The 811,731-nt window shown below is 68.8% G+C and carries 784 protein-coding genes, 5 tRNA genes, 3 rRNA genes and 1 pseudogene (1 of these 793 cut by a window edge); 443 read left to right on the forward strand and 350 right to left on the reverse strand.

Annotated elements, in window-relative coordinates:
- From BJ963_RS15065 to BJ963_RS15075, 3 genes are all read left to right on the forward strand, one after another.
- Positions 1-772 carry the 3' portion of an MFS transporter gene (locus BJ963_RS15065; protein WP_179457381.1) on the forward strand. It extends 434 nt beyond the left edge of the window, so 772 of the gene's 1,206 nt are visible here — the last part of the coding sequence; its start codon lies off the left edge, out of view; it ends in the stop codon at positions 770-772.
- A 48-nt stretch (positions 773-820) separates the two neighbouring features.
- Positions 821-1,756 (forward strand): hypothetical protein, encoded by a 936-nt coding sequence (locus tag BJ963_RS15070; protein ID WP_179457382.1) that lies wholly within the window; start codon positions 821-823, stop codon positions 1,754-1,756.
- A 90-nt stretch (positions 1,757-1,846) separates the two neighbouring features.
- The gene (locus BJ963_RS15075) at positions 1,847-3,301 is read left to right on the forward strand and encodes a chaplin family protein (RefSeq protein WP_246298073.1); all 1,455 of its coding nucleotides are present in this window, start codon (positions 1,847-1,849) and stop codon (positions 3,299-3,301) included.
- A 111-nt stretch (positions 3,302-3,412) separates the two neighbouring features.
- On the opposite strand, the gene BJ963_RS15080 is transcribed toward BJ963_RS15075, so the two are convergent.
- The 10 genes from BJ963_RS15080 to BJ963_RS15125 all read right to left on the reverse strand — a co-directional run bounded on the left by BJ963_RS15080 (position 3,413) and on the right by BJ963_RS15125 (position 12,167).
- Positions 3,413-3,697 (reverse strand): ParB family protein, encoded by a 285-nt coding sequence (locus BJ963_RS15080; RefSeq protein WP_089915798.1) that lies wholly within the window; start codon positions 3,695-3,697, stop codon positions 3,413-3,415.
- Positions 3,698-3,834: 137 nt separating this feature from the next.
- Positions 3,835-4,875, reverse strand: coding sequence for an NAD(P)/FAD-dependent oxidoreductase (locus BJ963_RS15085; protein ID WP_089915796.1), 1,041 nt, complete (start codon positions 4,873-4,875; stop codon positions 3,835-3,837).
- Positions 4,872-5,399 (reverse strand): isoprenylcysteine carboxyl methyltransferase family protein, encoded by a 528-nt coding sequence (locus BJ963_RS15090; RefSeq protein ID WP_089915793.1) that lies wholly within the window; start codon positions 5,397-5,399, stop codon positions 4,872-4,874. Before BJ963_RS15090 ends, BJ963_RS15085 begins: the two co-directional genes overlap by 4 nt.
- Entirely contained in the window at positions 5,396-6,586 is a 1,191-nt protein-coding gene (locus tag BJ963_RS15095; RefSeq protein WP_179457383.1) for a type III polyketide synthase, read from the reverse strand. Before BJ963_RS15095 ends, BJ963_RS15090 begins: the two co-directional genes overlap by 4 nt.
- Positions 6,587-6,685: 99 nt before the next feature.
- Positions 6,686-7,858: a mannitol-1-phosphate 5-dehydrogenase gene (locus BJ963_RS15100; RefSeq protein ID WP_179457384.1), complete on the reverse strand. Its 1,173-nt coding sequence runs from the start codon at positions 7,856-7,858 to the stop codon at positions 6,686-6,688.
- Positions 7,855-8,292 carry a PTS mannitol transporter subunit IIA gene (locus BJ963_RS15105; RefSeq protein WP_089915784.1) on the reverse strand — a complete coding sequence of 146 codons (438 nt, stop codon included), beginning with the start codon at positions 8,290-8,292 and terminating at the stop codon, positions 7,855-7,857. The genes BJ963_RS15100 and BJ963_RS15105 overlap by 4 nt, the downstream gene beginning before the upstream one ends.
- The gene (locus BJ963_RS15110; protein ID WP_089915780.1) at positions 8,289-9,806 is read right to left on the reverse strand and encodes a PTS mannitol transporter subunit IIBC; all 1,518 of its coding nucleotides are present in this window, start codon (positions 9,804-9,806) and stop codon (positions 8,289-8,291) included. Before BJ963_RS15110 ends, BJ963_RS15105 begins: the two co-directional genes overlap by 4 nt.
- A complete protein-coding gene (ptsP, locus tag BJ963_RS15115; protein WP_179457385.1) occupies positions 9,803-11,512 on the reverse strand; it encodes a phosphoenolpyruvate--protein phosphotransferase in 1,710 nt (569 codons plus the stop codon). The genes BJ963_RS15110 and ptsP overlap by 4 nt, the downstream gene beginning before the upstream one ends.
- Before the next feature lie 16 nt (positions 11,513-11,528).
- Positions 11,529-11,795 carry an HPr family phosphocarrier protein gene (locus BJ963_RS15120; protein ID WP_089915774.1) on the reverse strand — a complete coding sequence of 89 codons (267 nt, stop codon included), beginning with the start codon at positions 11,793-11,795 and terminating at the stop codon, positions 11,529-11,531.
- Between the two features lie 63 nt (positions 11,796-11,858).
- Complete coding sequence (locus BJ963_RS15125; protein ID WP_179457386.1) at positions 11,859-12,167, reverse strand: PTS sugar transporter subunit IIB; 309 nt, start codon at positions 12,165-12,167, stop codon at positions 11,859-11,861.
- Positions 12,168-12,366: 199 nt separating this feature from the next.
- Here BJ963_RS15125 and BJ963_RS15130 point away from each other — a divergent pair, with 199 nt between their 5' ends.
- Positions 12,367-14,271 carry a PRD domain-containing protein gene (locus BJ963_RS15130; protein ID WP_179457387.1) on the forward strand — a complete coding sequence of 635 codons (1,905 nt, stop codon included), beginning with the start codon at positions 12,367-12,369 and terminating at the stop codon, positions 14,269-14,271.
- A gap of 127 nt (positions 14,272-14,398) precedes the next feature.
- On the opposite strand, the gene BJ963_RS15135 is transcribed toward BJ963_RS15130, so the two are convergent.
- The 4 genes from BJ963_RS15135 to nucS all read right to left on the reverse strand — a co-directional run bounded on the left by BJ963_RS15135 (position 14,399) and on the right by nucS (position 16,778).
- Positions 14,399-14,839 carry a hypothetical protein gene (locus tag BJ963_RS15135; RefSeq protein ID WP_179457388.1) on the reverse strand — a complete coding sequence of 147 codons (441 nt, stop codon included), beginning with the start codon at positions 14,837-14,839 and terminating at the stop codon, positions 14,399-14,401.
- Between the two features lie 103 nt (positions 14,840-14,942).
- Positions 14,943-15,620, reverse strand: coding sequence for an HAD hydrolase-like protein (locus BJ963_RS15140; RefSeq protein WP_089915765.1), 678 nt, complete (start codon positions 15,618-15,620; stop codon positions 14,943-14,945).
- Between the two features lie 37 nt (positions 15,621-15,657).
- The gene (locus tag BJ963_RS15145) at positions 15,658-16,083 is read right to left on the reverse strand and encodes an SseB family protein (protein WP_179457389.1); all 426 of its coding nucleotides are present in this window, start codon (positions 16,081-16,083) and stop codon (positions 15,658-15,660) included.
- Positions 16,083-16,778, reverse strand: coding sequence for an endonuclease NucS (nucS, locus tag BJ963_RS15150; RefSeq protein WP_179457390.1), 696 nt, complete (start codon positions 16,776-16,778; stop codon positions 16,083-16,085). Before nucS ends, BJ963_RS15145 begins: the two co-directional genes overlap by 1 nt.
- A gap of 45 nt (positions 16,779-16,823) precedes the next feature.
- On the opposite strand from nucS, the gene BJ963_RS15155 reads away from it, so the two are divergent.
- Positions 16,824-17,870 carry a lactonase family protein gene (locus BJ963_RS15155; protein ID WP_179457391.1) on the forward strand — a complete coding sequence of 349 codons (1,047 nt, stop codon included), beginning with the start codon at positions 16,824-16,826 and terminating at the stop codon, positions 17,868-17,870.
- 139 nt (positions 17,871-18,009) lie between these two features.
- Here BJ963_RS15155 and BJ963_RS15160 read toward each other — a convergent pair whose 3' ends face one another.
- Positions 18,010-19,272, reverse strand: coding sequence for an MFS transporter (locus BJ963_RS15160; RefSeq protein WP_179457392.1), 1,263 nt, complete (start codon positions 19,270-19,272; stop codon positions 18,010-18,012).
- 69 nt (positions 19,273-19,341) lie between these two features.
- Between BJ963_RS15160 and BJ963_RS15165 the strand changes: the two genes are divergently transcribed.
- Both BJ963_RS15165 and BJ963_RS15170 read left to right on the forward strand, forming a co-directional pair.
- Positions 19,342-20,433 (forward strand): substrate-binding domain-containing protein, encoded by a 1,092-nt coding sequence (locus BJ963_RS15165; RefSeq protein WP_179457393.1) that lies wholly within the window; start codon positions 19,342-19,344, stop codon positions 20,431-20,433.
- Between the two features lie 4 nt (positions 20,434-20,437).
- Positions 20,438-21,646, forward strand: a complete 1,209-nt coding sequence (locus BJ963_RS15170; RefSeq protein ID WP_179457394.1) for an amidohydrolase — start codon at positions 20,438-20,440, stop codon at positions 21,644-21,646.
- Positions 21,647-21,755: 109 nt separating this feature from the next.
- On the opposite strand, the gene BJ963_RS15175 is transcribed toward BJ963_RS15170, so the two are convergent.
- Positions 21,756-23,096: an MATE family efflux transporter gene (locus BJ963_RS15175; protein WP_179457395.1), complete on the reverse strand. Its 1,341-nt coding sequence runs from the start codon at positions 23,094-23,096 to the stop codon at positions 21,756-21,758.
- 69 nt (positions 23,097-23,165) lie between these two features.
- On the opposite strand from BJ963_RS15175, the gene BJ963_RS15180 reads away from it, so the two are divergent.
- From BJ963_RS15180 to BJ963_RS15200, 5 genes are all read left to right on the forward strand, one after another.
- Positions 23,166-23,789, forward strand: coding sequence for a hypothetical protein (locus tag BJ963_RS15180; protein WP_179457396.1), 624 nt, complete (start codon positions 23,166-23,168; stop codon positions 23,787-23,789).
- Positions 23,790-23,893: 104 nt separating this feature from the next.
- A complete protein-coding gene (locus BJ963_RS15185; RefSeq protein WP_179457397.1) occupies positions 23,894-24,814 on the forward strand; it encodes a hypothetical protein in 921 nt (306 codons plus the stop codon).
- A 55-nt stretch (positions 24,815-24,869) separates the two neighbouring features.
- Positions 24,870-25,805, forward strand: coding sequence for an ABC transporter ATP-binding protein (locus tag BJ963_RS15190; protein ID WP_179457398.1), 936 nt, complete (start codon positions 24,870-24,872; stop codon positions 25,803-25,805).
- Positions 25,802-27,496: an ABC transporter permease gene (locus BJ963_RS15195; RefSeq protein ID WP_179457399.1), complete on the forward strand. Its 1,695-nt coding sequence runs from the start codon at positions 25,802-25,804 to the stop codon at positions 27,494-27,496. Before BJ963_RS15190 ends, BJ963_RS15195 begins: the two co-directional genes overlap by 4 nt.
- 14 nt (positions 27,497-27,510) lie before the next feature.
- Positions 27,511-27,984, forward strand: a complete 474-nt coding sequence (locus BJ963_RS15200) for a GbsR/MarR family transcriptional regulator (protein WP_089915729.1) — start codon at positions 27,511-27,513, stop codon at positions 27,982-27,984.
- A 22-nt stretch (positions 27,985-28,006) separates the two neighbouring features.
- On the opposite strand, the gene BJ963_RS15205 is transcribed toward BJ963_RS15200, so the two are convergent.
- The 3 genes from BJ963_RS15205 to BJ963_RS15215 form a co-directional block, all read right to left on the reverse strand.
- Entirely contained in the window at positions 28,007-28,915 is a 909-nt protein-coding gene (locus BJ963_RS15205) for a serine hydrolase (RefSeq protein ID WP_089915727.1), read from the reverse strand.
- A 158-nt stretch (positions 28,916-29,073) separates the two neighbouring features.
- Complete coding sequence (locus tag BJ963_RS15210) at positions 29,074-31,050, reverse strand: M13 family metallopeptidase (protein WP_179457400.1); 1,977 nt, start codon at positions 31,048-31,050, stop codon at positions 29,074-29,076.
- Between the two features lie 16 nt (positions 31,051-31,066).
- Positions 31,067-31,468 (reverse strand): hypothetical protein, encoded by a 402-nt coding sequence (locus BJ963_RS15215; protein WP_179457401.1) that lies wholly within the window; start codon positions 31,466-31,468, stop codon positions 31,067-31,069.
- A gap of 121 nt (positions 31,469-31,589) precedes the next feature.
- On the opposite strand from BJ963_RS15215, the gene BJ963_RS15220 reads away from it, so the two are divergent.
- On the forward strand, positions 31,590-32,639 hold the full coding sequence (locus BJ963_RS15220) for a PrsW family glutamic-type intramembrane protease (RefSeq protein WP_343037297.1): 1,050 nt from the start codon (positions 31,590-31,592) through the stop codon (positions 32,637-32,639).
- A 122-nt stretch (positions 32,640-32,761) separates the two neighbouring features.
- The gene (locus BJ963_RS15225) at positions 32,762-33,469 is read left to right on the forward strand and encodes a DUF7402 domain-containing protein (protein ID WP_179457402.1); all 708 of its coding nucleotides are present in this window, start codon (positions 32,762-32,764) and stop codon (positions 33,467-33,469) included.
- Positions 33,470-33,546: 77 nt separating this feature from the next.
- Here BJ963_RS15225 and BJ963_RS15230 read toward each other — a convergent pair whose 3' ends face one another.
- From BJ963_RS15230 to BJ963_RS15245, 4 genes are all read right to left on the reverse strand, one after another.
- Positions 33,547-36,111, reverse strand: coding sequence for a bifunctional lysylphosphatidylglycerol flippase/synthetase MprF (locus BJ963_RS15230; RefSeq protein WP_179457403.1), 2,565 nt, complete (start codon positions 36,109-36,111; stop codon positions 33,547-33,549).
- Positions 36,112-36,175: 64 nt separating this feature from the next.
- A complete protein-coding gene (locus BJ963_RS15235; protein ID WP_089915712.1) occupies positions 36,176-37,564 on the reverse strand; it encodes a glycine--tRNA ligase in 1,389 nt (462 codons plus the stop codon).
- Between the two features lie 62 nt (positions 37,565-37,626).
- Positions 37,627-38,253, reverse strand: a complete 627-nt coding sequence (locus BJ963_RS15240; protein WP_179457404.1) for a GNAT family N-acetyltransferase — start codon at positions 38,251-38,253, stop codon at positions 37,627-37,629.
- 38 nt (positions 38,254-38,291) lie between these two features.
- On the reverse strand, positions 38,292-39,602 hold the full coding sequence (locus BJ963_RS15245; protein ID WP_179457405.1) for a glutamyl-tRNA reductase: 1,311 nt from the start codon (positions 39,600-39,602) through the stop codon (positions 38,292-38,294).
- A gap of 98 nt (positions 39,603-39,700) precedes the next feature.
- Here BJ963_RS15245 and hemE point away from each other — a divergent pair, with 98 nt between their 5' ends.
- From hemE to hemL, 11 genes are all read left to right on the forward strand, one after another.
- The gene (gene hemE / locus BJ963_RS15250; RefSeq protein WP_179457406.1) at positions 39,701-40,852 is read left to right on the forward strand and encodes a uroporphyrinogen decarboxylase; all 1,152 of its coding nucleotides are present in this window, start codon (positions 39,701-39,703) and stop codon (positions 40,850-40,852) included.
- Positions 40,837-42,519, forward strand: coding sequence for a protoporphyrinogen/coproporphyrinogen oxidase (locus BJ963_RS15255; protein WP_425484724.1), 1,683 nt, complete (start codon positions 40,837-40,839; stop codon positions 42,517-42,519). The genes hemE and BJ963_RS15255 overlap by 16 nt, the downstream gene beginning before the upstream one ends.
- A gap of 8 nt (positions 42,520-42,527) precedes the next feature.
- Complete coding sequence (locus tag BJ963_RS15260; RefSeq protein ID WP_089915700.1) at positions 42,528-42,848, forward strand: hypothetical protein; 321 nt, start codon at positions 42,528-42,530, stop codon at positions 42,846-42,848.
- 37 nt (positions 42,849-42,885) lie between these two features.
- A complete protein-coding gene (locus tag BJ963_RS15265) occupies positions 42,886-43,371 on the forward strand; it encodes a phage holin family protein (protein ID WP_179457407.1) in 486 nt (161 codons plus the stop codon).
- Positions 43,361-43,576 (forward strand): DUF3618 domain-containing protein, encoded by a 216-nt coding sequence (locus BJ963_RS15270; protein ID WP_179457408.1) that lies wholly within the window; start codon positions 43,361-43,363, stop codon positions 43,574-43,576. The genes BJ963_RS15265 and BJ963_RS15270 overlap by 11 nt, the downstream gene beginning before the upstream one ends.
- A 49-nt stretch (positions 43,577-43,625) precedes the next feature.
- Entirely contained in the window at positions 43,626-44,357 is a 732-nt protein-coding gene (hemQ, locus tag BJ963_RS15275) for a hydrogen peroxide-dependent heme synthase (protein WP_179457409.1), read from the forward strand.
- Positions 44,354-45,535, forward strand: coding sequence for a ferrochelatase (locus tag BJ963_RS15280; RefSeq protein WP_179457410.1), 1,182 nt, complete (start codon positions 44,354-44,356; stop codon positions 45,533-45,535). The genes hemQ and BJ963_RS15280 overlap by 4 nt, the downstream gene beginning before the upstream one ends.
- Positions 45,532-46,533: a hydroxymethylbilane synthase gene (hemC, locus tag BJ963_RS15285; RefSeq protein WP_179457411.1), complete on the forward strand. Its 1,002-nt coding sequence runs from the start codon at positions 45,532-45,534 to the stop codon at positions 46,531-46,533. The genes BJ963_RS15280 and hemC overlap by 4 nt, the downstream gene beginning before the upstream one ends.
- Entirely contained in the window at positions 46,530-47,330 is an 801-nt protein-coding gene (locus BJ963_RS15290; RefSeq protein WP_179457412.1) for a uroporphyrinogen-III synthase, read from the forward strand. Before hemC ends, BJ963_RS15290 begins: the two co-directional genes overlap by 4 nt.
- Before the next feature lie 98 nt (positions 47,331-47,428).
- Positions 47,429-48,355 (forward strand): porphobilinogen synthase, encoded by a 927-nt coding sequence (hemB, locus tag BJ963_RS15295; protein ID WP_246298347.1) that lies wholly within the window; start codon positions 47,429-47,431, stop codon positions 48,353-48,355.
- A complete protein-coding gene (gene hemL / locus BJ963_RS15300) occupies positions 48,343-49,659 on the forward strand; it encodes a glutamate-1-semialdehyde 2,1-aminomutase (protein WP_179457413.1) in 1,317 nt (438 codons plus the stop codon). The genes hemB and hemL overlap by 13 nt, the downstream gene beginning before the upstream one ends.
- Positions 49,660-49,737: 78 nt before the next feature.
- Here the strand turns inward: hemL and BJ963_RS15305 are convergent, their stop codons facing one another.
- From BJ963_RS15305 to BJ963_RS15325, 5 genes are all read right to left on the reverse strand, one after another.
- Entirely contained in the window at positions 49,738-49,974 is a 237-nt protein-coding gene (locus BJ963_RS15305) for a hypothetical protein (RefSeq protein WP_089915679.1), read from the reverse strand.
- A 44-nt stretch (positions 49,975-50,018) separates the two neighbouring features.
- Positions 50,019-51,272: a sugar ABC transporter permease gene (locus tag BJ963_RS15310; protein ID WP_089915676.1), complete on the reverse strand. Its 1,254-nt coding sequence runs from the start codon at positions 51,270-51,272 to the stop codon at positions 50,019-50,021.
- Positions 51,269-52,099, reverse strand: a complete 831-nt coding sequence (locus BJ963_RS15315) for an ATP-binding cassette domain-containing protein (protein ID WP_089917068.1) — start codon at positions 52,097-52,099, stop codon at positions 51,269-51,271. Before BJ963_RS15315 ends, BJ963_RS15310 begins: the two co-directional genes overlap by 4 nt.
- A gap of 130 nt (positions 52,100-52,229) precedes the next feature.
- Positions 52,230-53,348, reverse strand: a complete 1,119-nt coding sequence (locus BJ963_RS15320) for an ABC transporter substrate-binding protein (RefSeq protein ID WP_179457414.1) — start codon at positions 53,346-53,348, stop codon at positions 52,230-52,232.
- A gap of 138 nt (positions 53,349-53,486) precedes the next feature.
- Positions 53,487-54,668, reverse strand: coding sequence for an ROK family transcriptional regulator (locus tag BJ963_RS15325; RefSeq protein ID WP_089915670.1), 1,182 nt, complete (start codon positions 54,666-54,668; stop codon positions 53,487-53,489).
- A 107-nt stretch (positions 54,669-54,775) separates the two neighbouring features.
- Here BJ963_RS15325 and BJ963_RS15330 point away from each other — a divergent pair, with 107 nt between their 5' ends.
- Positions 54,776-55,159: a hypothetical protein gene (locus BJ963_RS15330; RefSeq protein WP_089915667.1), complete on the forward strand. Its 384-nt coding sequence runs from the start codon at positions 54,776-54,778 to the stop codon at positions 55,157-55,159.
- A 3-nt stretch (positions 55,160-55,162) separates the two neighbouring features.
- On the opposite strand, the gene BJ963_RS15335 is transcribed toward BJ963_RS15330, so the two are convergent.
- Positions 55,163-55,552 (reverse strand): DUF1304 domain-containing protein, encoded by a 390-nt coding sequence (locus BJ963_RS15335; protein ID WP_089915664.1) that lies wholly within the window; start codon positions 55,550-55,552, stop codon positions 55,163-55,165.
- A 23-nt stretch (positions 55,553-55,575) separates the two neighbouring features.
- Between BJ963_RS15335 and BJ963_RS15340 the strand changes: the two genes are divergently transcribed.
- A complete protein-coding gene (locus tag BJ963_RS15340; RefSeq protein WP_179457415.1) occupies positions 55,576-56,820 on the forward strand; it encodes an FAD-dependent oxidoreductase in 1,245 nt (414 codons plus the stop codon).
- Positions 56,821-56,823: 3 nt separating this feature from the next.
- Here BJ963_RS15340 and BJ963_RS15345 read toward each other — a convergent pair whose 3' ends face one another.
- The 3 genes from BJ963_RS15345 to BJ963_RS15355 form a co-directional block, all read right to left on the reverse strand.
- The gene (locus tag BJ963_RS15345) at positions 56,824-57,222 is read right to left on the reverse strand and encodes a DUF1304 domain-containing protein (RefSeq protein ID WP_179457416.1); all 399 of its coding nucleotides are present in this window, start codon (positions 57,220-57,222) and stop codon (positions 56,824-56,826) included.
- Positions 57,223-57,364: 142 nt separating this feature from the next.
- The gene (locus BJ963_RS15350; RefSeq protein WP_179457417.1) at positions 57,365-58,387 is read right to left on the reverse strand and encodes an MDR family oxidoreductase; all 1,023 of its coding nucleotides are present in this window, start codon (positions 58,385-58,387) and stop codon (positions 57,365-57,367) included.
- Between the two features lie 43 nt (positions 58,388-58,430).
- Positions 58,431-59,207, reverse strand: a complete 777-nt coding sequence (locus tag BJ963_RS15355) for an isocitrate lyase/PEP mutase family protein (protein ID WP_179457418.1) — start codon at positions 59,205-59,207, stop codon at positions 58,431-58,433.
- 45 nt (positions 59,208-59,252) lie between these two features.
- Between BJ963_RS15355 and BJ963_RS15360 the strand changes: the two genes are divergently transcribed.
- Positions 59,253-60,701 carry an LssY C-terminal domain-containing protein gene (locus BJ963_RS15360; protein WP_179457419.1) on the forward strand — a complete coding sequence of 483 codons (1,449 nt, stop codon included), beginning with the start codon at positions 59,253-59,255 and terminating at the stop codon, positions 60,699-60,701.
- Here the strand turns inward: BJ963_RS15360 and BJ963_RS15365 are convergent.
- Complete coding sequence (locus tag BJ963_RS15365; RefSeq protein WP_246298076.1) at positions 60,694-62,280, reverse strand: Na+/H+ antiporter; 1,587 nt, start codon at positions 62,278-62,280, stop codon at positions 60,694-60,696. The two genes, BJ963_RS15360 and BJ963_RS15365, sit on opposite strands and share 8 nt — an antisense overlap.
- Positions 62,281-62,382: 102 nt before the next feature.
- The gene (gene trhO / locus BJ963_RS15370) at positions 62,383-63,270 is read right to left on the reverse strand and encodes an oxygen-dependent tRNA uridine(34) hydroxylase TrhO (protein WP_179457421.1); all 888 of its coding nucleotides are present in this window, start codon (positions 63,268-63,270) and stop codon (positions 62,383-62,385) included.
- A gap of 153 nt (positions 63,271-63,423) precedes the next feature.
- Here trhO and BJ963_RS15375 point away from each other — a divergent pair, with 153 nt between their 5' ends.
- Complete coding sequence (locus BJ963_RS15375; RefSeq protein ID WP_218857660.1) at positions 63,424-64,200, forward strand: polyprenol monophosphomannose synthase; 777 nt, start codon at positions 63,424-63,426, stop codon at positions 64,198-64,200.
- A 9-nt stretch (positions 64,201-64,209) separates the two neighbouring features.
- Positions 64,210-64,740: a YbhB/YbcL family Raf kinase inhibitor-like protein gene (locus tag BJ963_RS15380; protein ID WP_179457423.1), complete on the forward strand. Its 531-nt coding sequence runs from the start codon at positions 64,210-64,212 to the stop codon at positions 64,738-64,740.
- 52 nt (positions 64,741-64,792) lie between these two features.
- Here BJ963_RS15380 and BJ963_RS15385 read toward each other — a convergent pair whose 3' ends face one another.
- Entirely contained in the window at positions 64,793-65,431 is a 639-nt protein-coding gene (locus BJ963_RS15385; protein WP_089915633.1) for a LysE family translocator, read from the reverse strand.
- Positions 65,432-65,462: 31 nt separating this feature from the next.
- On the opposite strand from BJ963_RS15385, the gene BJ963_RS15390 reads away from it, so the two are divergent.
- From BJ963_RS15390 to BJ963_RS15400, 3 genes are read left to right on the forward strand one after another with little or no spacing between them, the layout of a single operon-like run.
- On the forward strand, positions 65,463-67,034 hold the full coding sequence (locus BJ963_RS15390) for an MmgE/PrpD family protein (protein WP_179457424.1): 1,572 nt from the start codon (positions 65,463-65,465) through the stop codon (positions 67,032-67,034).
- Positions 67,035-67,934: a methylisocitrate lyase gene (gene prpB, locus BJ963_RS15395; RefSeq protein ID WP_089915627.1), complete on the forward strand. Its 900-nt coding sequence runs from the start codon at positions 67,035-67,037 to the stop codon at positions 67,932-67,934.
- A 57-nt stretch (positions 67,935-67,991) separates the two neighbouring features.
- On the forward strand, positions 67,992-69,119 hold the full coding sequence (locus BJ963_RS15400; protein WP_179457425.1) for a bifunctional 2-methylcitrate synthase/citrate synthase: 1,128 nt from the start codon (positions 67,992-67,994) through the stop codon (positions 69,117-69,119).
- Between the two features lie 92 nt (positions 69,120-69,211).
- On the opposite strand, the gene BJ963_RS15405 is transcribed toward BJ963_RS15400, so the two are convergent.
- The gene (locus tag BJ963_RS15405) at positions 69,212-70,396 is read right to left on the reverse strand and encodes an acetyl-CoA C-acetyltransferase (RefSeq protein WP_179457426.1); all 1,185 of its coding nucleotides are present in this window, start codon (positions 70,394-70,396) and stop codon (positions 69,212-69,214) included.
- Between the two features lie 73 nt (positions 70,397-70,469).
- On the opposite strand from BJ963_RS15405, the gene aspS reads away from it, so the two are divergent.
- The gene (gene aspS / locus BJ963_RS15410) at positions 70,470-71,798 is read left to right on the forward strand and encodes an aspartate--tRNA(Asn) ligase (RefSeq protein WP_343037298.1); all 1,329 of its coding nucleotides are present in this window, start codon (positions 70,470-70,472) and stop codon (positions 71,796-71,798) included.
- Here the strand turns inward: aspS and BJ963_RS15415 are convergent.
- On the reverse strand, positions 71,728-72,489 hold the full coding sequence (locus BJ963_RS15415; protein ID WP_089915616.1) for a JAB domain-containing protein: 762 nt from the start codon (positions 72,487-72,489) through the stop codon (positions 71,728-71,730). The two genes, aspS and BJ963_RS15415, sit on opposite strands and share 71 nt — an antisense overlap.
- Positions 72,490-72,641: 152 nt before the next feature.
- On the opposite strand from BJ963_RS15415, the gene BJ963_RS15420 reads away from it, so the two are divergent.
- From BJ963_RS15420 to BJ963_RS15465, 10 genes are all read left to right on the forward strand, one after another.
- Positions 72,642-73,343: a histidine phosphatase family protein gene (locus BJ963_RS15420; protein ID WP_179457427.1), complete on the forward strand. Its 702-nt coding sequence runs from the start codon at positions 72,642-72,644 to the stop codon at positions 73,341-73,343.
- Complete coding sequence (locus BJ963_RS15425; protein ID WP_179457428.1) at positions 73,340-73,957, forward strand: redoxin family protein; 618 nt, start codon at positions 73,340-73,342, stop codon at positions 73,955-73,957. The genes BJ963_RS15420 and BJ963_RS15425 overlap by 4 nt, the downstream gene beginning before the upstream one ends.
- A 1-nt stretch (position 73,958) precedes the next feature.
- Entirely contained in the window at positions 73,959-74,699 is a 741-nt protein-coding gene (locus tag BJ963_RS15430) for a cytochrome c biogenesis CcdA family protein (RefSeq protein ID WP_020076057.1), read from the forward strand.
- Positions 74,683-76,311 (forward strand): cytochrome c biogenesis protein ResB, encoded by a 1,629-nt coding sequence (resB, locus tag BJ963_RS15435; RefSeq protein ID WP_089915607.1) that lies wholly within the window; start codon positions 74,683-74,685, stop codon positions 76,309-76,311. Before BJ963_RS15430 ends, resB begins: the two co-directional genes overlap by 17 nt.
- A gap of 9 nt (positions 76,312-76,320) precedes the next feature.
- A complete protein-coding gene (ccsB, locus tag BJ963_RS15440; protein ID WP_179457429.1) occupies positions 76,321-77,388 on the forward strand; it encodes a c-type cytochrome biogenesis protein CcsB in 1,068 nt (355 codons plus the stop codon).
- A gap of 698 nt (positions 77,389-78,086) precedes the next feature.
- A 16S ribosomal RNA gene (locus BJ963_RS15445) occupies positions 78,087-79,610 on the forward strand.
- A 413-nt stretch (positions 79,611-80,023) separates the two neighbouring features.
- Positions 80,024-83,137, forward strand: a 23S ribosomal RNA gene (locus tag BJ963_RS15450).
- 133 nt (positions 83,138-83,270) lie between these two features.
- Positions 83,271-83,387, forward strand: a 5S ribosomal RNA gene (gene rrf, locus BJ963_RS15455).
- Together the 16S, 23S and 5S rRNA genes form the textbook arrangement of a ribosomal RNA operon.
- Positions 83,388-84,738: 1,351 nt before the next feature.
- Positions 84,739-85,497 (forward strand): hypothetical protein, encoded by a 759-nt coding sequence (locus BJ963_RS19270; RefSeq protein WP_246298077.1) that lies wholly within the window; start codon positions 84,739-84,741, stop codon positions 85,495-85,497.
- Positions 85,472-86,491 (forward strand): HAD-IIA family hydrolase, encoded by a 1,020-nt coding sequence (locus BJ963_RS15465; RefSeq protein WP_179457431.1) that lies wholly within the window; start codon positions 85,472-85,474, stop codon positions 86,489-86,491. Before BJ963_RS19270 ends, BJ963_RS15465 begins: the two co-directional genes overlap by 26 nt.
- Positions 86,492-86,498: 7 nt before the next feature.
- On the opposite strand, the gene BJ963_RS15470 is transcribed toward BJ963_RS15465, so the two are convergent.
- Positions 86,499-87,491 carry an o-succinylbenzoate synthase gene (locus BJ963_RS15470; RefSeq protein WP_179457432.1) on the reverse strand — a complete coding sequence of 331 codons (993 nt, stop codon included), beginning with the start codon at positions 87,489-87,491 and terminating at the stop codon, positions 86,499-86,501.
- A gap of 56 nt (positions 87,492-87,547) precedes the next feature.
- Here BJ963_RS15470 and BJ963_RS15475 point away from each other — a divergent pair, with 56 nt between their 5' ends.
- Genes BJ963_RS15475 through BJ963_RS15485 form a run of 3 tightly spaced genes read left to right on the forward strand, consistent with a single transcriptional unit; the run spans position 87,548 to position 90,648 of the window.
- A complete protein-coding gene (locus BJ963_RS15475) occupies positions 87,548-88,459 on the forward strand; it encodes a 1,4-dihydroxy-2-naphthoyl-CoA synthase (RefSeq protein ID WP_179457433.1) in 912 nt (303 codons plus the stop codon).
- A gap of 9 nt (positions 88,460-88,468) precedes the next feature.
- Positions 88,469-89,638: an AMP-binding protein gene (locus BJ963_RS15480; RefSeq protein WP_179457434.1), complete on the forward strand. Its 1,170-nt coding sequence runs from the start codon at positions 88,469-88,471 to the stop codon at positions 89,636-89,638.
- A gap of 26 nt (positions 89,639-89,664) precedes the next feature.
- Positions 89,665-90,648 carry a 1,4-dihydroxy-2-naphthoate polyprenyltransferase gene (locus BJ963_RS15485; RefSeq protein ID WP_179457435.1) on the forward strand — a complete coding sequence of 328 codons (984 nt, stop codon included), beginning with the start codon at positions 89,665-89,667 and terminating at the stop codon, positions 90,646-90,648.
- A 10-nt stretch (positions 90,649-90,658) separates the two neighbouring features.
- Here the strand turns inward: BJ963_RS15485 and BJ963_RS15490 are convergent, their stop codons facing one another.
- Positions 90,659-91,057, reverse strand: a complete 399-nt coding sequence (locus BJ963_RS15490) for a DUF4229 domain-containing protein (RefSeq protein WP_343037299.1) — start codon at positions 91,055-91,057, stop codon at positions 90,659-90,661.
- Positions 91,058-91,099: 42 nt separating this feature from the next.
- On the opposite strand from BJ963_RS15490, the gene BJ963_RS15495 reads away from it, so the two are divergent.
- From BJ963_RS15495 to BJ963_RS15510, 4 genes are all read left to right on the forward strand, one after another.
- Positions 91,100-91,459, forward strand: a complete 360-nt coding sequence (locus BJ963_RS15495; RefSeq protein ID WP_089915584.1) for a PLD nuclease N-terminal domain-containing protein — start codon at positions 91,100-91,102, stop codon at positions 91,457-91,459.
- Positions 91,452-93,254 carry a 2-succinyl-5-enolpyruvyl-6-hydroxy-3-cyclohexene-1-carboxylic-acid synthase gene (gene menD / locus BJ963_RS15500; protein WP_179457436.1) on the forward strand — a complete coding sequence of 601 codons (1,803 nt, stop codon included), beginning with the start codon at positions 91,452-91,454 and terminating at the stop codon, positions 93,252-93,254. Before BJ963_RS15495 ends, menD begins: the two co-directional genes overlap by 8 nt.
- A gap of 48 nt (positions 93,255-93,302) precedes the next feature.
- Positions 93,303-93,632, forward strand: a complete 330-nt coding sequence (locus BJ963_RS15505) for a nuclear transport factor 2 family protein (RefSeq protein ID WP_179457437.1) — start codon at positions 93,303-93,305, stop codon at positions 93,630-93,632.
- 107 nt (positions 93,633-93,739) lie between these two features.
- A complete protein-coding gene (locus BJ963_RS15510; RefSeq protein ID WP_089915576.1) occupies positions 93,740-94,300 on the forward strand; it encodes an acyl-CoA thioesterase in 561 nt (186 codons plus the stop codon).
- Positions 94,301-94,306: 6 nt separating this feature from the next.
- Here the strand turns inward: BJ963_RS15510 and BJ963_RS15515 are convergent, their stop codons facing one another.
- The gene (locus tag BJ963_RS15515; protein WP_179457438.1) at positions 94,307-95,677 is read right to left on the reverse strand and encodes an FAD-binding oxidoreductase; all 1,371 of its coding nucleotides are present in this window, start codon (positions 95,675-95,677) and stop codon (positions 94,307-94,309) included.
- A gap of 86 nt (positions 95,678-95,763) precedes the next feature.
- On the opposite strand from BJ963_RS15515, the gene BJ963_RS15520 reads away from it, so the two are divergent.
- Positions 95,764-96,750 carry a DNA-3-methyladenine glycosylase family protein gene (locus BJ963_RS15520; RefSeq protein ID WP_179457439.1) on the forward strand — a complete coding sequence of 329 codons (987 nt, stop codon included), beginning with the start codon at positions 95,764-95,766 and terminating at the stop codon, positions 96,748-96,750.
- A 30-nt stretch (positions 96,751-96,780) separates the two neighbouring features.
- Here the strand turns inward: BJ963_RS15520 and BJ963_RS15525 are convergent, their stop codons facing one another.
- Positions 96,781-97,332 (reverse strand): SRPBCC domain-containing protein, encoded by a 552-nt coding sequence (locus tag BJ963_RS15525; RefSeq protein WP_179457440.1) that lies wholly within the window; start codon positions 97,330-97,332, stop codon positions 96,781-96,783.
- Between the two features lie 85 nt (positions 97,333-97,417).
- On the reverse strand, positions 97,418-99,007 hold the full coding sequence (locus BJ963_RS15530) for a phytoene desaturase family protein (protein WP_179457441.1): 1,590 nt from the start codon (positions 99,005-99,007) through the stop codon (positions 97,418-97,420).
- Positions 99,008-99,101: 94 nt separating this feature from the next.
- On the opposite strand from BJ963_RS15530, the gene BJ963_RS15535 reads away from it, so the two are divergent.
- On the forward strand, positions 99,102-102,794 hold the full coding sequence (locus BJ963_RS15535) for a proline dehydrogenase family protein (protein ID WP_179457442.1): 3,693 nt from the start codon (positions 99,102-99,104) through the stop codon (positions 102,792-102,794).
- Between the two features lie 80 nt (positions 102,795-102,874).
- Positions 102,875-103,708, forward strand: coding sequence for an aldo/keto reductase (locus tag BJ963_RS15540; protein ID WP_179457443.1), 834 nt, complete (start codon positions 102,875-102,877; stop codon positions 103,706-103,708).
- Between the two features lie 3 nt (positions 103,709-103,711).
- Here BJ963_RS15540 and BJ963_RS15545 read toward each other — a convergent pair whose 3' ends face one another.
- The 4 genes from BJ963_RS15545 to BJ963_RS15560 all read right to left on the reverse strand — a co-directional run bounded on the left by BJ963_RS15545 (position 103,712) and on the right by BJ963_RS15560 (position 106,881).
- The gene (locus BJ963_RS15545) at positions 103,712-105,136 is read right to left on the reverse strand and encodes an ATP-binding protein (RefSeq protein ID WP_179457444.1); all 1,425 of its coding nucleotides are present in this window, start codon (positions 105,134-105,136) and stop codon (positions 103,712-103,714) included.
- The gene (locus BJ963_RS15550) at positions 105,133-105,879 is read right to left on the reverse strand and encodes a response regulator transcription factor (RefSeq protein ID WP_089915555.1); all 747 of its coding nucleotides are present in this window, start codon (positions 105,877-105,879) and stop codon (positions 105,133-105,135) included. The genes BJ963_RS15545 and BJ963_RS15550 overlap by 4 nt, the downstream gene beginning before the upstream one ends.
- Positions 105,880-105,967: 88 nt before the next feature.
- On the reverse strand, positions 105,968-106,393 hold the full coding sequence (locus BJ963_RS15555) for an SRPBCC family protein (protein WP_179457445.1): 426 nt from the start codon (positions 106,391-106,393) through the stop codon (positions 105,968-105,970).
- A 50-nt stretch (positions 106,394-106,443) separates the two neighbouring features.
- The gene (locus tag BJ963_RS15560) at positions 106,444-106,881 is read right to left on the reverse strand and encodes an Lrp/AsnC family transcriptional regulator (protein ID WP_089915549.1); all 438 of its coding nucleotides are present in this window, start codon (positions 106,879-106,881) and stop codon (positions 106,444-106,446) included.
- A 139-nt stretch (positions 106,882-107,020) separates the two neighbouring features.
- Between BJ963_RS15560 and BJ963_RS15565 the strand changes: the two genes are divergently transcribed.
- The 5 genes from BJ963_RS15565 to BJ963_RS15585 all read left to right on the forward strand — a co-directional run bounded on the left by BJ963_RS15565 (position 107,021) and on the right by BJ963_RS15585 (position 111,390).
- Positions 107,021-108,502: a peptide MFS transporter gene (locus BJ963_RS15565; RefSeq protein ID WP_179457446.1), complete on the forward strand. Its 1,482-nt coding sequence runs from the start codon at positions 107,021-107,023 to the stop codon at positions 108,500-108,502.
- Between the two features lie 44 nt (positions 108,503-108,546).
- Positions 108,547-109,206 carry an MOSC domain-containing protein gene (locus BJ963_RS15570; protein ID WP_089915544.1) on the forward strand — a complete coding sequence of 220 codons (660 nt, stop codon included), beginning with the start codon at positions 108,547-108,549 and terminating at the stop codon, positions 109,204-109,206.
- 46 nt (positions 109,207-109,252) lie between these two features.
- Positions 109,253-109,711, forward strand: a complete 459-nt coding sequence (locus tag BJ963_RS15575; protein ID WP_179457447.1) for a VOC family protein — start codon at positions 109,253-109,255, stop codon at positions 109,709-109,711.
- 13 nt (positions 109,712-109,724) lie between these two features.
- Positions 109,725-110,435, forward strand: a complete 711-nt coding sequence (locus tag BJ963_RS15580) for a winged helix-turn-helix transcriptional regulator (protein ID WP_179457448.1) — start codon at positions 109,725-109,727, stop codon at positions 110,433-110,435.
- 61 nt (positions 110,436-110,496) lie between these two features.
- Positions 110,497-111,390 carry a LysR family transcriptional regulator gene (locus BJ963_RS15585; RefSeq protein WP_179457449.1) on the forward strand — a complete coding sequence of 298 codons (894 nt, stop codon included), beginning with the start codon at positions 110,497-110,499 and terminating at the stop codon, positions 111,388-111,390.
- A 66-nt stretch (positions 111,391-111,456) separates the two neighbouring features.
- Here the strand turns inward: BJ963_RS15585 and BJ963_RS15590 are convergent, their stop codons facing one another.
- From BJ963_RS15590 to BJ963_RS15620, 7 genes are all read right to left on the reverse strand, one after another.
- Positions 111,457-112,320: an aldo/keto reductase gene (locus BJ963_RS15590; RefSeq protein ID WP_179457450.1), complete on the reverse strand. Its 864-nt coding sequence runs from the start codon at positions 112,318-112,320 to the stop codon at positions 111,457-111,459.
- A gap of 31 nt (positions 112,321-112,351) precedes the next feature.
- Entirely contained in the window at positions 112,352-113,323 is a 972-nt protein-coding gene (locus tag BJ963_RS15595) for an aldo/keto reductase (RefSeq protein WP_179457451.1), read from the reverse strand.
- Between the two features lie 91 nt (positions 113,324-113,414).
- Complete coding sequence (locus BJ963_RS15600; protein WP_179457452.1) at positions 113,415-113,672, reverse strand: glutaredoxin family protein; 258 nt, start codon at positions 113,670-113,672, stop codon at positions 113,415-113,417.
- 9 nt (positions 113,673-113,681) lie between these two features.
- Positions 113,682-114,374 carry a nucleoside/nucleotide kinase family protein gene (locus BJ963_RS15605; protein WP_179457453.1) on the reverse strand — a complete coding sequence of 231 codons (693 nt, stop codon included), beginning with the start codon at positions 114,372-114,374 and terminating at the stop codon, positions 113,682-113,684.
- Positions 114,375-114,384: 10 nt separating this feature from the next.
- A complete protein-coding gene (gene pip / locus BJ963_RS15610; RefSeq protein WP_246298078.1) occupies positions 114,385-115,329 on the reverse strand; it encodes a prolyl aminopeptidase in 945 nt (314 codons plus the stop codon).
- A gap of 22 nt (positions 115,330-115,351) precedes the next feature.
- Positions 115,352-116,650, reverse strand: a complete 1,299-nt coding sequence (locus BJ963_RS15615; RefSeq protein WP_218857669.1) for an MFS transporter — start codon at positions 116,648-116,650, stop codon at positions 115,352-115,354.
- Positions 116,651-116,655: 5 nt separating this feature from the next.
- The gene (locus tag BJ963_RS15620; RefSeq protein ID WP_343037300.1) at positions 116,656-117,075 is read right to left on the reverse strand and encodes a MarR family winged helix-turn-helix transcriptional regulator; all 420 of its coding nucleotides are present in this window, start codon (positions 117,073-117,075) and stop codon (positions 116,656-116,658) included.
- An 84-nt stretch (positions 117,076-117,159) separates the two neighbouring features.
- Between BJ963_RS15620 and BJ963_RS15625 the strand changes: the two genes are divergently transcribed.
- The 4 genes from BJ963_RS15625 (at position 117,160) to BJ963_RS15640 (ending at position 119,933) form a co-directional block, all read left to right on the forward strand.
- The gene (locus BJ963_RS15625; RefSeq protein ID WP_179457457.1) at positions 117,160-118,035 is read left to right on the forward strand and encodes an alpha/beta fold hydrolase; all 876 of its coding nucleotides are present in this window, start codon (positions 117,160-117,162) and stop codon (positions 118,033-118,035) included.
- Positions 118,036-118,183: 148 nt separating this feature from the next.
- Entirely contained in the window at positions 118,184-118,411 is a 228-nt protein-coding gene (locus BJ963_RS15630; RefSeq protein WP_179457458.1) for a hypothetical protein, read from the forward strand.
- Between the two features lie 41 nt (positions 118,412-118,452).
- The gene (lplAB, locus tag BJ963_RS15635) at positions 118,453-119,502 is read left to right on the forward strand and encodes a lipoate-protein ligase LplAB (RefSeq protein ID WP_089915510.1); all 1,050 of its coding nucleotides are present in this window, start codon (positions 118,453-118,455) and stop codon (positions 119,500-119,502) included.
- A gap of 59 nt (positions 119,503-119,561) precedes the next feature.
- A complete protein-coding gene (locus BJ963_RS15640; protein ID WP_179457459.1) occupies positions 119,562-119,933 on the forward strand; it encodes a hypothetical protein in 372 nt (123 codons plus the stop codon).
- Here the strand turns inward: BJ963_RS15640 and BJ963_RS15645 are convergent.
- Positions 119,893-120,177: a GNAT family N-acetyltransferase gene (locus tag BJ963_RS15645; RefSeq protein WP_179457460.1), complete on the reverse strand. Its 285-nt coding sequence runs from the start codon at positions 120,175-120,177 to the stop codon at positions 119,893-119,895. The genes BJ963_RS15640 and BJ963_RS15645 overlap by 41 nt on opposite strands.
- Positions 120,178-120,317: 140 nt before the next feature.
- On the opposite strand from BJ963_RS15645, the gene BJ963_RS15650 reads away from it, so the two are divergent.
- Positions 120,318-120,881 carry an RNA polymerase sigma factor gene (locus BJ963_RS15650; protein ID WP_179457461.1) on the forward strand — a complete coding sequence of 188 codons (564 nt, stop codon included), beginning with the start codon at positions 120,318-120,320 and terminating at the stop codon, positions 120,879-120,881.
- A 61-nt stretch (positions 120,882-120,942) separates the two neighbouring features.
- On the opposite strand, the gene BJ963_RS15655 is transcribed toward BJ963_RS15650, so the two are convergent.
- From BJ963_RS15655 to BJ963_RS15670, 4 genes are all read right to left on the reverse strand, one after another.
- A complete protein-coding gene (locus BJ963_RS15655) occupies positions 120,943-123,222 on the reverse strand; it encodes an ATP-binding protein (protein WP_179457462.1) in 2,280 nt (759 codons plus the stop codon).
- 123 nt (positions 123,223-123,345) lie between these two features.
- Positions 123,346-123,570: a hypothetical protein gene (locus BJ963_RS15660; protein ID WP_089917051.1), complete on the reverse strand. Its 225-nt coding sequence runs from the start codon at positions 123,568-123,570 to the stop codon at positions 123,346-123,348.
- A gap of 102 nt (positions 123,571-123,672) precedes the next feature.
- A complete protein-coding gene (locus tag BJ963_RS15665) occupies positions 123,673-123,855 on the reverse strand; it encodes a hypothetical protein (RefSeq protein ID WP_179457463.1) in 183 nt (60 codons plus the stop codon).
- Between the two features lie 84 nt (positions 123,856-123,939).
- Complete coding sequence (locus BJ963_RS15670) at positions 123,940-124,185, reverse strand: hypothetical protein (protein WP_089915496.1); 246 nt, start codon at positions 124,183-124,185, stop codon at positions 123,940-123,942.
- Between the two features lie 113 nt (positions 124,186-124,298).
- Between BJ963_RS15670 and BJ963_RS15675 the strand changes: the two genes are divergently transcribed.
- Positions 124,299-125,417, forward strand: coding sequence for a S1C family serine protease (locus BJ963_RS15675; RefSeq protein WP_179457464.1), 1,119 nt, complete (start codon positions 124,299-124,301; stop codon positions 125,415-125,417).
- A gap of 4 nt (positions 125,418-125,421) precedes the next feature.
- Here BJ963_RS15675 and BJ963_RS15680 read toward each other — a convergent pair whose 3' ends face one another.
- The 4 genes from BJ963_RS15680 to BJ963_RS15695 all read right to left on the reverse strand — a co-directional run bounded on the left by BJ963_RS15680 (position 125,422) and on the right by BJ963_RS15695 (position 129,345).
- Complete coding sequence (locus tag BJ963_RS15680; RefSeq protein WP_089915490.1) at positions 125,422-125,694, reverse strand: hypothetical protein; 273 nt, start codon at positions 125,692-125,694, stop codon at positions 125,422-125,424.
- A gap of 185 nt (positions 125,695-125,879) precedes the next feature.
- Positions 125,880-127,766 (reverse strand): sigma-70 family RNA polymerase sigma factor, encoded by a 1,887-nt coding sequence (locus BJ963_RS15685; RefSeq protein ID WP_179457465.1) that lies wholly within the window; start codon positions 127,764-127,766, stop codon positions 125,880-125,882.
- 193 nt (positions 127,767-127,959) lie between these two features.
- Positions 127,960-128,625: a phosphatase PAP2 family protein gene (locus BJ963_RS15690; protein WP_179457466.1), complete on the reverse strand. Its 666-nt coding sequence runs from the start codon at positions 128,623-128,625 to the stop codon at positions 127,960-127,962.
- A 66-nt stretch (positions 128,626-128,691) separates the two neighbouring features.
- Positions 128,692-129,345 carry a TetR/AcrR family transcriptional regulator gene (locus tag BJ963_RS15695; RefSeq protein WP_179457467.1) on the reverse strand — a complete coding sequence of 218 codons (654 nt, stop codon included), beginning with the start codon at positions 129,343-129,345 and terminating at the stop codon, positions 128,692-128,694.
- A gap of 135 nt (positions 129,346-129,480) precedes the next feature.
- Here BJ963_RS15695 and BJ963_RS15700 point away from each other — a divergent pair, with 135 nt between their 5' ends.
- The 3 genes from BJ963_RS15700 to BJ963_RS15710 are packed head-to-tail and all read left to right on the forward strand — an operon-like array spanning position 129,481 to position 132,501.
- Complete coding sequence (locus BJ963_RS15700; RefSeq protein ID WP_179458174.1) at positions 129,481-131,172, forward strand: MDR family MFS transporter; 1,692 nt, start codon at positions 129,481-129,483, stop codon at positions 131,170-131,172.
- A gap of 8 nt (positions 131,173-131,180) precedes the next feature.
- The gene (locus BJ963_RS15705) at positions 131,181-131,675 is read left to right on the forward strand and encodes a MarR family winged helix-turn-helix transcriptional regulator (protein ID WP_246298079.1); all 495 of its coding nucleotides are present in this window, start codon (positions 131,181-131,183) and stop codon (positions 131,673-131,675) included.
- 49 nt (positions 131,676-131,724) lie between these two features.
- Complete coding sequence (locus BJ963_RS15710; protein WP_246298080.1) at positions 131,725-132,501, forward strand: hypothetical protein; 777 nt, start codon at positions 131,725-131,727, stop codon at positions 132,499-132,501.
- A 70-nt stretch (positions 132,502-132,571) separates the two neighbouring features.
- Here BJ963_RS15710 and BJ963_RS15715 read toward each other — a convergent pair whose 3' ends face one another.
- Positions 132,572-133,582 (reverse strand): PHP domain-containing protein, encoded by a 1,011-nt coding sequence (locus tag BJ963_RS15715; RefSeq protein ID WP_179457469.1) that lies wholly within the window; start codon positions 133,580-133,582, stop codon positions 132,572-132,574.
- Between the two features lie 85 nt (positions 133,583-133,667).
- Positions 133,668-134,009 carry a hypothetical protein gene (locus BJ963_RS15720; RefSeq protein ID WP_179457470.1) on the reverse strand — a complete coding sequence of 114 codons (342 nt, stop codon included), beginning with the start codon at positions 134,007-134,009 and terminating at the stop codon, positions 133,668-133,670.
- Between the two features lie 201 nt (positions 134,010-134,210).
- Between BJ963_RS15720 and BJ963_RS15725 the strand changes: the two genes are divergently transcribed.
- From BJ963_RS15725 to acs, 7 genes are all read left to right on the forward strand, one after another.
- The gene (locus BJ963_RS15725; protein WP_179457471.1) at positions 134,211-134,585 is read left to right on the forward strand and encodes a hypothetical protein; all 375 of its coding nucleotides are present in this window, start codon (positions 134,211-134,213) and stop codon (positions 134,583-134,585) included.
- 82 nt (positions 134,586-134,667) lie between these two features.
- Positions 134,668-135,690, forward strand: a complete 1,023-nt coding sequence (locus tag BJ963_RS15730) for a peptidoglycan-binding protein (protein WP_179457472.1) — start codon at positions 134,668-134,670, stop codon at positions 135,688-135,690.
- Positions 135,691-135,692: 2 nt separating this feature from the next.
- A complete protein-coding gene (locus tag BJ963_RS15735) occupies positions 135,693-136,313 on the forward strand; it encodes an ATP-binding cassette domain-containing protein (RefSeq protein WP_179457473.1) in 621 nt (206 codons plus the stop codon).
- 94 nt (positions 136,314-136,407) lie between these two features.
- Entirely contained in the window at positions 136,408-137,325 is a 918-nt protein-coding gene (locus BJ963_RS15740; RefSeq protein ID WP_179457474.1) for a hypothetical protein, read from the forward strand.
- A gap of 32 nt (positions 137,326-137,357) precedes the next feature.
- A complete protein-coding gene (locus BJ963_RS15745) occupies positions 137,358-137,927 on the forward strand; it encodes a dihydrofolate reductase family protein (protein ID WP_089915471.1) in 570 nt (189 codons plus the stop codon).
- 35 nt (positions 137,928-137,962) lie between these two features.
- Positions 137,963-140,305 (forward strand): ATP-binding cassette domain-containing protein, encoded by a 2,343-nt coding sequence (locus tag BJ963_RS15750; protein WP_179457475.1) that lies wholly within the window; start codon positions 137,963-137,965, stop codon positions 140,303-140,305.
- A gap of 139 nt (positions 140,306-140,444) precedes the next feature.
- Positions 140,445-142,424 (forward strand): acetate--CoA ligase, encoded by a 1,980-nt coding sequence (acs, locus tag BJ963_RS15755; RefSeq protein WP_179457476.1) that lies wholly within the window; start codon positions 140,445-140,447, stop codon positions 142,422-142,424.
- 117 nt (positions 142,425-142,541) lie between these two features.
- Here the strand turns inward: acs and BJ963_RS15760 are convergent, their stop codons facing one another.
- The 6 genes from BJ963_RS15760 to treY all read right to left on the reverse strand — a co-directional run bounded on the left by BJ963_RS15760 (position 142,542) and on the right by treY (position 150,193).
- Positions 142,542-143,399, reverse strand: a complete 858-nt coding sequence (locus BJ963_RS15760; RefSeq protein WP_179457477.1) for a serine/threonine-protein kinase — start codon at positions 143,397-143,399, stop codon at positions 142,542-142,544.
- The gene (glgX, locus tag BJ963_RS15765) at positions 143,399-145,435 is read right to left on the reverse strand and encodes a glycogen debranching protein GlgX (RefSeq protein WP_179457478.1); all 2,037 of its coding nucleotides are present in this window, start codon (positions 145,433-145,435) and stop codon (positions 143,399-143,401) included. Before glgX ends, BJ963_RS15760 begins: the two co-directional genes overlap by 1 nt.
- A 163-nt stretch (positions 145,436-145,598) precedes the next feature.
- Positions 145,599-145,967: a type II toxin-antitoxin system death-on-curing family toxin gene (locus BJ963_RS15770; protein WP_179457479.1), complete on the reverse strand. Its 369-nt coding sequence runs from the start codon at positions 145,965-145,967 to the stop codon at positions 145,599-145,601.
- On the reverse strand, positions 145,964-146,167 hold the full coding sequence (locus BJ963_RS15775) for a hypothetical protein (protein WP_089915453.1): 204 nt from the start codon (positions 146,165-146,167) through the stop codon (positions 145,964-145,966). The genes BJ963_RS15770 and BJ963_RS15775 overlap by 4 nt, the downstream gene beginning before the upstream one ends.
- Before the next feature lie 46 nt (positions 146,168-146,213).
- Positions 146,214-147,914, reverse strand: coding sequence for a malto-oligosyltrehalose trehalohydrolase (gene treZ, locus BJ963_RS15780; RefSeq protein WP_179457480.1), 1,701 nt, complete (start codon positions 147,912-147,914; stop codon positions 146,214-146,216).
- Positions 147,915-147,928: 14 nt separating this feature from the next.
- Positions 147,929-150,193: a malto-oligosyltrehalose synthase gene (gene treY, locus BJ963_RS15785; protein WP_179457481.1), complete on the reverse strand. Its 2,265-nt coding sequence runs from the start codon at positions 150,191-150,193 to the stop codon at positions 147,929-147,931.
- Positions 150,194-150,329: 136 nt separating this feature from the next.
- On the opposite strand from treY, the gene BJ963_RS15790 reads away from it, so the two are divergent.
- The 5 genes from BJ963_RS15790 to BJ963_RS15810 all read left to right on the forward strand — a co-directional run bounded on the left by BJ963_RS15790 (position 150,330) and on the right by BJ963_RS15810 (position 152,440).
- Positions 150,330-150,638, forward strand: coding sequence for a DUF7882 family protein (locus BJ963_RS15790; RefSeq protein WP_343037331.1), 309 nt, complete (start codon positions 150,330-150,332; stop codon positions 150,636-150,638).
- Positions 150,639-150,673: 35 nt separating this feature from the next.
- On the forward strand, positions 150,674-151,228 hold the full coding sequence (locus BJ963_RS15795; protein WP_179457482.1) for a MarR family winged helix-turn-helix transcriptional regulator: 555 nt from the start codon (positions 150,674-150,676) through the stop codon (positions 151,226-151,228).
- Positions 151,229-151,339: 111 nt separating this feature from the next.
- The gene (locus tag BJ963_RS15800; RefSeq protein ID WP_246298081.1) at positions 151,340-151,738 is read left to right on the forward strand and encodes a MarR family winged helix-turn-helix transcriptional regulator; all 399 of its coding nucleotides are present in this window, start codon (positions 151,340-151,342) and stop codon (positions 151,736-151,738) included.
- A 90-nt stretch (positions 151,739-151,828) separates the two neighbouring features.
- A complete protein-coding gene (locus BJ963_RS15805) occupies positions 151,829-152,002 on the forward strand; it encodes a CsbD family protein (protein ID WP_018189266.1) in 174 nt (57 codons plus the stop codon).
- Between the two features lie 120 nt (positions 152,003-152,122).
- Positions 152,123-152,440 carry a hypothetical protein gene (locus BJ963_RS15810; protein ID WP_179457483.1) on the forward strand — a complete coding sequence of 106 codons (318 nt, stop codon included), beginning with the start codon at positions 152,123-152,125 and terminating at the stop codon, positions 152,438-152,440.
- On the opposite strand, the gene BJ963_RS15815 is transcribed toward BJ963_RS15810, so the two are convergent.
- Entirely contained in the window at positions 152,413-153,363 is a 951-nt protein-coding gene (locus BJ963_RS15815; RefSeq protein ID WP_089915433.1) for a helix-turn-helix domain-containing protein, read from the reverse strand. The two genes, BJ963_RS15810 and BJ963_RS15815, sit on opposite strands and share 28 nt — an antisense overlap.
- Positions 153,364-153,448: 85 nt before the next feature.
- Between BJ963_RS15815 and BJ963_RS15820 the strand changes: the two genes are divergently transcribed.
- Genes BJ963_RS15820 through BJ963_RS15830 form a run of 3 tightly spaced genes read left to right on the forward strand, consistent with a single transcriptional unit; the run spans position 153,449 to position 155,276 of the window.
- Positions 153,449-153,664 (forward strand): hypothetical protein, encoded by a 216-nt coding sequence (locus BJ963_RS15820; protein WP_246298082.1) that lies wholly within the window; start codon positions 153,449-153,451, stop codon positions 153,662-153,664.
- Between the two features lie 56 nt (positions 153,665-153,720).
- On the forward strand, positions 153,721-154,350 hold the full coding sequence (locus BJ963_RS15825; protein WP_343037302.1) for an HAD-IA family hydrolase: 630 nt from the start codon (positions 153,721-153,723) through the stop codon (positions 154,348-154,350).
- Between the two features lie 47 nt (positions 154,351-154,397).
- Positions 154,398-155,276: an alpha/beta fold hydrolase gene (locus BJ963_RS15830; RefSeq protein WP_089915427.1), complete on the forward strand. Its 879-nt coding sequence runs from the start codon at positions 154,398-154,400 to the stop codon at positions 155,274-155,276.
- On the opposite strand, the gene BJ963_RS15835 is transcribed toward BJ963_RS15830, so the two are convergent.
- Both BJ963_RS15835 and BJ963_RS15840 read right to left on the reverse strand, forming a co-directional pair.
- Positions 155,273-155,719, reverse strand: a complete 447-nt coding sequence (locus BJ963_RS15835) for a hypothetical protein (RefSeq protein WP_179457484.1) — start codon at positions 155,717-155,719, stop codon at positions 155,273-155,275. The two genes, BJ963_RS15830 and BJ963_RS15835, sit on opposite strands and share 4 nt — an antisense overlap.
- Positions 155,716-156,741: a glycoside hydrolase family 6 protein gene (locus BJ963_RS15840; protein ID WP_179457485.1), complete on the reverse strand. Its 1,026-nt coding sequence runs from the start codon at positions 156,739-156,741 to the stop codon at positions 155,716-155,718. The genes BJ963_RS15835 and BJ963_RS15840 overlap by 4 nt, the downstream gene beginning before the upstream one ends.
- Before the next feature lie 225 nt (positions 156,742-156,966).
- Here BJ963_RS15840 and BJ963_RS15845 point away from each other — a divergent pair, with 225 nt between their 5' ends.
- Positions 156,967-157,440: a hypothetical protein gene (locus BJ963_RS15845; RefSeq protein WP_179457486.1), complete on the forward strand. Its 474-nt coding sequence runs from the start codon at positions 156,967-156,969 to the stop codon at positions 157,438-157,440.
- Positions 157,441-157,462: 22 nt separating this feature from the next.
- Here the strand turns inward: BJ963_RS15845 and BJ963_RS15850 are convergent, their stop codons facing one another.
- Positions 157,463-158,023, reverse strand: a complete 561-nt coding sequence (locus tag BJ963_RS15850; protein WP_089915417.1) for an ATP-dependent Clp protease proteolytic subunit — start codon at positions 158,021-158,023, stop codon at positions 157,463-157,465.
- A gap of 108 nt (positions 158,024-158,131) precedes the next feature.
- Here BJ963_RS15850 and BJ963_RS15855 point away from each other — a divergent pair, with 108 nt between their 5' ends.
- Positions 158,132-159,325, forward strand: coding sequence for an alpha/beta fold hydrolase (locus BJ963_RS15855; protein ID WP_343037303.1), 1,194 nt, complete (start codon positions 158,132-158,134; stop codon positions 159,323-159,325).
- Between the two features lie 56 nt (positions 159,326-159,381).
- A complete protein-coding gene (locus BJ963_RS15860; protein ID WP_172824360.1) occupies positions 159,382-160,059 on the forward strand; it encodes an IclR family transcriptional regulator in 678 nt (225 codons plus the stop codon).
- A gap of 83 nt (positions 160,060-160,142) precedes the next feature.
- Here BJ963_RS15860 and BJ963_RS15865 read toward each other — a convergent pair whose 3' ends face one another.
- Positions 160,143-162,035 carry an FAD-dependent monooxygenase gene (locus BJ963_RS15865; RefSeq protein WP_179457488.1) on the reverse strand — a complete coding sequence of 631 codons (1,893 nt, stop codon included), beginning with the start codon at positions 162,033-162,035 and terminating at the stop codon, positions 160,143-160,145.
- A gap of 149 nt (positions 162,036-162,184) precedes the next feature.
- On the opposite strand from BJ963_RS15865, the gene BJ963_RS15870 reads away from it, so the two are divergent.
- Together BJ963_RS15870 and BJ963_RS15875 are read left to right on the forward strand one after the other, a co-directional pair.
- Positions 162,185-163,531, forward strand: coding sequence for an O-acetylhomoserine aminocarboxypropyltransferase/cysteine synthase family protein (locus BJ963_RS15870; protein WP_179457489.1), 1,347 nt, complete (start codon positions 162,185-162,187; stop codon positions 163,529-163,531).
- A 7-nt stretch (positions 163,532-163,538) separates the two neighbouring features.
- Entirely contained in the window at positions 163,539-164,858 is a 1,320-nt protein-coding gene (locus BJ963_RS15875; protein ID WP_089915407.1) for an NtaA/DmoA family FMN-dependent monooxygenase, read from the forward strand.
- A gap of 9 nt (positions 164,859-164,867) precedes the next feature.
- On the opposite strand, the gene BJ963_RS15880 is transcribed toward BJ963_RS15875, so the two are convergent.
- On the reverse strand, positions 164,868-165,422 hold the full coding sequence (locus BJ963_RS15880; RefSeq protein ID WP_179457490.1) for a CGNR zinc finger domain-containing protein: 555 nt from the start codon (positions 165,420-165,422) through the stop codon (positions 164,868-164,870).
- Positions 165,423-165,492: 70 nt separating this feature from the next.
- Here BJ963_RS15880 and BJ963_RS15885 point away from each other — a divergent pair, with 70 nt between their 5' ends.
- The 3 genes from BJ963_RS15885 to BJ963_RS15895 all read left to right on the forward strand — a co-directional run bounded on the left by BJ963_RS15885 (position 165,493) and on the right by BJ963_RS15895 (position 167,394).
- Positions 165,493-166,467 carry a DMT family transporter gene (locus BJ963_RS15885; RefSeq protein WP_179457491.1) on the forward strand — a complete coding sequence of 325 codons (975 nt, stop codon included), beginning with the start codon at positions 165,493-165,495 and terminating at the stop codon, positions 166,465-166,467.
- Positions 166,468-166,552: 85 nt separating this feature from the next.
- Positions 166,553-166,828, forward strand: a complete 276-nt coding sequence (locus BJ963_RS15890; protein ID WP_179457492.1) for a hypothetical protein — start codon at positions 166,553-166,555, stop codon at positions 166,826-166,828.
- A 35-nt stretch (positions 166,829-166,863) separates the two neighbouring features.
- Positions 166,864-167,394, forward strand: coding sequence for a hypothetical protein (locus tag BJ963_RS15895; protein ID WP_179457493.1), 531 nt, complete (start codon positions 166,864-166,866; stop codon positions 167,392-167,394).
- Positions 167,395-167,409: 15 nt separating this feature from the next.
- On the opposite strand, the gene BJ963_RS15900 is transcribed toward BJ963_RS15895, so the two are convergent.
- A complete protein-coding gene (locus BJ963_RS15900; RefSeq protein ID WP_179457494.1) occupies positions 167,410-167,607 on the reverse strand; it encodes a hypothetical protein in 198 nt (65 codons plus the stop codon).
- A 129-nt stretch (positions 167,608-167,736) separates the two neighbouring features.
- On the opposite strand from BJ963_RS15900, the gene BJ963_RS15905 reads away from it, so the two are divergent.
- Positions 167,737-168,003, forward strand: coding sequence for a DUF3072 domain-containing protein (locus tag BJ963_RS15905; protein ID WP_179457495.1), 267 nt, complete (start codon positions 167,737-167,739; stop codon positions 168,001-168,003).
- Between the two features lie 32 nt (positions 168,004-168,035).
- Here BJ963_RS15905 and BJ963_RS15910 read toward each other — a convergent pair whose 3' ends face one another.
- Positions 168,036-169,421 carry a GH1 family beta-glucosidase gene (locus BJ963_RS15910; RefSeq protein ID WP_179457496.1) on the reverse strand — a complete coding sequence of 462 codons (1,386 nt, stop codon included), beginning with the start codon at positions 169,419-169,421 and terminating at the stop codon, positions 168,036-168,038.
- Between the two features lie 218 nt (positions 169,422-169,639).
- On the opposite strand from BJ963_RS15910, the gene BJ963_RS15915 reads away from it, so the two are divergent.
- Complete coding sequence (locus tag BJ963_RS15915; protein WP_179457497.1) at positions 169,640-170,377, forward strand: glucose 1-dehydrogenase; 738 nt, start codon at positions 169,640-169,642, stop codon at positions 170,375-170,377.
- Between the two features lie 44 nt (positions 170,378-170,421).
- Entirely contained in the window at positions 170,422-171,054 is a 633-nt protein-coding gene (locus BJ963_RS15920; RefSeq protein WP_179457498.1) for a LysE family translocator, read from the forward strand.
- Positions 171,055-171,070: 16 nt separating this feature from the next.
- On the opposite strand, the gene BJ963_RS15925 is transcribed toward BJ963_RS15920, so the two are convergent.
- On the reverse strand, positions 171,071-171,646 hold the full coding sequence (locus BJ963_RS15925; RefSeq protein WP_179457499.1) for a GNAT family N-acetyltransferase: 576 nt from the start codon (positions 171,644-171,646) through the stop codon (positions 171,071-171,073).
- 114 nt (positions 171,647-171,760) lie between these two features.
- On the opposite strand from BJ963_RS15925, the gene BJ963_RS15930 reads away from it, so the two are divergent.
- Both BJ963_RS15930 and BJ963_RS15935 read left to right on the forward strand, forming a co-directional pair.
- Entirely contained in the window at positions 171,761-172,390 is a 630-nt protein-coding gene (locus tag BJ963_RS15930; protein WP_218857102.1) for a putative glycolipid-binding domain-containing protein, read from the forward strand.
- Between the two features lie 82 nt (positions 172,391-172,472).
- Positions 172,473-173,237 carry a COG4705 family protein gene (locus BJ963_RS15935; RefSeq protein ID WP_179457500.1) on the forward strand — a complete coding sequence of 255 codons (765 nt, stop codon included), beginning with the start codon at positions 172,473-172,475 and terminating at the stop codon, positions 173,235-173,237.
- Here BJ963_RS15935 and BJ963_RS15940 read toward each other — a convergent pair.
- On the reverse strand, positions 173,193-173,780 hold the full coding sequence (locus BJ963_RS15940) for a TetR/AcrR family transcriptional regulator (RefSeq protein ID WP_179457501.1): 588 nt from the start codon (positions 173,778-173,780) through the stop codon (positions 173,193-173,195). The two genes, BJ963_RS15935 and BJ963_RS15940, sit on opposite strands and share 45 nt — an antisense overlap.
- A 109-nt stretch (positions 173,781-173,889) precedes the next feature.
- On the opposite strand from BJ963_RS15940, the gene BJ963_RS15945 reads away from it, so the two are divergent.
- A complete protein-coding gene (locus BJ963_RS15945; RefSeq protein ID WP_179457502.1) occupies positions 173,890-174,654 on the forward strand; it encodes an SDR family NAD(P)-dependent oxidoreductase in 765 nt (254 codons plus the stop codon).
- Between the two features lie 16 nt (positions 174,655-174,670).
- On the opposite strand, the gene BJ963_RS15950 is transcribed toward BJ963_RS15945, so the two are convergent.
- The 4 genes from BJ963_RS15950 to BJ963_RS15965 form a co-directional block, all read right to left on the reverse strand.
- A complete protein-coding gene (locus tag BJ963_RS15950; protein ID WP_179457503.1) occupies positions 174,671-176,437 on the reverse strand; it encodes a glycoside hydrolase family 35 protein in 1,767 nt (588 codons plus the stop codon).
- Between the two features lie 67 nt (positions 176,438-176,504).
- Entirely contained in the window at positions 176,505-177,851 is a 1,347-nt protein-coding gene (locus BJ963_RS15955; protein WP_179457504.1) for an ABC transporter substrate-binding protein, read from the reverse strand.
- Between the two features lie 58 nt (positions 177,852-177,909).
- Positions 177,910-178,845 carry a carbohydrate ABC transporter permease gene (locus tag BJ963_RS15960; protein ID WP_179457505.1) on the reverse strand — a complete coding sequence of 312 codons (936 nt, stop codon included), beginning with the start codon at positions 178,843-178,845 and terminating at the stop codon, positions 177,910-177,912.
- Positions 178,845-179,768, reverse strand: a complete 924-nt coding sequence (locus BJ963_RS15965; protein WP_179457506.1) for a carbohydrate ABC transporter permease — start codon at positions 179,766-179,768, stop codon at positions 178,845-178,847. The genes BJ963_RS15960 and BJ963_RS15965 overlap by 1 nt, the downstream gene beginning before the upstream one ends.
- 117 nt (positions 179,769-179,885) lie before the next feature.
- Here BJ963_RS15965 and BJ963_RS15970 point away from each other — a divergent pair, with 117 nt between their 5' ends.
- Positions 179,886-180,959, forward strand: coding sequence for a LacI family DNA-binding transcriptional regulator (locus BJ963_RS15970; protein ID WP_179457507.1), 1,074 nt, complete (start codon positions 179,886-179,888; stop codon positions 180,957-180,959).
- On the opposite strand, the gene BJ963_RS15975 is transcribed toward BJ963_RS15970, so the two are convergent.
- Both BJ963_RS15975 and BJ963_RS15980 read right to left on the reverse strand, forming a co-directional pair.
- The gene (locus BJ963_RS15975; protein ID WP_172824236.1) at positions 180,956-181,093 is read right to left on the reverse strand and encodes a hypothetical protein; all 138 of its coding nucleotides are present in this window, start codon (positions 181,091-181,093) and stop codon (positions 180,956-180,958) included. The two genes, BJ963_RS15970 and BJ963_RS15975, sit on opposite strands and share 4 nt — an antisense overlap.
- Before the next feature lie 64 nt (positions 181,094-181,157).
- On the reverse strand, positions 181,158-182,246 hold the full coding sequence (locus BJ963_RS15980) for a hypothetical protein (protein ID WP_179457508.1): 1,089 nt from the start codon (positions 182,244-182,246) through the stop codon (positions 181,158-181,160).
- Between the two features lie 357 nt (positions 182,247-182,603).
- Between BJ963_RS15980 and BJ963_RS15985 the strand changes: the two are divergent.
- A pseudogene (locus tag BJ963_RS15985) lies at positions 182,604-183,793 on the forward strand (IS481 family transposase).
- Positions 183,794-183,835: 42 nt separating this feature from the next.
- On the opposite strand, the gene BJ963_RS15990 reads toward BJ963_RS15985, so the two are convergent.
- The 3 genes from BJ963_RS15990 to BJ963_RS16000 form a co-directional block, all read right to left on the reverse strand.
- Positions 183,836-183,908: transfer RNA gene (locus BJ963_RS15990), tRNA-Arg, on the reverse strand.
- Positions 183,909-183,936: 28 nt separating this feature from the next.
- Positions 183,937-184,323 (reverse strand): MmcQ/YjbR family DNA-binding protein, encoded by a 387-nt coding sequence (locus BJ963_RS15995; protein ID WP_179458180.1) that lies wholly within the window; start codon positions 184,321-184,323, stop codon positions 183,937-183,939.
- 16 nt (positions 184,324-184,339) lie between these two features.
- On the reverse strand, positions 184,340-185,119 hold the full coding sequence (locus BJ963_RS16000) for a dienelactone hydrolase family protein (RefSeq protein ID WP_179457509.1): 780 nt from the start codon (positions 185,117-185,119) through the stop codon (positions 184,340-184,342).
- A 170-nt stretch (positions 185,120-185,289) separates the two neighbouring features.
- Here BJ963_RS16000 and BJ963_RS16005 point away from each other — a divergent pair, with 170 nt between their 5' ends.
- Positions 185,290-185,583 carry a GNAT family N-acetyltransferase gene (locus tag BJ963_RS16005; RefSeq protein WP_179457510.1) on the forward strand — a complete coding sequence of 98 codons (294 nt, stop codon included), beginning with the start codon at positions 185,290-185,292 and terminating at the stop codon, positions 185,581-185,583.
- Positions 185,584-185,635: 52 nt separating this feature from the next.
- Positions 185,636-186,592, forward strand: coding sequence for a quinone oxidoreductase family protein (locus tag BJ963_RS16010; protein ID WP_343037304.1), 957 nt, complete (start codon positions 185,636-185,638; stop codon positions 186,590-186,592).
- 6 nt (positions 186,593-186,598) lie between these two features.
- Here the strand turns inward: BJ963_RS16010 and BJ963_RS16015 are convergent, their stop codons facing one another.
- Both BJ963_RS16015 and BJ963_RS16020 read right to left on the reverse strand, forming a co-directional pair.
- Positions 186,599-186,964 carry a hypothetical protein gene (locus BJ963_RS16015; protein WP_089915329.1) on the reverse strand — a complete coding sequence of 122 codons (366 nt, stop codon included), beginning with the start codon at positions 186,962-186,964 and terminating at the stop codon, positions 186,599-186,601.
- 62 nt (positions 186,965-187,026) lie between these two features.
- A complete protein-coding gene (locus tag BJ963_RS16020; RefSeq protein ID WP_089915326.1) occupies positions 187,027-187,251 on the reverse strand; it encodes a hypothetical protein in 225 nt (74 codons plus the stop codon).
- A gap of 160 nt (positions 187,252-187,411) precedes the next feature.
- Here BJ963_RS16020 and BJ963_RS16025 point away from each other — a divergent pair, with 160 nt between their 5' ends.
- From BJ963_RS16025 to BJ963_RS16095, 15 genes are all read left to right on the forward strand, one after another.
- A complete protein-coding gene (locus tag BJ963_RS16025; protein ID WP_179457511.1) occupies positions 187,412-188,422 on the forward strand; it encodes an SDR family NAD(P)-dependent oxidoreductase in 1,011 nt (336 codons plus the stop codon).
- A gap of 49 nt (positions 188,423-188,471) precedes the next feature.
- Positions 188,472-190,103 (forward strand): RecQ family ATP-dependent DNA helicase, encoded by a 1,632-nt coding sequence (locus BJ963_RS16030; RefSeq protein WP_179457512.1) that lies wholly within the window; start codon positions 188,472-188,474, stop codon positions 190,101-190,103.
- A 100-nt stretch (positions 190,104-190,203) separates the two neighbouring features.
- Positions 190,204-190,830, forward strand: coding sequence for a hypothetical protein (locus BJ963_RS19275; protein ID WP_246298083.1), 627 nt, complete (start codon positions 190,204-190,206; stop codon positions 190,828-190,830).
- 86 nt (positions 190,831-190,916) lie between these two features.
- A complete protein-coding gene (locus BJ963_RS16040) occupies positions 190,917-197,033 on the forward strand; it encodes an RHS repeat-associated core domain-containing protein (RefSeq protein WP_343037305.1) in 6,117 nt (2,038 codons plus the stop codon).
- Positions 197,034-197,177: 144 nt separating this feature from the next.
- On the forward strand, positions 197,178-197,396 hold the full coding sequence (locus tag BJ963_RS16045) for a hypothetical protein (RefSeq protein ID WP_179457513.1): 219 nt from the start codon (positions 197,178-197,180) through the stop codon (positions 197,394-197,396).
- Positions 197,397-197,428: 32 nt separating this feature from the next.
- Positions 197,429-197,914 carry a hypothetical protein gene (locus BJ963_RS16050; RefSeq protein ID WP_179457514.1) on the forward strand — a complete coding sequence of 162 codons (486 nt, stop codon included), beginning with the start codon at positions 197,429-197,431 and terminating at the stop codon, positions 197,912-197,914.
- Positions 197,915-198,139: 225 nt separating this feature from the next.
- Positions 198,140-198,592 carry a hypothetical protein gene (locus tag BJ963_RS16055; RefSeq protein ID WP_179457515.1) on the forward strand — a complete coding sequence of 151 codons (453 nt, stop codon included), beginning with the start codon at positions 198,140-198,142 and terminating at the stop codon, positions 198,590-198,592.
- Positions 198,576-199,211: a hypothetical protein gene (locus BJ963_RS16060; RefSeq protein WP_179457516.1), complete on the forward strand. Its 636-nt coding sequence runs from the start codon at positions 198,576-198,578 to the stop codon at positions 199,209-199,211. Before BJ963_RS16055 ends, BJ963_RS16060 begins: the two co-directional genes overlap by 17 nt.
- Before the next feature lie 354 nt (positions 199,212-199,565).
- Positions 199,566-199,919: a hypothetical protein gene (locus BJ963_RS16065; protein ID WP_179457517.1), complete on the forward strand. Its 354-nt coding sequence runs from the start codon at positions 199,566-199,568 to the stop codon at positions 199,917-199,919.
- Between the two features lie 430 nt (positions 199,920-200,349).
- Entirely contained in the window at positions 200,350-200,586 is a 237-nt protein-coding gene (locus tag BJ963_RS16070) for a TM2 domain-containing protein (protein ID WP_179457518.1), read from the forward strand.
- Positions 200,587-201,004: 418 nt separating this feature from the next.
- The gene (locus BJ963_RS16075) at positions 201,005-201,250 is read left to right on the forward strand and encodes a hypothetical protein (protein ID WP_179457519.1); all 246 of its coding nucleotides are present in this window, start codon (positions 201,005-201,007) and stop codon (positions 201,248-201,250) included.
- Between the two features lie 1,291 nt (positions 201,251-202,541).
- Complete coding sequence (locus BJ963_RS16080; protein WP_179457520.1) at positions 202,542-203,099, forward strand: dihydrofolate reductase family protein; 558 nt, start codon at positions 202,542-202,544, stop codon at positions 203,097-203,099.
- A gap of 144 nt (positions 203,100-203,243) precedes the next feature.
- Complete coding sequence (locus tag BJ963_RS16085; RefSeq protein WP_179457521.1) at positions 203,244-204,977, forward strand: ABC transporter transmembrane domain-containing protein; 1,734 nt, start codon at positions 203,244-203,246, stop codon at positions 204,975-204,977.
- Between the two features lies 1 nt (position 204,978).
- Complete coding sequence (locus BJ963_RS16090; protein ID WP_281363856.1) at positions 204,979-207,060, forward strand: ABC transporter ATP-binding protein; 2,082 nt, start codon at positions 204,979-204,981, stop codon at positions 207,058-207,060.
- 218 nt (positions 207,061-207,278) lie between these two features.
- Positions 207,279-207,680, forward strand: a complete 402-nt coding sequence (locus tag BJ963_RS16095) for a hypothetical protein (protein WP_179457522.1) — start codon at positions 207,279-207,281, stop codon at positions 207,678-207,680.
- 85 nt (positions 207,681-207,765) lie between these two features.
- Here the strand turns inward: BJ963_RS16095 and BJ963_RS16100 are convergent, their stop codons facing one another.
- Positions 207,766-208,047 (reverse strand): Fe-S cluster assembly protein HesB, encoded by a 282-nt coding sequence (locus tag BJ963_RS16100; protein ID WP_089915309.1) that lies wholly within the window; start codon positions 208,045-208,047, stop codon positions 207,766-207,768.
- A 104-nt stretch (positions 208,048-208,151) separates the two neighbouring features.
- Entirely contained in the window at positions 208,152-208,694 is a 543-nt protein-coding gene (locus tag BJ963_RS16105) for a type 1 glutamine amidotransferase domain-containing protein (protein ID WP_089915305.1), read from the reverse strand.
- A 58-nt stretch (positions 208,695-208,752) separates the two neighbouring features.
- Here BJ963_RS16105 and BJ963_RS16110 point away from each other — a divergent pair, with 58 nt between their 5' ends.
- Positions 208,753-209,577, forward strand: a complete 825-nt coding sequence (locus BJ963_RS16110; RefSeq protein ID WP_089915302.1) for an aldo/keto reductase — start codon at positions 208,753-208,755, stop codon at positions 209,575-209,577.
- 39 nt (positions 209,578-209,616) lie between these two features.
- Here the strand turns inward: BJ963_RS16110 and BJ963_RS16115 are convergent, their stop codons facing one another.
- The 12 genes from BJ963_RS16115 to BJ963_RS16170 form a co-directional block, all read right to left on the reverse strand.
- Positions 209,617-210,237: a GyrI-like domain-containing protein gene (locus tag BJ963_RS16115; RefSeq protein WP_179457523.1), complete on the reverse strand. Its 621-nt coding sequence runs from the start codon at positions 210,235-210,237 to the stop codon at positions 209,617-209,619.
- A gap of 19 nt (positions 210,238-210,256) precedes the next feature.
- Positions 210,257-212,395: a S9 family peptidase gene (locus tag BJ963_RS16120; RefSeq protein ID WP_179457524.1), complete on the reverse strand. Its 2,139-nt coding sequence runs from the start codon at positions 212,393-212,395 to the stop codon at positions 210,257-210,259.
- Positions 212,396-212,445: 50 nt separating this feature from the next.
- Entirely contained in the window at positions 212,446-213,423 is a 978-nt protein-coding gene (locus BJ963_RS16125) for a zinc-binding dehydrogenase (protein ID WP_179458184.1), read from the reverse strand.
- A gap of 18 nt (positions 213,424-213,441) precedes the next feature.
- Positions 213,442-213,864, reverse strand: coding sequence for an organic hydroperoxide resistance protein (locus BJ963_RS16130; RefSeq protein WP_089915291.1), 423 nt, complete (start codon positions 213,862-213,864; stop codon positions 213,442-213,444).
- Positions 213,864-214,337, reverse strand: coding sequence for a MarR family winged helix-turn-helix transcriptional regulator (locus BJ963_RS16135; protein WP_246298085.1), 474 nt, complete (start codon positions 214,335-214,337; stop codon positions 213,864-213,866). The genes BJ963_RS16130 and BJ963_RS16135 overlap by 1 nt, the downstream gene beginning before the upstream one ends.
- A 106-nt stretch (positions 214,338-214,443) precedes the next feature.
- Positions 214,444-215,349, reverse strand: coding sequence for an ROK family protein (locus tag BJ963_RS16140; protein ID WP_179457525.1), 906 nt, complete (start codon positions 215,347-215,349; stop codon positions 214,444-214,446).
- A complete protein-coding gene (locus tag BJ963_RS16145) occupies positions 215,346-216,101 on the reverse strand; it encodes a copper homeostasis protein CutC (RefSeq protein ID WP_179457526.1) in 756 nt (251 codons plus the stop codon). The genes BJ963_RS16140 and BJ963_RS16145 overlap by 4 nt, the downstream gene beginning before the upstream one ends.
- Complete coding sequence (locus BJ963_RS16150; RefSeq protein WP_179457527.1) at positions 216,098-217,108, reverse strand: asparaginase; 1,011 nt, start codon at positions 217,106-217,108, stop codon at positions 216,098-216,100. The genes BJ963_RS16145 and BJ963_RS16150 overlap by 4 nt, the downstream gene beginning before the upstream one ends.
- Positions 217,101-218,054, reverse strand: a complete 954-nt coding sequence (locus BJ963_RS16155; protein ID WP_179457528.1) for an amino acid ABC transporter permease — start codon at positions 218,052-218,054, stop codon at positions 217,101-217,103. Before BJ963_RS16155 ends, BJ963_RS16150 begins: the two co-directional genes overlap by 8 nt.
- Positions 218,051-218,695, reverse strand: a complete 645-nt coding sequence (locus BJ963_RS16160; RefSeq protein ID WP_089915274.1) for an amino acid ABC transporter permease — start codon at positions 218,693-218,695, stop codon at positions 218,051-218,053. The genes BJ963_RS16155 and BJ963_RS16160 overlap by 4 nt, the downstream gene beginning before the upstream one ends.
- A 97-nt stretch (positions 218,696-218,792) precedes the next feature.
- A complete protein-coding gene (locus BJ963_RS16165; RefSeq protein ID WP_089915271.1) occupies positions 218,793-219,731 on the reverse strand; it encodes a glutamate ABC transporter substrate-binding protein in 939 nt (312 codons plus the stop codon).
- 73 nt (positions 219,732-219,804) lie between these two features.
- Positions 219,805-220,557 (reverse strand): amino acid ABC transporter ATP-binding protein, encoded by a 753-nt coding sequence (locus BJ963_RS16170; RefSeq protein WP_089915267.1) that lies wholly within the window; start codon positions 220,555-220,557, stop codon positions 219,805-219,807.
- A gap of 165 nt (positions 220,558-220,722) precedes the next feature.
- On the opposite strand from BJ963_RS16170, the gene BJ963_RS16175 reads away from it, so the two are divergent.
- From BJ963_RS16175 to BJ963_RS16190, 4 genes are read left to right on the forward strand one after another with little or no spacing between them, the layout of a single operon-like run.
- Positions 220,723-221,910 (forward strand): ROK family transcriptional regulator, encoded by a 1,188-nt coding sequence (locus tag BJ963_RS16175; protein ID WP_179457529.1) that lies wholly within the window; start codon positions 220,723-220,725, stop codon positions 221,908-221,910.
- Positions 221,907-222,815 carry a Gfo/Idh/MocA family protein gene (locus BJ963_RS16180; protein WP_179457530.1) on the forward strand — a complete coding sequence of 303 codons (909 nt, stop codon included), beginning with the start codon at positions 221,907-221,909 and terminating at the stop codon, positions 222,813-222,815. The genes BJ963_RS16175 and BJ963_RS16180 overlap by 4 nt, the downstream gene beginning before the upstream one ends.
- 9 nt (positions 222,816-222,824) lie before the next feature.
- Positions 222,825-224,549, forward strand: coding sequence for an alpha,alpha-phosphotrehalase (locus tag BJ963_RS16185; RefSeq protein WP_179457531.1), 1,725 nt, complete (start codon positions 222,825-222,827; stop codon positions 224,547-224,549).
- Positions 224,550-224,596: 47 nt separating this feature from the next.
- Positions 224,597-225,067 carry an SRPBCC family protein gene (locus BJ963_RS16190; protein ID WP_246298086.1) on the forward strand — a complete coding sequence of 157 codons (471 nt, stop codon included), beginning with the start codon at positions 224,597-224,599 and terminating at the stop codon, positions 225,065-225,067.
- Between the two features lie 22 nt (positions 225,068-225,089).
- On the opposite strand, the gene BJ963_RS16195 is transcribed toward BJ963_RS16190, so the two are convergent.
- From BJ963_RS16195 to BJ963_RS16210, 4 genes are all read right to left on the reverse strand, one after another.
- Positions 225,090-225,674, reverse strand: coding sequence for a TetR/AcrR family transcriptional regulator (locus BJ963_RS16195; protein WP_179457532.1), 585 nt, complete (start codon positions 225,672-225,674; stop codon positions 225,090-225,092).
- Between the two features lie 99 nt (positions 225,675-225,773).
- A complete protein-coding gene (locus tag BJ963_RS16200) occupies positions 225,774-228,062 on the reverse strand; it encodes a transglycosylase domain-containing protein (protein ID WP_179457533.1) in 2,289 nt (762 codons plus the stop codon).
- A 130-nt stretch (positions 228,063-228,192) separates the two neighbouring features.
- Positions 228,193-228,660, reverse strand: a complete 468-nt coding sequence (locus BJ963_RS16205; RefSeq protein WP_179457534.1) for a MarR family winged helix-turn-helix transcriptional regulator — start codon at positions 228,658-228,660, stop codon at positions 228,193-228,195.
- Positions 228,661-229,076: 416 nt separating this feature from the next.
- On the reverse strand, positions 229,077-229,436 hold the full coding sequence (locus tag BJ963_RS16210; RefSeq protein WP_343037306.1) for a winged helix-turn-helix transcriptional regulator: 360 nt from the start codon (positions 229,434-229,436) through the stop codon (positions 229,077-229,079).
- A gap of 83 nt (positions 229,437-229,519) precedes the next feature.
- On the opposite strand from BJ963_RS16210, the gene BJ963_RS16215 reads away from it, so the two are divergent.
- On the forward strand, positions 229,520-230,770 hold the full coding sequence (locus tag BJ963_RS16215; protein ID WP_179457535.1) for an MFS transporter: 1,251 nt from the start codon (positions 229,520-229,522) through the stop codon (positions 230,768-230,770).
- 30 nt (positions 230,771-230,800) lie between these two features.
- On the opposite strand, the gene BJ963_RS16220 is transcribed toward BJ963_RS16215, so the two are convergent.
- Entirely contained in the window at positions 230,801-232,030 is a 1,230-nt protein-coding gene (locus BJ963_RS16220; RefSeq protein WP_179457536.1) for a beta-ketoacyl-[acyl-carrier-protein] synthase family protein, read from the reverse strand.
- A 138-nt stretch (positions 232,031-232,168) separates the two neighbouring features.
- Between BJ963_RS16220 and BJ963_RS16225 the strand changes: the two genes are divergently transcribed.
- A complete protein-coding gene (locus tag BJ963_RS16225) occupies positions 232,169-232,753 on the forward strand; it encodes a TetR/AcrR family transcriptional regulator C-terminal domain-containing protein (RefSeq protein ID WP_425484731.1) in 585 nt (194 codons plus the stop codon).
- A gap of 34 nt (positions 232,754-232,787) precedes the next feature.
- Here the strand turns inward: BJ963_RS16225 and soxR are convergent, their stop codons facing one another.
- Positions 232,788-233,264 (reverse strand): redox-sensitive transcriptional activator SoxR, encoded by a 477-nt coding sequence (gene soxR / locus BJ963_RS16230; RefSeq protein WP_179457538.1) that lies wholly within the window; start codon positions 233,262-233,264, stop codon positions 232,788-232,790.
- A gap of 23 nt (positions 233,265-233,287) precedes the next feature.
- Here soxR and BJ963_RS16235 point away from each other — a divergent pair, with 23 nt between their 5' ends.
- Positions 233,288-234,676 (forward strand): MFS transporter, encoded by a 1,389-nt coding sequence (locus tag BJ963_RS16235; protein ID WP_179457539.1) that lies wholly within the window; start codon positions 233,288-233,290, stop codon positions 234,674-234,676.
- Positions 234,677-234,959: 283 nt separating this feature from the next.
- On the forward strand, positions 234,960-235,607 hold the full coding sequence (locus BJ963_RS16240; protein WP_179457540.1) for a hypothetical protein: 648 nt from the start codon (positions 234,960-234,962) through the stop codon (positions 235,605-235,607).
- Between the two features lie 56 nt (positions 235,608-235,663).
- Here BJ963_RS16240 and BJ963_RS16245 read toward each other — a convergent pair whose 3' ends face one another.
- Positions 235,664-237,214 (reverse strand): helix-turn-helix transcriptional regulator, encoded by a 1,551-nt coding sequence (locus BJ963_RS16245; RefSeq protein ID WP_179457541.1) that lies wholly within the window; start codon positions 237,212-237,214, stop codon positions 235,664-235,666.
- A gap of 662 nt (positions 237,215-237,876) precedes the next feature.
- Here BJ963_RS16245 and BJ963_RS16250 point away from each other — a divergent pair.
- Together BJ963_RS16250 and BJ963_RS16255 are read left to right on the forward strand one after the other, a co-directional pair.
- Positions 237,877-243,711, forward strand: coding sequence for a DUF7927 domain-containing protein (locus BJ963_RS16250; protein ID WP_179457542.1), 5,835 nt, complete (start codon positions 237,877-237,879; stop codon positions 243,709-243,711).
- Between the two features lie 91 nt (positions 243,712-243,802).
- Positions 243,803-244,441 (forward strand): DUF11 domain-containing protein, encoded by a 639-nt coding sequence (locus tag BJ963_RS16255; protein WP_179457543.1) that lies wholly within the window; start codon positions 243,803-243,805, stop codon positions 244,439-244,441.
- An 848-nt stretch (positions 244,442-245,289) separates the two neighbouring features.
- On the opposite strand, the gene BJ963_RS16260 is transcribed toward BJ963_RS16255, so the two are convergent.
- Entirely contained in the window at positions 245,290-245,532 is a 243-nt protein-coding gene (locus tag BJ963_RS16260) for a hypothetical protein (RefSeq protein ID WP_179457544.1), read from the reverse strand.
- A gap of 226 nt (positions 245,533-245,758) precedes the next feature.
- On the opposite strand from BJ963_RS16260, the gene BJ963_RS16265 reads away from it, so the two are divergent.
- The 10 genes from BJ963_RS16265 to BJ963_RS16310 all read left to right on the forward strand — a co-directional run bounded on the left by BJ963_RS16265 (position 245,759) and on the right by BJ963_RS16310 (position 255,144).
- Positions 245,759-246,184: a hypothetical protein gene (locus tag BJ963_RS16265; RefSeq protein ID WP_179457545.1), complete on the forward strand. Its 426-nt coding sequence runs from the start codon at positions 245,759-245,761 to the stop codon at positions 246,182-246,184.
- 157 nt (positions 246,185-246,341) lie between these two features.
- The gene (locus tag BJ963_RS16270) at positions 246,342-247,172 is read left to right on the forward strand and encodes an ABC transporter ATP-binding protein (protein WP_089915224.1); all 831 of its coding nucleotides are present in this window, start codon (positions 246,342-246,344) and stop codon (positions 247,170-247,172) included.
- Positions 247,173-247,182: 10 nt separating this feature from the next.
- Complete coding sequence (locus BJ963_RS16275) at positions 247,183-248,043, forward strand: ABC transporter permease (protein ID WP_179457546.1); 861 nt, start codon at positions 247,183-247,185, stop codon at positions 248,041-248,043.
- A 110-nt stretch (positions 248,044-248,153) separates the two neighbouring features.
- On the forward strand, positions 248,154-249,266 hold the full coding sequence (locus BJ963_RS16280) for an ABC transporter substrate-binding protein (protein WP_179457547.1): 1,113 nt from the start codon (positions 248,154-248,156) through the stop codon (positions 249,264-249,266).
- Positions 249,267-249,297: 31 nt separating this feature from the next.
- On the forward strand, positions 249,298-250,362 hold the full coding sequence (locus tag BJ963_RS16285; RefSeq protein ID WP_179457548.1) for an LLM class flavin-dependent oxidoreductase: 1,065 nt from the start codon (positions 249,298-249,300) through the stop codon (positions 250,360-250,362).
- Positions 250,359-251,018, forward strand: a complete 660-nt coding sequence (locus BJ963_RS16290; RefSeq protein WP_179457549.1) for an isochorismatase family protein — start codon at positions 250,359-250,361, stop codon at positions 251,016-251,018. Before BJ963_RS16285 ends, BJ963_RS16290 begins: the two co-directional genes overlap by 4 nt.
- 5 nt (positions 251,019-251,023) lie before the next feature.
- Positions 251,024-252,349, forward strand: a complete 1,326-nt coding sequence (locus tag BJ963_RS16295; RefSeq protein ID WP_218857683.1) for an NtaA/DmoA family FMN-dependent monooxygenase — start codon at positions 251,024-251,026, stop codon at positions 252,347-252,349.
- Positions 252,350-252,362: 13 nt separating this feature from the next.
- Positions 252,363-254,132 carry an MFS transporter gene (locus BJ963_RS16300; protein ID WP_179457551.1) on the forward strand — a complete coding sequence of 590 codons (1,770 nt, stop codon included), beginning with the start codon at positions 252,363-252,365 and terminating at the stop codon, positions 254,130-254,132.
- On the forward strand, positions 254,132-254,635 hold the full coding sequence (locus BJ963_RS16305; RefSeq protein ID WP_179458188.1) for an NADPH-dependent FMN reductase: 504 nt from the start codon (positions 254,132-254,134) through the stop codon (positions 254,633-254,635). Before BJ963_RS16300 ends, BJ963_RS16305 begins: the two co-directional genes overlap by 1 nt.
- On the forward strand, positions 254,632-255,144 hold the full coding sequence (locus BJ963_RS16310; protein ID WP_246298088.1) for a flavin reductase family protein: 513 nt from the start codon (positions 254,632-254,634) through the stop codon (positions 255,142-255,144). Before BJ963_RS16305 ends, BJ963_RS16310 begins: the two co-directional genes overlap by 4 nt.
- Positions 255,145-255,162: 18 nt before the next feature.
- Here BJ963_RS16310 and BJ963_RS16315 read toward each other — a convergent pair whose 3' ends face one another.
- The gene (locus BJ963_RS16315) at positions 255,163-255,606 is read right to left on the reverse strand and encodes a hypothetical protein (protein ID WP_179457552.1); all 444 of its coding nucleotides are present in this window, start codon (positions 255,604-255,606) and stop codon (positions 255,163-255,165) included.
- 74 nt (positions 255,607-255,680) lie between these two features.
- On the opposite strand from BJ963_RS16315, the gene BJ963_RS16320 reads away from it, so the two are divergent.
- Positions 255,681-255,845 (forward strand): hypothetical protein, encoded by a 165-nt coding sequence (locus BJ963_RS16320; protein WP_179457553.1) that lies wholly within the window; start codon positions 255,681-255,683, stop codon positions 255,843-255,845.
- 83 nt (positions 255,846-255,928) lie between these two features.
- Here the strand turns inward: BJ963_RS16320 and BJ963_RS16325 are convergent, their stop codons facing one another.
- Positions 255,929-256,252, reverse strand: coding sequence for a DUF7882 family protein (locus BJ963_RS16325; protein WP_179457554.1), 324 nt, complete (start codon positions 256,250-256,252; stop codon positions 255,929-255,931).
- Between the two features lie 159 nt (positions 256,253-256,411).
- Here BJ963_RS16325 and BJ963_RS16330 point away from each other — a divergent pair, with 159 nt between their 5' ends.
- The 3 genes from BJ963_RS16330 (at position 256,412) to BJ963_RS16340 (ending at position 259,075) form a co-directional block, all read left to right on the forward strand.
- Positions 256,412-257,086: a PadR family transcriptional regulator gene (locus BJ963_RS16330; RefSeq protein WP_179457555.1), complete on the forward strand. Its 675-nt coding sequence runs from the start codon at positions 256,412-256,414 to the stop codon at positions 257,084-257,086.
- Between the two features lie 154 nt (positions 257,087-257,240).
- On the forward strand, positions 257,241-258,254 hold the full coding sequence (locus BJ963_RS16335) for an ABC transporter ATP-binding protein (RefSeq protein ID WP_179457556.1): 1,014 nt from the start codon (positions 257,241-257,243) through the stop codon (positions 258,252-258,254).
- The gene (locus tag BJ963_RS16340) at positions 258,251-259,075 is read left to right on the forward strand and encodes an ABC transporter permease (protein WP_179457557.1); all 825 of its coding nucleotides are present in this window, start codon (positions 258,251-258,253) and stop codon (positions 259,073-259,075) included. The genes BJ963_RS16335 and BJ963_RS16340 overlap by 4 nt, the downstream gene beginning before the upstream one ends.
- Before the next feature lie 98 nt (positions 259,076-259,173).
- Here BJ963_RS16340 and BJ963_RS16345 read toward each other — a convergent pair whose 3' ends face one another.
- Together BJ963_RS16345 and upp are read right to left on the reverse strand one after the other, a co-directional pair.
- Complete coding sequence (locus BJ963_RS16345) at positions 259,174-259,926, reverse strand: winged helix-turn-helix domain-containing protein (protein ID WP_089915187.1); 753 nt, start codon at positions 259,924-259,926, stop codon at positions 259,174-259,176.
- Positions 259,927-260,307: 381 nt separating this feature from the next.
- Entirely contained in the window at positions 260,308-260,940 is a 633-nt protein-coding gene (upp, locus tag BJ963_RS16350) for a uracil phosphoribosyltransferase (protein WP_089915184.1), read from the reverse strand.
- A 43-nt stretch (positions 260,941-260,983) separates the two neighbouring features.
- Between upp and tadA the strand changes: the two genes are divergently transcribed.
- Positions 260,984-261,451 (forward strand): tRNA adenosine(34) deaminase TadA, encoded by a 468-nt coding sequence (gene tadA, locus BJ963_RS16355; RefSeq protein ID WP_179457558.1) that lies wholly within the window; start codon positions 260,984-260,986, stop codon positions 261,449-261,451.
- Between the two features lie 4 nt (positions 261,452-261,455).
- Here tadA and BJ963_RS16360 read toward each other — a convergent pair whose 3' ends face one another.
- On the reverse strand, positions 261,456-262,157 hold the full coding sequence (locus BJ963_RS16360; RefSeq protein WP_179457559.1) for a glutamine amidotransferase: 702 nt from the start codon (positions 262,155-262,157) through the stop codon (positions 261,456-261,458).
- Positions 262,154-263,116, reverse strand: coding sequence for a cation diffusion facilitator family transporter (locus BJ963_RS16365; RefSeq protein WP_089915176.1), 963 nt, complete (start codon positions 263,114-263,116; stop codon positions 262,154-262,156). Before BJ963_RS16365 ends, BJ963_RS16360 begins: the two co-directional genes overlap by 4 nt.
- A 24-nt stretch (positions 263,117-263,140) precedes the next feature.
- On the opposite strand from BJ963_RS16365, the gene proC reads away from it, so the two are divergent.
- Positions 263,141-263,986, forward strand: a complete 846-nt coding sequence (proC, locus tag BJ963_RS16370) for a pyrroline-5-carboxylate reductase (protein WP_179457560.1) — start codon at positions 263,141-263,143, stop codon at positions 263,984-263,986.
- An 87-nt stretch (positions 263,987-264,073) separates the two neighbouring features.
- On the opposite strand, the gene BJ963_RS16375 is transcribed toward proC, so the two are convergent.
- The 3 genes from BJ963_RS16375 to BJ963_RS16385 all read right to left on the reverse strand — a co-directional run bounded on the left by BJ963_RS16375 (position 264,074) and on the right by BJ963_RS16385 (position 267,213).
- Positions 264,074-264,961: a hypothetical protein gene (locus BJ963_RS16375; RefSeq protein ID WP_246298089.1), complete on the reverse strand. Its 888-nt coding sequence runs from the start codon at positions 264,959-264,961 to the stop codon at positions 264,074-264,076.
- A gap of 148 nt (positions 264,962-265,109) precedes the next feature.
- Complete coding sequence (locus BJ963_RS16380; protein WP_089915172.1) at positions 265,110-265,781, reverse strand: potassium channel family protein; 672 nt, start codon at positions 265,779-265,781, stop codon at positions 265,110-265,112.
- Positions 265,774-267,213: a TrkH family potassium uptake protein gene (locus tag BJ963_RS16385; protein ID WP_179457561.1), complete on the reverse strand. Its 1,440-nt coding sequence runs from the start codon at positions 267,211-267,213 to the stop codon at positions 265,774-265,776. Before BJ963_RS16385 ends, BJ963_RS16380 begins: the two co-directional genes overlap by 8 nt.
- An 81-nt stretch (positions 267,214-267,294) precedes the next feature.
- Between BJ963_RS16385 and BJ963_RS16390 the strand changes: the two genes are divergently transcribed.
- The 5 genes from BJ963_RS16390 to BJ963_RS16410 all read left to right on the forward strand — a co-directional run bounded on the left by BJ963_RS16390 (position 267,295) and on the right by BJ963_RS16410 (position 268,773).
- Entirely contained in the window at positions 267,295-267,720 is a 426-nt protein-coding gene (locus BJ963_RS16390) for an ArsR/SmtB family transcription factor (RefSeq protein WP_179457562.1), read from the forward strand.
- Positions 267,721-267,761: 41 nt separating this feature from the next.
- Complete coding sequence (locus tag BJ963_RS16395) at positions 267,762-267,974, forward strand: helix-turn-helix domain-containing protein (RefSeq protein WP_020075898.1); 213 nt, start codon at positions 267,762-267,764, stop codon at positions 267,972-267,974.
- Between the two features lie 70 nt (positions 267,975-268,044).
- Positions 268,045-268,143: a 30S ribosomal protein bS22 gene (locus tag BJ963_RS16400; protein ID WP_003792170.1), complete on the forward strand. Its 99-nt coding sequence runs from the start codon at positions 268,045-268,047 to the stop codon at positions 268,141-268,143.
- A 70-nt stretch (positions 268,144-268,213) separates the two neighbouring features.
- Positions 268,214-268,477: a glutaredoxin family protein gene (locus tag BJ963_RS16405; protein WP_179457563.1), complete on the forward strand. Its 264-nt coding sequence runs from the start codon at positions 268,214-268,216 to the stop codon at positions 268,475-268,477.
- Positions 268,474-268,773 (forward strand): Dabb family protein, encoded by a 300-nt coding sequence (locus BJ963_RS16410; RefSeq protein ID WP_179457564.1) that lies wholly within the window; start codon positions 268,474-268,476, stop codon positions 268,771-268,773. The genes BJ963_RS16405 and BJ963_RS16410 overlap by 4 nt, the downstream gene beginning before the upstream one ends.
- Before the next feature lie 57 nt (positions 268,774-268,830).
- Here the strand turns inward: BJ963_RS16410 and BJ963_RS16415 are convergent, their stop codons facing one another.
- Complete coding sequence (locus tag BJ963_RS16415; protein WP_179457565.1) at positions 268,831-269,532, reverse strand: GntR family transcriptional regulator; 702 nt, start codon at positions 269,530-269,532, stop codon at positions 268,831-268,833.
- Positions 269,532-270,200, reverse strand: coding sequence for a GntR family transcriptional regulator (locus BJ963_RS16420; RefSeq protein WP_179457566.1), 669 nt, complete (start codon positions 270,198-270,200; stop codon positions 269,532-269,534). The genes BJ963_RS16415 and BJ963_RS16420 overlap by 1 nt, the downstream gene beginning before the upstream one ends.
- 192 nt (positions 270,201-270,392) lie before the next feature.
- Between BJ963_RS16420 and BJ963_RS16425 the strand changes: the two genes are divergently transcribed.
- Positions 270,393-271,613 (forward strand): isochorismate synthase, encoded by a 1,221-nt coding sequence (locus tag BJ963_RS16425; RefSeq protein ID WP_179458191.1) that lies wholly within the window; start codon positions 270,393-270,395, stop codon positions 271,611-271,613.
- Positions 271,614-271,652: 39 nt separating this feature from the next.
- Here BJ963_RS16425 and BJ963_RS16430 read toward each other — a convergent pair whose 3' ends face one another.
- Positions 271,653-272,507, reverse strand: coding sequence for a PPK2 family polyphosphate kinase (locus BJ963_RS16430; protein ID WP_179457567.1), 855 nt, complete (start codon positions 272,505-272,507; stop codon positions 271,653-271,655).
- Between the two features lie 135 nt (positions 272,508-272,642).
- On the opposite strand from BJ963_RS16430, the gene BJ963_RS16435 reads away from it, so the two are divergent.
- The 5 genes from BJ963_RS16435 to BJ963_RS16455 all read left to right on the forward strand — a co-directional run bounded on the left by BJ963_RS16435 (position 272,643) and on the right by BJ963_RS16455 (position 277,823).
- Positions 272,643-273,029, forward strand: coding sequence for a hypothetical protein (locus tag BJ963_RS16435; protein WP_089915146.1), 387 nt, complete (start codon positions 272,643-272,645; stop codon positions 273,027-273,029).
- Between the two features lie 101 nt (positions 273,030-273,130).
- The gene (gene ubiE / locus BJ963_RS16440; RefSeq protein ID WP_179457568.1) at positions 273,131-274,288 is read left to right on the forward strand and encodes a bifunctional demethylmenaquinone methyltransferase/2-methoxy-6-polyprenyl-1,4-benzoquinol methylase UbiE; all 1,158 of its coding nucleotides are present in this window, start codon (positions 273,131-273,133) and stop codon (positions 274,286-274,288) included.
- A 20-nt stretch (positions 274,289-274,308) separates the two neighbouring features.
- The gene (locus BJ963_RS16445) at positions 274,309-275,364 is read left to right on the forward strand and encodes a polyprenyl synthetase family protein (protein ID WP_089915143.1); all 1,056 of its coding nucleotides are present in this window, start codon (positions 274,309-274,311) and stop codon (positions 275,362-275,364) included.
- A 30-nt stretch (positions 275,365-275,394) separates the two neighbouring features.
- Positions 275,395-276,792 carry an FAD-dependent oxidoreductase gene (locus BJ963_RS16450; protein WP_179457569.1) on the forward strand — a complete coding sequence of 466 codons (1,398 nt, stop codon included), beginning with the start codon at positions 275,395-275,397 and terminating at the stop codon, positions 276,790-276,792.
- Between the two features lie 14 nt (positions 276,793-276,806).
- Positions 276,807-277,823 carry an alpha/beta hydrolase gene (locus BJ963_RS16455; protein ID WP_179457570.1) on the forward strand — a complete coding sequence of 339 codons (1,017 nt, stop codon included), beginning with the start codon at positions 276,807-276,809 and terminating at the stop codon, positions 277,821-277,823.
- On the opposite strand, the gene BJ963_RS16460 is transcribed toward BJ963_RS16455, so the two are convergent.
- Positions 277,810-278,298, reverse strand: a complete 489-nt coding sequence (locus BJ963_RS16460; protein ID WP_089915134.1) for a YajQ family cyclic di-GMP-binding protein — start codon at positions 278,296-278,298, stop codon at positions 277,810-277,812. The genes BJ963_RS16455 and BJ963_RS16460 overlap by 14 nt on opposite strands.
- Positions 278,299-278,439: 141 nt before the next feature.
- Here BJ963_RS16460 and BJ963_RS16465 point away from each other — a divergent pair, with 141 nt between their 5' ends.
- The gene (locus tag BJ963_RS16465; protein ID WP_089915130.1) at positions 278,440-279,087 is read left to right on the forward strand and encodes a biliverdin-producing heme oxygenase; all 648 of its coding nucleotides are present in this window, start codon (positions 278,440-278,442) and stop codon (positions 279,085-279,087) included.
- 69 nt (positions 279,088-279,156) lie between these two features.
- On the opposite strand, the gene BJ963_RS16470 is transcribed toward BJ963_RS16465, so the two are convergent.
- Together BJ963_RS16470 and BJ963_RS16475 are read right to left on the reverse strand one after the other, a co-directional pair.
- A complete protein-coding gene (locus tag BJ963_RS16470; protein WP_172824152.1) occupies positions 279,157-279,300 on the reverse strand; it encodes a hypothetical protein in 144 nt (47 codons plus the stop codon).
- An 89-nt stretch (positions 279,301-279,389) separates the two neighbouring features.
- Complete coding sequence (locus BJ963_RS16475) at positions 279,390-279,869, reverse strand: nucleoside deaminase (RefSeq protein ID WP_179457571.1); 480 nt, start codon at positions 279,867-279,869, stop codon at positions 279,390-279,392.
- Between the two features lie 124 nt (positions 279,870-279,993).
- On the opposite strand from BJ963_RS16475, the gene BJ963_RS16480 reads away from it, so the two are divergent.
- From BJ963_RS16480 to BJ963_RS16490, 3 genes are all read left to right on the forward strand, one after another.
- Positions 279,994-280,344, forward strand: coding sequence for a helix-turn-helix domain-containing protein (locus BJ963_RS16480; protein WP_179457572.1), 351 nt, complete (start codon positions 279,994-279,996; stop codon positions 280,342-280,344).
- A 110-nt stretch (positions 280,345-280,454) separates the two neighbouring features.
- Positions 280,455-280,539: transfer RNA gene (locus BJ963_RS16485), tRNA-Tyr, on the forward strand.
- A gap of 179 nt (positions 280,540-280,718) precedes the next feature.
- Positions 280,719-281,531 (forward strand): inositol monophosphatase family protein, encoded by an 813-nt coding sequence (locus tag BJ963_RS16490; protein WP_179457573.1) that lies wholly within the window; start codon positions 280,719-280,721, stop codon positions 281,529-281,531.
- A gap of 40 nt (positions 281,532-281,571) precedes the next feature.
- Here BJ963_RS16490 and BJ963_RS16495 read toward each other — a convergent pair whose 3' ends face one another.
- The 3 genes from BJ963_RS16495 to BJ963_RS16505 form a co-directional block, all read right to left on the reverse strand.
- Entirely contained in the window at positions 281,572-283,320 is a 1,749-nt protein-coding gene (locus BJ963_RS16495) for a glycoside hydrolase family 13 protein (protein WP_089915118.1), read from the reverse strand.
- Between the two features lie 25 nt (positions 283,321-283,345).
- Positions 283,346-284,374: a LacI family DNA-binding transcriptional regulator gene (locus BJ963_RS16500; RefSeq protein WP_179457574.1), complete on the reverse strand. Its 1,029-nt coding sequence runs from the start codon at positions 284,372-284,374 to the stop codon at positions 283,346-283,348.
- A gap of 120 nt (positions 284,375-284,494) precedes the next feature.
- Entirely contained in the window at positions 284,495-285,352 is an 858-nt protein-coding gene (locus BJ963_RS16505; protein WP_179457575.1) for a pentapeptide repeat-containing protein, read from the reverse strand.
- Between the two features lie 109 nt (positions 285,353-285,461).
- Between BJ963_RS16505 and BJ963_RS16510 the strand changes: the two genes are divergently transcribed.
- From BJ963_RS16510 to BJ963_RS16525, 4 genes are all read left to right on the forward strand, one after another.
- Entirely contained in the window at positions 285,462-286,418 is a 957-nt protein-coding gene (locus tag BJ963_RS16510; RefSeq protein ID WP_179457576.1) for an aldo/keto reductase, read from the forward strand.
- Positions 286,419-286,534: 116 nt separating this feature from the next.
- A tRNA-Thr gene (locus tag BJ963_RS16515) sits at positions 286,535-286,606 on the forward strand.
- A gap of 45 nt (positions 286,607-286,651) precedes the next feature.
- Positions 286,652-286,725: transfer RNA gene (locus tag BJ963_RS16520), tRNA-Met, on the forward strand.
- A 173-nt stretch (positions 286,726-286,898) separates the two neighbouring features.
- The gene (locus BJ963_RS16525) at positions 286,899-288,152 is read left to right on the forward strand and encodes an FAD-binding protein (RefSeq protein WP_343037307.1); all 1,254 of its coding nucleotides are present in this window, start codon (positions 286,899-286,901) and stop codon (positions 288,150-288,152) included.
- Positions 288,153-288,209: 57 nt separating this feature from the next.
- On the opposite strand, the gene BJ963_RS16530 is transcribed toward BJ963_RS16525, so the two are convergent.
- The 5 genes from BJ963_RS16530 to BJ963_RS16550 all read right to left on the reverse strand — a co-directional run bounded on the left by BJ963_RS16530 (position 288,210) and on the right by BJ963_RS16550 (position 292,865).
- The gene (locus BJ963_RS16530; protein ID WP_179457578.1) at positions 288,210-289,208 is read right to left on the reverse strand and encodes a substrate-binding domain-containing protein; all 999 of its coding nucleotides are present in this window, start codon (positions 289,206-289,208) and stop codon (positions 288,210-288,212) included.
- 128 nt (positions 289,209-289,336) lie between these two features.
- Entirely contained in the window at positions 289,337-290,317 is a 981-nt protein-coding gene (locus BJ963_RS16535) for an NAD-dependent epimerase/dehydratase family protein (RefSeq protein ID WP_179457579.1), read from the reverse strand.
- Positions 290,318-290,365: 48 nt separating this feature from the next.
- Entirely contained in the window at positions 290,366-291,103 is a 738-nt protein-coding gene (locus tag BJ963_RS16540) for an SDR family NAD(P)-dependent oxidoreductase (RefSeq protein WP_179457580.1), read from the reverse strand.
- Positions 291,104-291,144: 41 nt separating this feature from the next.
- The gene (locus BJ963_RS16545) at positions 291,145-291,867 is read right to left on the reverse strand and encodes an SDR family oxidoreductase (RefSeq protein ID WP_179457581.1); all 723 of its coding nucleotides are present in this window, start codon (positions 291,865-291,867) and stop codon (positions 291,145-291,147) included.
- Positions 291,864-292,865 carry a LacI family DNA-binding transcriptional regulator gene (locus BJ963_RS16550; protein WP_343037308.1) on the reverse strand — a complete coding sequence of 334 codons (1,002 nt, stop codon included), beginning with the start codon at positions 292,863-292,865 and terminating at the stop codon, positions 291,864-291,866. The genes BJ963_RS16545 and BJ963_RS16550 overlap by 4 nt, the downstream gene beginning before the upstream one ends.
- A gap of 125 nt (positions 292,866-292,990) precedes the next feature.
- On the opposite strand from BJ963_RS16550, the gene BJ963_RS16555 reads away from it, so the two are divergent.
- The 11 genes from BJ963_RS16555 to BJ963_RS16605 all read left to right on the forward strand — a co-directional run bounded on the left by BJ963_RS16555 (position 292,991) and on the right by BJ963_RS16605 (position 307,409).
- Positions 292,991-293,824 carry a sugar phosphate isomerase/epimerase family protein gene (locus tag BJ963_RS16555; protein ID WP_179457583.1) on the forward strand — a complete coding sequence of 278 codons (834 nt, stop codon included), beginning with the start codon at positions 292,991-292,993 and terminating at the stop codon, positions 293,822-293,824.
- Positions 293,821-294,810: a Gfo/Idh/MocA family protein gene (locus tag BJ963_RS16560; RefSeq protein ID WP_179457584.1), complete on the forward strand. Its 990-nt coding sequence runs from the start codon at positions 293,821-293,823 to the stop codon at positions 294,808-294,810. The genes BJ963_RS16555 and BJ963_RS16560 overlap by 4 nt, the downstream gene beginning before the upstream one ends.
- Positions 294,811-294,900: 90 nt before the next feature.
- Positions 294,901-296,172, forward strand: a complete 1,272-nt coding sequence (locus BJ963_RS16565) for an ABC transporter substrate-binding protein (RefSeq protein WP_179457585.1) — start codon at positions 294,901-294,903, stop codon at positions 296,170-296,172.
- Positions 296,169-297,128, forward strand: coding sequence for a carbohydrate ABC transporter permease (locus BJ963_RS16570; RefSeq protein ID WP_179457586.1), 960 nt, complete (start codon positions 296,169-296,171; stop codon positions 297,126-297,128). Before BJ963_RS16565 ends, BJ963_RS16570 begins: the two co-directional genes overlap by 4 nt.
- Positions 297,121-297,990, forward strand: coding sequence for a carbohydrate ABC transporter permease (locus tag BJ963_RS16575; protein WP_179457587.1), 870 nt, complete (start codon positions 297,121-297,123; stop codon positions 297,988-297,990). Before BJ963_RS16570 ends, BJ963_RS16575 begins: the two co-directional genes overlap by 8 nt.
- Before the next feature lie 20 nt (positions 297,991-298,010).
- Positions 298,011-299,561 carry an alpha-L-fucosidase gene (locus BJ963_RS16580; RefSeq protein WP_179457588.1) on the forward strand — a complete coding sequence of 517 codons (1,551 nt, stop codon included), beginning with the start codon at positions 298,011-298,013 and terminating at the stop codon, positions 299,559-299,561.
- Between the two features lie 73 nt (positions 299,562-299,634).
- Entirely contained in the window at positions 299,635-300,693 is a 1,059-nt protein-coding gene (locus tag BJ963_RS16585) for an aldo/keto reductase (RefSeq protein ID WP_179457589.1), read from the forward strand.
- Complete coding sequence (locus BJ963_RS16590; RefSeq protein WP_179457590.1) at positions 300,690-301,103, forward strand: RbsD/FucU domain-containing protein; 414 nt, start codon at positions 300,690-300,692, stop codon at positions 301,101-301,103. The genes BJ963_RS16585 and BJ963_RS16590 overlap by 4 nt, the downstream gene beginning before the upstream one ends.
- 32 nt (positions 301,104-301,135) lie before the next feature.
- Positions 301,136-304,396, forward strand: coding sequence for a glycoside hydrolase family 2 TIM barrel-domain containing protein (locus BJ963_RS16595; protein WP_179457591.1), 3,261 nt, complete (start codon positions 301,136-301,138; stop codon positions 304,394-304,396).
- Positions 304,397-304,446: 50 nt separating this feature from the next.
- On the forward strand, positions 304,447-306,087 hold the full coding sequence (locus BJ963_RS16600; RefSeq protein WP_179457592.1) for a GH39 family glycosyl hydrolase: 1,641 nt from the start codon (positions 304,447-304,449) through the stop codon (positions 306,085-306,087).
- 26 nt (positions 306,088-306,113) lie between these two features.
- Positions 306,114-307,409, forward strand: coding sequence for an L-fuconate dehydratase (locus BJ963_RS16605; protein WP_179458192.1), 1,296 nt, complete (start codon positions 306,114-306,116; stop codon positions 307,407-307,409).
- A 106-nt stretch (positions 307,410-307,515) separates the two neighbouring features.
- Here BJ963_RS16605 and BJ963_RS16610 read toward each other — a convergent pair whose 3' ends face one another.
- Entirely contained in the window at positions 307,516-308,307 is a 792-nt protein-coding gene (locus tag BJ963_RS16610) for an alpha/beta fold hydrolase (RefSeq protein ID WP_218857106.1), read from the reverse strand.
- A gap of 100 nt (positions 308,308-308,407) precedes the next feature.
- Here BJ963_RS16610 and BJ963_RS16615 point away from each other — a divergent pair, with 100 nt between their 5' ends.
- The gene (locus BJ963_RS16615) at positions 308,408-309,259 is read left to right on the forward strand and encodes a helix-turn-helix domain-containing protein (RefSeq protein ID WP_218857107.1); all 852 of its coding nucleotides are present in this window, start codon (positions 308,408-308,410) and stop codon (positions 309,257-309,259) included.
- Positions 309,260-309,281: 22 nt separating this feature from the next.
- On the opposite strand, the gene BJ963_RS16620 is transcribed toward BJ963_RS16615, so the two are convergent.
- The 3 genes from BJ963_RS16620 to BJ963_RS16630 all read right to left on the reverse strand — a co-directional run bounded on the left by BJ963_RS16620 (position 309,282) and on the right by BJ963_RS16630 (position 312,045).
- Positions 309,282-310,136, reverse strand: a complete 855-nt coding sequence (locus BJ963_RS16620; RefSeq protein WP_179457595.1) for a protein kinase domain-containing protein — start codon at positions 310,134-310,136, stop codon at positions 309,282-309,284.
- A 437-nt stretch (positions 310,137-310,573) separates the two neighbouring features.
- Positions 310,574-311,296 carry a DUF2071 domain-containing protein gene (locus BJ963_RS16625; RefSeq protein WP_179457596.1) on the reverse strand — a complete coding sequence of 241 codons (723 nt, stop codon included), beginning with the start codon at positions 311,294-311,296 and terminating at the stop codon, positions 310,574-310,576.
- A 200-nt stretch (positions 311,297-311,496) separates the two neighbouring features.
- Positions 311,497-312,045 carry a TetR/AcrR family transcriptional regulator gene (locus tag BJ963_RS16630; RefSeq protein WP_179457597.1) on the reverse strand — a complete coding sequence of 183 codons (549 nt, stop codon included), beginning with the start codon at positions 312,043-312,045 and terminating at the stop codon, positions 311,497-311,499.
- Positions 312,046-312,158: 113 nt separating this feature from the next.
- Between BJ963_RS16630 and BJ963_RS16635 the strand changes: the two genes are divergently transcribed.
- Both BJ963_RS16635 and BJ963_RS16640 read left to right on the forward strand, forming a co-directional pair.
- Entirely contained in the window at positions 312,159-312,929 is a 771-nt protein-coding gene (locus BJ963_RS16635; protein ID WP_179457598.1) for an SDR family NAD(P)-dependent oxidoreductase, read from the forward strand.
- 68 nt (positions 312,930-312,997) lie between these two features.
- Positions 312,998-313,849 carry a phosphotransferase gene (locus tag BJ963_RS16640; RefSeq protein ID WP_179457599.1) on the forward strand — a complete coding sequence of 284 codons (852 nt, stop codon included), beginning with the start codon at positions 312,998-313,000 and terminating at the stop codon, positions 313,847-313,849.
- A 95-nt stretch (positions 313,850-313,944) separates the two neighbouring features.
- Here the strand turns inward: BJ963_RS16640 and BJ963_RS16645 are convergent, their stop codons facing one another.
- Genes BJ963_RS16645 through BJ963_RS16655 form a run of 3 tightly spaced genes read right to left on the reverse strand, consistent with a single transcriptional unit; the run spans position 313,945 to position 315,613 of the window.
- Positions 313,945-314,544 (reverse strand): ribonuclease FAU-1 family protein, encoded by a 600-nt coding sequence (locus tag BJ963_RS16645; RefSeq protein WP_179457600.1) that lies wholly within the window; start codon positions 314,542-314,544, stop codon positions 313,945-313,947.
- A 50-nt stretch (positions 314,545-314,594) separates the two neighbouring features.
- Positions 314,595-315,116, reverse strand: a complete 522-nt coding sequence (locus tag BJ963_RS16650; RefSeq protein ID WP_179457601.1) for an NUDIX domain-containing protein — start codon at positions 315,114-315,116, stop codon at positions 314,595-314,597.
- A 56-nt stretch (positions 315,117-315,172) separates the two neighbouring features.
- Entirely contained in the window at positions 315,173-315,613 is a 441-nt protein-coding gene (locus BJ963_RS16655) for an NUDIX domain-containing protein (RefSeq protein ID WP_179457602.1), read from the reverse strand.
- Between the two features lie 104 nt (positions 315,614-315,717).
- On the opposite strand from BJ963_RS16655, the gene BJ963_RS16660 reads away from it, so the two are divergent.
- Positions 315,718-316,182: an NUDIX domain-containing protein gene (locus tag BJ963_RS16660; RefSeq protein WP_218857108.1), complete on the forward strand. Its 465-nt coding sequence runs from the start codon at positions 315,718-315,720 to the stop codon at positions 316,180-316,182.
- Positions 316,183-316,738: 556 nt separating this feature from the next.
- Here BJ963_RS16660 and BJ963_RS16665 read toward each other — a convergent pair.
- Positions 316,739-317,332, reverse strand: coding sequence for a YdcF family protein (locus tag BJ963_RS16665; RefSeq protein ID WP_179457603.1), 594 nt, complete (start codon positions 317,330-317,332; stop codon positions 316,739-316,741).
- Positions 317,333-317,489: 157 nt separating this feature from the next.
- Between BJ963_RS16665 and BJ963_RS16670 the strand changes: the two genes are divergently transcribed.
- From BJ963_RS16670 to BJ963_RS16690, 5 genes are all read left to right on the forward strand, one after another.
- Positions 317,490-318,074 carry a 2'-5' RNA ligase family protein gene (locus BJ963_RS16670; RefSeq protein ID WP_179457604.1) on the forward strand — a complete coding sequence of 195 codons (585 nt, stop codon included), beginning with the start codon at positions 317,490-317,492 and terminating at the stop codon, positions 318,072-318,074.
- A gap of 608 nt (positions 318,075-318,682) precedes the next feature.
- Entirely contained in the window at positions 318,683-319,402 is a 720-nt protein-coding gene (locus tag BJ963_RS16675; RefSeq protein WP_179457605.1) for a tyrosine-protein phosphatase, read from the forward strand.
- Between the two features lie 131 nt (positions 319,403-319,533).
- Positions 319,534-320,775, forward strand: coding sequence for an MFS transporter (locus BJ963_RS16680; RefSeq protein ID WP_179457606.1), 1,242 nt, complete (start codon positions 319,534-319,536; stop codon positions 320,773-320,775).
- A 69-nt stretch (positions 320,776-320,844) separates the two neighbouring features.
- Entirely contained in the window at positions 320,845-321,663 is an 819-nt protein-coding gene (locus BJ963_RS16685) for a class I SAM-dependent methyltransferase (protein WP_179457607.1), read from the forward strand.
- Positions 321,664-322,106: 443 nt separating this feature from the next.
- Positions 322,107-322,361: a CPCC family cysteine-rich protein gene (locus BJ963_RS16690; protein WP_179457608.1), complete on the forward strand. Its 255-nt coding sequence runs from the start codon at positions 322,107-322,109 to the stop codon at positions 322,359-322,361.
- 48 nt (positions 322,362-322,409) lie between these two features.
- On the opposite strand, the gene BJ963_RS16695 is transcribed toward BJ963_RS16690, so the two are convergent.
- Positions 322,410-322,778, reverse strand: coding sequence for a hypothetical protein (locus BJ963_RS16695; RefSeq protein WP_218857110.1), 369 nt, complete (start codon positions 322,776-322,778; stop codon positions 322,410-322,412).
- Positions 322,779-322,963: 185 nt separating this feature from the next.
- Here BJ963_RS16695 and BJ963_RS16700 point away from each other — a divergent pair, with 185 nt between their 5' ends.
- Together BJ963_RS16700 and BJ963_RS16705 are read left to right on the forward strand one after the other, a co-directional pair.
- A complete protein-coding gene (locus BJ963_RS16700) occupies positions 322,964-323,497 on the forward strand; it encodes a hypothetical protein (protein ID WP_179457609.1) in 534 nt (177 codons plus the stop codon).
- A 1,508-nt stretch (positions 323,498-325,005) separates the two neighbouring features.
- Positions 325,006-325,302: a hypothetical protein gene (locus BJ963_RS16705; RefSeq protein ID WP_179457610.1), complete on the forward strand. Its 297-nt coding sequence runs from the start codon at positions 325,006-325,008 to the stop codon at positions 325,300-325,302.
- 71 nt (positions 325,303-325,373) lie between these two features.
- On the opposite strand, the gene BJ963_RS16710 is transcribed toward BJ963_RS16705, so the two are convergent.
- Positions 325,374-325,643: a hypothetical protein gene (locus tag BJ963_RS16710; protein ID WP_179457611.1), complete on the reverse strand. Its 270-nt coding sequence runs from the start codon at positions 325,641-325,643 to the stop codon at positions 325,374-325,376.
- Between the two features lie 147 nt (positions 325,644-325,790).
- Between BJ963_RS16710 and BJ963_RS16715 the strand changes: the two genes are divergently transcribed.
- From BJ963_RS16715 to BJ963_RS16750, 8 genes are read left to right on the forward strand one after another with little or no spacing between them, the layout of a single operon-like run.
- A complete protein-coding gene (locus BJ963_RS16715; RefSeq protein ID WP_343037309.1) occupies positions 325,791-326,732 on the forward strand; it encodes an ABC transporter permease in 942 nt (313 codons plus the stop codon).
- Positions 326,732-327,568 (forward strand): ABC transporter permease, encoded by an 837-nt coding sequence (locus BJ963_RS16720; RefSeq protein ID WP_179457612.1) that lies wholly within the window; start codon positions 326,732-326,734, stop codon positions 327,566-327,568. The genes BJ963_RS16715 and BJ963_RS16720 overlap by 1 nt, the downstream gene beginning before the upstream one ends.
- 35 nt (positions 327,569-327,603) lie before the next feature.
- Complete coding sequence (locus BJ963_RS16725) at positions 327,604-328,671, forward strand: ABC transporter substrate-binding protein (RefSeq protein ID WP_089914541.1); 1,068 nt, start codon at positions 327,604-327,606, stop codon at positions 328,669-328,671.
- Positions 328,672-328,704: 33 nt separating this feature from the next.
- Positions 328,705-329,841 (forward strand): ABC transporter ATP-binding protein, encoded by a 1,137-nt coding sequence (locus BJ963_RS16730; RefSeq protein ID WP_179457613.1) that lies wholly within the window; start codon positions 328,705-328,707, stop codon positions 329,839-329,841.
- A 32-nt stretch (positions 329,842-329,873) separates the two neighbouring features.
- Entirely contained in the window at positions 329,874-330,668 is a 795-nt protein-coding gene (locus tag BJ963_RS16735) for a carbon-nitrogen hydrolase family protein (RefSeq protein ID WP_089914535.1), read from the forward strand.
- Positions 330,669-330,712: 44 nt separating this feature from the next.
- On the forward strand, positions 330,713-331,381 hold the full coding sequence (locus tag BJ963_RS16740) for an RraA family protein (protein WP_179457614.1): 669 nt from the start codon (positions 330,713-330,715) through the stop codon (positions 331,379-331,381).
- 34 nt (positions 331,382-331,415) lie between these two features.
- The gene (locus BJ963_RS16745) at positions 331,416-332,147 is read left to right on the forward strand and encodes a 3-keto-5-aminohexanoate cleavage protein (protein ID WP_179457615.1); all 732 of its coding nucleotides are present in this window, start codon (positions 331,416-331,418) and stop codon (positions 332,145-332,147) included.
- 46 nt (positions 332,148-332,193) lie between these two features.
- Positions 332,194-332,673, forward strand: a complete 480-nt coding sequence (locus BJ963_RS16750) for an Lrp/AsnC family transcriptional regulator (RefSeq protein ID WP_179457616.1) — start codon at positions 332,194-332,196, stop codon at positions 332,671-332,673.
- Here BJ963_RS16750 and BJ963_RS16755 read toward each other — a convergent pair.
- Positions 332,655-333,173, reverse strand: coding sequence for an Lrp/AsnC family transcriptional regulator (locus BJ963_RS16755; protein ID WP_179457617.1), 519 nt, complete (start codon positions 333,171-333,173; stop codon positions 332,655-332,657). The two genes, BJ963_RS16750 and BJ963_RS16755, sit on opposite strands and share 19 nt — an antisense overlap.
- A 79-nt stretch (positions 333,174-333,252) precedes the next feature.
- Here BJ963_RS16755 and BJ963_RS16760 point away from each other — a divergent pair, with 79 nt between their 5' ends.
- Positions 333,253-333,840, forward strand: a complete 588-nt coding sequence (locus tag BJ963_RS16760) for an NAD(P)H-dependent oxidoreductase (protein ID WP_179457618.1) — start codon at positions 333,253-333,255, stop codon at positions 333,838-333,840.
- Between the two features lie 24 nt (positions 333,841-333,864).
- Here the strand turns inward: BJ963_RS16760 and BJ963_RS16765 are convergent, their stop codons facing one another.
- The gene (locus BJ963_RS16765) at positions 333,865-334,701 is read right to left on the reverse strand and encodes an SDR family oxidoreductase (protein ID WP_179457619.1); all 837 of its coding nucleotides are present in this window, start codon (positions 334,699-334,701) and stop codon (positions 333,865-333,867) included.
- Between the two features lie 85 nt (positions 334,702-334,786).
- On the opposite strand from BJ963_RS16765, the gene BJ963_RS16770 reads away from it, so the two are divergent.
- Positions 334,787-335,473: a TetR/AcrR family transcriptional regulator gene (locus BJ963_RS16770; RefSeq protein ID WP_179457620.1), complete on the forward strand. Its 687-nt coding sequence runs from the start codon at positions 334,787-334,789 to the stop codon at positions 335,471-335,473.
- Between the two features lie 3 nt (positions 335,474-335,476).
- Here BJ963_RS16770 and BJ963_RS16775 read toward each other — a convergent pair whose 3' ends face one another.
- A complete protein-coding gene (locus tag BJ963_RS16775; RefSeq protein ID WP_179457621.1) occupies positions 335,477-336,388 on the reverse strand; it encodes an oxidoreductase in 912 nt (303 codons plus the stop codon).
- A 46-nt stretch (positions 336,389-336,434) separates the two neighbouring features.
- Positions 336,435-337,592 carry an epoxide hydrolase family protein gene (locus tag BJ963_RS16780; RefSeq protein ID WP_179457622.1) on the reverse strand — a complete coding sequence of 386 codons (1,158 nt, stop codon included), beginning with the start codon at positions 337,590-337,592 and terminating at the stop codon, positions 336,435-336,437.
- 127 nt (positions 337,593-337,719) lie between these two features.
- On the opposite strand from BJ963_RS16780, the gene BJ963_RS16785 reads away from it, so the two are divergent.
- On the forward strand, positions 337,720-338,277 hold the full coding sequence (locus BJ963_RS16785) for a TetR/AcrR family transcriptional regulator C-terminal ligand-binding domain-containing protein (protein WP_179457623.1): 558 nt from the start codon (positions 337,720-337,722) through the stop codon (positions 338,275-338,277).
- Between the two features lie 58 nt (positions 338,278-338,335).
- Here BJ963_RS16785 and BJ963_RS16790 read toward each other — a convergent pair whose 3' ends face one another.
- From BJ963_RS16790 to BJ963_RS16835, 10 genes are all read right to left on the reverse strand, one after another.
- Positions 338,336-339,541 carry a glycine C-acetyltransferase gene (locus BJ963_RS16790; protein WP_343037310.1) on the reverse strand — a complete coding sequence of 402 codons (1,206 nt, stop codon included), beginning with the start codon at positions 339,539-339,541 and terminating at the stop codon, positions 338,336-338,338.
- A complete protein-coding gene (gene tdh / locus BJ963_RS16795; protein WP_179457624.1) occupies positions 339,538-340,584 on the reverse strand; it encodes an L-threonine 3-dehydrogenase in 1,047 nt (348 codons plus the stop codon). Before tdh ends, BJ963_RS16790 begins: the two co-directional genes overlap by 4 nt.
- Positions 340,581-341,642 (reverse strand): Gfo/Idh/MocA family protein, encoded by a 1,062-nt coding sequence (locus BJ963_RS16800; protein WP_179457625.1) that lies wholly within the window; start codon positions 341,640-341,642, stop codon positions 340,581-340,583. Before BJ963_RS16800 ends, tdh begins: the two co-directional genes overlap by 4 nt.
- Positions 341,639-342,679, reverse strand: coding sequence for a Gfo/Idh/MocA family protein (locus BJ963_RS16805; RefSeq protein WP_179457626.1), 1,041 nt, complete (start codon positions 342,677-342,679; stop codon positions 341,639-341,641). The genes BJ963_RS16800 and BJ963_RS16805 overlap by 4 nt, the downstream gene beginning before the upstream one ends.
- A 23-nt stretch (positions 342,680-342,702) precedes the next feature.
- On the reverse strand, positions 342,703-343,596 hold the full coding sequence (locus tag BJ963_RS16810) for a carbohydrate ABC transporter permease (RefSeq protein ID WP_179457627.1): 894 nt from the start codon (positions 343,594-343,596) through the stop codon (positions 342,703-342,705).
- The gene (locus BJ963_RS16815) at positions 343,586-344,551 is read right to left on the reverse strand and encodes a carbohydrate ABC transporter permease (RefSeq protein WP_179457628.1); all 966 of its coding nucleotides are present in this window, start codon (positions 344,549-344,551) and stop codon (positions 343,586-343,588) included. The genes BJ963_RS16810 and BJ963_RS16815 overlap by 11 nt, the downstream gene beginning before the upstream one ends.
- Positions 344,552-344,564: 13 nt before the next feature.
- On the reverse strand, positions 344,565-345,863 hold the full coding sequence (locus tag BJ963_RS16820) for an ABC transporter substrate-binding protein (RefSeq protein ID WP_179457629.1): 1,299 nt from the start codon (positions 345,861-345,863) through the stop codon (positions 344,565-344,567).
- A 46-nt stretch (positions 345,864-345,909) separates the two neighbouring features.
- Positions 345,910-347,085 (reverse strand): Gfo/Idh/MocA family oxidoreductase, encoded by a 1,176-nt coding sequence (locus BJ963_RS16825; RefSeq protein WP_179457630.1) that lies wholly within the window; start codon positions 347,083-347,085, stop codon positions 345,910-345,912.
- Positions 347,082-348,239: an ROK family transcriptional regulator gene (locus tag BJ963_RS16830; RefSeq protein WP_179457631.1), complete on the reverse strand. Its 1,158-nt coding sequence runs from the start codon at positions 348,237-348,239 to the stop codon at positions 347,082-347,084. The genes BJ963_RS16825 and BJ963_RS16830 overlap by 4 nt, the downstream gene beginning before the upstream one ends.
- A gap of 131 nt (positions 348,240-348,370) precedes the next feature.
- On the reverse strand, positions 348,371-348,838 hold the full coding sequence (locus BJ963_RS16835; RefSeq protein ID WP_179457632.1) for an anthrone oxygenase family protein: 468 nt from the start codon (positions 348,836-348,838) through the stop codon (positions 348,371-348,373).
- A gap of 54 nt (positions 348,839-348,892) precedes the next feature.
- On the opposite strand from BJ963_RS16835, the gene BJ963_RS16840 reads away from it, so the two are divergent.
- Positions 348,893-349,519, forward strand: coding sequence for a TetR/AcrR family transcriptional regulator (locus tag BJ963_RS16840; RefSeq protein ID WP_179457633.1), 627 nt, complete (start codon positions 348,893-348,895; stop codon positions 349,517-349,519).
- A 55-nt stretch (positions 349,520-349,574) separates the two neighbouring features.
- Here BJ963_RS16840 and BJ963_RS16845 read toward each other — a convergent pair whose 3' ends face one another.
- Together BJ963_RS16845 and BJ963_RS16850 are read right to left on the reverse strand one after the other, a co-directional pair.
- The gene (locus BJ963_RS16845; protein WP_343037311.1) at positions 349,575-349,844 is read right to left on the reverse strand and encodes a metal-sensitive transcriptional regulator; all 270 of its coding nucleotides are present in this window, start codon (positions 349,842-349,844) and stop codon (positions 349,575-349,577) included.
- A gap of 71 nt (positions 349,845-349,915) precedes the next feature.
- Positions 349,916-350,098, reverse strand: coding sequence for a hypothetical protein (locus BJ963_RS16850; protein WP_179457635.1), 183 nt, complete (start codon positions 350,096-350,098; stop codon positions 349,916-349,918).
- Between the two features lie 107 nt (positions 350,099-350,205).
- Between BJ963_RS16850 and BJ963_RS16855 the strand changes: the two genes are divergently transcribed.
- Entirely contained in the window at positions 350,206-351,879 is a 1,674-nt protein-coding gene (locus BJ963_RS16855; protein WP_179457636.1) for an FAD-dependent oxidoreductase, read from the forward strand.
- Between the two features lie 41 nt (positions 351,880-351,920).
- On the opposite strand, the gene BJ963_RS16860 is transcribed toward BJ963_RS16855, so the two are convergent.
- Entirely contained in the window at positions 351,921-353,036 is a 1,116-nt protein-coding gene (locus BJ963_RS16860; protein ID WP_179457637.1) for a histidine kinase, read from the reverse strand.
- Entirely contained in the window at positions 353,033-353,695 is a 663-nt protein-coding gene (locus tag BJ963_RS16865) for a response regulator (protein ID WP_179457638.1), read from the reverse strand. Before BJ963_RS16865 ends, BJ963_RS16860 begins: the two co-directional genes overlap by 4 nt.
- 166 nt (positions 353,696-353,861) lie before the next feature.
- On the opposite strand from BJ963_RS16865, the gene BJ963_RS16870 reads away from it, so the two are divergent.
- The 3 genes from BJ963_RS16870 (at position 353,862) to BJ963_RS16880 (ending at position 356,696) form a co-directional block, all read left to right on the forward strand.
- On the forward strand, positions 353,862-355,838 hold the full coding sequence (locus BJ963_RS16870; protein ID WP_246298090.1) for a bifunctional lysylphosphatidylglycerol flippase/synthetase MprF: 1,977 nt from the start codon (positions 353,862-353,864) through the stop codon (positions 355,836-355,838).
- Between the two features lie 269 nt (positions 355,839-356,107).
- The gene (locus BJ963_RS16875; RefSeq protein WP_179457640.1) at positions 356,108-356,410 is read left to right on the forward strand and encodes a hypothetical protein; all 303 of its coding nucleotides are present in this window, start codon (positions 356,108-356,110) and stop codon (positions 356,408-356,410) included.
- A gap of 109 nt (positions 356,411-356,519) precedes the next feature.
- The gene (locus tag BJ963_RS16880) at positions 356,520-356,696 is read left to right on the forward strand and encodes a MerR family transcriptional regulator (RefSeq protein WP_179457641.1); all 177 of its coding nucleotides are present in this window, start codon (positions 356,520-356,522) and stop codon (positions 356,694-356,696) included.
- 135 nt (positions 356,697-356,831) lie between these two features.
- Here BJ963_RS16880 and BJ963_RS16885 read toward each other — a convergent pair whose 3' ends face one another.
- The 6 genes from BJ963_RS16885 to BJ963_RS16910 form a co-directional block, all read right to left on the reverse strand.
- Positions 356,832-359,753 carry a carbohydrate-binding protein gene (locus BJ963_RS16885; protein ID WP_179457642.1) on the reverse strand — a complete coding sequence of 974 codons (2,922 nt, stop codon included), beginning with the start codon at positions 359,751-359,753 and terminating at the stop codon, positions 356,832-356,834.
- 156 nt (positions 359,754-359,909) lie between these two features.
- Positions 359,910-361,808: a beta-galactosidase gene (locus BJ963_RS16890; protein ID WP_179457643.1), complete on the reverse strand. Its 1,899-nt coding sequence runs from the start codon at positions 361,806-361,808 to the stop codon at positions 359,910-359,912.
- Positions 361,805-362,698, reverse strand: coding sequence for a carbohydrate ABC transporter permease (locus BJ963_RS16895; RefSeq protein ID WP_089914447.1), 894 nt, complete (start codon positions 362,696-362,698; stop codon positions 361,805-361,807). Before BJ963_RS16895 ends, BJ963_RS16890 begins: the two co-directional genes overlap by 4 nt.
- Positions 362,695-363,627 (reverse strand): ABC transporter permease subunit, encoded by a 933-nt coding sequence (locus BJ963_RS16900; RefSeq protein ID WP_179457644.1) that lies wholly within the window; start codon positions 363,625-363,627, stop codon positions 362,695-362,697. The genes BJ963_RS16895 and BJ963_RS16900 overlap by 4 nt, the downstream gene beginning before the upstream one ends.
- The gene (locus BJ963_RS16905) at positions 363,624-364,856 is read right to left on the reverse strand and encodes an ABC transporter substrate-binding protein (RefSeq protein WP_179457645.1); all 1,233 of its coding nucleotides are present in this window, start codon (positions 364,854-364,856) and stop codon (positions 363,624-363,626) included. Before BJ963_RS16905 ends, BJ963_RS16900 begins: the two co-directional genes overlap by 4 nt.
- A 46-nt stretch (positions 364,857-364,902) precedes the next feature.
- Positions 364,903-367,395, reverse strand: coding sequence for a beta-glucosidase (locus BJ963_RS16910; RefSeq protein ID WP_246298092.1), 2,493 nt, complete (start codon positions 367,393-367,395; stop codon positions 364,903-364,905).
- Between the two features lie 176 nt (positions 367,396-367,571).
- On the opposite strand from BJ963_RS16910, the gene BJ963_RS16915 reads away from it, so the two are divergent.
- From BJ963_RS16915 to BJ963_RS16955, 9 genes are all read left to right on the forward strand, one after another.
- Complete coding sequence (locus BJ963_RS16915; protein ID WP_089914435.1) at positions 367,572-368,210, forward strand: TetR/AcrR family transcriptional regulator; 639 nt, start codon at positions 367,572-367,574, stop codon at positions 368,208-368,210.
- 106 nt (positions 368,211-368,316) lie between these two features.
- Entirely contained in the window at positions 368,317-369,342 is a 1,026-nt protein-coding gene (locus BJ963_RS16920) for a substrate-binding domain-containing protein (RefSeq protein WP_179457646.1), read from the forward strand.
- 160 nt (positions 369,343-369,502) lie between these two features.
- Positions 369,503-370,831, forward strand: coding sequence for an ABC transporter substrate-binding protein (locus BJ963_RS16925; protein ID WP_179457647.1), 1,329 nt, complete (start codon positions 369,503-369,505; stop codon positions 370,829-370,831).
- Between the two features lie 57 nt (positions 370,832-370,888).
- Positions 370,889-371,800, forward strand: coding sequence for a carbohydrate ABC transporter permease (locus BJ963_RS16930; RefSeq protein WP_089914426.1), 912 nt, complete (start codon positions 370,889-370,891; stop codon positions 371,798-371,800).
- A complete protein-coding gene (locus BJ963_RS16935) occupies positions 371,797-372,693 on the forward strand; it encodes an ABC transporter permease subunit (protein ID WP_179457648.1) in 897 nt (298 codons plus the stop codon). Before BJ963_RS16930 ends, BJ963_RS16935 begins: the two co-directional genes overlap by 4 nt.
- A 38-nt stretch (positions 372,694-372,731) precedes the next feature.
- Positions 372,732-373,826 carry a glycoside hydrolase family 130 protein gene (locus tag BJ963_RS16940; RefSeq protein WP_179457649.1) on the forward strand — a complete coding sequence of 365 codons (1,095 nt, stop codon included), beginning with the start codon at positions 372,732-372,734 and terminating at the stop codon, positions 373,824-373,826.
- A gap of 103 nt (positions 373,827-373,929) precedes the next feature.
- Positions 373,930-378,444, forward strand: coding sequence for a polysaccharide lyase family 8 super-sandwich domain-containing protein (locus tag BJ963_RS16945; protein WP_343037312.1), 4,515 nt, complete (start codon positions 373,930-373,932; stop codon positions 378,442-378,444).
- A gap of 17 nt (positions 378,445-378,461) precedes the next feature.
- On the forward strand, positions 378,462-379,514 hold the full coding sequence (locus BJ963_RS19575; protein WP_179457651.1) for a substrate-binding domain-containing protein: 1,053 nt from the start codon (positions 378,462-378,464) through the stop codon (positions 379,512-379,514).
- Positions 379,514-380,257: an HAD-IIB family hydrolase gene (locus tag BJ963_RS16955; RefSeq protein ID WP_179457652.1), complete on the forward strand. Its 744-nt coding sequence runs from the start codon at positions 379,514-379,516 to the stop codon at positions 380,255-380,257. The genes BJ963_RS19575 and BJ963_RS16955 overlap by 1 nt, the downstream gene beginning before the upstream one ends.
- 922 nt (positions 380,258-381,179) lie before the next feature.
- Here BJ963_RS16955 and BJ963_RS16960 read toward each other — a convergent pair.
- Entirely contained in the window at positions 381,180-382,346 is a 1,167-nt protein-coding gene (locus tag BJ963_RS16960; protein ID WP_179457653.1) for a hypothetical protein, read from the reverse strand.
- Positions 382,347-383,129: 783 nt separating this feature from the next.
- Here BJ963_RS16960 and BJ963_RS19615 point away from each other — a divergent pair.
- Together BJ963_RS19615 and BJ963_RS16970 are read left to right on the forward strand one after the other, a co-directional pair.
- The gene (locus tag BJ963_RS19615) at positions 383,130-383,441 is read left to right on the forward strand and encodes a transposase (protein WP_179457654.1); all 312 of its coding nucleotides are present in this window, start codon (positions 383,130-383,132) and stop codon (positions 383,439-383,441) included.
- A 185-nt stretch (positions 383,442-383,626) separates the two neighbouring features.
- A complete protein-coding gene (locus BJ963_RS16970) occupies positions 383,627-384,058 on the forward strand; it encodes a VOC family protein (RefSeq protein ID WP_089914401.1) in 432 nt (143 codons plus the stop codon).
- 103 nt (positions 384,059-384,161) lie between these two features.
- Here the strand turns inward: BJ963_RS16970 and BJ963_RS16975 are convergent, their stop codons facing one another.
- From BJ963_RS16975 to BJ963_RS16985, 3 genes are all read right to left on the reverse strand, one after another.
- Positions 384,162-384,557, reverse strand: coding sequence for a RidA family protein (locus tag BJ963_RS16975; protein ID WP_179457655.1), 396 nt, complete (start codon positions 384,555-384,557; stop codon positions 384,162-384,164).
- Between the two features lie 93 nt (positions 384,558-384,650).
- Complete coding sequence (locus BJ963_RS16980) at positions 384,651-386,540, reverse strand: amidase family protein (protein WP_246298093.1); 1,890 nt, start codon at positions 386,538-386,540, stop codon at positions 384,651-384,653.
- Complete coding sequence (locus BJ963_RS16985) at positions 386,537-387,259, reverse strand: cohesin domain-containing protein (protein ID WP_179457656.1); 723 nt, start codon at positions 387,257-387,259, stop codon at positions 386,537-386,539. The genes BJ963_RS16980 and BJ963_RS16985 overlap by 4 nt, the downstream gene beginning before the upstream one ends.
- Before the next feature lie 622 nt (positions 387,260-387,881).
- Between BJ963_RS16985 and secA2 the strand changes: the two genes are divergently transcribed.
- Positions 387,882-390,047, forward strand: coding sequence for an accessory Sec system translocase SecA2 (gene secA2 / locus BJ963_RS16990; protein ID WP_343037313.1), 2,166 nt, complete (start codon positions 387,882-387,884; stop codon positions 390,045-390,047).
- 48 nt (positions 390,048-390,095) lie between these two features.
- On the opposite strand, the gene BJ963_RS19040 is transcribed toward secA2, so the two are convergent.
- The 4 genes from BJ963_RS19040 to BJ963_RS17010 form a co-directional block, all read right to left on the reverse strand.
- On the reverse strand, positions 390,096-390,527 hold the full coding sequence (locus tag BJ963_RS19040) for a hypothetical protein (RefSeq protein ID WP_218857113.1): 432 nt from the start codon (positions 390,525-390,527) through the stop codon (positions 390,096-390,098).
- 59 nt (positions 390,528-390,586) lie between these two features.
- Positions 390,587-391,000, reverse strand: coding sequence for an ASCH domain-containing protein (locus tag BJ963_RS17000; RefSeq protein ID WP_179457657.1), 414 nt, complete (start codon positions 390,998-391,000; stop codon positions 390,587-390,589).
- A 239-nt stretch (positions 391,001-391,239) separates the two neighbouring features.
- The gene (locus BJ963_RS17005) at positions 391,240-391,773 is read right to left on the reverse strand and encodes a luciferase domain-containing protein (protein ID WP_179457658.1); all 534 of its coding nucleotides are present in this window, start codon (positions 391,771-391,773) and stop codon (positions 391,240-391,242) included.
- A gap of 96 nt (positions 391,774-391,869) precedes the next feature.
- Positions 391,870-392,391, reverse strand: a complete 522-nt coding sequence (locus BJ963_RS17010) for a hypothetical protein (RefSeq protein WP_179457659.1) — start codon at positions 392,389-392,391, stop codon at positions 391,870-391,872.
- A gap of 239 nt (positions 392,392-392,630) precedes the next feature.
- Here BJ963_RS17010 and BJ963_RS17015 point away from each other — a divergent pair, with 239 nt between their 5' ends.
- From BJ963_RS17015 to BJ963_RS17025, 3 genes are all read left to right on the forward strand, one after another.
- Positions 392,631-393,326 carry a hypothetical protein gene (locus BJ963_RS17015; RefSeq protein WP_179457660.1) on the forward strand — a complete coding sequence of 232 codons (696 nt, stop codon included), beginning with the start codon at positions 392,631-392,633 and terminating at the stop codon, positions 393,324-393,326.
- A 682-nt stretch (positions 393,327-394,008) separates the two neighbouring features.
- Positions 394,009-394,398: a hypothetical protein gene (locus BJ963_RS17020; RefSeq protein WP_179457661.1), complete on the forward strand. Its 390-nt coding sequence runs from the start codon at positions 394,009-394,011 to the stop codon at positions 394,396-394,398.
- Complete coding sequence (locus BJ963_RS17025; RefSeq protein WP_179457662.1) at positions 394,385-394,600, forward strand: hypothetical protein; 216 nt, start codon at positions 394,385-394,387, stop codon at positions 394,598-394,600. Before BJ963_RS17020 ends, BJ963_RS17025 begins: the two co-directional genes overlap by 14 nt.
- 492 nt (positions 394,601-395,092) lie before the next feature.
- Here BJ963_RS17025 and BJ963_RS17030 read toward each other — a convergent pair whose 3' ends face one another.
- A complete protein-coding gene (locus tag BJ963_RS17030; protein ID WP_179457663.1) occupies positions 395,093-402,202 on the reverse strand; it encodes a DUF7507 domain-containing protein in 7,110 nt (2,369 codons plus the stop codon).
- 168 nt (positions 402,203-402,370) lie between these two features.
- Here BJ963_RS17030 and BJ963_RS17035 point away from each other — a divergent pair, with 168 nt between their 5' ends.
- Both BJ963_RS17035 and BJ963_RS17040 read left to right on the forward strand, forming a co-directional pair.
- On the forward strand, positions 402,371-402,877 hold the full coding sequence (locus tag BJ963_RS17035; protein WP_179457664.1) for a DUF6153 family protein: 507 nt from the start codon (positions 402,371-402,373) through the stop codon (positions 402,875-402,877).
- The gene (locus tag BJ963_RS17040; RefSeq protein WP_343037314.1) at positions 402,878-403,564 is read left to right on the forward strand and encodes a DUF305 domain-containing protein; all 687 of its coding nucleotides are present in this window, start codon (positions 402,878-402,880) and stop codon (positions 403,562-403,564) included.
- Between the two features lie 197 nt (positions 403,565-403,761).
- Here BJ963_RS17040 and BJ963_RS17045 read toward each other — a convergent pair whose 3' ends face one another.
- The 6 genes from BJ963_RS17045 to BJ963_RS17070 form a co-directional block, all read right to left on the reverse strand.
- On the reverse strand, positions 403,762-404,280 hold the full coding sequence (locus BJ963_RS17045; RefSeq protein WP_179457665.1) for a P-loop NTPase family protein: 519 nt from the start codon (positions 404,278-404,280) through the stop codon (positions 403,762-403,764).
- A gap of 73 nt (positions 404,281-404,353) precedes the next feature.
- On the reverse strand, positions 404,354-406,468 hold the full coding sequence (locus tag BJ963_RS17050) for an RICIN domain-containing protein (protein ID WP_246298094.1): 2,115 nt from the start codon (positions 406,466-406,468) through the stop codon (positions 404,354-404,356).
- Between the two features lie 123 nt (positions 406,469-406,591).
- The gene (locus tag BJ963_RS17055; protein WP_179457666.1) at positions 406,592-407,851 is read right to left on the reverse strand and encodes a family 1 glycosylhydrolase; all 1,260 of its coding nucleotides are present in this window, start codon (positions 407,849-407,851) and stop codon (positions 406,592-406,594) included.
- On the reverse strand, positions 407,848-408,732 hold the full coding sequence (locus BJ963_RS17060) for a carbohydrate ABC transporter permease (RefSeq protein WP_179457667.1): 885 nt from the start codon (positions 408,730-408,732) through the stop codon (positions 407,848-407,850). Before BJ963_RS17060 ends, BJ963_RS17055 begins: the two co-directional genes overlap by 4 nt.
- A complete protein-coding gene (locus BJ963_RS17065; protein ID WP_246298095.1) occupies positions 408,729-409,679 on the reverse strand; it encodes a carbohydrate ABC transporter permease in 951 nt (316 codons plus the stop codon). Before BJ963_RS17065 ends, BJ963_RS17060 begins: the two co-directional genes overlap by 4 nt.
- 54 nt (positions 409,680-409,733) lie before the next feature.
- Positions 409,734-410,993 carry an ABC transporter substrate-binding protein gene (locus tag BJ963_RS17070; RefSeq protein WP_179457668.1) on the reverse strand — a complete coding sequence of 420 codons (1,260 nt, stop codon included), beginning with the start codon at positions 410,991-410,993 and terminating at the stop codon, positions 409,734-409,736.
- 250 nt (positions 410,994-411,243) lie between these two features.
- Here BJ963_RS17070 and BJ963_RS17075 point away from each other — a divergent pair, with 250 nt between their 5' ends.
- A complete protein-coding gene (locus tag BJ963_RS17075) occupies positions 411,244-412,458 on the forward strand; it encodes an ice-binding family protein (protein ID WP_179457669.1) in 1,215 nt (404 codons plus the stop codon).
- An 18-nt stretch (positions 412,459-412,476) separates the two neighbouring features.
- Here BJ963_RS17075 and BJ963_RS17080 read toward each other — a convergent pair whose 3' ends face one another.
- The 5 genes from BJ963_RS17080 to BJ963_RS17100 all read right to left on the reverse strand — a co-directional run bounded on the left by BJ963_RS17080 (position 412,477) and on the right by BJ963_RS17100 (position 415,220).
- Positions 412,477-412,941: an SRPBCC domain-containing protein gene (locus BJ963_RS17080; protein ID WP_089914363.1), complete on the reverse strand. Its 465-nt coding sequence runs from the start codon at positions 412,939-412,941 to the stop codon at positions 412,477-412,479.
- An 8-nt stretch (positions 412,942-412,949) separates the two neighbouring features.
- Positions 412,950-413,594 carry a dihydrofolate reductase family protein gene (locus BJ963_RS17085; RefSeq protein ID WP_179457670.1) on the reverse strand — a complete coding sequence of 215 codons (645 nt, stop codon included), beginning with the start codon at positions 413,592-413,594 and terminating at the stop codon, positions 412,950-412,952.
- A 1-nt stretch (position 413,595) separates the two neighbouring features.
- The gene (locus BJ963_RS17090; RefSeq protein WP_179457671.1) at positions 413,596-413,946 is read right to left on the reverse strand and encodes a metalloregulator ArsR/SmtB family transcription factor; all 351 of its coding nucleotides are present in this window, start codon (positions 413,944-413,946) and stop codon (positions 413,596-413,598) included.
- Between the two features lie 44 nt (positions 413,947-413,990).
- Positions 413,991-414,737, reverse strand: coding sequence for a hypothetical protein (locus tag BJ963_RS17095; RefSeq protein ID WP_179457672.1), 747 nt, complete (start codon positions 414,735-414,737; stop codon positions 413,991-413,993).
- A gap of 186 nt (positions 414,738-414,923) precedes the next feature.
- Positions 414,924-415,220 carry a DUF2277 domain-containing protein gene (locus BJ963_RS17100; protein WP_089914354.1) on the reverse strand — a complete coding sequence of 99 codons (297 nt, stop codon included), beginning with the start codon at positions 415,218-415,220 and terminating at the stop codon, positions 414,924-414,926.
- A 120-nt stretch (positions 415,221-415,340) separates the two neighbouring features.
- Between BJ963_RS17100 and BJ963_RS17105 the strand changes: the two genes are divergently transcribed.
- Positions 415,341-416,129, forward strand: coding sequence for a thioesterase family protein (locus tag BJ963_RS17105; RefSeq protein ID WP_179457673.1), 789 nt, complete (start codon positions 415,341-415,343; stop codon positions 416,127-416,129).
- A gap of 7 nt (positions 416,130-416,136) precedes the next feature.
- Here the strand turns inward: BJ963_RS17105 and BJ963_RS17110 are convergent, their stop codons facing one another.
- The 3 genes from BJ963_RS17110 to BJ963_RS17120 are packed head-to-tail and all read right to left on the reverse strand — an operon-like array spanning position 416,137 to position 418,334.
- Positions 416,137-416,541 carry a RidA family protein gene (locus BJ963_RS17110; protein WP_179457674.1) on the reverse strand — a complete coding sequence of 135 codons (405 nt, stop codon included), beginning with the start codon at positions 416,539-416,541 and terminating at the stop codon, positions 416,137-416,139.
- 33 nt (positions 416,542-416,574) lie between these two features.
- The gene (locus BJ963_RS17115) at positions 416,575-417,321 is read right to left on the reverse strand and encodes an IclR family transcriptional regulator (protein ID WP_343037315.1); all 747 of its coding nucleotides are present in this window, start codon (positions 417,319-417,321) and stop codon (positions 416,575-416,577) included.
- Positions 417,318-418,334, reverse strand: coding sequence for a sugar kinase (locus tag BJ963_RS17120; protein WP_179457675.1), 1,017 nt, complete (start codon positions 418,332-418,334; stop codon positions 417,318-417,320). The genes BJ963_RS17115 and BJ963_RS17120 overlap by 4 nt, the downstream gene beginning before the upstream one ends.
- Positions 418,335-418,429: 95 nt before the next feature.
- On the opposite strand from BJ963_RS17120, the gene BJ963_RS17125 reads away from it, so the two are divergent.
- From BJ963_RS17125 to BJ963_RS17150, 6 genes are all read left to right on the forward strand, one after another.
- Positions 418,430-419,680 (forward strand): type III PLP-dependent enzyme domain-containing protein, encoded by a 1,251-nt coding sequence (locus tag BJ963_RS17125; protein WP_179457676.1) that lies wholly within the window; start codon positions 418,430-418,432, stop codon positions 419,678-419,680.
- Between the two features lie 8 nt (positions 419,681-419,688).
- Positions 419,689-420,312 (forward strand): bifunctional 4-hydroxy-2-oxoglutarate aldolase/2-dehydro-3-deoxy-phosphogluconate aldolase, encoded by a 624-nt coding sequence (locus BJ963_RS17130; protein WP_089914335.1) that lies wholly within the window; start codon positions 419,689-419,691, stop codon positions 420,310-420,312.
- Entirely contained in the window at positions 420,309-421,910 is a 1,602-nt protein-coding gene (locus BJ963_RS17135; RefSeq protein WP_179457677.1) for an N-acyl-D-amino-acid deacylase family protein, read from the forward strand. Before BJ963_RS17130 ends, BJ963_RS17135 begins: the two co-directional genes overlap by 4 nt.
- 89 nt (positions 421,911-421,999) lie before the next feature.
- Entirely contained in the window at positions 422,000-422,512 is a 513-nt protein-coding gene (locus BJ963_RS17140; protein WP_089914328.1) for a hypothetical protein, read from the forward strand.
- Positions 422,513-422,612: 100 nt separating this feature from the next.
- On the forward strand, positions 422,613-423,308 hold the full coding sequence (locus tag BJ963_RS17145) for a helix-turn-helix transcriptional regulator (protein WP_179457678.1): 696 nt from the start codon (positions 422,613-422,615) through the stop codon (positions 423,306-423,308).
- 136 nt (positions 423,309-423,444) lie between these two features.
- Positions 423,445-423,822, forward strand: a complete 378-nt coding sequence (locus BJ963_RS17150; protein ID WP_089914322.1) for a VOC family protein — start codon at positions 423,445-423,447, stop codon at positions 423,820-423,822.
- A 25-nt stretch (positions 423,823-423,847) separates the two neighbouring features.
- Here BJ963_RS17150 and BJ963_RS17155 read toward each other — a convergent pair whose 3' ends face one another.
- The 4 genes from BJ963_RS17155 to BJ963_RS17170 form a co-directional block, all read right to left on the reverse strand.
- Positions 423,848-424,777 carry an NADP-dependent oxidoreductase gene (locus BJ963_RS17155; RefSeq protein WP_179457679.1) on the reverse strand — a complete coding sequence of 310 codons (930 nt, stop codon included), beginning with the start codon at positions 424,775-424,777 and terminating at the stop codon, positions 423,848-423,850.
- A 74-nt stretch (positions 424,778-424,851) separates the two neighbouring features.
- Positions 424,852-425,427 (reverse strand): TetR/AcrR family transcriptional regulator, encoded by a 576-nt coding sequence (locus BJ963_RS17160; protein ID WP_179457680.1) that lies wholly within the window; start codon positions 425,425-425,427, stop codon positions 424,852-424,854.
- 92 nt (positions 425,428-425,519) lie between these two features.
- Positions 425,520-427,670: a phosphocholine-specific phospholipase C gene (locus BJ963_RS17165; protein ID WP_179457681.1), complete on the reverse strand. Its 2,151-nt coding sequence runs from the start codon at positions 427,668-427,670 to the stop codon at positions 425,520-425,522.
- Complete coding sequence (locus tag BJ963_RS17170; protein WP_179457682.1) at positions 427,667-430,150, reverse strand: hypothetical protein; 2,484 nt, start codon at positions 430,148-430,150, stop codon at positions 427,667-427,669. Before BJ963_RS17170 ends, BJ963_RS17165 begins: the two co-directional genes overlap by 4 nt.
- Before the next feature lie 238 nt (positions 430,151-430,388).
- Between BJ963_RS17170 and BJ963_RS17175 the strand changes: the two genes are divergently transcribed.
- The 17 genes from BJ963_RS17175 to BJ963_RS17260 all read left to right on the forward strand — a co-directional run bounded on the left by BJ963_RS17175 (position 430,389) and on the right by BJ963_RS17260 (position 445,706).
- Positions 430,389-431,180 carry a GntR family transcriptional regulator gene (locus BJ963_RS17175; protein WP_246298096.1) on the forward strand — a complete coding sequence of 264 codons (792 nt, stop codon included), beginning with the start codon at positions 430,389-430,391 and terminating at the stop codon, positions 431,178-431,180.
- Positions 431,181-431,359: 179 nt separating this feature from the next.
- Positions 431,360-432,103 (forward strand): alpha/beta hydrolase, encoded by a 744-nt coding sequence (locus BJ963_RS17180; protein ID WP_179457683.1) that lies wholly within the window; start codon positions 431,360-431,362, stop codon positions 432,101-432,103.
- Positions 432,104-432,210: 107 nt separating this feature from the next.
- On the forward strand, positions 432,211-432,651 hold the full coding sequence (locus tag BJ963_RS17185; RefSeq protein WP_179457684.1) for an MSMEG_6728 family protein: 441 nt from the start codon (positions 432,211-432,213) through the stop codon (positions 432,649-432,651).
- A 4-nt stretch (positions 432,652-432,655) separates the two neighbouring features.
- On the forward strand, positions 432,656-432,883 hold the full coding sequence (locus tag BJ963_RS17190; protein WP_089914299.1) for a hypothetical protein: 228 nt from the start codon (positions 432,656-432,658) through the stop codon (positions 432,881-432,883).
- Positions 432,884-432,981: 98 nt separating this feature from the next.
- Positions 432,982-433,998, forward strand: a complete 1,017-nt coding sequence (locus BJ963_RS17195; RefSeq protein WP_179457685.1) for a LacI family DNA-binding transcriptional regulator — start codon at positions 432,982-432,984, stop codon at positions 433,996-433,998.
- 284 nt (positions 433,999-434,282) lie between these two features.
- Positions 434,283-435,290 carry a LacI family DNA-binding transcriptional regulator gene (locus tag BJ963_RS17200; protein ID WP_179457686.1) on the forward strand — a complete coding sequence of 336 codons (1,008 nt, stop codon included), beginning with the start codon at positions 434,283-434,285 and terminating at the stop codon, positions 435,288-435,290.
- Between the two features lie 70 nt (positions 435,291-435,360).
- On the forward strand, positions 435,361-436,611 hold the full coding sequence (locus BJ963_RS17205) for an extracellular solute-binding protein (protein WP_179457687.1): 1,251 nt from the start codon (positions 435,361-435,363) through the stop codon (positions 436,609-436,611).
- Between the two features lie 37 nt (positions 436,612-436,648).
- Positions 436,649-437,620 carry a carbohydrate ABC transporter permease gene (locus BJ963_RS17210; RefSeq protein WP_179457688.1) on the forward strand — a complete coding sequence of 324 codons (972 nt, stop codon included), beginning with the start codon at positions 436,649-436,651 and terminating at the stop codon, positions 437,618-437,620.
- A complete protein-coding gene (locus BJ963_RS17215) occupies positions 437,617-438,435 on the forward strand; it encodes a carbohydrate ABC transporter permease (protein WP_089914286.1) in 819 nt (272 codons plus the stop codon). Before BJ963_RS17210 ends, BJ963_RS17215 begins: the two co-directional genes overlap by 4 nt.
- Positions 438,436-438,437: 2 nt before the next feature.
- Positions 438,438-440,153, forward strand: coding sequence for an MGH1-like glycoside hydrolase domain-containing protein (locus BJ963_RS17220; protein ID WP_179457689.1), 1,716 nt, complete (start codon positions 438,438-438,440; stop codon positions 440,151-440,153).
- Positions 440,150-442,081: a glycoside hydrolase family 127 protein gene (locus BJ963_RS17225; protein WP_179457690.1), complete on the forward strand. Its 1,932-nt coding sequence runs from the start codon at positions 440,150-440,152 to the stop codon at positions 442,079-442,081. Before BJ963_RS17220 ends, BJ963_RS17225 begins: the two co-directional genes overlap by 4 nt.
- 197 nt (positions 442,082-442,278) lie before the next feature.
- Positions 442,279-442,803 (forward strand): beta-class carbonic anhydrase, encoded by a 525-nt coding sequence (locus tag BJ963_RS17230; RefSeq protein ID WP_179457691.1) that lies wholly within the window; start codon positions 442,279-442,281, stop codon positions 442,801-442,803.
- A gap of 8 nt (positions 442,804-442,811) precedes the next feature.
- A complete protein-coding gene (locus BJ963_RS17235; protein WP_179457692.1) occupies positions 442,812-443,741 on the forward strand; it encodes an alpha/beta hydrolase fold domain-containing protein in 930 nt (309 codons plus the stop codon).
- 284 nt (positions 443,742-444,025) lie between these two features.
- Positions 444,026-444,760, forward strand: a complete 735-nt coding sequence (locus BJ963_RS17245) for a DUF4397 domain-containing protein (protein WP_179457693.1) — start codon at positions 444,026-444,028, stop codon at positions 444,758-444,760.
- 16 nt (positions 444,761-444,776) lie between these two features.
- Complete coding sequence (locus BJ963_RS17250; protein WP_179457694.1) at positions 444,777-445,190, forward strand: hypothetical protein; 414 nt, start codon at positions 444,777-444,779, stop codon at positions 445,188-445,190.
- Positions 445,191-445,198: 8 nt separating this feature from the next.
- A complete protein-coding gene (locus tag BJ963_RS17255; protein ID WP_179457695.1) occupies positions 445,199-445,387 on the forward strand; it encodes a hypothetical protein in 189 nt (62 codons plus the stop codon).
- Positions 445,388-445,445: 58 nt separating this feature from the next.
- Positions 445,446-445,706 (forward strand): hypothetical protein, encoded by a 261-nt coding sequence (locus BJ963_RS17260; protein WP_246298097.1) that lies wholly within the window; start codon positions 445,446-445,448, stop codon positions 445,704-445,706.
- Positions 445,707-445,746: 40 nt separating this feature from the next.
- On the opposite strand, the gene BJ963_RS17265 is transcribed toward BJ963_RS17260, so the two are convergent.
- From BJ963_RS17265 to BJ963_RS17285, 5 genes are all read right to left on the reverse strand, one after another.
- Positions 445,747-446,175: a class F sortase gene (locus BJ963_RS17265; RefSeq protein ID WP_179457696.1), complete on the reverse strand. Its 429-nt coding sequence runs from the start codon at positions 446,173-446,175 to the stop codon at positions 445,747-445,749.
- Between the two features lie 233 nt (positions 446,176-446,408).
- Complete coding sequence (locus BJ963_RS17270; protein ID WP_218857116.1) at positions 446,409-447,263, reverse strand: DUF4397 domain-containing protein; 855 nt, start codon at positions 447,261-447,263, stop codon at positions 446,409-446,411.
- Between the two features lie 124 nt (positions 447,264-447,387).
- Positions 447,388-448,161, reverse strand: a complete 774-nt coding sequence (locus BJ963_RS17275; protein WP_179457697.1) for an anti-sigma factor — start codon at positions 448,159-448,161, stop codon at positions 447,388-447,390.
- Positions 448,151-448,693: a sigma-70 family RNA polymerase sigma factor gene (locus tag BJ963_RS17280; protein WP_179457698.1), complete on the reverse strand. Its 543-nt coding sequence runs from the start codon at positions 448,691-448,693 to the stop codon at positions 448,151-448,153. Before BJ963_RS17280 ends, BJ963_RS17275 begins: the two co-directional genes overlap by 11 nt.
- Before the next feature lie 63 nt (positions 448,694-448,756).
- On the reverse strand, positions 448,757-449,023 hold the full coding sequence (locus BJ963_RS17285) for a DUF1049 domain-containing protein (RefSeq protein ID WP_179457699.1): 267 nt from the start codon (positions 449,021-449,023) through the stop codon (positions 448,757-448,759).
- A gap of 57 nt (positions 449,024-449,080) precedes the next feature.
- Between BJ963_RS17285 and BJ963_RS17290 the strand changes: the two genes are divergently transcribed.
- Entirely contained in the window at positions 449,081-449,863 is a 783-nt protein-coding gene (locus tag BJ963_RS17290) for a phosphotransferase (RefSeq protein ID WP_179457700.1), read from the forward strand.
- Here the strand turns inward: BJ963_RS17290 and BJ963_RS17295 are convergent.
- Complete coding sequence (locus BJ963_RS17295; protein WP_179457701.1) at positions 449,860-450,711, reverse strand: helix-turn-helix transcriptional regulator; 852 nt, start codon at positions 450,709-450,711, stop codon at positions 449,860-449,862. The genes BJ963_RS17290 and BJ963_RS17295 overlap by 4 nt on opposite strands.
- Before the next feature lie 102 nt (positions 450,712-450,813).
- On the opposite strand from BJ963_RS17295, the gene BJ963_RS17300 reads away from it, so the two are divergent.
- The 8 genes from BJ963_RS17300 to BJ963_RS17335 all read left to right on the forward strand — a co-directional run bounded on the left by BJ963_RS17300 (position 450,814) and on the right by BJ963_RS17335 (position 461,304).
- Positions 450,814-451,497 (forward strand): SDR family NAD(P)-dependent oxidoreductase, encoded by a 684-nt coding sequence (locus BJ963_RS17300; RefSeq protein WP_179457702.1) that lies wholly within the window; start codon positions 450,814-450,816, stop codon positions 451,495-451,497.
- A 41-nt stretch (positions 451,498-451,538) separates the two neighbouring features.
- Entirely contained in the window at positions 451,539-452,537 is a 999-nt protein-coding gene (locus BJ963_RS17305; protein WP_179457703.1) for a LacI family DNA-binding transcriptional regulator, read from the forward strand.
- 131 nt (positions 452,538-452,668) lie between these two features.
- Positions 452,669-454,771 carry a beta-galactosidase gene (locus BJ963_RS17310; protein WP_179457704.1) on the forward strand — a complete coding sequence of 701 codons (2,103 nt, stop codon included), beginning with the start codon at positions 452,669-452,671 and terminating at the stop codon, positions 454,769-454,771.
- Positions 454,772-454,799: 28 nt separating this feature from the next.
- Entirely contained in the window at positions 454,800-456,158 is a 1,359-nt protein-coding gene (locus tag BJ963_RS17315) for an ABC transporter substrate-binding protein (RefSeq protein WP_218857117.1), read from the forward strand.
- 70 nt (positions 456,159-456,228) lie between these two features.
- Entirely contained in the window at positions 456,229-457,182 is a 954-nt protein-coding gene (locus tag BJ963_RS17320; protein ID WP_089914253.1) for a carbohydrate ABC transporter permease, read from the forward strand.
- Complete coding sequence (locus BJ963_RS17325; protein WP_089914250.1) at positions 457,175-458,113, forward strand: carbohydrate ABC transporter permease; 939 nt, start codon at positions 457,175-457,177, stop codon at positions 458,111-458,113. The genes BJ963_RS17320 and BJ963_RS17325 overlap by 8 nt, the downstream gene beginning before the upstream one ends.
- Positions 458,110-460,107, forward strand: coding sequence for a beta-galactosidase (locus tag BJ963_RS17330; protein WP_179457705.1), 1,998 nt, complete (start codon positions 458,110-458,112; stop codon positions 460,105-460,107). Before BJ963_RS17325 ends, BJ963_RS17330 begins: the two co-directional genes overlap by 4 nt.
- Before the next feature lie 84 nt (positions 460,108-460,191).
- The gene (locus BJ963_RS17335) at positions 460,192-461,304 is read left to right on the forward strand and encodes a LacI family DNA-binding transcriptional regulator (RefSeq protein WP_246298098.1); all 1,113 of its coding nucleotides are present in this window, start codon (positions 460,192-460,194) and stop codon (positions 461,302-461,304) included.
- A 12-nt stretch (positions 461,305-461,316) separates the two neighbouring features.
- Here BJ963_RS17335 and BJ963_RS17340 read toward each other — a convergent pair whose 3' ends face one another.
- Complete coding sequence (locus BJ963_RS17340; RefSeq protein WP_179457706.1) at positions 461,317-462,303, reverse strand: aldo/keto reductase; 987 nt, start codon at positions 462,301-462,303, stop codon at positions 461,317-461,319.
- A gap of 57 nt (positions 462,304-462,360) precedes the next feature.
- Positions 462,361-463,341 carry an amidohydrolase family protein gene (locus BJ963_RS17345; RefSeq protein WP_179457707.1) on the reverse strand — a complete coding sequence of 327 codons (981 nt, stop codon included), beginning with the start codon at positions 463,339-463,341 and terminating at the stop codon, positions 462,361-462,363.
- Between the two features lie 86 nt (positions 463,342-463,427).
- Here BJ963_RS17345 and BJ963_RS17350 point away from each other — a divergent pair, with 86 nt between their 5' ends.
- Entirely contained in the window at positions 463,428-463,964 is a 537-nt protein-coding gene (locus BJ963_RS17350; protein WP_179457708.1) for a TetR/AcrR family transcriptional regulator, read from the forward strand.
- 29 nt (positions 463,965-463,993) lie between these two features.
- Here BJ963_RS17350 and BJ963_RS17355 read toward each other — a convergent pair whose 3' ends face one another.
- On the reverse strand, positions 463,994-464,464 hold the full coding sequence (locus BJ963_RS17355; protein WP_179457709.1) for a MarR family transcriptional regulator: 471 nt from the start codon (positions 464,462-464,464) through the stop codon (positions 463,994-463,996).
- 60 nt (positions 464,465-464,524) lie between these two features.
- Between BJ963_RS17355 and BJ963_RS17360 the strand changes: the two genes are divergently transcribed.
- Positions 464,525-465,436 (forward strand): alpha/beta hydrolase, encoded by a 912-nt coding sequence (locus BJ963_RS17360; RefSeq protein WP_179457710.1) that lies wholly within the window; start codon positions 464,525-464,527, stop codon positions 465,434-465,436.
- A gap of 12 nt (positions 465,437-465,448) precedes the next feature.
- Here BJ963_RS17360 and BJ963_RS17365 read toward each other — a convergent pair whose 3' ends face one another.
- Positions 465,449-465,844, reverse strand: a complete 396-nt coding sequence (locus BJ963_RS17365; RefSeq protein WP_179457711.1) for a winged helix-turn-helix transcriptional regulator — start codon at positions 465,842-465,844, stop codon at positions 465,449-465,451.
- Between the two features lie 95 nt (positions 465,845-465,939).
- Between BJ963_RS17365 and BJ963_RS17370 the strand changes: the two genes are divergently transcribed.
- A complete protein-coding gene (locus BJ963_RS17370) occupies positions 465,940-466,809 on the forward strand; it encodes an SDR family oxidoreductase (RefSeq protein ID WP_179457712.1) in 870 nt (289 codons plus the stop codon).
- Between the two features lie 235 nt (positions 466,810-467,044).
- Complete coding sequence (locus BJ963_RS17375) at positions 467,045-467,281, forward strand: hypothetical protein (RefSeq protein ID WP_179457713.1); 237 nt, start codon at positions 467,045-467,047, stop codon at positions 467,279-467,281.
- 18 nt (positions 467,282-467,299) lie between these two features.
- On the opposite strand, the gene BJ963_RS17380 is transcribed toward BJ963_RS17375, so the two are convergent.
- Both BJ963_RS17380 and BJ963_RS17385 read right to left on the reverse strand, forming a co-directional pair.
- Entirely contained in the window at positions 467,300-469,246 is a 1,947-nt protein-coding gene (locus tag BJ963_RS17380; protein ID WP_179457714.1) for a KUP/HAK/KT family potassium transporter, read from the reverse strand.
- A 25-nt stretch (positions 469,247-469,271) separates the two neighbouring features.
- Positions 469,272-470,306, reverse strand: a complete 1,035-nt coding sequence (locus BJ963_RS17385) for a LacI family DNA-binding transcriptional regulator (protein WP_179457715.1) — start codon at positions 470,304-470,306, stop codon at positions 469,272-469,274.
- A 310-nt stretch (positions 470,307-470,616) separates the two neighbouring features.
- Here BJ963_RS17385 and chvE point away from each other — a divergent pair, with 310 nt between their 5' ends.
- The 4 genes from chvE to BJ963_RS17405 all read left to right on the forward strand — a co-directional run bounded on the left by chvE (position 470,617) and on the right by BJ963_RS17405 (position 475,526).
- The gene (gene chvE / locus BJ963_RS17390; protein ID WP_089914215.1) at positions 470,617-471,738 is read left to right on the forward strand and encodes a multiple monosaccharide ABC transporter substrate-binding protein; all 1,122 of its coding nucleotides are present in this window, start codon (positions 470,617-470,619) and stop codon (positions 471,736-471,738) included.
- Between the two features lie 74 nt (positions 471,739-471,812).
- Positions 471,813-473,357 carry a multiple monosaccharide ABC transporter ATP-binding protein gene (gene mmsA, locus BJ963_RS17395; RefSeq protein WP_089914213.1) on the forward strand — a complete coding sequence of 515 codons (1,545 nt, stop codon included), beginning with the start codon at positions 471,813-471,815 and terminating at the stop codon, positions 473,355-473,357.
- A complete protein-coding gene (gene mmsB, locus BJ963_RS17400; protein ID WP_089914211.1) occupies positions 473,354-474,529 on the forward strand; it encodes a multiple monosaccharide ABC transporter permease in 1,176 nt (391 codons plus the stop codon). Before mmsA ends, mmsB begins: the two co-directional genes overlap by 4 nt.
- A gap of 223 nt (positions 474,530-474,752) precedes the next feature.
- Positions 474,753-475,526 (forward strand): isocitrate lyase/PEP mutase family protein, encoded by a 774-nt coding sequence (locus BJ963_RS17405; protein ID WP_179457716.1) that lies wholly within the window; start codon positions 474,753-474,755, stop codon positions 475,524-475,526.
- A gap of 201 nt (positions 475,527-475,727) precedes the next feature.
- On the opposite strand, the gene BJ963_RS17410 is transcribed toward BJ963_RS17405, so the two are convergent.
- Both BJ963_RS17410 and BJ963_RS17415 read right to left on the reverse strand, forming a co-directional pair.
- On the reverse strand, positions 475,728-476,651 hold the full coding sequence (locus BJ963_RS17410; protein WP_179457717.1) for an aldose 1-epimerase family protein: 924 nt from the start codon (positions 476,649-476,651) through the stop codon (positions 475,728-475,730).
- Positions 476,652-476,767: 116 nt separating this feature from the next.
- Positions 476,768-478,219 (reverse strand): PucR family transcriptional regulator, encoded by a 1,452-nt coding sequence (locus BJ963_RS17415; RefSeq protein ID WP_179457718.1) that lies wholly within the window; start codon positions 478,217-478,219, stop codon positions 476,768-476,770.
- A 91-nt stretch (positions 478,220-478,310) separates the two neighbouring features.
- Between BJ963_RS17415 and gabT the strand changes: the two genes are divergently transcribed.
- The gene (gene gabT, locus BJ963_RS17420; protein WP_179457719.1) at positions 478,311-479,672 is read left to right on the forward strand and encodes a 4-aminobutyrate--2-oxoglutarate transaminase; all 1,362 of its coding nucleotides are present in this window, start codon (positions 478,311-478,313) and stop codon (positions 479,670-479,672) included.
- A complete protein-coding gene (locus BJ963_RS17425) occupies positions 479,669-481,153 on the forward strand; it encodes an NAD-dependent succinate-semialdehyde dehydrogenase (RefSeq protein ID WP_179457720.1) in 1,485 nt (494 codons plus the stop codon). Before gabT ends, BJ963_RS17425 begins: the two co-directional genes overlap by 4 nt.
- A gap of 27 nt (positions 481,154-481,180) precedes the next feature.
- Here BJ963_RS17425 and BJ963_RS17430 read toward each other — a convergent pair whose 3' ends face one another.
- Positions 481,181-481,405 (reverse strand): three-helix bundle dimerization domain-containing protein, encoded by a 225-nt coding sequence (locus BJ963_RS17430; protein WP_089914198.1) that lies wholly within the window; start codon positions 481,403-481,405, stop codon positions 481,181-481,183.
- Positions 481,406-481,463: 58 nt separating this feature from the next.
- Here BJ963_RS17430 and BJ963_RS17435 point away from each other — a divergent pair, with 58 nt between their 5' ends.
- Entirely contained in the window at positions 481,464-482,156 is a 693-nt protein-coding gene (locus BJ963_RS17435; RefSeq protein ID WP_179457721.1) for a PhzF family phenazine biosynthesis protein, read from the forward strand.
- Between the two features lie 95 nt (positions 482,157-482,251).
- Here the strand turns inward: BJ963_RS17435 and BJ963_RS17440 are convergent, their stop codons facing one another.
- From BJ963_RS17440 to BJ963_RS17460, 5 genes are all read right to left on the reverse strand, one after another.
- A complete protein-coding gene (locus BJ963_RS17440) occupies positions 482,252-483,745 on the reverse strand; it encodes a catalase (RefSeq protein WP_179457722.1) in 1,494 nt (497 codons plus the stop codon).
- Between the two features lie 40 nt (positions 483,746-483,785).
- A complete protein-coding gene (locus tag BJ963_RS17445; protein WP_179457723.1) occupies positions 483,786-484,226 on the reverse strand; it encodes a Fur family transcriptional regulator in 441 nt (146 codons plus the stop codon).
- Between the two features lie 30 nt (positions 484,227-484,256).
- Positions 484,257-484,451, reverse strand: coding sequence for a hypothetical protein (locus tag BJ963_RS17450; protein WP_089914186.1), 195 nt, complete (start codon positions 484,449-484,451; stop codon positions 484,257-484,259).
- Positions 484,452-484,563: 112 nt separating this feature from the next.
- Positions 484,564-486,291: a cation:proton antiporter gene (locus tag BJ963_RS17455; protein ID WP_179457724.1), complete on the reverse strand. Its 1,728-nt coding sequence runs from the start codon at positions 486,289-486,291 to the stop codon at positions 484,564-484,566.
- Positions 486,292-486,346: 55 nt separating this feature from the next.
- Complete coding sequence (locus BJ963_RS17460; protein WP_089914180.1) at positions 486,347-486,913, reverse strand: TetR/AcrR family transcriptional regulator; 567 nt, start codon at positions 486,911-486,913, stop codon at positions 486,347-486,349.
- Between the two features lie 164 nt (positions 486,914-487,077).
- Here BJ963_RS17460 and BJ963_RS17465 point away from each other — a divergent pair, with 164 nt between their 5' ends.
- On the forward strand, positions 487,078-488,658 hold the full coding sequence (locus BJ963_RS17465; protein WP_179457725.1) for an MFS transporter: 1,581 nt from the start codon (positions 487,078-487,080) through the stop codon (positions 488,656-488,658).
- A 159-nt stretch (positions 488,659-488,817) separates the two neighbouring features.
- Here BJ963_RS17465 and BJ963_RS17470 read toward each other — a convergent pair whose 3' ends face one another.
- On the reverse strand, positions 488,818-489,366 hold the full coding sequence (locus BJ963_RS17470) for a GIY-YIG nuclease family protein (protein WP_179457726.1): 549 nt from the start codon (positions 489,364-489,366) through the stop codon (positions 488,818-488,820).
- Positions 489,367-489,470: 104 nt separating this feature from the next.
- On the reverse strand, positions 489,471-490,172 hold the full coding sequence (locus tag BJ963_RS17475) for a YoaK family protein (protein WP_179457727.1): 702 nt from the start codon (positions 490,170-490,172) through the stop codon (positions 489,471-489,473).
- A 170-nt stretch (positions 490,173-490,342) separates the two neighbouring features.
- On the opposite strand from BJ963_RS17475, the gene BJ963_RS17480 reads away from it, so the two are divergent.
- From BJ963_RS17480 to BJ963_RS17500, 5 genes are all read left to right on the forward strand, one after another.
- Positions 490,343-491,380 (forward strand): LacI family DNA-binding transcriptional regulator, encoded by a 1,038-nt coding sequence (locus BJ963_RS17480; RefSeq protein ID WP_089914160.1) that lies wholly within the window; start codon positions 490,343-490,345, stop codon positions 491,378-491,380.
- A gap of 145 nt (positions 491,381-491,525) precedes the next feature.
- The gene (locus tag BJ963_RS17485) at positions 491,526-492,860 is read left to right on the forward strand and encodes an ABC transporter substrate-binding protein (protein WP_179457728.1); all 1,335 of its coding nucleotides are present in this window, start codon (positions 491,526-491,528) and stop codon (positions 492,858-492,860) included.
- Positions 492,861-493,007: 147 nt separating this feature from the next.
- Positions 493,008-493,865: a carbohydrate ABC transporter permease gene (locus tag BJ963_RS17490; RefSeq protein WP_179458206.1), complete on the forward strand. Its 858-nt coding sequence runs from the start codon at positions 493,008-493,010 to the stop codon at positions 493,863-493,865.
- A complete protein-coding gene (locus BJ963_RS17495; RefSeq protein WP_179457729.1) occupies positions 493,862-494,773 on the forward strand; it encodes a carbohydrate ABC transporter permease in 912 nt (303 codons plus the stop codon). The genes BJ963_RS17490 and BJ963_RS17495 overlap by 4 nt, the downstream gene beginning before the upstream one ends.
- 39 nt (positions 494,774-494,812) lie before the next feature.
- Complete coding sequence (locus BJ963_RS17500; protein WP_179457730.1) at positions 494,813-495,910, forward strand: DUF2961 domain-containing protein; 1,098 nt, start codon at positions 494,813-494,815, stop codon at positions 495,908-495,910.
- A gap of 78 nt (positions 495,911-495,988) precedes the next feature.
- Here the strand turns inward: BJ963_RS17500 and BJ963_RS17505 are convergent, their stop codons facing one another.
- Entirely contained in the window at positions 495,989-497,011 is a 1,023-nt protein-coding gene (locus BJ963_RS17505; RefSeq protein ID WP_089914148.1) for a LacI family DNA-binding transcriptional regulator, read from the reverse strand.
- A gap of 157 nt (positions 497,012-497,168) precedes the next feature.
- Here BJ963_RS17505 and BJ963_RS17510 point away from each other — a divergent pair, with 157 nt between their 5' ends.
- The 5 genes from BJ963_RS17510 to BJ963_RS17530 are packed head-to-tail and all read left to right on the forward strand — an operon-like array spanning position 497,169 to position 502,496.
- Positions 497,169-498,521, forward strand: coding sequence for an ABC transporter substrate-binding protein (locus BJ963_RS17510; protein ID WP_218857118.1), 1,353 nt, complete (start codon positions 497,169-497,171; stop codon positions 498,519-498,521).
- 2 nt (positions 498,522-498,523) lie between these two features.
- Positions 498,524-499,525 carry a carbohydrate ABC transporter permease gene (locus BJ963_RS17515; RefSeq protein ID WP_246298100.1) on the forward strand — a complete coding sequence of 334 codons (1,002 nt, stop codon included), beginning with the start codon at positions 498,524-498,526 and terminating at the stop codon, positions 499,523-499,525.
- Positions 499,522-500,346, forward strand: coding sequence for a carbohydrate ABC transporter permease (locus BJ963_RS17520; protein ID WP_089914142.1), 825 nt, complete (start codon positions 499,522-499,524; stop codon positions 500,344-500,346). The genes BJ963_RS17515 and BJ963_RS17520 overlap by 4 nt, the downstream gene beginning before the upstream one ends.
- A gap of 3 nt (positions 500,347-500,349) precedes the next feature.
- Positions 500,350-501,342 (forward strand): glycoside hydrolase family 68 protein, encoded by a 993-nt coding sequence (locus BJ963_RS17525; RefSeq protein WP_179457731.1) that lies wholly within the window; start codon positions 500,350-500,352, stop codon positions 501,340-501,342.
- A complete protein-coding gene (locus BJ963_RS17530) occupies positions 501,339-502,496 on the forward strand; it encodes a serine hydrolase domain-containing protein (RefSeq protein ID WP_179457732.1) in 1,158 nt (385 codons plus the stop codon). Before BJ963_RS17525 ends, BJ963_RS17530 begins: the two co-directional genes overlap by 4 nt.
- 96 nt (positions 502,497-502,592) lie before the next feature.
- Here BJ963_RS17530 and BJ963_RS17535 read toward each other — a convergent pair whose 3' ends face one another.
- The 8 genes from BJ963_RS17535 to BJ963_RS17570 all read right to left on the reverse strand — a co-directional run bounded on the left by BJ963_RS17535 (position 502,593) and on the right by BJ963_RS17570 (position 511,587).
- Positions 502,593-503,888 (reverse strand): enolase C-terminal domain-like protein, encoded by a 1,296-nt coding sequence (locus BJ963_RS17535; protein WP_179457733.1) that lies wholly within the window; start codon positions 503,886-503,888, stop codon positions 502,593-502,595.
- Positions 503,889-504,031: 143 nt separating this feature from the next.
- Positions 504,032-504,739 (reverse strand): GntR family transcriptional regulator, encoded by a 708-nt coding sequence (locus tag BJ963_RS17540; RefSeq protein ID WP_089914128.1) that lies wholly within the window; start codon positions 504,737-504,739, stop codon positions 504,032-504,034.
- Positions 504,740-504,794: 55 nt separating this feature from the next.
- Positions 504,795-505,772, reverse strand: a complete 978-nt coding sequence (locus BJ963_RS17545) for an aldo/keto reductase (RefSeq protein ID WP_179457734.1) — start codon at positions 505,770-505,772, stop codon at positions 504,795-504,797.
- Complete coding sequence (locus tag BJ963_RS17550) at positions 505,772-506,896, reverse strand: mandelate racemase/muconate lactonizing enzyme family protein (RefSeq protein WP_179457735.1); 1,125 nt, start codon at positions 506,894-506,896, stop codon at positions 505,772-505,774. Before BJ963_RS17550 ends, BJ963_RS17545 begins: the two co-directional genes overlap by 1 nt.
- Positions 506,897-506,928: 32 nt before the next feature.
- The gene (locus BJ963_RS17555) at positions 506,929-507,798 is read right to left on the reverse strand and encodes a carbohydrate ABC transporter permease (RefSeq protein ID WP_089914119.1); all 870 of its coding nucleotides are present in this window, start codon (positions 507,796-507,798) and stop codon (positions 506,929-506,931) included.
- The gene (locus tag BJ963_RS17560; protein WP_179457736.1) at positions 507,788-508,774 is read right to left on the reverse strand and encodes a carbohydrate ABC transporter permease; all 987 of its coding nucleotides are present in this window, start codon (positions 508,772-508,774) and stop codon (positions 507,788-507,790) included. The genes BJ963_RS17555 and BJ963_RS17560 overlap by 11 nt, the downstream gene beginning before the upstream one ends.
- A gap of 3 nt (positions 508,775-508,777) precedes the next feature.
- Positions 508,778-510,025, reverse strand: a complete 1,248-nt coding sequence (locus BJ963_RS17565; protein ID WP_343037316.1) for an ABC transporter substrate-binding protein — start codon at positions 510,023-510,025, stop codon at positions 508,778-508,780.
- Between the two features lie 197 nt (positions 510,026-510,222).
- Positions 510,223-511,587 carry an alpha-L-fucosidase gene (locus tag BJ963_RS17570; protein WP_179457738.1) on the reverse strand — a complete coding sequence of 455 codons (1,365 nt, stop codon included), beginning with the start codon at positions 511,585-511,587 and terminating at the stop codon, positions 510,223-510,225.
- 131 nt (positions 511,588-511,718) lie between these two features.
- On the opposite strand from BJ963_RS17570, the gene BJ963_RS17575 reads away from it, so the two are divergent.
- Entirely contained in the window at positions 511,719-513,077 is a 1,359-nt protein-coding gene (locus tag BJ963_RS17575) for an alpha-L-fucosidase (protein ID WP_218857708.1), read from the forward strand.
- 3 nt (positions 513,078-513,080) lie between these two features.
- Complete coding sequence (locus BJ963_RS17580) at positions 513,081-513,914, forward strand: amidohydrolase family protein (protein ID WP_179457740.1); 834 nt, start codon at positions 513,081-513,083, stop codon at positions 513,912-513,914.
- A gap of 214 nt (positions 513,915-514,128) precedes the next feature.
- Here BJ963_RS17580 and BJ963_RS17585 read toward each other — a convergent pair whose 3' ends face one another.
- The 3 genes from BJ963_RS17585 to BJ963_RS17595 are packed head-to-tail and all read right to left on the reverse strand — an operon-like array spanning position 514,129 to position 517,038.
- Positions 514,129-515,397 (reverse strand): alpha-hydroxy acid oxidase, encoded by a 1,269-nt coding sequence (locus tag BJ963_RS17585; RefSeq protein ID WP_179457741.1) that lies wholly within the window; start codon positions 515,395-515,397, stop codon positions 514,129-514,131.
- Positions 515,398-515,401: 4 nt separating this feature from the next.
- Positions 515,402-516,148, reverse strand: a complete 747-nt coding sequence (locus BJ963_RS17590) for an SDR family NAD(P)-dependent oxidoreductase (protein WP_089914090.1) — start codon at positions 516,146-516,148, stop codon at positions 515,402-515,404.
- Positions 516,149-516,186: 38 nt separating this feature from the next.
- Positions 516,187-517,038, reverse strand: a complete 852-nt coding sequence (locus tag BJ963_RS17595) for a fumarylacetoacetate hydrolase family protein (RefSeq protein ID WP_179457742.1) — start codon at positions 517,036-517,038, stop codon at positions 516,187-516,189.
- An 86-nt stretch (positions 517,039-517,124) separates the two neighbouring features.
- On the opposite strand from BJ963_RS17595, the gene BJ963_RS17600 reads away from it, so the two are divergent.
- Positions 517,125-517,457, forward strand: coding sequence for an L-rhamnose mutarotase (locus tag BJ963_RS17600; RefSeq protein WP_179457743.1), 333 nt, complete (start codon positions 517,125-517,127; stop codon positions 517,455-517,457).
- Between the two features lie 40 nt (positions 517,458-517,497).
- Here BJ963_RS17600 and BJ963_RS17605 read toward each other — a convergent pair whose 3' ends face one another.
- From BJ963_RS17605 to BJ963_RS17615, 3 genes are all read right to left on the reverse strand, one after another.
- The gene (locus BJ963_RS17605; protein WP_179457744.1) at positions 517,498-518,421 is read right to left on the reverse strand and encodes an acetylxylan esterase; all 924 of its coding nucleotides are present in this window, start codon (positions 518,419-518,421) and stop codon (positions 517,498-517,500) included.
- A 56-nt stretch (positions 518,422-518,477) separates the two neighbouring features.
- Positions 518,478-521,072: a X2-like carbohydrate binding domain-containing protein gene (locus tag BJ963_RS17610; RefSeq protein WP_179457745.1), complete on the reverse strand. Its 2,595-nt coding sequence runs from the start codon at positions 521,070-521,072 to the stop codon at positions 518,478-518,480.
- Positions 521,073-521,166: 94 nt separating this feature from the next.
- On the reverse strand, positions 521,167-523,365 hold the full coding sequence (locus BJ963_RS17615) for an alpha-galactosidase (RefSeq protein ID WP_179457746.1): 2,199 nt from the start codon (positions 523,363-523,365) through the stop codon (positions 521,167-521,169).
- A gap of 87 nt (positions 523,366-523,452) precedes the next feature.
- Between BJ963_RS17615 and BJ963_RS17620 the strand changes: the two genes are divergently transcribed.
- Together BJ963_RS17620 and BJ963_RS17625 are read left to right on the forward strand one after the other, a co-directional pair.
- A complete protein-coding gene (locus tag BJ963_RS17620) occupies positions 523,453-525,861 on the forward strand; it encodes a glycosyl hydrolase family 95 catalytic domain-containing protein (RefSeq protein WP_179457747.1) in 2,409 nt (802 codons plus the stop codon).
- A 27-nt stretch (positions 525,862-525,888) separates the two neighbouring features.
- Positions 525,889-527,055 carry an ROK family protein gene (locus tag BJ963_RS17625; protein WP_179457748.1) on the forward strand — a complete coding sequence of 389 codons (1,167 nt, stop codon included), beginning with the start codon at positions 525,889-525,891 and terminating at the stop codon, positions 527,053-527,055.
- Between the two features lie 6 nt (positions 527,056-527,061).
- On the opposite strand, the gene BJ963_RS17630 is transcribed toward BJ963_RS17625, so the two are convergent.
- Positions 527,062-528,252: an ROK family protein gene (locus BJ963_RS17630; protein ID WP_246298101.1), complete on the reverse strand. Its 1,191-nt coding sequence runs from the start codon at positions 528,250-528,252 to the stop codon at positions 527,062-527,064.
- Positions 528,253-528,511: 259 nt separating this feature from the next.
- Between BJ963_RS17630 and BJ963_RS17635 the strand changes: the two genes are divergently transcribed.
- From BJ963_RS17635 to BJ963_RS17645, 3 genes are all read left to right on the forward strand, one after another.
- On the forward strand, positions 528,512-529,516 hold the full coding sequence (locus BJ963_RS17635) for an ABC transporter permease (protein WP_246298102.1): 1,005 nt from the start codon (positions 528,512-528,514) through the stop codon (positions 529,514-529,516).
- Positions 529,510-530,463, forward strand: a complete 954-nt coding sequence (locus tag BJ963_RS17640; protein ID WP_089914066.1) for a carbohydrate ABC transporter permease — start codon at positions 529,510-529,512, stop codon at positions 530,461-530,463. Before BJ963_RS17635 ends, BJ963_RS17640 begins: the two co-directional genes overlap by 7 nt.
- Positions 530,464-530,539: 76 nt before the next feature.
- On the forward strand, positions 530,540-532,222 hold the full coding sequence (locus BJ963_RS17645) for a type 2 periplasmic-binding domain-containing protein (protein ID WP_089914064.1): 1,683 nt from the start codon (positions 530,540-530,542) through the stop codon (positions 532,220-532,222).
- Positions 532,223-532,273: 51 nt separating this feature from the next.
- Here the strand turns inward: BJ963_RS17645 and BJ963_RS17650 are convergent, their stop codons facing one another.
- Positions 532,274-533,155 (reverse strand): SDR family NAD(P)-dependent oxidoreductase, encoded by an 882-nt coding sequence (locus tag BJ963_RS17650; protein WP_179457750.1) that lies wholly within the window; start codon positions 533,153-533,155, stop codon positions 532,274-532,276.
- Between the two features lie 28 nt (positions 533,156-533,183).
- Here BJ963_RS17650 and BJ963_RS17655 point away from each other — a divergent pair, with 28 nt between their 5' ends.
- Genes BJ963_RS17655 through BJ963_RS17665 form a run of 3 tightly spaced genes read left to right on the forward strand, consistent with a single transcriptional unit; the run spans position 533,184 to position 534,901 of the window.
- On the forward strand, positions 533,184-533,669 hold the full coding sequence (locus BJ963_RS17655; RefSeq protein ID WP_179457751.1) for a MarR family winged helix-turn-helix transcriptional regulator: 486 nt from the start codon (positions 533,184-533,186) through the stop codon (positions 533,667-533,669).
- A 43-nt stretch (positions 533,670-533,712) separates the two neighbouring features.
- Positions 533,713-534,540 (forward strand): helix-turn-helix domain-containing protein, encoded by an 828-nt coding sequence (locus tag BJ963_RS17660; RefSeq protein ID WP_089916926.1) that lies wholly within the window; start codon positions 533,713-533,715, stop codon positions 534,538-534,540.
- Between the two features lie 46 nt (positions 534,541-534,586).
- Positions 534,587-534,901, forward strand: a complete 315-nt coding sequence (locus BJ963_RS17665) for a hypothetical protein (protein ID WP_179457752.1) — start codon at positions 534,587-534,589, stop codon at positions 534,899-534,901.
- On the opposite strand, the gene BJ963_RS17670 is transcribed toward BJ963_RS17665, so the two are convergent.
- The 3 genes from BJ963_RS17670 to BJ963_RS17680 form a co-directional block, all read right to left on the reverse strand.
- Positions 534,891-536,099: an MFS transporter gene (locus BJ963_RS17670; RefSeq protein ID WP_179457753.1), complete on the reverse strand. Its 1,209-nt coding sequence runs from the start codon at positions 536,097-536,099 to the stop codon at positions 534,891-534,893. The two genes, BJ963_RS17665 and BJ963_RS17670, sit on opposite strands and share 11 nt — an antisense overlap.
- A gap of 126 nt (positions 536,100-536,225) precedes the next feature.
- Positions 536,226-536,918, reverse strand: a complete 693-nt coding sequence (locus tag BJ963_RS17675) for an ABC transporter ATP-binding protein (RefSeq protein ID WP_179457754.1) — start codon at positions 536,916-536,918, stop codon at positions 536,226-536,228.
- On the reverse strand, positions 536,915-537,982 hold the full coding sequence (locus BJ963_RS17680) for an FtsX-like permease family protein (RefSeq protein ID WP_179457755.1): 1,068 nt from the start codon (positions 537,980-537,982) through the stop codon (positions 536,915-536,917). Before BJ963_RS17680 ends, BJ963_RS17675 begins: the two co-directional genes overlap by 4 nt.
- A gap of 167 nt (positions 537,983-538,149) precedes the next feature.
- Between BJ963_RS17680 and BJ963_RS17685 the strand changes: the two genes are divergently transcribed.
- Both BJ963_RS17685 and BJ963_RS17690 read left to right on the forward strand, forming a co-directional pair.
- The gene (locus BJ963_RS17685; protein ID WP_179457756.1) at positions 538,150-539,337 is read left to right on the forward strand and encodes a sensor histidine kinase; all 1,188 of its coding nucleotides are present in this window, start codon (positions 538,150-538,152) and stop codon (positions 539,335-539,337) included.
- Positions 539,334-539,960 (forward strand): response regulator, encoded by a 627-nt coding sequence (locus BJ963_RS17690; protein WP_179457757.1) that lies wholly within the window; start codon positions 539,334-539,336, stop codon positions 539,958-539,960. Before BJ963_RS17685 ends, BJ963_RS17690 begins: the two co-directional genes overlap by 4 nt.
- A 30-nt stretch (positions 539,961-539,990) precedes the next feature.
- On the opposite strand, the gene BJ963_RS17695 is transcribed toward BJ963_RS17690, so the two are convergent.
- Positions 539,991-540,587 carry a dihydrofolate reductase family protein gene (locus BJ963_RS17695; RefSeq protein ID WP_179457758.1) on the reverse strand — a complete coding sequence of 199 codons (597 nt, stop codon included), beginning with the start codon at positions 540,585-540,587 and terminating at the stop codon, positions 539,991-539,993.
- Positions 540,588-540,762: 175 nt separating this feature from the next.
- Positions 540,763-542,511, reverse strand: a complete 1,749-nt coding sequence (locus tag BJ963_RS17700) for an APC family permease (protein ID WP_179457759.1) — start codon at positions 542,509-542,511, stop codon at positions 540,763-540,765.
- Positions 542,512-542,601: 90 nt separating this feature from the next.
- Between BJ963_RS17700 and BJ963_RS17705 the strand changes: the two genes are divergently transcribed.
- The 8 genes from BJ963_RS17705 to BJ963_RS17740 all read left to right on the forward strand — a co-directional run bounded on the left by BJ963_RS17705 (position 542,602) and on the right by BJ963_RS17740 (position 551,650).
- Entirely contained in the window at positions 542,602-543,999 is a 1,398-nt protein-coding gene (locus BJ963_RS17705; protein ID WP_343037332.1) for a flavin monoamine oxidase family protein, read from the forward strand.
- 216 nt (positions 544,000-544,215) lie between these two features.
- On the forward strand, positions 544,216-545,493 hold the full coding sequence (locus BJ963_RS17710) for an ABC transporter substrate-binding protein (RefSeq protein ID WP_179457761.1): 1,278 nt from the start codon (positions 544,216-544,218) through the stop codon (positions 545,491-545,493).
- Between the two features lie 59 nt (positions 545,494-545,552).
- Complete coding sequence (locus BJ963_RS17715; RefSeq protein ID WP_179457762.1) at positions 545,553-546,446, forward strand: carbohydrate ABC transporter permease; 894 nt, start codon at positions 545,553-545,555, stop codon at positions 546,444-546,446.
- Positions 546,443-547,282: a carbohydrate ABC transporter permease gene (locus BJ963_RS17720; protein ID WP_179457763.1), complete on the forward strand. Its 840-nt coding sequence runs from the start codon at positions 546,443-546,445 to the stop codon at positions 547,280-547,282. Before BJ963_RS17715 ends, BJ963_RS17720 begins: the two co-directional genes overlap by 4 nt.
- Before the next feature lie 71 nt (positions 547,283-547,353).
- Positions 547,354-548,394, forward strand: a complete 1,041-nt coding sequence (locus BJ963_RS17725; RefSeq protein WP_089914033.1) for a LacI family DNA-binding transcriptional regulator — start codon at positions 547,354-547,356, stop codon at positions 548,392-548,394.
- Between the two features lie 15 nt (positions 548,395-548,409).
- Positions 548,410-549,390 carry a glycoside hydrolase family protein gene (locus BJ963_RS17730; RefSeq protein WP_179457764.1) on the forward strand — a complete coding sequence of 327 codons (981 nt, stop codon included), beginning with the start codon at positions 548,410-548,412 and terminating at the stop codon, positions 549,388-549,390.
- Complete coding sequence (locus BJ963_RS17735) at positions 549,387-550,325, forward strand: PfkB family carbohydrate kinase (RefSeq protein ID WP_179457765.1); 939 nt, start codon at positions 549,387-549,389, stop codon at positions 550,323-550,325. Before BJ963_RS17730 ends, BJ963_RS17735 begins: the two co-directional genes overlap by 4 nt.
- The gene (locus tag BJ963_RS17740; RefSeq protein ID WP_179457766.1) at positions 550,322-551,650 is read left to right on the forward strand and encodes a right-handed parallel beta-helix repeat-containing protein; all 1,329 of its coding nucleotides are present in this window, start codon (positions 550,322-550,324) and stop codon (positions 551,648-551,650) included. Before BJ963_RS17735 ends, BJ963_RS17740 begins: the two co-directional genes overlap by 4 nt.
- A 609-nt stretch (positions 551,651-552,259) precedes the next feature.
- Here BJ963_RS17740 and BJ963_RS19045 read toward each other — a convergent pair.
- Genes BJ963_RS19045 through BJ963_RS17755 form a run of 4 tightly spaced genes read right to left on the reverse strand, consistent with a single transcriptional unit; the run spans position 552,260 to position 555,179 of the window.
- The gene (locus BJ963_RS19045; protein ID WP_343037333.1) at positions 552,260-553,156 is read right to left on the reverse strand and encodes an ABC-three component system protein; all 897 of its coding nucleotides are present in this window, start codon (positions 553,154-553,156) and stop codon (positions 552,260-552,262) included.
- A 3-nt stretch (positions 553,157-553,159) separates the two neighbouring features.
- Positions 553,160-553,999, reverse strand: a complete 840-nt coding sequence (locus BJ963_RS19050) for a hypothetical protein (RefSeq protein ID WP_218857121.1) — start codon at positions 553,997-553,999, stop codon at positions 553,160-553,162.
- Positions 553,999-554,247 carry an ABC-three component system middle component 6 gene (locus BJ963_RS17750; protein ID WP_179457767.1) on the reverse strand — a complete coding sequence of 83 codons (249 nt, stop codon included), beginning with the start codon at positions 554,245-554,247 and terminating at the stop codon, positions 553,999-554,001. Before BJ963_RS17750 ends, BJ963_RS19050 begins: the two co-directional genes overlap by 1 nt.
- The gene (locus tag BJ963_RS17755; protein WP_179457768.1) at positions 554,244-555,179 is read right to left on the reverse strand and encodes an ABC-three component system protein; all 936 of its coding nucleotides are present in this window, start codon (positions 555,177-555,179) and stop codon (positions 554,244-554,246) included. The genes BJ963_RS17750 and BJ963_RS17755 overlap by 4 nt, the downstream gene beginning before the upstream one ends.
- Positions 555,180-555,677: 498 nt before the next feature.
- Between BJ963_RS17755 and BJ963_RS17760 the strand changes: the two genes are divergently transcribed.
- The 3 genes from BJ963_RS17760 (at position 555,678) to BJ963_RS17770 (ending at position 557,191) form a co-directional block, all read left to right on the forward strand.
- The gene (locus BJ963_RS17760; RefSeq protein WP_179457769.1) at positions 555,678-556,082 is read left to right on the forward strand and encodes a hypothetical protein; all 405 of its coding nucleotides are present in this window, start codon (positions 555,678-555,680) and stop codon (positions 556,080-556,082) included.
- Positions 556,083-556,233: 151 nt separating this feature from the next.
- Positions 556,234-556,626: a RidA family protein gene (locus BJ963_RS17765; RefSeq protein WP_179457770.1), complete on the forward strand. Its 393-nt coding sequence runs from the start codon at positions 556,234-556,236 to the stop codon at positions 556,624-556,626.
- 142 nt (positions 556,627-556,768) lie between these two features.
- The gene (locus BJ963_RS17770) at positions 556,769-557,191 is read left to right on the forward strand and encodes a hypothetical protein (protein ID WP_179457771.1); all 423 of its coding nucleotides are present in this window, start codon (positions 556,769-556,771) and stop codon (positions 557,189-557,191) included.
- Positions 557,192-557,591: 400 nt separating this feature from the next.
- Here BJ963_RS17770 and BJ963_RS17775 read toward each other — a convergent pair whose 3' ends face one another.
- The 8 genes from BJ963_RS17775 to BJ963_RS17810 all read right to left on the reverse strand — a co-directional run bounded on the left by BJ963_RS17775 (position 557,592) and on the right by BJ963_RS17810 (position 568,142).
- Positions 557,592-558,176: an SDR family oxidoreductase gene (locus tag BJ963_RS17775; RefSeq protein ID WP_179457772.1), complete on the reverse strand. Its 585-nt coding sequence runs from the start codon at positions 558,174-558,176 to the stop codon at positions 557,592-557,594.
- An 84-nt stretch (positions 558,177-558,260) separates the two neighbouring features.
- Entirely contained in the window at positions 558,261-559,730 is a 1,470-nt protein-coding gene (locus BJ963_RS17780; RefSeq protein WP_179457773.1) for a GntT/GntP/DsdX family permease, read from the reverse strand.
- Between the two features lie 3 nt (positions 559,731-559,733).
- Positions 559,734-560,294 (reverse strand): gluconokinase, encoded by a 561-nt coding sequence (locus BJ963_RS17785; protein WP_343037334.1) that lies wholly within the window; start codon positions 560,292-560,294, stop codon positions 559,734-559,736.
- Between the two features lie 296 nt (positions 560,295-560,590).
- A complete protein-coding gene (locus BJ963_RS17790) occupies positions 560,591-561,679 on the reverse strand; it encodes a hypothetical protein (RefSeq protein ID WP_179457775.1) in 1,089 nt (362 codons plus the stop codon).
- A 680-nt stretch (positions 561,680-562,359) separates the two neighbouring features.
- Positions 562,360-564,327: a zinc-ribbon domain-containing protein gene (locus tag BJ963_RS17795; RefSeq protein WP_179457776.1), complete on the reverse strand. Its 1,968-nt coding sequence runs from the start codon at positions 564,325-564,327 to the stop codon at positions 562,360-562,362.
- Positions 564,317-565,360: a TniB family NTP-binding protein gene (locus BJ963_RS17800; RefSeq protein WP_179457777.1), complete on the reverse strand. Its 1,044-nt coding sequence runs from the start codon at positions 565,358-565,360 to the stop codon at positions 564,317-564,319. The genes BJ963_RS17795 and BJ963_RS17800 overlap by 11 nt, the downstream gene beginning before the upstream one ends.
- A complete protein-coding gene (locus BJ963_RS17805; RefSeq protein ID WP_179457778.1) occupies positions 565,357-567,384 on the reverse strand; it encodes a Mu transposase C-terminal domain-containing protein in 2,028 nt (675 codons plus the stop codon). The genes BJ963_RS17800 and BJ963_RS17805 overlap by 4 nt, the downstream gene beginning before the upstream one ends.
- Positions 567,384-568,142, reverse strand: coding sequence for a TnsA-like heteromeric transposase endonuclease subunit (locus BJ963_RS17810; RefSeq protein ID WP_179457779.1), 759 nt, complete (start codon positions 568,140-568,142; stop codon positions 567,384-567,386). The genes BJ963_RS17805 and BJ963_RS17810 overlap by 1 nt, the downstream gene beginning before the upstream one ends.
- A gap of 819 nt (positions 568,143-568,961) precedes the next feature.
- Here BJ963_RS17810 and BJ963_RS17815 point away from each other — a divergent pair.
- The 3 genes from BJ963_RS17815 to BJ963_RS17825 all read left to right on the forward strand — a co-directional run bounded on the left by BJ963_RS17815 (position 568,962) and on the right by BJ963_RS17825 (position 570,901).
- Positions 568,962-569,540, forward strand: a complete 579-nt coding sequence (locus tag BJ963_RS17815; RefSeq protein WP_179457780.1) for an MmpS family transport accessory protein — start codon at positions 568,962-568,964, stop codon at positions 569,538-569,540.
- A 63-nt stretch (positions 569,541-569,603) separates the two neighbouring features.
- On the forward strand, positions 569,604-570,353 hold the full coding sequence (locus BJ963_RS17820; protein WP_179457781.1) for an Rv1352/Rv1906c domain-containing protein: 750 nt from the start codon (positions 569,604-569,606) through the stop codon (positions 570,351-570,353).
- Entirely contained in the window at positions 570,353-570,901 is a 549-nt protein-coding gene (locus tag BJ963_RS17825; protein WP_218857122.1) for a hypothetical protein, read from the forward strand. Before BJ963_RS17820 ends, BJ963_RS17825 begins: the two co-directional genes overlap by 1 nt.
- A 246-nt stretch (positions 570,902-571,147) precedes the next feature.
- Here BJ963_RS17825 and BJ963_RS17830 read toward each other — a convergent pair whose 3' ends face one another.
- Positions 571,148-571,447, reverse strand: a complete 300-nt coding sequence (locus tag BJ963_RS17830) for a hypothetical protein (protein ID WP_179457783.1) — start codon at positions 571,445-571,447, stop codon at positions 571,148-571,150.
- A 123-nt stretch (positions 571,448-571,570) separates the two neighbouring features.
- Positions 571,571-572,233 (reverse strand): TetR/AcrR family transcriptional regulator, encoded by a 663-nt coding sequence (locus BJ963_RS17835; RefSeq protein ID WP_179457784.1) that lies wholly within the window; start codon positions 572,231-572,233, stop codon positions 571,571-571,573.
- A 104-nt stretch (positions 572,234-572,337) separates the two neighbouring features.
- Between BJ963_RS17835 and BJ963_RS17840 the strand changes: the two genes are divergently transcribed.
- The 5 genes from BJ963_RS17840 to BJ963_RS17860 all read left to right on the forward strand — a co-directional run bounded on the left by BJ963_RS17840 (position 572,338) and on the right by BJ963_RS17860 (position 575,786).
- Entirely contained in the window at positions 572,338-572,880 is a 543-nt protein-coding gene (locus BJ963_RS17840; RefSeq protein ID WP_179457785.1) for a carboxymuconolactone decarboxylase family protein, read from the forward strand.
- A 1-nt stretch (position 572,881) separates the two neighbouring features.
- Positions 572,882-573,706: an isocitrate lyase/phosphoenolpyruvate mutase family protein gene (locus BJ963_RS17845; protein WP_179457786.1), complete on the forward strand. Its 825-nt coding sequence runs from the start codon at positions 572,882-572,884 to the stop codon at positions 573,704-573,706.
- A gap of 59 nt (positions 573,707-573,765) precedes the next feature.
- The gene (locus BJ963_RS17850; RefSeq protein ID WP_179457787.1) at positions 573,766-574,413 is read left to right on the forward strand and encodes a nitroreductase family protein; all 648 of its coding nucleotides are present in this window, start codon (positions 573,766-573,768) and stop codon (positions 574,411-574,413) included.
- A 72-nt stretch (positions 574,414-574,485) separates the two neighbouring features.
- The gene (locus tag BJ963_RS17855; protein WP_343037317.1) at positions 574,486-574,851 is read left to right on the forward strand and encodes an MmcQ/YjbR family DNA-binding protein; all 366 of its coding nucleotides are present in this window, start codon (positions 574,486-574,488) and stop codon (positions 574,849-574,851) included.
- 269 nt (positions 574,852-575,120) lie between these two features.
- Positions 575,121-575,786, forward strand: coding sequence for a GTP cyclohydrolase II (locus BJ963_RS17860; protein WP_179457788.1), 666 nt, complete (start codon positions 575,121-575,123; stop codon positions 575,784-575,786).
- A 515-nt stretch (positions 575,787-576,301) separates the two neighbouring features.
- On the opposite strand, the gene BJ963_RS17865 is transcribed toward BJ963_RS17860, so the two are convergent.
- Positions 576,302-576,946: a sigma-70 family RNA polymerase sigma factor gene (locus BJ963_RS17865; RefSeq protein WP_179458209.1), complete on the reverse strand. Its 645-nt coding sequence runs from the start codon at positions 576,944-576,946 to the stop codon at positions 576,302-576,304.
- A gap of 398 nt (positions 576,947-577,344) precedes the next feature.
- Here BJ963_RS17865 and moaA point away from each other — a divergent pair, with 398 nt between their 5' ends.
- The gene (gene moaA / locus BJ963_RS17870) at positions 577,345-578,376 is read left to right on the forward strand and encodes a GTP 3',8-cyclase MoaA (protein WP_179457789.1); all 1,032 of its coding nucleotides are present in this window, start codon (positions 577,345-577,347) and stop codon (positions 578,374-578,376) included.
- Complete coding sequence (locus BJ963_RS17875; protein ID WP_179457790.1) at positions 578,369-578,614, forward strand: MoaD/ThiS family protein; 246 nt, start codon at positions 578,369-578,371, stop codon at positions 578,612-578,614. Before moaA ends, BJ963_RS17875 begins: the two co-directional genes overlap by 8 nt.
- A 395-nt stretch (positions 578,615-579,009) precedes the next feature.
- On the opposite strand, the gene BJ963_RS17880 is transcribed toward BJ963_RS17875, so the two are convergent.
- Positions 579,010-579,423 carry a molybdenum cofactor biosynthesis protein MoaE gene (locus BJ963_RS17880; protein WP_179457791.1) on the reverse strand — a complete coding sequence of 138 codons (414 nt, stop codon included), beginning with the start codon at positions 579,421-579,423 and terminating at the stop codon, positions 579,010-579,012.
- Between the two features lie 270 nt (positions 579,424-579,693).
- The gene (locus tag BJ963_RS17885) at positions 579,694-580,140 is read right to left on the reverse strand and encodes a DUF5709 domain-containing protein (RefSeq protein ID WP_179457792.1); all 447 of its coding nucleotides are present in this window, start codon (positions 580,138-580,140) and stop codon (positions 579,694-579,696) included.
- A 370-nt stretch (positions 580,141-580,510) separates the two neighbouring features.
- Here BJ963_RS17885 and BJ963_RS17890 point away from each other — a divergent pair, with 370 nt between their 5' ends.
- The 3 genes from BJ963_RS17890 to BJ963_RS17900 are packed head-to-tail and all read left to right on the forward strand — an operon-like array spanning position 580,511 to position 583,399.
- The gene (locus tag BJ963_RS17890; protein WP_179457793.1) at positions 580,511-581,161 is read left to right on the forward strand and encodes an RNA polymerase sigma factor; all 651 of its coding nucleotides are present in this window, start codon (positions 580,511-580,513) and stop codon (positions 581,159-581,161) included.
- Entirely contained in the window at positions 581,158-581,409 is a 252-nt protein-coding gene (locus BJ963_RS17895; protein ID WP_179457794.1) for a hypothetical protein, read from the forward strand. The genes BJ963_RS17890 and BJ963_RS17895 overlap by 4 nt, the downstream gene beginning before the upstream one ends.
- 58 nt (positions 581,410-581,467) lie before the next feature.
- On the forward strand, positions 581,468-583,399 hold the full coding sequence (locus BJ963_RS17900) for an SIR2 family protein (RefSeq protein ID WP_179457795.1): 1,932 nt from the start codon (positions 581,468-581,470) through the stop codon (positions 583,397-583,399).
- A gap of 310 nt (positions 583,400-583,709) precedes the next feature.
- Here BJ963_RS17900 and BJ963_RS17905 read toward each other — a convergent pair whose 3' ends face one another.
- The 3 genes from BJ963_RS17905 to BJ963_RS17915 all read right to left on the reverse strand — a co-directional run bounded on the left by BJ963_RS17905 (position 583,710) and on the right by BJ963_RS17915 (position 585,023).
- On the reverse strand, positions 583,710-583,931 hold the full coding sequence (locus tag BJ963_RS17905; protein WP_179457796.1) for a hypothetical protein: 222 nt from the start codon (positions 583,929-583,931) through the stop codon (positions 583,710-583,712).
- A 65-nt stretch (positions 583,932-583,996) separates the two neighbouring features.
- Entirely contained in the window at positions 583,997-584,476 is a 480-nt protein-coding gene (locus BJ963_RS17910) for a Dps family protein (protein ID WP_179457797.1), read from the reverse strand.
- Positions 584,477-584,714: 238 nt separating this feature from the next.
- Complete coding sequence (locus tag BJ963_RS17915; RefSeq protein WP_179457798.1) at positions 584,715-585,023, reverse strand: hypothetical protein; 309 nt, start codon at positions 585,021-585,023, stop codon at positions 584,715-584,717.
- A 234-nt stretch (positions 585,024-585,257) separates the two neighbouring features.
- On the opposite strand from BJ963_RS17915, the gene BJ963_RS17920 reads away from it, so the two are divergent.
- The 3 genes from BJ963_RS17920 (at position 585,258) to BJ963_RS17930 (ending at position 588,910) form a co-directional block, all read left to right on the forward strand.
- Complete coding sequence (locus tag BJ963_RS17920; RefSeq protein WP_179457799.1) at positions 585,258-585,878, forward strand: RNA polymerase sigma factor; 621 nt, start codon at positions 585,258-585,260, stop codon at positions 585,876-585,878.
- 436 nt (positions 585,879-586,314) lie between these two features.
- Positions 586,315-587,127 (forward strand): SDR family oxidoreductase, encoded by an 813-nt coding sequence (locus tag BJ963_RS17925; protein WP_246298103.1) that lies wholly within the window; start codon positions 586,315-586,317, stop codon positions 587,125-587,127.
- A 109-nt stretch (positions 587,128-587,236) separates the two neighbouring features.
- Positions 587,237-588,910, forward strand: a complete 1,674-nt coding sequence (locus tag BJ963_RS17930; protein ID WP_246298104.1) for a RecQ family ATP-dependent DNA helicase — start codon at positions 587,237-587,239, stop codon at positions 588,908-588,910.
- 188 nt (positions 588,911-589,098) lie between these two features.
- Here BJ963_RS17930 and BJ963_RS17935 read toward each other — a convergent pair whose 3' ends face one another.
- From BJ963_RS17935 to BJ963_RS17955, 5 genes are all read right to left on the reverse strand, one after another.
- Positions 589,099-589,551 (reverse strand): hypothetical protein, encoded by a 453-nt coding sequence (locus tag BJ963_RS17935; protein ID WP_179457800.1) that lies wholly within the window; start codon positions 589,549-589,551, stop codon positions 589,099-589,101.
- Positions 589,552-591,155: 1,604 nt separating this feature from the next.
- The gene (locus BJ963_RS17940) at positions 591,156-591,584 is read right to left on the reverse strand and encodes a tetratricopeptide repeat protein (RefSeq protein WP_179457801.1); all 429 of its coding nucleotides are present in this window, start codon (positions 591,582-591,584) and stop codon (positions 591,156-591,158) included.
- A 181-nt stretch (positions 591,585-591,765) separates the two neighbouring features.
- Positions 591,766-591,942, reverse strand: coding sequence for a hypothetical protein (locus BJ963_RS17945; protein ID WP_179457802.1), 177 nt, complete (start codon positions 591,940-591,942; stop codon positions 591,766-591,768).
- A 14-nt stretch (positions 591,943-591,956) separates the two neighbouring features.
- A complete protein-coding gene (locus tag BJ963_RS17950) occupies positions 591,957-592,136 on the reverse strand; it encodes a hypothetical protein (protein ID WP_179457803.1) in 180 nt (59 codons plus the stop codon).
- 527 nt (positions 592,137-592,663) lie between these two features.
- Positions 592,664-593,392: a hypothetical protein gene (locus BJ963_RS17955; RefSeq protein WP_179457804.1), complete on the reverse strand. Its 729-nt coding sequence runs from the start codon at positions 593,390-593,392 to the stop codon at positions 592,664-592,666.
- A 161-nt stretch (positions 593,393-593,553) separates the two neighbouring features.
- Between BJ963_RS17955 and BJ963_RS17960 the strand changes: the two genes are divergently transcribed.
- From BJ963_RS17960 to BJ963_RS17970, 3 genes are read left to right on the forward strand one after another with little or no spacing between them, the layout of a single operon-like run.
- On the forward strand, positions 593,554-594,303 hold the full coding sequence (locus BJ963_RS17960; protein WP_179457805.1) for a DUF2510 domain-containing protein: 750 nt from the start codon (positions 593,554-593,556) through the stop codon (positions 594,301-594,303).
- A gap of 29 nt (positions 594,304-594,332) precedes the next feature.
- A complete protein-coding gene (locus BJ963_RS17965; RefSeq protein ID WP_179457806.1) occupies positions 594,333-595,076 on the forward strand; it encodes a CFI-box-CTERM domain-containing protein in 744 nt (247 codons plus the stop codon).
- A gap of 27 nt (positions 595,077-595,103) precedes the next feature.
- The gene (locus BJ963_RS17970) at positions 595,104-595,640 is read left to right on the forward strand and encodes a hypothetical protein (protein ID WP_179457807.1); all 537 of its coding nucleotides are present in this window, start codon (positions 595,104-595,106) and stop codon (positions 595,638-595,640) included.
- Positions 595,641-596,027: 387 nt separating this feature from the next.
- Here BJ963_RS17970 and BJ963_RS17975 read toward each other — a convergent pair whose 3' ends face one another.
- The 3 genes from BJ963_RS17975 to BJ963_RS17985 form a co-directional block, all read right to left on the reverse strand.
- Positions 596,028-596,261, reverse strand: coding sequence for a hypothetical protein (locus tag BJ963_RS17975; RefSeq protein WP_179457808.1), 234 nt, complete (start codon positions 596,259-596,261; stop codon positions 596,028-596,030).
- 768 nt (positions 596,262-597,029) lie between these two features.
- Positions 597,030-597,608 carry a hypothetical protein gene (locus tag BJ963_RS17980; RefSeq protein WP_179457809.1) on the reverse strand — a complete coding sequence of 193 codons (579 nt, stop codon included), beginning with the start codon at positions 597,606-597,608 and terminating at the stop codon, positions 597,030-597,032.
- An 84-nt stretch (positions 597,609-597,692) separates the two neighbouring features.
- Positions 597,693-598,250, reverse strand: coding sequence for a DUF4352 domain-containing protein (locus tag BJ963_RS17985; protein ID WP_179457810.1), 558 nt, complete (start codon positions 598,248-598,250; stop codon positions 597,693-597,695).
- A gap of 255 nt (positions 598,251-598,505) precedes the next feature.
- Here BJ963_RS17985 and BJ963_RS17990 point away from each other — a divergent pair, with 255 nt between their 5' ends.
- Positions 598,506-599,693, forward strand: coding sequence for a sensor histidine kinase (locus tag BJ963_RS17990; RefSeq protein WP_179457811.1), 1,188 nt, complete (start codon positions 598,506-598,508; stop codon positions 599,691-599,693).
- A gap of 39 nt (positions 599,694-599,732) precedes the next feature.
- A complete protein-coding gene (locus BJ963_RS17995) occupies positions 599,733-600,389 on the forward strand; it encodes a response regulator (RefSeq protein WP_179457812.1) in 657 nt (218 codons plus the stop codon).
- Positions 600,390-600,404: 15 nt separating this feature from the next.
- Here the strand turns inward: BJ963_RS17995 and BJ963_RS18000 are convergent, their stop codons facing one another.
- Together BJ963_RS18000 and BJ963_RS18005 are read right to left on the reverse strand one after the other, a co-directional pair.
- On the reverse strand, positions 600,405-601,487 hold the full coding sequence (locus BJ963_RS18000; protein WP_179457813.1) for a hypothetical protein: 1,083 nt from the start codon (positions 601,485-601,487) through the stop codon (positions 600,405-600,407).
- Positions 601,488-601,859: 372 nt separating this feature from the next.
- Positions 601,860-602,693, reverse strand: coding sequence for an SDR family NAD(P)-dependent oxidoreductase (locus tag BJ963_RS18005; protein ID WP_218857124.1), 834 nt, complete (start codon positions 602,691-602,693; stop codon positions 601,860-601,862).
- A gap of 276 nt (positions 602,694-602,969) precedes the next feature.
- On the opposite strand from BJ963_RS18005, the gene BJ963_RS18010 reads away from it, so the two are divergent.
- The 3 genes from BJ963_RS18010 to BJ963_RS18020 are packed head-to-tail and all read left to right on the forward strand — an operon-like array spanning position 602,970 to position 604,988.
- Positions 602,970-603,401 carry a DM13 domain-containing protein gene (locus BJ963_RS18010; RefSeq protein ID WP_179457814.1) on the forward strand — a complete coding sequence of 144 codons (432 nt, stop codon included), beginning with the start codon at positions 602,970-602,972 and terminating at the stop codon, positions 603,399-603,401.
- Entirely contained in the window at positions 603,398-603,898 is a 501-nt protein-coding gene (locus BJ963_RS18015; RefSeq protein ID WP_179457815.1) for a DoxX family membrane protein, read from the forward strand. Before BJ963_RS18010 ends, BJ963_RS18015 begins: the two co-directional genes overlap by 4 nt.
- A 22-nt stretch (positions 603,899-603,920) precedes the next feature.
- Positions 603,921-604,988, forward strand: coding sequence for a sodium:calcium antiporter (locus BJ963_RS18020; protein WP_179457816.1), 1,068 nt, complete (start codon positions 603,921-603,923; stop codon positions 604,986-604,988).
- Positions 604,989-605,274: 286 nt separating this feature from the next.
- On the opposite strand, the gene BJ963_RS18025 is transcribed toward BJ963_RS18020, so the two are convergent.
- Complete coding sequence (locus BJ963_RS18025; protein ID WP_179457817.1) at positions 605,275-605,904, reverse strand: TetR/AcrR family transcriptional regulator; 630 nt, start codon at positions 605,902-605,904, stop codon at positions 605,275-605,277.
- 84 nt (positions 605,905-605,988) lie between these two features.
- On the opposite strand from BJ963_RS18025, the gene BJ963_RS18030 reads away from it, so the two are divergent.
- Positions 605,989-606,738 (forward strand): SDR family NAD(P)-dependent oxidoreductase, encoded by a 750-nt coding sequence (locus BJ963_RS18030; protein WP_179457818.1) that lies wholly within the window; start codon positions 605,989-605,991, stop codon positions 606,736-606,738.
- A gap of 374 nt (positions 606,739-607,112) precedes the next feature.
- Here BJ963_RS18030 and BJ963_RS18035 read toward each other — a convergent pair whose 3' ends face one another.
- From BJ963_RS18035 to msrB (BJ963_RS18060), 7 genes are all read right to left on the reverse strand, one after another.
- Positions 607,113-607,349, reverse strand: coding sequence for a hypothetical protein (locus tag BJ963_RS18035; RefSeq protein ID WP_179457819.1), 237 nt, complete (start codon positions 607,347-607,349; stop codon positions 607,113-607,115).
- Positions 607,350-607,438: 89 nt separating this feature from the next.
- Positions 607,439-608,041, reverse strand: coding sequence for a hypothetical protein (locus BJ963_RS18040; protein ID WP_179457820.1), 603 nt, complete (start codon positions 608,039-608,041; stop codon positions 607,439-607,441).
- A 16-nt stretch (positions 608,042-608,057) separates the two neighbouring features.
- Positions 608,058-608,612 (reverse strand): hypothetical protein, encoded by a 555-nt coding sequence (locus BJ963_RS18045; RefSeq protein ID WP_179457821.1) that lies wholly within the window; start codon positions 608,610-608,612, stop codon positions 608,058-608,060.
- 225 nt (positions 608,613-608,837) lie between these two features.
- The gene (locus tag BJ963_RS18050) at positions 608,838-609,167 is read right to left on the reverse strand and encodes a hypothetical protein (RefSeq protein ID WP_179457822.1); all 330 of its coding nucleotides are present in this window, start codon (positions 609,165-609,167) and stop codon (positions 608,838-608,840) included.
- Positions 609,164-609,448: a hypothetical protein gene (locus BJ963_RS18055; protein WP_179457823.1), complete on the reverse strand. Its 285-nt coding sequence runs from the start codon at positions 609,446-609,448 to the stop codon at positions 609,164-609,166. Before BJ963_RS18055 ends, BJ963_RS18050 begins: the two co-directional genes overlap by 4 nt.
- A 1,105-nt stretch (positions 609,449-610,553) precedes the next feature.
- Entirely contained in the window at positions 610,554-610,967 is a 414-nt protein-coding gene (locus BJ963_RS19630; RefSeq protein WP_484497031.1) for a four-helix bundle copper-binding protein, read from the reverse strand.
- Positions 610,968-610,971: 4 nt separating this feature from the next.
- Positions 610,972-611,502 carry a peptide-methionine (R)-S-oxide reductase MsrB gene (gene msrB, locus BJ963_RS18060; protein ID WP_179457824.1) on the reverse strand — a complete coding sequence of 177 codons (531 nt, stop codon included), beginning with the start codon at positions 611,500-611,502 and terminating at the stop codon, positions 610,972-610,974.
- A 180-nt stretch (positions 611,503-611,682) separates the two neighbouring features.
- Between msrB (BJ963_RS18060) and BJ963_RS18065 the strand changes: the two genes are divergently transcribed.
- Positions 611,683-612,585: a protein phosphatase 2C domain-containing protein gene (locus tag BJ963_RS18065; protein ID WP_179457825.1), complete on the forward strand. Its 903-nt coding sequence runs from the start codon at positions 611,683-611,685 to the stop codon at positions 612,583-612,585.
- Between the two features lie 89 nt (positions 612,586-612,674).
- Here the strand turns inward: BJ963_RS18065 and leuS are convergent, their stop codons facing one another.
- Entirely contained in the window at positions 612,675-615,203 is a 2,529-nt protein-coding gene (leuS, locus tag BJ963_RS18070; RefSeq protein ID WP_179457826.1) for a leucine--tRNA ligase, read from the reverse strand.
- A gap of 289 nt (positions 615,204-615,492) precedes the next feature.
- On the opposite strand from leuS, the gene BJ963_RS19475 reads away from it, so the two are divergent.
- Positions 615,493-615,627, forward strand: a complete 135-nt coding sequence (locus BJ963_RS19475; protein ID WP_281363861.1) for a helix-turn-helix domain-containing protein — start codon at positions 615,493-615,495, stop codon at positions 615,625-615,627.
- A 173-nt stretch (positions 615,628-615,800) separates the two neighbouring features.
- On the opposite strand, the gene BJ963_RS18075 is transcribed toward BJ963_RS19475, so the two are convergent.
- The 3 genes from BJ963_RS18075 to BJ963_RS18085 all read right to left on the reverse strand — a co-directional run bounded on the left by BJ963_RS18075 (position 615,801) and on the right by BJ963_RS18085 (position 617,430).
- Positions 615,801-616,454: a sigma-70 family RNA polymerase sigma factor gene (locus tag BJ963_RS18075; protein WP_179457827.1), complete on the reverse strand. Its 654-nt coding sequence runs from the start codon at positions 616,452-616,454 to the stop codon at positions 615,801-615,803.
- A gap of 105 nt (positions 616,455-616,559) precedes the next feature.
- Positions 616,560-616,889: a hypothetical protein gene (locus BJ963_RS18080; protein WP_179457828.1), complete on the reverse strand. Its 330-nt coding sequence runs from the start codon at positions 616,887-616,889 to the stop codon at positions 616,560-616,562.
- 178 nt (positions 616,890-617,067) lie between these two features.
- Complete coding sequence (locus tag BJ963_RS18085) at positions 617,068-617,430, reverse strand: hypothetical protein (protein ID WP_218857125.1); 363 nt, start codon at positions 617,428-617,430, stop codon at positions 617,068-617,070.
- A 345-nt stretch (positions 617,431-617,775) separates the two neighbouring features.
- Between BJ963_RS18085 and BJ963_RS18090 the strand changes: the two genes are divergently transcribed.
- Both BJ963_RS18090 and BJ963_RS18095 read left to right on the forward strand, forming a co-directional pair.
- Entirely contained in the window at positions 617,776-618,132 is a 357-nt protein-coding gene (locus BJ963_RS18090) for a GNAT family N-acetyltransferase (protein WP_179457830.1), read from the forward strand.
- Positions 618,129-618,611, forward strand: a complete 483-nt coding sequence (locus tag BJ963_RS18095) for a GNAT family N-acetyltransferase (RefSeq protein WP_179457831.1) — start codon at positions 618,129-618,131, stop codon at positions 618,609-618,611. The genes BJ963_RS18090 and BJ963_RS18095 overlap by 4 nt, the downstream gene beginning before the upstream one ends.
- A gap of 41 nt (positions 618,612-618,652) precedes the next feature.
- Here the strand turns inward: BJ963_RS18095 and BJ963_RS18100 are convergent, their stop codons facing one another.
- Both BJ963_RS18100 and BJ963_RS18105 read right to left on the reverse strand, forming a co-directional pair.
- Positions 618,653-620,545 carry a Na+/H+ antiporter NhaA gene (locus tag BJ963_RS18100; protein ID WP_179457832.1) on the reverse strand — a complete coding sequence of 631 codons (1,893 nt, stop codon included), beginning with the start codon at positions 620,543-620,545 and terminating at the stop codon, positions 618,653-618,655.
- Positions 620,546-620,637: 92 nt separating this feature from the next.
- Entirely contained in the window at positions 620,638-621,255 is a 618-nt protein-coding gene (locus tag BJ963_RS18105; protein WP_179457833.1) for a TetR family transcriptional regulator C-terminal domain-containing protein, read from the reverse strand.
- Between BJ963_RS18105 and BJ963_RS18110 the strand changes: the two genes are divergently transcribed.
- The 11 genes from BJ963_RS18110 (at position 621,163) to BJ963_RS18160 (ending at position 630,879) form a co-directional block, all read left to right on the forward strand.
- Entirely contained in the window at positions 621,163-622,125 is a 963-nt protein-coding gene (locus BJ963_RS18110) for an SDR family NAD(P)-dependent oxidoreductase (protein WP_246298106.1), read from the forward strand. The two genes, BJ963_RS18105 and BJ963_RS18110, sit on opposite strands and share 93 nt — an antisense overlap.
- Positions 622,122-623,789 carry an aa3-type cytochrome oxidase subunit I gene (ctaD, locus tag BJ963_RS18115; RefSeq protein ID WP_179457835.1) on the forward strand — a complete coding sequence of 556 codons (1,668 nt, stop codon included), beginning with the start codon at positions 622,122-622,124 and terminating at the stop codon, positions 623,787-623,789. Before BJ963_RS18110 ends, ctaD (BJ963_RS18115) begins: the two co-directional genes overlap by 4 nt.
- 190 nt (positions 623,790-623,979) lie before the next feature.
- Positions 623,980-624,885: a ferritin-like domain-containing protein gene (locus tag BJ963_RS18120; RefSeq protein ID WP_179457836.1), complete on the forward strand. Its 906-nt coding sequence runs from the start codon at positions 623,980-623,982 to the stop codon at positions 624,883-624,885.
- A gap of 2 nt (positions 624,886-624,887) precedes the next feature.
- Complete coding sequence (gene msrB, locus BJ963_RS18125; RefSeq protein ID WP_179457837.1) at positions 624,888-625,811, forward strand: peptide-methionine (R)-S-oxide reductase MsrB; 924 nt, start codon at positions 624,888-624,890, stop codon at positions 625,809-625,811.
- On the forward strand, positions 625,808-626,317 hold the full coding sequence (gene msrA, locus BJ963_RS18130) for a peptide-methionine (S)-S-oxide reductase MsrA (protein ID WP_179457838.1): 510 nt from the start codon (positions 625,808-625,810) through the stop codon (positions 626,315-626,317). The genes msrB (BJ963_RS18125) and msrA overlap by 4 nt, the downstream gene beginning before the upstream one ends.
- A gap of 31 nt (positions 626,318-626,348) precedes the next feature.
- The gene (locus BJ963_RS18135) at positions 626,349-626,942 is read left to right on the forward strand and encodes a molybdopterin-dependent oxidoreductase (RefSeq protein ID WP_179457839.1); all 594 of its coding nucleotides are present in this window, start codon (positions 626,349-626,351) and stop codon (positions 626,940-626,942) included.
- Entirely contained in the window at positions 626,939-627,661 is a 723-nt protein-coding gene (locus tag BJ963_RS18140; RefSeq protein ID WP_179457840.1) for an FAD-binding oxidoreductase, read from the forward strand. Before BJ963_RS18135 ends, BJ963_RS18140 begins: the two co-directional genes overlap by 4 nt.
- Positions 627,658-627,918, forward strand: a complete 261-nt coding sequence (locus BJ963_RS18145; protein WP_179457841.1) for a DUF6510 family protein — start codon at positions 627,658-627,660, stop codon at positions 627,916-627,918. The genes BJ963_RS18140 and BJ963_RS18145 overlap by 4 nt, the downstream gene beginning before the upstream one ends.
- A gap of 61 nt (positions 627,919-627,979) precedes the next feature.
- Positions 627,980-629,875, forward strand: a complete 1,896-nt coding sequence (locus BJ963_RS18150) for a transketolase (protein ID WP_179457842.1) — start codon at positions 627,980-627,982, stop codon at positions 629,873-629,875.
- An 87-nt stretch (positions 629,876-629,962) separates the two neighbouring features.
- Entirely contained in the window at positions 629,963-630,322 is a 360-nt protein-coding gene (locus BJ963_RS18155; protein WP_179457843.1) for a hypothetical protein, read from the forward strand.
- 62 nt (positions 630,323-630,384) lie between these two features.
- Positions 630,385-630,879 (forward strand): carboxymuconolactone decarboxylase family protein, encoded by a 495-nt coding sequence (locus BJ963_RS18160; RefSeq protein ID WP_179457844.1) that lies wholly within the window; start codon positions 630,385-630,387, stop codon positions 630,877-630,879.
- A gap of 17 nt (positions 630,880-630,896) precedes the next feature.
- Here BJ963_RS18160 and BJ963_RS18165 read toward each other — a convergent pair whose 3' ends face one another.
- From BJ963_RS18165 to BJ963_RS18180, 4 genes are all read right to left on the reverse strand, one after another.
- Positions 630,897-631,181, reverse strand: coding sequence for a hypothetical protein (locus tag BJ963_RS18165; protein ID WP_179457845.1), 285 nt, complete (start codon positions 631,179-631,181; stop codon positions 630,897-630,899).
- A 194-nt stretch (positions 631,182-631,375) separates the two neighbouring features.
- Positions 631,376-631,969: a uracil-DNA glycosylase family protein gene (locus BJ963_RS18170; RefSeq protein ID WP_179457846.1), complete on the reverse strand. Its 594-nt coding sequence runs from the start codon at positions 631,967-631,969 to the stop codon at positions 631,376-631,378.
- Positions 631,966-632,418 (reverse strand): GNAT family N-acetyltransferase, encoded by a 453-nt coding sequence (locus tag BJ963_RS18175; protein WP_179457847.1) that lies wholly within the window; start codon positions 632,416-632,418, stop codon positions 631,966-631,968. Before BJ963_RS18175 ends, BJ963_RS18170 begins: the two co-directional genes overlap by 4 nt.
- 178 nt (positions 632,419-632,596) lie before the next feature.
- Positions 632,597-633,214 carry an RNA polymerase sigma factor gene (locus BJ963_RS18180; protein WP_179457848.1) on the reverse strand — a complete coding sequence of 206 codons (618 nt, stop codon included), beginning with the start codon at positions 633,212-633,214 and terminating at the stop codon, positions 632,597-632,599.
- 616 nt (positions 633,215-633,830) lie between these two features.
- Between BJ963_RS18180 and BJ963_RS18185 the strand changes: the two genes are divergently transcribed.
- Positions 633,831-634,418, forward strand: a complete 588-nt coding sequence (locus tag BJ963_RS18185) for a TetR/AcrR family transcriptional regulator (RefSeq protein WP_343037319.1) — start codon at positions 633,831-633,833, stop codon at positions 634,416-634,418.
- Positions 634,419-634,447: 29 nt separating this feature from the next.
- Here BJ963_RS18185 and trxA read toward each other — a convergent pair whose 3' ends face one another.
- The 3 genes from trxA to BJ963_RS19620 all read right to left on the reverse strand — a co-directional run bounded on the left by trxA (position 634,448) and on the right by BJ963_RS19620 (position 636,057).
- Complete coding sequence (gene trxA, locus BJ963_RS18190) at positions 634,448-634,831, reverse strand: thioredoxin (protein WP_179457849.1); 384 nt, start codon at positions 634,829-634,831, stop codon at positions 634,448-634,450.
- A 455-nt stretch (positions 634,832-635,286) separates the two neighbouring features.
- The gene (locus BJ963_RS18195; protein WP_179457850.1) at positions 635,287-635,724 is read right to left on the reverse strand and encodes a hypothetical protein; all 438 of its coding nucleotides are present in this window, start codon (positions 635,722-635,724) and stop codon (positions 635,287-635,289) included.
- Positions 635,725-635,766: 42 nt separating this feature from the next.
- The gene (locus BJ963_RS19620) at positions 635,767-636,057 is read right to left on the reverse strand and encodes an N-acetyltransferase (RefSeq protein WP_425484725.1); all 291 of its coding nucleotides are present in this window, start codon (positions 636,055-636,057) and stop codon (positions 635,767-635,769) included.
- Positions 636,058-636,174: 117 nt separating this feature from the next.
- Between BJ963_RS19620 and BJ963_RS18200 the strand changes: the two genes are divergently transcribed.
- Together BJ963_RS18200 and BJ963_RS18205 are read left to right on the forward strand one after the other, a co-directional pair.
- Positions 636,175-636,684: a hypothetical protein gene (locus tag BJ963_RS18200; RefSeq protein WP_179457851.1), complete on the forward strand. Its 510-nt coding sequence runs from the start codon at positions 636,175-636,177 to the stop codon at positions 636,682-636,684.
- Positions 636,685-637,675: 991 nt separating this feature from the next.
- Complete coding sequence (locus BJ963_RS18205) at positions 637,676-638,902, forward strand: MFS transporter (protein WP_179458214.1); 1,227 nt, start codon at positions 637,676-637,678, stop codon at positions 638,900-638,902.
- A 652-nt stretch (positions 638,903-639,554) separates the two neighbouring features.
- Here the strand turns inward: BJ963_RS18205 and BJ963_RS18210 are convergent.
- From BJ963_RS18210 to tal, 5 genes are all read right to left on the reverse strand, one after another.
- The gene (locus BJ963_RS18210; RefSeq protein WP_179457852.1) at positions 639,555-640,211 is read right to left on the reverse strand and encodes a GntR family transcriptional regulator; all 657 of its coding nucleotides are present in this window, start codon (positions 640,209-640,211) and stop codon (positions 639,555-639,557) included.
- Between the two features lie 718 nt (positions 640,212-640,929).
- Positions 640,930-642,657: an aa3-type cytochrome oxidase subunit I gene (gene ctaD / locus BJ963_RS18215; protein WP_179457853.1), complete on the reverse strand. Its 1,728-nt coding sequence runs from the start codon at positions 642,655-642,657 to the stop codon at positions 640,930-640,932.
- A 69-nt stretch (positions 642,658-642,726) separates the two neighbouring features.
- Entirely contained in the window at positions 642,727-643,638 is a 912-nt protein-coding gene (locus BJ963_RS18220; RefSeq protein ID WP_179457854.1) for a ferritin-like domain-containing protein, read from the reverse strand.
- 290 nt (positions 643,639-643,928) lie between these two features.
- Complete coding sequence (trxB, locus tag BJ963_RS18225; protein WP_179457855.1) at positions 643,929-644,849, reverse strand: thioredoxin-disulfide reductase; 921 nt, start codon at positions 644,847-644,849, stop codon at positions 643,929-643,931.
- Between the two features lie 69 nt (positions 644,850-644,918).
- The gene (gene tal / locus BJ963_RS18230) at positions 644,919-646,076 is read right to left on the reverse strand and encodes a transaldolase (RefSeq protein WP_179457856.1); all 1,158 of its coding nucleotides are present in this window, start codon (positions 646,074-646,076) and stop codon (positions 644,919-644,921) included.
- A 365-nt stretch (positions 646,077-646,441) separates the two neighbouring features.
- On the opposite strand from tal, the gene BJ963_RS18235 reads away from it, so the two are divergent.
- The 3 genes from BJ963_RS18235 to BJ963_RS18245 all read left to right on the forward strand — a co-directional run bounded on the left by BJ963_RS18235 (position 646,442) and on the right by BJ963_RS18245 (position 648,326).
- Positions 646,442-646,825, forward strand: a complete 384-nt coding sequence (locus tag BJ963_RS18235) for a hypothetical protein (RefSeq protein WP_179457857.1) — start codon at positions 646,442-646,444, stop codon at positions 646,823-646,825.
- Positions 646,822-647,739: an NADP-dependent oxidoreductase gene (locus tag BJ963_RS18240; protein ID WP_179457858.1), complete on the forward strand. Its 918-nt coding sequence runs from the start codon at positions 646,822-646,824 to the stop codon at positions 647,737-647,739. The genes BJ963_RS18235 and BJ963_RS18240 overlap by 4 nt, the downstream gene beginning before the upstream one ends.
- 107 nt (positions 647,740-647,846) lie before the next feature.
- Positions 647,847-648,326 (forward strand): hypothetical protein, encoded by a 480-nt coding sequence (locus tag BJ963_RS18245; protein ID WP_179457859.1) that lies wholly within the window; start codon positions 647,847-647,849, stop codon positions 648,324-648,326.
- A gap of 96 nt (positions 648,327-648,422) precedes the next feature.
- Here BJ963_RS18245 and BJ963_RS18250 read toward each other — a convergent pair whose 3' ends face one another.
- On the reverse strand, positions 648,423-649,808 hold the full coding sequence (locus tag BJ963_RS18250; protein WP_179457860.1) for a dihydrolipoyl dehydrogenase family protein: 1,386 nt from the start codon (positions 649,806-649,808) through the stop codon (positions 648,423-648,425).
- 73 nt (positions 649,809-649,881) lie between these two features.
- Here BJ963_RS18250 and BJ963_RS18255 point away from each other — a divergent pair, with 73 nt between their 5' ends.
- On the forward strand, positions 649,882-650,847 hold the full coding sequence (locus BJ963_RS18255) for an AraC family transcriptional regulator (protein ID WP_179457861.1): 966 nt from the start codon (positions 649,882-649,884) through the stop codon (positions 650,845-650,847).
- A 396-nt stretch (positions 650,848-651,243) separates the two neighbouring features.
- Complete coding sequence (locus BJ963_RS18260) at positions 651,244-652,179, forward strand: NADP-dependent oxidoreductase (RefSeq protein ID WP_179457862.1); 936 nt, start codon at positions 651,244-651,246, stop codon at positions 652,177-652,179.
- A 1,040-nt stretch (positions 652,180-653,219) separates the two neighbouring features.
- On the opposite strand, the gene BJ963_RS18265 is transcribed toward BJ963_RS18260, so the two are convergent.
- Positions 653,220-654,128 (reverse strand): AvrD family protein, encoded by a 909-nt coding sequence (locus BJ963_RS18265; RefSeq protein WP_179457863.1) that lies wholly within the window; start codon positions 654,126-654,128, stop codon positions 653,220-653,222.
- A 78-nt stretch (positions 654,129-654,206) separates the two neighbouring features.
- On the opposite strand from BJ963_RS18265, the gene BJ963_RS18270 reads away from it, so the two are divergent.
- The 5 genes from BJ963_RS18270 (at position 654,207) to BJ963_RS18290 (ending at position 657,670) form a co-directional block, all read left to right on the forward strand.
- On the forward strand, positions 654,207-654,806 hold the full coding sequence (locus BJ963_RS18270) for a TetR/AcrR family transcriptional regulator (protein ID WP_179457864.1): 600 nt from the start codon (positions 654,207-654,209) through the stop codon (positions 654,804-654,806).
- A 159-nt stretch (positions 654,807-654,965) separates the two neighbouring features.
- On the forward strand, positions 654,966-655,463 hold the full coding sequence (locus tag BJ963_RS18275; RefSeq protein WP_179457865.1) for a hypothetical protein: 498 nt from the start codon (positions 654,966-654,968) through the stop codon (positions 655,461-655,463).
- A gap of 91 nt (positions 655,464-655,554) precedes the next feature.
- The gene (locus BJ963_RS18280) at positions 655,555-656,451 is read left to right on the forward strand and encodes a Kiwa anti-phage protein KwaB-like domain-containing protein (RefSeq protein WP_179457866.1); all 897 of its coding nucleotides are present in this window, start codon (positions 655,555-655,557) and stop codon (positions 656,449-656,451) included.
- A 191-nt stretch (positions 656,452-656,642) separates the two neighbouring features.
- Positions 656,643-657,014, forward strand: a complete 372-nt coding sequence (locus tag BJ963_RS18285) for a PH domain-containing protein (RefSeq protein ID WP_179458215.1) — start codon at positions 656,643-656,645, stop codon at positions 657,012-657,014.
- Positions 657,015-657,016: 2 nt separating this feature from the next.
- Positions 657,017-657,670 (forward strand): hypothetical protein, encoded by a 654-nt coding sequence (locus BJ963_RS18290; RefSeq protein WP_179457867.1) that lies wholly within the window; start codon positions 657,017-657,019, stop codon positions 657,668-657,670.
- 31 nt (positions 657,671-657,701) lie between these two features.
- Here the strand turns inward: BJ963_RS18290 and BJ963_RS18295 are convergent, their stop codons facing one another.
- Together BJ963_RS18295 and BJ963_RS18300 are read right to left on the reverse strand one after the other, a co-directional pair.
- Complete coding sequence (locus BJ963_RS18295) at positions 657,702-657,974, reverse strand: hypothetical protein (RefSeq protein ID WP_179457868.1); 273 nt, start codon at positions 657,972-657,974, stop codon at positions 657,702-657,704.
- Between the two features lie 255 nt (positions 657,975-658,229).
- Complete coding sequence (locus tag BJ963_RS18300) at positions 658,230-659,213, reverse strand: hypothetical protein (protein WP_179457869.1); 984 nt, start codon at positions 659,211-659,213, stop codon at positions 658,230-658,232.
- Between the two features lie 1,055 nt (positions 659,214-660,268).
- On the opposite strand from BJ963_RS18300, the gene BJ963_RS18305 reads away from it, so the two are divergent.
- From BJ963_RS18305 to BJ963_RS18320, 4 genes are all read left to right on the forward strand, one after another.
- Positions 660,269-660,715 (forward strand): FAS1-like dehydratase domain-containing protein, encoded by a 447-nt coding sequence (locus BJ963_RS18305; protein WP_179457870.1) that lies wholly within the window; start codon positions 660,269-660,271, stop codon positions 660,713-660,715.
- On the forward strand, positions 660,715-661,140 hold the full coding sequence (locus BJ963_RS18310; RefSeq protein WP_089914019.1) for a MaoC family dehydratase: 426 nt from the start codon (positions 660,715-660,717) through the stop codon (positions 661,138-661,140). Before BJ963_RS18305 ends, BJ963_RS18310 begins: the two co-directional genes overlap by 1 nt.
- A complete protein-coding gene (locus tag BJ963_RS18315; RefSeq protein WP_179457871.1) occupies positions 661,137-662,276 on the forward strand; it encodes a UDP-N-acetylmuramate dehydrogenase in 1,140 nt (379 codons plus the stop codon). The genes BJ963_RS18310 and BJ963_RS18315 overlap by 4 nt, the downstream gene beginning before the upstream one ends.
- Positions 662,277-662,398: 122 nt before the next feature.
- On the forward strand, positions 662,399-663,220 hold the full coding sequence (locus tag BJ963_RS18320; protein ID WP_179457872.1) for a hypothetical protein: 822 nt from the start codon (positions 662,399-662,401) through the stop codon (positions 663,218-663,220).
- 85 nt (positions 663,221-663,305) lie between these two features.
- Here BJ963_RS18320 and BJ963_RS18325 read toward each other — a convergent pair whose 3' ends face one another.
- The 3 genes from BJ963_RS18325 to BJ963_RS18335 all read right to left on the reverse strand — a co-directional run bounded on the left by BJ963_RS18325 (position 663,306) and on the right by BJ963_RS18335 (position 667,184).
- The gene (locus BJ963_RS18325; protein ID WP_179457873.1) at positions 663,306-665,396 is read right to left on the reverse strand and encodes a RecQ family ATP-dependent DNA helicase; all 2,091 of its coding nucleotides are present in this window, start codon (positions 665,394-665,396) and stop codon (positions 663,306-663,308) included.
- Between the two features lie 92 nt (positions 665,397-665,488).
- On the reverse strand, positions 665,489-665,887 hold the full coding sequence (locus BJ963_RS18330; protein ID WP_179457874.1) for a hypothetical protein: 399 nt from the start codon (positions 665,885-665,887) through the stop codon (positions 665,489-665,491).
- Positions 665,888-665,924: 37 nt separating this feature from the next.
- A complete protein-coding gene (locus tag BJ963_RS18335) occupies positions 665,925-667,184 on the reverse strand; it encodes a PspC domain-containing protein (protein ID WP_179457875.1) in 1,260 nt (419 codons plus the stop codon).
- A gap of 116 nt (positions 667,185-667,300) precedes the next feature.
- Between BJ963_RS18335 and BJ963_RS18340 the strand changes: the two genes are divergently transcribed.
- The 11 genes from BJ963_RS18340 (at position 667,301) to BJ963_RS18390 (ending at position 676,765) form a co-directional block, all read left to right on the forward strand.
- Positions 667,301-668,509 (forward strand): ATP-binding protein, encoded by a 1,209-nt coding sequence (locus BJ963_RS18340; RefSeq protein ID WP_179457876.1) that lies wholly within the window; start codon positions 667,301-667,303, stop codon positions 668,507-668,509.
- Complete coding sequence (locus BJ963_RS18345; protein ID WP_179457877.1) at positions 668,506-669,180, forward strand: LuxR C-terminal-related transcriptional regulator; 675 nt, start codon at positions 668,506-668,508, stop codon at positions 669,178-669,180. The genes BJ963_RS18340 and BJ963_RS18345 overlap by 4 nt, the downstream gene beginning before the upstream one ends.
- A gap of 200 nt (positions 669,181-669,380) precedes the next feature.
- Positions 669,381-669,453 (forward strand) — tRNA-Trp (locus BJ963_RS18350).
- Positions 669,454-669,495: 42 nt separating this feature from the next.
- The gene (secE, locus tag BJ963_RS18355; protein WP_018189749.1) at positions 669,496-669,768 is read left to right on the forward strand and encodes a preprotein translocase subunit SecE; all 273 of its coding nucleotides are present in this window, start codon (positions 669,496-669,498) and stop codon (positions 669,766-669,768) included.
- A gap of 53 nt (positions 669,769-669,821) precedes the next feature.
- Positions 669,822-670,745 (forward strand): transcription termination/antitermination protein NusG, encoded by a 924-nt coding sequence (nusG, locus tag BJ963_RS18360; RefSeq protein WP_089913994.1) that lies wholly within the window; start codon positions 669,822-669,824, stop codon positions 670,743-670,745.
- A 119-nt stretch (positions 670,746-670,864) separates the two neighbouring features.
- The gene (rplK, locus tag BJ963_RS18365; protein ID WP_018189751.1) at positions 670,865-671,296 is read left to right on the forward strand and encodes a 50S ribosomal protein L11; all 432 of its coding nucleotides are present in this window, start codon (positions 670,865-670,867) and stop codon (positions 671,294-671,296) included.
- A gap of 72 nt (positions 671,297-671,368) precedes the next feature.
- Positions 671,369-672,058: a 50S ribosomal protein L1 gene (gene rplA, locus BJ963_RS18370; protein WP_018189752.1), complete on the forward strand. Its 690-nt coding sequence runs from the start codon at positions 671,369-671,371 to the stop codon at positions 672,056-672,058.
- Positions 672,059-672,202: 144 nt separating this feature from the next.
- On the forward strand, positions 672,203-673,183 hold the full coding sequence (locus BJ963_RS18375; RefSeq protein ID WP_179457878.1) for a type IV toxin-antitoxin system AbiEi family antitoxin: 981 nt from the start codon (positions 672,203-672,205) through the stop codon (positions 673,181-673,183).
- Positions 673,164-673,994 (forward strand): hypothetical protein, encoded by an 831-nt coding sequence (locus tag BJ963_RS18380; protein WP_179457879.1) that lies wholly within the window; start codon positions 673,164-673,166, stop codon positions 673,992-673,994. The genes BJ963_RS18375 and BJ963_RS18380 overlap by 20 nt, the downstream gene beginning before the upstream one ends.
- Positions 673,995-674,137: 143 nt before the next feature.
- The gene (locus BJ963_RS18385) at positions 674,138-676,132 is read left to right on the forward strand and encodes a S53 family peptidase (protein WP_231946863.1); all 1,995 of its coding nucleotides are present in this window, start codon (positions 674,138-674,140) and stop codon (positions 676,130-676,132) included.
- 96 nt (positions 676,133-676,228) lie between these two features.
- Positions 676,229-676,765 (forward strand): GNAT family N-acetyltransferase, encoded by a 537-nt coding sequence (locus tag BJ963_RS18390; protein WP_179457880.1) that lies wholly within the window; start codon positions 676,229-676,231, stop codon positions 676,763-676,765.
- Between the two features lie 16 nt (positions 676,766-676,781).
- Here the strand turns inward: BJ963_RS18390 and BJ963_RS18395 are convergent, their stop codons facing one another.
- Positions 676,782-677,750 (reverse strand): NADP-dependent oxidoreductase, encoded by a 969-nt coding sequence (locus BJ963_RS18395; protein ID WP_179457881.1) that lies wholly within the window; start codon positions 677,748-677,750, stop codon positions 676,782-676,784.
- Positions 677,751-677,971: 221 nt separating this feature from the next.
- Between BJ963_RS18395 and BJ963_RS18400 the strand changes: the two genes are divergently transcribed.
- Positions 677,972-678,739: a DUF998 domain-containing protein gene (locus BJ963_RS18400; RefSeq protein WP_179457882.1), complete on the forward strand. Its 768-nt coding sequence runs from the start codon at positions 677,972-677,974 to the stop codon at positions 678,737-678,739.
- Here the strand turns inward: BJ963_RS18400 and BJ963_RS18405 are convergent.
- The 5 genes from BJ963_RS18405 to BJ963_RS18425 all read right to left on the reverse strand — a co-directional run bounded on the left by BJ963_RS18405 (position 678,622) and on the right by BJ963_RS18425 (position 683,670).
- Positions 678,622-679,452, reverse strand: coding sequence for a YqaJ viral recombinase family protein (locus BJ963_RS18405; protein WP_179457883.1), 831 nt, complete (start codon positions 679,450-679,452; stop codon positions 678,622-678,624). The genes BJ963_RS18400 and BJ963_RS18405 overlap by 118 nt on opposite strands.
- On the reverse strand, positions 679,449-680,492 hold the full coding sequence (locus tag BJ963_RS18410) for a Gfo/Idh/MocA family protein (protein WP_179457884.1): 1,044 nt from the start codon (positions 680,490-680,492) through the stop codon (positions 679,449-679,451). The genes BJ963_RS18405 and BJ963_RS18410 overlap by 4 nt, the downstream gene beginning before the upstream one ends.
- 40 nt (positions 680,493-680,532) lie before the next feature.
- Positions 680,533-681,267: a ThuA domain-containing protein gene (locus BJ963_RS18415; RefSeq protein WP_179457885.1), complete on the reverse strand. Its 735-nt coding sequence runs from the start codon at positions 681,265-681,267 to the stop codon at positions 680,533-680,535.
- Entirely contained in the window at positions 681,264-682,412 is a 1,149-nt protein-coding gene (locus tag BJ963_RS18420) for a Gfo/Idh/MocA family protein (RefSeq protein WP_089913976.1), read from the reverse strand. The genes BJ963_RS18415 and BJ963_RS18420 overlap by 4 nt, the downstream gene beginning before the upstream one ends.
- Before the next feature lie 67 nt (positions 682,413-682,479).
- The gene (locus BJ963_RS18425; RefSeq protein WP_179457886.1) at positions 682,480-683,670 is read right to left on the reverse strand and encodes an ROK family transcriptional regulator; all 1,191 of its coding nucleotides are present in this window, start codon (positions 683,668-683,670) and stop codon (positions 682,480-682,482) included.
- Positions 683,671-683,838: 168 nt separating this feature from the next.
- Between BJ963_RS18425 and BJ963_RS18430 the strand changes: the two genes are divergently transcribed.
- Genes BJ963_RS18430 through BJ963_RS18445 form a run of 4 tightly spaced genes read left to right on the forward strand, consistent with a single transcriptional unit; the run spans position 683,839 to position 687,886 of the window.
- Positions 683,839-684,561, forward strand: coding sequence for a sugar phosphate isomerase/epimerase family protein (locus BJ963_RS18430; RefSeq protein WP_343037335.1), 723 nt, complete (start codon positions 683,839-683,841; stop codon positions 684,559-684,561).
- A complete protein-coding gene (locus tag BJ963_RS18435) occupies positions 684,558-685,655 on the forward strand; it encodes a Gfo/Idh/MocA family protein (RefSeq protein ID WP_089913966.1) in 1,098 nt (365 codons plus the stop codon). Before BJ963_RS18430 ends, BJ963_RS18435 begins: the two co-directional genes overlap by 4 nt.
- Before the next feature lie 13 nt (positions 685,656-685,668).
- Complete coding sequence (locus BJ963_RS18440) at positions 685,669-686,838, forward strand: Gfo/Idh/MocA family protein (RefSeq protein WP_179457888.1); 1,170 nt, start codon at positions 685,669-685,671, stop codon at positions 686,836-686,838.
- Entirely contained in the window at positions 686,831-687,886 is a 1,056-nt protein-coding gene (locus BJ963_RS18445; RefSeq protein ID WP_179457889.1) for a sugar phosphate isomerase/epimerase family protein, read from the forward strand. Before BJ963_RS18440 ends, BJ963_RS18445 begins: the two co-directional genes overlap by 8 nt.
- Positions 687,887-687,895: 9 nt before the next feature.
- Here the strand turns inward: BJ963_RS18445 and BJ963_RS18450 are convergent, their stop codons facing one another.
- Positions 687,896-688,834, reverse strand: a complete 939-nt coding sequence (locus BJ963_RS18450) for a quinone oxidoreductase family protein (RefSeq protein WP_246298107.1) — start codon at positions 688,832-688,834, stop codon at positions 687,896-687,898.
- Between the two features lie 66 nt (positions 688,835-688,900).
- On the opposite strand from BJ963_RS18450, the gene BJ963_RS18455 reads away from it, so the two are divergent.
- Positions 688,901-689,335: a MarR family winged helix-turn-helix transcriptional regulator gene (locus BJ963_RS18455; RefSeq protein WP_179457890.1), complete on the forward strand. Its 435-nt coding sequence runs from the start codon at positions 688,901-688,903 to the stop codon at positions 689,333-689,335.
- A 54-nt stretch (positions 689,336-689,389) separates the two neighbouring features.
- Here the strand turns inward: BJ963_RS18455 and BJ963_RS18460 are convergent, their stop codons facing one another.
- Positions 689,390-689,845 (reverse strand): VOC family protein, encoded by a 456-nt coding sequence (locus BJ963_RS18460; protein ID WP_179457891.1) that lies wholly within the window; start codon positions 689,843-689,845, stop codon positions 689,390-689,392.
- A gap of 99 nt (positions 689,846-689,944) precedes the next feature.
- On the opposite strand from BJ963_RS18460, the gene BJ963_RS18465 reads away from it, so the two are divergent.
- The 3 genes from BJ963_RS18465 (at position 689,945) to BJ963_RS18475 (ending at position 695,319) form a co-directional block, all read left to right on the forward strand.
- Positions 689,945-690,904 (forward strand): helix-turn-helix transcriptional regulator, encoded by a 960-nt coding sequence (locus BJ963_RS18465; RefSeq protein WP_179457892.1) that lies wholly within the window; start codon positions 689,945-689,947, stop codon positions 690,902-690,904.
- A 47-nt stretch (positions 690,905-690,951) separates the two neighbouring features.
- Positions 690,952-692,199 (forward strand): ROK family protein, encoded by a 1,248-nt coding sequence (locus tag BJ963_RS18470; protein ID WP_179457893.1) that lies wholly within the window; start codon positions 690,952-690,954, stop codon positions 692,197-692,199.
- 120 nt (positions 692,200-692,319) lie between these two features.
- Positions 692,320-695,319 carry a glycoside hydrolase family 38 N-terminal domain-containing protein gene (locus BJ963_RS18475; protein ID WP_179457894.1) on the forward strand — a complete coding sequence of 1,000 codons (3,000 nt, stop codon included), beginning with the start codon at positions 692,320-692,322 and terminating at the stop codon, positions 695,317-695,319.
- An 18-nt stretch (positions 695,320-695,337) separates the two neighbouring features.
- On the opposite strand, the gene BJ963_RS18480 is transcribed toward BJ963_RS18475, so the two are convergent.
- The 4 genes from BJ963_RS18480 to BJ963_RS18495 form a co-directional block, all read right to left on the reverse strand.
- On the reverse strand, positions 695,338-695,964 hold the full coding sequence (locus tag BJ963_RS18480; protein WP_179457895.1) for a DedA family protein: 627 nt from the start codon (positions 695,962-695,964) through the stop codon (positions 695,338-695,340).
- Positions 695,965-696,217: 253 nt separating this feature from the next.
- Positions 696,218-696,826, reverse strand: coding sequence for a response regulator (locus BJ963_RS18485; protein WP_179457896.1), 609 nt, complete (start codon positions 696,824-696,826; stop codon positions 696,218-696,220).
- Complete coding sequence (locus tag BJ963_RS18490) at positions 696,823-697,851, reverse strand: sensor histidine kinase (protein WP_343037320.1); 1,029 nt, start codon at positions 697,849-697,851, stop codon at positions 696,823-696,825. Before BJ963_RS18490 ends, BJ963_RS18485 begins: the two co-directional genes overlap by 4 nt.
- Positions 697,852-697,862: 11 nt before the next feature.
- Positions 697,863-698,759, reverse strand: coding sequence for a UbiA family prenyltransferase (locus BJ963_RS18495; RefSeq protein WP_179457898.1), 897 nt, complete (start codon positions 698,757-698,759; stop codon positions 697,863-697,865).
- A 116-nt stretch (positions 698,760-698,875) separates the two neighbouring features.
- Here BJ963_RS18495 and BJ963_RS18500 point away from each other — a divergent pair, with 116 nt between their 5' ends.
- The 3 genes from BJ963_RS18500 to BJ963_RS18510 all read left to right on the forward strand — a co-directional run bounded on the left by BJ963_RS18500 (position 698,876) and on the right by BJ963_RS18510 (position 701,151).
- Positions 698,876-699,472, forward strand: coding sequence for a pentapeptide repeat-containing protein (locus BJ963_RS18500; protein WP_179457899.1), 597 nt, complete (start codon positions 698,876-698,878; stop codon positions 699,470-699,472).
- A 52-nt stretch (positions 699,473-699,524) separates the two neighbouring features.
- Positions 699,525-700,187, forward strand: a complete 663-nt coding sequence (locus BJ963_RS18505) for a TetR/AcrR family transcriptional regulator C-terminal ligand-binding domain-containing protein (RefSeq protein WP_179457900.1) — start codon at positions 699,525-699,527, stop codon at positions 700,185-700,187.
- A 79-nt stretch (positions 700,188-700,266) separates the two neighbouring features.
- Positions 700,267-701,151, forward strand: a complete 885-nt coding sequence (locus BJ963_RS18510) for an alpha/beta fold hydrolase (RefSeq protein WP_179457901.1) — start codon at positions 700,267-700,269, stop codon at positions 701,149-701,151.
- Positions 701,152-701,157: 6 nt separating this feature from the next.
- On the opposite strand, the gene BJ963_RS18515 is transcribed toward BJ963_RS18510, so the two are convergent.
- Together BJ963_RS18515 and BJ963_RS18520 are read right to left on the reverse strand one after the other, a co-directional pair.
- Positions 701,158-701,829, reverse strand: coding sequence for an ABC transporter ATP-binding protein (locus BJ963_RS18515; RefSeq protein ID WP_089913921.1), 672 nt, complete (start codon positions 701,827-701,829; stop codon positions 701,158-701,160).
- Positions 701,830-701,856: 27 nt separating this feature from the next.
- Positions 701,857-703,392, reverse strand: a complete 1,536-nt coding sequence (locus BJ963_RS18520; RefSeq protein WP_089913918.1) for an ABC transporter permease — start codon at positions 703,390-703,392, stop codon at positions 701,857-701,859.
- 172 nt (positions 703,393-703,564) lie between these two features.
- Between BJ963_RS18520 and BJ963_RS18525 the strand changes: the two genes are divergently transcribed.
- The 9 genes from BJ963_RS18525 to BJ963_RS18565 all read left to right on the forward strand — a co-directional run bounded on the left by BJ963_RS18525 (position 703,565) and on the right by BJ963_RS18565 (position 712,247).
- Positions 703,565-704,782: an NAD(P)/FAD-dependent oxidoreductase gene (locus tag BJ963_RS18525; RefSeq protein ID WP_179457902.1), complete on the forward strand. Its 1,218-nt coding sequence runs from the start codon at positions 703,565-703,567 to the stop codon at positions 704,780-704,782.
- Positions 704,779-705,675 (forward strand): RNA polymerase sigma-70 factor, encoded by an 897-nt coding sequence (locus BJ963_RS18530; RefSeq protein ID WP_179457903.1) that lies wholly within the window; start codon positions 704,779-704,781, stop codon positions 705,673-705,675. Before BJ963_RS18525 ends, BJ963_RS18530 begins: the two co-directional genes overlap by 4 nt.
- Positions 705,676-705,783: 108 nt before the next feature.
- Positions 705,784-706,539 carry a response regulator transcription factor gene (locus BJ963_RS18535; protein ID WP_231947185.1) on the forward strand — a complete coding sequence of 252 codons (756 nt, stop codon included), beginning with the start codon at positions 705,784-705,786 and terminating at the stop codon, positions 706,537-706,539.
- Positions 706,536-708,104 (forward strand): sensor histidine kinase, encoded by a 1,569-nt coding sequence (locus BJ963_RS18540; protein ID WP_179457904.1) that lies wholly within the window; start codon positions 706,536-706,538, stop codon positions 708,102-708,104. The genes BJ963_RS18535 and BJ963_RS18540 overlap by 4 nt, the downstream gene beginning before the upstream one ends.
- Before the next feature lie 259 nt (positions 708,105-708,363).
- On the forward strand, positions 708,364-708,879 hold the full coding sequence (gene rplJ, locus BJ963_RS18545) for a 50S ribosomal protein L10 (protein ID WP_089913898.1): 516 nt from the start codon (positions 708,364-708,366) through the stop codon (positions 708,877-708,879).
- A 53-nt stretch (positions 708,880-708,932) separates the two neighbouring features.
- Positions 708,933-709,322, forward strand: a complete 390-nt coding sequence (gene rplL / locus BJ963_RS18550) for a 50S ribosomal protein L7/L12 (RefSeq protein ID WP_089913895.1) — start codon at positions 708,933-708,935, stop codon at positions 709,320-709,322.
- A gap of 457 nt (positions 709,323-709,779) precedes the next feature.
- Complete coding sequence (locus BJ963_RS18555; protein ID WP_179457905.1) at positions 709,780-710,430, forward strand: methyltransferase domain-containing protein; 651 nt, start codon at positions 709,780-709,782, stop codon at positions 710,428-710,430.
- Positions 710,431-710,462: 32 nt separating this feature from the next.
- Positions 710,463-710,927 carry a MarR family winged helix-turn-helix transcriptional regulator gene (locus BJ963_RS18560; protein ID WP_089916917.1) on the forward strand — a complete coding sequence of 155 codons (465 nt, stop codon included), beginning with the start codon at positions 710,463-710,465 and terminating at the stop codon, positions 710,925-710,927.
- 81 nt (positions 710,928-711,008) lie between these two features.
- Complete coding sequence (locus BJ963_RS18565) at positions 711,009-712,247, forward strand: MFS transporter (protein WP_179457906.1); 1,239 nt, start codon at positions 711,009-711,011, stop codon at positions 712,245-712,247.
- 194 nt (positions 712,248-712,441) lie between these two features.
- On the opposite strand, the gene BJ963_RS18570 is transcribed toward BJ963_RS18565, so the two are convergent.
- From BJ963_RS18570 to BJ963_RS18590, 5 genes are all read right to left on the reverse strand, one after another.
- Positions 712,442-713,449, reverse strand: coding sequence for a LacI family DNA-binding transcriptional regulator (locus BJ963_RS18570; RefSeq protein WP_089913885.1), 1,008 nt, complete (start codon positions 713,447-713,449; stop codon positions 712,442-712,444).
- 13 nt (positions 713,450-713,462) lie between these two features.
- Positions 713,463-713,702, reverse strand: coding sequence for a hypothetical protein (locus tag BJ963_RS18575; protein WP_179457907.1), 240 nt, complete (start codon positions 713,700-713,702; stop codon positions 713,463-713,465).
- Positions 713,703-713,706: 4 nt separating this feature from the next.
- A complete protein-coding gene (locus BJ963_RS18580; RefSeq protein ID WP_089913879.1) occupies positions 713,707-714,621 on the reverse strand; it encodes a carbohydrate ABC transporter permease in 915 nt (304 codons plus the stop codon).
- Complete coding sequence (locus BJ963_RS18585) at positions 714,618-715,661, reverse strand: carbohydrate ABC transporter permease (RefSeq protein ID WP_179457908.1); 1,044 nt, start codon at positions 715,659-715,661, stop codon at positions 714,618-714,620. Before BJ963_RS18585 ends, BJ963_RS18580 begins: the two co-directional genes overlap by 4 nt.
- Before the next feature lie 83 nt (positions 715,662-715,744).
- The gene (locus BJ963_RS18590) at positions 715,745-717,028 is read right to left on the reverse strand and encodes an ABC transporter substrate-binding protein (protein ID WP_179457909.1); all 1,284 of its coding nucleotides are present in this window, start codon (positions 717,026-717,028) and stop codon (positions 715,745-715,747) included.
- Between the two features lie 154 nt (positions 717,029-717,182).
- On the opposite strand from BJ963_RS18590, the gene BJ963_RS18595 reads away from it, so the two are divergent.
- From BJ963_RS18595 to BJ963_RS18605, 3 genes are all read left to right on the forward strand, one after another.
- Positions 717,183-719,069 (forward strand): ABC transporter ATP-binding protein, encoded by a 1,887-nt coding sequence (locus BJ963_RS18595; RefSeq protein ID WP_246298108.1) that lies wholly within the window; start codon positions 717,183-717,185, stop codon positions 719,067-719,069.
- A gap of 32 nt (positions 719,070-719,101) precedes the next feature.
- Positions 719,102-719,452, forward strand: coding sequence for a nuclear transport factor 2 family protein (locus tag BJ963_RS18600; RefSeq protein WP_089913870.1), 351 nt, complete (start codon positions 719,102-719,104; stop codon positions 719,450-719,452).
- 140 nt (positions 719,453-719,592) lie between these two features.
- Entirely contained in the window at positions 719,593-720,837 is a 1,245-nt protein-coding gene (locus tag BJ963_RS18605; RefSeq protein WP_179457910.1) for an Nramp family divalent metal transporter, read from the forward strand.
- A 10-nt stretch (positions 720,838-720,847) separates the two neighbouring features.
- Here the strand turns inward: BJ963_RS18605 and BJ963_RS18610 are convergent, their stop codons facing one another.
- Entirely contained in the window at positions 720,848-721,519 is a 672-nt protein-coding gene (locus tag BJ963_RS18610; protein WP_179457911.1) for a metal-dependent transcriptional regulator, read from the reverse strand.
- A 64-nt stretch (positions 721,520-721,583) separates the two neighbouring features.
- On the opposite strand from BJ963_RS18610, the gene BJ963_RS18615 reads away from it, so the two are divergent.
- The 3 genes from BJ963_RS18615 (at position 721,584) to BJ963_RS18625 (ending at position 724,649) form a co-directional block, all read left to right on the forward strand.
- Positions 721,584-722,948, forward strand: a complete 1,365-nt coding sequence (locus BJ963_RS18615) for a cystathionine beta-synthase (RefSeq protein ID WP_179457912.1) — start codon at positions 721,584-721,586, stop codon at positions 722,946-722,948.
- 36 nt (positions 722,949-722,984) lie between these two features.
- On the forward strand, positions 722,985-724,130 hold the full coding sequence (locus BJ963_RS18620) for a cystathionine gamma-synthase (protein WP_179457913.1): 1,146 nt from the start codon (positions 722,985-722,987) through the stop codon (positions 724,128-724,130).
- A gap of 99 nt (positions 724,131-724,229) precedes the next feature.
- Complete coding sequence (locus tag BJ963_RS18625) at positions 724,230-724,649, forward strand: VOC family protein (protein WP_179457914.1); 420 nt, start codon at positions 724,230-724,232, stop codon at positions 724,647-724,649.
- On the opposite strand, the gene BJ963_RS18630 is transcribed toward BJ963_RS18625, so the two are convergent.
- Positions 724,636-725,454, reverse strand: a complete 819-nt coding sequence (locus BJ963_RS18630; protein WP_179457915.1) for a hypothetical protein — start codon at positions 725,452-725,454, stop codon at positions 724,636-724,638. The two genes, BJ963_RS18625 and BJ963_RS18630, sit on opposite strands and share 14 nt — an antisense overlap.
- A gap of 24 nt (positions 725,455-725,478) precedes the next feature.
- Positions 725,479-725,760, reverse strand: coding sequence for a hypothetical protein (locus BJ963_RS18635; protein WP_179457916.1), 282 nt, complete (start codon positions 725,758-725,760; stop codon positions 725,479-725,481).
- 250 nt (positions 725,761-726,010) lie between these two features.
- On the opposite strand from BJ963_RS18635, the gene BJ963_RS18640 reads away from it, so the two are divergent.
- The gene (locus tag BJ963_RS18640) at positions 726,011-727,123 is read left to right on the forward strand and encodes a glutamate--cysteine ligase (RefSeq protein WP_343037321.1); all 1,113 of its coding nucleotides are present in this window, start codon (positions 726,011-726,013) and stop codon (positions 727,121-727,123) included.
- Between the two features lie 77 nt (positions 727,124-727,200).
- Positions 727,201-727,470 carry a hypothetical protein gene (locus BJ963_RS18645; protein ID WP_179457918.1) on the forward strand — a complete coding sequence of 90 codons (270 nt, stop codon included), beginning with the start codon at positions 727,201-727,203 and terminating at the stop codon, positions 727,468-727,470.
- Positions 727,471-727,505: 35 nt separating this feature from the next.
- Here BJ963_RS18645 and BJ963_RS18650 read toward each other — a convergent pair whose 3' ends face one another.
- The 3 genes from BJ963_RS18650 to BJ963_RS18660 form a co-directional block, all read right to left on the reverse strand.
- Positions 727,506-727,712: a hypothetical protein gene (locus BJ963_RS18650; protein WP_018189822.1), complete on the reverse strand. Its 207-nt coding sequence runs from the start codon at positions 727,710-727,712 to the stop codon at positions 727,506-727,508.
- Between the two features lie 81 nt (positions 727,713-727,793).
- Positions 727,794-727,955 carry a hypothetical protein gene (locus tag BJ963_RS18655; RefSeq protein WP_172824212.1) on the reverse strand — a complete coding sequence of 54 codons (162 nt, stop codon included), beginning with the start codon at positions 727,953-727,955 and terminating at the stop codon, positions 727,794-727,796.
- Between the two features lie 93 nt (positions 727,956-728,048).
- A complete protein-coding gene (locus BJ963_RS18660) occupies positions 728,049-729,635 on the reverse strand; it encodes a Na+/H+ antiporter (protein WP_179457919.1) in 1,587 nt (528 codons plus the stop codon).
- Positions 729,636-729,789: 154 nt separating this feature from the next.
- On the opposite strand from BJ963_RS18660, the gene BJ963_RS18665 reads away from it, so the two are divergent.
- The 10 genes from BJ963_RS18665 to BJ963_RS18710 all read left to right on the forward strand — a co-directional run bounded on the left by BJ963_RS18665 (position 729,790) and on the right by BJ963_RS18710 (position 742,461).
- The gene (locus BJ963_RS18665; protein WP_179457920.1) at positions 729,790-731,052 is read left to right on the forward strand and encodes a bifunctional glycosyltransferase family 2/GtrA family protein; all 1,263 of its coding nucleotides are present in this window, start codon (positions 729,790-729,792) and stop codon (positions 731,050-731,052) included.
- A complete protein-coding gene (locus BJ963_RS18670) occupies positions 731,049-733,184 on the forward strand; it encodes a glycosyltransferase family 39 protein (protein WP_179457921.1) in 2,136 nt (711 codons plus the stop codon). The genes BJ963_RS18665 and BJ963_RS18670 overlap by 4 nt, the downstream gene beginning before the upstream one ends.
- 44 nt (positions 733,185-733,228) lie before the next feature.
- Positions 733,229-734,551 carry an APC family permease gene (locus BJ963_RS18675; RefSeq protein ID WP_179457922.1) on the forward strand — a complete coding sequence of 441 codons (1,323 nt, stop codon included), beginning with the start codon at positions 733,229-733,231 and terminating at the stop codon, positions 734,549-734,551.
- A gap of 220 nt (positions 734,552-734,771) precedes the next feature.
- Positions 734,772-735,377, forward strand: coding sequence for a hypothetical protein (locus tag BJ963_RS18680; protein WP_179457923.1), 606 nt, complete (start codon positions 734,772-734,774; stop codon positions 735,375-735,377).
- A 266-nt stretch (positions 735,378-735,643) separates the two neighbouring features.
- The gene (locus BJ963_RS18685; protein WP_179457924.1) at positions 735,644-736,417 is read left to right on the forward strand and encodes a peptidoglycan-binding domain-containing protein; all 774 of its coding nucleotides are present in this window, start codon (positions 735,644-735,646) and stop codon (positions 736,415-736,417) included.
- Positions 736,408-737,004, forward strand: a complete 597-nt coding sequence (locus BJ963_RS19480) for an ATP-binding cassette domain-containing protein (protein WP_179457925.1) — start codon at positions 736,408-736,410, stop codon at positions 737,002-737,004. The genes BJ963_RS18685 and BJ963_RS19480 overlap by 10 nt, the downstream gene beginning before the upstream one ends.
- Before the next feature lie 5 nt (positions 737,005-737,009).
- Positions 737,010-738,077: a hypothetical protein gene (locus BJ963_RS18695; RefSeq protein WP_179457926.1), complete on the forward strand. Its 1,068-nt coding sequence runs from the start codon at positions 737,010-737,012 to the stop codon at positions 738,075-738,077.
- Between the two features lie 67 nt (positions 738,078-738,144).
- Positions 738,145-739,182, forward strand: coding sequence for a substrate-binding domain-containing protein (locus BJ963_RS18700; protein ID WP_179457927.1), 1,038 nt, complete (start codon positions 738,145-738,147; stop codon positions 739,180-739,182).
- A 61-nt stretch (positions 739,183-739,243) separates the two neighbouring features.
- On the forward strand, positions 739,244-740,635 hold the full coding sequence (locus BJ963_RS18705) for an MFS transporter (RefSeq protein ID WP_179457928.1): 1,392 nt from the start codon (positions 739,244-739,246) through the stop codon (positions 740,633-740,635).
- 86 nt (positions 740,636-740,721) lie between these two features.
- Positions 740,722-742,461 carry a cellulase N-terminal Ig-like domain-containing protein gene (locus tag BJ963_RS18710; RefSeq protein ID WP_179457929.1) on the forward strand — a complete coding sequence of 580 codons (1,740 nt, stop codon included), beginning with the start codon at positions 740,722-740,724 and terminating at the stop codon, positions 742,459-742,461.
- Positions 742,462-742,509: 48 nt separating this feature from the next.
- On the opposite strand, the gene BJ963_RS18715 is transcribed toward BJ963_RS18710, so the two are convergent.
- Entirely contained in the window at positions 742,510-743,901 is a 1,392-nt protein-coding gene (locus tag BJ963_RS18715) for an amino acid permease (RefSeq protein ID WP_179457930.1), read from the reverse strand.
- A gap of 96 nt (positions 743,902-743,997) precedes the next feature.
- Entirely contained in the window at positions 743,998-744,969 is a 972-nt protein-coding gene (locus tag BJ963_RS18720) for a zinc-binding dehydrogenase (protein WP_179457931.1), read from the reverse strand.
- 220 nt (positions 744,970-745,189) lie between these two features.
- Between BJ963_RS18720 and BJ963_RS18725 the strand changes: the two genes are divergently transcribed.
- The 10 genes from BJ963_RS18725 to BJ963_RS18770 all read left to right on the forward strand — a co-directional run bounded on the left by BJ963_RS18725 (position 745,190) and on the right by BJ963_RS18770 (position 756,230).
- Positions 745,190-746,269, forward strand: a complete 1,080-nt coding sequence (locus BJ963_RS18725) for a Gfo/Idh/MocA family protein (RefSeq protein WP_231946855.1) — start codon at positions 745,190-745,192, stop codon at positions 746,267-746,269.
- Positions 746,270-746,274: 5 nt separating this feature from the next.
- A complete protein-coding gene (locus tag BJ963_RS18730; protein ID WP_218857130.1) occupies positions 746,275-746,973 on the forward strand; it encodes a ThuA domain-containing protein in 699 nt (232 codons plus the stop codon).
- Positions 746,970-747,944, forward strand: coding sequence for an ABC transporter permease (locus BJ963_RS18735; RefSeq protein ID WP_179457932.1), 975 nt, complete (start codon positions 746,970-746,972; stop codon positions 747,942-747,944). The genes BJ963_RS18730 and BJ963_RS18735 overlap by 4 nt, the downstream gene beginning before the upstream one ends.
- Before the next feature lie 6 nt (positions 747,945-747,950).
- The gene (locus BJ963_RS18740; protein ID WP_179457933.1) at positions 747,951-750,020 is read left to right on the forward strand and encodes a dipeptide/oligopeptide/nickel ABC transporter permease/ATP-binding protein; all 2,070 of its coding nucleotides are present in this window, start codon (positions 747,951-747,953) and stop codon (positions 750,018-750,020) included.
- The gene (locus BJ963_RS18745; protein WP_179457934.1) at positions 750,017-751,222 is read left to right on the forward strand and encodes an ABC transporter ATP-binding protein; all 1,206 of its coding nucleotides are present in this window, start codon (positions 750,017-750,019) and stop codon (positions 751,220-751,222) included. Before BJ963_RS18740 ends, BJ963_RS18745 begins: the two co-directional genes overlap by 4 nt.
- The gene (locus tag BJ963_RS18750) at positions 751,219-752,877 is read left to right on the forward strand and encodes an ABC transporter substrate-binding protein (RefSeq protein WP_246298109.1); all 1,659 of its coding nucleotides are present in this window, start codon (positions 751,219-751,221) and stop codon (positions 752,875-752,877) included. The genes BJ963_RS18745 and BJ963_RS18750 overlap by 4 nt, the downstream gene beginning before the upstream one ends.
- A 70-nt stretch (positions 752,878-752,947) precedes the next feature.
- Positions 752,948-753,616: a ThuA domain-containing protein gene (locus tag BJ963_RS18755; protein ID WP_179457935.1), complete on the forward strand. Its 669-nt coding sequence runs from the start codon at positions 752,948-752,950 to the stop codon at positions 753,614-753,616.
- Entirely contained in the window at positions 753,613-754,434 is an 822-nt protein-coding gene (locus BJ963_RS18760; RefSeq protein ID WP_343037322.1) for a sugar phosphate isomerase/epimerase family protein, read from the forward strand. Before BJ963_RS18755 ends, BJ963_RS18760 begins: the two co-directional genes overlap by 4 nt.
- Positions 754,431-755,408: an NAD-dependent epimerase/dehydratase family protein gene (locus BJ963_RS18765; RefSeq protein WP_179457936.1), complete on the forward strand. Its 978-nt coding sequence runs from the start codon at positions 754,431-754,433 to the stop codon at positions 755,406-755,408. Before BJ963_RS18760 ends, BJ963_RS18765 begins: the two co-directional genes overlap by 4 nt.
- A gap of 48 nt (positions 755,409-755,456) precedes the next feature.
- Entirely contained in the window at positions 755,457-756,230 is a 774-nt protein-coding gene (locus BJ963_RS18770) for a GntR family transcriptional regulator (RefSeq protein ID WP_089913777.1), read from the forward strand.
- Positions 756,231-756,502: 272 nt separating this feature from the next.
- Here BJ963_RS18770 and BJ963_RS18775 read toward each other — a convergent pair whose 3' ends face one another.
- From BJ963_RS18775 to BJ963_RS18795, 5 genes are all read right to left on the reverse strand, one after another.
- A complete protein-coding gene (locus BJ963_RS18775; protein WP_179457937.1) occupies positions 756,503-757,435 on the reverse strand; it encodes an ABC transporter ATP-binding protein in 933 nt (310 codons plus the stop codon).
- Positions 757,432-758,295 (reverse strand): ABC transporter ATP-binding protein, encoded by an 864-nt coding sequence (locus BJ963_RS18780; protein ID WP_089913771.1) that lies wholly within the window; start codon positions 758,293-758,295, stop codon positions 757,432-757,434. Before BJ963_RS18780 ends, BJ963_RS18775 begins: the two co-directional genes overlap by 4 nt.
- On the reverse strand, positions 758,292-759,296 hold the full coding sequence (locus BJ963_RS18785; RefSeq protein ID WP_179457938.1) for an ABC transporter permease: 1,005 nt from the start codon (positions 759,294-759,296) through the stop codon (positions 758,292-758,294). Before BJ963_RS18785 ends, BJ963_RS18780 begins: the two co-directional genes overlap by 4 nt.
- Positions 759,297-759,304: 8 nt before the next feature.
- Positions 759,305-760,288, reverse strand: coding sequence for an ABC transporter permease (locus BJ963_RS18790; RefSeq protein WP_089913765.1), 984 nt, complete (start codon positions 760,286-760,288; stop codon positions 759,305-759,307).
- A gap of 64 nt (positions 760,289-760,352) precedes the next feature.
- Positions 760,353-762,029 carry an ABC transporter substrate-binding protein gene (locus BJ963_RS18795; protein ID WP_343037323.1) on the reverse strand — a complete coding sequence of 559 codons (1,677 nt, stop codon included), beginning with the start codon at positions 762,027-762,029 and terminating at the stop codon, positions 760,353-760,355.
- 166 nt (positions 762,030-762,195) lie between these two features.
- On the opposite strand from BJ963_RS18795, the gene BJ963_RS18800 reads away from it, so the two are divergent.
- The 11 genes from BJ963_RS18800 (at position 762,196) to BJ963_RS18850 (ending at position 773,881) form a co-directional block, all read left to right on the forward strand.
- Positions 762,196-763,236: a Gfo/Idh/MocA family protein gene (locus BJ963_RS18800; RefSeq protein WP_089913759.1), complete on the forward strand. Its 1,041-nt coding sequence runs from the start codon at positions 762,196-762,198 to the stop codon at positions 763,234-763,236.
- Positions 763,233-764,006, forward strand: a complete 774-nt coding sequence (locus BJ963_RS18805) for a GntR family transcriptional regulator (protein ID WP_179457939.1) — start codon at positions 763,233-763,235, stop codon at positions 764,004-764,006. The genes BJ963_RS18800 and BJ963_RS18805 overlap by 4 nt, the downstream gene beginning before the upstream one ends.
- A gap of 1 nt (position 764,007) precedes the next feature.
- Positions 764,008-766,026 (forward strand): primary-amine oxidase, encoded by a 2,019-nt coding sequence (locus tag BJ963_RS18810; protein WP_179457940.1) that lies wholly within the window; start codon positions 764,008-764,010, stop codon positions 766,024-766,026.
- Positions 766,023-766,736 carry a TIM barrel protein gene (locus tag BJ963_RS18815; protein ID WP_179457941.1) on the forward strand — a complete coding sequence of 238 codons (714 nt, stop codon included), beginning with the start codon at positions 766,023-766,025 and terminating at the stop codon, positions 766,734-766,736. Before BJ963_RS18810 ends, BJ963_RS18815 begins: the two co-directional genes overlap by 4 nt.
- The gene (locus tag BJ963_RS18820; protein ID WP_179457942.1) at positions 766,733-767,863 is read left to right on the forward strand and encodes a Gfo/Idh/MocA family protein; all 1,131 of its coding nucleotides are present in this window, start codon (positions 766,733-766,735) and stop codon (positions 767,861-767,863) included. Before BJ963_RS18815 ends, BJ963_RS18820 begins: the two co-directional genes overlap by 4 nt.
- A complete protein-coding gene (locus BJ963_RS18825; protein ID WP_089913747.1) occupies positions 767,860-768,879 on the forward strand; it encodes an SIS domain-containing protein in 1,020 nt (339 codons plus the stop codon). The genes BJ963_RS18820 and BJ963_RS18825 overlap by 4 nt, the downstream gene beginning before the upstream one ends.
- A complete protein-coding gene (locus BJ963_RS18830) occupies positions 768,876-769,778 on the forward strand; it encodes a BadF/BadG/BcrA/BcrD ATPase family protein (RefSeq protein ID WP_343037324.1) in 903 nt (300 codons plus the stop codon). The genes BJ963_RS18825 and BJ963_RS18830 overlap by 4 nt, the downstream gene beginning before the upstream one ends.
- Positions 769,779-769,822: 44 nt before the next feature.
- The gene (gene aldh / locus BJ963_RS18835; protein WP_089913744.1) at positions 769,823-771,199 is read left to right on the forward strand and encodes an aldehyde dehydrogenase AldH; all 1,377 of its coding nucleotides are present in this window, start codon (positions 769,823-769,825) and stop codon (positions 771,197-771,199) included.
- Positions 771,196-771,729, forward strand: coding sequence for a hypothetical protein (locus tag BJ963_RS18840; protein ID WP_179457943.1), 534 nt, complete (start codon positions 771,196-771,198; stop codon positions 771,727-771,729). Before aldh ends, BJ963_RS18840 begins: the two co-directional genes overlap by 4 nt.
- A gap of 75 nt (positions 771,730-771,804) precedes the next feature.
- Positions 771,805-772,833: a substrate-binding domain-containing protein gene (locus BJ963_RS18845; RefSeq protein ID WP_179457944.1), complete on the forward strand. Its 1,029-nt coding sequence runs from the start codon at positions 771,805-771,807 to the stop codon at positions 772,831-772,833.
- A 31-nt stretch (positions 772,834-772,864) separates the two neighbouring features.
- Positions 772,865-773,881, forward strand: coding sequence for a substrate-binding domain-containing protein (locus BJ963_RS18850; protein WP_179457945.1), 1,017 nt, complete (start codon positions 772,865-772,867; stop codon positions 773,879-773,881).
- A gap of 12 nt (positions 773,882-773,893) precedes the next feature.
- On the opposite strand, the gene BJ963_RS18855 is transcribed toward BJ963_RS18850, so the two are convergent.
- The 6 genes from BJ963_RS18855 to BJ963_RS18880 all read right to left on the reverse strand — a co-directional run bounded on the left by BJ963_RS18855 (position 773,894) and on the right by BJ963_RS18880 (position 780,443).
- Entirely contained in the window at positions 773,894-774,817 is a 924-nt protein-coding gene (locus BJ963_RS18855; RefSeq protein ID WP_179457946.1) for a carbohydrate ABC transporter permease, read from the reverse strand.
- Positions 774,814-775,728 carry a carbohydrate ABC transporter permease gene (locus BJ963_RS18860; RefSeq protein WP_179457947.1) on the reverse strand — a complete coding sequence of 305 codons (915 nt, stop codon included), beginning with the start codon at positions 775,726-775,728 and terminating at the stop codon, positions 774,814-774,816. Before BJ963_RS18860 ends, BJ963_RS18855 begins: the two co-directional genes overlap by 4 nt.
- Before the next feature lie 83 nt (positions 775,729-775,811).
- A complete protein-coding gene (locus tag BJ963_RS18865; RefSeq protein ID WP_343037325.1) occupies positions 775,812-777,128 on the reverse strand; it encodes an extracellular solute-binding protein in 1,317 nt (438 codons plus the stop codon).
- Positions 777,129-777,183: 55 nt separating this feature from the next.
- Entirely contained in the window at positions 777,184-778,605 is a 1,422-nt protein-coding gene (locus tag BJ963_RS18870; protein WP_179457948.1) for an aldehyde dehydrogenase family protein, read from the reverse strand.
- A 46-nt stretch (positions 778,606-778,651) separates the two neighbouring features.
- Positions 778,652-779,662: a hydroxyacid dehydrogenase gene (locus tag BJ963_RS18875; RefSeq protein WP_179457949.1), complete on the reverse strand. Its 1,011-nt coding sequence runs from the start codon at positions 779,660-779,662 to the stop codon at positions 778,652-778,654.
- Between the two features lie 118 nt (positions 779,663-779,780).
- Positions 779,781-780,443: a ThuA domain-containing protein gene (locus BJ963_RS18880; protein WP_179457950.1), complete on the reverse strand. Its 663-nt coding sequence runs from the start codon at positions 780,441-780,443 to the stop codon at positions 779,781-779,783.
- A gap of 109 nt (positions 780,444-780,552) precedes the next feature.
- On the opposite strand from BJ963_RS18880, the gene BJ963_RS18885 reads away from it, so the two are divergent.
- The 5 genes from BJ963_RS18885 to BJ963_RS18905 all read left to right on the forward strand — a co-directional run bounded on the left by BJ963_RS18885 (position 780,553) and on the right by BJ963_RS18905 (position 786,481).
- Positions 780,553-781,836, forward strand: a complete 1,284-nt coding sequence (locus BJ963_RS18885) for an MFS transporter (RefSeq protein ID WP_179457951.1) — start codon at positions 780,553-780,555, stop codon at positions 781,834-781,836.
- 230 nt (positions 781,837-782,066) lie between these two features.
- Positions 782,067-783,260: a Gfo/Idh/MocA family protein gene (locus BJ963_RS18890; RefSeq protein ID WP_179457952.1), complete on the forward strand. Its 1,194-nt coding sequence runs from the start codon at positions 782,067-782,069 to the stop codon at positions 783,258-783,260.
- Positions 783,257-784,444 carry a dihydrodipicolinate synthase family protein gene (locus BJ963_RS18895; RefSeq protein ID WP_179457953.1) on the forward strand — a complete coding sequence of 396 codons (1,188 nt, stop codon included), beginning with the start codon at positions 783,257-783,259 and terminating at the stop codon, positions 784,442-784,444. The genes BJ963_RS18890 and BJ963_RS18895 overlap by 4 nt, the downstream gene beginning before the upstream one ends.
- A complete protein-coding gene (locus tag BJ963_RS18900; RefSeq protein WP_179457954.1) occupies positions 784,441-785,313 on the forward strand; it encodes a sugar phosphate isomerase/epimerase family protein in 873 nt (290 codons plus the stop codon). The genes BJ963_RS18895 and BJ963_RS18900 overlap by 4 nt, the downstream gene beginning before the upstream one ends.
- 52 nt (positions 785,314-785,365) lie before the next feature.
- Positions 785,366-786,481 (forward strand): glycerate kinase, encoded by a 1,116-nt coding sequence (locus tag BJ963_RS18905; RefSeq protein WP_179457955.1) that lies wholly within the window; start codon positions 785,366-785,368, stop codon positions 786,479-786,481.
- A 109-nt stretch (positions 786,482-786,590) separates the two neighbouring features.
- Here the strand turns inward: BJ963_RS18905 and BJ963_RS19580 are convergent, their stop codons facing one another.
- The gene (locus tag BJ963_RS19580; protein ID WP_179457956.1) at positions 786,591-787,280 is read right to left on the reverse strand and encodes an FCD domain-containing protein; all 690 of its coding nucleotides are present in this window, start codon (positions 787,278-787,280) and stop codon (positions 786,591-786,593) included.
- Between the two features lie 144 nt (positions 787,281-787,424).
- Between BJ963_RS19580 and BJ963_RS18915 the strand changes: the two genes are divergently transcribed.
- Together BJ963_RS18915 and BJ963_RS18920 are read left to right on the forward strand one after the other, a co-directional pair.
- Positions 787,425-788,864: a GntP family permease gene (locus BJ963_RS18915; protein ID WP_218857135.1), complete on the forward strand. Its 1,440-nt coding sequence runs from the start codon at positions 787,425-787,427 to the stop codon at positions 788,862-788,864.
- Positions 788,861-789,355: a gluconokinase, GntK/IdnK-type gene (locus BJ963_RS18920; RefSeq protein ID WP_179457957.1), complete on the forward strand. Its 495-nt coding sequence runs from the start codon at positions 788,861-788,863 to the stop codon at positions 789,353-789,355. Before BJ963_RS18915 ends, BJ963_RS18920 begins: the two co-directional genes overlap by 4 nt.
- Before the next feature lie 79 nt (positions 789,356-789,434).
- Here BJ963_RS18920 and xylB read toward each other — a convergent pair whose 3' ends face one another.
- From xylB to BJ963_RS18950, 6 genes are all read right to left on the reverse strand, one after another.
- Positions 789,435-790,868 (reverse strand): xylulokinase, encoded by a 1,434-nt coding sequence (gene xylB / locus BJ963_RS18925; RefSeq protein ID WP_179457958.1) that lies wholly within the window; start codon positions 790,866-790,868, stop codon positions 789,435-789,437.
- A 120-nt stretch (positions 790,869-790,988) separates the two neighbouring features.
- Positions 790,989-792,179 (reverse strand): xylose isomerase, encoded by a 1,191-nt coding sequence (xylA, locus tag BJ963_RS18930; protein ID WP_179457959.1) that lies wholly within the window; start codon positions 792,177-792,179, stop codon positions 790,989-790,991.
- A 107-nt stretch (positions 792,180-792,286) separates the two neighbouring features.
- Complete coding sequence (locus BJ963_RS18935; RefSeq protein WP_179457960.1) at positions 792,287-794,611, reverse strand: beta-xylosidase/alpha-l-arabinosidase; 2,325 nt, start codon at positions 794,609-794,611, stop codon at positions 792,287-792,289.
- A 30-nt stretch (positions 794,612-794,641) separates the two neighbouring features.
- Positions 794,642-795,538, reverse strand: coding sequence for a carbohydrate ABC transporter permease (locus BJ963_RS18940; protein WP_179457961.1), 897 nt, complete (start codon positions 795,536-795,538; stop codon positions 794,642-794,644).
- Positions 795,535-796,572 carry an ABC transporter permease subunit gene (locus BJ963_RS18945; RefSeq protein WP_179457962.1) on the reverse strand — a complete coding sequence of 346 codons (1,038 nt, stop codon included), beginning with the start codon at positions 796,570-796,572 and terminating at the stop codon, positions 795,535-795,537. The genes BJ963_RS18940 and BJ963_RS18945 overlap by 4 nt, the downstream gene beginning before the upstream one ends.
- Before the next feature lie 11 nt (positions 796,573-796,583).
- The gene (locus BJ963_RS18950) at positions 796,584-797,870 is read right to left on the reverse strand and encodes an ABC transporter substrate-binding protein (RefSeq protein WP_089913674.1); all 1,287 of its coding nucleotides are present in this window, start codon (positions 797,868-797,870) and stop codon (positions 796,584-796,586) included.
- 110 nt (positions 797,871-797,980) lie between these two features.
- On the opposite strand from BJ963_RS18950, the gene BJ963_RS18955 reads away from it, so the two are divergent.
- Complete coding sequence (locus BJ963_RS18955; RefSeq protein WP_089913671.1) at positions 797,981-798,982, forward strand: LacI family DNA-binding transcriptional regulator; 1,002 nt, start codon at positions 797,981-797,983, stop codon at positions 798,980-798,982.
- Positions 798,983-799,071: 89 nt separating this feature from the next.
- Here BJ963_RS18955 and BJ963_RS18960 read toward each other — a convergent pair whose 3' ends face one another.
- A complete protein-coding gene (locus BJ963_RS18960) occupies positions 799,072-800,043 on the reverse strand; it encodes an acetylxylan esterase (protein ID WP_179457963.1) in 972 nt (323 codons plus the stop codon).
- Between the two features lie 121 nt (positions 800,044-800,164).
- Here BJ963_RS18960 and BJ963_RS18965 point away from each other — a divergent pair, with 121 nt between their 5' ends.
- The 10 genes from BJ963_RS18965 to BJ963_RS19010 all read left to right on the forward strand — a co-directional run.
- Positions 800,165-801,169, forward strand: a complete 1,005-nt coding sequence (locus tag BJ963_RS18965) for a LacI family DNA-binding transcriptional regulator (protein WP_179457964.1) — start codon at positions 800,165-800,167, stop codon at positions 801,167-801,169.
- 88 nt (positions 801,170-801,257) lie between these two features.
- Positions 801,258-802,445 carry a Gfo/Idh/MocA family protein gene (locus tag BJ963_RS18970; protein WP_179457965.1) on the forward strand — a complete coding sequence of 396 codons (1,188 nt, stop codon included), beginning with the start codon at positions 801,258-801,260 and terminating at the stop codon, positions 802,443-802,445.
- A gap of 89 nt (positions 802,446-802,534) precedes the next feature.
- Positions 802,535-803,227 (forward strand): ThuA domain-containing protein, encoded by a 693-nt coding sequence (locus BJ963_RS18975; RefSeq protein ID WP_179457966.1) that lies wholly within the window; start codon positions 802,535-802,537, stop codon positions 803,225-803,227.
- The gene (locus BJ963_RS18980) at positions 803,212-804,309 is read left to right on the forward strand and encodes a Gfo/Idh/MocA family protein (protein WP_179457967.1); all 1,098 of its coding nucleotides are present in this window, start codon (positions 803,212-803,214) and stop codon (positions 804,307-804,309) included. The genes BJ963_RS18975 and BJ963_RS18980 overlap by 16 nt, the downstream gene beginning before the upstream one ends.
- 52 nt (positions 804,310-804,361) lie before the next feature.
- Complete coding sequence (locus BJ963_RS18985; protein ID WP_089913655.1) at positions 804,362-805,564, forward strand: ROK family transcriptional regulator; 1,203 nt, start codon at positions 804,362-804,364, stop codon at positions 805,562-805,564.
- Between the two features lie 218 nt (positions 805,565-805,782).
- On the forward strand, positions 805,783-807,093 hold the full coding sequence (locus tag BJ963_RS18990; RefSeq protein ID WP_089913653.1) for an ABC transporter substrate-binding protein: 1,311 nt from the start codon (positions 805,783-805,785) through the stop codon (positions 807,091-807,093).
- 112 nt (positions 807,094-807,205) lie between these two features.
- Entirely contained in the window at positions 807,206-808,171 is a 966-nt protein-coding gene (locus BJ963_RS18995) for a carbohydrate ABC transporter permease (RefSeq protein ID WP_089913649.1), read from the forward strand.
- Positions 808,171-809,067: a carbohydrate ABC transporter permease gene (locus BJ963_RS19000; RefSeq protein WP_089913646.1), complete on the forward strand. Its 897-nt coding sequence runs from the start codon at positions 808,171-808,173 to the stop codon at positions 809,065-809,067. The genes BJ963_RS18995 and BJ963_RS19000 overlap by 1 nt, the downstream gene beginning before the upstream one ends.
- 16 nt (positions 809,068-809,083) lie before the next feature.
- Entirely contained in the window at positions 809,084-811,330 is a 2,247-nt protein-coding gene (gene yicI / locus BJ963_RS19005) for an alpha-xylosidase (protein WP_179457968.1), read from the forward strand.
- 94 nt (positions 811,331-811,424) lie between these two features.
- Positions 811,425-811,731: MarR family transcriptional regulator (locus tag BJ963_RS19010; protein WP_179457969.1), on the forward strand; the 307-nt coding region annotated here is incomplete at its 3' end.

Here is an 811,731-nt window from a genome sequence, read left to right on the forward strand (position 1 = left end):
GTTCGGCACTCTGCTCGGCCAGGCCTTCGGCTGGCGGTCGACCTTCTGGGCCATCACGGTGATCGGGGTGGTCGCGATGATCGGCGTGGCCCTGCTGGTGCCACGCGATGCGGCAGACCGGCCCGCGGCCGGTCTGCGCGGAGAGCTGTCCGCGTTCCGCTCCGGGCAGGTCTGGTTCTCGCTGATCGCGACCGTGCTCGGCTTCGGCGGGATGTTCGGCGCGTTCACCTACATCGCCTACACGCTCACCGGCGTCTCGGGGTTCCCTTCGTCCGCCGTGCCGTGGCTCCTCATCCTGTTCGGCCTCGGTCTGTTCGCGGGCAACTGGGTCGGCGGCCGCCTCGCCGACCGGTCCATCGACGGGACGCTGCTCTGGCTGCTCGGCGCCCTGGCCGTCGTCCTGGTGGGCTTCGCGCTTGTGGCGGGGATTCCGGTCGGCGCCGTGATCGCGCTCGTGCTCATGGGGGCGTTCGGCTTCGCGACGGTGCCGGCGCTCCAGCTGCGCGTCCTCTCCTACGCGTCCCACGCGCCGACCCTGGCCTCCGGCGGCAACATCGCGGCCTTCAACCTGGGGAACGCTCTGGGCGCGTGGCTGGGCGGGCTCACCATCGCTGCGGGCCTGGGTTACACCTCGCCGCTGTGGGTGGGCGCCGCGATGACAGTCGGAGCCCTCATCGTCGTCGCGATCGCGGCCGCCGCATCCCGGCGTCGGCCGTCGCCCGCAGAGAGCGCGGATCGCGCGAACTCCGAGGCATCGCTTCCGTTCTCGTAGACAGGGGAGTACAGTCCACTCTGTCTCGAACGGTCAGGGGGTGATCGTATGCCGGATGCTGCTCCGCAGCTGCACCCGCGCCACGTCTCCCCTGCGCGCGTGCTGATCGGCTCCCTGATCGCCGGCGCCGGACTGACCGTCCTCGGCTTCCTGATGGGCGGATCACCCGCCTCCGCGGCCGAACCCGCACCGCCGTCGACACCCGTCTCCACGGTCGTGTCGAACACGACCGGCGCCGTCGGCGACCTGCTCGGCTCGGTGACATCGGCCGTCGCGCCGGCTGTGCCGGAGCCGGTCCAGCACGTCGTCTCCGCCGTGGTGACCCCGGTCTCCGACACCGTCGACCGGGTGGTCGACCAGGCGCCGGTGTCGAGCACCGTCGATCCGGTGGTCGAGGCTGTCGACCAGGTGGTGGCACAGGTGCCCATCGTCGGCGACGTGCTGCCGCCCGCCCCCGTCTCCTCGGTCACGCAGCCGGTCACCGGCAGCGTCGACCAGGCGGTGTCGGATGTCGTCGGCGTGGTCGACACGGCCGTGGCGCCGCTGACACCGGCCGCCGCAGTGCTTCCCGTACCCGACCCGGGCGCCACGGTGTCCGCCGGTGCGGACCTCCTCGCCTCGCTTCTCACGCCCGGACAGGCGGCCGCCCCGGTCGCCGCCGTTGCGGCGGTCGGGGGCTCCTCGCTCCTCGCCGCCGTCTCTTCCTCGGCCGCGGGCGGACTCGGCGTCGGCCTGTCCGGCGCGGGCTCCGGCGGAGCGCCGGGGGGCGTGCCCGGCGGTGCGCCCGGCGGTGGTCTGCCCGGTGGCGGGACCGCCGGCACGACCGGTGGTTCCGGCGGCCAGGGCGGAGCCGCGCCCGGCGCGGCCGCAACGGCCGACGGCTTCTTCCTGCCCGGCTCCGCGTGGAGCGGGCGCATCGGCGCTGTCGCGGACGACCGCATCCCCGCGGCTCCCGTCGCCGATCACGACATCAGCCCCGACTGAGTGGGTCGCCGCTGCCTGCGAGGCAGCACGCGACCATTCGCCCCGGCACTCCCATGCCCGGGCGCAGACACTCATTCGAAAGGCTCGATCATGAACAAGTACGTATCCAGAGGGATGTGGTTCACCCTCTGCGTCGGCGGCCTGTGGCTCGCCGGAACGGCCGCGGCCAACGCGGCCGAGGCTCCCAGCGACGGTGTCGCGAGCGGCGACCAGGCGGTCGTCGGCGTCACGGTTCCTGTGTCCATCGCGGGCAACGGGATCTCGGTCCTCGGCGACTCGACCAGCACCGGCTCGACGGCAGCGGCCCCGGCCGCGCCGACGGCTCCGTCCGTCTCCATCTCGCCCGACGCGATCGGCGGGGTCCTCAGCGGTGACCAGGCGGCCGCCTCGGTCAGCGTGCCGGTGACGGTGGCGGGGAACGCGGTGAGCGTTCTCGGCGACACGACCAGCTCGGGGTCGGAATCGACGGCCGCGCCTGCTGCATCCGATCCGGCGGCGAGCGCGACCTCGGCCGGTGCCGATGGCGTCGCGTCCGGCATCCAGGCGCCCGTCGCCGTGGACGTCCCGGTGACCGCCGGCGGCAACGCCATCTCGGTCCTCGGCGACGCCGCCTCCACCGGCTCGTCGGCCACGGCGCCCGCCGCGGACTCCGGCTCGTCGGCCACGGCGTCCGGCTCCGGATCGGGGGGCGGACTGCTCTCCGACATCCAGGCTCCCATCGGGGCCGCCGTGCCGGTGACGGCGGGGGGCAACGCGATCTCGGTGATCGGCGACTCCCAGACCTCCGGCTCGGAGACCACGGCTCCTGCGGCGGGAACGGGCAGCACGGCGACCTCGGGTTCGGGGTCGGATGGTGGCCTGCTGTCGGGGGTTCAGGCTCCGATCGATGCTGCGGTTCCGGTGACCGCGGGCGGCAACGCTGTCTCGGTGGTCGGCGACTCGACCACGTCGGGTTCGGACGTGGCGGCTCCGGCTGCCGGGAACGGCACCACGGCGACCTCGGGTTCGGGTTCGGATGGTGGCCTCCTGTCGGGCGTTCAGGCTCCGATCGATGCCGCTGTTCCGGTGACCGCGGGCGGCAACGCCATCTCGGTGGTCGGTGACTCGACATCGACGGAATCCTCCGCCAGCGCTCCGGCTACCGGCGGCGGCGGCACGGATGGCGGCCTCGGGGTCGGCGGCATCGACCTCCCGGTCGGTGTGGATGTGCCGGTGACCGTCGGCGGCAACGCGATCAGCGTCGTCGGCGACAGCACCACGACCGGCTCCACCACGACGCCGACGACTCCGACCGGCCCGACCGATCCGACCACCCCGACCACCCCGACCACCCCGACGACGGGTGGCACCGGCGCCGGAACGGTGACGGCATCCGTGGGCGGGGCGATGTCCCTGGCCGCCGGCAGCGGGTCGGGAGCTGCAGTTCTCGCCTCCACCGGTTCCGACGAGCTGGGCCTGGGTGCCGTGGGTGCCCTGCTCGCCCTCCTCGGAGTGATGCTGGCGTTCGTGTCCGCCACCCGGACGCGCCGCCACCACACCCGGTGATCGACGCCCGCTGACCGCAGGTACGACGCTTCCCGGCACGACGACACTCCCCAGCCGTCGTCGTGCCGGGAACTCGTCGTGTGCGGAAACAGTGGTGCGTGCCGTGCGGGGTCAGAACCCGATCGGTCGCCCGGGCGTCAGGGGATCGTCGTTGCCCACGAACGCCTTGCCCTCGTTGTAGGCGATCTCGCGACGCTCGACCTCGGCCAGCAGGGCCTTGTTCAGCATCTCCGACCAGCTGGAGTCGCGCTCGTCGAACGAGGTCTGACGGTAGGCGGCCCGCGCGCGGTTGCGCATGGCGTCGGTCAGATAGAAGGTCACCGTCGTGCGCTTCCTGACCCCCTGCTGTCCCGGAGCGGTCGCGTCGTCCACGGGGCCAGATGCGGAGGAGTTCATGTCTCACCTTTCGGCATATCCGATGTCGATGCTCGATTCCAGATACTAATCGGTCTACCCACGCGCAGACCACTGTCCACAGGTGTTACGCATGCTTTAAATGCCCGAGTATGCAGGCATGGGGTCGCAAAACCCGATCAGTGGGAGAGGCGCTCCACGATGGAGCCGAACAGCTCGGGACGCCGGGCGGCGGTCGGCACGATCCGCGGGCGGAAGCGCGAGCGCGCCGCAACGACCAGGGCCGAGGTGAGCACGCGGAAATCGCGCGTGGTCGTGCGCCAGGCCCGCTCGTACTGCTCCGTGCTCCCCATAGTCACCGCAGCGACGGCGGCCCGCGCCTGGGCGAAGCCGACGCGCATCCCCTCGCCGGTGAGGGCGTCCACATAGCCGGAGGCGTCGCCCGCCAGCAGCACACGCCCGGAGGCCCGCGACCGCGCCCGCTGGAGCAGGGGGCCCGCCCCGCGAGGGTCGGTCACCACGGCGGCGCCCTGCAGGCGCTCGGCGAGCTCCGGGATGCCGGCGATCACCTCATCCACATCGAGCGGCCGTGAGCCCAGCACGGCGACGCCGACCAGCTTCTCGTCGACCGGGGTCACGTAGGCCTCGGCGCCGGCCGACCAGTGCACCTCCACCAGCGAGGTCCACGGCTCGACGGCGAAGTGCTTCCTCAGCCCGAACCTCCGCCGCGTGCCCGGCTGCGCGCGTCCGTCCAGCCGGAGCATCCGGCGGACCGGGGAGTGGAGGCCGTCGGCGGCGATCACCCACGGAGCGCGCAGGGTCTCGCCGTCGCTGAGGGTCAGCTCGACGCCGTCCGCATCCTGGCTGAGACCGGTGACCTTCGCGTGGATGCGGTGGGCGCCCAGCTCGGACGCCCGCTCGGCCAGCGCCTGATGCAGCACGGTGCGCCGCACGCCGCGGCCGGGGCGCTCCGCGAAGCGGTGCTCGACACGCGATCCCGCGTCGATGTACGCGACCCCGTCCAGCCGTCGTCCCGCCGGATCGACGCCGATCCGGTGCAGTGCGGCCAGCGCGCCCGGCATCAGGCCCTCGCCGCACGCCTTGTCGATCGGCCCGACCCGCGGCTCCACCACGACGACCTCCAGGCCGTCCACACGGGCCTCGATGGCGCAGGCGAGCCCGATGGGTCCGCCCCCGACCACGACGACCTGAGCGTTCATGCGCGTGCGGGGGAAGCGAGTACGGTCGCGAGCGCCCGGTTCTCGCAGCGGATGCGCACGACGAGCAGCCAGGCGTTCAGCACGGTGAACACGAGAGCCGTGATCCAGGCCGTGTGGACGAGCGGAAGGGCGAACCCCTCGACGACAACGGCGACGTAGTTCGGGTGCTTCAGCCAGCGGTAGGGGCCGCCCGTCACGAGCGGCAGGTCGCGGACGACGATCACGCGCGTGTTCCAGCGGGGGCCGAGGGTGGCGATGCACCACCAGCGCAGCGCCTGGCTGGCCAGCACCAGCACCAGCATCGGCCAGCCGAGCCAGGGCAGGAAGGGCCGGCCGGCGAACCAGACCTCCGCCAGGCAGGCCAGCAGCAGCCCGGTGTGCAGGGCCACCATCGGCGGGAAGTGGCCTCTGCCGAACTCGACGCCACCCCGGGCGAACGACCACTTCGCGTTGCGGGTGGAGACCACCAGCTCGGCGATGCGTTCGGCGCCCGTCGCGAGGACGAGCACGGTGTACCAGATCACGGGACCGGGTCGATCATGGCGGCCGCGGGCAGCGCGGCGGGCGCGGTGGATGCGGCGGGGGCGGCGGGGTCGGCCGCCTCGACGGCGGCGGGCACGGCTGCGACGGAGTCGGCGCGGTTCGCCCCGTCCGCCCAGCGCAGGAGGACGAGCTCGCTCGTCACCCCCGGCCCGAGCGCGAACAGGAGTCCGACGGTCCCGGCGGGGTGCGCATCCAGCTGTTCGGCCAGCACGTGCAGCACCGCGGCCGAGGACAGGTTGCCGACGTTCGCCAGTGAGCGCCAGCTGGCGTCGAGCGCGCCGTCGGGGAGGTCGAGCGCCTGCGAGAACGCCTCGAGCACCTTGGGGCCTCCGGGATGCGCGGCCCACGCACCCACGTCGGACACCTCGAGGTCGTGGGCGGCGAGGATGCCGCGGGCGTCTCCGGCGAAGTTGCGCTCGATGACCTCGGGCACGCCGGCGCTCAGGACGATGCGGAATCCGGTGCCGCCGATGTCCCAGCCGATCACATCGGCGGTGTCGGGGTAGATGTGGCTGCGCGAGTCGACGACGTCGGGGCCGGCGAGGCCCAGCCGCTCGGCACGCCGGTCGCCGACCATGACCACGGCCGCGGCGCCGTCGCCGAACAGACCGCTCGCGACGATGTTCGCCATCGAGTCGTCGCTCGCCTGCACGGTCAGCGAACACAGCTCCACGGACAGCAGGATGGCGACCTCGTCCGGGTGGCCCGCGAGATAGTCGTTGACGCGGGCGATCCCGGCGGCGCCGGCGACGCATCCCAGCCCGAAGCTCGGGAGGCGCTTGACGTCGGTGCGCAGGCCCAGCCGCGACACCAGCTGTGCGTCGATGGAGGGTGCGGCGATGCCGGTCACCGAAGTGAAGAGCAGGAAGTCGACGTCGGCAGGGGCGAGACCGGCGGTGTCGAGCGCCGCCGTCACCGCGCGCTCGGCGAGGGTCGTGCCCTCGGCGATGAAGAAGTCGTTCGACTCCTGGAACGACGCCAGCGAGCTGTACCGCTCGAGGGGCATCACGAGACTGCGCGTCTGCACCCCGGAGGAGGCGTGGATGCGGCGCATCACCTGCTGCCTGGCGGGGTCCGACGTGATCATCGCGAGCAGCGCCGCGGTGATCTCCCCCTGGCTGTAGCTCCGGGCGGGGAGCACCGGGGCCACCGACACGATTCGGCTCACATGCGAAACGTACCACCCGCTCCGCACGCTGTGATCTGCGGGTGGCGGATACCCAGGAGGGGCGGCCGGGCGGTGGGGGAATCCGCCCGGCCGCAGCTCTCAGAGCGCCGCGTCCAGGCGCTCGCGCTGGGCCGCGGCGACCGTCTCCACGAGGGGGTCGTGGAGCGGTTCGCCTGGCCCGACGCCCATGACCTCTTCGACGATCGCGGCGGGCTCCGCCTCGTCCAGCAGCTTGAGGAGCTCGACGCTCTGGGTGTCCTCGGGCACGTCGAAACGCAGAGCGGCGCCGACGGCGGCGATCAGGGCGGTGGGGATGCCGCCGACGTGCTCCGCGTAGTCGGACGCCGGGCCGATGAAGCGGTCGTTCCTGCCGAGCTTGCGGATCGGCTCGCGCCCGACCCGGGTGACCTCGTCCACCAGGTAGGGGTTGGCGAACCGGTCGAGGATCTTCGCGCGGTAGGCGGCGAGCTCCTCCTCCGGCAGCCCGTGCTTCGCGGTCAGCGCCGCGGAGGTCTCGCGCAGGGCGGCCTCGACGGCCTCCCGTACGGCGGGGATCGCGATCGCCTCGCTGATCGTCGTCGCCCCCTCCAGGAAGCCCGTGTACGCGACCGTCGCGTGGCCCGTGTTGACCGTGAACAGCTTGCGCTCGATGTACGGGCCGAGCGAATCGACGAAGTGGGCGCCGGGGATCTCCGGCGCATGCCCGCCGAACGGCGAGCGGTCGACGACCCACTCGTAGAACGTCTCGACCGTGACGTCGATGCCGGCGTCCGCGGCCTGCGCCGGCACGATGCGGTCGACGGCAGTGTTCGCGAACACCGCGCGCGCGGCCAGCTCTTCGCGGGTGTCGTCGTCCGGGAGCCCGTCCATGAGCTCCGCCGCGAGCAGGTCGGAGGCGCCGATCGCGTTCTCGCACGCCATCACGGCGAGCCGCGGGGCGTCGTCCGACCGGGCTGCCAGGCCGCGGGCGATCACGGGGGCGACGAAACGGAGGATGCGCGGACCGACCGCCGTCGTCACCACGTCGGCGGAGGCGATCTCGGCGACCAGCGCGTCCTCGTCCGTCGCGCTGTTGATCGCTCGGAACCCGGTGACGGTCTTCGTCTCCGAGTCCTCACCCACCAGGTGCACCCGGTACGAGTCGGCCGCGGCGAGGGCGTCGATCAGCTCGGCGTTGACGTCCGCGAACACGACCTCGTACCCGGCTTCGTGGAGCAGGAGCCCCACGAAGCCGCGTCCGATGTTGCCCGCGCCGAAGTGGACGGCCTTCACTCGTTCACATCTCCCAGCAGCGCGAACAGCGCGTCGGCGTCCGGGGCGTCGAGCAGCCGCTGCACGTCGTCCTCCTCCGAGAAGAGGATGGCGATCTTCGACAGGATCTCGAGGTGCTCGTTGTTCTGGCCGGCGATGCCGACCACGAACCGCACCTCCTCGCCGCCCCAGTCGAGCGGCGAGGAGTAGCGGAGGAAGGAGAGCGCGGACCGCTTGATCTCGTCCTTGGACTCGTTGGTGCCGTGCGGGATGGCCAGGCCGTTCCCCATGAAGGTGGAGACGGTGTTCTCGCGCTCCTGCATCGAGTCGACGTAACCCGGCTCGACGGCGCCCGCTGCGACGAGCAGCGCACCCGCCTCCCGGATCGCGTCCTCCCGTGTGGTCGCGGTGCCCGCGGCCACGACGTTCGCCCGGTCGAGAATCGTGTCGGTCATTTGCTGGCGTCCTCCGTGGTTCGCTGGTTCTTGACGAGGTCGACGACCTCGTCGTACTTGGGGCTGTTCATGAAGTTGTCGACCGAGACGTGGATCGAGTCGGGCGACTGGCCCTTGGCGCGGTCGGTCAGCTGCTGCTGGGTGATGACGAGGTCGGCCGTGCCGTCGAGGTTGCTGATCGCCTGGTTCGTGACAGTGACCCCCTCCACTCCGGCCTTCTTCATCTTGTTGCGGAGGACCGATGCGCCCATGGCGCTCGAGCCCATGCCAGCGTCGCACGCGAACACGATGTTGCGCACCAGTCGATCGGTGGCGTCGCCCTGCGCGTCGCCGGTGTCGTGCTCGGCCTCGTCGACGAGGCTCCCCAGCACGGAGGACGACTTGCCCTTGTTGGCCTCGGTCTGGGCGACGGCGGCCGAGAGGTCGCCCGCGTTGCCCGCGAGGAGGTCGCGCTTGCGGCTCGACCGGAGCACGATCGCCGTGAACGTGAACGAGACCGCGGCGGCCGCGACGATCGCCAGCGCGATGCCGAGCATGTCGGGCACGGGGGCTTGGGCGAAGATCGCGAACACCGATCCTGGAGCGGCCGGCGCCCGCAGACCCGTCTGGAAGGCGACGTTCACCGCGACGCCGGTCATACCGCCGAGGATGGCGCCGATGATGAGGATCGGCTTCATCAGCACGTACGGGAAGTAGATCTCGTGGATGCCGCCGAAGAACTGGATGATGAACGCGCCGGGAGCGGCCGCACGCGCCGCACCCAGGCCGAAGATCGCCCAGGCGAGCAGGATGCCGGCACCGGGGCCGGGGTTCGTCTCGATGAGGAACAGGATCGACTTCCCGGCCTGCTGCGACTCGAGAGTACCGATCGGGGTGAACACGCCGTGGTTGATCGCGTTGTTGAGGAACAGCACCTTGCCCGGCTCGACCAGGATGCTGACCAGCGGGAGGAGGTGGACAGACACGAGCCAGTCGACTCCGGCTTCCAGCGCCTTGCTCAGCCCCTGCACCAGGGGCGCGATGCCGAAGAAGGCGCCGATCGCCAGGAGGAAGCCGAGGATTCCGGCGGAGAAGTTGTTGACGAGCATCTCGAAGCCCGCCTTGATCTTCCCTTCCCAGATGCGGTCGATGACCTTCATCAGGTAGCCGCCGAGCGGGCCCATGATCATCGCCCCGATGAACATCGGGATGTCGGTGCCGACGATGACACCCATGGCCGCGATGGTGCCAACGACGCCGCCGCGTACGCCGTAGACCAGGCGACCGCCGGTGTTGGCGAGGAGAAGGGGGAGCAGGTAGGTGATCATCGGGCCGACGAGGCTGGCGATGTCCTTGTTGGGGAACGGTCCCTTTTCGATGAAGAGCGCCGTGACGATGCCCCACGCGATGAATGCCGCGATGTTCGGCATGACCATGTTCGAGAGGAACGTGCCGAAGCGCTGCACGTGGACGCGCGCTCCTGCGGACTTCTTGGGGGCCGACGCCGTCGTCGACGTCTGTGTCGCCGATGTCATTGTGGTGCCTCGTTTCTGTTGTCGGGGGCTGGTGAGGTGAATCGGTCGGCGGCCTCGCGGACCGCCGCCCGGGCTTCGGCCGCGCCATCGGCGGCCAGGGCTGTCTCGGCCAGGGAGCGGGCCTGGCCGAGGGTGTAGCGCTTGAGGGAGAGCCGCACGTCGGCGATCGCCGCGGGCGACATCGAGAGCGTCGTCGCGCCGAGGCCGACGAGCACGACGGCGAGCAGGGGGTCCGCCGCCGCCTCTCCGCAGATGCCGACCGGCTTGCCCGAAGCCGCGCCCGCCGCGCCGACCTCGCCGATGAGGCGGAGGACGGCCGGATGCCACGGGTCCTGGAAGCCGGCGACCGAGCCGAGCAGGCGGTCGGCCGCGAGCGTGTACTGCGTGAGGTCGTTGGTGCCGATCGACGCGAAGTCCGCGATCTGCAGGACGCGGTCGGCGAGCAGGGCCGCGGACGGGACCTCGACCATTACACCGACGGTCTTCAGGCCGTACTCCCGGCCGAGCTCGGTGAAGTAGCGGGTCTCCTCGACGGTCGACACCATCGGGGCCATCACCCAGAGGTCGGCGTCGGTCTGCGCGTCCGCCTCGGCGAGCGCGGTGAGCTGCTCGCGGAGGATGTCCTCGTTGGCGCGCAGCGAGCGGAGGCCGCGCAGGCCGAGAGCCGGGTTGTCCTCGTGCGCGTCGTTGAGGAACTCGAGCGGCTTGTCGGCTCCGGCGTCGAGCACCCGGACGACCACCTTGCGGCCGCCGCCGAAGGCGCTGAGCAGCTTCACGTACTGCTCGCGCTGCTGGGCGACGTCGGGTGCCAGGCGCTGGTCGAGGAAGAGGAACTCCGTGCGGAACAGTCCGACACCCTCGGCGCCTGCGGCCAGCGCGTCCTCCGCGCCCGCGGCCGAGCCGAGGTTGGCGAGCAGCGGGACCGGCGTTCCGTCGGCCAGTGCGCCCGGCTCGACGCCGCCGGCGAGGGCGGCGGCGCGCTCCTCGATGCGACGGAGCGCGTCGGCGCGCTGGGCGTCGGTCGGCGAGACGGTGACCGTGCCGGCCGCCGCATCCACGACGACCTCGTCTCCGTCGGCCAGGCGACCGGCCTCGGCCGCGCCGACGACGGCGACGATCGACTTCTCCCGCGCGAGGATGGCGGTGTGCGAGGTCGGACCGCCCTCGACGGTGACGAGCCCGAGAACCTTGGTCAGGTCGAGCAGGGCCGTGTCGGCGGGGGCGAGGTCGTGCGCGACCAGGACGAACGGGGTGTCCGACTGCGGGACTCCGGGCGCCGGCTTGCCCTCGAGCGCCGCGACCACGCGCTGGGAGACGTCGTCGAGGTCGCCGGCGCGCTCGCCCATGTAGCCGCCGAGCTCTTTGAGCATGTCGCGGAAGACGGCGAAGCCCTCGAACACGGCCCGCTCTGCGGTCTTGCCTCCGTCGATGCGCGTCGCGACGTCATCGGCGAGGGTCGAGTCCTCCGCCATCATCGACTGCGCCTCCAGCACGTCCGCCGCGGTGCCCTGGACGGTGGATGCGCGCTCGCGCAGGTCCGCGGCGACCGTGGCGACGGCCTGCTGCACGCGGGCCTTCTCCTCGTCGGGGGTGCGGGTGCTCGGCTGGTCGGACGGCTCGGGCAGCGGGGCCGACATCCGGAGGACGGGCCCGACGGCGACGCCCTGGCCGATGCCGGCGCCGGTGAGGATGTTCGTGTCGCTCATGATGTGTCCGCCGCGCTCAGGCGTCGTGGTCCGTGGCCAGGATCACCGCGAGGTCGTCCAGGACCGCCTCGCCGTTGTCCGCGTCGGTGGTGAGCACGATCTTGTCGCCGTGGTCGATGCCCAGCGAGATCACGCCGAGGATGCTGCCGGCGTCGACGGTCTTGCCGCCCTCCTTCGTCAGCTTCACCGTCGCGCCCGAGCTGTTGACCGCCTCCACGAAGAGCTTCGCCGGGCGGGCGTGCAGCCCGTGCGTCGATCCGACCGTGATGATCCGTTCAGCCATGGTTGTGGTCTCCTTCGTTCCGTGATGGCCTGGTGGCCGCCGCCAGTGTGTATGGGGCTCTGCTCATAGTGCCGCCGCCTTGGCGTCGAGAGCCAGGTCCAGCGCGCGCTCGCCGTCGAGTGCGGCCGGTGAGACGGGGGGCAGGACGGCGACGGCGGTTCCGGTCGCCGCTGCGCGCTCACGGATGGCGGGGACCGCCGACTCCAGGTGCGCACCGACGAGGACGACATCCACTCCGGCGAGGGACTCCAGCTGGCTCGCACTCCCCGGCTGGACCTCGATGATCGCCCCGCGCTCACGGGCGGCATTGCGCAGCTTGACGGCCACGAAGGTGCTGGACGCACCGGCGCCGCAGACGACCACGATCTTCATCGATCCTTGCCTTTCGGGGTGTTTCCGTCCTCGCACGGGGTGCGGGGGACCTGCTGGTGGAACTCATGGAACGTCAGCAATGCTCGTCCGCCGTCCGCGCGGGTTCCAGCAGCGTTTCTTCCGGGGGTGCGGAAAGTTGGCCGGAAGCGCACGGTGGCACCGTATGGGGTGGTTGACTCGTCGGGAAAGGTGGTCGCTGGTGGCGCTCTCGGCGAAGCAGACGAGGATGCTCGACATCCTCGCGCGTCGTGCTGCCTGGGTGACGGCGGCCGAGCTGGCGCACGACATCGGCGTGACGACCCGGAGCATCCGCAGCTACGCCGCGGCGCTCGGCGACGTCGTCGAGTCGGGGTCGAACGGCTACCGGGTGAAGCCCGATGCCTACGCCGCCTACCTGGCGGGCGACGGCAGCTCGGACACCGGGACGGCCGGCTCCCCGCAGGAGCGGCTCGTCTTCCTTGCGAGGCGGCTGCTGGACGAGCCGGACGGCATCGACGTCTACGAGACCGCCGAGAGCCTGTTCGTCAGCGACTCCACGATCGAGTCGGACCTGACGAGGATGCGTGGCCTCCTCTCGGGCACGGAGCTCGCCCTCGAGCGGCACGGCGCCGTCGTGCAGCTGCTCGGCCCCGAGATCGCGCGACGGAAGCTGCTCAGCCGGCTGTTCCGCGACGAGATGCGGCAGAGCGTCGTCGACGTCGCGCGCATTCAGGAGGCCTTCGGGTCGAGCGGACTGGTCGACTTCAAGTCGGACCTCGTCGCGATGCTCGACGCGCGCGGCTTCTTCGTCAACGAGTACGGCATCAACGATGTCCTCCTGCACATGGCGGTCGCGCTCGACCGGGTCGCGAAGGACCGCGTGCTCCCCGCTGTCGAGGAGCCGGAGGCGAGCGAGACCATCCGCTCGCTGGCGCACGACCTCGGGGAGCTGATCGAGCGGCACTTCGGAACCCCGCTCGACACCACGGAGCTGCGCTACCTGGCGATCCTCATGCGCACGCGCGTGATCGCGCCGGGCGCGGGGCGCGACACCGTCGAGGAGTTCGTCAGCCCGGCCGACCTGGCGGTGGTGCGCGGCATCGTGGACCGCGCATCCACCGAGTACCTCGTCGACCTCCACGACGAGAACTTCATCGTGCGGCTCACCCTGCACGTGCAGAACCTCATCGCCCGCGCGCACGAGAACACGTACTCGCGCAATCCGCTCACGCGCTCGATCAAGAGCTCGTACCCGATGATCTACGAGCTCGCCGTCTACATCGCCAGCCGCCTGCAGTCGGCCGAGGGCATCGAGGTCAACGACGACGAGATCGCCTACATCGCGATGCACGTCGGCGCCTACCTCGAGCAGCAGTCGCGCCGGCGAGATGCTGTCACCTGCGCGGTGGTCTGCCCCAACTACTACGACATGCACATCCTGCTTCGCGATCGGCTGGAGAGCGCCCTCGGCGACGAGCTCGACATCACCAGCGTCATCACGTCGACCGACGCGGACTGGGACGCGATCGACGCCGACCTCGTGCTGACCACCATCGACCCGCGCGGACGGCGCGAGAACACGGTCATCGTGCAGCCGTTCCTCACCGAGACGGACGTCGAGCACATCCGCCAGGCCGCCTCGCGCATCCGCCGCCAGCGTCACCGGGCGCGCATCAAGAGCGAGCTCCTGGAGTACTTCGACGAGAGCCTGTTCCTGCGGAACTTCTACGCCCGCGATCCGATCACGATGATCCGGGCCCTCGGCGACCGCATGATCGCGACCGGCGCGATCGACCAGGAGTACGTCGACCAGACCGTCGAACGCGAGCAGATGTCATCCACCGCGTTCACCGACTCCCTCGCCGTGCCGCACGCCATGACGATGAGCGCCCACCGCACGGCGATCGCGATCGTCGTCAACGACACCGCGATCGACTGGGGCGACGCGCGGGTCAATGTGATCGCGTTCATCGCCTTCTCGGCGGCGGGACGCGCGTCCTTCCAGACGGTCTTCGACCAGTTCGTCGAGGTGTTCTCCGACCGCGACACGGTCCTGAACCTGATCCGCCGTGCCGATACCTTCACCGCGTTCATCGACGAGCTCGTCCGCATCATCGACGCGTGACCTTCCCTCGCCCCCGCCCCCACGCACAACCGCCCACCGTCGAGTCCGCAATAACTGACCGGGAATCGCGTGATTCCGTGCAGTTTTCGCGTACTCGACGGCGGGCGGCGGGTGCGAGAGGGAGGTGCTACTGGTTGGCGGTGACGTTGTACGTCACGGAGACACCGGGCGTCTTCACCGCGACGGTGTAGGCGTCGCTGACGTAGACGGCAGACGAGTCGGTGGCGCCGGGCTGCTGCGTGAAGCCCTTGCCCTCGAGAGCGGTCTTCGCGTCCGCGAAGCCCTCCGTGCCCGACGGCTGGACGGTGACGGACCAGCCGTTCTCCTTGTCACCGCGGGCGACGACGACCGTGCCATCGACGATCGGGACGTCACTCTTCGGGAAGTCGGAGGGCAGCTCCTCGGACTTCGTGTCGTCGGACGACGATCCGGCCGACGACGAAGACGACGCCGCGGGCGTGTGCGAGGTGACGTAGTTGGTGTTGCCGCCGCTGGAGCAGGCCGCAAGCGAGCCGATGGTGAGGGCCGCCACGATGGCGGCCGGGACGAACGGATTACGTGTGCGCATATGAATTCCTAGTGCTGTATGAGATGCGGTTTCGCAACACATCAGCCTACCCGCGAGCACACGCGGCCGCCTAGTCCGCTCCGGTGAACGGCGGGGAAAGCGGTCAGCCGAGCAGGAGGGCGCTCAGCTGGTCGGCGGAATGCACGACGGCGATGGCGCCGGCGGCCTCGGCGGGCGAACCGTAGCCCCACTCCACGAGGATGGTCGGGAGGCCGTGCGCGCCGGCGCCCTCGACGTCGTACTGGCGGTCGCCGACCATGACGGTCTGATCGAGGTCGACGCCTCGCTCGCCCAGGCGGCGCAGGGCCTCCGCCACCACATCCGCCTTGGCGCTGCGGCTCTCATCGTCGGTGGCACCGGTGATGACGTCGAAGTACTCGGCCAGACCGAAGTGCTCCAGGATGCGCGTCGCCTGCGCCTCCGGCTTGCTGGTGGCGATGGCGAGCGGGATGCCGGCCGCGTGCAGGCGCTGCAGCAGTCCGCGCACGCCCGGGAAGACGGCGGAGTCGAACGCTCCGTGGGCGGCGTAGTCCTCGCGGTAGACGGCGAGGGCGTGGCGCGCGGCGGGCTCGGTCATCCCGCCCAGGCTCTGCAGCGAGTCGAGCAGCGGGGGGCCGACGTACTCGAGAAGCTGGGCGGGGGAGGGCACCGGCTGACCGATCGTCGCGAACATGCGGGCGAGTGATGAGGTGATGCCGGGGGCGGAGTCGGTGAGGGTGCCGTCGAGGTCGAACAGGACGCAGGTCCAGGTCCGCGTGACGGTGGTGGTCGGGTTGGTCATGGCTGTCCTATGGTATGTGACGTATCTGGGCGGCCGGTCAGTGCTCGCTGAGGGCGGATTCGATGTGCGAGCGCGCGACGACCATGGTGTGCGCGGCGGCCGGGTCGAACTGCACGGCGACGAAGTCGGCGGTGCGGATGAAGCCCAGCGCCTCGACCGCAGGCACGATGACCGCCTGCACGCGCGCGCCCTCGCCCTCCGCCGACTGCGCGACGGCCGCCCGCAGCGCGTTCATCGAGGTGAAGAGGGGGAGCACCGCCTCGCCGGTGGTGGAGCTGATGGTGCGCAGCCGGGTGTCCTGCGGGGTCGAGCCGGTCACATCCACCACCAGGCCGCCCTTCGCCGCCGCGGCGAGGAGCGCATCCAGGTGCTCCAGCGTCGGCTCGGCGGCGAGGGTGGTCAGCGCCTTCTTGACGGGGACGTTCTCGTAGCTCTGCGGGAAGCGCGGCTTCGGCTGTGCCATCAGAACAGCCTGCTGTCGCTGTCGTCGAGGCCGCGCATGGCGTCGTAGTCGAGCACCAGGCAGCGGATGCCGCGGTCCTCCGCCAGCGTGCGCGCCTGCGGCTTGATCTCCTGGGCGGCGAACACGCCGCGGACCGGGGCCAGATGCGGGTCGCGGTTCATCAGCTCCAGGTAGCGCGTCAACTGCTCCACGCCGTCGATGTCGCCGCGGCGCTTCAGCTCGACCGCGACGGCCGCCCCCGCAGCGTCCCGGGCGAGGATGTCGACCGGGCCGATTGCGGTCATGTACTCCCGGCGGACCAGCACGTGCCCGTCGCCCAGGAGGTGGATCTGCTCGGCGAGCAGCTTCTGCAGATGCGCCTCCACGCCGTCCTTCTGCAGCCCGGGGTCGATGCCGAGGTCGTGCGAGGTGTCGCTGAGGATCTCGTGGATGGACACCACGAGCATGTCGGCCGTCTTCGCCTGGGTGACGCGCCAGACCTCGCGGATCCCGGCCGCGCGCTGCAGCTCGTCGGGCTCGTCGACGGTCAGCGTGCAGGGCGGGCTCATCCAGTTGAGCGGCTTGTACGATCCGCCGTCGGAGTGGACCAGGAGGCTGCCGTCGGCCTTCAGCATCAGCAGCCGCGTCGCCAGGGGCAGGTGCGCGCTGAGCCGTCCCGCATAGTCGACGGAGCAGTTGGCAATGACGAGGCGCACCGCAACATCCTAAGTGCAGCCGGCGTCGGTGGTTGGATGGTCGGCATGGCCAACGAGCTCCTCATCGGCACCTACACCGATCGCCTCCCGCACGTCGACGGTCACGCCCAGGGCGTGCTCACCGCCCGGTTCGACGGGTCGGCGGTGACCGACGTGACCGTGGCGGCCCGGGTCGAGAACCCGTCGTGGGTGACGGCCGCGCCCGGCGACGCCCACGTGTACGCGGTGAGCGAGACGGAGCCGGACGGCGGTGTCGCCGCCTTCGCCCGCGGCGCCGACGGCGTGCTCACGGAGCTCGGCTCCGCATCGAGCGGCGGCCCGTCCCCTGCGCACGCGGTTGTGCACCCGAGCGGACGCTTCCTCATCGCGGGCACCTACGGCGGAGGGACGGTCTCGGTGTTCGCGCTCGCCGACGACGGATCGCTCGGCGAGCGGACGGCGTTCGTCCGGCACGAGGGGCGCGGGCCCGATCCCGAGCGGCAGGATGCGCCCCACGTGCACCAGCTGAGCGTGGACCCGGTGAGCGGGGACGTCGTCGTCGTGGACCTCGGCATCGGCGAGGTGCGCTGGCACGCGTTCTCGGAGGAGGGCGCGCTGACCCTCCGCCCGGAGGCCACGGTGGTGCTCGGCTCGGCGGGACCGCGGCATCTGGTGTTCCATCCCGACGGCCGCCACGTGGTGCTCGTGAACGAGCTCGACTCCAGCGTCGACGTGCTGCGGCGCGATGGCGACCGGTTCGTGCGGGTCCAGAGCACGACGACGCGGGCCGACGGCGCGGAAGGCGACAACCTCCCGGCCGCGGTGTGCGTCAGCGACTCCGGCCGCACCGTGCTCGTGAGCAACCGGGGGGATGACACGGTCGCGGTCTTCGCGTTCGACACGGAGGCGTCGCGGCTGACCCTGGTGGACTCCGTCGCGGTCGGCGGCCGCGCGCCGCGCGACCTCGTGATCGCGCCAGGCGGCGACCGGGTGCTGGCGGCCTGCCAGGACAGCGACGAGGTCACCGTGCTGGCCTTCGACGACGCCGACCGCAGCCTCCGCCTGCTCGGCACGTCCCCGGTCCCGACCCCCGTCTGCCTCCGCTTCGTCTGACCTCGTCCGGTCCCGTCCCGTCCCATTCCGTCCCATTCGCCGAGTCGTGACTCGTGAGTTGAGAGTCGTTGCCGTTATCCGCGCCGAGTTGCGACGTGATGTCGCAACTCGGCGGGATGGGACGGGGGAGCGGGGCGGGTCAGGCCGGGTCGGGGGAGGCGGCGCGGCGCTCCGCGGGCGCGGCGACCGGGCGCACGGCCGGTGCGGCCAGGAACGCGGCGATCAGCAGCGCGAGCACGAGGAACAGCGCGTTGAGGAGGCCGAAGTGCTGGCCGAGGAAGCCGATCAGCGGCGGTCCGGCGAGGAACGCGCAGTATCCGATGATCGCGACGGCGGAGACCCGCGCGGCCGGGTTCGCGGCACCGTCCGCCGCGGCCGACATCCCGAGCGGGAAGCCCAGGGAGACGCCGAAGCCCCAGAGCACGGTCCCGACGACGACCAGCCACATCGGGCCGCCCACGATGAACAGCACCAGCCCGACGGCGCCCATCCCGGCGGTGATCCGGATGGCGTTGACCCGGCCGATGCGGTCGACGATCGGGCCGCCGACCACCCGGCCGACCGTCATCGCGACCACGAAGAAGCCGAAGACGAGTGCTCCGACGGAGTTCGCCTGGCCGTGACCGTCGACGACGGCGAGCGAGATCCAGTCGTTGGCCGAGCCCTCGCCGAACGCCATCCCGAGCATCACGACGCCGATCAGGATGAGCCGCCAGTCGGCCCAGACGGCGAGGGACGTGCGCATCCGCTCACCGAACGGGATGCGCTCCTTCTCCCCCTGCTCGTCGCCCAGCTCGGCCTCGCGCGGGATGAACCGGACGGCGACGATCGCGATGACGACGACCACGACGCCGATGCCGAGCAGATGCCAGACGACCGCGATCCCGAGGGCTGCTGCTGCGGCCCCGATCCCGGCGCCGACAACGGTCCCGAGGCTGAAGCACGCGTGCATGAGCGGGAGCAGCGTCTTGCCGATCTCGCGCTCGACGGCGGTGGCCTCGACGTTCATCATCACATCGACCATCCCGTTGCCGAACCCGAGCAGGATCAGCCCGACGGCGACAGAGGGGACGGAGTGGAAGACCGTCGACCCGAACCCGATGAGCAGGATGCCGACGGCGACGATCACGAGCCCGCCGACCATCCCGCGATGCGGACCGAAGCGCACCAGGATGGGCGAGGAGACGGTGAGGCCGAGGATCGCGCCCACCGACATTCCGAGGATGAGCAGTCCGACCGCCGACGGGTCCTTGCCCAGCCCCAGGTCGTCGCGGATGCCCGGGATGCGGGCCACCCAGGTCGCCAGCGCGAGGCCGGAGAGGATGAAGATGACGAAGACCGCGTTGCGCCAGGCGGTGAGCTCGCGACGGGAGCGCGCGGTGGTCGAGATCGGCTGTGACATCGGGGCGGTTCCTGGGGGTTCGTCGGCTCGAATCGTTTCGATCGAAACGATTCGACTAAGCTAGCACACGTGAACGAACCCAGCACAGCCCCGGCGGGCGCGCGGCCGACTCTCGCCGCGGTCGCCCGTCTGGCCGGCGTGTCGAACTCCACGGCCTCGCTCGCCTTCTCCGGCACCGGACCCGTCTCCGACGCCACCCGGGAGCGCGTGCTCGCCGCGGCGAAGCGTCTCAACTACGCCGGTCCCGACCCGCGGGCGCGCTCGCTGCGCCGCGGCCGCTCCGGGATCGTCGGCGTCGTGATGGAGGAGCGCGTGCGCGACGCCTTCCGCGACCCGATCAAGATCGCGCTGCTCGACGGCATCACGGAGGAGATCGGCGCGATCGACGCGGGCCTGCTCATCCTCACGGACGCCGGCGAGGCCGCGCAGCGCATCGAGGACGCCCCGATGGATGCGGTGGTGCTGGTGGGCTGCAGCCCGCGGCTGGACGAGTCGGTCGCCATGCTGCGCCGGCGCGGTATCCCGCTCGTCGCCATCGAGGGCGACCCGGCCGACGGCGTCCCGACGATCGGGCAGGACAACCGGGAGGCCACCCGGGTCGCCGCCCAGCACCTGTACGACCTCGGCCACCGCGACGTCGCGGTGGTGGCTCTCTCGCTCACCCGCGACCGCGCCCGCGGGCCGCTCACCCCGGACCGCCTCGCCGCGGCCAGCTCCACCACGGCCCTCGACCGGCTGGCCGGCGCCCGCGACGTCTTCCCGGACGCACCCGGCTGGGTCACCCGCGGGTCGTTCGTGGAGGAGGGCCGAGCGGCTGGTCGTGCGCTCCTCGCCGACGCGCGCCATCGTCCGACCGCCGTGATCGCCCAGAGCGACCTGCTCGCGGCGGGCGTCATCCGCGCCGCCGAGGAGCTGGGGCTCGAGGTCCCGGGGGATGTCAGCGTCGTCGGCTTCGACGGCGTGCGCGTCGACGGCCTCTGGCCGTACGACCTCACGACCCTCGTGCAGCCCGCCGTCGACAAGGGCAGGGCGGCCGGACGTGCGGTCGTCGAGATGCTGGAGGGCGGGGAACCGATTCCCTCCACATTCACGAGCGTTTTCCACCTGGGCAACACAACCGCCGCCCCGCGGGACTCCTCGGGGGCGCCGGCCGTAGGCTGACGGCATGGATCTCGAAGCCGTCTACCGCGACCTGCACGCCCACCCCGAACTCGCCTTCACCGAGCACAGAACCGCCGGCATCGTCGCCGACCGGCTCACCGAGCTGGGGCTCGAGGTGCACACCGGCATCGCCACGACCGGGGTCGTCGGCGTGCTGCGCAACGGCGACGGGCCGACCGTGCTTCTCCGGGCGGACATGGATGCGCTCCCGGTTCGCGAGCAGACCGGGCTCGCGTGGGCCTCGACCGAGACGGTGTCCGACGACGACGGCAACGCGGTGCCGCTGATGCACGCGTGCGGTCACGACATCCACATCACGTGCCTGCTCGGTGCCGTCGAGGCGCTGAACGGCTCCCGCGGTGAGTGGTCCGGAACCCTGGTCGCGCTGTTCCAGCCGGCCGAGGAGCACGGCGGCGGGGCCCAGGTGATGGTCGACGACGGCCTGTATGAGAAGGTGCCGGTTCCGGATGTCGTGCTCGGGCAGCATGTGGTGCCGTACCCGGCGGGGATGGTCGGCGCGCATCCTGGCGCGGCCATGGCGGCGGTCGACACGATGGAGGTGACGCTGCACGGGCGCGGCGGTCACGGTTCGCGGCCCGAGACCACGATCGACCCGGTCGTGATGGCTGCGGCGACCGTCATGCGGCTGCAGACGGTCGTGTCGCGCGAGATCGCGCCGCAGGAGACCGCCGTCGTCACCGTCGGCAGCCTGCACGCGGGCACGAAGAACAACATCATCGCGGCCGAGGCGAGGCTGGGCATCAGCGTGCGCAGCTTCAACGAAGAGGTGCGTCAGCGCGTGCTGAGCGGAGTGAACCGGGTGATCGAGGCGGAGTCCCAGGCGTCCGGAGCCCCGAAGGCTCCCGACCTGGAGTGGGGCGAGCGCTACCCGGTCACCGTGAACGACCCCGCGTCGACCGAGCGGGTGAACGCCGCGTTCGCGGCCGAGTTCGGCGCGGACAGTGTGCTGCATCCCGGCGCGCTCTCCGGCAGCGAGGATGTCGGCAACCTCGCCACGGCCGCGGGCGCTCCGCTCGTGTACTGGATGCTCGGAGGGGCCGATCCGGAGACGGTGCGTGCCGCGATGGCAGCGGGCACGGTCGAGACCGACATCCCGACCAACCACTCGCCGTTCTTCGCGCCGCTGCCGCAGCCGACGATCGACACCGGGGTGCGGGCGCTGGTCGTCGCGGCGCGGGAGTGGCTGGCGTAGAGCTTCCGGCGGAGGCGCCGGCGGGCGTTCGCGCGGGCGTACCGGCGGTGCGTTCCCGCGGCGGTTCGCAGAGCGGTCCGCGCGTCGGTCCCTGCGGCTCGGCGAGAGGTCAGACCGTCGCGCCAGCGCGCATCCACGTGCGCCCTCGTGCGCGAAGGCCGAGAGTGACCGCCCGGGCGCCGAGGTAGCCGAAGGCGAACGCAGCGGTCAGCGCGGCGAGACCCGCGGCGTCGTGGCCGCCCCAGACGGCGGCCGCGACGGCGAGGGGGACGAACACGGCGACGTTCGCGAGGCCGGTGAGCGCCAGATAGCGCGCGTCGCCGGCGCCGATGAGCACCCCGTCGAGCACGAACACGTACCCGCCGAGCGGGGCGCCGGCGCCCACGATGGCGAGCGAGACGGGCAGCAGCGCGGCGACCGACGCGTCGCTCGTGAAGAGGGCCGCGGCGACCGGGCTCAGCGCGATCGTCGCCAGCCCGAGCACCGCGCCGGCGCCGATGCCCCACTGCACGCACCGCCTCAGCACCGCGCGCACGCTCTCGAGGTCGCCGGCGCCGAGGCCCTTCCCGATGAGTGCCTGCGCGGCGATGGCGAGCGCATCCAGGGCGAAGGCGAGCGTCGCGAAAACGGTCATCGCGACCTGGAAGGCGGCCAGCTCGTCCGGGCCCAGCCGCGTCGCCACGAAGACGGCCAGCAGCATGGCGGCGCGCAGGCTCGCCGTGCGGAGGAACAGCCAGCCGCCGGAGCGCGCGGTCCGCCCGATGCCCGCGTGATGCGGGAGGAGGGAGGCGCCGACGCGCCGGGCGTGCCGGGCGACGATGACCGCGTAGACCAGCACCATGGCCCACTGCGCCGCGACGGTCCCGAGCGCCGACCCGCGGATGCCCAGCCCGGCGAGGTAGATGAACGCATAGTTCAGCACGATGTTCGCGGCGAAGCCGGCGACCGCGACGGCGAGCGGCGTGCGGGTGTCCTGAAGCCCGCGCAGCAGCCCGGTCGCCGCGTAGACGAGCAGCATGGCCGGGAGCCCGAGCATCGAGATGCTCAGATACTGCGACGCCTGCTCGCTCACGTCGGCGGACGCCCCGAACAGGCCGACGAGGAACGGCGAGGCCGCCCACCCGGCGGCGGCGAGGACGACTCCGAGGGCGAGCGCGAGCCAGCAGCCGTCCACGCCCGCAGCGACGGCGCCGCGTTCGTCGCCCGCGCCCAGCCGTCGCGCGACCGCGGGCGTCGTGCTGTAGGCGAGGAACACCATCAGCCCCACGATGGTCTGGAGCACGGCGCTCGCGATGCCGAGGCCGGCGAGGGGTGCGACGCCGAGATGACCGACCATCGCCGAGTCGGCGAGGAGGAAGACCGGCTCCGCCACGAGCGCCCCGAGGGCGGGCACGGCGAGGCGCAGGATCTCGCGGTCGACCGGGCGGCGGAGAAGGATGCTCACGACCATCCACGCTAGCCCGCGCCGCCGACGTCGTGTCGGCGTCCCGATGTCGGCGGCCCTTCCTACAGTGGACACATGAGCCACTTGATGCCGGAACCTCTCGCGACCTGGACCTGGCGGCTCGAGCGTGTGCGCAACGGCCGCACCGTGCTCACCCGGGCGCAGGCGACGACCGCCCGCGCCGACCTCATGAACGACCGCGCCGCGCATCCGGCCGACTACGCCGACTACGACGAGGAGTACACGACGGCTCTCGACGAGCTCGATGTGCTGTCGCGCCAGGCCAACCGGCACGACGACCTCCTGTCGGTCATGGCGGCGGACCGGCGCGCGGCCGAGCGTGAGGCCGCGGCGGCCGGAACGGCCCGTGTCGGCGCGCCGGGGGCGCGTTCCCGCACCTCCCTGGCGACGGAGCACGACCGGGTGCCCGCCGGCCTGCCCGAGCCGCTGGACCAGTGGGTGCATCGGCTGATCCGGTACCGCGCCGGCGTCAAGATCATCACGCCCATCGAGGCCGCCCGCGCCGAGATCCGCCTGCGCAACGAGGCCGACCTGCAGCCCGCCGCGTATCGCACGGGCGTCGCGGCGGCCTACTACGCCCGTGTCATCCGCGAGCTCGGGGAGATCGCGACGGCGGAGCGCCCCGGCAGGCGGGATGCTCCCGGGCTGGCGCGCGGGCTCGGCGCGGCCCTCGTCTGACGGCTCTGCGGGCGGGCCGGCGTGACCCCGCGTTCGCGGGCAGCGCGCATCGCGCGGTGCGCCACTACGATCGACGCAGACGCGTGAGGTGAACGGGGGGCGCGGTGAGTCCTGACGAGGCAGCGGAACTGCTGGGGGTGTCGCCCTCGGCGACCCGCGATGACGTGGAGCGCACCTATCAGACGCGACTGGCGGAGGCGGGCGGCGATACGCAGCGGCGTGACGCCCTGACCGCGGCACGGGGTGCGCTCGTCGCGGCATCCACGTGGCAACCGCCCTCCGCGCAGAACGCGCCGACGCAGCCGTACCCGCCGCAGGGTGCTCCGACGTCGCCGTACCCGGCGCAGGGAGCGCCGTCGCAGCCGTACCCGCCGCAGTCGTATCCGCCGCACGGGGCTCCGCCTCAGCCGTACGCATCCCAGCCGCAGCCTCCCTTCGCAGGCCGCCCACCGTACGGCGCGCCGGGCCACGCCGCGACCGGGGGCCCCTACGCGGGCGCGTACCAGGGCTATCCGCCTCCGCCGCCGCGCAATCGGATGTCGACCGGCGCGATCGTGGGCATCACGGTCGGCGGCATCGTGGGCGGCCTGGCCATCCTGCTGGTCGCGGTGCTCGTGATGGTCTCGATCGGCGCAGGCGCGAGCCGGATCGCCCAGGCCGGCAGCACCGCCAGCGCCTCCCCGTACGAGAGCGACCCGGGCGGCGGCTCGTCCGGCGACCCGTCGGATGAGCCGACGCAGGAGCCGTCCGACCCGGGCTTCGGGGATGCCGTCGACGACTACGACGTCGACGGCGTGCACGTCCACTACGTCGACGGCTGGACCTTCGAGCTGACGCCCGGCCAGACCTGCGCGGGCGCAACGGTCATGGCCACCTTCGCCGACACCCCCGACGGCGAGACCCTCGACTCGTGGAGCACCACGGTCGATCTCGAGGCGGGCGTCCCCTACGAGCTGACCATCCCGGACGACGCGTCCGACTACGACTACGTGGGCATCGAATCGGTCCAGTGCGGTCAGGCCTGACACGCCGGAAAACACAACTTTCACAAATTACTGAAAAAGGCGTAGCATCCCGCCCATGGATGCCGTGATCGACGTCGCCGGCCTCGAGAAGAGGTTCGGCCGCGTACATGCTCTCGATGGCCTCGACCTGACGGTGACGCCGGGAGAGGTCCACGGCTTCCTCGGCCCGAACGGCGCGGGGAAGTCCACCACCATCCGAGTCCTCCTGGGCCTCGCCCGGGCCGATGGCGGCCACGCTGCCGTCTTCGGCGGCGACCCCTGGAAGGACGCGGTCGCCCTCCACCAGCGGCTCGCCTACGTACCCGGCGATGTCACCCTCTGGCCCAACCTCTCCGGCGGCGAGGCGATCGACCTGCTCGCACGCCTGCGCGGCGGCACGGCCGACCACGCGCAGTACGCAGCCCGCAAGAAGCGTCTGATGGATGTGTTCCAGCTCGACCCGACCAAGAAGGGCCGCGCGTACTCGAAAGGCAACCGGCAGAAGGTCGCTCTGGTCGCCGCCTTCGCGACACCGGCGGACCTGTACATCCTGGACGAGCCGACCAGCGGCCTCGACCCGCTCATGGAGGCGGTGTTCAACGCCGAGATCCAGCGCGTCGCCGCCGCGGGAGCGACGGTCCTGCTGTCGAGCCACATCCTCTCGGAGGTCGAGCAGCTCTGCGACCGGGTGAGCATCATCCGGTCCGGACGGACGGTGGAGACGGGAACGCTCGACGAGCTCCGCCACCTCACCCGGACCGAGTTCTCGTTCAGCGCGGAGGGCGTCTCCCAGGATGCGGTCACAGCGCTCGCCGGCACGCACGACCTGAGGGTGGTCAACGGCCGGGTGCGGTTCACGGCCGACAGCGACGCCGTCCCGGCGCTGCTCGGGTCGCTCTCGCGGCTGGAGGTGCGCGGCCTCACCGTCGCGCCTCCCTCGCTGGAGGAGCTGTTCCTCCGCCATTACGGCGACGACGTGACGGCCGATGAACGCATCGGAGCGTCACGATGACGACGACCACCGCACCGCTGCGTTCCGCGCGGACGGGCGAAGCCATCCCGCGTCCGAGTGCCGGCACGACCCTCCTCGTGCTGATGCGGCAGCGGCTGCGCCGAGACCGGTGGCAGCTGCTCATCTGGCTCGTCTGCATCGCGCTGCTCGCGCTGTTCTCGGCGTCCGCCATCGATCAGACCTACGGCGACGCGACCGGGCGCCTGCAGTTGATCCGCCTGGCGATCGCCGACCCGACCATCCTGGTCCTGCGCGGACTCCCGCAGGGCACGTCGCTCGCCGCGGTCACCTTCTTCGAGATCTACACGTTCCTCGCTCTGCTGGCCGGGCTCATGAACACCTTCCTCGCGGTCCGGCACTCCCGCGCGGAGGAGGAGTCCGGCCGGGCGGAACTGGTCGGCTCGACTCCCGCCGCGCGTCTGCTGCCGACCACGGCGACCGTGCTGCACGCGGTCCTGGTGAACATCGTCCTCGCCGTCGCCACCGCGGTCGGCTTCATCGGCGGCGGCCTCCCGGCCTACGGCTCGCTCGTCGCGGGCGCCGCGACCGCGGGTGCAGGTTTTGCGTTCTTCGCCGTCGGACTTCTGCTCGCCCAGCTGCTCAGCACGTCCCGCGGGGCCAACGGGTTCGCGGCGGCCGTCGTGGTCCTCGCCTACGTGGTCCGGGGGATCGGCGATGCGATGGGCACGCCGTTCGGCGACGGCACGCACCTGCGCTCCGCGTGGCCCACCTGGCTCAGCCCGATCGGATGGGGCGAGCAGTTCGCGCCGTACACCGCCGACGACTGGCGGCCGCTCCTGCTGCAACTCGGCCTCGCCGCCGTGCTGATCGCCGCGGTGTACGGCCTGCAGTCCGTCCGCGATACCGGGGCCGGCCTCATCCCGGAGCGGGCGGGCCGGGCGAACGCGCGCCCGAACCTCGGCGGCATCTTCGGCCTGGCCTGGCGGCTGCAGTGGCCGACCGTGCTCGGCTGGACGGTCGGCGGTGCGCTCGGCGGACTGCTCGCCGGTGCGCTCGCCAACCTGATCAACAGTTCGATCGCAGAGAACCCGGCCCTGTCGGGCATCCGGCTGGCGATCGGCCGCATCGGGGGCGGCGGGTCCGGCCCGCTCGCCCAGCTGTTCATCTCGGCGATCTTCTCGATCATCGGCGTGCTGGCGGCGGCCTGCGCGGTGCAGGCGGTGATCCGGCTCCGCCAGGAGGAGGCGTCGGGGGCGGCCGAGCTGGTGATGTCCGCGCCGCTGACGCGCACGCGGTGGCTGTTCTCGTACGTCGCGGTCGGCGTCATCGCGGTGCTGGCCGTGCTCCTCGCCGGGGCCGTCGCGTCCGGCCTGTCGGCGGTCGCCGCCGGTGAGGACGTGTCGACGATCGGCGACTCGTTCTCCGCCGCCGCGGCACAGGTGCCCGTCGCGCTCGTCTACCTCGGGGTCCTCACGCTGGTGTTCGTGCTGGTCCCGAGCTGGACGGCGCCGGTCGGCTGGGCCGCGCTCGGTCTCGGCGCCTTCATCGGCATCTTCGGCGGGCTGATCAAGCTGCCGGAGGGCGTGCGGCACCTCTCGCCGTTCGCCGATGCACCGGTCGTGGTCGGCGACGTCGACTGGACCGGTGGATACTGGATGCTCGGCATCACGGTCGTCGCGCTCGCGGGCGCGGCGGTCCTGATCCGCCGCCGGGATTTCGCGATCGGATAGACGGGACGGTGCCCATGGCCCAGGACGAGGCGGCGCTCGCCGAGGTGATGGAGCACTCCGCTGCCGTGCTGACGGCGGCCGGATTCCCGAAGATGCCGGCCCGGGTGCTGATGGCGCTCACCGTGACCGAGACGCCGGGACTGACCGCCGCCGAGCTCGCCGAGCGGCTCGAAGTGAGCCCGGCGGCCATCTCGGGAGCCGTCCGCTACCTGCAGACGCTCGGCATCATCCGGCGCCTCTCGCAGACCGGCAGCCGGCGCGACCGGTACGAGATCCCGAGCGACTGGTACGCGCTCATGGTGCGCAACAGCCCGATCTACGGGGTCCTCGCCGATCAGGCGGAGGCGGGTCTCGCCGCCGTCGGCGACCCCGACTCGCCAGCGACCGAACGGCTGCGCGACATGGCCGGGTTCTACCGGTTCGTGCAGGGACGCCTTCCGGGCCTCATCGCGGAGTGGGAGCAGGTGCGCAGCGCGCGCGAGCCGTGACGCCGCGGCCGTCGGCCGGCGGTCAGAACACGTACTCCAGCAGGTCCAACCCCACCGCGCGCATCCCCTCGATGACGGCGAGGCGCTCGGGAAGGCTGGTGTCGTCGAAGTACGTCGAGACCGCGTAGGTCACGCCGGCGCGCGGGCCGCGGAGAACGCCGACCTCGCTGCGAACGCCCTCGTCCGTCCCCGTCTTGTTGACGAGCAGGATGCCGTGCTCCGGGTGCCGGTGCGAGTGCGGGTCGAGACCGAACGCGCTGGACACGAGCGAGAAGTCGCTGTTGAGCGACAGCCACGAGATGACGCGCTGGCTGGTGGCCGGATTGACGATCTCGCCGCGGGCCAGCGCCGAGAACAGCCAGGTCAGCTCGTTCGCGCTTCCGACCGAGAGCTGCGGGGCGTCGTCCGGACCGCGGTGGTCGCGCACCAGGTCGAGGAGCGCGGTGCGGGTCAGACCGAGCGACTCCGTGCGTGCGCTGACGGCCTCCAGCCCCACGCGGCGCAGGAGCACGTTCGTCGCGAGGTTGTCGCTGGTCGCGCCGACGAGCGCGGCCAGGTCGGCGACGGGCAGGGACGGGACGTGCAGGTGCTGCCAGATGCCGGACTCGCCCGCGATGTCGCGGGTGTCGCGGTCGAGGTGCGCGAGGGGGCTCAGCTGGCCGGACTGCAGGCGCGCCGCCACCTCCACCAGCAGAAGCACCTTGCCGATGCTCGCGGTCGGCATGACCACGTGGTCGTCGACCGAGAACAGCACGGCACCGGTGGAGAGATCCGTCGCCCGCGCAGAGACCTGCACGCCCGAGACGGCGAGCCGTCCCAAGGCGTCGAACCCGCGGCTGAAGGTCTCGGTCGATCCGGGAGCGCGGTGGCGCCCGCGGCGGGTGGTCGCCTGCCGGGCCCGCCGTGCGGACTCTTGCGCCTGGATCGTCACTGTGTCGCTGGGTCTTTCATCCGAGTGCGGTGTACCGGAACTGCGGCGGCCTCTCTGCGGCCCCGCGGTCGGGGCCGCAGGGCTGCCCGCGGCGACGACAGGGTCGATGTTACCCCGTGATCGGGGGCCAGGGAGCGCGGACATCGGCGGCCGCCGACTCACCAGATGGTGACGCGCTCCGCCGGGGGGAGCCAGAGCCGGTCGCCGTCTCCGACCTGGAAGGTGTCGTAGAAGGCGTCGATGTTGCGGACGATCTGGTTGCAGCGGAACTCGTTCGGCGCGTGCGGGTCGATCGCCAGCAGACGGATGACCTCCTCGTCGCGCCCCTTCTGCTGCCAGGCCTGCGCCCAGGAGAGGAAGAACCGCTCCGCTCCGGTGAGCCCGTCGATCACGGGAGGCTCTTCGCCGTTCAGGGAGAGCAGGTACGCCTTCCAGGCGATGCCGAGACCGCCGAGGTCGCCGATGTTCTCGCCGATGGTGAGGGCGCCGTTCACGTGGTGCTCGGGCACCTGAGCGGGAGCGAGGGCGTTGTACTGCTCGATCAGGCTCGCGGTCCGCTTCTCGAAGGCCGCGCGGTCCGCCTCGGTCCACCAGTCCTCGAGCCGCCCGTCGCCGTCGAACTTGGAGCCCTGGTCGTCGAAGCCGTGGCCGATCTCGTGTCCGATGACCGCGCCGATGGCGCCGTAGTTGGCCGCCGCATCCCGGTCGGGGTCGAAGAACGGGAACTGCAGGATGGCCGCGGGGAAGACGATCTCGTTGAAGCCGGGGTTGTAGTACGCGTTGATGGTCTGCGGCGTCATGAACCACTCGTCGCGGTCGATCGGCGAGCCGATCTTGCCGAGCTCGCGCTGGAACTCGAACAGCGCGGCGGCGCGCACGTTGCCGACGAGGTCCGTCGGGTCGATCTCGAGGCGGGAGTAGTCCCGCCACTTCACCGGGTATCCGATCTTCGGGGTGAACTTCTCGAGCTTGTCGAGCGCCCGCTCCTTGGTCTCCTCGCCCATCCAGTCGAGGGTGCGGATGCTCTGCCGGTACGCCTCGATCAGGTTGGCGACCAGCTCGTCCATCTGCTGCTTGGCGGCCGGCGGGAAGTGCTGCTCGACGTAGATGCGGCCGACCGCCTCGCCCATGGCCCCCTCGACCAGCGAGACGCCGCGCTTCCAGCGCACGCGCATCTGCGGGGTCCCGGTCAGCGTGCGGCCGTAGAAGTCGAAGTTGGCCTCGACGAAGTCGCCGGAGAGGTAGGGGGCGGCGCCGTGGATGACCTGCCAGGTCAGCCAGTCGCGCCACGACTCGAGGCGGTCCTCCGTGAGGAGGGACGCCAGCCCGGCGGTGAACGACGGCTGGCGGAGGACGACCTCGGCCAGCGCTCCCTGCGGCGCGTCCAGGCCCTCGGCCCAGACGTCGAGGTCGGCGGCCTGACCGTCGGCGGCGCCGCCGGTGAACACGGCCTTCGCGTCCGCCCAGTCGTACAGGTTGTAAGTCTTCTCCGAGTCGCGGGAGGCCACGTTGTCCCAGTGCTTTCCGGCGATCTGGGTCTCCAGGTCGAACACGCGCTGGGCGCGCTCGGGGGCGTCGTCGCAGCCGGCGAGCTCGAACATCTTCTGGATGTGGTCGACGTACGCCGCGCGGACGGGTGCGAACCGCTCCTCGCGGAAGTACGACTCGTCCGGCAGCGAGATGCCCGACTGCTCGAGGAAGACGAGGTAGCGCTCCGGGTCGCCCGGGTCGTTGTCGACGAACAGCTGGTAGAAGCCGCCGAGGCCGCGGCGCTCCAGCTTCGCGACGGTCTTCAGCAGGCTCGGGATGCTGTCGACGCCCTCGGCGAAGGTCAGCTCGTCGCGGATCGCCTCCACACCCAGGGCGTCGATGCGCTCCTCGTCCATGAAGCTCGTGAAGAGGTCGCCGAACTTCCGCTCCTCGGTGCCCTCGGCTGCGTTCTGGGCCTTCTCCACGATCTCGTGGACCGCCGCCTCCGACTCCTCCGCGAGGATCATGAACGAGCCCCAGCGCGCCTTGTCGGCGGGGATCTCGGTGGCCTCGAGCCACTTCCCGTTCACGTGGCGGAAGAGGTCGTCCTGCGGACGGACGGCCGGGTCGAGTTCGTCGGTGCGGATGCCGGAGTCGAGCGTCATGCGCCCAGCCTACGGGTCAGGCGGCGGCGTGGGCCAGCGCGGACAGCCGGCGGTACGACAGCGCGAACAGGGCGCCGAGCACGAGTTCTGCGATGATCGACACCGTCCCGGAGGCGCTCCCGAATCCCGCGAACGAGAAGCCGATGTTGACGACGGCGAGCAGCCCGTACACCGCGGCGAACACGCCGCTCAGCAGCGGCCGGTTCGTCATGCGCCACCAGGGTCGTGCGGCGGCGACCGGCTCGCCCGGGCCGCGGAACACCCGTGTGACCAGATACCACCCGAGCGTCTGCAGCACGGTCAGGACGATCGATGCGGGTTCCGAGTGGAGTGCGTCGAAGAGCAGCGCGAGCACCGCGTTCACCGCGAGCAGGACGACGATCACGACCGTCTTCTCGCGGACTGTGGTGAAGCGCATGCTGACTCTCCTGGTGCTCGGCAACCAGGATCTCAGGGCCGCTCGCCGCGTCTCAGCAGGCTCGCCGTGTCGCCCGGACGCGGGATGCGTGCGCGGGCGGCGGAGTTCGTATGCTTGCCCGGTGACCATCGCACCGTCCACCGCTCCGCCTCCCGGCTGGTATGGAGACCCGTACGACGCCGGCACGCTGCGGTGGTGGAGCGGCGCGGAATGGACCGCGTACACGCACCCGGTCCCCTCCCCCCAGCCGTCGCAGCCGGTTGCGAAGCCAAAACCCCCGCGCAAGTGGATGGGGCGGTTCGGCGGGTGGATCCTCGTCGGCTCGAGCCTCTTCATCTGGCTCTGGCTGTTCGGCTTCAGCCTTCTGATCCAGGCGATCGCGCCGCACGCGGACGACGACGGACCGGCGGTGCTCTCGCCGTACCTCCTTGTGACGGGCGCGGCGACCGTCGCAGCCGCCATCCTGTACACGATGGCGTACCGGCTGAAGCCTGCCGACGGCCTCACCGCCTCCCGGCTCGTCATCATCGCCGGCGTCGGCGGACTCGCCGCGACGCTGGTCGCTGCGCCGGTCAACACGTTGATCAACGTGCTCAGCGGCGGGACGGCGTCGCATCCGAGCGGCCTGCCCCTGGTGCTCGCCGGGGTGGTGGAGGAGCTCGTCAAGGTGACCGCGGCCGTGCTCCTCGCGCTGCGGCTGCCGGTCAAGAACGCCAGGATCGGCCTGTTCGTCGGCGGCGCGGTCGGCCTCGGGTTCAGCGTCATCGAGAACCTGAGCTACCTGCAGGAGGCCTTCGCGCGGGGGCAGGACGACCCGCTGGGTTTCGGTCTGTTCGTGGGCACGGCGATCGGGAGGGAGCTGACCGGGCCGTTCCTGCATCCGGTGTTCACGGCTCTCCTCGCGGCGGCGGTCTTCGGTGCGACGCGGAACGGCCGCTTCCGGCTGACCTTCCGCGTCGTCGCGGCCTACCTCGGCGTCGCAGCCGCGCACGGGATCTTCAACGGAGCGGCGTGGCTGGCCCAGAACGCGCCGTGGCCGGCGGCCGCGCGCGGGGGTGCCATCCTGCTGTTCGACCTCGTGTTCGTGGTGGCCAGCGGACTGACCTGGCTCCTGATCGCGCGGAGGATCCGGCGCGACTCCGAGCGTGGCCGGCCGGGTCCGGACGTCTGACAGCCGGATAACGATTCCCGGATGCCGCGTCATGGATCCGCTGCGTCGCACTCCGTAAGAGATGGAGGCTACGAGACTCACCGTCTCGATCCGTCCATCCATCTTCGGAGAAGGAGAACGACATGAAGATCCTGCGCACCGGAGGAGTTGCGGCCGCATCCGCCCTCCTGCTCGCGTCGCCGGCGGTCGGCGCGACCGCACCGGCCGTGGCGGCCGACCCCCCGGACACCACTCCGACCTCGCCGATCGACTGGTCGCCGTTCTGGGTCCGCAACGCGTGGTATGCGCCCGGGGACAGGGTCGCGTGGTCGTCGACGAAGTGGGCCGAGGACGCGAAGCTGTATCGCGCGCTCGAGTGGAATTACAACACGTCGCCTGCGGACCCCCGGTACTGGGCCCTCATCGACGACCCGTCGGAGGACCCGGACAAGAACCTGGCCCGGGAGGCGACCGTGACGGCTTCGTCGGAGTTCGACGGCAGGTACGGTGCGTCGAAGGCCGTCGACGGCATCGTCGGTACGAGCGGCTCGGGGGAGTGGGCGTCCGCGGGCGACCTCACCCCGTACATCAAACTCGAGTGGAGTTCCAGCCAGACCATCGACGAGATCAGGCTGTCGGACCGGCCGAACGGCACGGACTGGGCCCGGAGCGGCACGCTGCACATGAGTGACCGCTCGAAGATCTTCGTCGATTTCCTGGAGAACAACGGAGCGAGCCGGACGATCTCCTTCCTTCCGCGCCATGTGACCTGGGTCGTGTTCACGGTCGACGAGGGGTACGGCGCGAACAACGGGCTCTCGGAGATCGAGGTGTACCACCGCGGCACGTAACCAATCGGTCGAGATCGAGGCCGTCGCCGCTCTGGCAGCGGGATCGACGACCGACCCTGCACCTGGCGGCGGCGACGCTACCGGATGAGCGTGCGGGCGAGCGCGACGTACTCGCGCGCGTTGGCGTCCGGCAGGTACGCCTTGCTGATCGCGTTGCCGATGGCCGGGAGCGCGACCGGGTCGGGGTAGGCCATGTAGATGGTCTCGTAGGTGGGGTTGAACTTGCTCTTGAAGGAGAACAGCGACGCGAACCCGTATGCGGGCTCGAGCGTGCGCGCGAGGAAGGCGAGGAGCCGGTCCATCGCCGTCGGCTCGTCCGCGTCGCCCTCGTCGATCGGCTTCGTCGCGAGCGGCGCGCCCGACAGGCTGAGCACCTCGATGCCCTCGTCGCGCATGTGCTGGGCGGCGGAGGCGATGACGAACTCCATGATCCCGGACATCGAGCCGTCCGCACGGCGCATGAAGTCGATCGTGTAACCGACCACCCGCCCGTCGCGCCAGCTCGGCAGCCAGCTGGTCACGGCCTGGAGTCCGCCGTCGGGGTCGAACGCCAGGTACAGCCGCACGTCCGGGTCCTTGAGCTCGTCGATGCCGCCGAGGGTGAAGCCCATCTCGGGCAGCTCCTTCTCGGAGACCCACTGCTCGCTGACCGCGGCGATCTGGGTCTGGATGAGCGGGGACAGGTCGTCCCAGGTCGTCCACAGCGTCGAGATGCGCGCCTTCACTCCGCGGTTGTGCGCCTGCCGCACCTTCTGCCAGGGCTTTCCGACGAGGTCGAAGGTCTGCGGGTGCATCAGCGTCTCCTCGCCGACGGACATCGTCGGCCAGCCGAGGGCATGGAACACCGGGAGGTACGCGCCGTGGATGCTGTAGAAGACCGGCGTCCAGCTGTTGGCGTCGCAGAACTGCACGAACTCGGCGATGGTGCGCTCCGCGCGCTCCGGACGGCACACCGGGTCCGAGAGCGTGATGGCGATCCCGTTGATGACGCGGTAGGCGATCGCCGACTCGCCGTCGGAGCTGAACCAGTACACGTTGCCCGGCCAGGTGCCCATGAAGCCGAGCGTGCCTCCGCCGCCCTGGCGGAGCAGCGACCGGAAGTGCTCCTCGTCGGCGAGCGTGCGGCCGGTGAACGTCGCACGGTACAGCTGCAGCGTGGCGAAGATGAACACGATCCAGAACACGGGCCCGACCCAGTGGTAGAGCACCACCACGATCGGCGCGGTGGGGACGATCGGCGTGCCGAGAAGCGACAGGAAGCCGGCGGGGACGAACCGGCGCAGGGTCGAGGAGAACACGTCGGCGACCGTCGCGTCCGGCACGAACTCGGTGAGGGAGGCCAGGCCGGCGATCAGGTATGCGAGGGCGAGCAGCGCGAAGGTGCAGAACACGATGATCGCGAAGCGGACGGCCGCCTCGCGCGGCGACCGGATCTGGAACTGCCGGCGTGTGGCGATCAGCAGGGCGATCGACGCGATGGGCACCAGCAGGGCCGCCAGGAGCCACAGCAGCACCTCGATCGCGGGGGTGAGGGACTCGATGCTCTGCACCCGCAGGTCGATGTCGCCGCCGAGCGCGGTGAACGGCAGGAGCAGCATCGCTGCATTGACGGCGATGCCGAGGATGAGCGCGAAGCGGCGTCCGCGACGCAGCCCGATGGCGGTCAGGAGGAGCAGGGCGAGGGGGAGCACCGACAGGAGCAGCGGACCGGCGCCCTGCACCGACACCATGAGCAGCTGGCTGCGGCAGTTGCTCGTGTACGACACGTCGCAGCGCGCCATCACCGCGGCGACGTCGACGTCGGGCCGCTCGAACAGCGAGGCCACGAACGAGAGCGGGCCGAACCCGCCGGGCGGGAGCAGCGCCAGCAGCGGACCGAACGCCGTGATGGCGATGACCGCCGCGACCAGGGTACGGGTCTCGGCGTGCGAACTGCGATGCAGCCGCCGCAGGCCGCCACGGCGCAGCAGCGCGCCGAGGGCCAGGCCGAGCAGGGCCGCGATCAGGCGGTAGACGTTGTTCTGGTCGCCGTTGTAGAGCACGAAGACGAGCACGACCGCGAAGGTGAGCAGCCGGATGCGCCTCCGCCACAGCGCGCTGGCGAACGCGCTCGCCGTGATGAGCGTTCCCACGATCCCGACCGTCGGGTCGAGCGTGAAGTCGAACTCGGTCACCGTCGCCCACAGCTCGCCGATGCTCGCCGCGCCCCACTGCAGGAGCACCCCGACGGTGACGCCGAGCACTCCGGTCACCAGGAAGGCGAGAACGGTCCGGGCGGTGCCGAGCAGACGTTCCGCCGCGGCCATCACAGTGAGCGCGAGCACGACCACGACGATCGTCTGCGCGAGGTCCTCCGGCACGAAGAGCGCCGTGACCGGGGTCCACCAGAAGCCGGCCCGGATGGTCGTGGTGACGCCGGCCGCCCAGACGAGCGCATCGCCGCCGACGGTCGCCGCGCTCCACAGTGTCCCGGTGACGATGGACGTGGCGAGCACCACGACGGCCAGCGCGATGCTCGCGGGAGCGACCTGCGCATAGCGCGCCAGCATCCGGCCGAAGCCCTCGCCGCGCTGCCCGGAGGCCCCGGACGCCGGTGCGTCCGGGGACGCCGACGTCGTCCGGTCGGTGTCTGCGTCGCTCATTCGGGCCTCCGTCGCGGTGGGCTCGGTCCGAGGACAGGCTAGAGGATGCCGGGGCCCGCGCGCGTCAGATCTCGCGGAGCCGTTCGGCGAGGTAGCGGTCGAGACCCTCGAGCGGGATGCGCTCCTGCTGCATCGTGTCGCGGTCGCGGACCGTCACGGCGTCGTCCTCGAGCGAGTCGAAGTCGACCGTCACCGCGAGCGGCGTGCCGATCTCGTCCTGCCGGCGGTAGCGGCGGCCGATCGCGCCCGAGTCGTCGAAGTCGACGTTGCGGCGCTTGCGCAGCCGGTCGGCGAGGCCGCGGGCGAGGGGCGACAGCGCCTCGTTGCGCGAGAGCGGGAGGACGGCGACCTTGACCGGGGCGAGACGCGGGTCGAGGCGCAGCACGGTGCGCTTGTCGGTGCCGCCCTTGGCGTTCGGCACCTGCTCCTCGTCGTACGCGTCGACCAGGAACGCCATGAGCGCGCGGGTCAGACCGAACGACGGCTCGATCACGAACGGCACGTAGCGCTCGTTCTTGTTCTGGTCGAAGTAGCTCAGGTCTTTGCCGGAGTGCTCGATGTGGGTCTTCAGATCGAAGTCGGTGCGGTTGGCGACGCCCATCAGCTCGCCCCACTCGCTTCCGACGAAGTCGAAGCGGTACTCGATGTCGATGGTCCGCTTCGAGTAGTGGGCGAGCGACTCCTTCGGGTGCTCGAACCGGCGGATGTTCTCCGGCTTGATTCCGAGCTCGGTGAACCACTCCCAGGCGAGGTCGATCCAGGTGTCGAACCACTCCTCGTCGGTGCCGGGCTCGACGAAGTACTCGATCTCCATCTGCTCGAACTCGCGGGTGCGGAAGATGAAGTTGCCCGGCGTGATCTCGTTGCGGAACGCCTTGCCGATCTGGCCGATGCCGAACGGCGGCTTCTTGCGCGAGGTCTGCAGCACCGACGCGAAGTCGGTGAAGATGCCCTGCGCGGTCTCCGGGCGCATGTAGTGCAGGCCGGACTCGTCGTCGACGACGCCGAGGTAGGTCTTCATGAGGCCCGAGAACTGCCGGATCGGCGTCCACTGGCCGACCTTGTCCGGGTGGTCCGGGTCCGGGATGTCGTCGAGGCCGTTCGCCGGCGGGTGGCCGTGCTCGGCCTCGTACGCCTCGAACAGGTGGTCGGCGCGATAGCGCTTGTGGGTGATGAGCGACTCGGTCAGCGGGTCGCTGAAGACCTGGACGTGCCCGGAGGCCTCCCACACGGCGGTCGGCAGGATGATGGCGGAGTCGAGGCCCACCATGTCGCCGCGGCCGCGCACGAAGGCGTTCCACCACTCGCGCTTGATGTTCTCCTTCAGCTCGACGCCGAGGGGACCGTAGTCCCACGCCGACCGGGTGCCGCCGTAGATCTCTCCGGAGGGGAAGACGAATCCACGGTGCTGAGCCAGCGTGATGACGGAATCCAGTCTCGACGGTGCGGCCATGGTGCTCCCTGTGCGGTGCGGGTGTGTGGGGACCCGTCCATCCTACTGAGGAAGCCGCACCGTCACCGCGCCGAGCGGAACTCCTGCTCCAGGATGGCGTAGACGGCGGTGTCCGACCACTCGCCCTTGAAGATCTCGGTCTCGCGCAGCAGAGCCTCCTGGCGCATCCCGAGCCGCTCGCACAGGCGGGCCGACGCGTCGTTGCGCGCGTCGAGCTGGGCGAAGACGCGGTGGGCGCCGAGGGTGTCGAAGCACAGCTCCAGCACCCGCTGGACCGCCTCCGTCGCATAGCCGGCGCCGTGCACGGCCGGGTGGAAGACCCAGCCCATCTCGAACTTGCCCCAGGTCGCGTTCTTCAGGAACAGGCTGATGTCGCCGATCACGCGGCCGGCGCCGCCCTCTGCGTCCGCCAGCTCGACGGCGAAGACGATGCCGTCGCCGTTCTCGGCGAGCCGGTTCATCGCGATCCGCTTGCGCAGGTGCTCCGCGGACTCGTCGTGGTCGTGCACCTCCCAGTAGAGGTAGCGGACGACGTCCTTCAGCTTCTGGTAGGCGTGCTCGTCCTCCAGGTCGCCCGTGTTCAGCGGGCGCAGCAGCAGGCGCTCTGTGCGCAGCTGCTCGGCGGCGTATGGCAGGCCGCTCGCGCCGTGCGGCGGGATGACGGCGGTCGTGGTGGCTTCGTCGCTCACGGTCGCTCCTCGTGCTGTGTGGTGCGGGATGCTGCGGTTCAGGATGCCGCGGACTCGTCGTCCACGGCGGTGAGGCGGGGACGGGCGCGCTCGGCGTCCACGTCCACGTCGATGCCGAACACGGCCGCTGCCCCGGCGATGAACGACTCCGCGTCGCCCTCGCGGGCCAGCTCGCGGGCGCGGACGGACGGGGTGTGCAGCAGGACGCCGGCCAGGTGGCGCAGGGCCGCCTCGGTCTGCTCGCTGCCGTCTCCCCGGCGCCGTGCGCGCTCGATCTCGGCGTCCAGGATGTCGAAGACGTGCGTGCGGAGGGCGACGAGGGCCGGGGTGACCTCCTGCTCGGCGGTCCGCGCACGGTACTCGGCGGCGGCGGCATCCACGATGGTGCGCGCGTCGTCGGCGGCCTGCAGCTCGGTCAGCGGCGCATGGATGCTGATGGTCTCGAGGTCGAGCAGCTCCACTCCGGCGAGCTCGCCCACGGCCGGGTCGACGTTGCGGGGCAGGCCGAGGTCGACGACGAGACGGCGCTCGGTGGCGTCGGGGCGGGCGACCGCCTCGGCCAGGAGCGGCCGGGTGAGGACGTAGTCGGTGACCGCGGAGCAGGTGACGACGAGGTCGCTCTCCGCCAGCGCGTCCAGCAGGCCGTCGGCCTCGACCGGAGCGATGTCGTGCGAGAGGGCGAACTTGGCCGCGCGCCCCGACGGCGAGTACACCCGGACGTCGGTGACGCCGCGGTCGCGGAGGGCGGCGAGGCTGGCGCCCGCGTACTTGCCGGTGCCGACGAGCAGCACGCGCGTCATCGCCCAGTCGGTCACCCGGCTCTCGGCGAGATCGAGCGCGAGGCGGACGAGGGAGCGGCCGGCCGTCATGATCCCGGTGCGGTTCTTCACGCCGCGTGAGGTGCGCGAGGCGACCTGGAACAGACGCTCCAGCTCGCTCGTCACCGAGCCGTCGCGGCGAGCCGCGTCGAGCGCGCGGCGCACCTGGCCGGCGATCTCGCCCTCGCCGACGACGACCGACTCGAGGCCGCTGGTCACGGCGAAGAGGTGCTCGGCGACCGCGTGGTCGCTGTACACGGCGCTCGCGCCGCGGAGCAGGTCCGGGTCGATGCCCGCTGCGGTGCTCACCGCATCCAGCACGGCCTCGGTGGAGACGGCGCGGGCGGCCGGGAGCGGCTCGTCGATGTCGAGATAGGCCTCGAAGCGGTTGCAGGTCGCGAGGACGACAGAGCCCGAGACGATGTCGCTGTGCTCCGAGAGTGCGGCGGTGATGGCCGGAGCATGACGCTCGAGCCGTTCCAGGAGGTCGAAGTCAGCCGTCCGGTGACTCGACGAGAAGCACAGAAGCACGGAGGAAAGCCTACGCTCGCGTCGGAGCAACCTCGAATCGGGCCCCAGCTTCCGTTCAGCCGGGCGTTCTCGCGGGATGGCCCTGGCACAATCGTGTAGTGACCACCCTCGCCTCCGACCATCCCCTCGCCGCCGGCCTCACCGCCTCCAGCCCCCTCGTCCGGGCCTACCAGGGCGAACGGCAGGAGGTGACCCCGGTCTGGTTCATGCGTCAGGCGGGACGCTCGCTGCCCGAGTACCGCGAACTGCGCGTCGGCACGCGGATGCTCGACGCGTGCCTCGACCCGGCGATGGCGAGCGAGATCACCCTGCAGCCGGTGCGGCGCCACGGGGTGGACGCCGGCATCTTCTTCAGCGACATCGTCGTCCCGCTCAAGCTCGCGGGCGTCGAGGTGGAGATCCAGCCGGGCAAGGGCCCGGTGTTCGCGCAGGCCGTCCGCACGGCGGCGGACGTCGAGCGCCTGACCGCGATCGACCCGGCGTCGCTCGACGACCGCGTCTTCGCGCCCATCCAGGAGGCCGTCCGGCTGACGGTGGCCGAGCTCGGCAGCACCCCGCTGATCGGCTTCGCCGGCGCTCCGTTCACGCTGGCCGCCTACCTCGTCGAGGGCGGCCCGTCGAAGGACCACATCCGCGCGAGGACCCTCATGCACGCCGACCCGGAGGCGTGGGCGCGCCTCATGGAGTGGACGGCCGACATCTCGGGCGCCTTCCTCCGCGCCCAGGTGCTCGCCGGGGCGAGCGCCGCCCAGCTCTTCGACTCGTGGGCGGGGTCGCTGTCGCTCCACGACTACGTGACGCACGTCGCCCCCGCCTCGGCGCGGGCGCTGTCGCACGTCCGCGACCTGGCGTACGAGCTGCCGCGCGCCGCGACCGCCGCGGGCGACGCCGAGCCTGCGCTCGACGGTGTCGTCCGCAACGTTCCGCTCGTGCACTTCGGCGTCGGCACCGGCGAGCTGCTCAAGGCCATGCACGAGGTGGGGGCGGACGCGGTCGGCGTCGACTACCGCATCCCGCTCGACGAGGCCAGCCGTCGCCTCGGGCACGTCGTCCCGGTGCAGGGCAATGTCGACCCGGCGATGCTGGACGCGCCATGGCCGGTGCTCGAAGCGCACGTCCGCGACGTGCTCGACCGCGGCAGGGAGGCGCCGGCGCACATCCTCAACCTGGGCCACGGCGTCCCGCCGGAGACCGACCCCACCGTCCTGACCCGCGTCGTCGAGCTCGTGCACGGGTGGCGACCGGAGTGAGCGGCGAGGGCACGACGCCCGGCGATCCCACGGAGCCGGGCGCCGACATCGGCGAGGAGATCCGCCACGCGGTCGAGGCGCCGCCCACCCGGATCGTCGTCGTCGGCGGCGGCATGGCCGGCCTGGTCGCCGCGCGCGAGTGCGCCCGGCCGGGCTTCGAGGTGACGGTCCTCGAGGCGTCGGACCGCGTCGGCGGCAGTGTCGCGCCGCTCCCGCTGGCCGGGATGACGCTCGACGCGGGAGCCGAGAGCTTCGCCACGCGCGGCGGTCACGTCGCCGAACTGCTCGCCGATCTCGGCCTCGGCGACGACATCGTGCAGCCCAACCCCTCCGGCGCCTGGGTGCGCCACGGGAGCCGTTCCGTTCCGCTTCCGAAGGCCGGGCTGCTCGGCATCCCGAGCTCGCCCCTGGCGAAGGACGTCGTCGCGGCGATCGGCTGGCCTGGCGCCCTGCGTGCCTACCTGGACCGCCTGATGCCCGTGCTCAAGATCGGCACGGAGCGCCGTCTCGGAACCCTCGTCCGCAAGCGCATGGGCAGCGGGGTGCTCGACCTCCTCGTCGCGCCGGTCGTGACCGGGGTGTACTCGGCCGCCCCGGACGACCTGGACGTCGAGGTCGTCGCCCCCGGGCTCAACTCGGCACTCACCCGTCTCGGCTCGCTGTCCGGCGCGGTCGGCGAGCTGCGGTCGGCGTCGAAGGCCGGCAGCGCCGTCGGCGGCATCCGTGGAGGGATGTGGCGGCTGCCCGAGGCGCTCGCCGCGGACATCCGCGCGCGCGGCGGCGTCGTGCGCACGGGCGCGCCGGTGCAGACGATCGAGCGGTGGAGCGCGCCGGACGCCGAGGACACGGCGCGGGCGGTCATCGAGGCGGTGCTGGCCGAGTCGCTGGAGGACAGCGAGCCGACGGCGCCGGCGCAGACGGCTGCGGACGCGGAGGCTGCTCGCCCGGCCCGATGGATCGCGCGGACGGCCGACGGGGACACGCTCCCGGCCGACGTCGTCGTGCTCGCCTCTCCGGCCGACGACTCGCTCCGTCTGCTCTCCTCGCTCGATCCGGCGCTCGCCGGGCTGGGAGAGCTCGACTGGCCCGCGGCCTCCAGCGTCGAACTGGTGACGCTGGTCGTCGCCGACGACCGCCTCGCCGCCTCCTCGGTCGGCACGGGCGTGCTCGTCGCGGATATGCCGGGGACGGACGTGCGCGCGAAGGCCATGACCCACTCCAGCGCGAAGTGGGCGTGGGTCGCGGAGGCGGCGGGAGACGGGCACCACGTCGTCCGGCTCTCCTACGGCCGAGCCGGCCGGCCCGCCGAGACCCGGGAGCTCGACGACGCGGCACTCCGTGCCGTCGCGGTGGCCGACGCCTCCCGGCTGCTCAATATTCCGATCGCGGAATCCAGCGTGACCGCATTCGCCAGGACCCCCTGGACGAACGCCCTCCCGTATGCGACAGTGGGGCAGCGGGAACGCATCCAGCGGGTCCGCACCGAGGTCGACGGCGTCGAGGGTCTCGAGGTCACTGGCTCCTGGCTGACCGGTACAGGCCTCGCCTCCGTCATCCCGGATGCGCGCCGGGCAGCCGAGCGCGCGAGAGGTCTACGCTGGAAGGCCCTGACGGCCGCCCTCCAGGCGGACGACAACTCGGCCACCGAACAGGGACTCGACACTTAGGAGACGGAATGCGCGGCAAACTCCTCTTCGTCGCCGGAGCGGCGGTGGGCTACGTGCTCGGCGCCCGAGCCGGACGCGAACGCTACGACCAGCTGAAGGCCGCGGCCGCGAAGGCCTGGGAGTCGCCTGCGGTGCAGAAGCAGGTGCACGCGGCGGAGGACTTCGTGTCCCGGAAGGTCGGGGAGTTCCCGGAGACCGTGTACATCACCGTCAAGAAGCTCGTGGTGCAGGCGAACAGCCGTCGTCGTGAGGCGCGGGCTCCGTATCCGTCTCCTGCCGCCGAGGCGGCCATCCGCGCGGGCGACGGGCGCAGCGACACGTCGTCCTGACCGGAGTACTGTACGGAAGCGACGAGGGGAGACGCCGATGACCGACCCTGAGCGGGGAGCCGCAGGCGCTGCCGGCGCGTCCGGACCGCGGCCCGTTCCGACCCCGGGAGACCGTGCTCGCGCCGACCGTGCGAAGGCGCGACCACTGGTGCAGCTGATCTCCGATCTTCCGCGCCTGATCGTCGAGCTGCTGAAGGCGGAGCTCGCGCACCTCAAGGCCGAGTTCGCCGAGAAGGCGAAGTATGCCGGCATCGGCATAGGGCTGCTGGCCGGCGCCGCCTTCTTCCTCTTCTTCGCGTTCGCGACGCTGGTCGCCGCGGCCATCCTGGGCATCGCGGTCGCGCTTCCGGGATGGGCCGCCGCGCTCATCGTGTTCGGTGCCCTGGTCGTGCTCGCCGTCATTCTGGCGCTGGTCGGCGTCCGGTCGTTCAAAAAGATGGACGGCGTCGCGCCATCGCAGACCATCGCCAGCATCAAGGAAGACGCCGACGCGCTGAAGGGACTGGGGAAGTATGACAACTGACCGCAGCGACGTCGACCGGGCGCGGGCCGAGCTCGCCGCCACGGTCGAGGCGATCGAATACAAGCTCAACGTGCCGAAGCGCACCGCCGAGAGGCTCGCGCGTCTCCGGCAGGACAACCCGCTCGCACTGGTCGGGATCTCCGTCGCCGTGGCCCTCGTGACCGCCGGAACGGTCTGGGGCGTCGTCCGTCTCCTCCGCCGGTGAGCGCCCCCGCGTTTTTGGCCTTCTCAGGTTTGAGAGGGAGACTGTGGGTATGAGTACCCCGGCTGCCGTTCCGGCAGAGTCGACCACCCCCGAAACCCCCAGCGACACCCCGACCGGATTCACCCTCTGGGCTGTGCTGCGCCGCGATCCCGCCCGACCGGACGACCTCGACGGCACCGACGTGCCGACCGCCGTCTCCGAGCTCGAAGGTGTGATCGCCGACCTCGAACTCCAGAACGTCACCACGCGCGGGCTCTACGACGTCTCGGGCCTCCGCGCCGACGCCGACGTGATGATCTGGCTGCACGGACCCGAGGCGGAGGCGCTGCAGTGGGGACTCCGCCAGCTGCGCCGCACGCGCCTGCTGAAGGCGCTGCTCCCGACCTGGAACGCGATGGGTGTGCACCGCGACGCCGAGTTCAACAAGGCCCACGTTCCCGGCTTCCTCCGGGGCAAGGAGCCGAAGGAATGGCTCTGCGTGTATCCGTTCGTGCGCAGCTACGAGTGGTACCTGCTGCCCGATGAGGAGCGCTCGAAGATGCTCGCGGAGCACGGCCGAAAGGGCGCCGCCTTCCGGTCGGTGCTCGCGAACACCGTCGCCTCGTTCGCGCTCGGCGACTACGAGTGGATCCTGCCGCTCGAGGCCGACGAGCTCACCGACCTCGTCGACATGATGCGCGAGCTCCGCTACACCGAGGCCCGTCGCCACGTACGGGAAGAGGTCCCGTTCTTCACCGGTCGCCGCATCCAGCCGGCCGAGGTCGTGGAGGTCCTGCAGTGACGGACGCGCAGACCGACCAGCGGGTGCTGGGGGCGACCCCGGCCGCGGCCGCCGGCCCCGAGCACGTGACGGAGCCGACCGCCTACGACGCCATCCTGCTCGCCGGCTTCGGCGGTCCGGAGGGGCAGGACGACGTCATCCCGTTCCTCCGCAACGTCACGCGCGGGCGCGGCATCCCGGAGGAGCGTCTCGAAGAGGTCGCGCACCACTACCGCCACTTCGGCGGCGTCAGCCCCATCAACGACCAGAACCGCGAGCTCAAGGCCGCGCTGGAGGCGGAGCTCGCCGAGCGCGGCATCGACCTGCCGGTGCTCTGGGGCAACCGCAACTGGGACCCGTATCTCGCCGACGCGCTCCGCGAGGCCGACGAGCGCGGCTTCACCAAGCTGATCGCCATCGCGACGAGCGCGTACTCGTCGTACTCCAGCTGCCGCCAGTACCGCGAGGACTTCGCGGGCGCTCTGGAGGCGACGGGACTGGACGGGCGCATCCAGATCGACAAGGTGCGCCAGTTCTTCGACCACCCCGGCTTCGTCGAGCCGTTCATCGAGGGTGTGAAGAACGCCATCGGCGAGCTGCAGCAGAAGCTTCCGGGCATCGACCCGGCGACCGAGGTGCGCATCCTGTTCTCGACGCACTCGATCCCGTCGACCGACGCGGCGAAGTCCGGTCCGGCCGAGCGCGGCTTCGGCGAGGGCGGCGCCTACGCGGCCCAGCACCTCGCGGTCGCCGAGGTCGTCTCGCACGCCGCCACCGGCGGAACCGTCGGCTGGGATCTGGTCTACCAGTCCCGGTCGGGCCCCCCGTCGATGCCGTGGCTGGAGCCCGACATCAACGACCGCATCGCCGAGCTCCCCGCGCTCGGGATCAAGGCCGTCGTCATCGTGCCGCTCGGCTTCGTGAGCGACCACATGGAGGTCCTCTGGGACCTCGACAACGAGGCCATGGAGACGAGCGACGAGAACGGCCTGGTCGCCGTCCGCGTCCCGACCCCCGGCACCCACGCGGCGTACGTGAAGGGCCTGGTCGACCTGGTCCTCGAGCGTCGCGACGCCGTCCCGGTCGACCAGCGCCCGGCGATGACGTCGCTCGGCCCCTGGTACGACGTGTGCCGGCCGGGCTGCTGCGAGAACGTCCGGCTCGGCTTCAAGCCCGCCGCTGCGGGGCTCGCGCCGTGAGCGGGACCGTGACGAGGGTCGACGGCGCCGCCGAGCGCCGCGACGGGGTGCTGCGCATCGGCACCCGGGGCAGCGCGCTGGCGGTCGCGCAGACGACGGCGGTCGCCGAGTCGATCGCGCGCGCCACCGGCGTGGATGTCGAACTCGTCACGGTGACCACCCACGGCGACACGTCGCGCGAGTCGCTTGCGCAGCTCGGCGGCACCGGGGTGTTCGCGACCGCGCTGCGCGACGCCCTGCGCGCCGGTGAAGTCGATCTCGTCGTGCACTCCCTGAAGGACCTCCCGACGGCTCCGGCTCCCGGGCTCGTCCTCGGCGCGGTGCCGAAGCGCGCTGACGCCCGCGACGCCCTGGCCGCGCGCGACGGACTGACGCTCGACGACCTCCCGGATGGCGCTCGCGTCGGCACCGGATCGCCCCGCCGGGTCGCCCAGCTGAAGTCGCAGCGCCCCGACCTCGACGTCGTCGACCTGCGCGGCAACGTCGACACGCGCCTGCGCATGGTCTCCGACGGCGAGCTGGACGCCGTGGTGCTCGCGGCCGCCGGCCTCACCCGGCTCGGCCGCCTCGACGCCGTGACCGACTACTTCCCGCTCTCCCTCGTCCCCACGGCTCCGGGTCAGGGTGCTCTCGCGCTCGAGGTCCGCGCCGGAGACGAGAAGGGCCGCGGCCCGATCGCGCGCGCCCTCTCCGCCGTCGACCACGTCACGACGCACGCCTCGGTGGTCGCCGAGCGGCACGTGCTCGCCGGGCTCGAGGCGGGATGCGCCGCTCCGATCGGCGCGACGGCACTCGTCGACGACGGCCTGCTCTTCCTCACCGCGACCGTGTACCGCCCGGACGGCTCGGAGAAGCTCACCGCATCCCACGCCGCCACCCCGGACTCGCTGAGCGCCGCCCACCTCGCGGAGGCCGCGGAGGATGTGGGCGCCCGCGTCGTCGCCGAGCTGCTGGAGGCCGGGGCCGCGTCGCTGGCACCGCTCGGGAGCGACCGATGACGAACACCGCCCCGACTCCGAAGCCGCTCGCCGGCTGGCGCGTGCTCGTGCCGCGCGGCGGCCCGTGGGGCGACTCCGTCGCTGCCGACCTGCGTGCGAAGGGTGCGTCGCCGGTCGTCGCCGCAATGATCAACTTCGCGCCGACGGCGGATGCCTCGGCGCTCGAGGCGGCGCTCGCCCGGCTGGCAGACGGCGGGTTCGACTGGATGACGGTCACGAGCGCCACGACGGTGGATGTGCTCAGCGCCCAGCGAGCCGTCGTCCCGCCTTCGACGCGGGTCGCCGCGGTGGGCGAGACGACCGCCGCAGCGCTCGCCGCCGCCGGGTACCACGTCGACCTCGTCCCGTCGGAGGACAACTCGGCCCGCGGCCTGCTCGCCGAGTGGGAGGCCGCGACCCAGGGCGCCTTCCCGCTCCGCATCCTCACCCTCCGCTCGGAGATCGCGAAGCCCCTCCTCACCGAGGGGCTGCGCCGCATCGGCCACGATGTCGAGTCGGTCGTCGCCTACCGCACCGTCGGCGTCCCCGTGCCGGAGAACGTCGTGAGCGACGTGCGCGACGGGCTGGTGCAGGCGATCCTGGTGACCAGCGGATCGGTTGCGGAGCAGGTGCAGAAGCAGCTCGGCCCCATCCCCGAGTCGACCCTGATCGCCGCGATCGGTCCGCAGACCGCCCGCGACGCCCGCTCGTTCGGTCTGCGGGTGGATGTGGTCGCCGCCGAGCGCACGGCCGCCTCCCTGATCGACGCCGTCGTGCAGGTCGCCCAGTCGCGGACCGCGGAGGCCGACGACTACTGAGCTTCTGGGAGGACGCTCAGTCCGGCGGGCGTAGGCTCGTGTGAGTGAGTGAACTGCATCCCGTCATCCGCCCCCGACGGCTGCGGCAGTCGCAGGCGATGCGCCGGCTGACAGCCGAGACCCGCCTCCACCCCGCCGAGCTGATCCTTCCCCTCTTCGTGCGCGAGGGCGCAACAGAACCCGTTCCGATCGCCTCGATGCCCGGGGTCTCGCAGCACAGCCTCGACTCCCTGAGGCGCGTGGCCGCCGAAGCCGCCGAGGCCGGCGTCGGCGGGCTGATGCTCTTCGGCGTGCCCGAGACGCGCGACGCCGTCGGGTCCGGAGCGACCGACCCGGACGGCATCCTCAACGTCGCCACCCGGGTGCTCGCCGCCGAGGTGGGCGACGCCCTCGTGGTCCAGACCGACCTCTGCCTCGACGAGTTCACCGATCACGGGCACTGCGGCGTCCTGGATGCGCGCGGCCACGTCGACAACGACGCCACCCTGGTCCGCTACCGCGACATGGCCGTCGCCCAGGCCGAGGCCGGCTCTCAGCTGCTCGGCCTCAGCGGGATGATGGACGGCCAGGTCGCAGCGGTCCGCGACGCGCTCGACGCGTCCGGGCACACGGATGTCGTCATCCTCGCCTACGCGGCGAAGTACGCGTCCGGCTTCTACGGGCCGTTCCGCGAGGCCGTCGACTCGCAGCTCTCCGGCGACCGGCGCGCGTACCAGCAGGACCCGGCGAACCGCCGCGAGGGCCTGCGGGAAGCGCGGCTGGACCTGGAGGAGGGCGCCGACATCCTCATGGTGAAGCCCGCGCTCAGCTACCTCGACGTGCTCAGCGATGTCGCCGCGATCAGCGACGTCCCGGTCTGGGCGTACCAGGTGTCGGGGGAGTACGCGATGGTGGAGGCCGCGGCGGCCAACGGCTGGATCGACCGCGACCGGATCATCGAGGAGACGCTGATCGGCGCACGCCGTGCCGGCGCCGACGCGATCATGACCTACTGGGCGACGGAGGTGGCCGGGTGGCTGCGTTGAACGACGTGAACGAGCAGCAGTTCGAGCGGGCGCAGCGCGTCATCCCGGGCGGGGTCAACTCGCCGGTGCGCGCCTTCCGCTCGGTCGGAGGCACCCCGCGGTTCCTCGTGTCGGCGTCCGGTCCGTATGTGACCGATGCGGACGGCCGCGAGTACGTCGACCTGGTCGCGTCGTGGGGTCCGGCGATCCTCGGCCACGCGCATCCCGCCGTCGTGGATGCGGTGCAGCGGGCGGCAGCGCGCGGCCTGTCCTTCGGCGCATCCACACCCGCGGAGACCGAGCTGGCGGAGGCCGTGATCGGCCGCGTCCCGTTCGTCGAGAAGCTGCGCCTGGTGTCCACGGGCACCGAGGCGACGATGAGCGCCATCCGGCTCGCCCGCGGGTTCACGGGCCGGCCGCTGCTGATCAAGTTCGCCGGGCACTATCACGGGCACTCGGACAGCCTGCTCGCCGAGGCGGGCTCCGGTCTCGCCACGCTCGCTCTTCCCGGCTCGGCCGGGGTCACCGAGGCGACGGCGGCGCAGACGATCGTGCTCCCGTACAACGACCTGGATGCGGTGCGCGCGGTGTTCGAGGCGCAGGGCCCCGACATCGCCGCGGTCATCACGGAGGCCGCCGCCGCCAACATGGGCGTCGTCCCGCCGGACGAGGGCTTCAACGCCGCGCTGACCGACCTCGCTCACGAGTTCGGGGCGCTGCTCATCCTCGACGAGGTGCTCACCGGCTTCCGCGTCAGCGACGCCGGCTTCTGGGGGCTCGACCGCGGCTACACGCCCGACCTGGTCACCTTCGGCAAGGTCATCGGCGGCGGGATGCCGCTGGCCGCTCTCGGCGGACGCGCGGAGCTCATGGACTTCCTCGCACCGGCCGGTCCCGTCTACCAGGCGGGGACGCTCTCCGGGAACCCGGTCGCGGTCGCCGCCGGGCTGGCCACGCTGGCGAACGCCGACGAGGCCGTGTACGACCGCCTCGACGCGGTCGCCGACACGGTGTCGTCGGCGGTGTCCGAGGCGCTCTCGGCTGCCGGCGTCGCCCATCGGGTCCAGCACGCGGGCAACCTGTTCAGCGTCGTCTTCGGCGATTTCGAGCGGGCACCGCGCACCTATGCCGAGGTGCAGGCGCAGGAGGCGTACCGCTACCGCGCCTTCTTCCACGCGATGCTCGACCAGGGCGTCTCGCTGCCGCCGAGCGTGTTCGAGGCGTGGTTCGTCACGGCGGCGCACGACGACGCGGCCGTCGACCGCATCCTGAACGCCCTCCCCGCGGCCGCCCGCGCCGCGGCCGCCGCCACCCCCGCCGCCTGACCCCGCCCCTCCGCCGAGTTGCGACATCATGTCGCAACTCACCCCGGATTCCGGCAACGAGTCACGACTCGATGTCCGTCAGGCGTCGGGAGCGGCGGGTTCGCGCGAGAGGGACTCGACGTAGGTGTACGTGGCTGTCGCGGGCCAGCCGTCCGCATCCAGCAGGGCGTAGACGTCGAAGTTGAGCGTTCCACCGCCGCCGGCGGCACGGCGGAGCGTGCGCGGCGGTGCGTCCGACGATGAGCGGATGGTCACCGTCTGCGGCTCCGCGCCCGAACGGAGAAGGCGGGCGCGGAAGGTGGTGGTCCGGGTCATCCCACCACTCTCCCACGCCCGCCCGGAGGACGGGACCGGAGTCCCTAGGCTTGGCCGTGCGACGCCCTCGAGCGCCGCGACAGCGAGTCGATGATCACCGCGAGCAGCAGGACGGCGCCCGTGATCATGAAGCGGTACGACGAGTCCAGGTTGAGGAGCGTCAGGCCGTTCGAGATCGACTGGATGACCAGGATGCCGAGCAGCGCCGACCACGCGGAGCCGCGCCCGCCGAACAGGCTCGTTCCGCCGATGACCGCCGCCGCGATGGCGTTCAGGTTGGTGTCGGTTCCGCCGGAGCCCGCGCCCACCGACGCCAGGCGGGCGGCCGCGAGCAAGCCGCCGACCGCCGCGAACGTCGAGCAGAGGATGAACACGCTGATGAACACGCGGTTCACCCGGATACCGGCTCGACGCGCCGCCTCCACCGATCCGCCGACGGCGAAGACCGAGCGTCCCCACCGGGTGCGGGTGAGGAAGAAGTTCATCACGATGACGAGCACCACGAAGAACAGGAACATGGCGCCCGTGCCGCGGTCGGTGGAGAGGTACCAGACGCTGATGCACAGTCCGACGAGCAGCAGAGCGGCCTTGATGGCGACGACCGCCATCGACCCCTCGGAGAGCCCCGCGTTCCTGCGTCGCACGTTGCGCCGGAAGTCGGAGAAGAACATCCCGCCCGCCGCGATGACCGCCAGAGCGTAGGCCGCCCACGGCGGCAGGAACCACTGCTGCGCGAACTTCACGATCCACGAGTCGTAGGGGATGTTGATCGAGCTGTTCGCGCCGAGGATCCACAGCTGGAGGCCGAGGAAGCCGAGCAGACCGGCCAGCGTGATCACGAAGCTCGGGACGCCGAACCGGGTGAACAGGAAGCCGTAGAGCAGGCCGATCGCCGAACCGGCGAGGATGGCGACGATCACCGTGAGCCAGAGCGGCCAGTGCAGCTGCGTGAAGCCGACGCCGAGGATGGCCGCCGCCACACCGCTCACCGACCCGACAGATAGGTCGATCTGGCCGAGCAGCAGCACCAGCACGATGCCGATCGAGATCGTGCCGATCGCGGCGCACTGCAGGGTCAGGTTGACCAGGTTGTTCGCGCTGAGGAAGTTGGGGTTGAGGATCTGGAACACGACCCAGATCACGACGAGTCCGATGACGACCGGCAGCGATCCGAGGTCGCCGCCGCGCACCCGGCGCCCGAAGGCGCGGACGGCGCCGCCGAGCCCTTCGTCGCGGATGATCCGCTCGTCCTGGAGGTCCGCCGCCAGTTCGGCAGGCGTCTCTGGTGCCTTGGTCATGCTTCCGGGCTCCGTTCGATGGATTCTTCGGCCTCCATGAGCCGTTCGGCGCGACGCACCACGACGTTGTCGGTCGCGCCGGTGATGGCGGAGATGATGTCCTCGTAGCTGACCTCCGGCACGCGGAAGTCGCCGTTGTTGCGGCCGAGCCGCAGCACGGCGACGCGGTCGGCGACGGCCTGGACGTCGGCCATGTTGTGGCTGATCAGGATGACGCCGAGCCCGCGCTCACGGAGCCGCTCGATGAGGTTGAGCACCTCGGCGGTCTGTGCGACGCCGAGGGCGGCGGTCGGCTCGTCGAGGATGACGACGCGCGGGTCGCCGATGAGCGACCGGGCGATCGCGACGGTCTGCCGCTGGCCGCCGGACAGCGACGCGACGGCGATGCGGACGGAGGGGATGCGCGCCGACAGCTGCCGGAGCAGGCTCCACGACCGCTTCTCCATCTCCTCCTCGTCGAGCGTGCCCTTGCTGATCTCGCGGCCGAGGAACAGGTTGGAGACGACGTCGAGGTTGTCGCACAGGGCGAGGTCCTGGAAGACGGTGGCGATGCCGAGCTGACGGGAGGCGGCGGGCGATGGGATGCTCACCTCCTGGCCGTCGAACTCGATCGTCCCCGCATCCTGCGGGTGGACGCCCGCGAGGATCTTGACGAGCGTCGACTTGCCGGCGCCGTTGTCGCCGACCAGGGCGACGACCTCTCCCGGGTAGACGTCGAGGTGGATGTCGGTGAGCGCTTGGACGGCGCCGAACCCTTTCGAGACCCCCCGCAGGGAGAGGACGGGGCGGCGTGAGGACCGCTCCTCGTCCACGATCGCGGATTCCATGGTCACGGCGTTCTCCTTCGAGCTGTGCGCAGCATGCTTCCTGTTCTCAGGGTAGAGCGGAACCCGGCCCGGGGCGCCCCCCCGCTGTGAAGGCGGGAGGCGCTGTCCGGGCCGGGCATCCGTCGATCGGTTACTTGATGCCGTACTTCTCGCAGTCGGCCTTGTAGTCGGCGGTGCAGATCTTGGCAGCCGAGTCCGAGCCGTAGAACTCGTCCTTGACCACCGTGCTCTCGATGTTGTCCGTCGTCACCGACACCGGGGTCAGCAGGAAGGACTGGATCGCCGCGCCGCCCGCGGTGTCGACCGTGGTGTCGCCCTTCGGCTTGTTGCCCTTGGTCAGGTCGACGGCGAGCTCCGCCGCCTTCTCGGCCTCCGGCTTGAGCGCCTTGTACACGGTCATGTACTGGTCGCCGGCGAGGATGCGCTGGATGCCGGCGAGCTCAGCATCCTGACCCGTGACGGGCGGGAGCGGGCTCAGGTTGGCCGCCTTCATGGCCGCGATCGCGCCACCGCCGGTGCCGTCGTTCGCCGCGTAGACGCCCTTGATCTGGTCCTTGAACTGCGAGACCTGGCCGGACACCCAGTCCTGGGCCTTCGCGGGGTCCCATCCGGGTGTGTCGTACTCGGCGAGCACCTTGTAGCCGCTGGAGTCGATGACGCTGTGCGCGCCCTTCTTGAAGAGGGTCGCGTTGTTGTCGGTCGGCGAGCCGTTGACCATCAGGATGCCGCTGCCGGAGGGCACGCCGTCCTTCTTCAGCTTGTCGACGAGGGCCTGGCCCTGCAGCTGGCCGACCTTCTCGTTGTCGAACGAGATGTAGTAGTCGCTGTCCGGGCTGTTGATGAGACGGTCGTACGAGATGACGGGCACGTTCTTGGCCTTGGCCTCGCCGACGATCGATGCGGCGGCCTCGCCGTCGAACGGGTCGAGGACGAGCACCTTGACGCCCTGGGTGAGCATCGACTCCGCCTGCTGCTGCTGCTTGCTGGCGTCGCCGTCGGCGTTCGCATAGAGGACCTTGCAGCCGGAGCAGAGCTCCTTGACCTTCGCCTCGAAGAAGGGCTTGTCCGCCGCCTCGTAGCGGGCGGTGACCGAGTCAGGCAGGAGCAGACCGATCTGGGCGTTTGCGGCGTCGCCGGTGCTTCCTCCGCCGGAGCCGTTTCCGGATCCGTTCGAACAGGCTGTGAGAGTGACGGCTGTGAGCAGGATCGCGGCCGACGCGATGACCGCTCTCTTGGTGGCGATCTTCATTGAAAAACCTCCGATTCGGCACCGCCTTCGTTGGCGGCTGGGTTGAGTGTGCCAGCCGGGGGGTTTGGCGTCAAGAGTTGAAGACAATGGTTTCGATAACGGTTCGGACCGTCTTCGGGGGACACTCCGCCGGGAGGATCAGTACGAGACGCCGTCCGGTGAGAGGGAGACGCAGTCGACGGCGTAGGCGACCGCGCCGAGCGCCGCGGCGCGCACCCCGAGCTGGGCCTGGACGATGTCCGGCATGAGGTCGGGGTTGACGATGATCGAGCGCTCGACCGCATGCCGCAGCGGGCCGAGCAGCAGCTCGCCCGCGCGCGACAGTTCGCCGCCGACGATCACCCGCTCCGGGTCGATCAGATTGCACAGGTTCGCGGTCGCGACGCCGATGTGGCGTCCGGCGTCGCCGATGGCGCGGATGCAGCGCGCATCCCCGGCCATCGCCTGCAGCACGACGTCGCCGAGCTTGAGGCTGCCGAGGTGGTCGCGCAGCTCGTCGAGGATGGCGGGGCCGCCCGCGAGCGCCTCCAGGCATCCCCGGTTCCCGCAGCGGCAGAGCGGTCCGTTCTCGCGGATCGTGGTGTGGCCGAACTCGCCGGCGACCCCGTGGTTGCCGCGGAACAGCTGGCCGTTGAGCAGAAGGCCCGCGCCGATCCCGTCGCCGACGTCGATGGTGATGGTGTTGCGCTTGCCGCGGCCGGCGCCGAAGCGCGACTCGCCGAGCGCCGCGAGGTTGGCGGCGTTGTCGACGAAGACCGGGCGCTTGATCCTCCGCTCCATCGACTCGGCGATCACGACGCCGTCCCACCCGCGCATGATGCCGCTGCGGGCGATCGTCCCGCTGGCGCGGTCGATCGGGGCGGGGACGGCGATGCCGACGGCGAGCAGGTCGTCGCGGGACGCATCCACCGACTCGAGCATGTCGTTCAGGAGCAGCGAGACCTTGTCGAGCTCGTTGTCGGCCCGGTGGTCCCGGGCGAGCGGCATGTGGTTCTCGGCGACGACCGTGTGGGCGACATCCGCCAGGGCGACCCGCAGGTGCCTGGTCGAGAAGTGCACGCCGACGACCAGTCCGAGGGCGTGCGCCAGGGTGACGTGCTGGGCGCGCCGGCCGGAGCGGATGCTCTGCGTCGTGTGCAGGACGCCGGAGGTCGAGAGCTCCTTGACGATGTTCGAGACGGTCGCGGGGGAGAGCCCGGTCGCGCCGGCGAGCTCGACCTGCGTGAGGCCGCCGTGCTTCTTGATGGCATCGACGATGCGGGCTCGGTTGGCTTCACGAAGTGAAGTCTGCGAACCCGGAGTTCGTCGCTGCGTTGCCACGACGAGAAGGATACATGGCCGGGCACGGCGGCCGATCACAAGTGAAAGTAATGCGTTTGTGAGATTCCTATGACCATCCGGACCGCCCGGCTTGGCAGGATAGAGCTATGGCCGATCTGCACGTTCACCCCGACCGCTTGGAGATCCACCTCACGCGGGCCGAGAAGGTGCTGGCCATGAAGCGCGAGGATCTGGTGGTGCCGCGGGACAGCATCCGCTCGGTCGCCATCACCGAGGACCCGTGGATCTGGATCCGCGGTATCCGCGCGCCGGGGGCCGCCGTCCCGCTGACGCTGTCGATCGGAACGTGGAAGTTCCACGGCGGCAAGGACTTCCTGCTCATCAAGGGCAAGCAGCGCGCGGCGGTGGTGATCGATCTCGACGGGGAGGAGTACTCCCGCGTCATCGTGTCGACGCCGCATGCCGCCCGCCTGGTGGAGGCCCTCCGCGTCGACGGCAGCGAACTCGCCGCCGACGGCATCATCGACTGACGGTCAGCTGTTCTCGGCGACGACGAACAGGATCAGGCCGATCGCCGGGATCCCGCCCTCGACCAGTGCCAGGAGCCAGAACCGCCGGGCGATCGTCAGGAGAACCAGCGACGCCAGCACCATGCAGACGCCGCAGAAGAAGATGAGGCCGAACCCCACATCGCGGAGCGTGGTCCAGTAGAGCACGAGCCCCACCAGCGACCCGCCCGCGAGGAAGAGGTTGTAGAAGCCCTGGCTGTACGCGACGGGCCGCACCACGTCGGCGTCGTGCTGGGAGCCGATGCCGAACCTGCTCCACACGCCCGGTCCTGACCAGAGCACGCTCTGCACCGCGAAGAACCCGAGGTGCACGAGCGCCGCCGCGGCGATGAGGATGCTCCCGATGATCGCCATGCCGGGAGGATACGCTGCCGACCATGGAGACGTTGCAGACGACGTGCGTCATCGTCGGGGGCGGCCCGGCCGGGATGATGCTCGGCCTGATCCTGGCGCGCAATGGCGTCGATGTGGTTGTGCTCGAGAAGCACGCCGACTTCTTCCGCGACTTCCGCGGGGACACCATCCACCCGTCGACCATCGGCGTGCTCGGCGAGCTGGGGCTGCGCGAGCGGTTCCTCGGACTCCCGCACACCAGCGTCGGGGCGCTGGACGTGGTGGTGAACGGCAACCGCCTGCACCCCATCGACTTCGGCCGGCTCGCGCCGCCGGACGACTTCCTCGTGCTCGCGCCGCAGTGGGACTTCCTGAACTTCCTCGCGGAGGACGCCCGGCGTCACCCGAACTTCCGCTTGCTGATGCAGACCGAGGCGGCGGAGCTGCTCTGGGAGGGGGATGCGGTGCGGGGCGTCCTGGCGCACGGCCCGGACGGCGACGTCGAGATCCGCGCCCGGCTGACCGTCTCGGCGGACGGCCGCGCCTCCGGGCTGCGGTCCCAGGCCGGGCTCCGGCCCCGCCGGTTCGGAGTGCCGATCGATGTGCTGTGGTTCCGCATCCCGAAGCCGGACGACCTTCCCGCGCACACGCTCGCGTACGTGGGCGGAGGCGGGATGGTCGTCACGATCGAGCGCCACGACTACGTTCAGGCGGGGCTGATCATCCCCAAAGGCGGCTACACAGAGCTGCATGCGGGCGGCCTCGGCGCCTTCCGCCGGGCCGTGATCGACGCGGCGCCGCACCTGCGCGCCGCACTCGAGACCGTCACGGACTGGGACCAGGTCAAGCTGCTCAGCGTGCAGATCGACCGGCTGCCGCGCTGGTACCGGCACGGCTACCTCGCGATCGGGGATGCGGCCCACGCGATGTCCCCGGCCTTCGGCGTCGGCGTCAACTATGCGGTGCAGGACGCGGTCGCGACCGCGAACGCCCTGACGGCGACGCTCCGCGAGCTCGGGCCGGCGGCGGGGTCGGATGCCGAGGTCGACCTGCGGCTGCTCGACGGCATCCAGCGGCGGCGGATGCCCGCGGTCGCGGCCATGCAGCGCATCCAGCTGGCGGCTCATCGCACCATCTCGCGGCCGGAGGGCGTCCGGCTGCTGCCGGAGCCGATGCCCGCACCGCTGCGGGCGGCGCTCGCCGTGGCGACGCCGGCCGTGCAGGTGGTGAGCTCCCGGCTGATCGGCCGCGGGCTGCTGCCGGAGTCGGTGTCTCCGGAGCTCCGCTGAGACTCAGCTCTGGCCGGTCGCGAGCCCGATCAGCAGCAGGGCCAGCCCGATCAACGGGAGCGACCCCTGGATGAGCGCGGGGCGGAGGTACCCGCGCCCCGTCGTGACCAGCACGATGGCCGCCGCGACCATGCACGCGGTCGTGAAGATGATGAGCGCGAGACCGGCCGCGTGCTGGCCGACCCCGTAGAGGACGAGGCCGACGACCGCGCCGATCGCGAGGAAGAGGTTGTAGAACCCCTGGTTGTAGGCCATCGGCCGCACCGTGTCGGCCGCCTCCTGGCTGGCGACGCCGAACCGGCGCCAGACCGTCGGACGGGTCCAGGCGACGCTCTCCATGAAGAAGATCGCGATGTGGAGGGCGGCGGCGAGGGTGACCACGACGGTGGCGACGACGATCATGGCGCCAGCATATCGAGCGTCCTGCGAGGCGGAGGGTTCGCCGGGCCGAGCGTTCGCCGGGCCGAGCGTGTGCCGGGCCCAGCGTGCGCCGGGCGGAGCGTCCGCCGGCCTGGCGTCTCGCGGAAACGAACGTACGGCGCGGTCAGGCGCGGACGTCGACCACCGTCCGGCCGCGCAGTCGCCCGGCGAGGATGTCCTCCGCCGCCGGGATGGCCTCGGCCAGGGAGACGAATCGGGTCATCGCGGCGAGCGCCTCCTCATCGAGGTCGGTGGCGAGCCGGCGCCAGGCGGTCTCGCGCAGGGCGAGCGGCGCATCCACCGAGTTGATGCCGACCAGGGAGACCGCACGCAGGATGAAGGGGAGCACCGTCGTCGGAAGGTCCGGGCCCTGCGCCAAGCCGCAGGCGGCGACCGTCCCGCCGTAGCGGGTCTGCGCGAGCACGGTCGCCAGCGTCTGGCTGCCGACGGAGTCGACCGCGCCGGCCCACCGCTGCGACTGCAGCGGCCGGCCCGGGGCGTCGAGCTCCGACCGGTCGATGATGGCGGTGGCGCCGAGGTCGGTCAGGTAGTCGCCCGCCTCCTCCACCCGGCCCGTGGATGCTGTGACCGGGTAACCCAGTTTCGCCAGCAGGGCGACGGCGACGGAGCCGACGCCTCCCGCCGCCCCGGTGACGAGGACGCTGTCGGCGCGCTCGGCGACCTCTCGCGGGTCGACGCCGTTCCGTTCGAGCGCGAGCACGGCCAGCATCGCGGTGAAGCCCGCCGTTCCGATGGCGGCGGCCTGCTCCGACGTGATCGCGTCGGGGATGCGGACGAGCGCGTCGCCGCTCACGCGCGCCTTCTCCGCCAGTCCGCCGTGGTGGTTCTCGCCCAGGCCCGCGCCGTTGAGAGTCACGCGGTCGCCCGGCCGCCAGCGCGGGTCGTCCGAGCGCTCGACCGTTCCGACCACGTCGATCCCGGGGATCAGCGGCGAGGTGCGGGCGACGCCGGGACGCCCGCCGACGGCCAGCCCGTCCTTGTAGTTGAGGTCGGAGAACTCGACGTCGATCGTCACATCGCCGGGCATCAGGAAGTCGTCGGTGACCCGCCGGATCTCCGCGGTGTGGGCGGTGATCCGTCCGCCGTCGACCTGCTGCTCGATCACGATCGCCCGGAAATCGCTCATGGCCTCACCCTACGCCGGAGGGTCGAGACGGCCCGGGTGAGGCTCAGTTGAGCTGCTCCGTGCCGAGTGGGAGCGCCCCGCCCGCGTAGAGCTCGAGCGCCGTGTTCTTGAGGGCGGTGAGGGCGACCCGCTGCGTCCACGGCCCGTACGAGACCCGCGCGACCCCCAGTTCCTCCAGCCGCTTCGGCGGGACCGATCCGGGGACGGCGATGACGCTCAACCTGCGCTCGCCGAGGCCGCCGACGAGCTGCTCGACCGTCCGCTCGTCCAGCTTGCCGGGGACGAAGACGCAGGTGGCCCCCTCGTCGAGGAAGGCGCGGCCGCGGCGGATCGCCTCCTCGACCTTCTCGTGGTCGGTCGGGAAGGTGCCGCGGAGGAACACATCGGTACGGGCGTTCAGGGCGAACGGCACGCCTTCGGCCTCCGCCGCCTGGATCGCGGCCCGCACGGCGGCGACCGCCTCATCGAAGGGACGGAGCCGGTCTTCGAGGTTGGCGCCGACGGCCCCCACGCCGATCGCGCGCCGGATGGTCTCGCCCGCGTCTCCGTATCCGCTCTCGAGGTCCGCGCTGACGGGGAGGTCGGTGGTCGCGACGATGCGCCCGATCATGTCGAGCATGAGGTCGAGCGGGATGTTCTCGCCGTCCTCGTAGCCGAGCGTCGCCGCGATGGAGTGGCTGGCCGTCGCGAGGGCGCGGGTGTCGGGCAGCTCAGCGATCACGCGTGCGCTGATCGCGTCCCAGACGTTGACGACCTGGAGCAGTTCCGGGGCGTCGTGGAGTCGGCGGAGTTCGGCGCCACGCGCCTGGATGTTCGTCATGGGCACACCCTACGGCGCGGACGTTCGTCGCTCTAGGATGGCCGCATGGCCCGCGCGGGGGAACCGATGGAGGTGCCGAAGAGCCGTTCGGCGCTCGGTCGGCGCGTCTCGGTGAGCTCGGTCATCGACTACGCGTTCTTCGTGTTCGGGGGTGTCGCCGCGGTCTGGCTGGCCATCCTGCTTCTCACGGACAGCTTCGAGTGGGGCTGGTTCCTGATCCTGTTCTTCGTGGTGTTCTGGCTGGTGCTCGCCTACCTGGTCCTGCCGCGGCTGCATCGCATCCTGACCGAGATCTACGTGCCGGACTACTTCATCGGCCGGGCGCGCACGAGTGACGGGCTGCTCGGCGACCCGATCAACCTCGCGCTGCTCGGCTCGGAGGCGCAGCTCGACGACGCCATGCGGGAGGCCGGCTGGACGCGCGCGGATGACGTCACCTTCCGCTCCAGCCGGCGGATCATCACGTCGACGCTGCTGCGCCGCAGCTATGACGAGGCACCGGTGAGCCCGCTGTTCCTGTTCGGGCATCAGCAGGATGTCGCGTACCAGCAGGAGGTGAAGGGCAACCCGGCGAAACGGCATCACGTGCGGTTCTGGCGGTGTCCAGAGGGCTGGCTGCTCCCGGGCGGGCACGGCGTGGACTGGCTGGCCGCCGGGACGTTCGACCGGTCGGTCGGATTCTCCCTGTTCACGCTGCAGATCACCCACAAGATCGACGCGAACACCGACATCGAGCGCGATCACATCGTCTCGACACTGCTGGATGCGGATGTCGGCGTCGACGTGTCGGTGATCCGCGACTTCTCGACCGGCTACCACGCGCGGAACGGCGGTGGGGACACGATCGAGACGGACGGCGATCTCCCGATCGTGGACCTCCGCCAGGTCGCGGTGGACGAACGGGCAGCGATGGTCGCGGCCGACGCTGCCGCCCGTCGCGCGGCCCTCGCGGAGCGCCGCCCGGTGCCGACGGCGCTCGGTGCGCTGCTGATGGCGCTGCGGGTGGTGGCCGGTGTCGGCTACATCGTGCTCAATCTGCTCGGCTGGGACCGCTTCGTGATGTCGGAGCTCGCCGGCGAGGTGGTGACGGCGAGCGAGCGGAGCGCGGTCAGCCTGGTGCTCGGCATCGCGATGGGGGTCTTCGGGGCCGGTCTTGTGTTGTACTTCGTGCTCGCCCTGCTGGTGTTCTTCGGCAGCAACTGGGCGCGGATCGCCGCGATGTCGTACAGCTCGCTGATCATCGTGATCTCGGCGATCGACTACTTCAACGGCGGCCCGCAGATCTCGTTGCGCAACAATCTGCTCGGGTTGGCCTTCGACATCCTGGTGGTCCTTGCCCTGTCGTCGAAGCGCTCGCGACTGTGGGCACGTCGCCCGCGCGGCGACGGTCGCGACGCTCGCCGCGGTCGCGGCCGTCCTGCCGCTGCGCCCGTCACGGCCGCAGGCCCGCCGCCGGTGGATTCGGCGCCGGCGGACTCGCCGACCCTCACATGAGCGGCTTCTTCCCGTCCGCCCCGCCCGCCTTGAGTGCAGACTCCTCGGCATCCAGGAACGCGAGCACCGACCGCACCGCGGGTTCCTGGTAGCGCCCCTCGGCCCGCGCCTCGAGCACGGCCTGGCGCTCCGCGGTGATCATCGTGCGACGCAGCCGCCGATACTCGAGCGGCAGGTCGGCGCGATCGTCCGGTGACGGGTTCTCGAGGGCGTCGGACAGGAACAGTGCATTGATCCGCAGTCGCTCGATCACCCGATCGTCCTCATCGCCGGTGACCTGCGACTCCAGGTGCTCCAGCCCGGCGGACTGGGCCTCGGCGAGCAGCCGCTGCATCTCGCTGGCCTCTTGCGCGAAGTCGGGAGGCGGCAGCTTCAGCCGGCGGATGATCCAGGGCAGCGCGAGCCCCTCGAGCAGCGTCCCGACCACGACGACGAAGGCGAGGAACTGCAGGAACTCACGGTGCGGGGTGTCCTCGGGGAGCAGGAACACCGCCGCGAGCGTCACGACGCCGCGGATGCCCGCGAACGAGACGGCGATGCCCGTCGGCCACGACCAGCCGCGCTCCCTCAACCGCTGCGGACCGTACCGGTAGAGCGTGGTGGTGCCGATCATCCAGAGGAAGCGGGCGAGGAAGATCGCCAGCAGGACGACGATGCTGATGACGATCGTCTGAGGGATCGTGATGCCCGAGGTGAACGCGGCCGTCAGGATGGACCGCAGCTCGAGCCCGATGAAGAGGAAGACGGCGTTCTCGAGCAGGAAGCTCACGGTCCGCCAGTTGATCGTCTCCGCGATCCGGGCCTCGGCCGTCTGGATGGTCGGCGAGCGATAGCCGAGGTACAACCCGGCGACGACCACGGCGAGCACCCCGGAACCGTGGAGCAGCTGCGACGGGATGAACGCGAGGTAGGGCGTGACGAGTGCGAGCGAGGTGTCGAGGACGGGCGAACGCAGCTGCTTGCGGATCGTGGCGAGGACGAGCCCGACGACGAGTCCGACGCCGATGCCGACCACCACGGCGAGGACGAAGTCGACGCCGACCGACACCGGGTTCACCACGCTGACGATGGCCGCGATGCTGGCGTTCAGCGCGACCAGGGCTGTCGCGTCGTTGAGCAGGCTCTCGCCCTCCAGCACGGTCACGAGTCGTCTCGGCAGCTTCACCCGCCCGGCGACCGCCTGCACGGCCACCGTGTCCGTCGGGGCGACCACCGCCCCGAAGGCGAACGCCGCAGCGAGGGTGATCGCCGGGACCACCAGGTAGGTCGCGAACCCCACCACGACGACCGTGAACGCCACCAGACCGACGGAGAGCAGCAGGATGCCGTCTCGCCTGGCCCGGACATCAACGATCGAGGTCTGGATGGCGGCCGCGAAGAGCAGGGGAGGCAGGAGGCCGAACAGGACGACCTCGGGTTCCAGCGCCACCTCCGGCACGCCCGGCACGAAGGACGCGGCGGCCCCGACGAAGACGAGCACGACGGGGGCCGACCAGCCGACCCTGCGCGACAGGCCGGTGACTGTGACCGTGACGACGACGAACGACACGATCCAGACGATGGTGGAGACCGGATCCATGCTGTTCATGATGGCGGCAACACGAAGAGGCCGCCAAGGTTTCCCGCGAGTCGGTGGAGAACGTGTTCGCCCTCGGCGATGTGGACGGTTTCGCCGCCGGGATCAGGCGGCGTGGGCCTCGCAGGTCGCGGTTCCGCAGTCGTCGCACACCACGAGCTGCTCCCGGCAGGCCGGGTCGGAGCAGTTGCGCATCCGGCTGGTCGACGCGCCGCAGGTGACGCAGCGGCCGAGGACGGCGGCGTGGTCGCTGAAGGTGAGGGAGCCCCGTCCGTCGAAGACGTAGAGGGCGCCCGCCCAGAGGCCGTCGTCGCCATACGTCTCGCCGTATCGCGCGATCCCCCCGTCGAGCTGATAGACCTCCTGGAAGCCGCGGGAGCGCATCAGCGACGACAGCACCTCGCAGCGGATGCCTCCGGTGCAGTACGTGACGACGGGCTGGTCCTTGAGGTGGTCGTACGCGCCGCTGTCGAGCGCGGCGACGAACTCGCGGGTGTTGGCGACATCGGGCACGACGGCGTCCGTGAACCGTCCGATCTCGGCCTCGAAGCGGTTCCGCCCGTCGAAGAAGACGAGGTCGTCGCGTTCCTCGGCGAGCGCGTGCAGCTGGTCGGGGGAGAGGCGCTCGCCGCCGCCTCGCACGCCGTTCTCATCGACCAGCAGCTCATCGGGAGCTCCGAACGACACGATCTCGTCCCGCACCTTGACCGACAACCGGGGGAAGTCGGCGCTCGAATTGTCCGCATCCAGGCCGGATCCTTCGCTCCATTTGGCCTCGAGGCCGCGGAACGGCCCGTACTCCTTGGTGACGCGGAGGTAGCGCTTCAGCGCATCGAGCTCGCCGCCGAGCGTTCCGTTGATGCCGTGGGCCGAGAGCAGGATGCGCCCCCGCAGTCCCAGCCGTTCGCACAGTTCCCGCTGCCAGAGCCGGACCGCCTCCGGGTCGGGCAGCGGCGCGAAGACGTAGAACAGCAGAATCTTGGGGACGGCCACCGCCTCATCGTAGGCGAGTGGTTCCGCGGCCGGCCGAATCGTAGGATCGTGAAGGCTGTGAGCGCCCGCAGTCTAGTTCGCCTCCCGTTCAGACTGGTAGGACAGGGTCGAGAACGCCCCTCCGGAGCGTGCCCCTGACAGAAAGGCGGGTTGTTGCGAACCCTGGTCATCATCCCGACCTATGACGAACGAGAGAACGTCGGCTCGATCGTCGGACGCGTGCGTGCGTCCGTTCCGGACGCGGACGTGCTCGTCGTCGACGACAACTCTCCGGATGGCACGGGTGAGCTGGCCGATGCGCTCGCCGCAACGGACGCCAGCGTGCATGTGCTGCACCGCACGGGGAAGGAAGGCCTCGGGGCCGCCTACCGCGCGGGGATGCAGTGGGCGCTCGACGCGGGCTACGACGTCATCGTCGAGATGGATGCGGACGGCTCGCACCAGCCAGAGCAGCTTCCGCGCCTGCTGGGTGCGGTCCGGTCGCCCGATTCGCCGGCCGGAGCGGACGTCGTCCTGGGTTCGCGCTGGGTCGACGGCGGGGGAGTGGTGAACTGGCCGGCCCGCCGCCGGCTGATCTCCCGCGGAGGCAGCGCGTATTCCCGCGTTGCTCTCGGGCTGCCGGTTCGGGATGTCACCGGCGGCTACCGGGCATTCACGGCGGACGCGCTGGAGCGCCTGCACTACGAGCGCACCGAGAGCCAGGGCTACTGCTTCCAGATCGACATGACGCGTCGGGCACACGACGTGGGTCTCCGGATCGTCGAGGTGCCCATCACCTTCGTCGAGCGGGAACGCGGCGCTTCGAAGATGGGCGGCGGGATCGTGGTGGAGGCCATGCTCCGTGTGACGCTGTGGGGTCTGGCCGGTCTGCCCCGGCGCTTCCGCAGGCATCCCTCCCCGGTGGAACCGGAACCCGCAGCGCGGGCGTAGCGTGGCGGTATGGCCAACGATCCCCTGGAGCGCTTCGGCGCTGTACCCCTCTTCCGTGTCTCGAGCGACGACGTCGCGGACGGGCGTCCCCTGTCCCGCGCCCAGTGGGGCGCCGGCGGTGGCGGCGACGACATCTCGCCGCAGCTCTCGTGGAGCGGCTTCCCCGCCGAGACGAAGAGCTTCGCGGTGACCATCCATGACCGGGACGCCCCCACCGGCTCCGGGTTCTGGCACTGGGCCGTCTACAACATCCCCGCCTCCGTCACCGAGCTGGCCGCCGGTGCCGGCGCCGAGGGCGGCGCGAACCTTCCGGCCGGCGCCTCCATGCTCTCCAACGAGATGCGGTCGAAGAGCTTCACGGGCGCCGGGCCTCCGCCCGGAACGGGAACCCACCGCTACGACATCGTGGTGCATGCACTGGATGTCGAGCGCCTCGACCTCGACCCCGAGTCGACGCCGGCCGTCCTGGGCTTCAACGCGCACTTCCACACCCTCGCCCGGGCGGTGATCGCGCCGATCGCCACGGCGGGAGACATCTGATCGCCGGAGGCCCGCTTCGACCGCGGGCCCAGTCCGCAGTCGGCGCGTCCGGTCAGTGCTTGACGCCGGTGAAGGCGAGCACGCCGCCGAGCCCGATCATGAGCACACCGCCGGTCGCTCCGAGGCGCTCCACCCGTTTGGGCGAGCGTCCGAACCACTGCCGAGCGGTGCCGGCGGCGAGCGCCCAGACGCTGTCGAACATCAGCGCCAGCACGAGGAAGACCACGCCCAGTTCGAACATCTGCAGGGGGATCCCGCCCGCCCGGTAGTCGACGAACTGCGGCAGCACCGCGACGAAGAAGACGAGCGACTTCGGGTTCGTCAGCCCGACGACGAATCCTTCGCCGAGGATGCGCGCCCAGGATCGCCGCGGCGGGGTCGCCTCGTGCGTGACGGCGGTGTGCCGTCGATGACGGATCGCCTGGATGCCCAGGTAGACGAGGTAGGCGGCGCCTGCGAACTTGATGATCGTGAACAGGACGAGCGACTCCGCGACGATCGCCCCGATCCCCAGGGCGACCGCGATCACCAGCGGGAGCATCCCGAGCGCGTTCCCGAGGACGCTGAGCAGACCGCCGAGCCGCCCCAGGGCCAGGGAGCGCCCGATGACGAACAGCACGCTCGGTCCCGGGATCACGATCAGCGCGATCGACGCGAGGGCGAACGCGAGCAGTGACGGGCCGGGGACCATGTGCCGAGCGTAGGGGAGGTAGGTTCGTTACGTGAAGCTCCACAACGTTCGTGTGCACAGCAGCGAGGAGAACCTCGCCCGTCAGGACCAGCTCGCGTGGAAGATCGCGGAGGTCGCGGCCGACCCGGTGGAGGTCGACGCGGAGGTCACCGAGATGGTGATCAACCGGGTGATCGACAACGCGGCCGTCGCCGCAGCCTCCCTGACCCGGCGACCTGTCGTGTCGGCCCGGTCGCAGGCCCTCGCGCATCCGATCCCGTCGCGGCAGCTGGAGGAGCTCACCGAGTCGGTGGATCACCCGCAGGACGGCTCGACGGTGTTCGGCGAGGAGCCGGCCGTACGTGTGTCGCCGGAGTGGGCCGCCTGGGCGAACGGGGTCGCAGTGCGCGAGCTCGACTTCCACGACACCTTCCTGGCCGCGGAGTACTCCCACCCGGGCGACAACATCCCCCCGATCATCGCGGTCGCGCAGCACGCGGGACGCGCCTACGGCCTGACCGGGCGGGACCTCGTTCGCGGCATCGCGACCGGTTACGAGATCCAGATCGATCTGGCGCGAGCGATCAGCCTGCATCGGCACAAGATCGACCACGTCGCGCACCTGGGTCCGTCCGCTGCGGCGGGCATCGGCACTCTGCTGCACCTTCCACCCGAGACCATCTATCAGGCGATCGGCCAGGCGCTTCACACCACGACCGCGACCCGGCAGTCCCGCAAGGGCGAGATCTCCAGCTGGAAGGCCCATGCGCCCGCCTTCGCCGGGAAGATGGCGGTCGAGGCCATCGACCGCGCACTGCGCGGTGAGACCAGCCCCACCCCGATCTACGAGGGGGAGGACGGGGTGATCGCCTGGCTGCTCGACGGCCCGGACGCGTCGTACGACGTCCCCCTGCCGGAGGCCGGGGAGCCTAAGCGGGCGATCCTCGACTCGTACACCAAGGAGCACTCTGCGGAGTATCAGGCCCAGGCATGGATCGACCTCGCGAGGAAGCTGCACCGCGAGCACCCGGAGGCGGCTGATCCGTCGCAGGTGGAGAGCATCGTCATCCACACGTCGCATCACACGCATTACGTGATCGGCTCGGGTGCGAACGATCCGCAGAAGTACGATCCGACGGCCTCGCGGGAGACGCTCGACCACAGCATCCCGTACATCTTCACGGTGGCCCTGCAGGACGGCGGCTGGCATCACGTGGAGTCCTACCTCCCTTCGCGTGCCGCGCGTCCGGACACCGTCGAGTTGTGGGGGAAGGTCACGACGTCCGAGGAAGCAGAGTGGACCCGCCGCTATCACTCGACCGACCCGGCGGAGAAGGCCTTCGGAGGCCGCGTCGTCATCCGTCTGGCGGACGGCCGCGTCATCGAGGACGAGATCGCGGTCGCAGACGCCCATCCGCTCGGCGCTCGGCCGTTCGTGCGAGCCGACTATGTCGCGAAGTTCCGCATGCTGGCGGCCGATGTGCTGGAGCAGGACGAGATCGAGCGGTTCCTCGCGCTCGCCGGCCGCCTGCCCGAACTGAGCGCCTCCGAGCTGGGCGGTCTGACCATCACCGCACGGCCGGGACTTCTGGCCGCGACCCCCTCGCCGAAGGGACTCTTCTAGATGCTGTATTCGTCCGTTCCCGCGCATGAGAAGCGCGCGGCCTTCCGCGCCCGGTTGGCGTCGGGTGAGCTGATCCGGATGCCGGGGGCATTCAATCCGTTGAGTGCCCGCCTGATCGAGCGGAAGGGCTTCGAGGGCGTCTACATCTCGGGGGCCGTCCTCTCCGCGGATCTGGGGCTGCCGGACATCGGTCTGACGACGCAGACGGAGGTCGCCGCCCGATCCGCTCAGATCACGCGGATGACGGACCTTCCGGCCCTGGTCGACGCCGACACGGGATTCGGCGAGCCGATGAACGTCGCCCGTACCGTCCAGGCGCTGGAGGATGCCGGCGTCGCCGGTCTGCACATCGAGGACCAGGTCAACCCCAAGCGGTGCGGCCATCTCGACGGTAAGCAGGTGGTGGACGAGGACACGGCGCTCAAGCGCATCCGGGCCGCCGTCGATGCTCGCCGCGACGGCAACCTCCTGATCATGGCCCGCACGGACATCCGCGCGGTCGAGGGGCTCGCCGCCGCGATCGACCGCGCGAAGGCGCTCGTCGATGCGGGCGCCGACGCGCTGTTCCCGGAAGCGATGGCGGACCTCTCCGAGTTCGAGGCCATCCGCGCTGCCGTGGACGTGCCGGTGCTGGCGAATATGACCGAATTCGGGAAGAGCGACCTCTTCACCGTCGACCAGTTGCGCGATGTCGGGGTGAATATCGTCATCTGGCCGGTGTCTCTCCTGCGTCTGGCGATGGGCGCCGCCGAGCGCGGCCTCGACCAGCTGGTCGATTCGGGCACGCTGAAGCCGATGCTGGACGACATGCAGCATCGCGCCGACCTGTACGACCTGATTGACTACGAGGGCTACAACGCCTTCGACACGTCGGTGTACAACTTCGACGTGCGGAAGTAGCGCCCTCTCTCGAAACCGTCCGTCGGCGGCGATCCCGTCAGCAGCGAAGGAGCTCATATGACCGACCCTGAGATCCACAAGGGCCTCGCCGGCGTCGTGGTGGACACGACCACCATCTCCTCGGTGAACCCGCAGACGAACTCGCTGCTGTACCGCGGTTACCCGGTTCAGGAGCTCGCCGCGCACTGCTCCTTCGAGGAGGTGGCCTATCTGCTGTGGCACGGCGAACTGCCCACGCCGGAGCAGCTGGTCGCCTTCGAGTCCCTGGAGCGTTCGCTGCGTCGCCTGGACGATCGCACGCGTCGCGCCCTCGACGACATCCCGGCGTCCGCCCACCCGATGGACGCGCTCCGTACCGCGGTGAGTCAGCTCGGAGGCCTCGACGCGACGCTTCAGCAGCCCGACAGCATCCTGGACCCGGAGCTGAACGAGGGCCGCGCCCTCTACCTGTTCGCGCAGCTGCCGGCGATCGTGGCGTACATCCAGCGTCGCCGTCGCGGACTCGACCCGGTCGAGCCGCGCGACGACCTGGACTACTCGCGCAACTTCCTCTGGATGACGTTCGGCGAGGTTCCCGACGACGTCGTGGTCGACGCGTTCCGTGTCTCCCTCGTCCTGTATGCGGAGCATTCGTTCAACGCCTCCACGTTCACGGCGCGGGTGATCGCTTCGACACTGTCGGACGTCTATTCGGCGGTGACCGGCGCCATCGGCGCGTTGAAGGGCCCGCTGCACGGTGGGGCGAACGAGGCCGTCATGCACGCCTTCGAGGAGATCCGGACCGCCGATCGTGCTGAGGAGTGGCTGGACGCGGCCCTCGCCGAGAAGCGCAAGATCATGGGTTTCGGTCACCGCGTGTACAAGAACGGCGACTCGCGGGTGCCGACCATGCACGCATCCCTGGTGGTGCTCGCCGACCACTACGACCGCCGCGATCTCCTCGACCTGTACGACGCTCTCGAGAACGCCATGGGCGAGCGCAAGAACATCAAGCCGAACCTCGACTATCCGTCCGGCCCTGCCTACAACCTGATGGGTTTCGACACCGAGACGTTCACCCCGCTGTTCGCAGCGGCACGGGTCACCGGCTGGACCGCGCACGTGTTCGAGCAGTACGCGGCCAACTCGCTGATCCGGCCTCTGTCGCAGTACACCGGCCCGGCGGAGCGTCACCTGGAGCGCTGACGCCAGCCCTGACGCCAGCGCTGACGCCACGTCCGTCGCCGCCGCCAGCGCTGCGCCCACCGTGGCCCGCAGCGCTCGTCGGCACCACCGGATCAGCGGTAGAGCAGGAGAGCGTCTCCCTGTCCGCCACCGCCGCACAGCGCGACCGCAGCTCGCCCGGAGCCTCGCCGCGCCAGCTCGTGCGCCGCGTGGCCCGCGAGCCGCGCGCCGGACGCGCCGATCGGATGCCCCACGGCGATCGCGCCGCCGTGGATGTTCACCCTGTCCGGATCGAGACCCAGGTCTGCCATCGACTGCAGTGCTACCGCTGCGAAGGCCTCGTTGATCTCGACCAGGTCGAGGTCCGCCGCACTCCAGTCGGTCCGCCGGAGTGCTGCGTCGATCGCCCGCGACGGCTGCGAGTGCAGCGAGTTGTCCGGACCGGCGACCTGTCCGCTCGCCCCCACCAGCGCGAGCCAGGGCAGCCCGAGCCGCTCCGCGTTCTCGCGGCTGGTCAGCACCAGCGCCGCCGCCCCGTCGCTCAGGGGCGAGGAGTTGCCCGCCGTCAGCGTCCCGCTCTCCGCGAAGCTCGGCCGCAGTCGCGAGAGCGTCTCGGCCGTCGAGTCGGGTCGCACCCCCTCGTCCGTCCGCACGACGAGCGGTTCGCCTTTCCGCTGCGGGATGGTCACCGGCGCGACCTCGTCGTCGAAGACCCCGCTTGCGGCTGCTGCTCCCGCGCGCTGGTGGGATCGCGCCGCGAAGTCGTCCTGCGCCTCCCGCGTCAGCCCGAGCTTCTCCGTGTAGCTCTCGGTGGAGGCACCCATCGAGATCCCGTCGAACGCATCCGTCAGCCCGTCGTGCGCCGCGGAGTCGAGCGCCTGGATGGAGCCGTAGCTCCAGCCGAGCCGTGACCCGGGCAGGATGTGCGGCGCATTCGTCATCGACTCCTGCCCTCCCGCCACGACCACGGTCGCCTCGCCTGCTCGGATCAGCCGAGCAGCGTCGATCACGGCCGCGAGGCCCGACAGGCACACCTTGTTGATCGTGGTTGCGGGCACGTCCCACCCGATCCCCGCGCCGATCGCCGTCTGACGGGCCGGATTCTGTCCGGCTCCCGCCTGAAGCACCTGACCGAAGAGGACGGTGTCGACGGCGTCCGCCCCGACTCCCGACCGGTCGAGCGCTTGCTTCACGGCGATCGTCCCCAGCTGCACCGCGCTCAGTGAGGCGAGTGCCCCCTTGATCTTCCCCAGCGGCGTGCGCGCGGCGGACAGGATGACGACCTCTTCGGTGCTCATGGGCTACTCCTTCGTGCCTGGTCCTCCCATTGTCACACCGCGCACGACGGGCGCACCGGTAGGCTTGGGGCTCGTGACTGCACGCGTTTTGATCAAGGACCTGGCCGCCCTCCCCGACGGCCCCGTGAGCGTCGCCGGATGGGTCGAGACCGTCCGCGACCAGAAGAAGGTGCAGTTCGTCGTTCTGCGCGACGAGTCGGGAGCCGTCCAGCTGGTCAACCCGCGGACCGTCGGCGACGACGGCGTGGTGATCGCCGATGAGCCCGCGACCACCATCTCCGCTCTCTCGCAGGGCAGCTTTGTGCGGGCCACGGGCGAGCTGAAGCACGACGAGCGCGTCAAGCTCGGTGGCATCGAGATCAGACTGACCTCCCTCGAGGTCGAGACGGCCGCCATCCCGGAGACTCCGATCGCCGCCGACAGCGGCATCGACAAGCGCATGGACTGGCGCTTCCTCGACCTGCGCGAGCCGCGCCACAACCTCATCTTCCGCGTGCAGACGACCTTCGAGCACGCCCTCCGCCAGTACTGGGTGGAGAACGGCTTCGTCGAGATCCACACGCCCAAGCTGATGGCCTCCGCCTCCGAGTCGCGCGCCGAGCTGTTCGAGCTTCCGTACTTCGAGACCACCGCCTACCTGGCGCAGAGCCCCCAGATCTTCAAGCAGATGGCGCAGGCCGCCGGCTTCGGCCGTGTGTTCGAGATCGGCCCGGCGTTCCGTGCCGACCCCAGCTTCACCAGCCGTCACGCCACCGAGTTCACGAGCGTCGACACCGAGATCAGCTGGATCGACAGCCACGAAGACGTCATGAAGGTGCACGAGGACCTCCTGGTCGCCGGCTTCACCGCCGTCAAGGAGAAGCACGGCGAGGAGATCGAGCGCCTGTTCGGCGTCGAGATCACCGTGCCGTCGACGCCGTTCCCGCGCATCCCGCTCGCCGAGGCGAAGCGCATCGTCGCCGAGCGCGGTTACGAGGTCCAGCGCGAGGACGACGACATGGACCCGGAGGGCGAGCGCCAGATCTCGGCCTACGTCAAGGAGACCTACGGCCACGAGTTCGTCTTCCTGACGGACTACGCCGCCAGCATCCGGCCGTACTACCACATGCGTCATCCCGAGGACCCGTCGATCACCCGCAGCTACGACCTGATCTTCAACGGCGTCGAGATCTCGACGGGGGCTCAGCGCGAGCATCGCGTCGACATCCTCGAGAAGCAGGCGGTCGAGAAGGGTCTCTCCGTCGAGGAGCTCGAGGATGTGCTGGCGTTCTTCCGGTACGGCATCCCGCCCCACGGCGGCTTCGGCATGGGCCTTGCGCGCGTGCTGATGCTCATGCTGCACCTCTCGAACCTGCGCGAGACGACCTACCTCTTCCGTGGGCCGACCCGCCTGACGCCGTAGCGCCCGAGCCGGCGGTGGGCAGAGCCGTCCAGCTGTCGCCCGCCACCAGCACGTGCCCCAGGAAGCGGAGGCCGAGTGTCGCCGCGGACTGGTCGAGCCGGCGGGTGAGCATGAGGTCGGCGACGGATGCGTCGAGCACTCCGGACGGATGGTTGTGCGCGACCGCGAACGACCGGCCGCCGCGGGTGAGTACCGCCTGAAGGACGTCGGCCGGCTGAACGCTCGTCTCATCCACGCCGCCGTCCTGCAGGAGCACCAGCTCGAGCGGACGCGACGCGCGATCGGCGACGACGACCACGAAGCGTTCCGAGTCGCGGTGCAGGAGCTCGGGCCGGACCACATCGGCGACGGCCTTGTGGTCGGTGAGCCTGGTCCACGTGGACGACGCCCCGGCTCGCCGCCAGATCTCGATGATCGCGACGAGTCGGCCCGCGGTCGCCGGCCCGACTCCCGGTAGTCGTTCGAGCCGGGCGAAGTCCATCGTGGCCAGCCCGGGAAAGCCACCGGTCCTGCGGAGCACCGATCGCGCCAGTGCGAGGACGCTACGCCCGGTCTGCCCGGACCCCAGCACGAGGGCGAGCACCTCGTCGTCTGTGAGGGATCCGACGCCCAGTCGCCGCATCCGCTCGCGGGGGCGGTCGTGGTTCGGGATGTTCGCAAGTGCCACGTCCTCTTCTTCGTCGTCGGCCATGAGTCGACGCTACGAAGACCCCCTCTCAGGCCGGGCCGGTCGCGGGAATCTGTGGAGAAGTGCGAGCCCTCTCAGCCTGGGGACGGTTCCGGCCGGACGTGCCGCGCGGGCGCTCAGTGAATTCAAGGGAACCCCCTCCGTAGACTGGAGCGGTGGTAGCGAGCCAGGTTCACCTCGTCCGTCATGGCGAGGTGTTCAATCCCGACGGCATCCTGTACGGCAGGCTGCCGGGCTTCGGCCTCTCCAAACTCGGCCATCGCATGGCACAGGCCGCAGCAGACGACCTGCGCGAGCGGTCGCGGCCGGTCAGCGCACTCCGCGTCTCGCCGCTCCAGCGCACGCGCGAGTCCGCGGCTCCCATCGCGGCGGAGTTCGGCCTGGAGCCCGTCATCGACGAGCGCATCATCGAGCCGACCAACCGCTTCGAGGGCACGCGCATGAAGCGCGCCGTGCGCAATCCGGCGTACTGGCCGTACCTGGTGAATCCGCTTCGCCCGAGCTGGGGTGAGGCGTACACGAGCATCGAGCGCCGCATGATGGCCGCCATCCACGACGCGTTCGATTCGGTCGAGTCGGGCGATGTCGTCCTCGTCAGCCACCAGCTGCCGATCTGGGTCGCTCACCTCTCCGTCGCGGGAGAGCGCTACGCGCACGATCCGCGCAAGCGCCGCTGCGCGCTCTCCAGCATCACCACGTTCGAGCGGGTGAACGCCGACTCGGAGGTCCCGACCGACCAGGCCGAGCCTCCCGTCCATCCCGGCCGCACACCCGAAGCCCAGCGTCTGGTCGAGGTCGGCTACGTCGAGCCCGCCGCGAGCCTCCAGTCCGCCGCCACCGATGTGGGGGCCGTGTGACCTCCGTGTCCCGCCTCCGCTCCCGCATCCTCCTGCCTGCCGCCGCCCTCGCTGCGGCGACAGCGCTCGCACTCTCCGGCTGCACGGCGAACGACGGCCTCGCGAACCAGTACCGCTCCGGCAACGGCCAGAACTACATCGCCGGCGATGGAACGGTCAGCGAGTTCGCCGCGGGCAACCGGGGGGATGCGGTGTCGTTCACCGGCACACTGCAGGACGGAAGCACGGTGTCCTCCGCCGACTACGCGGGCAAGGTTCTCGTCGTCAACTTCTGGTACGCCGGCTGTCCGCCGTGCCGGGTGGAGGCGCCGGACCTCGAATCGCTCAGCAACAAGTACAAGTCCGAGGGCGTCACCTTCCTGGGCGTCAACCTGTACGACTCCGCGCAGACGGCCGAGAGCTTCGAGAAGGAGAAGGGCGTCACGTACCCGTCCGTCCTGGACCGCGACACCGGATCCGTCCTTCTCGCATTCAGCAAGACCGTCCCGCCGAAGGCCACCCCGACGACGCTGGTCGTCGACAAGGAGGGCCGCGTCGCCGCGCGCATCCTCGGAGCGATCCCCGGCAAGAGCATCCTCGACACGCTCATCTCCGACGCCGTGGCCGAGAACTGACGTGGGCGACGTCGGTCAGATCGTCTTCAGCGGTCAGCTCCTGCTGGCGCTGCCGATCGCGCTCCTCGCCGGGCTCGTGTCGTTCGCGTCTCCGTGCGTCCTGCCCCTGGTGCCGGGGTACCTCGCCTACGTCGGCGGGATGAGCGACCCGGGGGCCAAGCGCGACCGCTCCCGCGTGCTGACGGGCGTCGCCCTGTTCGTCCTCGGGTTCGCCATCGTGTTCGTCGCCTACGGGGCCGCGTTCGGAGCGCTCGGCTACTGGCTGGTGCGCTGGCAGGATGTCGTGGTCCGGGTGCTCGGAGCCCTCGTGATCGTCATGGGTCTGGTGTTCATCGGCCAGTTCTCGTTCCTGCAGCGGACCATCAAGCCCTCGTGGCGCCCGGCCACCGGACTGATCGGCGCCCCCCTCCTCGGCATCGTCTTCGGGTTGGGATGGACGCCGTGCATCGGGCCGACGCTCGCCGCCATCAGCGCGCTGAGCGTCGGAAGCGGTTCGCCCTGGCGCGGCGCCCTGCTGGGGCTCTTCTACTGCATCGGCCTCGGCATCCCGTTCCTCCTCGTGGCCCTCGGGTTCGACTGGGTGGCGGGGTCCGTCGCCTTCATCAAGCGGCACATCCGTGTCATCAACATCATCGGAGGCGTTCTGCTCGTGGCCATCGGAGTCTTGATGGTGACCGGCCTGTGGAGCGAACTCATGTCCCAGTTCTTGGCGGTGATCCAAGGTTTTGAGCCGGCCCTCTGATCACATCGACGCGCCTCCCCAGCGGGAGGACCCGGAGGTCGTCCAGCCGAAGCTGGGCCCGACCGGGTGGATCCGCTGGTTCTGGCGTCAGCTCACCAGCATGCGCACGGCGCTGTTCCTGCTGCTGCTGCTCGCCATCGCCGCCGTCCCCGGGTCCCTCGTCCCGCAGCGGAGCTCGGACCCGAACGGCGTCACCAAGTACTTCAGCGAGAACCCGTCGCTCGCGCCCGTGCTCGACAAGCTGCAGTTCTTCGACGTCTACACCTCCGTGTGGTTCTCGGCGATCTACCTGTTGCTCTTCGCCTCCCTGATCGGGTGCATCATCCCGCGCACGCGGCACCACTTCGAGGCGATGCGCGCCAAGCCGCCGCGCACGCCGGTGCGCCTCACGCGCATGTCCGGGTTCCAGGCCCGCATCCTCCCGGCGGCGCTCCGGCCCGACGCCCCGGACCCGATCCTCACCGCCCGGGATGTGCTCAAGGCGAATCGCTACCGCGTCGCCCTGTACCAGGACGCGCGGTCGACCTCCGTCTCCGCGGAGCGCGGCTACCTGCGCGAGACAGGCAACCTGGTGTTCCACATCGCCCTGCTCGGAGTTCTGCTCGCGATCGGCGTCGGCGGCGGCTTCGGCTACACCGGTCAGAAGATCGTGGTCGAAGGCCAGAGTTTCGTGAACAGCCTGCCCTCGTACAACTCGTTCAATCCCGGCCGGTTCTTCAACGACGCATCGCTCGTGCCGTTCTCCATCGGGGTGGACAAGCTGGATGTCGCGTACGAGACCAAGAACCGGGATGCGATCGGCACGCCGCTCGACTACACGGCGCACGTGAAGACGACGGGCCCGGGGGATGCGTCCTCCGACACCACGATCAAGGTCAACGAGCCGCTCGCCATCGGCGGGACGAACGTGTACCTCCTCGGCAACGGCTACGCACCGACGATCACGGTGAAGGACCCGGCGGGCAAGGTCGTCTTCAACGACTCCGTCCCGTTCATCCCTCAGGCGGACCCGAACCTGACGTCCCTGGGCTTCGTCAAGGTGCCGGACGGCTTGAAGCAGCAGGTCGGGATGATCGGCTTCTTCTACCCGACGGTCACGGAGAGCTCGACCGGGGGCGGCGCGCTGGCGTCCAAGTTCCCCGGGCTGAACGATCCCGTCCTGAGCTTGAACGTGTACGCGGGCGATCTCGGCGTCGACGACGGTGTCCCGCAGTCCGTCTACAGCCTGAACACGGACACCCTCGAGCAGCTCGCCGGACCGCCGACCAAGACGAAGGCCCTGCAGCTGAAGCCCGGGCAGACGGTGGAGCTCCCGAACGGGCTCGGCACGATCTCCCTCGACGGCGTCAAGCGGTTCGCGACGCTGGAGGTCCACCACGATCCCGCCCAGATCTGGGTGCTCGTCTTCGCCATCCTCATCCTCGCCGGCCTGCTCACCTCGCTGTTCGTCCCTCGGCGACGTCTGTGGGTCAAGGCGGTGGAGAACCCCGACGGGTCCCTGACCCTCGAGTACGCGGGACTCGCCCGCGGAGAGGACCCGAACCTCCTGGCGGCCGTGACCGCGGTCGCCGATCAGCACTCCCGAGCCCTGGCGGGCTCCCCGAAGACATAGGCTTGCATCGTGACCGAGACACTCGCTCAGCTGTCGACCGTGTTCCTGTACGCGGCGATGGGACTCTACGCGGCGGCGTTCATCGCCTTCGCCCTCGATCTCGCGCGCCGCGGGGCGCGGGCGACGGCGGTCGAGGCGGCGGTGGTCCCGAGCGCGGTGGCGCGCAGGGCGGAAGTCGCCGCTCCGGTGGGAGCGGGCGCGACGACCGTGATCGGCGGCGGACCGAGTGACGCTCCGCCCGAGCCGTCCTCCGCGCTCGGCCGGTTGTCCTCGCGCATCAGCAGCCGGGTCGAGGACGACCTCGTCGCGGGATCCGCGAACTCCCTCTCGATGCGATGGGCGTTCGCGCTCACCATCGTCGGCTTCGCGTTCCACCTGGTCGCGGTCGTGCTCCGGGGGATCGCCGCCGCGCGTGTGCCGTGGGCCAACATGTGGGAGTTCTCGATGACGGGCACGCTCGTCATCATCGGCGTGTTCCTCATCGCCAACCTCAAGTGGCCGATCGCGTACGTCGGAACGTTCGTGCTGGGTCTGGTGCTCGTCCTGCAGGGGATCGCCCTACTGCGGTACTACGTGCCCGTCGTCCCCTTGCAGCCGGCGCTCCAGTCGTACTGGCTCGTCATCCACATCATCGTCGCCGTGCTGGGCACGGCGTTCTTCGCCCTCGGGTTCGCGTTGTCCGGACTGCAGCTGCTGCAGTACCGGAGGGAACGGCAGGTGGCCGAGTCCCGTCCGCAGCAGTTCCGCTTCCTGGCGACGCTCCCGAGTTCGGTGGCTCTCGAGAACCTCGCCTACCGGATCAACATCGTCGGCTTCATCGCCTGGACCTTCACCCTCATCGCCGGAGCGATCTGGGCGGAGAAGGCATGGGGCCGGTACTGGGGCTGGGACACCAAGGAAGTCTGGACGTTCATCATCTGGGTGATCTACGCCGGCTACATCCACGCCCGCGCCACCCGCGGATGGCGGGGCTCGCGGTCAGCGTGGTTGGCGATCATCGGATTCGCCGCGGTGCTCTTCAACTTCGGGATCGTCAACGTGTTCTTCCACGGTCTGCACGCCTACTCGGGGCTGTGACCCGAGACGATCCGCCCGTCTGAACAGAACCCCCTCGGAGCTTCGGCCCCGAGGGGGTTCTGGCGTTTCGGCGGGGGATGCGGCCTCCCGGGGGAGAGATCCGCGGAATTCCGGGGATGTCAAGCGCGACACGCCCGGGCCGCAGGCCGAATTTGCACGTCCACGGAGGCCTGCGTAAAGTACTTACTTGTCACCCCAAAGGTGCGGGAGAGCGGAAGAGCTCCCCGGCCTCAAGCGGGACCAAATCCTTAGCCTAGCGGCAAACCTGAACTTGAATTAGTTCGGTTGCTGCGCTTAGGATTAACACCCACTCACTGAGCAGGTCTAACCGGTTCGGATCGTGTGATCGGTTGTGCCCACCATATATCGGGCCAACGAGGAACACGAAACGCCGACTTGACAAACTGACTGAGAGTGGTAAGGTAGAGAAGTTGCCTCGCAGAGAAAGCCGACAGGCTGGAAGGCGAGAGCGTCCGATCCTTGAGAACTCAACAGCGTGCACAATGTCAAATGCCAAACAACCTCGGCATTGACTGTCTAGACCTAGTCTAGTGGTCGATGCGAGATTCCTTTGGATTAGAAACAGAATGTCAGTAGATATTCGAAACTAGTCAAGACAAACTCGCAGTGCGCGGACCTATTTCCGGTCCAAGCCTGCACTATGTTTCCCGGTCGCTTGCGATCGTGGAGCTAAACATTTTACGGAGAGTTTGATCCTGGCTCAGGACGAACGCTGGCGGCGTGCTTAACACATGCAAGTCGAACGATGAACCTGGAGCTTGCTCTAGGGGATTAGTGGCGAACGGGTGAGTAACACGTGAGTAACCTGCCCTTGACTCTGGGATAACCTCCGGAAACGGAAGCTAATACCGGATATGACGTACGGAGGCATCTCCTGTACGTGGAAAGAATTTCGGTCAAGGATGGACTCGCGGCCTATCAGGTAGTTGGTGAGGTAACGGCCCACCAAGCCTACGACGGGTAGCCGGCCTGAGAGGGTGACCGGCCACACTGGGACTGAGACACGGCCCAGACTCCTACGGGAGGCAGCAGTGGGGAATATTGCACAATGGGCGCAAGCCTGATGCAGCAACGCCGCGTGAGGGATGACGGCCTTCGGGTTGTAAACCTCTTTTAGTAGGGAAGAAGCGAAAGTGACGGTACCTGCAGAAAAAGCACCGGCTAACTACGTGCCAGCAGCCGCGGTAATACGTAGGGTGCGAGCGTTGTCCGGAATTATTGGGCGTAAAGAGCTCGTAGGCGGTCTGTCGCGTCTGCTGTGAAAACCCGAGGCTCAACCTCGGGCCTGCAGTGGGTACGGGCAGACTAGAGTGCGGTAGGGGAGAATGGAATTCCTGGTGTAGCGGTGGAATGCGCAGATATCAGGAGGAACACCGATGGCGAAGGCAGTTCTCTGGGCCGTAACTGACGCTGAGGAGCGAAAGCGTGGGGAGCGAACAGGATTAGATACCCTGGTAGTCCACGCCGTAAACGTTGGGCGCTAGATGTGGGGACCATTCCACGGTTTCCGTGTCGCAGCTAACGCATTAAGCGCCCCGCCTGGGGAGTACGGCCGCAAGGCTAAAACTCAAAGGAATTGACGGGGGCCCGCACAAGCGGCGGAGCATGCGGATTAATTCGATGCAACGCGAAGAACCTTACCAAGGCTTGACATATACGAGAACGGGCCAGAAATGGTCAACTCTTTGGACACTCGTAAACAGGTGGTGCATGGTTGTCGTCAGCTCGTGTCGTGAGATGTTGGGTTAAGTCCCGCAACGAGCGCAACCCTCGTTCTATGTTGCCAGCACGTAATGGTGGGAACTCATAGGAGACTGCCGGGGTCAACTCGGAGGAAGGTGGGGATGACGTCAAATCATCATGCCCCTTATGTCTTGGGCTTCACGCATGCTACAATGGCCGGTACAAAGGGCTGCAATACCGTAAGGTGGAGCGAATCCCAAAAAGCCGGTCTCAGTTCGGATTGAGGTCTGCAACTCGACCTCATGAAGTCGGAGTCGCTAGTAATCGCAGATCAGCAACGCTGCGGTGAATACGTTCCCGGGCCTTGTACACACCGCCCGTCAAGTCATGAAAGTCGGTAACACCCGAAGCCGGTGGCCCAACCCTTGTGGAGGGAGCCGTCGAAGGTGGGATCGGTGATTAGGACTAAGTCGTAACAAGGTAGCCGTACCGGAAGGTGCGGCTGGATCACCTCCTTTCTAAGGAGCAACTGGCACCCTCGGGTGTCCAGGCGCCGGATCTGAGCGAACGTCTCAGCCGGTAGCTCATGGGTGGAACATTGACATTGGTGCGGAGCCGAACGGCTCGAACTCAGTACATCCCTCGGGATAGGAACGGTTCGGACTGCGAAGCTTCGCACATGCACGCTGTTGGGTCCTGAGGGACCGGACCTCATCCGATCGGATGAGAACCCGAACCTCTGGACCTTTTCTTGTCGGTCATAACTCGGCCGGCGGAGAAGGTACCGCCCGTACTTTGAGAACTACACAGTGGACGCGAGCATCTTAGATTCGAACCTTCGGGTTCGGATCACAAAGATGATCTGATTTATTAGATCATTGGTCAATCTGCTCATCTTCGGATGAGTCGATCGATTCTAAAACTCATGTGATTTCAAGTTTCTAAGAGCAAACGGTGGATGCCTTGGCATCTGGAGCCGAAGAAGGACGTAGCAATCTGCGATAAGCCTCGGGGAGTTGATAAGCGAACTTTGATCCGAGGATTTCCGAATGGGGAAACCCCGCTGGGCCCTTTGGGTGACCCAGTGACTCCCGCCTGAATATATAGGGCGGGTAGAGGGAACGTGGGGAAGTGAAACATCTCAGTACCCACAGGAAGAGAAAGCAAAAGCGATTCCGTTAGTAGTGGCGAGCGAACCCGGAAGAGGCTAAACCGATCATGTGTGATAGCCGGCAGGCGTTGCATGGTCGGGGTTGCGGGACTTTTCAGCAGCTTCTGCCGAACTGCAAGCGTTACAAAGGATCATAGGCGAATGGTATTGAAAGGCCAGTCATAGAGGGTGCCAACCCCGTAGCCGAAATGGTCCAATGGCGCGAAGAGTATCCCAAGTAGCACGGGGCCCGAGAAATCCCGTGTGAATCTGTCAGGACCACCTGATAAGCCTAAATACTCCCAGATGACCGATAGCGGACAAGTACCGTGAGGGAAAGGTGAAAAGTACCCCGGGAGGGGAGTGAAATAGTACCTGAAACCGTTTGCTTACAAACCGTTGGAGCCTCCTTGTAGGGGTGACAGCGTGCCTTTTGAAGAATGAGCCTGCGAGTTAGCGATATGTGGCGAGGTTAACCCGTGAGGGGTAGCCGTAGCGAAAGCGAGTCTGAATAGGGCGATTCAGTCGCATGTCCTAGACCCGAAGCGAAGTGATCTATCCATGGCCAGGTTGAAGCGACGGTAAGACGTCGTGGAGGACCGAACCCACTTAGGTTGAAAACTGAGGGGATGAGCTGTGGATAGGGGTGAAAGGCCAATCAAACTTCGTGATAGCTGGTTCTCTCCGAAATGCATTTAGGTGCAGCGTTGCGTGTTTCTTGCCGGAGGTAGAGCTACTGGATGGCCGATGGGCCCCAAAAGGTTACTGACGTCAGCCAAACTCCGAATGCCGGTAAGTGAGAGCGCAGCAGTGAGACGGTGGGGGATAAGCTTCATCGTCGAGAGGGAAACAACCCAGACCACCAACTAAGGTCCCTAAGCGCGTGCTAAGTGGGAAAGGATGTGGAGTTGCACAGACAACCAGGAGGTTGGCTTAGAAGCAGCCACCCTTGAAAGAGTGCGTAATAGCTCACTGGTCAAGTGATTCCGCGCCGACAATGTAACGGGGCTCAAGCACGCCACCGAAGTTGTGGCATTGACATTATTGGTAGGCCTTCGTGGTCCAGCCGTGTTGATGGGTAGGAGAGCGTCGTGTGGCGAGTGAAGCGGCGGTGTGAACCAGCCGTGGACGCCACACGAGTGAGAATGCAGGCATGAGTAGCGAAAGACGGGTGAGAAACCCGTCCTCCGAAAGACCAAGGGTTCCAGGGCCAGGCTAATCCGCCCTGGGTAAGTCGGGACCTAAGGCGAGGCCGACAGGCGTAGTCGATGGACAACGGGTTGATATTCCCGTACCGGCGAAGAACCGCCCAAGCTAATCCAGTGGTGCTAAGAGTCCTAATCCTGGACACGGATCCCTTCGGGGTGAAGGTCCGGGCCTAACGCTCGACCCCATGCTGGTGCGGCTAGCGTATTAACAGGTGTGACGCAGGAAGGTAGCCCAGCCGGGCGATGGTTGTCCCGGTGTAAGTGTGTAAGCCGAGAGATAGGCAAATCCGTCTCTCATATAGGCCCAGGCACGATGCGTAGTCTTCATTGACGAAATGGGTGATCCTATGCTGCCAAGAAAAGCATCGACGCGAGGTTCCAGCCGCCCGTACCCCAAACCGACTCAGGTGGTCAGGTAGAGAATACCAAGGAGATCGAGAGAATCGTGGTTAAGGAACTCGGCAAAATGCCCCCGTAACTTCGGGAGAAGGGGGGCCTGAGGCGTGAAGGGATTTACTCCTGGAGCGTTTGAAGGCCGCAGAGACCAGTGGGAAGCGACTGTTTACTAAAAACACAGGTCCGTGCCAAGTCGCAAGACGATGTATACGGACTGACGCCTGCCCGGTGCTGGAAGGTTAAGAGGAAGGGTTAGCTTCGGCGAAGCTCAGAATTTAAGCCCCAGTAAACGGCGGTGGTAACTATAACCATCCTAAGGTAGCGAAATTCCTTGTCGGGTAAGTTCCGACCTGCACGAATGGCGTAACGACTTCCCAGCTGTCTCAACCGCGAACTCGGCGAAATTGCACTACGAGTAAAGATGCTCGTTACGCGCAGCAGGACGGAAAGACCCCGTGACCTTTACTACAGCTTGGTATTGGTGTTCGGTGTGGCTTGTGTAGGATAGGTGGGAGACTTTGAAGCCGGCACGCCAGTGTCGGTGGAGTCAATGTTGAAATACCACTCTGGTCACTCTGGATATCTAACTTAGAACCGTAATCCGGTTCAGGGACAGTGCCTGGTGGGTAGTTTAACTGGGGCGGTTGCCTCCCAAAAAGTAACGGAGGCGCCCAAAGGTTCCCTCAACCTGGTTGGCAATCAGGTGTCGAGTGTAAGTGCACAAGGGAGCTTGACTGTGAGACTGACAAGTCGAGCAGGGACGAAAGTCGGGACTAGTGATCCGGCAGTGGCTTGTGGAAGCGCTGTCGCTCAACGGATAAAAGGTACCTCGGGGATAACAGGCTGATCTTGCCCAAGAGTCCATATCGACGGCATGGTTTGGCACCTCGATGTCGGCTCGTCGCATCCTGGGGCTGGAGTAGGTCCCAAGGGTTGGGCTGTTCGCCCATTAAAGCGGTACGCGAGCTGGGTTTAGAACGTCGTGAGACAGTTCGGTCCCTATCCGCTGCGCGCGTAGGAAATTTGAGAGGATCTGACCCTAGTACGAGAGGACCGGGTTGGACGAACCTCTGGTGTGTCAGTTGTTCCGCCAGGAGCACCGCTGATTAGCTACGTTCGGGATGGATAACCGCTGAAAGCATCTAAGCGGGAAGCCGGCCTCAAGATGAGATTTCCATGCCTTCGGGCGAGAGGCTCCCAGCTAGACTACTGGGTTGATAGGCCGGATGTGGAAGTGGGGACTAAAGACCCATGGAGCTGACCGGTACTAATAAGCCGATAACTTGATAATCACCACTCTCATAAACGTTGTAAGGCAGCTATGAGGGGCCAAGATTGTTCGCGTCCACTATGTGGTTCTCGATGTACGGTCGAGAACTGATTCAAGCGAAGCTTGATCGTTCACTTTGATACATCAATAGTGTTTCGGCGGCCATAGCGAGAGGGAAACGCCCGGTTACATTCCGAACCCGGAAGCTAAGACTCTCTGCGCCGATGGTACTGCAGGGGGGACCCTGTGGGAGAGTAGGACACCGCCGGACTTCTTTGTGAGATGGCCACCCAGTGATGGGTGGCCATTTCGCGTTAACGGGGTCAGTAGCAGCACGAAGCATAGGCTGGGCTCGACCCGCCGACTCGACAGGAGAAGCCGTGAGCGACACACCGGCAGACGAGAACGCCCGGAACGAGCGACCGCGGCGCCAGCAGCCCGACCGTTCCGACCGTGGGAGTGCCGGGTACCGGCAGGATCGGGGCGACTCTGGTCAAGGTCGCCGGCCGCGCGAGAACGGCGGATACCGACCGTCCCGGGACGGCGACCAGGGTGGCCGCGCTCCGCGGGGCGACGGGTACCGACCGTCGCGCGATGGCGGCGGTCAGCAGGGGCGTTCACGGAGCACCGGCGACGGGTATCGGCCTGGCCGGAACGACGGCGACGCCCGCAGTGGTTCGCCGCGGGGCGGCGACGGCTATCGTTCCCGCGACGACCGCGCAACCGGCCGCCCGCGTACCGGCGGCGACGGATACCGGCCCGCCCGGAACGACGGAGACCGTGGTGGCCGGCCTGGTACGGGCGGCGGCGCCTCGCGCGACCGCTCGGTGTCGAGCAGTGGGAGTTGGCGCAGCAACCGGACGGATGGTGCCGGCAGCGATGAGCGCCGCTCGGGCGGGTATCGCTCCGATCGCGGCGGGGCGCCGCAGTACCGTGGCGACCGCACCGAGGGCAGAGGAGCCGACCGCGATCGCGGCCGCTCGCGTGACGATGGGCGTCCAGCTCGTGAGTGGAAGCCGCGTTCTGACGATGGCCGTCCCGCTCGTGAGTGGAAGCCGCGTGGCGGCGATGACCGACCGTCGCGTGGCGGCAAGCCGCGTTCTGACGACGGGCGTCCGGCTCGTGAGTGGAAGCCGCGTTCTGACGATGGCCGTCCCGCTCGTGAGTGGAAGCCGCGTTCTGACGATGGCCGTCCCGCTCGTGAGTGGAAGCCGCGTGGCGGCGATGACCGACCGTCGCGTGGCGGCAAGCCGCGCACCGAGGGCGGCGACCGGTATCGCTCGAGCGGTGACCGCGGACAGTACAACGGTCGCCCCGCGCGGGCGGGCGACAGCCCGCGTTCCGGCGGTTTCCGCGACGACAGGCAGGGCCGTCCCCCGAAGAACGACGGACTCTGGACGCGCGAAGGTCGACCAGCGCGCGGAGACAGGGACGCTCGCGATGAGAGCTGGCGCACCGACGAAGAGGCCCAGCTCGCCCGCGAGCTGCAGTCCGTCCGTCCGCGCCACGACGACCCGCTGATCCCCGAGGATGTCCAGGCCCGGGATCTTCCCGGTGAGGCTCGCGTCGAACTGAAGACCCTGAGCAAGGACAACGCCGACTGGGTCGCCAAGCACCTGGTCATGGCGAGCCGCCTGATCGAGGACGACCCGGAGCTGGCGCACCAGCACGCTCTCTCGGCCGCGCGCCGGGCGGGACGCGTGGCCGTCGTCCGCGAGACGCTGGCGATCACCGCGTACGCGATCGGCGACTTCGCCCTGGCGCTGCGTGAACTGCGCACATACCGGCGCATCTCCGGGTCCAACGACCAGCTGCCGCTCATGGTGGACAGCGAGCGTGGCGTCGGCCGGCCCGACCGTGCGCTCGAACTCGGCCGCTCCGTCGACCGATCCACCCTCCCGGCCGATGTCCAGGTGTCACTGGCCATCGCCATGTCGGGTGCCCGGCTCGACCTCGGCCAGCCGGAAGCCGCGCTGGCCGAGCTCGAGATCCCCCAGCTGGATCCCACCCGCGCGTTCTCGTACAGCGCCGATCTCTTCCACGCCTATGCGGAGGTGCTCGACGACCTCGGACGCGCCGGGGACGCCGCGCGCTGGCGTGAGCTGGCGCAGCGGGCGGAGGAAGCCTTCGACCAGGCGAACCCGACGGACGAGCTCGAGACGATCGACGTGATCGAAGAGGAGGTGCCCCTCGACCCGGAGGAGTCGTCCGACGAGCCGCTCCTCGACGAGGACGAGCTCGAAGTCGAAGCGCTCCTCAGCGAGGATGACGGCGATGACCTCGTCGACGACGACCACACCGACGACCAGGCCGGGGACGACGACCAGGCAGACGACGAGGAGGGTGAGCCGACCGATGGCGCTGTTCCGACGGAGCACTGAGGGGCGTGCGCCGCTCGATGGCGTCGACCTCGTTCTCGCCGACCTCGACGGCGTCGTCTACAAGGGCCCGGACGCCATCCCGTATGCCGTCGAGAGCCTGAACGCCGTCGCTGAAACCCTGCGAGTCGGTTACATCACGAACAACGCGTCGCGCACCGATGCATCCGTCGCCGAGCACCTCACCCGCCTCGGACTGCGCGTCGCGCCGACCGACGTCGTCACGTCTCCCCAGGCCGCCGTGCGGCTGCTTGCGCAGCACGTGGCCGCCGGTTCCCGCATCCTGGTGGTCGGCGGCGACGGTCTCGTCGCCGAGGTCGAGAAGGGCGGCTTCACCGTGACACGCTCGGCCGACGAGTCGCCGGCCGCGGTCATCCAGGGGTTCTCGCCCGACGTGGGATGGGCCGAGTTGGCCGAGGCGTCCTTCGCGCTGCAGGGACGCACCGACGACGAGCGCCCGTGGATCGCCACCAACACGGACTGGACGATCCCGGTCGCCCGGGGGATCGCGCCAGGAAACGGGACGCTGGTCTCGGCCGTGCACACCGCGGTCGGGCGGCTGCCTCTGGTCGCGGGAAAGCCGGAGCGGGCCATCTTCGACGAGGCGGTCGCGCGGTTCCACGCGCAGAAGCCGCTGTTCATCGGCGACCGGCTCGACACGGACATCCTCGGCGCCAACCGGGCGGGCATCGCGTCCGTCCTCGTCCTCACCGGGATCGACGGCGGAAAGCAGTTGCTCTCCGCCGACGCGGAATCGCGGCCCACGTTCATCGTCCGTGACCTCCGCGGGCTCAGCGAGCCGTATCCGGAGGTCAAGACAGCGAAGAACGGCGCGGTCAGCGTGCGGGATGCGACCGTGGCGATCGACGGCAACGACGTCCGGATCCTGTCCGAAGGAACGGACGAGCTCGACCTGCTCCGCGCGGCGTGCGCCGCGATCTGGAACTCGGGTCGCGCCATCTACGGCCTCGAGGTTCCGGAGCGCCTCTACAGCTGACGCCGGATCAGAGCGCGAGCCCGCGCTCGAGGATGCGGTGGCAGCGCGCCAGCCGGTCGAGCCACCACTGCGTGCGCTCCGTGTCGGCCTGCAGCTCGTCCAACCGGGCGGACGACACGCTGGGGCGGACGACCGGGATGCTCCCGTCCACGGGACGAAGCGGTTCGTCGGCGACATCCTGTGCGAACAGGGCGACCGTACCGAGCCCGCAGTCGAACTCCAGCTCGGGGAGCGCGGCGGCCAGGTGGGCTCCCATGGCGATCCCGACCGACGTGTCGAGCGCGCTGGAGACCACAGCGGGGAGTCCGGCCTCTGCGACGATCCGCCGCGCCGCGTGCACTCCGCCGAGGGGCTGCGCCTTCACGATCACGATGTCTGCGGCCCCCGCCTTGGCGACGGCGAGCGGATCGGCCGCCTTCCGCACGCTCTCGTCCGCCGCGATCGGGATGCCCATGTAGCGGATGCGGCGCCGCAGCTCGGCGAGCTCGTCGACGGTCGCGCACGGCTGTTCCACGTACTCGAGATCGAACGGCGCGAGCGCATGGATCGCGTGCTCCGCCTCGTCCAGGTTCCAGAGCGCGTTCGCATCGACGCGCACGCGGCCCTCCGCGCCGAGCGCGTCGCGGACGGCCCGCACCCGCTCGACGTCGTCGGTCAGGGTCTGACCGCGTTCGGCGACCTTCACCTTCGCCGTTCGCGTGCCGGGGAACCGCGCCAGGACCGCGGGGACCTGGTCGGCGGGGACGGCCGGAACCGTCGCGTTCACCGGGATGCGGTCACGCAGCGGCTCCGGCGCCGCCCTCCAGCCGAAGTCGATCGCCGCGCGCAGCCAGGCCGTCGCCTCCTCGTCGTCGTACTCGACGAACGGCGAGAACTCGGTCCAGCCGAACGGACCCTCGATGAGCACCGCCTCGCGCACCGTGATCCCGCGGAAGCGGGTGGTCATCGGAAGCGAGACCACGCGTGAAGTTGCCAACAGGTCGGCGAGGTCCGGCACCATTCCACAAGTTTTGCACGAGCCGATCGGCGCGGGGCGGCGAACCGTAGGCTGGATCCATGCAAGCGGACGTCTCAGAACTCTTCGACCCGGAGGTGTGGCGCGAGGTCACCGGCTTCGATGGCCTCACCGACATCACCTACCATCACGACGTCAGCGGGCGCATCGCGCGGGTGGCGTTCGATCGCCCAGAGGTCCGGAACGCGTTCCGCCCCCGCACGGTCGACGAGCTGTACTCCGTGCTGGAAGACGCGCGCACCAACCCGCGGATCGGTGTCGTACTGCTGACGGGCAACGGCCCGAGCCCGAAGGACGGCGGCTGGGCGTTCTGCTCGGGCGGCGACCAGCGGATCCGGGGGCGTGACGGGTACAAGTACGCCGAGGGCGAGACGGCGTCGACCATCGACGCCGCGCGGGGCGGCCGGTTGCACATCCTCGAGGTGCAGCGCCTGATCCGATTCATGCCGAAGGTGGTCATCGCGGTCGTGCCCGGGTGGGCCGCCGGAGGCGGGCACTCGCTGCACGTCGTGTGCGACCTCACGATCGCGAGTGCAGAGCACGGCCGGTTCAAGCAGACCGATGCGGATGTCGGATCGTTCGACGCCGGCTACGGTTCCGCCTACTTCGCGCGGCAGGTCGGTCAGAAGTTCGGGCGCGAGGTGTTCTTCCTGGCGCGGGAGTACTCGGCGCAGCGGGCGTACGAGCGCGGCGCGGTCAATGCGGTCGTCCCGCACGCGGAGCTGGAGACGGTGGCCGTCGAATGGGCGAACGAGATCCTGACCAAGTCGCCGACCGCGATCCGGATGCTCAAGTACGCCTTCAACGCGGTCGACGACGGCCTGGTCGGGCAGCAGCTGTTCGCCGGAGAGGCGACACGACTCGCGTACGGGACGGACGAAGCGGTCGAAGGCCGGGACGCCTTCCTCGAGAAGCGGGAGCCGGACTGGTCGCCGTTCCCCTGGCAGTACTGAGGCGTGACGATGACCCGGAAGCTCCGCGTGGTCGACGCATCGCGGCCCGAGGACGTGTTCGTCGCCCTCCGGGAGGCGCTCGGCGGCGGCGGGGCAGCGGTCGTCCCCCGGAGCTCGTCGGCCGGCGTAGATTCGTGGCCGGGGACGGGCGAACGGGTCCCGCAGAACGTGTCCCTCGTGATCGAGACCTCCGGCTCGACCGGTGTGCCGAAGCGGGTGGCGCTGTCCGCCGATGCCCTGCTGGCGAGCGCGGCCGCCTCGGCGGGCGCCCTCGGCGGTCAGGGCCAGTGGCTGCTGGCGCTCCCGGCCCACTACGTGGCCGGCGCACAGGTACTGGTGCGTTCTCTCGCCGCTGAGACCGAGCCCATCCTGTACGGCGGCGGCCATTTCGATGCGGAACGGTTCGCCTCCCTCTCCGGTCAGCTGGCCCACGACCTGCGGTTCACCTCGCTGGTGCCGGTTCAACTGGCCCGGCTGGTCGATGCGGCCGAGGCCGGCTCGCGGCCGGTGGCGCAAGCGCTCCGGCGGTTCGACGGCATCCTGGTGGGCGGGCAGGCGCTGTCCCAGCCGCTCCGCGAGCGTGCGGAGTCGATCGGAGCGCGCATCGTGAGCACGTACGGGTCGAGCGAGACCGCGGGCGGGTGCGTGTACGACGGCGTCCCGATCGGAACGGCCACGGCGCGCGTCGTCGGCGGCCAGCTGGAGATCTCCGGGCCCATGCTCGCGGAAGGGTATCTGGGCGATCCCGAGCGGACGGCTGCGGTTTTCTACGAGGCCGACGACGCACGCTGGTACCGGACGGGCGACCTCGGCACCGTGGACGATGCGGGGCACGTGAGCGTTCTGGGGCGCGCCGACAACGTCATCATCTCGGGTGGCGAGAAGGTGCTGCTCGACGAGGTCGAGCGCACGGTGCGCGACCATGCCGGGCTGCAGGACGCCGTCGTCGTCGGGGTCGAAGACGCCCGCTGGGGTCAGGTTCCGGTCGTGGTCGTCGAGACGCCCGCCGGGGATGCGGCGCTTCCGGCGCTCGAGGCACTGCGCCTGGCGGTGAGAGAGCGATTGGGGCGTGCGGCAGCCCCCGCGCGGATCGTGGTGGTGGACCGCCTCGCCCGGCTGGAGAGCGGCAAGCCGGATCGGGTCGCACTCGCCCGGCTGGCCGGTGAACGAGAGGCATAGCCCGTGTTGTTACGATTCGCTCTGTGATGAGTCAGAACAAGCCCCGCATGGAGCGCATGGCTCCGCAGACCTCCCGCGGACCACGCGGCGGCCGGAGCCGGCGCCCCGGTGCCGCCTCCGCTCCCGCGAAGCCCGCGACGACCGCAGACTGGATCGCCGGCGCGCGGCTCCGCACCCTGCCGCTTGCGATCGCGCCCGTCCTGATCGGCGTCGGCGCCGCGAAGGTCGCCGAGGGTCCCGGCGTCTGGCACCCGGTGCGGGCGCTGCTGTGCCTCGCCGTCGCCGTCCTGCTGCAGATCGGCGTCAACTACGCCAACGACTACTCCGACGGCATCCGCGGCACGGACGAGTTCCGCGTCGGCCCCGGCCGCCTCACGGGCTCCGGCAAGGCCACGCCGCGCGCGGTGCTGACCGTCGCCCTCACCTTCTTCGCGCTCGCCGCCGTCGCCGGGCTGATCCTGGTGATCCTCACGCAATACTGGTGGGTGCTGATCGTCGGCGTCGCCGCGATCGCGGCCGCCTGGTTCTACACCGGCGGCAAGCGGCCCTACGGCTACTACGGGCTCGGCGAGGTGTTCGTCTTCGTCTTCTTCGGCCTCGTCGCCACCGCCGGCACCACCTACATGCTCGCCGGGCTCGTCAATCAGGAGGCCTGGTACGGCGCGGTCATCGCCGGCCTCATCGCCTGCGCCGTGCTCATGGTGAACAACATCCGCGACATCGAACCGGACAAGCTGGCGGGCAAGCGGACGCTGGCGGTGCTGCTCGGCCGGGTCGCATCCCGCATCGTCTTCTGCGTGCTGCTTCTGGTGCCGTTCGCGATCCTCGCCGTCCTGGCCGTGTTCTACCCATTCGCCTGGTACGGGATGTTCGCCCTCCTGGCGGCACTCCCGGCGTGCGTGATCACGCTCTTCAGTCGCACTCCGCGCGAACTGGTCACCGCCCTGCAGCTGACGAGCCTCACCGGACTGCTGGTCGGGATCGCGCTCGGCGCGGCCTACGCCTTCTGACGGGAGACCGTCAGTCGCGCTTGCGCTCCTGCGGCTCAGCGGTCGAGTGGTCGGCCGCTGCGTGGTCGGCCGGTGCATCGGCGGCGGCTGCATCCTGAACCGCTGCGCCGTCGGTCGCCGGACGGTCGGTCGCCGGATCGCCGACCGCCGCATCGTCGACCGCGGCGTCTTCGACGTCGTCGTCTTCCGACCGCACCGGCTTCTCGCGATGGCGGACCGCGTACAGGTCGGCCGACACCGCGTTGCGCGGACGGCTCAGGAAGATGTACGAGAGGCACAGGCCGATCAGGGCGGCGGCGATGACCGCGAGCCACCACACGAGCCCCACCAGAAGCAGGATCACGAGCGGCACCGCGAACACCAGAAGGCGCAGCACGGTGTAGGTGATCCAAGAGGGAATCCGCTTCACCCTCCCAGCTTAGAGAGCGTCTCTGAGAGTTACGATTGACCCATGGTTCGCCTCTGGATAGCCCTCGGCGTCGCAGCCGTGGTGTTCTACATCTATTCGGTGGCAGACTGCGCCCTGTTCGACCGTTCGCGCGTGCGCGGCCTCCCGAAGCCCGTGTGGCTGCTGGTCATCATCCTGTTCCCGGTCATCGGCGGAATCCTCTGGTTCCTGATCGGCCGTGGCCGCCGGAAGGCGGACCTCGCGCGTCGCGTGAGCGCACCGGACGACGACCCCGAGTTCCTGGGCAAGCTCCGGATGGACCACGACCAGGAGGAGCGCATCCGTCAGCTCGAGAAGGAGCTCGCCGAGCTGGACGAGAACGGTCCCGACAACAACGATCAGACCGGCCGCAGGGATGGGTGACCGCCCGCACGCGGGCGACGTCACCTCGGTCGGCACGAGTCCGGTCGGCACGAGTCCGGTCGGCACCGGCAACCCGGCGACGGACTTCTCCCTCGCGCTTCTGAGCGCTCTCGTCCGTCACAGCGTCCGCGACCTCGTCGTGAGTCCCGGCTCGCGGTCGCAGGCCCTCGCGCTCGCCGCGGCCGAGCTCGAACGGTCGGGTTCGGCCCGCCTGCACGTGCGCATCGACGAGCGTTCGGGCGGATTCCTCGCGCTCGGCCTCGCCCGCGAGACCGGTGCCCCCGCCGTGGTCATCACCACGAGCGGCACCGCGACCGCCAACCTGCACCCGGCCGTGCTGGAAGCGCACGAAGCGGGGATCCCGCTCATCATCGTCACCGGCGACCGTCCGGAGGAGCTGCGCGGCATCCGCTCCAACCAGACCACGCAGCAGGACGGCCTCTATGCGGCCGCCGTGCACTGGTCCGAGGACGTCGACGCGCCGACGGGAGCCCGAGACGAGGGCGATCGTGCATCCGCGCTCGGCGCAGCGGCGGTCCGGGCAGCGGTCGGCGCCGACACGGCGGACCCCGGCCCCGTACACCTCAACGTCGCATTCCGCGAGCCGCTCTCGGTGGCCGTCCCCCCGCTGCCCGGACCGCTCCAGGGCACGCTGCCCGCGATGGCCGGACCGGAGGCGCTCGGCCGCGACGTCCTGACGATCGGCGGCGGCCCGAGAACGGTCGTCGTCGCCGGCGCCGACGCCGGACCGGTCGCCGAAGAGTTCGCGCGCGACGGCGGCTTCCCGCTGCTCGCCGAGGTGTCGAGCGGAGCCCATTTCGGTCCCAATCTCGTCGTCTCCTACCGGGAGCTGCTCCGCGACGACACGTTCGGGGGAGCGGTCGAGCGCGCCATCGTCTTCGGCCATCCCACGCTCAGCCGCGAAGTGCCGCTCCTGCTCACCCGTGCCGACGTGGAGGTCGTCGTCGTCGCGCCCGCGGGAGCGCAGGCGTACAACCCCGGCCACCGCGCCCGCATCGTCGGCGGTGTGCACGCCGCCGACACCATCGACGTGCGCTCGCCGGAGGTGCGCGGCTGGGTCGGCCGGTGGGTGTTCGCGAGCAGACGCATCGCCGAGCAGGCAGAACGCGAAGCCGACCCCGCCGCCGTCGCACCGGATGTCGAGAAGGCTCGATCGTTCGACCCCGCCGATGCCCTCGCATTCGCCTCCGCGGAACTCGCGGCCATCCGGGCGCCGATCACGCGCGCGCTCCTCGCGGAGGCCGTGTGGCGATACACCTGGCCGCACGACCGGCTCGTGCTCGGCGCATCCCGCCTCATCCGCGACGTCGACCGGATCGTTCCGGGCAAGAAGATCACCGTGCACGCCAATCGCGGACTGGCCGGCATCGACGGCACCATCGCCACGGCGACCGGGATCGCGCTGGCCAGCCAGGCCGCGGCCCGCGCGGCGGGTGCCCCGAGCGGGGTGACCCGCGTGCTCCTCGGCGACCTGGCGCTGCTGCACGATGTCGGCTCGCTGCTGATGGGCTCCGGCGAGACGCGCCCGCACCTGCAGGTCGTCGTGGGCAACGATGGGGGCGGCACGATCTTCGACGGCCTGGAGGTGGCCGCTACCGCGACGTCGGACGCGTTCGACCGCGTCCTCTACACCCCGCAGTCCGTCGACCTCTCCGCGCTCGCGTCCGCCTACGGCTGGCAGCACAGCGTCGTCCGCACCAAGGGCGAGCTCGACCAGGCGCTCTCCGCGCCTCCCGCCGGCACCAGCATCGTAGAGGTTCCCCTCCGGCGCTGAACGTGCTGGGATTCTTCTGGGACGCACTCACCACGACGGGAGACTGCCATGGCGCACGACGCACTGCCCGAGCCGATCCAGCGGTTCATCGACCGGACCAACGACGGGGACTCCGCCGGATTCGTCGAGACCTTCACGGACGACGCGTACCTGAACGACTGGGGCCGGGAGTTCCACGGTCACGCCGGCGTCCGAAGCTGGGACAGCACCGACAACATCGGTGTGAAGTCGCACTTCGAAGTCGTCGACGCCCGCGAAGGCACGCAACCCGGCGCCTGGGTGGTCACCCTCACGGTGACCGGCGAGGGGTTCAACGGCACCGGTCCGATGGAGTTCCAGCTGCGCGACGGCCGCATCGCCAGCCTCCGGATCAGCTGACCGCCTCCCGCGGCTGATGCGGTGCGCACAAGCCGCATCCAGCACGGTCGGCCGCGCCTTGGAGACATCGCACAAGGGATGCGCCGCTCCGGTGGCGGATCACTAACATGATCGCCGTGCACATGATCTTCCGGACGATGCTTCACGCGATCATCTCCCGCTTCGGAGCGCGGCTCGGCCACTGGGATGTGGCCCGCACGAGGTTCCGCGTGCTGCCGACGGACCTCGACATCCTGAAGCACATGAACAACGGCGTGTATCTCTCCATCGCGGACATCGGGCGCTTCGACCTGCTGACGCGCAACGGCGTGTGGGCGATCTTCAAGAAGCGCGGCTGGTATCCGGTCGTGGCATCGGAGACCATCTCGTTCCGCAAGTCGCTGGAGCTGTGGCAGCCGTTCGTCGTCGAATCGCGCATCCTCGGCTTCGACGAGAAGGCCGTCTACGTCGAGCAGCGCTTCACGGTGGACGGCGAGATCTACACGCAGGCGTTCATCCGCGGGCGCTTCCTCAAGCGCGGCGGCGGGATCGTGACCATCGACGAGCTGTTGGATGCGGTGGGGCCGTCCCCGACCGACGTCACGGTGCCCGAGTGGCTTCGCACCTGGGGAGCGGATGCCGCCCTCCCGTCGACGCGCGTCGACGCGCCGAGCATCTGGAGCGAGTGACGCCGGTCACGCCGGCCCGAACGCGAAGACGCGGTCCGGATCCCACTCCCGACGGACGACCTGGAGGCGCTCGGAGATCGCCGTCGGCCACACCCTCTCGAAGGCCGCGCGGTCGGACAGATCGCCTGCGAAGTTGACGTTGGTGATCGCCGAGACCGACTCCTGCAACGCTTCGGCGATGGCGCCGGCCCGGGCGGGTGCCGCCTCGGCGAAGGTGGACGGGTCGCCCGAGAGCAGGCTGAGCGTGTAGCCGCTGTCGCGCCCGCCGACGGACGTGCCGTCCTCCGGGTCGCGCGCGGTCGCCCCGCCCAGCTGACGAACCTCCACCGCGATGAAGGGCGACCCGGATCCGGGGCCCGCGAGCTCGAGGATGGCGTCGGCGGAGTCCTGGTCGAACGAGTCGAGCATGAAGCCGCGGATCCAGGTCGGGCCGCCCTCCTCCGGATCGTTGTGGATGCTCGCGACGGCGGTGGTGGGCATCTCGGCGACGAAGTCGAGGTACACGGGCGCTGCCGCCCGGATGGGTGCGAACAGCCGCTCCCCCTCCGCCGGGTCGCCCGGGTACGCGAAGCGGACGCTGAGGACGGTGCGGCCGCGCAGGAACGGGGGCGGACCTTCGACGTCGGGCACGTTCAGGAGCACCACGGACGTCGTCGCCTCGTCCGGCAGCTCGGCCGACCAGTCGACCCAGGCGCGCAACGCCGGCTCGATCGCTCCGCCGTCGAAGAAGACGCTGCCGCCGTACAGCGAGCGGAGCTCCACCAGCTCCAGCGTCATCTCCGTGACGACGGCGAGGCCGCCCTTGCCGCCCCGGAGGGCCCAGAACAGGTCGGGGTTCGTCTCGCGGTCGGCCGTCACGAGCTCGCCGTGCGCGGTGACGACGCGGAAGGCGCGGACCCAGTCGCTGGTGAACCCGTAGCGGCGCGCCAGCGGGCCGACCCCGCCGCCGAGCGTGTAGCCGACCGCGCCGACACTGGTCGACGATCCGGTGATCGGCGCGAGTCCGTGCTCCGCCGCTGCGATGATGACGGGCGCCCAGCGCAGGCCCGCGCCGATGCGGGCCAGGCGGGACCGTGCGTCGATGGACAGCGAGTCGAGACCGCGCGTCGAGACGATCATGCCGCCGACGATCGGCGTCTCCGCTCCATGCCCCGTCGCCTGCACCCGGATCGGGAGACCGGCCGCGCGGGCGAAGCGAACGGCCTCCACGACGTCGTCGTCGGAGGCGACGGCGACCACGATGTCCGGGTCGTGGCGGATGGCGGGGTTGAAGCAGGCGACCTCCGCTGCGAGGCCCTCGTCGCCGCGGACGTAGACGGTTCCCGAGATGCCGTCGCGCAGGCGCGCGACAGCATTCGTGTCGAGTTCGATTCCCATGGGGGAAATGTAGGGGAGGCCACCGACATGAGGGAACCCCAACTTCCCGACGAGCCGGTGTCAGGCGGGTGACGTAGCATGCCAGCATGTCCGCCGTCCTGCCCTCCGCCCGCGCCTCAGCGGCGGGCGCGACGGCTCCGTCCGCAGCGCGGGCGCCCGATGCCGAGACGGTGTACCGGCCGGCGGGGAGGCTCGATCTCGCGGGAACGCTCGCCCAACTCGGCCGTGGTCCGTACGACCCCACCACGACGTGGGATCTGCGGGGGATGTGGCGCACCTGGCGCACGCCGCTGGGCGCGGCGACTCTGCGCATCCACCGTCCGTCCGCCGACGGCGCCGTCTCCGCCGCCGCGTGGGGGCCGGGAGCCGAGTGGGCCATCGGGGCGGTGCCCGCCCTGCTCGGCCGGGACGACGACTGGTCGGGGCTCGACGTCGGCGGCCACCCGCTGCTCCGCGACAGTCTGCACCGCAATCCCGGCCTGCGGCTGGCACGGACGAGCCGGATGCTGGAGGCACTGATCCCGGCGATCATCGAGCAGCGCGTCACCAGTATCGAGGCCTACCGCTCCTGGTCGCGCCTGCTCCGGTGGTACGGCGAGCCGGCGCCGGGGCCCGCCCCGGAGGGGATGCGGGTGACGCCGACGCTGGAGCAGTGGCGCGGCATCCCGTCATGGGAGTGGCATCGCGCCGGGGTCGACCCGCGGCGTGCCCGCGCGATCCAGGCGGTGCTGGCGGTCGCACCGTCGCTCGAGCGCGCGACCGAGCGGGCGGCGACCCTCGCGGACGCCGAGACCGTGCTGCAGACCATCCCCGGTGTCGGCCTCTGGACGGCGGCGGAGACGCTGCAGCGTTCCCACGGCCACCCCGATCTGGTCAGCGTCGGCGACTATCACCTCGCGCATCAGGTCGGCGAGGCGCTCATCGGCCGGCGGGTCGACGACGACGGGATGCTCGAGCTGCTGGAGCCCTGGGCAGGACACCGTCAGCGCGTGGTGCGGCTGATCTTCTCAAGCGGCTTCCGCTTCCAGCGACGCGGCCCGCGCGTGACGCTGCAGGAACACCGCTGGCACTGAGCGGCGGTCGACGTCAGCCGGCGGTCGACGTCAGCCGGCGGTCTCCGCGCGGGCGGCGGAGTGCTCGGATCGCAGGTCGCGGTCGAGCTCCCGGCACAGCGTCCGGTAGTGCTCCGCCATCGCGGGGCCGTAGCTGCTCCACTCCGGGAGCGGCTTGTGATCGTGCACGGCGACGAGGCGATCGAGGTAGTAGTCCCAGCGCGGCCCGGCGTCGGCCTCCTCCACGAGGGAGCGCAACCGCCGGCCGACCGTGACGGTGGTGTGACCGCTCGCCTCGCTGAGATGCACGAACATCCGGTGGGATGCGCCGGCAGCTCCGACGTCCGCATGGAGCCGATGCGGCGCCGAGCACTCCAGCACGGAGACGTCCTGCCAGTCGGGGTCGTCCCCCTCGACGGTCATGCGGAACTTGACCGCTCCGGTCGACCCGGTGCCCTTGTACTCGCCCAGCCATTCGGAGAGCCGCGGCGAGCGGCCGAAGAAGGTCCACACCTCCTCGATCGGCGCTTTGAACATCCGGTCGAGGACGAGGTAGACCCCGTCATCCTTGCGGACCAGTCTTCCTGTCGGCTGCGGCATCATCGTGACCTCCGTCGGCTCAGCCTCTGGTGATCCACACACTAGTCACGCTCGCCCGGAAACGGCAGAGGGCGCTTTGCGAGTGCTCTCAGCCTTCGAGCACGGCCATCGCGGCGTTGTGTCCGCCGAGCCCGCTCACCGCGCCGCCGCGTCTGGCTCCGGAACCGCACAGCAGGATGCGCGGGTGCCGCGTCGCGACGCCCCAGCGCTGCGCGGGGGTGTCGAGCGGGTCGTCGTCCTCGGCGAACGGCCACGACAGCGGGCCGTGGAAGATGTTGCCGCCGGGCATGTTGAGCGCCTGCTCCAGGTCGCGGGTCGTCTTGGTCTCGATGCACGGGTTGCCGTCCGCGTCCGTCAGCAGCAGGTCTTCGACCGGCTCGGCCAGAACCGAGTTCAGGGAGGCGAGCACCGCATCCTGGAGCCGCCGGCGGGTCGCATCGTTGTTCCCGTCCGTCAGCCAGCGGTCGGGGGTGTGCAGGCCGAACACGGTGATGGTCTGCGCGCCCGTCTCGGCGAGCTCGGGATCCAGGATGCTGGGGTCGGCCAGGGTGTGGCAGTAGATCTCGCAGGGGAGGAGTTCGGGCATCACTCCGCGGGTCATGCCTGCGTAGGCCTCCTCGAGCTGCGTGTACGTCTCGTTGATGTGGAAGGTGCCGCCGAACGCGGCCTTCGGGTCGATCGCCTCGTCGCGGAGGCGGGGGAGCCGCTTCAGGAGCAGGTTCACCTTGACCTGAGCACCTTCCGCCTTCTGCGCAGGCGGATCGGCCGGTTCGCCGAGCAGGCGATCGAGCACCCCGGGGGCGACGTTGGCGAGCACGTGGCGGCCGACGACGCTGCGATCGTGCCCGTTGCGGCGGTATTCGACCGTTCCGTCCGGATCGATCCTCGTCACCTCGGCTCCGGTCACGATGCGCGCGCCGGCCTCGCGTGCGACGCGGGCGAGCTCGCCGGTGACGGCGCCCATCCCGCCGACCGGGACGTCCCATTCCCCGGTGCCCTGGCCGATCACGTGGTAGAGGAAGCAGCGGTTCTGAGCGAGGCCCGGGTCGCCCAGGCTGGCGAACGTTCCGATGAGAGCATCGGTGGCCACCACGCCGCGCACGAGGTCGCTCTGCAGGCGCGCCTCGATGAACTCGCCGATCGGGCGCTCGATCAGTGCCTGCCACAGCTCGTCGTCGCCGACCAGCGCGCGCGCCTCGGACCGCGTCAGCAGCGGTTCGGTCACGGTGGGCCAGAGGGCGCGCGCGAGCTCGCCGGTGCTCTCGTAGACGCCGTCGAAGGCCTCGGCGTCCTCGGCCGCGCCGACCCGGGTGAAGGATGCGGCGGTGGCCGCGGCGTCGGTGTTGTCGATCAGCAGTCCGGCGCCGTCGGGATCGCCGGGGACCGGCGTGTACGAGGAGTAGCGGCGGCGGGCCAGCCGGATGTCGAGGCCGAGATCCTCGATGATGCGCTGCGGCAGCAGGCTGACGAGGTAGGAGTACCGGGAGAGGCGTGCCTCGACCCCGGGGAAGGCCTGGGCGCTGACCGCGGCGCCGCCCACCTCATCCAGTCGTTCGAGCAGGATGACGGACTTGCCTGCGCGCGCGAGGTACGCCGCTGCGGTGAGGCCGTTGTGCCCGCCCCCGACGATCACGATGTCGTGGGTCGCAGCGGACGGCGAGGGGGAGCGGTCGGTCATGGAATCGACTCTAGCCGCGGTGGAGAACGGTCAGTTCTCCGCATCTTCAGTTCGCTCCCGGGGCCGCCCAGCGCCGGGTAATAGTGTCGTCATCATGGTCGACACAACGGATGGCGCCGAGGCGCGCCCGGCGACGATCGCTCACGAGGCGGTCGGGCTGGTGCAGCGCTGGCTCGCCGAGAGCGCGCGCGGGGCCGACGGCTCCTCGCCCCGCCAGGATCCCGCCGCCGAGAGACTCGCGGGGGTGCTCAGCGACCCCGACGGTCTCGACTTCGCGGTCGGCTTCGTCGACGGCGTCGCCCGCCCGCAGGACCTGTTCGTCGCGGGCTACAACCTGCAGCGGGTGGCGAAACGCATCCCGGTGTTCCTGCCGTGGTACATGCGGTTCGCGATCTGGCTGGGCGGCGTGTTCGGTCCGGTCCTGCCGTGGGTGGTGATCCCGATCGCCCGCCGCGTGCTTCGCCGGATGGTGGGGCATCTCGTGGTGGATGCGACCCCGGAGAAGCTGGGCCCTGCGATCGCCCGGCTGCGGTCGCCGGATCCGTCGGGCGGTCCCGGTGCCCGTCTCAACCTGAACCTGCTCGGCGAGGCGGTCCTCGGCGAGAAGGAGGCGCTCCGGCGCCTCGAAGGCACCCGCACCCTCCTGGCCAGAGACGACGTCGACTACGTCTCCATCAAGGTGTCGTCGATCGCCTCGCAGCTGTCGATGTGGGCGTTCGATGAGACGGTCGAGCGCGTGGTCGAGCGGCTGACACCTCTCTATGAGCTCGCCGCCGCGTCGCCGACGCCGAAGTTCATCAACCTCGACATGGAGGAGTACCGCGATCTCGACCTGACGATGGCGGTCTTCACCGGCATCCTGGGCAAGCCGCAGCTGCTCGGGCTCGAGGCCGGCATCGTGCTGCAGGCCTACCTGCCGGACGCCCTGGACGCGCTGCAGACGCTCACCGAGTGGGCGACCCGGCGGCGGGCGCAGGGCGGGGCGCCCATCAAGATCCGCGTGGTCAAGGGCGCCAACCTGGCGATGGAGCGGGTGGATGCCGCGATCCACGGCTGGCCGCTCGCCCCGTACGGCACGAAGCAGTCGACCGACGCGAACTACAAGCGCGTGCTGGACTGGGCCCTGACGCCGGAGCACGCGGACGCGGTGAAGATCGGCGTCGCCGGGCACAATCTCTTCGACATCGCCTACGCGTGGCTGCTCGCACAGAAGCGCGGGGTCACGGAACGGATCGACTTCGAGATGCTGCTCGGGATGGCCACCGCGCAGGCGGAGGCGGTCGAGCGGACGGTGGGCGGCCTCCTGCTGTATACGCCGGTCGTCGATCCGCGCGAGTTCGATGTGGCGATCTCCTATCTCATCCGCCGCTTGGAGGAGAACGCCAGCCCCGAGAACTTCATGTCCGCCGTGTTCCAGCTCGATTCCGACCCCGAGCTCTTCGAGCGCGAGAAGCAGCGGTTCCTGGCCTCCGTCGCCGAGCTGGAGGCCGATGCTGGACCGCGGGGAACCGCGCCCGTCCCGAACCGGCAGCAGGACCGAACGCGCGAGTGGGAAGAAGCGTCCGCGCCCTCCTTCACCCGTCCGCCCGCGCCCGCTCCGGTCACACCCGCCGCCACCGACGAGCAGGGGCTCACCAGCGTAGTGCTCGGGTTGACCCGCGGATCCGGCGGCATCGAGCTGCCGACGCCGAACGCACCCGCGGGGGCTGTGCCGGCGGAGGCCGCGCCGGCGGCGGTCCCGACGGAGCAGGCCGGCGACTTCCACAACGCTCCGGACACGGACCCGTCGCGTGCGGCGAACCGCGCCTGGGGCCGGCGCATCCTGGTCCGCTCCGCCGCTTCGACGATCGGCGAGGAGACCATCGCCGATGCGGCCGTCCGCGACGCCGGTCGTCTCGACGCCATCCTGGGGATGGTCGCGGAGGCGGGACGCGAGTGGGGGTCGCGCTCCGGGCACGAGCGCGCGGCGGTGCTCGACCGCGCCGGGCACGCTCTCGAGGCCAACCGCGACCGCCTGATCGAGGTCATGGCGGCCGAGACGGGGAAGACCATCGCGGAGGCCGACCCCGAGGTCAGCGAGGCGGTCGACTTCGCGCACTACTACGCCACCCGCGCTCGCGAACTGGATGCGGTGCAGGGTGCGCAGTTCGTTCCGAGCGCCTTGACCGTCGTCGCCCCGCCGTGGAACTTCCCTGTCGCGATTCCGGCCGGGTCGGTCCTCGCGGCGCTCGCCGCAGGCAGCGGCGTGATCATCAAGCCGGCACCGCAAGCGCGGCGGTCCGCCGCCGTCATGGTGGAAGCGCTGTGGGAGTCCGGCATCCCCCGCCAGCTGCTCGCCCTGGTCGACGTCGCCGAGAATGAGCTCGGGCAGCAGCTGATCGCCGACCGCCGGGTCGACCGGGTCATCCTCACCGGTTCGTACGAGACGGCGAAGCTGTTCCGCTCCTGGCGTCCGGACCTCCCCCTCCTCGCCGAGACCAGTGGCAAGAACGCCATCATCGTGACCCCGAGCGCCGACTACGACCTGGCGGTCTCCGACATCGTCAAGAGCGCCTTCGGCCATGCCGGCCAGAAGTGCTCAGCGGCCAGCCTCGTCATCCTGGTCGGCTCCGTCGCCCGGTCGGAACGATTCAGGAACCAGCTCGTGGATGCGGTCACCAGTCTCCGGGCCGGGTACCCGCACGACCCGACCAGCCAGATGGGACCGCTCATCGAGCCGGCGTCGGGGAAGCTGCTCCACGCGCTGACCACGTTGGGCGCAGGCGAGGAGTGGCTGGTCGAACCACGTCGGCTCGACGGCTCCGGGCGGCTCTGGAGCCCGGGAGTCCGTACCGGCGTCCAGCCCGGCTCGTACTTCCACCTCACCGAGTTCTTCGGGCCGGTCCTCGGAGTCATGACGGCGCGTGACCTGGAGGAGGCCATCCGGTACCAGAACGCCGTCGAGTACGGACTCACGGCCGGTCTGCACTCGCTCGACAGCGATGAGCTCGCCCTCTGGCTCGACACCGTCGAGGCCGGAAACCTCTATGTGAACCGCGGGATCACCGGAGCGATCGTACGGCGGCAGCCGTTCGGCGGCTGGAAGCGGTCCTCGGTCGGCGCGGGCACCAAGGCCGGAGGGCCGAACTATCTGTTCGGGCTCGGCAGCTGGGTCCCCGAGGCGGGGCACTCGAGCTCGAGCCTGCACCTCCGTGGGCTGGAGACGCGGGTCTCCGACCTCATCGAGTCCGGACAGTCGTCGATGGACTACCCCTCCTTCGACCTCGTCCGGCGGTCCGCCCTGAGCGACGCCATCGCCGTCGCGACCGAGTACCACCGCGTCACGGACGTCTCCGGACTCGGCGTCGAACGCAACCTGTTCCGCTACCGGCCGGTCCCCGTGGCCATCCGGCTCTCGGAGGGCAGCTCGCTTCCCGAGCTCCTGCGCGTGATGGCGGCCGCAACGGTCGCCCGCTCGCCCTTCTCGGTCAGCACGCCCGTGAAGCTGCCGCGCGGGATGCACGCACTCCTGCGCGAGCGGGAGATCGAGGTCGTGGTCGAGTCCGATGCGCATTGGCTCTCCCGCGTGCGGGCGCGCCGCATCCCGGCGCATCGCATCCGGCTCATCGGAGGAGACCCGGTCGCGCTCGCGACGGCGCTGGGCGGCAGCCCCGACGTCGCCGTGTACAGCGGGCCCGTGACGCCGTCGGGCCGGGTGGAGCTGCTCACGTTCCTCCACGAGCAGGCCATCTCGATCACGAACCACCGCTTCGGCAATCCGACGCACCTGTCGGACGGCCTCCTCTGACGTCCCCGACCCCCACATCACCGATTTCGGACATCACCGACGACACCCGAGTGGAAGGCAGCGCGCGTACTGTGACCGGCATGACCCCTTCGATCCCCTCCCTGCCCCTCGACGGCGGCGGCAGCATCCCGCAGATCGGCCTGGGCACGTGGCCGCTGGACGACGCCGAGGTCGAGAAGGCGATCATCGCGGCCGCCGAGCTCGGTTACCGGCACGTCGACACCGCCGTCAAGTACGGCAACGAGGTCGGCGTGGGTCGCGGCCTCACGAGGAGCGGGCTCGCCCGGGACGACTGGTTCGTCACCACGAAGCTCGACGGCACGTACCAGGGCGAGGATCGCGCTGTCGGCGGCCTCGACGACAGCCTGGCGCGGCTCGGGCTCGACTACGTCGACCTCCTGCTCATCCACTGGCCGCTGCCGAAACGCGACCAGTACGTCTCGACGTGGGAGACCTTCATCCGGCTGCGCGAAGCGGGCAAGGCGCGCGCCATCGGGGTCTCGAACTTCAAGCCGGCGCACATCGACCGCCTGATCGCGGAGACGGGCGTCACACCGGCCGTCAACCAGATCCAGCTCAGCCCCGCCATCCCCCGACGGGAGCAGCGCGCCTACGACAGCGAGCACGGCATCGTGACCGAGTCCTGGAGCCCCATCGGCGGCACGGGCGACCTGCTCGCCGAGCCGGTCCTCGCCCGGCTGGCCGACAAGCACGGCCGCACCCCCGGCCAGATCGTGCTGCGCTGGCATGTGCAGAACGGGCTCGTCGCCATCCCGAAGTCGCGCGATCCCGAGCGGATGGCCCAGAACCTCGCGGTGTTCGACTTCGAGCTCGACGCGGACGATCTGAGCGCGCTCGACACGCTCGACAAGGGGCCGGACGCCGGAGTCGACTCCGACCGGTCCGGGCACTGACGGTCAGTCGCGACGCAGGGGCAGCGTCACCGTCACGGTGAGGCCGTGGGGTTCCGCGTTCGCAAGACGGACGCGCCCGCCGGCAGCGCCCGCCAGCGCGCCGACGATCGCGAGCCCCAGCCCACCGCCCGACTGTCCCGTCCGGGCGCCGTCGGCGCGCGTGAAGCGGTCGAGGGCAACGGGGATGAACTCCTCCGGCATCCCCGGACCGGAGTCCCGGACCGTCAGCACGACCGAGTCGACGCCGTCCGTCCCCTCGGAGAGCGACAGCGAAGCGACGACCGTCGCCTCCGGTCGGCCGTCGCCGCACGAACGGATCGCGATGATCGCGTTCGCCAGCAGGTTGTCGAGGATGCGTCCGAAATCCGTGGGAGACAGGGCGACGCGTGCCTCGGGGTCCGGCCGCCGGCGCGGGTCGTACTCGAAGTCCACCGAGACGCCCGAAGCCTCGTCGTCGCTGCTCACCAAGAGCCGCGCCCGGTCGATCGCATCCGTCAGCTCGTCGACCAGTGTCCGCCAGTCGATGCGACCGCTCGACGGGCCTGCCTCGATTCGCGACAGCTCCAGCAGGTTGTTCGCCAGTGCTGCCAGGCGGATCGCCGTCGCGTGCGACGCGCGGACGTCGCTCAGCAGCGCGTCGGGATCCCCCGCATCCAGCTCGGCCAGCTCCAGCTGCCCACGCAGCACGGCCAGCGGCGTGCGCAACTCGTGGCTGGCATCCGACACCATCTGACGTTCGCGCTCGGCCGAGGCCCGCAGGCGCAGAATGAGATCGTTGAGCGTGGTCGCGAGCTCCGACAGCTCGTCCTGGGCGGGACCGACGGTCAGCAGCCCGGCCACCTCCGGGGTCGATCCGGCGATGCGGTCCGCCTGCTCCCGCATCCGGCTGACCGGTCGTAGCGCAGCCCGGGCGAGCAGCCAGGAGGCGGCGCCGAAGGCGAGGATGAGAACGCCGGCGCCGGCGAGCAGTGCGGCCGTGAGCCGGTCCAGGATGAGCGCGGTCGTCTCGTCGTTCCGCGCGGCGACGACGTGCATGACGCCGGCAGAGGTCGTGACGCTCCGGGAGAGGACCACATAGTGGTCGTCTCCCACTTGCACCTCCTGGGGCTCGCGGCCCTGATCGATCAGGCGTCCGATGCGGTCCTCGAGAGCCTGCGGCATGGTCGAGGCGAGGATCGTGCCGTCCTCCGCGACGATGGCCAGCTCCTGGCCGCCGCCGGGCAGGTCGAACGGCCCCGTGGGCTTCGACGGCAGCGATTCGACCGGCGCGGCGACATCATTGCTCAGCAGCGTGACCGTCGCGTTGTGGAGGATGGACGACACGCCCACCCGAATGATGACGACGGCGACCAGCCCGAACAGCGCGGCGACGATCAGACTTCCGATCGTGATGCGCGCCGTGATCGACAGGCGCCGCAGCCGGTTCACGGCGTGGCTGCGGTGTCGTGGCCGCTCGGGACGGCGTCGCCTCCCGGCGTCGCGCGCTTGGTGTCGACCGCATTGCGGGCATCGAGGCGGTAGCCGCGGCCACGCTCGGTGACGATGTTCAGTCCGGCGCCCGCCGCGTCCAGCTTCTTCCGGAGATAGGAGACGTACTGGTCGATGACATTGGTGCCGATGTTCTCGGTCGTGCCCCACACCGATTCGAGGATGTCGGACCGCGACAGCGTCTTGTCCGGGTTCGTGGCGAACAGACGCAGGAGGGTGAACTCCCGCCGGCTCAGCGGCATCTCGTGCCCGGCGACGAGCGCCTGGTGCTCGTGCGAGTCGATGGTGAGGCGTCCGACGCTCACCTGCGGCCGCATCCCTGTCGGCTCGCGGCGCAGCAGCGCGCGGACGCGGGCGGCGAGCTCGGCGAACGCGAACGGCTTCGTCAGGTAGTCGTCGGCCCCCGAGTCCAGGCCGTGCACGCGGTCCTCGATGGCGTCGCGGGCGGTCAGGAGCAGGATCGGCATCGGGTTGGACGCCTCGCGGATGTGGCGGCACAGTTCGAAGCCGCTCATGCCGGGGAGCATGACGTCGATGGCCGCGGCGGAGAACGCGTCGCTGCGCAGGGCGATGAGAGCGTCGACGCCGTTGGTGACCAGGGTCACGTCGTACCCTTCGGCCGCCAGACCGCGCTCGACGAGGCCTCCCATGTCGGGATCGTCTTCGACAACGAGCAGTTTCATGCGCCCATCGTGCCACTGTTCGCCGTGCCGGTGCTCGGATGGCGCCCTCGCGCCGGGTCGCAGCGCTGAACGTTCTCGCAGGAGACGGTCAGCCGTGCTCGACGACCGACTTCAGACTGTCGAGCACCATGCGCCAGTTTCCGCTCGACCGCTCGGCCTCCGCCTCGTCGGCGCAGCCGTCCTGCGTGATGGTCACGCGGGTGCCGTCGCCGTCGTCCGCGAGCAGATAGGAGACGTTCTGGTAGCTGTCGGGGATGTCCGGCTTGCCGCTGAGCGGGCTGTAATAGCTGGTGACCAGGCGCTCGCCGGGGACGATCTCCAGGATCGTGCCCTTGTCCTCGTACGGCTCGCCCTCCCACTCGCCGCGGTAGACGATCGGGCTTCCCTTCGTCCACTCCGTGGTGACCCGGCTGCCGAACAGGTAGCGGGCGATGGTGTCGGGGTCCGTCAGGGCCGCCCACAGGCGGTCGCGGGACGCGTCGATGTGGATGTCTGCGCGTGCTGTCGTACTCATGCCGCCAGTCTCATCCCCTGAGGCGGCGCGGTCTTGAAGTTTCGCGACGCTCAGGCGTGGCCGCGGTTGATCAGGCGCGACAGCACGATGGCGCTGCGGGTGTGGTCGACGTTGGGCGCGAGCCGCACCTTCTCCAGCGCGGCCTCCAGGCTCGGGATGTCGCGCGACCGGATGTGGACGATCGCGTCGGCGCTTCCGGTGACCGTCCCTGCGTCCACGACCTCGGGAACGGCCGACAGGATGCGCAGCAGCTCCTCCGGCGAGACGGTCCCGCGGCAGAACAGCTCGACGTACGCCTCGGTGCTCATCCCATCGATCGCCGGATCGACCTGGATGGTGAACCCCCGGATGACCCCGTCGGCCACCAGGCGGTCGACGCGGCGCTTCACGGCCGAGGCCGAGAGCCCGACGACGGACCCGATGTCGCCGTATCCCGCCCGGGCGTTCTGACGGAGCAGGTCCAGGATGCTGCGATCGAGATTGTCCACGGGGTGAGCTTATGGTGAATCGTTGCGCATAAGCCAGAGAAGCGATCGTTTTGTGCGTCTCTGTGCACAAAGGCGGCGCGACGACGGTTGTCCACTGATGCGGCGTCGGGCGTTCACCAGCGCGATCGACGGTGGGAGCATGGGCGCCATGAGCAGAACGGACACCGCCCCGGACCGACGCGACGACAGCAGCCACGGCTTCTTCGGCCAGCCGCGGTCGCTCGCCAACATCTTCGGCGTGGAGATGTGGGAGCGGTTCTCGTTCTACGGCATGCAGGGCATCCTGCTCATCTACCTCTACTACTCGGCCGAGCGCGGCGGCCTCGGCATCGACGAGGCGACGGCCACCGGCGTGGTGGGCGCCTACGGTGGCGCCGTCTACCTCTCCACCATCCTCGGAGCCTGGCTCGCCGACCGTCTGTTCGGGTCGGAGCGCGTGCTGTTCTGGAGCGCCGTCGTCATCATGGCGGGGCACATCTCGCTCGCCGTGCTCCCGGGCGTCTCCGGAGTGCTCGTCGGTCTGCTCCTGGTCGCGCTGGGAAGCGGGGGGCTGAAGGCGAACGCCACCCGGATCGTCGGGACGCTGTACTCCGAGAAGGACCCGCGGCGCGACGCCGGGTTCTCCCTCTTCTACCTCGGCATCAACCTCGGCGCCTTCGCCGGGCCGCTGCTGACCGGGCTGCTGCAGTCGACGCTCGGCTTTCACTGGGGGTTCGCGCTCGCCGCGGTCGGGATGGCCATCGGGCTGATCCAGTACTCGCTCGGCCGCAAACGCCTCCCCGATGAGGCGCGCCATGTGCCGCATCCCCTCGAGCGCTCGCGGTACCCGCTGATGATCGGCGTCGGCGTCGCGGGGCTCGTCGTGATCGTCGTGCTGGTGCTGACAGGGCTGATCAACGCATCCAATCTGGCGCTGTGGGTGATCGGCGTGACGATCGTGGCCGCGATCGCCTACTTCGTCGTGATCCTGGGCTCGAAGCTCCTGAGCGCCGACGAGCGCAGCAGGCTGTTCGCGTTCATCCCGCTGTTCATCACCAACGCGGCGTTCTGGACGCTGTACCAGCAGCAGTTCACGGTGGTGACCATCTACTCCGACAAGCGGCTCGACCGCACCCTGTTCGGCTGGGAGTTCCCGGTCTCGTGGGTGCAGTCGATCAACCCGATCTTCATCATCGTGCTCTCGGGTGTCTTCGCGGCGATCTGGACGAAGTGGGGCGAGAAGCAGCCGTCGACGCCGATAAAGTTCGCGGCAGGGACGGTCCTCATGGGTCTCGCCTTCTTCCTGTTCCTGTTCTGGGCCGGCGGTGGCGCGAACAGCACGCCGCTCCTCGCCGTCATCGGCATCCTCTTCGTCTTCACGGTCGCCGAACTGCTGATCTCGCCGCCGGGCCTCTCGGTCACGACCAAGCTGGCGCCTCGGTCGTTCCAGGCGCAAATGGTGGCGCTGTACTTCCTCTCGGTGGCACTCGGGACGGCGATGGCCGGCCAGCTCGGCAAGCTCTTCACGACCGTGCCAGAAGGCATCTACTTCAGCATCATCGGCGGCATCGCCATCGCGATCGGCGTGGTGCTGGCGCTGTTGAGTCCGTGGGTGCTGCGGCTCATGCGCGGGGTGCGGTGAGGGCGACCGCGGGGCTCGCGCGCGGCGGCTGGGATACTGGGGCGATGGCAGAGATTCTTGCGGTGTGCCGGGTCGAGCAGCTCCTCCCCGACAGCGGGACCATCGGCGTCACGGCCATCGACAAGCGGCCGGTGGAGAAGCGGCTGCGGGTGCGGCCGCTCGGGTTGCACGGCGACGTGCAGGCCGACCGCAAGCACCACGGAGGGGCGTCGAAGGCGCTGTACGCGTACGCCGACGAGGACGCCCAGGACTGGGCCGCTGAGCTCGACCGCCCCATCCCGCCCGGGCTCTTCGGTGAGAACCTGCGAACGTCCGGGATCGACGTCAACGGCGCGGAGATCGGGGAGCGCTGGCGGATCGGCGACGAGGTCGTCGTCGAGGTGACGTGCCCCCGGGAGCCCTGCGCCACCTTCCAGCGGCGGATGCAGGAGCCGCAGTGGGTCAAGCGCTTCACCGAGCGGGGCCGCCCAGGGGCGTACCTCTCGGTGGTGAAGTCGGGCGGCATCGGAGCGGGAGACCGCATCGAGGTGCTCTCGCGGCCCGGCCACGGCGTGACGGTCGCATCGTGGTTCTCCGGAGCGGATGCCGCGCAGGCCGACGCGCTGGAAGCGGCGGAGGCGGCGGGGTCGGTCACGCTGGTCGGCGAGATCAGGGAGGCGATCCACAAACTACGCTCGCGCCGTTTACTTGTTCTTGACAAGTGAACTTGCAAAGAGCAAGCTAGTGCCACACCGACGACCGGAGGACACCATGGCAACGAACATCTTCGTCAACTTCCCGACGAGCGACCTCGAGCGCGCGAAGGCCTTCTACGAGGCTCTCGGGTACACCATCAACCCCATGTTCACGGATGACAACGCGGCCTGCGTCGTCGTCCTCAGCGACACCATCTACTTCATGGTCCAGACGCGCGAGTTCCTCGCCACGTTCACGGACAAGCAGATCATCGACCCGGCCACCCAGACCGGAGCCACCATCGCCCTCAGCCAGGACTCCCGCGAGGACGTCGACGCGATCGTCGCCCGCGGCCTCGAGGCGGGCGGCACGGAGCCGCGGCCGGCGCAGGACTACGGCTTCATGTACTCGCGCGACCTGGAGGACCCGGACGGCAACAACCTCTCCTACCTCTACATGGCGCCCGAGGCCGTGGAGAAGGGCCCGGAGGCGTACATGGCCGAGCACGCGGCCGACGCTCCGGCGCAGGCCTGACTCGGCCTCCCGGATGGCGGCTCGGGCGCCCCGCGGTTTCGGCCAGGCCGGAGGCGTGGCGCGCGCGGTGGAGCGGGTCGGGGAACGGTGGGCGCTGCTCATCGTCCGCGACCTGCTCGCCGGCGCGCGCCGCTACAGCGACCTCAAGGCGGGCCTTCCGCGGATCCCGACCAACATCCTCAGCGACCGGCTGAAAGAACTGCAGCTGGCCGGCATCATCCGCCGCGTCCCGACCGTGCGCGGCGGCTACGAGCTGACGCCGCTCGGCCGTCAGCTCGAACCGGTCGTGCTCGCCCTCGAGCGCTGGGGATGGGCGGCGCCCGGCGAACCGGCCGAGGGGGAAGTGCTGACGGCCGACGCGCTCGCGGTCACCCTGCGGGCGGCCTTCCGGGGCGAGGTCGCGGGGGAGTTCCCACCGACCGAGTACCTCATCCACACCGGAGAGACCTCCGTGAGCGCCGTGGTCGCCGCCGGTGACCTCGACGTGATGGACGTCGGTCCCGACGCTCTCCCGCAGCCCCAGCGACGGGTGGCGATCGCCCCGCCGGAGGATGTGCTGGAGTTCCGCGTGGAGCGGGAACGGCTCGGCGATCTCCTCGGTGGTGAGCTGCCGCCGCTCGACGTCGAGACCGGCGACCGGCGCCTGGTGGACCGGTTCCGTCGGACGTTCCGCTTCGACGGGATCTCCGGCGCCGACGCGACCAGGGAGGCCTCGGTCGCCTGACGCTCGTGCGGGCATCGACCCCGCGTATCGGGCATGCGGGATTCAGCAGTACGATCGCACAATGGAACTGCGGCAGCTGGAGCACTTCGTCACCGTCGCCGAAGAGCGGCACTTCACCCGCGCGGCCGAACTGCTGCGGATCTCCCAGTCAGGACTGTCCGCATCCATCCGCTCGCTCGAGCAGGAGCTGGGCACGTCGCTGTTCATCCGCAGCACCCGCCGCGTGGAGCTGACCGCCGCCGGTCAGGCGCTGCTGGCCGACTCGGTGCGCACCCTCGCGAGTGCGGCCGCAGCGCGCGACGCCGTCGCCGCGGTGCGCGGACTCGTGCGCGGGCGCCTGACGATCGGGGCGGAACCGTGCCTCGGCTCAGTCGACCTGCCCGCAGAGCTCGCCGCCTTCCGCACCGCCAACCCGGGGGTCGAGGTGCGGCTGCGCTACTCGGGCTCGGAGGAGCTGGTGGATGAGGTGGCCGGCGGCCGAGCGGACGTCGCCCTCGTCGTGGACACCGGTCACACGCCGGCCGGAGTGCACCTTCGGCCGCTGAGCACGCAGCAGATGCTCGTGCTCTGCCACCCGGAGCATCCCTTCGCCGCCGAGCGGAGCATCCCGCTGGAGGCCCTGCGCGGGGAACCGCTCGTCGGCTTCCAGGACGGCTGGGGTGCTCAGGCATTGAGCCGGCGCGCGTTCGCCGCCGCCGGGTTCGACTACCGGGCGGCGATGGAGGTCAACGACGTGCATCCCCTGCTCGACCTCGTCGGCTACAACCTGGGGGTCGCGGTCGTGCCGGAGAGCTTCGCGCGCAAGCGTCCGGACGCCCTGCGCGCCGTCCGGCTCCAGGACGCCCCGGTCTGGACCGTCGCAGTCGCGGTGGCCGAGCAGCCGAGCCCGGCGGCTTCCGCGTTCCTCGCCCAGCTCGATCCGGTGGCCCTGGCCCCCGCCACCGCCAGCTCCTGAGTTCTTCCGCCCGGCAGCGCGTGCGCGGGCGAAAAACTCAGGAGCCGGCGGTGGGGGAGGCCCGGGTCAGGCGGCGTTGAGGCGCTCGAGCTCCTCGGGGGTGAGCTCGACGTCGACGGCCGTGACGGAGTCGCGGATCGTCTCGGGGCGCGACGAGCCCGGGATGGGGATGACGTACGGGCTCTGCGCCAGGTGCCACGCGAGCGCGACGACCTGCGGGCTGATGCCGCGTGCGTCGGCCACGTCCTTGAACGGCTCGAACCGGCTGCCCAGGTCGCCCGCCGAGGTGATGCCTCCGAGCGGGCTCCACGGCAGGAACGCGATGCCGAGCTCGTCGGCGAGGCGCAGCTCCGGCTCGCTGGAGCGGAACGCGGGGGAGAACTGGTTCTGCACCGACACCAGCCGGCCGCCCAGGATCTCCTGCGCCTCCCGGATCTGCTGCGGGTTCGCGTTCGAGATGCCGGCCATGCGGATCACGCCGTCGTCCAGCAGGTCCCGGATCGCTCCCACCGACTCGGCGTACGGGACCTCGGGGTCGGGCCGGTGGAACTGGTACAGGCCGATGGCGTCGCCGCCGAGACGGCGGAGCGACTCCTTCGCGGCCTGCTTGAGGTAGTCCGGATGCCCGTTCAGCGTCCACGAGCCGTCGCCGGGGCGCAGGTGCCCGCCCTTGGTGGCGACAAGCACGGAGGAGGCGTCCCCGCCCGTCCACGTGCGGAGCGCCTCGGCGATCAGCTCCTCGTTGTGACCGACCTCGTCCGCGTGCAGGTGGTACGCGTCAGCGGTGTCGATGAAGGTGATGCCCTCGTCGAGCGCCGCGTGGATGGTCTTGATCGAACGCTCGCGGTCGGGGCGTCCTTCGATCGACATGGGCATCCCGCCCAGGCCGATGGCCGAGACCTGGACGTCGCCGATAGTACGTGTCTTCACTCGTTCTCCTTCGTCTTCGTTGTGCCCGGGGTCACCAGGCGTAGTCCTCTGGGGCCGTCTTGTGGCCCGGGAAGATCTCGTCGAGTCGCGCGAGCGCAGCGTCGTCGAGGTGGATGTCGAGCGCGCGCAGACCGCCGTCGAGCTGTTCGTGGGTGCGCGGCCCGATGATGGGGCCCGTGACGCCGGGCCGGGTCAGCAGCCAGGCGAGGGCGAGGTCGCCCGGCTCGTGTCCGAGCTGGGCGGCGAAGTCCTCGTACGCCTCGATCGCGTCGCGGTGCTTCTCGAGCGTCTCGGCGGCGCGGCCTTCGAGCCGGCGCTTGCCCTCGTTCTGCTTGCGGATGACCCCGCCGAGGAGGCCGCCGTGCAGGGGCGACCAGGCGATGACGCCGACGCCGTTCGCCTGGGCGGCGGGCAGCACCTCCAGCTCCACCTGGCGGGTGAGGAGGTTGTAGATCGACTGCTCGCTGACGAGCCCCAGGTGGTTGCGCTTGCGCGCCTCCGCCTGAGCCGTCGCGATGTGCCAGCCGGCGAAGTTGCTCGACCCGGCGTACAGGATCTTGCCCTGCGCGACGGCCGTCTCGATCGCCTGCCAGATCTCATCCCACGGGGTGTCCCTGTCGATGTGGTGGAACTGGTAGATGTCGATGTAGTCGGTCTGCAGGCGCTGCAGGCTGGCGTCGAGGGCGCGACGGATGTTGAGCGCCGACAGGCGGTTCTCGTTCGGCCAGTCGCCCATGTCGCCGTACAGCTTGGTGGCGATCACCGTGCGCTCGCGGCGGCCGCCGCCCTGGGCGAACCAGTTGCCGACGATCGTCTCGGTGGCTCCGCGGCCCTTGTGCTGGCCGTAGACGTTGGCGGTGTCGAAGTAGTTGATGCCCGCATCGTGCGCGGCGTCCATGATCCGGTGGGAATCCTCTTCGCTGGTCTGCGGACCGAAGTTCATCGTGCCGAGGACGAGGCGCGAGACCTTCAGGCCGGACCGGCCCAGGTGTGTGTACTCCATATCCGCCACTCAACGCCCCGCCGAGTCAGATGTCCAACAGGTGGTGTGGATGGGATTGCGCAGTCCCGACGATGAATGGAGTCAGCCTTCGTCAGGCGCGGAGGGCCGCCTCGAGTTCGGGGTCGGTCGGCTCGACCAGGTGGCGGCCGTCCGGGAAGACGATCACCGGGATGTTCGTGCGGCCGCTGATCTGCTGGGCGCGGTCGGCCTCTTCCGGGCGGGCGACGAGGTCGATGTACTCGTAGTCGGCGCCGAGGCGGTCGAGGAGGGACTTCGAGCGGATGCAGTCGCGGCACCAGTCGGCACCGAAGACGGTCACGCGGTCGAAGGGCGCGGTCGGAGAGGTCATTGCTCCAGGCTAAGCGCCTGCGGCTGGGAGTCCGGTGGTGCCGTCGACGACCAGCGTGGCGCGCGCCTCCGAGGCTTCGATGAGGAGCGCGTTGGCGCCGTCGACATCCCGGGCCCAGGCCGTCGCCGCCTCGAGCGTGCGGCCGTGACGCGTGTGCCGGTCGACCAGCCGCCGCATCCGCTCGTCCTCCGGGGTCGCCACGAACCACGACTCGGCGAGGAGGTCAGGGATGCGCGACCAGGGCTCCGCATCGACGAGGAGGTAGTTCCCCTCGACCACGACGACCCGCGCGGCGGGCGGCACGACGATGGAGCCCGCCACCGGTTCGTCGACCGTCCGCTCGAACGCCGGCGCGTAGACCGGGTTGCCGGTCTCGGCCAGCACGCGCCGGAGCAGGGCGACGAATCCCCAGCCGTCGAAGGTGTCGATCGCGCCCTTGCGGTCGTGCCGCCCCAGAGCATCCAGCGTCGCGTTGGCGAGGTGGAACCCGTCCATCGGGAGGTGGACCGCGGTTCCCGCGCCGGCGAGCTCGTCCACGCGGTGCGCGACGCGGTGCGCCAGCGTCGTCTTCCCCGAGCCGGGGCTGCCCGCGACGCCGACGATCACCCGGCCCTCGGCCGGTGCCAGGGCGATGGCGCGCAGGGCGAGGGCCGTCAGATCCGAGACGGGGGAGGCGGTGGATTCGGTGGTCACGCGTCCCATTCTGCTGCGATCAGCGCGCGAAGCCGGAGATCGCCTCCGCCATGAGCTCTGAGGACTGCGGACCGCCGTGCCCCTCGCTCTCGACCACGATCAGCCGGCTGGCCGGCCACTGCCTGTGCAGCAGCCATGGCGTGATGACGGGCCCGCTGACGTCGTGCCGGCCGTGGATGAGCACCGCCGGGATGTGCGCGAGCTCCTCCACCCGGCGGAGGATGGCGCGGTCGCCGGGCAGGAAGCCGTCGTTCGCCCAGTAGTGCGTCACCAGCGTCGCGAAGACCAGCCGCTGCGCCGGATCGGTGTGCAGCGGACCGGGAACGGCGTTCGGGTCGAGGGAGACATGGGTCGCCTCCCAGTCGTCCCAGGCGTCGGCCGCGGCGATCCGCTCCTCGAGCGTGCCGGTCGCGAGCACTCGCGCATAGGCGTCGATGACGCGCTCGCCGGGGCGCCGGTGCGACGACCGCTCCAGCGCCTCCCAGGCCTCGGGGAAGACGCGTCCCATGGTCTCCGTGAGCCAGTCGACCTCGTCGCGGCCGGTGGTGGTGACGGCGCCGAGCACGATCCCGGTCACCCGCTCGGGATGCGCCAGCGCGTAGGCCAGCGCGAGCGTCGACCCCCACGATCCGCCCGTCACGACCCACCGGTCGATGCCGAACTCTGCACGGACCAGCTCGATGTCGGCGATCAGACCGTCGGTGGTGTTCGCGGGCATGCGGTCGAGCGCATCCACGACGGAGGGGGTGCTGCGCCCGCATCCCCGCTGGTCGATGCCGACGAGCCGGAACGCGCCGGGATCGTAGCGCTTGCGGTAGCCGCCGGACCCGAGTCCGGAACCGGGTCCTCCATGCAGCCACAGGACGGGAACGCCGTCCGGGTTGCCGCTGGTCTCCCAGTAGATGCGGTCTTGCTCGGGGTTCTCCACCCATCCGTGTGCGTACGGCTCGATCGCAGGGAACATCCCCGCACGGTATCGCATCCGGTCAGGAGGTGCGGGTCGCCGTCGCCTCCACCTCCTGGAGCTCCTCGCGGACCACTTCGCGCGGCGCGAGCACGACCCGCGGGCGGAGCCCGGTGAACCGGACGCGCAGGCCGCGGTACTTCACGAGATAGATCACGCCGACCAGCGCGGCCGCGAACCCGCTGGCGGCGCCGACGCCCATCGCCCAGCGCGGGCCGAACGCGTCGGCCACCCATCCCACTATGGGCGCTCCGATGGGGGTGCCTCCCATGAAGATGGCCATGTAGATCGCCATGACGCGACCGCGGAGCACCGGGTCCGTCGTCATCTGCACGGTGCCGTTGGCCGTCGTCATGAGGGTCTGCGACGAGACGCCGATGACGATGAGGGCGGCCGCGAACAGCCAGTACGTCGGCATCACGGCGGCCACGGCGCAGCCGAGCCCGAACAGCGCGGCTCCGGCGAACAGGAGGGAGACGCGCGGCCGGTCGCGCCGGGCGGAGAGCAGGGCGCCGACCACCGACCCGACGGCCATGATCGACGACAGGATGCCGTACTCCCCGGCGCCCTGATGGAACACGGTCACCGACATGGTGGAGATGAAGATCGGGAAGTTCAGCCCGAACGTGCCGATCAGGAACACCATGATCAGGATGACGAGGATGTCCGGGCGGCGCCGCACGTAGCGGAAGCCGTCGACCAGGCTGCCGCGCGACCGCTTCGCGCGCTCGGTGCGGTAGAGCTGGTCGCGCCGAAGCATCGCCAGCGACAGCAGCACCGCCCCGAAGGTGGCCGCGTTGATCAGGAACACCCAGCCGGCTCCGACGGCGGCGGTCAGCAGTCCGGCCACGGCGGGGCCGAGGAGGCGGGCGGCGTTGAACGACGCGGAGTTCAGGGCGACCGCGTTCGACAGGTTCGGTCCGGCGACGAGGTCGGAGACGAACGTCTGGCGGGCGGGCGCGTCGAAGGCGGCGACGACACCCAGCAGCAGAGCGAAGAGGTAGACGTGCCACAGCTGGACGACGCCGGTCACGGTGAGGATCCCGAGACCGAGCCCGAGCATCCCCATGGCCCCCTGGGTCGCCATGAGCAGCTTGCGGCGGTCGAGATGGTCGGCGGCCCATCCCGTCACCGGGAGCAGGATCAGCTGCGGGGCGAACTGCAGGGCCATGACGACGCCGACGGCCGCGGCGTTGTTGTGGGTGAGCTGGGTGAGGACGATCCAGTCCTGCGCCGTCCGCTGCATCCAGGTGCCGACGTTCGACACGATCGCGCCGGCTGCCCAGATGCGGTAGTTGACGCCGGCGAGCGAGCGGAACATGGAACTCACGAGTCGGCGAGCTCCCGCATGATCCGGGCGGCCTCGGCGAGGGTGGCGCGCTGCTCGGCGGTCAGCGTGCGGAGACGCTGGTGCAGCCACGCGTCGCGGCGCTTGCGCGTCTCGGCTACCAGGTCGATGCCACGCTCGGTCGGAACGACGACGACCTTGCGCCCGTCCGCCTCGTCGGCCGTTCTGGCCACGTAGCCCGCCTGCTCCAGTCGGTTGACGGTGCGGTTCATCGACGGCGGCTTGACGCGTTCGAACTCGCTCAGCGCGCCGATCGTCGCGGAGCCTTCGCGCACCAGGTAGCCGAGCGCCGCCGTCTGCGAGTCGGAGAGCTCGTGGTCCTCCTTCTCGGAGCGCAGGCGCCGAGAGAGGCGCGCCACCGCGATGCGGAGCGCGCCGCTGAGATCGTTCGTCGACAATCGTGCACCCATACATAGTTAGCCTAACAAATTAGGTCGGCTAACTAAACCCCCTTCGCTGCCGGCGTACGCCAGACTGGGCGCGTGCAGAGTGAGCAGGGCCGCAGTTTCGACGACGAGGACGGCGTCCGCGTCCATTTCGATGTGTACGCGCCGACGCCGGAGGGCACGAGACCGGCCGCCGCCATCCAGCTGGCGCACGGGGTGGGGGAGCACGCCGGCCGCTATCGCGAGCTCGCCACCCACCTCGCGGCCGCGGGGTACGCCGTCTACGCCGACGACCACCTCGGCCACGGCCGCACCGGCATGGAGCAGTGGAACGGCGATGCGACGCGCCTCGGGCGGCTGGGGCCGGGCGGGCTCCGAGCGGCGATCCGCGACGTCCATGCGTTCAGCGACCTCATCCGCGCGGAGAACCCGGACCTGCCGCTGGTCTACATCGGGCACAGCTGGGGATCGCTGATCGGGCAGATCCTCCTCAACCGGCACAGCGACGAGTACGACGGGATGGTGCTCTCGGGCACCGCGTACCGGACGCTCGGATCGATGAACGGCGGCGACCTCAACAAACGGCACGCCCACCTCGGCACGACGGGGGCGGAGTGGCTCAGCCGCGACCCCGCCGTGGCGCAGGCGTTCGTCGACGACCCGCTGACGACGCTCACGCCGCTGCAGAAGCTGTTCGGGATGGCGGACGCCGCGCGCCTGCTCGGCCGGCCGGTCCGCCGGCTGGCGCGCGACCTGCCCGTGCTCATCCAGGTCGGATCGGACGACCCGCTGGGCGGCCCGGAGAGCGCCCGACGTCTGGAGCGCGCCTACCGCATCCGCTCGGGTCTCTCGGATGTCACGACGATCGTCTACGACGGCGCGCGGCACGAGATCTTCAACGAGACCAACCGCGCCGAGGTCTTCGCCGACCTCACCGCCTGGCTCACCGAGCGCTTCCCCTCCCGCACCTAGCCTGCGCCCCCGTCGAGTCCGCAAAGACTGCACGCCGATCGGGCCATCAGCGTGCAATTTTTGCGGACTCGACGGCGGGAGCGGAGGGCCCGGGAAGTGTCTAGCGCGGGCGGCGCGGGGGCGGGGACACTGAGGGCGGGAGGGCGTCATGGGAGCACACATCGTCATGGGACTGTCTCGGTTCGCGCCGATCGACAATCCGGCGAACTACAACGGGCACGACACCGACCTGATCTGGATCCTGGTGATCCTGGGTCTGCTGCTCGTCATCCTGCTCATCGGCCTGGGAGTCACGTTCGCCCGCAACCCGGAGCGCGAGCTGGACGAATGGGGCAACCCGAGGACCCCGCCGGGAGGCACGCCGCCGCCGGCCTGACCGCCCGACGGATCGGCCCGCGACGGACGTAGGCTGGTGGCATGCATGGTGAGTACAAGGTCCCCGGGGGCAAGCTCGTCGTCGTCGACCTGGAGGTGGTGGACGGCAGGATCGCGGACTTCCAGCTCGCCGGCGACTTCTTCCTCGAGCCGGACACCGCCCTGGAGGCGATCAACGAGGCCGTGAACGGCCTGCCGGCGGAGTCCGACGCGAAGACGATCGCCGCGGCCGTCAAGGGCGCCCTGCCGGAGGGCGCGAGCCTGCTCGGCTTCTCGCCGGAGGCCGTCGCCGTGACCGTCCGCCGCGCGCTCGCGAAGGCGACGAGCTGGCGCGACTACGACTGGCAGATCGTGCACGCCAAAGCGGTCTCCCCGCAGATGCACCTCGCCCTGGACGAGGTGCTCGCCACCGAGGTCGGCGAGGGCCGCCGCGGACCGACGCTGCGGATCTGGGAGTGGGACGAGCCGGCGGTCGTGATCGGAAGCTTCCAGTCCGTGAAGAACGAGGTCGACCCCGAGAATGCGAAGAAGTACGGCATCCAGGTCGTCCGGCGCATCTCGGGCGGCGGCGCCATGTTCATGGAGGCGGGATCGGTCGTCACGTACTCCATCTACGCCCCGGCCGACCTGGTGCAGGGCATGAGCTTCGCCGACAGCTACGCCTTCCTCGACGAGTGGGCGATCATCGCCCTCAAGTCGCTCGGGATCGACGCCGTCTACCAGCCGCTGAACGACATCACGAGCCCGTCCGGCAAGATCGGCGGCGCCGCGCAGAAGAGGCTCGGGTCCGGCGCGGTGCTGCACCACGTCACCATGAGCTACGACATGGACGGCCAGAAGATGACGGAGGTGCTCCGCATCGGCCGCGAGAAGATCAGCGACAAGGGCATCACCAGCGCGGCGAAGCGCGTCGACCCGCTGCGCAGCCAGACCGGCCTCAGCCGCGCGGAGATCATCGAGCAGATGAAGCTGACCTTCCGGAGCCTCTACGGCGCGACCGACGGCGACCTCACCGACGCCGAGTACGCCGCTGCGGAGAAGCTTGTCGCCGAGAAGTTCGAGACAGAGGAGTGGCTCTACCGCGTACCGTGACGGTCGGCGAACCAGCCGATCTTCAGGGATCGCACAGGTCCTCCGGTACCCTGGACGGCGTGAATTGGTGGGTTCTCGGCATCATCGCGGCGTTCGTCGCGCTGATCGTCGTCGCCGTGAAGCTGGGCTGGATCGACCTCTCGAACAAGGTGCAGCGCGGCTCCGGCACCATGAGCGGCGCGATCGGCGGCTCGTTCGACGAGATCTTCGCTCCTGCCCGCCACGAGGCGCAGCAGGAGATGGACCGTCAGTCGCTCCTGCCCGCCCCCGCGCCCCTTCCCGGCGACAAAGCCGACGGCACCTGGGAGGGCGGCAAGATCACGCTCGACCTCGGTCCGGCCGGTCAGGGGCAGCGCGCCGAGGGCAGGGCGCCGAGCGAGGACGGCCGGGCTACCGCTTCTGCAGCTCCGCGTAGTCGGGGTGCTCGCTGAGCCAGCTCCGCACGTAGGGGCACGACGCGATCACGCGCAGGTCCGAGTTGTCGCGCACGTCGTCGAGCGCCGTCCGCACGAGCGTCGACGCCATCCCCTTCTCGCGCTTCTCCGGGTCCACCTCGGTGTGCGTGAACACGATCGCGTCATGCCGGAGTTCGTACTCGGCGACGCCGATCACCTCGCCGTCCTGGAGGAGGGCGTAGCGGGACTGGTCTGGCTGCTTCTCGACGCTCAGGCTCATGCGTCTCACGCTACCCCGTGCGGAACGGCGTCTCGGTAGTACTCGGTAGTCCCGCGGTCCTGGCGGCACACGACCGTGGCGGACTCTGAAGTCACGGGAGCGGCGCGCCGCCGATCCCGCCCGCCGACCGGGGAGACAGGATGCCCGCCACCGCCGTCCGGCCGACAGATCTGGAACTGCTGCACCGCGTCCGCCAGGGCGAGCACGCGGTCCTGGGAGAGCTGTGGGGCCGCTACCAGGGGTGGGCCCACCAGATCGCCCGCCGCACGACGTCGCGGTACGACGCGCAGGACATCGTGCAGGAAGCCTTCGCCAAGGTGCTCATCGCGCTCCGAAACGGAAAGGGGCCGACGGAGGGTTTCGCCCGCTACCTCAGCACGGCGATCCGCACCGTCGCGGCCACGTGGGGTGCACGGGACGCCCGGATGCCCCTCGTCCCCCTGAACGACGAGGTCGGCGTCGGCGTGTACGAGTTCGAGATCGTCGGCCTGGGCGAGCTGGAGCAGCCGTTCCGCAGCCTGCCGCAACGCTGGCAGCGCATCCTGCTTCTGACCTGCGTGCACGATCTCCCGGTCGGCGCCGCCGCCGAGATCCTCGGCATGACGCCCGGCGCCGCGGCGGCACTCGCCGCCCGAGCTCGGGCCGGTCTCCGCACAGCGGTGGCGGAGGTCGCCCAGAACGAGGAGCTCCTCCTCGCCGCCTGAATGTCCGCCCCGGAGGACGCGTGCTGCCGCCGTGCCCTCCGGGTGAGCGGTCGGGCGGAACTCAGGTCCGCGGGGTCTGCTCTCGATGCCAGATCGCGAGCTCGGTCCGCGAGCGCAGGCCCAGCTTCACCAACGCGTTCTGCACGTGCGTCTCCACCGTGCGGATCGACACGAACAGCTGCCGCGCGATCGCCTTGTTGGAGGCGCCGTCTGCGACGAGGGACGCCACCTGCGCCTCGCGCGGTGTCAGCTCCGGTGTCCGTGCCGCCGACGGGATGCCGGTGCGCGTGCGGGACTCGACGACTCCGTGCAGAGCGAAGTCGATGCTCTCCTCCTCGCTGAGCGCCGCCCCGTACGCGAACGCCCGATCGAAGGCTTCGGGGCCGAGACGACGACGCAGCGCCCGCTCGGTCGTCGCGCGGTCGTGGAAATAGGGCGGATAGTCGGCGCGGATCGCGCCCGCGTCTCGCCACCGGGCCGCTGCCGCACCGAGCAACGTCGCGCCCCGTGCCGGGTCCGCGCGTTCGCGTGCGACGTCGGCGAGGAGCTCGAGCGACTGGGCGACGCCGAGTCCGTTGCCCAGTCCGCGTTTCACGACGAGCGCCTCCCTGGCATCCGCTTCCGTCGTCTCGTACTCGCCGGCGACAGCGCATGCGGATGCGCGCGCGGTGAGCGCGAAGGACCGCTCGAAGCGGTCGCCCACGACGAGGGCGCGTTCGGTGATGTCGTCGTCGACGCGGGTACCCTCCGCCCGCAGGCCCAGGGCGTGCAGTCGAGCCGCGAGGCGTTGCGGCGTGTTCGTGCGGCCGAAGCGGTAGGCGTCCTCGCCGAGCTCGTCCATCAGGGTGCGGAGCAGGTCGAGGGCACGCCGGTCGTCGGTGTCGACGGCCTCGGCGGCGCTCCGCACGATGACCGCGCACTCCCGGGCCGCCTCCCGGTCGGCTCCGGCGGCGACCTCCTCGAGGGCCGCTCCGGCCAGCGCCAGCTCCCGGCGGGCGAGGCCCGGTTTTCCGGTCTGGCCGAAGACCGCGGCGCGCAGGGCGTGCCCCTGAGCCGCCCAGAACGGCGACGGACGGCCCGAGGCGAACGCCGTGCCGAGCCAGGTCGAGACCTCGTCGCCGCTGCCGTGGAGGATCCACGCCTGCCGCCAGCCGGTCACCGCCACCTCGACGGCGCGGTCGGTGTCGCCGAGCGCCGCGGTGGTCGACACAGCGCGACGGATGTTCGCGATGTCTCCGCGGAGTCTCCGCAGGATCTCGCGCTGACGGTTGCCGAACCAGGCGTCCTCCGCGTCGTGCAGCCGGAGCAGCATGCACGAGACGAAGTGGCGCTGCGCGTCGTGGGGATGGACGGCCCGCTCGGCTCCGAACTCCCGCAGGGCGGGCAGCAGCTCGTAGCGGACATCGCCCTCGACCCGGCGTCGGTGGACCACCGAGCGCCGGATCAACTGCTTCAGCGCGGCACTCGCGTCTCGGCGGGTGCCGGTGCTCAGCCTGGCCATGGCTTCTCCGAGGTCGAGATCCCAGCCCGGCGCGAGAACCGAGAGATCCGACCACACGCGGCGTTCGGCGTCCGTGCAGCGCTCCCAGCTGTCCTCCACCGCCGTGCGGAGCGACCGCGATTCCGCGGCAGCGGGCTCCAGGGTGTCGAGCTGGTCGGAGATGCGGCGAGCGAGCGTGCGCACATCCATGAACTGCAGCTGCGCCGCGGCGAGCTCGATGGCCAGAGGGACGCCCGAGGTCGCCTCGCAGATCGCGATCACATCGGGAAGGGTGCTGTCGTCGACCGAGAAGAGCGCGTCGCCCGCCGCAGCGCGCTCCGCGAACAGCCGGACGGCGTCACTGGACGCGGTCAGGTCGCGATGGGCGAACGGTCCCACCGCGACGAGCGCCTGCGCGGCGGACGACGGCGGCTCGCGGGAGGTCACGATCGCCCGCACACCCGGGCACGCGAGCAGGAGCGCGTCGATCACCGCAGACGTCTCGGGCACGGCTTCGTCCGCGTCGTCGACCAGCAGTAGCGCATCCTCGTCGGCGATCGCCGCGATGACGGCTCCGAGCGTGTCGTCCCGGGGGTCCACCCTCAGCTCCTGGGCGATCGCCAGCGCGACGTCGGGTCCGCGTCCGCGCACATCCACGTACCAGACGCCTGCGACCGAGCGCCGGAGCGAATCAGCGGCCGCGATCGCGACGCGGCTCTTGCCCACCCCCGCGGTGCCCGTGATGGTCACCAGCCGGGTCGATGTCTGCAGCAGCCGCCGGATCAGCGACACCTCCTCGCGCCGCCCGACCATCGCGTCCAGGCGCACGGGGAGGCCGTGCGTCGAGCTCGATGTCTGCATACCGACCCCTGTCGGCCGGGCGGGATGCCGGCCGGAGTCGTCGTCCGACCCACGAGCCGACACCCCGGTCGGGTGTCCTTCCTCGCATGGTGTCAGGAGCGGATGCGGCTCGAAAGACAGCCGTCACAGGTGCGGCTGGTACGGCGCCCACTTCTCCAGGTCGTACTCGAGCTCGACCCCGGAGTAGAGCCGGACCAGCCAGCGCCGCGAGTCGCCGCCGGCGAACTGGCCCGTGACCGTCTCCGTCACCCAGCCGCCCTCCGCGTCGCGGGTCCAGCGGATCAGACCGACGTGCTCACGGAGCCGGGGAGGGTGCGGCGGGTGGATGTAGTCGAATTCGTCAGTCATCGTCATTGCCTCCTCCCGCCCGGCGGGCGTCGACCCGTCGATGGCGGCGAGGCCATGATGCACCCTCGGCGGTGCGTGAGGGACTACGCGTTTTCCCTACGGTCATTCCTGCGAACGGTTGTCCGCCGGGACATCCTCCCGCTTCCACTCCAGTTCGACGCCGGAGACCAGCCGGACGCGCACCGTCCCGCCGACCGTCTCGATCGTGTCGACGTCGGGATGGTTCTGCACCCGCATCCAGGCCGGCGAGCCCGGCTCGGGAAAGGCACCAGCGTCCTGGTCCACCGCACCCCTCCCTGCCGCAGATCGACGGACTTTTGAGAGGTAGCTTGACGCCTACCCGGACCGTTCCGCTAGCCCATCGAGTCGTCAGGTGGCAGACGACTCGCGCCCGACGTGCCGGTAGATGGCCTCGCGAGGCCAGTCGTCGGCTGTCACGAGCTCGTAGACGTCCATCGGCCGCCCGGCGGAGTCCTGCGGGGCGGGATGACCGACGGGGACGCGGACCCGGACGGGAGGATGCGATTCGAGCACCGGAAGCTCGATCGAGCGGTCCCGTGCGGGCTCGTCGCTGTGCACGAGGAAGGCGGTGAACACGTCGTCGCCGAAATCCATGCGTTTACATTAGCCCTCGGGTCGCCCGCTGCGAACCTGAGCCCCCACTGTCTATCCACGTCTCGGCCGGCCGAGCCACCATGTCCCCGAACGCAAGCGAGGGGGCGCGACAGATGACGTCGACGGATCAGAAGAGGACGGAACGGCCGGGGCGGTTCCCGGTGTGGGCCACAGTGCTGCTCGCCGTGCTCGGCGCGATCATCCTTCTCGGCTCCGGGGTGCTCGGCGGGCTCACCCTGCGCTCGGCGGGCTCGACGCTCGGACAGTCGCTCACCCGGACCGCGCCGGTGACCTCGGCATCGGTGTGCGACGCCGAGCGTGTCGCCCGCGACGTGCTCCCCTCCATCGTGACGATCGGTGTGGTCGCGGGCGACGGATCCGGGGGCACGGGAAGCGGCGAGATCATCTCGGCCGACGGCTACATCCTCACCAACAACCACGTCATCGCGCCGGCGGCCGACGGCGCGACCATCACCGTGCTCTACAACGACGGGACCACGCACCCGGCGAAGCTCGTCGGCCGGTCCCCGCGTGCCGATATCGCCGTGGTGAAGGTGGAGGCGAGCGGACTCCCCGTGATCGAGCAGGGCGACTCCGCGTCGCTCCAGGTCGGGCAGCCCGTTGTGGCGCTCGGCGCCCCGCTCGGCCTCTCCAGTACCGTCACCACCGGCGTGGTGAGCGCCCTCGGCCGCACGGTACCCGTGCAGAGCGACAGCGACCGCAACGCGGTGCTCGCGGACGCGATCCAGACCGACGCCTCCATCAACCCGGGCAACTCCGGGGGAGCCCTCGTCGACTGCGGCGGCCGGCTGGTCGGCGTGAACTCGGCGATCGCGACGGTCCCCGGGGCGTCCGGGGTGGCGGGTGGAGGGAGCGTGGGGATCGGTTTCGCCGTGCCGCAGGCCGTGGCGATGCCGATCGCGCAGCAGATCATCTCGACGGGGAAGGTGACGTACCCGACCTTCGGGATCTCGGTCACGCCCATCCAGCCGGGCCAGGGCGAGAACGACCAGCCGGGCCTGTACGTGCAGTCCGTGACGCCGGGAGGGCCGTCGCAGCAGGCGGGTCTGGCGGCAGGGGACGTGATCGTCCGGGTCGACGGCAGATCCGTCGGCAGTGTGGACGATCTGACCGCCATCCAGCTGACCAGCAAGCCCGGCGACGGGGTCGACGTGGTCTATGTACGGGACGGCCGACGCCAGACCACCACGGTCACCCTCGGAAACGGCTGAAGTCTCAGGCGGTGCGTTCGGCGACGTTCGCAATCTTGAACCGGTCGATGATCCGATAGCTGTCGCCCGGGCCGTTCTCTTCGACCCGGACCGTGTCGTACACCCGGAAGTCGAGGATGCGGAGCTCGCTCAGGCGTTCGGCGCGCTCGTTGAGGAGCGCGGAGCGGAGCGCCGACGTGGGCTCGCGCGGTATGAGCGGCGTGACGATCTCACCCCGCCAGCCGTCGGTCGTCACGCTGACGAGCTCGGCGGCACGCTCCCGTGGGTTCCAGTGCATCAGCCTCATCTCGTCCTCTCGGCGTCGATCACGGAGCGGCCCGGCCGGTTCGATACCCGACGAACGGACCGGACCACTCCGAAAGAGAGGCCCGCGACGGGCGCTCCCCTGGAGACGCGCGAAGCCCGATGATGCGCTCTCCGCTTATGAAGACGTGGCTCGGGGATGAACATGACGCGAGATCCTCAGCTGCACAGGTTCCATTGCGTGCGGACCTGGTCGGCGGACAGGGCGGTGCCGTAGACCGAGGCGAAAGCGAGGCTGCCGGTGATCTGCCGGGACGACGGCGTCCCCGGCCCCCAGTTGTCGAGGTTGTCCGCCCCGATGCGCCAGCGGCCGGAGAACTGATGGGCCTGCGTGACGGAGGGGTCGTGAGCGACCCGCTCCCCGTCGACGTAGAGCGCCATGCCCTCCTCCGACAGGGTCGCGGTGGCCTGGTGCCAGCGGCCGTCGGTGTAGCTCGCGTCGGAGGAGATCGTGCGGACCGCGTCCGGGAAGACCCCGAACACGAGCCGTCCGTCGTCGGTCAGGAAGAGGTGGCGGTCGTAGTACGCCGAGGCGCCCTCCGTCGATCCGCTGAAGCCCACCAGCCGCCCGCCGCCCGCGGTCGCCGAGAACCAGATCTGGACGGTGAAGCGGTCGACGGGGTCGCGGAGCGAGTTGTCGGTCAGGCTCCACTCCCCGTCTCCGGGGTGCCCCGTGTATCTCGCCGTGTTCCCGTGGACGAGGTCCGTCGCGGTCGAGGCGCCGGCTTCGTCGTCCAGCCGATAGGCGAACAGCGTTTCGGCCGCCGGTATCGCCTCGAGGGCGGCGACACAGCCCTGCGGTGCGGATTTGCCGGCATCTGGAGGGAGCGGAGCGTCGGGGCGCTGGTCGGTCGGCTCTCTGGGTGCGTTCTGTGCGCTCGACCCCGTCTCGGGGGAGTCGCCGGCGGAGGGTGCGGGGCCGTCTCCGCCATCGGGCGGGGGTTCCGCTGCGGCGTCCGGCTTCAGCTCGTCCTTCTGCTCCGGCGTGACGCGACGGGCCTGGGGTTCCGGCCCGTCGCCGTTCGTGTTCCGCTGTCCCGAGGTCGAGCCATCGCCGGCGCCCGCCGAAGTGGGGTCGGACTGCGGAGCCGCGATGACCGCGCCGTAGGTGAGCGCGGCGGCGGCCGCCACACTCGCCACGACCGCGGCCATGCCGGCCTTCGAGCTGCCGGCGGCCGTGGCGGACAGATGCCGCAGGCGGGCGCCGTGGTGGAGGGCGACGGCCGGATGCGCGACACCGGCCGCGACGGCGCCCTCCGTCGCGCCGATCGTGGAGAGATACGCGGTCGCCCCCGTGAGCCCGAGAAACAGCGGAAGGATGCCGAGCGCCAGTCGCGAGCCGACGCGGTCCGCCTCGGAGGCGGCATCCGCGCAGCGCCGGCACGCGCCGAGGTGCTGCAGCACTTTCCGGCGGTCCGCCTTCGTCAGGCGGCCGCGGACGAGCGGGCCGAGTTTCTTCAGCGTCCAGCCGTGGATCGGATCCTCGGACGGTGCGCTCGCCAGGTGCGCGTTGATCCACGATTGGCGCAGCCCCTCCCTGGCGCGGAGGGCCAAGGCCGAGACCGCGTTCGGACTGAGGCCCATGAGAGGCGCGACCTCGCGCGGCGCCATATCCTCGATCTCGGTGTACCAGAGCACCTCCTGCCACTTGACCGGCAGCGCGTAGAAGGCCTCCGCCATCGTCTCCCGGTCGATGCGGTCGAGGGCGGTGGCCTCGCTGAAGGTCCAGTCCTCGATGGCGTCGGCGTCCTCGAGGTTCGGCGTCGTCTTGCGGCGCGACCAGTCGATGGCCACGTTGCGCACGGTGGTGGCGAGATACGAGCGGAATCCGGCGGTCGGGCCCTTGCCCCGGCAGATCGACGTCAGGATGCGCGCGAACGCCTCCGACGCGAGATCGTCGGGATCGAATCGACCGGTGATGGACGTCGCCATGGTGCGCGCTGCCGGCCAATGACGCTTCCAGAGCACCCCGTAGGCGAGCGAGTCGCCCTCCCGGGCGCGGACGATCAGGTCGGCGTCGGAGAGGTCGTCGAGTTCACCGGTCATGAGGGTCGGGTCCTAAGGTGCAGTACGGGCGTTCACTCACTTGGACGCAGCGAATTGCGAATCGTGACGCGATCGCGGAAGAAAGTCCTGCGATGTCGACGGGGGATGGCGTGGCCCCACCATCCCGCCCGTCCCCGCGGTCACGTGACCGTCGGACTGCGGAGAGACTACGTAGCTCGGGCGACCCGCCCGCTCAGCGGGTGCGGCGGCGACCCTGTGTCACCAGGTTCCACAGGCCGGCGACCAGCACGGCGCCGGCGACCCCGTTCAGAACCCCGCCGACGACGTCCGTTCCGTAGTGGACGCCGACGTAGAGGCGCGACCAGGCGACGGCGAGCACGAAAAGGGTGCCGACGATCACGACGATCGCCCGGGGAAGACCGGCCCGCGACACCATGGCCATCGCCGTCACCAGCGCCGCCGCGAAGACGACGTGCCCGCTCGGGTAGCTGAGCGTCGCAGGCGAGATGTCGAGCACGTGCGTCAGATCCCGGGTGGACGGCCGGGGCTGCGCGACGGCCGCCTTGACGACCAGCGTCGTCAGCCAGCCCGCACCCGCGACGATGCAGGTGCCGAGGGCCCGCCGCCATCCCACGGCGAACAGCAGGATCACGAAGACGACGGCCAGGATGCCGGCGACGACCACCGGATGGTCGAGGCGATCGAGGAGGAGTGCGGCGGCGTCCAGCAACGGCGAGTTGACCCCGTTCACGGCAGCGTCGAGTCCGTCGAACCGCACGGCGGGGATCGCCTTCGCGACGAAGCCGAGGGCGATCGTGACCGCGAAGAGGACGATGCTCCAGACGATCCAGTGGGCGGGGGCGCGGAGGGCCCACGACGTCGATCGCCTGGAGTGCATCCCCTCAGAGTAGAGAGGAGGCGCGGGCTTAGCCTGGACGTCCGCCGCTGGAGCGTGTGAAGACGTTCAGCGGACGAACGGCGCGATCGACCGCGCGATCGTCACTGCGCGTTCGGCGACGTCGGCCGCAGAGCCGCTCCCGCCGGCGGACGCCCACTCCCGGACTGCGATGCGGAGGGCGGCGATGCAGGCCACGACCAGTAGCTCGGCCTGCGCGGCGGCATCCGCCTCGCCGGGTGGCGCGTCCGGTGCGGCGTCGTCGTGGGCGGCGACGTCCGCCAGGAAGGCGGAGACCGCCGCGACGAGCCCCGATCGCAGGTCGTCGAATCGCCCGAGCCGGCGGCGGAGGAGCCCGGCGTGCCGCGCGGCGATGAGCATGCGCGCCTCGCGGAGTTCCGCATCCTGCTCGTCGGGGAGGGAAGCCGTGAACAGGGTGTCGACGAGCGCGCCGACCACGCTGCCCTGGTAGGCGTCGGCGAAGCGCCGGCCGATCCACTCCGGGTCGCCCCAGGCCCGGCGGATGTCGAAGAGCGCGTCCTCCTTCGTGTCGAAGTAGTTGAAGAAGGTGCGATGCGAGACAGGCACCCGCGCGCAGATCTCGTCGACCGTCACCTCGTCGAGGTCGCGTTCGAGGGCCAGTTCCAGGGTCGCGCGTTCGAGGTCGGCTCTGACCTGCGCCTTCTTGCGCTCGCGGAGTCCGTCGGGGGATGAAGTTTGCATAGATGGAAATTTTGCAGTCATGTCATTTGTTAGTTGACTTCGGTCACCTAATTATATATGGTTGATCGTCGTCAACCAATTGTGCGAAGGATCCACATGTCAACAACGCTCTCCAGGGACGGGTCACCGGTCGCGATGTCGCACCGGCAGGTGCTCGAGTCCCTTTCCGGACTCCTGCTCGGGATGTTCGTCTCGATCCTCGCGGGCACGGTCGTGTCGACCTCGATGCCCCGGATCATCTCGGAGCTGCACGGCGATCAGACCGCATACACCTGGGTCGTCACCAGCACGCTGCTCGCGACGACGGTCTCGACGCCCATCTGGGGCAAGCTCGCCGACCTGCTCAACCGCAAGCTGCTCATCCAGCTCGCCCTCGTGATCTTCGTCGCGGGATCGGCGATGGCCGGGTTCTCGCAGGACACCAGCATGCTGATCGGCTTCCGCGTCATCCAGGGCCTCGGCGCCGGCGGTCTGACCGCGCTCAGCCAGATCATCATGGCCGACATCATCAGCCCGCGCGAGCGCGGCCGCTACATGGGCCTCTTCGGCGGCGTCATGGCCGTCGGAACGGTCGGCGGTCCGCTGATCGGCGGACTGCTCACCGACTCGGTCGGATGGCGCTGGAACTTCTTCGTCGGCGTTCCCGTCGCGGTCGCCGCGATCATCCTGCTCCAGGTGACCCTGCGCCTCCCGAAGCGGCCGGCGCGGAAGGTGCGCATCGACTACCTCGGCGCGATCTTCCTCGCCGCCGGCGTCTCCCTCCTGCTCATCTGGGTCTCGCTCGCGGGCAAGAACTTCGACTGGTGGAGCGCCGAGACCATGTGGATGGTCGGAGGCTCGATCGCGCTCATCATCGCGACCATCGTGACCGAACTCGTGGTCAAGGAGCCGATCATCCCGCTCGGGATGTTCAAGAACCGCACCTTCACGCTCGCCGTGATCGCCTCCATCTCGGTCGGCGTCGCGATGTTCGGAACGTCCGTCTTCCTCGGTCAGTACATGCAGCTCGCGCGCGGGGCGACGCCGACGGAGTCCGGTCTGCTGACCCTGCCGATGATCCTCGGCCTGCTGCTCTCCTCGATGATCGTGGGTAACCTCATCAGCCGGTTCGGCAAGTGGAAGGGCTTCATGATCGCCGGCTCCCTCCTGCTCACCGCCGGGCTGTACCTGATGAGCACGATCGAGTACGACACGAACTACTGGCTCGTGTCGCTGTACATGCTCGTGCTGGGCGCCGGCGTCGGCATGGTGATGCAGAACCTGGTGCTCATCGTCCAGAACACGGTCCGTCCCGACCAGCTCGGCGCGGCCAGCTCGAACGTGGCGTTCTTCCGCAGCCTCGGCGGCACCATCGGCGTCTCGGTGATGGGATCCATCCTGGGCACCGCGGTGAAGGACATGATGGCCGACCGCCATCAGGAGCTCCTGACCGCCGTCGCCAAGCTCGGCGCGAAGGGCGTCGCGGCCGCGAAGTCGCTGCAGAGCGGGACCCTCCCCGAGGTCAACACCCTCCCGGTGCCGATCCGGACCATCGTCGAGTCGGTCTACGGCCAGGCCGTCGCCGGCATCTTCCTGGTCGCCGTCCCGCTCGCGATCATCTCGGTGATCGCCATCCTCTTCCTCCCGAACATCAAGCTCGGCAGCAAGACGGCGATCGAGCGGATGCGCGAAGAGAACGGCGAGACGCCGCTCGAGGCCGCAGAGGAGAACGCGGTGGAGGTGGCGGAGGCCCTCATCGGCGCCCCGGCCACCGGATCGGTCGCCGCCGTCCGCCGGGACGCCGGTGAGGGCACCGCTGGGAACGGGCGCTCGACGGCCACGTTATGATCGCGGCCATGGACAACACGGATCGGGTGGCGGCGGGTTCCGCCGCCACCCTTCCCGCCGCACCGGAACCGGCGAGCGATGCCGCCATCTCCGACGTGGAGGAGCAGTTCACCCGGCTGTTCAACCAGGTCGGCACCGCGATGCGCGATCGGGCGGAGCGCATCCACCCGGATCTGCAGCCGGGCGGCTACAAGCTGCTGACGACGATCGTGCGCAGCGGTCCCATCCACGCGGGCGCGCTCGCCGCGATGCTGTACACCGACAAGAGCGTGATCAGCCGGCAGGTGAAGCTGCTGGAGGACATGGGCTTCATCGAGCGCAAGACCGACCCCACCGACCGGCGCGCCAGCTTCATCGCGGCGACTCCCGAGGCGATCGAGAAGGTCGACGAGGTGCGCGCCGCCGATCAGGCGACGCTGTACCGGGGCCTCCGGCGCTGGGGCGAGGAGGATGTGCGGCGCCTGGCCGAACTGCTCGCCCGGCTCAACGAGGTCACGCGCTGACGGCTCTCCCGGTGGTGTTCCGACCGGACGCTGGTACCCTTCCTCTGGTATGCCCCCCGCATCCGCCCCCCTTCGCCCTCGCGGCCGCCGCTCGGCAGGCCGCAGCGCCGCTGTGCCGTCGCAGCGGGTGCGGATCCGGCTTCCGAAGTCGCGGCGGCGGCCCCTGCTGCCGCTGCAGCACCGGATCGGCGTGACCCTCGCGGTCATCGGCCTGGTCTGCGGGTTCTCGATCGTCCCGACGGACGACGCCCTCGCGTCCACCCTGCTCGTCGCCCCGTCGACGACGCTCGCGCCGGGCGACGGAACGGCCGACACGACCCCGCCGGCGCCCGCGCAGCAGCTGCTGGTGGATGCGACGATCGCCGCGCCCGTGGTGAACCGCGAGGACCTCAGCGCGACCGACGGGCTGCAGACGCTCGCGCGCGTCGGCACGAACGAGGCCTGGGCGAAGCTGGTGCTGATGTTCGGCGGCTGGCCCCAGACCGACGCGAACGTGACCGTGATGCTGCGCTGGATGCGCCAGGAGAACGGGCCGCCGGACTGGTGGAACCGTAACAATCCTCTCAACAACGGTTACGGATCGGGCGGTGGCGCGGGTCTCGGAAGCTATCCGGACCTGATCACGGCGGCGGAGTACTGCGCCAAGAACCTCCAGCGCGGCTACCCGGGCATCGTGGCCGGGCTCGAGGCTGGCACGTCCGCCGACGCGACCGCCTCCGCCATCTGGGCGTCGCCGTGGGCGACCAGCCACTACGGCAACGGCACCCACTGGAGCACGCGCCCGGTCGAGATCGTGCAAGCCCCCGCCTCCGCCTGGGGACTCTGACCGGCATCGAGTCGTGACCCGATGTCCGGATTCGGGCCGCGTCGTGACGTGATGTCACGACTCGATGCCGTCAGGACTTCGCGAGCCAGGTGCGCAGGCGATCCAGCGGCCAGGTGGTGATGATCCGGTCGGCGGGGACGCCGTTCGCGGCGGCGCGCGCGGCGCCGTACGCGAGGAAGTCGAGCTGGCCGGGCGCGTGCGCATCCGTGTCGATCGCGAAGAAGCATCCAGCATCGAGGGCCCGCTGGATGAGGTCGTCCGGCGGGTCCTGGCGCTCCGGCCGCGAGTTGATCTCGACGGCGACCTGGTTCTCGACGCACGCGGCGAAGACGGCGTCCGCGTCGAACTCCGACGGCGGGCGCGTGCCGCGCGACCCCTGCACGAGTCGGCCGGTGCAGTGGCCGAGGACGTTCGTGTGCGGATCGCGGATGCCACCCAGCATCCGCTTCGTCATCGTCCGCTTGTCGGAGCGCAGCTTGGAGTGGACGCTGCCGACCACGACATCCAACCGGCCGAGCAGGTCGGGCGTCTGGTCGAGCGTGCCGTCCTCCAGGATGTCGACCTCGATCCCGCGGAGCAGGGTCACCGAGCCGGTGTCGAGGCCGGCGATGACGTCCAGCTGCTCCTCCAGCCGCTCGGCGCTGAGGCCGCTCGCCACCGTGAGGGTCGGGGAGTGGTCGGTGATCGCCTGGTATTCGCGCCCGAGGCTCGCAGCGGCAGCAGCCATGACCTCGATGGGGACGGTCCCGTCGGACCACTCGGTGTGGCTGTGCAGGTCGCCGCGGAGCTGGGCGAGCAGGCCGGCTCCCGCCGTCTCGAGCGGCTGCGTGTTGCGTTCGCGGAGGTCGGCCAGGTAGTCGGGGACATCGCCGTCGACCGCCTGCGCGATGACCTGGAAGGTGCGGTCGCCGATGCCCTTCGTGCGCTTGAGCCGTCCGTCGGCGACGCGTTCGGCGAGCTCGTCCGCGTCGAACGGGGCGATGATGGCGGCGGCGCGCCGGAAGGCCTGCACCTTGAAGCTCGGCGCGAGCTCCCGCTCCAGCCAGAAGGCGATCTCGTTCAGCGCGTCGACGGGGTCCATGCGGACCAAGGTACTGCTATGGGGTTCAGAGGAGGCGCGCTTGATTGCGCGCTCTCCTCTGAATCGTGCTGTCAGAAGTTGCCGATCAGGTGGTCCACTGCCGGCCGTACGACGTATTGTGCAGCCCCGCGACGGTTGAATATCCGGGCTTGGCTACAGCCTGCGACGAGCTGTAATACCACCCGGTGGTGTAGCGCGCACCAGTCGTCGGAACCACATACGTTGCGGCGGCACCGTATGGTTCGCAGTTCTGGGTTCCGGATACACGCGTTGTCACGGCACCGGTCGAGGCGGACGACACGACAACCTTGCCGCTTGTTCCACACGATTCCGTTCGGTTGCCATTGGCGAACGCGGCGGGCGCCGAAGCCGTGGCGACCACACTGGCGGCAATGATGCCGGCTATAGCAAGAGTGATCTTCTTCATTTGTTGATACCTCCTCGGGAAACATAGCAATCACACGCTTAAGGTTCGAATTAATAAATACATATTGAGGTTTGATACGTTTCCTCTATGAGATGGCTCTCGCGGGTGTGCCAGGTGTTCGTGTTTTCGCTTCTGCTCGTGGTCGGGAGCGGGTGTTCGAGCGATTCGCCGTCCTCGGACACGTCGCTCGGGGGAGGGGGCATGTCGGAGCAGCAGCGTTCTGAACTCGCGGACTCGCACGTGACCTATGACGAGTACCAGGCCGCTTTCACGAGGTTCGTCGTCTGTCTCGAGGCCGGCGGGTTCGTCGTCGAAAAGGTAGGCGAGAGCAATCAGGTCATTGATTACCGCATTCCAGAGGCCGCTTCGAAAGGCGGAACATCCTCGCGGTGTTACGACAGGGAATTTCGGCAGGTCGACGCACGGTGGCAAGTTTCACGCGAGGACACGTCCGCGCAGGCGGCGCGCTTCAGGGACTGTCTCGTGGCTGCTGGGATCGAACCGAGGGCCACAGAGCGAGAAATGTACGATCAGTTGATCGCCGCTCATATCGATACGGTCGCCTGTGTGGGCTAAAGCCGAGCGGCGGTCGGGTCGTGCGCTGGGGAGCGTCCTCGTCCTCGTCCTCTTGTGGGGGATTCCCGTCGCGGCTGCTGCCGTGCTCATCCCCGCCTCTTGGGCGCTCGAAGACGAGGCTCTAAGGCCGCCCGGGGCTCAGCTGTCACGGGTCGGGGAGCGGACGCTCTCCTTCCGTCAGAGCATCGACGTGAAGGCCACATTTCCGCTTGTGCCCGATCTCTCGTCGCCCCAGCCCGGCACAGTGACAGGACTCGCGGTGTCGGCCGGGACCAGGCCCGCGAATGGAGACCCGCTTGTATCCATCGACGGCCGAACGGTGTTCGCCATCACGGGAGAGGTACCCCCATACAGGGAACTCCGCAAGGGAGATTCCGGGCCCGACGTGCGCGCCCTGTGCGACTTCTTGGTGGCCCGTCAGGCGCTGGATCCCTCGAAGGTCGATGACCAGTTCGGGTACAACGTCGAACGAGCGGTGAGAATCTTCCAGTCGGACGCTGGGGAACCCATCGACGGCATCTTCCATCCGCCATCGACGATCTACCTGCCATACCCCGAAGCGGCCGTGTCGGAGCTGAAGACCTATGTCGGCGATCTCGTGGACATCGGCACGCCGCTCCTGGCGGTGAGACCTCGCGCAACGTCAGTCACGTTCACCGTTGCCGGGAGCGAAGATCGGCCTCCATCTGCTCCCCCGGGCGCCGTCGACCTCGTAGCGGGGGAAGAGACGGTGCGTCTGGGGTCTCCGGCACCGACACGTGACGATTTCGATGCCGTCATCGATGCGCTATCGGATGCTGCCATCGCAGGGGAGGTCACCAAGGCGTCGGCGGACCTCGCGATCACCTATTCGGGTGCCACGCTTTCCGCTGCCTCGTCGGTGGTTGTGGGAGTGGTACCTAGTTCGTCCATCATCCCGCTCAGGGAAGGCACCTTCTGCATGCTGCTTGTTGCGAGCAGCAACCACGCCGAGCCGGTGAAGCTCACCGCTGCAACCGTTGAAGGCGAGGTCGGCCAGGCGGCCATACCGCGCGAGTATGTGGGGCAGAGGTTCTACATCGATCCGATGGGACTCCCGGAACGCGAGCGTGCGTTGTGCAAGTAAGCGTGTCCGATGCTCGTGTCGACTTCGGGAACATCACCGTATTCAGCAATCTCAATGCGGTCTTTCCGGCGAATGCGCTGAGTGTCGTGGTCGGACCGTCGGGAAGCGGAAAATCAACCCTCCTCAGCGCCATGTCGGGATATAGCCGGCTGACGGCCGGTCGCATCCGGCTGGGCGACCGGAAGGAGTACCTGCCAGATCCCCGACAGGTTGCCTGGGTGCCTCAAGGCTCGAACGCACTTGCGGCCCGCTCAGCGTTGGCCAATGTCATGATCGGTGCGCTGAGTGCCGGAATGACCATCGCCGACGCGGAGGATCGCGCCCGGGTAGAACTGGGTCGGGTCGGCTTGGGTGATCGGATCCTCACTCCGGCGCGACTTCTCTCGGGCGGTGAATTGCAGCGAGTGGGATTCGCGCGCGCGCTCGCTGCCTCGCGACCGATCATCTTCGCTGACGAACCATCCGCCAGCCTTGATCTCGCGGCGACTCGGAGACTGCGCGGGGTCCTCTTTGATCTGCGTTCCTCCACGACGATCATCATCGCCACCCATGACCAAGAGCTCGTGGCCGCTGCAGAGAACATCGTCGACTTGAGGAAGCCCGGCGGACCGTATGTGGCGTAGATCGAGTGTCCTCCATGAGGCAACCCGTAACGTCTTCACGACTGGATCACGATTCGCCCTTCTTATCTGCGCAGCGGTCGTATTCGGCGCGTTGTTGGCGGTCTTTCCCGCGGTAGAGGCCGACAACTTCTCGGTCGCGATGCGGGACCTCTCCAAAGCGGGCCGCAACGTTCTCGTCTTCGAGTCCGCGGATCCGGAGCAGCCGATCAGGGTGACCCGCGCGAGCTGTGAATCACTCACGGACATCGACGGCGTGAATCGGGCCGGGGTCGTGGTGCCTTGGACATCAATGAGCTTCATCCAGCTCGGGCGCGATGTCGACGTGCTGCAGGTCAGCCCGTCTCTCATTCCACAGCTGAGAGAGAGTGGTGCCGTCGTGGGCGCAGCGCTGGCGGATGGTCGCAGAACGATCGCACTGGAATGGCCTGTCCAGGGTGTCATCCAGGCGGTTGCCGCGCGGGAGCAGCCGCCGGGCCTTGACACGAACTCCGCTGTCGTCGTGGCCGCGGATGCCGGGATGTCGGTCGCATCCTCGTGCACTGTCATCCTGGAGCCTCTCGCCTCCGCACGACGCCTCATCACCATCGTGTCGGCGACGCTTCAGGTGGAAGGGACCTTGTCAGTGCGGCGGACATTCGAAGAAGGCCGCGATGCGATCGAGGAATTCGCACAGCGGCCTGGCCGCGTCATCCCGGTGATTCTCGGCGCGATCTTCGGGTCAGGAGCGGGCTTGATGACGCGCATGCGAAGGAGCGAGATCGCGGTGTACCGGTTGACAGGATCGGCACCTTCGACGGTCGCGCTTCTGCTGACGTTGGAGCATCTCACCCTGGCGGGACTTGCCGCGACTGCTGCTGTGGCCGGCTCCCTGCTCTTGCTACCGCACTTCGTCAGTCCCTTGTCACAACTCGCCATATGTTCGGCGGCCGCCTTAGGGTGGGCACTTGTCGCCATCGCACTCTCGGTGGATCTGGCATTCCGCAACCCGCTCGGACTGGCCAAGGACCGGTAACCGTGTCGGCGGTGCCCGGTAGCGTTCGTCGCATGGGGAGAATCGTCTTCGACACGGCCGCGACCATCAACGGGTGGATCGCCGATGAGCACGACTCGCTGTCCTGGCTGTTCGCGGTGCCGGGCGGGGAGGAGCCGGATGAGGGCCTCCTCCCTCAGGGCGCGACGGTGATGGTGGAGGGGCGCACCACGTACGAGTGGGTGCTGCGTGAGAGCGGCATCCTCGAGGCGCCGGAGAAGTGGCAGGAGTTCCACGGCACGCGTCCGACCTTCGTGTTCACGCACCGCGAGCTGCCGGTGCCCGACGGCGCCGACATCCGGTTCGTCTCCGGCTCGGTGGCGGAGGCGCTTCCCGCGATCCGCGAGGCGGCGGGCGACGGCGACATCTGGGTCGTCGGCGGGGGCGACCTGGCCGGCCAGTTCTTCGATGCCGGGGCGCTGGACGAGCTGGCGGTGTCGATCGCGCCGGTCGCGCTCGCCGGGGGCGCTCCGCTCTTCCCGCGCCGCGTGGAGTCCGACCGCCTGCACCTCGAATCCGCGGAGGCCGTCGGCCAGTTCGCGCGGCTGCGCTACCGCATCCTGGCCGCAGAAACGACCGCCTGATATATCGTGGGTCGCGTTCGACGGAGGGATTCGACATGACCGCAGCGGCCGACAGCCACGATCTGATCCGCGTCCAGGGGGCGCGGGAGAACAACCTGAAAGACGTCAGCGTGGAACTGCCCAAGCGGCGGCTGACCGTGTTCACCGGCGTCTCGGGCTCGGGGAAGAGCTCGCTGGTGTTCGGTACGATCGCCGCCGAGTCGCAGCGCATGATCAACGAGACCTACAGCGCGTTCGTGCAGGGCTTCATGCCGTCGCTGGCGCGGCCGGACGTCGACGTGCTCGAAGGGCTCACGACCGCGATCATCGTCGACCAGGAGCGGATGGGCGCCAACGCGCGCTCGACGGTCGGCACCGTGACCGACGCGAACGCCATGCTCCGCATCATGTTCAGCAGGCTCGGCCAGCCGCACATCGGCTCGCCGCAGGCCTTCTCGTTCAACATCCCGTCGGTCACCGGCCGCGGTGCGATCACGGTCGGCGGCAAGACGGAGTCGCGCGAGTTCGCGCAGCTGGGCGGCATGTGCCCGCGGTGCGAGGGGATGGGCAGCGTGAGCGACATCGACCTCACCCAGCTGTTCGACGACAGCAAGTCGCTCGCCGAAGGCGCCATCACCATCCCCGGCTACACGGCGGACGGCTGGGCGGTGCGGATCATCGGCAGCTCGGGCTTCGTTCCCGCGGACAAGCCGATCCGCGAGTTCACCGAGCGGGAGCGGCAGGACTTCCTCTACAAAGAGCCGGTCAAGGTGAAGATCGAGGGCATCAACATGACCTACGAGGGGCTCGTCCCCAAGGTCCAGAAGTCGATGCTGTCGAAGGATGTCGACGCGATGCAGCCGCACATCCGGGCGTTCGTGGAGCGGGCCGTCGCCTTCGCGACCTGTCCGGAGTGCGGCGGCACCCGGCTGAGCGAGGGCGCGCGGTCGTCGAAGATCGCAGGGATCAGCATCGCCGATGCCTGCGCGATGCAGATCACCGACCTGTCGGACTGGGTGCGCGGGCTCGACGAGCCGACCGTCGGGCCGCTGCTGAAGAACCTCCAGCATCTGCTCGACTCCTTCGTCGACATCGGACTCGGCTACCTCTCGCTCGACCGGCCGTCCGGCACGCTGTCGGGCGGCGAGGCCCAGCGCACCAAGATGATCCGCCACCTGGGATCGTCGCTCACCGACGTCACGTATGTCTTCGACGAGCCGACGGTCGGGCTGCATCCGCACGACATCCAGCGGATGAACGAGCTGCTGCTGCAGCTGCGCGACAAGGGCAACACGGTGCTCGTGGTCGAGCACAAGCCGGAGGCGATCGCGATCGCCGACCATGTCGTCGACCTGGGGCCGCGCGCGGGCTCGGCGGGCGGCGAGGTCGTCTTCACCGGCACCGTGGACGAGCTCCGCTCGAGCGGCACCCTCACCGGGCGGCACCTCGACGACCGCGCGCACCTCAAGGAGACGGTCCGGACGCCGAAGGGGGCGCTCGAGGTGCGCGGCGCCTCCGAGCACAACCTCCAGGGAGTGGATGTGGACATCCCGCTCGGCGTGCTGGTGGTCGTCACCGGGGTCGCCGGGTCGGGGAAGAGCTCCCTCATCCACGGCTCCGTCGCCCCGCGGGCGGGCGTCGTCTCCGTCGACCAGGGGGCGATCCGCGGGTCGCGCCGCAGCAACCCGGCGACGTACACGGGCATGCTGGAGCCCATCCGGAAGGCGTTCGCCAAGGCCAACGGCGTGAAGCCCGCGCTGTTCAGCGCCAACTCGGAGGGCGCCTGCCCGAACTGCAACGGCGCCGGCGTGATCTTCACCGACCTCGGCGTCATGGCCGGTGTCTCCACCGTGTGCGAGGTGTGCGAGGGCAAGCGCTTCGACGAGTCCGTGCTGGAGTACCGGCTCGGCGGCCGTGACATCAGCGAGGTGCTCGCCATGCCGGTCACGGAGGCGGAGGAGTTCTTCGCGGGAGGTGCGGCGAAGCTGCCTGCGGCGCACGCCATCCTGCAGCGGCTGTCGGATGTCGGGCTCGGCTACCTGACGATCGGCCAGCCGCTCACCACCCTCTCGGGCGGCGAGCGGCAGCGCCTGAAGCTGGCGACGCACATGGCGGAGAAGGGCGGCGTGTACGTGCTCGACGAGCCGACGACCGGCCTGCACCTGGCGGACGTCGAGCAGCTGCTCGGGCTGCTCGACCGGCTGGTCGACGGGGGCAAGTCGGTGATCGTGATCGAGCACCATCAGGCCGTGATGGCGCACGCCGACTGGATCATCGACCTCGGTCCTGGGGCCGGACACGACGGTGGCCGCCTCGTCTTCGAGGGCACCCCCGCCGACCTGGTCGCCGCGCGTTCCACCCTCACCGGCGAGCACCTCGCCCGCTACGTCGGAGCCTGAGCCGCCCGCCCACCGTCGAGTACGCACAAACTGCACACGAAACGCCGTCGGCGCGTGCAAAGTTCGCGTACTCGACGGCGGGTTACGGAAGGTTGCGCGGGCGGAGGAGCCCGCGGCGAGGGGCGGATAGCGTCGGAGGGTGACCAGCCCGATCGAGAACCTCGGCCGCGAGACGCGGCTGTACCGGCCCTCCGAGGAGTTCGCGGCGCAGGCGAACGTCGACGCCTCCATCTTCGCCGAGGCCGCCGCCGACCCGGTGGCCTTCTGGGAGCGTCAGGCCGCCCGCCTCGACTGGGCGGAGCCCTGGCACACGGCGCACACATGGGAACCGGCAGCGCCGGGCGACGACGGCGAGCTGACCGTCCCGCGGGCGGAGTGGTTCGCCGGCGGACGGCTCAACGCCGCCGTCACCTGCGTCGACCGGCACGTCGCCGCAGGCGGGGGCGATCGCGTCGCCCTGCACTTCGAGGGCGAGCCGGGCGACCGCGAGACCGTCACCTACGCCGACCTGCAGCGCCGGGTGGCGCAGGCGGCGAACGCCCTCACGGCGCTGGGCGTCGGGAAGGGCGATCGCGTCGTCGTCTACCTCCCCGTCATCCCCGAGACGGTCGTCATCACGCTGGCGATCGCACGGGTGGGCGCCATCCACTCGCTCGTCTTCGGCGGCTTCTCGGCGGAGGCGCTGCGCTTCCGGGTCGAGGACACGGGCGCAAAGCTCCTGGTCACTTCGGACGGTCAGTTCCGCCGCGGGGCCGCCGTCCCGGTCAAGGCGAACGCGGATGCGGCCGTCGCCGGCGACAACGCGATCGAGCACGTGCTCGTGGTGCGGCGCACGGGCGAGCTGACCCCCGACCTGCCGTGGACGCCGGGCCGCGACGTGTGGTGGCACGACGTGGTCGAGACCGCTCCGGACGTGCACGAGCCCGAGTTCTTCGACTCCGAGACCCCGCTCTTCATCATCTACACGTCGGGGACGACGGGCCGGCCGAAGGGCGTCGTCCACACCACGGGCGGCTACCTGACGCAGGCGTCGTGGAGCCACTGGGCGCTCTTCGACGCGAAGGACGACGACGTGTACTGGTGCACGGCCGACCTCGCCTGGGTGACCGCCCACACGTACGTGCTGTACGGCCCGCTGTCGAACGGCGCCACCTCGGTGATCTACGAGGGAACGCCGAACACCCCGCACACCGGGCGGCACTTCGAGATCATCGAGCGCTACGGGGTGACGACGTATTACACGGCGCCGACTCTCATCCGCACGTTCATGACGTGGTTCCCGGAGGGGCCGGGCGAGCGGTGGGACCTCTCCAGCATCCGGCTGCTCGGCACCGTCGGCGAGGCGATCAACCCGGCGGCCTGGGTCTGGTTCCGCGAGCATCTGGGGGCGGGACGCGCGCCGGTGGTCGACACCTGGTGGCAGTCGGAGTCGGGCGCGGCGATCGTCGCGCCGCTTCCCGGTGTGACCGCGCTGAAGCCGGGGTCGGCGACTGTCGCCGTGCCCGGCGTCACCGTCCGCGTCGTCGACGAGCACGGCGAGGATGTGCCGCGCGGATCGGGCGGCTCGATCGTCATCGACGGCACCTGGCCGGCGATGTCGCGCACCGTGTGGGGCGACCCGGAGCGGTACCGCGACTCGTACTGGCGGCCGTACGCCGACCGCGGGTACTTCCTCGCCGGCGACGGCGCGGCGGTCGACGACGATGGGTACATCTGGCTGCTCGGCCGCCTCGACGACGTGATCAACGTGTCCGGTCACCGCCTGTCGACGATCGAGATCGAGTCGGCGCTGGTCGCGCATCCACGCGTCGCCGAAGCCGCGGTCGTCGGCGTGGGCGACGACACCACCGGCCAGGCCGTCGCCGCGTTCGTCGTGCCGTCGGGCGACGCGCCGGAGGAGGGGGACCTCCGCGACCAGGTGACGCGCGAGATCGGCGCGATCGCGAAGCCGCGGCACATCGTGATCGTGGGCGACCTCCCGAAGACGCGGTCGGGCAAGATCATGCGCCGGCTGCTGGTGGACCTGTTCGACGGCCGGCCGCTCGGCGACACGACCTCACTGCAGGACGAGACGGTTCCGCACACCATCGCGGCGACGCTGGCCGCACGCGCGCGCTGACCGGTCGGCGTGCGCGAAAGGGAGGTGCCGCGGGTCGACACACCGGCGGATGGGCCGAACGGAGGTGGATGCGGTGCTGAGCACGCGAAGGTCCTCCGTTTCCGGCGATGCGCGCGGTCAGGCCCGCTGCTGGAGTCCGGCCGCCGAGATGACCGCCTCGCGGAACAGCGGCGTCAGCTGTTCCGCGGTCGGGCGGCCGGTGGGGTCGGTCGTGGTCATCGCGTGGAGGATGCGCGACCAGTCGTCCGGCAGGCCGTCGGGGATCGGCGGTTCGTGCTCCAGCCGGGCCATCGCCGACTCCACCGCCCCTCCGGGATAGGCGACCGAGCGGGTGAAGCATTCCAGCAGGACGAGCCCGAGCGAATAGATGTCGCTCGCCGACGTCGCCGGCTGCCGCATGGCCTGTTCTGGGCTGAGGTAGGCCGCCGTGCCGGTCGTCTTGCCCTCGTCCGGCTGGGACGGCGTGCCGACGATGCCGCTGGCGATCCCGAAGTCGGTCAGCCGTGCCCGGGCACGGAAGGTCGTCGTGCCGTAGGACACCAGCATGATGTTCGACGGCTTGATGTCGCGGTGCACCACCCCGTTCGCGTGCACGTACTCCAGCGCCTCGGAGATGTCGTAGGCCACCTCGGCGATCTCCTCCAGGCTCAGCTCCCGCTGGGCCAGCATGCTGGCGAGGTCGGTGCCCGAGACCAGCTCCATGATGAGGAACGGGCGCGGGTCCTTCGGCGACGAGTAGTCGATCCCCGCGTCGATCAACGACACGATGCCGTGGTGGCTGAGCCGGGCGAGTGCCGCCTGCTCGGTGCGGTACTGCGCCATCTCCTCCTCGCCGCCGGAGCGGTAGAGCTTGATCGCGACCTCGCGCCCGAGCAGTTCGTCAGTCGCGCGGAAGATGCTGGCCTCCCCGCCGCGGCCGATGACGTGCTGCGGCCGGTAGCGACCGAGCAGCGCAGGGATGGTGGACTCGGGCATCAGCTGTTCCGCGACCTCAGCAGGGCGAACGACGACTCTCCCAGGATGACGCTCTCGCCGTCCCCCAGAGCGAGTTCGGGGTCGCTGGAGAGCTCCAGCTCCCACCGAGAGCCGCGTGCGTCGGGGAGGACGAACTCGACGCCGTTGCCGGCCGCGTTGAGCATCAGCAGGAACGAGTCCGCGCCCTCGTGGCGCAGCTCGAAGGCGATGGAGCGCGCCTCCGGGTCGGCCCAGTCCTCGTCCGCGAAGGGCTCGCCATCCGCCCGGACGATGCAGACGACGTCGGGGCCGCCGACATCGGGCGCGTGCCGGTACCACTCCGGGCGGAGGGCCGGCTCGCTGCGCCGCAGGTGGATGAGCTTCGAGGTGAACTCGTGGAGCTCCCAGTCGGCGTTCTGCCAGTCGAACCAGGAGATCTCGTTGTCCTGGCAGTAGGCGTTGTTGTTGCCCCGCTGGGTGCGGCCGATCTCGTCGCCGCCGAGGATCATCGGGACGCCAGCGGAGAGCAGCACCGTTGCGAGGAAGTTCTTGCGCTGCCGCGTGCGGAAGGCGTTGATGCCCTCGTCGTCCGTCGGCCCCTCGACCCCGTAGTTGCTCGACCGGTTGTCGGACTCCCCGTCGCGGTTGTCCTCGCCGTTCGCCTCGTTGTGCTTCTCGTTGTAGCTGGTGAGGTCGGCGAGGGTGAAGCCGTCGTGTGCGGTGACGAAGTTGACGCTCGACAGCGGAGCGCGCCGAGAGTCCTCGTAGATGTCCGGGCTGCCGAGCACCCGCTGCGAGAGGGTCGACAGCACGCCGGGCGTGCCGCGCCAGTAGTCGCGGACATCGTCGCGGAACTTGCCGTTCCATTCGGACCAGCCCGCCGGGAACCCGCCCAGCTGGTAGCCGGCGACATCCCACGGCTCGGCGATCAGCTTCACCTGCGCGAGCGTCGGGTCCTGCTGGATGAGCGTCAGGAAGGCGCTGTGCAGGCTGGCGTCGCCGCCCTGACGGGTCAGCGTCGTGGCCAGGTCGAAGCGGAAGCCGTCGATGTGCATGTCCTCGACCCAGTAGCGGAGCGAGTCCATGATGACCTGGAGCGCGGCCGGGTGGCTCACGTTGAAGCTGTTTCCGGTGCCGGTCGTGTCGAAGTAGTGGGCGGCGTCCCCCTCGACCAGCCGGTAGTACGACGGATTGTCGATGCCCTTGAAGCTGTAGGTCGGTCCCAGGTCGTTGCCCTCGGCGGTGTGGTTGTAGACCACGTCGAGGATGACTTCGATCCCGGCCGCGTGCAGCGCCTTGACCATGCCCTTGAACTCGTCGACCTGGTGGCCGGTGTCGCCGGTGGCGGAGTACTCGTTGTGCGGCGCGAAGAAGCCGATGGAGTTGTAGCCCCAGTAGTTGCGCAGCCCTTTCTCGAGCAGGTGCGCATCCTGGACGAACTGGTGGATGGGCAGCAGCTCGACGGCGGTGACACCGAGGTTCTTGAGGTACTCGACGGCGGCGGGATGCGCCAGCCCGGCGTAGGTGCCGCGGAACTCCTCCGGCACCCACTCCATCAGCTTCGTGAAGCCCTTCACGTGCAGCTCGTAGATGATGGTCTCGCTGAGCGGCGTGTGCGGGCGCTCGTGGTCGCCCCAGTCGAACTCCTGCGGGTCGATGGCGACGCCGAGTGCGACGTGGCGCGCGCCGTTGGTGTCGCTGCGGCGCTTCGGGCGCCCGAGCTGGTGGCCGAACACGGCCTGCGTGTTGTCCCACGAGCCGGTGACCGCGCGGGCCTGCGGGGCGAGCAGCACCTTGGCGGGGGCGAACCGGAGGCCGTTGGCCGGGTCCCAGGGGCCGTCGACGCGGAGCCCGTAGCGCGTACCCGCGGTGAGTTCGGGGACGAAGCCGTGGAAGACATGGCCGGTGCGCTCGGTGAGGACGGTCTGCCGCTCGCGGCCGCGGTGATCGAAGATCGAGACGATGACCTTGTCGGCCCGCTCGCTGTAGACGGCGACGTTCGCACCGCCGTCCCGCAGGGTGACCCCGAGCGGGTACGGCGTGGAGGCGCCCGTCACAGGGCCGGCCCCTGCGAACGGCGTGCGCGATGGGCGGTCCGGCGGGAGAGCCGGGGGCAGGGCTGGAACACGGTGCCTCCGTTCGGTAGAACGCCACGATACCTGCGCTGTGACACGCGCATCCAGCCATTGACAGGGGGGTTGCGGACCGTTAGGCGCGCGGCTAGAACGGCGAGATCCGGGACTCCAGCCACCGGACGACCTCGTCGTTTTCGACGCCACCGTCGGCCACCTTTCGAATGAAGGCGTCCGCCTCCGGCACCGGCTCGCTGGTCAGGTGCAGGCCGTTGAGCGCGAGGAACGTCTTGGCCACGATCCAGGCGAGTCGCTTGTTGCCGTCGGCGAGCGGGTGGTTGCGATTGAGGGCGATGAGGAGCGCAGCCGCCTTCTCGATATCACCCTCGTACATCTCCTCGCCGAAGACGGGCAGGGGCGAGGCGAGTGCCGACAGCAGCAGATTCTTGTCGCGAACGTGAAAACCCAGTTGTCTGATCAACCCCAGCACATCGCGAGGCTCGAGATACTCGGTCACCGGGAGAGGGCGTCGAGCAGGGCCGCGTCCTCGTCGAGGATGCGGTCCATGATCGCCCGCGTGCGGGCGCTCTTGTCGAGCTGAGCGGCTCTCTCTTCGAGGGCGAGCTTCACGACTTCTGTCTTCGTGCGGTGCTCCTGCTGGGCAAGCGCTTCGAGCAGTTCTTCGTGGGCGGTGTCGAGCCGCAGATTCATGGCCATCTTTCGCTCCTAGTACCAAGTGGTACCTAAGCGTACCACCTCGCGCCTACCGCCGTGTCACGCGCACCGCTTCGTCGAATGCCGCGACCGCATCTGACGGCGCCTCGCCGAGGCCCGTGCCGGACAGGCTCACCTCCACGAGCAGCTCACCGCGGCGGAACCGGAAGACGCCGTCTGTGTACGCCACCTCGGTGGCGGGCGCATCGGCCGGGATCGTGCGGCGCAGCGCGGTGAGCGTGCGGTACCAGTCGAGCATGCGGGCGTTCTCCGGACGCTCCGGCTCCGACCAGTCGAGCGTGGAGCGCCGGAAGGTCTCCGGGTCCTGCGGGTCGGGCACGACGCCCGGGTCCCATCCCATCCGGGCGAACTCCGCGATGCGGCCCTCCGCCGTGGCCTTCCCGAGTTCGGGCTCCGGGTGCGAGGTGAAGAACTGCCACGGGGTCGTCGCCGCCCACTCCTCGCCCATGAAGAGCATGGGCGTGAACGGGCCGAGCAGGGTGAGGGCGGCAGCCGCGGCGAGGCGTCCGGGGTCCAGTGTCGCGGTGAGGCGGTCGCCGACGGCGCGGTTGCCGATCTGGTCGTGGTCCTGGCTGAACACCACCAGGCGGGTGAACGGGATGTCCGGGTCGAGCGGCCGGCCGTGATGACGCTCGCGGAAGCTCGACCACGTGCCGTCGTGGAAGAAGCCGCGCTGGAACACCTTCACCAGCGCCTCCGGCCGGGCGAAGTCGCCGTAGTAGCCGGTGTCCTCTCCGCTCAGGTTCGCGTGGATGGCGTGGTGCACGTCGTCGTCCCACTGCGCGTGGAGGCCGTAGCCGTGGTGCGAGCGCGCGCGGATGAGCTTGGGGTCGTTGAGATCGCTCTCCGCGATGAGGGTGCGCGGGCGCCCGGTCTCGCCGGCGAGCTCGTCGGCGAGGATGGCCAGCTCCTCGAGCAGGTGCGTCGCGCTGTGATCCTGGAGCGCGTGCACCGCGTCCAGACGCAGGCCGTCCACGTGCATCTCGCGCAGCCAGTACTCGGCGTTGTCGAGGATGTACCGGCGCACGTCGTCCGACAGGGGGCCGTCGAGGTTGATGTTCACACCCCAGGTGCTGGCTCCCTGCCCGAGGTAGGGACCGAACTTCCCCAGGTAGTTGCCGCTGGGCCCGAGGTGGTTGTACACGACGTCCTGGATGACGGCGACACCGCGACGATGGCACACCTCCACGAAGCGCTGGTATGCCTCCGGTCCGCCGTACTGCTCCTGGACGGCGTACCAGAGCACGCCGTCGTAGCCCCAGTTGTGCGTCCCGTTGAACGCGTTCACCGGGAGCAGCTCGATGGTGTCGACGCCGAGGTCGATCAGGTGGTCGAGCCGGGCGGCCGCGGCGTCGAGGGTGCCCTCCGGCGTGAACGTGCCGATGTGCAGCTCGTAGACGACCGCGCCCGTGAGGTCGCGGCCCTCCCACGCGCCGTCGTCCCAGGTGCGGGCGCGCGGATCGAACTCGCGGCTCAGCTCGTGCACGCCGTTCGGCTGCCGACGCGACCGCGGATCGGGGAACGGGCCGTCGCCGTCGACGACGAACCCGTAGTCGAGCGGCTCCGCCGGAAACGTCGGCGCCTCGGCGAGCTGCCACCATCCGCCGGCCGGGTTCGCGTCCGACGCGGGCACGCGGGTGAGCGGGAAGGTGCCGAGGCCGCCGAGCACCACATCCACCGACCGGGCCCCGGGTGCCCAGACGGGGAAACGCCGGTCGGCACCCGTCATCCGGTCGCCGCCGCTCACCGGATCACCGCCAGCAGGGCGACCGGGTAGGCCTCGAGCAGGGAGGCGAGCGGCACGCGCCCGGAGAACTCGCGCCCGGTCAGTTCGTCGCGCATGCGCTGGTCCTCCAGATCGATCGTGGTGTCGGCCCAGCCGCCGGTCGCGGAGAGCCCGACCGGCAGGCGGGTGGCGATGGCGATCGCGCCGCCCCGGTCGAAGCCGACGAGGTGGCCGGCGCGCGATCCCTCGGCGTAGACGGGACGGTAGCCGGTGAAGAGCTCCGGCCGGTCGCGGCGCAGGCGGAGCGCCTTCGCGGTGACCAGCTCCTTCGCCGCGCCCGACGAGTCGACCGCGGGCTGCCATCCCTCGTCGATGTGGGCGAGGAGCCCGGCGGCCGCGTCGAATTCGACCGGGCGGCGGTTGTCGGGGTCGACCAGCGAGCGCTCCCAGCGCTCCGAGCCCTGGTACACGTCCGGGATGCCTGGCGCCATCAGCTGCAGCAGCTTGGCGCCGAGCCCGTTGCTGGCGCCGGGGGCCTCGATGACGGCCGCCAGCGCCTCAACTTCGGCCCGTACGCGCTCGTCGTCGAAGGCTGCGTCGATCGCGGCGAGCATCCGCTTCTCGAACGCCTCGTCCGGGTCCGTCCATCCGGTCGACGCCCCCGCCTCGCGCGCGGCCTTCAGCGCGTAGTCGTGCAGACGCTCGCGGGATGCGGGCCATGCGCCGATGACGGACTGCCACAGCAGGCTCTCCAGCGAGCCGTCGCCGAACCCGACGCGCTCCCGAACCGTCCGAAGGAACCGCTCCCAGCGTCCCGGCAGCTCGGCGAGCACGTGGATGCGCGCCCGCGTGTCCTCGCCGCGCTTCGTGTCGTGCGTGGAGAGTGCCGTCATCGACTCGGGCAGGCGCCGCTGGCGGTCGGACTGCCGGCGGTGGAACTCCTCCGGCGAGATCGCGAACTCGGAGGGGTCCGCACCGACCTCGGTCAGCGAGACGAGCCGGGTGAATCGGTAGAAGGCGTTGTCCTCGACGCCCTTCGCCATGATCGCGCCTGTGGTCTGCTCGAACCGCTCGCCCAGGCGGTCGACGATCCGAGCCAGGACGGGCGCGAGGTCGGGGCGCGTCGCCGCGGCGGCCAGGCGGGCCTCCTCCAGGTACTCGTCGCCGCAGGGGAGGTAGCTGCGGTACACGGGGAACCAGGCGGCCAGCTCGGCGACGGCGTCGGCGACCTCCTCGTCCGTCCCCTCGCCGAGCTCGCGCACGACGCGGAGCACCTCCGAGCGGAGGATGCCGTCGGCGACGGCGCGCTTGCGACGGTGCACGAGCTCGACCCAGTCCTGGCTCTCCTCGCGGTCGTCGAGCTCCCCGGCCAGGGCGGTCAGCGGCCCTTCGCCCGACGGGTCCACGAAGACGCGGTCGATGACGGCGAGGGCGTCGTAACCGGTGGTGCCCTGCACCGGCCAGTCCGGCATCCGCTCGTCGCCCTCGATGATCTTCTCGACCCAGATCGGCGCGTCACCGGCGAGGTCGCGCAGGCGTTCGAGGTACTGACCGGGGTCGCGGAGGCCATCCGGATGGTCCACGCGGAGCCCGTCGACGAGCCCCTCGCTCAGCCAGCGGCCGATCTCGCGGTGGGTGTCGTCGAACACCTGCTGGTCTTCGACGCGGAGGCCGGCGAGCGTGTTGACGGCGAAGAAGCGGCGGTAGTTGAGCTCGGCGTCGGCGCGGCGCCAGGACATCAGCTCGTAGTGCTGGCGGGCGTGGACCTCGCGCGGGGTCCCCTCGCCGGTGCCCGGCGCGAGGGGGAAGCGGTGGTCGTAGTAACGCAGCTCGCCGTCCTCGATGCGGAGGGCGTCCTCCTCATCCGGTCCGTCGCCGAGGACGGGAAGGCGGAGTCGCCCGTGGCCGAACTCCCAGTCGATGTCGAAGAAGGAGGCGTGACGCGAGTCCCGGCCGTGAGCGAGCACATCCCACCACCACGCGTTGACCGCCGGCGTCGCGACGCCCATGTGGTTGGGGACGATGTCGACGAGTACCTTCAGGCCCCGGGCGTGAGCGGCGTCGGCGAATTCGCGGAGCGCCTCCGGACCGCCGCGCGCTTCGTCGACGCGGCTGTGGTCGACGACGTCGTAGCCGTGCATCGAACCGGGCTCGGCCTCCAGGAGGGGCGACAGATAGACCCAGTCGGCGCCGAGGCGTCGGATGTGGTCGAGCACCTGGGTGGCGTCGCGGAGGGTGAAAGTGGGGGAGATCTGGAGGCGGTAGGTGCTCACAGCGTTCATTCTGGGGGAGGGGAGCGGTGCCGAGTAGGCCTTGAAATCGATCGCCGGGCATTTTGCTAGACGAGCGAGCTATATGATGAGACTAACTACATATCCGCTGGATCAGCGATACAACGAAGGGAGACGTGGCTTGGGAGTGCTCAGCTATGGGGGAGCCGACTACGAGTTCTCGGATCGCCTGCTGGCTCACGTGCAGGTCGTCATCACGACCAAGCTGCGCCGTCGAGAGTCGTTCGCGCTGAGCTGGATCCGCGACGGGGACGGCGGCCGCGAGACCATCTGGGTCGACAACGGGCTGCCGATCCGCTTCCGCTACGACGACGGCGTCATCGCGCCGCTCAACCGGGAGTGGCTCGAATCGCTCATGGACGGCACGCACCGCCCGAACGGGCTCCTCGTCACGCCGGAGCCGGCCGCATCGCCGGCCGCGAAGGGTAAAAGCTAGGGAGTCTAGTTAGTAGGTGCTCTATCGTTAAGGGCATGACGTCCGAGACCCAGGGATCGGCGCACTACTGGTACGAGGAGCGCGCCCAGCAGCGCGCTCCCGGCATCGAGGTGCTCGAGGCGATGCGCGCGTACGGCGCCGCCGAGTCGGCCATGCGCCGGCGTTCCGAGGGCGTGCTGCGGATGAGCGAGAACGACGTCTCGGCCATGCGCTACCTGCTTCGAGCGCAGGAGGCGGGCCGCGCGGTCGGTCCCAAGGAGCTGGCCGAGTACCTCGGCATCCAGAGTTCGTCGGTCACCGCCCTGCTCGACCGTCTGGAGCGCGCCGGGCACGTCCGGCGTCAGTCGAGTCCGTTCGACCGGCGCGCGCTCATCGTGGTGCCGACGGTGCCGGAGGACGAGCTGCAGCGGTCGATCCTGGGCGACATGCGGCAGGAGCTCGTCGACGTCGCCGCGTCGCTCGACCCGGCCGACGCGGCCGTGGTGATCGACTTCCTGCGCCGGATGCGCGAAGCCGTCGACCACATCGACGCCGCGGAGGTGGCGCGTGGACCGAACCGCTCCGGCGACCGCACCCGCAGCAGCACGTAAAATCGGGGTATCGAAGAACAGACCGGCGGGCGGTACTGGTACGACCGTGCGGACCCGCATACCGTTGACGTCCTGAACGCGCTGCGCGACTACCGCGCCGCGGAGCAGGCGATGCGCCGTCGTACCCGCGAGTCGATGCGGATGGGGGAGAACGACCTGCGTGCGCTGCGGTTCCTGATGAAGCGGCAGAACGACGGCGCTCCGGCGACTCCGGCGGAACTCGGCGCCCACCTCCAGCTCAAGTCGTCGTCGGTCACCGTCATGCTCGACCGGCTGACGGTGGCCGGGTGGGTGAGCCGCCGGCCGCATCCCGCGGACCGGCGCAGCCTGGTGATCGTCGCGACCCCCGGCGCGGACGAGGAGGTCAGGCACACGCTCGAGGCGATGCACCGCCGGATGCTCGAGGCCGCCTCCGTGCTGGACGAGCGTCAGGCGGAGATCGTGACCGGTTTCCTGGGCCGGATGTCGTCCGCGCTCGAGGCGCTGGACCACCGCGACGGCGTCTCCTGAACGTGACGTGGGAGGTCTGTGGGCGGGGGTAGACCCGTCTGCGGAACGGTGGGAGCGTCGAAGACGAAACGGACCACGAAAGGGGACGTCATGGGACTGGACGACAAGATCGAGAACGCCGGAGAGAAGCTGGGCGGCAACGCCAAGGAGGCCACGGGTAAGGCCACCGGCGACGAGCGGCTCGAGGCCGAAGGCAAGGGCGACCAGATCAAGGCCGACGTCAAGCAGGCCGGCGAGAAGATCAAGGACGCCTTCAAGCACTGACCCTCCGACGACCACGAAGCCCCCGCCCCGAACCTCCGGGCGGGGGCTTCGGCGTGTTCACCGGCCGGTCGGCGGGATTTCGCCTTTTGTTCACCCGATCTGCGGAGTAGTTTCCGGTGCATGGGAGACCAGGCGGATCGCGCCAGGGCGGCGCGACGAGAGGGGATCGGGGCGGCGCTCGCCGTGCTCGCCCTCATCGCGACGGTCGCCCTCGCGATCGCCATCCCGACGCAGGGCGAGAATCCGCGCGCGTGGGGCGTGATCGTCTGCGGGCTGGTCACCGTCGGCCTGTGCGGTGACCTCGCCCTCCGCAACCGGCGGCTGCTGCGGCATTACCGGGGCGACGACCTCGCGCCGCGGCGTCATCCGGCTCCGCGGCGGGCGTTCCCGCTCGGTCGGCCGCCGGCGCGTCAGGCGCGCGCGAAGGCCGCGCGGTAGCGCGTCGGAGGGACGCCCACCTCGGCGTCGAAGTGGTGGCGCAGCAGAGTGGCGCTGCCGAAGCCGCACTGCCGGGCCACCTCGTCGATGGGCAGGTCGGTCGTCTCGAGCAGCAGCCGTGCGCGCAGGATGCGCTGGGTGGTCAGCCACTGCATCGGGGGCACGCCCGTCTCCGCCACGAACCGCCGCGAGAAGCTGCGGGTCGACATGTGCGTGCGCTCGGCCAGGCTCCCGACCGTGTGCGTCTCGTCGAGGCGCTCGGCCAGGTAGTCGATGAGCTCGCTGAACGTGTCGTCCTCGCAGTCGCTCACCGGCTTGTCGATGTACTGGCGCTGACCGCCGTCGCGCTGCGGCGGGACGACCATGTTGCGCGCGATCGTGTTCGCGACGGCGCTGCCGAGCTCGCGGCGGACGAGGTGGAGGCTGGCGTCGATCCCGGCCGAGGTGCCGGCGCTCGTGATGATCTGGCCGTCGTCGACGAACAGCACGTCCGGGTCGACGCAGGCGGCCGGGAAGCGGCGCTGCAGTTCGTCCGAGTATCGCCAGTGCGTGGTGCAGTCGCGCCCGTCGAGGAGTCCGGCGGCGCCGAGGGCGAACGCACCGGAGCAGACGCTGAGCAGGATGGCGCCGCGGTCGTATGCGCGGCGGAGCGCATCCAGGAACTCCTCCGGGTACTCCTCGCGGATCGTGGCTGCGGGGACGGCGATGAGGTCGGCGTCGTCCATCGCCTCCAGCCCGTAGGGAGCGGTGACGCTGACGCCGACGGGGCTGGCCACCGGACTCCCGGGCTGGATGGAGCAGACCCGGAAGTCGAACGGCTCGAGCCCGGCATAGCTGCGGTCGAGCCCGAACACTTCGCACACGACGCCGAACTCGAACATGGCGAAGTCGTCGATGAGGGGCACCGCGACGGATCGGATCATGCCGTCAGTGTAGTGGCCGAATCTTTGCGAAGATAGACCTGAAGCCATCTCGTGTCCGTATCTTTACGTCCGTAACGTAAAGGTCATGGCGAACACGACATGGACACAGGGGATGGAACACAGCTGGGTGGCGCGCCCGGCACGGACGACCGAGGGGCGACCGCCCCGTCGCCGACGCTTCGTGCTCAGCGACTGGCTGCCCGCGGCGATCCTCGCCCGCGGCGGCCGGGCCGACCGCGAGACGGAGCGCGCGCTCGGTGACCTGCGGGCGATCCACGCGGCCCACGAGACGGGCCGCTGACGCCGGCGCACGGACACCCAGGGACCCCGTGGCGCCCCGTCTCCTAAGCTCGGAGAGTGGATGAGATCTCGGCGGCCGGCTTCCTGTTCGACATGGACGGGACGCTCGTCGACTCGACGGCGGTGGTCGAATCCGTCTGGACGGCCTTCGCCGACCGCCACGGGGTGGATGCGGCCGCGCTGCTCGCGTACGCCCACGGCCGCCAGGCGGCCGACACGGTCGGGCACTTCCTCCCGGGGGTGGCGGAGGACGAGCGGGCCGTCCTGGTGCGCGGGCTGGTAGCCGAGGAGGTCACCCGCACGGACGGGATCGTCGAGATCCCGGGTGCGGTCGCGCTCCTCGAGCACCTCGTCGCTCAGGGAGCGCCGGTCGCCGTGGTGACCAGCGCGCCGCGCGCGCTGGCCGTCGCCCGGCTCCGCGCCGCCGGGGTCCCCGTTCCGGACGTTCTGGTCGCGGCGGAGGATGTCTCCCGCGGCAAGCCGCATCCCGAGGGCTACCTCCGCGCCGCGGAGCAGCTCGGCGTCCCGATCGACGAGTGCGTGGTGTTCGAGGATGCGGAGGCGGGGATCGCCGCGGCCGTCGCCTCCGGGGCCCGCGTCGTCGTGGTCGGCCACCACGAGTCTCCGGTCACCGACGGCCTCGACCGTCTCGGCGACTACGCCGGATTCCGGGCCGCCGTTCGCTGACGAGTACTGCATTGCGCGAGGCCGCATGAGGCGAGCAGGATCGCGCCATGAGCACCAAGAGCGTGCCGCGGCGCCTGCCGCGCCGGCCGGCCTCGAGCCTCTCCGAGCGATGGACCGTCGTCGACGGCGTCGACGTGTTCTACCGCGAGTCGCCCACCCCGCCGGACGCCCCGGCGATGATGCACGTGCACGGATTCGGCCTGTCCGGCCGCTACCTGCTCCCCACCGCTGAACGTCTCGCGGACGAGTTCCACACCCTCGTCCCCGACCTCCCGGGGTTCGGCCGGAGCGGCAAGGTGCCGGGGGGCCTCGACATCCCGGATCTGGCGCGCGACGCCGCCCGCTTCCTCGACGATCGCGGCATCGAGACGGTCACCCTCGTCGGCAACTCGATGGGATGCCCGGTCATCCTCGAGTTCGCGCATCACTATCCCGAGCGGATCGACCGCGCCGTGCTCGTCTCGCCCGCCGGCGGCGCGTACAACCGGCCGTTGCGGCGCGCCGTCGGGCAGCTGACCCGCGACGGGGGCCGGGAGCCGCCGAGGATGATGCGGGTTGCGACGCCGGACTACCTCCGCTTCGGCGTGCCCAGCACCTTCAAGATGTTCAGCGCCCTCACGTCGTATCCGTCGCTCGAGCGGCTGCTGGAGCTGCGCATCCCGACTCTGGTGGTGATCGGCGACCGCGACCCGCTGCTGCCCGGCCCGGACCGGGTGCGGGAGGTTGCGGCCGCGACCGACAACCACGTGCTGGTGGTGCGGATCGAGGGGGCGGCGCACGCCATCAACTTCAGCCACCCCGGAGAGCTGGCCCACATCATCCGGCTGTTCATGGCCGACCGGCCGATCGTGGACGACCCGGCGTCGCCCGGGCACGCCAGCCTCTACGAGATCCACCGAGGGCGGCACCTGCCGTCGACGGACTAGCGGCGGCGGACGGACGGCGCGCCTGCGCAGAGCCGCGACCGCACCCAGTCGCCGGCGTCGCCGAGCGGCAGCTCGCCCGAGCGGACGGACCGCACGAAGTCCACCGCGAGATCGGTGAGCCGGCCGTCGGCGGAGTCGGGCGCATCCCGGCCGACGTGGATGGAGAGCCAGCGCGTGGCGCGCGGTCCGACGCGGGCGGCGACGGAGACGATGCCGGCGAAGTGGCGCGCCTGCCCCTCGGTCCCGTCGTCGACGTGCCGGCGGAAGCCGCGGCCGCGGACGCGGTTCGACCCGCCGCTGCCGGCGTCGAGGAACCAGAACGGACCGCGCCGGACGCCCGCGACCTCGTGACCGAGGTCGCGCAGGAAACGGCTGGGCGATGGGGTCCGTGCGGCGAGGCGGTCGCACGCCGCGGCCAGCTGCTCGCAGGCGTCCGCGGTCACTTGCCGCGGCCGCTCACGAGCGCCTCCGCTCCGGCCTGCCACCAGACGCCCGCGGCGGGCCCGCCGTTGCAGCTGCCGTCGCTGACGCCGGGGTGCTTCACCCAGAGCAGCGCATCCAGCTTGCCGTCGGTGCCCTCCATCACCTTCGGGTCCTGACCGAGCGCGGCGCCGGGCGGATTGCACCACGTGCCCGTCCATCCGTTGCCGTTGCGGGAGACGTCGATCACGTAGTGCTTCCAGCCGACTTTCGACGACAGCCTGCCCGCGTAGTCGCGTTCGCGCTGGGTCGTGTCGAAGTTCGACACGTTGGTGAAGAAGCCGTGCGCCTGCTCCACATCGGCGCGCTTCAACCAGGCGGCCTGGTCGTCGGGCGACAGCCAGCGGGCGTTGCCGCCGTCGAGGTAGGTGGCGATGCCCGCGCCTTCGAGGATGCCCACCGACGAGCGCAGCAGGGGGAGCCGGACCTCCGCCGAGCCGGCGCACTTGTCGGACGACAGCATGGCCAGCGAGTCGGGCTCCAGCAGGACGACCGCACCGCTTCCTTCCAGGGTGGAGGCGATGGTCCGGATCCACGGGAGGTACTGGTCGGCGGCGAGCCCGCCCTTCGAGTAGCCGCCGCAGTCGCGGTTCGGGATGCCGTAGGCGACGAACACCGGCGTCGCCTGCTGCGAACGGGCATCCGCGACATCGTTGCGGAGCTCGGTCACCAGGCGGTCGCCCTGGAACCACTCGCCCAGCCAGACGGCCGTCGGCACGGCGGCGATCCGGCCGACGACGCCCGCAGCCGCGGTGTCGCCCTGGGCCAGCAGGCGCTTCTGCGCCGCGGCCGCCTCGGTGTTCGGATCGAGGTAGAGGCGCGGTGACGCGAACGCGGGCTTCAGGCTGTCCGTGATCGGCGGCGGGGTGGTCGGACCGCTGACCGCGGGCGGGGGCGTCGCAGCCCGCAGGCCGACCCCGACGGCCGCGGCGACCGCGACGAGGGCGAGCGCCCCCACGACTGCTGCGACGACCGGTTTCCGCATCCGCTCCCCTTCCGCGCACTCCCGGAAGTCCACACCCTAACAGCGCCGGGTGGACCGCATCCGTGTCGCCCGGATTGGGGTACAGACCCGTGTCCTCCAAACGACCCACAGACCGGTCTTTCTGGCTATGCTCGCGGATGTCACACCCGAGTTACTGTCTTGAGCCCCGCGGGAGCCGACCCGAAACCGGCCCGCGGGAGAACCCGAACGCGCAAAGGACGTATCGTGCACACCACCCTGCCCTACAACCATGCCCACGACCGGGCCCAGCTGCTCGCCCGCCGCCACGAGCGCGACCTGCACTGGGCGAAGGAGCGCCGTCGCCAGCACGAGCGCGAGAACGCGGAGGCGCGGGCGCTGCTGGCGACGCACCCGCTGCGCCTCGCCGGTGCGACGCTGTGGACTTCCGCGGCGGCGCTCGCCGCGATCGGCGCCGGCTGGGCGGTCGCCCTCGCCGTGACCGCTCCCGGCTGGCAGGCCGCCATGGACGTCGCAGGCGCGACCCTCACCCTCGCCGTGCTCCTCGCGTCCACGATCTCCCTCGCGCGGATCCGTGGACGCCGGGCCGCCGCCCGGGCGTTGCTGCGCAGCAGGGACGCGCGCCTCTCGCACACGCAGTACCACATCCACGAGAGCGTGCACTCGTTCATCGACGCCCGGGTGGACGTGGTCAACACCCGGCAGCCGGTCGTCGCCTGACGGCTCTGCGGCTGGAGGGCGGCTACGGCCTGAGGGCGGTCGTCGACCCGACCACCTCATCCACGAAGCCGTAGTCGCGGGCCTCGTCGGCGGTGAACCAGCGGTCGCGGTCGCCGTCCTCGATGATCTGCTCCACCGGGCGCCCGGTCTGCTGGCTGGTGAGCTCGGCCATGCGGCGTTTGAAGTGCAGGATCTGCTTCGCCTGGGTCTGGATGTCGGCGGACGTGCCGCCGAAGCCGCCGTGCGGCTGGTGCATGACCACGGAGGAGTTGGGGAGGGCGTAGCGCTTGCCGCGCTTCCCCGACGACAGCAGGAACTGGCCCATGGAGGCGGCGAAGCCGAGCGCGAGCGTCGCCACGTCGGCCTTCACGAAGTTCATGGTGTCGAAGATGGCGAAGCCCGCCGTGACGGATCCGCCCGGGGAGTTGATGTACAGGAAGATGTCGCGGTCGGGCGCGATCGAGTCGAGGAGGAGCAGCTGGGCGCAGATGTCGTTGGCGACCTCGTCGGTCACCTCGCTGCCGAGGAAGACGATGCGCTCGTCGAGCAGCCGCTGAACGGGAGAGGTCTTGTCGGTGTCCATGAGGCCAGTGTGCGAGTCGCGTCGCCCGGTGTCTGCGGCTTCTGCCCGCCGCGAATCTGCGCAGGGCAGACCGCGCCGATGACGGGTGCGGCGTGCCAGCATGGACCCGTGCGGAGGCAGGGGAGCGGATGGCGCACCGCGGTCGGCGGTGTTCTCGCGGCGGTTCTGGCCGTCACGGCCCTCGGCGGCTGCTCGCAGGAGGTCCGTGGCGAGGAGGACCTGGCCGCGCGGCCGTACACCGGTGCGTTCTACGACGACCCGCCCGCGGCGCCCGGGACGCCGGGCGAGATCGTGCGGTCGGAGCTGGCGGCGGGCGGTCCGTTCGGGGCGACGGCGTGGCGCATCCTGTTCCGGTCGACCGACCTGTCCGATCGACCGGTGCTGAACAGCGGGATGCTGCTGGAGCCGGACGGGCCGGCGCCCGACGGCGGCAGGACCATCGTGTCGTGGACGCACCCGACGACCGGCAGCGCCGAGAAGTGCGCGCCGTCGCGATCGGCCGACCCCTACGTGTGGATCGAAGGGCTGCAGGGGCTGCTGAAGCAGGGCTACGCGGTGGTGTCGACCGACTACACCGGGATGGGTGTCCCCGGCCCGAACTCGTACCTCGTCGGCGCCACCGAGGGGCGCAACGTGCTGGACGCGGCCCGCGCCGCCCGCGACTTCCTCGGGTCGGCCGCCAGCGGCCGCGTCCTGTTGTGGGGGCACTCGCAGGGCGGGCAGGCGGCCCTGTTCGCCGCGCAGTCGTGGGAGGAGTACGCGCCGGAGCTCGACCTGAGGGCGGTCGCCGTCGCCGCTCCGGCGACGGACCTGGCGTCGCTGATGCGCGCCGACATCGGCGACGTCTCCGGGGTCAGCATCGCGTCTTACGCCTTCGACGCCTACGCGGACGTGTACGGAGCGCCGCTCGACTCCATCCTCACTCCCGCCGCCGTCGCCGCGCTGCCGACGATGGCGGGATTCTGCCTGCTCACCCAGAACCGGGCACTGCACGACGTCGCGCAGCCTCTCGTCGGCCGGTTCCTGGCGGGCGATCCCGAGACGACGGAGCCGTGGGCCGGCCTGCTCGCGGCGAACACACCGGGCGCAGCCGCGATCCCCGTCCCCCTGTTCGTGGCGCAGGGGCTCAGCGACAAGCTGGTGCGGCCGGCGTCGACGGCGTCATTCGTGGCCGGCGAGAAGCAGCGCGGTACGGACGTCGTCTACGACGCCATCCCGGGCGCGACGCACGGAACGGTGGCGAACACCGCCCTGCCCGCGGTGCTGCGGTTCTTCGGCAGCCACGACGGCGCTGCCGAGTGAACGTTTCTATAATCGAACACGTGCCTCCCGCCGATGACGCTCCGCAGACCCCGCCCCTGCAGACGCTCTCGCGCGGCATCCGGACGCTGGAGCTGCTCGCCGACGCGGGCGAGCCCCTCAGCATCCCGGTGATCGCGGCGCGGCTGGGCCTGCACCGCTCGATCACGTACCGCATCCTCCGCACGCTGGAGGACCACGGACTGGTGGTGCGCGACGCCGCCGGTGCGGTCGAGCTCGGGCCGCGGATGGCCAGCCTCGCCCGATCGGTGTCGCGCGACCTGCAGTCGGCGGCCCTTCCGCAGCTGACGGCCGTCGCCAACGAGCTCACGATGACGGCCTTCCTCGCCGTGCTCGACCGCCATGACGTGGTCACCCTGGTGACGGTGGAGCCGTCGCACGCGCACGCCACCGTGGCGCAGCGGCCGGGGACGCGGCATCCCCTCGCCTCCGGCGCCCCGGGGATCGCGATCCAGTCGGCCCTGACGGAGGCGCAGTGGCGGGCGCTGCCGGGGGAGCATCCCCGCGAGGCCGCCGCGCTGGCGCAGCGCCGCGGTTACGCCACCAGTCACGACGAGGTGATCGCCGGACTCGCATCCATCGCCGTGCCGGTCGTCGCCCCCGGCCAGCCCGTGGCGGCGCTCGCCGTGGTCTACGTCGCGAACGACGTGGACGCCGCCGCGATCGGCGCGCGCCTGCGGACCGCCGCCGCCGCCATCGAGGCCGACCTGCGCTGACCCACCCACCGTCGAGTCCACAAACTTTGCACGCCCGCGCGGCGTTTCGTGTGCAATTTGTGCGGACTCGACGGTGGTGGGGGTCAGGCGGTGAGGGTTCGGGTGAGGAGGATGGGGCGGAAGAATACGGCGAGTTCGGCGGTGGCGGACAGGGGGAGTATGGCCGAGACGTACTGATCGGGGCGGACGACGACGATCGCGCCGCCTCGGTCGATCCCGCGGACCGCGAAGATGTCGTCGGCCGGGTCGGCCGCGTAGACCTTCTCGTAGTCGATCAGCCCGAACGGTCCGACCCGGGGGAGGAACAGGTCGGGGACGACGCCGAGGTCGACGGCCGTGTGGTCCTGCTGGTAGATCACCTTGACGTCGAACCACGCGTCCGGATCCGCCCCAGCGGGCGTCGCGGCGAGCGGCGAGTCGGGAGACTCCGAGAGCCACGCCGCGAGGTCGGCGACCGCCGAAGGCTCTCCGGCCCTGGCGGCGTCGGCGAAGACGTAGATGCGCCACCGGCCGTCGGCGCGCGCGTGGTGCCCGAGGTGCACCGGATTGCCGTCGCAGACTCGCTTCACCCCAGCCGACTTGAAGCGCTTGCCGACCGGGAAGCCCGTCGCGAGCTCCTGGTGGCTCTGCTCCCCGACGATGAGGGAGGGCGCGTACTGGGTCATGAAGCCGGCGGGGAACTCGGCGGTGCGGACGTAGAAGTCCTCCAGCTCCGACGGGCTCTCGAACTCCTCCGGCTTCTTCGCCATCAGCGTCGACCACTGCTTGTCGAAGTCGATGAGGTCCTTCGCCACCACCTGCCGCTCGGCGGAGTAGGTCGCGAGCAGGCTCTCCGGGCTCCGGCCGTCGAGCACATGCCCGAGCTTCCAGCCGATGTTGAAGCCGTCCTGCATCGACACGTTCATGCCCTGGCCGGCCTTCGCACTGTGCGTGTGGCAGGCGTCACCGGTGATGAAGACCCGCGGCGTGCGCATCCCGAGCTCCTCCGGCCGTACGTCGTCGAAGCGGTCGGTCAGCCGGTGGCCGACCTCGTACACGCTGTGCCAGGCGACGTTCCGCACGTCCAGCGTGTACGGGTGGAGGATGCGGTTCGCCCGCTCGATGATCTGCTCGATGGAGGTCGCCCGCACGGCGCCCTTGTCGTCGGGCGCGACCTCGCCGAGGTCGACGTACATCCGGAACAGGTAGCCGCCTTCGCGCGGGATGAGCAGGATGTTGCCCGCCTCCGACTGGATCGAGCACTTCGTCCGGATGTCGGGGAAGTCGGTGACCGCCAGCACGTCCATCACCCCCCACGCGTGATTGGCCTGGTCGCCGGCGAGGTGGCAGCCGATCGCCTCGCGGACCATGCTGCGCGCTCCGTCGGCTCCGATGACGTACTTCGCGTGCACGACGCGCTCGGCGCCCTCGTCCGGTCCCGCCGTCCGGCGCAGGGTGACGGCGACGGGATGCTCGCCGTCGCCGACCTCGAGCCGCACCAGCTCATGGCCGTAGTCCGGCGTCATCCGCGCGGGCGAGTTCGCCATCACCTCGGCGAAGTAGTCGAGCACGCGGGCCTGGTTGACGATCAGGTGGGGGAACTCGCTGACGCCGGTGGGGTCGTCGACCGGCCGCGCGGTGCGCACGATGCGCGACGGGTCGGCAGGGTCGGGTTTCCAGAAGGCCATCTCGGTGATCCGGTACGCCTCCGCGATGATCCGCTCGGCGAAGCCGAAGGCCTGGAAGGTCTCGACGCTGCGGGCCTGGATGCCGTCGGCCTGCCCGATCGCGAGCCGCCCGGGCCGGCGCTCGACGATCCGCGTCGTGACGTTCGGGAACTGGGAGAGCTGCGCTGCGGCGATCATGCCCGCCGGGCCGGTGCCGACGATGAGCACGTCCATCTCGTCGGGCAGCTCGGCCGGGCGGTCGATCCCGGTGCCGGCCGGCTCCTGGATGCGCGGGTCGCCCGAGACGTAGCCGTGGTGGTGGAACTGCACGAGAACCTCACTTCGTCGTAAGTCGTTCATTATGCGAACGCCGTGTTCGCATATCGCGCACCCAGAGTACCTCATTCCGAAATGGCTGCGCCGCGTAGCTTTGTGCAACAGAAGGCCCTTCGGGAGGGGCCGTGCCGCACCATAGGGGCATGTCGGAGTTCAGCACAGCCCAGGTGCACGCGGGAGAGGCCCGCGATGCCGCCCACGGCGCCCGGGTCACGCCCATCTACCTCACCGCGGGGTTCGAGTTCGACAGCTTCGCCCAGGCCGAGGGCCGTTTCGGCGGCGCCGAGCCCGGCTACACCTACAGCCGTTCCGGCAACCCGACGACCGCCGCGCTGGAACGGCGCGTCGCCGCCCTGGAGCGCGGGCGCGAGGCGATCGCGGTCGGCAGCGGCCAGGCGGCCCTCACGGTCGCGCTGCTCGGGCTCGTGCAGGCCGGCGACCACATCCTGTCGGCCCAGAGCGTCTACTCGGGCACGCGGGGGCTGTTCGAGAACGGTCTGCGCAGGCTCGGGGTCGAGATCGAGTTCGTCGACGACCCCGCCGACCTCGCGGAGTGGCGGCGGCGCATCCGGCCCACCACCCGGGTGCTGTTCGGGGAGTCCATCGCGAACCCCGGCACGGAGATCCTCGACATCGCGGGCGTCGCCACCGTCGCGCACGAGAACGGCATCCCTTTCGTGGTCGACAACACGCTCGCCACCCCCTACCTGCTGCGGCCGGGTGACCACGGCGCCGACATCGTCGTCCACTCCGCCAGCAAGTACCTCGGCGGCCACGGCTCCACGCTCGGCGGACTGGTCGTCGACCAGGGGAGCTACGACTGGGCGGCCTCGCCGTTCGCTCACCTGACCGGACCGGACGAGTGGCTGGACGGCGCGAGCTACGTGGATGTGCACGGCGCTGCCGCGTACACCGCCTTCACCAGGTCGGTCGTCGCGTCGCTGTTCGGGCCGGTGCTGTCGCCGCTGAACGCCTTCCTCATCCAGCAGGGCATCGAGACCCTCTCGCTGCGGGTGCAGCGGCAGTCGGACACGGCGCTCGCCGTCGCCCGCTGGCTGGAGGCCCAGCCCGAGGTGTCCGGCGTGGACTACGCGGGTCTGCCGTCGCACCCCTCGCATCCCCTCGCCCAGCGGTACCTAACGCGCGGGCAGGGCGCGGTGCTCGGGTTCACGCTCTCCGGTGGGGCCGCCGCGGCCGAACGGTTCTACGACGCCGTCGAGCTGTTCAGCCGGATGACGCACATCGGCGACGTGCGGTCGCTCATCCTCCACCCCGCATCGACGACGCACGCGCACCTGCCCCGGGAGGTCCGTGAGGGCACCGGCATCGGTCCGGGCCTGCTGCGGCTCTCGATCGGCCTGGAGGATCCGGACGACCTCATCGCCGACCTCGCGCGCGGCATCGCGGCGGTCGCGGCGACCGATGTGGTGGTGTCCGATGCGGCTGCGGAGCCGATTCCGGCGGCGCTGGCCGCCACGGCGGGGAGGTAGGCGGACCATGGCACGACTGCAGCACTTCGGCTGGTTCTTCAGCCGCGGGTTCGGCCCTCAGGGCTGGGGGCACCCGTACTGGGAGTGGGGCTACGACTGGACGCGCCCGGACCTCTACCAGCAGTCCGCCCGTGAGCTCGAGCAGGCGGGACTCGACCTCGTCATCATCGAGGACGCCCTCTCGCTGGGCTTCCCGGAGACCGTCGACCTGCGTGTGCGCGAGGCCTACGGCGGCCCGAAGCACGACCCGCTCATCCTCTCGCCGTACCTGCTGGATGCGACGCGGCACCTCGGTGTCGCCCCGACCATCAACGCCGGCGCCTACCCTCCGTACGTGGCGGCGCGGCAGTTCGCGACCCTCCACCACCTGAGCGGCCACCGCCTCGGCGTGAACGTCGTCACCGACGTGGGCAGCGCCCGCCACCTCGGCCTCCCGCCGCTCTCGCACGACGCCGCGTACGACCGCGCCGAGGAGTGGCTGACCGTCATCCGCCGCCTGTGGCACAGCTGGGACGACGGTGCGCTCGTGCAGGACGCCGCGACACGGCACTTCGCCGACGGGTCGAAGATCCGGGGCTTCCAGCACGAGGGCGAGTACTTCCGGGTGGCCGGTCCCCTCAACGCGGTGCCGTTCACGGACGGGGACCCCGCGATCGTGTCGCCGGGCGGCTCGCCGCGCGGCATCGCCTTCGCCGGCACCCACTCGGAGGTGCAGCTCGCTCTCGCCCCGCTGGATGCCCAGAGCATCCGCGACTACCGCACGAAGGTGCGCGAGGCGGCGATCGCGGCCGGGCGCACCCCCGACTCGATCAAGGTCCTGTTCGTCTTCAAGCCGGAGGTCGTGTCGAGCGACGAGGAGGCGCGGCGTGTCGTCGAGGCGTCGAAGCATCCCACCGACGAGGAGCTGTACCGCGCGCTGGCCGGGCAGTCGAGCGACCTGGAGACCGACCTGACCGTGCTCTCGCTCGATGAGCCGTTCGACGTGTCGGTGTTCGGCGACCACGTGTCGCAGGGGAGCATCAAGGGACTGTTCGGCAAGCAGGGCATCCGCGGCGGCGTCACCCTGCGCGAGCTGATCGCGCCCAAGGTGGTCAAGGGACGCATCGCCGACCGTGCGGGATTCGTGGGAACGGCCGAGCAGATCGCCGACTTCATCGAGGAGATCGGGGAGGAGGCCGACAACGACGGCTTCATCTTCTCGGGCGACCTGCACCCGGTGACGCTGCACCGCTACCTCGACGAGCTGGTCCCGGTGCTGCGGCGCCGCGGCATCCTGCGCACCGAGTACGGGAACGGCGGCATCCGGGGCAACCTGTCCGACTTCTGACGCGACGGGTTAGTCCGCGAGCTCCTTCCTGGCGCGGAACGCGATCATGTTCACGCGATTGCCGCAGCGGACGCTGCAGAAGCGCTTCGATCCGTTGCGGGAGAGGTCGAGCACCAGCCCGGTGCAGTCGTCGGCCGCGCAGACGCGGAGCCGGTCGGTCTCACCGGAACGGATGACGTCGACGAGAGCGAGCGCGACCTCGACGCGGATGCGCTCGGCCAAGGGTGCATCCTGTGCCGTGGCGTGCAGGTGCCAGTCGAAGCCGTCGTGGCGCATGAGGTAGGGGAGGGCGCGGGCTTCCGCCAGCATCGCATTGACCTCGAGGGCCGCGGCGTCTCGGTCGAGGGACCAGGTGCGCTTCAGGCGCTCGCGCGTCGCGCGCACCTCCCGCAGCTCGGCCTCGTCCCCGTCGACGCGGCCGGAGTAACGGTTCTCCTTCAGGAGGGCGGCGAGCTGCTCGATCGTCGCCAGCTCGTCCTCGCCGCTGCGTGTGGCTCCGGGGTCGGTGTCGGTGAGTGCGACGGCGAACTCGAGCGCATCCACGGTGTCAGGGGCAAAATGCAAGTTGACTCCTTACTCACTTCACGACTAGCGTCAGGACCATCATCGCATTCGATCCTGACAGGTGAATCATATGAAGCAGCGCCACCCCGCAACGGCAGGCCTCCTCATCGCGGTGCTCGCTGCGGCCTTGTTCGGGATGTCGGGCGCCCTCATCAAGCCGCTGCTCGAGAGCGGCTGGTCACCCGTCGCGGCCGTGACCGCCCGCGCGGCCATCGGCGGGGTCGTGCTGCTGCCCTTCGCGCTCCCCTCCGTCCGCGGCCGCTGGGGCGCGGTCTGGCGGGGCCGCTGGCGGCTGCTCGGGATGGCGCTGGTCGGTGTGGCCGGAACCCAGGTGCTGTACTTCGGGGCGATCCAGCGCATCCCGGTGAGCACCGGGATCCTCGTCGAGTACCTGGCGCCTGTCCTGCTGGTGGCGGTCGTGTGGGCGCAGACCCGGAGGGTGCCGCGCGTCGTGGTGCTCGCCGGATCGGCGGTGGCCGTCGCGGGCCTCGTGCTCGTGGTCTCGCCCGGCGGCGCGGGAGCTCCGGATCCACTCGGGCTGCTGCTGGCGGTGCTCGCGATGGTCGGATGCGCCGCGTTCTACGTCATCGCCGCCCGGCCGAGCGACGGCCTGCCTTCCGTCGCGCTCGCCTCCGGCGGTCTGCTGCTCGGGGCCGTCGCCCTCGGTATCGTCGGCGCGACCGGGCTGCTCCCGGTCACCGTGAGCTTCGCCGACGTGCCGCTGTTCGGCCGTCCGACCGCGTGGTGGGTGCCGCTGCTCGTCGTCGGCGTCATCGCGACGGCGTTCGCCTACGCCGCCAGCATCACGGCGACCGAGCTGCTCGGATCGCGGCTGGCGTCGTTCGCCGGCCTGCTGGAGGTCGTCTCCGCGACCCTGTACGCCTGGCTGCTGCTGGGCGAGCAGCTCGATGCCCTCCAGCTGCTCGGCGGCCTGCTCATCCTGGCCGGCATCGCACTGGTCCGCGCCGATCGCGGGGATGCGGTGCCCCGGGTGCCGCGGAGCGCTCGCAGCGAGCGGCGTGAGAGCACCCTTCCGCTGAGCTGACCGACCCGCTCCGCTTCACCCTGCGCTCCACGAAACCGGTCCGACCCCCTTGTCTATCCTCTCGGGCGCGCCCATCGTGGAGGACATGGATGCGACGAGCGGCGACCCGGACCGACGAGGGCACGACGACGACACGTCGACCATCGGCATGCGACTGACAGGAGTCCGCGATGCGAAGGACCCGGACGGCCTGCTGACGGTCGAGCAGGACGCCGAGCGTCCCGATCCGGCACGCTACGGCCGGCGGGAGACCGACACCCTGGAGCGCGAACGGGCGTACGTCGCAGCGCTCGGGGATGGCGGCTCATCCGCCGACCTGCCGCAGGTCCCGCCGAAGCGGGGCGTGACCGGGCTGGGCTGACCGGGACGGGCCGCCCGCAGGGCGAGAATGGCCTGATGGCCCTTCCCGCGACCGAGCGCATCGTCCCCGTCTCCGTGCAGCGCATCGAGCTGGAGGCGGCGGTCGCCTTCGGGACGCTCCGCCGCGCGTTCGAGGCCGAGGTTCCGCCGCTGGATGTTACGCGCCTGCGCGAACTGCTGTCGTCGGGCGCCGACTGGAGGCGGCTGACGCTGGAGACGGCGGGGCCGGGCATCCACCGGTTCGTGCGGTTCTGGACCGACCACCCGACGCCGGTGATGCGCGTCGGCGGCGCCGACATCGCGAGCGCCGTCTACCTGATCGGCGACTATGCGACCGCCGCCCGCATGTTCCGCCATGACGCCGGGACGCTGCTCTACACGCCGATCCGCGTCGAACTGCACGCGAGCCGTACCGGAGGCACCGTGCTCAGCGTCGACCAGCCGAGCAGCCGCCTCGGGAGCTTCGGCAACAACAAGGTCACCCAGGCCGGGTTCGAGCTCGATCGGATGCTCGGCGACCTCATCGAGGAGCTCGGCCTGCCGCGGCCGAGCGTCCTCCGGCGCTGAGCGCCGCGCCCGCCGTCAGTCGTCGCTGTCCGGCACGTCCGGGCCGGTGACCGCCACATCGCATCGGTACCAGAGGCCGGCGATGCCGCCCGCATCCACCCAGGCGCGGACGATCTCATAGCGGCGCGGGATGTCTCGCCGCGTCGGCTGCTGCGACATCGCGTCCTCGAGAGCCTCGGCGAATCCCCCCTGAGACGAACCCGTGACCAGCATGGGAGCCTTCTTCCCCGGCTCGTCGGCGAGCCGATCCAGCCGCACGCTACGCCATCCGGGAATGCGGTGGCAATCGGGCGTTCCGTCAACCCGGCTGCGGTGTCGGGGCCGCGGCGTACTGTCTGCCGCATGACCGACAGTGAAGACATCAGCACCGCCAGCGCCGGCTCCGCCGACGACGTGCTCGGCGCCCGCCGCGGAGACGACGAGAACCCGGCCAGCAAGGACCCGTCGGAGTGGGTCACCGGCGACGAGCCGATGACCGCCTCGCAGCGCAGCTACCTCGACACCCTCGCCCGCGAGGCCGGCGAGGAGATCCCCGCCGACCTCACGAAGGCGCAGGCGTCCGAGCACATCGACCGCCTGCAGCAGAAGACCGGGCGCGGCCAGGGCTGATCGCGCCCGGAGGTGCGTGACGTCCCGGACCGTCAGGCGCGCCCGGCCGGAACCGCATCCCGCAGGAAGTCCGCCACCCAGCGGGCGCTCCGCTTCGGCGTGCGCTTCTGCGTCTCGTAGTCGACGTGGACGATGCCGAACCGGCGCGAGTACCCCCACGCCCACTCCCAGTTGTCCATGAGCGACCAGATGAAGTAGCCGCGGAGCGGCAGGCCCTCGGCCACCGCATCCCGGGCGGCCTCGAGGTGCGCCTCCAGGTACTCGGCGCGCTGCGGGTCGTCGATCCCGCCGTCGGCGTCCACCCGGTCGGGGTAGGCCGCGCCGTTCTCGGTGATGTACAGCGGGAGCTCGGGGGCGAGCGCGTTGGCCTGACGGAGCACGTCGACCATCCCGTCCGGGTGGATCTCCCAGCCCATCTGGGTGACCGGTGCGCCCGTCTTCACGAAGCGGACGTGCTCGCTGCCGGGGTAGGCGCTCGCCGGGGCGCCGGCGGCGGGTGCCGACCCGGAGGCGACGGTGTGCCTGCTGTAGTAGTTGATGCCGAGGAAGTCGATCGGCGCGGAGATGCGCTTCAGGTCGTCGTCCGTCGCGTTCTCGGCGAACCAGGCCGTCTCGCCGAGGTCGTCGAGCACGTCGGCCGGGTACGCGCCGCGGAGCACGGGGTCGAGGAAGAGGCGGTTGCTGAGTCCGTCGATCCGGCGCGCGGCATCCGCGTCGCCCTCGCTGTCGCCGGCCGGCTGCACCGAGGAGAGATTCAGGGTGGTGCCGACACGGGCCGCCGAGTCGGTCGCCCGCAGCGCCTCCAGCGCGTGGCCGTGACCCAGCAGGAGGTGATGGGCGGCGTGCGCCGCGCGCGAGCCGACCCTGCTGCCCGGCGCGTGGTAGCCGCTCGCGTAGCCGAGGAACGACGAGCACCACGGCTCGTTCAGCGTGATCCAGTCGGACACGAGGTCGCCGAGCTGGTCGGCGACGTGCGCGGCGTAGTCGGCGAAGCGGAACGCGGTGTCGCGGTGCATCCAGCCGCCGCGGTCCTCGAGCGCCTGCGGCAGATCCCAGTGGTAGAGGGTCGCCCACGGCGTGACGCCGCGCTGCAGCAGCGACTCCGCCAGCCGCCGGTAGAAGTCGACGCCCGCGCGATTCGGCGACCCGCTCCCGTTCGGCTGGATGCGCGGCCAGGCGATCGAGAACCGGTACGCGTCAAAGCCCAGGTCGCCGATGAGGGAGACGTCCTCCGCCGAGCGGTGGTAGTGGTCGTCGGCCACGTCACCGGTGCTGCCGTCGGCGATGGCACCGGGAACACGCGCGAACGTGTCCCAGATGCTCTCACCACGGCCATCCTCGTGCGTGGCGCCTTCGATCTGGTACGAGGCCGTGGCTGTCCCGATGACGAAATCGTCGGGCAGGTCGCTCCTGCGCATGGTCAGTGCTCCTTCGCGGGGGCGAGCCAGTCGCCGTCGCCGTTCGCGTACAGGGAGGGAGTCGTCCCTGTAGATGCTGCTTCACGAGAGTATCGCGAGACGATCTCCGGACATCCGGTCCGGTCGGTCGGGACTTTGGGCCTGTCCGCACGGAGCGCGCACGGGACAGGATGCACTTGGGCCCCGGCAGGCGGGGTCTTCACCGAGAGGAGCTGGGCGTGGGACGAGTCGATGGCAAAGTGGCGCTGGTCACCGGGGGAGCACGGGGTATGGGAGCGTCGCATTGCCGACGGCTGGCACGCGAAGGCGCCAGGGTCGTGATCGCCGACCTGCTCGACGAAGAGGGGCAGGCACTGGCCGAGGAACTCGGAGCTCAGGCGACGTTCGTCCACCTGGACGTGACGAAGCCGGCCGAGTGGGACCGCGCTGTCGCGCACGCGACCTCCACTTTCGGGTCGCTCGACGTGCTCGTCAACAATGCCGGCATCGCCAACGGTGCTCCTCTTCACGAGTTCACCGATGACATGTGGGCGTCGATCATCGCGATCAACCTCAGCGGTGTGTTCTACGGGATGCGGGCCGCAGTCCCTGCCTTGGCTGCGAGCGGACGGGGAAGCATCGTCAACATCTCCTCCGTCGAGGGCATCCAGGGCAGTCCAGGTCTGCACGGTTACGTGGCGGCGAAGTTCGGTGTGCGCGGACTGACGAAGTCGGCGGCGGCTGAGCTGGCTGCAGCGGGCATCCGCGTGAACTCTGTGCATCCTGGCCTGATCGAGACGCCGATGACGACCGGGATCGACGCGAAGCAACTGCAGATCCCGCTCGGCAGGGCCGCGACTCCGGATGAAGTCTCCAGCCTCGTCCTCTACCTGGCGAGCGACGAGTCCTCCTACTCGACCGGATCGGAGTTCATCATCGACGGCGGCCTCACGTCGCACATCCCGCAGGGGGTGTGACGCCGGGGAGAATCAGTGGACCGCGGCGGCGGCATACTTGACGAATGACCGCTGCAAGCGTCCTCGCTTTCGCTGGGCTGTGCGTCGTCCTCGCGATCACGCCCGGGCCGGACACCTTCCTGGTGCTGCGGTTCAGCGTGTCCCGACCCGGCGCGGGCATCGCCGCGTCCCTCGGCTCTGCCGTGGGGTCGCTGGCGTGGGCGCTCGCGGTGGCGCTGGGGCTCGCGGCACTGCTGGAGCAGTCGGCCGAGGTGTACCGCGTGCTCAAGATCGTGGGCGGTCTGTACCTGATCTACCTCGGCGTGATGGCGTTCATCGCCAGCCGCCGCAACCGATCCGGTACCGGCATCGAGACCCCCGTGAGGCGTACGTCGCTGCACGGCGGGTTCGCCGCAGGGATCCTCTCCACGATGACGAACCCGAAGGTCGGGCTGTTCTTCCTCGCGGTAGCGCCGCAGTTCGTTCCTCACGACGGCTTCACCATCGGCAACACGCTCCTGCTCGGCGCGATCGATGCGTTGGTCGGTTCGCTCTACCTGGTCGTGGTCGCCCTGCTGGCCGGCCGGGCGGTCGCCTGGCTCAAGCGTCCGGCGGTGACCACGTGGCTGGAGCGGGTGTCCGCCGGGATCCTGGCGGCGCTGGGCCTCGGGACCATCGCGCTCAGCGCGGAGTCCTAGTCGCGAGCGGCTTCCTCTACTGACCAGCCGGACGCGTCGTCTCGAGCCGTTGGGCGTTCGACCTCGGCCACATCCCGTACCACTGCGGATGGCCCCAGTCCTCGGTGCGCTCGACCTCGACGAATCCGAGCTTCTCGATGAGACGGAGCGACGAGGTGTTCGCAAGCTGGGTGGAGACGACGAGCGGCAGATCCGGAGCGACCTGGAGGAACCAGGAGATTGCCGCTGCGCACGCCTCGGTGCCGTAACCGCGTCCCCACGCGTCCGGCAGCAGCATGTAGCCGAGTTCGGCTTCACCGCCCTCCGCGCTGACCGGACCGGACCGCTCCGGGTCGCGGGGGTCGAACGTGACGATGCCGATCATCCGCCGGTCGTGCTCGATGACGAAGAAGCCGGTCCGCTGGCCGGGCAGCTCGGGCATCAGCTCGTCGAGGTGCTCGCGCGGTTCGGCGCCGCCGACGAATCTGTTCACCCTCGGGTCGCTGAACAGGTCGAGCATCGCTTCGCGATCGCGTGCCTCCGCGGCCCGGAGGACGAGCCGGTCGGTCGTGATGTGGGCAGGAGGCCAGGTCACTCCTTCGAGATGCGCCATGGCGCGAGCGTAGCGTGACGGGGTGCCGTCCCGGTCCGAGCCACGCACCTCTGCACACCGACCGCGCGCTGGGATATGGTTCGGCCACGGCGGTCGTGGGTGGAGGCGAGCAGCATGCGTGGAGCGGTACGACACGTGGAGTGGGTGGGCGACGAGGATCCGCACCGGCTGGAGGCCGCGGTACTCACCCTGGCGCCGGACAGGCTGGATGCCCTCGGCACGTCGCGAACCACGGACTACGTCACCAGCTGGACGCTGGAGACCGGACCGGACTGGGTGACCTCGCGACTCTCCGTGTCGGTCGCCGGCCGCGGGTTCACACGCTGGCTCGTGCTGACGCGCAGCGCTCACGGACGGTGGGCCACCGAGACGTACGCGCACGGGGACGACCGGTACCACGGCGAGCGGATGCCTGATCCGGGCGCAGCTCATCCCGAGGACCTGGACGACGCGCTCGAATGCGACCTCGCGCTCTGCCCGGTCACCAACACGATGCCGATCCTCCGGCTCCGCGCCCGCGAGGGACTGGCCGAGACGGAGCTCACCATGGCCTGGGTGGACCTGCCGTCCCTCGCGGTCGTCCCGAGCAGGCAGGCCTACAGTGCCGCGAAGCCCTACGATCCCGCCTCCGGCCACACCGTGGTGCGGTACCGCAGCGTGGGCGGCACGTTCATGGCCGATCTCACCGTGGATGAGGACGGGATCGTGATCGACTACCCGCGAGTTGCCCGGCGCATCCTCTGAGAGACGCCGAACATCGGAGAGCTCTCAGGTCTTCCGGACGGCTGCCCAGGGTCGCGAGTCCGCCGTCCGGGATGCTAGGGGGATGCGCAACAAGGTCCCGGCGGTCACCGCCCTGTTCTGGGTGACCAAGCTGCTGACCACCGCGGTGGGCGAGACGACGTCCGACTTCCTGGTCAAGACGATCGACCCGGTGCTGGCGGTCGCGGGCGCCTTCGTCGTGTTCGCAGCTGCACTCATCCTGCAGCTGGTGGTGCGGCGGTACATCCCCTGGGTCTACTGGCTGGCCGTGCTGATGGTGGCGGTGTTCGGCACGATGGTCGCCGACGTGCTCCACGTGGAGCTGGGCGTCCCGTACCTGGCGTCGACCATCGTCTTCGCCGTCGTCCTCGCGGCGGTCTTCGTGCTGTGGTACGCGACCCAGCGCACGCTCTCCGTGCACAGCGTCGACACGCACGCTCGCGAGCTCTTCTACTGGTGCGCGGTGCTCGCCACGTTCGCGCTCGGCACAGCCCTCGGCGACCTCGCCGCCGTGACGTTCGGCCTCGGCTACTTCGCTTCGGCGCTGGTCTTCGGAATTCTCTTCGCCGTGCCCGGGATCGCCTACCGCTGGTGGGGCCTTGGAGCGACCGCGGCGTTCTGGACCGCCTACGTGATGACGCGCCCGTTCGGTGCCTCGATCGCCGACGGCCTGGCGGTTCCGCACGCGCGAGGTGGCCTGGCTCTCGGCACGGGACCGGTCAGCCTCGTCCTCTTCGCGGCGATCGCCGTGTGCGTCGGCGTGCTCAGCCGGCGACCGCGGTCGTCACGGGAACGCGCGCAGGGCGCGCTCGGCGACGCGCTGGAGTGACGCGCGGCTGGCCCCGGCCGACGCCTGGACCGCGAGACCGGCGCTGACGGTCGAGAGGTACTTCGCCAGGTCGGTCGGACTCTCGTCCGCGCTCAGGTCGCCGTCGGCCACGGCCCGGCGGAAGCGGTCGGCGAGACGGCGCTCGCCGGAGGCTCGGCTGTCGGCGAGGAAGCGGACGATGCGGTCGTCCTCCGGGCTTCCGGCGAGGCCGCCCTGGATCGAGAGACACCCGGCCGGCTTGCCGGGCGTCGTGATGGCGACGACGTTGCTGCGGAGATAGTGCTCGGCGACGGCGCGTGCGGTCGGCTCGGCGATGGCCTCGCCCACGTACGCCATGTCGACCTCGGCGTAGCGGCCGACCGCGCGCTTGAAGGTCTCCTCTTTATTGCCGAAGGCGGCGTAGAGGCTCGGCCGGTTGATGCCCATCGCGGAGGTGAGGTCGTCGAGCGTCGTGCCCTCGTAGCCCTGGCGCCAGAACACCTCGACGGCGGCATCCAGGGCATCGTCCGTGTCGAAACCGCGGGGGCGTCCGCGTGCGGGCATGCTCCTCATCTTCTTTCTGTACTGATCTGAAAAGAATTCTTCCACGTTCGGAATACGACGGCAACGCGGCTGTTTTATGTACCGATTCGTACAGAAATCGGAGGACATTATGACCATCACTACCGCATCCACCACCGGCACCCTCGCAGGCAAGAAGGCGCTCGTCACAGGAGGCGCACGCGGCATCGGGGAGGGAATCGCCCGCGCACTCGCCGCGCACGGCGCAGAAGTGGCGGTGACCTACCGCGCCTCGCGCGAACGCGCCGACGCCCTCGTCGCCGACATCGAGGCGGCGGGCGGACGGGCCGTCGCCGTGCACGCTGACGCCTCCGACGCAGACGCCGCGCGCGCCGGTGTGCGCGACGCGGTCGCGGCGCTCGGCGGTCTCGACATCCTGGTGAACAACGCCGGGGGAGGCTGGTTCGAGGACTTCACCGAGACCCCGGACGAGCACATCGAGGCGACGATCGACCTCAACATCCGCGGCACGGTCTACGCCACGCAGGCCGCCATCCCGCTGCTGCCGGACGGCGGCCGGATCGTCACCATCGGCAGCGTGAACGCCGAGCGCATCCCGTTCACCGGGGGCGCCGTCTACGGCCTCACCAAAGCGGCCATGGTCGGCTTCACAAAGGGGCTCGCGCGCGACCTCGCGGGTCGCGGCATCACGGTGAACGTCGTCCAGCCGGGACCGATCGACACCGAGGGCAACCCGGCCGACGGCGAGGCGGGCGACTACCTCGCCGGCTTCACCGCGTTCGGGCGGTTCGGGCACAGCTCCGACGTCGGCGAGCTGGTCTCGTGGATCGCCTCCGATGCCTCCGGGTACATGACCGGCTCGGCCGTCACGATCGACGGCGGCTGGACCGCCTGAGCGCCTCGCGGCCCGGTCACACCTCGGTGTGGCCGAGCCGCGGCTCCGGCAGGAAGGCGGCGATCGCCTCGGCGGCGGACTCCAGCTCCAGCACGATGAGCTCGTTCGCCCCCGCGCGCACGACGCCGCGGGGGACGAACAGCGTCTCCTGCGGCCCGCGGGTCCAGTAGCGGCCGAGGGGGAAGCCGTTGATCCAGGCCACGCCCTTGCCCCATCCCGTCGTGTCGAGGAAGAGGGGGCACGGCTCGTCGAGGTCGAAGGCGGCGCGCGCGAAGACCGGTCCGGCGAGCCGCTCCGGTGCGGCGGCCGATGCCGCGTGCTCCAGCGCATCCCGGACGGGCTCGATCGACGACAGCTCGAGGGGGAGGACGCTCCAGCGGCGCAGCTCCTCGCCGTTCAGCTGCACCGGGCCGATGAGTCCCTTCGGTTCGCCGATGCGGGGGCCGTAGTCGACGCGGCCCTGGTCTTCGACGAGCACGGTGAGCGTCCCGCGGCTGGGCGAGAGCGCGATGGCCGAGTCGTGGTGGTCGCGGGCGAGCACGCCGATGCGGCTGCCGTCGACCGAGACGTACGCGCGGTCGCGGATCTCGCCGAACTCCAGCACAGCGGGCTCTGTCGTGTCGATCTCGGTGCGATACAGGCCCAGGCCGCTGTAGTGGCCCAGCTCGTCGAACGTCGGCAGCGCGTCCGTGTGCGACCACGCGCCCAGCCGGTCGGCGACCGCCCACAGCGGGACGGCGGCGTCGAAGGGAACCGTGAACGCGGGCGCAGCCGCGGCGGCGACGGGCTCCAGGGCGGGCACCGGGGCGTACTGGGCGATCACATCGCGGAACGCCCAGAACTTCTCCGTCGGCTCGCCCGCCTCGTCGAGCGGGGCGTCGTAGTCGTAGCTGGTGACGATCGGCTGGTAGACGCCCTTGTCGTTGGCGCCGTTGGTGAAGCCGAAGTTGGTGCCGCCGTGGAACATGTACAGGTTGACGGATGCGCCGAGCGCGAGCAGCGCATCCAGATCGGCCGCCGACTCCGCAACAGACGTCGTGTGGTGGTGGCCGCCCCAGCTGTCGAACCAGCCGTCCCAGAACTCCGAGCACATCAGCGGGCCGGTCGGCTGGTGGCGGCGCAGCGTCGCGAGCCGCTCGCGCGAACGGGAGCCGAAGGACGCGGTCTTCAAGAGCTCCGGCAGGGAGCCGTTCTCGAGCATGTCGTCCTGCGGCTGGTCGACCGTGGTCAGCGGCACGGTGATGCCGGCGCCGCGGATGACCTCGACCAGCTGACGCAGGTAGTCCTTGTCGTCGCCGTACGCGCCGTACTCGTTCTCGACCTGCACGAGCAGCACCGGACCGCCCTCGGTCACCTGCAGCGGCCGGACGATGTCGAGCACGTTCCGCAGGTAGCCGGAGAGCGCGGCGACGAACCGCGGCTCCGACCGGCGGATGCCGACCTCCGGGTCCGTGAAGAGCCATGCGGGCAGACCGCCGTTGTCCCACTCGGCGCAGATGTACGGCCCGGGGCGGACGATCGCGTACATCCCCTCGTCGGCCACGGCCTGCAGGAATCGGGCCAGGTCGAGGCCGCCGTCCGCGCGCCACGCGCCGGGGCGCGGTTCGTGCGCGTTCCACGGCACGTAGGTCTCGATCGTGTTGAGCCCCATCAGGCGCGCCTTGTGGATGCGGTCCGCCCAGTCGTCCGGGTGCACGCGGAAGTAGTGCAGCGCTCCCGAGAGGATGCGGAACGGCTCGCCGTCGAGGACGAAGTCGTCGCCCGCGATCTCGAAGGTGGTCATGGTTCTCCTGAGGGGTGGGAAGGCCGTGGCCGGCCGCGGCGTGCGCGGCCGGCCACGGGGGATGCTGCTACTTGCCGGTGACCGTGAAGCCCTGCTGGTTGCCGTACTCCACCAGTGCCTTCTGCCAGGCCTGCAGGCCGGGGTTCAGGCTGGAGTTCGACGTGTAGGACTGCCCGACCGTGTCGCCGTAGATGCTGTTCGCGTAGACCTGGAACGGCAGGTACTGCCAGCCGGTCGACACGTTCTTGGCGCCGTCCACCAGCACCTCGTTGATCTTCTGGCCGCCGAAGTACTCGGGGGCCGAGGCGAGGAACTCGGAGGAGTTGAGGTCCTTCGTGGTCGACGGGAAGCCGCCGGACTCGAGGAAGACCTTGATGCTGTCCTCGTCGTTGTTCAGCCACTTCAGGAAGCCGGCCGCGAGCGCCTGGTTCTTGCTCTGCTTGAGCACGACCTGACCGCCGCCGCCGTTCTCGGCGTTCGCCGGGGTACCGTCGTAGGTCGGGATCGGGGCGACGCGCCACTGTCCGGCGCCGTCCTTCACCGACGACTCGAGCACGCCGGGCATCCATGCGCCGGTGATGAGCGTGGCGATGGAGCCGTTGCCGAGCGCCTTGAACCAGTCGTCGCTCCAGCCGGGGACGCTGGAGAGCAGCTTGCCCTCGACCAGCTTGTCCCAGGTGCCCGTCCACTTCTTCGTGCCGTCGTCCTGCAGGTTGATCGACACCTTGGTGCCGTCGACGCTGAACGGACGGCCGCCGGCCTGCCAGATCATCGAGGTGGTGAATCCGGAGTCGCCGGAGTCGCTGGTGATGTAGGCGTTGGGGTCGGCGGCGTGCAGCTTCTGGGCGGCCGCGACGTACTCGTCCCAGGTCTTCGGCACGGCGATGCCGTTCTTGTCGAAGACGGTCTTGTTGTAGAACATCGCCATGGGGCCGGAGTCCTGGGGGAGGCCGACCAGCTTGCCGTCGACGTTCACGGAACCCCAGGGGCCGGGGGTGTAGTCGCTCTTCAGCTTGTCGAATCCGTACTGCTTCAGGTCGACGAGGGAGTCGGAGAGGGCGAACTGGGGGATGGCGTAGTACTCGACCTGCGCGACATCGGGGGCACCCGATCCGGCCTTGATCGCGTTCTGCAGCTTCGTGTACTCGGTCGTGTTCGTGCCGGCGTTGACCAGCTTGACCTTGACCTTCGGGTACTCCTTCTCGAACGCGGCCACCTGGGCCTCCGCCGACGGGGTCCACGACCAGTACGTGATCGTCCCGCCCTGCTTGAGGGCTGCGTCGATGTCGGAGGCGCTTCCGCCGCCGGACGAGGTGCCGCCGGAGCAGGCGGCCAGCGAGGCGGCGGCGACGACGCCGACCACTGCGGCGGTGACGGCCCGGGCGATGCGCCGGGACGCGAGAGTGCTCTTCATGAGCTTCCTTTCACTTCTTCGTGGAATGAGATTGCGTGGATGGATGGGTTGGGTGGGGTTACTGCTTGACGCTTCCGGCGGCCAGGCCCGACTGCCAGTAGCGCTGGAGCACCAGGAACGCGGCCACGATCGGGACGATCGTGATGAGAGATCCGGTGATCACGAGGTTGAAGATCGGCTGGGCGCCGACCCCGGTCGCCTGCGCGCTCCACTGGCTGAGACCCACGGTGAGGGGGTACCAGGTGGGGTCGCTCAGCATGATGAGCGGCAGGAAGTAGTTGTTCCAGGTGGCGACGATCGCGAACAGCGCGACCGTGACGATGCCGGGGGCGAGGAGCCGGAGCGAGATGGTGAAGAAGGTGCGGAACTCGCCCGCCCCGTCCATCCGCGCCGCCTCCAGCAGCTCGGTCGGGATGGCCTCGCTCGCGTAGGTCCAGATGAGGTAGAAGCCGAACGGGCTGATGAGCGAGGGCAGGATCACCGCCCACGGGGTGTTGGTGAGCCCGGCCTGGCTGAACAGCAGGAAGGTCGGGACGGCCAGAGCGGTGCCCGGGACGGCGATCGCTCCGAGGACCACGGCGAACACGGCGCGCTTGCCGGGGAAGTTGTACTTGGCCATCCCGTAGCCGGCGACCGTGGCGAGCAGGGTGGCTCCGCCGGCGCCGACGACCACGTAGAGGAGGGTGTTGCCCAGCCACTGCACGAAGATGCCGCCGCGGTAGGTGAACGTGTCGGCGATGTTCTGGAAGAGGTTGAAGTCCTTGCCGAACCAAAGCCCGAACGACGAATAGAGGTCCGGCTGGGTCTTCGTCGCGTTGACGATCAGCCAGATGAGCGGGACGAACGAGTAGATGACGAAGAGCACCATCACGATCGTGAGCAGCGGCGACTTGCGGATGCGGCGGCCGGAGGAGGCGCCGGCCTGGATGCGCGCGGCGGCACGCGATGGCGCCTTGCGTGGGCGGCTGCTCCTGGTGTCGGTCAGCGTGGCCATCAGCGGGCCTCCTTCCTCGTGCCGCGCAGCTGGACCACGTAGGCGATGACGGCGGTGAGGACGCCCATCACGATCGCGACCGTCGCGGCGTAGTTGAACTGCTGGCCGGCGAACGAGAGGTTGTAGGCGTACATGTTCGGGGTGAAGTAGCTGCTGATCGCGTTGGGCGCCAGCTGCTTGAGCAGGTTCGGCTCGTTGAACAGCTGGAAGCTGCCGATGATCGAGAAGATCGTCGCGATCACGAGTGCGCCGCGGATGGCGGGCAGCTTGATGCTGAACACCGTGCGGAACGCTCCGGCGCCGTCGATCTCTGCCGCCTCGTAGAGCTCGGTCGGGATGACCCGCAGCGCCGCGTAGAAGATGAGCATGTTGTAGCCCATGAACTCCCAGGTGACGATGTTGCCGATGGAGGCGAGCACCCACTGCCCGCTGAGCGGCGCGAGTCCCGTGCCGAGGAGCTGGTTGATGCTCGCCGTGAGGCCGAACTGGTCGCCGTAGATGAAGCCCCAGATCAGGGCGGCCACCACGCCGGGGACGGCGTACGGCAGGAAGAGGGCGATCCGGAAGAAGCCGGCTCCGTGCAGCCGGGCGCTGTCGAGGGCGAGGGCTGCGACGAGCGAGAGGACCAGCATGATCGGCACCTGGACCACCAGGAACAGGGCGACCCGGCCGAGCGAGGCCCAGAACTTCTCGTCCTGGAACACGGCGACGTAGTTGCCGAGCCCGACGAAGGCGTTGCCGCCGATGAGCTGCTGCCGGAACAGGCTGAGGTAGATCGCGTAGACCACGGGCGCGATGATCATGGCCGCGAAGACGACCATGAAGGGGGCCACGAAGGCCCAGCCACGCCAGTCGCGGCGCGACCGGCGGCCGCGGCTGGGTGTGCCGGGCGCGGTGGCCCGCGTGAGGGACGTCGTTGTCATGTCTTCCCTTGGTGCGAGATCGGTGTGCCGATGTTTACGTCAACATCGTGGCGGCTACTCTAACATGTTCACGTCAACATGATGCAAGGTCGTGTTGAACCCCGAGAAGTGGAGACCATGGCAGAGTCGCTCGCCGCATCCCCGTCCGCCCGGTCGGCAGCACGCAAACGCGGTCCGTCGCTCGGCGATGTCGCGGCGCACGCCGGCGTCTCGACGCAGACCGTCTCACGGGTGGCGAACGGCCTCACCAACGTCGAGGAGTCGACGCGACAGCGCGTCCTCGCCTCGATGCAGGCGCTCGGCTACCGGCCGAATCGCGCGGCGCGGGCGCTCCGGTCCGGCCGCTTCCGCAACATCGGCGTCGTCATGTTCACCCTGTCGTCGTACGGCAACATGCGGACCCTGGATGCGATCGCCGTCTCGGCCGCGACCGCCGGCTACGCGATCACCGTCGTCCCGGTCGAGCGCCCGACCCAGCAGGAGGTGAGCGTCGCGCTCAGCCGGCTGCTGGAGCAGGCGGTCGACGGCATCATCGTCGTGATCGAGGCGCACATCGTCGACCGCGCCGACGTGGAGCTGCCGTCCGGGCTGTCGGTCGTGGTCATCGACTCGACCGAGCGCTCCGACTACCCGCAGGTCGACACCGACCAGGCCGAGGGCGCTCGCCAGGCCACCCAGCACCTGCTCGACCTCGGCCATCGGACGGTGTGGCACATCGCCGGACCGGGCGACTCGTATTCGGCCGCGCGCCGGGAGGAGTCGTGGCGGCGCACCCTGGAGGAGGCGGGCGCTCCCGTCCCGGAGGTCTTCCGCGGGGACTGGTCGACCGCGGCCGGCTACCGGCACGGTCAGGAGATCGCCGCGCGGCCCGAGATCACGGCCGTGTTCGCGGCCAACGACCAGATGGCGCTCGGCGTGCTCCGCGCGCTGCACGAGGCCGGCCGCCGCGTGCCGGAGGACGTCAGCGTCGTCGGATTCGACGACATGGCGGAGTCGGACTCCTTCTGGCCGCCGCTGACGACCATCCACCAGGAGTTCGAGGCCATCGGCCGCCGCGCGCTCGAACTGCTCATCGCCGAGATCGAGGCGCGTCCGGAGCCGGTGCGCTCCTCGGTGCTGCACACCCGTCTGGTCGTGCGCGCGAGCACGGCACCGCCGCCGGCCGGGCCGGCTGCCCCGGCAGCCGGCTAGTTCGGCTCTTCGTCCGTCTCGAGCGACTCGTCCGCATCCACGAAGTCGTCGTCGGTCTCGGTGGCCTCGGTGGCGGCGGCGGCCTCCGCCTCCGCCAGCTCCTCCGCGTCGTGCTCGTGCCTGTGCCTCGCCATGGTGTCCCCTCTCGACATCTGCATCATAGGAGTCCGCGGTGCGAGCGCATCCTCGACCGACGCCTCAGCGGAACATCATCTTCTCGTACAGGGTGCGTCCCGTGACGTGGTCCGTCAGGTCGTCGAGGGCGATGTCGAGCTCCAGGTCCGCGTTGAAGTCGTAGTACATCGGGTGGTCCCCGGCGTGGAGGGCCTTGGCGATCCCGTGGCGCGGGGTGTGCATGTCGATCGACTCGATCAGAACCGGATTCGTCGCGGTCATCGTGATGGTCCCGCGCTCCGACGCCCACGTCCACTCCATGCGCGTCGGATACGTCTGGTGGCCGGGGCCGTCGACGTCTCCGCTGGTGGCGAGCCGCAGGGGCAGCAGGTCGTCCGTGATGACGCGGTCGGCGGTGGCGAGGTAGAAGGTGGGGATGTTGATCTCCCCGAGACCGAAGAGGCCCTTCGTGGTCATGCGCACGTAGACCACCGTGTAGTCGCCGACGTGGGCGCGGCCCCAGTACCAGTGGTCGAGGAACGACCCCATGAGGTGGTTGCCCCAGTTGTGGTCGTGGTAGGCGCTGCCCGTGAGCGTGGAGCGCGCGCCATCCTGCACGATCGTCGCCGACACCGTGCCGTACGGCACCGGAACGACCCACGCCAGGAAGTGCGTGCGGGCGGAGTCGAAGTAGTTGATCCCGGCACCCGGACGCCAGGACGGCGCGGCGCGGTCGATCGTCACGTCGGCGGTGATGCCCTCCGCCTCGATGTGGATGTCGTAGCGGTCGAGGTCGCCGCTGACCGTGTTCGGACCGATCCGCACATCGCAGCGATCCGGGGAGGCGCTGAACTCGGCCGCGGGGTAGTGCGGCTCGAGGTGCAGCCGGGTGCCGTCGCTGAGCTGCCGGATGATGAGCACGCTCGGATCGAGGGGACCGGACGGGTCGGTGTGCGGCTTGTTCGAGAACGTGACGACGAGCGTCGAGCCGTCGTCGAACTGGCAGTCGAAGTACCACCACTCGAACGTGCTGTCGGCGGTTGCGGCGGCCCGGTAGCCGTCCTCCCAGCCTTCGACGACCGGACCGAGGCCGAGGGCGGCCATGCCCTCTGCCTGACTGGCGGCCATCTTCTCGCGGACTTCGGGGGTGTCGGGGATGTCGTGCGTCGTCATGCAGCCAGGCTGGCGGACCGCGCTCGGCCGGGCAATAACCGCATGCGGGGGGCGCGAATGGGCGGCCCGAGCCGTTCCATGCCTGTGCGCGAAGCGAGTCCACTCGCAACGAATCTCCGCCACAAGCGCTCTGCACCTCTGTCACACCTGCGCGTTCGCCGAGCGCGCAGCGCTTCAACGCCGCCGGATTCCGCGTCTGGAGGCAAAGCAAAAGCCCCGCTGTTTCGGCGTTTTGCCTGTTCAGCGGGGCTTTCGTCACTGTCTCAACCAGTGTGCGCCACGAGGTGTCTGGGTTCACGACATAGGTCTCAGTTGATAGGTCCCTGGTGAGTCGGGACATGCGTCACAGTCGGTGGCATGTCGAAGGCTCGGGTCGCCGTGATGAAGATCGTGTCCAAGCAGCTGACCGTGACGGCGGCAGCAGCCGAGTACGGGTTCTCCCGCCGGCACCTGCACCGCCTCCTGGCCCGTTACCGTGACGGCGGTCTGGACGCGGTCGAGCCCCGCTCCCGAGCCCCGCACACCAGCCCGCAGCGAACCACGGACGAAGTCCGGGAACGGATCCTGCAATTGCGAGCTGAACTGAGCGGAAACGGGTTGGATGCCGGCCCGGTCACCATCGCCTGGCACCTGGAACAGGAGAACCTGCAGGCTCCATCGACCTCGACGATCCGCCGCATCCTCCACACCGCCGGACTGATCGTCCCGGAACCCCGGAAACGGCCCCGCTCCTCCTACCTCCGCTTTGAAGCCGAGCAACCGAACGAGACCTGGCAGTCCGACTTCACCCACTGGCGCCTGGCCGACGGCACCGATATCGAGATCCTGAACTGGCTGGATGACCACTCCCGCTACCTGCTGGCCTGCACCGCCCACCGGCCGGTCACCGGCGATGACGTGGTCGCCACCTTCCTGACCGCGACCGAACAGCACGGCATCCCCGCCTCCACCCTCACCGACAACGGACGCGTCTACACCGCCCGATTCGGCGGCGGCCGCAACGCCTTCGAATACCTGCTCCCCCTCCTCGGCGTCACCCAGAAGAACGGCTCACCAAACCACCCGCAAACCCAAGGCAAGATCGAACGCTTCCACCAAACCTCAAACGCTGGCTCAGCGCACACCCCGCCGCCCGCACCCTGACCGAGCTCCAGACCCAGCTCGATGCGTTCCGGGAGCACTACAACCAACACCGCCCCCACCGCGCCCTGAACCGGTCAACACCCGGACAGGCCTACCGCGCCACCCCGAAAGCTCTTCCCGCCGAGACCCGCACCCCCGGCCACTACCGCATCCGCTACGACCTCGTCGGCACCAACGGCAAAGTCAGCCTCCGCAGAGCCGGCCGCATGCACCACCTCGGCATCGGCTACCAACACCGCGGCACCCGCATCCTCGCCCTCGCCGACGACAACACCGTCACCGTCATCGCCCTCCACACCGGCGAGGTCCTCTCCACCCACCTCATCGACCCCGCCCGCAGCTACTGGCGCAACAACGAAAAAGCCCCCGGCCGATGGCCGAGGGCTACTTCACGTGAGACCTAACTCGCGACTCAGGTGAGACCTATGTCGCGACTCAAGACAGTGTGCGCCACGAGGGATTCGAACCCCCAACCTTCTGATCCGTAGTCAGATGCTCTATCCGTTGAGCTAGTGGCGCATGACCCGCACGCGGACCGGATACGAGCTTACATGACGGCATCCAAGACCGCCAATTGGCGGCGCAGGGCGACCTGCCGGTACGACGTCTCGATCAGTTCGGAGGTCTCGGACCAGTCCTGCGCGTCGCGGTCGAGGTCGATGGCCAGCCAGCCGCTCGGCCCCCAGTATTTCGGGACGAACACCCGCGGGTCCTCGCGCCAGGCCGGCGCCTCCACCGGATCGGGCTTGAACACCAGGGTGTCCGGACGGTCCATCGACGCGCCGAGCACGGCGAACGCGCGGCCCTTCTCCCCGGCCTTCCACGACGGCCGGCCGTGGTTCAGCGTCTCGACCGCCTCGGGAAGCCGCAGGCTCAGCGCACGAATGCGCTCCACGAGCACATCGCCATCGTCGAAGAGCAGGGGATGCTCCATCACCCGGCCCCTCCGCTCACCGGAACACCTCGTCCAGGAAGCAGACGAGCTCCCGCCAGCTCCGCGCATCCGCGAGCGGGCGGTAGCGGTCGGTGCCCGGGATGGTGAACGCGTGGGGCGCCCCGGAGTACGTTGTCACCTGCCAGTCGACGTGCGGCGCGCCGCGCAGCTCCTGCTGGAACGCGACCACCGCCTCGTCGGGCACGACCGGGTCGTCTCCGCCGGTCAGCACCAGCAGGGATGCGGCGATCTGTGCCGCATCGGACGGGTCGTGCGCGATCAGGCCGCCGTGGAACGAGACGACCCCGCGGGCCGGGGCCCCGGTGCGCGCGAACTCCAGCGCCGCCGTCCCGCCGAAGCAGTAGCCGATCACGGCCAGGCGCGCGGGGTCGACAGCCGGATGCTGCTGCAGCCAGCCGAAGCCGGCGGCGACCCGTGCGCGGAGGAGCGCCAGGTCGTTGTAGTACTTCCCGGCCTCCGCGGGGGCCGCGTCTCCCGCGGGACGCACGCCGGCCCCGTAGAGGTCGGCGGCGAAGGCCACATACCCGGACCGCGCCAGCATCTGGGCGCGCATCCGCACGTTGTCGCCGACCCCGTGCCAGTCGTGCAGCACCAGCACCGCCGGGCGCCGCTCGTCCGCCTGGACATCGCGCGCGAGGTAGCCCTCGAGGGGAGTCCCCTCATGGTCGTACGCCACCGTCTCGGCCTCGATGACCGAGTGCTCGCCGATCGGGACCTGCTCGAGCAGTGTCTGGAAGGCGGGGGCGAGAGCGGGCGACGGTGTGTCGTTCGTCACAGGGCGGCTCCTGGGTCGTCACGTCACGCGGACGGCAGGCGCCGTCGGCGGCCGGGTCTGCTGTGAAGTGGTCGCGGGATGCGCGCGGGAGCCTTCGGTGCGGGTCGGGTTCCCACAGGTTCACACTACCGCGGGTTCCCCCGGGGCACGACGGACGTACGATGGGCCACATGGCCACGGAGTTCAGCGATCAGACGGATGCGAGCCGCTACGCGATGCACGTCGACGGCGAGCTGGTCGGCGTGCTCGACTACCGCATCCTCGGCGACTCCATCTCGCTGACGCGGGCCTTCACCGTGCCGCACCACCGCGGAAAGGGGTACGCGGCCCAGCTCGTCGAGTACGCGGTCGGCGAGATCGAGAAGGGCGGCACGCTACGGATCGTGCCGATGTGCTGGTACGTGGCCGACTGGTTCGAGGCGCACCCGGACCGCGCTGCGCTGCTGCAGCGCCGAGCGGGCTGACGCCCCGATGACCGGGGAGGGCTCGGCAGATCCCTCGCGTCTCGTCGCGCGGGTGTCGCGGTTCGGCGATCCCACGGCCATGGTGCTCGCGCGGGAGCCCGTGCGGCCCCCGCGGGGCAACGAGGTCGTCGTGCGGGTGACGCACGCCTCCCTGGGGGCGACGGATGTGCTGGCCCGCCGCGGCGGGTACGTGCTGCAGCCGGCTCCCGGCTTCATCACCGGGTACGACTTCGTCGGCGAACTCGTCACCGAATCGGCCGTGTCGGTCGCCCTCGGGCTGCGCGTCGGCTCCCGGGTGGTCGCCGCGCTTCCCCGGATGGGCGCCCACGCGACGTTCGTGACGGTTGCTCCGACGCTGCTCGTCGCGCTTCCCCCGACCCTCGATCCGGCTGCAGCCGCGGTGCTGCCGCTCGACGGGGTGACCGCCGCCCACGCTCTCGACCTCGCCGGCCCGGGCCGCAGCATCCTGGTGCAGGGCGCGTCCGGAGCGGTCGGCATGCTCGCCGCCCAGCTGGCCCTGCGCTCCGGCCGGACCGTCGTGGGCACGGCGTCCGCGCGCAGCGCCGACGCGATCGGCGATCTCGGCATCCCCCTGATCGACTACTCCGCTCCCGACTGGCCCGCCCGCGTCCGGGAGGCGGCGGAGGGACCGGTGGATGCGGCGATCGACCACACCGGCTCGCCGCGGGTCCGCGAGACGCTGGCAACGGACGGGATGCTGGTCCGCACGGCCTTCGCCGGGCGCTCGGGTCACGAACGCGCCGACGCCGTCCGCGGGTTCGCGCGCGCGGCGCGCAACCGGTCGGAGCGGATCTGCAGCGCGCCGCTGTTCATCGCGACCCGTCGCATGGCCTACCGACGCCTGCTCGCGTCGCTCCTCGCCGACGTGGCGGACGGCGGCCTGCGCACGGCGGAGCCGACCCTGTTCCCGCTCGCGGAGGTCTGGGAGGCGCAGCGTGCCGCCGAGTCCGCGCCGCCGGGGCGCAAGGTCGTCCTCACGATGGTCTGACCCGCGTCAGAAGGCGAACATCTGCCCCAGCACGACCACGGCGATGATGAAGAGGACGACGATCCCGCCGATGGTGACGACCGCCCTGGCGGACAGGCGCGCGATCCCGAACCCGACGAGGAACGGCAGAGCCAGGCAGCCGAGAGCGAGCACCCACCAGAAGGCCGCGTAGCCCGACGCCGATGCCGACTCCAGGCGCCCGCCGAACAGCTTCTGCGTCGTGGGATGTGTCGCGAACGCGATGCAGGCCGACAGCGGATACGCGATCAGCACCGCGGTGATGAGTCCGGCGAACGCCCCCCAGAGTCCCCGTTTGTCACCCAGCTGGAGCGTCTCCTCGTGGTGCGGCCCTTGGCGGCTCTTCGTGCTCATGGCGCACAGCATAGCCAGCGGCCGGGCCGCCGGGAACGCAGCAGGCCGGCGCCCGCCCGTCGTCAGAAGTCGTCGTCGGAGCCGATGACGACCGGTACGCACTCGGAGAAGCGGTACCGGATCAGCTCCGGCCAGAGCGTCGCATCGCAGAGGTCGAACACATCCATCACGGCGGCGCCCCCGATGTGCGAGGGCAGATGCAGCTCGAAGGGCGGCTCGCTCGTGCGCTCGAACTCGATCTCGAAGGCGACATCGTCGCGCTCCAGCACGGCGAGCACGGTCTCCATGGTGGCCTCCTTCGACGGATGGATCGTGTGCTCCCACCGTTACGCCCGGTCGCCGCCGTGGCAAGCCCCGACATGAAGCGGATGCGGGGAACCGCTGGCAGCATCTTTTCTGGCACTCCGTGTCATAATCAGCTCACACTCCGACGAGGAAGGGACGACGATGACCGAATCGAAGCCGCTGACGGCGCACAGCACCATCGGCGAATGGCTGGATCACCCGGAGGGCGCTCCGCTCATCCAGGGGCTCCTCGCTCAGGCGGGAGTCGGCGAGGAGATGCTCGCGCCGGTGCGCGGCCTGCCGCTCCAGCAGTTGGTGGCGCTCAGCCAGGGCCAGCTGCCGCAGTCCGTCGTCGACGATCTGGTGCTGCAGGCCAACGGCGGCATCATGCCGGAGGACGTGGAGACCGGTTGGGTCGAGAAGGTCACCCCCGGCCGCTTCGACGGCCGCACGGTGATCGTCACCGGCGCAGCGTCGGGCATCGGGCGGGCGACCGCCTCCCGCATCGCCAGGGAAGGCGGACGGGTGATCGCGGTCGACATCTCCGCGGAGCGTCTGGACGACCTCGCCGCCGGATTCCCCGCCGGCACAGTGACCACCGTGGTCGGCGACATCACGAAGCAGGACGACATCGACGCCATCGTCGCCGCCGCCGGCGACCGCATCGACGCGCTGGCCAACATCGCCGGGGTCAACGACGACTTCTCGCCGGCGCACGAGACCTCCGACGCCGTGTGGGAGCGCACCATCGGCATCAACCTGACCGGCGGGTTCAAGCTGACCCGCGCCGTGCTCCCCGCGATGCTGCGGGCCGGGGCCGGCTCGATCGTGAACGTGGCCTCGGAGGCCGGTCTCCGCGGCAACGCCTCCGGCACCGCATACACCGTCTCCAAGCACGGCGTCGTCGGCCTCACCCGCAGCACCGCGTTCATGTACGGCCCGCAGGGCATCCGCGTCAACGCCGTGGCTCCGGGGGGAGTGGCCACCGGTATCCCGATGCCCGCGCACCCGTCGGAGTCCGGGACCGCCCGGCTCACCCCGTTCCAGCAGCAGATCCCGACCATCGCGACGGCCGAGCAGCTGGCGGCGTCGATCACGTTCCTGCTCAGCGACGACGGCGTCAACATCAACGGCGCCGTGCTGCCGAGCGACGGCGGGTGGTCGGTTCAGTAGCAGGCATCCCGGGTACACCCGGTGACCGCGACCGGATACCGTTTCTGCTGTGTCGCGCATTCAGGAAGTCGCCCGGGAGTCCTTCGGCTGGAGCCGGCTGCGCCCGCGCTTGGCGGAGGCCATGGAGGTGCTCCTCGACGGGGGCGATGTGCTCGCCGTGATGCCGACCGGTTACGGGAAGTCGTCGCTGTATCAGGTGACCGGCACCATCCTCGACGGCGTGACGATCGTCGTGTCTCCGCTGATCTCCCTGCAGGAGGATCAGGTGCGTTCGCTCAGCGAGGCGACGGGGGTTCCGCGCGCGGTCGCCATCAACTCCTCCGCCGGGCAGCGTGAGCGCGAGCGCGACTGGGATGCGCTGACGTCGGGGGAGGCTGGCTTCGCCTTCCTCGCTCCCGAGCAGCTCGCGAACCCGGAGGTGCGGGAGCGGCTCCGCGGCATCGACGTCTCGCTGTTCGCGGTGGACGAGGCGCACTGCGTGTCCTCCTGGGGTCACGACTTCCGGCCCGACTACCTGCTGCTCGGCGGCGTCATCGACGAGCTGGGGCATCCACCTGTCGTCGCGATGACCGCGACGGGAGCACCGCCCGTGCGCACGGAGATCGGCGAACGGCTCGGCCTCCGCCGCCCTCGGTTGTTCGCGACCGGCTTCGACCGGCCGAACCTCCGGCTGGAGGTCGTGCGCCACGAGGAGGATGCGGCGAAGCGCGCGGCCGTCGTCGCGCAGGCGCGCCGGTCGGAGGGCGCCGGACTGGTCTACGTCTCGACCCGCAAGGACGCCGAGCTGTACGCCGAAGAGCTCCTGGAGGCCGGCATTCCGGCAGCGGCATATCACGCGGGCCTGCGTCGCGCCGAGCGTGAGGACGTCTACGAGCGCTTCATGGACGGCCGCGCCCGCGTGGTCACCGCGACCAGCGCCTTCGGCATGGGCATCGACAAGCACGACGTGCGCTCGGTCGTGCACGCCTCGGTGACCGACTCCCTCGACAGCTACTACCAGGAGGCGGGACGCGCCGGGCGCGACGGCCGGCCGGCGCTGGTCACCCTCCACTACCGCCCGGAGGACTTCGCCCTCACCCGGTTCTTCTCCGGCGGCGGCCCGGACGCCGACGAGCTCGCGCGCGTCTTCGGGGCCATCGCCCTCGAACCGGGCATGACCCGGGTCGAGCTCGCGGAACGCGTCGACATCAGCGTGCGGTCCCTCGGCCGCCTGCTGGGGCTGCTGCGGGATGCCGGCGTGCTCTCCGGGAGCGACGACGACCTGCGCGCGGAACGCCTCGACCCCGGCGCGGCCGCAGCGAAGGCGGTCGCCGAAGCCGCATCCCGGCAGCGCATCGAGCACTCCAGGGCGCAGCTCATGCAGGAATATGCCGAGACCGGAATGTGCCGTAGGCAGTTCCTCCTCGGCTACTTCGGCGAGGAGCTGCCCGAGCCGTGCGGCAACTGCGACACCTGCTCGTCCGGCAGTGCACAGCGCTGGGCGGAGGAGCACGACGCGAGCCGCGAGGAGGCGTTCCCGCTGGCCGCGCGGGTGCGGCACGAGACGTGGGGCCCTGGCGTCGTGATGCACACCGACGCAGACCGCCTCACGGTGTTCTTCGACGAGGAGGGCTACAAGGTCCTGTCGCTCTCGGCCGTCACGGACGGCGGACTGCTCGAGGTTCTCGGCCCCACGGCCTGAGCCTCCGCCTCGGCGCCGCGGAATTCCGCGCACCACGTCACGATCGCGCTGACGGATCGTCCTCTTCTATGTGACCTTCGATCGCTCTCCTCTGCCGGCGATGCTGTGTGCGTCCGCGGTCCTCGCCCTCCTGACCGGGCTCGGGGCCCCGGCAGCGGCATCCGCCGCTCCGGCGCACGAGCCCTGCTCTGCGCAGAGCGACGTCTCGTCGTGCGACGCTGACGGCGACACGGTGCCCGACACCGTCGAGCGCGTGGTCGCCGGTACTGCCACGGGTGCCACCGGCCGTGAGGACGCCGATCGCGACGGCGTGCCCGACTGGACCGAGGTGATGGCCTGCGGCACGGCCCGCTGCGCATCCCCGACCAAAGACAGCGTCGGCGACGGGATCCCCGACTACGCGCGGGTGCTCACCTGCGGTTCGGTGCGGTGCTTCACGGACAACGCCGACACCAACGGCAACGGCGTCCCGCGCTGGGCGAGCGTGGTCATCTGCGGGACGACGGGGTGCGCGACCGGTCACGAGGACTACGACGCAGACGGCGTCTCCGATGCGATCCAGCTCGCGGCCTGCGTGAAGCCACGGGGAGACCTCGCCTCGACGGGCCAGACCATCGCGATCTGGCTGATCATCGCGCTGGCGGTCGGGCTCATCCTGACGGGTGTGCTCCTCGCGCGGAAGCGCGCACTGTTCGCCGCCGCCGTCCGCTCCGGCGGGATGGCGTGATGCGCTGGGTGCGACCCCTGTTCCAGTGGGGAACGCGGGGAACCATCGGAGCCGTCGCTGCCGCCGTATTGACGCTGTCCGGAACCGTGACCCCTGCAGAGGCCTCCCCGGCGGAGAAGGCGCGGCGGATCGCTGCAGCCACCCTCTCCGAGGTCCGTGCCGCTTCATCCGAGCAGGCCGCCCGGGTCAAGAACGAGACCGAGCCGCCGCCACCGCAGGCGCAGGGCACCATCCGGCCCGAAACCGAATCGAGGGTGGCCGCGAAGGATCTCGGCGCCTCCGTCACGTTTTCGGGCAGGGACATCGAGTCGGCTCTCACGGTCCGCCTCGGCGCGGCGCCGGCGAACGCGCTTCGCGCGGCCACAGCCGAGGCGCCCGAACGCGGTGCGCCGGTGTCGGACCCGGTCGAGATCACGGCCACCGACGACCACGGCGATCAGGTGACCCAGTTCCCGGCCAAGCCCGTCAAGAAGCGGGGAGGAGGGGAGGACGGCCCGGTCGTCTCCGACGTCATCCCCGGTGTCTCCCTCGAATTGAAGCCCGATCTCGCGGCCGTCAGAGACAAGGATCTCGATCCCGCGACCCTGCAGATCTACACGCGGGAGGGCGCGGGCGAGCCGTGGACCGCGCTGCCGTCGTACTACGACACGAAGGCCGGCGTCGTGAAGGGGGTCTCGACGCACCTGTCCCAGTTCGTCGTCATCGGCATCCCGTTCCCGGTCCCGGACGGCCCCGTCATCGTGCTCGATCCGGACAACGACGAAGGGCACGCGTCGACTCCTGCACCACCGGTCACCGAGCTCGCCTACAACATCCAGCTCGCCCAGCAGGTAGCGACGCTGCTGGAGCAGGACTGCCAGGCCACCGTGAGGATCACGCGCCAAGACCCGAAGGCGCCCTTCGTCCCGCGCGGGGTCCGGGCGGGGATCGCGGCCGCGGCGAACCCCGCCGCGACGATCGGCATCGGCTTCAACACGAACCAGGGAACCGCGTGGGGATCGCCCGCCGACGGCGGCTCGCAGGTGTACTCCCGCGGTGGGGCGGCCGACAACGCGCTCTCGGCGGCGCTGGTCGGCGTCCTTCCCACGTACACGACGCGGCCCGCCAAGCAGCTTCCGAACAACGGCAACTTCCCGGGCGACGAGTTCGCGGCGCTGCCGAACGCAGTGACGCACGTGGAGCCGTTGTTCCTCGACCACAACTACGACCGTCCGATCATCGACAACGGCATGGCTCATATCGCGGACGGCGTGCTGACCGGTCTCGGCGTCTACCTGGAGTCGCAGGGCTTCGACTGCACAGACCCGGTGGCCGGAGGCTGGCCGTCCCCGCCGTCTGCGGCCGAGATCGCCCGGTGGCGCCAGCTCGGTCACCAGAACCATCAGACGTATGGCGGTGAACCCTTCTCGTTCTCCACGGGCAACCTCATCGAGGACGAGAAGCTGTTCTCGCTCCCCGGGCCCGGGGGATCGAGCACCGACATGACGCTCACCTACAACTCGCAGGACGGCCGGCTGTCCCGTGTGGGCGCCGGCTGGTCGTTCGAGTGGGGAGCGCGCGCCCAGCGGTTCATCGACGGGTCGGTGATGGTCGTCCGGGGCGACGGGGCCTCCTTCGTGTTCACAGCGGACGGCCACGGCGGGTACACGCCCGCCGACCGAGGGGTACATCAGACGCTGGCAGAACGGCCCGGTGGAAGGCTCGAGCTGAGCGACGTCTCTGGGGAGACCTGGGTCTTCGACGCCTCCAACATCGACGGCATCGGCAACCTCATCTCGTACACGGACACGAAGGGTCACGCGACGACGCTCGCGTACGGACCCCCGGCCGACCGGAGGACGTCGCAGTTCCATCCCCTCGCATCCATCACGGATGCGGCCGGGCAGGTCATCGCTGTCGACTCGGATGCGCTGGGTCGCGTCACCGGGTTCACCCGCCCGGGCGGCGACCGATGGGGCCTCGCCTACGACGGCGCCGGCAACCTCACGACGATCACGCTGCCCGACGGTCGGACGCATGCCTTCACGTACGACGGGGCGCATCAGCTGCTGAGTGCGACCGACGCCACGGGCGCCGTGTACCTGAAGAACGAGTACGACGGTCAGGGCCGCGTCGTCAAGCAGTGGGATGTGCAGGGCAACCTCCGCACTCTCGATTACTCCACGCCGGGTCAGACGACATACACGGACAACCTCGGTCGCGTCTCGGTGTACTTCTACGATGAGCGATCGCGGATCACCAAGGTGCGGCATCCCGACGGCACCACGGCGTCCTTCCGGTTCGATGCGGACGACAACGTCACCTCGTCGACGGACGAGAACGGCGCTCGCACGGCCTACTCCTACGATCTGTCCGGCAATCTGATCTCCGAGACGGCACCGGACGGTGTCGTCACCCGGTACACCTACACCCCGGCCGGCCAGGTCGCCACGAAGACCGACACCGGAGGTCCCAGTGGGTCCCCTCGAACCTGGACATACGACTACGACGCCGCAGCACGGGTGACCGCCGTGCACCAGCCGGACGGCACGGTCGTGCACCACGCGTACGACGCCGCCGGCAATCTGGTCTCCTCGAAGCAGCCGTCGGGTGCCACCACCACCTACGCCTACGACGCCGCGGGCCGGCTCGCCTCGCGGACCGATCCGGCAGGACGTGTCTCCCGGTACACCTACGATGCCGCGGGACGTGTGGTTTCGCACGTCGACCCGGGCGGTCACGCCACGCGCTACAGCTGGGATTCGGGCGATCGGGTCGTCACCGCGACCGACGCCGCCGGCAACGCATTCCTATTCGGGTGGGAGCCGAACGATCACCTCGCCTCCGTGACCGACCCCACCGGCGCGGTGACGAGATACGCGTGGGACGCGATGTTCCACCTGACCGAGTCGACGAGCCCGTCCGGAGGCGTCACCACCTACGGCTACACGGCCGAGGACGCCCTGTCGAAGCGTTCCGACCCGCTCGGCGGCACCACATCGTTCATCAGCGACGCGCGCGATCGGACGGTGAAGACCGTCGACCCGAATGGAGGCACCTGGAGCTACGCCTACGACGGTGTGGGAAATCTGACCTCCGTCGTCTCCCCGGAGGGCGGGACGACGTCGTACGCCTACGACACCCGAGGCAACCTGACGATGGAGACGAACCCCGCCGGCGGAGAGACCCGGTACAGCTACGACAGCGTCGGGCGGCTCGTCAAGGAGACCGATCCGGATGGTGTGGCCACCTCCTATGCGTACGACGTGATGGATCGCGTCGCGAGGATCACGGACGGCCGTGGCGAGCACACCGACCTCTCCTACGACCCGGATGGGAACCTGACCTCGGTCACCGATCGCGGCGGAACGGTGACCGCCTATCGCTTCGACGCCTCCGGCCAGGTGGTCTCGCGGACGAGCCCCCTCGGCGAGGTGACCACCTTCGGGTACGACGCGGACGGCAATGTCACCTCGGTCACCGATGCGGCGGGGCGGACAACGACCTACTCCTATGACGCACTCGAGCGACTCGCTTCGGTGACGGACGCGGAGGGAAGCGCCACCCAGTACGCCTACGACCCGAACGGCCGCACCACCTCGGTCATCGACCCGAACGGCAACGTGACCGCCTTCGCCTACGACGCCGACGGGAACCAGGTGAGCACGACAGACCCGGTCGGAGGGGTGACCCGGTACGGATGGGACGCCGCCGGCAACCAGACCTCCCTCACCGACGCGCGCGGCCATCGCACCCTCTACGGCTACGACCCGGCGGGACAGCTCACCGCTGTCACGGAAGGCTACAAGCCGGGAGCGAAGGCGACTCCCGACGTGAACGTCGTGTCCACGTACGCCTACGACCGCGACGGCAACCTCTCCGCGATCACCGATCCGAACGGGCACACCACCCGATACACCTCGGATACAGCGGGCCGGACGACGTCCGAGACGAATCCCGTCGGGAACACCACGAGCTGGATGTACACGGCGGCGGGCAGACTCGCGAAGACCACCGCAGGCACCGGGGCGACCACCGCTCTGACCTATGACAGGCGAGGCGACCTGGTGCGGCGGGATCAGGCGGGCTCGGTGGCGACGTATGAGTACGACGCCGAGGAGCGGTTGATCGCCATGACCGATCCGACCGGTGTCTCCGGCTGGATCTACGACAAGGCCGGGCGTGTCACCACCCAGATCGACCAGTCCGGTGGGCGGCTTGCCAGCGCGCATGACAAGGCGGGCCGGCTCGCGTCCATGACGCTGCCGACCGGGCAGAATCTGACGTACACGTACGACCGGGCGGGCCGCACCACGTCCCAGTCCTCGCCGTGGGGATCGCTCGCCTACGCGTGGGATCCCGCGGGCAATCTGACCGAACTGCGACGTTCCACAGGCATCACCACGACCTACGGATACGACGGAGCGAACCGCGTCACGGATGTTCGGCATGCCACGCCCGCAGCGGCAGAAGGCGCCGCGCCGACGCCGTCACCCACGCCGGCCTCGTACGCGTCGGGCGACGCCGCGGCCGCGCAGTGCACCACGGTCGCCGGCTATCTCACCGCCCGCACCGCACCGGCCGCAGGCGAGAGCAGCGTGTGCACCCATGCGAACACGTATCTGAAGAGTCGGACTCTGCCGGAGGCCTCCCTGCCGGTGCCGGAGGGCGGTTCTCTCGCCTACCACTACGGCTACGACGTCGATGGCAACGTCACCGAGGCGACGCAGACGATCGCGGGTCCGTCGCCCGAGGGTGACCCGGGGGCGGGTACGCCGGTGCCGTCACCGGCCCCCACCGTCCCTCCGGTGTCCGCGCCGTCACCGAAGGTGGCGTCGGTCGCGTACGGGTACGACCGTCTCGACCGCCTTGCCACGTCGAAGGCATCGTCGGGCGAGCAGAACTCGTACGGTTACGATGCCGCAGGCAACCGGACGGCCTGGTCGCGATCGGGGGCGAAGGATGGCGACTTCACTCAGTCGGCCACGTTCAACGACGCCAACCAGCTGACGCAGTCCACGACCACCGGCTCCGGTCGCGGTGTCTCCGCCGGTGTCGCCTCGTATTCGTACGACGGCGCAGGTAACCGGGTGTCGCAGTCGGTGGCAGGAGTCGGGACCTCGTTCGCGTTCAACGCGGCTGGTCAGACCAGCGCCGTGACGCGTGAGGGCCGGTCGACGTCGTACGCGTACGACGGTCTGGGCCGGCAGGCGGCGGTGACCGACCAGACGAAGTACGGCACCTCGATGACGCGGAACACATTCGACGGTGCCGACGTGGTGCAGTCGAGCGTGTCGGGGCAGGGGACCACCACGCTGGTTCGCGATGCTGCGGGCGCGTTGGCCGAGCACGTGACGTCGACAGGCGTGGCGACGTGGGATCTGCTGGACGGTCTGGGTTCGACGGTCGCGGGTGCGAAGGCGGGTGCGGTGACCGAGCTGTCGTCCTACGACGACTGGGGTGGCCAGCGCTTCGAGTCCGGCGGTTGGTCGTCTCCGGAGTCGTACACGGGTCACGCGCAGGACGTGACGCAGGGGCAGGTGCACACCTTCGCCCGCAGCTACGACCCGGCGACGGGCACGTGGACGACCCCGGACAGCTGGCGCGGCCTGCTGACCCAGCCCGAATCTCTCGCCCGCTACCGGTACGCGTGGAGCAACCCGACGACGTTCCTCGACCCGGACGGCCACAAGTGCGCGCCGCGCACGGGTGCCAGCGACGCGCTCCCTCTCGGGTGCGGCGCACCCCCGCACAAGGCATACCAGGACGTGAAGATGCCGCCCGCGCCGCCCCCCTACGCCCCCGCGAAGAAGGACCCGAAAACCCCGGCGGCTACCGATCCCAAATCGAAGAGCGAAACGCAGAAGCGCCATGCCGAACGCGATCGCTGGGTGATCGTCGCGGATGTACTCACAATCGTGGGTGGTGTGTTTGGGTTCGCGTCGCTGATCCCAGGACCGCAGCAGCCTGTCCTTGCTGCGCTGGCGGCAGTGTCTTCGCTTGCGGGTACAGTCATTTCTTGCATTTTGGGCGGCGACCAACTCGCATCATGCGTCATCGGGGTTATCTTGTCGGCCATTCCATTCGTCGGGGCAAGTGCAAAGGCTTCTTTCCGCGGGATCATCAAGGATGCCGTCGATGGTGCCGTACAGGCTGTCGGCCGCATGGGTGATGGACTGGGGGCGGTGACCGGTACCGGTGACCTGGTGAAGAGAGCGCGATAGATGACTGAGAAGCGGATTCCAGTGCTCATGCGAGGCCCGTCCGCCCGAACTCTGTTCAAGATCGCTCGGCTAGGAAATGCGGGCTATCTTGTCTGCCTGGCAGCTGCACTAGTCGTGGTGTTGATAGGTCGCAGTGATTCATCGATGGCTCAGGCGCTGTCGGTTCTTCTGATCGGCTTCGCGATTGATCTCGCTCTGTGGGTTGCTTTCGCCTCGGCAATAGCGCTGGAGGTGCGTCACGGCTACACCACCCTGGATGGCCGCTTTCGCCACCTTCCTCAGCTCGAATCCGGCACCGGAACGATTCTCCGCGCGGCAGGGGAACCGTACGCCGAGCCAGATGAGCGGAATTGGAGGCAGTGACTATGAATCCTTGGGTGGTCATAGCGGCGGTAGTGCTGATCGCCGCGCTTTGGTGGGCGGTCAAGGCCACCATCTGGCGGCATGACATTCGGCAAAGGATCAGTTCGATTCGTCGGTCGAACCCAGCGGCGCTGATCACATCCGCCCAGGTTTCGGCCTCGACACATCGCGCGCTTCGTCGAATCGCACGTGAATCAGGCGGCCGTTTCGTTCGAACTGGGGCTTTCTATTCACTAGTAGCGACGCCCGGCGAACTTCGGCTTGTCGGCGGAGCCAACCACCCCTACACAATTGCGTCTTTTCCGGCAAGCGATATCAGAGACGGTCGAATAGGGAAGACCAGCTGGGTTTATGTCGATTACACGACGCTCTTCGTCGGCATCAAGACTGCCGGGACTACGTTCGAACTCCCCATTCGGATAAACGGAACCGGCGAGAATGCGATGTTTCCCGCCAGCCAGGCCTGGGCGGGCTCAAGGTGGGAGAAGATCCTCCAGCTACTCGGAGCGGACAGTTGACGGACGGGAACACTTCCCAGTTGACCGAGGGAGAGACCGTGCAGCGTCGAGTTGAGGATTGGGTGGCGGAGACCATCAGGCACGCATCCACAGCGTCGGGAATCTCGGGCGACGCTTTCGGCTTTGTGAGGGGATGGTTAGCGGTTGCACTCGTCATACGAACGAACTCGATTATTCGGGGCCGCAGGTCTTGCTTACGCCGCACGGAATACGGATGTCTCGGCGATGATGAATGAGAGACCCTCGCTACCTGCGCCGATCAAGGGATTTGCGCGATTCGTTCTCGACCACGGATTCGAGGTCCAGCGAAAGGACTACGACGAGTCCTTCAACTCGCTATTCCTCCTTGTCCGCGAGGCTTGCACCGTCACGATCCTTCAAGACCGAGGTGCGTGGCACATCGATGTTGGCCGAAGAGGGCAGCAGGTGCGCTTTGCGGACTGGCAAGAGTTCCTTACAGGGCGGCGCGTGATCGAAACGGGCGAGCCGAGCGAAGAGGACGACTTCTATCGGCGCCACTGGGCGGAGGTGGTCGGAGTGACAGGGGACGAAGCCCGATTCTCGTCGCTCCCGACTGGTGCGGTCGACATCTCGGCGGGGAGACTCGCAGCCATCAAAGCCGACTATGAAGCACGAAGATGGGTCGGCAGGATGCGGGACGATGACGGATCGAACTAACGCGTATCCGGCGAACATCGATGGGTTTCGTGAGGTCCTCGGGGAGGGCAGCCGCCTCATCTCGATTGAGCGCCGCCTACCGGACTGGGTATTCACAAAGCACGGAGCAACGCTTGCGTATTGTCAGTATTCGCACGTCATCGAAGGGTCGTTTCGGCCGGTCCTGTCCGCTCTCGGTCAGGCCCACGGAGATGAGTACATCACGGTCGTACAGCTTGACCCCGCACCGGAAACCTATTTCGACTGGTACGACTGTTTCCCAGCGATGCGCTTACGAGCGATCGACATCGATGCGACGTATTGGCACGCGATGTCGTTTGAGCCGCAGGGGGACATCACAGGCGCGCCCATCAACATCGCAAACGTTGTGGGGGTTGCTGGAAGCTCTGGGAGATGGGCCGTGTGGGGCGAGCGGCGCTGGGACCTCGGGATCCTATATAGCGAGATTCCACATGGCGCGTGGCTCGATGCGGGCGTCCCGTTCGTTTCGCCTGAGGAGGCGATTCGAGACTTTACGCAGGTCGGGGAGAAACGCTCGCCCGCGGACTTCAGCCGCGAGATCTTCGCACGCAATTACTTTGAGCGACCTTATGCCACGAGCAAGTCGGGCATCGGCTGAGCGCATGCGTCTGCGGGGGAGGTGACGTGAGAGCCATAACCCTCGGGAGCTCACGTGCTATCGGGCTCGGCTTCATCGGAGTTGGGCTCCTCGCCCTTCCGTTTACGATCCTCGACGACCTCGACTGACCCGAAAAATGCTCCACGCTGGAAATCGATTTGAGATCGCCATAACCCCCGGGCTATTGCTTGCTATCGGGCTCGGCTTTATCGGAGTTGGGCTCTTCGTCCATCCGTTCGCGATTCTCGACAGCCTCGGCGGACACGACGATGCAATGCGCGCCGCGCACCGGGTTTCATCGTCGGTTCCGCCACCGTGCTGCAATCATCGCTACGTCTTGGATGACGAGGACTGATGGCCGAGTCGCTAGCGCCACCATTTGATCAGCGGGTTGCGCACCAAATGACTTCGATTTCGTCGCTGCTTGTCGCGCCGGGGCAGCACCGGGCGTACGACATCATCCTCGAGGAAGTGAATGCGTTCGTCGATCTTTTCGACTTTGCGTACGCAGCTAGGGCCTATCGCGTGTGGACCGCCATAACTGACCTTGTGAGCGCTCCTGGAGGGCCGGGATCCGATGAACTCTGCGAGCTTGTTGCCCGAGAGGCGGCGACAGACTGGCTCGTCGTCGACGTCTGCTCGCGCGAATCGATCGATGCCTACTTCGACCGTTGGGCCGTGCGAACAGGTCTCACGAATGAAAATTGAGGGAGGTTCCCCGATTCCTGAGAAGAATCGCACACGAAGGCCACACGCCGTCTGGATAGCAGTTCTGGCTGTCTGGATTGCTTCGGCAATGAGTATGTGCGCCGCACTCGTAGCGGGCTTTAGCGCGTATGACGTTGTCGATCAAGACGTTGGAAAGGCGCCATTCCTCGTCGTAGTCGGTGTCCTTCTGTTGTTCACTCTCGCCCCGGCCGCGGCCGGCGCCTTCGCGCTCTCGGGCCATCGGACGAGCCGAATCTTCATCCTTCTGATCGGCATCGTGGCAGCACTCACAAGCTCTGGCTCGATTCTTGCCTGGTCGAGCACAACGCTCATCCTCCTCAGCGGAGTTCTGCTGCTCCTACCGGCTTCATCCGCATACTTTCGTTGGAGTAAGGACCGGCGGCCGAGTCAAGAGATGGCAGGAAGACGCGTGCTGACGCTGAGTGAGGCATACATTTGGTTGGCCTTTTTCGGCATTGCAGGCGCACATCTTTTCTATGTGCGGCGCGCCTGGCAAGGGGTCTTGTACTTGGGGATGTTCATTCTCGCCTTGACGGCGGTGCCAAGTCCTATTGGGGTGGTTCTCCTCATCACGCTCGTCGCGCTGATGTGCGTCGACGTCTCACGTTTGCGCTCCTGGACGCAAGACGAGCGGCACAGCACCTGATCGCACCAACGACGCGCCTCGATCTACCGATATTGCCAATCGGAGAGCGGTGGACCCGTCTGCCTGTGACCAGCCCTCTTCGCTGGTTGAGCTGGAGTCTCTGGGGGAAGCGTGCCGCGGGGTCGGCGGAGTCGATGCGCACCAGCCGTCCCGAGGACGCAAGCATCGGGCGTCGTGACTCTCCTGCCGCTGGGGTTTCTTCCTGTTGGGTGGTGCCGTCCGGTCGTGCCGGGGGTGGTGGATTTGGCCCTCGATGTAACAGGCATCGGAGCGGCACTCGGATTGACGGTCGGCGCCATTTCAGTGGGTATGACCTTCGCGGCCACGTTGATCTATTGCACGGCCGGCCCGCGAGGGCAAGCCCGGCTCGATGGTATGTGGGTGGGCCCGCAGACGACACAATCGTTTGGACTTGGTGATGACTTTTGAGGCGATTGTCGGCCTGGCGATCTCAGCCCCATTGGCAATCGTGGTGGGAGCCGTGATGGTGGTGTGGCGCAAGAGGATCGCCGAGTGGAACCGTCGATTCTTTGCCACGGGGGGAGACCGCTATCGGCCATTCGTGCGAGCTTCGACCCCGGGATCTGTTGCGGCCGTGGGGTGCTTCATTCTGGGGATCGGGGTTTTCAACGGTGCGCGCCTGATCTTCGCGGTTGTCACCTGATGAGTGACATCGTCACGGTCGGCGCGGCGCACCGCTGCATGTTCGTTGCCGGGGTAGGCGGCTACGGGCAAGCATCCTGGGTGACGTGGACTTCCCCCTGGATCGAAGGGAGAGTCGCATTCGGCGGTCAGATGGGATGTCGAGTCGGTGAGAAGAATTCGACCAAGCTCTTCTAGGGGGAGACGTGACCGACGCCGGAACCTGATGCTCTCGGGCTTCGTGTGCATAGCGGTAGGCGTGATGATCGTGCTCTTGCGAAGATCAGTCGCTTCGCAGATGAAGCGAGAGGTGCGTGACCTCCACGCGGGAAATCGATTTGAGAACGCCCTGACTCCCGGGCTATTGCTTGCTGTCGGGCTCGGCTTAATCGGAGTTGGTTTCTTCGTCCTTCCGTTTGCGATCCTCGATGGCCTCGACTGACCCGACCATGCAATGCGCGCCGCACAAGGCACACCAAGACGTGAATAGGCCGCCCACGCCGCCGCCTGATCCGCCCGCGAAAAGGTCCCGAAAACACCGAAAGGTAGAGGCCCGGACTCGAAGAACATGCCCTCCGCTCTCCAGCCGGACTTCCGCCCTGCCAGCGCTCCGTACCTAGGCCGAACCCAACCGTGCAGTCCCGGTGTCGTTCCAACTCGCATGGACGTCTTTCGCTACCTGAGGTATTCCAGAGGCAGGGCTGACGAACGACGTGGGTGCTTGCCGAAGCGGTCTCATCTCGAGGTTCCGGTAGAGGGTCGCCATGGACATTGAAGAGGTCGCAATGCTGGCCGCGGGATGTGTTGCCCCTCTCGCTGGATTGGGGGTCATAGTCTTCCGGGACGCGACGGCCAAACGCAATCGGGCCAACGTGGAAACCAAGCGCGGAAAGTGGTCCCCAGGGCTCTCGTCAGAATCCACCCCAACGCGAATGGTTGGAGTGGGAATTGCCTGTCTCGGAGTGGGCGTCATTCTCGTATTCAGATCTCTCAGCTGACCTGCAATGCCGACGCTGACAAGTGGGTTTCGCATCGAAGAGGAATCATCCTCAAGGCAGGGTTCAGGACCCGCCTCGAATAGAGGCACACCGATTCCGCGATTCCGCGTCACGAATTCGCGACAGCTCGCGTCTTCATGTGTGAAGGGTTCGGGCGAACGGGATCGGACCCCTTCAGGCGATGTGGCGGGGAGTACGGGAACTGTCCCGCCACATCGCCCCCCACCACCGTCGAAACCGATGATCGGGTGCGCCGCGGACCGTTCCGCAAACAGGCGTCGCCCCCTATGCTGTTCCGGGGGAAAGGGGAGTCTGATGGGCGCGATCGCAGTGCACGAATTCGTGTCGCTGGACGGCGTGTTCGAGGATCCGAGCTGGACGTCCGAGTTCGGGTTCGATCCCGAGATGGGCGACGACATCGGCCGCATCACGCGGGCGTCGGACGCGATCCTCCTCGGTCGGCGCACGTTCGAGATGTTCGCGCCCGCCTGGTCTGCTCGCACCGCTGCGGACGATCCGGGTGCGCCCTTCTTCAACGACAGCCCGAAGGGCGTCGTGAGCTCCACGCTCGACGACCAGACCGCCGAGCGCACCTGGCGCAAATCGCGGTCGCTCGGGGCATACGACGCCGGGCGCATCCGCGCCTTCGCCGACGAGTACAGCGGCGGCGTCTACATCAGCGGCTCCGGCTCGCTGGTGCGTGCGCTGCTGGCGGACGGACTCGTCGACTCCCTGCATCTGTTCGTCTACCCGGTGATCCGCGGGACGGGCGCACGCCTGTTCCCGGAAGGAAGCGCTCCCGCTAAGCTGCGGCTGCGTCACCACGACGCCTACGACAACGGCGTCCTCCACCTCCACTACACGGCCGACTGACGCGGTCCGAGGGCGACCGTCCGCATCGCGGTCGCCGGACAGCCTCGCAATTGAGGCCGCTCATCGTCCGCAATCGCCGTTAGCCTCGTTCGTGGCGGGGCTGCTCCGCCACCACATCCACACACAGCACACCCGGGAATCACTGTGACTCTGCTTCGTCTCTCACTCCGCTTCGTGCGCCCCTACTGGCGCGCGGTGACCGCGGTCGTGGTCCTTCAGCTCGTCGCGACCATGGCCGCCCTCTACCTACCGACCCTCAACGCCCAGATCATCGACAAGGGCGTCGTCACCGGCGACACCGACTTCATCTGGCGCACCGGCGGCATGATGCTGGTCGTCTGCTTCATCCAGGTGCTCGCCGCCGTGACGGCCACCTACTTCGGCGCGCGCGCCTCGATGTCGGCGGGCAAGGACATCCGGCGCACCTTCTACCGCACGGTGGATGCGCTGCCCTCGCTCGACCTCGCCCGCTGGGGCATGCCGACCCTCATCACCCGCAACACGAACGACGTGCAGCAGGTGCAGATGCTCCTGCTGATGACGTTCAACTTCATGGTCTCCACCCCGATCATGTGCATCGCGGGCATCATCTTCGCGGTGCAGGTCGACGCCGGCCTGTCCTGGCTGATCTGGGTGTCCGTCGCCGTGCTGTTCGTCGTGGTCGGCGTCCTCGTGTCGCTGCTTCTGCCGATGTTCCGCATCATGCAGGAGCGCATCGACGGCGTGAACGGCGTCATCCGCGAGCAGATCGTCGGCATCCGCGTCATCCGCGCCTTCGTCCGCGAGCGCTTCGAGACCAAGCGGTACGACGACGCCAACGCCGCGCTCACCCGGATCTCGGTCAAGGTCGGCAACGTGTTCGTGCTGATGTTCCCGATCATCATGCTCATCCTCAACGCGGCGACCGTGGCGGTGCTCTGGTTCGGAGGTCACCGCGTCGACGCCGGAGACATCCAGATCGGCGCGCTGACCGCCTTCCTCCAGTACCTCCTGCAGATCCTCGTCGCCGTCATGATGGGCGTCTTCATGGCCATGATGATCCCGCGCGCCATGGTCTGCGCCGAGCGCATCGAAGAGGTGCTCAGCGCGAAGCCCAGCACGGCGCAGGCGGCCGTCGACGCCGCCGAGGTCCCGGCGGACGGCCGGGTCGACGTGCAGGATGTCACCTTCGGCTACCCGGGCGCCGAGAAGCCCGTGCTCAGCGACGTCACGTTCACGGCCGAGCCGGGCAAGGTCACCGCGATCGTCGGATCGACCGGCTCCGGAAAGACCACGCTGGTCTCGGTCATCGCCAACCTGTTCACCCCGCAGAGCGGGCACGTCCGCATCGGCGGCGTCGCCGTCGACGCGCTCACCCGCACGCAGATCGCCGGGGTGCTCGGGCTCGTGCCCCAGCGGCCGTACCTCTTCTCCGGCACGATCGCATCCAACCTGCGCTTCGGGCGTCCGGATGCGACCGACGACGAGCTCTGGGAGGCGCTGCGCGTCGCCCAGGCGGAGGACTTCGTGCGTGCCAAGGAGCACGGCCTGGACGAGCGGATCTCCCAGGGCGGCACCAACGTCTCCGGCGGCCAGCGCCAGCGGCTCTGCATCGCCCGCGCGCTCGTCGCGCAGCCCAAGGTGTACCTCTTCGACGACTCGTTCTCGGCCCTCGACGTCGCGACCGACGCCCGCCTCCGGCGCGCGCTCGCCGACTCCATCGGGGACGCCGCGATGATCGTCGTCGCGCAGCGCGTCTCCACGATCCGCGAAGCCGACACGATCATCGTCATGGACGACGGACGGGTGGTCGGACGCGGCACCCACGACGACCTGCTGGAGACCAACGAGACGTACCGCCAGATCGTCGAGTCGCAGCTGAGCCTGGAGGTGGCCTGAGATGGCACGGACCACAGACCGCAAGAAGCGCGGCGGACGCCCCGACGAGGGGCAGAACCCGACGGCGAAGGACATCGTCCTCGACGAGCTCGAGGAGGAGTACGACTTCACGCCGACCGAGGCCGACGGCGACATGTTCGGCGGAGCGCCGGCGAAGAAGGCCGAGAACTTCTGGCCGTCGTTCAAGCGGCTCATGGGCCTCCTCAAGCCGGAGTGGCTCGGGATGGCCTGGGTCACCCTGCTCACGGTGGTGTCGGTCGTGCTCGTCGTCATCGCGCCGAAGATCCTCGGCGATGCCACCAACGTCATCTTCCGGGGCGTGATCTCGTCGCAGCTGCCCCCGGGCGTTCCCGTCGATCAGGTGATCCAGCAGCTGCGCGCCAGCGGGCAGGGCCAGCTGGCCGACGTGATCGCCGGCTCGGGCGTGACCACAGGCGAGGGCATCGACTTCACGGAGCTCGGACGCCTCCTGCTCATCGTGCTCGGGATGTACCTCGTCGCCTCCCTGCTGCAGTGGTGGCAGGGCTACCTGCTGAACGCGCTCGTGATGCGGGTGGTCTACGGGCTGCGCAAGGACGTGGAGGCGAAGCTCAACCGGCTGCCGCTCAGCTACTTCGATACCCGGCAGCGCGGCGACCTCATGTCGCGCGTGACCAACGACGTCGACAACATCCAGACGGCCCTGCAGCAGGCGTTCTCCCAGCTGATCCAGTCTGTGCTGATGGTGATCGGCATCGGGATCATGATGTTCATCGTGTCGTGGCAGCTCGCCCTGATCGCGCTCATCTCCATCCCGCTCTCCGGCGTGATCGCCGGCGTGATCGGGTCGCGCTCGCAGAAGCTGTTCACCGCGCAGTGGGCCTCCACCGGCGCGCTCAACGGCCACATCGAGGAGTCGTACTCCGGTCTCGACCTGGTGCGCGCCTTCGGTCGCGACGAGGTCATGCTGGCCGAGTTCGACGCCCGCAACGCGAAGCTGCACAGGGCGCAGGTGGGCGCCCAGTTCGTCTCCGGCAGCATCATGCCGGCGATGAACTTCGTCTCCTACCTCTCCTACGTGCTCATCGCGGTCGTCGGCGGACTCAAGGTCGCCGCCGGCCAGCTGACCATCGGCGACGCCACCGCGTTCATCCAGTACTCCCGGGAGTTCTCGCAGCCGATCGGGCAGATCGCGGGCATGGCCAACATGCTGCAGTCGGGTGTGGCTTCGGCCGAGCGAACGTTCGAGTTCCTCGACTCGGAGGAGCAGCTGCCTGAGACGCCGACCCAGCACCTCCCGGAGCGTGCCGACGGCCGGGTGGAGCTCGACAAGGTCGACTTCTCGTACGACCCGACGACGCCGCTCATCCAAGACCTGTCGCTCAGCGTGCAGCCGGGCAGCACCGTCGCGATCGTAGGCCCGACCGGGGCGGGCAAGACCACCCTCGTCAACCTGATCATGCGGTTCTACGAGCTGAACAGCGGCACCATCCGGCTCGACGGCATCGACACCACCCAGCTGTCGCGGGACGAGCTCCGCGGCCAGGTCGGGATGGTGCTGCAGGACGCGTGGCTGTTCTCCGGCACGATCCGAGAGAACATCCGGTACGGGCGCCTCGAGGCGACCGACGACGAGGTGATCGAGGCGGCGAAGGCCACCATGGTCGACCGCTTCGTCCGTCAGCTGCCCGACGGCTACGACACCGTCATCGACGCGGAGGGTGGAAACGTCTCTGCCGGTGAGCGCCAGCTCATCACCATCGCCCGGGCGTTCATCGCCAATCCGTCGCTGCTCATCCTCGACGAGGCGACGTCGTCGGTCGACACCCGGACCGAGCTGCTCGTGCAGCACGCGATGGCGGCGCTGCGCACCGACCGGACCTCTTTCGTCATCGCGCACCGCCTGTCCACCATCCGCGACGCGCACACCATCCTCGTGATGGAGCACGGCCGGATCGTGGAGCAGGGCGACCACGCGACCCTCCTCGAACGGCGCGGCGCCTACTACGACCTGTACATGACGCAGTTCCGCGGCGACGACGCGGAGGCCGAGGCCGAGCAGCAGGGCGCGCCCGGCGTGGCAGAAGAGGTCGCCGCACCGTAAGGGTGGCGCGCGGACCGCCGAGTGGGGTTGAGGCGGTCCGCACGCCAGCCACCAGTGAACAACCGCCGCGGCACCGGGTCACTCTCGTTGACACCGGTGCCGAGGCGTGCGGCTAGACCGAACCGTGCAGGGGTCGCAGCCGGGAGCGACCTCGTACACCCTTTTGCTAGGCATGTGAACGAGTTGTCCCCCCGATTCGGACGCCGTACAACAGGAGCATGACGAAAGACGAGCGCGCCTCCCTGCCTCCCGGGCCCGACTTCTCCTATGGCGGGTACACGGTGCGGCTGGAGCCCGAGCACGGGCGGACGGGACGCTGGCGCGTCATCGACGACGAGAGCTACTACGGGCTGGTCGCGGCGGCCGAGCCGCTCCGCGGGGAGCCGGAGGTCCACTTCGCCGCGCACTTCCCGGGCGAGGAGGACATCCCGCCCATGAAGATCGTGCCGCTGTGGACGCTCGCGGTGGAGTTCCTGCTGGATGCGGGCAAAGGCGAGGCGCTATGGGGCCTCCCCGACGACCGCACGGCGCCGCATCCCATCGTCGCTGACGAGCTCGCGCCACCGACCGGCCCGGTCGAGACGCAGGATGCCGCCCACGCGCAGAAGCCCTCGCAGTAGCGGCGGCCGGGGGTGACGATGGAAGCGGGACGCACGAGAGGCCCGGAGTCATGCGACTCCGGGCCTCTCGTCGATCGTGCTCCGGCTAGGCGGAGACTCCGATCGCGAAGCTGACGGCACCCTGGTCGTCGACCTGGGCGTCGAGCACCTTGTCGTCGAGGACCTCGGCTGCCTGCGTCTCGAGGAAGATGCGGGCCCCGCCCGACTCGACCACCTGGTCCGAAGCCTCCGGCTCCGGGGTGACCGCGGCGGCGAACGCCGTGGCGTCGGGGTTGCTGCTGCTGATGCGCAGACCCGCGGACTCGTCCGGGGACTGGTCGGTCAGCGTCTTCACGATGGTGCTGGCGTTCTCGGTGAGGGTGAGCATGTGCTCTCCTTCCTATCGATGGTCCAGGAGTCGCCTACGTTCCCGCGCCCTCCCGCCGATCGCAACCGGCTTGGAGGCCATTGCCAGGGAACGTTCACGGGCCTCTACTCGAAGGCCTTCACGAGCTCGCGGTCGAACGCGTCGAGGTCGTCGGGCTTGCGCGACGAGACGAGCGTGAACGGGCCGTCGTCGACCACGACCTCCTGGTCGACCCAGGTTGCTCCCGCGTTGCGGTAATCGGTCTGCAGGCTCGGCCAGCTGGTCAGCGTCCGGCCGCCCACGACGCCCGCCTCGATCAGCACCCAGCCGCCGTGGCAGATCACCGCGATGGGCTTGCCGGCCGCCGCGAAGTCCTTCACCAGCGACACCGCCTCGGGAAACGTCCGGACCTGGTCGCCGTTGGCGACACCGCCGGGGAGGACGAGGGCGTCGAACTGGTCGGCGCTCGCCGAGGCGAGGGTCACATCCACGGGAAAGGTGTCGGCCGGGGTCAGGTGGTTGAAGGCCTGCACCTCGCCCTCCTCCTTCGACACCAGCTGAGGGGTGCCGCCGGCATCGGTCACCGCCTTCCACGGTTGCACCAGCTCGGCCTGCTCGATGCCCTCCGGACCCACCAGGAACGCGATCGTCTTGTTCGTCAGTGCCATGTTGCTTGTCTCCTTCCGTCCCCACACCTGTACGCCGGGGGCACGGCAGAATGAACCCATGGCGAGCATCCCGCAGCTGACTCTCAACGACGGCAACACCATCCCGCAGCTGGGCTTCGGCGTCTACAAGATCCCGGAGGCCGAGACGGCGGAGGCGGTGGTGACGGCGCTGGAGGCGGGCTACCGCCACATCGACACGGCAGCGTTCTACGAGAACGAGCGCGGTGTCGGGGAGGGGGTGCGGAGGAGCGGGCTCGACCGGTCCGACGTGTTCGTCACCAGCAAGGTGTGGTGGACGGACAACGGGTACGACTCGACCCTGCGGTCGTTCGACGCCAGTCTCGAGCGGCTCGGCTTCGACACGATCGACCTCTTCCTCATCCACTGGCCTGCCCCGCGCAGCGACCGGTACGTGGAGACGTGGCGGGCCTTGGAGCGCGTGCGCGCGGAGGGCCGCGCCCGCTCGATCGGGGTGGCGAACTTCCACACGCACCATCTCGACCGGCTGGCGCGGGAGACCGACACGGTGCCGGCGGTGAACCAGGTGGAGCTGCACCCCTGGCTGCCGCAGGCCGAGGTGCGGGCGTACGACGCGGCGCATGGGATCGTGACCGAGGCGTGGTCGCCGCTGGCGCGCGGGCGCGTGCTCGGCGACCCGACGCTGGATGCGCTCGCCGCGAAGCACGGGGTGACCCCGGCGCAGGTGGTGATCCGGTGGCAGCTGCAGCTGGGCAACGTGGTCATCCCGAAGTCGACATCGCCGGAGCGCATCCGGTCGAACATCGACGTCTTCGGCTTCGAGCTGGACGCGGACGATCTGGCCGCCATCGCCACGCTGGAATCCGGGGAGCGCACCGGCAAGGACCCCGACGACCTGGGCTGAGCCCGGCGGCGGCCGGCCGCGTCCTCCGATCGAGCGCGCCTACGCTGCGGCCCGCGCGACCGGCTGCCGCAGGATGGTCCGCAGCTTCTCCGGCGCGGTCCGCCGGGCGTCGTTCAGGTAGATCTCATGGTGGCGGCCGGTGATGGTGAATCCCGACTCCGGGATGAACACGTCGTGCAGCTCCGCCAGCACCGGCGCCTCGTCGTCGTAGGAGCCGACGTGCAGGGTCTGCACGCACAGCCCCTCGTCCAGGGTCTCCACGCGCAGTGCGTCCAGCGCCGGTGCGCCGCCGCGACTCCTCACCGTTGCGCGTGCCTGCTCGACGTGGTCGTCGGTGATCCAGTCGGGGATGAGGTTCAGCGCGGTCCAGTCCCACTGCGATTTGTCCCGTGCCGTGGTGAAGGACGCCATGTCCTCGGCCCACCACAGCGCCTCCAACGGCATGACCGTGTAGTCGCGGTCGAGCTCTCTCTTGCTGAGGAACTTCAGCGCGTAGGCGAGCGGGAAGATCGTCTGCAGCGCGTCGCGATACTGCTCCGACGTGTTGGGATCCCCGTGGCCGTCGATCATCAGGTAGCGGAGGGGCGGCACGGTCACCAGCTCGAACCGTCCGCGCCGCGGGGCGTAGAGGCCCAGCTCCTTCTTCAGATCGCTCTTCACGGCATCCCCCGTCGTACCGTCACTCGCCCGACGGATGGGCCCCGATGACGTCGAGGAGCCACGCGAGGGCGAACGCCCGCTCGCGCCAGGCGGCGTACCGCCCGGAGACCCCGCCGTGACCGGCCGCCATCTCGATCTTGAGCAGCGGGTCCGCATCCACTTCGCGCAGCTTCGCCACCCACTTCGCGGGCTCGACGTAGAGCACCCGGGTGTCGTTGAGGCTCGTGATCGCGAGGATGCGCGGGTAGTGCGTCGCGTGCACGTTCTCGAGCGGCGAGTACGACTTCATGTAGTCGTAGACCTCGGGGTCGTGCAGCGGGTCGCCCCACTCGTCCCACTCGATCACGGTGAGCGGGAGGGACGGGTCGAGGATGCTGGTCAGCGGATCGACGAACGGCACCTCGGCGAGGATGCCGGCGAAGTCGCGCGGCGCCAGGTTCGCCACGGCGCCCATGAGCAGCCCTCCGGCGCTGCCGCCCTGGGCGGCCAGGCGCGACGGCTCCGTCCATCCCCGGTCGACCAGGTGGCGGGCGGCCGCGATGAAGTCGGTGAAGGTGTTCTTCTTGTGCAGCTTCTTGCCGTTCTCGTACCAGAGCCGTCCCAGCTCGCCGCCCCCGCGCACGTGCGCGATGGCGAACACGACGCCGCGGTCGAGCAGGCTGAGGCGCGGGATGCTGAACGACGGGTCCATGCTGGCCTCGTACGACCCGTAGCCGTACAGCACCAGCGGAGCCGGCTCGCCGGGCGTCACCAGGTCGCGGCGGTACACGAGCGAGATCGGCACGCGCGCTCCGTCCGGGGCGGTCGCCCACTCCCGGCGCTGCTCGAAGAGCGAGGCGTCGAACGTTCCGAGCACGGGCTGCTGCTTGCGCAGCGCGAGCTCCCCGGTGCGCACGTCGTAGTCGTACACGGTCGACGGGGTGACGAAGCTACCGTAGCCGAGGCGCAGGAAGGGCTGGGTCCACTCCGGGTTGCCGCCGACGCCGACGGTGAAGAGCTCCTCGTCGAAGTGCAGCTCGTGCGGAGTGTCGTCGGCCGGCTTCCCGCTCTGCGGGTCGGGCACGCAGGCGACGGCGACCCGCGTCATCCCATCGCGGCGGTACTCGACGCTGACGAAGTCGCGGAACGCATCCACGCCCTCGATGCGCACGGCCGGATCGTGTGCGAGGAGAACCCGGCGGGGTCCCTGCGGATCGTCCGCCGAGACGCTGACGAGCTCGAAGTTGATCGCGCCGTCGTTGTGCACGACGAGGAGGCGGTCGTGTCCGCCGACGATGGCGTGCTCGACGTCGTACTCGACGCCCTCCTTCCGCGGCCAGACGACGCGGAACTCGCCGGTCGGGTCGTCCGAGCGCAGCAGCCAGGCCTCGCTGGTGATGTTCGACCCGGCCTCGATGACGAGGAACCGTCTGCTCCGGGTGAGGCCGACGCCGATCCAGTAGCGCTCGTCCGGCTCGTGGAAGACCTGGGTGTCACCGGCGTCCGGTGCGTCGCCGACCCGGTGCCGCCAGACGGTGTCGGGGCGCCAGGACTCGTCGACCGTCGTGTAGAAGATGTACGCGCCGGTCTGGTCGAAGAGCGCGCCGCCCGCGGTTCCCTCGATCTCGTCGGGGAAGGTCGCGCCGTCGTCGATGAGGGAGCGGACGCGGAGCGTGTAGCGCTCGTCGCCCTCGGTGTCGACGGCCCAGAGCAGGCGCGTCCCGTCGGCGCTCACGTCGAAGCTTCCGAGCGCGTAGAAGTCGTGGCCCTCGGCCTCCGCGTTGTCGTCGAGCAGGATCTGCTCGCCCGGAAGGCCGTTGCGCTGGGCAGCCTCGTCGAGTGTCGGCGGCACCCAGTCGTCGGCCGACGCGATGGGGGCACGGCAGTGGATGCCGTACTGCTTGCCCTCGACCGTGCGGGTGTAATACCACCAGTCGCCCTCGCGGACGGGAACGCTCAGATCGGTTTCGCGGGTGCGCGCCTTGATCTCGTCGAAGATCTGCTCGCGCAGCAGCGCGAGGTGCTCGGTGCGGGCGTTGGTGTACGCGTTCTCCTCGTGGAGGTGCGCGATGACGGCCTGATCGTCCTTCTCGCGCAGCCACTCGTAGTCGTCGACGTAGACGTCGCCGTGGTGGAGGCGTTCGACGGGCTTCTTGGGCGTGACCGGCGGGGTGAGCATGTGCCCAGGCTATCGGGCGGTGCCCACCCCGGACCCGGTCGCGGCCGACGTCACGGACGCAGCAGCACCTTGCCGACGCGTCCGGCCTCGCCGCTCGCGGCCACGGCCCCGGCGATGTCGTCCAGGCCGTGGATGCCGGCGACCGGCAGGGTCAGTGTGCCGTCCTGCAGGCGGGCGAACAGCTCCTGGAAGAGCCGGCCGCGCTGGTCGGCCGGCATCTCGCGGCTGACGACGCTGCCCCAGAATCCCTTGACGGTTGCCTGCTTGAAGATGATGTCGCCGGAGGCCAGCTCGAGCGTCGGGGACGCCATGGCGCCGAACACGACGAGCGTGCCGTTCTCCGCGAGCGTGGAGAGCACATCTCCCGCCGCCGAACCGCCGACGGAGTCGACGCCTGCGGTGATCGGGGCGCCTCCGGTGATCTCGGCGAGCCGGTCGCGCCAGTCCGCGTCGTCGGTGGCGACGACCCGCTCGATGCCCTGGGCGCGCAGCTCCTCCACGCCGGCGGACCGGCGGACGAGGCCGACGACGTTGAGCCCGCGTGCGGTGCCGAGCTGGGCGACCATCCGGCCGACGGCGCCGTTCGCCGCGTTCTGGATGAGCCAGTCGCCCTCGCTCAGGCCGAGCGACTCGAGCAGGCTGATCGCGCTGAACGGCATCGACACCAGCTGGGCGGCGGACTCGTCGGGGAGACCGTCGGGGACGGGGATGAGCCCGGCCGCGCGGGTGACGAAGTACTCGGCCCAGACGCCGAACGTGCCGCCGGTGACGACCCGCTGGCCGACCGTGAGCTGCTCGACGCCCTCGCCGACCGCATCCACGACGCCGAGCGCCTCGGTGCCGGCCTGAGCGGGAAGCTCGGGCTTGAAGCCGTACGTGCCGCGCACCGTCCACAGGTCGTGGTTGTGGATGGGCGAGAGCAGCATCCGGACGCGGACCTCGCCGGCGCCCGGCTGGGGGAGGGGGCGGTCTTCGACCGCGAGCACCTCGGCCGGGTCGCCGAACTCGTGGTGGACCAGGGCGCGCATCGTGGTGTCGGTCACGGCTCAGTCCTCCGAGACCGTGATGGTGACGTCGATGTTGCCGCGCGTGGCGTTGGAGTACGGGCACACCTGGTGCGCCGCGTCCGCGAGGGCCTGCGCCTGCTCGGCCTCGATCCCCGGGAGGACGACCTCGAGCAGCACGGCGAGCTGGTATCCGCCCTCGCCGTTCGGGCCGATCTCGACGCGGCCTCCGACCGACGAGCCGTCGAGCTTCACCTTCTGGCCGCGGGCCACCGCCTGCAGCGCCGAGTGGAAGCACGCCGCGTAGCCGGCGGCGAACAGCTGCTCGGGGTTGGTGCCTGCTCCCGAGCCGCCCATCTCCTTCGGAACGGCGAGGTCGAGGGCGAAGGTGCCGTCGCTGGTGGCGACGCGGCCGTCGCGGCCCGCGCCGGTCGACAGGGCTTCTGCGGTGTAGAGGACGTTCATCAGTGCCTTTCGGAGGGTGTTCTGTTGTCCGCGGGGACCGGCGGCTGCGCCGCAGCGTGCATGGTCTCCGTGAGCCGGTGGAGGGTGTCGATGAGGGCGCCGGCCGCCTGCTGGTCCGGGAGGCCGGTGCCTGCCGCGATCCGGGCGGGGATGTGGGCGAGCTCGGAGCGCAGCGCTCGGCCGCGGTCGCCGAGCGTGACCGTCACCACCCGCTCGTCGCCGGGGCGGCGCTCACGCCGGACGAGGCCGGACTGCTCCATCCGCCGCAGCAGCGGGGACAGCGTCCCGGAGTCGAGCTGCAGGTGGTCGCCGAGCGTCCCGACCGTCTGCTCGCCCTCGACCCAGAGGGTGATGAGGACGAGGTACTGCGGGTAGGTGAGCCCCCACGGCTCGAGGAGCGTACGGTACGCCTGCGTTGTGGCACGCGTGGCGGCGTAGAGCGAGAAGCACACCATCTCATCGGTCACCGGCATGCGGTAATCATTGCACGCAATTCAATTGCGCACAACTCAATGCACATCGACTTGGCACGACACGCCGTCGGCCGGCGCCCCCGGACGGCGTGTCGCGTCAACCAGGTCAGGTGCGGGCGGCGTCGAACGCGAGCAGTGCAGCGCCCGCGCGGCCGGCGTCTCCGCCGAGGGCGCTGCGGACGACCGGCGGACGCTCCCGCCAGGCCAGTCCGGCGGACATCCGCTCGCCCAGCGGCGCGAACAGCGCGTCGCCCGCGTGCGAGACTCCGCCGCCGAGCACGATCAGCCCGGGGTCGAGCAGCAGGGTCAGGATGTTGAGCCCCTGCGCGAGCACGTCCAACGCTTCCGACCACACGCGGTCGGCGAGCGGGTCGTCCCCGAGCCGCTCGACGATGCGGCGGGTGCTGAGCGCCTCCCCGCCTGCCGCCCGGTAGCGCCGGGCGACCCCGGCGCCGGACATGTAGACCTCGAGGCAGCCCCGCTGGCCGCAGGTGCACGGCTCGCCGCCCGGGATGACCGGGATGTGGCCGAACTCGCCTGCCGCTCCGGTCGCACCGGTGACGGCACCGCCGGACGAGACGAGCGCGGCGGCGACCCCGGTGCCGATCGGGACGAGGGCGAAGTCGCCGAAGCCGCGGGCGGCGCCGCTGCTGCGCTCCGCCAGCCCGGCGGCGCGCACGTCGTGTCCGACCGCGACCGGCAGGTGCAGCTCCGAGCGCAGGATGTCGAGGAGGGGCACGTCGCGCCAGCCGAGGTTGGACGCGTAGTACACCAGGCCGCGCTGCTCGTCGAGCATCCCGGGGGTGGCGACGCCCGCGCCGACGACATCGTGGCCGTCGTCCGCGGCCGTGCGGCGCAGGTCGCCGAGCAGCTCGACGAGCGCGGCGAGGATGCCGTCGGACGGCGTCGCGAGGGTCGACTCGGTCATGGTCGCGCCGTCTTCACGGACGACGGCGCCCTTCATCGCGGTCCCGCCCAGGTCGACGGCCAGGACGACCGGGAGGCCGCTCATGCGGACTGCTCGCTGGTCGCCTCGCGGACCGCGTCGACGACCGCCCGGACCACCTCGCCCGACGTGACATCGCGCTCGCCCGGGTCGTACGCCGTCGGAGCACCGGCCCCGGCGGTCGCCACCGTGTGCGGGGCGCGCAGGTGGACCTCGCCGACGCCGGTCCGCCGCACGACCTCCACCACGTTGGCCGGCCGGACGCCGCCGCCGGCCAGGATCGTCACGCGGTCGCCGGCGAGGTCGACGAGCTCCGCGAGCCCGTCCGCGCCGTCGAGCGCCGTGGCAGCTCCAGCGGACGTCAGCACCCGTGCCACACCGAGGTCGGCGAGCTGCAGGAGGGCTTCCCGCCGGTCGGCGACCTGGTCGAACGCCTTGTGGAAGGTCACCGGTGCATCGCCGCACGCGGCGACCAGGCGCCTGGTCGCATCCACGTTCACCCGGCCGTCGCTGCGCAGCGCTCCGATCACGAAGCCGACCACGACCCCCGATGGATTCGGCAGCGCACGGATCGAGTGGATGTCGTCCACCATCGCCTGCAGCTCGTCGTCGTCGTACACGAAGTCGCACGGCCGCTGACGGATGAGCACCTGGATGCCGATCCGCGTCGCCGCGCGGAGCGCCCCGGCGACGGTGCCGATGGACGGCGTGATCCCGCCTTCGCCCAGAGCCGCGCACAGTTCGATCCGGTCGGCGCCGGCCTCCTCCGCCACGCGCACGCCGGCGAGGTCGTCGAGGCAGATCTCGACGACGGTCACGCGAGGCGCTCCAGCGCGGACGTCAGGTCCGCGCCGAGCTCGATCGCGCCGACCGGCGCGCCGCCGCCGAGGACGGGGAGGTCCGTCAGGGCGCGCGCGTCCGCGATCGGGGTCCCGAGGGCCTCGAGCACACGGAGCGCGATGAGCGTCGTCGCGCGCGGGCTGCCGTCCACGATCTTCATGGCGACGGCCGTTCCGTCCGCGGCCGCGACGCCGATCACGCCCTCGGCGCCGCCCTTGGCGAGCGCGCCCGGGACGGTCTCCATGAGCGTCGTGTTCTGGTGGCCGGAACCGCCGACGTAGTAGGGGTGATCCCGCATCGCGTCCGCGACGGCCCGCTCGGGCGTGCCCGGCGCGGCCTGCACCAGGCGGCCGAACGCGCGCGCGATCCCGCGGACGCTCGTGCCGAAGAGGGGCGCGCCGCAGCCGTCGATCGCGTCGTGCCCCACCGGCACACCGGTCAGTTCGGCCATCGTGACGCGGATGTGCTGCTGGAGCGGGTGCTCCGGGTCGAGGTAGCCGTCGGTCGGCCAACCGTTCGTCGCCGCGGCGAGCAGCATCGCGGCGTGCTTGCCGGAGCAGTTCATCCGCACGCGCGAGCGCCCATCGCCGTCGCGCAGCATCCGCTCGAAGGTCGCCTCGTCCTCCGGTCGGTCGACCGGGCAGCCGAGCGCCGCGTCGTCCACGCCGGCGCGGGCCAGCAGCTCCTGGACCAGCCGGACGTGCTCGTCCTCGCCGGTGTGGCTGCCCGCGGCGATGGCCAGCTCCGGGCCGGCGAGCGGAGCGCCGGCGGTCAGGCAGCCGAGCGCCTGCAGCGGCTTCACCGTGCTCCGGGGCAGCACGACGGCATCCGGGTCGCCCAGCTCGATGAGGGGCCGGCCGGCCGGGTCGAGGGCCACCAGGCTCCCGAAGTGCCGGCTCTCGATGAGCCCGGAACGCCGGACGACGGCGAGCTCGGCCAGCTCGGCGGAGGCGGTGCGGACGGAGACGGTGGGGGCGTCAGACATGGTCGGCTTTCGAGGAATCGGTGCCGTCGTCGATGTGCTCGACGGCGACGACGGCGGGAAGCGTGGGAAGGACCGGCGGCGGCGACGAGCGGCGCCGGGATCCGCGCTGCAGCCGCGACGCGAACGCCGAGAGGCTGCCGTTGACGATCAGGTAGATCACCGTCACCGCCACATAGGTGGGGATGAGGAGGTGCAGATAGGAGGCGAGCACCTGGCCGCGGTACAGCAGCTCGGTGAAGGCGACGATGTAGCCGAGGGAGGTGTCCTTGAGGAGGCTGACGAACTGCGTCACCAGCGACGGCGTGACATTGCGCACCGCCTGGGGGAGCACGACGTACGTCATCGCCTGCACCGGGCGCATCCCGAGGCTGAGGGCCGCCTCGCGCTGCCCGCGCGGCAGGCTGAGGATGCCGGCGCGGATGATCTCGGCGAAGACCGCGGCGTTCGCGATGGTGAGCGGAACGACCAGCTTCCACAGCGTCGGGAGGTTGACGCCGATCTGCGGAAGCCCGAACAGCATGAGGTAGATGACCAGCAGCACCGGGACGGTGCGGGCGATCTCGATGTAGAGGCCGCACACGAAGCGCACCCAGCGCACCTGGCTGACCCGGCCGAGGGCCAGCAGGATGCCGAGCGCAGCACCCAGGACGGCGACGATCGCCGCCGCCTCCAGCGTCCCGAGCAGTCCGACCAGCAGGTACTGCCAGATGGCCCACTCGGTGAACGGCGCCCACCGCTCCGGGGCGAGCTGGCCGTGCGCGGCGAACTGCCAGAGGCCCAGGCCGACGATGACGGCGAAGACCGCGACGCTGACGATCGACCCGACGAGGATGTTCCGGCGGCCGCGCGGGCCGGGCACGTCGTAGATGAAGGCGGCATCGTGGCGGCGCTTCGGACGGCGGGTGCGGGCGGGAGCCGGCCGGTCGGGGATGAGCTGTGCGGTCATCGGGCGATCGCCACCTTCCGCTCGACCCAGCCGGCGGCGAGGCCGATGGCGAGGGCGATGGCCATGTAGAGGAGTCCGGCGCTGGAGAAGATCAGGATGGGCTGGGCCGCGACGAGATTCACCTTGTTGACCTCGGCGGTGAGCTCCACGACGCCGACGGCCGCGGCCAGGGCCGTGTTCATGGCGAGCGCGATCATGACGTTGCCGATCGGCTGCACGACGGCCCGCAGCGCCTGGGGGATCACCACGAAGCGCAGCGACTGCCAGAGGGTGAGGCCCAGCGCCCGGGAGGCTTCGACCTGGCCGACGGGAACGGTGTTGACGCCCGACCGCACGGCCTCGGCGACGTAGGCGGCCTCGTAGACGGTGAGCACGATGATCGCGGTCGGCGTCAGGGGCAGCAGGATGCCGGCGTCCGGGAGGGCGAACACCGCGAGGAGCAGCAGCGCCAGCAGAGGGACGTTGATGAAGAACTGCACGTACAGGAACGCGGCGGCGCGCAGCACGGGGATGGGGCTGACGCGGGCGATCGTGACCAGCACGCCGAGCACGATGGAGCCGACGCCGGCCACCACGGCCATCAGCAGCGTGGTGCCGAGTGCCTGGGCCAGCGGCCCGAGGTTGTCGATCAGGGGGTTCATCGTTCTCTCGTCGAGTGGTCGGGAGGTGGGGGGCCGGATGCGCGCGGGCCTGTGTGGGTGCCTCTCACGCGCATCCGGCCGGTCTGGTGCGGTCGGATCAGGAGCCGGGGACCGACCCGATCTCCGGCGGCGTCGGGATGTCCGAGTCGGTCACGGTGCCGAGCGTGGTCTTCCACGCCGTGCCCCACTGGCCGTCCTTCTGGATGGTCTTCAGCCACTCGTTGACGAACTTCTTGAAGTCGTCGTCGCCGTGCTTCAGCCCGATGCCGTACGGCTCCTTCGTGAAGGGCTGGCCGACGACCTTGATCTGCTTCTCGCTGGCGGCGTCGCTCGCGAGCAGGGTGTAGTCCTGCACGTACGCGTCGCCGCGGCCCTGGATGAGCGCCTGCACGGCGGCCGGGTCGGTGCCGAACGCGGTGACGGTCGCCTTCGGGGCGATCTTCGGCACCTCGGTGACGGCCGGCGTGTTGGCGCCGACGATCACGTTCTTGCCGTCGAGGTCCTTGTAGCTCTTGATGTCCTTGTTGTCGCTCTTCACGGCGACGGACAGGCCGGACTCGAAGTACGGACCGGCGAAGTCGACCTGCTTGGCGCGCTCCTCGGTGATCGTGTACGTGTTGAAGACGACGTCGACGGTGTCGTTCTGCAGCATCGCCTCGCGGGTCTCGGAGGCGGGCGGCACGATCTCCACGTTCGGCTTGCCGATGATGTAGATCGCGAGCAGCTTCGCCAGCTCGGCGTCGAAGCCGTTGACCTTCTGCGGGTCGGTCGGGTCCTGCTGCGAGAGCAGCGGAGCGTCGAGCGCCTCGGCGACGATGAGCTTTCCGCGCTTCTTGATCTTCTCCATGGTCGAGCCGGAGAGGATCAGGTCGGCCTTGGCGACGGGGGCGCCGGCGAGGACGGAGTCCCCGGACGCGGTGGAGCTCGCGTCGCTGCCGGGCACTGCCGTGTTGCCGGAGCAGGCGGTGACGGCCAGCGTCACGGCTGCGAGCAGGACGCCGGCGACGGCGCTCTTCCTGCGGATGCTGCGGGTCATGGGATGCGTCCCTTTCTGATTGGACTTCGGTGTGATGTGGAACGGTGGTGCGCGGCCTCGTGCGGTGCGGGTGCTAGTGCGAGAGCACGGAGGCCAGGAACGACTTCGCCCGCTCGGTGGCGGGGGAGTCGAAGAACTGTGCGGGTGGGGCCTGCTCCACGATCTGGCCGCGGTCCATGAAGACCACGCGGTCGGCGGCGCGGCGGGCGAAGCCCATCTCGTGGGTGACGACGATCATCGTCATGCCCTCCTTCGCCAGCGAGGTCATCACGTCGAGCACCTCGCCGACCATCTCGGGGTCGAGGGCGCTGGTCGGCTCGTCGAAGAGCATGACCTTCGGCTGCATGGCGAGAGCGCGGGCGATGGCCGCGCGCTGCTGCTGGCCGCCGGAGAGCTGAGCCGGGTGGCTGTCCGCCTTGTCGGCGATCCCCACCCGGTCGAGCAGCTCCATCGCCTGGGCGCGTGCGGCGTCCTTGCCGAGTTTGCGCACCTTGAGCGGAGCGAGGGTGACGTTGTCGAGAATCGTCCGGTGGGCGAACAGGTTGAACGACTGGAACACCATCCCGACCTCGGCGCGGAGCGTGGCGAGCGGGGCTCCCTCTTCCGGCAGCAGTTCGCCGTCGACGCGGATCTCGCCCGAGTCGATGGTCTCCAGACGGTTGATCGAACGGCACAGCGTCGACTTGCCGGAGCCGGACGGCCCGATCACCACGACCACCTCGCGCTCGGCGACATCGAGGTCGATGTTCTGCAGCACGTGGAGGTCGCCGAAGTGCTTGTCGACCGCGCGCAGGCTCACCATCGGCCGTGCGTCCGTTGCTGTCATCGGGGGTCCTCGCATCGTCGTCGGGCAGGTTTCGACGAGCGTACTAAGTATCGGCCGTTTATCGCAATATCGAAATTAGTTAATCCGATTTCGAACGAAGTCGGTACAGTATCCTCAACGCAAGACGGCGGGCAGCAGGCCCATCGCCGCAGAGGGGATGCCGCGATGACGAGCACGATCGAGGGGACGCCGGTCCAGGCCGGCCCGGGAACGCCGGGCGGCATCCTCGACCTGGTCCGCTCCGGCCGGTCCCGCTCGCGCGCCGACCTCGCGCGCAGCACCGGCCTGTCGCCGTCGACGGTGTCGCAGCGCGTCGACGCCCTCATCGCCGCCGGCTACCTCCGCGAGGCGGGCGCCGGCGTCTCACACGGAGGGCGCCGCCCGCGTGCCCTCGAGGTGGATGCGTCCACCGGCGTCGTCTGCGCCGCGGACCTCGGCTCCCACCACGCCACGTTCGGGCTCATCGACCTGAGCGGACGTGTGCTCGCCTCCCGCACCGAGCAGATGGACATCTCCATCGGCCCCGCCGCCGTCCTCCGCTGGATCGCCGACGTCGGCGCCGAGCTCACGGACGCGCACGCCGTTCCCGGCCAGACCCTGCGCGGGTTCGGCATCGGCCTGCCCGGCCCCGTCGACTCCACCACCGGCCGCATGGTGTCGCCCTCGCGCATGCCCGGCTGGAACGGTGTGGATGTGGCGGCCGAGCTCTCCGCGATCACCGGTCTCCCCGCCGCCGCGGACAACGACGCCAACCTGATGGCGCTCGGCGAGTACGACACCCTGGGCGGCGACGTCGGCGAGCTCGTCTTCGTCAAGGCGGGGTCGAGCATCGGCTGCGGCATCGTCGCCTTCGGCGGCATCTACCACGGCCACCACGGCATGGCGGGCGACATCAGCCACGTCACCGTGCCCGGCGCTCCGGCGGTGCTCTGCTCGTGCGGCCGGATCGGCTGTCTGGATGCGGTGGCCGGCGGCGCCGCGATCGTGCAGGCGCTGCGCTCCTCCGGGGTCGAGATCTCCGACACCCGCGAGGTGCTGGCACTGGCCCGCGACGCGCATCCGCGGGCGACCCAGGAGCTGCGCGAGGCGGGTCTCCGCACCGGCGGCGTGCTCGCGACCATCATGAACTTCTTCAACCCGCAGCGCCTGGTGCTCGGCGGCATCCTCGGCGAGGCCGAGGCGTTCGTCGCCGGGGTCCGCTCCGCGATCTACTCCGACTGCCTCCCGATGATCACGGACCAGCTCGACATGGCGGTGAGCGCGGCCAAAGAGCAGGCGGGCATCCGGGGCGCGGGGCGCCTGATCCTGGACTCCGTGTTCGACCCGGCGCGCGTCGACCTCGTCGTGCGATGACCGAGGCCGTCGCCGTCGTCGGCACCGGCCGGATGGGCCGGGCGCACGCGGCGGCATGGGCGGCCAACGGCGTCCCGGTGCGGTGGGCGGTCTCCCCGCGTCGGCGGGCCGAACTTCCCGATGCGCCGGACGCCCGCTGGGCCACCCGGCTGGACGAGGCGCTCGACGACCCCGCCGTCACCATCGTCTCGGTCTGCACCCCGACCCCGTCGCACGCCGACCTGGCGATCCGGGCACTGGACGCAGGGCGTCACGTGCTGCTGGAGAAGCCCATCGCGCTGACCCTCGAAGACGCCGAGCGTGTGGAGGCGGCCGCCGCGCGATCCACCGGGACGGTCATGGTGGCGCACGTCGTGCGGTTCTTCCCCGGCTACGCGGCGCTCGCGGAGCGCGTCGCGGCCGGGTCCGTCGGCCGTCCGCGGGTGGTGCGCGCGTCGCGGATCTCGTCGGCCCCGGTCGGGTACGACTGGCTGGAGGACGATTCCCGGTCCGGCGGGATGCTCGTCGACTTCGCCATCCACGATTTCGATCAGGCAGCCGCATACCTGGGGCGTGCCGTCGCCGTGACCAGCGTCGCTCTTGCCGGCACGGGCTTCGGCGTCCCCGCCGCGACGACGATCGAGTACGAGGGCGGAGGGGTCGCGCAGGTGCTCAGCGCGTCCGACCTCCCCGAGGGCCAGCCCTTCCGCACGGCGTTCGAGGTGGTCGGCGACGCGGGGGTGGATGCGGCGGAGCCGGACGCCGGCGACGCATTCGCCGCGCAGACCCGCTACTTCCTCGACTGCGTGACCGCGGGCGCGCCGACCACCCGGGCGCCCGTCTCCTCGGCGGTCGAAGCGCTCCGCGTGGCCCTGGCCGCCCGCGAGTCCGCGGTCACGGGCCGACGCATCCCGCTGCCCGGGTAGGGTGGGCGCGTGAGCGACAAGTGGTGGCAGTCGGCGGTCGTCTATCAGGTCTATCCGCGCAGCTTCGCGGACAGCGACGGCGACGGGATCGGTGACCTGCGCGGGGTGATCGAGCACCTCGACTATCTGCACGAGCTCGGGGTCGACGTGGTCTGGCTGTCGCCGATCTACGCGTCCCCGCACGACGACAACGGCTACGACATCAGCGACTACCGCGCGATCGACCCGCTGTTCGGCACCTTCGACGACTTCGACGAGCTGCTCGCCGGCCTGCACGACCGCGGCATGAAGCTGGTCATGGACCTCGTCGTCAATCACACGTCGGACGAGCACCCGTGGTTCGTGGAGTCCGCGTCCTCCACCGACAACCCCAAGCGGGACTGGTACTGGTGGCGTCCTGCGCGCGACGGCGCTCGGCCGGGCGAGCAGGGCGCGGAGCCGAACAACTGGGGCTCCTTCTTCTCCGGGCCGGCCTGGCAGCTCGATCCGCAGACCGGCGAATACTATCTCCACCTGTTCTCGCGGAAGCAGCCGGACCTCAACTGGGAGAACCCGGAGGTCCGTGACGCGGTGTACGAGATGATGAACTGGTGGCTCGACCGCGGGGTCGACGGGTTCCGGATGGACGTCATCAACTTCATCTCGAAGGTCACCTCGCTGCCCGACGGCGTCGTCCCCGAGGGCGCGCTGTACGGCGACGCGTACCCGTACTTCGCCCAGGGGCCGCGCATCCACGAGTTCCTGCACGAGATGCACGAGCGGGTGTTCGCCGGCCGCGAGGACCGCTACCTGACGGTCGGCGAGATGCCCGGCGTCGACATCGAGCAGGCACGCCGCTTCACGGACCCCCGCAACGGCGAACTCGACATGGTGTTCCAGTTCGAGCACGTCGACCTGGATCACGGACCGGGCGGCAAGTGGGACCACCGTCCCCTCACGGTGCTCGACCTCAAGCGCAACCTCTCGCTGTGGCAGGAGGGGCTGGCCGACCTCGGCTGGAACAGCCTGTACTGGAACAACCACGACCAGCCCCGCGTGGTCAGCCGCTTCGGCGACGACGGCGAGAACCGCATCCCGTCGGCCAAGGCGCTCGGCACCGTGCTGCACCTGATGCGCGGCACCCCGTACGTCTACCAGGGCGAGGAGCTCGGGATGACGAACGTGCCGTTCGCCTCGATCGACGGCTTCCGCGACATCGAGTCGCTGAACCATTACGCCGAGGCGGTCGACATCCTCGGAGCGTCCGCCGACGAAGTGCTCGCGGCGCTGCGCCGGACCAGCCGCGACAACGCCCGCACGCCGATGCAGTGGACCTCCGGACCGCACGCGGGTTTCACGGCGGGCACACCGTGGATCGCGGTCAACCCCAACGCGACCGAGATCAACGCGGAGGCCGAGGTGCGCGATCCGGATTCGGTGTTCGCGCACTACCGCGCCCTGATCGACCTGCGCCATCGGTCGGAGGTCGTCGCGACCGGCGACTACGCGCTCGTGCTGCCGGAGCATCCCCAGGTCTTCGCCTACACGCGCGGGCTCGGCGACCGGTCGCTGCTGGTGCTGGCGAACCTCAGCGGCGAGCCGGCGGCGTTCGACGCCGGGCAGCTGCCCGGCTGGGCCGTCGCGGGAGGCGGGGGCGCCGGAATCGAACCGGAGCTCGCGAACCTGGGCCCCGCCACGGAGGCGTTGCGCGGATCGCTCCGGCCCTGGGAGGCGGTCGTCTACTCCCGCGGGTGACGGGTGCGACAGCTCGTGCTTGCGCAGGCGGCGTGCCGGGGTGTGGGATGGGCGGCACGACCCGGGAGGCGACGATGGGCAACTATGTGGCGCGTGCGGAGATCGACGTGGCCGCACCGCGGCGTGCGGTGTGGAAGGTGCTGACGACGAACGGCGCACGACCGGAGATCCTGTTCGGTGCCGAGGTGGTCTCCGACTGGCGTCTGGGGTCGACGATCGTCTGGCGTGGTGAGTGGCAGGGGAAGGCGTTCGAGGATCACGGGCGCGTGATCGAGCTGGAGGACCGCGAGGAGCCGTGGCGGGTGGTGCTGACGCATTTCAGCCCGTTGAGCGGCCTGCCGGATGTGCCGGAGAACTACCACACCCTTCGGTTCGAGCTGGATGAGATCCCCGGCGGGACGCGCGTGACGCTGGACCAGGACAACAACCCGACGCGGGAGGCGGCCGAGCATGCGCAGGCGAACTGGGCGCAGATGCTCGAGGGCGTGAAGACGGTGGCGGAGCGCGCGTCGCGCTAGCGCCCGGTCCTCGGCCGCGGGCTCAGGCGTCGAACGCCTCGCGGAGGAAGGCGTCGAGGAAGAGGTCGAAGGCCTGCACCGTCCCGGTGCGGTCACCGGTCATCAGGTAGCCGAAGTGCAGCCCGGCCGCCGAGTCGACCAGCCAGGTGGCGAGGACGCCGGCGCGGCGGGTCTCGATGCCCTGCTTCTTGAGCCAGGCCTTCACGGTGTCGCGCCACTGCGTGAAGGACGTGGTCACGCGCTTGCCGATGTCGGGGTCGATCGGCTCGAGGGCTCCCGCCTCGAACTGCAGCCGCAGACCGGTGCGGTTGTTCTCGCGCAGGGAGTGACGGAAGGCCTCCTTGTACCAGTCGCGGAACTGGTCGCGGTCGAACGCCGTGACGTCGACGCCGACCAGCGACTCGGTCTGCTGACGGACGCCCTCTTCGAGGATGGCGTCGATCATCTCCTGCCGGGAGCCGAAGCGATAGACGAACGAGTAGGTGCTCACGCCGAGGGCGCTGGCCAGGCTGCGGAAGGTCATGCGGGAGAGCGGCTCCGTCGCCACGTGCTCCATGATGCGGCCGAGCAGTTCCGGTTTGCGGTTCGGATCTGATGTGCGTCCCACGCGATAACACTAGTCCGAATATCGGGCAGGATGGCTAGACAGCAGCGGGCTCTGCTGCCGACATCCGGCGTGCGAAGGCGGGGCTGACCCGCGGCTCGATCAGGGCTTGCCGGGTTTGCCCGGACCTCCGTTCCCGCCGCCGTTCCCGCCGCCGTTCCCGGGGTTCCCGCCGGCTCCCGGAGCGGGTGCCGTCGGCCCTCCCGGAGCCGTCGGCGGCTTGGGTGCGACAGGAGCCGTCGTGAACTTGCCGCTCGGCGACGGGAAGGCCCCGCCCCCGTAGGCTGCGTTCAGTGCCGTCTGGATGCGCTTGACGATCGAGAACTTGACGTTGCCGCCGCCGATGCCCTGGAATGTCTGGCTCCGCAGGGCCACCTGGCCCTGCACGTTGCCCACCCACGTCGCCTGGGCGACCTTCGTGGTGGACGTGACCAGCCAGTTCTCGAGCGAATTGTCGGTCGTGCCGGTCTTGCCGAAGATCGGGATTCCGTCGCCGGGATTGGCGGCGGAGGCGGTGCCTCCGCCGCGCAGCACACCCTGGAGGGCGTAGATCGCCGCCGCCGCGACCTGGGGATCGATCGGGGTAGGCGAGCAGGTAGACTTCGGGACCGCGTGCTCTGCGCCGTCCGCGTCAACGATCTTGTCGATCGCGATCGGGCTGCAGGCGACGCCGTTGTTGGCGAGGCCTGCGTAGGCGGTCGCCATCGTCAGCGGGGCGATGTAGTTGGTGCCGAGCACAGAGGACGGGTTCGACATGAACGGGTTCTGAGCCTCGTCCGCTCCGTGCACCAGGAGGTCCTTGGCGCGCTGCTTGATCCCGCAGAGGTCGAGCTGGGTCGCCATCTTGGCGAAGATCGTGTTGATCGACTGTGCGGTCGCGTTCATCACGGTGGTGGAGGTGACGGACTCGCCTTCGTCGTTCGACACGTTCCAGGGTGCCCCGCCGATGTCGTTGCACGGGTCGCTCGCGTGGAACTGGGTCTGCGGGAAGACGTGCTGTGTCCCACTGACCGTCTGGTAGAGCGAGTGGCCCTCCTGCAGCCACTCGAGCAGGTCGAACACCTTGTAGGCGGACCCTGTCTGGAAGCCCTCTGATGCGCCGTAATCGTAGTCGGTGTTGTAGTTGACCGCCGTGGTCCCCGGGGCGGGCGCCGCAGTGTTGTCGTATGGCCGGTTCTGCACCATCGTCACAACGCGGCCCGTTCCGACCTCGACGGAAACGTTCGAGGACCCGAGGTCGAGCCGCGGGCTGGTGGGCGGGATATACGCGCTGACCGCCTGCTGCGCCTGGTTCTGAAGGTCCAGGTTGAGCGTCGTGTAGATCTTGAGGCCGCCGCGGGTCAGGTAGTTGGTGCGATCATCGTCGGTCTTGCCGAAGATCGTGTCCTGCTTGATCACGTGCTCGACGTAGTCGCAGAAGAACGCGGCGTTGTACTGCTGCGCCGTCATGCAGCCGTTCTGCGTCGGGGTGATCTTCGGCTCGACCTTGGTGGCCCGGGCCGCGTCGTGCTCCTCCTTGGTGATCTTCCCGTTGGCGAGCATCCGGTCGAGCACGTAGTTGCGCCGGTCGAGGGTCTCCTTGTACCCGTTGGCCGCGCCGTTCTCCTTGTCGTCCGGCCGGTCGATCCGAAGGTTGTCCGGGTTGTTCAGGATGGCGATCAGCGTCGCCGCCTGCTGGACGTTGACATCCTTCGCGGCCACCCCGAAGTAGTACTCGGCGGCGGACTGGACGCCGTAGACGCGGCCGCCGAACAGCGCGATGTTCAGGTAGCTCTGGAGGATGTCGTTCTTCGAGTACTCCTTCTCGAGCCCGATCGCGTACCGCATCTCCTTCAGCTTGCGGGACGGGTCGACCTTCGTCGCGTCGTCGTAGCAGGCCTCGTAGACCGTCAGCTGCTTCTTCTGGACGGCCTCGGTCGCGGTGGGGTCGGGCTGCTTGTTCTCACACCGCTGCACGAGGATGTTCTTCACGTACTGCTGGGTGATCGACGAGCCGCCCTGCACCGACTTGTGCAGCGCGGTCAGCATCGCGCCGCGGATCGTGCCGGTGACATCCACCCCGCCGTGCTCGTAGAACCGCGGGTCCTCCGTCGCGATCGCCGCATCCTTGAGGTTCTGCGAGATGCCGTCCCAGCCGACCTCGACACGGTTCTGCGAGTAGAAGCTGGCGATCGGCACCTGCTGGCCGTTGCTGAGGGCGTACATGGTGGACGCCTGCGCGAGCGGTTCGACCTTGATGTACTCGGGGAGGCCGTCGAAGACGCTGATGGTCGAGTCCGCCGCGCTCCCCGTCAGCGCGACGGCCGGCGTCACCGCCGCCGCCGCGAGCACACCGGCGAGTCCGCTCAGCGCGACGAAGCCGACCAGGGCGGGCGCCCATCCCCATCTCATCCGTCTTCTCCCTCGTGGAACAACCAGTCGTCCGTGGCGGCAATGATACGCGTCGCATCCGACCGGCCCCGGGCGTCGGCGCTCAGGTTGGGGGAAGAAGCGAAGACCGCTGCGCCTGTGGACGGATCGGTCAGGACGCGTCGCGCAGTTTGTCGCAGAGGATGACGAGGGTCTCGAGCTCTTCGGGGGTCAGCCGGCCGCCGACGCGATCTGTGATGGTCTTCATATGATCGACGGCGACCCGGCGGAACATGTCGTATCCGGTGTCGGTCAGTCGGATCACGGTGCCGCGCGCATCCGACGGCTCCGGGCACTTCGCCACCAGCCCCCGCGCCACCAGGCGGTCCACGAGCCGGCTCACGCTCGGCTGGGTGAGCAGCACGTGCTTGTTCAGATCGCGGAGACGCAGCTCGCGGTTCGGCTGCCGCGACAGGTTGAACAGCACGTCGTACTCGTTGAACGAGATGTCGCGGGTGGGGAACTCGGCGGCGAGCGTGCGCATCACCGCGACCTGCGCCCGGAACAGTGACTCCCAGGCGGACACGGCGCTGATGCGGGTGCGCTTCGTGGGCTCCGCCGCCGTCGCGCTCTCGGCCATGACCCGTCCTCCCTCTGCGAGCTCAATGCATTCGCATCTTCTCATCATGCGCGCGAGGCGACATCCGTGCCACCACGGGGGAGCGGGCGCCGCGGGAGGAGAGGACGGAGAGAGAAAAGATTGAGGGCCGGCCGCAGAGGCTAGCGGCCGGCCCTCTCCCTTGCACCAAGAGTGTCCTGCAATCACATTCCGCGATGGCTGCCACAGCAAACAACCATTGCTCTTGAACTATATAACGAAGAGGTAACGGCATCTAGTTATCAAGTCGTTATTTTTTCTGCGAGTTCGCTATGCGTACTGATGCGGTCTCTCAGCGTCAACTCGCGTGAGAGAAGCTTGGTCGTCGACCAGATCCTCTTCCACGGGGTTGTGACCCGGTCGGCTGCCGCCAGTGAGAGCCGGGACGCCGGCGTGGGCTACTGCGCTTCGCCAGTGGAGGCCGCGCGGGCTGTAAGAACGTCGGGGACGTGCTCTTCGGCCCATCTGCGCACGGCTCGGAGGGGGACGAGAAGTGATCGGCCGAGGTCGGTGAGCGCGTACTCGACGCGCGGCGGGTTTTCGTCGTAGACCGTCCGGGATACCAGCCCGTCGTGCTCGAGAGAGCGCAGCGTCTCGGCGAGAACCTTGGGAGTGATGCCCTGGATGCGATCAGCCAGCGCGGTGAATCGCATCGGTTCGTGCTCGAGCGCGTTGATGATGAACACGGTCCACCGTGCTCCGATGCGCCGCAGCACGATACGCGACGGGCAGGTCGCTGACATGATGTTGTACCCCACGGTGACCCTCCTCCGGTTACGTTGAAGTCACCAGTTACTTTTCCATAGCGTCGGGTGCGTCAGCAGCCGAACGGAGAAGAAACATGGTCCAGACCCCCGCCGCCCGCACCACGGCCGCCTCTCCAGCTCTCGGCGGCAGGTACTGGGTCCTGCTCACAGGAAGCACGCTCTCGAGCCTGGCGGACGGGTCGTTCAAGGTCGCGCTGCTTCTGGTCGCGAAGGCGACGACGGGCAGCCCGGCGTTGATCGCCGGTGTGTCGTTCGCGGCCACCCTGCCCTGGCTCCTCGCCTCCCTCCCGGCCGGTGCCATCGCGGACCGTGGGGACCGCCGCCGGATCATGCTGGCCGCGAACATCGCGCGCGGAGTGCTTCTCGCGGTGTTCGGTGTGCTGTGCGTGCTTCGGGTGGACTCCATCCTCGCCCTGTATCTGGTGGCGTTCGGTGCCGGGGTCGCGGAGGTCTTCTACGACACGTCGGCGCAGGCGATCGTGCCGATGATCGTCGAGCGCCCGCTCCTGCCGCGGGCGAACGCCGCCCAGCAGGTCGCAGACCAGGCGGCCAACCAGTTCGCCGGGCCGGCACTCGGCGGAATCCTGATCGGGATCGGTGCAGCCGTCTCCTCGTTCACGTCCAGCGGGTTGTGGCTGCTCGCGGTCGCCGGCCTGCTCCTCGTGCGCGGGACCTACCGCGCCGCTCCGCAGGCAGCCCGCTCGACGCTCCGGGCAGACGTCGCCGCCGGGGTGCGCTTCCTCCTTCGAAGCCGTGTACTCCGCTCCATCACTCTCCGCGTCGGGATGACGAACTTCGCCGGGTCGGCGGTCACCGCGGTATTCGTCGTCTATGCCGTGGGGCGCGGGTCCGTTCTCGGCCTGTCGCCCGCCGGATACGGTCTGCTGCTGACCGTGTCCGCGGTCGGCAGCATCCTCGGCGGGCTTCTCGTCGCGCCCCTGCGGAAGTGGATCGGCGACCGGGGCCTGATGACCGCCAACATCATCACGCAGGCACTCCAGATCGGGGTGCCCGTGATCGCGCACGACGCGGTTGTCGTCGGCGCGGCCTTCGTGATCGGCGGCATCGGCGTCGCTTTGTGGAACGTGAGCGTCGTCACCGTGCGCCAGCGGCTCACACCGCCGGCGCTTCTCGGCCGTGTGGTGTCCGCCTACCGGCTCGTCTCCTGGGGCGCCATGCCCGTGGGTGCGTTGGCCGGCGGCCTCTTGGCCGAGGTGATGCCGATCTGGGGCGTGTTCGCGCTCATGGCGGCCGTCACGCTCGGCGCTCTCTTCGGCACGAGCAGCTGGTCTGCCGCGCGGATCGCCAGCGAGGAGTCCGAGTGACGGCGTCGACAGCGTTCCGGCCTCCTGTAGCTAGCGTTCGGCTGTGAAGATCAAGGAGACGTTCTGGCCGCCGAAGCCGAAGGAGTTGCTGAGTACTGCGTGCTGGGTCAGCTCGCGTCGCTGCGTGACGACATCGAGGTCGATGCCGGGGTCGACGGTCGAGCGGTCGAGGTTGCGTGTTGGAGGGATGATGCCGTGTTCGATGCTCAGCACAGCGATCAGGGCCTCGATCGCGCCTGCCGCTCCGAACAAGTGGCCGAGAGCGGCTTTCGGCGCTGTGACGGTTGCTCGGCCGAGCACCGCGTTGATGGCGATGGCCTCGGCGGCGTCTCCTACCTCTGTCCCCGTGGCGTGAGCGTTGACGTGCCCGATCTGTCCGGCCTCCAGCCCGGCCTGCGCCAGCGCCTTGCGCATCGCCGAGATCTGGCCGCTGCCGTCGGGAGCGGGGGCTGTGATGTGGTGGGCGTCCGCCGCGATACCCGCCCCGGCGAGCACAGCATGGATCCGGGCCCCCCGCGCGGAAGCGTGCTCTGCGCTTTCCATCACGATGATGGCGGAGCCTTCTCCGAGGACGAAACCGCTGCGGTCTGCTGCGAACGGTCGTGATGCCGATGCGGGATCGTCGGAGTGATGCGAGAGGGAGCGAGCCTGCCGGAAGCCGGCGACGGTGATCGGGGCTATCGCCGCCTCTGTGCCGCCGGCGATCACGACGTCCGCCTCGCCGGCACGGATGAGCCTGGCTCCGAAGGCGATCGCTTCGGCTCCTGAGGAGCAGGCGGAGACCGGCGTGTACGAGCCGCCGCGCGCGTTGTAGGTGATGCTGATCAGCGCGGCCGCCGCGTTCGGCATGAGCATCGGGACGGTTCGCGGCGACACGCGCCGCGCCCCCGAGGTCTCCCGCACGTCGTCCTCCCGCAGCAGCGTCTGAACGCCCCCGATGCCGGTGCCGATGACGGCGGCCAGCCTCTCGGGATCGACATCGGAGAGGTTCGCGTCGGCCCAGGCTTCCGCGGCTGCAACGAGGGCCGCCTGCTGGGACCGGTCCAGGCGCCGTGCCTGGACCGGGGGGAGCAGCGATGCTGGATCGACCGCCATCGTCCCCGCGGCGACGCCGCGGAGCTCGTCGTCCCCCGAATCTCCCAGGGCGTCACCGCGGATGCCGGACTCTCCCGCCACGAGCGCCCTCCAGGTGGAGGCGACATCCGGGCCGAGCGGCGTGATCGCGCCCAAGCCGGTCACGACGACTTCGTTCTTCTCCATAGCAAGACCATTCTTTGTATGCCATACAATTTCCTTCCTATTTGTATCACATACAATGGCGACATGGCTCAGCGGCAGACGACCCGTCGGGAACTCGCCCCTCAGAGGGAACGGGGATCTTCGACGCGCAGGCGACTGATCGATACCACGGCACGCTTGTGCAAGGAACGGCAGGGGGCGCAACTGAGCGTCGCGGAGATCGCGGAAGCTGCAGGAGTGTTCCCGAACCAGATCACCTACCACTTCGGGTCCAAGGACTCGCTCCTCGTTCATGCTGCGTTTCTCGCGATGCTCCACGACACCCGCCGCATCGAACGGATCGGACGCAACGCTGCCGACGCGGCCGCATTCCGGCGGAACATCGCGCGGACGGTTCTGGCTCTGCCCTCTCTCCCTCTCGTGGCGGGAGCGCTCGCGATCGGAATCACCAGGGCCGACCTCGCGCCCGTGATCGACCAGCACCTCCATCTGCTCTTCCGCCAATCCGAGCGCTACCTCAGCGAGCTCGTCGAGGTTCGAGGCTGGAGAGTGGACAGACCCGTCCATCAAGAGGTGAGGACGTTCTGGAGCACGGCTCTCGGGGGCGCCCTCCTCGCGCACGCAGGAGCGCACGGTACGGCCACGGACCTCGACCTGGCCGGCACACTGACCGTCGTCGACGGGAGGGACGCGATCGGCGACGAGTCCTCGTCGCGAGCGGAGGAAAGCACGGTCGCCGACTGAGAGCGGCTCGATGAGTGCCGCATTGCCCGTCGGCTCACGCCCTCTCATCCTCGATCGGCTGCAAGCGGCGGGCGCCCTGCCCGTCCTGCCCCAGGACGTCGCCGGGGTTCATGACCAGGCACACGCTGAGTGAGACGCAGCCGCAGCCGATGCACTGGCTCATCTCGCTCTGCAGTCGTTCGAGTTCACGCTGGCGGGCGGTCAGCTTGGCGCGCCAGTGCTCGTTCAGCCGGTTCCAATCGCGGAGCGAGGGCATTCGATCGGTGGGAAGCGCCTGGAATTGCTCCGCCACCTCGCTGAGTGGGATACCGAGGCGCTTGGCCACTTGGATGATCGCGATACGCCGCTCCACGTGGCGGGGATACAGACGGGTGCCTCCCTCCGTCCGCTGGGTGTGGATGAGGCCCTTCCGCTCGTAGAAGTGGAGGGCGGACGCCGCGACCCCGGTGCGGCGGACCACCTCGCCGATGGTCAGGAGGTCTGTGGGACTCGGTCGCTTGATCTCAACCATGGTTGAGATTTTACGGTGGAGCCATGACCACAGAAACACTGCAACCCTCGACCTGGCGTGCTCTCCTCCGGGGAGCCAATGGACGGATCGCCCTCGTGCTGAGCGGTGGCGTCGCCGCGTACGCCGTGACCACCTACATCACGGGCGCTGTGCTTCCGGCGCTCGCCTCCCAGCTGAACGGCGACCGCCTCTACGCCTGGGTGAACACCGCGTTCCTGGCCGCGTCCGTCATCGGGTCCGCAAGCGCGAGCCCCGTGATCGGACGGCTGGGACTCCGCGCCTCGTATCTCCTCGCGTTCGGTCTGTTCGCCGCAGGCTCGGCGGTCATCGCCGCTTCCTGGACGATGGAGATCGTCGTCGCCGGGCGTGCCGTGCAGGGAATCGGCGGCGGGCTGCTCACCGCCCTCGCGTACGTGGCGATCAGCGCTCTGCTGCCCGAGAGCCTGTGGGGCCGCGCGACCGGCCTCGTCACGGCGATGTGGGCGATCGGCGGCATCGCCGGGCCGGCGCTCGGCGGCATGTTCGGCGCACCGGGACTCTGGCGAGCGCCGTTCGTCGTCCTGGCGGCCTGCGCACTGGCGCTGGCGGTCGCCGCACGCTTCTCGGTGGCGCCGGCCGAGAACGGTTCGCCCGACGACCCACGGGCCCACGGATCCGTGGCCATCCCGTCCCTCGTCATGGTCCTTCTCGCGGTGTCCGGTCTCAGCGTCGCCGCGCTGTTCGACGGTCCGACGCGGCTGGCCTGGTCCGCGGGCGGTGTGCTCCTGCTCGTGCTCTTCCTCGTCGTGGACAGTCGAGCGAGGTCGAGCATGCTCCCGAAGGCGACCTATGCGCGGGGGTCACGACTGCGGTGGGTCTACCTGTTGGTCGCGGTCCTGGCCGGGTCGGTGATGATCGAAGCGTTCATCCCGTTGTTCGGGCAGCGGCTGGGCCTGTCGCCGTTCGGGGCCGGGTACCTCGGCGCTGTGCCGTCGATCGGCTGGACGGTGGCCCAATTCGCGAGCGTCTCGGTGACCGCGACGCGGACGCGGGCACTCCTGCGCGTCCTCGGCCCCGTCGTGACCCTCGCCGGCTTCGTCACCATCGCGGCGACCGGCGGCCTGGGCGGCCCGTGGATGCTGTGGTGGCTCCCCGCGCTGGCGGCCATCGGCGGCGGTGTGGGGCTGGCGTTCCCGCACCTGGCCGTTGCGGCCATGGCGATGGGACGCGGCGACGCCGATTCGGCACAGACCTCCGCCGGGATCAGCGTCGTGCAGCTCCTCAGCAACACCGTCTTCACCGCCTTCTGCGGCCTCCTGCTCACCACGCACATCGGCGGACTCACCGACGCGCAAGGGATGGCCGGCGGTCTCGCAATCCTGGTAGCGATCGGTGTGGTCGTCGGCCTCGGCGGCCTCCCACGGGCGCGTTAGCAGGATCCGGGCCACCTGAGCCAGACGGACGCGGAGGACTTTGGTCCCGGAGGTGGAGACGTCCGCTTGCCATCCTTCACCATGTGGGTCGCGCCGACGCGGCTGGTGAATGGCTGCGTGATGCAGCTGCAGGACGAGACCGCGGACGTCGCGGGGCGAGGTGGTGCACGTGGGAGATGGGTCGGGTCGCCAGGCTCACGTCGGCGTGATCGCCGAGGTCGTGGACGCTCCACGGGAGGGCCGGCCTCGGGAATGGGAGGGCGCGTCCGAGTGGGAGGTGCGTATGAGCTACGCCGAGACGTGGGTGAACGTGGGATTCACTGATCCGCGAGAGGTGGCCGCCTGGATCGCGGAAGGCGTGCACCACGCCGGGATCGCGGCGGACGCCTATCGTGCGGGCTTTCGCCCGGACGACCCGTGGGTGGAACGCTCCCCTGCGGGGATCGTCCCCCTTCGGCAGGAGCCCCTCACGCCACCGAACTGGTTGGCCGTGCGTGCGAACCGTGCGCGGGCTCGCCGGGAGTGGCGAGCTCAGGAGGCCAAGCGACGACGTGCCGAGAAGCTGTTCAATGCGCAGATGAGCCAGCTCGCCTGGTTGACGCGTTCGCTGGACTTCGACTCCGGTTTCGGAGCCGTCAGTCTCGAACTGATCGGCAGCTCCGATGTTCCCGTGATCGAGGCCGATGTCATCCGCGGGTACGACGAGTATGCGGACGCGCTCATGCTGCTGCGCGAGCGGCTGGCGCGCGTGCCGGAGCTCTCCGAGGGTGATCTCGCGCGCGTTCGGAGCGGGCTTTCGCGCTGGCAGGGGGTGGGTGAGGTCATCGCCCGTCACGTCCACGTGTGCAGCCGACCTATCCGGCACACGATCGAGGCGCAGCTCGCCGCCGATCAGGAGTGGCTCGAGCAGGCCCGACAGCTCCGCTGGTGACGAAGGCGCCCCAGGGAAAGAAGGGCGTGAGCGCTGGCTTTCGATCCCTGGCGGCCTCAGGGGGAGGGCCACTCGACGATGTGCTTCGCGGCGTCGGCTGCTTCTTGTCGGGAGTGGACGCCGAGTTTGCGGTACAGAGAGCGCACGCCGGCCTTGAGGGTGTTGGGGCTGATGAAGAGTTCGGAGGCGATGTTCTGCATCGGCATTCCCGTGGAGATCAGTGCCAAGATCTCGCGTTCGCGGGCGCTGAGGTCGGGGCGGTCCGCGACCGCGAGAGCATGACCGCCCCCTTGCGGGGGTGTACCCGAGATTTCGGCGAGCGTTGAAACAGTGCGCGGAGAGATGACGGAGTACACGGAGAGCAGTTGCTCGCGCGTGATGATGGCGTCCGCGTGCCGGTACGCGGACGCGGCCATCCCCCGATGACCGAGTGCCAGGTGGGATGCGGCGGACAGCAGCAGGGCGGAGGCTTGGAGCCGGGGAGCGGACGCCTGTGGGATGGCCTCATCGGATTGCGCTAGAGCGTCCGGGTAGCGGCCTTCGCGCGATGCCTGGGCGGCCATCAGAATGCGATCGAAAGCAGTAGGAGGATCGGCCGGGGCGTGGTCGATGCGCATCCGCGGCCGGATTCTGGCCAGTTGCGCCTGGGCTGCTCGAACGTAGCGGCTGTTCGCGCCGGCGTCGTGGAGGACTTCGGGGTGCCGTTCCAACTCGGTGTCGAGTTGCGTTTGAGCGAAGCCGCCGACGTCGCGTGTCTCGAGGAGGGCGGAAAGCCAGACCGCTGCCGCCCATTGCTCGCCGAGGGGAAGACCGAGCGCGCGCGAGAGCTGCCTGTCGGCGTCCTTGTTCCCGCGGTCGTAACCGAGCAGTGCTGTGGCGAGGAAGTAGATGACGTCGTAGCGGCCGCTCGTGGCCGGTTCGGCCGTCGCCCTCGCAAGCCACATCTCGGCGTATCGGAGCCGCCCGCGTTCGGCGTGGTACCAGGCGACATGGCTTGCTGCGCGTCGGGCGATCACGGGCTGATCGGTCAGGCGGCCGAGGTTGAAGGCCGCCTCGTATTCGGCGATCGCGCCGACGGCGTCCGCGGCGTCCAGGGAACGTCCCCATTGGAAGTGCAGGTGAGGGAGGTCACTGGCGATCGATGCCCGATCTGCGGGTGTCATGGATCTCAGTGCGTCCCTGGCTCGGTTCGCGGCATTGCGGGCGTCTTCCAGCCGCCCGTTGGTGCGCGCGCCCGCGGTTTCGCCGGTCAAGAAGACCAACGTGTCGAGGTTCGCCTTGCCGTCCACGGCGCCGGTGCTGAACCGCCCGTCGTTGAAGAACGCGGCCGGGTCGCCGCCGAGAACCACCTGATGCAGGTAATTCGCCGCGACGACATAGCTGGGTTGCTCGACGAAAGCCTCCCCGGGCAGAGCCTTCAGCGCTTCGAGCAACTGCTGCGGGGCGCACTCAGCGAAGGCGTCCCAATGCTGTCCGATGATCCGGGTCGCGTGCCGCCACCCCGCACGCGCCACCGCCCGTGACACCACGACGGGAAGCAAGCCCGGGTTACGTCGGGGATCGATGCGCTGCTGGTCGTCGACGGCGCCGTTCTTGCTTGCGGTCATGGTGCACTCACACAAGTAGATTGCCAGCACTTTCGAAGCCACGTCCGCACCGAACTCCTGTGACGGTTGGTGCATACGAGCTGCAGGCGTGATCGAGCGCTGACAGCCGCGACCCGGGCACCACACAAGCGAGAAGATGCCCCCTGTTCGAGGGGCGTCGGGGGTTAAGTTCCGGGGGGTCGGGGGTCGTTCTCTCGAATCCGCGGGACACCGGCGTGTCGTTGCCAGTTTGCTGGGAGCACCAATCGCGGCTTGGGACTCAGCTGTGACTGCACCAGTAACCGATCCGCAACCTTAGCTCGAAGGCGCGTCCCACGTGAGCGCCGCGAGTTGATCCAGGAGGAACCATGCGAACCGCTAACGCGGCCCATTCAGATGTCGACAGGCCCGTCCGCTGACCATCGCGTGCACTTGCGGCAATTGTGAGCGGTCTGCTCGTTCTTCTGGGACTTAGCGTGACGACGAGCATCGCGGCTCCTGAGCCGGCGGCAGCGGCGGGACCCGTCGGGTGCGGGTACGGTACGGGTGGACCGAACGCGGACACGATCTGTTGGCTGGACCTGTCGGCATTCAATCGTGCTCAAACCGACAGCGCGGCGGGCCAAGACTTCTCGCTCAGCCTTCCGGGGGGTTACACGGTCTCCTACAACCTCATCACGCGTGTGACGAGCGGCACAGCGACGGTGACCGCCGATGCGGTCCCGACGTGGGCTCCTTCGGTCATCGGCAACCAGGCGTACGCGGGAACCCCGGGTAAACCCGCGATCCATATATTCGGTGCAGGAGTCGTCACCACGACACTGCGGAGTATCACCGTGAAAGACCCGACGGGCGTAGCGGTGAAGGGTTATGGACTCGTCTCGGCCGACGCCGAGGCCACCGGGTCGGATGAGCGGATCACATGGACCTCCGATACGACGGTCACCAAGCTCGCGGACATCCACCCCGCACCTGGGCCCGGGCCCGAGAACGGCTGTCAGATGAACCCCGGCGGATTCGGGACGGGGACGGCAACCTGTACCGGCCTGCTCCCGACGGCGGACTCGCGCTGGGGATCGCTGGTTGTGCAGTCCGTCGGCGCGACCACGTTCTCGGCGACGATGACTGCCGCCGGTGGTGGCGAAGCGGTCGCGCTCGGTTTCATGACGTCGAAGTTGACGCTGTCCAAGACGGTGGCCGGCAGAGTCCATCCGTCCGATAGATTCGATACCTTCATCACGTCCCCGGAACAATCGACCCTCGGCCAGGCCACGACGGGCACGTCGAACAGCTCGACCACCGGTGCGGTCACGATCCTCCCGGTCACCGGCAGTTACACCCTGAGCGAAGCGGCCGGGAACGAAACGACGTCACTGGGCAGCTACACGCAATCGTGGACATGCACCAACGCGAACAGCGGCAGTGCCACGGTTTTGCCGTCAGGATCGGGCACGAGCAAGACGGTTGTGCCCGCAGTCGGTGATGACATTTCGTGCACGATCACGAATACTCCTCCACCGCCGGTGTGGACCTGCTCGGCCTTCGGTTACCTGTTCCAGAGCCCGAGCGATGGGGTTCACCAGATCTACCAGGTGGACCTCGTCTCCGGTGCCGCCACTCAGATCGGCACCACGCCCGACACGGTCAACGGGATCGGTTACAACACCCTCGACAACTACATGTACGGATGGGACATCACCACCCAGACGCTGGTCCGGATCGCCTCGGACGGGACACTGACCAACCTGGGGCAGCCGGCAGGCGCCAGCGCACCCAGTGGGTACCAGGTCGGTGATTTCGACAACGCGGGACATTTGTTCCTGCAGTATGGAGGAACAGGGGATGGGCAGTGGGTTGAGATCGACCTGGCACCCGGCTCGGCCAACTATGGCAAGGTGATCGCGTCGGGGACGCCGACGCGACCGGCGGGTATCGCGAACCTTCCGTCGGACTGGACGTACGTCAACGGTGGCTTCTACGGACTGGCGGACACGACCGCGGGGACCGGCGGTGCGCACCTTCTCCGTTTCGACGCGACGACGCATGCCTACACCGACCTCGGTCCGATCGCGAACACGTCGGCGTCGGCCACCTATGGTGCTGCTTACGCGGATGCCGCCGGCAACCTGTACTTCAGCGACAACGGGTCCGGGACGATCTATCGGGTGAAGCCGACAACGCTCGAGTCCATCGTGGTTTCGGCCGGTCCGAGCTCTGTCGGTAACGACGGCGCCCGTTGCGCCACTGCTCCAATCCCTACCATCACGGTCACCAAGACGGTGAACGGTCGTGTGCAGCCGGCCGACCAGTTCACCGTTGGGCTGAATAACGGTGGCGGCCCGGCTCTCACCTCGGCGACGACGACCGGTACGAACACGACGGCGTCGACCACGAACTGGCCGGTCTCGCAGAACGCGACCTACACGATCACCGATGTGATGGCCCCTGGATCGCCTGATGCGCTCACGTCGTACAGCCCCACGGTGGTATGTACCGACAGTGCGGGGAACAAGCTGACGACTGGCGGATCGACCGCGGCTTGGACGTTCACGGTCCCTGGAGCCGACGCGTACATCTGCAATGTCACGAACACGCCGAACACGCCGTCGTTCACGGTGTCGAAGTCGGCGTCGTCGACGTCGGTCGCCGCAGGTGGGGTCCTCACCTACACGGTGACGGTGACCAACACGGGAACGGTCCCGTTTACAGCGGCTAACCCGGCCTCGTTCACCGACAGCCTGGTCGGGGTGACGGATGACGCCGCCTACAACGGCGACGCCAGCAACGGCGCCACCGTGACCGGCAACACACTGTCGTGGTCGGGGCCGCTCGCGGTCGGTGCGACGCAGACGATCACCTACTCGGTGACGGTCCGCACCCCAGATAACGGCAACCACATCCTGACCAACCAGGTCACCCCCGGCACCAACGGCACCTGTGTCACGGCGGGAGACTGCACCACCAACACGCCGGTGCGCTCGTTCCATGTGACCAAGACGGCTGACCGCAACCAGGTCGTGCCTGGTGACACGATCACCTACACGGTGACCGTGGTCAACGATGGGCAGGTGGACTACACCGCCGGTACGCCGGCGTCCTGGTCGGATGACCTCACCGCCGTGCTGGATGACGCCACCTACAACGGGGACGTGACCGGTGGCGCGACGTACGCCGCGCCGACGCTGTCATGGTCGGGGCCTCTGGCGATCGGTGCGACGGCGACGTTCACCTACTCGGTGACGGTGAACACGCCGGACACCGGTGACCAGAAGCTGACCAACTCCGTGGTGACTCCGGTGGAGGGCGGCTGTCCTGCCGGGTCGACCGATCCGGCCTGTACGGTGACGATCCCGTCCGGCTCCTACACCGTCGCGAAGTCGGCCAGCACCACGCTGGCGAAGCCGGGTGACACGGTCACCTACACCGTCACGGTGACCAACACCGGCAACATCGACTACACGCCGGCCGCGCCGGCCGCCTTCACCGACGATCTGTCGAGCGTTCTCGATGACGCCACGTACAACGGCGACGCCAGCAATGGCGCCACCGTCACCGGAACGCACCTCACCTGGTCCGGGCCCCTCCCGATCGGACAGTCGATCACCATCACCTATTCGGTGACGGTCAACAGCCCCGACACCGGCGACAAGGTCGTGAAGAACACCGTGCGCCCGACCGAGCCGGGTGGCGCATGCGCCACGGCCGGAGGCTGCACGACGACGACCCAGGTGCAGTCGTTCACGGTCGCGAAGGCATCCAGCCCGTCCGGTGCGGTGCACGAGGGCGATGTCGTGACCTACACGGTGACGGTGACGAACACGGGAACCGGCGCCTTCACCGCGGCCGACCCGGCGTCCTTCACCGACGACCTGACCAAGGTCCTGGACGACGCCAGCTACAACGGCGACGCCGGCAATGGCGCGGTCGTGAACGGCAACACGCTGTCCTGGTCCGGAGCTCTCGCGGTCGGTGCAACGCAGACGATCACGTACTCGGTGACGGTGAACAAGCCCGACACAGGGAACAAGGTGCTGACCAACGCGGTCGTCCCGGGTGATGGCGGTGACTGCGCCACGGCCGGTAGCTGCACCACCACGAACGACGTCCAGTCGTTCACGGTCTCCAAGACCTCCAGCCCGACCGGCGCCGTCAAGCCGGGCGATGTCATCACCTACACCGTCACGGTGAAGAACACGGGCACCGCTACGTACACGGCCGGCGCGCCGGCGTCGTTCACCGACGACCTGAGCAAGGTGCTGGATGACGCGACGTACAACAACGACGCGAACAACGGCGCCGCCTACGCGGCACCCACCCTGTCGTGGTCGGGCCCGCTCGCTGTGGGTGCGACGACGACGGTGACCTACTCGGTCACGGTCGGCGCGCCGGCCTCCGGTGACGGTTCCCTGACCAACGCGGTCACCACTCCGCCGAACACTGGCGGTGGTTGTGACCCGGAGGGCAGCTGCAGCGTGACCAACCCGGTTCAGGCGTTCACCGCGCTGAAGACCTCCAGTTCCACGCAGGCGGTCCCGGGCGACGTGGTCACGTACACGATCACGGTCGCCAATGTCGGCCAGGTCGCCTACACGGCGGTCAACCCGGCCGCGGTCAGCGACAACCTGACCGGGGTGCTGGATGACGCGACCTACAACGGGGATGCCAGCAACGGCGCCACGTACACGGCACCGACCTTGGCCTGGGCTCTCGCGATCCCGGTCGGCGGATCGGTCACCCTCACCTACTCGGTGACGGTGAACACGCCGGACACCGGTGACCATAGCCTGAAGAACACGGTCATCCTGCCTCCGGACGGCGGCTGCGCTATCCCGGGCGGGTGCGAGACGACCACTCCGGTGAAGTCGTTCAGCACGGCCAAGTCCGCGGACACGAACGCCGTCATCCCTGGCGGGAAGGTCACGTACACGATCACGGTCACCAACACCGGCCAGGTCGACTACACGGCGGCGAATCCCGCGGTGTGGACGGACGACCTCACCCAGGTGCTCGACGACGCCACCTACAACGGTGATGCCACCGGCGGCGCGACGTACGCCGCGCCGACGCTCTCCTGGTCCGGGCCGCTGGCCATCGGCGCCTCGCTCACGTTCACCTACAGCGTGACCGTGAACAACCCCGACGCCGGCGACAAGAAGCTGCACAACGCGGTCGTCACCCCGCCGGGCATCGGCGGGGACTGCGAGGCCGGCTCGACGAACCCGTCGTGCACGGTCGATGTGCCCTCCGGCTCGTACACCGTCGCGAAGACGGCCGACAAGGCTGACGTCGCCCCCGGTGACACGGTCACCTACACCGTCACGGTCAAGAACACCGGTGACGTGAGCTACACCGCTGCGAAGCCGGCGTCCTTCACCGACGACCTGTCCTCGGTGCTGGATGATGCGACGTACAACGGCGACGCCACCAACGGGGCGACGTTCAGCAACCCGAACCTGAAATGGTCCGGTCCGCTTGCGGTCGGCGCCACCATCACCGTCACGTACTCGGTGACGGTGAACACCCCGGATGCCGGCGACAAGGCGGTCATCAACACGGTCCGCCCGACCGGCGGCGGCGGCAGCTGCGACCCCGCTGCGGCCTGCTCGACCACCACCAATGTGCAGTCCTTCACCGTGTCGAAGGCTTCCAGTGCCACCAGCGCGAAGCCCGGCGATGTGATCACCTACACGATCACCGTCACGAACACCGGAAAGGCGGCCTTCACGGCAGCCAAGCCGGCGGCCTTTACGGACGACCTGTCCCACGTTCTCGACGACGCCGCCTACAACGGTGACGCCAGCAACGGCGGCAGCTACACCGCGCCGAAGCTCGCCTGGGCGCTCGCGCTCCCGGTCGGGCAGACGGTGACGGTGACCTACTCGATCACCGTCACGAACCCGGACACGGGTGACCACGAGCTGAAGAACGTCGTCGTCCCGGGAAATGGGGGAGAATGCGACCCCGCCGCCTCGTGCACGACGAACGACCCAGTCGAGGGCTTCACTGTGAGGAAGACCGTCGACCAGGCCAACGCCCAGCCCGGCGCGACCGTGCGCTACACCATCACGGTGTCGAACACGGGCAAGGTCGACTACACGGCGACGCACCCGGCTTCCTTCACCGACGACCTGTCGGAGGTGCTCGATGACGCCGTCTACAACGGCGACGCCTCCGGGGGCGCGACGTACGTGAAGCCGGTGCTGTCCTGGTCCGGCCCGCTCCCCGTCGGCGCGACGACCACGATCACATACTCGGTGAAGGTGAACGCTCCGGACACCGGCGACAAGAAGCTGGTCAACGCGGTCGTCACCTCTGATGGCGGCAACTGCGTGGCGGGTGCCGGTGGTGCGGGATGCTCCGTGACGACCACGGTCGCCGACCCGCCGGCCGCGGTCCTCGCCCACACCGGATCGACGTTCGCACTCCCGGCAGCCATCATCGGCGCACTGCTGGCCCTTGGCGGAGTTGCACTGGCGTTCTTCGGCCGGCGTCGGCGCACCGTAACAGGTAAGCACTAGCCGCTACGCATTCCGGGTGGGCCCCTCGGGCGGGGTCCACCCGGAATCCTCACGAAGTGCCAGTCGTTCGCCCGCACTCAAAGGAAATTCGATGCGCACCCTCCTTCGCACGCTGCTCACCATCGGAGTCGTTGCCGCAGTCCTCGCCGCCGCCATGACCACCGCACCGTCCGTGCGCGCGGACGAGCCGGCCGCCCAGCTCTCTATCACGCTCACCAACAGCGAAAGGACGGTCAAAGCCGGCGATGCGGTCACCTACACCGGGCACGTGAAGAACCTCGGGGGAACTGAAGCCGCCGTCACGATCGTCCTCGAATCTCCCGGCTACGTCGATCTCGGCACCGCGGCCGGTGCGAAGGTCGAGAAGCACATGGCGAGCTGGACACCCTCCATCGCTCCCGGAGCAGACCACACATTCACTATCCCGGCCACGATCGGCAAGATCCCCGCGACCGAGCGGCGCGTCACGACCCTCGCCAGCGTGTACGCAGGCGAGGACAAGACCCCGATCGTTCGCACAGCCGCCGCCAGCTTCATCGACGGCGTGAAAGACGTCCCAGACAACAGAGCGGTCAGCGCGCAGTCGGAGAGGAACACCCTCGTTGCGCTTCCCTGGGTCATCGGAGGCGCCGTCGTGCTCCTGGCCATTGTCGCGGCGGTCGTCCTGCTGCTCATTCTCCGTGGACGTCGGAAACACCGTCGACGCGGCACGCCTCTGGGGTACGAGTGAGTACGGGCGGACGCCTGCAGGAGTGCAGAGCGTCTCAGCGAACTGCTGCCGGCTGCCGCGAGGCCACCCGTCGCCACCTGCTGGGGGGCGCTGCGGAGCTCGGCGCCCCGAGCACCGCGAGAGCTGGAGCGCTCGGAGTGGGTGCCGAATCCGGCAACCGTGCCTGTGCATCGCCGGCGACTTTCACCGTGGGCCGTTCCGTCGCCGCATGACAGAGAACAGCCCCGGGGGACACGACCGGATGCCGTTGTACCGGCCATCGTCGGCGACCGACAAGGAAACCACGATCCGCCCCCAACGTCCGCCCGCCGCTGAACCGCCCACCGGTGCTTCCGATTCGGGCGGGCCGGTCCACTCAGAGAGAGCTGTCAGGGGCGCCCAGCAGTGACGAACAGCGATGGATTCGAGAATCATGGCGCGCACCTGCGATATCGGGCGAACCCAAACCCATCGGCAATGGCGGGACAGGCATCCCCGGACAAGACGGGGCAGCTCTGTGCGCACGCACGAAGCCCGCAGATGAGCACCCCGAACCAGACCCCCCGAGAGTCGCGCCGATCACCTGCTGAACGGCGCATCCAGGCAGCGGCCGGTGCTTCTGCTCTCAGGCGACCGTCCAGGCGGCGAAGCGCAGGTGCGGCACTCCTGATGATGATCGCTATCGCGCTCGCGGGTGCGGCCATCGTGGCACTCGTCACAGTGATCGCGGGCGTGGCTCTCGACTCTTGGGCCGGGGAGCTCCTCGGGGGCCGATAAGGGGCACCCAGCTGAGACGGGCGTGCGCGCACCGGGGCGACGGGTCAGGCGCTGGTGCGAGGAGGCGTTGACGCAGCGGCGCAGAGGGCGGCCTACGGGCCCTGGCGTGTGAACCGGCGCCCGAGCACGACGTGCAGTACGGCACCGCACGTGAGCGCGAGAATGGTGAGCACCCAGCCGGCGAAGAGGAGCAGCCCGATCCGATCGGTCCGCTGCTCGAACGGAGCGAGTGCCTGTGCCGCGGCGATGATGGTGCGATCGTGCCGGACGGTGGTCAGAGCGAAGCGCAGACCCGGCTCGGGCTCCCAGGTGAGGTGGTCCGAACCGGTGGTCACGGTGTCCTGGAGGACACCGGGCGGGATCGTGACCCGTGCGCCGGCAGTGCTCCGGGGCTGTCGCCTCGTGCGACGGAGACGAGCTGAGAGACGAGTGCGCGCGGAGCGTCGTCGGCCGAGGAGCGCTTCTCCTGCTGCCAGCGAATGATTCGCGGCGAGAACTCCGCGAACATCGCGCCGGCCCCTCCGAAACCTGACGGAAACCGGCCGCGCCTATCCTGGCCGCATGGCAGGCCCAGACGTGTCCGGCGCAGGGGAGTGGAATCGCTTCGCCGAGGGCTCCGTGGAGCGGCTGATGCTGTCCGCGCTCAGCGAGCGGCTCGGGACGGCGCTCCGCCCGCGCGTGCTGCTGCTCGCCGACGGCGTCCGGGTCGAGGTCGAGGGTATGGATGCGGCGGGCGCAATCGTGGCCCAGCTCGTCGCGAACCAGGGTTCCTACAAGCCGTCGTACCGCAACAAGGTGATGGCCGACATGTTCAAGCTGCTGTGGCTGCGCACGGCGGCGCCGCAGGTCGAGCGGGCGGTGCTGGTGGTGAGCACGGTCACGGTCCGCGCCCTCAACGGGTGGGTCGCCGTCGCGGCGGCCGACCTCGGCGTGGAGGTCTACGTGTTCGACGGCGCCGGCGTCGTTCCGCTCGGTGCGGAGAGTTAACACGCGCGCAATCTTCCGCGGCGGTCTCGGAAACATTGCCTGGATACCGTGAGGTCATATCAAGCGGACTCCGCGTGGCAGACATCGAACTCGCTACGCACGCTCTCCGCCATCTGGGAACGGGCCTATGGGTCCGTACACGGCATGGAGGGTGTGAATGGTGACGCCAGCGGTACAGCTGACCTCGGTCGGCAAGGTCTACGGGTACGGTCCCTCGGCGATGATCGCGTTGAACGACGTCGACCTCACGATCGAGCCCGGCCGGTTCGTCAGCCTGATCGGCCCGAGCGGATGCGGCAAGTCGACGCTCCTCCGGATCGTCGCCGGTCTCGAATCGGCCGGCCGCGGTGAGGTGCGCGTCCACGATGTGACGCCGAGCGAAGCGGGCGCGGCGAAGCTGATCGGGCTGGTCCCGCAGACGCCGGCGCTGCTGCCGTGGCTGTCGGTGCTGAAGAACGTGACGCTGCCGCAGAAGATCAACCCGGGGGCGGCGCGGCGACGCCAGCGCATCGGCGACCTGGCGGAGCGCGGCGGCCGGAAGCCCGCCCCGGACATGCTCGAGCTCCTCGATCGCGCCGGGCTCGCGGACGCGGCGCACAAGCTGCCCGCCCAGCTCTCCGGCGGCATGCAGCAGCGCGCGGCGATCGTCAGGGCGTTCGGCCTGCAACCGGATGTGCTGCTCATGGACGAGCCGTTCTCCGCACTCGACGAGTTCACGCGGGAGAGCCTCCAGGACCAGCTGCTCGACCTGTGGGACGAGCTGAAGACGACGGTGCTGTTCGTGACGCACTCGGTGTCCGAGGCCGTGCGCATGTCCGACACCGTCGTCGTGATGGCGCCGCGACCGGGCCGGATCGTCGATGTGATCGACATCGACCTCCCGCGGCCCCGGAACCAGCGGCTGTTCGAGGAGCGCCGCTTCCACGAGTACGAAGACCTGATCAGGGATCGCCTGCACTCCGCATGGCGATCGACGGACGCGGCTTAGGGGGCACACGATGAGCGTCGCAACAGAACGGGCAACCGTGTCCCACTCGCTTCCGGACGGCGTCACCGCCGAGCCGTCGCGGTTCAGCCTCAGGCATCCCAAGTCCCGGATGGCGTGGATACGTCCAGCGGTCTGGCTTCCTCTGGTCGTCATGCTCGCGCTCCTCGCCGGACTCTGGCAGTGGGGCGCCGCATCGATGCCGTACCTGCTCCCTCCGCTGCAGGCGATCGGCGAATCGCTGGCCGGCAACCTCGGCTACTACCTCGGCAACGCCCTCATCACCCTGGGCGAGGCGACGGCGGGGCTCGCGATCGGCTTCGTCGCCGCCTTCCTGGTCGCCGTGCTCATCAGCGAGCTGCCGGTGGCGCGGAGGGCGATCATGCCGATCGCGGTTGTGCTCAACGTCACGCCGCTCGTCGCGATCGCGCCGGCGCTCGTCGTCGCCTTCGGCTTCGGTCCGCTGCCGAAGCTGATCATCACCGCGCTGATCTGCTTCTTCCCCATCCTCATCAACACGGCCGTCGGCCTCCGGTCCGTGCCGCAGCAGGTGATGCAGGTCTACAAGACGATGGACGCGTCCCGGCTGGAGATGCTCGTCCACCTGCGGATCCCCAACGCGCTGCCGTATCTCTTCGCGGCCCTGCGGATCGTCTTCCCGCTCTCGATCATCGGCGCCGTCGTCGCCGAGCTCTCCGCCTCCGGCTCGACCGGCGGCCTCGGCACGATGATCAGCGTCGCGTCGTCGATGAACCAGCTCGCCGTCGTCTACGCGGCGATCTTCGTCCTCGCGGTGATGGGCGTCCTCCTGCTCGCCCTCATCACCCTGGTCGAGCGCCGCGTCCTGCACTGGCACGAGAGCTCGACCGACTGACCGGGGCCCTCCCCGCCCTCGACCGCCCCACCCCTGTCGTCGACCGGCGACCGGGCCCACCCCTGCCATCGCGCACCCCTGCACCACCCCATCCGTAGAAGGAGTGACCCATGCAGCACCGTCTCATCAAGACCGGTCTCGCGTCCCTCACCGCCGTCATCCTGACGATCGGTGTCGCCGCGTGCAGCTCCGGCTCCCCCGCAGACTCGTCGTCGTCCGGATCCGCCATCTCCGCCAAGCGCTGCGAGGAGAACAAGGCGGCCGGGCCGATCACGTACCTCTCCGGCTACCAGTTCCAGTCGTCCGCCTCGATCCTGGAGTACGTCGCCGCCAGCAAGCTCGGCTACTTCTCCGACCTGTGCCTGACGGTGCAGCTGAAGCCGGGAAGCGGCGACACCGCGCAGAACACGAAGCTGCTCGCCAGCGGCCAGGCGACGGTCTCCGCCATCGCGCAGCAGGACCTCATCCAGGCGCGCGCCAACGGCATCGACATCGAGGGCATCTCGTCGTACTCGAACGCGGGCCTCGACATCCTGATGACGAACCCGGGCATCACCGACCTCACCCAGCTCGACGGACAGGTCGTCGGTCACAAGGGCTACGTCCCCGCCTCCGTGGAGGCGATGATGGTGAAGGCCGGCGTCGACTGGAATTCGCTGAAGCTGGTCAAGGAGGGCTACGACCCCTCGGTGCTGCCGCGCAAGCAGGACGGCCTCGCCGCCCTCACCGGATTCATCTCCAACGAGCCCAACCAGCTCAAGGCGGCCGGCGACAAGGTCACGGTCTGGCAGCCGGTGAAGTACGGCATCCCCAGCTCGCTCGGCGCGATGGCGGTCAACCCGGCCTTCGCGAAGGCCCACCCGACCGCGGTGCAGGACATCCTCCGCGCGGCCCTTCACGCCTACGACTACTGCAGCGCCAGCGAAGCGAACACCGAGAAGTGCGTCGGCTTCGCGGCGGACCTCTCCGGCGGGGCCACGTACGACAAGAAGCTCAACGCGACGATCTGGAAGACCGAGACCCAGGTGGTGGCCGACAACCCCACCCACGGCCAGCCGCTCGGCGGGATGGACCCGGCCAACGTGACGAAGCTCGTCGACATGCTGCACCAGTTCCAGATCGTCCCGGACACGGTGACGGGCGACCAGGCCGCGAAGTGGTTCGACAACTCCTACATCACGGCCATCTACTCGGGCGACACGCTCATCTGGCCCGCCCCGTAAGCACCGACCGAACGCCAGCGAAAGGCCCTCAATGCCCGCGAAAGACTATGGGATCTTCCTCCCGATCGGAAACGGCGGCTGGATGCTCTCCACCACCGCACCGCACCCCGAAGCCAAGTACGCCTGGAACAAGCGCGCGGCCCTGCACGCCGAGGACATCGGCCTCGACTTCATCATGTCGATGGCGAAGTGGCGCGGGTTCGGCGGCACGACCGATCACTGGGGCCGGTCGCTGGAGTCGATGACCATGATGTCGGCGCTCGCGGAGGCGACGGACCGGGTCAAGATCTGGGCCACCATGCATGCCAACGTGCACAACCCGGCGGTCGCCGCGAAGATGTACGCCACGCTGCAGGACGTGTCCGGGGGCCGCGCGGGCATGAACATCGTGAACGGCGCATACGCGGGGGAGTTCGAGCAGTTCGGGATCTGGGACCCGACGCTCAGCCACGCCGACCGCTACACGATGACCGAGCTCTGGACCGAGGCCGTGACCCGGCTGTGGACCGAGGACTCCGTAACCATGCACACCCCGTACTTCGACCTGGTCGACTGCGAGTCGCGTCCGCATCCGTCCTCCCGGCCGACGATCATCAGCGCGGGCAAGTCGGAGGCCGCGCGCGCCTTCCAGGCACGGTTCGCCGACGGGGCCTTCCTCGCCGGCGACAGCCTGGAGGAGATGAAGGAGCTCTCGGCGGATGTGCACGCCAGGGCCGCGGCGAACGGCCGGACCTGCAAGACCTACTCCATGCTCACCGTCGTCCAGGACGAGACCGACGCGCTCGCCGAGGCCAAGGTGAAGGAGTGGGGCGCCGGCGTCGACCGGGAGGCGCTGGCGAACATGCGCGCATCGTGGGGAGTCCCGGAGGACCAGGCGCGCGCCTGGGCATCGGGCGCCGTGGGGGAGGCGGCCTTCCAGACCGCGTACGTGGCCGGATCGGCGCAGACCGTCACCGAGCACATCCAGTACATCGTCGGCGAGGCGGACCTCGACGGTCTGATGCTGATCTTCCCCGAGTACGACCAGGACATGGTCCTGTTCGGCGAGACGGTCCTCCCCGCGCTGCGGGCCCACGACGCGGGCGGCGACCGGTGAGCGCCCTCCGCGAAGCGCAGCTCGCGCAGCTGACCCGGCCCGGGAGCGCACCCGCCCTCGTCGTCGTCGATGTCCAGCGCGACTTCGGCGACCCGGCCGCCCTCGGCGCCTACGGCCTGACCGAGGAGGTGGTCGCCGAGCTCGACGCAACGGTGACCCGCATCGGCGGTTTGGTCGACGCCGCCCGGGAGCTGGGCGTCCCGGTGGTCTGGGTGGAGCTCGGCAGCGATCCGTCCCGCCCGTGGCGCTCGAGCAACTGGCTGCGCGAGGGCGACTACGACGCCCCCATGGGCGAGTCGGAGCCGTGCATCGTCGGCTCGGCCGGCGCGGAGTGGTACCGGATGCACCCCGCCGCCGACGAGCTGCGGGTCGTCAAGCGCGGCTACAGCGGCTTCCTCGGGACCGACCTCGACCAGCGGTTGCGAGCCGCCGGCTACGACTGGCTCACGATCGTCGGCCTCACCAGCGAGTGCTGCGTCGACGCGACCGCGCAGGACGCGATGCAGCTGGACTGGCCGGTCGTGGTCCCCCGCGACGCGACCGCCGCATACGACCTCGCGGTGAACGAGGCGGCGCTCGTCCAGCTGGAGCTCAACGTCGCCGTCCTGTCCGACACCGACGAGGTCGTCGGCCTCTGGAAGCAGGTGACCGCGTGAGCGGCATGCACATCGCGTACGACCTGTCCTTCACGCACACCGAGGGCCGCTGGGCTCAGCCGGGTTCGTGGGTCGGGCGGCAGTTCCCCGACGTCCGCATGTACCTCGAGGTGGCCAGGACCGCCGAGCGGGCGGGCGTGGACATGCTGTTCTTCGGCGACGGCTCCGGCATCCCGAGCACCTGGCGGGGGAGCATCGACCCGGCGGTGGAGTGGGGCATCCAGTGGCCGCGCCAGGACATGTCGCCGGTCATCGCCGCGATGTCGACGGTGACGGAGAGCATCGGATTCGGGCTCACCTACTCCTCGACGTTCATGCACCCCTTCTACGTCGCCCGGCTGCTCAACTCGCTCGACCACGTGACCGGCGGCCGGATCGCGTTCAATGTCGTGGCCTCCAGCCGCGGGGCGGACGCCGCGAACTACGGCTACGCCGAGCTGATCGACCACGACCTGCGCTACGAGCGGATGGAGGAGTTCATCGGCGTCTGCCGGGCCCTGTGGGACTCGGTGGCCCCGGACGCGATCGTGCGCGACCCGGCGACCGGCCGGTTCGCCGACCCGTCGAAGGTGCACCCGATCGACCACGACGGCCGGTTCTTCACCGTCAAGGGCCCGCTCGCCTCCGTGCCGAGCCCGCAGGTGCATCCCGTCATCGTGCAGGCCGGAAACTCGCCGCGCGGCATCGCCGGCTCCGCGGCGTTCGCCGACCTCGTCTTCGGGTTCGGCGGAAGCCTCGCCGGTCAGCAGCGGCACCGCCGCATGCTCGACGAGGCGCTCACCGCGGAGGGGCGGGATCCCGAGCACGTCGGCATCCTGTGGGCGACGCAGGCGATCGTCGGCCGCACCGCGGCGGAGGCGTCGGCACGGCGGGATGCGGTGCTCGGCTTCTGGACGGACGAGGCCGTCGGCACGATGCTCTCGCACAACGCCGGCTACGACTTCTCCACGCTGCCCGCGTCGTTCCGGCTGGGCGAGCTCCGGGACGAGATCGTCGCGGCCCAGGCCAGCCCGGCCGGTTTCGTCGGGTCGCTCGTCGCCGAGTTCGGCGAGGACTACACGATCGGCAGGCAGGAGTTCTTCGAGCACGGTTTCGAGGCGGCCACCGGCCTCGACCACACCGTCGTCGGCGACGCCGCCACGGTGGCCGACGCCCTCGAGGAGAACTTCGCACAGACCGGGTCGCGCGGCGGATACATGCTCTCGAGCCCGCTGTCGATGCCGTCCGGGCTCGCCGACCTGAGCGAGCTGCTCGTCCCCGAGCTCCGGCGGCGGGGAGCCCTGGCCCCTCGTTACCCCGGCTCGACGCTCCGCGAGAACCTGGCGGTCTGAGATGCCTGGCGCTGTGCGGCGATCGACGCGGGACTGGCTCGCCCTGGCCAGCCTCTGCCTCGGCTTCTTCATGCTGCTGCTGGACAGCACCATCACCTCCGTCGCGCTCCCTGCGCTGATCGCGGGTCTCGGCACCACCGCGACCCTGGCGATCTGGGTCAACAGCGGCTACCTGATCGCGTACGCGGTTCCTCTGCTGATCGCGGGGCGGCTCGGCGACCGGTTCGGCCGCCGGCGGATCTACCTGGTCGGACTCGCCGCGTTCACGATCGGATCGGTCCTCTGCGCCCTGTCGCAGGACATCGGTTCGCTGATCGGCTGGCGCGTCGCCCAGGGTGTCGGCGCCGCGCTGATGACGCCCCAGTGCCTCACGATCATCCGGACGCTGTTCGCTCCGCCGCGGCTAGCCGTCGCGCTCGGGATCTGGGGCGCGGTCGGGGGCGCCGCCACCGTCGCCGGGCCCATCCTCGGCGGCCTGCTGGTGGGGGCGGCGGGGTGGCCGTCGATCTTCGCCGTAAACCTTCCGATCGGCGTTGTCACCGCGGTGGCCGTGCTCGTGTGGGTGCCGGCGTCGGAGCGGCAGCCCGCGCGCATCCCGCTCTGGGCGATGGCGGCGAACGCGCTCGGTGTCGCCGCGCTGGTCGTGGGGATCCAGGGCACCGACGCGGCGTCCGGCTCCGTCTCCGGCGTCCCCCGCTGGCTGCTGGTGGCGCTGGGGGCCGCACTCGTCACGGGTGTGGTGGTCCTCCAGCGCCGCTCGGGCGACCGCGCGCTGCTGCCGGTGTCGCTGTTCCGCAGCCACGGCTTCGTCACCGCGTCCTGGGGCGCCACCGCGGCGGCCTTCTGCGTCGGCTCCGCGCCCATCCCTCTGATGCTGGCCCTGCAGGAGGACCGCGGGCTGGATGTGGTGACCGCGTCGATCATCCTGGTCCCGATGGGCCTCGTCTGCCTGCTCGCGGCGCCCGTCTCGGCCCGGCTGAACAACACCGTCGGGCTGCGCGTCGTCGCGGTGATCGGCGGTGCGGCGCTCGTGCTCTCCATCGGAGGAACGGCCGTGCTCGTCTGGCTGGAAGCGCCGCTGTGGGCGATCGCCGGGGTGTTCGCCCTGTTCGGGATCGCGAACTCGTTCCTGTGGTCGCCGTTCTCCATCGCGACGGTGAGCTCGGTCGAGCGGTCGTCGATCGGCGCCGCCTCCGGCGCATTCAACTCCATGAAGCAGCTCGGCGCCGTGCTCGGCAGCGCCGCGACCGCGGTCGTCCTGGCGTGGACGGGCAACGCCGTCGCGCTGGCCGTGCTCGCGCTCGTCGGTGTGCTGAGCATCGTCGCTGCCTCCCTCCTGCGCGTCACGCCGGGAGGCGTCGAGGGCGAGGGGGAGAGCCGTGGCGTTCTGGTCGGCACCGTCGTGGGCGGCGCGGGCGCCGGGCTCGCCCTCGGATTCCCGACGGCGAACCTCGACCTGGAGGAGCCCGGCCGCACGCCGGCCGACGGTGTCTACGTCGGCGGCTTCCGCGCCGAATCGTGGAGCGAGCCGCTGCCGGCGCTGATCTCGGTGGGGACGAACGATACCTTCCCGGGGCGAGCGCACACCGTCGAGGTGCACGTCCTCGACTTCGCCGGCGACCTGTACGGCAGCCGGGCCGAGGTCACGGCCGACCGGCTCCTCCGGGCGCAGCGGGCGTTCGCGAGCCGCGACGACCTGGTCGAGGCCATGCGGGAGGACGAGCGGGAGGCGCGCTCCCTGCTCACCGCCGCCCGGCATCCACACGAAAGGAAGGTCCCGTGATGTTCACAGCCGCCGTCATCGTCGGAAACCCCAAGCCGCAGTCGCGCACCCGGGACGCCGCCGAGCGCCTGGCCTCCGCTCTCGGCGCCACCTCAACGACGATCGAGGTGTCCGAGCTCGGCGCCGGTCTCCTGGGCTTCGGCGACCCGCTCGTCGCGGACGCCGTCGCCCGGGTGCAGGATGCCGACCTGGTCATCGCCGCGTCCCCCACCTTCAAGGGCACCTATTCGGGTCTGCTCAAGCTCTTCCTCGACCAGTTCGCAACCGCCACGGGCCTGGCCGGCCGCGTCGCCGTCCCGCTGATGCTGGGCGCGGGCCCGGCGCATGCGCTCGCCCCCGAGCTCAGCCTCAAGCCCGTGCTGGTCGAGCTCGGCGCGATCTGCCCGGCCCAGGGGCTCTACCAGCTGGACAAGCGCTACGCCGAGGAGGGCGCACTCGACACCTGGCTCGGCGCCTGGGCTCCTGCGATCCACGCGTCTCTCCGGGAGGACGGTTCACGATGACGCTGACCTACGACTTCACCTCCGACCCGGAGGAGATGCGCGCAGCCTTCGCCGGCTTCCCCTCCGGCGTCGCCGCGCTCGCCGCGATGATCGGGGAGGAGCCGGTCGTGATGATCGCATCCTCCTTCTCGGTGGGCGTCTCCTACGATCCGCCGATGGTCTCCTTCGCGGCGCGGCGCAGCTCGACGACCTGGCCGGACCTGGCGGCCGCGCCGACGATCGGGGTGTCCATCCTGGGCGAGGACCACGCGGGCAAGACCAGACAGCTGGCCTCCCGCGACAAGCAGAACCGCCTCCGCGGCGTCCGCAAGGCCGAACTCCCGTCCGGCGCCGTCTTCCTCGAAGGTTCGCCCACCTGGCTGGAGTGCGTCGTCGAACACTGCTACCCGGCGGGCGACCACGACATCATCGTGCTGCGCGTGCTCTCGATGATGAGCGACGAGCTGCCCGCCCCGATCGTGTGGCACCAGCGGAAGGTGAAGGTGCTGTCGGAGCGCGATCAGCCGTAGAGCACTCCGGGGCCGGCGTCAGGTCCGCTTGCGGCTCTCAATGTCGTCCGCGAGCCGCTGCACCTGGGTGGGGTCTGCGTCCTGGGCGAGGGCGACGTAGTGGTCCATGACGGCGGGCCGATAGCGCACCGGGAACACCTGTCCCGGCGCCAGGCGGGTGAGAGCGGTGATCGTGAGGCTTTCGTCCGCGATGCCGCGGAACGCGATCCCGCCGGCCGTCTCCACATCGAACATCAGGACGACCCGCGGCCTGCCCTCGCCGCCGACCTCCCGCCAATCGACCAGAGTGCCGAGCGCAAGCACGCCGGCGCGGAGTTCCGCCGTGCGCTTCCGTGCAGCACCGCTCAGATACGGGTTCGGGGCGATGCCCGGGAAGTCGGGCCCGACCCCGAGCGACTCCCGGCTCAGATCAGGCCTGAGCTGAGCCACCACATCGGCGAGCGTCCTCTTCGAACCGAACATCCTGCCCCCTCGTCGCACCGATCTCGCTCTTCCGGCGATTGTATGCGACGGCCGTCCACGGAATCATTGACAATATGAGGGCGCACAGCCTCGCGAAGTTCGTCTTCCGCTCCATGCCGGACGAGATCGTCTCGGGCGGCCTGCGCGAGGACGCTTCGAGCGTGGAGCGGATCGCCTATGCGGCGCTTGCAGGCGACGGACGGTGGTCGGAGGCGACGGGCGTCCTGCGCGCGTCCTGATCGAGACCGAGGACGGACTCCCCGAACGCGGCGTCACGCTCCGGGCCGGGGGGAGACGAACGCGACGGTATGCAAACGGACGCTCATAGGGCAGAGGTTCCCACGCATTCGTCGCCGTTGCCGTCCCGCGCGATCAGTCCGTGGCCGGAGTTGGCGGATTCGGCCAGGCGGCGCACCCAGTCCCGATCGATGGCGACCGGGCCCGCATCCACGAACCGGAAACGCAGAGGGATGGTCGGATCCAGCCAGATGGTGCTCCGGCCGCCGCCGTTGGCACTCGACTCCCGCCACGACAGCGCGAACGACTCCTTGCGCTGGAGTTTGGAGATGATCACGACTTCGAGGTGGGCCAGGACCACGTCGTCGAAGGAGACCCGGGCCGAGCCGTCGTACGCCAGGTATCCCATCGTGCACACCTCCTGCGCTCACCGTACCGGCCGGGGCCCGTGGCTCTGCCTTCCGAGTGGGCCCGTTGTGGGCGACGCGAACAGACGTCCCCCCGGGCTGGACGAAATCACTCTGAATCGAATACTCTGTTCAAAGTAGTCGGCCGACGAGGAGGCATCATGGCGAAGCGTGCGGTATCCAACCCGCTGGCGCTGGCCGTCCTGGCCTGCCTGTGGGAGCGGCCGATGTACCCGTACGAGATGACCACGACCATGAAGGAGCGCGGCAAGGAGGACAGCATCCGGCTGAACTTCGGCTCCCTCTACGCCGTCATCAAGTCGCTCGAGAAGCACGGCTTCATCGAAGTGGCGCAGACCGAGCGCGAGGGCAACCGCCCCGAGCGCGTCGTCTACGCGATCACTCCGGCCGGGCGGCAAGAGGCGGAGGAGTGGCTGCGGGAGCTCGTCGAGATCCCGGTCAAGGAGTACCCCGCCATCGAGACCGGCCTCTCGCTTCTGCCCATGCTGCCGCCCGACGTCGCGGCCGACCTGCTCGAACGCCGGCGTGACCGGATCGACGCGGACATCGCCGGACGCCGGATTCTGCTGGCCGAGGCGAGCGGGCTGCCGGAGCTCTTCATGGTCGAGTTCCACTACCGGATGGCCGTGCTCCAGGCGGAGCGGACGTTCGTGGCCGACCTGGGGGCGCGCATCCGCGACCGGTCGATCGGCGGCTACGACTGGTGGGAGCAGCTGCATGTGCTGCTCGGCCAGGGGATCGGCATGGAGGAGCTGCGCGAACGCATCGCCGCCGGCGCCTTCGGGGAGGAGGCGGCCGACCTGTTCCTGTCGTAAGGCCTCGAGCCACAAGACGATGGCCGGAGAGCGGCAACTCTCCGGCCATCCACACCTTCAGTCGTTCCGTGAGGAACCTGCGTCAACAGTCACCGAGGGCTGTCTTCAAGGATATCCCCGTCGGTGGCTGCCTACCTGAAAGAGAGAAGCCACCATGGCACACCAACAGGGTCCGGCGCTCGCCGCCGACCACCTCGTGAAGACCTACCCGGGAGGGCGGGGCAAGCCTCCCCTCCGTGCCGTCGACGGCCTCGGATTCGAGGCCGAGAAGGGCACCGTGTTCGGCCTGCTCGGCCCCAACGGCGCCGGCAAGTCGACGACCATGAAGATCCTGTCGACCCTCACCCGCCCCGACTCGGGGACCGCGTACGTGGCGGGCATCGACGTCGCCCGCCACCCGGCGCGCGTCCGCAGGGCCCTCGGCTTCGTCGCGCAGAAGCCCGTCTCCGACCCGATGGACACGGGCGTGGAGAACCTCGTGCTCGCCGGCCGGCTGCAGGGGATGTCGGGCCGTGAGGCCGCGGCCCGCGCCCGCGAACTCCTCGACCGCTTCGGCCTGACCGACCACGCCCGCCGACAGGTGAAGACCTACTCCGGCGGCATGGCGCGGAAGCTGGATGTGGCGATCGGCCTCATGCACCGGCCGGAGGTATTGTTCCTCGACGAACCGACCACCGGCCTCGACCCGGAGGCGCGCGCCGAGCTCTGGCTGGAGCTCGAACGGATGACGACCGCCGAGAACCTGACGGTGCTGCTCACGACGCACTACCTGGATGAGGCGGACCGCCTCGCCGACCGGCTGGCGATCGTCGACCACGGCCGGGTCGTCGCAGGCGGAACCCCGGAGGAGCTCAAGAACGACCTCCGCGGCGACGCGGTGATCGTCGAGCTGGCCGCGGATGCCGATCCCTTCGCGGGGCTCGGGGCGCTGCAGCGGGTGGATGCGCTCCGCGAGGTCGGCGGAGACGGCCGGACCCTGCGCGCCCGCGCCGACAGCGGCGCCGCGACGCTGCCGCTCGCCCTCGCCGCTCTGGAGGCGGCCGGCGTCGCCGTCGCCTCCGCCACGGTCGCCCGGCCGAGTCTGGACGACGTCTATCTGCGGCACACCGGCCGCACCTTCACGCGGGCTCAGGAGTCCGCCGAGTTCGTCCTGGAGAACGCATCATGACCACGACAGCCTTTCCCGCATCCCGTCCCCAGCGGCGGAACGGCCCGACGTTCCTGACGCACACCCTGCTGCTGACCGGCAGACAGCTGCGCGCCGCCTGGCGCATGCCCGCCTTCCTCGTGATGAACCTGGTGCAGCCGGTGATCTGGCTGCTGCTGTTCGGGCAGCTGTTCAAATCGGTGATCGACATCCCGGGCTTCGGCGTCGGCCAGAGCTATCTCGAGTACCTGACGCCCGGCGTCGTGATGATGCTCGCGCTGTTCGGGTCCGCGTGGTCCGGGACCGTCTACATCCAGGACATGGACCGCGGCGTGATGGACCGCTTCCTCACCTCGCCGACGAATCGTGGAGCGATGATCGTGTCGACGCTCGTGTACCAGTCGCTGCTCGCGGTCGTCCAGTCGCTGGTCGTGGTCGGCATCGCGTTCTGGGCGGGCGCCCGGTTCGAGGGCGGCATCGTCGGCATCCTGCTTCTGCTCCTGGGTGTCGTCCTGCTGACCGCGGTGTTCTGCTCGCTGTCCAACGCCGTCGCGCTGCTGGCACGCGAGCAGACGGCGCTGATCGGCATCTCGCAGCTGATCACTCTGCCGCTGATGTTCCTCAGCTCCGCGATCATGAACACGAAGCTCTCACCGGAGTGGGTGCAGAACGTCGCCGCGTACAACCCGTTCGAGTGGGCGGTGATCGTCGGTCGTCAGGCGCTGAGCGCGCATCCCGACTGGGCGACCCTGTGGGCGCACGCGGGCCTGCTCGCAGCGCTCGCGGTGATCATGGCTGCCTGGGCGACCAGCGCCTTCCGCGTCTACCAGCGCTCCGCCTGACCCCCCCACCCCACCGTCGAGTCCGCACAAACTGCACGTTTCTCGGCGAGAAGCGGTAAGTCTTTGCGGACTCGACGGTGGGTGGATGCGGGGCGGGGTCAGAACAGGTCGGGGGAGGGGGCGCTCGCGTAGCGGATGGAGACGTCGGCGTGCCGGTCGAAGCGGTAGCCGACACCGCGGACCGTGCGCACGATGTCCTCGTAGCGGCCCAGCTTCGAGCGCAGACGGCGCACGTGGACGTCGATGGTGCGCTCGTTCGGGACCTCGTCCTCGTCGGCGCCGCTCCACAGCGAAGAGATGAGTTCCGAGCGCTCGATGGTGCGGCCCTCGCGGAGCACGAGGTACTGCAGCAGCTCGAACTCCTTGTACGTCAGGGCGACGGTCTGGTTGTCGAGCACGAGGCGCTTGCGGGAGATGTCGACGACGACGCCGGATGCTGCGCGGTCCTCGTCCTCGTCGACCGTGACCGCGTGGCGGTGCTTGGCGATGGCGGCCGGGTCCTGCAGGGCGAGGCGCACGACATCCACGTCGCGTCCACCGGCGCCGGCCGGGGCGAGGGCGACGGCCGCGTAGGTCTCGGCGGTCGGGGCGATCTCGGCGGTGAGGCGCTTGAGCGCCTCCACGATGCGACCGAGGTCCGTTCCGGCGGCGGCGGCCTTCGCCTCGTCGATGCCGACGTAGAGGACGAAGCCGCGGGCCTCGGTGCCCTCCGGCACGGCCCGGATGCGGGGAGCGGAGTCGACGGCCGGTGCGGGCGCGGCGGCGTCGGTCGGAGCCGCGGGGCGGATCGGGCTGACAGGGGAGACGGCGGAGGTGCGGGGGAAGGCGGTGTCGACGGTGGCCAGAGACATGGGAATCGAGTCCTTAGTGATGATGTTCCGCATCCCGATGCGATGAAGCTCCGCGGGTACGGCGGAGTGCGGGGATTCGCGGGGAGTGTCGTGTTGTGTGCCCCTAGACGGCGGGGCGGATGCGCGGGAGCGTGAGTGTGGCGCTCCCGGGGAGCGTGCGCCCGGTCACGACGAGATGTCGTCGGAGGGCTGCTGCTCGGCGAAGGGTCGTCAGATCAGCGACACATTCGGCAACACATGACCGAGTCGCGGCCGGCCATCATCATGCCGGCATCCCCGAGGGCCTCGAAGGAGGTCAGGGTACGCGAGTTGTCAGTCATGCACGTTAGTAAAACCGACCATGACTCGCCGTGTCAAATCATTACGCACTATTGCGTGCGGCTACACCGTGCCGTAAAGGCGGTCGCCGGCGTCGCCGAGGCCCGGGACGATGTAGCCGTTCTCGTTCAGGCGCTCGTCGAGAGCGCCCAGCACGATGGTCACATTGCGCCCCTCCGTCGCCTTCTCGAGAGCCTCCAGGCCCTCGGGGGCGGCCAGCAGGCAGATGGCCGTCACGTCGACGGCGTTGCGCGCGAACAGGAACTCGATCGCCGCGCCGAGCGAGCCTCCCGTTGCGAGCATCGGGTCCAGCACGAAGCACTGCCGGTCCGACAGATCCATCGGCAGGCGCTCGGCGTAGGTGGTCGGCTCGAGCGTCTCCTCGTTGCGCACCATCCCGAGGAAGCCGACCTCGGCCGTCGGCATGAGCCGCACCATCCCCTCGAGCATCCCGAGACCTGCGCGCAGGATCGGGACGACGAGCGGGCGCGGCTCGCTCAGGGCGACACCCATCGTGGTCGTAACCGGGGTCTGGATCTCGACGGGCTGCACGCGCACACCGCGCGTCGCCTCGTAGGCGAGCAGGGTGACGAGCTCCTCGGTGAGCTGACGGAACACCGGCGAGGGCGTCCGCTTGTCGCGGAGCACCGTCAGCTTGTGGGTGATGAGGGGGTGGTCCGCAACGTGCACTCGCATAGGCTCAAGGCTAGCCGAACCCCCGAACCCCGAGAGGACCGCCGTGAGCCTGCCGGTGCCCGCCGACTACGAGCAGTGGATGCGCCGAGCGCTCGCCGACGCCCGGCTCGCATTCGACACGGGCGATGTGCCGGTGGCCGCCCTCGTGCTTGACGAGAACGGCGAGGTCATCGGGACGGGCCGCAATGAGCGCGAGCTCCGGCACGATCCGACGGCGCACGCCGAGGTGCTGGCACTGCGGGAGGCGGCGGCGACGCGTGACGACTGGCACCTGGAGGGGTGCACGCTCGTCGTCACCCTGGAGCCCTGCGTGATGTGCGCGGGCGCGGTGCTCGCTGCGCGCATCCCCACGGTCGTGTTCGGCGCGTGGGACGAGAAGGCCGGCGCCGCGGGGTCGGTGTACGACGTCCTTCGCGACCGCCGGCTGAACCATCGCGTCGAGGTGTTCGCGGGAGTGCTCGCAGAGGAGTGCGGCGAGGTGCTTCTCGACTTCTTCCGGGCGAAGCGCTGAGGCCTCAGGCGGGAAGGCGCTCCAGCCACTCGGAGAACGCTGCGCGCGACGCCTCCTGCATCCGCGCCGAGTAGGCCTCCCGGTCGCGGCGGAGCGCCTCGGGGTCGATGGCCAGCTCATCCAGCTCGTTGTACCCGTCCGCGACCCACGCCTCGTGCATCTCGTCGGTCACCTCGGGGTGGAACTGCACGGCCAGCGCGAAGTCGCCGATCGCGAAGGCCTCGTTCGAGTAGTCGCTGGAGGACGCCAGCAGCGTCGCCTCCTCGGGCAGCTCGAAGGTGTCGCCGTGCCACTCCACCACGGGGACGCCCGTGAAGTGGCGGATCGGCGAGCCCGCGCCGGCCTCCGTCGGCTCGACCCGGCGGTAACCGATCTGGGTGGTGTCGCCCTTGTAGACGCGCTCGCCGAGCGCGCCGGCCATGAGCTGCGCTCCGAGGCACACGCCGAGCACAGGACGCTCGGCGCCGATGCGCGCCCGCAGCAGCTGCTTCTCCTGCTCCAGGAAGGGGAACTCGTCGGTCTGGTACGCGCCCATCTCTCCGCCGAGGACGACGACGAGGTCGGCCTCCGCCGGGTCGATCGCCGAGACGTCCTCGGTGGTCGCATCCACGATCCGCAGGTCGTACCCGTGCTCGGTGAGCACCGGGCCGATGTTGCCGAGATGGATGCTGGGGTCGTGCTGCAGGATGACGGCTGTGCGGGTCACTCGAGTCCCTTGATGACGATGGTGTCGGTGGCCGGGGCGGCTTCGTTGGGGTCGACCCACACATCCGGCTCGATGTAGATGACGCGCGCGACCGGGACGGCCTCGCGGATGCGGCGCTCGACGACATCGATCGCCGCGGCGACGTCCGCCAGGCGGTGTTCGCCGGAGAACGCGAGCTTCGCCGCGACCATCAGCTCGTCCGGGCCGAGGTAGAGGGTCTTCATGTGGATGATGCGCTCCACCTCGGGGCCGGCGGTCACCGCGGCCTCGATGGCGGCGAGGTCGACGTCGGAGGCGCCCTCGCCCACCAGCAGGCTCTTCGTCTCGATGCCGAGTACGACCGCGACGGCGACCAGCAGGGCGCCGATGAAGAGGGTCCCGATGCCGTCCCAGACGGAGTTGCCGGTGATGATCGTGAGACCGACGCCGATCAGGGCGAAGACGAGACCGGTCAGCGCCGCCACATCCTCGAGCAGGACGACGGGGAGCTCGGGAGCCTTGGCGCGACGCACGAACTGCGGCCACGACATCCCCTTCTTGTGCGGGCGCGACTCGTGGACCGCCGTGCGCAACGAGAAGGACTCCAGGCCGATGGCGATGAGCAGCACGAGGATCGGCAGCCAGGCGTTCTCGAGCGGATGCGGGTGGGTGAGCTTCTCGATCCCCTCGTAGATCGAGAACACGCCGCCGACCGAGAACAGGATGATGGAGACGACGAAGGCGTAGACGTAGCGCTCGCGGCCGTACCCGAAGGGGTGCTCGCGGTCGGCCGTGCGGCGCGAGCGACGGCCGCCGAGCAGCAGCAGCAGCTGGTTGCCCGAGTCGGCCACCGAGTGCACGCCCTCCGCGAGCATCGACGACGAGCCCGAGAACGCCCACGCGATGAACTTGGTGAGGGCGATCCCCAGGTTGGCCGCGAAAGCGGCGACGATCGCTCTGTTTCCGCCGGATGCGCTCATGCTCCTCATCCTAGGATGGGCCGCATGGACGACGTGCAGAACGTGACCCTCCCGACGATCGCGATGTTGGGTGCCGGTTCGATGGGGCGGGCGATCCTGAGCGGCCTGCTCGCCCCCGGGGTGCAGGTCGCGGGGGTGCGGGTCACCAACAGGTCGGAGGCGCGCGCCGCAGAGCTCGCCGGGACCCCGGGAGTCACCGCGTACGCGACCGAGACGCAGGCGGATGCGAACCGGCTCGCGGTGGACGGGGCGCAGGTGGTGATCGTCGCGGTGAAGCCGGCCATGGTGCGCGACCTGCTCGCGGAGATCACCGGCTCGCTTGCGCCGGGGACCGTCGTGGTCAGCGTCGCCGCCGGGGTCAACACGGAGACGATGGAGTCGCTCCTCCCGGACTCCGTCTCGGTCGTCCGCGCCATGCCGAACACGCCGGCCGTCGTCGGCAAGGCCGTGACCGGCGTCAGCGCGGGATCGCGCACCGACCCGGACGACCTGGAGGTCGTGCGCGCGCTGTTCGAGACCGTCGGCGAGGTGGTCGAGGTCCCGGAGTCACAGCTGGATGCGCTGAGCACGATCTCGGGGTCCGGTCCCGCATACGTGTTCCTCCTCATCGAGGCGCTGACCGAGGCGGCCGTGCAGAAGGGCTTCACGCCGGAGCAGGCCGCCACGCTCGTGAACGGCACGTTCCTCGGCGCGTCCGAGCTGCTGGTGTCCTCGGGCGAGGACCCGGCCGAGCTGCGGCGCCGGGTGACCAGCCCGAACGGCACGACGGAGCGGGCGATCGCCGTCCTCTCCGAGGCCGACCTCCCCGCCCTCTTCGCCCGCGCGACCGACGCCGCCCTCGCGCGCGCCCGCGAACTCGCCGCCGGCTGACCCTCCGCCCGCCCGCCCCTCCGCCCCCGCAAACCCCCGCCGTCGAGTCCGCAAAGACTTACCGCTTTTGGGGCGGATAGCGTGCAGTTATCGCGTACTCGACCGGCGGAGTGCTCGGCGGACCCGCAGGGCGACCTGGTCGAAGCTGTCCGCGGCGGTCACGAAGATCACATCCCATCCCGACTCGACGAGGCGCTCCCGCCGGCCGATGTCGTTCCTGTAGGTCGTCGTGTCGGTCCGATGGTGATCGCCGAGGTACTCGATGGCGACCCGGGCCGTCGGATACGCGAGGTCGATCATGGCTTCGACGCGTTCCCCGTCCGGCGACCGGACGACATGGTTGAGTTCAGGGGACGGCAACCCCGCATCCTCGAGAGCCAGGCGGAGGCGCGACTCCTGCGGCGACAGTGATCCGTAACGGATGCGCTCGAGCGCCTGTCTCAAGGTCGTCACACCGCGCCGTCGACCGTGGCGGCGGACGGCTGCCTCGAGGTCGGCGCGGACCAACGGCGGCGGATGCTGCGAGTACGGCTCATCGCCCGTGATCAGGAAATCCCCGATGGCGACCAGGTCGGGGAGCCGTAGCCGAGTGCTCAGCTGGGCCCACGTGTCCTGCGCGGCGATCACCCGGAGTCCGTCGACCATGACCCACCGATGCTCGTGGGGCGTGAGCTGGTGCGAGACGATCCCCCGCAGACGTGGCGGGCGCGTCGGCTCGAACACGGAGATCTCCACCTCCGTGGGTTCGGCCCAGCTCGGCAGCGGCATCCCGTGAATCATGGCGGCCGAGCGGTGGCTGAACAGGGCCGCGCTGGGCAGGATGACCGCCGCCGCGTGACAGAGGGCGATATGACCCTCCGGCTCAGAGGCCGACCGCATCCCGAAGAAAGGTCGATGCAGCTTCTGCCCGTATACCGTGCGCCACGAGACACCGTCGCGCAGCAGCTCGCTCGTGCGGGCCCCGTTCTCGTCCATCCCTCTACCCAAGCGCCTCCCGCGTGCACCCGACCGCTTATCCACAGCCCCCACCGTCGAGTCCGCAAACTTTGCACGCTTGGGGGCACCGAAGCGTGCAAAGTTTGCGGACTCGACGGTGGGCGGAGAGGAGGGAGGAGGGAGGGGGTCAGGCCTCGAGGGCGGCGAAGCGCTCGATGTCGGCGGACGCGCCGGAGACGATGACGAGGTCGTGGTCGGAGACCACGGTGTCCGGAGTCGCGTAGGTGAACGGCTTTCCCGGGCTCTTCACGCCGACGACGGTGATGTTGTACTTCGAGCGGACACCGGACTCGCCGAGGCGCAGACCCCGGATCGGCTTCGGCGGGTACATCTTGACCAGGGCGAAGTCGTCGTCGAACTCGATGAAGTCGAGCATCCGTCCGGACACGAGATGCGCCGCGCGCTCGCCCGCCTCCGCCTCCGGGTAGATCACGTGGTTGGCGCCGATCCGCTCCAGGATCTTGCCATGCGACTTCGAGATCGCCTTCGCCCAGATCTGCGGCACCTTGAGGTCGACGAGGTTCGCCGTGATCAGCACGCTCGCCTCGATCGACGATCCGACGGCGACGACGCCGATCGAGAAGTCCTCAGCGCCGATCTGCCGCAGCGTCTCGATCGAGCGCGCGTCGGCCTGCACGGTGTGGGTGACGCGGTCCGCCCACTTCTGGACGAGGTTCGCGTCCGTGTCGATGGCGAGCACCTCGCGCCCGAGGCGGTCCAGCTGCCCGGCGGTCGCCGCGCCGAACCGGCCGAGTCCGATGACGAGGACGGGCGCGTTGTGTCTGATCCGGTCAACCAACGAGCGGCCTCTCCTCCGGGTTGTGGTACAGCTGGCGCCGCTGGCTCTGGGCCAGCGCCGCGGCGAGAGTCACTGTACCAACGCGCCCGCAGAACATCGTCGCGGCCAGGACGTAGACGCCCGCGTCCGGCAGCCGCTCGGTCAGACCGGTCGACAGACCGCAGGTGGCGAATGCGGAGATCACGTCGAACAGCACGTGGTCGAGGGGCGCCTTGGTGATCTGCAGGATGAGGATGCTGGACACCGCGACGATCGTCGCCCCCCAGAGCGCGACGGCGACCGACAGCCGCAGGACGTCGATGGGGATCCGGCGGCGGAACGCATCCATCGACTCCACACCGCGCGCCTCGGCGAACGCGGCCAGGAAGAGGACGGCCAGCGTGGTGACCTTGATGCCGCCGGCGGTGGATGCCGACCCGCCTCCGATGAACATCAGCATGTCGGTGACGAGCAGGCTCGACCCGTGCAGGTCGTCGATGGGGATGGTCGAGAAGCCTCCCGACCGCGCCATGGTCGACAGGAAGAACGACTGGAAGACGGTGTGCCCGGCGTCCAGGCTGCCGAACGTCTTCGGGTTGTCGTACTCCAAGACGATATAGAGCACGGCCCCGGCGACGAGCAGGATGACCGAGGTCAGCAGCGTCAGCTTGACGTGGATGGACCAGCGCCGTCGATTCTGACGCAGATTGGAGGCGATGGCCAGGATGACCGGGAACCCGATCGCGCCGAGGAACACGCCGATCATCAGCGCGCCGAGGAACCAGTAGTCGGTCGCGAAGGCGTCGATCCCCTCCCGGTTGGGCGTGAATCCGGTGTTCGTGAACGCCATCGCCGAGTAGTACACGGACTCCCACGCGGCCGTGCCGACGTCGATGCCGGCGATCAGCATCCGCGGGAAGAGCAGCAGGGCGACACCGCCCTCGATGACGACCATGCTGATCGCGACGGTGGTGAGCAACTTTCCGACGTCTCCGAGACGCACCGCCTGGCCTTCGGCGACCGGGCCGCCGTGGACGCGGAGCGGGTTGCTGTCGCTGGCGGCCATCAGCTTCGCGCGGAGGCCGAGCTTGCGCGAGATGACGAGCCCGAGGATGGAGGCCATGGTCAGGACGCCGACGGCGCCCACCTGCACGCCGATGTAGACGAGCAGGTGTCCGAACACCGACCAGTGCGTCGCCATGTCGACGGTCGAGAGCCCGGTGACGCAGATCACCGAGACCGCGGTGAACAGGGAGTCGGCGAGCGGCGTCCACCGCCCGTTCGACGACGAGATCGGCAGCGAGAACAGCAGTGTGAAGACGAGGATCAGCAGGGCGAACACGAGGATCGCGAACCGCGAGGGGCTGCGGGCCGCGAACTCGTTGACGGCGGCTCGGATGCGCCCGGCCGGGGACCTGGGCCGTCCGGGGACCGCCCGGGTGGTGGCGCTCATGTCTCGTCCTTCCCGTCGTCTTCGGCTGTCGGGCGGGCTTCGGACATGGTACTGCGTCGGGGGAATGGCTAGCCTGGGGACATGGCCGACATCTTCGACGTGATCGCCGATCCGACGCGGCGCGACATTCTGCGCGTACTGCTCGATCGCAATACGGACACGGCGCATTCCGTGGGCGAGATATCCGTGTCCGAGATCGTCGCGACGCTCGAGCTGAGCCAGCCGACGGTGTCGAAGCACCTCAAGGTGCTGCGCGAGGCGGGCCTCGTGTCCGTCCGCGAGGAGGGCCAGCACCGCTATTACCGTCTGGATGCCGGTCCGCTGGTGGCGGTCGAGGACTGGATCATTCCGTTCACGGCATCCGACGAGGACATGGAGCTGAGCGTCCGGCTGGCGGAGGAGACGCGCGAGTTCGCGAGCACGGTTGGCAAGGTGCTCGCCGACACGCGTCATCGGGTCTCGTCGGCGACCGAGCGCGTGACGCCGAAGAAGTGGCGCAAGGACTGACCCTCCGCGAGTACGATGTCCGGAAAGGGGAGGACGGGCTCATGGCACACGATCTGAGAGACGTGCGCTTCCTGACGGTCGCCGAGGTGGCCGACATGATGCGCGTGTCCCGCATGACCGTGTACCGGCTCGTCCATTCGGGCGAACTGCCCGCCATCCGCTTCGGCCGATCGTTCCGTGTACCGGAGTCCGCGGTCGACCAGCTGTTGCAAGCCGCGACGTTCCGAGAGGGCGGCGTCGCGGACTCTGCGTGACGTCAGGTAGACTGGCTGCTCGTGTCGCCGCGCGCCCCGCGGCATGCCCCCGATTCTTTGTGAGGTCCACGTGGGTTCCGTTATCAAGAAGCGTCGCAAGCGTATGGCGAAGAAGAAGCACCGCAAGCTTCTTCGCAAGACGCGCCACCAGCGTCGCAACAAGAAGTAGACCTCGAGTCTGCGGCTCCAAGCGTCGGTCCGTCCGGTCCGGCGCTTTTTGCTGCGTCTAGAGTGGATTCGTGTCCACCGTCTCCCTGACTCTCATCGGCAAGCCCGGATGCCATCTGTGCGATGACGCGCGGGAGGCCGTCCACGCGGTCATCGATCAGCTGCCGGACGGCTCCCCCGAGGTCACGGTCGAGGAGCGCGACATCCTGCAGGACGCCGAGCTCCACGAGAAGTACGTGGAGGAGATCCCCGTCGTGCTCATCGATGGACGCGTCCACACCTACTGGCGGGTCGACCCGGCACGCCTGCGCACCGCACTCCTGGAGGCCGAATGACCATCCGCCACGTCGTCTCGTGGAAGCTCGCGACCACCGATGGGACGGAGCGCGCCGAGCAGTCGGCCGAGATCAAGCGCGGTCTGGAGTCGCTTCCCGCCGTCATCCCGCAGCTGCGTTCGCTCGAGGTCGGCGTCAGCGCGGTGCCAGGCGACGACTTCGATGTCGTGCTGATCAGCGACTTCGACGACCTGGACGGCCTGCGTGCGTACGTCGAGCATCCTGCTCACGTCGAGGTGGCGGCGTACATCCGGTCCGTCGTCGGCGCGCGCGCCGCGGTCGACTTCGAGGTCTGACGCGGCCGTCCCGGGAGCGAGACCGGCGTCGGAAGACCCGGCGTCGGAAGACCGGCCTCAGAAGACCGGCGTCTTGGCGATATCCACGTCGCGGCGGCGGTAGTCCTCGAGGAACTGCGTGAGCATCCTGGCGTAGAGGTCCTTCACCAGGTCTCCGGCCTTCGCGCCGTCGCGGTCCTTCGCGGCGGCGAGGATGCCGGCCAGCGCACCGGCGAGGTCGTCGACCCCGAACGGCGTCTGCCAGACCGAGATGTAGCGGAGCAGCTGCGGGCTGAGGCCCTCGCTCACCGAGACGAGCACGTCGTTGCCTCCCGCGCGCGTCAGCTCGAGGAAGAAGTCGTTGAATGCGCGCCCGAGAGCCGGGAGGTCGTGCGCCTTCGCCGCCTTCTTGACCTCCTTCTGCGCCTTGTCGAGGCGGGTGACCACCGCGTTCTCGAGCGCGGGGACGTTCGTGCGCGCCGCATACTCGTGGAGGAGCCCGGTCGTGTAGATGGCCTCGTCGATCGCCTTGAGGTCGATCGGCGCGACGCGGGTGTACCGGTTGGGCGCCATCTCCACGAGCCCGATGTCGGCGAGCTTCATGAGCGCTTCGCGGATCGGGGTACGGGAGACGCCGAGCCATGCGGTCAGCTTCTCGTCGAGGAGCGTCTCACCCGGCTCGAGGGTGCCGTCGAGGATGCCCTCGTACAGGCGGGTGTAGACCACATCGCGCAGCAGCCGGCGCTCGACCGGTGCGGTGTCGCTCACGGGCAGCGGCATCAGCGGGCCTCCTTCGAAGACGTGGCGAACTCGTCGGCGATCGAGACGATCGAGGTGTCGAACAGGTCGCGGGTGGCGCGGGCGGCCTTGTCGGCCTTGCCGGCGACTGCCGAGTCGATCAGGGTCTTCAGCGTGGGGGTGGCCTTCTCGAGCGGCGCTGACGAGGGGGCGGCCTTGAGCGCCCGCTGCACCTCGGGGAGGTGCCGCTTGAGCAGGCGCGCGATGGTCGCGTTGTCGAGGCGGCGGACGAAGACGCCGAGGAAGCCGTCGGCGGAGAGTCCTGTGCGGATGGCCTCGGAGGCGTCCGCGGACGAGAAGGAGCGCAGCGTCTCCCGGTCGTCCTCGGTGAGAAGCGGTGTCGCGTCGCGCACGACCCCGGCGACGAGCACGCCGACCGTGGTGAGCAGTTCGCGCAGCCGACGGGACTCGATCGGCGTGACGCGCGTGCGGCGCTGGGGGAGGATCTCGACGAGGCCCATGGCGGCCAGCTGGTTGAGCGCTTTGCGGACGGGCGTGCGGGACACCCCGACCCAGCGCTCGATCTCGGCGTCGTAGAGCTGCTCGCCGGGGAGCAGGTCGCCGTCGACAATCGCGTCGAGGAGGCGCAGGAAGACTTCGTCTCGGATCAGCCGCCGGGGGCTGGCGGCTCCGGTCACGGGCACGGGCATAGTTGGATGTTACATCCAGGTGGATCGGTCATCGTCCTGATGTACTGAGTGTCGAACGCGCGCATTGCCTACTCTTGAGGCCCGGCGCATCCATGGAGTCCCCATCCCGTGTCCAACGGGCGCACAGCCTCGCGGGCGTAGGCTGGCCTGGTGAGATCAGCCCCGACCGCTCGGCGGGAGACGGGCGTTACGGTGCTCGTGGCCGAGACCGCACCGCTCGACGACGTCCGCCAGCTCATCCCCTTCCTCGACTCCCGCGCACCCTTGCTGTGGCTGCGCAAAGGCGAGGGGATGGCCGGGATCGGGGAGGTACTCCGGCTCGACTTCACCGGGCCGGATCGCATCGAGCAGGCATCGGCAGCCTGGCGCGCGACGGCGGCCGCCGCGACCGTCGACGACGCCGTGCGCACGCCCGGAACGGGGCTCGTGGCCTTCGGCACGTTCGCGTTCGACGACGAGAGCACGGCCACGAGCACTCTGATCGTGCCGGAGATCGTCATCGGGCGCCGGGGCAGCCGCAGCTGGGTCACGCGCATCCGTCGCGCCGATGCTCCGGCGACAGGTGACCTGCCTCGGCCGACGGCCTTCGGCGACGAGTACCGCCTGGCGCTCCTGTCCGGACAGCTGGGCGGGGACGGCTACCGTTCGGCTGTCGCGGCCGCAGTCGAGCGCATCCGCGAACAGGACCTGTCGAAGGTGGTGCTCGCTCGGGACCTCCGCGGCCACCTGCCGGTGGAGTCCGACCTCCGCCGTGCCCTGGTGGAACTCGCGCTCGGCTACCCGGACTGCTGGACCTTCGCGGTGGACGGCCTGGTCGGCTCGTCGCCGGAGACCCTGGTGCGCGTCCACCACGGGACGGTGACGGCGCGCGTGCTGGCCGGGACGATCTCCCGCGGCTCCGACGCGTCGCGTGACGCCGCAGCGGCCGCCGAGCTGGTGGCCAGTGCGAAGGATCAGGGCGAGCACCGCTTCGCCGTAACGAGCGTGATGGATGCGCTCCGCCCGCACAGCGCGGACCTCGCCGCGAGCGACGAGCCCTTCACGCTCAAGCTCCCGAACCTGTGGCACCTCGCGACGGACATCGCGGGCATGCTGAGCGACGGATCCAGCTCGCTCGACCTCGCCGCTGCACTGCACCCGACGGCCGCGGTCGCCGGGACGCCCCGCCGCGAGGCCCTCGCGCTCATCCGCGAGCTCGAGCCGTTCGACCGCGGGCGCTACGCCGGACCGGTCGGCTGGGTCGGCGGGGACGGCGACGGGGAGTGGGCGATCGCGCTGCGGTGCGCCCAGGTGACGCCGGACGGCGATCTGACCGCCTACGCGGGCGCCGGCATCGTCGCGGACTCCGACCCGGAGCGCGAACTCGCCGAGACCACGATGAAGTTCCGGCCGATCATGGAGGCCTTCGGCTGACGCCGTCCGGGCTCCCGGGCTCCCGGGCCCGACGGGCGATCAGGAGGCGGCCAGGCGGCGCTTCTGCTCCTCCACGTCGTAGTCGGGCATCGGCCACTCCAGGTCGAGTCGCTCGAGCGTGTTGATCAGCAGCTGCTGCACGGCCACCCGGGCGTACCACTTGTGGTCGGCGGGCACGACGAACCAGGGAGCCTCCGCCGTGGTCGTCCGCTCGAGGGCGATCTGATACGCCTCCTGGTAGTCGTCCCAACGGAGACGCTCGTCCACATCGGCCGGGTTGAACTTCCACAGCTTCGTCCTGTCGTCGAGGCGGGCTGCGAGACGCTTCCGCTGCTCCGACCTGCTGAGGTGCAGCATCACCTTGACGATGGTGGTTCCCGACTCTGCCAGCTCGTGCTCGAATCCGGTGATCGCGCCGTAGCGGCGCTCCAGCTCGTCCGGCGGCGCCAGCTGCCGGACCCGGCCGATCAGCACGTCCTCGTAATGGGACCGGTCGAAGACACCCACCTGCCCGGCGGAGGGGACCTCGCGCCAGATCCGCCAGAGGAAGTCGTGCGCGAGCTCCTCCGGTGTCGGCTTGCCGAAGCCCGCGTAGTGGACCCCGCCGGGGTTCATCGCCCCGATGACGTGCGAGACGATGCCGCCCTTCCCGGCGGTGTCCATCGCCTGGAGCACGAGGAGGACGGAGCGGGTGTCACCCTCCCGCCCGCAGGCATACAGCTTCTCCTGCAGTTCGGCGAGCTTGTCCCGCCCCGCCGCGAGCGCATCCTGCCCCTCCGTCTTGCCTCCATCGAAGCCGGGGGTGCCGTCGGTGGGCTGGTCGGCGAGGTCGAACCCGGGCCGCACACGGAGCAGCTCGGAGGGGTCCGTCGTCCAGAACGTGTCGTTGGGCACCGTCGCTCCTCACCCGTGGGGCGGCCGTCCGCCCCGCGATCTCTGGGATCGCCATGGTAGTCCCGCCCGCGCAGATGTGGTCTAGCCGCGGGTCGGCGCCCCGCATTACGGTGTGCGCGATGAGAGGGGACTGAGATGGGCACCTTCTGGAATGCGTTCCTGTACGTCTTCTGGATCTTCGCGTTCGTGGCGTTCGTGATGATCCTGTTCACCGTGCTGGTCGACCTGTTCCGTGACGACAAGCTGAACGGGTGGTGGAAGGCCGTCTGGGTGATCTTCCTCATCTTCGTCCCGCTGATCACGGTGCTCGTGTACCTGATCGCCCGGGGGCGCGGCATGGCGGAGCGGAGCATGGCGCGTCGGGCGCAGGTCCCGGAGGACGACGACTGGGGCTCGAAGCCGACGGCGTCGGCGACGCCGGCGGCCGACATCCAGCAGGCGCAGGCGCTGCTCGACCAGGGCGTGATCTCGCCCGGCGAGTTCGACGCACTGCGAGCCAAGGCGCTCGGGCAGCGCTTCTGATGCCCGATCGCACTCCGTCGCGGCGGCTCGCCCGGCTGACCGTTCGGCGTGCATCCTGCCGTCGGCATGCACCCGCTGACGCCGCAGCCTAAGCTGGTGGGGTGAGTAAGGCCGACCTCAGCAAGCAGCCCGCGCAGGTCGCCGCCATGTTCGACCAGGTGTCGACGCGCTACGACCGGACCAACAACGTCCTGTCGGTCGGCAATGCGGCACTGTGGCGCGTCGCGACGACCCGCGCTGTCGATCCGCGCGTCGGAGAGACGATCCTCGATGTCGCGGCAGGAACGGGCACGTCCAGCGCGTCTCTCGCCCGCAACGGGGCGTCCGTCGTCGCCGCCGACTTCTCTGCCGGGATGATCGAGGTCGGCCGGCAGCGCCAGGCCGGTAACCCGTTCATCCGCTTCGTCCAGGCGGACGCGACCGACCTCCCGTTCGACGACGACACGTTCGACGCCGTGACGATCTCGTTCGGCCTGCGCAACATCGTCGACCCGAAGAAGGCGCTCGCCGAATTCTACCGGGTGGTGAAGCCCGGGGGCCGCGTCGTGGTGTGCGAGTTCTCCCGCCCGCCGCTCGCTCCCGTACGTGCCGGGTATTCCGCGTACCTGAAGTTCGGGATGCCGGTGCTGGCTCGCGTCGCGAGCTCCAACCCCGCCGCCTATGAGTACCTCATGGAGTCCATCGAGGCGTGGCCGGACCAGCGTGCGCTCGCCGGGTGGATGCGCGAGGCCGGATTCGAGCGCGTCGCGTACCGCAACTTGACGGCCGGGATCGTCGCCCTCCATCGCGGCTTCAAGCCGGAGCGCCCGCCCGTACCGGTCGAGACCGTCGCCGAGACGCCCTTGGCGGATGCCGCGCCCTCGGCTGCGTCGAAGAAGCCCGCCGGTGGGTCGCCGTCCGCCGCGAAGCCCGCGACGACGAAGCCCGCTGGTGCGGCCAAGCCTGCCGCGGCGAAGCCCGCTGGTGCGGCCAAGCCTGCCGCGGCGAAGCCCGCTGGTGCGGCCAAGCCTGCTGCCGCGAAGCCTGCCGCCGCAAAGCGCGCCACCCCGGCCGAGTCCGGCGCCGCAAAGCCCGCCGCCGCCAAGCCCGCCAAACCAGGTACGACGGCCAAGCCCTCCGCTCCGAAGTCCGGCGCGGCACAGCCTGCGGCCCCCAAGCCGAAGCGCTCGACCTCCGCCGGCTCCGCCTCGCGGCCGGCATCCGCCGGACCCGCCGGCTCCGAAGAGTCTGCGTCCACCATCCCGTCCGAGGGGGAGTAGTGCCACGAAGTGTCCCGGCTGTGCGGCGTCCGTCGCTCACCAGCCAGCTCGGCTTCACCGAGCGGATCTTCCTCCGCGGTGACGACCGCGAGCTCGCGAACGCCGTCGATGCCGGGCTCGCCCAGGTCGAGGAGAGCCTGCACCAGGAGATGCACTTCGCGGACAATCTCGCGGACGTGACGGCGCGGTACCTCCTCGAGGCCGGCGGCAAGCGGGTCCGTCCCATGCTGACCCTCCTGGCCGCCCAGCTGGGCGGAGGGACGAACGCCGACGTCATCCAGGCGGCATCGGCCGTCGAGATCACCCACCTGGCGTCGCTCTACCACGACGACGTCATGGACGACTCCCAGATGCGACGCGGTGTTCCGAGTGCGCAGTTCGTCTGGGGCAACTCCGTCGCCGTGTTGACCGGCGATCTGCTGTTCGCCCGCGCGAGCAAGCTGGTCTCCGCGCTCGGCGAGCGCGCAATCCAGCTCCAGGCCGACACCTTCGAGCGGCTGTGCCTCGGCCAGCTGCACGAGACCATCGGTCCCCAGGAGGGCGAAGACCCGATCGAGCACTACATCGGGGTGCTCGAGGACAAGACCGGCTCGCTGATCGCGGTCGCCGCCCAGATGGGCGTTCTCTTCTCGAACGCTCCGGCGGAGTTCGACCAGCCCGTCGTGGTGTTCGGCGAGAAGATCGGCGTCGCCTTCCAGCTGATCGACGACGTCATCGACCTGTCGTCGGAGGGTGTGGCCCAGACCGGCAAGACCCCCGGCAACGATCTGCGCGCCGGCGTCGCGACCCTTCCCGTGCTCCGCCTCCGCGAGCGCGCCTCCACCGACCCCGAGGCGGCGGCCCTGCTCGATCGTCTCGAGCGCGACGTCATCGGCTCGGCCGAGGACGGCGAGGTCACGCCCGCCGCCATGGACGCCATCGCCGCGCTCCGCGAGCACGACGTGACCCGCCAGACGCTGGAGGAGGCGCACCGCTGGGCGCGTGAAGCGGTGGAGGCGCTCGCGCCCCTTCCGGACGGCCCGGTGAAGAAGGCCCTGATCAGGTTCGCGGACACGATCGTCGAACGCTCCAGCTGAGCGACCTGCAACCCCAGAAGGAATCAACGAATGACCAAACTGCGACTGGCCATCGTCGGCGCCGGGCCGGCGGGCATCTACGCCGCCGACATCCTGCTGAAGGCGGAGCGTGGCTTCGACGTGTCGATCGACCTGTTCGAGCAGCTCCCCGCGCCGTACGGCCTCGTCCGCTACGGCGTCGCCCCGGACCACCCGCGCATCAAGGGCATCATCACCGCGCTGCGCGAGGTGCTCGACAGCGGTGACATCCGCATCTTCGGCAACGTCCAGTACGGGCGCGACATCACGCTCGACGACCTCAAGCGCCACTACAACGCGGTCATCTTCGCCACCGGCGCCGTGCGCGACGCCGACCTCGAGATCCCCGGGATCCAGCTCAGGGGCTCCTACGGGGCTGCGGACTTCGTCAGCTGGTTCGACGGGCACCCGGACGTTCCGCGCACCTGGCCGCTCGACGCGAAGTCGGTGGCCGTGATCGGCAACGGGAACGTCGCGCTCGACATCTCGCGCATGCTCGCCAAGCACGCCGACGACCTGCTTCCGACGGAGATCCCGGACAACGTCTACGAGGGCCTCAAGAACTCGCCGGTGACCGACGTGCACGTGTTCGGCCGGCGCGGTCCCGCGCAGGTCAAGTTCACGCCGCTGGAGCTGCGCGAACTCGGCGAACTGCGCGATGTCGACATGATCCTCTACGACGAGGACTTCGACTACGACGAGCAGTCGAAGGCCGCCATCGCCAGCAACAAGCAGGTGATGGTCATCGACCGCGTCCTGCAGCAGTGGCGCAAGCGCGAGGTCGGCACCGCGTCGCGCCGGCTCCACCTGCACTTCTACGCCCGGCCGCTCGAAGTGGTCGGCGACGACGACGGCAACGTCCGTGCCCTGCGCTGGGAGCGCACGGAGCCGGACGGCGAGGGCGGCGTGCGCGGCACTGGCGAGATCCGCGAACTCGAGATCGACGCGCTCTACCGTGCCGTCGGCTACTTCGGATCGCCTCTGCCCGGCATCCCGTTCGACCGCAAGCACGGCGTCATCCCGAACCACGAGGGCCAGGTGCTGCGCAAGGGCGACAACGAGCGCATGTACGGCGTATATGCGACCGGGTGGATCAAGCGCGGGCCCGTCGGGCTCATCGGTCACACCAAATCGGATGCCATGGAGACGATCAAACATGTCATCAACGATCAGGGCAATTGGTGGTCGCCCACCGACCCCGACGAGCAATCTGTGGAGAACCTGCTCCGCGAGCGGGGTGTGGAGTACACGACGCTCGACGGCTGGCACAACCTCGACGCGTACGAGCAGTCCCTCGGCGCCGAGCGCGGCCGGGTGCGCGTGAAGGTCGTCCCGCGCGAGGAGATGGTGCGGGCCTCCAACGGGGAGCCGGTCGGAAGCGGACCGGCAGCCGGACAGGCCGCCGAGTAGGCGACCTCGGCGGCATGGCGAACGCGCGCGAGTGGGTCCCCGACATCCTCGGGGAGCCGTTCGAGCAGCTGACGCTGCCGCTCCGCCCGGACGCGGAGGGCGAGGTCGTCGCCACGCTGGTCCGCTACTCGCCGCCCCCGCGCCTGCACCTCCACCGTCGACCGGCCGCGGACACGGACGTGCTGTACGTGCACGGCTGGTCGGACTACTTCTTCCAGACCGAGCTCGCCGAGTTCTGGCACGACCAGGGCGCGCGGTTCCACGCCCTCGATCTGCGCAAGTACGGGCGCAGCCTGCGCGACGGCCAGACGCCGGGCTTCGTCGACGATCTGGCCGTGTACGACGAGGACATCGCGGCGGCCCTCGCCGCGATCGGGCACGGCGAGACCTCCGCGGAGGATGCGGCACCGCGCCCGCGTTCGCGCCGTCTCATCCTGCTCGGCCATTCGACCGGCGGCCTCACCCTCAGCCTGTGGGCCGACCGCCACCCCGGCCGGGCCGATGCGCTGATCCTGAACAGCCCGTGGCTCGAGTTCCAGGCGCGGTCCGCCGGACGTGCCGCCCTGACCCCGCTGATCGACCTGCACGCGCGCATCGACCCGAAGGCCGCGATGCCCAACGTCGACCTGGGCTTCTACAGCCGCACGGTCTCACGGACCATGGACGGCGAGTGGGACTACGACCTGGCCTGGCGCCCGATCCGCGGCTTCCCCGTCCATCCCGCCTGGCTGGTTGCCGTGCTGGCGGGGCACGCGCGCGTCGCCGCCGGCCTGCACATCGACGCGCCCGTCCTCACCCTGCTGTCCGCGCGATCGACGCTGCTGCCGCACTGGACGCCGGACATGCTGACCTCGGATGTCGTTCTGGTCGTGCGTGACATCGCTCAGCGGGCGCTGCAGCTGGGGCCGACGGTCACGGTCTCGTGGCTGGAGGACGCCCTCCACGACGTCTTCCTGTCGCGCCCGCCCGTGCGCCAGGCAGCATACGCATCCATCACGCAGTGGATGCGCGGCTACCTCAGCGCAGGTTGACGAACTGCACGGCGACGTCGAGGTCCGCGTTCTTGAGCAGCGCCATGGTGGCCTGCAGGTCGTCGCGGCTCTTGGAGCTGACGCGCAGCTCGTCTCCCTGGATCTGCGACTTCACGCTCTTGGGCGCCTCATCGCGGATCAGCTTGTTGATCTTCTTGGCCGCATCCTGCTCGATGCCGTTCTTGAGCCCGACCTCGATGCGGAACTCCTTGCCGGACGCGTACGGCGCGCCGGTGTCGAGTGACTTGAGGGTGATGCCGCGCTTGATGAACTTCGATTCGAGCACCTCGAGCACGGCCTTAACGCGCTCCTCGGTGTTCGCCTTCAGGAGGACCTTCTCGCCGCTCCACTCGATGGACGCGCCGACGTTCTTGAAGTCGTAGCGCTGGTCCACCTCTTTGCGGGCCTGGTTGACGGCGTTGTCCGCCTCCATCTTGTCGACCTTGCTGACGACGTCGAATGAGGAGTCTGCCATGGTGTCCGTCCTTCCCCTAGAGAGCTCCTCCCAGTCTACGAGGCGGGATGGGTCCGCCTGCGAAGGTGCTGGACGCCGCCTTGACGGAAGTCACGCGCGTAGGAGAGGCTGAGGTAAGCCTCCCCTAAGTCAGGAGACCCGATGGCTGAACTGATCCCCTTCTCCGAAGCACTCCGCGAACGCACGCGCGGCGTGCACCAGGAGAGCGAGGGCGCCGGCTTCATGCAAGACCTGATGAGCGGGCGGGGCTGCCGCGACGACTACATCCAGCTGCTGTCGCAGCACTACTTCATCTACGAGGCGCTCGAAGAGGCGGCGGCGTGGATGGGCGACGATCCGGTCGCCGCGCCGTTCATCAGCCCGAAGCTGACCCGTCTTCCGGCCATCGAGGCCGATCTCGACTTCCTACTCGGCCACGACTGGCGGGAGCGGATTGCACCGCTGCCCTCCACGGCGCGCTACACGGCCCGCATCCGCGAGGTCGGGCGCACCTGGCCGGGCGGCTTCATCGCGCACCATTACACGCGCTACCTCGGCGACCTCTCCGGCGGGCAGATCATCCGCACACTGCTGCAGCGCCAGTACGGGTTCGAGACCAACGGCGTCGGCTTCTACCTCTTCGCCGACATCGCAAAGCCGAAGTTGTTCAAAGACACCTACCGGTCGCAACTGGATGCGGTCGAGTGGACCGAGGAGGAGCGCGACCGCGTCATCGCGGAGGTGGCGCTGGCGTTCCGCTTCAACACGGAGCTGTTCGACGACCTGGCGTCGGCCAAGGCCGCGGCCTGACGCGGGAGCCCGCAGCGGGCTTGGGTCCTCAGCGCGATCTAGCGCCGCCTGTCGCGGAGTCGGTGTGGATCAGGCTGTCTGCGCGAGCTCGGCGTAGTAGGTGACGTGGCAGCCGTCACCATTGCACTCGACGCAGACGGTGATCTCCTCATAGTGCTGGGCGGGGTCGGCTCCGGTCCCGTCGCACCGTTCGCAAATCTCCAACGTTCTCATGCCCCGATTGTGCGCCGAACCACCGACATCGGCGGCAGGCCCGTCGGGGTGTCGCGATCGCGCAGGAACGGGCCCCTGCGCCGGCGCGCTCAGTCGTGCCAGAAGCCGCGGTGCGGAACGGCCGCTTCGTCTTCGAGCACGGGACCGAGCACCGTGACCGGGCGGTTCCCGTCCGCGAAGTCCAGGCGGCACGGATGGTCGAGGGTCGGAGTCCAAGGATCGTCGCCGGTGATGGCCAGCAGGCCCCGGCCGGAGAGGGCGTAGACGACCGTTCCGATTCCGGCCCAGTAGATGGCCCCCGCGCACATGGCGCACGGCTCGCACGAGGTGACGAGGGTGTATCCGGAGAGGTCGGCGTACGGGATGGTCCGGGAGGCCTTCCGGACCAGGTTGGTCTCCGCGTGCCCGGTGACGTCCTCCTCCGTCACTACGGTGTTCTCCGCTTCGAGGACGATCTCGCCGTCCGGCGCGACGAGGACGGCGCCGAACGGGTGGTTGCCGTTGGCCCGCGCATCGGCGGACACCTGGATCGCGCGTCGGACGTGGTCGTCGAGTGCAGCTGTGGTCATGCGGGGTCCTCATGGGTCGTCGGGATGCGCGGCTTCGATACCTGTCTACCGTGTGATTCTGCCCAGAGCAGAACCGCCGGAATCCACCGTCGCGGATGCGGTTGCGCCGACATAGGCTGGCGGCATGCTCGTACGGCATGCGATCGGATCGGTGCTCCGCCGGATCAGGACGGAGCGCGGCACGACGCTGCGCGAGCTCTCCGAGTCGTCGCGGGTATCGGTGCCGTACCTCTCCGAGATCGAGCGGGGGCGCAAAGAGGCCTCCTCCGAGATCCTCGCCGCGCTGTGCCGGGTGCTGGGGGTCAGCGAGGGCGAGCTGATGACGCGGGTCGCCGCCGAGTTCGCCGGTGCCCAGGTGCTGAGTCTGGTGCCGGAGCGCGAGCTCGCGGGCGCATCCGCATCCACTCTGGAGCTGCAGTCGTCTGCCGTGGAGAGCGGCGCGCGCACTCCCGGCGTCGTCGCACTCGCCGCCTGACGGCGGCCGTGCGCCCGCTGAGCGGGCGCTGATTTCGTCTGCAGCCGCCCGCCGAGTATTCTTGTGTGGCGCCTTCGGTCACGAGTGAACTGGTGGTCGGAAGCGCCAATGGCGAGTTACCCAAGCGGCCAAAGGGATCTGACTGTAAATCAGCTGTCTACGACTTCGGGGGTTCGAATCCCTCACTCGCCACCACGCTGCGAACGCGCAGGCGACAAGCCCTCGGCCACCGGCCGGGGGCTTTCGTCATCGTCGGAAGAAACCGCTCGGATCTCCGACGGACCGCGGTGCGGGTGGAGATTCGGGCGGTTTCGGGCGGGATCTCCGCCGGTGGGCGCAGGGCCGACAGGCCGCGGGTCTGACAGGCTGGAGGCATGACCTCCAATGCCGAGCTGCTCGAGATCGCCGCAACCGTCGCCCGCCGCGCCGCCGCCTTCGCGCTGCAGCGACGACGGGACGGGGTGGAGATCGCCGCCTCGAAGTCGTCGCTCAGCGACATCGTCACGCGGGCCGACCGCGAGACCGAGCAGCTGATCCGCGATACGCTCTCGGCGGCCCGGCCGCGCGACGGGTTCCTGGGGGAGGAGTCCGGTGGCGGAAGCAGTCAGAGCGGGCTGACCTGGGTCGTCGATCCGATCGACGGAACGGTCAACTACTTCTACGGCATCCCGGCTTGGGCGGTCAGCATCGCCGTCGTCGAGGGTGACCCGGAGCCGACGACGTGGAACACCCTCGCGGGCGCGGTGGTGAACCCCGTCTCCGGTGAGGCCTTCACCGCGTACGCCGGGGGAGGTGCGCGGCTGAACGGGGAGCCCATCCACGTCACGGACGGAATGGAGCTGCCGCTCGCCCTGATCGGCACCGGCTTCGGCTACGACGCCGAGGTCCGGCGCCGCCAGGCGGGCTTCGTCGCGGAGCTGATCGGCGACGTGCGCGACATCCGGCGCATCGGCGCCGCCTCGCTCGACCTGTGCTCAGTCGCCGCCGGCCGGCTCGACGGGTACTACGAGCGCGGGCTCAACCCGTGGGACCACGCGGCGGGAGCACTCATCGCCGCCGAGGCGGGCGCGCGCGTCGCCGGGATCGGCGGAGGGCCGGCCGACCGCCGCCTCACGGTGGCGGCCGGTCCGGACCTCTTCGAGCAGCTGCACCCCCGCGTCGAGCGCTTCTACGCCGACTGGGACTAAGACCCCGGGGCCAGCCGAGCCGGGCCCGGCCGGGCCGGGTTCAGACGAGCCAGGCGGTCGTGTCGCGGGGGAGCATCCCTCCGTCGAGCGCGCCGCTCGCCAGCACGACCTCGCCCTCGGGAAGCGCCACGGGCGCCTCTCCGAAGTTCACCACGACGGTGACCTCGCCGGAGCGGAAGGCGAGCGTCCCCTCGCCCAGGTCGATCCACTCGGGGGAGCCGAACGCCAGGTCGTAGCGGCGGCGGGCATCGAGGGCGTCCTGGTACATGGTCAGCGTCGAACCCGGCACCCCGGCCTGCGACGAGCGTGTGTACGCGGCCCACGTCGAGGGCTGCGGCAGCCAGCTCGCCGCGGTCGGCCCGAAGCCATACGAGGCCTCCGTGCCCTCCCAGGGGATCGGGACGCGGCAGCCGTCGCGGCCGTACCGCTCGCCGTTGGTGCGGAACCAGGTCGGGTCCTGGCGCGCGTCGTCGGGGAGGTCGATCGCCTCCGGGAGACCGAGCTCCTCGCCCTGGTACAGGTAGGCGGAGCCGGGAAGGGCGAGCATCAGGGCGGTCGCGGCGCGGGCCCGGTGCAGCGCGAAGACCGGGTCGGGCAGGCCGGTGGTCTTCGGCCCGATGCCGTGCCCCTGCAGGTTCTCGCCGTGCAGCGCCAGGCGCGTGGCGTGACGGACGACGTCGTGGTTCGACAGCACCCACGTGCTCGGGGCGCCAACGCTGCTGAACGCCGCGATGGAGCGGTCGATCACGCTGCGGAGCGCCGCCGCGTTCCACGGGGTCTCCAGATATGCGAAGTTGAAGGTCTGCTGCATCTCGTCCGGCCGCACCCAGCGCGCCAGCTTGTCGAGCGGCTCGACCCAGGCCTCGCCGCAGAGCACGCGGTCGCCGGAGTACTCGTCGAGGACGGTGTGCCAGTCGCGGTAGATCGCGTGCACGCCGTCCTGCGCGAAGTAGGGAGGAGTCGCCGGCTCGCCGCCCGCGTGGGCCGCGATCTCCGGCTCGAGCGGGATGCCGCCGGTCTCGAGCGTCGGAGCGGCGCCGCCCATGCTGCCCGTGTGCGCCGGCGGCGTGTAGTCGGGGAGGCCGGCCTCCTTGACCATGCCGTGGGCGACATCCACCCGGAAGCCGTCCACGCCGCGGTCCAGCCAGAAGCGCAGGATGCCGCGGAACTGCTCCCACACCCACGGGTTCTCCCAGTCGAAGTCCGGCTGGGACTTGTCGAACAGGTGCAGGTACCACTGGCCGGGACGGCCGTCGGCCTCGGTGACGCGCGTCCAGGCGCCTCCGCCGAAGATCGACTCCCAGTTGTTCGGCGGCAGGTCCCCGTTCTCGCCCGTGCCGTCGCGGAAGATGTACCGCGCGCGCTCGGGGCTCCCCGGGCCGGCCGCGAGGGCCTCCTGGAACCAGCGGTGGTCGCTCGACGAGTGGTTCGGCACGATGTCGATGATCACGCGGAGGCCCAGGTCGTGGGCGGTCGCGAGCATCCTGTCGAAGTCGGCGAGGGTGCCGAAGCGGACGTCGACGTCGCGGTAGTCGGAGACGTCGTAGCCGGCATCGCGCTGCGGGGAGCTCTGGAAGGGCGACAGCCAGACGGCATCCACGCCCAGCTCGCGCAGAGCAGGGAGGCGGTGGGTGATGCCGGGCAGGTCGCCCATCCCGTCGCCGTCCGAGTCGGCGAACGAGCGCGGGTACACCTGGTAGATGACGGCGGAGCGCCACCATTCGCGGCCGGGGGCCGATGGAGTGGGCTCGGTGTGGGTGAGGGGGGTCGGAGCGGCGATGGTGGTCACCTCGTGTTCGTCTCGGTTGTGATGGTCAGGGGTGGACGGCGGTGCTGGACCGCACGATCAGATCCGCCGGGGCGGTGTGGCTGAGAGGTTCGGCGCGCGCTCGGCCGGGGGAGGTCCGGGCGGCCTGGAGGGCGTCGAGCAGCAGCGCCGCGGCCTGCTCGCCCTGGCGCCCGGGATGCTGCGCCACCGTGCTGAGCCCGAAGAAGTCGGCGAGGGGGTGGTCGTCGATGCCGATGATGGAGACGTCGCGGGGCACGGAGAGCCCGAGGTCGCGTGCCGCCAGGATGGCGCCGATGGCCATTTCGTCCGATGCTGCGAAGATCGCGGTCGGGCGTTCGTGCGGCGACCCGAGCATCTGCTTGGCGGCGTCGTATCCGCCGGGGAGGGTGAAGTCGGACGCGCGATGGAGCTGCTCGTCGACCGGGAGGCCCGCATCCCGCAGTGCCTGCTCGTAGCCGAGTCTCCGGCTGGTGGGGATGTGGAAGTCGAGGTCGAACTCCTGCGAGCCGCCGATGTGGGCGATGCGGCGGTGGCCCAGGGAGATCAGGTGCTCCGTGGCGAGGCGGGCGACGGCGAGGTCGTCGATGGTCAGCGTGCTGACGCCGGGCAGTGGTCCGCCGACGCCGACGACGGGCTTGCCGAGGGCGAGGAGGCGGCCGACCTCTTCCTCCGCGAGCTCGAGGGACACGGTGAACACCGCATCCACCCGGTTGCGCAGGAGGTGGTGGTCGAAGACCCGGCGGCGCTCGCCGCCGTCCCCGCTCAGGTTGTAGAGCGTGAGGTCGTAGCCCTGGCCGAGCAGGACGCGCTCCGCGCCCTCGATGACGGAGGTGAAGAACCAGCGGCTGAGGTGCGGGACGACGGCGCCGATGTTGCGGGTGCGACCGGATGCGAGGCTCGACGCGTCGGAGGAGACGACGTATCCCAGCTGCGATGCCGCCTGGACGACCCGGGCGCGCGTGCGGTCGGAGACCGGTCCGTTCCCGCTCAGGGCGCGGGAGACGGTGGCGGTGGAGACGCCGGCGAGACGGGCGACATCGTCGATCCCGGGCATCCCACCTCCTGTGTCTCGTGTGGCGTCTGGTGCGGTGGAAGCGTTTGCGTCCGCCGGTGCAGGGCGGTCGGCCGCGCACAGCGGCAGTATAGCGAAGCGGGTGGAAGCGTTTGCAGTGTGTCAGGACCAGTGGCCGGGACGGTCGAGCGCCGGAGGCAGGAGCGTGCGCCCGTCGCCGGTCGCTGCGTTGACCTGCACCTGCGTCAGGTAGATCGCCTCGCGCAGGTCGGCGCCGTCGAGGCGCGCGTCGCGCAGATCCGCTCCGATCAGCTCGGCTCGGGAGAGGTCGGCGTCGCGGAGGTCGGCGGCGATCAGGAGGGCGCCGCGGAGCTCGGCTCCCCGCAGGTCTGCGCTGCGAAGATCCGCGCCGAGCAGATCCGCGCCGGGACGGATGCGCGAACGGGCGGTGCGCTTGCGGCCGCGGCCGATCGGTCCGGTGCCGACGGGTCCGGCCTCGCGGGTCAGGCGGGCCGCGTCGCGGAGGAGGTCGGCTGCCGGGGCACGGAGGTCCTCGATGTCGGTCTCCACGATGACGGCGCCGGGTGCGTCGGTCAGCGACCGGACGTCGGCGTGGGCACGCCGCAGAGAGGGGTGGATGCCGGCCGCGGCCGGGAGCGCCAGAGCCTCCTCGAGGTACCAGAGCAGCTCGTGCAGCTGTCGCATCAGCGGGAAGACCGCGAACATCTCCCGACGTCGTTCCGCGTCGTCGCGCCATCCCTGGCCGTCGAAGGTGTGCTGCGTCACCTGCTGGCCGGCCCCGAAGCAGTCGAAGACCGTGCAGCCGCGGAACCCGCGCTCCCGCAGGTGCGGGTGGATGCTGCAGCGGTCGTCGCCGTCGAGGTTGACGCAGGGGTCGCCGGCCGCCTTGTCGAACGCGAAGTCGGCGGAGCGGGCGAAGGCGAGGGCGACGCAGCAGAGGCCGACGCAGCGGGAGCAGTCGGCTCTCAGCTCGCGGCGGGGGGCTTCGGCGGTACGCACCCGTCCACAGTACGGGCCCGCCACATCCTTTCCACACCCTCAGGGAGAGCCGGAATAGCCCCGGGTCGACCGCGTTAGCGTGGAAGAAGGAACAACGAAGGAGATCAGCATGACTGCACCGCGCCGCACGATCGGTTCGTCCGACCTCGAGGTCTTCCCGCTCTCGCTCGGGGGCAACGTCTTCGGCTGGACGGCCGACAGGCAGACGTCGTTCGACGTCCTCGACGGGTACACAGCGGCCGGCGGCAACTTCGTCGACACCGCCGACGGCTACTCGGCGTGGGTGCCGGGCAACACCGGCGGCGACTCGGAGCGCATCCTCGGCGAGTGGTTCGAGGCGCGCGGCAACCGCGACCAGGTGGTGCTCGCCACCAAGGTGAGCCAGCATCCCGACTTCAAGGGTCTCGCGGCCGACAACATCCGCCGAGCGGCCGACGCGTCGCTGGAGCGCCTGAAGTCCGACTACATCGACCTCTACTACGCCCACTTCGACGACGAGACGGTGCCCCTGGAGGAGACGGTCGCCGCCCTCTCCGGGCTCGTCGACGCGGGCAAGGTGCGCTACATCGGCATCTCGAACTACTCGCCTGAGCGCATCGAGGAGTGGGTCCGCATCACCGAGCGCGACGGGCTCCACCGCGCGGTCGCGCTCCAGCCGCACTACAACCTGGTCGAGCGCGGCTACGAGACCACGTACCGCCCGATCGCCGAGCGCGAGGGCCTCGGCGTGATGCCGTACTTCGCTCTCGCCGCCGGGTTCCTGACCGGCAAGTACCGCGACGGCGTCACGGTCGACAGCGCCCGCGCCGGCGGTGCGGCCAAGTACCTCGACGACACCGGTCGCGCCGTCCTCTCCGCGCTCGACGAGGTGGCTGCCGCGCACGGCGCCTCCGTCGCCACGGTGGCGCTGGCCTGGCTGGCCGCGCAGCCGACCATCACCGCCCCGATCGCGAGCGCGCGCACCACGGAGCAGCTTCCCGACCTCCTGGTGTCCGTCGAGCTCGAGCTCACCGGCGACGAGCTGGAGGCCCTCGCCGGGGCCTCGGAGCCGGCCGCCGCGGCCTGAGCCGCGCGGGGCGGGGCCGCCGCTGCCGGGCGCCCGCGATGGTACGGAGCACCCCGCCGTGGGTGGTATCCTCGAACGGTTGCCGAAAACGACGTGCCTCCGGCCGTCGCGGCTCCGCCCCCTTAGCTCATTGGTAGAGCACTTCCTTGGTAAGGAAGAGGTAGTGGGTCCGATTCCCACAGGGGGCTCCGTCTCCCGTCCTGCGACTGGCTCGCTCGACGTGGGGATGCCACGGCGGGGTAGCTCAGGTGGTTAGAGCACACGGCTCATAATCGTGGTGTCGCGGGTTCGAGTCCCGCCCTCGCTACATAGGTTGAAAAACTGGGAACGGCGGCTGATGATCAGCCGCCGTTTCTTTGGTTTCCGGTGTCGATGACCTCACGGTCGCGCGGCCTCTCTGGCGCCACGCGTCGTAATGTGCACGTTCACATCCCTAGACTGGGGGCCGCGGAGCTGCCGCGGACCGAGGGAGGAACCGAAGTGAGCGACAAGAACTGGGCCGGAAACTACCAGTACAGCGCACGCATCGTGCGGCCGCGTGACCTCGACGATCTGCGCGAGATCGTCACGAGGGCGCCGAAGATCCGCGCGCTCGGCAGCAGGCACTCCTTCAACGACCTCGCCGACGCCGATGCCGCCGGGGTGCTCGTGAGCACGGCCGACCTTCCGTCCGAGATCCGCATCGATGCGGAATCACGGACGGTGGCCGTGGGCGGAGGCGTTCGCTACGGCGATCTCACCCGCGACCTGCAGAGCGCCGGGTGGGCGCTCCACAACCTCGCCTCCCTCCCGCACATCTCCGTGGCCGGCGCCATCGCCACCGCCACCCACGGGTCGGGCGACCGCAACGGCAATCTGTCCACGGCGGTCGCCGGCATGCGCATCCTCACCGCGTCCGGTGAGTTCGTGGACCTCGTGCGCGGCGATCCCGAACTCGCGGGCGCCGCTGTCTCACTGGGCGCCCTCGGTGTGGTGACGCAGGTCACCCTCGACATCCTCCCTACCTTCGACGTCCGCCAACGGCTCTTCGGCGGCGTGCAGTGGGATGTCGTGCTCGACCGCTTCGATGCCGTCACCTCCGCCGCCTATAGCGTCTCGCTCTTCACGACGTGGGACGAGGACACGGTCGCCCTCGCCTGGCTGAAAGAACTCGACGGCGCGGAGACGACCATCGGCGACGACTTCTTCGGCGCCCCTGCGCTCACGGAGCCCCGGCACATGATCCCGACGATGGATGCTCGCAACACCACCCAGCAGCTGGGCGTCGTCGGTCCCTGGAGCGAACGGCTCGCGCACTTCCGCTTCGAGTTCACGCCCTCCAACGGCGCAGAGATCCAGTCCGAGTACCTCGTGCCGCGGGCGCAGGCGGTGGACGCGATCCGTGCGGTGCGCGAGCTCGCTCCGGTGATCGCCCCCGTTCTTCAGATCAGCGAGATCCGCACGGTCGCGTCAGACGACCTCTGGCTGTCGAGCGCGTACGGAACCGACGTGGTCGGATTCCACTTCACCTGGCTGCGCGACCAGGCCGGGGTGGAGGCGGTGCTGCCGGCTCTGGAAGCTGCACTGCTGCCGCTCGGCGCGCGTCCGCACTGGGGGAAGCTGTACCTCGACGAGGATGCGGTCGTACCGGGCCTCTATCCGAGACTCGACGACTTCCGTGCCCTCGCCGAGCGCTTCGACCCGGAGGGCGCCTTCCGCAATGCGTTCCTCACCCGGCTCCTCGGCAGTGTCTGACCGGGCGAGTGGGCCCGACGCGGCCGCTGTCCGTGAGGCGCTGTCGGGCCGAGCGCATCACTCGTCGTAGAGCCGCGTCACGGACCCGCCCGGGATGAGGTGCGCTTCGAGGTATTCGATCTTCGGCGCGGGACGCTCGCCCGGCGACTCGATGTGGTCGGCGATCAGGCGGGCCGCATGCTTGGCGATCTTCCGGGTCGGCTGCACGATGACGGTCAGTTTCGGCACAAGAGCCTGGGCGAGGTCACGGCTGTCGAATCCCACCACCGAGATGTCGCGGCCGATGCGCAGCCCGGAATCGTTCACGGCGGTCACAGCGCCGAGGGTGAGCTCGTAGTTCGCGGTGAAGATGCCGGTGGGCCGCGGCCACAGGGCGAGGAGCTCCTGAGCGGCTCGGTAGCCCGCTTCGACCGTCAGCGGAACGAGACGCTCCATCGCCGGATCGAGGGGGACGCCGTTGGAGGTGAGCGCGCGCTCGAAGCCCTCGGTGCGCAGACGCATCGAGGAGATCACCGGTTCGCCGCCGACGAATCCGATACGGCGGTGGCCGTGGTCGAGGAGGTGCTGGGCGCCGAGCGCCCCGGCCGCAGCATTGTCGATGAAGACGCCGTCGGCGTGGACGTCGTCGATGTACCAGTCCACCATCACAACCGGCACTCGCGCGGCGGCGGCCCGCAGTGCGGGCACATCGTGGGGCGGGGTGACCGCGACGATTCCGTCCACCATGCGGTCCATCAGCAGGTTGACGGGATCTTCGCTCGGATCGGGGCTGGCCGCAACGATGACGCTGATCCCACGCGGGCGGAGGGCCTCCTCGACACCCGCGATGATCGACAGGTGGAAGTCGTTGTCGAGTGCCGGCAGCAGCACTCCGACCGTCCGCGAGCGTCGCGAACGCAGCGTGCGGGCGAACTGATTGGGCCGGAAGTCGAGTTCACGCGCCGCCGCTTCGATGGCTTCGCGGTTGGCCTCCAGAACGTTTCGGCCGTTGTAGTACTTGGAGATCGTTGCGAGCGAGAGCCCTGTCGCCCGCTGGATGTCCTTGTATGTCGTCACAGCCCCGTCTTTCTGGTGTTTCCGCCTACAGCCTTCCCGTTGCCGCTGTCCCGCGTGCGCTCAGCATAATCCAGCGCCAGCGGGGCGCGAATCGTTTCGGCCTAAAGGGTGCCGATGTCGTCTACATCTCACGCGAATCGGACGGGCGGGATTCCATCGCCCAGGCGGCCCGCTTGACGGAGCCACTCCACCGACTCCGCCACGGCGGCGAGCGACGAGTACGCCGGTGCGTAGCCCAGCACTCGGCGCCCCTTCTCGATGCTCATGGCGTGGCTGCGGGCGATGTGCTGATAGGCCGAGTCGCGGTGCTCCACGGGGAGAGAGGCGCTGAACTCCTCGAAAGGCGCGAAGCGCAGCGTGGCTTCGCGCCCGAACCATCGGGCCGCCTCCTCCGCGAATCCACGCAGCGTGAGCGCGCGCTCGGAGACGGCGTGGAATGCCTCCCCGTTCGCTTCGTCCGGATGTTCGAGGCAGAGTCGGATGAGCTGCGCGACGTCGTCCGCGTGCACGTGATGCACGGTCTCGAGCCCGAATCCCGGCAGCAAGAGCTCACGCCCGCTCGCCAGGCTGCGCCAGACGTCGAGGTCGGTAGTGCCCTGCGGGGTGACGATGGGCCAGCCGGGCCCGGAGATGTGACCCGGGTGCACGATGGCCACCGGGAGCCCCTTCTCGCGCCGCGATTCAGCCAGCAGCAGACGCTCGATCGCCTCCTTCTGGATGCCGTACTCGCCCCAGGGCCGTTTGGCGGCGTCCTCGGAAGCCGGAACCTCGGTGAGGGTGCCATGCGTCCAGATCGTTCCGACGTGCACGAGCTGACCTACTTGTCCGCGGAGGGCGTCGGCGAGCTGCCGGGCGGACTCCGGCGTGAAGCAGATCAGGTCCACGACAGCGTCTGCCCCGAGCTCGGCGACACGAGAACCGAAGGTGCCGGCGGCATCCTCAACCGCGCGGTCCGCGACCACGCGTTCGACGCTCTCCCAGGCGGGATGCTGGCGATACGGGGTCGACGTTCCGCGGGTGATCGCGACAACCTCGTGCCCGTCCGCCACGAGGCGCGGCACGAGATAGCCACCGACGTGGCCCGTTGCTCCGATGACGACGATTCGCATGTGTGGTCTCTTTTCCGGTGGATGCCAGGGGTGCGGAGATCGCCTCGCTCAGTGGAACGCGGCAGCGCCGTTGACTGCGACGACTGTTCCTGACGCGAAGCCGCCCGCCTCCGATGCCAGGTACATCGTCGCCGCGGCGACGTCCCCGGGCGTGCCGGCCCGCCCAAGCGGGGTGGCGGCGATCGTCGCGCGCTGGTCGGCCTCCGGGGTGAAGCGTTCGTGGAACGGGGTCTCGAGGATGAGCCCGGGAGCGACGGCGGAGACGGCGATCCGCCGAGGCCCGAGCTCCTTCGCCAGGGCACGGGTCAGGCCCTCGACGCCGGCCTTGGCCGCAGCGTACGCGCCCGCGCCGTGGCCGCCCCCGTTGTGCGCCGCCAGCGAGGAGATGTTCACGATGCGCCCGCCATCCGCCATCAGGGGTAGCGCTGCGCGAACGACGTAGAAGACGCTCGAGAGGTTGAGCTCGATCACCTGATGCCAGTGCGCGTCGTCTGCCGCGTCCGTCGGACGGCGCGCGACGAGGCCTCCGGCATTGTTGACGAGCACGTCGATCCTGCCCCCGAGAGCCACGCCGATCCGGGCCACGGTCGCGGTCACGGCGGCGCTGTCGGTGACATCCATCCGCTCCGCGATGACCCGGTCTGCCACGTGCTCCGGCACGGGCGAGGCGTTCGTCGTGATCGCCACGCGATCGCCGGCGTTCAGGAACGCTTCGGCGATCCCGAGCCCGATGCCGGTCGCGCCTCCGGTGATCAGGACGGTTCGTGCGGGAGACGATGCGGTCATGGGAATCTCCGTCTCGGTCGGAACAGGGGAGGTGTCATCGCTCATCGCCCGGTCGGCCGCATGACGACCTCGCTGACGGTCGCCCGAGCGGGCAAGCGGATGACGGCGAGGCACATCTCGGCGACATCCTCGGGGCGCAATGCGCCCGCCAGCTCCTCGGGCGTCGGCGTCGTCGGGCGGTGGCGGACGAACCCGGTGTCGATGAGGCCGGGAGAGATCGTCGTGACCCGCACGCCGTCACCGCTCGCCTCCAGCGCAGTGGCGCGAGCGAGTGCGGCCAGGCCCGCCTTGCTGGCCTGGTAGGCGGCTCCCGACAGGTCGGGAACCAGGGCGGCGACGGACGAGATGTGGATGAGCAGTCCGCCCCCGCCGGCGCGGAAGCCGGCGAGCGCCGCCCGGGTGAGGAAGAAGGCCGCGGTGAGGTTGCTGTCCAGCACCGAGCGCCAGCCGGCCTCGTCCAGTTCGTCGAGATGCCGGGCTTTGAGGTTGATCCCGACGGCGTTCACGACCACGTCGATACCGCCCGCGTCGCGGCGCAGCGCCGCGACCGCGTCGTCGACCTGCGCTGCCGATGTCGCGTCGGCGACCGCGACGTGGGCGGTCCCACCGGCTTCGGCCACCTCCGCTCGCACCCTGTCGAGGCTGCTTCGATCGCGTCCGAGCAGCAGGACGGTCGCGCCCTCCGACGCGGCAGCCAGGGCGACGGCGCGTCCGACCCCGCCGGCGGCGCCCGCGACGAGAACGCTGACTCCGGATGCGGTCATGGGATCCTCCGTTCGGTCGAGCCCCGCACCACGAGGGTCGGCGGGAACACGAGCGAGGGCCTCGGCTCGCCGGCCTCGTCCGCCGTCAGACGGACGATGGCCTCGGCCATGTCGCGCAGCGGCTGCTGGACCGTGGTCAAAGCGGGCGAGATGAGACTGCCGACGGCGATGTCGTCGAACCCGACGACGGCGAACTCGGCGATATCACGGCCGGCATCCCGGATGGCTGCGGACGCGCTCAGCGCGAACATGTCGTTCACGGCGACCAGAGCGGTCGGCGGATCGTCGAGCGCCAGCACAGTGTTCACCGCTGTGCGGGCGAGCGGGCCGCTGTCCGCATCGCCGAGGTCGGACGAGCGGGGGACGAGTGCGTCGTCGAGCGGGATGTCGTTCTCTGACAGTGCCCGGCAGTAGCCGGCGAACCGCCGTTGCCGGCTGATCGTGCTCATCGCCCCGGAGACGAACGCGATGCGTCGGTGACCTCTCTCGATGAGATGCTGCGTGGCCATCCATGCGCCCGCTTCGTTGTCGATGCTCACGTTGAGCAGTTCCGGCGGGTCGGTCTCCTGGTGCTCGCGGTCGAACGCGATGATCTGAACTCCGGCATCCATGGCGGGGCGCAGATGATCGAGGGACGGGAGCGAGGTGGAGAGCACGATGTGCTCGATTCCGTCTGCCCAGAGCTGCTCGACGTAGGCGCGCTCGCGCTCCGGATCGCGCTCGCTGTTGCAGAGGTAGATCTGCCGCCCGTGCGCATGGAACGCCCCTTCGAGCTGGGCGGCCCACGATCCCCAGAACGGGTTGGTCACGGACGGGACGATGAGGCCCAGTGTGGGATTGGGGGCGCCGCGCAATTGCTGGGCCACGCGGCTCGGCCGATAGGAGAGCGACTCCATGGCCTCGAGCACGCGCCGGCGCGTCTCCGGCTGCATGAGGTGGTCGCGCGCGTTGAGCAGGTTCGAGACGGTGGAGGGCGATACTCCGGCAGCCCGAGCCACATCCCTGATGGTCGCGATCGCTCTCACCTCTCCTCTGGTTGATGCCCTTGAAGGTCACTGTATCGTTGCACAAGCTACTGTATCGTTGCACAACCGTTCCCGACATCGACACCGAGGAGTCCGCCATGCCACACGCTGGTCCCACGACGACGTGGAGCGTCTTCACCAAACCATGGCGTGAACCGCGGATCGGCGCGCTCGGCGAGCTGGTGGCGGAGATGGGCTTCGACGCCGTCGAACTTCCGGTACGGCCGGGATACCAGGTGACGCCGGACGACGTGACGACGGCTCTCCCGGCCGCCGTGCGCGAACTCGCGCGAGCCGGGGTCGCGGTCACCAGCATCGCTTCGGGGACGGACGAGGCGACGTTCGCGGCCTGCGCCGACGCGGGCGTCCCGTTCATCCGCATCATGGTTCCCACCGGGTCAGCCGGTTACGCCGCCACCGGCCCGGAGATCCGCCGGCGCCTCGCCGAGCTCTCCGTCCGGGCAGAGCGTCACGGAGTCCGAGTCGCGATCCAGCCGCACTACGACGACTACATCGCTGACTCCTCGGAGCTCTTCGCGCTGCTCCAGGGCGTCGATCCGCGATTCGTCGCGGCGATCTGGGATGCGGCGCACGACGCCCTCGCACGCAAACGACCTGAGCACGGCCTGGAACGACTGTGGCCATGGCTCGGGATGGTCAACCTCAAGAGCGCCTATTACGCCCGGGTCGAGGATCGTACGTCGTCACTGGGCGATCCGGTCTGGGAACCCGTCTTCACCGATGCCCGAACCGGAATGGCGGAATGGGGCCGCGCGATCCGCCACCTCGTCGAGCACGAGTTCGCCGGACCGATCTGCCTGACGGCCGAATACACCGACGAGAGCGACCTCGTCGCGAAGGTGACGCGGGATCTCGACTACGCTCGAGGCCTGCATGCCGCTGCCCGCGAGGCCGTCGGAGCGGTCCGATGAGCGCGGTCGAGCCAGGTCCCGTGCGGGTGGCCGTGATCGGCGCAGGGCAGATGGCCAACCTGGTGCACTACCCGTCGTTGACGTCCCTGCCGGACGCGGAGATCGTCGGCATCTGCGACCTCTCGTCCGAGCGCCTCCGGGAGACCGGCGAGCGATGGGGCATCGCCGCGCTGTTCACCGACTGGTCGGCGATGCTCGACGAGACACGGCCGGAAGCCGTGTACGTCATCGGGCCGCCCGAGCTCATGTTCGGCATCTGGTGCGCCTGCCTGGTGCGCGGACTCGATCTCTTCGTCGAGAAACCGCTCGGCCTCACCGTCCACCAGGCGCGCACGCTCGCCCGTCTCGCCGCCGAGAACGGCTGCATCACCCAGGTGGGCTTCCAGCGGCGTTCGTCCCCGCTGCTGGAGCGCATGGTCGGGCGGATCCACGAGCGCGGCCCCGTCATCCAGGCAGTGTGCCGGTTCTACAAGAACGACCCGACTCCCATGGTCTCGGCTCGGGACCGGATGATGGATGACGGGGTGCATGTGATCGATACCCTCCGGCACCTCTGCGGCGGTGAGGTCGTCGCCGTCACGGACGTGACGCGCCGGGTGGTCGTCGACGACATCAACGTCATCGCGGCGACGATCGAGTTCGACACGGGCGCAATCGGGATCATGATCGCGAACTGGGTGAGCGGCCGGAGGACGTTCGCAGTGGAGGTCCACGGACCGGGGATCATGGCGGAAGCCGACCTCGAGGTCGGAGGCGCCATCTGGGACGCCGATGGGCGGGAGGAGCTGGACGCTGCGGACGTGGCGGGCGCGTCGGACCTTCACGTTCGAGGAGGATTCCGCGCCAAGAGCGCCGAGTTCATCGCGTCGGTGCGTACGCGTCGTCTCCCGTCGTCGCATTTCGGAGATGCGCTGAAGACCATGACCGTCGCCGAGAACATCCTCGCCCACGATCTGCTGAGAGGAGCAGAGGAACGAAACGTTTAGCGTCACTGAATTTCGCTTGACTTCGCGTTACTGGTGCTTTTAGGCTTCACTGGGTCGTAACGTTTCGCCCTAGTACTCAAGGAGGAGTTCATGAAGTCACGGCTGGAAAACGTCAGGAGACGGGGACGCGTCGGCGTCTCGGTCATGGCCGCAGGGATGCTCGCCCTCGGTCTCGCCGCATGTTCCGGGGGCGGCGGTGCAACATCGGGCCTCGACGGCGACACGCTCAAGATGTACACGTGGATCGGCGGCAAAGCCGACAAGCAGCAGTGGAGCGACTACATCGCCGGCGGCAAGCACGCCGACCCGAAGATGGCGGTGAGCTTCTCCGGCCCGCCGATCGGCGACTACTACACCAAGCTCCCCACCGTCATGAGGAGCAGTAGCGCCCCCTGTCTGGTCACGTTCCAGAACGGCCGGGTGGGCCAGTACGTGCAGGGTCTGGAGCCGCTGGACGATCTGGCGAAGAAGAACAAGCTCGACCTGTCGGCGTACAGCTCGGCGATGCTCGAGCAGCTCAGCGTGAACGGCAAGCTCTACTCCATCCCGTTCAACGCGGGCCCCACCGTGGTCCTCTACAACAAGAAGATGTTCGCGGACGCCGGCGTGGCCGAACCCACCAACAACTGGACGACCGACGACTTCATCGCGGCCGCGAAGGCGACGACGAGGAACGGCGTGTACGGCTTCGCGATCCCCCAGGGGTCGAACCCCATCAGCACGCTGATGGCGGCCGACGGTCATCCCTGGGCGGACAAGAACGGTCCGAAGCTCGACGACCCGAACTTCCGCGACGCGCTGCAGCTGCTCGTCGACCTGTCGAACAAGTACAAGGTCGCGAAGCCGCTCGAGGCGGCCGCTGGCGGCACTTTCCCCGACATCGACGCCTTCAACACCGGGCAGTCGGCCATGGAGATGCAGGGGCTGTGGGATCTGCAGCACGCGCAGCAGAGTCTCGGCAAGGACAACGTCGGCATCGCCGTCATTCCGAGCAAGAGCGGCACGTCGAAGGGATTCATCGGCGGATCGGGCTTCGGCATCACGAAGACCTGCGGCGACAAGCAGAAGGCGTTCGACGCCATCGAGGCGATGACCAGCAAGAGCGGACTCGAGTTCGTCACCAAGTCCCAGGCCTCCGTGCCGGCGCGACTCGATGCGTTGGACGCGTGGTCCAAGAACGTCGGATCGCCGGAGTTCACCACGGTCATCAAGCAGATGACCGGTGACGCGACGCCCTCGCCCGTTCCCTCGAACCAGGCTCAGATCGACACGCTCCTGACGCAGTACGAGGTGGACGCCTTCTCTGGGAAGAGCACAGTGGCCGAAGTCCTGCAGCAGGTGAAGGCCGGCCTCGGCAAATGACGTTCGTGCGTCTGGACCGTGCGGAGGAAGAGGTCTCCGAGGGGTCCGTCGCCCAACCGGACCGCCCGAGGGGCCGGCTTCGCCGCCGGCTCCTCGGGGGCCCCCGCTGGGTGGGGTGGGCCTTCGTGCTCCCCGGGCTCATCGGGCTGGCGGTGTTCATCGTCATCCCGCAGATCGCCTCGCTGATCCTCGGCTTCTCCGACTCCACCCTGCTGGGAGGCGTCCAGTTCACCGGCACGGAGAACTACGCCCGGCTGCTGCGCGACCCGCAGTTCCTCAACAGCGTGCTGGTGACGGCGATCTTCGTGCTGGTCTATGTCCCGGCGAACATCGCGATCTCGATGGCCATGGCGCTCTGGCTGAAGACGCGCATCGCGGGCCGCAACTGGCTGCGCGTGATCTTCCTGATCCCCGCCCTGTCGCCGATGGTGGCGAATGCCGCCGTCTTCCGCCTGCTGTTCCAGAAGGACGGCGCCGTCAACCAGGCGCTCGCGGGGATCGGGCTCGGCCCGATCCCATGGCTCAGCGACGGGAACTGGGCGCTGGCCGTCGTGATCGGCGTCTCACTCTGGCAGTCGTTCGGCTACAACATGATCGTGCTCGGTGCGGGCATCGACTCGATCAGCCCAGATGTCATCGCGGCGTCGCGGATCGACGGGGCCGGCCGGTTCCGGCGCTTCTTCTCGATCACGCTGCCGCTGGTCAGCCCTGCGCTGTTCTTCACCACAGTGCTGACCGTGATCGGCGCCTGGCAGACCTTCGCCCAGGCCTACGTCATCACGGGCGGGGGCCCGGGCAACAGCACGATGACGATCATGCTGTACCTCTACCAGACCGCCTTCACGAACAACGAGCTCGGCTATGCGTCGGCCATCGCCACCGTGCTGTTCGTGATCATCGCGATCTTCACACTGTTCCAACTCTGGGGGCAGAGGAAGTGGGTCCACTATGACTGACAACCGGGTACCGGCCTCCGCTCCCCGCTGGCGTCGCCGGGGACGGACCGTCGGCTTCGCCGCCAACACCACGGCGGCGTGGCTGTTCGCGCTCGTGTTCTCCTTTCCGCTGATCTGGACGTTCTTCACCGCGCTGAAGCCGGCGAACGAGGTGTTCGCCGCGCAGATCAGCTTCATCGGCTCCAAAGTGCTCTGGTCCAACTTCGTGGATGCGTGGACGGAGGTCGACTTCGGCCGCCTGCTCATGAACAGCCTCGTCGTAGCCGTCATCTCGACGGTGCTGACTCTGATCGTGGCGACACTCACGGCGTTCGCGTTCGCGCGGCTGCGGTTCCCGGGCAGAAGCGCCATCTTCCTGCTGTTCGTCATCACGCTGACACTCCCGAGCGAGGTCGCCGTCGTGCCCCTGTTCCTGGGCTTCGATCAGGCCGGCCTGGCGGACACCTGGGTCGCCCTGATCCTCCCGGGCCTGTTCGGAGCGTTCGGGGCGTTTCTGCTCAGGCAGTTCATGCTTCAGATCCCGGCGGAGCTCGAGGAGGCCGCTCGACTCGATGGAGCGTCCACCTGGCGCATCCTCATCAGCGTCATCGTCCCGCTCGTCCGCCCGGCCCTCTCGGTGCTGTCGATCTTCGCCTTCCTGGGCAGCTGGAACAGCTTCCTGTGGCCACTGATCATCCTCAACAGTTCCGAGAAGTGGACGATCCCCATCGGGATCGCCGGTTTCACGACCCAGACCGGAACACAGTGGGAGCTGCTGATGGCGGCGTGCGTGATGACGATCGCTCCCGTCGTGGTCGTGGTCGCCATCGCCCAGAGACAACTGGTGGCCGCGATCGGCGCGGGCGCCTTCGGCGGCCGTTGAGCCCCGACGGACGGAGACACGTGAACCTCGAACCCCTCGACCCGACGACGCTGTCTGCACCGGTCGACGTGTCGGACAACCGCCAGGCGCTCGCGATGGTGGATGCCGTCATCGAAGCCGGGCCGTACGACGCCACCTGGGAGTCGCTCTCCCGCTACGGCGTTCCGCAGTGGTACCGCGACGCGAAGTTCGGCATCTTCCTGCACTGGGGAGCCTTCTCGGTGCCGGCGTTCGGCAACGAGTGGTACCCGCGCACGATGTACCGGCGCGGCACGGCCGCGTTCGACCACCACGTGGCGACATACGGACCGCACGACCGCTTCGGCTACAAAGACTTCCTTCCGCACTTCCGCATGGAGAGCTACGACCCGGAGGAGTGGGTCGCGCTGTTCAAACGTGCAGGTGCTCAGTTCGTGGTGCCGGTCGCGGAGCATCACGACGGCTACGCGATGTACGACACCGCGCGCTCGCGCTGGAAGGTGACCCAGGTCGGACCGGAGCGCGACGTGATGGGAGATCTCCTGGCGGCGGTCGACCAGGCGTGGCTGATCGCCGGCGCGTCGACCCACCGGGCGGAGCACTGGTTCTTCATGAACGGGGGAGCGGAGTTCGACTCCGACGTCCGTGATCCCGCCTACGCCGACCTCTACGGTCCCGCGCTGCGCAAGGAGATGACCCCCACCGAGCGGTTCCTGGAGGACTGGCTGCTGCGGACGGTCGAGATCATCGACTCCTACCGGCCGCAGATCCTCTACTTCGACACCGGGATCGAGGAGCCGTCGTTCGAGCCGTACATCCGCAGACTCGCCGCGTACTACTACAACCGGGCGGCCGAGTGGGGGCGCGACGTCGTCATCAACTACAAGTGGGACTCGTTCGCCCCCGGTACGGCCGTGCTCGACATCGAGCGCGGCACGATGGGCGGCATCCGACCGGACGTCTGGCAGAACGACACCTCCGTCTCCCGGACGTCGTGGAGCTGGGTGGAAGGGCACGACTACAAGGACGCTTCCGAGCTCATCCAGGAGCTCGTCGATGTGGTCGCGAAGAACGGCAACCTCCTGCTCAACATCGGACCGCGCCCCGACGGGACCATCCCAGAGGAAGAGGCCGCGCTGCTGGAGGCGGTCGGCGACTGGCTGGCCGTGCACGGCGAAGCGATCTACGGCTCCAGCCCCTGGGTGGTGTTCGGCGAGGGACCGACGGCTCCCGCAGCCGGCTCGTTCACCGACGCCGCGGCGGCCGCGTACACCGCGGAGGACATCCGCTTCACGAGGATGACCGAGGTCGGCCACGACTACGTCTACGCGATCGGGATGGTCCGGCCGGAGGACGGCCGGATGCGCATCCGCAGCTTCGGCTCGAGCAGCCGGGTCCTCGACCGCCCGATCGTCGATGTACGCGTCCTCGGCTCACGGGAGCAGCCGGAGTGGACTCGCACCGGCGAGCACCTGGACGTCGTGCTGCCCGACTCGGAACTGGCTGGCCCCGGCGGCGCCGTCGTGCGGATCGAGCTGGCGCCGGAGGCTGCCGAGACACGCATCGACTTCTTCCACGGCCTGAACATCTAGCGGCGAAGCGCCCTCATGACGGACGGTCCCTGCCGCGGGTCGGTCGTCGAGATTCGAAATGGAGAACACACACATGACCACGATTGACAGCGTGCCGACACGACGCCTCGCGGGCGGGGCAGTGATGCCCGCGATCGGAGTGGGGACTTTCGGGTCCGACCACTACCAGGCGGGACAGGTGGCGGCCGCGGTCGGCGACGCGATCCGGGCGGGGTACCGTCTGATCGACTGCGCTTCGGTGTACGGCAACGAGGCGGAGGTCGGTGCCGTCCTCCAGGAGGCGATCGCCGGAGGTGTGCCCCGTGACGAACTCTTCGTCATGTCGAAGGTGTGGAACGATGCGCACGAGCCGGACGCGGCGGTCGCCTCGGTCCGTCGATCGCTCCGCGACCTCCGCCTCGATGTGCTCGACGCGGTGTTCGTGCACTGGCCGTTCCCGAACCATCATGCGCCGTTCGCCGACGCGGCCGATCGTGACCCGGACGCCCGCCCGTACATCCACGAGGAGTACATGGCGCTCTGGCACGCGCTGGAGGGACTCGTCGACGAAGGAGTCGTGCGGCACCTCGGGACCTCGAACGTCACCATCCCGAAGCTCACCGCGATCCTCGCCGATGCGCGGATCGCACCGGCGCTGAACGAGATGGAGCTGCACCCGTGTTTCCAGCAGCCCGAGCTCTTCCGGTTCTGCCTCGACCGCGGCATCCAGCCGGTGGGGTACTCGCCCCTGGGCTCGCCTTCGCGGCCCGAACGCGACCGCGTCCTCTCGGACGTTTCGGACATGGAGCATCCCGTCGTGGTCTCGATCGCCCGCGCCCACGGGGTGCATCCGGCGTCGATCTGCCTGAAGTGGGCGGTTCAGCGCGGCCAGATCCCGATCCCCTTCTCGGTGAAGGAGTCGCAGCTGGTGGCCAACCTGCGGGCGGTGGTCGAGGATCCGCTGACTCCCGCCGAACTCGAGGAGCTGCGCTCGGCTGAACAGAACAGCCGCCTCATCAAAGGTCAGGTGTTCTTGTGGCCAGGGGCCGGCAGCTGGTTGGACCTGTGGGATGTCGACGGCACGATCCCCGGCTGGGATGGCTACGCCGCAGATCGCGCGGTGGGCCGCGCAGCGGTGGAGGTGACCGCGTGATCACCGGTCCGCTCGTCCACCCTCCGCTCCTGGAAGCCCTTGCTTCGTCCGGCCACGGCTCCGGGGTGCTGATCGCTGACGGGAACTACCCGTACTTGACCGCCACCGGTCCGGGAGTGCGCCTGATCCACCTCAATCTGCGCCCGGGCCTGCTGGACGTCACATCGGTGCTCGACGCCGTGCTGACCGTCGTCAACATCGAATCGGCCACCGTCATGCAGACGCCGGCCGGAGTCTCCGCCCCGGCGCAGGACGAGTACGCACGCCGGCTGGGCGTCGCCGTGCAGATGGAGAAAGTCGACCGGTTCGCCTTCTACGACCGGGTGCGCTCTCCGGACGTCGGGGTCGTCATCGCCACCGGGGACGAACGCCTGTACGGCAACCTGCTGCTCACCGTCGGTCTGCGCTGATCGGTCTGCGCTGACGCACCACGCCTGAACACATGACCGCATTCGAGGAGACGATGAAAGCGACGCCCGACTGGAACGACCCCGCCGTCTACGAGTGGGGGAGCGAGCCGGCGCATGCCACTCTCGTGACGTACGAGACGCTGACGGATGCCGTGCGGGCCGATCGGTCCGCGACGCCCTATCGGGTCAGTCTCGACGGGGACTGGTCGTTCCGCTGGTCCCCCGACCCCGATTCGCGACTGCTCGATTTCGCAGAGGAGGACACCGACGATTCCGCGTGGGATCGCATCGCGGTTCCCTCGAGCTGGCAGCTGCACGGGTACGACTTCCCGATCGGGGCGAACACGGTCCTGCCCTGGACCGGCCAGAACGGCAAGAACGAACAACCCGCTCCCACCGGTGACTATCCGCATGCCCCCACGCGCTACAACCCGGTGGGACAGTACCGGACGACGTTCGAGCTGCCAGAAGGCTGGGGCGGCCGACGGACGTTCATCCAGTTCGAAGGCGTCGAGTCCGCTTACTACGTCTGGATCAACGGGCAGCGCATCGGTTACCGCGAAGACAGCTACACCCGCGGCGAATTCGACCTGACCCCGCACCTGCACAGTGGGCGCAATGTGCTGGCCGTCGAGGTGTACCGGTGGTCGACAGGGTCGTACTTGGAGAACCAGGACAATGTGCGGCTCTCCGGCATCTTCCGCAGCGTGCTGCTGGTCTCTCGGCCGCCGGTGCTCATCCGGGACTTCACGGTCCGGACGCCGCTCGGCGACGACTTCTCCCAGGCGGCTGTCGAGTTGGACGTCGCGGTGCGCGATGACGCCGGAACGCGAACCGGGGAGCACTTCCAGGTGCGGGCGACCCTCTTCGACGGAACGGACGCGGGGGCCGACGAGGTCTGGTCGCGCTCCGCGCCGGTCGAACCGGCTGCTCCCGGCCGGGATCTGCCGGCGATGCTGACGGAGCCCGTCGTGTCGCCCCGGCTCTGGTCCGCCGAGCAGCCGGAGTTGTACACGCTGGTCGTCGAGCTCTGCGACTCGGATGGGGCGGTCGTGGATCGCGTATCCACCCGTGTGGGCTTCCGACGGGTCGAGATCGTCGACGGCGTGTACCGGATCAACGGGCGGCCGATCTCGCTTCGAGGGGTCAACCGGCACGAGTGGAATCCGCGAACCGGTCGCACGCTCAGTTCGGCCGACATGATCGCTGACATCCGCTTGATGAAGCAGAGCAACATCAACGCCGTGCGCACCTCCCACTATCCGAACGACCCGCGGTGGTACGAATTCGCCGACGAGTACGGACTGTACGTGTTCGACGAGGCGAACAACGAGACGCACATCAACCGGGTCGACGCGGATGGACGACCGAACATCCCCGGCGATCGCCCGGAGCTCCGGGCGCCGCTGCTGTGGCGGATGCGGAACCTGGTCGATCGGGACAAGAACCACGCGTGCGTGATCGCCTGGTCGATCGGCAACGAGTCGGGAGTCGGCTCGAACCTGAAGGCCATGTACGACTGGGCCAAGGGGTACGACCCCACCCGACCGGTGAGCTATCAGGACTCGACCGGCTCCGGGTCGCCGATCGTCCCGTCGGACATCTCCGATTTCGACGGCGACTTCTACCCGCCGGTGCCCGAGCTCATCGACAGGGCGGGCCGCGATCCGCGGCCTTACCTGCTCGTCGAGTACGCCTTCAGCCAGGGGAACACCTCCGGCTACCTGGATGAGACGTGGGCTGCGATCCGTGAGAATCCGGGTCGGGTGGTGGGCGGCTTCCTGTGGGACTGGGCTGACAAGGGGCTGTGGTGGGAGGTCCCAGGACGGCCGGGCGAGGAATTCCTCGCCTACGGCGGCGATTGGGGCGACGACCCCAATGACGAGGGCGCACACATGAGTGGCCTCCTGCTTTCCGACCGGACACCGACACCGAAGCTGGAGGAGGCCAAGCTGGCCTACCAGCCGGTGAGCATCGCGCTTGTGGACCCGGACACCTGGACCGTTCGGATCGCGAACGAGTATCTGTTCACGAGCTTGGACGGGCACGCACTGCTCTGGGCGGTCACGGAGGGCGGGGATACGGTCGCGAGCGGAAGGATCGCAGGCCGTCAGCTCTCGATCGGACCGTTGAGCAGCGCGGACATCGCACTGCCGGCCTCGTTGCCGGAGCGACTGCGGGCCGGTTCCGAATACCGGCTGGAACTCTCGATCGTCCTCGACGCTCCCACGGCCTGGGCTGAGACGGGCCACGTCGTGGCCAGGGCGCAACTGGCCCTTCCCGTCGTCGCTCCCGCCCGCGCGCCCATTCCGTCGGTGGAGCCGGCCTCGCCGGAGGTCCGAGAGACCTCGGGGATGATCGAGGTCGCCGGCGACGACTACGCGGTCAGGATCGACCGCGCCACCGGCCGGCTGACGTCGTTGCGCTATGACGGCCGCGAACTCCTGGCGAGCGACCTGATGCCGAACTTCTGGCGTGCCCCGAACGATCCGGAGCTGTCGATCCCGGAGTTCAGGGCCACCCTGCCGGAACCTTCGGTGCCGTGGCGCGGCGTCGGCGAGGACTGGGCGATCAGCGAGATCGAATGGTCGTCCATCCCGGGCGGTGTCCGGGTGACGGTGCGGGGAAGTGTCACCACTGCAGTGCCGTTCCGTCCCGGCAACCGCATCACGACGTCCCCTCAGTCGATCGTCTACACGATCCACGCCAACGGGCAGGTGGATGTGCTGTCGACATTCGAGCCGGTGCCCGACACCCCCAACCCGCAGGTCGTGGGGACGACGTTCGGGCTCCGGCCCGAGTTCGCGACCATCGAGTGGTATGGCCGTGGTCCCGGGGAGTCGACGGCTGACCGGCGGGCTTCGGCATTCTTCGGTCGCTATTCGGGATCGGTCGCGGATCAGGTCACCCGGTACAGCCGGCCGCAGGACAGCGGGAACAAGGCCGACACCCGCTGGGCGGCTCTGACCGACGACGCGGGTAGGGGAGTGTTGCTGGTCGCTGAGGGAACCATGTACCTCAACGCCCAACCGAACAGCCCGGATGAATTGGCCGGACACCGTCACTGGCACGAGGTACCGGAGTCGTGGCGGACCGTCGTTCGCGTGGATGCCGCTCAGGAGGGTCTCCTCGGCGGCAACTGGGACCTGCTGACACGGCCCGAGAAGTACAGCAACACGCCGGCGAAAGGGCCCTACGCCATCCTGTACCGCATGCTTCCGCTCCGCGGAGGGCAGGACCCGGCAGCGGTGGCGACACAGTATGTGGAAACCGAACGCGATCAGGGCGAGTGACGCAAGCGTCCTTTCACCGCCCCACACACCATCATCTGGAGATCATCCCCATGGCATCCACCTCGCTTCCCGCCACCACCATCGACGACCGTGCAACAGAATCGACCGTCCTCCCGCATGTCTGGAGTCTCTGCGCAGGCGCGGGCCGCGCCAATGAAGCCCTTCGAGCCGACTGGCAGGAGCAGTTCCGCGAGGCGGTGCAACGCCTCGGTTTCCGTTACCTGCGCTTCCACGGCATCTTCCACGACGACATGTTCGTGTACCGCGGCTCGTACGGCGGCGGCTTCGGGCCGGATGTGCCCCTGGAGACCCCGGTGCACACCTATTCCTATGTCGACAAGGTGTTCGACTTCCTGGTCGACCTGGGGGTACGGCCGTTCGTCGAGCTCGGATTCATGCCGCGGGAACTGGCCACGCAGACCGAGACCGTGTTCTGGTGGGGTGCGCACTGCAGCCCGCCCAAGGACATGGATCGCTGGGTGGAGTTGGTGGTGCGCACGGTGGAGCACTGGATCGAGCGCTACGGGCTAGCCGAGGTGCGGGAGTGGCGATTCGAGGTCTGGAACGAGCCCAACCTGGTTCCGCATTTCTGGACCGGAACGAAGACCGAGTACTTCGAGCTGTACGCCCGGACGGTGCTGGCCATCAAGGCCATCGACCCCGAGCTCAAGGTCGGCGGCCCGTCGACGAGCGTCTTCGTGCCGGACGAGCGCTATGCGGGAGAGACCGAGGACCGCTCGGCCGAGCACGCCACCGCCGCTGCAACCGACCCGGATGCGCTCGACTGGCGACCGGTGTGGATCGAGGACTTCCTCCTCTGGTGCGCCGAGCGGGAGCTGCCGGTCGATTTCATCTCGACACACCTCTACCCCACGGACTTCGCCTTCGGAGCCAACGGCGAAGCCGTCAGTCTCACCCGTTACGCCGATGCGACGCCGGACGACTTGGCGGTGCTGCGGCGACTGATCCGCGCGAGCGCCTATCCCGATGCGGAGGTGCACATCACCGAGTGGTCGAGCTCGCCGTCGAGCCGGGACCACATCCACGACACGGTGTTCGCCGCGACCTACGTCACGCGGGCCTACCTTCGCTCCGCGGATCTGGCCGACTCGATCTCGTACTGGACCTTCACCGACATCTTCGAGGAGGGCGGCGCCGGGCTCGGGCCGTTCCACGGCGGATTCGGCCTGGTGAACGAGCAAGGCATCCACAAGCCGACCTTCCACGCCTTCGCGATGCTGAACCGGCTGGGCGACCGGCTGATCGCCTCCACCGAGCGCGGCGTCATCTCGCAGCACAGCGCGACGGGTCGGATCGCCGCGCTCTTCTACAACTACCCGGATGACATGAACGGCCGCTCGGTCGGCTCCCGCACCTCCTACGAAGCGACGCGCGATCTGGCCGGCATGGGACCGGAGCAGCACGTGCGACACACCATCGGCGGCCTGGAGCCTGGCGCGGCCTACGCGGTCGAGATCCTCGCACCCGGGCGCGGCGACGCCGCAGAGGCGTGGAGCGCCATCGGCGGGCCTCTCAACCTCTCGCGCGCCGAGGCCGCCTACCTGCGCGAGAAGGGCGACGCCCTCCACCGCCAGACCATCGTCGCCTCTGCGAACGGCACCCTCGAGATCGACCTCGCTCTGGCCCCCTGGGCCGTGGCGTCGGTATTCGCACTCTCGGCGGCGCGATGAGCGGCACATCCGATCGGCACCCGGCGATGACCACGATCACCGGCGTCCGCGTCTTCGACGTGCGCTTCCCGACCTCGCTCAGTCTCGACGGCTCTGACGCGATGAACAAGGATGGCGACTATTCCGCCGCCTATGTCGTGCTCGACACGGATGATCCCGAGCTCAGCGGGTTCGGGTTCACTTTCACGATCGGCCGCGGCAACGACCTGTGCGTCGAGGCTGCCCGCCAGCGGGCGCTTCCGCTGATCGGCCGGTCTGTGGACGAGATCGTCGCCGACCTCGGCGGGACGTACCGTCTCCTCGCGTCCGACACCCAGCTGCGCTGGCTCGGCCCGGAGAAGGGCGTCGTGCACCTGGCGATGGCCGCCGTCATGAACGCGGTCTGGGACCTCGCCGCCCGGCGCGCAGGCAAGCCGCTCTGGCGCCTCCTGGCGGAGATGACACCAGAGGAGCTCGTCGATGCCGCCGACCTCCGGTACCTGTCGGACGCGCTGACCCGCGACGAGGCGGTCGACATCCTCTCCGAGATGGAACCCACCCGCGCTCGGCGCATCTCGGACCTCGAAGCACGTGGCGGCTATCCCTGCTACACGACGAGCGCCGGCTGGCTCGGCTACAGCGACGACAAGCTGCGACGTCTGCTCAGGGAGGCTGTCGACGAGGGCTACCGCCACGTGAAGCTCAAGGTCGGTGCGAACCTGGACGACGACATCCGGCGGCTCCGGATCACCCGCGACGTCATCGGCTGGGATGCCAAGCTGATGATCGATGCCAATCAGGTGTGGGATGTCCCGGAGGCCATCGAATGGGTGCAGCGGCTCGCCGAGTTCGAGCCGCTGTGGATCGAGGAGCCGACGAGCCCGGACGATGTCCTCGGACACGCCGCCGTGCGCAGGGCTGTCGCGCCCATCGGTGTCGCCACGGGCGAACACGGCATGAACAGGGTGCTGTTCAAGCAGATGTTCCAGGCTGGAGCCATCGATTACTGCCAACTGGATGCCGCTCGGCTGGCGAGCGTCAATGAGATCCTCGCCGTCTATCTGATGGCCAAGAAGTTCGCCGTGCCGGTCTGCCCGCACGCGGGCGGCGTCGGGCTGTGCGAACTGGTCCAGCACCTCTCCATCTTCGATTACGTCGCGGTCTCGGGAACCCTGGAGAACCGGGTGACCGAGTTCGTCGATCACCTGCACGAGCACTTCGCCGACCCGTGCATCGTCGTCGACGGCAACTACACGATCCCGTCGAAGCCCGGGTACAGCGCCGAAATGTTCGAGGAATCCGTCGCCCGATACTCGTACCCCGGGGGCAGCTACTGGCGCTGAGCCGATCCTCTCGCGCGAGGAATGACCCGCCATCCCGGTGACATCGAGCGGGATGGCCCGCTTCGTCGGGAATCACCACGAAGACGCATGCCTGGCGTGCCCGAACTCAGTGGGTGGCGAGGAAGCCGGCGATGGCGTCGGCGAGCGCTTCCGGCGCTTCGAGCGGGATGAGGTGGCCGGTTCCGGGGACGATGGTGAACGCCGCTTCGGCGAGATAGGGCACGAGGTTGCCGCGCAGGACGTCGACGGGTTCGACCCGATCGTGCTCGCCAGCGATCACGAGGGCAGGCACGGCGATCCGGCGGGTTCGGTCGCTGATGTCCTCGGCGATACCGTGCAGGGGCCACTCGGTGCGTGCGTTGTCGCCTCCGCTCGCCAGGGAGTCAGCGACGACCTGCTCGGCCCATCCTTCCGGAAGCGTCGTCGCCGTCAGCACGTGGTCGCGCGCCCCGGCGACGGACTCCGCCGAGTCGTAGGCGTGGGACAGTCCCTCTCGGTACTCGGGTGTGATCATCGCTGCGGGCTTCGCCGGTCCGGAGCCGACGAGGATGATGCCGCGCAGGCCGTCCGGCCGGGTCGCGGCGACGAGCTGAGCGACCTTGCCTCCCATGGAGTGCCCCACCAGCACGTAGTCGTCGAGGCCCGCATCGGCGATCGTCGCGAGCACGTCGTCGGCGAGCTGCTGCAGCGTGTAGGGGCCGGGAAGGCTGCGGGAGCGGCCCCAGCCTCGCTGATCGATCGCGATGGAGTCGCGTCCGTCGAGCCGGTCCCGGACGAGATCCCAGGTGCGGGCGGCGCCGCCCCAGTAGTGCAGGAACACGAGGGTGGGACCGGTGCCGGTGCCGGTGCCGGTGCGGCGGTCGAAGGTGGGCAGATCGGTGTGGTGTGTTTGAGTCACGATTCTCCTCGATTGCTTTCGTTGGACGTCTTCCATGCAAGCGCCGAACTGATGGGGAGTCATCGGATGGACCTGACCTCGTATGGTGCAAACTGGACTCGTGTCGTCGATCACGCAGATGCGCTACCGCGCGCCCGACCCGCACGGGCGGCTGGTCGAGACGTTCACCTTCGCCCGGCTGCGGTCGATGAACGACGGAGGCACGCAACGAGCCGACTTCCACGTTCTCGCGTTCATCGACGCAGGGATGGGCTCGCTCACCGTCGACTTCGCCGAGCACGCCCTCTTCGCGGGTGCCGTCGTGTGGATCGCGCCTGGCGCGGTGCACCGGTGGGACGACGTCGCACAGCTCGCCGGTCGGCTGGTCCTGTTCGTTCCGACGGCGCCCGTCACCGACGCGACCCGCGCGCTCGTCGCGAACCCGCGCCTCCAGCCCGTGTCGAAGGTCCGGGATGACGAACGTCGGTTCGTGGACGCTGCGCTCGACCACCTGGTGCTGGAGACGGGCGATCCGGCGGGCGCTTCGGCGGAACTGCCGGCGATCCTGCTGTCAGCGCTCCTCGCCCGGCTCCGACCGCACGAGGCGGCCCCTGAGGGGGAGAACCGATTGTTCCTGGCTTTCCGGGAGTGCGTCGAGACGGACTTCCGCGAGCACCACGACGCCGAGCACTATGCGCGTGTCCTGGGGTACGCCCCGCGCACCCTGTCGCGGGCGGTGAAGCGGGCGACAGGGGCGACCGCGAAGGCCTATCTGGCGGAGCGGATCACGCTCGAAGCCAAGCGGTTGCTCGCTCACGACGGGCTGACATCGGCCGCGTGCGCTGCAGCCCTGGGGTTCACGGACGCGTCCAACTTCTCCGTGTTCTTCCGGCAGGCGACGGGGGAGAGACCCGGTGCGTGGCAGAGGGCGGCGGTCGGGACGGTCCCCGAGCCGCCGGGTCGACCGGGTTGATCTGCCGATCCGGCAGCATCGCTCACGCGGAATCGCGTTCCCGGTACGCGCGAAGGGCGCCCCGCGCAGCTGTGGCGACGTCCGCCGCGGTCGGCCTCCGCGACGAATCGGCGTGCGTCATCGCCAGGATGAGCTCGCGCCAGCGGTCGGGGATGTCGTCGGGCGTCTCCGGGTCCCGCTCCAGCCGCGCGAGGGCCGATTGCACGGGCGTTCCCGGGAACGCGACGGTCCTCGTGAAGCACTCCAGCAGGACGAGGCCGAGGGAGTAGATGTCCGACGCCGACGTCAGCGTCTCGCTGCGCACCTGCTCGGGGCTCAGGTAGGCGGCCGTGCCGAACGTCTCCTCCTCGATCTCTTGAGGGCGCGTCGCGTGGATGGCGATGCCGAAGTCCGTCAGCCTCGCGCGCGGACGCGAGAAACGCGTGCCGTAGTCGACGACCATGATGTTCGACGGAGTCACATCGCGATGGATGACGCCACGGGCGTGAACGTATTCGAGTGTCTCGGCGACCTCGAACGCGACCTCGCCGATCTGCCTGGTCGTCAGCGGACCGGCATTCAGCACCGCGCGGAGGGTGTCTCCGTCGACCAGTTCGATGACCAGGAACGGGCGCGGGTCTGCGGGTGAGGAGTCGTCGACACCCGCGTCGAGGATGGACACGACACCGTGGTGGCGCAGGCCGGCGAGCACGCCCACCTCGGTCCGGAATCGCGCGACGTCGTCGTCGCTTCCCGACGAGAACAGCTTGATCGCGACATCGCGTCGCAGGTTCTCATCCCGGGCGCGGAAGACCATCGAGGAGCCGCCGCGCGCGAGCAGCCGCTCCGGCCGATACCTTCCGAGAAGAAGGGGGACCGGGGTCTCGGGTGTGTTCACCTCGATATCTTCCGGCATCCCGGCCGTCTCCGCCGCCCGGTAGACGGCGACGCGGGCCCGGGGTATGTGCGGGACCGCCAGGAGCGGGGTGTCGCTTCTGCGCCCTCGTGTGAACGGTTCGAGGCAGCCGGCGCTGTCGCGGTTGCTCCTTCCGCGCGTTGTTGGATGAGCGGTACACGATGAAGGTGCGGCACCGAACACCTCGGCGATTCCTCGATGTCCCGCGCCTCGGATAGGGGCGGAGCGAGCTGGATATCGCAGCGATCATCGCGGATAAAATCACAGACTGATCATCCAAGGCACGAAGACCGATCCGCTTGCGGAGGCGTTCGCACGGGAGGTAGCGGGTTCAAGCCCCGCTAGTCACCGGTCCGCTGATGGATCCGATCGGAGTGGTTACCCGCTCGTCCTCGGTGACTGGCTGGCAGCCCAACATCTCACTTCGTGGTGCGCATCGTGGCGTGCTGGTCAGGGTCGACCTCGACGGGGCTGCTCCAGACAACGGGCACCCCGCGCATGATGAGTACGTGGTCGAGCTCAGCGGCTTCCACTGGAAGTACGTCGAAGAAGCTGGACTCGACTCGTGTCGCCACACCCGGTTCGACCCGCCACGCATCGGTGTCGAGCCGCAACGCTTCAAGTCTCCCATCGCGGGTTGGGGACCAACCGACCGCGTCCTTGCGGAAGAACTCGGACGCAGCCGTCAGATCGGTGAACATCCCGCTTTGGAAGCGCTCAGGCGGAACTACGTCTACATCCACATCGACATAGATATCGGCCGCCTCGACCTTCACGTTCAGATGAGTGGAGGACTCCACAGACGTGACAACGGCATGTTCATGGACGCCAGGGAAGACCCGTCCACCTGCGAGCTGCGCGAGCCGGGATGCGCTATGTCGACGAGGGATATATACCCCGGTTCGGACACCACCGGGACCATCCCACTCCACGGCAATTCGGTGAGCCGCGCTCTCGCTGCGGTGGCCGATCTTTGGGGAAAACCATTGCGGCCTGAAGCCTCCCAGCCGGATCAGGCAAACACCGGCGAGGGCATTCCCCCTGACCAACTGCGGGCGGAGGCCACGCGGCAGCATCTCCTGCGCGACCCGCGGGTCGATTCGGTAATTGACGAGAAGTCGGCGCTCGATCGTAGCCGCCATCCGCGGAATAGAGGGCACATTCGGGAGTCTATGCCAGCGCTGTCGTCGCGCTTGGGTAACCCGTCGTCTAACTCCGCTCCAGCCCGACCCGGTCCGAATTCTTGTCGCCCGAGTGAACCGAGCGAGTCCACCGCCCAACGTCTCGGTGCAGGATCGGCTTGCGGCACCCGCCTTTGTCGCGGCTGCGTCCATTCGAACAGTCAAGACCTGTCCGCTGGGATCTGGATGCCGGCGAGCACGACCTCGAGCAGTCGTTCGCCGCGCTGCTGGCGGTCGGGTGTCGGCTCGAGGCGCCAAAGGAAACCGACGAGCACGAAGAGGTCCTCTGCGGTGATGTCCGTCCGGACCGCTCCCGCGTCCTGCGCGGCGGTCAGCAGGAGTCGGAGCGCGCTGAGGTCGGCCACCTGTGCGCTGGGGCCGAGCGATTGGTGCAGGAGCGCGCTCATAGCCTCACTCAGGCCGTTCTTCAATCGCCCGTAGTCGGCCAGGCGCTGCAGCCAGATCCGGAGCGCCTCGAACGGCGGATGTGAGCCCAGGAGGTCCTCGCCGGCTGTAGCCAACTCGTCCATGTCGACCCGGTGCACCTCGAGCACCAGGTCCTGCCAGGTCGGGAAGTGCCGGTAAATGGTGCCCTGCCCCACCCCGGCTCGACGGGCGACTGCGGCCATTCCGCCGCCCTCGTCCGCATCCAGTACCGCGCGGGCGGCGTCCACGATGCGTGTGCGATTCGCTGCGGCGTCCGCGCGCATGCGCCCCCTCCTCGACAAACGGACACGTGTCCGCTCCGCTAGCGAGCGGACACTCGTCCGCTTAGCATATCCACCCCTTCGGATCGGCGCGCACACCGGAATGGAGACAGAACATGTTCGATTACGCACGGCCGCTCGACGGCAAGACCGCGGTCATCACCGGCGGCGGGCGAGGTGTCGGGCTCGGCATCGCGAAAGAACTAGTGGCCCAGGGTGCTCGTGTCGCCGTCACCGGGATCGACATCGCCGAGCTCGCCGCGGCCGAGGCTGAGCTCGGCCCGTCGAGCGTCGGCATCGCAGCGGACGTCCGCGACGAAGACGACATGGTGGGGATGTACTCGAAGGTCGTCGAGCGCTTCGGCCAGATCGACATCGTGGTTGCGAACGCAGTGGTCGGCGATAGCAACACACTCGGACAGATCACCGAGGCGCAGTTCGCGAACATTTTCGACACTGACGTGAAAGGGGTGCTGTTCACCGTCCAGCCCGCCATCCCACTCCTGCCGGAAGGCGGCAGCATCGTGATCATCAGCTCGACGGCATCCGTCAAGGGCGGCGTCGGGATGAGCCTCTACGGCGGCGCCAAAGCGGCGCTGCGGAGCATGGCGCGCACGTGGACTCTCGAACTGCGCGGCACCGGTGTGCGGGTGAATGTTCTCACTCTCGGCGCCGTCGACACCCCGTCGCTGCGGTCAGCGCTCGCGGACGCCGTCGGCGAAGATGACGTGCCGGCCACCGTGGCGAGCATGGGCGAGGGATCGCCGCTCGGGCGCCTCCTGCAGCCGCGCGAGGTCGGAATGGCCGTCGCGTTTCTCGCGTCGGAAGCCTCGACAGGATTCCTGGGCAGCGAGCTGTTTCTCGACGGAGGCCTCGCGCAGGTCTGACCGGCCCACCTCTTGGCATGACCGCCCGCCGAACGATCCAGCTGCGGGCGGCCGAGTAGGGTCAGATGGTGGTGGAGACCCGATTCGTCCGCCCCGATGCGGGGCTGGTCGACCAGATCGTCATCGAGGTTCTCCGTACGGCGGGCGCACCTGTCGACCCGACTTCGTGGACACGAATCGAGCACGGATCAGCGAATCTCGTCGTCCTCGCGGGCGAAGTCGCGGTGCGCGTGAGTCGATCAGTCGAGTCGGTCCCGGACTTCATGCGCGTTCAAGCCCTGGTCGATCGGCTTCCCGAGCTTCCGTTCTCGGTACCGCGTTCCCTCACCGACCCAGTAAGAGTGGGCGATATTGTCGCGGTCGGGCAGACTCGGCTCCGCGGCGCTCCCCACCCGAGCGGAGACGGCGACCCACGCCAGCTCCGGGTGCTGCTCGAAGCGATCCACAACATCCCCCTCGACACCGTGCGGGCCGACCTCGCACCGGCGCGGGCCTTCATGGGAGGCGCGAGCTGGTTCGACATCATGACCGAGCAGGCGATCCCGCTGCTGGCCGCGCAGGTACAGGATCGGGCACGGCAGCAAGCAGACCGGCTCGCTGCCCTCGAACCCGCCTCTCCCGTGCTCGTCCACGGCGACCTCGCCGGAGGGAACGTGCTGTGGGAGAACGGCCACGTTTCAGCGGTGCTCGACTGGGACCTCGCCAGCGCTGACGACCCTGCCGAAGATGTCGCCGCGCTCGGCACCTGGCACGGCTGGGACTCCGTCACCCGTGCCACCGATGCACACATCATCAGGCGCGCACGAGCCTTCGCAGCTACCTACCCGCTCCAACTCATCTGCTTCGCACTCATCAACTCGCGCCCGGCTAACGAACTCGCCCGCGCCATCGACAACGCCAACAGGCGTCTCCTGACCTAGTCGACCTCCACCCGCCCCAATCGCCCGGATCAGGTTGGGCGCGCTGAACGATCCCTCAGCGTGCAATTGAACCGCCATCGCGTGGCCATGGGCGGTTAAGCAGTCAGTCGGTTCAAAGGACGCCAATCGCGCCAACTGCGATCCCATGGCACCTCGCCGCGTTCCAGCACACTCTCGACAGCAATGCACGAATCGAGGATGCGCTGCGCGTCGTGTTGCTCGTAGACGCCCATCTGGAGAGCTAGCTCCAACTCGTCGTGGTCCTTGCGCTCCCACGAGCGGAAGTCTGGCGAGACGAGTAGGTCGAGAGTCTCATCCATGGTGTCGAATCCATGCTCGGTACGGATCAAGGGCTGCTGAAAGTTGACGTACCACGACATCACACCGAGGTCGGCTGAGACGGGTGCGAACACCTCGAATGGTTGCCCGGTGGGAGCGATTCGAAGCATTCCCGGCGCGTGGAACTCTTTCGGGCCGAGTTCCCATTCACCCGACAACCACATCGAGAACGTGCCACGTCCGTGCTGCGTGCCGACGGGGTAATCGATGACTGTCCCGGGTTCGAGGTATGAAACGAACTGGTCCGCCGTGTCTTCGACAACGACGACCGGGCGAGACGTCCAGACGCGTCCTCGCAGGACCTCGCGAATCGCGATCCGTTCTCCTGGCCGGAATCTCCGGGAGGGGGGCAACATCTCTTTACCTTAAGACATTCGGACTGCGCGCCCGTCCGATGGCGGATCGGTCAGAGAGCGCCAAGAATCGTCGTTTTCGTCTTGGGCCAGAGTGCGGCGAGCCGCGTGTTCCAGGGCGACGCCATGACCTGTGCGTCGAGTCGTCGCTCCACTTCCGTGATGGTCACCCACGCGGCCGCCATGACTTCGGTTGCTTGGAGATGCAGTTGGTGGGACGACGGTGCTTCCGCGACGTAGAGGTCGAGCAGCGCCGAAGCCTCCACGAATCGGGCGACGAGGATCAAGGCATCCGGTATAACGGCGATGCCGGTCTCTTCACGCAACTCCCTACTCGCGGCGGTGCGGCTCGTCTCGCCGGCCAGCACACTGCCCCCCGGGAACTCCCACCCGTACCCGAACTCCTTGCCAGGGGCGCGCTGGGTTAGCAGAACCGATCCGTCGAGCCGGACCACGCAGGTCGCGACGATGAGATGGAATGCTCCGTCCGGCCACTCCGGCGCACCCCGCATGAACCTCTCACCCGTCGATACCCCATCGGCGTCAACGACATCCCACCACTCGTCACCGTTCACATCGCGATCCTCCCGCACCACGAGCACCTATGACCGCGTGCACGCTGATGGATCGGTTACCGGGCGGCCGAGGCCGCCATACCGATTTTGGCGCCAAGACCTGCGGCAAGAACATGCGCGTCTCGCAGGGGCATCCACCAACACGTCCAGCTGAGTTCGCCTCCTCCGTCGGATCGGAAGCGTTCGCCTGCCCGCCATCGTTCAGTAACGTCTGCGTGCTGAATCGACATGAGCACGAAGTGACGTACGGCGATCTCGTCTCGGGTAGGTCTCACGTCGTATCGCGCCTCGCCGAGCGACTGCACCACCCGGCCTATGCGTCCCGTCTCTTCGAATAGCTCACGCTCTGCTGCGCGCTCCGGGGTCTCGCCGGGCTCAATGGTGCCGGCAGGAACCTGCACACCCGTCTTGGCGAGCGGGATGGTGTCGTGCGTGAAGACGAGAAGGTGCCCGTCATGGATGACGTAGCAGACAACCTTCTGGACGTGAAGCGGCATGCACCCACGGTACGACTCCACGAACCGATCAAGCTTGGGCATGCGTGGCAGCAAGAACGCCAGCCTTCCTGACACACGCCCCACCGGACCGGGATGATTGCGGCATGCCAATAGATCGCTCCCACATCCGCGTCAAGGCGATGCTCATCGCTCGGAGCGGCGATGGCTCACGCCATCTCGTCAGCAGCAATCCACCCACCAGCGAGAATCCGCTCGGATACCACCGGCTCGTCGGCGGGGGGGGGGGGGGGGGGGGGGGCGAATTCGGCGAGACACACCGTGAAGCGATCATCCGCGAAGTGTACGAAGAACTCGGCGCCGAAGTCCGCGAGCTCACCCACCTGGGCATGATTGAGAACATCTTCCGCTACAACGGCGAACTCGGCCACGAGATCGTCGCTCTGTACTCAGGCATCTTGGACCCGGCACCGGCACTCGAGGGCGGAACCCTCACAGAGTCGGACGGCTCAGTGGTCCCAGTCGTGTGGCGACCCGTCGATGACGTCGACGTGAAGGTGCCGCTCTATCCGCGCGAGGCAAACGATCGGATTCGTGACATGCTCGCATGATCCGACAATCTCAGGGGCCTCGCCGAGTGACACCCGTGATCACCTACGAACTCATCCGCAAGCCGATCCGTTACCGAGATATCGGGAACGGCCAATCCGCGGGATACGCGTGCGGCACAGCTACCACTTGGACTTGGTCGTCATAGACGATCCTGCCTGGATGTGATGTGCGGAGCTCGACCCAAGCGACGCCATACCGATCGAGAATCGAAAGGTAGGTGCCGGTCATGCTAAGGAGCGCCGCGGCCTCAACCTTGAACCAGGACCGCGCCCCCGGGTTCGCTACCGGGTCGTAGCATCCCGGTCTTATCGTGCTGGGATCGGGATAGGCGGTATTCGCTTGCTCGTTCGCCGCGTCCAGCCAGTGTCGGTCCTCACGGCTGAGCAGCCCCGCCGCAGCCAAGCCATTGACCATCGCGAACACGCCTGGATGCTGGCCCCGACGATTAGGCGCAGCGCTCTCAAATCGAACGAACCGGGTCACGTTTCGAGGATAGAAGGATCTACCGGACGAATGCGCTTGCCGCGTTCGATAGCGGATCCCCTTCGTGCCACGTCACCTGCCGCGAAGCGTGACCAGGTTTCGCAGGCCGATAAAGGCGGCAAGGGGCTTGATGAATGTAATCTCCCCGACTCGGTACTCGCGGCCGCGAGCAAGGCGGTCGGCGAGGTCGGGGCGCAGCCTCCAAAGGTAGGCGCGACCCTTCTCTGCATGTAAGGAGGTCGAGACGATCTTGATCGATTCGGCGTCCTCGATCAGAGGAATCGCGTTCTGGATGTTCTCCCAGGTCGACCGACTCGTCTTATCGAGACGGATCAGGCCGGTATATCCAAGAACCTCTCTTGCGTAGCTCTCCATGAGTTCAGCCTCGGGAGTCCGGCCGCCGACTGCCCCACCACACAGGACGAGTGTGCTTGCCCGGGCCGCTGGCTCGATGGACCGGAGCCCGGCGCGCACTCTGTAGCGGTTCATGTAGTTGGCGTGAGTGCCGGCGTTCTTGTAGCCGAGGACGACGACGGCCTCCGCGTGTCCCACACTTTCTCCGGTGCCGAGCCTCCTGCGGCTTGCGCCCCAATGTGTGACTTCTCCGAAGACGAGCGTGACACAGATCAGTCCTCCGAGGACCGCTGCGACGGTGCGAGGGCGCATCCATTCAGAATACGAGCCTGCCCCCAGCCAGCGTCCGTTAACGGATTGTCTTCGTGGTTCGCCTTCGCGCTGACGTCGTAATATCGGGCGTGCGTCTGCGCGGTCCCGGTATGGTCAGCCAATCGAAAGACTGGAGGACCTGGTGGCGCGAGAATTCATGACGGACCCTACCTTGCTCGAATCTCTCAATGGTCAGCAATATCTTGTGCTCCGGCCGGCTGGACCCGTGGCGGAGTTCTACGAGGCTGAACAGGCAACACTGAAAACAAGACTGCCGCGTTCGATCTCCCACCCTCACTCGGGGCATGTGACCCTGCGAGGCTTTAATGAGCCAGCGCGAGTTCACGAGTTGAGAGACGCGGTCGCAGCATGGGCGAGCCAGCAGGCGCCAATCGAAGTGCGAGTTGATGCCGTCGATGGATTCCCGACGCCATTCCAGATCCTCATTGCTCGGCTGCACCGGGCCGTAACTCTGGTGGACGCGTACGCCGGGCTCACAACGGCGTTAGATGCGACCGACTTCCATCGCATCGGTGAACTGCCGCTGGAAGAGTGGGTCTTCCACATGTCGCTCGTCTACTGCGGAACGCTGAGCGAGAGCGATTGGCGGACCGCGTACGAGAAGAGCTCACGCCACGTCGTGGCGCGTCCCAGCGAAGTGATCCCTGAAGTGGAGTTCGTTTGGTACGAGAGCGGAACAGAGCACGCGGAGACAATGGCCCTCAGCGGCCGCACCCGCTGAGGTCAGTCGTTACCTCTGCAGTCGGCGGGACCCGCTCGATCCCGTCCGCAAGCGGATCCATTGCGGCGACATGAGGGGTGGGGCCTTGTCGTCTGCGATGTTTGCCTGAAGGGTGACTAGGCTGAGCGAGTGGCCCATCAGGTGACACGAGCCAGCGTCCCGGTCAGACCAACCGCCTGGTTTTGGTGGGTGCTCGCGCTCACATCAATCGTTGTGACCATCGGCCTGGCCATGCTAGGTGCTCTGGTGTCCTTCGCGGGAGCGGATCTGGGCCCAACAAGTGGTGCCTGGTCGATCGCATTCTGGCTTGTCCTCCTCGCTTGTATTGCCTCGTTCTGCCTTAGCATCGTGCTCCTTCCGGTCACTAGGCGCCGGGAGGTGCGAGCCGGCTACACGACGTTGCCGACGATGGCGCCCCAGGTCGAATGGCGCGATCACGTGACTGGACTTGTACTGAGGCAGCCGGGTGAGCCAACGCCGATCGGATCGATAGGCGAACTCCGAAGGGCCGCGGAGGGACGCCGCGACGGTTCCGAGTGAAGCGATTAGTCCGATTGCCGATCGGCCTTCGGGCCGGCCGCGGCGATGCGATTGCTAGCCTCGTCGAGATGCGGAATCTCGATTGGGACGGGTTGCCTAACGTCCGCGACCTTGGTGGGCTGCCGACGCGGCTGTCTGATACCGGCACGACAGTCATGGGCCGCGTTGCGCGTGGACCACGCCGCGAACTCCTCACTTCGGCGGGATGGCTTGCCGCGTCTCGCTGGGGACTGCGCTCGGTCGTCGATCTGCGCAGCGCGGGAGAGAGCGGCCCGCGAGACGCCGACCCGGAAGCAGTACCTCCAGAGGGGGTGACGATCACTCTTGCGCCGACGGAAGACCAGACGCATCCCGAGTTCCGCGATGTGTGCCTGCCGATTCTCGATTCGCCTGAATACTGGCAGCACAATGTCCGCATCCTTCCCGGACTCATCCGCGAGACGCTTGAGGCGATTGCTGCGTCTCAGCCCGGCGTGCTCATCCATTGCGCCGCCGGTCGCGATCGGACCGGAATGATCAGCGCCTTGCTGCTGGCCAACGCGGGCGTCTCTATCGACGGCATCGTGGCCGACTACGCCGAGTCCGTCTACGCCATGGCCGGCACAGCCCAACATGGTGGACCGACGCACGATCGGCAAGCGTCGTGGACCCAGGAACAGACGGCATCCTGGCTGAGCTCGGTGACGCCGCACGTGCGAGCGTTCGCGGCCGACTCCGACGCCATGTTGAATGCGCTCGCTGTCACCGCGGAGACCCGCCGTACCCTGCGCGAACTGCTGACTGCCTAGCCCCCGCGGGTCGCAATGGATTTGACGACCTGCGAGGATTCTCGCCGCTCGCTGAGCGATCATCTACCGGCCAGGATTCGCCCGGCCGCTCCTCGGCTACTGTCGAGTGAAAGGCGTGAGGGGGCGGACGGATGAGCGATGCGCGTGCTCGTGTCGACCACAGTTCATTCGCTCGCTACTGGACCGCGGCCGCGATCAGCTCCTTTGGCACGGCCGTGACAACGGTCGCGATGCCTGTGCTGGTCGTGCAGCTACTGCACGCGGAGCCGTTCGAGGTTGGCATTGTGAACGCCGCGCAGTTCGTGCCGTACGCACTGGTTGGGCTGATTGCCGGCGTCTATACGGATCGTTGGCGTCGCAAGCCCATCCTGGTGTGGGCGAGCCTCGGGCGTGCGCTCTCTTTGGGGACAATTCCGATCCTGTGGGTCTGTGGCGTGCTGCAGATCTGGATGCTGGTCATCGCCCTGCTGCTATTCGGGGGGTTCTCGGTCTTCGGATTCGCGGCTACCCAATCGCTGCTTCCTCGTCTGGTGCCCCGAACAAGGTTGATCACGGCCAACGCGCGACTCGACCAAACGGATGCGGCCGCCCAGACCGTCGGTCCCGCACTCGGTGGGGGGCTGGTCGGGCTGCTGGGGGCCCCGATCGCGATCGTCGTGGACTCGATCAGCTACCTCGTCGATGCGGCGCTCAACGCGAGCATCCGGGTCGAAGAGCCCAAACCCAGCCCTCGTAATGCAAACCTTGGCGTCGAGATTCGCCAGGGCCTGAAATCGACGTATCGTCACCAGACCCTGGGCCGGCTGGCGGTGTCGACTCACATCTGGTTCATCGCCAATGGTGCAGCGATGACGGCCCCCTCTATCCTCGCCCTCCGAACGCTCGGGTTCTCCGCATTCATTTATGGGCTGTTGCTGACCGTCTTCGGCGTCACCAGTTTCATCGGTGCCTCGCTCGCGCCGCGACTCGGAACGTGGCTCGGGTCAGGGCGGGTGATCATCCTTGCGCGCGCGATCTACCCGATCGGATGGCTCCTCGTAGCCGTAGCTCCTCCAACCGCGGCAGGGGGTGTCCTGCTGTTTATTGCCCTCTCCCTTCAAGGGCTGGCTATGGGGACAGAGAACTCACACGAGCAGGTCTATTGGCAGACGCTGACGCCAGACGAATTGCTCGGCCGGACCAACGCCACCAGACGCTCGGTCAATCGAACGATGGCCGCAGCCGGCGCCCTCATTTCCGGCCTCTTGATCGGGCTAGTCGGTGACCGTCTTGTCCTCCTCGGCGTGATCATCGTCTTCGCGGCAGCCGCACTCACAGCGGTCCTGTCGCCACTTCGTGAAGCACCGGCGACGCCGGGGGAAAGCGCCCGCTGAGGGATCCTTACTGGGCAGTGCAGTTAGAGAGCTTGCGCTGTCGGCCTGTTCACCCACAAGCTGACCGACATGGCCGAACCGGAGCAATGCGCAATCGATGAGCAGATCCTCACCTTCTATAGCGAAGAGTTCGACGAGGGCGCGCGCCTGACCACACGGTCAGCTCAGGGGTCGCTCGAGTTCACTCGCGTTCAAGAGATCGTCCGCGAATACCTCTCCGGAGGTCGAGTGCTCGACGTTGGCGGCGCCACGGGCCATCATGCCCGGTCGCTGATGAACTCGGGGTATGAGGTGGAACTGATAGATCCGGTTCCTGTGCATGTCGAGCGGGCGGCTGAGGCGGGCGTCAGCAGCCGCCTCGGAGATGCGCGGGCGTTGCCATTCGAGGACAACCATTTCGACGGCGTCCTTCTTCTCGGCCCGCTCTATCACCTCGCTTCTGTTAGCGATCGTGAAGGCGCGTTGGCCGAGGCGAAACGCGTCACCCGCAGTGGCGGCTTCATCTTCGCTGCGGCCCTCTCTCGTTTCATCGCGTTCGGTGCGATGTCGCTTGGGGCGCCCACTCCTGAGCCGTTGCCCTCGACGTGGGTCGATCTGCTGGCTTCTGGGCGACCAGCTCCCGGGCTTCGGTTTCCGGCAGGCCATTTCCACACGGCCGAAGAATTGCATGCGGAAGTCGAGTCCGCCGGGCTGGCTGTGATCGAGGTCGTCGGAATCGAGGGGCCAGCAGGTCTGTACCTCGAAGAGCTGACTGAGGCGCGGGCAGCGGAAAGAGAAGCGGCGTTGCTCATCGCTCGTGCCGCGTCCGCGATGCCCGGCATTCGCGATCTCAGTCCCCACCTTCTGGCAATTGCACAGGTGGGCGGTAGCTCGCATCAGCCTGAATAGGCTCAACGGCCCAGTAACAGTCCGAGTTTCGCCTTCGTTCCGTGCCCGGTGATCGATTGGCTTGCGAGAAAGGGACGACGACGATCTGAACATCGTCCTCGTACAAGACGTGCCGCGGGTTTTCGTCCTCGCGTTCGATCCACCCGACGCCGTGGCGATCGAGGAGTTCCAGGTACTCGCGCCCCTTCGCGACCAGGTGCTCAGCGCTGGTCCTGAACCAGCATTCGGTGCGGGGATGGATGGAGCGATCGAAAAGGGTTCCGTCGATATCGCTCGGATCGACGATGGCAGAAGCCCCCGCCGGCGGACCCTCGTGCGCAAGCCGATCGGTTGTCGCGTGTCAGAGCGCGTGGGTTATCGACATGGGACCGGAACGTTCCGGCAGACCACGCTTCCGCGGGTAGCGGATTGTGCTCGGCGGTGTGCCAGGGCAATCTGAGCGAGTGAAGTACCCATGTCCGTGCTGCGGCTACCTGACGTTGGACGACTCCAAGAACGGCAGCTACGAAATCTGTCCCGTCTGCTTCTGGGAAAACGACGCTGTTCAGAATGACGACCCGTTCTTCGCAGGTGGAGCGAACAAGCCGAGCTTGACGCAAGCGCGGGTCAACTTCGACCTGTTCGGCGCCGTCGAGCAGCGACTCGTTCCCCATGTTCGCCCGGTTCGCCCGGAGGAGATTCCGTCGGGTAGTCAATAGGGGGAGACGTCCGCAGACTGATGACTCAGCGGGCGTCCCTTGCAGCCCTCATGCGGCACCAAACACCGCTAGCCGAATCTCCGCCGCGACGGCCGAAGAATTCTTGACCGAGTGCGGAAGAATCCCGGGTCGCTCGAAGGGCAGCAGCGGGAGCTTTTCACCGCCCGCAATCGTTACTACGAGTCCTGGCAGGAAGATTCCCCGCGCGGTGTAGACCAAGTCAGTGCCGATGTGCTCGATGTCTGAGATCACTGCGACAAGCTCGCTGTGCCTAACGAGTCGCAACTGCCCACGTTCCCCGTAAAGAGTGCCCCAGAAGCCCAAGGTCGCCGTGAGAAGGCCCGGTTCCCCAAACCGTTTGTGCAATACCATCGCCGCCTCAGGCGTGACAGTCACCCGCCAACCCTCATCCGTCATGGGGATATCTTCACAGGATCCCCGCCCGATCAACGATCGGCTTACGCCACGCCTAAGGGACGGCGGTTTGTCGGGGAGCCAAGACCGAATGGCTATCGTGCCAACGTGACCGCTCGTCCGCCTGCGCAGGCGGCTAATATCCTGGGGGCGTCCACGGCGGCTTGCCCGCGCAGCAGGGAGGCGGAATGGTGACCGAAGAAGCCGGAAAGGTCCAGGGGGCCTTCCTGAAGAGGTTGCCTCGTGGTCTGCGGATCGGTTTCGCGCTTCTGGTCCTGGTGGGCGTTGTCGAATTCGTACAGATCACCATAAATGCCGTCTCAGGCAATGCTTCCCGGTTACTTTCTGCGGTGACGCGAAACCTAACAGCCAGACCGAACGGAGCCGCTGCGATTCCGATCGCCGTCGCGTTCTTGGTGCTGCTGGTCCTGGCCGCCATCGTGTGGGCGGAGCTTCCCGTACTTTTCGGCTGGTTAGCCCTGCGTGGACGCAAGTGGAGCCGGATCGCCCTCACCGTGGTCGTCGGGCTGGGTCTCGCCTACCTGGTGGGAAGCGCGCCGTATGACTTCGTCCTCGACGGGATCCAGCTAGCTGCGGTAGTCCTGCTCTGGCTGCCATCCGCGACCGTGTTCATCTCCGCCGAGAACAAGAGACGCAAACGAAGCAAACGCGATCACGACGCAAACGCGTTGCTAGACCCAGGCGGAAGATTGCCAACCTGAATCCGATTCGCCCGTTCGACTCGCAAGCGGATCCTTATACCAGGCTGGGCAGCGACCGGTGGTCCTGGACATGGGTTATCTGCCGGAATGAGCCAGCGGGAGCACGACGGCGGCCAGCTCGAGTTCCTTAGGGTGCTGCGCATCCGGCGAGACTTGTCGCGATCATGGGATCGCTGCACGATCTCTGCGTCCATCCAGGATCGCCACCGTAGGAATCGAAGGCATTGGTGGAGTAGACGGTCACTGCTCCGCTGCTCGGCGTAACAAAAGCGAAAGACACGATGGGATCGCCTTCGGTGGTCGGGACGCTCCACGCAAGTTCCGCAGCGTCTCGGTTGGAAACCGCCGCCTCGAGACAGTCGACTGCATCGGAGGGCAGCGTTTGGCCCTGAGCAAGGACGAACGCTCCGCACGCTTTTTTGGCGTCGCCGGTACGAACGGGAGCGGGCGCATCGGACAGTGCTTTTGCGGCGTCAATTGGATCCCCGGCCGGCGCACGTCCGATGGGGTACGACTGTACGCACCCCGAAAGCAACGCCGCGACAGTCATTAGGGCGAGGACGCCGCCTGAAGTCAATAAGCGGCGCCCGCCAGCAATCCGAATCATGGCGACTAAGTTAGCGGGCATACTGGGCGGGGTGATGGTGGGTGCGCCCCCGTCCCAGCGACGATCCGCTTGCGTGCGCGAGCGTCTAACGGCCTGCTGAGTTTCCGGGGCCTGTCTGCGCTGCGCCACCCGTCGAGTTGCATTGGGCGCCCGCTGGCACGATGGTGACGTCAACGCGAATGGTGACGCTGTCGCCGCTTGGAGCGAATTCGAATTCGACGGAGTCGTTCTGCTTCTGCGGTGAGTGCTCGAAGATGGCGGTGAGGTCACCCGGACCGGTCATCGTGCCGTCGGTAACCAGACCATCGACGGGGTGCTGGGTCAGCCAAGCTGAGGCTGCGGCAGCGTGCGCCGAGTCTGTCGACCACCACTTCGTCGCCCGCACCAACCAGTCGCATGCCACCTCCGTAGCCGGCCGCTTCGGTCCCGAGGCCGGTGCCGCGTCGAGAGCACGAACCCCCGGGGGCGGTTGCGCCGAAGCGATCCATTGCTGCGCGAGGACCATGGCGGCGTCGTCTCTTGGGGGCGTCCCACCGATACCGGGCACCGGGCCCGGGATCATTTTCGCCGGCCCCGGGGAGGGTGAGGCTTGGGCGTGCCCCGTGTTTGCGGTTGCCGTGCCGGTGGGAGCATGGCCGCATCCCGTAAGAGCTAGAAGAGCCACCGCTCCCGCGGCGACGACAGCCAGCACACCGCCCACTCGTACGCGCATCCACACCCCCGGCGACATCCCCACGTCCGGCGACATCCTCACGTCCGGCCGGAGCAAAGCCTCCGTCAGGCGCTGTCGGATGCTAGCACCGCCGAAACTCGGGTGGCGCGAATGCCCAGCCGCGCGTCCCATTGAGCGATCGCCTATCGGGCACTCGTGATCGTGTCGGCCGCCCACCAAGGTCGGGGTATGGAACCGTGGGACGGATTGACGATCGACACCGGCGAACTCCGCGAGGTGTTTGAGCGGCTGGTCACACATCTTGAGCAGACGAGGGGTGCGTCCGTCACCCTGCACGAGGACTATTTCTACTCGATGCCGTACCCGGAAATCTACGACGTGATGAAGGACCCGCCGGCGCTGACGATCGGTCAGCTCACTGAATCGTGGGCGAACCTCCACCGGGCCGAGGACGGCGACTCGACCGTCACTTTCGAACTGGTGTGGTTGGGGGATGTGCTCAAAGCACTCGGGCACCTGGCGTAGAAGATCATCTCACCGGCGCGTTGTCCGACGATCTCACCTGAGTAGGGGCGGTCACGACGGTCGGGATCGGACTACCGTGCTCCCCGGCGCGTCGACCTGCGACCGAGGGTCCACCCGGTGACGCCGGCGATCACCAGCAGACCGGCTACTGCCGTTCCCATGCCGGCGGCCCGCGCTGCCGTGAGCGGGTACATCCCGGTGAACGAGAACGACTCACCGGACAGTGGCGCATATGCGGTCCAGCCGAAGTCGACCGGAGAGAGCAGCGCGATTGCTGCTCCCACCAGGATCAGAACAACGGCTGCCACAAGAAGAGCCAACACCACGATCCGCCTTCGCATGTGCCCACGCTACCGAGGGGTCGCGGTGCGATATGCGCAAGCATGTAACCTGACCGCCACGCGTTTCGCAGGCCGCTCCCGTATCCCGCCGGTGAACACTCGCCCAACAATGGATCAATCCCACCGGGAACCAGAGGAGGCAGCGACGTGACGACCGAGACCATCGTTCGCGCCGAGCCGGACACCGCTCCGGCGGAGCGGGGCGACGAGCAGGCGCGCCGCGGCCGCGCCCCGCGCGACAGGCGGCGCACACGCATCGGCCTGTTGCTCATGGCCCCGGCGATCGTCGCGGTGCTGGGGCTCGCGATCGTCCCGATCGTCCTCGTCGCCCGCAATTCGTTCGCCGAGAGCAACGTCTACGGCGGCATCACTGGCGGTTTCACTTTCGACAACTATGCGCAGCTGTTCGACCCGGCCTACGGCAAGGTGCTCGGCTACAGCCTCGTCATGGCGCTGATCAACACCGTCGTCTGCCTGGTGGTCGGCTACATCGTCTCGTACTACATCGTGTCGCGGCCGCCCCAGCGCCAGTCGTTGCTGCTCCTGCTCATCATCGTCCCCTTCTGGACCGACTTCCTGGTCCGCACCTTCGCGTGGATCTCGGTCCTCGGCCGCGGCGGCCCCGTCTACGGCGTGCTCGGCGCGCTGGGGGTCGACACCGGCAGCCTGTCCCTGATCCCCAGCCAGGGTGCCGTGGTGATGGGGCTGCTGTACGCCTTCCTCCCGACCGCGATCTTCCCGATCTACGCCAGCATGCGTGCCATCGATCCGAGCGTGAAGGAGGCCGCCGCCGACCTCGGCTGCGGCTGGTGGCAGACCCACTTCCGCGTGCTGATCCCGCTCAGCTCGACGGGGATCGTCGCGGCGGCGATGCTCACCTTCGTCCCGACGCTCGGCGTCTTCGTCATCCCCGTTCTGCTGGGCGGCGGCAAGGACCAGCTGGTCGGGAACCTGATCGTCACCCTGTACACCGAGTTCCGCAACCAGCCGATGGGCGCCGCCGTCTCGATGGTGCTGCTCGTGCTGATGCTGGTCGCCATGGCGGTCGCCGGCCTCATCGCCCGCCGCGGACGGAAGAGGGTCGCCTGATGGATCGCGTCACGTCCTGGATCGCGCGGATCGTGCTGGTCTTCCTCTACATCCCGATCGTCGCCGTCATCGTCTACTCGTTCAATTCGGCCGAGGGCGGATACCAGTGGAAGGGCTTCACCCTCGAGTGGTACGGCCAGCTGTTCGGCGACACCGCACTGCTGCAGACGCTGCTCGTCAGCGTGATCGTCGGCGTGCTCGCCGCCTCGGTCGCGACCGTGATCGGCCTGCTCGCCGCGATCGGGATGGTGCGGTTCCCCTTCCGGGGTTCCGCGGCGGTGCTCGGCGCGATCGCACTTCCGCTGATCGTGCCCGAGATCGTCCTCGGCGTCGCGCTGCTCAGCGTCTTCAGCTTCGCGCACATCCCGCTCGGCATCCTCACCCTCGTGCTCGGGCACATGATCATCACGCTGCCGCTCACCACGCTCATCCTGATCGGCGCGTTCCGCACCCTCGACCCGAGCCTGATCGAGGCCGCCGCCGACCTCGGCTGCACCCCGTGGCGCACCTTCACCCGCGTGCTGTTCCCGCTCATGCGGTCGTCGATCCTCGCCTCGTGGCTGCTCGCCTTCACCGTCTCGCTCGGCAACATCGTGATCTCGACCTTCGTCTCCGGCGTCGGTTCCACCACGATGCCGCTGCGCGTGTACTCGCTGCTCAAGTCCGGACTCACCCCGGAGCTGAACGCGCTCGGGACGCTGCTGATCGTCCTCACCTTCGTCGTCGTCCTCTCCGTGGGCATCCAACAGATGCGACGGATCCTGGCGAGCCCATCCGGCACCACCGCTGCCGCACCGCCCGACACCAGCACCACCTCCATCCCCACCAACCGCTAGCCCCCACCCCGCCCCCTCCGAACGGGAGAAGACCCATGAAACGCACCACAGCCCTGATCGCGACCGCCGCGATCGCCGCCCTCGGACTCACCGCGTGCTCGAGCGGCTCCGGCGGCTCGTCGTCCTCCGCCGCCTCCACCCAGCTCAACGTCTACGCCTGGGCCGACGAGATCCCGAAGACCGTGATCTCGGCGTTCGAGAAGGAGACCGGGATCAAGGTCACCATCGACACCTTCGACGCCAACGAGACGATGATCTCCAAGCTTGCCGCCGGCGGCTCCGGGTACGACATCGTCGAGCCGAGCCAGTACGCCGTCCAGCAGCTGGTCGGCCAGGAGCTCATCGAGAAGCTGGACCACTCCAAGATCGAGGGACTCGACAACCTCGGCAAGAAGTTCGCCGACCCGAGCTACGACAAGGGCAACGAGTACTCGGTCCCGTGGGTCTGGGGCACCACCGGCCTCGCCTACAACTCGACATGCACCGGCAAGGAGATCGACAGCTGGGATGCGCTGTGGGATCCGGCCTACAAGGGCAAGATCTACATGCTCGACAACATGCTGAGCGCCTACATCCCGGCCCTCCAGTACAAGGGCCTGAAGGCGACGACCACCAGCGAGAAGGACATCGAGAAGGGCACGCAGGCTCTGCTCGACCAGAAGCCCCTGCTCGCCGGATACAACTCCTCCAACTACGCCGACCTGCTGGCCTCGGGCGACGCCTGTGTCGCGGAGGCGTACGGCGGAAGCGCCATCGCCAAGGTGACCGCCGCGAACCCGAACGTCAAGTTCGTCATCCCCAAGGAGGGTGGGACGCTCTGGGTCGACGGCTTCTCGGTCGCCAAGGATGCGCCCCACCGCGACGCCGCATACAAATGGCTGAACTTCACCCTGAAGCCGGAGATCGCGGCCATGCTGACGAACGACGGCGGCAGCGCCACGCCGAACGAGGCGGCCAAGGCGAACATCACCGACAAGTCGCTGCTCGACAACGTGGCGGTGTACCCGACCGACGCTCAGCTCGAGAAGAGCGAGTTCATCGTCGACCCGGGCAAGGCTCTCACCTACTTCCAGCAGGGCTGGACGAAGGTCAAGGCCTCCTGAGGGCTCCGATCCGACGCTGAGGAAGAAACCATCATGACCACGCTCGCCAGCTCGACGGCCCTGACGCCGACCTCCGGGGGGACCTCGGGGACGAAGCCTCCGGCCATCCGCCTCACCGGCGTCACCAAGACGTTCGGCAGCACCACCGTCGTCCAGCCCGTCGACCTGACGATCGGGGACAACGAGTTCTTCTCGATCCTCGGTCCGTCGGGATGCGGCAAGACGACGCTGATGCGGATGATCGCCGGATTCGAGACGCCGACGGGCGGATCGATCGAGCTGGCGGGCGAGTCGGTGGAGTCCCTCCCCACCCGCAAGCGCGACCTCAACATGCTGTTCCAGAGCTACGCGCTGTTCCCCCACCTCTCCGTCCGCGACAACATCGGCTTCGAGCTGAAGGTGCGCGGCAGGAAGCGGTTCCCCGACCGGGACGCCGCGGTGGATGCCGCTCTCGCTCTGGTGCGCATGGAGCGCTTCGCGCACCGCAAGCCCAACGAGCTCTCCGGGGGTCAGCGGCAGCGTGTCGCGCTCGCCCGCGCCATCGTCTCCCGTCCGGCGGTCGTGCTGCTCGACGAGCCGCTCGGCGCGCTCGACCAGCAGCTCCGCAAGGAGATGCAGGTGGAGCTCAAGCGCATGCAGCGCGAGGTCGGCATCACGTTCGTGTACGTGACGCACGACCAGGAGGAGGCGCTCACGATGTCCGACCGGATCGCCGTGATGTCGGAGGGCCGGGTGCAGCAGGTGGACGGGCCGCGCGCCATCTACGATCACCCCGCCAACCGGTTCGTCGCCGGCTTCATCGGCACGTGCAACCTGTTCGACGCCGTCTATCACGGCACCCCGGCGGGGGCGACCGTCGATGTCGCGGGAGTCGGGAGGCTCGCTGCGGTCCCCGGCGCCGCCGGGCCGGGGGAGGCGGTCACGGTGGCCGTCCGTCCGGAGCGCGTGACGCTGTCCGCCGGCGCCGACGCGGACGGATTCGCCGCCACCCTCCTCGACGCCGTCTTCCTCGGCGACGAGTGGCGGTACATCGTGCGCGCCGAGCAGGGCGCCGAGCTGGTCATCACGCGGCCGAGCGGGCGTGCCGACGACGAGCTCACGCGACTGCTGCCCGGCAACCCGGTCACCGTGTCCTGGCGTCCGGACGACGCGCACATCCTGGTCGCCTGAACCACTCATCCCGGAACATCGAGGAGAACACCATGAAGGTCGCAGCCGGTCAGCTCGCGCCCACCACCGACCTCGCCGCGAATCGGCGGACGATCGAGACCCTGGTCGAGGAGGCCGCGGCCGAGAACGTCGAGCTGCTCGTGCTCCCGGAGGAGGCGATGCTCCTCGCCGACGGGGTCGATGTGCCGCTCGGTGAGCTCGCGCGGGCCGAGTGGCCCGGCTTCGTGGAGTTCGTCTCCGGCCTCGCCAAGCGGAACGGCATGGCGATCATCGCCGCCGGCTACGAGGGGACCGACGGCGATCGGCCGTACAACACCATCGTCGCGATCGACGAGCGCGGCGTCGAGCGCGCCCGCTACCGGAAACTGCACCTTTACGACGCCTTCGCCTACCGGGAGTCGGACTACGTCACGCCGGGTGACGGGAATCCGGTCGTCGTGGAGCTGGCCGGCGCGAACGTCGGCCTGATCAACTGCTACGACCTGCGCTTCCCCGAGCTCACCCGCAACCTCATCGACCAGGGCGCCGACCTGCTCTCGGTCTCGGCCGCCTGGGTGACCGGTCCGATGAAGGAGGACCACTGGCGCACGCTGCTGCGCGCCCGTGCCATCGAGTCGACCGCGTGGCTGGTCGCCGCCGGCTCCGCGTCGCCCGACTGCATCGGGATGAGCATGGTCGTCGACCCGTTCGGCGTGGTGCGCGTCGCGCTGGGCGGCGAGACCTACGGTCTCGCGGCCGGCACCGTCTCTCAGCGCCGCACCGACGAGGTGCGCATCGTGCTCCCGGTGCTCGAGAACCGCCGGCTGAACACCTCCATCAGCCTCTGATCCCCACGCCCACCGACCGCACGATCACGAACCGAGGTACCGCCATGCCCATCCGACTCGGACCGACCCCGCCCGCCCTGGACGCCGCCCTCGTCGAGAAGCTCACCCGCGTCTCCTTCCCGACCCTCGGCCACTACTTGGAGGAGGGGTTCGCCGACCCGGGGATCCGCCGCCTGGCGGGCACCGCCCGGGTCGTCGGACGCGCCGTGACCGTCCGCACGACGGCCACCGATTCCACGATGCTGCACCACGCCGCCGGGCTGGTCGAGGCGGGCGACGTGGTCGTCGTCGACACCGGAGGGGATGTGCGGCACGCGCCGCTGGGGGAGGTCGTCGCGAGCGCCCTCGCGTTCCGCGGTGCTGCCGGGGCCGTCGTGGACGGCACCGCCACCGACATCGAGGAGATCGCACCGCTCGGCCTTCCGGTCTACGGGCGTGGTCTGAGCATGCTGACCACGAAGCTGCACGAGATCGACGCCGGCGGGCTGAACATCCCCGTCGTCTGCGGCGGCGTCGTCGTCCATCCGGGCGACATCGTGCTGGCCGACGCCAACGGCGTCCTGTTCGCCTCGCCTGCCGTGCTCGGCGCCCTCATCGATGTCGCCCTGGAGGACGACGCGGAGGAGCCCGAGCTCGTGGAGGCGCTCCGCGACGGCGGCCGCCTCGGCGACCTCACGGGCGCGAGCGCGACCGTCGCCTCCTTCGTCTCCTGACCCACCTCACACCCGCTCCATCCGGAAGGACCCCATGCTCCTCAAAGCCGCCATCAACGGTGGGCGTACTCGCGACGAGTTCCCCGCAGTCCCGCTGACCGCGGATCAGATCGCCCGGGAGTCGGCCGCCGCCCTCGCGGCGGGCGCCGACGTGGTGCACGCTCACGCGCGCACCCCCGACGGCGGCCAGACCATCGACCCGGTGCACGTCGGCGCGATGGTGCGGGCGTTCCGTGCGGCAGCGTCCGGGGGTGCGATCGGCACGACCACGGGCTTGTGGACGTGCTCCGGGCACGAGGAGCGGATGCGCCTGCTCGCGGCCTGGCCGGAGGACGCCCTGCCCGACTTCGCCTCCGTCGCGTTCAGCGAAGAGGGAGCAGCGGAGGCCGCTGAGCTGGTCCTGGCCCGCGGGATGGTGCTGGAGAGCGCCGTCTGGTCGATGGCCGACGTGCCCGGGCTGCTCGCCTCGCCCACGCTGCGCCGCAACGTGCGCATCCTCATCGAGCCGGAGGAGGAGGACGCCGTCGCGGCGGTCGCGCTCTGCCGTGCGATCTCCACCGCTCTGCGGGACGCCGGCGTGACGGCGCCCATCCTGTACCACGGCTTCGACGGGACGGTCTGGCCGGTCATCCGGGCCGCGATCGAGGACGGCTGCGAGACGCGGGTCGGCCTCGAGGACGGCCTGACCCGCGAGGACGGCGAACTCGCCACCGGCAACGCCGAGCTGATCGCGGCGGTTCGCGCGCTGGAGCCGGTCATCGCGTGACCGTGCCCGCGGGCGTTCTCAGGATCGCGTCCTAAGGTCGGATGGGATGATCGACGACACCGACCGCAGGCTCATCGAGCTGCTCATGCGCGACGGCCGCCGTCCGTTCACGGAGCTCGCGGTCGAGCTGGAGGTGAGCGAGGCGACCGTCCGCGGCCGCGTCTCGCGGCTGCAGGAGTCCGGCATCCTGAAGATCGTCGCCCTGTGCAACCCGCTGACGCTCGGTCATCAGTCGATCCGTCTGATGATCGGTGTCCGCGACCACTCCCCGCGAGCTGTTGCGAAGAGCCTCGCCGAGATGGCGATGGTGAATCACGTGGCCCTCGCGACCGGTGCCCGTGACATCTGGGTGGAGGCGACCTGCCGCGACCTCGATCAGCTCGTGACCCTGCTGGACGACGTGCGGCGTCTTCCCGGCGTCACCGACATCGACGAGTTCGTGCTGCTGGAGTTGTACAAGGACTACTCCTGGGTGGGCCTGCGCGAGAAGTCTGGGCAGGCCGCCGGTCAGAGCTTCGGCAGCTGAGGCGGCTTCGTCCGGCGTTTGATGATCGCGTCGCCCGCCGGCACCGGGTCTTCGCGGAAGCCGGCCCACAGGTAGCTGTCCTTCGTCACCTCGAGCACGGTCATCGTCTCGACGTGGTGGACCCCGTTCACGCGCCGGATGCGGTCGTTGAGGATCGCGGACAGGTGAACGACGTCGTCGCAGCGCATGTCGACGACGAGGTCGTACGCGCCGACGGAGCTCGCGATGAACTTGATCTCGGGAATCGCCGTCAGCTGCTTGGCGACCGCGGCCACCGCGACGCCGCGCACCCGGATCGCGACGTGCACCTCGATCTCGCCGAGCTTCGGGGCGTCCGACATCCCGACCACCTGGACGATGCCGGCCTTCGACAGTCGCCGGTACCGGGCGCGGACGCTCGGCTCGGACAGGCCGACGTTGCGCCCGATCACCGCGAAGGAGCGGCGTCCGTCGATGCGCAGCTGATCGATGATCTTGCGGTCGATCGCGTCGATGTCCATCGGGTCTCCGTCATTCGTCGAGGCCAGCCTAGCCGCACGCGCAGGGGGCGGCCGAGTGCGGTCCGGGGGATGATGGAGTGTGAAGACTCTCGTCGTGACGGCCCACCCCGACCCTGACGCCCTGACGAGCGTCGTCGCTCACCGGCTGGCGGACGCGTTGCAGCCGTCCCCGGTGGAGGTCGTCGATCTGGCCGCCGAGGGATTCGATCCCCGCTTCACCCGCGCGGATCGCCACACGTACCTGACCGGCGTCGACTTCCCGTCCGACGTCGCCGCCGAGCACAGGCGACTGGACGATGCAACACACCTCGTGCTGGTGTTCCCCGTCTACTGGTGGTCCATGCCCGCTCTGCTGAAGGGCTGGATCGACCGCGTGTTCGTCAACGGATGGGCGTTCTCCATCGACCCGGAGCACGGCATCCGTCGCAACCTCGACCGGCTGACCATCCACCTGATTCCGATCGCGGGCGACGATGCCGGCGTGTACGAGCGTCACGGATACGAGCAGGCGATGCGGACGCAGATCGAGCACGGGTTCATCGACTACTGCGGCAGCCGGCGGGGGACGACCGCCTTCGTGTACGACTCCGAGCAGGACGATGCGCAGTCGCGTGAGCGGGCCGTTCGCAAGGCTCTCGGCGCCGTCCGGCAGGGCATACGTCCGTAATCGACGACGCCGTCCCTCCGGACCTCAGCGGAACAGGTCGGCGTTGTCGGTGACCCAGGTGCGGAACGTGCGGGACGGTCGCCCGGTGATCCGGGTGTACTCGTCCGACACCTCCGGGGTGGCGCCGACGGCTTCCCGCCAGTCCGTGATGATCTGACGAACCCAGACCTCCGGCACGAACTGCGACAGCATCGCGGCCGATTCCGCTTCGGTCTGTTCGATGACGGACACCAGACGACCGATCACGGAGCCGATCGTCGCCACCTGCTCGCGGAGGGTGAGTCGCTCCGGGCCGGTGAGGACGGGCTTCGCGTTCAGCAGCGCGTCCCCGGTCAGTGCGACCACCGCCACGTCGGCGATGTCGGCCTCGTGGATGGGCACCTGCACAGCATCCGGATACGGCAGCGGCACGGCGCTCCGCCCCTTCACACTCCAGCTCCAGCGGGCGGCATTGCTGGCAAAGCCGCCGGGGCGCAGGAAGGTGTGGTCGAGTCCCGACGCTTCGACGGCTCGCTCGATGCGCAGGAACCGGGATCCGTTGAAGTCCGACTCGGCGCCGGGGTACGTCACGGAGGCGGAGGAGAGCAGCACGACGTGCTTCACTCCGGAGCGGACCAGCCGGGCGATCAGCGGGTCCGGGTCGTCGAGGTCCGCGTACAGGAACACCCGGTCCACACCCTCCGCGGCGGGCGCGAAGGAGGCCGGATCGTTCAGGTCGGCGCGCAGCACGTCGACCTCGTCCGGAAGGCTGAGCTTCCGCGGGTCGCGACTCGTCGCGCGCACGCGCTCTCCGCGTTCCAGCAAGCCGGCGACGACCAGACCGCCCACGGCGCCACTGGCACCCACCACCAACACCGACATGAGTCCTCATTCCTTCGTGACGAACACTGTTCGCGAACAATGTTCGTCAAGAACGCGGGCCGTGTCAAGTCCGTATAGTGGGACCATGCCGCTGCCCGCTGAGCCCGTCTCCCGCCGGGACCGCCCCGCCAAGCCGCCGCTCTCGCGGCGTTCGATCCTCGACGCGGCGCTGGCGCTGATCCGGGAGCGCGGGGTGGATTCCGTGACGCTCCGCGATGTCGCCGCGGCGGTGAACACCGGTCCGGCCTCGCTCTACGCCTACTTCGGCGGCCGCGACCTGCTGCTGGAGCACGCGCTCGACGACGTCTACGGCACCGTCGAGCTCGCCCAGTCCGTCGACGGGGACTGGCGGGCGGCCCTGGCGGCCACGATCGTGAACACGATCGACGCGCTGGAGTCCTACCCCGGGATCGGCGCCGTCGCGCTCGGCACCATCCCGACCCTCCCGGGTGCGATGCGGCTGGCCGAGCACGAGCTCGCGCTCATGAAGGCCGGCGGCATCGCCGATGCGGATGCGGCGCTCGCCGTCGACCTGATCGCCCAGTTCGCCGCGGCCACGGCCGTCGAGCGAACCGTGCGCCACCAGGGCACAGAGGGTTCGGGCGCCCGGGAGCAGGACGCCCTCTCCGCCTACGCGACCGCCGACCCCGGACGGTTCCCCACCGTCCGCCGGCTCGCCCCCGCGCTCACCGGCGCCGACGAGCGCCGCCGCCGCGACTTCGCGATCGACGTGATCCTCTCCGGCCTCAGCGCGCAGCGCCGCATGGTCTGATTGTCAGTCGGAGCCGTCGCCGGCCGCGGCGAGCAGCGGCACGATCACGTCGCTGATCGGGGTCGGGATGCCGTGACGCCGGCCGAGACGCTGCACGACCCCGTTGCGCGTGTCCCACTCCAAGGGGCGGCCGGCCTCACGGTCGGCGAGGATGGATGTCCCCATATCGACGGGGAACGCCTGCAGGCGCGTGAGGATCTCGAGCGGGGCGCCGTCGTCCAGCTCCGCGCCGTCGGCCCGGGCGATGGAAAGGCACTCCTGCAGATAGCTGAGCGCGAGCGAGGCGATGTCTTCTCGCCGGTACATCCCGGCACGCCGCCCGGTCAGGACCATGAGCCCCGCGACCGCATTCTGGAGCAGCTTGCGCCACGCGACGGACGTGAAGTCACGGGAGGTCTCGACTCCGCACCATGTCTCGCGCAGGGCCTGGACGACGGTCGTCGCCGCCGGAGAGTCGGGCAGAGTGAGGCGCGCCTCGCCGCGCAGTAGCACCGTGCCGTCGGGCTGCGTCTCGGCGGGGAACCACACCACGGCGGGGACGACGCGGCTCTCGTGGATGCGACCCGCGAGAGACGCCTGCTGCTCGATGCCGTTCTGCAGGACGCAGACGACGGTGTGCGGGCCGGCCACGACATCCAGCCACGACGCTGCCGCCGCGAGCTGGGTGGTCTTCGTGGCCAGGAAGACGAGGTCGGCGGGTTGTCCGACCTGCGATACGTCGGTGATGACCGGTCCGGGCACCACGATGTCCTGACTCTCGCGGTGCAGAGTCAGCTGCTCGCGAGCGGTGCGTCCGTAGAGTCGCGGCGTCGTGCCCGCCTCGTGCAGCGCCGCCGCGATCGTCGTCCCGATCGCGCCGGGGCCGATGACGGCGACCGACCCGGTGAATGACGATGGCCCGTCGACTGCCTGCATGCAGCCCACTCTACGATCCGGTCATCCGGACCGTTCCCGGCCCCGGTCAGCGGAGCCGCGCGAACGTCGCACGGATGTCGGCGACGAGGGTGCCGGGCTGCTCGAGCGCGAAGAAGTGGCCGCCGGCGGTCGGCTCGTTGAAGAAGACGATGTTCGAGTATCGGCGCTCCAGCTGGCGGAGCGACTTCCGGACCGCCTCCTTCGGGGGCATCGTGAAGCCGACGGGGATGCTGATCGGGTCGTCGATCCGGGCCGGCGACGACCAGCCCGACTGTTCCATCTCCCAGTACATCCGGGCGGCCGATGCGCCCGAGTTCGGCATCCAGTACAGCATGATGTCGTCGAGCATCTCGTCGAGGGTGAACGAGCCTTCGGCGTCGCCGGGTGTCCCGCAGGTGTCCTGGAACATCGCGTAGATCCATGCGGCTTGCCCCACCGGCGAGTCGGCGAGCGAGTACCCGATGGTCTGAGGTCGGGTGGACTGCTCTTTGGCGTAGCCGGAGAGGGTGTCCCAGAAGTACTTCGCGTCACGCAGGGCCGCTCGTTCCTCCGGCGTCGCATCCTCGATCTCGTCCGGGGTGGGCGGGAACATCGCGAAGTTCAGGTGCGTGCCGATGAGTCCGGTCGGCTTCCGCTTTCCGATCTCGTCGCTGACGGCGCAGCCGAGATCTCCGCCCTGCGCCCCCCAGCGTTCGTAGCCGAGCCGGTCCATCAGGGTGATCCAGGCCTTCGCGATCCGGGGCGGGGCCCAGCCGGTGCCGGCGGGCTTCTGCGAGAACCCGAACCCGGGCAGGACGGGGATCACGAGGTGGAACGCCTGTGCCGGGTCCAGCCCGTGCGCGGCCGGATCGGTGAGCGGGCCGATGACCTTCCGGAACTCGAGAACGGACCCCGGCCAGCCGTGGGTCATGATCAGCGGCGTCGCGTCCGGCTCGCTCGAGCGGATGTGGAAGAAGTCGATGTCGAGGCCGTCGATCGTGGTGCGGTGCATGCCCCAGCCGTTGAGCTCCGCCTCGACGCGCCGCCAGTCGTATCCGTCGCGCCAGTAGTCGACGAGCGCGGAGAGCTTCTCGGGAGTGGGGCCCTGCGACGTGTCGGAAACCGTGCGGCCGTCCGGCCAGCGCACCAGGGTCAACCGCGTGCGCAGGTCGTCCAGCTGCTCTTGGGGAACCGCGATCGTGATGCGCTCGATGGTCTCGGACATGGGAGGGCCTCCATTGCGTCGGTTGTGTACGATACGGTATCGTACACATATGGAGTCGATCGCCCCCGGTGAAGATGTTCGTACTGCCGAGACGGGGGCCTCGGTGCCTCGCGGGGAAGCGCGCACGGTGGCGATCCTCGACGCCGCCCTCGAACTCGTCGGCGAGCTCGGCTACGAGCGGGTCACGATGGACGGCATCGCTGCTCGCGCACACGCATCGAAGACGACCATGTACCGGCGCTGGCCCACCAAAGCGGAACTCGTCGCCGACGCCCTTCGCCGGCACGCGCAGGGCGACGCTCCGGCGGTTCCCGACAGCGGAACCCTGCACGGTGACCTCCTGGCCACCGTCGCAGAGATCGCCGAGACGCTGACCGGTGACCGCGGGCCCTCTCTGATCGGGCTGATCGAGGCCGTCAGGGACGACGCGACCCTGCGCGAGCACGTCGCATCGCAGGTGCGCGAACGGAGCCATCAGGTCGGCCGAGAGATCTGCGGCCGGGCGGCGACGCGAGGCGAACCCGTTCACACGGACAGAGCGGAGGCCGTGCTCGACCTCGCTTTCGCGCGCCTCTTCACCGCGACGCTGTTCGACGGCGGGCGGCCGAGCCTCGAGGAGCAGCGCACACTCGTCGACACGATCCTTCTCCCGCTGCTCACCACGGCACCGGGGCGCGCGGCCTGACGGAGAGCGGTGGGGTGGGCGCATCCATCCGCTGCCCCGACCCTGTGAGGCGCACCGGTCAGGCCAGGTCCGCCCGGCTGGCGACGAAGGCCTCGACGCACCGGTCGATGTCCTCGTCGCTGTGTGCGGCCGACAATTGCACGCGGATCCGTGCCTGGCCGAGCGGAACCACCGGATAGCTGAACGCCGTGACGTACACCCCCCGCGCGAGCATCCGGTCGGCCATCGCGACCGCGAGGTTCGCGTCGCCGAACATCACCGGCACGATCGGGTGCGCTCCGGGCAGCAGGTCGAACCCGGCCTCCGTCATCGCGGAGCGGAACCTCGCCGCGTTCTCGCGCAGCCGGTCGCGGCGGTCGCCCGCGGCGCCCGCGATGGCGAGCGCCTCGCGCGCCGCGGCCGCGACCGCCGGCGGGATCGTGTTCGAGAAGAGATACGGCCGGGCACGCTGGCGCAGCATCGCGACGATGGCCGCACGCCCGCTCACGTAGCCTCCGGAGGCGCCGCCGAGAGCCTTTCCGAAGGTGCCCGTGAAGATGTCGACGCGGTCATCCACCTCCGCCAGGGCGGGAGTGCCGCGACCGCCGGGTCCGACGGCGCCGACGGCGTGCGAGTCGTCGACCATCACGAGTGCACCGAACTCGTCGGCCAGGTCGCAGATCTCCCGCAGCGGCGCGACCGCGCCGTCCATGGAGAACACGCCGTCGGTCACGATGACCCTCCGGCGGGCCGTGCTCGTCTGCTCCAGCTGCGCGCGCAAGTCGGCCATGTCTCCGTTGCGGTACCGGAAGCGCGCCGCCTTCGACAGCCGGATTCCATCGATGATGGAGGCGTGGTTGAGCGCGTCGGAGACGATGGCGTCCTCCGGACCGAACAGCGCCTCGAAGACGCCGCCGTTCGCGTCGAAGCACGAGGAGAAGAGGATGGTGTCCTCTGTCCCGAGGAACGCCGACACCGCCCGCTCGAGATCGACGTGGAGATCCTGCGTGCCGCAGATGAACCGCACGCTGGCCAGCCCGAATCCGCGGTGCTCCATCGCCCGGGTGGCGGCGGCGATGAGACGACTGTCGTCGGCGAGGCCGAGGTAGTCGTTCGAGCAGAAGTTCAGAGTCGGGACGACCGCTCCGCCGACCGCGCCGGCGAGGATGTGCGCGGACTGCGGGGAGTGGATGACGCGCTCGCGACGGAACGTGCCCTGGGCGCGCATGGCCTCCAGCTCTGCTTCGAGCGCTTCGCGAACCGTCGCGTATGCGGCCCCGCTCACAGCGTCGTCCAGTCCAGGATGACCTTGCCGCTGCGTCCTGCCGCAGCGATGTCGAAGCCGCGTCGCCACTCCGACGCCGGCAGCTCATCGGTGATGACCCCCTCGATCGCATCGTGGAGGGTCGGGCTGGTCTGGAGCATCGCGCTCATCGTGTTCCAGGTCTCGAACATCTGACGGCCGTAGATGCCGGAGATGGTCAGCATCCGCCCCACGACCGTCGCCCAGTCGACCTCGATCGGGTGGGCGGGGAGGCCGAGCATCGCGATGCTCGCCCCGTGGTTCATGTTCGCGATCATCTCCGGCAGGGCGGACGGGCTGCCGGAGATCTCCAGCCCGATGTCGAAGCCTTCGCGCATCCCCAACTCACGCTGGACATCCGCAATGCGCTCCGACGACACGTCGACGACGCGGTCCGCGCCCACCCGCTCCGCCATGTCGAGACGGGGACGGCTCACATCGGTGACCACGATGTGGCGCGCGCCCGCGTGCCGGGCCACAGCCGTCGCCATGATGCCGATGGGGCCGGCGCCGGTGATCAGCACGTCCTCGCCGATCACCGGGAAGCGGAGGGCCGTGTGCACGGCGTTTCCGAACGGGTCGAAGATGGCGCCGAGCGCGGGGGAGACGGGCGCGTGATGCACCCACACGTTCTCATCCGGGATCACGACGTACTCGGCGAAGGCGCCGTCCCGCTGGACGCCGACGCTCTGCGTGCGGATGCACAAGTGCCGGCGGCCGGCCCGGCAGTTGCGGCAGGTGCCGCAGACGACGTGGCCTTCGGCAGACACCTGGTCGCCGACCGAGACATCGCGCACGGCGCTCCCGACCGCGACGACCACCCCCGAGAACTCGTGGCCCGGCACGAGCGGAGCTCTCACCGTGCTCTGTGCCCACGCATCCCAGCGCAGGATGTGCAGGTCGGTTCCGCAGATGCCGGTGCGCTGCACGCGGATCTTCACGTCACGGTCCCCCATCAGCTCCGGCTCGGCGTGGTCGACGAGCGCGAGCCCGCTTCCATCGCCCGTGGTCACGAGCGCCTTCATCGCGCAGCCTCGGCGACCGGTGTGACGGCAACGGGACGGCCCTCGCGCGCGGAGCGGCGGGCGGCGTCGACGATCTGAAGGGTGCGGATGCCGACGCGGCCGTCGGGCTGGGGGACGGCGGAGCCCTCGCCCCCGAGGACGTCGCGCACGGCGCCGAGGAAACGATCCAGCATCAGCGCATCGGTGTCGGTGGCGTACCCCATCCAGAGGGCGCCGTCCTGCCGGTAGCCGGCGACGCGTTCGGCGAACGGGTCGATGCGCATCGAGCCGAGCGTCCCGGAGACCTCGAGCGACACCCCGCCCCAGTTCGGGGCGCCGCTGGGCTGGCTCCACGAGCAGTCGATCGTGGCGATGAGGCCGTTCTCGTATGTGATCGTCGCGAGGCCGCCGGTCTCTGCGGCGACCCCGCGCTCGGCGTGGAGCAGACGGTTGGAGACCGCATAGACGGTCCGCGCGGGCAGCCCGTCGGTGAGGGCGTCGATCAGGTCGGCGCAGTGCACGACATGATCGACCAGCGATCCGCCTCCTGCGAGCTCGGGGTCGGTGAACCAGGCGCGCGAGTCGGGGATCTTGCCGTTGTTGGTGCCGACGATCGCGAACGGCTCGCCGAGGACTCCGGCGTCGAGGCGAGCACGGAGCGCGTCGAACTGCGGGGCGAATCGCACGGGATACGCCACCATCAGGAGGACGCCGGCCGCCTCGCACGCGGCGACCATCGCCTCCGCGTCGTCCAGCGTGGTCGCGAGCGGCTTCTCGCACAGAACGTGCACGCCTGCCGCTGCCGCCCGCTCGACCACGGAGCGGTGCCGGGCGTTCTCGGTGGTGACGACGATCGCGTCGGGTCCCCAGGCGAAGAGTTCGTCGTAGGTGTCGACGTAGTCGACGCCGAGCCCTGCGGCCAATTCGATGCCGCGCGGCGCGTCGTCCGGCGCCGACGCGCCGTCCGGGTCGCTCGCCAGCACCTCGACGCCCGGGCGGCGCAGCAGCTCGGCCGCGTAGCCGGCGGCGTGGACGTGCGCGAACGATGCGATCGCGATCTTCAGCGGTGCGGGGGTCATGCCGCGACCTCCTCGGTGTGCTCGGGGGCGAAGTCGGCCATGCGCACGACCTCGCCGGTCTCCAGTGACTGCAATGCGGCCTCGGCGAGGGAGACGGCGATGGCGCCGTCTTCGGCCGTCACTCGCGGCTCGGGGCCCCCGGCGAACGCAGCGGCGAACTCGCGGATCTCTGCGAGGTACGGGCTCTCGCGCAGGGCGACGTCCGGGATGGTGAGGCCGGTTGCCGTAGCCCCCGGGAGTTCAGCGGTCAGCCCGGTGTTCTCCAGCGAGGAGTAGGAGATGGTCCCCTCGGTCCCTGCGATCGAGAAGCCGGTCTTGAAGCGGGTCCCCACCGCCGCCCAGGTTGCGTGCAGGTGGGAGATCGCCCCACCGCTGTGGGTGAGGGTGACATGCGCCGACACGAACGACGGGATGACCCCGTCGACCGTCGGCGGGTTCTGCACGGCATAGACGGTCTCGACCTCACCGGCGTTCCAGCGCGCCTGGTCGAGGTCGTGCAGCATGAGGTCCATGATCGGGCCGCCGGAGGCCGCCTGGTCTTGGAACCACGTGCCGATCGCGGGGCTCGACGCCTCCCGGAAGTACCGGGCGACTGCCACCCGGCCGAGCGAGCCGGACTCGATCGCGCGGTGAGCGGTCTCGTAGGGCGCGGTGAAGCGCACGACATGGGCAGGGTAGATCTGCACGCCTGCGGCCCGCGCCGTCGCGGCGAGTTCGCGCGACGAAGCGGCGGTGAGCGTCAGAGGCTTCTCGCAGATGATGTCGAGGCCCCTCTCGATGGCGGCGAGCGCGATCTCGGCGTGGGTGGAGGTCGGCGTCACGATGTCGACGATGCTGGCCCGCGCGAGGGCGTCCTCCAGCGACGGGGCGACCTCGAGCCCGAAGCGCTCGGCGAGCTGCTCGGCGCCGGCGTGCGCGAACACGAGGACGTGCGCCCCGAGCGCCTTCCAGGCCGGTGCGTGCACCTGCGAGATGCCGCCCGCGCCGATCAGCGCCACGGTCAGGGGTGGGGTGGATACGAGATCCTGTCGGTGCATTGACGGTGCTTTCTGTGCGGGGCCTATTTGAGACCGGCGAACGCGATTCCTTCGACCACGCGGCGCTGAAGGATGATGAACGAGACGAGCACGGGGGCCATCGCGAGCAGGGCGGCGGCCATCAGCACGCCGGTGTGGATGCTCGACCGGTAGCCCTGCAGCGTGGCGAGGCCGACCGAGAGCGGCATGTTCTCCGGCGAGCTCGCGATCACGAGCGGCCACAGCAGGTCGTTCCAGCTCGACAGGATGGTGATGATCGCCAGCGACACGATGCCGGGCTTGGCGAGCGGCAGCATCACGCGCCAGAAGATCTGCCAGCTGTTGCAGCCATCCAGACGGGCCGCCTGTTCGAGTTCCAGCGGCATCGACCGGAAGAACTGCATCATGAGGAACGTGCCGAAGGCGCTGAACAGGCCGGGCAGCGCGATGCCGACGATCGTGTCCAGCAGCCCGAAGCCCTGGATGATCTGGTACTGCGGGATCAGGTAGACCTGGCCCGGCACCATCAGGATCGACAGGATCAGACCGAGCAGGACTCCCTTGAGCGGAAAGCGCATCCGGGCGAAGGCGTAGCCCGCCATCGAGCAGAGGACGATCTGGGCGCCTGTGCGCAGCAGGGTGACCGCGACGGACACCCAGAACTGGTTGAGCAGCGGGAGCCGCTGGAACACCTCCACGAAGTTCTGCCACTCGAAGCTGGTGGGCCAGAAGGTCGGGGGCACGGCCATGATGTCGGCCTCGCTCGAGACCGAGAGCTTGATCTGCCACAGGAACGGGAACAGCATCGCCAGGGACGCGATGATCAGCACGATGTGCGCGCCCCAGTTGCGCTCACCGGTCGAGGCGGCGCGCCCCGCGGAGCGGCGGCCGGAGCGGGGCCGGACCGAGCCGGGCGCGACGAGCGATTCAGTCGACATAGTGGACCCATCTGCGCTGGAGGCGGAACTGCAGGAACGTGCAGACCGCGATGATGACGAGGACGAACATGGCGATCGCCGAGGCATAGCCCTTGTCGTTGGTCAGGAACGCCGCGTTGTAGAACATGAACACGAGCGACTGCGTCTTCGGGATGACGGGGTTCGTCGGCCCGAGGAGGGCGTAGATCAGGTCGAACAGCTGGAATCCGCTGATCAGGGTCATCACCGAGAGGAAGAAGATCGACGGCGTCAACAGCGGGGTGGTGATCGACACGAACTGGCGCCAGCGTCCGGCTCCGTCGAGCGATGTCGCCTCGTACAGCTCCGTGGGGATGGCCTTGAGGCCCGCCGACAGGATGATCATGTTGAAGCCGATCGACATCCACAGCCCCATGATCGACACGGCGATGAGGGCGAACCATTCGGTCGAGACCCACGCGGGCCCTTCGATGCCGACCACCCGCAGGGCCGAGTTGAGGACCCCGTAGTCCTGGTTGTAGATGATGCGCCACACCATCGAGATGGCGGTCGGCATCGCGACGTAGGGCAGGAAGAAGCACGTGCGGTAAACCATCGCGAACTTCAGGCCCGGGCGGTTGAGCAGCGCGGCGAAGATCACCGCGAGCGGGATGCCGAGCAGCAGGATGGCGGTGTAGATGACGGTGTTCAGGATCGAGCGGAGCACGCCCGGGTCGCTGAACAGGCGGATGTAGTTGTCCAGCCCGATCCAGGTGGTGCCGCCGAACGCGCCCCACTGCGTGAAGCTGTAGTAGGCGGACTGCGCCAGCGGCCACAGGTAGAACAGCGCGACGCCGGCGAACAGCGGGAGGATGAACAGGACGGGCCAGTATCCGTCCGCCGACGGGGACCGGCGCCGGGGGCGCACGGACGGCCCGGCCTGGGCGACGGGGGCGGGCGCCGTGGCGACGCCCGCCCCTTCCCTCGAGAGGGTCATGGCGATCCGGTCCTCAACCCTTGGCCAGCGCAGCGTTCATCTGCGTGGCGAGGTCGGCCGCGACGTCCTTCACCGGCTTCTCGCCCGAGAAGGCCTGCGGGAGGAGGTTGGCCTCCAGCGTGTTCCAGGCACTCGTGTTCTTCGAGACCGGGTAGGCGACCGAGTACTTCGCCGCAGCATCCTCGAAGATCTGCAGGTCGTAGTCGGGGGCCGACTCGACGAAGGCCTGCTGCGTGCCGGTGTACGCCGGGTTCGCCGTGCCCATCGTGGCCTGGATCTCCGCCGCCTTCTTGCCGCCGAGGTAGGCGAAGAACGCCTGGGCCGCCGGCTTGCCGGCCGAGGTTGCCGCGAGGACGTTGCCGATGCCGTGGATGACGGTCTTGCGCTCTCCCGAGGGCGCGAGCGGCAGTTCGACGGTGCGAACGGACTTCGCGACCACCGAGCTGAGCAGGCCTGAGACCTGCCAGTTGCCGGACCAGACCATGCCGGCCTTGCCGTCGAGGAACTTCTGGAGTCCCGACGTGTCGGCGTTCTGCTCGGGGGTGAGCATCGAGCCGTCGGCGACGAGGCTGCGCCAGAACTCGAGCGCCTGCACCGTCTTGGGGTCGTCGTAGCCGCTCTTGCCGTCGGCGCCGATCACGGTCCCGCCGTTGCTGAAGATCGACGGATACACCATGGCCTGCGTGTCGTAGTTGTCGCCGGAGCCGATGATGCCCTCGGCGCCGAGCTTGTCGGTGATCTCCTTGGCGATCCGCCGGTAGTCGTCCCAGGTCCAGCTCGACGTGGGCGCGGGCACGCCGGCCTTCTCGAGGATGTCCTTGTTATAGAAGACGGCGATGGTGTCGAAGTCCTTCGGGATGCCGTACTGCTCCCCGTCGAGGGTGTAGATGTCGTTCATCGCCTTGGGGTAGTGCGAGGCGTCGACCACGCCGGCCTTCTCGAACGGCGCGAGCTTCGCGAGCAGGCCGTTCGATGCGTACAGCTGGAAGTGGGGTCCGTTCATCCAGAAGACGTCCGGCAGGGTCTTGCTGGAACCCTGAGTCTGCAGCTTCGTGAAGTACTGGCCGTATGCGGTGAGCTGGAGCTTGACCTTCACCTTGGGGTAGGTCTTGTTGAAGTCCTTGATGAGGGCTTCCATGGCCGGCTGCTGGTTGACATCCCAGATGGCGTAGGACACATCGCCGGTGACGTCGGCCGGCTTCGTCGAGGTGTCGATCGCATCGGATCCGCCGTTCGATCCGGCGCCCGAGCAGGCGGTGAGCAAGAGTGTGGCTGCGGCGACGATGCCGAGGCCGGCGCGGAATTTCCGCATGGGGTCTCGCTTTCTGTTCAGTGGAGCGGCTACGGACGGACGGATGTCACGACCGCTGGTGGCGCTCGAAGTACTCGAGCAGGTGGTGCGGCACGGGGGAGACGACTCGTGGCCGTGACCCGTCCCTGAGCGACTCAGCGGCGGTGATACCGGCGGCGATCGCTTGTCGTGCGGCGACCGGGGAGGTGTCGGTCGCAGATCCATGGCGGACGAACTCGAGGAATTCGTCCAGGGTGAGGGCGTCCGCGTCGCCGTGCCCGGTCTCGTCTCCGACGATCGGATACTCGATGTCGCCTCGGGCCGCATAGGCATGGCGGCGGTTCCAGACGCGCACGACGCCTCCGGCGGAGTCGCCGAAGTTCTCAGCGCGGCCTTCGGTGCCGATCACCGTGTAGTTGCGCCAGTAGTCGGGCGTGAAGTGACACTGCTGGTAGGACGCGAGGACGCCGTTGTCGAGCCGCATGTTCATCATCGAGATGTCCTCGACGTCGACGAGCGGGTTGAGGTCGGTCTGCGCCAGCGGGGGCCAGTTGTCGTAGCTGAACCAGTCACCCAGCAACCGATCGCGATTGTCGCGTCGCGACTCCACCTGGCCGTAGACGGCGAGGTCGCCGATCGCGGAGACGTCGCGGGTGTACCCGCCGGCGATCCAGTGGATGACGTCGAGGTCGTGGGCGCCCTTCTGCAGCAGCAGACTGCCGACACGCGCACGCTCGGCGTGCCAGTCCTTGAAGTAGTAGTCGCCGCCGTTTCCGACGAAGTGACGGCACCAGATCGCCTTCACCTCGCCGATCTCACCTCGCCGGACGATGTCGCGCAGGGTGCGCACGACGTGCATGTGACGCATGTTGTGCCCGACGTACAGGCGGCTTCCGCTGTCGTACGCGGCCTGCAGCACGCGGTCGGCGTCGGCGATGGAGGTCGCCAGGGGCTTCTCGAGGTACACGGCGATGCCGGCAAGAAGCAAGCGCTCGGCCACATCCGCATGCGTGTCGTCCGGGGTGGTCACGATCGCGGCGTCCAGGCCCTGGGCGATGAACGCCTCGATGTCGCTCGCGAACTCGACGTGGTCGCCGAACAGGCTCCTCGCTCGCTCCGCGGCCTCGGGGCGCGGGTCGCAGGAGGCGACGAGACGGGCCGGCGTCGCCCGGTTCTCGACGTTCCGGGCGATCGCGGAGCGGGCTCCGATGCCGATGACGCCGACCCTCAGCGGGGATGTCACTGCTGGTCCTCGGGACACGTGACGGCCGGGATCGGAGCGCCGGGGATGCCGAACAGGGCCTCAGAGCCCTGGACGAACGCCATGGCGAGCGCGCCGAGGACGATCCCGCGCGCGCCGAGCGGGGAGGGCGACACCGGGAAGTCCGTGGCGAGGGCGATCAGGTCGTCCAGCTCCTCCCGGAACCATTCGACGGCGACCCCGCCGCCCTCTGCGAGCAGTCCGCCGACCACGACCATGTCGGGGTCCATCGTGAGTGCGACCGTCGCGAGGGTCGGCGCGATGTCACGAACGAACGTGCGCACCTCGTCGCGCGCCGCGGCGTCGCCGGCGACGGCGGAGGCGATCCGCTCCGAACCGTCACCGGTCGACCACACCGGTGCGCTGCCTTCCGTGCGTGACGACCAGCGCATCCCGCGGCGGCTGCCGACCTCTCCCGCGCTGCGGTGCTGGCCGTGGAAGATCTCGCGATCCAGGGTGAGCGCAAGGGTCACCCAGGTGCCGACGTGCAGGAACACGATGCTCGCGGCCTCCTGGGCGGCGCCGAAGTGATGTTCGGCGTACGCGCGCAGCTTGACGTCGTTCTCGGCCGTGGTGAGGCAGCCGAAGCGCTCGGCGAGCTGGGCCGCGATGGCGCGGCCGCTCCACGAGGGCACCACCGTGCTCTGGGTGATGGTCCCGGCCTCGTCCACGATGCCCGAAGCTCCGACGCCGAGCGAGCGGAGGCGCTCACGCGGCATGCCGGTGCTCCTCAGAGCCTCGTCGAGGAGGCTCGCGACGAGCTCGAAGCGGTCATCGCCCTCCACCGCCGAGTCGATGGCGATGGCGCGCTCCGCCACGATGCGCCCGGACAGGTCGGCCAGAACGACGCGGGCTTCGCGGGGCCCCGCGTCGAGGCCGGCGACCAGTCCGCTCTCGGCGACGAACCCGAACCGCCGCGCTGGGCGGCCCCCGGCCGCGCCGACACCCTCCACGGGAGCATCGGCCACGAGTCCGCGGGCGGCGAAGTCGGCCAGAACCGCCTCGATCGTCGGGCGCGAGAGACCTGTCCGCTGCGCGACGTCCGTCACGCTGAGCGGGCGATCGGCCACGCGAAGCGATTGCAGACAGCTCAGCGCGTTCGCTTCGCGGATGTCCGACGGACCGATTGCTGCCATAGCGGGTCTCCTCCCTTGGATGGCGTAATGCTACCAGGTTACGAAACCTCCTATTACAACCGCATGAACGCGCATTTCCATCACGTAACGAACGCTGGCGCGGCCGGAGCCGCGGATCGCTCCGCTGACGTTCAGGCGAGTGCGGCGACCACGAAGAGGGCGAACGACACGGCTGCCGCCCCGGAGCGGACGGTGTCGATCGTCTCCCAGCGCTGGACGGTGCGGCGCCAGTCGGCGGGCGGGGCGGAAGCATCCCAACGGTCGACGGCCATGTTGATCGGCACGGTGCCGAGGAACGAGGCGAGGAGGAAGGCGACAAGCGCGGCGAGGCCGGCGATGCTCCACCCGAAGGAGGCGGTGGATGCGCCGGCGGGCGGTGCAGCGACGACGACGGCCGCCGACGCGAGCACTGTCGGGAGCATCAGGATCGGGACGACCACTTTCAGCCTCTTCACCAAGGCGATGCGGGTGGCGACGTGCGCGCCGTCCGGCAGTGAGCGCAGCGCCGGCTGCACTCCGTACCTCACCAGCAGCTCCTCGCCCGCGAGCACGCCGATGAGGAGGAGCTGAACCGCTTGGAGGATCGCGAAGAGTGGCATGGTCGTAGCCTACCTACCTACCGGTAGGTAGATTCGTCCAGCTATGCTGGTGGCATGGCCCGCCGACCGAACCCGACACCTTCCACGTCCTCCGCGCGGACGGGGGCGGAGACACGCGCGGAGGCGCAACGCGTCGCGCTGGCGCTCTTCAGCGAGCAGGGATACGAGGCGACGAGCATGCAGCAGATCGCGGATGCGCTGGGGATCCGGAAGGCGTCGCTCTACTACCACTTCGCCGGCAAAGAGGAGATCGTGCGCAGCCTCCTCGCCGACCGCGGCGACGAGGCTGGCGAGCTGGCGGCGTGGGTCGAGGAGCAGAAGCCGTCCGCGGGCTTGGCGCGGGAGACCGTGGTGCGATGGATCGACGCGCAGCCTGCCGACAAACTCCGCGGGCTCCGCCTGCTCGCCGCCAACCCTCTGCTGGTCCGGGCCGTCTCCGCACGCTCGGGGGTCGACGTGGGCGCGAGTCTCGAGCGGGTGCTCGACGCTCTGGTCGCGCGGATGCCTCCGGTCGGAGTCGCCGCGACGGCGCGGCGCCGGATCCTGCTGCGAATGGCCTTCGGCAGCCTCCCGGCGGCACTCGCCTCGGCGGCCGACGTTCCGGGCGCGACGGAAGCGGATGCGATCGCGGCGGCCCGATCTGCTGCGCTCGCCCTGGCCGAAGCGGCCGATTCGGCCTGATTCGCGGTGACCGGCTCCTGCTGCCCGACCGGATCGTCTGCGCAGGCCGGCGCCGTCACGCGAGCGTCATGAAGAGCTTCTGGAGCTCCTCCATGGTCATCGGATCGGAGGTGTCGTCCGGGTCGGTGATGCACTTCTGCATGGCGGTGGAGATGATCTGGAAGCCCGCTTTGTCGAGCGCGCTCGAGACGGCGGCGAGCTGGATGACGACGTCACGGCACGAGCCGCCGCTCTCGACGGCGGCGATGACGGCCCCCAGCTGGCCCTGCGCGCGGCGGAGGCGATTGAGCACGGGTTTGATGTCGGCGGTGGTGGTGGTTGTCACGGTGGTCTTCTCTCTCGGTGATGCGGGGTCGGGCGGGCGCGTCGCGGTACCCGCCAGGGTATCCATTTCGTTCATCCGCGGCCGAAGAACCTGCTGAAGAATCCGCCGTTCCGGGCGGCGGCCTTCTCGGCATCGGTGTGGGTGCCGTCGCACCACTGGTTCGCGGGGACGCGGCGGCGCACGTCGGCGACATGCTGGCCGCAGCCGCTCCAGGTCGTCTTGCCGCAGACCGTGCAGGTGGCGGGATAGCACATGGGTGGGAACTCGCTTTCGGGTCGGTAGGAGGTGGCGAAATATACCCCCGCCCGTATAGTACGATACGGGGGAGGGTATACCAAACCACCCTCGGGAGGCACACAGCATGAAGACCGTGATCGTCGGCGGAGTCGCCGGAGGGATGTCGGCCGCGACCCGGCTGCGCCGGCTCGATGAGACGGCGGAGATCGTCGTGTTCGAGCGCGGCCCGTACGTCTCGTACGCGAACTGCGGCCTGCCGTACTACGTCGGAGGCGTGATCTCCGATCGCTCGTCTCTGCTGCTCCAGACGCCGCAGTCTCTCGCCGCGCGTTTCCGGCTGGATGTGCGCACCGGCCACGAGGTGATCAGCGTCGACCCCGTCGCCCGCGCCGTGGCGGTCATCGATGTGGCCGCGGGCGAGACCTTCGTCGAGGGCTATGACGAGCTGATCCTCGCCGTCGGGGCGTCCGCACGGGAGGCCGCTGGGCATCCCGGCATCCCCACCCACACCCTCCGCACCGTGGAGGACGTGGATGCCATCGGCGTGCTCGTGGAGGCCGCAGCGGACCATCCATCGGCGCTCGTCGTCGGCGGCGGGTTCATCGGCCTCGAAGCCGTCGAGAATCTGGTGCGCCGCGGCATCCACGTGACCCTCATCCAGCGGTCGCCGCAGATCCTCACTCCGCTGGATGCGGAGATGGTCGCGCCGCTGGAGGCGCAGCTCCGCAGCCGCGGCGTCGACGTGCGCACGTCGGTCACCATCGACGCGGTCGAGACGGGGGAGGTCCTGCTCAGCGACGGCGCGAGGGTCCGGCCGGACTTCATCATCGACGCCTCGGGCGTCGTGCCGAGCGTGGACCTGGCACGGTCGGCCGGGCTCCGCGTCGGGCCGACCGGCGGGATCGCCGTCGACTCCCGCAACCGCACCAGCGACCCGCACATCTACGCGGTCGGCGACGGCGTCGAGAAGGTCGACGCCCTCTCCGGCCAGGAGGCGCTCGTCACGATGGCGGGGCTCGCCAACCGTCACGGCCGCTCGGTCGCCGACGTGATCGCCGGCCACGATGAGCGGAACGCCCCGGCCCTCGGCACCGCGATCGTCACGGTCTTCGACACGGTCGCGGCGAAGGTCGGATGGAGTGAGCGGCAGCTGACCGCTGCGGGCCGCGCGCACCGTGCCATCCACACCCACCCCTCCTCGCACGCGACCTATTACCCCGGCGCCCAGCCGATGTCGATGAAGCTGCTGGTGGACCCGGAGACGGACGCGATCCTCGGCGCGCAGATCGTCGGCGGCGAGGGAGTGGACAAGCGCATCGACGTGATCGCCGTTGCGATGGCGGGCGGGATCACGGCCTCCGGCCTGGCGCGGCTCGAACTGGCCTACGCGCCGCAGTTCGGCTCGGCCAAGGACCCGGTCAACCAGCTCGGCTACGTGGCGGACAACCTCCGCAGCGGCACGACCCGGGCCATCCAGTGGCACGAGCTCGACGCCGCCCTCGATGCCGGCGCGACCCTCGTTGACGTGCGCACCACCCGCGAGCACGCCGCCGGTGCCATCCCGGGCGCGCTGAACATCCCGGTCGACGAACTGCGCGAGCGTCTCGACGAGCTGCCGGCCGGTCCGCTCGTGGTGCACTGCCAGGTGGGCCAGCGCGGTCACACGGCTGCGCGCATCCTCTCGCAGAACGGCCGTGACGTCGTCAACCTCGACGGCGGTTACCGCACCTGGGTCGCCGGTCGTCGGATGTCGTCCCCGTCTCCGTCCGCACTCCACTCCGCCGCGGGGTCGGAGTAGTCGCGCCCGATGCCGCCCGCAGTGCCTTCGGCAGCGGCGGGTCAGGCCGGGGTGCGAGGAAGCACGAGGTGGATGTGGAAGCCGCCCTCGGTGGCGCCGGAGGAGAGCGATCCGCCGAGCAGCTCCGCTCGCTCGCGCAGCCCGATCAGCCCCAGCCGGGAACTCGGGAGCAGGAGGGGCGGTTCCGTGGCTCTGCCGTTGACGACCGTCACTCCGTAGGAGGTCTCGTTACTCCAGAGGTGCACGGAGACGGGGGCGCCAGGCGCATGCTTGCGGGCGTTCGTGAGCGCTTCCTGCACGGTCCGGTAGATCGCCCGCTGACTGGATGACCCCAGGTCGTCCGGGAGCTCCCCGCTGAAGGTGACGGGCAGGCCGCTCGCAGCGATCAGGCCGGGCAGGTCCGCCACGGTCGGTTGCGGCGCGAGGCCGGGGCTCTCCGTTCCGGCGGCGCGCAGCAGGGTGACCATCGACCGCAGCTCGTCGAGAGTGGTCGAGCTCAGGGCGCGGATCGACGCGGCCGCGCCCCGGGTCTCCTCATCGGGGGCCGTGACCTGGAGGGCGCCGGCCTGCACGGCGATCAAGCTCACCTGGTGCGAAACGACATCGTGCATCTCGCGGGCCAGCTGGTTCCGCTCACGGGCGAGCAGGCTCTGGGCGTACAGTTCGCGCTCGTGACGTTTGGTCGCCTCGATCTCGTCGATCCGGGCACGGAGGTCTGCGGCGATCTGCACGAGCTGCCCCAGCAGGATGGGCGCTGCCGCTGTTGCCAGCTGGTAGACGAAGGTGACGAACGTCCAGTTCTGATTCGCGACGAGCTGGTCCGTGATGGGCCAGCCGATCGCCTCGGCGGCGGCGAAGAGCCCGCCGCAGACGACGAGGAGCCAGCGGTTCCGGGTGCGGACCGAGAGCGCGAACAGCGCGATCACCGGGGCGGCGAGGATGTTCGCGACGAGTGCAGCGGGGAGGGTCAGGAGGAAGGCGACGAGCGGCCAGCGCCGCCGGATCAGCATCGCGGCGGAGGCGACGACGCAGGTGACGACGGTGGCCGCATCCGGCTCGCCGTTGTAGAGGAACGCGTCGATCGCCGCGACCGCGACGGCGAGCAGGTCCGTCAGCCAGGCCGGGATGCGTCTCCAGACCGCGGCGACCCGGTTCACGATCCCGCCGGCCGCTCTGTCAACAGGCCGGCGCGCTGTGCAGCCAGGGCGGCCTGCACCCGGCTGCCCACCCCGAGCTTGCCCAGGATGGCGCTGACATGGTCCTTGACGGTGCCGGCGCCCAGGTACAGGCGGGAACCGATCTCGGCGTTGGAGAGGCCCTCTGCGACGAGGATGAGCACCTGACGCTCGCGTTCGGTCAGGGAGGGGATCCGGTCGGCGGCGGCGTCCGACGTCTGACCGGCTCCCGGGTTCGCGGTCAGGAGCGTGAGCGAGGCACGAGGCGAGAGCACGACGGCTCCGGCGGCCAGCGCGCGAACGTACTGGGTGAGTTGCTCGGGCTCGGTGTCTTTGAGGAGGAAGCCGGACGCGCCTGCGCTGAGCGCCGACATGATGTACTCGTCCGCGTCGAACGTGGTCAGCATCGCGATCGCCGGGCGCTCCGCCAGCGTGACGACGACGTTGAGGAGTGTGAGCCCGTCCACCTGCGGCATGCGGATGTCGAGGAGCAGCACGTCGGGTTTCGTGTCCTTGATGACATCGAGTGCCTCGATCCCGGAGGCCGTCCCCACGACCTCGATGTCGTCGGCGGCGTTCAGGATCATCGAGAAGCCGCTGCGCACCAGGGCCTCGTCGTCCACGACCACGACACGGATCATCTCGGCCCTCCTCACCCTCATGACGACCGTAGGGCAGAAGACACGACGGAGGGGGCAGGTGCGGGGGATCGCCGCCGAACGAGGGGGGACATACCCGCCGGTCGGCGGATGCGATGGGTCCGATCGGCTGACGCGCCGGCGGTCCTCGGTGCGATGGGATGAGCCCATGCGCCACATACTCGTCCGAATCCTGCGTGCCGCCGCCCGGCACCCGTTGGCCCTGATCGTCGCCGGGGGAGCAGCGGGAGCGGGGCTCGCCCACCTCGCCTGGGCAGGCGAAGTCGAGTTCGACGGCGCCGTGTTCAGCATCCTCTCCTGGCTGCTCCTCATCGCTGCCATCGCCGTCGCGGAGCGGACGTTCGGGTCCTGGCGGACGGCCATGATCGGATCTCTGGCCACCGTCGTCGGGGTCGTCGTCGCCTGGGCTCTGCTGTCGGCGGGCGCGGCACTGGGCGAGCCGCTCTCCCAGGAGGCGCTGCGCTACCAGGGATGGACGCCGTCGGTCACCAGCGCGGCCCTCCTCGTGGCGGTGACGGGCAGGTTGCGACCGGCGAGCCGGCGCAGTGTGCGGTGGGCCGTCGGCACCGCCGTCGTCGCGATCCTCCTGATCTCGGGTCACGCGTCCGATGTGGCCCGCGGGATCGCGGCGCTCGCCGGCATGGCCGCGGGGGCGGTCGGCCGTGGCGCCCTGCCCGGCGGATCGTTGCGCCCGAGCGGCCGGACCCAGTGGCGGAACGTCCTCGCGTCGACGCTCGCCGTCGTCGCGTGCGCCGTCGCGACGGCCTCGGTCACGCCGAACGCGACCGGCGTCCTGGCCTGGGCGGGGGCGGCCATCGATCCCGGACTCGCACCCGCGACCGCTCTCCTTCTCGTGATCGGAGCGGCACTCATCGTCTCCGGCCGATCGATCGGACTGCTGATCGGAGGGGGGACGCTCATCGCCGTCGCCGCCGTGGTGGCCACCGATCTCGTGATCGTCCCGATGATCTCCGGCGAGCTGGTCTGGACGGGTTCTGCCGGAGCGGATATCGAGTGGCAGCTTCTCGCGATCGTCTCCGGAGCCGCTCCGGCGCTCGCCGCCGTCGTGCTGATCATCGGCGCACGAACGGTGCTGAGGCGTCCTGCCGCCGAACCGTCGGGGCTCGACCGGGAGCACCTCGTCCACGTGCTCGGGGAGCACGGAGACGGCGCCTTCGCGCACATGGCCACCTGGCAGGGCAACTCGCTGTGGTTCGGGCCGGACGGGTCGGCCGTCGCCTACCGGGTGCGCGACGGCGTGGCCTTCACCGTCGGCGACCCCATCGCGGAACGGCCCGCCGAGATCGTGCATGCGTTCGCCGGATTCTGCGACGAGCGCGGCTGGACCGCAGCGTTCTACAGCGTCCACGATGAGACCGCGACCGCCCTCGACCGGGCCGGATGGGTTCGAACGCCGGTCGGGACCGAGGCGGTCGTCTCCACCGCGGATTTCTCACTCTCCGGAAAGCGACGGCAAGACCTGCGGACGGCCGTCAATCGCGCAGGCCGTGAGGGCCTCTCGGCGGTGTGGACCACCTACGAGGACCTGACCAGGGAGACGCGGGCGCAGGTCGACGCGTTGTGCGCCGCGTGGGCGTCGGAGAAGCGCCTGCCGGAGATGGGCTTCACGCTGGGGGGACTCCCCGAGATGGCCGACCCCGCTGTGCGGCTGATGCTCGCAGTCGCACCCGACGGGCACGTGCACGCGGTCACGAGCTGGCTCCCTCGGCGCCGTGGCGGACGGGTGGTGGGCTGGACCCTCGACGTGATGCGACGCTCGCACGCGGCGATGCCGGGAGCGATCGAGTTCGCGATCGTCTGCGTCATCCGGCGCATGGCCGAGGAGGGGATCGCAACGGTCAGCCTCTCGGGCACTCCGCTGGCCGCCCACGGCGGGACGACGCCGGGAGCGCTGTCCCGGCGGCTGATGCGCTGGGTCGAGCCGGCATACGGCTTCGCCTCCCTCGAACGGTTCAAGGCGAAGTTCGGCGGCAGTCCCGAACCGCTCTGGATGTGCTACCCGCAGCCGATCCAGGCCGGGCGGATCGCGCGCGCCCTGGTGCGCGTCTACGTTCCCGATCTCCGGATGCGTGCTGTCGTCGGCGCACTCCGCGGATCGTCATGAGACGGGGCGGAGGAGGCATCCGGTCACGCCGACCACACCACCGACGTGCACGTCGGCTGCGTGCGGCGGCAGCGGGCATCGGGCTGCTCGCTGTGCTGAGCGGTTGCTCCTTCGCCCCTTCGCCGGCGGATGAGCAGTCGGCGCGCCCCCTCGCCCTCCCGGTTCTCACCGTCGAGCATCAGCGCATCCAGCCGGCCGAGATGATCTATCGCTCGGGCACCACCACTCGACGGCACTCCTCTCCCCGTACCGCGCCGCCGGCGGTCCCGGTGACCCCGCGACGGGACCTGCGCATCCGGCTGGTCGGCCGCTATCCGGTCCGCGTCCTCCGGGTGGGGGCGTTCGCGCGCGTCGATGCGCACGACGCTCCGGTCGACGGCGGCGACCAGTACGACTGCCTGGCCGACTCGCCCTGCCGCGCCCATGTCCGAGCGGGGAGCCTCGTGCTCCGGGTGCCGCTGCTCTCGCCCGTGCGTCTGGTGATCGTGCGGGAGGTGTGCGATCTCGAGGGCGGAGGAACCCTCGAGGTGGTGTGGCGGTTCCTCCGCGGTGAGGCGACGGCCGGCTCCTGACGCGACCCACGAGCGAGGCTGTGTGGGGGCGGCTGCCAGGCTTCCCGCGCAATACGGCCAGCACGACCGACGCAGTCCCCGCCCGGCGCCCGCCTGATACGTTCCGCTCATGGACGAGCCGGAACTGCTGCTGCCCGAGAAGGCGGCGGCGTACCTGGGCATCCCCGAGCTGACCCTGCATCAGCTGATCGCCGCCGGGACGATCCGGACGGTCTTCTACCGGGGCGTCGCCCGCGTGGCGGTGTACGAGCTCAATCGCTATCTCGCGCACCAGCCTGCGAACTGACCGCCGACGGAAGTCGGCGACCCCATTCCCTCCCGGCCCCATTCCCTCCCCTCTGAGAGCGCGTACCGTCGCTCGGGCTGACCGCAGCACTGCACTCAGTGGGGGGCCGGTGCGAGGCCGGCCCCCCAGAGGTGGTCAGCTCAACGTGAACGAGTCCATGTTGAAGCCTCCGTTCACCACGTACACGTAGAGGGCGTGGTATCCGGCGGGGATCGTCACGGACGTCGGGACGTTCGTGAAGATCTGCCACCCCGCGGTGGTTCCGACGGAGGTGTTGGGTATGGATGCGGTGCCGAGGGTGTTGCCGATGGTATCCAGGTCGTATCGCACCTGTCCGGTCGAGAACCCGGACGCCGCCTTGAGGGAGAGCGTGTAGGTCTTCGCCGTCGGGTTGAACACCACGTATTTCAGCCATTCGCCGTTCTCGGTGTTGCCGACGTCGAACGTCCCGGTGCTCGAGATCTCGAGGTCCGTATCACCGCCGCGGAGGTAGCCGCGGTAGGGCGCGGTGAACGAGTTCCCTGCGGTGGCGTCGTGACTCCCGAAGCCCTCGCCGCCGGTCCCATACCACTCCGATTCGATCGCGGTGCTTCCGCTGGTGTTCAGCTGGAAGATCTTCGAGAACTCGATCGAGTGCACGTTGAACCCTCCGGTTCCGACGCGGAACGTGAAGGTATGGGTGCCGAGCGGGATGCTCACCCCGTTGATGTTGACCGACTGCCACGTCTGGTAGCCGCCGGTGTTCGGCACCGATTGCGTGCCGATCCACGGGCGGCCGTCGAGGTCGATGCTGAACGAGCCGCCTGCGGCGGTGTTCGCGACCATGACGTGGAGGTCGTACGTCCCGCTGACATTGACGGTGCTGGTGTAGTTCAGCCAATCGCCGTCGGCCAGCCAGCCGATGTTGTCACCGCAGTACGTGTCGCCGGTGCAGGCCTGCAGGTGGGTTGCGTCGGACCGGTACGCCGCGTCCGTGCCGCCGGCGCCGGAGAAGTGGTATCCGACCCCCTCGCCGCCGGTGTTGTAATCCTGCGCGAACACGTAGCCGGGGATGGTGCCCGTTCCCGTGCTGTAACCGGCCGGGACGCTCGCGCTCACCGTCGAGGTGAACTGCGAACCCGTCGACGGGATCGGCGTGATGGAGATCGCGTCGACCTTGGCGAGGTTCACACTCGACGCGAAGCCGAGGTTGAGGGTGCCGTCCGTCACCGTCACATCGAAGCTCCGGTCGAGCGCCTTGTAGCGCGCACCGGCCGCCGCGAAGATGTCCAGGTTGCTCAGCTGCGGCGCTCCTTCGGCTGAGACGGTGAAGACGCGCTGACCGGCGGAGGTGAAGAAGTTCTCCGACAGCTTGAGACCGACGCGGTAGCGTCCGGTGGGCACGGGAAACGCGTAGCTGAAGCTCGTGCCGTTGCGCTCCGACTGGTACAGCGGGTCGTCCGCCGAACCATCGATCGCGTTGGCGTTCACCGCCGTGCCGCCCCCGGTGAAGCCGGAGTCCGCCGTGTAGTGGTCCCCGTTGACGGCGCCCCAGGTCCCGGTGCTTCCGGCGATCACATGGTACGTGTTGACCGGCGCCGTCCAGGTGAACGTGTTCGTGGAGTGCGCGGCCACCGATCGGCTGAAGGTGCTGCCGGCCTCGCCGACCTTGACGGTCTTGGCGGAGCCCGTCGTGTTGACCACCACGAGGGCTTCGCTCCCGTCAGGGTTCTTGAATGCGACGGACTTGATCCCGTCGCCGTTCGCCCCGCCGCTCGCGCCGATCCGGTAGGCCCCCGGGCGCACGAACTTGGAGAACTGCGCGAGCTCGTAGAACTTGGGCATGTAGCTCACCGTCGCCGTGGTACCGCTGGTGTCCACGATCACCAGAGGCTCCTGCGCGTCGCTCAGGCTGGAGAACGGGCCTCCGGTCTGGTCGAGGACCATGTTCCAGTAGATGTATCCGCCCTCGCCCGCGAGCATCTCGTCGACGATCTCGCCTCCCCAGCGCTCATCTCCGGGGTAGTCGGAGGCGTTCGGGATGCCCAGGTCGGTGTGCTCCGACATCCAGGTCGAGTAGCCGGGCTTCGCCTGGTTGAACAACCCGAGGTTGGCCGTGTCGCAGTACGTCTGGCCGAAGTCGCACTCGTACGGGTGGAAGTCGATGCCGGAGACATAGGGGAGCGTTCCCGCGTTGTTGAGCATGTCGACCGGGAACGTCCACGTGTCCCGGTTGTGCTCGTACCCGCGGATCCGCGCGCCGATGTTGCTGCTGGCGAACGTCGGGCCGAGGTAGTTGGCGATGAAGTCGGCCATCTGCGCGGAGGTGTACACCGTCGACTCGAACTTCGCCGGGTTGAGCGGCTCGTTCTGGATGCTGACGTCGTTGATGGTGATGCCGTGTGCCGCGTACGCCTGGACGTACTTGGCGAAGTAGGTCGCGTACGCCTGGTAGTAGCGCGGGTCGACGCTGGGGGTGATGAGGCTGCCGCCGCCGATGAGCGAGTTGTTGTCCTTCATCCATCCGGGTGCCGTCCATGGCGAGGCCATGATCCGGAAGGCACCGTGCGATTGTGCGGCCTGGATGTACGTGATCAGGGTGCTCTCGTCGTGGGCCACCGAGAAGTTCGCCTGGGTGAAGTCCGTACCGCCGGCGAGGTCATCGTAGCTGTAGTGGGTGGGCGAGAAGTCGTTCGATCCCATGGCGGTGCGGGTGAGGCTGAATCCGGCGCCCGCGCTGGGGTTGAACAGCTGGTCGAGGACGGCGTTGCGCTGGGCCGCTGTCACATTGCTCCGGTTCAGCACTGTCCAGCCCGACTCGTTGAAGGCGCCGCCGAAGCCGTCGATCGCCTGGTACTGGCGTGTCGGGTCGACGAGGATGTCGGGCGCGCTGCTGTCGGCGGCGAAGGTCAGGTCCGATTTGGCCGTCAGGCGGTCGCCTCCTTGTGACGTCTGCCAGTTGTGAACGGTCGTGACGGCCGCCGCCGGTTGGGTGGTGAGCGTGATGCTCGCCGCCACGAGCACGGCGGCGCCGATGGCGCCGAGCGTGCGGGTGGCATGTGATCGTGATGTGTTCACCGCTACTCCTTCGTGGTGCATGAGATGCAGCCGGCGCACGGTCGTGCGCGGCCGGTGATGCGACCGGAAGCGTGGGTAAGCGACGGCCTGGTCGACGGCCCGTCACGCGGTGGTGCGGCAGTGCTCCTCTCGGTCGGTCGGGTTGGGTGTCCCGGCTCAGGGGCGGACCGGGTGATCCCTTCGGATCAGGAAGACGTGGTGGCCGGGCGGGAGGTCGAGGGTCGCCGATCCGTCCGCGATGGCCACCTCGGGTGCGCGGCGCGCGGTGCCGTGCCGGGGGATGAGCGCCCCGCCGGCCACCCCGTCGAGCCGGATGCGCACCGTCGTGGAGCCGGGGCCCCAGCGCACGATGTGGAGGATGTCGTCTGCGGCGCCGTGCCGTATGGTCGCCAGCGTCTCCCGTGCAGGCGACCCGTCCGGGCGGGCGGCCAAGAGACGGACGGAAGCCAGTGCGTCCCACCCGGAACGGGGGCCGACGCGGAGCACTGGACGGCCGGCGGCTTCGAGCCCGGCGATGACTGACGCGTCGACACCGCAGAGGTCCGGCACGATCAGTGGACGAGCGCTGCTCGCGTCCGCTTCGGATGTGGTGTCCCAGAGGTCGTAGGCGATCCCGCGGGCGGTGAGTTCGGAGAGCGTGGCGTCCCATGCGGCGTAGGGCGCCGCGCGGTCGACGTCGGACCACGGGACATCAGGTACGCGGGCTGTTCCGGTCACGGTGTACGCATCGAAGGCGTCCGGACGGTGCCAGACGACCTCCACCCCGGGTTCGACGGGTCGTCCGACGCCGCCGGCCTCGTGCGACAGGAGGAGGTCGTCGACGGGTGCGAAGAAGGCGCTACGCTCGCCGTCAGCGCTCAGTGGCGAGAACTCCCAGTTCTCGCGGTCGGCGAGCATGTACAGGTTGGCGCCGGCGAATCCGAGGGTGACGGCAGCCCCCGACCAGATCTGCTGCTCGAGCGGCGTCGGATCAGGGTAGGCCACGTCCTCGCCGGGGGACCGCCAGATTCCCGCCTGCAGCTCCGGCACCCACGGGACGGGTTCGCCTGCGGCTCGGGCTGTCGCGGCTGATCGCGCCAGCCGGTGGATGTCGGCGGTGTCGAGAGGCGGGATGTAGTAGTGGTCCTCCCCGGTGATCGCGTCGGCGATCGCGCGGATGTCGCGATGGGCGACGGGAACATCGTGGACCGGGTGTGTCACGAGGTTGACGGTGTACAGCAGCGCGTCGCCGCCGAGGGCGGTGTGCATGTCGCGCAGGGCACGGAGATAGCCGCCGGTCGCGTCGGTCTTGTACCGGATCCAGTCGTGGAGGCGTCGCCGATGCGCCGCTCCCACCGCTCCGGCAGGTCTGCGCGGCGGGGAGGCGGCGCGCAGTGCGACGCCGGCATCGGCCCAGGCGGCCTGGAGCTCGGCGTCGTCCGCGTACCGCCCGACCAGCCATGCGCGGAAGGCGTCGACGGAACTGTCGCTGTAGTCGGCGGCGTACATCGCGTCCTGGAAGCAGCTGCTCGGCTCGTTGTCCAGCTGCATCGCGACCACGGGGCCCCGCGGGTGCGCGAAATCGCCGACCGCGTCCCACACCGCACGGAACCAGCCGCGGACGGCATCGAGGTAGCGCTCGTCGGTGTAGCTGGGCACGGGGTGGAGGAACGGAGGGTTGTATCCGATCACCACCTCTCCCGAGTCGTCGCGGGCGAGGAGCTCCTGCCGGGCGAGGAGCCAGTCGGGGTATCCGCCTCCCGGCTCCTCCGCGCAGATCCAGGGGCCGGGTTTGAGCTGGACGAGCACACCGAGTTCGGAGCACAGGCTCAGGAACCGGCGCACGTCGAGCCGCGGGTCGCGGCGACCGTCGAAGTCGAGCTCGCCCGGCCGGGGCTCGTGGCGGCGCCAGGACAGGTAGGTGCTCACGACCCGGACGCCGGCGTCGCGTGCGGCGCGGAGGGCGGGCTCCCACTCTTCTGGACGCATCCGCCAGAACTGGATCTCCCCGGCGAGGAACGGGATCGCCTCACCGTCAACGATGATCGCCCCGTCGCGGGCGACGACCCTGCTCATCCCTTGACCCCTCCCGCTGCATTGCCCGCCACCAGCCAACGCTGGATGACGCTGAACAGGATGATGCTGGGGATGGCCACGAGGATGGACATGGCGGCGAGCTGGTTCCACGACACCTCGTAGGCGCTGGAGAGCTGGGAGAGGCCCACCGGCAGCGTGCGGTTCTCGTCGCTGTTGGTGAAGGTCAGAGCGAAGGTGAACTCCTCCCACGCGCCGATGAAGATGAAGATCCCGGCTGCCACGACTCCCGGGCGGGCCGCGGGAAGGGCGGCGTACCACATCGCCCCGAACCAGCCGCAGCCATCGATCCTCGCGGCCTCGTCGATGTCTTTGGGGATCTGGTCGAACGCCGTCTTCATAAGCCACGCCCCGAGGGGAGCCGACGAGCTCACCTGCGCGAGCACGAGCGCCCAGGGGGTGTCGATGAGGTTGAGACCGGACACGATGTTGAACAGCGGGATGATCAACAGCACGGACGGGAACATCTGCGTCGCGAGAAGACCGATGACGATCGCGATCTTGCCGCGGAACTGGAAACGCGACAACGCGTACCCGGCCATCACCCCGATGAGCAGGCCGATGGCGACCGTGCAGACGCTGACCAGCACCGAGTTGCCGAGCCAGGAGAGGAAGTTGCCGCGGCCGATGACATAGACGAAGTTGTCGAAAGTGGGATGCGCCGGGATGAGCGCAGGCGGCGACTGGTAGAGCTCGGCCCGTGTCTTGAACGCGTCGGAGACGATCCCGAGCATCGGGAGGAGCGCGAACGCGGCAAGCACCAGAGCGCCGATCCACAGCAGGACGCGCGAGGGCCGGGCACGACGCCGGCGTCGTCGCTGAGTGGGCGCCGCTGCCCGGCGCGTGGGGAGTCGTTCGGCTGTCGCGGTCATGCGAGAGCGTCCTTTCCGAAGGCCCGGATGTACAGGGCGGACCCGAGCGCGACGATCGCGAACAGAATCATCGACAACGCCGAGGCGTAGCCGAAGTCGAAGCTGCTGAAGGCGTTCTTGTACACGAACGTCGTGAGGATGTCGGTGGCGCCCGCCGGGCCGCCGCCCGTCATCACGTAGATCAGGCTGAAGTTGTTGAACGTCCAGATGAGGGCCATCAGGGTGCTCGTCAGCAGCATCGGCTTCAGCAGGGGAAGGGTCAGGCTCCAGAAGGACCGTGCCCAGCTCGCGCCGTCGACTCCCGCCGCCTCGTAGATCTCCGCGGGGATGGACGCCATGCCCGCGATGAGGAGCACCATGATGAAGGGGAAGCCCCGCCAGACGTTGGCTGCGATGACGGCGCCCAGCGCGGTGCCCGGGTCCGCCAGCCACGCGTGCTCCAGGCCTCGGAGGCCGAGGACGCCGAGGATCTGGTTGATCATGCCGTAGTCCGGTTGGTAGAGCAGTTTCCAGGCGAGTGCACCGACCACCACCGGAGTCGCCCAGGGGAGCACGAAGACCGCGCGGAGCACCCGGGCGCCCGCCAGCTGCTGCAGCAGGAGGGCGCCGGCCATGGCCACGACGAGCTGGAGGGCGACCGAGCCGACGGTCCAGGCGATGCTGTTGGCGAACACGCCCCAGACGGCGGAGTCGGTGAACGCCCGCACGTAGTTCTCGAAGCCGATGAACTCCCACCCCTCGTGCTTGGTGGGGTTGACGTCGAAGAAGCTCTGGATGGCGACGTTGACGATCGGGTAGACCACGAAGACGCCGACCGCCAGCAGTGCGGGTGCCAGGAACAGGTACGGCGTCAGCCGCGACCGCCAGTGCAGGCCTCGTGGGCCGGACCGGGTGGTCCGGCCCACGAGGGCGGGTGCTGCTTGGGTCACTTCAGCGCCTTGTCCGAGGCGGCCGCCGCCTCGTCGAGGGCATCCTTCGCGGACTTCGTGCCGGAGAGCGCAGCCTGGACGGCGTTGCCGAGCGCCGTGTCGACGTCGCCGGCCTGGGCCACGGTCGGCCGCGAGCGCGCCTCCTCGAGCACCTTGGCGAATGCGCTGATCGAGGGGTCGTCCTTGAACGCGGGGTCATCGTAGAGCGAGGTCTTCACCGGCAGGTAGCCGAGAGCGCTCGCCCACTTCTTCTGCACCGAGTCCTGCATCAGCCAGCTGACGAACGTCTTGGCCGCGTCGGCGTGCTTGGTGTTCTTGAGGACGAGCAGATCCAGGCCGCCGAGGACGGTGGCCGCCTCCTTGTCCTTCGGCAGCGGCGCGACGGCCCACTTGCCGTCGATTCCTGCGCTCTTGAGCGAGGGGATCATCCACGGCCCGGACGTCATCATGGCGAGCTTGCCCGAGACGAAAGGTCCCTTCAGGTCGTCCTCCGTCGCGGTCGCCATGCCCGCAGGCATCGCGCTCTTCTGCAGGTCGACCCAGAGCTGGAGGGCGCGGACACCGTCGGCGGAGTTGAACTCGGCCTTGGTCTGGGCCTTGTTGAGGACGTCGGCGCCCGACTGCCACAGCCACGGGTAGAACTCGAATCCGCCCCAGCCGCCGAACAGCCCGACACCGTGCACATCGCCCGTCGTGAGCTTCTGCGCCGCACTGGTGAACTCGTCCCACGTCGCCGGGGGCTGCGAGATCCCGGCCGCGCTGAGCAGGTCGGTGCGGTAGAACAGAGCCAGCGCCGAGACATCGATCGGGACCCCGTAGAGCTTGCCGTCCTTGGTCACAGCATCGAGGCTCGCGGGGAAGTAGTCACTCTTCGTGCCGGCCGCGTCGCCGAGGGGGAGCGCCCAGCCGGACGCGATGAACTGCGAGGCCCGCGGCGGCTCGACCCGCGCGATGTCGGGTCCCTTGCCTCCGGCGATCTGGGTGGTCAGCTTGTCGTAGTAGCTCGAATCGTTGTCACGGATGAGCTTGACGGTGATGTTCGGGTGCGCCTTCTCGAAGTCCGCGAGCTGGGCTGTGAACTGAGCCGACTCGGCGTCGCTGAACTGCTCCTGGAAGGTGATGGTGACCTTCTCGTCGCCGCTGCCGCCGGATGACGCGCAGCCGGCGAAGGCGGCGATCACCAGGGGTGCGGCAGCGAGCGCTGCCAGCCGTCGGGTGGTGGTTCTCATGAGCGGAATGCCTCCTTGCATTGGTGGGGGTACGGGGTGGTGCGGGTCAGTCGGTCGTCAGCTCCTCGCTGCGGACCGTGGCCGTGACGCTCAGCCGGAGGTCGCGACTGGAGCGGGCGGCGTGGAACACGTAGAAGCCGTCGGGGATCTCCCAATCGTGGCGTTCCGTGTTCCAGATCTCGAGGGCGCGGCGGTCGATCGCGACGGTTGCCGTCGCCGTCTCACCGGCGCGCACATCCACGTTCGCGAAGCCCGCCAGCCAGCGGACGGGGCGCTCGACCGACGAGTGCGGGCTCTCCAGATAGATCTGGACGATCTCGCGGCTGTCGCGTGCCCCGACATTGGTGACGGTGACGGACGCGGTCAGTTCGTCGACAGGGCCCTCGACGCTCAGGGCCTCATAGAGCCAGGTGCCGTAGCCCAGACCGTAGCCGAACTCGCGGGCGGGAGTTCGCGACGTCCTGTCCCATTCCCGGTAGCCGACGTGGATGCCCTCGGAGTAGTCGATGACCCCGTTCTTCGGGAGGGTCGAGCGGACGGGCACGTCGTCCTCCGCCGCCGGAAGCGTCCAGGGCAGCCGCCCGGACGGCTCGATCCGGCCGGTGAGCGCATCCGCGAGCCCGCCGCCCGCCTCCTGTCCTGGCAGCCACCACCACAGGGTGGCCGCGGTCCGGTCGAGCCAGGGGAGGATCACCGGGGCGCCGGCGTTGACCACGACGACGGTGCGGGGATTGGCTTCCAGGATGCGCTCCACCAGCTCGTCCTGGCGGCCCGGCAGGCGCAGGTTCTGACGGTCCCAGCCCTCCGACTCCGTCTCCTCGTTGGTGCCGACGACGACGATAGCGACGTCCGCCGAGCGGGCGGCCTCGACGGCCGCCTCGAGCTCCTGTGCCGCGGTCTGCTGCTGAACCTCGTGGCGGAGGACGAAGCGCACGAACCGGCCGTACGCGCCGGCGTCGACGACCTGCTGCTCGGACTCGATGAGCAGGTCGACCGGCCGGTCCCCGACGAGGATGTCGCGAGCGGGCCCGCCAGGCAGATTGGCAGAGGAGTCGAGGATCACGTCGTGATCGGCGCGACGGTCGGAGGCGGAGACGACGTCGCCGTCGAAACGGATGCGGTGCCAGCCGGACACGCCGACATCCACCCGGTGCACGCCCGGTCCGGTGAGGCGCACGATCGCCTGGATGCGAGCGCTCACGGCGTCCGCGGGGGCTCCGCGGTTCCAGCCCTCATCAGCCGTAACGGCGACCGGGTCGCCGACGACATCCCCCTTCCCATCGAGGAATGTGAGGAGGTAGCCGGGGCGCCCATCGGGCGTCGTCACGAGTGCCGGGTCGATCGGACGGGGGTGGGCTCGTCCGGCGGCACCGCGGTACAGGCCGATGGTGGCCTCGGGGAGGGCTTCGGTCAGTGCCGCCAGCGGCTCGGAGAGCCCAGGGGCGGTCACGAATGCGCTCCCACCGCCCTGGACGAACGGTTCGACCGCGTTGGGGCCGATCAGGGCGACCGAGCGCACGGCGGTCTGCGCCACGGGGAGGGCCCCGTCGTTCCGCAGCACGACGATCGACCGGGCGACGGCCTCCCGCAGCAGCGCGCGCGTCGCGGGGAGGGTCGGCAGGTCGAGCGGAGCCTGCTGGCGCCGGGCGTCCCCGACCGCTCCGACACGCTCGCCGAGCCGGATGATCCGGTCCACCTTGTCGTCGATGGTCTGTGCGGGTACCAGCCCGGCCTTCACGGCGTCGACGAGCGCGGCCCCCCAGGGGCCGTCCGGTCCCGGCATGACGAGGTCGAGACCGCCGAGCGCCGACGCGACCGTCGAGCCGGTGGCGAGCCAGTCGCTGACGACGACGCCGTCGAATCCCCATTCGCCCTTGAGGATGCCGTTGATGAGGGGGCCGTGCTCGGTCGCCGGAGCGCTGAGCTCTCCGTCGTCGACCCCGTTGTACGCGGCCATCACCGACCAGACGCCTGCGTGCACCACCGCGCGTTCGAACGGTGCGAGGTACACCTCCCGCAGGGCACGCTCGCAGAGGCGCGACCGGTATGTGGTCCGCTCGGTCTCGGACTCGTTGCCGAGGTAGTGCTTCACGCACATCGCGACGCCGGTCGACTGGGTCGCCTCGATGAGCGCCGAGGCCAGGATGCCGGTGAGCAGCGGATCCTCTGAGAAGGCTTCGAAGTGCCGCCCGCCGTACGGCGTCCGCTGGAGGTTAACGACCGGTGCCAGCAGCACATCGACCCCCTTGCGGTGCGCCTCCATGCCGAGCAGGTGACCGAGCCGGGAGAGCAGCCGGGTGTCGAAAGTCGCCGCGAGCGCGGACGGCGAGGGCAGCTGCGCCGACGGCCGCACGTCGTCATCGATCCCCCGCACGCCGATCGGTCCGTCCGAGAGCACGATCGGGCGGAGGCCGCTCGAGGGGAGCGCACGAAGTGTCCAGGAGGTGGCACCGGTGAGGAGTCGCACCGCCTCGTCCAGGTCCGCGACGTGAGTGCGGGGACGCACGTCCGCGTGCGGAACGGTCATCGGTGTGGGCATCTTCGCTCCTCTAGGCGGTTCTCTCGGCCGTTCTGGTCCGGCCGAAGCGACCGTGGGAGCGAGACTAGCAATACTTACTGACCTGTACGCAAGTAGAACGGGCAACATTTTTGAAAAAACTTACTGACTGGTCATAAAGTTGAGGGACGAGAACGCTCGAGGACGAGGAGCACCCCATGACGCGAGGGCGAGCAGCCCATGCCGTGCCGGCAGGAGCGCGGGTCGCGAACCCCCGGCCGGAGACGGCCGAGAAGCGGCAGCGCATCCTGGAGGCGGCGATGTCCATCTTCGCGACGCGCGGCTACAACAACGGCTCTCTCATCGAGATCGGTGAGGAGGCGGGGGTCAGCCATGCGGGCGTCATCCACCACTTCGGCTCGAAGGACCAGCTCCTGATCGCCATGCTGGAGTACCGCGACGACTCCGATGTCGCGGAGCTCGAGGGCAAGCACATTCCGGACGGCGCCGCCCTGTTCGACCACCTGGTGCGCACGGTGGAGCTCAACATCGAGCGGCCGGGGGTCGTCCAGCTGTACGCCGTGCTGTGCGCTGACTCGGTGACAGAGGGCCACCCCGCGCAGGACTACTTCCGTGCACGCTTCGTCGGTCTCCGCGAGATGGTGCGGGGAGCCCTCGCTGACGTGGTGCCGGAGGCCTCCGACGCCCGAGTCGACCTCGCGGCCTCCACCATCATCGCCACGATGGACGGCCTTCAGGTGCAATGGCTCCTCGACCGATCCGCCGTCGACATGCCCGAGGCGGTCCGTCTCGTGATCGCCTCCGTGATCGATCGGCTGCGTTCCGAGGCGCGCTGACCCGATTACCCCGTCATCCTTCCGGCCGACCGGCAAGAAGCGCCCGCCCGCCTCTTCGGCATAGGATGTCCGTCGCTCGATGCAGGGCGGAAGGCGAGGCGGATCGGTGGGCGATGAGCGGGTCACGATCGTCGACGTCGCGAACAAGGCCGGCGTCGCGATCAGCTCCGTCTCGAGTGCGCTGAACGGCCGGCCGGGAGTCTCGGACGTCACCCGCGAGCGCATCATCCGGATCGCCGCTGAGCTCGGTTTCGTGCCGTCGCTCCGCGGCAAGAGCCTGTCCGGGCGTCGCGCGTTCACGGTCGGTCTCGTCCTGCACCGCGACCCGGACGTGCTCGAGCTCGACCCGTTCTTCGGCGGCTTCATCGGCGGCATCGAGGATGCGATCGATCCCCGCGGGTACGCTCTCGTCCTCCAGATCAGCGCCGAGTCGGACAAGGTGCTCCAGCGCTACGAGAAGCTGGCGGCCGACCGTCGCGTCGACGGCGTCTTCATCAACGACCTGGAAGTCGACGACCCGCGCATCGCGCTGGTGCAGAGGCTCGGCCTGCCCGCGGTCGCCATCAACCCGGGGGCCGGCTTCCCGATCCCCGCGGTGCGCGAGGATCCCGACGCGGGCATCCGGGCGACCCTCCGGCACCTCGTGGACCTGGGTCACCGCCGGATCGCGTACGTCAGCGGCCGCAGGAACATGACGCACTCGGTGGAGCGCGAGAACTCCTGGCGTGCCGGTCTGCAGGAGCTCGGGCTCGCACCTGGTCCGGTGGTCCCCGGCGAGTTCACGTACCTGGGCGGGGCGTCCGCCGCCTCCGTCCTGCTCGAGTCCGCCGACCCGCCGACCGCCGTGATGTGTGCGAACGACCTGTCCGCGATCGGCCTGATCGCGCAGGCCCAGCACCTCGGCTTCGATGTGCCGGGGCAGCTTTCGGTCGCCGGGTTCGACGACATCCGGCTCGGCACCTATGTGCGGCCGTCGCTGACGACGGTGCACACGTCGCCCCGGGAACTGGGGCGGCAGTCGGGGAGGATGCTGGTCGACCTGATCGAGGAGGGGGCCGTCGACGACGTCAGGATCCCCGATGCCGAGATGATCGTCCGGGACTCCACGGGCCCGGCGCGCGACCGGCGCTGACCTCGCCGGCGCGTTCTTCGGACCGAGGGTTGCATTCACCCGCCTGAGCGTGCAACCATGTCGTCACCGAAACGTTTCGGTAGATCGCGGCATGAGATCCGAAACGTTTCGGTAGAGACACCTGCTCATCACATTCCCGAACTCGACGAGGAGACAACACATGGCAACGAAGAGGTTGCGCGGCGCGACCCTGGGCCGGCGGCTGATCGCCGGCGCGGTCGCCGCAGCCACGATCGGCGCGCTCGCCGCCTGCTCCAGCGGCGGCGGATCGACCGACGGAGAGCCGAGCGGGAAGCTGCAGCTTCTCGTCTCGAGCAGCGACGCGACGGACGCCGGCTTCCGGGCGATCAACGAGGCGTTCGAGAAGCAGTACCCGAAGGTGGACGTCGTGTTCTCCACCGTCTCGAACGACAACTACCCGGCGACCAAGTCCTCGCGCCTCACGGCCGGCAACCTCGACCTGTTCGTGGTCAAGGGCCTGATGGAGACGCCGTCGTACGCGAAGGATGCCGCCACCGACGACGCGCGTCTCGCGAAGGCGGGCGGACTGGTCGACCTCACGGGCGAGTCCTTCCTCAAGCAGTACACGCCGACTCTGCTCGACGCGCAGGCGATCGGCGGAAAGCAGTACGCGGTACCGACCGGCGTCAGCTACTACACCGGTGTCTTCTACAACAAGAAGATCTTCGCCGACAACGGCCTCGACATCCCCACCACCTGGAGCCAGTTCACCGCGGTCGTCGACGCGCTCAAGGCCAAGGGCGTCACGCCGTTCGGTCTGGGCGGCAAGGACAGCTGGCCCGCCGGTCTCCCGATGCTTGCCTCCGTCGCGTCCAACTATCCGACCGTCGCCGACAAGCAGCAGCTGGCGAAGGACCTGTGGACGAACAAGGCGAAGCTCACCGACCCGACCGAGGTGAAGGTGCTGGAGCAGACGGAGTACGTCCTGCAGAACGCCCAGGAAGGTGCGGCGGGCGCCGACTACACCTCGATCCCGTCCGGTTTCGCGGCGGGCGACTTCGCCATGACCGTCGACGGCACCTGGGACCAGCCGACGATCGACGCGGCCGTCGCGAAGAAGTTCGACTACGGGTACTTCCCGTTCCCCGGCTCCGACAAGGCGGCCGACAACGCGCTCCTCAACGGCAAGACGGAGCTCCAGCTGGCCGTTCCCACCTCCGCGAAGAACAAGACGGCGGCGCTCGCGTGGCTGAAGTTCTTCTCCGAGAAGAAGAACTACGAGCTGTTCCTGCAGAAGTCGGGCTTCTCGTCGGCGCAGCCCGGCATCTCGACCAGTGCGTTCCTCCAGTCGATCGGGGGCTACACGAAGTCGTACGAGCCCGCATGGGACCAGGTCTGGTTCGCCAACAACAAGGCCGGTCAGGATGCGGTCTTCCCGTTCAACTACCCCGCGCTGAGCCCGCTCGGCTCCGCCACCCCGGAGGAGGCCGCCCAGGCCGCCCAGAAGGCGTGGTCGGCGGCCGGCTGACCTGTCGGGCAGGGTGGCCCGCCGGCGCGGGCCACCCTGCCGGAAGCAGAGAAACACATGACTGAATCGTTCCCCTTCCCCCGCCGCACACCGGTCCGGATCACTTTCGGGCTCGGGATGCTCCTGCTGGGCATCTTCGGCTTCGTCCCTGCGATCGGTGTGCTGATCGCCTCGCTCACCGACCTGCGCGGGCTGCCCGGCCTCCCGATCAACTTCGTCGGGCTGCAGAACTACGTCGACTTCTTCTCGCCCGCCAAGTGGGCGGACAGCGCGAACGCTCTGCGCAACACGATCATCTTCGCCGTCGTGAGCACGGTGCTGCAGATCGTTGTCGCTCTGGCCGTCGCGGTGCTCCTCAACCGCCGTCTCCGCGGTCGCGACTTCTACCGGGCCGTCGTGTTCATGCCGACGATCCTGGGCGTGACCGTCACGGGCCTGGTGTGGTCGCTGATCTTCAACGTGAGCGGCGGCCCGGCCGCCTCTCTGCTCGGCCTGTTCGGCGGGCATTCGGCCTTCTTCGGCGACCCGAAGCTCGCGCTGGCCCTCGTGATCCTGGTGCAGGTCTGGATGGTGCTCGGCGTCTCGGTCATCATCTTCCTGTCCGGCCTCCAGGCGGTCCCGGAGGAGCTCAACGAGGCGGCGGAGATCGACGGAGCGAGCGGCTGGCAGCGGTTCCGCAGCGTCACCGTCCCACTGCTCGCGCCGTCGATCACCGCGAACGTGCTGCTGGGCATCGTCAACGCGCTGCAGAGCTACCAGCTCATCTACGTGCTGAGCGGCCCGAACAACCGCTCGACGCAGGTGCTCTCACTGCTCGTGTACGTGCAGGGCTTCGGCGGAGCCTCGGGCACGACGCTGTCGCAGTCGCAGGGCTATGCCGCCGCGGTGTCGATGGTGCAGTTCTTCCTGGTGGCCATCGTCTCGATCATCGCTCTGGCCATCCTCCGCCGACGGGAGGCGAAACTGTGACGACCACAACCGAGGCCGCGAACCCCGCGACAGCGGACACGCTGCCGGAGAAGACGGGCGGCCGTCGCGAGACGATCACCCGCCGCCGCCGGCGGATTCCGATCGGGGCCTACGTCTGCGCGCTCATTCTGATGATCGTGTTCCTGTTCCCGCTGCTCTACCTGCTGAACACGGCCCTGAAGTCGCAGGCGGAGTTCGTCGCCAACCCGGTCGGGCTGGTCTCGGACCCGCAGTGGGGCAACTTCGCGACCGCGTGGGAGAAGGGCGACTTCGGCGCGTACATCCTGAACAGCGTTTTGTACACGGCGGCCGGATCGGCGATCGGGACCCTGCTCACGCTGGTGCTCGCGTTCCCCGTCGCCCGCGGCTACGTCCGCGGTGCCAAGTACTGGTCCGTCGTGTTCGTGCTCGTGCTGTTCCTGCCGAACGCCCTGATCACCCAGTTCCAGCTGCTGCTGCGCCTCGGCCTCTACGACACGCAGCTCGGCTACATCCTGCTGGTCGGTGTCGGCGTCGGCGTCGGACCTCTGCTGCTGAGCGGGTTCGTGAAGTCGATCCCGAAGGAGCTGGACGAAGCGGCCGCGATGGACGGGGTGGGCTACTGGCGCTACCTCTTCACGTTCATCCTGCCGCTGGCCCGCCCGGCGCTGGTGACGGTGTTCATCCTGCAGGCCGTGTGGATCTGGAACGAGATCATCCTGGCGACGGTCCTGCTCGCCGACCCCACCAAGTTCCCGGTGACGGTCGGGCTCTACGCCTTCAAGGGGACGTACGGCAACCAGTGGCCGCTCCTCGCGGCCGCGACCTTCATCGTCGCCGCTCCGCTGATCGTCGGCTACATCTTCATCCAGCGCTACCTGGTCAACGGTGTCGTCGGAGCCGTCAAGGGCTGACACCGTCCACCCCCCATCCACCCCCGAGAGAGGTCCTGTTGTCCACCACCATCCCCGCCCGCACCATCGCCACGGACGTCCCCTACGCCCTGGAGCGCATCGGCATCGTCATGGAGCCTGATGCGGCCGACCCGCGCCAGGTCGAGGGTGTGCTCAACCCCGCGACCGTGCAGGACCCGGACGGCACCGTCCACCTTTTCCCGCGGCTGGTTGCGGAGCACAACGTCTCCCGGATCGGCCGGGCCCGCGTCGTGGTGGCCGACGGCGTCCCCACCGGCGTCGCCGAGCTGGAGATCGCCCTCCAGGCGGAGCGCGGCTGGGAGCACGGCACGGCGCACGGCGGCGTGGAGGACCCGCGCATCACCCCCCTGAACGACCTCGGCATCCACGTGATGAGCTACGTCGCGTTCGGCCCGCTCGGCCCGAAGCCCGCGCTCGCGGTGTCGACGGACGGCCGCGAATGGACGCGGCTCGGCCCCATCCAGTTCGCCTACGACGACGCCCTCGACACCGACCTCAACCTGTTCCCGAACAAGGACGTCGTCTTCTTCCCGGAGGTCGTCCCGGACCCGGAGGGCCGCCCGAGCTTCGCCATGCTGCACCGGCCGATGTGGGACTTCGGCTTCGTGCGTCCGGACGAGCAGCCGCCTCTTCCCGCGGGCGTGACGGACCCGCGGGCGAGCATCTGGATCTCCTATGTGCCCGTGGACGACGCTGTGCAGGACCTCACGGCACTGACCCGCCCCGGCGGCCACCGCTTCGTCGCCGGTCCCGAGTACGAGTGGGAGGCCCTCAAGATCGGAGCCGGCCCGGCGCCGCTCCGGGTTCCGGAGGGCTGGCTCGTACTGCACCACGGCGTCACCGGAACGCTGCCCGGCGGTTCGTTCGTGCCCCAGGCGTTCACCGTCCGCTACGTCGTCGGGGCGATGCTGCTCGATCCCGACGACCCCTCGCGCGTGATCGCCCGCACGAGCGAACCCCTGATGACCCCCGAGACCGCGGACGAGACCGCGGGAACGGTGGCGAACGTGCTCTTCCCCACGGCGATCGAGAAGATCGGCGGAGAGCACATCGTCTTCTACGGCGCGGCCGACACCCGGATCTCGGCCGCCCGCCTGGTCCGCACCCCCTGACCCCCCGATAGCGAACAAGGAGTCCAACGCAATGACGCGTCATCCCGAAGACCCGCACGCTCCACATCCCTCGCTCCTGCGCCGCTCGCGTTCGTCTGCGCTCGTGGCGTTCCTCGTCGCCGCGCTCCTGAGCGTGGTCGGTCTGGCCGCCCCCGCGAAGGCGGCGGACCTGCAGACCGACGTCGCGACGATCGTCACGCGCCTGCAGGACTACTACCTGAGCCAGGGCGACGAGGTGCAGATCGCCAACGGCATCTACCTGGCGCAGACCTCGAACGCGCTCGACTACGTCGCGTCGCAGAACGCCGACGGCTCGTGGTCCGATGTGAACTACCAGGACACGACGAGCTCGGCGAACGGGAAGACCTGGGACGCCTACAAGGCGCTCTACCGGATGGTCGCCATCGCCCAGGCGTACCGCGAGCCCACCGCGAGGGGCTACCGCGACGCGACGCTCATCGCCGCGGAGGAGCGCGCGCTGACGTACTGGGACAGGGTGAACCCGGGGAACACCAACTGGTGGGAGACGGAGATCGGCGAGTCGATCGCGATGGGGCGGATCTCGATCTTCGTGGGGGATGTGCTGAGCAGCGACGCCGCGGCGCTCGCGATCAAGCACAACCAGGGCAAGCTCGACCCCGCCGGAGCGAACGGCGCCTGGCGCACCTCCGACTACCTGTACAAGGCGCTCGCCACCCGTGACGCCGCCGCCATCACGGCGGGCTTCGCCACGATGGTCCAGACGGTCGCCGTCGACGACTCCGGCACCGTTCAGGAGGCCGTCCAGCCGGACTCGACGTTCTGGGCGCACGGCGCCCAGCTCTACAGCGAGGGCTACGGAATGGCCCTGTTCACCATGGTCGCGATGTGGGCGGACTCCGCTCGCGGCACGAGCCTGGCATTCACGCGCGACCAGCTGGACACGATCGCCTTCTACATCGTCGACGGCACCCGCTGGCTGATCCGCGGCGAGATCGAGATGCTGTACCTCCTCTACCGGCCGGCGACGACCGTCGACGGCGTCACGAGCTACGCCGCCGTCTTCCTCGATCCGCTGGACCGGATGGCGCGCACCGACCCGCTCTACGCGACCGCGTACCGGCACATGGCCGACAACATCCGCGGGAAGACGTCCGGCAACGGTGCGATCGGCGACAAGTACTTCTGGCGTTCCGAGTTCTCGTCGCACCAGCGGGCCGACTACGGCATCGTGACCGGTCTGAACTCGAGCCGGACCGTCGGCAGCGAGTACCGCTCCACCCTCCGTAAGGACGTCGGGAACGAGATCGTCTGGAACCGCACCGGCACGACGGCGATCCAGGTCACGAACAAGGAGTACACCGACCTCGGCCCGGCGTTCGACTGGTTCCACTACCCGGGCACCACCGTGCCCTATGTGAAGGAGACCACGCTCGGCAAGGACGGCCGGTCGGGCAACGGCGGCGCGTTCACCGGCGGCGTCTCGGACGGCACCTACGGTGCGAGCGTGGAGAGCCTGGACCGCGTCGGCACGCAGGCGCAGAAGAGCTACTACTACTTCGACGACGAGATGGTGGCGCTCGGTGCCGGCATCCAGTCGTCCTCCAGCGCGCCCATCCACACCACGGTCAACCAGGTCGCGGCGAAGGGCAATGCCTCGGTCGACGGCCAGAAGGTCGCCCCAGGCACCGACGGCCAGGTCGTCGCCGATCCGTCGTGGGCCTACAACGACAAGGTCGGGTACGTGTTCCCGTCCGATCAGTCCGTGACGGTGTCCGACAAGACGCAGACCGGCAGCTACTACGGCGACCAGCCGGAGAGCCACGACGCGTTCACCCTGTACTTCGACCACGGCACGAAGCCGAGCAACGCCACGTACCAGTACATCGTGCTCCCGGCGAAGTCGGCTGCGCAGACCGAGGCCTACGCGGCCAAGCCGGCGGTGAAGGTCCTCCGCAACGACAGCGCGGTTCAGGCCGTGCAGCACGCAGGGCTCAAGCGGACGATGGCGACCTTCTACCGGGCCGGATCGCTCGACCTCGGCGACGGCCGCACCCTGTCGGTGAGCCAGCCCAGCATCGTGATGCTGGACGAGTCGTCCGGCACCCCGGTGGTGAGCCTCTCCAACCCGAGCCAGCCGGGCACCCTCGTCGATGTCGAGCTGAGCGGCGGGGCGTCCGCGTCGCGGGGCACGTTCGTGCTCGGCACGGGGGCGAACCTCGGGAAGACCGTCACGGAACCGCTGGTGGCGGACGACTCGGATGGCTCGCCCTACACGGCGAGCGGTTCGGTCGCTGGCCACGGTCCGTCGCGCGCAGGCGACGCGGATCCGGCAACCACGTGGCAGTCCTCCGGAGCGGCCCCTTGGCTGAGCCAGCGTCTCGCGGCGGGCTCCTACGCGATGGGCGCCGACGTCGACTGGGGCGCCGACTACGCCACGCGCTTCCTCGTCCAGACGTCCCTGGACGGGGTGACCTGGACCGACCAGGCCCTGGTCCAGCGCGGCACGGGCGGACATCAGCACGTCGACTTCCCGGCGACCGCGGCGAACTTCGTCCGCATCCTGCCGTTGGACGGGCCCGGTGGAGGATCGTACGCGGTGGCCGAGTTCGCGGCCGTCGCCCGGGCGAATCTCGCCCTGGGCGCTCCGACCACGGCATCGGACGGGACGAGCCCGGCGAGCGCGACCGACGGGAACGCCACCACCCGGTGGATCGCCGACCGGACCGGGTCTCCAGACACCTCCTGGCTGCAGGTCGATCTCGGGAAAGTGCAGAAGATCGGGGCCGCTCGGCTGTTCTGGGAGGCGTCCTACGCCAGTCAGTACAAGATCCAGGTCTCGGACGACGGCAGCACGTGGCGCGACGCCTACGTCACGCCGGCTGCCGGGAGTGACGGAGGCACCGACCTCGTTGCGCTGAATGCGACCGGGCGGTACGTCCGGATGCAGACGGTCAAGCGAGCGCTCACCACCTACGGCGTCTCGGTGTGGGAGTTCGAGGTGTTCGGCGACAGCGCCATCACCGCAGCGCCCGTAGCGACAGGACGGGTGAACCTCGCGCAGGGGAAGCCGACGACCGCCGACAGCGTCTACAACAACCTCGCGAATGTTCAGGCTCCTGCGGCCACGGACGGCTCGAAGACCACCAAGTGGTCCTCCGCCCGCCCCTCGGGCACGGCGCCGTACACCAACCGCAACTGGCTGCAGGTCGACCTCGGCACGGTCCGTCCGGTGTCGCAGGCGGTCGTCGAGTGGGAGAGCGGCAACTCCACCGACTACCAGCTCGAGGGGTCGGTGAACGGAAGCGACTGGACGCCGCTCGCGCATGTCCAGAACACCGGCACCGCCGACCACCGCCGCGACACGACCGATTTCCCGACCGCCGAAGTGCGCTACGTCCGGGTCATCGGGTCGCCGGCGACCAAGTACGGGCTCAACATCTGGGAGTTCGAGGTCTACGGCGGCTACAGCCTGGCGTGCACGGCGCCGGTGAACGCGGAGCGCGGCGGTACGGCCACGCTTGCCGCGACGATCACCCCGCTCGTCCCGGGCGACTCGTTCACCGCGTACTCGCTCGACCCGGCCGTCGCGGCGGTGGCTTCCGCGCCCCAGGCCGCCGCCGATGGGACGGTCTCGGTCGGCCTGAAGACCGGGGTGCCCGGCAGCACCTCCGTCGTGCTCGTGCACGGTGCCGGGGACGAGTTCGTTCGCTGCCCGGTCACTGTGGGGGTCGACACGAGCGCTCTGCAGGCACAGGTGGACCGGGCGAACAGTCTCGACAGCACCTGGTACACGCCTGACACCTGGTCGCCCCTGCTGCCTGCCCTGGAGGCCGCGAAGGCGACGCTCACGGCGGCAGACGCCAGCCAGCCAGCGATCGACGCCGCCGCTGCGACGCTGAAAGCCGCCATCGACGGCCTGCGCGCCACCGCCGTCGTCAGCGCACCCGCTGTCAGCACGAAGTGGGCGACGGCGGCGACGGTCACCGTCACGGTCACCTCACCGCTCCCGGTCACCGGGAAGGTCGCACTCACTGAGGGGGACAAGGACCGCGGGGTCGCATCCCTGAACGGCGGTGTCGCCACGTTCACCCTCCCTCCGGGCCTCGCAGCGGGCGACCATGTGCTGACCGCGACCTACAGCGGCAGCGACACGGTCGCCGGTGCCAGCACGACGGTGACCGTCACGGTGGTGCTGCCTGCCGCCTGGAGCAAGACGACGTCCTACAAGACGGGCGACATCGTCAGCTACAAGGGTTCCGTCTACAAGGCGGGCTGGTCCACGAAGGGCGAGCAGCCCGGGCTCAGCAACACCGGAGCCTGGCAGGAACTGGCGATGACCGAGGACGGTGGAGCCGTCTGGACCCCGTCCCGCGTGTTCTCCGGCGGCGACACCGTCCTCTACCAGGGACGCACGTACCTGGCCGCCTGGTACAGCCGCGGTGACACCCCCGGCTCCGCGACGGGACCCTGGCAGGAGATGGCGACCGCTCCGGACGGCACCGCGCTGTGGACGCCGTCGCGCATCTTCAACGGCGGGGACCGCGCGAGCTACAAGGGGGTCGTGTACGTGGCCAGGTGGTACTCCCGCAACCAGGCTCCGGGCGACGTCAACGGCCCGTGGGCCGTGGCGCGGTAGCGGAAGGAGGCACCGAGGTGGGAACCGGTTCGGGTCCGGATCCCGCCTCCGGTGCCGCCCGGGAGCCGGGGGAGCGGCGCATCACCATCGCCGACGTCGCGGCGCGCGCCGGCGTCTCCAAGAGCGCGGTGTCCTTCGTTTTCAACGGGCGCCGGGGGCTCAGCGAGGGGACGACGGACCGCATCGTCCGGGCCGCACGAGACCTCGGCTGGCGCCCGAGCTCCCGCGCCAGGGCGCTCTCCGGGCAGCGACCGCGGACCGCGGGCCTGGTGCTCCGCCGGGACGCGGCGGCCGCGAGCTCTGATCTCGTCGGTTTCCTCCACGGGATCGGGTCCGCGCTCGCTGCGACCGGCGCTGTCCTCGTCGTGCGCGTCGTCGCGACCGATGCCGAGGAGCGGGAGGCCTACTCGGCCTTCGCCCGCGAGGCGCAGGTGGACGTGGTGCTGCTCGCGGGCCTGCGGGTCGCCGACGACCGCCCCGCCGCTCTGGCGCGGCTCGGCCTGCCGTTCGTCTCCGCGGACAGCGTCGGCGCGGCCGACCAGGGCGCGCGGATGCGGCAGGCGATCCGTCACCTCGCCGGCATCGGCCATCGTCGGATCGCGCTGGTCGCGGACGAGTCGCTCGCACGGTCGGCCCGGTGGAGTGCGGAGTTCGCGCGGGAGTCGCGCCTGCTGGGGCTCGATGCCCGGGTGGCATGGGTGTCCCTATCCATCCCGATTACCGTGAGGGACGCCACCGCCGGCCTGCTCGACCGTGCCGAGCCTCCCACCGGGATCGTCTACGAGAGCGATGTCCTCGCGGCGGCCGGCATGCAAGCCGCCCTTCGCCGTGGCCTGGAGGTTCCGCACGAACTCTCGGTGATCGCTCTCGACGACGGCCCGGTCGCCCTCGTGACGAATCCTGCTCTCTCGGTCGTGCGGCGCGACGCCGAGGCGTGGGGCCGGGCCTGCGGTCGCCTCCTGGCGAACAGCGGCGGCGGTTCCCCGGAGGATGCGCTTCCTCCGGCCGAGCTCATCATGCGCGGCAGCACCGCGCCGCCATCCCCCTCCAACCAGGAAAGGTCCCGCTGATGCCCCGTCTCGTCGCCTTCGATCTCGACGACACCCTCGCCCCGTCGAAGTCTCCCGTCGACGCGCGGACGGCCGAGTCGCTCGGACGTCTCCTCGAGGTGATGGAGGTCTGCGTGATCTCGGGCGGCCGGTTCGAGCAGTTCCGGGACCAGCTGCTCTCCCGTCTGCCCGCGTCGGCGCCGCTGGAACGCCTCCACCTCATGCCGACCTGCGGAACGCGCTACCTGAACTGGGACGGAGCCCGCTGGCGCCTGCGGTACGCCGAGAACCTGAGCGACGCCGAGCGGGAGGAGGCGCTCGCCGTGGTCGAGGAGGAGGCGTCCCGCTTGGGGTTGTGGGAGGCGGGGACGTGGGGGCCGGTCATGGAGGACCGCGGCTCGCAGATCACCTTCTCAGCGCTGGGCCAGTTCGCCCCCGTCGCCGAGAAGTCCGCCTGGGATCCGGCCGGAACGCGGCGCAGCAGCCTGCGGACGGCGGTGCGGTCCCGGCTGCCCGGGCTGGAGGTGCGTGCGGGCGGGTCGACCAGCATCGACATCACGCGTCGTGGCGTGGACAAGGCCTACGGGATGAGGAGGCTCGCGTCAATCACGCACATCCCCTTCTCGGACATGCTCTTCGTCGGGGACCGTCTCGACCCGGACGGCAACGACTACCCGGTGATCGCGCTCGGTATCCCGACACATCCCGTGCGGGACTGGACGGAGACGGCGTCGCTCATCGACGAGCTGATCGCGGCGGCGTGATGTGGCGGGGCTGGTGGTCGCTGTCCTCGACGCATGACCGCCCGGGTCGCGAAGGGTCTGCTCGCGCCATATCGTGCAGGTAACAACCTCTACGAGATCAAGCAGGTGGTCGACGCGTATTGCCTCCGAGTCGATGAAGGCGGTCGCTGGCATCGCGACTCTATTGAGGCGGGCCCGTCCTGAGAGCCAGGCAATCTATGCCTAACGCTTGCTGACGTGCAATCGAACAAGGATTCCGACCGCTTGCCAGACGTCAGAATCGCCTGAATGTCGCTCTGAGTCCCCCTCAAAGCGTTCAGACGCGCCATAACAGCATCGTTGGACCGATCCGTCTGCTCTCCCGCACCCAGCGGGCGTAATGCTGGCGGACGACGACGCCTCACTGCTCATTGGAGATCCGGGTTCTGCCCTACAAGCAGCCCCGGGGAGGACTGTTCCCCGACGTTCGACAGCCAGGGCCAAAGGAACCAGCATGAGCGAGGTCTCGGCGACGCTTCGTACACTGGACGGTGGGGGTTGTTTATGAATTCGTCACGAAAGACAGCTCGACGAGTAGGGACGGCGCTTCTTGCCATAGTTGCCGCGACGCTTCTGTGTGTGGGGCTCTTTGCGGCTGTGTTGACGATCGGGTCGGCCCGAAAGAACAACTGCTTCCAAGAGGGACCTTCCTCGCCGCTGGCACTCATTTCAGAGAGTTCGGACACCGTCCACCAAAGCCTTAGCTTCTGGCCCCTTGGTCGGCAGTGCGATTGGGTGAGAGCCGATGGGAACGGCACTGTGACTACCTATAGCGGGAACTGGGCGACCAGCGGTGGAACGTATGGTGCAATCGGCCTTGGGATCGCGGGGCTTGTGTTCGCTACGAGGCGAGGTAACTCGCGTGAGGCCACCAGAACCGTGGTGGCCTCACGCGATCACTAACTCAGGGACAGGTCACGACGACGGGCGCGATGTCTCCATAACTCGAGGATGTCCAACACCTATTGGGGTCGGCAACCCACAGGCGATCGGTATTCAGGTTCGTTCGGCTGTCACCAGCCAACTGCTTGGTGCCCATGCAATCGGTGAGAGCGATTCCCGGGATGCAGTTTCCGTTGTCCACTTGCTGGATACCCCCGCCGAGGTGGCTTGATCCGGTGACTCCGATCTGCGCATCGATGTGGGTACTGACCTCGTACATTCCGAACTCATCAGGGGCAAATCGCTGCGGATACTCAAAGCCGACCGTCATGGCGTTGCGGCCGCAGGAGTCGAGCAAATCGTTCAGGTCGGCGTAAGGGTAAGCGGAACTCAGGTCCCCGTTGGGCGAGAAGGTGCTCCATGAGTACCAGTTGTAGTTCTTGGCGATGAACTGATCTCTAAAGTTCGGGCCGCATATACCTCCTCGTATGCCGGTTGCGCCGTTGTAGAGGTCGATTCCGGCCTCAATTCCAAAGGCCGTAGGTATGTTGCGGGGCGACGTAGCACCGTTCCAGGTCATCGTCATGTCGAAGTACTGGTGAACACCCGATCTCTTGATCTTGCTGAACACGCTGTAGGGCTTCCACCCGTTGCCCACGGCGAGGATCGACGTTTGGCTCTTCGCTGCCGGCGCTTCTGTTGGCGTCTTAACGAGGGCCGCGGCTTTGTCGGCAGGCACCGGTGCCGGTTGGTAGTCGGGCACTCCCGTCGCGATCGTGGTTGCATGGCTTGGCGTCGGCAACGCACGCGTCTTCGACGATGTGCTGCTCGTCTCCTTAGGGCGTTCGATAACCAAGCCCGCGACGCGTGGCTCCGTCCCGTAGAGCTCGTGGAATCCGGCCAGATAGTCGGACACCGTTTGACCACTCGCGGTCCGATATTCCCCTACGACCTGGTCGCTTTCGATGCGAAATCCAACCACTGACTCGGATCGAGAAGCAGCAATCTTTGCCGCCTGCGTCAATGTAGTGCCTGAGCTAAATGGCAAGATCACTTGCTCAACCTTCGCGGGATCGCCGCTTGAACTCGTCGCCCCTCCCGCCGGTGCAGCGCCATAAGAAGGCGCGGCGACGGATGTAAGGATTAGCCCGCAGGCAGCGCCAAACACCACCAATGACGATTTCTTCATAACTATCCCTTTTCTCTTCAATCGGAGAAAGGGACGTCCCCCCGTGGTCTTTCTATCGGGTGCTTACTGCGGATGTCAATCTGAACGATTATTCACATGGCCGCTCATTCTCGAGCCAATACGTCGCCCGCTCGGCGACAGATGGAAGAAGGGCGGCCGCAGCGGCTATGTTCGGTGCGGTGGTCCTGATAAGCCGGACGCGTGGCGCTCGGAGTTTTGACCCTGTGACCAAGGCCGATGGCTTGGCAAGCTGAGCATCTATGCCGGTTCCCGAGATCCGAGATTCGGCCAGGCTCTCGAAGGAGCGGACCAAATAAAGTCTGGCTATGACATCAATGAGATGTGGCTAGATTCCTGGTCCGAATAAACAGTTCCATCTCTCCATCGAGAAGGCGGGCTGGTAGTTGCCATTGTGGTTAATCGGTCTGGTCATCATCGCGATCATCCTGTCGTTCCTGATGCCCTGGGCGAGAAGGTTCGACCGGCGCGCTGGTGAGAAGCGAGTCGCCAGCGGAAAGCCACGGTCCGTCGTACCCATCTGGCTAGGAGTAGCGATCTGTGTCGTCCTCATCATCGCCGGCATCGTCCTCTACAACCTGCCCTGAGTGAGTTGAAATGGCCGGGGTTCTGTCACCCTTGAGTAACCCCGGTTCGTCGGAGTTATCCGGCTCCACCTTGTGACTCGCCGGGATGGTTGTGTCGGAGTTATCTGGCCCCACTGAAATGTGAATCCCGTCTGTTGTCTGGTGGACGGTAGGGCCGGGATTAAGGTCTGTCAGGTTGATGCCGGCGGTGACCGGAAGGTCGCGGCCGTGGACCGACCACCGTCTCGCGGTCGAGGGGATGGCCTGGAAGCACCGAACCGCTGCTCCGTGGCGGGATGTACCCGAGCGGCTCGGGATGTGGAACTCGATCCATAAGGGGTTCAACAGGTGGGCTGAGGACGGCTCCTGCATCGCGCGCGTGCATCAGCACGCCGCGACCCTCGCCCGGGGCACGGGGGCTCCGCTGAATCACAAGAATCCGCGGTTCGAGCCGCCTGATCATGAGATCGCACTACTCGTCAAGGACCTAGGACTGCCCGTAAGCCGGTAGAGCTACAGTCCGGAGCCGTTGTGAGGACCGGATCAAGCCCCTCTTCAGGGACACCCGGTCCTTCCGGTTGGCGAATTGGGTTCGGGTCGGCTGCGAATCGAAGACAAGGCCATGCCGTCCTTGACGCATGTATATCTTCAAGCCGACACCGGACTGTTCCCTCCGACGATCGCTATCCTCGACGCATGACCGCCCGGATTGCGAACGTGACGTTCTTCGCCGAGAATCCCACCGAGCTGGCGCGCTTCTGGAGCGCCGTGATGGGCTACCCGGAACCGACCGGCTGGGACCCGGAGGACGTGGCAGAGCTCAGAGCCTCCGGAATGACCGACGAGGAGATCGCGGATCGCGCCGAAGCCTGGGATCAGAATCCGGCACATCAACGGTTCTACTTCAGCCGGTACCGGCACGAGCGACGGCAGCGCAACCGCGTGCACCTCGACATCACGCCGTTCGACGACCGCCGCGCCTCGCGCGAGGAGCTCGAAGCGGAGCGCGACCGCCTGATCGCCCTCGGTGCCACCGAGGAGAAGACCCTCCTGGGGTACTGGGGCCCCTACGAGGAGTTCGTGATCATGATGCGCGACCCGGAGGGCAACGAGTTCTGCCTGCAATAGCTCCGCATCGGGCGGGAGCGGATGGTCGACCGGCGGGTAGCGGTCAACGAGGTCTTCGTCCGCGCGGCCGACCAGAGCCGGTGAGCTGACCGCCGGGTTGTGGTCAGGAGTCACTCCGACCTTCGCCGACGTACGCGGTCATGCGGATGGAGATCAGCACGTCGGGGATCACGGCGCCGAGTTTCGCCGCATACCGAGCGGGCGGATCGCTCGGGAACCACAATCGGTACTCCTCGTTCATGCCGGCGAAGTCGGCCGGGTCGCTGAGGAGGATTCCGACTTCGACGACGTCGTCCAAGGTGGCATCCGCCGCCGCGAGAACAGCGCGACAGTTCGCGAGTGCCTGCCGCGTCTGCTCCTGGATCGTGGGACCGGCGGGTTTCCCTGTGTTGACGTCGACCCCCACCAGTCCCGAGATGTGGATGAAGCCTCCCGACTTCACGCCTTGGCTGTAGAAGGGAGAGCTCGGCGCATCCGGGGTGCTGATCACTTCGCGCATGCGCTCACTATGGCTCCTGGCGGCCGTGGTGGCCAGGGGGAGACGAGCGCCCCGGCGCGAAGCCGGGGCGCTCGTCTCGGTCGGGCGGTCGCTCTACTTCAGCGGACCGTAGAGCGGCGCGGTCGCCCGTGCGTGCGTCGCCTGCTCGAATGCGTATGCCAGGCCGATGATGCCGCTCTCGTCGTAGTCGCGCCCGAGGAACTCGAGGTTGACGTTGGCGCCGACCAAAGGGTTCGTGCCGTCGGACGCGATGGCCTGGCCCATGGGCACCGTGATCGCGGGCATCCCGGTGTTGGGGCTGAGGCGCATGTTGGTTCCGATGGTGCTGTACGGCGAACCGCTCGGGTACACCAGGGAGTCCAGCGCGTTGTCGTTCAGCAGCTGCGTCACGGTCGCGTTTCCGGTGGCGATGGCGGCGGTGTGCGTGCCCGACGGGCCCGCCCACGCCTGGTACTGCGCGTCGGTCACGTTGTTGCGCGACGTGTAGATGCTGCTGCGCGTTGTGACGTTGCGACCGCTGGCCAAGATGTCGTCGATCGAGCGAGCGGTCACGTTCGGCGCCAGATGGTTCTGGATGTAGATGTTCAGGTCGTGCTTGAACTCGTTCGTGCTGCCGCTCCCTTCGTTCAGCGTTGCCGTGAACGCGGCAGGCACGCTCGTGATCTCCACGACCGTCGCCCCCTGCGCCTCGAGCGTCGCCTTCGCAGCCGCCCACAGCCGGGTGACCGTCGCGTTGCTGCCAAGCATGGAGGTGACGATGCCGATCCTCTTGCCCTTCAGCGCGGTCGGGTCGAGCGCTGCGGTGTATGAGGCCGGGACATGGCCCTGCTGCTCCGCCGTGATCGGGTCGGCCGCATCCACACCGGTGACGGCGTCGAGCGCGACCGCGGCGTCGGTGACGCTGCGGGCGATCGGGCCGCCCGTGTCCTGGCTGAGGGCGAGCGGAATGATGCCATCGCGGCTGGTGAGGCCGACGGTCGGGCGGATGCCGACCAGCGAGTTGTACGTCGACGGCACGCGGATCGAGCCTCCGGTGTCGGTGCCGAATCCGATGCCCGCCAGGTTCGCGGCGATGGCCGCACCCGTCCCGCCGCTGGAGCCTCCGGCGGTCTTGGTGGTGTTCAGCGGGCTGGCGACGAGAAGCGTCTTGCCCGGGTCCTGGAACGAGGAGAACTCGGAAGCGAAGCCGTACGCGAACTCGTCGAGGCTGGCCTTGGCGAGGATGACGGCGCCCGCCGTGCGGAGGTTCTTCACCATGGTCGCGTCGTCGCTCGTCTGGTTGCCGTCCCAGCAGCCGCAGCCGCCCGTGGTGGGCATGTCGACGGTGTCGTAGTTGTCCTTGACCGCGATCGGGACGCCGAGCAGCAAGCTCGTCATCCCTTTCTGCGCGCGGGTGGCGTCCGCCTGGGCCGCGATCGTCAGAGCCTGCGCGTTCGTCGAGATGATCGAGTTGAGGGCGCGTCCGCCGGCCCCGGTGTCGACGACGGAGCGGTCGAGGGCGGCGATCCGGTCGAGGTATTCCTGGGTGATCTTCACGGAGGTGGTGACGCCGGCGTTCATCGCGGCCTGCATGTCCAGGGCGGAGGCCTCCACCAGCTGGAACGGCCCGTCGTCGTAGATCATCCGCTGCGAAAGGGCGACGACATCCTTCACGGTGATGACGCCATCCGTGTCGGTGTCCGCCACGGCGACGGTCGACCAGCCCGCCGAGGCGGTGGTGGCACCGAGATGGTGGGTCAAGACGTCGAGGTCGGCCGTTGTCACCTGCTTGTCGCCGGTCAGGTCGAGGGCGGTGTAGTACGGCGCGAGGAACGCCTCGGAGCCGCTCGGGACCGGTGCGGCCGCGGCCGGGGCGACGATGGCGCCCGTCGCAGCGAGTGCGGCGAGAGCAGCGAGCGCGCCGGCGGTTGTCGTGACGCGGCGGGCGGCGGTTCGGGTGTGCATGGCGGTGGTGCTCCTCGTGATCGATCGGCGGGCGGTCATCGGGCTTCTCCTGCACGTCGGCGGCGGACCGCGATCAGGACGGCGGCTGCGCCGAGGACGACGAGGAGGCCACCCGCGATGACGTACGGGAGGACATCCGACCCGGTCGAGGCCAGATCGTCGGCGGTGGACGCGGTGGACCTCGTCGATGTCGCGGAGCCCGACCCGGAGCCGGTCGCCGGCGTCGTCCCCGCCGGAGGTGCGGTTACCGAGCCCGGTGTGACCGCGACGGCCGGGCTCACCGCGGCGTTCGAGAGCGGGGTCACAGCCGACGCGGGGTCGACCAGCGAGAGCGAGCGCAGGGTGAACGCCGTCGATCCCGCAGCCTTCGCCGTGAACTTCAGGGTGTACGAGATGGTGCCTGACAGAGCCGGGGAGGTGCCGAGCCGCGTGTAGACGAGGTCGACCGTGCCGGAGGCGGTGCTGACGGCGTCGTAGCCTCCGGCGGTGACGACCGCGCTGCCGTCGACGTACGCGACGATCGCCGGGTCGAAGGCCAGGACGGCCTCGTAGCCGAAGACGTCGGTCGCGCCGGTCAGTGTCACCGTCACGTCGAAGGAGTCTCCGGCGGTGACCGCCGACGGCGCGGAGACCGTGACGGCGGCCACCGCGGGAGCCGCGACGGCGGGCGCCGCAGCGCCGACCGCGAGGCCGAGACCGGCGAGAGCGGCCGCCGTGGCGGCCAGGAGGCGCGCGAAGCGCCTGGGGGTGTGATGCATCGGGTGGTGCCTTCCTGTGGAGCGGGCGAGAGGGGGTCGCCGATGCGTCCGCCGTCAGCGGCAGGAAGGGAAGACTCGCGTCGTCGAGGAGCACGATCTGCGAACGGTCCAGAGCCGGCCCCGGGGGGTGGGCCAGCGGCTGAGGAAGCGGCTCCATCGACAGGCTCGACGCTAGAGGCCCGCTGTTTCGCGCAGCGGGCGATCGTGTTTCTGAACGATTACACAGATTGGGACGCGTCCCGCCCGGTGACGAGCCCGGATGGGGAGGCGTCGAACGTGGGGTCGGCCACCTGGCCTTGTCCAAGCGCTTCATCTTCCAGCTCGCCGGTTGAGGCTCGCGGAAGACGTCATGGCGGTGGTCCCTATTGCACCGCGGCTGTCCCTTCGGGCCGGTGGTGGGGTGGCGTTCGGGCCGACCGGCTGCGGCGAGCTCGTTTGCGCGTCGGAGCCCGGTCGGAGACGATAGCGAGTCTGGTGTCAGGGGGTGGTTGTGGGTCTGCGTGATGGTGTCAGGCGGTACTTCGGTGTGGATGGCACGGTCCGGTTCCGTCGTCATCGTGCGCTGGTGGGCGATCTCCGTTCGCTCGTGGCGCCGTCCTCTCCGGATGAGGTGGATGCTTCCGTGAGTCGGCTGCGCTCGTGTTCCGGCGAGTGGGGGAGGGCGGAGCAGCGGGAGTTCTGTCGGGTGGCGCGGGCTGTCGCATGGGCCGCTCTGGGGATCGACCTGTTCGACAGCCAGCTGGTGGGGGCGTTGGCGCTTCTGGATGGGCACGTGGTGCAGATGGGGACCGGCGAAGGGAAGACGGTGACCGGGGCGGTCGCGGCTGCGGGTTATGCACTGCAGGGGCGGTCGGTGCAGCTGTTCTCTGTCAACGACTATCTGGCCCGTCGGGATGCCGAGTGGATGTCGCCGTTCTACCGGGGGTTCGGGGTCGGCGTCGGGTGGATCGGGGAGGGCGAGGAGCGGGAGCGGCGCCGGGCCGCGTACGCCGCGGACGTGACGTATGTGCCGGTCACCGAGGCGGGGTTCGATGTGCTGCGTGACCGGTTTCGCACAGAACCGGAAGATGTGGAGCTGTTCGTCCAGGATGTGGTGATCGTCGATGAGGCTGATGCGGTCCTGATCGATGAGGCCTCGACGCCGTTGGTCCTCGCCGGCGGGGGGACCGGGGGTGTTTCGCAACGGGAGGCGGCGCAACTCGTACGCACCCTCGTGCCTGGAGTCGACTATGAAGTGGATGCAGATGGCCGGAATGTGGCCTTGACCGACCGGGGTGTGGATGGGGTCGAGGCTGCACTCGGCGGGGTCAATCTGTTCGACGCCGCTGGGCATGACCACCTCACGACCATCAACGTCGCGTTGCACGCGCAGGCGCTGCTGCACCGTGATGTGGACTACATCGTCCGCGATGGGCGGATCCAGCTGGTCAATGCCTCTCGGGGGAGGATCGCCCGGTTGCAGCGGTGGCCGGACGGACTGCACGCGGCCGTTGAGGCGAAGGAAGATCTGGAGAGCTCGACTGTCAGCGAGATCCTGGACTCGATCACGATCCAGGCGCTCGTCGGCCGGTACCGGACGGTGTGCGGCATGTCCGGGACGGCGCTGCCCGTTGCCGAGCAGCTGGCTGACCGGTACGGAGTTCGCACCGGCGAGGTCGGTCCGCACCGGCCGGTGATCCGGGAGGACCTCCCGGATCGGGCGTACCCCGACGCTCCGTCGCAGCTGCGGGCGGCGCTCGAGTACATCGTCGCCGAGCATCGGTCCGGGCGTCCGCTCCTGGTCGGCACGGGCAGTGTCGCCCAGTCGGAGCAGGTCGCTGAGGAGCTGGGACGGTGTGGACTCGACGCGGTGGTGCTCAACGCGAAGAACGACGCGGACGAGGCGGCGATCATCGCTCGCGCCGGCGAACACGGGAGGATCACGATCTCCACCCAGATGGCCGGACGGGGGACCGACATCAGGCTCGGCGGAGCCGATGGAAGCGACGCGGAACGCGTCATCGCCGCCGGCGGGCTCTGCGTCGTCGGGATCGGCCGCTACGACAGCCGCCGACTCGATGACCAGCTGCGGGGCCGTGCCGGTCGACAGGGCGACCCCGGAACGAGCGTCTTCTTCACCAGCCTCGACGACGACCTGGTGCGCCGCCACCTGCCGGGATTCTCACCGTCCCTGCGGAAGGCCTACGACTCCCCGTTCACCACCGACACGGCCACGGAGCTCGTCGACCATGCCCAGCGTCTCGCGGAAGGGCTCCAGCATCGATCCCACCGGAACACCCTCGCGTTCTCCGAGGTTCCCACTGAGCAACGGCTCGCCGTCCTCCGGCTCCGCACCGCGGTGCTGTCCGCTGAGAGAGACGATCTCCTCCTGAACGGCGAGGCACGAACCGCCGTCGACGCCCTGCTCGGCCGCCATCGCATCCACGCTTCCGTCCGGGAGATCAGCCTGCACCACCTCGACCAGTACTGGATCGAGCACCTCGACATGCTCACCGCGGCCCGCGAGGGGATCCATCTGCGCTCCCTGGCCCGCGACAACCCGCTCGACGAGTACAACAGGATCGCCTACAGGGCATTCGAGGGTTTCGCCGGCCGCGTCACGGACGCCATCGCAGCGACCCTCACCCACGCTGCCGCCCGGGGAACCCTCGACCCCGAACCCCTCGGCCTGCGCAGACCGTCCACCACCTGGACCTACATGGTCATCGAGGACCCGTTCGGCTCCCCGGAGCAACGCTTCGGGAACCTCCTCCTCAACGCCTTCCGCCCAGCCGGCCCCGAAAGCTGACGCCCGCAGCATGCCCGACCGAGGAGTCCCGCGAATGACCCCGTACCCCTACGAATCGCAGTGGGGCGACATCGCCTGCAACCAGCCCCTGATCGAGCAGGGAACCAACCCGGCCACATTCTTCGATTGGCGCACCGACGGGTATCCGTCTGAACAGGAGTATCTGTTCTGGTCACAGGGCTCTCCTATCGCCCGTTCGTCGAATGGATCAGAGACGACTTCGGCATCGAGGGAACCGCCCACTCTGCTCTCGAATCCACGGAGCTGCTCGACCGTGTGAGCGATGGGCATCTTGTTCTGGCGTCGGTGTCCTCCGAGATCCGCTATCCCGATCAGCCCAACAGCCGTCGGGGCGGACACCTGGTCCTCGTCCACGCGGTCAGCGACGACAGGATCCTCCTGCACAACCCCTCCGGCGTCGGCCACAGCGCCGACAACGCCACCCTGGACATGTCCACCTTCGAGCGATTCTTCGCTCACCGCGGCGTCACCCTCACCAGGCCGATCCGCGCGGAGTCGCCCGGAGCGGGTAGGCCCGGTTAGGGGACGGCGATGACCCGGAATCGTTCGAGGACGATCTTCGAGCTGTCGTGGATGGTCGGCCATTCCAGGCGGTGGGTTTCACGCCAGGAGGCGGCGTCCGCGTCGCCTTCGCCTTCGGCGATGGCGTGCTGGTCGTCGACGTCGATGAACCGGCAGACACGGACCGAAGTTACCTCGAGGATTGCGACGGCACGTTCGTGACTGTCGAGGAGTTGGTAGAAACCGGGTGACGGGAGTGGGTCGTCCTCTGAGACGTAGTCGGTGTGCAGCGAGGCGGTGGCCGTCTTGATGCCGTCTATGGCCAGTTCGGTCAGGTGAGCGCGCTGCTCACCCGCCCGACCGATTGCGGTGGTGGGGAGGCGCTGCGCCCAGAAGTCGAACAGACTGCGGCGCTCCGCGGTGGCGGCCATGCTCAGGCCTCGATCCGCTCGGTGTTGTCCGGCGTCGCCGGCGCTGAGGTGCCGTTCGACGTCTTCGAGGGATGGTCGGGTCATGTGTGCACCCTAGGACCGACCCGTAGTGCCGGAAGGGCACACCGAGCCAACGGCGCGGCAGCGGCGGTCAGTCATCGGTGTCGTTTCGGACGTGGGCGGCGAAGTCGGGGACGGTCTTGCGAGGCGAGAGCGGCGATGAGCGAACGAGGGTGTTCTCAGCGACTTCGACGATTTCGGGTCTCTTGAGAGTGCTCCGGCGGGGGAGTGCCGTCCTGAGCGATGGATCGGTCGGCGGCGCCGGCGCGGGCGAAGGCGAGGGATTCTTCGGCGATGGCAAGGATGATCTGGAGCTCGTGCGATGTGCGCGGTCCGTACACCATGAACTCGGTGCCGAAGTCGGCGTACTGGTGAGGTTCCGCCCAGCCGAGTTCCGTGAGCTGCCGACCGCGCTCCGCGGGCAGCGTCAGGTGCAGCGAGGTGTCCTGGACGCCGTGGAGATGGATCGGCTCCAACCGGCCGGCCGGGTACAGCGACGTCTCCGGCCAACGATGTTCAACCTGGTCTACCAAGAAGACGGCCCGCGACGACGCTGGCGAGACCTGGCTGTGTCCCTCGATCACCCCGTGCATCGCGAAGAGCTCGGCAGCAAGGCGCCCCCACAGCTCTGGTGACGACCGCTGTGAGAGCTGGGTCTGCGGCCCGTCATTCGACACGACAGGGCGGGGGCCGGCCCGCGATGGGAAGTACACCGGTTCACCCTAGCCGTCGGTGATTCGCCCGGAGATACAGCGGTCACCTCCGGGTGGGTCGGCAGCTCGAGCTGCCTGGATGCTGACTGACCGGTGTTAGGGGAGTTGCTGGAACGCGAAGCGATCGCCCGGCGAGTGTCGGTATTCGTCGTCGCAGCGATAGCCGCGCAGCCAGCTCTCGTCGTCGACGACGCGCAGATAGAAGCCTTTGGGGAACTCGACGTCGGGGCTGAGCGGTGCCGAGGCGACGATGACGGCGCCTGCCGGCGATCGGCCGGCCGAGAGGATGGAGTCGGGAGCGTTTGCTTGGGATGTCATGGCGAGCCGGAAGTAAGGGCCGGTGTCGGGTGGGCATAGTGCCAAGCCGTGATCCGGGGCTGCAGCAAGCAGTTCCGGGAGTGTGGCCCCAGCACTGAAACCGAGCTCGATGACTGTCCGAGTCACGACCGTGACGAGATCGGGTTCGCGCGCATCGAAGGTAGGGTGATCCAGCAGCGTCTCCGCATGCGCATTGATTCGAACGTTGGCTGATGCCAGCGCTCGCCGCAGCTCGGCTCGGGTTCTCCCGCCGACGCGAAGCGGTAGAGTGTCGGCTTCTCGGGCATGACTCCGTTGCATGACTCAACGGTACCCGTAGCCCCCGTGGCGACCCTCAGCGTGCGTTTCCGTACCGCAGCGCCGGCATCCCCTCCGGGGCGGTCTGGGAGTGTGGCTTCGTGGGGACCCCGGCCGACGCGTCATCGTGGACGAGCGCCTTGCGGCCACCGAGTGCTGGTCTGCGAGCCCGGTTTGGGACAATGCCCGGTGTGCGTAATGGGGGAGTAGGTGGCCCGGGTGAGGGTCGCGGTCATTCGCGGTTGCTGCTCGCGCTGTCGGGGATATGCTTCGGTGTCCTGACCTCGTGGGTGAATGTGCGGACCGATTGGGTCGTGCTCTCCAAGCTGATCGGCGTCGGGTGGCCGTGGGCGGCCGTCGGTGTTGCCGCTGCTGCCATGGTCTCCCGGGCCCGAGCAGTCGGGGCGCTCCTCGCGTTGGGTGGGGCCGTGCTGGGGTACTACGCGTCCGATCTCGCGTTAGGCGTATACACCTTCATCGATTTCAGCGACCCCCGTGCGAACAGCGACCCGATGAGTGCTCGTACGTCCGTTGCGTGGTCTGACGCGATCAGGGACGCGGCGCGGTGGTTGTTCGTGGCCGTCGTGGTCAGCGTGCCGCTGGGGCAGGTCGCGGGTGCACTGAATCGCACGGACGGTTGGGGTCTTCTTGCGCGGCTGTTCCTCCCCATCGGGGCGGCCATGGAGAGCTTTGGGATTCGGCTTCCCTCTGAGCTGGCAGTGCAGCCGAGTCCGGTCAGTGTCGCTACCCACACGATCATCGGAATCGCCGGGGTGGTCGCCACCGCGGTGCTCATGACACGCCACCTTGCCGCATCGACGACGTGGGCGGGACGGCATACCCGGCCTCCTCGCGCGCGGCGGAAACGGACGATCTGCAGCGATGTGCAGGTATCGTGCGAAGGCGCGAACGGTGGCGGAGAGAGATCGGGAGACTAGCGGCGCTCACCAAGCCCGGGAGAGCCGGCCAGGTAGACGGTGGGCCGGCTATTCTCGGAGCTTCTGGGCCCCTTGAAGGTTCCTTCCCACCTAGCGCGATCAGCGGCACGACGGGCTGCTGCTTCCCGTTCGGTGATGGCCTTGGAAGTGGCAGCCGCTTCCCTTCGGCTGGCGAGGGCACGACGCTCCCGCTCCTTCACGGCCTTCCATGCCCGAATCGACGGCAGCCCGCTGGCCTTGTACTCCAGCCAGTTCCGAGCGATTTCCATACGCTTGGCGCGTCCGCGGGGTGTCCCCGCTTCCTTTGGATTCACCAAGCCGCTCAGTGATGCGACCCGTAGCGCGGCGCACACCGCATCCTCGAGAAGATCATCGTCGACGCCAAGCAGCTGCCTGCAGGCGATTAGCAGCAGGCAGTGGCTGCCGCGGGTGCAGGGTCCCAGGGCGCTGCACCGTTGCCCTTGGGACATGCCCTACCTCGGGAGGGGTGAAACCGAAGTCGGCCGCACGCGGCAGTCGCGCTGTCCTAAATCGACGTGGGGATGCGGAGTTCTGGCAGGGTGTGGAAGTGGCAGGCTGTCGAGGCTCGCCCGGTCGCGGACCGTGACCATTCCGGCCCAACGGGGTCGGGTGAAGGACGGTTGTCCGCTCGTTCAATGAGGAATGAAAGTGGAGGTTCCCGATGCGGAAATCTCGTGTGATGGTGTCGGTGGGCGCAGCCAACGGCGTGCAGGCGACCCTCCCGGGCGGGAACGTGTCGATCGGGTTGCCCTTCGCAGACCAGGCCACGGACGCCACCGCCTCCCAGCTGCCGGGCGTGGTCGTCCATGACAACCGCAACGGATCTTCGACCGTCCCCGTCTCGGCGCTCATCCCCGCGCCGGGGGCCAAGGACGCGAACGGAGCAGCCGTCCCCACGCACTACGAGGTGAGAGGCAACACGCTTACCCAGGTCGTCGACTTCACAGCTATAACCGCATTCCCGGTGGTGGCTGCCCGCAGGGCAGGTCGTTGCATCCAGCTGAACATCCCATATGTCGGACCGGGGCTTATCTACGATGTCACGTGCTGAACAACCGAAGTCGGCGCTCTACCACCTCGTCGAGGACTTCTTCGTCTCGCTGCTCGTCGGCGCGGCCGTGACGGCAGTGCTGGTGATGATCGACGCCTCGCCACGGGCGATCCTTGCGACCGCGCTCGGGGCACCGGGGGTGTACTTCCTCGGGCAGAGATATCGGCGGATGCGAGCTCGCAAGCAGGACTTGACTCAATAGTCCTCCATGGGGCGTGCCCTAGTGCGAGAACCAGCGGCGCTTCTTCGGTGCCCCTGCTTCGGCGGTGGGTGTCGGCGGCGCATCGGCCGGCACGGCGGCCAGCTGGACCTGCAGCAGGGCCACCTGGTCCTCGAGCTCGGTGTCGCGCTGCCTGGGGCGCTCCCCTGGTGCAACATCGTGGGGCGGGGCAACAGGTGCCTTTCGGGATGACCGGCGGCTACGCCCGATCTGAGGGATGCAGGTCGGGGGATGTGCATCTGAGGGGATCACGCGGAGGTGTCCGGCATTCGGGATTGCCGGGCGCCTCCGCCCGTTCCGGGACTGTCCGGGAGGAACCCACCGCGTCCAGGACGATCGTGCGCGGTGTGGGCGGCGTGAGAACAACGCGTGCCACCCACAGGGACAGGGATCACCCGCGTTCCATGTCGTAGACACCACAGCATCGTTCCCCGGTTCGCCGATGCCGTGTCGGAGGGCAGCGCTCCCGCTCTGTCAGCTGGCCCGCCGGCGGCGTCGGCGCCCTCCGATGATGGCCCGGGCTCCGAGAAGGAGGAGCAGGGCGCTGCCGAGAAGCAGGCCTGTCTGGTCTCCGGCGCCGGTGTCGGGCAGCGCGTCCGGACCCAGAGCGGCCGGCGCAGCCGGGGCGGCAGGCGGGACCGGCGGGACCACCGGCGGGATGGGCGTGGTTCCCTCGTCCGTGATCTCGCCCAGGTAGTGCGATGGGTCGGTGTCGGACACCTGCACTCCGGGGGTGGTCGCCCCATCGGCATCCACCACCTCCGGGCCCATCGCGGTGACGGTGCCCGTGTTGACGTAGGCACCGGCGACCGCCGTGCCGGTGGCGACACAGTCGAAAGCGTCGCCGGGGTCGAGCGGCCCGGGGATGACGTTGCTTCCCGTTCCGCCGCAGTCGATGCGGGAGGCGTCGACCCGGTCGTCCGTCACGGTGATGTCGGTCACGGGAGCGTTCCCGGTGTTCGTCACCGTGTAGGTCCACCGCACCGGGGCGCCTTCGGCGATCGCGGGTCCTGGCGCGTCGTCCGCGTCGAGGCCGTTGGTCGCCTTCTCGATATCGATCGCCGGGGCGACGCCGAGGTAGTGCGACAGGTCCTCATCGGACGCGTCCGCACCAGGCACTGGGTTCCCGTCCACGTCCGTCGTCGCGGGTCCGGTGCCGGTCACGTGACCGGTGTTCTCGTACTGGCCGAGGGTGGCCGTGCCGTTCGCGACACAGGTGACCGTCGCGTCGGGCGCGAGCGGTCCGGGGATGACGTTGCTTCCGGTGCCGTCGCAGTCGATCCCCGAAGCCGCTATCCGGTCGTCGGTGACGGTCACATCGGTGAGCGGCACGGTTCCGGTGTTCGTGACCACGTAAGTCCAGCGCACGGGGTCGCCTGCGGCGACGGTCGGGCCGGGGGCGGCGTCGGCGTCCTGGGTGTTCGTGGCCTTCTCGATGTCGATCTTCGGCTGGATGCCGAGGTAGTGCGAGGGGTCTTCGTCGGTCGCCTCCACGCCCGGGAGCGGCGCGCCGTCCACCCCTGTGGTCGTGGGTCCGGTGCCGGTCACGCTGCCGGTGTTCTCGTACTGGCCGAGGGCGGCCGTGCCGTTCGCGACACAGGTGACCGTCGCGTCGGGCGCGAGCGGCCCGGGGATGACATTGCTTCCCGTGCCGTCGCAGTCGATCCCCGACGCCGGTACCCGATTGTCGGTGACGGTCACATCGGTGAGCGGCACGGTTCCGGTGTTGGTCACGACATACGTCCACCGCACGGGGTCGCCGACGGCGACGGTCGGGCCGGGGGCAGCATCGGCGTCCTGGGTGTTCGTGGCCTTCTCGATGTCGATCTGCGGCTGGATGCCGAGATAGTGGGAGAGGTCCTCGTCCGTCACCTCAGCGCCCGGGACCGGGAGTCCGTCGACGTCGGTGGTGGGCGGCGCGGTGCCGGTCACACGGCCGGTGTTCTCGTATTGCCCGAGGACGGCCGTTCCCGTGGCGACGCAGGTGAATGAATCATCGGGGGCGAGCGGTCCGGGGATGACGTTGCTCCCCGTGCCGTCGCAGTCGATGCCCGACGCCGGAACGTGGTCGTCGGTCACCGTCACGTTCGTCAAGGGTGCGTTTCCCGTATTCCTCACGACATAGGTCCAGCGGACGGCGCCGCCGACGGCGACGGTCGGGCCCGGCGCAGCGTCGGCATCCGCGGTGTTGGTCGCCTTCTCGATGTCGACCTGCGGCTGAATCCCGACGTAGTGCGACAGATTCTCGTGGTCGACCTGGACCATGGCCGGGTCGAGAGCGGAGACCATGCCGATGTTCGTGTACTGGCCGGCGGTCGCGACGCCGTCGGCGACACACGTGAACGATGCCCCCGGCGGGAAGGGCCCCGCGACGATATTGGATCCGGTGCCGTCGCAGTCGATCGCGGCAGCGTCGATCTTGTTATCCGTGACGGTGACGTCCGTGAGGTCCACGGCGCCGGTGTTGGTCACCACATACGTCCACCGCACAGGGCCGCCAACCGCCACAGTCGGGCCCGGGGGATCGTCCGCATCCTGGCCGTTCGTCGACTTCGCGATGTCGATGCCGGGTGCGGGCATCAGCGCGAGGTCGATGGTGTAGTTGCTGAACTCGTCGGGGATGAGCGGGTTCGCGAGGCCGAGGACGTCATCGCCGATCGCCCCGTTGGCGCCGACGAGGAAGCCCCGGCCGTCGCGGACGTAGGAGAGCGTCACCGGAGAACTGGTCAGGCCTGTCCAGCTGGGGACCGGCGTCTCGGTGTTGTTGTTGTCGCCGCGCTCGTTGATCGCGTTGGCAGCGCTGGAACCGGCCGTGCGCACCACCACGCCGTCGAGCGGTTCTCCCGGGTCGAACATGGCGGCCGGGATGTGCACCGTGTACGTTCCCGCCGGCAGCGCCTTCGACACCCAGCGGCCCACCGCATCGGTCGTCGCGGTCGAGACGACCTCCCCTGCCTCGTCGAGCACCTGGACGGTCACGCCGGGGATGCCCTGGTCGCCGCCATCGAAGCGCCCGTCGCCGTTGCGGTCGAGCCACACCAGGTCGCCGACCGTGAAGCCCGGCATGATGACGTACGGCTCGTTGGAGAGCAGGGGCTGGTTCGGGAAGGTGCCCGAGTAGATCTCGGCGCGGTTCACGTACACGTTGTCGAGTTGGGAGCTCGTCGAGACCATCGGGATCTGGGCGCGCACACGCGTGCCGACACCGAGGGGACCGCTCGAGACGAAACGCACCGCCGTCACCGCATCGATGTCGGAGACCTCCCCGGCGGCCAGCCACAGGCCTCCGGGTGCTGCCGGGTCGGCGTTCGCGGGATCGCGGGGGTCCTGGCTGATGGTCGAGGGGTCCGCCGTCGAGTAGTACCAGAAGCCGCCCACGTTCCCCGTGGCACCGCGGACGTACGTCGGCGCGGCCAGCAGCCCGGTCAGCCGCGAGAGTCCGACGTAGTCCGAGGCGTACTGTCCGCGCGCCGAGCCGGACGCCGGATCGCCGTCCCCGTTCCAGGGCAGGACGTCGATCAGGTCCGTGGGCAGGAAGGAGATGACCGTGGAGGTGTTCGCCCAGTCCAGCGACCAGGTGTACGTCTCGCCGCTCGCCACGAACGACTTGTCGACGTTCTTGACCAGGCCCAGCTGCCCCGAGCCGGTGGCCGTGGTGGTCGCGGTCGCCGTCGGAGCGTTCTCGGAGTTGTCCGCCCTCGCCTGCACCGAGTTGACGTAGGAGTCGCCGGGTTGCGCGACCGTCTCGAGCGTCGCACACAGCTGCAGAGCGGTCGCGCCCGTGCGGATCCAGTAGTTGGCGGCGGTGGCGGTGACATCCCCCAGGATGAAGGTCACCTCCCGCGTCGCCGCGTTGTAGTTCACCGTGACGCCTGCGGGCAGGCGCGCGTGCGTGCAGGCCGAGTTGTAGGTGAGGCCCTGCGGGATGGTGTCGACGAGCCGGATGTTCTGCATCACCGCGCCGACTTCGGCGTCGTTGATCCCGACGCTGAGGTTCCAGATCGCGTCCTGGCCGGGCAGGTAGGTCGCCTGACCGGCGGACTTGGCGACGATCAGGCGCATGCCCTGGTAGCGCACCTCTTTCTGCATCGTGGTCCACTGGTCTCCGCGGGGGCCGGTCGACCAGCCGCCGACGTTGGAGAGCCGGACGCCGGTGGGGATCGGCTGGCCCGCATCCGGTCCGCCGTTGTAGACGCCGCGCGCTTGGAGCATCGTGCGCAGCGTCAGGTTGAACGCGGCGTGCTGGACGTAGTCGGTGGCCCTGGGGCGCATCCGCACCATGTTCACCGTGTCGCGCCAGTTCGGTCCGAAATCTGCCGGGTCGGTGACCCAGGGGCCGGCGTACTCGCGGCAGGAGGTGGCGTCCGCGACGAGCGAGGTGCGGTCTACGGGATACAGCCCGCCGGTCTGCGCCCCCGCCTGCGTGTCGACGGCATTGGAGCCGACGGCGTACTCGATGACGTAGTCGCCCGGCGTGATGCCCGACGACGTCGACCATCCCAGCCGGTCCAGCTGGAACACCGACACGTCGAAGGCGTCGCACACCGTGGGGTTGTCGACCGGGAATCCGAGGCTGTCCGGCGCTCCGGGCGCCTGGACGCCGTTGGGCGGTCCGGACACCGCTCCGAGCTGCGGGAGGTCGGCGTAAAGCCCCACGATCGATTGCACCTTGGTCCCGGAGGCGACCGTCGTGTTGTCCGCCCAGGCGTTGCCGGCTTGGGTGGCATAGGACTTGTTCCCGCTGAGCGGCAGGTTGGCCGCGAGCTGCCGCGAGACATCCCGCCAGACCTGGGCTCCGTTCGCGTCGATCGCGGGCCAGGCACCGGTGTTGTTCAGCAGGACGCCCTGCGGGATGTCCTCACCCGCGTTCGGGCCGCCGTTGTACCGCCAGCGCGACTGGAGCGGGAGGTACAGGCCGAGCGTGAACGGGCCGACTTCGACGTGCCCGGCGGTGATCGGCCGCACTCTGACCATGTTGACTTCGTCGCGCCAGTCGGCGCCGAATGCGGCCGCCGGGTCGCTGGACCACGGTCCGGGGGCGTCGCGGCACTGCCGCGCGTCGACGACGTTCGCCGTGTTGTCGAGACCGTTGCCCGTGCCGGTCTGGGTATCGACGGCGTTCGCCCCGACCGCGTACTCGATGACGTAGTCGTTGCGGTCGAAGCCGGGATTGGCCGGGTTGGCCTGGAGGTGCGGATTGGGGTCGGCTCCGGTCACCGGTGCGAGCGGGTTGCCCGAGACGCGCCACACGGAGACGTCGAACACGTCGCACACCATCGGGTCGGTCACCGCGACCCGGTTCGTGCTGGCCGTCGTCCAGACGTGCGAGTTCACCACGTCGCCCAGCGAGAACTGGTTCCAGGCGGTCAGACCGCCGGCGATCCCTTCGTACTGCTTGTCGCCGTTCAGGGTGCCGCAGTCGCTGACCGTGCTGCGCACGCTGAACGTTCGAGTCGCGACATTGTTGCCCGACGCGGTCGTGCCGTCCCAGCCGGGCTCGAACCCGGTGTTGTTGATCAGCCACCCGCCGGCCGTCCAGCCATCGGTGTCGACCGCATCGTTGTGCACGGAGAACGTCTGGCTCGCGTTCACGCGGCACGGATCGGGAATCGAGGGAGTCGGTACGAAGAAGAACGCCTGCCAGGTGTTCGTCTTCGTGTTGTTGCCGTTGGCATTCGGGGTGAAGCTCATGTCCCAGCCGTCGGTGGGCTGGGCACCGGTCTCGCACGTGGGCGTTCCCGTGTTGAAGTTGCCCGAATGACCGAGACACTGGATGAGCACGGCGTCGGGGTACTGGGGCATCACGTCCTTGAAGGCGATGCGATCGATGTTGCTGCTGATCAGATTGCCGTTGGATTCGCTCACCGTGAACTGGAACGCCACGTTGAATCCCGGCACAGGCGGGGTTGCGGGGTTGTTGTCGAGGTCCCGTTCCTGGAACGAGGGGTTCCCCGCATTGGTCTTCGCCACGTCCCAGCGCGGCTCGGTGATGGCGAATTGGCGGTCGACCACGTTGTCGCCGCTGGCGGTCGTGCCGTCCCATCCTGGCTCGTACCCGGGGCCGACGCTGTTCGGCGGGTCGTTCAGCTGGCCACCGATCATGTGCCAGCCATTGGTGTCACGGATCTGGTTCTGCCAGGAAACGACACCCGTCGGCGGAGTATCGCCCGGTTGCCACGCCGGGTTCACCGAGCGGTAGGCGTCGGCCGTCGGAACGAACACCCCGACGAGGATGCGGGTGTTCTCCTGGCGGGACGTCACAGGCTTCGTCGCCGTCATATTCCAGCCGGTCGTTCCGGCCGCCTGGTTGACCGGGCAGGTGACGGACCAGTCGGAGACGGCCGCGTCGTTCCCGGGGATCCGGGGCGAGCAACTGAAGAGCACGGCGTTGGGGAACTTCGTCATGCGGTCGGTGAACGAGATCGGCCACTGCAGATCGGATCCTCCGATCGCGCCCTTCACGTTGATGAGGTCGATCCAGTAGTACTGGTCGAATCCCTGGGTGACGACACCGCCGATGGTGCGCGTCGCCCGGAGCGGGCCGTTCTGGAGGAACTTCTTCGCTTCCCACTCCGCCGTGCCGGTCACCTGCACCACGGGCCCGGACACGGTGTTCGAGGGCGCCGCATCGTCCTGCCCGGTGTACGCGGATGCCGTCACCGATGCGAAGCCCGGAATCGGCGTGTCGTCGGCGAACCGGTAGACGAGCTGCACCGTGCTGACGTTCGACGACATCGATCCCAGGTTGCAGACCACGGTGATCGACCCGTTCGCGTTCGTCGTCGCCGACGACGGCGGGTTCGCCCCGTTGGCCGCGGCGAGGCACCCGGCCGGGAGCCCGTTAGTTCCCGGGCCGGCCAGCTGGAGCGTCGCATCGGCGGCATCGGAGGGGTCGTCCGGGTTCGACACCGGGGTGATCGTCAGTTCGATCACGACGTTCGGCACGGTCACCCCGGTCGGCAACCCCGTCAGCGACACCGAATAGTTCTGACGCACCGTGTCGCCGACCCGCACGACGCAGTTGCCCGGACCCGTGTCGAGACCGGGGCCGTCGGTGGCGTCCCACGGGGGCGTGCCGGTGGACGCGTACGTCTCGCAGGAGTCCGGAATCTGCAACCGGTCGGTCTCGAGCGTTGAGATCGGCTGCATCCCGGCATCCAGGTTGGGCACTTGCGTCGCACCCGCGATCGTGAACGGCGCCGTCACACCGCGCTCCGGACTGCCGGTCGCCGGAACTTCGCTGCGGCGGAAGTCGTTCTGGCCGGTGGCGACGTCGGGGAACCGGAAGGCGCCGGGAGCGATCGCCCGCGCGAAATAGCTGCCGTCCGCGGCGTTGGCGAACGAGTACGTGCCGTTCGTCGCCGATGTCGTCGTCGCGACGACGGTTCCGGTCGTCGCAGAGACCAGCTGGATGGGCACTCCCGCCTTTACGCTCTCGTCCGGTGTGCGGACGCCGTCGCGGTTGACGTCCGCCCAGACCAGGCCGCTGACGAGGCTCCCCGCGGCCGCGGTGGCCGCGACGGGGGTCACGACGCCGGCGAGCAGGACGACGACGGCCACCGTCACGCACAGACGCTTGATCATGATCCCCCCCGTCCGTTCCGGCCGGATGGCCGCCCACGGATCAGATGCGGGGGTAGGTTATGCCTCCGCCTAGGGCGCCCGACAGCAAGCTGTTTCGCCGGTGGACCTGGAGGAGCGAAACGCACAATGTCTTATGGTTTGAGTGTCCACCCAGCAGCGCACGCTAGCGTGGCGTCCGAGTTCCGGAGGGGAGGCAGCACAGTGATCGGACGGCATGCAACACCGAGCTCGGTGTGGCGTCCGCTTTTTCTGCTGCTCGCGGTCGTCGGTGTGATCGTCGGGATTCTGGGGATGCACACGCTTGTCTCGGGCCCCGCTGATTCGATGTCTCCTCACGCGGCTCTCCACTCGGCCCTGGGAAGCGATCACCCCGGGGAGGAGTCCACGAAGGGCACCGATGCCGGCCGCGGCATGGCGATGGGATCGAGCACGGATCCGGGCATGGATGCGCACGCGCACTGCGCGGCGGGGGGATGCGGTCCCGGGCATGACATGTCGGCGATGCTGTGTTTCCTGGCGTTGCTCGCTACCGTTCTGCTCCTTCTCGCGCCGATCCTCATGCGCTCGCGCTGGGCGTTCTTCGCGGCCATCGCGGCGCGGGCTCGTGAGGTCCCGCGGATCATCGCGCCCGCGTCTCCTCCGTCTCTTCACGTCCTCTCGATCAGTCGCACCTGAGTGCTGCCGCAGCGCTCCGGCCCCGGCCGGTGGCGCCGCTTCCGCGTGCGCGGAAGCCCAGCCATCACTCCAACGCGAACGAAAGAGAAACTCATGAACACCAAGCTCATCGCTGCCGCCTGCGGCGCATTCCTCACCGTTGCCGTCCTGGCCGGTTGCAGCACTCCCTCCGGCGGCGCCCGTCAGGTGCCCGGGGCGGAAAATGGCGGCGGATCGTCGTCTGCCACGTCGAGCACCCACAACGCGGCGGATGTCGCGTTCGCCATGAACATGGTCGTGCACCATCAGCAGGCGATCGAGATGTCCGACATGCTTCTGGCGAAGCAGGGCGTCGATCCGCGAGTGGCCGAGCTCGCTTCGAAGATCAAGGACGCGCAAGGTCCGGAGATCGACACGATGAATAGCTGGCTCTCCGGATGGGGCCAGTCCTCGGACATGAGCGGCATGCACCACGGCGACGGCATGATGTCGCAGGCCGACATGACCGCGCTGCAGAACGCGACCGGTGCGGAGGCGGGATCGCTGTTCCTCACGCAGATGGTCGAACACCACGAGGGGGCCATCGACATGGCGAAGGCTGAGGTGCAGAACGGCAGGAACCCGGACGCCGTGGCGCTGGCGCATCGGATCGTGACCGACCAGACCGCGGAGATCGCCACCATGCAGAGCATGCTCGCCGGCGGCTGACCTCTCCGCCACCATTGCGCGCACCCGACGGCGGAAAACTGATGTCTATGCTCTTCGCCCCGGGGTGAGTCAAGGTGTGCGTGTCGGGCCTCGATTCTCGCTGCGTCGCCCGATCGTGTGGCCGGGTGACAACTGTCCTTCCCCCAGAGGGCGACCGGCCACACCCCACCTCTCGACAGACCCGGGACCGACCGAGGTCAGAGGATGCCGTCGAGCACCCGCATCGCCGTCTCCCGGGGCGTGAGGCGGCTCGTGTCCACGACGGGACCCGGGATGCGTGCCGCGTCGAGCACCGCATCCAGCTCTCCGAACCGATGGAGATGCCAGGCCGACGCCGCCTCGTCACCCCGATGCCGGGCGCGCAGCCGGGCCTCGCCGATCGCCGGATCGACGGTGAGGCGGACGACGGTGAGGGGGAGGCCGCCGAGGGCGTCGCGGTAGCGCGGCACCTCCGCGGCGTCCTCGATGACGCCGGGAAGCACCAGGATCCGGGCGCCCCCAGCGCGATGATTCGCGGCGACCGGCCGAAGGTTCGCGAGCTCCAGCGCGGAGTTGAACGGGTCGCCGTCCGGAGCGGGCCAGCCGGCCCGGAGCGCATCGAGGTCGATGATCGCGTGCGGGATGACGCGCTCGATCAGGAGCGCACTGACCGCATCCGCCGTCGTGCTCTTGCCGACGCCGACGGTGCCGTTCAGGAACAGGGCGTGGTCGCGCATGCCCTCAGTCAACCGCACGTGCGACCCGGAAGGGGCGACGGCGGCCCGATCGCCGTCGCCCCGGTCGGATGGACTACTGGATGCCCTCGCGCACCAGCCGCCACTGCTGCGTCGCGCTGCCGTCGGCGGTGCGCTGCTGCGCGAAGGCGCCGTCGGCCGTGGACGATCCGGCGATCTCGAGCGGCTTGCCGCTGTTGGCGTTGGTCAGCGTCCACCAGCCGCCGGAGGTGGCGGGGGACCACACCTGCGTGGCGTTGCCGGTCGGACCCCACTGGGCCGCTCGCACGCCGTCCGCTGTCTGGGCGCCGGGGATCTCGAGCAGTTTTCCGCTGTTCGCGTTGAACAGCTGGAGGCCGTTCGACACCGGGTGCACGTTCCACACCTGGCAGGCGTTGCCCGTGTCGCCCCACTGGCCGGCGCCCGCGCCGTCCGCGAGCGAGGCGCTCGCGATCTCCAGGTACTTGCCGCTGTTGCGGTTCACGATGCGGAACTGCGGGTCGAGCGCGGTGCCCGGCTGGGAGAGCTGGATGGCGTCCAGCTCGGCGAACGAGGTCCCCTTCGTGAAGGCGATCGTGTTCGCGCCCGCGTTGAGCGCGACCGTCTTCTGCACCCAGCCGTAGCGTCCCCAGTTCACCGTCGCCGGGTAGCTGAGGGCGGATGCGGTGCCGCCGTTGACGCTGACGTTGTGCGTCGACGCCGCGCCCGTTCCGTTGTCGTAGCGGACGTTCATCGTGTAGCTGCCGGCCGCGGGGACGCGCACGGTGAACGTCACCGAGCTGGTCGTGTTGTTGATGTTGCCGACCTTGCTTCCGTTGGATGCGTCCGGGTCCGTGACGAGCGAGGTGTCCGACGTGCGGGCGGCCTTCTCGGCCTCGTACTGCTGGGCGTCCAGCGGGATGGAGCCGACACGGATGTCGTTGTACGTGGTCGTGAGGTTCTCGACGTTCGTCGCCTGGTACAGCGTGCGGCCGTCCACCGAGTAGTCGATGCTCTGGGCGAACCCGCTGAAGGTTCCGCCCTCGGCGTCCGGGCCGTCGTAGGTGACCGCCATCGGCAGCCGCTCCCACGGCCCGTCGCCCAGGTTGTAGTTGACGTAGAAGTTCTGACCGCCGTCGATGGTGCCCGCGGCATCCAGCGACCACTTCGACGCGACGACGACCATGCCCTTCGGGCCGCCGCCCGGCACCCACTTCACGTACGGCGACGAGCCGATGCCGCGACCGTTGGCGAGGGTGATCGGCGTCCCGATGCTGGTCGTCGGCGACCAGTTCAAGCCGTCGGGCGAGGTCTTGAAGTACACCGGGGCGGTGTTGTTGCTCTGCGACGGCCGGTTGACCACCTCGAACGTGGCCAGGTACCGCCCGTCCGGGAGTTTGGTGACGGTGATCATGCCGGGCCGGTCGGACTGGTTGTTCGGGGCCGACACGTTCGACTCGGCGCCCCAGGTGGCACCGCCGTCGGTGGACCGGCGGTACGACACCGCCTGCAGGACGCCGCTCGCCTTCTGCCGCTCATCGGAGAAGTACGCGACCAGTCCGCCCTGCCCGTCGATGGCGAGTGACGGCTCCCAGACGGTCGAGGTGGTGGAGGTCGGGCTGGGGTCGTAGACGGCCGGGCCGCCCGTGTCGATGGTGCTCAGATACGACCACGACGTGCCCTGGTTCGTGCTCTTGTAGACGACAAGGCGGCTGCTCGAGCGGTCCTCCGGCATGATCATGCCGGCCAGCAGGATGGTGCCGGCGGCCAGCCCGCCCGTCGCCTGGGAGACCTCGAACAGGAAGGGCTGCGAGGTGCGGGTCAGCGTCGGGAAGGTCGCGCTCGGCACCACGTCGGTGACGTGCGTCCAACTCGTCCCGTCGTTCGTGCTGCGGTAGATCGGGTAGACCTGCACGCCGTTCACGAGCACGAGCTGGTCGTAGGTGACGAGCTGGGTGCCGTTCGACGCCCCGCTGTTCTTCAGGACGATGTTCTTCGCGTAGGTGGTGCCCGCCGCGCGTCCGCCCTCCGGGTTGAAGGACGTGCCGGCCGCCGGCGAGTAGACGAGCGAGCCGTTGCCGGTCGTCACGGCGGAGGCAGGGGCGGCCGTCAGCGTCGCCGCGACGAGGGCGCCGGCGACGGCGCCGGCCGCGAGGATGGCCCGGAGTCGTCGCCGCGGCGACGAGCCCGATGTGGTGCGTGATGGAAACATGTCGGTTCCTTCTCTCACTGGAGACCCGTCCGCGGGCGCGGGCGGGCCGTCACGACGTCGGGCTCGTCGTCACGTGTGGGTCAGCTCAGCAGGTCGTCACCCCGAGTCCCTTCCTGCGCCCGATCACGGCGCCGTGACCAGGCGGGAGGCGTACGCGCGGAAGCGGTCGGCGACCGGGTTCGCAGAACGCAGCAGCCCCTCGGGGGACTCGACGAGGTCGTGGAGCCCCATCGTGAGCAGGTGGTCGGCGCGCGGCCGGTCGCTGTGGCGCCACGTCCACTCGTACATGTCGAACAGCGGCCACCAGACGTAGCCGACGACCGGTGCGCCCTCGGACCGCATGCTCTCCACCAGTGCGATGGACGCGTCCAGCCAGCGGATGCGCTCATCGACCGTCCCCGTCACGCACGTCTCGGTGACCATCACCGGTGCGCCGTACCGGGCCGCGAACCGCTCGAGCGCCTCGCGGAGGCCCTGCGTGCCGCGGTCGACGCTCGGCCGGGGGTCGGCGAAGCCGCCGCCGTGCCGGACGCCCGGCTCGAACAGCTCGGTGGAGTGCCGCGGGTAGTAGTTGACGCCCATGATGTCGGGGTGGACGGCATGGGCGGCGAACCAGTCCAGCTCGGCGTCCGTCACCGCGGGAGCCAGCCGGTCGCGCAGCGGGTGCGCGTCGTCGACCCGGCCGGTGACGAGGTCTTCGACCAGGTGCACCTGGTGGCGCAGCCGCTCGGCCTCCTCGCGGTGCTCCGGCGCGCTCTCGTCCCCGACGTAGCTGATGGCGGCATCGACGTGCACGAACGTCGCGCGGTCGCCGATGCGGGCGGCCAGCGCCTCCTGGCTGAGGACGAAGCCGCGGGCCAGGTTCGCGGCGATGGCGGCGAATCCCTCTGCTCCGGTCCGGTAGGGCGGCCAGTAGCCGTACTCTCCCGAGAACAGCGCGTGGATGACCGGCTCGTTCACCGGCGTGTAGTCCACGACGCGGTCCCCGTAGCGCTCGCCGAAGCGGTCGGCGAACTCGGCGACGTGCTGCGGGTAGTCCGCGGAGGCGAACTGCTCGGCCAGCCAGGTGGGGGTGCCGTAGTGCAGCAGATCGATGATGGGCCGCAATCCCGCCTCGAGCAGCGCATCCACCGCCCGGTCGGTCCAGTCCCAGTCCCAGCGGCCGGGCTCCGGCGCGATCCGGTACCAGGGGACGCCCCAGCGCAGCACCTCGGCCCCGACGCCTGCCGCGAGGGCGAAGTCCTCACGGTAGCGGTCGTAGTGCTCGGTGAGCTCGTACTCGTCGATGGCGCGCTCACCCGGCCGCTCCTGCGGCACGAAGGTGTCCTCGATCCCGAGCCCGAGGTGCAGGCGGCCGTCCTCGAACCAGCGCGGGGCCGTCACTTGAGCCCCGTGGTCGCGACGCTCTCAATGAAGCGGCGCTGCATGATCAGGAACATGACGGCGAGCGGCAGGACCGCGATCAGCGACCCGGCCATCATCGTGCCGTAGGGGATGATGCCGCTCGGGCCGGTGAGCAGCGTCAGCCCCGACGTGATGGTGCCCATGTCGGGGGAGGTCGTGAAGACGAGCGGCCAGAGCAGGTCGTTCCAGTTGTTCACGAAGGTGAAGATGGCCAGCGTGAGCAGCGCGGGGACCGCATTCGGGAGCACGATGCTCCGGAAGATGCGGAACTCCCCGGCGCCGTCGATCCGCGCCGCGTTGTCCAGGTCGCGGGGGAGGGCGATGAAGAACTGCCGGAGGAAGAAGATGCCGAAGGCGTCCGCCGCCCGGGGGATGATCAGGCCGGCGAACGTGTTGACCCACCCGAGCTGCGCCACCAGCTGGTAGACGGGGATGAGCGTCGCCTGGAACGGGATCATCAGGCTGGCCACGATCACGATCAGCACGACGCGGTTGCCGCGGAAGTCGATCCGGGCGAGGGCGTAGGCCGCCAGCGAGTCGAACACCAGCGCGAAGACCGTGACTCCGCCCGCGAAGACCAGGCTGTTGAGGAAGAGCCGGCCGAACGGGAGGTCGCTGAAGATCTTCGCGAAGTTGTCCAGCGTCCACGTGCCGGGGAGCAGCGTCGGCGGGTACGCGTTGATCTCGGCGGCGGGCTTGAACGCGGTGAGGACGATCACGATCACCGGGAGCAGCACGATGGCGGTCAGCACCAGGGCGGCGGCGAAGAGGAGCCAGCGCTCCGTCATCCGTCCTGCGCGCCTCCCGCGCGGGGCCGACGCGGACCGGCGGGTGGCGGCCGGGCTGAGGGTGGCGGTCATGCGAGGTCCTTCTCACGGCGTCCGAAGAAGCGGAACTGGATGAGGCTGAGGAGGAGCGTCGCGGCCAGCAGCACGTAGGAGAGCGCGGTCGCGAGCCCGAGGTCGAGCTTCTTGAAGCCCTCCTGGTAGATCTCCATGACGACGGTCTGCGTCGAGCGGTACGGACCGCCTCCGGTCATGACGTAGATCTGGTCGAACGCCTGCAGCGCGGCGATCATCGCGAACACGACGACGAACGCGAGGGTGTTGCTGAGCTGGGGGAGGGTGATGCTGACGAACCGGCGCCAGGCTCCGGCTCCATCGATCTTCGCCGCCTCGTAGAGCGACTCCGGGATCTCCTGCAGGCCGGCGATGAAGATCACCATGTAGAAGCCGAAGCTCTTCCAGATGGCCACCAGGACGACGGTCGGCATCGCGAGCGCCGGGTCCTGCAGCACATTGCCGAGCTGGATGCCGACGCTGCGCAGCCAGAAGTTGAGCAGGCCCACCTGCGGGTCGAGCAGGTACGTCCACGCGAATGCCGCGACCGCGAGCGAGACGATGAACGGCAGGAACAGCGCGGTGCGGAAGAAGCCGCGCCCGAGCAGCCGCCGGTTGGTGAGGAGGAGGGCGAGCAGCAGGGCGGCGATCAGCGCGGTGGGGGTGAAGAGCACCGTGTAGAGGGCAGTGTTGCCGAGGGTGGCGAGGACGCGCGGGTCGGTGAACACCTGCACGTAGTTGTCGAAGCCGACCCACTCCTCCAGGCCGAAGCCGCTCGCGTTCGTGAACGAGAGGCGCAGGGCCGACAGCATCGGCCAGCCCACGAAGGCGATCAGGATGACGATCGCCGGGAGCATGAAGAGCAGAGCCATCGGTCCGCGGCGGCGTGCCGAGCGGGGCCGGCCGCCGAGCGGGGCCGGCGGACGGTACGGCCGGCGGCCCGTGCGGGAGCGGGTGAGAGTGGTCATGATCGCTTTCGGAAGAGGTGGTGGACCGCCGCGGAACGGCGGTCCACCGGGGGATCACTTGCCGAGGGCCTGCTGCACCTGGCTGGATGCGGACTTCAGCAGCGCGGCCGGGTCGCCGCCGGCGAGGGCCTTCTGCGTCGCCTCGTCGACCGCGGAGAGCACATCCGTGCTGTTCGCCACGCCGGGGAGAAGTGGACGCGCGTCGCCGACGAGGTCGGTGAGCGTGGCCACGACCGGGTTGGACGACACGTCGGACGACGGGATGTCGGTGCGCAGGGGCGGCCAGCCGGAGCCGAGCGACCACTTCGTCGCGACCTTCTTGGTGAAGAAGTAGGCGAAGAACTTCTCCGCTGCGGCCTTCTTGGCCGAGTCGGCCTGCGCGGTGACCGCGGCGGAGATGCCGATCGCCGACGCTGCCGCGCCCTTCGGTCCGGCGGGGATGCCGGCGATGCCGTAGTCGATCTTGTTCTCGGTGGCGACACCGGCCATCCAGGGTCCGCCGATCTCCATCGCGGCCTTGCCGGAGGAGAACAGCTTGTCGGAGGCGACCCCGTCGAGGCCGGTCGGCGAGATCTTGTCGGCGGTGACGGCCTTCGCCCAGTACGACAGCGTCTCGGCGTTCTCGGAGGAGTCGAGCGCCGACTTCGAGCCGTCGACGATCTTCCCGCCGTTGCCGTAGAACAGGCTGGCCCAGACGCCGTTGCCCACGGTCGCGTGGTCCGGGAGGGCGAGGCCGTACTGCTCGGGGGTTCCGTCGCCGTTCTCGTCGACGGTGAGCTTCTTGGCGTCGGCCACCCACTCGTCCCAGGTCTTCGGGAACTCGGTGATCCCGGCCTTCTCGAACAGGGCCTTGTTGTAGATGACGGAGAGCGGGACGAAGCCGGTCGGGACGCCGTACGCCGAGCCGTCGACCTTCTCCATCTCGACAGCGGCGGGTCGCAGCGATGCGCTCTTCATCTCGCTGCTCGCGTAGAAGTCGTCGAGTTTGGCGAACGCGCCCTTCGACGCGTACACCGGGAGGGTCTCGGCCGGCATCGCGACGATGTCCGGGCCCTTCTTGGCGGAGAGGGCGGGGAGGAGGGTGTCTCCGATGACGGCCCACGTCTTGGTCGTGGTCTTGATCGTGATCTTGTCCTGCGACTTGTTGAAGTCGTCGACGATCGCGTCGAGCACCTTGCCGTCGGCCTCGGTGTAGCCGTGCCAGAAGGTGAGGGTGACAGGGGCGGAGTCGCCGGAGCCGGAGGAGGTGGAGCAGCCGGCCAGCGCGAGAGAAGCGCCGGCCGCGACGGCCAGCGCCGCAAGCAGTTTCTTCATTGAATGCCTCTCATGGGACCGACCGCTCATCGTCGATCGGATCGGGTTTACAACGATGTAATCAACGTTGTAAATGGGAGTATAGGCAGGGCGCGGATCGGGCGTCAAGCCGTGTTCGGTGACCGAACGCGCTCACCCCCTGTTCGGCCGGATCCGGCACGAGGCGCCATTCCGTGAGAGACTTCGCAGAAGGGGTGTGGAAGACGAATCTCGTCGTACGCCAGAACCCCCCGATCGGGCGGGGGCCTTCGTGGCCGATTCGACATCCTCTTTCTCCTCTTCTTCTGTCATCCGGCGGATCGGCCTCGGGGCCACAGCGGCTGCGCTTCTCGCACTGCTCGGGCTGACCTTCGGCCCGGCTTCGGCGCGGGCGGACACCACCCTCGACGGGCCGGTGGACATCGGGACGGCCGCGCCCTTCGGCGTGCTCGGGTCGAGCGCCGTGACGAACACCGGACCGACGGTCGTCGACGGTGACGTGGGGGTGTCACCCGGATCGTCGATCACCGGGTTCGGCGGCCCTCCGGAGGGCACGCTCACCGGAACCCTCCATCAGACCGACGCCGTCGCGGCGCAGGCGCAGAGCGATGTGACGACCGCCTTCAACACGGCGAGCGGGCTGACCCCGACGACCTCCGGGGTCGGCGAGCTCAACGGCCTGTCGCTGACACCCGGCGTCTACTCCGGCGGCGCGTTGTCTCTCGCGGACAACGGAGCGCTGACGCTCGCCGGGAGTGCGACGTCGGTCTGGGTCTTCCAGGCCGCCAGCACCCTCACGATCGGATCGGCGACCCACATCACGATGACCGGTGGTGCGACGGCGTGCAACGTCTTCTGGAGGGTCGGCTCGTCGGCGACGCTCGGCACTGCGGCGCAGTTCGTCGGCACCGTGCTGGCCGACCAGTCCATCACCGCGACGACCGGCGCGACCATCGCGGGCCGCCTGCTGGCGAGCAACGCGGCGGTCACCCTCGACACGAACACCGTGACGGTGCCGACGGGCTGCCCGCCGCCGGGCACACCGGTCACGACATCCAGCCCGGCCATCACGTCGGGGACGCCGACCGACGCGGTCGTGGGAACCCCGTACTCCTTCACGGTGACGGCCTCCGGCACGCCGGCGCCCACCTACGCGGTGACCGCCGGGACACTCCCCGCGGGACTCACGCTCAACCCAACCACCGGCGTGATCTCCGGAACACCGACGACACCGGGTTCGTCGACCGTCACCATCACGGCGTCCAACGGGCAGAGCCCGGACGCCTCTGCGGTCTACACCTTCCTGACGGCGCCGGCCGCCGTGCCCGTCGGAGCCGCCGGGGGCACAGCGATCGATTCGACCGCCCTGCTCGCGCAGAGCGGAAGCGATGCGACGCTGCCGTTCGCCGCCGCACTGCTCGTGCTCGCCCTCGGTCTCGGTCTGAGCGGCTTCGCCGCGCACCGCTCCACGCGGCGACCGGGCTGATCCGCCGCCGCGCGAAGGCTAACGCGCGAGGTAGGCACCCAGGGCGTCGAGGAGGCCCCGGGTGCCGCTCTCGCGCCCGGGACCGTCGGCCCAGAACCGGTCGAAGAAGACGCCGTGCTCGATGTGCGTGAAGCGGGTGCCCTCGTCGATCGGATCGAACTCGAGGGAGGCGACGGAGGTCGACATGTGCACGCCGTCGATCCACATGTCGTACGTGGTGACGATCCGGACGTGCTCGACGATGTCGGTGTACGTGGCCTCGTAGCGCGACACCGGGCCGTCGTGGAACGTGCCCTCTGCCACGTCCCGCCCGCCGACCCGGAAGTCGAAGGACCATTCGCCCGGCTCGATGGCGTCTCCTGCTCCCCACCAGCTCCGCTTCTGCTCCTCGTCGGCGAAGGCGTCCCAGACGCGTTCGGGCGGGGCGGGGTAGTCGCGGGTGAGGGTGAATCCGGCGCGGGCGAGGCGGCGTTCGATCGTCATGGGGCGTCCTAGCGGGTGAGGGTGACGTGGATGGTGCCGCTCTCCGCGACCTCGGACGTCACGGTGTGCGTCTGGTCCATTCCGGTCAGGTCGTCGAACAGCCGGTGCCCGCGGCCCAGGAAGATCGGGGCGATCATGAGGTGCAGGTCGTCGACGAGGCCGGCCCGGAGGAAGGCGCGGGCGGTGCGATAGCCGCCGCCCACCCGGACATCCCGTCCGCCTGCGGCCTCGGTCGCCTCGGCGAGCACCTCCTCCACGGGAGTGCTGCGGAAGTGGAAGGTCGTGCCGCCGTTCATCTCGATCGGGGAGCGCGGCGCGGTGCTGGTGAGCACGAAGACCGGGGTGCCGAACGGCGGGGTGTCTCCCCACCATCCCTTCCACTCGGCGTCGTCGGGGAAGGAGTGCAGGCCGAACATGCCGGCGCCCATGATCTCGGCGCCGATCCCCTCGAAGAACTCGCGGCCGAACCGGTCGTCGACGCCGGCCGTGCCGGCCCCGCTCGTGTCGCCGAAGATGCGCTCGCGGAACGTCCGGGTCGATGCCCAGGCGGCCGTGAGGCGGCCCCAGTCCTCGCCCATCGGGTTGTCGGGCGACGCATCGGACGGCGTGTAGCCGTCGAGGGAGGCGAAGAGGTCCATGCGAACGCGGGTCATGTCAGGTGTCCTTCGGGGTCGGCGCCGCGGCGGCGCGGGCGAGGTGGATGCCGAGGCGGTCGGCCTGGTGCTCGGCGGGAGTGCGTTGCTCCCCGAGCCAGAGGTGCAGGATGTCGAGCGCGCCCGGCCGCAGGCTCACCGTGCGGACGCGTCCGTGCTTCTCGGAGGTGATCACTCCCGCGTTCTCGAGCACGCTCAGGTGCTGCATGAACGACGGCAGCGCCATAGGAAATGGGGCCGCGAGCTCGGTCACCACCGCTGGTGACATCGCGAGCCGCTCCACGACGGCTCGCCGCGTGGGGTCCGCGAGAGCGCGGAGCACGGCGTCGAGCTCGTCGTAATACTTAGGCACGCGCCTAAGTGTGCCTGGCTTTGGCGCTCTTCGTCAACCCTTCGTCAGGGTTTGGCGCCGTTGCTGAACGAACCGTGCAGGGTGGTGTCGGCGAACGCCGTGGTGCCGATGACTGTGCGGACCGCATCCAGCGTCGCCGGGTCCGCGCCGTCGACGAGCACCGTCAGCGACCCGTAGTCGACGCGCATCGTGTACGGGATGGATGCCTCGACCGAGGTGACGTGCGGCGTCGCCGCCAGCCGCGCGAGGCCCTCGGCCACGTCCGTGGAGGTCTCGATCGGGATGGTCTGGTCGAAGGTCCTGCTGTAGTGGACCGTCGTCTCGATGTGCCCGGGTCCGGCCGGCACCGTGAGGGCGAGGCTCACCCCGGTCCACGCGAGGTGCTGTGCCATCGTCGTCGGGACTGCTGCCGCCTGAGCGGGTGTCGCCGCCGCCTCCATCACGACGTCGACCTGGCTCGAGAAGTGGTTGGAGACGACCCGGCAGTCCGGGCGGTCCGGATCGTCGGAGGCGGTTCGCGAGTTCGACATGCTCTCGCGCACCGTGTCGACGCCCGCGAGCTTCCGGACGGCGGTTACGGCCTCCCGGACCTCTCCGGCGACATGGGGATCGAGCGTCGGAGCCGGCGTCGGGGACGGGTCCGGCTCGGCGCCGCGCAGCAGGCAGGCCTCCGCGGGCTCAGCGGAGCCGCGGCCGCTCGCATCCCGAGCCAGCTGCTCGATCGTCGAGCACCCGGTGAGGAGGGCGGCGGCGCACAGGAGCGCGAGGACGGTCGTGGCCCGGCGAAGCATAGGGTCGAGGCTAACGCGGCGCCCGGCTGCACGCGTCAGCCTCCGGGATGAGCTGTCGACGACCATCGTCGCCGGCGGTGCGGCGGGCCGATCGATTCGGACCGCGGAAGTCGGGTGCCGCGGCGGGCGGTCGATCAGGCTGGGTATCGAAGGAGGCATCGGCTGCCGGTGGAGCGGGTCTGACTGTCACGCCGACGCCGTCCGGATCCTCACCTCGCGCTCCATGCGCTTCTCGTGCCGTTGTCGGCCCTTCGCCGCCTCGAGCTCCCGGCTCTTCGGCGGGGCGCTCGTGACCAGCTGGTCCAGCATCCGTCTGGTCGCCTCGGCGATCTCGTCGATAGCCTGCTCGAACGCCGGGGTGTTGGCGCGTGAGGGATGCGTCGAGCCGCTGACCTTCCGGACGAACTGGAGCGCGGCCTCCCGCACCTCATCGTCGGTCGTGGGCGGTTCGAAGTTGTGAAGGCAACGGATGTTCCGGCACATGCCGAGACGATATACCGCCCGCCGTCGAGTCCGCATTCTTTGCACGCTCAGGGTGGGGAAAGCGGTAAGTCTGTGCGGACTCGACGGTGGCGGCGACGGCCGGGGCGAAATAATCGGGGGATGGACTCCTACTTCCAGCGCATCGACGACACCCGCTACCACCCGACCGTGGATGCCGGAGGAGCCTGGAAGGACGGCGAGATCCACTTCAGCCCGCTCGGCGGTCTCATCGTGCACGCGATGGACCGCCATCGCGCCGAGCGCGGCGCCGGTCCGCTCTCGCTCGCGCGGGTGAGCTTCGACATCCTCGGCTTCCTCGCCGCGGAGGTGTGCGAAATCACCGTGGAGACCATCCGCCCCGGCCGGACGATCGAGTTGGTGGAGGCGACCGTCGTCATCGCCGGCCGTGCCGCCGTGCTCGCGCGTGCCTGGTACACGGTCGACGGCGACACCAGCGAGGTCGCAGGCGGCGAACCGGACAGGCTCGCCCTCCCGGGCCCCGAGCGGCGCTGGCCGATGACGGAGACCTGGCCGGGCGGTTACGTCGCATCGCTCGAGATGCGGGCGGCCGAGGACCCGCGCCCCGGCCGCGCGACGGCCTGGCTGCGCACCGACCGCGTCCTCGTCGCCGGCGAGGAGTCCAGCCCGCACGCCGCCTTCATCGCGCTGGTCGACACGGCGAACGGCATCGCGGTGCGCCGGTTGCCGACCGAGTGGATGTTCCCCAACCTCGACCTGACCATCCACCTGTACGCGCAGCCGGCGGGGGAGTGGGTCGGCCTCGACACGACGGTCACCTTCGGGTCGACGGGCCGAGGCCTCACCAGCACCGCTCTCCACGACCTCTCGGGCCCGGTGGGCAGGGCGGAGCAGATCCTCACCGTCCGGCCGCTCCCCGGGCGGGCGTAGCTCCGCCTCAGTCGAGCACGGCGAGGGCGTCGATCTCCACCAGCATCTCCGCGCGGGGGAGGCCGGTGAACACCGTGGTGCGCGCCGGAAGCACGCCCGATCGGACCCGCGACGACAAGAACTCGCCGTAGGCCTCGTTCATGGCAGCGAAGTCGTCGCGGGCGGTCAGGTAGACACGGAGCATCATCACGTCGTCGAAGGTCGCCCCTCCGGCGGTGAGGATGGCCTCGACGTTCTGGAGCGTCCGGAGCGTCTGCGCTTTCACGTCGCCCTCGTGGATGTACGAGTTGCTCACCGGGTCGACGGGTCCCTGTCCCGACACCTGGAGGAAGGGGCCGCGCCTCACCCCCTGCGAGAAGACGTGAGCGGGTGCGGGGGCCTCCGGGGTGAAGACGGCGGTGCGTTCGGACATGGCTTCCTTTCGGGGTGCTGTGGATGGCGGTGGTCAGACCTCTCGGGCGCCGAGCTCTGCGGAGACGCGCCCCGCCGCCGCCAGGAGCGACGGAAGGAGCTCGAGCACGCCCTCATACGGGAGGACGACGTTCGGAACCGAGATCGAGATGGCGGCGGCGACGCGGCCGTCGGGTCCGTGGACGGGGGCGCCGATGCAGTTCATGAAGGTCTCGTGCTCCTCGTGGTCCTCCGCCCACCCTCGTCGCACGCTGCGCTCGACGTCGGCGAGCAGACCGTCGGGCGTCGCGATCGTCCGGTCGGTGAAGCGCTCGAACTCGAGTCCGGTGACGACCGCGCGGCGCTCTGCGCCATCCAGCCCGCCCAGCAGCACTTTGCCGACCGCAGTCGCGTGGAGGGCGGCGGGAAGGCCGATCCGCGAGTACATGCGGAGCGGTTGCCGCGACTCGACCTTGTCGACATACGTCGCGACGCCGTCGTCGTAGGTGGCGAGGTGCACGGTCTGGCCGGTCTCGGCCGCGAGCGCACGCAGTTCCTGGGCAGCAGCGGCGCGCACATCCAGTGCATCCAGCGCGCCGGAGGCCAGGGCCAGCACGGCAGGGCCGATGCGGTACCGGTGGTTGCTGTCGCGGCCGACGAACCCGCGCTGCTCCATGGTCTGGAGCAGCCGCAGGACCGTCGTCTTGTGAACGCCGAGTTCTGCCGCGAGCGGGTCGAGAGTCGTGATGCCGCGCGCGAGGAGGCCGAGGAGATCGAGCGCCCGGCCGAGCGACTGGCTCACGACGACCTCCTCCAGGGGGATGCGCCCGGGCTGACCGCCCAGCTCGCCCAGTCCTCGTCGGAGGCGCCGGCGATCCTTTCGCGGTCCATCTCGTCCGGCACGCTGAGCGGACGGTCGCCGGCGCTGGTCAGAGCCAGAGCGGCCAGCGCGTGTCCGAGGCGGAGGCAGGCCGCATCGTCGCGTCGCTCCGCGAGCCCGCAGAGGAAGCCTGCCGCGAAAGCGTCCCCGGCTCCGATCGGCTCCACGACGTCGACGCTGAGGCAGCGGACGTGGACCTCCACGCCGCCGCGGCGGTGGACGGAGGCGCGGTGGGCGTCCTCCTTCACGACGATGGTGTCGAGCAGGGGATGCGCGTCGAAGAGCCGGCGGGCGTCGCCGTGCCCGAAACAGGCCTCGGCCTCGTCGCGGCCGAGGAAGAGCAGGTCGGCTTGGGCTACCAGAGCCGTCAGTGCGGAGGTGTCGCCGTCGCCCCACAGCTGCGGACGATAGTTGAGGTCGACGCTGAGCCGGGTGTCCGGGCCCAGCACGGCCCGCAGGCCCGTGACGGCCTCGGCTGCTGTGGGAGACAGGGCCGCCGTGATGCCCGACGTGTGGACGAGCTCGGCAGAGGTCAGAAGCGCTGCGGCTGCAGGCGAGGCCAGCGTGGCGGACGACAGGGCGGAGGCTGCGGATCCACTGCGGTGGTAGTGCATCCGGGTGCTCACATCCCCGGCCGTGCGGGTCGTCTCCTTGACGTAGAGCCCGGTCGGCCGGGAGGGGTCGAGTTCGACCGCGGACGTGTCAACACCCGACTCGCCGGCGACCCGGCGGATGCGTGCACCGAACCCGTCGGTTCCGAGCCGGGAGACCCAGGACGTGGGAAGGCCCAGGCGCGCGAGGCTGGTCGCGACGTTGAACTCCGCCCCGCCGACATCCGAACCGAACCTGTCCGCCTCTGCCAACGCCCGCTGGTCTTCCGGGTAGAGGACCACCATCGCCTCACCGATCGTCACCTGGAGGCCGGCGCTTCGCATGCGGTGCCCTTCCTGGATCGACTGTGGCCATGCTAGACAAGGTTGCACAGAAGGCGCAATCAGCGTTGCGTCATGTGCAACCACGAAGGAGGCTCATGGCCGAGTACAAGGCGATGCCTCTCGGCGAGCCGCCGCTCACGGTCGACGCGCTCGCCGCTGAGCCCCGAACGCTGGCCGACTTCCCGACACCGCTGGTCACCCTCAGCGAGAAGGCGCTCGCCCACAACCTCCGGACGATGTCGGCTTGGTGCGCGTCGGCCGGAGTCGGGCTCGCCCCGCACGGCAAGACCACGATGAGCATGACCCTCTGGCAACGGCAGCTGGATGCGGGCGCCTGGGGCATCACCGTCGCAACACCGTGGCAGGCGACCGTTGCGCTGGACTGGGGCGTCCCGCGGATACTGCTGGCGAACGAGCTGGTGCAGCCGGCGGCGATCCGGGCGCTCGCCCCGCACGCGGCCCGGTTGACGGTGTGGGCCGACTCGATCCGTGCCGTGGAGCTCCTTGCCGATGGGCTGAGCGACGCCGGAGCGACGGTTCCGCTGGCGGTGCTCGTCGAGCTCGGCGGTGCCGGGGGCCGCACAGGGGCCCGGGGCGTCCCGGCCGCCCTCGAGGTGGCGCGCGCCATCGCCTCCGCACCCGCCCTCCGCCTGGCCGGGGTCGGCGGATACGAGGGGGCGCTGGCACACGACGCATCGACCGCGTCCCTCGAGCGCGTCAGGGCCTACCTCGCCGAGATGGTGCGGTTGCACCGCGAACTGGATGCGCAGGGGCTCTACCCGGCGGAGGGAGAGGTGCTGCTCACCGCCGGCGGAAGCGCGTACTTCGACGACGTCGCGGCGATCCTGGCCCCGCTCCGCGACCCCGAGGGGGCACGCGGCCGCCCCGTCGATGTGCTGCTCCGCTCCGGCGCGTACATCACGCATGACGACGGCTTCTACCGCGGGATCACTCCGTTCTCGCGCGGTGGCTCCGGCGAGGGGCTCCGCGCGGCGATCCACGGCTGGGCGACCGTCCTGTCGCGGCCGGAACCGGAGCTGGTCCTGGTGGATGCGGGCAAGCGCGATCTCCCGTACGACGAGGGCCTCCCCGAGGTTCAGGCGGTCCGGTCGCTGCGCGGTGGGCCTGCAATGCCGTTCGCCGGCGCGGCGGTGACCGGCATCAACGACCAGCACGCGTTCATCCGTGTTCCCGCCGATGCCGTGATCGAGGTCGGCGACGTCGTCCGGCTGGGCCTGTCGCATCCCTGCACCGCGTTCGACAAATGGCGTGCGCTCCCGCTCGTGGACGATGCGCTGGCCGACGACCCCCGGGTCATCGGCGTGATCGAGACCTGCTTCGGGTAGGCGGCCGGATGCTCATCCCCGCACTGGAACAGGACCGCACGCTCGCCGTCGTCCGCGCGCCTCGCATCGACGACCCCATCGCCCTCTGCCGGGCGCTGGCGGCGGGCGGGATCCGGACGGTCGAGTTCACCTTCACGACACCGGGAGTCGAAGCGGTCATCGCGGAAGCGGTTCGCGGCGCGGACGGCGTGATCATCGGGGCCGGGACCGTGACGGATGCCCGCTCGGCGGAGGCGGCTCTCGCGGCGGGCGCGCAGTTCCTCGTCACGCCCGGCATCAGCGAGGGGGCCGCGGGCGTCGCGCGGGACGCCGGTGTCCCCATCCTGCTCGGCGCGCTGACGCCGTCGGAGGTGATGCGCGCGGTGGCACTCGGCGCCGCGGCGGTCAAGATCTTCCCTGCAGGCCTCGTCGGGCCGGCGTACCTCGCCGATCTGCGCGGCCCCTTCCCCGATGTTCGCGTCGTGCCGTCCGGAGGCCTCGACGCCGGCAACGCCGCCGAGTGGATGCGGGCGGGAGCTCTCGCGGTGACGGCCGGCACCAGCGTGGTCGGCGCCGCTCGGATCCAGGCGGGGGACTGGGCGGACGTGACCGAGCGTGCGCGCGAGTTCTCGGCCGCGGCCCTGAGCGCATGACGGCGGTCCTGCTCCGCGGCGGCCTGATCCTGGACGGCTCCGGGCGCCCCGGTGTCATCGGCGACGTGCTGGTCGAGGACGGACGGATCGCGAGGGCGGGAGGCCGTATCTCCGCGCCGCGGGCCCGGGTCGTCCCCGCGGAGGGTCTGGCCGTCGCTCCCGGGTTCATCGACATGCACGCCCACTCCGACCTGGCAGTCCTCACCGACCCGGACCATCGGGCGAAAGCGACGCAGGGAGTCACCACCGAGGTGCTCGGGCAGGACGGCCTCTCCTACGCCCCCGTCACCGACCGGACGCTGCCGGTCGTTCGCGAGCAGATCGCCGGCTGGAACGGCATCCCGGAGACCGTCGGCTTCTCGTGGCGGAGCGTCGCCGGGTATCTGGAGGAGCTGGACGCGCATCCGCTCGCCGTGAATGCCGCCTATCTGCTGCCCCACGGCACCATCCGGATGAACGTCGTCGGACTGGAGGACAGGCCGCCGACGGCCGACGAGCTCGAGCGGATGCGCGCCGAGGTGGACCGCGGGATGCGCGAGGGAGCCTTCGGCCTGTCGGCGGGGCTGTCGTACGTGCCCGGGATGTTCGCCGGCACCGACGAACTCGTCGAGCTCTGCACGGTCGTCGCCCGCCATGGCGGGTTCTTCGCCCCGCATCAACGGTCGTACGGGGCGGGGGCGCTGGACGGGTACGCCGAGATGATCGACGTCGCCGCGCGGTCCGGCTGCGCCCTGCATCTCACCCACGCCACGATGAACTTCGACGTGAACCGGGGCCGCGCCGGCGAGTTGCTCGGCCTGGTCGATCGGGCCGTGGCCGGTGGCGTCGACGTGAGCCTCGACAGCTACCCCTACCTCCCCGGCTCGACCACCCTCTCCGCGCTCCTCCCGAGCTGGGTGCAGGCCGGTGGACCGGAGTCGACTCTGGAGCGGCTCCGCGACCGGGACGTGCGCCTCCGTGTCGCGCGCGAGCTCGCCACGACGGGAAGCGACGGAAGCCACGGCGTCGCGGTGGACTGGGCCGTCGTCCAGGTCGCCGGTGTCCGCGACGCGTCGCTCGCCGCCCTGGTCGGCCGCACCATCGCCGATCTCGCACGCAGCGAGGGGCGCCCGCCCGAGGAGCTGTACTTCGACCTGCTCGTGCGCGACCGTCTGGGAACGACGATCCTGCATCATGTCGGCGACGAGGACAACGTGCGTGCCGTCATGCGTCATCACCGCCATACCGCGGGGAGTGACGGGATCCTGGTCGGGGAGCGGCCGCACCCGCGAGCGTGGGGCACGTTCCCCCGGTACCTGGGCCGATACGTGCGGGAGGAGCAGGTTCTGACCCTCGAGGAGGCGATCGTCCACCTCTCCGCGCGACCGGCCCGTCGGCTCGGGCTCCGAGACAGAGGCCGCGTCGCATCCGGCTTCGTCGCCGACCTTGTGCTGTTCGACCCGGAACGCGTTGCCGACACCGCGACCTTCGACGATCCCCGGCGTCCCGCCGAGGGGATTCCGTGGGTGTTCGTCGCCGGGGAGCCGGTCATCGAGGACGGAGAGCGGACGCCCCTGAGCCCCGGACGCGCGCTCCGTCATGACGCCCGGCATTGCTAACGCCGCCGTGAAGGGATAACGTGAGCGGCGCTCAAATGCAATGGCCCAGCGGGCCGTTCGCAACCACCAGCTTCAGAAGGAGACCCACCGTGAGTGATTCCAACCTGCCCCCGAGTTACCCCGCCGCGTCGTCGCCGGCCCCCGCCGGAGGCGCGCCGGTCGCACCTCCGCAGCAGGTGAACATCGCGTTCTGGCTGTACATCGTCGGTGCGGCGCTCAGCCTCATCTCGCTGATCATCTCGCTGGCCACGATCGGTTCGCTCAAGGGCGACCTGCAGCGTCAGCTCGCCGCGCAGGGTCAGCAGATCTCCGACAGCGCGCTGAACGCCACGGTGACGGCGTCGGTGACGGTCGCGATCGTCTTCGGCATCCTCTATATCGCCGCCTACGTGCTCTTCGCGGTGTTCATGCGCCGTGGAGCCAACTGGGCGCGCATCGTCCTGCTGATCGTGACCGTGCTGTCGCTGTTCGGCATCCTCGGCGGGTTCGGCCTCGGCGCCGCCCGTGTCGTGGTCGGTGTCATCGCCACGATCCTGATCTTCCTGAAGCCGGCGAACGAGTACTTCAGCGCGGTCAAGGCGAGCAAGCGTCCGCGGGCCTGACGGCCGCTGCTCCACGGGGCTCGGCGGGAGGCGTCCGTACGCTCCCGCTGGGCCCCGTCGTCGTTCCTCCCGTCCGGATCGCCGTCGGTAGAGTCGACGGATGAACCGCACCGACCGGCTGTACGCGATCGTGGAGGCACTCCGCGCGGTGGCGCCGCGACCGGTGAGCGCCCGACGGCTGGCCGAGCGGTTCGAGGTCAGCATGCGCACCATCGAGCGCGATCTGTCGTCCCTGCAGCAGTCCGGCGTCCCCATCTGGGCCGAACCCGGCCGGACCGGCGGCTACTGCATCGACCCGGCGCACACCCTCCCTCCGCTCGGACTGACCGTCGAGGAGGCGCTCGCCGTCACGATCGGGCTCGGCATGCTCGCCTCCACCCCGTTCGGAACAGAGGCTGCGGCGGCGCTGGCCAAGGTGCTCGCGGTGATGGACGCGAGCCGGGTGGAGGAGACGCGGGCCCTGGCGGCGCGCGTGCACCTGCTCCAGGGCGCTCCGCCGGCTCCGGCTCACGCCGGGTTCTCGGACGCCCTGCGGGCTGGGACGGTGCTCCGGCTCCGGTACCGCGATCGAGCGGGAGTCGAGACGGAGCGCGAGGTGGAGCCGCAGGGATACGTCGGCCGGGACGGGACGTGGTACCTGATCGCCTGGTGCCGCTCCCGCGACGCGATCCGGGCGTTCCGCGGCGACCGCATCGTCGCGGTCGAGCCGACCGGGGAGCGGCCGCCGCGGCGCCGGCTGACGGCGGCCGATCTCGACATCCCCTTCGGAGATCTGCGTCCGGTGCTGGAGGTTTGATCGCCGCGGCCCCGGACTGCTGAAGGCGCCGGGCGCCAGGAGACACAGAACGCCGATAAACACCGACAGGACGGTGTCGCCGGCGTCGGCGAGTCTGGTCGTGTGCGGGCCGGACGGCCCGGCGGAGAGGCTTCCCATGGCATTCAGCTCGATCAGGATCATCACCGACGACGTCGACCGGCTCGTGCGGTTCTACGAACTCGTCACCGGGACGGTGGCGTCGCGTCCCGCCCCGGTGTTCGCCGAGTTCCGGGAGGGGGCCGTGGCCCTCGCCATCGCCGACGCGGCGACGGTCGCCATGCTCGGCGACGACGCTCCCCGGCCGTCCCGCGGCGGCCCGGCCATCATCGAGTTCGCCGTGGACGACGTCGACGGCGAGTTCGACCGCCTGCGCGACGTCCTGACCGATGTCGTGCTGGAGCCGACGACCATGCCGTGGGGCAACCGGTCCACCCTGTTCCGCGACCCCGACGGAACGCTGGTGAACCTGTTCTCGCGACCGGCCGGGTCGTAGAGTCCATCCCGCACATCGGCCGCGCCTACGGGAGGACGACCACCTTCCCGCGCAGGGTGCCGGCGGCGGCGCGCTCGTGGATGCTGCGGAGCTCGGCGAGCGGCACCCGCTCGGCCACATCCACCCGCAGCTCGCCGCTGTCGACGAGCGAGACGAGTTCCGCGAGCTCTGCGGCGTCGCTGCGAACGAAGACGACGACGCTGCGGACGTCGCGCTCCGTGTCGTCGGGGGCGGCCATCCAGGCGGTCGTGCTGACCACGACGCCGCCGTCGCGGACGCGTGCGACCAGCGCGGCGAACTCCTCCGGCTCCAGCGGGGCCAGGTTGAGGAGCACGTCGACGGGCTCGGCGACCGCGTCGATCACCGATCGGGTGGTGTGGTCGACCACGTCATCCGCTCCCGCCGCGGCGACCGCGTCCCTGCTGCGCGGGCTCGCGGTGGCGATGACGTAGGCGCCGGCGCGCTTGGCGAGCTGGACCGCGTAGCCGCCGACCGTGCCACCCGCCCCGGTGATCAGGATGCGCTGGCCGGACGCGAGACCGGCCTCGTCGAACAGTGCCTGCCATGCGGTCAGGGCGACGGACGGCAGTGCCGCAGCGTCGGAGAGAGCGACGGATCGCGGGGCTCGGACGAGCACCTCCGCCGGCGCGATGGCGTACTCGGCCGCCGCGCCGTCGCCGGTCATCGGCAGGAATCCGATCACATCGTCGCCGGGGGCGAGGCCCTCGACACCGGCACCCACGATGTCGACCGTGCCGGAGACGTCGTAGCCCGGGATGTGCGGCAGCGTGATCGGGATGGGCAGGCTGCCCGCGCGGATGCCGTTGTCGGCCGGGTTGAACGCCGAGCCGGCGACGCGGATCCGAACCTCGCCATCGCCGGGGACGGGCAGGTCCGCGTCCTCGTAGTGGAGCACCTCGGGTCCGCCGGTCTCGTGGAATCGAATCGCCTTCATGGTCGTGCCTTCCTCCTCGGGTGTCGACGCCCATCGCCGGCATCACATCCCATGAAGCGGAGGAAAACGTCCGTTTATTCCCCAGGGTCGGGGGAGATCCCGCGAAGGAAGACGACGCGCTGCTCCTCGGCCGCCCGCGGCCAGTCGGGCACGTTCGGCATGGGCTGCGCGAGCATCGCCCCGAAGCGGACGACGGTGCCGCCGTCGACATCCCGGCGGACGGTGCCGTCGGCGTGACCGCGCGCGACGATGGCGGACATCGTCCGCTGCATCCGGCCCCGCAGTTCGGCGGACTCCGTCCCTTCGGTCATCGGGCCGCCGTGCAAGGGCAGCACCAGCTGGTCCCGGTGCTCGAACGACTGCCGCAGGAAGCGGGCGATCGCATCCCGTCCGCTCTCGCCGGACGCGAGCGCGTCCTCCGCCTCGGCGAGAATCAGCCGGTAGGCGCGCACGGCCATCGCCTCCAGGAGCGCCTCCCGGTTGGGGTAGCGGCGGTACAGGGTGCCGATGCCGACCCCCGCGTCGGCGGCGATCTTCTCGAGAGGCACGAACCGCCCCTCGGCGAGGCCGGAACGGATGGCGGCGGCGAGGAGGCGATCAGCGTTCTCCGCCGCATCCCTCCTCAGCTTCTTCGGCTCGCTGCCCGCCATGCCCTGCCCTCGGATCCACTCGACGTCGTCGCCCCACGATAGTTGCTCGGGAGCCGTCGGGTGGCGCGGACGCCGTGCCGGCCTGCGCAGGCTCAGACCCGGCCGGCGAACCGGTAGCGGAAGCCGGTCCCGGTTCCCGCGGTCACGACCACGTCGTAGTAGCCCCACTCGTCGACCGGCCAGTCGACCGTGCGCGAACCGCGCGGCGGCACCGTCACCTGCTCGGAGTGGTCGGTGAAATCGTTCCCGGCCAGCCGGAAGCGCACCGCCGCGCCCCCGTCGTTCGTGAGCGTGAGCCGGAGGCTGCGCGATCCGACCGCGCCGACGGCGGCCGTCGCGTGGGGGACGCCGATGTCGCGGCGGTCTCCGCGGACGACGGTCCCGGCGAACCGGCGCAGGAAGCGGTCCGGGCCGTACACGCTGACGTCGTACAGGCCGTCGGTGGCCGCGGCATCCCACACCCAGTCCGCCGTCGCTCCTGCCGCCAGAGTGTGCGGTTCGGCCTGGAACGGCAGCGCGATGTTCGGGAACACCTGGTGGTTGACGCCGACGGTGCCCTGGTTGCGCATCGTGAGGGTGACCCGGCCGGTGGTGCGGTCCACCGCCACGTCGGCGCTCTGCCGGTACGGGAGCGTCCGGTGCCGAGGCGTTCCGGCATCCTGTCCCGGCATCGACTGCGCGCCCACCGCGGGCACGGCGACGGCCGGCTTGCTCCGGTCGGCGTCCGCTGCGGCGACCAGCTGCTGCGTCTGCGCGAGGCCCGGAACGACATCGGCGCCCGGGATGCTGACGTCGGGATGCGCGAAGTCGAAGCAGCTCAGCAGGTCGCCCGACACGGTGCGCCGCCACTGCGAGATGTTCGGCTCGGTCACGCCGGTGATCACCTCGAGGAACCGGATGACCGACGTGTGGTCCGACGTCTGCGAGTTGACCCATCCACCGCGCGACCATGGCGAGACGACCGTGAGCGGCACGCGCGCGCCGAACCCGATCGGCTGGCCGTTCACGAACTCGTCGGCCGTTCCGGCCTCGGGGAACGGCGGGAGCACGTGGTCGAAGTAGCCGTCGTTCTCGTCGTAGTTGATGAGCAGGACGGTCGACGCCCAGGTCTCCGGGTTGCTGAAGAGCGCCTGCACGACGGCATTCGTGTAGTGCGCTCCGTAGTCGGGGCTGGCGGACGGGTGCTCGCACCAGCCGTACGGGGCGACGACGTAGGAGACGGTCGGGAGAGAGTTGGTCGCGCAGTCCCGCCCGAAGTCGGACAGCAGGTAGCTGACGTCGAGGCCGCGGCCGGAGTCGGCCTTCCAGCCGTCGTGCAGCCCGCCGTTCAGCGCGAGCTGGCGCTTCGCCGGGTCGGAGGAGGCCAGCGCGTCGTGGTACTGCTGGAACAGCCAGAGGGGGTTGTCGCCGTAGTCGCCGACGTAGGGGTGGCTTCCGCTGTCGCCGACCTCGTCGTTGGCGTACGTCTTCCAGCTCACCCCGGCCGCCTGCAGCCGTTCGGCGTAGGTGCCCCAGCGGTACACCGGGTTGTAGTCGGCGGGGTTGTCGATGGCCGGTCCGCCCTGTCGGCCCGCCGGGTCGATCATCCCGGACCACTGATACAGCCGGTTGGGCGTCGTCGGCCCGTTGAGCGAGCAGTGGTAGTCGTCGCACACGGTGAAGGCGCTGGCGAGGGCGTGCTGGTACGGGATGTCGTCACGGGTGAAGTACCCCATGGTCTGCTCGCCCTTCGCCGCGACCCAGCGGTTCCAGGCGCCGTTGTTCCAGGCGGTGTGGCCGCCGCCCCAGCTGTGGTCGAGTCCCCCGGCGTTCTGCGAGTTGTACTTCGTCGAGTCCATCCGGAACGGCAGCATCACCTGACCGTCGGCGCGGGACGCATCCGGCTGGTGGAAGATGTCGCCGCCGCCGGGGTACTCGAGGATCTGCTTGTCGGCGAAGCCGCGCACGCCGGGAAGCGTGCCGTAGTAGTGGTCGAACGACCGGTTCTCCTGCATGAGGACGACGACGTGCTTGACGTCCGCGACGGTCCCGGTGAGCTTCGCGGTCGCGGCGGCGGGGAGGGCCGCACGTCCCGCGGTCCCGTAGGCGACCCCGGCCATGATCGCGGCGGCGCCGCCGAGCAGAAGCGTCCGGCGGCTCAGGCCGCGCGGAACCGAGCTGACGTACGCGGCGCTCTCGTCGAGCGGCGGCGCTGCGGTGAAGGTGACATCGGGCGCGTGGCGCTCCGGCTTGGATCGGCTCATCGGTTCGCTTCCTCCGGGTGTGCGGTCGGTTCTGCTTCGGGGGTGCCGGACGGGGTGGATGCGTCCCTCCGCCGGCGGATCAGGATCGTCAGGCCGCCGATCACGACGGCTGCGACGGCGATTCCGGCCAGGACCAGTCCGAGCACGTCGCCGGTGCGCGCGAGCGCCCCCGGCAGTCCGGAGTGCCCGGCGGCGGCGCCCGTCCCCGGGTCCGCGGTGCCGCCTCCTCCGCCGGACCCGCCCCCGCCGGCAGCGGGGGCCGCGAGCACGATCGTCGCCTCGACGGCGGCGCGGTCCGACACCCAGCGGTTGGCGTTCGAGGGCGACGCCTGCGGGAACCCGTCGACCACGAGGTTGGCATCCTGGACGGTCAGCGGTCCGGCGACGTACACGTAGTCGAGACGGTCGAGAAGTGCGGGCCGCGCGGCCGCCGCATTCACCGTCCCGCCGAGGATTCCGGCTGTCGCGCCGGGGTCGGCGGCGATGTCGGTGCGGGCGGTGCGGAACGCATCCGCCAGCCCTGCCGCCTGGAGTTCGGAGGTGACCGGCCAGGCGACGGGACCCGCGCCGCAGTTCGCTGCGGACGGCGCACCGGTCCAGTCGAGGTTCGACGGCGATCCCAGTGCTCCGAGGAGCAGCAGCCGGCCGTCCGGCGTCGCGGTCCGGGCCGTGTTCACGGCCTGGGCGACGGTGTGCGCCTGCGCGTACCGGGTGCTGCCCTTCTCGGCGGCGACGGCGGCAGCGGCCCCGTCCGTGCACACGGATGCGCGATCGGGTCCGCCGCCGTCGAGCGCGGTGTTCCACACGGGGAGGTCGGTTCCGGCGACGGCGGCCGACACCGCGAGGACGGCGGCCGCCGGCGCGGGGAGCGCGGTCAGCGGATAGGGCGCGATCACGGCCAGGCCCGCCGCATCCTCGATCGCGTTCCAGCCGAGCCGCTGAGCCACCGCCGTGGCGTTGCCGCCGGTCGCCTGCAGTGCGACCAGGTCGAAGCGGTTGACGAGGATGGAGCGCGCCAGCTTGTCGACGGCGTCGTCGACGTGGGTTCCGCCGTCCCACATCGTGAGCGTCGCGGCGTGCACGGCCGGCGGTGCGCCGGGCTCGGTCAGCGGGAGCTCGACGGTCAGCGTCCCGGTCAGTCCGCTCGCCTCGGTGGCCAGCACGGTCAGCAGCGGCGTCTGGGCCGGGATGGATGCCGGGGTCGTCCCGGTCACGGTGCCGTCGGGGGCGACCGCGAGCCAGTCCGGGCCGGCCTGCGCGGTGAACGTGGCCGCGGCGGGAGCCGCGCCGCGGACGCCCGCCCACATCCCGGCGACGGAGAACCGCACCGCCGTCGACGGACCGACGGCCGGCCGCACGATGTCGTCGGTGAGGAAGTGGTCGACCGTCGGTTCCGTCGAGCCGGTGAGCGGCGGCTCGGCCTTCAGGGTGAACGTGATCGGCGGTGCGAGGTTCACGTAGCCGTCGTCGTAGAGGAGCACCGCCGCGACGGTGTGACCACCGGTGAGCGCGCCGGAGGGGATCGTGACCGTGCCGGAGGTGGCGTTCGGGACGTACTCCCAGGTCGTCGATGCGCCGTGCGACGCCCCACCGCTCGGCGCTGTGCTGGGATCGTCGTAGACGCCGATCCAGTTCTTCGCGTTGGGGGTGGCGGTGGTGAACGAGAAGGTCAGCGGCTTCCCGGCCATCGGATCCTCGGTGAGCAACGTCAGCGTCCCGCCGGCGGTCGGTCCGGACGCCGCCGCCGCGAGCCGGAAGACGACGGGCTGGGCGAGCCAGGTGTAGCCGTCGTCGGCGAGCAGGTAGGCGATGACGTCGTGCCCGGAGGTCAGTGCGCCAGCGGGGATGGTGACGGTGCCGGAGGTGCCGGAGACGTACGACCACGCCGTCGAGCCTGACCCCGGGTAGGTCTGGTTCAGCGGGGACTTTTTCGGGTCATCGTAGACGGCGATCCAGTCGGTGCCCGAGGCGTTCGCGTCGCCGGTGCGGTACGAGAAGGTGAGGTCGCCTCCCGCCCGCGGGGTGGTCGTCGTGAGGGCGAGCGAGCCGCTGGTCGTGTAGCCGACGTGGAAGGTGACCGGCTGCGCGAGCCAGGTGTAGCCGTCGGCGTACAGGAAGTAGGCGACGAGGTCGTGCCCGGGGGTCAGCCCCGTGCTCGCGACGGTCACCGTGCCGCTGGAGGATGCCGTCGTGGAGTCGACGTACGCCCAGTCGGTGGAGGAGCCGTGGCTCTTCTGGTCGGTCGGTCCGGTGGCGGGGTCGTTGTAGACGGCGACCCAGTTCTTCGTGTTCGGCTTGTCCGTCGTGTACGAGAACGTGAGCGGATCGCCGGGCGCTGGTGCCGTGCTGGTGAGGGTCAGCGTCCCGTTCGGCGTCGGTGCCGCGGCGGCCGGCTGCGCGACGACGCCGAGCGCGGCCGTCGCGGCGACGACGGCGCCGATGAGGGCCGCGACGACGGCCGACCGGGTGATCCTGCGCACGGGTGCTCCTTCGGGTGAGGCCGCGGGCCGGTGCGGGATCCCGAACTCGCACCGCGCCCGTCGGCACAGGTCCTCACCCAACCGACCGCACTCGTCGCGCACCCTGCCTGCGCGCGACCTGCGGGTGAACGGCCGTCGAACCGGAGCGGTCCACTTGGCGCCGTCTGCGCACTGACGGCGCGCAAACGATCCCGAGGATGCGCGGCGAAGCCCGACGATCGGAGAGACTGTCGTGTACATGTCGTCGCGACCGGGCGACGTCGTGCGCGCAGGATGGGCGGAAGGACCGGACATGCCGTCGCTGTATCGAGAGATCGCAGAAGACCTGGGTGCGCGCATCCTCCAGGGCGAGTTCCGAGCCGGCACCTCGCTGCCGTCGGAGAACCGGATGGCGGAGACCTACGGCGTCGCCCGAGGCACCGTGCGCCGAGCGCTCGCGCTGCTCCGAGCGCGCGGCGATCTGACCTCCCGGCAGGGATCGTCGTGGGTGGTCGCGGCCGCTCGTCAGGGGCAGGAGTTCGACGAGCTGCGCTCGTTCGCCCAGTGGGCGCGGAGCAGGGGGATGACACCGGGCGGGCAGGTGGTCTCGCTCCAGACGGCGCCGGCCCGGGTCGCCGAACGCCGTCGCCTGCACCTCGACGAGGGCGACGAGGTGCTGCGGGTCGTCCGCGTCCGCACGCTCGACGGCCGGCGGGTGATGCTCGAGCGGACCACGTACGCCACCTGGATGATCCCGATCATCCAGTCGCTCTCGCCGCGCGAGGCGTCCGTCGTGCAGGTGCTCTTCGACCGGTTCGGGATCGTGACGGGCCAGGCCGACAACACGTTGGATGCGACGGCCGCGACCAGCGAGGACGCCCAGCTGCTCGGCGTTCGCCGGTCGTCGCCGCTGCTCCGGCTCCGCCGCGAGAGCTCGGACGCGGGTGGCCGGCCGATCGAGTACGGCGAGGACCGCTACGTGCCGGGAACGGTCGCCTTCCAGGTGCACACCCGGCTGACCGCCGCCGCGATGCGCAGGATGGGCGGCTGAGCCATCCGCCCCGTGCCGTGACTGCGCGGCGAAGCCGGTGCTATGCTTCCCCGGTCCGTGCAGCAGATCGAGGAGGTGATACCCATGAGCGAAACGACGTGGGTGCTCCTCTCTGAGGACACGGTCGGGCGATAGGTCGTCCGGGAGCGCCCTTCAGGCACTCCACGAAAGGCACGACCATGCACCTCGAATTCACTTCAGAACACCACAAGAGCGACGGCGTCATCGAGCGTCGCTTCACCCTCGACGGCATCCCGGGCATCCTCTGGACGCCCGCGTCCGCCTCGCCCTCCGCACCCGTCCCGCTGATCCTCCTCGGGCACCCCGGGGGCATCGAGCAGATGCACCCGCGCCTCGCTGGACGGGCCGTCCGGGCCGCAGCGGACGGCTTCGCCTCGCTCACCATCGAACTGCCGGGAACGGGAGACCGCCCGCCGGTGCCGGTGACGGAGGAGGCGCGCGCCGACCTCCGCCGCACCCTCGCGGCCGGCGATCCGGTCGGTCCGGACCTCGTCGACCGGCTCGTCCTCCCGCTCGTCGACGGGGCCGTCCCGGAATGGCGGTCGGCGGTGGATGCGGCGCTCGCGCTCCCCGAGATCGGCGGCCCCGTGGCGTACTCGGGCGGCTTCATCTCGATCGGCGTCCGGCTCGCGCTCGCCGAACCGCGGGTGGTCGCCGCCGGGCTCTTCGCCGGCAGTTACATCCCGGCGGTCATCCTGGAGGAGGCGCGGCGGGTCACCATCCCGCTGCACGTCCTCCTGCAGTGGGACGACGAGGGCAACGACCGGCAGGCCGCCCTCGACCTGTTCGACGCCTTCGGCTCGGCGGAGAAGACGTTGCAGGCGAATCTCGGCGGCCATCGCGGCGTCCCCGCGTTCGCCGGCGAGGACGCGGCTCGGTTCTTCGCCCGGCACCTGCGCTGACGACGCCGGGCCGCCCGCTGGAGGGCGGGCGGCCCGGTGCATTGCGCGTCGCGGGCGCCTGTGCAACGGGGGATGCGAGGAGTGCGGCCGCGGGTACCGTGGCAGCCGTGCAGACCTTCCTGCCCTATCCCTCGTTCGCCCGGAGCGTCCGCGTGCTCGACCGTGCCCGGATGGGCAAGCAGCGCGTCGAGGCGCTGCAGGTGCTCCGCGCGATCACCGTGCCCGGTTACGGGTGGCGCCACCATCCCGTCGCGAAGATGTGGCGCGGCTACCTGCCCGCTCTCACCAAGTACGCGCTCGAGTCGGCCGACGCCTGGATCGAGCTCGGCCACGCCGACACGGTCCGCCCGCAGGTGCTGACTTTCGCTCCGGAGGTCGACGCACGGGCGCAGGAGGAGCTCGAACTGCCGCCGTGGATCGGCGACCCGGCGTTCCATCTGAGCCATCAGTCCAACCTGGTCCGCAAGGACCCCGCGTTCTACCGGCCGCTCTTCCCGGACGTGCCCGACGACCTGCCCTACGTCTGGCCGGTGCCGCCGGTAGCATGACCGCATGACAGACCCGACACAGGAGCAGCTCGAGGCGTCCGACAAGGTCGAGAAGCGCACCGTGGGCGACGAGATCCGCTACTACGTGAAGAACATCCGCGAGCACTGGCCCGTCGTCGTGGAGAACGATCCGGATGCGGCCGGGCATGAGGCCTGGTGGACGGCGGACGGCAAATTCCACGCAACGCACGCGCAGCTGCGCCGGGATGCGATGGTCGGCGGGATCGTCTAGCGCTCCGGCTCCAATTCGCCCGGCTCGCGCTCGATGATCGAATCGGTTCGATGCCCGTGACCGTGTGAGAATTGACGAGGCGAACGGCTGGAGGGGCGATGGCGGCGACGATCCGGGATGTGGCACGGGTCGCGGGGGTGACCCCGAGCACCGTGTCGTACGCGCTGTCGGGCAAACGGGCCATCTCCGAGGAGACGCGGGAGCGCATCCAGCGGGCCATCGCCGAGCTCGACTTCACGCCCAATGCCGGCGCCCGCGCCCTGGCGCTCTCGCAGACGAACGTGCTCGGTCTGTTCCTCCAGTTCCAGGAGGACGAGTTCGCCCCCGCCATGCTGCAGTACGTGCTGCCGGTGTCGACGACGGCCCGCAATCACGGTTTCGACCTGCTGATGGTGACCGATCCGGATGTGGATGCGGCCATCCGCCGCACGACCTCGTCGGCGATGGTGGACGGCGTCGTGCTTCTCGACGTGACGTATGACGACCCGCGGCTGGAGCCGCTCCGGCAGACGCGCCAGCCGGTCGCGCTCATCGGCTACGCGAAGAACGCCGAGGGGTTCGACGCGGTCGACCTCGACTTCGGCGAGGCGGCGCGCAACGCTCTCGATCACCTGGCCGGCCTCGGCCATCGGGAGGTCGTGCTGGTCACGCCGCCGCGGCACGTCTTCGAGCGCGGCGGCTCCTACGCCTGGCGGTTCAGCGACGCGGCGGCCGAGCGGGCGGCCCGCCACGGCATGCAGCTGCACATCGTGGAGGGGGAGTCGCGGCAGCCCGCGCTCGGCCAGGCGGTGACGGCGGCGCTCGACCGCTATCCGTCCGCGACCGGGCTCGTCGTGCACAACGACGCCACGATCGCCGCGCTCCCGTCGCTCCTGCACGACCGCGGGATCTCGGTGCCGGACGACCTCTCCGTCGTCGGCATGTTCTCGGCGGAGTTCGGGACGGCCTTCTCGCTGCCGTACACCTCGGTCGACACGCGCCCGGAGCTCCTGGGCGAGTGGGCCGTGTCCCGGCTCGTGGAGCGCATCGCGGATCCCGATGGCGCGGAGCCGCCCCAGGTCCGGCTGATCGAGCCCGGATTCGTCGACCGCGGCAGCACCCGCGCCGTCGGCTGACCGCGCCCGCGCGCGCTCCCCGCCTCTCCCCGCCCCCTTCGCAACATTTGCGCCAAATCTGCGTTATGGAGGAGGCTGTCGAAGCGGTTCGGGTGCGGGGCGGATCGAGCCGGGGTGAGGGGTCCGCTGGGCGATTCGGGGGCCGGTTTTGCGCAAGCGGAGGCTGAATCGGGGGAAAGCGAAGCGGTTCGACTTGTGCGGCGCGTGCGAGCGCGCTATCTTCATCGAAGCGGTTCGACGATGGTCGAGCCGGACACTTCCCGATGGAGCGAAGGAGGGGCGCGATGGCCGTCACCATCACCGACGTGGCTCGAGCCGCCGGCGTCTCCACGAGCACCGTCTCGTACGCCCTCTCGGGCAAGCGCTCGATCTCCCCGGACACCCGCCGTCGCATCGACGAGGCGATCACGTCCCTCGGCTTCATCGTCAACGCGGGCGCCCGCGCCCTCGCCACGTCGCAGACGATGGTCATCGGCCTGCTCACCCAGTTCCACGCCGACGAGTTCGCCCCCGCCATGCTCGAGTACATCCTCCCCGTGTCCGACACGGCCCGGGAGCTCGGCTACGACATCCTGCTGGTCACCGAGCTCGACAGCGTCGCCGCGCTGCGCCGCGTCACCAGCTCCGGGATGGTCGACGGCGTCGTCCTGCTCGACGTCGTCCACGAGGACCCGCGGCTCGCCACTCTCCGCGACGCAGCGCAGCCCGGAGCCCTCGTCGGGCTGCCCAAGCACACCGAGGGCCTCGACGTCTTCGACCTCGACTTCGGGGAGTCCGCCCGCCTGCTGGTCGATCACCTGTACGCGCGCGGCCACCGCGAGATCATCGTCGTGTCGCCCCCGCTGCACGTCTTCGAGCGCGGAGGCGCATACGGCTGGCGGTTCCGGGATGCCGCCCTCGAGCGCGCAGCCCGCTACGGCCTGCAGATGCACCCGTACTACGGCGAGTCGCGGCAGCCCGAGATCGGCCGCAGCATCAACGCGATGCTCGACGCCCGGCCGACCGCCACCGCGCTGATCGTCCACAACGACGCCACGATCGCCGCGCTGCCCTCGGTGCTCACCGCGCGCGGCGTCAGCACCCCCGACGACCTCTCGGTCGTCAGCCTCTATGCGAAGGACTTCGGGCGAGCGTTCTCCCTGCCGTACACGGCGGTCGAGAGTTCGCCCGACGAGCTGGGCCGCTCGGCGGTCCGGCAGCTCGTCCGGCGGATCACCTCCCCTGATCTCGCCGGCCCGGCGGTGACGAGATTCGTCGCCCCCGAAATAACTGACCGCGGGAGCACCCGATGAACCGCCCAACGCAGCATGCTCAGCGCCCCCGGCCGGACTCGACCAAGTGCACGATTCAAGGAGGAATACTGTGATCACCAAGAAGACCTCGCGCCTGCTCGGCGCAGCGGTCGTCGCCGCGGCGGTCGTCGCCGGCGTCGCCGCCTGCTCGGGCTCGGGCTCCGGCTCGAGCGGAAGCGCCGGAGGCACGTACACGTTCTGGGACCCGTACCCGCAGTTCGACGCATCGGCCGACTGGACGAAGCTCGTCGAGCAGTGCGGGACGGATGCCGGAGTGACCGTGAAGCGCACCGGCTACGACACCAGCGACCTGACCAACAAGGCGCTGCTCGCGGGCCAGCAGGGCAACTCGCCCGATCTGCTGCTCGTCGACAACCCGGTCGTCTCGACGCTGGCCGAGGCCGGCATCCTGACCACCACGTCGGAGAACAAGCTCGACACGTCCGACATCCAGAAGAACATCCTGGCCGCGGGTCAGCTGGACGGGAAGACGTACGGCGTCCCGATCGGGGCCAACACCCTGGCCCTCTACTACAACAAGGCCGTCCTGTCGGCCGCCGGTGTCGACGCGAGCTCGATCACGGACTGGTCGACGCTCACCGACGCGCTGGGCAAGGTGACCGCAGCGGGCAAGAAGGGCATCACGTTCTCGGCCATCGGCACCGAAGAGGGCAGCTTCCAGTTCCTGCCGTGGTTCTGGGGCTCCGGCGCCAACCTGACCAAGCTGGACTCGGACAAGGCCGAGAAGGCGCTGACGCTGTGGACGGACTGGCTCAAGAAGGGCTACGCACCGAACTCGGTCATCAACAACACGCAGACCACCTCGTGGCAGGAGTTCGCCACCGGCGACTATGCGTTCGGCGAGAACGGCACCTGGCAGCTGGGCAACGTGAAGAAGGCCGGCATCGACTACGGCATCCTCAGCATCCCGGCGATGGATGGGGGAGCGGCTCCCGCTCCGACCGGCGGCGAGTTCATGACGATCCCCGTCCAGAAGGACACCGCCCGGTACGCCACCTCGAAGAAGATCGCGGAGTGCCTCACCAGCACCAAGAGCTTCGTGAAGACCGACACCACCCTCTCCTACATCGCCCCCACCGAGGCGGCGCAGAAGGAGCAGGTCGCCGCGAACCCGGAGCTGAAGCCGTGGGTCGACGCCGTGGCCGCCGCGAAGGGCCGCACCAGCGACGACCTCGGGACGAAATACCCGAAGATCTCCAAGGAGTTGTGGACCGCCGTCCAGAACGCCCTGAGCGGATCGCAGTCGCCGGCGGACGCCTTGAAGGCGGCCCAGACGGCAGCGGCCGCCGCCACGAAGTAACCAGAGCACGACCAGCACGCAACTGAGGGAAACACCGATGACGACAACTCAGACAGCGTCGAGCGGCACGGCCAGAGACGCGGGTGGGACGGTGCAGGCCGCCGCCCCGCCCGCGCCCCGGCGCCGGCGTCGCCGTGGCGCGTGGACGGCGTGGGCGTTCCTCGCCCCCGTCGCGATCTACCTGGTCGTGTTCTACGCCTACCCGCTCTACCGCAACGTCGAGCTCAGCGTCCGCGACTACACCGTCCGGTCGTTCGTGATGGGCGATGCCCCGTTCGTCGGGCTCGACAACTACGTCAAGGTGCTGCAGGACCCGACCTTCGGGCCCGCGTTCTGGCACACCGCCGTCTTCACCCTCGTCTCGATCGCGTTCCAGTTCACGATCGGGCTGGCGCTCGCGGTGTTCTTCCACCAGAACTTCCGGCTGTCGGCGACGCTGCGCGCCCTCTTCCTGGTGCCGTGGCTGCTGCCGCTGATCGTGTCGGCGTCCACCTGGTCGTGGATGCTGAACAGCGACTCCGGCGTCGTCAACGCCGCGCTCGAGGCGTTCGGCCTCCCCGGCATCAACTGGCTGACCTCGCCGGACTGGGCGCTGACCAGCGTCATCATCGCGAACATCTGGATCGGCATCCCCTTCAATCTCGTCATCCTGTACTCGGGGCTCCAGAACATCCCGCAGGAGCTCTACGAGGCGGCGTCGATCGACGGCGCCAACGGGTGGCAGCGCTTCTGGCGGGTGACCTTCCCACTGCTGCGGCCCGTGTCGGCGATCACCCTGCTGCTCGGCCTGATCTACACGCTCAAGGTGTTCGACATCATCTGGATCATGACGCGCGGCGGGCCCGGGACGGCGTCCACCACGTTCGCGACCTGGTCGTACCAGCTCGGGTTCGCCTCGACACTGCCGGACTTCAGCCCGGCGGCCGCGGTCGGCAACCTGCTGATCATCCTCGCGCTCGTCTTCGGCTTCGTGTACATCCGCACCCAGAGGAAGCAGGACCTCGCATGAACGGCAAGCGACCCTGGTGGAAGACCGTCGTCGGCGTCGCGCTGACGCTGGTGATGCTCTTCCCCGTCTACTGGATGATCAACGTCTCGCTGACCCCCACGAGTCTGATGCGGAAGAGCCCGCCCGACCTGTTCCCGATCCACGCGACGTTCGAGGGATACCAGGCGGTTCTCGACCAGCAGCTGCCCTACCTCGGCACCAGCCTGCTGGTCGGCCTCGGGACCGTGATCCTGACGGTCGCGATCTCGGCCCCCGCCGCGTACTCGCTGGCGAAGCTGCGCCCGCGCGGCCGGGGCGTCCTCAACTTCGTGCTCCTCATCGCGCAGATGATCCCCGGGATCATCATGGCGATGGGGTTCTACGCGATCTACCTCAACCTCGGCATCCTGAACACGCTGTGGGGGCTGATCATCGCGGACTCGACGCTGGCCGTGCCGTTCGGGGTGCTGATCTTCAGCGCGTTCATGTCCGGCATCCCGGATGAGCTGATGAACGCCGCGAAGATCGACGGTGCGAGCACCTGGCGCACGTTCCGGTCGATCGTGCTGCCGGTGAGCCGCAACTCCATCGTCACCGTCTCGCTGTTCGCGTTCCTCTGGGCATGGTCGGACTTCGTCTTCTCGTCGACGCTCAACAGCGGCGGCGCGCTGCAGACCATCACCCTGGGCATCTACAAGTACATCGGCAACAACAATCAGGAGTGGAACGCGATCATGGCGACCGCCGTCGTCGCGTCGATCCCGGCCGCCGTGCTGCTGGTGCTCGCGCAGCGGTATGTCGCCGCCGGCGTCACCGCCGGCGCTGTGAAGGACTGACCGTGACCGATCTCAGCACCGTCACCTCGACCGACATCGCCTTCGATCTGGCCGAGATCCCGTTCTCGGTCCGCGGCAGCTGGCTCGACATCTCGCCGGTGATCGGCACGCACCAGGTGTCCGACGCCCTCCATCTCGTCAGCCATGTCACCGGGATGAACGCCGTGGTCCGGCTCACACCGGTGGTGCCCGGCGCCACCCCGGCCCGCGTCGACGCCACCGCGTCCCGGGTCGCCTGGACGGCGGGCGACGGCCGCGTCGAGGCGGCGTTCGAGCATCCTGGCGCCGTGCGCTTCCGCGGACGCGAGCTCGGGATGCGGTTCTCCGCCTCGGACGAGCTGACGCCGTTCACGGGCGGGTACCTGTTCACCGACCCCGTCGACGGCGCGATCACCCTGACCAGCTACGAGACCGGCCGGCGCTACCGCTTCACCGTCCTCGCCGGGGCGGCGGAGGTCGTGGGCGATGGGCTGCTCGGCAGTGGCGCACGTGAGGTGGCGTTCGGCGCGGACGACCCGTGGGAGGTCCGGGTCGAGCAGACCGAGGCGGGCGTCCGTCCACTCGGCGCCACCGCCCCCTTCGACGACCTGGTGCGGCACCGGCGAGCGGAGTTCGCGGCGTACTGCTCCGGGCTTCTGGCCGGGGCCGCCGCGACGCCGACCGCCGTGAAGGCCGCGTACGTGCTCTGGTCGGCCACCGTCGAGCCCGGCGGCTTCGTCGGCCGCGAGGCGGTGCTCATGTCGAAGCACTGGATGGACAAGGTCTGGTCGTGGGACCACTGCTTCAACGCCCTCGCCCTCGCGCCGCTCGACCCGGAGGCCGCACTGGACCAGTTCCTGCTGCCCTTCGACCACCAGGATGCCGGAGGAGCGCTGCCGGACTCGGTCACGCACTCCGAGGTGCTCTACAACTTCGTGAAGCCGCCCATCCACGGCTGGGCCTTCCGGCTGCTGCGGGAGCGCGTCTCCACACCCTTCGACGACGGCGCGCTGCGGCTGGTGTACCGGAGGCTCTCCGCCTGGACACGGTTCTGGCTCGACAGCCGCCGCGCACCCGGCCATGCCCTCCCGTACTACCAGCACGGCAACGACAGCGGGTGGGACAACGCCACCCTCTTCGACCGGGACCGGGTGGTGGAGTCGCCCGACCTCGCCGCGTTCCTCATCCTGCAACTGGACGAGCTGGCCCGCCTGGCGCTCGAGCTCGGAGAGTCCGCCGCCGAGTGGGAGGACGAGCGGATCGCGCTCGAGCGGGCGCTGTTCGAGCAGCTGTGGGCCGGCGACCGCTTCGTCGCCCGGTCGGTCGCCTCGGGCCGGCCGTCCAGCTCCACGAGCCTGCTCGGTGCCCTGCCCATCGTGCTCGGCGAGCGGCTTCCCGCCGACATCGCCGCGGCGCTCGCCGCCGCGGTGGAGTCGCATCTGACCCCGTGGGGGCCGGCCACCGAGCTGCCCGGGTCGCCGGAGTACACCGCGGACGGCTACTGGCGCGGGCCGGTGTGGGCGCCGAGCACGCACCTGATCGTCGACGGTCTGCGTCGTGCAGGTCACGCCGGGACGGCCGATCGGGTCGCCAGCGCTTTCCTCGCCGCCTGCGAGCGCTCGGGCTTCGCCGAGAACTTCGACGCGCTCACCGGCGACGGCCTGCGCGACCGTGCATACACCTGGACGGCCGCCGTCTACCTGCTGCTCGCCGCCCACCGACCTTCGGGAGAACGATGACCCTCACCACCACCGCCGTGCTCGCCGGGGGGCCGGTGGTCCCGTCCCGCAGCGTCCTCCGGCCGCTCGGACCGGACGAGGTCCGCATCTCGGGAGGGTTCTGGGCCGACACGCAGGAGCTGAACGCGACCGTCATCCTCGACCACTGCGAGACGTGGATGGAGCGGATCGGCTGGATCGGCAACTTCGACCGCGCCGCAGACGGCACGGTCGCCGACCACCACGACGGCATCGAGTTCGTCGACTCGGAGGTCTACAAGCTGCTGGAGGCGATGGCCTGGGAGCTCGGCCGTCATCCGGATGGGGCGCTCGAGGCGCGCTACTCCGCTCTCGTCGACCGGGTGGCCGCGGCTCAGGAGCCGGACGGATACCTGCACACGGCGTTCGGCCGTCCCGGTCAGCGTCCGCGGTACAGCGACCTCGAGTGGGGTCACGAACTGTACTGCTTCGGCCACCTCATCCAGGCGGCCGTCGCCCGTGCCCGGAGCGGGCATCCCGACGACGTCCTGGTCCGCGTGGCCCGTCGGCTCGCCGACCACGTCGACCGCGTGTTCGGCGAGGAGGGGCGGGATGCGATCTGCGGCCACCCGGAGATCGAGCCGGCCCTGGTGGAGCTGGGGCGCGCGCTCGGCGAGCCGCGCTACGTCGAGCTGGCGCGGATCTTCGTCGAGCGGCGCGGGCGTCGCACCCTCGCGACGACCCTGTTCCAGGGCAGCGACTACTTCCTCGACGACATGCCGGTCCGGGAGGCGACGGTGCTGCGCGGTCACGCCGTCCGCGCCGCCTACTTCACGGCGGGGGCTGCCGACGTCGCCGTCGAGACCGGCGACGACACCCTGCTGGACGCGGTGCAACGGCAGTGGGGGCGGACCGTCGCGCACCGCACGTATCTCACCGGTGGCATCGGCTCGCACCACCAGAACGAGGAGTTCGGCGCCGACGACGAGCTGCCTCCCGATCGCGCATACGCCGAGACCTGCGCGGCCATCGGCTCCGTGATGGTGAGCTGGCGGCTGCTCCTGCAGACCGCCGACCCGTCCCACGCGGATCTCATCGAGCGGACGCTCCTCAACGCGGTGCTGGTGTCGCCGCGCGCGGACGGCCGTGCCTTCTACTACGCGAACACGCTCCACCAGCGCCAGCTGGCGTCCGAGACGCACGACGACGAGCTGAGCGAGCGGGCCGAGGCGAATCTCCGCGCGCCCTGGTTCGAGGTGTCCTGCTGCCCGACGAACGTCGCCCGCACCCTGGCCAGCGTCGGCGCGTACTTCGCGACGGCCGACGACGACGGGGTGCAGCTCCACCAGTTCGCGGATCTGGAGGTGGACACGGCACTGCCGGACGGTCGTCGCGTCGCCCTCGCCGTCCGCACGGGCTACCCCTTCGACGGCCGCGTCGTCGTCTCGGTGACGGAGGCGTCCGAGTTCACGCTGTGCCTGCGCATCCCCGCCTGGTCCCGCGGCCGGGCGCGTGCGAGCCTCAACGGCGGAGCCCTGCCGGTGGACGGCGACACGCTGCGCGTCCGTCGCGCGTTCGCCGCAGGCGACGAGCTGGTGCTCGAGCTGGACACGTCCCCGCGGTTCACCGTCGCGCCCGGCGGTGTCGACGCGGTCCGCGGGACGGTGGCCGTCGAGCGCGGACCGCTCGTGCTGTGCCTGGAGTCTGTGGACCTCCCGGAGGGCATCGCCTTCGACCGGGTTCGGATCGATACGGCGACGACTCCCGAATCCACCGCCACAGGTGCCTCCGTGCGCCTGATCGTGGACGATGGGCGCGACGACGCCTCCGACGACTGGCCGTACCGCCGCCTCGACGCCGCCGTGACCGCCCGGTCGGGCCGGGCGGTCACGGCGGACCTCATGCCGTACGCCCACTGGGCCAACCGCGGACCGAGCCTGATGCGGGTGTGGATCCCCGCCGCAGGCTGACGACGCTCGGCTGCCGGCGAGTCATCGGGGCCGGCAGCCGAGTCCTTCTCCGCCGCCCCGGCGTGAACCCCCACCATCTCGGCGGAGCGCGGGATGTTGGCGGAAACCCCGCACGCAGGACGCCTGCCGCGACCGTATCGTGGCCATGCGCCTGGGCCTCAGGACGTCGTCCCCGGGCGACAGAAGGAGCTGCGACCATGAGCATCACGGACGACGCGCTGCGCGCCAACGCGACCCTCGCCGAGGAGTACCGACCGACCGGAGGGCCGCCCGCGCCCACGATCGCAGTCGTCACCTGCGCGGATCCCCGCCTCAGCGGAGTCGTACGGCTGATGGGGCTTCCGGACGCCGACGTCGATCTCATCCGCAATGTGGGGACGGTGATCGACGACGACACCATGCGGTCCCTGATCGTCTCGACGCGGATGCTCGGCACGAGCGAGATCCTCATCATCAATCACGACGACTGCGGTCTGTCCCGGTTCTCGGGCGACGACCTGGTCGAGCGGCTGCGCGCGGAGACGGGGAGCTACCCGATCGCTCCCGCGCAGTTCTTCACCTTCACCGATGCGGAGCAGAACACGCGGGAGCAGGTGCGGAAGGTGCGCTCGCATCCCTGGATCTCCTCCGAAATCCCCGTCCGCGGGTTCCTCTTCGGGGTGCAGACGGGGCGGCTGACCGAGGTGCTCGTCGAGGACGCCGCCGGCACCGCCGTGAGCTGACGGCCGCCGTGCCCAGCGAGCAGATGGAGGCCGCGCTGGCGGTCATGCGCGCCCGCCAGAGCACTGCCGCCGCGTCGGAGGCGGCAGGGAGGCCGGAGCCGACGGTGGAGCAGGCGCGGGAGGAGTTCGTGCCAGGGGATGTCCTGCACCCGGTGCCGGCCGACGTCGTGATCACCGCCGTCGATGCGGGCGGAGTCCCGGCGACGTGGCTCGATGCCCCCGGGGCGATGCCGGATCGCGTGCTGATCTTCCTGCACGGCGGCGGCTTCCAGTTCGGCTCCCTCCGGAGCGACGGCGAACTGGCCGCACGCCTGGGCCGGGCCGCGGGGATGCGGGTGCTGTTCGTGGACTACCGTCTCGCGCCCGAGCATCCCTTCCCCGCTGCGCTCGACGACGTCCGAACCGCCTGGCGGTGGCTCTGGCGAGACCGTGGATGCGACCCGTCGGGTGTCGCTGTCGCCGGCGACTCGGCGGGAGGGGGTCTGGCGGTCTCCCTCCTCGCCGCAGCGCGAGACGACGGAGAGCCGCTCCCGAGCGGTGCCGTGCTGATGTCGCCGACGGTCGACCTGACCGGGTCCGGTCGCTCGATGCGCGACCGCGTCGCGGAGGACCCGGTCTCGACGCCGCAGCTGCTCGCCCGGCTGGCGGCCGACTACCTCGCCGGTGCGGACCCTCGGCTGCCGGCGGCCTCTCCGCTGTTCGCGTCCCTCGCCGGCCTGCCTCCCATCCACATCGAAGTGGGCACCGCCGACCTGCTGTTGAGCGATTCCGAACGCCTCGCGGAGGCGGCGACCGCCGCCGGCGTCGAGGTGGAGCTGGTGGTCGGCGATGGACTGCCGCACGTCTTCCCGCTCCTGCTGGGAACCCCGGAGGCGGAGGCCGCCACGGAGCGGATCGCGCGCTTCCTCAGGAGCCGGACGGGGTCGCCGTCGCGATGACGCCTGCTGTCGTCGCGTTGCCGCCGGCCACCGTCAGCGCCGCGCGCGCCTAGCGGCGCGGTTGCGCGCGAGCACCCAGCCGACGACGCCTCCGATGAGGAAGACGAGCACCACCAGCAGCCAGGTCGGCACCGGTCGCCGCCGACAACGTTCTGCACGGCAGCCGAGTCCTTCTCCGCCCGGTCCGGATTTTCTCCGGACCGGGTGCATCCGATCGCCCCTCTTCAGCCGAATGAACCGGTGGGAGCACACACGGTTCTTCCGCGGAGACGAAGGGGTTCATCATGACGAGGACTCGGAAGTGGCGGATCGGCGTCGCCATCGGCGCGGCGCTTGCCCTGATCGGGGTGGCGGCGCCCGCGAACGCGGCACCGCATCCCTCCACCTGGCGCCCGTTCGGCGTCTCACAGGTGTCGGTGTTCCACGGCGTCCCCGCGACGCCGGTGGATGTGTACGTGAACGGCCTGCGCGTGCTGAACGACTTCCAGCCCGGCACGGTCGCCGGCCCGTACCTGCTGCCCTCTGGCACCTATCGCCTGGCGATCACCGCGGCCGACGCGCGTAGCGACCGGAATCCCGTCATCGGACCGGTGACGGTCTCGTTCGCGCGGAACACGAGCTACACCGTGGCCGCGCATCTCACGCCGAACGGTGCGCCGACGGCGAGTGTCTTCACGAACGACCTGTCCGTATCGCCGTCCGGCACCGGCCGGCTCGTGGTGCGGCACACCGCGGCTGCTCCGGCGGTGGATGTGCTGGCCGGCGGCACTCCGGTCATCACCGGACTGACCAATCCGAATCAGGCGGCACTGGTGCTGCCGGCGGGCACGGTGGATGCGTCGGTCGCGCTTGCCGGAACGACGGCCCCGGTCATCGGCCCGGCAGCGGTCCCGGTGAAGGCCAAGACCGACACGATCGTCTACGCCTGGGGGAGCGCGAGCGCGGGCACCCTGACGGTCGCCGTCCAATCGCTGCGTCAGGGGCGCCTCTTCGACGTCCCGTGGATGCTGCATCGCTGATTCCGAGGAGGGTGCCGTGCGGGTCGTCGAGGCGCACATCACTGCGACGGTGCACGAGTTCTTCTCCCAGCAGTGGGTCCTGCTGCTCGCCGGCCGCGTGACCACGCGCGGCCGGCGGGAGTTCCGGAGCCGCCTCACCGGGCCGGTCGCCCTGAAGGACGGCAGCGCGCTCGACGTGAGCGCGCTGCCCGAACGCGACGTCCACGCCCTGCTCATCGCGCGAGGGGCGCCCGATACGTGCGTCCTGGTCAAGGACGGACTCGTGGAGGACGAGATCACGACCCTCGCGTCCGCCCTGCACCGGGTCTTCCTGTCGCGGGAGGGCGCACTCATCTCGTGCATCCCCGGTCGCCTGGGCTTCCTTCAGTCCGACGGCGGCCGCACCCGGCTGCTCCTGGGAGCATCCGCAGCTCAGAGGCCACACCACTAGGAGGAACCATGTCTTCACTCACCGCGGACGAGATCGCGGCTGCACTCGGCGACCTCGCCGATCGTCTCTCCGCCGCGCCGACCGTCGAGCAGCTGGCCCCGATCGTCGCGCGCCTCAGCCGCCGCGAGCGAGCGGTGCTGGCGCTCGTCTTCGAGCGGCTGGCGGAGGAGCCGGCCGGGGAGCAGCTCAGTGCGTGATCACGCGCGCCGCGTTCCCTTTATTCCTTTGCTCCCGCTCGCGGCGACCCTGGTCGGGGTGGCCAGCGATACCCGTGGCACCTTCGCAGAGCGCCTGACCGAGGCGATGCCGTGGATGCTCGCCCTCAACCCGAAGGACCGCGAAAGCTGCGCCCGGGGCCTCCTCGATGCCGCCCGCGCGTCATTCGCGACGGGTCAGGCCCATCTCGCCGAAGCCGAACTGAACTCCTGGATGGAGACCGCCACCGCTATCGCGGCCGGACTCGGAACCGCGTCGGTCGAATGGCTCGATTCGGCCGGCCCGGTCGAGCGCCCGTAGGTGGCGCGAGCAGGCGCGCTCGGTGCGATGCCTCCGCGCCTCACGGCCCGATCGGCGTCGCCGTCACGATCACGTTGTCGCGGTAGTGGCCCGTGGCATCGTCGAAGACGCCGCCGCACGTGATGAGCACGAGCTTCGCCGGCCCGGTCTCGACGAAGAAGTCCTTCAGAGAGCCGGGCCCCTTCTGCGGCTGGGCGACCCCGTCGACCCGGAAGCTGCGGAGGCCGGAGGGGCCGCTGAGCACGACCTCTGCGCCGGGCGCGACATCCTTGAGGCGGCTGAACGGGCCGATGCCGTCCCAGGCGTCGACGTGCGCGACGAGCACGATCGAGCCCGTCGCGTCGGAGGCCCCGGACGAGTAGCGGTACCACCCGGCGATGTGAGATTCGGACGGGATGGTGACGTCGCCCGTCGGCTCGAGCCCGACCGGCACCACCGGCATGTCGACGCCGAGCGACGGGACGGCCATTCGCACGGGCGCCTGCGCCGGTGGAACGGGTGGAGCCGATCGCGTGTCGATCGTCGTTCTCGGGATGTCGGGCAGCGGGGACGCCGTCGCGTGCGGCGATGATCTCGGGGCCGCCGTGGGCGTCGCCGACCTCGGCGCCACGCTCCCATCCGTCGAGCATCCCGCCAGCACCGCCACCACGAGGGCGGCACCGGACACGGCGACCGCCCTCGCGTGGGCTGTGGTGTGGGGACTCATCCCCGGATGGACTCCGCACGGGTGCGGCGGACGAGAAGACCCGTCGTGACAGCGGCCGTCAGCAGGAGCGCGATGGCGCCGATCCACAGGGCGGTCTGCTCCGACCGGGCGGCCTGATCGGCGCGGAACGCGGCACCGGTGGTGCCGGCCTGCACGCCGTTCGGCGGTGTCCCCAGGCCGTCGATGGTCTGGACCATCAGCGCCAGGTTCTTGTCGGTGGCGCTGCCGTAGGCGTACACGATCGTGTTGGTCCCGTCGGCGATCGTCACGTCGGCCGGACCGATCAGGGCGGGCTCGGTGGTGCCTGCGGCCGTCACCGAGGCGGAGACGGTGGATGCGGGCAGGTCGAGCTTCGCCTCGTTCGGGTTGGTCAGGTTGCTGACAACGGCCTTGCCCCCGGCGACGACATCCACGGCCGGCGCCGCCGCGACGTGCCGGACAGTCAGGCGCCCCTGGCCGGCAGCGGTGGCCGACATGTCGTTGGTGAACAGCGTCGCCGTCGGCTTGCCCGACGCGTCGAGGTGCGCGACAGCGGAGTAGTTGCCTCCCGCTGCGAGCGGCAGGTCGATGGGGCCGATCACCGGGCTGTCCGTCGCCGAGGCGGCGCCCACCTTGGTGATCGAGACGCTGTACGTCCCGGCGGGCAGGGTCAGCGGACCCGCCATGGTGCCTGGCTGGAAGTTCTTGATCGTGTCGGTGCCGTTCACCCACACGTCCACGGTCGTGCCGGGCACTCCGTGGATCACGGAGAGCTGGACGTCCGACTCGGCAGCCGTGGCGGGGGCGGCGCTCGCCGCGAACGCGAGCGCGGCGATCACCACGGCCGAAGCGGAAACTGCTCTGATCTTCATCGATCCTCCTAGGGATGTCGGACGCGGGATCGCGTCGCATGCCCATACATTCCGGACGGAGGGCGAATCGGATGCACCTCACCCGGATTCGCGGAGGAAACAGAGGAAGCGGAGGCGGGCCCGGTCAGCGCGCCGCAGAGAGGGTGCCCCGCACGATGCTGTCGCCCGAGTGCGCCGGGTCGCCGTTGAGCGGCTGCTGCGAGATGTCCACGACCGGGTAGTCGGCCGCTGCGATGTTGGGCGGCATCACGAAGCGACCTGTGCCGCCATCCAGCAGGCCGACGCTGATCGACTTGGTCAGGTCGCTGTTCATCAGCCAGACCTCGCGGTACGCGGTGGCGGCGGAGTGCACGGCCGGGGAGTCCAGTTCGACGGCCAGGACGGTCGTGCCGTCGGGCTCGCGCTCCATCGTGGCCTGCCCGTTGGAGGTCGACCACGCGGGCAGCCCGGCGAGCGTCGCCTGCGCCTCCACCTGGGGCGCCGGGCGGATGAACACGAGGAGCGCCACGGCGACGGCGACGAGCGCGACCGCCGCGACGGAGACCAGATACGGCCAGCGGCGGCGGCCGGAGCGGCTCCGGCGGCGCGGGACGACATCCCGAGGCGGGGGCGCTTCATCCCGGGCCGCCGGGAGGAGCCCGCGGTCGGCCGCAGCGGTGGACGTCGCGGGCGGTTCGAGCGTCAGCTGAGCGCTGATGTTCTCCCAGACCCGAGGCGCGGGCTCCTGGAGCGCGAAGTCGACCGGACCGTTCTCGCGTGCCGCGCGGGTCACGCGCGTCAGGCGCTCCAGTTCTGTGCGGCACTCCGGGCAGGTCATCACGTGGTCGACGTCTCTCGCGTCGATGTCGGTCTCGCCGAGGGCGAGCATGGCGAGGACGTCCGGGTCGCTATGCGTCATCCGCGTCCTCCAACCGTGCCCGCAGCCTGAGGAGGCTGCGCCGGATATGACTTTTGACGGTACCCAACGGGAGGTCGAGCTTCGCCGCGATCTGCGTATGCGTCAGCCGATCGTAGAAGGCCAGCCGCATGATCTGCTGCGCCACCGGCTCCAGCTGGTCGAGCTCCTGGCTCATGGCGACGCTGTCGGCGATCTCGTCCGTCCAGCTCAACGATTGGAGGTACACGCTCTCCATGAAGGCCTCCAGTTCGCGCTGGCGCTTCGCCCGCGCCTCATAGGCGTCGACGATCTTGTGCCGCGTGATCGCCGTCAGCCACGTACTGAGCCTCGCGCGCTCCGGATCGAAACCCGCGCGGCCCTGCCACGCGGCGACGAACACCTGCTGCGTCACGTCCTCGGCGTCGGCGACGTTTCCGAGCGAGCGCAGCGCGAGCGTGTACACCAGCCGTCCCCAGCGCTGGTACAGCAGCTCGATCGCGGACACATCCCCGGCGTGCAGGGCGCCGACCAGTGAACGCTCGGTGTCATCCACGCAGTCATCATCGCTCTCAGGTCACCAGAAAGCGAGAAAACGGCCGCGTTCTGGCGAAAACCGTCAGCGCCGCGCCCGCCTGGCCGCGCGGTTGCGCGCGAGCACCCAGCCGACAACGCCTCCGATGAGGAAGACGAGCACCACGAGCAGCCACGTCGGCACCCGCACCTGCGTCCACAGCACGAAGATGGTCGCGCGGTCGTCCGCGACGAGGTTCTGCACGGCGACGACGACCAGCAGCAGGATGAGGACGATCGCCAGCCACTTGCGTTTCAGGAACCGCACCAGGCGGTTGCCCTCGTCTCGTCCCGATTCTCCGGTGCCGCTCATGCGGTCAGTATGACGGCGAGGCCGCCGGGCCGCCAGTGCCACCGTTAGCCTCTCCCTGTGGAAGAGGAGCAGTCGCTCGCCGGAGGCAACGCCGGCGGCGCGGTCGTGCGCATCGGCCGCACGGTGCGGAAGCCGTGGACGGCGGCGACTCCGGCCGTCGTGTCGTTCGTCGAGCATCTGCGCGCAGCCGGCGTGGATGCGCCGGCCCCGCTGGGCCGCGATGAGGCGGGGCGCCAGATCCAGGAGTACGTGCCGGGCCGTCTGGCGATGGATGCTGGCCCGCTCTCCCCGGACCAGTTGCGCCGCGTCGGAGCGATGGTGCGGCGCATCCATGACGCCGGGAGCGACTTCGTCCCGCCGCCGGGCGCCGTGTGGGAGACGGCGATCCCCGCACCCGGCGACGAGCTGATCTGTCACAACGATCTCGCTCCCTGGAACCTGATCGTCGGCGACCGCTGGGTCTTCATCGACTGGGACGCGTCCGGGCCCAGCACCCGGCTGTGGGACCTGGCCTACGCCGCCCAGGCGTTCACGCTCAACGACGCCGGTCGCGCACCCGAGGACTCGGCGCGCGACCTGGCGGCGTTCGTCGACGGCTACGGCGCCGAACCGGAGCTGCGCCGCCGCCTCCCGGCGGAGATGGGCCGCAGGACCCGGGCGATGTACGACCTGCTCCACTCGTCCAGCCGCTCCGGCCGGGAGCCGTGGGCGACGATGTTCGCGACAGGTCACGGCGAGCACTGGCGAACCGTGACGCGCTACGTCACCGCGCACCGCGAGGTGTGGGCCCGCGCGCTGGGGGCGGGCGCGGGGGATGCTGACGCGGTGGGTCCGGCCTAGGTCGCCGGGGCTGCCGCCGGGGCGAACCGCTCGACCCCGGTCACTCGGAGCAGGTCGAGCTTGGCCGCGTCCTCGCTGCCGGGAACGGCGGTGTAGACGACGATACGGAGGTCGCCGTCCGGCACGGTGAGCACGTCGCAGTCCACGGTGATCGGGCCGACCATGGTGTCGGTCATCGTCTTCCTGCTCGAACGGTGGGTGGCGACGCGCGCGACGGCCCAACGGCGATCGAAGTCGGGGGAGGCGGCCCGCAGGCGCGAGATCAAGCGGTCGAGGTCCCGGTCTTCCGGGTAGCGGCCGTGCGCCTGGCGGAGGTCGGCGACGAGGTCGGCCGAGAACTCCTCGGCATGGACATCGTCGAACTCGACGCCGGATTGGCCGTGGGTGAAGTGCCGCCAGACCAGGTTGCGATCGAGGCCCGCCGCCTCGGACGGGTCCTTGAGCAGGGCCGTCCAGAGCGGATTCCAGACCAGGAAGTCCCAGGCCGCCGTGAAGACGCCGAGGGGCACATCCCCGATCCGGTCGAGGATGCGCTGAACGCCCGGCGTGAGGTGCCTCGGGATGCTGCCCGCCGGGGACGGCGCGGTTCCGGCGACGCGGAACAGGTGGTCCCGCTCCTCCCCGGAGAGGCGGAGCGCGCGGGCGAGCGCGCTGAGCAGCTGAGGCGACGGATTCGTCGCGCGCCCCTGCTCCAGGCGCACGATGTAGTCGACGCTCACGCCCGCGAGGGCGGCGAGCTCCTCCCGGCGCAGCCCCGGCGTGCGCCGGCCCGCGCCGGCGGGCAGCCCGACCTCGATCGGGTCGACCCGGTCGCGCCACGACCGCAGCACCGCCGCGAACTCGCTCATGGGCTCATCGTACGTCCGGCCGCGCGGGTCACCCTGGTACTGCGGGTACCCCCGAAGAGCGGTGCCTGGGCATCTCCCCGGCCGGCGCGCAGGATCGAGGACATGACGACCACACTGATCACAGGAGCCAACCGCGGCCTCGGTCTCGAGACCGCTCGCCGCCTCATCGAGGCCGGACACACCGTCTACGCCGGGATGCGCGACACCGGGACGGGAGACGAGGCGCGCGCGCTCGGCGCCATCCCGATCGCCCTCGACGTCACCGACCAGGCGAGCGTGGATGCCGCGGTCGCCTCCCTGCCTGCGCTGGATGTGCTGGTCAACAACGCGGGCGTGCTCGGTCCGTCACGGCAGGGCGTCGACGACCTCGACGCCGCATCCCTGGTGCAGACGCTCGATACGAACGTCGTCGGCGTCGTCCGCGTCACCCAGGCGTGCCTGCCGCTGCTCCGCCGGTCGGCGGCGCCCGTCATCGTGAACGTCGCCTCGGGAGTGGGCTGGCCGCGCTGGCTGTCGACGCCGGGTCACGACGAGTACCCCGTGCTCGGCATCCCGTATGCGGCATCGAAGGCGGCGGTCATCGCGCTGACGGTGCAGTACGCGAAGAGCCTCCCGGGGTTCCGCGTCAATGCGAGCGATCCCGGCTACACCGCGACGGAGTTCAACGGGTACAGCGGGCACCAGACCATCCAAGAGGGGACCGATGCCACGGTGATGCTGGCCACCATCGGTGCGGACGGCCCGACGGGCGAGTTCCACAACCGCTCGGGCCGCATCGAGTACTGACCCGGGCGGTGTCGCCGCCCGGTGTGGCTACACTTCATTGCATGAAACGCGCCACCATCTACGATGTGGCACGCCACGCGGGGGTCTCGCACCAGACGGTCACCCGGTTCCTCAACGGATTCGAGGGCATCCGCCCGGCGACGCGGGCGAAAGTCCAAGCCGCGATCGACGAACTGAACTACCGGCCCAACGGCGCCGCCCGCTGGCTGCGCTCGCGGCAATCCAACCGGATCGGCATCCTCGCCCACCGGATGGAGCTCTCCGGCCCCGGCCGCATCATCGCCGGTGCGACGACGGCGGCGCGGAGCCGCGGGTACGTCCTCGACATCGCGTCCATGGACGGAGAGGATGTGGACTCCGTCGACGCGGCGCTGGACGTGGTCATGGAGCACCAGATCGCCGGGGTGTTCGCGACGGCCCAGACGGACGCGGTGCGGCAGGCCGTCGCGAACCGCGGCCTCGACGTCCCGATCTCGATCGACTCGGGGGAGGGGCTGTCCTCATCCGGCGCGAACCCCCGCGCCCACCCCGGCCGGCTCGCGGCGGCGCACCTCGCCGACCTGGGGCATCGCCGCGTGGCGTTCGTGAACGGGCCGGCCGTCTGGATCGCCGCGGGGGAGCGGCGCAGCGGCTTCCTCGCGGTCGCCGCCGAGCGGGGGCTCGACGTGGTCTGGGAGTACGAGGGCGACTGGTCGGCCGAGGCCGGGTACCGCGCGGCGCAGCAGCTTCCGGACGAGGTGACCGCTGTCGCCCTCGCCAACGACAGCATGGCGATCGGTCTGATCTTCGGGCTGGCGGAGCGCGGGCGCCGTGTGCCGGACGACGTGAGCGTGATCGGGATGGACGACGCCCCGGAGTCGCGGTTCCACCTGCCGTCGCTCTCCACCATCCGGCTCGACTTCGAGGGGGAGGGCGCCTACCTGATGAACGTGCTCATCGCGAAGATCGAGGGCGGCGACGTGGCCGATGTCCCCGGATACCGCCTGCCGGAGCTGGTCCGTCGAGCCTCGACGGCGGAGGTTCCCGCGACCGGAAGATAACCATCCGGTCTCGGTGGTTGTGCCCCGCTGCTCGGTCTGTGTAGCATCACCAGCAACAAATGTTGTCGACAACATTGAGCGGTATGCGCCACGATGTTGTCGACAACACGCAACGATGCGGAAGGTCGACGATGACGCAGAACCCCCCGTTCCCCGGTGTGCTCTTCGGAGCCGCCTACTACGCCGAGTACCAGCAGGAGGGGACGCTCGATCGCGACCTCGACCTCATGAAGGAGGCGGGATTCACCGTCATCCGGGTCGGCGAGTCGGTGTGGTCCACCTGGGAGCCGCGGAACGGCGAGTTCGACCTCGACTGGCTGCAGCCGGTGCTCGACGGAGCCCACGCGCGCGGCATCGCCGTGATCCTCGGGACGCCGACCTACGCCATCCCGCCGTGGCTGCAGACGCTCCACCCGGAGATCGCCGCGGTCGACGGCGCCGGTCACGCCATCGGCTGGGGAGCCCGCCAGGAGATGGACCAGTCCTCCACCGTCTACCGCTGGTACGCCGAGCGGATCATCCGGAAAGTGGTCGCTCGCTATGCGGACCACCCGGCGGTGATCGGCTACCAGGTCGACAACGAGCCGGGCAACAACCTCCCGCACAACGAGACGACGTTCCAGGCGTTCGTCGCCTGGCTGCGGAGGCGTTACGGCACGGTCGAGCGCCTCAACGAGGAGTGGGGGCTCGTCTACTGGTCGCACCGCATCGCGGAGTGGTCGGAGCTCTGGCGGCCGGGCGGCAACCTCATGCCGCAGTACCAGCTGGAGTGGCGCCGGTTCCAGGGCGAACAGGCCACCGGCCTCATCGCCTGGCAGGCGGACATCGTGCGCGAATACGCGCGGGAGGACCAGTTCGTCACGACCTGCATCTCGTACTCGCGTCCGCAGATCTCGGACGACGAGCTGGTCGCCTCCCTCGACATCACCGCGGGCAACCCCTACTACCTGATGCAGGACGGCCTCTCGGCCGACGTCGACCTGCCGCGCCGCGCGGAGTGGTGGCACACCGGCCCCTGGGCGCTGTTCCAGTGGGGAGACCGGGCGTTCTCCTCGGCGCAGGAGCGCTTCCTCGTCACCGAGACCAACGCGCAGTCGATCGGCGGCCCCTGGCAGAACCAGCCGCCCTTCCCCGGCCAGATCATGCAGGCGGCCTACGCGCTGATCAGCCGAGGTGCCCGGATGATCGAGTACTGGCACTGGCACACCCTCCACTTCGGGGTGGAGACGTACTGGGGCGGCGTCCTCCCGCACAGCCAGGTGCCCGGCCGCATCTACCGCGAGGTGGCCGAGTTGGGCGCGAGCCTGGGGCGCCTGGGCGATGCGCTCGACGGGTTCGTGCCGGATGCCGACGTGCTCATGCTGCACTCCACCGACACCAAGTGGTCGTTCGAGACGTATCCGCCGCTCGCGACGGACGACGGCGGACCGGACAGCGCGTCGTACGGCCGCATCGTCGACGCGTTCTACCGCGGCTTCAGCGAGGTCGGCGCACAGGTGCGGGTGCAGCACACGCGGCAGTTCGTCCAGCGGCCGGCGGCCGAGCTGGCGGCCGAGCACCCCATCCTCGTCGCCGCCGCCGAGTACGTCGCCGACGATGCGACCCTCGACGCGCTCCGCGCCTACGCCGAAGCCGGCGGCCACCTGGTGCTGGGCATCCGCACCGGTTACGGGGATGAGCTCGCCCGGGCACGCCGGGCCGTCGCGCCCGACCGCCTGCACGACGCCGCCGGCGTCTGGTACGACGAGTACAGCAACCTCGCGGAGCCGCTGCCGGTCAGCGCTGCCGACCCGGGATTCGAGCTCGAGCCGGGCGCGCAGGCGACGGCCTGGGCCGACATCCTGAACGTGGAGACGGCCACGACCCTGGTGTCGTACCGGCGCACCGAGCTCGGAGCGGATGCGGCGATCACCACGGCGCCGTACGGCGCGGGCCGCGTCACCTACGTCGGGACGGTCCCCAACCGGGAGCTCGCCCGCAGCCTCGCCCGCTGGCTCGTCCCCGACACGGCGGCCGGGCGCTGGCAGACGGCCTCGCCCGTCACGGTCAGCACGGGCCGCGCCGGCGACCACGGCGTCGCCTTCGTGCACAACTGGTCCGCGACGGAGCACGTCGTCACCGTGCCCGCGGACAGCATCCACCTGGACACCGGCGAGCGGTTCGCCGCCGGGTCCCGTTTCACCCTCGAACCGCGCGGCGTCGCCGTGTTCGAGGTCGCCGGTTCACAGGCGTGACCGGAACACCAAGAGAAAGAGAACGCTCATGAGGAAGAAAGCACCGAGAACAGCAGTGGCGCTGGGCACCGGCCTCCTGGCCGTCGCCCTCGCGCTGGCCGGCTGCACCGGCGGCGGAGGCGGGACGGCCGACAACACGAAGCCGGTCTCGCAGTCCGACATCGACAAGGCGATGAAGACGCCGACCACCCTGACCTTCTGGACGTGGGTGCCCGACATCAAGAACGAGGTCGCCCTCTTCGAGAAGAAGTACCCGGCGATCAAGGTCAAGGTCGAGAACGTCGGCCAGGGCGCTCCGCACTACCAGAAGCTGCGCACGGCGCTGAAGGCGGGCAAGGGCGCCCCGGACGTCGCGCAGATCGAGTTCCAGTACATCTCGTCGTTCACCGTCACCGACAGCCTCCTGAACCTCACTCCGTACGGGGCGAACGACCTCGGCGACCAGTACGTGCCCTGGGTCTGGAACCAGGTGAAGCAGAACGATGGCGTCTACGCCATCCCGCAGGACTCCGGCCCGATGGGCAACCTGTACCGCAAGGACATCCTCGACAATGCCGGCGTCACCACGCCCCCGACCACGTGGGAGCAGTACGCGGCCGATGCAGCGACGGTCAAGGAGAAGACCGGCGTCTACATGTCGAACCTCGCCTCCAGCCAGGCCGGTCAGATGCTCGGCCTCCTCTGGCAGGCGGGCGTCAAGCCGTTCGGCTACGACGGGAAGAAGGGCGTGACGGTCGACGTCAACAGCGCGGAGGCGAAGAAGGTCGCCTCGTACTGGCAGGACCTCATCCAGAAGGGATACGTCTCCACCGATCCCGACTTCACCGACAGCTGGTACCAGGGTCTCGCCAACGGCAAGTACGCCGGCTGGCTGACCGCGGCGTGGGCTCCGGTGTTCCTGCAGGGGACGGCGGCGAAGACGTCAGGGCTGTGGCGCGCCGCCGAGCTTCCGCAGACACCGGGCACGAAGCCGGCCTCGGGCAACTGGGGCGGTTCGTCCGACGCGGTCCTGAAGACGACGAAGAACCCGATCGCAGCCTACGAGCTGGCGAAGTTCATCAACAACGACCCCGAGTCGACGCTGATGTTCGCGAACAAGCAGTTCCTGTTCCCGACGCTGAACTCCACCCTGAAGGACCCGGCGTTCGTCGACCAGAAGGCGGAGTTCTACGGCGGCCAGGAGGTCAACAAGCTGTTCGCCGGCATCTCCACCACCGTCGACACCAAGTTCGACTGGCTGCCCTACATGGACTACGCCTACTCGAGCTACACCGAGACGATGGGCAAAGCGCTCTCGGCCAAGGGCGATCTCTCGGCCGGGCTCGACGCCTGGCAGAAGGCGCTGGTCAGCTACGGGACCCAGCAGGGCTTCTCGGTCAACAAGTAGGGATCAGGGCCGGCGGTGGATGCGCATCCGCCGCCGGCCCGCACCCCGCGCTCGAACAAGGGAGTTCACCATGACCCAGTCCGTCGCACCCGGCCGGGTGCGCACGCGCGAGCACACGGAGAAGCAGAGACCGCGGAGGAACGCGAACCAGCGCCGGCTGAACATCGCCGCCTACCTGTTCGTTGCGCCCTTCATGATCGTCTTCATCGTCATGCTGCTGCTGCCGCTGTTCTACTCCGGTTACCTCAGCCTGTTCACGACGCAGCTGATCGGCGGCCAGACCTTCGCCGGCTTCGCCAACTACGTCCGGGCGTTCACCGACCCGGACTTCCTCGCGGGTGTCGGGCGCATGGCGCTCTTCCTCGTCATCCAGGTGCCCATCATGCTCGCGCTCTCGCTGTTCTTCGCCCTCGCCCTCGACAGCGGGCGCGTGCGGGGATCGGTCGCCCTGCGGCTCCTGATCTTCCTGCCGTTCGCCGTGCCCGGCGTCGTCGCGACGCTGATGTGGGGCTATCTGTACGGCAACGACTTCGGGCCGATCGCCCAGGCGTTCCGCGCGGTCGGACTCGGTGCGCCTGACCTCCTGAGCGACCAGAACATGCTCGGCTCGATGATGAACATCGTCACCTGGGCCTTCGTCGGCTACAACATGATCATCATGTACGCGGCGCTCCGCTCGATCCCGACGGAGCTGTTCGAGGCCGCCGAGATCGACGGCGCGAGCCAGTGGCGGGTGGCGTGGAGCATCAAGATCCCCGGCATCCGGCCCGCGATCATCCTGACGGTGATCTTCTCGATCATCGGCACCTTCCAGCTCTTCAACGAGCCGAGCCTGCTGCACGCGCTCGCGCCGAACGTCATCGACAACGGCTACACGCCCAACTACTACGCGTACAACCTCGCGTTCACGAACCAGGACGTCAACTACGCCGCCGCCATCGCCTTCCTGCTCGGCCTGGTGATCGCGGTCGTGTCGTACGTCGTCCAGCTCTCCACCCAGCGGAAGGAGGCCCGCAATGACTGAGACCGCGACCGGGCGCCCCCTGACCGCCGTCGGCGACGCCTCCCCGCGCCGCCGGTCGCGGCGCGGCGCACGCGCCTACAACCGCGAGACGCAGCGCAGCACCCTGCTCACCGTCCTGCTCTGGATCTGCGCGCTGTACTTCGTGCTGCCGATCGTGTGGCTGTTCATCGCGTCCACGAAGAGCAACGCCGACCTGTTCACCACGTTCGGCTTCGCCTTCGGGCGCACCTTCGACCTGTTCGCCAACATCGGCGCCGTGTTCACGGCGCAGAACGGCATCTACCTGCACTGGGCGATCAACACGCTCGTCTACGCGCTCGTCAGCGCGGTCGGGGCGTCGCTGCTCGCGACGATGGCGGGGTACGCGTTCGCGAAGTACCGCTTCCCGGGAGCGGTCCTGATGTTCAGCGTCGTGCTCGGGGCGATCATGATCCCGCTGACGGCGCTGGCTCTGCCGACGTACCTGATGTTCAGCCAGATCGGCATCACGAACACCCCGGCCGCGGTCATCGTGCCGTCGCTGGTCAGCCCGTTCGGCGTCTTCCTGATGCGGGTCTACGCGGCGGACGCCATCCCCGACTCCATGATCGAGGCCGGCCGGGTGGATGGGGCGGGCGAGTTCCGCATCTTCTGGCAGGTCGGTCTGCGCCTCCTCGGGCCGGGCATCGTCACGGTGTTCCTGTTCGCGCTCGTGGGCACCTGGAACAACTACTTCCTGCCGCTGATCATGCTGAACAGCTCCGAGCTCTACCCGCTGACGGTCGGGCTCGCCCAGCAGCAGGCGACGAGCGCGGCCGGCGGGGGATCGCAGGCGCTGTTCTCCGTCGTCATCACGGGTTCGCTCGTGTCGATCATCCCCCTGGTCATCGCGTTCCTGTTCCTGCAGCGATACTGGACGACCGGGCTAGCGAGCGGGAGTGTCAAAGAGTGAGTGGATTCTGGTACGGCGGCGACTACAACCCCGAGCAGTGGCCGGAGGAGGTGTGGCGCGAGGACGTGCGGCTGATGAACCGGGCGGGCGTGAACCTCGCGTCCGTCGGCATCTTCTCGTGGGCGCGCATCGAACCCAGGGACGGCGAGTTCGACTTCGCCTGGCTGGACGAGGTGCTCGACCTGCTGCACGCGGGCGGAGTGCGCGTCGACCTGGCCACGGCGACCGCATCGCCGCCGCCGTGGCTGGCGCTGAAGCATCCCGAGATGCTGCCGGTGACCGTGGACGGCGTCACGCTCTCGTCGGGCAGCCGGCAGGCGTACTGCCCGAGCTCCCCGGTGTACCGGCGCTACGCCGCACGCCTGGTCGAGCGGATCGTCGAGCGCTACGCCGGCCATCCCGCGCTCGCGCTCTGGCACGTCAACAACGAGTACGGCTGCCACGTAAGCCACTGCTACTGCGACGAGTCCGCGGCCGCCTTCCGCGCCTGGCTGGAGGCGAAGTACGGCACGATCGAAGCGCTCAACGACGCCTGGGGGACCGCCTTCTGGTCGCAGCACTACGCCGGCTTCGACGAGATCCTCCCGCCGCGGGCCGCGCCCACCTTCAAGAACCCGACGCAGGTGCTCGACTTCGACCGCTTCAGCTCCGACGAGCTGCTGGCCTGCTTCCAGGCCGAGGCGGCGATCATCCGCGCCCGGTCCCAGGTGCCGATCACGACCAATTTCATGGGCTTCTTCAAGCCGGTCGACTACTGGCGGTGGGCGCAGGAGGTCGACATCGTCTCCGACGACTCCTACCCCGATCCCGCCGACCCGCTCGCACCCGCGTACGGAGCGATGCAGCGCGACCTGATGCGCTCGCTCGGCGGCGGCGCGCCGTGGCTGCTGATGGAGCAGTCGCCCGGCGCGGTGAACTGGCGGGAGCGGAACGCGGCGAAGCTCCCCGGGCAGATGCGCGCCTGGTCGTACCAGAGCGTCGCGCGCGGGGCCGACGGCATCCTGTTCTTCCAGTGGCGGCAGGCGGTCGCGGGCGCGGAGAAGTTCCACGCCGGGATGCTGCCCCACGGCGGGACGGACACCCGCGTCTTCCGCGAGGCCGAGCAGCTGGGCTCCGAACTGGCGACGCTGTCGTCCGTCGACGGACTGCTGGGCCAGCCGGTGCCAGCCGAGGTCGCCATCGTCTTCGACTGGGACTCCTGGTGGGCGATCGAGCAGAAGGCGTCGCCGACCGCGGTCTCGTACCTGGCCGACGTGCTCGGCTGGCACAGCGCTCTGACGGCGGCGGGCGTCACGGTCGACTTCGTCCAGGCGACGGGCGAGCTGTCCCGCTACCGGGCGGTGGTCGTACCGTCGCTGTTCGTGGCGAGCGACGCACAGCTGGAAGCGCTCGACGCGTATGCGGCCGGGGGCGGATCGCTGGTCGTCGGCTACCTGACCGGCATCCTCGACCCCGACCTCCACGTGCGCACGGGCGGATACCTCGGAGCGCTGCGCGAGACGCTCGGGCTCTGGGTGGAGGAGTTCGCCCCGCCCGCGGCACCGGACCTCGCCGCCCTCGGGGGCGGCGAGCCGCCCGCCGTCGGCGTCCGCGGCGAGCGCATCGGCGGCCGGGCCTCCGCGTCGCTCTGGTCGGAGTACGTGCGCGTCGAGTCCGCCGAGGTGGAGGCGGTCTTCGACGGCGGAGCGCTGGACGGGCATCCCGCGGTGACCCGTCACGCCCGCGGTTCCGGGCGGGCCTGGTACGTCGCCACCCGGCTCGATCCCGAACCGCTGGGAGTGATGCTCGACGCGATCCTGGCCGACGCCGGAGTGGAGCGCCTGCCGCGCGTGCCCGGGGTGGAGTTCGTCCGCCGCGGCGCGTTCCTCGTCGCGATCAACCACGGTCGGGAGGCGGTGACGCTCGACCTGCCCGGCACCGACATCCTCACCGGCGGATCGGCGGCCGGCCTGCGTCTCGACCCGCAGGGGGTGGCGCTCGTCGCGGACGCGTGACGGCCGGCGGACGGCCCCGCGAGGACCATCGCCCTCCCGATATCCAACGTTGTACAGTGGGGTGGGAGCCCACCAGGAGGACGAATGGCAGCGACGCTGCACGACGTGAGCCGGCTTGCCGGGGTGTCGATCAAGACCGTCTCGAACGTGATCAACGACTACCCGTACGTCCGCGACAGCACGCGTCAGCGGGTCCTCGCCGCCATCGCCGAACTGGACTACACGCCCAACCTCTCGGCGCGGAGCCTCCGCTCCGGGCGGACCAACGTGATCAGCCTCCTCATCCCCGAGCTGCGCAACGCGTACTTCGCCGAGCTCGCCGACTCCGTGATGCGGGCGGCCCGGGAGCGCGGGCTGTCGGTGCTCATCGAGCAGTTCGGCAACGACCGCGCGAGCGAGCTGTCCGTGCTGCGCAACCGCAGCGGCCGGATGGTCGACGGCATCCTCTACAGCGTGCTCGGCCTCGACGAGTCGGACCGCGACACCATCGCCGAGGTGAGCACGCCGATGGTGCTCCTCGGCGAGCGCATCTTCAACGGTCCGAAGGATCACGTGACCATGCAGAACGTGGAGGGCTCCCGCGCCGCGACGGAGCTGGTGCTGGCCGGAGGCCGCCGGCGGGTGCTCGCGATCGGTGCGCACCCGGGCGAGGTCATCGGCTCCGCCGGGCTGCGGCTCGCCGGCTACCGGGAGGCGCTGGCCGCGGCCGGCGTCGCGTTCGACGAGCGCTTCGTCGTGCCCGCCGGCACGTGGCATCGCGCCGACGGCGCGCGCGCCATGCGCGCGTTCCTGGAGACGGGCCTCGCGTTCGACGCTGTCGTCGCCTTCAACGACACCCTCGCACTCGGCGCCCTCCGCGTGCTCCAGGAGGCGGGATACCGGGTGCCGGAGGATGTCGCGCTGATCGGCTTCGACGACATCGACGAGACGCACTACTCGATGCCGACGCTGTCGACGATCGACCCCGGACGCGACGAGATCGCCCGTCGGGCCGTCGAACTGCTGGTGCGGCGGATCGACGAAGACGCCGACACCAGGGAGCCGGAGGAGATCGCGGTGCCCTTCCGCGTCATCCAGCGGGAGTCGACGCCGCCGGTCCTCACCGGCGTTCCGGCGGATCGCGGCGCAGCGGCCGTCGGCGCAGCGGGGCTCGGCGCAGAGGCCGTCGGCCCAGCGCTCGTCGGCCCAGAGGCCTGAGCAGGAGGCGGATCAGGCCAGCGCCGCGTCGATCGCGGCGAGCAGGTCGGGCGTCAGCTCCGGTCCGTCGATCGCGCCCAGGTTCTGCTCCAGCTGGTGCACGCTGCTCGCGCCGATGATCGCCGAGACGACCACCGGGTTCCGCAGCACCCACTGCAGGGCGAGCTGGGCGAGCGACTGGCCGCGCTCGGCGGCGATGGCGTTGAGCGCCCGGACGCGGGAGAGGACGTCCTCGGTGAGGTCCGACTCGTGGAGGAACGCGCTGGTGACGGCGCGCGACCCCTCCGGGATGCCGCCCAGGTACCGGTCGGTCAGGAGCCCCTGCGCCAGCGGGGAGAAGACGATGGCCGCGGCGCCCGCCTGCTCCACCGCATCCAGGACGCCGTTCTCGGGCGAGCGGTCGAACAGCGAGTAGCGCGGCTGATGCAGCAGCAGAGGTGTGCCGGAGTCCGCCAGCAGGGCGGCCGCGGACGCCGTGCGCTCGGCGCCGTAGTTGGAGATCGCGGGGTAGAGGGCCTTCCCGCGCTCGACGGCGGTGGTCAGGGCGCCCATCGACTCCTCGAGCGGAGTCTCCAGGTCGGGCCGGTGGTGGTAGAAGACGTCGACGTAGTCGAGCCCGAGGCGTGCGAGGCTCTGGTCGAGGGAAGACAGCAGGTACTTGCGCGACCCGTGGTCGCCGTACGGGCCCGGCCACATCAGGTAACCGGCTTTGGTGGAGACGACGATCTCGTCACGGTGGGCCTTCAGATCCGTGGCGAGGATGCGGCCGAACACCTCCTCGGCCGCGCCGGGGGGAGGCCCGTAGTTGTTCGCCAGGTCGAAGTGCGTGATCCCGGCGTCGAACGCCCGCAGCACGATCGCTCGCTGCGTCTCGAAGGCGCGCGTGCTCCCGAAGTTCTGCCACAGCCCGAGCGACAGCGGCGGCAGCAGCAGGCCGCTGCGTCCGGCACGCCGGTAGGGCATGGAGTCATAGCGGGCGGGATCGGCGACGAACGTCATGCGGCAGGCTCCTGATCGGCGGGGGTGCTGAGCTACGCTACCGCGGATGGGCCGGCGTCATCGGATGCCGAAGAGCGTCCGCGCGTTGCCGGAGGCGAACGCCTCCCGGGCGGCCTCGTCGGGGAGAGCGTCGAGGAACGCCGCGATCTGCTCCCGTTTCGGCGCCTGGAACGGGTAGTCGGTGGAGAACAGGATGCGGTCTGGTGTTGTTACGGCGAGCGCGTGGTGGAGCATGGCCGGATCGAGCATCCCGGAGGCCGTGATCCACACGTTCTGCTGCAGGTACTCGGTGATCGAGCGGTCGAGCCCGGCGACCCGGGCGAGCCCGTCCGCCCGCTGGTGCCAGAACAGCAGGAGTTCGCCCCAGTGGCCGAGCACGAGCTGCAGCTCGGGATGCCGGTCGAGCACTCCGCGCGTCATGAGGCGGAGGGCTGCGGTGCCCGCCTCGAGATGCCAGCCCCAGCCGAAGGTCGCGAGAGCCAGGTCGGCGACCTCGCCGAAGCCGCTGTAGTTCGACGCCCGCACCGAAGCCGACGGGATCTGCGGGTGGATGAAGACGGGCTGGCGCAGGCGAGCGGCGACCGCCCACAGGTCGTCGAACCGCGGGTCGTCGAGGAGGACGTCGCCGGTCCGGCCGTAGACCATCGTCCCGGCGAGGCCGAGGCCGGATGCCCGTTCGAGCTCCGCGGCGGCGCTCGCCGGATCGGCCAGCGGAACCGTCGCCATCGCCCGGAAGCGGCCGGGATGCGCGCCGGCGAGTGCGGCCGCCGCGTCGTTGGCCTCGCGGGCGAGCACCGCGGCATCCGCCGCGGAGAGGCCCTGGGCTCCGGGCGGCGCCAACGACAGGACCTGCATCCCGACGCCCTGCGCATCCATCGCCGCCATTCTGCCGGGGCCGATGTCGGCCAGCCTCGCGGCGGTGTCGCCGTGGTCGTTGAGCGCGAGGCTCTCGTCGCGTGTGCCGGGCGGCTGCGCGCGGAGTGCTGCGTCGACGGCCTCGAACGTCCAGTGCTCCTCGATGCCGATCAGGTCTCTCATCAGGTGTCCCTCCGGTCCAGCGCGTTTCGCTCATCGCGTGTTGAGTGACGATAGCACGTTCGCTCATCAGTTGTAGAGTGAGCCGCATGGACGCATCCACCACGCGAGCCGAGCGCCGCGCCGCCACCGCGGCCCGGATCCTGGAGGCCGCGCAGGCCGAGTTCGGCGCGCACGGGGAGGAGGGTGCGACCATCCGCGGCATCGCGCGACGGGCAGGCGTCGACCCGTCGCTCGTCCTGCAGCACTACGGGTCGAAGCAGGGGCTGTTCGCGCTCGCCGTCCGGCCGGCGCTCGACCTCACCGCCGACGGCGTTCCGGCGCACCTGGCGGAGGTGATCGACTCGCGCCTGCGGGAGCTGTCGCCCGCGACCCGCGCGCTGATGCGCTCGATGCTCACCTCGCCCGAGGCGGCCGGCGTCATGAGGGACTACCTCCAGGAGCGCACCGAGAACCTGGCGCGGACGCTCCCCGGCGACGACGCCGAACTGCGCGCCGCGGCGATCGTCTCGAGCATCCTCGGCATCACCATCGCACGGCACTTCCTCGACCTCGCGCCGCTGAAGGAAGCGGACGAAGCGCGGATCGCCGCACTCACGACGGCCTGGCTCGCGCCCCTCGCGTAGTCAGGTCTCGCGGTTGCTCCGCGATGCGGCTAGCCGACCGGGAGTCCCACCCGATCCCGCTCCAGGGTGGCGCGCACAGCCGCGAGGACGGGGCCGATCGCCTCGACATCCGAGGCGGCGAGCGCGGGGGACGTGAGTTCGGCGAGCCGTTCGCGGAACGTGTTCTCGGCGTCGGCGACCAGGACCGCGCCCGAGGCTGTGAGGCTGACGAGGGAGGAGCGTCCGTCCGCCGGATTCGGGTGCCGGGCGACCCAGCCGCGCGCTTCGAGGCGGTCCACACCCTTGCTGATCGCGCCGATCCCGGCGGCGAAGGTGGCGGCGACGTCCGCGATCCGCGATCCGGGGTGGTCCCGGAAGTAGCGGAGGAACTCGTATTGCGAGGTCGCGATTCCGTGCTCGGCGCGCAGGGCGTCTCCGATCGCGTTGTAGAGCCGCGTCTCGCAGCGCACCAGATCGTCGAACAGCCGGACGAGTCCGTCGCTTGCCGTTTTAGTTGCCACGGCATACAGTCTACGAGATATATGCCGCGGCAAGTAGTTGTGGCGACGGAGGAGTGCGGGATGAGTACGGAACAGCGACGGGCCCTCGACAGTCGGCTGCGGGAGGCGCCGCAACCGGACGGACCGGCATCCATCGAACGCCTGCGAGAGGGTTTCGCGGGATTCATGGCCCCGTTCCCGATCCCCGCCGGCATCCGTCGCACGCCGGTCGAGGCAGGGGGCCGCGCGGCCGTCCTGGTCGAGCCGGCGACCGATCCACGCCCGGGAACGATCCTCTACTTCCACGGCGGCTCCTACATCCTCGGGTCGCCGCAGACCGCGATGGCGCTGACGGCGCAGCTGGTGCGGCGGACCGGCGCGCGGGCGATCTCGCTCGACTACCGGCTCGCGCCGGAGCATCCGTTCCCCGCCGCCATCCACGACGGACTGGCGGCGTACCGCGGGTTGCTCGACAGCGGTGCGGAAGCGTCGTCGATCGTCCTGGCCGGCGACTCGGCCGGCGGCGGACTGGCGGTCACCACGACGGTCGCGGCCCGGGATGCCGGTCTGCCCGTCCCTGCGGGGATCGTCGCCTTCTCACCCGGTCTCGACCAGACGCGCTCCGGTGCCTCCATGACGACGAAAGAGGGCGTCGACCCGATGTTCACCGCCGAGGGGATGCGCCGCACCGGCGAGCTGTATCTCGACGGCCAGGACCCGCACCAGCCGCTGCTCGCTCCCGCCGTGCTCGCCGATCTGACCGGCTTTCCTCCGATCCTGCTGCAGGTCGGGACCAACGAGCTGCTTCTCGACGACTCCGTGCGGCTCGCCGACCGGGCACGCGACGCGGGTGTCGACGTGATCCTCGACATCGTCGCGGATGTTCCGCACGTGTTCCCGGCGTTCGTCGGGACCCTCGATGAGGCCTCCGAGGCGCTCGACCGCGCCGCACTGTTCATCGCGCAGCGACTCCGTACGGCCGCGTCCGCGTGAGTGGAGGGGGAGTCACGCCTCGCGACGCGTTGCGCCCTCTCCGTCACCCAGGATGTCGCCCGCGTTCGCGGCGATCCACGACATGAGGGGGAGCAGGTGCTCGGTCAGGTCGCGGCCGCGGGCGGTGAGGCTGTAGTCCACCCGCGGCGGGATGGTCGGCTGGGCCGTTCGGAGGACGAAGTCGTCCGCTTCGAGCGTGCGGAGCGTCTGCGCCAGCATCTTCTCACTGATGCCCTGCACCGTCCGGCGCAGCTCGCCCCAGCGCAGGTCGCTCTGCGAGAGGGCGACGAGCACCAGCACGCCCCAGGTGCTGGTGACGTGGTTGAGCACGATGCGCGTCGGGCAGGCCGACGGCAGCACGCCGTCGGTGAAGCCGAAGCCGTCGAGTGCGCTGAGACTGGTGTCCACGTCAGTAACTTACCAAAAAGTGGGTACCTGCGATGGGGAAGTAATGAGCCAGGGGATGGGTTCTCCCCGATATCCGATCGAAAGGACACCCCTTCATGACCATCGTCGTCACCGGCGCCACCGGCCACCTCGGCCGCCTCACCGTCGACTCCCTGCTCGCCCGAGGCGTCGCGGCCTCCGACATCCGCGCGGCCGGCCGCTCCGTCGAGCGCCTCGCCCCGCTCGCCGCGCTGGGCGTCGAGACCGTCGTCATCGACTTCGAGAAGCCCGAGACGCTGCCGGACGCCTTCGCCGGCGCGGATGCCGTGCTGCTCGTGTCCGGCTCCGAGGTGGGCAAGCGGGTGCCGCAGCACCGCAACGCCATCGCGGCCGCCGAGGCCGCCGGGGTCGGCCGCCTCGTCTACACCAGCGCACCGCACGCGACGGACGGAGCCCTGGTGCTCGCGCCGGAGCACAAGGCGACCGAGGAGATGCTGGCGGCGTCGTCGGTGCCGGTGACCATCCTCCGCAACAACTGGTACACCGAGAACTACACGGGGCTGATCGACCAGGCCGCCGCGACCGGCGAGATCGTGGGGAGCGCCGGGGACGGCCGCGTCGCCAGCGCATCCCGCAAGGACTACGCCGAGGCCGCGGCTGTCGTGCTGTCGACCCCCGGCCACGAGGGCGCGGTCTACGAGCTGAGCGGCGACACCGCCTGGAGCTTCGACGAGCTCGCCTCCACGATCGGCGAGCTGGTGGGACGCGAGGTCGTCTACCGGTCGGTCTCGCCGGAGGAGCACACGCGCATCCTCACCGAGGCGGGCCTGGACGAGGGAACGGCGGCCTTCCTCGTCGCGCTCGACGGCAACATCCGCGACGGCGAACTCGCCGACGCCCGGAGCGCGCTCGCGGAGCTCATCGGACGCCCGACCACCCCGCTCGCGCAGGGTCTCGCCGAGTCGCGCGAGGAGTCGGCGGCCTAGTCTGCATCCTCGCGAGAGCCCGTATTCGTTCCGAATGCGGGCTCTCGTGCTTTCGTCGCGCTCACTGGTTAGCGTGCCCGCTCCCGTCACTCTCCATCCTCGGCGGCAATGGCATAAATAAGAAATGTATGCAAAACATGTCAAGTCCACTCTTTAGTGGACTGTGGTCGATCCACATCCCTGCAAGGCTGCGATGGCTTTCAGAGATGGCTTCATGCATGAACGGAGACTGAGGATGTCGAGAAACGAGCAACGGCCGACGGACGATCCGTTCCGCGAGGTGGTCAGGAGTGGCCCGTTCGCGTGGATCTACTGGTCGCTGACCGTCGCGGCCATCGTGGCGGTGGTCGTCGGCGTCTTCGGCGATACGTCGCAACGCGTCATCACGGGGGTCGTCGTCTTCGTGGTGATCGTCGTGCTGGCGACGCTCCGCTTCATCCTCGCCGCGAGGCTTCGTCACCGGCGGCCGTAGTCGCCGGCCCGTGCCGGGTCAGATCTCGACGTCGCTGCCCATCGTCACGGTCCGGAGCGGAGGGAGCCCGAAACGGGCGGCGGGGTCGGCGGCGTTGTGGGCCAGCGCCACGAACAGCGACCGGCGCCAGCGCACCATCCCCTTGGCGCGCGTCGTGCGGATCGCTCCGCGCGAGATGAAGTACGAGGCGCGCGGGAAGTCGGAGGGATCGAGGGGAAGCGCCCCGGCGCGGCAGGCGGCGCGCAGGGCGCGGGGGATGTCGGGCTCGTCCGAGAAGCCGAAGCTGATGCTGAGGTGCTCGATGCCGTCGTCCGCGTAGCCCAGATCGTCGTAGGCGAACGCCTCGGAGGTGGGCACGTGCGGCACCTGGGCGATGCTGATCGACACGATGATCACGTGCTCGTGCAGGACGTGGTTGTGCTTGACGTTGGCGCGCAACGCCAGCGGGGTCGTGTCCTTGTTGGGATGCGGGAAGACGGCGACGCCGGGCACGCGCGGGAGGTTCTGCTCGCGCAGGTTGTCGATGAACTCGGAGAGCGAACCCTCTTTGCGCTTGCGGTCCTGCTGAACCAGCTGGCGCCCCCGCCGCCACGTGGTCATGACCAGGATGACGGCGGCGGCGATGAGCAGCGGTACCCAGCCGCCGTTGATGATCTTGGACAGGTTGCCGGCCAGGAACGCGAGCTCCAGCCCGCCGAACACCACGGCCGCGATCACGATCTTCCAGGGCGCCCAGTTCCACAGCGGCCGGGCGACGAGGAGCAGCAGCAGGGTGTCCACCACCAGCGCGCCCGTCACCGAGATGCCGTACGCGGTCGACAGCCGGTCGGACGACCCGAAGGCGAGCATGACGGCCATCACGCCGATGAACAGCAGGGTGTTGACCGCCGGCAGGTAGATCTGGCCGCCCTCGCGTTCGGAGGTCTGCCGGACCGTGAGCGGCGGCAGCAGCCCCAGTTGCACCGCCTGTCTCGAGAGCGAGTAGGCGCCCGAGATGACGGCCTGGCTCGCGATCACGGTCGCGGCCGTGGCCAGGATGACGACGGGGAGCCGGCTCCACTCGGGGAAGAGCAGGAAGAACGGGTTGCTGCGCGCCGAAGGGTCGTGCAGGATCAGCGCCGCCTGTCCCAGATAGTTGAGCGTCAGCGCCGGGAGGACGAGCACGAACCAGGCCCGGCGGATGGGGGAGCGGCCGAAGTGCCCCATGTCGGCATACAGGGCCTCCGCGCCCGTGATCACCAGCACCACCGCCCCCAGCGCGATGAACGAGATCACCGGGTGGGAGACGATGAAGACCACGGCGTAGGTGGGTGACAGGCCGAGGAGCACAGCCGGATACTGGACGACCATCGCGACCCCGGCCACTGCCATGACGACGAACCACAGCACCATGACCGGTCCGAACAGCACGCCGACCTTGCCCGTCCCGAACCGCTGGACGGCGAACAGGCTGATGATGATCACCGCCGCGATCGGGATCACCAGGTGCGAGATCGCCGGGATCGTGACGTGCAGACCCTCGACGGCCGACAGGACGGAGATCGCCGGGGTGATGATCGAGTCGCCGTAGAACAGCGAGACGCCGACGATGCCGATGACGAGCAGGATGCCCGCCTTGCCCGCCCGGCTCGCATAGAGCCGCTGCGCCAACGCGGCCAGGGCCATCACGCCGCCCTCGCCGTCGTTGTCCGCCCGCATCAGGATGCCGAGGTACTTGATCGAGACGATGATCGTGATGCTCCAGAACATCAGCGAGACCACACCGAACACGTCGTCCTGAGTGGGCCGCACCGCGCCGCCGTCGAGCAGGAAGACCGTCTTCAGCGCGTACAGCGGGCTGGTTCCGATGTCGCCGAACACCACGCCGAGCGCCGCGAGCGCAGCAGCAGCAAGCGCGCGCGGATGGTGGGGGGCGGCTGCGGGCGTGCCCGCGTCGGCCGTCGACGACGTCACGGATTGTCGCACCCCGCTCACGGTACGCCGATTCGGCTCAGCCGGGCACGCGCGGCGGAGCCGTGCTCTGCCGGACCACCAGCTGCGGGATCGGGTACTCCGCGGCGATCGCCGTCGCGTCCCCTCCCTCGATCTGCGTCACCAGCACGTCGATCGCGTGCGCGCCCAGCCAGGCGAAGTCCTGGCGGATCGTCGTCAGCGGCGGTGCGAAGTGCTTGGCCTCCGGGATGTCGTCGAAACCGACGATGCTCAGATCGCCCGGGATGGAAATGCCGAGCTCGGCCGCGGCGTGCATGAGTCCGAGCGCCATCTGGTCGTTGGAGGCGAACACCGCGGTGAAGTCGGGATGGTCGAGCAGCTTCAGTCCGACCTCGTAGCCCAGGTCGGAGGTCCAGTCGCCGAGCACCGGCGCGGTCGCGGGAAGGTCGTGGTCGGAGAGCTCGGCGAGGAAGCCGTTCATGCGGTCCTCGGCCTCGTTCCAGTCCTGCGGGCCGGCCAGATGCCGGATGCGGGTGTGGCCGAGCTCGATCAGATGCCGCGTCGCCAGCCGGGCCCCGGCCTCCTGGTCGAAGGCCGCGACGCGTCCGTCGCCGTCGTCCTTCCAGTGCATGCTCACGAACGGCACGCGCACCGCCACGCGCTGCAGGGCCTCGTGGGCCCGCTGCTGCGGCGCGATCACGACCACGCCGTCCACCCCCTGCGCCGAGAAGGCGTCGAGCGCCTCCGAGATGGCGGCGTCGTCCTCCCGGGCCAGGGTGGCCGAGAGGATGGCGTACCCGCGTGCCCGCGCCGCCTCGTCGATCGCCGCCGCCGCGCTGAACGGTCCGTAGTGCGACCGCGCGGAGACCAGCAGGCCGATGGTCTTGGAGCGGGAGGTGGCCAGGGCGCGGGCAGCGCTGTTCGGCCGCCAGGAGTGCTCCTCGATGACCTTCCGCACCTGCGCCTCGGTGGACGCCTTGATGTAGCGCTCGCCGTTGAGCACCCGGGACACGGTCTGGCGCGACACGCCGGCCAGCCGGGCGATGTCCCGGATGGAGAGCGCGCGCTCCTCGTCGGGTGGGTGCTTGTCCATGCATCCTGTCTCGTCGGCGAGAGCGGCAGCGCTGCCACGCTCGGTGAACGTCTTTCATCATATTTTTCCGCGGAGCACTTGACTGACGCCCGGCTCAGGTCATAACGTCTAACCCGTTCTGGGACCGGTCACATATATCGCGTACGGACCAGCATACGACGAGGGAGTCGCACATGACAGCAGCATTCGGATCGCACAGCAGCGACCGATCCCCGTCGCACGCTGCGACGGTGGCGCGTGACAGTTCCGAGCTCGGCGAGCCCGTGCGCAGTGGGCGTACGGGTCGCCCCATCGCTCGAAAGGAATCACAGTGAAGATCAGGAAAGTCGCACTCGCTGCGGCCGCGCTCGGCATCGCCGTCGCGCTCGCCGCGTGCACCGGGGGCCGTGGCGGCGGAACAGGGTCGACCACCGACAACAAGGGCGCGCTGGTCGGCGTCGCGATGCCGACGAAGGTGTCAGAGCGCTGGATCGCAGACGGCAATGCGGTCAAGTCGGATCTCGAGAAGAACGGCTACAAGGTCGATCTCGAGTACGCCAACAACGACATCCCCACCCAGGTGCAGCAGGTCAACACGATGATCACCAAGGGCGCGAAGGTGCTCATCATCGCCTCCATCGACGGTGGCTCGCTCACCGACCAGCTGGACGCCGCCGCCAAGGCGGGCATCAAGGTCATCTCGTACGACCGCCTGCTCACCGGCGACAAGAACGTCGACTACTACGTGTCGTTCGACAACTACAAGGTCGGCGTCTACCAGGCCAACTCGCTCCTCACCGGCCTCGGCGTCCTCGACGCCGACGGCAAGCCGACCGGCCAGAAGGGTCCGTTCAATATCGAGCTGTTCGCCGGGAGCCCCGACGACAACAACGCGACGTTCTTCTTCAACGGCGCGATGGACACGCTGAAGCCGTACATCGCGGACGGCACGCTGGTCGTCAAGAGCGGCCAGACCAACTTCAACCAGGTCGCCATCCTGCGCTGGGACCCGGCGACCGCCAAGGCCCGCATGCAGGACCTCGTCGCCAAGTCGTACTCGACCGGCACCGAGGTGCAGGGCGTGCTCTCGCCGTACGACGGCCTCTCGGACGGCATCCTCAGCGCGCTCGAGGGTGCGGGCTACGGGTCGGGCGGCAAGAAGCTCCCGATCATCACCGGCCAGGACGCCGAGGTCGCCAGCGTGAAGCAGATCATCGCGGGGACGCAGTACTCGACCATCTACAAGGACACCAGGAAGCTGGCCAACGAGGCCGCGAAGATGGCCAACGACCTGCTCTCCGGCAAGAAGCCCGAGGTGAACGACACCAAGAGCTACGACAACAAGGTCAAGGTCGTCCCGAGCTACCTGTTCCAGCCGGTCGTCGTCACCAAGGACAACTACAAGGAGATCCTGGTCGACAGCGGCTACTACAAGGAGTCCGACCTTCAGTAGGTCCGGCCTGACGGTCCGGGCCGGTCGGTGGACACGCCGCCGGCCCGGGCCTCATTCGCCAAGCAAGGGAGACCATGGCCAACACGATTCTCGAGATGCGCGGCATCTCGAAGTCCTTCCCCGGCGTCAAGGCGCTGCAGGATGTCTCGATCAGCGTCGAGGAGGGATCCGTCCACGCGATCTGCGGCGAGAACGGCGCAGGCAAGTCGACGCTCATGAAGGTCCTCTCGGGGGTGTACCCGCACGGGACCTTCGAGGGCGAGATCGTCATGAACGGCGAACCGGTCGAGTTCCGCTCGATCAACGACTCCGAAGCGGCCGGCATCGTCATCATCCACCAGGAGCTGGCGCTGTCGCCCTACCTCTCGATCGCCGAGAACATCTACCTCGGCAACGAGCGGCAGAAGCACGGGTTCATCGACTGGAACGAGACCAACCTGGAGGCGGCGAAGCTGCTCGCCCGGGTGGGTCTCCACGACAACCCGATCACCAAGATCAAGGACATCGGCGTCGGAAAGCAGCAGCTGGTCGAGATCGCCAAGGCGCTGTCCAAGGAGGTGAAGATCCTCATCCTCGACGAGCCGACGGCGGCACTGAACGACGAGGACTCCGCGCACCTCCTCGACCTGATCCGCCAGCTCCAGTCGCACGGGATCACGGCGATCATCATCAGCCACAAGCTCAACGAGATCAAGGCGATCGCCGACCGGGTGACCATCATCCGCGACGGACGCACGATCGAGACGCTCGAGATGGGCACGGAGGGCACCAGCGAGGAGCGCATCATCAAGGGGATGGTGGGCCGGGATGTGGCCAGCCGCTTCCCCGACCACGTCCCCCACATCGGCGAGGAGCTGCTCCGCGTCGAGGACTGGACCGTGCACCACCCGCTCGACCGCAACCGCGTCGTCGTGGACAACGTCAGCTTCAGCGTCCGTGCGGGCGAGATCGTCGGCATCGCCGGCCTCATGGGCGCGGGCCGCACCGAGCTCGCGATGAGCATCTTCGGCCGCAGCTACGGCGTCGGGATCAGCGGACGCGTGTACAAGCGCGGCCAGCAGATCTCGGTCAGCACGGTGTCGAAGGCGATCGCGAACGGCATCGCCTACTCGACGGAGGACCGCAAGCACTTCGGGCTCAACCTGATCGACAACATCCAGCGCAACATCTCGATCGCGGCGCTCGACAAGCTCGTCAACTGGTTCAAGTTCGTCAACGACCAGCGGGAGTCGCTGGTCGCGGAGGAGTACCGCCGGACGATGAACATCAAGACGCCCAACGTGCTGACGCTCACCGGGAAGCTCTCCGGCGGCAACCAGCAGAAGGTCGTGCTGTCGAAGTGGATGTACTCCGACCCGGATGTGCTCATCCTCGACGAGCCGACCCGCGGCATCGACGTCGGGGCGAAGTACGAGATCTACACGATCATCGACCGCCTCGCCGACCAGGGGAAGGGCATCATCGTCATCTCCTCGGAGCTGCCGGAGCTCCTCGGCATCTGCGACCGCATCTACACCCTGAGCGAGGGCCGCATCACCGCCGACGTCCCGCGCGAGAAGGCCACCGCCGAATACCTCATGCAATTCATGACCCAGGAACGCGAGAAGAACACCGCATGAAATCGCTCACCAAAGCCCTCACCTATCTGACCGGGCAGCTGCGTCAGATCGGGCTGTTCATCACCCTGATCGCCATCGTCGTCTTCTTCCAGATCGCGACGGGCGGCATCACCCTCGCGCCGATCAACGTGTCGAACCTGATCGTGCAGAACAGCTACATCCTCATCCTGGCGATCGGCATGGTGATGGTCATCATCGCCGGCCACATCGACCTGTCGGTGGGAAGCGTCGTGGCGTTCATCGGGGCGATGGCGGGTGTGTTCATCTCGAACTGGCATCTGCCGTGGCCGCTCGCCATCGTGTTCTGCCTGGTGCTGGGCGCCCTGGTGGGAGCCTGGCAGGGGTTCTGGATCGCGTACTTCGGCATCCCGGCCTTCATCGTCACCCTGGCCGGCATGCTCGCGTTCCGCGGCGCGGCGCAGATCGCGCTCGGCAACCAGCAGATCTCGTTCTTCCCGAAGGAGTTCCGGGCGATCGGCTCCGGCTTCCTTCCCGCGTTCGGGACCACCGGCTACGAGCCGCTGACGATGATCCTCGGTCTGCTCGCCAGCATCGCGATCCTCGTGTCGTCCCTCCGCCAGCGCGCTGTGCGCCGCAAGTACGACCTCGAGGACGAGCCGCTGTGGTGGTTCGTGGTGAAGCTGGTCTTCCTGGTGGCGCTGGTGCTCGTCATGACCGTCCTGCTCGCCAGCTACAACGGCACCCCGATCGTCCTGATCATCCTGGCCGTGCTGGTCGTCGGCTACTCGGCGATCATGAACCGCTCCGTGTTCGGCCGCCACATCTACGCGATCGGCGGCAACCTGGCCGCGGCCGCCCTCTCGGGCGTCAAGACCAAGCGGGTCACCTTCCTGCTGTTCGTCAACATGGGCGTGCTGTCCGCGGTGGCGGGTCTCGTGTTCACGGCCGGCCTGAACCTGGCGAGCCCCAGCGCGGGCAACGGGTTCGAGCTGGATGCGATCTCCGCCGTCTTCATCGGAGGCGCGGCGGTCACCGGCGGGATCGGAACGGTCACCGGCGCCATCATCGGTGGTCTGATCATCGGCGTGCTGAACAACGGCATGTCCATCCTCGGCATCGACAGCGACTACCAGCTGCTCATCAAGGGCCTGGTGCTGCTCGCCGCGGTCGCCTTCGACGTCTACAACAAGCGGCGGTCGGTCGGGCAGTAGCCTTCCGGCTCGCGCAGCCCCTCCGTTCCCGTCCGTCCGACGCGCCGGGAACGGAGGGTCTGCGCGTCGTACGTTCCCCGATCGCCTCCGTTTCTCGGCGGTTCGCGCATGCCGAGCCGCTATCTCCTCCCTCCGTGTCGCCGCGGGAGGAGGGGATCGCCTCCACGGCCCCCGCCGGGCTATCCTCGCCCGAGAAGGGTAGGAGCCCGCGAGGGGAGCAGGGATGACGTTCCACGAGCTGCATCACGGCGACCGGCCGCTCCTGCTGCCCAACGCCTGGGATGTGGGGTCTGCGATCGCCTTCGCCGCGGCGGGATTCCCCGCGGTCGGGACGACCAGCTTCGGCGTCAACGCCGCATCCGGCCGACCGGACGCGGAAGGCGCGAGCCGGGAGGCGACCGTCGCCCTCGTCGAGCGCATCACCGCCCTCCCGGTGTACATCTCCGCCGACATCGAGGACGGCTTCAGCGACGACCCCGGCGAGGTCGCCGCCCTGGTCGCGAGCCTGGGCGTCGCCGGAGTGAACCTCGAAGACTCCGCCGGCGGTCGTCTCGTCGACCCGGCCATCCCCGCGGCGAAGATCGCGGCGATCAGGCGGAGCGCCCCCGACGTGTTCGTGAACGCTCGCGTCGACTCCTACTGGTTCCACGAGGAGGCGACCGTGCCGGCCGTCGCCGAGCGCGCAGCGAGGTACGCCGACGCCGGGGCCGACGGCATCTTCGTGCCGGGAGCCGCGGACGCGGCGACGATCGAGCAGCTGGCCGCGGCCATCCCGCTTCCGCTCAACGTGCTCGTCGTCCCGGGCCTGAGCCTCGATCGCCTCGGCGAGCTGGGGGTGCGCCGCGTGAGCACCGGGTCCCTGCCGTACCGGGTCGCGATCGACGCGGCGGTGGATGTCGCGACGGCCGTGCGCGACGGCCGCGAACCGCCGACCGCCACCTCGTACGCGGAGGCGCAGCAGCGCCTGGTCGACTTCGCGCGGCGGACGGATCGCTGACGGAGGACGACCCGCTCGCCTTCGCGTTGCTGTCAGTGTGAGCGCATCCGACGGGGTGTCGACGGTCGCGTGAGCTGCTCGACATCGCGTACAGCGCAGCGGGTGGATGGCGCGCCCTAGCATCGCAGTGCGCGCGGCCGGTCGTGGAAGGCCGCGCGCACCTCTTTCCCGTCGTGTTCCGCGTCGTCCGGCGCGGTGCGGCTAGACGGCGCGGATGGTCCAGGAGGCCGCGGCCGAGGCTCCCGGCTCCAGCACGATGAGGTCGGTGCCGGAGTTGTAGGCATCCGGCGGGCAGGTCATGGGCTCGACGGCGAGGCCGAGCCGGTTCAGCTCGGGCACGGGCTGGTCGGCGGTGTGGATCTGCACCCAGGGGCAGTCCTCGCCCCAGGCGAGCTCGACGCCGGTGCCCTCCGGGGCCGTGACGCGGACGACGGCAGCGCCGTCCGCCGAGCGGGTGAGGCCGGTGAAGGCGTGGTCGATGAAGGTGTCGCCGATGGTCCGCGGCGTGCGGAAGTCCCAGTCGCCGTCCTGCTCGGTGGCGACGTCGGCGAGGCCGGTCGGGACCAGGCGGTCCTCGGTGACTGTGAGGACGAGGTCGGCGGGGAGGGACAGCGTCCAGTCGTCCACCCGTCCGTCGCCCGCGACGAGGTAGGGATGCGGGCCGGTGCCCCACGGTGCGCGCGTCGGGCCGGTGTTCGTGCCGGTCACCGTCGTGTGCAGGCCCTCTTCGTCGAGCGAGAACGCCACCGTCACCTCCACCCGGTGCGGGTAGCCGGCCTGCGCCTCGATGGTCGCGGCGAATGTCACGCTGTCCGCGGCTCGATCGACCGCGACGAAGTCGAGCCACGCCGCCAGCCCGTGCAGGGCGTGGCCGCGGGTGGGCTCGGTGAGCGCCAGCTGCTCCTCGACGCCGTCGAACGTGTATCGACCGTCGACGACCCGGTTCGGCCACGGTGCGAGGGTGGCGCCGCGGAAGGCGGGTCGCACCTCGTCGGCCTCGAACGGGACGACCAGGTCGCGTCCGTCGAACTGGAGCGTCCGCAGGGTGGCGCCGACCGACGCGATGGTCGCGTGGTAGTCGCCCGCCGTGAGGCCGAAGTGGGTTCCGGAGATGGGTGTGCTCATCCGCCCATTCTCTCCAACCCGTCCGCCCACCGTCGAGTCCGCAAACTTTGCACGTTCGGGAGCCCGGAAACGTGCAAAGTTTGCGGACTCGACGGTGGGGGCTCGCGGGAGCGGGGTCAGGTGGAGGCGCGGAGGGCGGCGTAGAGGTCGGCGCGGGCGGCGAAGGAGGTGAGGTCGCGGCCCAGCAGGCGCTCGGCCTCCGCGACGCGCGCACGCAGCGTGTGGCGGTGGATGCCGAGCTTCCGGGCGGCGACGTCGTACACGCCGTCCGAGTCGAGCCAGGTGCGCAGTACGCCCGGCAGGGCCGGGTCGGCCGCGGTCAGCGGCCGGAGCGCGCTCCGGGCGACGGCACGGGCGTCCGGCGTGTGCAGCAGGGCCAGCATCCCGGCGCCCGCCACCTCCTCGAACGACGGGAGGGGTTCGTCCGCCGTCGCTCGCCCGCGCGCAGCGCTCGCCTGCTCCACGGCCGCGGGGAGCGCATCGAGCTCGGCCTGTGCCGATAGGCCGCCGCGCAGGTCGAACCGCGTCGCGATGGCCGCGGCCGCCTCGTCGTCCCCGAGCACGACGAGATCGGAGCCCTCCCGTGCGAAGAAGCCGGATGCGTTGGTGTCGAGCCAGTCGAACGCCGCCGCGATCGCCGGGCCGCTCAGGACGGCGACGCGGAGAGGCGCCGCGGGCAGCGGTCCCAGCACCGGTTCTGCGACGGAGGCGGCGACGGCGAGGTCGCCGGCGACCAGAGCCCGCCACACCGCCGTCCGGAGGCGCTCGCGCGCCGCATCGGCCGCACGCGACTGCTCGAGCGCCAGCCCGGCGAGGGCGACGACGCCGGTGATCACCTGCTGGGCCGCAGCGTCCAGCGAGTCCGACCCGACCGCCAGCACGCCGCGCAGGCGCCCTGCGGCGCCGAGGGTCTGCAGGGCGAACGGCCCGGCGTCCGTTCCGACCGTTCCCGCCGCACGACGGCCGCTCCGCAGCAGCGGGTCGGCGGCCTCCGCCAGCGCCCGCCGGGCCCGGGCGTCGAGGGCGCCGGACGGATAGCTGCGCGCCACCGCGCCGTCCCCGCCGACGAGGGCGACCGGACGCTCGATCTGCCGCGACAGCTCGGAGAGGACGGCCCCGAGGGCGTCCGGGCGCAGCGCCGCGAGCGAGATCGCGCGCGAAGCGCGGAGCGCCCAGGTGCTGCGTGCGTACGCGTCCGCCGCCACGCGATCCGCCACGAAGCGCGCGACCGCGATGAACGGCGTGCGGTACGGGACCTCGAACAGCGGGAGCCCGTGCCGGGTGCAGGCCTCGACCAGCTCTGCCGGCGCTCCGTCGCGGACGACCTCCGTCCCGAAGCCGAGCGCCGCGATGCCGTGCTCGGCCAGCCGGCGGACGTACGGCTCGGCGTCCTCCGGCGGCTCGGTCACCAGCAGCACCTGGCCGCGCGACAGGAAGGGCGTCGGGTCGGGCAGGTCGGAGCTGTGCGCCCAGGCGAGGGGCGCATCCACGTCGCCGACTCCGGCCGGGGTGAGCAGGCGCAGTCCCAGCTCGCCGCGCGCGAGCAGCTGGGTGAGGGTCGCTGGCATGGGGCTCCATCTGCCAGGGTGTCGATCCCCGGCGCTGTGATTGTACGTCGCGTCCAGGTCTCTGTTCGCGCCGACTTCCTACATTCGAGACATGACCATCCTCGACACCGCCATCGACACCCCCGTCGGCGGACCCTCGCTCCCGCAGGAGCGCCGGCTCGTCACCCCGATCCCCGGCCCCGAGTCGCGCAAGCGCGCCGAGCGCAAGGCCCAGGCCGTCGCCGCCGGCGTCGGCACCACCATCCCCGTCTACACGGTCGCAGCGGGAGGCGGCGTGCTGGTGGATGTGGATGGCAACTCCCTCATCGACTTCGGCTCGGGCATCGCCGTGACCGGCGTGGGCAATGCGGCCCCGCGCGTCGTCGAGGCCGTCAGCGCGCAGGTCGCCGCCTTCACCCACACCTGCTTCACCGTGGCGCCCTACGACTCGTACGTCGAGGTCGCGGAGGCTCTGAACCGGCTCACCCCCGGCGACTTCGCCAAGCGGAGCGCGCTGTTCAACTCGGGCGCCGAGGCCGTCGAGAACGCCGTCAAGATCGCCCGCCACTACACGGGCAAGCAGGCCGTCGTCGCGTTCGACCACGCCTACCACGGCCGCACGAACCTCACGATGGGCCTCACCGCCAAGAACCAGCCGTACAAGAACGGCTTCGGCCCGTTCGCACCGGAGATCTACCGCGCACCGCTCAGCTACCCGCTGCGCGACGGCGGGCTCTCCGGCGCCGAGGCGGCGTCCCGGGCGATCAGCATGATCGAGAAGCAGGTCGGCGCCTCCAACCTCGCTGCGCTCATCATCGAGCCGATCCAGGGCGAGGGCGGCTTCATCGTCCCGGCCGACGGATTCCTCCCCGCCCTGCAGCAGTGGGCGAACGCGAACGGCGTGGTCTTCATCGCCGACGAGGTGCAGACCGGCTTCGCCCGCACCGGAACCATGTTCGCCTCCGAGCAGTTCGGCATCGTCCCCGACCTCATCGTCACGGCCAAGGGCATCGCCGGCGGTCTGCCGCTGTCGGCCGTCACCGGCCGCGCGGAGATCATGGACGCGCCGCAGGTCGGCGGCCTGGGCGGCACCTACGGCGGCAACCCGCTCGCCTGCGTCGCGGCGCTCGCCGCGATCGAGACCTACGAGCGGGAGGACCTGGCCGCGCGTGCCCGGCAGATCGGCGACATCCTGTTCGAGAAGCTCGGCGCCCTGCGCGATGCCGACGCCCGCGTCGCCGAGGTCCGCGGACGTGGTGCGATGGTCGCGATCGAGCTCGTCGATCCGGCCACCGGCGCGCCGGACGCCGCGCTCACGGCGAAGGTCGCCGCGGCGGCGCATGCTGCGGGCGTCGTGCTGCTCACCTGCGGCACCTACGGCAATGTGATCCGCTTCCTCCCGCCGCTGAGCATCCCGGACCACCTCCTCATCGAGGGCCTGGATGTCGTGGCCGAGGCGGTGGCGGGCGCATGACCATCGTCGACACCGTCACCGAGCCGAGGGCGCTCGAGGCGGAGCTGCTCGCCCGCGTGCCCGACGGCCTCTTCATCGGCGGACGATGGGAGCAGGGGACCCGCGACCCGATCGAGGTGCAGGACCCGGCGACCGGTCGCGTGATCAAGCGCATCGCCAACGCCGACCCGGCGGACGGTATCCGTGCGCTGGATGCGGCGGTCGCCGCCGCCGACGCGTGGGCCGCCACCGCGCCGCGGGTCCGCGCCGAGATCCTGCGCCGGGCGTTCGACCTGCTGCAGGAGCGCCGCGACGACTTCGCCCTGCTCATGACGCTCGAGATGGGAAAGCCGCTCGCGGAGGCGAACGGCGAGGTCACCTACGGCGGCGAGTTCCTGCGCTGGTTCTCGGAGGAGGCGGTGCGCATCTCCGGCCGCTTCGGCCAGAACCCCGAGGGGACCGGCACGATGGTCGTCTCGCAGCGACCGGTCGGACCGTGCTACCTGATCACCCCGTGGAACTTCCCGCTGGCGATGGCCACCCGGAAGATCGCGCCGGCGCTCGCCGCGGGCTGCACGGTCGTCGTGAAGCCGGCCGAGCTGACCCCGCTGACCACGCTGTTCTTCGCGCAGCTGCTCGCCGACGCCGGGGTGCCCGCCGGGGTCGTCAACGTCATCCCGACGAGCACGGCGCGCACGGTGTCCGAGCCGATCATCGCCGACCCGCGGCTCCGCAAGCTGTCGTTCACCGGCTCGACCCCGGTCGGCCGCTCGCTGCTCGCCCAGGCCGGCCAGAACGTGCTCCGCACGTCGATGGAGCTGGGCGGAAACGCCCCGTTCGTCGTGTTCGGCGACGCCGACCTGGAGAAAGCGGTCGATGGCGCGATGCTGGCGAAGTTCCGGAACATCGGCCAGGCCTGCACCGCGGCCAACCGGTTCATCGTGCACGAGTCGGTCGCGGATGAGTTCGCCCGCCGGGTCACCGAGCGGGTGCAGGCCCTGCGGATCGGCCGCGGAACCGAGGAGGGCGTCACCATCGGCCCGCTCATCGACGACCGCGCCGTCGCATCCATGTCGGCCCTGGTCGAGGATGCGGTCGGCCGCGGCGCGCGCGTGCTCACCGGCGGCACGGCACCGGAGGGCGACGGGTACTTCTTCGAGCCGACCGTGATCGTGGATGTGCAGCCCGGCAGCGAGATCCTCCGCGAGGAGATCTTCGGACCGATCCTCGCGGTCACCACGTTCTCGACGGAGGACGAGGCCGTCGCGGCCGCGAACTCCACCGAGTACGGGCTGGTCGGCTACGTCTTCACGCAGGACCTGGCCCGCGGTCAGCGGATGATCGACCGCGTCGACACCGGCATGATGGGCCTCAACACGGGCCTGGTCTCGAACGCGGCCGCGCCGTTCGGCGGCGTCAAGCAGTCCGGTCTCGGGCGCGAAGGGGGCCTGGAGGGCATCCACGAGTACCTCAGCACGAAGTACACGCTGATCCCGGCCTGACCGGGTGAGCCAGGAAGAGCGCGCCGATCAGTCGGCGCGCTTTTCCGCGTTCAGTTCCTGCTTGACGTCGTGCTCGATCAGCACGGGGACGAAGTCGCGGACCGGCGCGCCGTCGAACTCCTCGTGGTGCTTCTCGACCAGCTCGTCGATGCGCTCGCGAGGCACCTGCGGATAGCGCTCGGCGAGCCGCTCGGCGGCGTGCTCGACGGCGAGATCCTCTTCGCTGGCGTTCTGGCGGTCGTCGATCGTCATGGCGCGATTATGCACCAGCCGGGTTAACGAAGTGGAGGCCTTCTGCCAGGCTGATGGCATGGATGAGACCATCGAAGTAGTCGTCGTTCGCGTGTTCACGGATGAGAGCGGCCGCAACGGCAACGAGCTCGGCATCGTCACGAGCTCCCCGGCCACCGCGTCCCGCGAGCAGGACATCGCCAACGCGCTCGGCTTCAGCGAGACCGTGTTCGTGGATGAGGTGGACGAGCCCGGCCGCGCAGCGCGCATCCGCATCTTCACCCCGGCGAAGGAGCTGCCGTTCGCGGGGCACCCGAGCGTCGGGACGGCCTGGTGGCTGGCCGACCGCCGCACGCCGGTCGACGTGCTGCGCGAGCCGGCGGGGGAGGTCGAGGTCGCCGTCGCCGTCGACACCGCCTGGATCACCGCGCGCGCGGAGTGGACGCCGGCCTTCGAGTGGCTCGAGCTGAAGTCGCCCGAGGACGTGGATGCGCTCGACCCGTTCGCCTTCACCTCCGGGCAGCACTTCGCCTACGCGTGGATCGACGAGGCGGCGGGCACCCTCCGCGCCCGGATGTTCGCGCCGGAGATGGGGATCATCGAGGACGAGGCGACGGGGGCCGCGGCGATCGCGCTGACCGCCCGGCTCGGGCGGCCGCTCAGCATCCTGCAGGGCGAGGGGTCGCAGCTCGCGACGGAGCCGCTCGGCGACGGGCGCATCCGCGTCGGGGGGACCACGGTCTACGACCGCACCATAGACGCGACCCTGTAGCCGGTCCCGTTCCCGGTCGCTTTCCGCACGACGACTTGACACGACACGCCGTCATCCCCGCGGGGATGACGGCGTGTCGTGTCAGGGAGGTGGGTCTACTCGGCGACGCCCACGTACTCCGCGGCCCCGTCCGGGGTCTGCGACGCCGAGTCGAGGCGGTCGCGGAGCGCGCGGCCGAGCGACGCATCCACGTTCGTCCAGTACTGGATGGCGCGCTCGCGGATGTCCTCCCGCTTCACGCCGCCGACGGCGCCGGCGATCGTGTCGAGGAAGCGGGCGCGGGCGGCGTCGTCGAACACCTCGCGGTACAGCGCGCCGGCCTGGCCGAAGTCGTCGTCCTCCGCGTGCAGCGTCGCCGCCGAGCGGACGAGCGCGCCGTCGGACTCCCAGGATCCCTCGCCCGCGCGCTCCGGCTGGGCGGACGGTCCGCCGAACGAGTTCGGCGCGTACACCGGGGCGTCGGCCGGCTTGAAGCCGTGGCGCGCCGCGCCGTCCTGCGAGTAGTTGTGCACCGGAGCCACCGGGCGGTTCACCGGCAGCTCGTTGTAGTTGGTGCCGACGCGGTAGCGCTGGGCGTCCGGGTAGGAGAACACACGCGCCATCAGCATCTTGTCCGGGCTGATGTCGATGCCGGGGACGGTGTTGGCCGGCGAGAACGCGGCCTGCTCGATCTCCGCGAAGAAGTTCTGCGGGTTCTCGTTGAGCGTGTGGATGCCGACCTCGATCAGCGGGTAGTCGCTGTGCGGCCACACCTTGGTCAGATCGAACGGGTTGAAGCGGTACGTCTTGGCGTCCTCGTACGGCATGACCTGGACCGACACGCGCCACGCCGGGAAGTCGCCGCGCTCGATCGCCTCGTACAGGTCGCGGCGGTAGTGGTCCGCGTCGGCGCCGGCCAGCTGCTCGGCCTCGACGCCGGTGATCTCCTCGTTGCCCTGCAGGGAGTGGAAGTGGTACTTCACCCAGAAGCGCTCGCCCGCCGCGTTGATCCACTGGTAGGTGTGCGATCCGTAGCCCGGCATGGTCCGCCAGGAGCGGGGGAGGCCGCGGTCGCCCATGAGATAGGTGACCTGGTGCGCCGACTCGGGCGACAGCGTCCAGAAGTCCCACTGCATGTCGGCGTCGCGGAGGCCGGAGCCGGGGAGGCGCTTCTGCGAGTGGATGAAGTCGGGGAACTTGATGCCGTCGCGGATGAAGAAGACGGGGGTGTTGTTGCCGACGATGTCGTAGTTGCCCTCGGTGGTGTAGAACTTCACCGAGAAGCCGCGGACATCGCGCCAGGTGTCGGGGGAGCCCTGCTCGCCGGCGACCGAGGAGAACCGCTGGAGGGTGCGGGTCGCGGTGCCGGGCTGGAAGACGGCGGCCTTCGTGTAGGCGGTCACATCGCCGGTCACGATGAACTCGCCGAACGCGCCGCCGCCCTTCGCGTGCACGATGCGCTCCGGGATGCGCTCACGGTTGAACTGGGCGAGCTTCTCGACGAGGTAGCGGTCGTGGAGCGCGGTGACGCCGTCGCGTCCTGCCGTCAGCGAGTGGGCGTCGCTGGCGACGGGGGTTCCGGTCTGGGTCGTGGTGTAGTCGTCCGTCATAGTTCTCCCGGTGTCGGTGAGCGCTCCGCGGTGGGGGCGCTCAGGATTGCTGAGCGCGCGTGGCGCGCTCCTGGCAGGACGGGCACAGGCCCCAGAAGGTGACTTCGGCCGTGTCGATCACGAAGCCGCCGGCATCCGACGGATGCAGGCAGGGCGCGTGACCGACGGCGCAGTCGATGTCGGCGACCGCGCCGCACCCGGTGCACACCACGTGGTGGTGGTTGTCGCCGATCCGCCGCTCGTAGAGCGCCGGGGAGCCCGCCGGTTCGATCCGGCGCAGCAGCCCAGCCGCGGTCAGGTCGCCCAGGACGTTGTGCACGTTCTGGATCGACGTGCCCGGAAGGGCCGGGATCAGCGTCCGGAAGACGGTCTCCGCGTCGACGTGCGGGTGGTCGGTCAGCGCTTCGAGCACCGCCACCCGCCCTCGCGTCGCTTTCAGGCCGGCGCCGCGCAGTGCGCTCTCGAGCCGTGCCGTGTCCATGGTGCGACTCTAACCCGATGTTTTGAATAACTAAAAATACGTGGCGACCCGGGCGCGTCGTTCGGCGAGGGTGGCACGCTGCCGGCGGATCGGCATCCTCTCGCGAGCGATGGTGACCGGGCCGATCGCCTTGGTGATCGCGCGCAGAGCATCGTCCTCCGTCTTGGCCTCGACGGCGACGACCATGCGACGTCGGTCGCGGCTGCGAATCACAGTGAGTTCCATGACTCCCCTCTCCTCCCGCCCACGGCGGGTCTCATCCACTTGAGACGAGGAGTCCGGGCGGTGGTGACGAGGAGAGGCGCAGTTCGCAGGAGCCTGCCAGGAACGCCCGGCGTCAGCGCGAGCGCGAGCGGAGGCGGGTCTCCTCGAGATCGAGCAGCGCCTGCGCCTCGGTGAGCACGCGCGACGGGTACGACCCGCGGGAGCGTTCCAGCAGGAGGCGCTCGCGCTCGGCGTCGACGACGGCGAGCCGCAGCGTCCGGTAGACATGGTGCGGCCGGCTGTCCTGCGGGGTGTCGCTCAGCAGCGCGCGCTCCCACGCCGACTCCGCCCGCAGATACGAGGACTGCCGGACGCGCTCGACGACCTCCGGGTCGACCGGCGACGACGTCCGCGCCGCGGTCTCCGGATCGTCGAGCACCGCGAGGCCCGCCTCGCTCAGGTCGTCGAGGAGCTGCGCGAGCAGCCGTCTGTCCTCCCGGGCGTCCGCGCCCTGCAGGCCGAGCGTCCGGATCAGCCAGGGGAGCGTCCCGCCCTGCACCACCAGGCTGACGAACGCGACGGTGAACGCGATCAGGATGAGCTGCGGGCGGTACGGGATGTCGCTGGGCAGCGACTGCGCGGCCGCCAGGGTGACGACGCCGCGCATCCCCGCCCAGCCGAGGACGACGCCGCCCTTCCAGTCGATCGCCTCCTGGCGGTACTCCTCCAAGTCGGTGCGATGTCGTTCGTAGCGCTGCTCGGCCCGTTGCTTCCTGAGCGCCTGCCAGCGATAGCGGACGGGATGGTCGCGGAAGTAGCTGATCATCAGCCATTCCCGCAGCACGGAGCGTTCGGCGAGCTCCGCGCGTCTTCGAAGCCCGAAGATGAGGGGCACGATGAGCACGAAGCGGATGACGATGAGCGAGAGCACGGCGATGAGTCCGAGCCCGACCGCGTTCCACACGCTCAGCACCTCGGGGTTCTCGACGTCGCTGACGAGCGTCCGCAGTTCGAGCCCGATCAGCAGGAAGACGCCGTTCTCGAGGAGGAACTGGATGGTGCGCCAGTTGATCTGGTCGCTGATCCGCGCCTGCGCGCTGAACTGACGCGGCGCCGCGTGCCCGGTGTAGAGGCCGGCGATGACGACGGCCAGGACTCCGGAGCCGTGCAGCGCCTCGGTCGGTGCGAACGCGGCGAACGGGACCACGACCGACAGCGCCGTGTCGAGGACCGGGTCGTTCAGCTTGGAACGCACCCAGACCGAGACGAAGCCGACGACGAGCCCGACGACGAGTGCGATCAGCACCGCCGACAGGAAGTCGACGACGCCGGCCCAGGGCGTCGCCAGGGTGCCGAGGGCGGCGGCCAGAGCCGTCCGGAGGAGCACGAGGGCGGTCGCGTCGTTGACCAGTCCCTCGCCCTCCAGCACCGTCAGCAGGCGCGGCGGGAGGCCGAGCTTGCGGCCGATCGAGGTCGCGGCGACCGCGTCGGGAGGGCTGATGATCGCACCGAGGGCGATCGCCGCGGCGAGGTTGAGATCCGGAAGCATCGTGAACAGCACGAAGCCGGAGGCGAAGGCCGTGATGACCACCAAGACGACCGAGAGCCCGGCGATCGGGGCCAGGTTGCGCCGGAAGTCGGTGAGGGGGACGCTGATGGCCGCCGCGTAGAGGATCGGCGGGAGCAGCCCGTCGAGGATGATCTCGGGCGGGACCTCGATGTCGGGGACGCCGGGGAGGAACGACAGGGTCACGCCGACGATGACGAGGATGATCGGAGCCGCGATGCCGAGCTTGCGCGAGAACGCGGCCACGCCGACGATGACCGCCACAGCGATCACCGCATAGACGCCCAACTCCATCTTCTCAGCCTACGGGCCCACTCGGCCCGCGGGCCTGCCGGGCGGGGCGTCCACGTCAGCGGGCGCGGAGGCCGTCGATGGCCATGGCCAGCACGCGGTCGCGCTGCTGGTCGTCCTCGAAGGCGACTCCGGCGATCCCGGAGACCATCCGGATCACGTCGCCGATCGTGGCGTCCGTGCGGAGCTCGCCGGCCTGCTGCGCCCGGCGAACCAGCGGCTCGCCGGCGTCGTAGAGGGAGGTGCGGCAGCTGAGCAGAACGGGGGAGTCCTTGTTGAGGCCCTCGACCAGCGCGCGCTTCGTGCCGACGTAGGCGATGAAGCGGCGGAGCCACGCCTGGACGGCCTCCCACGGCTCGAGCGATCCCGCGTCCTCCGCGGCCCGCACGACGGCGGCGACCTCGTCGATGTACACGGCCTCGACCAGCGCGTCGCGGGTGGGGAAGTTGCGATAGAGCGTCCCGATCCCGACCCCGGCGCGGCGTGCGATGTCTTCGAGCGAGGCGTTCGGACCGTGCTCGGCGAACGCGTCGCGCGCGGCGGCGAGCAACGCGTCGAAATTGCGGCGGGCGTCCGCCCGTTGCGGTCGGGCGACGCTCGGTGCGGTGGTCACGGTGCCGGTCACGGCGGCGGTCCTTTCGGGGTCGAACGCGGGGTCGAAAAGTCGGGGTTGCGAAGCGGAGGCAGCCTCCGGTAATGTCTTCCCCGTAACCGGAGGGACCCTCCGAACGGAGCCTCCCTCCAATTCTACGCCTTTCGGCACCCCTCGAGAAACGGAAAACCCGGACAATGTCTCGATCCCATCCCGGACTGACCTTCGCCATCCTGGCGCTGAGCGTCGGTTCCTTCGCGACGCTCCAGTCGCTCGTCGTCCCCGTCCTCCCCGTCATCCAGTCCGACCTGCACACCACGACCGCAGGCGTCACCTGGACCATGACCGCGTGGCTCATCGCCGCCGCGGTCGCGACGCCCCTGCTCGGTCGCGTCGGCGACCTCGTCGGCAAGCGCCGCATCCTCGTCCTCGCCCTCCTGGCCGTCGCGCTCGGAAGCGTCGTGGCCGCCGTCGCGCCGTCGATCGGCGTCGTCATCGCCGGCCGTGTCATCCAGGGCCTCGGCGGGGCGATGTTCCCGCTCGCCTTCGGCATCATCCGCGACGAGTTCCCCGCGCGGCGCCTCCCGTCCGCGATCGGCGCCATCGCGTCCATCATCGCCATCGGCAGCGGACTCGGGACGGTGCTCGCCGGGCCGCTCGCCTCCGCACTCAGCTGGCGCGGACTGTTCCTGCTCCCCGTCGCCCTGACGGTGACGGCCGCCGTCCTCGCGCTCATCGTCATCCCCGAGTCGCCGACGCGGGCGACCGGCGGGGTCAACCCGTGGGCCGCCGTGCTGCTCTCGGGCTGGCTCGTCGCGCTCCTGCTGCCGCTGAGCACCGGCGCGCAGTGGGGCTGGTCGTCGCCCGGCGTGATCGGCCTGTTCGTCGCGGCTGCGGTGCTCCTCGCCGCGTGGGTCCTCGTCGAGCTCCGCTCGCGGCATCCCCTCGTCGACATGCGCCTCATGCGCGAGCCCGGCGTCTGGTCGATGAACGCGGCGGCTGTCTTCATCGGCGCCGCCATGTTCGCGATCTTCGCGTTCTTCCCGCGGTTCGTGCAGACGCCGACCTCGACCGGGTACGGTCTGGGCGCCTCGGTGGCGGAGTCCGGGATGCTGATGCTCCCGATGCTGGTGACCATGGCCGTCACCGGGTTCCTAAGCGGGCCCCTCGCCCGCTGGGTCGGCTTCCGCGCGCAGATCGTCGTCTCGGCGGCGCTCATGGGCGCCGCGGCCCTCTCGCTCGCCTACCTCCACGGTTCGCTGTTCGCCGTCGCCGCCGCCTCCGGCGTGTTCGGCATCGGGCTCGGCCTGATCTACGCGGCGATCACGAGCGTGGTCGTGCAGAGCGTCCCGGCCACCCAGACCGGGATCGCGAGCGGGATGAACGCCAACCTGCGCACGGTCGGATCGGCGGTCGGGGCGGCCGTGATGACGGCACTGGTGACCGGGGCGATCGCGCCGGACGGGCTCCCCGCGGAGTCCGGCTACACCGAGGGGTTCACGACCGCCGGTGTGCTGGCGTTCGCCGCCGGTGCCGTGACCGTGGTGGCGACGTTCCTGATGCGGGCGGCCCGCCGGGCCGAGGAGGCCAGGGCCGAAGAGCTCGTGGTGAGCGCGGTCGTGGAGACCGTCGAGCCCGCGACCGCCGTGGTGGACATCGCCGTAGTCTCCTCCGCGGAGGCGGAGGCGGCCGAGATGGCGCGCCTCGCCGCGAAGGTCGACGGCGAGCTGTCGGTCGCCCTCCGCGACGGCCGGCGCGAGAGCCTGGAGGTCGCCTGACCTCTCCCCGCCCAGTGAAGGCCCGGACCCGACGGATCCGGGCCTTCCGTCGGTGATCTGCCGATGTTCGTCGGAGATCGGAGCACTGTGAGCCGGTGACTCCATCCGCACCGCGGCCGGTCGGAGATCCGGACCGCCTTCTCCGACGGTGCTCGGCTCTCAGACGCGGAGCGCCGCGGCTTCGCTGCGCCAGCGCGCGAGCAGCGCCCACGGGTCGTCGCCGCCGCCCGCCGAGCGGACGCGGTCGACGTGTGCGAGCAGGTCCGGGTCGGTCTCGAACCACTCCGTGCCCGGGATGCGCAGGTGCGCGAACCGATCGTGGCGGCGAAGTTCCACGGTCCGGTCGCCGCGTTCGAACGCGAGGACCTCGTCGTGGGGGAGGGCGGCGAAGCGCTGCGCCGGGTTCGCCGTCGTGCCGATCTTGATGCGGTCGCGGAAGCGCAGGTAGTAGACGACATCCACCCGGGAGGCGGCCTGACCCTCGGGCGGCGGTTCGCCCACCCGCCACTCGCACACCGCGCACAGCCAGCCCGACGGGTACCGGACGCCCAGCCGCGACCCGCAGAACGCGCACGGCGACGGCAGCGCATCGGTCACGCCGAACTCCGCGTCGACCAGGTCGTGCGCCTCCAGCAGGTGGGTCAGGCACAGCCGGATGGACGCGCCGGGATGCGCGGGGCTGTCGCAGAGCGCGCAGGTGGTGTCCATGAGGCGAGGGTAGCCGCGCCCGCCGACAGCACCGGCGGCGTGGAGTGCCGCCCCGGCGCGGCTCAGCGCGGCGGCCGTAGGGCGGACGGCTGGACGCCGGGACGTCACGCCCGCGCGGCCGCCACGCGGCGCCCCTCGTGGACGGCGAAGTGCCCGACCGCGGCGGCACCCGCGGTCACCACCGTGGCGAGTCCGAGCGGGAGGGCGATCCCGAACCGCAGCAGTAGGGCGCCGACCAGGGCGCCCAGTGCGATGAGCACGACCGCGCCGGCGCGGCGGCGCCACGGCTGGCCGGATCCGCCGGCGAGCACTGAGTCGGCCGCCAGGCCGGTGATGGTCGAGGTGACGACGACCGTCGTCACATCCTTCACGGCCAGATGCCGCGCGACGGCCGCCTGGAACCCCATCGCGGCGGCGAGCAGGACCGTGATGCCCAGCTCCCAGGGCTTCGGGGGGACGCCGCCCGTCGCGATCGTGACGCCGGTGAGCACGGCGAGGGCGGCGGCGACCGCGGTGAACGACCAGCTCGTCCGCGTGTTCCAGCCGATGGTCTCGCGCCGCAGCGTCCGGCCGCCGATCACGGCTCCGGCCATGAATGAGGCCAGCGCGACCAGGGGCCCCACCCAGGGCAGGCCCTCGGCGCCGACGATGGCCATCCCGAGGATGACGACGTTGCCGGTCATGTTGCCGGCGAACACCTTGTCGAGCCCGAGATAGCCGACCGCGTCGACGATCCCGGTGGAGAAGGTGAGCGCGAGCATGAGTACCAGGGTCATCTCGCTCTGCCGTTTGCTGTCGTCGGTCATCTGGCCTCCTTCTGCCGCAGACAGGATCGCATGACGTCGGCGCGACCCCCGCATCGGACAGCACGCATAACGAGTTCGTAACGGCCGTTTGCGTCAACGCGTTTGACGCTCATAGCGTGACGTCAATCGATTGAAGTCAACCGATTGACGCACAGAGCGAAGGAGCGCCGATGCTGACGATGAAGGACATCGCCTCGCACGTCGGCGTCTCCGTGTCCAGCGTCAGCCTGGTGCTCAGCGGCCGGGGCGAGGGCCGTGTCAACGCGTCGGTCGCCCAACGCATCAAGCAGGTCGCCGACGAGCTCGGCTATGTGCCCAACCAGCTGGCGCGGTCGCTCAAGACCAAGCAGAGCCGGACGATCGGGATGGTGTCCGACCAGGTCGCGACGGTGCCGTTCTCCGGCCACATGCTCGCCGGAGCGCAGCAGGCGGCCTGGGACAGCGGCTTCATGCTGATGCTCATCGACACCTACGGCAACGACGAGGTGCAGACGCCCGCCGTCCAGTCCCTTCTGCAGCGCAACATCGAAGGCCTGATCGTCGCGACCAACTTCCACAAGCTGGTCGACCTGCCGCTTGTGCCGCCGACGATGCCGGTCGTCATCCTCGACGGCCGCCCCTCCGACGACGACGCCCACCCGACGGTCGACTACGTCGTCCCCGACGAGGAGCTGGGGGCCTACACCTCGACCCGCCTGCTCATCGAAGCCGGCCACACCCGGATCGGCTTCTGCGATGTCCGGGCCTACCCGATCGCGTCGCGGCTGCGCGCCCGCGGCCACGAGCGGGCACTGGCGGAGGCGGGGCTGCGCCGGGACGAGAGCCTGACCGTCGTGGCAGAGGACGCGGCCACACGGTTCGCGGTCGAACCGGCCCGGCGGCTCCTCGACCGCGACGACCGCCCCACAGCGGTGTTCTGCTTCAGCGATCAGACCGCCATGGGCTTCTACCAGGTGGCCAGGCACCTCGGGCTGGAGATCCCCCGCGACCTGTCGATCGCCGGGTTCGACAATCAGGAGTTCGTCGCGGAAGCGCTCGACCCCGGTCTCACCACCGTTCAGCTGCCCCACCGCGACATGGGCGAATGGGCGGTGCGCCGCGTCGTCGGACGGCTGGACGGATCCCTCGACGGGGCAGAACGCGAAGGGTTCCTGATGCCCTGCGCTCCCGTCCTCCGACAGTCCATCGGGCCGCCGTCCGGCAGCTGACCGCCCCGCGCCCGAATCCACCCGCACCACCGACCGGAGGCACCGGTGGCGTGAGCCTGCCCTCCTGCCCGGCCGCCCCACCGAATACACCCGCCACCGAATCCACCCGCACCACCCCGAACACCCGATGCAAAGGAGCAACGCAATGACAACACCCCGCAAACCGGGCGGCCGCACCGTCGCCCGTCTCGCCGCCGCAGCAGCGGCGGTCGCCGTGGCCGCCGCCGGCCTCGTCGGCTGCAGCAGCGGCAACGGCGGTGACGCCGGCACGACGTTCACGATCCTCCAGTACGAGGACCCGAAGACGGCGCAGGGCCAGGGCTGGCAGCTCGCCCTCGAGATGTTCAAGAAGAAGCACCCCGGCGTGAAGGTCGACTTCCAGACCACCAGCTTCGACGCCGTCCGCAAGAACGCCAAGCTCACCCTCGGCGGCAACAAGGTGCCCGACGTCGTCGAGTTCAACAAGGGCAACGCCGACGGCGGCCAGCTCGCCAGCCAGGGGCTGCTCTCGCCGCTGGACGACCAGGTGAAGAAGTACGGCTGGGACAAGAAGGTCACCGGCGGCATGCAGTCCTTCGCCAAGTACGACGAGCAGGGCAGAGCCGGATCCGGTGACTGGTACGGCATCCCGAACATCGGCGAGTACGTCACCTTCTACTACAACAAGGACCTGTTCGCGAAGGCCGGCATCGCCGCAGAGCCGAAGACGATGGACGAGTTCGTCGCCGCGATGCAGAAGCTCCAGGCCGCCGGGATCACGCCGGTGTCGTCCTCGGCCTCGACCAACCAGGGCTTCAACCAGATGTGGGTCTGGTACTCCCTCGTCTCGGCGTACGCCGACCGCTCGCAGATCGACGACTTCATGTTCCTGAAGGGCACGGTCGACTTCTCCGCCGACCCATGGAAGAAGGGCACGGAGCAGTTCCAGGACTGGATCGACAAGGGCTACCTCGGCACTGACCTCGCCGGCCTCACGTACGAGCAGGCGAACGTCAACTTCCTGAGCGGGAAGACCGGGATGCTGATCTGGAACAACGGAGTTTTCTCGCGGGTCAAGGACCAGAAGGACTTCGCCTGGGGCTACTTCACCCTCCCCGGCGCGAACATGTCGATGGGATCATCCGGCCACCTGTGGGGCGTGCCCGCGAAGGCGAAGAACAAGGACCTCGCCTACGACTGGATCGACACGACGCTCAGCCCGGAGGTCCAGAACAAGATCGGCGAGCTCGGCGGACTGCCGCTCGCGGGCGACTCCTCGAAGATAAGTGATCCGGTGACCCGCGCGTACACCGAGCGCTTCGACGAGATCGTCAAGGCGGACACCCTGACCTTCTACCCGGACTACCCGGTCCCCGGCTTCCTGGACTTCATCCAGACCAACATGGCCGCGATGTCCAACAAGAACGAGACGGCGGACGAGTACATCCAGAAGCTGCAGAAGTTCTACGACGACGGCAAGAAGGCGACCGACCAGGGCTGAGTGGAGGGGCGGAGCCGCCGACCGCGGCTCCGCCCCTCCCTCCGATCCGGAGAGCATGACATGACGACAGCGACACCAGCCGCGGCGCCCCCGCTGCGGCGCCGACGGGCCGGACGACGCGCCGGGTACTGGATGTACCTCCTCCCGATGATCGTCGGGACGGCGGTGATCGTCCTCCTCCCGTTCGCGGTGAACGTGTTCATCAGCCTGTTCCGCTGGAAGGGCGGCATCGCCCCGATGCGCTGGAACGGGCTGCAGAACTACATCGACCTGCTGCACGACTCCCAGTTCTGGCTGGCGTTCACGAACACGATCTTCATGATCGTCGGCATCGTCATCGTCCCCACCCTGCTCGGCCTGCTGCTGGCGGCGATGCTCTTCGACTACATCGGCCGGGAGTTCGGGGGCAGGACGGCCGCGTTCCTCCGGGCCACCTACTACCTGCCGCAGATCCTCCCCATCGCAGTCGCCGGCTTCATCTGGAGCTGGGTGCTCGCCACTCAGAACGGCCTGCTGAACAGCGTGATCGAAGCGCTGGGCGTGAAGAGCCCGCCCGACTGGCTCGGCGACCCGAGCATCGCGATCTACGCCGTGATGCTCATGCTGATCTGGCTGCAGCTCGGCTACCCGGTGGTCATCTTCATGGCCGCCCTGCAGCGGGTCGACCCCGAGCTGTACGAAGCAGCCTCCCTCGACGGCGCCGGCTGGTGGCGGCGGTTCCGCGCCATCACGGTCCCGCAGATCCGGCCGGAGGTGTTCGTCGTGGTGATCACCGCGACCGTGGGGGCGCTCAAGGTGTTCGCGCCCATCCTCATCCTGACCGGGGGCGGCCCGGAAGGCTCGACCGTCGTGCCGTCCTACTACTCGTACCGGAACTTCTTCGAGCTCTCCAAGGTCGGCTACGGCTCGGCCATCGCCACCGCCATGTCCATCGTCATCTTCCTCGTCGCCGGCGTCATGCTCTGGCTCCAACGGCGGGGCGCCCGAGAGGAGGCCGCCGGATGACCACGACGACCGCACCCACCGACTCCCGTCCGCGTGGGACGGAGGCGCCGCAGCGGACCGTCCACGCGGGCAGCCGCCGACGCCGGCCGCGCCGGCCGCTCCGCTGGCTCATCCTCGCGGCGGCCGTGCTGATCGCGCTGGTCATGCTCGCGCCGCTGGTGCTCCTCGTCCTCAACGCGTTCAAGACCGGCACCGACTACTCGGCCCACGGCCCGCTCGCGCTTCCGACGAGCTGGAGCCTGCAGTCGTTCCAGGACTACCTCGACCGCGTCGACTTCCTCCGCGCCCTGTGGAACTCGGTGGTCATCTCGACGCTCGTGGCCCTGCTGGGCACGCTCGTCTCCCTGCTGACCGCCTACGCGATCGGGGTCGGCCGGGTGCGCGGGAGCACCGCGCTGCTCGCGGTCTTCCTGCTGGCGACCATGCTGCCGCAGGAGGCGCTGATCTACCCGCTGTTCTATGGAGCGCAGGCGACCGGCACCTTCAACACGGTGTGGAGCGTCATCATCGTCTTCACCGTGCTGCAGGCGGCCTTCGGCACCTACCTGCTGTCGAGCGTGATGTCGACGCTGCCGCCCTCGCTGCTCGAGGCCGCCGCGCTCGACGGTGCCGGGCGCTGGCGCATCCTCTGGTCGGTGGTCTACCCGGTCATGCGGCCGACCCTGTCGGTGCTGATGGTGTTCTTCTTCGTCTGGACCTGGAACGAGTTCTACATCCCGCTCATCCTGCTCTCGGACCAGTCGGTGCAGACCGTGCCCATCGCGCTGGCGACCCTCCAGGGGCAGAACTCCATCGACATCACCTCGCTGAATGCGGGGTCGCTGCTCTCGCTGCTGCCGACCCTGGTGTTCTTCATCATCTTCCAGCGCACCCTGAGCCGCGGCGTGACCGTCGGCTCGGTCAAGTAGCCATCCGACCCGATCCATCGAACCGACCTGAGGAGAACCGTGCTTCCCACCCTGTCCGACCTGCTCGCCGCCGACGGCGTGCGCTCCCGCTCCATCAACGCGGAGAACCCGACCGGCGCGCCCGGCGCCGCCGCGGCGGCGAGTTCGCGCCTCGGCCCCGGCCGGAAGGGGAGCGCTTACGCGGCCCTGCCCGCCGGCGGCAGCCTGACGCTCGCCGACATCGAGGGCCCCGGCGTCATCCGCCACATCTGGATCACGGTGCCGGACCGCACGGACGGCGGCCCGTTCGTGCTGCGCGACCTGGTGCTGCGGATGTACTGGGACGACGAGGAGCAGCCCGCGGTCGAAGCCCCGCTCGGCGACTTCTTCTGCAACGGCTTCGCCGCGCGGGCGCTGGTCACCTCCGAGCCGATCGTGGTCGCGCCGACCGGGGGGATGAACTCGTACATCCCGATGCCGTTCCGGCGGCGCGCGCGCATCGTCCTGGACAGCGACCACGCAGCCTCGATCGACCACGTGTTCTTCCAGGTCGACTACACGGTCGGCGACGACATCCCCGAGGGGACGCCGCTCTTCCACGCGCAGTGGCGCCGCTCCAACGCGACGACGGCGCCGGGGGAGGACCATGTCATCCTCGACGGCGTCACCGGCCGCGGCCGCTACCTCGGCACCTACATCGGCGTCGCCTCGCTCTCGCGGTACTGGTGGGGCGAGGGCGAGGTGAAGTTCTTCGTCGACGGCGACACCGACCTCCCGACGCTGTGCAGCACCGGCCTGGAGGACTACGCGGGCGGCGCCTGGGCGTTCCAGGACGAGCTGCGTCACGACCCGGAGCCGGTCCCGCTGACCTTCAGCGCACCGTACTGCGGCTATCCGTTCTTCAGCACGCGCGATGAGACGCGCGGCGGCACCTTCATCACCTCCACCGCGCCGATGCACGCGCTGTATCGGTGGCACCTGCCCGATCCGGTCTTCTTCGAGAGCGACCTCCGCGTGACCGTGCAGCAGATCGGCGTGTGGGACAAGGGCCTCTTCGAGCGCACCGACGACGTGTTCTCCGTCGCCTACTGGTACCAGAGCGGCCCGCGTCCGGAGGTCCCGGCCTTCCCGGACGCCGCGGCCCGCATCCCGCGCTGACGCCCGCCGTCGAGTTGCGACATCATGTCGCAACTCGGCCCGAATAGGCGCAACAACTCACACCTCGACGGAGCGGGGTCAGTGCCGGGCGGCGACCGACGCCCGTTCGATCACCGGCATCGGGATGAGCTCCTCGCCCGCGGGGCCGGGGTGCAGCAGCAGCTCGACCGATCGGGCGCCCATCGCCTCGTGCGGGAGCGCGACGGTCGTGAGCCCGGGCCGCAGGTACGCTGCGAGCTCGTCGTTGTCGAACGAGACGATGGAGAGGTCGTCCGGGATGCGCAGGCCCGCCTCGCTCGCCGCCTGGTAGGCGCCGAAGGCGAGCCGGTCGTTCATGGCGACGATGGCCTGCGGGCGGTCCTTCCGGCGGAGCAGCTTCCTGGTCGCCTCGTATCCCTCGTCGGGCTCCCACAGCCACACCGACGTCTCCGACACGAAGTCGAGATCGAGCTCCGCCATCGTGTCGCGGATGCCGGCGACGCGCTGCGCGACGGTCGCCGACCGGAACAGCCCTTTCTCCTTCGCGTCGCTCTGACCCAACAGGGCGATCCCCTCGCGGAAGCCGGCGTCCGCCAGCACGTGCACGGCCGACCGGCCGCCGCCGTACTCGTCCGGCAGCACGGCGTGCGGGAAGCGCGCGTTGGTGGCGTTCAGCATGACCACCGGGGTCTCGATCCGCATGTCGGGAAGGAACAGCTCCCGCGCGCGCATGGTGGCGAACACGATCCCGTCGACCTGCCGGTCGAGCGCCGCGCCGATCGCCTCGGTCTCGCGTTTCGGCTCGCCGTCCGTCTCGAGCACCATCATCACGTGACCGGCCGTCTCCGCCGCGTTCAGTGCGCCCTTGATGAGGCCGGAGGCGAAGCGGGTGGTCGCGACCACGTCCGAGATGAACGCGATGGTGTGCGTCTTGTCGGTCTTGAGCCCGCGGGCGGCCACGTTGGGCCGGTAGCCGAGTTCGGCGGCGGCCGCGTGGACGCGGTCGTGGGCGTCCTGCGAGAGGCGGGTGTCCGGGCGGCCGTTGAGGATCATGGACGCGGCGGAGACGGAGAGGCCCGCCTTCCTGGCGACGTCGGCCAGGGTCACGCGCTTGCTCAGCATCGAGACGTCCTCCTCCTGCTTCGGGATGGTAGCCGCTGGGCGTGCCGATCGCGGAACGCAGTTGACAATGTGCGCGACGTATCTCAGTATAGGGCCTGCTGAAAGCATTTAGCACTGGGATCGGTATCGACCCATCCTGTCGACGAAGGAGTCCTGCATGTCCACAACCTCTCGCGGGCGGAGGGTGCGCGGCGCAGCAGCCGCCGGCCTCATCGCCTCGCTCACCGCACTCGTCTTCACCGGATGCGCCCCCGGATCGTCCACTTCCGGGGCGACCACCGCGACCGACGTCAGCACCAAGCTCACCACGGACAAGGTCCAGCTGACGATCGCCGACGAGACCGGGTTCCCGCTGACGGACGACCTCACCAAGGAGTTCACGAAGCAGCACCCGAACATCACGTTCAAGATCACCCGCGACACGTTCCAGAACCTCACGGCCAACGCGCCCAAGCTGCTCGCCAGCTCGACGCCGCCCGACCTCATCCGCCTCCCCACCCTCGGCGACACGGTCAAGGACGGCCTGGTCGCCAACCTCGACCCCTTCTTCACGGCCTACGGCTGGGACAAGTGGTCGCCGGCCCAGCTCGCTCCGCTGCGCATGACCAAGGACGGCGTGCGCGGCAGCGGCTCCCTGTACCAGCTGGGCCTCGGCTACAGCGTCACGGGCATCTTCATGAACACCAAGCTCGCCGAGCAGGCCGGGATCACCGCGCCGCCGGAGACGCTGGGTGAGCTCGAGGCCGACTTCGCGAAGGCCAAGGCGGCCGGGATCGCGCCGCTGATCGAGGGCGACAAGGACGGCGTGGTGAACTTCACCGTCCAGGCGGCGATGAACCAGTACGCCGACAAGGCGAAGTTCCTCGACTGGATGTTCAACAAGCCGGGTGCGACGTACAACACCCCGGGCAACGTGAAGGGCGCCGAGCTCATCCGGAAGTGGGCGGACGCCGGCTACTTCCCGTCGGACATCAACGCGCTCGACTACTTCACGTTCGTCAGCCGCTTCCAGGACGGCGGTGGCGTCTTCACCTTCAACGGCAACTGGGAGGCCGCCAACTACGCCAAGAAGCTCGGCAAGGACGTCACCTTCTTCCTGGTCCCCCCGGCGGAGAAGGGCGGAGACCACGTCGCGATGGGTGCGGCGAACTCCTTCTCGGCCGCGGCCAAGTCGAAGCACCTCAACGAGGTCGCCTACTTCCTGAACTGGGTGCACACGAACGACAAGGCGCGTCAGATCGTCGTCGACGTGACCGGAGCTGCGCCGGGCGGCGACCCGGCCCAGGCCCAGCCGAAGGTCGAGAAGGGCTCCATCACGGAGCAGGTGCTCGCGGCGGCGGCGCAGATCGCCAAGGAGGACGGCCAGGTCGACTTCATGGCGAACACGACGGCGGGCATCTACGCCGGCGCGATCATCCCGGAGTCGCAGCTGCTGGTGACCAGCAAGATCAGCGGCCAGGAGTTCGTCGACAAGGTGCAGGCGTTCTACGAGCAGGAAGTGAAGAAGTAGCGATGACCTCGGTGCGACCCCGCGCGGGCGACGACACGACCCGCCACTCCCCGTCGGCGCGACGGGCGGTTCGCGACGGCTCGCGCGGGGCCGCACCCGGGACCCCCGTGCGCCCGGCCGCCCGGAGACGGCCGGCCGGGCGCACGGGGAGGATCGGCTGGCTGCTCGTCGCGCCCGCTCTGTTCTTCTACGCGGCCTTCGTGCTGTGGCCGCTCATCCAGGGTGTCCAGTACTCGTTCTACGACTGGAACGGGATCGGCGCATCCACCTGGGTCGGACTCTCGAACTACCTGACGGTCTTCACCGACCCGGACCTCCTCGGGGCGATCAAGAACGCGTTCATCCTCATCGCGTTCTTCACCGTCATCCCGGTGGTCGCGGGGCTGGTGCTCGCCACGCTCATCCGGTCCGTCCGCGCCGGGTTCTTCTCCAGCCTCTCGCAGACGGTGCTGTTCCTGCCGCAGATCATCCCGCTCGCCGCCGCCGGAATCGCCTGGTCGTGGATGTACGCCCAGACCGGCGCCGTCAACCAGATCCTGGGATGGATCGGGCTGGGCGGCCTCGCCCGGCCGTGGCTCGGCGACTACCAGACCGCGCTGCCGGCCGTCGGGCTGATCGGCTCGTGGACGCTGACCGGCCTGTGCACCGTCCTGCTCCTCACCGGCATCGGCAAGATCGACGCCTCCCTCTACGAGGCGGCGCGGCTCGACGGCGCCGGATGGTGGCGCGAGTTCTTCACCATCACGCTCCCCGGCCTCCGGCAGGAGCTCGCGGTGCTCATCACCATCACGATCATCGCCGCGCTCAGCAGCTTCGACATCATCTACACGACCACCCTCGGCGGCCCGGGCAGAGCGACCCTGGTGCCGGGCATCTCGATCTACCGGATCGGGTTCACGCAGAGCGAGGTGGGGCTGGCCTCCGCCTTCGGCATCGTGCTCATGATCCTCGTCCTCGTGGTCGTCCTCCCGATCCAGCGCCTCTCGAAAGTCCGTGACCAATGATCGTCAATCCCGTCGAGAAGTGGACGGGCCGTGTGCTGCTCGTCCTCGTGCTCGTCCTCACCGTCATCCCGCTGCTCAACATGGTCTCGGCGGCGCTGCAGCCGGCCGACGTCAACCCGACCGGTCTGGCGTGGCCGACGAACCCGCAGTGGGGCAACTTCGTGGAGGCCTTCAACACCGGCCACGTCTGGGAGCTCCTCGGCTCGAGCGCCCTCATCGTGCTCGGGGTCGTCCCGATCAGCCTCGTCATCGCGAGCCTCGCCGGCTACGCCCTCGGCAGCCTCCGGATGAAGGGGTCGCGTGCGCTTCTCATCCTCTTCGTGCTGGGGCTCACCATCCCGTTCGAGGCGCTGATCATCCCGCTGTACTACGAGATGCAGTCGCTCAACGTTCTGAACACGCAGTGGGCGATCATCCTGCCGCTCATCGGTCTGTTCATGCCGTTCAGCGTGTTCTGGATGCGCGCCCACTTCGTCGGAGTGCCGACGGAGCTCTCCGAGGCGGCCAGGGTCGACGGGGCTGGGATGTGGCAGGAGCTCCGGCTCATCCACCTCCCGCTCGCGCGCCCCGCGCTGTCGGCCCTCGGCATCCTGCTGTTCCTGTGGACCTGGAACCAGTTCCTGCTGCCCGTCGTGCTCATCGCCGACCCGCTGCAGCGCACGGTGGCCGGGGCGCTGACGTTCTTCCAGGGGCAGTACAGCCTCAGCATCCCGCTGCTGAACGCGGGTGCGCTGATCATCATCCTCCCGACGATCCTGGTCTTCGTCATCTTCCAGCGCCAGTTCATCCGGGCGCTGATCCAGGGCGCGGTCAAGGGCTGACGGATGGGGTTCAGCAGAGACGGTCACTGGGTCTGGGATTTCTGGGTCGCCGACGACGGCGACCTCTTCCACCTCTTCTACCTGCACGCGCCGGTGTCGCTCGTCGACCCGGACCTGCGGCATCGCAACGCCCGGATCGGGCACGCGACCTCCTCGGACCTGATCGCCTGGGTCGACCACGGCACGGTGCTGGGCCCCGGCGGTCCGGGCGACCTGGACGCATCGGCGACCTGGACGGGCAGCGTCGTCCGCGACGGCGACGGCGCCTGGAGGATGTTCTACACCGGGTCCGCGTTCCTCTCGGCGGGCGAGATCACCAACATCGAGACGATCGGCGTCGCGGTGTCCGACGATCTCTTCCACTGGCGCAAGGACGACCGCCTGCGGCTGCAGGCCGACCCGCGCTGGTACGAGGTGCTGCCCGACCGCACCTGGCACGAGGAGGCGTGGCGCGACCCGTGGGTGTTCCGCGACCCCGAGGGCGACGGCTGGCACATGCTGATCACGGCCCGCGTACGCGACGGCGCCTCGGCCCGTGACCGCGGCGTGGTGGGGCACGCGGTCTCGAACGACCTCGTGGACTGGCGCGTCCAACCGCCCCTCACGGAGCCGGGCGCCGGGTTCGCGCACCTGGAGGTGCCGCAGAGCGTCCGCCTGGGCGGACGGGACTGGCTGCTGTTCTCGTGCGACACGGCCCATCTCGCCGGCGACCGGATGGCCGGCCCCGGCGGGATCTGGATCGCACCCGCCGCGTCGCCGCTCGGCCCGTTCGACCTCGGAGCGGCGGAGCTGCTCCTGGACGAGCGCTACTATGCGGGACGTGTCGTGGTCGGCCGCGACGAGTCGCCGCACCTCCTGGCGTTCGAGAACACCGGGGAGGCCGGCGGGTTCGGCGGCCGGATCACCGACCCGATCGCGCTGACGCTGGAGGCGGACGGCGCAGGAGGGATGCGGCCCCGGGCCGCCATCGACGACAGAGAGACGGAGACCACATGACCGACGTGATCGAGGGCACCGCCCAGGCCGGCTTCGACGGGGTCGCTTCGGCGTTCGCCGACGCGTTCGCCGGGAGGCCGACGATGGGAGCCGCGCTGTCCGTCCGCGTGGACGGCCGGCCGGTCGTGCAGCTCTGGGGCGGCGTGAAGGACGAGCGCGACGGGCGGCCGTGGACCGCGGACACGGCCTCCGTGGTGTTCTCGTGCACCAAGGGCGTCATGTCAATCCTCGTCGCCCGCCTCGTGCAGGACGGCCTGCTCGACTACGAGGCGCCGGTCAGCCGCTACTGGCCCGAGTTCGCCGCGGCCGGGAAGGGCGGTGTGACGGTCGCCGAGCTGCTGTCGCACCGCGCCGGACTCTCCGCGCTGCGCGAGCGGCTCACGCTCGACCAGGCGCTCGACTGGGAGACGGTCACCGGCCTCCTCGCCGCTCAGGAGCCGCTGTGGGCGCCGGGCACCGGGTACGCCTACCACGCGCTCACCCACGGCTGGCTGGCGGGCGAGCTCGTCCGCCGCGTCACCTCCACGATGCCCGGCGCCTACCTGGCATCGATCGCCGCACCCTGGTCGGACGACCTGTGGATCGGGCTGCCCGCCGACCGTACTGACCGCGTCGCGCACCTGCAGGCGTCGGAGAGCCAGGTCGAGGCGGGGGAGCAGCTGGAGCAGGCCGAGTCGCCCTGGACGGCGCTCGCCATGACGCTCGGCGACGCCTTCCCACCGGAGCTCGTGACCCCGGAAGGCGGCTTCAACGACCCGCGGGTCCGGGCGGCGCAGATCCCCGGCGCCGGCGGCATCGCGACCGCGGATGCGCTCGCGGCCCTCTGGTCGTCGACGGTGGCGGAGACCGACGGTGTGCGGGTGCTGGACGACGACGTGCTCGATGCCGGCCTCATCCCGATGAGCGGGGGAGAGCCGGTATTCCCGACGCCCGGGCCCTGGCCGCGCTGGGCGCGGGGCTTCCAGCTGGACTCGGAGGCGCGTCGGTACCTCGGTCCGTCGAGCCTCGGCCACGACGGGGCCGGAGGGCAGGTCGCCTTCGCCGATCGCGACGACCGCGTGGGCTTCGCGTTCGTCACCAACTGGATGGAGGCGGGAGCCGACGAGCGGGCGACCACCATCGTCGCCGCGCTGAAGCGCGCGCTCGGCCGCTAGCTCGCCGCTAGCTCCCCGCGAGTTGCGACATCACGTCGCACCTCGCGCCGAATGGGAGCAACGACTCACCCCTCGATCCGCCGGCGGAGCCCGGGCTCAGTCGATGAGGAGGGCCGGCGCGACCTCGTGCTCGTGCAGGGACGAGGCGAGCATCTCCATCCCGATGCCGGGCGCCAGCGGGGCGCGATAGCGGCCGCCGGTCACCTCCGCCGGGGTGACGAAGTGCTCGTGCAGGTGCGTCGTGTACTCGATCATCCGGCCGTCCTGGCTGCCGGAGACGGCGACGAAGTCGAACATCGAGAAGTGCTGCACCGCCTCGCACAGGCCGACGCCGCCGGCGTGCGGGCAGACCGGGACTCCGAACTTCGCCGCCAGCAGCAGGATCGCGATGTTCTCGTTGACCCCGGCGACGCGGGTGGAGTCGATCTGCACGATGGATGCGGCCCCCGCCTGCAGGAGCTGCTTGAACAGCACGCGGCTCATTCCGTGCTCGCCGGTCGCGATCGGGACCGGCGCGACGGCCTGGGCGATCGCGGCATGGGCGAGGATGTCGTCCGGGCTGGTCGGCTCCTCCACCCAGGCGAGGTCGAAGGGCTGGAGGGCGCGGATCCACTCGATGGCCTGGTCGCGGTCCCAGCGCTGGTTGGCGTCGATGGCGATCCGGATGTCGGGGCCGACCGCGTCCCGGGCGACCCGGAGTCGGCGGAGGTCGTCGTCGAGCCGGTCGCCGACCTTCAGCTTGATCTGGGTGAAGCCGTCGTCGACCGCCTCGCGCGCCAGGCGGCGCAGCTTCTCGTCCGAGTAGCCGAGCCAGCCGGGGGTCGTCGTGTACCCGGGGTAGCCGTCGGCGAGCAGTTCCGCCTCGCGGGCGGCGCGGCCCGGCTCCGCGGCGCGCAGCAGGTCGAGCGCCTGCTCCGGGGTGAGGGCGTCGGTGAGGTACCGGAAGTCGACGAGCGCGACGAGCTCCTCCGGCGACATGCGGGAGAGCAGCTGCCACAGAGGGAGGCCGGCGCGTTTGGCCTTGAGGTCCCAGAAGGCGTTCACCACGGCGCCGATCGCCATGTGCATGACGCCCTTCTCGGGCCCGAGCCAGCGGAGCTGCGAGTCGTGGACGAACTCGCGCCAGAACCCGCCGAGGTCGTCCAGGATCGCCTCGACGTCCCGGCCCTCGACGCGGTGGGCGATGGCCTCGATGGCGGCGACCTGGACGTCGTTGCCGCGGCCGATCGTGAAGACGAAGGCGTGGCCCTCGTGGCCGTCGGCGGCGTCGGTGGTGACGCGGAGGTACGCGGCGGAGTAGTCCGGATCCGGGTTCATCGCATCCGACCCGTCCAGCAGGGCCGATGTCTCGAACCGCACATCCAGGGTCTCGAAGCCCGTGACGATACTCACGCCGTTGTCCTCTCGCTCGTCGTACTCAATATCCTATTGGATATAGCCAGCCGAGCGCCACCGAAAGGGCGACGAGTCGTGACTCTTTGCCGGTATCCGCGGCGAGTTGCGGCATGATGCCGCAACTCCGCGGGGTGGAGGAGCTAGCCCGCCTTCTCGGCCTCGGCGAGGCTGGCGGAGATGCGCGCGTACGACTTGGTGATGTGGTCGAGCATCGCCTTCTCGGCCGACGCGGGCTTGCCGCTGCGCAGCGCCTCGAGGACGGCCTCGTGCTCGCCCGAGGTCTCGTCGACCACGCCGTGCTTGAAGTAGATGCGGTACTGGTGCATGTGCGACCGGAGCCGGCCGATCGCGTCGGCGAGCAGCGCGTTGCCCGAGTGCTCCGCGATGATGCGGTGGAACTCGGCGTCCTGGTTGGCGAAGTCCTTGTAGTCCTTGAAGCGGTCGCCGCCGGTCTGCGCCGCCTGGCCGCTGCGGTGCATCGCGTCGCAGAGCTCCTCGAGCTGCGTCAGCGTCGCCGCGTCCAGCTCGCCGGCGGCGTTGCGCGTCGCGTACGGCTCCAGCAGCCGGCGCATCTCGAACAGCTGGCGCAGCCCGTCGCTGTCGAGCAGCGGGGCGGCGGTGTAGCCCTTCAGCGCCTTCTTGACGACGAGCCCCTCGGACTCCAGACGTGCCAGCGCCTCGCGCACCGGGGTGGGGGAGACGTTGAGCTGACGGGCGATGCCGTCGATGCTGGCGCGGCTTCCCGGCTCGATCACCTGGTCCATCAGCAGTCCGAGGACGGCGTCGTACACGTCGTCGGCCAGCGCCCGCCGCGCCGGCAGGAAGTGTTCCCCCGATTGGATCGTCATGTGCACATCCTAGGTCTGCGCCCGCAGAACCGAGAGGATAGAGGATGCAGGATCTTCATGGCAGCAGGCCTGCCTCCCGGAGCTCGTCCCAGACCGCCTCCGGCACCGGGGGTGCGGACAGGCGGGCGTTCCGCTCGATCTGCGCCGGGGTGTCCGCGCCGAGCACGACGGTCGAGACGGCCGGATGGCGCAGCGGGAACTGTACCGCGAGCTGCGGAACGGTCACCCCGTGGCGCTCGGCCACGTCGGCGATGCGGTTCACGTGGGCGATCAGCTCCGGCGACGCCGCCCCGTAGACGAAGGTGGCATCGGGCGCCGGCCGGTCCGTCGCGAGGATGCCCGAGTTGAAGACGGCGGCGACCGCGACGGACACGCCGCGCTCCTGCGCCGCAGGGAGCAGGTCCTGCTCCGCGGACGGGTCGAGCAGCGTGTAGCGGTTCGCGCACATCACGATGTCGAGGTCCGTCTCGCGGACGAACCGGGTGAGCATGGCCGTCTGATTCATCCCGGCCCCGTACGAGCGGATGACGCCCTGCGACCGCAGTTCGTCGAGCGCGGGGAACGCGCCCTCCAGCGCCTCGCGCTCGTAGTCGTCCGGGTCGTGCACGAACAGCACGTCGATCCGATCGACCCCGAGGCGCCGCAGGGAGTCCTCCACCGAGCGGAGCACGCCGTCGCGCGAGTAGTCGAGGCGGCGCCGCCGCGTGGAGGGCACGTCGAACAGGTTCGCGATGTCGGTGTCGCCCGGCCGGTGGTCCGGGTTCGGCTCGAGCACGCGGCCCACCTTGGTCGAGAGCACATACTCGTCGCGCGGGAAGGCGCGCAGGCCCTCGCCCAGGCGCTCCTCCGCGAGCCCCAGCCCGTAGTGCGGCGCCGTGTCGTAGTAGCGGATGCCGGCCTCCCAGGCGGCGGGCACGATGCCCGGCCACTCGTCCTCGGGGCGCGGCCGGTAGAGGTTGCCGAGGGCGGCGGAACCGTAGCCGATCGGCCCGACGGTCAGCCCGCCCCGGCCGAACGCGCGCTGGGGGCCCATCAGGCGACCCGCAGATCGTCGACGGCGTCCAGATCCCACTCGATCCCGAGGCCCGGCTGCGACGGCGCCAGGCCGTGGCCGTCTCGGATGACCATCTCGGAGCGGGTCACCGCGCGCAGCTGCGGGATGTGCTCCAGGTAGAGCGCGTTCGGAACCGCGCAGCACAGCGACACGTGCAGCTCCATCAGGAAGTGCGGGGCGACCGCAACGTTGAACGCCTCGGCGAGGTGCGCGACCTTCAGCCACGGCGTGATGCCGCCGACGCGCGCGACATCCACCTGGACGATGGAGGCCGCCCCCGACTGCAGGTACTCGCGGAAGTGCCCGACCGAGTAGATCGACTCTCCGACCGCGACCGGCACGCTGGTCGACTCGGCGAGGCGGCGGTGACCGGCGACGTCCTCCGCGGGCAGCGGCTCCTCGAACCAGAAGATGTCGAGCTTCTCGAACAGTGCAGCGCGACGGATGGCCTCGGCGGCCGTCAGCGACTGGTTGGCATCCACCATGATGTCCATCCTGTCCCCGACGGCCTCGCGGATGGCGCTGAGCCGCTCGAAGTCCTCGTGCGCGCGCGGCTTGCCGACCTTGATCTTCACGCCGCCGAGCCCGCGCCGCTGCGACTCGACCGCCTGGGCGACGAGCTCGTCCGTGCTGAAGTGCAGCCAGCCTCCCTCCGTGTCGTAGAGGGGGATGCGCGGCTGCGCCCCGCCGGCGGCCACCCAGAGCGGGAGGCCGGCGGCCTTGCAGCGGGCGTCCCACACCGCGGTGTCGACCGCCGCCAGGGCGAGCGACGTGATGAGGCCGACGGTCGTGGCCCGGGTGGAGGAGAACAGCGCACGCCAGACGTCCTCCGGACGGTTCACGTCCATCCCGACCACCACATCGAGCAGCGTCTCGCGCAGCAGGCTCAGGACAGCGGCCCCGCCGGTCCCGATCGTGTAGCTGTAGCCGATGCCCTCGACTCCGCCGACGGTGCGCAGCCGGACGAAGATCGTCTCCTGCTTGAGGAAGGACTGCACCGCGTCGGTGCGGACCGTCTCCACCTCCAGGTCGCTCAGCCACGCCTCGGCGCTGACGATCGTGCCGTCGACGGCGGTGAGGGCGGCGGGCGGGGCGAGGCTCATGGGTGTCTGCTTTCTGGTGAGGGGTGGGAGGATCAGCGGCCGCCGAAGCCGCCGAGGGCGACGCCCTTGATCAGCTGCCGCTGCAGCAGGGCGACGATGATCAGCGACGGGATGATCGCGATGGTGGATGCGGCCATCATCAGGCTCCACTGGGTGCCGTGCTCGCCGGTGAACATCGAGAGGCCGAGCGGCACGGTCGCGAGCTCCTGGCTGTTGATGATGATCAGCGGCCACAGGTAGGAGTTGTAGTAGCCGACGAAGGAGAAGACGCCGAGTACCGACAGCGGAGCGGTGAGCTGCGGGAGCAGCACGGACCACAGGGTGCGGAATCTCGAGGCGCCGTCGATGAGCGCCGCCTCCTCGAACTCGATCGGGATCGTCAGGAAGAACTGCCGAAGCAGGAAGGTGCCGAACGCGGTGAACGCGAACGGGATGATCAGCGCCGTGTACGTGTCGACGAGCCCGAGCTGGTTCATCATGATGAACAGCGGGACGACCAGCACCTCCTGCGGCAGCACCAGGGTGAGCACGTAGAGCAGGAAGATGCGGTCGCGGTACTTGAACCGGAGCCGCGAGAACGCGTACGCCGACAGCACCGCGACGATGACGGAGAGCAGGGCGCCGCAGATCGAGACGAAGAAGCCGTTGAAGATGAACCGCCCGAACGGCACGAGGGTCCAGGCGTCGACGAAGTTCGACCACTTCACCTCGGAGCCGATGAAGGTCGGCTTCGGCGAGAACACCTCGGACTCCGGCTTGAGGGCCGAGAAGAACATCCAGATGAAGGGGAAGGTGAACAGCAGCGCGACGATGGCCATCAGCAGGGTGTTGAGCCAGGTCTTCGTGACGACCACGCGCTGGGCGGGTCGGAGCCGGTGACGGCGGAGCGTGTCACTTGTCATAGTTGACCCACCTCTTCTGGCCCGCGAACTGCAGGGCGGTGATGATCATGACGACGATGAACAGCATCCACGCCAGGGCCGACGCGTAGCCGAGCCGGTCGAAGACGAAGCCGTTGCGGTAGAGGTAGAGCACGAACGTGTTGGTCGACTCGCCCGGTCCGCCCTGGGTCAGGATCTGCGGCTGGACGAACACCTGGAACGCACCGATCATCGTCATCGTCATGGTGAAGAACAGCGAAGGCGAGATCATCGGCAGGATGATCGACCGCAGCCGCTGCCAGGCGTTCGTGCCGTCCATCCGCGACGCCTCGAGGATCTCCTTCGGGATGCCGCCGAGACCGGCCGACAGCACGATCACGTTGTAGCCGAACGACTGCCAGACCGACATCGCGATGACGGAGGCGAGGGCGAACCGGGAGTCGGAGAGCCAGCTGGGCCCGTCGATGCCGATGCCGGCGAGCGCCGAGTTGACCAGGCCGTTGTCGCTGAGGAGCAGCCGCCAGACCAGGGCGTTCGCGACCATCGGGGTGATGGCGGGGAGGAAGAAGATCACGCGCCAGAATCCGGCGAACTTGATGCGGGTGTTGAGCCACAGTGAGACCGCCAGCGCCACGGCCAGGTTGAGGGCCGTGTAGACGAAGGCGAAGACCACCGTGTTGAGCAGGACGGTGTAGAACGTCGGGTCGCTGAACAGCTTCTCGTAGTTGGCCAGCCCGAGGAAGGTGGGCGAGCCGAACAGCGGCCACTCGAACAGGCTGATGACCAGCGAACCGATCAGCGGAACGACGATGAAGAACGTGAAGCCGGCGAGACCGGGCCAGAGGTAGGCGAGGGCGACCAGGCCGTCCCCGCGGCGCTTGCGGCCGCCGCGGCGCGGAGGGGTGGGGTGCGGAACGCCGAACGGGCGGGTGGGGGGCGCGGCGGGTGCCGCCGTCTCGTCCGAGACGACGGCACCCGTGACCAGGGGGGAGGTCATGCGTTACCGCTCCACCGACTTCTGGATCGTGCTCAGCACGTCCTTGGCGGTCTTGTCACCCCGGTAGCCCTCGATGCCGTACTGGGTGAACAGGGTCTCCACCTGGTTCCAGGTGGGGGTGGTGATCTGCGCTGTCGCGTTCTTCAGCAGCGCCTGCACGGCGGCGTAGGCCTCCGGCGACTTGCCCTCGGCCCAGGCCGACTGGGCGTCGGCGCGGGAAGGCACGATGCCGCGCTTCTCCGCCTGGCCCTTCAGGACGCTGGTGTCGGTCATCGCGACGATCGCCTTGAACGCGGCGTCGGGGTTCTTGCAGTTCTTCGCGATGCCGAATCCGGAGCCGGCCGTCATGCCGTGCGCCTCGCCCGAGGTGCTCGGAACGATCGTCACGCCCATGGTGAACTTGGCGGCGTCGGCGAAGGTGCCGTACATCCACGGGCCCTCGATCAGCATGTCGACCGCGCCGCTGGTGAATGCGGCCTGCGACACGTCGGAGCCGTCGGCCGCCTCCGGCGCCTTGGCGATGCCCTCCTTGCCGACCAGGTCGAAGTACGACTGCACCTGGTCGACCAGCTTCGAGTTCGTGAGGTCGAGCTCGGAGCCCTTCACGGCCTCCGCGCCGTCGGCGATGGCCCAGGCGTTGGGGATGAAGAAGCCGGGGGAGATCGCCAGCGCCTTGTGGTCGCCGGTGGTCAGCTTCTTCGCGTCGGCCAGGAACTGCTCGCGCGTGTAGGTGGTGCTCGGGGCCTGCAGGCCCGCCTTCGCGAAGTTGTCGGCGTTGTAGTAGAGGACGATCGGCTCGGCGTCGTAGGGGATCGCGCGGATCGTACCGTCCACCGTCATGCCCTTGAGCATCGACTCGTCGAACTTCGAGGTGTCGAGCTTGTACTTCTTGATCAGGTCGTTCAGCGGCATCAGCAGCCCGGAGAGCTCCTGCGCCCGCGCGGCCTGCGTGGTGAGCAGGCAGGGCGGGTTCGAGCCGCTGAGGCGGGTCTTGACCTTGGTCCAGTAGTCGTTGAAGCTCGGCCCCTCGATGGTGACGTCGAGGCTGGGGTCGACCTTCTTGCCGAGATCGATGAAGCCCTGCCACTGGTCGCGGTCGCTCTGACTGCTGACCCAGGTGTACATGCTGATGGGGCCGCCCTTGGCGTCGCCCCCGCTGCCGCCGGCGCAGCCGGCCAGTGCGGTGAGTGCTCCGGTCAACAGGACGGCGGTTCCGATCCGGGCCGCCCTGCGCTTGCTTCGTGGTGTCACGTGCTGTGCCTCCTCCATTGGATTCATCCAGGTGATCGCCTTGCGTTGGTGGTGCCTGTTTTGTGGTGCTTCGTTGCGGATCGTCCGGGGCTCCGTCGCCCCGTCGGGTGGTTCACGATCCTATAGGGTCTACGATATAGGCCTCATGCGGAGCTTAGATCGGAGCCCGACAGCCGGTCAAGGGATTCCACCGCCCTCTAGGCGAAATCGATAGCGATGACGTCGACCACGGCCCCCGATGCGGCGGGCGCCGGGATGTGCAGCTCGCCCAGCGGGTCCACTCCGGGCGCCGGCTGCTCGTGCACCTCCAGGTTCACGTCGTAGGGGAGCTCTTCGCCGGTCGCCAGCAGGCGGACGCCGGTCACCCGGCCCACCGGGATGCCGCGGACGACGACCTCCTCGATCGGACGCATCACCAGGTGGAGGTACAGCGTCCCCGGCCGGGCGGTGGACGGACCGTAGAAGTCGACGCCGACGGTGGGGGAGACGTCGACGACGCTCTCGGCGTGCACGTCCATCCACGCGCCGATCTCCTCCAGCGTGCGCACCTGCGACTCGTTGAGGCTGCCGTCGCCCTTGGGCCCGATGTTCAGCAGGAGGTTGCCGCCCCGCGATGCCACCTCGATCAGCGTCGTGACCAGCGAGGTCGTGCTCTTGCTCTTGGTGTCGCCCGGCCGCCAGGCCCACATCTGGCCGATGGTCATGCACAGCTCCCACGGGCCGTCCGGGGCGGTGACGGGGAAGCCCTGCTCCGGCGTCTTGTAGTCGCCCTGGCCGAGCAGGCGGTCGTTGATGACGACATCCGGCTGCAGCGACTTGATGAGCGCGCGGAGGCCGGCGCTGTCCCACTCCTGCTCCGACCGCTCCCACTCGCCGTCGAACCAGAGCAGGTCGATGGTGCCGTAGCGGGTCAGCAGCTCGGTGAGCTGCCCGCGGAGGTAGGCCTGGTAGCGCTGCCACTGCTCGGGCGTCGCGCGGCGGTGCCGGTCGTCGGCGACGGGCGTTCCCGCGTTGGCGGGGTCGCCGGCGGCGGGCCAGTGCTCGAGCGCGTACGGGCGGTCCTCCATCCGGAACGCGGGGTAGTCGGGATGGTTCCAGTCCGGGAGGCTGTAGTAGATGCCGACCCGGATGCCCTCGGCGCGGATCGCCTCGACGAACTCCCGCGTGATGTCGCGCCCGAAGGGGGAGTGCTCGATGGAGAAGTCGGACTGCTCGGTGTGGAACATGGCGTAGCCGGCGTGGTGGCGGGCGGTGAAGACGACGTAGCGCGCGCCGGCGCGCTTCGCGAGACGGGCCAGGGCGACCGCATCCCACTCGACCGGGTTGAAGGTGGCGGCGGTGGCCTGGTACTCGTCCACGGTCACGGTGTCCTCGACGCCGTCGGAACCGGGGATGATGGAACGGCCGACCAGGGGCCAGGAGATCTCGATCCCCTGCTGGCTGGCGTGGTCCCAGTGCACGAACAGGCCGAAGCCCGCACCGATGAACCATTCGCCTCCCGGGAGGCGGAAGTCGGTGGGCCGGACGAACGAGGCGGGGGGTGCGTCGAGCGCGGTGGTCACGGGAACTCTCCTTCGAGTGGGGGATCGCATCGTTGAACGCGGATGCTATTGCCTATAGGATATGGATTCCGGACGCATCCCACAATCGTTCCGGCACATCCATTCGACGACGAAGGAGACCACTCGTGGCCATGTTCACAGACGACCCCGTCCGCCCGGAGAACTACCGCCGGTTCGAGCGCGAAGTGCCGCAGTGGTTCACCGACGCCAAGCTGGGGATCTTCGTGCACTGGGGACCCTACTCGGTGCCGGCGTGGGCGGAGCCGATCGGCGAGCTCGGCACCATCGAGAAGGGGTACTGGTTCGCGCACAACCCGTACGCCGAGTGGTACTACAACACCATCCGCATCCCGGGCAGCCCGGCCGCGGAGCACCAGCGCGAGGTCTACGGCGGAGCCCCCTACGACGACTTCATCGACCAGTGGGACCCGGTCGACTTCGACCCGGAGGCGTTCATCGCGCTCGTGAAGAGCACGGGTGCCCGCTACTTCGTCCCGACGACCAAGCACCACGACGGCGTCACCCTCTGGGATGCGCCGGGCACCGACGGCCGCAACACCGTCGACCGCGGCCCGCACCGCGACCTCGTCGGCGCTTTCGAGCGCGCCACCCGCGCGGCCGGTCTGCGCTTCGGGGTCTACTACTCCGGCGGTCTGGACTGGAACTTCGCCGACCTGGAGCCGATCACCGACGACGGACAGGCGTTCCGCCGGCCGGTCGACGCCGCCTACGCCGAGTACGCGTACGGGCACGTGGCGGACCTGATCGACCGGTACCGCCCGGACGTGCTGTGGGGCGACATCGAGTGGCCGGACGCGGGCAAGCCGAGTGGCCCGCACAGCATGGAGCGCCTGTTCGAGAAGTTCTACGCCGCAGCCCCCGACGGCGTCTCGAACGACCGCTGGGGCGAGACGCACTGGGACTTCCGGACCAGCGAGTACCAGAACGGCACCAACGTAGAGGGCACGGGCGCGTGGGAGAACTGCCGCGGGATCGGCTACTCCTTCGGCCACAACACGCTCGAGGACGAACGGCACATGCTCGGCGGCCCGGATGCGGTGAAGACGTTCGTCGACATCGTCTCCCGCGGCGGCAACCTGCTCCTCAACGTCGGTCTCACCGCGCGGGGGACCGTCCCCGACCTGCAGCGCCGGACCCTCGAGCACCTCGCCGCCTGGAACGCGATCAACGGGGACGCCGTGTTCGGGTCCCGGCCGCTGGACGCCTCCATCGCCGGTCCGTCCGACGAGCCGTGGGTGCGCTGGACGCGCGGCGGCGACGGTGCGGCGACCGACGCGGTCGCGAACGCGTTCGTGGATGCCGCGGGTGCGGTGCGCCTCGCGGGCGTCTCGTCCGATGTGGATGCGGACAGCGCGCGGCTGGCGGACGGCACGGCGGTCTCCGCCACGCGGGACGGCGACGCCATCGCGCTGACCCTCCCGGAGCCGGCGGTCGCCGGCCCGACCCTCATCCGGTTCGACCTGGTCTGAGCCGTGACCGTCGACGCGCACCTGCACCTGTGGGACCTGGAGCACGGAACGTACTCGTGGCTGTCCGACGCGGTCGCCCCGATCAATCGCACCTTCGCGCTCGCCGAGGCGGAGCCGCAGCTGCGGGAGGCCGGGGTCGACCGGGTCGTGCTCGTGCAGGCGGCCGGAACCCTCGAGGACTCCGCCGCGATGTTCGCCGTCGCGGCGGAGTCGCCACTGGTCGCGGGCGTGGTCGCGTGGGTCGACCTGCTCGATCCCGACCGGGTCGGAGAGCAGCTCGACCGCTGGGCGGAGGCGGGGCCGCTGGTCGGCATCCGGCACCTCATCCACGACGAGCCCGATCCGGACTGGCTGGCGCGGGAGCCGGTGCGCCGGTCGCTCGCCGTGCTCGCCGACCGCGGTCTGTCGTTCGACGTGATCGGGGTGCTCCCGCGGCACCTGGAGCACGCGGTCGCACTCGCCGACGAGCTGCCGGAGCTGCGGCTCGTCATCGACCATCTCGGAACCCCGCCGGTGGGGTCGGAGCCCGGCGAGTGGGGGAGGCTGATGGGCGAGCTGGGACGGCGTCCGAACGTCGTCGCGAAGCTGTCGGGCCTGACGACCCTCGGCCCATCGGACCGGGCGTCGGCCGACGACCTGCGGCCGTATGTGGAGCACGCCCTCGACGTGTTCGGCCCGTCGCGGCTCCTCTTCGGCGGTGACTGGCCGGTGTCCACCCTCGCCACGCCGTACGCCGAAACCATGGCGACCACTCGCGCGCTGCTCGACCCGCTGACGCCCGCCGAGCGCGACGAGGTACTGTCCGGCACGGCCCGCCGCGCCTACCGCCTCCCCTGACCCGCCGCTGCCCTGTCCGCGGCGGGAGGCCGCCCGGGTGTGTCGGACATCTGCCCGACTGCGTCGGAGATCCGGGCTGACCGAGCCCGAATCGCCGTCCGCACCGCGGTCGGTCGGAGATTTGGGTCCCTTCCACCGACGGAAGCGGGCACGACATCCGGCGCGGCCCGCCTCCCCCCCCTCCACACCGAGGCGGGGGTGGCGTGCGGGGTGGTCAGGTGTCGGCGTCTTCGCGGACCGCCGCCGCCTCGGGGTGGAGGGGGTGGAGGCGGGTGAGTTGGGTGACGTGGTGGGGGCCGAGTTCGGCGAGGGAGCGGACTTGGAGGAGTTTCATGGTGCGGATGAGTTGGTCGGTGAGGATGTGGATGGTGCGGTCGACTCCGGCCCGTCCTCCGGCCATGAGCCCGTACAGGTAGGCACGCCCGATCAGGGTGAATTTCGCACCGAGGGCGTAGGCGGCGATGATGTCGGCGCCGTTCATGATGCCGGTGTCGATGCCGATCTCGGTGTGCTGCCCGACCTCGCGGGCGACCGTGGGGAGCAGGTGGAAGGGGATGGGGGCGCGGTCCAGTTGCCGGCCGCCGTGGTTGGAGAGCACGATCCCATCCACCCCGTGGTCGACAAGAGTGCGAGCATCCTCGAGGGTCTGCACCCCTTTGATGACGAGTTTCCCGGGCCACATCGAGCGGATGATGGCGAGGTCGTCGTAGTTGATCGAGGGATCCATGGCCGCGTTCAGCAGGTCTCCGACCGTGCCGCCGGTGGTGGACAGGGACGCGAACTCCAGCTTCGGGGTGGTCAGGAAGTCATACCACCACCACGGCCGCGGGATCGCGTTCAGGATCGTGCCCAGGGTCAGCTGCGGCGGAATCGAGAACCCGTTCCGCTTATCCCGCAACCGGGCCCCCGCTACGGGCGTGTCCACGGTGAAGAACAGGGTGTCGAACCCGGCCGCGGCAGCCCGTTCCACCAGCCCGTAGCTGATCTCGCGTTGCCGCATCACATACAACTGGAACCAGTTCCGCCCGCCCGGGTTCGCCGCCTGCACATCCTCGATCGAGGTGGTGCCCAGGGTGGAGAGGGTGAACGGGATCCCCGCCGCCCCCGCCGCCGACGCCCCCGCACTCTCCCCCTCGGTCTGCATCAACCTCGTGAACCCGGTCGGTGCGATCCCGAACGGCAGAGCCGACGACCCACCCCAGATCTGACACGACGTGTCCACACTGGACACATCCCGCAGGATCGCGGGATGGAACTCCACATCCTGGAACGCCTGCCGCGCCCTGGCCAACGACAACTCGCCCTCCGCCGCGCCCTCCGTGTAATCGAACGCAGCACGAGGCGTGCGCCGGCGCGCGATCCGCGCCAGATCCTCGATCGTCAACGCCGACTCCAACCGGCGCTTCCTCAGATCCAGCTCCGGCTTCTTGAACCGCATCAACTCCAGCAACTCGGCCGGCCTCGGCACCTGGCGCGTGACCATCGGGCTACCTCCTCGGCCGCAGGGAGTACATCCCGCCGTCGACCGGCAGGATGACACCGTTGCTCGAACCGGACGTCGGCGACGCCAGATAGGCCACCGCTTCGGCGACCTCCTGCGGCTGCACGAGGCGTCCGCTGGGCTGGCGCGCCTCGAGCGCGGCGCGCTCCGCGTCCGGATCGGCGGCGGAGTCGAGCAACCGGCCGACCCACGGGGTGTCGGCGGTCCCTGGAGCGATGGCGTTGACGCGGATGCCGAGCGGCAGGCAGTCGGCGGCGATCGCCAGGGTCATGGCCGAGATGGCGCCCTTCGACGCGGAGTACAGCACGCGCTGCGGCAGGCCGGCCCACGCGGCGATGGAGCTGGTGAGCACGACGGCGGGCGACGGCGATTCTTTCAGGTGCGGCATCGCGTGCCGGATGGTGCGGGCCGAGCCGATCACGTTCACGTTGAGGACGCGCATCCACTCGTCGTCGTCGTTGGCCTCGACGTCGCCCTGCGCGCCGATGCCGGCGTTGGCGATCACGATGTCGAGGCGCCCGGCGGCGTCGACGACCGCGGCGATGGCCTCACGCACGCTGGCGTCGTCGCCGATGTCGCAGCGGACGCCGGTGTGCGGCGCGCTCACCGCATCCGGGTCGAGGTCGAGCGCGAACACGCGCGCTCCCTGTGCGGCCAGCTCGTCGGCGATCGCGCGGCCGAGCCCGGACGCGCCGCCGGTGACGGCGGCCACCAGGCCTTCGAAGTGCGACATCCTTGTCTCCTTGCGTTGAGGGTGGATGGTGGATGCGGTCAGAGCGCCGGCCGCACGGTCGAACGCTGCGCGCCCAGCCCGTCGATCTCGACCTCGACCTCGTCGCCGACGGCCAGGTACGGGAACCGGCCGGAGAGGGCCACCCCCTCCGGGGTGCCGGTGTTGACGAGGTCGCCCGGCTCGAGCACCGTGAACCGGCTGAGCCGGTAGACGATCTCGGCGACGCCGAAGATGAGGTCGCTCGTGGTCGAGTCCTGCCGTGCTTCGCCGTTGACCCGCGAGCGGATGCCGAGACCGCTGCCGTCGCCGACCTCGGCGGCCGGGACGAGCCACGGGCCCAGCGGGTTGAACGTCTCGAAGCTCTTGCCCTTGCTCCACTGGCCGAGCGAGCGCTGCAGTTGGTACTCGCGCTCGGAGACGTCGTTGGCGACCGCGAAGCCGGCGATGTGGTCGAGGGCCTGCTCGGGGGAGTCGAGGTAGCGGGCGCGCGTGCCGATGACGACGGCGAGCTCGACCTCCCAGTCGGTCGTCGTGGATCCCGGGGGGAGCAGGATGTCGTCGTACGGCCCGACGACGGTGTTGGGGTGCTTGTAGAAGACGACGATGTCGGTCGGCGGCTCGGAGCCGGATTCGCGCGCGTGCGCCGCGTAGTTCATCCCGATGCAGATGACCGCCTGCGGCCGGGCGATGGGGGCGCCCACGCGGAGACCGGCCGGGTCGATGCCGGGGAGGTCGCCGGCGGAGGCGGCGGCTTCCGCCCGGGCGAGGCCGTCGGCGGCGAGGAAGGCGCCGTCGATGTCGGCGGTGAGGGGGCGCAGGTCCCACGTGGTGACGCCGTCGGTGACGACGGGGATCTCCGCTCCCGGCTCGCCGAGTCGCATGAATCGCATCGAGGGTCCTTTCGCTCGCCTTCCGGCATCGAGACTATTACTATTTCCTATAGGAATTCAAACTTCGTTCGCAAAGGAGCATCGGGATGCGCGTCGCGCTACATTCCATCATCCGCGACGGCCACGAGGCCGCCTACGACGCCGCGCATGCCGCCATCCCGGACGACCTCGTCGTCTCGTTCCAGCGGGTCGGCATCCACGACTGGCAGATCTGGCGCAGCGGGCGCGACCTGTTCCATGTGGTGGACTGCGACGACTTCGCCGCGGCGATGCGAGCACTCGACGACGATCCGGCCAACCAGCGCTGGCAGGACTCGATCAACCGCCACGTCGATCACTTCGTCACCTCGGGGCCGGACGCCGAGGGGATGGTGCTGCCGCTGGTCTGGACGTTCGCGACCCAGCGCGACGGCGCCTGAGCCGGTCCGCCGTGACGGTCCCGCCGTCACGCTCCCGTCGTCACGCTCCCGTAAGGCCGAGGCGACCGCGCAGGACCGCCAGCGCACCGCGCCGGTCGGCCGTCGCGCCGGCTTCGTGCCCCGCGCCCGGCCACTCTCGCAGCGTGACGGGGGCGGCGTAGGCCTCCGCGGCGGCGCGGGCGGTCTCCGGCGGGCAGATGTCGTCCTCGAGCCCATCGCTGATCCATCCCGGTGCCGTCGCATGCCGGGCGGATGTGACCCCGTCGACGTACGCCAGCGTCCGCGCGACCGCGTCGGAGCGGTCAGGATGCTCCGTCAGGTATGCGCGCAGCTCCAGCCAGGGACCGGTGCGCGCCAGCCGGATGCCCTGCGGCGCGTCCGTCAGGAAGGGGGCCTGCGCCAGCACGGCGGCGAGGGTGGGCTGCAGAGCGCCGACGCCGAGGGCGATGCCGCCGCCCTGGCTGTTCCCGATCGCCGCGACGCGCTCGCCGTCCACCTCGTCGAGCGAGCGGAGGGCGTCCACCGCGCGAGCGGCATCCACGAACACCCCACGGTAATAGGAGCGGTGCGGGTCCTCGATCCCGTCGAGCAGGTGGCCGGTGCTGCCGCCGCTCTGCCCGTGCGTGTTCATCACCAGCTGCGCGAGGCCCGCGACCGGCCAGGTGAGGTCGTCGATCGGGTCGAGTCGTCCGGCGCCGTAGCCGTTGAAGTGCACGACGGCCGGAAGCCGGCCCTCGCGGTGGCGCGGCAGCCGCAGCCAGCCGCTGACCCGCCGGCCGTCCGCCCCGGCGAACGAGATGTCGAACACCTCGACGGCGGCGAGGCCCGTGTCCACCGGCTCCCGGCGGACGGCGAGCGGATGCCGCGCGGCGTCGTCGACGGCGGTCGCCCAGTAGGCGGCGTAGTCGTCGGGGGTGGGAAGGGGGTCCGTGCCGAGGAGGGCGGCGGAGTCGGAGCCGGGCATGCGGCGAGCCTTTCGGAGGGGGGTGGGCCGGGAGCGCTCCCGGCCCACCCGGTGGATCAGCGGACGGAGTAGCGGAGGGCGTCGGCGCGCATCACCGCACCCGACTCCTTGACCGCCATGATGGTGTGCTTCCCGTTGCGGAGCCCCGAGACGCTGAACACCTTCTGCTGGGTGCGGCGGGTGTCGCTGTGCGTGTCGACCTGCTTCACCAGCTTGCCGTCCAGATAGATGTCCACGACGCCCTGGTCGGGGCCTGTCGGCGCGAGCCAGTCGACCCCGGTGCCGCTGAAGGTGTACGACACCGAAGCGCCGGCCGCCGTCGTGGCGTGGACGTCGTTGAGGTAGTCGCCGCGGAAGCCCACGTTGAGCGTCGTGGCCCCGACCGGCAGCGTGGCCAGATACGACTGCTGCAGCGTGACTTTCGAACCCGACACCGTGTAGTCGGAGCCCTTCTTCAGCGCCGTCCCGTTCACGGTGATCCCGGTGAACTCGTCCGGGTCGCGCAGCACGGAGAAGGTCGCCGCCGCCGGCGCCTTCGTGTCGAACGACACGCTGGACGGGTCGATCAGGTTCGGCTGGATGACGTCGAGCCGATCGAGCAGCATGAACTGGCCCGACTTCATGACCACGCGAAGGGTGTGCTGTCCGTCGGTGAGGTCGTTCGTCGTGAACACCGTCTGCTGCGGCGTGTGGGAGGCGCTCGGGATGTTGGCGCTGACCGTCTTCACGAACTGTCCGTCGATGTACACGTCCGCTTCGCCCTCCGAGGAGTCGAGCTCGGTGAGGTACGAGATCCCGGTGCCGGTGAACGTGTACGAGAACGAGTCGCTTCCGGGATGCTCCGCATAGTGCACATCGTCCTGGTAGTCGCCGAAGTTCCGGCCGTTGCTGTACCCCCACTGGCCGGAGTACGCGATGCCCGGGTCGGTGTCGTTGATGCTCGTGGTGCGGGTCGGCCCGGTGGACGTCGGCGGCGCCGGCGTGCCGGTGTCGGTGACGTTGACGGTCAGCGGCTGGGAGGTCGCGGCGACCTCGGCTCCGCCGTTGCGCGTCCAGGTACCGCCGTACGAGAAGCCCTGGGCGTCGTCGTTGACCGTGACCGTCGCGCCCTTGTCCGGCGTGACCTTGAGCAGCCGGACACCGTGGATCGGCACATCGGACGCCGTGAACGAGCCGTCCGCGCGGCCCACGTTCTTGCGGGCCCACAGGTCGCGGACGGTCGCCGACCCGGTCAGCCCGATGTCGGACCACTTCGCGGTGATGTCGGACTCCGCCCGGCCCAGGTTGAACAGCGCGACCGTGTAGCTGCCGTCCTTGTTCAACGCGTACCAGACCTGCTGCTTGGTCGTCGTCGAGACCGGACGTGCGGGGACGCCCGCCTGGTCGACGCCGACGACCTCGGGGTTGGTGAGCAGATCGACGCCCAGCTTGTCGAGCTTCGTGAGGTCGTTGCCGGTGTACATCGGCGCGGCCGAGACCGCCCACAGCGTGGTGGCGGTGCGGCGCTCGTCCGGCGTCAGGCCGTCCATCTTCCCGTTTCCGACGTCGAGCGAGTCGAAGTCGTTCCAGCCGCCCGGGCCGGCGTGACGCCACCAGTCCGCTGCACGGGGGAAGAGCCGGGCGATGTTGTCCCACTGGGTGAGCGCTTCGTTGCCGCAGTAGCACTCGACGTCCCACTCGACGCGCCAGCCGTTCGCGTACTTCTTCCAGTAGTCGGCCTGATTGATGTCGAGCGCCCAGGAGAGCTCGAACCAGATCTTGTGCTTCTTGAGGGCCTTCGACCAGGCGGCGACGTCATCGCGCGCATCCACCGAGCCGTCGGTGATGCCGGAGCCGGGGGTGACGCTGTCGAACTTGACGAAGTTCACGCCCCAGGCGGCGAGCTGGTCCGCGATCGAGTCGATGTACTTCTGCGAGCACGGGTTCGAGAAGTCGATGGCGTAGCCGATCTTCCAGTAGTCCGCCTGCGTCAACGGCTGCTTCGCGATGTCGTGCGTGGTGCATCCGGGAGCGCCGGCGATCGGGTACGCCTTGTTGTAGACGTCGGGTCCGATGCCGGGGATCAGGTAGACGCCGAACTTCTGGTCGTTGGCGTGCACATGGTCGATGACCTTCTTCAGCCCCTGCGGATAGAGCGTCGCGCTCGGCGTCGGACGGCCGTTGGCGTCGACACCGTCGCTCCACCCGGCGTCGACGTTGATGTAGTCGTAGCCGGCCTTCTGCAGCTTGGCGTGCATGGCGTCGGACTGGGCGATGAGCTGGTCGGCGGTGATCCACTTCCCGTTGCCGGAGTAGACCTGCATGCTGTAGCTGCTCCAGCCCATGTAGGGCGTGACGGCCCACGGGTCCGGGGTGGCGGTCGCGGGCGGGATGGGCGTCGGCACCGCGGCCGTCGCCGACTTCGGCGCGCTCGTCGGTGTCGCGGTGGGTGCCGCGGTCGGCTTCGGCGTCTCCGTCGCACTCGGGGTCGCGGTGGGCGTCGGCGTCCCCGTCGGGGTCGCGGACGGTGCGGGCGTCGCTGTCGCTGTCGCTGTCGGTTGGGGGGTCGGCGTCGCGCCGGCGGGGACGGCGGCCGCGGCCACGATCCCCAGCGCCGCGACGGTCACGACCAGAGCCCGCAGGCTCCGTCGTGCACGCGTCTTGCGGGTCATGCGTTCTTCCTCTCTGAAGAGCCCCGGGCGCATCGGTGCGCGAGGGGTGTTCGGTGCGGTGGGCCGTCGGGGGCTCCGACCGGCGTCCGGCGGCTCAGGCCAGCCGGACGAGGTCGAAGAGCATCGCCTGGTGCGGGTTGAGGGTGGGCAGGGGGACACCGGCGACGCCGAGCACCGAGCCGGGGAGGGCGATGCCGCCCGGCTCGAGGGCGGCGGTGATCCAGGACGGGTCGGCGCTCTGGTGCCGGCTGGCCGGACCGAACTCGTCGCGGATGCGGACGGTGTACCGGGCGTCGGCGTCGAGGCCGGGGAATCGGACCCGGCCGGACTGGCCGGGTGCCGAGGTCACCAGCCGCGCCCAGGTGTAGACCGCTCGCGATCCGTCCTGGGCGACGATGCCGGTGAATGCGGTCGCGTCGTCCGCGAGGTCGGCATTGACGATCCGGCCGGAGTGGATCAGCCCGCGCAGCTCGCGGTAGACCTCCGCCCAGCGCGCGATCCGCTCCAGCTCCTCGTCGTCCGCCTCCTGCAGGTCCCACTCGATGCCGGCGTGGGCGGTGAGGGCGACGATCAGCCGGAACGACAGGTCGGTCCGGCGGGAGGTGGTGTGCGACCGCTCGGCGCCGAGGTGCGAGCCGATGAGCTCCGGCGGGAGGAGCATGCGCGTCCAGCGCTCGATCTGCAGGCGCTCGACGGGGTCGTTGCAGTCGGAGGCCCAGACGCGATCGGTCCGCTCCAGGATGCCGAGGTCGACCCGGCCGCCGCCGCCCGAGCAGGTCTCGATCTCGAGGTGCGGGTGGCGGGCCCGGAGGGTGTCGAGCATCCGGTAGAGCGCGAGCGTCTGCTCGTGGACGGCCGGCCGGTCCACGCCGATGGAACCGCTGACGGCCTCGGACAGATCGCGGTTGTGGTCCCACTTGATGTAGTCGACGGCGTACTCCTCGATGATCGCGCTGATCTGCTCGAGTACATGCGAGTACGCGTCGGGGCGGGTGAGGTCGAGGACGTACTGCGCGCGGGAGGTCGCTCCGAGTTCCTGGCGCGGGCCGAGCACCCAATCGGGATGCTCCCGGGCGAGGTCGGAGTCGAGGTTCACCATCTCGGGCTCGAACCAGATCCCGAACTGCATCCCGTGCGACCGGACGAGGTCGACGAGCGGGGTGAGGCCGTCGGGCCACACGGTGCGGTCGACGAACCAGTCGCCGAGCCCGGCGTTGGCGTCGCGGCGTCCGTGGAACCAGCCGTCGTCGAGGACGACACGCTCGACCCCGACCCGGGCCGCGCGCTCCACCAGGGCGCTCAGGCGGGGGAGGTCGTGGTCGAAGTAGACGGCCTCCCACGAGTTCAGCGTGAGGGGACGCGGAGACCGCGGGTGCGACGGGCGCGCACGGAGCCGACGGTGAAGGCGGTCGGCGAGGCCGTCGAGCCCGCTCGCCGACCAGACGAACAGGGCGGTGGGGGCGGTGTAGCTGTCGCCGTCGGCGAGCACGATCTCGCCGGGCCGCAGCCCTTCTCCGACGCCGAGCACCGACGAGAACGCCCCGGCGCCCTCGGTCAGCCGCTCGACCACGTATTCGCCGTCGCCGCTCCACGCGAGATGCGCGGCCCACGCCTCACCGCGCCCGAACCCGAGGTCTTCCGTGCCGGCGACGACCAGGTAGGGGGCATCGTGGCCCGGCTTGCCCCGGCGCGCGCGGCGCACATGGCTGCCGAAGAACAGGGGACCGCGCTGCGGGGCGCGCTCACGGCACCACTTCCCGGTGAAGTCGAGGATGTCCACCGCCCGCTCCGGGATGGGCAGCATCACGCGGAGCGCGTCGAGCGTGTAGGGGATGCCCGCGTCGCCGAGGGCCGCCTCCCGGACGAGGGTCGTGTCCACCGAGAGCACGCCGAAGCGGTCGAGTGTCAGCGTCATCGTCGTCCGCAGCGCGGTGATCTCATCCACCAGCTCGATCTCGATCGTCCCGCCCTGGTCGCCCTCCGTCCGGTACCGGACGGACTCCGTGCGGGGGCGCGGGGTGGTGGCGGTTCCGGAGGCGTGACCCTCCTGCGCGGGCGTCCCCGCCCACCCTTCGAACTCGGTCGGCGCCAGGCTGAAGGTGCGCGGGACATCGGGCGAGTTGTTGAGCAGGGCCGGTCCGCTGGTCGTCCGCAGAGCCTCGGCGGACGCGTCGTCGATCGGGCCGAGATCCCCGCCCCAATGCAGCACGCGCGGCACTCGACCCGCCGTATCGATGACGAGTGATGTGCCTGCGGCTCGCAGGCTCAGAACGGCGCCGTAGCCGTCGAGCATGAAGGGCTCCTAGAAGAGATCCGGTTACTTGACAGTGTCAATTAACCATGCATAGTGTGTCGAGTGCAACCCCGAGAAGGAAGACCGATGACGATCTCCACCGAGACCCTCCAACTTGCCTGGAACCAGCCGGCTGACCAGTGGGAGGAGGCCATCCCGATCGGCGACGGCCTCCTCGGCGCGATGGTCTTCGGCGGCTCCGTCGGCCGCTACCAGGTCAACGACGCGACCGTGTGGTCCGGCACTCCCGAGACGGCGGCGGAGGAACTGCGTCGCGTGCTCGCGGGGGGCGCTGGGCCGGAGCGCCTCGACGAGGTGCGCGCGGCGCTCGCCGCCGGAGACCTCGATCGCGCGGAGGAGCTGCTGCTCACCTTCGAGGGGCGCTACAGCCAGGAGTTCCTCCCCTTCGTGGACCTCGCGGTCGAACTCCCGGGCGCGACCCCGGTCGACGGGGAGCCCGCGCGCGTCCTGGATCTCGACCGCCGCCTCGTCGAGGAGGCGCTGCAGGTCGGGGGAGCACGCGTCGAGCGGGTGTCGCGCGTGGCCGCCCGCACCCTCCTCGTCTCGATCACCGCCACCGAGCCGCTCTCCGAGGTGCGCCTCTCTCTCCGGACGCCGCTCCGCGAGCTCGCGCGCACGGCGGAGGGCGGCATGCTGACGCTCGACCTCGCCGTGCCGATCGACGGAGCGCCCCTGCACGAACAGTCGGTCGTCCCGCCGCTGACCTACGCGGAGCAAGACGACGCCGACTACGACGGCTTCGCCGCCGCGGTCCTCGCGGTGCGGAGCGACGGCACGATCGAGTCCGCCGATGGCGGCCTCGTCGTGCGTCAGGCCCGTCGGCTGTCGATCGCCCTCTCGTCGTCGACCCGCGCTGAGTCGTGGTGGGCCGGCGCGGACGACGAGTGGCGGACCGTCTCCCGTGAGACGATCCGGGACCGCGCCGGTGCCCGAGCCCTCGGCGCCATCGCCGAAGACGCGGGCGGGCAGGACGACGCACCGCGTCGCCCTGCCCCGGCGCGGTTCGCGATCGGCGGCCGGCGCGCGGGCCGCTGGGATGTCGCGGCCGACATCCTGCGGGGGAGCGACGACGGGCTGCGGGCGACCGTCGCGGCCGAGTACGGGCGCTATCTGCTCACCTCGTCCTCGCGACCCGGCGGTCCTGCGGCGAACCTCCAGGGGATCTGGAACGGCGAGCTGCGCCCCGCATGGTCGTCGAACTACACCATCAACATCAACACCGAGATGAACTACTGGGCGGCCGGCCCGCTCGGCGTGATCGACGACGCCGAGCCCCTGATCGCGCTCGTCGAGCGTCTGGCCGCGAACGGCCGTGACGTCGCGCGCGACCTCTACGGCTGCCGCGGCTGGGTCGCCCACCACAACAGCGACCTCTGGGGCTGGGCGCTCCCCGTCGGCATGGGTCACGGAGCGCCGAGCTGGGCGATCTGGATGATGGGCGGCGTCTGGCTCACCCACTCGCTCTGGGATCACTACGAGTTCAGCGCGGACGACGCGCTCCTGCGCGACCGGATCTGGCCGCTGCTGGTCGGTGCGGCGGAGTTCTGCCTCGACTGGCTGCAGGTCGGGCCGGACGGCCGCGCCTTCCTCGCCCCGTCGACGTCGCCCGAGAACTCCTACCGGGACGCCGACGGGAACCCGCGCGCCCTCGGACTCACGGCGACGATGGACCTCGAGTTCATCCGCTCCCTCTTCCAGCGCTGCCTGCACGCGCTCGACGTCCTCGGCGACGACGCGTCTCTCCGACGGGAGCTGGAGGCGGCGCTCGCCGTCATCCCGGAGCCGCCGATCGGTCGCGACGGCCGGCTGGGGGAATGGTCGGAAGAGGTGGCCGAGCACGAGCCAGGGCACCGGCACATGTCCCCGATGGTGGGCCTCTACCCGCTCGACCTCATCACGCCGGACGGCACTCCCCAGCTCGCGGACGCGGCCCGCCGGTTCCTCGACGAGAGGGGACCGGGTGCGATGGGGTGGTCGTGGGCGTGGAAGATCGCCCTCCGCGCGCGACTCGGAGACGGCGACGCCGCCCACGAACTGCTGCAGCAGGCCCTGACGCCGTACGACGGCGACGCCCGCAGGCACGGCCCGGTCGACGGGTCGGAGTGGGGCGGGCTCCTCCCCAACCTGTTCAGCACGCATCCACCGTTCCAGATCGACGGCAACCTGGGGTTCCCGGCGGGCATCGCCGAGCTGCTGCTGCAGAGCCACGGGGGAGTCATCCACCTGCTCCCCGCGCTGCCCTCGGCGTGGCCCGACGGGCGGGCCGACGGACTCGGGGCCCGCGGTGCGCTCAGCGTCGACCTGGAGTGGGCGGGAGGACGGCTGACGACGGCCGTCATCCGCAACCCCCACCGGGAGCCGCGCAGCGTCCGTATCCGCTACGACGGGACCGACTCGATCGTGCGCCTGGAGGCCGGAGGCGAGCACGTCCTCCACGGGGAGTCCCTGCTCCCCGTCCCCACTCCGTATGGTTGAAGCACCCCCGACCGGAGAGAGCCCCGCATGAACGACGAGCTACGGACGCGCACAGCGCTGCTCGGGTCATCATCCGAGGCGGCGACGCGGGTCTTCACCACCATCCTCACCCGCAGCCCGATCAGCCGCATCGACGTCGCCCGGCTCACCGGGCTGTCGCAGGCCGCGGTGACCAAGGCCGTGACGCCGCTGGTCGCCGCCGGCCTCGTCGACGACTCGCTCGGCGTCACGCCGACGGGTCTGCCCGGCCGTCCCGCGAACCCGGTCGCCGTGGTCCCGGACGCCGTGATCGCGCTCGGGATCAAGGTCAACGTCGACGAGCTGATCGGCGTGGCGACCGATCTGACCACGCGCATCATCGCCTCCGATCGCGTGCCGCTGGCCTCCCACGACCCGGTCGCGGTGGTGGACGCCATCGTCGGCATGTGCGCGCGCCTGCAGGAACCGCTCGGCGACCTCCGGTCGAGCGTCGCCTGCATCGGCGTCTCGGTCTCGGGCGACGTGGACACGGCCACCGGCGTCGTCCGCGACTCGGCCATCATGGGCTGGCACGGGGTGGAGCTCGCCGCCGCGCTGCGCGAGCACCTCGATGCCGCGATCGTGGTGGACAACGACGTGCGTGCGCTGACCATCGGCGAGCACTGGTTCGGCGTCGGGCTCGGCACGAGCTCGTTCGGCATCGTCACGATCGGCCGCGGCATCGGAAGCGGACTCCACCTGAACGGAGAGGTCGTCGAGGGCGCCTACGGCGTCGCAGGCGAGATCGGGCACCTGCCGCTGACGTCACCCGACCGCATCTGCGCGTGCGGGCGGCGCGGCTGCGTCGAGGCGGTCGCCGCGACCAGCGCGATCGTCGCTGCGGTCTCCGCCGCCCACGGCCGGCCCGTCGCGGTGGAGGAGGCCGTCGCGCTGGCGCACGCGGGCGATCCGGCGGCCGTCGAGGCCTTCGGCGAGGCCGGCGCCGTCATCGGCCTCGCGATCGCCAGTCTGGTCAACATGGTCGGGCCGGAGCTCGTCATCATCGGCGGAGAGGGCGTCGTCGAGTTCGGCCTCTTCGAGGAGCGCCTGCGCGCCTCCTACGCCGAGCATGTGTTCGGGTCGGCCGGCGACTGCCGCATCGTCGTGCGACCGCACACGTTCGAGGACTGGGCGCGCGGTGCGGCCGCCTCGGCCATCCGCTCGCTCGTCCTGTGACGGGCCTCAGTCCCCGGCCGGCTGTGGGGAGACGGTGATGGACTCGCGGAGCGCGGCGACCCCGGCGCCGCGGGCCCAGTCCGTGAACGTGTGGCGGCGGACGACCAGGCGGCAGTTGGCCGCGGCGCCGAACGCGTGCGCCAGGAACTCCTCGCGGAACCGGCGCTCGTAGAGGTCGTAGTCCATGACGCCCTCGCCCGCGATCACCACCACCTCGGGTCCGAAGAGGTTCACGGTGGCGGCAACCGCGGCGCCGATGGCCGTTCCGGCCCGCTCGAAGGCGTCGACGGCCGCCGGGTCGCCCTCGTGCGCGAGGCGGATGACGTCCGTCAGGGTGAGATCCGGTTCGCCGCGCTCCAGGCTCACGGCGTCGCGGATGGCCCTGGACGAGGCGACGGCCTCGACGCATCCACGCCGCCCGCACACGCACAGGGCGTCCGATGAGGCGAGCGGGAGGTGCCCGATCTCGCCGGCGACGCCATGAGCGCCGACGACCACGTCGTCGTTCACGTAGATGCCGCATCCGATGCCGGCGCCGATCGTGATGATGGCGAACGACTCCGCGTCCCTGCCCGCTCCGAACCACTGCTCGGACTTCGCGAGCGCCCTCACGTCGTTCTCCACGGTGATGGGCAGCGGGACCTCCTCCGCGAGCCTGCTGCCGAGAGGGAAGTGACTCCAGCCCAGCAGGGGGGAGTCCCGGACGAGTCCTGTCGTGCTGTCGATGTCGCCCGAGACCGAGACCCCCACGCCGGTGAGGTTCGCCGCTGCGTCGCCCAGCTGGGCGATGAGGGATGTCACCGAGGTCACGATCGCGGCGACCGTGCTCTCCGGGTCGTGGCTCTTGAGCCTCCGGCGGGTGGAGCCGAGCACCTCGTTGCCGAGGCTCACGGTCACGGCGAAGATCTCGTCGGCGTTCACCTTGACCCCGATCGCGATCATCGACCGCGGAACGACGCTGAGCGGGCGGACGGGACGGCCGGGGAAGGAGTGCTCGGCGTGCTCGCCGACGGTCACGTAGCCGCTCTCGATCAGAGGATTGACGGTCTTGGTCACCTTCGCCTGCGACAGCCCGGTGAGACGGCCGATGTCGAGACGGCTGACCGGTCCGTGCGTGATGATGCGCGTGAAGATCTCGGCCGACCGGGGAGTCCCCAGCTCCGGCCGCCGACGGGTGCCCACATCGTCGAGTGGCATGTCGAGAGAGTATCCCATCCCGCCGCTTTCTTTCTGTCGTGTTCGAATGCGTGACGCCCGCAGACGACGTGAATCCCCGCAGATCGCGGGCTCGCATCACGGCGTGCGCCTGACCTCAGGATAGATTATTGACAACGGCAAGGAAATAGGTTTTGCTGGATCCAGTCCGGGGCGGACCGAGCGTCCGCCCGGCTCGATCTGTTCAGGAGTCTTCGATGACGAAGCGGCAACAACACCGTGGGAACGCGGCGGTGCGCGGATGACCAGCGCCCCGCCCGTGACCACCACCCCGACACGGCGCCCGGCTCGGACCACCCCGCAGCCGCCCGCCCGAGTGACGACCCGTCGCAGGACCGTCGGTCAGCGCTGGCGGATCGCACTGCGGCGGCACTGGCAGCTCTACCTGCTGACGCTGGCGCCCCTCGCGTACTTCGCGATCTTCAAGTACGTGCCGATCTCCAACGCGATCATCGCGTTCAAGGACTACAGCCCGGTCCTCGGGGTGTGGGGGAGTCCGTGGAACGGCTTCGCGAACTTCCAGGCGATGCTGCAGAACCCGCAGTTCCCCACCCTCGTCTCGAACACCCTGATCCTCTCCGGATACGCGGTGCTGGCGAGCTTCCCCATCCCGATCATCCTCGCCCTCGCCCTCAACGAGGTGCGTCACCGGTGGTTCCAGAAGACCGTCCAGATGGTCACCTACGCCCCGTACTTCATCTCGACAGTGGTCGTGGTCTCGATGCTCATCCTGATCATGGCCCCGCGCCTGGGCGTCATCAGTCAGGTCTTCGGGTTCTTCGGAGTCCCGTCGCCCGACCTGCTGGGCAATCCCGACTACTTCCGCAACATCTACGTCTGGTCGGATGTGTGGCAGACGGCCGGCTACTCCGCCGTGATCTACATGGCGGCGCTCTCCGGCATCGACCCGTCGCTCTACGAGGCGGCGCGGATGGACGGCGCCTCGCGCCTCCGGAAGATCTGGCACGTCGACATCCCCGGCATCATGCCGACGGCGATGATCGTGCTCATCCTGAGCGTCGGCAACATCATGGCGATCGGCTTCGAGAAGGTCTACCTGCTGCAGAACCCGCTGAACCTCGGGCAGTCGGAGATCATCGCGACCTACGTCTACAAACTGGGCATCCTCAACGCCGACTTCGGGACGGCGACCGCCGTCGGCCTCTTCAATTCCGTCGTGAACCTCGTGCTCCTCCTGGTCGTCAACTGGGTGGCACGTCGAGTGAGTGGGAGCGGACTGTGGTGACCATCGATCTTCCGGCCGAGCGGGCGCGACAGAAGGCGCGCGCGACGCGCATCAAGAAGCCCCGCCGCATCAAGGAGTCCCCCGGGGACCGCGCGCTCCTCGTCGTCATCTACCTCGGCCTCACGCTGGCGGTCCTCGTCGTCCTCCTGCCCCTCCTGTTCATCCTCGCCAGCTCGTTCTCCTCGCCGCACGCGGTGACGGCGGGCCAGGTCTTCCTGTGGCCCGTGGACTTCACGCTCAAGGGCTACCAGACGGTCCTGGCGGACCCGCAGGTGCTGATGGGCTACGCGAACTCGCTGTTCTACATGGTGGCGGGCACCCTGATCAGCACCACGCTCACGGTCTGCATCGCGTGGCCCCTGTCGCGCCCGTCGTTCATGGGCCGCAACGTGATCATGTCGCTGCTGCTGTTCACCATGCTGTTCAGCGGCGGACTGATCCCGACCTACATGGTCGTGCAGAACCTCGGCCTCCTCGACACCCGCTGGGCGCTCCTGCTGCCGCAGGCGGTCGCCGTGTGGCAGGTCATCATCGCGCGCACGTTCTTCCGGTCGGCGATCCCCGAAGAGCTGGTCGAGGCCGCGTCCCTCGACGGCGCGAGCGACTTCCGATTCCTGTGGACCGTCGTGCTGCCGCTCTCGAAGCCGCTGATCGCCGTCATCGCGCTCATGTACGCGATCGGCCAGTGGAACGGCTACTTCGACGCGCTCCTCTATCTGAAGAGCTCCGACCTGTTCCCGCTCCAGCTGGTGCTGCGCAACATCCTCGTCCTCAACGCGACCAACGGAGGCGTGAGCGACCTGGCGGCTCAAGCGCAGAACCAGGAGCTGGTCAACCTCCTCAAGTACGCGCTCATCGTGATCACCAGCGTCCCTGTGCTGATCATCTATCCGTTCGTCGCCCGCTACTTCAACAAAGGCGTGCTCATCGGCTCCGTCAAAGGCTGACCCGGGCGAGCATCTCCCACCACACACAGCACCATCCACATCCCTGACACCCGAAGTTCCAAAGGAGGAACGCACCATGTTCTCGAAGACTGATCGACGACCCCGACGGGTCCGGTCGCGGGCTCTCATCGCGGCGGTGGGCGGCACAGCCGCACTGCTCGCCCTCTCCGCCTGCACCCCCGCGAGCGGGTCGAGCGCCGACGACAAGATCGGCGGGACCGCCCGCCTGAGCGTGTTCGCCCAGCAGGGCACCGGGCAGGATCTGGCCACCAACGCCTTCACCAAGGAGGTGGAGAAGAAGTTCAACATCAAGTTCACCTGGCAGACGACGACGCAGGACTCGTCGGTGGCGCCGGAGAAGCGGCAGATCCTGATGGCGAGCGGCGACTACCCCGACGCGTTCCTCCTCATCCCGTGGGTGGACCAGTTCAACCAGGTGGACATCGAGAAGCTGGCGAAGCAGGGGGTCGCGCTTCCGCTCAACGACCTCATCAAGCAGTACGCCCCCGACATCCAGAAGGCGCTCGACAGCAACCCCGACTACAAGGCGATGGCCACATCGCCCGACGGCAAGATCTACGGCCTGCCGCAGCTGGCCGAGACGCTGCACATCCAGTACCCGTCGAAGCTCTGGATCAACACGGACTGGCTGAAGAAGCTCAACCTCCAGATGCCGAAGACCACCGACGAGATGACGAAGGTGCTCGAGGCGTTCAAGAACGACGACCCGAACGGCAACGGCCAGAAGGACGAGATCCCGCTGAGCGGCGACTCGCACGACACTCTGATCCCGTTCTTCATGAACGCGTTCATCTACGACCCGCAGAACCCCGACAAGGGCATCCAGTCGACCACGGTCCTCAACAAGGGCAAGGTCGACATCCAGGCGAACAAGGACGGCTGGCGCGAGGGCCTGAAGTACATCAAGTCGCTGTGGGACGCCGGCCTCATCGACAAGGGCGCGTTCACGCAGAACCCCGCGGCGCTCGCCCAGGAGGGCAACAACGAGGGACCGGTCCTGCTCGGGAGCGCGAGCGGGCTCCACCCGTACATCTTCGTCAGCCCCGGCGCGAAGGACGGCCGCGACAAGCAGTACGACGCCGTCCCGCCGCTGACCGGTCCCGACGGAGCGGACTACGCCACCTACGCCTTCGGCAGCACGCCGGGCGCGACGTTCATGCTCACCAACAAGGCGTCGAAGAACGACCAGGTCGCCGCGATCAAGCTGGTGAACTACCTCTTCACCGAGAAGGGCCAGCTCGACGGCAACTTCGGCCCGGAGGGCAAGGGCTGGGGCCCGGCGCCCGCAGGGTCCGAGGCGCTCAACCCGGACGTGAAGGCGAAGTTCGTCAACCTCCAGCTCTCGCAGGATGAGGCGAACGCCGTCCAGTGGGGCGCGCTGTCCACCTACAACCAGAACAGCGCCTTCCGCGAGTCGCAGGCCGTTCCGACGGACATCTACGACACGTCCGGTTACGAGCGCCGCCTGTTCGAAGCCACCCAGCTCTACCAGGGCCACGAGGACAAGAGCCAGATCTACCCGACCTGGAAGGTCTGGCCCGACCCCGCGAAGGCGACGCAGGTGGCCACGCAGCAGACGAACATCGACAACTACGTCACGCAGAACGCGCTGGCCTTCATCACGGGTTCCAAGAGCCTCGACAGCGACTGGGACTCCTACGTGAAGGGCTTCGACGGGCTCGGACTGAAGGACTACCTGAGCACGCTGCAGACGGCGTACGACAAGTCCAAGAAGTAGCGCGCGACGGACTGCGGCGGACGCTGGCGGGGACATCCCCGCCGGCGTCCGTCACACGCCGAGAAGGCGTTCCGTGTCGTCCCACAGCCGCCGCTGCCACTCCGGGTCGGCGCCCGGGTGCGCCGGCGTCAGCGGCCTCGCGTCCCGCACCGAGTAGTACCCGCCGGTCCTGCCTGCGAACGCGGGATCGGTGGCCAGCCGGACGATCAGCCCGGCGCCGCGAGAGGGGTCGCCGATGCGGAGCCTTCGCAGTATCCGCTCGAGCGCTGCGGCGAAGCGGAGCTCGCGGCCCAGGCCGGTGACGTTGAATCCCGGGTCCAGGCAGTTCGCCGTCACGCCCGTGTCCTCGATCCGCCGCGCGAGCTCCAGGGTGAACATGATGTCGAGCAGCTTGCTCGCGCCGTAGACGCGGGACGAACCGCGTGCCGTGAACGGCCTGGTGTCGGTCAGATCGTCCGGCAGGGCGAGCGTGCCGTGCCGGCGGGAGGCCTCGGAGGCGACGTTCACGATCCGCGCTCCCGGCGTCCGGGTGAGCGCGGGGAGGAGTTCGCGCGTGAGCAGCCAGGGCGCGAGGTAGTTCACGGCGACCATCTCGGGGAAGCCGTCCGCCGTCACCCGCTGTTCGAAGGCATGGAGCCCTGCGTTGTTCACGAGCACGTCGATGCGGTCGTAGGCGGCGGCGATCTCCTGTCCCACCCGGCGGACGTCGTCCATGCGCGTGAGTTCGGCGGAGAACACACGCACCTCCGCTCCCGGGCGGGCGGCGACGATCGCGGCGCGCGTGGCGTCGGCGCGGTGCGCATCCCTCGCCGTGATCGCCAGGCGCGCGCCCTGGCGGGCCAGTTCGATGGCGGCGAGCCGCCCGAGCCCGCTGGTGGCGCCGGTGATGACGATGGTCGGTGGATGTGCGGACGAGCCGGATAAAGTGGGCATTTCCACACCATAAGGAATTGATGGGGAAATGTCCACTAACTCATGGGCGGACGCGGACCGCCGGGCAGCCGAACTCGCCCTCGGCGTCGAGCTGAACGCCCTGCTCAGCGCATCCCGTGCCCTCACCGAGCGCAGCGCCGCCGTCTTCCACCCCGGCGTCCAGCCGGCCGCCTTCCACGTGGCCCGCTGGCTGTACGCCTACGGACCGGCGAACCCCAGCGCCGTGGCCGACGCCGTCGCGATGGACCGCAGCTCCACCAGTGCCCTCATCCGCCAGCTGAAGGCCGCCGGCCTGGTCGAGAGCACCCCCGACCCGACCGACGGCCGGGCCGTGCGGGTATCGCTGACGCCCGCCGGCGCCGAGCGGGTGCGCGAGGCGCTCGACCTCCGCGGAACCGCCTTCTTCGAGCGCACCGCCGACTGGTCCGTGGCCGACCTCCGCACCCTCGCGCGGCTGCTGCACGACTTCACCGCGCCCGGCGGCGGGGGCACGGTGCACCCGCCCGAGGAATAGCCCGCACCGTGCAGCGGTTTCGCCCATCGTGACGATCACCGGGATGCGCGCCCCCGCCACACTGGACGAGTTGCTCTCCACGCTCGAGTGGCAGGTGGATGCGTCGCGCCGCGAGGTCGTCCGGCCCGGCGCGCGGATCGCGCTGCCCGGACCGGCCTTCGTCTACATGGTCGCGGGATCGGTGCGGGTGCGCTCGACCGGACCGCAATCGACATCGTTCGCCTACGACGCGGGCGACGTGGTCTTCCACACCGGTCGGCACGACGCCGAGCTGACGTCCGTCGACGCCGGCGAGATCGTCGTCACGGAGCTCCGGCCGACGGCCGGCTTCCACGCGCTCGACCTGCTTCCGGATCTGCTGGGGGTCCAGCGGCTCGCGGACCTCGACCCCGGCGTCGCGCTGCTCGCGTCCCGCATGGGCTGCGGCACGGGGGTCCGGCGCGCGGGCGACCGGGTGATCTGCGGGCGGATCGCGACCACCATCGTGGCCGTGGCCATCCGCGCCTGGGCGGAGGGCGACTGCGCTCCGGAGAACTGGCCCGTCGGCGTCGACGACCCGTTCCTCGGCCGCGTGCTCGACGCCATGCACGCGAACCCGGGCCACCCGTGGACGCTGCGCGACCTGGCCGCGGTCGGTGCGATGTCGCGGACCACGTTCGCCGAGCGGTTCCGCGAGCAGATCGGTCAGTCGCCGGCGAGCTACCTCGCGCAGGTGCGGATGGATGCGGCGATGACCTACCTCGCCCAGGACGGCCTCACCGTGAGCGAGACCGCCCGCCTCCTCGGCTACGAGTCGGATGCCGGCTTCAGCCGCGCATTCCGCCGTCACACCGGGGCGGTCCCGTCCGTCTGGCGGCAGCGCGCGAGCTGAGCGCCGGCGCTGGCGACGCGTCGGCCGGGCGCGCTAGGGTCTCCCCATGCCGCCAGCGCGCTCCCGGGCCATCGTCCTGCTCCTCGGCGCCGGTGTGCTGGCGATCATCGTCGGCGAGGGCTGGTACCTCACCGCGAAGGCCGCCGTCGCGCACGCCGCCCAGAGCGCCATCGTCGTGCGCACCCTGCCGGTGCACACCTACACGCAGTACACCCAGCGCGGTCCCGTGGTCGACACGTCGGGCCTGTGGACGGGCCTGGCGATCGCCGGTGTCGGCATCGCCGTGCTGCTCGCGGCCGCGGTCGTCGCGGTCACGCGCCGCGTGACGGCAGGGGCCTCGTCCCGCGCTCTCAGCGGGTGACAGCGCTGCGCCGCCCGGCGCTGCCGAACAGCACGACGCCGACCGCGACGACGGCAACGGCGACGACGTAGGTGAACCGCACATCCGCCGTGTCCACCAGCACGCCGCCGATGCCCGCGCCGAGCGTGATCGCCAGCTGGAATCCGGCGACGACGAGGCCGCCCGCCGCTTCCAGGCGGTCCGGGATGTAGCGGCCGGCCCAGGTGTTGATGACCGCGGGCCACGCGCCGAAGCCGAATCCCCAGACGACGACGGCCGCCGCGACGACGATGACGGACCCTTGCCCGACGATCGCGAGCAGGATGGCGCCGGCGATCAGCGACGGCTGCAGGTAGCGCAGCAGGGCCAGGTGCCGGTCGGCCAGGGCGCCGACGACGACGTTGCCGATGACGCCCCCGACGCCGAAGGCCACCAGCAGGGCGGCCGCGAACGCGGTGTCCAGTCCCGGCACCTGGTCGAGGGCGAGCCGGATGAACGTGTACGCCATGAAGTGCCCGAGGACGATCAGGATGTGACCGGCCAGCCCCTGGCGGACTCCCGGCCGCCGCAGGGTGTCGCCGAGGATGCGCAGGCTCGACGCCTCGGCCGGTGCGACCGGGGGCAGGGCCAGGCGCAGTGCGACGGCGACGAGGGCGGTGAGCACCGCGGCCCCGACGAAGACGCCCCGCCAGTCCACGAGGGCCGTCAGGTACACGCCGACCGGCACGCCCGCGACGACGGCGAGCGTCATGCCCGCGCTGACGGTGGTCAGGGCGCGCCCGAGCCGGTCGGGCGTCGCAAGGGAGGCGGCCACCGTCAGCGACATCGACCAGAAGCCGCTGATCGCCACGCCGATGAGGAGTCGCGCGATCAGCAGGACCCATAGTGAGGGGGCCAGCGCGACCGCCAGGTTGGAGACGGCGGCGAGGCCCGCGACGAGCACGAGCAGCGTGCGACGGTCCATCCGCGGGATCAGGATGCCGATGGTCGGCGCCGCGAGGAATCCGACGAACGCGGTCACGGTCACCGTCTGTCCGGCCTGCCCCGGCGTCACGCCGAGCTCGGCGGCCATCGCGGTCAGCACGCCCGACGGCAGGAACTCCGCGGTCACCAGCACGAAGCTCGTGAGGAACATGACGATGAGGCCGGCCCAACGCGTGCGCGTGAGCGGCTGAGCGGCGGGGGAGGTGGCCCGAACGGGCGAAGTGTCTGTCGTCACCCTGCGACTCTGCCCGATCGCGGAGGCGAGCACCTGACTCTGCGTCCGAGCCTGGGCGACCGACCGTCCCGATCGAGCGCGTCGAGGGGATGCGGACGGTCGCCCCGCCCGCGCCCGCGCCTCCGCTCAGCGAGCGGGGACCGGGTCCGCGATCCTGCCGTCGACCAGGCGGAGGACGGCGTGCATGCGGGGGAGGTGCACGAGGTCGTGCGTGACGAGGAGGGTCGACGTGTCGAGCTGGTCGGTGAGCCGCAGGATCAGCTCCATGATGCTGGCGCCGCGCTCCTGGTCGAGGGCGCTGGTGGGCTCGTCGATCAGCAGGACGCCGGGGTCGTTCATCAGCGCGCGGGCGATGTTCACCCGCTGGCGCTGACCGCCGGACAGCTCGTGCGGGCGTCGCCCGCGCTGGTCGGCCAAGCCGACGGCGTCGAGGAGCCCGTCGGCGCGCGCCGACGTCTTCGCGCGGGCGCGCCGCCCCGCCCGTCCGCCGAGCTCGGTCATCACGCAGAGCTGCTCCCGCGCGGTGAGCGAGGGGATGAGGTTCGACTGCTGGAAGACGATGCCGATGGAGGTGCGGCGCAGCTCGGCCGCCTCCGCGCGATCGAGCAGGGTGGCATCCACATCGTCGATGAGCACCTGGCCGGTGTCCGGCCGGATCAGGGTGGCGGCGACCGCGAGCAGGCTCGACTTGCCGGAGCCGGACGGCCCGGTGATGCCGGTGACCGTGCCGGGCCGGCCGGTGAGGGAGACGCGGTCGACGGCGGTGACGCGGCCGTCGCCGTCGGGGAAGGTCAGGGTGATGTCGGTCAGGCGGATCATCGGTTGCTCCCGAGTGCGGTGAGGGGGTCGGCGGAGGTGACGGAGCGGAGGGCGAAGGCCGCCCCCGCGAGTCCCAGCGCGATCATGATCGCGCCGGGGAGGAGAGTGGTGAGCGGGCTGAGGAGGAAGGGCAGAGCCGTCCCGGCCAGTGCTCCGAGCAGGGCGACCAGACCGAGGCCGACGCCGATGCCGGCGACGAGCACAACGAGGGCTTGGCCGAGGGCGTCGCGGACGAGGGAGGCGGTCGTCGCGCCGAGCGCCTTGAGCACGGCGATGTCCCCTTTCCGCTGCATGGTCCAGACGGTGAAGAACGCGCCGATGACGAGCCCCGAGATCCCGAACAGCAGGGCCACCATCAACAGCAGGGAGCCGATCTCCGACCGGAATGCGCTGAGCGCCGTCAGCGACTCCAGCGGGGTCTTCGACACGGTCCCGTTCGCTCGGTCGGCGTCGGCCCAGTCGGGGGAGCCGGTCACGGCGAGGACGGTGGCGTACGCCCCCGGATCGCCGGTGGTGGCCGCGGAGGCCTGCCAGTCGTGCAGCGTCATGGTGACGACCGGCGTGTGGCTGTACCAGGCGTCGCCGCCGACCGTCTCGACCCGGTACGTGGTCCCCGCGATCGAGACGTCGTCGCCGACACCGGCTCCGAGGGCTTTCGCCGCGGGGAGGGACAGGCCGAGCAGGCCGTCGCGCGTCGGGGCGGCCGGATCGGATCCCGGCTCCCTCCCGAACACGGCGATCGCGGCCATCGTGTCGCCCGCCGTGCCGCGCGTCTGGCTGATCCCGACCGGATCGACGGCGGTGACACCGCGGGTGGCGCGCCAGTCCGTCGCCTGCGTCTCGGTGACGGCGGAGTCGGAGTAGCTGAGGTCGCTCCCGGAGGAGGGGGCGGAGAACACGATCCGGTCTCCCGGGAGGGCGAGCACCGCGGAGATGTTCTGGGTGGCCAGGCCGCCGGTGAGGCCGCTGAGGAACCCGACGAGCACGGTGATCAGGGCGACGACCGACCCGATCAGGATGAACCGGCCCCGGGCGAATCGGAGGTCGCGGAGGGCGACGAACATGGTGACGTTCCTTTCTGGCCGCCGAGGGAGGCGACACATCCAGCCTTCCCGCGGCGGTCTCCGGCGTCATCGACAGGGAGGAGGCACGTGCGCGGCCTGATGGTGGAGCCCGGATTCGTCCTTTCGGACGATGAACCACCCGGCGCTCGCCGCGTAGTCTTCAGCCCATGGCGCATACCGCATTGACCCCGGTCTTCGTGGGCCTGCGCACCGGTCTGCACGTGCTCTTCCTCGCCCTGACGGCCCTCGTCGTGGCCCGCGCCCTCCTGTCGCCGACGCCCGCGAGCGGCGCCGTGATCGTCCTCTGCGTCGTGCTGGCGGCGACCTACCTGGCCGGAGCGTTCCTGGCGCGCCGGGGACGCACAGCATCGAAGGCTCCGGCGGTCGCCTGGCTCGCCCTGCTGACGCTCGAGTGGATGGCGCTGCTCTGGCTCATCCCCGAGGCCGCCTACCTCGTCTTCCCGCTGTTCTTCCTCTACTTGCACTTGCTCGGCCGGACGTGGGGCCCGCTGGCCATCCTCGCCTCGACCGTCGTGGCCATCTGCGCGCTCGGCCTCCATGGCGGCTGGACGGTCGGCGGCGTGGTGGGTCCGCTCGTCGGCGCGGGCGTCGCCCTCCTCATCGGCCTGGGGTATCAGGCCATCGCGCGGGAGGCCGTCGAGCGCGAGGCGCTGATGTCGGAGCTGCTCCGCACGCGGGGACAGCTGGCGGCCACCGAGCACGAGTCCGGCGTACTCGCGGAGCGCGCGCGACTGGCCAGGGAGATCCACGACACCCTAGCGCAGGGGCTGTCGAGCATCCAGCTGCTCCTCTACGCCGCCGAACGCGCCGATTCCGACCGGCCCGGCATCGAGCACATCCGGCTGGCGCGGGAGACCGCGGCGTCGAATCTGGCCGACGCGCGCCGTTTCATCCAGGAGCTCACGCCACCGGTCCTCGACGACCAGGGGCTGGGCGGGGCGCTGCGGAGACTGGCCGAGACGCAGTGGTCGACGCAGGGTCTGGAGGTGCGGGTGCGGGTGTCCGACACGGCCGCTCTTCCGATGCACCTGCAGACCGCCCTGCTGCGGATCGCGCAGGGAGCGATCGCCAACGTGCTCCAGCATGCCAACGCATCCACCGCCACCATCACGCTCGAGGTGGAGGGCGACGCGTTGTCGTTCACCGTGGAGGACGACGGCGACGGGTTCGATCCGTCCGCGGTCCCGTCGGACCAGGCCGGCCGGTCGGACTCGTTCGGCCTCCGGGCGACGCGGGAGCGCGTCCAGCAGCTGGGGGGAACGCTCGACCTCCGCTCGGCGCCGGGCCGGGGGACCACGCTCGTGGTGACCCTCTCGCCCGTGGTGGCGTCGTGATCCGGCTGGTCGTCGCCGACGATCACCCGATCGTGCGCGCGGGACTCGTCGCCCTGTTCTCGCTGGAGGACGACTTCGAGGTCGTCGCGGAGGCCGGGACGCCGGATGCCGCGGTGGAGGCGGCCGAGCGCGAGAACCCGGACGTGGTGCTGATGGACCTGCAGTTCGGCGCGAACGAGAACGCCACCGGCGCGGACGCCACCCGCCGCATCCGCGCCTTGGACGCGCCCCCGTACGTGCTCATCCTGACCAACTACGACTCCGATTCCGACATCCTCGGAGCGGTCGAGGCGGGGGCGAGCGGCTACCTCCTCAAGGACGCCCCTCCGCACGAGCTCACCGCCGCGGTGCGGGCGGCCGCGGCGGGGGAGAGCGCGCTGGCGCCGGTCATCGCGACGCGCCTGCTGAACCGGCTCCGCGCCCCGCGGGTGAGCCTCAGCTCCCGCGAGATCGACGTGCTGCAGCTGGTGGCGGCCGGCCGGTCGAACAGCGAGGTCGCCGCCTCCCTGTTCATCAGCGAGACGACGGTCAAGTCGCACCTGGCGCACATCTTCACGAAGCTCGGCGTCGCCTCCCGCACGGCGGCGGTGTCCGCGGCGCGCGAGCGCGGCATCCTGCGCTGAGGCGGCGGCCTCTCCCGTCCACGGTGCTGGTCAGGCGTACTGGGGCCGACCGCCGATGCGGTAGGTGAGCGAGACGATGCCCGTCGGGAACACGCGGGTTCCGGTGAGGTCCAGCGCGAAGTCGAGGCCGCGCTGCGGGAGCCAGCGCTCGCCCTCGCCGACGATCACCGGGAACTGGAGGAGGTTCAGCTCGTCGACGAGCTCGTTCTCGAGCAGCCACCGCGCGAGCGCCACGCTCCCCACCACGAGCAGTTCGCCCTCCTCCCGAGCCTTCAGCTCGCGGACGCGGGCGGCGACATCGCCCGAGATCACGGTCGTTCCCTCCCAGGTCGGCGCGGTGACGGTGCTGGAGACCAGGTACTTCGGACGCGAGCTGATCGCCTCGCCGAACCCGCCGTCGTCGCTGCGCGCGCCCCAGTACGTCTCGAACAGCCTGTAGGTCTTCCGTCCGAGCAGGAAGGCGTCGGGGCGCCGCCACATGTCGAGGATGTCCTGTACGGCCTCGCTGTCGTTGAGCGGGAGTGCCCACCCGCCGCGCGTGAACCCGGGGTCCATCTCCTCGTTGTTCCCGCCGTTCGCCTGGGCGACGCCGTCGAGGGTGACCTGCAGGCTGATCGTGAGCTTCATGATGTGTTCCTCTCTGGATGTGCTCTTCACCCGTGCAACGAACGCCTGCCGCCGATTTCGACACCATTCGTCACCGACGAACAGGTACAGCACCGACGCGACGGATCACCCTCCGGCGAGGCGGTTGCGCCCCCGCCCCCGCGTGAGCGATCCAGAGCCCCGGACAGGGGGAATGTCAGTCCCGCGGCTCGCGGGGCAGATCCGGGTCGGAGGGTGGAAGCTCGGCCGGCTCCTCGACGGGTTCGAGGGTCTCGGCGTTCACGGGCCGCTCGCCGGGCGGCAGATTGGAGAAGTCGGGCGCGATCACGGTCGCCGGCATGCGCGAGTCCGGGAGTCCGAACACGGCCTCGGTTCCCTCAGGGGAGAGGACCAGGTCGTCGGAGCGTCGGGGCAGGGTCCGTCCCCGGAAGAAGTCAGGACGGATGAGGCGCCAGACGATCAGGAGCACCACGCCGACGAGCAGGCCGCCGACTCCCACGACCGCCTCCGCGCCGATGCCGAAGATGGTGACATTCTTGCCGTTCGCGTCGGTGAGCCAGTCGGGCTGCGAAAAGTTGTAGACACCGTAGACGAAGACCGCCAGGAGCATCAGCCCGCCCGCCAGCGGGAACAGCCCGCGCATGATGGCGTGGCGGAAGCTGGTGAAGATGGTGCGGCGGTAGAACCAGACGCACGCGAATCCGGTGAGCCCGTAGTAGAAGGCGATCATCAGCCCGATCGAGCCGATCAAGGCGTTGAGGAGGGACACGCTGATCGCCGTGAAGACCAGATAGAACAACGCGGACACCAGACCCATCCCGATCGTGGACCAGGTGGGAGTGAGGAAGCGGGGATGGATGCGTGCGAACCGCTCCGGGATCGCCTTGTACACGGCCATCGACAACGCCGTCCGAGCGGTCGGGAGGATCGTGGTCTGCGTGGACGCGGAGGCCGAGGTCAGAATCGAGAAGCCGAGCAGCGTCATCAGGATCGTGCCGACCGGGCCGCCGCCGAACAGTGTCGGACCGATCGCCGAGAAGACGTCAGAGGAGTTGTCCGGATTGCTCAGACCGATGCCCTTCGTCCCGACCCCTGCGAACGCGACGGCCGCGACCGTGACGATGGCGTACGTGCCGAGGAGCAGCAGTGTGGAGATGATGGCCGCGCGCCCTGGCGTCTTTCCCGGGTCGCGCGTCTCCTCGTTCACCGATACCGCGGTGTCCCAGCCCCAGTAGATGAAGATCGCCGTCAGCAAGGCCGGCGCGATCGTCTGGCCGAAGTCGAGGGTGAAGGGGTTGAACCATGACCACTGCGGAATCAGCGAGTAGGGCTCGGCGTTGCCGCTGTAGACCTTCACCAGCGCGAACGCGGCGAAGAAGATGAGGATGACGACCTCGAAGCCGAGCAGCACGTACTGCACCCGGGCAGACACTTCGATGCCGCGGTAACAGATCCACGTCATCACCGCGATCCATACGAGGCCGGCGATCGTGACGGCGAGGTCGTTGTTCGCCAACGCCGCGACGCCTGGCAGCCCGAAACCGCCGATGAAGGTGTAGGAGTATTGTCCTGCGATCTGCGCCAGGTTCGCCATGACGATGACGTCGGCGACGATGATGCCCCAGCCGCCCATCCACCCGGTGATCGGTCCGAACGCGCGCGTGGCCCAGGTGAAGGTCGTGCCGCAGTCGGGCTCTGCTTTGTTCAGCTCCTGATACGCCACCGCGATGAGGTACATCGGGACGAAGGCCAGGAGCACGATCCCGGGTGCCTTGACACCTGCGGCGAGCGTCCCGCCGACCACGATGAATCCCAGGCTGGCCGCCAGGCTGTACGCCGGCGCCGTCGAGGCCACACCCACGACGACGCTGGAGAGCAGGCCCAGCGCCCCACCCTTGAGACCCTTGTCCGGCGACGTGCCCGAACTCGTCGATGCGCCGCTCATTCGACCTCCGCCCGTCGATGCTGGATCACCCGCGCACGCGACAGTGTCGCACCTCCTCTGCACGTCGGGGCGGGACCAAAGGCCTCCCTCCTGCGCGGAGTCGTCGCGAGCAGCCGATCGGCGGATGAATTCTCCGGAGTCCGTGAGGAGAATGACGGTATGAGTGCCGAGCGGATGGATGTCGTCGTCGTTGGTGCGGGTGTCGCCGGGCTCGCCGCGGCCGAGATGCTCCGGTCGGCCGGCCGGAGTGTCACCGTTCTCGAAGCGCGGGAACGCATCGGCGGGCGCGTGTGGACGGACCGGCGGTACGGAACGGCCCTCGACCTCGGCGCGTCGTGGATCCACGGCATCACGGACAACCCCGTGTGGGATGCGGTGCAGCGGCACGGCATCGCGACGCGCGAGTTCACCGTCGGGAGCTATCAGCCCGGCGGACGACCGATCGCCTACTTCTCGCCGGAGGGCGCGCGGCTGACCGCGGGGGAGGTCGACGACTTCGTCTCCGACGTGTCGACGGCGTCGGGCCGGCTGGAGCGTGTGATCGCGGAGCTGGGCACGGGCATCCCGTACGCGACGGCGGTCGACCGGGCCCTGGCGGCGCTGTCGTGGACGCACGAACGCGAGCAGCGGGTGCGCGAGTTCCTGAGGCATCGAGCCGAAGAGCAGTATGGTGTCTCGGCGGACGACCTGGACGTGCACGGGCTGGATGATGACTCCATCGAAGGCGACGAGGTCGTGTTTCCCAACGGCTACGACCAGCTCCCTCGAGCGCTCGCCGAAGCGCTCGACATCCGGCTCGGCTGCCCTGTGTCACGCGTCTCCTGGTCGGATCGGGGTGCAGAGGTGACGACGGGCAACTCGGTGGTGTCGGCGGATCATGTCATCGTCACCGTGCCCATCGGTGTGTTGAAGTCGCGCGGGATCGTCTTCGACCCGCCGCTTCCGGAGCCGATCGCGGGCGCGATCGGCCGGCTGGAGATGAACCGTTTCGAGAAAGTGGTGCTCCGCTTCCCGCGACGATTCTGGCCTGGTGGCGTGTACGCCGTCCGGCGGCAGGGCCCGGCAGCGCACTGGTGGCACTCCTGGTACGACATCAGCGGTCGCGACGAGACGCCGACCCTGCTGACATTCGCCGCGGCGGAATGCGCGGCACAGACTGCTCTGTGGTCCGAGGATCAGGTCACGGCGTCGGTGATGGCCTCACTTCGCGAGGTCTTCGGGGTCGCGGCGCCGGATCCGTCGGGAACCGTGGTGACGCGCTGGCAGCTGGATCCGTATTCGCGCGGCTCGTACGCCTACCTGCCGGTCGGTGCGCGGCGGAGGGATCACGAGGACCTCGCGACGCCGGTCGGGGGCGGGGTGCTGCACATCGCAGGAGAGGCGACCTGGATGGACGATCCCGCGACCGTCACCGCGGCCTTCGAGTCGGGGCGCCGTGCCGCATCGCGAATCCTGAGTGGTGGGGCGACGAGCAGTCGATCCGCCTGACCGGAACGAGCCTCCGCACCTCCTGCTGCCGGCACTCCGAGACGACGGGACGTGCTGGCGTGCGTTTGGCAAGTTTTGGCATTTTGGCACCGTTTGGCAGTTGACCTCGGAAGCCGCGCGTCCTTATCGTCGTGCCAAGACGTTTTGCCAAAACGTCTTGGCACCAGATACCCTCATCCATGCAGCCACCTGCTGCACAGCAGATTCGGAGTAACGATGCTTCGTAAGAAGTTCGCGGCAGCCGCAGCACTCGGCACCGCGGTTGCGCTCACCCTTGCCGGGTGCGGCGTCGGCGGCGGGGACAGTTCCTCGTCCGACGCGTCCATCACCGTCCTCGTCGAGGCCGGCGGCCACGCCGAGCTTCAGCCGATCGCCGACCTCTACAAGAAGGACACCGGCACCACGGTGACCTTCGTGGAGCTTCCCTACGACGGGCTCTACAACCGTCTCAACAGCGAGTTCACCTCGGGGTCCGTCTCGTTCGACGTCGCCGCGCTCGACTCCATCTGGCTTCCCGCCTTCAAGGATGCCGTCACGCCCCTCGACAAGCTGTTCACCCCCGAGGTGAAGAGCGACCTCTTCCCCGCCCTGGTGAAGGAGGCGAACGTCGACGGCACCTACGCGGGCATGCCCGTGTGGACCAACTCGGAGATCCTCTACTACCGGAAGGACCTGTTCGACGACGCGGCGAACAAGGCCGCATTCAAGACCACGTACGGGTACGACCTGGTGCCGCCGACCACCTGGCAGCAGTACCAGGATGCCGCCGAGTTCTTCACCCAGCCCGATAAGGGCCTGTACGGAACGGACGTGAAGGGCGCCGTCGAGACGGAGTACCTGGCGACGCTGTCGCAGACCGGCGAGAAGACGATGGTGCTGAACAACTCGGGCAGCGAGATCTCCCTCGGTGATGAGAACAGCCTGAAGGCCCTCGACTTCTACACCGGCCTGCAGAAGTACGCGCCCGCCGGCTCCGCCCAGCTCGACTGGGCCGGTGCGCAGAACCTGTTCAACCAGGGCAAGACGGCCATGATGCGCTTCTGGGCCCACGCCTACCGGCAGATTCCGAAGGACGCCTCGGTATACGGCAAGGTCGGCGTCGCGCCGATGATCGCCGGACCCGGCGGTATCGCGGGCGTCCCCGGCGCCTGGTACCTGTCGGTCGCCAAGGCGAGCAAGAAGCAGCAGCAGGGACTGGACTTCGTGAAGTTCGCCTACGAGCACAACGAGCTGAGCGCGAAGACCTCGCTCGGCCTCGTCGCGCGGAAGTCGGCCTTCGAGAAGTACCAGGACCAGCCCGGCTACGAGAACTACAAGCCGCTGGTGGAGACCCTGGACGCCAAGGCCACCATCCCGCGGCCGGCGACGCCCAAGTGGCAGCAGATCGTGGACACCGTGCTCGTCCCGATGATCCAGAAGTCGTTGCAGCCCGGCGCGGACAAGCAGGCGCTGCTGAACGCAGCAAAGGAGCAGGTCCAATCGCTAGTCAAGTGATGGAGCAGCGAGTGGGCGGCCGCACCGGCCGCCCGCTCCGCTCTCCTCGTCAACGATCCATGCGCACCGCCGACCGGCGCTTCGCCGCCCTGTTGATGTTGCCCGCCGGCCTGTTCCTCGCCATCTTCATCGGGTGGCCGCTGCTCCAGTTCGTCGGCGACAGCTTCTTCAGGATCAGTCCGATCGCCGGAGGGCCCCGCGAGTTCGTCGGGTTCGCCAACTACGTCGCGGCGCTGACCAGCTCGGACTTCACCAATGCTGTGTGGCGGACCATCCTCTACACGGTGATCGTGGTGACGTTCGAGTTCGTCCTCGGTCTCCTCGTAGCGCTGCTGTTCACGTCGCTCGGCAACTCCTCACGCGTGTTCCGCACGATCTTCCTGTACCCCCTGATGATCGCCCCCATCGTGGCCGGTCTGCTCTGGCGGTTCCTCCTCATCGACAACTTCGGGATCGTCAACGAGATTCTGAAGTCCGTCGGGATCATCCAGTCGAGCGACCAGATCCAATGGCTGAGCGATCCGAACATCGCGCTGTTCTCCGTCGCCATCCCCGACATCTGGCTCACCACGTCGTTCATCACCCTTGTGCTCTTCGCCGGCCTGCAGAACATCCCCGGCGACGTGATCGAGGCCGCACGGCTCGACGGCGCCCGGTACCCGACCATCCTGTTCCGCATCATCGTCCCGCTGCTGCGACCGGTCATCGCCGTCGCGCTGATCGTCCGCGGTATCGACGCGGCCCGCGCCTTCGACGTCATCGTCATCCAGACCAACGGCGGACCGCAGCAGAGCACGGAGACCCTCTCGCTGCTGATCTACCGGACGATGGTCCGCTTCGGCGATCCCGGACTCGCCAGCGCGATGGGGACGATCTACCTGATCGCGATGCTCGCCGTCGCCCTCTTCGCGATCCTCACCATCTGGCGGCCGGGAAGCGAGACCGAACGATGAACGGACTGGAGGCGCGCCGCCTCAGCTCCCGCGTTCTGCTCTGGCTGATCCTGATCGCGGTCGTCGTGCTGTACGGGTTCCCCTTCCTGTACATGCTGTTCACCTCGTTCAAGACCCCGCTCGAGACCATCTCCGTCCCGCCGAAACTGCTGCCGAGCGTGTGGACCGTGGAGAACTACGTCTCAGCGCTCACGAGGGATGGCGTTCTCGCGTCGTTCATCAACAGCATCATCACGGCCGTCCTGAGCACCCTCATCTCGCTGGTCCTCGCGATCCCGGCCGCCTACGCGGTGACCCGGTTCCGGACCAGGACGGGCCGGATCTTCATCGTGCTCGCACTGGTCGCCCGGATGGTGCCGCCGATCGTGATCGGCGTGCCGATGATCTCGATCTTCCGCACCCTCGGGATCTCGGACACCTCGCTCGCGTTGGCGATCGCCCACACCACGATCTCGCTCCCGCTGTCGATCTGGCTCATGTCCAGTTTCTTCGAGGCGGTGCCCGCCGAACTCGAGGAGGCCGCGAAGATCGACGGGAACAGCCGGCTCGGCGCGCTCTGGCGGGTCGTCATCCCCGTCACCGCCGGCGGCGTCGCGGTCACGGCGATCTTCGCGTTCCTCGCCAGCTGGAACGAGTTCTTGTTCGCCCTGCTGCTGACGGCGGTACGGTCGCAGACGACGCCGATCGTCATCGCGAACTTCCAGACGCAGTTCGGACTCGACTGGGGATCCATGACGGCGCTCGCCGTCCTCTACTCCATCCCCGTCATCCTGCTCACTCTGCTGCTGCAGCGGCACATCGTCGCCGGGCTCACCCTCGGTGCGGTGAAGGGCTGAGGCGGGGCCGTGGTACGGACGAGCGCCGATCGGTCGGTGATGACCTCGAGGGGGAAGGAAGAACCGTGTCAGTGAAGAGCGCGAGCATTCGCGACGTGGCGGAATTGGCGGGGGTGTCCGTCACCACGGTGTCGCATGTGCTGAACGAGACGCCGCACACACGAGTCGCCGAGGAGACCCGTGAGCGGGTCCGGCACGCGGCGAAGACTCTCGGCTATGGACCCAACCGGGCGGCGCAAGCACTGCGGACGAACCGGTCGGGCCTCATCGGGCTGCTGAGCGAGGAGATCGCCACCACACCGCACGCCGGACGGATCATCCTCGGTGCTCAGGAGGCAGCGCGGGAGCACGACCTCACGCTGGTCATCATCAACACCGAGCGAGAGTCGAGCGGCAACTCCCACAGAGACGACGTGCAGGCACTGCTCGACCGGCAGGTGGACGCTGTGCTGTACGCGACGATGTACCACCGGGAGGTGTCGCTCCCGCCGAACCTCCAAGCGCTTCCCGCCGTCCTCATCGACGCGACGGATCGTGCCGGCATCGTCCCCGCCGTCGTCCCGGACGAGGTGGGCGGCGCTGTCGCGGCCGTCAGCCACCTCGTCGACGCCGGACACACCCGCATCGGCTTCCTCAACAACGACGACGATGTGCCAGCAACCCACCTGCGATTCGCCGGGTACCGGCAGGTGCTGGATGACCACGGCATCCGCTTCGATGCGACGCTGACCGCCTCTGCGCCATCGGAAACCCTCCCCGGCTACGAACTCGCACGCGAGATGCTCAGCCGCAGCGACCGGCCGACAGCACTGTTCTGCTACAACGACCGGATGGCGATGGGCGCCTACCGTGCCGCCGCCGAGCTGGGGCTGGCGATTCCCCGCGATCTCTCGATCGTCGGCTTCGACAACCAGGAGCTCATCGCCGCGAATCTGTTCCCCGGCCTCACCACGGTCGCCCTCCCGCACTACGAGATGGGCGTGTGGGCCGTTGAGACCCTCGTCCATCTCCTTCACGGCGAGGCCGAACACCGCCTGCTCGCCGACAAGCCGACACTGCTCGACTGCCCGCTGGTCATCCGCGGGTCCGTCGCTCCGCCACGCGCCGACTGAAAGGTATCCGCACACATGCTTCGTCTCGCCGCCTCCTGGGTGTGGGATTTCTGGATCGCCGACGACGGCGACCGCTACCACCTCTTCTTCCTGAAGGCTTCCCGCGCGCTCCAGGACCCCGACCGCCGGCACTGGCGCGCCACCATCGGGCACGCCACCTCCCCGGACCTCGTCTCGTGGACGGAACAGCAGGACGCCGTCATTCCCGACGACGCGCCCGCGTTCGACGACCTCGCGACGTGGACCGGTTCGGTCGTCCGCCAGGACGACGGAACCTGGCGGATGTTCTACACCGCGGTCAGCCGCAGCGAAGGCGGACTCACCCAGCGCATCAGCTCCGTCGTGTCGGACGACCTGTTCACCTGGCGCCGCGAAAAAGGACGTCAGGTTCTCGAGCCCGACCCCCGCTGGTACGAGACCGCGGAAACACGCGAGTGGCCGGACCAGGCGTGGAGAGACCCGTGGGTGTTCCGGCACGACGACACCTGGCACATGCTCATCACGGCACGCGCCAATCACGGAGACCCCGACGACCGCGGTGTCATCGGTCACGCTGTATCTCCCGACCTGACGACCTGGACGGTGCAGCCCCCGCTCTCGCAGCCCGGCGCCGGCTTCGGCCACCTCGAGGTCGTCCAGACGATCGACGTCGAGGGCCGGCCCGTCGGCCTCTTCTCGTGCCTCGGCTCCGAACTCTCCCGCGAACGGCGAGCCCACGATCCCGTCGGGGGAGTCTGGGCGTTCCCCGCCGATTCGCTCACCGGGCCGTTCGACACCGCGCAGTCCTACCGGCTCACCGACGAAGCGCTCTATGTCGGCCGTCTCGTTCAAGACCGCGCTGGGGCCTGGCAGTTCCTGGCTTTCCACAACGACGACGACAACGGCGGCTGGATCGGCGAGATCTCCGACCCGCTCCCCGTCCGGTGGGTCGAAGGGCGACTGACCCTCCAGGGGAGCTCGGCGATCCCCGCAGAGCAGCTGCGAGTCGGCTCGTGAACGCCGGAGCCCTCGTCGTCGGCGAAGCCCTCATCGACGAAGTCGTCGCAGCCTCCACGGTCAACCGGTACTCCGGCGGGTCGCCGGCCAACGTCGCCCTCGGGCTCGCGAGACTGGACGTGGTCACACGTCTGCACACGGCGATCGGAGATGACGATGACGGAGCACTCATCCGCCGGCATCTGGCCGACTCAGGCGTGGGAGTCACACCCGAGTCGATCACCGCGCATCCGACCTCCCGAGCTGTCGCCACCATCGGAGCCGACGGGTCGGCCACCTACCGTTTCGCTCTCGGCTGGGATCCGCGGAGCCTCGATGACCTGCGAAGCCCGGCCATCATCCACACCGGTTCTCTCGGAGCATTCCTCGAGCCCGGATCGGATGTCACGCGGGACATCGTGCGGCGCGGACGCGCGGCGGGCGCGCTCATCAGCTTCGATCCGAACATCCGGCCGTCGCTGATCGCCGACCCGGAACGCTCCCGGGAAGACGTCATGGCGCTGGCGCGCGCGAGTCATCTGACCAAGCTCAGCGACGAGGACGCGGACTTCCTGTTCCCGGGTACGTCCATCGAGTCTGTCGTCGACCTGCTCATCGACAGCGGGGTGGCCGTCGTCGGCGTCACGCAGGGGAGCAGAGGGGCGCTGCTGGGAAGCGGAGCGCATCGCGTGCACATCCCGCCCGTCGCCGTCGCGGTGGCCGACACCGTGGGTGCCGGTGACTCGTTCATGGCGGCTCTGATCTGGGCCCTCGCCGTCGAGGACGGCGGATGGGACGGTCAGCCCATCACGGAGAGCCGGCTCTTCGCGGTGGGCACACGCGCCGCGCGGGCGGCGGCCATCACCGTCTCGCGGACCGGTGCCGACCTGCCCTCCCTGAGCGACGTGCGCTCGCCGTCGCCGGCAGATCATGGGAAGGACACCTGCCACGCATGACCCGTTACGACGTGACCACCTGGCCTGTCGGCGACGCCGCAGAAGACATCGGCGAGGTGATCAACAGCATCATCGCGGACGTGAAGCAGCATCAGGACGTCTCCGATCATCGGGACGGCGGCAAGCCGGGAGCGGTGATCTCCATTCCGCCGGGGGACTACCGTCTTCGCACCCAGGTGCTGATCGACGTCAGCTTCCTCCGGATCGAAGGGTCGGGTCACGGCTTCACGTCGTCGAGCATCCGGTTCAATGTCCCGGAGGACCAGTGGCCGGATCTCCACGAGCTCTGGCCGGGAGGAAGCCGCATCCTGGTCGACATCGCGGCGGACGCCGGCGGAGACCCGTCCACTGGCGCCGCCTTCTTGGTGAAGCGGACCGGAAGCCCCCGGATCAGCTCCGTCGAGTTCTCGAATTTCTGCATCGACGGCCTCCACTTCGTCGCCGACGGCTCCGGTCTTCATCCCGAGAACACCTATGTCAATGGAAAGACGGGCATCTACGTCGCGAGCGCGAACGATTCCTTCCGCTTCACCGGCATGGGATTCGTGTACCTCGAACATGCGCTCACCGTCTACAACGCCGACGCGCTCTCGATCCATGACAACTTCATCGCCGAGAGCGGCAGCTGCATCGAGCTGCGCGGCTGGGGCCAGGCGTCCAAGGTGACCGACAACCTGATCGGCGCCGGGCCCGCGGGTCACTCGATCTACGCCGAGAACCATGGCGGCCTCCTGATCACGGCCAACAACGTGTTCCCGCGCGGCGCGAGCAGCGTCCACCTGAGAAGCGTCACGCGCTCCAGCGTCACGAACAACCGTCTGCACTCGTTCTATCCGGGCATGCTGATCCTCGAAGACAACGCTTCCGAGAACCTCATCGCGTCCAATCACCTGCTGCGCGATCGCGAACCGTGGGCGCCGTTCCTCGACGTGGACAACGGACGGGACGACCTCTTCGGGCTCCTGGTCATCGACGGCAGCAACAACTCGGTGATCGGAAACCACTTCTCGGAGGTGGTGGACTCGGCGAAGCTCCGTCCACGCGGGGCCACCCCCGTCATCGTGCGCCTCTCGTCGGGGACCGGCAACTACCTCGCCAGCAACCACATGGTCGCGCTGGACGCGCGCGCGACGTCCGGGGACTCGGCGTTCGACGCCCAGGTCGACGCGCTGCTCACAACGGCCGCGACGCAGCCCCTCGATGTCGTCACGGTCCTGGTGGAGGAGGGCTCGACGGCGAACACCGTCCTCGATTCCGGCACGACCGCTCAGACCATCCTGGACGCTGCCGCCAACGCCTTCCGGCCGACGCCGACGATCGGTTGATCCCGGGCGCCGGCCCGTCTCCGGCACTCGCCGGAGACGGCGACGCCGGTCATCTCGCTCCGTCGGGGATGGGCGTACGACGACACGCCGACACGCGGACGTGCCGATCGATTCGCCAGGAGTGGAGGGCGCGGAACGCGGAACGCCGTCCTTCGGTGCCCACCGGCCGACGGGCGGAAAGTTTGAGCCGGTCACGAGCGAGAAATGCCACCGGTGACGATCGGGGTGGCTCGGCCCGTGCGAGCCGGAAATGTCTGATAGGTCCAGGGCTGGATGACTAATCTCGTGCAATTGCGACCAATGATTCACTGGGTTCTGGCGAAAGTAGCGGCCCCTCCTCATGTCAGAAAAGATGACAGGAATCTGTCGGTTCAGACTCGACGAGGTGTTTGGCCTGATGAGAACCTATTTATGTGAATCAGCGAATCCCGCAACGTTTGCGTCGCTGGAAGCTATCTCGGTCGGTGCCCGGCGGTGGCATAACAGGTAGTCGGCATGGTTGGCATCCGCGGTAGCCTCACGTGAGAGCAGAAGCCGCGATTAGCGCAACACATGGCGTAGTAAAACGTGCGGGGATCCAGTCCTGAACGAGGCAACCGCGCTGCACCCTTATTCGAAGTGGAAGCCGAACAGCCCACCGTCCGTGAAGGCATCGGTAAGACGGGGTTCGATCACATCATCGCTCAGAGCAAAGTCGTACTGCTCGGCCTTGGCGAGATCATCACTGTTCATCGTCACGATGTACTGCAGGCCCTCCTCAGCAGCGACGGCCGCTGCGAGATTGAGCGCCTCAGCGACTTGGCGTTCATCAACGCCGTCGAACAGGTGGCTGTCGTGGACAAGGAAGTCGGGGCCTCGACCGCTGCGGTGAGCAAGCACAGCGCAGGTGAGGTCAAAGCAGAAGGTGACCATCTTGCCAATGCCCTGACTGTTCTCTCCGCCGATGTGCGGCGAGATGCGCAGGCTTGTGTCTAGCGCGGCGATGTCTACGTAAGCGTCTCTTCCCGGCCCGTAAAGGGCGGTCGCAAACCGCTGGAACAGTATGTTGATCTCGGCGATGTGTTGCTCTCTTTCGACGAGATCTCTGCTGATTGCCTGCTGAAGCCGGCTCCGCTCATACTTGATCTCGGCCTGGGTCGCCTCGAGCTGCTTGGCAGTCTCAAATCGGGTAGTGATTGTCTGCAGGTCGGAGCGAGCACGGGAGAGCTGGTCCTGCAGTGCCGTGAACGCGTCCAGCGCCCCGCCATCGTGCAAGGCCCGGAGGAGAGCCGCCTGCTCTTCGCCAAGCAGGTCGCGTTCCGTCTGGCGGGCGTCGAGTCTAGCCACGGTGCTCGCGATTTCCTCCTCGAGATATGCGCGTCTGTTCGTCAGGACAGAATCGTGAAAGGACTCCACGTCTTCGTAACGACGGAGGACGGCATCAGGCAGGACAATGCCGATCTCGTGATAGGCGCGACGTAGGTAGTCAGCGTCTGGTTCGCGTTCGTCTCGGAGTGCGTCCTGCAGGTCTTAAAGGTTGCGACGGTCGGCTGCGTCCTCGGCCCGAGTGCGACGAATCCGGGCGTCCACCTCGTCAGCGCGTGCCTGCAGCCGCTCGTACTCGGGAACTACTCGGAACCCAGCAACCTGCTCTTCAAGTCGTTGTACGCGGACTGTGGTGGCTGCGACCTGGCCGCGCAGCTCAGACACGGTTCCGATCACGAGGCCGAAGGCCGGGTCTTTAGTGGCAGCCTTTAGCTTCTTGCGTAACGACTCACGGCTGGCGAGCTCCTGGTACGCGGCAGCGAGGCGCCAGTCCAAGCCAAGAAGGTAGGCGGTATTGGTAGTGGCTTCAGCGATTGACTGGGTGGGGAAGGTCTTGACCGGGTCGTCCATGCCGTGCTGGCTAACGCGGCGGATGTACAGTCCGAGAAGTGCGCGCGCGCTGATACCGGGGTGCTCAGGCGGAAACCCAAACAAGTCAATTCCGATGACGTTCAGCCACTCAGGGATCGTGGATTCCCCGGTGGTCAGTACGAATGTTGTTCCCGCAGCCACGTTCGGCTCCAACGCGACTCGGCTTCGTTTGCTGAGGGACCGACTGGCGATCACCCCCTCCGGGACGCGGGGCCAGTCGAGTCGCAGAGAGAATGTATCGGGTTGAAGTGCCGGATTCACCAGGACAGAACCCGTGAGTGTACGCATGCCGAGGAGGAAGTGCAGGATCTCTATGAGTGAGGACTTCCCTGCGCCGTTGCGGCTGTCCGTGCCACTTGAGCGCTCGGTCTTATCCGCGATCAGGATGTTGCGCCCCGGCTTGAAAATTATCGTCTTGAATCGCTCGTCGCTGGATCCGACCTGTCGCAGCATCAGCCCACCTGCTTCCGGTAGAGGATTCCGTCCTCGAGGTGGATCGCACCGAGCGCGAAGAGCACGTCGAGGGCAAGTACAAACCAGGAGAACGGCAGCACGGCATCGTTCTCGTGTCGGGCACGCCATGCCTTCAAAGCCGTCCATGCTTGGCTTACGGTCATTGGCTCAGTGAGAATCATGGAGATCTGCGCTCCGACTGTGAGCAGCGCACGCTGCGGAGCGATGCCCTTTGTGGGGGTAATCACGACGCGATCACCGGAACACCGGGCTCCCACCCAGGTGGGGCGTTCTCAAAGATGTCACAGCTCTCGAAAAAGTACGCAAGGACGGCTGTCTGCGCCCGGTAGCTCGGCGCCGACGGCAAGCGGTTACCTGCGAGGAACTCCCTCAACCGCAACAGCACATCCTCGGCGTCGAGTCCGTCGTTGACGGCGGCGAGGTACTCAGCGTGGAATCGGGCGGCGACGTCGTCACGCTCTGTAATGTCGATGCGTTGTTCGTAGTAATTCGAGATCAGCTTTGAGTGGCGCAGACCGTCGCGAAGTTCTGCCTGGCTCAGATCGGTGAGTTCGCTATAGCGCAGTTTGTGGGATGACACCTTTTCGATATCCGGAGCGGACGCGTCGGTCACGCGCGTAGACGCCAGGTCGGCGAGCAGTTCCTCCATTTCTTGCAACCCCACAGAAACCGCGTGCTGCATCGGTAACGGGCTCTTCAGCAACGTCTCGACGTCTTGGCTATCTTGCTTGCCGAGGAGGTCACGGAAGTGCCGCATTCCCATAACCTCGAAGGAGAGATACGGGTGTGCTGCTCGTGCCTCAGCCAACGCGGCGGAAATCTCGGGATGTACCCCGCGCACGTCGTTGTGAACGAACACAAAGGTGGTGAACTGTCCCGAGCGCTTCTTGATCGCTCCTGCGAGGTCGGACTTGAACTTCTGGATCGTCGCGGCGGCATCAACGGTTTCGGGGGCGTAGCAGGCGTACAACTTGCCGTCATGCAGGTCGAGCCCGTCACTGGCGAGATCGCCTAGGTTGCCGTGAGTACGCACATCCACAAAACCTGGGACGCAGAGCGTCATCAAGTCGTGGAAGAACGTCTGGAATGCGTTCCCGTGCAGGTCGTGAAGCCGCGTCCAGAGCACGCCGCGCATTGACAGGCGCTCGTAGAAGTCCAACTTGGGCTCCCTCCCGTGTGCCCTGTCGATAAGGCTAAAGGATAACGGTCAGTCTCATTGAGAGTCTCTAGGCGAAGCAGGCGCGTCGGTGAGAGTCAAGCAACCGGCACATCTAACCCGCGGCTGCGGCCGGCGCCCGGTAGCCGCTCCACGACCAAGGGTCAGAGCGCTGCTCTGTGTAGCCGGGCGCAAGTTAGATGCCCCCCAGAACCCGTAGGGCGTTGTGACGAACCTCGCATTAGACTCAGCTCTCGCTACTAGTCGACGGCTCACCAGTCATCTGGCGCTTGAATGAATTGGCTGGAATGCGGGCGCCCTCGCTGGGGGCGACTAAATCGAATTGTCTCCCATCGGTAAGTCCGACGTCTGCCGTGCCGCTATCTAAGCGTGGACGCATCGTTCCACGGGCGATAGCGGTGTGCGGGTTTGCGAAGCTCCGCTGTCGTTGATGACGGCGCCCTCTATGGGGCTGTGTCGCCGGCCGTTCCTCATGCGGTCGTGGAGGCGCCGTTGTGCCGTGGTGATGCGGCCGCAGCCGAGGTGGCCGGGTGCTCGCGCAGTTTCCCGGCCGCCTCGTTCACCCTGGGCGGCAAAGAAGGAAGGTCGCAGATGAGCAGCCGAGGCTTGGAGTCAGCGGCGTCGCGTTACGTCGTCACGGTGAACCGGACTCAGTACGCGTTGGCGAATGAGCTCGAATTCACTCGGGATGCGATTGTGGCGGCGGTGCGTTCTGGGGGCGACTTCGTGGCCCTTCGATTCGATTCGCGTCCCGTCGATGTTCTTATCTCACCCGGCCTTTTTATCCGCATCTCAGAGCGCCGGGCGACGGTGCCCGTTGTACGTGATTCCAGCCTCGAACAGGCGAAGGAGAGGGTTGATGAAGTCCTCTACTGGGGCCTGTGAGCTGGCGTTCCGCGAACATCTGCTTCGAGCCGTTTATGGGTTGCGATCAGATTCCCGGGCTACTCGTATGGTTCGAGCACGCAAGGGAACTAACGGGTGGGGGCAAAGCAGTCCCCGTGACATCGTGATTTGAAAAGTTCGGAGTGAATTTATGAGCCTGCAGACCATCGACCAGGGAATCGCTACCCAGATCGGCCACTACGCGGATGCGGTCGTAATCGCCGCCGGTTATGAGCAGATCCTCGTTTCGGCGACGGCCGGAATCGACCTGGACGGGGAGGTATCCGCTGACGTCACCGGTCAGGCGGAACAGGCGTGGGAGAACGTCACCAAGATCCTGGAAGCGGCCGGTGCCACCGTGACGGACATCGTTTCGGTGCGTCACCTGCTTACGCACCAGTCCGACATCGCGCCCGCGCTCGCTGTGCGGACCCGTTACATCACGCACAGGCCGGCGTCGACCGTGACTGTGGTGGCGGGGCTCGAACGTCCCGAATTCCTTGTCGCGCTTGAGGTCGTCGCGGCGCGCATGCCGGAGGAGTAGGAAGAGGCTGTCCTCGTTCGGAGGGCGAAGCCCTTGTCGCCACTTGCGGCAGGGGCTTCTTGCTCTTCTGACGTTTCGGATCGTTCATGATGTTGCCCAAGGGCTCGTCGCGGCGGGGCTCGGTCGTCGCATTTACCCCAATATGGACAAGCATGAGACCTTGACGTCGGCCAGCTTCGATGAAGTCGTCGCCCGTTACCATCGTGAGCGCGTTACTGCCGCTCACACGGCTGCCGCGACTCTACTTCGCTGGGTCGTCGACAGCGTCGAGGGTGTCGACGCGATCATCCTGGGCAAGGAACTCGATGATGATAACGAACGGACGCTGTTCGCTGCGAAAGCCTACGGCGTACCGCTGACTCTGAAGTCGCTTCCAGGTTTTGGGAAGATGTACGACATCGTCGACCGCGAATTTGGCTGGCTCACCGCGACGTTCGAGTACCAGTATGCGAACGAGCTCCAGGATGACCTCGACACGCTGTGGGACGTACAGGGACGATGGTGGGTAGTCCCGATCGACGCTCTTGAGACACGGGTAGAGCAGCTGAGACAACGCGCCAAGTAAGAACTCCTTGGCGGTGGCTGACATAGCGCAAGCGCCTGTGGCTGCCTGAGGGCGAATCGTCGCTGCGCACCGACTGGCCCCGGATGTCACATGCTCGCGTTTGAGACGCATGGGCTGGAAACTCTGCCTAGAGTGCGCCCAGAAGAGCGGGCACCGACGTGAGGCGCACGGCTATTGCGGCGCTCGTAGGCGGCAATGGGGGTGAAATCCTCTTCCCTTCCGGCGGCCTCGTCCGGGTCCCACTTATCCCAACGCGCGCAAGGGGTCGTCCAGACCACAGGCATTGGCGCCCTGAAAAGGAGCAGATCAACTCTTACCAATCACCACTGGGATTTCTTACAAGCGACAGCGCACCAGGATGGTCCGACGGTGGGACAACACCTAACGTCCGTCGCTCCGACTAGTCCGTAATGACGACAACACCCGACGCATGTTCAAGCAGTTCAGCTGTTCGCTCGGCAGCCCGTTGAACGCTGACTCGAGGTCGGGCGGGAAGGTCGCTCTCGTAGAAGGTGCCGGGACCGTATAGCTGGCCGTACCGCAGGACTACGCCGCCGAATTCCAGGACGGTGCGCTCGAGGACGGTGACTCCGTACCGGTTGGCTCCCGCGGGAAACTTCCACGCGACGCTCTGCGCGAGGAACTGGTCTACGCCGGTGATTCGGGCTGCGGTAATGAGGTTGCCGTTACCTTCCGTACGCATGCGGGCGTTTCGTCCGGCGTGATCGGGCAGTTGGGTCGCGTCATCGGGTAGGTCGGTTAGCTCGTTGATGATGATGTCGGGTTGGAACCGGTCGACGACGGCGACAAGCTCTCGCATGTCGAAGACGTCTACGATGATCGGTTCGGCTCCGAGCCGTTCGAGCCCTGCCGCTTTGCCTGGACTGCGGGTCATTGCTCCGACGGTGTGGCCGGCGCCGACGAGCAGGGGTGTGAGGCTTCTGCCGATGACTCCTGATGCTCCGGCGAGGAAAATTCTGTACATTGTCTCTCCTTCGTCCGTGGAGTTCGAACAGCTGGAGGCGCCACTTGCCGGCGCCTCCAGCACTATCTGGGTGACGACGCGGGGTTAGACCACCAAGGAGAGGAGCACCGTCAGTAGCAGTCCCATCACCGAGATGATGGTCTCCATTACCGACCAGGTCTTCACTGTCTGTCCGACGGTCAGGCCGAAGTACTCCTTGACGAGCCAGAACCCGGCATCGTTGACGTGGGAGAAGAACAGCGATCCAGCGCCTACGGCGAGGACGACGAGTGCGAGCTGGGCGGGGGAGAGCCCGTGGGCTAGTGGAGCGATGATTCCCGCGGAGGTGACGGTCGCAACGGTGGCTGACCCGGTGGCGAGCCGGATGAGCACGGCAACGAGCCATCCCAGCAGCAAGGTGGAGAGGCCAAGCGCGAGCGCAACTTTTGCGATCGCAGTGCCAGCCCCGCCGTCGACGAGCATCTGTTTGAACCCACCGCCGGCGCCGACGATCAGCATCACTCCGACGATCGGTAGCAGGCTCTGACCGATCTTCTTGGTGAGGACGGTGGCGCTGAACCCGACTGCGGTCCCGAACGTGATCATGGCGAGCAGCACCGCGATAAGCAGTGCGACGACGGGGTCGCCGAGGAAGTCTAGGACAGGGCGAATGGGAGCGTTTGTGGGTACCCAAAGGTCTGCGCCGGCTTTGATCAGCATGAGGACGAGAGGGGTCAGCAACGTGGTCACTGTCCAGGCGAAGCTTGGGCTGCGGGTCGCGTCTGGGTCCTGCGCTTTCACGTCCCCGTTCGTGGTCGATGGGGACTGGCTGTTGATGCCGGAGACCGCGAGCCCGGCGCCTGCGGCCCCTATCGGTACCATGCGTGCGGCGAGTTTTCCGAAGAGGGGCCCTGCGACGATGACGGTCGGAACCGCGACGACGAGGCCGAACGCGAGGGTGATCCCGACGTTCGCGTGCAGAATCCCGATGGCGGCAAGCGGACCAGGGTGCGGCGGCAGGAAGCCGTGGAGGACGGACAGCCCAGCGAGGGCAGGGATCCCGAGCCTCATGGCCGGTGTCTTCGAACGGTAAACCGCGAGCATTACGACGGGGATGAGCAGCACGAGTCCAATTTCGAAGAACATCGGGATTCCGATGATTCCGGCGATCAACGCCATCTTCCACGGCAGCGTCGCGGCTCTCCCTCGCAGGAGGGTGCTGACGACTTTGTCGGCCCCGCCGGAATCGGCGAGCAGCTTGCCCAGCATCGCGCCGAGTGCGATGAGTACACCGACATACCCGAGGACGCCGCCGACGCCGGTCTCGTAGGAGAGGGTGACTTTGGACAGAGCGATGCCGGATCCGATGCCGACGAAGAGCGCGCCGATAGTCAGAGCGAGGAAGGCGTGCATCTTCAGCCACACGATGAGGATGACGACGATTGCAATACTGATTGCCGCGACGACCAGGACGAGCGTGTCGTGGTTTGTCCACGGTTGATGCGCCGGGTCGGTTGTCGACGCCGTCGCTATGCGGTGGACGATCGCGTCCCCGTGGGTTGTAAGTGCGGTCATGGGTTATCTCCCTTGGTTCATCTGAGTCAGATTGAGCTGCTCGACAACTTGCGCGACGATCTGCTCGGACGGCTGTCCGATGTCGATCCGGATCGCCGGCTCGTCGGAGGTTGGTTCCTCTAGATCGGCAAATTGGCTGGTCAGCAGCGCAGGTGGCATGAAATGCCCTTTGCGGGTTTGTAGGCGTTCGGCGATCATCGACTGACTTCCGGCGAGGTAGACGAAGATGAGGCCGTCGCCTCGACGGTTGACGAGTTCCCGATATGCACGTTTCAGGCAGGAACAGGTGATGATTCCGTTCTGACCTCCGTCGAGCTGTACTTCCGCCCAATCAGCTACCTTCTTCAGCCACGGGGCGCGGTCCTCATCGTTGAGCGGGTGGCCGGAGCTCATCTTGAGGATGTTCTCGCGCGGGTGGAGGGCGTCACCTTCTTGGAAAGCCCAACCCAGTCGTTGAGCCAACAGTTCGGCGACCGTTGTCTTACCGGAGCCGGAAACGCCCATTAGGACGAGGACAACCGAATGCGGAATGCCCCGCCGTCTGGATTCTTTGGACGCGTCGATGACTCGTCGTGGTGTCGGCGTCTCTGACTTTGGGCCTGCCGGCGTGTATCCACTTCTTGGCACTTCGCCTCCTGAACGACAGACTCAAAAAGGTCTATTTCGTCCAGTATTTACCAGTCATGCGGCGTCTGTCGAACCGTGGAGGTTCGAATGTGCTGGCGTGGGCCCCGAGAATGATCCACGGCGTCGCCTCATCGCCTAGAGCCACGCACGTGGGTGACCCGGAGGCGGCATAATGCCTGGACCCGCTGGGCCCGGTGGGCCAGCGGCCCACCACGGCTGTCTGACGCAATGCATCAAACGTTGTCTTGGTATGCCGGGTCGAACGGTTGAAGTTGCGGCACCGCCTCACGGCGTCGGTTGCGAATGAACGCCACCACGTCGACAGTGAGTGCGGTCCCCATGATTACGACCACCGCGGCCGCAAAGAAGATCAGGAACGTGTCGGTTGGGGGGATGGTAGCGATGATTTGGTCATGGGCGACGAGGAACGTCGTCCGCCAATCCGTGCCCTCCACGGACACGAGCTTCTCCGGATAGCTGATTCCAGCCGTTGTGGCGCTCAGTAAGCGCTCCGCGATCTGGCGCGGGCTGGCCCAGGCAGTGGTCACCCACGCGATACCGATGGATACCGCTGTCGCGGTTGAGTACCCGCTCAGCCGATTGCGGGCGAGACGAGCGCTCTGAAGGAGGGTCTGGAAGTGCGCGACGCCGAAGCCGACCATTGAACCGAAAAGCGATGTTCCGACGATGGTGTCGAACGCGAACACAGAAGGGTCCTGGAGCGGCCGACCGAAGAGCAACATGTTGAGCCAGAAGCCCGCGACCCCACAAAGAAGTCCGATCAACAGGCCAATTCCGACGGCCTCAGCGGCCGCTTTGACGCTCGCGGAGACATTTGGCTTATCAGATATGAGAGCCAGGGCGCACCAGGTGGCGAACACAGGCAGGGTGCAACTCAGAAGGATCACCGCTGCGAAGAGCAGTGCGAACTCGCGCCCGAGCTGCAGGACGGTACCTGTTCCGCCGTAGCTCATCACCAGAAAACCGCCGAAGAGGATGGCGACGAATGAGCCCCCAACCTTCGCGATCGTCGTTTTGGAGGGAGCAAGAAGCCGCCGGCCACCCGGCATCATCCCGTGGAACGCCCCAGAAATCTCGGCGAATAGCAGGGTTCCATAGCGGACCCACTTTCTAATGGCCGGGTAGAGCGCGTCGCGCAATCTTGTTGACGACGGGAAACGGAGCGCGAGATCCCAAATCAGGGAGTAGGCGCCGACTGCGATGAGCGATGCAATCAGCAACCATCCCAAGATCGCCTGCGACACGGCTGCGGCACCGCCGAATATGAGCCCGAGTGCGGCCGACTCGACGATGATGACCACAAGGCATCCAACGAGGAGCTGGACGGACGCAGTTGACCGCTCGAGAAGTGACCGTTGACCGCCCCGAACGACGGGGAATCGCGACCACATGAACCGTGCTGTGACAGCCGCCACCGCTACAAGTGCCACAGCTGCAAACACCGGAACCACTTCACACCTCCTGGAAACGTCAGGATGACATGAGCGTCCGACGTTCACGACGCGCCATGTCGTACGGCTTAGGTGCCGCGCATAGGCAGTCGACCGAAAAGTCGACCAGCCTTTGGAGCAAACGATGACAAGCAACCCTCCGCACACTAAGACGAGCAGTCTCCACCTCGGCATGAGCGCCGTCGTCGGATCCTTGAATGACGCGCTGGGCGCCTCCACGGTTGCAGACTTGGCAGGGGCCAAGGATTCCAAGACTCCGTTCCGTTGGGCGCAAACTGGGGGTCCAACGCCCAGGGATACGTCAGCGCGTCGGTTGCTGTTCGCTTACGAGCAGTGGACTCTGTTGCGGACGGCGATCGGGGCGGAGGCCGCGCGTCTGTGGTTCATCGCAGCGAACCCGGCGCTTTCCTACGAGACTCCGGTCGAGGCGATCCGGGGGGACCGGTTCAAGGAAACAGCTAAGGCGGCTGCCAGTCTCGCCGGGTAACGCCTTGGCTCGGGTGCGATGGACCCGAACCAAGGCGCCATCGTCAGAATGTTCCGTCCCCGAGGCCCGCTGCGATTCGCTTTTCTTTGGGGCAGAGAACGCACCCGCGGCTTTGGCGTCTACCGTGGACGCTTCGCTGCGTCTGGTGTCCCGCTGCTTTGCACGTCCACCACACGGCTGAGCGAGGGACCCTGCCTGCGCCGTTGGCCTCGATGTCGTACTCGCTCATGATGACCGGGTACCGACCGAAATAGTCGATACCGGCGTTCCAGCATGCGCCGCAGCCGTTGTTCTCTCGCGCGGCGGGGGTTTTCACAGTGATGTGTCCGTTCGGGCATCGCCAACGCCTCTTGATTCTGTGAGAGCGGAGCAGGTCTTTGAACTGGAGGCCGTCGTTGAGTTCCGGGTCCCACTCGGTTCCGAGGTCCGGTCGGACGTCGATGAGCTTGATGTCGGGTGCCGTCTTGAAGCGGTAGAAGTCCTCCCGCGCACACATCAGGCAGCCGGAGCCGGCCAGTCTCCGCCGCAAGAAAGTCTCATAGCGGTGTCCGCACTCCTGGCAGATGAACCACGCCTTGGCCCTGCTGTCGTTGGCCCGCATTTCCCACGGCGACAGCTCATTCCTTTCGTGGTCCCATTCGGCGATCACCTGAGGCACCAGTGCAGCTATCGAGTTGCGTTCGGGCGCGAGGACACGGTCGTCGCAGACGACACAGGGTTCCACCGCTCGGCATTGCACGGTTACGCTCCGCACGTACTTGTGGCCTAAGGGGCACTTCCACCCCATGCGGGTCTTCAGAGTGGACGTGAGGTCAGTGACCGCCGTCCCAGGGTTCGCTTCCGCATCGAAGTACGTCGCCCGGAGGGGATGCGTCATGGTGATGTCGTTCTCGCCGGGAACGACGCGGCGACCGTCGCAGTACGCGCAACGGTACGAGCTGCGGGCACTCAGACGAGCGACCGCAAGAACGCTTGTCCGGTGACCGTTGACGCAGATTCCGGGCGTGCCCTGCTTACGTCCTCCGAGCATGAACAACTCGCTATGGCCTGCACTGCGGTGGGTGAGGACCTCGCGCCAGTTGTCGTTTGTGATTTCGGTGACGCCGCTCGCGGCGAGGTACCGGCTGAACGGCTCCAACGGTCGGGCAGGGGACTTCCAGTGATGGACAACGGCCGGGTCGAGGTGGAAGTCGTGCTGCCAGTACGTCTGCAACTGGCCGGCGCCGAGGACCCACTCCCGGACCGCAAGGGCTGTGGGGCGGAGGTAGTGCCAGACACGGTTGACCAGCTCGACGTCGCCCAGGCCGACACGCTCGAGCTGCTGCGCGAGATACTCGTGCGCAGACTGGTACGTCTGGCACGGGTTAAAGAACCTGATGGCGAAGCTGGTGGATGCGATGAGCCCCCAGATTCGCATCGCATCCGGGAACGGTTTCGCCGGCATGAGGTGGTGCTCGGCCTCGTCGGCAAGGGACGGGTCCACGACATGAACGAGCTCCCACAGGGTGGTGGCGTCGACGACGCCTTTGCGGCGCAGCTTCTGGAAGATGCGTTCCGCGGCGACGAAGTCGTCGCCGACCACGTGCTGTATTTCCGGTGTTGCACCGGAGCCGACCCAGATTCGGTGTCGGGTGCAGACGAGGTTGTCGAGGTGCGGTTGAAGCTCGACGGTTTCTCCGGCGGAGCAGAGCCGGCACATCCACTGGTCGCCGGTGCCGACCCGGCACCCGGCGCAGCTGGTCCCATCAGGGTGCTGCAGTTCACGGGGGTTGTATTGGAAGAGTGCTTCGTCGATTCGTGTCTTCTCGCAGACAATCCGTCGCCACAGCGCGTGCGGTTTGAGGTCCGGGTACGCCGGTCGCGCCCACCGCATCATCTGCCGCTGGTGGGCGGCATCGAGGAAGTTCGCGGCAAGGTAGCGGGCAGAGTAGCTGTCGAACGTTTCGTGGTGTCGCAACCGGGGTGTGAACGGCAGCGGGCGGTTGATGGAGTTGGGGCTGTCAGGCAGCAATGTTGCCTCCTTCGTAGATGACGGATTCGGAAGTGATGTCGCGGCGCTGGCTGCTGAAGCTGCTGGCGTCGAAGTGCTCCATGTCCGCGTCGGCGTCGAAGATGAGGTCGACGGTGGTTCTGGTGAGCAGCTTGGCGAGCGCTCCGATGGAGCCGTGGGTGGCCTCATGGAGCTCGTTGGCGTGGGCGAGGATGCTCTTCGGTTTCTGCGCGAGGAGGAGGAGCTCACGCTCGTAATTGATGAGGAGCTGAGACCAGCGCAGTTTTAGCTCGTCGTTGGCTATCGAGTACGGGCGCAGCTCTTGCTGGATGAACCTGCTGGCGAGCTGGTTGCCGCGGACCCCGGCGAGGATGTCGCTGCTGAGGACGTGGATGCCCGAGATGACGAACGTCGCCTTGACCGCGTTGGTGAGCTCCTTGATGTAGTCGACCGTTTCGCCGTTGCCGGGGTTTCTGGCGGCGATGTTCTGGAACTCGTCGATGACGACCAGCTGAGTGCGCTTCTTCTGCATGACTTGCACCACGGTCGTCAGAATGTGGTCGGTCTTGTATGCGGTGGGGATGACCAGGCCGAAGAACTCAGCGAACGCGGTCAGGAGCGCACGCCCGCTGGAGCGGGGCCGGGCTTCGATGTACACGACGGGGACGTCACCGTCGCGGACCCCGTACGGGTGCTCCTCCATGTACTTGTCGTACGTCCACTGCATCAGGTACTGGCAGAGGGTGGTCTTGCCCATGTGGCCGGCGCCGTCGATGATGAGCCCTGTCCGGTTGGGGGCGTAGAGGTTCCCGCGGCGAATCTGGCGGTAGAGCATCAACGTCTCTTCACCGAGCGGGGTCTTGACGCGGATTCCACCGGTGACGTACTTCGCTCGGTCCTCGTCGTACCGTTTCCGTTTGGGCGGCGTGAGCGCGCCGTATGCGGCGGCGGTCAGCCGTTCTGGGCGTTCGATTTTGGTGGTGAGGGAATGCTGGAGGCCCTCCAACAGGGTGATGTGGGGGATGTCGATGTCGTCCCTGAACAGTGCGCTCACAGGTCCATTCCTTCGAAGTAGTCGACTTCGTCGTAGTTGAGGTCGTCGGGTGCGACCACGTCGGCCTTCGGCGGCACCGGGATGGCAACGGTTGTTGGGGCCTGAAATGGCGTCCCGGCGATTTCAGCCTGCTTCAGCGCCTCAGCGGCTCGCGCGCGTGCCTTCGACTGGGCGATGACGGTGTCGCTGGTCTGGCTGAGAATCTCGAGAGTGAGGTCCTCGAAGTGGTGGTCGTCTCGACGGGTGTCCGAGGCGCGGATGATGCGGCGGGCTTCGGCGGCGACGGCGGTGGAGTGCGGCTCGTTGATGACCCCCTGGTGCCGCCAGGCGGCTTCAATCCATTCGCCGTCCGGTCCCTTAACCCAGATGGCGCGCGGGTCGTACGGGTTCGCGCGGAACTCGACTTTGTTGTCGGGGCGGCCATTCTCGTCGACCCGCTTCGGTGCAATGCGGAGCTTGTGGAGGCCGAGCGAGTCGTAGAACCGGTTGTTGTACTGGATGCCGTTGGCGGTGATGACTCGGAACTCGGTCGGCAGCAGCTCGATGTAGTCGACTGCTTCGATTGCTACCGGCGGCTTCCCTTTGACGTTGAAGCAGGCGGCGTACATCTCGTTGGGGGAGAGGGAGATGCCGGGGTGGAAGGGGTCGATGAGTGAGTCGCTCGGCCGGTTCTGGTAGACCCGGGTCACCCACTCGTCGTAGAGCAGGTCGAGTGAGACAAGGTCGAGTGCTTCGTACTCGCCTTCGGTTCGGCCGCGATTCGCGGGTGAGCCGCCGGTGAACATCGCCAGGTACTGCACGAACCCGTCTTTGACGGTGCGGAACGCCCGCTCGACGTGGGGCTTGTCGGTGCCCTGCGCCGGCGCGGCGTAGAGCAAATCGACGCCCCACTTCCGGCATGCGGCTTCGAAGGTCGTACCGGTGTAATCCGTGCCGTGGTCGACGGTGATGGCCGATGGGACGATGAACGGGCGGTGCTGGTCGAGTTCAGTTCGCTCTTCCTCGGACACCAGGTCCACCCACGGGAACCGTTTCTGCAGGGTTCGCCATGCCGTGTTTGCGCCGGGCCGCATTGCCCGCGGTGTCATCGCCTGGGCGAGCAGGAAGGCGTGGTCGACCGCTTTCGCGGCTTCCAGCCGGAAGGAGTGGGCGATGATGGTGCCGGTGCAGACGTCGACCATCTGGGTGAGGATGGGGCGGGTGATGTGCCCTTCGCTGTCGATGACGGGGCAGTCGAGGGTAGTGCTGTCGATTTCGACGAGCTCGCCGGGAGCGTATTTACGGCTGTCGCCGAACGGGCGCTTCGGCGTGACAGCACGCTCGCGACGCTGCTTCGCTGTCCCGGTGGTGTACTTGCCGGAGGCGAGGTAGTTGAACTGGCGGTACTGGGTGGCTCGTGACCCTGTCGGGATGACCTCGCCCGGGTACTGGTCTTTCAGACGTTTCCGGGCAATGGCGAGCAGCGCATTGGCGGTGCGTGTGGACTCGTTGGTCTGAGCAGTGATGACTTCTTTCAGGCAGGTGAGCCAGCGCTCGTCTGCTCTGTCCAACGGCCCTTCAGTGCGGATGGTGCGGTTGTCGATGAGCGCTGCCAGCCCACCGTCCTTGTACTTCTTCCGCTTCCGGTAGAGCGTTGAAACGGACACCGTGCGGCCGAGCTTGGTGAGCTCTGCGGACTTCTTCGAGACTCGGTCCTCGAGTTTCACCGTTGCCGGGTCGTAGTCGGGGTTGACGGGCGCCTCCGTGTCAGAGGGGTTCTTGCGTCCGGTTTCCATCTCGTTGAGGTGGCCGGCCCAGAACATCAGCTCCGGCCGGTCATCGTCGGAGATGTTGTCGAGCTGGCGCGGGTCGGCTTCGATTCGCTTCGGCGGTTCGGTGAGGCGGGGGACAATCCAGTCCATGCTGACGTTGCGGTATTCGCCGGTGTTGATGTTTCGGAGCGTGTACATGCGGCCGGCGATTTCGCAGATGGTGTAGTCGCCTTCGGTGAGGCGGAGGGTGGAGTTGGGGTCGAGGTAGCGCATCAGATTCCCTTTCGGAGAACGGTTGAATGGTTGAACGGGCGGGTGAGGACGGCTGTCAGGTGGCCGGTCCACAGCAGGCTGTACAGCTGGGACGTGGTGACAACGGGGGCGATGTCGGGGGCGTAGTGCTCGATGGCTTCACCGAGGGTGAGGCCGGGGACGGTTTTCAGTAGTTCGTCGTGTGCCTCATCTGGTGGCGCCCAGCGCGGGTGCCGGTACAGGCTCAGCAGGAGGACGTTCTTGAGGAGGGCTGGTTCGACGCCGGTGAAGGTTTCGTATTTCCATCCGACCGAGTCGCACAGCTCCTGCGTGTTGGCGAACTGCCGGCGAATCCGGTCGTTGATGAGGCCTTCGAAGTGGACATCGAGGATGGCCCGCGTGCCGTCGGCGTGTACGACGAAGTAGTCGGGGTAGTGGTAGGTGCCGTCACCGAACTGCATCAGGCACGGTTGCGGGGTGACGGCGGCGACGGGGCTGAGGAAGTCGAGAAACGTCAGCGCCCACTTCTCGAACAGCGACTCATGCCAGACGTGTCGGTCCAGTTGTGAGAACCAGTACTTGCCGGGCCGGTGCCGCTGCCCGTGGTATTGCTTGGGCTCCCGCGCCCGCTGCGTCAGGTGCAGCGGTTCATGGATGAGGGCAGGCCCGGCGAACTCGGTGTGCTTCTGTCCGGTTCGGTCGAGCCACAGGACGAGGTTCCGTGACTTCCCCTCGACGGGCTTGATGGCTTTATAGGCCTTGTTGTCTCTACCTGGCATTTCGTTCTCCTTCGCGTGGTTGCAGTAGGAGCTATGCGTGTGGCTTTCGGGTGGCTGGGTTGTAGTTGGTGTTTGCGGTGAATCGAAGCACCGGGACATGCGGAAATCTGCGCTGAAGTTCCGGAGGTGTCTGTTCTTATCACCATCAGACGGTGTATGAAAAGACCCGATGAGAGAACTAATCGCCAGCTTCCGCCAAGGGGGTGCTGGCGCGATCCGTCGCGCGTTGAGTGGGCCAATGCTCGGCTTAACCGCCTGGAAGAAATCGGCGGCTCACACCTCAGATTGATTCGGCTCCGGAGCGACATTGCATCATTGCGACTGAAAGGACAGGCTCAACCGTGCCGACGGCCGGACGTCGGGATGTGCCCGTACGCTTTGCGCGGTGAACCGACGGGCGGCGCTCAGGCTCGGTGCTGCGCCGCCGTCCAGCGATCAGTCCTGTCCGTTGTGGTGAGGCGGTGTCGAAAAGCGCGCCAGGTTTGGGTGTCATCTGAATGGCGGTCTGCTGAAACAGTCCACGAGGTATTGACTCTTGGACCGGCTGCCAGCTGCCTCGGCAGGCCGTCACGCCCCGCTAATCAACCGATTAGGGACCATGAGTCGAGCTTGCATTTGAAAAACGAACCGCACGCCCCCTTTTGGGGTAAGCGCGTCTCGTGATCCGCCTGGCAGTCTGAGAAAGCTATGCGCTGGCAGTGCCTTCGCTGAGCAACGCAATCACACAGAAGGAAACACATGAGCTCTCTCCCTCCGACATCGCCCGTACAGCAGTCCGCGCCCGTTCCCGAAGCGCCGCGGTCCGGGAACGGACTGGGCGTGGCCGGCCTGATCATCGGAATTGTCGCGTTTATCGGCGCGCTCATCCCGTTCCTGAACTATGTCGCCTGGTTTCTCGGCCTCATCGGTCTCGTCTTGGGCGTCATAGGACTGCTACAGAAGAAGAAGCGCAAGGGTACCGCCATCGCAGGGACCGTCATTTCGGCAGTCTCCATCCTGCTGTCGATCATCCTCGCTGTCGCTTACACGGCAAGCTTCGCCGCCGCTGTCAAGAATGAGATGGACAAGCAGGAAGCCGCCGCCGCGCAGCCGGTCGAGGTCGTTTACGACGTCACCGGAACGAGCGCTGACGCGACCGTCACGTACTCCACGTTCAACGACGGGCAGTCGAAGCTTGAGCAGGCATCTAATCAGGCGCTCCCGTGGACTAAGTCGGTAACCGTCAAGAAGGGCGGCGTGTTCGACTACAGCAGCTTCACCCTTACCGGTTCCAACGGCCAGGACGGCGGCGATGTCGCCTGCAAAATCACGGTCGGCGGCAAAGTCGTTTCCGAGCAGCAGGCTTCTGGTGCGTACGCAACGGTGACCTGCAACTCCACTGGCACCGACGGTAAGTAAACCGACTGCTGTGGTTTCGGAAACCGACTAGCAGGGGCCACAGCACACACCAGGAGACCCGCAATGAGCAACACGCCTAGCGACGACGCCAACGTCCCCTCGGAACCGGAACCGGAAGTAGAGGAAACCTCTGCCAACACAACTTCCCATATCCCGGTTGAACAGAACGCGGAACCGCCGGCGGCTGAATCCGAAGCGTCAGGATCGGGGGAGGGCGAAGCGGTGAGCGACGGCGTCTCACCGGCGAGCGGTGGGGAGAAGCGGCAGATCTGGGGTCGCACAGTCACGCTCAAGACTGCAGTCATCGCTGCCGCAGCCATCCTCATCATCGGTCTCGCCGGCGGGGCCGCTATCGGTAACCTCAGCCGTCCCGCCGTTTCGACGACCGCGGAATACCAGTCGATGAAGCACAAGCTCAGCCAGCAGCTGTCCGACACAAAGTCGGAGCTCGGGATCTCGCAGAACAACCTCGACGCGGCGAACCAGCGCGTCGCGGACATCAAGGACCGCGAAGCGGCACTGGTCGCTGGTGAAGCGAAACTGAAAGCTGATCAGGCGGCGTTGGATCAGCGCACGCAGCAGGTGCAGTCAACGCAGTTCGGCGACGGCGTCCACGTTGTCGGCACCAACGTCACCCCTGGTGTGTATTCAATCAGCAGCAGTAGCAACTGCTACTACGCCTGGATGACCGGCACGGGTTCGGACGCTGACATCGTCGAGAACAACATCGTCTCTGGTCCCGCCACGGTCACTCTGAAGCCGGGCGACATCTTCGAGACGAGCCGTTGCGGCACATGGACGAAGGTCGGCTGATGACCTCGCTACGGTTCTCTCAAGCGGCCGTGCTCGCGCTGGCGCTGATCTTCACGGTTAGCGGGTGCGCCCCTGGGGGCAGCGAGCCAAAGAACAGCGTCAATGGCTCCTCGGCTGCTGCGAGCGACGACGGGACGACCACTCCGAGTCCGACACCGACGGTTATGACCGACAAAGAGGCGGCCGCGCTATATCTCTCGTCCGCCTGTGCCGCGAACGTCCCTAGCAAGGTCTTCAACGATGCTTGGGCAAATCCGAATCCGGATCTTGCGACGATAAAGCAGACCGCGGCGACGACACGGGACGCAGTCGCCGCCACTGCGAAGACCCTCGATGAGGGGCGGTGGCCTGCAGCGGTGAAGGACGACATCGCCATTGTGAGGGACTCGGATTTCGCACAAGCGTCGATCCTCGGTGGCATAGCCAGCTCGTCCACACTCGAGCAGGCGTTTCAGAACCAATTTCCCGCGACCGACCCTGCGTCAGCCGCCAGCCAACGCATACGATCTCGATTGGGATTGCCGGCGGATCCTTACCAGGGCTGCTGAAATGACCGGGTTGACCTGACGCGCCATCGAGGAGGAATCGCGGCCAGGGACTGCTCGCGGCAGGTCGCAGTCGTTCGGACGGAGCTACGGCTACGCAGCGCGCACCCGTGAAGTCACGAGAGGCGCCCAAGTCTCGCGTTGCCGCTCGTGCAGTCCAACTCATGGTTGCCGAAGGTGACCCAGCATGAGCTCGAATGAAGCTCGTTCGGAAATTGAGCCTGGCCGGGACGGCTTCTGCTGTCGCGGTTATTCGCGGTAGCCAGCGGAGTTGGGTTCATTCGTGTCGAGGTACTCGTTAGCGGCGTACTCGATCATGGACAGCCAGTCGGTGCCCTCGGTCTCTTTGCTTTCAGGTTTGCCAGGCAGCTCAAGGTCGAACACGGAGTTACCGTCGTTGCCTAGCGGAGTCACGCATCGGATGACTCCGACGCTGTCTCCATCCTCACTTGAGATCGACCATTCGTACGTTGCTGTCCGCGTGATCTGCCACTCGCGTTCCTTGAACTTGAGAGTGGCGTCTTCTGTATCAAAAATTGATTCCGGCATGGGTTCTCCCGGGTTATGCCGTTCGTGCGAACGGTCTATTTCGTCCAGTATCCACTACCGTCGAGGGCGGGTCCACACCGCGCGCATGCGCGTTCGTCCGGCGGCGGGACGGGCTTCCGCCTGTCAATTCGGCGTTACTGGCGATGTAACTAGGGTGTCTGGTTCGACTTGGTACGTCCGCAACTGGTCTACTGCGCTGTAGAGCGCGTCCCGCAAGGGCGCGATGTCTTGGGCGATCTGAGCGAGCAGAATTCCGCCCTGATACGCGGCGAGGAACGTGTTGGCGAGACGAACCGGGTCGGCCGACGAGTTGATTCGCCCGAGCTCCCGCATCCGTTCAATACCTTCGGTGAAGATGCTGCGCCATTGCGCAAATGCATCGGCGAGGGCGTCATGAACTTCGAGGTCTCCTTTGACCAGTTCGCCAGCAAGGGACCCGAGACTACAGCCGTTTTGGAACGGGCGTCCGGTGAGGACGTAGAAGTCGGCCCAGTCCTGAAATGCCTGGATGGTGTCGAAACCGCCGAATTGTTCACTGCGATGAAACGCAAGGACGTCGTCCGCTTGCCAATCGACGACCCCAAGGACGACCTCCTCCTTGGTGGGGAAGTAATGGGCAAGCTGCGAGCCGCTGACGCCGGCTGCGCTGCGGATTGCCTCGTTGCTCGTCGCTTGAACCCCGTGTGCGTAGATCAGGTCTGCGGCATGGCGGAGTATCCGTAACCGCGTCGCCTTGCCCTTCGTGGTGAGCTTCGGTGTCTTCCGCGAGTCCGGCTTGCTCATCATGTCTGTCACCCTACCAAAAAATGGGCTTGACAACCCATTCCGTGTGAGCCACACTCTCAAAGTGGACGAAATAGTCCAGGAATGAGACACAAGGAGCACCTTCCATGTCACGACTGACCGCACCTGAGCCCGAGGCAATACCCGATGGAGCCAAGGGCATCCTCGACGCGATTCAGAAGCACTTCGGGTTCGCGCCGGGAATGTTCAACACGCTCGCGGCCAACCCGGCGGTGCTGGAGATCGTCGCGACGCTGCAGCGCAGCATCGCCAAACTCCTCGACGCGAAGACGCGGCACACGATCGCGTTGGCGATCTCCCGTACGAACGGGTGTGACTACTGCCAGGCGCTGCACACTTTCGTTTCGTCTGAGCTCGGCGGGATGTCGTCTGACGACATTGAGCTCGCGCTCAACGGAAGTTCGACCGACCCGCGCCGGGCGGCCGTGGCTCGTTTCGTGCAGCGCGTCGCCGAAACCCGCGGACAGGTTGGTGACGCCGACCTCGCGGCCATCCGAGGCGCCGGCTACACGGACTCGGAGATCCTTGCCATCGTGACCGTCACGGTGGTGTTCCTCCTCACCAACTACCTCAACAACGTCAACAAGACGGTCGTCGACGTTCCCGCTCCCAGCCCGAAGGCGGCGTGAGGTGGCAGGCTCTGAGCTGTATGAGAAGTTCCTCGCCCTGCATCAACGGGACCGGGGCTTCGTCATGCCGAACGCATGGGATGGTCTTTCCGCTCAGCTCCTCGCTGACGCCGGATTCGAGGCGATCGCCACATCCTCGTTCGCACTCGCCGCGTCCTTCGGCCGTGCTGACGGAAGACATCAGGTCACCCGCGAGGAGCACCTCGCCCACGCAAGCCTGCTTGCGCGTCTTACGGGTCTCCCCATCAACGGTGACTTCGAAGACGGGTACGGGGCAACCCTCGACGATGTCGCGGGCACCGTCAAGGGTGCAATCGAGCACGGGCTGGCCGGAATCGGGGTGGAGGACACCTCGGGCGACCCCGATAACCCCATCCGTGACTTCGACGATGCGGTAGCTCGGGTGCGTGCGGCCGTTGTCGCGTCGCAGAGGAGGATCGTGGTCACCGGGCGCACCGACAACTACCTGCAGGGTCGCCCCGACCTCGACGACACCATTCGGCGGCTCACCGCCTTCGCGGAGGTCGGGGCCGACGTGGTCTACGCGCCATACCCGCCCGACGCCGACGCGCTCAGGACCATCGTCAGTGCCGTCTCGCCGACACCAGTCAACGTTTTGATCTCGCCTGCTGACAACGTCCTGTCCGTGGAGGAGCTGCTCGACCTCGGAGTGAAGCGCATCAGTCTCGGGCCGGCTCTCTATGTACACGCGATGGGTGCCGCCGAACAAGCGGTGAGATCACTGGTAAAGGGTGACCTGAAATCTGCGACTAACGGGATGGACTTTAGCCGCGTCGACTCCCTCCTTCATCGCGAGGAGCGCTGAGGCTCGGCTGCGCCGCAAAAACCCAAAAATCGACCAGAAACTGAAAGCAGACACACCTGATGGACCTCGAAAAGCTGATGAGCAAGCACCTGACCCGCTACTTCGATGGCAGCAAGACCATCCCTGAGAAGACTCTCGAGCAGCTGCTCAGTTTCCTCCGCTCCACCCCCTCATCTGTGAACATCCAGCCGAACCACTTCTACGTGCTGTCCACTGAGAGCGGGAAGCGCAAGCTTGCCGACAACCTGAGTGAGCGATTCCAGGACAACGCGGAGAAGGTGATGAACGCATCGCACGTCGTGGTGCTCACCACTCGCACCGACATCCCGGACGAGCACCTCGACGCCGTCTTCACCAAGGAGCGCGCCGACGGACGCTTCGCGAAGGAAGCGACTCACGACCTGTGGGAGTCGATGACGCGCGACTTCCTCAACATCCGCGAGTCGTCGTATGACGATTTGAACCACTGGATGGAGAAGCAGACGTACATGGCCCTCGGCATGACGATGATGGCAGCCGCTGAACTCGGCATCGACGCGACCCCGCTCGAAGGCTTCGACCGGGCCACCGTCGACAAGGCGTTCGGCCTTGAAGGCACCGGATACACCACCACCGTCCTGCTCGCCCTCGGCTATCCGGACCCCGCGAAGGCGTACGCGACTCCGATCTCTCGCCTTGACCGGGACAAGCTCTTCACCTTCATGTGATCTGACTAAACGGCGGCCGGCGCGTGCACACGCGCCGGCCGCGCACGACGCTCGCCAAGCCAAGGAGAAGAAGTGGTTGAGAGCACCAGTGTGCAGGAGTGGGCGGCCGCCCGAGCCTCGGCGCTACCCGGCGCCGAGCACACAAGGCAAAACACGGGCGACTGGGCAGTATGGAAGGTGTCCGGCAAGGTCTTCATGCTTCAGACTTCCATGCCAGGCGAACCCGTCGTCATCCTGAAATCGGATCCGGCGGATGCACTCGCACTACGTGAAGCGCACTCGGACATCACCCCTGGCTACCACATGAATAAGGCCCACTGGATCACCATGCACCCAGGCGGAACCCTTGGTGCCGAGTTCGTCGGTGACCTCGTCGCAGACTCTTACCGTCTTGTCGTCGACAGCCTCCCTAAAAGACACAGGCCGGCGCAAGCGTAATCGCCCCAAACCGACCCCGAACGGCAACCAGCCGAGACCCGGTCTTCACACCACCTATATTGCGCTGCTTGGGATCGTCAAAACTCTTGTCGGTGCCACGCGTGGATGTAGGCCATTTTGCTCTCCAATCGGATCGAATCCCGTCCGGCTCGCGGTGTGGCTTCTCTGGACGGCGGAAGCTACCGCCGCAGAAAGTACGAAATAGTCCTGTTTCGGAATGCCTGTCGCCGTCTCAAGTTACCCATTAGGTACAGAACGGAGTTTTATTGATGGTTCACGATCTTCTTGCGACGAAAGCGTCCTCAGCCGAGCCGGCAACGATTCGCACTCGAGTGCGGATTCCTCTGGCCTTCGGTGACGGCTATCGCACCCCTGCAGATGTATTCACGTTCAACGGTCTCGTCGACGGTCGCGAGCACCTGATGCTCGGGTTAGGGGACTGGGAGAACAGCGATTCGGAGCCGTTGGTTCGGCTACACAGCGAGTGCCTAACCGGGGATGTTTTCGGCTCCCAGCGCTGCGATTGCGGGCCACAGCTTCGGGAGGCAGTCGAGCGGATCGCTGCAGCTGGCGGTTTCCTTCTTTATCTTCGGCAGGAGGGCCGCGGCATCGGGCTGTACGAGAAGCTCGACGCCTACGCATTGCAGGATCAAGGGCTGGATACGTATGCGGCGAACACCGCTCTCGGCCGTAAGGAAGATGAACGCGACTATTCTGCTGCGGCTCAAATGTTGCACGCCTTTGGCGCCGATCGGGTACGGCTTCTGACCAACAATCCCGACAAGACCCTTCGGTTGGCGGAGCTTGGTGTAGAGGTGACGGAGCAGATTCCCACAGGGGTTTACGCGACTGCCTACAACCTTCGATACCTTCAAGCCAAGCGTGACCACACCGCTCACACGATCGAACTACCCCCGCTCTTGGCCGCATCCTGACTGTTGGGGCTCGCTGACGCCTCGTTTGCCGGCGTCTTCCCGAAACGCGGCGCGAGCTATTTGTTCGCGCCGCGTTGAGGTCCAAAAAATGCGCTGCGGCGAAACCACGACGGGCTGGTCGGCCTGGACCAGCCTGCCCGCCGTCGCCTCGCGAATCCATTGCCGCATGTGGTTATCCCTAAAATGTGTCAGCGAGAGCAGCAGGCGTATCGCCGCGTCGCCAACATCTAGCGCCCGCGGGCGGCTCGCTAGCGCGGTGGACTACTTGTCGCAAGCAGAGCCACATGGCTCGCTGGCCGCTATGTCAGGGTCTGATACCGCAGCTGAGAGACCAGCGAAGACTTGGGCGCACGCGTCGCACGCGTCGATGTGCGCCGCGATGCCAGGGTATTCCTCCTCCGGGCCCGCACCGTTTGCCTGCATGTCCACATAGACGTGAAGAGCAGCAACCGCGCTATCACAGCCCACGTCTCTTGGGTCTGCGGCCAAGAGTCGCTCGATCCAACCCGGCGTGCTCAAGCTAAACCAACTCCTAGTCGCCCCGGCGAGGCCTGGCCTGAGCGAGACTCTCCTTGGAGGTAGCCGTTAGCCGTCAGATACGCTCGGATCTTCTTGCGCGCGTCGAAGACCGTCTTATAAATCGCGCCGGGTGTCGACCCAAATTGCTGCGACATAACGTCCACTGAGACGCCGTTGACCTCGATCGCCACGAAGAGCTGTTGTTGTTGAGGGTCGAGGGTCGCCACAGCTTGTTGAACACCCGAAATGAGGTCACGATGGCCGGCAGGATCAGCTGCGCCGTACCTTGCCGGTAGTCCATCCCAGTCGGGAGCGTCGGTACCTCCGCTCCTGCTGCGCCAGGTTTCCCGCGCTAATGTGCCCGCGATCTCGAGCACAGCGAAGCTGTATGCCCAAGTGGTGAAACGGCACTCGCCTCTGAATGTGTGAAGTTTCCCCATTAGAGTGACCATCGCATCGTCTGCGGCTTGGTTGGCTAGGTCGTCCAATCCCGGACCGCTTATAAGTGTTGAGTCCCCGCGCCGAAATGCCTCCCTGCGTGCGACTCGGAGCAGGATTTGGTGCAGTTTCTCCTCTGCCGCCTGGCGGGGAGGGCCTTGGGTTGTCAGCGCGTCCAGCCACGCGGATGAGTCTTTGTCCATCACGTGGACTCCGTTCAAATTCGGAACTATCTCGTCCACATTAGAGCGCGGGAGTCAACGGAGCGCAATGACAAATTTCTGGGATCTCGTACGAAGGGCTGAGCACCCCGCCTAACGTCGGATCAGCCCCCTCCATTGGTCGCCCGCTCAAGGCGATGCGACGAGCGGGTGTGGCATCGTTCCGAAACTAAACCAGTAAGAGCAGGGGTTCGCCTGTCAGCCAACAATTGTTCGTCAATCGCATGGCCTGATCATGCGTGCGGTGAAGAGGAGCGCATGCCGAACTACCGCAAAATCAAGAATGGATTTTCACGACATGAGACCAGCAGGTCTGGAGTCGTGCCGTGACCGCTTTGAAACAGTACCCCTCCTCGGAAGTGTCCTCCCCTCAGGGCGGGATGCCCGACATCTCTGACCGCCCCGATAATGTGCGGCTGATCGACCGGTTCGGGCGCGTCGCGCGCGACCTGCGGGTCTCGGTGACCGAGAAGTGCTCGCTGCGCTGCACCTACTGCATGCCCGCGGAGGGGCTGCCGGCGATCCCGCGCGACGACCTGCTGACCGCGACGGAGATCGCGCGGCTGGTGCGGATCGGGGTGCGCGACCTGGGCGTGCGCGAGGTCCGGTTCACCGGGGGCGAACCGCTGATGCGCGCCGACCTGGCGGAGATCATCGGACGCTCCGCGGAGGCCGCGCCCGGCATCGACCTCTCGATCACGACCAACGGCATCGGGCTGGACCACCGCATCCACTCGCTCGTGGAGGCCGGCCTCACCCGTGTGAACGTGTCGCTCGACACCGTCGACCGCGAGCACTTCGCCCGGCTGACCCGCCGCGACCGGCTCCCGGCCGTGCTCGCGGGCATCCGGGCCGCGCACGAGGCCGAGATGACCCCGCTGAAGCTGAACGCGGTGATGATGCGGGACACGCTGCGCGACGCCCCGGACCTGCTCGCGTGGGCGCTGGAGAACGGCTGCCGGCTCCGGTTCATCGAGCAGATGCCGCTCGACGCAGACCGCTCGTGGCTGCGCGAGAACATGGTTTCGGCCGAGGAGCTGCTCGCGGTGCTGGGGGAGCGGTTCACCCTCGTCGAGGCGGGCCGCGACGATCCGCACGCGCCGGTCGAGGAGTGGCGCGTGGAGGGCTGGACGGTGGGCGGCGCCCCGGCGACGGTCGGCATCATCGCGTCGGTCACGCGCTCGTTCTGCGCGGCCTGCGACCGCACCAGGATCACCGCGGAGGGCACGGTGCGCTCGTGCCTGTTCGGCGACGACGAGACCGATCTGCGCGGACTGCTGCGCGGCGGGGCGGACGACGCCGAGATCGCGCGATGGTGGCAGGCGGCGATGTGGGGCAAGCAGGCCGGGCACGGGATGGACGCGGCCGGGTTCGCCCCGCCGGTGCGGAGCATGGGGGCGATCGGTGGCTGAGGTCGTGGTGCGGTACTTCGCGGCCGCGGAGGAGGCGGCCGGGAGGCCGGAGGAGCGGATCGAAGTGGCCGACCCGACGGTCGGCGGCCTGCAGGCCGTGCTCGTCGCCCGCTACGGGGAGCCGATGGAGCGCGTGGTGCGGTCGGGCTCGTTCCTCGTCGGCGGCGTCGTCTCCCGCGACCCCTCCCGTGCCCTGACGGCCACCGTCGACGTCCTGCCGCCCTTCGCCGGTGGCTGAACGCGTGACTCGCCGTCAAGCGACGTAGGCCACGCTTGCCGCGGGCATAGCGGGCGGCGCGAGTGAGGTGCTGCAGCGGTGGCTTGCTCCCTGCGCATGCCGACGTATTAGGCGGAACCTGCTGTCCCTAGATCTCCAAACCCGTCAGAGCGCGCGGTTGATGCGCCTGCCATCAGGTGGGGACATTGGTCCAACCAAGGGTGAAGAGCGGTAGGGGTTCGGTTCCAGCGATGTCCTGACGTCTGCCGATTTGGTGCTCGCGCACTGCAGGGGCTAACTGCAACCGTTCCTGTGGAGCCGGCAGCGCCGCGAGCGCTCCGCCGTCACCGCCCCGTCCGCTGCGCCGCGCCAGCGCGTTCAGATTGCAGGAAGCCGGCGTGCACGATGACGTGAAGTTAGAGTCCTACCCACTCCGTTGCGCCGGCGGCGTAGTGTTGACGCTTCCAAATCGGGACCCGCCTCTTGATGATCTCGACAAGGTTTGCGCAGGCTGCGAACGCCTCGGGGCGATGCGGGGCCGCGACGGCCGCGATCAAGGCCAGGTCTCCGATAGCTAGCGACCCCACCCGGTGTTGTGCCGCTACCTGCAGGCCAGTGGCCTCGGCGATTTCTTCGCAGCACTGTCGCAGGAACGTCTCGGCTTGGGGATGTGCGCGGTAGTCGAGCGAGAGGACGCTGCGGCCGCCGTCGTGGTCACGCACGATCCCGTGAAATGACACGACCGCACCTGCCTCGGCGCTCCAAACGAACTCGTCGACGGTCGCGGGTTTCAGCGGTTCGCCGGTGACTGCGGCGAGGATATCCTTCATTGCTTTATCGCCTCTGTGGAGCTTGTTTGGCATATTAGGTGGAGAAGCTGTTCCTGACGGTGTTCGTATCGGTGCCGTGGTCCATGAGCTCTGGTCGCTACTCGTGAGGAGGTCACGACGACGCGGGTACGGGCCCGGCGAGAACGCCGGCGCCGTGCAGGCGGAGCGAGCGGGCAGCAGTGCGTTCGACGAACGTATGTTGAACGCGCACGCACTCGCTCATCAGTTGCGGCGCCGTTGTCATTCCTTGGCGCCTTCGCTTCCGTCGAGTCAGTACAGATCGTCTTGTTCGACGATGTGCACGGCGGCTTCCTCGGCGGACGACTCGCCCCCGTCGATACCGACGTCGAGAGCCCAGAACTCCGACTCGGGCTCGACGCTGTCGGGTTCGGCGAAGACGATTCGCCCCGCCCGTAGCGTCCCGACCTGGTCGTCGAGGAGCTCACCGTCGGTGTCCGAGGTGTCGCCCAGACCGTCTCCGTAATCGTCGTCTGACACTTCTGGTACTTCCCGTGCCAACCGAGCGGAGAGTGGTTCGTGAGTGTGCGCCTCCCGCGGGGTGTAGCCCCACGCCAGATCAGCAGGGCGATAGTCGAGCGGTGAATAGGAGAGTTCGTCCACATCGTCGCCGAGCTCGTCACCGTCGAGGCTTTCGTCGGTGGGAAGGAGCTCGAGGCCGTCGCTCAAGTCGTCGTATTCGGTGCCGGCGTCTGACATCCTGTTCTACCTCTCTATCCGGATCACCTGCTTTAGCGACGTAGTCGAAGGTGCCTCTTACGCGCGATTCGTAACTCGGTGCGGTCGAGTGCGGGTCGCAGCCCGAACGTCATTCACGCGACGAATTTTCTACCCAATTTTCTGCGCACGAGGTCCGCAGTCAACGGAGGACGGGGACTAGGCCGGTGACAGGCGGACGTCAATGGCCCAGCGAAATTAGAGACGCAATCGTCTTGTTATAGCTTCGAGTGGTTGGCGGTCGTACCCTCGTGTGCTCTGTTTTCACTAGCCTAGCTTCGTTGTCACGAATGCGAAGACTGGCCTAATCTGGACGCAATAGTTCCGTTGATTGAATCGAGGTCGGACGGACATGGATAGTGAATCAACGTCATGGCTGACCGCGCTGACTGCCCGAGGCGCTGAATGTAACACCGCTCAGGCGCGGCTCCACGAAATGTTGCTTAAGGTCGCGATGAAAGAGGCATACCGTCGCGGTCCTGCAGCTCGCATCAGCGGCCCAGAGCTGGATGACATCGCGCACCAAGCCGCTGATGACGCGATGCTCTCCTTGCTCGGGAAGCTGGAGACTTTCCGAGGCGAGAGCCGCTTCACCACTTGGGCATACCGCTTTGTCGTGTTGGAGGTTTCGAGCAAGTTAGGGCGTCACTACTGGCGCCGTCCGACCGTGCCTCTCGATGCCGACGACTGGGATCGTCTGCCCGCAAAGTATGGCGCCGACCCACTGGCAGCGGCTCAACATCGGGACCTGATTGCCGCGGTGCAGCGCGCAGTCGAGACGCTCACGGAGCATCAACGTACCTTGTTCGTTTCCATTGTGGTGAACGGCATCTCGATCGACGCGATGGCGGCGAAATTGGGGTCTACGCCTGGCGCGCTCTATAAGACCGTTTTCGATGCTCGTCGTAAAATACGTGCCTACCTGACAACTAATGGTTATCTAGAGCAAGACGCGGGGGTAGCCCGAAGCGGTCGGGAACAGGTAGGGGTAGAGACAGCGTGAGCAACGCTTCGGAGTGGATCGATCGGTTCCTAGCCGCCGACCCAGAGGACGTCGGTTGCGACGAGGTCATGGCTGTTATGCACATTTATGTGGATTTGCGCGCCGCTGGTGTGAATCCTGAAGATCGCTACCCGGGAGTAGCAGCCCATTTAGCCGCATGCCGCGGCTGTGCCGACGATGTTGCCGGTCTACTGGAGATCGCTTCCGACAAGGACTTTCAACTCCGGCCGCCCAGCGTGGAGGGCTGACCAGGGCTGCCGAGTGCCACCTCCGTCACCAAATGGCCCGCACTGTAGCGTGGCCCTCATGCCTGCATCTGAAGCTGGAGCCGACGGCGACCGTCTACTTACCCTTGCGTTCGCTATCGAGTCGAACCCCTCCGCATATGCGCTGCTGATTGGGGCTGGCGTCTCCAAGAGTGCAGGGCTGCCTAGCGCCTGGGAGGTCATCACTCTCCTCACCGCTCAGCTGGCGCACCTCCGAGGCGAGAGCCCACCGGACCCAGTGGAATGGTACGAAAGCACCTACGGCGAGAAAGCGTCGTACGACCTGGTCCTCAAAAGGTTGGCTCCGACAAGCTTCGAGCGTCAGCCGCTTCTGCGCAAGCAGTTCGAAACCTCAGACGGATTGAATGGGAATCCGTCACCGGCCCATCACGCTATCGCTGACCTTGCGGTGCTTGGTGCTGTCAAGGTCATCGTCACCCTCAACTTCGACCGGCTCATCGAAGCCGCACTCCGACAGGCCGGTATCGAACCGACAGTCATAGTCACTGACGCTGACATCGAGGGTATGCCCGCTCTGCATACGATCGACTGCTGCGTCATTCATCTCCACGGTGACTACCTCAACCCCGATTCGATGTTGAACACGGACGATGAGCTTGTCGAATACTCGTTTCCGCGCCAGCGGATCCTCAAGCAGATACTCCGCGACTACGGACTGATCGCAGTCGGATGGTCGGCAACTTACGACACCGCCCTCCGCAATGCCGTCGCTGCCGGCTATCGCGAGCGCTACACGCTCACCTGGATTGAACCCTATGAGCAGAGTCGGCTCGCGGGTGAGCTTGCCCGGTTGAAGAACGCTTCGATGGTCAAGACGTCGGCCGATGACGGTCTGGGTCGCCTCGCTGACGGTGTGAAGTCGCTTCGCGCTCGTAAAGCCAGGCACCCGTTGACGGTGTCGACCGCGATCGAGACGGCCAAGCGGGAGCTTTCCGGCGGGACCGTCCGTATCGGCTTGCATGACACGCTCGCCAGCGAGCTTCGGCGTCTCCATGAACTCGACGACATTCGGAACCCGATCGGCCGGTCGGACGAGCCCTATTCGGACGTCGCAGAAAGGATAGATGAGGCGTCCAAAGTCGTCTGCGGGTTGGCCGCGACGCTCGCGTTCTGGGGCGACACGGTCACCGACCGGTGGTGGCTCGGGGAGCTGCGTCGATTCGGCGTCGTGGGTCAGGGCGGTGGGGCCACCCGCCTGCTGGAGCGTCGGCTGGTCGCGGGTGTGAGCTTGTTCTACGCGGCTGGGGTTGCCGCCGTCGCGGCGGAACGGTACGACTTGCTGAACCGCTTGTTCAGTATGAACCAGCTGGACCATCAGCGAACCGTTGACGAGTCGTTTGCCCGCCGTCTCGGCGCCGACAACTTTCCCGGCGAGCCGAGGCCGCGGGCGGTCGTACGGCCGATTCTCGACGAGGTACTCGGGGTCCCGGATGAGCGACTCGACGAATGGTGGCAGCAGTTCGAGGTCCTCCGGTACACCTACCTTCTGATGCGCAGCCCGTCGTATCGGCAGCTGTTCGAGGAGAACCAGTCCTACGAAGCCCAACGAAGGAACGCGTTGAAGATGGCCGGAGAGGTGCGTCTCGGAGTTGTTCCTCATGAGGCCAAGGAATACGAGCAGCGCGCCGAAGCCGCTGAGAAGGAGGCTGCCTTCGCGATGCGAGGCATTGTGGGGCTTATCTGGCCGGGGTCGGTGCACGTGATGGCGGCCCGCGGCGCGAGCCGCGACCGGGGGATCCCGGTAGCGCTGCAACTGGCCGCCGATGTCGAAGCCGAAGGACAGAGTCACCCATTGGTCGCTTCCGGCTTTGCCGAGAATCCGACGCCGCTGGTAGTCGCTCTCCGCGCCGTGAGCGACGCCCTCGGATCGCGCGGTGACGAAATCGCAAGGATGAGCCAAGGCGGGTACATCCCGATGTCGGTGTGGCTCGACGGAGTCTCGAGCGGATGAACGATCTCAAATCAACTGGATCTTTTTGCGGGTGAAGAGAGCGCGTGATCTCCCTCTCCACCCGCAATGCCGATCGGGTTGGCGGAAGCGGTCAGGCAATCCCGCCGATGAAGCGTTCGAAACCTCGATCCGATTAGGCGAACTCACCTTACCGCAAAAGGACTTAGTCGTCCCATTTTGACGACAGCTACACGAAGTCACACCGGTGGCATGGACGATCGGGATCGCTACGCAGTCTGAGCGACGTGTGGATTACGCGGCTAGCCGGGCCGAGCCGGCTCGGGGCCTAACACCCTAAGCATCTGAACGTTCACGGCAGATCAGCGATCGCGTCCTGATCCTCGTAGCGCTCCAGCACATACTCGGCGTAAGGGAAGTCGCAGGTGCTGGCAAGTCCGTAGACGGCGACCTTAGCGACGCCATTGAGCTCGGCCGGGAGACGAAGAGTCCGGGGAGGCGTGTCGGCGTCGTCGTTGATCGGGACCTCCCGATGAGGGCGGCTTCCATCCATCAGTACCGCGATGTAGCTCATGATCTCCTTCTCGTGACACCGCCCGAGTCGCGGGTGCGCTCTTGGAGCACCCGCTCGGTCGTCCGTTACTCGCTGATGTGGGAGAACAGGAACCAACGGTCCTTTTCCAGCCCGGCGCCGATCTCGATCGCGACATCCTGGCTGATCGGGTCGATCCCGCCGAGCTCCTTCACCGCCTGATTCACACTTTTGAGAGCGGCATCGATGCCGGCGATTACGGTGCGGATGGTGTCATCCGCCTGCAGGAAACCCGCAGGTGGTTCCGGGGCGCTCGCATTCGCCGCGACCGTCCACAGGCGAGCGTCCACCGGCATTCGCAGAGCAACGATCCGCTCGGCGGCAAGGTCAGCCCAGTCACGGGCGTGGTCAACGAGCGTGTCGAGCAGTTCGTGCACGGCGACGAAGTTCGTGCCGCGGACATGCCAATGCGCCTGCTTCCCGTTGACGATCAAGGCCGTCAGGTCGTGCACCACCGGAGTCAGCAGCTCGGCAACGCGGGCGGTGATGTCACTAGTGCTGGTCGTGTTCGTTTCGACATCCGTCATGATGGCGGGTCCTTTCTGTCGAACGCTTGTGTGACAGAAGGTCTCCGCTCTTACCAAACGGGGCAGAACTTTGGCCGCTTCTGACCCGAACATCAGGATTGCCGAGCGTTTGCTCGTCAAGCCTTGGGTTAGCCAAACGCACTTGGAGCCGGCTCTCAACTTTCATCCTTGAAGGTGACACCGGACAGATCGACATGCGGTCGAGCGGCTGTTCAACAAGCGTTGGCTTGGATAGAGGTCAGTCTTCGGGGACCAATGTGTAGACAGCGGCATTGCGGCCCTTCGCGTACCGGGCGGCGACGATTTTGAAACCCGGGTTCTGCTCCGCGATGACTGGCAGCCAGGGGTCGGCACCGTCTGCGCGTAAACGGTACTCCACCTCCGCAGGGAGCAGGGGAATTGTTCTGGTGTCTTTTGGAGCTTCGATCACCTCAAGCACCCGCCGCGGGCGGATTTGGGGCCGAGCGCCGACCGTACGACGTTCCCTCGGTGAGTAGGCGCGAGTGACACGTGAAAGACGGCCGGCCGCGTTCTCAATTGTCGTCATGGTCCCTCCTGCAACGTCGTAGTTTCAACCACAGTTACCACTGCTGCTCAACGCGGCCACCTCGGAGCCCTCTTCGGCGGCGCGAAATTGGTGCAGGCCGTGTTACTGGTCGCGTCTCGCCGAAAATGTTCGCCATACGTAGATAGACCGAACGGTTCCCGTTGCCTCGTCGGCATCCGCGGGTTTGTAATTTCGGCGAGAGAGTTCCTTCCGGGGGGAAGGGGGTCGACCGGTATGGATACCGACTCAACTGCCTGGCTTGCAGCGCTCAAATTTGAAGGTCCCCATCAACGTGCTGCACAGGCTCGACTGCATGAGCTGATGCTCAAGGTGGGATTGAAGGAGGCGCACCGGCGGGGTCCAGCATGGGGTGTTGGCGGCCCGGAGCTGGACGACCTCGCCCTGCAGGCGGCTGACGACGCAATGGTGTCATTGCTCAGGAAGCTAGACACCTTCCGAGGAGAGAGCCGTTTCACGACGTGGGCGTACAAGTTTGTCGTGCTCGAGGTTTCCAGCAAGCTCGCCCGGAATTGTCGGCGACGTCCATCCATCGCACTAGACCTGGATGAATGGGACCGGCTGCCGGAGAAGGACGGCACTCCGAGCCCCCTCGAAAGTGTCCAATATCAGGATCTTGTCGACGCTCTCGGCCGAGCAATAGCCCGGCTGACACCGCACCAACGCTGCCTGTTTCTCGCCGTTGTTGTCAACGGCGTATCCATCGACGCCATTGCCGCGCATACAGGAGTTACACGGGGCTCCATCTACAAGGCTGTTTGCGATGCGCGCCACCGGATCCGGACGTATCTCGACGCAGAGGGATACTTGGAAGCCGTTCTCACCCGAGATCCCTAGCTCGGAAGGACTGCTAGAGGTTGCACCCCGTCGCGGCCGAACTGTTCGTCCCCGGGCCGGCGCCATCATCAGGCATCGTCCGCGGCCGAAACACGGTCCCACCGTCCAGCGCAACCTTTCCAGAACTCGCCCTATTCACAGGGACAACCCGTGCGCCCGGTCCGCGCCCCCTAGGCGAAGGTGATGCAAGCTCGCGAGAGCCATCAGCGCGTCCACCCCACTCTGACGATGGGCGGTAAAAACGCCTCGCACGGTGGCGCTAGTGATGTGTGAGATCACCCGGGCTGTGCGATTGCGCGGCGGGTACGTGACTTTGCGATCCGGTTCGCACAATGTGTGACGTTGCGATCCGGTTCGCACAATGTGGACGTCCTCATTTCCCGGGGATGAGCATGAGCTGCGAGTAAGCGGCGCCATCCACGCCACGCTCATACGGATGACGGTCAAGGATCGCGTCGACAAAGTAGCCAAGGGAGCAAGAGAAAAAATGAGAATCGTTGTAGCCGGAGGTACTGGTGTCGTCGGTACGAAGGTCGCCGAGAAGCTCAGATTGGCCGGCCACGATGTCGTCGCGGCGTCGCGTCGGACCGGCGTGAACCTTTACACCCGAGACGGGCTTCAGGAGGCGTTGGAAGGCGCGCAGGTTGTTGTCGACTGCTGCAACTCGGTTTACACCGATTACGCGGGCGCTCTCGACTTCTTCGAGACCGAGACGTTGAACCTGCTGACTCTGGGCGCAGCCGCAGGGGTCCGGCATCATGTCGTCCTCTCCTTGGTCGGTACCGACAAACTCGGTCAGGCGAATGGTTCGTACTTCGAGGCGAAGGCTGCGCAGGAGCGACTGGTTGCCGAATCCGGGGTGCCTTATTCGATCATTCGCTCCACCCAGTTCTTCGAGTTCGTGCGGGCAATTGCGGACTCGGCTACCGAAGCCCAAGTCACACGAGTCGCTGAGGCCCTCGTCCAGCCGATCGCTGCAGCGGATGCGGCGGACGCCGTCGCTCGGACGGCGACGGGTGATCCACTGATGAGTGCCATCGAAGTAGCAGGCCCCGACCAATTCCGTTTGGGCGACTTGGTCTCCCTGGAGTTGCGGTGGTCACGTGATCCACGCGAAGTGGTAGCTCACGCGGAAGGCGAGTACTTCGGGTCACGGCTGCAACCGCATGATCTGCTGCCCGTTGCCGACGCGAGGTTGTACTGGTCCCACTTCACCGACTGGCTGGATCAGCGCGAGAGAACCAGTTGAGCCTGCTCGTCGACAAACTGAACGGTTCTCGGCCCCAAGGCGATCCGGCCCACTTGCGGCCAGGCGTCGGGCTGAAGCGCGAGATGAAACAGGAGCACCCTCACATCCCATGAGTCCGACCAATAAAGCAAGCAGCAGCGACGAGGATCGCATGTCCCATATCAACGACGTCGCTCGCAGATCCTTCGGGTGGGGGGAACTGCGTCCCGGATTGGCGGAGGCGATAGAGGTGCTCCTCGACGACGGTGACGTGTTGGCTGTCATGCCCACCGGGTACGGCAAGTCCTCGCTTTACCAGGTGACCGGCATCATCCTGGGCGGCATCACCATCGTCGTTTCCCCGCTGATCTCCTTGCAGGAGGATCAAGTGCGCGCGCTCAGCAAGGCGACCGACGTGCCGCGCGCGTTCGCCATCAACTCCTCGGCCAGTCAGCGGGAGCGGGAGCGTGACTGGGAAGCCCTCGAGACGGGCGAGCCGGCTTTCGCGTTTCTAGCTCCCGAGCAGCTCGCGAACCCGGAAGTGCGAGACCGTCTCCGCGGACTTCAGGTGTCACTATTCGCTGTCGACGAGGCGCACTGCGTCTCGTCGTGGGGCCACGACTTTCGACCGGACTACCTGGTGCTCGGAGACGTGATCGAGGACCTCGGGCATCCTCCCGTAGTGGCGATGACGGCCACCGGCGCCCCACCGGTTCGAGTCGAGATCGGCGAGAGGCTCGGGATGCGACGCCCGCAGTTGTTCGCGACGGGGTTTGACCGGCCGAACCTGCGGTTCGAGGTCCGCCGCCACGAGGACGACACTCAGAAGCGGGCGGCTGTCATCGACCAGGTGCGGGAGTTGGCCGGGTCGGGACTGGTCTACACGGCGACGCGGAAGGACGCGGACCTGTACGCAGAGAGGTTAGCCGGGCACAGCATTCCCGCAGCGGCGTATCACGCTGGTCTCAGCGCCGCCGAGCGTGAGGACGTGTATGAGCGGTTCATGGACGACAGCGCCCGAGTGGTCACAGCGACCAGCGCCTTCGGCATGGGCATCGACAAACACAGCGTACGGTTCGTCGTCCACGCATCCGTCACCGACTCGATCGACAGCTACTACCAGGAGGCGGGACGCGCTGGACGCGACGCGGAGGCAGCACTGATCACCCTGCACTACCGTCCAGAGGATTTCGCTCTCACCAAGTTCTTCTCCGGCGGCGGCCCGAACGAAGGTGAGCTCGCGAAGGTGTTCGGCGCTATCCGCGAAACCCCCGGGCTCTCGCGCCAGCAGGTCTCCGAGAAGACGGGGATCAGCGTCCGCTCGCTCGGCCGGTTGCTCGGACTCCTACGCGACGCGCACGTACTGAATGGGTCCGATGACGAGCTCCACGGAGCAGACGTGCCGCCGGGGCACGCCGCTAAGCGTGCCGCCGCTGCAGCGACGACGAGGCAGAGAATCGAACACTCCCGAGCGCAGTTGATGCAGGAGTACGCCGAGACGGCCATGTGCCGCCGCCAGTTCCTCCTCGGGTACTTCGGGGAGGAACTTCTGAAACCCTGCGGTAACTGCGACACCTGTTCCTCAGGAAGCGCGTATCGCTGGGCCGACGCACACGATACGCCCGGCGAGACTCCGTTCCCCGTGGCGGCACGCGTCACCCACGGGGCCTGGGGTGTCGGGGTCGTCATGCACACCGAAGCTGACCGTTTGACCGTGTTCTTCGACGACGCAGGCTACAAAGTATTGTCACTGAAAGCAGTGCGCGACTATGGCCTGCTCGAACTTCTGCGGCCAGCAGCGTGAGGAGAGAACTCGCGTGCCCCTACCTGCTACCGGTGATGAGGCGCTCCGTCCTCTAACTGGTCCGTGCCCCGATGTCGGCTCGCACCCACCATGCGGTCGACGCGTCTCGGGCGCGAGCGCTGCATCGCGTTGATGCCGTGCCGGGGCCGAGCAGTGCCTGGCCGTGTGTCGGAGCGGAGTTTGTTCGTTCAAGAGTCGATGTGCGTGGCCCAGCCGTCGGCGGCGAGTTCGGCGGCTGTGGCGTGAACGTTTCCGGTGTTACCCCACATGCTGCCGTCGGCGGCGATGCGAAGGTCGCGGAATTTGGTGGCGAGCCGACGTTCGACGATGTCGTCGTGGATGTCCGCTGCGTCTCCGGTTGCGGTGACGATGATGCGGTAGCTGCCGACCTGCGCTGTGTTGGCGTCCCGGCGGCAGGGTGGCGACGGGGTGATGATGTGGATGGTCAGGCGGTGCTGGGCTTCGGCGACCGTCCGGTCGTCGGGGTGCACCGGTCGGGTGCCGATTCGGACCGCGTAGGGGTCATGCTGCCCGCTGCTATCGGAGCAGTCGTCGATGTGTGACGTTGCGATGCAGCAAACCTTGCTTTGCTCTGAACGTGGTTCCGAGCGGTCGTCGGTAGATTCGGGGGAGATGGTCAAGAGAGCTCCTGGGGGAGAGGCGGCAATTTGTCGCCTTCCCTATACGGAGTTCGACCGGGTGGTTGGGTTCTGCCGTGACGACTGAACCCAATCAGAGCGTCTAACCACTCTCGCTGAAGCCGACGCGAGACCCACAACTCTCCGGTTGGAGTGCCGCGGCCGGTCGCTGGAGCGATACTGGGCGGCCGCCGGAGGACCCTACCCGCCGGTGACGGGTCGGCGCCCGCCACCAGGAGGAACCGCTCTACAGGTTGGCGCCTGGCTCCTCCCGCCGCGTCCATGCCCGCGTTTTCGTCCGCTCAAGCGGGGAGGCGGCGGGAGCGTCATCCGTGTCCTCGTCGGCGGAGCGTTTCGGGTCTTCCCTTTCCGCAGTTTTCCCGGTTCGACCATCGTCCGCTTGGCTCCGGTTTGGTGGTGTGAGGTCCTGCCAGTCGCCGTGTGATGACGGTGCTGGTTGAAGTCCCGTCGGGTGGAGCGTATTCAGTTACCAAGTTGCTTGCTTGTGTGCGGCTGTTCGCCAGTGTTCTTGTGTGCGGCGGTCGAGTCGGATTGGTGCAGGCTTGCCGGTGTCGTCGCCCACCGTGGGTTGGCTCGTGGCTCCGGTCGAGAGATCACCGGGGTGACTCGTCCGATGAAGTACATGCGGCGGACGGTTCGACCGTCCAGCGTGAACCTGTTGGGGCGACGCGGTTGTTGCTCCCCAGTGGAGCTTGTCTTCGCTGTATCACCAAGTCTGACGGGAGCTCAGACAATCGACTCCCCAGTGTTTTCCTGGGATCGGGGCCCCATAGAACCCCCCTGTACTTAACTTTCTTTCTTTTAAGACCTCTTAAGAAAGAAGAAGAATAAGTATTAGGGGAAATACAAAGTAGGAGATAGTCCTATAGGGGCTGTGTTGGGAATTTGGATCGGACAATCGGGTTTCGTACCCCCGCATCCCTTTCAGCCATTGGGCAAACGCTGTCTGAGCACCCCCTCCCGCACACGCCCATGCTCCCGCAACGCTTCCCGGTGGTCGGGCCGGGGTCTGATCCCGGGTTCGAAATGCCGCATGTAGTTCAACGACGGTCGCCCGCTCCGCCGACGAAGGTTGGTACCGGATCTCGTTCGGAGAGCAGGCGTCGCCGCATTGAACTACGTGACGGTGTTTTTGAAACGTCGCCGCACACATGACTGGTAGCGGGTAACCGCGTGAACTCAACGCAAGGACTACGACCGACAAAGCAGATGAAGGCTACTGAGCTCCGAACATGACCGACGTGAATTCCCGCAGATGAACTGACTGAAACCAACCGAAGCACCTTCTCGCCTACGCCACCGACCAACCGAGGAAGCCACCCGGAAGCGCCGTGACTGACTACGCCGCAAGCCGAACGCAGCCCAACTGGTCGTCAGGCGCCGCGGTGAGACCATCGCAACTTGATAACTCAATACCGGCATAACCAGACGCCGCTCCCAGGCAGCGCTTGCGAGGCAAGGCGGCTAGAGCTGCTCAGCTTGCCCAGCAGTCGAAGCACGAACGGGTATAGGTCCGGGACGACAACCGTGTGTAGCAACGGCAGCAGAAACTCACGCGCTTCCGCGGTGACGTTCTCACTCATCATCTAGTTCCGGCACGCGTCCCCACCTTCGTGGACGGTCGTGTGCATCATCACCGCGGAGATGTAGCTCAGCAGGTTGACATCGTCCACCAGGTGGAAAGCGCCGATAGCTTCCACCCGCAGCATCGGGTGTCGAACAGGGTTGCTGCGAAGTCGATCACGCTGCTGTTCCTCGAATCCAAGCTCGGGGATCGGCCGTTGCAGAGCAAGCATCCTCACCGAACACAGGTGCCGTGGCTCGTTCGACAGCTGGTCCCACTGTTCCACCGCCTTCACGTTCTCGCCGTTGGCTGCGTAACTGATTGCGAGGAGCGGGGTTGCTTCGCTATTGCCGAGGCCGACCGCGTGTTTGTATGCCTTGATTGCGTCGGGTAGGTTCCCGGTGTTGAAGCTGAACCTTCCGACGTAGGTTGCCAGTAGCTCGAGCGGCATTTCGCGTGACCGCCTGCCTGGGCGGCACGGCCCCTACCGAAGTCACCGCGAAAGTGGTCCTGACCCGTCACCCTTATTGGGTTGCGACGCCTACGGGATGGGATGCTCTGATTCGCGCCGGCCGCGCAGAGATACGCCCACGTCTGCTCTTTGTGAGTGAGCGGGCGCGTTCTTTTGCTCTCTAGGCCGGGATGCCGGCGCGGATCATGTCCACCCAGTCGTTGCGCCAGCACCAAACGGTGCGTTCCACGCGCACTTCAAGGATGCGGTCGGAAATCAGTGTCGCGGCGAATTGCTGTGCGCCGCGTCGTGTCGATTGATCCCCCATGCGGGTCTGGGAGCCGTCGATTTGGGTCACGATTACTGAGTACATCAACGTTCCTTTCGGCTGGTGAATTGCAGAATCACGCAGGTCATTACGGTGACCGCTGCGACGGCGGCCCCAACGATAAGGGTGAGGTCGGTTCGGGTGAACGCCCCTATAAGGGTGAGCGCGACGGCGACGGCGAATCCGACGCTGCCGATGGTGATTCCGGTGTTTTCGCGGCTCATGAGTGGTGCGGAGTGAATCTGAATTGTTCGTTGATGGACGGCACGAAACGATCTACCGTGGTGGCTGCCGCACGTTCGATGCCAGCGGGTTTGCGTCTCCCCAGATGTTTCTGAGTTTGAATTTGTGCGAGACCGCGCCTCTTTTCGCCCGAACACGTATAGGTTATGTGCCCATTCGAGACGGATCGCGTAGTTGGCGTCGAGGAGGACGACGAGAGTGGGGACAGTGAAGCTCTACCAATAGTTCCGAGGGCGAATCGGAATCTTTCAACCGAACGTTGAATGTCAAACTGGTCGCCCTGTCGCCATCGAGAATCTCGACGACGCCGTCGGTCCCGTGCTCGCGTCGCCATCTCGTCTCGTATGTCCACCCGGCAGGTAACGCAGGCTCGAACAACCGCTTCAAGAGATCCTCTCGCCGATGCTGCTTCGGGCGTTGAGGCATATCGTTCGACATGCCGGAAAGATACCGCTTCGCCTGGTTTATTGGCGAGGCTTGTTCGCGGGGAGTTGCCGCCGTGAAGCGGTCAGTGGCAGACGACGTCGGTGACCCGTGTCTTCTGCGCCCCCTGCCCCATATAGCCGAGGGTGACACGCCCGTCCTGACCCGCCATAAGTGACGGCAGTGTGTCGTTGGTCATGCCGACGACGGTGCCTGACGCGTCCATCACCTGCCCTTCGACGTAAACGCCGCTGGGGCAGTCTTCGAACGCTTTGAGCTTCACGATGACGCAGCTCTTGTAGTAGCTGCACCCGTCTGGGCTGTCGCTCAGGACTCCGAACTGCCATTCGAGGCCGTTTCCGGCGTCGTGGTATCCGACTTCGAGCGGGTACGCGCGCTCGGGAGTGGGGGGGACGTACGGTTCGCTCGCGCCGCTGTCGTCCTCAGAGTCAGCTTGGTTTTCGCTCTGATGCCCGATGGTGGAGATGACACCGAGGACCACTAGCCCGGCGACGACACCGGCGATGATCCACAGCGCGAGCTTCTCCGATTTATCCAGCCCTCGCTTACGCTTTTCGACAGCCACGATCGGCGGCGCGACCGGCAGCGGCGTCGGTGTGATGAGCGGCTCGCCGACTGCTGCGTCTTCGTCTCGTTCCTGCGCTGCCGCGCGTGCCTGGATGTCGGCGAGCAGCTGATCGAGCTGGGTGTCGTCGGCGAGGATGGCGGCGGCTTCGTCGCCGGTGAGGGTGAGGCCGAGTTCGGCGCGCCCGTCTGGGGTGGCGATTTTCTTCCGGAACTCGTCCCGCGTCATCTCTGGTGTGTCCTCTCGCGATTGCTTTCGTTGACGCTACCGGCTGGTGTGAGGCCGCTCGTTCGGAAAGCGACCACCAGACCCGTTTTGGGGGTCCCTGAAAGGACGTTCATGTTGGCAGGCTTGATAGCCGCACTGAACGTACGACCCGAGAGGTTTCCATGACTAACGCACCCGCGGGTTGGTACCCCGACACTGAGCAGCCTGGCAACGAGCGCTGGTGGGATGGAACGCAGTGGACTGAGCAACGTCGGCCCGGCATTCCAGCCGTTCCGGCGCCGGCACCTTATCAATCGGCGGCTGCGCAGCCGTTGGCGCCTGCCGCGCCGCAGGCTGGGGCTAACGCGCAGAAACCGCTGTGGAAGCGGACGTGGTTCATCGTCACCGCTGCAGTGGTCGCTCTCATCGTCGTCGGTTCTGTCAGCGGCGCCATCGCCGGCGGGAAGAAAACCGACGCGATCGCAGTCGCCGACACGACGCCGGTGGCGTCTCCGACGCCCACGCCGGCACAGACGTCCGCCGCTCCAAGCCCCACTCCGAGTACCCCGCCTGTGGAAGCGCCCGCACCCGCGGCGGTCGACCCGACATTCTTCAAAGCGAACGCCGGCAAGCAACTGGACGACTACGCGAAAGACCTGTCGGATCTCAGCGACGCTGTTGCGAAGGGCTCAACCCTGCGCGTGATGTCCAACAGCATTGAGCTGGCCTTCAATGAAGGGGAGCTCGCCGCAATCGCGCCGACTACCAATATCGCGCCAGAGTGGACGACAGCGCTGGCCGGGCTCTCGATCACCACCACGCAGATCGCCGACGCCATCTCCAAAAAGGACTACACCACCGTGAACAACCTGGTCGGTCAAGCAAACCAACAGGTGGCGTCGCTGCGCGACATCGCCAGCCGCGCAGCCTAGAACCCGCGTCTCAAAGGAGCCCGCCGCCGATGTTCCCACCGGAGATCGAACAGTGCATATCCGAATTGCGACCCCTGCAAGCGAAGCTGACCGAGGCTGAACAGAACTCAAACGCGTCGCTCGCTGAGATTTACGAATGGGAGCAGAAGACCGCCGCGATCAGCAAAGACATGACAGCGCTTGTCAGGCGTTACGGACTGCCCGACCCCGAACTGGGTGAAGCCGCCGGACAAGCATCTCTTCGGATGGGTGTGCTCGTAGCGCTTCTGCGCCGCGCCCCAAACGGAGCAGTCACCCGTCCGGAACTGCTCGAACGAATTGGGGATCTCAAAGAGCTGTACCGGAAGTGCGAGAGGTACGCGCGTCAAGCCAATTCAGTGAACCGCCAGTTGACGATCGACTACTCGCAACGGATCAATCAGCTCGATGTGTTCGAGCAGAACATCGACACGTTCTTCACCAAGGAAACCAACCCCATCATCCAGGCTGCGGCGAAAACCGGTGGCGGGTGCTACATCGCGACCGCTGTTTACGGGTCGTACGACCATCCATCCGTACAAGTGCTGCGTCGTTTCCGAGATGACCGGCTCAGCCAAACAGGATGGGGTCGCGCCTTCACCCGCGGGTACTACGCCGTGAGTCCGCGCCTCGCCCGACACTTCTCGTCGGCGAATTGGCTGAACCGAAGAACGCGCGGCGTTCTAGACCGGTTCGTGACCCGCCTCGAACAGCAGACGACGATTACACGACACGACCCCTCGAGCAATCGCTAGCCAAGGCACCGCCGCATCTGTCAAAGCATGACAGTCCCTCCACACGTACAGCACCCGGTCGAATACGCGCTCGCGAAATACGAAGGCAGCAAGATCGCCGCCACGATCCACGCCGTTCAGTTCTTCATTGAATGGTTGAGGGAGACCGCCCCGGACGCGGCCAGCGTCCGCATCGGATGGTTTGGTGACGACGACTGGTACGAATTGGAAAGCCAACTCAGCGCGGATGGATTCGTCAGCGACATTCGTGACGGCACCTGCGTGATGACCGCGGCGTTGACCATCAACGAAATCGCACCGCACTTGATCCATTGGGAACACCAGCCGAGCGGATCGGAGGAGGTCGACGCCGGCGTCTCACATTGGGACATCCCAGTCGCTGCCATCCTGGAGAAAGAGCAAACGCTCGACGACATGCTCACCGCCATCGACAACCTGGACTTCCTCATCACCGTCGGACCACAGCTGAACAGCGAACTCACCTTCAAACACGAGCCGTTCAATGACGTGCTCGGAATCACACCCGCAACAAAGCCCAACGACGTCCAAAGGTCGCCGCACTGAAAGGTAGCCGTCGTCGCTCACGCGACGGCGCGCCAACGTTCCGCGCACGCAGCGGAGCGTGCCGGCGCACACCGTCAACGCCTCGCCCGCTTGCCGATGCCGGTCAGTTCCGTCACGGTCGGTTCCGTGGCGGTGACTTCACGGGTCGGAACGGGTGCGCGCCGGTGTGGTTGGAACCTCCGACGCGCCGCTGCTACGCGGGCGCGGGACCTCTGTCTTGAGGGCGTCGTCGACACGAGCTAGCCAAGTCTCGACCGGCGTCATTCGGACGACGTGATACGGCTGCGGAACTAGCGGCGACCAGCCTGCAGGACCCGCGCCAACTGTGCGAGAGAGACGTTGTCACTCTCATGATTTGGACCTCGACGATCCACGCGGCCTGAGCGTCTATCCGTGTCGCTCAGCTTTCGGGTAGTTGCCGATGCGCTGGTGCGTGCTCCTGACGAGCGGCTTCGCACCTTGGTGGGCCACTCCGACATATGTTCCGGAGACATTCGTGTCAGGTCCAGCGCCGTCGCGTTCGGTGTACTGTCCATGAACTTGGCGCTGTTCCGGGACTTCGGGATCAGCTTGCGTGTAGCGGCCTTCGAGTTCGTCGCGTTCGTGCTGAAGCATGGTCATCGCCTCCTTGCTTGCGATAACGCAATTGTCCCACTGTTCAGGACCGGTGACCATACGGGTGCAGCAAGGCAAAGCAAGGATCGGCGCGACCTTCAGTGCGTTCGATCTCCCCGTTAGCCCGCGGGGTGCGGATTCGGCGGGCCTAGCCAGTAACCCGCCGTCGGCTCGCTATCCCAGAGCACGAGCTCGTCAGCGCATTGCAGCGAGTCGGTGACGGCCATCAGCCGTTGGTTGGCAGGGTTCAGGTCCCATTTGATGACGAAGTACCGGTCTGTGCCAGCTTTGTCTTTGACCCGTTGGATGATGAGTGGCTCAGTGATCGAGTTCGTCGTTGGGCGGCGTGCGCAGTGTGCTGAGACGAGGGCCGCGGTATCGGTCTGAAGCGGGCGGGGTCTCCGAGTGAGCGCGGGGGCTCAGGTCGACCGGATCAGCACATAGCCGCGGCGTTTCGACTCTTGGAAGTTGTCGCGGAGCTCTCGACTGGTTAGCTCGGCGAGGCGAGGGCCACCTGGGATTATGCATCCACCTCGGCCGCCTTTGATGTATCCCGGCGGCGCGGTGGGGGAACATCGAAGTTCAGGCGGTACCTGCCTGCTGATCTCGACACAGATGTCGTGCAGATGTCCGGACGAGCATTCGACTTTCACGCTGACGTACCGATCGGGCTGGGGCATCGTCATTTCCTTTCTTTCTGGTTGAATTTGGCCTGGCGACCACTTCGTCACTGTCTCCGGGGAATTCTTTCGAGCCAGTGTGCGGGGTCTTGCGTTACTGGTCCTTCGCTCCGAACAGCCGCTGGAACCGCTCGAACGCTGCCGGATCAAGGGCGAGCTGGATGTACAGCTTCTCCCGTTCGGTGGCAGCAAGCTGCAGCTGTTCCGAGTGGTTCGCGCGTTTCAGGATGGCCGTTTCGGCAAGTTTGGTGAGCGGGATCCCGAACGCACGGCGGAAGTCGAACCCGAGCAGTTGGAGGACGTTCGCTGTCTCGATGGACAGTAGTGGTTTCAGTGCGGTGAGGGACTTCCGCATCGTCTCGCCTTGGTCGCCGGGCATCTGGTCGACGAGGTCCTCGAGGAGGGGGAAGACGGTGTCGGTGATGTACTTCACGTCGCCAGCGTTCAGACGCTGTGACACCAGCTCTGCCTGGTAGGACTGGGCGATTCGGGTGAGTTCGCTTTTGTCGGCGATGAGGTTGTTGATGATCTCTTCCAGGCCGGAGATTGCCTCATCCTTCTTCGCGGAGGCGCGAAGTGTTCGGACTTTGTCGGCGACGGCGGTGGCGGTGTTACGGGCTGCTGATTCGGCGAGTCGAACACCGAGTTCGATCACCTCTGATGTCACGTCCACGGTGAACTCCTTGCTTGGTTGACGGTTCTGACGGATGGGGCGAGGGCGGCGGCCGGTTCGGGTTTCGTCCGCCGCCCGGTCTGGTTACTGCAGTCGGATTTCCTTGCCGCCGCTGAACGCGTTGTCGGAGACGAGAACGCTGGTCGGCTGGGTGCCGGCGGGGACGTCGAAGAGGATCGGACCGGTCAGGGTGTTGCCGGGGTTGATCGCAGCGACCCATGCCTGCTGGTTAGGGCTCGCGTAGAGAGAAGCGGTGGGGTCCGCGTCGTACGTTTTCCCCGTGGCGTCCTTCAACTTCACGTAGTTGGAGAGGAAGGTGGCGGCGCTGTTGCCTGCGTTGGCGATGGTGAAGTCAACCTCGATGTATGTGCCTTGGGCGGTCTGCGTGAGCGGTGCGGACCCGACGGTTGGGCCAGCGTCTTTCATGGCGGTGGCTGTGTAGGTGAATGTGCCCACCGTCAGCGGCGTGTTCAGGCCGACGCCGGCCGAGGTCGGCGCCGCGGCTGCCGAACGCGCCGGTTCGGTCGCTCCGCCGGAACCGCTGCCGGCGGCGCCGCCGGCGCTGCAACCGGTGAGTGTAAGTCCGGCGACGGCGACGGTCGCTGCGAGAATCGTGGTGGTGCGGGCAATGCTGCGGAGCATGCGGGGTTCCTCCTGGTGAATAGGGGCCGGGTTTCGGCTCCTACTCAGCACAGCGGACCTGCGGGCGCGTGCGGCACCACGGATCGGTCACTGTTGCATGTACGAAATGAGGGGTGACGCACAGACGAACGGCAGTGGGCCAGCGGTGTCAGTCGCCCATACGATCGGTGCATGACCCTTCCCCCTCCGCGTGCTGACGGTTGGGCGGCACCGTCCGTTTCAGCCGCTCCTTCTCGGGCGCGCCGCGGCTGGGCGTTGACAGGCTCGATCTGCTTATCGGTGGTGTGCGCGCTGCTCGCCATCTCTGGTGCTGGTATCCACGGCACCGCCGAGTCCACGTTCCCGGCGCCGGTGAAGCTGCTGGCGAATGTGGGTGCGTTCGCGATGATCGGCGTGGCCGTGATGCTGGTGTGGCGTCACCGGTTCCCGGTGTTGGTGTCCGCATTGGCGATCGCAGGGACCGTCATGTTCCCTACCAGCCCGTTGACGGTGCTGGTCGCGGTAGCTGCGGTGACAGCTGCGACGTCGGGAGTCCGACGGTGGCTGTTTGTAGCGGGGACGTATCTCGCGGTCGTGGTGTCTTTGTCCTGGGATGTCGTCACTCATGCGTCTCTGCTCGCTGGTTTTGTGAACAACCCCGGTGAGGGGACACCGGCACGGTTGGCTCTGTTCTGGGTCGTTCCCTTGCTCGCTGCGGTCGCGGCGACCCCGTTCGCCGCATTCGGGTTCGCGCGGCAGCTTCGCCGGGAGCGCGACGCCGCGCGGCTCACCACGGCGGAGGCGAACCGGAACGTGACCGTCCTTCATCAGGAGGTGTCCCGGGAGCGGGAACGGCAGGAGCTCGCCCGTGAGCTCCATGACACTTTGGCGGCGCGGCTGAGTTCTCTGTCGCTGCATGCAGGGGCGTTGGAGCTGACGGTGGACGGGACAGACCCTCGAGCTGCTGCGGCGGCGAAGGCGGTACGTGAAACAGCGCAGCTCTCCCTTGACGAGCTGCGCGATGTCGTCCACGCCCTCCGAAATCCGTCAGCGTCCACCCCCGGGTCTGGTCTAGGTGATCTCGGGAGCCTCATTGATGACGCGCTCCGCGATGGAGTCGACGTGCGAGCGCAGATCCTGGTGAACGACCCGTCGACGTGCGACCCACATGTCGCTCACGCGTGTTACCGCATCGTTCAAGAGAGCATTTCGAATGTCCGCCGGCATGCGCCAGGTGTGGGGCTCCGTGTCGATGTCCGTGGCGGCCCGGACAGCGGAATCAGTATCACCGCGTCCAACTGGCTGATACCTGGTGTTGCCCCGACTTCGACCGGTGGCGGGCACGGGCTAACCGGTATGAGCGAACGTGTCGCACTCGTCGGCGGTTCTTTCCAGGCAGGGCCGACACCGGAAGGGACCTTTACCGTCCTCGCCTGGTTGCCTTGGTATCCCGTCGCCCGTTGACGCCGGGCCAGCGGGCGCACCGGCGGTAGACTCGCGCCTGTGACCGACCCGCGACCAATCCGTGTGCTGGTCGTCGACGATGACACGATGGCGGCGAACGGCATGATTTCGCTCCTCGAAACAGCTTCGGACGTCGAGGTTGTCGGCCGGTGCAGCGACGGCGACGAGGTCGGCGACGCTCTCGCACGGCTCCGCCCTGGCGTCGTCCTCTGCGACGTGCGGATGCCGCGGATGGACGGTGTCGCCGTCGTCCGCGAACACAAGGACGCCGGCCCGTCATTCCTGATGATGACCGCGTTCGACGAAGACGGACGAGTGCTTGAAGCTGTGTCAGCGGGCGCTGCAGGGTTCATGCTCAAAGGAGACGACCCGAACCGGATCCTAGAAGCTGTCCGCCAGGTTGCCGCAGGTGACGCCGCGTTCTCGCCTCGTGCAGCGAAACAGCTGACGTTGTGGGTACGTGACTCCAATGCGTCCGAGAAGCGCCGCGACGCCATCGAGAAGATGAACATGCTCACCGACCGGGAACGCGACTACGTGACCGCGTTGACCACCGGTGCGACAGACGCCGAACTCGGCCGACAATTCTTCGTCGCGGATTCGACGGTCAAATCCGCACTCGCAACCGTCCGCACGAAATGGGGTGTCGGGACGAGGACGGAACTTGCTGTAATCGCGGCGCGAGCTGAACAGTAGCGCGGCACCCTCTACTCAGAGGTACCCACGGTGGTCGAGAATCCTTCTGAGCGCCACCTCCGCCGCTTCCCGACATGGCATCACGGGGCTGGCGGCGCTTAGCCGGCGCCCCGCGTCGTCGACGTTGAAGAACTGCAGCGCCATTAGTTCAAAGTCGACGACCACCACTTGAACGTCGATCCCTGCGTAGTCCGCGGTGATGTCGATTATGTCGCCGAGTCTGTCGGCGGCGTAGGGCTGGCTGGCTTGCCTGGAACCGATCTTGGTTCGTCGCAGGCGTGGGCGATGGAGATTCCCGGCGTGGTTGAGGGTGCCGGCACGCCGGGACGTGAACGTGGTCTTTACCTCGTATGCGATCAACGTGTCGCCGAGCCAGGCGACGATGTCGAGATCTTGCCGTCCGTCGGTTCGTTCCATGCCGGCGTCACTCATCGTGATGATCTGCGCTCCGAGCTCCTTTCGCAGAAAGACGCTCACGGTTTCCTCGCCAAGCCCGCCGACCTGGTGGTCTGTGGCACCCCAAAGCTCTACTGTCAGTCGATCTTGCCCGCAGAGCGCCTCCTCGTCGTACCTGTTGCGGAACGTGCGGGTCTCCCGGCGGGTACGAGGCATAAGCCCAAGTTGGATGAATGCGGGGAAAGATGAGGTGTCGATGTAGGTCGGGAAAGCGAACATCAGCGCGTCAGCTGCTGAGACAGCTCGGCGTTCGAACGCTCGATACTCACGTCCCTCTTTCGACCACCCGCGGTTCAGGGCGGTGTCCTGAGCGAACAGGTTCGGGCCGAAACCTCCGCCCCCGGTATAGGGCACGAAGTGCCCGCGGTCGAGCCTCCGAACGGAGCGATCAGTGAGCGGGTAGCCACGCTGATAGGAGACGTCGCGCGGCTCGACCGGGGTGCGCGGACTGCCGACTGCGAGGACAGTCCTGTCCACACCGGGATTCGCGTCGAAGAGGAACTCGACGTCGTTGTCGGTGAACACGGTCAACTCTGCATCCGGCCACTGGGATCTGTAAGCGTCGGCGGCAAGATCAATCAGCGAAGCCTGAGGTTCTGAGCCTTCCGGCAGGGGAAGGGCGAGAATGTCGGGCCTGGGCATCCGCACTCCGATCGACGGTGATGCGCAGCACTCTAGCCGTGGCGCCGCAGGGGGAGGCAACGGCGTACGAGCGGGCGGCCCGTCAAAGGCGAACAGTTTGCCGACCAGAGACGCGGTCCCCGAGAAACGCCAAGAGGCCCCGGTCGATGGGTGTGACCGGGCCTCTCGTTCACCCGATGGGCGGGGGACCGCACCGGGCACCAGCGGCTTTGGGCCTAGCCGCTGAAACTGCTGTCACCAAAACTGGTGGCGCGTTCACGCGCCGTCCACGATTCGGCGCGCAACGCGATTGATAGTAGCGTCGGTGGCGGATAAACGGAACCATATCGTCCGGTTCGCTTTGGTCCGCTCAGGACCCAAATCGCCTTGGTCTCAGATGGCAAGTCCTGCGCCGCCGGACACTACGATCTCCTGCCCGGTGACGTAAGCGGCGTCATCAGAGGCCAAGTAAGCGACGGTTCCGGCGACGTCCTCGGGTCGGCCCAGCCGGCCGAACGGGTTGCTGTCAGCCATCGCCGCAAGCGCACCCTCAACATCGTCGAACGCCTGGCCGACCCCGGCTCGAGTCATCGGGGTGTCAGTCATGCCCGGGCTGACCGCGTTGATCCGGATGTGGCGGGGTGCGAGCTCCAGCGCGAGGGTCGGAATCATCCCGAGGATCGCAGCGTGCGAACCAGCCGCGATCACGTTACCTGTCAGGCTTCGGGTTGCCCCGATGCCGACAGTGACGATGACCGACCCTCCGTCGGTCAGCAGCGGCAGCGCCTTCACCAGGGTGTAGAAGACGCACTTCGTGTTCACGTCGAACACCTCGTCGTACGCAGCCTCGTCCCACGTGTCGAGGCTCATCGGCCGGTTGGTGCCAGCGTTCAAGAACAGCGTCGTCAAATGCCCGAACTCAGCACCAACCTCCGCCACCACCCGGTCGATGTCGGTAAGTGAACGGGCGTTCGCCTGAAGGACGAGGATCTCCTCCGGCAGTTCCTGTCGTGCCCGCGCGACGCTTTCATCCCGCTGCCCAGTAATGGCAACCCGGTAACCGCGCTCATGCAGGGAGAGTGCGGTGGCCCTGCCGATTCCGCTGGTCCCGCCAGTGATCAGGGCTGTACGTGCCGACATGGCATTCACTCCAAAATTGTGTTCGTTGATGCCGCGCCCGTGGTGACCTGCGGCGACAGGGTAGAGGCCCGCCACCGGCGAGACCATGCCTTATAGGCGTCTAAGACCGACGGAAGATTACTTTGGAGCGGATGGTGCACTCCCGCGAATCTGTGGGAACGACTAACCGCGCGTGGCGGCCGAGTCAATGGGCCGCTCGTGGGCGAGATAGCCGTCCTGACGAGCGGTCATCCGCCCGGGCGGAAGAACACGAAATCATGCCGGTCGGGTAAGAAGCACTCGCAGTGCGGCGCTACTGGGAGGTACCCAATCAAATGAGCCGGGTAAGCGATCGAGCCGGGAACCACAAGGAGACACCAACACATGCGCAAGACACTCGCCCTCGCAGCGGCCGTCGTGGCCCTGACCGCCGGACTCACGGCCTGCTCGGGCTCGGACGGCTCGACCTCTTCGGATCCCGCAACCACCTCGGCTGCGTCTTCGAGCTCCACCGCGACGCTCACCGGCACATTCTCCGGCCTCAACGGCAAGAAGGTTGCCGGCACGGTCATGATCAGCGGCGACACGATCAGGCTCTCCGGGTTCTCTTCAGATGAGGGCCCGGACCTGCACCTCTACCTCACGAACGGCACCGATGAGTCAGCAGTCGCTGCCGGCAAAGAGATCATGAGCGTCGCCCACGACAAGGCCGACCAGACTTTCTCGCTCAAGGGCATCGACGTGTCGCGGTACGCGAACGTCGTCGTGCACTGCGACAAGGCCAAGGCGACCTTCGGCGCCGCCTCCCTCTCATGACCGTAAGCCGGACTTCTGCGGCCCTCTCCGTCCCGTCCTTCGTTGTCGGGGCGGCGAGGGTCGCCCTCGGCGCGCTTTGGCTGATGGAGGGAGCGCTAAAGTACCGCGCCGGTTTCGGGTGGGCAGACATCGGCTTCGTAATCCAGGGTGCAGCCACGAACTCGCGTGTCCCGGGTTACTTCGCGCTCTTCGCGGACACCGTTATGCGGCCCCTGCATGGGTTCTTCGGGTTTGCGACGCCGCTGCTGGAGACAGCTCTCGGTATCGCGCTCGTCCTCGGCGTACTTACGCGTGCATCCGCCTTCATCTCCGTGTTGACGTTGCTGCTGTACTGGTCGGCAGATCAGCTCATCTGGGAATACCCGGTGATGGTCGCACTGTCGGTGGTCGTCATCGCCTGGCCGGTCGCTGCTCGCGCCCTCTCAATCTCGGCCATCGCCGAGCGCCGGCTTTCCAGGCTGAGCTCGGCGCCCGCACCGGTGCGCGTCTGGTTCTGAACGGCGAAAACAGACCTCGCACATGGCGTCGCTACCGTTCTGGCTGCTGATTCTGATCTTCATCGTCGCGGTCGGCGCGATCTGGGTCGCGGGAATCCAACTCAGCCGTTACACCGACGTTCTCGCCGAGCGGTTTCACTTCGGAGCGGCGTTTGGGGGACTCATTCTCCTCGCCATCGCAACCAATCTTCCTGAACTGGCGATTACCGTGAGCGCCGCGAGCCAAGGAAATCTCTCGATCGCTGTCGGAAATATCCTTGGCGGTGTCGCAATCCAGACCGTGGTCCTTGCGCTCCTGGACCTTATCGGGGTGCGCGGGGTGAAGTCTCTGACCTATCGCGCCGGCTCCTTGGCGCTGATCGTCGAGGCTGGTCTGGTTATTGCGGTCCTCTCTGTGGTGATCGCTGGGAGTCAAATGCCGCCGGGTCTGATCTTCTTTCGACTGACGCCGGATACCGTGCTGATAGCGGCGATATGGGTAGCCGGTCTGGTTCTTGTAAGGCGAGCAGGGAATGGCATGTCGTGGTACGACGGCGGACAAGCCCCTGATTCCCAACCGGAACCGATGGGACATAGTCGAGTCATTCAGGAAGAGATGGCGACGTCGGCGGGAACCAGCACGGCCAAAGCTTTGACCGCTTTTCTCATTGCTGCCCTCATTACTCTGCTGGCGGGTGTCGCGCTCGAGCGCAGCGGGAGCGTCATCGCGGACCGGGCCGGGCTCTCGGGTATCTTCTTCGGCGCTACAGTGCTGGCGCTCGCCACCGCACTTCCCGAAATCTCAACCGGACTTGCTGCAATCAGAATGGGCGACTACAAACTCGCAGTCAGCGATATTTTCGGCGGCAACGCCTTCCTGCCCGTTCTCTTTCTCGTCGCAACGGTCATTTCCGGTCAAGCCGTTCTTCCCGAAGCTCAAGCCGCTGACATCTACCTCACCGCGCTCGGGATCCTTCTTACCCTCGTCTTCCTTCTTGGGATCGCTTTCCGTCCCCAACGAAAGATCCTTGGAATGGGAATCGACTCCGTCTTCGTTTTCGTCCTCTACGTCGTTGGTACGGCAGGACTGCTTGTCGTCAGTGACTTCTGACAGTTGCCCGGGCGTGTCTCGAAGCGCATTGAGTTGGCAGGCGCGCTGTCACCTTTAGTCGAATAGGTGGTGAGCCGCACTCTCCAGAACGTATAGAACTTTTGGACCTGTTGTTGCCGTCACAACGACGCAAGCCTGGCGTTATGGGCCGCCGACTTCGCGAGCCAGGGCGCTCAAGAAGAACCCGCAACCTATCGATTTTCAGCGGCCCGTTGTGCGGTCGCGATCGCGGGCATGCGCCGGCTCTGAAGGGTCATCGCGATAGCAAGTTGCCAAGTGCTGCCTGTTAGCGCGTCAGCGTGCGGAGGTGGTCGATTGCGGTGTCGACTGCGACCCGTACGGCGCTCGAGTCGCGGCGTGCCTGACTCAGCAGCAGGCCGCCCTGCACGCTTGCGAGCATGCTGAGCGCGAGCGCATCCACGTCGACATCGTTCCGCAGCACGCCGCGGTCGCGCATGGCGACCAGGCCGCTTCGCAGAAGACGCTCCCACTCGGCGAACGACTCTACTAGCGCGCCGCGCGCGATCGGATCGGACTCGGCGAGCCCGCTGACGAGCGACCCGAGGGGGCATCCGCCGACGCAGTTCTGCGCATCGAGCGTCGCGACGATGACATCCCGCCATTCGATGAGGGCCTCGAAGCTGTCCAGCCGATCCAGCGCAGGGCGGTGGACACCGAGCACTGCTTCTGTCTGATGGTCGATCACCGCCAAGATCAGCGCACTCTTGTTAGTGAAGTAGTGATAGAGCTGTGAGGCGCTCACCTGCGCTGCGCTCTGGATTTCCTCCAGTGTCGCGGTCTCGACGCCGTGTTCGAGGATCAGCTTCGAGGCCGCATCCACGATCCGCTGGCGGGTTGCCCACCCTTTGGCCGTGAAGCCCCGGCCAGGTCGGTTGGTCGGAGTCGCAAGCGCCATGATGGCGAGGCTACCAGTTTTGTAGTGGACACTCCATTTTCCTGACGTCAGGATTGGAGGACCCACTCCAAACGAAGGAAGAAAATGGCAATCGATCTCACCGGCAAGACGGCTCTGGTGACGGGATCCACAAGCGGCATCGGCCGCGCAACGGCCCTGAAGCTCGCTCAGGGCGGCACGCACGTCATCGTCAGCGGACGGGACGCAGAGCGCGGCCAGGCCACTGTCGACGCTATCCGCACCGCCGGCGGCAGGGCTGACTTCGTCGCTGCGAACCTGAGCGACGCTGAGAGTGTTCGTGAGCTTGCCCGACGGGCCCTGGAGATCTCGGGTGGTCGGGTGGACATCCTGGTCAACAACGCTGGGGTCTTCCCCTTCGGGCCGACCGTGGATGTGACAGACGGCGAATTCGAGTCAGTCAGCGCCGTGAACGTCAGAGCTCCGTTCATCCTCGTCGCCGCGCTCGCTCCCGCGATGGTCGCGGCGGGCGCCGGCGCGATCATCAACGTCACCACGATGGTCGCCAACTTCGGCATGGCAGGCATGGCCCTTTATGGCTCGAGCAAGGCGGCCCTGCAGTTGCTTACGAAGGCTTGGGCCGCCGAGTTCGGCCCCTCGGGCGTGCGGGTCAACGCAGTCAGCCCCGGCCCCACGCGCACAGAGGGCACCGTCGGCATGGGAGAAGGGCTCGACCAGTTGGCCTCGGCCACCCCGGCCGGTCGACCGGGCAACGCAGAGGACGTTGCCGACGCGATCGTGTTCCTCGCATCCGGCGACGCCCGCCACGTTCACGGAGCAGTGCTGCCTGTCGACGGTGGCCGGATCGCCGTCTGACGGAAGACGCCGACGCTGGGCCAGCCTGCTGCGGCGTCTCGTAAACGCAGCTCTGGGATGCCTCGCTGAGTAGCGGTTGGAGGTGGCGTCACCTGACGCCACTTCCAACCGGCGCTGATGCGCCTCAGCCAAGCACCCTGCCGGCCTGGCGCGTGGAACCGCATCGCGGGTGTCGTCAACTACTCCCACCCCTGGGTCTGCGACGCATCGCTCTTCCATGCACGACGCGCACGGCCTCTACGCCAGATTGGGTTCGGCTCTCTCACTGCGCGGACATACGGATGGAGCGAATCGGAGACCTCGACGAATAGCGAACCATCCATTCCGCGAATGATCACATGAGTGACGCGCATATTCAGGCCGCCCCGATGGTTTTAGGCCTCGTCGTCTTCGTCTTTTTCCGTGACGTCAGTAACGGCATACAGCTGGTAGTGCACGTTCGGCGGGTAATCGCTCATGCTGATCAGCTCGTAGTGCGCGGTCTTCTGTTCGCCGTCTACCTCGATGCGGCGAGGGTGATGCTGCAACGGCGCGTCAACAGTCTCGACGTCGACTTCCACCTCGTCGTACACATGGTTCCCGTCGAGCAGAATCGCACGATAGCTGACCACCGCTGTCTCCTTCGCGTCTTCGCGAGACCTTCACTGTTCGCGACACAGGACTCTAGTCGCCGGGCACAGCGCGCACGACGCCCGACGACCTAGGCGAACGCTTCATCGTCTGCAAGCTGGCGAATTGACAGGACGTAGGTGGTGGAACGGCGGGTGAACAGCATCTCCGGGCCGCCGAGTGATTCGATGTCGAAGATTGCCGGCTTACCCACTTCTAACTGTACGATCCTGAGCAATCGAATCCACCCGCGGTCGTGGTCCCGCAGCTTCGATGGGAATGCAACCTCAGCGCTCGGTTTCACCGTCCCTCGTACCCGCCGGAGCAGTTCAAGATCCAGGTCCAGGTGATACCGACTCGCTTCCGTGACGACTTCCCATCGTCCGCTTTTTGGTGCGGTGTCGCTTGATGCGGGTTCGGTCAGTATGGGGAAGACGGGTACGGCTGCGATCTGTTCGTTGACGTCATCGTTGTCGAGTCGGTCGGGGGCGCCCGGTGGGGGAGTGTTTTCCTGTGCGGGTGCGGGTGGCCCGTCGTTGTAGGCGTGCGGTCCGGCGTCGTCCTGTTCGAGGAGTTCCCGCACCGCTTCTGGGCTGATCGGGTCTGCTTCGTCGGCGTCGAGGCGCCGCCCGGTATCGGCGGCCGCGGCCTTCATAAACTCTTCCAAGGTCTCGTCGCCCCAGTCATCGTTCATGATGTTCTCCTTCTCGTTACGGCCGCCATGCCCAAGCGGCTCTTCCGGCCGCCTGGATCGCTTTGTTGGTTTCGCCGTCTCGGAGGAGCTCCCACGGGGCGCGGCCACCGAAGGCGATGTCAGGTCGGGCGAGCCAGATCCACCACGTCCACGGGTCGTCGACCGCGTCAGCGAGCTCGCCGAGCAGCTGCCCAAGGCCGGGAAGGAGTTTGTGCTGATCAGTCACCTGGAACACGGGGAACGCGGCCTCGCCGTGCGCGCCGACGACCTGAAGCACTTGGTTGTCAGCGACCATTGATCTGAGTTGCTCCGACCCGACGTCGAGGAGCTCCGATATCGTTTCCGGGCTGTACGCGTAGCCAAGCACCGCCGTAGGCAGTTGCTGCCGTCGCAGCTGCGACCGTGACCGGTCGTCCGAGACGATGGAGAGGACGCGGCCGGTGGTTTCCAGACTGTGCCTTGGGCTCCGAGATCCGAGCGATGGGTTGCTCAGCCAAAGCCGTGCGGTCTGCCCCAGCTGAATCCAGTCGACACGCTCCACAGCTAAGGACGGGTCGTCGAGAAGAGGCACCAGGTAACCATTCGAGTCACACTGCTCAACAGCGCCTGACCGGAAATCAACAGCGAACTCGTTATCTTCAGTGGTGATCAGCCACCGCCCACGGTCCCGCATCGTCAGCGACGTCCGCACCTTCACCCGGGTCAAAGCAGCACCCCGAACCGGCACGTCAACGGTTTTATTGGAGTAGCCGGATAATTCGGCAACTCCAATATTTGGCGGTCGAGCCGCCGCAGCTCACACATCGTCGTCACCGTCCACCGCAGCCGTGATCCTCACAATGACAGAACTCCACTGCCACAGCTCCGACGGGTTCGTAAAACCCCCAGTCGTGTTCCGCATCCACCACCGCCCCGGCCGCCCCACCCGAACTTCAATCAACGACCGCAGAGACTGCAACGAATCCGCCGGCGCAGTCGGCCGACGCGGTTCGCCTCCGACGCGTTCTACAGTGTTCGCGTCGAGGTCAAACCGGTAGATGGAACCGCTGGTTGTCTCCACGAGCCAGACGCCTCGGTCGTCGTCGGCGAGCTCGGTCGGTGTGTTGCCGTTGTCCGGGTTTGTCATTGGCCCATTTCCCGTGGACCGGGGCGGCTCCGCTCGCGCGCTTCGATCTGGTCGGCTTCTTCTTGGGTGATCGAATAGTCGACCGGCTCGGTGAGTTCGGCGTGAGTCCATTCGCGGAAGTCGTCAGCGTTGAACCTGACCCATGAGTACGTGCGGCGGTACGTGTCTTCTCCAATTTTGATCCAGCTGTCGGCTTGCTGGTGCGGTTGCGCGTGGGTGAAGACGGCACCTACCGGTAGTGACCGGAGGAACGCTGGAACATCCATGTTCTCGTCGGTCACGATTGGCGCTCCCGCCACTCGGTAGTTGTCTCCCACCCGCGTGCTTGAACTGCGAGGCAGCCGTCGCAAGCGCCCGGGGAGAAGGAGCTTTCTTCGACCGGCCGACCGCAGTATCGGCACCGTTCGCGGGTCAATGTCACCAGCGTCCTGTTCACCGCAGCGATCCGATCGGCAGCGTCCGGCGCGGATACGACGACAAGATGGTCACCTTCATCAGCGAAGACAAGGTCGGCTCCTGACCCGTCGCCAAGCCGTTTCAGCACCGACCGGACAAGCGGCGCCCACCCAGCAGGGACTGTGACGAGCGAACGGATCGGAGGAAGGGTGCGGTATGCATCCTCTACATCGGGAGCTAACGGAAGCCTCGGTGCAAAGTCCGGTTCGTCACCGGAGGTGAGAATCACACAGCTGTCGCAGAAGACGCCATCCGGTACCCGGTGACGGCGACCCGGGCGAGCGCAAAGTTCACATGAATGCATCGCGATCTCACCGCCATACCAGGAGCCAGGATGCGGGTAAACCTCCGCCTCTGCATCAACGAGCGTCCCGGCCGCGAACGTCGTCGAGAACCCACCGCCATCCTTTGAGATAAAGATGACGCTTCCGGGGCGGTTCGCCAAATGCCCAGCGACAACCGCCAAGGCTGCCGGCGCCCACCCAATCGGAACATCGGAGTGAACCCCGGGCAGGGAACGAAGGGTCATCGCTGCGACAACAGCTTCGGGCCAGGGAATGAGACCTCGACCTGTCACCTGATCCATATCCGCCTCCACGCACGCTTACCGCGCGTGGTTAAAAATACAGACGTTCACGTACCTTCGCTAGTGCGCGGCAATTCAGAAATTTTGCGACCTGGCCCGTCGGGACATCGAGCAGCTTGCGCTACATCTCAGGGTCACCTACAAGCGATGCGATGTATTTGCGCCTCGACCTCCCAATGGCCGTCTTTCCGTCCTCGGATCCGCAATGCGTGGGCGGCGGCACGCGCAAACTGCGGGCAGAGTCCGCTATCGCGACGCGCGTTCAGCCGAAACGATCGCGTTTACAAGAGCGCGCAGAGCTGTGTCGCTCATACCACTTCGTCTGCGTACCCGACCGTGACCGATCAGGAGGGGGTAATCGCAGCGAGGAGACGTCGACACGCTCGTTCACAGCGACGGCAGACTTCGGCTGCGATTCGGCAGTGCTCGTGGTGAGCTGCGTGGCGTTCGCACTCTTCTGCGCAAGTTATGCAGCTCACCAGGCAGGCTTCCACGACCGCACGTATAACCGCAGAGTCCCAATCGGTCCTACGGGTCAGAACATTGGCTGTTGACGCGCACACATCTGAGCAGTCCAGATCGGTTCGGATACACTTGACCAGGTTCGCAACGTCAGGCTCTGCAAGGCAAGCGTCAGCGCAGGCTGAGCACGCCTGCAAACATGCGAGGCACTCCTCGATGCAGGCAAGCAGCACCTCGTCGAAGTCGAACGCGCCGCCAGGATGAGCGTGCGCCATCTCTTTGATCGCAAGCGACATCTCGCTACCTCCTTTTGGCTGCGCCGTCCTCGCGCGCAAACGAAGCCAGTATGTTCGCCACTGACACGCCTTGATGCGTGTGGTCGCCGCCTTCCTCGAACAGATCGCGGAACTCACCGTAACCCTGCTCCTCGAGCTGATCGGCAGGGACGAAGCGCAACGCTGCGGAATTCATGCAATACCGCAGGCCGCCGAGTGCCTCAGGGCCATCATCGAAAAGGTGCCCCAAGTGGCTATCGGCGCCGGTTGACCGCACTTCGATACGTGTTGACCACACTGAGTTCTCGATCTCATTCCGTACTGCGTCGGGCGCGATCGGCCGGCTGAAAGTCGGCCAACCCGTTCCAGAGTCGTACTTGTCCAGGGACGAGAACAGAGGCTGGCCGGAAACAACATCGACGTAGATACCCTCGGCTTCGTTATCCCAATACTCGTTGTGGTACGGCGGCTCCGTTCCATTCCTCTGAGTCACCCTGAACTGGGCATCTGTCAGGCGATTCAACGCGTCCTCGCTCTTCCGGTAGTTATTCGGCATGTCATCTCCTTTGTGTCGGTGCTACTTGGGTGCCCCACCGATCGACCAGTTAGCTCTTGCGTCCTGAGCCGCTCTTACCCCCAAACGTGGGAGGGCAATTCATCTCGGCGGGATTCCGACCTACCGTCGCTCAATCCGAGTTGGGATGCGACGTAGCACTCCCCGTCCTAGGGTGGAAGGGTGCCGCCCACCAACGACTCGAGCGCGGAAGCAAGCGTTGCCCACGTCCAAGAACTACCGATGTTCGGGTTCTCAGCCGGGTCATGCTCAATGACCGGCGACTATCGAGAAGGTAACGAGGATTCGCTCTACGTCTCCCGATGGTCCGTGTTCGTCGCCGACGGAGTTGGTGGCCTGGCAGCTGGTGAGGTCGCCTCGTCGACCGTCACCCACCGAATTGGCGCTCTGCTCGAAAGCACCGACGGCAAGGTGATGTCAGTGGAGCGCCTACGCGAGGTACTCGCGGAGGCCAACGTCGATCTGATGCGGCGGGTACGGGAACAGCCGGCGCTGAGAGGCATGGCTACGACCTTCACTGGGGCGTTCTCCGACGGCGCGATCATCCGGGTCGCGCACGTTGGAGATTCACGCGCGTATCGCCTCCGAGATGGACTCTTGACGCAAGCTACGCGCGATGACTCGTACATCCAGGACCTAATCGATGCCGGGACTCTCACAGCCGACGCAGCGCAGACACACCCTTTCCGCTCAGTAGTGACGAATGTCCTCAGCGGAGACAACCAAGACACGGCCGCAATCAACATTGTCGACGAAATCCCTCACCTGGGCGACCGGTGGCTCGTGACCAGTGATGGCCTCACAGACTACGTGCCCATGCGCACCATTCACCGAATACTCGCGGCCCGCGCACACCCGCAAGCAACAGCCGAAGTTCTGGTGCAAGCCGCGAAAGACAACCGGACCCGAGACAACGTCAGCGTCGTGGTTGCCGACGTGATCTCTTTGCTCGGACCGCCGCCTCACAACCCCGTCTTCGGAGGATCCGCCGCAGCTGGCGTCACCGCAAGCGGGGTAGGAAAGGTAGAGCCGTCTCCGTTTCTGGGAGAGGGACCGTTTGCCTAGCTTGCGATGTTCTGCCGAGGCGGCCTGCTCAGGCGCGCGTTCGACGTCGAGCCTCGTCACGTGCCGAGCATCTTGCCTGCTCGGGGCTCTCACCTGACGACGTAATTCACCAGGCGGGGGCGCCCATCGGTCCCACGCGCGACAACGACACGCTCGAGGTGTCCGGCTTCCAGGGCTGAGGATAGCCGTTCCCCTACGAGATCCGGGAGCACCTCTCGGAGCTCCTCGTCCGGTGAGGGTGCTGCTACTGATACCACGGTCAACAGCTTTCCATTGACTTGGACAGGAAGTTGAACCTCAGCTGAGCTTCGGCTCACCTGGAGGTGCGGTACCCACGGTTGAGAGAACAGGCTTCCAGCCCCACACGTTGTCGCCTGCCAGAGGGCTTCAGCCACATGTGGCGCGAAGAGTCCCAGCCCCTTCAGATAGCTCTGGAAGATGAAATTGAGGACTTCGGCGCGAGCCTCTGACTCACCGACTTCGGTCGTCAAATGAGCGATCACGTTGAAGAAGGAATGAAGCAGAGCGACCGCGTTGTGAAATGAACGTCGCTGATCAACAGCAGCTTCAATTGCCTCAGCAAATTCGCTCAACATGGCTAGAGCGCCAACGCTCCAATCATCGGATACGTTTGGTGCCTCCGTGATGACACGACCGTCCGTCGTTCGTGCGATCTGTCCACCTAATCGCCAAACGCTAGACAGGAACTTCATCTTGGCCGCAGCAGTCTTCACGTTCCACTCCCGGTCGAGTTCGAACGGCGTATCAGCCAGCAGGCACAGGCGAAGAGCGTCGGCGCCATAATCCGCGATTATGTCTCGCGGGCTCACGGTGTTGCCTTTGCTCTTACTCATCTTGGCGCCGCCGAGCTTGATCAAACCGCTGTCCAAGAATCGGCGTACAGGCTCACGAGTCGGCGTAAACCCGATTGAATGCAAGAAGTGTGAGATGTAGCGGAAGTACAGCAAGTGCTGTGAGGCATGCTCCAATCCACCGACGTAATAGTCCAAGGGCATCCAGTTGTCGGCGTGGGAAAGGGGCCAGGCTTCGTCCGTGCTGCCAGCGAGGAAACGCCACGCATACCAGGCGGAATCCATGAAGGTGTCCATTGTGTCGACTTCGCGGCGAAGGATCTCGCCTTCCGGTGTCTGTACTATCCGGAACTTCTCGGAAGTTGCAAGCGGGGAGCGAGCACCAGCAACACCGAATACGACATCGGTAGGCAATCTCACCGGCAACTGATCGTACGGTACGGGTCGCCATTCACCTGTGGGCGACTCCAGCATAGGGATGGGGCAGCCCCAATATCGTTGGCGGCCAATTGACCAGTCGCGCAGCCTGAATCGCACGCTGGCCTTTCCAACTCCTCGCTCGCTGAGCATTGCGATAGCTGCGTCGCTTGCCGCCGAATTCGACAGGCCATCTAATTCGCCGGATCCGGTCATGATCCCATCACCGGTGTACGCCCGGTCAGGCTTCGCCATCGGGAACTGACCGTTCGGAGGAAGGATCACGAAGGGAATCGGGAGGTCGTGTGCGGTCGCGAATTCAAAGTCGCGTTGGTCGTGCGCCGGCACATTCATGATTGCGCCTGAGCCATACGTTGAAAGAACGTAGTCGCTGACGAAGATCGGGATCCGGTCACCGGTGATCGGATGAATTGCATTACGGCCGAGTCGGACGCCCGTCTTGGTGTTCTGGGTTTGCCGGTCGAGTTCTGTTTTACGTAGGGAGACCTGGATGTATTCGCTCACTTTCGCGGCTTCTTCTGGGCTAACAAGTTCCAGGGTTAGCGGGTGTTCGGGGGCAAGTGTGATCGACGACGCCCCGAAGACTGTTTCTGGCCGTGTGCTGAAGACATCGACCGTGTGACCTGTCCCTTCGATTGCGAACGTGATCTCCGCACCTTCAGAACGTCCAATCCATGACCGCTGAGCGCTAAGCGCCCGCGGTGACCAGCCTGTCAACTCATCGAGACCGTCATGCAACTCTTGTGCAAACTGGGTGATGCGGAGGCTCCACTGTTCCATCTGCCGCCGCTCAATGACTGCTCCGCTGCGCCAACCACGGCCGTCGATAACTTGCTCGTTGGCTAGCACAGTTCCGTCCACCGGGTCCCAGTTGACCCAGCTGAGGGTGCGGTAGGCGTGGCCGTGTTCGTATAGCTTGAGGAACAGCCACTGCGTCCACCTGTAGAAGTCGGGGGACGACGTGTTAAGTTCGCGGGTGGGGTCGAAGGAGAACCCGGTGCGATAGATCTGTTGCCGCATGTCGTGAATGTTGGTTGCAGTCCATTCCTCAGGTCGGGCGTCGTTTTGAATCGCGGCGTTCTCGGCTGGCAGACCAAAAGCGTCCCAGCCGAGCGGGTTCAATACCTCTTCCCCTTTGAATCGGCCGAGCCGAGCCAAAGCGTCTGCGATCGAGTAGACCAAGATGTGTCCTAGGTGCGGCTTGCCCGAGGGGTACGGAAACATTCCGAGCACGTAGCGCCGCTTCTCTCGACTCGTGTCCAGGTCAACCGCGTTGACGTTCCAGCTGGCCCACAGGCCCTGTACACCAGTCTCCAACTCTTCGATCACTTCAGCGTACGGGCGTCCTACTAAGTCCGATATGTTCACCGGACCTCCCTTCTCCTTTAGCGCGGGCGACGCCCGCCAACTGGCGGGTATATCTTCTGGGCCCGGGCGTGCTCGCCGTTTCAGTGCCATCTCTGTTGTTCGTACTCGACACCACGAGCGCCGCCTCACCGCTAACCTCTTACTTATGCCTAGACCTCATCGACCGGCTCCGAATGCCGGCGACACGGAGGGCTGGCCGCATACCGAACGCGACGATCCGATCCAGGAGACAGCGCGCCGACTGGTGCTGAACCTCAGGGTGCAGATGGGGGAGGCAAGCATTAGATCCGTGGCGATGAATGCTGGTATGGACCACAATGTCCTCCGATTGGTGCTGTCCGGCGATTCGTGGCCGGACCTGGTGACGATTGCGAAGCTGGAACGGTGGTTCGGGGTCACGCTGTGGCCCGGAATTGTCGAGTGACCCCCGCGTTGGAACATGCAGGCCGACTCGGCTCCCGCTTGCACACTCGGATGCGGCCTCGGACAGCTATCGCGATGGAATCGCTCCGCTGCATAGTCAGAGTTGAGAGACGCGATGGTGGCGGCCCAGCGTCCATGCGCGGGGGCGAAAGTCGCCCGGATTATCCGAAGCCGCTATTCCTTTATAATTCCGAGTTCGCGCGCATAGTCACTTAGCTGGTCGCGTAGGAGCCGGCGGCCGCGGTGTAAGCGGCTCATCACAGTGCCCAGCGGCGTCTTCATGATGTCTGCGATCTCCTGGTAAGAGAAACCTTCGACGTCCGCTAGGTACACGACCATTCGGAAATTTTCGGGTACGGACTCAAGCGCATCCTTCACTGCGCTGTCCGGTAAGCGATCGATCGCTTCTGCTTCCGCAGACCTCGGAGCTGAAGAGGTTAGTGAACCCGCAGTACCAAGCTGGAAGTCGTCGAGGTCGTGGAGAGCGGCTTGGTAAGGCTCCTTCTGCTTCTTTCGGTATGTGTTGATATAAGTGTTCGTCAGGATTCGGTAGAGCCAGGCTCTGAGGTTCGTGCCCTGCTTGAACCGAGGGAAGGCGGCGAATGCCTTCACAACCGTGTCTTGCACGAGGTCCTCAGCGTCCGCCTGATTCCGCGTCATGCGAAGCGCCATCGCGTATAAGCGATCGGTGTACGGAAGCACCTGTTGCTCAAACAACAAATCATCACGATTCGCCTCGGGCCTAATCGTCCTCTTCGGGCGCTCTTGACTGTCGAGGTCATCGCGGGCTTGATCGACGCGCTGTCGGGTCAGAGTCTTATTCGACATGACATCACGGCCGGGTGTTGGATTCGGGGGCCGGGACGGCGGGAGATCGGTCTGCCTTCAGAATAGGCATGTCGCCGGCCGCGCAAGCTTCGCGTTCTGATTTCATCAGGCGTATCGCCCCACAAACACGGCCCCGCGCCCCACTTCTCGGAACGCGACGCCAACGAACTCGCCCGACTCAACGACCCAGTTGAGCTCGTAGCAGGCCCGATAGCTCGGCGGCCAGAACGAGCAGAACCTGCCCTCCTCGTCGACGTACCATTCGCCCGCCGTTGGGCGGCCACCCTCGATATAGGTAGTAGTACCGTCAGAGCGGAACTCCTGAGTTGAGCCATCTTCATACACCAGCTGGGCTGCGGTGACGGCGCGCGGGATGTCCTCCGCACTGATGGGTCCGTGATCGTGCGTATTCCCGATGGTCGAGCGATCGGACATTATTCCTCCCCTTCCTCGTTGGTGCGAGAGCAATCACTTCGCTGTGCCGGTGAAACGCGATCTCATTCACTCGACGCGTACCGAGCCGACGCAGGGATTGGTGCGATCGGCCCCCGCACATCAGTTGGCGGCAATAACTGTCGAGGACCTTACGGTCGGACCACGCAGAAGATCAGGCTCACCGATGCGAATAGCCCGCTCGTGAGAGCCAGCCGGCGCGGAACGCCGCCGCTGGCGACACTTTGGATGCGGTGTCGAAGAAGTCACTGAACGCGGAGTCCAATGCCGCCCTCTCGCTCGGATCAAGAGGATCCGGTTCCCCGCTGGCAGGCGAGAGGTCCGCGGGGTCGAAAACCTCGTCCGAAGGGTCCCGATAGTCGATGTTGAACCCCATCATGTCTGTGTGGGTCAGGGTCTCCTCGTGGTGAAAGAACCACTTGTGGTCCTCGAGGTCCACCATCGCCTCGGCGGCAGTCGACCGCCACGGCGGCTGGTACTCGAGGTGTCCCGCGCACGACGCTTTGTAACCTGGCTCAAACATGGCTTCCTCGAACCTCCTAGTCTCAACACTTCAACCCCGCGGGTTGGTCTTCCGATGTTTGCGACGCGAAGAGGCGGCAGTCATACTGTCGCCCGAGAAAGCGCCCGCGGGCTGGCAGGACGGCGCACGGGGTTCGAAAATGTACTGGAGATTCCATACGCGATCTGGCTATGAAGGTAGAACACTCTCGTGGCGCTCAGTCCTCGCGGCGTTCAAAAAGGGGCGGCAAAACCTCCCCGACTCATTCCGAACCGGGCAAGCGCATCACCCTGGGCAACAACAACTATCGGAACTGCTTCGGGTGCCACAAGTAACCCGAAGCGCCCCTATCAGCGGAGGAACGACATGGCGTCCGGTTTCGAGGACCCCACAGACGTGGTCATCACTAACAACCGGGCCAATCGCACATGGGAGGCATTGCTAGACGACGAACTCGTCGGTGTTGTCGTCTACGAGAACGTCTCCGCTACGCGGCTTGCGCTCACGCATGCCGCGATAGAGGAACACCACAGGAAGCACGGCATCGGCACCAAGCTCATCAGCACGATGCTCGACGACATTAGAGAAAAACACCAAACGGTCACAGTCTGGTGCACAGCAGTCGTCGACTTCCTCGAGAAGCATCCCGAATATCGCGACCTGGTCGACCCGACGGACCCCGGCCGCGCACCCGTCGCTGAATGGGAAGGGCTAACCAAGTGAGTGCCATCGATGAGTACGCCGACGAAGCTGGGTACCCCGACGGGAACGGACTGCTTGACGATCCGAATCGACCCGCGGCCGTAACCCCTGGCAACGAGGTCGCGTTGTCCGCCTATGACATGCAGTTCGTACATCAGACCCACCCGGACAAATACGCAGCATGGATCGACGGCGAAGAGGCAGCGACCCTTCCTTACAGGCGGGTCGGAGGCCGCGTCGTCCTCCTGAAGACCACAGTGGACCCCAAATATCGAGGCAAAGGGGTCGCTACCGAATTCATCGGTCGCGTCCTCGACGAACTCCGCCATCAGAACGAGCTCATCGCTGTTTATTGTCCACTGGTGCGTTCGTTTATCGACGAGCACCCGCAATACGCGAGCCTCCTCGACCCTGCCCACCCCGGGCTACTTCCCGGCGGGGAAGCTGAAACTCAGACACCGGTTGATGACGACCCGGCAAGGTTCGAAGACGGGCTCTGACCGAGAACGGCTCTCGGCCTTATCGCGACCGGTAATGCTACCTAACCGGCGCGTGTCGTCGCTTCTGCCAGATCCCGCGCGTGCATTACGGCCGCCCGCAAACTGCGGACGTCATATGCGCCATAGTGCCGGCGGCCATTGATGAAGAACGTCGGAGTGCCAGCGGCACCACTCAAATCCGCACCAAGCAAATCCTCATCAATCCGATCGGCAAAGCGCGGATTCGTCAGGTCCTTGTGAAATCGATCGAGGTCGAGACCGAGGATCTCCGCGTACCGCAGCAGATCCTCGTCCTCCAGCCTGTCCTGATTGCTCAGCAACACGTCGTGCATTTGCCAGAAAGCGCCTTGAACCCCAGCTGCTTCGGCCGCCAGAGCAGCAGACTGGGCTCGCGGGTGCACGTCAACTATCGGAAGGTGGCGCCATACAAAACGCACATCGTCCGCCGACAACAGCTCTCGCACCTCACGTTCTGCGCGACCGCAAAACGGACACTGAAAGTCGCCGTATTCGACGACGGTGACAATGGCTGAGCTGTTCCCACGGACATGGTCGCGATGCGGGTCAACCGGGACCACCAGTTCAGGCACTTCCGGGGCGTCGCCGAGAAGCGCTCGCATACGACGATCGGGACGAAGCAAGGAAGTCAGCCGAAAAACAACCCAAGTTAGCGCTGTCGAGTCGATGACCGCGATCAGGACGCCGAGTTTCGCTTCCTCCAACGCGGGCCCTGTGAACGCGATACTCGCCACGAGTACAGCGACGGTGAACCCGACCCCGGCGATTGTGCCACTGCCCGTGAGCGCAGCCCAACCCACCGGCGGGCGCAGCCTCCCACTGGTGAACCATGAGATCAGCGTGGGGATCAGAATGACGGCAAAGGGCTTCCCGACGACATAGCCGGCGACGATGCCGAGCGTCACCGGTGATGACAGAGCGCCAGCGACGAAAGACGGCTGCAACGAAACGCCGGCGTTCGCCAATGCGAACAACGGCACCACGACATAACTGGCCCACGGAAGATATCTTGACTGCAGGCGCTCATTCATTGACAGAGCACCGTTCAACCCCAGTGCGGCCAGACGCGCTGACTTCGGAGTGGGTTGCTCCCGAAAACGCCGGAACGAACCAGCCGCGTCTTCCAATCGTTCGCGCTCCGGCACGTGAGCTGGCGTGACCAGGCCGGCGACGAGACCGAGCACGATCGGGTCGACACCGCTAAAGAACAACCCCACCCATGCAACCAAGGCTGCCGGGAACGCCAGACAGTGCACACGTCGGACTCGTTGCAGAATCAGCATGGCAGCGAACGCGCCAAGCGCAACCAGGAGCGGAGCAATCTCGACATGTCCGCTGTAGCCGAGAGCGATCACCGTCAATGCGACCAAGTCATCGACGATGAACACCGTCAGGATGAAAGCGCGGATCTGCTCGGGAAGTTCTCGACCGACCAAGGTCACCAAACCCAGGGCAAGAGCGGTGTCTGTAGACATCGCGACAGCCCAGCCGTGAGCGGTCGCTGTCCCGGCGTTAAATGCTAGAAAGATCGCGACCGGAAGAGCCATACCCGCCACCCCGGCGGCAAAGGGCACAAGCACCCGCCTATGGTCCCGCAGCGTCCCGAGGTCGAATTCGCGGCGAGCTTCCAACCCAACAACGAGGAAGAACACTGTCATCAGCCCGGAGCTGACAAACTCGCGGAGAGTCATCGTGATTCTGGCGGTTCCGACATGGGCAGACAGGTCCGTCGCCCAAAACTCGTGGTAGTTGGCTTCTGAAAGGTTCGCCCACACCATCGCGACAAGGATCGCCGTGATCAACAGGACTGATCCGGCGGCTTCTGTGCGCACGAATCGCCCGACCTGATAGCCAAGGCTACGGATCCAGTCGGTCCGGCCAGTGGTGGATGCTGGGGGAGGTGCTTGGGGCTTCACTTGCTCAACTTTGCGGGACGAAATCGTCCAGATGCAATTCCGGGGGTTGCGGACGTCGGGTGGAGAGCCCGGCGCAGGTGGAGGCGGGAAGCTTATGCGGCGAAGGTCCGCAAGTACCCGATGGCGCCGTTGAGCGATGACTGTAGCGGCGCAACATCTCGGCTCGTTTGACAGAGCAGCAGTCCGCCCTGAAGGGCGGCGAGCAGAGTGGTCGCGATAAATCCGTTGTTCGCGTCTTGGCGGATTAGGCCAAGGTCCTTCATCTGTTGGACTGCGTCGAGAAATGCCATCTCCCAACGCTGGAAGCTTCTCACCAGAACCTTGCGAGTCAGATCGTCGCTGTCGGCGAGCTCATTGGCGAGCGAGCCCAGCGGGCACCCGCCCACGCATTGCGCTTTACGTTGGACGTCCACTACGAAGTTCCTCCACGCATCCCAGGTCTCCCAGCCGAGGATGTTCGAAAGGTACGGGTCATGGCCGCCTAGCACCTGGTCAGCCTGGCTCTCAATTACGGCTCGGACCAGGTCATTCTTGTCGGAGAAATAGTGGTAGATCTGCGATTTGCCGACCCCTGCACTCTCGCATACGCCCTCGATGGTCGTGCCGGCGACTCCGTCATGGAACATCAACAGTGCAGCAGTATCCACGATCTTCGCCCGGGTTCGCTGACCCTTCAGGGTCAACGCACGGGCTGCGGCAGCTTCGGTCACAGATCCTCCAGAGTTTGGACTCGATATTACATTTGCTCCTCGCTATCAATTGACCCTGACGTTCGAACCGACGAAAGGGACGCGCCAGTGTCAACCCAACCCCTCTCCGGACGTACCGCCCTTGTCACCGGTGCGGGCCGAGGTATCGGCCGTGCTGTCGCGGTCCAGCTAGCGGGCGCAGGCGCTCAGGTAGGCTTGCTCGGCCGCACGCAAGAGCAACTCGACGAGACCCTCGAAATCATTCGCGACGCCGGAGGGCATGCGACCAGCCTCGCAGTCGACCTGTCCGTGCCACCCCGGTTGGTTGAAATCCTTGACGAGATTTCGCTCAGATTCGAGCGCGTGGACATCCTGATCAACAATGCAGCAACCGTTGCGCCGCTCGGGCCTACCGAAGACGTCGGACTCAGCGCATTCCGTGAAAACATCGACCTGAACGTCATCGCACCGGTCGCATTCAGTGCGCGGCTGGCCCCGGCGATGCGGGACCGCGGCTGGGGCCGAATCGTCAACGTGACGAGCGGCGTCGTCGAGCGGCCCGAATCGATGATCCGCGGGAACGCGTACGTGACCGGAAAGGCCGCGCTCGAGGCGCACACTCTGAACCTTGCCGCCGAGTTCGCACACACCGGTGTCACCATCAATGCATTCCGACCCGGCAACGTCGACACCGCCATGCAGGCATGGATTCGGGCTCAAAATCCTGACACCGTCGGGCCCGAACTCCACGCTCGGTTCCAGCGATGGTTCGATGGCGGCACACTCACGAGTGCGGAACACTCGGCCTCGACGCTGATTCCTCGACTTCTCACCAGCCAGACCGGACGCATCTGGTCGGCCGGCCACACCATCGCGGAGGGGAACAGATGACTACCGCCAGGCCCGATACTGCCGAACTGGTAAACGCGAACACGCGCCGGAGCACAGCCCTCGACTGGTTCACCACGACCGACCACAAGCGAATCGGGTACCTGTACCTGGTCACCTCTTTCATCTACTTCCTCTTCGGCGGTGTCCTCGCCCTCGGAATCCGAGCTCAGCTCTTCGCGCCGGGCCTACAGGTTGTGCAGACGAAAGAGCAGTACAACCAGCTGTTCACCATGCATGGCACGGTCATGCTGCTCATGTTCGCGACTCCGCTGTTCGCCGGATTCACGAACGTGATCATGCCCCTCCAGATCGGGGCGCCAGACGTAGCCTTCCCTCGGCTCAACGCTCTGTCCTACTGGCTTTACAGCTTCGGCAGCCTCATCGTTCTCGGCGGGTACGTCACACCTCAAGGTGCGGCCGATTTCGGATGGTTCGCGTACCAGCCACTTGCAAGTCAAACGTTCAGCCCGGGACTCGGCGGGAACCTCTGGATGGCAGGGCTCGCTCTCTCCGGTTTTGGCACGATCCTGGGCGCAGTGAACTTCATAACCACGATCATCACCATGCGCGCCCCCGGCATGACGATGTTCCGAATGCCGATCTTTACCTGGAACGCGCTGGTCACGTCCATCCTCGCGCTCATGGTCTTCCCCGTCTTCGCCGCCGCCGTGTTCGCGGCATTCGCCGACCGGGCTTTCGGCGCGCACATCTTCGACGCTGCGAACGGAGGAGCACTTCTCTGGCAACACCTGTTCTGGTTCTTCGGGCACCCAGAGGTCTACATCATCGCGATTCCGTTCTTCGGAATCATCTCCGAAGTCATCCCCGTCTTCAGTCGTAAACCAGTGTTCGGGTACAAGACCCTCGTCTACGCGACTATCGCGATCGCGGCCTTGGCGGTCACGGTCTGGGCGCACCACATGTACGTCACCGGATCAGTTTTGCTTCCTTGGTTCTCGCTAATGACAATGCTGATCGCCGTGCCCACGGGAGTGAAGATCTTCAACTGGATCGGCACCATGTGGCGGGGATCCCTGACATTCGAAACGCCCATGCTTTTCAGCATCGGATTCCTGATCACGTTCACCTTCGGTGGGCTAACCGGAGTCATACTCGCCTCCCCGCCGTTGGACTTCCACCTATCCGACTCGTACTTCGTCGTCGCCCACATTCACTACGTCGTATTCGGCACCGTCGTGTTCGCGATGTTCGCCGGCTTCTACTTCTGGTGGCCGAAATGGACAGGCAGGATGCTGAACGAACGCCTCGGCCACGTGCACTTCTGGCTGCTGTTCATCGGCTTCCACATGACCTTCCTGATCCAGCATTGGCTTGGAGCCCTCGGCATGCCAAGAAGATACGCGACCTACCTGCCTCAAGACGGATTCACCTGGTTGAACCAGGTGTCATCGATCGGATCGGCAATCCTCGCATTGTCGATGCTGCCGTTCCTATTCAACGTATATGTGACAACCCGCCGCGGCCCGAAAGTGACTGTAAACGACCCGTGGGGGACCGGGCGGTCGTTGGAATGGGCTACAAGTTGCCCTCCGCCGCGGCATAACTTCACCTCCATTCCGCGCATCCGATCCGAGTCGCCGGCGTTCGATTTGAACCATCCCGAGCAGGCCTCCATCCCGGGGGTGTTGGGATCGCGGGTATAGAGCTGCCATACCCCAATGTCAGAGCCTCGCCGCTAGGACGGTGAGGCTCTGACCATGTCCGGGTGAATGTCGAGAACAGCGACGTGGGGGTACAAATCCGAGCGGACCCCGCAACGAAGTAGGAAAGGTCCGAGACGGTCCGGACGCTAACCAATCGACCTTCATCCATCAACCGAAAGAAAGGTCTGACATGTCCGACAACGACTTCCTTCTTAACGCCATCAACCGAAGCGGCGAAACCCAGGCCGACCGCGCGGCTCTCAATGACATGGTCGCGTCCGCCGCCGATGACACGGCTGCCAAGGAGTCCCCTGAGATCAGCGACGGTTCCATCCTCAACTTCGCTCTCAACCTCGAGTACCTCGAGGCTGAGTTCTATCTTCGTGCCAGCGGCATGACCCTCCCGGACGACATGACTACCGGGACCGGCACCCGCGGGGAAGTTACCGGTGGCCGCCCGGTCGACTTCAAGAACCCGGTTATCCGGAAATTCGCCGCCGAGATCGCCTCGGATGAGCGCGAGCATGTCGCCTTCCTGCGGAACGCGCTCGGCAGCGCAGCTGTGTCGCGTCCCGCGATCTCCCTCGACCAGAGCTTCACCGCTGCAGCGCTCGCGGCCGGGCTGATCAAGCCGGGGGAGACCTTCGATGCCTACGCGAATGACCTCAACTTCTTGTTCGCTGCGTTCCTCTTCGAAGATGTCGGAGTGACCGCGTTCAAGGGCGCCGCACCGTTCATCACCAACAAGACCTACCTGGACGCGGCGGCGGGCCTCCTCGCGACCGAGGCCTACCACGCTGGCATCGTGCGAACCTCCCTCTACAACGAGGGCATGATCAACGACGCTGTGTTCGACGCCGTTGAGAAGATCTCCAACGTCCGCGGAGCCGTTGATGGCATCGGCCGCGATGACCAGAGCATCGGCAACGCTGACGTTCTCAACCTTGTTCCGACCGACGAGAACGGGGGCGCTTTTGGTCGCACGCCGGAGCACATCCTCAACATCGTTTACTTGACCGCTGACCAGGCAACCTCCGGTGGGTTCTACCCGAACGGCCTGAACGGCAGCCTTCGTCAGAGCGCCCAGACGGTCTAACCGTGGTTGGCCCGTACGCCGGGCTCGTGCCGGTACTGCCCGCGCTGGGGACAGGGCGGGCGGTACGGCTCACGCGAGCGCAGACTGACTTGATCGCCTCCCTCGAGGCTTCAGAGGGCGAGAGTTTCCGAACCTCTGCATACGACTTCGAGACGGCGAACTACCCCGAGCTCGGCCATTACAGCGCGGTCATCAATGGGTACGAAATCGGCAAGATCGATTACCTAACCCGACGCCAACGGACTGTGCTGACAGCTGTCATCGTCGTCTCCAGCTACCGCCAGCAAGGGATTGGGACCGAATTCATCGCCAACGTCCTCGACGATATCCGGCGACAAGGTCGCACGGTTACCGTGCAATGCCCCGTGATCGCGGCGTTCCTTCGGCGCTTCGCCCAGTACATGGACATGGTCGACGCGCAATTCCCAGGTGACGGCTTCCGCCTGAACACGTCGCCACGACATGACTTGGGACGGTACGTCAGCACTCCGGAGGCCATCGCGATGCTGAACCCGATGCAATACAGGGTGACGCAGGAATCGGCCACCGAGCCGGCATTCGACAATGCTTACTGGAACCATAGCGATCCTGGGCTGTATGTCGACATCGTCTCCGGGGAGCCTCTGTTTGCCTCGCTGCACAAATTCGACAGCGGCTCAGGGTGGCCCACCTTCACCGCGTCAGTCGCCCCCGAGAACCTGGTGCTCAAGTACGAGTCGATCTTCGATCGCCACAGCACTGAAGTCAGATCACGATACGGCGATAGCCATCTCGGCCACGTCTTCACCGACGGGACGCCAGAGGACGGCTGCTTGAGATTCGTGGTCAATTCCGCGGCGCTCCGGTTCGTTCCAGCCGACCGGCTGGAAACGAGCGGATACGCCGACTTCTGCCCGATATTCAACATCGAAGGAACAGCTACATGAGCACCAAACGCGCTTTACTCGCGAGCGGATGTTTCTGGGGAGCGCAGGAGCTTCTGCGTCACCGACCAGGAGTGATCCACACTCGCACCGGGTACTCCGGCGGGGACACACCAAACGCCACCTACCGCAACCACGGCGACCACGCGGAGACAGTCGAGGTGATTTTCGACGACGACGTCATCACTTTCCGGGAGCTATTGGAGTTCTTCTTCCAGGTCCATGACCCGACAACGTTGAACCGGCAAGGCAACGACATCGGACGTAGCTACCGTTCGGCAATCTTCTACACATCCGAGGAGCAGAAGGAAGTCGCCTTGGACACGATTCGTGATGTCGACGCGTCCGGTCTGTGGCCCGGGAAAGTCGTCACCGAAGTGACCAAGGCGGGATCTTTCTGGGAAGCCGAGCCGGAACACCAGGACTATCTGCAAAAGCACCCGCACGGCTATACCTGCCATTACGTGCGACCTGGATGGAAGTTACCGCACAGGCAGCGCACCCAATAAATCACTGACCGCTCGTAGAAAGGAAGAAGCAATGGCAGTCTTCAGCCGTGGATTCACCGGACACCGACCCGAACCTGACGATTCCCTGCCGCCCGGGCAGCACCTCACTCAAAACTTCCCGGTCCTTTCCGCCGGCGCGACGCCTACCATCCCTCTCGAGGAATGGGAGTTCTTCATCCACACGGAAACCGGCCAGACACACAAGTGGGACTGGGAGCAGATCCATGCGCTCCCATTCGAGGACATCGAAACCGACATTCACTGCGTCACCAGCTGGTCAAAGCTCGGAACTCACTGGCGAGGGATCTCCCTAGACACGCTCTTCGCGGGCGTGGACACCGAGTACCGCTACCTCATGGCCCACTCTTACGGCGGATACACCACCAATCTCATCCTTGACGAAGTACTCGGCGGGAAAGCGTGGCTCGCATTCGAATACGACGGAAATGACCTGCCCGCAGAACACGGTGGGCCCGCGCGGCTCCTGGTGCCCCACTTGTACTTCTGGAAGAGCGCAAAGTGGGTCCGCGGGCTCGTCATGCAAGCAAACGACAACCCCGGGTTCTGGGAGCAGTACGGGTACAACCTCCACGGCGACCCGTGGCGGGAAGAGCGCTACTCGTGAGCGACAATACCCCGTGGCATCAGGGCACGCTCGTCGACGCCGTTCCGCTGAACCTCAACGCACGGAGCATCACGTTCGAAGTGCCCGACTGGCCCGGAAACCTCGCCGGTCAACACGTCGACATTCGACTAACCGCCGCCGACGGATACCAAGCTGTGCGTTCATACTCCACCGCCTCTGCCGGCACCGGGACCCGAGTCGAGCTCGGAGTTGAAAAGCTGCCCGACGGTGAAGTCTCCCCATTCCTCGTCGACGGAATCGAGATCGGCGACTCGGTAGAAATCCGCGGACCACTCGGCCGCTGGTTTGTTTGGACCGAAGACCTCACAACTCCGGTGCAACTCATCGCAGGCGGATCCGGCGTTGTGCCCCTCCTGTCGATGATCCGGCAGCACCGCATGGCTCAAAGTTCCAGCGAAATGCGACTACTTTATTCGCTGAAGAGTCCCGACGATGCGTTCTACCGCGAACAGCTCGCTCTTCTGGCAGGCGACGCTGAGGTCACCTGGCACTACACGCGTGCCACACCCGAAGGCACCCAAAAGCAGCCATCTCGGCTAACAAAACAAGACCTCCAAGAAGCGGTCTCACCGCCCGAATCCGCGCCCCGTATCTATATCTGCGGCCCTACCGGGTTCGTCGAATCGGTAAGCGGATTCCTTGGTGAGCTCGGCCATCTACCCGAGAACATCCGCACAGAAAGGTTCGGTGGGGTATGAGCGACAACTTCCTCGACGGGAACGTGTTAGCGGGACCCATGAGCGATGTGTTCGAACATGACATCACAACCATGATTGGCGAGTGCGCCCACTGTCGAAACGTCGCCGCGTTCGCTGAGGCAATGGTGTTCGGCGCGCCAATGGGGTTCGTCCTCCGATGCCGTAAATGTTCAGAGGTCCTCGCCGTGCTCGTCGATCAAACACCACGACGCCTGCTCGCCATGACGGGTCTCCGATGGATCGACATCACCGGGTGACCCACGCAAGCCCAAGGGCAAACAAGACTAGACGCACGCCATACGAGGACCCGGAATCAGAATGAATCCCGCGAATACACCCATCGTTGAACCCGACCTGAAAACAGTCGCCGAACTGGCAGCACAACTCCGCGTCGATTCGATCCGCGCAACCACGCGTGCAGAATCAGGCCACCCGACCTCGTGCATGTCCGCGGCCGACCTGCTTGCTGTGCTGGTCAGCCGGCACCTCCGATACGACTGGGATCGAGCGAGCCGAACCCCGGACAATGACCACCTGATTCTCTCCAAAGGGCACGCAGCGCCACTGCTCTATTCCGTATTCAAGGCGGTGGGCGTAGTCAGCGACGACGAACTCATGAACGGCTACGGCCGGTTCGGAAGCCGGCTGCAGGCGCATCCGACGCCGGCGCTGCCTTGGGTTGACCTCGCCACCGGCTCCCTAGGCCAAGGTCTCCCCGACGCCGTCGGAATCGCGCTCGCAGGTAAACGCCTCGAGAAGCTCAGCTACCGTGTGTGGGTGCTCTGCGGAGACAGCGAGCTGGCGGAAGGATCAATCTGGGAGGCGATAGAGCAAGCCGCCCAATACCAACTCTCGAACCTGATCACCATCGTCGATGTAAACCGACTCGGCCAGCGTGGGGCGACCATGCTTGGCTGGGACCTCGATGCGTACGCCAAACGGTTCGAATCGTTCGGCGCGCATGTCATCAAAATCAACGGTCACGACTTGGAGGAGATCGACGCCGCTTTCGCTCGAGCATGCAGCGGTGCCGACAACCAGCCGACAGTCATATTGGCCCGGACCGTTAAAGGCAGGGGCTACACCCTCGTGGAAGACCAAGAAGGCTGGCACGGCCGGCACCTTCCCGAAGCCTTCGCGAACGAGGCTATCCGCGAGCTTGGCGGCGAACGGCATCTCACAATTCGTGGACCGAAACCGACGCAAGCAGCGCCCGCCATCGTTCAGGACAGCGAAATCGACGACGAACTTGCCCCGCCGACATACGAAATTGGCACCGCAGTCGCAACCCGTGCTGCCTATGGGAGCGCGATCGTCGAACTGGGACGTCGCAGATCCAACGTGGTCGTAGTGGACAGCGAAGTCAGCAACTCAACCGGTGTTGATCTGTTCGCCGCTACCTTTCCGTCCCGCTTCTTCGAAATGTACATGGCTGAGCAGCAGCTAGTCGCAACCGCGACTGGCCTCAGCGTCCGAAATTTCATCCCGTTTGCATCCACATTCGCTGCCTTCCTAACACGAGCACACGACTTCATCCGCATGGCCGGTATCTCCGGAGCGAACATCCGCCTCGTCGGGTCGCACGCCGGCGTCGAGATCGGCACCGACGGCCCCTCGCAGATGGCGCTCGAAGACATCGCGATGATGCGCTCGGTTTTCGACTCAACGGTCCTCTACCCGAGCGACGCTGTCAGCACCGTCGCGCTCGTCGAACAGCTCGCGAACCGGACCGGAGTGTCATACCTGCGAATCACGCGAGGCGCATACCCCGTGCTCTACAGCAACTCCACGCCCTTCCCGATCGGCGGGTCGAAAACCCTACTCACCAGTGGCAATGACCACGTCACCCTTATCGGTGCTGGAGTCACCGTGCACGAAAGCATCGCCGCCGCGCGCATCCTCTCGGAGATGGGTATTCGTGCCCGAGTCATCGACGCATACTCGATCCGCCCGTTGGACGGCTCCGGTCTCCGCAGGGCGGTTGATGAAACTGCCGGCCGGGTCGTCGTTGTCGAAGATCACCGGCCCGAAGGTGGACTTGGTGAAGGTGTACTCAGCGCGCTCGCCGAGGGGACCGAAGCAGTCGTCCGGCTCGAGCACCTTGCCGTGCGCAACCTCCCCGGTTCGGGCACCGCCGCCCAAATGTTGGCGGCCGCGGGAATCGACGCCGACGCGATCAGCCAGGCCGCCCAACGCCTGGTCAACAGAGACTGACAGTAACCAGACAGGCGTCCCAAGCCATGAGAAGAAGGCGGAGCGGCACCCGCATTGGGGGCGAAACCCGTCAAGGATGGAGGAACCATGAGAAACAAGAAAGCGAAGCCGGTCCAGACATTTCCGGTGATGGACGGCGCTGGCCCGGCGCCACGAGCGGACCAGATCGCTGGCATCGTTCAACGGGTTTGGGCGGACGCCAGGGTCTACCACGAAGACGTAGAGACGCTGCTTAGGGAGTGGCTGAACGTCGAAGGATGCGTCGTGCGTCAGGAAGAGTTCGACACTTTACTGATCAAAGCTCGCGGCGAATTTGCGCGTGTCGCGGTGACGACGGAAGTCGATGAGGCACCGCACTGTCCGGCGCACGATCTCGTCGAATGCCTCTACTGGGATGTTCAGCGTCTGGAACGACAAGAAGGAGCCGGTTCGTCGGATCTTGGGTGACGAGCCAGCGCAGGGACGCACCCCTTAGTGCGTCCCTGCGCTAGACGATAAGGAGACAGAGGATGTCGACCACCGAATTTTCCAATCGCCGGATCCAACCTGAGCTGACGACCTTCCACGCCCTAGCGGAGGAGATGGCTCACTCGTTCGGTTATACCGCTGAGCTGACTTTGGAAGGAAAGCTGGCCGAACTTGTGAGGCTGCGAGTCGCTCAGGTGACTCCATGCTCATACTGCCTGGTACTTCACACGCGTGTCGTCCTTGAATGTGGTGTACCTGTCGAAAAGGTAGCCCACCTCGCAAGCTGGCGAGAAAGCGAAATGTTCAGCGCGGCCGAAAGGGCTGCGCTGGCGTACACCGAAGGCTTGACCACATACGACCTGAAGGCTTTCCAGGAATTACACGACGCGTTGACTGAACATTTCAACCCGACCGAAATTGCCGAGTTAGCCGCGGTCATCATCAACATGAACGTCTGGACAAGACTCAAACTCGCTGAAGGGGCGACACCCCGCTTCGCCGACCGCAACCCGGAACCCTCCAGCTCACCTGCATAGTGAACCGCGCCTCCGGATTACGCGGTTGGCCCCGAGTGCGGAATGGTTTCAGTCGACGTAGTCGTCTGCGCAAGTAGATGCTTCTCTCCAGCCGAGGCAAGAGAATGCTGGCCCCAGTCAGTGAATGTGTTCAGATGCTCATAGAAGCCACGAGCAGCCTCAATGTCTTCCACATGCAGCCGAAACGCTGCGTCAAGTGGGTGTTCTCCGAGGCCCTGCCAGCCGCGGGCGAAGATTCTCGCGGCGGCTTGCGCGGCTTCGAATTTAGCGATGAGAAGGCCCCGTTGTTCAACGGTGAGCATGGTCGTATCCCTTTCTATGGCACGCGCACCAACCGATTGCATGCCTCGCGGCGCCTACTGGACCTCTCCGGGAAATGCCAGACGGGCTGCCGAGGCGAAGCGTCAGCCGCCCATTCCGTGGGGCGCGTTCGCGCCCCAATCCGGTGGTCCGATCCTCAGCGGCACGACGGTCGTCGAGCGGACGAGGCCGGAACTCAGTTGAGAGCCAATGCGACCGACTCTCGCAGCTGGGGGATGACGTCGGTGATAAACCAAGGGTTCCGGGCCTGCCATCGGAAGTTCAGCGGGGACGGGTGAACCAAAGGCATGAACTCCGGCAGATAATCACGGAACGAGTACACGGTCTCGGTTAAGTTGCCCTTCGCTCGAGGCCCCAAGTAATGGCGTTGCGCGTAGGTTCCGATGAGGATGGTCAAGCGAATGTCGGGCATGAGGTCAAGCAGCGGTGCGTGCCACCTATCTGCGAACCCTTTCCGCGGAGGCAGGTCGCCCGAGGCGCCCTTTCCGGGGTAGTAGAAGTCCATCGGGAGGAGCGCGAATATCTCTGGGTCGCGGAATTGCGCCTCCGTGACGCCTAACCATCCGAACAGGGTGGTGCCACTTGTGTCATTCCAGGCGATTCCAGACTCTTGAGCCTTTCGCCCGGGGGCCTGACCGATCACCGCAACTCGGGCGTTGGGGCCGGCCGCATACAACGGCAGGTAGCCCAATTCCTGAGCCCAAGCGTTCTCCGGATCGGAGATAATCGCCTCTCGCACGATGTTGAGGTTGTCTGCTCCGGAAGTCACCGATGAGCCGTGTTCTTCACGCCCGGGAGGTGCGGGTCGACTAGGGATTCATACTCGGGGTGATCGTCGATGAAGGTGCGAACGATCGGACAGATCACCGTTACGGTTCGGTTCTGCGCCTGCAGCACATTGAGAATGCGCCGGATCATTTCCGTCGCGACGCCTTGATGACGGAACTCCGGATAGACGGACGCGGCAATGAGGGCGACACGGTTGCCGTCCACCGAATACGTCACCCCGCCGACCTCGGTGTCCCCGACGATTGCGAGGTACACATTGTGCTCCGCGTCATCAACCAGACTGAAGTCGAACTCCGGCTTAGCCCTGTCATCCAGCACCTCGTCGATTAGCGTCTTCTGGTCCTGAGTCAACGTGCCGGTCCCATCGGGGTAGCCTGCAGTATCCGGGTACTCAAATTCGTACCGCGCTGGCTCGAATGAGTTGCTCATGTGCGTTCCTTTCAAGACTTCCGTTTTGTAACTGAACCCCGACGCGGGCTGCTAGGGAGTTTGTGTGTCTAGTCCGCCACCACTCTGCCGGGTCGGTCAAATGAAGTTCGCGTGTGGGACCCGTCCAGACACATTCAGTCACGAAGAACCAATTCGGTTGCTGTGATGCCGCAGACGCCTATTCGTGTGTGGGGCTCGCGTCTATATACCCATGTGCGGTCAGAAAAGCGCGGATCTTACGGCGAGCATCGAACACCGTCTTGTAGACCGCGCCACGATTTGATTCCGCCTCGGCGACCACGCGCTCAAGAGGCAATCCCTCCACAACGACCGCCAGGAACACATCCCGCTGATGATCGGTAAGTGTCTCGTCGACCGCGCGCCGAACAGCACTTATCAGCTCCCTTTGGATCGTTCGCTGAAGCGGGTCGTGGTTCATACTCGCCGGCAGCCGCTCCCATTCGTCGACCTCAAGGGTGAGAGCCGGGCGTCGCGAGAAATGGCGGGCAACCTTGTTGGAGACTTCAAGCGCTACGAAACGGTAAGCCCAAGTTGTGAATCTGCTCTCGCCGCGAAAGGAATCGAGTTTTGTCAGCAACGACAGCATCGCGTCGTCGGCTGCCTGCAGAGCAAGGTCGTCCAGTTCCGGGCCGGTTATGCGCACCACCGGCCCGCGCTTGTAGGTCTCGTGAGTCGCAACGCGCAACATCATCGCGTGTAGCCGTGCAAGCGCAGCTTCTCGCGCGGGACCGTTGTCGCGGAGCGCAGCCAACCATGAAGAGGTGTCAGTATCCAATGTGCTTCACCCCGGTTGCCAACGCAAAGAGAACAACCACGAATGGCTTGCGTCAGTGAAATCATGCGCGCATTCGTGACCTCCGTCGAAGCGGGAAACAGCGGCATGCCGCTCTGTTGGGAAGTCTGCGTTTGCATGCGTTAACTGCTGACAAGTGCGCGACGTGTAACGAGCAGTGCGCACAAGGCTCCGAAACGCGTCCCAGCCGACAACCACGAAAAGAACGATACCGTCCTCTTGCCGACGCGTAAAAATCTCCGAACCTCAGCTGCTGACCCGGTGTTTCCGAATCATTCCCCGGAGAGACCGCCCGCTCGAGTCATACGAGAAGGAGACGTTCTCGTCCAGAATTTCCGGCGCAGGTCAACTAGAACTTGTGACAGGTCGACGAGCGCCGACGCGTGCCTGGACTGCAGAGTGATTGAATTCCGTTGAGTTTGCACTGCGCTGAAAGCATCTTCGCGCACTACGCCACTTCGGCGGTTTGCCTCGCTGCCTCGCCACATTTGAGCTCCAAATCGGCGTCCGGCCGTAAGATAAGCGGGTGGACGACAGCTCTCCAACCCGGGCGGTCGCACGGTTGACACCCAGGGGCGCTAAGACCAGGTCCAGGATCGTGGAAACTGCGGCCGAGCTCATCCGCGTCCGCGGAGTGGGCGGGACGACATTGGATGATGTCGTCGCGGCAAGCAAGATTAGTAAGTCGCAGCTGTACCGACATTTCGAGGACAAGCCCGCCTTGGTCCGGGCGGTCATCGAATATGTCGGCGACCGCAAGATCAGCGGTGAGCGAGAGCGCTTAGAAAACGTTCGTACGTTTGCTGGGCTTCGACGGTGGCGCGACGCGATGATTGAGAACAACGCGCTCGAAAGCGGCCGCTACGGCTGCTCGCTGGGCTCCCTCGCCAACGAAGTCGCGGACCATGACTGGGTCGCGCGCCTCAAGCTGGAAGAACTATTCAGCGCCTGGGAGCAGCTTTTCATGGACGTGATCGAGCGGCTTCAGGACGATGGCCTGGTTCCAGCAAGCGCGAATGTGCGTCAGCTGGCTACGGGCTTCGTCGCCGCAATTCAAGGTGGTTATCTCCTCGCCCAGACATCGCGAGACGTAGCGCCGATGGAGTCTGCTATCGATATGGCGATCACTCACCTTCAACTCCTAGCTATGGCTGACGAACGCGCGCTTGAGCAACTGGACGCGTAACAAGTGCTCTTGTGCGGCCCGCTCTCCGATCAGTCTGTGAGAGAGATCGCAATCCGTCCGCTGGCGGCCTCAGCACGTACCTGATCCATATCTAACGCCCTCACCGCGGCGACAACTTCCGCAAGCGCCGGCGCGGGCAGCGCCCCCGCTTGATTGAACACGCGCACACCTTCGCGGAAAGCCATGAGTGTGGGGATTGCAGTGATCCCCGCGGCGATCGTGACCTGCTGAGCAGACTCAGTGTCGAGTTTCCCGTGGACGATGTCGGGGTTCTGTCGGGCTGAGTTCTCAAAGATCGGCGCAAACTGGGTGCAAGGGCCGCACCAAGTGGCCCAGAAGTCGACGAGGACGATGTCATTGTCCTTGATGACGCTCTGAAAATTCGCGTCTGTGAGCTCCGTGGTGGTTGACATGCCGGATTCCCCTAGCTTCATCGAGTCATTGGCCTGTAGGTCCGCGCTTTTTGCCTGAGTTGCGCGTTTAGGTAGGCGAGCTGGTCGCCCAAATACGACGTCTCACAAATGTCTGCACCAGTCCGATGAATTTTCTTACCAATGACGCCAAGCTTTCTGGTCGCTACCGTCATCCTCGGGCGGCTTCTGCGATGTCGGACGCGTCCCAGCCGACCCCTCGAGCCGGCGCACAGTCTTCGTCGTCCGTCCTTCGATAGCGAGCGTCGGATTGAGAACACGGTGGTCAGTTGAGGTTGCGTGCTTCTAGCCGGGGCCTGGGGTACGAACGTCTCCACCTCAGTACAAGGCGATTTAGTGTTGCCATCGCGCCCTGATGATACTGATCATCCTGTCAGGTGCAGCTTGCAGGCAACCGATTCCAGCTTCTGCCCAAACCAAGCCCGGCTGGGCTCTATTTAGTGAAGAGGTCGCCGTGAGAAGTACCGGTTGGCGGGCGGTACAAACACCAGAGTGGTGGCGACGGCGCCAGCTGCGACCCGCGCAGCACCCAGCCCGTGGCTGGAGAAGGCACCGATCATCGATAGCAGCGTCACCCCGAGCAGGACGTAACGGGCCCAGTTTGCTCCCCTGGTGAGATACACCGCAACGACAAGGTAGCCCGCTGTGTAAAGGATTCCAGAGACCAGAGCAAACGCGATGAGGAGGCTGGCGCCTCCTACCTGGTTGGCGACTTCCGGATCTTCCGCAAGACCAGGAGTCAACAGGGACACGATGACGATCACCAGACTGAGGGCGGCAGCGACGACGTAGAGCCAGAACGCAATGACAACCAGGTTCGGTGCCGATCGCAGGCGGCGAGAAGGCTGAGCCGTCTGCGGAACATCGTCAGTCATGTCACACCGCTTTTCCTCGCATAGGTCCCATGCTTGGGCGGCCTATGGGGTCACGCCGCCGATCTCTATGTCGCCGGACGCTCGACCGCGGCCGCGGAGGTACGCGTTCATCAATGGGCATTCGATGTGCACCCGTTCTCCACGAGCATGGAGTGTTCGGAGCACTTCGTCGAACACGCGCTCAGCAACATCGCTGCGCCATACACTGGCCTTCGTTCTCGTCGCTTCCACGAATACTTGATCGCCTCGACGTCGATATGGAACTACCGCCACGGGCGCGCCGTCCAGGAACGCGACAAACCTGTTGTGGCGCTCACGAATCTCGAGATCCATACCTCACCAGGTCTCCATTCAGGGCAGACCAACGCTCTGCCGGTCTTATAGCCTTCAAATGCCAACTGTACTAGTTGGTTCAAAGCAGTCAGATAAGTCGGTCAGGACGTGCGGTACATGTTGAGTGACGAACAGGGCATCCTCGATAGCGTTCGAGAACGGCTAATGCGCATCTTGCCTGACATCGCGGCTGCAGTCTTTCATAGCGCGGATAACCAATGGACTTGGACGCTGCAGGTCTCAAGTGCCGGCGGTCTGGCTCGCTATCTGTACTGGGGATCCGGCCAGTGGTGGGTGACACAAGTGCACTCAGCCGGGGGGAACCCTGCCATAAGCGTCGTAGAACCGATCTCATCCGCGTCTGATGAGACCCGAGCGGTGGACCGTGGAGTGGTCATCGCCCTCGCTGCGGTGGGCAGCTCCGCTCTCGACCGCATCACTGGCTCGGCCGCAAATTATCAACTCGAGGACGACGATCAGCAATCGGCGTTGGTGGCCTTCGGCGCAGCGTTGAACGCACTTGAGAACATCCAGGACGACGAAAGCGGTGATGCAGAAACCCGGTCGCTGGCCCGGACGCTGCGGGGGGAGTGGCTGATCACGCGACTAGATGACCTGGGCGGCTGAACGCAGACCAGACGCCCACGACCGTGCGACCGCGTAACGGCTTCTGGATCGGAGCGAGCCAAAGCTCGGCTGTCACTAAGGCGGGATTCCCAAACCGGCCTAGGCAATCCATTATGGTTAAAAATATAGGCGTATGGATGGGGCGATTCCGATGGCAGGCTCTGACGCGGCGAGAGATCCCGACAGCGTCGATATAGTCGCTGCTCGCGTGATCCTCCACATGCTTACCGTGTCCGCGCACGATACTCGGGCGGAAATCGCGCTGAAGACTGGTATCGAGCCGGCCCGACTGAACGAGATTCTTACCGGCCAAAGCTACCCAGACCTTTACGAAGTCGCTGTGTTCGAACAGGCGTACAAGCGGCCGCTGTGGCCCGGACCTGAGCCCTCGCCCTAATCGATGCGAGATCCCCGTCCCCCGGGAGCTTGCTCACATGACCAGGGGACCCGAAGCCGGTCGGGGCGGGGCGGTAAGACTCGCTCCATCAATGTCGCCAACCCCACGAGTGACTATCGCCCCCTTCCGACTCAAGAAACTGTTCGTTGACTGCCGCGTCGCGAAGCCGGCGAGCTTGAGCGCCCGATACGCCCGACGTGCCGCTACGGCGGAGCAGCTAGGAGATCAGATGAGCAGCGCGCGTGCTGCCAGTGAAGACTTGGCAATCCTGGAGACACTAACTGCGACTACAACGAAGGCGATCAGGCTAGCGACGTCGAACGGCTTCCACGCCTTAACCGCCGACGGCTTCATCGTTCAGACTTCTGCAGTCACCGGGACCGCGACGAATACCTCGAGCAATTCAAATCGATTCGAACGTTCAAGTCGGCGACGTCTCCCAGATCCACCTACGCGCCAATTGCACCCATCTAAACGACGGAACGGCGCCCGAAGCGCTATACGCCGACACCTACGCGAAGCGAGGCAACTCGTGGGTGTTGATCTTCGCCTGCGCGATTGCGCGTCGAACTCGAGGTGTCTGAAAGGAAAACCATGACTGCGCCCACTACCATCGCGGCCCACAAAGTGACGACCCCGAAAATAAGACTGGCGTTCGCTTCGGCAGTAATCGCCCTGGTCGCGACGTTCGCTACCGTGGGATCGACCGTCCCGCTATTCAACATCTATCGCGCCGAAGACGGGTTCACGAACGCCGGAATCTCCGTCGCGGTTGTGGTCTACTCGGCTGCAACACTTACAACTCTTCTCGTCCTCGGGCGGCTGTCGAACCACGTTGGCCGTCGCCCTATCTCGATAGCGAGCCTGGCCCTGCTCTTCTTGGGTTGTGTGCTTCTGCTGAACGTCAACGACATCAGTGTTCTAGTGATTGGACGTCTGATGCTCGGTCTTGGAGCCGGCCTCGCCAGCAGCAGTCTCACCTCCTACATTGTTGACACCGCACCCCGCCATCCCCGCTGGCTCTCGTCTGTTGCATCCAGCCAGACGGTCATGCTTGGGCTGGCGATCGGTGCCGTCGCATCAGGTGCGCTCGTTCAATTCGCCCCACTGCCGCGACAGCTGATCTACCTGGTCGACATGGCTTTCCTCCTCGTCTCGGTTCTGTTGATCCTTGCTAGCCCCGAGACGGTGCGACGTAAGCCCGGAGCGCGACGCTCGATGAAGCCGAGCGTACGAGTCCCAGCCCGCGTCAGGCATCTCATTCCCGTGACGGCTGCGGTGCTCCTCTCGACGTGGTCGGTGGGGGCGTTCTACCAGGCGTTCGTGCCTGCGTTGGTGGAGAATCAGCTGCACACGGCCAGCCCGCTAGTGCTGGGGCTGGTCTTCGCCGCCTACATGGCACCGAGCGCTTTCGGAGCTCCGCTCGGAAGCCGGCTGTCAACTTCGATGGCGCAGCGCATCGGTATGGGCGCATTTCTGATCGGTATCGCGGGCGTCATCACCGCGGTCATCACCTCGACACTCGCCTTGTTCATCGTGTCCACTATCGTCGCGGGCGCGTCGCAAGGTATCGCGATCAGCGCGGCTACGCGTGGGCTACTGCACGGAAGCAAGATCGATGACCGCGCGCCGACGTTTAGTGTGATTTATCTGATCAGCTATAGCGGTGCAACCATCCCCGCACTAATCGCGGGCCAGCTTTCCAACGTGCTGACCTTGCCGCAGATCATCCTCGGCTATGGAGTCTTTGCGCTCGTCGCAACGATCTGGACGATTCTGGGCGCCCGGAACCCGCTGGCTCACCCGGGCGGAGAGGAGTGATTACACCGCCGACTCAGCGAGGAGGTGGTCGTGGCTAAGTTCGAAGCTGAACAAGAAGCGCACCGATCGCGCGCAGTAGGTTCGGACGAGGATGTGTTGTCGGCCTTCCGGCAACATTCGGATAGGGGAGCGGGTGAGCCCCACTCGACTGACCGTGAGGAACCGAGCCGCTAGGGCTTGGGATGTTTGAAGAAACCTTTCCACCAGGGGGTGTGGCGGGCCGGCCCGTCGGGGAGTTTGGTTTCGACGACCGACGCCTGCTCTCTGATGAACTCCACGTACCCGCATTCGAGGCAGTTGTTTGTGTACGGGTGCACTGCAAGGCCGACGCCGTAATACGGATTCCGTCGTCGCTGCATGCGGTGACGGCAACGAGGGCAATAGGCCACAGGCGCCCGCTCCTCCCGCGGAGTCTATTCCGGAGGGCTCCGACAACCCGAATGTCGGAGCCCTCGCCAGCCAGGACGAGCCTGGTTGGCGGCCGCCCTTGGGGGGTCAGCGGCCCGTTTTCACGATAGTGAAAGTGTAGCTCCAATCCAAATTGATGCTCTACTTGGAGAACCAAACAGTCCACTTTAGAGAAAGAGTGAGTCTGGTTTTTCGGAACGCGACGACCGGCGCTCCGTCGGTGTCCGAAACCTCCGTTGCGCGCTTACGCAGTCAGCGGGTTCGATGCGAAAAGGCCCCGCGTCGCTCGTTCAACCTCTTCCAGCGCCCCGCTTTGAAGCGCGCGAAGCAGTGCGACGTGGCTCGCCCTGAGGGAGGCCCAGTCAATGGGCCTGTTCTTGAACAGCACCAGCGCTTTGTACCCGAGTGACCGCGCGGAGCGCTCAACGACGTCAGTCAAACTCTCGTTAGGGCAAAGGTCTTCCAATGCCAAGAAGTAGTCAGTGATGCGTCGCGTAAAGCCGCTGACGTCGCGAGCGTCAATTGCCGCAATTGCGAGTTTGATGCGATCAATCAAGTCCCCGAGTTCGTTAGGCGTCGCCACGCGAACCGATGCGGTAGTTACCCCGGTGATGAGAACACCAATGGCTTCCAGGTAGCTTGAAGCTTCCTCGACGCGCGGTTTGACGACCCGGGTGTGCGATTGCGGTGCGGTTTCGACGAGTCCTTCGATCGTGAGCGCGAAAAGGGCCTGACGAATCGGCGTCCGGGAAATGCCGAGCCAGCGTTGCAGTTCCGCGTCGTCCAGTCGCTCGCCGGGGTGCAGGACCCCGTTCAGAATTGCTTCGCGGATGGCCTCGTAGGCAACGTCGCGGATCAACTTTCGGGGGGCGCCAGGGTGCGACGCGCCTAGTGCAGTCATACCGCCTCCAACCGCGAACCGACTCCGCCTTCGGGTAGCGGACGTGCGGACGGATCGCAATAAATCACTGTAAGCGTGCCTGACGGCCGCACATGTTTCAACACGACATCTCCGCCGGCGTCCTTGAAGATTGACGGCTGATGATCCTTGCCCGTGTGCGAGCTCGCAATCTCCTAACGGTTAGGAATGGCGGGCGTGCAGGCATCGTTTGAAGGACTAAATGGTCCACATGCGGCTGTCTGGCAGCAGAAGTATCAGCGAACCCCGTAGCTGTGAAAGAGTGCGCATGACGGTTCCCGAAATGCCTGACCCTGGGCTTACCGACGTGTATCAGCCGCCCAGCACGGTAAGCCAAGATTCGACCGTCAAGACGCTGATATTAGGGCGAGGAGATCCGATAGTCGCTGTGACGGCCGACGGCTTCTGGCGGACTGTGCAAACACCGATGGAAGCGCAACGATGCGCATAGTCAGTTCCGAGCCGTAAGCGTTGGCGCCTTACCACCCGTGTAAAGACGTTGGTTAGGCCTTGATCGGTAAACCGGTAGACGACGATGGCATGCTCGAGCTCCTCGAACGCTGGCGCGGTCACCGCCACAGGATCGTCCGTCTCATCGGGGCAAGTGGTTACCGGCGGCCGCGGCACGGTGCGAGGATCACCATTCAGGATCACCGGTGGCACTGAATGCCTTTAGCAGCTGACATCGCCGGTTGGCGAGTCAGGCACGTAGGGGTGCTTGCGGAGCATCCTTTCCGGGTCCGATGCCCAATGGCATCCCAGCCTCGGGATGGTTCATGTCGAACGCGGGAGACTCCGAACGAATCCGCGGTATCGCCGTGAAGTTGTGCCGCGGCGGGGGGCAGCTCGTGGCCCATTCAAGCGACCGGCCGTACCCCCACGGGTCGCTCACCGTCACTTTCGGGATATGGCGGGCCGTGAGGTAGACGTTCAGGAAAAAAGGGATCATCGACACGGCCAGCAAAAATGACCCAAAAGTAGACACCTGATTCAGCCAGGCGAAGCCATCCTCCGGCAAGTACGTTGCGTACCGCCGCGGCATCCCCAAGACCCCTAGCCAATGCTGGATGAGGAACGTCGTGTGGAAGCCGACGAATAGCAACCAGAAATGCCACTTCCCTAACCGGTTGCTAAGGACCTTCCCTGTCCACTTCGGCCACCAGAAATAGAAGCCGGCGAACATCGCGAACACCACGGTCCCGAACACCACATAGTGGATGTGCGCCACGACGAAGTAGGTGTCGGAGACATGAAAGTCCAATGGCGGTGATGCCATGATCACCCCGGTGAGGCCGCCGAACGTGAAGGTGATCAGGAACCCGATCGCCCATAGCATCGGGGCTTCGAAGGTGAGCGACCCGCGCCACATCGTGCCGATCCAGTTGAAGATCTTCACGCCCGTCGGCACTGCGATCAGCATGGTCATCAGGGAGAACCACGGCAGGAGGACCGACCCGGTCACGAACATGTGGTGCGCCCAGACAGCCATCGACAGTGCCGCGATCGCGATCGTCGCGTAGACCAGTGTCTTGTAACCGAAGATCGGCTTCCGGCTGAATACTGGGAAGATTTCCGACACGATGCCGAAAAACGGGATTGCGATGATGTACACCTCGGGATGACCAAAGAACCAAAACAGGTGCTGCCACATCAGCGCTCCACCGTTGGCGGCGTCGAAGATGTGGGCTCCAAAGACTCGATCGGCGCCCAGCGCGAACAGCGCCGCCGCGAGCACGGGAAAAGCCACCAGCACCATGATGGAAGTGACCAAAGTGTTCCAGGTGAAGATCGGCAGGCGGAACATGGTCATTCCTGGCGCACGCAAAGTGATGATTGTGGTGATGAAATTGACGGCGCCGAGAATGGTGCCAAAGCCCGACAGTGCCAGCCCGAAAGCCCATAGATTCGTCCCGACACCAGGCGAGAACGTTGCTGACGACAGCGGCGCATAGCCAGTCCATCCGAAAATCGCTGTGCCTTCAGGAGTCAGGAAGCCGGACACAACGATCGCGGAGCCGAAGAAGTAAAGCCAGTAGGCCAGCGCGTTCAGCCGCGGAAATGCCACGTCCGGGGCGCCAATCTGTAGCGGCATGATCGCATTCGCGAACCCGGCGAATAGTGGCGTCGCAAACATCAGCAGCATGATGGTGCCGTGCATTGTGAACAGCTGGTTGTACTGGGTTCGCGTCTGCACGATTTGAAGACCGGGAGCAAAAAGCTGCGCCCGAATGAGCAGCGCGAGCACCCCGCCGATGAGGAAGGAAGCAAAGGAAGTGAACAGATAAAGGTAACCGATGGTCTTGTGGTCCGTGGACGTTAGCCACGACACGAGAAGGTTGCCTTTACGCTGTGCGCTGGAAGAGATGGGCTCCGGCGCGTCCGCCGGAGTCGGATGCGTCTGGCGGACCTGGACGTAGTGTGACGTCATCGCTTCTCCTGACTGGTGCCGGCAGATTGCTGTCGCCCGGAGGTTATGGCTGCGGTGCCACGATCGCGGTCAGCTGTTCTGCCCGGATTCGCGCAGTGCCCCGTTCAGCCCGTTCGGGTAGAACCCGCCGGAAGTGGCACGGACCGGGGTGAGGTAGACGATGTTGAGGATGTGCTCCGGGGAGCGTCCGTACGTTCTGCCTTCCGCGTCCGTTGGGACGAGGTTGAGCGACTCTCGATTTCCGATGCCCTGATCGTCATCGCCGATACCGTCGACCGCTCCACGCACGTCGGAGATTTTCTGCACTGCATCAAACACAGCGTCGTTGATCATGCCTTCGTTATAGAGCGAGGTGCGAACAATGCCTCCGTGGTAGGCCTCTGTCGCGAGCATCCCTGCGGCCGCGTCGAGGTACGTCTTGTTCGCGATGAGCGGCGCTGCTCCTTTGAACGCCGTTACACCGACATCTTCGAATAAGAACGCGCCAAAGAGGAAGTTGAGGTCGTTCGCATATGCGTCGAAGGTTTCTCCCGGCTTGATCAGACCAGCGGCGCGAGCGGCCGCGGTGAAGCTCTGATCTAACGAGATGCTCGGCCGAGCCACCGCTGTATTTCCGAGTGCGTCGCGAAGGAACTTCACGTGCGCTCGCTCATCGCCGGCGATCTCCGCTGCGATCCTGCGGATCACCGGGCTCTGGAAAGGAACCGGCCGCCCGCCGGTCACCTCTCCTCGCGTTCCGGCTCCGGTGGTCATGTCGTCAGGCAAAGTGTCCCCGGACGCTCGAAGGTAGAACTCCGCCTCGAGATACTCCAAGTTCAGCGCGAAGTTCAGGATGCTCGCATCACTGACCGCGGCTGCCTGCGCGGCGTCGCCGGGCTGTCCGTTGGCTGCAGCATTGACCATCTCTGAAAGGCCTTCACGGTCGGCGTCTGTTTCGCCGCTCCGGTTGGCAGCCCGGGACAGAAAATCGTTGTCAGACATTGGTAGACCACCTCTTCCGATAATCCGATTACCGGTGAAAGGGCATGTCATCTGGGTGGACGCGCCGACGCTTCAAACGCCTTCATGCTTCACATGCGCAACGCCTGTTGGTGGACGCGTTCGCTCGCATGGCTGCCTTCTCGTGTCCGTCGTTGGACACAACTCAATTAGAGTCGGGCAACGCCAGCATGTGCAGTAGACCCAACTGGTTTCGTCGGCGATCAGCTCACTGAACGTTCGATTTTCGAAGGTGTCAGTGCATGCCTTGACATCGAAGGGAGAGACGTTCGTCAGCGAGCAGCGAGGTATCGCTCGGCATCAAGAGCGGCGACCGCCCCGGACCCGGCTGCGGTGATCGCCTGCCGGTAAGTCGCGTCGAGCACATCTCCGGCGACGAACACCCCGGCGAGGCTTGTGCGAGAACTCCGGCCGTCGACGGCGACGGTTCCATCGGAGTTGAAGTCGAGCTTCCCGTGGACCAGATGAGTGCGCGGATCAGCACCGATAGCGATGAAAAGGCCCTGAAGCTCCAAGGTGCTGGGCGACCCATCGTGCGTGTTCACGAGATCAACGGATGTCACCGCTTCTTCGCCGCGCACGGCCTTGACGCGCTTGTTGACCAGCAATTCAATCTTTGGATTGCTAAGCGCCCGATCCTTCATGATGCGGGAGGCGCGCAGATTATCGGTGCGGTGGATGATGTACACCTTGTCCGCGAACCGGGCGAGGAACGCTGCCTCCTGCATCGCCGAATCACCGCCGCCTACAACGCCGACGGTCTTGCCGCGGAAGAAGAAGCCGTCGCAGGTGGCGCACCAGGACACCCCATGCCCAGTGAGCCGATCCTCTCCAGGGATGCCTAGTTTTCTGTAGGCGGAACCGGTCGCAAAGATGATCGACTCGCTTTCGTGTGTAGCGCCGTTGCTCAACGTCACACGTTTGCTGTCGCCGACAAGGTCGAGGTTCTCAACGTCCTCGAAGAGCACTTCGGTTCCAAATTTCTCCGCCTGCGCTTGGAGCATCTGCACTAGGTCTGGGCCTAGCACCCCTGTAGGAAACCCGGGAAAGTTTTCCACTTCCGTCGTGTTCACCAGGTCGCCGCCTGCTTCTACGCTGCTGGCGATGAGCAGAGGGCTCAGGCTGGCGCGGGCCGCGTATATCGCTGCGGTGAAGCCGGCAGGGCCGGATCCAATGATGATCGTCTGTCGCATCCTGTCACCTCCATCTATCAGCCACCGGCAAAGTCGAGACCAGCCAGGTAATCAGGCCTACGGGCCTGGTCATCGCGAGCTCCTGAGCGCCTCAGCGACCGTCTTGTTCAACTTCCGCCAAGAGCTCTCGAACTTCTCGACGCCCTCCGCAAGGAGCTTGTCGGTTACTTTCTCGTACGAGACGCCGACTGCCTTTAGGCGTTCGAAAGTGTCAACGGCGTCGCCGTAACGGTCGGTGATGGTGTCACTGCTCAGGCGCCCGTGATCCGCGAAAGCCCTGAGTGTGCCTGGAGGCATCGTGATGACGGTGTCTGGAGCGATGAGTTCGTTCACGTAATAGGTGTCCGCGAGCTCAGGGTTCTTTACGCCTGTGGACGCCCAGAGCGGTCGTTGGATGTTTGCGCCTCGTGCCAGCAGCCGCTCGGCACGCCCACGGGCGAACTCCTCCTGGAAGACCCGGTAAGCCAACCGGGCGTTTGCGACGCCGACCGTGCCGCGTAGTTCCAATGCGTCCGGAGTGTCCAGATCGCCGAGCCGGGTGTCGACTTCCGTATCGACTCGGGAGACGAAGAACGACGCGACGGAAAAGATGTCGCTGATGTTCCGCCCGGCCAGAAGGGCTCGCTCAAGCCCTGAAAGGTACGCGCGGATGACCAGCCGATAAACGTCGATGTTGAACAGGAGAGTTACGTTCACGCTGATCCCGGCCGCGGTGGCTTCCGCGATCGCGTCGATACCTTCCGCCGTCGCGGGGATCTTCACCATCAGATTTGGTTGATCGATCGTCTTCCAAAGATGGGTAGCGCGTTCCAATGTCTCTTTCGCCTGGAATGCGATGGCGGGCTCCACTTCAACGGACACACGTCCGTCTACACTTCCGGTCTGCTGGAATGTCGGATACAACAGTTTGGCGGTGTCGATGATGTCGGCCGTGACCAATGCGTCGACTGCGTCCGGTACCGACGCGCCTGACTGCGCGAGCTTCTTAAGCTGCTCGTTGTAGGCATCGGTTCCTTCGACCGCAGAAGAGAAGATCGTCGGGTTCGTCGTGACACCGACCACGTCGTAGCAGTCGATCAGCTTCCGCAACTCCCCGGACACCAACGCGTCGCGCGACAGATCGTCAAGCCAGATTGATACGCCAGCTTTGCTGAGCGCGGCAGTGGCACAGGAGCGGTCGCCGCCGCTGTTGACGGAACCGCCGGGAGACTTGTCGAATCGGTTCATGATGTGCCGCCTCTCGTGGGTGAAACCCAGACGGCGAACGTCGTGTACCCGATCGGGCTCACGAACCTCGAACGTCTGGGTTATGTCATCTGCTGGCAATCATCAGCATCAAAGCATTCTTAACGTTCCCACCAATGGAATATCGAGTACAGAACCAGGCTCGCACGACACTCAGCAGCGAAAGCAGACCGGTCGGCCAGCGCTGAGGGGCAACGCTGGCGCGCCTACGCGAGCCGGTGCACTGGGTTAAGGTGCACCCGGTAATACGGGCGTCCACGTCGCAGCGAATATTGCGAAGGGTCAGCTGACCCGCGAATCCAAGGTGATCCAGCACCGCCTGCACGACGCGCCCAGGAGAAGTATCGATGGATGACATGACGGCTGGAATAGTCCTCGCTGGCATCTTCGCAGCGCTGACGGTCGGAGCTGTCGTGGCGACCATCACCCTCGGCGGTCGGACGAACACCGTCACGAAACTAGGCGTCCTAGATAAGGCTCCTGATCGGCAGCCCCAGACCTTCTCGACCGAGAAGCTCATCGATGAGGAGCTGTCGACGGGCCTGTCGGCACTCGAGAGCGTTCCCTATCGAATTGCGACCACCGACACGTCATCATCGAACCACGCCGCAGAGTTGCAGCAAGGTCGCGAGGTCGCACAGACCAACTCGTCACAAGAATCCCGCAAGCAATGCTCAGACCGAGCCGCATCATGCGACGGAAAGCAGCCGCCCAGAAGGAGGCCGACATGAAAGCCCTAACCGCATCTGACCGCGAATCCGGAATCGCAGGACTGGCCCTGCAGGAGCGGCCCTACCCGCACGCCGCAGAAAACGACGTCATCGTCCGCGTGCACGCCGCCGGATTCACAACCGGCGAATTGAAATGGCCCGGCACATGGACAGATAGAGCAGGCCACGACCGGACCCCCACCATCCCCGGTCACGAGGTCGCTGGTGTGGTGGTCGAGCTCGGATACGGGACCACAGGCCTCACGCTGGGCCAACGGGTATTCGGCATTGCCGACTGGACACGGGACGGCAGCCTTGCCGAATACGTTGCGGTAGAGACCCGGAATCTGGCCCCGCTGCCAGCGGACATCGATTTTGTCACCGCCGCCAGCCTGCCCATTTCGGGACTCACCGCATTGCAGGGCCTGTTCGTTCACGGAAATCTAGCCCCCGGGCAGACGGTGCTCGTGACCGGCGCTGCCGGCGGAGTGGGATCAGTCGTATGCCAGCTCGCGCGCGAAGCAGGAGCGTTTGTGATCGGAGCTGGCCGGGAGCAGCACAAGGCTCGAATTCTGGAAGCAGGAGCCGACCGCTTCCTCAACCTCGAAGACCCGTCAGGAGAAGACGACGAGGTCGATCTTCTATTCGACGTTCTTGACGGCCCGATCTGCGCGCGTCTGGCAGAACGGATCCGCCCTGGCGGCATGCTGGTATCCATCGCGATGCCCCCGTATGTGTCCCGGGCAGACATCGAGGTCCGCTTCTTTGTGGTCGAGACAGATCGGCAGCAGCTCACTGATCTCATCACGCGGGCTCGAAGTGGTCGCCTCCGAACCTTCATCGGCGACGTCATCCCGCTGGGACAAGCTGCTGCGGCGTTCGCTAAGGGTTCCGCTACGCCGGGAAAGATCGTCGTGAAAGTCGCCGCAGACTAACCCGGAACCGCCCAAATAGCTCCGGCGAATGAGGGCTCCCAATGACGGTCCGCCCGTTCGTGAGAAGTCGCATCGAAGCGACACCGTGAAGTTCGAGAGGTAACAAGATGGCTGACACCGAGAAAACCCAACCCAGCGGCGCAGAACTCTATCGAGGTCTCGCCACCGAATTCCTGCACCACTACCGTCGTGGGCCTCGCTACATCGCAGTAACCGGCGTACCCGAGAGCGACCCCGCCCGCGTGGCTGACTTGCTCGCAGCGGCACTCAACCACGAGGGACAGCCGACCGAGCGTAAAACGGTCGCCGGCACACCGACTGCAGATGAGTTCCGGGATACGACCGTAGCCCCATTTCGTTCCCGCGACGATGTCCTCGTGGTCGACGGGCCCGACCTGCTGAGTAAAGAGTTCCGGGGCTTCTGGAACTTCTCCATCTGGCTCGAGCACGACCCCGGCCGCACACCGGATTGGTCGTTCGTTGCCATCGAACAAGACCAGCTGGGGACCCCGCGGGAATCCGCCTCGGTCATGCTCGACGACGTGAACCCAGAACGACCGCAGCGGCTTTGGGCGGACTACTGCTGAACCCCCGTTGTTGCGCTCTTATCCCTGGCTCCTATGCGGAGGAGGCAACAGAAGGGACTGTGCGCCGCGACCCGAAGGTCCCGGCGCACACCCCGTTCAGGACACGATCTTTGTGAAGATTTCGTTGAACGCCTCGGTCGTGCTGGGGTGCGTGTAGATCCCGTTGGTCAACGCGGTGGCAGTCACGCCCTGCTGCATCGCCAGTGAAATCATGTTGATCACCTCTTGCGCGTCGATACTCAGAATCGCCGCACCGAGAATCTGATCGGTGTCCGCGTCAAGGATGAACTTCATCACCCCGCGGGTCTCCTCAACCGTGTACGTGCGACGCAACGCGACAATGTTCGCCACGTTCTCGCGCGCAACCTTGATGTTCAGGCCCCGAGCGCGGGCCTCGCGCTCGGTGAGGCCGACGGTCGCCAGCGGAGGCGTGATGAACACCGTCTTGGGTACCGCAACGCGGTCCTTAACGCTCCGCTTCCCGTCACCGAGCAGCTGGTCGATGACGATGCGTGCGTCGTCCAGCGAGATGTAGGTGAACTGTGGCCCGCCGTTCACATCACCAAGCGCGAAGATGTGCGGCTGAGCGGTGCGCAGGTGCTCATCAACCACGACAGCCCCTCGCGGTGTCACCGCCACCCCGGCCGCCTCAAGGTTCAGCCCATCCGTTGCAGGTTTGCGGCCGGTCGCCGGCAGCACAGCGTCTCCTCGGACGGTGTGCGAGACCCCGTCCTTCATGTAGGTGACGATCGTTCCACCGTCCACATCTTCGATGCTGGTCGCGAACGAACCAGGGATGAGGGTGATGCCGTCGCCGGCGAGGATCTCAGCGGCGACCGAAGCGACGTCCTCATCCTCCTTCGGCAGCAGCCGATCTGCCGCCTCGAGGACGGTCACCTCAGAGCCGAAGTGCCGGTAGATCGACGCGAATTCCAACCCCAGGTAGCCGCCGCCGATGATCACTAGATTCTCAGGGAGCTTCTGCAGCCGGGTCAGGTCACTGCTGCTGACGAGGTGCTCGCTGTCATCGATGCCGTCAATGCGCGGGACGATCGGCTCGGAGCCGGTATTGATCAGGATCGTCGAACCAGTGACGGTGATCGTGTCCTTGCCTTCTCCGACGGCGACGGTATGCGGGTCGATGAAACGGGCCTTCCCGGTGATGACAGTCGCCAGGTCCTTGCTGTCGAGGGCCTTGAAGTTCGCGGCCCGGCCAGCCGAAGTGAGCTTCCGCACACCCTCAATGGAGTTAGCGAAGAACTCCTGCGCCGCGTCTTCCAGACGCCGCGAGTTTGAATAGTGCACAAGCATTTTGGTCGGTATGCAACCGACATTGGGGCAGGTGCCGCCGTACATGTCCTCAGACTGCTCGATGAGGATGATCCGCTTCCCAGCGTTCGAAAGCGCGTGCGCAGCGGTCTTCCCTCCCTTGCCGAAGCCGAGGACGATGACATCGGCTGTGAGAGATGTGGTGGTGTCCATGACTAGAGTGTCGCCCAACGCCGATGCTACTAATAGACCAGCGCGTATCATGACCTAGCTCGAAAGTATCAAAATGGACGAAATCAGCCAGCTGCTACGAATTGCCCGGTTAGAAGCACGCCTGGACACGCGATGCCTTCTCGGCGGGTCCACCAGCATGGAGCCAGGCCCGCGCGCGCCTCGGGAAATCCCGTTCCATGTCTTGCTTGAAGGGGAGTGCGACCTCGAGGTCGGCGGAAAACTGCATCACATGACCGCCGGCGACGTCGTCATCATCACCACCGGAGCCAGACACCGGATTCTCACCGCCGGAACTGGGCCCACCCGCTCGATTACCATACGAGCCGGCTCGACATTTTCCATCAAAACAAGCGACGACAACAGCGAGCCGGTGATCGACCTCTTCTGCGGCCACTACACCGTCGGTGCAGGCGCTGGTGCGATCCTATTCCGGTCTCTGCCCGCGCCAACGCACGTCTCGCTGTTCAACGATGAGCGCGGCCGCGCAACCCTGAAAGGGCTGAGCAACTTGATGCGCGCCGAGGCCGAGCATGACGGGATGGGTTCCGCAGCCATCATGTCAGCGTTCTGCACCGTGCTCATCGCGCTCGTCCTTCGCACCGCGACCGCAGCCGACAACACCCACGGACGCCTGTGGACCGCTGTCGCAGACCCACGGATCAGCACCATCATCCAAGCCATCCTCGCCCGGCCCGGCGCCCGCTGGTCACTAGAACAGCTGGCCGCGCAATCCTCCATGTCGCGAGCAACCTTCATCCGCAGATTTCAAGCAGCGACCGGGATGACGTTCGGGCAGTTCCTCACACGAGCGCGCTTGATGATCGCAGCTGACCTGCTCGACAACAGCGACCGGAACGTTGCAGACATTGCCGCGGAGGTGGGCTACCAATCCGAGTCCGCGTTCACCCGCGCGTTCCGTGCTGGAACGGGCCAAACACCGTCGCAGTTCAGACGTTCCAAGCACGACATCGGGGCAACTACGCCAGCCGACCGAAAACTACCGGTCGCCACCGCCTGACCGAAGCGCCCCTTCTGCTCCGACCGGGGGCCGGGAAGGCGCATCGTCGACGAGGCGGTATCGCCGCCGTCTCACGCGAGCATCACGATCCCTCCGATCGAGAGGTAAGAGCGACCACCCGACGCGACACCGATCAGATGAACACAAACCCAGTATGCGCTAGCAGCAGTGCCGACGACCGCCTCGCAGCATGAACTCGCATCGCCGACATGACCAGCCACCCCAACCCGGGTTGCAACTTTAGGGCCAGATGATGACACGAGATGAGCTACTTGAACCACTCAAGCCGCGGGAAACTCGTCAGAACGATGCAGGCCGGTGCGTCACACACACAGTCGGCAAGCGGAAAAGTCAGTGCAACCGCCTCACACCGCTTCAAAGAATAAGGAGAACATCATGATCGGGATCGGAGCCCAGACCGTTGACGGGACTGTCGAGGTCCTCGACCTGCCCACCCCTCGCCAGCCAGAAGCCGGCGAGATCCTGCTCGAGACCATCAGTGCAGGAATCGGGCCGTGGGACGCTCTCCTGCACATCACCAACGGCTGGGATGTCCAGCTGAAGCCGCCGGCGGCACTCGGTGTCGAAGGCGTCGGACGCGTCACCGCCGTCGGCCCGGAAGTCGACAACTTCAAGGTCGGCGACGTCGTCATCGTCCACGACACCCCGCTTCCCGGAGGTAGCGGATTCTGGGCGCAGCAGGTACTCGTGCACGCGTCCAGCGCCGCGCTGCTCCCGCCGGGACTCAGCCCCATCGACGCGGCAGCGCTCCCCGTCGCTGCACTCACCGCAAGCCAGTCGCTCAAGGAACTGGAGGTCGGCAAGGGCACCCGCCTTCTCGTCGTCGGTTCCGGACCCACCGGCCTGATGGCGATTCGCCTCGGCGTGCTCGCCGGTGCTGAAGTGGTCGCCGCGGCAGCTCCCCGGCACAACGACCTGCTCCGCAAGCTCGGAGCGGTCGACGTCATCGACTCGCATGCCGAGAACTTCGCGCAGACGACCGACCGTCGGTTCGACGCAGTCCTCATCGCCGCTGATGGCACCTCCGTTGAGGCCATGAAGCTGATCGACGACGGCGGCCGTCTGACCTCCCTCACCTCCGACGCGCCGGAGCCCACCCGTGGAATCGCCACCAACAACCTGTATATCGTGCCGGACGGTCACGACCTCGAGCGGATCGCGAAGCTCGCCGCCGACGGTGAACTGCCGCTCGACGTGACGACGATCACCCCGGACGACGCCCCGGCCACGGAGGAACTCGTCGCCAACGGGCGCTCGAAGGGTGCGAAGTTCGTCATCGACTTCGCCCCGCAGGGGAACGCCGCCGCCTAACCGGTACGCCCAGCCCAATCGACAACGGCCAGGAGAGCCCCAAAAGTGGGCGCTCCTGGCCGTTGGTGTTTGCGCGGTCACAATCACGGTCCAACGAGTCTCCACTCCGTGTACCGATAGGTCGGCACAGGGCACAGCGCGGTGAGCTCATAACGAGTTCGCACAGCCAGCCGCCCACCTTCTGTAATGGTCAACGCGTTCGGCAGGCGGTTATACACAAGGTTCGGAACAGACGCCCACCGGCTTCCATGCACAGTGAGCAGCAGCACCGGCCTCCAAGCGAGCGCAACCATGATCCACAGGCTAAGGAACGATTCCACGCCCCGATAGACAGTGCGGGCGCGGACGCCCGCTCCCGGTTGACACCAGGTTTAAGGGCCGGCGTCCGCTCAGGCTCCGAAGCGTCGGATCGAAGACAGTGCCTATGGCGCCTTTCGTTCCCACACGACCCAGCGTCGGCTCAGCAACGTCGAACAGCGCCGCCCCACGTCTTCCCGTATCGTCTCGAACTGAGCGCGACTAGTCATATCCGCTTCCAACAAAGCAGACGCGAACGATCCAATAGCAGAAGTAGACACCAGGTCAGGGCTTGAAGCGAGGATTGCCCCAGGCCTCAGCCGACGCAACCAGGCGCTTGGCCGGTATTGATTGCAGACCATTAACACGAGTGCGTCACAGTCGAACTGCTCAGGCGCGACGGCAGCGATCTCCACCTCCTGCTTCGCGTCTCCTCTCCCGTGATCGCTCACCCACTCCGGGAAGCAAGCGAACCCGTGGGTCATCACAACCATCAACGTCGACGGCAACGCCAACGCGGCGCTGAACTGCGCACCGTTTTCACACCGCACAGCCCCACCACCAACTTTCTTGAGGATCCCGTCCGTTTCCGGATCCGCATCGAACGCAATGAAGCGCGGACGTCGCTCGACAGTATCCGCTAGGGCGTCTACAGGGGGTGATAGCGGAGACAAGCTCGCTGTCGGTTCATTACCGCGACGTCCAGACATGCGCTTCCACACCCTTCTCGTGATCTAACTCGGTCACCCGTGCACCTGAAAAGCCAGAGACGCTTCCCCACGCCAACCCGGGAAAGCTGAAATCCGCACGACCGCGCTCACCTGATCTACACCGGCGCGTTGAAACCTGCTGAACTTTGAAACCGTCAGTCGCGCCTGGTGATCCGCCACATCATCAGGTACGGACGAGAAAATACAGCGACGCATCCACAAATTCCCGGTCCGATCACGAGGCACACCAGCTACGCCGTACAGCACGGCCTGCGCAAGCTGAGACGTCAGGGCCAGACATTCGATGACGCCAGGGCGGGCGTCCGCCGGCGCAATCTCGAAATCGCATGACCCTCCGGCCAGGCCCACGTCCAACGACGTCGCGAACAGCGCAAACCCACGAAAACCGTCCGCGAAGTAACGGCCGGAAGCCTTCCCCAACACCGTCTCAACATCCACCGGGCCAGAAGCAAACGGCCGCGACCGATGTGCCTCACGGGCGCGCATGACCACGTCGACGCGCAACATCCCGACTCTGCAGCCGACATGGCACAACCCGTCATCGGTGCAGTCCTCGACCGCGAGCAGCGCCTCAACAGGAATACCACCCATCCCCGACTCGGGAACGGTACCTGCACGAACCGCGACCGACAGCAGTTCGCCCTCGCCACCAATCGGAGACAAACCAGCGGCGATCATCGCAACCGACGACACCGTGCCAGCGATAGAGATCGCGTCCACCGTCCCCAGGTGAGCGACCCGGGATGCGCCCACACGTTCCCACTGGCGCAAAGTCGCCGTTGCGCGGACCACGGTTACCGCGTGCTCTGGAAACGCGACCGACACATCCTCAAGCTGAGCGGACGCACGCCTGTACCCGACACCGAAATACCGCTCCTCCGCAGGGCCCAACACCACCTCGAACGCGTCCTTCATGAGCATGTTTTCACCCGCACGAATCCCACAGTTCTACGCGCTACAGTCATTGCACTGACAACAGAGGGAACGGGCCACCTTCGAATGCCAAAACAAGAACGAGCTGAGCGCACTCGGCTTGCCATTCTTGACGCTGCCGCAGCTGAATTTGACGCATACGGGTACGAAGGGGCGCGCCTCGACCGCATCATCGAACGGACCGACGCAACCAAAGGCGCCGTGTACTTCCACTTCCCCTCAAAACTCGACATCGCCAAAGCGCTCGTCGAACAGAAGTACACCAACTGGCCGGTCATCGTCGCCGAAGTCACCGGCACCGGGCTCCGAGGCATAGCCGCAGCCGAAGAAATCACACAGCGCGTCGGGCGGGTGTTCGCCACAGACGTGCGAGTCCGAGCCGCGATGAAACTAAGCCAAAGCGTGCTACCGCCGCCAGCAGACGACAACCCGTACGACAAATGGGTGGAACTCATCGCTGTGTTCCTAGTTCAGGAGATCGGAGAGGGCTCCGAAGCCGAAGCCACCGAGATAGCGACCGTCGCAGTGCACTCCTTCTTCGGGTCATACATGATCGCGCACGAACTCGGACGACTGCGCACCCTCAAAGAGGACATCGCCCGCATGTGGAAGGTTCTCGCCGCCTCCGTAAAGGAACGCCAAGCCGCTTCATCGAGCACCCAATAAACCTACCCGGTAGTCTCTTCCCGCAACCTCCCCTACTTCGAGGGGTGCCGCGCATAGACGACAGGACAGCGGCAACACCTGCCGCATCTACAAGCCGACGGTAACGACCTCAGTGTCGGCCGCCCGCCATAGACTGCACGTCCAGAAGAAGAGGTACCCATGCTCGCCAAGCCGTTACTGTTCCTATCGTCCTACGCGGTGCTATTCGCCCTGCTGGCAATCCGCATCGACCAGCCGGCGGCGCGATGGACAATGGCCGGCCTCAGCATCGCAGGAATCCTCTCCCTCATCCTCATCCTGCGGCTCAACAAATCACAGACACGCGCCGAGCACACCATCAGCGAGGTATCCAACGCCGGATCGGAAGCCGCCGCATACCTCGCCGGCTACCTGCTTCCATTCCTCGTAGTAGCCAACCCAACAGCTGCGGACTGGCTCGCATACGCACTATTTCTCATCGTCGCGCTCGTCATCAACGTCCGCACCGGAATCATCCAAGTGAACCCGCTGCTGTTCCTGCTCGGCTACTCCATCTACAAGGTGAAAAGCACAACCGGAGCAACCTTCTACATCGTCGCGCGCGGGCGGCTGCTCCCCGGCGAGCAGATACGGACAACATCCCTCAGCGACGAAGTCCGAGTCCTCAGAAAGGCCTGACACGCCAACCTCATAACGTACCGCCAGGTCGGTAAACTAGGCAGGCCAAGCCGCAGCGGCGTCCAAGCCGCGCACGAACAAGGACACGCCCATGCCGATCACCATCCCCGATCCGACAACACCGATGACACTCGTCGTCACCTGGACAACCGGCGCAAACGTGCACGGACGCCGCCTCATGATCGGAGGCGACGTCGCAGAGGGCCTACGAGGATTCGCGGCGCAAGCGGCCGCTACCGCCGAGCTCGAGGGCGGTCGCACGTACGATCCGGACGAGTCGCAGGACGACACGCCTTACTTCGTTGCGGACCATGAGGAGGCGTGGGACGTCGCACTCCTTGACACAATCCGGCACGGGGACGGGCTCCCGGAGGCGAACGGCGACGATCTGAAGCGCGCCTTCACCTGCTACGCATTGGTCGTCGGAGACAGCGAAGCGCCCACCCTGTACATCCGGAAAGCTAACCCCGTGGCCCTCGCCCGGAAGCCCCTCATTGCTGGCCTGGTTGACAATACGATCAAGAAGATCACGTCACCGCTTTTCTCCTTCGATTCGAAATTCGACGTCATCGTGACCCCCGAGCAGATCTACGCGATAGATAAGAGCAACTTTGAGCGGCTGTTCAAAGAAACCGAAGCTGTCCTCGCACGCGCTGGCGAATGGGTTGACGCTCTCATCGGCGACCTCCCCATCACCGGCTCGTCACGCGACACCCTCATTGACATCGCTCGCCGCAACTCCTTCCACCGAAAGAAGATCCAGAGCATCGGCCGCCGCGCCTACATGCAGAAACTCACCCCGGCGCTCCTGCGCACCAAGATGCAAGATCACGGACTGGACGCCGACACCCTCATGCCCAACGGAGAACTGGACTTCGCCGAAGCCAACGTGCGCGACCTACTCCGACTACTAAACGAAGACCTCTTCCGCGGCGACTTCTCCGATGAGCAATTCGCCGCCAGTTCCAAACAGCTCGCGCGCAGCTGAAACGCCCTGGACTTGGTGTTCGGCTGGCGGGACAGCTGCGGATCAACGTGTCCAAGTAGCCGGCAAGTAGTCGCTGTTATCACTGGCGTGGCGGCATGGCGAGCGTCGACGGGCCGGCCCGTACCGGCTGCCCGGTTTGTGCCCCGCAAGGGGACTCGCGACGTCGGCCGCCGATTCGCGAACCTATCGTGATGGAAACCGCTCCGATCACCGCCTGGACCCTGCAGAACGAAATCCCGATCCCCGACGACGTCAACCAACTTCTCGTCGAAGGTGAACAGGCCGTTGCCGCGTTCAAGACGTTCCGCGACTCGGCCATCTTCACGACAAAGCGTCTGATCGTGCGTGACGCACAAGGAGTCACCGGGAAGAAAGTGGAAATCTATTCTCTGCCCTACAGTGCGATCAACATGTGGTCGTCGGAGAACGCCGGCAAGCTCGACCTCAACGCAGAGGTCGAGCTCTGGACCCGTGCAGGGCACATCAAGATCAAACTCGGTCGAGGCGCCGACGTCCGCCGCCTCGACAGCCTCATCGCGTGGGCTGTCCTGCACTCGCACTAACCATGAGCTGTCACCACAATGACCTCGCATGCCAAGTCGCCCGCCTCGCCGACTCGCTAACGGGCTTCGACTGGGACGGGTTCGTCGCGACAGTCCTCGCAACCGTCGTAGGTGCGGCCGCGGCCGCGCTCGTCAGCATCGTCCTCTACAGACACGAACTGCGAACCCGACGACGAGGTGACATCGACGCAGCCGCCGTCGCACTGATCCGAGGGATTCAGACCTACACCCGCGAATACCGGATGTTCCAGCAAAGCCTTCGGGCAAGAGCGGAGCAATCGATCATGGCAGTCCAACAAGGGTGGGTGGAGCGAGTCACACTCACACCCGAACCGGATCGCGCCGAGCTCGACACCGCGGTAGAAGCCCTCGTCGTCATTACCCGCAAGAGCGAACGCATCGTCGCAGAGCGCGCACGCCAAGTGCTCTACGAACTCACCTTCATCAGAAACCCAGACAAGTCAGTAGAGGAGTACAACAACGTCCGGCGTGTACTCGTCTCCTGGCGCGCAGGCAAACTCAAAGACGGTCAGACCGTCGAAGCGCTTAACGTGGTCGACCGCCGCCGACAGGTAATCAACGGTGACGTCGACGGTCCGCTGCCGGACAGTCCAGAACCGTACGTCCGAAAGCCGTTCGTTCTCGAGGACGCCTGACTTAGCTAGCGCGGCCCAGGCTGAACGGGCCTCAGTAGAGCTCTGACGACACCGCCAACCGACGGAGCTGGCCCAGGGTGAGCGGAGCCAGGTTGAGCGTCCGCTCGTTGAACCAGGTCGTCAACGCTTCGTTCAGCTCTGGGTCCACGACCGAAAGCGCATGCTCGACGTCCTCGTACGTCAGCGGGAAGTTCCAACCTGGCGCAACGACGTCGAGGTAGCGGCGGCGGTCCGGAAGCAGCTCGTTGACATCAGCTAGCAAGCGCCGCGTCAGCAGCCAGCAACATTCGCGCGGATGCTCCATGCTCTCTACCCGGGCGAGGCTCGCCGGCGAGCCCAGACGCGGTCAGGGGAGCGAACCGAGCCAAGGATGAGCAGCATGGCCCCTGATCGTTCGCGGTTCGCCGCATTTATTGGTCGAACAGTGTTTCACCGACGACTAGAAGCAAGGAGGAAGGCTTATGGATGCACTGCTAATTGTCCCAGCCATCATGTTGGCCGTGAGTATCTGGCAGTTCCTCAAGCACGATAATGCTCGGCTCGAGGCAAACCAGGACAATCATTCGAACTGAGCGTCTCCGGCCAACCCTGCTTTCGCCAACGCCTCGTCAGTGCGCCGCAGTTCGTTGCGGTACCACCAGCCCAAAACGTGACGTAGAGACGCAATCGGTGCGAGAACGACAATCGTCACAGCCAGAGGCACCAGTCCAAGGAGTTCATGGGAGTTTGTCCCACCTGCGACTACCCACCCAACCAGCAGGACGACGAGAATGTACGCAAGCCCAGGGACGACAAACAGCCTCGAACCGGTCACCCACATTGCGAACGCAGAAGTTGCAAGACACAAGCCGACGGCACCTAGGTACCCAGCCGCAGCCAAGTTGGAAGCGTCCGCCTTACCGGTCGCCCATGCTTCGATGGCAATGACCGCAGCACACCCTCCGAGAAGAACCACCGCGCACAACTCGAACGGGAGCAAGCGGCGCGATCCGAGACGAGCGCGACCACCGCGCGACCGCAGCCACTTATTGAGGTGCACGCGCGCAACCAAATCCTGCGCCGCCGCTAGATCGGTGCGCGTCCTAGCGGAAGCGTCAGCCGCAACTAGAACCACCGCTGCACCCACCAGAGCAGGGCACAGGACTCCGAACACGGATTGCGGGGACTTCATCGCTTCATGCCAGGTGCTCAGGGCGGCAACCCCAAATGATGCGCTGCCGACGATCACAGACGCGAACTCGAGAACCCGAGACCTAGCCAGATCAGGCATTGAATCGGTGGAATTGCGGACCACCACCTGAAGAGCTAACGCGATCGCGGCGAGCACTGTAAGGGCGAGCAGGCTTTGCTCGCCTGTGACCGCCAACTCAAGCCGCGCCTCCGGCAAGTGGCCGACAACCCAAACCCCGGTGGCGAGAACGGCCACCAGTGCGCAGACAAGCAGCATCTGATACCAAAGGCCTGTGAGGTAGTCGCTGCGAGCCCTCTTGTAGTCCGCGACGAGCGTCTTCGCGTCCCCCAACGGGTCGGCCTTGCTGGTCACATATACCCTGGGCATCGAGTCCACATTCTTCACTTGGGGTCTGAACGTTGAAGCCGGCTCTCGACCAGCAGGTTGCGAAAAATGGTCAGCGCCAACGCGGCTCACTCAAGGCGGAGCCAAGCAGTAGCCGGCAGCCCAACTCTAATGGAGCGGATATCGCACGGCCGGTCACCGCTGCGAGCAAGCAGACGCCCCAGCTGGAAGTCGGGCGCCCTTCGAAAGCTGGGACAAGGCAAGGAACGCTTTCGAACGCGGGCTGAAAGCTCGACCTACGAGACACTAGGCGCCACCGACGACGGCCGCTCCCGCAAAGCCGATACTTCAACGGCGGCCATTATCACTAGCAAGCGCGAGTTGACGGACGACGCGGAGAAGAACAAATTCCGCCACCCGCACTCATGGCATGGAGCCGCTGCGCCACCGACGCTCCCGGACATGGGCGATTCAGCAGACACTCGCTGATGAGCGACCGCGTCCCAAGACGGGCCACACTGCTGGCTCGCAGTACCCAGCTCGCTCATCGCGCTCATCGCCGACGCGTGTGATTGCGACACGCCGAAATCGACCCTCTGAGATTGCGAGTGCGCGGGTAACAGCAACCCCAAGAGTGTCATCGCAAAGAAACCAAATGCCTGAGATTCCGAGCAAAAAGACCATCTGACCTGCGACGACGCCGCGATACCGCGAGACGCCTCTCACGGGAGCTGAGACCTATCAATGTCGGTGGTCTCCCCTACTCTGGGGGCAGCGAGAAAAAATCCCCAAAACACAACATGTAGTGGAATGACAATCGTGTCATTCGGGTTATATAGTGGGTGAACACCGCGGGAACGCGGATCACCAAGACTTCTAGGGGAGGCCATCATGGACTACGAAAACGACAGCGTTGGCGGCTACTCGGTTCCCGTCGACCCCATGGACCTGCTGCAGTGCGACAGCTGCCAGTAAGGCGCTAGCACCGAGCACGAAGACCCCGGAGGCCTCAATGGCCTCCGGGGTCTTCTGCGTTCGCGGGTGCCAGGAACCGGCGAGGGGCGCGCCGGTAGAATCGTCGGGTGCCAGTGAACCCAGAGCTGCAGGGGCGTGAGTTCCCGCCCACCCGGCCGTACCTCGTCGGGCGAGAGAAAGTACGCGAGTTCGCCCGCGCGGTCTTCGCCACCTCCCCGATCAACCACGACGTGGAAGCGGCCCGCGCTGCCGGGCATCCCGACCTGGTGGCCCCGCCGACCTTCCCGGTCGTCGTGCAGGAGGCGACCCTCGCGCAGCTGCTCTCCGAACCCGACGCGGGAATCGACTTCAGCCGCGTCGTCCACGGCGACCAGCGGTTCACCTTCTCACGCCCGGTGTTCGCCGGCGACGAGTTGACCGCGACCCTGCGGGTGACCTCCGTGAAGAGCCTCGGCGCGCACTCGATGGTCACCGCCGAGTCGACCATCGTCGACGCCGACGGCGCGCACGTGGTGACCGCCACCTCCACCCTGGTCCTACGAGGAGACGAATGATGGCCACTCCCGACTTCGACACCCTCGCCGTCGGCGACGTGGTCGCCGAGCGCACGGTCGAACTGACCCGCGACTCCCTCGTCCGCTACGCGGGCGCCTCCGGCGACTTCAACCCCATCCACTACCGGGACGACATCGCGACCTCGGTCGGGCTCCCCGGCGTCATCGCGCACGGCATGCTGACGATGGGACTCGCCGTGCAGCCCGTCGTCGACTGGGCGGGCGACCCGGCGCTGGTCGCGGACTACCAGGTGCGGTTCACCCGCCCGGTGGTCGTCGACCCGACGGACGGCGCCACCGTGACCGTGTCCGCCAAGGTAGGCCAGCTGGATGCCGAAGCGCGCGTGGCGCGCATCGACCTGACGACGACGTTCGGCGGCGAGACGGTGCTCGGCAAGGCGCAGGTCCGCGTCCGGCTGGCATGACCGACGCGACGCCGGCACTCGCCGACCTGACCACCATCCGCGTCGGCGGGGTGCCCCACCGGCTCGTCGTCGCCGATGACCGTGACGCCCTCGTGGATGCGGTGCGCGAAGCGCGCGATACCGGCGAGGATCGACTGCTGCTCGGCGGCGGCTCGAACACGGTGGCGAGCGATGACGGTTTCGACGGAACCGTCATCCACATCCGCACCCGCGGCGTCGAGCGGCTGCCCGCACCGGACGGGCGGATCCGGCTCCGGGTGCAGGCGGGAGAGCCGTGGGACGAGCTCGTCGCGCTGACCGTGCGCAACGGGTGGTCGGGGATCGAAGCGCTCAGCGGCATCCCCGGGTCCACCGGCGCCGCTCCCGTGCAGAACATCGGGGCGTACGGCCAGGAGCTCGAGTCCGCGCTCGTCGGCGTCGAGTTCCTCGACGACATGTCGGACGAGATCGTGTACCTGACCCGCCAGGAGCTGGGGCTCGGGTACCGCACGTCGGCTCTCAAGCGCGGGCGGGGCGGCGTGGTGCTCTCGGTGGACCTGGAACTGTCCGACGGTGCGGTCCCCGGCGAGGTCGGCGCGCCGTTGAGCGCGCCGGTGGCGTATGCGCAGCTGGCGGACGCCCTCGGCGTCCCGCTCGGTGCCCGGGTGCCGGTGGCGGAGCTGCGTCGCGCCGTGCTCGCCCTGCGGTCGTCGAAGGGGATGGTGCTCGACCCGGCCGACCGCGACTCGGTCAGCTCCGGATCGTTCTTCACCAACCCGATCGTGTCGGAGGGCTTCGCGCGCACGCTTCCGGCGAACGCCCCCCGGTGGCCGCAGGTTCCGCCGGAGGCCGACACGGTGATGGACATCCCGCTCGGAGGTGTGCACCCTTTCGATGTCCCTCCGCTCGCCGCCGCCGAGTACACCGTGAAGCTCAGCGCGGCGTGGCTGATCGAGAACGCGGGCATCCACCGCGGGTTCGCACTGCCGGGGTCCGGTGCGGCGATCTCGTCCAAGCACACGCTCGCCATCGTCAACCGCGGCGGAGCGACCGCGGCAGATGTCGCCCAGCTGGCGTCGTTCATCCAGTCGCGGGTGCAGTCCGAGTTCGGCGTTGTTCTGCAGCCGGAGCCGGTGATGGTCGGGCTCGACCTCTGACGGCGATCTCGCATCTCGTGCCTGGCCGACACCCATCGAACTCTGAGAGTTTTCTCACGCCGCGCTCCGTAGGCTGAACCCGACACGGCGCGTGTGCGCCGGGAGGGACCGGAGGGAACGACATGGGATTCCTGGACCGCCTGCTCGGACGCGAGGAACCGCGCCCGAACGGCACGCAGACGCAGAGCACCGCCTACCCGCCGTACGGCGGAGGGCAGGGCCAGGCACCAGCGCAGCCGTCCGGTCAGCCCCCGGCCCGCAGTGAGGACGAGATCGCGGTGGAGCGCTACCGCTACCTGCTCCGCACGGCTCCGCCGGAGACCATCGAGCAGGTGCATGAGGAGGCGTTCACCAAGCTGACGCCCGACCAGCGTCGGCTGCTGTTCCAGCAGCTCAGCGAGAGCGCGCCGGCGGGGGAGCAGCCCCGCGGCGACGACCCGCGGTCTCTGGCTCAGGCGGCGACCCGTTCCGAACTCCGCCAGCCCGGAACGCTCGAGCGCGCCCTCGGCGGCGGTGCCGGAGGCGCCGGTGGCGCGGGTCGCCCCGGATTCGGTGGAGCGGGCTTCGGCAGCATGTTCGCGAGCTCCCTGCTCGGAAGCGTCGCGGGCTACGTGATCGGTTCCGCGCTGGTCAGCGCCTTTCTTCCCGCGCCGGGCGCCGACCAGGCGGACGGCGGCTCCGGCGACCAGAACGGCGACAACCAGAACGCGAACGACCAGGGCGGTAACGACAACGGCGGCGACCAGGGCGGCGATGGCGGCGCTGGTGACGGCGGCGCCGGTGACGGCTCGGTCGACGCGGCCGGCTGGGGTGGCGACACCGGTGGCGGCGACGCAGGCGGCGGCGACGTCTCCGGAGGCGATTGGGGCGGCGGCGGCGACTGGGGCGGCTTCGGCGGTGGCGACTTCGGCGGAGGCGATTTCGGCGGAGGCGACTTCATCTGATCGCACACGGGGGTGAGCGCTCGCGCGGCGCTCACCCCTGTGTGTCGTCTCGACCGCTGTTCGGGCGAGCACCGCGGGGCGCCGCTCAGCTGCGCACGGCGGCCGCGAACGGCAGCACGGCGCCGGCGCCGACCCGGACGAGCTCCTGACCGGCGACCGTGATGGTCCAGCGACGGTCCACGAGATCGTCGACGAGGAGAACCGGGACGCCGGCGGGCAGGTCGAGCCCGTCGGCGGAGAACCGGTTCCAGACGGATGCCAGCCGGAAGGCGCTGTTGCCGCCGGGTGCTCCGGACGGCGGGCCGCCGCGCCACTCCAGCGTTCCGGCGTACGGGAGACGGCCGATGCCCGCGAGCCCTCGGGCGAGGGATTCGATGAAGACGGGCCGCCGCCGCGACGGCATCGCGGCGACCACGCCCGGGCGCGCATTCCAGTCCCAATCGGCGAGCACCCGCACACAGGCGTCGAGAACCGCCGGAGGCACGGGCTGGTCGGGTGCGTCCTCTGCGAGCAGGTCGCGCAGCCGCCCTCCCCAGCCCAGGTCGGTCAACCGGGCGAGCGCTCTGCCCGGCTCGAGCTGCTGACCGGCCGCGAGCTTGCCCTTCACCGGGACTCCGAGACGGTCCGCACCGGTCGGCCACAGCTTGCGCGGCTCGACCTCGACGCCGACCCGATCGAGGATCGTGCCGACCTCGCCCGCCGCGCTGCCGTCGACCTCCGTCGGGTACCAGACGCCCGCGCAGTTGTCGCAGCGGCCGCACGGCCCGGCGTCCGGGTCGTCGAGAGCGCGCTGCAGGAACTCCATCCGGCACGCGGACGTCGACTCGTAGTCGAGCATCGACTGCTGCTCCGCCTCGCGGGCGGCGGCGATGCGGGCGTACCGCTCTTCGTCGTACTCCCACGGAGCGCCCGTCGAGACCCAGCCGCCGCTCACCCGGCGCACGGCGCCGTCGACGTCGAGCACCTTCAGCAGCAGTTCGAGAGTGGACGCGCGGAGGTCGACACGGCTCTCCAGCACCCGTGTCGACAGCGGCTCCGACCCCAGGGCCTCGAGGACCGCCGCGGCCTTCTCGCGCGACGGCATGGATGCGGTCGCGAAGTACTGCCAGATGGCCCGGTCCTCCGGACCCGGCAGCAGCAGAACGTCGGCGTTCTCGGTCGCGCGGCCCGCTCGGCCCACCTGCTGGTAGTAGGCGACCGGCGACGAAGGAGCCCCCAGGTGCACGACGAACCCCAGGTCGGGCTTGTCGAATCCCATGCCGAGGGCGCTCGTGGCCACGAGCACCTTGACCTCGTTGCGCTTGAGCCGGCCCTCCAAGTCCTCGCGCTCTGCGGTGTCCGTCTGGCCGGTGTACGCGTGCGCTTCGTGGCCGGCGCGGCGAAGCACGCGCGCGGTGTCCTCCGCCGCCGACACCGTCAGCGTGTACACGATGCCGCTGCCGGGGAGATCGCCCAGATGGCCGGCCAGCCAGGCGAGCCGCGCGGTGGCGTCGGGCAGGGGGAGCACTCCCAGGCGCAGCGATCGCCGGGCCAGGGGGCCGCGGATCGTCACGACCTCGGCCTCCCGACCGACGCCCAGCTGCTCGACCACGTCGGCCACGACGCGCTCGTTCGCCGTCGCGGTGGTCGCCAGCACGGGCACGCCGTCCGGAAGCCGCCCGATCAGGTCGCGGAGCCGGCGGTAGTCGGGCCGGAAATCATGGCCCCAATCCGAGATGCAGTGGGCCTCGTCCACCACCAGGAGCCCGCTGCGGTCTACCAGCGCGGGGAGCTGCGTGTCGCGGAAGTCGGGATTGTTCAAGCGTTCCGGCGACACCAGGAGGACGTCGACCGAGTCCTCCCGGAGGCGGGCCGCCACATCCTCCCACTCGTGACGGTTGGACGAGTTGATGGTGACCGCGCGCACGCCGGCGCGCTCGGCCGCCGCCACCTGGTCGCGCATGAGCGCGAGCAGCGGCGAGACGAGGATCGTCGGCCCGGCACCCCGCGCCCGGAGCAGCATGGTGGCCACGAAGTAGACGGCCGACTTGCCCCACCCCGTTCGCTGTACGACCAGGGCCCGCCGGTGGTCGTCGACCAGAGCGCCGATGGCCTCGAACTGCCCGTCGTGGAACTCGGCCTCCGGGCGCCCGACGAGGGCGCGGAGGCTGGTGAGGGCATCTGTTGCAGTGGTCATGGTGCCATCGTGTCAGGCACGCCTGACGCCCGCTCCCCTCCGATGACATCGGTGGAGAACGGGCGTCGGGTGTGTTCTGTGGAGAAAACCGCTCAGATCCGCGCGCGCACGCGCCTGCGCTGCGACGCGCGGATTCCCCCGAGCAACGCGGATACCACGATGACGAGCCCGATCACGGCGGCGCCGAGCGCCCAGGCGGAGCCCGGCGTGAGTGCCGCGATCCAGTCGGCCGCCTCCCGGACACGCTCCGCCGATGCCAGGACGTAGAGGGTGGCGCCGGCGAACAGCGTCAGCAGCAGTCCCCACACGACACCGCCCCAGCGCACGGGCGCGTCGCCCGCGGGCGCGAGCGGCGCCGCGTAGGCGGGGCTCGCCGGCGGGGTCGTGGATGCGGTGAACGGCACATCCGCGAGGGGCGATGTCTCGGCAGGCGAAGACTCCTGCGGCTTCTGCGGCCCCTGCGGTGCGTTCAGCGGGTTCTGGTCGGTCATGGTCGTCTCTCCCGGTCGTTTCTGGTCCAGCACGGTCTCAGCGCTGGAGGAGCGCGGGCAGCCCGACGCTCGTCAGGTGGATGCCGGCGACGGTGTCGCCCGCGAGGAACAGCGCGGCGGCGGTCAATGCTGCGAGCAGGATCCCGAGGAAGATGAGGAACCCGCTGCGGCGTCGGGCCAGCCCGGCGATGAGCACGACGACGCCGACGACGAGCGTGGCGGCGGCGAGCCCGGCGGCCGTGGTGAAGCGGCCGACGTCGGCGAGCTGCGGCCACACGATGGCCACCAGCGACCCGGCGACGAGCGCCAGCCCGACGGTCAGCCAGCCCACTGCCGCGCCCACCCGCGGATTCGCGGCCCGGTAGGCCTCGCGGCGCGCGGCGGCCTCGGCCGTCGCGGTGGCGACCTGCGTCCGGAGCTCGGCCGACCGCTGCGCCTTGACCGCGCGCATGTCCGCGGCGAGGCGCTGCTTCCAGGCCGCGTGCTCCGCGCGCCACTGCGCCTGCCGCTGCTGCCAGTCCGCGACCTCGTCGGGCGAGGCGCCGAGGCGCGGAGCGGGAGGCGCCGTCGGCTCCGCGGCGATGTCGAGCTGCGGAGCAGGAGCAGGTGCTGCGCTCGCCGCCGGCACGGTCGTCGACGGGGTCCCGGCCGCATCCCCATCGCTCGGCTGCTCTGTCGACGTCGACGCGGCCGGAGCCGCATCGGCCATGGAGGCGCTCGCCGCATCGGCCGTCGCCGCCCCCGTCGTCGCCGCGCCACCCGCCGTCCGCGCGGCGGCCCGGGCATCCGAGTTCCGCACGGCCACCACGATCAGCGCGACCACCGCGCCGATCACCACCAGCGTCCAGATCACGCGGCCGATCGCATCGCCCCAGACCGGTACGTTCCAGAACGGCCCGTCCGCCCACCAGACGCCGCTCGTCCACGGCAGAAGCGACAGCAGCGCCATCACGCCGATCGCGACCATCGGCGGCTGGAAGTCCCCGTCGAACAGCTGCTGCAGGTGGATGCGGCCGTCGCGGTCCGGCAGGAGCGCCCACGCCGCCGCGTACAGCAGCAGCACGGGTGCGCCGAGGATGCCGGCCACGACGATGATGCCGCGCACGATCAGCGGATCGATGCCCAGGCGGTACGCCACCCCGGCGCTCACGCCGCCGAGCCACCCGTCTGCGCGGACGATGCCGAGGCCGCGCATCCAATCGAAGAACCGGGTTCCGCGGCCGGAGAATCCGGTCTGCGGACCGCCGTAGGGGTTCGCGGGCGTTCCCACCGGGGGAGTCGAGTCGTTCTGTGACATGGTCCCCATCCTGGCGTCGGGAGTGCGGGCCCGGGTATCGGGTGAACCCCTGAGCCGACCCTGATTGCTGCGCCCATCGGGTGCGGGTCCGATCGGGGTCTGCTTGGATTCTGACTATGTCGTCCACAGCGCCCGCCGGTCCGCGTGCCGGTCTGCCGCGGCCTCCGTTGGCCCGGCCGCGCTCGTGCGCCGTGAGCGGAGTGAGCGTCGCGCTGGCCGATCATCTCGGCTGGCCGGTCGCGGCCGTGCGCTGGGCGTTCGTCGGCGCGACGCTGCTCGGCGGCGCCGGGATCCTGCTGTATCTCTGGCTCTGGGCGCTCACCCCGCTGCGCGCCGCGTCGGGGCTCGACCCGGCCGATGGTGTTGGTCGGCGGGTGAACCTCCCCTGGCTGCTGGCCGGAGCCGGCGCAGCCGCCGGGATCACCGCCGTCGTCCTGGCCGCGGGGGGAGCGCTCGGCCCGGGCTTCGGGACGCTGGTCGCCTGCGCCGCCCTCCTGGTGCTCGCCGTTGCGTGGGAGCAGCTGGCCGACGAGGAGCCGGTCGCCTTCGCACCGCTCTCTCCCGGGGCCTTCCGGATCGTCTGCGGCGCGTTCCTCGTCCTCATCGCCCTGGCCATCGCGCTCACGCAGAACGTCGCGGGGTCCGGGATGCTGTGGCTCGGCATCCTGATCGCCACCTTCGCCGGCGCGGCCGTGCTGGTCGCTCCGTGGGGACTGCGGCTGTGGCGTGAGCTCATCACCGAGCGGACGGCGCGCATCAAGGAGGAGCAGCGGGCCGAGATGGCCGCGCACCTGCACGACTCCGTGCTGCAGACGCTCGCGCTGATCCAGAACCGCGCGGGAGCCACCAGCGAGGTCGGGCGGATCGCCCGCGCACAGGAGCGCGAACTGCGCGACTGGCTGTTCACCGAGGGCGCGGCGGCATCCGCGGCCGAGGGGAGGGACCTCGCGGCGGAACTGCGGGAGGTCGCCGCGGCTCTGGAGGTCGAGCATCCGGTCACGTTCGACGTCGTCTCGGTCGGCGAGCCGGTGAGGAACGCGCCGTCCGAGCTGGGTGCCGCCGCACGCGAGGCGATGCTGAACGCGGCGCGGCACGCCGGGGGCGACGTGTCCGTCTACGTCGAGCACGCGTCCGGCCGGGTGGATGTGTTCATCCGCGACCGGGGACCGGGCTTCGACCTCGGGGCGCTTCCCGAGGGGCGCCTCGGTGTCCGAGAATCGATCATCGGCCGCATGCGCCGCGCCGGCGGTCAGGCGACCGTGACGGCGCGCGAGAGCGGCACCGAGATCCAGCTGACCATCGAGATCGCGAGCGAGACGACATGACCGAGAGCACCGCAGCAGGCCGGCCGGTCACCGTGGTGATCGTGGACGACCACTCCATCTTCCGCTCGGGCCTCCGCGCCGACCTCGACGACCGCCTGCACGTCGTCGGCGAGGCGGCCGATGTGGATGCGGCGGTCGCGGTGGTCGTCCAGACCCAGCCGGACGTCGTGCTGCTCGACGTGCACCTGCCCGGCGGCGGGGGCGGCGGGGGAGCCGAGGTCGTGCGCCGGACGGCCGCGGAGGCGCCGTCCACGCGCTTCCTGGCGCTCAGCGTTTCCGATGCGGCGGAGGACGTGGTCGGCGTCATCCGGGCCGGGGCCCGCGGGTACCTGACGAAGGGCAGCTCGGGCGGTCAGGTCAGCGACGCGGTCGTCGCGGTGGCGGGCGGCGACGCGGTCTTCTCGCCGCGCCTCGCCGGCTTCGTGCTGGACGCCTTCGGGGCGGCCGCCGGCGAGCAGGCGGAGTCGACAGACGAGCTCGACCGGCTGTCCGCGCGGGAGCGGGAGGTCATGCGGTTGATCGCACGCGGCTACGCCTACAAGGAGGTGGCCGCCGAGCTGTTCATCTCCATCAAGACGGTCGAGACGCACGTCTCCGCGGTGCTGCGGAAGCTGCAGCTGTCGTCCCGGCACGAGCTCACCGCGTGGGCGCTGGAGCGCAAACTCCTGTAGTCCGGTGACCGCTTTGCGGCCGGGCTGCCGCGTCCCGTACACTTGACGCGGTGGTTGAATCTGCCAAGCTTTTCTGCGCCCTTTTTCTGGTGTAGCGACGGCAGCACTGCCGCGCTCCGGCCGGGCATCCGCAGCACGTTCGGATGTTCGATCGGTTAGCCTTGAACAGCCAGCGCAGGAAGTCGGCGATTCGGTTCCCTAGGGCGGTAGCTCAATTGGCAGAGCAGCGGTCTCCAAAACCGCAGGTTGCAGGTTCGATTCCTGTCCGCCCTGCAAGTCGGCACTCTGGTGCCGATCCACGAAAGGTGTAACGAGGTGGCCCGAAAGGTAATCGACGAGCCGAGCGAGGAGATCGTCGCCAACGCGAAGAAGGATCGCGCCGCACGGCGCAACCCCTTCGCGCGGATCGCCCTGTTCATCCGGCAGGTCATCGGCGAGCTGAAGAAGGTCGTCACGCCGACCCGCAAGGAGCTCTTCAGCTACACCGGCGTCGTGCTCGTGTTCGTGGTGATCATGATGGCTCTCGTGTCACTCCTTGACTGGGTGTTCGGCATGGGTGTCGTCTGGGTCTTCGGAAACCCGAAATAGACGACGTCGATCGGGCCGCACCGGCCCTCCCGACAAGAAATGGAATGAATTCAGTGTCTGAGACGAATCGCGACGACGTGGACTGGGCGCCCGCTGCGGAGCAGTCCTCCGAGGACGACGAGGCGCAGACCGGCAACGTTCTCGCCAGCGAGGACGAAGCGTCCGACTCCGCCGAGCACGAGGCGCTGCACGTCGTCGCGGACGACGGCACCGAGATCGACCTCGACGCCGTGCTCGACGCCATGGCGGAGGCGGTGGACCCCGAGGCCGACCGCGCCGTCGACGAGGCGCTCGAGGTCGACAGCGTGGACGAGGCCGAGGCCGCCGTCGAAGCGGTCGAGGACGAGGAGGAGGAGACCTCCACCGACCCGTATGAGGAGTTCCGCGCCGAACTGCGCGCCAAGCTCGGCAAGTGGTACGTCATCCACTCGTACGCCGGGTTCGAGCGTCGCGTGAAGTCCAACATCGAGAACCGCATGGTCTCGATGAACATGGAGGACTACATCTACGAGGTGCAGGTCCCCATGGAGGACGTGGTCGAGATCAAGAACGGCCAGCGCAAGATGGTCAACCGCGTCCGCATCCCCGGCTACGTGCTGGTGCGCATGGACCTCAACGAGGACAGCTGGTCGGTCGTCCGGCACACGCCGGGCGTCACCGGGTTCGTCGGCAACGCCCACAACCCGACCCCGCTGCGCTTCGAAGAGGCCTTCTCGATGCTGAAGAGCCTCGTGCAGGTCGAGGCCGCGCCGGCCAAGGGCGCCGCGAAGGGCCAGAAGGCCGCCGCACGCGTCATCCCCGCCGAGGTCGACTTCGAGATCGGCGAGACCATCACCATCAAGGAAGGCTCGTTCGCAGGCCTCCCGGGCTCCATCAGCGAGATCAAGCCGGAGAGCGGCAAGCTCACCGTGCTCGTCTCCCTGTTCGAGCGCGAGACCCCGGTCGAGCTCAGCTTCGACCAGGTCACGAAGCTCTAGGGAACATTCAGAGCCTCCCCACTGTTTTTCAGAACACCGGGTCTCGGAAGGGCCGAGAAACCGGGAGAGCGATGCGGACCGCGGTCCGGCTCGCTCGAATACACAAAGAAGGAAGAGACATGGCACCGAAGAAGAAGGTCACCGGTCTGATCAAGCTTCAGATCAACGCCGGCGCCGCCAACCCCGCCCCGCCTATCGGCCCGGCGCTCGGTCAGCACGGCGTGAACATCATGGAGTTCTGCAAGGCGTACAACGCGGCGACCGAGTCGCAGCGCGGCAACGTCATCCCGGTCGAGATCACCGTCTACGAGGACCGTTCGTTCACGTTCGTCCTGAAGACCCCGCCGGCGGCAGAGCTCATCAAGAAGGCGGCAGGCGTCGCCAAGGGCTCCGGCGTCCCGCACACCAACAAGGTCGGCAAGCTGACCCAGGAGCAGGTGCGCCAGATCGCCGAGCAGAAGATGGTCGACCTCAACGCCAACGACATCGACGCGGCGTCGAAGATCATCGCAGGCACCGCCCGCTCGATGGGCATCACGGTCGAGGCGTAAGCCCGACCCCCTCAAGACATCTCGTGGAAGAGCCGGCCAGGCTCGCACCACATTCTCGTAAGGAGAAATCACATGGCACAGAAGTCCAAGGCCTACCGGGCCGCGGCCGAGAAGATCGAGGCCGGAAAGTTCTACACCCCCGCTGAGGCCGTCGCCCTGGCGAAGGAGACCGGCTCCGCCAAGTTCAACTCGACCGTCGAGGTCGCGCTGAAGCTCGGCGTGGACCCGCGCAAGGCGGACCAGATGGTCCGCGGTACCGTCATTCTTCCTCACGGTACGGGCAAGACCGCCCGCGTCATCGTGTTCGCGACCGGCCCGGCCGCCGAGGCGGCCATCGCCGCGGGTGCGGACGAGGTCGGCGGCGCCGAGCTGATCGAGAAGGTCGCCGGCGGGTACACCGACTTCGACGCGGCCGTCTCCACCCCGGAGCTCATGGGTCAGGTCGGTCGCCTCGGCAAGGTGCTCGGCCCGCGCGGCCTCATGCCGAACCCGAAGACCGGAACGGTCACGCCGGATGTGGCGAAGGCCGTCTCCGACATCAAGGGCGGAAAGATCGAGTTCCGCGTCGACAAGCACGCCAACGTGCACTTCGTCGTGGGCAAGGCGGGCTTCACCGCCGAGCAGCTGAACGACAACATCACCACCGCTCTCGAGGAGGTCGTGCGTCTCAAGCCGTCCGCCGCGAAGGGCCGTTACATCCAGAAGGGCGCCGTGTCGACCACGTTCGGCCCGGGCATCCCGCTGGACGTCAACGCCATCTGAGTTCGTTCCGCGAACATCCTCCGACGGGGTCGGGGCCGCTTGCCGGTCCCGACCCCGTCGTCGTTCGCGCCACCACTGGCCTGTTCAGAAATTCGTGATGTTCAGTTATAGTGAACATTGCGTAGGAATGAACAGCGAGGGATTATGGAACGCGAAGTCGCCGAAGAGTTCCGGTCGCGCCTCGATGAATACGGAATTACTCTCGACTCGGCCTCTCTAGAAACGTTGGAGGCCGAATCCGCGAGAGCTGGGTATCTCGTTCATCGCGTTGCTCAGGGTCCCATCACGCTGTTCTCTATCCCACGTGTGACTCCTGGGACGGTCGCACGCGTGGCCGGCTACCGCCATCCCCTGGTGCTCGCTCATCGAATCGGGACGGCAGCTATGGAGTCGCTCCGCCAGGCCGGAATCAGCTTCATCGACCGCGCGGGAAATGCCCACATCGAGATGGACGGTCTTCTCATTGACGTGCGGGGCCGACGTCAGCAGTCCCCATCCCCTGTGGGTGGCGGGGTCAAGGGCGCGAACCTCTTCAGCGTCAAGCGTTCGCAGGTAGTGATGGCGTTGCTGGCATGGCCGTGGCTTGCGAAGGCTCCGATACGCGCGCTTGCGGAGGCGGCCGGTGTGAGCGTTGGCCAGGCTTACGAGACGACGGCAGTGCTGGCGGACTACGGCTACTTAGACCTTGAGAGCCGTCGGATCCTTCGGGGTCGGCTGCTGCTTGATTCCTGGGCTGCTGCGTATCCGACAGCATTGGGTGCGCCGAGTCGATTTGCTGGGTTTCACGGTGACCTGCGACGGCCGCTCGAACCCGTGGATCTGGTCTACGTGAGCGGAGAGAGCGCTGCGACCGACCGGCTGCGAGGAATCCAGTCGCTGACCGCCTATGCCACGGGCGACCGCACCCGGCTTGCGCTAGCCAACCGATGGGTGGCAACGGGAGATCGGAACGTGCACGTAGGCCGAGTATTTTGGCGCAATCCCGAGGGCGAGCCTCCTTCGCTCCGGGTGCTGCCCGCTCCCGCGCCTCTGATCTACGCTGACTTGCTCGCGTCCGGTGACCCTCGACAGCGTGAAGTCGCACTGGAGATCCGAGAGGCGGCCGATGGACTTCGGCAGTTGTGACCCGCGTCTGCTCGACGAGGCTGATGCGATCGCTGAGGAACTCGTGCAGTCGGTGGGCGTCGACCCCGACGATATCCTTCTGGTCGGCGCGCGCTGCCGAGATGCCATCCACTCGGCACTGGGCTTCAGTTTCCCATTGCTTGCCACGCGTGACACCGATATCGGCCTCGCGCTTCGCGACTGGTCCATTTTCGAGGAGATTCGAGAACGCTATCGGCCAACCGGAAGTACCGGCGTCCGATTCCTCGTTGCCGGAACGCCAGTCGACCTCATGCCATTCGGCTCGATCGAGAACCCCGACGGGGTCGTAACTCCGCGCGCCCGAATGGAGCCGATCAGCGTCTTCGGTTTTGAGGATGTGCATTCGGACGCGGCTGTGGTCCCCTTGCCGAGCGGGATCAGCATACGGATACCGAAGCCGGCCGGTTATGCTGCTTTGAAGTTGCGCGCCTGGGTGGACCGGTCAGTTGCCGGAGATGCAAAGGACGCCAAGGACCTGGCCGTCGCATGCTTCTGGTACCAGAATTGGCCCGTCGTGGAGGATCGACTCTGGGCAGACGACGGCACCCTGCTCCTCCCTTTCGAACTGGACATGGATCGCGCTGCGGTTGCCTTGCTCCGGGCGGACTCGATGGCCCTCCTCGAAGTTCCCAGAGCAGCCGACCTTGCCCGACGCTGCGCGGACACCGACAGGGATCTCTTCATCCGCAACTTCTCCATTCACGGAACGAATCTGTGGCCGCGAGACCGAGACGTGCTGCGGTCGTACGCGACGGAGCTCCTGGCCCCGAGTTCAGACACGTCGCCGTGAGGATGCTTCTCCTCGGGCAACGATCGCAACAGACCTGTCTACCCCTCGTTGCGGTGGTAGAACGATGGGGTCTAGTGTCGCTCCTGTCGCGCGCCGTGCGCGACGGCTCGAAGTCGAGTCCGTCCGAGCTAAGGATGACATTCATGGCACAACGCACCACGGGATCCCTCCACAAGAGGGCGCTCGGAATCATCGCCACCACGTCTGCCGTGGTGGCTTTGTCGTTGGCGGGGGCATCGGCGGCGAACGCAGCCGACCGCGTGACCTACGCCGGCTCCGTCCCCTCCTGGGCGACCGCGGCGAACGACGCCGGCGCCGCACCGGCCGACGCGACGGTGGAAGGTGAGATCTACCTTCCGCTCCGCGACCAGGCGGGCGCCGAGGCGCTCGCGAAGGCGGTCTCGAACCCGCTCGACCGCGGCTACCGCAAGGCGCTCAATCCGAAGCAGTGGATCGACAGGTTCTCGCCGACCCAGGCCGACTCGGACGCGGTGGTCAGCTTCCTGAAGGCGGCCGGGCTCACCATCTCCGCCGTCCCGGCCAGCCGCCAGTACGTGGTCTTCCGTGGCACGCCGGACCAGCTCGGCTCCATCTTCGGCACCTCGTTGCACGCGTTCAACTACGCCGGGCGCCAGCTCGTCGCCCCCGCCTCCGCCCCGTCGCTGCCGACCAGCATCGGCGGCAAGGTCTCGGGTGTGAGCATCGAGCAGTCGCGCACGCTGACGCGTCCCGATTCGATCAAGCAGGGCGACCTGGGCCCCTCCGGCGCACCGCAGGTCGCGCGCAAGGCGGCTGCCGCACCGGTCATCCAGACGCCGTGCTCGCACTACTACGGCGAGCACACGGTGACGGTCCCGCCGGCGTACAACGGCAACACGCAGTACAGCACCTACAACTGCGGCTACACCCCGCAGCAGCTGCGCAGCGCGTACGGCCTGAACGACCTCGGCAAGCGCGGCATCAACGGCTCGGGTCAGACGGTGGCGATCATCGACGCCTACGCCAGCCCGACCATCGTCAAGGATGTCAACAGCTACTCGCAGCAGAACGGCGAGCCCGGGCTGACCAACTCCAGCTACCAGCAGCTCGTCCCCAGCCCCAGCGAGTTCGTCGACCAGGAGCTCTGCCAGTACCCGAGCGGATGGCAGGGCGAGCAGACGCTCGACGTCGAGTCGGTGCACGCTGTCGCACCGGGGGCTCGCATCCTCTACGTCGGCGGCTTCAACTGCGGCGGCGGCCTGGATGTGGCCATGTCGAAGATCCTCGACAACAAGCTCGCCAACATCGTCAGCAACAGCTACGGCAACGTGGGCGAGGCGGTTCCGGCCGACGTGATCCAGGGCGAGGTGAACCTGCAGCTCCAGGCCGCGGGCGAGGGCATCGGCCTGTACTTCTCGAGCGGTGACAACGGCGACGAGGTCGCGAACCTCGGCTACCCGTCGCCGGACTTCCCGGCATCCTCCCCGTGGGTGACCTCGGTCGGCGGCACGAGCACCGGCATCGACAAGAACGGCAAGATCGCGTGGGAGACGGGATGGGGCGACCAGTTCGACCAGATCGTCAAGAACGCCGACGGCACGCTCAGCTACGCGCAGCCCCTCCCGGGCACGCGGTTCGTCGGCGGCGCCGGCGGCGGCACGAGCGCGGTGTTCGCACAGCCCGGCTACCAGCGCGGGATCGTCCCCGCTGCGCTCGCGAACGGCAAGCGCGTCTCGCCGGACGTCGCGGCACTCGCCGACCCGTACACCGGGTTCCTGATCGGCATCCGCCCGATCATCGACGACACGACGCTGGCGACCGGCGACTACATCAACGAGACCTACGGCGGAACGTCGCTGGCCTCGCCGATCGTCGCCGCCCAGATCGCGATCGTGCAGCAGGCGACGCGCTCGACCATCGGGTTCGCGAACCCGACGCTGTACGGCGTGAAGCGCATCCTGCCGAACGCGTTCCGCGACGTGCTGCCGCAGAACCCGACGCAGGCGCTGGTCTACACGAGCGCGATCAGCGGCAACACCTACCTGGTGTCGATGGATCAGGACACCTCGCTGAAGACGGCGAAGGGATACGACCCGGTGACCGGCCTCGGCGGTGTCTCCTTCGACCTGCTCAGTTGGGTGGCCCAGGGTAGGCACTAGCCACGCAATGCGCACCACGGACCGGCCGTGTCCCGATCGGAGGCGGCCGGTCCGCCGCGTGCGGAGGGTCGGCCGCGCGCTGGCTAGGCTGACGGGGTGACCGTCACCATCCGCCCCGCCGTCGCCGGAGACGCCGCCGCCCTCGCCGCGGTCGCCGCCGCGACCTTCCCGCTCGCCTGCCCGCCGCACACGACCGAGGAGGCGAAGGCGGCGTTCATCGCGACCGTGCTCTCGAAGCAGCGGTTCGCCGAGTACCTCGCCGACGCGTCGCGCCGGCTGCTCATCGCGGAGGACGAGGCGGGCGTCGCGGTCGGATACACCATGGTCAACCTGGGCGACCCGGCGGATGCCGACGTGCGCGGCTGCCTCCGCATCCATCCCACCGCCGAGCTGAGCAAGTGCTATGTGCTGCCCGGCCACCACGGCGAGGGCGTCGCGAGCCGGCTCATGGCCGAGAGCCTGCGGGCGGGCGCCGAAGCGGGAGCCGGGGGGATGTGGCTGGGCGTCAACGAGGAGAACGCCCGAGCGCAGCGCTTCTACGGCAAGCACGGCTTCGAGCGCGTCGGAGCCAAGCGCTTCCTGGTCGGCGACCGCTACGAGGACGACTGGGTGATGGAGCGGGCGCTTCCGTAGGCCGAACGGTCGCCGGTCAGCCCTCGGCGATCTTCAGCACGATCTTGCCGCGGGTGTGGCCGCTCTCGATGGCGTGGTGCGCCTCGGCGATCTGCTCGAGCGAGAAGATCTGGTCGACGTGCACGCGCACATTCCCCGACTCCAGCAGGCGGGCGATGACCGCCAGGGTGCTGCCGTCCGGCGCGACCTTGTAGTCCGTGCCGCGCACGCCGGCGGCGGCGACCTCTTCTGCGAACGTCGGCCAGCTCCCCGTCGGGACGTTGACGATGAGGCCGCCGGGACGCAGCACTGAGAGGGAGCGCGTCCCTGTCTGGTCGTGCACGTTGCCGATCAGGTCGATCACCACATCGGCGTCGTGCACGACATCCTCGAACCGCGTCGTCGTGTAGTCGATCACCTCGGCAGCTCCGAGCGAACGCAGCCACGACGCCTTCGACCCGGACGCGGTCGCGATGACGTGCGCTCCGAAGTACGAGGCGAACTGCACGGCGAAGTGGCCGACTCCACCGCTGCCCGCGTGGACGAGCATCCGCTGGCCCTCGTGGGCCTTCGCGACCTCGACCACCATGCCCCACGCCGTCAGCGCGGCCAGGGGAGCGGCTGCCGCCTCGATGTGGCTGAGGGTGGCCGGCTTGCGCACGACGCTCAGCGAGGGCACGGAGACGTATTCGGCGAAGCTGCCGCCCAGCCGTGGCACCATGACCATGCCGAAGACCTCGTCGCCCGGACGGATGGGATGGGCGCTGTACGGCGATTCCACCACGACCCCGCTGAAGTCGTGCCCGAGGACGGCGGGGAACGAGCGGATGGCGCCGTAGATCCCGCGCCCGGCTCGCGTCTTCGCGTCGATCGGATTCACGCTCGATGCGACCACCTTGACCAGGAACTCGGCGTTCACGCGGTCCGGGTAGTCGGTCTCACCGATCCGGAGGGCCTCCGGGTCTCCCGCGGCGTCCAGAAGTGCGGCCCGCATGGTCTTCGGCATTCGTCATCCCCTCGTCGGTCTGCCGCTGCGTCGGCGCGGCGTCCCCTCAGTCAATCCTGCGCGTGCTTCGACGGTGTTACGGTCGGGTCACCAGATGTGAACACTCTGTTTCGGATACCCCCAGGCCGTTCTCAGCGCCGCGCCGGTTAGGATGCTGCGACCCGGGCTGCGATCTGGCCTGCGGGAGCGGAACGACGACGACCAGACCCGAGGAGCGACAGGTGCGACGACTGCTGCGGATCGCCCGGGAGCCGTTCGCCGTTCCGGTCCTCGCACGCGGCTGGCAGCGCGCCGTCCCCATCCTGCTCGGCATCGGAACCCTCTGCGTCCTGGGTGGGCTGACGGTCATCTGGGCGGCACGGCTGACCGTGCCGTACCCGGTCTACGTGAGCGAACTGGGCGCGAAGGGCGCGGCGACGTCCGGCGCCTTCGCCGTCGCTCTGCTGCTGATCGCCGGTGGCGGGTTCGCGATCGCCGTCGCCAGCGGCCACGTGCGGTCGTCGGCGCGGGTGCTCGACCGGTGGGCGCCGGCGATGACGCTGGGGTTCGCCGCGGTGTGCTTCGTGCTCGCGTCGCAGGTCACCTGCACGGCCTACTGCCCCGTGCCGATCGTCGACCCGAAGTCGACCGTGCAGGATCTGGTGCACACGGTGTCCGCGGTGCTCGGTTTCGCCGCGGCCTGCTTCGCCATGCTGCAGGTGGGATTCAGCCGGAAGCTCCCGCGTCTGTCGCGTCTGTCGCGGCTCAGCTGCGGCGCGGTCGCGGCCATCACGATCGTGGGCGGACTGCTCGCCATCGTCCGGGTCGGCGCCGATGTCGGCGCGTGGCTCGAACTGATCGGCACGACGGTCGCCGTCGCGTGGATCGCGGTCTACGCGGTGGCGCTGACCCGCATCCCCGTCGGGGTGGAGGACGCAGCGGACGCGGCGGACCTGGCGCCGTCGGCCGCGACGGGCACCGGCGTCGGCGCCGGAGCAGAGGTCGCCTGACGCAGGACCTCGATGAGGTCGGCTGCGAGGGCGACCAGCTTCGCGATCTCGGCATCGTCGCGGTCGACCCAGCGGCACTCCGGCTCGTCGCGGAGCGGGACGAAGCCGTCGTGCTGCTCCCACACGAAGAGCGTGCGCTCGGCCCCGAGCACGTACTGCTGCCACCAGATCTGACGGAGGTAGGGCCGGGGGATGCTGCGGAACGGCTTGTTCGTCGTCTTGATCTCGGCCAGCTCGATCCGGCCGCCGGTCCGGGCGATCAGGCCGTCCGGCGTGGCGAGATGGCGACGGTCGCGCTCGGCGTGGAACAGGAGGTCGGAGGGCTCGATGCCGTGCGTCGCAGCGACCCACGCGGCGATCTCGGGTTCCCGGGAACGGCCGTGCTGCGTGAAGACGTTCCCGCTGAAGCCCGTGCCGTGGAGCTTGTCGTGGGCGGCGGCGCGGATCGAGCGCGGGCTCGACAGCTTGGCGACGTCGGTGGCGGTGATGCCGCGGCTGCGCGCCCGCAGCCAGCCGACCCGGTCGCTGGAGCTGGCCACCACCCGGGCCAGGTGCCCCGTCTGGCCGGGCACGGCCGGGACCACCGGGACGGGAGCGGGTCGCGCCGGGCTCAGATCCGCGAGGACGCCCGGCCGGTACAGGTCGGCGGTGCGGTACGGAGCGGAGTCGAGCACCTGTCCATTGTGCCGCGTCGGGCCGACGCTCGCTGTCACTCCACGCGCGTCGCCCCGAGTTGCCTCCGCGCTTCGTCGATCGTCGCCAGCGTGTCGACCGCCTCGGCGAGCGGATGGAGCGGGGACTCCGTCCGTCCCTCGGCGACGAACCGGGCGAGCGCAGCGGCCTCGTACGACATGCCGTCGCGGTGGGGGCGGCCGTACGGGTCGCGCCAGTGGGCGGCCAGGGTGCCGTCGCCGCGGAACACCCGCAGGCCGCTGGGGCCCCAGAACGGGCTGTCCGTCTCGACACGGCCCGCGCTGCCGCTGATGGTCGCGAGCGACGGCGTTTCCGCCAGCAGGGTGGTGCTCAGCAGCGCCTGGCCGCCGCCGGCGGACGACAGCACCAGAGCGGCCTGCTCGTCCACCCCGGTCTCGGCGAGGGTGCCGGACGCGATGATCCCCGCGGGGGCGCCGAGTGCGAACGAGGCCCACGACACCGTGTACACGCCGAGGTCGAGCAGCGCCCCGCCCGCCAGAGCGGGATTCCACAGCCGGCTCGACGGATCGAATGCGGCCCGGCCGCCGAAGTCCGCTGTGACGACCCGGACGTCGCCGAGGGCGCCGTCCTCCAGCAGCTGACGCACGATGTCGGTCTGCGGCAGGTAGCGCGTCCACATCGCCTCCATCGCGAACACACCCGCCTCGCGTGCCGCCGCGACGATCCGTCCGGCCTGGCCGGCGGTGACGGCCATCGGCTTCTCGATCAGGACGTGCTTGCCCGCCGCGATCGCGAGCAGAGCGTGCTCGAGGTGCTCGCTGTGCGGTGTGGCGATGTAGACGACCTCGACGTCGGGATCGGCCACGAGCTCCTCGTACGAGCTGTACGACCGGTCGACACCGTGTGCGTCGGCGAACGCCTGCGCCCGCTCCGCCGAGCGCGACCCCGCGGCCACCACCCGCTGGCGGGTGTGCCGGTGCAGCGAGTCGGTGAAGTCGGCGGCGATCGCGCCGGGGCCGAGCACGCCCCACCGCAGCGGAGGGGCGTCGGCGGGATCGGGGTGCCGCGGCAGCGGAAGCGTTGACAGGGCGTCGGTCATGGTCGGGCTCCTCGTCTCGGTCGGTTCGGGGGTGCTCGGCCTAGACCGGCTGCGGGTTCGACACCTCGGGCGCCCGGCGTACCCCCGTCACCGGCGCCGCCCACCGCACGCCGTTGGCGAGCACGCGGCGCACCTGCGGATGGAAGTACACCGGGTACTCCTGGTCGCCGGGGCTGAAGTAGAAGATCTTGCCGCGACCGCGCGTGAAGGTCACGCCGGAGCGGAACACCTCCCCGCCGGTGAAGGAGCTGATGAACACCAGATCGTCGGGCGTGGGGATGTCGAAGAACTCCCCGTACATCTCCTGCGCGTCGATCACGATCGGCTGCTCGACGCCGGCGGCGATGGGATGCGTCGGGTTGACGTTCCAGACGAGCTCGCGCTCGCCGCCCTCGGGGTTGCGCCAGCGCAGGGAGCAGGTCGTCCCGAGCATCCGGATGAAGATCTTCGAGAAGTGGCCGGAGTGGAGGACGATGAGCCCCATCCCGCCGAGGACGTGCTGCCGGACGCGCTCCACGACCTCGTCCGAGACGCGGTCGTGCGCGATGTGGCCCCACCACAGCAGCACGTCGGTCTCCGCGAGCGCCTGCTCGCCGAGCCCGTGCTCGGGATCGTCGAGGGTGGCAGTGCGGACGGCGACCTCGTCGCCGAGCAGCTCCGACAACCCCTCCGCGATGGCCCCGTGGATGCCGTGCGGGTAGATCGCGGCGATCTCGGGCTGGGTCGCCTCATGGACGCCCTCGTTCCAGACGGTGACGCGCAGTGTCATGGTCATGCTCCTTTCGTCAGGGCGGTGTCGGCCGAGGCGGTCGCGGCGCCGGTCGCCGGAGCGAGCCGTACCTCCGCGCCGATGCGGGCCGACTCGTAGGCGGCGTCGATGACGCGCGCGCGGTCGAGGGCGAGCGAGCCGTCCCAGTTCGACCAGTTCGCCGGGTCGGCGACGTGCTCGAGGAAGGTCTCGACCACCGCCAGGTGACCGCGGCCGGGATCGGCGGTGACGCTGATGTCCTCGCTCTGCTCGCCGTCGCCGGTGAAGATGGTCAGCTCGCCGGACGGGGCGTAGTCGACGACGCGCAGGTCCGCGCCGCCTTCCGTGCCGTACAGCGTGATGCCGAACTCATCGCCGGCCGGACGGTACGCCGCCCAGCTGGTCTCGATGACGATCGAGCCGCCGCCCTCGAGCCGGAGGAGCAGGCTGGCCAGGTCCTCGACCTCGTACTCCGAGCCGACGTGCTGTTTGGAGGCGGCGGCGCCGCCCCGGCCGCGGACGCCGAGTTCGGAGTGGGTGACGGCCGAGACGGCGACGACGCGCGGCTCGCCGAACAGGTGGAGGGCGTAGTCGAGCACGTGCACGCCGATGTCGATCAGGGGGCCGCCGCCGGCCATCTCGCGGTTGGTGAACCAGCTTCCGAGCGCCGGGATGCCGGCTCGTCGCAGCCAGGTCGCGCGCGCGTGATACGGCCGGCCGATCTTGCCGTCGTCGATCGCGGCCTTGAGGGCCTCGATGTCTCCGCGGCGGCGGTGGTTGAACGCCACCTCCAGCACACGGCCGGCACGATGGGCCGCATCCACCATGGTCTGCGCCTCGGCCGCGGTGCGGGCGATCGGCTTCTCGCTGAGCACGTGGATGCCCGCGTCGAGCGCCCCGACGGCGATCGGCGCGTGCAGGAAGGTGGGGACGGCGACGCTGACGACGTCGAGGTCGCCCTCGGCCACCAGGTCCTGCCAATCGCGGTGCAGGCGCGTGATGCCGTACTGCTCGCCGAGTTCGGCGCGCGGGCCGTCCTCCATTCCGGCGATGGCGACCAGCTCCACGCCGGGAAGGGCCGAGTAGGCCGCCATGTGCTGCTGTCCGGCCCAGCCGAGGCCGACCACTCCGGCGCGGAGGGGGCGGTCGAGGGGTTCGCTCTGGGTGCTCACGGCACTCCTTTCAGGGGTTCGAATCGATTCGATGTTGTTGATGTGCGGTGGAGGTCCGCCGGTGGCGTCAGCGGAAGAGGGAGCGCGGTGTGCCCGCGTCGGGATCGAGCGCGCGCTGGATGACCATGATGGCCGCTCCGATCGCGCCGCCGGTCTCGCCGGAGCGCGACTGGGTGATGGTCAGATGCTGCGTCGCCAGCGGGGTGGACCGCTGGTAGACGACCTCGCGCATCCCGGCGAGGAGCTGCTCGCCGACGCGGGAGAGACTGCCGCCGACGACGATCATCGACGGGTTGAGCAGGTTGACGCACGTGGCGACGACCGCGCCCAGGTCGCGTCCGGCCTGGCGGATCGCGTTCTGGACGGCCGGGTTGCCGGTGCGCGCCAGGGCGACGACGTCGTCGCTGGTCTCCGCGGGCAGACCGGCCTCGGAGAGCGCCCGTGCGATCGCAGGACCGCTCACCAGCGACTCGAGGTCCGCATCCTGCTCTCCGTGGCTGGGGGTGTCGCTGCCGAACGGCACCCGGACGTGCCCGAGGTCGCCGGCCGATCCGAGCGCCCCACGCTGCAGGCGCCCGCCGCTGATGATCCCGGCACCGACGCCGGTGGCGACCTTGATGAACAGGAGGTCGGTCTCGTCCGGCCACATCAGGGCCTGCTCGCCCAGGGCGAGGAGGTTGACGTCGTTGTCGACGAGCACGGGCACGTCGAAGACGCGACGGATGTACGCGGGGATGTCGAAGCGGTCCCAGCCGGGCATGATGGGCGGGTTCACCGGCAGGCCCGTCGAGTGCTCGACCGGGCCGGGCACGCCGACGCCGACGCCGATCAGCTCCTCCGGCTGACGCCCGCTGGCCACATAGAGCTCGGACGCCGTCTCCATCGCCCAGTCGAGCACCGGTTGCGGGCCGTCGGCGATGTCGAGCCGGCGTGACTCGCTCGCCGTGATGTTGCCGGCGAGATCGGCGAGGGCGACGACCCCGTGCGTCGCGCCGAGATCGATCGCGACGACCACGCGCGACTCCGGGTTGAACCGGATGCGCGACGGCGGCCGGCCGCCGGACGAGACGTCGTCGCCCGCCGGGGCGACGAGGCCCGCCGCGGTGAGGGTGTCGATCCGGGAGGCGATGGTCGACCGCGCCATCCCGGTCAGCTCGGCGAGCTGCGCGCGCGTCCGGGGGATGCCATCGCGCAGGATCGCCAGCAGCTCCGCGGCGTCTGCGGCGACGAGCACCGAGTCTCGCGCGCTGTCGGTCATAGAGGGTATTGAACCACAGTGCCGGTGGGCTGCTCAAAGGTCGTTTGCGATCGGTCGACTTTTGATTGACATCCGGCAGAAGTGCGGCTTGAATGGAGCCACGCCATCCGGCGCCCTTCCACTTCCATGAACTCGACGAGGAGAACAGTGTCGACGTCAAAAGTCTCCGTGCAGCTGTACACGGTCCGGGAGCTCCTGACCGAGGACACGGTCGGTACCCTCAAGCGGATCGCCGACATCGGGTTCACGCAGGTCGAGCCCTTCGCGTTCCTCACCTTCGGTGACGCGCTCCGCGAGGGGCTGGCCGAGGCCGGCCTGTCCGCTCCGACCACCCACCAGGGCTTCATCGGCGGCGACCTCGACGAGGTGTTCGGCGCCGCGAAGGAGCTGGGCGTCGAGACGGTGATCGATCCGTTCGTCGCACCGGAGCGCTGGCAGACCGCCGCCGACGTTGCGCAGATCGCCGAGCAGCTCAACGCCGCCGCCGAGGTCGCCGCACGCCACGGCGTGCGCGTCGGGTACCACAACCACGCGCACGAGCTCGAGAACAGGATCGAGGGTGTGACCGCGCTGGAGTTCTTCGCCGGCAAGCTCGCCCCGGAGGTCGTGCTCGAGGTCGACACCTACTGGGTGGCCGTCGGCGGCGTCGACCCCGTCGCGCTCCTCCCCACCCTCGGCGACCGTGTCGTCGCCCTCCACATCAAGGACGGCCCGGGCACCACCGAGACGAAGGACCAGGTCGCCGTCGGCCAGGGCTCGCTCCCGATCGAGCAGATCATCGCCGCCGCGCCCGACGCGCTCCGCGTCATCGAGCTCGACGACTCCCGCGGAGACCGCTTCCAGGCCGTCGCGGACAGCTTCGCCTTCCTGACCGCCAAGGGTCTCGCATGAGCGGCGGGCGCGTGGGCGTCGGCGTCATCGGCGCCGGTGTGATCAGCAACCAGTACCTGGAGAACCTCACCTCCTTCCCCGACCTGGATGTGCGCTTCGTCGCCGACATCGACCTCGACCGCGCCAGGGCGCAGGCCGACAAGTTCGGTGTTCCCGGTTCCGGCACGGTCGAGGAGCTGCTCGCCGACGAGGCCATCGAGATCGTCGTGAACCTGACGATCCCCAAGGTGCATGTCGAGGTGGCGCTGCAGGCGCTCGCCGCGGGCAAGAACGTGTGGAGCGAGAAGCCCTTCGCCCTCGACCGCGCCAGCGGCCGCGAGCTGCTCGACGCGGCGCACGCCGCCGGACTCCGCGTGGCCACCGCGCCGGACACGTTCCTCGGCTCCGGCATCCAGTCGGCTCGCCGCCTGATCGAGAACGGCGACATCGGCGCGCCGCTGACCGCGCTGACGCTCATGCAGAGCCCCGGCCCGGAGTCGTGGCACCCCAACCCCGACTTCCTGTTCCAGGAGGGTGCCGGCCCGCTGTTCGACATCGGCCCCTATTACCTCACGGCCCTCGTGCAGATGTTCGGGCCGGTCGCCCGGGTGAGCGCCAGCGCCTCCCGCGCCCGCGAGACCCGGGTCATCGGCTCGGGCCCGCGCGCGGGCGAGGAGTTCGCCGTCACCGTGCCGACGCACGTCAGCGCCCTCTACGAGTTCGAGAGCGGGCAGACGGCGCAGGCTGTGTTCAGCTTCGACTCCAAGCTGGGCCGCACGCAGTTCGAGGTGGCCGGCGTCGACGGCACCCTCGTGGTGCCCGATCCCAACACCTTCGAGGGCGAGCTGCTCGTCCACGGAAGCGACGGCATCGAGACGTTCCCCTCGACCGGGACGACCGACTCCCGCGGCATCGGCGTGGTGGAGCTCGCGCGGGCCATCCGCGCGGGTGTTCCGGAGCGCGCATCCGGTGAGCAGGCGTATCACGTGCTCGACATCATGGTCTCGACCATCGAGGCGGGGGAGTCCCGCACCCCGGTCGAGGTCGAGAGCACGGTGAACGTGGCGCCGGCTCTCCCGGAGGACTGGGACCCGCGAGCGGCGACCCTGGCGTGATGGGGGCCGAGCGATGACGGACGGAGACCTGGCCGGCGCATCGGGCGGCGGAGCAGCGACCACGGGCGGGCTCACCCGGCGTGACGGCGGTACGGCAGGAGCGCGGCTCCGGGTCGCCATCGTCGGCGGCGGTTTCATGGCGGAGGTGCACTCGCGTGCGGCCCGTGCCGCGCGCGCGGACATCGCGGGCATCGTCTCGTCGACCCCGGAGCGCTCGGCGGCCGCCGCCGAGCGGCTGGGCATCGGCCGTTCCTACGGATCGCTCGATGAGCTGCTCGCCGACGACACGATCGACGTCGTGCACGTGACCACGCCCAATGCGCTCCACGCGGAGCAGGCCGCGGCGGTGCTGGCCGCGGGCAAGGACGTCGTCTGCGAGAAGCCGCTCGCCACCTCGGTCGCCGACGCGGAGCGCCTGGTGGCCGCAGCGGAGGGCCGCACGGCGACGGTCCCGTTCGTCTATCGATTCCACCCGCTCGTGCGGGAGGCCCGCGCGCGGTTCGCCTCCGGCGAGGCCGGGCGCGTGATGAGCATCAACGCCTCCTACCTGCAGGACTGGCTCCTGGGGTCCGGCGACGACAACTGGCGTGTGGATGCGGCGCAGGGCGGGCGGTCCCGGGCCTTCGCCGACATCGGGTCGCACCTCGTCGACCTGGTCGAGTTCGTCAGCGGCGACCGTGTGAGCCGGGTGTCCGCCACCAAGCGCACCGTCTTCTCCGAGCGGGCGTCGCACGCGGCGATCACGACGGAGGACGCCGTCGCGGTGGTGGTCGAGACGCGTTCCGGGGCGCTCGGCACGCTGCTGGTGTCGCAGGTCGCTCCCGGTCGCAAGAACCGTCTCTGGCTCGAGATCGCCGGAAGCGTCGAAAGCGTCGCCTTCGACCAGGAGCAGCCCGAGACGCTGTGGGTGGGGCGGCGGAAGGGAAGCCTGATCATCCCGCGCGACGCCGACCAGCTCAGCGAGGACGCCGCACGCCTCTGCGTCGTGCCCTCCGGGCATCCGCAGGGCTATCAGGACGCGTTCAACGCGTTCGTCGCCGACAGCTACGCGGCGGTCGCGGGGGAGAACCCCGACGGGCTTCCGCGCTTCACCGACGGCCTCCGCGCCGTACGGGTCACCGACGCGGTGATCGACTCGGCCGAGTCGGGCACCTGGATCGAGATGGGAACGAACAATGACTGACGCCACCAGTGCAGGCGGCTCGGAGACCACCGAGTCGGGCCGGACGCACCCGGTCACCCTCTTCACCGGCCAGTGGGCCGACCTCACTCTCGAGGAGGTGGCCAGGTACGCGAGCGAGTGGGGCTATGACGGCCTCGAGATCGCGTGCTCGGGCGAACACCTCGATGTGTGGCGCGCCGCCGAAGACGACGCGTACCTGCAGGGCCGCCTCGACATCCTCGACCGCTACGGCCTCAAGGTCTGGGCCATCTCCAACCACCTGAAGGGCCAGGCGGTCTGCGACGATCCGATCGACTTCCGCCACCAGGCGATCGTCGGCTCGAAGGTGTGGGGCGACGGCGACCCGGAGGGCGTGCGCCAGCGCGCCGCGGAGGAGCTCAAGCTCACGGCGAAGGTCGCCCGCAAGCTCGGCGTCGACACGGTCGTCGGGTTCACCGGTTCGAGCATCTGGCCCTACGTCGCGCAGTTCCCGCCCGTGCCGGCCGAGGTGTTCGACCGCGGCTACCAGGACTTCGCCGACCGCTGGAACCCCATCCTCGACGTGTTCGACGGCGAGGGCGTTCGGTTCGCGCACGAGGTGCACCCGTCCGAGATCGCGTACGACTACTGGACGAGCGTCCGATCCCTCGAGGCGATCGACCACCGCGAGGCCTTCGGCTTCAACTGGGACCCGTCGCACATGATGTGGCAGGACATCGACCCCGTCGGGTTCATCATCGACTTCCAGGACCGCATCTACCACGTGGACTGCAAGGACACCCGCCTGCGGCCGAAGAACGGCCGCGCCGGTGTGCTCGGCTCGCACCTGTCGTGGGGCGACCCGCGGCGCGGCTGGGACTTCGTCTCCACCGGCCACGGCGACGTGCCGTGGGAGGACGCCTTCCGGGCACTCGAGTCCATCGGTTACACCGGCCCGATCTCGATCGAGTGGGAGGACGCGGGGATGGACCGGCTGCACGGCGCCAAGGAGGCCGTCGGCTACATCCGCTCCCTGCTCTGGAAGCAGCCGACCGCCTCCTTCGACGCGGCGTTCAGCAACCAGGACTGAGTACGGCGTTCACGGAACGAGGACGAGGCGGTCGCGGGTCGTGGCCGCCTCGTCCCACGCCTGCTCCACCCGGGAGAGCGGGACCGCACGCGCTGCGGTGACTAACGCTCCGGACGCGACCTCGACGGCCAGGTCCGAGAGCTCCGCGACGATCGTGTCCGTCCTCACCGACCCCTGGCCGCTGCCGACGATCCGGAGATCGACGGCACGGAGCGCCGCCGACGGGATCGGCGACTCCGGCCCGGCGACAGAGCCGATCTGCACCCAGGTGAGCGGCTGGTCGTCGCGTGCGCGGCGGGGGACGACAGCGCGCAGGGCGTCGGCGGTCGGCCGACCCCACAGGTAGTCCAGCACCACATCGACCTCGCTCGCCGCGCGACCCAGAGCCTCGGCATCATCCAGTTCGACGACGACATCCGCGCCCGAGTCGGCCAGCCGGCCCGAATCCCGTCCGGCCGCGACCACATGCGCTCCGCCCAACCGCCGCGCGACCTGCACAGCAAGCCCGCCGGCGTTCCCGGTCGCACCCAGGACCAGCACGCTCTGACCCGCGTGCAGCCGGGCACGCCGGCGCAGCGCGATCCACGACGACATGGCGGGATTCATCACGGCCGCCAACTGCACGGGATCGCTGTCGGGCGGCACGACGACGCTGCGCTGCAGGTCCACGACCGTCCGCTCCGCCATCGCCCCCTTCGCGGTGTCCGGGAGGAGGAAGTACCGCAGCGCACCGTCGGGCGTTCGGCCGACCCCGTCGATCCCGGGGATCAGCGGCAGTTCGCCGGTGCTGGTGTAGTGGCTGCCTGCTGCCTGGGATCGAACGCGGGGCGAGAGGGCCGCCGCGAGGACGTCGACCACGGCCTGGCCGGGTCGGGCCGCCGTCGGCTCCTCGACGTCCTGATAGCGAGGGGAGGCGCCGAACTCGGTGACGAGGGCTGCTTTCATCATGACTCCAATAGTTGGGATTACCAATCAAATGAATGGTAATCCCAACTAATGCGCTACGCTAGCCCCATGTCGGCATCCCCGCGTGACCACATCCCCGAACACCTTCTCGACGCGCTCGTGCAGACGGCGTTCGAGGTCATCGGAGTGGTCAGTCGTGTCGCGGCGGAGAACGACCTCTCGCTCACTCAGCTGCGGGTGCTCGCGATCCTGCGCGACCGGGAGCCCACCATGTCCGAGCTCGCCGCACACCTCGGCGTGGACCGCTCGTCGGTGTCCGGCCTGATCGACCGCGCGAACCAGCGGGGTCTCGTGACCCGCGTCCGGGACACGGCCGACCGCCGCTCCGCCCGCGTCGGACTCACCCCGGCCGGTCAGGAGCTGGCCGGCGCGGGAGCCGCGGCGATCCGTGACGGCATCGCACCCCTCCTCGCGGACCTGGACGAGGGGGAGCGCGTGCGGCTGGCCGAGCTCCTGGATGCGGTGCTGGGCGGCCGTCGCTGACACCGCGGCGAAAACGGGCCTGTGGGTCGCGCGGGCCGGCGACGGCCGCCCGTCTCACGCCACGTCGAGCACCCAGGTGACGCCGAAGCGGTCCGTCAGCATCCCGAACCCGGCCGACCAGGCGGAGGCGGCCAGCGGTTCCACGACCGCGGCGCCGTCGGAGAGCCGCTCCCAGTACCCGGTCAGCTCCTCGAGGGAGTCGGCGCGCACGGAGACGAAGGAGGGCTGATCGGTGATGGTCATCCCGTTCTCGCGTCGCGTCTCCGGTACCGGCCGGGCCGCGACCTGGTCACCGGCGCCCGGCACGTCGTAGGCCATCACGCGGAACCCGTCCGGGGAGACGACCTGGCCGAACACGATCCACTGCGCGCCGGGCAGCTCGGCGGGCATGCCGAAATCGGCATACGTCGCGGCGGTGACCGCGCCGCCGAACGCAGCGGCGTAGAAGTCGAGGGCGGCTCGGGCCTCGCCGTCGCGGAAATTGAGGTGCGTGGTGGTGGTGATGCTCATGACTGTGCCTCTCGTCGTTGCGCCGGGCTTCTCCCGGCGCTGCCAGGCTCGCAGGGGTAGCGGACAGTTATGGTCCGCTACTGCGACGAGAATCGAATCATGAACGCACCGTCGTCGCGCATGCTCACGATGCTCTCGCTGCTCCAGGCGCGGCGGGACTGGGGTGGACAGGCGCTCGCCGACCGCCTCGACGTCAGCACCCGGACCGTGCGGCGGGACGTGGACCGCCTCCGTGAGCTGGGCTACCGGATCGACGCGCTCAAAGGCCCGGACGGCGGGTACCGGCTGGCGGCGGGGTCGGAGCTCCCTCCGCTGCTGTTCGACGAGGACCAGGCGGTCGCCCTGTCCATCGCTCTGCAGAACGCCGGGGCGTCCGGGGCGGGGATCGAGGAGGCGGCCGCCCGGGCGCTCGCGACCGTCCGCCAGGTGATGCCGTCCCACCTCCGGCACCGCGTCGACGGCATCCGCTTCGAGCGGCCCGTCGCGGGGCCGGCGGTCGATCCTGCGGTGCTGGGCGTGGTCAGCGACGCCGTCCACGGGAGGAAGGTGCTCCGGTTCGACTACGCCGGCTCGGAGGGGGCGCCCCGTCGCACCGAGCCGCACGGCCTCGTTGCGCGCGACGCCCGCTGGTACCTGGTGGCCTGGGACCTCGACCGGGACGACTGGAGGCTGTTCCGGCTCGACCGGCTGGCGCCGCGCACCCCGGCCGGCCCGATGTTCCGGCCGCGCGACATCCCCACCGGTGACGCGGTGTCGTATGTTGCGGCGCGCTTCACCGGCGGCGACGGCAGCGATGGAGGCGGCTGGCCATACGTCGGAGAAGTCGTCATCGACCTCCCTGCGCGTGACGTCATCCCCTGGGTGGCGGACGGCGAGATCCACGACCGCGGCGACGGCACGACGCGTCTGGTGCTCGGCTCCTGGTCGTGGATCGGCCTGCTGGCCTCTCTCGCGCGGTTCGACGCGTCGTTCGAGATCGTCGGGCCTCCGGCGCTCGCCGACGCTGCCGCGGTGCTCTCCGACCGCCTCGGGCGCGCGCGTGGACGGCAGACGCAGTAGGTATCCTCAGTACTCACCGAAAAGACCGATGGGCGAACGGAGCAGCTGTGGCCAGAGGAGCCAACCTCCCCGCCATCGCGGCGTTCAACGAGACGGTGGTGCTGGATGCCGTCCGGCGATCCCCGGACGGCTTCAGTCGCGTCGAGCTCGCCGCCCGCACCGGCCTCTCCGCGCAGACCGTGACGAACGTGACCCGCCGCCTCCTCGATCGGGGGTTCATCCGCGAGGCAGGGACGCGCAGCGAGGGGAGTCCGGGCAAGCCGCGCACCATCCTGCGCCTGGAGCCGGGCGGGGCCCACGCGATCGGAGTCCACCTCGACCCGACGGTGATCGCCTGCGTGCTCCTCGACCTCGCGGGAGCGGTGGTCGCCCAGGCGCACCGTCCCTCCCCGCCGGACGGCGACGCCGCCGCGACGCTCGCGGCAGCCGTGGATGCGATCCGCGAGGTGCTGCAGACGCCGGGCGTCGACCCGGAGCGAGTGATCGGCGTCGGGGTCGCCGCACCCGGGCCCATCGACGCCGAGCGGGGAGTGGTGATCCGCCCTCCGCTGGCTCCTGGCTGGAACGACCTTCCCCTGCGGGATGAGCTGGCGCAGGCCACGGGACTGCTCTGCCTGGTCGCGAAGGACGTCACCTGCGCGGCCGTCGCCGAGCGGTGGCGGGATCCGGCGGGGGCCTCGCAGGACTACGCGTTCGTCTACTACGGCACCGGCGTCGGCGTCGGTCTGGTGCTGGGCGGAGAGGTCTACACCGGGTCCAGCGATAACGCCGGGGACGTCGGGCACACGCTCGTGGATCCGGAGGGCGTGCGCTGTTCGTGCGGGCGGCGGGGATGCTACGGCGAGTCCGTCCGCCCGTACCGCCTGGTCATGCAGGGACTGTGGTCGGGCGTCCTCACGCCACCCCCGGGCACGGCCGTCGTGCAGGGAGAGGATCTCCGCCTCGATGTGGAGACCGTCGACCGGCTGTTCTCCGAGCTCGCGGCCGCTGCGGAGGCCGGGCATACGGGAGCGCAGGAGATCGTCGACAGGAGCATCCGCCATTCGGCCTTCTTCGCATCCAATCTGTCGGCCCTGCTCGACCTCGACCGCGTGGTCTTCGGCGGCCCGTCGTGGGCACGCGTCGCGCCGCGCTACCTCGATCAGCTGCCGGGGCAGCTGGCCGAGCTCGACACCGGGGTCCTGACCCACGGCGTCGCGATCGCCGGCAGCGCGATCGGCGACGATGTCGCGGCGGTCGGGGCGGCCGCCCTCGTCCTCGACGGCACATTCTCACCGCGCTCCATCCTGCGGTAGCGCAGCGGATGCCTCCGGTCGGCGGAGATCTCCGCGCCTCTCTTGCGCCCATAAATCAAATTGTTTTATAAATTAGTCAGCCGGTCATCGGGTCGGCGGCCTCTCACGCAAGGAGAACCGGTGTACCAGCAGAACCAGCTCGCCGAGATGCGCATCGACCGGTTCGTCCGGGAGCGCCTCACGCCCGCCCTCGAGCGCGCGGCCGTCCCCGCCTCGATCGAGGCGTGGGAAGTGCCGGGCGAGCCGGTGCCCTTCGCGGAGGCCATCGCCGGCGACTTCCGGCCCTTCTCGGCCGGGCAGGTGTGGGGCCGTCCGTGGGGGACCGTGTGGTTCCGGGTGACCGGCGCCGTCCCGGCCGACTGGGACGCATCGGCGGACGAGGTCGAACTCCTCGTCGATCTCGGATTCACCCGCAGCCAGGTGGGGTTCCAGGCGGAGGGGCTGGTGTGGACGCCCGAGGGCAGGATCCTCAAGGCGCTCGAGCCGTACAACGCCTACGTCCGCCTGCAGGCCCGGCCGGGAGAGTCGTTCGAGCTGTACCTGGAGGCGGCCGCCAATCCCGACGTCGGCTCGAACTGGACGTTCGCGCCGACCGTGATGGGCCGCGTCTCGACCGCACCGCAGACGCCGATCTACACGCTCCGGCGGGTGGATGTCGTCCACCGCGACCGCGAGGTCTGGGAGCTGGTGCAGGACATCTTCACCGCGAAGGGTCTGGCGGTCGTCCTCCCCGAGACGTCGCCCCGCCGCGCGGCGCTGTTCGCCGCGCTCGAGGCGGCCGTCACCGCCGTCGATCCGTTCGACGTCGCGGGGACCGCGCCACGGGGGCGGGAGGCGCTCGCCGCAGTCCTCGCCTCGCCCGCGTCCGCGACGGCGCACCGCGTGTTCGCGGTCGGGCACGCGCACATCGACTCGGCCTGGCTGTGGCCCGTTCGCGAGACGATCCGCAAGTGTGCACGGACCTTCTCGAACGTGCTCGATCTGATGGACCAGGACCCGCAGTTCGTGTTCGCCTGCTCGTCCGCCCAGCAGTTCGCCTGGATGAAGCAGTTCTACCCGGAACTGTTCGAGCGCATCCGTGCCCGGGTCGCCGAAGGCCGGTTCGTCCCGGTGGGCGGGATGTGGGTGGAGTCCGACACGAACATGCCCGGCTCGGAGGCGATGGCCCGGCAGTTCGTCGAGGGCAAGCGGTTCTTCCTCGAGGAGTTCGGGTACGAGCCGCGCGAGGTGTGGCTGCCCGACTCGTTCGGCTACTCGGGTGCGCTGCCGCAGATCGCGCGCGAAGCCGGGATGGACCACTTCCTCACCCAGAAGATCTCGTGGAACGAGGTGAACCTGTTCCCGCACCACACGTTCGCGTGGGAGGGCATCGACGGGTCGCGCATCTTCACGCACTTCCCGCCCGTCGACACCTACAACGCCATCCTGTCCGGCGAGGAGCTGGCCCGTGCCGAGCGGAACTTCGCCGACAAGGGCCGCGCCAACACGTCCCTGGTGCCGTTCGGCTTCGGCGACGGCGGCGGAGGGCCGACGCGCGAGATGCTCGCCGCCGCTGCGCGGACCGCGGACCTCGAAGGGTCGCCGTCGGTGCGCATCGCGTCGCCAGCCGCGTTCTTCGAGGCGGCGCGTGCGGAGTTCGACCCGGCCCCGGTGTGGGTGGGAGAGCTCTATCTGGAGTTCCACCGCGGCACCTACACCTCACAGGCACGGACCAAGCGCGGCAACCGCCGCAGCGAGGCGCTGCTGCACGAAGCGGAGCTCTGGGCGACGACGGCCGCCGTCCGTGCCGGGGCGGCCTACCCGGAGCAGGAGCTGCGCGACGCCTGGCGGACGGTGCTGCTGCAGCAGTTCCACGACATCCTGCCCGGGTCGTCGATCGGCTGGGTGCACGACCAGGCGGTGGAGAACTACGCGAGGGTGGCGGAGGCGCTGGAGGCGATCATCGCCCGCTCGCTCGGCGCGCTGAGCGGTGCGGCGGCCGGCGAGGCCACCTCCGGTCTCGTCGCGAACGCCTCGCCGTTCGCGATCGAGGGGGTGCCCGCCGGCGGCATCGGACGGCCCCGGCGTGACGGCGAAGCGCGGATCGAGCGGGACGGCGACGGCATCCGGCTCTCGAACGGTCGCGTGAGCGTCGTCGTGGATTCCGACGGCCTGATCGCGTCGCTGGTGGATGCGGAGACCGGGCGCGAGGCGGTGCCTCCGGGAACGCGCGCCAACGTCCTCCAGCTGTTCCGCGACACCCCCGCGCAGTGGGACGCCTGGGACGTCGACATCGAATACCGGCTGTCCGGAGAGGAACTGCCCGGCGCGGAGTCCGTCGAGGTGGTGTCCGAGTCGCCCGAGGCGGTCGCCGTGCGGACCGTCCGCCGCTTCGGGGCGTCCGCCGTCACGCAGACGCTCACCCTGGCCGCGGGCTCCCCGGCGCTCGACATCGAGACGCACGTCGACTGGCACGAGCGCCAGCGGATGCTGAAGCTCGCCTTCCCGGTCGACGTGCACACCGCGTCCGCGCGGTCGGAGATCCAGTTCGGCCACATCGAGCGCCCGACGCACACCAACACGAGCTGGGATGTCGCCCGGTTCGAGACGAGCGCACACCGCTGGGTCCACGTCGGCGAGCCAGGGTTCGGCCTCGGCGTCGCCAACGACTCGACCTACGGTCACGATGTCACCCGCCACCCGCGCGACGGAGGCGGCACCTACTCGCTGGTGCGGCAGACGCTGCTGCGCGCCCCGCTCTTCCCCGATCCCGAGGCGGACCAGGGCGAGCACACGCTGCGCACGTCCCTCGTGATCGGCGGGGTGGATGCGGCGATCGAAGCCGGCTACCGGCTCAACCTCCCCGTGCGCCCGGCCGCGGCGCCGGTCGACCCGCTGATCGCGTCGAGCGATCCGGGCGTCGTCGTGGAGACCGTGAAGCTGGCCCAGGACGGCTCGGGCGACGTGGTCGTCCGGCTGTATGAGTCGCTCGGCGCCCGGGCCGCGACGACCCTGGCGGCCGCGTTCCCGTACGAGCGCATCCTGCGCACCGATCTGCTGGAGCGGGAGACCGGCGACGGCGCGCTCGATCTGCAGCTGCGTCCGTTCGAGCTCGTCACGCTGCGGTTCGTCCGCGGGTGACGCGCGGCCGGGCGCCGGTCATTCCGGAAGGGTGCGCCGTGCCCGGCGGTCGAGGACCCACGCGCGGATGCCCGCGACGAGGGAGGCGAGGATGACCACTCCCGCCACGATGTAGGCGACCGGGCGCACGCCGGGGTCGACCGCGGCGAAGTAGCCGATCACGGTGATGAGGACGCCCCAACTGAGCGCCCCGACGATGTTGGCGCTGAGGAACCGCCAGTAGCTCATCGCGCTGATCCCGGCGATCGGCGGGATGAAGACGCGGCCCCAGGGGATGTAGCGGCTGATGACGACGGACCACCAGCCGAACAGCTCGTAGAACCGCTCCGCCCGCTTCACGCCGGCCTGCACCCAGCGGCCTCCGCGCCGGGTCAGGTACGGCCGGCCCAGCCGGCGTCCGAGCCAGAATCCGACCTGGTCGCCGAGCACCGCTGCGACTCCCACCCCGATCGCCAGCACCCAGATCGACAGCTCCGGGTTCGTGCCCGTCAGGATGCCGGCGCCGAACAGCAGCGAGTCGCCCGTGATGAACGGGATGAAGACGCCGACGAAGAGCGCGGTCCCGGCGAAGACCAGCCCCCAGACCGCCAGATAGAAGACGAGCGGCCCGACATCCCCGAGGAAGTCTGCGAGGTCGTGGGCCATGCTCCGAGCGTATCCGAGTGTCCCCTCCGCCCACCGTCGAGTCCGCGATCTTTGCACGCGCCGCGCCGCGTTGGCGTGCAAAGTTTGCGGACTCGACGGTGGGGGTGGGGGTCGGGGCGGGATGTGACCAAAGGTGTATTGGTTTTGGTCGTGCGAGCAAATACTTTCATTGTGCGCCCTCGGGGGACGGCGCTGGTGGTGGCGGGCAGTGGGGGTCCTGCCACCGCCCCAAATCCTTCGGTCGGGCCTGCTCTCAGTCGAGCAGGCCCAGCCGGGCGGCCTTCCTGACCGCGTCGATGCGGGAGGTGGCTCCGAGCTTCTCGTACATGTTCGTGGTGTGGCGTTTGACCGTGCCCTCGGCGATCGAGAGCGACATCGCGATGTCGCGGTTCGAGTAGGCCTGCGCGATCATGCGCAGCACCTCCTGCTCGCGGACGGTGAGGATGGCGTCGGCGGCCTCGGCATCGACGCTCGCCTCAGCAGGCTCACCGGTCGGCGGGGTGGCCCGCGCGATCACGGCGATCAGCTGCTCGCTCCCCACCGTCTTCGTGATGAAGGCCGCGGCCCCCGCACGGAGCAGCTGCCGTTCGAGCACGGCGTCGCTGTGCATCGTGAGGATGACGACCGCCGTCTGCGGGTGATGCCTCCGGATGCGCGCGATCGTCTGCTCGGCCGGCGTACCGGGGATCTCGACGTCGAGGAGCAGGACGTCGGGGGAGTGCTCGGCGACGAGAGTCAGTGCCTCCTCGCTGGAGCCGCCCTCCCCGACGATGAGGAACCGGCCCTCGATGAGGGCTCGGATGCCCTGCCGGAACATGCCGTGGTCGTCGATGAGGACGACGGTTCGCGGTTCGTTGCTCATTCGGATTCCCGGTCTCTCGGAATGGTCAAGGTGAGCGTCGTGCCTGTGCCGAGGCCCGGGACGATCTCGAGCTCGGCGCCGATCAGCTCGGCGCGCTCCTGCGCCGCGATCAGCCCCAGCGCGCCCGACCGGACCGTCTCATGGGCGAATCCATGGCCGTTGTCGCTGACGGAAATGGTCAGACTGCGCCGGTCCCAGTGCGAGTGGACGCGGATGCGCTCAGCACCGGAGTGCCTCCTGGCGTTGTGCACGGCCTCGCGGACGATGATGAACGCCTCCTCCTGCACCCCGGTCGACAGCCGGTACGGCGCGCCCTCGACCGTGGTCTCCACGGGAGGACCGGAGTCGTCGAGATCGCCGACGTAGTCATGCAGCGCCTCGTCGAGGCGCTTGTCGCCGACCGCATGGCGCAGGTCGAGTGCGATCGCGCGGGTCTCGTCCAGTGCGGCGCTGAACAGCTGCACCCCCTCCCGGAGCCGCGGATCCGACGCGGCGTCGATCCCCCCGAGCTGGAATCGCTGGAGACCGGCCGCGATGCTGTGCGCGACGCGGTCGTGCAGCTCGCGCGAGATGCCGAGGCGCTCCTCGCTGTGGGCGACCGCCAGACGCTCGAGCAGGACGTTGACATAGCCGACGGAGGCGGGGACGACGGCGCTCATGATGGAGGCGTTCAGGGCCCGGGCGAGATCGGCGGGGCTGACGTCGGTGTCCTGGTCGGCGCTGATGATCGAGAACGCGACATCGAAGAGCACGGTGGCCGCGCTGAGACTGTCGACCGGGTGGATGTTCTGGCGCGCCCGCTTCTCGCCGACCCCGGATCCATGCGCGGCCGGTGCGGTCGGCCGCTCCACGCCGCCGGGGCGCCCCAGCCGGTCGAAGGTGCGGTCGAGGATCCAGTCGACCTGCGCAGCGAGCTGCTCGCTGACCTCCGCATCAGCGACCAGGGTGCTCTCCGAGGCCCGGAGCCGCTCGAACAGTGCCGCCAGGATGCGGTCGCGCAGCGCGACCCCGTCGTTACCGATCACCACTCCGCCCCTCAGCTCTCGAGCGCTCCCAGAAGCGCTGCGACGTTCAGAGCGTACTGACCCGCCATGAAGGATCGGTACGGCCGCTTCTCGCCGCGGCGGTCTCCGCCACCGGCCAGGAGCGTGACGACGATCACGATCGGGCCGGCCGCACCGAGGACCAGCAGCGTTCGGAGCTGGTGGACGAGCGCGCCGAGCGCCAGCGCCGCGGCCGATACGACACCGGTCCCCGCGGCGACGACGACCCGCGCCCGCTCCGCTCCGAGCATCACCGGAAGCGTGCGGCGCCCGTCGGCCGCGTCGCCGGCGACATCGCCGAAGTCCTTGGTGTGCCCGACCACCGCGATCCAGGAGGATGCGACCGCAGCGAAGACCACGGCGGATGCGGACACCGTTCCGCCGACGACGAGCGCCGCGGCCAGGTACGTGAGGAACACGCCGACCGCTGCGACCGCCAGAGCGGCCACCGCCGCCTTCTTCGCCGCCCACGGTCCGACCGAGTAGACGAGCCCCAGGCCGACGAACGCCAGCACGGCGAGCAGGAACGGGCGGGGGAACAGGGAGGCGAGCAGCAGAGACAGCGTGAGGAGGATCGCCGCGATGGCCCACGCCGCGGGAACCTCCAGCCGGCCGGAGGCCAGCGGCCGGGACGACCCGTTGAGCCGGTCGCCCTCGATGTCGCTGATCCCGTTGATCAGGTAGACGGCCCACACCGTGAGGAGCCAGGAGATGGTCGCGAGCCAGAGCCCCGGCGACGACCAGTCCGCGCCGACGACCAGCAGCGTCCCCACCACGAAGCGGAGGGCGAAGACGCCGAGCACCACTGGCCGCCCCTCCAGGAACGCCAGCCCCACCCGGGACGCGCAGGTCGCGATCGTGCCGCGATCCGGGTGGACGACGCTGCTCATCCGCTCATTGTCGAGCGCTCCTCACCATTTCGGGCGGCTCGGGGAGTACAACGAAAGTCACATTCCGGGCGACGTGCGCCCGCTCCCGCCCGAGCCGCGCCGGATAGGCTCGCCGCATGACAGGCACCGGGGAGACGATCGCAGGCGAGGACTGGTACGGGCGCGAACTCGATGGTGTCGAATACAGCGGGGTCGTGTTCGACGACGTCGACTTCACCGAGCTGCGCACCACCGGCGCGACCTTCACGGAGTGCGTGTTCCGAAAGGTCCGCTTCAACGTGAGCGAGCACAACGACTCGGCGTTCGTGAACTGCCGGTTCGAGTCCTGCAACTTCTTCGACGCGTCCTTCCGGCGGTGCAAGCTCACCGGCAGCACCTTCCAGGGCTGCGAGTTCTCGCTGCTGAAGGTCGAGGGCGGCAACTGGTCGTTCGTCGGCCTGCGCCGCGCCGAACTGCGGGGCGTGTCGTTCGAGGGCGTCCGCCTCCGGGAGGCGGACCTTTCGGGGGCGCGGTGTCAGGAGGCCCGGTTCGACGGGTGCGACCTCAGTGCCGTGACGCTGACCGGAGCCGACCTCACCGCGGCCAGCGTCGTCGGGAGCGACCTGACCGGTGTCGACCCGGACGAGGTCGTGCTCCGCGGCACCGTCATCGACGAGCGGCAGGCGGTCGTGCTGGCCGAGGCGTTCGGGATGGTCGTCGTCCCGGCGCGCTGACGCATCCGGAGCCGGTTTGGCGATCGCGGCGTATCGCGTTACGATACGGAACGTGTCGTATTCAGATACTCCCTCTCGCCGCGTGGGCCGGCCACGCGATGACGACCGCGAGTCGCGCATCCTCGCCGTCGTCAACGCCCTGCTCGCCGAACGCGGTTACGACGGCGTCTCGTTCGAGGAGGTCGCCCGCCGAGCCGGCGCCTCCAAGCCGACCCTGTACCGCCGCTGGGCGACCAAGCGCGAGATGGTCGTCGCAGCCCTCAAAGCCGGGCCGGCCCGGCGGGAGGACGCCGACGCGATCGACACCGGTTCGCTTCGCGGCGACCTGCTCGCGCTCTGCCGCCGCCTGTTGACGACCCTCCGATCGGCCGACGGCCAGACCGCGCTCGCTCTCCTGCAGGCCGGGTTCGAGGACCCGGAGCTCGGCGAGACGATCGAGCGGACGGTCGGGCCCACCGGTGCGCGCCTCCCCGCCGAGGTCGTCGCGGCGGCGGTACGGCGCGGTGAGCTCCCCGAAGGCGTCGACCCGTTCCCGTTCGAGGAAGTCACGGGCTCGGTGCTCCTGCTCCGCCGCCTCAACGGCCTCGCCACCACCGACGCGTACCTGGAGGCGCTGGTCGACACCATCCTGCTCCCGGCGCTCCGCGCGACGCCGGGGCGCGCCGCGCTTCCCGCCGGCATCTTCTCCGGGCGACCGGAGACCACCGACGCCTGATCCCGGCACCGGACCATCCACCCTCACCCACACGCACACACGCATACGCACACCCACACGCACAAGGAGACCACCCGCCATGGCCACGATCGACGGCTTCCGATACGACACCATCCCCGGCAGCGGGGGCGTCCCGATCCACGTCGCCGTCGGAGGGAGCGGTCCCGCCGTCGTTCTGCTGCACGGCTTCCCGCAGACCCACTACATGTGGCGCGAGGTCGCCGGCCGGCTCTCCGGCGATCACACCGTGATCGTCCCGGACCTCCGCGGGTACGGCGAGAGCGGCAAGCCGGCGGAGGCGGGCGACGACACCTATTCGAAGCGGACCATGGGCGACGACGTCGTCGCGGTCGCCGCCGCCCTCGGCCACGAGCGGTTCGGCCTGATCGGTCACGATCGCGGCGCGCTCGTCGGCGTCCGGGCCGCCCTCGACCACCCCGACCGCGTGCGCTACCTCGGCATCCTCGACGTTCTCCCCACCCTCGACACCTGGGACGTACTGCACGGGGTGGATGCGAAGATCGCCTGGCATCTCTACCTGATGGCTCAGCCCGTGGGGCTGCCCGAGCGCATGATCGCCGCCGTCGCCGACGACTTCTTCGCCTCGTTCCTCGACGCGTGGGACACCGACGGCTCCACCTTCCCGGCGGAGGTGCGGAGGCACTACATCGACAGCTCGGTGGCCGCGGTGCCGTCGATCGTCGCCGACTACCGCGCCAGCGCCGGCATCGATCTGGAGATGGACCGCGCGGATCGCGCCGCGGGAAGCCGGCTGGCCATGCCGGTCGGCGTCCTCTCGCAGGACTGGGGTTCGCAGCTCGGGTTCGATCCGCGGGCGATCTGGGGCGCCTGGTCCGACGACCTGACCTACGAGCCGATCGGCGCCGGCCACTTCATGGCCGAGGAGAAGCCGGACGACGTGGCCCGGTTCATCCGGTCGCTCGCCGCGCGCGCCGGCTCGTAGACCGGATCAGGCGACCTCGCGCACCTGTCCGTGCTTGATGTGCAGGCGGCGCTGGGCCCGCTTGGCGACCGCGGTGTCGTGCGTCACGATCACGACGGTGAGGCCGCGGTCGCGCCAGAGACCTTCGAGCAGGTCCATGATCTCGTCGCGCGTCTCCTCGTCCAGGTTGCCCGTCGGCTCGTCGGCCAGCAGCACCTCGGGATCCTTGACCAGCGCTCGCGCGATCGCGACGCGCTGCTGCTGGCCGCCGGAGAGCTCCGACGGCAGGTGGTTGCCACGGTCGGCCAGTCCGACCGAGGCGAGGGCCTCTGCGGCACGGCGCTTGCGCTCGGCCGCGCCCACCCGGAGCGGGGCGAGGGCCGTCTCCACGTTCTCCTGGGCGGTGAGGGTCGGGATCAGGTTGAAGCCCTGGAAGACGAAGCCGATCTCCTTCGCGCGGATCTTCGCGAGCCGTCCGTCGTGCTGCTTCGAGAGGCTGTCGGCTCCCAGCTGCACCGACCCGGAGGTGGGCCGGTCGAGCGCGCCGAGCATCTGCAGCAGGGTCGACTTGCCTCCTCCGGTCGGGCCCTGGATGGCGACCAGCTGGCCGTCGGGGATCTCCAGGGTCACGTCCGAGAGGGCGACGACCTGACGCTTGGACTGGCTGTAGGTCTTGGTGACGTCGGTGAGGGTGTACATGCGAGCTCCTTCGAGGCGGGATGACGTTCAGGCGACCGAGCGCAGGGCTGCGGCGGGGCGGAGACGCGAGGCGCGCCACCCGCCGATGGCGCCGGCGAGCAGACCGCCGAGGACGGCGAGGCCGACTGCGCCGACGATGATCCAGAGCGTGACCGGGGCGTGCAGTGCGATGTTCGCGGAGCTGGTCGCCGCCTCCCTGGCCGCACCGAACGCGCCGCCGAAGCCGCGCGCGGCGCCCTCGCCGGTCCCGCCGGCCGCGGCTCCCTCCGCAGCGGGGCGCACGCCGGCCGCTCCGGTGGTGCCGCGCCCGATGCTGCCGGTCAGCGTCGGCGAGATCAGGTTGACGACCAGCACACCGAGGAGGCCGACCGCGACGCCGATCACACCGCCGATCACTCCCTGGACGACCGACTCTCCGGCGACCTGCCCGACGATGCGCCGGTTGGACCAGCCGATCGCCTTCAGGGTGCCGAACTCGCGGGTGCGCCGGGTGACGCCGGAGATGGTGAAGAGGATCGCGATGAGGAACGCGGCCGCGAGGACGATCACGGAAAGCCAGGTGCCCAGGTTCGCGATGAGCTGGCCGGCGCTTCCGAGGGAGCCGGACACCGTGGAGGCGAGGTCCGCCTGCGTGCTGACGGTCGCTCCCGAGACCGACTTCGTCAGGTCGGTCTTGATCTGGTCGATGTCGCCGGACGAGGCCGCCTTGACGTAGACGGAGGAGATCTTGCCGGTCTGGCCGGAGAGCGTCTGGGCGACGTCGAGCGGGATGTACGCGTTCGCCGCCGTCGTCGCATCGGAACCCGTCGCCGCGACGATCCCGATCACCGAGAAGTCGGTCCCGCCGATGGTGACGGTGTCGCCGACGGCCTTGCTCGCGGTCTTGGCGTAGCTCGCGTCGAGCACCACCACATCCTTGCCCGCGTCGGCGGACGTGAAGCTGCGGCCGCCGGTCAGGGTGACCGAGGCGAGCGGCCCGACCGACGTGCCGGTGGGGTCGAGGCCGAGCACGGAGAACGAGTCGACGGTGAAGGAGCTGCCGCCCGCGCCATCCGAACCGCCCGTCGGCGGTGCGGTCGGCTGCCCGCCCTGACCGCTCTCGCGCTCCTGGCGCAGCTGCTGGAAGTTCGGCAGCGTCCCGCTGAAACTGGTGTTCGTCAGCGAGAGCACGGCCGCGGCCGCCTGGACGTTGTCCACCTTCTTCACGGTGGTGAGGGTGGAGGCGTCCATGACGGTCGCCCCGCGCGTCGGTTCGAGGCGGGAGGTGTTCACCTGTCGGCCGGCGCCGGTCTCGGTCCCGGCGTCTGCGCCGAAGTCGAAGCGCGGTCCGCCTCCCGCTCCCTGCAGCCCCGACGCGTTCTGCGCCGTCGCGGGCTGGCTGACGGTGATGTCGGTGCCGACGCCGTAGACGGACTGGAGCACGCTCTCCTGCGCCTGGCGCACCCCCGCGGAGACCGCGTCGACGATGATGACCAGCGCGATCGCGAGGGCCATGCCGATGGCGATGATGATCGTCTGCTTGCGGCGGTTGAGCAGTTCGCGCCGGAGGTAGGTACCGAACATGGGCTCCCAAACTGTTCTGTCGGATGAAGGTCTGACGCGAGGCTAGGAAGCGCCGTTTTCGGGCCGCTATGGCGAAGCTATGCATCCGCCGAGTCCCGGGTCTGCTCGCGGATGTCACATCCGGGCCCCCAGCCGTGTCGTACGGGTGAAGGCGACGAGAAGGAGGAGTCCCATGCAGCAGCAGGCCGACGTGGTGGTGGTCGGAGGCGGATACGCCGGGGTGGCGGCGGCCAACCGGCTCAGCGGCACCGACGGTGTGAACGTCACCCTGGTGAATCCGCGGCCCGTGTTCGTCGAGCGCATCCGGCTCCATCAGCTGGCCGCCGGCACGGACGACGCGATCGTGGAGTTCGGGAGGGTGCTCGCGCCGTCGGTGCACCTCGTCGTCGACGCCGTCGAGCGCATCGATGCGGCCGCCCGGCAGGTCGAGCTCTCCTCGGGCCGGCGGCTCGGGTACGACCATCTGGTGTACGCCGCGGGCAGCGTCCACGCCCGCTCCGATGCACCGGGTGCCGCGGAGCACGCCCGGCCGATCGCGCAGCTCGCCGATGCGGACCGGCTGCGGGAGGAGCTCGCCGCGCTCGGGTCGACCGCGCCCATCGCGGTGGTGGGCGGAGGCCCGCTCGGCGTCGAGGTCGCGGCGGAGCTCGCCGAGCAGGGGAGGGCGGTCACCCTCTACTGCGGAGGACCGCTGGCGCCGTCGCTGCATCCCCGTGGCCGTCGATCCGTCGCCCGGCGGCTGGCCGCTCTCGGCGTCGCGGTGGAGGACGGCCCGGGTTCGCGGGTCACCGCGGTCGAGCGGGATGCGGTGGCGCTGGCCGACGGGAGCACGCGCCCCAGCGCCCTCACCGTCTGGGCGGCCGGATTCGTCGCCGCCGACCTGGCGCGGCGCAGCGGGCTCACCACCGACCGGGCCGGCCGGCTCATCACCGACGAGACGCTGACCAGCGTCGACGACGACCGCATCGTGGCGGCGGGCGACTCGGCCGCGCCGTCCGGGCGCCCGCTGCGGATGAGCTGCCAGGCGGCCGGGCCGCTCGGCGGCGCCGCCGCGGACACCGTCCTGCGCAGGATCGGCGGACAGGATCCCGCGCCGTTCGTGATGGGGTTCGTCGGCCTCTGCATCAGCCTGGGCCGGCGGCACGGGATCTTCCAGTTCGAGCACAGGGACGACACGGCGACGCGGGCGCACATCGGCGGCCGGGCCGGAGCGGCCGTGAAGGAGCTGGTGTGCCGGGGGACCGTGCAGCAGCTCGCTCTCGAGGCGCGGCATCCCGGCGTCACGCGGCTCCCCGCGGGCTTCGGCGACCGGGAGCGCCGCCGTATGCTCGCTGTGGACGGGTGGGCCGGCGGAGTCGCCGGCGCAGCGCCGAGGCGGGAGGGCGTATGAACGCGCACCGGACGGACGAGGCGACGTCGCGCTTCGTGGCGCACCGCAACCTCCTCTTCACCGTCGCGTACGAGATGCTCGGCTCGGCGGCGGACGCCGAGGACGTCCTGCAGGAGACGTGGCTGCGCTGGAGCACCGTCGACCAGGCGGAGGTGCGGGAGCCCCGCGCCTACCTGGTGCGGATCGCGACGCGGCTGGCTCTCAACCGCCTCCGCAGCGCGCAGCGCCGTCGCGAGGCGTACGTGGGTCCGTGGCTGCCCGAGCCGCTGCTGACATCGCCCGACGTCGCCGAGGACGCCGAGCTGGCGGAGAGCGTCTCCCTGGCGCTCATGGTGGTGCTGGAGACCCTCGGGCCGACCGAGCGCGCGGTGTTCGTGCTGCGCGAGATCTTCGGCTTCGAGTTCGACGAGATCGCGGCGACGGTGGAGAAGACGCCGGCGACCGTTCGTCAGATCGCGCACCGTGCGCGGCAGCATGTCGAGGCGCGGCGCCCGCGCGTGAGCGTCAGCGCCGACGAGGCGCGCACGGCGCTCGCCGCCTTCCGGCTGGCCGTCGAGACCGGCGACGTGCAGGCGATGCTGGACGTTCTCGCCCCGGACGTCGTGCTGATCAGCGACGGAGGCGGGGTGAAGCAGGCGGCGCTCCGGCCGATCCTGGGAGCGGACAAGGTGACGCGCTTCATCGCCGGAGCCATCGCCAAGGCGGGCGTCGCGGTGACCTCGGAGGCGACCGTCGTCAACGGCAACCCGGCGCTCGCCCTGAGCGTCGACGGCGCGCTGGACGGTGTCCTCGCGGCGCGCGTGCAGGACGGGCGGATCGCGGGTCTGTACTTCGTCCGCAACCCGCGGAAGCTCACGCGGGTGGGGGAGGAGTTCGTCCTGTCCCTGCGCTGAGCGCAGCGCGGATCGAAGCACCTCCGTCTCACGCCGGGAGCGCTCAGAGAGTTCATAGGTTGTGCAAAGACGGCATCCATCACCCTCCTCATAATGAGAAAGGTGACCATGAACGCGCGCGCCGCCTCCGGCCCCTCCAGCCAGCCCCGTACCCTCCTGCGCCGTGCGGACGGCAGCGCCATCCGCGTGCTCGTCGTCGATGACGAGGCGACACTGACGGATCTGCTCGCGATGGCCCTCCACTACGAGGACTGGGAGGTCAAGACGGCGTCGAACGGGCAGCAGGCGCTGCAGCTGTCGCGCGAGTTCAAGCCGGACGTCGTGGTGCTCGACATCATGCTTCCCGACATCGACGGCCTCCAGGTGCTGTCGCGGATGCGCGCCGACGGCAACGAGGCGCCCGTGCTCTTCCTCACCGCGAAGGACTCCCTGGACGACCGCATCGCCGGCCTCACCGCCGGCGGCGACGACTACGTGACGAAGCCGTTCAGCCTGGAGGAGCTGGTCGCGCGGCTGCGCGGCCTGCTGCGCCGGTCGCGTGCGGCCGTCGCCGACCACGACGACCCGGTGCTCATTGTCGGCGACCTCGTGCTCGACGAGGACAGCTACGAGGTGCACCGCGACGGCGAGCCCATCCAGCTGACCGCAACAGAGTTCGAGCTCCTGCGGTTCCTGATGCGGAATCCGCGCCGCGTGCTCAGCAAGGCCCAGATCCTCGACCGGGTCTGGAGTTACGACTTCGGCGGATCCTCCAGCGTCGTCGAGCTCTACATCTCCTACCTGCGCAAGAAGATCGACGCCGGCCGCGCCCCGATGATCCACACCGTCCGCGGCGCCGGCTACATGGTGAAGGCCGCGCAATGACCTCCGCCCGCGTCGCGGGCGGCCCGGTCACCGAGTCAGCCGGAACGGGTCGCGCGAGCGGCCGGTCCTGGCGCATCCGGCCGTTCCGCTCGTGGACGCTGCGGAGCCGTGTCGTGCTCGTCGTCGTGGCGATGCTGGCGGTGCTGGGCGCCGTGATCGGGACGGCCAGCGTGTTCGCGCTGCAGAACTATCTGATGCAGCGGCTGGACGGGCAGCTCACCTCCGCGCTCGACCGCGGTCAGCGCGCGGCGGACCGGATCTACGGCGACCAGCCGACCGGGCCGGATGTGATCGGCATCGTCCAGACGCCCGGTCAGCAGACCGGGACCTTCGGCGTGATCCGGAGCGGCGACATGCTGCTCTATCCGGTCATCCTCTCCGAGAGGCCGCCGGGCAGCACGCCCGATCAGCCGGTCGCGCCGAAGCGGGTGCTCATCTCCACCACCGCCCTCATCAGCCTGCCGTCGGACGGGCACCCGCGGACGATCGACCTCGGCGCGTCCCTGGGCGACTACCGCGTCGCCGCGGTGGAGCTCACGAACGGCGACAGCGTCATCATCGGCCTGCCCCTCAGCGACGTGAATGCGACCGTCGCCCGGCTCACCCTCGTCATCGTGCTCGTCACCCTGGCCGGGCTGGTGTTCGCGTTCCTCCTCGCGAGCGTCGTGGTCCGTCTGGCGATGCGACCCCTGGAGCGGGTGGCGGGCACCGCAGAGCAGGTCTCCTCCCTGCCGCTCGACCGGGGGGATGTCGCGCTGTCGGTCCGCGTGCCGGAGGCCGACACCGATCAGCACACGGAGGTCGGCAAGGTCGGTTCGGCGCTCAACCGCATGCTCGGCCATGTCGCCTCCGCTCTGACGGCCCGGCAGGCGAGCGAGCAGAAGGTGCGCCAGTTCGTGGCCGACGCCAGCCACGAACTGCGCACGCCGCTCGCGTCCATCCGCGGTTACGCCGAGTTGACCCGGCGGGCGCCGCACGAGCTTCCGCCGGACGTGACACACTCGCTCGGCCGCATCGAGTCGGAGGCGACCCGCATGACCTCGCTCGTCGAGGACCTCCTGCTGCTCGCCCGCCTCGACGAGGGGCGTGAGCTCGACCGCGACCCGGTCGACCTGTCCCTTCTGCTGGTGGATGCGCTCAGCGACGCGCACGCCGCCGGCCCCGGCCACGAGTGGGCGCTCGATCTTCCGGATGAGCCCGTCGAGGTGGTCGGCGACGCCCCGCGACTGCATCAGGTGCTCATGAACCTGCTCGCGAACGCGCGCGTGCACACCCCGGACGGCACGAAGGTGACGGCCGGATTGCGGGTGGACGAGGACGCGCACCGTGCCGTGATCACGGTCGCGGACGATGGGCCCGGCATCCCGGAGGAGCTGCAGGCGACGCTGTTCGAGCGCTTCGCCCGGGGCGACAGCTCCCGCAACCGCGCCACCGGATCGACGGGACTGGGCCTCGCCATCGTGCAGGCCGTCGTCCAGGCGCACGGGGGAGACGTGTCGGTGACCAGCGAGCCCGGGCGCACGGTGTTCACGGTCTCGCTGCCGCTCGTGCCGACGGCCGCCTGAGTCCGATTTGCGGACACGGGTCCGCATCCCGTACCCTGTACGAAGCCAAAGACCGCTGGTTGTCGTGCTCGCATGACCGAAGATCCCACTCAGGTGGGGGCCCGCGCAGGTGTATGAAGCAAGTTCCGCATTTTCTGCGTCGCCAGCTCCGTGCCTCTGCGCCGGAGCTTTTTTCTTTGTCCGGTGACGGTGTCGTCCAGCGACTTTGGCGGGCACACCGCTCCCGCGGTGTGCGACGAAGAAGATTGAGGAGTAGGCCATGGCGAACAAGGAAGCCACGGTCGCCGAGCTCGAGAACCTGTTCGAGAGCTCGACCGCCGTTCTGCTGACCGAGTACCGCGGTCTCACTGTCGCTCAGCTCAAGCAGCTGCGCACGTCGATCAGTGAGCACGCGACCTACGCCGTGGTGAAGAACACGCTGACCAAGATCGCGGCCAACAACGCCGGCATCTCGTCGTTCGACGAGGAGCTCGCTGGGCCGTCCGCGATCGCCTTCGTGCACGGTGACCCTGTCGCCGTCGCGAAGTCGCTGCGTGACTTCGCCAAGGCAAACCCTCTGCTTGTGGTCAAGGGCGGTTACTTCGACGGTAACGCGCTGACCGCAGAAGAGGTAGGCAAGCTCGCCGACCTCGAGTCCCGTGAGGTTCTGCTGGCCAAGCTGGCCGGCGCCTTCAAGGCCTCGCTGTTCGGAGCCGCATATCTGTTCAACGCACCGCTGTCGAAGGCCGTTCGCACGGTCGACGCGCTGCGTGAGAAGCAGGAGTCCGCTGCCTGAGTCCTCACGGACAAGGCCAGCGGTGAGTAACCACACACACTAAGGAGAGAACAATGGCAAAGCTTTCGACTGAGGAGCTGCTCGAGGCGTTCAAGGAGCTCACGCTCATTGAGCTCAGCGAGTTCGTGAAGAAGTTCGAGGAGACCTTCGAGGTCACCGCCGCCGCCCCCGTCGCCGTGGCCGCTCCGGCCGCCGGTGGTGCGGGCGCCGCTGCCGAAGAGGTCGAGGAGAAGGACTCCTTCGACGTCGTCCTCGAGGCCGCCGGTGACAAGAAGATCCAGGTCATCAAGGAGGTGCGCGCCCTCACCAGCCTCGGCCTCGGTGAGGCGAAGGCCCTCGTTGACGGCGCGCCGAGCACCGTGCTCGAGGGTGCCAACAAGGAGACCGCTGACAAGGCGAAGGCCCAGCTCGAAGAGGCTGGCGCCACCGTCACCCTGAAGTAATCGGGGCCCCTCGGGGCTCTTCTTACCGACGGCTGACTGCCGCTGTGTCGTAGACACAGGCGCGACGCGGACTCCTCCCATCAGAGAGTGTCCGCGTTGCGGAGGGCGTCGCCCCCGTAACGGGGCGACGCCCTCCGTGCGTTAACCGACGCACGGGCGCGGATGCTCACCCATCCACGCGTCCGATCGCGCCAGCCAGCGTGCATCGGTGTGCAAGGACGCACAACCGGAAGAAGAACCACGATGAATACCAGTTCGTGGCGTGCTTACGCCTCGCGACTGCGTGACTTCGGTCACGCGATGCTCCACGGTGAGGACCGCGACAGCGGTTGCCACCCACCGGATCTGTGCCGCAGGACCCTCCTCTACGACAGGTACCTGCGGTAACACCCACCACGAAGCGCCCCCGGCCACCCGGCCGGGGGCGCTTCGCCGTCGACCGTCTAGACTCCGACCCGTGACCGACGAGCCCGCCGATGTGACCGCCACCCGCCTCGCCTACGACGCCGTCGCCGAGGACTACGCCGACCTGTTGCGCGACGACCTCGCGGGGAGCGAGTTCGACCGCGCGATGCTCGGGGTGTTCGCCGAGCAGGTGACCCGCGCGGGCGGCGGCGTCGTGGGGGACCTGGGATGCGGTCCCGGCCGGATCGCCGGACACCTCGCGGGGCTCGGACTGGATGTCGTCGGCGTCGACCTCTCACCCGCGATGGTCGAGGTCGCCCGTCGCGACCATCCCGCCGTGCGGTTCGAGGTGGGGACGATGGCGGCCCTTCCGTTCCCGGACGACGCTCTCGCCGGTGCGCTGGCGTGGTACTCCGTCATCCACACGCCCGACGAGCGGCAGGCCGGGCTCTACGCCGAGTTCGCCCGCGTCATCCGGCCCGGCGGCGTGCTCCTCCTCGCCTTCCAGGTGGGGGAGGACGTCGTGCACCTCACGCACGCCTACGGGCACGACCTCGACCTGCACACGCGGCGACAGCATCCCGGCATCGTCAAGGACAGGCTGGTCGGGGCGGGCTTCACGCCGACGGCGGAGCTGATCCGGCAGGCCGTCCCGCCGGAGAAGTCGCCCCAGGGCTACGTGCTCGCCCGTCGCGACGTTTGATAAACATAGGCAAGCTATATATAATGGGTCTCATGCCCGAGACGCCCGAACTCCGCCAGACCCTCGGCGACCTCGTGGTCGCCGCGCACCGCCTCGCCCGGCTCGCGGCCCGGGTCACCGGCAGCACCGAGTCCCCCGCCACCTGGCGCACCCTCAGCGTGCTGCAGACCGTCGGCCCGATGCGCCTCGGCGAGCTCGCCGAGCACAGCCGGGTGTCCCAGCCGACCATGACCAAGCTCGTCCGCAACCTCGTCGACGCCGAATGGGTGAAGCGCATCGCCGATACCACCGACGCGCGCGCCTGGCAGATCGCGATCACGGCGAAGGGCGCGGACGCGCTCCAGACGTGGCGAGACGAGCTCTCGGCCGCGCTCGTCCCGATGTTCGCCGACCTCAGCGACGACGAGCTGGCCGCGATGCGCGCCACCGTCGAGATCATCGGATCACGCGTCGATCTCTCCACGGCGGCATCGGCGGCGCTGGCCGGCCGGGGCTGACCCCCGCCGGCTCTCGCTTCGTCGCATCCCGTCCCGCACCACCTCGTGCACCACCGACCGGCAAGGAGCCGTCCTCCCTTCATGTCCCACGATCGCCCCACCAGCATCCTGAAGCAGCCGACCGCCGTCTGGGCGGTCGCCTTCGCCTCCGTCATCGCCTTCATGGGCATCGGTCTCGTCGACCCGATCCTGCCCGCGATCGCGAAGAGCCTGGAGGCGACGCCGACCGAGACCGAGATGCTGTTCACCAGTTACCTGCTCATCACCGGCGCCGCCATGTTCTTCACCAGCTGGATCTCCAGCCGCATCGGGGCGAAGCGGACGCTGCTGATCGGCCTCGCTCTGATCGTCGTGTTCGCGACCGCCGCCGGCCTGTCGCAGAACGTCGAGTCGATCATCGGGTTCCGTGCGGGCTGGGGCCTCGGCAACGCCCTGTTCATCTCCACAGCGCTGGCGACCATCGTGGGTGCCGCGTCGGGCGGGACCTCGGCCGCGATCATCCTCTACGAGGCCGCGCTCGGCCTCGGAATCGCGATCGGACCGCTGCTCGGCGGCCTGCTCGGCAGCTGGAGCTGGCGCGGACCGTTCTTCGGTACGGCGACACTCATGGCCGTCGGCTTCATCGCGATCGTCGCCCTGCTCAGGAAGAACCCCGAGAAGCCGCAGCCGACGAAGCTCTCGGCACCGTTCCGCGCCCTCGGCCGGCCCGCGCTCGGGTTCCTCGCCGGTGCCGCCCTGTTCTACAACATCGGCTTCTTCGTGCTCCTCGCCTACACGCCGTTCGCCCTGGTGCCGCTGGGCGTCGAGGACGCGATCACGCTCGGCCTGATCTTCTTCGGCTGGGGCGTCGCCCTCGCCGTCACCTCGGTGTGGGTCGCGCCGCTGCTGACCTCCCGGCTCCCGCGGACGCGGGTGCTCTGGCTCGTCATGCCCCTGCTCGCGCTCGACCTGCTGGCCGCCGGGCTGTTCGTCGGGTCGCTGGTCGCGCTCATCGTCTGCGTGATCGTCGGCGGTCTGCTGCTCGGCATCCTCAACACCGTGCTCACCGAGTGCGTGATGGAGGCCACCGACCTCCCGCGGTCCGTGGCGTCGAGCGCGTACTCGGGCGTGCGCTTCCTCGGCGGCGCCGTCGCCCCGCCGGCCGCGACCCTGCTGGCCGACACGGTCAGCCGCTCCATGCCGTTCTACGCGGGAGCCATCTCCGTGCTCATCGCGGCCGCACTGATCATGATCGGGCACAAGCACCTGAAGCGCGTGGATGCGCCGGCCGAGACCCCGCAGCAGGAAGCCGAAGTGCTGTCCTTCGCCGACGCCGACTGACGACATCGCGGGAGCGGGAACGTTCCCACCGGATTCGAAGAGCCGCCCTGTCCTAGCCAGGGCGGCTCTTCCCGTCATGTGGGCCCCGATAGCCCGACGGGCGACCCCGTCAGCTGACCGTGCCTACCCGAAAGGCGCGCTCAGCCGGATGGCCGCACCACCATTGTTTCAGACGGTGGGCGCGCTGCGGGACATCAGCGCGGCGGTGCGGTGGACGACCGGATGACCAGACTGACCGGAGAGCGCACCGATCCGGTGCGCGGTTCGGCACCGGCGAGCTCGTCCAGCAGGATGCGGGCGGCGGTCGCGCCCTGCTCGAACGGGTCCTGCGCCATGGTCGTGAGACCGAACCCCGCGGCGTAGTCGTGGTCGTCGATCCCGATCACGGACAGGTCCTCCGGGACACGCAGTCCGTGGTCGCCTGCGGCGAGGATGGCGCCGAACGCCATCTCGTCCGACCCCGCGAAGACGGCGGTGGGGCGCGGCCCGTCCGCATCCAGCAGCCGGTTCATCGCCGCCCGGCTCTCGGGCAGCGAGAAGCCGCCCGGGATGACCCACTCCGGCCGTACCGGGAGCCCGGCGTCGCGCATCGCGTCCTTGAACCCGTGCAGCCGCCCGATCGGCACCTGGCTGTTGAGGCCCTCCTCGTCTTCGCCCCCGAGGTGCGCGATCGCGGTGTGGCCGAGCGAGATGAGGTGCGACGTCGCCGTGTATGCGGTGGAGGTCTCGTCGATGCCGACGCTGCGGAGGCCCTTCACCGGCCCGCCGACGACGATGGTCGGGTGCCCGAGGGTCGCCAGCTGCTCCCGCTCCTCCGTGGTGAAGTCGAGGCAGAGCGCGAGCAGGGCGTCGGTGCGCTTGCGCAGGATGCTGCGGTGGAACACCCGCTCCCGGTCGCCGCGATGACCCCCCAGGTTGAAGAGGATCATGTCGTAGCTCGCCGACCGGAGCTCCGCATCCACCCCCTCCAGCACCTGGGTGTAGAACCAGCGGCTCACCGACGGGACGACGACGCCCATGGCCAGGGTGCGGCCGCTGGCGAGCCCCGACGCGCTCGACGATGCGACGTAGCCCAGCTCGTCGGCTGCGCGCCGCACCGCGGCCCGCGTCTTGTCCGAGACGTTCGGGAGTCCGCGGAGCGCCCGGGAGACCGTGGCCGTGGAGACCCCGGTCGCGCGCGCGACCTCCTCGATCCCTGCCATCGCCGGGCCCCGTTCAGGAGTCCAGGTGCTCGAGCCGCGCCTCCTCGGCCTCCTGCCGCCGCGCGATGATGCGGCGGCGCAGCTGCAGGAGGCCGATGAAAGCGAGCACGAGAACGAGGAGGGTGAGCGCCCAGCCGAGGGCGGGCTCGCCGGTCAGCTCGCAGAACACGGTGATCGCGAGGAACGCGACCGCGAAGAAGCCGACGAAGCCGAGGCCGACGTCGACGACCTCGCGGGAGTCGCTCCAGCGCATGTGATCAGCCCTTCACGCCACCGGCCGTGAGTCCGGCCACGATGCGCCGCTGGAAGATCAGCACGAGGATGATCAGCGGCACCGTCACGATCGTACCGGCTGCCATGACCGCGGTGTACGGCTCCTGGTGCGGCTGGCTGCCGGTGAAGGAGGCGATGGCCACGGTGACCGGCTGGGTCGCGTCGCTGGAGAGCTGGCTGGAGATCAGGAACTCGTTCCACGACGAGATGAACGCCAGGATCGCGGTCGTGAAGACGGCCGGCGCCGCCAGCGGGAGGATGATCTTCCGGAACGCCTGCGCCTGCGTGCACCCGTCGATCCGTGCCGCCTCCTCCAGGTCCCACGGCATCTCGCGGAAGAACGAGTTGAGCGTGTAGACGGTCAGGGGGAGGGCGAACGAGATCTCCGGGATGATCAGCGCCTGGTAGGTGCCCATCCAGCCGATGTTGGTGAACAGCTGGAACAGCGGCGTGATCAGCGCGACGCCGGGGAACATCGACGCGGCGAGGATGATGCCGAGCACGATGCCCTTGAACTTGAAGTCCAGGCGGGCGAGGGCGTACGACGCGAAGATGCCGACGACCAGGGAGATCACCGTGACGCAGATGCCGATGAACAGCGAGTTCAGCAGCGCCTGGCCCAGGTGGTTGCCCAGGTTGGTCGAGAGCGCGGTGATGTAGTTGTCCCAGGTGAAGTGGGTGATCCACGGCGTGTTGTCGTTCGTGTAGCCGACGTCGCGGAACGAGGTCACGACCATCCAGTAGAAGGGCAGCAGACACCACAGCACGATGACGATCGCCTGGATGCCGGTGCGAAGACCGGCGTTGCGGCGACGCTGCTTGCCACGGTTCTTGGTCTGGGTACGAGGGAGGGCTCCCGCCTCGGCGGTCGCTGCGGCTTGTCCGGCGACGGCGGTCATCGCTTCGCCCCCTTCTGCTGGTCCTCCTGCGTTCGCACCACGTTCGTGCCGAGGATCCGGACGAAGATGAAGGCGATCAGGAAGATGATGATGAACGTGATGGTCGACAGGGCGGCTGCGCTGTTGAAGCCCTGCCTGATCTGATCGACCACCAGGATGGACAGGGTGGTCGTCGCATGGCCGGTACCGCCTCCGCCGCCGGTGAGGATCTGCGGCAGGTCGTAGATGCGGAGCGCGTCGAGGACGCGGAACAGGATCGCGACCATGAGCGCCGGCTTCAGCAGCGGCATCGTGACCCGCCAGAAGCGCTGCCAGGTGGAGGCTCCGTCGACCTTCGCGGCCTCGTAGACCTCCTCCGGGATGATCTGCAGCCCCGCGAGGATCAGCAGCGCCATGAACGGCGTGGTCTTCCAGGTGTCCGCGATGATGACCGCGAACCGGGATGCCCACTCGTCGGAGGTCCACAGGATGTGGGCCCCCAGCACGGCGTTCGCGACGCCGGCGACCGAGAAGATGAAGAACCACAGCTTCGCGGTGACGGCGGTCGGGATCGCCCACGGGATGAGGATCGCCGCGCGGACGAGGCCGCGGCCGCGGAACGCGCGGTTCATGATGAGCGCGAACCAGAGTCCGAGGCCGGTCTCGAGGATGACGGTCGTCACCGTGAAGAAGAAGGTGACGAAGACGGCGCTCCAGAAGGTGGAGCCGAGGTTGCCGGGCGGGCAGGAGATGGTGGTGCCGTTGGGGCCCTGGCATTGCTGGAGCAGCCAGTGCGCGTAGTTCTGGAAGCCGGCGAACCCGCCCTGTACGAACAGGCCGGTCGCCGGGTCGAGCCCGGCGTCCTTCTGGAAGGACATCACGATCGCCGAGACGACCGGGTACCCGATCACGATGGCGAGCAGGATCAGGGTGGGGATGATCAGGTAGAACGCCCAGCGACTCTGCTGGGCACGCTGCCGCTTGGCTCCGGCGCGGATCGGCGGTTTGCCGTTCTTGCCGGTGCTGGCGGATGAGGGGGCGACGACGTTCGACGTTGACATGTGTGCCTCCGGATGCTTGTCGGAAGGAGAGGGGCCGGGCGGCGGGAGAGATCCCGCCGCCCGGCAACCGTTTCAGGCCGGGGTCAGCCGGCGCTCGCGGTGTTGATCGCCGAGGCCATGTCCTTCAGGGCCTGGTCGACCGTCTTGTCGCCCTTGAGGGCGGCGTACGCGTTGTCCTGCACGGCCTTGGTGATGGCCGGGTAGAACGGCGACACCGGCCGCGGGACCGCGTTCTCGATCGAGGTCTTCAGCGTCGACAGGTACGGCAGCTGGCTGTTCAGCGCCGCGTCGTCGTACAGCGAGGCCACGACCGGTGCCAGCGAGCCCTGGGTCACGAAGAACTTCTGCGTCTCTTCGCTCTGCAGGAACTTGAGGAACTCGAAGGCGGTCGCCTTGTGCTTGGAGTACACGCTGATCGCGGCGTTGTGGCCGCCCAGGCTGGAGACGCCCGGCTTGTCCGCGCTGATGCCCGGGAGCGGCGCGATGCCGAAGGTGTCCTTCACCGTCGAGGAGCCGTCGGTCTTGGCCAGGTTGTACACGTACGGCCAGTTGCGCAGGAACATCAGCTTGCCGGCCTCGAACGCCTGCCGGCCCTGCTCCTCCTGGTACGTGATGGCCTCGGCCGGGATCTGGCCGTTCTTGAAGCCGTCCACCAGTCGGGTCAGGCCCGCCTTGGCCTCGGGGCTGTCGACGGTGACCTTCTTGCCGTCCTCGCCGACGATCGTGCCGCCGTTGGTGTTGATCGCCTCCGCGGCGTTCACCGTGAGGCCCTCGTACTGCGCGAACTGACCGGCGTAGCAGCCGATGCCCTTCGCCTTGGCGATGTCGCAGTCCTTGAGCATGTCGTCCCACGTCTTGGGCGGCTCGGGGACCAGGTCCTTGCGGTAGTACAGGATGCCGCCGTCGGAGGTCTGCGGCGCCGCGTACTGGGTGCCGTTGTACGTTCCCGACTTCACCGTCGGCTCCAGCAGGGACGAGTTGTCCATCTTGAACGTGCCGGTCAGCGGCTGGAGCCACCCCTTTGCGGCGAACTCGCCCGTCCACACGACGTCGACGTCGACGACGTCGTAGTTGGTGTCCTTGGCCTGGAAGTGCTGCACGAGGTCGTCGTGCTGCTGGTCCGCCTGGTCGGTCTGCTCCTTGAAGGTGACCTTCTCGTCCGGGTGGGCCTTGTTCCACTTGTCGATCAGCGGGCGGACGACGTTGGAGTTGTCCTTGCCCTGCACGTAGGTGATCGGGCCCTTGCTGTCGAGATTCGAGTTGGCGTCGCCGCCACCGCTTCCCGACCCGCCGCCACCGGTGCATCCCGCCAGCGCGAGGCCTGCGAGGGCCACCCCGGCGATCACGGAGAGACGTGCTGCTTTCATTTCACTCCTCGTTGAGCTCTTGGTGCGGGCACAGGTGTGCGCCCGGCCATCACCGTACCCCCACGCTCTCGCGTGATGCAAGCGTTTACGTCAAGCGCTTGCATCACGGTTGCGTCACGCCGGTGGGGTCCCCGGCGGGCGTTACGCTGAGACCATGAGCGGGATGCGCGGCATGGCTGCAGCCGGAGGCGGCAGCGGTCGTGGGCGCGTCAGCGGCGGGGACGCCGAGGCACAGCGGGCGATCAACGCCGAGGCTCCGAAGATCCCGCACCTGTTCCGCCGGATCGTCTCGCTCTTCTCGGCGCACCGCATGGCGATCGTCTTCACGATGGTGCTCGTCCTGATCGGAGCCGCTCTCTCGGTCGTGCCCCCTCTGCTCACCGAGCGGGCCTTCGACGACGGCCTGTTCCCGCCGGGCGGCCCGAACATCCCCGTGCTCGTCGAGATCGTCGTCTTCATGCTGATCGTGTACATCGCGTCGGCGCTGCTGGGCGTCTGGCAGACCTACCTGACGGCGTCGGTCGGCAACAAGGTGATGGGGGCGCTGCGCGTCCGGCTGTTCTCGCACCTGCAGTCGATGGAGCTCAGCTTCTTCACGCACACCAAGACCGGCATCATCCAGTCGCGGCTGCAGAACGACGTCGGCGGGGTCGCCAGCGTCCTCACCAACACGATCTCGAGCATCCTCGGCAACACCGTGACGGTGATCGCCGCCCTCGTCGCGATGCTGCTGCTGAACTGGCAGCTGACCATCGTCGCCGTCGTGCTCATGCCGATCCTGGTGATCGCCCAGCGCCGGGTCGGGCAGGTGCGTGCCCGCATCGCGACCAAGACGCAGGAGTCGCTGTCGGACATGACGGCGATCACGCAGGAGACGCTGAGCGTCAGCGGCATCCTGCTGTCGAAGAGCTTCAATCGCCAGACCACCGAGGTCGGCCGCTACTCCGCCGAGAACGAGAACCAGATCCGCCTCCAGGTGTCGCAGGCGATGAGCGGCCAATGGTTCTTCGCGATGGTCAACATCTTCCTGTCGTCGATCCCGGCGATCGTCTACCTGGTGTCCGGGTGGCTGATCGTGGGAGGGGCGACCGACATCTCGGCGGGCACGATCGTGGCGTTCACCACCGTGCAGGCGCGGCTGCTGTTCCCGCTGCTCGCGCTGATGCGGGTGGCGCTCGACCTGCAGACCTCCGGCGCGCTGTTCGCCCGCATCTTCGAGTACCTCGACCTCAAACCGGCGATCGCCGACCGCCCGGACGCCGTGCCGGTGGATCCGTCCGACGACCTCGGGAGGATCGAGTTCGACCACGTGGTGTTCCGCTACCCGGATGCCCGCGACGGCGAGCGCAACACCCTCGACGACGTGTCGTTCGTCATCGAGCCCGGCGAGTTCGCGGCGTTCGTCGGCCCGAGCGGGGCGGGGAAGACCACGGTGTCGTACCTGATCCCGCGGTTCTACGACGCGACGAGCGGCACGATCCGGTTCGGCGAGACGGACGTCCGTGCGCTGCAGCAGGACTCGCTGGTGTCGCACATCGGCGTGGTCAGCCAGGAGACGTACCTCTTCCACGCGACCATCGCGGAGAACCTGCGCTACGCGCGCCCGGACGCGACGCAGGACGAGCTGGAGGACGCGGCGAGGCGCGCGAACATCCACGACACGATCGCCGGGTTCCCTGACGGCTACGCGACGATCGTGGGGGAGCGCGGCTACCGGCTCTCCGGCGGGGAGAAGCAGCGGATCGCGATCGCCCGCGTCCTGCTGAAGGACCCGGAGGTGCTCATCCTCGACGAGGCGACCAGCGCCCTCGACACCATCTCGGAGCGGGTCGTGCAGCAGGCGCTGGACACCGCATCCAGCGGCCGGACCACGATCGCCATCGCGCACCGCCTGTCGACCATCGTCGCGGCGGACGTCATCTTCGTGATCGACCACGGGCAGGTCGTCGAGCGCGGAACGCACCGCGAGCTGCTGGAGCTCGGCGGCGTGTACTCGCGGCTCTACCGCGAGCAGACCGAGAGCGCCGTGCTCGAGGAGTGACCTCCCCCATCCGACCGACGAAAGGGCGTCCCGTGCCGACGATCACCGAACTGCTGTCCGCCAACCTGCTCGAGGTCTTCGGCAACCGCGACCCCGCCTCGCGTCGTGCCGCCATCGAGCGCACGTACACGGAGGACGTCGTGTTCGCCGACCCCGAGGGCGAGGTGACGGGATGGGATGCGCTCGAGGCGAAGGCCGCCGGCCTCGTCGACGACGCCCCCGCGTCGTTCGTCTTCGCCGACGCCGGTCCGGTCTACCTGGGCCGGGACACCGGCGCGCTCGCCTGGACGTTCGGCCCGGAGGGCGCGCCCGTCGCCCGCGGCGTCGACGTGATCGAGGCGCGCGACGGCCGCATCGCCGTCCTCCGCACCCTCCTCGCCTGACGCTTCGGCCCTTGCGCCCCACCGTCGAGTCCGCGATTTTTGCACGTTTCGATGCCGCCAGGCGTGCAAAAATCGCGGACTCGACGGGGCGGAGAGCGCAGAGTTAGACTGGGCTAACTTTTGCGATAGGCGAGGTGAGAATGAGCGTTCGGCTCGAGGAGCGGGTGCCGCGGGCCGCGCCCGCCCGCCTCCTGCTGCTGCTCGGGCCGGCCTTCGTCGCGGCGATCGCATACGTCGATCCCGGCAACGTCGCGGCCAACCTGACCGCCGGCGCGCGGTACGGCTACCTGCTCGTCTGGGTCCTCGTCGCCGCCAACGCCATCGCCGTCTTCGTGCAGTACCAGTCGGCGAAACTCGGCATCGTCACCGGCCGCAGCCTCCCGGAACTGCTGGGGGAGCGACTCGGCACCGGCACACGCCGCGCCTACTGGGTGCAGGCGGAGCTGGTCGCGGCGGCGACCGACATCGCCGAGGTGATCGGCGGCGCCATCGCCCTGAACCTGCTGTTCGGGCTGCCGCTCCCGCTCGGCGGGCTGATCGTCGGGATCGTCGCGATCGGCATCCTGGGCATCCAGTCGCGGCGCGGCCAGCGGCCGTTCGAGGCCGTCATCCTGGGGCTGCTCGCCGTGATCGCCGTGGGCTTCCTCGCCGGACTGTTCGTGAGCCCGGTCGACTGGGGTCAGGCCGTCGGCGGCCTGGTGCCGCGGTTCGATGGCGCACAGACCGTGCTGCTGGCGGCGAGCATGCTCGGGGCGACGGTCATGCCGCACGCTATCTACCTGCACTCCGCCCTGGCCCGCGACCGGCACGGCAGCTCCGCCGACCCCGGCCGCATCCGCCGGCTGCTGCACGCGACCCGGGTGGATGTGGTGCTCGCGCTGGTGCTCGCCGGCGCCGTGAACATCGCCATGCTGCTCGTCGCGGCCTCCGCCCTCCGCGGCGTCGACGGGACGGACACCATCGAGGGAGCTCACCGCGCGATCACCTCCGCCCTCGGCCCAGCGGTCGGTGTCGTCTTCGCGATCGGCCTGCTCGCCTCGGGCCTCGCCTCCACCTCGGTCGGCAGCTACGCGGGGGCGACCATCATGGGCGGGCTGCTGAAGCTGCGCGCTCCTCTGCTCGTCCGCCGGATCGTCACGCTGATCCCCGCGCTGATCATCCTCGCCGTCGGCGTCGACCCCACGTGGGCGCTGGTGCTGTCGCAGGTCTTCCTCAGCCTGGGCATCCCGTTCGCCATGATCCCCCTGCTGCGGCTGACCGGCTCGCGGGCCGTGATGGGGGAGTCCGCCGACCGGCTGTGGGTGCGCATCCTGGGCGGCGTCGTCGCAGGGCTCGTCGTGCTCCTGAACCTCGCGCTAGTCGGCCTCACCGTCGCGGGCGCCTGACCACGGCGCCTCAGTCCTGGGCGGCCACCCACACGGCAGATGCCGCCGTCGCGCCGAGGACGACGTGCTCCGACCCCACGGTCACCGTCACATCGCCCGCGAACGCGCGGTGCTCCTGGACGCTCAGCGCGGTGTCGAGGCCGATGCCCCGCTCAGCCAGGTAGCGGAGGACGGCCGGGTCGGCATCCGAGATGCGCACGACACTCAGGCGTGTGCCGGACGGCGCATCCAGCAACGGCACGGCGTCGGGGCGCCGCGGCGTTCCGTCCGCGGTCGGGATGGGGTCGCCGTGCGGGTCGCGCGCGGGGGAGCCGAGACGCCGGTCCAGCCGCTCGACCAGCTCGTCCGAGACGGCGTGCTCCAGCACTTCGGCCTCGTCGTGCACCTCGTCCCAGCCGTAGCCGAGCTCCTCCACGAGGAAGGTCTCGATCAGCCGGTGCCTCCGTACCATGGCGACGGCGTGCCGCCGCCCGGCCTCGGTCAGCTCGACGCCGCCGTAGCGTTCGTGCGCGACCAGGCCCTGCTCCGCGAGTCGCCGCAGCCCGTCCGACACGGTCGCGGCGCGAACCCCCATGCGCTCGGACAACTGCTTCACGGTCACCGGGTCATCCGACCATTCGGTCGCCGACCAGATGATCTTCAGGTAGTCCTGCGCGACGGGCGACAGGTCGGACACGGGCATGAGCAGATTCTAGGGCGGCGTCACACTCTGCCGGCTGTGCACCCGCGCTGTTAAGGTGGGTCGGGTGAAGTACGCAGAGACCATCATCGACTTGGTCGGCAACACCCCGCTCGTGAAGCTCAACAGGCTGACCGAGGGGATCGCGGCGACGGTGCTCGTCAAACTCGAGTATCTGAACCCCGGAGGTTCGTCGAAGGACCGCATCGCCTCCCGCATCATCGACGCTGCGGAGCGCGACGGGCTTCTGAAGCCCGGCGGCACCATCGTGGAACCGACGAGCGGCAACACCGGAGTCGGGCTCGCCCTGGTCGCGCAGCAGCGCGGCTACCGGTGCGTGTTCGTGCTCCCCGACAAGGTGGGAGAGGACAAGATCAACGTCCTCACCGCCTACGGAGCGGAGGTGGTGGTGACGCCGACGTCCGTGCCTCCGGAGCATCCCGACTCCTACTACTCGGTGTCCGACCGCCTCGCGGCCGAGATCCCCGGCGCGTTCAAGCCCAACCAGTACTTCAACCCCAACGGGCCGCGCAGCCACTACGAGACCACCGGTCCCGAGATCTGGCGCGACACCGACGGCCGGATCACGCACCTCGTCGCCGGGGTGGGCACCGGCGGCACGATCACCGGCACCGGGCGGTACCTCAAGGAGGTCTCCGAGGGGCGCGTCCGCATCGTCGGCGCCGACCCCGAGGGGTCCGTCTACTCCGGCGGCACCGGGCGCCCGTACCTGGTCGAGGGTGTCGGCGAGGACTTCTGGCCGGGCGCCTACGACCCCAGCGTCGTCGACGCGGTGATCGCGGTGAGCGACGCCGACGCCTTCCGGATGACACGACGGCTGGCCCGCGAGGAGGGCATCCTCGTCGGCGGGTCGAGCGGCATGGCCGTCGAAGCGGCACTTCGTGCCGCGAAGGACCTCGGCCCCGGGGACATCGTGGTCGTGATCCTTCCCGACGGCGGACGCGGCTACCTGGCGAAGATCTTCAACGACCGGTGGATGCAGTCCTACGGCTTCAGCGAGGTGCCCGACGAGTCGACCGTCCACGACATCATCAAGACGAAGAGCGGCACGCTGCCCGACCTGGTGCACACGCACCCGACCGAGACGGTGCGCGACGCCATCCAGACGATGAACACCTACGGCGTCTCGCAGCTCGTGGTCCTGACAGCGGAGCCGCCGGTCGTCATGGGAGAGGTCGCCGGCGCGCTCGACGAGCGGTCGCTGGTGGATGCGGTCTTCAGCGGGCACGCCGAGATGACCGACTCGGTGGGACAACACCTGGGCGAACCGCTCGAGCTGATCGGCGTCAACGAGCCGGTGACGGCGGCCCGCGCCGCGCTCGCCACGACGAACGCTCTGCTGGTGACCGACGGCGGCAAGCCGGTCGCGGTGCTCACCCGCCAGGACCTCCTCAACTACTTCAGCGACTGACCCGCACCGGGCCGACCCACACAGGAAACAGGAACAATGACACACGGTTTCGCCACGCGCGCCATCCACGAGGGTCAGGAGTTCGACCCGACCACCGGCGCGATCATCCCGCCGATCTACCAGACCTCGACGTTCGTGCAGGACGGCATCGGCGGCCTCCGCAACGGCTACGAGTACGGGCGGGCGGGCAACCCGACGCGGAGCTCGCTCGAGACGCTCCTCGCGTCGCTGGAAGGCGGCGTCCGCGCGCTGTCGTTCGCGTCGGGCCTGGCGGCGGAGGACGCGCTCCTCCGCGCGGCGCTCCGCCCGGGCGATCACATCGTGCTCGGCAACGACGCCTACGGCGGCACCCACCGGCTGATCGATCGCATCCACCGTGCGTGGGGCATCCGCAACACCACCGTGGACCTCACCGACCTGGACGCGGTGCGCACCGCGCTCGGGACCGACGGCACGCGCATGCTGTGGATCGAGACTCCGAGCAACCCGCTGATGAAGATCAGCGACATCGCGGCGCTCGTGGAGCTCGGCCACGCGGTGGGCGCGGTCGTCGTCGTCGACAACACGTTCGCGTCGCCGGCGCTGCAGCAGCCGCTGGCGTTCGGCGTCGACGTCGTCGTGCACTCGACCACCAAGTACCTGGGCGGCCATTCGGACGTCATCGGAGGCGCCCTGATCTTCGCCGACGAGGAGCTCGCCGAGAAGGCGCAGTTCATCCAGTTCGCCGCCGGTGCCGTCTCGTCGCCGATGGACGCGTGGCTCACCACGCGCGGAATCAAGACGCTGCAGGTGCGCGTCCGCCAGCACAGTGCGAACGCGCAGGCGATCGCGGAGGCGCTGGTCGGCCGCGACGGCATCGAGACGGTCTACTACCCGGGCCTGCCGACGCACCCCGGCCACGAGCTGGCCGTACGGCAGATGAGCGGTTTCGGCGGGATGCTGTCCGTCGCCCTGTCCGGCGGGGCCGCGGCCGCCCGCCGGTTCGCGGAGTCGACGCAGGTGTTCCAGCTGGCGGAGTCGCTCGGCGGCGTCGAGTCGCTGATCGGCTATCCGTCCGAGATGACGCATGCGTCGGTCCGCGGGACCGCGCTCGAGGTGCCGGACAACATCGTGCGCCTGTCCGTCGGCATCGAGGACGTGGACGACCTGCTGGCTGACGTGGAGCAGGCGCTCGGCCGCTAGCCCGCATCCGGTCGTCGGCCGGTGCGACAGGCCTCGGGCCTCGGGCCCCGGGCCCCGGCCCAGGGTTCGGGAGTCGGCGGTCGGGGCTAGCCTCGGGGCATGGACCAACGCATCAGTCTCGTGACGCTCGGGGTGGCCGACCTGGCGAGGAGCCGGGCCTTCTACGAGGAAGGACTCGGCTGGACGCCCGCCGACGCGCAGGACGGGGTGGTCTTCTATCAGCTGCCCGGGATGGCGTTCGCGTTGTTCGGGCGAGACGAGCTGGCGGAGGATGCGCGTTACCCGGTCGACGGGACGTTCAGCGGCATCACCCTGGCGTGCAACCAGCGGTCGGAGGAGGACGTCGACCGTGTGTTCGCCCAGGCGGAGGCCGCGGGCGCGCGCATCCTGAAGCCCGCCGAGCGCGTGTTCTGGGGCGGCTACTCCGGCTACTTCGCCGACCCCGACGGGCACGTCTGGGAGGTCGCGTTCAACCCGGGGTGGACGCTCGCGGAGGACGGCACCCTCACGGTCGGCTGAGGGCGTCGCGGGCGACGACGAGCCGGTCGGCGAGCGGCCGCAGCCGCGCCTTCGTGAGGTTCTCACGGGCGACCCAGCGCGCATCCGCGTCGGTCGAAGTGGCCAGCCGTTCCAGGAGGGGCACTCCGGAATCGGGGTCGGCCGCCGCGATGACGCTGACCGCGTAGCCGAGCGCCTGGCGGAGCACCCGGACGTCCGGATCGCGGCGCGAGGCGGCCGGGACGGCGAGCAGGACATCGACCGCGCGCTCGACGACGGAGGCCGCTTCCGCGGCGTGGCGCGGGTCGCGCAGCAGGGCGGGCTCCGCGACGGCGGCCACGGCGGCACGAGTGGGAAGGGGGCCGGCGAGCAGCCACGCGTGCGCCTGGCGAAGGCCCCGATCCCACTCCACGGCGAGCACCCGCTGCAGGCCGGTCGCTGCGAGTTCGCGCACGCGCCAGCGCGGGTCGGCGGTCGCCTCATCGAGGAGCGCCGCCGCATCCGGGTCCGGCTCGGCGGCGATGATCGCTCCCACCGACAGCGCCGCCACCGCTGCGAGGTACTCACGGTGCGGCTCGGGAAGGTCCGGTTCGTCGGTCAGCCAGCGACGGAGGAGCTGGAGGGCATCGGCTCGCCGCTCGGGCGGTGTCCGCTGCGCGAGATCGGCCACGCGGTGGGCGAGCTCGAGGTTGGCGCGGGGACCGGGGAGCCGGCTGTCCGCCGCCAACCGCCGCTCCCATCCGTGCGCGTCGCCGTCGAGCGCGCGCCGCCAGGAGCGCTCGAGCTCGTCATCGGTCGCTGTGGTCTCGTCCACTGATTCGGCCATGCCCCGGAGTCTAGAGCGGCGCCGTCAGGACGGTGCGGTCCCGTCGCCGGTCCCGTCGCACACCGGGTACACGCGGGTGTCGCGCTCGAAGAAGCGCGGCGGCGTGGTCGAGGTCCGGATGAGGCCCGCACGGTGGAAGGACCGCAGGTCGGCGAACAGGCCGGGCAGGTGCATCCCGTGCAGTTCATCCATGGTGATGCCCGGCTGCCGGACGAGCAGTGCCATCAGGCGGACCCGTGCCGCAGTGTCGCTGCGCTCGGTCAGCAGGGCCGGATCGAAGGGGATCCGTGTCGCCGTGTCCCACATGGAGGCTCCTCGATCTCGCATCACTGCGGCGGCGATTCGTTGCGCCGTTGGGTCAGTTATAGGGGCAGCGTGGCCGCGCTCGCAATGCAGGTACGCGATGATCGGCCGGATCGGGCACAGACACCGCAACGGATGTGCGAATGGGCGATACTTTGCCGGCCCGACCGCCTGCCCGGCCCGAACGGATGCACGGCACATTCACGGCGGATCGGGTATTGTCCGTCCGCACGCGCTCGCCGATAGTGGTCTCGTGAGGACTTTCGGGGTGGAGGAGGAGCTCCTCCTGGTCGACGCGCGCGGGATGGCAACGCCGGTTGCCCCGTCCGTCCTCGCGGACGCGCCGCCGGTCGTCGACGGGCCGTCCGTGAGCGCGGAGTTCCAGCAGGAGATGATCGAGACGCAGACGCGTCCGCAGCTGCTGACCAGCGAGCTGCTGCTCGACATCGTCGGCGGCCGCGAGCTCGCCGACGGACTCGCCCAGCGGCACGGCGCCCGCGCGATCGCCGTCGCCATGTCCCCGATGCGGCTGCGCCCCCATGTGACCGACGACCCGCGGTACGCGAAGATGATCGAACGCTACGGGCTGACCGCGCGGGGCACCCTCGTCTGCGGCTTCCACGTGCACGTGGGGATCGGGTCGCGCGAGGAGGGCGTCGCGGTGCTCGACCGCATCCGCACCTGGCTGCCGACGCTGCTCGCCCTGAGTGCGAACTCGCCGTTCTTCGGCGGAGCGGACACCGGGCACGCCAGTTACCGGTTCGCCGCCTGGCACCAGTGGCAGAGCGCCGGACCGACCGACGTGTTCGGATCGGTGGAGGCGTACGACCGGTTCGAGAGCTTCCTGGTCGACACCGGCGTCATCCTCGACACGGGGATGCTGTACCTCGACGCGCGCGTCTCGCACAAGCAGCCGACGGTGGAGGTGCGCGTGGCGGACGTCTGCCTCGACGCGAGGGACGCCGCGGTCATCGCGGCCCTGGTCCGCGCTCTCGTCGACACCGCGGCGGCGGACTGGCAGGCCGGCGTCCCGCCCGCGGCGGTGCCGTCGGCGGCGCTCCGGCTCGCCGAGTGGCAGGCGGCGCTCACCGGCGTCCGCGGCTCGCTTCCGCATCCCGTCACCTGGCGGGAGGTGCCTGCGGTGGACGCCGTCGACGCGCTGCTGTCGCACACCTCGGCCGCACTCGAGGCGAGCGGCGACCTGATGCTCGTGCGGCGGGGACTCGCGCGCATCCTCGCGACCGGCGGAGGCGCCGGCCGTCAGCGCGTGGCCTTCGAGCGGCGAGGGCGGATGCGCGACGTTGTCGCGCTGGCCGTCTCGGCCACCCATGAGCAGTCGGAGGACGACGACCTGGTCGTGGCCTGAACGGTCCTGCGGGCACGTGCGTTCACGCACGGTCATGCGCCCTTCCGCCCGCGAGGGATCGCGCCTATCCTGCGGTCATGACGGAGAAGGAGCTCGCCCACCAGCACGCCGTCTACACGTACGGCTCGCTGCCGCTGACCCTCATGTACAGCCCGACGGCGACAGCAGCCTGGGAGGTCTACTACGGCGGCGAGTACCTGGGCCTGATCGAGGAGGTGCACGACACCGGCGAGCTGTGGCCGGCGTTCGTCGCGCGGCTCCCCGGCGAGGAGGAGGCCGGCGATGGCATCCCCGCAGCGGACTGGCGGCTGGCCGTCGAGGTGCTGGCCGGGCAGGCCGGTCTCTAGACGCCGGTCAGGTGCGCCCGACCCCCGGTGATGCGTCAGAACGCGAACTGCGACCACTCGTCGCGGGCCAGCGACACCTGCTCGCCGCGCGAGTCGACGATCCAGGAGTCGGAGGTGCAGCCCAGATAGGTGCAGAGCAGGGTCTCGCTCGACCACCCGTCCGCCGAGCGCACCCACCGCACCAGATGCACATCCTGACCGGGCTTCGGAACGTTCCCGATCGGTGATTCGAAAGTCGTCACGCTGCACCCCTCCCCTCGGGCGGCCTGTCTGATGACGACCCTAGCGGGGTACACGACCGGGGGACAAGTGGCCCGGGCGGATCAGTTGCCGCTGTCGTCCTCGAGCGGGTCGAACTCGTCGTGCTCCGGCTCGAAGATGCCGTCGGCGTCGTACGGCCCCTCCCCGCCCCCTTCGGCGATGGCGTCGGTGTCGATCGGCTCGCCCGACGGGGTCTCCGGCCAGTTCTCCTTGGCGTCGCTCATGGCGTCCCTCCCGGCTCGCTGTCGCATGGATGCTCTGAGCGCGATGGTAGACGGCTCCCCGCGTGCCCGGTAGGGCCGCCCGTCACTCACCCGTCACTCGCCAGGCTCACGCCCGGTGAGCCGCACCTCCTCGACGTCGAGCTTGCGCTGGATGTCCCGCAGCACGATGTCGTCGATCTCGCCCTCGTCGCGCAGCCGGACCACCTCTTCCCGTTTGCAGTGCAGCAGGGCCAGCCGCAGCTCGGTGTCCTGCCTGCTCCGCTCGTTCGCCTCTTCGCCGTCGCGCGACTCGTCCTCCACCTCGAGCAGCTCGAGGTGCTCCTCGAATTCGCCCTGGATCCGCTCGCTCACCTCGGGGTCGACTCCGAGTCGCCGGGCGATCTCGGGGAGCTCGTCGAGCGCGGCCCGGGTGGCGCTCGTCTCGGCGAGCCGCAGTTCGTGGCCGACCGATTCGTCGGAAGGCAGACGCGCCCAGCGCACGACGGCCGGGAGGACGAGCCCCTGCCCGACGAGCGTCACGACGATCACGCCGGTGGTGACGAACACGATGAAGTCGCGGCCGGGGAAGGGATCGCCGTTCTCCAGCGTGGCCGGGACGGCGAGGGCGGCGGCGAGGGAGACGGCGCCGCGGAATCCGGCGAGCCCGCTCACGACGCGCGCCCGGTCGCTCATCCGCCGCTTCCTCTGCTGCGGGCGCCGGTCGATGAGCCGGATCAGGTACACGGTGCCGAACAGGTAGGCGAAACGGACGGCGACGATGACCGCCGTGACGGCGGCGATCGCGACCAGGCCCATCCCGACGTCCACCGCAGCCAGCTCCATCGTCGACCGCGGCAGCTCGATGCCGACGAGGACGAACAGGCTCGCGTTGAGCAGGAAGGTCGTGAAGGTCCAGAAGGCGTCGGACTGCCTCCTCCCCTCGGCGATGCCGATGCGCGGACCGGCCTGGCTGATGATCAGCCCGGCGACCACGACGGCGAGCACCCCGGACGCGTGGACGAGCTCGGCCAGCAGGTACGCCACGAACGGGGTCAGCAGCATGGCGATGTTCTGGGTGATCGCATCCCGCAGCCGGCGCCGCGCGAGGATGGCGACCCAGGCGACCAGCGCGCCGATGACGCCGGCTCCGACGTAGGCGATGAGCAGGGTCAGCGAGATCGCCCCGACGCTCACGTCGGTGTCGCCGACGGTGAACCCGACCGCCAGGGACCACAGCACCAGCGCCGTCCCGTCGTTCACCAGGCTCTCGGCGCGGAGGATGGTGACGTTGCGGCGGGGGAGGGACCGCGTGAACGACGTCATCGCCGTCGCGTCCGTCGGGGCGATGGCGGCGCCGAGCGTCCAGGCCGCACCCCAGGGCAGCCCCATCGCGTGCGCCAGCACGGCGACGGCGGCCGCGGTCACGACGACCAGCCCCGTGCTCATCAGGACGATGCCGCGCAGGTTGGAGCGGATCTCCCGCAGCGACGTGGTCAGGCTCTCCCAGTAGAGAATCGCCGGGAGGAACAGGAACAGCACCACCTCCGGTGCCAGCTCGATGTCGCGGAACAGCGGGATGAACCCGATCAGCACCCCGATGCCCACGAGGAGGAGCGGCTGGGCGATCCCGGTCTTCCGAGCGATCACCTTCGTCAGCAGGGTGGTGAAGCCGATGACGACGACCAGTTCGAGTCCGAGCACAGGACCTCCTCTGCCGCACATCCTCCCGCGGCACCGGGTGGACCGTAACCCTCGGGGAGCGGATGTGCAGCGCATAGCAGGTGCGCAGCAAAGACATTCACGACCCACAGGCATGCGAAAGGTCACAGGAATGTCACGACGGGAGGGTGTCGGCATGACGCACGAAACCCTCCCTCACCCGCCGGCGCTCGACGTCGTCGTGCCCGTCTACAACGAGCAGGCGACGCTCGACACATCCATCCGCCGGCTGCACGCCTACCTGAGCGCCGATATGCGCTACACGTGGCGCATCACCATCGCCGACAACGCGAGCACCGACGCGACGCCCGCGATCGCCGACGCTCTCGCGGCCGACCTGCCGCACGTCGTCGCCGTGCACCTGCCGCTGAAGGGGCGCGGTCGCGCCCTCAAAGCGGTGTGGGGCGCCTCTCCCGCCGAGGTGCTCGTCTACCTGGACGAGGACCTCTCGACCGACCTCGCCGCCCTTCCTCCGCTGGTCGCCCCACTGCTCTCGGGCCACTCGGACCTCGCCATCGGCACCCGCCTCGGGCGCTCCGCGCGCGTGGCGCGCGGAGGCAAGCGCGAGTTCATCTCGCGCAGCTACAACCTCTTGCTGCGGCGCGCCATGTCCGTCGGGTTCAGCGACGCACAGTGCGGGTTCAAGGCGATCCGCCGGGATGTCGCCCAGCGGCTGCTGCCGCTGGTGGAGGACGACGGGTGGTTCTTCGACACCGAGCTGCTCATCCTCGCCGAACGGGCCGGGCTGCGCATCCACGAGATCCCGGTGGACTGGGTCGACGACCCGGACAGCTCGGTCGACATCGTGCGGACCGCGACCGACGACCTCAAGGGGATGCTGCGCGTCGGCACGAATCTGGCCCGCGGCCGCATCCCGCTGGAGGCGGTCTACGCCGAACTCGGCCGCCGGCCCTTCACGCCGCCGCGCCCGCCCGGATTCTTCGGGCAGGTGCTGCGATTCGGGATCGTGGGCGTGCTGTCGACCGCTGCATACGCGGTGCTGTACCTGCTGCTGCAGAGCGTGCTGAGCGCGCAGGTCGCGAACCTGGCGGCGCTGCTGCTCACGGCGATCGCGAACACCTGGGCCAACCGGCGCTTCACCTTCGGTGTCGACGGACCCGGGATGGTGAAGCACCAGTTCCAAGGGCTCGTGGTGTTCGGCATCGCCTGGGCCCTCACCAGCGGATCGCTCGCCGTGCTCCACGCCGCCGCTCCGCACGCGTCCGCTCAGCTGCAGCTGCTCGTGCTCACCGCGGCCAACCTCGTCGCGACGCTGCTGCGGTTCGTGCTGCTGCGGTTGTGGGTGTTCCGGCGGCCCCGGGCCGTCCCCGGGGTCTCTGCGCCCGATCCTGCTGTGCCCTCCGCCCCCCTGACCCTCACCTCCACCGAAAGCGAGTGATCGCCATGTCCGTCACCGTCACCACCCCTCCGGCGTCAGTGTCCCCGACCACGGGAGCGGCGTCCGCGCCACGGCCCGGCGCGCGCATCCGTTCCGCTCTGCGGCGGGTCGTCCGCGGCCGGGAGGACGCCGCCCGCTGGGAGCGCCCCGCCCTGCTCGGCCTCCTCGCCCTCACCGCCCTGCTCTACCTGTGGGACCTCGCGGCGAGCGGGTACGCGAACTCCTTCTACTCCGCGGCCGTGCAGGCCGGGAGCGTGAACTGGGAGGCGTTCTTCTACGGCTCCAGCGACGCCGCCAACTCGATCACGGTCGACAAACCGCCCGCGAGCCTGTGGATCATGGCGCTGTCGGTTCGGCTGTTCGGGCTCAGCTCGTGGAGCATCCTCGTGCCGGAGGCGCTGATGGGCGTCGCGACGGTGGCCATCGTCTACGCGACCGTGCGCCGCCGCTTCAGCGCACAGACCGCCCTCCTCGCCGGCGGCGTGCTGGCCATCACGCCCGTGGCCGCCCTCATGTTCCGGTTCAACAATCCGGACGCGCTGCTGGTGCTGCTGCTCACCCTCTCCGCATATCTCACTCTGCGGGGCATCGAGAGCGGCCGGTTGCGCTGGGTCGTGTGGGCGGGCGTCGCCGTGGGGTTCGCGTTCCTCACCAAGCAGCTGCAGGCGTTCCTCATCCTCCCCGTGCTGGCCGGGGTCTATCTGGCGATGGCGCCGCTGTCGTGGCGCAAGCGCTTCCTGCACCTTTTCGCCGCGCTCGGTGCCGTGATCGTCTCGGCGGGCTGGTGGGTCGCGATCGTCGAGCTCGTCCCCGCCTCGCTGCGGCCCTACATCGGCGGGTCGCAGAGCAACAGCTTCCTGGAGCTCACGTTCGGCTACAACGGCCTCGGCCGCCTCACCGGCGACGAGACAGGCTCGGTCACCGGCGGGGGCGGCGGACGAGCCGGAGGCGGGATGTGGGGGCAGACCGGCATTCTGCGCCTGTTCGAGAACGAGATCGGCGGCCAGATCGCCTGGCTGCTGCCCGCCGCGCTCGTGGTGTTCGTCGTCGCGCTCGTGCTCGGCCGGCGGATGGCACGGACCGACGGCCGCCGCGCGACCCTGCTCGTCTTCGGCGGCTGGCTCATCGTGACCGCGCTGGCGTTCAGCTTCATGGTGGGCATCTTCCACGCCTATTACACGGTCGCGCTCGCTCCGGCACTCGCCGTCACCGTCGCCGTCGGCTCCTCGGCGCTCTGGCTGGCGCGCGAGCGGCTCTGGGTGCGCATCGTGTCGGCGGTCGTCGTGCTCGGGACAGGGGTCTGGGCCTGGGTGCTCCTCGACCGCGCGACCGACTGGCTGCCGTGGCTCAAGGTCGTCGTGCTGGCGGCGGCCATCGTCGCGGCGGTGCTGCTGACGCTGCCTCCGCGTCGCGCGCTCGCGGCGGCGACCATCGCCACGACCCTGGTGGCCGGGCTGCTGGCTCCGCTCGCGTACACGATCCAGACGGTGACGACGGCCCACACCGGGTCCATCGTCACCGCGGGGCCGACGGTCGCCGGTGGGATGGGCGGCCCTGGCGGTGCTCGCGGCTTCGGCGCTCCGGGCGGAGCGAACGGCGCGGCAGGCGGCTTCGGCGGTCAGGGGATGCCTCCCGGCGGTGCGGGGACGGCTCCCGGTGGGACGGGGACTGCGCCCGGCGCGACCGGCACTGTTCCAGGCGGCACAGGCACGGTTCCCGGCGGCACCGGCACTGTTCCAGGCGGCACGGTTCCCGGCGGCACGGGCGGGATGGGCTCCCTCCTCGGCGCAGGCACCGCCGGCTCGCAGCTCGCCGCGCTCCTGAAGGCCGACGCCTCGTCGTACACCTGGGTGGCGGCGGCCGTCGGCTCCAATGCGGCCGCCGGGTACCAGCTGGCGACTCAGCAGCCCGTCATGCCCATCGGAGGCTTCAACGGCTCCGACCCGTCGCCGACGCTCGCGCAATTCAAGCGGTACGTGTCCGAAGGGCGCATCCACTACTTCATCGCAGGCGGTGTCGGCGGACAGGCCAACGGCGGGAGCAGCTCGTCGAGCGAGATCGCGGCGTGGGTGGCCGACACATTCACCGCGCAGACGGTCGACGGGGTGACGGTGTACGACCTGACCCAGTGAGCCCCGCCTGGTCGCCTGTCGGGGGTCCGCGCCATCATGGACACATGACGGAACGCGGGCCCTCGACCACGCGCGCCCGCGGTCCGGAGCCCGAGCTCCCCGACCCGCGCGTGCCGGAACCGCCGCGCGGGCGGCTGGGGGTGGCGGGCGGCACCGCGCTGTACATCGCCGCGGTGCTCGGGACGGGCATCCTCGTGCTCCCGGCGCTCGCCGCGGCGGCCGCCGGGCCCGGCGCGATCCTGGCCGTCGCGGCGCTGGCACTCATCTCCATCCCCCTCGCGAGCACCTTCGCGGCGCTCGCGCGCCGGCACCCCGACGCCGGCGGCGTCGCCACCTTCGCGCGCAGGGCGTTCGGTCCCGGCGCTGCCCGGGTGATCGGGTACTGGTTCTTCTTCGGCACCCCCATCGGTGCGCCGATCGCAGCGCTGATGACGGCCAGATACGTCGTCGCGGTGATCGGCGGCGACACCATCAGCACGACCCTCATCGCCATCGGGCTGATGGTGATCCCCGTCGTCGTCACCGCCTTCGGCGTCCGGTTCGCCGCGTCCGTGCAGCTCGTGCTCTCCGGCGCGCTCGTCGCCGTGCTGATCTTCGTGCTGGCGGCGGCCGCACCGCACGCCCGGCCCGAGAACCTCGATCCGCTGCTCCCGCACGGCTGGGCGGGCGTCGGGCTCGCGATGAGCCTCTACATCTGGGCGTTCGCCGGCTGGGAGGCCGTCGCCGGGATCGGCGGCGAGTTCCGCCACCCGCGGCGCGACATCCCACGGGCGACCGCGCTGGCGCTGATCATCGTGTCCGTCGCCTATCTGGCCATCCAGGCCGTCACGGTCGTGGTGCTGGGCGAGAAGGCGGCCACGAGCGACGTGCCGCTCCTCGACCTGGTCCGGGTCGCGACCGGCGCCGGAGGCGGCGTCGTGGTGGCCGTGATCGCCGCGATCGTCGTGACCGGTGTCTTCAACGCCTACCTCGCGGCGTTCAGCAAGCTCGGCGCGGCCATGGGCCGCGACGGCGACCTTCCGGCCTGGTTCGGCCGGGGCGTCGAGAACGGCGCGGTCGCGCGGCGTGGCCTGCTGCTCTCCGCCGTCGTCATGGCCGTGTACTCCGTCGTCGTGCTGGCGAGCGGCGACCTCCCGCCGTTCATCCTCGTCCACACCAGCATCGCGGCCGCGGTCTACGGCCTGGGCGTGGCGTCGGCGCTGCGGCTGCTCCCCGCGCGCTCCCTCGGCTGGTGGATGGCGCTCCTCTCGTGCGTGCTCGCGGCCGGGCTCCTCGTGCTCGCCGGGTGGCACCTCGTGTTCCCCGCCGAGGTGGCGCTCGTGGCGCTCGCCGTCGGTGCGGTGCAGCGACCGCGTCGGGCGCATTAGCACAAATATGAATTCATATTTTTGCGTCCAATATGAATGATCCCTAGAGTCGGTCACGGAGAATTTCTCCGCGAACGGAGCGAATGGGAATGAGAAAGATCCTGGTCGGCGCGTCAGCAGTGGCGCTGGCGATGGTGGGAGTGGTGGCCGGGCAGTGGTCCCGGCAGGCGGCGTGCTGGCCCAATGTCGTCTCCTACGGTTACTCCCTCAGGTCCTAGGCATGCGTCAGAGGGTCACCGGCGCGATCGCCGTCGTCCCGGCTGGCATGGCGGTGCTTGGAGCCCTGGCCGGCTGTTCGTCGTCGACTCCGAAGACGAGGCAAACGCTCTCTCTCGATGGTCCGTGGGCCAGCGAGTTTCAGAAGGGGTTCGCCGATGCGAAGAGCGAGTGGGAACGCGATGTGCTCCGCGACGGCGTCGTCACCGCGACGGAGTACGAGCAGAGCAGAGCACATGTGCGGTCCTGCCTCGGGGACGCCGGCCTGACGATCGCCTGGAACGGATCCGGGGGATTCTCCCTCGGCTCGAAGTCGGGGTCGTACCCCGACGACTTCTTCGACCGCGCCGACCCGATCCTCCAGCAGTGCGAATCGCAGTGGGCCGGCTGGATCCCGGTCCTCTTCGAGCAGGTACGCCGCAATCCGGAGAAGAAGGACGAAGCGACGATCCAGGTGGCGTGTCTGGAGGCCGCGGGTCTGGTGGACAAGACCTACAGCAAGCAGCGCTGGTCGCGCGACAACGAGAAGGGCGACTTCCCGTTCGATGCGATGTCCGGGAGCGCGCGCCGATGCTCCCTCGATCCGCTGTCGCTCTGGCTGACCGAATGACCCGCAGGCGTGGGCCCCGGCGGCCTCTCGTCGGCATCGGCAGCATCGTCGCGGCGAGCGCCGCGGCTGCAGCCGCCGCACTGCTGGCACACCCACCGGAGCCGGCAACGTTGGCGGCGCCACGGCAGAACGCGACCGTTCCCGTGACGGAGCGCGCCTTCGATGACCGGCATCAGACTGAACTGATCGTGGCCCCGGGCCCGTCGCGCTCGGTGACCTCACCCCGAACCGGCCGCCTGACGGCCTTCGATTGTGCGGCAGGGGCAGTGCTGCTTTCCGGCACCGCACCGCTCGCGATCGACGGGCGGCGCCTGATCGCGTCGGCGACCGGCGCGCCCCTGTGGCGGTCGCTGGCGTCGGGTGACCGCGGGGACGACGTCCTCGCAGTGCAATCGGAACTCACCCGGCTGGGCTATCCGACCGAGCAGGACGGCGTCATGGGTCGTGCCACGTTCCGCGCTCTCGCGGCACTCCGAAGCGACCTGAGGCTGCCCGCTGCGGCCGATCCGATTCTGGACCTCTCCGACGTGGTCTGGCTGCCGCAGGCCGAGGTCGCGGTCGATCAGTGCGCCGGGGTGCTGGGGACGAATGTCGGCTCCGGCGACGAGCTCATCCGGCTTCCGGTCAGGGCCGTCTCCGCACGTCTTTCGACGGTCCCGGTCCCGCGGGTTCCCGGTCCGCGGAGCATCACGGTCGGGTCCGTGACCGTGCCGGTCGGTGACGATGGGGCCGTCACCGGTGAGGCGTCGCTCGACGGCCTCTCGTCCCTTCCCGAGTTCGCCGCGGCCGCCCAGAAGGGAGGAGCCGCATCGGTGCCGGCGAGCTGGGCACTATCGACGCCGGTCACCGTGCAGGTCGTGCCTCCGGTCGCCCTGTGGGATATGAAGGACGGCGCGGCCTGCATCCAGCCCGCGCGCGGAAGACCGGTACTCGTGCGAGTTCTGGGATCCGATCTCGGACAGTCGTTCGTCTCCGTCGGCGAGGGCGACGAACTCGGTGACGTGGTCGTCTCTCCTCCGAAGGCGCGCACGTGCCGGTGACCCTGGTGGAGGTCAGCCACTCGTTCGGACGCCCGCTGTTCGATCCGATCTCGCACACGTTCGCACCGGGCCGCCTCACGGGGATCGTCGGACCCAGCGGATGCGGGAAGTCCACTCTGCTCGGCATCGTCGCCGGCATGATCAGGCCGACGACCGGGCGGGTCGAGCGGACATCTGCCCGGTGCACCTGGGTCTTCCAGAACCCGCATGGAGTCGCCCAGCGGCGTGTGCTCGATCACCTGAGCCTGCCCTCCCTCGCTCGCGGAGCGCCGCGCCGCGAGGCGGACACCGAGGCGCGGGAGCTATTGACCACGTTCGGTCTCGGGGACAGAGCCGACGTGACCTTCGGAGCGCTCTCGGGCGGGGAGGCGCAGCGGCTCATGCTCGCGCGCGCCGTCGCCTCCCGGCCGGACCTCCTCCTCGTGGACGAGCCGACAGCTCAACTCGACCGTGCGATGGCCGCCCACGTGAACGGCGTCATGGGGCATCTGGCCGGCAGCGGGGCGGCCGTCGTGATCGCGACGCACGACCCGGTGACCCGGGACGCGTGCGACGAGATCATCGACCTCGCCTCCTCGGGCCGGTGATCGGCATGCGGTGGACGGAAGCGCTGCGCGAGGCGGGTCGCGATATCGCGTCCGGGGCGGGGCGGACAGCCACCTTCGCCGTGCTGTTCCTCGTCCTGGTCGGAGGGGTCGCTGTGGCTGCGGAGCTGACGACGCTCCAGGCCATCATGGCCGCCCGCGCGTACGTGGAGTCCGGTTCGGCGACGTATGTGATGAAAACGCAGAAGCGCATCGACGGGCGGTCGTGCGATGCGCTCGAATCGCTGCCCAATGTCACCGCTGCCGGGGCGATCCGGGAGGAGACCGAGCTTCTTGTGCCGTCGACGCTCCCGCAGACTCCGATCGCGTCCTTCTCGATTTCACCCGGGTTCCGGGACCTCCTGGCCGCACGAGGTGACGCCACTCGAGCGGGCGTCGCGCTATCGGAAGATGTGGCCGGGACGCTCGGCGCAGACGTCGGGGACGACGTGGCGACCGCTCACGGTTCGACGCCGGTGAATTCGGTCTTCGCGTACCCGGATGACGGCAGAGACTCGGTGCTGGCCTTCTCGGCTCTCGCCGTCATCCCTCTCGGAGAAGACCCCTTCGACGCGTGCTGGGCCACGATCTGGCCCCACGACGAATCGGCCGTCGCCGCCCTGGGACGGACCGTGCTCCCGAGAGCCGGGTCCAGTGCTGATCGGCCCGTCCTGTCGCAACTCAATCAGGCGCACGGCCTCGAGTTCACGTCTCCGCGCGCCTTCGGCACCGACTCCGCGACCTTCCTCGCGGTGGTCGCCGGTGCGGTCCTGGGTGCGGCACACGTGTTCCGGCGACGGCTCGCGCTCGCCTCCGATCGTCATATCGGGGTCGGCCGTCTGCCGCAGGTCATCAGTCAGACGGGGCAGTGCGTCGTCTGGGCGTCGATCGGCGCCGCCGGGGCGTTGAGCGCCGTGCTCGTCTCTCTTCCTCCGCAGGATGCGGACCGCGGACCCCTCCTGACGGCCTCTGTCCTGATCCTCGTCGGCGGCGCAGGTTCGGCGGTGACCGTCTGTGCCGTGACGACCTGCCTGATCCGGGAGTCATCTCTGTTCCGCTATTTCAAGAACCGGTGATCATCCGCCGCCATCGCGCATAATGGGGGCACCCGCGCCTGATCGCGGGCGCAGGGGAGGGGGTGCGGTGACCGAACACCAGCGGGCCGCGAGCATGCGCGACGTCGCCGCCCTGGCGGGGGTCTCGCACCAGACGGTGTCGCGGGTGATCAACGGCCATCCCAGCATCCGCGAGTCGACGCGCCAGCGCGTGCTGGCCGCCATGGACCAGCTGCATTACCGACCGAACCGGGCCGCCCGCGCGCTCGTCACTGCCCGGTCGCGAACGATCGGCATCCTGTCGACCTCGGCCGCTGCGCTGTACGGTCCGGTGTCGAGCATCAACGCCATCCAGGATGCGGGCAGAGCGGCGGGCTACTTCATCGCGGTCGCCCAGCTCTCCGACCTCCGGCCCGAGTCGATCGCCGCGGGTCTCGACCACCTGCTCGCGCAGTCCGTCGAGGGGCTCATCGTGATCGCCCCGCAGGAGGTCGTGCTCCAGCAGCTGGAGACGGCGCGCCTCGACGTCCCCTACGTGACCCTGCTCGGCGGACCGGCGTCGGTGCAGCGCGAGCTGACCGTCGACCAAGTGGCCGGCGCCCGGGCGGCGACGCGCCATCTCCTCGACCTGGGGCACCGGCGGATCGTCCACCTGTCGGGTCCGCTCGAATGGTTCGAGGCGCAGGCGCGGGTGCACGGCTACCGGTCGGAGCTCGCCGCCGCCGGCCTCGCGGCGCCGCCGTCGCCCGAAGGCGACTGGACCGCGGAGTCCGGCTACCGGCTCGGCCGGGAGGTGCTCTCCGACCCGGAGGTGACCGCCGTCTTCACCTCCAACGACCAGATGGCCCTCGGCGTCTACCACGCGGCGCACGAGCTGGGGCGCAGCATCCCCGGCGACGTGAGCGTCGTCGGTTTCGACGACATCGCCGAGGCGGCGCACTACTGGCCGCCGCTGACCACCGTCCTGCAGGACTTCACCCAGCTCGGCCGGCGCAGCGTCGAGAGCCTCGTGACGGAGATCGAGGGAGGCACGGAGCCGTCGCCGGTGACCCTGCGCCCCGACCTCGTGGTCCGCGCCTCGACGGCTCCACCGGCACAGGTGCGTCCTCCCGCCCCCGTGGCCTGAGGTCGCACCCCGCGCCCGCGTACCCCCCCGGGCGTCGGCGGGTCGGCCTAGGCTGGAGCGCATGAGCTCGCGCGATCTGGACTCGGAGACCGCGGCCCCCGCCATTCCCGATGTCGCGCCGGCCGGAGGTGTGCTGAGCGCGCCGTTCCGCTGGACCAGCATCGGGATGTGCCTCCTGATCACCCTGGCGGCGTTCGAGGCTCTCGCGGTGACGACGATCATGCCGACGGTGAGCCGCGAGCTCGACGGCGCCTCCCTCTACGCCTTCGCGTTCGCCGGACCGCTCGCCGTCGGCGTCGTCGGCATGGTGGCCGCCGGCGCGTGGACCGACCGCGGCAACCCGCGCTCCGCCCTGATCGCCTCCGTCGTGCTCTTCGCCGCCGGCCTGCTCACCGCGGGCCTAGCGCAGACGATGGGCGTGTTCGTCACCGGCCGGCTCGTGCACGGCCTCGGCGGCGGCGCTCTCACCGTGGTGCTCTACGTCATCGTGGCGCGTGTGTACCCGCCCCGGCTGCATCCCCGGATCTTCGCCGGCTTCGCCGCGGCGTGGGTCATCCCGTCGCTGATCGGGCCGTTCATCGCCGGAGTGCTGAGCGAGACGGTCGGCTGGCGGTGGGTGTTCCTCGGCGTCGTCGCCCTGACCGCTCTCGCCATGCTGATGGTCGTCCCGGTGATGCGTGATGTGCTCCGCGCACCCGGAGAACCCGGCCCCTTCCCCGTCGGCCGGATCCTGTGGGCCCTGCTGCTCGCCGGGGCCGTGCTCGCCCTCACCCTCGCGGCCGAGGCCTCCGGCCCGGTGCAGTGGATCGTGCCGGTGGTCGCCGCCGCGGTCGCGGCCGTCGCGATCCGTCCCCTGGTGCCTCGTGGCACGCTGATCGCGCGCCGCGGGCTGCCGAGCGTCATCCTGATGCGCGCCATCGTCGCCGCGACCTTCTTCGCCTCCGAGGTCTACGTGCCGCTCCTCATGGCGACGCAGTACGGGCTCTCCGCCGCGATCGCGGGTCTCGCCCTGACGGCGGCCGGTCTCAGCTGGTCGGCGGCCTCGTGGATGCAGGGGCGCTTCTCCGGCATCGGCAACCGTCTCGCAGCACGTCTCGGCGCGACCGGACTCACGATCGCCCTCGCGTCGCTCATCGCCACGGCGGTCTGGCATCTGGACCCGTGGATCGTGGTGGTCGGCTGGGCATTCGCCGGCGCGGGGATGGGATTCGTGTACCCGCGCCTCGGCGTGCTCACGCTGCACTACTCGACGGCGACCGACCAGGGGTTCAACAGCTCCGCGCTCACGATCGCCGACTCCACCGGCTCGGCGGTCGCCCTGGCCGCCACTGCCGTCGTCTTCGCGGCCCTCCGCGGAGCAGGGGGCGGTGTGCCGTTCGTCGGGGCGTTCGCGGTGACCGCAGTGCTGTGCGTTCTGGCCTGGGCGGTCGGGTCGCGACTGGTGCGCCGCTGACCACTCCCCGCAGCACGGTGCGCTCGCGTGCCCCTTGGCGGCTGGTATCGTGTGGTACAGCTTGGTATGCAGTTCTGGGAGGCGATGTGGAGACGGTCGACGCGCCGGCGGTTCTCGTGAGCCACCTCGGCTACGACACGGGGGCTCGCAAGTCCGCTGTGCTGGTCGGGTTCGACGACGCTCCCGAGCTGCGCGTGGAGCGGCTCGACGCAGAGGCCGCGGGAGGCGGCGAGACGGCGGTCGCGGTCGGCGCACCGCAACATGTCGCCCGCTGGTCGTCACGGACCTACGCGCGCGCCGACTTCTCATCGCTCACGACCCCGGGCCGCTACCGGCTCGTCGCCGGCGCGGGGGACGCGACGGTCGCCTCCGCCCCGTTCGTGATCGCGGCAGACCGGATCCCGAGCCTCGTCGTCTCCGACATCACGGCGATGTTCCGGGCGCAGCGCTCGAGCGGCGAGATCGACCGCGCGGATGCTGCCGCCCGGTTCTACGACGACGACTCCGGTCGCACCGTCGACGCGCGCGGCGGGTGGCTGGATGCGTCCGGCGACTACAGCAAATTCCTGAGCCACCTCACGTACACCAGCATGATGAGCCCGCAGCAGATCCCGCTCTGCGCCTGGGCGCTGCTCACGGCGGGGCGGGAACTCCGCGCCGCGCATCCTGGACTCGAGACCAGCCAGTACCCGCGTCTCCGCGACGAGGGCCTCTTCGGGGCGGACTTCCTCATCCGGTTCCAGGATCCGGCCGGTTTCTTCTACACGGCCATCTTCGACGCGCTTACGAAGCGGCTGGAGGAGCGCGTGATCACGGCGCCGCTGCAGGACAGCGTGCGCACGCAGCGGTGGCAGGCGGCGTACCGCCACGGCGGTGGTCTCGCCATCGCGTCGCTCGCGCTCGCCTCACGCGCCGACGATGCGGGCGAGTTCACCCGCGAGCAGTACTTCTCCGCCGCCGTCCGCGGGTTCGACCACCTCGAAGCGCACAATCGCGAGTACCTCTTCGACGGCGAGGAGTCCGTCATCGACGACTACTGCGCGCTTCTCGCGGCCGCCGAGCTGCTGGGAGCGGCCGCCGAGAACGGAGCGGACGCGAGGGCCTTCGTCGAAGCGGGGACGCGGCGCGCAGATTCTCTCGCCGGACGGCTGCGCGATGGCGCGACGGGCGCGTGGCTCGTCGGCGACGTGAACGGGCGGCCGTACTTCCACGCTGCCGAGCCGGGGCTGCCGGTCGTGGCTCTCCTGCGATGGGCCGAGGTGCTGAGGGCCGCGTCGCCGGCCGACCCTGGCGCCGATGCGGCCGAGCGCACGGCGCTCGCCATCCTCACGGGAGTGCTGCGGCGCACGGATGCCGTTGCCAACCCGTTCGGGTACCCGCGGCAGCGCATCCAGCCCGCCGGAGCTGCGCCCCGCGACGCCTTCTTCTTCCCGCACGAGAACGAGACCGGCTACTGGTGGCAGGGGGAGAACGCCGGGCTCGCCTCGCTCGCCTACGCTGCGGCCGTCGCGTCCCGGCTTCCCGAGGTCGATGAGGAGCTGCGCGCGCGGCTTCGCACGCTGCACGCCGATGTGGTCGCCTGGGTCGGGGGTCTCAATCCGTTCGATTCGTGCATGCTGCAGGGCCGAGGGAGGAACGGGGTGGAGTACTCCGCGGTGTACCAGAACACCCCGGGCGGCATCGTCAACGGGATCACCTCCGGCTGGGCGGATGAGGACGGCATCGCGTTCCTCCCCGCCGATGCGCCGGACGGCGAGGAGTGGCGCTGGGCCGAGCAGTGGATCCCGCACTCCGGCTGGTTCCTGCTCGCGGTCTGCGCCGGCTGAGCCCGCGCAGACCGGCTGTCCGGCCGGCCGTCAGGCACCCGGCCGCCGTCAGGACTCCAGCAGCGGAGCCGGGTCGTCCTCCGAGAAGTCCATCGCCGGCGGCTTCCGGCGGAACCCGCCGGTGAGGATCGCCAGCAGGACCACGCCGATCGCGACCCAGATCCCACCGGCGATGAAGGTCGTCGGAGAAAGGCTGGTCCACAGCCAGACGGTCAGGGCGAAGCCGATCAGCGGTGCGATCAGGTGGGTCAGCACGGCGCGTGCGCCGCGCTCGCGCTGGTCGATCAGGTAGTGCTTGATCACGGCCAGGTTCACGAAGCTGAAGGCGACGAGCGCGCCGAAGGAGATCACCGAGGCGGCGACGTCCAGCGGGAGCAGCAGGGCCCCGACGAGGCCGACGACGCCGACGATGAGGACCGCGAGCCACGGCGTCTTGAAGCGCGGGTGGATGGCGGCGAACACGCGCCGGGGCAGCTGGCCGTCCCGGCCCATGGCGAACAGGATGCGCGCGACGCTGGCCTGCGATGTCATCGCCGAGGCGAAGCTGCCCGCGATGTAGGCGGCCGTGAAGAAGGTGAACAGCGCACCGCCGCCGACGCGCGTCATCACATCGAGCGGCGCGGAGTCGGTGTCGGTGAAGTTCGCGAAGTCGGGGAAGACGAGCCCGGCGACGTACGCCGTGACGATGAACAGGAGGCCGCCGACCAGCGTGCACAGGATGATCGCGCGCGGGATGCTCTTCCTGGCGTCCTTCGCCTCCTCGCTCAGTGTCGAGACGGCGTCGAACCCGAGGAAGGCGAGCGCCAGGATCGCAGCGCCGGCGGCGATCCCGCCCAGGGTCGCGTCGCCCGAGAAGAAGGGGTCGAGCAGGTTCGGCACGGTCGCTCCGCCCGAGAGGTAGGCGATCCCGGTGGCGACGAAGACGACGATGAAGACGATCTGGACTCCGACCAGCGCCAGGTTGGCGCTCGACACGAGCGTGATGCCGATCACGTTGAGCAGCGTGACCACGACCACCGACCCGACCACCCATACCCACGCGGGGACGGCGGGGAAGGCGGCGTTGAGGTAGATGCCGATCACGAGGTAGTTGAGCAGCGGGAGCGCGAGGTAGTCGAGGAGCAGGGTCCAGCCGGTCAGGAAGCCGAGGTGGCGCCCGAACGTCCGCTGCGTGTAGGTGTAGGCCGATCCCGCGACTGGATACGCGCGCACCATGCTGGCGTAGCTGCCGGCGGTGAACAGCATCGCGATGGTCGTCACGAAGTAGGCGCCGGCCAGGTGGCCGCCGGTCGTCTCGGTGACGAGTCCGTAGGTGGTGAAGACGGCAAGAGGGAGCATGTAGGCCAGGCCGAACAGCAGGAGGGACGGGGTCCCGAGGCTGCGCTTGAGTCGCGGACCGGCGGGAGCGGCGGTGCTCGAGGGTCGGGAGGTGGTGGTCACGGGGTGCCCTTCGTCAAAGCCGGAAAGCGGTTACCCGGGAATGTATAGCTTTGGTGCTCGATTGGTAAAGAGAAATTTTCCCGACCGTGCCGGCGCTCAGGGCTCGACGACCGCTTTGACGAAGCCCGCTGCCCGCTGAGCCATGAGCTCGTACGCCTCATCGACTCCGTCGAGCGGGAAGCGGTGGGTGACCAGGGGCGCGAAGGTGAAGGCGCGGGAGGCGACCTGTCCGAGCGCATCGCTCATCGCCCGCATGACGCGCGGGTGGTCCGGGCAGAACCCGTTGACCACCGTCGCGCCTTTGTACCAGAGGTCCATGTCGAACGGCGCTGTGCCGGCGTGGTGGTACCCGACGACGCAGAGGGTGCCGAACGGGCGGACGAGCAGGGATGCGGTGGCCAGTCCCGGCGTCACTCCGGTGGCCTCCAGCACGACGTCGGCGCGGGGGTCCGCGCCGGCCGGCCCGGCGCCACTCGCACCGGCACCGCCCGCGCTGTCCGCGAAGGCGGCCACCTCGTCCGGGTGGAGCGCGACCGTGGCACCGAGCGCGATGGCGCGTTCGCGCGCCTCCGGGTTCGGGTCGACGGCGATGATCGTGCGCGGCGCCCGGGCACGGGCGAGCTGCAGCAGCCCGAGCCCCATGAACCCCAGACCGACGATCGCCACCCGGGACCCCGGGGCGAGCGGTGTCCGTGAGATGGCCTCCTCGAGCGTCGCGATCGGCTCCCCGATCGCGTGCGCCGGTTCGATGCCCGCCGGGACCGGCAGCAGCAGATCGTCCTCCAGCAGCGCGTGCGTCGCGAAGCCGGGTCCGCCGAGCCCGGTGACGAGCTCCCCCTCCCGCCACCGGGAGGATGCCGACCCGGCGGCGATGACGCGGCCCGTGATTTCGTGGCCGAGCTCGATCGGGTCGTCGCCCTCGCCCGGTCCGCGGAGCCACGGCGAGAGGTCCGACGTGCAGACCCCGCTCGCGACGATCTCGACCAGCACCTGGCCGGGGCGCGGTTCGGGGGTGGGGGCCTCCTCGATGCGGGAGGTGCGGGCGGCGACGACTCGGCTGATCAGCATGCGAGCAGTGTAGCGCTGTGGTCCGTTGTGGTCTTACGTGGACGCGTTCTCACAGCGCTCCCATTTGGTCACGGATTGTTTCAAACGCGTAAACGACGAAACCATCTCTTGTTACCGCTCACATTCTGTCTTACTCTGGCATTGGGTGGTATCGATCTGGGATACAGTCCGGTCCACCCCTCAGCCGTCTCGGCACCCGAGCAGTTCAATGGAGAAGCACATGCAGACATACTCTGCGGTCGTCGTCGCCGCCGGTGGGCAAGGCCGGGTCCATGCCGCCGCCTACCGCGCCGACGAGCGTGTGCGGCTCACGGCCGTCGCCGATGTCGACGCGTCCGCGGCGAACCTGTTGGCGGCCGAGCTCGACATCCCGCGGAGCTACGCGGACGTGACGGCGATGGTGCGCGAGGAGCGCCCCGAGATCGTCAGCGTCTGCACCCCTCCCGCGTTCCGCCGGCCCGTGGTCGAGGCGGCCATCGACGCCGGCGTCCGCGCCATCCATTGCGAGAAGCCCTTCGCCCTCAGCTACGGAGACGCGCTCGCCATGACCGAGCGGGCCGCCGAGGCGGGCGTCCAGCTGACCGTCAACCTGCAGCGCCGCTTCGAGCCGGTGCATCGGTTCGCGCGGGCGCAGCTCGACGAGGGCGTCATCGGAGAGCTGGTCACCATCGAGGGATACTGCCCGAACCTCTTCGACTGGGGAAGCCACATCATCGACCTGGCGCTCTTCTACCGGCACGACGCCCCCGCCGAGTGGGTGCTCGGGCAGATCGACGTCAGCACCAACCGCTATGTCTACGGTGCCTTCGTTGAGACCTCCTCCGTGACGCAGGTCTCCTGGAGCGACGGCGTCCGCGCGACGATCTCCACCGGCCGAGAGCCGGCCACGCCGCTCCTCAACCGCGAGAACAACCTGGGGCTGATCCTGCAGGGCACCCGGGGGCGGATCGTGGTGAACGGTCAGGAGTGCGTCGTCCAGCGCTTCGGAGCGGAGGGGATGCGCTTCGCCTCCCCGTACGCGAGCGATCCGTCGACGTGGGACCACGGGATCGACCCGGCCATCTTCGCCTGCACGCGCGCGGCCGTCGCGGATCTGGTGGACGGTCTGCAGACGGGGGAGGAGCCGGTGCTCGCCGCGCGTCACGCGCTCGCCGGCGCGGCCATCGTCTTCGCGACCTACGAGAGCAGCCGGTCGCGCGGCCGCGTCGCCCTCCCGCTCCAGGTGTACGACAACGCCCTGCTCAGCGGGCTCGACGAGGGACTGTGGTCGCCGGCCGGCGAACTGCGGTCGACGTGGTGACGCGGATGGCGACCGCGACGGTCATGCTCGTGGGCGACGACGTGTACGAGGACCTCTTCGCCGCGGGCGTCGAGCTCCAGGCACTGCTGGCCGACGACGGGCTCGCCACGCGCGTGCGGATCGGCGCCGGGTCGCTGCGCGAACAGGCGACCGCGTCGGACGAAGCGACCCCCGGTGACGACGTCATCGCGCTGTACCGCGCCGCGGGCGAACTCGACGACGACGCCCGCCGCGGGCTGGAACGCGCGGTGGCCGCGGGCGCCGGCCTCCTCGCCGTCCACTCCACCGCCTACCTGGAGGACGACGCGCTGGTTCCGGTGATCGGCGCCCGCTACCTCGACCATGGCCCGCTGCCGCACGAGTCCCGGTTCGCCGTCGCGCTCGCGCCGCACCCGGTGACCGCCGGCGTCGAGCCGTTCGAGCTGGAGCACGAGCACTACCGCCTCGCCGTCCAGCCCGGTGTGGAGGTGCTGGCCTGGCGCGACGCCCCGTACGGGCGCGAACCCCTGGTCACCGTGCACGCCTATGGTCGCGGGCGCGTCTGCTACCTGCAGTTCGGCCACGACCTCCGGGCCTGGGGCTCGACGGAGGTCCGCCGGCTCGTCACGAACGCGGCGCGCTGGCTCGCCCGGCCCGCCCGCACGGCCGAGGAGGCCGCGCTACCCACCCGCCCGATCGACGCGGAGGACACCGACCGCCCATGAGAGTGCTCCTGAGACGAGCCGTCTTCTATCTGATCACCGCCTGGGCGGCGATCAGCCTCAACTTCCTGCTCCCGCGCATCATGCCCGGCAGCCCGGCCGACGCGCTGATCGCCAAGTTCCACGGCAAGCTGTCGCCGGATGCCATCCAGGCACTGCGGGTGCTGTTCGGCCAGAGCGATGCGAGCCTCTGGCAGCAGTACCTGGACTACTGGAAGAACCTGTTCACGGGCAACTTCGGCACGTCGTACGCCTACTACCCGACGCCGGTGGCGGACGTGCTGGCGAGCAGCATCGGCTGGACCCTCGTCCTGATCACCGTGTGCACCGTTCTCGGCTTCCTGATCGGCACCGGCCTCGGGATGATCGTCGGCTGGAAGCGGGGGTCGTGGCTGGACGGCCTCATCCCGTTCACGACGCTGCTGTCGAGCATCCCGTACTTCTGGTTCGCCATCTGCGTCGTGCTGATCTTCTCGATCGTGCTGCACTGGTTCCCGCTCTCCGGCGGCTACTCCGTGACCGAGACCATCGGCTGGAACCTCGGCTTCATCGGCAGCGCCACGTACTACGCCGTGCTCCCGGCCCTCACGATCGTCGTCGCCTCGATCGGCGGTTGGCTGATCGGGATGCGCAACATGATGGTGACGACGCTCAGCGAGGACTACGTCCGGCTGGCGGAGGCGAAAGGCCTCCCGAAGCGAAGGGTGATGTTCAGCTACGCGGCGCGCAACGCCATCCTCCCGTCGTTCTCGAGCTTCGCGATGTCGCTCGGCTTCGTGGTGGGCGGCTCCATCGTCACCGAGGTCGTCTTCAACTACCCCGGGATCGGCACCGTGCTGTTCAAGGCGGCGCAGGCCCAGGACTACCCGCTCATGCAGGGCATCTTCCTGGTGATCACGATCACCGTCCTGGTCGCGAACCTCCTCGCGGACCTCATGTACGTCTTCCTCGACCCCCGCACACGAGAGAGCTGAGCTGACATGGCCATCGCCGCCGCCACCGCCGTCGAAGCGGAGAACGCCGAGACGGACACCCCGACATCCCGGTTCGCGTGGATGCGCGCCTTCCGCCGTCCCTGGACCCTCACCGGCATCGTCATCACCGCCGTCTTCTGCATCTTCGGGATCATCGGACCCTGGGTGGCGCCGTACGACCCGTCCGCGGTCAGCAAAGCGACGCTGCAGCCGCCGAGCCCGGAGCACTGGCTCGGCACGACGCAGACCGGGCAGGACGTGCTGTCGCAGATGCTGTACGGCACGCAGATCTCGCTGCTCGTCGGGGTCGGCGCGGCGATCGTCGCGACCGTGCTGTCGGTGCTCGTCGGCCTCGCCGCCGGCTACCTGGGCGGCCTCTCGGACGAACTGCTGTCGCTGCTCGCCAACGTGTTCCTGGTCATTCCCGCCCTGCCCCTGACGGTCATCCTCGCCTCCTACCTGCCGAAGTCGGGATCGCTCGGCATCATCCTGGTCATCTCGATCACGGGATGGGCGTGGGGCGCCCGCGTGCTGCGCGCGCAGACCCTGTCGTTGCGCAAGCGCGACTTCGTCGAGGCGGCGCGGGCGACCGGCGAGCGCACGTCGAGCATCATCTTCCGCGACATCTTCCCCAACCAGATCGCCGTGATCGCCGCCAGCTTCCTCGGGACCGTGACCGGCGCGATCCTCACCCAGGCGAGCCTGGCGTTCCTCGGGCTGACGAACGTGACGGAATGGTCCTGGGGGACCATCCTCTACTGGGCGCAGGTGTCGAGCGCGATGCTGACCGGCTCGTGGTGGTGGTTCGTGCCCGCCGGTCTCGCCATCGCCCTGCTGGGCACCGGGCTCTCGCTGGTCAACTTCGGCATCGACGAGTTCATCAACCCGCGCCTGCGTCAGGCCGGCATCGGCACCAGGAAGGCGCAGAGGGCGCAGGTCCGCGCCCAGCGTGCGAAGGTCGTGCGCGGACCGGCCCGCGTGCGCGGGCAGCGCCCTCCCCACCAGCCGTACGACCCGGTCACCAGCGATGTGATCCTCCGGATCGAGAACCTGCACGTGGACTACGTCGGCGAGAACTCGGTGACGCCCGCGGTCAACGACGTGTCGCTGACGCTGCGCCGCGGCGAGGTGCTGGGCATCGCGGGGGAGTCCGGGTCGGGCAAATCGACCCTGGCCTACGCCATCACGCGGCTGCACAAGCCGCCCGCGCAGATCACAGGCGGCGGCATCTTCTACACGAACACCGACGGGTCGACCACCGACATCCTGCGGATGAGCGACAATGAGCTCCGCGACTTCCGGTGGGACGAGCTCTCGATCGTGTTCCAGTCGGCCATGCACGCGCTCAACCCGGTGCTGACGGTCGGCGCGCAGCTCGACGACGTCCTCCGCGCGCACCGGCCCGAGCTGTCCTCGGCCGACCGCGCGGCCCGCGTCGTCGAGCTGCTCGGGCTGGTCGGCATCCAGACCGACCGGGTGAACGCCTACCCGCACGAGCTCTCCGGTGGGATGCGGCAGCGCGCCATGATCGCGGTCGGGCTCGCGCTCGACCCCGAGATCATCGTGATGGACGAACCGACCACGGCCCTCGACGTCGTCATCCAGCGCCAGATCATCGAGAAGATCATCGAGCTGAAGGACCGCCTCGGGTTCGCGGTCGTCTTCATCACCCACGACCTGTCTCTGCTCATCGAGCTCTCGGACACCATCGCGGTGATGTACGCCGGCCGGGTCGTCGAGCTCGCCGACGCCGACGAGTTCTACCGCAACCCGCGGCACCCGTACAGCCAGGGACTGCTGGCGTCGTTCCCGACGCTGTCCGGGCCGAAGCGCGAGCTCGCCGGCATCCCGGGGTCGCCGCCCGACCTGCGGCAGCTGCCGACGGGATGCGCGTTCGCGCCACGCTGCCCGCTCGCCTTCGACCGCTGCGTCGAGGTCGTGCCTCCGCTCATCCCTCTGGCCGGACCCGCCGAGTGGCGGCAGGCCGAGGCCGCCTGCCTCCTCTACGAAGGCGACGGATCGGCGGCCGCCCGGGTGCCGGATGGGATCGCAGAACGGATTGAGGACGCCCGATGACGACGATCGAGACAGCACCCCAGGCGGCATCGCCTTCCGGCGACGACGTGCCGGTGCTCGAGGCACGCCACGTCACCAAGCACTTCACCGTGCACAGCTCGCCGTTCCGTCGCGGTCCGCGCCGCGTCGTCCATGCCGCCGACGACGTGTCGCTCGCCCTCTACGCCGGGCGGATCATGGCGCTCGTCGGCGAGTCCGGATCGGGCAAGTCGACCTTCGCCCGGCTGCTCGCGCAGCTGCACCCGGTGACCTCCGGCGAGATCCTCTACCGCGGCACGCCGGTCCGGGTGAAGGGCGGGGCGTCGTTCCGGGCGCACGTCAGCAAGGTGCAGCTGATCCTGCAGGATCCGTTCGGGTCGTTCAACCCGGTGGCGACGATCGCGCGAACGCTGACCCGCGCGGTCCGCATCCACCATCCGAAAGCCGACGGACCCGCCCAGCGGCGCATCATCGACGACCTGCTGGCCCAGGTGAGCCTGCGGCCCGCACGCCAGTTCACCGAGAAGTACCCGCACGAGCTCTCCGGCGGTCAGCTGCAGCGCATCTCGATCGCGCGGGCGCTCGCCGCCGATCCCGACGTCTTCCTGGCCGACGAGCCGGTGTCGAGCCTGGATGTGTCCATCCGTCTCGGCGTGCTCAACCTGCTCCGCCGGCTGGTGGAGGAACGTGGGGTCGCCCTGCTGTACGTCACGCACGACATCGCCTCGGCCCGCTACTTCGCCGAGGACACCAGCGTGATGTACGCCGGGCAGCTCGTCGAGGCGGGCCCGAGCGAGACCGTGACGCAGAAGGCGGCGCACCCCTACACGCAGCTGCTCATCGCCTCCGCGCCCGACCCCTCCCGGCCCGACGAGGCGCGGCCGCGCGACATCGGTCAGCCGCCCAGCCTGATCGACCCGCCCTCCGGCTGCCGGTTCCACCCGCGCTGCCCGTTCGCGATGGAGCGCTGCCGCACCGACGCGCCGCCCGCCTTCGCCCTCGAGGACGGCCAGTGGGCGAAGTGCTGGCTGTACGCGGACGACGCGGAGGCGGCCGAGCGGAGGGCCGAGAACGCCGTCGCCTACGGGCTGGGCGCCGTGCGCCCGGCCGGCCGCCGCATCCCCACCGGGCCGGACGCCCCCACAGACCCTCGGAAGAGCACAGACGCTCGGACGAGCCCAGACGCTCCAGAAACAACCGACACCAAGGGAGACCAGCAATGAATCGCAGAAGGTCCATACGTCGCGCCGCCATCGGCGCGGCTTTGGCCGCCTCGCTCGTCGTGCCGCTCGCCGCCTGCTCGTCGAACGGTTCGGGCTCGGGCGACGGACTGATCCTCAACGTGGCGAGTCAGTCCGACAGCCTCACGCAGTCCTTCAACCCGTACCTGCCGAACACCGCGCAGGGCGCCACCTACACCAACCAGGGCGCCGGCGGCTTCATCTACGAGCCGCTCGTGCAGATCAACAACGTCGACATCGGCCACGACATCCCGTGGCTGGCGAAGTCGTGGGAGTGGAGCGACGAGAACAAGACGCTCACCCTGCACCTGCAGTCGGGCGTGAAGTGGACGGACGGCAAGAAGTTCTCGGCCGACGACGTCGTGTTCACCTACGACCTGCTGAAGAAGTACCCGGCTCTCAACGTGGGCGGCGTCGACTTCGACACCATCACAGCCAAGGACCCCGACACCGTCGTGATGACCTTCGCAGCGCCGTCGGAGACGAAGTTCACCTCCCTGGTCTCGGCCGCGATCGTCTCCAAGCACATCTGGTCGAAGGTGGGCGACCCCACCAAGTACGTCGACAAGAACCCGGTCGGCACGGGGCCGTTCATCCTCGACACCTTCTCGCCGCAGAGCTTCGTGCTCAAGACGAACAAGGACTACTGGCAGACGCCCGCGAAGATCGGCGGCATCCGGTTCATCCCCTACAAGGACAACCAGGGCCAGACGAACGCGCTCGTGCAGGGCCAGGCCGACTGGTCGGGCACCTACATCGCCGACGCCGAGAAGACGTACCTGTCGAAGAGCAAGGACAACCACTACTGGGCTCCGGTCGTCGGATCGGACGGACTCATCCCCAACCTGGAGAAGTGGCCGCTGAGCGACATCGCCGTGCGCCGCGCGATCAGCCTGGGCGTCGACCGGGCGCAGATCGGTGCGGCGACCGACTCGCCGCCCGCGACGAGCCAGACCGGACTCCCGATGCCCGCCTTCGAGAGCGAGGTCGCAGCCAAGTACAAGAACCTCGACTTCAAACAGGACAAGCCGGCCGCCGAGAAGCAGCTGACCGACGCCGGCTACACGAAGGGATCGGACGGCTACTACGAGAAGGACGGCAAGAAGGTCGAGTTCTCGGTGAGCTTCCCGGCGTCGTACACCGACATCGCGGCGCGCGCCCAGGTTCTCGTGTCGCAGCTGAAGGACCTCGGGATCAAGCTCGACATCGACACCACCTCGGTGAACGACATCAACAAGATCACCGCCGACGGAACCTTCCAGTCGACCATCGGCTACCCGGTCGGCCCGGCGCCCCGCGCGTTCAACATCTACGACTCGATGATGAACCCGAACAAGTACTACCCGCTGGGGCAGGCGACGCCGACGTTCGAGAACATCGAGCGCTTCAACGACCCGGTCGCGAAGGAGCTGTTCACCAAGTACCCGCTGGCGACCACGGACGCGGAGCGGGCGCAGATCCTCGAGCAGCTCGAAGGCATCTGGATCGACCAGCTGCCGATGATCGTGATGTTCTACTGGGGCAACTACGGCGACTGGAGCAGCGCGAAGGTCACCGGCTGGCCGAGCGAGGACAACCCCTACTTCGCGCCGTACCCCAACCCGGTGGTGGCGCTGAAGCTGAAGCCGGTCTCCTGACCGGACGTGCACCGTCCGCGGGCGGGCCGGTCACCCGGTCCGCCCGCGGTCTCGCAAGAGAACGAGAGAGATGACGCACAACAAGAACGCACTGGTCGTCGTGAACGGCGACGACATCCACCACGACCTGCTGACGGCCTCCCTGGTGTACCAGCAGCTCGGCATCGAGGCGGGCCTCGTGACGCGACGCGGGATGGGCATGAACCGCTTCGTCGACGCCCGGCCGGAGACGGCCGACGCCGACACCTACCTGCTCTACACATCGGGCGGCCTCTTCCCGACGGCGCAGCAGCAGGCGCTGTCCGATGCGGTGCGGGCCGGGAAGGGGCTCGTCGGCATCCACGGGGCGAACATCCTGGGCTGGGAGGGGGATGGGCTGGACCCGGCCGACCGGCCCATGTTCGAGCTGCTCGGCAATCGCTACCTCTCCCACGGGCCCGGCCACCACGAGGGCCGGCACACGATCGAGATCGTGGGAGAGCATCCCATCACCGAGGGCATCGCCGACTTCGAGCTGTTCGACGAGTACTACGAGTTCGAGCTCGCGGACGACGACGTGCAGGTGCTCGCGCGCAGGCACCGCGCGGACGGCGCCGAGATCCCCGTGATGTACGGGCGGGAGGCCGGAGCGGGCCGCGTGGTGTATCTGGCACTCGGCCACGACCTGCGCTCGTGGGGCGAACCGCCCGTGCGCGAACTCGTGCGGCGAGCCCTGCTGTGGACGGCGGGGGCGCTGTGAGCGCGCCGGAGACCATCGGCGGCCCCGGCATCGGTGGCGCAGGCGCAGACGCTCGGCCGCTCGCCGTCATGGGCTACACGATCCTGGAGCACGCGCTCGCCGACCTGGAGGGCGCCTTCGACCGGGTGGCCGCCATCGGCTATCTCGGCGTCGAGACCTATGGTCTCGTCGAAGCGTACGGCCCAGAGCGCGTGCGCGTCGCCGCCGCGGCGTCCGGCCTCGCCATCACGAGCGCGCACACGCCGTTCCCGGCGGGCGAGGCCGCAGAGCGGCTGCTGGATGCCGCGCAGGCCCTCGGCGCGCCGACCCTGGTGTGGTCGATGGAGCGCGAGGAGTTCGACTCGCCCGACCGCATCCGCGCGGGCGTCGAGCGGGTCAACGAAGCGGCGGAGAACGCCGCTGCCCGGGGTCTCACCATCGGCTACCACAACCACTTCGCCGAGTTCTCGCAGGTGTTCGACGGACGCCAGGCCTACGACCTCCTCCTCGACCTGCTCGACCCCCGGGTCGTTGTGGAGCTCGACGCCTACTGGGCACGGATGGGCGGCGCCGACCCCGCCGAGGTGCTGACCCGCCTGGGCGACCGCGCACGGCTGGTCCACATCAAGGACGGCCCTGCGGTCAGCTACGAGGACGACGTGATGGTTCCGATCGGCGACGGCGCGATGGACTGGGGACGCATCCTGAGCGCCCCGTCCGGCCTGCGCTGGCACATCGTCGAGCTCGAGCGGTTGAGCGTCGACACCTTCGACGCGCTGGAGCAGTCCTACCGCCACCTCGTCGGTCTCGGCGTCTCGCGCGGGAGCGTCGCCGCATGAGTGCGCGCGTGCTGTTCCTCGGAGGCAACGGGATGATCGGCTCGGCCGCTGCCCGCGAAGCCGTCGCCCGGGGTATCGACCTCACCATCGTCACCCGCTCGGAGCCGCGGCGCATGGTGCCGGAGGGCGTCCGCATCCTGACCGGCGATGTCCGGGACCCCGCCGCGCTGCCGGCGCTGCTCGGGGACGAGCGGTGGGACGCCGTCGTCAACTGGGTGGCCTTCACGCCGAAGGACCTGGACGGGCACGTGGAGTACTTCGGCGAGCGCACCGGCCAGTACGTCTTCATCTCCACGTGCTCCGTGTTCGCGCGTCCGGTGCCGTTGCTGCCGATCACCGAATCCTCTCCGCGGCGGCAGCCCGTCTTCGGGTACGCCAGGGACAAGATCGCATGCGAACTCCTGCTGGAGAACGCCTATCGTGAGCGGGGCTTCCCGCTCACGATCGTCCGCCCGTTCCACACCTACGACGAGACGACCGTGCCGGTGCTCGCCGGCTGGACGGCGATCGAGCGGATGCGCGCGGGCGAACCGGTCGTCGTCCACGGTGACGGCACGTCGCTCTGGACGCTGATGCACTCCAGCGACTTCGCCCGCGCGTTCGTGCCGCTGCTCGGCGAGGGGCACGCGATCGGCGAGAGCGTGAACGTCGTCAGCGGCGACATCCTCACCTGGGACCAGATCCACCTGGAGCTGGCCCGTGCCGCCGGTGTGCGCTCGCCGCTGCTGGTGCACCGCTCGAGTGAGACGATCGGCGAGGAGATCCCCGGGTGGGACGAGGTGCTCGAGCACGACTTCCGGCACACGATGCTGTTCGACACGACGAAGCTGCAGCGGCTGGTTCCCGGCTTCGCGCCGGCGGTGCCGTTCGCCGAGGGGGCACGCCGAGTGGTGCGCCACCACGACGAGCATGCGGGGGCGCGCCGCGTCAACGCGGAACTCGCCGCGGCATTCGATCGTCTCGCGGCGCGGTAACGAGTGGTATGAATGAGGCGTGCTATCGGCAGGGAGAGGGTATCGACGTTGACGCAGCCGGAGACTCTCGGTCGGGATGCGGTCGCCGCCATCCGGCCTGACTACCCCGAGCCCCTGTGGATCCAGGTGATCAACCTGATCAACCACGAGATTGCGACCGGCGTGCTGAAGCCGGGCTCGCGCCTCCCCCCGGAGCGCGAGCTGTGCCAGCAGCTGTCGATCTCGCGGGTGACCCTGCGCAAGGCGCTCAGCCAGCTGGTCGAGGACGGCGTGCTCAGCGCCTCCCACGGTCGCGGCTGGTATGTCGCCCAGGCCCCCGCGCCGGGCAAGGACTTCCCGAACAACCTCGAGTCGTTCAGCGAGACCGCGCACCGGATGGGGCTCGCGGCGTCGTCCACCGTGCTGCGCGCGGAGACGAAGGCCGCGACCCTGGACGAGGCGGAGGAGCTGGGCGTCGCACCCGGCACGCCGCTGTTCCACCTGGAGCGGGTCCGCCTGCTGGATGACGTGCCGATCGCCGTCGACGTCACGCGGCTGCCCGCATCCATAGCGCCGTCGCTCGAGGCGGTCGACTTCGCCACCGCATCCTTCTACGAGGCGTTGGCGGATGCCGGCATCGAGCCCTTCCGCGCCGATGCGACGATCGAGGCGCGGGAGGCGACAGGGGCTGTCGCGGAGCACCTGGGCCTGGAGCTCGGCAAACCGGTCCTGGTCATGCGACAGGTCGCGGTCGACCAGTCCGAGCGCCCCCTCTTCGTGTCGACCATCACGTACGCCGGCGAGCGCTACCGCCTGCGCACGCACTTCGCGCGCACGCGCTAGCGCGCACCCCTCCGCCCCTCCGCCCCCCTCTGCGCATTGCGGTGTCACCGTCCGTCCGCTGCGCGAACGGAGGAGATCCCGGACGGTACGGCTCCGCGTGCCTCCGTTCGTGGCGAATCGCCGCGCCGTTCGCCGAGATCTCCTCCCTTTCGGACCGCGATGAAAACGGAGGAGTTCACCGGGCGGCACGCCGCAGGACGCGAGAAACGGAGGAGGTTCGAAGCCGGAGAGGTCCCGAGTACCTCCGTTCGCCGCATCGGGCGGGCGCGGAGTCAGGCGGTGGCGAGCAGCTCCGCGACGGCGGCGTCGTCCGTCCACGCGCGCGCCCAGTGCCCCTGCTCGGCCGGGCCCGGGTCGTCGGGCGTCACGAGCACGTCGGGCGACCGCCGGTAGCGCTCGGGATCGAGCTCGAAGGCCTCCGAGTGCGGGTCGGGCGCCGCGCGCACCAGCAGCTGCGTGTACGGGTGGATCGGGTTGAGGATGACGTCGCTCGACGGCCCGCGCTCGACCACCCGGCCGTGGCGCATGACCACGATCTGCGTCGAGAAGTGCCGGGCGGTCGCCAGGTCGTGCGTGATGTACAGCACCGCGAGATTCCGCTGCCTCTTGAGGTCGTCGAGCAGCTGCAGGATCTCCAGCCGGATGGAGACGTCCAGCATCGACACCGGCTCGTCGGCGATCAGCACCTCGGGCTGCGGGGCGAGTGCCCGGGCGATCGCGATGCGCTGACGCTGGCCGCCGGAGAGCTCGTGCGGGTACTTGGCCAGGATCTCGGCCGCCGGCCCCAGGTTGACCGAGTCGAGCAGCCGACGCAGCTCGCGCTCCTCCTCCGCGCGGGTGCGGACGATCCCGTGGATGCGCAGCGGCCGCACCAGCTGGTGCCGGATCGGCAGCGACGGGTTGAGCGAGGAGAACGGGTCCTGGAACACCATCTGGACGCGCTTGCGGTACCGCTTGGTGGCGCGGTGGCCGGAGCCGATGCGCTCGCCGTCGAGTGTGATGTCGCCGGCGGTCGGGTCGACGAGCCGGATGAGCATCTTGGCGATGGTCGACTTGCCGCTCCCCGACTCGCCGACGAGCGCGACCGACTCCCCGGGACGCACGACGAGCGAGACGTCGTCGACCGCTTTCAGGATGTGCGGGCGCAGGCCGCTCCCGCGGATCTGGTAGTCCTTGGCCAGATGGAGCGCTTCGAGCGTCGTCATGCGAGCGCCTCCTCTCCTCGTTCGATGTCGACATAGCGCGTGCCCGTGAGCGGCACGTCGCCGCGGAGGCTGGGGAAGGACCGCAGCAGGTGCCGGGTGTACTCGTGGCCGGCGCCGTCGAGCAGAGCCTGCGGGGTGTTCTCCTCCACGAGCCGGCCGGACAGCATGACGCCGACCCGGTCGCTGATCTCGAGCAGGAGACCGAGGTCGTGGGTGATGAACAGCACGGCGAAGCCGAACTCGCTGCGCAGGCGGTCGATCTCCTCCAGGATGTTGCGCTGCACCACCACGTCGAGCGCCGTCGTCGGCTCGTCCATGATGATCAGCCGGGGCCGCAGGGCCAGCGCCATGGCGATCATGACGCGCTGACGCATCCCGCCGCTCAGCTCGTGGGGGTAGCTCTTCAGCCGGTCGACCGGGATGCCGACGGTGCGGAGCAGCTCGGCGGCCCGCTCCCGGCGCTCCGAGCGGCTCAGTCCCGCGCGGTGGTCCACGAAGACGTCCTCGATCTGCGAGCCGATCCTGTGCACGGGGTTGAGCGCGTTCATGGCACCCTGGAAGACCATCGAGATCTCCTGCCAGCGGAAGGCGCGCAGCTCGCGGCCGTCGAGGCCGAGGATGTCGGTCGTCCCGCCGTCCTCGCGGCGCCACTCGATGGAGCCGCCGCTGATCTGGGCGGGCGGTTGCAGCAGCCGCGTCACCGTGTAGGCGAGTGTCGACTTGCCGCAGCCCGATTCGCCCGCCAGGCCGACGATCTCGCCGGGGTGGATGTCGAGCGAGACGCCGTCGACGGCCCGCACCGGCCGGTCCGTGGCGTAGTCGACGGTCAGGTCGTGGATGCGCAGCAGCGGGTCGCTCATGCGGCGGCTCCCTTCGGTGCGGTGGAGCGGGAACGCGAGCGCTTGGCGATGGCCGCCGTCCGCAGGCGCGGGTTGATCCGCTCGTCGATCGAGAAGTTGATCAGGCCGAGGGCGGCGCCGAGGATGGCGATGCACAGCCCGGGCGGCACGAACCACCACCAGGCGCCGAGCGTGATCGCCTGAGCGTTCTGGGCGAAGAACAGGATGCTGCCCCAGCTCTTGCCGCCCGGCGCGCCGAGCCCGAGGAAGGAGAGCCCCGCTTCGGCGAGGATCGCGCCGAGGGCGCCGAAGACGAACTGGCTGGCGATGATCGGCATGAGGTTCGGGAGGATCTCGCGCAGCATGATGCGCCAGCTCGACTCGCTGGCGACGCGCGCAGCATCCACGTAGTCGCGCGAGCGCACCGAGAGCGTCTGCGCTCGGAGCACGCGGGCCGCGCCCGCCCACGACACCAGTGCGATCACGATGGCGATCACGACGATGTCGCGCGACTCCACGTAGTCGGTCACGATGATGAGGAGAGGCAGCCCGGGGATGACCAGGAAGACGTTGCTGATGAGCGACGACAGGTTGTCCCAGAACCCGCCGAGGAACGCGCCGCCGATGCCGAACAGCATCGAGAGCACGACCGTGATCGCTCCGGCGACGACGCCGATGACGACCGAACCCGTCGTTCCCGCGTAGACCTGCGCGAAGACGTCCTGCCCGATGTTGGTCGTGCCGAACCAGTGGTCCGCGCTGGGCGGCTGGAGCCCGACCGGACTCGACTGATTGGGGTTCGGCACGAGGAACGGGGCGGTCAGGGCCACCAGCGCGAAGAAGGCGCAGATGGCGATCCCGACCCAGAACTTCCAGCCTCGCGAGGTGCGGCGGCGGTCGCCGCGGCGGGGGCGTCCCGCCGCGCGGAGGAAGCCGGTGCGTGCCGCCGCGGTGTCGTCGTCCGCGTCCGGCTCCGAGCCGGACAGCCCCGGGTCGGCGAGTTCTTGCTGCGTGAAGCTCATGGGGACTCCTAGTTCGCCAGGCGGGTGCGCGGGTCGATGAAGCCGTAGACGAGGTCGACGACGAGGTTCGCGCCGAGCACGGCCAGGGTGATGATGAGGAACAGCGCCTGCATCAGCGGGTAGTCGTTGTTCTGCACGGCGGTCAGCAGGGTGAAGCCGACGCCCGGGTAGCCGAACACGCTCTCGGTGACCACGGAGCCGTTGACGATGAAGCCGAGCGACATGGCGAATCCGGCGACGCTGGGCAGCAGGGCGTTCCGCATCGCGTACGAGCCGAAGACCCGGCCGGGACGCAGGCCCTTGGCGCGTGCCGTGACCACGTAGTCCTCGGCCATCGTCGACACCATCATGTTGCGGGTGCCGAGCAGCTGGCCCGAGACGGACGCGAGGATGATCGTGATCGCGGGCAGGGCGCCGTAGACGATCACCGAGCCGATGAACTCCGGTGTGAACCCGGGCGCGATGTTCAGGTCGTAGCCTCCGCTCACCGGGAACCAGTGCAGGATCGAGCCGAACACGTAGACGAGCACGAGGGCGAGCCAGAAGTAGGGGATCGCCGAGAAGAACGTGGAGGCCGGCAGGATCGCGTCCGTCCAGGTCCCGCGTCGCCAGCCGAGCCACGAGCCGAAGACCACGCCGATCACGTAGCTGATGACGGTCGCGAGTCCGACCAGCGCGAGCGTCCACGGCAGAGCCTGCATGACGACGTCGATCGCGGGGGTGGGGTAGTAGCTGACGGAGAGGCCGAACTGGCCCGTGAAGATGTTGTGCAGGTACTGGCCGTACTGCACGATCAGCGGATCGTGCGAGACGCCGAACTGCAGTTCGAGGGCGTGCCGGGCTTCCGGCGGCATCGGGGCGACGCCCTGCGTCTTGGCGAGGATGACATCCACCGGGCTGCCCTTGACCAGCCGGGGGAGCAGGAAGTTGAGGGTGATCGCGATCCAGCCCGCGATCAGGTAGAAGCCGAGCTTGTTGAGGTAGTAGCGCATGAGGTGGTCCCGCCGGGTCGGGGCGCGGGGCGGCGGCCGGTCACCGCCACCCCGCGCCGAGGGGTCACTTGACGGGCTTCAGCGACTTGGCGATGTAGCCGATGTTGCCGGAGAGCCAGTTGGACGGGGTCGCCCACAGGTTGTCCGGTGTGGGCATCCCGGTGAAGTACTGGTCGCGGTAGGTGGTCACCGCGCCGTTCTGGCTGAGGATGATGTACGGCTGGTTCTCGGCGAAGTAGGTGCCGAGCGCCTGGTAGGCGCTGGTCAGCTGCGCCGGGTCGTTGGTGCCGCCCGCCTCGGCGATCAGCTGGTCCACCTTCGGGTCCTGGAAGCGGACGAAGTTGGCGTTGGCCGGCTTGCCGACCGGTGCCGTCTTGGCCGAGTCCAGGCTGTCGCTGAACTGCTGGAAGGGATTCGGGCCGGTCGGGATGCGGTCGTCCAGCAGGTCGAACGAGCCGTTCTGGCGAGCGGTCGAGTAGGCGCCGAGCGATAGCTCCTCCGGGGTGGCCTGCACGCCGATCTTCTGGAAGTCCTGCACCAGCAGCTGGTTGGCGGTGATCGTGTCGGTGTAGCCGGTGACGGTCGTGATCTTCAACTTCACCGGCTGGCCGTCCTTGCCGATCAGGTTGCCGGAGCCGTCGTAGGAGTAGCCGGCGTCGGTGAGGATCTTCTTGGCCTTGTCCACATCCTGGTCGAGCGTCTTGCCCTTGTAGTCGGCCGGGATGTAGGCCTCGTCCCGCGGCTGCAGGAGGCTCGTCGGGTTGGCCGGGGTGTCGGTGCCGCCGAACGCCTGCTTGATGATGGCGTCGCGGTCGATGGACAGGCTCAGCGCCTGACGGAAGGCGAGGTCGTTGAACGGCGCCTTGCTGAGGTTCGGCATCAGCACCTTGATGTCGGCGGGGATCGACGTGTACTTGTTGTACTTCTTGTCCTTGTCGACGAACGACTTCTGGACGTCCTGCAGCGCGATGCCGGCCCAGTCGATCTGACCCGCGTTGAGCGAGTTGAGCGCTGCGGCGTTGCCGGTGGAGGTGACCAGCCGGATGCCGGGGATCGCCGGCTGCCCCTTCTGGTAGTAGTCCTTGTTGGCCGTGAGGGTCACCGACTGCGGCGTGAACTGGCCGAAGTCGAAGGCGCCGGTGCCGATCGGCTTCTGGTTGGTCGTCTTCGCCGGGTCGGAGATGGACGACCAGATGTGCTCCGGCACGATGAAGGTGAGGCCGAGCAGGCGGTACTCGTTGGGGTAGTCCGGCTGGCTGAGCGTGATGGTGACGTGGGTGTCGTCGACGGCCTTCGCCTCGGCGATCTTGAGGCCGTAGAGGTTGAGCTCCGGCTTCTCCTTGAGCAGGGTGTAGGTGTAGGCGACGTCGGCCGCGGTGAACGGCTTGCCGTCCTGCCACTTCACGCCGTCGCGCAGGGTCACGGTGTAGGTGAGGCCGTCGGGCGACACGGTGTACTCGGTGCCGAGCCAGGGCTGCGGCTTCTCGTTCTTGGCGGAGTTGAAGTAGAACAGCGGCTCGTAGACCGCGCCGAGGACGGCGCCGTTCGCACCGTAGGCGACGTCGGCGACGAACGGGTTGAAGTTGTTCGTCAGGTTGCCGGGGTTGCCGGAGTACACGTTCAGGAGGCGGGAGCTGCTGGAGGCGCCGCTCCCGGCGCATCCCGTGATGATCAGCGTGGCGGCCGCCACCGTCGCGAGAGCCGCAGCCACTCGCATCTTCATCGACTTGCGTGGTCGCACTGCATTCTCCTCGGGTTCGGGGTGATGGATTGACCGCGAGCATACATAGCGGTCCATAGAGGTAGCAAGAGGTATTTTGTTTCTGGTCTATTACGGGTTTCGGTATAGACCAATGGCGTACCACATGGCTACTATGGCGATCACACCCGTTCCAGCAGGAGGAAATGTGATTCGAGTAGGACTCCTCGGTTCCGGCTTCATCGCCGACACGTACGCGGACGCCCTCCAAGACGTCCGCGGGGCCGAGCTCGTCGCCACCTACTCGCGCGACCTCGCCCGCGCTCAGGCCTTCGCCGAGAAGTGGGGCCCCATCCGGCGTCAGTACGACGACATGGCTGCCCTGTGCGCCGACCCGGAGATCGACCTCGTCGTCATCGCGCTCCCCAACGAGGTGCACGTCGAGGCGGTCCGCATCGCCGCGGCCGCGGGCAAGGGCATCGTGTGCACAAAGCCGCTCGCCCGCACCGGAGCAGAGGCTGCAGAGATCCTCCGCATCGTCCGCGACGCCGGTGTCTGGCACGGCTACGCCGAGAGCTCGGTCTTCTCGCCGAACATCGCGAAAGCCCACCAGATGGTCGTCGCCGGTGCGATCGGCGACCCCCTCACCATGCGGGCGCGGGAGGCGCACTCCGGTCCGCACGCCCCGCACTTCTGGGACGCCGAGACGGCAGGCGGGGGAGCCCTGCTCGATATGGGCTGCCACACGGTCGAGTCCGCACGCCACTTCTTCGGGAAGGACAACCCGGTCACCGAGGTCTTCGCGTGGGGCGCCACGATGGCCCACGCGGACAAGACCACCGGAGAGGACACGGCCATCGCCCTCCTCAAGTTCGCGGGCGGTCAGCTGGCGCAGATCGAGTCGTCGTGGATCGAGAAGGGCGGCATGCAGTTGCGGCACGAGCTCGTCGGCACCGCCGGCCGGCTCGTCACGGACACCTCTCACACGCCCGTCTGGGGATTCATCGAGAACCCCGCCGGCTACCTGGTCGAGAAGGCGGACGCCGAGACGGGATGGGTGTATCCGGTCCCGGAAGAGGCCAGGGCCTACGGCTTCAGCCAGGAGATGCGGCATTTCGTCGAGCGCTTCGCCGAGGGGCGGGAGCCGGATGAGACGTTCGACGACGGCTTCGTCGTCAACTGCATCCTCGACGCCTGCTACGCCTCGATGCGTTCGGGCGTCTGGGAGACGGTGAGCCTCGCGCGATGACGACGACACCGACCACGACGGGCGTCGTCCGGACCGACTACCCGGACCCGCTCTGGATGCAGGCGGCCGACTCGCTGCGCGAGCGGATCTCCTCCGGCTCGCTGCCCGCGGGCGCGCGCCTGCCACCCGAGCGCGAGCTCTGCCTGACGCTCGGGATCAGCCGGGTCACTCTCCGCAAGGCGCTGCAAGCTCTCGTGGAGGACGGCGCGCTCGCGCCGTCGCACGGCCGAGGCTGGTACGTGTCCGGCGAGAGCGATCAGCGCAACGAGTGGCCGAACAGCCTCGAGTCCTTCAGCGAGACGGCCGAGCGGATGGGGCTGGCGGCGAGCTCGCGCGTGCTGCAGGCGAGCGTCGCCCCCTCCACCATCGACGACGCCGAGCTGCTCGGCATCGCCCCGGGCCTCCCGATCTTCCGCCTGGGCCGCGTGCGGATGCTCGGCGGCGTGCCGATCGCCCTCGACTGGGCGCTCATCCCGGCCGCCCTGCTTCCGGACGCCGAGAGCTACGACTTCGAGACCTCCTCGCTGTACGAGGCGCTCACCGAGACCGGCAACGAGCTCGCCAACGCGGAGACGACCATCGAGGCCCGCGAGGCGAGCGCCGACGTCGCCGGCCAGCTCGGCGTCCAGCCCGGAACGCCGACCCTCGTGATGCACCAGGTGGTGCGCAACCGGTCGGAGCGGGCGGTGCTCGCCTCGACCGTGCAGTACGCGGGCGACCGCTATCGCCTGCGCACCTACTTCTCCCGCCACAACAGAACGGAGTCCTGACGTGACCGAAACCGCACCAGCGCCCACCTCGTCGCTCGCAGACCCGGAGACCGACGCCGCCATCGCAGCTGCCCTGGCGAGCCTCCGGCCGGAGGAGGTCGCCGCCTCCCGGGCGATCCTCGAGCGGGAGGGACTGCTCGGGCCCGACGGCCACGTGTCGTACTTCGGGCTGCTGGAGCAGGACAAGCGCACGCTGCTCGCTCCGGGATCGCGGCCCGACGCGCGCCGCTTCCGGGCCATGCTCGTCGACTTCGGCACCGGCGCCTCCCACGACGTCGTCGTCTGCCCGGCCGAGGACCGCCTGGTCTCGGCGGTCGAGCTCGACCCGGCCGACGGGCAGGTGCCCGTCGTGCTCGCCGAGTTCGGGCTGGTCGAGGAGATCGTGCACCAGGACGAGCGGTGGCTGGCGGCCATGGCCAAGCGCGGCCTCACCGACATCTCGACACTGCGCGTGAACCCGCTGTCGGCCGGCGCGCCGGCGACCGACGAGGCCGGCCGCCGCATCCAGCGCTGCTTCACCTTCGTGCAGAAGACGCCGGACGATCTCGGCTGGGCGCATCCCGTCGACGGCGTCACGGTCATGGTGGATGTCGTCACCCGTGAGGTGCTCGATGTCATCGACTACGTCGACCTGCCCGTTCCGCAGGAGGACGGCAACTTCCACCTCCGCGAGTGGGTCGGGAAGCCGGACCGGGCGGGCCTCAAGCCGATCGAGATCACCCAGCCGGAGGGGCCCAGCTTCACCATCGACGAGAACGGCGTGCTGTCCTGGCTCGGCTGGAAGCTGCAGGTGTCGTTCGACCAGCGCGAAGGGCTCGTCTTCCACAACGTCTCGGTCGCGGACGACGGCGTTCAGCGCCCAGTGCTGTACCGCGCCTCCATCGCCGAGATGATGGTGCCGTACGGCGACCCGAGCCCCCAGCGTTGGTTCCAGAACTTCTTCGACTGCGGCGAGTACCTGCTCGGCGGCTTCGCGAACTCCCTGGAGCTGGGCTGCGACTGCGTCGGGGACATCACGTACCTGGATGCGACGCTCGCCGACAACGCGGGCAACGTCCGCATCATCCCGCAGGCGATCTGCATCCACGAGGAGGACGCCGGGATCCTCTGGAAGCACTTCGACAACTGGAACGGTTCGAGCGACTCGCGCCGCAACCGCCGGCTGGTGGTCAGCTTCTTCGTGACCGTCGGCAACTACGACTACGGCTTCTACTGGTACTTCTCGCTCGACGGCAACATCGAGCTGGAGGTGAAGGCGACCGGCGTCGTGTTCACCTCGGCCTACCCCGGCCCCGGCTACGCGTACGCATCGGAGCTGGCACCCGGTCTGGGAGCGCCCTACCACCAGCACCTCTTCTCGGCCCGCCTCGACATGATGGTCGACGGCCTGGAGAACGCGGTCGACGAACTGGAGGCGGTGCTCGTGCCGCGCGGGCCGGAGAACCCCACCGGCACCGGGATCACCCAGACCGTCACGCGCCTGCGCACCGAGAAGGAGGCGCAGCGGATGGCCGACAACGCCAAGAACCGGGTGTGGCTCGTCTCGAACCCGGAAAGGCGGAACCGGCTCGGCGGGAACGTCGGGTACGTGCTGTACCCGGAGGGGAAGCCCGCGCTGCTCGCTGACGAGCTCTCCGACATCCACCAGCGCGCGACCTACTCGGCCAAGCACCTGTGGGTCACTCCCTACGAGCCCCGCGAGCTGTACCCGGCGGGCGACTTCGTCAACATGCACCCGGGAGGTGCCGGCCTGCCGAAGTGGACGGCCGCGGACCGGGACGTCGACGGGGCCGACATCGTGCTCTGGCACACCTTCGGGCTCACGCACTTCCCCCGCATCGAGGACTGGCCGGTGATGCCGGTCGACTCGGCCGGGTTCGTGCTCAAGCCGCACGGCTTCTTCGGCGCCAACCCGACTCTCGACATCCCCGAGTCGGTCGGCGACCACTGCGCGCCCGGCCATCACGGACACGGGGATGCGCACCAGCACGGGCACGAGCACGGAGGTCACGGCGCGTGAGTCTCGGCATCCAGCTGTACAGCGTCCGCGACGACATCGGACAGGACGCGCTCGGCGGCACGCTCGCGCGCCTCGCCGGATACGGCTTCACGCACGTGGAGCCGTACGACATCCTCAGCGACACGGCGGGACTCCGGGCCGCGCTCGACGCGACGGGACTCACCGCCGCGACCGCGCACGCGAAGATCACCGAGCTCGACCGCGACGCCGTCCTCGACGCCGCGGAGAGCCTCGGGATCGGCACGGTCATCGTCCCCTTCGTGCCGCCGGCGAGCATCGCCGACCACGACGGCGTGCTCGCGCTCGCCGACGCGATCAACGCCGTGGTGCCGGTGGCCGCCGAGCGCGGCATCCGCATCGGCTACCACAACCACGACTTCGAGTTCTCTCAGCGCGTGGACGGGCGGACGGCCTACGACGTGCTGGTCGACGCGCTCGACCCCGCGGTCGTGCTGGAGCTCGACACCTACTGGGCGGCCGTCGGCGGCGAGGACGTGCTCGGCCTCATCCCGAGGCTCGGGGACCGGCTGCGGTTCCTCCACGTCAAGGAGGACGGCACCAACCCGTTCGACGTCACCGCGGCGATCGCCGCCAGCCGGTCGCTCGAACTGCCGGTGGTCGAGGTCGTCGTGCACGAGGGGGATGTGTTCCCGCTCGTCGAGCGCAACGCCGCGTTCTTCTCCGAGCGCCTTCCGGCGGTGGACGCATGACCGCGACGGGCGTCGGGATCGTCGGCGCTGGCAACATCTCGGACGAGTACCTGCGCTCGCTCGCGACGTATCCGGATGTGCGGGTGGTCGCCGTCGCGGACCTCGACGCCGGCCGGGCAGCCGCGCAGGCCGAGCGGTACGGCATCGATGCCGCTCCCTCGGTGGCCGACCTGCTCGCCCGCGACGACGTCGAGATCGTGGTCAACCTCACGATCCCGGCCGCGCACGCCGAGGTGGCCCTCGCGGCCATCGCCGCGGGCAAGCACGTCTGGGGCGAGAAGCCGCTCACGCTCGATCTCGCGTCGGCGCGCGCCGTGCTCGATGCAGCGGAGGCAGCGGGAGTCGTCGTCGCCAATGCGCCGGACACCATCCTCGGCGAGGGCATCCAGAACGCGCAGCGACTGCTGCTCGACGGTGCGATCGGCGAGCCCCGGACGCTCCTCACGCTGATGCAGGGCCCCGGCCCGGATGCGTGGCACCCGCGTCCGCAGTTCCTCTTCGCCCGGGGCGCCGGTCCGCTGTTCGACATCGGCCCGTACTACGTCAGCACGATGATCCAGCTGCTCGGTCCCATCGCGTCCGTGGAGGCGATGGGCCAGCGACCCAGAGCCGAGCGCGTGGTCGGGTCCGGCCCGGACGCCGGCCTGCGTTTCCCCGTCGAGGTCGACACGCACCTGAGCGTGCTCACGCGGTTCGCGTCCGGCGTCGTCGGGACGTCGGTGTACAGCTTCGACTCGCCGCGGCGGCGGCAGGCCTTCGAGATCACCGGATCCGAGGGCGTGCTCGAGGTGCCCGTCAGCGGCTTCGACGGCCCGACGCGACTGCTCGCCGGAGACGACCGGGACCACGCGTGGAGCGAGGTCCCGCCGCCCGGGGCGCACCGCGAACGCGGTGTCGGCGTGCTGGAGCTGGCGCGCGCCCTGCGCGACGGCCGGGCTCCTCGCGCCTCCGGCCGGCTCGCGTTCCATGCGCTCGAGGTGATGCTCGCCATCGAGGAGTCGGCCCGCTCGGGTGCTCCCGTGACCGTCGAGAGCACCGCACCGCCCGTCGAACCGCTCCCGCCCGGATGGGACCCGAGTGCGACGACCACACCAACCAGCCCAGCACAGTCAGGGGGATCCCGATGAAGGGGTACATCACGTACGCGTCAGCACGCGCGACGCAGGCGGAGGAGCTCGGCCGGGCGATCCCGCTGATCGCCGACCAGGTCGCTGCCCGCTCCGCGCTCGGTCAGCTGGCCGGGCCCGGGCCGATCTTCGTGGGGATCGGAGCCAGCCTCGCCGCCGCGTGCGCGCCGGTGTGGGAGCTGCGGTCGCGGGGCATCCACTCGCTGCGTCTGGGGGCGGGCGACTACCCGGTGCCCTTCCCTCCGAGCGTGCATCCGATCGTCGGCATCTCGCAGAGCGGCCGCAGCGCGGAGACCCTCGCGGTGCTGGAGTCGGTGCCGCAGGAGCTGCGCTTCGCCGTCGTGAACAGCGAGCCGTCGCCGATCGGGCGCATCGCCTCGACGCTCTCGCTCGGGAACCTGGCCGACAGCTACGCGTCGACGCTGGGCTACACGGCCACCGTCGCCGCGCTCGGGCTGCTGGCGGACTCCTGGGACGGCGGGACCCCGGACGCCGGATGGTGGCGGCTGGCCGAGACGTTCGCCGAGGTGGAGGACCGTCTGACGGCTCCGGTCTCGGCGCTCGCCGAGCTCTTCGCCACCGTGTCGTCGAGCGATTTCGTCGGCGCGGGCCCGGCGGTGGGATCGGCCGAGGCGGGCGCGCTGCTGTTCCGCGAGGTCGCGCGCATCCCGGCGACCGGGATGAGCACCCGGCAGTACCTGCACGGCTCGATGGAGTCGGCGGGCGACGGGGTGCACGTGGTCTTCGGCGACAGCCGGGAGCTCGACCTCGCGACGACGCTGGCGGACGCCGGGCATCACGTGGTGCTCGTCTCGGCGGAGGCCGTCGATGCGTCCCCGACGCTGCACCCGGTGCTGCTGCCCAAACTGCCCGCCGCGCAGCGCGCGGTGCTCGAGGCGCTCGTCATGCAGATCCTCGTCGGAGCGGTCGCCGATGTGCGCGGAGTCGAGATCGAGGAGTTCGTGTTCCACAACGCGGACACCAAGGTGTCGGTGGATGCGGGAGGCGCCGCGTGACGGCGTCCCCGCTTCCTGTGATCGTGGGCTTGGATGCCGGAGGCACCAAGCTCGGCGTGCGCGCTGAGACCCTCGACGGCTCTCGCGTCGCCGACGTCGCCCTGCCGGCGGATGAATGGAGCGCATCCCCGGCAGGCGGCGCCGCACGGTGGCTGGATGTGCGCATCCGTCATGTGCTCCCCGAGGGGGCGACCGTCGCAGCCCTGGGCGTCGGCGCCCAGGGGCTCGACACGGTCGAGCACGCCCGCGAGCTCCGTGCCGCCCTCGGTGAGCTGGGATACCGCGCGGCCGTGGTGAACGACGCGGAACTGCTCGTCCCCGCTGCGGGTCTCCGCGACGGGATCGGCGTGATCGCCGGGACCGGCTCCATCGCGGTCGGTGCCGACGCCTCGGGCCGGACGCTGTTCGCCGGCGGCTGGGGCTGGGTCATCGGCGACGAGGGCGGTGCGCCCGCGATCGTGCGCGAGGCCACCGTCGCCGCGCTCCGCGCCGACGATGAGGGCCTTCCGGACGACGGCCTCCTCGCCGCTCTGGAGCGCGCCTTCGGTGTGTCGTCCGCCCCCGCGCTCGCCCGCGCCGTCAACGACGACCCCACCCCCGAAAGCTGGGGCCCGCGCGCCGTCGCCGTCTTCGCGGCGGCCGATGGCGGCTCCGGTCTGGCCGTGTCCGTGATCGACCGGGCGGGTTCCGCGCTCGCCGCGCTGATCGACCGGCTGGTCTCCCGCGGCGCCACCGGCTCGCACATCGTCGTGGGCGGCAGTGTCTTCGCCCATCAGCCGCGCCTGCTCGCGGCCTTCTCGGGGGCGGTCGCGGCGACGCATCCCGGGTTCACCGTCGTGCCGCTCACAGACGCACCGGTCGCCGGCGCCGTCGAGCTGGCCAGGCGCATCGTGGCGTGAGCCGCGCGCGCATCCCATCGGCCGTCACAACAAAGGAGTCAGCAATGGCCATCGCCACCATCAACCCCACCACGGGCGAGACGCTCGAGACGTTCGAGCCGCACACGCCCGAGCAGCTGGAGGAGATCCTCGCCGGCGCCGAGGCAGCCTACCGCGGACTGGCCGACACCACCTTCGAGCAGCGGGGCGCATGGATGCGCGCCGCCGCCGACATCCTCGACGCCGAGCTCGACGAGGTCGCCGCGCTCGTCACCACCGAGATGGGCAAGACCATCGGGACGGCGAAGTACGAGGTGTCCAAGTCGGCGCGCGGAATGCGGTGGTACGCCGATCACGCCGCGGAGTACCTCGCCGAGGAGCACCCGGTCGCAGCGGGCGACGTCGGCGCCTCCGCCGTGAGCGTCCGCTACCAGCCGATCGGGACGGTGCTGGCGGTCATGCCGTGGAACTACCCGTTCTGGCAGGTGATCCGCTTCGCGGCTCCCGCGCTGATGGCGGGCAACACCGGCATCCTGAAGCACGCGTCGAGTGTGCCGCAGAGCGCGCTCTATCTCGGTTCGCTGTTCGAGCGTGCCGGGTTCCCGGCGGGCGCCTTCCAGACGGTCCTCGTCGAGGGCGGCGCGGTCGCCCCGCTCATCGACGACCGCCGCATCCGGGCCGTCACCCTCACCGGGTCGGTCGGTGCCGGGTCCTCCGTCGCCGAAGCGGCCGGCCGCAACATCAAGAAGTCGGTGCTGGAGCTCGGCGGCACGGATGTGTTCGTCGTCATGCCGTCCGCGGACATCGCGGCAGCGGCCGCCGCCGGGGTGAACGCCCGCGTGCAGAACTCGGGCCAGAGCTGCATCGCCGCCAAGCGGTACTACGTGCACACGGACGTCTACGACGCGTTCGAGGAGGCCTTCGTCGCAGGGATGCGCGCGCAGGTCGTCGGCGATCCGTTCGACGAGGCGACGTCGTTCGGTCCGCTCGCGACGGAGCAGGTGCGCCGCGACACGCACGAGCTGGTCGAGGATGCGGTGGCCAAAGGAGCGACCCTGCTCGCCGGAGGCGAGCTGCCGGAGGGTCCCGGGTGGTTCTACCCGGCGACGGTGCTGCGCGATGTCACCCCCGAGATGCGCATCTTCCGTGAGGAGTGCTTCGGTCCGGTGGCCTGCCTCTACCGCGTCGCGTCGGCCGAGGAGGCGGTCGAGCGCTCGAACGACTCCGACTTCGGCCTGAGCTCGAGCGTGTGGACCCGGGACGACGAGGAGGCCGCGTTCTTCCAGGATCGCATCGAGGCGGGAGGCGTCTTCGTCAACGGGCTCACGGCGTCCTTCCCCCAGCTGCCGTTCGGCGGTATCAAGGACTCCGGCTACGGACGCGAGCTGTCGGCGTTCGGCATCCGCGAGTTCACCAACGTGAAGACGGTCTGGCGGGCGTGACCACCGGGGCGGCCGCGGTGCCGGTGGTCCGTGCGGGCGCATCCGCACGGACCACCGGCGTCCCGGCACACCCGCGCGGCGCGACGCACCGCACCGTCGGCACGCTCGTCCACGAGCTGCCGCAGTCCGCGGTGATGGCGCTCGCCTGCCTCGCCGGGGATGCCGCGGCCCTGAGCGCCGCCGCCGTCGCCCTCGCCCTGCTCGCCTGCGGCTACGGCCGCATGGCACGCAGCTCGGCCTTCGCCCGTGAGCACGTGGTCGATCTGTGGGCGATGCTGCTCGTGCTGGTGGGCATGGCGTTCTCGGGCGGCGAGGTCGCGGGCGGACCGGCCGTCGCTCATGCGGTGGCGTCGCCGCACCGCCACCTGGCGGCGTCGATCGCGGGTCCGGTCGGGCCGGCGCTCATCGTGGTCGCCGTCGCAGGCTGGGTGGTCGGCCGCCTGCTGCTCGCACGGCGCGTCCGGCGGCTGCACACCGCCGTCTCCGCCGTCGTGTGCGGCGGGATGCTCGTCGCGATGATCGCGATGTGACCGGGCGGCCGGCGGCATCGCGCCGCGCCCGGTATGCGCATTCCCAGCAAGGGACGGAGCCGGTACTGTTGCGGTGTGGGTGAGGCGAAGAGCGAGGCGGCGCCCCGACGTCCCGTCACGCTGACCGATGTCGCGCGGCGGGCGGGCGTCTCGCAGCCCACCGCGTCGCGGGTGCTCAACGGGAGCGCACGGACCGTCGCCGACAGCTACCGGCGGCGCGTGCTCGACGCGGCCCGCGAACTGGGCTACACGCCCAACCTCGCCGCCCAGGTCATCGCGCGCGGCACCTCCCGGACCATCGCCCTCGTGATCAGCGGCATCTCGGACCCCTACTTCTCGGCCATGGCCTCCGAGTTGATGAAGCAGGCGGCCGAGTACGGGATGCGCGTCTCGATCGCCGTCACGGACCGGCGCGTCGACCGCGAGCTGGAGCTGGTACGGGAGCTGCGCGGACAGCAGCCGCAGGCGATCGTGCTGGCGGGCACCGGGTACGTCGATCCGCCCAACGGCGACGAGCTCGTGGCCGAGCTGCGCCGGTTCGAGGAGACGGGCGGGCGGGTCGTGCTGATCAGCCGCACGGACCTGCCCTTCGAGACGGTGACCTTCGACAACCGCGAAGGCGCCAGGGAGCTGGCGGCGGAGCTGTCCACCCTCGGCTATCGTCGCGCGCTCGTTCTGGGCAGCGCCACACCGCTGCTCTCCATGCAGCAGCGCGTTGACGGCTTCGTCGAAGGCTTCGGCGGCGATGCGACCGTCGCCTACCCCGAGTTCTCCTGGGAGGGCGCGCGTGATCACATCCGCGCCCTTCCGGACGACGTGCTCGGCCGTGTCGAGCTGGTCTTCGCGATCACCGACGACATGGCCCTCGGCGCGATCGCCGGCCTGCGCGACCGGGGTCGTCGTATCCCGCAGGATGTCGCGGTCGCCGGCTTCGATGACATCACCACGTTGCGCGACGTCGTTCCCGCGCTGACGACCGTCCACGTGCCGCTCGACCAGGTCGCCGACGAGACGGTCCGCCGTGCGCTCGGCGGCGAGGCGGGAGGCCGAACGGTGCCGGCGCATCCCGTGATCCGCGCGTCCACCCCGCCGGTCCGTCGGTAGGGCGCGGATGCGCGGCCGGTAGGTTGGGGCTGTGAGCGAGAACGCCCCCACTCTGTCCGACGTCGCGGCGCACGCCGGCGTCTCCCTGGCGACCGCGTCCCGCGCGCTCAACGGCAGCACGCGGACGGTCAACCCCGCGCTGCAGGAGCGGGTGCTCGCGTCAGCCAGCGCGCTCGGGTACAGCCCCAACATCCAGGCGCAGGCCGTCGCACGGGGCACCAGCAACGTCGTCGCTCTCGTCGTCGGCGATATCGCCGATCCCTACTTCGCCTCCATCGCGTCCGGTGTCATCCGCGTGGCGGACGAGCGCGGGCTCATCGTCACGATCACGGCGACGGGGCCGTACGCAGGCGAGGCGTCCGTCGCCCGCGAGCAGGCGGCGCTGACCGCGCTCCGCGGACAGCGCCCGCGCGCGGTCGTCCTCGCCGGAAGCCGCGTGGTCCGCCGGGTCGCCGGCAACGACGCCGTCCCGGGCGCCGCCGATCCGCTCGGGGGCGCCGGCGCGAACGTCGCCGTCATCGGCGGGGGAGCCCCGGAGCACCGGTCGATCGCCGTCGACAATCACGGCGGGGCGGCCGCGCTCGCTCACGAGCTCCTGGCGCTGGGCTATGGCGACTTCGCCGTGGTGGCCGGCCCCGAGGAGCTCGTGACGGTCCGCGACCGCGTCGACGGTTTCCGGTCGGTCGTGCCATCGGCCGCGGTCGCCCACGCCGAGTTCTCCCGTGCGGGCGGCCACAGCGCGATGGCCGAGCTGCTCCGGTCCGGTGCGCGGCCCGAGTGCGTGTTCGCGGTGAGCGACGTGATGGCGATCGGCGCCATGGCCGCCCTCCGGGAGGCGGGGATCGCGCCGGGCGAGCAGATCGCGGTGGCGGGATTCGACGACATCCCGCTCGTCGCCGACGTCACCCCTGCCCTCACCTCGGTGTCGCTGCCGCTCGCCGAGATCGGAGCCCGCGCGCTCGAACTCGCGCTCGCGGAGGAGCCGGCCGCGGACCTGCCGCCGGTCTCCGCCGAGGTGCGCGTGCGCGCATCCACTCCGCGGCGCTGACGTCGCGGCGGCTCAGAGCTTGACGCCGCCCGAGATGAGGTCGATCTTCCAGTACCGCTGGAGCGACAGGAAGAGGACGGCCAGCGGCACGATCGACACCAGGACGCCCGCGATCACGATCGAGTACTGCGCCGCCTGACCGCCGGTGATGATCATCAGGCCGTACAGGCCCAGCGTCAGCGGGTAGAGCTGGTCGTTGTTGATCATCACGAAGGGGAGCAGGAAGTTGTTCCAGATCCCGATGAACTGCAGGAGGAAGACCGTCACCAGCGCCGGCATCATCAGCCGCGACCCGACCGACCAGAAGATGCGCCACTCGCTCCCGCCGTCGATCCGGGCGGCCTCCATGATCTCGTCGGGGACGGACGCCTCCGCGTAGATCTTGCACAGGTAGATCGCGAACGGCGAGACCAGCTGCGGGAGGATGACGGAGGCGTAGGTGTTGGTCATCCCGAACTTCGCCAGCAGCAGGAACTGCGGGATGGCGAGCATGATCTGGGGGAGCAGCACGGCGGCGACGATCAGCCGGAAGATCCACTTCGACCCGGTGAACGCGTACTTGCCGAGGGCGTAGCCGGCCGCGCCGGCGATGACGGTGGACAGCACGCCGCCGCCGACGGCGTAGATCACCGAGTTCAGCGCCCACCGGCCGAAGATGCCGTTGTTGTACGTGAACAGGGCCTGCATGTTGGTCCAGAAGCCGCCGGTGAACGACGGGACGAAGGACGGCGTCGAGAACAGCTCGTCGTTGGTCTTGGTGGAGGCGATCACGATCCAGAGCACCGGGAGCACGCAGTACAGCGCCCCGACGATGAGGATGAGGGTCGGGACGATGTGGAGACCCGACCGCGTGCGCAGCGGAGTCCGGGCGACGGTCCGCCGGGGCGCCTCGCCGGTCGGCGGCCCGTCGGGCGTTCGTACGGTCGCGGTGGTCATCGGGTCTCCCTCCGGGCGAAGCGCCGGCCGATCAGGTTGACGATCACCGTGGCGGCGACGGTCATGACGATGAGGATGAACGAGGTGGCGGCGCCCTCGTAGATGCTGTTGTTCACGAACGCGTCGGTGTAGACGCGCATCAGGGGCACCCAGGTGGAGGAGATGGCGTTCGCGAGCGGCTTCAGGGTCGTCGGCTCGTTGAACAGCTGCAAAGCGCCGATGACCGAGAACAGCGCGACCATGGTGATGGCCGGGGCGATCAGAGGCAGCTTGATGCGCAGGGCGATCTGCAGCTCGCTCGCGCCGTCGAGCTCAGCCGCCTCGAACAGCTCCTTGGGGAGGCTGCGGACCGCGGTGTAGATGATCACCATGTTGAAGCCGACGACTCCCCAGACCGCCACGTTCGCGACGGAGAAGAAGATTCCGGTGCTGCCGAAGTAGTCGATGAACCGGCCGCCGATCGGGCTGGTCGCCGGGAGGTACATGAAGCCCCAGAGCAACGACGCGACGACGCCGGGCACCGCGTATGGCAGGAAAATCGCCAGTCGGGTCACGCCGACGAGGCGGGCGCGCTTGGCATCGAGACAGAGGGCGAAGGTCGTGGCCAGCACGACGGTCAGCGGCACGCCGATCAGGGCGATCAGCAGCATCCTCCCGAGGCTCGCCCAGAACTCCGGGTCGGTGAGCGTCGTCACGTAGTTGGCGAAGCCGGCGAAGACCTCGGTCGGATCGCCGCCGCCGAGGAGCCCGCCGCCCACCTTCAGCTGCAGGAAGCTGAGGATCACCGCGTACACGCCCGGCGCGACCGTGAACAGCAGCAGCAGGATGACGGCGGGGGCGACGAGGAACACGGGCAGCAGGGTGCGCCTGCGGCGGGGTCGACGGGCGGTGCCGGCTCCGATGACGGCCATGGGCGTTTCTCCTGTTCGGTGGATGCGGTCGGGGTCCGGCGGGGGCGACGCGGGGGTCGCCGCCCCCGCCGGGGTGAGAACGGTCAGCCCGTGACCTTGAACCCGATCTTCTTCATGTCGGACACCGTGCTCGACTGCATCGTCTCGAGGGCCGCGGCGAGCGACGTCTTGTTCTGCAGGGCGTCCCCGAAGGCGTTCGAGTAGGAGTCGAACGTCACGTTGGCGTTCGGTCCCCAGATGTCGAACGTGCGGACGCCCTTGGCGAGGGTGCCCATCAGCGAGTAGTAGTCCGGCTGGTTCGACATGAACGGCGGCGGGGTCTTCAGCTCGGGAGCCGACTGGTTCGACAGACTCGCCGGGAAGACCTGGACGTTCTTGATCAGCGACGCGACGCCTTCCTTGGAGGAGTTCATCCACTTCACGAACTTCGCGGCCTCGGCGGGGTGCTTCGAGTTGGCCGTCACGGCCTCGGTCTCGCCGCCCCAGATGCCGACGGTGTCGTCTCCGGCCGTCCAGGCGGGCAGGGGAGCCGCGACCCACTTGCCCGCGGTGTCCTTGGCGATCGACGGCAGCTGGTTGGGCGCCCACTGCGCGCTGACCCAGCCGACGAGGGTGCCGTTGTTCATGTCGGTGTTCCACTGCGCGGACCAGTTCGGCTCCGGGCTGACGACGCCCTGGTTGACGAGCCCGCTCCAGTAGTCGGCCACCTTCTTGGAGGCGGCGTCGTTGATCGCGACCGTCCACTCGTCACCGGAGGCCTTCCACCAGTCGGCGCCCGCCTGCTGGGCGAGGCCGGCGAACCAGCCGGGGTCGGCGGCGGTGAAGTTGCCGATGAACTTCGACGGGTCGGCGGCTTGGATCTTCGCCGCATCCGCCGCGTACTCGTCCCAGGTCGTGGGCGCCGTCAGGCCGAGCGAGTCCCAGATGTCCTTCCGGTAGAAGAACACCATCGGGCAGACGTTCTGCGGCACGCCGTACGTCTTGCCCTCGAACTGCACCTGCGCCAGCGTCGACTTCGAGAAGTCGCCGGAGAGATCCCCGACGTACGTGTCGATCGGAATGACGACCTTGTTGGCGATCAGGGCAGGGAGCGCCTGATACTCCACCTCGGTGACGTCCGGGTTCGTGCCGGCCTTGTTGTTGGTGATGAGCTTGTTGTACAGGGTGTACCCGGTGCCGGACGGCTTGGTCAGCTTGACCTGGATGTCCGGGTTGGCCTTGTTCCACTCGTCGACGACGGCCTGCATGCCGCCGTCCCAGTTGACGTAGGACAGGGTGACCGTGCCGCCGGAGGACGACGAGGTCCCTCCTCCGGAGCTCGAGCAGCCGGTCAGGACCGTGGCCGCGGCGGCGGCCACGCCGACCACCGCGCCGATGGTCCTCAGCGTTGACTTCCTCACTGTGTGCATCTCCTTCGATGATTCGTGGTGCGTTCTCGTGGTGCGTCGGGTGGGTTCAGCCCTCGGCCCATGCGGGGTAGCGCACGGGGGTGGTCTGGATGCCGATCCACTGCCGATGGGTGAAGCCGGCGAGCTGTCCCTCGCCGCCGTGGCGGGCGTACCCGTCGTTGACATGGACCTCGTTGCTCTTCACCTGTTCCGCGAACGCGAGTCCGCGCATCGGGTCGCCGGTGAAGACGGAGTTCATGAGCGTGCGGTGCCTGTTGACGAGGGCGAGTGCCTCCGCCTCACTGTCGACGACGGTGATCGGCATCACCGGGCCGAAGATCTCCTCCGTGAACACCGGCATGTCGGGGGTGACGCCGGTGAGGACGGTGGGCTGGTAGAAGAGGCCGTCGTGATCGCCGCCGACTGCCACCGTGGCGCCGGCCGCGATGGAGGGACGGACCAGGCCGTCCGCGAACCGGCGCAGCTGGGTCTCGCTGATGATCGGCCCGAGGTCGACGTCGTCGCGCAGCGGGTCGCCGACCCGGAGCGCGCGCACGCGCTCGACGACGGCGTCGGTGAACGCGGCGGCGACATCCCGGTGCACGATGTGACGCCCGGCGGTGATGCAGGTCTGGCCCTGGTACCAGAGCGACGACCACACGGCGCAGCTCGCCGCCTGGTCGATGTCGGCGTCGTCGAGCACCACGAAGGCGTTGTCCCCGCCCAGCTCGGTGGCGACCGGGCGGAAGGATCGCGCCGCGAAGTTGGCGATCTGGTGGCCGACCTCGAACGAGCCGGTGAAGTGGATGAGGTCGAGGTCCGGGTGCTCGCTGAGCGTGCGGCCCGTGGTCGGCCCGTCACCCGGGACGACCGCGAAGACGCCGGCCGGGACGCCGGCGGCCAGGGCGGCCTCCGCGAGGATCTGGCCCCCGGCGATCGGGGTCAGCTCGGCGGGCTTCAGCACGACGGCGTTGCCGTACGCCAGCCCCGGGGCGAGCGCGCGCATGGCGAGGCTCATGGGGTAGTTCCAGGGAACGATCAGTCCGATGACGCCGAGGGGGACGGCGCGCGAGAGCGACAGCTTGCCCGACTTGTAGGGCGGCAGGATGCTCCCCGCGTTCTCGGTGAGCTGTGTCGCAGAGTTCTCGAGCTGCGTGATCGACTGCCCGAGCTCCTCCTCCGCCTTCTCGAGGGTGCCGCCGGTCTCGCGGATGAGCAGGGTGAGCAGCTCGTCGCGCCGGTTCTCCAGCTCGGCGGCGAACCGGCGGATGATCGCGGAGCGCGTGTTGGCATCCACCTGCGCCCAGCCGGGCTGGGCGCGCCGGGCCGCTGCGACGGCCCGGTCGACCTGCGCGGGGGAGGCGTTGCCGTACGTGCCGAACGGCACGCCGGCCGATTTGTCGAGCACGGGGATGCCGTCGCCGGCCTCCGGCCGTTCGAACCGGCCGTCGATGAACACCTGGACGTCGTAGTCGCGGAGCTCGCGCATGGGGGATGCCTCCTGGATGGAAGGGGTGGTGGGTACGGTGACAGTCTCAGGCAACGGCGATCAGAGCTTCCTTCGTGACGGGATGTTCGGCCGGCTCGCCGGCGACGAATCGTTCGATCTCGTGCCGGGCGCACTCGCCGAGCCGACGGACCTCGGTGCCCAGCGCACCCGCGACGTGGGGTGTGAGCACGACGCCCGGCAGCGACCGCAGCGGGTGCCCGGCGGGGAGCGGCTCCGGCTCGGTCACGTCGAGGACGGCGCGCAGACCGCGGTCGCGGACCGCATCCATGAGGGCGTCCTGGTCGACGATCGGGGCGCGGGCGGTGTTGATCAGGGTGGCGCCGTCCGGCAGCAGGGCGAGCTGCGCTGCTCCGACCATCCCGACCGTCTCGGGCAGCAGCGGCGCGTGCACGCTGACGATGCTCGATCCGGCGAACAGGTCGTCGAGGCTCACGGCCCGTGCTCGATCGAGCACGGGATCGCCCTGGCGCACCTGCGGGTCGTACAGCAGCACGTCGATGTCGAACGGCTCGAGCAGCTCGATCACACGGCGGCCGACGCGGGAGGCGCCGATGATGCCGACGGTCCGGCGGAAGTTGCCGATCGCCGGGTCCGCCTCCCGCTCGTAGAGGGCCGGGTCGGTCGCGTATCCGCGGATGTAGTCCGGAACGCCCTTCCCGGCCAGCAGGATCATCGCGAGCGTGTACTCGGCGACGGGATAGGCGTTGGCGTTGGCCGCGCTGGTGACGAGCACTCCGCGATCCCACGCGGCGTCGTCGATGTGGCCCTTCACCGTGCCCGCGGCGTGGACGATGGCGCGCAGCCGGGGCATGCGGTCGAGCTCCGCCGGCCCGATGTGCGGCGCGCCCCATCCCGTGACGAGGATCTCCACGCTGTCGAGCAGCCCGGCGGGCGCGGCGGCGAAGTCGGTGACGGTGACGGTGGGGTCCAGCGCGACGATCGCCCGGAGGGCGGCGAGGTCGTCGGACGAGAACAGCAGAGCCGGCAGGTCCGGTCGCATGGCGAAGGCGGCGACGGGCGTACTCGCTGCGGTCATCGTCGACTCCTCGGGTGGGGCGGTGGTCCGGATTGCGCATTCCCAGAATGCGCATTCCCAATAATGCGCATCCCGGGTCGCCGCGTCAAGCACGAATTTCGGAGAGCCTCCTGCCGGCTCAGGACACGAGTCGGCGCACCGCCCGGCGGAGGATCTCGCGGTGGGTCTCGGCGTCGTAGGAGGCGGCGTCGTGGCCGAGAGCGTCATAGAAGATCGTCGCCGGGCCGTACTCGCGCTCCCACATCAGCGGGTGCTCGGCGCCGTCGTGCTCGTGGGACGCGAGCGGGACCACATCCGGCTGCACCCGCAGGTCGGTGTACCGCTCGTCCGTCACCGTGAAGTCGTCGAGCCCCGCCACGATGGGGCTGCGGTCGGCGTGAACGTGGATGCGCGCCGGCCCGTAGTCGGGGTGGAACGTCGTGCCGCGCACCCAGACGCCACCGAGGATGCCCTCCCACTCGGGGATCCCGCGCAGCGACGTCGATGTGACGTGCGACACCAGCAACGGGTTCCCGGCGGCGAGGTAGGCGAGCAGGCCGTCGCGGCCCCGGCGTTCGCCCTCCGGGTCCGGCGTCCCGGTGAGCGCCGGGTCGCCGATGTTGAGCACGAGCAGGTCGGGCGCATCGGTCGTCAGCGAGGCCATGCGCGCATCCACCTCTCCGGAGATCTCGACGTCGAGTCCCTCGTCGCGGAGGATCCCGGCCAGCCTCTCGGAGGTCTCGGCGAAGGGATGCCACGGGTCGGCGTACCGGCCGGCGCCGCTCAGGATCAGTGCTCGCATCACAACCTCCGTCGGTGCGGGTTGACACCCGCGAAGCGGGGTCTATCGTAACGCGATGGTAAGCGCTTTCTCGCGCGCGTGCCGATCACCGTCGATCGGAAGGGAACCTGTGTCCGACACTGCTATCGTCTCCACCCGCCTGAACCCCGACCAGCGCAACGCGTTCATCGCGTCGCTTCTCGGCTGGATGATGGACGCCTTCGACTACTTCATCATCGTGCTCGTGTACGCCGAGATCGGCGCCGAGTTCCACGTCCCGCTCGAGCAGATGGCGTACCTCACCACCGTCACCCTGATCATGCGTCCCGTCGGCGCCTACCTGTTCGGGCTCTGGGCCGACCGGGTCGGCCGTCGCATCCCGCTCATGGTCGACGTGTGCTTCTACTCGGTGGCCGGATTCCTGTGCGCGTTCGCCCCCAACTTCACCGTGCTGTTCATCCTGCGACTGCTGTACGGCATCGGGATGGGCGGCGAGTGGGGCCTCGGCGCCGCCTTGACGATGGAGAAGGTGCCGCGCACCCGCCGAGGCTTCTACTCCGGCATCCTGCAGGCGGGCTACTCCGCCGGCTACCTGCTGGCGTCGCTGGCCTTCCTGCTGGTTCACTCGGTGTTCGGGCTGAACTGGCGCTGGATGTTCGCGCTCAGCATCCTGCCCGCTCTGATCACGCTCATCATCCGCTCGCGCGTGAAGGAGTCGGAGGTGTGGGAGAACACCCGCGAGAAGATGCGGAAGGCCGACACCTCCATCCGCCGGGTGTTCTTCGACGGGAAGGTGCTGCGCCGGTTCGTCTACCTCGTGCTGCTGATGGCGGCCTTCAACTGGATGAGCCACGGCACGCAGGACATCTACCCGACCTTCCTGAAGTCCACCGAGAACGGAGGGGCGGGACTGGATGCGGCGACGGCCGGCTGGATCGCCGTCGTCTACAACATCGGTGCGATCGTCGGCTGCATCGTGCTCGGCTCGCTGTCGGACCGCTGGGGACGCAAGGCGACGATCATCCTCGGGGCGGCGCTGACCATCCCGATCATCCCGATCTTCGCCTTCTCGCCGACGGCGGGGCTGCTGTGCCTCGGCTCCGCGCTCATCCAGTTCACGACGCAGGGCGCCTGGGGCGCCATCCCGGCGCACCTGAACGAGATGTCGCCGAATGCCATCCGCGGCTTCTACCCGGGCGTGACGTACCAGCTGGGCAACGTGATCGCGGCATTCAACCTGCCCATCCAGCAGGCGCTCGCCCCGCAGCTCGGCTACGGCTGGGCGATGGCGTCGACGGTCGGCATCGCGGCGATCGCGGTCATCCTGCTGACCGCCTTCGGCAAGCAGGCCCACGCCATCGACTTCGTCGCGGCGGACGCCGCCCCGGCAGTCGAGCCGGCCCCTCGCGGCTGACGTCGGTCCCGGTCCCGGTCCCGGTCCCGGTCCCGTCCCGTCCCGTCCCGGTCCCGGTCCCGGTCCCGTGCGTCGGAGATCCGCCCCGATCCGGCCCGAATCTCCATCCGCACCGCGGTCCGTCGGACATGAAGGCGCTTTCCACCGACGTTGACATCCCGTTGCCGGCCGAGCTAACGTCGGGTAAGCGCTTTCCAAAACCCACCGAGCACCGCTACGAAGGAGTACACGTGTCGTCGATCGGCATCATCATGAACGGCGTCTCCGGGCGCATGGGATACCGCCAGCACCTGGTCCGGTCGATCCTCGCCATCCGCGATCAGGGCGGCGTCGAGCTGTCCGACGGACGCCGCGTCCAGGTCGTGCCCCTCCTGGTCGGCCGCAGCGAGGAGAAGCTGGCCGAGCTCGCGAAGCGGCACGATATCGCCGACTACACGACCGACCTCGACGCCGCCCTCGCCGACGACCGCTGGCAGATCTACGCCGACTTCCTCGTCACCAAAGCGCGCTCGGCGGCGATCCGCAGGGCCATCGCCGCGGGCAAGGCGATCTACACCGAGAAGCCCACCGCCGAGAGCTTCGAGGAGGCGCTCGAACTGGCGCGCCTCGCCGCCGACGCGGGCGTCAAGAACGGCGTCGTCCACGACAAGCTCTACCTGCCCGGGATGCGCAAGCTCAAGCGGCTGATCGACTCCGGCTTCTTCGGCCGCATCCTGTCCGTCCGCGGCGAGTTCGGCTACTGGGTGTTCGAGGGCGACTGGCAGGCGGCGCAGCGGCCGAGCTGGAACTACCGCGCGGAGGACGGCGGCGGCATCGTCGTCGACATGTTCCCGCACTGGAGCTACGTGCTCGAGAACCTCTTCGGCCGCGTCGAGTCGGTGTACGCGCAGGCGGTCACCGAGATCCCGCAGCGGGTGGACGAAGGCGGGCAGGCGTACGCGGCGACTGCGGATGACGCGGCCTACGCGGTCTTCCGGCTGGAGGGCGGCGTCACCGCCCAGCTCAACTCGAGCTGGACGACCCGTGTCAACCGCGACGAGCTGGTCGAGTTCCAGGTCGACGGCACCCTCGGAAGCGCGGTCGTCGGGCTCTTCGCCTGCAAGATCCAGCCCAGGAACGCGACGCCGAAGCCGGTGTGGAACCCGGACCTCGCGGACGAGCACGACTACGCGTCCGACTGGATCGAGTCCCCGGCCAACGAGGTGTTCGAGAACGGCTTCAAGACGCAGTGGGAGGAGTTCCTGCGCCACGTGCTGGAGGACGGCCCGCACGGGTTCGACTTCCTCGCAGGCGCGCGCGGCGTGCAGCTCGCCGAGCTCGGCCTGCGGTCGTCGCGAGAGGGACGGCGGATCGAGCTCCCGGATGTGACGCTCGACACCACTCCGGCGCCGACCGCCTCCGACCTGGAGGCGGCGGCCCGATGACGGCGACCACCGCGACCGGCACCGGCACCGCCGTGACGCTGCTCGGCCCCGACGGCGTCACGTCCACCGCCGAGCTCCGCGATGCGCCGGCGTTCACGCGCCCGGCCGCACCGCTGCGGTCGCGGGTCGCCTACGCGGCGGCCCACGTCATCCCGAAACCCTGGGCGGAGAACGTCCCGGGCGCCCCCGCCGACATCGACTGGGATGCCACGCTCGCGTTCCGCCGGCACGTGTACTCCTGGGGTCTCGGCGTGGCCGATGCGATGGACACGGCGCAGAGGAACATGGGGCTCGACGCGGCAGCGACACGTGAACTGATCGCGCGCAGTGCGGCCGACGCCCGCGACGCCGGCGGATCGGTCGTCGCCGGTGTCAACACCGACCACGTCGACAATCCGGCCATCCCGCTGGACGCGGTGATCGACGCGTACACGGAGCAGCTGCACTTCACCGAGGACGCCGGGGCCGGGGTCGTCCTCATGGCGAGCCGCCACCTGGCCAGGGCGGCGGAGTCGCCGGCCGACTACGAGCGCGTCTACGGCCGGGTGCTCGCCGCGGCGTCGGCGCCGGTCGTGCTGCACTGGCTCGGGCCGGCATTCGACCCCGCGCTCGCCGGCTACTTCGGGTCCGGCGACGTCGCCGCGGCGAGCGAGACCGTGCTGCGCATCATCGAGGCGGCAGACGGCCGGGTCTCCGGCATCAAGATGAGCCTCCTCGACGCGGACGCGGAGCGCTCGCTGCGCGCGCGTCTGCCGGAGGAGGTCCGCATGTTCACCGGGGACGACTTCAACTACGTCGAGCTGATCGAGGACGACGGCTCCGGCCATTCGGACGCGCTGCTCGGCGCCTTCGCGGCCCTGGCCCCGGCGGCCTCCGCCGCGATCCAGGCGCTCGACCGGGACGACACGGAGCAGTACCGGAGCATCCTCGAGCCCACGCAGGAGTTGTCGCGGCAGGTCTTCGCGGCGCCGACGTTCCACTACAAGACCGGCGTGGCCTTCCTCTCCTGGCTCAACGGCCACCAGCAGTCGTTCTCGATGGTCGGCGGTCTGCACTCCGCCCGCAGCCTGCCCCACCTGTCGGAGATCGTGCGGCTCGCCGGGGACTGCGGCGCCCTGGAGCGGCCCGGCCTCGCCGCCGAGCGCTGGACGTCGCTGCTCCGCCTGAACGGGATCGTCGGATGACCCCCGACCCGCGCCTCTCGATCAACCAGGCGACCATCAAGTACGCCGCGCTCGCCGACGCGCTCGGCGTGGTCGCCGCAGCCGGGGTCGAGGCGATCGGGCTGTGGCGAGAGCCCGTGGCCGAGGTGGGGCTGGATGCGGCGGTGCGGATGCTCGCCGACTCCGGTCTGCGCGTGTCGAGTCTGTGCCGGGGAGGCTTCTTCACCGCTCCGGAGGGCGCCCAGCGGCGCGCGGCCCTGGACGAGAACCGGCGCGCGATCGAGGAGACGGCAGCGCTCGCCGCGGCCGGCGCCCCCGGGTCCGCTGCTGTGCTCGTGCTGGTCGCCGGCGGCCTGCCGGACGGCTCCCGAGACCTCGTCGGCGCACGCCGCCGGGTGGCCGATGCGATCGCCGAGCTGGAACCGGACGCCCGCGCGGCCGGCGTCACGCTCGCCATCGAGGCGCTGCACCCGATGTACGCCGCCGACCGCGCGGTCGTGTCGACGCTCGGTCAGGCGCTCGACCTCGCCGAGCCCTTCCCGTCGGAGTCGGTCGGCGTGGTCGTGGACACCTTCCACCTGTGGTGGGACCCCGACCTGTCGGCGCAGATCGCCCGGGCCGGCCGCGGAGGCCGCATCGCGTCCTACCAGGTCTGCGACTGGGTGACGCCGCTGCCCGCGGACGTGCTGCTGGCCCGCGGGATGATGGGGGACGGCCACATCGACTTCGCGCCGATCAGCGCGGCCGTCGCCGAGGCCGGCTACACCAGCGACGTGGAGGTCGAGATCTTCAACGAGGCGATCTGGGCGGCGGACCCCGCGGCGGTCGTCGCCCGCACGGCGCAGGCCTTCGACCGCGCGGTCGGACTGCGGTCTGCCGGGCGGGCGTGAAGCGGCGGCCGATGCCGGGTCGCTGCCACCGCATCCATGCGAAGGTGGAGGCATGAGCGTCATCGTCGTCGCGCCCGACTCGTTCAAGGGGTCGGCGTCCGCCGCGGAGGTCGCCGCCGCGCTGGCCGGGGGCTGGGCCGCCGAGCGGCCGGGCGACCGCGTCGTCCGTGCGCCCATGGCGGACGGCGGAGAGGGCACTCTGGACGCGTTCGAGGCGGCGATCGCCGGCGCCGTCCGGCATCCTGTGCGCGTCCTCGGTCCGGACGACGCGGAGGTGGACGCGGAGGTGGACGCCTCCTGGCTGATGCTTCCGGACGGCACGGCGGTCGTCGAGCTCGCGGAGACCAGCGGGCTCGGCCGGATGCCGCGGCTGGCCCCGTTCGCCGCGCACACGGTGGGGTTCGGGCAGGCGATCGCGGACGCGCTGGACGCGGGGGCGCGTTCGCTGCTCCTCGCGATCGGAGGCAGCGCGTCCACCGACGGAGGGGCAGGAGCGCTGACGGCGCTCGGCGCGCGGTTCGTGGACGCCGACGGTCGCGACATCCCGCGCGGCAATCTCGGGCTGGCCTCCGTGGTCCGTGCCGATCTCGGCGGGCTGGCCGCGCTGCCGCCGGGCGGGGCGCGGATCCTCGGCGATGTCACCAGTCCGCTGCTCGGGCCCCTGGGTGCAGCCGCCGTGTTCGGACCGCAGAAGGGCGCGACCGAGCGGGATGTGCCGGTGCTGGAGGAGGGCCTTCGTCGCCTCGCCGAGGCCCTCGGGGCGGCCGGCGCCGAAACGGATCCCGCGGAGCCCGGCGCGGGTGCAGCGGGAGGGACCGGCTTCGGCCTGCTGGTGTGGGGCGCGCGGATGGCGCCGGGCGCGGCAGCGGTCGGCGACGCCCTGGGACTGCCGTCGACCATCGCCGAGGCGGATGCGGTCATCACGGGGGAGGGGCGCTTCGACAGCCAGTCCGCGTCGGGGAAGGTGCCGACGTACGTCGCGGGGCTCGCGCACGGCGCGGGCGCGTCCGTCCTGCTCGCCGCCGGCAGCATCCAGGCGCCGACCACGGGCTTCGCCGATGCCGTCGCGCTGGCGGACCTCGCCGGCTCGGCCGACGCCGCCATCGCCGACCCGGACCGCTGGGCCCGCGCCGCCGGCGCCGCCCTCGCCCGCCGCTTCCGTCCCTGACCCCTCCCCACCGTCGAGTACGCAAAAACTGCACGCCACACGCCGTGCGAGCGTGCAATTTGTGCGTACTCGACGGAGGGGGCGGAGGTGGCGGAGGGGGCGGAGGGGGTCAGCGCGGCGCGGTGAGGGCTGCGCTGGCCTCCTCGACGATGGCGCGCGTCGCCGCCTCGGCGGCGGCCGCGTCGCCGCGGCGGACCGCAGCGGCGACGTCCTCGTGCAACCGGATCGCCTCGGGGTTCGCGGTGTCGGGCATCAGCGCATGCACGGTTCGCCCGTTCAACGCCTCGGCCACGGCGGCGCTGAGCGCCGCGAACACCGGGTTGCCGGACGCCTCCAGCAGCACCCTGTGGAAGTCGCGGTCGTGCGCCAGGTACTCCTCGCGGTCCGCGGACCGCTGGGTCGCCGCCATGCCGACGATCGCGGCGGTCAGCTCTCCGCACTGGGCGGGGGTGGCCCTGGTGCTGGCCAGTCGCGCGGCCACCGGTTCGACGGCGAGGCGCAGCTCGCCCAGCTCCGCGAGCGCGGTCAAGCGGTCGGGGCCGGCGAGCCGCCAGCTGAGGATGCGCGGATCGAGCGCCTGCCAGGAGGACGCGGGGAGGACGACCGTCCCTCGACGGCGCCTGGCCTGCACGAGCCCCAGCGACTCGAGCACGCGGATGCACTCGCGCAGCACGGTCCGGGAGAGGCCGAGTCCCTCCGGCGTCAGGACCGTTCCGACCGGGATGTCGCCCGCGACGATCCTGGCGCCGAGGGAGGCGATGGCCTGCTCGTGCTGGGAGGCGTGCGCTGCCGGGGTCACGCTCCATTATCGGCGCATCCGAGAGATCGGGTCAAAGCGGTTCGCAATGCTGATAAATCGGTCATTATCCACACCGATTAGACACAAATCAGGTTTATTCCTAGAGTGTTCGTGCCCCATCCGGAATCACGACCGAGGACGTTCATGACCCCCACCCTGTTCACGCACGCGGCACCCGCGGCACTCGCCGTCGCCGCGGCGGCCCCCGCTCCCGCGCCCCACCCCAGCGCACCCGAGGGACAGCTCATCGTCGCCGCGCTGGCCGGCATCGCCGTCATCGTTGTGCTGATCACCTGGCTCAAGCTGCACCCGTTCCTCTCGCTCCTGCTCGGCTCGCTCGTCGCGGGACTGGCGGCGGGCCTGGCCGCGGATGCGGCGATCGGGAGCTTCATCACCGGCTTCGGCAACACCATGGGCAGCGTCGGCGTGCTCATCGGCCTCGGCGCGATGTACGGCAAGCTCCTCGCCGACTCCGGCGGCGCCGACCGCATCGTCGACACGCTGGTCTCGCGCACCAGCGCCCGTCTCCTGCCGTGGACGATGGGAGCCGTCGGCGCCATCATCGGCCTCCCGATGTTCTTCGAGGTCGGCCTCGTGCTGCTGATGCCGGTGATCATCCTGGTCACCCGGCGCTCGGGACTCCCGCTGATGCGCATCGCCCTCCCCACCATCGCGGGCCTCTCCGCCATGCACGGCCTGGTGCCCCCGCATCCCGGACCGCTGGTCGCGATCGGCGCGCTCGGCGCCAACCTCGGTCTCACGCTGGCCTTCGGCGTGATCGTCGCCATCCCGACGATCGCGGTCGCCGGCCCGCTGTTCAGCCGGCTGGCCGCGCGATGGGTGCCGGTCGGGGTCCCCGACCTGTTCGTCCCGGAGGAGGGAGATGGGCCGGCTCGTCGTCGGCCGTCGTTCGGCGCTGCGCTGATCAGCATCCTGCTGCCCGTCATCCTCATGCTCGGCAAGGCTGTCGCCGACATCGCCGCGCCCGATGCTGCGCCGGTCTGGAAGGTCGTCCTGGACTTCCTGGGCACGCCCGTCATCGCGCTCACCATCGCGGTGCTCGCGGGCCTTCTGCTGCTCGGCCTCGGCGGCGGGATGAACCGTGCGGCCATGCAGACCAGTCTCGCCGCCTCGCTTCCGCCGATCGCGGGCATCCTGCTCATCGTCGGCGCCGGCGGCGGGTTCAAGCAGGTGCTCGTCGACACCGGCATCGGCCAGGTCATCGCGGGATGGGCGACCGGCGCGAGCGGGATCGTCGTCCTGCTGCTCGCCTGGACCGTCGCCGCGCTGATCCGCATCGCGACCGGCTCGGCGACGGTCGCGACCGTCACCGCCGCCGGCATCCTGCTCCCGCTCACCGAGCACCTGTCGACCCCGATGGTGTCGCTGATGGTGCTGGCGATCGGCGCGGGCTCGGTGTTCCTGTCGCACGTCAACGACGCCGGATTCTGGCTGGTGAAGGAGTACCTGGGCCTCAGCATCCCGCAGACGCTGAAGAGCTGGACCGTGCTGGAGTGCCTGGTCTCTCTCGTCGGGCTGGCCGGTGTGCTGATCCTGAGCCTGTTCGTCGGCGGCCTCGGGTGACGCCGGTGCGTGCGGTCGTCGTCATGGGCGTCGCCGGATGCGGCAAGTCGACCGTGGCCGAACTCCTCGCCGAGCGCCTCGGATGGGAGCTGCTGGAGGGCGACGGCCTGCATCCCGCGACGAACGTCGAGCGGATGAGCGCGGGCATCCCGCTCACCGACGACGACCGCGCGCCCTGGCTGGCCGCGATCGCCGAGTGGATGCGCGAGCGGCTCGACGCCGGGCGTCCCGTCGTCGTCGCGTGCTCCGCGCTGGCGAGGCGGTACCGCGACGTGCTGCGCCGGGACGACGTGCTGTTCCTGCACCTGAGCGGCACCCCGGAGCTCCTCGCGGAGCGCCTCTCGTCGCGCGAGCACCACTTCATGAAGTCGGGGATGCTGCAGAGTCAGCTCGCGACGCTCGAGCCGCCTGCCGGCGACGAACGCCAGCTCACGCTCGACATCGCGGAGCCGCCGCTCATCCTCGTCGCCCGAGCCGCGTCCGCCCTCTGACCCAAACCGACAGCTCCTGAGTTTTTCGCCCCGCCGACCGGCGTGTCGGGCGAAAAACTCAGGAGCTGTCGGCGTGGGGCTAGGCGCGGGCGGCGGCGTACTGGGTGCGGATGACGGGACGGGTGTCGACGGGGAGCGCGGCGGAGGTCTCAACAGTCCAGGTCGGACGGGTTCCGGTCAGCGCCCAGGCGGCCTGGACGGCGCCGCCGTCGGCGACGTACTCGCCGGGGGCCGGCACCTCGACGGGGGCGTCGAAGACCTGCGCGGCCACCTGCGCGACGGCCGGATTCTGCGCCGCACCGCCGATCAGCAGGATGCGGCGCTCGCGGACGCCGGCCGCGCGGACGGCGTCGAGTCCGTCGGCCAGCCCGCACAGCATCCCCTCGATCGCGGCCCGTGCGAGGTTCGCCGGCGTGGTCGAGGCGAGCGTGAGTCCGTGGATGCTGGCCTTCGCGTCCGGGAGGTTGGGGGTGCGCTCGCCCTCGAAGTACGGCACCAGCACCACGCCGCCCGATCCCGGCTCCGCCGAGAGGGCGAGGGCGGACAGCCCGTCGTGGTCGACCGACAGCAGGTCGGCGATGGAGCCGAGAACGCGCGCGGCGTTGAGGGTCGCGATCAGGGGGAGGGACAGGCCGGAGGCGTCCGCGAAGCCCGCGACGGTTCCCGAGGCGTCCGCGATGGGCGCGTCGGTCACGGCGAAGACCGTGCCGGAGGTGCCGATCGAGACGACGACGTCGCCGTCCGCGGCGCCGAGGCCGAGGGCGGCGCCCGCGTTGTCGCCGGCGCCCGGTCCGACGAGCACGCCGGACGGCGTGCGGCCGGCCGACTCCGACGGGCCGAGGACGCGGGGCAGGATCACGGCGTCGCCGCCCGCTCCCGAGCCCGCCTCACGGCCGGAACGCCCGAGCGCACGCGCGAACAGGTCGAGGTCGTACGCGCCGGAGGCCGCGCCCCAGTAGGCGGTGCCGCTCGCGTCGGAGCGGTCCGTCGTGAGCGCCTCGAGGTCGGGCCCGAGCTCGCTCTCGCCCTCCGGTCCGTAGCCGCGGAGGCGCCAGGTGAGCCAGTCGTGGGGGAGCGCGACGGCGGCGACGCGTGCGGCGTTGCCTGGCTCCGCATCCCGCAGCCAGCGCAGCTTGGTCGCGGTGAAGGATGCGACGGGCACCACACCGACGCGGGCCGCGTACTCCTCGGCCCCGACCTCGTCGATCAGATCGCGGGCGGCCTGCGCGGAACGGGTGTCGTTCCAGAGCAGGGCGTCGCGGATGACCCGGCCCTGCGCATCCAGCACCACCATGCCGTGCTGCTGTCCGGCGACGGAGATCGCGGCGACGTCGTCGAGCCCGCCGGCGGCCGCGATGGCCTCCTGCAGCGCGCTCCACCAGGCCGCCGGATCGACCTCGGTTCCGTCGGGATGCGCGGCGCGGCCCGACCGGACCAGCTCGCCGGTCCCGAGGTCGCGCACGACCACCTTGCAGCTCTGCGTCGAGGAGTCGACGCCGGCGACGAGAGTCACGGCTGTCCTTTCAGAAGAGATCCCACCCGCCGTCGAGTCCGCGAACTTTGCACGTTTTCAGACCGAGAACGTGCAAAAAGTGCGGACTCGACGGCGGGCGGGAGCGGGCGGGGGAGGGGATCAGCGCGCGCCGAGCAGGTGCTCGAGGGCGAGCTGCTGCAGGCGGACGAAGCCGAAGCCCTTACCGCCGAAGTACGCCGAGGGGTCGAAGTCCTCGTACGCGCTGCGGTCGGCGAGCAGGTCATCGTACGACTCGCCCTCGCCGAGCGTCGGATGCGTCAGCTCGATGACGCGGGACGCCTCCAGCTGCTCCTGCACCTCGGGGTCGGCGCGGAACGCCTGCGCCCGCTCCTTGAGGAGCAGGTAGGTGCGCATGTTGGCCGCGGCCGACTCCCAGACACCGGTGATGTCCTCGGTGCGGGACGGCTTGTAGTCGAAGTGGCGCGGGCCGTCGTAGGCCGGTCCGCCGTTCGGGCCGCCGTTCTCGAGCAGGTCGACGAGCGCGAAGGCGTTCTGCAGGTCGCCGTGACCGAAGACGAGGTCCTGGTCGTACTTGATGCCGCGCTGGCCGTTGAGGTCGATGTGGTAGAGCTTGCCGTGGTACAGCGCCTGGGCGATCCCGGCGGCGAAGTTCAGGCCCGCCATCTGCTCGTGGCCGACCTCGGGGTTGAGGCCGACGAGCTCCGGGCGCTCCAGCGACTCGATGAAGGCGATGGCGTGACCGAGGGTCGGCAGCAGGATGTCGCCGCGCGGCTCGTTCGGCTTCGGCTCGATGGCGAAGCGGATGTCGTAGCCCTTGTCGGTGACGTAGTCGCCGAGCAGGTTGACGGCCTCGCGGTAGCGCTCGAGGGCGGCGCGGATGTCCTTGGCCGAGTCGTACTCGGCGCCCTCGCGGCCGCCCCACATCACGAACGTCTTGGCGCCGAGCTCGGCGGCCAGGTCGAGGTTGCGCAGCACCTTGCGGAGAGCGAAGCGGCGGACGGCGCGGTCGTTGGAGGTGAAGCCGCCGTCCTTGAAGACGGGGGCGCTGAACAGGTTGGTGGTCACCATCGGCACGATGATGCCGGTGTCGGCGAGGGCCTGCTTCAGCCGGTCGATCTGCTTCTGGCGCTCGGCGTCGGTCGAGCCGAACGCGAACAGGTCGTCGTCGTGGAAGGTGAGGCCGTAGGCGCCGAGCTCGTCGAGCTTGTGCACCGCCTCCACCACGTCGAGCTGCGGGCGGGTCGGGCCGCCGAACGGGTCGGTGCCGTTGTAGCCGATGGTCCACAGTCCGAACGAGAACTTGTCGGCACGGGTGGGGGTGAGGCTCATGATGTTCCTTCAGCGTCGTCGGTGATTTGTTGTTTCAATAAACTTATACAGCACTGCGGCGACGAGCGCGAGTCCGCCAGGCGAACCCGCAGCCCGTCACGCGCCGGTCAGCGCGCGTCCGTGAAGACGGCACCCACGGTAGCCGTCTCGACGTCCGCCGTCACCAGGCGGGCGTCCGCGGGGGTGACCTCGTGCACCGGGCCGATGATGGTCACGTCCGCCGTCGTCTCGCGGAGGTCGCACGACGGGCCGACCCAGAGCTCCACGGCCCCGGGCTCGACGATGCGGGTCAGCGAGCGGTCCGAGAAGGCGAGGCGGGTCGTCGGGACGGCGAACCGCACGACGGCCTCCTCGCCCGGCTGCAGCTCCACCCGCCGGTAGCCGAGCAGCTGCGCCACCGGCCGGGTGACGCTCGCCTGCACATCCCGGGCATACAGCTGCACCAGGTCCGTACCGGCACGCTCGCCCGTGTTGCGGATGCGGACGGTCGCGGTGAACGTCCCTCCGGCGGCCACCTCCCCGTCGGCCACCAGGTCGCTGCGCTCGAACATCGTGTACGAGAGTCCGTGACCGAACGGGAGCACCGGCGTGCTGTCGGCGCTCGTGATCTCGGTGGGGCCGCCCAGGACCGGGTGGAGGTACGAGTACGGCTGCGCGCCCGCCGAGCGGGGGAGCGACACCGGGAGGTGACCGGACGGCGAGATCCGCCCCGAGAGCACGGCGGCCAGTGCGCGGCCGCCCTCCTCGCCGGGGAAGAACGCCTGCAGCACGGCCGCGGGAGCCGTGACGCCCTCCACGGCCCAGGAGATCGCGTAGGGACGGCCGGAGAGCACGACGAGCACCACCGGGGTCCCGGTCGCGACGACCCGCTCGACCAGCTCGCGCTGGATGCCGGGGAGCTCCAGGCTCTCCACATCGTTGCCCTCGCCGACGGTCCCGCGGCCGAACAGCCCGGCGCGGTCGCCGACCACGACGACCGCGACGTCGGCGGCGCTCGCCGCCGCGACGGCGGCGGGGATGCCGGAGCGGTCGTCGCCCTCCACGTCGCAGCCGCGCTCGTACGCGACGGAGGCGGACGGGAACTCCGCCCGCACCGCGTCCAGAACGGAGGGCAGCTCGAATCCGAGCGGAACCTCGGGGTGGTGGGCGAGGACGTGGTTCGCGAACGAATAGCAGCCCATCAGCGCTTCGGGGGCGTCGGAGTTCGGGCCGAGCACCGCGATGCTCGCCGGGGCCGACGCGAGCGGCAGCGTGCCGTCGTTGGTCAGCAGCACCAGGGACTCCTCGGCCAGCCGCAGCGCCACGTCCCGATGGGCGGGCGTGTCGAGGTCGATGGATGCGGGCGGCGCGTCGAAGGCCTCGTCCAGCAGACCCAGGTCCTCCTTCTGCGCGAGCACGCGCAGCACGGCCCGGTCGACCAGGGCCTCGTCGACCTCTCCCGAGCGGATGCGCGAGACCAGCGGCTCGAGGAACGCGTCGCCGGTCGGCAGCTCGACATCGATGCCGGCCGCGAGCGCGATCGCCGCGGCCTCGCCGAGATCCGAGGCGACCCCGTGCATGGTGTGCAGGAAGGCGACGGAGAAGTAGTCGGAGACCACGGTCCCGTCGAAGCCCCACTCGTCGCGGAGCACTCCGGTGAGGTACTCGGCGCTCGCCGCGACGGGGACGCCGTCGATCTCGGCGTACGAGTTCATGACCGAGCGCACCCCGCCATCCCGCAGCGCCATCTCGAACGGGGGCAGCAGGGTGTCGCGCACCTCGCGGGGTCCCGCGTGCACCGGCGCGTGGTTGCGCCCGGCCTGTGAGGCGGAGTAACCGACGAAGTGCTTCAGCGTCGCGTGGACGCCGGCGCCCTGCAGACCGCGGACGTAGGCGGTGCCGAGCGTCCCGACGACGTACGGGTCCTCGGCGATGCACTCGTCGACGCGGCCCCAGCGCGGGTCGCGGATGACATCCAGCACCGGAGCGAGCCCCTGGTGGATGCCCAGCTCGCGCATCGACATCCCGATCAGGCCGGCCATCTCCTCCACCAGCTCCGGGTCGAACGACGCCCCCCACGCCAGCGGCGTCGGGAACGTGGCCGCCTTCCAGGCCGCCAGCCCCGTGAGGCACTCCTCGTGCACAAGCGCGGGGATGCCCAGCCGGGTCTCCTCCTTCAACCGGCGCTGCTCCGCCCACAGCCAGGCCGCGCGCTCGACCGGATCGACCGGCCGCGTGCCGTAGACGCGGGTCAGCTGTCCGAGACCGTGCACGGTGGCGTCCGCGTACGCACCCGGGTTGCCCATCTCGCCGGCCATCGGCGCCACGAGCTCGTCGCCCTTGTCGACCCAGAAGCCGACCAGCTGCGCGAGCTTCTCCTCCAGCGTCATGGAGGCGAGGAGGGCGCTCACGCGCTCGGAGGGCGCAGTCGAGCGCGGAAGGGATTCGGTCATGTCGATCTCACACTTCTTGACGGGCGGGCGTCAGCCCTTGACGGCGCCGGTCAGGCCGCCGACGATGCGGCGCTCGAACAGGCTGAAGAAGATCAGCGCCGGGATCATGGACAGCGACGTGAACGCCAGCACCTTGGCGGTGTCGACGGAGTACTGCGACGAGAACGCCTGCACTCCGAGGGGCAGCGTGAACGTCGCGTCGTTGTTGAGGAGGAAGAGGGGCAGCAGGTAGCTGTTCCAGCTCGCGATGAAGGCCAGGATGCCGACGGTGATGACCCCCGGCAGCGACAGGCGCAGCACCATCCGCCAGAAGAAGCCCAGTCGGCTGCAGCCGTCGATGAAGGCCGCCTCCTGGATCTCGTCCGGGATGGCGCGGAGGAACGGCACCAGGATGATGATCGTCGTCGGAAGGGCGAAGGCGATCTGCGGGAGGATGACGCCGCCGAGCGAGTTCATCAGGCCGAGATTGCGGACCACGATGTACAGCGGCGTGATCGCCACCGTGATCGGGAACATCAGGCCGGCGGCGAACAGCGCGTAGAGGGCGCCGCGGCCGCGGAACCGGTAGCGGGCGAGGACGTAGCTCGCCATCAGGCCGAGGATGATCACGCCGACCGTCGTCACGACGGCGACGATGGTCGAGTTGAGCACCTCCTGCCAGAAGACCCCGCCGGTGAGCACGCCGATGTAGTTCGCGGCGTTCCACGGGTTGGGGAATCCGGCCGGGTCGATCGTGATCTGCGAGTTCGTGCGGAACCCGCCGATGACGATGTAGGCGATCGGCGCCAGCATCAGCGCGATGACGACGAGGGCGACGAAGTAGACGGTCGGGGAGCCCCAGGGCAGCCCCTTGGCCTTCTTGCGGTCCGGCGCCTCCAGGACGCCCGGGGCGTCCGGGGCGTCGGGGATGACGGTGAAGGCGCTCATCGCTTCTTCCTTCCGGTGCGCCTGTCACCCGTGAGCGCGCCCTCGGTGTCCCGCCGCAGCACGAACCGCTGGTAGAAGAGGGCGACGATCAGGGAGATCAGGAAGATGACGACGGCGACGGCGTTTCCGTAGCCGAAGTTGCCGGCGTTGCGGCCGTTGGCGACCATGTAGGTCGCCATGGTCGACGTGCCGGCGGTCGAGGCGACGTACTGGCCCCAGATGATGTAGACGAGGTCGAACAGCTGGAGCGCTCCGATGATGGACAGGAACGCCCAGATGCGCAGCGTCGGGCCGAGGAGCGGCAGGGAGATCCGTCGCTGGATCTGCCAGTACGACGCGCCGTCGAGGGCGGCGGCCTCGTACAGCTCCTCGGGGATGCCCTGCAGGCCGGCCAGGAAGAGGATGACGGCGAAGCCGACGTACTTCCAGGTCAGGATGGCCAGCAGCGTCCAGATCGCCAGGCTCGGGTTCGACAGCCAGTCCTGCGCGAGGAAGCCGAGCCCGATGTTCTTCAGGAGCCCGTTGAGGGCGCCGTTGGTGGAGAGCATGAGGCTCCACCCGGTGCCGACGACGACCTCTGCGATGACGTACGGCACGAAGATCAGGACGCGGATCAGCGACTGTCCGCGCATCTTGCGGTTGAGCAGCAGCGCCAGCAGGATCGCCGCAGGACCCTGGAGCACCAGGGACCCGATCACGATGAGCCCGTTGTGCATGAGGGCCTGCTGGAACGCGGAGTCCTGGAGGATGGTGATGTAGTTCTGCAGGCCGACGAAGTCGGTGGCCGGCCCGTATCCCTGCCAGCGGAAGAAGCCGTAGTAGGCGGCGATCGCGACGGGGAAGATCACGAACGCCAGGAAGACGATGGCTGCGGGCCCGGCCAGCAGCGCGATCTCCAGGCGCATGGCCCAGCCGCTGCCCTTGCGGCGGCGCGGCTGCGGCGGGGACGACGCGGCTGCGCCGCCCCCGCCGTGCTGCGCGAGACCCGCTGTCGGCGCGACGCCGGGGGACGTGTTCTCGCGGATGTTCGTCACGAGGACCGTCCTCAGCCCTTCTTGGCGGCGTCGTTGGCCGCCTGGATGAGCTGCTTCGGGTCGCTCTTGCCCGCCAGCATGTCGACGACCGCCACGTTGAGCGCGTTGCCGACGTTCTGTCCGAGGACGGTGTCGAGCCACTGCGAGACGTACGGGGCCGCGTTGTAGGCCTTCAGTACATCCTTCAGGTAGGGCTCGGTGACGACCTTCTGCGCCTCCGAGTTGACCGGCGGGGCGTTGAAGGCCTTGTAGTAGGCCTCCTGCTGCTCCGTCGACGCGACGAAGTTGAGGAAGTCGGCGCACTCCTTCGGAGCCTTGACCGAGCACGAGTAGCCGTCGACGCCGCCCATGATCGAGCCGGGCTCGCCCTTACCGCCGGGAACCTCCGGGAAGGGGTAGAAGCCGAGGTCGGGGAGGGGCTTCTGGTCGGGGGTCAGGGACGCGATCACGCCCGGGTCCCACGCGCCCATGAGCTCCATCGCGGCCTTGTGGTTGGCCACGAGACCGGCCGAGCTGCCTGCGCCCTGCTGTGCGGAGGTCGTCAGGAAGCCGTCGTTGAACGGCTTGGTCTTGGCGAACGCGTCGAGGTCCTCCGCGGCCTTGAGCCAGCACGGGTCGTTGAACGACTTCGAGTCGGCGCTCTTCTCCATGGTCGACCCTGCGCACTCGCGCAGTGCGAACCAGTAGAACCAGTGCGCCGCCGGCCAGGCGTCCTTGGCGCCGAGGGCGATCGGGGCGACCCCGGTGGCCTTCAGCTTCGTGACGTCGGCGTTGAGGTCGTCGATCGTCTTGGGTGCCTCGGTGATGCCTGCTGCCGTGAACAGGTCCTGGCTGTAGAAGAGCCCGCCCGGCAGGACGGCGATGGGCATGGCCCACACCTTGTCCTGGTAGGTCTCGGCCTTGAACGAGCCTTCGGAGATGTTCTTCTTGGTCTCGGACGACACCTTGCCGGTGATGTCCATCAGCTGACCTGCGTTGACCATCGCCGCCATCTTGCCGCCGCCGCGCTGCAGGAAGATGTCGGGTGCGTCGCCGCTGTTGAGCGCGGTCTGCAGTTTTCCGTCGAGGTCCTCGTTCTGGATGGACTGGACCTTGATGGTGACCTTCGGGTTCGCCTTCTCGAATGCTGCGACGGCATTCTTCCAGAACGCCTGGCCGGGGCCGGTGGTGGAGTTCTGCCAGAGGGTCATGGAGACCTTGCCGTCGCTGGAGCTGTCGGAGCCGCCGCTGCACCCGGTGAGGGCGAGCGCGCCGGCCATCACGACGGCGGCCCCGGTGAGGAGCTTGGTGCCTTTCATGTGATTCCAACCTGTTCTCTTCGTTGAGGTGGGGACGACGGAAGTGTCGCAAGCGACGGGGGTGGTGTCAAACGTTTTCGAAAACCTTTTCTACGCTATGCTCTGACGCCATGGGACGGCGTCCGACGATCAGCGATGTGGCTGCTGCTGCCGGCGTCTCGGTCGCCACCGTGTCGAAGGCCGTGAACGGCCGGTACGGAGTGGCGACCTCGACGGTGGAGCGCGTGCTGCAGGTGGTGCAGGAGCTCGGCTACGAGTCGAGCCTGGTCGCCAGCAGCATGCGGTCGCGCCGCACCGGCGTGATCGGCGTGCTCGTCGCCGACTTCGAGCCGTTCTCCGCCGAGATCCTCAAAGGCGTCGGGACGGCGCTCCACGACTCGCGCTACGACCTGCTCGCGTACAGCGGATCGCGCCAGCCGTCGAGCGAGGGATGGGAGCGGCGCTCTCTCAGCCGGCTCAGCGGCACGCTCATCGACGGCGTCATCATGGTCACTCCGACCGTCGTGAACGCGAACGTCGACGTCCCGATGGTGGCCATCGACCCGCACGCCGGCCGCGCCGACCTGCCGACCGTCGAATCGGACAGCTTCGGCGGCGCGCGCAACGCGACCGCGTTCCTGATCGGGCTGGGCCACCGCCGCATCGCCTTCGTGGCCGGACGTCCGGACCTCCGCTCGTCGAGTCTCCGCGACGCGGGATACCGCCGCGCGCTGGGCGAGGCGGGCATCCCCTTCGATCCGTCGCTGGTGGCAGTCGGCCGCTACGAGCACGACACCGTTCGCGAGGTGACCCTGCCGCTGCTGCGCCGGGCGGACCGGCCGACCGCGGTGTTCGCCGCGAACGACATCTCGGCGATCGCGGTCATCGAGGTCGCCGCCGAGCTCGGCCTCGATGTCCCGCGCGACCTCTCGGTGGTCGGCTTCGACGACATCCCCGAGGCGTCGCAGTTCAGCCCGCCGCTGACGACCGTGCGCCAGCCCATGCAGGGCCTGGGCGCGACGGCCGCCGACCTGCTGATCCGGCTGATGAACGGCGAGACGCCGGAGCGCATCCACGTGCGGCTCCCCACCCGCCTGGTCCGCCGAGCGACGACCGCCGCGCCCCCCTCCTGACCCTCGCGCCACCCCGCGCCGCGGTCCCGTCGAGATTTGGCGCACGTCTTCGACGGGGAGGCGGGGGAGGCGGGGGAGGCGCGCCGCGGTCAGCGGAAGCGGGGGGCCAGCCACGCGGCCTGCGTGCGCCAGTGCGCGCCGCCTCCGCCCTCGTGGTCGTTGAACGGGTAGACCTCGATGGCGCGGTCGGTCGCCGCGAGGTGGTTGTACGCGGCGAAGGTGGTCGACGGCGGCACGATCGTGTCCATCAGCGCCACCGAGAACAACGACGGCGCGTGGATGCGGCGGGCGAAGTTGACCCCGTCGAAGTACGACAGGGTGCGGAACACGTCGGCGACCTCGTCGCGGTGCACAGACAGATAGGTCGCGAGCTCGATGAACGGTCCGCCGGCCGCGACCTCCGCGCCCCGGCGGAACGCGCAGAGGAACGCGACATCCGGCATCACCGCGGTGACGCCGCCCGCCAGCGCCCCGGCCGCGAGGGCGATCCCGCCGCCCTGGCTGCCGCCCGTCACGGCGATCCGGTCGGCGTCGACGAACGGCAGCGACCGGGTGGCATCGATGGCGCGCACCGCGTCGGTGAACACGCGCCGGTAGTAGTACGTCTCCGGCGAGTGGATGCCGCGGGTCATCACACCGGGAGTGGCCGGCCCCGAGCCGTGCGGGTCGGGCGTGTCTCCGCCGCTGCCCCATCCACTGCCCTGTCCGCGCGTGTCGACGAACACGTGCACGTACCCGGCCAGCGCCCACGCCACGTTCTCGCCGGGCAGCCCCCGCCCTCCGCCGTAGCCCTGGTACTGCACGACCGCGGGCAGCGGCCCGTCGCCGTGGAGCGGTCGCGACACCCAGGCGCGCACGGGCTCCCCGCCGAAGCCCGGGAAGACCAGGTCGTCGATCCGCAGCTGCGTCACGGGCGAGTCGGCGGGCGTCAGCTCGGGGACGCCGCCAGCGGCGCGGGCCTCGGCGATCGTGCGCTCCCAGAAGGCGTCGAAGTCGGCGGGTTCCTCGACCTGCGGACGGAAGGCGAGCAGTTCGGAGTGGGTCAGGTCGGTGAGCGGCATCGGTCTCGCTTTCTGAACGGTTTTCGCAACGTGCGGCGGGAGGCTGGGCGTCATTGTGGCACAGCCCGCGGCCGAGCGTCGCAGCGGCCCGGTGTGCGACGGTGTGTGCGACAGTGGCTCCATGCCCGGTCCGACCCGCCCGACCCTAGAGGCCATCGCCCGTGAGGCGTCCGTGTCGCTGTCGACCGTGTCGAAGGTGCTCAACGGCCGCCCCGGCGTTTCCGCAGGCACCCGCCGCCGCGTCGAGGAGCTGCTGCACGACTCCGGCTACGCCCGCCGCGGTGTGGATGCCGAGCGCGGCGAGGCCGTCGAGCTGGTCATCGAGAACCTGGCGAGCGAGTGGTCCGTCGAGGTCATCCGCGGCGTGGAGCGCGTCACCCGCGAGAACGGCCTGGCGATGACCCTCTCCACCATCGGCGACTACCACGCCGTCGGGGACGAGCTGATCACCGGGGTGCTCCGCCGCAAGCCGATCGCCATCGTCCTGCAGTTCTCGAACCTGACGGCCGATCACCGGCGTCAGTTGCGCACCCGCAACATCCCCTTCGTCGTGGTCGACCCCGCGGGCGACCCTCCGCCGGACGTCCCGGCCATCGGCGCGACCAACTGGGCGGGAGGGGTCGCCGCGACCCGTCATCTGCTCGCGCTCGGCCACCGGCGCATCGCCGCCATCGCCGGTCCCGCCGACCTGATGTGCTCGCGCGCTCGCGTCGCCGGGTACCAGTCGGCGCTGCAGGAGGCGGGGCTCCCCGTGCCGTCGGAGATCGGCAGGGGCGGGTTCTCGCGGGCCGACGGCGAGCGGGAGGGCCGGCGGCTGCTCGCGTCGCCGGACCGGCCGACCGCGATCGTCTGCGGCAATGACATGCAGGCGCTCGGGGTCTATGACGCCGCTTTCGCGCTCGGACTGGATGTGCCGGGGGACGTGTCGGTCGTCGGCTTCGACGATGCGCCGTCCGCCGCGTGGGCGCGTCCGCCGTTGACGACCGTCCGGCAGCCGCTGCAGGAGATGGCGGAGGAGGCGACGCGGCTCGCGCTCCGCCTGAGGGCGGGTGAGGGCGAGAACAGCCGGCTGGAGCTCGCGACCGCGCTGGTCGAGCGCGCGTCGACGGCGCCGCCCGCGGACTGACGAAAGTTTTCCAACACTGGCGAGAAACTTGCTCCGCCCGGTGCGCCGAACTACCGTCGCACGGGTACCGCCAGACGAAGGGCCGACGATGACCGACGACAGACCGCAGCTCCGGGTCGCCATGATCGGGTACGGGTTCATGGGCGCAGCGCACTCGCAGGGGTGGCGCACCGCCCCGCGCTTCTTCGACCTCCCCGCCGAGCCGGTCATGTCCGTGATCGTCGGCCGGGATACCGTCCGCGTCGAGGACGCCCGGCGCCGGTTCGGCTGGCAGCGGGCCGAGACGGACTGGCGCGCGGTGATCGACGACCCGGACATCGACGTCGTCGACATCTGCACGCCGGGCGACAGCCACGCGGAGATCGCGATCGCGGCCCTCGACGCCGGCAAGCACGTCCTGTGCGAGAAGCCGCTCGCCAACACCGTCGCCGAGGCCGAGGCGATGACCGCCGCCGCGGAGCGCGCCGCCGCCCGCGGCATCCGTTCGATGGTCGGCTTCAGCTACCGCCGCGTCCCCGCCATCGGTTTCGCCCGCCGGCTCGTGCAGGAGGGGCGCCTCGGCGCGATCCGCCAGGTGCGGGCGCTGTATCTGCAGGACTGGCTCCGCGACGAGGACGGCCCGATGACGTGGCGGCTCGACAAGACGCTGGCCGGCTCCGGCTCGCTCGGCGACATCGGGGCGCACGCCGTCGACCTCGTCGAGCACCTGACCGGCTCGCAGCTCGGCGCCGTCTCCGGCACGCTGGCCACCTTCGTCGAGGAGCGCCCGCTGCTCGGTGAGGGCGTCGGTCTGTCGGGCACCGCATCCACCGAGCGCGGGACGGTCACCGTCGACGACGCCGCCTGGTTCACCGCCCGTCTCGCCGGCGGCGAGGCCGACGGCGCCATCGGCGCGTTCGAGGCGACGCGGTACGCGACCGGACGCAAGAACGCCCTGCGCATCGAGCTCAGCGGCTCCCGCGGCGCGATCGCGTTCGACCTCGAGGAGATGAACGAGCTCCAGTTCTACGACGCGACGGCCCCCGCCGGGGAGCAGGGGTTCACGCGGATCATCGTGACCGAGCCCGAGCATCCCTACATGGCCAACTGGTGGCCGACCGGACACGCCATCGGGTACGAGCACGCGTTCAGCCACGAGGTCGTCGACCTGGTCACGGCCATCGCGTCCGGAACCGACCCCGAGCCGTCGTTCGCCGACGGACTCCACATCCAGCGCGTCCTGGACGCCGTCGAGCGCAGCGCCGCCGACGGCAGCGCCTGGACCCCGATCCCCTGACCCACGCCGACAGCTCCTGAGTTCTTCGCCCGACACGCCGTGCTCGGGGCCGAAAAACTCAGGAGCAGGCGGCGACACCGGAAGGAAGCATGAGCAAGCAGGCACTGATCGTCCGCGGAGGATGGGATGGGCACATGCCCGTCGAGACCACGGAGCTGTTCCTCCCGTTCCTCCGCGAGAACGGCTTCGACACCCGGGTGGAGGAGGGCACGGCCGTCTACGCGGACGACGCCGTCATGGACACCGTCGACCTCGTCGTGCAGGTCAACACCATGAACACCATCGAGGACGCCGAGTTCCGCGGCCTCCAGCGCGCGATCCTCAACGGGACGGGGATGGCCGGCTGGCACGGCGGCATCGCCGACTCGTATCGCAACAACGCCGACTACCTGCACATGATCGGCGGGCAGTTCGCCCATCACGCGGGCAAGGACCCGGCCGAGCGGACCGGCGAGCAGTCGGACAACTACATCCCCTACAGGGTGCACATCACCGAGTACGGCCGCACGCACCCCATCACGCAGGGCATCGAGGACTTCGACCTCGTCACCGAGCAGTACTGGGTGCTCAGCGACGAGTACAACGACGTCCTCGCCACCACGACGCAGAGCGTGCGCCCGTGGGACGCGTGGAACCGCCCGGTCACCGCGCCGGCCATCTGGACCCGGCAGTGGGGCGCCGGCCGCATCTTCGTCTCGGCGCCCGGCCACCGGCTGGAGATCGTGGAGAGCCAGCCTGTCCGCACCATCATCGAGAGGGGGATGCTGTGGGCGTCCCGTTGAATGTCGGCGTCGTCGGGGTCGGCGTCATCAGCCGCCAGTACTTCGAGCACTTCCCCCAGCTGCCGAACCTGCGCCTGACCGCCGTCGCAGACCTCGATGTCGCACGCGCCTCCGCCGTCGCCGCGGAGCAGGGCGTGCTCGGGCTCTCGGTCGACGAGCTGCTCGCGCATCCCGAGGTGGATGCGGTGCTCAACCTGACCATCCCGCAGGCCCACGCGGAGATCGCCCTGCGCGCGCTCGCCGCGGGGAAGCACGTCTACGGCGAGAAGCCGCTCGCCCTCTCGACCGCCGAGGCGGCGCCGGTGCTCGAACGGGCGGCTGCGCTGGGCCTGCGGATCGGCAGCGCGCCGGACACCGTGCTGGGGACCGGCATCCAGACCGCGCTCGCCCTGCTCGACGACGGACGGATCGGCGATCCGGTCGCCGCGGCCGTCGCGTGGAGCGCGCCGGGACACGAGCTCTGGCATCCCGCTCCCGCGTTCTACTACCAGCCGGGCGGCGGTCCGCTGTTCGACATGGGACCGTACTACCTGACCAGCCTGGTCAGCTTCTTCGGCCCGGTCGTGCGGGTCTCCGGCGCCACCGGACGCTCGACGCGCGAGCGCACGGTCGCGACCGGCCCGCTCGCCGGTTCGACCATCCCGGTGGATGTGGACACGCACGTCACCGCCATCCTCGAGCACGCCTCCGGCGTCATCTCGACCGTGACCGTCTCCTTCGAGGTGTGGGCGACGCGCGCCCCGAAGTTCGAGGTCTACGGGACGGCCGGGACGATCGCCGTCCCCGACCCGAACATGTTCTCGGACCCGGTCGCCGTCGCGACCGCCGACGACCGCGAGTTCCGCGAGGTGCCGGTCGCCGCCGGCTACGCGGACGCCGGCCGCGGGTACGGCCTCGCCGACATGGCCAGGGCGATCGAGACGGGTCGCCCGCACCGGGCATCCGGCGAGCTCGCCTTCCACGTGCTGGAGATCATGGAGTCGGTGATCCGGGCGGGAGCGACGCACACGGTGGTGGAGCTCTCGTCCAGCGTCGAGCGCCCCGCTCCGGTGCCGCTGGGCGCGCGCCCCGAGAGCTGGTGAGCGAGCCGACCGGGTGAGCGGCGTCGCGCACGCCGCGCGTTATGGTCATTCCATGTCCGCATCCGAGCTGAGCACCGTCCGCCCGTCGTCGGGCGGCGCCACGGACGCGCTGCGCCGCAGCAACCTGGCGACCGTGCTCGGCCTGGTGCACCGCGACGGCGCCCTGTCGCGCAGCGACCTGACGCGCCTGACCGGGCTGAACCGCTCGACCGTCGGCGACCTGGTGGCCGAGCTGGCCGCCCTCGACCTGGTCGAGGTGGACGAGACGCCAGGAGGCGGGAGGGCCGGCCGCCCCAGCCCGGTCGTCCGGGTCTCGGGCAGTGTGGCCGCCGTCGCCGTGAACCCCGAGGTGGATGCGGTCATCGTCGGTCTCGTCGGCCTCGGCGGCCGGGTGCTCAAGCGCGTCCGCATCGAGACCGCGTCCGCGCGGTCGGCCGCGGAGACCGTCACGCTCGCCTCCGCCGGGATCGCCGGGATGCTGGCGGGGGAGTCGGGCATCCGCATCGCCGGGATCGGCGTCGCCGTCCCGGGCCAGGTGCGGCTGTCGGACGGCATGGTCCGGGAGGCGACGCACTTCGGCTGGGTGGACGAACCGCTCGCCGGGATGCTGTCCGCCGCGACCGGCCACCGGGTGTGGGCGGCGAACGCGGCCGTCCTGGGCCTGCGCGCGGAGAGCGCGTTCGGGGCCGGTCGCGGCATCGACGACCTCGTGTACATGATCGGCGGGGCGTCCGGCATCGGCGGAGGGGCCGTCGGCGGCGGCCGCCTGCTGACGGGCGCCGCCGGATACGCGGGGGAGTTCGGGCACACGTTCGTCCGGTCGGACGGCCGCTCCTGCTCGTGCGGCTCCCGCGGATGTCTGGAGGCCGAGGTGACGCAGGCGGAGCTGCTGGCGTCGGTGGGTCTCGCGTCCGCGGAGGCGGCATCCCTCGCCGATCGTCTGGTGGCCACGGAGGACCCGGTCGCGCTCGCCGTCATCGAGCGGGATTACGCGTCGCTGTCGATCGCGGCCCGCAACGCCGTCAACGTCTTCAATCCCTCCCTGCTCGTCCTGGGCGGCTTCCTCGCCGCCCTCTACCGGGGCGCCCGTGCGCACGGCGCCCCCGATCTCCTCGACGATGTCGTGCACTCGGCGAGGGAGGGCGTCACGGTGGTCGAGGCGGAGCTGGGCACGGACCAGCTGCTCATCGGCGCCGCCGAGCTGGTGCTGGCGGATCTGATCGCGGACCCGGCGCGGGCGCTGGCCGCCGCGTAGCCCGAACATCGCCCCCATCCACCGGAATCCGGGCGATCCGGGCTCGTATGTTGTTACCGAGAACTAACCGGTCTGCCCTGTTTTCGTGCGGTTGGGAATCGAAACGTGAACTTGCTTTCCGAGCAGTCGGTCGCTTATGTTGTGTTCACCAACAAAATGCATCGGAGTGGCTGCGAGGCCTGCAGACGCGCGTCCACTCCACTACAAGGAGGTAACAGATGCGCAAGAGGCACCTCGCAATCGGCGCCGTTCTGGCCGCCGGCGCCCTGCTGCTCGCCGGCTGCTCCGGGACGTCCGGCTCGTCGTCCGACAGCACCGACGGGAAGGGCAAGACGCTCACCCTGTGGCACTTCGAGAGCGAAGACTCCGCCATGGGCAAGGCCTGGAACGAGGCCATCAAGGAGTTCGAGTCGGAGACCGGCGCCAAGGTCAAGTTCGAGGCGAAGGCCTTCGAGCAGATCCGCTCCACCGCGTCCCAGGTCCTGAACTCGGACCAGGCCCCCGACATCCTCGAGTACAACAAGGGCAACGCCACCGCCGGCCTCCTCGCCAGCCAGGGACTGCTCAGCAACCTCGACGACGCCGTCAAGAAGTACGGCTGGGACAAGAAGCTCGCGCCGAGCCTGCAGACCACCGCTCGCTACGACGACAAGGGCATCATGGGCTCCGGCTCCTGGTACGGCGTCCCGAACTACGGCGAGTACGTCGAGGTCTACTACAACAAGGACATGTTCGCGAAGTACGGCATCGAGGTCCCGAAGACCCAGGACGAGTTCGTCGCCGCGCTGCAGAAGTTCAAGGACAACGGCGTCACCCCGCTCGCCGAGTCGGCCGCGGAGTACCCGCTCGGTCAGCTCTGGTACCAGCTCGCGCTGACCAAGGCCGACCGCTCCTTCGTCGACGACTACCAGCTCTACAAGGGCAAGGTGAACTGGCAGGGCAGCGAGCTCTCCTACGCCACCAAGACCGTCGACGACTGGGTGCAGAAGGGTTACATCTCCAAGGACGCCTCCGGCCTCAAGGCCGAGGACGCCGGCACGTCGTTCATCTCGGGCAAGTACCCGATCTTCTTCTCGGGCAGCTGGTGGTACGGCCGCTTCCAGACGGAGATCAAGGACTACCAGTGGGGCACGTTCCTCTTCCCCGGCACCAAGCTCTCGCCCGGATCCGCGGGCAACATGTGGGTGATCCCGGAGAAGGCGAAGAACAAGGGCCTCGCCGAGAAGTTCATCGACATCACGATGACGCCGAAGATCCAGGCGCTGATCGGCAACAACGGCGGTGTCCCCGTCGCCGCCAAGACGAGCGACATCACCGACGAGAAGTCGAAGGAGCTCATCGCGAACTTCAACACCCTCACCGGTGAGGACGGCATCGCGTACTACCCCGACTGGCCGACGCCGACGTTCTACGACCAGCTCAACGCCGGTCTGCAGGAGCTCATCAACGGCACGAAGGATCCGTCCGCGGTCAACAAGGAGCTCGGCTCCGAGTACCAGGACGGCGTCGACCAGATCGTCAACCAATAACACCCCCTCTCGCCCCCGCCGTCGAGTCCGCAGAGATTGCACGCGGAACACCGCTCCAGCGTGCAAAGTTCGCGGACTCGACGGTGGGGAGGGAACGCAAAGGAGAGAACGCATGGTCGACGTGACGGTGCGCGCGCCCGAGGGGCGCACGCAGAGAGCGCGCGGCGAATCGCTGGTGCCCGGCCACGGACACGGCCGGTTCTGGTGGTACCTGCTCCCGGGATTCGTCCTGCTGACGGTGATCGTCCTCGTGCCGCTGGTCTGGAACATCTACCTCAGCTTCACGAGCTACCGCGGCATCCGCCCGCCCAAGTTCATCGGACTGAACAACTGGGTCCGGCTGATGGGCGACGACAAGTTCTGGACGTCGTTCGGCAACTCCATCGCCATGATCGTCGCGATGGTCGTCATCCCGACCCTCGTCGGCCTCATCCTCGCCGCGATGCTGTTCGACCTGGTCGGCAAGAAGTTCGGCGGCAAGCTCGCCAGCTTCCTGCGGGCCACCTACTACCTCCCGCAGATCCTTCCGGTCGTCATCGCCGCGATCGTGATCGGGTGGATCCTCCGGCCGGACAACGGCGCGCTCAACACCATGCTGCAGGCCGTCGGCCTCGGCCAGTTCTCGCACAACTGGCTCGGCAGCCCGGACACGGCCCTCGCGTCGATCATGGCGGTGATGGTCTGGGTGCAGATCGGCTACCCGGTCGTCATCTTCATGGCCGCGCTGCAGCGCGTCGACCCCGAACTGTACGAGGCGGCGGAGCTCGACGGCGCGAACTGGTTCCAGCGGTTCCGCTCGATCACCGTGTCCATCATCCGGCCCGAGATCTTCGTCGTGACGCTGACCTGCACGATCGCGGCCCTCAAGGTCTTCGGCCCGGTCTACACCCTGACCCGCGGCGGCCCCGGCACCGCGACCATGGTGCCCAGCTACTACTCGTACAGCGAGTTCTTCCAGAGCCAGCAGGTGGGATACGGCGCAACGATCGCGACCGCGCTGACGGTGGTCATCATCGCCGTCTCCGTCCTCTTCATGCTCGCCCAGAACCGCGCGGAGCGCAGGGAGAACCAGATCTGATGTCGACCACCATCGAACGCCCCCGCACGGATGCGGCCCCCGCTGCTCCCCGGAAGCTGAAGCGCCAGAAGCCGCGCAAGACCGTGACCGACTGGGTCATCCTGGTCGTCGCGATCCTCATCGGGATCGGCATCGCGTTCCCGTTCCTGCTGATCCTGATCAACTCGTTCAAGAGCCCGGCCGACTACAACTCGGGCGGTCCGCTTCAGCTGCCGACGTCGTTCTACACCGACGGCATCGTGAACTTCTGGAACCGCGTCAACTTCCCCGAGAAGCTGTGGAACTCGATCTTCATCTCCGGGATGGTCGCCCTGCTCTCCGTCGTGCTGTCCGTGCTGAACGCGTACGCCCTCGGCATCGGCCGGGTGAAGGCCCGCACCTGGATCATCGTGCTCTTCCTGCTGGCCAACATGCTGCCGCAGGAGGCGCTGCTCTACCCGCTGTACTTCATGTTCAAGCAGGTCGGCCTGTACGACAATCCGTGGGCGGTCATCATCATCTTCACGGTGATCCAGAGCGCATTCGGCACCTACCTGCTGTCGAGCGTCTACGGCACCTTCCCGAAGGAGGTGCTGGAGGCCGCATCCCTCGACGGCGCCGGCCGCTGGCGCATCCTGTGGCGGGTCGTCGTCCCGATCTCGCGGCCGACGCTGAGCGTCCTGCTCATCTTCTTCTTCATCTGGACGTGGAACGAGTTCCTGATCCCGCTGACCTTCCTGGTGTCGAACGACAACCAGACGGTCCCCGTGGCGATCAGCGCCTTGCAGGGCGACCGGCTCATGGATGTGACGACCACGTCCGCCTCGGCGCTGCTCGGTCTCATCCCCACCCTCGTCTTCTTCCTCATCTTCCAGCGCACCCTGACCCGCGGCATCACCGCCGGCGCGGTCAAGTAACCGGAGCAGTCACCGCATGAAGTTCACCGATGGTTTCTGGATGCTGCGCGACGGCGTCACGCCCGTCTACGCCCAGGAGGCGTACGACGTGGTCGCCGGCGACGACAGCATCACGATCACCGCACCCGCCAAGGTCATCGAGCGCCGGGGCGACACCCTCAACCGTCCGACGCTGACCGTCACCCTCACCTCGCCGCTGCCGGGGGTGGTCGGCGTCCGCATCGACCACTGGCAGGGCACGCGACCGGAGCGGGGCTTCGACCTCCACGTCGAGGAGGGGCACGCGCAGGTGTCCGTCGACGACCAGGCGGGGGTGCTCACCACGGGCGGCCTCACGGCCACGGTGAAGCGCGGTGCTCCCTGGTCGCTGACCTTCTCGGCGGGCGACCGGGTTCTCACCTCGAGCGGCCACAAGTCGCTCGGCTACATGACCGTGGCCGGCGAGGGGACCTTCGTGCACGAGCAGCTGGCGCTCGGCGTCGGCGAACTCGTCTACGGCCTGGGCGAGCGCTTCGGGCCGCTGGTGAAGAACGGCCAGGTCGTCGACATCTGGAACGCCGACGGCGGCACCTCCAGCGAGCAGGCCTACAAGAACATTCCGTTCTATCTCACCAACCGCGGCTACGGCGTCCTCGTCAACCACCCCGGCCACGTCTCGTACGAGATCGGGTCGGAGTCGGTGGAGCGGGTCCAGTTCTCGGTGCCGGGGGAGAGCCTCGAGTACTACCTGGTGTACGGCCCCACCCCGAAGGAGGTCCTGGAGCGCTACACCGCGCTGACCGGCCGGCCGGCAGCGGTGCCGGCGTGGTCGTACGGCCTGTGGCTGTCCACCAGCTTCACGACCGACTACGACGAGGCGACCGTCTCCTCCTTCATCGACGGGATGGCCGAGCGCGACCTCCCGCTGTCCGTGTTCCACTTCGACTGCTTCTGGATGCGCGAGTTCAACTGGTGCGACTTCGAGTGGGACCCGCGCACGTTCCCGGACCCGGAGGGGATGCTCGCGCGCCTGCACGACAAGGACCTCCGCGTCTGCGTGTGGATCAATCCCTACATCGGTCAGCGCTCCCCGCTGTTCGCCGAGGCCGCGGCGGCGGGCTACCTCGTGAAGCGGCCGAACGGCGACGTCTGGCAGTGGGACCTGTGGCAGGCCGGGATGGGCCTCGTCGACTTCACGAACCCGGACGCGACCCGCTGGTTCCAGGACGAGCTGCGCGCGCTCGTCGCCCAGGGGGTCGACTGCTTCAAGACCGACTTCGGGGAGCGCATCCCGCTCGAGGTGGAGTACTTCGACGGCTCGTCGCCCGAGCGCATGCACAACCTCTACACGCAGCTCTACAACGAGGCCGTGTTCGAGGTGCTGCAGGAGGCGCGGGGCGAGGGCGACGCCGTGCTGTTCGCGCGGTCGGCGACGGCCGGCGGTCAGCAGCTGCCCGTGCACTGGGGCGGGGACAACACCTCCAGCTACGAGTCGATGGCCGAGACGCTGCGCGGCGGGCTCTCGCTGGCCCTCAGCGGCTTCGGCTTCTGGAGCCACGACATCGGCGGCTTCGAGGGCACCCCGGACCCGGGCGTGTTCAAGCGCTGGACGGCGTTCGGCCTGCTGTCGAGCCACTCGCGGCTGCACGGCAGCGACTCGTACCGGGTGCCGTGGGCGTTCGACGAGGAGGCCGTGGAGGTCACCCGGCTGTTCACGAAGCTGAAGCTGCGGCTGATGCCGTACCTGTTCGCCGCAGGCCGGGAGGCGCACACCGCCGGGACCCCGGTCATGCGCCCGATGCAGCTGGAGTTCCCTGGCGACCCGGCGGTCGGCTACCTCGACCGGCAGTACATGCTCGGAGCCGACCTGCTGGTCGCGCCCGTGTTCTCACCGTCCGAGGTCGAGTTCTACCTGCCCGACGGGACGTGGACCGAGTACTTCTCCGGGCGACGGGTGGAGGGCGGACGCTGGCTGCGCGAGAGCCACGGGTTCGACAGCATCCCGCTGTTCGTGCGCGAGGGAGCGGTCCTGCCCCTCGGCGCCCGCGACGACCGCCCGGACTACGACTACCGCACCGGCCTCACCCTCGCCGTCTACCCGGGACCGGACGGGGTGCGCACCGTGACGGTGACGACGCCCGAGGGCGAGGACGCGGAGTACACGGTGACCCGACGGGGCTCGGCGCTGACCGCGACCGGGCCGGGCGAGCATCCCTTCACGCTGCGGGACGCGGTCACCGGCCGCACTGCAGCCTCGGAGTCGGGGACGGCGACCCTCGACTGAGCCGGCGCATCCGGGCCGGCCGGCCGGTGACGTGGGCGCGCGCCTGGCGCCCACGTCACAGGACGCCCGGCCCGACGGTACAGTTACGCGGAGTATGAACGGCAAGGCGACGGGGACGAACCTCGACACGGTGCGGCGGCACAATCTCGCGACCGTGCTCGGGCTCGTCCACCGCGAGGGTCCGCTGGCCCGGTCGGCGCTCACGCAGGCGACCGGGCTGAACCGGTCGACCGTCGGCGCCCTCGTCGCCGAACTGGCGGAGCTGGGGCTGGTGCAGGAGCGGGAGCCGGAGCTCAGCAACCGCGTCGGGCGGCCCTCTCCGGTCGTCGCTCCCGATGGCCGCGTGGTCGCCCTGGCGATCAATCCCGAGATCGACGCCGTCACCGTCGGCGTCGTCGGCC

It is taken from the genome of Leifsonia soli (assembly GCF_013408745.1).
Taxonomy (GTDB): domain Bacteria; phylum Actinomycetota; class Actinomycetes; order Actinomycetales; family Microbacteriaceae; genus Leifsonia; species Leifsonia soli.

Excerpts from the sequence above, each read along its gene's own strand:
- BJ963_RS15070 (WP_179457382.1), top strand. The coding sequence starts at position 821 with ATGCCGGATGCTGCTCCGCAGCTGCACCCGCGCCACGTCTCCCCTGCG.
- BJ963_RS15075 (WP_246298073.1), top strand. The coding sequence starts at position 1,847 with ATGAACAAGTACGTATCCAGAGGGATGTGGTTCACCCTCTGCGTCGGC.
- BJ963_RS15080 (WP_089915798.1), bottom strand. The coding sequence starts at position 3,697 with ATGAACTCCTCCGCATCTGGCCCCGTGGACGACGCGACCGCTCCGGGA.
- BJ963_RS15085 (WP_089915796.1), bottom strand. The coding sequence starts at position 4,875 with ATGAACGCTCAGGTCGTCGTGGTCGGGGGCGGACCCATCGGGCTCGCC.
- BJ963_RS15105 (WP_089915784.1), bottom strand. The coding sequence starts at position 8,292 with ATGACCGACACGATTCTCGACCGGGCGAACGTCGTGGCCGCGGGCACC.
- BJ963_RS15110 (WP_089915780.1), bottom strand. The coding sequence starts at position 9,806 with ATGACATCGGCGACACAGACGTCGACGACGGCGTCGGCCCCCAAGAAG.
- ptsP (WP_179457385.1), bottom strand. The coding sequence starts at position 11,512 with ATGAGCGACACGAACATCCTCACCGGCGCCGGCATCGGCCAGGGCGTC.
- BJ963_RS15120 (WP_089915774.1), bottom strand. The coding sequence starts at position 11,795 with ATGGCTGAACGGATCATCACGGTCGGATCGACGCACGGGCTGCACGCC.
- BJ963_RS15125 (WP_179457386.1), bottom strand. The coding sequence starts at position 12,167 with ATGAAGATCGTGGTCGTCTGCGGCGCCGGTGCGTCCAGCACCTTCGTG.
- BJ963_RS15135 (WP_179457388.1), bottom strand. The coding sequence starts at position 14,839 with ATGCGCACACGTAATCCGTTCGTCCCGGCCGCCATCGTGGCGGCCCTC.
- BJ963_RS15140 (WP_089915765.1), bottom strand. The coding sequence starts at position 15,620 with ATGACCAACCCGACCACCACCGTCACGCGGACCTGGACCTGCGTCCTG.
- BJ963_RS15145 (WP_179457389.1), bottom strand. The coding sequence starts at position 16,083 with ATGGCACAGCCGAAGCCGCGCTTCCCGCAGAGCTACGAGAACGTCCCC.
- BJ963_RS15155 (WP_179457391.1), top strand. The coding sequence starts at position 16,824 with ATGGCCAACGAGCTCCTCATCGGCACCTACACCGATCGCCTCCCGCAC.
- BJ963_RS15160 (WP_179457392.1), bottom strand. The coding sequence starts at position 19,272 with ATGTCACAGCCGATCTCGACCACCGCGCGCTCCCGTCGCGAGCTCACC.
- BJ963_RS15170 (WP_179457394.1), top strand. The coding sequence starts at position 20,438 with ATGGATCTCGAAGCCGTCTACCGCGACCTGCACGCCCACCCCGAACTC.
- BJ963_RS15175 (WP_179457395.1), bottom strand. The coding sequence starts at position 23,096 with ATGGTCGTGAGCATCCTTCTCCGCCGCCCGGTCGACCGCGAGATCCTG.
- BJ963_RS15180 (WP_179457396.1), top strand. The coding sequence starts at position 23,166 with ATGAGCCACTTGATGCCGGAACCTCTCGCGACCTGGACCTGGCGGCTC.
- BJ963_RS15190 (WP_179457398.1), top strand. The coding sequence starts at position 24,870 with ATGGATGCCGTGATCGACGTCGCCGGCCTCGAGAAGAGGTTCGGCCGC.
- BJ963_RS15195 (WP_179457399.1), top strand. The coding sequence starts at position 25,802 with ATGACGACGACCACCGCACCGCTGCGTTCCGCGCGGACGGGCGAAGCC.
- BJ963_RS15200 (WP_089915729.1), top strand. The coding sequence starts at position 27,511 with ATGGCCCAGGACGAGGCGGCGCTCGCCGAGGTGATGGAGCACTCCGCT.
- BJ963_RS15210 (WP_179457400.1), bottom strand. The coding sequence starts at position 31,050 with ATGACGCTCGACTCCGGCATCCGCACCGACGAACTCGACCCGGCCGTC.
- BJ963_RS15215 (WP_179457401.1), bottom strand. The coding sequence starts at position 31,468 with ATGCGCTTCACCACAGTCCGCGAGAAGACGGTCGTGATCGTCGTCCTG.
- BJ963_RS15225 (WP_179457402.1), top strand. The coding sequence starts at position 32,762 with ATGAAGATCCTGCGCACCGGAGGAGTTGCGGCCGCATCCGCCCTCCTG.
- BJ963_RS15230 (WP_179457403.1), bottom strand. The coding sequence starts at position 36,111 with ATGAGCGACGCAGACACCGACCGGACGACGTCGGCGTCCCCGGACGCA.
- BJ963_RS15235 (WP_089915712.1), bottom strand. The coding sequence starts at position 37,564 with ATGGCCGCACCGTCGAGACTGGATTCCGTCATCACGCTGGCTCAGCAC.
- BJ963_RS15260 (WP_089915700.1), top strand. The coding sequence starts at position 42,528 with ATGCGCGGCAAACTCCTCTTCGTCGCCGGAGCGGCGGTGGGCTACGTG.
- BJ963_RS15265 (WP_179457407.1), top strand. The coding sequence starts at position 42,886 with ATGACCGACCCTGAGCGGGGAGCCGCAGGCGCTGCCGGCGCGTCCGGA.
- BJ963_RS15270 (WP_179457408.1), top strand. The coding sequence starts at position 43,361 with ATGACAACTGACCGCAGCGACGTCGACCGGGCGCGGGCCGAGCTCGCC.
- hemQ (WP_179457409.1), top strand. The coding sequence starts at position 43,626 with ATGAGTACCCCGGCTGCCGTTCCGGCAGAGTCGACCACCCCCGAAACC.
- BJ963_RS15290 (WP_179457412.1), top strand. The coding sequence starts at position 46,530 with ATGACGAACACCGCCCCGACTCCGAAGCCGCTCGCCGGCTGGCGCGTG.
- hemB (WP_246298347.1), top strand. The coding sequence starts at position 47,429 with ATGCGCCGGCTGACAGCCGAGACCCGCCTCCACCCCGCCGAGCTGATC.
- BJ963_RS15305 (WP_089915679.1), bottom strand. The coding sequence starts at position 49,974 with ATGACCCGGACCACCACCTTCCGCGCCCGCCTTCTCCGTTCGGGCGCG.
- BJ963_RS15310 (WP_089915676.1), bottom strand. The coding sequence starts at position 51,272 with ATGACCAAGGCACCAGAGACGCCTGCCGAACTGGCGGCGGACCTCCAG.
- BJ963_RS15315 (WP_089917068.1), bottom strand. The coding sequence starts at position 52,099 with ATGGAATCCGCGATCGTGGACGAGGAGCGGTCCTCACGCCGCCCCGTC.
- BJ963_RS15320 (WP_179457414.1), bottom strand. The coding sequence starts at position 53,348 with ATGAAGATCGCCACCAAGAGAGCGGTCATCGCGTCGGCCGCGATCCTG.
- BJ963_RS15330 (WP_089915667.1), top strand. The coding sequence starts at position 54,776 with ATGGCCGATCTGCACGTTCACCCCGACCGCTTGGAGATCCACCTCACG.
- BJ963_RS15335 (WP_089915664.1), bottom strand. The coding sequence starts at position 55,552 with ATGGCGATCATCGGGAGCATCCTCATCGCCGCGGCGGCGCTCGTGCAC.
- BJ963_RS15340 (WP_179457415.1), top strand. The coding sequence starts at position 55,576 with ATGGAGACGTTGCAGACGACGTGCGTCATCGTCGGGGGCGGCCCGGCC.
- BJ963_RS15345 (WP_179457416.1), bottom strand. The coding sequence starts at position 57,222 with ATGATCGTCGTCGCCACCGTCGTGGTCACCCTCGCCGCCGCCCTCCAC.
- BJ963_RS15350 (WP_179457417.1), bottom strand. The coding sequence starts at position 58,387 with ATGAGCGATTTCCGGGCGATCGTGATCGAGCAGCAGGTCGACGGCGGA.
- BJ963_RS15355 (WP_179457418.1), bottom strand. The coding sequence starts at position 59,207 with ATGACGAACATCCAGGCGCGTGGCGCCGAACTCCGCCGACTCCACGAC.
- BJ963_RS15360 (WP_179457419.1), top strand. The coding sequence starts at position 59,253 with ATGGCCCGCGCGGGGGAACCGATGGAGGTGCCGAAGAGCCGTTCGGCG.
- BJ963_RS15365 (WP_246298076.1), bottom strand. The coding sequence starts at position 62,280 with ATGGATCCGGTCTCCACCATCGTCTGGATCGTGTCGTTCGTCGTCGTC.
- BJ963_RS15380 (WP_179457423.1), top strand. The coding sequence starts at position 64,210 with ATGGCCAACGATCCCCTGGAGCGCTTCGGCGCTGTACCCCTCTTCCGT.
- BJ963_RS15385 (WP_089915633.1), bottom strand. The coding sequence starts at position 65,431 with ATGGTCCCCGGCCCGTCACTGCTCGCGTTCGCCCTCGCGTCGATCGCG.
- prpB (WP_089915627.1), top strand. The coding sequence starts at position 67,035 with ATGCTGTATTCGTCCGTTCCCGCGCATGAGAAGCGCGCGGCCTTCCGC.
- BJ963_RS15400 (WP_179457425.1), top strand. The coding sequence starts at position 67,992 with ATGACCGACCCTGAGATCCACAAGGGCCTCGCCGGCGTCGTGGTGGAC.
- BJ963_RS15405 (WP_179457426.1), bottom strand. The coding sequence starts at position 70,396 with ATGAGCACCGAAGAGGTCGTCATCCTGTCCGCCGCGCGCACGCCGCTG.
- BJ963_RS15415 (WP_089915616.1), bottom strand. The coding sequence starts at position 72,489 with ATGGCCGACGACGAAGAAGAGGACGTGGCACTTGCGAACATCCCGAAC.
- BJ963_RS19270 (WP_246298077.1), top strand. The coding sequence starts at position 84,739 with ATGGCGAGCCGCCTGATCGAGGACGACCCGGAGCTGGCGCACCAGCAC.
- BJ963_RS15465 (WP_179457431.1), top strand. The coding sequence starts at position 85,472 with ATGGCGCTGTTCCGACGGAGCACTGAGGGGCGTGCGCCGCTCGATGGC.
- BJ963_RS15470 (WP_179457432.1), bottom strand. The coding sequence starts at position 87,491 with ATGGTGCCGGACCTCGCCGACCTGTTGGCAACTTCACGCGTGGTCTCG.
- BJ963_RS15475 (WP_179457433.1), top strand. The coding sequence starts at position 87,548 with ATGCAAGCGGACGTCTCAGAACTCTTCGACCCGGAGGTGTGGCGCGAG.
- BJ963_RS15480 (WP_179457434.1), top strand. The coding sequence starts at position 88,469 with ATGACCCGGAAGCTCCGCGTGGTCGACGCATCGCGGCCCGAGGACGTG.
- BJ963_RS15485 (WP_179457435.1), top strand. The coding sequence starts at position 89,665 with ATGAGTCAGAACAAGCCCCGCATGGAGCGCATGGCTCCGCAGACCTCC.
- BJ963_RS15495 (WP_089915584.1), top strand. The coding sequence starts at position 91,100 with ATGGTTCGCCTCTGGATAGCCCTCGGCGTCGCAGCCGTGGTGTTCTAC.
- menD (WP_179457436.1), top strand. The coding sequence starts at position 91,452 with ATGGGTGACCGCCCGCACGCGGGCGACGTCACCTCGGTCGGCACGAGT.
- BJ963_RS15505 (WP_179457437.1), top strand. The coding sequence starts at position 93,303 with ATGGCGCACGACGCACTGCCCGAGCCGATCCAGCGGTTCATCGACCGG.
- BJ963_RS15510 (WP_089915576.1), top strand. The coding sequence starts at position 93,740 with ATGATCGCCGTGCACATGATCTTCCGGACGATGCTTCACGCGATCATC.
- BJ963_RS15515 (WP_179457438.1), bottom strand. The coding sequence starts at position 95,677 with ATGGGAATCGAACTCGACACGAATGCTGTCGCGCGCCTGCGCGACGGC.
- BJ963_RS15520 (WP_179457439.1), top strand. The coding sequence starts at position 95,764 with ATGTCCGCCGTCCTGCCCTCCGCCCGCGCCTCAGCGGCGGGCGCGACG.
- BJ963_RS15525 (WP_179457440.1), bottom strand. The coding sequence starts at position 97,332 with ATGATGCCGCAGCCGACAGGAAGACTGGTCCGCAAGGATGACGGGGTC.
- BJ963_RS15530 (WP_179457441.1), bottom strand. The coding sequence starts at position 99,007 with ATGACCGACCGCTCCCCCTCGCCGTCCGCTGCGACCCACGACATCGTG.
- BJ963_RS15535 (WP_179457442.1), top strand. The coding sequence starts at position 99,102 with ATGGTCGACACAACGGATGGCGCCGAGGCGCGCCCGGCGACGATCGCT.
- BJ963_RS15540 (WP_179457443.1), top strand. The coding sequence starts at position 102,875 with ATGACCCCTTCGATCCCCTCCCTGCCCCTCGACGGCGGCGGCAGCATC.
- BJ963_RS15550 (WP_089915555.1), bottom strand. The coding sequence starts at position 105,879 with ATGAAACTGCTCGTTGTCGAAGACGATCCCGACATGGGAGGCCTCGTC.
- BJ963_RS15555 (WP_179457445.1), bottom strand. The coding sequence starts at position 106,393 with ATGAGTACGACAGCACGCGCAGACATCCACATCGACGCGTCCCGCGAC.
- BJ963_RS15565 (WP_179457446.1), top strand. The coding sequence starts at position 107,021 with ATGGGCGCCATGAGCAGAACGGACACCGCCCCGGACCGACGCGACGAC.
- BJ963_RS15570 (WP_089915544.1), top strand. The coding sequence starts at position 108,547 with ATGGCAGAGATTCTTGCGGTGTGCCGGGTCGAGCAGCTCCTCCCCGAC.
- BJ963_RS15575 (WP_179457447.1), top strand. The coding sequence starts at position 109,253 with ATGGCAACGAACATCTTCGTCAACTTCCCGACGAGCGACCTCGAGCGC.
- BJ963_RS15580 (WP_179457448.1), top strand. The coding sequence starts at position 109,725 with ATGGCGGCTCGGGCGCCCCGCGGTTTCGGCCAGGCCGGAGGCGTGGCG.
- BJ963_RS15585 (WP_179457449.1), top strand. The coding sequence starts at position 110,497 with ATGGAACTGCGGCAGCTGGAGCACTTCGTCACCGTCGCCGAAGAGCGG.
- BJ963_RS15595 (WP_179457451.1), bottom strand. The coding sequence starts at position 113,323 with ATGGAGTACACACACCTGGGCCGGTCCGGCCTGAAGGTCTCGCGCCTC.
- BJ963_RS15600 (WP_179457452.1), bottom strand. The coding sequence starts at position 113,672 with ATGACCTCTCCGACCGCGCCCTTCGACCGCGTGACCGTCTTCGGTGCC.
- BJ963_RS15605 (WP_179457453.1), bottom strand. The coding sequence starts at position 114,374 with ATGGGACGCGTGACCACCGAATCCACCGCCTCCCCCGTCTCGGATCTG.
- pip (WP_246298078.1), bottom strand. The coding sequence starts at position 115,329 with ATGTTCCCTGCGATCGAGCCGTACGCACACGGATGGGTGGAGAACCCC.
- BJ963_RS15615 (WP_218857669.1), bottom strand. The coding sequence starts at position 116,650 with ATGTTCCGCTCGCTCGCCGGCGTCAACTACCGCATCTGGGCAGCCGGC.
- BJ963_RS15630 (WP_179457458.1), top strand. The coding sequence starts at position 118,184 with ATGGGAGCACACATCGTCATGGGACTGTCTCGGTTCGCGCCGATCGAC.
- lplAB (WP_089915510.1), top strand. The coding sequence starts at position 118,453 with ATGCATGGTGAGTACAAGGTCCCCGGGGGCAAGCTCGTCGTCGTCGAC.
- BJ963_RS15645 (WP_179457460.1), bottom strand. The coding sequence starts at position 120,177 with ATGAGCCTGAGCGTCGAGAAGCAGCCAGACCAGTCCCGCTACGCCCTC.
- BJ963_RS15650 (WP_179457461.1), top strand. The coding sequence starts at position 120,318 with ATGCCCGCCACCGCCGTCCGGCCGACAGATCTGGAACTGCTGCACCGC.
- BJ963_RS15655 (WP_179457462.1), bottom strand. The coding sequence starts at position 123,222 with ATGCAGACATCGAGCTCGACGCACGGCCTCCCCGTGCGCCTGGACGCG.
- BJ963_RS15660 (WP_089917051.1), bottom strand. The coding sequence starts at position 123,570 with ATGACTGACGAATTCGACTACATCCACCCGCCGCACCCTCCCCGGCTC.
- BJ963_RS15670 (WP_089915496.1), bottom strand. The coding sequence starts at position 124,185 with ATGGATTTCGGCGACGACGTGTTCACCGCCTTCCTCGTGCACAGCGAC.
- BJ963_RS15675 (WP_179457464.1), top strand. The coding sequence starts at position 124,299 with ATGACGTCGACGGATCAGAAGAGGACGGAACGGCCGGGGCGGTTCCCG.
- BJ963_RS15680 (WP_089915490.1), bottom strand. The coding sequence starts at position 125,694 with ATGCACTGGAACCCACGGGAGCGTGCCGCCGAGCTCGTCAGCGTGACG.
- BJ963_RS15685 (WP_179457465.1), bottom strand. The coding sequence starts at position 127,766 with ATGACCGGTGAACTCGACGACCTCTCCGACGCCGACCTGATCGTCCGC.
- BJ963_RS15690 (WP_179457466.1), bottom strand. The coding sequence starts at position 128,625 with ATGCACTCCAGGCGATCGACGTCGTGGGCCCTCCGCGCCCCCGCCCAC.
- BJ963_RS15695 (WP_179457467.1), bottom strand. The coding sequence starts at position 129,345 with ATGCAAACTTCATCCCCCGACGGACTCCGCGAGCGCAAGAAGGCGCAG.
- BJ963_RS15700 (WP_179458174.1), top strand. The coding sequence starts at position 129,481 with ATGTCGCACCGGCAGGTGCTCGAGTCCCTTTCCGGACTCCTGCTCGGG.
- BJ963_RS15705 (WP_246298079.1), top strand. The coding sequence starts at position 131,181 with ATGGACAACACGGATCGGGTGGCGGCGGGTTCCGCCGCCACCCTTCCC.
- BJ963_RS15710 (WP_246298080.1), top strand. The coding sequence starts at position 131,725 with ATGCCCCCCGCATCCGCCCCCCTTCGCCCTCGCGGCCGCCGCTCGGCA.
- BJ963_RS15715 (WP_179457469.1), bottom strand. The coding sequence starts at position 133,582 with ATGGACCCCGTCGACGCGCTGAACGAGATCGCCTTCTGGCTGGAGCGG.
- BJ963_RS15720 (WP_179457470.1), bottom strand. The coding sequence starts at position 134,009 with ATGAAGAAGATCACTCTTGCTATAGCCGGCATCATTGCCGCCAGTGTG.
- BJ963_RS15725 (WP_179457471.1), top strand. The coding sequence starts at position 134,211 with ATGTCGGAGCAGCAGCGTTCTGAACTCGCGGACTCGCACGTGACCTAT.
- BJ963_RS15745 (WP_089915471.1), top strand. The coding sequence starts at position 137,358 with ATGGGGAGAATCGTCTTCGACACGGCCGCGACCATCAACGGGTGGATC.
- BJ963_RS15750 (WP_179457475.1), top strand. The coding sequence starts at position 137,963 with ATGACCGCAGCGGCCGACAGCCACGATCTGATCCGCGTCCAGGGGGCG.
- BJ963_RS15760 (WP_179457477.1), bottom strand. The coding sequence starts at position 143,399 with ATGCCCGAGTCCACCATCCCTGCGCTGCTCGGTCGCTACCGGCCGCAG.
- BJ963_RS15775 (WP_089915453.1), bottom strand. The coding sequence starts at position 146,167 with ATGGCCATGAATCTGCGGCTCGACACCGCCCACGAAGAACTGCTCGAA.
- treZ (WP_179457480.1), bottom strand. The coding sequence starts at position 147,914 with ATGACGGGTGCCGACCGGCGTTTCCCCGTCTGGGCACCCGGGGCCCGG.
- treY (WP_179457481.1), bottom strand. The coding sequence starts at position 150,193 with ATGAACGCTGTGAGCACCTACCGCCTCCAGATCTCCCCCACTTTCACC.
- BJ963_RS15795 (WP_179457482.1), top strand. The coding sequence starts at position 150,674 with ATGACGTCCGAGACCCAGGGATCGGCGCACTACTGGTACGAGGAGCGC.
- BJ963_RS15800 (WP_246298081.1), top strand. The coding sequence starts at position 151,340 with ATGCGCCGTCGTACCCGCGAGTCGATGCGGATGGGGGAGAACGACCTG.
- BJ963_RS15805 (WP_018189266.1), top strand. The coding sequence starts at position 151,829 with ATGGGACTGGACGACAAGATCGAGAACGCCGGAGAGAAGCTGGGCGGC.
- BJ963_RS15810 (WP_179457483.1), top strand. The coding sequence starts at position 152,123 with ATGGGAGACCAGGCGGATCGCGCCAGGGCGGCGCGACGAGAGGGGATC.
- BJ963_RS15815 (WP_089915433.1), bottom strand. The coding sequence starts at position 153,363 with ATGATCCGATCCGTCGCGGTGCCCCTCATCGACGACTTCGCCATGTTC.
- BJ963_RS15820 (WP_246298082.1), top strand. The coding sequence starts at position 153,449 with ATGGCGAACACGACATGGACACAGGGGATGGAACACAGCTGGGTGGCG.
- BJ963_RS15830 (WP_089915427.1), top strand. The coding sequence starts at position 154,398 with ATGAGCACCAAGAGCGTGCCGCGGCGCCTGCCGCGCCGGCCGGCCTCG.
- BJ963_RS15840 (WP_179457485.1), bottom strand. The coding sequence starts at position 156,741 with ATGCGGAAACCGGTCGTCGCAGCAGTCGTGGGGGCGCTCGCCCTCGTC.
- BJ963_RS15850 (WP_089915417.1), bottom strand. The coding sequence starts at position 158,023 with ATGGACACCGACAAGACCTCTCCCGTTCAGCGGCTGCTCGACGAGCGC.
- BJ963_RS15870 (WP_179457489.1), top strand. The coding sequence starts at position 162,185 with ATGTCGGAGTTCAGCACAGCCCAGGTGCACGCGGGAGAGGCCCGCGAT.
- BJ963_RS15875 (WP_089915407.1), top strand. The coding sequence starts at position 163,539 with ATGGCACGACTGCAGCACTTCGGCTGGTTCTTCAGCCGCGGGTTCGGC.
- BJ963_RS15885 (WP_179457491.1), top strand. The coding sequence starts at position 165,493 with ATGAAGCAGCGCCACCCCGCAACGGCAGGCCTCCTCATCGCGGTGCTC.
- BJ963_RS15890 (WP_179457492.1), top strand. The coding sequence starts at position 166,553 with ATGGATGCGACGAGCGGCGACCCGGACCGACGAGGGCACGACGACGAC.
- BJ963_RS15895 (WP_179457493.1), top strand. The coding sequence starts at position 166,864 with ATGGCCCTTCCCGCGACCGAGCGCATCGTCCCCGTCTCCGTGCAGCGC.
- BJ963_RS15900 (WP_179457494.1), bottom strand. The coding sequence starts at position 167,607 with ATGCTGGTCACGGGTTCGTCTCAGGGGGGATTCGCCGAGGCTCTCGAG.
- BJ963_RS15905 (WP_179457495.1), top strand. The coding sequence starts at position 167,737 with ATGACCGACAGTGAAGACATCAGCACCGCCAGCGCCGGCTCCGCCGAC.
- BJ963_RS15910 (WP_179457496.1), bottom strand. The coding sequence starts at position 169,421 with ATGCGCAGGAGCGACCTGCCCGACGATTTCGTCATCGGGACAGCCACG.
- BJ963_RS15920 (WP_179457498.1), top strand. The coding sequence starts at position 170,422 with ATGACCGCTGCAAGCGTCCTCGCTTTCGCTGGGCTGTGCGTCGTCCTC.
- BJ963_RS15925 (WP_179457499.1), bottom strand. The coding sequence starts at position 171,646 with ATGGCGCATCTCGAAGGAGTGACCTGGCCTCCTGCCCACATCACGACC.
- BJ963_RS15930 (WP_218857102.1), top strand. The coding sequence starts at position 171,761 with ATGCGTGGAGCGGTACGACACGTGGAGTGGGTGGGCGACGAGGATCCG.
- BJ963_RS15935 (WP_179457500.1), top strand. The coding sequence starts at position 172,473 with ATGCGCAACAAGGTCCCGGCGGTCACCGCCCTGTTCTGGGTGACCAAG.
- BJ963_RS15940 (WP_179457501.1), bottom strand. The coding sequence starts at position 173,780 with ATGCCCGCACGCGGACGCCCCCGCGGTTTCGACACGGACGATGCCCTG.
- BJ963_RS15945 (WP_179457502.1), top strand. The coding sequence starts at position 173,890 with ATGACCATCACTACCGCATCCACCACCGGCACCCTCGCAGGCAAGAAG.
- BJ963_RS15950 (WP_179457503.1), bottom strand. The coding sequence starts at position 176,437 with ATGACCACCTTCGAGATCGCGGGCGACGACTTCGTCCTCGACGGCGAG.
- BJ963_RS15955 (WP_179457504.1), bottom strand. The coding sequence starts at position 177,851 with ATGAAGAGCACTCTCGCGTCCCGGCGCATCGCCCGGGCCGTCACCGCC.
- BJ963_RS15960 (WP_179457505.1), bottom strand. The coding sequence starts at position 178,845 with ATGGCCACGCTGACCGACACCAGGAGCAGCCGCCCACGCAAGGCGCCA.
- BJ963_RS15965 (WP_179457506.1), bottom strand. The coding sequence starts at position 179,768 with ATGACAACGACGTCCCTCACGCGGGCCACCGCGCCCGGCACACCCAGC.
- BJ963_RS15970 (WP_179457507.1), top strand. The coding sequence starts at position 179,886 with ATGGCAGAGTCGCTCGCCGCATCCCCGTCCGCCCGGTCGGCAGCACGC.
- BJ963_RS15975 (WP_172824236.1), bottom strand. The coding sequence starts at position 181,093 with ATGGCGAGGCACAGGCACGAGCACGACGCGGAGGAGCTGGCGGAGGCG.
- BJ963_RS15980 (WP_179457508.1), bottom strand. The coding sequence starts at position 182,246 with ATGACGACGCACGACATCCCCGACACCCCCGAAGTCCGCGAGAAGATG.
- BJ963_RS15995 (WP_179458180.1), bottom strand. The coding sequence starts at position 184,323 with ATGGAGCATCCCCTGCTCTTCGACGATGGCGATGTGCTCGTGGAGCGC.
- BJ963_RS16005 (WP_179457510.1), top strand. The coding sequence starts at position 185,290 with ATGGCCACGGAGTTCAGCGATCAGACGGATGCGAGCCGCTACGCGATG.
- BJ963_RS16015 (WP_089915329.1), bottom strand. The coding sequence starts at position 186,964 with ATGAGCACGAAGAGCCGCCAAGGGCCGCACCACGAGGAGACGCTCCAG.
- BJ963_RS16020 (WP_089915326.1), bottom strand. The coding sequence starts at position 187,251 with ATGGAGACCGTGCTCGCCGTGCTGGAGCGCGACGATGTCGCCTTCGAG.
- BJ963_RS16025 (WP_179457511.1), top strand. The coding sequence starts at position 187,412 with ATGACCGAATCGAAGCCGCTGACGGCGCACAGCACCATCGGCGAATGG.
- BJ963_RS19275 (WP_246298083.1), top strand. The coding sequence starts at position 190,204 with ATGCTGTGTGCGTCCGCGGTCCTCGCCCTCCTGACCGGGCTCGGGGCC.
- BJ963_RS16045 (WP_179457513.1), top strand. The coding sequence starts at position 197,178 with ATGGCTCAGGCGCTGTCGGTTCTTCTGATCGGCTTCGCGATTGATCTC.
- BJ963_RS16055 (WP_179457515.1), top strand. The coding sequence starts at position 198,140 with ATGATGAATGAGAGACCCTCGCTACCTGCGCCGATCAAGGGATTTGCG.
- BJ963_RS16060 (WP_179457516.1), top strand. The coding sequence starts at position 198,576 with ATGACGGATCGAACTAACGCGTATCCGGCGAACATCGATGGGTTTCGT.
- BJ963_RS16065 (WP_179457517.1), top strand. The coding sequence starts at position 199,566 with ATGGCCGAGTCGCTAGCGCCACCATTTGATCAGCGGGTTGCGCACCAA.
- BJ963_RS16075 (WP_179457519.1), top strand. The coding sequence starts at position 201,005 with ATGACTTTTGAGGCGATTGTCGGCCTGGCGATCTCAGCCCCATTGGCA.
- BJ963_RS16080 (WP_179457520.1), top strand. The coding sequence starts at position 202,542 with ATGGGCGCGATCGCAGTGCACGAATTCGTGTCGCTGGACGGCGTGTTC.
- BJ963_RS16090 (WP_281363856.1), top strand. The coding sequence starts at position 204,979 with ATGGCACGGACCACAGACCGCAAGAAGCGCGGCGGACGCCCCGACGAG.
- BJ963_RS16095 (WP_179457522.1), top strand. The coding sequence starts at position 207,279 with ATGACGAAAGACGAGCGCGCCTCCCTGCCTCCCGGGCCCGACTTCTCC.
- BJ963_RS16100 (WP_089915309.1), bottom strand. The coding sequence starts at position 208,047 with ATGCTCACCCTCACCGAGAACGCCAGCACCATCGTGAAGACGCTGACC.
- BJ963_RS16105 (WP_089915305.1), bottom strand. The coding sequence starts at position 208,694 with ATGGCACTGACGAACAAGACGATCGCGTTCCTGGTGGGTCCGGAGGGC.
- BJ963_RS16110 (WP_089915302.1), top strand. The coding sequence starts at position 208,753 with ATGGCGAGCATCCCGCAGCTGACTCTCAACGACGGCAACACCATCCCG.
- BJ963_RS16120 (WP_179457524.1), bottom strand. The coding sequence starts at position 212,395 with ATGCTCACCCCGCCGGTCACGCCCAAGAAGCCCGTCGAACGCCTCCAC.
- BJ963_RS16125 (WP_179458184.1), bottom strand. The coding sequence starts at position 213,423 with ATGCGCGCCCTGGTCCACCACGAGTTCGGCGACCCGGCCGAGGTGCTC.
- BJ963_RS16130 (WP_089915291.1), bottom strand. The coding sequence starts at position 213,864 with ATGAACGTCCTCTACACCGCAGAAGCCCTGTCGACCGGCGCGGGCCGC.
- BJ963_RS16135 (WP_246298085.1), bottom strand. The coding sequence starts at position 214,337 with ATGCCGGTGACCGATGAGATGGTGTGCTTCTCGCTCTACGCCGCCACG.
- BJ963_RS16140 (WP_179457525.1), bottom strand. The coding sequence starts at position 215,349 with ATGAGCGGCCTCCCGGTCGTCCTGGCCGTCGACCTGGGCGGGACCGCG.
- BJ963_RS16150 (WP_179457527.1), bottom strand. The coding sequence starts at position 217,108 with ATGTCTGACGCCCCCACCGTCTCCGTCCGCACCGCCTCCGCCGAGCTG.
- BJ963_RS16155 (WP_179457528.1), bottom strand. The coding sequence starts at position 218,054 with ATGACCGCACAGCTCATCCCCGACCGGCCGGCTCCCGCCCGCACCCGC.
- BJ963_RS16160 (WP_089915274.1), bottom strand. The coding sequence starts at position 218,695 with ATGAACCCCCTGATCGACAACCTCGGGCCGCTGGCCCAGGCACTCGGC.
- BJ963_RS16165 (WP_089915271.1), bottom strand. The coding sequence starts at position 219,731 with ATGACCCGCAGCATCCGCAGGAAGAGCGCCGTCGCCGGCGTCCTGCTC.
- BJ963_RS16170 (WP_089915267.1), bottom strand. The coding sequence starts at position 220,557 with ATGACAGCAACGGACGCACGGCCGATGGTGAGCCTGCGCGCGGTCGAC.
- BJ963_RS16175 (WP_179457529.1), top strand. The coding sequence starts at position 220,723 with ATGACGAGCACGATCGAGGGGACGCCGGTCCAGGCCGGCCCGGGAACG.
- BJ963_RS16180 (WP_179457530.1), top strand. The coding sequence starts at position 221,907 with ATGACCGAGGCCGTCGCCGTCGTCGGCACCGGCCGGATGGGCCGGGCG.
- BJ963_RS16190 (WP_246298086.1), top strand. The coding sequence starts at position 224,597 with ATGGGCGGCACGACCCGGGAGGCGACGATGGGCAACTATGTGGCGCGT.
- BJ963_RS16200 (WP_179457533.1), bottom strand. The coding sequence starts at position 228,062 with ATGAGATGGGGATGGGCGCCCGCCCTGGTCGGCTTCGTCGCGCTGAGC.
- BJ963_RS16205 (WP_179457534.1), bottom strand. The coding sequence starts at position 228,660 with ATGGCCGAGAGCGCGACGGCGGCGGAGCCCACGAAGCGCACCCGCATC.
- BJ963_RS16215 (WP_179457535.1), top strand. The coding sequence starts at position 229,520 with ATGGTCCAGACCCCCGCCGCCCGCACCACGGCCGCCTCTCCAGCTCTC.
- BJ963_RS16220 (WP_179457536.1), bottom strand. The coding sequence starts at position 232,030 with ATGGAGAAGAACGAAGTCGTCGTGACCGGCTTGGGCGCGATCACGCCG.
- soxR (WP_179457538.1), bottom strand. The coding sequence starts at position 233,264 with ATGGTTGAGATCAAGCGACCGAGTCCCACAGACCTCCTGACCATCGGC.
- BJ963_RS16235 (WP_179457539.1), top strand. The coding sequence starts at position 233,288 with ATGACCACAGAAACACTGCAACCCTCGACCTGGCGTGCTCTCCTCCGG.
- BJ963_RS16240 (WP_179457540.1), top strand. The coding sequence starts at position 234,960 with ATGAGCTACGCCGAGACGTGGGTGAACGTGGGATTCACTGATCCGCGA.
- BJ963_RS16245 (WP_179457541.1), bottom strand. The coding sequence starts at position 237,214 with ATGACCGCAAGCAAGAACGGCGCCGTCGACGACCAGCAGCGCATCGAT.
- BJ963_RS16255 (WP_179457543.1), top strand. The coding sequence starts at position 243,803 with ATGCGCACCCTCCTTCGCACGCTGCTCACCATCGGAGTCGTTGCCGCA.
- BJ963_RS16265 (WP_179457545.1), top strand. The coding sequence starts at position 245,759 with ATGGCAGGCCCAGACGTGTCCGGCGCAGGGGAGTGGAATCGCTTCGCC.
- BJ963_RS16270 (WP_089915224.1), top strand. The coding sequence starts at position 246,342 with ATGGTGACGCCAGCGGTACAGCTGACCTCGGTCGGCAAGGTCTACGGG.
- BJ963_RS16275 (WP_179457546.1), top strand. The coding sequence starts at position 247,183 with ATGAGCGTCGCAACAGAACGGGCAACCGTGTCCCACTCGCTTCCGGAC.
- BJ963_RS16280 (WP_179457547.1), top strand. The coding sequence starts at position 248,154 with ATGCAGCACCGTCTCATCAAGACCGGTCTCGCGTCCCTCACCGCCGTC.
- BJ963_RS16285 (WP_179457548.1), top strand. The coding sequence starts at position 249,298 with ATGCCCGCGAAAGACTATGGGATCTTCCTCCCGATCGGAAACGGCGGC.
- BJ963_RS16295 (WP_218857683.1), top strand. The coding sequence starts at position 251,024 with ATGCACATCGCGTACGACCTGTCCTTCACGCACACCGAGGGCCGCTGG.
- BJ963_RS16305 (WP_179458188.1), top strand. The coding sequence starts at position 254,132 with ATGTTCACAGCCGCCGTCATCGTCGGAAACCCCAAGCCGCAGTCGCGC.
- BJ963_RS16310 (WP_246298088.1), top strand. The coding sequence starts at position 254,632 with ATGACGCTGACCTACGACTTCACCTCCGACCCGGAGGAGATGCGCGCA.
- BJ963_RS16315 (WP_179457552.1), bottom strand. The coding sequence starts at position 255,606 with ATGTTCGGTTCGAAGAGGACGCTCGCCGATGTGGTGGCTCAGCTCAGG.
- BJ963_RS16320 (WP_179457553.1), top strand. The coding sequence starts at position 255,681 with ATGAGGGCGCACAGCCTCGCGAAGTTCGTCTTCCGCTCCATGCCGGAC.
- BJ963_RS16325 (WP_179457554.1), bottom strand. The coding sequence starts at position 256,252 with ATGGGATACCTGGCGTACGACGGCTCGGCCCGGGTCTCCTTCGACGAC.
- BJ963_RS16330 (WP_179457555.1), top strand. The coding sequence starts at position 256,412 with ATGGCGAAGCGTGCGGTATCCAACCCGCTGGCGCTGGCCGTCCTGGCC.
- BJ963_RS16335 (WP_179457556.1), top strand. The coding sequence starts at position 257,241 with ATGGCACACCAACAGGGTCCGGCGCTCGCCGCCGACCACCTCGTGAAG.
- BJ963_RS16340 (WP_179457557.1), top strand. The coding sequence starts at position 258,251 with ATGACCACGACAGCCTTTCCCGCATCCCGTCCCCAGCGGCGGAACGGC.
- BJ963_RS16345 (WP_089915187.1), bottom strand. The coding sequence starts at position 259,926 with ATGTCTCTGGCCACCGTCGACACCGCCTTCCCCCGCACCTCCGCCGTC.
- upp (WP_089915184.1), bottom strand. The coding sequence starts at position 260,940 with ATGCGAGTGCACGTTGCGGACCACCCCCTCATCACCCACAAGCTGACG.
- BJ963_RS16365 (WP_089915176.1), bottom strand. The coding sequence starts at position 263,116 with ATGAGCGCATCCGGCGGAAACAGAGCGATCGTCGCCGCTTTCGCGGCC.
- proC (WP_179457560.1), top strand. The coding sequence starts at position 263,141 with ATGGACGACGTGCAGAACGTGACCCTCCCGACGATCGCGATGTTGGGT.
- BJ963_RS16375 (WP_246298089.1), bottom strand. The coding sequence starts at position 264,961 with ATGGACGAGAACGGGGCCCGCACGAGCGAGCTGCTGCGCGACGGTGTC.
- BJ963_RS16385 (WP_179457561.1), bottom strand. The coding sequence starts at position 267,213 with ATGAGCGCCACCACCCGGGCGGTCCCCGGACGGCCCAGGTCCCCGGCC.
- BJ963_RS16390 (WP_179457562.1), top strand. The coding sequence starts at position 267,295 with ATGGCCGACATCTTCGACGTGATCGCCGATCCGACGCGGCGCGACATT.
- BJ963_RS16395 (WP_020075898.1), top strand. The coding sequence starts at position 267,762 with ATGGCACACGATCTGAGAGACGTGCGCTTCCTGACGGTCGCCGAGGTG.
- BJ963_RS16410 (WP_179457564.1), top strand. The coding sequence starts at position 268,474 with ATGACCATCCGCCACGTCGTCTCGTGGAAGCTCGCGACCACCGATGGG.
- BJ963_RS16415 (WP_179457565.1), bottom strand. The coding sequence starts at position 269,532 with ATGCCGCTGCCCGTGAGCGACACCGCACCGGTCGAGCGCCGGCTGCTG.
- BJ963_RS16420 (WP_179457566.1), bottom strand. The coding sequence starts at position 270,200 with ATGCCCGTGCCCGTGACCGGAGCCGCCAGCCCCCGGCGGCTGATCCGA.
- BJ963_RS16435 (WP_089915146.1), top strand. The coding sequence starts at position 272,643 with ATGGGCACCTTCTGGAATGCGTTCCTGTACGTCTTCTGGATCTTCGCG.
- BJ963_RS16450 (WP_179457569.1), top strand. The coding sequence starts at position 275,395 with ATGACCAAACTGCGACTGGCCATCGTCGGCGCCGGGCCGGCGGGCATC.
- BJ963_RS16455 (WP_179457570.1), top strand. The coding sequence starts at position 276,807 with ATGGCGAACGCGCGCGAGTGGGTCCCCGACATCCTCGGGGAGCCGTTC.
- BJ963_RS16460 (WP_089915134.1), bottom strand. The coding sequence starts at position 278,298 with ATGGCAGACTCCTCATTCGACGTCGTCAGCAAGGTCGACAAGATGGAG.
- BJ963_RS16465 (WP_089915130.1), top strand. The coding sequence starts at position 278,440 with ATGGCTGAACTGATCCCCTTCTCCGAAGCACTCCGCGAACGCACGCGC.
- BJ963_RS16470 (WP_172824152.1), bottom strand. The coding sequence starts at position 279,300 with ATGAGAACGTTGGAGATTTGCGAACGGTGCGACGGGACCGGAGCCGAC.
- BJ963_RS16475 (WP_179457571.1), bottom strand. The coding sequence starts at position 279,869 with ATGACCACAGCTGCACTCGACGACCACGTCCGACGCGCGATCCAGGTG.
- BJ963_RS16480 (WP_179457572.1), top strand. The coding sequence starts at position 279,994 with ATGCTCGTACGGCATGCGATCGGATCGGTGCTCCGCCGGATCAGGACG.
- BJ963_RS16490 (WP_179457573.1), top strand. The coding sequence starts at position 280,719 with ATGACCTCCAATGCCGAGCTGCTCGAGATCGCCGCAACCGTCGCCCGC.
- BJ963_RS16500 (WP_179457574.1), bottom strand. The coding sequence starts at position 284,374 with ATGCCCGGGATCGACGATGTCGCCCGTCTCGCCGGCGTCTCCACCGCC.
- BJ963_RS16510 (WP_179457576.1), top strand. The coding sequence starts at position 285,462 with ATGACTGCACCGCGCCGCACGATCGGTTCGTCCGACCTCGAGGTCTTC.
- BJ963_RS16535 (WP_179457579.1), bottom strand. The coding sequence starts at position 290,317 with ATGCGAATCGTCGTCATCGGAGCAACGGGCCACGTCGGTGGCTATCTC.
- BJ963_RS16540 (WP_179457580.1), bottom strand. The coding sequence starts at position 291,103 with ATGACCGCATCGTCTCCCGCACGAACCGTCCTGATCACCGGAGGCGCG.
- BJ963_RS16545 (WP_179457581.1), bottom strand. The coding sequence starts at position 291,867 with ATGACCGCATCCGGAGTCAGCGTTCTCGTCGCGGGCGCCGCCGGCGGG.
- BJ963_RS16555 (WP_179457583.1), top strand. The coding sequence starts at position 292,991 with ATGCCACACGCTGGTCCCACGACGACGTGGAGCGTCTTCACCAAACCA.
- BJ963_RS16560 (WP_179457584.1), top strand. The coding sequence starts at position 293,821 with ATGAGCGCGGTCGAGCCAGGTCCCGTGCGGGTGGCCGTGATCGGCGCA.
- BJ963_RS16565 (WP_179457585.1), top strand. The coding sequence starts at position 294,901 with ATGAAGTCACGGCTGGAAAACGTCAGGAGACGGGGACGCGTCGGCGTC.
- BJ963_RS16570 (WP_179457586.1), top strand. The coding sequence starts at position 296,169 with ATGACGTTCGTGCGTCTGGACCGTGCGGAGGAAGAGGTCTCCGAGGGG.
- BJ963_RS16575 (WP_179457587.1), top strand. The coding sequence starts at position 297,121 with ATGACTGACAACCGGGTACCGGCCTCCGCTCCCCGCTGGCGTCGCCGG.
- BJ963_RS16585 (WP_179457589.1), top strand. The coding sequence starts at position 299,635 with ATGACCACGATTGACAGCGTGCCGACACGACGCCTCGCGGGCGGGGCA.
- BJ963_RS16595 (WP_179457591.1), top strand. The coding sequence starts at position 301,136 with ATGACCGCATTCGAGGAGACGATGAAAGCGACGCCCGACTGGAACGAC.
- BJ963_RS16600 (WP_179457592.1), top strand. The coding sequence starts at position 304,447 with ATGGCATCCACCTCGCTTCCCGCCACCACCATCGACGACCGTGCAACA.
- BJ963_RS16605 (WP_179458192.1), top strand. The coding sequence starts at position 306,114 with ATGACCACGATCACCGGCGTCCGCGTCTTCGACGTGCGCTTCCCGACC.
- BJ963_RS16625 (WP_179457596.1), bottom strand. The coding sequence starts at position 311,296 with ATGGCGGCTACGATCGAGCGCCGACTTCTCGTCAATTACCGAATCGAC.
- BJ963_RS16630 (WP_179457597.1), bottom strand. The coding sequence starts at position 312,045 with ATGCGCGCGGACGCCGCAGCGAATCGCACACGCATCGTGGACGCCGCC.
- BJ963_RS16635 (WP_179457598.1), top strand. The coding sequence starts at position 312,159 with ATGTTCGATTACGCACGGCCGCTCGACGGCAAGACCGCGGTCATCACC.
- BJ963_RS16645 (WP_179457600.1), bottom strand. The coding sequence starts at position 314,544 with ATGTTGCCCCCCTCCCGGAGATTCCGGCCAGGAGAACGGATCGCGATT.
- BJ963_RS16655 (WP_179457602.1), bottom strand. The coding sequence starts at position 315,613 with ATGCCGCTTCACGTCCAGAAGGTTGTCTGCTACGTCATCCATGACGGG.
- BJ963_RS16660 (WP_218857108.1), top strand. The coding sequence starts at position 315,718 with ATGCCAATAGATCGCTCCCACATCCGCGTCAAGGCGATGCTCATCGCT.
- BJ963_RS16665 (WP_179457603.1), bottom strand. The coding sequence starts at position 317,332 with ATGCGCCCTCGCACCGTCGCAGCGGTCCTCGGAGGACTGATCTGTGTC.
- BJ963_RS16670 (WP_179457604.1), top strand. The coding sequence starts at position 317,490 with ATGACGGACCCTACCTTGCTCGAATCTCTCAATGGTCAGCAATATCTT.
- BJ963_RS16675 (WP_179457605.1), top strand. The coding sequence starts at position 318,683 with ATGCGGAATCTCGATTGGGACGGGTTGCCTAACGTCCGCGACCTTGGT.
- BJ963_RS16680 (WP_179457606.1), top strand. The coding sequence starts at position 319,534 with ATGAGCGATGCGCGTGCTCGTGTCGACCACAGTTCATTCGCTCGCTAC.
- BJ963_RS16685 (WP_179457607.1), top strand. The coding sequence starts at position 320,845 with ATGGCCGAACCGGAGCAATGCGCAATCGATGAGCAGATCCTCACCTTC.
- BJ963_RS16695 (WP_218857110.1), bottom strand. The coding sequence starts at position 322,778 with ATGACGGATGAGGGTTGGCGGGTGACTGTCACGCCTGAGGCGGCGATG.
- BJ963_RS16700 (WP_179457609.1), top strand. The coding sequence starts at position 322,964 with ATGGTGACCGAAGAAGCCGGAAAGGTCCAGGGGGCCTTCCTGAAGAGG.
- BJ963_RS16705 (WP_179457610.1), top strand. The coding sequence starts at position 325,006 with ATGGAACCGTGGGACGGATTGACGATCGACACCGGCGAACTCCGCGAG.
- BJ963_RS16710 (WP_179457611.1), bottom strand. The coding sequence starts at position 325,643 with ATGCGAAGGCGGATCGTGGTGTTGGCTCTTCTTGTGGCAGCCGTTGTT.
- BJ963_RS16720 (WP_179457612.1), top strand. The coding sequence starts at position 326,732 with ATGGATCGCGTCACGTCCTGGATCGCGCGGATCGTGCTGGTCTTCCTC.
- BJ963_RS16725 (WP_089914541.1), top strand. The coding sequence starts at position 327,604 with ATGAAACGCACCACAGCCCTGATCGCGACCGCCGCGATCGCCGCCCTC.
- BJ963_RS16730 (WP_179457613.1), top strand. The coding sequence starts at position 328,705 with ATGACCACGCTCGCCAGCTCGACGGCCCTGACGCCGACCTCCGGGGGG.
- BJ963_RS16735 (WP_089914535.1), top strand. The coding sequence starts at position 329,874 with ATGAAGGTCGCAGCCGGTCAGCTCGCGCCCACCACCGACCTCGCCGCG.
- BJ963_RS16740 (WP_179457614.1), top strand. The coding sequence starts at position 330,713 with ATGCCCATCCGACTCGGACCGACCCCGCCCGCCCTGGACGCCGCCCTC.
- BJ963_RS16745 (WP_179457615.1), top strand. The coding sequence starts at position 331,416 with ATGCTCCTCAAAGCCGCCATCAACGGTGGGCGTACTCGCGACGAGTTC.
- BJ963_RS16750 (WP_179457616.1), top strand. The coding sequence starts at position 332,194 with ATGATCGACGACACCGACCGCAGGCTCATCGAGCTGCTCATGCGCGAC.
- BJ963_RS16755 (WP_179457617.1), bottom strand. The coding sequence starts at position 333,173 with ATGGACATCGACGCGATCGACCGCAAGATCATCGATCAGCTGCGCATC.
- BJ963_RS16765 (WP_179457619.1), bottom strand. The coding sequence starts at position 334,701 with ATGTCGGTGTTGGTGGTGGGTGCCAGTGGCGCCGTGGGCGGTCTGGTC.
- BJ963_RS16770 (WP_179457620.1), top strand. The coding sequence starts at position 334,787 with ATGCCGCTGCCCGCTGAGCCCGTCTCCCGCCGGGACCGCCCCGCCAAG.
- BJ963_RS16775 (WP_179457621.1), bottom strand. The coding sequence starts at position 336,388 with ATGCAGGCAGTCGACGGGCCATCGTCATTCACCGGGTCGGTCGCCGTC.
- BJ963_RS16780 (WP_179457622.1), bottom strand. The coding sequence starts at position 337,592 with ATGTCCGAGACCATCGAGCGCATCACGATCGCGGTTCCCCAAGAGCAG.
- tdh (WP_179457624.1), bottom strand. The coding sequence starts at position 340,584 with ATGAAGGCGCTCGTGACCACGGGCGATGGAAGCGGGCTCGCGCTCGTC.
- BJ963_RS16800 (WP_179457625.1), bottom strand. The coding sequence starts at position 341,642 with ATGACCCCCGCACCGCTGAAGATCGCGATCGCATCGTTCGCGCACGTC.
- BJ963_RS16805 (WP_179457626.1), bottom strand. The coding sequence starts at position 342,679 with ATGCACCGACAGGATCTCGTATCCACCCCACCCCTGACCGTGGCGCTG.
- BJ963_RS16810 (WP_179457627.1), bottom strand. The coding sequence starts at position 343,596 with ATGTCGACTGAATCGCTCGTCGCGCCCGGCTCGGTCCGGCCCCGCTCC.
- BJ963_RS16815 (WP_179457628.1), bottom strand. The coding sequence starts at position 344,551 with ATGACCCTCTCGAGGGAAGGGGCGGGCGTCGCCACGGCGCCCGCCCCC.
- BJ963_RS16820 (WP_179457629.1), bottom strand. The coding sequence starts at position 345,863 with ATGCGGAAATTCCGCGCCGGCCTCGGCATCGTCGCCGCAGCCACACTC.
- BJ963_RS16830 (WP_179457631.1), bottom strand. The coding sequence starts at position 348,239 with ATGGCAGCAATCGGTCCGTCGGACATCCGCGAAGCGAACGCGCTGAGC.
- BJ963_RS16835 (WP_179457632.1), bottom strand. The coding sequence starts at position 348,838 with ATGCCACTCTTCGCGATCCTCCAAGCGGTTCAGCTCCTCCTCATCGGC.
- BJ963_RS16840 (WP_179457633.1), top strand. The coding sequence starts at position 348,893 with ATGGCCCGCCGACCGAACCCGACACCTTCCACGTCCTCCGCGCGGACG.
- BJ963_RS16850 (WP_179457635.1), bottom strand. The coding sequence starts at position 350,098 with ATGTGCTATCCCGCCACCTGCACGGTCTGCGGCAAGACGACCTGGAGC.
- BJ963_RS16855 (WP_179457636.1), top strand. The coding sequence starts at position 350,206 with ATGAAGACCGTGATCGTCGGCGGAGTCGCCGGAGGGATGTCGGCCGCG.
- BJ963_RS16865 (WP_179457638.1), bottom strand. The coding sequence starts at position 353,695 with ATGATCCGTGTCGTGGTCGTGGACGACGAGGCCCTGGTGCGCAGCGGC.
- BJ963_RS16870 (WP_246298090.1), top strand. The coding sequence starts at position 353,862 with ATGCGCCACATACTCGTCCGAATCCTGCGTGCCGCCGCCCGGCACCCG.
- BJ963_RS16880 (WP_179457641.1), top strand. The coding sequence starts at position 356,520 with ATGGACGAGCCGGAACTGCTGCTGCCCGAGAAGGCGGCGGCGTACCTG.
- BJ963_RS16890 (WP_179457643.1), bottom strand. The coding sequence starts at position 361,808 with ATGAGCAGGGTCGTCGCCCGCGACGGGGCGATCATCGTTGACGGTGAG.
- BJ963_RS16895 (WP_089914447.1), bottom strand. The coding sequence starts at position 362,698 with ATGACCGCGACAGCCGAACGACTCCCCACGCGCCGGGCAGCGGCGCCC.
- BJ963_RS16905 (WP_179457645.1), bottom strand. The coding sequence starts at position 364,856 with ATGAGAACCACCACCCGACGGCTGGCAGCGCTCGCTGCCGCACCCCTG.
- BJ963_RS16910 (WP_246298092.1), bottom strand. The coding sequence starts at position 367,395 with ATGCCCACACCGATGACCGTTCCGCACGCGGACGTGCGTCCCCGCACT.
- BJ963_RS16915 (WP_089914435.1), top strand. The coding sequence starts at position 367,572 with ATGACGCGAGGGCGAGCAGCCCATGCCGTGCCGGCAGGAGCGCGGGTC.
- BJ963_RS16925 (WP_179457647.1), top strand. The coding sequence starts at position 369,503 with ATGGCAACGAAGAGGTTGCGCGGCGCGACCCTGGGCCGGCGGCTGATC.
- BJ963_RS16930 (WP_089914426.1), top strand. The coding sequence starts at position 370,889 with ATGACTGAATCGTTCCCCTTCCCCCGCCGCACACCGGTCCGGATCACT.
- BJ963_RS16955 (WP_179457652.1), top strand. The coding sequence starts at position 379,514 with ATGCCCCGTCTCGTCGCCTTCGATCTCGACGACACCCTCGCCCCGTCG.
- BJ963_RS16960 (WP_179457653.1), bottom strand. The coding sequence starts at position 382,346 with ATGAAGAAATCGTCATTGGTGGTGTTTGGCGCTGCCTGCGGGCTAATC.
- BJ963_RS19615 (WP_179457654.1), top strand. The coding sequence starts at position 383,130 with ATGCCGGCGGTGACCGGAAGGTCGCGGCCGTGGACCGACCACCGTCTC.
- BJ963_RS16970 (WP_089914401.1), top strand. The coding sequence starts at position 383,627 with ATGACCGCCCGGATTGCGAACGTGACGTTCTTCGCCGAGAATCCCACC.
- BJ963_RS16975 (WP_179457655.1), bottom strand. The coding sequence starts at position 384,557 with ATGCGCGAAGTGATCAGCACCCCGGATGCGCCGAGCTCTCCCTTCTAC.
- BJ963_RS16980 (WP_246298093.1), bottom strand. The coding sequence starts at position 386,540 with ATGACCGCCCGCCGATCGATCACGAGGAGCACCACCGCCATGCACACC.
- BJ963_RS16985 (WP_179457656.1), bottom strand. The coding sequence starts at position 387,259 with ATGCATCACACCCCCAGGCGCTTCGCGCGCCTCCTGGCCGCCACGGCG.
- BJ963_RS17000 (WP_179457657.1), bottom strand. The coding sequence starts at position 391,000 with ATGGCCGCCACCGCGGAGCGCCGCAGTCTGTTCGACTTCTGGGCGCAG.
- BJ963_RS17010 (WP_179457659.1), bottom strand. The coding sequence starts at position 392,391 with ATGCAACGGAGTCATGCCCGAGAAGCCGACACTCTACCGCTTCGCGTC.
- BJ963_RS17020 (WP_179457661.1), top strand. The coding sequence starts at position 394,009 with ATGCGGAAATCTCGTGTGATGGTGTCGGTGGGCGCAGCCAACGGCGTG.
- BJ963_RS17025 (WP_179457662.1), top strand. The coding sequence starts at position 394,385 with ATGTCACGTGCTGAACAACCGAAGTCGGCGCTCTACCACCTCGTCGAG.
- BJ963_RS17030 (WP_179457663.1), bottom strand. The coding sequence starts at position 402,202 with ATGATCAAGCGTCTGTGCGTGACGGTGGCCGTCGTCGTCCTGCTCGCC.
- BJ963_RS17045 (WP_179457665.1), bottom strand. The coding sequence starts at position 404,280 with ATGCGCGACCACGCCCTGTTCCTGAACGGCACCGTCGGCGTCGGCAAG.
- BJ963_RS17050 (WP_246298094.1), bottom strand. The coding sequence starts at position 406,468 with ATGTTTCCATCACGCACCACATCGGGCTCGTCGCCGCGGCGACGACTC.
- BJ963_RS17060 (WP_179457667.1), bottom strand. The coding sequence starts at position 408,732 with ATGACCGCCACCCTCAGCCCGGCCGCCACCCGCCGGTCCGCGTCGGCC.
- BJ963_RS17065 (WP_246298095.1), bottom strand. The coding sequence starts at position 409,679 with ATGACCACTCTCACCCGCTCCCGCACGGGCCGCCGGCCGTACCGTCCG.
- BJ963_RS17070 (WP_179457668.1), bottom strand. The coding sequence starts at position 410,993 with ATGAAGAAACTGCTTGCGGCGCTGGCCGTCGCGGCCGGCGCTTCTCTC.
- BJ963_RS17080 (WP_089914363.1), bottom strand. The coding sequence starts at position 412,941 with ATGACGATCGAACGCCGCCTCGCCCGCGCCGGATTCACCCTCACCCGC.
- BJ963_RS17085 (WP_179457670.1), bottom strand. The coding sequence starts at position 413,594 with ATGACCCGCGTTCGCATGGACCTCTTCGCCTCCCTCGACGGCTACACG.
- BJ963_RS17095 (WP_179457672.1), bottom strand. The coding sequence starts at position 414,737 with ATGCTTCGCCGGGCCACGACCGTCCTCGCGCTCCTGTGCGCCGCCGCC.
- BJ963_RS17100 (WP_089914354.1), bottom strand. The coding sequence starts at position 415,220 with ATGTGCCGGAACATCCGTTGCCTTCACAACTTCGAACCGCCCACGACC.
- BJ963_RS17105 (WP_179457673.1), top strand. The coding sequence starts at position 415,341 with ATGGACTCCTACTTCCAGCGCATCGACGACACCCGCTACCACCCGACC.
- BJ963_RS17110 (WP_179457674.1), bottom strand. The coding sequence starts at position 416,541 with ATGTCCGAACGCACCGCCGTCTTCACCCCGGAGGCCCCCGCACCCGCT.
- BJ963_RS17120 (WP_179457675.1), bottom strand. The coding sequence starts at position 418,334 with ATGCGAAGCGCCGGCCTCCAGGTGACGATCGGTGAGGCGATGGTGGTC.
- BJ963_RS17125 (WP_179457676.1), top strand. The coding sequence starts at position 418,430 with ATGGCCGAGTACAAGGCGATGCCTCTCGGCGAGCCGCCGCTCACGGTC.
- BJ963_RS17130 (WP_089914335.1), top strand. The coding sequence starts at position 419,689 with ATGCTCATCCCCGCACTGGAACAGGACCGCACGCTCGCCGTCGTCCGC.
- BJ963_RS17135 (WP_179457677.1), top strand. The coding sequence starts at position 420,309 with ATGACGGCGGTCCTGCTCCGCGGCGGCCTGATCCTGGACGGCTCCGGG.
- BJ963_RS17145 (WP_179457678.1), top strand. The coding sequence starts at position 422,613 with ATGAACCGCACCGACCGGCTGTACGCGATCGTGGAGGCACTCCGCGCG.
- BJ963_RS17150 (WP_089914322.1), top strand. The coding sequence starts at position 423,445 with ATGGCATTCAGCTCGATCAGGATCATCACCGACGACGTCGACCGGCTC.
- BJ963_RS17155 (WP_179457679.1), bottom strand. The coding sequence starts at position 424,777 with ATGAAGGCGATTCGATTCCACGAGACCGGCGGACCCGAGGTGCTCCAC.
- BJ963_RS17160 (WP_179457680.1), bottom strand. The coding sequence starts at position 425,427 with ATGGCGGGCAGCGAGCCGAAGAAGCTGAGGAGGGATGCGGCGGAGAAC.
- BJ963_RS17165 (WP_179457681.1), bottom strand. The coding sequence starts at position 427,670 with ATGAGCCGATCCAAGCCGGAGCGCCACGCGCCCGATGTCACCTTCACC.
- BJ963_RS17175 (WP_246298096.1), top strand. The coding sequence starts at position 430,389 with ATGTCGTCGCGACCGGGCGACGTCGTGCGCGCAGGATGGGCGGAAGGA.
- BJ963_RS17180 (WP_179457683.1), top strand. The coding sequence starts at position 431,360 with ATGCACCTCGAATTCACTTCAGAACACCACAAGAGCGACGGCGTCATC.
- BJ963_RS17190 (WP_089914299.1), top strand. The coding sequence starts at position 432,656 with ATGACAGACCCGACACAGGAGCAGCTCGAGGCGTCCGACAAGGTCGAG.
- BJ963_RS17195 (WP_179457685.1), top strand. The coding sequence starts at position 432,982 with ATGGCGGCGACGATCCGGGATGTGGCACGGGTCGCGGGGGTGACCCCG.
- BJ963_RS17200 (WP_179457686.1), top strand. The coding sequence starts at position 434,283 with ATGGCCGTCACCATCACCGACGTGGCTCGAGCCGCCGGCGTCTCCACG.
- BJ963_RS17210 (WP_179457688.1), top strand. The coding sequence starts at position 436,649 with ATGACGACAACTCAGACAGCGTCGAGCGGCACGGCCAGAGACGCGGGT.
- BJ963_RS17215 (WP_089914286.1), top strand. The coding sequence starts at position 437,617 with ATGAACGGCAAGCGACCCTGGTGGAAGACCGTCGTCGGCGTCGCGCTG.
- BJ963_RS17225 (WP_179457690.1), top strand. The coding sequence starts at position 440,150 with ATGACCCTCACCACCACCGCCGTGCTCGCCGGGGGGCCGGTGGTCCCG.
- BJ963_RS17230 (WP_179457691.1), top strand. The coding sequence starts at position 442,279 with ATGAGCATCACGGACGACGCGCTGCGCGCCAACGCGACCCTCGCCGAG.
- BJ963_RS17245 (WP_179457693.1), top strand. The coding sequence starts at position 444,026 with ATGACGAGGACTCGGAAGTGGCGGATCGGCGTCGCCATCGGCGCGGCG.
- BJ963_RS17255 (WP_179457695.1), top strand. The coding sequence starts at position 445,199 with ATGTCTTCACTCACCGCGGACGAGATCGCGGCTGCACTCGGCGACCTC.
- BJ963_RS17265 (WP_179457696.1), bottom strand. The coding sequence starts at position 446,175 with ATGGCCGTCCCGTCGCTCGGCGTCGACATGCCGGTGGTGCCGGTCGGG.
- BJ963_RS17270 (WP_218857116.1), bottom strand. The coding sequence starts at position 447,263 with ATGAAGATCAGAGCAGTTTCCGCTTCGGCCGTGGTGATCGCCGCGCTC.
- BJ963_RS17275 (WP_179457697.1), bottom strand. The coding sequence starts at position 448,161 with ATGACGCATAGCGACCCGGACGTCCTCGCCATGCTCGCCCTCGGCGAG.
- BJ963_RS17285 (WP_179457699.1), bottom strand. The coding sequence starts at position 449,023 with ATGAGCGGCACCGGAGAATCGGGACGAGACGAGGGCAACCGCCTGGTG.
- BJ963_RS17295 (WP_179457701.1), bottom strand. The coding sequence starts at position 450,711 with ATGAGCGAGTTCGCGGCGGTGCTGCGGTCGTGGCGCGACCGGGTCGAC.
- BJ963_RS17300 (WP_179457702.1), top strand. The coding sequence starts at position 450,814 with ATGACGACCACACTGATCACAGGAGCCAACCGCGGCCTCGGTCTCGAG.
- BJ963_RS17305 (WP_179457703.1), top strand. The coding sequence starts at position 451,539 with ATGAAACGCGCCACCATCTACGATGTGGCACGCCACGCGGGGGTCTCG.
- BJ963_RS17310 (WP_179457704.1), top strand. The coding sequence starts at position 452,669 with ATGACGCAGAACCCCCCGTTCCCCGGTGTGCTCTTCGGAGCCGCCTAC.
- BJ963_RS17315 (WP_218857117.1), top strand. The coding sequence starts at position 454,800 with ATGAGGAAGAAAGCACCGAGAACAGCAGTGGCGCTGGGCACCGGCCTC.
- BJ963_RS17320 (WP_089914253.1), top strand. The coding sequence starts at position 456,229 with ATGACCCAGTCCGTCGCACCCGGCCGGGTGCGCACGCGCGAGCACACG.
- BJ963_RS17325 (WP_089914250.1), top strand. The coding sequence starts at position 457,175 with ATGACTGAGACCGCGACCGGGCGCCCCCTGACCGCCGTCGGCGACGCC.
- BJ963_RS17335 (WP_246298098.1), top strand. The coding sequence starts at position 460,192 with ATGGCAGCGACGCTGCACGACGTGAGCCGGCTTGCCGGGGTGTCGATC.
- BJ963_RS17340 (WP_179457706.1), bottom strand. The coding sequence starts at position 462,303 with ATGACGTTCGTCGCCGATCCCGCCCGCTATGACTCCATGCCCTACCGG.
- BJ963_RS17345 (WP_179457707.1), bottom strand. The coding sequence starts at position 463,341 with ATGAGAGACCTGATCGGCATCGAGGAGCACTGGACGTTCGAGGCCGTC.
- BJ963_RS17350 (WP_179457708.1), top strand. The coding sequence starts at position 463,428 with ATGGACGCATCCACCACGCGAGCCGAGCGCCGCGCCGCCACCGCGGCC.
- BJ963_RS17360 (WP_179457710.1), top strand. The coding sequence starts at position 464,525 with ATGAGTACGGAACAGCGACGGGCCCTCGACAGTCGGCTGCGGGAGGCG.
- BJ963_RS17370 (WP_179457712.1), top strand. The coding sequence starts at position 465,940 with ATGACCATCGTCGTCACCGGCGCCACCGGCCACCTCGGCCGCCTCACC.
- BJ963_RS17375 (WP_179457713.1), top strand. The coding sequence starts at position 467,045 with ATGTCGAGAAACGAGCAACGGCCGACGGACGATCCGTTCCGCGAGGTG.
- BJ963_RS17385 (WP_179457715.1), bottom strand. The coding sequence starts at position 470,306 with ATGGACAAGCACCCACCCGACGAGGAGCGCGCGCTCTCCATCCGGGAC.
- mmsA (WP_089914213.1), top strand. The coding sequence starts at position 471,813 with ATGGCCAACACGATTCTCGAGATGCGCGGCATCTCGAAGTCCTTCCCC.
- mmsB (WP_089914211.1), top strand. The coding sequence starts at position 473,354 with ATGAAATCGCTCACCAAAGCCCTCACCTATCTGACCGGGCAGCTGCGT.
- BJ963_RS17405 (WP_179457716.1), top strand. The coding sequence starts at position 474,753 with ATGACGTTCCACGAGCTGCATCACGGCGACCGGCCGCTCCTGCTGCCC.
- BJ963_RS17410 (WP_179457717.1), bottom strand. The coding sequence starts at position 476,651 with ATGAGCACACCCATCTCCGGAACCCACTTCGGCCTCACGGCGGGCGAC.
- BJ963_RS17415 (WP_179457718.1), bottom strand. The coding sequence starts at position 478,219 with ATGCCAGCGACCCTCACCCAGCTGCTCGCGCGCGGCGAGCTGGGACTG.
- gabT (WP_179457719.1), top strand. The coding sequence starts at position 478,311 with ATGACCATCCTCGACACCGCCATCGACACCCCCGTCGGCGGACCCTCG.
- BJ963_RS17425 (WP_179457720.1), top strand. The coding sequence starts at position 479,669 with ATGACCATCGTCGACACCGTCACCGAGCCGAGGGCGCTCGAGGCGGAG.
- BJ963_RS17430 (WP_089914198.1), bottom strand. The coding sequence starts at position 481,405 with ATGACGATCGACGACCGCCAGAACGCCAGCGAAGAGGATCTCGCCGTC.
- BJ963_RS17435 (WP_179457721.1), top strand. The coding sequence starts at position 481,464 with ATGGATGAGACCATCGAAGTAGTCGTCGTTCGCGTGTTCACGGATGAG.
- BJ963_RS17440 (WP_179457722.1), bottom strand. The coding sequence starts at position 483,745 with ATGACGGACGACTACACCACGACCCAGACCGGAACCCCCGTCGCCAGC.
- BJ963_RS17445 (WP_179457723.1), bottom strand. The coding sequence starts at position 484,226 with ATGGACACGGCACGGCTCGAGAGCGCACTGCGCGGCGCCGGCCTGAAA.
- BJ963_RS17450 (WP_089914186.1), bottom strand. The coding sequence starts at position 484,451 with ATGGAACTCACTGTGATTCGCAGCCGCGACCGACGTCGCATGGTCGTC.
- BJ963_RS17455 (WP_179457724.1), bottom strand. The coding sequence starts at position 486,291 with ATGGAGTTGGGCGTCTATGCGGTGATCGCTGTGGCGGTCATCGTCGGC.
- BJ963_RS17465 (WP_179457725.1), top strand. The coding sequence starts at position 487,078 with ATGTCTCGATCCCATCCCGGACTGACCTTCGCCATCCTGGCGCTGAGC.
- BJ963_RS17470 (WP_179457726.1), bottom strand. The coding sequence starts at position 489,366 with ATGGACACCACCTGCGCGCTCTGCGACAGCCCCGCGCATCCCGGCGCG.
- BJ963_RS17475 (WP_179457727.1), bottom strand. The coding sequence starts at position 490,172 with ATGACCGACGACAGCAAACGGCAGAGCGAGATGACCCTGGTACTCATG.
- BJ963_RS17480 (WP_089914160.1), top strand. The coding sequence starts at position 490,343 with ATGCTGACGATGAAGGACATCGCCTCGCACGTCGGCGTCTCCGTGTCC.
- BJ963_RS17485 (WP_179457728.1), top strand. The coding sequence starts at position 491,526 with ATGACAACACCCCGCAAACCGGGCGGCCGCACCGTCGCCCGTCTCGCC.
- BJ963_RS17490 (WP_179458206.1), top strand. The coding sequence starts at position 493,008 with ATGATCGTCGGGACGGCGGTGATCGTCCTCCTCCCGTTCGCGGTGAAC.
- BJ963_RS17495 (WP_179457729.1), top strand. The coding sequence starts at position 493,862 with ATGACCACGACGACCGCACCCACCGACTCCCGTCCGCGTGGGACGGAG.
- BJ963_RS17505 (WP_089914148.1), bottom strand. The coding sequence starts at position 497,011 with ATGCTGAGCAAGCGCGTGACCCTGGCCGACGTCGCCAGGAAGGCGGGC.
- BJ963_RS17510 (WP_218857118.1), top strand. The coding sequence starts at position 497,169 with ATGTCCACAACCTCTCGCGGGCGGAGGGTGCGCGGCGCAGCAGCCGCC.
- BJ963_RS17515 (WP_246298100.1), top strand. The coding sequence starts at position 498,524 with ATGACCTCGGTGCGACCCCGCGCGGGCGACGACACGACCCGCCACTCC.
- BJ963_RS17520 (WP_089914142.1), top strand. The coding sequence starts at position 499,522 with ATGATCGTCAATCCCGTCGAGAAGTGGACGGGCCGTGTGCTGCTCGTC.
- BJ963_RS17525 (WP_179457731.1), top strand. The coding sequence starts at position 500,350 with ATGGGGTTCAGCAGAGACGGTCACTGGGTCTGGGATTTCTGGGTCGCC.
- BJ963_RS17530 (WP_179457732.1), top strand. The coding sequence starts at position 501,339 with ATGACCGACGTGATCGAGGGCACCGCCCAGGCCGGCTTCGACGGGGTC.
- BJ963_RS17540 (WP_089914128.1), bottom strand. The coding sequence starts at position 504,739 with ATGACGATCCAATCGGGGGAACACTTCCTGCCGGCGCGGCGGGCGCTG.
- BJ963_RS17545 (WP_179457734.1), bottom strand. The coding sequence starts at position 505,772 with ATGGGCCCCCAGCGCGCGTTCGGCCGGGGCGGGCTGACCGTCGGGCCG.
- BJ963_RS17550 (WP_179457735.1), bottom strand. The coding sequence starts at position 506,896 with ATGAGCCTCGCCCCGCCCGCCGCCCTCACCGCCGTCGACGGCACGATC.
- BJ963_RS17555 (WP_089914119.1), bottom strand. The coding sequence starts at position 507,798 with ATGACAAGTGACACGCTCCGCCGTCACCGGCTCCGACCCGCCCAGCGC.
- BJ963_RS17560 (WP_179457736.1), bottom strand. The coding sequence starts at position 508,774 with ATGACCTCCCCCCTGGTCACGGGTGCCGTCGTCTCGGACGAGACGGCG.
- BJ963_RS17575 (WP_218857708.1), top strand. The coding sequence starts at position 511,719 with ATGTTCACAGACGACCCCGTCCGCCCGGAGAACTACCGCCGGTTCGAG.
- BJ963_RS17585 (WP_179457741.1), bottom strand. The coding sequence starts at position 515,397 with ATGGTCACGCGCCAGGTGCCGAGGCCGGCCGAGTTGCTGGAGTTGATG.
- BJ963_RS17590 (WP_089914090.1), bottom strand. The coding sequence starts at position 516,148 with ATGTCGCACTTCGAAGGCCTGGTGGCCGCCGTCACCGGCGGCGCGTCC.
- BJ963_RS17595 (WP_179457742.1), bottom strand. The coding sequence starts at position 517,038 with ATGCGATTCATGCGACTCGGCGAGCCGGGAGCGGAGATCCCCGTCGTC.
- BJ963_RS17600 (WP_179457743.1), top strand. The coding sequence starts at position 517,125 with ATGCGCGTCGCGCTACATTCCATCATCCGCGACGGCCACGAGGCCGCC.
- BJ963_RS17605 (WP_179457744.1), bottom strand. The coding sequence starts at position 518,421 with ATGCCCGGCTCCGACTCCGCCGCCCTCCTCGGCACGGACCCCCTTCCC.
- BJ963_RS17610 (WP_179457745.1), bottom strand. The coding sequence starts at position 521,072 with ATGACCCGCAAGACGCGTGCACGACGGAGCCTGCGGGCTCTGGTCGTG.
- BJ963_RS17615 (WP_179457746.1), bottom strand. The coding sequence starts at position 523,365 with ATGCTCGACGGCTACGGCGCCGTTCTGAGCCTGCGAGCCGCAGGCACA.
- BJ963_RS17620 (WP_179457747.1), top strand. The coding sequence starts at position 523,453 with ATGACGATCTCCACCGAGACCCTCCAACTTGCCTGGAACCAGCCGGCT.
- BJ963_RS17625 (WP_179457748.1), top strand. The coding sequence starts at position 525,889 with ATGAACGACGAGCTACGGACGCGCACAGCGCTGCTCGGGTCATCATCC.
- BJ963_RS17630 (WP_246298101.1), bottom strand. The coding sequence starts at position 528,252 with ATGCCACTCGACGATGTGGGCACCCGTCGGCGGCCGGAGCTGGGGACT.
- BJ963_RS17635 (WP_246298102.1), top strand. The coding sequence starts at position 528,512 with ATGACCAGCGCCCCGCCCGTGACCACCACCCCGACACGGCGCCCGGCT.
- BJ963_RS17645 (WP_089914064.1), top strand. The coding sequence starts at position 530,540 with ATGTTCTCGAAGACTGATCGACGACCCCGACGGGTCCGGTCGCGGGCT.
- BJ963_RS17650 (WP_179457750.1), bottom strand. The coding sequence starts at position 533,155 with ATGCCCACTTTATCCGGCTCGTCCGCACATCCACCGACCATCGTCATC.
- BJ963_RS17655 (WP_179457751.1), top strand. The coding sequence starts at position 533,184 with ATGTCCACTAACTCATGGGCGGACGCGGACCGCCGGGCAGCCGAACTC.
- BJ963_RS17660 (WP_089916926.1), top strand. The coding sequence starts at position 533,713 with ATGCGCGCCCCCGCCACACTGGACGAGTTGCTCTCCACGCTCGAGTGG.
- BJ963_RS17665 (WP_179457752.1), top strand. The coding sequence starts at position 534,587 with ATGCCGCCAGCGCGCTCCCGGGCCATCGTCCTGCTCCTCGGCGCCGGT.
- BJ963_RS17675 (WP_179457754.1), bottom strand. The coding sequence starts at position 536,918 with ATGATCCGCCTGACCGACATCACCCTGACCTTCCCCGACGGCGACGGC.
- BJ963_RS17680 (WP_179457755.1), bottom strand. The coding sequence starts at position 537,982 with ATGTTCGTCGCCCTCCGCGACCTCCGATTCGCCCGGGGCCGGTTCATC.
- BJ963_RS17685 (WP_179457756.1), top strand. The coding sequence starts at position 538,150 with ATGGCGCATACCGCATTGACCCCGGTCTTCGTGGGCCTGCGCACCGGT.
- BJ963_RS17695 (WP_179457758.1), bottom strand. The coding sequence starts at position 540,587 with ATGAAGCTCACGATCAGCCTGCAGGTCACCCTCGACGGCGTCGCCCAG.
- BJ963_RS17700 (WP_179457759.1), bottom strand. The coding sequence starts at position 542,511 with ATGAGCGGCGCATCGACGAGTTCGGGCACGTCGCCGGACAAGGGTCTC.
- BJ963_RS17710 (WP_179457761.1), top strand. The coding sequence starts at position 544,216 with ATGCTTCGTAAGAAGTTCGCGGCAGCCGCAGCACTCGGCACCGCGGTT.
- BJ963_RS17715 (WP_179457762.1), top strand. The coding sequence starts at position 545,553 with ATGCGCACCGCCGACCGGCGCTTCGCCGCCCTGTTGATGTTGCCCGCC.
- BJ963_RS17720 (WP_179457763.1), top strand. The coding sequence starts at position 546,443 with ATGAACGGACTGGAGGCGCGCCGCCTCAGCTCCCGCGTTCTGCTCTGG.
- BJ963_RS17730 (WP_179457764.1), top strand. The coding sequence starts at position 548,410 with ATGCTTCGTCTCGCCGCCTCCTGGGTGTGGGATTTCTGGATCGCCGAC.
- BJ963_RS17740 (WP_179457766.1), top strand. The coding sequence starts at position 550,322 with ATGACCCGTTACGACGTGACCACCTGGCCTGTCGGCGACGCCGCAGAA.
- BJ963_RS19050 (WP_218857121.1), bottom strand. The coding sequence starts at position 553,999 with ATGCTGCGACAGGTCGGATCCAGCGACGAGCGATTCAAGACGATAATT.
- BJ963_RS17765 (WP_179457770.1), top strand. The coding sequence starts at position 556,234 with ATGAGCCTGCAGACCATCGACCAGGGAATCGCTACCCAGATCGGCCAC.
- BJ963_RS17770 (WP_179457771.1), top strand. The coding sequence starts at position 556,769 with ATGGACAAGCATGAGACCTTGACGTCGGCCAGCTTCGATGAAGTCGTC.
- BJ963_RS17775 (WP_179457772.1), bottom strand. The coding sequence starts at position 558,176 with ATGTACAGAATTTTCCTCGCCGGAGCATCAGGAGTCATCGGCAGAAGC.
- BJ963_RS17780 (WP_179457773.1), bottom strand. The coding sequence starts at position 559,730 with ATGACCGCACTTACAACCCACGGGGACGCGATCGTCCACCGCATAGCG.
- BJ963_RS17805 (WP_179457778.1), bottom strand. The coding sequence starts at position 567,384 with ATGCGCTACCTCGACCCCAACTCCACCCTCCGCCTCACCGAAGGCGAC.
- BJ963_RS17810 (WP_179457779.1), bottom strand. The coding sequence starts at position 568,142 with ATGCCAGGTAGAGACAACAAGGCCTATAAAGCCATCAAGCCCGTCGAG.
- BJ963_RS17820 (WP_179457781.1), top strand. The coding sequence starts at position 569,604 with ATGAGCAACACGCCTAGCGACGACGCCAACGTCCCCTCGGAACCGGAA.
- BJ963_RS17825 (WP_218857122.1), top strand. The coding sequence starts at position 570,353 with ATGACCTCGCTACGGTTCTCTCAAGCGGCCGTGCTCGCGCTGGCGCTG.
- BJ963_RS17830 (WP_179457783.1), bottom strand. The coding sequence starts at position 571,447 with ATGCCGGAATCAATTTTTGATACAGAAGACGCCACTCTCAAGTTCAAG.
- BJ963_RS17835 (WP_179457784.1), bottom strand. The coding sequence starts at position 572,233 with ATGATGAGCAAGCCGGACTCGCGGAAGACACCGAAGCTCACCACGAAG.
- BJ963_RS17840 (WP_179457785.1), top strand. The coding sequence starts at position 572,338 with ATGTCACGACTGACCGCACCTGAGCCCGAGGCAATACCCGATGGAGCC.
- BJ963_RS17850 (WP_179457787.1), top strand. The coding sequence starts at position 573,766 with ATGGACCTCGAAAAGCTGATGAGCAAGCACCTGACCCGCTACTTCGAT.
- BJ963_RS17860 (WP_179457788.1), top strand. The coding sequence starts at position 575,121 with ATGGTTCACGATCTTCTTGCGACGAAAGCGTCCTCAGCCGAGCCGGCA.
- BJ963_RS17865 (WP_179458209.1), bottom strand. The coding sequence starts at position 576,946 with ATGGACAAAGACTCATCCGCGTGGCTGGACGCGCTGACAACCCAAGGC.
- moaA (WP_179457789.1), top strand. The coding sequence starts at position 577,345 with ATGCCCGACATCTCTGACCGCCCCGATAATGTGCGGCTGATCGACCGG.
- BJ963_RS17880 (WP_179457791.1), bottom strand. The coding sequence starts at position 579,423 with ATGAAGGATATCCTCGCCGCAGTCACCGGCGAACCGCTGAAACCCGCG.
- BJ963_RS17885 (WP_179457792.1), bottom strand. The coding sequence starts at position 580,140 with ATGTCAGACGCCGGCACCGAATACGACGACTTGAGCGACGGCCTCGAG.
- BJ963_RS17890 (WP_179457793.1), top strand. The coding sequence starts at position 580,511 with ATGGATAGTGAATCAACGTCATGGCTGACCGCGCTGACTGCCCGAGGC.
- BJ963_RS17900 (WP_179457795.1), top strand. The coding sequence starts at position 581,468 with ATGCCTGCATCTGAAGCTGGAGCCGACGGCGACCGTCTACTTACCCTT.
- BJ963_RS17905 (WP_179457796.1), bottom strand. The coding sequence starts at position 583,931 with ATGAGCTACATCGCGGTACTGATGGATGGAAGCCGCCCTCATCGGGAG.
- BJ963_RS17910 (WP_179457797.1), bottom strand. The coding sequence starts at position 584,476 with ATGACGGATGTCGAAACGAACACGACCAGCACTAGTGACATCACCGCC.
- BJ963_RS17915 (WP_179457798.1), bottom strand. The coding sequence starts at position 585,023 with ATGACGACAATTGAGAACGCGGCCGGCCGTCTTTCACGTGTCACTCGC.
- BJ963_RS17920 (WP_179457799.1), top strand. The coding sequence starts at position 585,258 with ATGGATACCGACTCAACTGCCTGGCTTGCAGCGCTCAAATTTGAAGGT.
- BJ963_RS17925 (WP_246298103.1), top strand. The coding sequence starts at position 586,315 with ATGACGGTCAAGGATCGCGTCGACAAAGTAGCCAAGGGAGCAAGAGAA.
- BJ963_RS17930 (WP_246298104.1), top strand. The coding sequence starts at position 587,237 with ATGAGTCCGACCAATAAAGCAAGCAGCAGCGACGAGGATCGCATGTCC.
- BJ963_RS17940 (WP_179457801.1), bottom strand. The coding sequence starts at position 591,584 with ATGCCGCTCGAGCTACTGGCAACCTACGTCGGAAGGTTCAGCTTCAAC.
- BJ963_RS17950 (WP_179457803.1), bottom strand. The coding sequence starts at position 592,136 with ATGAGCCGCGAAAACACCGGAATCACCATCGGCAGCGTCGGATTCGCC.
- BJ963_RS17955 (WP_179457804.1), bottom strand. The coding sequence starts at position 593,392 with ATGACGCGGGACGAGTTCCGGAAGAAAATCGCCACCCCAGACGGGCGC.
- BJ963_RS17960 (WP_179457805.1), top strand. The coding sequence starts at position 593,554 with ATGACTAACGCACCCGCGGGTTGGTACCCCGACACTGAGCAGCCTGGC.
- BJ963_RS17965 (WP_179457806.1), top strand. The coding sequence starts at position 594,333 with ATGTTCCCACCGGAGATCGAACAGTGCATATCCGAATTGCGACCCCTG.
- BJ963_RS17970 (WP_179457807.1), top strand. The coding sequence starts at position 595,104 with ATGACAGTCCCTCCACACGTACAGCACCCGGTCGAATACGCGCTCGCG.
- BJ963_RS17975 (WP_179457808.1), bottom strand. The coding sequence starts at position 596,261 with ATGACCATGCTTCAGCACGAACGCGACGAACTCGAAGGCCGCTACACG.
- BJ963_RS17985 (WP_179457810.1), bottom strand. The coding sequence starts at position 598,250 with ATGCTCCGCAGCATTGCCCGCACCACCACGATTCTCGCAGCGACCGTC.
- BJ963_RS18000 (WP_179457813.1), bottom strand. The coding sequence starts at position 601,487 with ATGCCCAGGCCCGACATTCTCGCCCTTCCCCTGCCGGAAGGCTCAGAA.
- BJ963_RS18005 (WP_218857124.1), bottom strand. The coding sequence starts at position 602,693 with ATGGTCTCGCCGGTGGCGGGCCTCTACCCTGTCGCCGCAGGTCACCAC.
- BJ963_RS18010 (WP_179457814.1), top strand. The coding sequence starts at position 602,970 with ATGCGCAAGACACTCGCCCTCGCAGCGGCCGTCGTGGCCCTGACCGCC.
- BJ963_RS18015 (WP_179457815.1), top strand. The coding sequence starts at position 603,398 with ATGACCGTAAGCCGGACTTCTGCGGCCCTCTCCGTCCCGTCCTTCGTT.
- BJ963_RS18020 (WP_179457816.1), top strand. The coding sequence starts at position 603,921 with ATGGCGTCGCTACCGTTCTGGCTGCTGATTCTGATCTTCATCGTCGCG.
- BJ963_RS18025 (WP_179457817.1), bottom strand. The coding sequence starts at position 605,904 with ATGGCGCTTGCGACTCCGACCAACCGACCTGGCCGGGGCTTCACGGCC.
- BJ963_RS18030 (WP_179457818.1), top strand. The coding sequence starts at position 605,989 with ATGGCAATCGATCTCACCGGCAAGACGGCTCTGGTGACGGGATCCACA.
- BJ963_RS18040 (WP_179457820.1), bottom strand. The coding sequence starts at position 608,041 with ATGAACGATGACTGGGGCGACGAGACCTTGGAAGAGTTTATGAAGGCC.
- BJ963_RS18050 (WP_179457822.1), bottom strand. The coding sequence starts at position 609,167 with ATGACAAACCCGGACAACGGCAACACACCGACCGAGCTCGCCGACGAC.
- BJ963_RS19630 (WP_484497031.1), bottom strand. The coding sequence starts at position 610,967 with ATGTCGCTTGCGATCAAAGAGATGGCGCACGCTCATCCTGGCGGCGCG.
- msrB (WP_179457824.1), bottom strand. The coding sequence starts at position 611,502 with ATGCCGAATAACTACCGGAAGAGCGAGGACGCGTTGAATCGCCTGACA.
- BJ963_RS18075 (WP_179457827.1), bottom strand. The coding sequence starts at position 616,454 with ATGTCGAATAAGACTCTGACCCGACAGCGCGTCGATCAAGCCCGCGAT.
- BJ963_RS18080 (WP_179457828.1), bottom strand. The coding sequence starts at position 616,889 with ATGTCCGATCGCTCGACCATCGGGAATACGCACGATCACGGACCCATC.
- BJ963_RS18085 (WP_218857125.1), bottom strand. The coding sequence starts at position 617,430 with ATGTTTGAGCCAGGTTACAAAGCGTCGTGCGCGGGACACCTCGAGTAC.
- BJ963_RS18090 (WP_179457830.1), top strand. The coding sequence starts at position 617,776 with ATGGCGTCCGGTTTCGAGGACCCCACAGACGTGGTCATCACTAACAAC.
- BJ963_RS18110 (WP_246298106.1), top strand. The coding sequence starts at position 621,163 with ATGGAACATCAACAGTGCAGCAGTATCCACGATCTTCGCCCGGGTTCG.
- ctaD (WP_179457835.1), top strand. The coding sequence starts at position 622,122 with ATGACTACCGCCAGGCCCGATACTGCCGAACTGGTAAACGCGAACACG.
- BJ963_RS18120 (WP_179457836.1), top strand. The coding sequence starts at position 623,980 with ATGTCCGACAACGACTTCCTTCTTAACGCCATCAACCGAAGCGGCGAA.
- msrA (WP_179457838.1), top strand. The coding sequence starts at position 625,808 with ATGAGCACCAAACGCGCTTTACTCGCGAGCGGATGTTTCTGGGGAGCG.
- BJ963_RS18135 (WP_179457839.1), top strand. The coding sequence starts at position 626,349 with ATGGCAGTCTTCAGCCGTGGATTCACCGGACACCGACCCGAACCTGAC.
- BJ963_RS18145 (WP_179457841.1), top strand. The coding sequence starts at position 627,658 with ATGAGCGACAACTTCCTCGACGGGAACGTGTTAGCGGGACCCATGAGC.
- BJ963_RS18150 (WP_179457842.1), top strand. The coding sequence starts at position 627,980 with ATGAATCCCGCGAATACACCCATCGTTGAACCCGACCTGAAAACAGTC.
- BJ963_RS18155 (WP_179457843.1), top strand. The coding sequence starts at position 629,963 with ATGAGAAACAAGAAAGCGAAGCCGGTCCAGACATTTCCGGTGATGGAC.
- BJ963_RS18160 (WP_179457844.1), top strand. The coding sequence starts at position 630,385 with ATGTCGACCACCGAATTTTCCAATCGCCGGATCCAACCTGAGCTGACG.
- BJ963_RS18165 (WP_179457845.1), bottom strand. The coding sequence starts at position 631,181 with ATGCTCACCGTTGAACAACGGGGCCTTCTCATCGCTAAATTCGAAGCC.
- BJ963_RS18175 (WP_179457847.1), bottom strand. The coding sequence starts at position 632,418 with ATGAGCAACTCATTCGAGCCAGCGCGGTACGAATTTGAGTACCCGGAT.
- trxA (WP_179457849.1), bottom strand. The coding sequence starts at position 634,831 with ATGTCAACCACCACGGAGCTCACAGACGCGAATTTTCAGAGCGTCATC.
- BJ963_RS18195 (WP_179457850.1), bottom strand. The coding sequence starts at position 635,724 with ATGACTGACGATGTTCCGCAGACGGCTCAGCCTTCTCGCCGCCTGCGA.
- BJ963_RS19620 (WP_425484725.1), bottom strand. The coding sequence starts at position 636,057 with ATGGATCTCGAGATTCGTGAGCGCCACAACAGGTTTGTCGCGTTCCTG.
- BJ963_RS18200 (WP_179457851.1), top strand. The coding sequence starts at position 636,175 with ATGTTGAGTGACGAACAGGGCATCCTCGATAGCGTTCGAGAACGGCTA.
- BJ963_RS18205 (WP_179458214.1), top strand. The coding sequence starts at position 637,676 with ATGACTGCGCCCACTACCATCGCGGCCCACAAAGTGACGACCCCGAAA.
- BJ963_RS18210 (WP_179457852.1), bottom strand. The coding sequence starts at position 640,211 with ATGACTGCACTAGGCGCGTCGCACCCTGGCGCCCCCCGAAAGTTGATC.
- ctaD (WP_179457853.1), bottom strand. The coding sequence starts at position 642,657 with ATGACGTCACACTACGTCCAGGTCCGCCAGACGCATCCGACTCCGGCG.
- BJ963_RS18220 (WP_179457854.1), bottom strand. The coding sequence starts at position 643,638 with ATGTCTGACAACGATTTTCTGTCCCGGGCTGCCAACCGGAGCGGCGAA.
- trxB (WP_179457855.1), bottom strand. The coding sequence starts at position 644,849 with ATGCGACAGACGATCATCATTGGATCCGGCCCTGCCGGCTTCACCGCA.
- tal (WP_179457856.1), bottom strand. The coding sequence starts at position 646,076 with ATGAACCGATTCGACAAGTCTCCCGGCGGTTCCGTCAACAGCGGCGGC.
- BJ963_RS18235 (WP_179457857.1), top strand. The coding sequence starts at position 646,442 with ATGGATGACATGACGGCTGGAATAGTCCTCGCTGGCATCTTCGCAGCG.
- BJ963_RS18240 (WP_179457858.1), top strand. The coding sequence starts at position 646,822 with ATGAAAGCCCTAACCGCATCTGACCGCGAATCCGGAATCGCAGGACTG.
- BJ963_RS18245 (WP_179457859.1), top strand. The coding sequence starts at position 647,847 with ATGGCTGACACCGAGAAAACCCAACCCAGCGGCGCAGAACTCTATCGA.
- BJ963_RS18250 (WP_179457860.1), bottom strand. The coding sequence starts at position 649,808 with ATGGACACCACCACATCTCTCACAGCCGATGTCATCGTCCTCGGCTTC.
- BJ963_RS18255 (WP_179457861.1), top strand. The coding sequence starts at position 649,882 with ATGGACGAAATCAGCCAGCTGCTACGAATTGCCCGGTTAGAAGCACGC.
- BJ963_RS18260 (WP_179457862.1), top strand. The coding sequence starts at position 651,244 with ATGATCGGGATCGGAGCCCAGACCGTTGACGGGACTGTCGAGGTCCTC.
- BJ963_RS18265 (WP_179457863.1), bottom strand. The coding sequence starts at position 654,128 with ATGCTCATGAAGGACGCGTTCGAGGTGGTGTTGGGCCCTGCGGAGGAG.
- BJ963_RS18270 (WP_179457864.1), top strand. The coding sequence starts at position 654,207 with ATGCCAAAACAAGAACGAGCTGAGCGCACTCGGCTTGCCATTCTTGAC.
- BJ963_RS18275 (WP_179457865.1), top strand. The coding sequence starts at position 654,966 with ATGCTCGCCAAGCCGTTACTGTTCCTATCGTCCTACGCGGTGCTATTC.
- BJ963_RS18280 (WP_179457866.1), top strand. The coding sequence starts at position 655,555 with ATGCCGATCACCATCCCCGATCCGACAACACCGATGACACTCGTCGTC.
- BJ963_RS18285 (WP_179458215.1), top strand. The coding sequence starts at position 656,643 with ATGGAAACCGCTCCGATCACCGCCTGGACCCTGCAGAACGAAATCCCG.
- BJ963_RS18290 (WP_179457867.1), top strand. The coding sequence starts at position 657,017 with ATGAGCTGTCACCACAATGACCTCGCATGCCAAGTCGCCCGCCTCGCC.
- BJ963_RS18295 (WP_179457868.1), bottom strand. The coding sequence starts at position 657,974 with ATGGAGCATCCGCGCGAATGTTGCTGGCTGCTGACGCGGCGCTTGCTA.
- BJ963_RS18310 (WP_089914019.1), top strand. The coding sequence starts at position 660,715 with ATGGCCACTCCCGACTTCGACACCCTCGCCGTCGGCGACGTGGTCGCC.
- BJ963_RS18315 (WP_179457871.1), top strand. The coding sequence starts at position 661,137 with ATGACCGACGCGACGCCGGCACTCGCCGACCTGACCACCATCCGCGTC.
- BJ963_RS18320 (WP_179457872.1), top strand. The coding sequence starts at position 662,399 with ATGGGATTCCTGGACCGCCTGCTCGGACGCGAGGAACCGCGCCCGAAC.
- BJ963_RS18325 (WP_179457873.1), bottom strand. The coding sequence starts at position 665,396 with ATGACCACTGCAACAGATGCCCTCACCAGCCTCCGCGCCCTCGTCGGG.
- BJ963_RS18330 (WP_179457874.1), bottom strand. The coding sequence starts at position 665,887 with ATGACCGACCAGAACCCGCTGAACGCACCGCAGGGGCCGCAGAAGCCG.
- BJ963_RS18335 (WP_179457875.1), bottom strand. The coding sequence starts at position 667,184 with ATGTCACAGAACGACTCGACTCCCCCGGTGGGAACGCCCGCGAACCCC.
- BJ963_RS18340 (WP_179457876.1), top strand. The coding sequence starts at position 667,301 with ATGTCGTCCACAGCGCCCGCCGGTCCGCGTGCCGGTCTGCCGCGGCCT.
- BJ963_RS18345 (WP_179457877.1), top strand. The coding sequence starts at position 668,506 with ATGACCGAGAGCACCGCAGCAGGCCGGCCGGTCACCGTGGTGATCGTG.
- rplK (WP_018189751.1), top strand. The coding sequence starts at position 670,865 with ATGGCACCGAAGAAGAAGGTCACCGGTCTGATCAAGCTTCAGATCAAC.
- rplA (WP_018189752.1), top strand. The coding sequence starts at position 671,369 with ATGGCACAGAAGTCCAAGGCCTACCGGGCCGCGGCCGAGAAGATCGAG.
- BJ963_RS18375 (WP_179457878.1), top strand. The coding sequence starts at position 672,203 with ATGGAACGCGAAGTCGCCGAAGAGTTCCGGTCGCGCCTCGATGAATAC.
- BJ963_RS18380 (WP_179457879.1), top strand. The coding sequence starts at position 673,164 with ATGGACTTCGGCAGTTGTGACCCGCGTCTGCTCGACGAGGCTGATGCG.
- BJ963_RS18385 (WP_231946863.1), top strand. The coding sequence starts at position 674,138 with ATGGCACAACGCACCACGGGATCCCTCCACAAGAGGGCGCTCGGAATC.
- BJ963_RS18395 (WP_179457881.1), bottom strand. The coding sequence starts at position 677,750 with ATGCCGAAGACCATGCGGGCCGCACTTCTGGACGCCGCGGGAGACCCG.
- BJ963_RS18410 (WP_179457884.1), bottom strand. The coding sequence starts at position 680,492 with ATGACCGACGCCCTGTCAACGCTTCCGCTGCCGCGGCACCCCGATCCC.
- BJ963_RS18415 (WP_179457885.1), bottom strand. The coding sequence starts at position 681,267 with ATGACCATGACACTGCGCGTCACCGTCTGGAACGAGGGCGTCCATGAG.
- BJ963_RS18425 (WP_179457886.1), bottom strand. The coding sequence starts at position 683,670 with ATGACCGACAGCGCGCGAGACTCGGTGCTCGTCGCCGCAGACGCCGCG.
- BJ963_RS18435 (WP_089913966.1), top strand. The coding sequence starts at position 684,558 with ATGAGCGGCGGGCGCGTGGGCGTCGGCGTCATCGGCGCCGGTGTGATC.
- BJ963_RS18440 (WP_179457888.1), top strand. The coding sequence starts at position 685,669 with ATGACGGACGGAGACCTGGCCGGCGCATCGGGCGGCGGAGCAGCGACC.
- BJ963_RS18445 (WP_179457889.1), top strand. The coding sequence starts at position 686,831 with ATGACTGACGCCACCAGTGCAGGCGGCTCGGAGACCACCGAGTCGGGC.
- BJ963_RS18450 (WP_246298107.1), bottom strand. The coding sequence starts at position 688,834 with ATGATGAAAGCAGCCCTCGTCACCGAGTTCGGCGCCTCCCCTCGCTAT.
- BJ963_RS18455 (WP_179457890.1), top strand. The coding sequence starts at position 688,901 with ATGTCGGCATCCCCGCGTGACCACATCCCCGAACACCTTCTCGACGCG.
- BJ963_RS18460 (WP_179457891.1), bottom strand. The coding sequence starts at position 689,845 with ATGAGCATCACCACCACCACGCACCTCAATTTCCGCGACGGCGAGGCC.
- BJ963_RS18465 (WP_179457892.1), top strand. The coding sequence starts at position 689,945 with ATGAACGCACCGTCGTCGCGCATGCTCACGATGCTCTCGCTGCTCCAG.
- BJ963_RS18480 (WP_179457895.1), bottom strand. The coding sequence starts at position 695,964 with ATGGCCCACGACCTCGCAGACTTCCTCGGGGATGTCGGGCCGCTCGTC.
- BJ963_RS18485 (WP_179457896.1), bottom strand. The coding sequence starts at position 696,826 with ATGAGCAACGAACCGCGAACCGTCGTCCTCATCGACGACCACGGCATG.
- BJ963_RS18495 (WP_179457898.1), bottom strand. The coding sequence starts at position 698,759 with ATGAGCAGCGTCGTCCACCCGGATCGCGGCACGATCGCGACCTGCGCG.
- BJ963_RS18500 (WP_179457899.1), top strand. The coding sequence starts at position 698,876 with ATGACAGGCACCGGGGAGACGATCGCAGGCGAGGACTGGTACGGGCGC.
- BJ963_RS18510 (WP_179457901.1), top strand. The coding sequence starts at position 700,267 with ATGGCCACGATCGACGGCTTCCGATACGACACCATCCCCGGCAGCGGG.
- BJ963_RS18515 (WP_089913921.1), bottom strand. The coding sequence starts at position 701,829 with ATGTACACCCTCACCGACGTCACCAAGACCTACAGCCAGTCCAAGCGT.
- BJ963_RS18520 (WP_089913918.1), bottom strand. The coding sequence starts at position 703,392 with ATGTTCGGTACCTACCTCCGGCGCGAACTGCTCAACCGCCGCAAGCAG.
- BJ963_RS18525 (WP_179457902.1), top strand. The coding sequence starts at position 703,565 with ATGCAGCAGCAGGCCGACGTGGTGGTGGTCGGAGGCGGATACGCCGGG.
- BJ963_RS18530 (WP_179457903.1), top strand. The coding sequence starts at position 704,779 with ATGAACGCGCACCGGACGGACGAGGCGACGTCGCGCTTCGTGGCGCAC.
- BJ963_RS18535 (WP_231947185.1), top strand. The coding sequence starts at position 705,784 with ATGAACGCGCGCGCCGCCTCCGGCCCCTCCAGCCAGCCCCGTACCCTC.
- BJ963_RS18540 (WP_179457904.1), top strand. The coding sequence starts at position 706,536 with ATGACCTCCGCCCGCGTCGCGGGCGGCCCGGTCACCGAGTCAGCCGGA.
- rplJ (WP_089913898.1), top strand. The coding sequence starts at position 708,364 with ATGGCGAACAAGGAAGCCACGGTCGCCGAGCTCGAGAACCTGTTCGAG.
- rplL (WP_089913895.1), top strand. The coding sequence starts at position 708,933 with ATGGCAAAGCTTTCGACTGAGGAGCTGCTCGAGGCGTTCAAGGAGCTC.
- BJ963_RS18560 (WP_089916917.1), top strand. The coding sequence starts at position 710,463 with ATGCCCGAGACGCCCGAACTCCGCCAGACCCTCGGCGACCTCGTGGTC.
- BJ963_RS18565 (WP_179457906.1), top strand. The coding sequence starts at position 711,009 with ATGTCCCACGATCGCCCCACCAGCATCCTGAAGCAGCCGACCGCCGTC.
- BJ963_RS18570 (WP_089913885.1), bottom strand. The coding sequence starts at position 713,449 with ATGGCAGGGATCGAGGAGGTCGCGCGCGCGACCGGGGTCTCCACGGCC.
- BJ963_RS18575 (WP_179457907.1), bottom strand. The coding sequence starts at position 713,702 with ATGCGCTGGAGCGACTCCCGCGAGGTCGTCGACGTCGGCCTCGGCTTC.
- BJ963_RS18580 (WP_089913879.1), bottom strand. The coding sequence starts at position 714,621 with ATGACCGCCGTCGCCGGACAAGCCGCAGCGACCGCCGAGGCGGGAGCC.
- BJ963_RS18585 (WP_179457908.1), bottom strand. The coding sequence starts at position 715,661 with ATGTCAACGTCGAACGTCGTCGCCCCCTCATCCGCCAGCACCGGCAAG.
- BJ963_RS18590 (WP_179457909.1), bottom strand. The coding sequence starts at position 717,028 with ATGAAAGCAGCACGTCTCTCCGTGATCGCCGGGGTGGCCCTCGCAGGC.
- BJ963_RS18595 (WP_246298108.1), top strand. The coding sequence starts at position 717,183 with ATGAGCGGGATGCGCGGCATGGCTGCAGCCGGAGGCGGCAGCGGTCGT.
- BJ963_RS18605 (WP_179457910.1), top strand. The coding sequence starts at position 719,593 with ATGAGCGTTCGGCTCGAGGAGCGGGTGCCGCGGGCCGCGCCCGCCCGC.
- BJ963_RS18610 (WP_179457911.1), bottom strand. The coding sequence starts at position 721,519 with ATGCCCGTGTCCGACCTGTCGCCCGTCGCGCAGGACTACCTGAAGATC.
- BJ963_RS18620 (WP_179457913.1), top strand. The coding sequence starts at position 722,985 with ATGACACACGGTTTCGCCACGCGCGCCATCCACGAGGGTCAGGAGTTC.
- BJ963_RS18625 (WP_179457914.1), top strand. The coding sequence starts at position 724,230 with ATGGACCAACGCATCAGTCTCGTGACGCTCGGGGTGGCCGACCTGGCG.
- BJ963_RS18630 (WP_179457915.1), bottom strand. The coding sequence starts at position 725,454 with ATGGCCGAATCAGTGGACGAGACCACAGCGACCGATGACGAGCTCGAG.
- BJ963_RS18635 (WP_179457916.1), bottom strand. The coding sequence starts at position 725,760 with ATGTGGGACACGGCGACACGGATCCCCTTCGATCCGGCCCTGCTGACC.
- BJ963_RS18645 (WP_179457918.1), top strand. The coding sequence starts at position 727,201 with ATGACGGAGAAGGAGCTCGCCCACCAGCACGCCGTCTACACGTACGGC.
- BJ963_RS18655 (WP_172824212.1), bottom strand. The coding sequence starts at position 727,955 with ATGAGCGACGCCAAGGAGAACTGGCCGGAGACCCCGTCGGGCGAGCCG.
- BJ963_RS18665 (WP_179457920.1), top strand. The coding sequence starts at position 729,790 with ATGACGCACGAAACCCTCCCTCACCCGCCGGCGCTCGACGTCGTCGTG.
- BJ963_RS18675 (WP_179457922.1), top strand. The coding sequence starts at position 733,229 with ATGACGGAACGCGGGCCCTCGACCACGCGCGCCCGCGGTCCGGAGCCC.
- BJ963_RS18680 (WP_179457923.1), top strand. The coding sequence starts at position 734,772 with ATGCGTCAGAGGGTCACCGGCGCGATCGCCGTCGTCCCGGCTGGCATG.
- BJ963_RS18695 (WP_179457926.1), top strand. The coding sequence starts at position 737,010 with ATGCGGTGGACGGAAGCGCTGCGCGAGGCGGGTCGCGATATCGCGTCC.
- BJ963_RS18705 (WP_179457928.1), top strand. The coding sequence starts at position 739,244 with ATGAGCTCGCGCGATCTGGACTCGGAGACCGCGGCCCCCGCCATTCCC.
- BJ963_RS18720 (WP_179457931.1), bottom strand. The coding sequence starts at position 744,969 with ATGCTGATCAGCCGAGTCGTCGCCGCCCGCACCTCCCGCATCGAGGAG.
- BJ963_RS18725 (WP_231946855.1), top strand. The coding sequence starts at position 745,190 with ATGCAGACATACTCTGCGGTCGTCGTCGCCGCCGGTGGGCAAGGCCGG.
- BJ963_RS18730 (WP_218857130.1), top strand. The coding sequence starts at position 746,275 with ATGGCGACCGCGACGGTCATGCTCGTGGGCGACGACGTGTACGAGGAC.
- BJ963_RS18735 (WP_179457932.1), top strand. The coding sequence starts at position 746,970 with ATGAGAGTGCTCCTGAGACGAGCCGTCTTCTATCTGATCACCGCCTGG.
- BJ963_RS18740 (WP_179457933.1), top strand. The coding sequence starts at position 747,951 with ATGGCCATCGCCGCCGCCACCGCCGTCGAAGCGGAGAACGCCGAGACG.
- BJ963_RS18745 (WP_179457934.1), top strand. The coding sequence starts at position 750,017 with ATGACGACGATCGAGACAGCACCCCAGGCGGCATCGCCTTCCGGCGAC.
- BJ963_RS18750 (WP_246298109.1), top strand. The coding sequence starts at position 751,219 with ATGAATCGCAGAAGGTCCATACGTCGCGCCGCCATCGGCGCGGCTTTG.
- BJ963_RS18755 (WP_179457935.1), top strand. The coding sequence starts at position 752,948 with ATGACGCACAACAAGAACGCACTGGTCGTCGTGAACGGCGACGACATC.
- BJ963_RS18765 (WP_179457936.1), top strand. The coding sequence starts at position 754,431 with ATGAGTGCGCGCGTGCTGTTCCTCGGAGGCAACGGGATGATCGGCTCG.
- BJ963_RS18775 (WP_179457937.1), bottom strand. The coding sequence starts at position 757,435 with ATGACGACGCTCGAAGCGCTCCATCTGGCCAAGGACTACCAGATCCGC.
- BJ963_RS18780 (WP_089913771.1), bottom strand. The coding sequence starts at position 758,295 with ATGAGCGACCCGCTGCTGCGCATCCACGACCTGACCGTCGACTACGCC.
- BJ963_RS18785 (WP_179457938.1), bottom strand. The coding sequence starts at position 759,296 with ATGAGCTTCACGCAGCAAGAACTCGCCGACCCGGGGCTGTCCGGCTCG.
- BJ963_RS18790 (WP_089913765.1), bottom strand. The coding sequence starts at position 760,288 with ATGCGCTACTACCTCAACAAGCTCGGCTTCTACCTGATCGCGGGCTGG.
- BJ963_RS18805 (WP_179457939.1), top strand. The coding sequence starts at position 763,233 with ATGACGACGACACCGACCACGACGGGCGTCGTCCGGACCGACTACCCG.
- BJ963_RS18820 (WP_179457942.1), top strand. The coding sequence starts at position 766,733 with ATGACCGCGACGGGCGTCGGGATCGTCGGCGCTGGCAACATCTCGGAC.
- BJ963_RS18825 (WP_089913747.1), top strand. The coding sequence starts at position 767,860 with ATGAAGGGGTACATCACGTACGCGTCAGCACGCGCGACGCAGGCGGAG.
- aldh (WP_089913744.1), top strand. The coding sequence starts at position 769,823 with ATGGCCATCGCCACCATCAACCCCACCACGGGCGAGACGCTCGAGACG.
- BJ963_RS18855 (WP_179457946.1), bottom strand. The coding sequence starts at position 774,817 with ATGACCACCGCGACCGTACGAACGCCCGACGGGCCGCCGACCGGCGAG.
- BJ963_RS18860 (WP_179457947.1), bottom strand. The coding sequence starts at position 775,728 with ATGGCCGTCATCGGAGCCGGCACCGCCCGTCGACCCCGCCGCAGGCGC.
- BJ963_RS18870 (WP_179457948.1), bottom strand. The coding sequence starts at position 778,605 with ATGCGCGAGCTCCGCGACTACGACGTCCAGGTGTTCATCGACGGCCGG.
- BJ963_RS18875 (WP_179457949.1), bottom strand. The coding sequence starts at position 779,662 with ATGACCGCAGCGAGTACGCCCGTCGCCGCCTTCGCCATGCGACCGGAC.
- BJ963_RS18880 (WP_179457950.1), bottom strand. The coding sequence starts at position 780,443 with ATGCGAGCACTGATCCTGAGCGGCGCCGGCCGGTACGCCGACCCGTGG.
- BJ963_RS18895 (WP_179457953.1), top strand. The coding sequence starts at position 783,257 with ATGACGGCGACCACCGCGACCGGCACCGGCACCGCCGTGACGCTGCTC.
- BJ963_RS18900 (WP_179457954.1), top strand. The coding sequence starts at position 784,441 with ATGACCCCCGACCCGCGCCTCTCGATCAACCAGGCGACCATCAAGTAC.
- BJ963_RS18905 (WP_179457955.1), top strand. The coding sequence starts at position 785,366 with ATGAGCGTCATCGTCGTCGCGCCCGACTCGTTCAAGGGGTCGGCGTCC.
- BJ963_RS18915 (WP_218857135.1), top strand. The coding sequence starts at position 787,425 with ATGACCCCCACCCTGTTCACGCACGCGGCACCCGCGGCACTCGCCGTC.
- xylA (WP_179457959.1), bottom strand. The coding sequence starts at position 792,179 with ATGAGCCTCACCCCCACCCGTGCCGACAAGTTCTCGTTCGGACTGTGG.
- BJ963_RS18935 (WP_179457960.1), bottom strand. The coding sequence starts at position 794,611 with ATGACCGAATCCCTTCCGCGCTCGACTGCGCCCTCCGAGCGCGTGAGC.
- BJ963_RS18940 (WP_179457961.1), bottom strand. The coding sequence starts at position 795,538 with ATGAGCGCCTTCACCGTCATCCCCGACGCCCCGGACGCCCCGGGCGTC.
- BJ963_RS18950 (WP_089913674.1), bottom strand. The coding sequence starts at position 797,870 with ATGAAAGGCACCAAGCTCCTCACCGGGGCCGCCGTCGTGATGGCCGGC.
- BJ963_RS18955 (WP_089913671.1), top strand. The coding sequence starts at position 797,981 with ATGGGACGGCGTCCGACGATCAGCGATGTGGCTGCTGCTGCCGGCGTC.
- BJ963_RS18960 (WP_179457963.1), bottom strand. The coding sequence starts at position 800,043 with ATGCCGCTCACCGACCTGACCCACTCCGAACTGCTCGCCTTCCGTCCG.
- BJ963_RS18965 (WP_179457964.1), top strand. The coding sequence starts at position 800,165 with ATGCCCGGTCCGACCCGCCCGACCCTAGAGGCCATCGCCCGTGAGGCG.
- BJ963_RS18970 (WP_179457965.1), top strand. The coding sequence starts at position 801,258 with ATGACCGACGACAGACCGCAGCTCCGGGTCGCCATGATCGGGTACGGG.
- BJ963_RS18975 (WP_179457966.1), top strand. The coding sequence starts at position 802,535 with ATGAGCAAGCAGGCACTGATCGTCCGCGGAGGATGGGATGGGCACATG.
- BJ963_RS18985 (WP_089913655.1), top strand. The coding sequence starts at position 804,362 with ATGTCCGCATCCGAGCTGAGCACCGTCCGCCCGTCGTCGGGCGGCGCC.
- BJ963_RS18990 (WP_089913653.1), top strand. The coding sequence starts at position 805,783 with ATGCGCAAGAGGCACCTCGCAATCGGCGCCGTTCTGGCCGCCGGCGCC.
- BJ963_RS18995 (WP_089913649.1), top strand. The coding sequence starts at position 807,206 with ATGGTCGACGTGACGGTGCGCGCGCCCGAGGGGCGCACGCAGAGAGCG.
- BJ963_RS19000 (WP_089913646.1), top strand. The coding sequence starts at position 808,171 with ATGTCGACCACCATCGAACGCCCCCGCACGGATGCGGCCCCCGCTGCT.
- yicI (WP_179457968.1), top strand. The coding sequence starts at position 809,084 with ATGAAGTTCACCGATGGTTTCTGGATGCTGCGCGACGGCGTCACGCCC.